We start from the raw sequence: 922,746 nt of genomic DNA on the forward strand, positions 1-922,746 counted from the left end.
CGGGTACTTTAGGCAAGGCTCTATTAACCCAGCTACATTTAGCAGGGGCAAAAGTTACCGCTTTTACTTCATCTAATACTGACATTACCTTAAATGTTTCAGGGGAAGATCTGGCTATCAAAACCGTAGCTTGGCAAATTGGCAAAGAAGCAGAATTACTAACCTTCTTAGAGCAAATCGATATTTTAATTATTAATCATGGGGTGAATGTTCACGCTCAAAGAGACGAAGCTGCGATCGCTAAATCCTATGAAGTTAACACTTTCTCGACTCTACGGCTGATGGAGCTATTTTTTCAAACCGTTAAAAGCGATCGCGACATGATCACAAAAGAAGTGTGGGTAAACTCCTCAGAAGCAGAAGTAAACCCAGCCTTTAGTCCCTTATATGAGCTAAGTAAAAGAGCGACAGGAGATCTTGTAACCATGCGTCGCTTAGATGCTCCCTGTGTCGTGCGTAAGCTCATTTTAGGGCCGTTTAAAAGTCAGCTAAACCCTGTAGGTATCATGTCTGCTAATTGGGTAGCCAAACAAATTGTTAATTTGGCACGCAGAGATTTCCGTAATATAATCGTGACCATTAATCCTCTTACTTTTATCCTTTTTCCCATCAAAGAACTTTGGGTTGCTAATTACTTTCGATTCTTTACAGCCACCACAACCAAAGTTGCTCAAAAGCGGTCAGACCCCCTAAAGGGTTCAACAGTTCCTTCAACGGGACGAGGCTTATAAAGGGCGGACGCAGGTTCCGCCCACAGCCCCTTAGAAACCTCCGCAACGGACTGTCTCACCGCGTCGCCGTTAGAGGGCAGACCCCCTAAAGGGTTCAGCAGTTCCTTCAAGTCGGGGAACCCGCCCAACGGACTGCTTCACCGCGTCGCCGTTAGGCGCAAGGGAATGCTGACCAAGAAGCTAAAAGCTAAAAGGGTCTAAGTCCCCTCTTTCTCGAAGAGGCGAAAAGTCTTCAATTAAAAGTAGTTTAAATCTACTTTTAATTGAGCTAATAGCTAACAGCAAAGCGGTTTAAGACAGCCCTTTTAGCTGAGTTGTCACAACTTTTAATTTCAAAGTGCGATCGCTGCGTTTAACGGTAAACTGTAGGCTTTGATTGAGGTTACTGCTGTCCACAAGCGACTGTAATTGACCTGCATCAGTAATCGTTTGACCATCAATAGCCACAATTACGTCTCCTAAGCGTAAACCTGCTTTTTCTGCTGGTGTATTAGGCAAAACTCTAACGATCAAGACCCCATTTGTTTCGGGAATAGCAAAAGGAGAATTAGGATTTTGGTTATTTTTCTGTGCCAACTCAGGAGTTAGACTTCGCATCTGCACACCAATATAAGGATGGGGAACTTGTCTGCCCGCAATCAGAGTATCAGTAATAGATTTAACTTTGTCAATGGGAATAGCAAAGCCGATGCCATTAGCATCAGGACGAATAGCTGTATTGATACCAATAACTTCTCCCTGTTCATTAAGTAATGGTCCGCCAGAGTTACCAGGATTGATAGCTGCATCGGTTTGCAAAAAGTCAATTTTCTTATCGGGGATACCAACCTCAGCCGAGGAACGAGTTAAAGTACTAATGATGCCCAAGGTAACGGTATTGTCTAAGCCCACAGGGTTACCCACGGCGATCGCCCAGTCTCCTACTCGAACATTACCAGAGCTACCCAATACTGCTATGGGCAGATCTTCGCCTGGATCATCAATTTTGACAACTGCCAAATCAGTTACCTCGTCAGTGCCTTTGACTACCCCTGCAAATTCTCGTCCGTCTTTGAGAGTTACGGTAACTCGATCTGCACCACTAACTACATGAGCATTGGTTAAAATCGTGCCGTCTTTTTGGGTAATAAAGCCCGAACCTTGTCCACGCAACTGCCTTTCTCTGGGCATTTGTTCGCCAAGGCGATCGCCAAAAAATTCCCGAAAAAAAGGATCTTGAAACATGGGATCCATTCTGGTGGCAATAGTTTTCTCTGTATCAATCCTAACTACGGCTGCCCCAGTCTTGGCTACTGCTGCTGCCACGAAACTAGTAGAAGCTTTGACAACAGGTGCTTGTGCTTGAATTTGTGGTTCAGGGGTAAGGGTGATAGTATTTTGTTTAGTTTGGGAATCTATAGGTAAGGTGTCTGCCTGTGAAGACATCACTCTAATACTGCTAAAAGTCAAAATAACTCCTAAAAAAAGGGCTATAGCGTGGCTAGCCACTTTACCTAGAAATCGCTGCTTGGTCATTATTTTTAGTTAAATTTAATATTAGGGAATTAATCATACTTTTTTATCATAGCTTGACTAAATGTTTGTCTGCTGTGACCCCAGAAGGCTGAGTAATCTCTGACCGCGGAGTACCGTTCACTGGAAAATGATCGTTAGCTTCTTTAAGATTTATCTTTTACTTGCAATCTCATAACTATAAGTTCTAAGCTTTAAGCCATAAGCTGATGACAATTAATTCTTGGCAATGGTAAGTAATTCAAGTTCGACTAGTTATGCAATAGATTTTGGTACTAGCAATACGGCGATCGCTCGCTGGAATCGGGCTACGGAAAAAGCAGAACTAGTTAGCTTACCTAATTTATCTCAACAGTTTAGTTCCCTCCCACCGCTTATTCCTAGCTTGGTATACGTAGAGGATGCAGCCACAGGCAAAATTATTGCCGGACAAGCAGTGCGCGATCGCGGTTTAGATATCCAAAGCAACCCGCGTTTTTTTCGCAGTTTTAAGCGCGGAATTGGTACAGATATTCAGGGCTTTTTACCTCAGCTAGACGGCAGAAATTTATCTTTTGAGCAGGTTGGCGAATGGTTTTTACGGGAATTGATCGCCAGTCTGAGAGGGGAAACAGAATCAGATCTTCAATCATTGGTTTTAACTGTCCCCGTCGATAGTTTTGAATCCTACCGCCATTGGCTGATGGGGGTATGTCAGTCTTTAAAAGTAGAGCAAATTAGAATCCTCGATGAGCCGACTGCTGCTGCTTTAGGCTATGGTGCAGGGGCAGAAGAATTACTGTTGGTGGTAGATTTTGGTGGAGGAACAATTGATTTATCTTTAGTGCAGCTATCGTCAACCAGCCCTCAAACTCGGGGCTATCTCCTCAAGTGGGGACGAAAAATGTTGGGAGAAAATACGGCACAACAAAAAAATACGGCACGGGTAATTGCCAAAGTGGGAGACAATTTAGGGGGAGCAGATATTGATAATTGGCTGGTAGATTATTTTGCCACCACCCAAGCTTTGCCTAAATCTGCTTTAACGACTCGTTTGGCAGAAAGATTGAAGATTAAGCTGACTAAGGAAACAGAAGCACAAGAAGTTTACTTTAACGATGAAACTTTAGAAACCTATGAGCTAGCTCTAGATCGCGATCGCTTTAACAGTATTTTAGAGCAGCAGCAGTTTTTTAACCGACTTGATGAGCTTATGACTCAGGTTTTGCAACAGGCGCGACGCAATGGCGTAGAAACTACTGACATAGATTCAGTCTTACTAGTAGGTGGCTCAGTACAAATACCTGCCGTCCAAAATTGGGTCAAGCAGTATTTTGATGAAGATATGATAAAGAATCAGCAACCTTTAGAAGCGATCGCTACTGGGGCATTACAGGTATCTCGAAGCATTGAGGTAAAAGACTTTCTCTATCATAGCTACGGTATTCGCTACTGGAATCGGCAAACAAATAGTCATGGTTGGCATCCGATCATTAAAACAGGACAGCCTTATCCTACAGAAAAGCCAGTAGAGATAGTTTTGGGTGCTTCTACCCCAGGGCAAAGCAGTATTGAGTTAATTATTGGTGAACTGAGTGCAGCCACTGCCACCACAGAAGTTTATTTTGATGGCGATCGCTTAATTACTAAAGCTGTAGATACTCTGGGCGATCGGGTACAGCCGTTAAACGACCGAGATGGGGCAAGGACAATTGCTCAACTTGAGCCTGTGGGCAATCCTGGAAGCGATCGCCTTCAGCTTTTGTTTAGCGTTGACGATCAGAGGCATTTGCGTATTACCGTTGAAGACCTATTAACCCAACAAACTTTACTAAATAATTACATTGTAGTCAAGCTAAATTAACGAAGCATATTGTAATATGTACTTAAGTGGAAACTAGGGTATCAATCACCAGTAATTTTGGCAATTACCAGTGTTGTACCTAAAATTCGCTTATTTAAAAAGGTTATAAGTCTAATTACCCCAAAATTAAATTTTGCCTAAATTTTTTTTAATGATATTTAATATTTATAGAGTAAAGTGGCTACTTAATTTAGACCAATCTAACTGAATTAACCAAGCATTAATCCCAATTTAAGCGTTTTTGGGTTATCATTACTTAGTTTAATTAGGAATTACTTAGTAATAGTTACTGATTAAGCATAAAACAAAGAGTTAAGCGTAATAACACCCGCATTGGAAAAGCATACATAAAAAATAAAAAATATTAGATAAGAGATGAAATCTAAACGAGTAAATATACTAAATATTCCCATTGATGATATAGACACACATGAGCTTTTAGAAAGACTCAAAATTGGTGGAGTGGTTTTTACACCAAATGTAGATCATTTAGTTAAGCTGCAAAAAAATTCTGAATTTTATCAGGCATATCAAGAAGCCGATTATCGAGTCTGCGACAGTCAGTTAATTATGTTCGCTTCGCGTTTTTTGGGACAGCCTCTTAGGGAAAAGATTTCTGGATCTGATTTGTTCCCTGCTTTTTATCAACGTTATGGCAATGATGAAAGCGTCAAGATGTTTTTACTTGGTGGCTTAGAAGGAGTGGCACAAAAGGCTAGTAATAACATTAATACCAAAGTTGGTCGCAACATGGTGGTAGATACTTATTGCCCCCCTTTTGGTTTTGAACAAGATCCTGCCCAGTGCCAAAAAATTATTGAAATTATTAATGCTTCAGGGGCAAATGTATTAGCTATTGGAGTTGGTGCGCCGAAGCAGGAAACCTGGATTTGCCAGCATCGAGCTAAGATGACAAACATAAAAACCTTCTTGGCGATTGGAGCTACTTTAGACTTTGAGGCAGGTACCCTGAAAAGAGCGCCTGCTTGGATGAGTTCAGCGGGTTTAGAATGGCTTTACAGACTAATAAAAGAGCCTGGTAGGCTTTGGAAAAGATATTTAGTAGAAGATACCAGCTTTTTTATGTTAATATTACGCCAAAAGTTTAACTTGGATCATAAACAAAATTTTTTGGGCAAAAAAAGTATGCTCGAATCTAGTCCCGTTGGCAGAGAGTAATATCGCAGTACGTTGATTGGTTAGGACAGAAAAATGAACTGTTCGTAAGTAACAAGTAGCAAGTAACAAGTGTCCTAATATAAGTACGTATAGCTATAAATACCAAAGCGATCGCTCTAAATCTTTAAAGAGACACTATTGGTCTAAAGCCTCAACTCTTGGACTACCATCTGCTTCAATCCAAACTAATTGTTTAATACGGCAGGTTTGAGCGTATCGTCTAACTGCTGTTGGCGATCGCTCTGCCAAGTCAATTTCTATCTTGAGAGGAGCATTTTCTTTTCTCAGTTTGCGGGCATATTTGAGCGCAGCAGCCTCTGCTTCTGTGGTAGTAGGAATAACCAGACAATCACTGCTAGGAGCTTGTTGAGGCAGTTTATCTGTAGATAACAAGCTCGAATGTAAATCTTCAATCGAGAGAGAAAAGCCAATTCCAGGAGATGATTTCCCTTGAGGATCGTACAGCCCCAGCAATCGATCGTAACGTCCACCTTTGGCTAAAACATAAGACTGATGGTCTTGAAAACAAACGGCTTTAAAAACAATACCTGTATAGTAATCAAAGGTTTGCAGTAAACTAAGATCTAAGGTTAAAGGTAAAGGTTGCTCGGAACTACTATTGAGTAATTCAATCAGAGATTTGAGATTATTGACTATTTCTCTGGCGGCAGGATCTAAATTGAGAGTAGAAACTTTACTTAAAACAGCTTCTGGTTTACCCCGCAAATCAAATAAAAGTAAAGCCTGAGCTTTTAAATCTGCATCTAACTCTAAATTCTCCAAGGTAATTCGGTCAAGATTAGCAATACATTGGCGTACTGAGGGGCGGATCGACTCAGGAAATGCCGATAGGAGCGATCGGGTTAATCCAGCCTCTCCTAACAAAATAGACCAATCTGGCGTACCCAATTCATATAAACAGTCCGCTAGCAAAAGAATTATTTCGGCATCAGCTAAGACACCACCAGCAAAAAGTAGCTCAACTCCAGCCTGATAAAATTCTAGCTGCCGACCATGATGGCTTTGGGGTGGATTACGAAATACATTGGCACGATAGCAAAGACGCTGAGGATAAGTGCTGCTGGCCATGCGTGTCACTGCTGCACGAGCGATCGACGCGGTTAGTTCAGGACGTAGACCCAAAGAGCTTTCGCCGTTATTGCGTAGCTGAATTACTTTAGAAGGTTGTATTGCACCACCTGCCGTTAAAGTATCTAGCCACTCTAAAGTAGAGGTGACAATACGCTGATAACCCCATGTTTGAAACGTGTGCTGTAGACGGTCATTAATCCAACGTTTCTGTTCTACTTCTAAGGGTAATAAATCTCTTGCTCCAGCAGGGGTTTGATAAATCATTTTAGGTTAAGTACAGATTCAGCTTCGACATTGCTTGCAACATCTACTTGTGCCATCTTACTTTTTTTTCGACCCAAAAAAACCACTAAAGAAACCACTATTACCTTGCTTATCATTAGACTTTTGAGCAGACCCAGGTTGAGAAGTTTTAGATTTGCTGGCTACTTTGCCAAGTTTATCTAATGCCTTTTTGCTTTCGATGACGGTAGCATTGTGCGGATCTGCTTTGCAAGCTTTGTCAATATGTACTTTTGCCATAGTCAACTGTCTTTTGTGCAGATAGGTTTTACCCATGACGGCGTGAGCAACGCCGTGGTTAGGATCGATTCTTAGCGCATCTCGCAACTCTGTGACAGCGCGATCAAATTCTCCTCTTGATATGTATTGTTGAGCGCGATCGACAAAAGCATCAACTCTCGATTCAGGAGTAGGCTCTTCTGTCTTAGCTGTAGTCTGAGGAGATAAATCTTGTGCTTGAGTGAACGTACTTTTGCTTTGAGGAATGGTTTGCTTATCTTGAGGTGTTGTTTTGGTCTTAGCCGAAAAATCTGAACCTTGTTTAACTTGTCTTTGAGGTACAGACCCTAAGACGCGATCGCATTTTAACATCAGATAAACTAAATTTAGTTCGCTGATACTGCCTATATCTTTTGTAACTTGTTCTAAAGATTGGTAATGATCGGCGGTCAGCTTTTTTAATAGCTGGGGATAAACCAACTCAGCACCATTGCCAGCCTGCAATAGTTCCTGTGCCAGTTCGCTTTTTACGTTTATTTTTGCTTTATTCTCTACTAGGCGTTTGCCAACTTGGGTTAATACTAGTTGATGTTCGGCAAAATCGGCTTTTCGCGATAGTTGTTCATAGGCTGGATTAACTAGCTTAGATAAAATTTGACCTGCCAGCTTGGCTTTAGATTCATCCAGGCGACACTTATCTGGATGAAGTTTTTGAGCAATTTTTAGGTATTTCAAACGAATTTGTTTGGAATCGGCATCTATGGATACGCCAAGGATTGCATGGTGATCGATTATTTTGAGCTTAAAAAGTCCTTGATTAATGGCAAAAGACATAAGAAATATAAATATAAAAACAATTAACAGATGTACACATCTGTAATCATGGAAATGCTAATCACAATACCAGCTATATTTTTATAGTTCCCCAAAATCCCCCTAGAACTAACAAAATTCTTGAATGACCAGAGAAAATTAAGCTGCTAATTATTGACTATTAGTCCGTCAAAATTGTTTTGAGGAGCAATTAGGGTAGTGAGGTGGGTCGTAGTGGAGTTTATACTCCTCCATCGCCATTATTCCTCCACCTCCTCTACCTGCAATACTTCCATCAATTCAACAAATTTTTTAGTAAGCGATCGCTCTTACAATCGCGCCTTTGTAGGGTGGGCAAAAATAATACAAGCAAATTATCGTTTCAAGAAGAGCTACGTTGCTCACCAAATCAATTGTCAACCAAAATATAATCTATGGTGGTGGGTAAAAAATTATTCGTCACGTTCTCTGTATTTTGAAATGCCCACCCTACTAATGGGGTCTCAACAATAAACTAGCCGACACCATTGGCATCATGGTCGATGAGGATTGTTCCTGCGTTAGGTTTTCCCGAGTCATCGAAGCCTGTGATAGTGACTTCCGCCAATTGTCCTTTGGGTAAGTCGGTTATTTGGAAATCTATGTCTAGAGAAGCTTCAGATTGGAGTAAGTCTGACCAAATATTAGTTGCGCTATTATTGAGAACATTAATTATTTCTGGTGTTGAATTATGGTTTGGAAAATCACCGCTGAAGACTTGTTGGTCAGGTACGACGATGGGGAACGTAACTTTGCTGGAATCAAGCTGATTTATTCCTACGGTGCGCCCACTCATTACTCTGGAATCGACCTCAAGGGAATTGTTTTGAGGGATATTAATCTGAGGGGAGCTTATTTCGAGGAAATTAGTATGGTCGGAATTGATTTTACTTGTGCTGACTTGGGAGGAGTTTTCATGCACTGCTGCAATGTCTCTAACGCTATTATTCGTGATGCCAACCTCTGCGCTGCTAGCTTGGTTGGAAGTTCCTTCCATTACACTGATTTCCACGGGACTTCGATGAGCTACATGAACGCCAGCCTGGCTGAATTTAGAGAAGCTAAGATGGGGATTCCTTTTGAGGAAGCTATCCTCGCCAACACCAAATTCCAAGGGGCTGATATCAGCAGCGGTATGATTTGTCGCGGTTGGAATTTGATTTGGAATACCGTTATGCCAGATGGAACTATTGTGAAGGGTCCTCAGTGGGGAAATGGTCGTGATTCCAGTTGAGTACAATTCTTCATCTGTAATAGCCATCAAAGGACTGCTGGGATTGGATGAATTATCAATTAAATTGAGTTTTGCTTCAATATCCTCAATACTTTGATTTTCAATTGCATCTTGAATCTCGCTAGGGATATTAGAGCGATCGCGCCTTCGTAGGGCAAAAAACAACTAGAGCAAATTATCGTTTCAAGAATAGCTCGTTGCCCACCAAATCAACCCATCATCTAAACTGCTGCTATGATTTCCATGATGTTAAGGGCGGAGTTTGAAGTAGAGCTTCACTTAAACTGTCATGAATCAAACTATTAGTAGCTAAAATACGACCAGAACTAATATCTAAAGGACTACCATCGTAGGCTGTAATTTTGCCTCCCGCTTCGGCTAAAATCACAATTCCTGCTGCCATATCCCAAGGCTGAATACCTCTTTCCCAATATCCATCTAATCTACCGCAGGCAACCCCTGCCAAATCCATTGAAGCACAGCCAAGGCGACGCACTCCTTGGGTTAAATGAGTTAGATGACAAAATTCAGCATAGTTATTGTCACTGGTTTCTCGGCGATCGTAAGCAAAGCCAGTAATCAGAAGGCTTTTGCTTAATTCTTTAGTAGCAGAAACTTTGATTGGGCGACGATTACAGGTTGCTCCCAAACCTTTAGCAGCGCGAAATAGTTCATCACTAAAAGGATTATAAACTGCGCCTACACAAGGAATTCCCTCGATCATTAATCCCACAGAAGTTGCTGCCATTGGCAAACCATGAGCATAGTTAGTTGTTCCGTCTAGAGGATCGATCGCCCAAAGATATTCGCTATCGGCATTCCCTAATGATCCTGACTCTTCTGCCAATATTTGATGATTTGGCAAGTGTCGTTTCAATACTTTTAAAACTGCTGCTTCTGCTAGCTTATCGGCTTCGGTGACCAAATCTCCTGGACGACCTTTTTCTTGAATATCAGTTAATTTACCCCAACGTTCTTTTAATACCGCTCCCGCAGCTAAGACTGATTCGGTAGCAACATCTAAAAATATTTGTAGTTGTTCTGGGGAAGGTTGAGTCATTGTTTAAGATTTGAGCGAAATTGATTAGGAGTGTAGCGCATAGCCTGCTTCGGATTCCAGATTCCGTAACCCATTAAGCGAGCATATTCTTGAGCGTCTATAAGCAGCTTACTATATGAATGGTTATATCTGGTGTTTGCCAATACACTACCGTCTTTAACTAGCTCTTGACTAACTAAAGTTTTGGCTTGCCACACATGAGCATTGAGACGATTGAAGCTGTCTTGCTGTGAGGTTTCCATCTCTAATTTAATTGGCAATCCTGTTACTAGCTTAGATAATTTCTGCTGTGCCGTTTTTCCCCAAGGAGACTGACGAAAATCGGGGGCATCAATACCTACAATTCTTACCTGAGCGACTTCTGAAGTTCCTGCTAACATAACTTCAATAGTTTGACCACTAACTACCCGCATTACTTTTGCAGAGATTAAATTAGTCTGGTTAGGTTGAAAATTACAGCCAAACAATAATATTGAACAACAGCAAACAGTCATTACTTTAAACATCAAACACTTATCATCAAACATTTTTAAGTCAAATATTTCAGTATTCTTTTTTAGCGCAGATTTATGAGTCTCAGAATTTATCAATAGTACGCCTAATGTGAATTTAAAAAATGCTTATTCTCGCTTCTAAATGAAATTGGTCTGTAAAAACCATTACTGAATATTGGGGGACTAGCCCCCCAAACCCAAGGTGCTGTGGGGCGAATGCATTCGCCCCTTTATAAGCGCCGTCCCATTGGGGACGTTACGCCCTCCCCAAGCCCCTGACGTAAACATTAACCTTGATTTTCTATCATATTAACTAGAGTCTTATTATTAAAAAGGTTAATTCACATCAAACGTATAGTAGTAAAACTAATTTATGTTTGATTCTTTGTAACGTTCTACTGCTAGATTGATTAAGTTATCAACTAGTTGGGGAAAAGTAACTCCACTGTGCGCCCAAAGTCGGGGATACATACTGGTAGCAGTAAAGCCGGGGATTGTGTTGATTTCATTGATAAAAACTTCTCCCGTTTCTTCTACGTAGAAAAAATCAACTCTAGCTAATCCTGCTGCATCTACGGCTAAAAATGCCTTGATTGCCATTTCTTGTATTTGAGAAGCTACAGCATCAGGAAGATTGGCAGGAATATGTAGCTGTGCCGCACCTTCGGTGTATTTAGTTTCATAATCGTAAAAGTCACTTTCAAAGGTAATTTCTCCCACTACCGAAACTTTAGGATTATCGTTACCTAATACAGCACATTCGACTTCTCTGGCGGTTACTCCTGCTTCGACGACAATACGACGATCGTAGCTAGCAGCATTATCTAAAGCTTTTTCTAGTTCCCCACGCGATCGCACTTTGGCAATTCCCACCGATGAACCCAGATTAGCAGGTTTGACAAAACAAGGATAATCCAGCTTTGCTTCAATATCGTCGCAGAGTTTGGGGAAACGATGCGACCCCGCGTCGCCGTCAGGCGCAAGGGAACGCGCATCGGAACAGGGATTAGAATATATTTGCGCTCTGTTGACCGCCACGTATTTTACCTGGGGCAATTCTGCTTGAGTGAACGCCATTTTCATGGCAATCTTATCCATGCCCAAAGCCGAACCTAATACCCCCGAACCAACAAAGGGAACCTTCATCAGGCTTAGTAAACCCTGCACCGTACCATCTTCGCCATTAGGGCCATGAAGAATGGGAAACCAGACATCTATCTCTGAATAACTAGTATTTTGTCCTGCGGGGGTTAGAGAAGAAAACCCTGTAGAGGTTAGCTTATCTTCGCTCTTAGCAACGTTAGTTTCTGCTTCTGTTAAGAGCAAAGGCTCTCCTGACTCTAATACCTGTTGAGCGAGGTTACTAGGTTGCCATGTACCGTCTTTATCGATATATACAGGTAGGATATCGTATTTAGCTTGATTATCCCCTGCTTTTAAAGCTGAAGCGATCGCTCTGGCTGAAGCGATAGAAACTTCATGTTCTCCAGAGCAACCGCCAAACAATAAACCAATTTGTTTTACCATGTCATATCCCCAAAATCTCACCAGTAATGCTACATCATCTCTGGGTTTTTGGTTAGATACTTGAGGTATTTGTTTTTAAAAGATTATCTGCCAAGGTAACGGGATGCCATTCTCATTGCATCTCTCATATCTACATCACCGTCACCATCAGAATCTAAAAATGCGCTGGCAATTGAATTATTTCCCTGCATATTGCTTTTACTATTGCCAGTTTTTAACAAATTTAGGACTAAAGGAACTAAAATCGGCAGCATTGATTGAATTGTTCCTGCATTTAAACCAGTACGACTAGTAATTTGCTGAATCATACCCTCTAGCTGAGAACTATTAAATAAAGTTGATAAAACTTGCGAATTTGCTCTAGTACCGCCAAATTGATTGATAATTTGATTTACTTGAGAGGCACCGCCATGATTACGTTTTTCTCTCAAAGCGGACTTAGTGTGGTTACCCACGATAGACATGGCTGATTCTACTGCATCTGGACTGGCTTGATTATTGCCGCTTAGTTGCTTTACCGTATCTAGTATTGAGCCAAGCTGATTAGTGCTGGCTTCTTTTTGGGGATCGTCGATCGCGCTTAAAATTTGATTAAAAATGCTCATCTTGTTTGATTTGAATTCCTACTTACTTTTCTAAATTATTATCTAAATTAGGAGTATTAAAAACATATTCTTTACTCAAATCTCCAGGCTGCCACTCCTAAACAAGCCCAACCAACAATAAACGCCACGCCACCCAAAGGTGTAATCGCACCAAGCCATTTAACTCCGCTTAAGCTTAGGGCATACAGGCTACCAGAAAATAGCACTATTCCCGTAGTAAAAGCATATCCCGCTGCTATTAAAAAAACAGATTCTGTAGATAAACGAGTCAGCAGCAATGCCACTAAAATTAGAGCCAGAGCATGATACATCTGATATTTTGTACCAGTTTCCCAGATCTCTAAGGCGCGCTCACTCAATCTGTCTTTGAGGGCATGACTAGCAAATGCCCCTAAAATTACGGATATACCCCCCAATGCTGCTGCGATCGCCAAAAAAATTCGAGCCACAATTGTTTTCCTTTAGTTACTTACAAATTATATAATCTGACAACATTAACTTTGTTGAGAAAAATTAAAGTCTTACGGATAAAATAAGAATAATATAACCCTTCTTCACAATCTTGATTTTAGTAACGTCGATGACTTCAGGAAAGTCTTATTTGGGCTAATTTCAAATATATTATCTTTATTTAATTTAATCTAGGAAAATTTATGACAGCTACATTTTGTGAGTATAAGCCAGGTTTAGAAGGTATTCCAGCGACAAAATCTAGTATTAGCTCTGTTGATGGTCAAAAAGGAATTTTAGAATATCGCGGTATTGCGATCGAAGAATTAACTAAACAAGGTAGTTTTTTAGAAACGGCGTACTTACTTATTTGGGGCAAACTACCTAGCGAACAACAGCTTGAAGAATTCCAGACTGAAATTATATATCATCGTCGAATTAAATATCGGATTCGGGATATGATGAAATGTTTTCCTGAGACTGGACATCCGATGGATGCACTACAAACATCAGCAGCAGCCTTAGGTTTATTTTATGCTCGACGCGCCTTAGACGATCCTGAATATATTAGACGAGCGGTAGTACGTATTCTGGCTAAGATTCCGACTATGGTGGCTGCATTTCACCAGATGCGTCGGGGAAATGATGCCATTAAACCCAACGATAACCTTGATTATGCAGCCAACTTTTTATATATGCTGACGGAGAAAAAACCCCATCCCCTAGAAGCCAAAGTCTTTGATGTCTGTTTAACACTGCACGCAGAACATACAATTAATGCCTCAACTTTTTCGGCTATGGTAACGGCTTCGACTCTTACCGATCCTTACGCGGTAGTTGCTTCGGCAGTAGGAACTTTGGCTGGACCACTTCACGGAGGAGCAAATGAAGAAGTATTGTTGATGTTAGAAGATATTGGTTCAATGGATAATGTTCAGCCCTATGTAGAAAATTTGATAGCCAACAAGCATAAAATTATGGGTTTTGGGCATCGAGTTTATAAGGTAAAAGATCCTAGAGCCAAGATATTACAAGAGTTAGCCGAACAGCTATTCGACGCAACTGGACACGATCGCTATTATGATTTAGCTTTAGAACTAGAAAGGGTAATTGAGACAAAATTAGGACACAAAGGTATATACCCTAACGTGGATTTTTATTCTGGTTTAGTTTACCGCAAGCTAGGCATCCCTGACGATCTGTTTACGCCTATTTTTGCGATCGCTCGTGTGGCTGGCTGGCTAGCACACTGGAAGGAACAGCTTGCTGTAAATAGAATTTTTCGCCCTACCCAAATTTATACAGGGGAACATAATTCTCCCTATATTCCCATGGCAGAAAGATAGACTTATATTCATCCCTTTGAATGTTGGTCAAAAGGGAAAAAGTTGTTAAGATTTGTAGCATGGCACATTCAAGGCTACAGAAATTAGTCAATTACCTTCGTCCCTACTGGCGAATGGTTTTATTAGGGGGAGTCGCCCTAGTAATTGTCAATGCTTTAAAGGTTTATATTCCCCTATTAATCCGCGATAGCATCGATCAATTGCAGGGAGAGTTTAGTTTTGATCAATTATCTCGCTCTGCATTATGGCTGCTATTTTTGTCAGCGATAATGTGGGGATTTCGGATGTATTCTCGCGTGTCTATTTTTGGCATAGGTAGACAGGTAGAATTTAGTCTTAAACAGCGAATTTTCCAACATTTACTGACCATTGAACCAGGATATTTTTCGGATAATAGATCGGGCGATCTGATTAATCGCGCTACTAGTGATGTGGATAATATTCGTCGCTTGGTAGGGTTTGCTCTGTTGAGTTTTATCAACATTATTTTCGCCTATGCTTTCACCCTACCAGCGATGCTCAAGATTGACGTGAAGCTTAGTTTATTAGCGGTCGCCGTATATCCAGTCATGTTGATCACGGTACAGTTGTTTAGTGGCAAGATGCGAAGCTACCAACAAGATGTCCAGGTAGAACTTTCTAATTTGAGTGAGCTAATTCAAGAAGACATGAGTGGCATGGCTTTGATTAGGATTTATGCTCAAGAAGGTCAAGAAAGATTAGCATTTAAAGAGAAGAATCAGAACTTATTAGCGGCAAATCTGAGATTAGCTAGAACTAGAAATTTTTTGTTTCCTATCATCGAAGCTATTTCTTACGTCAGCTTATTAATTCTTTTATGGTTGGGTACAGCGGCGATCGCTAATGGACAAATTACTGTGGGTGACTTTGTTGCCTTAGTTTTGTTTGTCGAAGGATTAGTATTTCCTACTGCTTTATTAGGTTTTACGATTACGGCATATCAGCAGGGAGAAGTCAGTATCGATCGAGTAGAAGCAATTACTCAAGCCGAACCCAAAATTAAAAATAGCTCCAACTCCATTATTTTGCCCTTAGAAGACATTCAGGGAGAAATTACCGCACGCAATCTTACTTATACTTATCCAGGTACTCACAACCCTGCTCTATATGATTTAAACTTTACGATTAAGCCTGGAGAAACTGTTGCCATTGTCGGCTCAATTGGCTCTGGTAAATCTACTCTAGCTAATGCTGTTCCCCGCTTGCTAAATATAGAGCCAGGAGAGCTATTTCTTGATAATTACGACATTACCAAGCTAGATCTAAATACTTTAAGAAAAGCGATCGCCTATGTACCTCAAGATAGCTTTTTGTTTAGCACTAGTATTAAAAATAATATTCGCTACGGTGAGCCATTGAGTGAAAGTTTGGAAGTAGAGCAAGCAGCTAAACAGGCTCAAATTCACCCAGAAATTATGTCTTTTCCGCAAGAATACGAAACCTTGGTGGGTGAGCGAGGTATTACTTTATCTGGTGGTCAAAGACAGCGTACTTCTTTGGCAAGAGCCTTATTAGAAGAAGCCAAAGTATTAATTTTAGATGATGCTCTTTCTAGTGTAGATAATGAAACTGCTACCAGAATTCTTAATAGTTTGTCTCCTACAAGAGCTAAAAAAACGGTCATCTTTATCTCTCATCAACTATCAGCAGCGGCAATGTGCGATCGCATTTTAGTGATGGATGAAGGCAAGATTGTGCAAAATGGCACTCATGAAAGTTTGATTAAAGAATCAGGACTATATCAATCTCTGTGGCAACAGCACCAGTTAAAAGAAGTCTTGAATTAATTTAATTCCGATTTTCAATATTTTTTTTTTACGCTTCAATAATTTGACCAAAAATATTCCCATCTCCCTTATCTCGACTAGATTAGGGATTTTTTTTGTCCATTTTGAACATTTAAGCAAAAATCGGTTTTGTCAAGGTCACTTTACAGATTGTCACAAAACTTGTTATATTCGTTTATAGAAATTAACAAAACTAGAGTAACGGAGAAATATCTATGCCATACACTATAGATTCCGCTCGTAACATATTCTCATCAAGTACTTTAACTGCTGATGCAGTACCAGCTTTGACGGCTAGATTTAATCAACTTAGTGCCGAAGATCAACTTGCTTGGATTTGGTTTGCTTACTTAGAAATGGGTAAGACTGTTACTGTTGCTGCCCCTGGTGCAGCTAATATGCAGTTTGCCGAACCTACTCTAGATGCGATTAAAGCAATGGAGTTCCAAGAACAATCTCAGATGATGTGCGATTTGGCTAACCATGCCGATACAGAAATTTGTCGCACCTATGCTACCTGGAGTCCTAACATTAAGTTAGGCTTTTGGTTCAAGCTGGGAGAATGGATGGAGCAAGGTATTGTCGCTCCGATTCCTGAAGGGTATAAACTTTCGGCAAATGCCAATGCTGTCTTAAGTACACTTCAAGGATTAGAGTCTGGTCAACAAATCACGGCACTACGCAACACTGTAGTAGATATGGGATTTGACACTGGTAAGATGGGCAACTTCAAGAGCGTTAGCGAACCAGTTACTCCGCCTACGGAAATGTCCAAAAGAACAAAAGTCAATATAGAGGGCATTAGCAACTCCACTATCTTGAGCTACATGAACTTGTTGAATGCCAATGACTTCGACGAGTTGATTAAGCTGTTTGCTGAAGATGGTGCGCTACAGCCTCCATTTAAAAAGCCAATTGTTGGTAAAGATAAGGTTTATCAGTTTTTCAAGGAAGAATGCGCCAATCTAAAATTAGCACCTGAACGCGGTGTTGAAGAATCAGCCGAAGATGGTTACACTCAAACCAAAGTTACAGGTAAAGTACAGACCCCTTGGTTTGGTGCTGACGTAGGCATGAATATGTCATGGAGATTTTTGGTTAACTCCGAGAACCAAATTTTCTTTGTGGCGATTGATTTGTTAGCATCTCCTAAAGAACTACTTAAGCTAGCTCGTTAGTTAAAAACCGAATCTTAGCTAGTCTTGGAACTTCAAAGCCAATCACATCTATGGGCAAAGGCTTTGGAGTTTTGTAGTTATATTCAGACAAATATTGTAAATTAAATTTTAGTTATTAGTATTACAAGTGAGTAAAATTCAATGGTCTCAAACGGAAGATCAAATAGCCAAACAAGCTTTTCAGACAGCTTATAAAAGAGAAACTTCCACCTTAATTGCCAATGTACGCGATCGCGCAGGTTCAATTACAGAATTAGAAGATTTATGGTATTTACACGATCTATTAAGTACTAAAAGGTACGAAATAGACGGCAAGTATGACTATGATTCTTCTACTGCGGTGTTCGATTTTGCTAAATTGATCAAAGAAGGCTGGCTTAGTCTTGAAGATCTTAAAGGTCTAAATGCCGAAATACTGTCTAAAATATCGGCTTTAGTTCGGATGTAAAAGTGATGGGGAATGGCATTAATTTAAAAATGCTATTCCCATATCCTAAAGACGGTAAGTAAAGCAATGCTGTAAAGGCGATCGCCTTGGACAAAATATTAAAAGCCTGAGATACAGAAATAGAATTAACTCCGAGCATTTCGATGAATAGCCCAGACACGGAGATAAAATAGTACTAACAAAGTAATTGTGACAATAGTATCGAAATGCAGGATACGAAATTAGAATACGATAGCTGGCTATCTGAACAGGTCAAGTTACTGCGTACCAGGAACTTTGAGCATTTAGACATTAATAATCTGATTGAGGAATTAGAGGCATTGGGTAGAGCAGAAAAGTCGGCGGTCAAAAGCCTGACATATCAGATTATTTTGCATCTATTGCTAATCGATTATTGGTCAGACGAATCTGTTTATAACAAAGATCATTGGCGTGCAGAGGTCGATGCTTTCCAACTTCAATTAGAGGACAAGCTAACAACTAATTTAAAACAGTTGATTGAAGATAATTTGCCTAGACTGTACGAAAAGGCAAAAACAAATGCTGCACGAAAAAGTCGTCTAAGGGAAGATTGTTTTCCATCTTGCTGTCCTTATACTCTAGGAGATATTGAAGGTAGGCTAGATGACTAATTCACAAAATGAATATCAGACAATCATCATCAGTTAGTTACGAATGGGAACATTTAATCGTGAATAACTTAAAAAAATTAAGCCAGTTACACGATCGCGATTTGAATCTTTGGATTGAAGAAATGGCGATCGCTATTAAAAATAGAGACGTAACCACTATGGACTGGGAGAATTTATTAGATGAAATTGAAGATATGGGAGCGAGTCAAAAAAGAGCTTTAAGAAGTTATTATTATCGACTCGTAGAACATATTTTAAAACTTAGAGACTGGCACGCAGAAAAAAAAAGGAATGAGGCTAAATGGCGTGTAGAAATATCAAATTTTCGTAGAGCAATTAAAGATATTTTAGAGGATTCTCCTAGCTTAAGAAGCTATCTCCAGGAAAATCATCTTAACTGGTTTAACAAAACTACTGATAACATTTCAAAAAATCAACTGTTTAAACTTACAGATATAACTGCAATACCTTTAGATAAAATGATAGACGATGATTATTTTGGGTAAAGATATTCATCGCGATCGCTAAAGACAAAGTTCAATTCTTATCAAAATACTCAGCAAGCTCTAATTAATGGGTAAATATGGTTTTGCTATTGTTTATCATCCTGACTATGTTGCGCCTCTGCCTGATGCTCATCGCTTTCCCATGCCCAAATTTAAGATATTGCGAGATTTATTACTCAAGGATGAAGTTATTAAGCCAGAACAGATTTATCAGCCAGAATTACCTGATTTAGAGTTGATTGAGCTAGTTCACACTTCTGAATATGTTCAGGCATACTGCAACGGGACATTGGAACATAAGGCACAACGTCGTATTGGTTTACCCTGGAGTCAGGCGTTAGCTCATCGTACCCGTATTGCTATCGGTGGGACTATCTTAGCTGCGAAATTAGCTTTAGAGTATGGTTGCGCCTGCAACACGGCGGGGGGAACACATCACGCTTTTCCTAGCTATGGATCGGGTTTTTGTATCTTTAACGATCTGGCGATCGCCTCTCGTGTATTGCAGCATCAAGGATTAGTCAACAAGATTTTAATTGTCGATCTCGATGTACACCAAGGAGACGGTACAGCCTTCATTTTTCAAGATGACGATAGCGTATTTACCTTTTCGATGCACTGCGAGGCAAATTTTCCAGGCAGAAAACAAAAGAGTGATTTTGATGTTCCATTGCCTATTGGTTTAGATGATGATGGATATTTGCAAATCTTAGCCAGTCATTTATCAGACTTACTTACTCAGGTAAACCCAGATTTAGTATTATTTGATGCGGGGGTAGACACCCATGTGAGCGATCGCTTGGGTAAACTGTCTCTTACCGACTGGGGCATATATCGACGGGAAAGAATGGTTTTAAGTACCTGCAAAGCTGGGGGATATGCCGTTGCTAGCGTTATTGGTGGTGGCTATGGCAAGGATATGTCAGCATTGGTTTATCGTCATTCCCTGTTGCATCGTGCAGCCAAAGAAGTTTATTAATAATGTAAGGGTTTATGAACAATCTACAGTTGGCAACCTTTGGTGCAGGATGTTTTTGGAAAACGGAAAATGAATTTCTCCAGGTGTCAGGAGTAATCAAAACTTCGGTAGGATACATGGGAGGAGACTTTCCTAATCCTTCTTACTTAGATGTAGTGGCGAGAATTACTGGTCATGCAGAAGTGGCTCAGGTTGAATACGATTCAGAAATAGTTAGCTATGAGGAGTTGCTAGATATATTCTGGCAAATGCACGATCCAACTAGCTTTAATCGTCAGGGTGCAGACAGAGGAGAACAATATCGCTCGGTAATTTTTTATCATAATACCGAGCAAGAGAAAATTGCCTACGGGTCAAAGCAACAGCTACAGCAGTCGGCTAAATACGACAAAGATATTGTTACGGAGATTAAACCAGCCAAGGATTATTATCTCGCTACCGAAGAACATCAGCAATATTTAGCAAAGAAGAATAGAGCAGCTAAAAATTAACGTAGTTGTTTCAGTTTTTGGTTGGCAAAGTCGATCATAATAATGGCATCTGCATGAACAGTTGTCTGGGGCTTTACCTTTTCTAATTGGTTAATAATAGTTAGTACTTCTCTAGCGGTAAACTCTCGATTAGATTGATCTACAGATTTGGGTAAATTAGTAATCATCGACTGTGCTGATTCATAAGCTTGTTGGGATTCCTCTTCTTCTTGCTGGCGAATCCGCATATTGCCTAATTCCGTTTCATAGTTTGCCAACAGAGTTTGGGTTTCTAAATAACCAGCATCTTCCAATGGTACTTTTTCTAAGGTATTAACTGCTCTATTTAATAAATTTACGCATTCTTGCCAACGATTTGCCGAGTGAGGAGAATTGGCACAACTACCAGTAGCTTGAGTATGAAACTGTTGAGCTACGGCAATAATTTTGTTAGTCCGATCGTTGCCTGCTATCAAGCCTGATACCTGACTGAAATCTCGCAAATATGCTTCATAACTATTATTTGCTTGTTCTTTAGCTAAGGTTCGGGGAGGAAGTTGATTGAGTTTATCGATACCTGCTTGCCATGCTGCGATTGCTTTTTGTTTATTGTCAGTGTCCGAAGCTTGCTGATAGTTTTGTTTTGCCTGTTGAATATCTTGCTGGGCTTTTTCTAAAAGCGCGATCGCATTTATTTCCTGGAAAATTTTAGCATCCATCCGCCCAACTTTTGCCCTAGCGGATTCAAACTCATCTAAAGTAAATTGCCAGCCAAAGTTAAAGAAGGTGCGATACATCTGAGGTTCATAACCCAAAAACCAGACGGGCAGAGCATCAAGGTGTTGCTGCGCTTGAGTAACTTTCTCTTGTCCTAATTTTAGATCGGCAAGACTTGTAGCCTGATTAACCAATTGATCTGCCTGTTCTACTTTGGCGATCGCCTGTCGATAGTTGCTATCCATACTTAAATAGCTTGGTAGCAGTAAAATTGGTGCAGTTTTGGCTACAGGGCGACGAATCATCGGGTAGGGCAAATTTAGTAACCAAATTAATCCAGCTAAACCTCCTAAGCCGATTGCTACTTTGGGAATCAGCCATAAGCTGCTAGGTGGACGATTAGCACGAATGGCTTTACTAATAATTTTGGGATTGAAATCTGGAAATAGATCGCTAATTAGATATTCTAGTTCTGTTTCTGTGACTGGCTTTCCTTTGACAGACCTTAATTGATTTAATCGTTTTAAAGCGATCTTTTGAGAAACTTCTCCAGCTATGTTATCTTTTGCTGCTGAAATAGCTATTTCAGCAGCAATAATTTTATAAGCTTTTTGATTAAGACGTTTGGACATAGAGTCAACTAAACATTTAAGTAAATTCTTATGATTAGTGTTCCCTATGTCAGATTGTTTATAAACCAGAAGGAAAAATTAAATGTTTTTAACTTAAAAGCTTGCTAAAAGATTTAGGAGATAATTCTAGCTTTTGAACCGTTTCCTCTAATGTAGACTTAAAGTGTTCAATATCTGAACCAAAACCACAAACCATAGCTGCCATTTCTGCGCCACTAGAAGCATTAGCCCTAGCACAATTGGTTAGCTCTTGTCCTTGGAGAGGTTTTTCTCCAGAAAGTATTTTTTGTTTAGAGTCGCCCCAAAAGGCACTCAGGGTACAAATTTGTTGGTCATCTCGATTTTCAATTGACCAACGATACATAACGGCTTGAGGATTTACTCTAACCTCAACCAGTTTTGCTCCCATATAGTACTGCATCTGGCTTAAGGTTTTTTGCCTTACTTCTAAAGGATCGTTTTTATTTACGGTGCGTTCAAGATGAGCTTGAGTAGGCTTAGGCATTTGCTAAAGGCTTTTTTCTATCGTTACTTTACAGTCCTCATAATTAAAATCATACTTAACCACGTCTTTTTGGAAACTACGAGTTACGTCGATACAATCTCAGTTCTCTAGATAAACGTGATTAAAAATATAAATTTAATATTGGCTGCAAATATAATAAATCTTAAAGCAATAAATATTAGATTAGATATACGCTTAATTACTCTCCACTTCCTAAAATAGTCAATCTCAAACTAGTCAATAGCAATCAACATAAACTAATGAACAACTCAAAAATCACACCACACTTTTCAAATGAAGAAGGCGCAAATCCAAAATATTTTCAATTTGAAGCAGATTTTGTTGGTTCACTGCAATGTATTCCGATGCAGGTCAGAATGAAGCTAGACAACTGTGGTGTAAAGCTGAAGCTAGTAGATTGGAATCATTTTAGCCATTCAGAACGCGAGACATTAGTAAATATGCCCTGCGTTAGCGCATCAGAAACTGAAGCTTACAGACAATATTTGCAAAATTTGCTCATCGTTAAAACTGGACAACCAGCCAAAGAATTAGCCATAGATCCTCAACCAGCTTGGTTAGATGCTCAATCTATTCCCAATAGTGTTCAAACCAAAGCTCAAGAATGTCAGGCTGATATTTCCCTAAAGCAATGGTCAAACTTATTACCCGAACAACGCTTTGCTTTAATTAAGCTTAGTCGTCCTAGCCACGAGAATCAAAACTTTGTTCCCGCACTACAGGAGTTTGAGATTGTACCAAAATGACCTTACAATATTGGGATTATGTTTAACGGTTTGGCTGGGCAAAACTTATTTTGCTGTTTTTTCTTGAAATATTTCTCTGACTTCTTTCCAGAGTTCTTTGAGTAACCCTTTAACTTCTTTTTCCTTACGTGCCACTGCACCGCCAGTTGCACCTAATTTCTGCTCAAATTCTGCTCTTTTGCGTTTAGCAGGCTCAGTAAATACCTCTGGATCTTCCTTAGCTTTTTCGTACCAAGTTTTAGCTTCTTCTAAATGTTTGTTTACTTCTTCGTACTGTTCCCCGTAACGGTTAGCTAAGTTTGCCTGCAATACAGAAGTTTGTGCTTTCAAGCGAGCATAGTGTTTTTGTAAAAGGGCAAATTCTTCACTATTACTAATTCCAGTAATAGCTTCGGAGACCGCAACTTTAATTTTATCTGGTTCGGTTTCACTTTTGCTTTTTACTTTTGCCAAAGCTTTATCAATATCATCCTGTAGCTCTTGTTCATCGGCGACTACTTTGGCTTCTAAGGTAGTAATTTCTGATTGAGTTTGGGTGATTTTTTGTTTTCTGGCTTCACTAATACCATCTATTGCTCCTTGAATAGAAGCAGTTACTTCTTCTTTGATCTCCCCGCTTTTTTCTTTAAAAGTCTCTGTTACCGCAGCGATCGCATCTTCTACTAGGTTAGCAACTTCGCTTTTACCTTCTTTGTATTCGGCAATAGTTTGAGCGATCGCATTTTTAACAATCTCGCGAATTTTATCGGTTTTTAATTCTCCTGTCTGTTTTGCCTGTTGTAAATCGGCAATAATTCTTTCTTTTTTAGATTCATTTGATTCAGACATAACTAATTATCCCTCGTTCTCTGTTGACTTGAATTAAAATTCAAGCTATGGATAATCTCATCTTAGAATTAAGCTTTGGATCTTCGCACCTTTCTGACGGTAGAAAAAACCCAACCTTTTATGTCAAACGAAGGCAGAAGTAAGAAGGCAGAAGGCAGAAGGTTCGGAAGAGGCTTGCCCTAAACGGCTAGCAAAGCGATCCTAGGTTAGGCTATAGGTTCGGTACTGCCAAAGCTAATATCTTCTTCTTCGTAATCTGGAGGTTCAACGTGGATCAAAACTCGTACTTTACCAAAGCGTTTTTCTAAGTGTTCTTCTATTGTTTCTGTAATTTTGTGAGCAGCAATAATATCGTTAGTATCAACTATTAAGTGCATTTCAATAAATACCTGTCTACCTAATATTCCCCGCGAAGCAATCTCGTGACAGTTGAGTACTCCTGAAACTTCCATTACAGTATCATGGATGGCTTCTGGCGCGATCGCCATTTCATCAACCAGCCAGGGTAAGTTTTCTTTGATTACTTCCCAACCACTATAAAACACCAATAAAGCCACAGGAAAAGCGAGAATTACATCGAGCCATTCTAGTTGGGGGATATTGAGATTTTTTGCTTGCCAAACTCCTACTAATCCAGCAATCACAATAATTGTGACCCATATATCGCTCATGGTATGTTTGGCATCAGCAATTAAAATGGGGCTATTAACTTTTCTGCCTACATTGCGCTCGTAAAATGCCACAAAGATATTAATCCCTAAGACAAGCAACAAGAGCCATAGCTCAGTAGAAGTTACTTTGATTGCTGCACTTTCAGTATTTAAGAAGATTTTCTCTACTGCCCCGCGTAAAATTTCAAAACAGGCAATTCCTAGAAAAGCGGCAATTCCCAATGCGCCTATCGCCTCAAATTTCTGATGTCCGTAAGGATGTTCTCGATCTGGCTTAGGAGAAGAAAAACGATTGGTGATCAAACCCAAAACGTTGTTGACACTATCGGTGATACTGTGTAACGCATCTGCCTGTAAACTTAATGAACCGCTGGCTAAACCTAAAGTCAACTTCAAAGCCATTACAAACAAGTTTAACAGTAATGTTAGCCAGAGAACTTTGCGAACTTGAGAACGATTGTCTTGCATTATTGAGAAGAGAAAATCAACCAGATACTTGCTCTACAATCATAATCCGAAACATATTTATAGTCGCGATATGTTAATGCTTGTAGACATTAACTATATTTGTCCTTTAATCTTTGGGCAATAGTCTTTCTTGTCCGTATTCCCAGGCAAAGTAGGCAACGGCGATCGCAATTAACAATAGTAATGCAGCCACTCCAGCTTGAGTAGCCCAGGTAATGATTTGCTCTAAAGAAACAACTCGTCCCAAGAAAAAAGCCAGGGTAACAATGGTAGTTGACCACAACGCAGCACCACCCAGATTACAGAGCAAAAATTGTCTATAGGGCATTTTGGTAATTCCTGCCAAAGGCCCTGCAAAAATTCTCAGCAAAGTAACAAAACGTCCAAAAAAGACAGCCTGAGCAGCATTTTTACTGTAGCGATCTTTTACCAGTTCTAGCTGCTGTTCTTGGATTCTGAAAATGCTGCCAATTTTAACTATAAGCTGCCATCCGCCAATTCTGCCAACCCAATAACCAAAATTATCGCCCATAACTGCCCCTGCGATCGCACTACCCAAAACCATGCCATAATTCAATTCGCTGCTGCCAGCTAAAAATCCACCAACTATGACGATGGTTTCTCCAGGTAGGGGAATTCCCATATTCTCTAAGGCAATGCCAATAAACACTGCCCAATAACCGTAGAGGTGAGCAATTTCCTGTATAGTTTCTAACCTAAATAGCTCGATTGACATTCCACGGCTTAACAAAGTTGAACGCTATTACCCATACTGACGTAAATTAACTAGTAGTGTCAACTTTAAATAATTGAATCAACAATTGTTTAAGTCGGAACAGCTTCTCCTGGGCGTAGTTTTGACCATTTGCCAGATTCTTTGACAAAGCTCTGACAGCCGACTACATCCCACTCCATTTCAATAATTTCGCCTTGGGTACGAATGTTGACGTTAATCGTCGGTTCAATCGGTTCAAAGGTAGGATTTTCGGTTAAATGGGCTTGTTGGTGTTGAGTTTCTACTGCATTGTAGGTTTGGCAGTTATCAACATATTGGCAGTTGATACAGATACACATAATTTTTTAATTGAACTTCATGCTTTAATTGTTAATCTAGCTCAGATAACAGTACATAGTCACAATAAATTTAAATAAATTTAAATGCTTGTAGAACAACTAAAGTCATATTTAGATAGGGTAAATTTTCCCTGTGACTTGGATCGACTACCAGCAAACGCTTATTTGGTTGGGGGTTCGGTAAGGGATGCTTTGCTAGAGCGTTATAAAACCCCGATAGATTTAGATTTTGTTTTACCCGCCAAGGCAATTGAAACCGCTCAAGAAATTGCCAATTCCTATCATGGTGGCTTTGTGGTTTTGGATGCAGCTAGGGAAATAGCCAGAGTTGTTTTCCCTCAAGGAACTTTAGACTTTGCTCGTCAAGAGGGAAGCTTAGAAACAGATCTTAAAAGACGGGATTTTACGATTAATGCGATCGCTTTTAACCTGAAGTCTCAACAGTTAGTCGATCCCGTTGGAGGTTTGGCAGATCTCCAAAAGGGAATCATCAGAATGGTTGCAGCGAGTAATTTAGAAGATGACCCCTTAAGACTATTACGAGCATATCGACAGGCAGCACAGCTAGACTTTAGCATTGAGGACAATACGAGGCGAGCAATTAGCGATCGCGTTTCTCTATTAAAGACTATCGCAGCAGAAAGAGTTCAGGCTGAATTGAATTATCTTTTTGATGCACCCAAAGGAAACAAATGGCTAGCAGCAGCAGATGGTTTATTACAGTTTTGGCTACCTAGCATTAAGCCAGCGAAAATTGAGCAGCTAGATGCAGTAGAAGCTGCGCTTGAGGTTTGCCTTAATTCTGGTTTAAATCTGCCTGAATTTAACATTTTAGCCAAGCTGGCAACCTTGGTATCTACGGATGCAGCTACCGCTGAAGCTGAGTTAATCCAGCTTAAATATTCTCGCAACCAGATCAAAGCCGTCACCAAAACCGTACAGCATTTACCCCAACTGCAAATTATGACAAGCTTAATGAGCCTACGGGATCAATATTTTTGGTTTTTGGCAGTCAAAGACTTTTTTCCCTTATTGACAGTTAGAGCGATCGCTACAAGAGTATCTCCAGTAATCATAGATCCCTTAATTAAGCGTTATTTAGACCCTAATGATCCTGTTGCTCATCCCCAACCCTTAATTACAGGCAACGATCTAATTCGTGAGTTTAAGCTTAAACCTTCTCCCCTAATTGGCACAATACTGACAGAAGTTCAAATTGCCCAAATTGAATCAAAAATAGCTACGCCTCAACAGGCTTTAAACTTTGCCAACTCGTTATTAGAATCAAATAAGCAAAAAACGTAAGCAAAATTATCAGCCAGTAAATCTATTGCCTTTGCCTTTATTACAGTCGCTACAAAGTGTTTGTAAATTACTCATCGCGTTGCTGCCACCTTTAGAAAAAGGAATAATGTGATCTACCTCTAGTTCAGCTTTCTTAGCTGATACGCCACAAAATAGGCAACGATAATTGTCTCTTCTCAATACATCAACGCGAGTTGCAGCAGAAAGATAACGCGATCGCTTTTGGGTATTTTTTATTTTCTTCTTCGTTTTTTTCTGGCGTTTAGATTGAGGAGATGAAGCGATGATGGATTCTCGTATCAATCCCCTAATCAACTTTTTAAACGGATCGGACATTACCAATCACTAACAGCTTGGCTTATTCCATAAGCTGCTATACCAAGCACCACACCAGTAAGAACTATTTCAGTTGTTTTTATACCAAATGCAGTCCCTACAACTGCTACTCCAATACCTCCAACTGTCTCAGCTACAACCTTTCCTGCTAAAGCACCAGCACTAGCTGCTAATAATAATTCCATTTTGTTTTCCTGTATATAAATACACTTGAATTATATATCTTACAAAATGTTTAAACAAGCCTTCAAATAAAGCGATTAATATTTAAGACAGCTATTAAAATTAGAAACTAGTTCACATAATTAATGGTTCGGACAAAATTTAATTATTAACGAAACAATAGCTATCGAAGTCCTTTTTGAGCAAGTGTCGAAAGGGTTCCCCGGCATAAGCAAACTGTCTAACCCTTTAGGGGGTCGCTCGTCTAACTGTCCTAACTGTTGATAATGCGAATTATTAATTAGTTTCGCTACACAATTTGCCAATTTAACGATCGCGTTCGAGTCTTTCTAAATCTAACTTGACTGGATTGTATGGTTGTTGAATCGCTTTGCCGTTAGGATTTTGAGCAATTACAGACTGTACTCCTTCGATAGTAGAAATCATGCTGCGAGGATCCATAAACATTACTTTGCTGCTTTCGCTATTGCCAATTTCTTTACCCATTTCTAGATAGTTTTGTGCCAAGAGAAACTGTAAAGCTTCATGAGCATTAGGATTATCCTTGAGCTTTTCGATCACAATTCTCATGGCTTCGGCAGTGGCTTGAGCTTTGAGAATTTGCTCTTGACGCTCGGCTTCAGCTTTTAAAACAATTGACTGTTGTTCTGCCTCTGCATTTAAGATGGCTGCTTTTTTAGCTGCTTCTGCTTCTAGTAATTTAGCCTGAGCATTTCCTTGAGCCGAGTTAATAGCAGAATCTCGATGTCCTTCTGACGTTAAAATATTAGCTCGTTTTTGTCTTTCCGCTGCCATCTGCAATTCCATCGAATCTTGGACAGCTTTTGAAGGCATAATGTCTCGCAATTCTACCCTGGTTACTTTTACTCCCCAAGGATCGGTAGCAATATCTAGTTCTCTCAAGAGAATCTCGTTGATTTCAGTACGAGCGGTAAAGGTTTGATCTAGCTCCAATTGACCCATTTCTGAGCGAATTTGCGTTAGAACCAAGTTTACCATCGCATCCCGCAGGTTTTCTACTTTATAAAAAGCCTTGTACATATCCATGATGCGCCAGTAGACTACTGCATCTACGGTGATGCTCACATTGTCGCGGGTAATACAAGATTGAGGAGGTATATCTAAAACTTTTTCTTTGATGGTGTCGTGGTAGACAACTTTATCAATAAAAGGAGTAACGAAATTTAAGCCTGGTTCAAGCTTTTTTTTATAGTTACCTAAACTTTCAACTAGATATTCTTCTTTCTCTTTAACAATTTTGACCGATCCTGCTAGGGTAGTAGAACCTAATAACAATAAAGCTAAAGTTAAAAACTGTCCCATAATAAACTCCTTTTAAAATGTTTAATATTGCTTTATTTGTAACTCTTCTCTCAAAAAATAAACTTGTACGCTCGATTTAAACTTAACCATGATCTATCATCCTCGATGGTAAGACAATTAAAGTATTGCCTTGTTTGCGAACTACGTGAACAGGTTCGTTGGGGGCAATATCTCTGGTTTCATCAGCACACTTTGCTCGCCAAGAATTTCCTTCATACAAAACTCTGCCTATAGAGCCTGCGGGAATACCGCCTATAGCAGTAGCCTCCAAATCATCTCCTGTAATTGATATTCTGCGCTTGGGTGTAAACAAACGGCGTGACCAAATAGTTAATACAGTAGAAAAGATCAACCATAAACCCGTCAGTAAGGTATATTGTGGCAAAAATAGAGATGCGATCGCTACTAGAAAAGCAGCAATACCCATCATTAAGCTTACAAAAGCAGTAGGAAAAATGAACTCCATCAAACAGAGTATCGCCCCTGCAACTATCCAAAAAACAGTAGGATCAACCATAAGCAATAGTTTTTACCATAAAGAAACTTAAAATTTTAGATTGATGTTAAATATTTAGCAATTTCCTTTAATTCTAACTACTGCCAAGATCGAGATGTCCTAAAGTTATATATAAGTAATAAATAGACCCACACCATAACGTTTGCATATTAAAATTTAATAGTTGTCTAGAATATATTGATAAAATGCCTAAAGCAATTTGGAATGGTCAAGTCTTAGCCGAAAGCGATCGCACTGAAGTAGTCGAAAACAATCAGTATTTTCCCCCTGATTCAATCAATCAAGCATATTTTCGCGAGAGTTCTACCCACACTTCATGTCCCTGGAAAGGACAGGCTAGCTACTACACTATCGTTGTTGACGACCAAGAAAACAAGGACGCTGCTTGGTATTACCCAGAGACTAAAGAAAAGGCAAATAATATCAAAGGTTATGTTGCTTTTTGGAAAGGCGTAAAAGTAGAGGTATAAATAAGACTTGCAAGAATTATAAATTTTGGTTAGGTCAAAGTCAAACAAAATATCTGCTGGAAGCGTGTAAATTATAGTGTTCTTACCCTGTTGGATTTTGACATCGGGAAAAGTTACTTCTGGGAACTTGACCTGCGGAAATTCGATCTCTGGAAAAGTTGTATCTGGCAACTTAGGTTGAGGAATAGTGGGCTGAGGAATATTCACACTGTTCGCTGAATTTTCTTTAACATTGTCTTCCGTGGATAATTCTACATTCCGCTGACCGCCATCACACGCAGTTAAAGTGAATATCATCAAAAGTATTGTGACGAAGAGATAGATTTTGTTCATTAACTGAGCCAAGCCATTTTCTCTAGTTATTTTGAGGAAAGACCCCGCACCGACGCGGGGTCGCTCGCCTACCTACGAGCAAATCAGCCCCATTGTCCTAATCTAATTTTGTACGGCTATATTTATTGCCAACTGGATGAATTACACGTAACCTAAATCTGTAATTATCTTATTTTTCAAAATTGTTCAGTAAACTAGACAACTAGATATATTTTATCTAGATATATTTTTATTTTTATCGCTGCTGGTTATGGTCTACGAATCGAAATTAGATAATCAATTTAGTAAGCTGATTAATCCAGCACAGCTATGTTTAATAATATCCCTTGCTTTGCATCTGCTGGTTCTCAAGTTTGGTTTACCTAGCCTAAAATTTAACAATGACTCTGGCGAGAGAAAAGTTGCTGTGATTGAGCTTAGCCCAGAACAACAGGCTCGTTTACCCAATTTGTCTCCTGAGTTAAATACTCCCAATACTCCAAATATTAATAATCTGCCACCAATTGACAATAGCGAACCTGCTGCGCCTTTTGCCATACCTCGTTCTTTATTCCCTGGGTTAGGAGATCCTTCTAATTTACCGCCTGTTGCTATTCCCCCTCCTCCTAATTTTGATAATCTTCCGCCTCTGCCTCCCATAACTGATATTACTTTGCCTCCTGTTGGCGATTTATCAAAACTTCCTCTTCCACCAGAGATCGAGCCTGGTGATTTTAAGGTAGATCCATCTAAAGTTTCCTCTGCGACAAAACCGACCAAAAAACCTGGGCAACCTTCTAAGCCAGAAAATGCACAACAGCAAGCTCAAAAATCACCTCAAACAGCAGCTAAACCAGAGCCAAAACCTCAAGTAGAGCCAAAACCCACTCCTGAAAAAGTTGCAGCCAAAAAAGTTGATAATTCTCAAAAGCGCATTGCCAATTTGACTCAAAGCTTGACTAAAAATGAGGAGGGTACGACCGATGAAGATGCCAGAAAAAATTATATTGCTTGGCTAGCTAAGGTAAAAGAAATAAAGCCTGACGAAATTGAAGCAACAGGGACTTATCCACGAGATGCCTGCATTAGAAGACTCAAAGGGACTAGTGTATTTGGAGTTGTCGTCAATGCCAAGGGTGAAGTTGTCGATCTAGATTTAATCAAGGGTGCGAAATATCCTATTTTTAATAAACAGGGGGTAGAAGATGTTGCTCAGCTTGTTTTGGAGAACAAAACTAAAAAACCAAAACCCTATCAGGTAACGCTCAATTATGAATATGACCCCGAAATTTGTCCTTCTTTGACATTGCCGTCTATTAGAACAGAAGAGTCACAAAAAGCTGCACCTACTCCTGCGCCAGCACCAAAGCCTAAACCCGAACCGAAGCCAGCACCTACTCCTGCACCAGCACCTGCTCCTACGCCATCATTAAAAGATCAGTTAAGAAACATAAAACTTCCTAGTCGCAAACCTTCAGATTTGAAAGACACCCCCTTGCCTGAACAACCAAAGCTTGAACCATAAACCTAAAGCTCACTTAAACGGTGGAACATATATTGCGTCTTAATACCGTTCGGTTAAATATCAGACAAGAAAAAGAAGCAATCCAATTAGGATATGCTTCTTCAACTATATTACCGAGTTGATGATAATGACGAGATTAGTCTGTCATTACCAATTTAATTATTTCACAAGCATTTTGTAATCTAGCAAACTTCATAAAATCTTTGTTGCGTCTACATTTTAAATACATAACTAAATTCAACGTTAAGGCTTGAAGTCAGAAGTCACATACTCCGCCTCGTCCAACAACGTAGGCTAAACGGACGCACGTATGCGGGAGCCAAACCCTTTACACTGTGAGCGTTGGTCAATAACAATGGCATTTAAGTTATCCACGGAATCTTTTCTCTTGAGCAATTATTTTAGCAGCGATCGCACCACCAATAAAGCCAAATAAATGTCCCTGCCAAGATATTCTCATACCAGAAGGAAATACTCCCCAAATTAAACCACCGTAAGCTACGGCAACAAATATAGAAAGGGCAATAGAAGGAAAATTTCTCTGGAAGTAACCCCGCAATAGTAAAAATCCCAGGTATCCATAAATCAAAATGCTGGCACCAATATGAATTGAACCTGGTGCGCCAAACACCCATACCCCAATACCGCCAACTAATGCGCTCAGAAAAGAAACAATATAAAAGTCTTTAGTTTCCTGGATCATGGTCAACCATCCCAAGATAATAAAGGGGATGGTATTAGCTATCAGATGTCCAAAACTTCCGTGGAGAAAAGGAGCAAATAATATTCCTCGTAAGCCAATGACTGTGTGAGGCTGGATTCCATAGCGATCTAAACTGCCTTTAAACACAAAAAAATCAAGAATTTCAATTGCCCAAAATATAGTGACCGAAATTATTAAAATTTTAAATTCTTTCAAAATGGGTTTTTTGCTTGCCGACTTTCGATAATAGCTACTCATTACAATTGTAAATTATATACTCGTGATGCTGCCGACCGAGTTTTGTTGTAACTGTCAATCAATCTACTAATACTGATTAAGATCTGGTCACAACCTAAAACTAGAGACAAGAGAAATTCGATTTAAACAACCAAATATACAAACTGTTTAATTATGTCTATAGTCAACCCATTTTGTCGAGGGCAGTAGCTTTAAATGAAACTTAGTATTTTAAAAATGTAGTGAAAGAATTATGATATATATCAATAGCATCTGTTAAAAGTTCAATTTGCTAATAAGCATAAGAACCTTAATAGAGAAGAAATAGAAAACAAAAATTAATATTTATGGACAAGCAACTAAACTTACTCTGTAAATAAAACATCTTTAAATTAGGAGGAATTAGAATTGATGAAGAGATTTATCGGCATTATGACGGCATTATTATTAATTGTAGGTTCGTGGGGTTTTGCAGGTGCGGCACAAGCAAGCGAAATGGGGATATTTACAGTACATTCCTCTAATCTATTAGCTCGCGTCAATACATCTGATGCCAAACGCCAAGAGTTAATTAGAGGAAAACTTGATTTAAATAACAGTGATGTTCGAGAATTCCGTAAATTACGTGGATTCTATCCTAATCTTGCCAGCAAAATAATCCAAAATGCACCTTATGAATCGGTTGATGATGTGTTAGATATACCTGGCTTGAGTGATAGTCAAATTGAACGTTTACAGGCGAATCTAGACGAGTTTTTTGTTACAGATGTAGAAGCTTCGATGAATTCAGGTGGAGATCGCTATAATCCTGGCGTATATTAAAAGAGGAAAGACCCCCTAAAGGGTTCGACAGTTCCTTCAAGCGGGGGAACCCCGCCAACGGACTGTCTCACCGCGTCGCCGTCAGGCGCAAGGGAATGCTTTCCGATAACCATAATTACCATACCTATCAACGGTTGCAGATTTATTCTAGTCAGAAAAAATCAAGCAATCTGTTACTTTTTAACCACGTTCAATCTAAAAACGTGGTTTTTTTATCACTATATGTCATCATAAATCCCAATTAAGACGTGTCTAAATAATTAAAATTGAATCATTTTAAGTTCGATGTAGTAGTGGTAGGTTCGGGGGCTGCTGGGCTATACGGGGCTTTATGTTTACCCCAAAGCTTAAAAGTTGCTCTAGTTACCAAAGATCAGCTAAATACGGGGGCAAGCGACTGGGCTCAAGGTGGAATTGCAGCAGCCATCAGCCAGAATGATTCTCCTGTGCTGCATCTAGAGGATACTTTGAAAGCGGGAGCAGGATTATGCGATCGCAACTCCGTTCAATTTTTGGTTGAGAATGCAGCAGAAGCCATTGCATCTTTAGTAGAAATGGGGGTGGCGTTTGATCGTCATCAAAGTCAGCTAGCTATGACTTTAGAAGCTGCCCATTCTCGCCCTCGCGTACTTCATGCTGCGGACACTACAGGCAGAGCTATTGTAGCCACCCTTGCCCAACAAGTATTACAGCGAGGCAATATTGAGGTAATGTCTCAAGCTTTTGCCTTACAGCTATGGTTAAATCCGCAAACAGGTAACTGTCAGGGCATTAGCGTCCTGAAAGAAAACAAAATAACCTGGATTCATTCCCCTGCGGTGATTTTAGCAACAGGAGGAGGAGGTCAAGTATTTTCTCAGACTACTAATCCCGAAGTTAGTACTGGAGACGGTGTGGCGATCGCTTGGCGTAGTGGTGCAGTTATTAGAGACACAGAATTTGTACAGTTTCACCCCACAGCCCTAACTGTACCTGGCGCACCACGCTTTTTGATTAGTGAAGCCGTAAGAGGAGAAGGAGCGCATTTAGTAGACGAAGACGGACGACGTTTTGCCTTTGACTATCATCCAGACGGAGAATTAGCCCCTAGAGATGTAGTCAGCCGAGCCATTTTTACCCATCTCCAAAAAACGTCAGCTAGCAATGTTTATCTCGATCTTCGACCCATTCCTAAAGATCGCATTCGCTATCGTTTTCCCAATATTATTCGTGTATGTCAACATTGGGACGTGGATTTATTTATCAAGCCTATTCCTGTTACTCCCGCAGCACATTATTGGATGGGAGGAATTGCTGTAGACACGATGAATCATACTTCAATTTCTGGTTTATATGCTGTAGGGGAAACAGCAAGTACGGGAGTTCATGGTGCAAATCGTTTAGCCAGTAATTCTTTATTAGAATGTGTTGTTTATGCTTCCCAACTTGCCAAGCTACAGCCTCATAGCTTGCCTCAAATTACGCCTCCTGAAACTCTGGAAATCGACCTTAGCTGGGATAAAGAAATGGAGTTAGTTAACTCAATTAGAAATCAATTACCAGATCTAGTTTGGCAGAGTGCGGGAATCTGCCGTACAGAAGAAACTATGGAGACAGCGATCGCTATTGTGGCAGATTGGCGATCGCAGTTAGCCAATCTTTCTTTAAATAAGTATGTTCTTAATTTATCTCCCCCGAAACAAATCAAGCTAAACTCCAGTACAGCCGAGTCACAGCTAAAGTTCTATGCCGAGACGCTAAATCTAGTCGATACTGGCTATCTAATCCTCAAAAGTGCTGCTTTTCGGACTGAAAGCAGAGGAGGACACTATCGTCTTGATTATCCTCATGCTCTGCCAGAGTGGTCAGGACATACAGTTATTCAAGGACAAAAATGGAATAGATCACCATCAGAATAAACTTTACTTTAGTTTTCTTTTCTTAATACGACGATTATTTCGCCATCGCTCTAATATAGCCAAACCATAAAAATAAGTGATGACAGCCAAAATCATACCCACTACAAAGCTTCCCATCAGCAAAGCAATGGCAAAAGTTGCACCTTGTTCTTTAAAAGCAGCAAAGGATTTAAGATCTAACGGTAAAGAGACAGTATCTTCGGTTCTTAACAACAGCTTGCCGATTTTATAGTTAAAAACAAAAATTGGTACGTAAGTTAAAGGATTGCTGATCCAAGTTGCTGCTACGGCTGCGACTCTGCTGCCTTTAAACATAGTAGCCAAAAAAATACCTAGTATGCTCTGCATTCCCAGAAAAGGAAAACATCCGGCAAAAACTCCTACTGCTAATCCCTTAGCAACAAACTTAGGTCTGCCGCGCAATCTCCATAGTTTAAGGTAGGTCAACCGCAGGGGTTTTCTCAGCCACAAAAACTTTTTAGATCTACGGGACTTAATGTATTTGGGTGAAGATTCTGGCGGAGTTAAAACATGGGACGCTGGCGAATTATGGCGGTGATGCTTCTGATTCATGTCATAAGTTTTACTCTTGAGTCAAAACACCAGGGATATTAATGCAGACTTCAATATATTACTAAGTAATCAAATTGTTTTTCCTGGATAATTGCACCTTTTAAAATTTAAATCAAGACCCAGAAGGGGTTCAAGTAAACGGTGCTGCTCTTGTTTTCTCTCTTGAGTAGTATTGCTAATTTATTTTTTCTTTTATTAAATATATTGTCACTGAAGTAAGAAACTGTTTGTAAAGTAAATGTTAAGGATGGAGAGGTGAAGAAGTAATGGATGTATGGAAAATAGAGTAGATTCACTACTTCAAACACCCCAATCACTTTCATCACCCCAAATACTACCCTACCCAACAGGAGAATTTAATTTTCTTACAAACAGTCTTTAAACAAGTTTGGCAAAATAAGCTTTATTTTTTTTGATTAGCTTGCTTTTTTAGAACATTAACTCGATGAGTCAGCATTGTAATTCCATCGCCACGAACCAAAATAGCTGAAAGCCAATCACTTTCTGGTAGCAAAGATGCAGTGGCAGTTTTATATATTCCTCCCGCTGGTAATGGTTCTAATTCTAAAGCTGTAGGGTTAAAATATAGACTGCTGGCGGTTTTCTCTTCTTGAACTGCTCCTAACAACACGTTATCGTTTACAGGCTGATTGACAATCAGATCGAAGTTATATTTTTCACCAGTCATAACATTTTCGGGAGCGGTAACTTTGACCTGAGGAGGGTTGCTTCCAGAGGTTAGTCGAGACTGTTCTGCTAAAATTTCTTGCCGAACTAGTTTCTGGTTTTGAAAATACTGACGAGATTTAATCGTGGAGTTCAAACGCATTGCTCTGCCTTGAGCTTGCTGCATTCCCGCAATAGTAGTGGTAGTTTCTGCTACTAATTGATTGCCTTGTTTAGACCAGGAATTAATCTTGGTTGTGTATTCTAGCTGAGGATAACTTTGCCACATCTGCTTTAGGCCTCTGGCTAAAGAATCCGTAGTTAAACCATCTGTATTAGTAAAATTATTACTGTAATACTCGATTACGCCATCAAGGTCTTGGTCGTTGGCAGCCTTTTCAATTTCAGCGATCGCCTTAGTCAATTCTTCTGGCGCGCTAGCTGCACTTTCAGCTTTGGCTACATTGGCAACACTACTAATAATTCCTGCACTTAGTAACAAAACAGTCGCAAATCTTTTCATTTATTTAATTTAATTAAGGTTAATTTACATATCCAGAGAAACTTTAATGGCGTTTCTGGTTAGATTGAATGGCTCAATTTATAGTTCATCTTATCTTTATCATATTGGAAAGCAATCTTTACGTAATCTTCACCATTGGCAATAGTAAAAGACTCACAATAGAATGGTGAAGAAAGTAAAAAACTCGATAAGACATCAATAACTTTAATGTTTCTTAATAGCTAACCAACTAAAAGCCGATCTTAAAACTTGAATATTTGATTTAAGTATTTACGCTGATCGAGTAATACGTATCATCAAGATTCTTAGTTTAAATACTAGTTTTTTTAGCCAAGCAACTTTTTTCCTTTACCCCCATAGCTGAATGAAAGCCATTGTAGCAAACCTACTCTTTGGTAGCATTTTCGGTTGCCTTGGCTGTCCTAGTATAGTCCTTGCCAAGCCGATAGCTGCTGAGAACCGACCTCAAAAACCTACACCTGCAATTATCTCAGCAAAACTTTTGTCATACGCTCAATTGCCTGTTGTACCTCAGATTATTAACTTTGTCGATCGTATTCTAACCGTTAATAAAGAGGATAATATTAGTTTTGCTGTCGATCAAAATCTGCAAATAAGGTTGCGTAATAACCAACGCTCAAAGATCATCTCTAACTTCAGTTCTAAGATCGATCTGCAAAATAACCAAGACATATCCTTAGACAAGCTTCCCTATACTTCCTATAAAGACGATAGAGCTAATCTAGCTTTAGGTTTTCAGAATACTTTTTGGTCTGGTGGTAACAATCATAAATATTGGGGTTTAACTACAGTTGAACAATGGGGGGGAAATCCAAACCAAAAATTAAACATCGCTAAACTCAATTATTTAGATGCTGCACCAAAATTGTCTTCAGGGAGTTCAACTTTAACAGTATCTGGAGGCGGAGAGCAAAATCTTGCTAAAGAAGCTGATATTTCCCGCGAATTTGGCAAATTTCGTGGGGGAGTAACCTATCATCACGGCATAGCAAATCAGGTAACTGTGGGAGTAGGGTTTGTTTACGAAGATTTGTTAGTCGGTTTTACTCAGCTAACCTACGAAAGCGATCTTTTGCCTGTAAAAACCACCGTTTCATTATTGGCAAAAGAATCTGGTATAGATTTACATTCCCATGTTCGTCTACAGCCTAGTAAAAATTTAGTCTTAAACTATTATAACGACGACAAAAAGCATAAGTTTGATGCTAATTGGGGTATTGTTCCTGGTTTAACTTTGGTCGCCAAAAGCAATAGTAAAGATAAATCTTTTAGCACAGGTATTAAAGTAGCAGTGCATAACGATTTTCTCTCTCTTTCTGCTAATGCAGTGGTAGACAATAACAACAACTTATATTGGAATTTAAATTCGCAAATAGGTCGTTTAAAAATTGCCTATGGCAATAATCAACAAAAAAGTACAGCCGAACTTAATTTTAGGCTACTTGACTCTGATGTCTATGGTTTTCAATGTTCTACATTTTTAAAATACGAAGCTCACTTAGTCAACCAGAACCAGGAACAGTTTACTACTTTGGGAGGTAGTCTACACTCTGGCAAAATAGTTAACCAAAATAACCATCTATGGACGTTTGAGCTTGGCTATGGGCAAGGTTCTCATGGTAAAGGTATAATCGCCAGTAGTTCTGTTGCTCTTAAGCCTAATCTGTTTCTTAATTTGACTTATCACGAAATCTCACCCACATCAGACGATACGAAAGTCAAAGTGCTGTTGAGTTCTAAGTAGGTTGAGTACATGGACATAAATAACGTCTAATGTGAATTAGCGGTCAGACCCCCGCGCATGGTTCGTGCCTTTGCTTATGCCAGGGAACCTTTTCGACACTTTGCTCGCCCTCGACAACCAAGGGGTACCCCCCGCAGGTACCTCAACGGGGGGAACCCCCGCAACGGTTTTGCGAAACAGCCTTGCAGGAACGGCGGCTTTTGAGTGAGAAGCTTCCCACTCAAAACGCGCCTTGGCTTTCCCTCCGCAGAGGACTGTTGAGGGTGTCTCGCAACGGGTCATAGACGAGGCGTGTTTTGCGAGAAAGGACGCTTCGTCCGCATCTGAGTCCGTTGGCGGGGTTCCCCCGCTTAAAGGAACTGTCGAGGTTGGGTCAGAGTATTCTGTCCCAACAGGCGAGTGGAACAAGCCCCCTAAACGGGGGCGTTTCCTCGCCTCAAAAACTGCCGTCCGCAACGCAAGTGTCTCACCACCGCAACTGCTTCACCGCGTCGCCGTCAGAGCGGGTGGAAACGGATGGCGGAAGAGTGAAGTAAGAATACTCTTACTCAACAGGCGAGTGGAGCCAAGGGGTACCCCCCGCAGGGAGCTTGGGAAACCCAAGCATTTCCTCGCCTCAAAACGCGCCTTCTCTGTCCAAGAGCCTGTCTTGAGACAGTTGTTCATGGGGGAAACCCCCGCCCTCGACAGTTCCTTCAACGCGGGGAACCCGCGCAACGGACATCACAAGGGGGCGAATGCATTCGCCCCCTTGTGATGTCCGTTGACGTGACGACCCTCCCCAAACCCCTTCCGTATAAGAGTATACAGCGATTTGCATCTAAATAGGGGACAATAAAGTGTTATAAAAATAGGTAACAAATGAAGCCTTATTCTGTAGATTTACGAGAGAAGATAGTTAGTGCGATCGAGAAAGGTGATAGCTCGGTGAGAAAAGTTGCGCTACGCTTCGGTGTGAGCAAAAACTGTGTCCAAAGATTGATTACTCAGAAGCGGACAAAAGGGCATATCCTGCCAGGGAAGCAGGGCGGGTCGATGGTAAGTCCTGTTCGGAAATATAAAGCCGAGCTGATAGCCATCTTTAAAAAACAGACTGATGCGACTTTAGCAGAATACTGTGAGCTACTTTTTGATGAGACGGGACTATGGGTAAGTCAAAGTACGATGTGTCGGACATTTCAGAGATTAAAATTACCACTCAAAAAAAACACTTCGCTCCAGCCAAGCAATTCGTGAGCGCGTCCAGCTTCTAAGAGCAGAGTATTGGGCAAAAGTTAAAAATGTAGATCCCCAAAACCTCGTGTTTTTAGATGAAATGGGTGTTTTACTCGGATTGATGAGAACTCATGCTCGCGCTGCACCTGGAGAGAGAGCCTATGACTACAAACCGTTTGCTCGAGGTAGCAAGGTAAGTGTTATCGGCGCAATCAGCGAGTCTAAAATACTAGCAGTAATGACGCTTAATGATTCAATGGCTGCGGCTGCGTTTGAGGTTTATGTTTCTAGGTGTTTAGTGCCTCAGCTATGGAAAGGAGCAGTGGTGGTGATGGACAATTTGCCTGCACATAAAGTAGAAGCTATTGCACCTTTAATTGAAGCAGTGGTCGCGAAGATTTTGTACCTGTCTCCATACTCTCCCGAATTTAATCCAATTGAACATTGGTGGTCACAACTCAAGGCTTTCCTGAGACAATTTTCTCCCAGGACTTCCAAAAGGGTCGATATGCTGATTAAAATAGCGATGGATTTAATTAATCCTAAACATTTGCGTAACTGGTTCGCTCACTGCTGCTACTGTCCCTCTTAAACCTGCAAACCGCTGTAGCTACAATATTTGTTTCACTGACTAATTTATTACTCTAAATTTATACAGTGGTAGTTGTTACTCCAAGCAAATTATTGAACGTCTTTTATGACAAGGCTTTTCGCTGATTAATAGCAGTAGACTTAATTCACATCAGACGTAAATAATTACAGTAAATTCCTGCTGACTTCTGACTACGTGGGGGTAAGCTCTTTGTGACCTCTGACCTCTGACTAGCTGCGGTGGTTACACCTTGCTGACTTCTGGCCTTTGACAAAGCTAGTCTTCGACCCGATGCTGAAGTCGCTCTGCAACAAATCTCGAACTCGATCGCCCAACGATCTGCCAATGGTCTCATTGAGATCGATGGACACACTGATTCGGTTGGCAATGATGCTTACAACCTGAAACTCTCTAAACGCAGAGCAGAATCTGTGCAGCAATGGCTGATCGTTAATAAAAGTATAAAACCTGAGCAGATGACAGCCGAAGGACTGGGGGAAACTCAGCCAGTCGCGCCCAATACTAATTCCGATGGCTCCGATAATCCCCAGGGACGACAGAAAAATCGACGAGTTGAAATTGTTGTTCGTATCAGTAGTTCTTAGTCTCTTTCCATCCGTCATTAGTAAGTATTAGTTATGTCAAAAAAGCTGCCTCGCAAAGAAAGACGATTTCAGGCAATTCGTCGGCTTGAGGGTGTCGAGATTAGGGTGCAAAAGCCTTGTACTTTCTCCTGGGGGGATATGCAGGGCGATCGCCTTGTCAGGAAGTGCCCCTTCTGCTGTCTCAACGTTTATGACTTCGCCAGAATGTCTCGCGCTCAAATTCTGGCTCTGGTTAATCAGCACGAAGGCAAGCTATGCGCTCAGTTCTATGCGCGAGCCGATGGAACAATGACCGTAGAACCCTGTCACCAGAGCGGAGAGGGGGATCGTTTTATCCGAGGTGGGTTAATCATTTCACGACAAGCTGAAGTAGGATCTGCAACGTCAATGAATGCCAGCGACGGTTGAGTTTTAATACCAATTCTCTAGATGAGCGTGGAATAGCGATATTTTTACGTCTACTCTATAAACACTTACTAACAATTAATTAATTTCTAATTTGTACAGGCATTACGAGGTAGGTCATATTTAATCCTCCCAGAGGTGTAAAGATAACTGGTTGATTCCACTCGTTTAACTGCATTTTAATTTCGGCTGCGGGAAGTGCCTTTAGTCCGTCCATTAGGTATTTAATATTAAAAGCGATGTCTATATCTTCGCCTATAATTTCTGCGGGTAAAGTCTGTTTGGCATTGCCTATGTCCTGAGCATCTGCTGAAACTATTAACTCTCCCTGGTCATTATTGATGCTAAATTTGACCAAGTTATTTTTTTGTGCTAATACTGCTACCAGTTCTAAGCTGCTCAACAATCTTTTGCGATCTAAAATAATTTCACGGGTAAAACTACTAGGTATTAATTGTCCGTAGGCAGGATAGTCTCCTGGTATATTTGCACTAGTCAATAGGCGATCGCCCAATTCAAAAATGATTATCTGTTCATCAAAGCTAACCTTGACTAAATCCGTTACTTGTGAATCACCGACAATTTTTTCTAGCTCTCGTAATGCTTTGGCAGGAATAGTTAAAGAAAATTCGGGTAAGGTAATTGCTGATTCTGGATCTTCTGAATTTAGATCGGCAGCGACAACTGCTAAACGATGACTATCAGTAGCAGCAAATTCTAAAACATCTCCTAAGTTATCTGTTCCCAAACCCTGAGTTTTAAGATGTACTCCAGTAAGCACCTGTTTAGATAGTTCTGTAGAGGCAGCAAACAGGCATCCTCCTAATCCTTCATTCAGTGCCGAGATGGGCAATTCAATTGTTTTTCCAGTTTGTACAGTTGGTAATTCGGGAAATTCGTTGGCTTCAATACACGTTAGTTGAAATTGTCCTGATGCAGAACTGATAGTGGCGAGACTTGCCCCCTCAGGAACATCTAGAGTAATCTCCATTTCTGGTAAACGAGTTACGATATCATTTAAGAGTTTGGCTGGTAAGGTAATACTGCCACCTTCGATAACTTCGGCACTAAAACTAGTTTTGATGCCCAAGCTGCCATCAAAAGCAACGACGCTAACCTTCTGGGTTGTTTCTACTGCCTCAAGCAAAACATTCCCCAATACTACCGGTTCTGGGCGAGAAGGAACGGCACGACTGACTAAGGAAAGATTATTTTTTAGATCGCTTTGACTACAAACAATTTTCATCTCGAAATTAGAATTAACTAATATTTTAAAACAAGTGTACTATGAAATTTTCTTAGCATTTTGTGGAAAAGCTGTGGATAACTGCGGAAATATGCTCTTAAGCTGTGGAAAAGATCAATCTTGAGATTTTTGCCGACTGACAAAATTAATGCGATCGCTCAATAAAGAAATGGTTTGATTAAGCTGGCGATCTACTCTGATCTGTTTAGAAATCTTGTCACAACTATACATGACTGTGGTGTGATCTTTACCGCCAAACTTTTCACCGATGCGGGGTAGACTTAAATCGGTGTGTTGACGCATCAGATACATAGCAATATGTCTAGCCTTACTAATTTCGCGCCGACGAGAACTCCCTTTAAGATCTTCAGCCGAAACGTTTAAGATTTCGACTGCCACCTCAATAATCGTATCGGGAGAAGCAGTAATCTGTTCTATCTTAGGATTGAGTACCGTAGCTATATTTTCCACCGTCATCGACAAACCAGAAAGGGAAATATAGGCGGTTGCTCGAATTAGTGCGCCTTCTAATTCTCTAATGTTTGAAGTATATTGACTAGCAATATATTCGATCGCCTCTTTGGGGAGATAAACATTTTCATATTCCGCTTTTTTTTGCAAGATTGCCATGCGGGTTTCCAAGTCTGGCACTTGAACATCGGCAATTAAACCCATAGAGAAACGGGAACTCAGACGTTCTTGCAGTTTGGGAATTTGATTAGGAGGGCGATCGCTAGCTAAAACTACTTGTTTTCCTGCTTCATGTAGGGTGTTAAAGGTGTGGAAAAACTCCTCTTGAGTATATTCCTTACCCTCAATAAATTGAATGTCGTCTACCAGCAAAATATCGGCAGAACGATAGTGTTCGCGAAAGGTTTGAATACTATCGTTGCGAATTGCAGTAATTAGATCATTAGTAAATTGTTCTGTGGAGACATAAAAGACTTTAGCATCGGCATTAATTTCTAAATGATAATGCCCAATCGCCTGCATCAAGTGTGTTTTGCCCAAGCCTACCCCACCACAGAGAAAAAGAGGGTTAAAATCTCTTCCAGGAGACTCGGCTACAGCTAAAGAAGCAGCGTGTACCATGCGATTAGTCGGTCCCACCACAAAGCTATAAAAAGTATATTTAGGATTTAATTTAGCTGGCTTGAGTGAATTCCTAGTTGTCGGAAACCCATACTTTTGAGAGGCAATCTTAGTCCGATCGGTTAAAAAAGCCAGACTTTCTCCCTGTTGAGATTTTAAACGAATCTCTAAAGTTTGACCGCTGACTTCAGTGACCACATCACTAATAATATTAAGATAGTGCTTTTGCAAATGGTTCATTACAAAGGCATTGGGAGTTAAAATAGTCAGACAGTTTGGATTCAAATCTTCAATAGTAGCATTTTGAATCCAAGTCTCAAAAGTAGGACGACTAAGCCGTTGTTTGAGATGTTCTAAGACTTGTTCCCATAGCTGTTCTGAAGAAATTGCCACTCTATGTTTATATATTTTAATAGTGATTAGTGATTTGAAGATTTTATCAGTTGATTTGAATTAAAATTGCTAATATTTAACATCTGTTTTCAATGGTTAAAATTTACTAATTATACAAAGATTATTCAAGTAAGCTCAAAAAGCAGCTTAAGAAAGATAAATATGGCAGAATTACCGAAAATCGCCCAAATAGGCGCATACATTCTCCGAACCAAAGCTAAATCTGTAATTAAGATTGAAGACAAGGATATCTTATCTCTAATTGACTCTTTAATCGCCACAGCGATCGCCAGTAAAGGAGTGGGCATTGCTGCACCCCAAATTTCGCAACCCTATCGACTGTTTATTATCTCATCTCACCCCAGCGATCGCTATCCCCACGCCCCAACTATGTCGCCAACGGCAATGATTAATCCGCGGATTTTGAATCATAGCCAGGAAACAGTAAAAGATTGGGAAGGATGTTTAAGTGTACCAAATGTTCGGGGTTTAGTTCCTAGATATCGCCAAATAGAGGTTGAATATACCACTCAAGTAGGAGAAATTAAGCAGGAAGTATTTACAGACTTTATTGCTCGTATTTTTCAGCACGAACTAGATCATCTTGACGGTATCTTGTTTGTAGATCGAATTGAGAATGAGGCAGATTTATATACAGAGGCGGAATATCAGGAAATAATTACCGATGTACGGGCGAAAGTCAGAGGTCAGAGGTCAGAGGTCAGAGATTAGCTGATTACTAATTACTTTGGTGGGCATTAGTATAAGTGTCTTTTTTATGATAAATAGAATTTTATTTCATGCCCACCCTACAGTTAAATAAATGAAAGAAGCGATCGGTGTAGACTTGGGCGGTACAGCAATTAAGATGGGGCGATTTCTCCCTGATGGAACTTGTCTTGAGTCAATTTCTTTGACTACACCCCAACCTGCTAATCCTCAGCCAGTAGTAAAGGCGATCGCTCAAGGAGTCAATCAGCTTAATCGAGATCATACCTGTATTGCGATCGGTCTGGGTGTTCCTGGTCCCACAGACACAGCCAGGCGCATTGCCAAAAAATCAATTAACCTCCCAAGCTGGGACAATGTACCTGTTGCCGATTGGTTAGAGGCACAAACTGGATTACCAACTAGGTTGGAAAATGATGCTAACTGCGCTGCTATAGGCGAGGCTTGGTTAGGCGCAGGTAAACAATTTAGAGATTTTATTCTCCTCACTCTAGGAACAGGCGTAGGCGGAGGAATTTTTCTTGATGGCAAATTATTTACTGGACGCTGTGGCGCAGCAGGCGAGTTAGGCTTAATTACTCTTAATTCTGATGGTTTTCCCTGTCGTAGCGGTAATCAGGGTTCATTAGAACAATATGCCTCTATTGGTTCAGTTATTCGTAATACAGACAAAGAACCCGCAGAAATGGGGAGATTAGCAGAATCGGCAGATCAAACAGCTTTAGCCTTTTGGCACAACTATGGTAAAACTTTGGGTGCAGGTTTAGCTAGTTTGATCTATGTTTTAACTCCTGAAGCGGTAATTATTGGCGGAGGAATTAGTGCAAGCGCTCGGTTTTTTCTGCCCAGTGCTTTAAAAGAGATTGAGCGGCGGGTAGTGTCTCCTTCTCGTCCAGGTTTACAGTTGCTTACTGCCAAATTAGGAAATAAGGCAGGAATGTTAGGCGCAGCTAAATTGGTTTGTGACGAAATGAAATTTAGTGAATAAACTATTGGTGTAGCCGATTTGATTTTCTCTTATTTTGCTATTAGTTTTAATTTGTATATTAGTTAGATACCTGTAGCAAAATCAACGCTAAAAAAGCAAAGCGATCGCATCTGTCATATTACCCCAGTGCGATCGCTTTGCTTTAAACATGGTGATACCGCCTTGCTAACTGTGTTACTGATTACATATTTATTTTCCATCTATCTGCTGATGCACAAGATAAACTAGATTTATATATGGGTAACGAGAGCCAGAGCAATCGTGAACCCGTTTAACGGTAACGTTTTTTGCGACGGGCAATTGCTTTGCGTTTACGCTTCTCAATTGGTGTTTCGTGGTGACGACGACGTTTAATGTCGGCGAAGATACCTGCTTTTGATACTTGACGTTTAAACCGACGCAGTGCAGATTCTATATTTTCGTTTTGTCCAACAACCACTTGGGTCATTAAAAATCATCCTCCAAATTTGCTTACAATAATCGTGAATACTACCATGCTGTAAAGGTAGTGAGGTTACGGATTGTTCAATCCGCTTGGAGACATAATCTAAAACAAACCTCTAAATTATGTCTTTATAAAACTCACCAAATCAAAGCTGGCGTTCACTTTGTTAATATTTCGTTTATTGTCTAGTAGCTTATTGCTGTTAAGCTTTTTATTATAGCTTTGAAGCAGAAAGCCTATCTAGTGTTCAACATGAGACTCTAATTATAACTATTTTAGTATTCTCAGCATTACTAAAATAGTATAGATCAATAACCTAGTTCTATTTAGAGCAATATCAAAGAAAATCTAGATTTAATTCTTTAATATTTGTTTAGTTTCAATTGTCGAATAGTCGTTTGCGCTTACAGATTTAGTTCCTTGGCAAAATTTTGACATTTGCTAAAGTGATATGCACCCATTAATGCGCCCCAAGTTCCTTTACCTGTCTGAGGGTCAATGCCTTTATCAAAGGTTTCTAACTCGTTGGCTGTGGCTTTAAATCCTAAAAAAACTTGAAAAGTCGTACCTTGGTAAGTAACGCTACAGGGTGTATCTACCAAAGGAGTAGTTTCAAAACAGTATTGGTCGTTGACAAGCTTTTTACTAGCTACTTGAAGGGTACAGTTAGGCAAAAATTCAATTTTCTCTGGTGTTATTTGTTGAATCAAATCCTTATTTTGTCCTGCGCCCTGAGCCGTAGTAATATCTTTGAACATATAAAATTCTACTTCTATAGTTTCTTTTTGCCTGAGTCGCATAATCCTTGGTCTATAAGGCTGATCGAGCTTTAAAATATTAGCTTGTTCGGCAAATAAGGTAATGCTGTCTTCAGTAAAAATTGGCACTGGACGTATCCAAAGTCGCAAATTAACATACCAGGCTGGTTGTTCTAAAGCCTGTTGTTGATTGGCAAATTCTCCAGCTAAATAGGTAGCTAAAGTAGTTAATTGAGTCGAGAAATTCATTAAAAATAAATATTAATTCGGGCTTAAAGTTGATTTATCAGCAACCTTAATTAATAATCTCATGGAAGATAGCTCTTTTACGCCTCGACCTACAGAGGATGGTTCATATACATTTTTCTCAGAAGAGTTTCAAGAAACTTTTCATTCGTCTTTTGGCGCAAAACAAGAAGCTGAAGTAAGATATGTCGAACCATGTCTAATCAAGCAATTGGCAGCACAACAGTCTACTATCCGCCTTTTAGATATTTGTTATGGTCTCGGCTACAACAGTGCTGCTGCTTTAGAGGCAATTTGGTCGATCAACCCTAAATGTAGAGTAGAGTTAATGGCATTAGAAATATCAGCAGATGTTCCCCGTCAAGCTATAAAATACGATCTCTTATCACAGTGGCAACCTGCTATCCGTCAGCGATTAACACAATTATTCAATAAATCTTTAATTGAAGATGATTTATTAGAAGCTAGGCTACTGTGGGGCGATGCTAGAAAAACGATCGCGGCGCTCGCCGTCAAAAACTGGCAAGCTGACGCTATTTTTTTAGATCCTTTTTCTCCACCAAAATGTCCTCAACTATGGACTGTAGAGTTTATTAGTTTGGTGGTCAAATGTCTTCATCAACAAGGAAGACTGGCAACTTACTCTTGTTCTGCTGCCGTTCGGACAGCGTTTTTGTCAGCTAATCTAGATATTGCTTCGATAACTGGTGCTGGTCGTAAGTCTCCAGGCACTTTGGCTGTTCATAAGTATAAAAAATTACCAGCACTTTCTCAGCAAGAGCAAGAACACCTTAAGACTCGTGCGGCGATTCCTTATCGAGATCCAAATTTAAAAGACAACGCCGAGACAATAATTGCTAGACGACAGCAAGAACAACAAAGCAGTAATTTTGAACCTACGTCTCAGTGGAAAAAGCGTTGGTTGTAGTTAGATATTTAGCTTATGGTTAACCGTAAATCTATTTAAAGGCAATTTTTTGCTTTTGCTTGTGGGATTTCTTTTCCTTGTAAACTCCGTATTATGCTCAATCTCAAACAATAAATTACTATTCATAATAGTATTATTGGCAATTTAAACAACTTTGTATCAATTTTGTTTTCAAATTAAAAGATCCGAGCTAGGCTTAGAGCAACGGTTAGCTATGATTAATATTTTTTGTACCAAAGCTTAAAAGTTGAATGCAATGGTTTATTGAGTATCTGGAATTTTTTTTAGCATAAAGTAATGAAGAAAGTTAGCGATTTTCTCTTGGCGACAATCAATAGCAATAGTTATCAAGTGAACAAGAATCCTCGTCTTACCTCTGCCAAAATTCTTGTTGTTGATGAAAATCCTCTCAGTCGGATGACGGCAGTCGATCTTTTATCATTAGACGGATATGAAGTGATTGAAGCCTATGACATAGCTTCAATTTTTGAACACATTAATCAGCAAAAGCCAGACTTGATCTTGCTAGACTTGATGATGCGACAGATAGACAGCTTTGCTTTATGTCGTCAAATAAAAGCTGATTATCGTACTGCCAATATACCCGTTGTTTTGACAACTTTAACTGATAGCCGAGAAAATCGGATTAAGGTTATGGAAGCGGGGGGAGATGATGTCTTGGTTAAACCTCTCAATCGAATTGAACTATCTACAAGAGTTAAATCTTTAGTTGGTCAAAAACCTGCCAATCAAGAATTAGACCAAACTGAACAAATTTTATTTACCATTGCCAAGGCAGTAGATAGTCGTTCAGTTAGTCGCGGTAGTAGCGATCGCGTGGTAACTTTAATTGAGTCATTTGGTGAGTATCTTGGTTTAGATGACGAAGATATAGAAAATCTAGCTTTTGCGGCAAATATACACGATATTGGGACGATCGCTATTCCTGATGCGATAATGCTCAAAGCTGGAGAATTAACTGTAAAAGAGAAAGAGTTGATCACTCAGCACGTTTTATTCGGTGAAGAAATTTGTCAGCCATTACGTAACCGTAGCGGAGTGTTACCTATTATTCGTCATCATCATGAGCGATGGGATGGAACAGGATATCCTGATGGTTTATCGGGCGCAAAAATTCCTTATTTGGCACAAATATTTCAGGTTATTGATATTTACGATGCCCTGACAAGCGATCGCCCTCATAAAAAAGCCTGTAGTCCTGCTGAAGCTTTAGAAATTATAGTCGAAGAAACTAACGAAGGATGGCGTAATCCCGATCTGGTTGCTGAATTTACTACCTTTATTCGCTCTCAAGAACAATAGATGAATTAGTCTTAGTCTTCGTTTTTTGCTCAAGCCTGCTGAAAAATTTAGTAGGTTGTTTGTTATTGATAGTGACAATTCATTAGTAGCTAATAGCCAATAGCTTTTTGGTAAAAAGATACCCGATGACAGATAATAATATGCGGGGACTTACGATCAAAAACAAAATTACTCATCAGCTATGCCCGAAACCAAGAAAAAAACCTTTTTACTAGATTTTGAGAAGCCTCTTTGCGAGTTAGAGTCAAGAATTGAGCAAATTAAAACTCTAGCCGCAGAAAACCAGGTAGATGTTGCCACCGAAATAGCTCAATTAGAAATTAGGGCAGAACAACTGCGCCAAGAAATTTTTAGTACTCTAACTCCAGCCCAAAGGCTTCAGCTAGCTCGTCATCCTCGTCGCCCTAGTACCCTAGATTATGTGCAGGCAATTAGCGATGAGTGGCTAGAGTTGCATGGCGATCGCGGTGGCTATGACGATCCAGCTTTGGTAGGCGGAGTTGCCCGCATAGATGGTCGTCCAGTGGTGATTTTGGGACACCAAAAAGGTAGAGATACCAAAGACAATGTAGCCCGTAATTTTGGTATGGCTTTTCCTGGTGGCTATCGCAAAGCATTGCGATTGATGAACCACGCCAACAAATTTGGAATGCCTATTTTAACCTTTATTGATACCCCTGGAGCATGGTCAGGAGTGGAAGCCGAAAGGCTCGGTCAAGGTGAAGCGATCGCCTATAATCTCAGACAAATGTTTGGGCTTGATGTCCCTATCATCTGTACCGTAATTGGCGAAGGAGGTTCGGGTGGTGCATTAGGTATTGGTGTAGCCGATCGCCTATTGATGTTAGAACACTCGGTTTATACAGTTGCCAGTCCCGAAGCCTGTGCTGCAATTCTTTGGAAAGATGCCAAAAAATCAGATAAGGCAGCAGCAGCACTCAAGATTACTTCTTCAGACTTAAAAGAGTTAGGAATTATCGATCAAATTGTTCCTGAACCTAGCAGTGGTGCCCACGCCAATCCTGTAGAAGCAGCAGCTAAGTTAAAAGAGACTATTTGGTCAAATCTAGAGCAACTATGGCAGATGACACCTCAACAGCGAAAAAATTTGCGCTACGATAAATTCCGCAGCATAGGTCGGTTTGAGACTGCTGTAGTTTAATTTGGTTGGGTTAGTTAATTTAGGGCGTTGCTGATTTAAAGAGCGAGTAATAGGTGGCAAGTAATATTCAACCTTGTTATCAATACAAAGCTACCATAAGGAAATTAATTGCAACGACCATACCTTAAATTAACAACTATGAACAAATTTATCCAGGACTTACCCAAAGCAGAACTTCATTTACACATAGAAGGTACACTTGAGCCTGAAATGATGTTTGAGTTGGCTCAACGTAACAATATAGATTTACCCTACAAATCGGTGTCCGAAGTAAAAGAAGCCTATAATTTTGAAGACCTGCAATCTTTTCTGGATATTTACTATCAGGGGTCGCAAGTATTACAGCAAGAACAAGATTTCTACGATTTGACTTGGGCATATCTGCAAAAAGCCAACCGTCAAAATGTGCGTCATACAGAAATATTTTTCGATCCGCAGTCTCATACAGACAGAGGAATTGAGTTTACAACCGTCTATCAAGGAATTTATCGAGCCTTACAGGACGGTAAAACTCAACTTGGTATTTCTAGTCAGTTAATTCTTTCTTTTCTGCGTCATCTCAGTGCCGAGCAAGCATTTGCTACTTTAGAACAGGCACTAGCTTATAGAGATACTATAGTAGCAGTCGGTTTGGATTCTGCCGAACAAAACAATCCACCTTCTAAGTTTAAAGAAGTCTTTGATAAAGCTCAAGCAGAAGGCTTCTTAACTGTCGCCCATGCAGGAGAAGAAGGACCTCCAGAATACATCTGGGAAGCAATTAATTTGCTCAATGTGTCTCGTATCGATCATGGTGTTCGCAGTCTCGAAGATCCAAAATTACTTGACTATTTAGTAGATCGACAAGTTCCGTTGACGGTCTGTCCTTTATCTAATGTTGAGCTTAAAGTGTTTGATTCGATGACTGAACATAATCTCAAACAACTTTTGGACTTGGGCATTTGCGCTACGGTCAATTCTGACGACCCTGCCTATTTTGGCGGCTATATTGCCGAAAATTATCAAGCAGCACAAGCAGCGTTAGATTTAAGCAAACAAGAGCTTTATCAGTTGGCAAAAAATTCTTTTCAAGCTTCTTTTTTGCCTTCAGAGTCTAAACACCGATTAATTTCTGAATTGGATGATTATTTGGAAACAGCCAAACTTTAGTAAAACATCTTTAGCAGCATGGTTAAGTCGACCATCAAAAAGACTTAATGAGTCGGTTTAAGGCAGCCAATAACAAGTCATTTTTGACGATCGCTGTAGAAGCTTTTATACTGTCAAGATGCACCAATGCTCCTTACCCAAAAATAAAGATATTATCATCTTTATCCTTTAACGAGCCTGATGGTGATTAGTTTATTGATGATATCCTGAATCAGAAGCTGATTTTAAAGGAGTGGATTGTTTAATTTGTGGGGAGTTTATTAACAATGAATATTTTAAAACTAAATATTTGGCTAATGCTTGTAGCCAATTTAGTATTGGCAGCTATGGCTGCTGATTCGACTATGGCAGAAGTAACGAAAAAGAGCGATCGCGCCGAGGAAAAAAATACTCGATTTTTGACAGGCAACAAGACTTCAACTAAAGCGATTGACCTAATTACGTTGCCAAATCAAAAGAACTTGATTGACTCCTCCTTGAAAAGCCAAATTGCCCAACGAGATTTAGCCAAATTTTGCCAAGACTATCCATACAATTCTCAATGTGCAGGCATCAGTCCATCTAATAACAATCCACCAGGAGTAGAAACCATTCCTGTACCAGCACCACCTCCCACATCAGAAACAGAAACTAACGATCGTAATTCTAGTGGTCAAAAAACTGGTTGGGCGATCGCACCAGAAATTAGTACCCTGGGTTTTGGCGGTAATATAATCAGAAAAATAACTCCTGCATTTAATGCTAGGGTTGGAGTTAATGCTTTTGGGGTTGGCATCAATCTAAATGAATCACAGTTTGATTACGATGGAGATTTAAATCTGTTTAACGTTTCTAGCATTATCGATGTTCATCCTTTCAAAAGCTCTGGCTTTAGAATTAGTGCTGGTTTGATTTTTAGCAACAATAATATTCAAGGAACAGCAGATGTATCAGAGCAAGTCGCCGATGAAATAGGAAATGTTGGGATATTCGGGCAAACAATTGATATTAGAGACTTTATTGATATCCAAGGATTAGTCACATTAGATGCTGATGTTGATATTACCAATAGTGTTTCTCCCTATCTGGGAATTGGCGGTGGTAATCCTGTAGGGGAGGGTAAAGGTTTAGGATTTTGGTGGAACGCAGGAGTAGTATTTGGTGGTTCGCCTGATGTGACAGTAACTCCTAATATCCCTAATAGTGTTCCTGAAGAATTCAGAAGTGAGGTGCAAGAAGCTGCTAACACATTAATTGAAAGTGAAGAACAAGACATTGAGGATGACCTGGACTTTCTTAGTGTCTATCCAGTTTTGTCTTTGGGAATTTCTTATCAGTTCTGAAATAAGGGATAAGGAATGAAGAATAAATCAGTGAACTGTTACTTTATCCATCCTTTTCTCGAAAAAATCCATTACAAAACTTTGCGAGTCTGGTAATGAGTAATGGTTATTGTCTTAATCTGACAAGTAATACCTATCACTGCAATCAATAAATTTTTTCTTATATATATGACTGTTTCTCCTCACAAAAAAGCCAAGGCACTTAAGCCAGGTAGTCGTCGTCCTGCTAAAGAACTGTGTAGTGAATGTGGACTCTGCGATACATATTATGTTCATTATGTTAAAGAAGCCTGTGCTTTTCTCAATCAACAGATTGCTGAATTAGAAACAGTTGCTCATGGACGTAGCCGTGACTTAGATAATAAGGACGAATGGTATTTTGGCGTTAGTCAAGAAATGATGGCTGCGCGGAACTCAAAACCGATTGAGGGAGCGCAATGGACAGGAATCGTTAGTGCGATCGCCTGTGAAATGTTAGAACAGGGACTGGTTGAAGGGGTAGTTTGTGTACAAAACACCCCCGAAGATCGTTTTCAACCAATGCCAGTAATTGCCCGTACTCCCCAAGAGGTTTTGGCAGCCAAGGTAAACAAACCCACCCTTTCTCCTAACTTAAATGTCTTAGAACAAATCGAACAGTCGGGGATGAAACGTTTGCTGGTCATTGGCGTAGGCTGTCAGATTCAGGCACTAAGAGCCGTAGAGCAGGAATTAGGTCTAGAAAAACTCTATGTCTTGGGTACACCCTGCGTTGATAACGTCAGTCGTCAAGGGTTGCAGAAGTTTCTCGATACAACCAGTCGTTCTCCAGAAACAGTAGTGCATTATGAATTTATGCAGGACTTTCGGATTCACTTTAAACATGAAGATGGTTCGATTGAAAAAGTCCCTTTCTTCGGTTTAAAAACTAATCAGCTAAAAGATGTTTTTGCTCCTTCGTGTATGAGTTGCTTTGATTACGTCAATTCCTTGGCAGATTTGGTTGTGGGCTATATGGGTGCGCCTTTTGGTTGGCAATGGATTGTAGTTCGCAACCAGACTGGTAAAGAAATGCTGAATTTAGTTGAAGATCGCCTAGATACTCAGCCTGTGATGTCTCAAGGCGATCGCACTTCTGCTGTACAGCAAAGTATTCCTGCTTATGATAAGGGGGTCACCTTACCTATGTGGGCTGCAAAAATGATGGGAGTTGTCATCGAGCGTATTGGTCCTAAAGGATTAGAATATGCCCGTTTTTCCATTGATTCTCACTTTACTCGCAACTATATTTATCTCAAACGCAACTATCCTCAGAAATTAGAACAGCACGTGCCTGATTACGCCAAAAAAATTGTTGGGCAATATAAATTGCCTGAATAGTATTTTGGTTAGGAAAATATTAAATTAAGAGCTATTGCTCCCCAAGAAACTGGTTTTCTTACAGTGTTTAATTGACGTTCGGTAGAAAGTAAAAAAAACTAATTCGTTTTCTCTATCAAAAAATATCTCGAACTGCTGGAATTAATCCTCAGGATTTAGAAATTACTATTTTTGAAACTCCAAAAGCCAACTGGGGAATTCGAGGAATACCAGCAGATGAGCTAGATCTAAATTACAAAGTAGATGTTTAAGTAATTTTTGAGACTTAGTTTTAAAATTGATCTTTCATGCCCCGAATACGACCAAATACTTTTGCTGGTTCTTTCATTTTGGCAGTAGTTTGTAAAGTTTCTTCATCCCAACGTAAAAAAGGATTGGTTTGCTTTTCTACACCCAATAAGGATGGAACAGTAGCGATTCCTTGGCTACGAGCCTGTTGTACCTCTTGATATCTGCTGTGTAAATTTAAATTATCTCGATCTACGCTTAGAGCAAATTTTAAATTATTGAGAGTGTATTCATGAGCGCACCACACGCGAGTATTATCAGGAAGCTGGCGCAATTTACCAATAGAATCAACCATTTGAGCGGCAGTACCTTCAAACAACCTGCCACATCCACCTGCAAAAATTGTATCACCACAGAATAATTCTCCTGTTTCTGCTGGGGTTGTAGGCGGAAAGTAATAGGCGATATGACCAGAAGTATGACCAGGCACGAAAAATACTTGACCTGTTTTGCTAGCAAATTCGACCGTATCTCCCTCTTTTAGAAATATCTGCTGGTGGGGAATTCTACCTTTATCCTCAGCACCACCATAAACACAAAGATCGGGGAAATGTTTAATCAATTTATTGTTGCCACCCACATGATCCCAATGATGATGGGTATTGAAAATAGCGATTAATTGAGCATCAATGGTTGCTAAATAGTCCAATACAGGATCGGCTACTGCGGGATCTACTACCGCAGCGGTTTTTTGCAAAGGATCGTACAAAACAAAGATATAGTTATCTGCTAAAGCAGGAATACGCTTAATTTCCATGTTGAGAAGGTTTTATGAGGATTATACTCTCGACGTTTTTAGTAACTGTATTTCATCATATTAGATAAATACTCGGTTATCTTAGTACAGATAATAATTCTAAGTTACAAGGTTTTGTTATTAATAACAAATAATGTGCAAAATCTAAATAAATTATGTTTAACAACTCAACTAATAAATTTTTATTTGATCTAGCCAAAAAAAAGCCTATTTATTTTTTTACATCATTTTTTCTAAGTATAATTAGTGGTTTATTGAATATAATAGGAACTGTTTGCTTGATTCCTATACTATTTATTATCTTAGACAGCAAACAGCAAAACAATCAAATTAATCAATCAAATATATTTGACAATTTTTTTGCTTCATTTAGTAGTTTAACAGGAGAATATAAATTAGAAGTTATTCTTGTTTTGATGTTTGTAGTAATTGTTTTGAAAAATTGCGCCACTTATTTAAATTATATAGTAAATATTAAACACACTAGGTATTTAGTCTATCAAATGAAAAGTAAAGGCTATAATTTGCTTTCTAGAGTGAATTTAAATTACTATCAAAATAATAAGACAGGAGATATATTATTTAAGTTAAATCGAGAGATAGACAAAACGGCGATCGCCATCAAAAGCTGTCAAAATATATTAATTATTTCAACTATTATTATTATTCTGACTATTTTCCTTCTATTTATATCTTGGCAATTAACTTTTATCTGTATATTTCTTTTAGGGTTAATTGCTCTAATCAATCAATTTATTGTTACCATCGCTCAAAAAGCAGCAACAATACTATCTCAAAAGTCTAAAACTTATAGTCGCAAATCGATAGAATTTTTAACAGGGATTCGCTCTATTAAAACTATTGGTAATGAAACTAGAGAATATCAATCGATAACTCGACTAATTAAGGACAAAGATCGGGCGCAATTAAATACTTTAGCAGCCTCAGCAATAATCAGCCCTATAAACGAAATTCTAGGTATGATAATGATTGCAGCCCTACTAATTATATTCCCCTACTTATATAACCAATCAATCCACAACCTAGCATTAATTTTCTTAACTTATTTAGTAGTTTTATGCAGGTTGTTACCTTTTTTTTGTCAACTAAATAATGCTCGTACTCAATTTTATAATAGTATTGCTAGCGCAGAAATAGTTGCCAATTTCTTAAAGGAAACTGATAAGCCTATGCTTAAATCAGGAACGATTAAGTTTATAGAATTAAGTTCTGGTATAGAGTTTCAAAAAGTGACTTTTGCTTATCCTAATCACGCGCAAATAATTCTTGAGAAAGTTGATTTGTGGATTCCTCAAGGGCAGACGATCGCTTTAGTTGGTTCGTCTGAAATAGGTAAATTAATAATTACCGAACTATTACCAAGATTTCATGAGCCAATAGATGGTCAAATTTTAATAGATGGTAAAAATATTGCTGAATATGATATTACAAGCTTGAGAAAAGCGATCGCCATAGTTAATAGTAATACATTTCTGTTTAATAATTCTCTGGCATATAATATTACCTACGGATTAAAAAATATTAGCGAATTAGACATTATTAATGCTGTTAAAAAAGCAAATTTTTATGAATTTGTTAGTCAATTACCAGATGGCTTAAATACAGAAATTGGAGTAAACGGTGTCTTACTTACTGAAGGACAAAAACAAAGATTGGCGATCGCTAGAGCTATATTACATGATGCCAAAATTTTAATTATTGATGAATCTAGCCTGGAAATAGATATTTTTGAAGATTTCTTAGTTCAAGAAACAATCAAAGAGTTATGTCGCGATCGCACAACCTTAATTATCGCTCAAAGGTTGACTACTATTCAACAAGCCGATCAAATAATTGTCTTAAATAAAGGTCGAGTAATTGAAGTTGGTACTCATGCAGAATTACTTCGTCAGGAAGATTTTTATAATCGTTGGTATTTAATGCAGTTCAAAACCAATAATCAGTCTCGTCAACTAAAATTGGCTCAAAAAATTGCTAAAAAATTAGCTCATCAAACTCAGGGTAATCTTTCTACTGAAATTCGTCAGAATTTTGATTCACTTCTAAACTATATGCAGTTGTTCAACGAAGAAATTTCTCAAGATGATTTAGAAGAAAAAATTTTGGATGAATCATATCAATCGGCTAAAGATATGTTAGCTAGTCTCAAAGAATATGAACGTAAAATTTCTCGTGACCCCGATCATCCAAATTTATAAATAGTTAATCGCTGATTTTTGCTAGTTTGTGCAAAGCACTATCGCTAACGCGACAAGTACGCCAGTCGGGTAATACTTTTGCTCCCATACTTTCATAAAAAGCGATCGCACTTTGATTCCAGTCTAAAACATTCCACTCCAGTCGCCCTGCATCTCTTTCTACCGCCAACTTACCTAAATACGACAACATCGCCTTTGCCATTCCGCGACGACGATAGTCTGGTAACACGAACAAGTCTTCAAGGTAAATGCCTGGTTTGGTTAAAAACGTCGAATAATTAGCGAAAAACAGAGCAAAGCCGACTATTTTATGTTCGCACTCAGCTACAATAGCCTCAGCATTAACTGGACTGCCAAATAAGTCTGACCGTAATTCTTTAGCTGTCCCTGTTACTTGATGTGCTAGTTTCTCATATTCGGCTAATGCTTGAATCAAGCTAAAAATATCTGATACATCGTTAGCAACAGCCTGACGAATTTTAAAATCTGAAGTCATGTTGAATAGTTAAACAGAACAATATTGATAGTATTATTATCTTGCTCATAGACGCAAAGAAAAAACTCACAGGATAGGGTAAAAAGACACAAATTTCTCTAGTTTATCTAGGAAAGCGTCCATACTTTCAGTTTGTTAGTTTCGCTGATGACAATCTGATATAAATCTATTTTTTGTGGCTGAAATAGATTTGCTGCTTGCCAAAAAGTGGCTATTATTTTCCTTTAGCTATTTGTACTATGACAAATACTACTTTTATCTCAATCTTCCTAATAAATACTGATAAAATTGCCAGTTAAAAATCTGTCCTACGATGTGGATAGTTTTAGCGATATCGAATAATATTAATTACCTAGGCTTACATAAGCTTGGCTAAAGAATTTGTATTTAATTGTGTGGTGTGAAAAACATGAATATTAAAACTAGTATTTTGGCAGCCCTGGTTGTAGCGATAGTTCCCGCAGCAGTACAAGCACAAGAAACTAACGGCTATAAAAACTATCAGGTAGCCTGTGAATCTGGTGCTAACTGTAGCGATTTCAATGTGGATTATCAACAGCCTGAGCGCAATAGCGACATTGCTCAGTATGGAAGCAGAAGAACTCGTCGCACTCGCCGTACTCTTAATAGTCAGTTGAAAAAGACTTATGTGAGAGGAAATCTTGGAGTATTCCTTCCTGGTGGTAGTGCAAACACAGGTTTTGGTGGAGGCGGTTTGCTTGGCTATAATATTAGCGAGAAAATAGCAGCAGAATTAGAAATTTTCGACTATTTTGGTGGCACGGATGTAGATAATCTAGACTATAACTATCTAGGCATTGTTGCCAATGGTGTGTATAAATATCCTTTTGGTACCGATCCAAAAAGTCCCTATGCTTTTGGCGGTGCGGGCATAGGTATTGGTATTACCAATCTTAGTGGAGACGTTGCCGATGCGGTTGACGCTTTAGGTGGTGACACCAGCGGAACAGGCTTTTTGTTTCAAGGTAAACTTGGCGCAGGCTATCCTATTACAGATAAGATCGATGCTATTGGTCAAGTGCGGTATGTTAATACATCCACCGACTATGCAGTAGGTGGTATAAGTGCTACTGATGATGCCTTTTCTCTCGATCTAGGAGCAACATATAATTTCTAGTTTGAATCACAACTAAGTTACTAAATCTTTAAATCGATTTGGATGGAAGTTTGAAATTTTCAAGCTTCCATTTTTAATCTTTGTTTATTGGCAATTAAATTATAAATATTTCTGCACTACGTCCCAGCCTGTCCAAGAAACATAAACCAACCCAATAAACAGAATAGCATTAGTAGTAATGTGGAGCGATCGCGCCCAGCTATTACCAACATCAATTTGGTTGGCACTCCAGGCAGACAGACAAATTAGCCCGACTACAAACAATCCTGCCCATAAATGAGAAGAATGTCCAAGACTGCCATAGTAGCCTACTGTACCAACTATACCAATCGCCAGTAATAAAAAAACGAGAAAGACAATGATAATTCCGCTAACAAAATGTGCATTTCTCAGCCAAGCAGGACGACCGATTCTCGTGGTACGTCCATAAAACATCCAAGTTCCTGAAAAGAGAAGCAGAAAGTAAAAAGCGATCGCGCCTCCCATTGCCCAAGCAGCAATTTTCCACAGCCAGATAAAAGATGGTAAATCCAAACTAATTTATTACACGAAATTTTAGATCTATCTCTTAGTATAAACATAGGGGCTGCTAAATATAGCAACCCCACCAAATATGTCCTTTGATTTGAATCAATTTTCTAGCTTGCTAATACTTTTATACGCTAATGTTGAATGACGTAGAAACTTCCTGACTATTCTGAGAATTATTTTCTATTTGCTTATCTTTTTGATTCTTTTTTTCCTTTTCATCTATTGCCTGTAAAGCAAGTCTAAGGCAAGGAATAGTGTCAGAAAGTATTGAGCTTGCCATCATTCCCGAATGTATTTCTAAAATAGCCTTGATATTTGCTTCAAACACTAACCTTTGACCAGGAAATACGACTCGTTCAAAATACCAATTCGATATATTAGTAATTCTAGCGATCTGAATTTGGCTAGTTGCATTTACATAACAACATAGAATGCTGTCATTTTCATCATTTGGCAGGGGGTCTAAAGTTTGAGACATAGCTGTTGAAGAGAGTTGTTTAAAAACGTTTTTTATTGGCTTATATAAGCTAACATTCTCCGATCCCAATTAGTTGTAAAACTAGCTACCGATGGATATTTGTCTATTCTTTGGTCTGTATCTATAAAGAGTGAAGGTTTCTCTCCAGAAATTTTTTATAATTTTCAAAAAACAGATAAACTTAAGCATATTTCTGCAAAATTGGGCAACGAAAAACATTATTTTGTAGTTATATCTACAAAAAGCCTACGCCGACTTCAAGAAAAAAATAAGGCTACTTTATAAACATTTTGCAGATTTGGTTGATTGTAGTAGATAATATCGCTAAAGTTAAGTTATATGAATAAATTATTCTCACCGAAAGGTAAAAACAGATATTTGCCTCCCATAAGCTCATAAAGTTTGTAAAAATTAATATTATAATTAAGCTATGACTCAGCGGATTCTCTATGTTCGTCTTCCCTGTAACCCAATTTTTCCAATTGGTGTAGTATATTTAGCCGATCACGTTCATAAGCTGTTTCCTCAAGTTCAGCAGAAAATATTTGATTTGGGTACAGTTCCTCCCTTAGATTTTGATAATGCCTTGGACAAATGTATTGATGAATTTAAACCATCATTGTTGGTCTTTTCTTGGCGAGATATCCAGATTTATGCACCAGTAGGGGGAAGAGGCGGAAATCCCTTACAAAACGCCTTTGAATTTTACTATGCCAAAAATCCTCTAATTAAACTTAGAGGGGCGTTAGGTGGTTTAAAAGTAGCTACTGCTTATTATGGAGAACTATGGCGAAACGTAGGTTTAGTTAAACGGGGACTAAAAAGGGCAAGAAAACATACCCCACAAGCCCGTACTATTGTTGGAGGCGGTGCAGTAAGCGTATTTTACGAGCAGCTAAAACAAGATTTGCCCAAGGGAACAATTGTTTCTGTTGGAGAAGGAGAACAGTTACTAGAGAAAATTCTAGGCGATCGCGAATTTCGTGACGAACGCTGTTATGTGGTAGGAGAAAATAAGATTAGGGAAAGGCTAATTCATGAATGGCCCACCCCCATTGAAAAAAGTGCCTGTAACTACGACTACATTGCCACTATTTGGTCTGAATTTGCTTATTATCTCCAAGAAAATGATTTTTACATTGGAGTGCAAACTAAAAGAGGTTGCCCTCATAATTGCTGCTACTGTGTCTACACAGTGGTAGAAGGTAAACAGGTAAGAATCAATCCTGCTGATGAAGTAGTCAAAGAAATGCGCCAGCTTTATGAGCGAGGGATTCGCAATTTTTGGTTTACAGACGCTCAGTTTATTCCTGCCAAAAAATATATTCCTGATGCCATTGAACTACTCCAAAAAATAGTTGATTCTGGTATGGAAGACATTCATTGGGCAGCATATATCAGGGCAGACAATGTAACTCCTGAACTAGCCGATTTGATGGTTAAAACAGGAATGAATTACTTTGAGATTGGTATTACCAGCGGTTCGCAAGAACTAGTACGTAAGATGCGAATGGGCTATAATCTACGGACTGTTTTACAAAACTGTCGAGATCTCAAAGCAGCAGGCTTTAATGATTTAGTTTCGGTTAACTATTCTTTTAACGTTATCGATGAAACCCTGGAAACAATTAAGCAAACTGTTGCCTATCATCGAGAGTTAGAAGCAATTTTTGGTGCAGATAAAGTAGAGCCTGCAATTTTCTTTATTGGTTTACAACCCCATACTCATTTAGAGGAATATGCCTTTGAGAAAAATATTCTTAAGCCTGGATATAATCCTATGAGCTTGATGCCTTGGACAGCCAAAAAATTGCTTTGGAATCCTGAACCATTGGGTTCTTTCTTTGGTGAAGTATGTCTTCAAGCCTGGAAGCAAAACCCTAACGACTTTGGTAGAGAAGTGATGCAAATCTTAGAAAATAAGTTAGGTAAAGCTCCTCTAGAAGAAGCGTTGACTGCTCCTGTAAAATCAGATCGGCCAAAGATCACTGTTGCTGTTTAAAAAACATAATATATTCACCTAAAGGTGCATTGTAATTGTATTCAATCGCGCTTTAATTTAATTAACTAATTATTTACTATGCTGGAAGGTTCAATATTACAAAGATTAGACGAAGCTCATCGTCACGGTAAACGACCTTTGAACTTGGGAGTTTATTACAAAAACACTTTAGTTGCTCTATGTCATGCGCTAGAGGACTTCATTTTGGATTCAAATAACCCACCTCTGATGGTAACAGCTTTTCAGCGTGGTAAATGGTATTTAGAAGAAGCCGATCGCTACAATGATCTGGCAGACAAATCAAATCATGTAGTCATAATGGCAACTCCCGACGCTGGGTTTGATAGCCATCCTACTAGCAAGAAAGAAAATGTATCCCTAGTCGATCTCAAGCCAGAAGACCCTGTTGCCGAAGAGTGGCATTTGATGATTCTTTCCCCTACTTACACAGCTATGGTGTTGTGTCAAGAACTGTCGGATGCTGATTATGGTAATAACAAACCCCAAAAAGATTTAGAGCGAAAATTCTATGGCTTTTGGACGTTTGAACCGAAGTTAGTGCGCGAAACAGTCGAATTAGCTATCGATCATATAAGAGGCTACGATCCAAAATTGGCTGAAATAATGACAACCAAAGTAGCTAAAATGACTGCTGAGTCGGGTACAAGACAAAGAGATGACTTAGATGCAGTGGTGTCTCAAGTAGTCAAGTATCTGCAGGACTCCAAAAAAACTCTCCATCAACCACAAGGTTCTAGTTTCCAAGGTTTTAAAGATTTGGATGAAAATATTGTGTCTAACGAGATGCAGGCTTTTCTCCGCATGGCACAGTTGTTAGATACTACTGACGTTAGTAATCCCATGGCTGCATCTGAAGTGGCAACAATGGCTGAAGCAATGTCACAATTATTAGATCTTCCTGCGTGGCAGGCAAAACGGCTTTATCTATCGGCATTATTGCACCGCGTTGGGCTACCTGAGGTCACAAAAAGCCGTAACAGACAGTCTCAAGCACAAGCAGAAACTTTAGATCATAGTGAGTTTTTGCCTAAAGCTTCTGTTTTACGAGTTATGCCCCAATTAGAGGCAATATCAAAAATACTTATCCACCAAAGAGAAGCCTGGGATGGTTCGGGAATTCCTACAGGGATAGCTTATGATGCTATTCCTGTAGAATCGAGAATCTTGTGTTTGCTGGCAGACTTTCAGCAAAAAATGAAGGCATACAAGCAATATTCTTTGGATAAAAATCCGGCTGCTAAAGCTTTGGAAGATTGTCATACCTTAGCAGGTAAAAGATACGATCCTAAACTATTAGATGCTTTATCACTTTTAGTTATGGGTATGCAGCAGGGTATGACTCTTGAGACTTATCGACCTAAAATTGCTACTGGAATGTGGTTAGTAGATTCTGAAAATGCTCGTAAAAATAAGACAAGATCTTCTTGAACAATTTAAGGCTTATGTCTTAAAGCTTAAAGCCTAGAGCTTTTAAATAAAATCTATCTTTAATAAATACCGAAGCAACATTTACAATGACCGTAGAACAAATTCGCACAGGACAACAAAAGCACTTTCCTGGTATAGATTTAGAAGATGAAGAGTTAGATAATTGTCAACTAGAAAAAATTAACTTGGCTGGGGCAAATTTAGTCGGAGTCGATTTCTCTCACTCTAATCTCAAAGGAGCAAGATTGGATGGAGCAAATCTTCTAGGAGCTAATTTTAAGCTAGCAGATCTTCGAGCAAATCTTTTGGGTGCTAATTTAATGCAGGCCGATCTTAGTAATGCGGATTTACGCGGTAGTAATCTACGGGGAGCAAACTTAATGGGGGCAAAATTGTCTCAAGCTTCTCTTTCTGGAGCATTTTTGAGTGGAGCCAATTTAACTGGAGTTAATTTAAAAGGGGTGGATTTACGCGGTGCAGATTTGCGAGGAGTAAACCTCAATAGTGCTAATCTCAAAGGCGCAAACTTGTCTCAAGCTGATTTGCAGGGGGCAAACCTCAGCGATACAAACTTAGAAGAAGCTGATTTAAGAGGCGCAAACTTGGCTGGTGCAGATTTATCGGGGGCTAATCTACTTTGTGCTGAATTAGAAGGTAGTAATTTAAATGGTGCTAACCTAGAGCGAGCCTGTATGTTGGGTACTGATTTCTCAAAAAATAAAACTTGAGAGAGGATACTAGATCACTTTTAAGTACCTAATTGTTTAATTATTAGTATATTTTCTTAAAACCAACTAAGAAAGTAGAATATTTGTTCTATAGTTATGCTGTAAGAATCCAAAGTGATTAATGGCAGAAATAAACAACTTACCTCCAGCTAGTATCGAGGCGGAAGAGGCAATCCTGGGTGGCATCCTGTTCGATCCAGAAGCAATTACTAGAGTAGCAGAACTAGTAGTTAAAAATGCTTTTTATGTCAAAGCTCATCAAGAGATTTATCAGGCTGCACTAACTCTTAATAGCAAAGGAAAACCGACAGATTTTATTGCTCTCAGTACTTACTTGAGCGATCGCGATTTACTAGAACAGGTTGGCGGTACTACCAAGCTGGCACAGTTGCTTAACCGTACTGTGTCGGCGGTAAATATCGATCGCTATGCCAACCTGATCATGGAAAAGTATATCCGTCGTCAGTTAATTACTTCAGGACATGAAATTGTCGATCTTGGCTACGATAACGCCACCGAATTAGAAGTAGTCTTAGATTCTGCCGAACAAAAAATATTTCGCCTAACTCAAGAACGTCCTCAAGAGGGTTTAGTTCCTATTGCCGAAACTCTCGTCAATACCTTTAATACCATTGAGGAACTACATCAGAATACAGCTTTACCTGGTGTTCCTTCTGGTTACTATGATTTGGATGCCATGACTAGCGGTTTTAGTCGTTCTGATTTAATTATTATCGCTGGCAGACCATCAATGGGAAAGACGGCGTTTGCTTTATGTGTGGCTTCTAACATTGCTAGAAATTCCAAATTACCCATCGCTGTGTTTAGTTTAGAAATGTCGCGGGAACAGTTAACCCAAAGACTGTTATCTAGTGAGGCAAGGATTCCTAGTAACCGCTTACGTTCGGGTAGAATTGCTCAAAATGAGTTTGGACAGTTGATTGATGGGGTAGAGAAGCTGTCAGAATTGCCAATATATATCGACGATACGGCTAACTTAACTGTAATGCAAATGCGATCGCAAGTCCGTCGTCTCCAAGCACAGCAAAAAGATCCTTTAGGCTTAGTGATGATCGACTATCTTCAGCTAATGGAAGGAGGCGATAATGACAACCGCGTACAGCAGCTATCGAAGATGACGCGGAGTTTAAAAGGTTTAGCTAGGGAATTAAACGTGCCAATTGTAGCTTTATCTCAGCTAAGTCGTGGAGTAGAACAAAGAACCAATAAACGCCCGATGTTATCTGACTTGAGAGAGTCTGGTTGCTTGTCTGGAGATAGCTTGATTACGATGGTTGACACTGGGCGAAGAGTTCCAATTAAAGATTTAGTTGGGAAGTCGGGTTTTAGCGTGTGGGCATTAAATCAAGCTAGCCAAAAAATTGAACCAGCATTAGTTAGTCGGGCTTTTGCTACAGGAATTAAATCTGTTTTTAGTTTACAAACTGCTTTAGGGCGTAAAATTTGCGCTACAGCAAATCATCGGTTTTTGACGGGAGGAAATGGCTCTGTTCAAGAGCCATATTCCACTCCCGTCGTGACTATTCACGGCTGGAAAAGATTAGATGAATTAGTTGTAGGAGACTATTTAGCTGTCCCTCGAATATTGTTTAGTTCTTCTTTATTAACTATCAGTCAATTAGGAAATAATTATTGTGGTACTAGTCTTTACAAACAAAACGTCAGTAGAGAAAGGGCAAGTAAATTAGCTACCGTAGTTAAATCTCAAGAAATTGAAAACTTAGCAGACAGTGACTTATATTGGGACAAAGTCATCTCAATTGAGGCTGAAGGAAAAACTGAAGTTTTTGATTTGACTATTCCTATCCATCACAATTTTATTGCTAACGATATAGTAGTTCACAATTCCATTGAGCAAGACGCGGATTTAGTGATGATGATTTATCGTGATGAGTATTATAATCCTGATACTCCAGATCGAGGCATCACCGAAGTTAGTATAGTTAAACACCGTAATGGCCCAGTGGGAACAGTCAAATTATTATTTAACGCTGAACTTACTAAATTTGAAAGTTTAGCTAAACCAGGAGGATATTAAAGTTGTGTCCCTTTAATGATTTTCTTGAACAGCATTATATTGCTTCTCTGTGATGCGTCCAGCCTCGTATAAAGTATCGGTAATTTCCGAAATACTCAGAACTGAGTGAGCGCGATAACCATTATCTGCTAGGCGATCTTTTACTCCACCTTCGTGATCGATAAACACCACAATATCTTCAATCTTTAAACCAGCAGATTTGAGCTTTTCTGCCCCTTCCATCACGCTTTTGCCACTAATTAAGATGTCGTCAATCACGACTACCTTTTCTCCTGGATTAAAACCACCTTCAATCAAACGTCGAGTACCATGAGCTTTTACTTCTTTGCGGGGAAAAATCATCGGACGCTGAAGATTTAACGCTAGTCCTGTTGCTGTGGGCAATGCACCATAGGGAATACCTGCAATCCGATCGAATTCTAGGTTCTGCACTATATCGCCGTAGGCACTTAAAACCTGATTAAAAATTTGCGGATTAGAAATTATTTTACGCAGATCTATATAGTAAGAAAAAGTTGCTCCCGAAGCCTGGACATATTCTCCAAATAGCAAGCAGCCAATGTCAAATAGCTGAAGAATCAGAGACTGATAAGGATGCTGATTAAGCAGACATACATTTGGTGTCCAAAGCTGACAGCTTGACCCCTGCTTGATTCTTAACTCTCGATACTTGTTAACATTTTGATTAAGTTGTGCAACCTCGGCAGCAAGATTATTTGTAGCCAAAAAGTCTTGGGGAATGGGAATTAGTAATCCTTCACCATTGTCATCTAACCCTGTATTGAGCAGGGATTCAAAATTATTCTTACTCCAAAGACTACGAAGTAGAATTGTCCTTTCTGGTGCGATCGCTCTAATTCTACTTAATATTTCAGGATTAGTTGTCCCTACTTCTAGATATAGCTGTTTTGGAGTTGCCCAAGTTTGAGCTTCTTTGACTACCTGTAAGTAAAATGGATTTTCTAAACTAGGATATCTTTGCAGTTTTTCCGCTTGAGGATTAGAAGTATGACTGAGGATAAATACGGCTTTATCTGAATAAACTAAAAAAGGTGCAGCATGATCTTGTCCTGCAAAGGGAGTCAGAGTTACCGCATCTACCTGCCAGCGAGCAAAAATAGTTTCAGCAAAGACAGTACTAGTATTGAGATCGCTGTGTTTGGCATCCAAGATGATGGGAATTGCTGAGGGAATAGCCAACAAAATACGCTCTAATAACTGTAACCCTTCAATTCCTAACGCTTGATAAAAACCCAGAGTTGGTTTGTAGGCGCAAACGCGATCGTTAGTTGATTCAATTACCCACAATAACCAAGCTTCTATAGAGCTAATTAGATTATCGTCATCTTTTTTTAGATAGTCAGGAGGCATCATTTCAGGATTAGGATCGAGTCCCACAACCAAGAGACTATTATTCGTGGCGATCGCCTGATTGAGTTTGTCAGCAAAATTCATTTTCGTTTAAATTGGATAATCCCCTCATGAAATTATTCAGCAGTATCAGCGTGGGATTAAAAGAGTTAGTGGATTAAGTTTATCATTTGCCACCTTTGCTTCAGTCAAAAAATGTTGCAGCAGAAACTTGAAATCGTTCTGCTAACATTTGAATCTGTCTTACGTTTAACTTCCGTTTGTCATTGAAAATTTCTGAAACAACTCCCTGAGAACCTATTTCTGGCAAATCAGATTGTGATAAAGAATGTTCTTCCATTAGGTAAATTAAAGCGTCTATTCCCTTGCAGTCTGGCAGTGGAGAATGTTCATTATCATAAGCTTCAATTAATATCGCCAAAGTATCCAGTAAGCTATAAAGAGGATGAGATTCATCATCCCCTACTTCCTCAAGCAGAACGTTAAGTCTCTCTACCGCTTCGTCGTATTCTTGCTCATTGCTAATTGTTAAATAAGGCGCGATTGTCTTCCATTGTCGTTTTAATTCTGGTGCAATAACTGTCATAATTTCCAATTATCCTTATCGTATTCAGCGTGAGTTAATATATGGCGAATGTAGACTTTTTCGGTTAAAAAAAGATCGTGAGCCAAATACAGGGAGGTTCAGTACTGGTATACTCAACTCGATGTTTTTGATGAGCAGGAATAAATAGATAATCCCCTGTGGTTAGCTTAATATGAGAACCGTCTTCATAACCAAGTTTTCCTTCTCCTTGAAAGACAATTAACCATTCATCTCGCTCTTGGTCATACCATTCTCCTTCTGGGGTAATCTGTCCTGTAGAAACTACTTTTTCAACCAGAACGTTATCATTATCTACCAACGCCTCGAATAGTTCTTCTTGAGGTAATTTAGTTGGCAAATCAAATATATTTCTTATTCTTTCCTTATTCTTCATCCTTCACCCTTTGGGAAAACCAGCCCACCGCATCTTCTAAAGCCTGATCGATACTAGACTGGGGTAAACTCAATTTGCTCACGGCTTTTGTGGCATCGTAAAACATTTTTTGTTTTGACATTCGTACCCCATCAATAGCAATCGTCGGCTGCTTACCCAGCCTGGCAAAAATGCTTTCTTCTAGCCAAGCAACACTATAAGGTATCCAATAGGGGATAGTCGATTTTGGTGCAGGTAAACCTGTAATTTTGGCTAACTTATCTAATAATTGAGCAAAAGTTAAATTTTGATTGCCTAAAATATAGCGATCGCCTGTTATCCCTTTTTCTAGTGCCAAAATATGACCCCAAGCTACATCCTTGACATCAATTAAGTTTAATCCTGTATCCACATAAAAAGGCATTTTTCGTTGCAGAAAACGAACAATAATTTCTCCCGTGGGAGTTGGCTTAAGATCTAACGCACCTATGGGTGTACTGGGGTTAACAATCACTATATCTTGTCCCTGCTGGACTGCTTTTACTGCTTCTTGTTCGGCGTAATACTTAGACTTTTTATAATATCCTACTAGTTTATCTACGGGGCTTTGATAGGTTTCGTTGACTGCCACGCCATCATTGACTCCAATCGCTGCTACCGAGCTAGTATATACAGTTCTTTCAATACCTGCTTGACGGGCGCAGCTTAAAATATTGCGTGTACCTAAAACATTGCTACGATAGAGTAATTCGCGATCGCTTTGCCATAGAGAATATTGGGCAGCAACATGAAATAATACCTGACAGTCAGACATTTCTTGAGCTAAATGGCGATCGTTTAAATCTCCTCTAACAATTTCTACATCCAAAGATGTCAGATTATCTAAACAGCTATTTTCCCTTACTAGAGCTTTAACTACATAGCCTTGCTGTAACAATAGCCTAACTAAATTTGCGCCGATAAAACCCGTCCCACCCGTAATAAATGCCCGCATTTATTTAATCTACGATCCTAAAATATAATAAAATTCCTTGATTCTTTGTCTAAATCATTTAGGCTATCTTTAAAGAATATAAGCAAACTTTAATAAATAGCTTGATTGACAAATGAATAGTCGAGAATTAGCCCAGTATATTGAAGCTACTGACGGTATATCTAAACCCTGGCTGTTGGTACAGTTAAGATTAAAAAAATTACAAGAACGCAAAGACGAAATTCCACCCCAAGAATACATGAAAGAATTAGAAGATATTCAAGCCGATTTACTTAAGCTAGGAGAATGGTGGAAAGGCAGAGAAAAGGAAGTCTTTGGTTCGTAATCAGCAAGTAGAATGGACCAACTAAAAGTGAAGTTTAACATTTTACTTGAACAACAATCTTGCCCACCTTAGAAGATTGTTGTTCGATGCTTCAGGTTTGTCAGTAATTAATAATACTCCATAGAAGATATCTATAGTACTTATCGTCTTTACTATATTTTTTGAATTAACACAGAAGCCTATAATAATCACACAAGCAAGATTTAATGATTTTGGAGAAATTCTTATGGCGCGGATGTATTACGATGAAGATGCTAACTTAGACCTATTGAAAGACAAGACGGTAGCGATTCTTGGCTATGGTTCTCAAGGACACGCCCACGCTCTAAACCTCAAAGATAGCGGTGTAAACGTAATTGTTGGCTTATATCCTTCAAGTAAATCAAAAGCCAAGGCAGAAGCAGATGGTTTAAAAGTTCATTCTGTAGAAGATGCAGCCAAAGCAGCGGATCTAATTATGATTTTGCTACCAGATGAGGTTCAAAGGCAAGTTTATACCGAGCAAGTTGCACCACACTTAACAGACGGTAAAATGTTAGCCTTTGCTCACGGGTTCAATATCCACTTTGGTCAAATTGTTCCTCCTAGCACGGTAGACGTAATGATGGTTGCACCTAAAGGGCCTGGACATTTAGTCAGACGTACCTATACTCAAGGACAGGGTGTACCTTGTCTGTTTGCAGTTTATCAAGATGCAACTGGTCAAGCACGCGATCGCGCTATGGCTTATGCTAAAGGTGTAGGTGGTACAAGAGCAGGTATTTTAGAAACCTCCTTTAGAGAAGAAACCGAAACAGATTTATTTGGCGAACAGGCTGTTCTTTGTGGCGGATTGAGTGCCTTAATCAAAACGGGTTTTGAAACCTTAGTTGAAGCGGGTTATCAGCCTGAATTAGCTTATTTTGAATGTTTGCACGAAGTTAAGCTAATTGTCGATTTAATTGTCGAGGGTGGTTTAGCAAAGATGCGCGACAGTATTTCTAATACCGCCGAATATGGTGACTATACCCGTGGTCCTAGAATAATTAACGAAAGTACTCGCGCTGAGATGCGTAAAATTCTCCGAGAAATTCAGCAGGGAGACTTTGCCAGAGACTTTATTCTCGAAAACCAAGCTGGTAAACCTGGATTTACTGCTACTCGCCGTTTAGAATCAGAACATCCTATCGAAGAAGTAGGTAAAGATGTTCGCGCTCACTTTAGCTGGCTTAAAAATGACCAGTAATGCTCTAAATTTATAATTTTCAGTTAATAAAAGGGAATTTACTTCCCTTTTTTTTGGCGTTGCTAAATTAGAGTATGACAGCAAATGATTACTTTGATAATCTCAGCCAATAAGTCTATTCAAAGCACAGGATCTTTGTTCAAATGAACATCAATAATTTCCTTGCGGGGTAATAAACCAATCAAAAAATAATTAATATTAGTTTTTAATTGTTGACTACCACTACTATATGGTTGAGGTAAAAACAAGTCTCCAGCTAGAATAAAAGTAACTGAAACAGTCAAACAAAATTCAACAAATAATTTCCAACGCATTTTTGTTAAACCAAATTTTGAATTTAATCGTCCTTAAATAGCAGATTAAGCGATTATTTAGAAATATATAAAAGCTAGATGAATTAAGGCTTGTATTACTCTAAGTTTAATCACTTTGATATTAAATAACTTCAGTATTCATACTAAATAAATTAGCTTGTACATAAATCAAATTTAAGAGTTTTCCCCCAATAAAAAACCGCTCCTAGTTATATTTCTAGAAGCGGAGAAGTAATTTATTCAACAAATATGCGATTGGCTTAATCTATTGCTGTAAATTAATCACGGCTATTCATCGCCAGCAATAGACGCAGAATAAATACAAATAGGTTGATGTAAGTAAGATACATCGACAAAGCAGCAGGTAAATACTGTTCGTCTTTATAGGTGCGAGGTAAGATATAAAAATCTACCACAGCCACACCTGCAAACAAAGCTACACCTAAACCAGAAATAGCTACTTCTAGCCAGCTAGGAGTGTAAACACCGAATAGGGAAAGAAGTAATTGTCCTACTAAGACAACTAATAAAGCAGTAACACCGAGACGTACTGTTTGCGCGAGAGCTAAACCATCTTTATCGCTAAGGTTTGAGCCGATTTTGCGCCCGACTATAAAGGTGACACCACAGCCAAGGGCAGCAATTCCTACACCCTGAATGCCAACTCCTGAATTACTAAGAGCGAGATGAACAATACCACTAAGGGTATATCCCGATAGAAGACTATAAAGAACTAATAAAGGTAAAGCGGTACTGTTGTTTCCTTGGTTTGCCACTCCACGAGCCACAAAGAAAAGAACTAATTCTGCAATCATTGCCCCAATAAAGGTGGGCATGAATAAATCTGGACGAGAAGCAATTACGCCTAAACCGCCATAAGTTCCTAAAGCAGTTAACACCAAACCGCCACCTAAATAAGGTAAAGCGTTGGGAATTACATTAGGTCCGAGGATCGCCTGTCCCTGAACCTCCTGCATTGCTTTTTTAAAATTACTACTACTACTCATGATCTAAAATTTATATTTACACTTTTACGTTGCTGATTAATATTGATTTTAATTCAACTAGCAATTTTAAGGTGTGGGAAGATTACCGAATCTTTGAGTTTCTTCTGTTAAATTATCTAAGATTATTCTTTATATGTTGCCGAGTGTAGCTTAGTAAGCCTTACCAATCATCTTCGTCATTTTGTCTTTCTAGTAAAGATATAGCCAAAGCGATCGCTTTTTTGACCCCTTCATCTTTTTCTCGATCTAAAGCAGTCTGTAACGACTCAATAGAATCGCGATCGCCAATTTTCATCAAGGATAAAGCTGCTGATTTGCGGGTTTCTGCCTCTGCATGATTTAGCAATAATCTCAAATCAGGAATAGCTGGCTGATATTTTAGGTTACCCAGTACGGCTGCTGCTTCACTACGAACGTTGGTTGCAGGATCTTGTAAAGATGTAACTAATAAATTCAATGCCTTAGCATCATGGCGGTCTTCTTCTACTACTTTGGCGATCGCACCTACCACCGCAGCCCGAACTTCAGGAGAGTCTGAGTCATAAACTTCGTATAGCTTATCTTTTGCCTTAGCACCAATAAACGCTAAAGCCCAAGCTGCATGACCTTTATTGCTTTCAGTAGATTCCTTGGCAGCCAGCACTTCTAATAAAGGCGTTACCGATGCTTCCCCTATCCGCGCCAGTGCGCCAATGGCAGATGCTTGCACTACCGTATCTTCGTCATTTAATAGTGCCTGAATCAAATAGGGGACAGCCTTGGGATCTTCAATTAAAGTTAAAGTTTTTCCTGCTGCTCTTCTAACCACTGCATTGGAATGATCTAATAAGGCATCGATCAATAGATCTAGGGCGGGTTTGCCTACTTTTCCTAAAGCCTCTGCATAGCCTAGCCTGACCATGCCCCGCGTATCCCCTAAGCATTCCACCATTTGCCACAAAAGCTGTTGGTCACTATGGTCAAAAGTTCCTTGAACAAGCTGCTGATTTATTTTGGCTAACAGTTCATCTGTTTCTTCGAGATCGAGCAGCAGCGTATCACCATTCTTAGAAGTGTTAGGCGTATTAGTCATTTCTAATTATTCTCAGTCAAATTAGCTTGTTGTTCGCGGATTCTTGCTAGTTTGCTATCAATTTCTGCTAGCTGTGGCTCTAACTTTGCCATGGTTGCTTTTTTGGGCAGCTTGGCTTTTTTGGCTGCTTCTAAAGTTTCGTTGACCAGGCGATCGCGATATTGCTCAAATTCTACAATCAGTTCTGCTAAATCCCCTGCGGTTACTGGAGTGTTAGTCATATCTTGCTATTTCCTAAAAAAATTTACTTATATTTTCCAACCTTACTAATTTTCTCAGATTGTTAGCTAACAGTAAACGGCGTTGTTAATTTTATGTGTCAGAGCGATCGCACCGACCTAGATGTTGGTTGGTTCGGTGGGCATCTGAAAATACTCTTGTCTAAGATAAAATTTTGCTTCATGCCCACCCTACGTCTATTTCTCTGGTTTTTCATCTTGCCAAGTTTTGGTGCAGACGACAAATAACTCAACCCCAAATTCGTCGGATTGAATATCTACGGGTAAAGAACGAAATTTAGAACGAAAAAACAGTTTTTCTAGTTCTTCGGCAGAGCGATAAATAGAGTGCCATTCAAGAATATGTTCTAACAAAACGCGATCGGGATTAGCTGAGTGGAAGTTACCTAAAATCACCGTACCGTTAGGTAAAAGACGATCGTAAATCCAGTCTAAAATGCGAATCAACTCGCGATCGCGTAGGTAATTTGCCATACTGATGCTATAGATCATCTGCTGAGGTGGAATGTCTATATGGCTATAGCCTTCAGCTAATAAAAAGAGATTATCTTGAATAAAAGTTAAATTGTCCCGAAAGCCCCATTTGTGAGCCACAGCAGCAGCAGCAGCTAAATCTTGGTGATTAAAGTCTATACAGGTAACATGAGCATTCGGTGGTGAACTTTGGAAATAAAGATCTAATATTTCTGGTGCAGAACCACTGGCTAAACTAGTGATAGGCATAGGATCGTCAGCAGACCAATCTTCTGCTAACTGTTTAACGGTGTCGGTAATTATGCCCCCACGATTTCTCAGAGCTAAAAAAGTGGGTAATGAACGAATCCAACGGTCTAAATAAATTCCTAAATATCCATCTCCTTCTGGTTCATTTTGAGATAAAAGTCTAGTGATATAGCAATCGCTGACACAATCTCCAGGCTTACGAAAGGCGCGATCGAAGAAGCTACTGAGCATATAGAAAGGAAAAGTCTCGCGAAACAAGTAAGTTCCAATCGCTTTCTGCATAGCTGGCTCTTGAATAATCTGCTCTCTCAAAGAATTGAGCAGCATATTGCAAATTTTATTAATTTGTTCTTGAGCTTCCGTTTCGCTTAGTTTTTTTTCGCGAATAGACTGTTCAATATGATAAAGAGCTTCTTTAAATAATTCTGTTTCGCCAATTAATTCAGGAGGTATGCTGTCTTGACCAACCTGTCCCGTTCGCTGCATCTCATATTTAGGAGCGATGCGTACTCGTCGCATCAAATGAGCTACCAAAGAAGAGGTTTGACGCAAACGACTAGCAAGATTGTGCGCCAAAGACTGATAAAAACGTTCTGATAAACCTGGCACAGAAGTCAGCAGAGAATAGAGATTTTGCTTATCTAAAATACAAACTTCCACTTTGCTTTGAGCAATCACCGCAGCACTAGCGGGAACTTCTTCTAAAAAAGACATTTCGCCAAAAATCTCTCCTGGCTCTAAAAATGAAATTGCCACTCCCCTACCAGAAGCCGATCTTTCAACTCTAACTATGCCTTTTCTGACTAAAAAAATCTGCTGAGACAAACGACCTTCTTTGAGAATCACCTCATTTTGCTCGTAAGTGGCAACTTGAGCTTTTTCCAGTAGAACATTGTAATCTTCGGTGGTTAGATATTTTAGTTTGCTGTCCATTTACTGTGATTTCTCCATGCTCCACCCAGTCATAGTTCCCAAATTAATCATTCTGCACATCATTTTGGGTCAAAGAATTGGCAAATTGGCAATTAGATAAATTAGGTCGCTGGGCTCGATCGCGAAATAAATTTTTTAAAGCAGCTTGTCTTCTTTGAGGTGATTCTGCTGCAAGATTCCAGAGACTTTCGTAAAAGAAAAAGGATATGCCCGCAAACTTCTGGCGACGGGCGATATTAACCTGCTGGTAAATTTTGTGCCAGAATATAGGACGACCTTTTAAGCCTGATAAAATGCCAATTCCAACGGGAATATGCTCCTTGGCTAATAGTATTTCTGGCTGTTCTAATTCTCGGAGAAAACTAGCAGTGCGATCGCGATATACTTGGACAATTAGTTCTTCAATTAAGCCTTTTCTTTCCCATTTGTGCCAGTCCAGCAAGAAGGAATTGAGAGAAAATTCTTGGGGGTTGGGAGATACAGATACAATTGCCTGGGGGTTGTGGCTTTTGATCTCCTGAAATAGCTTGGCTACATAAGTCGTGATTTTGTCTGCACGCCACTGAACCCAATCTGGATCTAAAGGATCTTTTGGAGGCAATTTGCCATCATGCTCCTGTTGATAAAGCTTGACGGTGTATTCGTCATAGCCTAACTCAGACGGATAGCCAAAGTGATCGTCTAGCTGTATGCCGTCAATGTCATAGTTACTGACTATCTCAACGATTAAATCAGTCATAAATTTCTGTACGTCAGGACGTAAAGGATTTAGCCATACTCGTTGATGTACGTTCCCTTCCCACCAAATAGTGCTGCCGTCTTGTCTTTTGGTTAGCCATTGAGGGTGACGCTTGGCTAACTCCGAGTCAGCAGGAGCCATAAAGCCGAACTCAAACCAGGGAATTACGCTCATTCGGTGCTGATGTCCCTCTTTAACGATTTCTGCTAAGATATCTCGATCCTGTAGTCCTTTATTGGGGTCGAGTGCCAAACCTGTAGCTGCTTCTGAAATCTTTGAAGGATAAAGAGTATAGCCCCAATTCCAGACTGTAGGATAGATAGTATTAAAATTTGATGCTGCTAAAAGGGCGATCGCATCTTTAGTTTTTTTATCTTCAAACAAAACATCACTATCTATATTTGTCAGCCATACCCCTCTTAGTTCCCTCGATTTGTCTATTTGACATACTTGATTGCCAGTCGAATTTATTTTTCCACTGGATAAATCCTGAGAATGACCAGGAAAAGGAGTGATAGATACCAGAGTTAAAGCCAAAATAAACAGAAAAATCAACCAGTACTGGCGACCTCGATCTTGACTAAATTGAACTAGTTTATTAGCGCAGATATCAAATGATTTAGCAATGCGTTCTTTCATTGAATGCCTTAATAATCCAAGAATTATGGCGATTATAACTCCTTAGTTAATCTCAGACTATATTTTGTTTAACACAAAAATTTGATATTCAATATTCAAGCTTAAATTTAAGGATGAGCAGCTTCAGAATTAGCTTGAATAAACCTTTGTAAAGTCTGAAAATACTCTTGACCTCCTGCTTGATGCACATTATTATGTGTTGCTTGAGGAATAATCACTAGCTGTTTCGGTTCTGGTGCAGCATTAAAGAGCTTCTGCGCCATATAAGCAGGAATAGTTTGATCAGCACTACCATGAAATATTAATAAAGGAGTTTGTAGAGACTTTATTTTAGTAATCGAATCAAAGCGTTGAGTAATAATCCAATCTAAAGGAAAAAGTCGGAAAGCTCGATTAAATCCAGCAATCTCTTTCATAGAAGTAAAAGTTCCTTCGGTAATTAATCCAGCCATCTGCGGGTGTTTTATTGCTAAATTTATGGCGATCGCGCCACCTAATGAATGACCGTAGATAAAGATATTCTGAGGCTTTATTTGGCGTTTTTTAGTTAAGTATTCCCAGGCTGCATCAGCATCTTCGTATACCCTTGTTTCATTCGGAAATCTAGGACTACTTTTGCCATAGCCTCGATAGTCTATCAATAAAACCGATAATTTTAACTGATTAAACATAGCAGCAATCCCAGGTAAATCCCCATTATTACTGCCATTACCGTGAAAATACAGCAAAACTGGAGCAGTTTTTTGACGATAGGGAATCCACCATCCATGAATTTTTTCTTGGTCTATAGCAATCCAAACATCTTCATAATATAAATTATATTTTTCGGGAGTTGATTTAATTAAGTCATCTGGCTGAAATATTAATTTGGTTTGTCCGAAACGTAATATTAAACAGATAAAAATGTATAGGATTACACAAACTCCAGTAACAATAAAACCAAGTTTTTTTAACATTAATAAATCTTCAAAATCTAGCAATATATCTTTTGACTGACTGCGATCCCCAGTATCTATGATATTTATAAAAATTAAGTTGTCTATCACCGATAAAGTAAAGCAAATTTAACATTATTTTATAAACTAATGATTTTCCTGACCTATAATAAAAGAAAGCGCAACTTTACAATATCTTTAAGTTATTTATCTAGCTTGATATTAACAATGGCTTTAATTTAAAACTCTTTAAGAAAATCCAGGATTCAAGATCCCATCTGAATCTGCTTTTCACAACAACTTTTTAAATATAGAATTCTTGCTTACTGCTTTAAATCAGTCCACGAGAGTTGCCTTGATTTGAAGTTATTGAATTCAAATCATTTTTCTAACTGCTACAGCTAGATTAAACCATAATATCTTCTCAAATTTTGCCGAAAACAAGATTCAGTTTACCGTGACTATTGCTATATATTAGAGGTATCTAAAACCATGAAAACCTATGCTTTGTGTCCTTGCTGTTCTAATAAATTAATGCACCACATAAGTCGTCATCGAGACTACTGGTTTTGTCGTGGGTGCTGGCAAGAAATGCCTCTAATTAATATTGAGATAATAGAAGAAGAAACTCATAACTTTAACAATGAACGAAAAGTAAACGTTAAAGCCATAGCCAATTTAGTCAAACCTACAAAAGTGAGTTTGACCATCGGTTAATCAAGCAAACTCAACTAAAGACTTAGTACATTTAGACGTATTTTATGTCAGTGAATCTACTTAATAACGCTGTTCAATTGGATAAAGTAGAGCTTAGGTAAAATTTTTATTTCTGCACAAAGTATAATGTGTAAAAGTATAATTTATCTGTAGGACAATGCTTCTAGCTGATGAATAATTTATCTCAACTTCGAGACAAGATAAAAAATAAAAGCAAAAAAGCTGCCCTAAAAGCCACAAACTTAATTCAAAATAGCTTTGGTCTTTCAGGAGGAAACATGACTCAGCACGATCGCGTAGTATTCGATCTTAAGGGTTATATTGTTATACCCGCCGTATTAAACAAGGATGAAGTCAAGGTAATCAAAGATTTGGTACTGCGCCAAAAGAATGATCCAGAGTCGTTACCACCCCACGAGCGTTATTTACCAGGAGGAGCTTTTGCTAAACTAATTGACCATCCTGCGGTGATGAATGTGTTGCTAGATGTAATCGATCCAGATGTCAATAAGATCCGTTTGGAAAACGCTTTTTTGAGCTACCGAGAAAAAGGAGAAGGAGAGTGGAATCCTCATGCAGGTGGCCCAACTACCAACCCTAACTATGCCTATAATTTTCAGGATGGCAGAATTTATGCGGGTATGACGCGGGTAGTCTGGGAATTAAATGAGGTTTTAGAAGATAAAGGCGGGACTTGTTTTATCCCAGGAAGCCACAAAGCAAACTATAATATTCGCACTAATCCTGTTACCACTATAGATGCTAGAGATTCAGGACTGTGGGAAAGCTATAGCTGTCCTCCTGGCTCATTGATAATTTTCTCAGAAGCAGTCAGACACTCAGGTGATATTTGGCAAAATCCTCACAACCCTCGTGCAGCAATTTTCTGTGCTTATAACCACATCAATGTTCGCCATCATAAGCCAACTATTCCCCCAGAAGTTATTGCCAATTTAGATCCTAAACATCAGCGTTTTTTCAGGGAAGTCTATCATCCTTTGTTTGATTAATTGTTTTGATTTAGTTTTTTTTAGAGTCAAGAATATCTACAATTAAACTAGCCTTGGCTGTTAATCACACAATTACTTTCTCACGTTATGCGCGATCGCTACATAGTAAATAGCAAACCGACTATAATCAGGCAAATAATAACCCTGGTGTCTATCTTGGCAGCTTTCGGCACGAATATTGTAGCCAACATCAATCCACCCAAGGGTTTAACTATTGGTCAAATTTCCAACAAGTTTTTTGACGATATTTTGATTACTCCTGCCAATTATGCTTTTGCTATCTGGGGCATAATTTATTTTGGTTTAATTAGTTTTGCTGTGTACCAAGCTCTCCCTAGACAAAGAAGCAATTTGTTGTTACAGCAAATTGGCTACAAGCTAGCAATTTCTTCCTTGGCTCAAATTGCCTGGGTATTTTGCTTTCTATATCGGCAATATAGCGCTTCTTTCTTGGCAATGTTAGGCATATTGCTGCCTCTGATGGCTGCTTATTGGTGTTTACCTTTTAAATCTACTACTAATCGTCATCACCGCATAAACAAACAGGATAAATGGTTAATTCGTATTCCTATTAGTATCTATTTATCTTGGATTAGCGTGGCAACAATAGTTAATGGAGCAACTGTTTTAAAATCTTGGCAGTGGGGTGGCTGGGGCATAAGCGCAGAGATCTGGACAATTATTATGCTGCTGCTGGCTGCTTTTATTACTCATTTAATTAGTATCCCCCGACTCGATTTCCCTTATGCTGGGGTGTTTGTTTGGGCATTAATTGCGATCGCCGTTAAAAATGCCGATAAACTTATTATCTCAGGTACAGCGATCGGCTTAAGTCTGGCTTTGACTACTTTGATTTTATCTTTTAGTTTTTATGCTCCAAGCTATCGAAATATAGAGAATAGTTGATCATTAATATGTAAATGAATAATTTAAGCAAACCGATGCTCAAAAGTAAGATTATTGGTTTAGTGATTATCGTTTTAACTTTAGGAATACTATTCAAATTTTTGTTGCTAAAAGGTACGACCAAAAAGTTATTAGCAAAATGTAATTCCCAGCAAGTATGTAAAAATCAGTCTGTCGTAGTTTTGCATGGTTTGGTTCGTTCTTCTGCATCAATGAATAAGGTTAGTCAGGCTTTGAATGAGTCAGGTTACACTGTCTGCAATATTCAGTATCCTTCTAGAAAACACAGTATATCTGAATTAGCTACTGATTTTGTCTATCCAGAAATTCAACAGTGTTTAGATAATTTGGAGCAACCGATTGATTTTGTGACCCATTCTTTAGGAGGAATAATTGTTAGGCAATTAGCTCAATCAACTGACATTAAAATAAATCGTGTAGTAATGCTTAGTCCGCCTAATCACGGTAGCGAATTAGTAGATAAGCTAAAAATACTGCCGTTGTTTGGGTTAATTAATGGTCAGGCTGGTTTGTCTTTAGGTACTGAAGCTAATTCTATTCCTAATACCTTGGCAGAGGTGACTTTTGAAACAGGCATCATTGTAGGCAATAAAAGCTACAATCCAGTTTATTCCTATTTAATACCTGGGGCTGATGATGGCAAAGTGGCGGTATCTAGTGCAAAAGTTGCCAGGATGAAAGACTTTCTGGTTGTCCCCCATAGTCATAGTTTTATGATGAATAGTGATGCTGTTATTAAGCAGACGCTCGGCTTTCTAGAAAATGGTAATTTTGCTCGATGAGTAAGTGTAGATTTAGTTTCAAAATTGGCTAGTAATAAATAATTACTAGCCAATTTTGCCCTCAAACTAAAGCTTATTTCGCCATTTCTTTCCAGACAAGCTTTTTCAACACGTTCAAGTTTATCTATTTGACATTGAACACGTAAAGTAGATTCCAAATCTTTTTTAGTTATGTGACTAGTTTGCATAGCTTTGGGGCATAGTTGACCATCTTTAATCAATATTCGCGATCGCCCTTTTATTTTACTTTCCAGTCTACTAAAATGAAAGGCTACCGCCGCGAAAAACCAGTGCATTACCACTAAAATAAAGGCAGCAAAAATCGACTCAAAAAAAGCAGAAGTTCCGTTAATTGCGCGACTAAGAGTAGAACCAAAAATAATACTAAGAATTACATCAAGAGCAGCATATTTGCCAATAAAACGGCGATCGCCAACCATTCTAACCATGACCAATGCAGCTACATAAATAACTGCTGCTCTTAGTCCCATTTGCCATATATTTAGATATTCTAGCTGTTTGATATCTAATCCCAAAGCTAAGTTGATTGTCTCTCTTATTGAAGCAATCATGAAGCAACCTATTATTTGGATTTATCTAAATTGTTTATTTCTAGCTTTGGTTTGAGTATATAGCTGATGATTGTTTTATTTTTATATCGCCAGATAGACAAATATTTCCCTAAGCTTATTTTCATCTCAAGATTTTTGGTTCATCGAGATTAATCTCACTGACCTCTTTCGAGACCCCCTAAAGGGTTCAACAGTTCCTTTAAGCGGGGTTCCCCCGCCAACGGACTCAGATGCGGACGAAGCCGTCCTTTCTCACCGCGTCGCCGACAGAGCGGGTGGAAACGCTTCCGTCCAGGAAGCTTGTCTTGAGACAGTTGTTCATGGGACAAAGGCGCACTTCCGCATGTGACCCCCGCCCTCGACAGTTCCTTCAACGCGGGGAACCCGCGCAACGGACTCACCTGCGGACGAAGCGTCCTTGGTCGCAAGACCACACTGTCTCGCTGTTCCACACCCGAAGTTCAAGGGAATGCTCGAATTGACCTCTGACCTCTACTAAATCTATTATTACCTTCGAGAATTGGTATTAAATATCCGTAGCAAACATTTAAGCATTTCAAATAACTTTCTCCTCTTACTCAAAGTCTTTAAGCAATGTTTGTCAGAAATACGGACGATTTTTGTTAAATTAGACTTTAATATTAATTGTAAGAAGTCTCACTGACCTTACCTTTAATATTTTTATTTCTAACCCAATCGTCTTCTAATGACTTTTGATCGTTTTACGCCCAATCCACACTTCGATTTAAGTAGTTTCTTGTCAACTAAGAAAAAAGCTCTAGGAACAATTCTTCAAGAAGCGGATCTCGTATCTGCTTATCAAATTCAATCTGCATTGCAAGAGCAAGTCGCTCATCCCAATTTAAGAATTGGCGAAATACTGGTACAACGAGATTTGATTAAACCTGAAACTGCGGATTTCTTTGTCCAGGATTGGTCAAACGTGGTGATGCAACCAAATAAAAACGCTTTGGGTTATTATTTGCGACAGGCAGCAATTCTTAATAGTGGGCAAATTGAGGTAATCCTGGCAGTGCAAAGAGATTCAGGAATTCGTTTTGGTACAATTGCTGTGTTTCAAGGATTTTTAAAATCAACTACCTTAGACTTTTTCTTAACTAATTTATTTCCTGAAGAACTGCACGTATCTCCCTTTATTAATATGAATTCTCGCAGAAAGCCATTGTCAGATTAAATCTGAATTTACTTTGGCAAACGCCACTTCTGCTGCTTTTTTTTCAGCTTCTTGTTTGCGATGACCAACTCCTACACCAAAAACCCGATCTAAAACTAATACCTGCGCTGTAAATTGTTTAGCATGATCTGGGCCTGATTCTGCAATAATTTGATAGATTGGTTTTGCCTGATAATGAGCTAATGTCCACTGTTGAAAACGATTTTTGCTGTCGATAAACGTCTCTTGAGGTTGGATCACATTGCCTGATGTATTTAAGTCTGAGGTTGATGAATCATTGACTAGCTTTTCTACCAGCGGTTTAAAAATCTTGATAATATATAGACGGACTGGTTCAATTCCTGCATCCAGAAAATAGGCACCCAAAGTAGCCTCGAAGGTATCGTTGAGCAAAGAAGGATTGTTTCTGCCACCGCCTTTGGCTGCACCTTTGCCTAAAAGCATTAGTTCCCCAAGACCAAATTCTGCACCTAGCTGACCTAGCTGTTTTTCGTCTACCAGGCGCGATCGCAAGTGAGTTAATTGAGCTTCATTGATGCCAGGATACATCGTATAGAGCATTTGGGCAATAACAAAACCTAGAACAGCATCTCCCAAAAATTCTAGGCGTTCGTTATCTTCTTGTAATGAATGTTCATTTGTATAAGAGCGATGGGTTAATGCTAAATTAAACAGTGCAGGATTTTTAAATTGCGGTAGTTTTTCCTTCATTTTTTAGCCAGTTTTACTTTTATAGCAGTTTCAGGTAAGTTTAAAATAAAGGTTAAGACCATAAGCAATTATCTCGTACAGAGAGGTCAGACCCCGCGTCGGCGTAAGACGCAAAGAAAGGCGCATAGTTCGCCGCATCTAATGCTGACCTAGCAAAGAGATTAAGAAATGCCTAATCTAGGAATTCGATTACTACAACTATGATTAAATTACGATTCTAACAATTTAAAGCGATCGCATCTGCTTTGGCTTTAGTTTTAGCAGCAACAATTAAATCAGTCAGCCATTATTAGTTAATCTTATGTTACTCGTAGTTATTCTCGGCGTACTTTTGATCGCCAACTGGTTTATAACTGAGATTTTAGTGCTTTTTCCTATTAATCTGATATTCCGCTTTGCTTCTTTTGGCTGGTGGGGACTAGCTTTATTAACTGTATTATTCTTTGTTTGGTGTATCGGTGAAGATTAGCTTAGGCTTGTCTAATTAACGGGGTAATTAATTGAATTTATAATAGACCAAACCATAGCGATCGCCGATATCGGTAATCACAAAGCAAGAATCATAATTTATAATCAACTTCTTCAATAAGATGTAGATAATAATAAAAGCAAACTTCAATTTTATTACTAAAAAATCATCATGTCTGAATCTATTACTCCCTCTATTAGCGATCGCATTTGCAAACACATGAATAAAGATCACTCTGACGCAATCGCTTTATATGCAAAAGCCTTTGGCAATAAGCCCCAGACAGAAATTGCCACTCTAGAGTCCATCGATCCTCAAGGGATGAATATCTCGGCTCAAATTGCAGGGGAAACCGTTCCCGTAAGAGTTGAATTTGACCATACTCTCAAGAATGCTGAGGATGCTCATCATACATTGGTAGCCATGATTAAACAGGCGCGGACGACAGCTTCAAATTAGGCGTTGTTATTAGGAAACAGCCCTATTTTAGCCCATGCCATAAAGTAATGAAATTAATAGTTCAAACTTTTACCGTTCACAAAAAATTTGCCTTGCAGATTAGTCGGGGGACAACGGCGCAGAGTACAAATATTTGGTTGCGTATTCAACAAGACAATATTGAAGGATGGGGAGAAGCGTCACCGTTTTCTATTGATAATCGACCTCAAAATACTTCTGCCCTTATGTCGCAATTAGAGCAGCTTATTCCATTATTAGAAACTTTTCATCCTCTACAAAGACAAGAAATCAGAGAAAAACTAGATAAATTAAAGGTTCTTTCTGGGATTCAAGCAGCCGTAGATATGGCTCTTTATGACTGGTTGGGCAAAAAAGCTGGTTTACCTCTGTGGCAAATTTGGGGTTTAAATTGCGATCGCATTGTACCTATATCTGTAACTATTGGCATCAGCACCCCAGAAGCAGCAGTTACCAGGCTCAAAGACTGGCAAAGTACTTTGGAAGTTAAAATGATCAAGCTTAAGCTAGGAAATCCCCAAGGAATAGAGGCAGATAAAGCTATGTTAACCGCAATTCGCCAAGTAGCACCCAAAACTAGACTGATGGTTGATGCTAATGGTGGCTGGAGTTTTGATGATGCGGTTAAAATGTCTCACTGGTTGGCACAGCAGAGAGTGGAATATATTGAACAGCCTTTGCCTGTAGCAGATGATCATCAGCTAGCAGCGTTGTCAGATAGCTCTCCCTTACCGATATTTGTCGATGAAAGTTGTTTTACCAGTGCAGACATTCTACGACTGGCAAACTCGGTGGCAGGAATTAATCTTAAAATTATGAAGACTGGAGGATTAACCGAAGCGATGCAGGCAATTCAAATTGCCAAAGCCTGTAATTTAAAAGTTATGTTTGGCTGCTATTCAGATAGTAGCTTGGCTAATACAGCTATGGCGCATCTTGCTCCTTGGGCAGATTATTTAGACTTAGATAGTCATCTAAACTTAATAGATGACCCCTTCGAGGGAGCAACTATAAAATCAGGATGTTTGTTACCCAACGCTCAACCAGGATTAGGAGTAAGGTACAGTGCTGACAGCTAAAAACCGCGTAGCAATTTTGTTAGAAGGGGGAATTAAAGGCGATCATGGTAAAACTGGATTAGCTTTTCTGCGCTATAGCAATACACAAATGGTTGCAGCAATCGATCGCGCCTGTGCGGGACAATCCTTAGCTGAGTTAACAAAAATTGAACATGATATTCCTATCGTCGCTGATGTCCAAGCAGCGTTGGCTTATAAACCCGATGCTCTACTAATTGGCATTGCTCCTTCAGGTGGTCAACTACCTGGGGAGCTTCAGCAAGAGGTAGAAATTGCTATCAAAGAGGGTTTATCAATTATCAATGGTTTGCATACTCTACTTGCGCCTCAGTTTCCTGATTTGATTCCAGGACAATGGATTTGGGATATTCGCCAAGAGCCTTTAGGGTTAACTATTGGTCAAGGTAAAGCAAAATCCCTTGCTGCTCAAAGAATCCTAACCGTTGGTACAGATATGGCAATCGGTAAGATGTCGACGAGTTTGGAAATATATCGCGCAGCCTTGAGGCAGGGAATTAAAGCCCAGTTTGTTGCCACAGGACAAGCAGGAATTGCGATCGCCGGTCAGGGAATTGCTCTAGATGCGGTGCGGGTAGACTTTGCTGCGGGGGCGGTTGAAAAAACCGTGATCGAATTAGGCAAAGACCAAGACCTAGTAATTATTGAAGGTCAGGGTTCGCTTTTACATCCAGGCTCGACAGCAACCTTACCCCTAATTCGTGGTAGCCAGCCTACGGGCTTAATTTTAGTCCATCGTGCGGGAGCAAAACATATCCGCGATTTACCTGATATTATGATTCCTCCTTTGCCAGAGGTAATTAAACTCTACGAAACCGTAGCCAGTGCAGGAGGAACGTTTGGTGATGTGAAAGTAAAAGCGATCGCGCTTAACACTTTTGACATGGATACTATCACAGCCCAAGAAGCAATCAAATTTACTTCAAAATTAACAGGATTACCCTGTAGTGATGCTGTTCGTTTTGGAGGAGAAACTTTGTTATCAGTAATCAGTTAGGGAATTAATCTGCCCGTACATTAGCAATCAAATTGTTTTTTCTGAACTGTTTGTGTTATTGTTACTAAAGCGACGCGGGATAGAGCAGTCTGGTAGCTCGTCGGGCTCATAACCCGAAGGTCGGTGGTTCAAATCCGCCTCCCGCCATTCCACGCTAAAGCGTGTTGTCTATACTTTTCACTTTAGACCTTTGGGTTTTGATCCTCGTTATTGGCTCAAAGGAAACAATTAAAAAGCACCGATTTTTTTCAAATCAGTAATTAATTGAATACTGGCATTATTAAGCAGCACATTCTTTTCTAGATGGTTCGATTCTGGCTACAAAAGCTACAGGATCGGGTAAGCTGTCTCAACTCAAACTCAAGCTATTTTATCTGCATCAGTAAATTATTGACTAAATGGATAAATAAAACAAAGCTAATTCACATCAAGTATGAGGTATCCTAGCATAGAGAATAAGCCAACCAAACTATGAACAAAAGCGGTGCTAGATCTCAAACTAATTAGAGCCAACCCTCAACACATTCAAGAATTAATTAATCGTCGTAATGGTAATTATGACATCCAGCCAATTATAGAATTAGATAGTGCTTCTAGAGAGCTAGAAACTAACCGCAGCCAACTTAGCGCGAGAGGTAACGAAATTGGCAAACTGATTGGCAAGAAGATTGGTAGCGGTAGCGATCCTCAAGGAGATGAGATAAATCAGCTTAAGGCTGAGGGTAACGACATAAAAACCCAGTTAAGTGAATTAGAACCCCAAGAAAGAGAATTAAAAGCCAAGATTGAAGCTCTTTTATTAGAATTACCTAATTTACCTGATGAATCTGTCCCCGTTGGTAAAAGCGAGGACGATAACGTAGAGATAAAACGCTGGGGCAATGAATATATAACTGATAGCGAGAATGTATTGCCTCATTGGGAAATAGGCGAAAAATTAGGTATCTTAGATTTTAAACGGGCAGTGAAAGTAGCCCAGAGTCGCTTTGTTAATTTAGTTGGCGCAGGGGCAGCATTAGAAAGGGCTTTGATTAACTTTATGCTAGATAAGCAAATTGAGGCTGGTTATATTGAAGTGATGCCTCCTATATTAGTAAATAGCGATTCTTTACAGGGTACAGGTCAGTTACCAAAGTTTGCTGAAGATAGCTTTAAATGCAGCAACGATGATTTATGGTTGACTCCTACTGCTGAAGTACCTGTTACCAACTTCTATCGAGATGAGGTTTTAGAAGATACAGAGTTACCGATTCGTCATTGTGCTTATACTCCCTGTTTTAGAAGAGAAGCAGGCAGCGCGGGTAGAGATAGCAGAGGTTTGATTAGGCTACACCAGTTTAATAAAGTAGAGCTGGTTAAAGTAGTTGCCCCTGAAACTTCTGATGCCGAACATCAAACTTTGGTAGCTAATGCTGAAGCAATTTTACAAGCTTTAAAACTACCTTACCGTATCTTAGAACTCTGCACAGGAGATATTGGTTTTGGGGCTGCAAAATGCTTTGACCTAGAGGTGTGGTTGCCCTCGGCAAAAATGTATCGTGAAATCTCTAGCTGTTCTAACTGTAAAGATTTTCAAGCCCGTCGCGCTAATATTCGTTTTAAACAAGCAGGTAAAAAAGGAACACAGTATGTTCATACCCTCAATGGTTCGGGTTTAGCAATTGGACGCACTATGGCAGCAGTATTAGAAAACTATCAGCAGCCTGATGGCACAGTTAAAATACCTGATGTGCTGCAAGCATATTTAAAGCGAGAAATTTTATAGCTATAGACATGATTTCGCCTTCCAACCCCCAAGCCTGGGGGCGAAAGATAACTCTAATATTATTCCTGAACACGATCGGACCAAGCTGCCATTGATACTGGCACAATTGGTTCAATTAACTCAGCGATCGCACTGGCATAAGCTCCAATTTCGCTTTGCGCCCCTTTTCCCAAACGTAAGCCAATAAAGTTCAAAAGAGCCTGTAAACTGACTGTCCAGACCCAGGAAGTGTAGACAGAAGGAACTAGAACCCCTCTAGCCTGCTCTCTACCAACGCCTAACTCTAAAAGCTGGGAATATGCCTGATAGCTATTTTCGCATTGTTTTTGGTATACGGCGATCGCCTTTTGGTTGGCTTCGGGTTCTAAACTACCAAGAGTAGCCTGCTTATTGTTTTTCGATTGCTGTCTAAAAGTGGGAGGAATATAAAATTCGTTGCTGTCATCAATTGATACATAGCGAAAACTTTTTTCATTCCAGCCAAGTTGCTCCTCATTATGATTGCTGGCAATCACGTGTTTCCACCACTGGCGACATATATAGAGAGGTGCTTTTACTTTAAACTTAAAGATGACTCCCCTAAAGGGTGATGTGTGCTGATGCTTAATCAAATAATTAATTAGTTTAATATCTTTTTCACTCAGTACATCAGAACTTTTTTCAAAAGATGCTCTGGCATCATTAACTATACTTAAATCGCTGCCCATGGAATTGATAAGCTCAATTCTACTTTTGCTATCATTTAATGGATCTCTGTGCATTAGATAATTAATTTAATTTTTGCCTTCAAGTGTTTTATCTTTTATGTCTTGTTAGACTTTGGGTAGGGTAACACCAGAACCTTGATTTTGATATTTACCGCCACGATCTGCGTAGGTTGTTTCACAAGCTTCTCCCTCGAAAAATAATAGCTGCACCACGCCCTCATTAGCGTAAATTTTTACGTCAGCACTAGAAGCATTGCTAAATTCTAAAGTAATACTTTTTCCCTGCCAGGAAGCTTCTAGAGGCGTAGTATTGGCGATAACTCCTACTCTGGCATAAGTTGATTTACCCAAGCAAATAGCGGTGACATTGGCAGGCATTTTAATACTTTCTAAGGACGCTCCTAAGCCATAACTATTAGCAGGGATAATAAAGTAGGATGAGCCATCGTCATCACTGTGTAACTCTGCCTGTTCCAAGTTTTTGGGATTAAACTTTTTGGGATCTATAATAGTTCCTGGAATATGGCGAAATATCCTAAAATCGTGAGGAGACAGACGAATATCGTAGCCATAAGAACTTAAACCCCAACTGATAGTAGATACTGCTTGTTCTGCACCCAAAACTGCTTTTCTAATTGATTTTTCCTCAAAAGGAGAAATCATACCTTGACAGGCTTGCTTGATAATCCACTTATCATTTTTAATCATCTTTGAGATACTGTTGCCAACCCTGACTATTTGTAAGCAGAGAGTATCTTAACAAGCAAAACGTTAATATTAATTTTTATTTTTTCTGAGAAATAAGGCGATCGCATCTAAATTTAGCAGTTAGCTTGTAAATACTTCGTCCAACTCAACAATCAACTCAGGCATTAAATCCTCACCAGACAGGCTGGGAGGTGAAATAATTACCTCTACATCTTTGCCTAAACGGTAAATTTCTACTCTTTTCTCATCAGGGTAAATCAGCCAACCTAGTTTGACACCAGATTCTTGATATTCTTTCATCTTCGCGCGTTCCCTTGCGCCAGGCTCTGGAGAGCCTCGACGTTCTGACCGAACGGCGGCGAACTCCAGTTCGCGCGACGCGGGGTCGCTCATCATCTTGCTTTGCACATCTAGCAGGCGATCATTGGGAGAAAGCAATTCTAATACAAAGTCTGGTGCTATGGGGGCAAATTTTCTTTTTTGTTCCATAGTTAATTTATCCCAACGACATTTTTTAATCCAGCTAACATCAGGAGAACGTTTGGCACTATTAGGTAAAGTAAAACCAGTAGACGAATCAAATACTACACCCAGCTTTGTTTGGCGATTCCAAATACTAATTTGAGTCAATAAATCGGCATTTTGTCTTCCACTTTCACTACCTGTTGGCGACATTACAATTAATTTTCCTTGGCTAGTCATCTCAAATTTTGTATCCCGATTCTGAGCGCATAGTTGCTCAAATTGTGATTCGGTAATGGGATTAGCTAAGGCCCTGATGTCAATGGTTTCAATCATTTGCCATTTTCCTCAATAAAGAATTTAATATCAGAGGATTTAATAATATTCTACGTAATCGCTCTTCAAAAATACTGTCGTCAGCATCAATTATTCTCATGTCTGTTTTCCAAAGCTAATCATAGTCAACTTTTTTTCTTGATGCCTTTAATTGACTTCGTTTGGTTTTGCGATCTAATCGTCTTCTTTTAGCTCCTTTAGTTGGTTTAGTGGCTATTCTCTTATTCTTACGAATTAATGCGGTTTTGATGACTTGTTTGAGTCGTTTAAGAGCATCTTCTTTGTTTTGCTGCTGGGTACGAAATTGTTGTGCTTTAATTACAATTACCCCGTCTTTCGAGATTCTCGACTCGCTGAGTTTTAAAAGCTTTTCCTTAAAAAGATAAGGAAGTGAAGATGCCTTAATGTCGAAACGCAGATGTATAGCAGTTGAAACTTTGTTAACATTTTGACCACCCGCACCTTGAGAGCGAACCGCCTTGATCTCTATTTCGTTGTCGGGAATAGCAATTTGCTCTGAAATTTTTAACACGGATGTTTACTCAGGGTTTGAATGCTAATTAGTACTGGCGATCGCAAAAAATTAAATAAAAAATTAAATATTTCAATCACAATCAATTTTCATTCAAATATAAATGGAAAAAATTTATTAATTCAGACAAACTAGTTTCTTCATCAGTCGGCACTATCATTTCAATTTTCTCAATATTTTCTGCATTAAGATGAGTGAAAACTGTCTGGGTTAAAATTTGGCGAGCTTGAGGCGTAAATCCAGCAATTTCTAACTCTAGTCTAGCAAATCTTTCCTTGGCTAGATTCACCATAAATCTAGTCATGGTGATTAATCTTTTCTTAATCAAATCGCCGTCTAGATCGAGGCAATTAAGTTCAAGATGAATTGTCGGATTATTTAGACCAGGGGCTTTTAGCTCAGTTTTATCATTGCCTTTAGGACGATCGCTTGGCAAAGAAGCTGTAACCTCACCATTTAAAATCAGATCTTTGAGATCGAGGTTATCTTCTATAAAAATTAAAATTCCGTCCTGGATATATGGCTTAATTCCATCCATAGCCAAGGCTCCAAGATCTGCTATGGCAATTATGCTACTAATAATAGAGATTTTTGGCTGAGGATCGTAAAGATAGGGCTGATATATTGAATGAGGAGAAAAACTATAGTCAGCTTGACCAGCTAGAGGATCGCGATCGCAAATTGTGGCGAGAATTGCATCTCGAACAATATCTATATCTGTATCCTTAAAAAGAAATGAGGCATCAAGTTCATAGCTGCTTAATTGGCGATTTAAATTTTGGATATATTCAATCAGCTTGTCAGCAGCAGCAGTTTCACTAACGCCTACTGGATGTCTGCGAGGCTGATGCTTTTCTTGGTTAGTCACAAAAACTTGTACCAGATCATGAGCGATCGCGCTTAGACCCACTAAGCTTTTTAATCTTGCCAATTCATCAGCAGTTTTACTCTGCTTTAGAGTCGGCTCAATTGCCTCAAAAATACGGCTAGCTCGACGTTTAACAGCTAAGGCATGGCGGAGAGTATGATAAAAAAGCTGCTTGTTTTCGGTCTCTTTTACAATTTCTTCTTTGACATAATTTTCCACTAACTGAACTGTTTCAGCAAATGAACCCGGTCTTTTATAGCAGTTGCTTTTCATGAGCAATAGTTTAGAAAGCTAGAAGAATAGATGCTGATACATATACTAAATTGATATGTTATTTTTTTCAAATATACTTTAGTTTTAAAGGATGAGGAATGAAAGATGAGGATTAATGAATTAGAGCGAGTTTGGAAGTATTTTAGTTCAACTTTATTACATTAGAGTTGATTAACTGCTGCAAAAGCTAAGTTTTTAATCTTCAAAGATATCTAGCTGTTCCATTGTCTTGCCATCATCATTTTTTTTAGGTTGTATCTGCTCAATGCCTTTACGTAAACCTAAAGCAATTTTGCTATGCTTCTCGATTTGACCCATAACTTGTCTAGCTCTGCTAATTACCGAAGCGGGTAAACCTGCTAATCTACCTGCTTCAATACCGTAAGATTTACTAGCACCACCTGCACACACCTGATGGAGAAAGATAATCTTATCAGCCATTTCTTTGACCGTTACTTGATAGTTAGCCACGTTAGTCAAAATAGAAGCCAATTCGTTTAACTCATGATAGTGAGTTGCAAATATCGTTCTTCCCTGGATATCTGTTGCCAAGTATTCCGCTACCGCCCAAGCAATAGAAAGTCCGTCAAAGGTAGCTGTACCTCTGCCGATTTCATCGAGCAAAATTAAAGATTTAGGGGTTGCGTGATTAAGAATATTAGCAGTTTCGTTCATCTCTACCATAAAGGTAGATTGTCCTGTGGCGAGATCGTCTACTGCACCAACACGAGTAAAAATGCGATCGCATATTGCTAATTTAGCCTCCGTAGCGGGAACATAACTACCGATTTGGGCAATTAGCTGAATTAGACCGATTTGTCTTATATAGCAGCTTTTACCACTGGCATTTGGTCCCGTCAAAATAATTAAATCTGGATATGTACCCCCCTTAATAAGGGGGGGTTGGGGGGGATTTAGATCCTTTTCTGAGGTGGGCTGAAGAGGATTTCCCATTTGAACCGAATTAGGGACAAAAAAGCCTTCTCCAAGAGATTGCTCGACAACGGGATGTCTACCTTCTAAAATATTAATCTCTCGTCCTGTCACCATTTGGGGACAGCAATAGTTTTGATAGACAGCAACTTCAGCCAAACCTGCCAAAACATCAACCGCAGCTACCGCTTTGGAGATACTGCGGATTTCTTGAGCTTTTTCCGCTACAGTGGCTCTTAACTCAGTAAAGATGTCGTATTCGAGATTATTTAAGTCGTCTTTTGCCGTTAATATTCTGGTTTCCCGCTCTTTTAACTCCGAAGTAATATATCTTTCTTCGTTGGTTAAAGTTTGTTTGCGCTGATAGTTATCTGGGGCTTGGCTAGCTTTAGAACGGGGCATACTAATATAGTAGCCAAAGGTTTTGTTGTAGCCGACCTTAATATTAGCTACACCAACCCGTTCTCTTTCTGTTACCTCCAGGTTCGTTAGCCATTGTTTATCGTCTTCTAGTCTTTGACGAATTTCATCTAGTCGAGAATCAATACCGTCTTTGATAATTCCTCCCTCCTTAAGATGTTGAGGTGGAGATTCAACTAAACGCTCGACTACATATACTCCTAGCTGTTCCAACTCTGGAGGAATTTTATGTAGAGCTTTGAGGTAAGGAGAAGAACCAAAAGAGGCGATCGCCGATAAATCGCTTAATTTAATCAGTGATTCAGATAAAGCCAGCAAATCCCGTGCATTAGCCGTACCAGAAGCAACTCTACCCGATAATCTTTCAATATCGTATATTTTACGCAACATTGAGCGTAAATCCTGGCGCATGGAAGTATTTTCTACCAGTTCTTTAATTGTGTCTTGTCTTGCACCAATGCCTTTAATATCAATCAAGGGTTGCAGTATCCAACGGCGTAAAGCTCTACCGCCCATTGCCGTACTGGTGCGATCTAATGCCCAAAGTAAAGAACCGTGAAACGTTCCGTCTCTAATTGTTTGGGTAATCTCTAAATTACGGCGGGTTTGATGATCTAAAATTAAATAGTCTGCCAAGCTATAGGTGCGAAGAGGTTGCAAGGTCACTTGATAAGCTTTTTGCGTATCTTCGACATACTCTAATAAGCCACCCGCAGCCCGAACCCCCAACGGTATATTGGCACAACCCATTCCTTCTAAAGAGCTTACCCCAAATGTATCTTTAAGTCTTTGGCTAGCTTCAATTAAAGTAAATGGCTGTTGCGATCGCAAGGAATAACAAAAGCTATCGGGCAAATAATCAGCTAAATACTCAGATTTCTCACCTGGGCGTAGTAAACCACTAACATCTGGGGCATTAGCGGGTAATAATACTTCTGATGGCTGTAAACGCAGCAACTCTAAAGTTAAGGAACTCAATTCGCTGGACTGACTAGTAAAAAACTCTCCCGTAGATATGTCTGCATAAGCCAAACCCCAATGTTCTCCTGCAATGACGATGGCAGCCAGGAAATTATTTTGACGGGCTTGCAACATTCCATCATCAGTAAGAGTACCAGGGGTAAGTAACTTTTGAATCTCCCTTTTGACTAAGTTCCGTTTTTCCGCAGCAGCAGTAGCAGCATCTTCTACCTGATCGCAAATTGCCACCGCATAACCCTTTTCCACCAGCATCGTACTATAACGTTCTAAAGCATGATGGGGTACTCCTGTCATTGCCACTCTGCCTAATTCTTTTCCCCCTTCCTTGCTGGTTTGAACTAGCTCTAATTCTCTGGCGATCGTTACAGCATCCTGAAAAAAGCATTCAAAAAAATCTCCAACCCGATACAACAATAAAGCATTAGGATACTTTTCTTTCACTTCAACATAATGTTGGTACATCGGTGAAAGCTTTGATTTATCAATATTACGGCAGTCGGTAATGATGTTTTTATCTGTTGTATTATGCTTGTCAGAGGGCATGAATCAGTGCTAATACTATCTTTATTACTATGACTTTATCCTACTCGAACAAATACCTCGGTTGTAATCTCAATCTGTTTTAAAACCACTTTGCGGTCAGCTATTAGCTCTTAGCCGTTAGCTTTTAGCTAAACTGGCATAGTGGGAGAATTAAACCCGAATTGAACTATGACAGAATTGGAAGGTTAGTTATAAAGATCTCAAATAGATTATATAAATACTGATAAAATTGGCTTCGTCTTTGTTTAATAATTAAGCATGAGCCTAATATATCAATATTCCCCTCTTCTTCCAGGCAAACTAATCAAACGCTACAAAAGATTCCTTGCCGATATTAAATTAGCCACAGGGGAAATAATTACGGCTCATTGTCCCAATACCGGTCCGATGACGGGTAACTGTACCCCAGGAAGTTTAGTCCAGGTCTCTAAAAATAATAACCCTAAACGCAAGCTAGCATACACCTGGGAAATGATTGCGGTAAACTCTGCCTGGGTAGGAGTCAACACAGCAATGCCCAATCGAGTGATTAAGCTTGCTTTAGAGCAAAAACTGTTTCCCGAATTAGCATCTAGATATAGTAACGTGCGTTCAGAAGTTCCCTATGGCAAGGATAAAAAAAGTCGAGTTGATTTTTTGCTGACGGGAGAAGATACCCAACTACCAATATATCTTGAAGTCAAAAGCGTTACCCTGAGTACCGATAATGTAGCTTTATTTCCCGATACAGTTACTCTTCGCGGACAAAAGCACCTAAAAGAATTGACTGCTTTAGTAAACGAAGCAAAACCAGTAATGCTATATTTTATAAATCGTAGTGACTGTAATGTTTTCGCTCCCAGCGATCGCTGCGACCCTCTATATGGTGAATTACTTCGTGAAGCTGTAATCCAAGGAGTTGAGGTTTTGCCCTGTCGCTTTGAAATTACCCCGCCAGGAATTAGATATTTAGGACTGGCAGATTTTTTACTTCATGAACCTGATTAACACTATTTTTATCAATAAAAACAGCAATAAACTAGTTGATTATTAGGCTAAAAGCTAAGAGCGCACACAGCAAAGCTGTGAAGTCGTCTTACGACGATCTGCGCGTTCGCGCTGCAGCTAAAAGCTTGATACAGTTAATATGAACAAAGATAATTGGCACAAGATGTAATCATGTCTGTAGGTAACGAACCACCAGAAATTCTAGAGCAAAAACTTTTTTATAAAGGTCGTAAATTTGACTACGAAGTAATCAAACTGCGTTTACCTAACGGCGTTGAGGGAGAATGGGAATGTATCCGCCATCCTGGGGGAGCTTTAGCCGTGCCTGTAACTTCGGATGGTAAGTTTGTTTTAGTCAAACAATATCGCTTTACCGTTAATGGCAGACTATTAGAATTTCCTGCGGGGACAGTAGAAGCTAATGAGTCTCCATTTGAGACAATCAAACGAGAAATAGAAGAAGAAACGGGATATCGAGCAAATGCCTGGCAAGATATGGGTAAATTTATTCTTGCTCCTGGATATTCTGATGAATACATTTATGCTTTTCTCGCACAGGATTTAGAAAAGCTAGAAACACCACCCCAGCAAGACGAAGATGAAGATATAGAGGTAGTGTTAATGACGGAAGAAGAATTAGAACAAGCTATCTTAGCAGGAGAACCTATAGATGGAAAAAGCATTGCCTGTTTTTACATGGCGCGAGCTTATTTAAAACGATAAGGGATATTTTTCTAATTCTGAGTGATCTATTCCTTTTTACAAATAGGCGTTGCTGATATGTAATGTTGTACTTTAACTATTTATCCTCAAAATGTTGCTTAAAAAACTCAGTGAATAGTCGGATCTTAGTATTCAAATGTCGATTCAAAGGATATATAAGGCACAGAGAAACTGCCGGTGGTTGATAGTCAGGTAAGACGATCGCCAGAGTTTCTGCTTCTAGTTCTTGTTTAATAATAAAGGTAGGCAACAGAGCAATACCCAAACCTTTAACGGCTGCATCTTTTAATACCTCACCATTATTAGAACAAAATACGCCCTTAACTGTCACCTGATACTCTTGGTTATTGTTGATTAACTGCCATTGGTTTCCTGTCACTATCTGCCCATAATGCAGACAGGAATGCTCCCTTAACTCTAAAGGATGGTTAGGCAGTCCATGGCGTTTAAGATAGCCATCAGAAGCACACAGAACTCTGGATATAGGAGCGATCGCCTGACATACCAGGCTGGGAGATGTCTCAGGTTGGGCAATTCTAATGGTTAGATCGTATCCTTCGGCAATTGGATCGATAAAGCGATCGTCTAGGGTTAGCTGTACCTGCAAATCTGGGTATTGAGCCATAAATTCGGCGATCGCCTTACCTAAATGTAAAGTACCAAAGGACATAGGCGCATTAATTTTTAGCGTTCCTTTTGGTTCTGTTTGTAGCTGAGACACGGCAATTTCTGCTGCTTCCACCTCCGCTAATATATCGACACATCGTTCATAAAAAGCTAGTCCTGTGGGTGTGGGATTAACCTGACGGGTGCTGCGCTGTAGTAGCTGTACTTTTAATTCATTTTCTAAGTTGATTACTAACTTATTTACAGTTGAACGGGATACACCCATCTTTCTGGCAGCAGCAGCAAAGCCACCTGAGCGTACTACTTGAGCAAAGGCTTCCATACTGGCAAACTTATCCATAGATTGTAGAAAAAATAGATACAATATGTCTATTAAATATAATATTGTCTTTTATTTTAATCTAATTCATAATATTTATATAAGCTCAAAGAGGTAAAACCAGATGATTACAATTCGTCCTCAAGCAGAAAGGGGTACAGCCAACTTTAGCTGGCTAGATAGCAAACATAGCTTTTCTTTTGGCAACTATTACGATCCACAACAGATGGGTTTTGCCAGCTTACGAGTAATCAATGAAGATAAAATAATACCAGGTAAAGGTTTTGGTACTCACGGACATCAAGATATGGAAATCATTTCTTATGTCCTCTCAGGAGAATTGGCACATAAAGATAGTATGGGCAATGGTTCAACAATTCGCCCAGGAAACGTGCAGCGAATGTCGGCGGGGACAGGGGTTAGACACAGCGAATTCAATGCTTCAGATACCGAGCCTGTTCATTTACTACAAATCTGGATTATGCCAGAGCAAAGAGGCTTAAAACCTAGCTATGAAGAAAAAAAATTTGCCCCTGAAGCCAAACAAGGCAAATTAAGATTGGTAGGCTCAAAAGATGGGCGAGATAACTCTGTAACTATCCATCAAAATGTAGATCTTTATCTAGCTAGCTTAACTTCTGGCGATCGCTTAACTCACGAAGTCAAAAATGACCGTGTAGCTTGGCTACAGGTAGCAAAAGGAGCAGTGTTGCTAAACGAAAAACTACTCCAGGCTGGGGATGGTGCGGCAGTTACTGATGAAGCTCAAATTGCGATCGCTGGAAATAGCAAAGACAGTGAAATATTATTGTTTGACATGGCAAAGTAAAGGGCTGCGCCCTAGCTATTAGCTGTTAGCTGTTAGCTGTTAGCTATTTACTTAAGTAATCTTTAGAAGCTAAAAGCTAAAGGCTTTTTTTTGTAAACGCGGTTTATTTCATCTCAGATCTAAGGTATAGGGGGAAGTTCTGATTTCCCTTCTGCTGGTGAATCCTTAAAATTAGAGACCATCTCCTGTATTTGCGGATTATTCAAAAACTTACGGGTATCTTCAATTAACTTTTCTCCCCAAAGGTTGTCTTGTAAAAATTGAATATCTGCATAGCGATTATCAATTGCTAAAGCTGCTTTACCCAATTCAATCCCCTTTTGAACATCTCCCTCGGTAAACAGAGCTACAGCCAAAGCTAGTTGAGGCTCTGCCTGTTTGCCGTCTACTTTAAGCACAGACTGCCATTTCTCAATTGCTTTATCGCGATCGCCTTGCTCATATTCTACCAAGCCCACATTATTCAGTGCGGGCCAAAAACTTGCTTCTTGAGCAAAAGCTGTTTCATAGGATTCAATTGCTTGGTCAAACTCAGATAATTTGAGATAGGTATTACCCAAATCAAATAATGCTTCTGGGGAATTTTGCTTTATATCTAAGCCTGCTTCTAGCTTATCTCTGGCTGCTTCATAATCACCTTTGCGAAAATAAGCATTACCTAAACTAAATAAGATACTTTCTTCTTCTTTTGGGGCAAGAGCCTCCGCTTTTTCTAAAGCTTTTATACCTTTGTTAATCTTTTTTTCTTGAATATACAGACCTCCAAGAACAAACCAGGTTTCGTAGTTACCAGAAGCTAACTGAGTTGCTAATTCGGCTCTAGGTAATGCTAAATCATACTGTTGAAAGCGAATTAGCTGTACTGCGTCTTGAAGCAGTTGCAGCCCCTGTGCCTCTAGTTTTCCTGAATCTAGCTTAGGTATGTATGGTAGTACGGCTTGTCCCCTAACTGGCAAAGATATACTAGTAATGCCAGCGCAAGCTATCAGAGAAATCAACCAGTTAAGTTTAGACACAGTAATATTTCAATTTATAAGTTCTTAATATTCACAAGTTACTTCATTGTCTAGTAGAACGGCAAATTTTCTCCAGACTTTTATAGTTAATTAAATAATCAAAGCTCGTGCCAATCATAATTTATAAATATTCTAATAGACCTCTGACTTATAATATACGCCTTTTAAATCTAAGTTATGGAAATATCTTACGTCTAATATTACTCACAAAAATAATGGAGAAGACGGAACAAATACTCTGAAAAATATAGAGTGGGGCATATTTAACGGAGAACAAGTAGACATAGGAAACCTAGCATCTCTAATACAACGAAGTGAAGACGCATCAGGAAGCTGAACAATTGCCGCAGTCGCAGCAGATTCAGACTCAGCTACACCTCCACCCCTCATCATTCCCATACCTTTAGAAGACACAGAATCAAAACCAGCAATAGACAACACAGCCAATCCCAACCCCAATGATCTACCTACCCACACCACCCCATGTATCACTAACTGCGCCAGTAGCCATGCTAGATCAAGACGTAGACAGCCTAATAATCCATTGTTGTTCCAACTATGAATTGAGCAAGTCTTCCTTGTTTGTCTGAGCGCTGATTGTGCCTATCCCAAATACTCAGCAATTTGTTTAACTTTTAATCCCTTCGCCTTCTGGCGTAATGCTATTGCCCTTTGTTTGGTGCGTCGAAGTATTGTTTGTGCTACTTTTAACTCTTGTAATGTTTGATTTTCCTCTTTCGTTAAAATTACTTTGAATGCTGTTGGCATTCTTTAATATGATGCGGTTTTTGCGACCTTTTTATTTTATGCTTTTCTAGGTGGAGCTACTTATTTAAATACACAGCATGATGCTGCATATGATCCTTTATAAACGTACTAATCGTAAAATAGCTGTGATCGTATCCCGTTTGCCAGCGTAAATTTAAATCTTGTCCTACTTGCTGACAGGCTTGTTGAAAATTTTCTGGTAATAACTGTTTTTGCTCATAAAATTGATCGGCAGTACCCTGATCGATTAGGATTGTAGAATTTAATTGGGTTTGCTTAATCAATTCAGTGGCATCGTATTCTGCCCACTTTTGGCGAGCGCTACCTAAATATGCCGTAAAACTTTTGTTCCCCCAGGGACAATTCATCGGTGCTGCTATGGGTGCAAAGGCGGATACTGATTGGTATTGTTGGGGATTTTTTAAAGCACAAATTAAGGCACCATGTCCTCCCATAGAATGTCCCAAAATACTTTGTTTTTCTGGTTTAACTGAAAAGTTATCTTTAATCAACTGTGGCAACTCTTGGGTAATATAGCTATACATCTGGTAATGTTCACTCCAGGGCTTCTCCGTCGCATTTATGTAGAATCCTGCACCACTACCCAAATCCCACGTCTCGTCTTCTCCAGGTATGCCTGTATTGCGGGGGCTAGTATCAGGCGCAACCAACATAATTCCTAACTCAGCAGCGTAACGTTGTGCGCCAGCTTTGGTAATAAAATTTTCTTCGTTGCAGGTTAAGCCTGAAAGGTAATAAAGAACTGGGACTGGTTGAGATTGTGCCAGAGGAGGAAGATAAACTGCAAAATTCAGATCGCAGTTACAGGAGTCTGAATGATGAGTATAGTAAGCAACAGTACCATCAAAACAGCGATATTCGGATTTTAGACTTAAAGAATTAAACATGGTGCAGCAATCTAATAACAACCTAACATTGAATATACCTATACAATAGTTTGCCTATTACTGTCTATTGCCAATCAAAATACATATAGCAATACGTACTTATATTAGGACATCTGCTACTTGTTACTTGTTACTTACGAGCAGTTCATTTTTCTGTCCTAACTAATCAACGTACTGCGATATTCGTTGCCTGAATCTATTTGTGGCGGGTAAAGACTAGATTCTGGCGATCGGATAATTCATCATTATAACCATAGCCAGCTTCGCTGAAATTTTTTAGGTCTTGGGTATTTTGCAATTTATTTTTAATAATGTATGCAGCCATCATACCGCGAGCCTTCTTGGCATAAAAACTAATTATTTTGTATTTTCCCTGCTTCCAATCTTTAAATACAGGGGTAATAATATCTCCTTTCAGTAATTTTGGCTTAACTGCTTTGAAATACTCGTCTGAAGCTAAATTAATTACGGTTTTGAGATTTAATTGCTCCAATTGCTGATTAATGGCTAAAGTTAGCTTATCCTGCCAAAATTCATAAAGAGTATTGACTGATAAATCTTTTAGCTTAGAGTGAGTTAATTTTGTACCCATTTCTAAGCGATAAGGTTGAATCAAATCTAATGGTTTAAGTAGACCATACAACCCAGACAAAATTCTTAAATGTTCTTGAGCAAAGTCAAAATCTTGCTGGTTAAAATTATCAACAGCCATTCCCTGATAAACATCTCCTTGAAAAGCCAGTAAAGCCTGTTTAGCAGTCGTATGATCGAATGAAGGTTGCCAAGTCTGATAGCGGGATGCGTTTAACTCTCCTAACTTATCGCTAATTTTCATCAGCGATGAAATCTCTGGTGCTGATAGCTGACGTAGTTGCTCAACTAAAACCTCTGTATCAGCTAAAAAATATGGTTGAGAAAAATACTCGACACTTGCAGGAGTTTCAAAATCTAGGGTTTTGGCAGGGGAAATTAAGATCAGCACAGGTTGTTAGCGAAGCTTAGAATATGCTCAGGTAATCAGATATTATTTTAATCTTATTAAACATATATATATACAAATTTAGGTAATCAAGCAAGTCAGCAGTTTACTATTTTTTCAGTGCCAAAACCTTTTGATGGTCATATTGGAGTTATTCAACGTAATGCGATCGCTAGCTAGACTTTATTAACTCCAAAACCCGAAATTATTCTTTCTACTGAGCAAGTTGGGCTAAAATACTCGATTCTGGAAAAGTCATTTTTGGACTTTCTTCAAGCAAATAGTCTAAAAATGTTTCGGCAATCACCGAAAGTTTTTTGCCTGTTAAGTGAGATACAAACCAACGCCTTTTGATAGGAAAATTTTGGAAATCTAAAACAGTCAACTCGCCTAATATCCTCTCAGAAATGAGACAGTGTTCTGAAAGGATTGATATGCCTAATCCTCCTGCGATCGCTTGTTTGATTGCTTCATTACTGCCTAACTCTAGCTTGACCTTTACAGCAATATCATGCTGACTAAATAGCTCAAAAATTGCTTCTCTAGTTCCTGAACCCTTCTCCCTCATAACAAAAAAGAGATCGTTTAATTCAGTCAAACTAATATTTTTTTGCCCTGCTAAGGGGTGATCTTTCCTGGCGACAACAACTAAAGGATTGTTCAAAAATGGCTTACTGATTAGGTCAATATCTCGGTGAGGATTACTAACTACATACAAATCATCTTTATTTTCTAGCATTCGCTGCTGAATTTCCTGGTGGTTAGTTACTTTGAGTGCCACATCAACACCAGGATAATGCTGACAAAAAGAGCCAAGCAGCCTGGGAACAAAATACTTGGCGGTTGTAATTACCCCCAGATTCAACTGTCCCTCTTTCGTGCCTTTGAGATCTGCCACCTTCATCTGAAAATTACTCAGCTTCTCAAAAATATCTTGGCAGGTAATTAGCAACTCTTTACCAGCATCAGTCAAGTAGAGGCTTTTACCTATTTGCTCAAATAAAGGCAAGCCAATAGCCTTGGTCAACTGCTTTACTTGGCTAGAAACAGTGGGTTGAGTAATCAATAATTCCTCGGCTGCACGGGTAAAACTGCCATTGCGCGCCACCGTCTCAAATACCTTTAACTGATGCAGAGTTGCTGGAATCAAGAACCGATCCTCCTCAATGGTAATTAACTGATTATCTGCTTTAATCATATATAAAAATCAATGTTTTGTAAAAAAATCATAATCAATTCTATATAAACATTTTAAATTAGTAAGTTTCTGTTTACTTATTTCTTAGTCCACAAGACTCAGCAAAGCGCATTCCCAAACAAGTCGAGGCTGCACATAACTCAAGAGATATCGACGAGTTTTTTCCCACTGGTGCATCAGATTACTTCGTTGGTTTTGCTGCCAATAGTAGTATTGCAGATAGTCTATTAACCAAAGTTGAGTTGACGGATCTAGCTCGTCAGTAATTGTTTGGGCTAATTGCATAGCCTGTAGAGGTGTTTTAATTGACTGTTTGAGTTGATACAGTAGTTGATTTGGAATTGTCTGTAGCTGATTCCAGGCAGCGATCGCTTTTCCTGGACTTCCTTGGGCGATCGCCATTAGCTCAGAGTATTCTAAAATTGCCTGATATCCTTGATTTACGAGTATTGTTTTTAAATTAGCTTCAGATAGAGAATAAAACTGAATACGCTGACAGCGCGATACTAATGTACTTAATAATAAATCCGCATCAGGAGCAATTAAAATTAGGGTGGCTTTGCCTGGCTCTTCTAAGGTTTTTAATAAGGCATTAGCTGGTGCTTCTGCCATAGTTTGAGAATCTTCAATAACTACAACCTTTCTCTTGGCTTCAAGTATAGGGCGATGAAGAAATTGAGTCAGATTACGAATTTGTTCAATCCGAATTTTGGGAGGTGTTTTGTATTGCAAACCTTGCTCAGTAGCTTGTTTAGCGGTATACAATTCACCTTTACTCAGATATGTAGGCTCTACCCAAAGTAAGTCTGGATGATTCCCTGTGGCTAGTTTTCTAGCAACTTTAGGTAGCTTTTCTGGAGTTAAACCCATACTAAGCAATAGCCGAGCAAAACTTTTTGCAGCCATACTACGACCAATACCCGAAGAGCCACAAAACAAATATGCTGGAGCAATGCGGTCTAGCTTTACCGCCTGTTGTAATAATTCAACCGCTTTATCTTGACCTAGTATATCTTGGAAAGCATCCATTTTTCTAATGTAGGGGCGATCGGCCCTTCGCCCCTAACTAATTGCTAAATTTGTGTTACTCTCCTTCCTCATCTACATCCATCATGGCAGGATCAATTAAGGTAATGTCATAGGGATCGTCAGGAGGAATAGTCGGAAAAATATCATATTCACGATACTGATATACTGCTTCTACTTGAGGACCAAAAATAACTTTATCGCCATGTTTTAGATCGTGAAACCTAACTTTTTTACCTTTAATCAATAATCCATTGACGCTGGTATTGCCTTCGGAGTCACCATCAATAAGCCGATAACAATTACGCTCTTCTTCTTGTCGTCTGACTAAAGTAGCGTGATGACGAGATACAAATTGAGATTGCAGTACAATACTACATTGCATACCTCGACCCAAAGAATAAACTTCATCTTTAAGCTTTATTTCTCGGTGTCCTTTGCCATCGGTAACAATTAAAATATGCTCTTCTCGATGTATTACAGGTTTTGCAGTCATGAGCCAAGTCTATATTCACCAACTTATTGTACCCAGGTTTGTTGCTTAAAATAGATAGTTATTAGTTTTTGGTAGCAAAATTGAAATTCAATAAAAGAGAGTTGGTCACTACAATTAAAGAACTAGATGCCATAGCTAATGCTGCTAAACCAGGAGACAACAGTAAATCATATTGAGGTAATAAAATTCCTGCGGCAATAGGAATAGCGAACACATTATATGCCAATGCCCAGACCAGATTTTGCTTGATTTTGTTGACTGTAGCACGACTAAGCTCAATTGATTCAATCACATCTGCCAGCTTGTTTTGCATTAAAACAATATCAGCCGTAGCGATCGCCACATCTGTACTGCCTTGGAGAGATATACCTACATCTGCCTGAGCTAATGCGGGAGCATCATTGATGCCATCGCCAATCATAGCAACTATTTGACCCTGTTGTTGTAATGATCCGATTACTTTTGCTTTGTCCTCTGGCTTTACTTCGGCAAAAAACTGGGTAATATTTAACTGTTGAGCAATCCCTTGAGCCACTTCCGAGCGATCGCCACTCAGCAGCACCGTATTTAATCCCCAGGCTTGTAATTGCTTAATAGTTTCTGACGCATCAGGGCGTAAACTATCTTCAATCGCGATTAAACCTTTTAAAACACCATTTATAGCCAGATAAATAACTGTTTTACCCGATTGGGCAATAAACTGAGCTTTTAAATCATGATCCTCACTAATTGTAATCTCATGGGTGGCTAGCCACTGCTGATTTCCTAGCAACACCTTTTTATCGGTAACAATGGCTGATATTCCCTGTCCAATAGCAGTATTAAAATCTTTTGTAGCTAAAAACAATAAATCCTTTTCTCTTGCTGCGGTCATAATCGCCTGTGCTAGAGGATGATTACTACCATTTTCTACTGATGCTGCTAGCTGCAACAATTCTTCAGGAGTTAAATCTGCTAAAGGAATACAGTCGGTAACTTGAGGTTGACCCTGAGTCAAAGTGCCTGTTTTATCAAAAACTACCGTATCTAGCTTATGAACACGTTCGAGAATATCTCCACCTTTAATTAAAATTCCTTTTTCTGCACCAATACTAGTACCTACTAAAATAGCTGTGGGAGTAGCTAAACCCAAAGCACAGGGACAGGCAATTACCAGTACAGCGATCGCCAGTTTTAAACTGAGTAATAAAGGCGAGGTTGCTACTGTCATTCCCATTGCCATAGACATGGAGTGAGATGCGCCTAGTAAGACAGAATCCCAAATTTGCGTACCAACAAAATACCAGAAGCAAAATGTCAGAGTTGCGATCGCCATAACGCCATAGGCAAAATAACCAGCAATAGTATCAGCTAGCTGCTGTACTGGTGCTTTTCGGGTTTGGGCATCTTCTACCAAATTGATGATTTTTGCCAGGGTGGTATCTTGTCCAATACCTGTGACTTCGATGGTGATAACTCCTGACTGATTAATCGTGCCTGCACGGACTAAATCCGATTTAGCTTTAGCTACTGCCACTGACTCCCCTGTTAGCATCGATTCATCTACGGTGCTTTCTCCTACCACGATCGCTCCATCCACAGGAATTTTTTCTCCTGGTAAGACTCGCAGCCATTCAGATGGCTTAACTTGTTCTACGGGGATTTCAATCGTCTCAGAGTTATCTTGTTTGCCAATTAAACGGGCAATAGGCGGTTGCAAAGAAACTAGCTTCTCTAAAGCAGCAGAAGCGCGGTTACGAGCTTTCCCTTCTAAAGTACGCCCTAATAAAATAAAGCCTAAGAGCATTACAGGCTCATCAAAAAAACATTCCCAACCCAGTTGAGGCAGAAATAAGGCAAAACAGCTAGCTAAATAAGCACTGGTTGTACCTAAGCCAACCAAGGTATTCATGTTAGGCATTCCGTGACTTAGGCTACGCCAACCATCAATTAAAAGCGATCGCCCTGGAATTAGTAAAGCCAGAGTTGCCAAAGCAAAATGAACCCAGATGTTACTTAGTACAGGTATGTAGGGCAAACCCAGGTGATGTAAATGTCCTATACCCGAAAAAAGCAGCAATACAGCAGCAGTAATCAATTGCTGAACTTGTTTTTTTGACTGCTGTTGTCGTTTTGCCTGATTTGACTGGGCGATTTGATAAATACTGCGATCGCTCGCTCGCAATTGACTAGGAAAACCAGTTTTAGTTAACTTCTCGGCTAAAGCTTCTGGGGCGACGCTTTGGGTCTCATATTCTACTACCGCAACTTCTGTAATCAGGTTGACACAGGCAGATACTACCCCAGAATTCTGCTCTAGCTGTCTTTCTACCGCCTTGACACAGCCAGCACATTTCATCCCCCCAACATCCAAGGCGATTGTCTTTAGTTCTGATTTGGCTAAGTTAAAATTTACTCGTTCTTGATCTGATGGTGGTAAGGGAGACTTGACCATGAATTAAGTAGCTTAAAAAGTTTTGTATCTATAGAAATTTTAATTCAAATGATAGGCAAAATGACTTATTCGTAAGTTCTAGTAGACGGCAGTGCAAATAAACTACTAGTAGATCTGATGTAAATTAACTTTCTTTATCTATATTATTAGAGAAAACCTATATTTTTCAGTAAATAAAAAGATTCATAAAAAAATTCAACTTAGGCAGATTTAACTGCATTATGTGGATTAAAAGTATAGTCAATTCAATTATTTCAATTATTGGAAAAACCGATGTTGATGTTTACGGAAGGGGTCTGACCTCTGACGGCGACGCAGGGTCTGACCCCTAATTCACATTAGACGTACTAGTAGATCTGTTTATGAAGTTAATATTTTTAGTTTTTCCTGCTCATCTTGGGTCAAGTCAGTTGATTGACCAAGGATTTCTTTATACATCTTGGTGTATTCTATAGCCGATTTTACCCAGCTAAAGTTTTGACTCATGGCTCGTTGCTGTAATTCTTGCCATCTATCTTTATAAACAAATCCTTCGGAAGCTCGAACCATACAGGTAAATAAATCTAGGGGTTCGTAACGATCGAAACAATAGCCAGTACCTGCTTTGTTCATCGGCTCGTGATAACTTACCGTATCTACCAAGCCACCAGTGCGCCTCACAATCGGAATGCAACCATAGCGCATTGCTAACATCTGACTAATACCGCAGGGTTCAAACTTAGAAGGCATCAGGAATACATCACAACCACCATAGATCCTACGTCCTAATGAGTCATTATAAAGTAGCTGTACTGACACTCTGCCAGGAAAACGAGTGGCTACCTCCCATAGTTGAGTTTCAATTTGGCGATCGCCCGTCCCTAAAACTACTAGCTGAGAATTGCTATATGCCATAAAGCGATCAATTATCTGCAACAGCAAGCCGATTCCTTTCTGGTCAACAAGTCTTGAGACAATTCCCATGAAGAAAGCGTTCGGATCGACGCTCAAACCTAATTCTTTTTGTAAAGCGGATTTATTGATCGATCTCTTGGCTACAGTGTCTTGAGTGAAATTTTGCTCTAGAGCTTTATCTTTGGCAGGATCGTAACTATCCGTATCAATGCCATTTAAAATTCCTTTAGTCTTACCACTAATAAAGGAAAGTAAGCCCTCAAGCTTTTCGCCATATTCAACGGTTTTAATTTGTTGATTGTAAGTAGGAGAGACAGTATTAACGCGATCGGCAAACTGCACCGCAGCAGCCATTACATTATGTCCCTGCATATACCAAGGACACCAAGTAATCTGCTCTAAATACCATCGCCAAGGACCTTGGTAAGCTAAATTATGAATTGTAAAAACGCTAGAAATATCAGGTGACTGATTCAACCACACAGGAAGCATTCCTGTATGCCAATCATGACAATGAACTATTTCTGGCTTCCAGTAATTCCAGCAAAACTCGGCTGCGCCATTACTAAAGAAAGTAAACCGCCATGCCTCATCTTCTCCTGCATAAATTCTGGAAGGATCGAAAGCAGGATGACCAAATAAATAAACTGGGACATCACTATCTGGTAAAACAGTTTCATAAACAGCAAAGCTATTAAACATGGCATTTCCCCGCCAGACAGGATTAGGGGGAATATCTATTTTGCCGTTTAAAAAGCCATAGTAAGGCATAAAAATACGGACATCATGACCTAGCTTTTTTAGTACTTTAGGTAATGCACCTACCACATCCCCCAGTCCCCCTACTTTGGCAATAGGAGCGACTTCTGCTGCTACAAATAAAATCCGCATTTAAGTTACTATGGTGCTTATTCCTGCTAACGTTTTCTGTGTGATTATAGTCGGGTGATGGGTACGGGCGATAGGGGATCGAGAAAAAGATTTAGTATTACTAGATTTTGTGAGTTCGTTTGCAACATTTTGCCAGCACAATAATTATGATTAAAAACAAAGATTTTGTAGGGTGGGCAAAAGCTGAAAAATATAAAACTGTTTCGGGAGAAACCCTTTGCCCACCAAATTAAAAATTATAAAATTAATAATTTGCGCTTGATTGTGATTTTGGTGGGCATCAAATAAATATTTTTATTCTAAGAGAGGTTTTTCTCTGCCCACCTACGATTTATATCTTTGGTAAATACAAAAAAGGAGTAAGGCGATCGCCTGAATAATATAGAATCAGTACAGTTTGTTTTTCTGCATGAACTCGCGAATCATAGCGACATATCTGACCCCTGACCTCTGACTTCATTTTTAGCCAGTGTTTTCTAAGGGCGTACCCTCGACAGTTCCTATAACGCGGGAAACCCCCGCACCCTCAGCAATAGCGCAGGGCGGGGTACCGCCCAAGTCGCGTCTAGCGACGCTTGGAAGCTTTGCTTCCTGCATGGGGGTTTCCCCCATTGTAGCTATTGCCTCGCAACGGACTGTCTCGCAATCCGTGGGTCAGTTGCGGAAGTGCGCCTTACTCGCTGATGTTGACCGCCCGCATTGATTCATGCAAGAAGTCTAGTTATCGACGAGCTACGTTATTTGTTTTGAGGGCAGACAAATAAAAAGTTAACTGTCAAAATCAATTGGTGATGGTATTACTTACAATTGAATTAATTTAGATCAAAATTTTTGGCGTTTTTTTCGTGAGATTACTTAATGACTACCAAACCTCCTGCTAAGGGCAATAATTCTCAATCACCCATTAGTAAAGCTGTCACCCAAGCGGTACAAAAGATTAAAGTTAACTTTAGCCGTGGCAATTTTCAATCGGGCAAAGCGACTCCAGAGTTGAGAATCAAAGAAGCTAATGGTAAAGAAGAAACTTATCCCTTAGTTGGCGATCGCTATACTTTAGGACGTAGTTCAAGCTGTGATATCAGTATTCGCAATGCGGTAGTCAGTCAAACTCATTTAATCTTAAAAAGAAATCGCAAAAAACCTCGTTCGTTTATCGTTCAAGACGAGCAATCTACTAATGGTACTTACCGAGGTAAGCGTCGCTTTAAAAATTTCTCTTTATTTCATGGAGAAAGCTTTACCTTGGGCCCTCCAGAATTGGCTGCTGCCGTAACGGTTAGATATATTAATCCGCCTCCACTGTGGCTCTATATTATCCGTTATTCTCTCTATGGCATGGGAGGGCTGGTAGGTTTGATGTTATTGATTTTGGGCATTGAATGGCTCAAAGTCCCTGTATATCCCATACCAAGAGAATCAACTCTACCTGTAGTGGTTTATGCACAGGATGGAGTAACGCCAATCAATCCTACGGCACAAAATAACACCCACCGCGAATTAAAAAACCTAAGAGATTTTTCGACCTATCTACCCAAGGCAGCGATCGCTTCTGAAGACAGTCGTTACTACTGGCATTTTGGCGTTGACCCCATCGGCATTAGCAGGGCGATAATGATTAATCTTACTTCTGCTGAATTACGCCAGGGTGCAAGTACCTTGACTCAGCAGTTGGCACGGAGTCTTTTTCCTGAAGTCGGCAGACAAAATACCGCAGGGCGTAAAATTCGGGAAATGATCGTGGCTTTGAAACTAGAAACTTTTTATAGCAAAGATTTTATTCTGAAAACCTATCTCAACCGCGTCTATCTTGGCATTGGTAGCTACGGTTTTGAAGATGCTGCCCAATTTTACTTTGAGAAGTCGGCAGCCGATCTCGACCTTTCTGAAGCTGCGACTTTAGTGGCTATTTTGCCCGCACCAAATTTATATAATCCTGTCAAAGATTATAATACCGCCGTTGGCTTGCGTAACCGTATTATCGACCGTATGCTGGCATTGGGCATGGTAAATGCAGAAGAGGCAGATCGGGCAAGGCGATCGCGCATTGAAGTTAGCCCTAAAGCCGAAGAAACTCTTAATAGTGCGGTTGCTCCTTATTTTTATAGCTATGTTTTAGATGAGCTTAAAACCCTATTGGGTGCAGACGTGGCGCAGGAAGGCAACTTTATTGTCGAAACTGGGTTAGATCCCCAACTACAACAAGAAGCGGAAGAATCTCTGGAGTATTCTGTTGCTAACAACGGCGATCGCTTTGGCTATTCTCAAGGGGCAGTAGTTACTCTCGATAGTAGAAACGGCAATGTACTGGCTATGGTTGGTGGTGTTGACCACGATCAAAGTCAATTTAATCGGGTAGTTCAGGCAAAAAGACAGCCAGGTTCAACCTTTAAAGTTTTCACTTATGCAGCAGCTATTGAAGAGGGAATCGACACCGATACAAAATATTCCTGTGCGCCTTTCACTTGGAAAGGACAACAATATCGTGGCTGTGAGCGTAGCAGTGGCGATATTGATATGTATCAAGGATTAGCGCAGTCTGAAAACGTGATTGCTTTTAGAGTTGCTGAAGAGGTGGGCTTGAAAAAAGTTATGGAGGTAGCTCAACGTCTTGGTGTTTCCTCTCCCCTTACCGAAGCCCCTGGTTTAGTTATCGGACAAAGTGAAACTAACGTACTGGAAATGACTGGTGCTTATGCCACCATTGCCAATGACGGCATTTGGAATAAACCCCACGCTATCAATCGTATTTTAGACGGTAATGACTGCAAAAAATCGGACAAACCTGATACCTGTCGCGAAATTTATGTTTTTGACGACGATAAAGCAACCTATCGCGATGTCATCTCTCAAGATGTTACCGACAAACTTACCGATATGCTCAAAGAAGCTGTGGAAAACGGTACGGGCAAAGCTGCATATATAGATAAAGGAGAAGCTGGAAAAACTGGTACTACTGATAATAATGTCGATCTCTGGTTTATTGGCTATGTACCCAAGGATGACTACGACTACGTGACGGGGGTTTGGTTGGGCAATGATAACAATTCACCCACCAGCGGTAGTAGCTCGCAAGCAGCTAGCCTTTGGGGTAGATATATGAAACAGGCAGTTAGTAATTAAGTGGAAATAATTTTTGGATCATGACTACCAAAATACCAAGTCTTAACCAATTGTATGACCGCGATTATCATTTGTGGCTAGAAGAAACCGCACAACTATTAAAAACTAAAAACTTTAGCTAACTAGATATTAAAAATTTAATTATACTGTTTGGATTAGGTAAAAGCGATCGCTCTTTCTTTCGGTATTACGATCAACAGAAACGATTAAACTTAAATATATTAGCTACGGTTTAATAATAAAATGAATACTCGACTTGTTGAATTTGTATATCAAGTTATTCAATCTCTTTCTGATGAAGAAAAATTGCTTTTAGAGGAAAAGTTATATACAGACTTGCCCTATCCATCTCAAAAAGAAATTGTAGGTTTAGCCGAAACAAGCAACGTATTCAATTTTCTGAATGATGAACCAGATATTTATAGTTTGGATGATGGAGAAGCTGTCTAGATGGCTTTAAACAAAGGTGACATTGTTTTAGTTCAGTTTCCTTTTAGCGATCTTAGTCAAACTAAATTGCGCCCAGCTTTGGTTTTGGTAGTCAGCGCAAGTATTGATGAAATTACGCTGTGTTTTATTTCTTCTCAAAAAGTTAAAAGTTTAAGTGCTAGTGAATTTGCGATCGCCAAATCTGATCGAGAGTTTGCAGAAACAGGATTAAAAGCTGATTCTAAAGTTAGAGTAACTAGAATTATTACTTTAGAACGTAAGTTGATACTCAGAAAAATTGGTGAATTAAGCAAAAATCAAATACTTAAACTTAATCAAATTTTGACAACTGCATTTAAGTTGAAATAAGCTGCTGTTTTTCTATTTTAATTGTACTGTTTGGATTAGGTAAAAGCGATCGCTTTTACTTAAAGTGAGGCGATCGCATTAAGAGAAAACAATTAAAATTAGAGAAAATTCACGCTACTATTACTTTTTATCTTTATGAGCTATCGCATTTTATTCTTTAGTTCGATAAGCTTGTTCTGGATGATTTAATCTGTCAGGATATCGTAATTCTATAAGTTCTTCCTCTACCATCTTTTTTTAAAATCTAGTTCTAAGTGTTGAATTAGTGCGATTAAGAATTACTTCCAATTGTTGCAAGGTTAAAAATCCTTCTCTGCACACTTCTAAAATCACTTCCCGCATTACATCTGCTGGAACTTTACCTTTATCTCTGACAGGTTTTGCGATCGCCTTAAGATTTTCTAAATGATCGGAGCTTTCTATCAAACGATCGGAGTTGACAACTAAATGATCGGAGCTTTCTATCAAATGATCGGAGTTGACAACTAAATGATCGGAGCTTGACTGAGAAGTTGAAGTATTTTGCAGTAAAGAAAGAAAGTTTTTGCTTTCTGAAGTTGCTAAACTATATTGTGTTCCACGACCGTGACCATATTTTTGCAACCAACAATTACTTACTAAATTTTTGAGACAGTCTCCAATGTCTCTGGAATGTTTTTGAGTAAAGCCTTGAATATCATTGTTACTAATTTCTCCAAAGTGATGTGCTAATACCAAAATAAGTCGATCTAATTCCTTGAGATAGCAATATTTATCTCCAACAAGTTCTCGCAATTCCTGTTCTATGTCTTCAGGAATAAAGCTAAGCATTGGCAGCGCAACATTTGTTATATTTAGGTCGAGTTTTTCAGATATTAACGGTGTAAACCATTGTTGTTCTCGCCAAGCTCGAAGAATTTTGGGAAATCCAGAACCTGCTTTATCGCTTAAACCAAGCATTTGGAACATTTTTTGCAGACTGGGATTGCGCGGATCACTTTCCCCTCCATCGTAAAGCGTTTCAATGGGAATCCTGAGACGACCTGGATTTGAAAATGAAAATCTGTCTTTGAATTTTAAAACTGTTATAGATCGGGTTGATAAGTGATCAGCATGAATCAATGTATTAACTAAAGCTTCTCTAAGTGCTTGATGAACGTGAGTTTCTTCTTTGCGAATAGCATCTCGGTCTAGTTTAAAAGGAACATCTAGATCCTTAACTAATCTTCCGTAAATACGATAGTAAAAATTAAATATATTTCCTTCCCATTTACCATCAAGAGTAACTCTATGTGTCCAACGCTCTTCTGGGTCATTAGATAGTCTTTCCTGGTAGTCTAAATGATGGTGAGAGAAAGCGTCTAAAATACTTCGTTCATAACCAAACATTAGTAACCCAGCTACAGTTAGCCCTGCTTTTCCTGTATTGCGATCGCGTTTCCATCCTCCTAGCTTAAGTAGCAAATCTTGGTCGTCTAGTGCTAACCAAGGATGATCTGGTTCTCTAGAGCTAAATCTCTGGCGATATGCTCTCATTGTTTCAGGATCGATATCGCTAAGATCGAATTTTTCTAAAATTTGAGAATCTTGTGGTTCACTACTAGCATCTCGCAACATTTGACGAACTTCGTCTTCTGTACAAGAATAATCTCCCTCATAATTGCGCTTATAAGTCCCTGTCATGGGATTGTTATTAATGTACACGGGGCGCTGGGTACGAGTTGCTTTGGGAACTTTAATAATGATGAGAGATTTATCGTCAATTTTTTCGACGGTTACATCAGATTCATTGCAAATAGGAAAGCTGAGTTTTTGAGCATTATTATGGTTGTCCCAAAAATCTTTAAGTTGTTTTTTGGAATTGTTGACACCAGTAATTTGAAACTGACCTTTTTTCTCTGCCACCCCAAGAACAATATACCCTCCTTCCGTATTGGCAAAAGAAGAAATAGTTTTCCAAGCGTCTTTTGGTACATTATTTTCAGCAGTTTTGCACTCAAAATCTTGGCTTTCACCTATATCGAGTTTTTCTAGGAGGATTTCTAAATCCATGTCGTGTATAACGGCGATCGTAATTAAACAATTATCAACAAGCAATTACTATTTATAGCTCTTTATAGCATTTTAAATATTGTTTAGGCGATCGCTCTATCCACCAGTCAATAACCAATTAGCAAGAGTGACGGCAATGAGTATACAATAAATAATTGCTGAAAGTACCAACTCCTCTGCTATTTACATGACAGTACTGAAACCAATTTCTCTATTCAGTTATACTTTGTGCTTGTTCTAATAGCATTTCCCAACTATCAGGAGGATAACCATTTTCCAGCATCCTTTTAAACACTCTATAAGCATCAGTTTTACTTTCATACGCGCGCTTAGACTTTTCATCATTAACCCAAGCATAGACAATAATTTTTTGTTGCAGATGATAACGAAAAAACAACTTATACTGCTGAAAAAACTTAGCTCGAAACCAGTGTTTGTATTCGCTACCCAGAGTATTACCCTGACGATATTCTTTGCGAGTTGGATCTTGAGGAATGATTTCAAAAGCCAGTTTGTTAATTGCTGCTAATCGTTTGGTAGCATTTTTCTTTTGATAGCCTTGCGGGTATTTTTGGCGCAAGCCTTCTACTTTGTTTAATAATGCTTCTAGCTGACTCAGAAACAATGGATGAGCAAAGATACGCCATCCATTAATGATTAAAGGTTTACTTTCTGACAAGCTTATTCATCCTTATCAGATAACGGTGCATTCAAATCTATGTTCATGTCACCGACTAAAGATTGAACTCGGACTAAAGTTTCTGAAGTAATGGGTTGTATCTGTTGCGGATTTTGTTCTATGTCTTGCGCCAAAAAATCCAGAAACTTGTCTAATATTGGATCGTCTTCAGAGGTTTCATAGCGAGTAATAGTAACTGTTCCATCAGAGTTAATAATGTAGGCTATTTTATCTCGCTTATTCAAACCTAATGTTTTACGCACTATATCGGGAACCTGATTGACTGACAAAACTTTCAAGAAATATTGTAGGAATAAGTTAAAACTTTGAACTCCAACTGATCTGCTCGTTTTTGATATTGCGATCGTGATGCCATTGCAGGTGAGGGATCTTGATTACTAGAGAAAGTCACGCAATGAAGTAAATTCCAACCATTAATGAGTGCAGCTTTGACCCAATCCCAACCAATCCTAAAATAGCTATTACCACGAAACCAATGAGTATCAACCCATCTTCGTTTGCCAATACGAACTACCTCAACACCTTGGGCACTAACGTAGAGAGTAGCCACAGATAAGATAAACCACAAACGGGACAAAGCGCATACATCTCGAATCATCGAGCGTTGAACATTCCAACCACCAGATTGGTCATCTAAAAAATTCGCTTCGATATCAAAACGTAATCCATATTCAGCAAAGGTTTGTAGAGTAGTTTTTTCATTACTGACAATTGCCCATAGTTCGCCGTTAACGTTGTTGCGACCAAGAATCACATGAACTTTGCCAGAAAATTCACCTTTGTGAATCTGTACGTTGTGTAAGCAAATTGCCTCTGCTAAATGAAAGTGAAAGTTTTTAGGTTGACCAGGGCTTCGCCCTACACGATGCGAAGCATCGAAGTCGTCCGAAGGACGGACGATCTGGGCGATAGCCCTGTGGCGCGAAGTGTGAGGTGAACGCTCTCTGCGTTCCGACGTCTCCTTGGGAACGGCGACGGACAGAGAGTCCGTGTATGAAGTAAAACAGCTGCATGAAGTATGAAGTATGAGGTATGAAGTATGAAGTAAAACAGCTACTTCTTCCTTCGTATGAGGTACAAAAAATCTTTCTTCCTTCTTCCTTCAAACTTCTTCCTTCAAACTTCGTAAACAGCTACTTCCTCCTACATGCGGACAAGTCCTTTGTTCCACTATAGTTGCAAGCCCCGTCGTTCACGATCGCTCTTAGTTTGGTAGAGGTACCAGGGCTTCGCCCTACACGATGCGAAGCATCGAAGTCGTCCGAAGGACGGACGATCTGGGCGATAGCCCTGTGTATGAGGTATGAAGGACAAAAAATCCTTCCCGAATTCCGAATTCCTTCTTCCTTCAAACTTCAAACTTCTTCCTTCGTATGAGGTACAAGCCCTCGAACAAACTTGAAACTTCGCGCCTTCATACTTCTGTCTTCAAACTTCTGTTGACACCAACTTCCACGCCAAATCCAGGTATTACTCTTAATTCGGAGACGATAATGCCATCCTAGTTGAGTTGTCAGCATGGTCATCAATTCGGTATGTATAAATCCTCGCTCCGCGAGTAAAATTACCTTAACTGATTCTCGTAGCCTAACTTGTGCCTGCTTAATCATCTCTCGATAATCGGTAACTGAAATACTAGCACTTTCATGGTTCATCACTCTCCACACCAACGGTAAAGCTCTCCCTCGATGAATAACCCAAAGCCGCACAAGGCAATACTCATCCCAGAACAGTGAAGTGTCTAATGCCAAAAATATTTTTGATTCTGACCAATCATCAAGTGCTGCTTTGACCAAGGACTTTCTGATTCGATGGACATTGATTCGAGGATTGTTTAGCCAACGCTGAATACGTCTCTGTCTACCCCCAGCCAACTTCCCTCGACCAGGGATGTACATCGACCATTTTGTCAGGTTGACATTGCCCGTGTGTATTAAAGCAATTATCATCCAAATACAAGTTTGAAGATGACATAAATGTAACCAGTCAGTAGCTTGACCAGGGCTTCGCCCTACACGATGCGAAGCATCGAAGTCGTCCGAAGGACGGACGATCTGGGCGATAGCCCTGTGGCGCGAAGTGTGAGGTGAACGCTCTCTGCGTTCCGACGTCTCCTTGGGAACGGCGACGGACAGAGAGTCCGTGTATGAAGTAAAACAGCTGCATGAAGTATGAAGTATGAGGTATGAAGTATGAAGTAAAACAGCTACTTCTTCCTTCGTATGAGGTACAAAAAATCTTTCTTCCTTCTTCCTTCAAACTTCTTCCTTCAAACTTCGTAAACAGCTACTTCCTCCTACATGCGGACAAGTCCTTTGTTCCACTATAGTTGCAAGCCCCGTCGTTCACGATGAAAGAGGTTTGGTAGAGGTACCAGGGCTTCGCCCTACACGATGCGAAGCATCGAAGTCGTCCGAAGGACGGACGATCTGGGCGATAGCCCTGTGTATGAGGTATGAAGGCGCGAAGTATGAGGTGTGAGGTATGAGCTACAAAAAATCCTTCCCGAATTCCGAATTCCTTCAAACTTCGCGCCTTCAAACTTCTTCCTTCGTATGAGGTACAAGCCCTCGAACAAACTTGAAACTTCGCGCCTTCATACTTCTGTCTTCAAACTTCTATTGACTCATCCATTGATTCAAGGCATTGTAGAGACGGGAGTTTTGATTCACAGTATTCTGAAATTATGAGTGGTATCTAATCTCAGAGTGCTGACTCCCCTTGCTTTGTGTCAATCCCTCAACTCTTTACTGAATCTCTATTCTCAGGTTTTTCTCTTCATCTTTTGTCAGTCAACCAGATCGGGAACAGTAGTTTGATATCTATCTGTAAGAGTAGATTCTGCTTGCAATATTTCTGTCATAGTAGTTTTTTTCAGAACTAATTTAATTCTAGCTTATTGAGTAATGCAGTTGCATTGTCTGCAAGAAAACAGCTAATTAGCAAGAGTGACGGCAATGAATATACAATAAAGAATTGCTGAAAGTATCAACTCCTCTGCTAGTCACATGACCGCAACCGAAACGAATCTCTCTACTCAATACGATCCCAAGCAAACCGAAGCCAAATGGCAGCAATACTGGGCGCAAAAAGAAGTATTCAAAGCCGATCCTAATGCTAAAGGTGAACCCTACTGTATTGTTATTCCCCCGCCTAACGTTACGGGGAGTTTGCACATGGGACACGCTTTTGAGAGTGCGCTGATCGATACATTGATTCGCTACCATCGCATGATTGGGCGCAATACCTTGTGGTTGCCAGGGACAGATCATGCGAGTATTGCCGTGAGTACGATTGTGGATAGGCAAATTAAAGCCGAAGGTAAAAGCCGCGAGGATTTGGGACGGGAAGAGTATTTAAAGCGGGCTTGGGCTTGGAAAGAAGAATCTGGTACGACGATTATTAATCAGTTGAAGAGTCTGGGGGTTTCGGCTGACTGGACAAGAGAAAGGTTTACGATGGATGAAGGTTTGTCCCAGGCGGTGAAGACGGCTTTTGTCAAACTTTATGAAGAAGGATTGATTTATCGGGGTAACTATTTGGTTAACTGGTGTCCTGCGTCCCTTTCGGCGGTATCGGATTTAGAAGCGGAAAAGCAGGAGGTTGATGGGCATCTGTGGCACTTCCGCTATCCTCTAACTGATGGAAGTGGTTATTTAGAGGTGGCAACTACTCGCCCTGAGACGATGTTAGGAGATACGGGGGTTGCGGTTAATCCTAAGGATACTCGGTATAAGGATTATATTGGTAAAACAATTATTCTGCCTATAGTAGGGCGGGAAATTCCCATTATTGGTGATGAATTTGTCGAGATGGATTTCGGGACAGGGTGTGTTAAGGTGACTCCTGCCCACGATCCTAATGACTTTGAGATGGGTAAACGCCATAATCTACCCATGATTAACATCATGAATAAGGATGGTAGTCTTAATGAAAATGCAGGGGAGTTTCAGGGAGAAGATCGCTTTGTTGCCCGTAAGAATGTAGTTAAGAAACTGGATGAATTGGGTAATTTAGTTAAGATTGAAGACTATCGCCATAGCGTTCCTTATAGCGATCGCGGTAAAGTACCAATTGAATCTTTATTATCAACTCAGTGGTTTGTCAAAATCGAACCGTTGTCGAGTAAGGCTTTAGCTTCTCTAGACAATGATAATTCTCCTAACTATGTACCTGAAAGATGGAAGAAGGTATATCGGGACTGGTTGGTTAAATTAAAAGACTGGTGTATCTCTCGTCAGCTATGGTGGGGTCATCAAATTCCTGCTTGGTATGTGGTTTCGGAAACAGGCGGAAAAATTGCCGATAATACTCCGTATATTGTAGCTTACGATGAAACAGAAGCGGAAAATAAAGCGAAAGAGAAATACGGCAATAATATTCAACTACAACAAGATCCTGATGTCTTAGATACTTGGTTTTCTTCTGGATTATGGCCCTTTTCGACTATGGGATGGCCCGAAAATACTGCGGACTTAGCCAAGTATTATCCCACCTATACCTTAGTTACGGGTTTTGATATCATCTTTTTCTGGGTGGCACGCATGACCATGATGGCGGGACACTTTACCGACAAGATGCCTTTTAAGGACGTTTATATTCACGGCTTGGTTTTGGATGAAAACGGGCAAAAGATGTCCAAGTCAAAAAATAACGGTATCGATCCTCTATTAATGATCGATAAATATGGTGCGGATGCGCTGCGTTACACCCTAATTACTAAGGTTGTAGGTGCGGGACAGAATATCAGCTTTGATTATGACCGCAAAAAACAAGAATCAGCTTCAGTTGAAGCTTCTCGTAACTTTGCTAACAAGCTGTGGAATGCGTCACGGTTTGTAATGATTAATCTTAAAGGAAAAACGCCTCAAGAGTTAGGACAGCCAGAAACCGCATCTTTAGAGTTAGTAGATAAATGGTTACTGTCTCGTTTCTATCAAACCGTCAAACAAACTAAAGCTAATATTGAAGCCTATAGTTTAGGAGAAGCAGCTAAAGGTTTATATGAGTTTATCTGGAATGATTTTTGCGACTGGTATATTGAATTAGTTAAAACCCGCCTTTGGCAAGACGATACTTCTACCTCTCGCCTGATGGCACAACAAACCTTGGGCTATGTACTAGAAGGAATACTTAAACTTCTTCATCCCTTTATGCCGCACATTACCGAAGAAATCTGGCAAACTCTTACTCAAGCTGATGGTCAAACTTTAGCACTACAAACTTATCCTCAAGTTGTCGGAGATTTGATTGATGCTGAATTAGAACAAAACTTTAATTTACTTTTTGATACCATTGGCATTATTCGCAATTTACGTGCGGAGTCGGTAATCAAGCCTGGAGATAAAATTAAGGTTATTCTACAAACCCAAAACCAGAAAGAATCTGATATTCTAAGATCGACCCAAAGCTATATCCAAGATATTGCTAAAGTAGGTGAGCTTATAATTACTTCAACTCTGACTGAAGATCCAGGACAGGTAATTGCGGGAGTAACAGGTACAGTGCAGGTTTTGATTCCTCTAACTGGCTTGGTAGATGTAGCTGCACTAGAGGCTAAATTGCAGAAGAAATTAGATAAGGTGGAAAAAGATATTAAAGCTCTTACTGGACGCTTAAATAATCCTGGTTTTGTTAATAAAGCACCCGAAGAGGTTATCAAAGGTGCAAAAGCAGATTTAGCAGAGGCACAAAAACAAGCAGAAATATTACGGGAGCGTTTAGATCGTTTAAAGTAAAAGTATCATTGAATGAGCTATCTAACTACATCCATGTTCAAGACTCTTAAAAGCCATGTTATACCTAGCTCAAGTTGAAATTAACTCTGATTTGGGAGAAATACAGCTACAGGTACTTGCTCGCCAAGAATCGGAATATGTCTGGGAAGTTGATAATTCTGAAACTTTACTTTTAACTAAAGAAAGTTCCTTGTGTGCAGGGGTCTTGGTATTGGTAGAAATAGGTCAAGATCAACAGATAATTAGCATCCAAGAGGCTAAAGACTGGATTTTGAGCATTTTACAGCAGCATTTGACTAAAAATGCGATTAATCCTCAGTTTATCAAAACAGAACAAAGTAAAGTTGAATCATGGCGACAGGAAATCACCGCCCAAAATCTTGAGCTAAATCGCCGTGCGCTGGAAATAGAAACCCGTCGCGAACAATTACAAGAATTGGAACAAGAGTTGAAGCGCGATCGCGAAGAGTTGGATAGGTTAAAAGAGCAATTAAGTAAGTAGCCAAGGGGTACCCCCCGCAGGGAGTAATTAAATTATCCAAGCAATCGCTAAAGCATAGATATAACTATGAATAACGAAGAAATAAAAAAAATTATCTCAACTATATTTCAAGGTCAAAAAAAACTACAAATTGCTCAAGTTAATCTGGCACAGAGAATCAATGAAACTAATGAAACAGTAAATAATTTAGCAACTACTATTAATTCGTTGGCTCAAGTAACCCAAAATCATCAAGTAAGTATTCAAAGAATTACTGGTGAAGGATTAATTAGAAATGCTGATTTAAGCCTTAATAATCAACGTTTTATTCGCATTGAACAACGATTAGAAAGGATAGAAAATTTATTGAGAGGTAGAGACAATAATTGATCTCGATCGCTATAGTAAAGAAAATTAAGCAAGGAAAAACTCACAAAGCAAGGTAATTATTTACCTAATTTATTACTTAAACAAACTAATGCTCAACTTTACTAAACCCTTTTATCCCTTACTACTTTCTACTGTTAAAAGCGATCCTGAAACGGCTCATCGCCAGATGCTAAAGACGTTAAATAACCTGGAGATTAATCGTCATTCTATCTGGGGTAGTTTGGCAATCAAACAGTTAGAAAAGTCTTTTTGTGTCCAAGATACTCGTTTGCAACAAACACTTTGGGGACTAGATTTTAACAATCCTTTTGGTTTAGCAGCAGGGTTTGATAAAGATGGCACAGCAGCAGGAATGTGGAGTAGTTTGGGTTTTGGTTTTACAGAATTAGGTGCAGTTACCTTACATTCTCAGTCAGGAAATCCTCGTCCGCGGATGTTTCGTCTCCCTGAAGATAAAGCAGCACTTAATCGCATGGGTGCAAATAATTTGGGTGCAGCAGTAATGGCAGATACCCTAGCTCAAACTTGGAAACGACAAGCTTGTAAGATTCCAATTGGTATCAATTTGTGTAAATCGAAAATTGCTTCTTTAGAAAATGCAGCAAAAGACTACATAGGCAGCTTTAAATATCTAGAGGATGTGGCAGATTACTTTGTAATTAATGTAAGTTCACCTAATACCCCAGGATTGCGATCGCTCCAAGCAGGGGAACAACTAGAACCAATATTAGATGGCTTACAGACAGCAAACACCCAACATAAACCTCTTCTAATTAAAATAGCTCCCGATCTTGAATGGCAAGATATCAAAGATATTCTTTATTTAGCGACTAGCTACAATCTTTCTGGTGTGATCGCCACTAACACTACTATTCGCCGTGATGGTTTGAATACAGATGTTTTAAAAGAGACAGGCAAGAATATTAAAGACGAAGCAGGAGGAATTAGCGGTTTACCTGTGAAAAAACGCTCTACAGAAGTAATTAGATTTATTTATCAGGAAACAGACGGTAATTTACCGATTGTTGGCGTTGGGGGGATTTTTGATGCCGATGATGCTTGGGAGAAAATTATTGCTGGGGCGAGTATACTGCAAGTGTATACTGGCTGGGTTTATGAAGGACCTTGGATGGTCAAGAATGTGTTATCTGGCTTGTTAGCTAAATTAGATGAGAAAGGGTTAGATAACATTAAAGATGCGGTGGGTTTAGAGCATTTATAAGTACGCTATGGAAGAAATATTAGAGTTAAAAGACTGTTTACTAAATCGCAAATACGATCGCGCCTTTGCCATAGTAGAAGACGTAGAAACGATGGGAAGACAGGATAAAATTAATAATTTAGAGTCGTTTCTAGTAATTTTATTAATCCATTTAATTAAGATTCAAGTGGAAAAAAGAGTAACGAGAAGCTGGAAAAATTCTCTTAGTAATAGTCTTTTAGCAATCGAGAAACGGAATCGCTGGCTGCCTGACACAAGTAGCTAAAAGAGTCGAAATGCGGTCAGAAAAAAGAAAAGGTAGAGCAATTATGGGAAGCTGAAAATGAATAGTTTTAGCCTTATATTCCATGTCAAGATCTACCCCTCTTTATCATCAACTGCTGAGTCTACTGAGTCAAGATTCCACATACAGAGATTTCAGGCAGATCAAAGCGTTAGCTTGGATGATCAACGCGCTGATATGTAGCAGCAAAATTAACCTTAGTGAGTGGGAATCTTACGTGATAAGTAGGGCGAACCAAGCACAGAGTATTGAGCGAAGATGGCAAAGATTCGTTCATAACAGTCGAATTAAAGTCAAATCTCTGTATGTACCTCTAGTAATGGCGGCAATTAGTAACTGGAGTGGACAACGCCTCTATCTGGCACTGGATACAACAGTTTTATGGAATCGATACTGCATGATTCATCTTTCTGTGATTTGTGGTGGTAGGGCAATTCCTTTCTTATGGAAAGTAATGGAACATAAAAGTTCAACAGTAGCATTCAAAGAATACAAAACCATGCTGAAATTTTCACGTAGATTACTCCGCAAGTATCCTGATGAGATGCTTCTAGCTGACCGAGGTTTTGTTAACCATCAGTTGATGAATTGGCTCACCACTAGTCAATGGCACTATTGTCTACGCTTACCCTGTGACGTAACTATTCAGGGGGCAAGGAGACATCCTATTGAACTGAAATATCTTTATCCGCCAAAGTCAGAGGCGATTTTGTATCACAATGTTGGACTATGGCTCGATGGAGAATGCCGAAGCAACTTTGTCTTAGCCAATGTCAAGGGGACAAAAGAACCTTGGGCTGTTATTACTGATGAAGACCCGACTCTACAAGCTTTATGGCAGTAGGCTCTAAGATTTCGTATTGAAGAATTATTTTTAGATTCTAAATCTGGAGCTTTTCAATTGGAAGAATCTAAAATTGCCAGACAGCCCGTTGCGCGGGTTTCCCGCGTTGAAGGGACTGTCGAGGTCGCGATCGCAAGGCATTGGAACGTTTATATTTGGTGGTAGCCTTAGCACTTTTATTTGCGACTACTCATGGCATGACAGTTCAATTGAAGGGACTTAGAAGTCAAGTAGATCCGCATTGGGAGAGAGGTTTAAGTTATCTCAAAATTGGGATCAGATGGCTCAAAGAAGTTTTACATAAAGGTCGTAGTTTGTTTGACCCTACACCTTTATTTTCTCAAAATACTTTGCCCTGTTTTGCATCTTCAAAGGCTAGAAGAAAATACTATGATGCCATTTCGTTTATCAGAATTTCGGAATTAAAGTGCTTAAGAGTTTAACTGTCCTCAAATAAATGTGTCAGGCAGCCAGACGGAATCGATTAGGAAAAAAGTCGCATTATATTAAGCAAGATGATTGGAATGAATATATTTCAAATTGTCAGTTTGAAGCGATATTAGGTGCTGCTAAAGAAGCTTTGGAAGGGATGGATTATCAGGATTTAGAAAAGTTAGTCGATTTTGAGCAATTATTTATAGTTAGTAATGAATTGTTGACTTTAACTTATAGTAATAATCCTAGAGAAATAATTGAAGTGATTGATTCTAAGTTTCTGGTTAAATATCATTAAAATAGCGATCGCCAAAAACTTAATTTAGTAAAATATTTAAGATTAGGCTGGAATATACCGTTTTTACTTTAATTTATGAATTGTATGATATATCGCGATCGCTATCGAAGACATAATTTTTATTCTCATGCAGAAAAGATTAAAACTAGACTGATCTACAGCTTATTTAAGAAAATGTTATTGTAAACTAGATTTTGCTCATGATTGAGAGGGTAACAATGGAGATAGAATATCCAGAAGATTTAAAATACCTAGATAGCCACGAATATGTCCGTTTTGATGGTGAAGTCGCCACAATTGGAGTTAGTGCTTTTGCACTCGATCAGTTGGGAGACGTGGTTTTTCTAGAGCTTCCAGAAGTGGGTGATGCTGTAGAGGTAGGAGAAACTCTAGGATCGATTGAGTCTGTCAAAGCAGTAGAAGACCTATATCCACCAGTTTCGGGAACGGTAATCGAGCGCAACGAGACTGCTATTGATGCACCAGAAACGCTGGCGGTAGATCCTTATGGAGAAGGTTGGTTGATTAAGGTAAAAGTCGATAACCCTGATGATGAGTTAGAAGATGCTCTTACTGCTGCGGAATATCGCGCTCAGGTAGAAGGAATGGAGCAAGATTAAAGAAAGCTGGTTTGGTTGGTTTTAGAAAAGTTAGTCTTTTTTACTTACAAAGCAAAATAATTGGGTAAATTCTTGGTGGACTAGTTTCTTTTAATAGGTAATACTTGTTAATATTTATTACAAATCGCTAATAAAAGTGGTTACGTTAATCAACTGGTGTTTCGCCACTATTTTTTTACCCAAAAACAGTATTTTTCATTAATATGGTTAATTTGAACTTTGCTTTAGAATCCCAAACTTCAGAATTTCCGCAAGACAGTATTGATAAACCTTCTAGTCAGAAAACCAGTTCTTTTAATACTAGACATATTGGAGTAAATCAGCAGCAAATTCAACAGATGTTGCAGGTGCTAGGGATTGAAAGCTTAGAGCAATTAATCGATCAGACTGTCCCCGCAGCAATTCGTCTTAATAAGCCATTACAGCTACCCGCAGCCAAAAGCGAGTCGGCTGCTTTGGCTAGATTAAAAGCGATCGCCTCAAATAACCAGGTATATCGCTCTTTTCTAGGCATGGGTTATTACAATTGCCTGACTCCTCCAGTAATTTTGCGTAATGTCTTAGAAAATCCTGGCTGGTACACTTCCTACACTCCCTATCAGGCAGAAATTGCCCAGGGAAGATTAGAAGCGTTGCTCAATTTCCAAACCATGATTATCGATCTAACGGGTTTAGAAATTGCCAATTCTTCTCTTTTGGATGAAGGTACGGCAGCAGCAGAAGCGATGGGTATGAGCTATGGACTGTGTAAAACTAAAGCCAACGCCTTTTTTGTAGATGCAGCTTGTCATCCCCAAACCATAGAAGTAATCAAAACTCGTGCTTTACCCTTAGGTATTGAGGTAATTATTGACGACTACGCCAAATTTGATTTTTCTACCCCAATTTTTGGTGCGTTGTTACAGTATCCTGCTACTGACGGCACGATTAAAGATTATCGCTCTTTTATTGAACAGGTACACGAAGCCAAAGCGTTAGCTACCGTAGCAGCAGATATTCTTAGCTTGACTCTATTAACTCCTCCTGGAGAATTTGGGGCAGATATCGCCGTGGGAAGTACCCAAAGATTTGGTGTTCCCTTGGGTTATGGGGGACCTCATGCAGCTTATTTTGCCACTAAAGAAAAATATCAAAGACAAGTACCAGGACGTATTGTCGGAGTTTCTAAAGATGTCCACGGTAAACCTGCTTTGCGTTTAGCACTACAAACTAGAGAGCAGCATATCCGCCGTGAAAAAGCTACCAGCAATATTTGCACTGCACAGGTTTTGTTGGCGGTGATTGCGTCAATGTACGGAGTGTATCATGGCGCAGCAGGGGTTAAAGCGATCGCCGTAAGAGTTCATCAGCTTACAGTTGCTTTAGCAGCAGGATTACAGCAGCTTGGATATGAGATTAAAACTGAAAGTTTCTTTGATACTATTGGCGTCAGTACAGGAGATAAAAACGCTGCGGATATTATTAAAATTGCTGCGGATAAGCAGATAAATCTTCGCTGGCTGGATGACAAGGCAGTAGGCATATCTCTTGATGAAACTACTACCGAACAAGATTTAATCGACCTGTGGCAAATATTTGCAGGCAAAGCAGAGTTACCTTTTAGCTATGCAGAATTACTTAACAACAAATCAAGCATCAAAGAGCAGCAGTTACGTACTACTCCTTACTTAACAGAGTCAGTATTTAACCGCTATCACTCGGAAACCGAACTGCTACGCTATCTTCATCAACTAGAAACCAAGGACTTATCTTTAACTACTTCGATGATTCCTTTGGGATCTTGTACCATGAAGCTGAACGCCACAGCAGAAATGATTCCTGTTACCTGGGCAGAATTTGGTAATGTTCATCCTTTCGCACCTTTAGAACAGACTCAGGGCTATCAGCAGCTATTCGCTGAATTAGAACAGTGGCTAGCTGAGATTACGGGGTTTGCGGCTATCTCCCTACAGCCTAATGCTGGCTCACAAGGTGAATATGCAGGACTACAGGTAATCCGTAAATATCATCAAGATCGAGGCGAAGGACATCGCCGTATCTGTCTGATTCCTGAGTCGGCACACGGTACAAACCCCGCAAGTGCGGTAATGTGTGGCATGAAGGTGGTAGCAGTGAAGTGCGATCGCAATGGCAATATAGACCTACAAGACCTGCAAACAAAAGCAGAAAAGCACAAGGATAACTTAGCAGCTTTGATGGTGACTTATCCTTCAACTCACGGAGTGTTTGAAGCAGAGATAAAAAGTATTTGTGCGGTAGTTCATCAACATGGTGGACAGGTTTACATGGATGGGGCAAACATGAATGCTCAAGTAGGCTTATGTCGTCCTGGTGATTTTGGGGCGGATGTCTGTCATCTCAACTTACATAAAACCTTCTGTATTCCTCATGGTGGTGGTGGTCCTGGAGTCGGTCCTATTGGCGTAATGTCTCATTTAGTACCTTTCTTGCCTGCTACTCCCAAAACTGCTAAAGAAGCTAAGCCTATTGGCGCAATTTCGGCTGCCCCTTGGGGAAGTGCTAGTATTTTGACTATTTCCTGGATGTATATTGCCATGATGGGAGAAGCTGGCTTAACTCAGGCAACTAAAGTGGCAATTCTCAACGCTAACTACATGGCAAAGCGTCTTGAACCATATTATTCAGTGTTGTTTAAAGGCGAAGCTGGATTGGTAGCTCACGAATGTATTATTGATTTGCGTCCGCTTAAAAAACGCGCTCACGTTGAAGTAGATGATGTAGCCAAAAGACTAATGGACTTTGGTTTTCATGCGCCAACCGTATCTTGGCCAGTGATTGGCACAGTAATGATCGAACCGACTGAAAGCGAATCAAAAGAGCAGCTAGACCGTTATTGTGATGCCATGATTGCCATCTATCAAGAGGCAGAAGCGATCGCTAATGGGTCAATAGATCCAGAAGATAACCCCTTGAAAAATGCTCCTCATACTGCCCAATCTTTAATTTGCGGTGAGTGGTCACATCCCTATAGTCGAGAAGAGGCAGCCTACCCTGCACCCTGGACAAAGGAACATAAATATTGGACTCTTGTTGGCAGAATCAACAATGCCTATGGCGATCGCAATTTAGTTTGTTCCTGTGAAGGGATGGAGGCGTATAAGGAATAAATATCTATTCCAAAAATTTACTTAGTTTTTAGTAATAGCTTCCTGAATACAGTATAAGTCCGTACTTTTGTTCTCCAGGAAGCATTATTAAACTAGTAAAGATAAAACAAGCAAAAACCAAAATATGAGCCTGGATTTCGCTTTCTTAAGGTTCTTCTTTCCTTTGCCTCCAGTTTTAGTCGCAAAGTCAGAAAATTTAATTAGCAGTTTTAATCATTTGGCAGAAAATTTGCTGCTAGAAATCGCAATACTCTTTAAAATAGTTATTGAATCTATTGCCCTACTTATACTCGCTTTGGCAATTGTCAGAGCAGTAAAAAGATTGCTTTGGCACAGTCATAAAATTGAGCGAGAAGAAAAACTCAGCCAAGTCAGACTAGATTTAGGTAAAGCACTAGCACTGTCTCTAGAATTTTTATTAGCAGCCGACATTGTAGCTACGGCAGTATCTCCAAGCTGGAGTGCGGTGGGTAAATTAGCAGCAATTTCGGCTATAAGAACTTTTCTCAACTTTTTCTTGGAAAGAGAAGTTAGATTATTGGCAAAAGAAAAAACGAGCAAGTCACCAAAGATAAAAAAGCTTGATTATTAATCCACAAACACTAAAAAGAGACGCTCTCAATTAAAGAACGCCTCTAACCAATTTTAGGCGTTGCACAGTTGCGGGATAATTTAACCAAACCAAAGATTAATTACTTCCCCAGTCTTTTAGTCCCCAATTCGCCCAGTCAGCCTAAACAATTCTATTATGATGCAACGCCCAATTTTAATTGCCTGCTTAGTAAAGTTCTTCTTCTTGGTGAGTAGTAATAGTACAATCAGAGCTTGGATATGCAACACAAGTAAGAACATATCCTGCTTCAATTTGATCGTCGTCCAGAAAAGACTGATCGGACTGATCTACAGTACCAGACTCCAATTTACCAGCGCAGGTAGAGCAAGCACCAGCACGGCAAGAATAAGGTAAATCTAAACCTTGTTCTTCAGCAACGTCAAGAATGTACTCATCATCTGGTACTTCAATAGTTTGCTCGCCGTCGGGCATTTTGAGAGTAATGTTATAGCTAGCCATGTATTTCTTTCCTCTTTTGCAAGGTGATATATTAATTTGTGCTTAGTTAGGAAGTTCCACTTATTTCGTTAATAATTTAATTAAAATAAGTTTTTTCCTCGTTCAAAAAGCCTCATGTTTGATACTAAGGGAAAAATACTAATTATTGTGCGTGCATTAGCAATGAGATTTGTTATTTATTGTAAAATAAGTTTTTCTTATCTATAAACCTGTGGTTGGAACACTTTGAGTTGAAAATTTCCAATGACCCCAAAACTACCAAATAGCAATCATTCTTTCGGCATAAAATATTAAAAAAAGAATCTTAATTCCCCCTAAAAATAACTATTAATTATATTTATACCTGTGATTGATGATTTGTACTTAGAGTAAAAGTTAAAGAAGCTCATATTGTTTTTATGTACACAGAAGCATTTCTCCCCCTGAAAGTTGGCATAGTTGGTACTGGATACGCTGCCAAAAAAAGAGCCGAGGCTTTAATAGCTGACAAACGTACCGAGTTAGTAGCTGTGACAGGAAATACCCCCGAAAGGCTGAAAGAATTTTGCCAATCTTTTGCTGTAAAAGCAATAGATTCTTGGACAAGATTGATTAATATGCCTGAACTAGATCTGATTATCGTTTGTACTATTAATAGGGATTGTAGTGCGATCGCTAAAGGAGCTATATTAGCAGGAAAACATATAGTCGTAGAATATCCTTTGACTTTAGATGCCAAAGAAGCTCAACAGATCATAGAACTTGCTGAAGCTCATCAAAAGTTACTTCATGTTGAGCATATAGAAATTATTGGCGGACTGCATCAAGCTGTTAAACAATGTTTGCCACAAATAGGCAAAGTTTTTTACGCTCGTTACTCGACAATTCGCGCTGAACATCCTGTTAGCCGTAGCTGGAAATATCATCGAACCATGTTTGGTTTTCCTTTAGCAGCAGCATTATCGAGGATTCATCGCCTAACAGACTTGTTTGGCACGGTAGAAGCGGTAGCTTGTCAAAATCGTTATTGGGATATACCAGCTTCAGACTACTTTACTGCTTGTCTGTGTAATGCTCAGTTGAATTTTCACAGCGGTATTGTGGCAGAAATTATTTACGGTAAAGGGGATGTTTTTTGGCAAAGCGATCGCCTTTTAGAAATTTATGGCGAAAAAGGTTCTATCGTCTTTACAGGGGAAAAAGGAACTTTAAACGTGGAGGGAAATAAGACAGCAATTCCTGTTACTCCTCGCCGTGGTTTATTTGCCCAAGATACAGATATGGTTTTAAATTGCCTATTAAATCAGCAACCTTTATATATAGAACCTCAAGCTAGTCTTTATGCTTTGCAAGTGGCGAATGCTGCTTTAGAATCTTCCCGTCTACACCAAACAGTTCATCTCGATTAAGCCCTAATAGAGCAAAAACAAAGATTAACGATTTAAATAATTAACCACAGCCTGCAACCCTAAACGATAGCTATCTGCACCAAACCCGCTGATTTGACCAACTACAACTGCTGCAAGGTAAGAATGGTGTCTAAACTCTTCTCTGGTGTAAATATTGCTTAAATGCGCTTCTACAGTTGGTATCTGCACTGCTGCGATCGCATCTCGGATAGCCACGCTGGTGTGAGTATAAGCTCCTGCATTAATAACAATTCCCTGGTGCGTTTGTCTGGCATTATGTATCGCATCTACCAGTATACCTTCATGATTAGACTGCAAGCAGTCAAGGCCAACTTGCAGTTTTTTGGCATCAGAATATAGAGCCTGATTAATTTGCTCTATTGTGGTTGAACCATATATTTCAGGCTCACGAAGCCCTAATAAATTTAAGTTAGGGCCGTGCAGAACTAGTACGCTTATTTCAGGCACAGCTTATTATACAGTTAAGCTTCAACAGTTAATTAACGATAACGACGGCGTTGACGATCATCAACTGGAATAGGAATCGGTTCCTTTTCTTGCTCAACTTCTGGTCCTAACAACATTTCGATCAGCTTTTGAGCTATGTCTCTTAATTTGTCAAGTAATTGTTCTATATAGTCCATCGGATAAACAGCTCCTTCAGGAAAACCTTAAATACTACTTATTTTATCATCTTTGCCTAGAGGCGAAGAAGCCTAACCGCTTTGCATATCACAAGCAAACTATAGGCTTTAACTCTTACATTCTTACAAGTTCCTTTACAATGCTTTTTAGACGTAGGAAATGAAGTTTCAAAGCTATTATGTTAAGTTTAACACAAGCTGTGGTTATGAGTATATATTCTAACCTCGATCTTTAATAAAATCAGCAAACTAAAAACAATAATTTTTGTTAAAAATGCCAGGGTAGATTTCTCGTAAAGTGTTTAGTATCTATTAATCTATTCATAACTTAGCTGCCGATAACAGGAATTAGAGTTCTAAAAGTTACTTGCGATCGCGCCCAGGACGCTATTTGCCCCAAAAACAATCTTTCTCAACCTCTTTGTTAGTCTAATCTACAGTTACGACGCTTTGCTTGTAACGTCGGCAACTTCTACCTCTGAAGATGCTGCTGGTTTGTTGACAAATAATTTTGGTAACAGCAAGCCAGAACGTTCTTTGTAGGCTGCAAACTCTGGGTAACGAGCCAGAGATTTGTCTTTCTTGAACATATTTGGTACAAAAATCAAAGCTGCAAATATACCCAAAATCAGGAAAGGTAGCCAATGTTGCGCCAGCATGGCAAAGCTAAGATAAATCAAAATTTCTCCCAGGTAATTGGGGTTACGGCTACGGCTAAAAAAACCTTCGGTAATCAGCCCTTTTCTATGTTTTAAAGTAAAGTACTTTTGAGCATCGCTACCATAGTGCAGAAATACTCCCATAATATTAATGGCGATCGCAGCACTCGTTAAAGGCAGACTAGGTTGTACACCACTGCTAATTAATATAAACGGTGCAACCCAATACAAACTAACCAGCATAAAAGTTAGAATTCCCATCACTACGGGGACTTCTTGTTCCCATTGTCGATCTGGGTAAAGACTATCTTTAATTAGCCACATAATGCCATAAGTTCCATGCAAAGCTAGATATACCCAGACAGCTAAGGTAAAGTTATTATAAAAAGCCATCAGGCTTAATACAACCACAAAAGTTAGGGATTTATGTAGATTAATTGGGTATTTTACTTTCATATTTAAAATTTTTTGGGTGCGTAATCATCTGACTGCTAGAACACTTTATTATTTTAAAGGGAACTCTTGCTTTTGTTTCTGGCTGACATGACAAATTTAGTTCGTTGGAGGCTTACGTTGATAAAATTGAGCGCAAATTAACTATATCTAAATAGCTAGCTTGAAAATCACCTTGGATAACCTGGCACGGTGAATTTGGTTCACCTAAATCACTGACTACCAATGCTGCTTGGCTAAAATCTTGATGTTTTGTGTAGTTGTTAACAGTAACTATGGTCTTTAATCCTGCTTTAGTTGCTGCTTCTAAGCCGTTATCAGAATCTTCAAAAACTAGCAGGTTTTGAGCAGGAAGCGAAATTTGCTCCATAACGTAATTATAAACATCGGGAGCAGGTTTTTTGGCAGCGACCATATCTCCTGCGCCAATAGTTTCAAACCAATCTAAGTCTAAATATTTCTCTAGCAAAGCAATTACGTTGGGTAAAGAAGATGTAGTTGCGATCGCCAGACTAATACCATTTTGTCTAGCTGATTCAATAATTCTTTTTGTTCCTGATCGAAGTTTTATTGCTCCCTGGCGAAGTAATGCTTGATAATATTTATTTTTAAGCTGGTGAAGATGTACCACAAAATCAGTCATATCTTGAGTAGGTTTAAAGTCTGGTAAATACTGACTTAGATAAAACTCAATTCTTTCTTTTCCCCCTGAAACTGTCAGCAATTGACCATAAAATTCTACTGACCAATTCCAATCTAAACCCGCCTCTGCAAACGCCTGATTAAAAGCTACTCGATGCCCATCTTTTTCTGTATTGGCTAAAGTACCGTCCACATCAAAGATTAAACCCTGCAATTGATTTGTCATCTTTATTTTAAATTTTTAAGAGTTTTTTTTGTAAACAGTGAGCAATTCTTTTGGCTGCACCCGCTTTTCCCATACGGCGTTTACCGTTGAGAGCCATATTTATTAGCTGTTGTGGATCATTCATGACCTGAGAGATCGCCTTGCCTACTTGCTGAGGATTGTCTACCATCAAAATTGAGCAACCAAGCAAACGCGATTGAGCTTCGGCAAAAGCATAGGTAAATTGAGGTCCAGATCCTGGCATGATAACCGCAGGCTTTCCTAAACCTACAAATTGTTCGGTTGCTGTACCTGCCATGGCGATCGCCATATCTGACTGTTGTAAAAACTGCTGATAGTTTTCTTGGCTCAAAATTAAATCACAACTGCTTTTAGTCAAAGTTACCATTTGAGATTTCTCTTCAGCTATTTCCCACCCGTAGGTAACCGCAGCTTCTATAAATACTCTAAGATTTAGTGCTGGTGCGATCGCGCCTAAAAACTCTAATTTTTCGGCTGGAAACTCATCAATTACTGTCAACAAGGCGGTCAAAATTTGTTGCCAATTGCGTAATGACTCTGGCATTCTTGAACCCGCTAATAATAATACCCTGAATTTTTCGGATTCTGACGGTTTTATTTCTGGAGTAATTTTATCCATCATCGGATTTCCCAAATCGTCAGCAGGAATAGACCATTTTTGTAAAATCTTGGTGGTCAAACTATCTCTAGGAAACACCGCTTTACAAGTATTACGACTCATCAACCAACGTTCCCAGGGTAAATAAACCGAACCGAATTTTTTCTCTAAGCTGGAAGTTTTAGCCAGCCAATCAGTTTCGTTACGCAGATAATATTCGGATTTAGCCGTACCTACAAAAGCAAAATTAGCTTTGCTCAACCAAGCATATAGCAAGGGAACAATATCTCCCACTGCTAAAATTGCCGTATCCTTTTTACCCCATTTACGCACTAACTTTAGCTGTTCAATTGTTAGCTTAATTAACCCACCTCGCACATCTGACCAAAGAGGATTGCCTCCCATATAAATAAATCCACCAGAAGGCATTTGCTGCACTCTACCAGCAATAGGAATATTTAATTTGCTGTAAGCGTAGCCTTGTCCGACAATAGGTAAAGCTGCTATTTCCAGATTATTGGTAACAATTTGTAATTGTTCTATAATACGAACAGCAATTACATCTTCTCCATGACCATTACTCAGAACCAGCAGTTTCATTCGGGTTTAACTGATTAAATTAATCTGGCTCTATTTTAAGCATTAATGATATTTCTAATTGTTGCGGTTAATTTATCAATTACACTGCTTAATATTTATATAGCCATTAAAATTTGGCAATTAAGATCGCTTTTGGCTAAAATCACTGCCATTATGGTAAATTACGAAATTTATTTTAGTGTTGTGCTAAAAATTACTCCCCAAGTAGTTTATCAAGGACAACATAATATATACTCAGTTCGCCAACGATATCAACTCATACAGTTACAAATAGCAAAAGTTAGGCAACTCATTTGGCTACTGAATTGGAGTTACCGAGTTTGGCTTAGAAGTTGAAAACAGTTGTCAATTATCAATTTAGGCAGACACCAAGCGAGACTCGGCAGTATCCTTAATTAAGCCAACTTTGGAATGAAGGTAGTTGACCAAGGTAAGGCGTTCTTGATCGGCTAAAGGTTTTTGAGCATCAAGACGATTTAATAATCGTTGTACCAATTCTGTTTCGCCTATTTCTAAAAGTTCTGAAGCGTTAGTCGTTTCAATTAAATTCCAGGTTTGGCGCAATAGTGTAATGTTCAATTTAAATTCACTCAATAGCTCGTTATGTTGTCGTAAGTCAGTAGTTTATTCTGACCACAATATAAATTGTAGTTCACTTCAGAGAAATATAAAGAAAATATTTAGATTTAAATACAAGATTCATACAAAGCTTAATAATATGATTTTATTGTTTACTTTATATTTAGTAACATAACTAATTTATTTGAGTTCTGGATGTTCCGTAGCATCACAAACCACCTCATATTGATTGATTTCAGCGATTAGCTGATGTAAACGACCTAGGCTTTTTTGGTTAAAGTAAAAACACAAGCGTGGTAAATTAATTGTTTCTGAGTCTTTTTGTTCTTCTGGAAGGGCAGCAGTCTTAGTGATTTTTCCTTGACTAAGTATATCGGCAAAATCTTGATTGAGCTTCTCAACTTTTTCATCAGGTAATTCTAACGTCAGACGCATCACAAAGAGGTTATCTACATAGCGGCTGGAATGATATACGCGGTAAAAGTCTTTGATAGTTTGACAAGCTACGTCTAATTCATCGGTAATCGTATACAGGCTGGTATCTTCTGGACTAATTAACCCTTTAGCCTTTAGCTGTTTACAAATATAATCATCCCAGGAGTGCCAGTAATCTCCTCCTGGTTTATCGACCAAAACTAAAGGTACAGGACCATATTTACCAGTTTGGCAAAGGGTCAGAGTTTCAAAAGCTTCATCTTGAGTACCAAAACCGCCAGGAAAAAGAGCGATCGCATCACTTTCTCTTAAGAAAAATAATTTGCGAGTAAAAAAGTATTTAAAGTCGATTAACTTATCATCCCCTTGAATAGCAGAGTTGGCACCCTGTTCAAAAGGCAATCTGATATTAAGACCAAAAGAATTATCTCTACCAGCCCCCTCGTTTCCTGCCTGCATAATTCCGCCCCCAGCCCCAGTTATCACCATAAATCCAGACTGGGTCATACAGCGGGCAAACTCCATTGCCATTTTATATTCTGCTTGCTCTTTCAAAGTTCGAGCCGAACCAAAAATAGCAATTTTTCTAGTGTGTCTATAGGGGTAAAACTTTTTAAATCCCTGCTCTAAATCTTCAATAGAAGCAGTTAAAATCTTCCAGTTGGGTCTTTCTGTGTCCTCCTCAGCAATTCTGGTTAGCACACCCAAAGCCCGCTGGATTAATTGACGATGAGGATGGTTAGAGAGAATTGGCAGCAAATCCTTGAGCTGCTGATTTAATGATTCTGAGTCGTTAGGTGAAGATAAAGTCATAAGTTTATTCTAATAGACTTTTTTCCCCAGTTATTGTAGCGATAAAAATAGCTCGAAAGTTACAGATTACTCCGCCGCGTCCCGCATGAAGACGAGCCACCCCCGCGCATGGTTCGACACGAGGGCATCCTACGTCCCGCATAAACCTTAAAGCTTTTCGGGGACGGAACAGCACGGGGACTTCTAAACGCACAGAGTAATCTGTGACCGTTGGTCAAGTCAGTAAAAATATGAACAAACACAAAATTAGCCTCAGCTTAACCTTCGGATAAGATCTGCTGAAGCTATCTATGTACGTAATGCTTAATAGAAAAATTATAGATATTTTTCTAGCGTGTTTGCCAAAGTAGTTTTAGGGACTGCTCCAACTACCATATCTACTCGTTGACCATCCTTGAAGATCATCAAGGTAGGAATACTGCGAATACCATATTGACTAGCAACTTGGGGGTTTTCGTCTGTATTTAATTTAACTACTTTAATTTGATCGTCATATTGTTCGGCAATTTCGTCTACTACTGGCGCAACCATACGGCAGGGACCACACCAAGGAGCCCAAAAATCTACTAGTACGGGAACGGAACTTTCTAAAACTTCTTCTGCAAAACTTGCATCTGTTACTGGCGCAGCTGATGATGACATTATTAATTAACCTAATTTACCACAAAGACCTTTTCAATAATACAAAATTCTACCATAGCCAACGGTTAATGATTCTAAAACAATAAGACTTTATATCAAAAGTAGTAGAAGATTAGAAGCCGAATAATAGTTTTTAAATGCAATAAATTGGCATTTACTGAACTAAACTAGGGCATAGCTCAACTTTAAAATAGAAAACCGCCCGATAATTATCGGGCGGATAGTGGTGTGAGGAGTGAACGGAAACTTTTGTCTCCGCCCTCTCTATTCTAAAATAGAACTTTGAAAATGCCAGAATTTTATTGATTAAGTAAATCAAAAGTTAAAATTGTTTTGATTTGTGAAGAAGATTGACTACAAAATAAAGGGTTGCTGACTTAAAGATAGTAAACAATGTCATCAAAATTGAGCATCGATTCTGAAAAAAAGGCTATTATTTACTGGGCGATGCCTATGGCTAGCTTCGCGATCGCTTTTTTTATTGTTACCCTGACTTTAACTCTACATCGTCATTTCTCATTTTATTCTTCTTACGATCAGGGAATTTTCAATCAGGTTTTTTGGAACGGTACTCAAGGTAATTTTTTTCAAAGTACGCTTTCTTCTCAACTCTCTACTAACGTGATTCATAGTGGAGAAGTTCCCTATGTGGGCTATCACCGCTTAGGGCAGCATTTTACCCCTGCTTTATTGCTCTGGTTGCCAATTTACTATCTGTTTCCTTATCCAGCTACCCTAACTGTTTTACAGGTAATTTTTGTCACCGCAGCAGGATTGGTTTTATATCCTCTGGCAAGAATATACTTGAAACCTGCGATCGCAACTCTGATTACCGTTAGTTTTTATGGTGCTAATGCCGTAGTGGGTCCAACTCTGGGAAATTTTCACGATCTTTCTCAAATTCCTTTGTTTATGTTTAGTTTGCTCTTGGCAATGGAGAAACGCTGCTGGTGGCTGTTTACAATTTTTGCCATCTGTACTTTGGCAGTGCGAGAAGATAGCGGGATTACCTTATTTGGTGTTGGAGTTTATTTAATTCTTAGTCGTCGATATCCGCGAATTGGCTTGGCGGTATGTCTAGGTAGTTTTTTGTATGTGCTAGGTGTAACTAATTTAGTCATGCCTTTATTTAGTAGCGATATTTCCCAAAGATTTATGCTCGAAAACTTTGGACAGTACGCTGAAGGAAATCAGGCTTCAACCCTAGAGATTATTCTCAACATGGTTACTAATCCTGGAAAGTTGCTGGTGGAGTTGTTTACACCTTTTTTGGGTACTCTAAAGTATTTGCTGGGGCAATGGTTGCCCTTAGCGTTTATACCCGTTGTTGCTCCTGCTGCTTGGGCGATCGCCATTTTTCCTCTTTTACAATTATTCCTCAGTCAGGGAGATTTAGTTTTAAGCATTTCTATTCGCTACGCCATCAGCGTTACTCCTGGTTTATTTTACGGTTCAATTTTGTGGTGGGCTGGACAGGGTTTTGGTAATGTTAACAGAGCAATTACTCAATGCAAACCTCGCCAGCTTCGTCCTCAGTTTCGTCGTTTCTGGATCTTTTGTATTTGTTTATCTTTATTTTTTACAGTCACTTCTAACCCCAGTCAGACTCTATATTTTTTAATACCCGATTCAATTAAACCCTTAGTTTATATTTCTGCACCTGAACAATGGCAGCGCAGCCAGAATATCTACAATCTTTTAGCCAAAATTCCTGCTAATGCCAGTGTTTCAGCAACTAGTTTTATTATTCCCCATGTTTCTAGTAGAAGGGAAGTAATCCGTTTACCTGGATTAGAAATTAGAGGAGATAACCAAAAAATTCATCAGGTAGACTATCTTATTGCCGATTTGGGAATAATGGAACGCTATCAGGTAGTTTTTAATAACTATGGCACCGACCTTAAAGTTATCACTCAGGTAATTGAACAAGTTCTCCAAAACCGAGAATATGGTGTCATTGGCTTTAATCAAGGAGTAGTTTTATTACAGAAGAGCGTAAATTCTAACTCTGAAGCCATAAATGCTTGGCAAGCTTATTTAACCAAAATTAAGCCTATTATCGATTCTTAAAATATTTAAAAACGTAATGCCATAAAATCGAACACTTTTTACTCCCTGCGAGAAAGGTGTACTCACCGCATCTAGTACCCCTTGGCTACTTATTACTTCCGTAGGGGCGAACGGCCGTTCGCCCCTACCTTACTTTCTAAGATGCGATCGCCACTGGTTTGCCAAGAAAATAACCTTGAGCGTAGTCAATACTAATTTTTTTCAAGTGTTCTAGTATTTGGTCGTTGTCTACAAACTCGGCAATGGTTTCAATGCCCATTAGGTGAGCAACTTCGTTGATTAAATTAACAATGGCGAGATTGTATTCTTCATTGAGAATATTTTTGACCAAACTGCCATCAATTTTTAAATAGTCTACGGGTAAATTTTTGAGATAAGAAAAGGAAGAAACACCACTGCCAAAATCATCTAAAGCAAATTTGACTCCCAAATCTTTCATCGAGGACATAAATTTTTGAGCATGGATAATTTGTTCAATAGCTGCGGTTTCAGTGATTTCAAAACAAAGACAATCCCCAGGCACTTGAGATTGCTTGATTAGATCGAGCGCATAATTAGTAAATCTTTCGTCGTTAATACTAGCACCAGATAAATTGATCGAAACTAACGTTTATGTGTCGCCAAAGCATTTTGCATAGGAGTTTAAAGTTGCTTCTAAAACCCAGCGATCGACAATGGTAATTACTCCATAGCGTTCGGCTACAGGAATAAACTGATCTGGGCGAATAGACTTGCCAGAAGCGTCTTTGAGCCGTAACAAAATTTCATAATGTTGACGTTGCTGAGCATCATCGACTAAAGGTTTAATTATTTGTAATAGCTGCGCTAGTTATGATGACAGGCGATCGCCGACTAGATGTTCAGCAGTATCATTGACAATTTTGAAGCGGTCTAAATCCAGATAGCACAAAACCGATTCAGTATGGTATTTATGTGCTTTTTGCACAGAATATTTTAGTTTTTCATTAAATTCACGGCAATTTAATAGACCAGTCAAATCATCATAGGTTGCTTGATAAGCAATTTTTTAAGATAAATTTCTTTCGGCGGTGATTTTTTACTTTACACCGCGATATTTTAAGAATCGATAATCTCGATCAAATAAAGGATTACCATTAATTTTAAAGATCCTTACCTTATTCTCCTCATCTTTGTTTGAGATAATTCGGGATGATAGGAATGAATTACCAAAATATTATCTTTGGCATTAGCTTTTATGATGCCGAAATTAAACCAAAGCAAGCTACATAACACTATTTTGCTAGTCTTTTTAGACCAATAGCTAAATATGGTTACTGCATTTGTCAGCAAATGAAGACTATATGTAAATTAAGTAGGAAAAATAAAGTTACCTTTAGTCAGAAGTCAGAAAGCTTTTAGTGATTTATTCCGTTTTTATATAATCCAGCTTAATTTAGTCTGTCCGCTAACGTACATCTATAAAACTGCAAAACAAAGTAAAGTAAGCTGTTTTACCAATAGCTTACTTTACTTTATAAACGTTTAAAAGTAGTAGATTTAAGTTTCTCCTTTAATTAAACCATCAATATTCCGCGCCTACTAAAAGTTAGTGTGTTCGGAAATTGTTTGAGTCAGCTTACTAATAACTTCGGCTAGAGCGATCGCGCCTAATTCTCCAGAAGCACGAGTACGAATACTCAAGGTATTATCTTCTACTTCTTTATCGCCGACCACTGACATGATAGGTATTTTTTGCTTCTCGGCATTACGAATCATTTTGCCCAAACGTTCGCCACTAGTATCGGCTTCGGCACGGATTCCTGCCTCTCGCATTTTGGCAGCGACTTCTTTTACATAGTCAAAATGGGCATCTCGCACGGGTAACAGACGCACCTGCACGGGAGCAAGCCACAGGGGAAAGTCGCCCGCATATTCTTCAATCAAGATGCCAATTAGCCTTTCTAATGAACCAAAGGGCGCACGGTGAATCATAATCGGACGCTGACGGGAGCCATCTTCGGCAACATACTCTAGTTCAAAGCGTTCGGGTAAATTATAGTCTACCTGTACTGTACCTAGCTGCCATTCTCTACCCAAGGCATCTTCAAAGATAAAGTCTAGTTTGGGACCATAAAAAGCAGCTTCGCCAATACCTTCAAAATGTTCCATGCCCATTTTTTCTACTGCCCGACGAATTGCATTTTGAGCTTTATCCCAGGCTTCATCTGAACCGATGTATTTGTCTGAGTCTGGGTCGCGAAAGCTGAGGCGAGCTTTAAAATTAGTCAACTGCAAATTCTTAAAGACAGTCTGAATCAATTCAACTACCTTCAAAAATTCCTCGTCTAATTGTTCTGGTGTAACGAACAAATGAGCATCGTCTTGAGTAAAACCTCTAACTCGTGTAAGTCCACCCAATTCTCCTGACTGTTCGTAACGATAGACTGTACCAAATTCCGCCAGTCGTATCGGTAACTCTTTGTAAGAGCGTAATTCACTTTGATAGATTTGAATATGAAATGGACAGTTCATGGGCTTAAGAACAAAACCCTGTTCTGCTGCTGCTGCTGCCTCGTCTTCCGCCATCATCGGAAACGAGTCTTCCCTATAGTTTTGCCAGTGACCTGAGATTTTGAATAAATCGACTTTACCCAGGTGAGGCGTAACTACAGGCAGATAACCCCGCTTTATTTGTTCTTGTTTGAGATAATCTTCTAATTGCGATCGCAAGACAGTCCCTTTAGGAGTCCACAAGGGTAAACCTGCCCCGACTAAATCAGAGAAGATAAATAAGCCCAATTCTTTGCCTAGCTTGCGATGATCGCGTTTTAGAGCCTCTTCTTGGCGACGCTGATATTCTGCTAGCTGTTCGGGTGTTTCCCAAGCAGTACCATAAATACGCTGTAGCTGTGCCTTAGTTTCATCTCCGCGCCAGTATGCCCCTGCCACGCTTTCTAGAGCGAACGCCTTAGGATCGATATCAGCAGTGTGGGCTACATGAGGACCTGCACACAAGTCCCACCATTGTTCTCCTAAATGATAAATGGTAATTGGCTCGTGAATACTGTCTAAAATTTCCAACTTGTAGGGTTCGCCTTGAGCTTCAATGCGTTGTTTAGCTTCTTCTCGGCTAACTTCTTCTCGCATCACAGGCAGGTTACGATTAATAATTTTGCTCATTTCCTTACGGATTTTTTTCAAATCCTTTTCGGTAAAGGGATCGGGACTATCAAAATCGTAATAAAAGCCATTTTCTGTGCAGGGGCCTATAGTAACCTGTGCTTTAGGAAAAAGCTTTTGCACCGCCATTGCCATGATGTGAGATGCGGTGTGGCGAATTTTTTTAAGAGATTCGGATTCACTAGTACGGAGTAATTTTATTGGTTGTTGTGCTTGTTCTGCTTCAGGCATCGGCTGTTGTAAAGGACGCAAATAATCTCGTTATATTTTAAGTCTAATCTGAATTTAATTACTCTTACACTTTCTAACTGCTTTAACTCTTGCAAATAAATATATGATAAAAAAATGAAATTATATTAAATTTTATGAAAACCGCTAAGATAAATATTAAGATAACAAGCTAATTTAAATTTAATGTCTAGACAACAGCCTAATGAGAAAGAGTTACTCAAGACGGTTTTAGAGCCACTTTTAGAAGATTTTCAATATTGGTTTGAGCGATCGCGCACTTTATTAGAATCAGAGCCAATGCCTTTTTTTTCTGCTCAAGAGCAAGCTCAATTATTAGAGAGAATTGTTGAGAGTCAAAAAGAAGTTCAAACGGTACAAATGCTATTTCAGGCTACAAATGGTGCAGCAGGTATAGACTCAAGAATGCTGCTTCCCTGGCATCAGTTAGTGGCTGAGTGCTGGAATGTAGCCCAAAAACGACGAAAATTTAAAAATCAAGCTTAAACATCTAATATATCTGACAAATCTCAAACAACAGTAAAAAAACTCATTGATGTAACTTTGAAGATCATCTAGAAGAGTTTATTAGCAAAAAAAAGACTTATGTTGCATTTAGTTTACATTCTGGTATTTACTGTCATTGCCCTTTTGGCAGTTAGTAATCTCATACGTAGTTTAATTACTTTGAGTGCAGATACTCAAAAGTTCTATGCTCCCAATCACAATCGCTCAAGCAACAATCATTTTCGCCAGCAAAAAGGAGTTCATCCAGAACTATTAGATGAGCAAGGTAAAGTGATTCAAGAACCATTACTCGTAATGCGATCTGTATCTGTAGATGATGCACGCTCAAAGCTAGATGCTTTATACGATGCCTCACCTAGTAAAACCGTTGAGCCTGAAGATTAGTTCAGCAGTTAAGACAGTTAGACAAGCGATTCCCGCGCAAGGTTCAACGTCGCAAAGCATTCCCTTGCGTCGCCGTCAGGTGCAAAGGAATGCTGACTTAGCAAGAAAATGCTCACCCAGCAAGACAAAGGCGCACTTCCGCATGTACGCGCGAGGGAGGCGGTTAGCAAAAAAAGAGTTCATTTTATTTACGTAGCGGTTACGCAGCAAGTCGCTAGGCTTAGCCATGACTTTTTATCGCTATTTTCTAGCGTCAGTGCTAAGAAAATACTTTGGTTATTAAATATTAGGGCAAATAGCGTTTCCCTTAAGCTTTATGGGAACTATAAATATTGCAGTTTTTAACTAGTTCCTATGCCGAGAAAGCCTGACGAATACGCAGTTAACCTTTTAATTTCTGGTGGTCATAAAGAAGAAGTTCGCTTTACTTCTGTTCAAGATTTCCAAAAATGGTATAGCACGGAATTAATGTCAAAATCAGATTCGGAAGATTTCGTTAATGTACCAATTAAGAACATTCAGGGAGAATATATGGTTATTCGACCAAAGAGCGTACTAGCTATCCGAGTTGAACCAGTTTTCCTTAGTAGTGTAGAGCGATTTTAAATTCTCTTAGGTAAGGGCTGATGATCATTTGCCCTTACTTAAACTTAAGCTATAGCTGATTTAAATAGCTAAGTAAATCTGCCATTTCTTGCCGACTAGGTTGAAACTTGGGCATGGGAGGAGTTTGCCCGCTAGTGACTTGCCCGATCAAGTCTCGCTGAGATCTGCGCTTAGAAATATTTTCTAATCTTGGTCCTACATTTCTTTCTGCCTGTAAACTATGGCAACCTGCACAATTAATTTGAAACATTGCTAAGCCTTTAGAAGCATCACCTTCTAAAGACAACACCTCATGGGCATAGGGATCTGAAACGTTTTGCCAATGGATTCCTAGAATGCTGATGCCGATCATCAGCATTACTGCCACTATGATTAAAAATAGGCGGTTTAGCCAAGCCTGAGTTTGGACTAACTGATTATCCACTATGTATATTTATGTGTATTAAAGAATTTATGAATGTTTACTTATATTAACTATGATTCAACAAATATTTTAAAATCTTATAGATAAGCTACGCAAGTTACTCATTTAATTTCTTAAAAGCTGAATATGGTATAGATAGCAAACTGAAAACAAACATAAGTTAAAATTATGTTTGCTACCTAGTCTCTGTGACAGCTATGGCTGAATTAGCGTAGGATATATTTTAGTTAGTTAATTTACTTTTAAGGAGATACGCTGTGCTCGAACCTTTACTTCTAGGAATTGTTCTAGGTTTAGTTTTTATTACTTTGGCAGGACTATTCTTTGCTGCTTATATGCAGTTCAAGCGTGGTAATAAATTAGGCATTGATTAAAGATACGTTCAATGTGGATGAGTTTCCTTCTAATTAACTAGTCTTTTAGCTTTCAAGATTTTTAATTCACATCAGATGTTAAGGATAAATTTTCTTTGATATCAAAGCAATTATTTGGATTATAAATATATCGCCAATGAGTTAGTAGATTAGGATCACTGCTCATTTTTTTTGGGCGATAGACATAATTTTATGTTTGACTTCGCTTCTGGCCTCGAACTAGCTTGATTTCTTCGTAACTATAGTCGTCTGTAAGGCTATCTTTTATAGCTTTTAGACTGGCATCTCCAATTTGCTCGATCGCTTTGATAATTGTTTGTTGCTTATCTGCTGTAACTAAGTTATTTAGAGCTACTGGCTGATTCATTTCTAATAGCTCACTTAAATGATTGCAAATTGTTGAGATTGCAAAACCGCGTTTTTGGGCGATTTCAGCTACGCTCAAACCCTGCTGATGTAGCTCTAGAGTAGTCATTTGGCTTTTTGAAGGAATGCTGACGGGTAGTTTATGTAACTCATTAAACTCTAAAATTGCCGAAATAAAACTATCGCCATACTGTTGGGCTTTATATTCGTTAACTCCCGATAAATTAGCAAAATCAGTTAAAGTTTTAGGACGCACTTGTGCCATCAGCTTGAGACTAGAATCGGCAAAAATCATATAGGGTGCAAGAGAACTGCGATCGCCAATTTGTTTACGTAGTTTTCTGAGTTTTTCAAACAGTAATTCTGCTTCTTCTTTACGAGGATTGTAAGTAGCTGTAGTTGTAGTTTGGTGTTTGTCAATGGCAATCTTTACCGCTAGTTGACCACGAAAAACTTCCCAACTACGTTTATTAAGTTTAAGTACGGAATAACCGTCAGTTGTTTGCCCTACCAAACCTTGATGAACCAGACTTCGCCCCAGCATTCGCCATTCATCGGCGGTTCTACCCTTGCCGATACCATAGGTAGATAATAGATGATGTCCATACTGATGGATTTTCTGTTTGCGTGAGCCTATTAAGACATCGACGATGTGATTTACACCGAATTTTTCCTGACAACGAGCAACACAAGAGAGAAACTTTTGAGCTTCTACAGTCCAGTCTTCGATGGGTTTAGGATTAAGACAGTTATCGCACTTACCGCAATTTCCAGGATATCTTTCACCAAAATAGCGCAGGATAATGGTACGACGGCAATCATTACCCTCGGCATAGTTAATTACCTGACGTAACTGTTGCAGAGCAATCTTTTGTTCATTTTGATCGGCTTTTTGTTCGATCAAAAACTCAATCTTTTTGCGATCGCCCAAACTAAAAAACAAAATAGACTTAGATAGTTCGCCGTCTCTGCCTGCCCTGCCTGATTCTTGGTAAAAGCTTTCTAAACTGCGGGGTAAATCGTAATGAAAAACAAACCGCACATCAGGCTTATCAATACCCATACCAAAAGCAATGGTGGCAACAATTACCTGGATATTATCCCGCAAAAAGCTAGTTTGATTACTACTTCTTTCTTTATCTGATAATCCTGCATGATAGGGTAAGGCATCTATACCATCATGCTTAAGCTTAGTCGCTACTTCTTCGACGCGACGACGACTTAGACAATAAACTATCCCCGCACCCGATTCTGAGCGAATAGTCCGCAGCAGCTTATGGTAGATATTGCGGTCTTTAGGCTGTATTTCATAATGAAGATTGGGGCGATCAAAGCTAGCAACATGAATATCAGGCGATCGCAAGTTTAGCTGTTGAATTATATCCTGCTGAACTCTTTTGGTGGCGGTGGCGGTAAGTGCCTGAAGAGGAATCTGGGGATAGCGTTGACGTAATAGTTTTAGCTTGCTATATTCAGGGCGAAAATCGTGTCCCCACTCAGAGACGCAGTGTGCCTCATCAATGGCGATGGTGGATATACCTACCTGCTGGGATACTTGTTCGAGAAAAAGACTAAATCTTTCATTTAACAGCCTTTCTGGAGCAACATAGAGTAGCTTAACCTGATTTTTGAGAATAGCTATTTGACGCGATCGCCTTTCTTCATACTTGATAGTACTGTTAAGATAGGTAGCATTGATTCCATTATCCTGTAAAGAATCTACCTGATCCTGCATTAAGGCAATTAGGGGCGAAACCACAATAGTTATGCCATCTTTAAGCAAAGCTGGCAATTGAAAACAAAGAGATTTACCTCCTCCTGTAGGCATAATTGTCAATAAATCTTGGTTACGTAAAGCTGCTTCAATAATTTTCTTTTGTCCAGGACGAAAGCTATCGTGACCAAAAAAATGTTTTAAAGCTAACTCTAACGAGGCAAAAGTTGACATAACCAAAAAGAAGGATATCTATCTCTAAAAGATATTTTAAGAGCTAACGGTCATTTCATTGCTCATCGAATCAATATCGATCACAAAAGCACAAAAATCTTTATCAATACCCTTTAACTTAAGATTGCATCCTTGCCCCCAGTCGATCTTAGACCCCAGAGAATTGGCGACAGCTTTGGAAATAAGAATAGTATTGGGTTGGGCAACGCTTTGTAAGCGAGAGGCTATATTAACTACTTTCCCGACTGCCGTGTAGTCTTTTCTTTGTCCCCCGCCAAACATTCCCACTACTGCTGCACCCTGATGAATGCCACAGCGCATTGCCAGAGAAGGAATTTTGCTATTTGTTTTCCATACTTTAGCTTGCCATCGCTCATTTAATTTTTGTAAATAATAATACATAGTTGTGGCAGTTAAAATAGCTCTTTTGGCTTGTTCTGGACAGGATAAATCTTCTGGTGCGCCAAACATCGCCATTACTCCATCTCCCATAAACTTATCTACTGTTCCGCCATAATCAAATACTGCTTTACTCATGGCTTCGAGATACTCATTCAAGATTTCCGCCAAAAGTAGTACTTCTAGCTGATTAGATAAATTAGTAAAGCCAACCAGGTCGCAGAATAAAACAGTAATACGACGAGTTTCAGGTGTTAGATCGAGGGAAAGTTTTCCTGTGGCAGCTTTGTTAACTATGGCTGCGGGTAAAAATCGTTTTAAAACTGATTCAGTCAGATAGAGATTTAAATCTCTGACTTTTTGCTCTTTAATTCGCAGCAATTCTGCTTGTTTTTTAGTAGTTTGGTATAGTTTTGCCTGTTGAACAGCGATCGCCGCGGTCGAAGCCACGGCTTCGGCTAAGTCGATTTCTGCTTGACTCCATTGACGAGATATATCTGATTGTCTGAGGGTAATACTACCAATAATCTTTTCATCAACAATTAAAGGCACAATTAATAAGGCTCTGGCCTTGGCGTGCCAAGGAAGCTCATAACGGGCTAGATTCTTTTGTTTTTCTAGATCGCTTGAGCTTACGGTTTTTCTGGTATACAAAAGAGCCTGAAGAAGGGGATTTTGAGCAATTGGTACCGAAGAAGACACATCAGAATAATCTTGGATAATTTTTTGTGGTTCATGGGGATTGTATAAACCAACACATTTAACAAAGCGATCGCTTTTTGTCCACAGAGAGAGAGTACAGCCATCTACTTTTAAAGCTTCTCCTAATTCTTTGGCAATGGTGGCAAACATTACTGGTGCTTCTAAGCTTGAGCGAATTGCTCTGGTAATGTGGTTGATGGTAGTTTCTCTTTGAGCTAGTTCTTTTACCTGTTGGTGAATCAACACTTGAGAAATAGCGATCGCTGCGGTCGAAGCCACGGCTTCGGTTAAGTCGATTTCCGATCGACTCCATTGGCGAGAAGCACCAGACTGTCTCAGGGTAATACTGCCAATAATCTCTGATTCAACAATTAGAGGCACAATTAATAAAGCCCTGGCTTTGGCGTGCCAAGGAAGTTCATAGCGAGCTATATTTTTTTGCTTTTCTAAATCGGCTGAACTTACGGTTTTTTTGGTATACAAAAGAGCCTGGAGTATGGGGTTTTGGGCAATCGGTACCGAAGAAGACACACCAGAATAATCCTGAATAATTTTTTGTGGTTCGTGAGGATTATATAAACCAACACATTTAACAAAGCGATCGCTTTTTGTCCACAGAGATAAAGTACAGCCATCTACCTTTAAAGCTTCTCCTAATTCTTTAGCGATCGAAGCAAACATTACTGGTGGTTCTAAACTAGAGCGAATAGTGGCAGTAATACGGTTAATAGTAGTTTCTCTTTGGGCTAATTCCTTTAACTTCTCTCCAGCTAGCATCTGGGAAATGATCAAAGTCGCCTGTTGAGCCACCATTTTTACAGCTTTTATTTCTTCTTCGTACCAATCCTCAGACTCTTGGCAACGATGAACCGTTAGCGAAGCGGTTAGATTTGGGTGAGAAAATATCCGAATATAGATGCTAGAGCTTATTTTCGCTTGTAAACAAGCCTGATAACTAGAAGATTTGGAAGTAGATGCCTCTTTGTATTTTTGAATAATTAAATTATTGTTAATAGATAGTTCTGAATCAGATGCTACTGTTAACTTAAGTAAATCTTGACTAAGATTAGAATTATTTAAACTAAGGTGACGATGAAAGAAATGTTGTTCACTATCAGGCTGTAATTTCTTAAAATGTAAGATAATAATTCCTACATTGAGTAATTTACCAGCCGTATCAACAATATTTTGACCCGTTTTTTCCCAGGACAAATTGTTTAATAGTTGATTATATTCATATTGGCTCATGAATTCGACTATGGTAAGCGTTTAAATACAGTTGGCATACAACACCAGCAATAAATGAACTCAAAAAAATCACAATAATCTTTTTTAGCTATTTAATAAAGTTTGGTGTAATTATTTAACAGCCAAAAGCATAATAGTATTGTTCCCAAACAGGCTAAGAAAAATTCATTAGTCTTGCTCCACAGCTATAGCTAAAAAAAAACTTCAGTTTATTTGTAACTTAATGGTTTTAAAATCCCTTGATAATCATGGTGTTGATGACAACTTGCAGCTAACAATCAGTTCGGCTGCAATAGAGGATACCAAGGAGGTTAGCCGAGTCTTAACCAAGAGTTTTTATAGTTTGCCTGAATTCGCTAGCTGGGTTTATCCATTTTTACAGTTTACTATTAGCGAAGATTTACGCTATCGTCTACGTTCTCGTTCACCACACTACCGTTGCTTAGTTGCCAAAATAGCGACCCCAAACAATGTTTTTGGACAAAACGACACGACTCAAGACGGTTTAAGCTTAATAGTTGTCGGTACGATAGAAATAGCTTTACGTTCTCCTTCCCTGTGGTCAACTTGTCCCCAGCATCCCTACATATCTAACCTAGCAGTTCACCAAAACTATCGTCGTTTGGGTATTGGTAGCCAGCTTTTGGCTGAATGTGAACAAGTGGCTCTTGAATGGGGCTACCATGAGACTCACCTTCATGTTTTAGACAGTAATGATTCAGCCAAACAACTATATTGTCATAATGGCTATCAAATCTCGCAAATAGAAGCTAACTGGGGAAGTTTATGGTTTGACTATTCACCGCGTTTATTTTTAAAAAAGCAAATTTCAGTCAACAGTTAGAGCAGTTCGTGTTAGTTTTAAAATAATATGATGCTAAGTTTATAATTATCTAATAATAAATCGCGATCGCGTGAAAATGCTGCTTGCACCATCGACAGTAGATGCGGACAAGTTCTTTGTTTGTTTCAACGCGGGGTCTTCTCTCATTTGCGCCCACTAAAGTCTTCCCTTTGGGCAATAATACTCAAAAAGTGAAAGAACAAAATATCGATAATACATTTTTAATTAAACAACTTTTATCTAGACTAAAAGCGCAAGAATTACTAATAGTCAATCCTCGTCGCAAAAATGGTTTAATAGTCTATAAAAAATATCATGCTGAATTTGTCGGTCCTGGAGCAATTGTAGGTGGTCAATTCGATCTTAATGTAGTTAATATTATCGCTGTCGGTAAGTTATCTTTGGTCTCTCCTAAAAACTCTCAAGAGAAAAAACAAGCATACAAAATGCGTAGACAGTGGGTTAGACTTACCAAGCAAATTATTAATAATCCTGAACCAACAGAAAGAGCGCAGGTTATTTTAAATCAGTTTGAACATTGGTTTGACCAAGAAACAGTAGCTAGTTTACCAGATGAAGCTTTTGCCTTATTAGTTGGGGTGTTACCTCAAACAATACGGAAAGTAAGAAATACTGAACTACTTTAAAATATAATTATAAGCCAACGGCGATCGCTCATTAAGCCTAAAGTGAAATAGCTCCAAAAATAAAGCCTTCAGCGATCGCCAACAAGACAACTTCACTCAAAACACTTTAACCTAATTATCTTTTATAGCTTTCTCTTTTTAACCAAGAGCAATTGCCAAAGAATTTATAATTATTCTCGGTAAGTTTTTTTATAATTAAACAAGTAACTATCGTGATTCTGTCACTTTCTGGGAATAGATCCTCACCTTGAGAGGATTACAGCCATTTTCTAATTTGAGTTTTTATTATTCTAAAAAGATTGAGTCATCCTTTTCTCTATAAAGATTCTAGATTTTAGAAATGATAAAAGTTTTCCGAGTCTGAAAGAGGGATAGTTGCTTGCGAAAATATTAACGACGTTGAATACAGCATGACAATTAATGACACCAAGTTAAATTCTCTGCCTAAACCTCCTGGAAGAAACGGGTTGCCTCTAATTGGAGAGACGATCTCCTTTTTAAACGATCCAGACTTTAATCAAAAGCGAATTAAAAAATATGGCAAAATATATAAAACCAATATTTTTGCTCGTCCTACGGCGATCATGATCGGTTCAGAAGCTAACACCTTTTTGTTTCGCAACGAGAACAAATATGTAGTTTCGATTTGGCCAAAAAGTACCAGGGTTTTATTAGGAAAAGAATCATTATCCATTAGTAGCGGTAAAGTTCATACCTCTCGCCGAAAGTTGCTGTATGAAGCATTTCAGCCTAGAGCCTTGGCTAGCTACATTCCCACTATGGAACAGATTATCGAAAAGTATCTTCAAAGATGGGAAAAGATGGGTACGCTTACTTGGTATCCAGAGTTGCGAGACTTCACTTTTGATATTGCTAGCAATTTATTTTTAAGTATTGATGGTGGTGCCGAAAGTAAAGTAGGAGAATTGTTTGAGCAATTTAGCAATGGCTTGTTTAGTATTCCCGTCTCTCTTCCTTGGACAAGATTTGGCAAAGCTTTGCACGCCCGTAAAAAATTGCTAGAGCATTTAGAAAAAATTGTAATCCAACGCCAACAAGCAGATAATCCTGGTCAGGATGCTTTAGGGTTGTTGATTCAAGCTAAAGATGATCAAGGAAATAGTTTGAGTCTAGAAGAATTAAAAGATCAGGTGTTGCTGTTATTGTTTGCAGGACATGAAACTTTAACCAGCGCGATCGCATCTTTTTGTCTTTTGACAGCACAGCATCCAGATGTGATGAAGCGTTTGAGGGACGAACAGGCTCGCTTAAATATAGCAGATACTCCTACTTTGGAAGATATCAAGCAAATGACCTATCTAGAACAGGTACTTAAAGAGGTCATGCGAATTATTCCCCCTGTGGGTGGTGGTTTTAGAGAAGCGGTCGAAACTTTTGAATTTAGCGGTTATCGTATTCCCAAGGGCTGGAATCTTCAATATCAAATTGCTCAAACCCACCAAGATGAGGAGATTTATCCCGAAAGCGATCGCTTTGATCCAGAGCGGTTTGCGCCTGAAAATTCAGCGGATAAGCAAGCCAGCTTTGGCTATATTCCCTTTGGCGGTGGCTTAAGAGAATGTATCGGTAAAGAATTTGCTCGCTTGGAAATGCGTCTTTTCGCCTCAAAGCTTTTGCAAAATTATGATTGGGAACTTTTACCCGAGCAAAATTTAGAAATAGTAGCTGTACCTACTCCTCATCCCCGCGATGGTTTAAAGATTAACTTTAATTGTCGTTAAATAACGTGAGCGCAAAAAAGCCTATCAGTTGAAGTGCTGCGAAAAGCTGATAAATTCATAGTCACTGTGGAGGTTATGCCTTAGCTATCTATTACTTCCACGCAGCAGTAATAGATGACTGCCCAATTTATTTTTTGTGTGCTGGGTTATCCCACATATTAGTAGATCTAGAGCGAACTTTTCGAGCATTTGCCGCTGCATCATCTTCTGCCTGTAGCTCTGCTAACAAAGGTTTAACTAACTTAACTATATTTTTCCAAGATAAGTCTTTTTCAGGTAGGTATTCAGCTAGCTCTCTTAAAGCATCTTGAGCTTCTTTAATGACTCGATCTAGATCTTGCTCTTTTTCTGCTGTTAAAGGAATAGAGCTACGCAAAGGGTCTTTTTGAACCGCAGCCAATCCTTTGCGAACTTCTTGAGTGATTTGGACTCTATATTCTGAGCGTCCCTTCAATTTTTGTTTGTTATATCCTTGCTGGGAAGAAGCGTATAATGCAGGCAGTCTATTTAGAGCATAGGTAGCTACTTCTATGGGATTGACAAACTTTTGAATATTATTGGGCAGGCGAACTATCTGCCTTTCGATTTCTTCTGAAACCAATACCTCCATAACATTGCGATTAATGTAATCGTTTTCTGAGCGGTTAATTGCCATCGCTGTAAATTTTACTAACAAATAATATTAGAGCAAATAAGAGTTTAAAATCAAATCTTGCTCTCTCTATCTATACACAAATAACCTTGATTGCCTAGGAACAAGTACTGTGAAATAGCGGATATTTGCCTAAACTTTATTTTTTATAGCTATTAAACTGCATTTCTTTACGGAGAAATTAAATTAGACTTGATTAAATTATTAATCCTCTCTCGGTAATTAAGCTATTTCATTTGCTCTTTAATTAATTTAATTACTGGGTCAACTTTTTCAGGAAAAATAACTACCAAATCATTGGCTTGAGCTAAATTTAAAGCTTTGTTAATAGCTTCTGTTTCATCTAGCATAATTTCATAATTGATAGCAGGATCTGATTGACAAATACCTTTGACAATCAGATCGGCAACTTCTTTTGGTTCTCTGCCTCTAAAGTCTTTGTCTTCTTTAATCAGAATATGATTAAAATTATTGGCTGCAATATTACCCAACAAAACTAAATCTTCATCACGGCGATCGCCAGGACCGCCGACTACGCCAATTTTTTTGCCCTGCCAGTTACAGACAAAATCGCCCACAGCCTTGTATCCATGAGCATTATGAGCATAGTCTACTAGCACGTGGAAGTCACCCACATCGAATAGATTCATCCTGCCTGGAGTTTGTTCGGCAGAAATTTGAAACGTACGTATTCCTCGGCGAATAACTTCTATATCTACCCCTTGGGCAAAAGCTGCCAAACAGCCAGCTAAAGCATTAGCAATCATAAAGGGAGCCATGCCTTTCATCGTCATGGGAATATTAATTGCTTTTTCAATCCTGAGAGTCCATTTTCCTTCTAAAATTGAAAGATAGCCATTTTCATAAATTGCTGCAAACCCGTTGCGACGGCAATGCTCCATAATGATTTGATTATCAGGATTCATCGAAAAATAGGCAACTTTGCAGTTTACCCGCTCTGCCATTGCTGCCACTAAAGGATCGTCCGCGTTCAAAATTGCATAACCATCAGCTTTAACCGTTTCGGCAACTATGCTTTTAACTCTTGCCATTTGTTCGATGGTATCAATACCACCCAAACCAAGATGATCGGCAGCGACATTTAAGACTACTCCGATATCACAGCTATCAAAAGCCAGTCCTGAACGCAACATACCACCCCGCGCAGTTTCTAGGATGGCTACTTCTACTGTAGGATCTCTGAGGATTGCCCCTGCACTATAAGGACCTGTATTGTCTCCTTGCTCAACTAAATATTCTTGAATATAAATACCATCGGTAGCCGTAAAACCCACTACTTTGTCCGTTTGTCGATAAATATGAGCAATTAGACGAGTAGTAGTAGTTTTACCATTTGTTCCCGTAATTGCCACGATGGGAATACGGCTAGGAGCTTTATTAGGAAATAACATTTCCAATACTGAGGCGCCAATGTTACGAGGAAGCCCTTGACTGGGGGAAGCGTGCATCCTAAAACCAGGAGCAGCGTTAACTTCGACGATAACCCCTTTTGTTTCTTTTAAAGGGCGACTAATATCCGAGGTGACAATATCAATGCCTGCAATATCAAGACCAATTATTTTGGCAACTCTTTGAGCTATCCAGATATTTTCGGGATGAATCTCATCGGTGCGGTCAATAGCAATACCGCCTGTACTTAAGTTAGCTGTTGCTCTTAAATAAGCTATTTCCTGTTCGGGTAAAATTGAATCTAAACTATAGCCTTGTTTGGTTAATACAGCCTGAGATGTCGGATCGACAATAATCTTAGTCAAAACATTGTCGTGTCCGTTACCTCTTTTGGGGTCTTGATTAGTAAGATCAATTAGCTCTTTGATGGTAGATTTACCATCGCCGACCACATGAGCAGGAACTCTTTCGGCTACAGCTACAACTTTATTGTTAATTACTAAAACTCGATGATCGTTTCCCTGATAGTACTGCTCAACAATTACCGATCGCGTTTTGGAGCCCTTGCTTGCAATATCATAAGCTTTTTCTGCTTCTGACCAGTCATTAATGTTAATCGTAATGCCTCGACCATGATTGCCGTCTAGGGGTTTGATGACAATGGGAAATCCGCCAACATCAGCGATCGCGTCTCTTAATTCGTCTACATATTCAATTACCGTTCCTTTTGGTACTCGAATTCCTGCATTACCCAGCATCGTCTTGGTGCCTTCTTTATCACTGGCAAGCTCTACTGCCAAAATGCCTGTATTATTGCTCAAGGTAGCCTGAATCCGTTTTTGTCTGGCTCCGTAGCCCAACTGCAACATCGCCCGCGCACCCAGCCACGCCCAAGGAATCTTGCGTGCTTCTGCTTCTTTGATAATAGTTTCTGTAGAAGGTCCTAAAGCAGTATTAGCGTACAGTTCACGCAAATCCGCTAAATCTTGTTCTAATTCAACCTGGGGATAAGTCCCAGTTTCCACAATTGAGCTACATAGTCTGACTGCTGCTCTGCCTGCATAGCGACCAGCTTGTTCTTCTACGTATTCAAACACGACGTTGAACACCCCTGGAGTGGAAGTTTCTCTTGTACGTCCAAAGCCCACAGGCATACCTGCTAGTTCTTGCAGTTCTAGGGCTACGTGTTCGACAATGTGACCCATTAGTGTGCCTTCACTGAGCCTTTCGAGAAAACCACCACGATAGCCACGAGAACAATAGTGTTCGATCAGGCTAGGTAATATTTCTACTAAACCATCATAAAATCCAGAAATCTCGTTAGAGGGCTTTTCGATTAGTCCCTCTAAATCTAGTACCATAGCAACCAACTTATTGCGTCGGATGCTCCAGTAGTTTGGTCCACGTAACGTTTGAGTTTTCAGAATTCTCATTATGCTTTATGCTTCGCTGCTTTAAGCTGATTAACAGCGCCAGGATAACTAAACTATAATCTCGCTTTTTCGAGCTAGTAAACTGTTCTTAATGAACAATTTAATTGCCAATTCAATATTAATTTTCGCCTTTTGCTTATTTTATCTAAAAGTTTTTAGTCTTTAGTCCCTGCGGGGGTACCCCTTGGTCGCAGGTACCTCACCCTCGACAGTTCCTTCAACGCGAGAAAGGACTTGTCCGCATCTGACCCGCGCAACGGACTCACCTGCGGACGAAGCGTCCTTGGTCGCAACGGGGTGAAACCCCCTTCGGGTTCGTGCCTTTGCTCAACGGAGGAAACCTCCGCAACGCAACTGCCTCACCGCAACGGTTTTGGCTCGCAATCGGGTAGAGTTCAAAAGCCTCGTCACGATTGACTAATAACCAATTACTAACAACTAATAACTTATTTTATCGAGTTAAAGGGGTATGCTGATATAAATCGTAGCGATCGCCATGTTCTAAGATATGCAGCCTCAGATTATGCAGGCTCAAAGGCTCGTTTCCCTGTACTTTTTCTAAATTAGTGTGAGTCATTTCTCGTGCATCAACAATGGTGACTGTACCTTTGCCAATTACCTGCATTGTGTCGTCATTTTCAAACATGGCGCAGGTGTCTTCATCAATACCAATTCCTAAAAGACTAGGATGGAGAGCAATTGCACTCAAAAGCCTTGCCAAACGATTACGATTATAAAAGTGTTGATCTACCAAGACTTCTGGAATAATACTTAAGCCTGTGGACATATCCACTAAAGCACGGTTGGGAGATTCGGCACTACTTCCGCCTGAGATCATATGATGACCCATCACCGCTGCCCCTGCACTAGTTCCCGCTAAACTAATTTTTCTCTGCTGGGCTTTGGCAATAATTTGATTCATCAAGGAAGTACCAGCAAGCAAACTACAAAGGCGAAGCTGATCTCCACCAGTCAGAAAAATTCCCGTGCAGTTCTCGACAAAATTAAGATAAACTAAATCATCTGCTCCATCGCGATCGCGCACATCTAAAACTTTAATCTCTTTTGCTCCCATCTCGCCAAAAAGTCGATGGTAGCGTTCGCCAATTAAATTTGGTTCTCTAGATGCACAAGGAACAACGCCTATAATGGCATCTGTTCCTCCTGAACGATTAAAAAAAGTTTGTAGTATTTGTTTGCCGTGTACTTTATCTTCAGCACCGCCAATGACTAAAATAGCGTTTTTGGTCGATTGTGAAGAGTCGATAATGTAATTTTTTACTTCAGTATTGATCATAATTGAATTTGCGGACAGGAGATAAACCCTTGACTAATGCTGATCGTAACGACACTGACGATTTACTGCTGTGTCAAAAACTACTTAACTCCTGTAAGTTATAAAGCTTAAACTCAGACCCTATTAGTTAGTATTTTCTCTTAATTCTATTAATTATCGTGCGTTTTGATATTATCACTCTTTTTCCCGACTTTTTCGCTTCTCCTCTCAATACCAGTTTACTAGGTAAAGCGATCGCCAAAGAAATTGCTACGGTTAATTTGATAAATCCTCGTGACTTTACTACAGACAAGCATCACAAGGTAGATGACATTACCTATGGCGGGGGTGTAGGAATGTTGCTTAAGCCTGAACCAATGTTCGCGGCAGTAGAATCTCTACCAGTTTTGCCTCAGCGAGAAATTATTCTCATGACCCCTCAAGGACAGCCTATGAGTCAACCTCTACTCAAAGATTTAGCTAGCAATTATCAGCAGCTAGTAATTATCTGTGGACACTATGAAGGAGTAGATGAAAGAATAAGGCAGCACTTAGTAACAAAAGAAGTATCTTTGGGCGATTTTGTCCTAACCTGTGGCGAAATTCCTGCTCTTACTTTAATTAATGGCGTAGTTCGTTTGTTACCTGGAACAGTAGGTAAAGTAGAGTCTCTTAAAGCAGAAAGTTTTGAAACCGATTTATTAGACTATCCTCAATATACTAGACCCGCCGAGTATCGAGGCTGGCAAGTCCCAGAAGTACTGCGGTCTGGTAATCATAAATTAATCGACGAGTGGCGTAAAGATCGGCAGATTGAGCGTACTCGCGATCGCCGTCCCGATCTCTGGCAAAAATGGCGCAATAGCAAACAATAAAAACAATAATAAGTATTTAAGCTCAATGTTGTTCGTTTTAGTAGAACCAAAATTTAAGAGGAAGTAGCAAACTATTCCAGGTTTTGACCCTAGCCTCAAAACATTATTTTACTTGGGGCGTGTCATCATTTTCAACAACCTTACAGCTCAGATCTGCATTTTTTTGTTAGGCAATTGAGCCTTTAAATCTTACGAAGAACGACATCATTATACATTCGTCCTTGAAGTGCGAAATATATAAGTTCAAAATCATGCTCTAGACAAAATTCATTGACAGCCTCAATTACTCCATATTTTGCCAATCCTAAAGCCCCAAAAAAAATGTAATCGTTCATCGCTATCAAACCATCAGGCTTTAGCTTTAATTGTGTAGCATTCAAATCTCTCTTTACTCCTTCATAGGAATGATCTCCATCAATATAAACCCAGTCAAAATAATTATCTGGCATTGACATAATAGTTTCAGATGAGTTGCCAAGATGCACAGCAACTGTTCCGTTTGATATATCCTGAGCAAATTTGCGCTCGGCAATTTTTATGGCAGCGTCATCAATATCAATTAAATGCAATTTTTTTGGTTGCACTATTTTAAGAATTTTGTCTGAAAAGTCACACTTCCAAATACCTATCTCTGCACAAGTTGCATTCTTTGGCATATATTCGAGCATTTTGTCTCGATTTTCCACTAGCCTACAGTTGAGAATGTGTTTTGCTTGGAGAGGTTTAGCTGGTGGTAGCATTGCTCTTCGTTGTTCCACTGTGGAATTTACCAAGAAGTTAATCCTGGTTATCTTTTTTGCCAATTTACGAAACTGGTTTGTGATCATGAAAAATTTTTATTATATTTAATGCAGCTACAATTACTACTCAAAGAGTAAGCGATTTTAAGATAGCTGTAAGGAGCATTGTTGGGAATAGCTAAGGCGATCGCCTAAATTATTTCGAGCCAACTTTCCCTTATTCTCAGCCTGAGATGATTACAACCTAGAGAAGAAGAGATTAGATAATGTACTGGCGATCGCTATATTATCATTACGCCCCTGCAATATAATCTTACCGATGCGGTTATAGTTAAGCATCTTTACGCTCAAAAGTTTTTTAGGTAATCAGCACGACAGAACAGGTGCTGGAGGTAATCATGCCTTCATAATATTAAGAATTAAGCTATGGATTTCAAAACCAAGTTAAAAGCCATGACTATGAAGTTTACCAGGAAATCACTTGGTAAATATGCTTTTGCTGTTCTTGCTAGAACAGACAGTGGAATATTTGCTGTCGATCCAGAAGATCTAGCCGTTGGGCGCAGTTTGCTAAGGCATGGGAATTGGTGCAATGAAGAGTATGCTCAAATTAGTCAATATGTCAGTAACCATAGCAGCGTTTTATTCGTTGGTGCGCACATTGGCTCATTAGTTGTTCCAATTGCTAAAAATTGTGGCAAAGTCGTAGCAATTGAGGCAAACCCAAATACTTTTGAATTACTAAAAATAAACATCACCCTCAATCAACTAAATAACTGCGAGTTACTTAATGTTGCTGCTAATGATAAAGTCGAAAGTTTACCATTTTTGCTTAATAAGCTGAACTCAGGAGGAAGTAAACGAGAACCAAAGGTAAAGAAAGAAATGTACTATTATGACAACCCTGATTACGTCAAGGTTGAGGCAGTTCCTCTAGATGATCGATTAAACGCAAGTTGCTATGACCTGATTGTTATGGATATTGAAGGATCTGAATATTTTGCATTGAAAGGAATGCAAAGAATATTAAGCTGTTCAAAAATATTACAGATCGAATTTGTTCCGCACCATTTAAAGTATGTGAGCGGGGTAGGAGTAGATGATTACTTAGGCTTAATTAGTCCTTATTTCGATCGGTTGTATATACCTTCTAAAAAAATTACGATTGGCAAATCTGAATTTGAAGCTACTTTGACAACTATGTTCAATAAGAATGAAGAAGATGATGGGATTATCTTTCAAAAGACTAGATGACAGTTAAACATTGAGCATTTTTTCATTGATAAATGCGCGTTTGCTAAATGTTTAATGACCTTGAAAAATGGCTATAAATTTTAAACTACAGTGCAAAAAATCAAGGTAATGCTAAACAGTTAATGAAGAATTCTTATTCGCCAATAATTATAAAAACCAGTTAGCTTTCCCCAACCCTGGTGAGGTTTAATTACAACCAATCTTAAGGTGTTAAGCAAAATTCTGATATTAGTTATAATAAAAGTTGAATAGTTGCCATGCTTTTCGATGTGAATAAGATAGCTATGGGTAATATGCTTGTACTTTTGAAATATATTGCGATTAGTGATAGAAGTCGCATCGTGTACAATTTCTATTAAAGGAGTTACGGCTATTTGATGTCCTTGCAGACCATAGCGCAGACAAAAATCTAAATCTTCGTAATATAAAAAATAGCGATCGCAAAATTGAGGACATTGGGAAAAGTTTTTACAGTTAATCAACAAACTACAGCCGCTTACCCAATCAGTTTTGATATAGTCTTGGCTTAAATCGTTTGGCAATGTATTGATAATCTTTATAGCAGCACTACCAGAGGTGAATGTTCCTCCAGCAGAAGTTATTTCTCCTGCCGAATCAATTACTGTAGTTCCCAAAATTGAGATTTCAGAGTGCTTTTCAAAAAAAGGTAAAATGGTTTTAACAACTTCTTGTTCAAAGTAGGCATCAGGATTAATTAACCAAACAATAGCTTGATCATTTTGATTATTAATCCAATTCAAACCTACATTACAGGCTTTTCCAAAACCCAGATTACAATTAGCTTCTATTATTTTTAAATGCTGGTCATCTAGTTTTAACAACTCTCGATCTTCAGGAGAATTATTAACAACAACTACCTGATATTTATCATTATCTTGTTCGGGCAAAGATTCGAGTAAGCGAGCAAGCAAACTACTGGAATTGTAATTAACTGTTAAAAAATAAAGATTAACCATAATTTAATTTTTAAAAATGAATATAATTTTGATAGTTGCCTAATTGTCATCCATGAGTTCTAGGCGTAAGAGAAGATTACAATATGAGAGATAAATCCCTGGGCGTGGAATATGCTGCTTGCACCCTCGACAGTCGCTTTATGTCGGTGAAACCGTCCACCGCGCTGTCTCGCAAAGCAGCATTTCCGCCCACTAAAAAAGTTTTGATAATTGGAGGCTGTGGCAGAATTGGTAATAGTGTTGCCCAGGATATTGCCAACCATACTGACGCAGAAGTTACTATAACCTCTCGTAATCCTCAACAGGTTAATTCTCCTTTTCAATTTCTAGCTTTAGATTTGGCAGATCGAGAACAGCTAGAAAAAGCGATCGCCTCAAAAGATTTGGTAGTTCACTGTGCAGGCCCTTTTCACCATCGAGACGGTAGAGTGTTAAAGACTTGTATTGAAGCAGGGATAGATTATATTGACGTGAGCGATCATCGCTCTTTTTATGAACGGGTAATCAAATATAATGATAGAGCGATCGCATCTGGAGTCACAGCCATACTTAATACGGGCATTTTTCCTGGTATTTCTAACAGTATGGTCAAGCAGGGTATTGAACAATTTGATCGACCTCAGAAGATCCATTTAAGCTATGTAGTAGAAGGATCGGGGGGTGCAGGATTAACCGTGATGCGAACTACCTTCTTAGGCTTAAAAAACAAATTCTCTGCCTGGATCAATGGTAAATGGCAGAATACCCTACCCTACACCGAAAGAGAAATGATTGAGTTTCCTCAGCCCTATGGCAAGACAGGGGTCTATTGGTTTGATATGCCAGAAACCTATACTTTTGCCGATTCTTTTGCTGTAGATACCGTAATTACCAAATTTGGCTCAATTCCTGACTGGTATAACCATTTAACCTGGATTACGGCTCATATATTTCCTGAAGCTTGGGTAAGCAGTCCCCAGGGAATCGAATTTTTCGCTCGCGTTAGCTATCTGATGACCAAGGTTACAGATAAGTTTAGCGGTATTGGCGTGGCAATTCGGGCAGAAATTACGGGAGAAAAAGAGGGCAAACCCCAGACATACTGCGCCACTATGGTACATGATAATACGGCGATCGCGGCGGGGGCTGGCACAGGTGCGATCGCCGAGCTAATCTTAGAGGGTAAGCTAAAGCAGCCAGGTATTTATCCTGTAGAACAAGCTTTATCTACTCAATTATTTACAGAAATTATTAACAGCCGTCAAATAAAGATAACTGTCAGTTATTAGGTAGATGCGGTTTATATTTAGTTTTTAAAGTTTAAAGTATTCATGCCTAAATCCCTACTAGAATAAATAGGGCAATTTTCTCTTCATCTTCAGCATGGCATCTACTCCCAATTCCCGTCAGTTGGCTTTTTTTGCCCTCAAAAATGTTTATCAAAAGAAAGCCTATACTGATGTCGCCCTCAACCGCGTGATTAAATCTATGGGTAAATCGACTGAGATTAGCCAGACAGACAGAGGCTTTGCCTGTGAATTGGTTTATGGTATTGTGCGTCGTCAGCGAACTTTGGACGCTCTAATTGATTTACTAGGTAAGAAAAAAGCAGCGCAACAACCTCCAGATTTACGGATTATTCTCCACCTGGGTTTGTATCAGTTACGGTATCTAAATCGCATTCCTACTTCAGCAGCAGTTAATACTAGCGTGGAATTGGCTAAAGCTAACGGTATTCCTAGGCTTAGTGGCGTAGTTAACGGGTTATTGCGGGGTTATGTACGTAAAGCTGAATCTAGAGATCCTCTGCAACTACCAGATAATCCAATAACCAGATTGGGCATACAACATAGCTTTCCTGACTGGATAGTAGAGACTTGGTTAGAGCAATTACCCATTGAAGAAGTAAATCGATTACTTGCTTGGTTTAATCAGTCTCCCAAAATTGATCTGAGGGTAAATATTCTCCAAACTACCATTGAAGAAGTAGAAAGCGCATTTAAAGCTGCGGATATTTCTATAAATCGCATCCCAGGATTACCTCAAGGGTTGAGACTAGAAAGCGCGGGTGCGGTTACAGATTTACCAGGCTACAAACAAGGATGGTGGGTAATTCAAGACAGTAGCGCGCAGTTGGTGACGCATTTACTTGACCCTCAGCCTGGAGAGACGATAATTGACGCTTGTGCTGCACCTGGAGGCAAAACTACCCATATAGCCGAATTAATGGGGGATAATGGTCATATTATAGCTGGCGATCGCGCTGCTAAACGCCTAAATAAAGTTAGAGAAAACGCTGCACGCCTACATTTACAGTCTATTCAAATCGAAGTGGGAGATAGTTGCGACAAGAGTGAATTTGCGAATATAGCCGACAGGGTACTTTTAGATGCCCCTTGTTCGGGTTTAGGCACGCTACACAAACGCCCTGATATTCGCTGGCGACAAACCTCCCAAGCTATTGAAGAACTTTTTGAGTTACAAAGGAAACTATTAGAACAGGCTGCTACTTGGGTAAAGCCAAAAGGTATTTTAGTGTATGCCACCTGTACTCTTAATATTTTAGAAAATGAAAAAGTAATACAATCATTTTTGGAACAACACTCAAACTGGAGTATTCAATCTCCTACTGATGAGATTACCAAAAGCTGGGCAACATCAGAAGGATGGATTAAAGTTTATCCCCATCGTCATGATATGGATGGTTTTTTTATGGTGAGATTAGAACGAGGTTTGTGAGATGGGTGACAATAAAACTAAGAAAATGAAACAAGTTCTGAAAATTCTGATTGCTGCTGCTTGGATAGACGGAGTTATTCAACCAGAAGAGCGAGTTTATTTACGTCGTATGGCTAAAGATTTTCAACTAGCTGATGATCCAGAGATCAAGCCTTTACTATCTGAATTAAGACCAATTCAACCTGTTGAATGTTATCAATGGCTAGATGAATATTTTGGCGAAAATCATTCCCCAGAAGATTATCTGGAATTATTAGAAAAAATTAGTGGCTTAATCTATAGCGATGGTTATGTAGACGTGAGAGAGGCTAAGTTAATTGAAGCTATTCAAAACTGCAATAACAATCTAGATTGTCGCAATTCTATCTTTGATAAAATGCTGCGAAAGATTCAGAAGTTATACCGTGCAGCAATTGAACAAAAAGTTTAGTCATTACCGAATTACTAATTTAGCTTTCCCTGTAATTGTTTAAATTAAGCGATTATTAGATATGTATGGCGATCGCAATACAGGTTTCGAGATCCGCATCGGTTTTGATTCCTTGAGGATTAATATGGGTTGCTGCTGCTTGATAACCTTGGTCTTGTAAAGCTTTGATTAAGTGCGATCGCTTTGGTATATCTATTTTTCCGCGACGACCAATTTCTCCTAATTTGTAAAAGTAAGGCGGTAGATCGATCTCATCTTTCATTAAACTGAGCAATTCAACAATTTTCTGCCAGCCTAACTGTTGAGCCAAAATTATAAACCGTTCTATCTGTTGTGGGTTGTGTAATTCACCTAGCCACATTGCACCACTAACGGTTATAGCAGAATTAGAACAGGTGCAGGTAATTTTATTTAATTTACGCCAGAGAATAGTTTGATAGTTACCACAGCTATGGCAATAGGCGAGAAAACCATAATTGTTGTTAGTTAGATTAGGTTTAGACACTAACCGCATCATCAGACGATAAGTTTTCCCTGTAAACAAAGAAAAGACTGGTTCAACTCCTAAACCTTTAGTAGCAGCCTGTTGTTGAGTGCTGCCAATCAATAGTCTTAAAGCCTGTTCATGGGCTGCGGGATGAGAACGTGCGATCGCGCCATAAGCCTGAATACTATTTTCTGGTAAATGTCCTGTTAACGTGCGTCCGTCAGTGCTAGTTAGATACATCAAGCCACCAATCTTAGTCGCCCACAGCATAGTACTAAGATAAGGCACAGCACTACCAAAACAATCCACATCAACTAAATCATAATAATCCCGATGTTCATAGCATTTAAAAAATACTCGATGAGCATCTTGATGAGTAATCTGACAGTGACCAGATGCGATCGCCTGAGATAAATTTTGCTGTAATATAAAACTATTATCGGCATTTCCTTCATTTACCCAAACATAGTCAGCATTACTTTCTTGCCAATAACGTAAGCTGCGAATACCACAACCAGCTAAAGCATCCAAAGCCCTCAGACTTCCGCGATCCTGCTTATAAACCTTGGCAGCCAAAACTCCCAAATCTCGCACCAGCTTACTTTGAGGATTATAAAAAGCCTTTCCCGTTTGAAATTTTGCTGACTCTTCTTGATACCAATTGGTTTCATTCACTTAGGATAAAAAATTTTATTTACCGTCCAAAATAAAATTTACTTCTGACCTCTGACCTCTTATCGTTTACCTTTAACAATCAACTGCCGATCGACCGTCAACAGCAACTCATCAATAATTCTGTTATGAAAATAATGGGGAGGATTCCATTTAACCCATTCAGAAGCATTATGTTCTGTCATCACAATTTCTAGTTCTTCGCTTACCCAGGCGAAAAAAATAACTAAAGACTTTTCAACTTTGTCTCCGCCAAAACGTCTGTATCGAGGGTAATAAATAGTTTTAAACCGAAAATCCAACTCTAAGCAAACCTGTTTTTTAGTGATTCCTGTTTCCTCAAACAATTCTCTTAAAGCGCACTGAAGTTCAGTTTCCCCAGGTTCAATGTGACCTTTGGGCAAATCATAACGATATGATCTCTTCATCAAGAGAAATGATGGCTGTTTCGTTTGAGTAAAGCAGATTACACCGCAAGATTTGACTTTTTCCATGAAGGATGATCGCATTTCTAAGGCGATCGTGATCGAGATAAATATTGTTTATCCCATAATCTAAACTTTAAGTTCATCTGGCAAAGTAAAGTTACCATCAATATTACAGGGAAAAGCGATCGCGTTACTAACCGCTTTAGTTGGCAATACACTATAAAGGTGAGGATATAGTTCTACACCCCCCTCTAAATTTTCCTCAACCAGACTGTTGTTTATTTTAGAGGATTCAATAACTAATATTACAAGACCACTTTGTCCTTTGAAAAATCGATGCGCTACTGTCAATATTTGATGACAATAAGAACAGTGAATAAATCCTTCTGTGTCAAAACCTTGTGCTTTGTATTCTTCTTGAGATTGAGCAGCATTCCACTCAGCAAAAGAGGTTATATGATAAACAAACTTATTTTTATTCAAAACGATAATTGATTAGTAATCACTAATTACTAAGTTTAATGTTCATCTCCGCTAACATGAACAATTACTTCTCTTTGATTGCCTCGTTGACGGTGTTCCCACAGATAAATACCCTGCCAAGTTCCTAAAACTAATCGCTCTCCAGAAATAGGAATATGTTCTGAAGTATGGGTTAAGGCAGAGCGAATATGAGCAGGCATATCATCCATTCCTTCGGCACTATGAATATATCGTGTAGCGTCTTCAGGGACTAATTGAGCAAAGAAATTTTCTAAATCAACTAGAACATCAGGATCGGCATTTTCTTGAATCAACAAAGATGCAGAAGTATGGCGCACAAATATAGTACACAAGCCTGTAGCAACGCCAGATTTTTCTACTGCTTGTTCGACTTGACGAGTAATTTTATGGAGTGATTTTCCTGTAGTTTTGATTTTTAAGGCTGTTTGATGTTGTTTCATTTCTACCACTGCTAATTGTTAAAGAGATTTAGGAGCTTTATTAATATTAGGTTGATTGTTAGAAGTATTGCTAGAGTCATTCTCAGGAGACTTTTTAGGGTTATCTCTTTCTGCTTCTGCCTTTAACTCTTCAACGCTAGGATTGAAGTTGCAGCTAGCAAATAATTGCTTGATTACATTTTGTTCTTCATCTGGTAGAGCAAACCACCAAGGCAGTTGACCTTGAGGTGCTTTTGAAGGATCAAAATTAAGCTCATCGTATAGTAAATAGCCACTACCGCTGATTACATTACCTTTTTTCCAGCCCACTTTTGTAGCAAACTTGCGCCAGGTTTCAGTGGAATAATCGCCTTTTTGATTGACGCTTTGCCAAATCTTCTGCTGGGAACTAAAGCCAAATTTATGGTCGCTGTATTTTTCCCAGAGGTTGTCTATGGTTCTAATATCGGGACAAGAAAACTGAGCAATGGTTTTTAATTCAATAAAAACGTGTTTATTTTCCTGTTTAGCGGTTTTAATAATTTGCTCTACAAGTTGATAGGTATGTATATCTGCTTCTGACCATTTTTTTTCCTTTAGTAAATCTCGCAGCTTAGTATAGTCAATGCCAGTCTTGGGAGAGACTAAAGAAAGTGAGGTAGTAGGCGTATTTGTAGCTTCTGATGCTGCTGGAGCAGGTTGATAATTTGTGGCTTGCGTTGATTCATTCTCTGCTTTTGATAATTGTGGCTCAGGTTTGGCCGATTCTTCTGGTTGTTTTGGCTGTTTCTCTACTTCTGGAGTTTTAGCTGGAGACTCGTTAGTAGCTTCTGGTTGTTCTGGAGTTTTAGGGGTAGGGGTGTTGGCTCGATCTGGGGTAAAAGTAGGAACAGAAGAAATTTCTCCAGAATTAGCTTGAGTTTCTGACTGGTTATTAGCTAGCTCAGGGGTTTTAGACTCTGACTGGCTGGCTGTATTATTGACGGGAGGAGTTGATGGCGTTGGATTATTTAATTTGGCGATCGCAGTTTTATAGCTATTAATCGGAATGCCATAGTTAGAAGTGCCTCCAGATATGGCATTTATATTTGCCTCTCCATGAACTCCAATCATATACCCTTCTTGATTATAAACAGGACCTCCACTCATCCCAGGAAAGGCTTCACCACTATAAATTAAAGAATAGCCATTATCAGTCGATTTTGGTAATATGCCCACCAAACTAGCTGTAAAGAAACGATAGTAACGATTGTCTTCTGTGCGTAATTCTCCAGGATAGCCAGCAAAATAAATACTTTGTCCTTCGTTTAGGTTTGATGAATCACCAGTTTCAGCTATCTGATAGTTTTCATCGCTCTTAAACTTTAATATGGCTAAATCTAACCCTGGTAATTGCTTAATCGAGGCTGGATCTACCTGATGTTCCCTACCGTCTATAGTTTTAACAACATAATCTCCAGAGTTTTTCATCACGTGCCAGTTGGTCAGCACGGTGTAAACTTTGTTTGAATAGTCAACGATTGCACCAGAGCCAGTATTAGCTCCGTCTATACGTACAGTAACTTGTTTAGCACGCAGGTTAACTTCTTCTGGAGAAAGAACTTGAGCTATTTGAGTAATAGCAGCCTGGGTAATTTGTGGCTGTAGCTCAACCAAAAAGGGAGCTATAGCCACACTAAAGCCCAGTATTCCCAACAATAGTTGGGTCATCTTTCCAGAGAATTTCATTTACTTATCTCCAATAGGTTTAAATAATAATATTTATGGATATTGACGTTGAAATCTAAAAATGTTCCTCTCCTAACTGTCCAAACTAACCAAGCACAATCGCCTTAAAATTGGTGGGCAAAAAATTATTTGATTGAATACTACTATCCAATTTCAGGAATTTGCCCAGCCTACAAAACTGTTACTATTGTAAACTTCAACCTTCACAAGACGGGAGCAAAAACAGTTAAACTTTGGGGCAAACATTCAATTTCTAGAGGCGTATTGCCAATAATTTCGCCATCTAAAACAACTTTCTGAATTGGGTTGGCAGAGATTTTTACTTTACGCGATCGCAAATGAACTATATTATCTAATTCTGCACTAGTTCTAATCAAAGCTGCACCAAGCATACTTAACATAGTGGTCACAGCCTGGATTTTATTGTCCACCGTGGCAATAGTAATATCTAATAAGCCATCATCCATCACCACTTCGCCAATTCCTTGAGCCAATACTGAGGTGGGAGGCGCAGCGTTAGCAATGGTAATTGCTCCGGCTTGAAAAGTTCTCATTTCCCCTTCAATTTCAATTTCGGCATCAAATAGCTGCTGTTCGTTTAGCTGCTGCCAACCTGCCATAATATATGCTAACGAACCCCAACGATTTTTTGCTTCGCGATCGGCTTTTTCAATGGTTTCGGCTTCGTAGCCAATGCCTGCTAATAAAATCAAGGGTAAGTTATTACACCTTGCTGCATCAATTACTCTAGTTTTTCCTGCCAAGATTATTTCGCAGGCTCGTCGTAGCTGATTAATTTGTTGAGTGATGCCTAACGCCATACCAAAAGCATTTGCCGTGCCTCTGGGGATAACACCTAAAGGAACATCTGTGCCAATCATCGCTCCCGCTACCGCAGAAACCGTACCGTCACCACCAGAGGCAATAATTAAATCTGCATCTTGAGAGATCGCCTGAATTGCTAATTCTTGCGGACTGATATCGAGGCTGGTTAAATGAACCTCCAGGTGTAAATGAGGATCTAACATTTGTTTAATAAAGTTAAGATCCTGCTCGCCGTTGCCTCCACCAGATACAGGATTAAAAATTAAATGAGCGACCAAACTCTGAGCAAAGCTGGTGGCGATCGCTTCTGCCGTACCTAAATTAGTCGCTAGAGGAACTAAGTGAACGTTACAAATTCGCAGTAGTGTCTGAATATCTGGCTCATGGGGTTGAGCATTTAAGGGGTCAATCAAAAAAATAACCGCGATTATTTCCCCTGCAACAACCTTGGCGGCAATTTGAGCATCTCCCCCCACCGATCCTGATGCCATCCGTTCTATTATTAGATTGGTAGCGTCTTCAATACGTTTACCCGTAGTTTCTGTGGCGATAAGATGATAGCGAGCTAACAAGGGTTGATGACGAATGGCAAATTTTACTATATCGTCTTTTTTATGATCATGGGCAATTAAAGCGATCGTTCTAGCCATAAGTGATTGTCAACAGCAAAGAAAAAATGAAAATGGTTCGGTTGTGTTCGGTTTTAGGGATTAAAACTAGCTTAATCCTGGCTTAATAGATGCGTTAAAATCATTTTACTAACCTTGGCATAGAAGCATAAATAAAGTTTATTAGTTGTTTTTTCACCAATTTGCCCTGGGAGATAACAATATTAAGAAGTAAATTAACTTAAAAAATACTATGGATTCACCAATTCAGGCAGTACAAGCACCCTACAGAGGAGGCGGTGGTAGTATGTATCGCACTCCACCCCCAGATTTACCTTCTCTACTACTAAAAGAACGTATCGTTTATTTGGGACTTCCTTTAGTATCTCCTGACGAATATAAAGATCAGATTGGCATTGACGTTACAGAGTTGATTGTGGCTCAGTTGCTCTATCTGCAATTTGATGATCCTGAAAAGCCAATCACCATGTATATTAATTCTACTGGTACATCTTGGTACGGTGGAGATTCAATTGGCTTTGAAACCGAAGCTTTTGCGATTTGCGACACTATTTCCTACATCAAGCCTCCAGTACATACTATTTGTATTGGTCAAGCAATGGGGACAGCAGCCATGATCCTCTCTTCAGGAGCAAAAGGCTATCGCGCTAGTTTGCCAAATGGTACGATTATCCTCCATCAAGCTCGTCAAGGTGCTCAGGGTCAAGCCTCAGACATTCAAATCCGTGCTAAGGAAGTATTAGAAAATAAACGTGCTGTACTAGAAATTTTTAGTCAAAATACTGGTCAGCCAGTCGAAAAACTAGAGAAAGATACAGACAGGATGCTGTATATGACTCCTCAAGATGCGAAAGAGTATGGGTTAATTGACAAAGTTCTAGAAAGTGCAAGCGATCTACCTACTCCTGTTTCTACTCTGACTTAAAACAAACGTAATAAATAACTAAGGTAAAGAATCTTATGCCTATTGGTGTTCCTAAAGTTCCCTATCAAATGCCTGGTCAGCAATATAGCGACTGGATTGGCATTTACGATCGCCTCTATCGCGAGCGTATTATCTTCCTCGGCAGAGGCGTTAACGATGCTTTGGCAAATCAAATAATTGCCATTATGCTTTACCTCGATTCTGATGATCCTGGTAAGCCAATTTACTTATATATCAATTCTCCTGGTGGTTCGGTAACTGCTGGACTGGCGATTTATGACACCATGCGTCATATTAAATCGGAAGTTGTAACTATCTGCGTTGGCTTGGCTGCTTCTATGGGTGCATTTTTGCTCTGTGGCGGTACAAAAGGTAAGCGTTTGGCATTGCCCCATGCGCGGATTATGATTCACCAACCTTTAGGGGGTGTTCAAGGACGCAGACAGGCAACAGATATTGACATTGAAGCAAGAGAAATCCTGCGTATTCGCGATCAGCTAAACCAAATGATGGCTGACAATACAGGGCAGTCTATCGAGAAGATTAAGAAAGATACCGATCGCGACTACTTTATGTCTGCTTACGAAGCGTTGGAGTATGGTCTGATCGATCGGGTAATTGAAGAAAAAGAATAGTTTAAATTGTTGGCAAACATTAGCCACTACGTTAATCATAAAACTGGCAAATTATAATAACCTGCCAGTTTTTTTGTGATTTTCCTAAGATGTGCTAGACGAAAAGATCCGCCTCGTTCAAGATATAGTTAGCTACGTCTAAACCTGTAGCAACGCCATCTACGTTAGATATCTCTACGTGAACCCCCCCAAATTCTCGGCTATCAGCGTTTTCTCTGGCAGCTACTTCAAAGCTACTCATACTACCCAAGCTGGTAAACTCGCGAGAAACACCAGGTAATTCCTGAGTAGGAATTTCAAAACTCACGTCTTCGCCAAAAAAGTCTTCCAAAACACCTGCTGCTGCACCGCCAAAAGCGGAGTGTCCAGATATATAGTCAGGAAAGTTGGGAGTACGAATCAAAGGTTCCCAATCTGGATCGGCGGTAGTATTTGGATTGTTGTCATCGTCTGCATTGCGGATTGCTGTGACTGGACGCAACTGCTCGTAGGCGTATTTACCATCCCAAGTTACTATTCCAGCATCAGCCATCGCTACGTTTAATTCAGCAAACAAAAGGGCATTATCTTCTAAAGAGTTACCTTGGTCTAGAGCTACCTCTTGAGCAATTTCATTCCACTGTCCAGGTGGTCTAAAAGTTTCTGGGCGATCGTATGACCAAAATTGGGCAATTTCTGTTTGTTCGTCAGTACGTATAACATCGGTTGCTTCGGTATCTACTAATCCACCCAAGCCTTGAACTCGTTCGATATCTCTGGCATAATTGGGACTACTAAATGCTGGGGGACCTCCAGGCAGAAAGTCGGCTGTACTATTGATTGCAAAGGGTTCAACTCGACCCCAGTTTGGTAATAAAGCGGTAGTCTCAACCAGTCCATTTTCATCTAAGTTTCCTGGAAGAGACTGGGTAGGATCGGGTTCTCTTATTTCTTTATAGTCACCTGCTGCTGTTCCTGGTGTATAAGGAACTTGAGCGAAAGATGCACCATCATTACTACGTTCGGCAAGGATAGCTTTGGCAACTTCTTCACCAAAATCAAAACCAGCGTCTTTAGCAGCAGGATCGTCGCTAATTTCTGAAAGAGAAAGATCGTACTGTGCATCAAAGACAGCCTTTTGTTCGGGAAATAGCGCTGTCAATGTGCCATATGCTGCACCAACAGCAGCAGCCTCTTGGGATGCTCCTTCTGGTACGGAAGGAAGATTTGAAAAAGAACCATTAGGACTGTCACTAAGAGCATTGACTGCTTGATAAATAGCAGTATGCAGAATTGCTCCATCTCTTGCAACTACTGGCGGTGCAACTCCTGGTATAGTTGCGGTGGTTGAGTTATCGTTTAATCCTTCGTCTTGTTCTGCTTTGCCTTCAGCCTGTACGGCATTTAAAAACGTAGAGTTCCAATCGAGAACCACGTCAGTACCATCAGAAGAGATAAACTGAGTAGCTTGATCGCTACTTTCGTCTGATTTAACTTCGGCAATTAAATTATACGCTCCTGGCGATACTACGCTGGCGGTACGAAAATCATCAGAAGCAAAGTCAATAGTAAAGGTGTTTTCTTCACCAGAAGCTAAGTTGACCCCGCTAATAGTGCCAAGTAATTCGTCTGTTCCCCGTAAGGCATCGATCGCTCCGTCGGGGATATTTGGTCTGGGATCGTTTTCTCCTGGTCTGCTTATCGTATCTTCGTTAGTATTAAGTGCGCGCCTTCGATCTTCTGGATCGGCTTCATTAAAGGCTGCCTGAGTCGAAAAAACTAGATTATCGAGACTGCTGTCAGTTGAAGCGTACAGCTTCAGGGTTGCATCTGTTGCATCTTCATCACCTTGATTAGTGACTGTAATTTCTAATTTACCTTGTTCGTCGGGGAAAACAGTAGGGGTTTCTAGAATATTTCCGAACTTGACTGTCAAATCTTGTGGCATATCGTTCTTGCTCCTGTTTATAAAACGTATTCAATCTTGCCAAGAGTTAGACAAAAAGAGAATCTTCGATTAATGTTGGGTCTGTATTGGTAAGAGATTCTTCTGATACCGCCTGCTCGATGCTAGCTAAGTTGTCTGCTCCTATTGTTGCTCGTGCAGTATTAGTGCTGGCAGATGACGAGAATATGTTGTCTAATTGTAAAATCGCAGTTAATTCGCGATCGCCTTCAGCTGCTTCATAATAGATAGCCAAACCATCAGGTAAATTGCCTGAAGTGAAACCAATAGAATAGTTATCCCTCAAACCAGCTATATCTAAATTATCTTGCCCAAATTCAAAGTCGGTAATTAAAGCGTAGTCTCTTGTTCCCTCATTGCCTGGAATACCATTGTCGTAGAAAACGGCATCTTGACTTGCCAGAACAAAAGTATCGCTACCGCTTCCGCCTATTAGAGTGTCGATGGTGCTACGACCAAAATCTACATCCGAAGACGCTGTTCCAACACCAATTAAGCGATCGTCGCCAGAACCGCCATCAAGAGCATCGCTTCCAACTCCACCAAACAAAGTATCATTACCTCGATCTCCGAACAAACTATCTGCTGCTGGACCCCCTACGATTCGATCAAAGCGATCGCCGTAGAGTTCGTCGTTGCCCGAACCTCCATACAAAGTATCATTACCTTCTTCACCATAAGCTCGGTCATTTCCCGAACTGCCTTCGAGTACATCGTTTTCCTCCCCGCCATAGAGATTATCTTTTCCTCCACTTCCTTGGAGGACATCGTTGCCATTTCCTCCATAAAGGTTGTCATTTTGTTGACCACCATCGAGAGAATCATCTCCTATGCCACCATTTAGAAAATCTTTGCCATTACCTCCAACAAGGGTGTCATTACCAAATGCTCCATCATCGGGATTGACATTAGGATCTGCATCTCCGAAAAGATTGTCATCGCCAGAACCGCCAATAAGACTATCATTTCCGCCTTTACCAACGATATTATCATCACCAGAACCACCATCAATAGTATCGTTGCCAATACTATTAAGACCTGGATCGCCGACAACATAATCGTCGCCTCCTAGAGCAAAGATCAGATCGCCTTGCTCAGTACCGATAATTCCGTCGTTTTCCTCAGTACCAGTAATTTGGTTATCGACTTCATCGCCGACTATCAAATTCTCTATTTCTAACTGTATAATGGTTTCTTCAACATCAGCAGAGGTTTCGAGGTTTTCTTGTCCTGTAAGAAACTCTCCCTCTAATGTATTAATCCCATTAAGTGAATCATTAGATTCTACAATTGTTTCTATTGCAGCATCAGGTTGCAAATTTAATTCGATTTTTTCTGCCATGATAAATATCTCTTAGTAAATTAAGGTTAAATTACAAAAATGTTTTATTTAATTTGAGCAACTATCAAATTTGCCGTTGGTTTCTCTGGAAAACCAATAGCACATCAGATGGCAGCTAAGTCCTCACCGTGACTAAATTTGCTCTAATTATTTGGTGTAATAAGTCCATTTAAATAGTAAGATTTCAGCTTCTATAGACTCAATGCTTTTCTGTATGACATACAGTTTTGGATTTTTGCCTCTGTTTTTATTTTCCTGTTTCTAACTGTCGCAACAGACTTAATAGCGTAATTTCATCTAACTCTTTCAGGTTCATAGTTATGACTCTAATTACATCTACATAACCCAAATATATTTCATATTTTTGCCGTTTATCGGCAGGAATTTTGTCAAAAAAAACCCCTTTTCCCCAACGATGAATGGTATTGGGTTTAATTTTCAAAAGTTTGGCAATTAAGTTAATACATTTTTCTCGATAACCATGTTCGGACTCCATTGCTATAATTTGTTCTTCCGTGAAACGTGGTCTACCGTTTTCATTTATGGCTGACAAACCAAACCAACGACGACAAAATGTTCTAGGATGTATGCTTTGCTTGTAGCTAACGCTAGTTTTTAAAATTTTAGAAGTAAGAACAATCAACTGAGTATTTCTATCTTGAGTATGAGACGATCGCTCTTGAAAACCAAATTGATTTTTATTATCAGCAATATTTTTGTGGCGAGCAAAGCCATTTAAGTCAGTTGCTAGAATATCTTTTTTGTGCGTCATTTACTTGAATCTCCAAATAGTAATTGTTGATTTTACGTATGGACAGTAATTGGATCAAACAACACTGCTAAATACTCTGATACGTCTGCTTATTCTCAACTAGACGTATAGAATCGAGGATAGAAATTCTCGACTGATTACCGAACAAGGGTTTCAAATATTTGCAATAAATCCATTCACTGCTTAAAGCCAAGTAATATGTGTTATTTTACTATGCAAAAGACCGCTTAATTATGCAAGTTATTATGAATGTCTTAAATTTTTAGTTGAAATGTCTTGATTTATGAATAAAAGAAAGTGTAATAAGCGGAAAATTTAGGCTATTCGTGTCAATAAACACTTAGTACAATGAAGTGCAAAACTAGAAAATAGTCACTTAAGAGATTTTTAGCCTAGAGCGCGTTTATTTTCACTCGAAATGCGATCGCTCGTTTATGAGGTGTTCAAGGACGCAGACAGGCAACAGATATTGACATTGAAGCAAGAGAAATCCTGCGTATTTGCGCTCAGCCAAACCAAATGATGGCTGACAACACAGGGCAGTCTATCGAGAAGATTAAGAAAGATAGCGATCGCGACTACTTTATGTTTGCTTACGAAGCGATGGAGTATGGTCTAATCGATCGGGTAATTGAAGAAAAAGAGTAGTTGAGATTACTCATAAATATAAGTGCTTACGTCAACTATTTTACTGGTGAGTTATTGTAACCTGCCAGTTTTTTATTGAGCAACTATAAATTGATTAATAACTTTTTCAGGTTTGCCCAAAGTTATATTTAGTAATTTTTTATTATGACATAAGGATTTATAGTTACTTCATCTTCTGATTTTAGTCATTAACTGTAATTAAAGTCTGAATTTTAATCAGCAACAGAAAATTATATTTTGTAATTCAACTAAGTAAACTTTACGTTAACTTTACGTAGTGAACAAAACTTGTCCGTAACTTTACTATTATTATTTATGTTGTTATCAAATTGGTAAGTAACAAGTATAAATACGCAAACACTTTAGGTAAATAATAGTCTATGAATATCTACATTCTCAGAAGCAAAGCCCAAAAAACGCGGGACAGGTTTTTAGGTAAGATCAAGAATAATCAACAAAACTTGAATTACCTCAAAGATCTAGAGTCCTGGGGAACTGTGGAGATTGTTAATTCAAACGAGACTCACATTGAGTACAGCCTGATTCAAGGCTAAAAATTAAACACATTTTGCGAAAAGCTACCTTTTTAGATTGAGGTGGTTTTTTTCTTACCCCCTTCCCACTGTAAAATGAGGTCAGCTTTGTTAAACCAGTATCCAGTTAAGAGAGCGATCGCCACATTACTTAAGTAGTTGGACAGAATTAAATTCAGCGTTAATGCTCAAAGTCAGAGGTCAATTCGAGCATTCCCTTGCGCCTGACGGCGACGCGGGGTCTGACCTCTGACGGCGACGCGGTGAGACAGTTGCGGTGGACGGGTTCCCCGGCATAAGGAGGGCGCGTCGCCTGTGGTTTCCCAGGCGTTTATGTCGCCCGTCAAACTGTCGAATCCTTTAGGGGGTCTCGAAAGAGGTCAGAGGTCAAAGGTCAAAGGTCAACTATTTTTCTTTCCGCCTTGTTCAAAGACAACTAGAAATTCATTAATATATCGCATCACTTCGCGATCGCTATTTAAAGTTAATAGATTATCTAAATCTAGATCGTCTTTAGTCAGTTTTAGCCAGTTGACGCAAAATCAATCTTGAGGTTTTTAAGAAAATTTTCATAATAACAGTAGACTTGTATTGATTACTAATAGGAATGGAATCAAGCAAATGCTAAAAATAAATAAAAACTATGTATTAGATACTAATCAAAACAAAATTGCAGTTCAAATACCTATCGCTGAGTTTGAAAGGATCGAAGAAATTTTAGAAGACTATGGATTAGCTCAACTCATGGATGAAGCCCAAGGTGATGAAACTCTCAACAAAGAAGAAGCATTAAAATATTTAGCATCAATAAAAGCTGAAAATGTGGAAAGTTGAATACACCAAAAAGTTTTTAAAAGAATTAGCATCTTTGCCTACAAATATTCAATCTCGTATTGAATTAATTGTTTTTAGGGAATTAGAAGCAGAAAACCCCTTTGAATTAAGATATTTGAAGAAAATGAAAGGCTATAAAAACAAATCAAATATAAAATTAGAGTTGGCGATTATAGGATTGGTTTAACTATAAACAAAAAAGACCAAACTATCATTTGCCAGCGAGTTGCCCATCGTCGCGAAATTTACCAGACTTTTCCTTAACATTAGCGCGATCTCTAATGTTAAAAAATAAAGCTAAAATTGCCTTTAATTATATGATGAGGTGAGGAACTAGTAAAATTTTATTTTCTTCGTTAACAACTGAAATACCTGTGTTAATTCTTGTGTATGTCATATAAGCTAAAACGCTGTTAGAAAACACAATATCAAAGCTTCGCTCCATTCTACTACTGCACCATAAGTATCTCCTGTATGTCCGCCGAGTTGCTTATTAAACCAATATCCAGTCAAAAGAGCGATCGCGCTATTCCCCAACACAATTACTCCCACTTGCCACCAAGATAAATAAACTACGGTAAACCATAAACCGCTACAGGCTAGTAAGACAAATAAACCCAGCAGTATATCTTGAGGTAAGCGTAAGTTTTCCTTATGAAATGAACCTTTTCCCATTGCTCGCAGATAAGGATAAAAAGCGATCGCGCCTACTTGTCCCCATCTTGCCCAACCTGTTGCCGAAAGTAAGACTAACCAGATAGGTAGAGAAACTTCAGATAAAGCTACAGTTTTTAATAATAAGATAATTATCGCTGCGATCGCGCCAAATGCTCCTGTGGTACTATCTTTCATTACTTCTAAGCGACGCTCTTTGTCCGTTACAGACAAACCATCAGCGGTATCCATTGCCCCATCAAGATGTAAACCACCTGTAATACCCACCCAGGCTGCCACAACAACAGCTTTACTAGTCAAGTTTGGTAATCCAGCAAAAACTAGCAGTATACTCAACAAAGCCAGTAATAAACCGATTAGCAAGCCAATTACAGGACACCAACGAGCAATACGCGACCAATTGTTAGTCCACTGAGAAGGCAAAGAAATTATGGTATAAAATATTACACTATTAGCAAGAGAAGTAATTGAGTCATTAATCCATGACAAAAAAGATTTGATAGGTATTTTTAACATGGATAAATCCTTGATTAAAATTAGATTAAATACAGGGGAAATATTGGGCTACTATTATTTGGTAAGCCACTTTATTTTTACGATATATTTCTAAGCAGAAAATATTAAAGTCAGGTAATTTGAAGACTCAAATATAATTCCTATGAATAAACATGACGGCATGAAATCGCTTCCCGCGCCTTGTATTATAAATGAGGGGATTTTAGTCAATCAAGATGATATTAAACGTTTGTTAGCTGATTTATATAGTGTGTACTATGTCCATACTATAGACGAGCGAGTAAGTGATGAAGGTCAAGGATTAATCCAAGAAATATTTAGCGATCAACATCAATCTACTTTAATTGCTAATCAAAACATATACATAAATATTCAAAGTTTTGACTATTTACAGCTAAGTAGATCTACTAATAACCAAGCTTGTTACGATCTTGTTCAAGATAATCGTCAGCTACGTCTTATTCCTACCGTTAGCCCCAGTCAAACTCAGGTTATCTCTAGAAATATTGATGCAAAGACAATTGAAGCTATGGTTGCAGAAGTTTTATCTGCTCGTTTAGATGTGCAGCTTGATGACGAAGACTTTCAATGAACAATTATCAACGAACAATGAATAGTAATCAGCAATCATATTAGTGGGATTTTCATTTGAATGTCAGGCAACCTGTAAGCATACTCATGCTAGGGCAGGAATTTTTCATACACCTCACGGCATCGTCGAAACTCCTCGATTTATGCCCGTCGGTACTTTAGCAACTGTAAAAGGCATTATTCCTCAACAGCTAGAGGCAGCTAATGCCCAAATGATTCTAGCCAATACCTATCATCTTCATTTGCAGCCAGGGGAAGAAATCGTCAGAGAGGCAGGGGGTTTGCACAGCTTTATGGCTTGGAGTCAGCCAATCTTGACTGATTCAGGAGGATTTCAAGTTTTTAGCCTGAGTAAAATGCGTCAGATTAGCGAAACAGGAGTTATCTTCAAATCTCCTCGTGACGGTAGCATGATTAATATTACCCCAGAGAAATCTATTCAAATTCAAAATTCTCTTGGTGCTGACGTGATTATGGCGTTTGATGAATGCCCTCCCGCTGATGCCACAAAGGAGCAGGTACAAGCTGCTACAGATAGAAGCTATCGTTGGTTAAAGCGATGTGTTGAGGCTCATGAAAATACTGACAAACAAGCTTTATTTGGTATTGTTCAGGGAGGAATACATCTTGATTTGCGGACTCAGGCAGTAGAACAACTGGCAGCTTTAGACTTACTTGGCTACGCTATTGGGGGAGTCAGCGTGGGCGAAGATCCTCAGCTAATCAATGCCACAGTCAAACATACTGCGCCCTTGTTGCCTAGAGATAAACCCCGTTATTTGATGGGTGTAGGGACTTATCGAGAAATGGCGATCGCGATCGCCTCTGGGATAGACTTATTTGATTGTGTAATTCCCACTCGTCTTGGTCGTCATGGCAGTGCCTTAGTTCAGGGCAAACGCATTAATATTAGGAATGCTCAGTATAAGCGAGATTATCAGCCTTTAGATGAAAGCTGTAGTTGTTATGCCTGTCAAAACTTTAGTCGTGCTTATCTAAATCATATGGTGCGATCGCAAGAAATATTAGGCTACATTATGCTATCTCTTCATAACGTTACGGAATTAATTCGCTTTACTCAGCAAATCCGTAGTTCAATTTTTCAAGGTACTTTTACTACGGACTTTGCCCACTGGTTGAGAGACATTGAAAATTGATTTAATAAATAAGATTAAGCCAATAGAAAAAATGAAAACGAAATTAAATCAATTACACGATCGCGACTTTAATCTTTGGATTGAGGAAGTGAAAACTGCGATTCAAAATAAAGACGCTGAAGCTATGGACTGGGATAACCTGTTAGATGAAATAGATGACATGGGCAAGTCCGAAAAGCGATCGCTTGAAAGTTATTTAGAGCTTTTAGTTGCTCATATTCTTAAGCTAAAGTATTGGCAGACAGAAAGAGAGCGTAACTATAAACACTGGCAGGTTGAAGTGGTTAATTTTCGCAAACGCATTCAGAGGCTACTAAAGCGAAGCCCTAGTCTCAAAACATATATGGAAGAAGTATATCCAGAAATTTATCAAGATGTTGTTGACGCGTGGCAAATTGAGTTTGATATACCTAAAAAAACGTCTATCGCCCTAGAGAAAATTTTGGCTAAAGATTATTTTGGCTAGTAAATTCAAGAATGTTCAATGTTCAATGTTTAATTGATGACTCCGATTATTACAACTATAGATTTACTCAAACTAGCCTCTGGTGATGTTTTATTTTTACAGGTATACAAGTTTGTTGGTGAGCAACTAGGTAAAAAAGCCTACATCCAGTCAAATCTCCACGGTGCAGAAATTGTCGGCAATGCGGTTATTCAGCAGTTAATTGAGTTTTTGACGCAGTTAGATTCATCTCAGCTACGGGGAGAAATTTGGCTAGTACCAGTGTGTAATCCTCTGGGAGTTAATCAGCGATCGCATTTTTTCTCGACGGGTAGATTCAACAGCTACGATGGCAAAAATTGGAATCGTATTTTTTGGGACTATGAAAAGCAAACTGAAGATTTAGCCGAGTTTGCCCAGTCGCAGCTAGAGAATGAGCCTGAAGTAATTAGAAACAATTATTTAGCTAAAATTAAGCAGGCATGGTCAGAAGAATTAGAGCGCATTGAAGCACCAAGTAGCGTACCTATTAGCCAGCAATATCGCTACAAGCTCCAGTCTTTATGTTTAGATGCCGATTATGTAATTGATATTCATAGCTCTAGTAATCAGGCAATTAACTATACTTTTGGTTTTAAAGAGAGAATTGCCAGTGCCAAATATTTATTATTAGAATATGGCATCCTGATGGATGAATATGACGGCGATGCCTTTGATGAGGCATTTCTAAAACCCTGGTTAGCATTAGAAAGAGAGTTGGCTAATTTGGGTAAAGAAATTAAATTTGATTTGGAGTCTTGGACTTTGGAATTAGGATCGGGCATGGTAATGAATCCCGCTTCCGTTGCCCAAGGAGTAGCTGGAATCAAAAATTATCTGGCTTATAAGCAAATTTTGACTTCACCTACTCCAGTCACAGCAGCAGAAATTACTTTAGCTGAGAAGCACAAAATCAACAGCTATTACGCTCCTACGGGTGGTATGATTCAATCAAGACTGTCTTTGCAAACAAGGGTCAATTCAGGAGACAGGATCTATCAACTATTGAGTTTTAATAAGCAAGGAAAAGCTCCAGAAGTCATTGATGTTTGTGCAGAAACCACGGGAATAGTGTTTGATATTTCTACTAATCAATGTGTTAATCAGGGTGAATATGTGATGGATATTTTAGATTGTTAATTAGTCAGAGCATCATTACCACACCTTATTTAAAATGATAACTGTTAGAAAATATGAATTCTCAATCACTAAATTTAGATAATCTGCAAACTACTATTCCCATCGCCCCAGAAGGATTCAAGTCTGGTTTTGTTGCCATTATTGGCAGACCAAACGTGGGCAAGTCTACATTAATGAATCATTTAATTGGGCAAAAAGTTGCTATTACTTCTCCCGTGGCGCAAACTACCCGCAATCGTTTACAGGGAATTTTGACTACACCAGAGGCGCAAATTATTTTTGTTGATACTCCTGGTATACATAAGCCTCATCATGAACTAGGCAAAGTTTTGGTACAAAATGCCAAGACGGCTATTAAGTCCGTAGATTTAGTTTTATTTGTAGTAGATAGTTCTACTGATGCTGGTACAGGCGATCGCTTTATTTTAGATATTTTAACCAGACTAAATACTCCAGTAATCTTAGGTTTAAATAAAGTTGATTTACAGCCAACTAACTATCAATTTATTGACGATACATACTCTAATTTAATTGCTGATACTAATTGGTCAACGGTCAAGTTTTCCGCGACTACAGGAACAGGAACAGAACAACTCCAAAAAGCTTTGATCGATAAATTAGAATCTGGCCCTTATTATTATCCTCCAGATTTGGTCACAGATCAGCCTGAACGCTTTATCATGGCAGAGCTAATTAGAGAACAAATACTATTACATACTCGTCAGGAAATTCCCCACTCGGTAGCTATTACCATCGAAAAGATTGAAGAAACTCCCAAAATAACTAAAGTCAATGCAGCCATTAATATTGAGCGTAGTTCCCAAAAAGGAATTTTGATTGGCAAAAAAGGTAGTATGCTCAAAACTATCGGTACAGCAGCCAGAAAACAAATTCAAAAGCTAATTTCGGGAAACGTTCATTTAGAGCTATTTGTTAAAGTTGAACCAAAATGGCGACAGTCTCGTTTGCGTTTGGCTGAATTTGGTTATCAGGTTGAAGAGTAGTAAGTTAGGGGCGAATGGCCGTTCGCCCGTACAGAAATGCCTAAAGCTAAGATCGAGGTTAAAGTTAAACTGTTTGCTGTCTATCAAGAGGTTTTTGATGCGTCTGAAATAGACTTGATGCTTCCTGCTTCGGCTCAGGTAAGTGATGTTTTAGCTTCATTGATTGAGCAGAAGCCACAACTGGCAAAGTGGCAAAAAGTAACTCGTTTTGGAGTTAATTTGAAATTTGTGCAAGCCGACACCTTTTTGCAAGAAGGAGATGAGGTTGTTTTAATTCCTCCTGTAAGCGGTGGCTGAAGATAAATTGGTAGTCCTGTAGAAGTAATGATTTAGAATAAGAACTGATATTTTAAAACTTTACTATAATGCTTCATTACCTCTTTAACACTACCCTTGTTTCTTCTTGGGTGTGGAAAAGTAGAGGACAACTGCCAGCAAAATTAGGGCAATGATCGAAGCATAGCCCCTTGGCAGTGATAAACCACCTTTTGCCACTGGTTTAGTTAGAAAGTCGCCAAAAGTAGCTCCAAACGGGCGGGTAAAAATGAATGCGAACCAGAATAGTAAAGCATCGTTCAGCTTGGTTACGTAGTGAAGGGCGATGACAATACCAATGACGGTAGCCGTTACCAATGCACCCTGGATATAGCTTAGTCCCATGTTGTCTGTCAGAAAGTCACCAAAAGCTGTTCCCAAACTATTAGAAAATACCACCGCTAGCCAATAGGTAGTCTCGGCATCTTTCTTGATAATAGGGTAAACACTCAAATCGCGATCGCGATAGTACCAGACGGCGAGAGTGGTCAAAAGACAGGCTACTAAAATAAGCGATCCTACTGCGTAGCCCAGACCAAGAGAGCGATCCATGAGGTCTGAAACTTCTGTTCCTGCTGTGGTTGTGGCGATGATGGCTGCCCAAAAAAGGACGGGACGATATCTGTCGGCTTGAATTTGAAAAAAGAGGATAATTGCCAGGATCGCAACGGTTATGGCGAAGCCTACATAATACCCAAGCCCCAGAGACATGGAGATAAAGTCACCTGCGGTTTCCCCCAGGGTTGTAGCAATAATCTTCATGATCCAGAAGAAAATCGTGACTTGGGCAACCTTGTTGGCAACTCTATTCGTTTCAACTTTGTTCATTGATTTTCCCTTAAAAATTTAAATTTTTACACCCAAACTTTAGAAAATAAGTGTCAGAAACTTTGCAAGATTTTGAATAACTTCTTGTACAAATCATTACGCCGTGTGCCAATACTTATCGTTTAGGGAGATAGGGATGTAGGGATATGGGGAGATAAATCTAACTTTTGAACTAAACCCCATCTACTTTGAAAGCTGAGAAAATTTGCTATTTTGTTGATTGTTTATTCAAGCTAAACTATGATTGATAAATAGTTAGTTATTAGGAATAATAAACGTGTCTAACGATTTTGGTATATTAATTCGCCAAGCGCGAAAAGAAAAAAAGTATTCTCAAAGAGAATTGGCTAAACTATTGAAAATAGATTTTACTTATTTATCTAAACTAGAAAATAATCGTGCAGATTATGCCCCCAAGGAAGAAGTGATTCGCGGTTTGGCAAGACATTTAGATTTAGATCAAGAAGAACTAATTTTTCTGGCTGGAAGAATACCTCAACAGGAAGAAGATTTACTCAAGCAACATTATAAAGATATGCCTGCTTTATTTCGTCGAATGCGAGAAAATCCTGAATTTGCTCAAAGAGTATTTCGCGAAGCTTCCACTACAAGGGCATCTCACTCAGGTCAGGACACTTGAATCGACGTGTCTTTAGATAGCTAGGAGTTAAATGTTTGTGAGTGTTTTTCGTCCCTTTAGATTTATTTCTAAAATTGATATTGAGGCTGCTGCTTTGGATGTTTGGCTACAAATGGAGAAGGCGAAAAACAAGCCCCAATTGCCAGTGGATGCTAGCATTATTGCCGAGTTTCTAGACTTAGATTTAGTCTGGGATCAAATTGCTGATGACGAACAGGGGACAATAGCAGCCAGAATTTTACCTTTAGAAAAGCTAATTGAAATCAATGAAGATCTGCCACAGCTAAAGGGGGGTTTTGGCGAATCAACCATTGCCCATGAGATTGGACATTGGGTATTGCATATTGATACTGAAAAGATAGACAGCTACAGTCGGCTTAAACAAAAGGGTGTTGATGTAAAAGTGAAGCCTTTTATCTGTCGTAATGGCGATAGTTTGGCAAGGATTGAATGGCAAGCGCAATACTTTGCGGGATGCTTGCTGATGCCACAACACATATTAACAGAATTGAAACAGAGTAAAGATTTAACTAAATGGCAGCATCTTTATCGAATGGCGGAACAGTTGGGCGTAACTATCTCTAATTTAACAACTCGTCTACAAGATTTAGGCTGGATTTCTCTTGATGCAGATACCCGCAAAATTCAGTTGACCAGATAATTTGTCAATTTATCTAATGTCTAAATGATCTTTTATTTCTTGGGCTAGCCAAGCTGCTTCTTCTTCTTTTAATGCGCCACCAAGATTATAAATGCGATCGCTTCCTCGCAATGCAACCTGAAAAATAGAGCCTGTGCGCTGCACAAAAACGTTATTTATTTTTTCACTAGCTAAAGTACTTTTATCATATTTCAAACCAAAAGCTTTACTGTAAATTACGGTCATATTGTTATTGATAAATATGTCTGTTTTTGATATAAATAGCAAGAAAAGCTTGATTAATACCATTAAAGGAAATATTAACAACATGGCGCGGAAAAACGTAATAAAAAACAAGGAAAAGCAAAACCAGGTGAATAAAGCTGCTACTCCACTACAGCCACTATTAAAAAGCTCATTTGCTCTATCAAAACCGCCTGCGGGTATCTTGATTTCCAATAGACCTTTTTCTTTTTTTAGTTTAACTAGCGTAAGTAGAGCAATACTGTTAACTTTGTATTTATTTGTTGCTCGTCTGGTAAAAACTTTAGACTGATTAGCAGAATTATAAGTAAACATCTTAGAAAGCAAAGTTTCCTTAGCCTCAACGGCATTTTGAAAGCGTTTTTCTACCGTTAATTCTGTTATTTTCTCTAACCAGTCAATCAAGTCTGGTTTAATGTTAACGCGATCGCGAAATTGAATTCGAGAATCTTTATGAGGCAAATCCGCCGGGGATTTCCCCGTTAATAAATGAATTAAAGTTCCCCCCAAAGCATATAAATCGGAAGCCTCAACTGCCCTACCCCAAAACTGTTCTAAAGGCGCATAACCAACTGTGCCGACAACTGTAAAAGTAACTCCCGTAACGGCTGCTTGAGCCTGTACTGCGCCAAAATCGATTAAATAAATGCGATCATCTTCTCCCAAAATTATATTACTAGGCTTGATATCTCGATGCAGCACCGAGGGATTTAATTGATGTAGATAAATTAGAATATCCAAAGTTTCTTGGGCGATACCACGAATCTTGTCCTCAGTAAAACGCCGACTTTGTTCTAATGATTCTTGTAAAGACAAACCAGGAATATATTGCTGTACTAGAGCAAACCAAGGAACACCTTCGCCAACTTCCTTGTCTAAATCAAAGTAATCATAATATTTAGGAATGCAGGGATGATCGAGTGTTTTTAGCGTCTGGGCTTCTCTTTCAAACAGCTTTAATTCTTCCCAGCGCATTTGCGGATTGAACGCCAACAACTTGATCGCGACAAATTCGGTACTTACCCGATCGCTCGCCAGCCAAGTTTGATGCCCTGCTGCGGTACGCCCTAAACGTCTTTGCAGTTGATATCGAGAATTTAAGACTTGATGTTCTTTAAATACCATGCGATCGCCTTGATAAAATCAGTAAGATACATAATTACTATTGAAAATTAATCAAAACCAAGATTCTTGAAAATATTTAAATTGAATGGAAAACCGTATATTCATTTAGTCTGAACGTTTTTGCCCTGGATTGACAACTATTTAGCAAAATTTTAAATATTTCTTATGCGATCGCTTCAGTTCTCTCAGAACAGACAAGTTATTGAGCAAAGGCAGCAAGGTGTACCCACCGCAGCTAGGCAGAAGGCAGAAGCCAAGAGGTTTACCTTTGAATTGTTCTTTGCAAATGACCCAAGGCTATCTTTAAATAACTCAGCTTAGAAAGGTAGTTAACAATAATTTATGCAAGAAGTCTAATATACTTAAAGGATATTTTAAACGCTATTTTTTTGTTTATGAATCAACCATCTAAAATTAATAATCCTAATTTAGCTTCTATACAAGAACCAATAATTAGTGCTGCGCCAGAGGTAAAACAAATTATTGAGGAAGTCTTAAAACTAGAAAAAGATAAGCTGTATTTAAAAACTCCTCGCAATATTAATGAAGATATTTTAAATATAATCAAAAAAATTGTGTCATGAAGTTAATTAATCTGCAACTATGCAACTTTAGACAATTTTATGGCAAAACGATCCAAATTAAATTTGCTAGTGGAGAAAAAAATACGACGGTTATTTATGGTAATAATGGTGCAGGAAAAACATCGATTCTTAATGCTTTTACCTGGGTGCTATACGAAAAATTTACTGCTGCTTTTGCCTTTCCCGAATCATTAGTTAATCAACGTGCTGTTACAGAGGCGCAAGTAGATGGGGCGGTAGAATGTTGGGTAGAGTTGCAGTTTGAGCGCGATCGCAAGTCCTATCAGATCAAGCGTAAGTGTTACGCAAGCAAGAATGCAGCCAATCAGATTCAATACAGCAAAACTAAGCTGTTTATGCTGGTTGCGGGGGATGATGGACGTTGGTATCCACCCCTTGAGTCTTCAGAAGATGTTATTGATAGGATTTTACCCGCAAGCTTACATCAATATTTTTTCTTTGATGGAGAAAGGATTGATAGTTTTTTTCGCCATAATCAGAATCATAATATTGCTGAAGACACTAAAGAATTATTAGGGGTAAAGGTTTTAGATCGGGCGATCGAACATTTAAAAAAAGCCAAGCGAACTTTACAAGAAGAATTACAAGAGTTAGGAGATAGTAAAACCAAGCAGTTAGTACAACAGCAAATTAAATTAGAGCAAGCTCGCGATAATTTGGCACAGCGCAAAAAAGAAATAATTGCCAAAGTTACACAGCTTGAGCAACGTAAATCTAATTTATCTAATCAGCTTTTGGAAGTTAGCGGTGCAGATAAAATACAAGAATTAAAAAATAAATTAGTTAAACAGGAAGCAGCCGTTAAAAAAGATATTATTCAAAGTAAAGATAAGCTCAAAAAAAGCATTTCTCAAGATAGCTATCTAGTCTTTTTACCCAATCTAAATAATAAGTTTGTAAAATTGCTTGAGCAGTTACGCGATCGCGGTCAATTATCAAGCGGTATCAAACAAGAGTTTATTCAACAATTGTTGCAGCAGCAAAGCTGTATCTGTGGTGCAGAATTAAAACCAGATACAGATGCCTATCAAAAGGTAAAATCTTGGCTAAAAAAAGTAGAAATAAAAAATGTGGAAGAGTCGGCTATTCGTTTAGAAACCCAAATAAGCAAAATTGAATCTCGCTCAGATATATTTTGGCAACAATTAGACCAACAGCAAGCAGCAATAAAGCATCAATATTTAGAAATAAATCGCCTAGAAGCAGAAATAGCCAAAGCCAATAAACAACTACAAAGCTATCCTAATCGAGATATTCAACAGCTACAAAAGAAAATAGAGCAGATCGAATCACAGCTTAAAAAGCTTATTTTAGAACAAGGAATAAATCAACAGCAGCAGAGCGATCGCGCCTCGCAATTAAGCAAGCTAACTCAAACAATATCCCAACATCAGCTAACCGAAAATAAGCAGAAATTGGCACAAAAGCGCATCGTTCTAACCCAAGAATCAATTGTTAGATTAAACGAAGTAAGAACTCGTTTAGAACAGCAATTTAGATTAACTTTAGAGCAAAAGGTTCAAGAAATATTTAGCTTTATTTCTTTTACTCCCTATATACCCAAACTAAGCCCTAATTACGAACTAACTTTAGTCGAAAACACATCGGGAGTAGAAGTGCCTGTAGCAGCTTCTACTGGAGAAAATCAAATCCTTAGCCTCTCGTTTATTGGCGGTATCATCGATCGCGTTAGACAATGGAGTCAGCGAAATACCTTAGTCGGTTATGACAGCAGCACCTTTCCCATCGTCATGGACTCTCCTTTTGGCAGTTTAGATCAGGTTTATCGACGACAGGTAGCCAAAGCTATTCCCGAACTCGCTAATCAATTAGTAATTTTGGTAACTAAAACCCAGTGGCTAGGGGAAGTAGCAACACAAACACGCTCACGAATTGCCCAAGAATATGTCTTAACCTACTATTCACCCAAGACAAACTGTGAACCAGACTATATTAATCTTCAGCAGCAAGATTACCCTTTAGTTCAACCTAGTGGTAATAATTTTGAGTATACCAAAATTATGGCAATTAAAGATTAATATAGATAAATTTTTCAACAATTAAGTTATAACAGTATCGGTTGCTATATCAATCAGCTACGGGAGAAGAATAGGAGAAAAACGAGAATGCTTTTCTTAGATTATACACAAGTCAAATACTGCAGGTTAAAAAATAACGATCGAGCCATAAAAGGACTTATCTATAATGGTAATGTCTTTACAAGAGCCAAAGCTTTTCCCAAAGAAGAATTAGAAGCAGCTATTAAAGAATGTCGAGAAGAATACTTAGATCACGAAGAACGTTCGAAAATTGCTACTTTGCTAGTCAAAGATAAAAATTCTGTAGGAATTTGGATGCAAAGCGATCGCTTTAAAGCATCTGATGCTATAGCCTCTAGTGAGGAAAAGCAATCACCTAATGCAAAATTGCCTTCAGCTAGCTCTGACCAGCCAAAAACAGACCTGAGCAAAGTCAGTATTCGGCAAATAGCACTGGAAATGCGTTCAGAAACAGGCGTAGAAATTAAAACCCGTCGTTACAAGCTGAAGCTATATCAGCGTTGTTTTTTAGGCAATGAGGCTGTAGACTGGATTGCTAAACGAGTGAACATTTCTCGTACTGATGCGGTTAGATTAGGTCAAAAAATGCTGGACAAAAACATTTTTGACCATGTGACAAATGAACATCAATTCAAAGATGAAGAGTTGTTTTACCGTTTTCGGGATGATGAAGGTAAAAGTTTGTGGAATAGCAAAATTTAATTGCATCTCCCTAACTTAAAAAATCGATCTTATTACTAGGCTTAAAGTTTGGGAAAACTTGACTCAAGCGATTATCAGCAACAGACAAATGATTTTGTAAAACGTGAGCAATTATTTCTCTATAATCTGTAGTTACAGCTAAATCTCGATCCTGATCGAGCTCAGGGTCATCTAAGCCTTTCCATTCTCCATACACTTTTCCCCCACGAACTCTTCCTCCTAAAAGCATCATTACATTACCATATCCATGATCTGTTCCTTTAGTACCGTTCTCTTTAAGAGTACGACCAAATTCTGATAAAACAACAATTACCGTATCGGCATAGATTGGCTCTAATCCTTTGACCAGAGTTGCTAGACCTTCGCCAAAAGAAGGCAATAATCGATCGAGGATTGCACTTTCATTAACATGAGAATCCCAGCCACCTATGTCCATAAATGCCAATTGAGTTTTAGTGCTGCCCACCATTAATTTGGCTACTTCGTCTGCATCATCGACAAAAGCGTTGACGTTCTTGGCTTGGCGAGAAGAGGACTTCATTTCTTGATTTAATGCTGCTAAAACTTTCTCTCTGACCTTACGTCCCTCTTGATAAGCTTTACTCAAGTCATCAGTTCCACCATACAATTCATCAAAAGCTTTGCTAATGACTGGATGATCGGTAGGAATAGCTCCTGTTGAGTTTTTGCCAGGTCTTAAGCTGGCAATATTCATTTTTCCCTTAAGTATGTAAGGGGTAGTAACACCAACGTTGAGAGCTTGAGTTGCTTCTTCTTGAGGTAGTTGTGCCAAAAGCCGATTCATCCAACCATCAGGAGTGTTTTTAAAGCCTGGAGTTCCATTTTCAATATAGTCTTGGGCTTGAAAATGAGAACGCTCAACTATTGGTAAACCGCTAGCATGAACAAAAGCCAAACTTTTCTGTTGCCAAAGAGGCATCAAATCTTTTAGGTGAGGATGTAAACCAAAAAAGCTGTCAAGATCCAGTACACCGTTTTTTTCCTGGGGATAAGGGATGGCAATAGTTGGTCTTGCTGAATAATAATTGGTTTCCTGATGAGGAACAACCAGATTCAAACCATCAACTCCCCCCCGTAATAACACTACTACCAAACGTTGAGGGTTAGCTGACTGGCTAAGTCCCTGAGCAGCCCAGCTATTTAAACCGATGGGAACTAAAATTCCTGTAGTTGCCAAACTGGCTGCGGTCAAAAATTTTCTTCTTTTCATGACTATTTTTAGCTGAACTACAAATTAAATTATATTGAGTAAAACTTATCTATACATTGCTTCAGGGCTGCCTAAAATGAGGGCTGGACGAAGCTTCCCAGGGCTTTTGGCAATTACCTTTTTGGTGTGTGCAGAAAGCTTTCCTAAGTTTGTTTCTATTTTTTGATATTCAACAGGATCTTGCTTATTTAAAGAGGCATTAGCGATCGCTGATGCAAAGCCTATCCTTTGTAACATTGCCTGGGAATTCAACCAAACATCTTGAGTATTTTTGTAGCCAGTGGGAGGAATGCAGCTATATATAGGCATTGACAAGCTGCTTATCATACCTCTAATGCGATCGTAGTCTGGCTGCTCGATCTCGCTAATTCTTACTAAGGAAACTATATACTGGTAAGGGGTTTTGAACTTTTGTTGATAGTACTTGGGGTCATTAAATTCTGAAGCGTGAATCAAGGTATCCATAACAACTTTAATATTGCCATCACTTTTCATAAATTTTTGAGCTAGTTTATCTACCAAGCTAGATGGTGGTCGATCCGCAACAAAGTACTGTGCCAATTTATAGCTGATAAATTGTGCGGTGGCAGGATGAGTTGCCAAGATGTCTAAAGCTTGCTGCCCTTCTGTAATGCCATTCGGCTCAATTTTATGACCTAAAAATACTTTTTCACCGCGATCGTGACGTTTTTCGTCAAAGAAAAAGCCCTTTTTATTTCCTCTTTCGCCAAGATAATCTACTCTCCAGCCTGTAAATATTTTGGCTAAAGTTATTACATCTTCTTGAGTGTAACCACCATCAATACCCAATGTCTGTAGCTCCATCAATTCACGGGCATAATTTTCATTTAAAGTCTCGCTATTGCGCTTTTTATTAGAGTTACTAAACGCAAAGTTTTTAAAGTTATCTAAATAAATCAACATAGCTGGATGAGTGGCAGTTACTTCTAATAAGTCACGAAAACTGCCTAGAGCATTAGCCCGAATTTCATTCTCATAGTCGTTGACCCATAAGCTGATTGTTCCCTTTCCTGCCATAACATTGAAGTGATTAAACCAAAAATCTACCATCACTTCTTGCAGTTGCCTAGGAGAATTTATTGCCCGCGCTAAATGAGCATCCATAGCCTCTAACCGAGCCTGTTTTTTTAAATCATAGTTTTTCTTTTGTAGCTTTATTTTTTGTTCGGTAGATATTGCAATATCCTCTAGTTTTTGTTTGTTAATATACTGCTCTGTTTGCAATTTAATTGGCTGTTGATTAATAAGCTTTAGTCCAGCTAAATAATTATTTAAGCTAGAAGATTCTGAAATTGATTCAGGATTAAGCTGAGACTGAATATAAGCTTCAATACCTCTTTTTTTTATATCTTTAAGTTGGGCTGTATTTATCCCAAAGCTCAATCTTTCTAAAACTTGGCTTTGGTTAGGGAGAGATAATTCACTTTTTCCTACGGTAACGTTAATCAAGCCAAGACATAGAAGCGAGCTACAAATTATAGTTAAGATGCCATACCATAGTTTATGTCTCATAGTCTGTTGCAAAACGAGCAGCAATTTACAATTATTGTTTGTTCTTGAAGATTTTCACTTTAACCTCAGAATTATTGATTGACAAATATACCGATACTCTTTTAACAGAGTTACAGTTCTCGCTGGCTGACGACATATTTCTGTGAAACTATAGTCATTCCAAATAGAAACCATACGAAAAAAGAAAACTGTGATAAGTGTCTCAAACTCTCCTGACCTCAAACTCTCCTGACCTCTGACCTCTGACCTCAAACTCTCCTGACCTCAAACTCTCCTGACCTCTGACCTCTGACCTCTGAAACCTCTGACCTCTGACCTCTGACCTCTGACCTCTGACCTCTGACCTCTGACCTCTGACCTCTGACCTCAAACTCTCCTGACCTCAAACTCTCCTGACCTCTGACCTCTGACCTCTGACCTCAAACTCTCCTGACCTCTGACTTAAAACCAGTCAATCACGAGAAAATTAATTGGAATGACTATAATACCAAAATAGCTGTGAGGGCGACCCAACACGCTGCATCGCTTTTTTAAAAGCAAAGCAGGGTTTTAGTTAATAGACCTCTTGCATGAATAAAAGATTAATTATTCTTGCTCCGTCCCTATGCTTGAGGAGACCTCAAGCGGTGCGGTGCGCTTTTTCCCTTTAACCCTTACCCTTTTACCTCTCAATCAAGTAGTTCATAATGATTCGTGCAAGAAGTCTAATGATTAGTGATTATTGTTTAAAAGCTAAGGTTAAGCCATCAGCGATCGCCAGCATACTAAGGTCTACTCTTTTGTCTTGATGTAGTTTTTGATTGAACTCCCGCAGAGCGACCGTCCTGTTATCTGTATCTTCAGGGTCCGCAACCCTTCCAGACCACAATACATTGTCGATCGCAATTATTCCCCCAGGACGCAAAAGCGTTAAAGCTCGTTCATAATAGTTCAGATAATTGCTTTTATCAGCATCTATGAAGGCAAAGTCAAAGCTCTGAGTTTCCCCTTCAGCTATTAACTGGTCGAGAGTATCTAAAGCTGGTGCTAGACGAAAATCAATTTTGTGTTCGACTCCTGCTGCTTGCCAATAGCGACGAGCGATCGCCGTAGCTTCAGGATCGCGATCGCAAGCCACTACTTTTCCGTCTTCTGGCAATGCCAACGCCACTACCAAAGAGCTGTAGCCAGTAAAAACGCCAATATCAAGGGTTTTCTTAGCTTTTAATAATTTAACGAGCAATGCCATAAACTGTCCCTGGTCGGCAGAAATTTGCATCACGCTGGCAGGGTGGCGATCTGTTTCTTCTCTTAGCTTGCTTAAAATTTCAGGCTCTCGTAACGATACTGAAAGCAAGTATTTGTATACGCGATCGTCCAATTCCAAACTTTGCTTACTCATAATCCTCTAAATACTTCACGGTTTAACTTATTCAGGCTGCTCGTTTCTAACTTTTTGCAAAAGCATCTGTTTTTCCGCACGGGCGATCGCTTTATAGGTTCGCTTTACCGCCTCTGGTTCAACGGAAATGGCATCGATTCCCCAGTCTATGAGTTTGGCAACTAAATTAGGGTATTCTACTGGTGCTTGACCACATATACAGCATTCTATGTTGTTAGCTTTGGCGGTAGCAATTAACTCAGAAATTGCCCTGTGCATAGCTGGATGATTGGCGTTTAAACCGCGATCGCTAAATTCAGTCTGCTCGCGATCTACTCCTAATAGTAATTGAGTTAGATCGTTAGTACCAACTGCAATTCCTTGGACACCTGCCCGAACGTATTCAGGTAACAATAAAATTACTGAAGGCACTTCTGCCATGATCCAAACTTTAAATGACTTTCTGCTGATTAAACCAATATTTTTTAGGCGACGGTAACAAAACTCAAACTCTTCTACGCTGCGAACAAAAGGTAAGATTAAATTGAGATTGCTATAGCCTTCGGCTGTGATAGTTGCTAATGCCTCTAGCTCTAGATCGAATAAGGCTGGATCGCAAATATAACTGTATGTACCTCGATTACCCAAAATCGGATTAGAATCTTGGGCATACCAATCAATAGAGCGATAAAATACAGGACGAGGCGCAAAAGCACTGACAAACTGACGTAAAGAACTAGTTAAAGTGTTCAAAAAATTGAGGCGATACAATTCTGTTTGTCGTCGCTCAAAAAACTGGGGAGTCAATAACTCTGACAGCATTAATTCAGAGCGCAATAACCCAACTCCATCTATAGGTAAATTGCGAACTTGGTTAATACTTTCTGGTTGAGAAAGATTAACCATTAATTTAGTGGCAATGGGATGGCTAGAGTCAAGTAAATAGTTATTAGGCAAATGAGGGTAGGATAAATGCCTAGCTGCTGCGGGATAAACTTTGCCATCATTTCCGTTTAATAAAACCTCAATTCCATTCTGAAGGATTTTAGTGGCATCAACAGCGTTGACTATAGCAGGAATATTCAATTCTCTAGCTACAATTGCTCCATGACTAGTTGTTCGTCCAGTTTCGGTAATAATTCCGCCAACTTGTTTAATCAGGGCTATATGGTGAGGTTCAATAGCGTTAGTTACCAAGATGCAGCCTGGAAAAATCGGCATAGAATGGCTATCAGAGTGAGTCTCAAAATCTTCAATGATTACAGTCTTGGCTATAACAGTACCTGGAGAAGCAGCAACACCATTTAACAGAGATGATACAGATGATGAGGGTAATAATTGAGCTAACTGATTTGCTAACAAAGTAGAAACAGCAGTTTGGCGATCGCTCAATTGAGTAAAGTAAAACTGTGGTAGAGACTGATATTCTTCTGGTGCAGTCCAAACTAAATATTTAATTTGCGGTTGTTTATCTAGAATAACCTGAGTTAACTGGAGAAGTTTGGCGATCGCTGTCTGAAAACGAAGGAGAATTTGGCAAATGACCAACCAATAATTCTCCATGCTCTAAATCAGCTAAAAATTGCTTTGATAAACTGTGACCTAAAACAAATCCAGGTAAAATTGGACATTCGTGTTGAAGTAATTGGCTGAGAATAAATAAATTATTCCCAACCAAATGTTGTTCTGAATGTTGAATTTGTGAAAGCCAATAAATATAGCTCACTGTTTTAACTAACCAAGTGAGTAGCTATAAGCTTAGATTAGAGGTTTTAATTTGCAGCTACTAGCTCTTGCTCTTTAACTAAAGCTTTTGCCAAAAATTCCTCGGTTAGTTTGACAAACGCTTTTGAACCTCCAGAGTTTGGCATAGCTACCGAGACTGGGGTAAATAAATCTACTGCCTTGGCAACATTAACATCCATCGGAATTGACTGTTCAAATAGCTGCTCTGGATAAAAGTCATCGCGGACTCTTTTCATCACCTGTTTATAATATCTGCCCATCAATCCACCAGCAGAGAGAATAAAGACGATTCCTAAAAGATTGACATCTAGTGGTTGAGTATGTTTATGACTTTCTTTTAGCTTGGCAATTCTTCTTTCCAAAAGCTGGATTCCCACTAAAGACAAAGGTTCAGGACGAGCAGGCAATAGATAAAAATCACTTGCAGCAATACCGCTACGAGTTAGCAAGTTATATCCAGGAGCGCAGTCGAGGATAATAAAGTCATAATTATTGGCTATTGGCTCAATAATCTCTTGAATTAAAATTCTCTCAAAATTATCCCAAACTTTTTGGAACTCTTCTTCTTTACACTCAACTGCTTGTTGATGCAGCATTTCTGAGACTTGATACTCATCATAAAGCTCAATATCTCCTGGAAGTAATTCCAAACCATCTATGCCACAAATATTGGTGACGATAATATCTTGAATGTCTAATTTACTCCAAGGATTAGGATTAATTACATTATCAAGCAGATAGCTAAGAGTATGTTTTTTCTTACGTAACTTCGCAAAATCGTGGGGTGAAAGTAAACTTAAGGTAGCACTAATTTGAGAATCTAAGTCTAAAACCAATACACGCTTGTTGTGTTTCTGAGCCAAACAGGTTGCAAGATTAACGGTTAAAGTAGTTTTGCCTACTCCTCCCTTCATGTTGACGGTGCTTATAATAGTTCCCATGTTTGAAATTCCTAACAGTCCTTGTTAACGTTAGTGTGCCAGAATATATTGTGGCAACAATAAATCATAATATTTCCTAAAGTTTTTTTGGTCGATGCTGATTTATTTATGGGTTCGTAAGTAAGATTGTTCGTAGCTGTTAGCCTTTACGAAATTGTATTTCATGCTTTAATTTGGGAACACTAGCTTATATGTAGCTTAATTAAGCTAGTCGATCTGAGGTATTAAGCATGGCTTACTATAAATTTAATCTTAGGAATCATATCTGTTCACTGGTTTGGACGGTGTTTCTCTTGATTACCGTTACCAAAGAAACTAAGTTTATCAACGGTATTACCTGTGCAGCTTTATTTGGCTTGCCTACCATGGTGGCAGGAATTAATCTACAGGAAAAAGCCGAACGCAACAAGCGCATCCAAATTATTAAAATGATTACAGAAAAGCAAATGCTCACTGCTAGTCAAACGGCAAACATCTTAGATATTCCTGCTAGTGAGGCTCAGACATTACTCAGTCAACTCTATCGAGAATCAAGAATCAACGTCAGTAATCGCAGTGAAGACATGGCTGTTGTTTATATTCCCATGAATTAATTATGGTAGATTGCGCGATCGCTTTGGGCAGTAATCAAGGTAATTCTCTAGATATCTTGGAAAGTTCACTTAACGTTCTTAATCAGATTCCTGGCATTACCCTCAAAACAACTTCTAGCTGGTATCAAACCAAACCTGTTGGTACACCAGAACCTCAAGCAGACTATCTTAATGGCTGTGCGTTGTTATCAGCAGCACAAACCCCTGAAGAGTTGTTGGCTATCATGCAGGCTACTGAGATGCAGTTTGGCAGAGTAGGGAAGGGTACACTACAACCCAGAACCTTAGATCTAGACTTACTGCTATACGGAGATATGGTTTTAAACACTCCTAATTTAACTATTCCCCATCCCCGCATGAGTGAACGTGCTTTTGTCTTAGTTCCTTTAGCCGAAATTGCCCCTGACTGGATTGAGCCAGTATCAGGAAAGAAAATAGCTAAGTTACTCCGCAAGGTAAATACTTCGGGAGTTAAACCTTTTGTTACAGCCTAGTAATTCCATCTCTAGTACGACAAATTTGATTAGAACATAAATCACAATGTAATTGAGTTCACAATATTTTGCTTAAATCATTATGTCTGATAATAAAAATGCCACTGGTAAAAGCGGTACTGCTAAACCAAATACCAATGCTAATGGTCAAATGGATTTAGCCTCTAATCCAGCAATCGATCCTGAATCTATTACTGGAGAAGCACCCGCAGCAAAAAGAGCAGAGTCTGCACCAGAAAACGAAGCTGCTACCAAAAGAGAAGCATAACCAAAGTCGAGTTTTAAGATAACTATCAAAAAGGACATAAAACTATGTCCTTTTTGCGGACTTGGGAATGCTAGCAAAGCAGATGATTGTTTTGAGAAATGCTTGAAGCCATATTATGATAATATTTTTATTATATTTTAAGAAAATTTCTGGAAGGTATATAGATATATGGAAGCTGCAATAATCTTGGCAGATCTACCTGAAGCTTATGCTATGTTTAAGCCCTTGGTAGACGTTTTGCCTCTCATTCCCGTGTTCTTTCTTCTTTTAGCTTTTGTTTGGCAAGCAGCAGTAGGATTTAAGTAAACTAACTCTACTAGCATTAATTATCAAGCATCCACAATTAGCTGGGTGCTTTTTTGTATTTTGTTTAGTGTAATTTCTACTTCTTAAAATACTGAACAAACGATAGTATTTAATTGTCTTAAAAAAAGTTTCAGCATCACAGATGCTATTAGGGGTAAAAATGCAAGCAGAATCTAATTTCGATAAACAAAAATTGCTTTCTGCCATGGCTCATGGCTCAGTATTTATTAGTGCCTTAGTAGTCTCTATAGGTATACCAATTGCAATTTTAGTAGTGTCTGAGGATGTTTTAGTTAAGGAAAACGCCAAAGAAGCAATTAACTTTCATCTAAATGTGTGGCTTGTTGGAGGCATTATTGCTATCCTTTCCTTTTTCACCCTTGGTTTATTAGGTTTTATTTTAGGACCTATATGGCTCTTAGTTCATTGGGGTTTTTCAATTTGGGCAGTCGTTCAATGTTTACAAACCCCAGAAAAAGCTTTTCGCTATCCATTTATCTTTCGATTAGTTTAAATTACCCAGTAAACATAAGCTATAGCGTTACTGTCTTTAGGTTATGTTCTTAAGTCTGTGTAAGTACAATTCATATTGTCCGACGAGCAAATATAAAATATAAGCAAAAAAAAAGCCCTCCATCGCTGGAGGGCTTTTCCTTTAATCAATTACAATGCTTGTAATTCAAGTTTACTTAACCGTTGATAGCAGGAGCAGTTAATGCTACAGGAGCAATATCGCCACTAGCAAGATCAAGCGGGAAGTTGTGAGCGTTACGTTCGTGCATTACTTCAAAACCTAGGTTGGCTCGGTTTAAGATGTCTGCCCAAGTGTTGACTACACGCCCTTGTGAATCCATTACCGACTGGTTGAAGTTGAATCCATTTAGGTTGAACGCCATGGTGGATATTCCCATTGCTGTTAACCAGATTCCAATCACTGGCCATGCTCCTAAGAAGAAGTGCAAAGCTCTGGAGTTGTTAAAGGACGCATATTGGAAGATTAGACGACCGAAGTAGCCGTGGGCTGCGACGATGTTGTATGTTTCTTCTTCTTGTCCGAATTTGTATCCGTAGTTTTGTGATTCGGTTTCGGTTGTTTCACGTACTAAGGACGATGTTACTAGTGAACCGTGCATGGCAGAGAATAATGCTCCACCGAATACTCCTGCTACTCCTAACATATGGAAGGGGTGCATCAGAATATTGTGTTCTGCTTGGAATACCAACATGAAGTTGAATGTTCCAGAGATACCCAGAGGCATTCCATCACTGAAGCTTCCTTGTCCTAGTGGATAGATTAGAAATACTGCTGTGGCTGCTGATACTGGTGCTGAGTAGGCTACACATATCCAAGGACGCATTCCTAAACGGAATGATAGTTCCCACTGACGACCGAGGTATGAGAATACGCCGATTAGGAAGTGAAAGACAATCAGTTGGTATGGTCCACCGTTATACAGCCACTCGTCAAGTGAGGCTGCTTCCCAAATTGGGTAGAAGTGAAGTCCAATGGCGTTAGAACTAGGTACTACTGCACCAGAAATTATGTTGTTTCCGTAAAGCAAGGAACCTGCTACAGGCTCTCTGATACCATCGATGTCTACTGGTGGTGCTGCGACGAAGGCGATTAGGAAACAGGTTGTTGCTGCAAGTAGTGTAGGAATCATCAAGACGCCGAACCAACCGACATAGATACGGTTGTTGGTGCTGGTGATCCACTGACAGAACCTTTCCCAGCTATTCTGGGTTTGGGTTTGTTGTAGAGTGGTTGTCATGTGTTTTATGATTGCTTTATTTGCTTGTCGAGGTTCCGTTAAGAACAAGACTTTAGAAACGAGATAATATAATGTGTTTCTTTTGTCTATGTAAATAGATTAGCAAAATGTTTAAGAAATATCAAGGAATATTACATTGTTATTAATGATTACATATATAAGCTTTGTTTATCAATAATTTCTAGATAGCGATTAGATAATAGCAATCTTTATTGCCTGTTCATCATGTTTCAAAAAACTATTCTATTGATAAGCTTAAATTAAATAAAATAGGGAAGAGTAGATAGAGCTATGTCTAGACCAAAATCAACAGGAGTATTTATTGGTGGAATAATTGTTGGTAGCGCAGTGGGGACGGCATTAGGATTGTTAATTGCTCCTCGTACAGGAAAAGATACTCGAAAAGTAATCAAAAAGTCTGCTGATGCATTACCAGAGCTAACCGAAGATTTAGCCACTAGTCTTCAAATGCAGGCAGATCGCTTGTCTGCAAGTACTTTAGAGAATTGGGAAGGTACATTAAGTAGATTGCGTAGAGCGATCGCTGCTGGTATTGAAACTAGTCGAGAAACTAATCGTGCTGCTCAATCGAATCCTCAAAAAGATTTAAATTCTTCTATTACCGATCGCTTCTAAAATTATAAGGTGCGAAAAAAACGCTTATTTTTTTATGATAGACCCGTTATTTTGGCTAGGACTATCTCTATTTTTAGTCTCTTTTAGTTTGTTTGCTGTCTTGCTTGTGACCATTCCGACTCTGCAAGAAGTAGCAAAAGCTGCTCGCACTGCCGAAAAATTGTTTGATACTCTCAATCGTGAATTTCCGCCAACTCTTGAAGCTATTCGCTTGACAGGAAGAGAAGTAGGAGAATTAACTGACGAAATAAATCAAGGAGTCAACAGTGCCACAGGAGTGGTCAAACAAGTAGACCAAAGTTTAGTTAACGCCAAGCAACAGGTTCAGCAGGTTCAGAAAAATAGTCGCGGTTTAGTAGCAGGGGTCAAAACTGCCTGGAAAGTATGGCAAAATCCCAGTAATAATAATACTCCGTCAAATTCTGTTAAAAACTCTAAACGATGGCGAGAACCTAAATCTTAAATGCCAGAATAATATTTGCTGTTTTTCTAGAAGAGAAAGTTTTCAGTGCTAGTAATTACTGATAATCTTAAGTTAAAGTAAAGAAATGTAACAAAAACAAGTACGATTTTAATAAATCAAGGTTATATACATAAAAATTTTTAAATAAAAAGACTATGGTAAATAAATTTATACAGCGTTTCCTAATTACCGTTGGGGCTTGCTTATTGATTTTAACTATTTGCTTTACTCCTTCTGCCTTGGCGGTCAACAATCCAGAACTACTACCCGATATAGAAACCCCTGTAGTTGATTTAGCCAACTTCTTACCTAAGCTGCAAGAAGAATCTTTGATTAAAAACCTAGAGGATTTTGAAGCAGAGACAGGCTGGAAGATGAGAGTATTGACTCAATACGATCGCTCTCCTGGTCGTGCGGTTAAGAAATTCTGGGGTCTAGATGATAAAAGCATTTTACTGGTAGCAGACGGCAGAGGTGGAAATCTGCTGGCCTTTAGTATTGGTGATGATGTTTATGAATTATTGCCCCGTAATTTCTGGATCGAACTGCAAACTCGCTTTGGCAATATGTACTATACTCGCGAACACGGCGAAAACAATGCCATAGTCGAAGCCCTAGAATCTGTAAAAGGTTGTTTAATTAAGCAAGGCTGCAATAGTGTACCTGGACTATCTCAAGAACTATGGATCTTGACCTTAATTAGCTCGATTGTTGGAGGAGTAATTCTGGGAGTTGCTGTCATACCTCGCACAGAAAAACAGGTTATTGCTTGGCAGTGGGGTCTTATAATGTCGCCTCTGTGGGGAATTCTCTTTATCGCCTTTGGCATGGGTCCTATTATTACTCGTACACCTGAATTTCTACCTTTGTTCCGCAACATAATTGGTTTTGCCTTGGGGGCAGTTGTCGCATTTCTCTCGCCTTCATTTATTCAGCCTCCTACTTCAGATTCGGAAACTTAAATCAATGAGCAATGAACAATTAAAGCATTGTGAGGATGATGACAGAAATAGACAAAAGCAAAGTTCAGAAGCTCGTAGAACAGTCTTACGCTCGTAATGATCCAACAGGATGGTTTGAAGAACTATACAATACTGCTCAAGGAGATGAATCAGCTATTCCTTGGGCAGATTTGACGGTTAACCCTAATTTAGCCAACTGGCTTAAACAACAGAACCTCCAAGGACAAGGAAAAACTGCTTTGGTGGTTGGCTGTGGTTTAGGAGATGATGCAGAAGCTTTAGCAAATATAGGTTTTAAAGTTTTAGGATTTGATATTTCACCAACTGCGATCGCCTGGTGTCAAAAGCGTTTTGCCGATTCGCAAGTTAACTACGCGATCGATGATCTATTAAATCCTACCGTAATCAACAGTCGCCACTTTGATTTCATTTTAGAATCTTATACCCTTCAGGCTTTACCTGCTAATGTAAGACATCAGGGAATTGAATCGATTAGCAAACTTCTTGCTCCTCAAGGGAGGTTGTTAATCATCTGTCGTGGAAGAGATGTAAATGAGCCAGCCACTAGTTTACCTTTTCCGCTTACGAAAGAAGAATTGGCTTATTTTGAGCAATTAGGCTTGGAACAAATTAGATTTGAAGATTATCTAGATCAGGGATCTAAACCAGTCAGACGCTTTCGCATCGAATACAAATTGTTCAAATAAACCAAGCTTTAGGGGTATTAACCATCGTTGCCTCAGAGGGACTCGATCCTGGCAATAGAGACTAAATTAGAAAATTACTAGCAGTGTAGATCATTCAAATTGGTATTACAAAAATAAAAAGTATTATACTTACAATGTCTCAATTTAACTCAAATTGAGTCTGTAATTACTGAAGAAATAGCATCAACCGATACAAACCTCTGTAAAGACCCCATAATCTCTGACCAACGGTCAATTTGTGAGAATTGCGGGAGTGATGTTCATAGACTCTAGTAATAACAAAAATGAAATCTAATAAAAATAACTAGTAATTCAACAAAAACGCAGATTGCTATGTCTACTTGTCAGGAAAAAATTCAAAAATCAGATGTTTTTCAAGATCGGTCGGTAATTGTTTCGGTCATTATCCCATCCTACAATACAGCTAAATACATATATAAGGCAATCAAATCTGCTCTCGATCAAACCTTACAAGAAATTGAGGTTATTGTCGTTGACGATGTTTCTCAGGACAATAGTGTAGAAATTATTCGGCAAATTAACGACGCTCGTTTGAAATTGTTTATCAATCAAAAAAATCTCGGTGTTGGGGGGACGCGCAACCGAGCTTTAAGTGAAGCTCAAGGTAAGTGGATAGCTGTTCTAGATGCCGATGATTGGTATGACCCCAATAGACTAGAGAGATTAGTTAAAGTAGCCACCGAGAAAAATGCTGATTTAATTGCTGATGATCTGTATTTGATTGATGATGGGACAACTGTTCCCTGGGGGACTTTGATAGGTAAACATCAAGAATCAATAAATTCAATTCAGAAAATAGACGCAGCAGATTTTGTTAACTCTGACATCCCAGGCAAAAAAGGTTTATATCTTGGATTTACTAAACCTCTATTTAACAGGGATTTTCTGGTAAATCATCACATTCAATATGATGAAACCCTCAAAGTTACTCAAGATTTTTGGTTGGATATGGAATGTTTTGCCCATGGAGCTAACTATTATCTAGTTCCTGAGCCTTACTATTATTATCTCTCTCGGCAAAATTCTGGTATTTATACTAATAAAATACGACGTTTAGAAGATGAATGTCGAGCGATCGCTAACTTCTTTCTTTATCAAGATTATCTGCAAAATAATCCAGATGTTTTAGCTGCCATTCAGGAAAAAGACCGACAAACGCGCCGATGGTTAAAATATTATCGTTTTGTTGAACCCCTTAAAAAAGGTGACTTGAGAAACTGTTTAACAGCAATTGATTTTGACTGGGAATTTTGGACATTTATGATCTCGAAAATTTCTGAGAGTATTCCACGTCGCTTGGCATCTATCTTTTCTGAGCAAGAACAAAATCACCTAAAATTTCTGTTTAAAAATTGAGGGCATTGGTGAATATAGGAATTCACGTTAAATACTTTCTAAGTATAGGTTGGCGATCGCATCTTTAAAAAATCTTACCTCAATTTACTATGCTCAAAATAATTTTGAGTATAGTAAATGCTGCCATTTAAATGGGGACTGGGAATTCATTAATGACGACAACAATCATAAATTATTAATTATTTAACGAAAAAAGCCAATTTTACGCCTACAATAGCGCACATAGATACTGTTCGCTTTTTTTCTAATGCTGAACTTTCAAATCCAATCCGATAGTGATACACCAGCTTCCAAACAATTATTTGCTCAAATCCAATTTGCGATCGCTTCTGGACAATATCCTCCAGGACATCGCTTACCTAGCACTAGACAACTAGCTATGATTACGGGACTGCACCGCAACACAATCAGCAAAGTCTACCAACAGCTAGAAGAAAATGGATTAGTAGCATCAATAGCTGGTTCGGGAATCTATGTCAAAATTCATGAACGAGAAAATATTAATCATTCAGATTCTCCTATAGTTAATTCGGTTAATGCCATCAAAGATAGTCTGGATCGGATTTTAGAATTGGGCTGTAGCGTTGAGCAAATTAAAGAATTATTCCTAGAAGAAATAGACTGGCGCATTAGCTGTTGCGATCGCGTAATTGTTACCGTTCCTAAAAGAGACATCAGCGCTGGGGAAATTATGCAGCAAGAATTATGTAATTCTTTCTCGATGGAGATTGAATTGATTGAGTTAGAAAAATTATCCCAAATCTTAGAAAAAATTAATTTTGGGACACTGGTGACAAATCGATATTTTATTCAAGAGGTTTTAGCCATTGTTCCTCCTAACTCTTTTCGCGTAATTCCTGTTGATATTTATGATTACAAAAAAGAACTAGAAATGATTAAGGCTCTTCCTTCTCAAGCTTGTTTGGGCATTGTTAGCCTTAGTGAAGGTACCCTCAATATTGCCTCAAGTATCGTCAATAGTCAGCGAGGAGATGATTTACTAGTATTGACTGCTTCGGTTGGCGATCGCGATCGCTTAAAGGCGGTTATTCGTGCTGCTCATACGGTGATAGCTGGCTACACTAGCTATGATGCAGTCAAAGCAGAAATTATCGCCATGCGAGAGGATCTAATTCGGATGCCCGAAGTTATTCGTACTGATAGCTACATTAGCGAGAAGTCAATTAATTTATTAAAGCGAGAATTGGGACTAGGTAATAGACAATTTATCTAACTGTTCCTGCACGACAATCTCTTAACCAAAGTTGAACTCCTTGACCAATAATGCCATTGGTAGTTTCTTTAGGAGGTGCTGGAGGAGTGTTTTCTTGAGAATTGCCAAAACGAGAAAACATCATCACCATACGCCAACCATCATTAGCTTTAATCAAAAATAGCCAATGATAAGTTTGAATAGTAGTAATTTTATTATTGTTATATTGCTTTTCGGCAACTGTAAAAAAGACTTGTTTAGGTTCGTTATCTTTAAGAGGATTATATTGAATACGAGGTAATTTTAGAGGTTCAAACTCAACTCGACCCGCGGTAATAATATAGTTTCTAATTCCTGCTTCTCTATCTAGGCGTTGAGTTAGTTGGATTACTCGATTGCTGTAGCTTGGTAAATCTTTGAGTAATAAAGACGTTAACTGATTAAGATCATCAGGACAGCTAAAATTATCCTCTGAAGAACCAGCATTTTGGCTATGAGCTAACCTAATCGGCACAATCAATATAATTATCGCCAAGATACTTAACTGCCAAAATCTCAAAAAATTCACCTTCACGCTTGATTGTTGCTTAGGAAACTAAGCGAATAAACTTTTTTTTGCCTACTTGTAACACTTTTCCTGCCAAATCATCAGCGGTTTCAAAGGTAAGATTGATATCAGAAAGGCGATCGCCTTCTAAACGAACAGCACCACCCTGTATCTGTCTTCTTCCTTCTCCACTACTTTTGCATAAGCCACTAGCACCTAAAACATAAAACAATTTGGCAGGAAACTCTACTTTAGACAAAGAATATTCAGGAATATCCCCACCTGCGGTATTTCCCTGAAGTACAATCTGTTCTGCGGTTTGCTTGGCTTGTAGGGCAGCGTCTTGTCCATGAAATTGCGCGGTAACGGCGATCGCCAATTGCTTTTGAGCCTCCCTGGGGTTATCAGGTAATTCTGCCAAATCAATATCGGTTAAGAGTTCAAAATAATCTTTGAGCAGATCATCAGGAGTTTTTTCTAGCTTAGAATACATTGACAGGGCATCTTCTTGCAGTCCTACATAGTTACCCAGAGATTTTGACATTTTTTGTACCCCGTCTGTGCCTAAGAGTATAGGCAGCAGCAAACCAAACTGAGTTTTTTTACCAAAATGTCTTTGTAAATCCCGTCCCACCGCAATATTAAACTTTTGGTCTGTTCCACCTAACTCCACATCAGCTTCTACGGCTACAGAATCATAACCCTGCATCAAGGGATATAAAAACTCATGGAGAAAAATAGGTTTTTCTTGACTGTAGCGTTCTGCAAAACCTTCTTTGGCTAGCATTTGTCCCACGGTCATAGTTGCCAATAAATCTTGAATCTGAGCCAAATCTAGTTTACTAAGCCATTCGGAATTGTAGCGAATTTCTAATCGTCCTGGGGTATCAAAATCTAAAATAGGACGTAGCTGATCTAAATAACTTTGAGCGTTGGCTTTTACCTGTTCTGGAGTTAGCTGACGGCGTACATCAGACTTGCCCGTAGGATCGCCAATCTGGGCGGTAAAGTCGCCAATAATAACCACTGCCGTATGTCCTGCATCTTGAAAAGCCCGCAGCTTACGGTAAGGAATACTATGACCTAAATGAATATCCGTGCCTGTAGGATCGATACCTAGCTTAACCCTTAATGGCTGAGAACTCTGGGCAAGGCATTGGCTTAAATTTTCAGATTGATCGTCCGAGTCTTGACGATCTGGAAAGATTTCGCTTGTACCTCTAAATAGCCAATCTAAGTTTTTGCTTGAATCCGAAGAAGACATGACCGATTACCCGTCTGACAGTGTTTAGTTTGAGTTTGCAGTAAGATTAGATTACTAACCTTATCAAACTATCTGTCCTAAAATCTAGAAACCAGCCCTTTCAAGATGTCTGTTTTTAACTCTTATTTTGGGATAGAATTTTAGCAGTAAAAAGAAAGGTGAGGCTTCTTTTTAATGTCAAACTCACTTTAATAACTGCTTCATGAAGACTCTGCCTACTAAACATATTTCACGGGTCAATAAACTGCGTCGTCTTAGCAAGGTGATGGATAATGCGCTCGCCATACCTGGAACAAAAATTCGTTTTGGTTTAGATCCGATTCTGGGCTTGCTACCTGGGGGCGGAGACACCATAACTGGAGGGCTATCAGCCTATATTGTGGTAGAGGCGGCGAGGATGGGTTTACCTCCAGAAGTTTTATATAAGATGGTGGGTAATATTCTCCTGGATTCTTTTGCAGGAACTATTCCCGTCTTAGGAGATATATTCGATGTTGGCTGGAAATCCAATGTAAAGAATATTGAGCTTTTAGAAAAACATTTAGAAATTGCTGAAGATAGTAAAAGCAATACTTTATTTATTATCGGTTTAATTATTTTACTGACAGTAATCATTCTGGGATTTGCAGCTATTACCGTCTTTACAGTCGGTTGGCTGTGGAATTTGATTAACAATTAATCTTAAATATTGAACGATAATTAAAGATCGATACTTACTTGCTAATTATCTAAATCATGGATATTACTGCTGCATTACCTACTTTTATTGTCACTCTGCGAGAAGGGTTTGAGGCTGCGCTGGTTGTCGGTATTGTGATGGCTTGTCTAAAAAAGGCAGAGCAAACGCAACTTTATCGCTGGGTTTATTTGGGTATTCTGGGCGGGATTATTGCTAGTGTTGCCCTTGGCTTTTTGTTAGTAGGATTGATATCTGGTGTTGAGACAGTAGATGGCATATACGCACCCGTTGTCAAGGAACTATTAGAGGCAATATTTGGAGTAGTGGCGATCGCTATGCTCAGTTGGATGCTAATCTGGATGACTAAACAGGCAAAATCTCTCAAGGGGGAAGTAGAAGGAGCAATTAGTAATGCTCTAAGCAACAATGGTGCAAAAAAAGCCGTATTTCTCTTGATTTTTATTGCTGTAGTGCGCGAAGGCTTTGAAACAGTTTTGTTTATCCTGGCAAAATTTCAGCAAGATTGGACTCTTCCTGCCCTTGGTGCGATCGCAGGTTTGACTTTAGCTACTATTATGGGTATAGGACTATTTTCTCTGGGCGTGCGGATAAATATTCGCCTTTTCTTTCAAGTAATGGGAATATTTCTACTGCTAATTGTGGGTGGTTTAGTTATGGGTGTGCTTAAGCATTTTGATGCTGCACTGGCTCTATTTTCGCAACTGTCTGCTGATAACTGGTGTATATGGGGTAATGACTCTTGTATCTTAGGCAATCAGGTATGGGATGGTTCAAGCTTATTACCAGACAAAGAGTTTCCAGGAATTGTTTTTAAGGCTCTATTTGGCTATCGACAAACGCTGTATCTTGGACAGCTTATTGCTTACGTTTCTTTCCTGGCAATTATTGGTACAGCCTATTTTCAAAGTCTAGGTATTAAATTACCTCTAAAAAAACAACTAACTACTGACAACTAAACTGCTAAATGTTTACTATCCCTTGGAAAAGCATAAGTTATCTGGGACTAATTGCTATCTTAACTGGCTGTAACTCTCTGCCTGTCTCTGTTGCCGATTCTGCTACCGAACAAACACAGCCAAAAACAATCTCCACTGAATCTTTTACTCCAACTCCAATTAAAATTACGCTAGCTGATTTACCTCAGCCTTACGCCACCAATTCAGCTAGTAATTCTCCTAACGTCATTCCTGTACCAGATAATCCTGTGCTGCAAGTTCCTCCAGGATTTGCTGTTAATGTGTTTGCCGACAACTTAAAAGACGTGCGCTGGATGACTTTAACTCCTGAAGGAGATGTATTAGCGGTGCAGTCTCGACAGAATAAAATTACTCTATTGCAGGATAAAAATAAAGATGGCGTAGCCGAAGTTAATCAAGTATTTGCCGATCAAGGTAACGGTTTAGATCAACCTTTGGGAATGAGTTTTGCCAAAGATTCCTTTTATGTTGCTAATACAGGAGAAGTCTTACGCTTTGACTATCAACCCAGACAGCTAAAATTAGACGGTACAGGCACAGAAATTACTAAATTGACCCCAGGTGGCTACAATCAACACTGGACTCGCAATATAGTTACATCTCCTGATGGCAATAAGCTCTATATTTCAGTGGGTTCGGCAACTAATGTTGAGCCTGAAGAGTTACCCCGTGCTTCAGTGCAGGTAATGAATTTGGATGGTTCAGAACGTTCTACCTACGCTTATGGTTTACGTAATCCCGTTGGCTTAGATTTTCATCCAGTTACAGGCAAGCTTTATGCAGCCGTCAACGAGCGAGATTTATTGGGGGATGACTTGGTTCCAGACTATTTTACTCAAGTTAAACAAGGTGGCTTTTATGGCTGGCCTTATGCCTATCTAAGTCCCGACTTACTCGATCCTCGCCGTATGCAGGGAAATAAAAGTGAAAAACCAGATTTAGCAGCCAAAACTATTACCCCCGATGTTTTATTTCAGGCGCATTCTGCTGCTTTAGGAGTGCAGTTTTATGACCAACAAAAATTTCCCTCTAAATATCATAATGGAGCTTTTGTAGCCTTTCGTGGCTCATGGAATCGCGATCGCGGTACAGGATATAAAATTGTTTTTGTCCCCTTTGACAAAGACAATCAACCACTTGGTTACTATGAAGACTTTTTAACTGGTTTTTTAGTTGATGCCGATGCTCCTGATACCTTTGCTCGTCCCGTTGGTTTATTGGTTATGCCTGATGGCAGCTTACTTTTAGCAGAAGACGGCAATGGTCGTATTTATCGGATTAGCTATGTTGGTAAGTAATCAATTATCAACCTCGATAGTTCTTAAGAAAGTGAGGTCATACAAAGGCTTTAGCCACACGCGCTGCAACGTAACTGTTTCGCAGTTATTAAGTTAGATCAAACAATGGTAAAGTTGTTGCCGAAGCAACCACTAGAGATGCAACTTCTGCCGACAATCAGACTGAGGTTGAACAGACTGTTACAGCTCTAGTAGTAACTCAAAATCAAGTTCTCGTTCTCGTACCAATTAGCAGAAAATAAAATATTTAGTTTTAAAAAGTTAAATGCTGCTAGGAAAACGAGTCAGGTTAGAAGCAGAAGCAGGCAGCACTGTTATATCTGTATCCGTTTCAGACGAATTAACGCTATTGTCAATTAATTCAGGATTAAAACGATAGCCCACATTTCTTACAGTCTGAATAATATGCGGTTGCCGAGGATTAAACTCGATTTTTTTGCGTAGAGAAAGCACATGAGTGTCCACTGTGCGAGGGTTATCAATTGCTTCTGGCCAAGCACGCTGTAGTAATTCCGAACGGCTCAAAGGATTTCCTTCTGCTTGAGCTAAGACATAGAGCAAACTAAATTCTTGAGGTGTCAGTTCAATAAAATTACCTCGAAGCTCTACCCGTCGTTGTGCCAAATCTATTTTTAGATCTTTACACTCCATCGACAAAGGAACAGCATTAGTTGTGCGCATTCTTCTTACCAAAGCTTCTACCCTTGCCAAGAATTCCTGCATTCCAAAAGGCTTGGTCAGATAGTCGTCAGCACCAGTTTTTAATCCCCTAACAATATCTTGTTCAGTATTACGAGCCGATAGCAAAAGAATCAGAGATTTCTGCTGTTCATATAGCCAGTGTGATAGTTCTAGTCCATCTCCATCGGGCAAATCAGAATCCACAATGACCAATGCTGGCTGATGTTTATAAAAAGCATCTCGACCCTGTTGCAGACTAGCCGACTGGCTGACAGTGTATCCTGACTGCTGTAAATGCCAACCTAATAGCGATCGCAAGTGAGGATTGCTTTCAACTATCGATATATGTGCTGAAATCACTTTTGCCTCATTAAATTTAGGGAAAGTTGCTATACGCATAAGGCTAGCAGAGGCATTGAGAAGATTTTGTAGCGATGGTTACGAGGAAACCTGACTATCACCGCCTCGACAGTCCCGTCAAGCTCCCATTCGAGGATAAACCGGATGCCTACGGCATAGCTTATAAAACACAACCAATAATAATCGAAAATAATCGAGAAAGCGATATGCTATCCGTCAAGAATTAAGCGATCGCACATCTTGAATTAAGAAAGTCAGTGAATGGTAAAGATGGTCTAGTAAGAATTTTGTTTGAACTTATGAGGATGCTTTTTTATGAATTAACCAATGAGATTTGCAACAATAGATATTAAAGAGAAACTTTAAGAGCCAGGATGTATGAAACGGATTGTCTTGATTACGGGATTTGAATCTTTTAACGCTAACCTTTATCGTCAGGCTGCGAATATAGCTACAGCCAGGTGTGAAGAGTTAGAAGTTATAGTTTCTAGCGATCGCGAAATTACTACAGATCCTAATAAAGCATAAACTGCCTTTATCGGTCTAGCTAAAATATTCTTGAGCGATAAACATTTGCTGACTAAAATCTTAATCGTGCTAAAAAGTAATTAGTCATTTTAGATCCACAGGGAGAATCCACCAAAGACCAGGAAGTCCTCCTTTTTTTGCATCCTGAAAATAGTTAGGATCGCTGCATTTCTCTAGCAACTGACTATTTTGTTGGATAGTAGTTTGCTCGCTACCGCCTGAGTCTTGATATATTTGTACCTGAACACTAAAACCAAAACGATTATCGCTCTACAGTAAGCCATAAACGATCTATTACCTGTAATTGGCTACAGTCAATGTGTTTTATTTCATCGGGACGTAAATTTTCTATTTTTGTTTGACCAGCAATCAAAAAGAAGGATAACTAAGCTTTTCTGATAAGTAGCTAACTCCATGCTTTCTAAACATAATGTAGCTATTGTTATACTTGAGACTCTATTTTGAGATGTTGGAATTGCTAAGAGCAAGAATTGACAAGTCGCAACAAGTATATGGAAGACGGGAGCGGAATAAATTGATTAAGTTATATTTAATCTAAATTCATCATTTATGAAGATAAATCCTAGTTTATTCCAAATTTGGGCTGGCAGAAATCTGTAATATGGCTCTGACAATGGTATTTAAAACAATATGAGTCCAAAGAAAGCTATAGGTCAACATCATAATTCCAGCCAAAAATGGTTGGCAATGCTAGGTATGTGTTTGGGAACTTTAATGTTTGTTCTCGACACTAGCGCGGTTAATATTGCTGTGCCAACTTTAATCAAGGCTTTTAATACTAGTTTTGCGATCGCCCAATTAGTCGTTGTCAGTTATCTATTAGCTATCACTTCCTTACTTTTAGGTGCAGCACGTTTGGGAGATATTTGGGGCAGAAAACAACTGTACCTAGTTGGATTGGCTATTTTTACTATTGGTTCGCTGCTATGCGGTCTTGCGCCATCTATTTACTTTTTAATCGGCTTCCGAGTATTGCAGGGACTGGGGGCAGTATTTATTTCAGCTTTAGGTCCTGCTATGGTTACCGAAATTTTTCCCAGTTCAGAAAGAGGTAAAGCATTAGGCATTTTTAGTACTGTTGTTTCCGTTGGCATAGCATCAGGACCAACAATTGGTGGTTTTTTGATCGATATATCAAGCTGGCGCGCTATTTTCTTTGTCAATGTGCCAGTCGGTCTTTTAGCAGGATACGTTGTCACCCGTTTTGTGGCTAAATCAGCAACTACTAACAAAGGTCAGAAAAGTTTCGACGTGGCCGGAGCAGTCATTTTTATGCTAACTTTAGTTGCTTTTACTGTGGGTATGAATCAAGGGCAAGATCGAGGTTGGGATAGTCAGATTGTGTTTATTTGTGGCGCGATCGCAGTTTTAGGCGCGATCGGTTTTATCGTTATTGAAAGTCGTATCGCTCAACCAATATTTGACTTAGGGTTACTTCGCAATTCTCAGCTAGCGTTGGGACTGTCGACCAAGTTGCTCGTATTTATTGTACTTTCGGGCGCAGTATTTGTTTTGCCTTTCTTCATTGAAAAAGCGATGGGCTATTCTATCCAAAAAACAGGCTTGTTGATGGCAGCGTCCCCCCTTTTAGGAGCAGTTTTTTCTCCCATATCTGGAATTCTAGCGGATCGTTTTGGTTCGAGGATCATTAGTCTGTGTGGATTATGTCTCATAGCAATTGGTTGTTATTGTCTGAGTACCTTCGATGCCCAATTAACAGATTGGGGATACATTGCCCGCGTTGCTCCCTTCGGCATTGGGATAGGACTATTTCAATCTCCTAATAACAGCACCATTTTGGGAGAAGCACCCCAAGACAAAATAGGAGTTGTTTCAGGACTGCTGGCACTGTCTCGTACTGTTGGGCAAACGATAGGAGTTCCAATTATGGCTAGTCTTTTAGTTGCTTTTACGGCTGGTATAGCTTCTGGTCAGGCTACGGCAATAATGTCAGCATCTAAGTTAGCATTGATAGGCGGCATCAAGGCAACTTTTTTAGTGGCTACCGTAATCATGAGCTTGGGCGTAGTTTTAGCAGTAGTTGAGCTTCAACAGTATTCTTTTAAGAAGAAGTAGGGAGTACATATAAGTTTAGATTTTAAAGTCAGATTATTCAAGAAACTGATACGGCGATCGCGGCTAGAATTAAGGTAGAGCGATTGCATTTTTCTTGTTCCTGAAAGATGATTCCAGTGCTGGTTTTAGGGTTATCGGCTGTAGCTTACCAACCTCAGCCTAGCGAACCGCTACCAGAACCTTGGAACATTAGCCAAGAGAGAAAGAAATTAGATATAAAAATTGAAATCAAGGCTATAACCACTGCCGACGTTGTAGATTCTCCTACCCCTTTTGCTCCCCCTGTAGTAGTAAGACCCCAGTTACAGCCTACTACGGCAATAATTGCGCCAAAAATTACTGATTTAATTAGCGCAGCAGTCAAGTCCCAAATTTGCATGAAATTCTGTACTGAATCGAGGAAAATTGAATGAGGAATTTCGTACAAACTTTCGGCGATAATCAATCCACTAATTATGCCGAATACAAAAGAAACCACCGTTAACATCGGCAACATTAAACAGCAGGCAATGACACGAGGTACAACTAAATAATCAATCGGATCGGTTTTTAAAATATATAGAGCATCAATTTGTTCTGTAACTTTCATGGTTCCAAGTTCGGCTGCAAAAGCCGAACCGATTCTTCCTGCCACAACTACTGCTGTTAGTACGGGAGTCAGTTCTCTACTAAGTGCTATGGCTAAAACCCCGCCAATTATTTGAGTTGTGCCAAAATTTTGAAATTCCCTCGTTACCTGAATGGTAAATACCATGCCAATCGCAATAGAGGTAATTAGAGCAATGGGCAACGAGGCAGGTCCTACAGATACCATCTGCTCTAATGTGTTGCGAAAGTTGATCCTCTGGTGGATAAGATGAATCACTACTTGTCCCATCAAAAAGACTGCGCTAATTGGACGCTCTAACCAAGATGTGATTCTGCTGCCCAAGTTTACTATTAGACTCATCGTTTAAGGTAATTTATTAAAAAGTTTTTAGTTTTTAGTTTTTAGTTCGTAATGTGAGTACCAAAAACGAGTTTGGGTATAAGACGAGGGGCTGTGGGCGTAATCGCATTGCGCCCACAGCCCCGCCCCACAGTCCTACTGTGTCCCCATTCACGCAAGCGTTTGAGACTATATTTGAACGACTAGCAAGCGTGGTATCCCCCGCAGGGACTAACGACTAACAATTACGGCTACGCCGTTTATTAATCAAAAAATTTTCCCAGTCTTCCAGCCATGAAGATATAACGCCTAATTTTTTATTTAGCATGACTTTTCTCAGCCCACAATTGAATCATGTGTGCCACTACTCCCGTCCAGCCAGTTTGATGGGATGCACCCAAACCCGCACCATTATTTCCATGAAAATATTCGTGAAAATAAATATAATCACGCCAGTGAGGGTCGTTTTGAAATTTTTCTATGCTGCCAAACACGGGTCGTTTACCTGAGTCATCTCGCAAAAAGATACTGGTCATTCGTACAGCCAGTTCGACGATAATTTGGCTAAGATTTTTTAACTCGCCTGAACCTGTGGGAAACTCGACTTCAAAGTCATCTCCCAAATACTCGTAAAAGTTTTGCAGAGCTTCTAATAGTAAGTAATTAATCGGAAACCAAATCGGTCCTCGCCAGTTGGAGTTACCGCCAAACATACCCGAAGTTGATTCGGCTGGTTCATAGTCTACCTGATACTTAGTACCGTTGACGTTCATCACAAAAGGATGATCTTTGTGGTATTTAGAAACCGAACGAATCCCATAAGGACTCAAAAACTCAGCTTCATCAAACATATACGAGAGCAATCTTTGCAACTTATTAGATTGGCCATCATCTCTGGGAGTAGCGTAACATAAAGCTAATAATCTTTTCGCACCTACGCCTTCTGTTTCCATACAGGCAACGTTCTTTTTAAGATCGAGACGATTATGAATAAACCACTCTAGACGTTTTTTAAATCCTGATAAATTTTTAATTGTTTCTGGTTTTGCTACGCTTACTCCTAACAAGGGAATTAGACCAACAAGCGATCGCACTTTTAACAGCTTTCTTCCTCCATCGGGAAAGTTAATTGCATCGTAATAAAAACCATCCTCTTCATCCCACAGTGCCACTCCATCACCAACCTGATTCATGGCATCGGCAATATAGAGAAAATGCTCAAAGAACTTGCTAGCAATATCTTCATAAGGTGGTCGATCCTGCGCCAACTCTAAAGCAATTTGGAGCATCTTAAGACTGTAGGTTGCCATCCAGCTTGTAGCATCTGCCTGCTCTAAATTACCGCCTGTTGGTAACTCTTGAGAGCGATCGAATATACCAATATTATCCAAACCTAAAAAGCCACCTTCAAAGACATTTTTACCTGCGGCATCTTCACGGTTGACCCACCAAGTAAAGTTAAGCAGTAGCTTTTGGAAGATACGCTCTAAAAAGTCTTTATCTTTGCTTCCCCAATACTTTTCTTCCAAGGTATAAACTTGCCATGCTGCCCAAGCCTGGACAGGAGGATTAACGTCGCTAAATGCCCATTCATAGGCTGGTATCTGTCCACTAGGGTGCATATACCATTCACGAGTCAACCTAGATAGCTGTAGTTTGGCATATTCGGGATCGAGTATAGCTAAAGGTATTAGGTGAAAAGCTAAATCCCAGGATGCATACCAAGGGTATTCCCACTTATCGGGCATGGAAATAATATCGTCGTTAAATAAAGTCTTCCACTGTGAGTTTCTGCCATTTTTACGCGATTGAGGGGGCGGGGCTGTATTTGGATCGCCCTGTAACCAGTCTTCGACTACGTAATAGTAAAACTGTTTGTTCCATAACATACCTGCAAACGCCTGTCGCTGAACGTTGCGCTGGTCTTCGGGTATATCTTGAGGGGTCAGACTATGGTAAAACTCATCGGCTTCCTGTTTTTGTCGCTCGAAGACATTATCTATATCTGTAAAGGGATTTTCTAAAGAGTTAGAGTCGCACAGTCTCAACTCAATAGTACGACTTTCTCCTGCTGGAATAGATAGTTGATAATGAGATGCAAATTTTGTGCCAATATTATCTGGATTAATAGCATTGCGATCGCCATTTACTACATAGTTATTGATGCCGTCTTTGACATAGGGTGAAGCGTTATCTGTATTAAACAATAATTGATTGTTGGTTTCGTTTTCCGTAAACAGTAAGGGCGAACGACCGTTCGCCCTTACATTAGAGCAGTACAGCCATCTTTCTCCCAAACTAGGATGTGATGCTTCAATTACACTGTACCCATCTTTTTGAGCATAGACTTTCAATTTAGGTTTTTTTGCATCTTTGTACCAAGACCAAGTGTTGCGAAACCAAAGAGTCGGTAGTATATGCAATGGTTTCTCGACCTCACCGCGATTGTGCGCCGTGACTTTGATTAAAATATCTTCATCGCTAGCTTTGGCATATTCAATAAAAATATCAAAATATTTATCCTCATCGAATACACCCGTATCTAACAGTTCGTATTCAGAAGCATCTTTCCCACGCCTTTGATTTTCCTCTACCAGATCGGCATAAGGATATTCAGACTGGGGATACTTATATAAATACTTCATATAAGAATGCGTCGGCGTATTATCGAGATAAAAATAATACTCTTTAACATCTTCTCCATGATTGCCTTGATTACCAGTCAAGCCAAACATCTTCTCTTTAACAATAGGGTCTTGTTCATTCCAAAAAGCTAGAGCAAAACAAAGACGCTGATGATTATCACAGATACCTGCAATACCGTCTTCTCCCCAACGATATGCCCTAGATAAAGACTGGCTATGAGGAAAATATTCCCAAGCAGTACCATTTTCGCTGTAGTCTTCTCTGACTGTTCCCCACTGCCTTTCGCTAACATAAGGACCCCAACGAGTCCAATAGGCTTTACGTTCTTTGTTTTCTAGTAGTCTTTGCTTTTCGGCGTTCATTATTCTTGCTCTATTGTTTTTCTCTAGATACTACTACTCCCTTCTCGCGCCTTCCCTTGCTAGGTCAGCATTCCCTTGCGCCTTCGGACGACGCGGGGTCTGACCTCTGACGGCGACGCGGTGAGACAGTTGCGTTGCGGTGAAGCAGTTCGTTGGCGGGGTTCCCCCGCTTAAAGAAACTGCTGAACCCGAAGGGGGGTTTCCCCCGTTGAGCAAACTGTTGAACCCTTTAGGGGGTCGCTCGCCTATTCCCTAATTACTCAACTCCTGCTGCTTCAGAGACTTCAAGAGCGATCGCAGCCCAATCCATATCGCCCCTTCCCTTCGCCATTGCTGCTAGAAATTGGTCGTGAACTAAACTGGCTAAAGGCATTGGCATATTACAGGCTTGGGCAGTTTGCAAAGCTAAAGTAATGTCTTTTAGCCCCAGGGAGAGTTTGAAGCCTGGTTTATAGTCATGTTCGACGATCTGCTTGCCATATCCTTTATATACTGTACAAGAGAATAAGGTTTCGCCAAATAGTTCGGCTACTTTGGCAGGTTCGACACCATTTTTTTCAGCTAGGGTAAAAGCTTCCGCCATCGCTTCAATTGCTGCTACGATACTAAAATTAACCGACAATTTAACTACGTTGGCACTACCGATAGTATCACCAAAATCATATACTTTTTGCCCCATGACTTTTAACAGTGGCTGCACCCGCTCTTTAGCTGTAGAATTTCCCGATAGACAAATATTGAGTCTCGCTGCTTCGGCAGCATCGGGACGACCTAAAACGGGGGATGCTAAATAGTAAGAACCTACTTCTTGATGTGCCTGGGCTAATTTCTCTGCTGTACTAGGGGCAATAGTACTCATGGATAGATGAATACCGTCTTTACCTAACTGCTTGAGAATGCCATCATCCTCTAAAACTACGCTTTCAACAGCATCGTCATTAGATAACATAGTAATAACAATGCCCCCTGGGGTAACTGCATCGGCGGGCGCGTCTGCTAATTCTGCACCTTTTTCAATTAGCGGTTGAGCTTTTTCGGCAGTACGATTATAAACTTTGAGCTTGTAGCCTGCATCGATTAAATTGTTTGCCATTTGCAGACCCATGTTACCTAGACCAATAAATCCAATTGGTTGTTTCACTGTTTATCTTCTGTTTAAGTTTAATAAATTAATATGTGCAAGGGCATGGCTGAGTCTTCGACTTGCTTCGCAACCGCTACGCGCGACATCTAAGATAGATAAGGATAATAGGGAAGCGGTATCCGTTCAGGGACTCCCTACTTTCTACAAAGAGCGAAGCGACACTAGCCCACACTACTGGTTTGATCGTTCTCAAAAGAGGTGCTGAGAGTAACTTCTGACCATTCTTTAAGTTCTTTCTCCAAGGATTCTATTTTCTGACGAACAATTTCTAACGCATCCTCTCCTAATACTAAACGCAGAGGAGGGTTATCCGACTCAACTACTTTAATCATTGCTTGTGCAGCTTTGTCAGGATCTCCTGGTAGATTACTGCTGTCCGACATCATTTTAATAAGTTTATGGACAGTTTCTTCATAGTCATCAATTTGACAATCGGGAGTTGTCATAGAACTTGGACCATTGGTTCTAAACCCTCCTGGCTCGACCAAAGTTAGCTTAATACCTAAAGGTGCAATCTCTTGTGCCAATGCTTCAGAATAACCTTCGATCGCAAACTTGCTAGCAGAATAAATGCCCATACCAGGAAAAGCCGTCAAACCAGCAGCCGAGGAGACATTAAGTATATGACCGCTTTTTCTTTGGCGAAAATAGGATAGCATTGCTTTGATTACATTTAAAGTGCCAAAGCAGTTAACCTCAAACTGATAACGTATCTGTTCGTCTGCGATTTCTTCTACTGCACCCATAGTAGCAAACCCTGCATTATTGACTAACACATCTATCTGACCAAAAGTAGAAAGTGCTGTGTCAATAGCTTGGCTGATTTCATCTATTTTTGTAATATCCAAATTTACCGCTTTTACAGTGTCGGGATATTGTTTGACCAAATCTTCGATCGCTTCGGGATGTCTAGTTGTTGCCACAACTTTATCTCCTTTGGCTAATACGGCTTCGGTCAAACAGCGACCAAAACCGCTATTGCTACCCGTAATAAACCAGACTTTATTATCAGTATTCATGGTGTTTACCTATTTAATTTAATTTTGTTTTTGCCTCACCTTCAAGCTAAATCATAGCTGCATATATTAGCTTCCACAATCTTGCCCATACTTGTCGATTATTGCCTCTTATAGTTGTGCCAATTCTTTTTTGAGTACCAATGTTTAAAACCTTAACAAACTTAATTGTTTTAACCTGAACTTAACGTTATTTATGACATCTCCAACATTCTCTGAATAGGTTTTAAGGCTCTGGTGCGAATATCTTCAGGTAAAGTAATTTCTGGGGTTTTATTTTTCATCGCCAAGTAAAGCTTCTCTAATGTATTCAGGCGCATATAAGGACATTCATTACAGGCACAGTTATTCATGGCTGGGGCAGGGATAAAATGCTTATTAGGCGCAAATTTTTCCATTTGGTGAATTATTCCAGGTTCTGTAGCGACGATAAATTTATCACTACTACTTGTTTGACAATATTTTAATAAGGCCGTAGTTGAACCAATAAAGTCGGCATGACGTAAGACGGGAGGTTCACATTCAGGGTGAGCAATCATTTCGGCGCTGGGATGCTCAACCTTTAATTCAATAATTCTCTTTTCTGAGAAGGTTTCGTGAACAATACAGCTACCTTCCCATAAAACTAAGTCTCTACCTGTTTGCTCACTAACGTAACGACCTAAATTTTTATCTGGCGCAAAAATAATTGGCTGCTCTTCTGGAATTTGCTTAACTATTTTTACCGCATTGGAACTAGTACAAATAATGTCACTTAGAGCTTTGATTTCGGCAGTACAGTTAATGTAAGAGATAACTATATGATCGGGGTGAGCATCTTTGAAAGCCTTAAATTCTTTTGGTGGGCAACTATCAGCCAAAGAGCAGCCAGCTTCAAGATCGGGTAATAAAACCAACTTGTTAGGATTGAGTATTTTCGCGGTTTCTGCCATAAAATGCACTCCCGCGAAAACAATTACTTCTGCATCAGTATTAGCAGCCTGTTGCGATAAACCCAAGGAATCGCCCAGATAATCGGCAATATCTTGAATATCTGCTTCCTGGTAATAGTGAGCTAGAATTACGGCGTTTAACTCTTGCTTTAGCTCGTTAATTGCGCCAAATAAGTCATTAGGAATCTGGTAAGGATTTGCTTTAGGTTTAGCTGCTGTAAACATATTATTTGGTGTTAGTTAGTCTAAAATTTAGTTTAGTTGGCATTTATAGTAAAAATTACTATAAGTATAGTATAGTTTATTTAACCAATATTTGCAGAGTAAACACATAGCAGTTGAGCGTTGCTAAATACGTAATAATTTTAAGCCAGTCGCTTGCGAAAAATTTAGCTCTTGACTTTGATAAAAGATGGTATAATCTATGTCTGATAAGGGGTTAGACCCACCGATAAGAGCGGCAGTTTGTCTGGTTAATGATTTGATTCAACGATTACCATTATTTGCCAAAAAACATGAGTACTGCTGCAAAAAACGTTGCCATTATTGGTGCTGGACTTAAAGGGTTGGCTTGTGCGATCGCTTTAGAGAAACAAGGTATTAGACCACGAGAGGGCATAGACTACGCCTTCATAGTTTGGTGGCGGTTACGGGACCCACAAGCTATAAGGAGCGAAGCATAGGAACGCAGGTAGTCAACTAAAAGGCTTAGAGCTTTTTGATAATAGAGTAGAACAGGATTAATCTAGGGGTTTTGATTGCTATATAAGTAGCCGCAAGTTAAGAGTATAGCCAGCTATCAATTATTCTCAACATAGTTTTATCACCCAATCCTCTAACATTTTCTAATACTTCGGTTGATGATTTAAAAGGTCTTGCTGCGATAATTTTGGGAGCTATATCGTTGGCTTTTTTGTCCGATCGCAGAACTAATTTTAATTTACTAACCAACTCTATTAAATTAGCTTCATTGAAAGTTGTCAGTGGCTCTATTTTTTCAGGAAGTTTACTCTTTAGAGAGTCAATTTTTTGCTCTAATTCTTTGTTCTTTTGAGTGTATTCACTTTTTAATTCGTTTAGTCGATTTTCTATTCTTGATTCTATATTAGTTAAGCGAGTTTCTAGATTATCTGTATTTAGTTGACGATCTTGTGGAGGTAGAGGTTGTCGAAATATGGCAACCTGATCTTTGATTATTGTTTCGTTTTTTTCTTCAACAATATATGCTGCGATCGCTTCTCCTATTTCTAGATTTAATTCTCTTGCTCTTGCTGCTGCATAATATTCAAAATGCCCATCTATTACCTGAAAAGAATTGATACCTGTTCGACTTACTATGATGGGATTAATTATGCCTTCTGCTGCCACAATCAAATTAGCAGCCTGTTCTATTTTTTGTTGATCAAAATTAGAACGAGGGCGATTACAAGTTATTGTTCTAACTTCTACTAATGATGATGATAAAGTCATGCTACTCCTATTTTTTTCAATACTTCAGTTGCCAAGTTTTCAAATTCTTGGGAAGATTTAGAATTAGGGCTATAGTCTAATACAGATCTAGGATCGGGTATTTCTATTTCACCGACAAGCTGAACAGCATCAGAGCATTTAGCCAAATCTTCACGTTGAAATATGGTGGTGCTTAATAACGGTAAACTATATTTATTGGTTATTTTAGATAATTGCTTTGGCAATGTATGCTGAACAAATTTGGCATGAGTTGATATTTTACAGGGAAGAACACCAATTATTTCTAATGGTTTTTGATTAATTACTTTTTTGGTAGCGTTAATATCTTTAATAAAGTTTTTGACGTTTACTAATCCTTGGTTAGCAAAAGGTTTCAAGTCCGAAGGAATTAGTAAATATTCTGCTGTAATTAAAGCAATCCTGGCATATAGATTTAGAGACGGAGGAGTATCAATTAAAACAATATCATATTGGTCTTTAACTTCTTTTAGCTTTTCTAGCAGAATAAAATTTATTGAAGCTAACTGATTTAATCTATTTTCTTTCTCCATTAAACTTATATGAGCAGGAATAATATCAACTGTTGGACTACAAAAATCAGATGTTCTTTTAATATCTTTGATCGGATAGGACTCTGAAAATCCTATAATATGAGACACGTTTGCTTTTTCAATATAATCATCAAACTCATCATCAAATTTAACTAAACCTGTAGCAAAAGTTGTATTTGCCTGACTATCTAAATCTATAACTAATACTTTTTTACCTTTTTTACTCAGTGCTGCTGCTAAATTAACTACGGTGGTTGTTTTGCCTACGCCACCTTTATTATGATATACCGCTATAGTTTTCATGCTTTGCTTTGCTTGTGGTTTATTTATTGTGGAGGTATTGCTAGTAGCTACTTTACTAGTTTTTCTATTATTTTTTCTAAGACTATCTTTCCCAATTAAAGCTTTAATATTAGCAATATTATTGTCAATATCATTTCCACTACATCGGAATAACAGTTTTAATGAATTAGGAAATAAACCTCTAGATAATCCTGGCGAACTTACTCTTTGGTAAATTCTCAAGTCTTTACCATTGGTTAAAACTCCGTACTTGACTGAGATGCTATGCAAATATATATTAAACTTTCTAACATGATTGTCTAAATTTTCTTTTGGATGTTTTGTTTCTATAATTAGGCTACGAGTTAAATTTATCTTTGTTTGATTAGAAACAATTGGTTTGCTCAAGATCAAGAAGTCTAAACGAATATTGCGAATAGTTACTTCTTCATACCAACTATTAGGAGAATAGCCTAATTTTGGCAACAAATAGTGAACTACTAGCTTGCTTCTTACTTCTGCTTCATTACGACAATAGTGATGATTAAAACTCAATGGAATACACTTAAATCTATAATTCGGTCAATAGTTGTATTTTACTAATAAGTAGGTAATTGTAATTAAATGTAAGATAGTTTGGTTTGGTTCGGGATTAGGAATAAAATTTCAAGATCGAGTCTTATAAATTATTTCGCCTACTTACTTATTCTAAATGCTTGATAGCGATCGCCATTTTCTAAATCCCTACACTAGATTAGAAATTAGTCGATTGACGTTAGATTGAAGAAGAATTAGTTAGCAAGTAAACCAATAACTATATTGAATCATAATCACTCTTCACAATCCGATCATCAAAGTCGTTTTTGGCGGTTGGCGATAGTTAATATTTTGTCTAACTTAATGGTGCCGTTGGCTAGCTTGGTTGATGTAGCATTTTTAGGACATTTGACAGAAATTCGTCATTTAGCAGGAGTGGCGATCGCCACTATCCTATTTAACTATATTTACTGGACTTTTGGTTTTCTACGGATGGGAACAACGGGTTTAACTGCTCAAGCAATGGGTAGAAACGAAGCAGACCAAGTTATTTTAACTTTATTACGTAATGGTGCGATCGCTCTGACTCTGGGCATAATTATTCTTATTTTGCAGCAACCCATAAGAGAAATTGGCTTTAGGTTACTCAAAGCCGACTCAGGAGTAATTGAAGCGGGACGAACCTATTATAATGCTTTGATTTGGGGCGCGCCTGCCACGCTGCTAAACTTTGTTTTACTAGGTTGGTTTCTGGGCAAAGAACAAGGAAAAAAAGTATTTCTGTTCTCTCTAGTAAACAGTGGGGCGAATGTTTTTTTTGATTACCTATATATTGTCCAGTGGGGACAAAAGAGTGCTGGCGCAGGCACTGCCACGGCAATCAGTCAATACACAACTCTACTATTATGCTTAATTATGGTCGGGCGAGAAATTCCTTGGTCTTCCTTACGGCATAACTTTAAAAACATAATTAATATTTCGGCATTTAAAGCTACTTTTTCTCTTAACAGAGATATTTTAATTCGCACTTTGGCTTTAATATCTACCTTTGCTATATTTACTAACCTCAGCGCAACCATGGGAACTATGGTTTTGACTGCCAACACCTTACTTTTGCAGGTAGTAACTTTAGCGGCCTACTTTATTGATGGTATTGCCTTTGCTACCGAAAGTATTGCTGGGAATTTACAGGGACAAGGACAAGATAAGCAGCTAATGCCTCTACTTAAACTAGCTGGCGGTAGTAGCTTACTAGCTGGTTTGGGTTTTGCGATCGCCTTTGCTCTATTTACGCAGCCGTTATTTAGTCTTTTGACTAGTCACTCGGAAGTAGTTAAATTAGTCGGTAACTATGTATGGTGGCTATTGCCTATTCTGGGTTTTGGTTCAATGGCATATATGCTAGACGGCTATTTTTTAGGTTTGACCGCAGGCAAAATATTACGCCAGTCTACTCTTATTGCTACTTTATTCGGCTTTGCGCCTATGGCGATCGCAGCATGGTATACCCATAAATCGCATTTACTTTGGTTAGCACTGGCTTTATTTATGGCAGCTAGGAGTATAACCCTAGGTTTAGAAGTAAGAAGGCGATTCAGTCGCATTCACTAACGCCTATTTAAATTTAGGCGTTAGTGAATGCGTAATATTATAGAGCCTAATAATCAGTACACATTCGCCAAAGACGTACGGTTTAAAAATGCCATAGGATCTACTGCACTTTGACCCTTAGGGTGAATTTCAAAATGTAAATGAGGACCAGTGCTATAGCCCGTGCTTCCCATTTCCGCTATCTGTTCCCCTTGATTGACTCTCTGACCAACGTTAACCATGATTCTATTGTTGTGGGCGTAGAGAGTAACGCTACCGTCTAAATGCTGAAGCTCAATCATATTGCCATAGCCTCCACTATTCCAACCTGCCTCAATTACTTCTCCTGATGCTGCTGCTACAACTGGAGTGCCAATAGGCGCAGCAATATCAACTCCTGCGTGGAGTCTACCCCAACGCCAGCCATAACCAGAAGACAATACTCCTTTAGCAGGCCAAGCATAACCGTTAAAGACCTTTGGTAGATATTCTTCTGAGGGAGGTAACGGGGGTAGTTGTAATGCAATAGCATCTTTATCTAATAGATCTGGTTGTAAATCATGTTTAGCAGCAATAGAAGTCGCCGTATCATCCGTCTTAATAGATTGAACTTCAGAGTCATCTCCACCAACACTAGAAGCACCAGCATCATTTAAAGTATTCTGTTGTTTTGATTGAGGCTGATGGCGATAATTACGCAACTGCTCAATTTCCGCTCTAAACTTGGTAATGTAAGGATCATCCGTTGAATTTGCTGAGTCATGACTATTATTGTGCCGATTTAACCTCTCTCCATCGTCTTTTAAAACTTTAGCTGAAAGCTCGGTAGAGGCTAACTTCACATTTCTTTGATTTGTATCAGCCTTATATAAAGCACTATCAATTGCTTTGGAAGGAATTTTTAACTCTCGATCAATCCGGATAATATTGGCGTTTTTCAGACTGTTGAGCTTGACTAATTCTGCACTAGAAACCTGATATTTTCTAGCAATTTGTTCAACAGTATCGCCAGATTTTACCTTGTAAATTTTAAAATCTGAACTAGCTGCTAAAGCAGGAGTGGAAGGTAAAGCTAAAGATTTATAGTCATTAGCGACCAAACTAGATATTGCCTGATGTTTAAGATATGAGGAGTCTAGATTGTTATTTACTTGACCAACAAGAAAACTGTTTTGCTGATTAGGGGTTGCTTGAGCAAGATCTGCTAGATTTGTGGCTTTGTTTCTCAAAGGTGAAGTAATCAAACTAAAGATACGTGGTAAAAAAGCAGAGCGTTTAGTTTGGCTGGTGTTGGAATTAGATGTTGGTGAAGTCGAAAATTGATTGCTAAAACTAGCCGTTTTGCCTGATTCTGAGTTTAAATTTTTGGCGGCAGCCACTGTACCATAGATCGGCAGACAAATTACTACTGCGATCGATGTAGCTAACCCCAATTTGATAGTTAAGCTGCTGTTGCGTCTGACGTTTTTGGCTGAGATTAAAGGAGATTGATTTAAAGAACTAATATTTGATTGCTCTTTGGGAGTGGAAGCTTTGTGAGAAGGCATAATATTAGAGTCAGATGCTTAAATTCTATAGTGGTTGGTGATTTGCTCTGCCAAAAGGCTTAAATATGAGGGAAGTGTGACCGTTGGTCAAGTAACTTAAAAATGTATTCAACAGAATTTACCACCAATAGGCGTAAAAGGTTATCTGCCAAAAAATAACTAGTTATTTCTATGGAAGGTTATCTTAAAACTGAGATTAAAACAAGAAGAGTATAGAAAAAAATAAGATCTAATTGAGTGAACTGTTGTTAGTACGTCTAAATGTGAATTAAAAAATCTTAAAATCTTTTAAATACGTTCTTTCTTATGAGATTTTTCTGCCTAGCTAGCTAAGAAACTTAAATTTCTGAGTTCTCTTAGAAGCTAAAAGCTAAGAGCTAAGAGCTAAAAACCAGTAAACTAGAACGAGGCTAATTTACATTAGGCGTATTGGTAGTCTGTCTAATCGCTTCAAATAGACCGATCGCCACACTGACAGAAAGATTTAAACTACGTACATTAGGTTCGGCAATATTGATCCTTACTTTCTCGTCACAAGCATCAATAACTGCTGCGGGTAAGCCTGCGGTTTCCTTGCCAAACAATAGCCAATCTGTGTCTTGATACTGACAGGCAAGATAGTTTTTGCTGCCACGTACGGTAAAACCGATTAGCCTACCGCCTCTTTGACTATGTTCTTGCCAAAAAGCAGCTAAATTCTCGTGATAATGTAAATCTACATAGGGCCAATAGTCCAATCCTGCTCGTTTTAGATAGCGATCGCTAATCTCAAATCCTAACGGTGCAACTAAATGTAGCTCTGTTTTAGTAGCAGCACAGGTACGGGCAATATTTCCCGTATTTGGCGGAATTTCAGGATAAACTAGAACAATTCGTACCATTTAGGCAATTATCAATTATCAGGCTATCAAAGCAGGTGGACATACGGCATAATTCAAATCTCGTTCTTGTTGAGCAATAGCTTGAATATCTTGCTGAATAATCTGAGGAATAGGCATTCCTTGGCGATGTAACTTTAACCATTGCTGGGCGGTATTTCCCGTGCGCAGAATTTTCTTAAGAGGGGATAAAAAACAGCTAAAGCCTTGTTTTTTGGCAAGGGGATACACCTCATCATAAATTTCTTTAATCCAATCCCTGGCGATGATTTTTCTGCCGTCTTGCCAGTGGCGTAGTTCTGCATCTAAACTGTGGCGCGCTGCTGCCATTTCGTTGGCATCAGCCAAGGCCATTAACTCTGACTGGAGATCGTTGGCTGACAAATTACTTTGCTGTAGAGGATCGAGGTTTAAATTAGCCATCATTTGCATAATTCTTGCCTCTAACAAAGCAGTAATTGCCAAAAGAGCCAGGGGATCGACAACTAGGTCACAAATCCTTAATTCCAAACGATTAAGATTATAAGGACGGCGATCGCCATTTGGTCGAACCGCACTCCATAGATGACGCACATTACGCATTTTGCCTGCTGCTAGCTGTTCCTCTGTCCAGAGAATAAAATGACCGTGACTTTCAAACAGGGGTACATTTTGAGGTGTTTTAGGAAACATTTGCCAACGGGATGAATGACTACCCGTTACCTTGCCGTCGATAAAGGGAGAAGACGCGCTCAAAGCTAAATATAAAGGAGCTTCTACCCGCACTAAACGACAGGCTTGCATCAGCAATTCAGGATCATCAATACCCACGTTGATATGAATGCTGGCGGTAACTACATCTGTGCCGTAGGTTTGCTCAATGTAGGTATGATAAGGATTATTGGGATCGGAGCGACAAAAGCGATCGCTTCCGCCTAATGACATGGTGCTACCAGGAATTATTGTGTAATTTCCTAAAGTCTGAATGTAGGATCTCATAGCTTGCCGAGGTTTTAGCAAGGCGCACAACAGGCGATCGTAGGCACAAAAAGGGGCAGTGGTATACTCAACATTACGACTGTCTGGTTCGCGGACAAAACCATCTAAAGCCTGAACAATTTTATCTGACAAGCCCACCGTCTCACCTTCTGGAGTGCCAGTATACATTTCTACTTCAAAGCCTTTGGACAGTAAACTCATCTTTCAATTTTATTACTAGTTCAACTGTAAATATATTTGGACAAACTTAATTTTCTCTAAGAGAATATCTAAAAAATGCTCTTGGTTGGATTTTTGCTGTTTTCTGCTTTTTTGTTCTTACCCTAAGCTTAAAAAGCTTTAATCTAGCTAATTAAACTTGGGAGACAACCTTTAAAGAATATAAGAAACTTACTTAATTTAGGCTTTATATAAAAAATTCCAATGATCTTGCGGGTTTTATTGCAGTGTATACGATTAACAGTGTAAACGATCACAGTTAAGGAAAGATCAAAAGATTAAGATACACAAAATATGTTCTCTTTGGGTTAATATTTCTAATTGTTACGTTCCAACCCTATTTAACAATAATTTTTTTATGGCAACACTTTTATCTACTCATAGTGCTAAACACTACCAGACAGACCAACAGGTAAAGTATTTACATCTAGAAGCAGAAGTAGATATACTGTTGCAAAAATTAACTGCTCTTCAAAAACAACAGCTTTTAAAGAAACTTTCTACTAAATCATCTGAGTCTAGCGAATTAAATGCAGGCTAGGTTTTAAGATAATTTAATTGGCGTTTTTTAAACGCCGACGACCGAATCTAAGGAAGTAAAGAATGAAGATGCATCCTCAGCTAATCCTAGCCTTGGCTCAAAAAAATGCTCTCAAGGTAATTAGTGGCTTAAATAATTTCGACCAGGAACGAGTAGTGGCAGTAGTTAAAGCTGCCGAAGCAGGTGGTGCAACTTTTGTTGATATTGCTGCCAAAGCAAGTTTAATCGAGACAGTTCGCAGCATAACCAGCTTGCCCATCTGTGTCTCGGCAGTTGAACCAAAACTGTTTGTCAGTGCGGTTAAGGCTGGTGCTGACTTAATTGAAATAGGTAATTTTGATAGCTTCTATAGCCAAGGACGGAAGTTTGAGGCAACAGAAGTATTAGAATTGACCCAGAAAACGCGATCGCTATTGCCTCAAGTGACTCTTTCGGTTACAGTGCCACACATTTTGGCTTTAGATGAACAAGTCCAGTTGGCTCAACAGCTAGTACAGGCGGGAGCGGATATAATTCAAACCGAAGGTGGAACTAGTATTGCCCCTGTTAACCCTGGTGTGAGAGGCTTAATTGAAAAAGCTGCCCCCACATTAGCTGCTGCCTATAGCATTTCCCATGCCGTAGATATTCCGGTACTTTGTGCTTCGGGCTTATCTAGCGTGACCGTACCAATGGCGATCGCTGCTGGCGCTTCGGGAGTTGGTGTTGGTTCGGCAATTAATCAGCTAAACAGCGAAGTTGCTATGGTTGCTGCTGTACGGAGTCTAGTTGAAGCTTTAGCAAGTCGTCAATTCAGCGAACAGACAGGGGCAAACAGCCCTTCGGGTTCGGCAGTACATTAGCTGTAGGGTGGGCAGGAAAAACAAGCGTGTTTTTATCAGAACGTGCTGCTACTCATGCCCACCAAAAATAATCATTTTATTATCTTTATATTTCTGATAAGGCATCTTTGAGAGCGTAAGCTACCTGCTCTTGTTCCTCTGGAGAAATACCAGGAAACATCGGTAAAGATAACACTTCTTGGGCAGCTTGCTCCACTATGGGCAACTGCCCTTTTTGATAGCCTAAATCGTCATATACAGGCTGCAAATGCAGCGGAATTGGATAATAGATCATAGAAATTATTCCCTGATGCTTTAAGTATTCTTGAACTAAATTCCGCTTTAGCTTCTTATTTAAGCTCTCTTGAGTCACACAAACTGTATATTGATTCCAGACGCTATCTCCTCCCGCTATAGCTTGGGGTAACTTGATTGACGTAACCGAGTGTAAAAGTTCTTGATAGTAGTTTGCAGCCTGTTGACGCTGTTGATTCCAGTAGTCAAGATAGCGCAGCTTAATGGTCAAGATAACGGCTTGAACCGCATCTATACGGGTGTTCAAGCCAATAAAATCATGACGATAGCGTTGAGGCGAACCATGTTCTTTAAGGATTCGCATTTGTTTGGCGATCGCACTATCGTTAGTTGTGACTGCACCACCATCCCCACAGGCACCTAGATTTTTAGTCGGAAAAAAGCTAAAGCAACCCACATGACCAATGCTGCCTACTTTGCGTTCATTCCAGGCTGCACCCGTAGCCTGAGCGCAGTCTTCGATTACATATAAATTATGAGCTTTGGCGATCGCCATTAATTTCGTCATGTTTACAGGCTGTCCAAAGATATGCACAGGAATAATAGCTTTTGTCTGAGGTGTTATCTTTTGCTCTACCTGAGTTAAATCAAAGTTAAATGTATCAAGCTCAATGTCTACAAAGACTGGCTTTGCGCCCACCCTGGTTATCACCTCGGCAGTGGCAAAAAAAGTAAAGGGACTAGTAATTACCTCGTCCCCTGCACCAATATTTAGAGCTTTTAAAGCCAAAAAGAGGGCATCTGTGCCTGAATTGCAGCCAACGCATTCAGTAACGCCTATGTAATTAGCAAACTTTTCTTCAAAAGTAGCAACGGCCTCTCCGCCGATATAACGACCAGAATTAAGGATTTCGAGAACAGCAGAGTCTGTTTCTGCTTTAATTAGCTTATATTGTCTAGTTAAATCGACTGGGGGAATCTTCTTCACTCGCTTAAATTAAGAGTTTGCTTTAGTTAAAATATTTTCAATAATGAATTGAGTATAGAGTAGCGTGAAAAAAAGATATTTAGTAGTAACTGATTAAAGTACGCCCGATCAAATTCGCGGTGAGAAAAGACCAGTCCGCATCTGCCCCTAAAGGATTCCGACATCAAAAAGCATTCCCTTACGCCTAGCGTCGATCTAAATTCAAGTTGGAAGCAAAGTTAAAATTACATAGTCTAATTAGGTACAGTAAAATTGTCTTATATACTCCAGGTTTTTCCCGCAGGAGCATTTTGAGGTTATGAAATCATCAGAAAATCGAGAACAGCAGATAAAAGCAAATCAACCAACTGAGAAATTTAGTAACTCTCCGCCTTTATCAAAAGTTGAAACCCTCAAGCTGCTAAACGAGAGTATTGACAAACTTGAGCAGACAATTAAGGGAATCAGTGAAAGTTCAAACAATAATTTACCATCTTCTGCCTCGATCAATGATTTAGTGAATACTACCCAAGAATTAGCTAATACTGTCGCTTTTGCAAATACTGAGCCTAGTCCTCAACCTATAGTTAAACAAGCCCCTGCCAAAAAGACTAATCTACCAATCGCCGATAAAAAAGTAGAGTCAATACCCTCAAGTCCGAATAAAATACCAGCCGTTAAAGCCAAAAAACAGGAAAAATTAGGTTTGATTGCTATTGGCGTTTTTGCGATCGCTATGGCAACTGTAGCCATATTTTGGCTATGGCTTCCCCAACGTCAGGCTCGTCTTGCTTCTCTTACTCAACCAGAACCTCAAGAAATTATTGCTGATGGTAACACCCTATCTGTTCCCGAAACAATCAATACACCTGAAGCCGAACCTATTGATATTGTTCCAGAAAACTCAACCCCACAGCCAGAGACAGTATCCAAAGCAGAATCTCTTACTGAAATAGCAATCCCCTCAGAGTTAACCTCTCCAGGAAGAGCTAAAAACCTCAAAATGGTGACTATTGAGCCAGAGTTGACTTTCACCCCCGAACAAACTCTAGTTGCCGCTTTACAAAGCAAAATTGCTCAGGTAAGCGAGGGTGACTCTACAGATACAGATACTGTCGATTCTATTAAAGTTGATTTGCCCCAAAGTAGTCTTCTGATAAAAGTCACTGACAATTGGTACGAATTAAACGAGTCTCGACAAAACAAATTAGCCAACGAAATTTTAGAACGCTCTCGTAAGCTCCAATTTAACAAACTAGAACTTCAAGATTCTACAGGTACACTAGTTGCACGCAACCCAGTCATTGGCAATCAAATAATTATTTTAAAAAGTGATAAAAATAATGACGCTGCTGATGCTAGATATAATTTCGCCCCCAAGCCTGGGGGCTTGGGGGAAAAAGAGTTTGATAGTTCATTGTCCTTCATCCTTCACCCCTTAGAATGTACAATGTCTCTGGAGTAATTTTTTAAAAGGATATAGTAACAGGTGGTCAAAAAATTGAGTAATGCAATCTTCATTAGTATTGCCGTAGTTTTTCTGTGTGGCTCGGTACTGATATTTTCTGTTTTGACTAATAATTCTAAGCAGCAAGCGATCGCCTCGCCAATGCAACAGCCTACGACTAATTCTCCCCAACTAATCGCTCAAAGTAATACCCCCCAAGAGGAAAATTCTATGGATTTAGACAACGCTCAAACTACAAATTCAGGCTTAAAGTATGTTGTTGTCAAGGAAGGTGACGGTGCGTCTCCCAAAAAGGGCGAAAACGTGACAGTTCACTATACAGGCACTCTAGAAGACGGTACCAAGTTTGATAGCTCTCGCGATCGCAATCGTCCTTTTTCTTTTAAAATTGGCGTTGGTCAAGTAATTAAAGGTTGGGATGAAGGAGTAGCCGACATGAAAGTTGGTGAAAGACGTACTCTGATTATTCCTCCAGAATTGGGTTACGGTGCCAAAGGTGCAGGTGGGGTAATTCCACCTAATGCCACTTTAGTTTTTGATGTGGAATTATTAAAAGTTGGTTAATTGAATTAGTATTAAACAAAATCGATGACCAAGTTTGTAAGATGGGCAATTTTGTCCATCTTAATTTTTTATTAGATTACCTCGATCGTAATGACCATGCAAAACGTTAAACAGCTACCTATTCCTGATTTTTTTAGCAGTGAAAAAGTCAAAAATGTTTATCGTGTTCCTTATCAACAACGTGCAGCAGAAGCAGAACTTTGGGCAGAAAAACATGATATTCAGCCAGCAGCAACAGATCGAAAACGGGTTGGTTTATTGCTGATTGATGTCCAAAATACCTTTTGTATTCCTGACTTTGAATTATTTGTCGGGGGTGCATCGGGAATGGGTGCAGTAGAAGACAACGCCAGGCTATGTGAGTTTATTTATCGTAATTTAGGTTCAATTACAGAAATTATCCCGACGATGGATAGCCATACGGCGATGCAGATCTTTCATCCTATTTTTTGGCTCGATGAAGCTGGAGAACATCCTAAACCTGCAACTATGATTAGCTTGAGCGAGGTTGAGCAAAACGTCTGGAAAGTCAACCCTGATGTTGCTGATAGTTTGACCAATGGTAATTTAAATCAGCTAGAACAGCACGCTTTACATTATGTGCAGCAACTGAGTAATGATGGTAAGTATCCCCTGACTATTTGGCCATATCATTCGATGCTGGGGGGAATTGGTCATGCTTTAGTATCAGCAGTAGAGGAAGCGGTATTTTTCCATAGTATTGCTAGAAAAAGTCAGACAAATTTTGAGCTAAAAGGCAGTAATCCTTTAACCGAAAACTATTCTGTACTAAGTCCCGAAGTTTTGGATAGTGTTGAGGGAAAATTTATTGCCCAAAAGAACGTAAATTTAATTCAAAAGCTGTTAGATTTTGATGCACTAATCATAGCAGGACAAGCTAAAAGTCATTGTGTGGCTTGGACAATTGATAATTTATTAACAGAAATAAAAAACATCGATCTCAGTTTGGCTAACAAGATTTATTTACTGGAAGACTGTATGTCTCCTGTGGTGATACCTGGAATCATAGATTTTACTTCCCAAGCTGAGGAAGCATTTGCACGTTTTGCTGAAGCGGGGATGAATCTTACAAAGTCTGTTGATGACCTAGGGTAATTTAGTTATGGTATCGATCTAAAGATATAGTTAATTTTATGTCAATATCTGTGCGAGTTTATAGATTCATTTACTTCAACTAACTAAACTGTAATGTAGTTCTTTATTCTTATCCTGTCTTTATACCTTAATGAAAGGTAAATTAATTCAAAATAAGTACTGTATTTTACGAACTTTAGGCAAGGATCAGTTTAGCGAAACTTTTTTGGCTAAGGATCGAGGTAAATTTTCATTCCGCCACTATGTTATTAAAAAATTTCGGCCAATTTTAGGCAATCCTTATGCAGAAGAGATGAGGCTTTTGTTTAACCAAGAAGCCACTATTTTAAAACGTCTGAGTGGTGAAAATCCGCAAATTCCTCGGCTGTATGAATGTTTTATGGACGGAGAGGATTTTTATCTAGTTCGTGAATGGATTAACGGCATTACTTTAGAACAAAAAGTACAGTGCGAGGGAGTAATCTGTGAGACAGAAGCCAAACAAATCTTAGATAGTATTCTTCAAGTTCTTAAATATATTCACAGTTACGACATTGTTTATCATCAGCTAAAACCCAGCAGTATTTTACTCCGTAAACAAAATTGGCTGCACCAAGGCAAAAAGCAAGATTATCTGCCCGTGCCAATTTATTTTGGTGGTGTCAAAGAATTAGCCAAACAACCAGAAAAATTCTATCAAGAAAGTTTTGCACTTGCTAACTTAAAAGAATATATTTCTCCAGAACAAGAAAAAGGACAGTCAGTTTACGCTAGTGATCTCTATAGTTTAGGATTGACAATCATTTATTTATTAACGGGAAAAACCCCCGCAGAGTTAAACCACAGTCCTTTTAGTAATAAACTGCTATGGCAGCATGAAGCGCCCGATCCAAAAACTAATTTAGCTAGAGTTATCGATCGGGCAATTTGTCCTAGAACTCAAGATCGCTTTACCTCAGCAGAAGAAATGTTACAGGCACTTCATTCTCAACCTGTACTTATCTCTAGATCTTTTGATGAGCGACTAACTAAAAAATCTTCTTTGACTCCCGAAATCAAGCTGATCTCAATGTTCTTTTTTTTGAGCTTGGGAATTATCGGCATTATTTTTAGTTTATTAAACTTTGGTTTGCCCCAGCTATCTGCAAGAAGCAAACTAGATAATTCTTCTGCAACTACTGAGAGAACAAAAACTATGTCTCGCAGTTCTAATTCATCTCCTATCAAATCGATCGACGGTTTAGATATACCTATTTTTCCGGTAGGCACCAAACGGGAGAAAATATTTAGTTATTTAGGAAATCCCAGTATAGAAACTCAAGGCTATTGGGGAAATAGTAAAGCCTTTTCCTATTTTGATTTTGTTCCTAACCAGGTTGCTTTAGGCTATTTAGCTGATGAAAAAACACAAAAAGTACGCCAAACAGAAATGACTTTTAATGATTCTGTTGATTTAGCGACAATTCAGCAGGCGGTACAAAAGTTGTTGTTAGAAAACTATTCACCAGATGTAGAAAATAAAATCAATCAGGTATTTTTTAAGACAAGTGCGGAAAATCAATTTGAATCTAAAAACTTAGCAGGGGTAATTCAACGTGATGAGGATAACGGTATTTATGTCGGTATCTGGGACAAGGATTTTCATTAACGGCAGAACCAAGGTTTAGAGCTTAACTTAAGTTTTTACTGATTAATTAGCGATCGCAAGTTACCTTTATTTTGATTTAATAGTGCTTCTCCCGCCTCGGCATCCAAGCCCGTCCAGTGCATTAATAAAGCTAATTTAACTTTCTTCTGGCTTTTTTCGAGTAAATCTTGTGCTTCAGTACGGTTAAGCTCCGTTAAATCGCTAATAATACGTAAGGCGCGATCGTTGAGCTTATCGTTAGTTACCGCCACATCAATCATGCGATTTCCGTAAACCTTGCCATAGCGTACCATTGCCCCCGTAGAGATAATATTTAACGCCATTTTAGTAACTGTACCCGCCTTAAGTCTGGTTGAACCTGCTAATATTTCTGCACCTACCAATAAGCGAATATCAATATCAGCATCAATGGCTACTTGTTCGCTGCTGACGCAGCTTATTGCTACAGTTTTTGCTCCTTTAGCTTTGGCTGCCTGTAATGCACCATGGACAAAGGGAGTTGTGCCTCCTGCGGTGATGCCTATGACTACATCTAAATCAGTTATTTGATGCTCGGCGATCGCTCTTGCCCCATCTTCAGGGCGATCTTCTAAAGCCTCAGAACTCTTAATCAAGGCTGCTGCACCTCCTGCTAAGATTCCCTGAACCAATTCTGGAGGAGTACAAAAGGTAGGAGGACATTCGGCTGCGTCTAATACTCCTAATCTGCCGCTAGTACCTGCACCAATATAAAACAGTCTGCCCCCTTGCTCAAATGCAGCAGCGATCACATCAATAGTTTTAGCCAGAGTCATACGAGCGTTTGCGATCGCCTCTATGGTTTTTGTATCTTCTTGATTAAATAAATCGACTATTTCTAAAGTGGATAAACTATCTAAATTTTGACTGTGAGGATTGATCTGTTCGGTTAACAAATGTCCCCGTGACTGTAACTTATCCATCTTAATAATTTATTTGATTACTTACTTTCTATAAACAGCGTCGGCTAATCAATTTACTACCGCTTCTCATACTTCAAACTTCATACTTCAAAGCAGTCCTTCTAGCTGACGACGAATGCGATCTAAGTCTTCATTAGCCATAGATTCTTCTTCTAAAGGCGTAATATCTGCATTTGTTGATTCTTTTGTTTCCCAGTTAAGCTCCTCTATGTTTTTTTCGGGAGGAAGTTCCCATTGTCCTGGCTCGACTATTTTCCAGTCATAGTCAGCCTGACGGCAAAACTGCTCTACTTCTTCAGAATCGATCGCCTCTACTGTAGCTTCAGGAAAATCTTGTGCCTCTAATAATCCTGCATAGCGTATTGCATCGTCTTCTTCGTTAAACATCAAAATCGTGTTGCGATCGCCTACTTGAACAGTATGAATTCCTTCATTATCAGTTCCAGCATTAAACAGCAAAATATGTACTAGCATAATCAACTCACGCCAACTCTCTATTTATGCCAATTACAACATAAAATTAGCTCAATAAGGCATTAAAATAAACAATAAATAAAATTTTTAATTCATCAATTAGTCTCGATAGTTATTCTATGCGAACAAATCCAGCTTCTTCAACTATTTTTTGCCTTTCCTTGGATAGCAACAATTTGACGAAAGCGTTTCCTATTTTTTCTTGTCGCTCTCCATTATCTTTGACAATTACATAGGACTCACGCAGTAAGCGTAAATTTTGCTCCCTTAGCCGCCTCAAGTTAATATGGCTGTTTCATTCTCAATTGAAGAGTTGCGATCGAGAATAAGATACTTATCAACTTGATTGATGGCAGAAAGATAATAATAATGGCAAATAGCTTTGTTGCATGAATAAACAAAAGGATAAATCAAACGAGATCAATCAAACTGAAATTTATGAAGTAGCAATATAACTTTCAGGTTGACAAATTTGAATCATGGGATTGAGAGCAACACAATTTAACCCGAACAGAGGTTCTCTAAGTACTAGAATTGAATCATGATTATAAATTTTGGCAAATTGCCATGTTATTAAAACAAAATAAACGAGTCATTAAAAATATTATATTTACTAGTCTATTAGCTTTACTGACTGGCTGTGGTAATAGTAACGCTCTTGAAAGTTTCGTTGGTGCCGATCCAGGATTGCTTAAAAATAATGGAAAACAACTATCTCAGCAAACAGCTAATCAAGGGAAACCATCTACTGCCAACGATCATACTCAAAACAAACCAGCCGACAATCAAGCTAAGGTTTCGGAGTCTCAGGGAGAATCAACATCTCAGTCATCGGCATTACCGCAAAACTTCCCCAAATCATTTCCTTTATATCCTCAAGCTCAACTAAAAGAAGCGAAGAGAGAGAATGAAACATCAGGAAGATTGACTTGGGATAGCCCAGATCGGCAAAAAGCGATCGCCGATTATTATGAAGCAAAGTTAGCTGCTAATGACTGGAAAATTATTAAGCCGTTTAACCTTAATCCTCAACTGGAAACAGCTAAAGCGATCGCTGTTAAAAACGATCTTCGAGTCGATCTTGCTTTAGTGCGATCGCCAAATAAAGCCAATAACAACGGCACGGAAATATCTGTAATCTATCAGCCTATTGAGGCAGATATAGGACGTGGTAACTCTCAAGGGATTAATTCCCAGGGTGAACTAAGCCAGACTCTACTTAAATCAAAGTCACAGCAGCAGACAAATTCCAGCAATCAAGAGCAAAAGTCTAAAACTCAATCCCCTAAACTCGCAGTCGGAGATCAACCTAGTAATACATCTGATACTAAGTCTTCTAACTCGTCTGGAGTTGATTTTCAAGATTTAGATCAGGCTCCTGAACAATTACGTCAGCCTTTAGAGTCGGTAGCAGCTTTGGATATTTTGACTCCCTATACTGGCGACGGCAATGTTGAATTAAGCAAGTTTGCTCCTAACAAAATAATTACTAGAGGCGAATATGCTCGTTGGCTAATTACAGCTAATAATCGCTATTTTCAAGATAGCTTGGATAAAAAGATTTATCTTGCTACTGCAACTAATGAACCTGCCTTTCAAGATGTGAAGCCAAATAATCCAGATTTTGAAGCTATCCAGAGTTTGGCTGAAACTGGGCTGATACCTTCTCGGCTAACGGAAGATAGTAATAATGTCTTGTTCAAACCTGATGCACCTTTAACCAGAGAAGATTTGCTTGCCTGGAAAGTTCCTTTAGATATGCGCCAATCTTTACCAAAAGCATCAATTGAAGCTATAAAGGAAAGCTGGGGATTTCAAGATGCGGGGAATATTGACTCTACGGCAATTAGGGCTTTGTATGCCGATTTTCAAAATGGCGATCGCTCTAACGTACGGCGTATTTTTGGCTATACTACTCTTTTTCAGCCTAAAAAACCTGTAACTCGCGCTGAAGCTGCTGCTTCGTTATGGTATTTCGGATTTCAGGGAGATGGAGTTACAGCTAAAGAAATTTTAGAAACTAAATCTAATAGTTAAATTACTTGTTAATCTCAAAGTTGAAAATTTCTACTAAACTATGAACAAACCCGTGTACGACCTATGTTTGATTTAGAACCGATATTTGAATTTTCTCGTCACAACTGTGTAGCAATTTGCTCGTTTTTAGTTCCAGCTAACTTAATCGCCACTATTACTACCATAACCTTAGTGGTCAAAAGCCATTCGTTATCAGCAATAAATAGATCGGTGGGATTTGCTTCCATCTTTGCTATAGCCTTGTTTATGCACGTTTCAACTTGGTTTATGATCGGCGTAGTTACCCCCGTTACCTTTATTTTGTTTGGACTGGGAACAAGTTGCTTATTGATTAACGTTTTGGCAATTATTTATCGCCGACAGATTGTCCAAGTCTTAACAGCAAGTCTGTCTGGTAGTAAAAATATAAACAATTTGGAAAGCTTCTAAGTCTCTTTTATAATTAGAAATTAAGCTTTTGGTTTGAGAAAGACAAGAGCCTGTCGCCAAATAATTGTCTGCTGATTGTAATGATCTACTACACAAAGACAATCAGCGTCTTGCCAAATTATTTTGCCAACTACAAGGTCATCAGTGACTAATTTTAGTTCTACCTCCTGTTTGTCCTTAACATATTTTTGGACTTGAATTACTCCTGGCAAAGCGGTATCAAATTCAGACATATCAATTTTCGTTAAATATAGAGGAAAGTCAAAGATGGTAATCGAGTTTAGCAAATATCAGGGATTAGGCAATGATTTTATTTTGATTGATAATCGTCACGCCACCGAACCCATAGTCACTCCTGAACAAGCGGCTAAAATGTGCGATCGCCATTTTGGTATTGGTGCAGATGGGGTTATTTTCGCCTTGCCTGGCAAAGAAGATACAGAATACATCATGAGAATTTATAATTCCGACGGTTCAGAAGCAGAGATGTGTGGCAATGGTATCCGCTGTCTAGCTAAGTTTATCGCCGATCTTGAGGGAAACGCAAGAATTAATAAATCTTACAGAATTAATACTCTTGCAGGGGTAATTGTACCTACACTTGAAAGCAATGGAGAAGTTACGGTTGACATGGGAAAACCCCAGTTAGCAGCAGCGAAAATTCCTACAACCTTGAATTCTCCTGACGACAAAGTTGTGGCTCAATCTTTAATAGTTGGCGATCGCTCTTGGTCAGTTACAGCGGTTAGTATGGGCAATCCTCACTGTATTATATTTGTTGAAGATAGCGAGTCCATAGATTTAGCCAAAATTGGACCTTTATTTGAACATCACTCTGTTTTTCCGCAGCGAACTAATACAGAGTTCGTTGAAATAGTGAGATCGGACTATTTGAAGATGAGAGTTTGGGAAAGAGGTGCTGGTATTACCTTAGCCTGTGGGACTGGTGCTTGTGCAACCGTAGTTGCGGGAGTATTAAATGGGAAATGCGATCGCCACTGTACCGTAGAATTACCGGGAGGCTGCTTGCAAATAAACTGGTCTCAAGCTGATGACAAGGTGTATATGACTGGTTCGGCTACAGAAGTATTTAGGGGTAATTATTAAAAATATAGCGATATTTGATTTAAATCACTGTTACTGATTACCGATGATTGGCTTCAAGATCGTCACAGCATAGCGTTCGGGAGATAAATATCGGCTAAGGATTTGTCGTAGCCGCTCTGGCTGTTGTTGACTAATAATCTGAGGATACAGTGCTGAATCAGATGCTTTAGCGACAATATTATAAAATCCGTAGATGCTAGCTAGCTGGCTAGGAGTCTCACTAGAAAAAATATAATCATTAATTAACTGCCGTTTGGCGCGGTTAATTTCTGCTGTAGGGATAAGCTCGTGATGTAGTTTTTGCAGGCGATCTCTGATGATATTTTCTACCATCTCCAAGTGTTCTACTGCTAACCAGGCACTAATTGAAAACAAACTTGAGTCTTTTTGCAAAGATAAATTACAGTCAATATCCATCACTAACTGTCTTTCTTCTCTTAGTTCTCTAACTAAACCCGAACTGCGCCCTCCAGCAAAAATTAGAGCAATTAAATCCAAAGCGATCGCCTCTTCTAAAGACTCTGCACCAGGGCAAATCCAAGCCATTAGCAAGCGTGCCTGTTCGATTCTGGGCAAATGCAATTCTTGGCGACGAATAGCTACGGCTGGGGGTTCTGCCTTGATCGCGGTAGGCGGACATTCTGAACGTACGCTAAAATCACTAAAATTTTTATCGATCAAAGTCAAGGCTTTTTCCTGTTCAATACCACCTACAATCACCACGGTCATGTTTTCTGGCTGGTAATGGGTGCGATGAAAACAACGCATCTGATTAGGCGTATGTTTTAACAATAATTCTTTGTCTCCCAAAATTGAGCGTCGGTATGGATGATGTTGATAGATGTTTTGACACAAAGCCTGAAAGCCGACAAAATCGGGATTATCGTTGCTAGAATATATCTCTTCTAAAACTACTTCTCGCTCTCGAATAAATTCATCCTCAGCAATAGTTGCCCGTAATAAAATGTCCGCCAAACAGGGTAAGGTCTGCTCTAAATGTGGTGCTGTGGTGGTCAAATAAAAATGAGCATAATCATAGCTGGTAGCTGCATTAGCTATACCCCCCGTATTCTCAATCAGCGAGTCAAATTCTCCCACCATCACGTTGGGAGAACCCTTAAAAATCATGTGTTCTAAAAAATGTGCCATTCCCGACCATTCCCCAGGCTCGGCGATCGCTCCTGCCTTTACCCAGATATCTGCAACGACTACAGGAGTAGCAGGCAAATGCTGATGGATGATAGTCAATCCGTTACTCAGCTCAAATTTATTAGCGTTGAATTTTACTTGGTCAAGGGATGTGGATAGTTTGGACATTAAATAGCTAGATTGGCAAATAAATATTAAGCGATCATAACTCTTGAGGTCTTGTGTTTCCTGTTACATATTTAACAAAAGCTTTTTAAGAGCTTGGACTTTGGACAAAATAAAAGAGAAGAGCGATCGCAGTTTCCCTTGGCTAATTTCAATAGACTCATATACTGTTGTCGAATTCAAAAATAGACCAATCAGGCGATCGCGAATTAGAAAGATTTAGCGATCGCCAACTGATGCACAAATTTTTGTAAACCTTTTGCGAGATTGCTTACAGCAAGTGGAAGCAAAGTAAATAGGCTTAATTGATAGGTTGTTTTTAGATCTTGAATGGGCAATATAAATATAGAATATAGTCAGCAGGAATTGCTATTGTCTGCAAAAAGTTCAGGACAATTATTAATACCAAAATAATGAAGGGTGAAATTCTCCACGAAACCTACCAAATTCAATCATTGTTTTTTGCTTCTAAAGGTTGGTTCATTTCATCGGCAAACTGTTCGAGCTTTTTAAAAGTAGAAGACAAATTAATATTGTTTACATCTTCGCTGTCTTCAATAGCTTCTTCCAATAATCTGTTTAACCACATATCTCGCTTGAGTTCCAAATCTTTGTCAAAAGATTTTGCCACATCTTTTCTGCGGGCAAATTGAATAGTCATTAGAATGAAGGCTGTACTGGAGATTATAGACCACAGGAAAAAATAGAGAGATAATCCCAGGTTGAAAAAGTCTCCTGCTATTAATCTCCCAAAAAAGCTGTCCATAGAAATAGCAACAGCCGTGACTCCCGATATTATCTCATCATTATCTCCTTGGAAACTCTGATTATAAACGTCAGGTAATTTTTGCTTTAAAAATACAAGATCGTTACCCATTTTGCTTCGTATAATCAATTTGCTGTCTAAATATTCTTTAGCTTGCTTGTATGCTTCAACGTTTTCTTGCTCCAAACGAGTTAATCTATGACAGATAGGCAACTTCTCAAAATTTACTGCCGACCAGTCTCTGTCCTTATCTTTATATTCACCTAAAATCCGAACGTAAAGAGTATGTCGGCGAGGGTCATTTGCAGGCAGTTCTAACAATTGTTGTCTTCCTTTTGTGCATTCTTGCATATAATCATCATAGCCAGGATGTTCGATCTTACTGTCTTTCAAAGAATCAACCTTGGCTTTTTGCTCTTCAATCAATTGACTGGCTAACATCTGTTTGAGGTTAGATTGATTATTAAACAACTCCATCCCTACTCCAGAAACAAGAGATTGCAAAATATTTAGAGAAATTAAGCCAGCAGCAGCAGATCTCGACCAAGAACGACTATTTTTGTGACCTCTAGATACAGCAGCAGCCGTATAGTTACCAAACAGAAGTATAAAATAGTTGATTGAAGAGCTTACGACCAGACAAGGAATCAATCCAATATTGGTAAAAGCAAAAAACAGAACGGGAAAATTACTGGCAAAGTCCGTGAGATTACTAACGCTGACTGCTCCTGCTGTTTGAACAGCACTAGCCTTTATATCATCAGTTACAAACGTTCTACCGTAGTACTCTTCAGGGTTGGCGAAAAATAAATAGAACAGTTTTTCTTTTATAGGAGTTTTAATAGTTTGGAACGGCTTTCCTTTTTTAGCCAAATCTACTATTTCTCTTATTTCAGGATCGGGATGATTTTCGAGTTGCTTGAACAGATACACATATTTTTTTACTGTGTCAGGCGATAGTTGACTTTCTTCTTGGTTGTTTTCAGTAGAAGCGTCATTTTTCTTGGACATAGTTTAATATTTGGCTTGCAGTTATAGCAATACGTGGCTAGGTTAGGACAAAATTAGCTAAAATCAAAGCGCTCGCCAAAACCGAAAAATAATGCCTGCTCCCTATAGCTACGATTTAAGAAAAAAAGCCGTAGATGCCTGTTCTAGAGGTGAAAAGAAGAGAACTATTTGTCGATTGATGAAAATAAGCCGTAACACCTTAGACCTATGGCTGAAAAGAGAACAAGAAACAGGAGACTTTAAAGCGGTCGCCGAGCGTCCCACCAGAGAAGAGCGAAAAATTCAGGATTTAGAGAGATTCAAACAGTTTGTTAAACAACATAAAGATAAGACACAACAGCAAATGGCAGATTTGTGGGGAGAGAATCTTACCCAGCAAAATATTAGTGATGGAATTAAAAAGTTAGGCATAACCAGAAAAAAAGCGGTCAGACCCCGCGTCGCCGACAGGCGCAAGACAAAGGGCTTGCCCGCATGTACGCTGACCAAGACAAACTTACGGGTATCAAGAAACAGATGAAGAGAAAAGAAAAGAATTTCAAGAGCAACTAAAACATCAACAGGCAAATAACCTAGTTTATGTGGATGAAGCAGGATTCGATAACCGAGACGATTATCCCTATGGTTATAGCCCCAAAGGAGAAAGATGTTAGGCACTCAAATCTGGTAAAAGAAATGAGAGAGTAAGTTGGATTGCTGCATTCAAAGAAGGAAAAGTGTTTGCTCCGTTAACTTTTGAAGGGTCATGTAATCGAGATTTATTTGAGACATGGCTTAAAGAAAGTTTGATTCCTCAACTTCAACCTGGAAATATCATTATTATTGATAATGCTACTTTTCATAAAGGACAAAGTATTCAAGAAATAGTAGAAGAAGCAGGGTGCCAGATTTGGTATTTGCCCTCTTATTCTGCCGATCTAAACAAGATAGAGCGTTGGTGGTCGGTTCTCAAAACTTGGATGAAGCAGAGAGTTAAAGAATTTGAGACTGTTAGAGAATGTGTTGATACAGCTTTCAAAAAATGTCCTAACGTATATGCGTAATGCTATACCTACTCATAATGCCCAAAATCATTAGTTTATATTATGTGTCTAGGTCTAAATATATTTAATCAACCTGATTACGTACTGCCGAATATTTTCTTCGTATTTTCAAATACCTTGTATGAAATCACTGGCAGCTAAAGCAAAAAAGCATAAATTGATTTGTATCTGGCTGCCTGACACATTTATTTGAGGACAGTTAAACTCTTAAGCACTTTAATTCCGAAATTCTGATAAACGAAATGGCATCATAGTATTTTCTTCTAGCCTTTGAAGATGCAAAACAGGGCAAAGTATTTTGAGAAAATAAAGGTGTAGGGTCAAACAAACTACGACCTTTATGTAAAACTTCTTTGAGCCATCTGATCCCAATTTTGAGATAACTTAAACCTCTCTCCCAATGCCGATCTACTTGACTTCTAAGTCCCTTCAATTGAACTGTCATGCCATGAGTAGTCGCAAATAAAAGTGCTAAGGCTACCACCAAATATAAACGTTCCAATGCCTTGCGATCGCGACCTCGACAGTCCCTTCAACGCGGGAAACCCGCGCAACGGGCTGTCTGGCAATTTTAGATTCTTCCAATTGAAAAGCTCCAGATTTAGAATCTAAAAATAATTCTTCAATACGAAATCTTAGAGCCTACTGCCATAAAGCTTGTAGAGTCGGGTCTTCATCAGTAATAACAGCCCAAGGTTCTTTTGTCCCCTTGACATTGGCTAAGACAAAGTTGCTTCGGCATTCTCCATCGAGCCATAGTCCAACATTGTGATACAAAATCGCCTCTGACTTTGGCGGATAAAGATATTTCAGTTCAATAGGATGTCTCCTTGCCCCCTGAATAGTTACGTCACAGGGTAAGCGTAGACAATAGTGCCATTGACTAGTGGTGAGCCAATTCATCAACTGATGGTTGGCAAAACCTCGGTCAGCTAGAAGCATCTCATCAGGATACTTGCGGAGTAATCTACGTGAAAATTTCAGCATGGTTTTGTATTCTTTGAATGCTACTGTTGAACTTTTATGTTCCATTACTTTCCATAAGAAAGGAATTGCCCTACCACCACAAATCACAGAAAGATGAATCATGCAGTATCGATTCCATAAAACTGTTGTATCCAGTGCCAGATAGAGGCGTTGTCCACTCCAGTTACTAATTGCCGCCATTACTAGAGGTACATACAGAGATTTGACTTTAATTCGACTGTTATGAACGAATCTTTGCCATCTTCGCTCAATACTCTGTGCTTGGTTCGCCCTACTTATCACGTAAGATTCCCACTCACTAAGGTTAATTTTGCTGCTACATATCAGCGCGTTGATCATCCAAGCTAACGCTTTGATCTGCCTGAAATCTCTGTATGTGGAATCTTGACTCAGTAGACTCAGCAGTTGATGATAAAGAGGGGTAGATCTTGACATGGAATATAAGGCTAAAACTATTCATTTTCAGCTTCCCATAATTGCTCTACCTTTTCTTTTTTCTGACCGCATTTCGACTCTTTTAGCTACTTGTGTCAGGCAGCCAGGATTTGTATATTCTAAAAAATTATTTTATGCTGCAATATGCTGGACACTTATAAAGAAAAACATTTAATAGAAAAAGACAAATATAATAATGTAGACTCTCGTGAGAATCAAAGTCCCAAAATTTTATCTAGAGTCAACGTTGAGTCTGATTTAGCAACGAAAATACAAGTTATTAAATATTTTCATGAGTATATTCGCAGAACTGGGAATTGTAGCGTTTATTCTCCATTACTTGCTCACTTAGAAGGAAAAGAGGAATTAGAATCTTTATCAACTAACACTAAAGATTTCGATGTAGATGTTGAAACTGAAGCTAAGGTTGAAATTGAACCTGTACCTGTGAAAGAAGAAAAAATAGTTTCATCTCCTGAAAGTGCTAAGAATTTATCTAATGTCTTGGGAATAGGTAGCTCGATAGACAACGGCGATACAAAGGAAAAATTGACCCAAGATTTAGCGAAAGTATTAGAAGAGGTAAGAAAAGAGATTTCCAAAAACTGCATTATAGTCAAAGAAAATACTTCGACAATATCTCAATACTTCCTAACAGATAGAAAATCTTCAAATTTTGATGAAAAGTCTTTAAAGAGTGCTGATGATGAAGAATTAAAAGTTTCCAACGAAATATTAAAAGAACAACTTTATCAACTCAGCAAAAACATTCACTATTTGGTTGAATTAGCCCGTCAGTATACTCAGAATACCAAACTAGAATATTATCTTGACAGCAACAATGGACTGGAATTGCATTCGATGGATGAGTCCACTATGATTTTCAAGCTGTCACGCGATTTATTATATTTCCTTCGCTATATTCAAAATAAAGCTATAGCCAGCAAAATAAAGCAAGATTTATTCTATTCATTTAATCCCAATGATTATCTAGAACGTTTAAATCATTATTTGGATGTTCTGCCCGAAGCTGGCAATAACTTAGTTAATGCTCTTCAATCTCGTTTGGCTAAAGATCTAGATAAAACATCAGAAGAAGAGAGTGATCCAATTGTCCAAGCTGAAGAAAATTTAGTTGACAGTGACTAGTATTGCTGATTTGTCAAATAAATACAAGAAATTTACACAGTCAAAAATTAAGGATAAATAAATGATAATTCCAGGGTTGCATCATATCAGACTACTTTTTAAAAAGAGGCTGAACCGTACAGAATTCAAGCAAAAATACGATGCTGGTCATAGAGACTTTCGGTACACCATTTTAGAAGATGTCGATTTAAGTAACTATCTTTCAGGAATAGATGTCCGTTACTCAGATTTACGATGGATTAAAAATTTGCCTGACGTAATTGAAAATACAGACTTGACGGGAGTTAATTTGGAGGGAGTCAACTTACAGGGCATCAATCTTGGTAATTCAGTATTGACTGATGCTAATTTAACTGCTGCTCAATTTAATGGAGCTAATTTAGAAGGAGTCTCATTTAGCCGTGCTATTTTAAAAAGAGCTTGCTTGAGCTATGCACGCCTTAATCGTGCCAACTTGAGTAAAGCAATATTAAATGAAGCTAATTTTTATCATAGTTATCTTATCGGTGCGAATTTAACTGAAGCTAAGGTAAAAGGATGTAATTTTGCTCATGCTAACTTAAATGAATGCAACTTAACTCAAGCTAATTTGGAAAATACCAATTTAAGCTGGGCTAGTCTCTGTCAGGCTGATTTAGCTCAAGCAAGCTTTAAAAATGCTGACCTAACCTCAGCCGATTTGGAAGATACAGATCCTAATAGAGCAAAATTTTCCGAAACCATTTTAGAAGGTTTAAGACTTCCTTATGGTGTTAATCTCCATCAGGTTAATTCATAGTTTACGCCGTGTGCAACTATTTTTAAATTGTTGATTTTATTAAGTTTCAGAAATATAGATTCGCTCTAAACTGGCTGAAAGCACTATTATTTCGTAGAAAGTCGCACACAGCGTATAGTTTTAAACAATTTAATGGAAAAGGAAAATGTTCAATATATTCTTGTATTTGAAGCTAGCGTCCTCTTATTAATAAATGAGAGGATTATAAACATAAAAACTATAGAATAATCAAATGATACAACTTCTATTAAAAAAACCAAGATGCCTACATATTATCTAACCTTTAGACAAAATATTACCGCTATCGAACGTACTTCGTCAGATGGGAAAATCAAAAATAGTGATGATGAATCTACAGCATCATCCGTAGTTATCTAGGCTGACGGACAAGCTTACAAATTAAGTGGTGCTGTTGAAGAACATCCTTTTAACTTCAGTACTTTATCAAACAGAGAGCTAGATTGGTTGGCGCAAGAGATTAGTGAGTGGCTGAATCTACCTTTGACTCGTAAAGAACTTTAACCAGAATCAAAGGAGCAAAAAATAATCTTCCTCAAACCTTGAAATAATGGCGTTGCTAAATATGTAATGTTCAACTATGGTTTAGCCTCAAATAGAGATAGTAAAAACTAATTTAAAGCTATATGCGTAGCAGTGTCCTTTAGAAAAAGCTAAGAGCTACGAACAGTCTTATCTTGTACGTCATTACTTGAATCAGCAACGCCGAAATAATTATAGTAATTCCCGAAAGTCTATTACTTTTAATTGACGATAAAATATAAACAGGAAAAAAATTTAAGATATTGTTACTAGATATATGGCTACCGTTGTTGCAGTTGAAAAGAAGAAATTAGAACAACCTCCACTAGATATTCATTATTTGGGCGATCGCGTTTTGCGCCAGCCAGCCAAGCGCATTGCTAAAGTAGATGATAATATCCGTAAAATCATTAAACAGATGCTACAGACTATGTATAGTGCTGATGGGATCGGTCTAGCTGCCCCCCAGGTAGGGATTCATAAGCAACTTGTAGTTATTGATCTTCATTTAGATGAATCCGACGTACCGCCTCTAGTTTTAATTAACCCCAAAATTGTCAAATCTGGCAGCAACTTTTGTACAGGTGAAGAAGGCTGTCTGAGTATTCCTGGAGTATATTTGGACGTAATTCGCCCTGAGACCATTGAGATTTCTTATAAAAATGAACAGGGCAAACCCAGTACCTTAAAAGCAACTGGTTTACTTTCCCGTGCTATACAGCATGAAATGGATCACCTAAATGGTGTAATGTTTGTAGATCGAGTAGATAATAATCTTGCTCTGACTGAAGAGTTGAATAAAAAAGGCTTTGCCTTCAGTGCGGTCAAACCAGTTAGATAATAAATATATAAAAGCGGTTAACTAAAAGAGGAGCAAATAAAATGATTTCAATGACACGGAAGAGTGGTGTATGTTTACTTTTGTGTTGCATTACGGCGATCTCCGCAGTCGGTTCGGTTTTTGAACTGTCTTCTGGTAATCCTGAATTAGGCAGCATGGTTACAGGGTTAATCTTAGCTGCTAGCATTCCCTTGACAGGAATCTTGTTTTGGGTAGCGGTACAAGATACTAGAGCTAATCAAGGCGAATAGTAATAGGTAACGAAATAAATAAATAGATAAAAACAAGAAAGAGAAGCGGTAAATAGCTTTCTCTCTCTTGTTTTAGAAAAGTTAATAGCTAATAGCTAAAACCGCAATTTAAGGGTATTTACCGACAAAAGAGCTACTTCTTAGGAGATAACATCATCATCATGTTTCGTCCTTCCCGCTTTGGAAACTGCTGAACTTCAGCATACTCTTCTAAATCTTTAGCCATACGACGTAGCAAATCTTCAGCTAATCTAGAGTGTTGAATTTCCCGACCACGGAAGCTAATAGTGGCTTTGACCTTATCGCCAGATTTTAAGAAGCGTTGAGCATTTTTGACGCGCACATTATAGTCATGCTCCTCAATCTTGTAGCGCATTTTCACTTCTTTAACGTCAGCATTATGCTGTTTTTTCTTCGCTTCTTTAAGTTTTTTGTCCTGCTCGTATTTGTACTTCCCGTAGTCCATAATCTTACAGACGGGAGGTTTGGCGGTTTCGCTGACTAAGACCAAATCTAGACCCTTTTCTTGGGCTCTGGTCAGAGCTTCTCTAGGAGTAATTATTCCTAATTGCTCACCTTCAGAGTCGATTACACGAATTTCGGGGAAGCGGATTCTTTCGTTAGTTTTGGTTAGATCGCGACTATTATTACTGCGTCTTCTATCTCTCACAGGCGTATTTTTTCTTTCCTTTTGTATTAGTAATGTTTGTGAACCAAAAAATAAGATGATAAAAAGTTATATCTTCTCCCATCTTACTAAGATTGCTATTAATAGAATATTAAGTTAATTTTATCTTCTTATTTAAATTATCCTCAATCCAACAATAGATATAGTTTGGGTAACAATAGTATAGTATGTAAATATTTCTAAAGTAAGAAATTTGATTATAAACCAATCTTGGCAAGAGCGTATTGGCAATCAAAGAGACTGGGTTTGGCGAGGATGGCAAACTCGCTATAGTTATCTAAAAGCTAAAGATAATAATAATCGCCCTCCAGTAATCCTCGTCCATGGTTTTGGTGCAAGTATTGAACATTGGCGTAATAATATACCAGCGATCGCAAAATACCATACAGTATATGCAATAGATTTACTGGGTTTTGGTGCATCAAGAAAAGCAGACACAGAATATAGTGCAGGTTTATGGACAGAGCAACTACATGACTTTTGGCAGGCTTTTATCGGTGTTCCTGTAATTCTAGTCGGCAACTCCATTGGTTCGTTAGTTTGCTTGAATGCCACTACCATCTATCCAGAAATGGTTAAGGGTTTAGTGATGCTTAGTTTAGTAGACGCATCTGAGAGAGAAGATACATTATCGTCTTTCCGTTCTCTGGTAACGAGAATTGAAAGCTTGTTTGCATTTCCCTGGTTAATCAAAAAAATTCTTAAAACAGTTAGGAAACCAAACTTGATCCGTCGTGGTGCAGGATTAGCTTATCCTAACAAGCAAGCAATAACAGATGAGCTTGTAGAAATTCTTTCAAGTCCTGCTTATGATCAAGGTTCAGACCAAACTTTTCTTTGTTTATTCCGTAGCGTCAGAAAAGCTGGTTTTGCCAAACCAGTTAGGGATTTATTGCCACAGATAACCGCTCCTATGCTCTTAATTTGGGGACTGCAAGATAAAGTTATACCGCCTAAACAGGCTCGTGCGATCGCATCTCTCAATCCGCGCTTGAAGTTATTAGAATTAGAAGGTGCAGGGCATTGTCCTCATGATGAATATCCAGATAAATTCAATTCTCTTCTATTAGAGTGGCTCGAATCTATATAATCAAGTTAGAAATTAAAGAATTAACTTCAATTAATTATGGCAGGCATTAAAAAGGGAACGCTAGTTCATGTAGTCAAGGAAAAACTCGAAGGCAGCTTAGAAGCAAAAGCTAGTGATGTTCGCCTTCCTTCTTACTTGTTTGACAGTAAGGGGGAGGTTTTGGATCTTAATGATGAATATGCCTTAGTTCAGTTTTATGTTCCTACTCCTAATATCTGGTTTCGTTTAGATCAATTAGAAGAAGCAAAGTAATTTAGTCAGTTACTTGCAAATTTAATAGGCTTGTTGCGAGGAAGGTGTTGTGATCAAAACCAAATTTAATCAGCTTGTTTCAGAGTTTTTGGGCGAGGATCTAAATCACGATCTGGTTTTGGTTCTAGAGTCATGGCTTTTCCCGTAGCTTTTCGTAGATCATTGCTGCCAATTTTTAACTTAGTTTTTGAATCAACATGAATTGATTCGGCTGCACCCCAAAACGGAAGTGGAGCAATCTTATAGCCTTTTTGCCATAAAGCTACGAAAGTCTCAGAATCTAGAGCATAAGGCTCGGAAAAAACAACGTCTGGTAAACCTTGATAGTGAAGACGAGGTGTATTGATTGCTTTGCTCAGACTCATATCATAGTCAATCATATTAACAATAGTTTGTAATACGGTAGTGGGAATTGTCGAACCTCCTGGACTACCCGTAACTAAATAAACCTGCCCATCTTTGGTGACTATTGTGGGGGACATGGAACTGAGGGGGCGTTTGACTGGCTCGATTAAATTGGCTTTTCCCTGCCTTAAACCAAACTGGTTAGCCTCCCCTAATTTGGTAGTAAAATCATCCATCTCGTTGTTGAGTAGAAATCCCGTACCAGGGGCAACTACTCCTGCACCGAAATAAGAGTTGATAGTATAGGTTACGGCTACTGCATTATTATTTTTATCTACTACCGAGTAATGCGTGGTGTTTGTTCCTTCAGATTGAATGTCTGTTGAATAGACAGATTCAGGAGAAATAGCATTATCACCAATTTTGCCTCTCAAGCTAGCAGCATATTTGGGAGATAATAACTTGTCTAGGGGATTATCAACAAAATCAGGATCGCCCAGATAATGATTGCGATCGCCATACGCCAGTAACATGGACGAAAACAGATAATTTAAGCTTTGGGGAGTCTTCCAACCCGACTTTTTCAAGTTATAGCCAGATAAGATATTTAACATCTGACATAAAGTAGTAGCACCTCCTGGAGGCGGAGAAGAAATTACTCTATATCCTCTATAGTTACAGCTAACTGGTTCGTCTTCGTTAACTTCATAAGTAGCAAAATCTTTTAGAGATAGAATACCTCCATTGGCTTCGCTAGCTGCGACAATCTTTTTGGCAATTTCTCCTTGGTAAAAAGCATCTTCTTGGGAAATAAGTTGCTGTAAAACTGCTGCTAATTCTGGTTGCTGTAAAACATCTCCAGCTTTTCTCACTTCGACATTGCTGTCTAGAAATATTTTTGCTGTATTTGGGTCTTTTAATCTACTTTTACCCGCCTTGAATACATCTACATCTCCTTGCTGGAGAGTAAAACCTTTTTGAGCCAGTTTGATTGCAGGAGAAATAACGGCACGACGACTCATGGTGCCATACTTAGCAAGAGCATAATTCAATCCTTTCACTGTACCTGGAACACCTACAGCAAGATAGCCTTTAGTGCTTAAGTCTTCAACAACATTTCCTTCTGCATCAAGATACATATCAGCAGTCGATTCTAAAGGGGCAGTTTCACGAAAGTCGATAAAAGTCTCTTTGCCATCGGCTAAACGAAGAGTCATAAAACCACCACCGCCTAAATTACCACAGCAAGGATAGGTAACTGCCAAAGCATAACCCACAGCTACAGCAGCATCGACTGCATTTCCTCCATCTTTCAGTATTTGCGCCCCTACTTGTGATGCTATATGTTGAGAGCTAACAACCATACTGTTCCCTTTCTGGGCATTATCGATTTTGCTCGATAAGACTTCTTGACAGCTAGAAGTTGAAGCCCGACAATTAAGCCAACTACCTGACTTGTAAATATAAGTCAGAGGGTGATAAAAGCTACCAAAAATAGCAGCATCAATTAGAAGAAAGAAGCATAATACTCCTATAGCTTTTAATATTATTTTCAAGGTTTTTAAAATCAAGCTATTTCCCCAAAAAATCTTAGACACTTCTATCGGTAAATTTATTCAGGCTAGACAATTAAAAGTTGGAAGTGACTTTACCAATTTGCATCAGCTACTAATGGCTCAATCCCGTCATCAGGTGTCCAATGAACTACTCCATCTTGAAGGTTATAAACCTGAATTTTGTCTGTGTCTCGCCGAGTAATTGCTTGGGGTTGATTCGAGGCAATGATTGATTGAGGCTGTAATTTTAACCAGGCTGCTACAATCTTAGTGCCTACAAGAATAAGCGGTTTTTGATTTGAACTTGCTTGAATATATTGCTGAAGCTGATAAGTATCAGGCTTTGTATTGTTTAATATTAGCCAGGTATTCATTGCTGTATCTAATTTTAGAATTGATAGCTGAGTGTCAAATGACATTGTTAAAGATTTGGTGGCAATTACTGGCTCAAATTGAACTGTCTGGTTACTAAATGGCGTTGAAAGAGGTTTTGAGTTGGGGTTGGAAACAAAATTCTTGATAGACAGGCGCTCGCTAATTGCTGACCAATTAGATTTAAAGCCTGGGCTTGAAATGGCATAATTTATTTGATTAACGCCTTGGTTTGTCAAAAATGGCAACAGGCTATATTTAATATCCTTTGGTTCACCAGTATTAACTAATACTACTTTGCCTCGATCTTGAATAACTATAATTGGTTCAGGGTGTGCTGGCAAGACGGTAATCTGAGTTAAATTAAAGTGCTGATATATTACAGGAACAATAATTAAAGTTAAAACGCCGAGTAAAACTAGCCTCAAATGCTTGCGCCACCAGTTGCTCACCAGAACTAACAGAAATAACCCGTAGATCGTTAGTAATACACCTAGAGAGATTTGTCCGATCGCCCAAGAGCTTCCTGGTAAATTGGTAAAAAAGTTAATTACTGCCATCAGTAATAGGGTGGGATAAAGCAATACCCAGGCGATCGCGCTACCGACTAGAGGCATAATTAAAGCAGCGATCGCACTCACCATTCCTCCCAAGCTAATGACGGTGATTAAAGGTGTACAAATAATGTTGACGATGATGCTATAGGTAGCAACCGAATTAAATTGATAACTTAATAATGGCAGTACCCAAACGGTTGCAGCCAAAGGCACAGCAACTAAAGTAGCGAGAGTAGGCGGTAGCCAATCTAGTTTGGCTATTAAACCAGGCATGGTCACAATTAAGCCAAATGTTGCCAAAAAACTAAGCTGAAAGCCGAGATCGCTAATAAATAAGGGATTGAATAGCAAAATGATGGTTGCAGCTAATAAAAGCGAACCCAACGGCTTAACTTTAGTCTCCACAACTAAAGCTATTAGTACCGCCACCCCCATTAAACAGGCACGAAATACAGAAGCTTGGATGCCTGTTAAACCCAGATAAACTAATAGAGTACCTATGCCGATAACTAGTCGAGGTTTAGCAGCCAAACGATTAGTTATTTTTAAAATAATTCCTAGTAACAACGATACATGAAAGCCCGATGCAGCAAGCACATGAGCTAATCCAGCCTCAATAAAGCGATCGCGAATATCCACAGGTAAATCTACCGCTTTACGTCCCAAAATCATGGAACTAACCAACTGTCCCATCGGACTACCCAAACCCTTTAGCTGACTTCTGACAATTCGCCTTCTCAGCTTCCACCAACCCCAGCTAGGTTCTGTTTGCTCACTAAAAACCGCTTCAAATCCCTGTATTCCTGCAAATACTCCCTGACGGGCAAGATACTGCTTAAAATCAAAACCGCTAGGAGTTTTGGCAGCTTGGGGTAAATATAAAGAACCTTTAAGCTTTAAATTTTGCCCAGGATAAATCCCCGTTCCTTGCAATAAGGGTAAAGTTGCATAAAGCTTTCCTGATACTTGTTCTTTGTCTCCAACCCTAGAAGCTTTAAACACAAACTTGAGACGTTGACTATCGTTTAACCTAGGTTCGGTTAAAACTTTTCCTGATACGGTAACAAACTCACTATCAGAAGCAGTAACTTGGTAGCTAATATCGTTGCCTTGTGGCTGAGGGATACGCACCTGAAAATAAACTATCGCCAAAATGGCAACTATTGCCGTACCCAACCACTGCTTGTAAGCTCTTTTGAATATTTCTAGAGCATTTAACCTTGGTGGTTTACTCCCAAAGTCGTTATCAGCTAAAACAGCGATCGCGCTTAAGCTTATTAATCCTGCTACAAGCCAAATTAACTGTTGTCCAGTAAAACCAGAGCTAGAAAAAGCAAACAAATTGGTTGACAGGAGGCTGACAATATATGCCAAACAAAGAATTATCCAACTGTGGCGATTCATAGAGCAGTATATTTATGACAACGCATCCTAGTAAAACACAGCCATAAAACTTACGCCTTAAATTTACTCTGCCACAGGGGAAAAGACGATGTGATTGGTAATCATTTAACTAACGTGAGTTCGGGTTAACAAGATTGGTCTGCTTAGGTAGCTATAAGCTCTAGGCTATAGGCTTTAAGCTTTTGAAGTATTGTTTAATTGTCTTTGAGAGAAGATTTAACTAAAAAATAGCATTTTCAAAATGCTTATCTGATCAAGGTTTCAGCTTATTCCGAACTCACGTTAACTAGTCTCGACTCTTATTGGCTCAAGTGTCTCAGTGATGCTGGAGCGATCGCAATTCCTCAAAAAAAAGCTACTTTAGCTACACAGCTTTTGTATCATGGACAAACTTAACAGTTAACCCATATTATCCGTAATAGTCGAATTGCCAGACGCTTGTGGCTGCTCTTGAAATGGTTGGGCAATAAGTTTGGACGGGTAATTAAACAAGGAAACCTAATTGACTTTAGTTTAACCCATCAAGAATTAGCTGAAGCGATCAATACGACAAGAATTACAGTAATCAAAATTTAAAATCAATTTGAACGAGAAGGTTTGATTCTGCGACCAAAAACTAAGTGTATAGCAATCGAATGATAAATTAGGACAATCTTTTAACCTCTTTGCGCCTCTGCGTCTTTGCGCGAGGTAATTATTTACCGTCTTAAGCTTTACTTCGACTGCTATATCATTCTCAAGAAATGAGGGATAAACAAAAAAGGCTGTCTCGTATCTTTACAAGACAGCCTTTGATCTTTGAAGGCTTAGAGCCTAAAGCTTATAGCTCATAGCTTTCAAAATTAATAATCAAAGTCACCAGCACCACCGCCAGCACCACCGCCACCTTTATTTTTTTCTGGCTTATCTACGACGATACATTCAGTAGTCAATACCATTCCCGCAATAGAAGCAGCGTTTTGTAATGCAGAGCGGGTTACTTTTGCAGGGTCAACAATACCAGCTTCAAACATATTGACATATTCATTTGTAGCAGCATTGAAACCAATACTCAAGTCTTTTTCTTTGACTCTCTCAGCAACTACCGCGCCGTTTTGACCAGCGTTTTCGGCAATTCTTCTCAAGGGAGCAGTTAAAGCGCGAGCCACAATGGTTGCACCAGTTAAACCTTCATCTTTGAGGTTAGCTTTTGCCCATTCTTCCAAGCCAGGAGCTAGGTGAGCTAAGGTAGTACCGCCACCAGGTACAATACCTTCTTCTACCGCAGCTTTGGTTGCGTTGATGGCATCTTCTAAACGCAATTTGCGGTCTTTCATTTCTGTTTCGGTAGCAGCACCAACTTTGATTACCGCAACACCACCAGAAAGTTTGGCTAGACGCTCCTGTAGCTTTTCTTGATCGTAAGAGGAGTCACTAGCTTCTATTTGACGACGAATTTGTTCACAGCGACTTTTAACTGCTGCTTCGTTACCTTCAGCAACAATAGTAGTGCTGTCTTTAGTAATGTTGATGCGACGAGCAGTACCTAAAGATTCAACTTTAGTAGTTTCTAGTTTTAGACCTGCATCTTCTGAGATTACTTGACCACCAGTTAACACAGCAATGTCTTCTAACATCTGTTTACGGCGATCGCCAAAACCAGGAGCTTTAATCGCAGCCACGTTTAGTACACCCCGTAGACGGTTAACTACCAAAGTAGCCAAAGCTTCTTTTTCGATGTCTTCGGCGATAATTACTAAAGGTTTTCCTTGACGAGCTACTTGTTCTAAGACAGGTACTAAATCTTGTACCAAGTTGATCTTGCGATCGGTAATCAGAATTAAAGGCTCTTCTAGAGCAGCTTCCATGCGCTCGGTATCAGTGACAAAGTAAGGAGAGATATAGCCTTTGTCAAAGCGCATCCCTTCAGTAATCTCTAATTCGGTAGTCATGGACTTGCCTTCTTCTAGAGAAATTACCCCTTCCTTGCCGACTTTATCCATGGCTTGGGCGATCATGTTGCCAACTTCTTCGTCATTACCCGCAGAAATTGTACCTACCTGAGCGATCGCTTTAGAATCACCTACAGGTTGAGCTTGCTCTTTTATCTTACCGACTAAATATTCAATTGCCTTATCAATACCACGCTTGATGGCAATGGGGTTTGCCCCTGCTGCAACGTTACGTAAGCCTTCTTTAACAATGGCATGAGCTAAAACTGTTGCTGTAGTAGTTCCGTCACCTGCCACATCATTAGTTTTGGATGCAGCTTGACGAATCAAGGACACGCCTGTATTCTCGATGTGATCTTCTAATTCGATTTCTTTGGCGATCGTTACCCCATCATTAACAATTTGGGGGGCGCCAAATTTTTTTTCCAGGACTACGTTACGTCCTTTTGGACCGAGGGTAACAGCTACCGCTTCAGCCAATAAATCGATGCCCTTTTCCAGAGCGCGACGAGCTTCGTCGTTATAAATTATAGATTTAGCCATAAAATTGGTTTACCTTTAATGAAGTGATGAACGATGAATAAATTAAATTGATGCTGTAAAGATAACTATTGACAATAGTCAAGAGTTATTGCTTATTGCTAAGCGACCAGTAAATCATTTAACTGGCTGATGGTCTAAGCAACTGCTGCTAAAATATCCTTTTCAGATAGCAACACATAATCTTCACCGCCTAGCTTGATATCAGTACCAGCATATTTAGAGTAAAGAACTTTATCGCCAACTTTTACTTCTATAGCTATGTGACCACCATCATCTTTTGGTTTGCCAGGACCTACACCAACTACCTCGCCAACTTGAGGTTTTTCTTTGGCTGCATCAGGTAAAATAATACCGCCAGCAGTTTGTTCTTCGGCTGCACTGATTTTGACAAATACGCGATCGCCTAAAGGCTTTACAGTTGTAACGTTAATACTAATAGCTGCCATGCAAAATTCTCCAGATAACTAAATGCTTAGTTGTGAGCAATATTTTTTGGGTTTTGAGATTACCTATTTATTAGATTAGCACTCTCACCTTCCGACTGCTAATTTAGCTAAAGTAGGTTACCTATGGCAACGGTTTGTTTAGTGTGGGTTACCGTACAAATTTTAAAGGATAAGGAAAAAAAAGCGATCGCTCTTTGATCAAAGAGCGATCGCCTAAAATATACAAATTTGCTTGGAAAAGAAAGCCAACAGCCATCAGCCGAACTAAATTAAACAGAAACTTCACTAAGTTGACTGTTCATATATTCAAAAGGCTCGTCGATAAAGCTAGTATTCTCAATTCCTGCTTCAGATGCCATTTCTTTGAGCATATCGCTCATAATCTTAATTCCGACTACAGTAGGTCCAATAGGCACACCCAAAGAATTATAGGTCTCCCGTAAACCCTGCAATACTCTTTCATCTAGGACATCCATACTGCCAGCTACTAAAGCATAGCTAGCGTAGCGCAGGTAATAGTCCATGTCTCGCAAGCAAGCCGAATAGCGACGAGTGGTGTAGGCATTGCCTCCTGGACTAAGCAATTCAGGAACTTCTTCAAACAGTTTAAGTCCTGCATCTCGTACAATTGTGGCAGCATTACCACTAATCATTGTCGCTATGGCTACCCTGGCTTTTCCAGAAGTAAAGTAGTCTTGCAGACTATCTATAGCATTACGGTCTAAATAACGACCTGAAATGTCGTAATTTTTTATTAGCTTGGTAACTGCGTCACGCATTTCTTTTAATTTCTCCCGACAGCAATTTTTAAATTTTGGTTAGTAATATTAGCTTCTTTTATAAGCTATGTCATAAGCTACATCTATTAATAATCTCACAAGTAGCGACGACTACAGTTACTAGCTTCAAATTTTGACATCTTTATTGATTATTAGCGACTTAGATAAATCTAAAAGAAAGCCAAAGTGTTTTCAGCAAAGAAATATTAATTATTTTGTTCATTATATATCCCTGATAAATTTATAAATAAGGTATCAAACTCAAAAGTCTGCTATTTAAGAAGCGATCGCCTATAAACCCAAACATAAAAGTTTTTAATAATTTAAAGAGCTAACGCAAATTCTGTAGCCAATTTTACAATTTGTTAGATCTTTCTCAGGATACGATCAGTTGAACTAAAACACATACACATATCTTTAGAAAATAAAACTATTATGGGATACGAATCTCGCACGCAAGCAATCTATCAAATTACCGAACGCGAACCAATTTTTGCTGAACCCCCTAGCCGTTTAGAAGATATTTGGGCAGTAGACGTTTTTAGCTTAAGCAAAATGAAACAGTGCTTACCCAAGGGCGTGTTTAAATCTCTAAAAAAAACGATTCAAGCAGGAGAACAACTAGACGTTTCCATTTCTGACATGGTGGCATCGGCAATGAAGGATTGGGCTATTTCTAGAGGTGCTTCTTACTATGCCCACGTTTTTTATCCAATGACTAATGCCACTGCTGAAAAGCACGATGGTTTTGTCTCTATTCAAAGCGATGGTAGCGCGATTTCCGAATTTGCAGGCAAGCTTTTGGTACAGGGTGAACCTGATGGCTCATCTTTTCCCAATGGTGGTATTCGCTCTACTTTTGAAGCTAGAGGCTATACAGCCTGGGACGTAACTAGTCCTGCTTATTTGATGGAAACAGATAACGGTGTTACTCTTTGCATCCCCACTGTATTTATCTCTTGGACAGGAGAGGCTTTAGATAAGAAAACTCCTTTATTGCGTTCTATTAACGCAATGAATAAAGCAGCAACAAAAGTACTCAAATTACTAGGACATAGTGATGTAGCTCCTGTTAATTCTAGCTGTGGAGCAGAGCAAGAATATTTCTTAGTAGATGCTCATTTTGCCAATAGTCGTCCAGACTTATTATTAGCTGGAAGAACCTTATTTGGTAAGCCACCTGCTAAGGGTCAGCAGTTTGACGATCACTATTTTGGCGCAATACCTGAGCGAGTTCAGGTATTTATGCAGGATGTAGAAAAGAAAATGTATCGTTTAGGCATCCCTGCTAAAACCAGACATAATGAAGTAGCTCCAGGACAGTTTGAAATCGCACCCTTTTTTGAAGCAGCTAACGTAGCTTCTGACCATCAACAATTAACCATGACCTTGTTGCGTCAGACTGCTAAAAAACATGGTTTTGTTTGTTTGCTCCACGAAAAGCCTTTTGCAGGTATTAATGGTTCTGGCAAGCACGTTAACTGGTCTGTAGGTAATGAAACTCAAGGCAACTTATTAGATCCTGGTGACTCTCCTCATGAGAATGCACAGTTCTTAGTTTTCTGCGCTGCGGTAATTAGAGGAGTACATAAATTTGGTCCTTTGATGCGGGCTGTAATTGCTAATGCTAGTAATGACCATCGTTTGGGCGCAAATGAAGCACCTCCTGCAATCATGTCGGTTTACTTAGGTTCTCAATTAGAGACTTTATTTAACCAAATTGCTAAAGGAGATATGAGCGATAACTATAGCCACAAAGGAGAAATGCAAATTGGAGTAGACACTCTACCACCTCTATCTAAAGATGCAGGCGATCGCAATAGAACTTCTCCCTTTGCCTTTACTGGCAACCGTTTTGAGTTTCGTGCAGTTGGTTCTGGTCAGTCTGTTTCAGGGCCATTAATTGCTCTCAATACTATGCTGGCAGATTCGCTTAACTTTATAGGAGATCTTCTAGAAACTGAACTAGAAAAAGGAACAGAGCAAAACGCTGCGATCCTGAGTGTGCTTAAAGAAATAATGCAAAAACACGGTGCAGTTATCTTTGGTGGCGACGGCTACTCTGCCGAATGGCACAAAATGGCGGTAGAAGAAAGAGGTTTGGCTAATTTACCTACTACTGCTGAGGCTCTCCCTTGCTTAAAAGAAAAATATATTGAGGAGCTATTTGAAAGCACAGGAGTTTTATCCCCTGTGGAATTGGAAAGTCGCTATGAAGTATATTCTGAGCAGTATGTTCTCTCTATCGAAGTTGAAGCCAAGCTAGTGATAGACATAGCAAAAACCAGTATTTATCCTGCTGCCATGAGACATCTAGCTGACATTGCTGGTACTGTGGCAGGTTTAGAAGAGATGGGCATCAGTCTCGCTCCAGACAACATTAAAACAGTTGCCGAGTTGACTAACTCCATGATGTCTAAAGTGGCTAAGTTAAGTTCGGCTATAGAAAAAGAAGACTTTGGCAACACTGAAGAACACATGAAATATTGTGCTAAGACCCTTCGTCCGATGATGGATAGCGTCAGGGAGGACGTTGATGCCTTAGAAAGCGAGGTTGCTGATGACTTATGGCCTCTACCTACTTACCAAGAAATGCTATTTATTAAGTAGGCTTTTTGTACAAACCATTGTTAGTTATTTAACTAAAAGGTAAAAGTAAAAGATCTAGTAATTAAATATTAACTTTTTGTAACTTAGGTCTAAATTACTTAAAAAACCGTTCTCTGGAGAACGGTTTTTTATATCTTCATAAAGACTTGATTTTGATCCATGGTCACAGCAGCTGGCTAACCTCACACCAACAGCAAGAATTTGCTTAAAGTAAATATTTTAATTCAGTTATAAAATTTAATATCAAGCAAAAGTCTAAGATTATATATTTAAAAAGAAAAATAAAACTGTATTAACGAATACGGCAATCGAGAGAAAAAAAACACAAACTAGACAAATTGTAGTTTGCAAATTTAGACAAACTAAATATATTTTCTAAATTAATTGAAGTGTAGATGAATTCTAAATTCTTAGAAACAAGTAGATCTCTTGGACATGAAAATGACAAGAGTGGAGGAACACAGGTTAGAAACTTAGTTCCAAGACCTTTGAGAACAATATTTAAATCTTTTTCCCCTGCGTGGTTTATCTGTATTCCCCTCGCAGCGATTATTGTTATCGTTTGGAATACAGCAGCAACGGCTCAGGGATTAGAACCCCCTACAGATCTGGCGCAACTAACAATTGTCGTAGACACGGTCTTTCTTCTAGCAAGTTCTATTCTAGTAATCTTTATGAATGCTGGATTTGGGATGCTGGAGGCAGGATTCTGTCGTCAGAAAAATGCGGTCAATATTCTGGCGAAAAACTTAATCGTTTTTGCGATCGCTACTTTAGCATATTGGGCAGTAGGTTATGCTCTTATGTACGGTGAAGGTAATCCTTTTATTGGTTTACAAGGATTTTTCTTTAATGGCGATTCTATTCCTTATGGTAACGAGCCTTATCCCGCAGCGGTTCCCGAAACAGTTTCTTTCTTGTTTCAGGTAGCTTTTGCAGCCACAGCAGCAACCATTGTTTCTGGTGCAGTAGCAGAGAGAATCAAGTTTGGTGCTTTTCTAATCTTTAGTACTCTATTAGTAGCTATTTCTTATGCTGTTACTGGACACTGGGTTTGGGATGGTGGCTGGTTAAATAGTGGCGCAGATGGCGCACTTGCATTTCATGACTTTGCAGGTTCTACTATAGTTCACTCCGTTGGTGGATGGGCAGCTTTAGTCGGTGCAGCAATCTTAGGTCCAAGACTGGGCAAATACCAAAATGGTAGAATAGGCGCGATCCCTGGTCACAACATGGGTTTTGCTACTCTGGGTTGTTTGATCCTCTGGATTGGCTGGTTTGGTTTTAACCCAGGTTCAGAATTGGCAGCAGATGCTAATGTTCCCTATATCGCTGTGACTACTAACCTAGCAGCAGCAGCAGGGGGTACTACCGCAACCTTCACTTCTTGGCTCAAAGACGGTAAACCAGATTTATCGATGATCATCAACGGTATTTTAGCTGGTTTGGTCAGTATTACTGCTGGTTGTGATGATGTCAGCCTTTTATCGGCTGTAATCATTGGTGCGATCGCTGGTATTATCGTCGTTTTCTCTGTTGCTTTTTTTGACAGTATCAAGATTGATGATCCTGTGGGTGCAACTTCTGTTCACCTAGTCTGTGGTATCTGGGGAACTCTAGCAGTAGGTATTTTTGGTACAGCGAACATTATTACGCAAATTATCGGTATTGCATCCATTGGTGCCTTTACTGTAGTCTTTAGTGCCATTGTCTGGACTCTACTCAAGGTAACTATTGGTATTCGAGTCCACGAAGACGAAGAAAGACGTGGTTTAGATATCAGTGAACATGGAATGGAAGCATATAGTGGCTTTGTAAAAGAAGCGGATATTTTATCTGGTGGTGGTTCAGGGATGCCTGTAGATATCAACCCAGCTAAAAGATCAGAATTTTAAGCTTTATTGTTAAAACTTTAAGATAGTTAAAATATACTCTTGCCATTGCGATCGCACTTATTGTGTTGTTTGGCAATGGTATTTTTTTTCTATATATCTCAGTACTTTTTAGTTTATATCAAAGATATCTATAATTTGTTTACCCACCCTACGGGCGATCGTATTATTGGGAATGACCATAAATCTCAAATTAGACTGTCTTTCAATCTTGACAGCGATAAAGCTTATATTTATATTGACCGACCATACCCTTATATTCAGAATCGGCAAAACAATTTTGCGATTCTAGCTCAACATCACCATCAAAGTTTACTAACCACAAATCTAAAGGTCGCTCTATTTGAGACAATTTCTGAGATAAGATTGTGGCAGAATCCTCTGAAGCATTTTCAAGTTCTTCCCTAGCCAAGAAAAATTGCGGAGATTTGATGTTGGACAAATTCTTTAATCCCCATGCAAGTCCAATCATTCTTCCAGTTTGTCCATGATGTCTATAGGTAGTTGCTATAGCTATACGTGCTTTGCTACCTTCAGCAATTTTGGCGATCGCCAAATCGGGGCGATGGTTTTGCAGATAGCCAAGATTTAAGTTGGCAATTACTCCACCTAAAAACCCCACGGTGAGAAAAACAACAACTATTGTTTTGCCGTAATAGTTCTGGGGACTGAACCAGAAATGCTGGGCGGATTGCTTTTTTAAAGCAGTATTTTTAGCATCCCAAATGTGACCTAAACTAGCAGCGATTAAGACAATAACTACAGGAAAATAAACAAATTGAAACCGCCCTGCTAAAGTTAAATCCATCCCCAATATATAGGTAAAAAAGAAAAATAGCGCGATCGCAGCCATAAAATAACCGCTCAAAGCAGCGATCGCCTCTCGGCTTGCAGCATTTTGTCTCTGTAATTTCAGTCCGCGAATTAGCGGTGGTAAATGCCACAGCCAGAAAATTAACGTAATTATTCCAGATATAATAATTACGCTGAGAGGAAAATCATATAGTGATGAAGGCAGCAGGATGACTGTACTCATAAGCCACAAAAGAAACCGTCCGATAGGTTCAAGCCATCTTGAGTCAGCATTACTGTTATAAATCCACTCAGTTGGAGAACTATGGCGAACTGCCATCATGCTGGGTAGCCATACCAAACAGCCAATTAGAGAACCCAAGCCCGCAACATAGATACGCTGCCATGAAGATGTGCCAAGCATGGTCTTGTCTTGGCGAAACTGTTGCCAAATAAGGGGAACAAAGGCGATCGCCATTGATGCCAAAGTTAAAACAAAAAAGTAATGAGTTGCCTCTCCCAGACAGTTAATGACAATCCACGCTAAAACGAGCCAAAGAGGAATAATTACCCCCCGATTTACTGAGCGGAAAGCGCAGATAAAACAGGACAGTGAAGCAATTATTAGCAAAATTATCAGGGTGTAGTGGCGGGCTTGTAAGGCTAAAAAAACTCCGAAGGGAGAAATCGCCATCATCGCTGCTGCAATCTGAGCCACGATTAGGGAATTGAAAGCCAGCTTGGCAAAAAAGAAAATTGCAGGAATAGCCATAACTCCTAATAAAGCAGACAGGGATCTGGCTGCCCAAATTGAAACTAGCCCATCTACGGGCGGAAAAAGCTTCAACCACAGATGGGTTAAGACAAAATATAGGGGCGGGTGAGTGCTTTGGGTAAGCAAAAGATTGGTAACATCCTTAATTCCCGCACTCCCATTGAGTTGAAGAGGTTCAAGCAGAGTTGATAGATCGATAAATTGATTTAAAGGAACATTATAAAAACTATTGCCCAGACTAAATACAAGGGTGGCACTTTCATCCGTCCAAGGAGGCAAGATTCCCAGATTTATAAAACGGAAACCAGCACCAATGACTATCCACAATACAAGTAACCAAAAATGTTGAGCAAGCATTAATTTGTGAATGCAAATACGGTACGTTTAGGTGTTCTTACTTTTCAGACTTGATCATCCTAAACTGGTTATCAGGATTAGTCCGATATATTTGCAACCAAGTTAAATTAGGGTCAATTTGTGTCAAAGCAGAATCAGAAATCTTCACAGACCAAATATCAAAATTATTTTGATACCGATAATTTAACTGCGGATTTGAAAAAGCGATCTATCCGTGGTGGGGCAATTGTTTTTGTTACCCAGTTTAGTAAATTTTGTATTCAGATGGGGTCAACAGTAATTTTAGCGAGGCTACTTACCCCCGATGATTATGGCTTGATTGGCATGGCGACAGTCATAGTTCGCTTTGTGCAGCTATTTAAAGATCTGGGTTTGTCTGATGCTACTATTCAGCAGTCAAAGGTCAATCATCAACAAATTAGTACGCTTTTTTGGATCAACATTGCCTTTAGCTGTTTAATTGCTTTGATCGTAGCTGCGATCGCGCCACTGGTAGCTAATTTTTATCATCAGCCAAAGCTAGAAGGAATTGTTTTAGCATTAGCTAGCATTTTTATTTTTAGTGGTTTGAGTGTTCAGCACCAAGCATTACTTAAGCGTAAAATGCAGTTTGCTATTTTAGCCAAAATCGAAATTATTTCTCTGATTTCAGGGGTGAGTGCTGCTATTGTCTCCGCCGTTATGGGTAGTGGCTACTGGGCATTAGTCATCTTGCAGTTAGTAACGGTTATAGCTAATAGTCTTTGTGCCTGGATTTACTGTCGCTGGCGACCTAGTTTGCCTAGTCCCAAGGCTGATATTGGTTCAATGTTGGCGTTTGGTGGCAATTTATCAGGCTTTAATGCGGTTAATTATTTTGCTCGTAATTTAGATAATATTTTAATTGGTCGAATTTGGGGAGTACAGCCTTTGGGTATCTATGAAAGAGCCTATCAGCTAATTTTGCTGCCAATTCAGCAGATCAATAATCCTATAGGCAATGTCGCAGTTACTACCCTTAGTCGCTTACAAAATCAACCAGATCAATATCGCCGTTATTATTTCAAAGCTATTTTACTTATTACCACCATCGGTATGCCGATGGTGGCTTTTATGTTTGCCTGTACTAAACTATTAATTTTGGCAGTTTTGGGGGAACAATGGCTAGAGGCAGTATTAGTCTTTCGCTGTTTAGCTCCTGCTGCCTTTATTGGTACAATTAACGTAGCCGAAGGCTGGGTCTATCAATCATTGGCGTTTACTGACCGTATGTTTCGTTGGGGAATAGTTTTTGCTATCTGTAACGTACTGGTGTTTGTGTTCAGCGTGCGCGGAGGAATAGTTAGCGTCGCGATCGCCTACAGTATTTTTCTAATTTTGGTCAAAATTCCCTCTATTGTCTATTGCTATCACAAAACGCCTTTAAAGCTTGCTGATTTGGTTCGTACAATCTATCGACCTGCCATAGCGGCGATCGGTGCAGCAGGAATAATTATGCTCCTGGAACATTGGTCGGTGGTTGATATTCAAACTGTAGTTAATTTATTAATTTATGCAGTTCTCTATAGTTTTTGTTATATTGCTTTCTGGCTAATTTTGCCTAATGGTCGCTCTACTTTATTAAACATGATCCATATAGCTAAAAACTTAAAAACAGACAAGCAAACAACCTGAAAAATTATTTGTTTTTTTGTATTATTAACTTTAATCATCAATTTAAATACTTTCAGCTTAACCACAACAAACTGATATGACTAGCTCTACTGAAGTTAAAGAATTTTATGATAATTTTACTAATACCAGAATGCTGCAATACAAGCTGTATGGTAATTTGCGTCTTGAAAAAGCAATTGAGTTAATTACCAATTATTTAACTCCTAATAGTAACGTTCTCGATCTTGGCTGTGGCATTGGTATTGTCCCCGAACAAGTAGCTAGTAAGTTAGATAACGGTAAAGTTTTGGCTTGTGATTTGGGAGAAAATAATATTAAATATGCTCAACAGACTGTTAAGTCAGATAATGTTGAGTTTTTGAACGTTAATATTATTGAAAACTTTACAGAAATTTGTCATAAATTGTCTTTTCCAATCGACCTAGTAACTATGGTCGATGTAATTGAACATTTACCGCCTGAGAGCTATGGTCAACTATTTAGTAATCTAAGTCAAGTAACAAGCGATCGCGCTAAACTAATTTTGACTTATCCCAGTCCTGAATACCAGCTTTATTTACAACAGCACGATCCTCAAGAATTGCAAATTCTTGATGAGGTTATTGAAATTAAAACTTTGATGCAGTTTGCTTTGCAATCTGGATTTAATTTAGAATACTTTTCTTATATTGATGTTTGGAAACAAAATCAATACATTCACTGTGTATTTAGCAAAGAGAGAGCCTGTAAGCCCGTTGCCGAAGCCAGTTTGTTAGGCAAAATTAAAATTAAAATTAGAGCCTATAAATCGAAATTATTGTTACCTTTCTTAAAACTAAAATATATTGCTCGAGCTAATAAATAATTTAATGATTATAGCAACTTTCAAGCTTACAAGGTATATCAATTTTTTCTTTGTTCCTTTTTCTTTACCCAGACAAAACCGAAGTATATCTCACTAACAAGAAAAACCCTTGTTCCTTTAAGTACTTAAAACTATTAATCTTTTGTTTGTAATTTGTAGTATTCAATTTAATTCCCTAAAAATAAAAAATGAGAATTGCGTTTATATTAGATCAATTTCCCAGCTTATCCGAGACTTTTATCTTAGGGCAAATTACGGGTTTAATCGATCGCGGTCATGAAGTAAATATATATTGCGATCGCCCTGGAAATATTAGCCAAATACACGCCGAAATAGAGGAATATAAGCTTTTAGAACGCACTTACCAGACAACTATTCCCATAAACTTATTTGTACGCCTTTTTAAGGCAATTCTCTTATTTTGTTTAAATTTCTTTAAAGCTCCTAGAATTTTGCTGCGAGCGATTAATTTTATTAAATATAATCGTTCTGATTATGGAGATCCAGCAGGTTTTTTAAAGCCTTTTTATCTGGCTCTTCCTTGGCTGAATAAATCACCCTACGATGTTATTCTTTGTCATTATGGACGTAATGGTTTAAAAGCTTGTTTATTTAAGGATTTAGGCATAACTCAGGCAAAAATTGTAGTAGCTTTTCATGGCTTCGACATTTCTTGCTATCTAAATCTACATGGAAAAGATATTTACCAACGTCTTTTTGAACAGGTAGATTTACTTCAGCCAATTAGTCAACACTGGCAAAAAAAGCTAATCGATCTTGGATGTAATCCAGCAAAAGTAAAGATACATCATATGGGAGTTGACTGTCATAAATTTCAGTATATTGAAAATCAAAATGATTCTGCGATTTGTTTAGTTAGTATTGCTCGCCTAGTAGAAAAAAAAGGTTTGCAATACAGTATTCAAGCAGTGGCTCAATTAATTCCTCGCTATCCTAATTTGCAATATAAAATTGTAGGTGATGGAGTTTTAAAAGCAGAATTACAGCATTTAATTGAGAGTTTGCAGGTTGCTGACAACATCAAACTACTTGGCTGGAAAAAACAACAGGAGGTTGCAGCTATTATTAATCATGCTAATTTAGTTTTAGCTCCAAGTGTTACTAGCCGTGATGGTGATTGCGAAGGTATTCCTGTATCTTTGATGGAATCTATGGCAAAGGGTCTACCCGCAATTAGCACCTATCATAGCGGCATTCCTGAATTGGTTGAAGACAGTGTGTCAGGATATTTGCTACCAGAACGAGATATTAACCTATTAGCTAGTAAGATAGAGCATCTAATTACTAATCCTACCCTCAGAGTTAATATGGGTCAAAAAGGTCGTCAAAAAGTTCTCCAGGACTACAATATTGACTTACTTAACGATCGCCTGATAGAAATTTTACAGCAGCTTATTTCAGCAAAGACTGAATTATGGTTGGGGCTATCGTCTGCGTAGCGAAAATAATTACAACAATTAACTGACTTAGTTATCCAATTTTAAATTGGGGACGCGACCAAACTCTTTCACATCATTAGTAACTAATGATGCGCACTCTTGAGCAAACTAAGTTCACGCATAGCCTGTTCTAAAGCTTTAACTCTTACTTTAGCTTTTTGCAACACTACCTTTAAAAGTGGGAAGTAATAATAAACGCCTAAGTAAGCGGGTCAACACGATCGTAAAGGCAAGGAAGGGATTAGCCGCAGCCAGATCTCTAACTGAGAGCGTTTCCGCTCGTCAAATTAATTAGAAGTTAGTTTGGTAGTGAATTGAAGAGATGATTCAAGTTCAATCAACAATATTTGTTATTCTTGATACTTTCTGCCTTTTTCTACTTAAATCAGCAACAGCAAAAAAATAATTTTATAACTTGTGATAGAGTTTTGCCAAAAATCAGTTTGTTAAGTTTTGTATAGGTACTTGAAACAGAATTCAAACAGGACAACAAAATATGCAAACTCAAACACCAGAACCAAAATTAGGATTTACCAGATTTGCCGAACTGTGGAATGGTCGCTTGGCGATGATTGGTTTCTTGTCTGCTGTGGTCGCTGAAATTATTACAGGTCAAGGCATTCTAGGACAGCTTGGTATTATGTAATTCGTTACTAATTTGGGATTATTATTTCCTTGCTTTGCTAGAGCCAAAAAATCATTAGAGAAAGTATTTTTTTTAGTTGTTAATTAAATTGAGATCTCTTTTTTGATTCATTGCTCGGCTTTTAAAGTAGCAAAAATTAAATTTACAGTAATTTTTAGCTCTATAAAACACATAAGCACAATTGAGCTAAAATCACTCTCTTACTCTTCATCTACGAACTTAAATCATGAATTTTTCTAGACGCAATTTTGCGCTGCGACGAACAGCAACAATTTTATCAATTGCAATTTTAATCTTGGCTATTATTGCAGCCTTATCAGGTATTTTAATTAGTTTTTACTACGAGCCTGCTGCGGGAGATGCTTATCAATCTCTTGCCAAGATTAGTGAAACTATTCCTTATGGTTGGGCAATCTATAGTCTACACAACTTGGCTGGTAACGGAATTATAGCAGCAGCACTAATTCAAATTATTGTTATGTTTTTTGGCAGACAATATCAACGTAGCTGGTTTACAGCTTGGATTAGCGGTATTCTGCTGACCTTATCAGCTATCGGACTAGGTTGGACAGCGATGATTCTCGGCTGGAATCAACTAGGCTATTGGCGTTTAAAAGTAGAGCTAGGAACTATTGCAGCCATTCCTTTATTTGGAGAAACTATCAAGAATATCCTAACAGGAACAGGGGGCATTAACACTACAGCAATTGTTCATTTTTACACCATCCATAGTTATGTTTTATCGGTAACAGCGATCGCTTTATCGGTAATACATTTAATAGCTTTAGTTATTCAAGAACAGGAGCAAAAAGCTCTATTACTACAACAATTGGAAAAGTTAGCAGCATCTCCAGAACAACAAGAAGCTAACTCAAAAAATATTAACACACAAATATAAATGTAATTAAAATACTAAATTTTAAAGTAGTTCATGCACAATTTTTTAGGATCAAAAACAACTTATCTTGAGTCTAATTCTCAAACAGGTATTATTGTTGGGCTTATTATAATATTTCTTTGGTTTGTTAGTTTAATTGAATTTTTAAGAATAGATACCACTACAATTTTTCCACTATGGATTATTGTTGGCGTTCTTTTAAGATCTTTTTTACATACTGGATTATTTATTACTATCCACGAAGCAATACACGGAATTGTTTCTCAAAATCGCAAGGTCAATAATGGGATTGGCTACATAACTTCTTTTTTGTACGCATTATTACCATATAAGCTTCTTGCTAAAAATCATCAACTACATCATCTCTACCCCGCTACAGAAAAAGACCCAGATTTTCATTTTGCAGATTCTAACAACTTTTTGTTTTGGTATTTCAGCTTTATGAAAGAATATCAAAAAGGAAAACAAGCCTGGGTATTACTAATTGGAATGACAGTTGTTTATTGGACTTTTGTCGGTTTGCATATTTCTCCAAGCAATATTTTTTTATTCTGGGTAATTCCTATTTTGATTAGCTCTTTGCAACTTTTTACCTTTGGAATATTTTTACCCCATCGACAACAAGATCAAGGCAATCTTCACCGAGCAAGAAGCAATAATTACTCAGCATTTTGGTCTTTTATTGCTTGTTATCATTTTGGATATCATTGGGAGCATCATCAGTATCCTAATTTACCTTGGTACAAACTACCAATGGCTCGTCAGGAAAGTATTAATTTTAGACAGGAGCAAGATGTAGTAGCTTCGATAAAAAAATAGGTTAGCTATGACAACTCAAGGTAAATTATCACGCTTAGTTCTAACAGCTACAGGTGCGATCCTAATCTCCTGAACTAATTCGTTAGCTTCGAGTGATGCGATCGCTCTAACTAGTCTAATTCCTGCACTCAGTTTCTAGGAAGAATCTGGAGAATTACTGACCATAGAAACTAAAACAATATGTCATCTCAATCACAAAAAACAGCTTTAGTCAGTGGTAATAAAGGCATTGGTTTTGCTATCTGCCAAGGATTACTAGATGCGGGATTTGATATTTTTCTCGCAGCCAGAGATCCAGATAAAGGTAAAGCTGCCATTGAAAAACTATCTACAGATAATAACTCGGTACAGCTTGTAGAACTTGACGTTGCTAATGACGAAAGTATTAAAAATGCTGTAACCAGCGTTAGCAATAGAACAAACTCTTTAGATATCTTGGTTAATAATGCGGGTATTTATCCTGACTTAAGAGGATCGTAACAAGGAGTAAATATTCTTACCGTTTCGCGAGATTTACTTACCAAAGCAATGAACACTAATGCTTTTAGTCCAATTGTTGTTACTCAAGCCTTTCTTCCTTTATTAGAAAAATCAGCTAATTCTAAAGTAATCAATGTATCTAGCGGTAATGGACAGCTTGACGGTATCTCAGCCAATGTACCCAGTTATTCTTTATCAAAACTCGCTCTTAATGGTGCAACTATTTTACTGGCTAATGCCTTGAAGTCGAAAGGCATAGCCGTTTATGCCATGTGTCCAGGTTGGGTAAAAACTGATATGGGTGGCGATTCCGCGCCTCGTACTCCCGAACAGGGTGCGGATACTGCCATTTGGTTAGCAACAGAAACATCAATCGAAGAGAGTGGAAAATTTTTTAGAAATCGTTCAGAACAAGCTTATTAAAAATAGCCTTCAGGTTCGGATAAACAACTAGTGAATAACAACAGCGATACAAAAGACAAATTCTTTCGCCAGTGGTCAGAAATTCAGCCTAATATTCAAAATATTGAAAGACTGAAATAAATAACTTTTAGATAAATTTTTATTTCTAAAATTGAGTGGTAGTTGCTGACCATCAAGGCTAAAATTGTGCAGCATAAATATTCAGGAAAATATTAGTGAGTGGCTTTAATGAAAGTTTAGTCAGGGAAACTGCTGAAGAGTTGGTTATTAGTGATGACGAAAAATCTCTAATTGAGTCATTTGTTATAATTTGTCAGTTTTTAGCAGAACATCCATCTGCAATTTCCTGGAGAACAAGCAAAGCAAATCCTCACAAACCTACAGTTGTTAATCAAAATGACTTATTTCAATTAGCAAAAAAATACTTTGAAGGCTATAGAAGAAGTGACTTTCCCGTAGAACCTTCAACGATTCCAGATCCAATGGTTTCTATAATCATGAGAGAAGCTTATGGATATTCAAATCAAGAGTGTCAGCGCATCAAAATTGAACATCAATACGCAATGTGTGCTGAAAATTGTGTTGGTAATTTATTGGAAAGATATATTGATTCAGTTTTAAGGGGGAATGGTTGGAATTGGTGTTGTGGTGAATTTATAAAGGCTATAGATTTTCTGGGTAAGAATAACGATGGAGAATGGATTGCCCTACAAATTAAAAACAGAGACAATTCTGAAAACTCGTCGAGTAGTGCTATCAGAGACGGTACGAAAATTCAAAAGTGGTTTCGTTCTTTTTCTAAAGATACAAAAAAAGGAAGAAGTTCTTTTACAAACTGGAAAAATTTACCACCACTTATGCAAGGTTACAATCTAAATGAAGAGGGTTTTAAAGAATTTGTGATCCAATATATTAATATTCATAAACCTAAAAATAGTTAAATTAATATCCGCTAAACAAATAATTTAATTTGTCTGTGATTCAATGATTGCAAATCTCTGCGGGACTTAAATTCTCTTTCCCAATCAGTATGACTAGTATTTTTATATCTTGAGTATTTGAAGTTTGGATAATTTTCGATTTCTAATCCTTGCAACATAGAGTTAATTAGTTTGCCAACTGCATAACCCAAACTAATAGGTACTGCATTACCGATTTGTTTATACTGTTGAATCAAGGAACCTGCGAGTATCCAATCATCAGGAAATTCTTGGATTCTTTTATATTCTTGAATAGATAACGGTCGATCTTCTTCTGGATGGGCGAGATCTGTAGCTGGCATTGCAGGATGAGTTACAAGGGTTGGAGAAGGTTTATCCCAAGCTAAACGTCTAAAGAAACCAGTTTTTCCTCCGCCAGAATAATAAGATTTTCCCATAGCTTCTTTTTGCAAATTTGCAGGCAAATCACGCCAATTTTGACCAGGTTTTAGCAAGCGATAGTATTTGAGACGCTTTTCAGGAAAGTTTAGATAAGTATGTTTTTTGATATTTTCTAATGCAAAATTTACTGTCTTCCATTCTGGTAGATTGAATTCACCATTTTCAGAATGTGTAGGTTGTAAAAATGGTATTTTATAATTATTTTTTGAACATATAACGATTACTCTTTCTCTAATTTGTGGAGTACCAAAATTTGCAGAGTTATAAAGATTAAATGAGTATGAATAGCCAGACAAATTAAGCTTACTCAAGACAAAATTTAATGCACCTCCTTTTAATTCATCTTCTGATAAATCAGCAAAATCTGAAGTCGAGGGGTGCTTCCGTTTAGGAAGCATACCCAATCGACTTGTTGAACCTCTTTGGTCATGTGGTTGGTGATTTATTGGACAAGATAGCAAACCACGTACATTTTCAATAACTATAAACTTCGGTTGTAATTCTAAAGCCAAATCAATATATTTTAAAAAAGTGTTTCCTCTTTCGTCGTTAAAACCTTTGCGTCTTCCTGCTGTACTAAATGCTTGACAAGGAGGACCACCCATAATTAAATCAATAGAATCATCTTTTTTTAGTTTTGCAGCAGCTAATATATCAGCGGTAGAGTAATTGTTTATATCATTCAATAACGCTGTACTGGGTCTGTTTGCTGCTATTGTTTGCTTACAATGTTGATCTATTTCACAAGTTAAACGAATATCAAAGCCTGATTTTTCTATACCTAAATCTAATCCCATTGCACCTGAGAAAAAACTTAATGCAATCGGTTTTTTATTATTGTTGATCAAATAAGAATTATCCTCAATCTAATTTACTTAATTATATATTTTTCCAATTTTATTACCTATTTAGTTACCTACTACCTACTGCCTAACCCAAAAGTTAAGTAACCTACTTGAATAGGATTTAGTATAACTCGTAGTCATAAAGATTTATCTTCCCAGTTTGGGTCAGGCTGTGAAATTCTTAAGCTGTCAGCGATTCTTTTAATTGCCCCTGCTAAAGGTACGGCTAAAATCAGACCCAAAACTCCACCTAGTTTAGCCCCCAACAGCAAAGAAATGATAATCCAAACAGGGTTGAGTCCAACCAAACCACCAAAAATACGGGGTGCAAGAACATTGTCGATCGCCTGGTCGATTGTAGTTGCCACTATTAAGACTTCTACTCCCAAACCAACACTTTTAAGACCTGTTAGTAAACTAACGCTGACGATACCCAAAATATCGCCTAGGGGAATTAAGACTAAAACTCCAATTGCCAGACCGAATAATAAGCCAAAAGGTACTTTCAGCAATAAGAATGCTGTAGTGATAGCTAGGCTCATTAATAAGGCGATCGCAGCTTGACCGATAAAGTAACTTTGAAAACTCTGTTTGAGAGAAAACTGAATACGATCTCCCCAATTGTCGGGCAACCACTGCCAAATTCCCGACCAAAAATTCTCACCATGAAGCAGCAGATAGAAAGTTAAGACTACTGTGACTAATAATTCTAAACTGCTATCAAATGCTCCAATTAAAAAATTAATCACCTGAGTGGGTAAAGATTCTACTTCTCTAGCAAAACGCTCTTCTAATTGAGCTATTAAAGCACTAACATCAAAGGAAAGATTTTTGTCCATCGCCCAGGTTTCAAAATTTTGCAACTGCACTGACCCAGAATCGATCCAGCTTGGTAGCCGACTGGTAAATTCATTTAGCTGTTGAAGTAGAAGAGGCAGTAATGTAAGAGTGATTGCACTCAAAATAACCAATGTCAACAAAAACACGACGGCAACAGCATAACCGCGTTTAAATTTCCACGATATGAGCAGCTTCACCGGATAATTTAAGAGAAAAGCAAACAGGGCTGCTGTCACTATTAAAATTAGGGTGGGTCGTAAATATTGGAAGACAGGAAATAAAAAATAACCATTGAAGACAACAAAAGAGATTGTCAAGCCCCAAAATAACCACCGTGGAAATTTATTCTCGAACATAATTTCGCTTTGATAAGGTAAAACCATTTATACTATCAAAGCTCATGTTTAGAGCGAACTGCATCTCTAGAGTGTTCTAGGGAAAAGTTACCTGATTATTTTTCGATACGCTCTAATTATAAGAAGAAGAACTAGGCAAGATTTTAGGGTAGGGTCGCCATGCCGTTAGACCAACGGTCACAGATTACTCCGCCCGTTTAGGGCGGAGTAATCTGTGACTGATGGCGATTAATTTTTATTCTGATAACCACTTGCGTTACATTTGCTTCACTACCTTAAGAGAGCTATAAATAGTAACCTAAATAGTACTGAATTAAATAAATATTAATGCTCAGGCAAAGAACAAAAATTGGACTATGGGTAGCTGCCTTGTTGACAGGTGCAGTGGGAATAGTAAACTTGCTCTCGGCAGTAACTCCAAGCTTGCCTGAACGAGTAGACTGGTTAAAACAAATCTTTCCTTTTGAAGTTAGGGCAGGAGCGCATCTATTCGCAGTTATTAGCGGTTTTTTTCTCTTGATCCTGGCAGCTAATTTGTTACGCCGTAAACGTCTGGCTTGGCTGCTGACAATTGGTTTACTGGTCGTCTCGATTCTCAGTAACTTAATCAAAGGTTGGGATTATGAAGAAAGCTTGCTCTCAGCTTTATTATTAGGGCAGCTTTTATGGATGAGACAAGTTTTTACTGCCCGTTCGGATCGTCCTTCAGTTATTCAAGGAATTCGCGTACTAGTCTTTGCCCTATTATTTACCACAGTTTACGGTACTTTGGGCTTCTTCTGGTTAGCTCGTCATTACGCGACTACTTTTCGCTTAGGAGGCGCTGTAAGGCAAACTCTAGCAATATTTTTTACCAATGATAACTTAGGTCTGCAAGCCACTTCACGCTTTGGACGTTTTTTTGTTAATTCAATTTACATTATCGGTGCAGTAACGGTGCTTTATGCCCTTTGGATGCTGCTGCGTCCAGTACTACTCCATAACGAAGCAACATTACAGGAAAAACAAGAAGCTCAAAAAATTGTCGCCAGATATGGTTGTTCATCTCTGGCGCGATTTACTCTACTGAATGATAAATCTTATTACTTTAGTCCTTCAGGTCAAAGCGTTGTGGCATATGTGCCAAAAGGCAGAGGCGCGATCGCTTTAGGAGATCCTATCGGTGCAATAGAAGACCGCAGTGAGGCGATCGCCAGTTTTAAGCAATTCTGCGATCGCAATGACTGGCAACCCGCTTTCTATCAGACTTTACCCGACGATCTGGAACTGTATCAGTCTCTGGGGTTTAAAACTCTCAAAATTGGGGAAGAGGCGATAGTAGATCTTCAGACTTTTACTCTCCAAGGAAAGGCAGGAAAAAGCTTACGTCCAGCAATTAACAAGTTTAAGAAGCTCGGTTATTCAATTCAATTTTATGCTCCACCAATTGCTGATGATTTGTTACAAGAGTTAAGAGTCATTAGTAATGAGTGGCTGGCACACATGGCGGGTTCAGAGAAAAAGTTCTCTGTTGGCTGGTTTGACGATAATTATCTCCAGGACTGCGAAATTGCTGTAGTTAATAATTCCCAGGGAAATGCGATCGCCTTCGTTAATATCGTCCCTGAGTATCAGCGTAACGAAATTACCATTGACCTAATGCGCCACTTGCCAGAGATAGAAAACGGAACGATGGATTTTTTGTTTATTTCGCTGTTTGAACACTTCAAGCAACAAGGTTACGACAGCTTTAATTTAGGTTTAGCTGCTCTTTCGGGAGTAGGAGAAACAGCCCAGTCTTCTCGTATGGAAAGGGGAATGCGCTATCTTTATGAACATCTAAATCAATTTTATAATTTTCAGGGATTAAGGGCATACAAAGATAAATTTCATCCTCAGTGGAAATCGCGCTATTTAGTTTATCCTCAGTTTGCCGCCCTGCCAGAAATAGTAGTGGCATTGGTCAGAGTGGATTCAGGCGATCGCCTACAGGACTATTTAGGAACGCAGTTTTTAAGTCCCTCTGTTACTAGTGTTTCTAAAAGATTAAGTCGCATTGCACCTATATTTTTTAGCGTTTTGCTTTTTGGTCTTTCTCTTTGGGCGATCGCAACCGAGTTACGCAAGTATAGTTTAAAAGATGTATTTAATAGTCTCAATGCTATTCCCAATCAGTATCTGCTGCTGGCGATCGCTTTAACCACGATTAATTACCTCTTGCTGACGGGATACGATACCCTGGCAGTAAAATATATAAATCAATCTCTGGCATATAAACGAACTGCTTTGGTGGCAGTTATTAGCTATGGAATTAGCAATAGCGTTGGTTTTGCCCTTCTCAGCGGTAGTGCTATCCGCTATAAATTTTACTCTGCGTGGGGATATTCTGCTATTAAGATTGCTCAGATAATTACCTTTTGTAACCTCAGTTTTTGGCTGGGGTTATTTGCTGTCGGCGGTGCTGTGTTTGCTCTTACGCCTTTAGAAATACCTAAACAGCTTAATCTACCGTTTCTGTCGGTGCGTCCTCTTGGGTTTGTTTTCCTGGCAATTATTATTGCCTACTTACTTTGGAGTGGATTGAGCAAAAAGCCTTTGAAAATTAAAAATTGGACATTGCCTCATCTTCCCTTTAAGCTTTCTTTAGCACAGATAGCTTTAACTTCGCTAGATTGGATGTTTGCTGCTGCGGTGCTTTATGTTTTACTGCCAGTACCTAAACATTTTTCGTTCTTGGGGTTTTTTGGCATTTATCTTTTGGGTCAAATTGCAGGAATTATTAGTAATGTTCCTGGAGGACTGGGGGTATTTGAAACTATTCTGATTTTGTTACTCTCTCCGCCAATTCCTTCTAGTCAATTGTTAGGCTCTCTGCTGGCATATCGAGGTATTTACTATTTTCTGCCTTTGGGTGCTTCGATTTTACTGTTGGGATGGTATGAATTGAAGCAGCGATGGAATCGTCAAACGACTAAAATCTAGAAATTGTCATAAGTGCGTCACGATAACGACACAGCAAATCACTAACCTAAAGATATTAAAGCTTTTATTTGGACTTAGATAGATAAGATCATGAAAACCCTAATACATCCAAAAGCATTATTCTCCAACATCGTTAAAGCAGAAGTTCACAGTAGTGATGATTTCTCTTTTACTAATAATCATTCTGGCATAGCTCATGAGGTAGGAGTGTTCGCCCATCATCGAGATGCCAAAGTAGCAATTGAAGAACTACAAGAAGCAGGATTTTCTCTGGATGAAATTACTTTAGTTGCTCGTAATGCTTGGCATCATCATTGGCTGGGAGATTTAACTATTTATAGCTATTTTAATGAAAAGTTGTTTGACTCAAATCAAATTGCTCGACGTTTTTGCCAGAAGTTGTTTCAACGAGGTAAATATCTCTTGTTGGTTACAGAGAAGAAAAATGATCTCAATGCTGGCACAATTATGGGTCGTCGTCGGGGTCATTCAGAAGTTTGGTATTTTTAACATCAGCACACTCACCAAATTAGCGTAGCTTGTTGAACCGCTAACGAATTTTGAATTCTAAAAAATGTTTAAAACAGAGTGTCTGGAGATAGCTTTTTCTCTGGCGCGTAGTGTTTGGTGGCGAAAAGTTGTGCAACCATCTCTGCACGAGAAGAAACTTTAAGTTTACGGAACATTCGCTTTAAAGCCTGCTTGACAGAATTCTTCGTAATCCAAAGTTCATGACCAATTTCTGCATTTGTTTTCCCCAATGCAACCAATTCGGCAATTTCTAATTCACGAGACGTTAAAAGATCGGTTTTATCAGGTTGATGCTGGGATTTTACTGTTGCAGCCCAAACAGACAAATGCAAGCAGACGGCACTCAAATCGGCTAAATTTTGTGTATTAAAGGCAGGCATCGACTTTTCACGGGTACAGCCCACTACACCCACTAGTTCACCTCGATTGACAATTGGTCCTGCCATCACGTGCCAATGGTCAGGACGGGGACAAATTGTTGCCCAAGCCTTTGGTGATGTCACCAGTCCTTCATGGACAGGCGTGTGGCGTTCGGCTATATAACGCGCCACAGGATTATGTTTAGTGGATAGAGCAACGTTTAGAACTTTTTGAAGATTAGGATTAGTTATAAGTCGATCAAAGAAAAAGAACCCCGATCGCTTGGCTGCAAAATACTCACCAATTTTTGGTGCCAAATGCGATCGCAAGTCCTTTTCATTCTTTGCCTGATAAATTTCTGCAAATAAAAGCTGCAAGTCAGTCATCGTTTTGTTTTAAAAAGTACCCGCTCGGGGACTGGGCGGGGTGGGTTGTTCCCCCTAGTATAAAGGATAGGTTTTATCCCCAGCACATTAGGAGAATTGATTCATGACTGACTCACAAAAGCATATCATTGGCTTAGTAATATATCCTGGCATGACGGCACTTGATATTGTCGGTCCGCAGCAAGTTTTTAGCGCACTTCCCAATGTCGAGATTCATCGAATCTGGAAAACCCTAGATGCAGTCAAAACCGATGACGGAATGATGATTTTACCCGATACAACTTTTGCCAATTGCCCGCCTTTGGACGTGATTTGTGTCGGCGGTGGCTTAGGGCAGATGGCAGTCGTAGACGATTTAGAAGTGCTTGAATTTTTTCGTCGGCAGAGTCAAGTAAAATTTATTACATCTGTGTGTGGCGGATCGGTGTTTTTAGCTAAGGCAGGACTGCTTCAAGGATATCGGGCTGCGACTCACTGGATGATGCGAGAACAGCTAGCAGAGTTGGGAGTTGAAGTTGGAACGGAGCGAGTCGTTATTGACCGAAATCGCTACACTGGTGGTGGAGTAACCGCAGGAATTGATTTTGCTTTAACGGTTGCTGCTGCCCTTTGTGGCGAGGAAATTGCCAAAATTACTCAACTTATAATAGAATACGACCCAGCCCCACCATTCGATGTGGGTTCACCAGAAAAAGCGGGACCAGATTTAACGAATAAAGTAATAACACTATTCAAAAGTAAAGAAGGCAGTTTAACATGACTATAAATTTAGAAGGCGATCGCGATCGCACTCCCTGAAACTGGATCCAAATCGGCTTGTTCGCGACTTCAGTTATTTTCAACCTCTGCTTGATTGCCCAATTGTTAACGGTTGGAGTTGCCTACTTAAACGATCCTGCTTGGTGGAATATCCATGTTTGGCTGGTGCGAGAATACAGTGGGCTATCGTTAATCATACTGGGAGGAACGGCGATCGCAACCTTCTCAGATAGAATTCGTTCTCTTGCTGCCAGTTTACCAGTGCTGCTGGGACTACAATTTTGCAGTATTCATCTTAAGACTCCTCTGCATCTAGAGGTACTTCATCCGTTAATTGGATTTACGTTACTCTATGTTTCTTCAAGCCTTGTACATCGCCTATCCCGCGAATTGTTTAACAAGTTAGATACAGCATCCAAGTTACAATCCTAGAGCAGCACCTCTTGGCAACAAGTACTAAAGCTTTTTGAGCTTAATCTGTAACTACTCAAGTAGGTAATTGATGGAAGTATTGCAGGTAGAGGAGGTAGAAAAGTAGTGACGATGGAGAGGTAGAGAGGATGGAGGAGTATTATCTATTACCCTAAACATCCCACCACCCCAATTACTCCTCCGAACAATTTTGATGAACTACTAGTCCCTAGTCGCCAATATTGAAGCTAATAGCTATTAGCTGGGGCTTTGCCCCTTTATGGCACAGTCTGGTAAAGGTTTAAGTTCTCGCTCTCGACAAGTTTCCCCTTTACATTTACTAAGACTAATCATACGTTTAGCATATTCCTTGATTACTTGAGGTTGAATTACCTTAGCCAAATTCTGTAGTTGATAAGGGTCTTGTGTAATGTCATATAGTTCTTCCTCGCCAGTAATATATTTAACATAAGTACAGTGGTCAGTTCGTAAACCTCTAAAACTAGGAATTAAAGGGGTTGTTTTCCGATTTAATCGATGCTGGAGAAAAAAGACCTGTCGCCAAGACGAAGGTACAGAAGAGTTACGACGAAATAGACTAACAAAAGAGCGACCATCAATAAAATTTGGGGTATTCGCCCCTGCTAGTTCGGCAAAGGTAGGTGCTAAATCGAGGTTACCAACAATCTGATCCATAGTTTTGCCCGCAGGCACATCTGGTCCTCTGACATAAAGAGGTAAGTGAATATCTTCTTCATAAGCCGTCTCTTTTTCGGGAGTTAGGCGATGTTGACCAAGATGAAACCCGTTATCTGAGGTGAAAATGAAATAGGTATTGTCTAACTGACCATTGGCTCTAAGGGTGTTAACTAAGGTTGCTAAACCTTCATCGACTGACTGAAGCGATCGCAATCTTTTTCGATAGAGCTTGTCAATCTCATCTTTATCCTGCTGGCTCAATAAAGGTAAATTACGGATATATTCAGGTTTATCACTTACGTCTGCTTCATTAAAAGAAGGGATACGGGGTTGAACAGCATCGGGAAATAGCTTGCTGTGGCGGGGTGCGGGAATTGCTGGTTGATGGGGTGGAAAATAAGAAATATAGAGAAAAAAGGGTTGTTTGTCTTTAGCTGCCTGATTAATAAACTTTTGCGCTTTAGCTGTGTAGACATCACTAGTATAGTCTTCAGGGCGATCGCCGTATTCGACAAATTTACCATTTTCATTAAGAGTATAGTTAAATCCCACATAACCACTATCGTAGATTGGACTAGCCCATTCATCCCAACCAGGAGGCACATAGTTTTTCGGTGCGTGTCGCGGATAGGCGTTGAAGTATTTGCCCAAGTAAGCATTGCGATAGCCTTTTCGCTTTAACCAAGTGGCAATAGTCGATTTTTCTAAACCATGTCGATAAAGGTAAATAAAGCTACCATCTTGCTTTTTATTGGTATAAACTCCTGTATTGTGAGCGTATTGACCACGTAGCATAGTTGCCCTAGAGGGACAGCAAAGAGAAATATTAACAAAATAGTTGCTAAAGCTAACTCCCCCATCAGCCATAAACGACTTTACCTGAGGCATATAGTCAACCTCAACATTATCTAAATCATCGGTCAAAACAAATACAATATTGGGCGGATTAGTTACTGGGCTGGCTTGTGTTGTCAAGAGTATAACAGCAGTAGATATAAAAAAAATCAAGCTGAGACCAAAACAAAGTAAATATTTAAATTTCAATAACTTGCTCAAATCTTTTGTACTCACTCCACAATTGCAAAATGCTTTTTAGAACAACTTAAAAAAGACCGCTCATAAAAAACTGAGCTTTTGATTATAGCTAATTAAGGGTTTAGTTTAGGCAAGCTATTGTTTTATCAGAATTAATCTAGTGAAAATAGTGCAGTCTCGTTGACCAAGTTTTCTAAGTCTGCACCAGTAAAACGGGAGTGTTTTAATCGCGATCGCTCCAAAATCAATATTTGAGTCTAACTGAACTTTTGGAGAACGAGTAAAGCGACCTATAAAGAGATTTAAAAAAAAGAGTAAAAGCAGCAAAAAAATACTGCTACCAACACTTCGTGAAGGAGGAGTTCGGCAATTGTCACTATTTGTCTATACAGGCATATTATTAAAATTCCGTCTGAAGCTTTAATGAACTCAAAATTCTTATTAGCAAGATCTCAGACAAACTACTGGAAAATCTACATAAAGCTGACACTCATGCGTCATAGACCTGTCACTTGAAATCATTATATTAAAACCAGCGAATAAAAAAAGACAAAGAAATGACTAATAATATTCTGAATAAATGGTGGCAAGGATATCGTGAAGCTGATCGCTCTAGCAAACTACATCATGAACTGATGACTCTGGTTCATGGTCAGTCTGAGACTGCACAGCGACTAGTGGATTTAGAAAAAATCAAACATCCAGGTCAATCTGAAAGTTGGTATTTAGATAAAGTAGTTTATGACCTCAGACGTGAAGCTTAGAAGAGCGTTGCTGAAAGTAATATTTCCTATATTTCATACCCTGGTTCAGCAACGCTCAATAAAAAAGCTTTCTCATTTTTATTAACCAGTAAATTCAAATTTTTAGTTTTATCCTCACACACCTATAAATGTCCTGTTTAAACTAGTTTTATAGGACATTTTTTTTCTATATTACAAAATGTATGTTGTTTTTGGCCGGCTTAACCAAAATCTTTAATAGTTAAATTTAAACATATAAAATTCATTCTGCTATATTAAAAATTTATGCGCCAGAAAAAGAACAACCAAAAATATGATCTTACAGCAGCCAGTATCATAAGCTTAGTCAGCTTATTAGTTTTGATGTGGTTGCTAGAGTTATTTAATTGGTCGCTTCCGCAGTTACAGCTTGACAATTACGGAATTCGCCCCAGAGATATTGGTTGGTTGCCAGGAATCATCATTGCCCCTTTGCTTCACGGTTCTTGGGCGCACTTGATTGCCAATACGCCACCATTTATAATTTTTGGTGGCTTAGTTTCGCTCCAAGGCATAAAAATATTCTGGCTAGTTACAATTATATCCACGTTATTTAGTGGCTTGGGGGTTTGGTTGTTTAGTCCAGAAAATGTAGTTACTGTGGGAGCTTCTGGCGTTATTTTTGGTTATTTGGGTTTTTTATTATTGCGTGGTTTATTCGCTCGCAGTATAGGTGCAATCTTGATTTCTTTAATAGTGGGCTTTCTTTATGGTGGAACGCTTTGGGGCATATTACCATCTAGCCCTAATATATCTTGGCAGGCACATTTCTTTGGGCTTATTGGTGGTGTGTTCGCTGCCAGTTTGGGTCGTAAACGCAGTATGGGTAACTAAAAACTGATTCTCTATTTTTCAATTAGCTTATTTAATTGACTGGCATTCAAAGAGCGGAGTAAATTGATAGCTAATGGTGGCTTGCTCAAGCGTTTAATATAAGATTCTGTCAGATAAAATCTAAATTCATTTTGTTGTGCTAGGTGAGTTTCAAAAAAGGCTACGCTAAGAACTTTTAAATACGAACGAGCTAAGCCAGGATTAAAACCCATTATATTGATAGGCAATTCAAATTCATCTGAATCTCCTTCAGCAATAAAGGAAAAATGAGTACTGTTTTTGACCAAAACCAAATATTTATTGTTTTTTGGCAGCCAGGTAAAAGGAACTAGCTGTTCATCTAAAGCAGGAGCAAATATATCTTTATCTCCAGCGATGATCAATAAGGGAGAATCAAACTGGCTCATTCCTGACTGACTAAAAACTGGATTAGTTACAGGATTAATAGCGATCGCCGCAACTATTCTTCGATCTCGCAAATCGGTATTAGGAGAAGAATTAGTTGCACTTTGGCATTGCCAAAATAGCGCGGGGTTTAGGTCGATTTGTTCTGGGTTTCCTATTTTTTGACATTCTTTTTGCAGATGTTGCCAGTCCACCTTCGCTCCAGCGATCGCCATTGCCGTATAGCCACCTAAAGATTGACCGATAATCCCGACTCTTTGTAAATCGAGCTTACCCCGCCATGATTCCTCATTTTGGGACTTACGCTCCATCTCATCTAACAACCGAGTAACGATCTTAGGTTGCTCTATCCATTGATTATCCTTTGGAGGCGTATCTAAACCATTCAAGACTGCGTTTACCCGTCGGGCATTAGTACCAGGAAAATTAACCGCAGCTACCCCAAAGCCATAGTCAGCCAGATGCTCGGCTATATAGGTAAAGTTTTGCCAATTGGTATTTAATCCAGGAGCAACAACAACTACAGGGGCAGGTTTGTCGGTAGATATTGGCAAATAAACTACTCCCTCAATCTGGCGATCGCTATCTGACCTAACAGTTATATTTTCTTTACGCCACTTCTTTTGTCCTGAGTTGCTCAGATCTGCAAAAGTATTTAGATCGAGAGAATTACCAGTTGCTACTCGTTTTGCCTCTTGCCCTAATGTTTGGAAAACTTGTTCTGTGTCTGTCAAAAGTTTTGTCGCTTCATCGACTGCTTCAAAAATGCGCTTGGTATTTAATTTCAGCGTTTTGGTAGTGTAGTGACGAAGAACACTGAGAATTGTTAGCCCTTCGGGTTCAGCAGCAGCTAAAATCAAAGAGGCTCGCAAAGCAGGCTGGCTTACATTCTCAGGAGAATCTATGATTAAGCCGATTTCTTTGAGCAATTGTTTGCCAATCGGTAAATTGACAAAAGTGCTTGTTGTGACAACGCTGATTTTAAAGCTGCGATTAAGTAAATTTCTTAATTGCGCTAAATCTTTTGGACTAAAGCGATCGGCATAATAGGCAAAACCAGGAGTAATTTTACCTTCTTTGGCAAATGCTTCTAGATCGGCAATGGAAATATAAAACTCGCCCAAAATTCCATAGTCAAAGGCGATGCGTTCGGCACTTACAGCCGGTAAAATCCAGGCGGAAGTTAAAAAACTACAGCTAAACAAAGCTATAAAAGAAGCTTGCCAAATTTTTCTTGGCTTTAATCTTATCGAACACAGAGCAGATAGTTGACTGGCTGCTGACTTAATTTCTTTTTTTTTTGCTTTGCCCACTAAAAAACTTTGACTTACTTTACTTTATTTTTGTCTTTTTGTAAGACCAGTCTTTAAACATAAAAAACTCTGAGCTTCAATCCTAAACTGATGCAGGGTAATTGTCAAAGCACACTACTTAAGAATGTTTATTAATGCCCCGTCAGCAGCACCAGAAATGGCATTTTTGCCAGTATGACCGTTGCCTATAATTGCACCTGTCACCGTGTTTGTTGCTGCACCTACAGCACTATCCTGTAGCAAATTTTTGTGAGTTGCATGAACTACAGCACCAGTCGCTGCACCGCTGGCAGCGTTCCCAAGAGCAGAACCATTGTGCAAGATTTTACCAGAGATGACGTTGCTACCAGTACCCACTCCCAGATCTTTTAAAACATTGGCACTTGCAGGTTTGGTAGCGCATAAAGTGCTAATAGCAAGAATAACGGGTAAGGCTAAGACTTTTATTGTTCTGTTCATGATTTTTTAAAATAATTTAATACTTTACTTTCTATTTTTAGTTTAAGAATTGCCAATGACAAGCAAGTGTCACTTATATGTCAATCCTCTAACTTAAAATTCAAGCAATGGCGATCGCTGTGCTAAATTCAGATTATTAAAGCTGCCAAACTAATTTAAAAAAGAACTGCTGCCAAAAATGTTTATATAAATCGTTAAAATCTAAATAAATTCAAACTGACTATTCAAATGCATATCGATCCAAACACAACATCTCCTCAAGACAGCTACAAGCTTTTAACCAATCTTGTCCTTCCTCGCCCGATCGCCTGGGTAACTTCTCAAAATGCTCACGGTGTAATCAATCTTGCTCCTTACAGTTTCTTTAATGCCGTAGGTAGCGATCCCCTATACATCATCATAAGTGTTGGGAATAAAGATGATGGCAGCAAAAAGGATACGGCAGCAAATATTATTTCTAGTGGTGAATTTGTTGTTAATCTAGTGACAGAAGATTTATTAGATGCGATGAATATTTCTGCCGCTAACTTTCCCGCCGCAGAAAGCGAACTTGCAGCGGCTGGTTTGAACTCTGCTGAATCAAAGCGAGTTAAAGTCCCGCGAGTGGCAGAAGCTCAAGCAAGTTTAGAATGTATACTCCACAGCCAACAGCCATTGGGAATTTATACACTTATCATCGGTCAGGTTGTCATGTTTCATGTTGATGATAGTCTTCTGGGAGATCGCCTTCATATTAATGGGTTTGCTCCAATCGGTAGGCTTGGTTCTCCATCTTTATATTGTCGAACCAGCGATCGCTTCGATCTTCCACGGATTCCATATCAGCAGAGACCTGATTCACTTTAGTTGATTTTATTAATCAAAGATAAATTATGCGCTCAAAGTTATTTGTAAGGCGATCGCCAGATGTGGAGGCGACAAGTAAGTTAGCAATAAGACTAAAAAATTTTGAGCGATCGCCCTTTCTGGCTTTTATGCCACACTGAGAGCAAAAAGTTTTAGAGACGGTAGTTTTTGCTCTATTCCCCAGATTTAGAGACATATCACCCATTTGCACAGACATAAATTCAGCGTCTTGCTTTTTCTTTATCTATATTTTGGTGTTTTTGAGATTCTGGTTGTATAGGTGGTTTTGATTGAACTTGTTCTTTAGATTTATCGAATAAAGTGCCGTGGACTAATTTAGTAGTATAGGCGATCGCCATCAAGGCCGTAACCAAGCCAATAACTGAAGCCACAATTTGTTTTGGATCGTCGTTGTTACCTGAAAGTAAATTAATGCCGACAGAAGCCAAATAGACGTATAGGGCTATCACTGGCAGCATACCTAGCCAAGATACAAACAAATATAGCCAAAAATTGATTTTAGTTAAGCTAAAGCCATAGTTGAGAACGTTAGACGGAACAATTGGGGAAAGACGAGTTAGAAATACTATTTTCCAACCTTTCTCGGCAACTGCGCGGTCAAATTTTCCCCAATGTGGACGCTTATTTAGCCATTTACTGACTTTTTTACGAGCGACAGTCCTGCCTAGCAGATAACAGGTAGCAACGCTAAGGGTATCGGCAAACGACACCATAACGAATCCAGGCATAAAGCCAAATAAACTACCGGCAGCTAAAAAAAGGAAGATTGCTGGCAAACCGATTAAGGTTGCCAATAGATATATACCAATAAATGCAGGATAAGCTAAGTAACCAAGAGAACTAAGCCAGTTATTTATTTGAAAAAGCCATTCTTGCCAAAAAACCATAAGATATTACGTAAATAGCTGCTCTGAATAAGCTCTGAAACAGATATGACATTTAAAACTGTCTGATTATAAATAAAAAAATTATTGAATAGAAACTAAAAGTTAATAAGTTGTTAACATTTGGAGTTTAACTTAAGAATAATAATTTCTCAACAGCGTGGTTGGATAAGAGTTGCGAAACACCAGCATCCCCCACACTCGAAACATTGCTTTATTTTAATTTTATTTCCCGAATACAATCAATATGAACGTAAATCGCCGTCATTTTCTGCTTTTTTTTAGTGCTGCTGCTGGGTCGCTTGCTACAGGTTCATGGTCTGGGAAAAAGATTATGCCTAATAGTTCCTCAGTTATGGCTGAAACTACTACTAAATTTGGAACAACGACAACGAGTTTTAACTTTCAACCCGTCAAAGTTCCTCTTCCTTTAAACACAGATATATTTCCTATTGCTCAACAGCTAGAGACTTATCAAAGCTATGAAGTTGCAGATGATTTGGTTTTACCTGAAGGCTTTACTTATGATTTGATTGCTGCTTGGGGCGATCGCGTGGGAGATTCTCGTTTTGGCTACAACAATGATTATCTGTCTTTAATTGAGACTGCACCCAATGAGGGCTATTTGGCAGTTAATTTTGAATATATTAGCGGGGGAACATGGATGCAAACCTATCCTATGGTAATTGGCAAACAGCTTCCTTTTGCTGAATTAATCGCCGTGGCTCAAGCTAATGAAGGAGAAATAGACGCTTTTAGTCTTGAAGATAATGATTTAAAAGCAAAAATACAGGAGGTTTCTAGAGAAGGTTTAATCGATCAGGGATTGGGAGTTATTTCTGTCAAACGTAATGCTGAGGGTAAGTGGGAGAGAACTTATTCTCAGGCAGATCGGCGCGTCACGGGTATTTCTGGCTTAGATAATCCCAACCAGGCTTTAAAAGCTACGGGGGCTGCGGTGGCGATATTTACTAAAGAAAATAAACTCGGTTATGAAGATAACTTAGGCGATCGCATTATTGGCACGTTTCAAAATTGTGCAGGGGGAACAACTCCCTGGGGTACAGTCTTAAGCGCGGAAGAAAACTTTCAAGATCAAGTACCAGAGCCAGTTATGGCAGATGGTTCATCTTTAAACCCAAGTGAAAAGCCATTTTTAATTACTGATGAAGATTTAGACGGTAGAGCTAATGTATTTGGTTTGGCGGGGAATAAATACGGCTGGATGGTAGAAATAGATCCTGCTAATCCTAATGATTACGGCACAAAACACACTTGGCTAGGACGTTATCATCATGAAGCTTTTGGGATACGCGCTGTGGCAGACAAAAACTTAGCGGTGTATTCAGGATGCGATCGCCGTGGGGGACATTTGTATAAATTTATTAGCCAGGAGAAAATCCAAGATCCCCAGGACAAAGCAAACTCTCGCCTTTTTGAAGCAGGAATGCTCTATGGGGCAAAATTCTCTCCCAATGGAGTAGGCGAATGGATTCCCCTCAATTCTGATACTAAAATTAGTCCTGTATCCCCTAATCAGGTTGTCGGCGGATTGGTTATCTTGCCCAATAGCGATCGCACTGCGGGGGGAGTGATGGAGGTATCCTCAGAAGAACAATTGCAGCCCTTATCTAGATTTAAAACTTTGGGAGACTTGTATCAGGGTAATAGTCCTGAAGAAACTCAGGGAGCAATTTTGATTGATGCTCACTTTGCAGCCTCAGCAGCGGGAATTACCTGCACTGCTCGCCCTGAAGACACCGAAATTGACGATAACGGCACTTTATTTATTGCTTTTACTTCTGGTGCTGCTGGTGATGATGGAGGTCCCGATCGGGCAATTTTTGTTGGCCCAGATGGAGAAACTGATTACGAGTATGGCTGGATCATGAAGCTGCAAGAAAACGATAGCGATCCTGCTGCTCTGGGCTTTACCTGGAGTATGCTGGCAACTGGAGGAGAAGTTGCCAACGGAGGTGCTGGCTTTGCTAATCCTGATAACTTGACCTTAGATAAAAAAGGCAACCTTTGGGTTGTGACTGATATGTCTACCAGTGTTCAGAATGAAGCAATTCCCACGCGAGTAAAAGAGGGAGCAAAATTGACGGGTAAAGACCTCACGGGAGCATTTGGTAATAACTCCATGTGGTATATTCCTTTGTCAGGAGAAAATGCAGGAAAGTCTTATCCTTTTGCGATCGGTCCTATGGAGTGCGAATGTACTGGTATAACTTTTAATAACAATAACAGCAGTTTATTTCTTTCGATCCAGCATCCCGGGGAAAATAACGGTATGCGTCAAGACATGGCAGCAGAAGCCAGAGATTTTGAACTATTGGCAACAGACGGAACAGCTTTTAAACAACAACGCCAAGTACCCCTTGGTTCAAATTGGCCCAGCGGCAAAGCCAATCAACCACCATTACCTGGAGTTGTAGCAATTCGTCGGCTAAATGGCAGTGAGATAGTTTAGGACTTACGCCGTGCAGTAGATTTTGTCCTCTGTCTCCCATAACCATAACTTTAGAAAGAAGTAGGATAGGCCCTTCGGGTTCGGCAGTTTGCTTATGTCGGTGAAACCGCCCACCGCAACTGCCTCTCCGTTCGCCCGTAAGAGAGTAGAAAGCAGGAAGTAGGGAGTAGGGGAAGCATTACTAGATTCCTAGTTAATAATGCAAAGGAATTGTTAACAAAGGTAAAAATAGTAAACATAGCCAACTCCAGTACTGCCACTGAACTGAATCAACTGGCTCAGTTTCCTCTAGCAAAGAATTTATTCTTTCATTAAGGCGATCGCCTACTATATCGTCATTGAAATTGGCACACAAAATAGGAGAAGATTCTAAAGGTGTTTTAGCTACGATTAACAGAGATTCTGCCAACAGCAAAAAGTCAACTTCTTGAGCAGCTTGACGATCTGCTCTTAGTTCTCTAAGCAACATTAGTTCTTGCCATAAAGTTTCTGTATTAGGTAGCCAGCAGCTAAAAGATCGCAACCAGCCAAGCCAAAAAAACCAAAAGGTATCGCGGTAATATACATGAGCCTGCTCGTGGGCTAAAACCGCCTTTAAATGCTCTTGGTCTAAAGTAGCCAGCAAACCACGACTAACCACTAATTCAGACCGCCAAAAGCCAATCTGCGCGCTATAGGGTAAATCAAGCTCAATAATTCTGGCGGTATTCCCTTCTATTGATTGCTGCTCATAGTTAGTTAGTTGATCTATAGCTTGATTACCTTGATAAGCTAATTTGCCCAAGCACCCTAAAGCAAAGATGAGTAAAGAAGCTGATACAGCACATCCCCATGAGCCAACCTGTATGCCAAGCATTGCTCCATGACAACCCATATATAATACTGCGATCGCTGTACTTAATAGCAATAGTGCAGGAAATACCAAGACAAACAAAGCTTGATGCCAGCGTTTAGCCCATGTTCCTGTTCCAATTGAACTACAGCGCACAATCCAGGCTAGGGAAATAATAATTAATAGGGCGAACAGGTGCATTATGTTTGTTCCTCTCTTTGACTGCGAATGGTTTGAAGGCGCTCTGCGATCGCTTCTAGCTGCTCTAAGCTGGCAGTATCTAAACTGTCAGCAAAAGAAGCCACTACGTCGGGGTTACTTATAGCGAGAAAATGATTTAGCTTTTCATAAGATTGGATTGCCTGTGCCTGTTCATAAGAAACTAAAGCTTGCCAGGAAAAAGCACGTCCTTTTTTACTGCATTTGAGCCAACCTTTTTGAGTCAAGCGTCTAAGTACTGTAGTCACCGAAGTGTAAGCCAGTTCGCGATCGGGATCTTGCAAAATGAAGTCATGTACGTTTTTGACCGTAACTATCTTTAATTTCCAGACTATCCCTAGGATTTCGGCTTCAAGGGGTCCAAGAGATAGCTTTTTTGGTCTGTGATGCGGTAAAAAAGCCATTAATCAAATTGATTCAGAAATATTATACAAATTTAACTCGTTAACTAACTTTATATTCAGATATATAAGTTTAAATTAACAAAAATTCTTAAAACCTAGATTAATTCATGGGTTGGCAGTATTTGAGATTTTTAGCCATTATCTAAAAAGTATAGAATAGAAATCTCCTTGATTAACAGTAGCAAAATAAACTACCAATTAACGGCATCAACAAACTGTTATTTGAATCTTAAAAAAAGCTGAAGCAAGAAAAGATTTGGTCATTGTCTAACTCTTTACTCTTTAAGCTTAAACTTAGAAAAATAGACAAACAACTTGATGTTTTATCGAATACGGGCATTAAGTTTACCAATTTTTTACAAATTCATTTTATTAACCCAAATATATTTTTAAATCTTTTAAAAAGTCCTATTCCGCCATGATTAATTGGTACAAACAAATATATCTATTCGTAATATTAATTGGTTCTTTTTTCTGGGGACATAGTTCGCTTTTGGCAACATCTAAAACCAGAGTTGTTTCTAATTCTTCCAATATTTATTTTACTAAAAACAATCAGGAGATAAATATTCCTGTAGCGCAAAAGGCTGAAGCTTGCGCGTCAATAGATTCTAAATACAGAGAGGTATACAGTTTTGAAACCGAAGATTATTACATTAACATTTGTCAATTAGAAGGCAGCTTTTATTATCACCGTCAATCAAAGTCAAACCAAGACGAAACTATTTTAGCTCCTGCCCAAGCTGTTTTTAGTGGAGATATTTTTCAAGCCAACTATGGCAAAATGGTTTACTTTGTCGGCAAAGACGGCGATCGCTATTATTCTACCGTGATGCAAAATAACAGTGAAATAGTTTTTGAGCCAGAAGTTGAGCCACCTGTATCAGTAAGTATTGTTAAACCTACTGTGTCTAATGTTGGCATTATCAACAATTTAGAACAAGATAGAAAGGCAAATTTGGAATTAAATAATCAAGGTATTACAGAGAAATCATTAATCTGTACCAGAAGTTTTGATTTTAATCGCGATCTTGATGGCTGGCAAAAGCTAATTGGTCAGAGATTACTCCATCCGTTGAGGGCAAAACCAGCTTTGAGCGTTGGTCAATCAGCCGATACTGCCAATCAATATACTATTAACAATGGTTATAACTTTGTTTATAATGGCGATGTTTCCAAACAAGCTTTAATTGAAACCAAAGAAGGGACGGTTGTTAATCTTAACATTGCTACTATGAGCCAAACCATTAAAAGAGCTTGTGTGCAACCAGTTGTAGAAAGACGGTAAACTCTAATATCGAGTCGAGTTAGTTTTTAAAGAATAGCCAGTAGCAGACTTAGGAATATTGATTGCAGGTTTATTGACCGCCACTGCTAACATAACTGCTGAAGAATTAACCGCAGCAGGAGCATCTAATTTTGCCATTTTAAAAGCTGGGCTGATTCCTGGAATTATGCCTGAAATAATAGCAAATAAAGAAGCTGCGATCGCTCCCCCACCCCAAACTAATTTGCGTCTACGACGACGATGATCTACCAGTCGAAAAACTCCTTTGGTAATTTCATCTACAGACTTTTCGCAGGGTGGAGCAATAGATTGCTGCATCTGACTCTGCAAAGTCAGTAACTGAGTATAAACCTGCTTGACTTGAGGATCTCGGTCGAGCAAAGCCTGTACCTGATTCTTTTGGGGAGTAGATAGCTCTCCATCAACATAAGCACTAAGCAATTCAAAATAATCTAGGGCTGAGTCTTCTGTTTTGGAGTCTATTTGCTTAATGTCTGACTCAAAACCTTCAAAATTAGATGTCATTTTAGCATTACCAATACAATATTTTTAGGAATTAAAGTGATGAACAATCTAGGTGCTAAAGAGCCAGCCAAATCAATCTCTCCTAAATATTAATTATTAAAGCTGGTCTACATATCAATTTACTCTTCATCTAGATAGTTTTGCAACACTGACTGAAGTTTAAGTCTGGCTCTGGCGATCCTAGATTTCACCGTGCCTAGAGACACTCCTGTAATTTCAGCAATTTCTTCATAAGCTAGTCCTTCTATTTCTCGCAGGACAATAGTAGTGCGAAAAGTTTCAGGAAGGGCAGCGATCGCTGTTTGCAAATGCTCATAGAACTCTCTAGTAGCCAAATCATCACTAGGACTGGGAGCATCATCAGGCAATTCCCAACTCATTTCGCCGTCTTCGACATAATGGGGAGCATCCAAGGAAAGAGGCTGGCTAACGCGCTTGCGCTTGCGTAGTTCGTCATAAAAAAGGTTAGTAGCAATACGACTAAGCCAACCACGAAACTTGGCTGGATCTTGAAGCCGATGAACATTGCGATAGACTCTAATCCACACCTCTTGAGCCATATCTGCTCGTTCCTGCCAATCTGGAGCTAAGTGATAGAAAAGACGGTTTAAATGAGATTGATATCTGTGCAACAATTCAGCAAATGCAGCTTTGTCGGGCTGTGCATTTGCTTGACAGTAAACAATCAGGTCGTAATTAGAGAGTTTTTCAGGAGACACTAAGCATTTCGTTTTACTCACCTCAGTTTCAGACCAAGATACAGGAAGAGATAAACTCATGAACTTAATTAACCTCAGTATAGAGTTTTAGTATATCTTTCTCAAAGACTGAAAATAAATCACAAAAGTTCCAAGACAATTTTTGACTGAGCTTTTTCTTTGTTTCTTTCCCACAACAATAATTTCAGACGAAGCTTATTCTAATGTTTTTTCACCTAATTAACCAATTTAAAAAAAATTACTGTCTTTTTCGTAGCCAGGGGCATAATCTTTTAATAAACTGCTGAGTTGATTTGCCATATTAGAATTGTTTTTAGGATTAATAGCCTGCCTTTCTGGAAAAAATTCTGGTCGGTCTAAATAGCGATTAATCGCTTCTTTTACCTGCTCTTGAATTAATGTTTGCAATTCTTGTCTTGCTCGTTGACGTTGGTAATTTGCTCCTTCTTCAGTGGTTGCATATAGAGGTGGTAAACGGTTTAGAGCATAGGCAGCAATATCTCCTACATCTAAAGAAGTATCGCTAGTTTGTTCAATCTCAGCAACGCAAGTAATCGCATCGCTCAAGACCAATTCCTCCATTACGTTGATAAACTGTTTGCGAGGGACTGCTACCACTTCTCCCGTCAGCAGCGCGCCCATAAGCTGATCTAAAGCTAAATACTCTTCTACAGATAGTTCCGCTGCCGTGCCACAAATTCTACCTACTTCAGCTTCCATACTGGGAGTAAGATAGCCGTCTTGCATTGCTTGTTCGACAATTGAATTGATTCCCATAATTAAGTAAATGATGATAAATAAAGGTAAATTAAGCCAATCTCCCGCACTATTTTAGTATTTATAGCTAGAAATCGAAAAGGTATTTAGCTTAAAATACGCGGTTTTGCCAAATGTATAGTTCATTCAATGACACCAAACCGCCAAGGTACAGGGTCTACTGCCACCCCGTCAACATATAAACCCCAATGCAGATGAGGTCCAGTAGAAGCTCCAGTTGAGCCAATCGTGCCAATTTGCTGACCAGCTTTGACCATTTCTCCTTCTGCCACATTAATGTCTTGTAAGTGCATAAAGACGCTTAGCACTCCTTGTCCGTGATCGATGCCGACAATATTGCCATGAACGTGAAAACCGTCCTTTTCTCTGCCTACTAGTCTGATTTTTCCTGCTGCGGGGGCAACCACAGGAGAGCCATAGCCACCAGCGTAGTCTACTCCTTTATGATAGTAATCATTAGCAAATACGCCATTATAATAACGACGGACACCAAATCCACTGGAAATCCTCCCAGCGTTGGGACGTTTAAACGATCCCTGCCAATATTTCTGCGGAGTAACTAATTTTTTAAACGCCGTTACCCTGTCTAGTTCTAGTTGAGTTGCTGGACGACCCGCTTCACCACTAAGGGTAATACGCTGTAAGGGAAAAACGCGGCTTTTTAGCCAGACTCCAAGATTGCTGATTTGATTATTTTCTTTGACCTGAAGAGTCATTTTGCCTGGAGAATTTAAAGGAGAAGTAGGGATCAAAGCACGATATTTGCCTTGAACAGGAAATACAGGATAATCTTGTCGATCTACGCTAATACTTGGAGGAGTACCAGGAACATCAGGAGTTACCAGAACTGAAATAGTGTCTCCCTGCTGGGGTGTTTTAGGAGATACCTGGACTTCTAAAGCTTTTGCAGGTAGAGGAATTACCAAGCATAAAACTGTGGTGATGAGTGATAGATTTGGTCGAAAGCGATAAGCCTGACGGCATGACTTTGTTACGCGCATATTACTGGAGATACTGTTTACCTGTAAATAGTATCTCACAGTGTATTCTAGCTTTTAATCAACCACCACTCTAAAGTGTCTAGCAATACAAAACTGAGAATCCTAACTGCCCGAGCTTTAAAATCAGTGGGCAAATTCCCGAAATTGGATAGTAATATTCAATCAGATAATTTTTGCCCACCCTACAGAACTTAATTATTGCAAATTATGATGATGGACTGCCGAAAGGTTACTAGGGTTTTGTAGGATATTAATATTGAACAAATTATTTAACCAATTTTAATAGTTCAAAAGATCTACTTCAATGGGTATTTAAATATTGAGTTTAGAAAATAGATACTTCAACCAACGGCGTTAGTTGAATTCTGCTTTGAAGACAAGCCGAGATAACCAAATATCTGGGCTGGGATAATTCTTTTAAAAAAACTTTATAGATGAGCATTTCTAATTCTGTTGTACGACAGTTGCTGGAAACCTGCACGAGTTGGCGACCACAAATGTATTTTAAGGCTTCTTTGACGGCGTTATCTCACGCTATGGAAGATCTGGTCTTAAATGATTCGGATACGCCTTTAGTGATTGCAAGTTTTCAACGAGAGCGTTTTTATCGTCAAGAATCTCATCGTTATAAACGTATTGCTGATAAAAGCGATCAGGTATATGTTTTAGCAGCCCCAGAAACAGAGTTTGGCGATCGCTCAGAAGACTATGAAACTATTGCCTTTGAACCAACTGATGCCCTAGCTCAAGAATGGCATTTAGTAATTATTGGTCAGCACTATGCTAGCTGTCTAGTTTGTCGCGAAAAAAGCTTTTCAGCTAACGATAAAGAGCGTAATTATGGCGCACCAATCGATGCCAATCGTCGTTTTGAGGGAATATGGACTTTTAATCGCACCGTAACCATAGAAGCAGCAAAAATCATGCTCGATCGCATTGGTATTTATCGCCCAGAATTAGCTGCTAAAATTGCCCTGGCTAATCAAGTATATTTATCGCCCAAAAAAGTAAGGCAGAAAAAGAGCAACATAAATTCACCTTTAACCAATCCAGATCCTTTTGTCCAGAGACTGGTTACCTATCTTCAGGCTAGTCAATATAAGTTATTAAAAGCCAATAAATCTTTAGCAGCCAAACAGCAAAAGGAAATATTATTAAATTCCGTCAGCGATGCTGTAAGGCGATCGCTTCATACTAAGCAAATTTTACAGGTTGCAGTGCAAAAGCTAGGGGAAGGCATTGGCGTATGTCGCTGTATCGTTTACCGTTGTCGCGAAGAGGATGCCACAGCAACGGTAGATCGAGAATTTACTAGTCCAAGAATAAAGTCGGTTAGAGGACAAAAATGGCAGCTAGCCAATAATCCCCTGTTTGAAGAAGCGATCGCCACCAAAGAAACTATTAGCGTTGACAATACTCTAGAAGACGAGCGTTTACATAAAATAGCCGCGGATAAGGGGACGGGAGAATTTTTTCAAAATCTAATTCAAAATTACTCTATTTTCTCTTGGCTATTAGTGCCAATTTTTTATCAGGATAAACTGCTGGGAGTAATGGAGTTACATCACTGTGAAACAGAGCCTATTGCCTGGAAAGCCGATGATATTGCCCTAGTAGATGCGATCGCAACTCAGATAGGAGTAGCTTTAATTCAAGCAGAAGCTTATGCCGATTTAGAAGATCTCAACGAACAATTGGAGGCTTTAGACCGCACTCGTTCTAACCTGGTGGCAATTGTGGGTCACGAGCTACGTACCCCTCTTTCAACCATTCAAGTGTGTCTCGAAAGTTTGGCTAGTGAACCTGATATGCCTCCCGAATTGAGTCAGATTATGCTCGATACCGCCCTTAGTGATGCCGAAAGAATGCGTAATTTAGTCCAAGATTTTCTTACCCTTTCCCGTTTAGAAGGCGGTGGGATAGAGTGGAATTTAGAAACTCTTTCTATTAACGAGTGTATTGATTTAGCAGTAAGTAATGTCAAGGCGCGTAATCACGAATTAGAACTACCTCAAATTAAAAATCTAACTACCCCTAAAGATTTGCCCCTAATACAGATAGATGGGGAATGGCTAGTAGAAGTACTAGTGAAGCTATTAGATAATGCCTGCAAATTTACCCAGGCGGACGGCAAAATTGCGATCGCTGTAAAAACAAACGGCGGTAACACCCTGGAGATTATGATTTCTGACACGGGTAGAGGCATAGAGACTAGCAGCCTAGAAACCGTATTTGACCGTTTTTATCAAGAAGAAGAGTCCCTAAGACGTAGCGCAGGAGGCACGGGTCTGGGTTTGGCTATCTGCCGACAAATTGTCAAAAATTGGGGCGGTAAAATTTGGGCAGAATCACCAGGAAAAGACAAAGGCAGCAAATTTTATTTTACTATTCCCATCAAGGCCACCCGCAACAACTCAGAAAAGTCAACGCAAAAAACAGCTAAATCTAAAGCTAGCAGCCAAAAAAGCAACAAAAAGCCCAAGAAATAACTCGGTGATTCAAAAATGGATGAGAAGGAGGCGAGCTAGCGTTGCTAAAAACTGTAACAGTTTTTGACATACTCACAGTATTGTCCTAAACAGAATGATAGGATGCCGTAAATACCTTTAAATTGAGGATTTTTTTTAACATGGCAGAAGATATGAAGCTTTCAGGTAAAACCCCTAAGTTTGGTGGCAGCACAGGTGGTTTACTAACCAAAGCAGAAGTAGAAGAAAAGTACGCTATTACTTGGACGAGTAGCAAAGAACAAGTATTTGAAATGCCTACTGGTGGCGCAGCAATAATGAACGAAGGTGAAAATCTACTTTATTTAGCGCGTAAAGAACAGTGTTTAGCATTGGGCGCACAGCTACGGACTAAATTTAAGCCCAGAATTCAAGACTATAAAGTCTATCGCATTTTCCCTAGTGGCGAAATTCAATATCTGCACCCCGCAGATGGCGTGTTCCCCGAAAAAGTAAATGAAGGTCGAGAATATAACGGCACGAAAGAACGTAGAATCGGTCAAAATCCTCAACCAGCTACCATTAAATTCTCTGGGAAAACAACCTACGAAGTTTAAAAAAAAGCAGATAAAATCAGGAAGGGCAAAGTATAGATCTATATTTCTAAACTTGTCCTCCTTTTTTTTGACTTAGTTAATTCTTGGTTATTAAGCTTTAAATGTTTATATTCATAGCTATTAATTGGATTTAATCTTACTTGCTACTTGCTACTTGCTACCTCGCGCGTTCCTTAGCTGACGAAACGTCAGCAGGGTCGCTCGTCTACCTGCTACTTTTTCTAATATGATCTTTCCCAACTTCGCTCAATTTACCGAACTAGCACAGCAAGGTAATTTTATACCTGTATATCAAGAATTAGTTGCTGACTTAGAGACTCCCGTGTCCGCTTGGTACAAAGTATGTGCAGGTCAACCCTATAATTTTCTTTTAGAATCTGTAGAAAAAGAAGAAAAACTTGGTCGCTATAGCTTTTTAGGCTGCGATCCGATGTGGGTATTAGAAGCTAGAGGCAACAAAACTATCCAGACTCACCGAGATAATTCGGTTGAAGAGTTTACGGGCAATCCTTTTGAAATTTGCGATCGCTGTTTAACCTCGATTAAACCAGTTAAGCTGCCACAGCTTCCTCCTGGTATTGGCGGTTTATTTGGCGTGTGGGGCTATGAATTGATTAATTGGATTGAACCAAGAGTTCCCGTCAATTCTCCGAGTGAGGATGATTTACCTGATGGAGTTTGGATGCAGGTAGATAATCTAATTATTTTTGACCAGGTTAAACGCAAGATTTGGACAATCTCCTATGCGGACTTACGAGATGCCGATGTTAGCCTAGAACAAGCATATCAGGATGCGAGCGATCGCGTTACTAAATTAATGCTCAAGCTACAGTTACCTCTGCCTATAGAAGCAAAATCTCTTGAATGGAAATCTTTAGATAGTCGCAGTAGTTCTGATTCAAGTTTAGTATACCGTAGCAATATCGATAAGCAAGCCTTCTGTGATAACGTTAGCAGGGCAAAAGATTACATTCGAGCAGGAGATATTTTTCAAGTTGTCTTGTCTCAAAAGCTTTCCACCGTCTATAAAGGTCATCCTTTTAATCTGTATCGCTCTCTACGCCTAATTAACCCTTCTCCCTACATGGGTTACTATCAGTTTGGTGATTGGCAGCTAATTGGTTCATCTCCAGAAGTAATGGTTAAGGCAGATGTGAGAAGCGATGGCAAGATTGAAGCTACCCTTAGACCCATTGCCGGAACTCGCCCCCGTGGCAAAACCAAAGCCCAAGACGAAGCTTATGCTAAAGATCTTTTAGAAGATCCCAAAGAAGTCGCTGAACACATCATGCTAGTAGATTTAGGCAGAAACGATTTAGGTCGTGTCTGTGTTAAAGGCAGCGTTAGCGTTAATGAACTAATGGTAATCGAACGTTATTCTCATGTAATGCACATTGTCAGCAATGTTATTGGTGAGCTTGAACCAGATAAAACAGCCTGGGACTTATTAAAAGCCTGTTTTCCTGCGGGTACAGTCAGTGGCGCGCCCAAGATTCGCGCGATGGAAATTATCAATGAACTTGAATCCGAAAGGCGGGGACCCTATTCTGGAGTTTATGGTTACTATGATTTTGAAGGACAGCTAAATACTGCTATTACTATTCGCACCATGATTGTTCGTCCCTATAAAGAAAATCAGTGTATGGTTTCGGTACAATCAGGGGCAGGAATGGTAGCTGACTCTGTGCCTGAAACTGAATATCAAGAAACTTTAAATAAAGCCAGGGGGTTATTAGAGGCGATTAAAAGCGTTAATTAAAAGATGAGGCTGATTAACTAATAAAACTTTTGAAACACACAATATTTCGTAATTTCTTTGCGTCTCTGCGCCTCTGCGCGAGATAATTAGTTTATAGTCTCAACCTTTACTTAGACTGCTATATGAGCGAAATTTTATACGATGAAGTGCCTTCTATAAATCTAAACGACTTTACTGCTAATAATCCTGAACGCAAGCAAAAGTTTGTCCAAACCTTGGGTGAAGCTTACCAAAATATTGGTTTTGTGGCGGTAAAAAACCATGGCTTATCTAAAGAGTTAACAGCCAGCTTATACAGTGCAGTCGAACAGTTTTTTGCCTTACCAGAAGCTACTAAATTAAACTATGAAATAAAAGGATTAGGAGGGCAAAGAGGATATACTGCTAAAGGCAGAGAACACGCCAAAGGTAGAAATGTTGGAGACTTGAAAGAGTTTTACCACATAGGGCAAGAAATTGCCGCAGCAGATACTAGCTTAGGTTATCCTGCTAATATATTTCCCCAAGAAGTACCTGAATTTGCCACAACGACAGTAGAAGCCTATCGAACTTTAGAAACAGCAGGGTTGAAGATTCTTAGAGCGATCGCAATTTATCTAGAACTAAATGAGTTTTATTTTGATGATAAAGTAAGGTTGGGCAATAGCATTCTCCGTGCTATTCATTACTTTGCCATAGCCAATCCCCAAGAAGTTCCAGATGGCGCAGTTCGTGCAGCAGCCCACGGTGATATTAATCTAATTACTCTGTTGATGGGTGCAAGTACAGAAGGTTTGCAAATATTACGCAAAGATGGCAAATGGATTTGGGTAACCGCCTTACCCGATCAAATAGTAGTCAACGTTGGCGATATGTTAGAACGACTTACCAACAACAAATTAAAATCAACTGTTCATCGAGTAGTCAATCCGCCAAAAGAACTACTGCATACTCCCCGTTACTCCATTCCTTTTTTTATGCACCCAATTTCCCAGATGGATCTTACCTGTCTGACTAACTGCATTGATGAACACAATCCCAAACAATTTGCAGACATTACCGCTGGCGAATTTTTAACTGAGCGTTTGCGAGAAATAGGATTAATAAAATGATTTTTTACTGGACGCGGTTTATATTATGGCAATCGAATCATTGATTAGGACATCCCTTAATTTTTTTGCGCCTCTGCTAGGTCAGCATTCCCTTGCGCCTGACGGCGACGCGGGGTCTGACCTCTTTGCGCGAAATATTATTATAGTCTTAACCTTTACTTCGATTGCTATACCCTAACCAAAACTGACGTTAAGTAGAATAAAGATCGGCATAGCCATCTTCAGAGACAATAAGAGCTAAACAATTAACGTCACGAGCCTTTTCCCCATCAATGTAGCGAATAGCAGAATTATATCTTGCTCCTCTGGCAGAATTCCCATTTTTAGTAGCTTTTCCGTCAAGTATTACTCCAAACGAATGCACAACACCACCAGGGGACATCAAAATTGCGCCATCAATGCTAGATATGTGGGAAATCATTTCTTCGGTAACGGTTACTGCGTCAATTGCAGTGCTTTGAGCAGCTAATCTTTTGGTTTCTTGCTCGGCTTCTGGGGTTATAACTAATATTGTGCCATGGCGTTGTTCTACCGCTGCCTCAACAGCTTTTACTAATCTAGCTACTGTTGTTTTGTTAACTTCAAAAAGCCGATACACATAATTATAAAATTGCTCTTTGTTAAAACGTTCTCTCGGCAATCTTGGTTCTCGATACTTAACCCGCAGCATAATATTTTCAGCATGAGCTAACTCCCAAGTATAGTGTTCGGTAAATCTGATTTCAAATAAATTTTCTAAGCTGGGTTGATACGTATTTAACGGCACTCCAAACCCCCAGACAGTCTCAACATCACACAACAAAGCCATCTGAGCGCTAGAAACTTCGAGCAGTTTTCTGATGCCTCTATAGTCATCAATCATAATTGGCACTTTTAATTTAATCTTAGTTAGAATATCTGGATGATTAGTTGGACAAATTATCAATCTGCCCTTACTAAATGCGCCTTCATAACGTTCAGCAGCTACAGCATTGGCAAAAGATAATAAATCTACGCTATTCCACTGGTTGACGTGAACTTCTACCGATCTGAGCAAACTGGATGCAGCATCTTCGATAACTCGTTTGGGATTAGCTAATAAAAAAGTTTCTTCTGCCGATGGTTTTTGAAGTTCTAATTCGCTTTCTGCCAAAATTCGATAAATTACTGATTCTAGAAAACAACGATCTATTCTGTACTCGCGCATAGAATGTAATTCATGTTCTTTTTTGGTTAATTGATAGTGATGATCGAAGTCTTGCCTCTCAAGTTGAATAACTGTCACGATCCAATGTTCATTTTTTTGAAGGGGAAAACTACAGAAAGAAATTTGTTTTTTTTCTGGATCGTGTTTTTCTAAAATAGATTGAACAGCTTTGCGTAGTGCTTTGGGATAAAGAGAATCTTTATGTACTTGATTTAAATGTGGAGTATCTATAAAAAAGAATTGTTCGGGATCGTTGTTAAATGTATCTTTTGCTAGGTCGAAGACTTGCTTAAATTCATTGGGAGTAAACCCAAAATCTTCTTGCTGAAAGAAAATTTGCTCAACATTTTCAGTGGTAATAGGAACACCGATAATAAAGATATTAAATGTTATTGGCAGCTCTAAAATTTGGAATATACACCCTACAGAGTTTTTAACTGCATTTTGAAAAGCGTCTTGCCATTGACCCATGAATATTAGGATTCGCGTTTGGTTATTTTCCTCAATCAAAAAATTGCCTTTTTTTTAAATCATAGGTGATTGATAAGCTTAATTTTAATAATTCTTGGCAACGTAGCCAAATTTTGTCTGTACCTCATTTTATATTCAGACTAACTATTAGTTATGAGGATTCGATATAGTAGATATCTGAGACGATTGTCCGATCTATTAGGAGATTTAAGTTTTGACCCTTGCCTTTGATAACCTTGTTGATGCCGATATAGCCAAGCCAGCTAGATATTTGGGTAACGAACTTGGTGCAGTACATAAACCCTGGACAGAAGCCGAGGTGCGTTGGGTGCTGACTTATCCTGAAGTCTATGAGGTGGGGGCATCAAATTTAGGTCATATTATTCTTTACAATATAATTAATGCTCAACCGCAACAGTTGTGCGATCGCACTTATCTTCCCGCACCCGATCTTTCAGCAAAGCTGCGCTCGACTAATACTCCCTTATTTGCTCTAGAATCAAAGCGATCGCTTTTAGATTTTGATATTTTAGGCTTTAGTCTCAGCTATGAGTTAGGGGCAACAAACATCTTAGAAATGCTGAGTTTGGCAAATATTCCCTTAACCTGGCAAGAAAGGGATGCAGGAGACTATCCGTTAATTTTTGCAGGGGGACAAACCGCTACATCTAACCCCGAACCTTATGCAGATTTCTTTGACTTTATTGCTTTGGGTGATGGAGAAGAGCTTTTACCCGAAATTGGTCTGGTCATTAAAGAGGCTAAGGCAGCAGGATTGAGTAAAGCAAAGTTATTACTAGATTTGGCGCAAGTTCCTGGGGTATACGTTCCTAGATTCTATAAAATGGCGCAAGATGGCTCAGTTCATCCTACTAACCCTGAAGTACCTAAGCGTATATTACGTCGGGTTGCTACGCCTATTCCTGCCTATTCTATTGGCTTAGTTCCCTTTATTGAAACCGTACACGATCGCCTTACCGTAGAAATAAGAAGAGGCTGTACTCGTGGTTGCCGTTTTTGTCAGCCAGGAATGCTAACTCGCCCTGCCACAGATGTTGAACCAGATAAAGTCGTAGACGCAATTACCAAGGGAATGCGCGCCACTGGCTACAATGAGTTTTCTTTATTATCTCTTAGTTGCTCTGATTATTTAGCTCTTCCAGCAGTAGGAATGGAGATTAAAAATCGCTTGCAAGAGGAGAATATATCCCTGTCTCTTCCAAGCCAAAGAGTTGATCGTTTTGATGACAACATTGCCGATATAATTGGTGGCTTGAGAAAGTCTGGGTTAACCTTTGCCCCCGAAGCTGGCACGCAACGAATGCGAGATGTGGTGAATAAAGGATTAACTAATGAAGAATTACTCAGAGGTATTCAAACCGCTGTTGCCCGTGGCTGGAGTAAGGTCAAACTGTACTTTATGATCGGTTTACCTGGAGAAACTGATGTAGATGTAGCTGGTATTGCTGAAACGGTGCGCTGGTTGCGCCGAGAATGTAGTCAGCTTAGTAGTAAACGCCTTAACTTTAATATTACTATTTCTAACTTTACTCCTAAACCCCATACGCCTTTTCAGTGGCATTCTGTCTCTACCAGTGAGTTTAGACGCAAACAAAATCTATTGCGAGAAGAATTTCGCCGTATCAAAGGTGTAAAAATTAACTACACTGATGTCCGCATCTCGGCAATGGAAGACTTTGTAGGCAGAGGCGATCGCCGTTTAGCCCCTGTAGTTAAACGGGCTTGGGAATTGGGTGCAGGCATGGATTCTTGGTGGGAAAATTTAGATAAAGCTTATGGTGCTTGGTCACAGGCGATCGCTGAAGCGGATTTAACCTGGAAATATCGTCAGGTAGAAGATGGAGAATGGAATATCTTTTTAGATGCCGATACAGCCACCTCTATTGAAGATGCCACTGATGCACCCTTACCCTGGGATCATATCAATACAGGAATAGATAAACAATGGCTAAAAGAAGACTTGCAGAGAGCTTTAGACGCTGCTACTGTGCCTGACTGTGCTTTTGATGGTTGTTCTCACTGTGGCGTTTGCGGAACAGATTTTGGACACAATATTGTCGTTAAGCCCCCAGCTATTCCAAAATTTGCAGGACATTACAAACCAAACCAGCATAAAGAGCAAAAGATCAGAATGTGGTTTGGGAAAGTTGCCGAGATGGGATTAATCAGCCATCTCGATCTAGTGCGTCTATTCGACCGGGCAATTCGTCGCGCTGCTTTACCTATTTCCTTTACAGGCGGATATCATCCAGGACCAAAAATCTCTATTGCCAATGCTTTGTCTTTGGGTATTACCAGCAATGGTGAAATTGTTGATTTTGAACTGACCGAAGACATGGATGTAGAAGAGTTTCGCACTAGGTTAGAGGCACAACTCCCAGATAATCTTCCTATCTACAAAGTAGAAGATATCGATCTCAAGTCTTCAAACGCTAGTCGTTTAATGGATAAAGCAGAATATCTGATTACCGTACAGTCAGAAGAAGATATAGATGCAGCCTGGAGTCAGTGGATTGATGCTATTAAAAACAGTCAAGAAATATTGTGGGAGAAATTCACTAAGTCAGGGAATAAAAAAGTCGTTAATTTATGCGATCGCCTGTTCTCCCTCTCCTTAGAATCTGAAACGGATAATCAAGCAGTAATTCGCTTTACTGGTAGCTGTCGCAACGATGGAACAAACCTCTCGCCAGATAACTTTGTTTATATGTTGGAACAAATAGCAAAGATTGAGTTTCAATTACTTAATGTGCATCGTCAGCAATTGATTTTAAACTAATTAATTTTGGTGGGCATAGAATTAAAGACTTAAATATCTGCGTACTTTGTCCACTCTACGCAAAAGCGATCGCTCTAAGTTTCCCCACATACAGTTAATAGTAAAACCATCTATAGTTCCCGCCATATTTTTGAACAATATCCTCTATCCAAGTTGGCGTGGATTTTCCTTTATGTTCATATAACTCAGCATAAGCAAGCATCATATTTGTCAGGCTGGGAAATAATACATTCATTTCGCAAGGATCTTCTTCATTTACGTAATCACTATAAGTCACAAGTACGGGAGAAGTTTCCTGTTGTTTCTTGCTTCCAACTATTGATAGCACAACATCTTCTCTGTAAGAAGTACAGAAAGGTAACAAACGTGGATTATCATTAATTAACATATCGCAATAACAACTCATTGCTTTCTGTAATGTCGCAAATCGAGCAGGATAATCGGGAAAATAAAAGTAATTATAAACAGAATTCCAGTCAGTATCATCAGATATCCCAATAGGTAAACAACCATTGCCCATCAAATATAAATCGTAAAATTCTTGAGGCAGTTGAAAACGATACGGTTCGACTATTTCTTTAATTTGTTTTATGCTCAAACGAGGCTGATAGCTGCCTAAATCTTTATTGACAAGCTCTAATTGTTTTGGTTCTAAATTTTTAGGAGTGGCATTTTTAAGTGATTTATAGGGGGGATGATAAGCAATCAAAGTTGCTGGTAAATTGTCATGATTGCTTTGCTTTTTGCTGTGTGCAATTCTCTTAATTGCCTCAACTATTTGGGACATTCTTTGTTTCTTTATTATTACTTTGTTCAATTTAGCTTAAGAAATGGGCGATCGCATTTATGTGAGAAAGAAACGTAATGCAATTTTCGAGTAAAATCCAAATTTGCATTTTTACTCTCAAAATGAGAGAATAGACAAAAGCACCAGTTTATTTAAATTTGCCAAAAATTATGGAAAGACTTAATGCACTTAATTTCAATTCGCAATCTTCGTTTTGATGCTGCAAAACATCCAGATGCGATCGCGCCTATTAATAATTGGTATGCAACAGCAAAAAAGTCACAGTGGACAAATCTAGAAGATGTCCGCAGAATTTATCGAGATGCCGAAGCAGTAGGAAATTTTACAGTATTTAACATTAAAGGTAATAAATATCGTTTGATTGTTGGTATTGATTACGAAAACCAAACTGTTTATCATAAATATTTTTTAACTCATTCAGAATACGATCAGGATAAATGGAAAAATGACTCTTACTTTTAATAAAACTGCCTACTCCAATCTTTTGAGTCAATATATACCTCAAGTAATTGAAACAGAAGAAGAATACGATCGCGCCTTAACAATAGCAGAAAAATTAACTTTTGCTAAAAATCGTACTTTAGAAGAAAAAGCCTTACACAAGTTAGTAGTAGCTTTGATTGAGGCTTACGAGACAGAAAACTATCCAATGAAAGAATCTACACCTCATGAAATTCTGCAACATTTAATGGAGTCTAGTAGTACCAAACAAGCTGACTTGGTAAGCGTAATTGGTTCTAGCGGAGTAGTGTCTGAGGTAGTGAATGGTAAACGGTCTATTAGCAAAGCACAAGCTAAAGCATTAGGAGATTATTTTAAAGTTTCATCAAATTTGTTTATTTGAGCAGCATTTTTCAGTGTATCTTCTACGGTTTTTTCTCTAACTAGAATAAAGCGATCGCTTTTATACAAGATCGGCTAAAGAAAAAATTTACTAAAGTCTGGTAATAAAAAGTTTATTAGCTTGCGCGTAGCGAAGCCATGTCGTAAACTTATCGCTTTTTCTCTTTAAACATAGAATCTATCTCAGGTAAGATATTTAATACCGCTATTCTATGCTTTACTGCTAGCTGTCGTAATGATGGTACAAATCTATCAACAGATAATCTAGTTTATATGTTGGAACAGGTAGCTAGGATTGAAGTGCAGTTGCTTAGTGTACATCGCCAACAGTTAATCTTAGCTAAATTGTAAGGTATTATAATTTAAGTTGTTAGATAATGTAATTACAGTTAAATTCAAAAGTCTCAATTATATTACTGTTCTTAGATAATATTCTTTAAGTATTTATTCTGGTCTAACGTAAGTTATTCTAAAACTAGTTTTTTGTCTCTACAAATAATAATCGTGTCAAAATGTAACCTATATTGCATTTTTACTTATCTTCTTGCTTAACTTCCTTAAATTCACTGGTTTAAATCCGCTTAAAGTAGGATGCTTTAGATAGCTCAAAGCAACAGCGCGCTTTTGTAAGTTTGCTGAAGCATTCTTAGGTTATGTCAATCGAATCATAGGTAAGGTTGTATTATCTTAACCTTTACTTCGACTGCTATAAATAAATTTATGTAATGCTAAATCAAATGCTAATGAAACCAAGCAACATACATATCATTTATCATATTTCAGAGTTAATTGATTCGACAATATGTTGTGCTTGAATGTAGTTTTTTATGCTCTTGCTTTTATTTACATACAAAGAATTTAAACTTTAAATCCTAAATAAAATATCTCGCTTATGTCTTTTTCAATGATCGGAACTCAGCGTTCGGGTTCTAATTTGCTGCGCCTAATGCTCAATCAGGTAGATAATGTCGCTGCTCCTCATCCTCCCGATATACTGCAACGAATGATGCCTCTAGTCCCTCGCTATGGAGATTTGAGCAATAAAGACTCTTTTTATATGCTGGTTGATGATGTGTGCCGTCTTGTAGAGTTAAATCCTGTAACCTGGGAGTGGGTAGTATTGGATAGAGCAAACGTGGCATCTCGTTGTCGAGAACATTCTTTGGTCGCAGTCTTCTTTGCAGTCTACGATATTTTGGCAGAAACCTGGGGGGCAAAACACTGGTGCTGTAAAAGTCTGGCTAATGTTTTTTACCTGCCAGAAATTTATGCCTATAGTCAAAATGCCAAGTTTATTTACCTGTATCGAGATGGTAGAGATGTTGCCCTATCTTTTCAAAAAGCGGTAGTTGGAGAAAAGCATATCTATCATATTGCTCAGGAATGGGCAAACGCTCAACGTCGAGCTTTACAGATGCGCAGCATTTTAGGTGAAGAGCATTTTTACAGTATTAGCTATGAGCAACTAGTTGCCAATCCTGAATCTAGTCTGGAAGGTTTGTGTGGATTTATGGGCGAAAAATACACCCCTGAAATGCTAAATTTCCATCAATCCAATGAAGCAACAAATGTTGCTGCTTCTAGCTCTTTATGGAAAAATGTTACCAAGCCCATCATGAAGGAAAATATTCAAAAATTTCTCCAACAGTCTACAGATGAGGAGATTATGATCTTTGAACTAGTAGCTGGGGATGTTTTAGATGCTCTTGGTTATGAGCGAGTTAAAATCGCTTCAGGTAACAAAGCAGCGTTTAGCGATATTGCCATCAAGCAGTTTGATGAAATAAATCAGCACCTCAAGCAGGAAAAAAGAAGGGAAATGAATCCAGAGGATCTCCAAAGACGCGATCGCCAAGCTAGTTTTTTAAAGGAAATTCAAGGTCGTAAATTAGTATCTGTCTAATTTATGTATGCAGTGGGCAGTAAAATATAAGCTCTATAAATATTCTTATATCTCACGGCCTGCGCTTATTGCCAAATATTTATAAGCTAATTTTAAAGCTGCTTGTAAGTTTAATCTCTAAAATGCCTAATCTTATCCAAAAGCATGATTGAAAAAGTAGATTTTGAATTCTCTAAATCTCCCCTAGATTTTTCTGCGGTATCCTTACCTTATTTATGTGAGAATTTTCTCAAAATTGGTAGTACAGCCTTTGGCGGCTTTATGGCTTTGGTTTGCGTCATCGAAAACATTATGGTGGACAAACAGCAACTTTTAACCCATGAAGATATGCTTGATGGAATATCTCTAGCCAGCGTTTTGCCAAGACCAGTAGCTCGCTAACGTGGTAGCTTATGTCGGCTATCGTCTGCGAGGCGGTATTGGTGCATTGATTGCAGCTACAGCCGTATTATTACCTTCTTTTATTTTAGTAGTAGCCTCAACTATATTCTATTTACAAGCAGGAGAAATACCTGCTGTTAATAAGGTGTTTGCTGGATTTATTCCTGCGGTAGTAGCAATTATTATCGGTGCTGCGACTCGCATGAGTAAAAAAGCAATTAAAGGCTGGCGTGAAGTAAGCATTGCTGCCGTTGCTGCTATTTTGCTGAAAACAATTGGTGGATTTTATATTACCCTAATTGTTATTTTGGGGGCGGGATTAGTTGGTTGGCTTTGCTATCAGGGCAAGGTAAGGAAAACTTTAGCTGCTAATCCTTTACCTCAACAATCTGAGCCTTTAAATATTAAAAGTATAGTTATTCCCCTGGGTATCTTGGCAGTAATTTTGCTATTTTCATTGCTAGCTTTACCTTTAGGGTCAGATAGCCTCGCCAAAATATTTGCTACTTTTGCGGGGATGAGCTTAATGCTCTTTGGAGGCGGTTATGTCTTTATTCCCATGATCCAAGAGGTAGTAGTTAACAACTATCACTGGGTCACTCAAAGTCAGTTCAGTAATGCGATCGTCATGGGGCAAATTACTCCTGGACCAATCTTAATTAGTGCAGCATTTATTGGCTATGTAGTCAAAGGAATTGTCGGCGCAGCCATAGCAACCGTAGCTATCTTTGCACCTCCTGCCTTGCTGATGGTAACTATGTCTCATCTATTAGATGTCAATCGATGTGGAAGTTTTAGCAAATCTTGCAAAAAGTATCTACACATGGATAGATAATCGAATCTACTTTGCAACTGGAAACGCTGGTTCATCACCTTTTCTGTTGCTATTTCACGACACCTTTAGTAGCAGTTCTACTGAATACGTGAAAGTCAAAGGAGATAAAAGCCCCTTCGACGGTGATTTAATCAATTAATTATATAAGTACGTAACATCAGTTATCAATCACTGCAATACATTCAATTTCAACCAATACATCTTTAGGTAAACGAGAAACTTCGACACAGGCACGGGCTGGGGCTGTATCTTCGGCAAAATATTGGGCATAAACTTGATTCATTAGGGCAAAATTGGCTAAATCAGTCAAGAAAACGCTAGTTTTAATCACATTATCCCAATTAGCGTCAGCCTCTGTAAGTATTGCCTCAATATTGCTCATTACCTGCTTGGTTTGGGCGGTAATGTCTCCTTCACCCACAATATTTCCTGACTGGGGATCTAAAGGTATTTGTCCAGCAACAAAGAGCATTTGCCCAGAAGCAGCGATCGCCTGATTATAAGGACCAACTGGGGCAGGAGCTTTGTTTGTGTTAATAACTTTCTTAGACATAAATAGTTAGATATAGGCTTCAAATTTATGGGCTGAGAACTAATCCGAGAATTAGTAGTAGTGAACTAGAAAGATAGAGATTTATGGCAATAAACTTACTATTGCTTACTTTCTGGGGGAAGCCATGATTTTGATTGACGTGACTTACTAGCTGATAGGCAAAAGGAAGACTGCCAAAGACGATCAGGCTTAAAAAAGGAAGTATGCCAGCGATTACTAAGATTGCTGTCAAAATGTAAATGCTAGCGGTAAGAGAAGCCAACACCTTTGCACCTTTAGCTGTTCCTAAACGGACAATAGGCGATCGCTTGCCAGCAGCCAAATCGTCTTCTACCTGATGAAAATGGGAACAAAATAAAATAATTGTGGTGCTAACCCCAACTATGGTCGATATTGCTAAGTTACTGGCTGAAAATATTTGAGTTTGGGCATAATATGCTGCCGATACTGCACCTGGACCAAAGGTTAAGAAACAAATTATTTCTCCTAAGCCGAGATAGCCCAGACGAAAAGGAGGGCCTTGATAGGTGTAGCCTAAAAAACAACAAAGCAGTACTAGCCCTAACACAGTCGAGTCCTGCTGCTGCCAAGAAATAGATAAAATACCTAATATGCCGAGAATCAGACAGAAATTCGCCACCCAGAAGATCAGAGATTTACTGCCTGTCAAATTGACTACCGAGTGGTCTTTATGGATATCAATACCAGTTTCTGAGTCAAAGACATCGTTACTTAGATTTAGCCAAGCAATAATCAAAATTGCCGAGCCTAGAAAAGTAAAAAATATCTGGGAATTAAACAGATGAGTTTGGGCAAAAGCTACTGCTGTACCGAGCGCAATCGGCACGATCGCCACACTGTACATTGGTGGTTTAATAGCAGCTAGCCATAACTTGGATTTTTGTTGAGTTATTTGCTTAGTAGTCATAAAAATGATGAAGCGGGCAAAAAATGCGATCGCTTCGCTCTGAAGACGACCTCTAATACACTATCAGGTATAGCTATAAGGTATTTATCGAGTTTCACGAAAGTTTATCTAAAACCTCATTTTTTTCGTTTTTGGTTGATCAAGCTTAAGCTACTCAAAGCTATATATTGCATTGATTTACTATGATTATTGCAGCTAGTAGCCTATAATAAATATCATAAATTTGCTTTTTTTTGTTAGTTATTTACTAATAGATAGCCAGCTTAATATTATTTGGTAATTTTGCTGCCGAAACTTTTTTGAGAATGACACAATTTAAAAACTCTATGCCTTTTTTAACTCAGTCTAATAATTTAGTTTTAGAAGATAATCATGCGGAATTTGAAAACTTTTGGTGCAATAACAAGTTAGATTTTGTAGTAAATAAAGATACAAAAATTCTCAGCTTTGCTTGTCAAATTCCTAACGTCGATCCTCTTGCTTGCTTACAAAGCTTTAGTCATACCAATACTCTACATTTTTATTGGGAGAATCGCAGTAAGCAAGAAGCAGTAGCAGCTTGGGGCATTGCTCGTCAAAATTATACGGGGTCTGAATCGCGATTTGACCTAGCACAGAGTTTTGTAAAAGAGTGTTTTGGGCAGGTGATTAGAGAAGGTGAAAATACTTTAAGTCTAGGCAAGCCAAGTGTATTTTGTAGCTTTACTTTTTTTGCTGATCCTAAAGAATCTGAACCATTTAAATCAGGTACATTATTTTTGCCTCGTTTTCAAATAGTTAAAAAGAATAAAAACTGCTGTTTGATTGTAAATTTTCCTCTCGCTAAAAAACAAGACAAAAGTAATTTTGTCAACCTTATTCAACAAAAGTTAAATAATATTAATTGGTCTGATGTCGGGCGATTAAATGTTGAGAAGGAAAACAATTTTTCATCTACTGAGCGAGATCAGTGTCAAGATCCTAACTATTTTAAGTCTGTAGTGGCATCTGCGTTAGATGCGATCGCCGTTGATGAGCTAAGTAAGATTGTCATTGCCCACACTACAGATATACGCTCACCTGTGCCTTTTCAGGTAATTAAATCTCTTAGCAATCTGCGTCAGCTTCATCCAGACTGCTATATATTTTCCACCAGCAATGGTTCGGGACAAAACTTTATTGGTGCTAGCCCAGAACGCTTGATTAGCGTCCAAAATAGACAGCTTGTCACCGATGCCCTAGCGGGTTCTGCTCCTAGAGGCGCAAACAGTACAGAAGACTTACATTTGGGTAATTTACTGCTCAAAAATAGAAAAGAAAAACGAGAGCATAAAGCCGTTAGCGATTTTATAATTGAGCGTTTACGGAGTATTGGCTTAAAACCTCAGCAATTACCGCTGCAACTGCTCAAATTATCTAATATTCAGCACCTCTGGACACCAATTTATGCTCATTTACCGCCAGATATTGAACCTTTAGAAATTGTGGCTCTGCTTCATCCAACTCCTGCTGTTGCTGGGGTATCTACAAAAGTTGCCTGTGAAAAAATTCGTCATTATGAAAAATTTGCTCGCTCCTTATATGCTGCTCCTTTAGGCTGGGTAGACTCAGAAGGAAATTGTGAATTTATTGTCGGTATTCGTTCGGCATTAATTGATGGCGATCGCGCTCGACTCTATGCGGGTGCTGGTATAGTTTCTGGCTCTAACCCCAGTAAAGAATTTGACGAGGTACAGTTAAAATTACAGTCGCTTTTGAAGGCTTTGGTTTAATTTTTAATTGCCCCACCGAGGGAAACAAAGGCGTATGGTTCGCCATATGTAGCCAGATTCGTACCGCATAGCGTGTTGAAATCTGGTAGTTCACTGGTCATTAATAATTGATAATTGATCATTGATAATTGATCATTGATAAATGATTGACTTTCGCAATGTAAACACACTATGGGCATCAATACTAGTAGAAACACTGTACCATTGTGGCTTGACCATGGCGGTAGTCTGTCCTGGTTCGCGCTCTACTCCTTTGACCATGGCATTTGCCAATCATCCAGGGATTGAAGCCATTCCCATTTTAGATGAGCGTTCAGCAGCTTTTTTTGCTTTGGCGAGAGCTAAGAAAACTGGTTTGCCGACGGCACTAGTCTGTACTTCTGGCACAGCAGGAGCAAATTTTTATCCTGCGGTAATTGAGGCAAAAGAAAGTTATGTACCTCTGATTGTTTTAACGGCAGATCGCCCACCTGAATCACGCCATTGTCATGCAGGGCAAACAATCGAGCAGACAAAGCTGTATGGTAATCTACCCCACTGGCAGTGTGAGCTTGCTCTGCCTGAAGCTAATTTAGCCATGTTGTGCTATTTGCGACAGAATATAGTCCAGGCTTGGGAAAAATCTCTTTTTCCTGCCCCTGGAATAGTACATCTTAATCTTCCTTTTCGCGAGCCTTTAGCCCCGATAGAACAACCAGAATTAGCTGAGTTTAAAAGTAAGTTTCCACTTCAAGACTTTTTTGAGGCAGTTGCTTGTCCTTTACCTATTAATGCTCAGATTTCTACTTTACCCTGGAATAATTGGCAAACTAAATCAGGAATTATAATTGCTGGTTTGGCTCAACCAAAAGATCCTCAAGCTTATTGTCAGGCGATCGCAACTTTAGCGCAACTATTGTCTTTTCCTGTCTTAGGCGAAGCATTATCTCCTATTAGAAACTACAGTTCTCTCAATCCTTATTTAATTTCTACCTATGATTCAATTTTGCGTCAGAATCAGGCAAGCAAAGAACTTATTCCTGAAGTAATTATTCAAATTGGCGAACTTCCCACCAGCAAACAGCTAAGAAACTGGCTAAATGATATTACTGTCGAACGCTGGATTATCGATACTCGGATTGAAAACTTCGATCCTCTCCACGGAAAAACAATTCATGTTCACAGTTCAATTGAGCAAATTGCCCATAATCTCAATTCTCAGCTAGAAAACCGCCCCTGCTCAAAATACTGCCATCAATGGTGTGAATTAGAAACCGCAACGAGAACTAATTTAGATAATCTTCTAAAATCTCTAGAGACAATGTATGAAGGTAAAGCTGCCTGGTTGCTTTCTCGTAGTTTACCCGCCACTACACCGATTTTCTTTGCTAACAGTATGTCAATACGTTATGCGGAATATTTTTGGCAACCAAATGATAATCACCTTGTTCCTTATTTTAGTCGTGGGGCAAATGGAATTGATGGCACCCTTTCTACTGCTTTAGGAATTGCCTATCAAGATACAGGGGTATTGTTAACAGGAGATTTAGCTTTACTACATGATACTAATGGCTTTTTGCTGCATGAAAAATTTCAAGGGCATTTAACTATTGTGCTGATCAATAATAACGGTGGCGGAATTTTTGAAACGTTACCGATCGCCAATTTCGCCTTATTTGAAGAATATTTTGCTACGCCTCAGTCAGTTGACTTTGCTCAACTGTGCGCTGCCTATGATGTCGAACATAAATATGTAAATGATTGGCAACATTTACAAGAGTTACTTGAAAATTTGCCGACAACAGGAATTAGAGTTTTAGAAGTTATTTGCGATCGCGTCCAGGACGCTGCTTGGCTCAAGAACAATCTGTCTTAACCTCTTGATTAGTCTAAACTTCAGTAATTAATAAATTCTTGTATTGTTTGCCAAACTTGCTCAACTAAATTAGAACTACCACTATCAAACCAATGGATGTTTTTGTTTTTTCTAAACCAAGTGCGCTGGCGTTTGGCAAATTGACGGGTGTGAGTAACAGTTAGAGCGATCGCCTGTTCTAAATTAATTTCAGCAGCTAAATATTGTTTGATTTCGCTATAGCCCAAGGTATTTAACAAAGGTAGATTCTTACCGTATTTATGGCAGAGATAGTCTACCTCTTGGACTAATCCCATCTCGATCATTTGCTTAGTGCGGATGGCGATTCTCTTGTCTAAAGCTGCCACATCGCCGTCTAAGCCAATCTGTAAAATAGGATAATTAGGTGGATTTTCGCCTTGTTGGGCGGTAATAGGAACACCCGTAACATAAAAGACTTCTAAGGCTCTTAAGGTTCTAAATTGGTCGTTAAGATGAATTTTTCTGGCTGCTTCAGGGTCAACTTGAGCTAACCAGCCGTGAATTTGTGCTTGTCCCAGAGAAGACAATTGCGATCGCAATTCTGGCTGTGGTGATACTCTGGGAATCTTTAAGCCTTTAGTAATTGCATCTAAATATAATCCCGTACCACCCACCAATAAAGGCAAAGAATGATTGCTAGTCTTAATCAATTCTTGAGTTTGCTGCTGATATTCTGCTAGAGTCAATGTCTCGGTTGGCTCACAAATATCAATTTGGTAATGGGGAACTGATTTTTGTTCGGCTAACGATGGTTTGGCTGTGCCAATATCAAACTCGCGGTATATCTGCCGAGAATCTGCGCTAATGATCGCTGTGTTTAAACGTTGAGCAATTTCTAAAGCTAAACCAGATTTACCGCTGGCAGTCACACCACAAATAACAATTAGCATATATGCCATTACGTTTTTAGATTATGACAGCCCTTTTGAATTGTGATTCGCCTCTAGGATTCATAACGTATCACATCAATAAATATTGTAGGTCATGAATGTTAACCAAAATGTTTCATTGCTAAAGGCTGTAGTTTGTATTTAAGAGAATCAATTTCTTTAAGTTCTAAACCTCTTTGAAACACTTGATCGATGGGTAGCATTTGCCCCTCAATGGTCATGAACTTGTGATCTTTGGTAGCACGTATACTTAAGCCATTATCCAAAGTATATTCAAAAACTTCTTGTATACCGCGATCGTGCCACTGCGCTACAGGCTGAGTATAAACTAAACCATTCTTATCTACGGTATAAACGCTACATTCGATTTTTGACTCAACTATTTTGCCAATGGGTAACGCCCCATATTCGACGGTATGTATTTCTGTGTCGTAGCTGAGGCAATACTCGGCAAATAATACCATCTGATCGAATAGTTCGTTTGCTACCTCTTTCCTAACACCATTTTTGGCCGAACCATCAATAAACTTCTCTCGATGCTTCTCCATTTCTGCTAGCTTTTTTTTACCCATGCAGCGACGAAGTAAATCAGCTTCACCTAAAGAATAACCTGCCAATTCCTGAGCAATTTTCATAATTTGCTCTTGATAGACAATTACTCCATAGGTTTCTTTGAGGATGGATTCCAATAGAGGATGCTGATAACTAACCTGTTCTTTGCCATGTTTGCGATTAATAAAAATCGGAATTAATCCTGCGTCTAGAGGTCCTGGACGATAGAGAGCAGAGATAGAAGAAAGATCTTCAATTCCCGAGGGTTTTAAGTCTTTGGTAATCTGTTTCATGCCGTCAGATTCGAGTTGAAAAATGCCCTCTAAATTGCCAGCGCGGAAGAGTTTATGAGTCTTTTGAATATCGTCAGGCAGCTTTTTATGCGTACCCTTAGCGATGATTTCTAATGCCTTGCGTTCATCTAGAGGTATTTGATCTAAATCTAAAGTAACACCCTGGGTTTTCTGAACTAGACTGGCTGCTCGCTGAATGGTAGTTAGATTCTTCAAGCCTAAAAAATCCATTTTCAACAGACCCATAGCCTCAACATCTTCCATGTAATATTGAGTAATTACTGAGCCATCATTATTTTTTTGTAGAGGTACGATTTCATCTAAAGGTTGGGAAGAAATAACTACTCCCGCAGCATGAACCCCAAAAGTTTTATTTGTACCTTCAATCCGAATTGCCATATCAACCCAGTTACGAACTGCAACCGAACCGATTTCCTCTTTATTATCGTCATAAATGGGTACGTTTTCGTTTTCATAAGCCTGTTTAAAAGCGGGTTCGGGAGTGCCTGCTGAGATCATTACCTTAAGCTTAGTCGGCTTCCCTCGCACTACAGGAATCATCTTAGCAATACGGTTTTGTTCGCCAAAGTCGATTCCTAATACCCTGCCAACATCTTTTAATACCGCCTTGGAAGTCATGCGGTTAAAGGTGATAATTTGGGCAACATTTGCCTCACCATACTTCTCGGTAACGTATTTAATCATATCGCTACGGCGATCGGGACAGAAATCTGTATCTACATCAGGCATAGACTTCCGTTCGGGATTGAGAAAACGCTCAAACAGTAAACCGTGATGAATTGGGTCGATATTAGTAATTTTGAGGCAATATGCCACTAATGACCCCGCAGCACTACCCCTTCCTGGTCCAACGGGAATATCATTATCTCTAGCGTATTTAATATAGTCCCAAACTACCAGAAAGTAAGTAGAAAAGCCTTTTGACTGCATGACCTTAAGTTCTACCTCAAGCCTTTGCATATATTCAGCAGGAACTTCATGATGGTTGCGACACTTGAGCCTTTCCAATAAACCCTGACGAGTAACTTCTTCTAAATAGCTATCAGCTGTATGTCCTGCGGGAACGGGATAATCGGGAATACGGGGTTCGCCTAAAATGTTGTAAGGTTGGACTTTATCGGCTACCTCTACGGTAGTTGCGATCGCTTCTTCAATCACATCATCTTCTAAATGATCGCGAAACAGCAGCCTCATTTCCTCGGCAGACTTAAGATACTCCGTACCGCTATAGCGCAGTCGTTTGTCATCGGTAATGCGCTTTTGGGTCAGAATACACAATAGGGCATCGTGTGCCTCTACGTCATAGCAGGAAATAAAATGAGAATCATTCGTAGCAATGATTTGAATGCCCAATTTACGAGCAATATTGACAATTGCCACATTCACCATCCGATCTTCTGGTGAACCATGATCCTGTATCTCTAGGTAATAATCATCGCCAAATAAATCCTGATACCATTTAGCTACCTTTTCTGCATGGACAAGATCGCCTTTTAAAATTGCCTGGGGAACTTCTCCCCCTAAGCAAGCACTAGTAACAATTAAGCCTTCGTGATATTTCTCTAATAGTTCTTTATTAATACAGGGACGGGCAAAAATACCGCTCCCCTGAGAGCCTTTGAGATGGGAAATAGTGGTTAGCTTAACTAAGTTTTTATATCCCTGGGTGTTTTTTGCCAACACCACCTGATGATATTTGCGATGGCGTTTTTTCTTTTCGGTAATGTTGACTTCTATATCACCATTGATTACATACATCTCATTGCCAATTATTGGCTTGATGCCTTTGTGGCGACAGACTTTGATCAGTTCTATCGCCCCATACATTACCCCATGATCCGTTAGGGCGATCGCTGGCATATCTAATTCTAAAGCGCGATCGATTAGCTGAGGAATCTGAGATGCACCATCTAGCAAGCTATAGTCGCTATGAATATGTAAGCCAACAAAAGACATAAGTAATAAATTATCAATAATCAATTACCAATTATCAATGATTTTATTGGTGTCGTGGGGAAATTGGGTATAAATATTTATGATTTGAGCGTAGGGCGAGCGCTTCTAAATAATAAATACTTGCCATTTTTAATTTTTAGATGTGGCAAGCAAAAATAGCTAATATTTTTGCGGATATACTTATAGGAAAACCACTTTTTACTTACTTTAGCAGAAGGTGCTTTTCTATAAAATGACTGAACTATTAAAACAAGCGATCGCCAAGCTCGAAAACCTGTCTGATAACGAACAGGATAATATTGCTGCAATTATTCTCGAAGAACTTGAAGACGAGCAAAAACGAAAAAATACTTACTCGTCAGACAATCTTGCCGACTTGATTCAAGAAAGGTTTGCTCAACTTGGCGGAATAGACAATTTACTTATTGCTTCTCGCGAGGCAATGCGCGAACCTCCCGAATTTGAGTGATGATTATTCTCGATACCAACGTTTTATCAGAATTAATGAAATCACAGCCCGATCTCTCTGTTGTTAGCTGGATCAAAAAACATAAACCAACAAACTTATTTATTACTACTTTAACTCAAGCAGAAATTCTCTATGGTTTAGAAATTCTCCCAATAGGTAAACGCCGTAACGATTTAAAAGCAGCAGCTATATCTATGTTCGAGCTAGATTTTTCTGGGCGAATTTTGCCTTTTGATCCTGATGCAGCGGAATTATTTGCAACTATTGCTGCCAAAAGAAGAAAAATTGGACTTCCTATTTCTCAAATTGATGCTCAAATTGCCGCGATTGCACTTTCTCATCGTGCAACTCTGGCAACGCGGAATGTTAGAGATTTTGAGGAATGCAATCTCAATATAGTTAATCCTTGGGAATGAAAATATCAGTCTTTTAGGATATCGCTGGCATATCTAATTCTAAAGCGCGATCGATTAGCTGAGGAATTTGAGATGCACCATCTAGCAAACTATAGTCGCTATGAATATGTAAGCCAACAAAAGACATAAGTAATTAATTATCAATAATCAATTACCAATTATCAATGATTTTATTGGTGTCGTGGGGAAATTGGGCATAAATATTTATGATTTAAGGAATAGGGCGATCTCCTCTAATATAAAATGTGTTTGCTTATCAAACTTCATATGAGAATAATCAATGGTAGATAGTATAAAGAAAGAATTGTCGATCCAAACTATATTTACTTTATTTTTGATGGAAAATACTTTAAAATTGGTCATTCAAAAAATCCCAAACGAAGAGTGTATAATTTGCAGGTTGGCTGTTCGGAAAAAAATCTTTTTTTAGGTGCATTAATACGTCTTCCCAATAAGCATTACGCATTTATTTTAGAAAAAGAATTACATAATATCTTAAAAAACCATGAAAATGTTCATGTAAAGGGAGAATGGTATGACCTTCTTAATAATGAAGGCAATCAAGAATACGATCTATTATCATCTTGTTTTAAATATTGTACTTTTCGAGTTACAGATGGCCTATATTTATGTATTGATGAAGTATTTTTAAAATATTATGATGATGAAAAAAGATTACTCGATCTTATAGACGTATGCCTTGAATGAGTTTTTGTTAAAGCTAATTGAGATAATTAAAGCAAAACAAGTCATAATGCAAAGCATAATCGCTTGGGTAAATATGCTGTGAAGTTGCACTAAACATAATTCTCTATCTTTCAGATGCAGCAAACAATAATATCCAAAATCTTTACAAATATACTAATAGAAAAACTATTCGTTATCTTGCCAAAGGAGAGTCTATAAAATGACTAAACTATTAGAACAGGCGATCGCTTTAATTTAAGAAGATACCGCAAATTTTCTTACTTCTGGTAACGTTTCTCCTTCTTTTAAAGCGGATTCGATTAATAACTCCAATACCTCTTCCGCATATTTGAGTGCTTCTGCATAGATTTCGCCGTGAGTATGACAAAATTCGCCCTATTCTGGAAGACTAGCTATAAAATAGTTATTTTCGTTACTCCATTGAATAATAACGGTATAGTTTGAATTTTTCATAAGCTATTATTTTGTGTCTTTTAATTTTTAACATTACAGAGAAGTAAAGGCGATCGCTTTATACACAATTCATTGCTTTTCTAGTATCGCGATCGCTCTTAAAATTAAGCTAACAGAATTGTAAACTTTAAGTCTCTAGAGGTTATTATCCCGAACCAAACTATCTTTGCGTTTGGAACTAATATTAGCTGTTTAAACATCATTGTTGATAAACGACCGCCACAGAAGTTTGGGAGAAAAAAAGGCTCTTGGCGATTTAAGTGAATGCGCTATTTCCATAAAAGAAACATATACTTCGGGATCGTAAGTTGCTCGTTCTTGTAATCTTTGTATATATGGCTGAAGTAAGCCATCAACAAAGGTTGGCTCGATTCTTCCTTTTGTCTTTAAAAAACGAGAATCTTGTGCGGTAGCTAGATTCCAATGTAAGGAATTACTTTTGGCTAATTTTTTCTGAAAAGAAGTAGAAGATAACTTTCTTGGTAAAAAGGATTTCTGTGCTTTACTCAACCATTTTTGCAAGACTAACGCAGCCAAGGCACTTACCGTCATTCCCTGACCGTAAACTGGACAAAGAGAACAAACGGCATCACCAAGCACGATAAATCCTGAAGGAAGGTCGAGCTTTTCATAATGTCGTAATCTATTAGTAGTTGCTCGGTAGGCATGAATAGACGATATAGGTTCGGCTTGAGCGATCGCTTGGTAGAAGCTCGGATCGCGCAGACTACGAGCAAAATCCAAAAACCCTCTATCGTCAATGGGAGGAAAGTCTGTTTCATAACCGCCCAATGTAGCAATCCATTCTCCCCCTTCTATCCTGGCTAAATATCCCAATCTAGTTTGTTCTGGAGGAGAATGATTAATCAACATAACCTTCCAAGGAGCTTGAAAGCCGTTTGGCTCTCGGTAGCGACGAGTTGCATATCCAAGATGGGGATTGACTACAGTTTCTGGTGGCGCAGTTATGCCCATATCTTCTAGCCATTGGGGTGCTTTAGAGCTACGACCGCTGCAATCTACGACAAGCTGGGCAGTTAAGTTTTTCTCATCTTGACTGCTTGATGAGCTAGTTATTATTCCTTTAACCTGATGCTTCTGTCGGTTGTAAATCAGCCCAGTAACGCGATGTTCTTCCCAGAACTTTATTCGAGCCTGTTTTTTTAGTTGGTGAGCGATCGCCCATTCCAGTAAAGGACGACTGCAAGTTATGGAGATTAGGTCGGAAGGTTCATCCGTGTGAGCCATCCATCCTGCTTCGCCATAGCTATAAAATTCCCGTCCCCAATCAATAGTCAAAGCACCTCTTTGAAGTAATTCGGCACGGAAACTCTCGCCCAACAATTCTAATAAGATTCTGTAACCTTTGGTAAGTAAAATATGTGGCTGCGCCGATTGTGGTACTCCTTTGCGTGAGTTGGGTTCTGTCGGCAAGCGATCTCTTTCGACAACGATTACTTCGGCGAAATAATCGGCAAGTACTCTAGCAGTAAGCAATCCAGCAATACTACCACCAATGACGATCGCTCTATCCCCGATATTATGAGTCCGATTTATCATATAAGGTTTGCTATTTGAAACTACTGTTTTGCTTATAGCAGTTTTGGGAATTTAAGATTGAGTAAAAGTTTTCAATTGGTCAGTTAAATTTGAGTTGCAGCAAGTTTCTCAACTATTTCAGGCATCTAGATTGTCTTCGATATAGATTTTATACAGTCTAAGATACCGCTCAATTACAGCATATATACAATAAAAACTTAGTTACTAGTTACCAGCTATCATACTAAACTTGTTGGAGAAAATGATCGATAATCGAACTGAAGTTCGGATTATTTTTTGAGCTAACTTATGTCGGCAAACAAAATTGAGCAATTATTTTTTCTTCAGCCTGAATTATCTCATAAATATTCTCGTTTCTGGTTAGCAATCGCCATTTTCTTCTCTCTTATTTATAGCTTGATGGCATTGCAACAGGCTTTTAGCAGTCCCTACGTTGTGCAGGATGATGCCAGACAGCACGTATTTTGGATGCGTCGCTTTCTAGATCCAGAGTTATTTCCTAATGATTTGATTGCTGATTATTTTCAATCTGTTGCACCTTTAGGCTATAAACTAATCTATGCCATACCAGCAGCTTTTGAGATCGATCCTTTAGTTACCAGCAAAATACTACCCAGCATCTTAGGCGTAATAACTACATATTATTGTTTTGCGCTAACTATGGAATTGTTACCAATTCCTTTTACAGGATTTGTAGCTGCTCTTTTGCTCAATCAAAATTTATGGATGCAGGATGGTTTAATTTCTGGTACGCCTAAAGCTTTTGCTATTCCTTTATTATTGGCTTTTTTATATTATTATTTACGGCAATCTTTATCAGGAACAAGTCTTACAATTTTACTTTTAGGATTGTTTTATCCTTCTTTTGTATTTATCTGTTCGGGATTATTAATTATCAAATTATGGCAGCTTAAGGCTAATATTCTACGCTATAAACCACGGCTATCAAAAGGTTTTTTATTTTGTTTTATAGGTTTATTAGTAGCTTTTCTGGTGCTACTTCCCTATGTTATTTCTACTTCCGAATTTGCGCCCACAATTACCGTATCACAGGCTCGTAGTCTGACTGATTTTGCTCCTAATGGACGTTCGGCTTTTTTCAACGATCGCCATCCTTTTGACTTTTGGATTGGTGGCAGTCGTAGCGGTTTAAGGCTTTCTTCTGCCTTAATTCCTCCCTTGACTTATTTCGCGGTTTTATTACCATTTATTTTAAAATTTAAGCAAACTTTTCCTTTGGGGCAAAAAGTCACTGCCAAGCTCAGAATCTTAACTGATTTGATCTTAGTTTCTTTAGTAATGTTTGGCATTGCCCACTTACTATTATTTAAACTACATTTACCCAGTCGCTATACTCAAAATTCCTTGAGAATAGTTATTGCGATCGCAGCAAGTATTAGCCTGACAATTATTACTCATTTTTTATTTAAAGTAGTTTTTAAGCGTCTAGTTAAAACTTCTTTTTATCAAAGATTATTAGCTAATCTAATCCTTTTCTTTTTAGGTATGTTGTTAGTCATTTATCCTCACCTAACTAACAACTTTGTTTGGACGCAATATGTGCAGGGGAATGCAGTTGAGCTATACGAATTTTTGCAGCAGCAACCAAAGGATATCATGGTTGCTTCTCTCGCCTCTGAAGCGGACAATTTACCTACCTTTGCTCAACGTTCAATTTTGGTTAGTCAAGAATACGCTATCCCCTATCATGCAGGCTACTATTTTCCCTTTCGGCAAAAGGTTATCGATTTAATTAATGCTAGCTACAGTAACGATATTGCAGTAGTTAAACAGTTTATCCGCCAATACAAAATTGATTTTTGGCTACTCGAAGCAAATAGTTTTACGCCAGAGTATATTACTAGCAATTCTTGGCTGGAACAACACCAACCCGCTGCTCAAAATGCGATCGCCTTTTTAAAACAAGGCAACATACCCGCATTGCAAGTTTATCAAGATAGCTGTTCGGTTCTCAAAACCCAGCAATTTAAGTTGATTTCTACTCGATGTATTTTGTCTGCAATTTGATTAAATAATATCATCATCTCAATATTTGTTTTGCTTGGAATAAAGGCAATGCTAATGAGGTAAAAATTGTCGATTATCATTAACCAGTAAACACTTATCAACAGTATATTCAGATTTTAGCAACTTACAAATATAGAACTACCGATACAAAATAGAAGGTATTTCATCATGAGCAATGAATTGTTACACAATCCAAAAGTTGGTGAAATTCTCAAAGAAGAATTTTTAGAAGAAATTAAAATAAGTCAAAATGCTTTAGCAAAAGCGATAAACGTACCATCTAATCGGATTCATGCAATTATAAATGGAACACGCGGAGTTACAGCAGATACAGATTTAAGATTATGTCGCTTTTTTGGATTATCAGAAGGATATTTTTTACGGCTACAAAATGCTTATGAGCTTATGGAAGCGAAACGTAAACTAGGAGAAGTTTTGACAGAGATTAAACCTTTCGTTTCCTAGATTCTCTGGTTTTCTGGCGATCGCAATTTAATCTAAGAATATTAAGAGAAGATATTAAGTACGAAATCACAGTCACTGAAATATGTATCTACTATGCTTTGATTAATCGACAATAGCTAGCATAGGATATGAATGACATTGCTCAATATTATGCGGTTCTAAGTATAGATTCTGCTGCATCTCCAGAAACAGTCAAAAAGGCTTATCGTAACTTAGCAAAAATTTGGCATCCAGATCGATATGTTCACGATTCCAGACTAAAAGCTCAGGCTGAAATAGAAATCAAAAAAATCAATCAAGCTTATACGGCAATTAAATCTTATTGGGAACTTGAACATAATACTTTAGAGCAAATTCCTGGTAATTCTCAATCACAAGTATCCATCAAGAAAAATACTCCTGATTTTTATTATTGTCAGGGAGTCGATTATGCTGCACAACAAAATTATAACGATGCTTTAATTAGCTTTGCTCAGGCGATTAGATTAGATGCAAACTATATAGAAGCCTATCAGTATCGTGGCTTTATTTTATCTAAACTAGGTTATGAATATCGAGCAGCAGCAGAATTTGAGATGGCTAATCAGATTAAGGCAAAGAATAAAACTAGACCATCTTCTCCCAATACTTCTAAACCTCAAGCAAATGCTTCTCACCAAAAGATTGTTAAGACTCAGGTTATGAAATGCTACAAGTCGATTTTAGTAGCGAATCAACCTATTACATCTGTAGCTATCAGTTCAGATAATAAGACTTTTGCCAGTATCGATAACGATCGAGAAATTAAACTGTGGGAAATAAATACAGGTCAGAAAATTGCTACTCTTCGGGGTCATACTGATCTTATCAAGTCTTTATTTATTGATAGCAGAGGTACAACTTTAATTAGCGGTAGTAAAGATAAAACAATTAGATTTTGGGATTTGAAGACGAAAAAAATAATTAAAACTTTTGGGGGATATTTTGATGGTCATTCTGAGGCTGTACTAGCTTTAGCTTTAAGTCCAGATAATAAAACTTTATTAAGCTATGGCGCAGATAATACCATTAAAACTTGGGATATAAATCGCGCCAAGGTAAATCAAAGCATTTCTCTTTCTGCTAATTTAACCTGTTTGCAGATTAGCCCAAACTGTCAATTATTTTGCGCTGGTAGTTCAGAACTACAGTTAAGAATTAGACAGATCGAAAATGGACAGGTAATTCGTTCGATCAACAACAATTCTGGTGTTCTTTGTATGGCTTTTAGTCCTGATAGTAATATTTTGGCTACAGGAGGAATTGATCGACTGATTAGGCTTTGGGACATTAATACAGGCAAAATAGTTCATACTCTTGCTGGACATTCAGATCGAATATCTAGCCTAGCTTTTAGCTTTAACGGGAAAACTTTAGTGAGTGGTGGCTGGAATCAAACAATCAAAGTTTGGCAGCTAAAAACAGGCGAAGAAATTAGTAGCATCAAAGCTCACTCTAGCAAAATTCAAACTCTGGCGATCGCATCTAACCATCAAACTTTAGTGAGTGGTGGAGATGATGGCAAAATTGAGATTTGGCGATGTTTTTTTAACAGTTAAATTAATAACTGTTCACTAACTTAATGGAGCCGAGCAGAGTCGAACTGCTGTCCAGACCAACTATTTACTTGCTCATTCATTCACAGGTTTAGCTCTTCTGACCCTTAGAGCGGGGATCATCAATTGTCCCTGATGGTAGGATTCTTTGATAAAGTCTTTTCCTATGGGTCTACCAAAGAAAACCGATAGGAGCATCCGTTGGGGTTTTGTCTCTAATCCTTAACGGAGTCAAACTAGAGACGAGCAAATCTAAAAGAGATTTTTAGATTTAGGCAGCTACTGCCTGACGCTCAAATTTTACGATGTTGTTTGCATCTATATTTATTTTGAGTCTGTATTTACGAGAGGATACTCACTCTCGACCTGAATCACGAGTCAGCTTTTGCTAACCTGTCGAAACCTTTACGGCCCCGTGTATGAATACCAACTGATAATAATCTAGTTAGCTTCTTCTAGTATTGTAGCTAACTTTTTGTTATTTGGGCTACAAAAAGTTAGGCTCAAACGTTACAAAACATTGATTAGTGCTAGTAACAATATTATTGAGATCGAGATTCGTTTTACACTAGTTAAAGTACTGACTGACATAATAAAAATATAAGTTAGTAAAGTTTTGCTGTTTTAAATTGCCAACTTAGTATAAAAACTCCTATGTTTCCCATCAATCGCCCTCGTCGTCTGCGATCGTCAACTCAACTGCGTCGTATGGTGCAAGAAACTCTAGTTACCGCCAACGATTTAATTTATCCTTTATTTGCTGTACCTGGAACATCTGTAGCAAATGAGGTTGTTTCTATGCCTGGGGTATATCAGCTTTCCGTTGATAAAATCGTTGAAGAGGCAAAAGAAGTTTACGATTTAGGTATACCTGCGGTAATTTTGTTTGGTATCCCCGAAGATAAAGATATCGATGCCACTGGTGCATGGCACGACTGCGGTATTGTCCAAAAAGCTGCTACTGCAATCAAAGAAGCTGTTCCCGATCTTTTGGTTATTGCTGATACTTGTCTTTGTGAATATACGTCCCATGGACACTGTGGATATTTGAAGACAGGAGATTTGACAGGTAGAGTACTCAACGATCCGACTCTAGAATTACTGAAGAAAACAGCAGTTTCCCAGGCAAATGCTGGGGCAGATATTATTGCTCCTTCTGGCATGATGGATGGTTTTGTCAAGGCAATTAGAGAAGGTTTAGACGAAGCTGGTTTTCAGAATACGCCGATACTTTCTTATGCAGCTAAATACGCTTCTGCTTATTATGGCCCATTTCGTGATGCTGCTGATTCTGCGCCCAGTTTTGGCGATCGCCGTACTTATCAAATGGATCCTGCCAACGGCACAGAAGCCCTCAAAGAGATTGAATTAGATATCGCTGAAGGTGCAGATATGCTAATGGTTAAGCCCGCCTTGTCATACATGGATATTATTTGGCGCGTTAAAGAAGCAACTAACTTACCTGTAGCTGCCTATAATGTTTCTGGGGAATACTCAATGATCAAAGCAGCAGCTTTAAATGGCTGGATTGATGAGAAAAAAGTTGCCTTGGAAACTCTGACTAGCTTTAAACGTGCTGGTGCAGATCTAATTCTGACTTATCACGCTAAAGATGCGGTGCGCTGGTTGAATGAATAAACCTCTTTGTTTCCCAACTTTTTGGTTTACTAAGGCTTCCGCCTTGGAAGGCAGAAGTGGTAGGGCAGAGGGCAGAAGGTTTAGACTGTCCTTCACCCTTAAGTATAAATAATTACCTCAATGCCCCCTAAATCCGATTTCCCCCAAGTTTGGGGGGCGAGGGGGGCAAAATCAAGAAATCAAATGTAAAAAAATAACTTTTCAGGTGTCCTCTAACAATTCTATTTGTAGAGCAGAAATAATAATAAGTATTTGCGTGTTTATAGTGTTAACTTTGTCGCTTTTTTGGGAACTATAGTTTTAACAATAATTAATTTAATCGATATTATTAATTGTTTTTTGCTTGTCAAAGTAGAAAAAAACAACAATGTCCTCAAAAAAGTATGAATCAGGTCAGCTAAGTTCTATTCTTGACTCTTTATTTAAACAAAAAACTAGTGGGTTTTTAAGCTTAGAAACTCAAGTTGACTCTTGGCAAAATCAAAGATCCTGCATCTTGATATTGCGGCAAGGAGCATTGGTTTATGGAGACATAAATATTTCGCAGATTCCTAACAATAAACAACTGTGCAAAATGTTGGGTGAGGAATTAAATCCTGGTTTGATCAATGCTGCCTTGTCTGTAGCCAGTGAAAAAACTGGCAATTTTACGTCTATTAAAGAGTCAGTAAAACTATTGTGTAGAATGAGAGTCTTTACTTGGCAAGAGGTAGAAACTTTTATTGCTAATAAAGTCATTTTAATTTTGGAAAGATCTTTACCTTACCCTGGGATAGCTCAGTGGCAACAAAGCAGAGATTTCGACCTTGATTACGATGAAGATAACCATGGCTTAAATTGGTCTGAGATTAAAGAACAATTAGTTCAGCGTCAGCAGAAATGGGAAAGTTATGTTGCCCATATTCCTGACATGAATGCTATTCCTGTGGTTACTGCCCAACAGAAACAGATTGACAATTCTCAAATCATAGAACATTTAAAAAATTCAGTTGATGGCAAATCAACTTTGATTGATATTGCCGACAAGATGACCAAAGATCCGTTAATTGTAGCTAAAAATTACTTTAATTGGGCTAACAATGGCTGGGTGAAATTTGTTCAAACTCCGATGGCAATTGCAGCCAATCAAACGGCAAGCAAATCACAACCATCTACTTCCGCTGTTGACGATCGATCTCAGGATAGAGAAAATTTACCAATAGTTTTGTCTGTTGACGACAGCCCAATTATTCAGACCACAATCAAACGAGCTTTACAAGGTCAATACAATGTTTTACTTGCAGATAAAGCAATTGACGCTTTGGTAATTCTAAATCAACAGCCAGTCAAGCTGATGTTATTAGATTTAACCATGCCTGATATTGACGGACTACAGTTTTGCAAGACTGTTCGACAAATTCCTGAGTTCAAAGATCTACCAATCATTATGGTGACAGCGCGAGATGGTTTATTAAACAAGGCAAAGGGACATATCGCTGGCACAAATAAGTATCTGACTAAGCCGTTTGAGCCAGATGAGCTTAGAGAAGTTGTTCGTCAATACATTAATAACTGAAGGTGAAGAAAAAAAGATGGCAACCAAGCCCTATTTAATTTTTAGTTTACATAATATTAGATATGCGATCGCCGCTAAAGAAGTTACGGAAATATTCTTATTACCAGAACTAACCCCTGTCGCCGAAGCACCACCAGATGTTGTTGGCTTGCTCAATCTACATTCTGTATTTGTGCCGGTGATGCACCTAGATCTCCGTTTTGGTCATAAGTTTGACCAGTGCAATCTTACTGATAGCGTTATTGTCTTGGAGTCTCAAGGATTGCAGGTGGGAGTAGTAGTTCACCAGGTTGAAACAATTAATGAAATTGACGATCGATATATTCAAGTCGATTTAGATTATGGACGAGAAAGAAAGATTAACCAAGCTTTTATTGAAGGGGTAATTAATCTTGATGATGAAATCATTATGCTCCTTAATGTAGATAATCTTGTTCGACATCCCGATGCTTTGGAAGCATTAATTGATGCCCAAGAGTCGCAATTAGAAGCAAAATCCTCAGCAAGAGGCTTTTACGATCGATATTTTCCCGCAGCCTCCCTCAATACTAAAGAAATTTTGTCCCGACGTGCTGCCAACCTGAGAGAAGCTATCGATAACGATGAACCAACTGAGTTAATTTCTCTTGCCGTCGTCAGCATCAATGGCGATTGTTTTGGCTTAGATCTCAGCATGGTCAGAGAATTTACCAAAATTGAGCGAGTTACGACTATTCCCTGCTGCCCAAATTACATAATTGGCAATATGAATTTGAGAGGAGAGATTCTGACCTTGGTAGATATTCGTCAGCCTTTGAATTTAGAGGCAATAGACAATAATCAGCCTCTTAAAGCTGTAGTAATTGAAGTTGGCGATATGGTAGCGGGAATTGCCGTAGAAGAGGTCTTTAATATAGTCGATTTGCGTCCAGAAGAACTAAAATCTGTGCCTGCTGCTATCAATTCTCAGACAGCTTGCTATCTCCAAGGTACTGCTAATTATCAAGATCGACCTTTGAACGTGATTGACTTAGCAAAAATACTCGCTCAAGGAGCGTTGACGGTAGAACTAGCAGCTTAAGCAGATATTTTATTAACTAAATTAAATTATAGATAGAAAATTCATGAATATTGGAACTCAATCAACCCTAGGTACAAAAGATAAAAATCAAATTACGTCTGGTAATTTTCGTCATTTGAGAATCCTTTTGCTACCTATTATTCTGACTGCGGGCTTGTGTGGAGGCATGGCTTTGTTTATTTTAGATGCCTATCAAGGCTTCAAAAAGATTGGGACTGAGGATATTGCAATTATCGATTTAAGTAATCAAATTATTTATTTAGATGAAGTTCTCACCTCTAGCGCGCGTCTAGCGGCTTCAACTGGTAATGAAAGCTGGGAAAAACGTTATAACGACTCTATCCCTAAATTAGACGAAGTATTAGCAGAAACTGCAAAGCTTTTGCCATTGATAGACAGTAGCGGTATTACTAATACAGATGAAGCTAATGACAAACTTGTTGCCATGGAAACCCAAGCATTTAAGTTAACCAATCAAGGAAAATTGTCAGAAGCCACTGCTTTGCTGTCAAGCCTTGAATATGAGAAACAAAAAAGCGTTTATGCCCAGGGAATAACTGAAACTACAGCAGCATTGCAACAATATGTTGAAAATAACATCAAGAAAAAATCTCAGTTAACCTACTCAATGCTGGTGGTGATTGGGATTGCATCTGCGGTGTTGTTAATTGCCTGGACGTTTGTACTGCAAAGAATGCGAGGCTATATCCAAGCTATTAACAATATAGAAACAGTTATCTCTAATACATCCTTAAAAATTGCTTCGGCTGTAGAACGTCAAGAGAAAATTGCTAACGAACAGGCAAGTTCTGTCAGCCAAACGACCTCTACGGTAGATTTGTTAGGTGAAACCTCAAGACGCTCGGCAGTTCAAGCAGAAGAATCGGCAAAAAGTGCCAATATGGCTCTCTCTCTAGCAGAAACTGGAGCGCAAACAGTGGATCAAACTAGAGCAGGGATGGAAAGTCTCAAGGAAAGGGTAAGAGAAATTGCCGAACAAATTATCAACCTGAGTGAGCAAACTGAACAAATTGCAGGGGTATCTGAACTGGTGGGGGATCTGGCAAACCAAACGAATATGCTGGCTCTTAACGCAGCGGTTGAGGCAGCACGGGCAGGGGAATACGGCAAAGGTTTTGGGGTAGTTGCTGGGGAGATTCGGAAACTAGCAGATCAAAGTCGTAAGTCTGCGGACAAGATCAACAACCTGGTTACAGACGTACAGGCAGCAATGAACAGTGCGGTAATGGTAACTGATGAAGGCAAGAAAACCGCAGAGTCCAGTATTGAATTGGCATTAGGTACAGCCGAATCATTTATTGGGGTAAAGGAGGCTGTTAACAGTGTATTTGCCAACACCTCAGAAATTTCTAGTACCGCAAAAGAACAGGCTGTAGGTATTCAAGAAATCTTAGCAGCAGTTAATGCTCTTAACTTGGGAGCAATGGATACGGCAGCAGATATGGAAAATGTAAAAGCTTCCACAATCCAACTGAAAAAATTCACCGAAGAATTAAAAGCGATTGTTTAGTTATAGCTTTAAGCTCTAGGCTTTTTGGACTTTGGTTTTTAGAGCTTTTTATCATCTGAGCAAAACTATGTATATAGAAGACGAAGAACTAAGAGAGCTTTATAAAACCTCTAGTAGCGAACACCTGCAAAAGCTAGAGGCCGACTTAATGATCTTGGAGAAAAATCCCCAGGATAGTTCAGCAATAGAAGAATTTTTGCGGGAAGCACATACCCTTAAAGGGGATTCACGGATGCTGGGGTTAAACGATATCGAGATGCTGGTGCATCAGCTAGAAGACTGTATTGAAGGCATTAAAGCAGGAAAAAGCGAAATAACTGCCCAATTATGCGATCGCCTGTACCAAGGGATTGATGCTGTCAACCAACTTTCTCATCAGGCAATTACAGGGGATACGGTAAAAGTTAATACGTTTGAAGTGTTGGCATTATTGATGGGTGCAGCCGATACTTCTGAGTCTCAGGGTAATCAGGAAGTAGATTTATTTGCCGATGAGGCTGATTTATTCGCTGATGACTCTAGTTCCCCAGCGAATTTGTTTAGCGGTAATTCTAGTTCTGAAACAGATTTATTCGCTGATTATTCTAGCTCAGAAGCAGATTTATTTGCATACGATTTCTCAGTAGCCGAACCAGAACCACTTGAAGATACAAATATAGTAGTTGCAGCTAATCTTAACCAGCCTCTAACAGCGAGTACAACCCCCAGAGACTTTCAAATTGATACCATTAGGGTTGAGCCACAAAAGCTAGATATCCTAATGACTCAAGCCAGTGAATTAGCAGTTACTAAACTGCGTATTTTCCAGCAGATGACGGAAATCGAGCAGATGTTAGCTCTTTGGGAAGGCTGGAGCAAGAATAATTCTGATGATAGCAAGATCTTTGCCCAGCTTGAACCAAACCTGAGTCCAGAGCAGTTTCTACCCTTGCGCTCTTTCTTGAACAGTACCCAACAGCGTTTAAACTCTTTGGGAAGCTTGGTTAATAATCTTAAACTTCGAGCCGATGAAGATGTCTCTAGTTTAGATATTATAGCCGCTCGCCTGGAATCAGGTATTCAAGATTTAAGACAGTTACCCCTGTCTACAGTATTTAATATTTATCCTCGTATGGTGCGCGATTTAGCTCGACAACAGGGCAAAGAAATTGAGCTAGTGATTGCAGGGGGAGATACCAAAGCCGATAAAAAAATATTAGAAGAAATCAAAGATCCCCTACTGCATCTTATTCGTAATGCGATCGATCATGGTATTGAAACTCCAGCAGAACGTATTGCTCAAAGTAAACCCCAAAAAGCCACCCTAATTTTAAGAGGCTATCAAACAGGTAGCAGCATCGGCATTGAAATTAGCGATGATGGACGCGGTTTAGATCTAGAAAGTATTCGCACCACGGCTATTAGACGGGGAGTGCATACTGAGGCAGAATTAGCTGCCATGAGTGAATCGGAAATTCAATCTCTGATCTTTGCTTCGGGCTTTTCTACTCGTACTCAAATTACCGAGCTTTCTGGCAGAGGTGTCGGTTTAGATGTGGTTCGAGCCAATGTAGAAAGACTAAAAGGTTCAATCCAGGTAACTTCTACGCCTGGCAATGGTTGCAAATTCCAGATACGTCTAAGCACTAGTTTAGCTACTACCAAAGTCCTGATTGTCAATCTCAAGCAGACTAGCTATGCTCTGCCTTTAGAGTTCATTCAAACCATGATTGCTCTTTCCCGCCAGGATATATATGAAATTGAAGGTAATTCTACTATTACCTTTGAGGATCAACATATCTCTATAGCTTGGCTGGCAAATTTACTTCAGTTGCCTACTCCCAAAGACTATGCCCAAGAAAAGAATAATCTATTCTGTATTATTCTCCAAACTGGTAGCGATCGCTTTGGCGTAATTGTCGATGAATTGGTAGATCAACAAGACATAGTTCTTAAACCCCAAAGTAAATTACTCAAACGTATTCCTAATATTACAGGAGCAACTATTTTGGGAAGTGGTGAAGTCTGTATGATTCTCAACCCTTGGGATCTGCTTCATTCATTGAGAAATGGTAGCTGGCAAGCTGTTTCTCTCCCAGTGGAAACAAAGATAGCCAAAAATAAACTACTGCTGGTAGAAGATTCCGTTATTATTCGGACTCAAATGCAGCGTTTGCTAAAGGGTGCTGGCTACGATGTAGTGGTTGCCGAGGACGGTTTGGCAGGTTTACAGCAGATTCAAGCCCAAGAGTTTGACATTGTGCTGTCTGATGTGGAAATGCCTAAGATGAATGGTTTAGAAATGACTGCCAGCATTCGCCAAAACAGCAAATATAAACAATTACCGATTGTGCTGCTCACCACCTTGGCATCTGATGAAGATAAACGTCGTGGTCAGGAAGCAGGAGCAAATGCTTACTTGACCAAAGGTAATTTTAACCAACAAGTTCTGTTTGATACTCTTAATCAATTAATTCAATCAACTTTAATAACTAGTTAATAATATGTCTAAAATCAAAGTTTTATTGGTCGAAGATTCCCCCGTGGCAATTAATATCTACGAAAAAATGTTAAGTTCTTCTTCTTATATCGAGGTAATTGGTAAAGCTGGCAACGGGAAAGAAGGACTAAATTTAGTTTCTCAACTTAATCCTGACGTAATCTGTACTGATTTACAAATGCCTCAGATGGATGGTTTGGAATTTACTAGACAGATAATGGCACATTATCCCACCCCAATTTTGGTTTTGAGTAACAGTGTGCAAAAGTTTGATATTGACAATATCTATGAAGTGATGAAAGCTGGGGCGCTTGATGTAATAGCAAAATCCCAAACTGCGTCTGGAGATAATTCTGAATCAATGCAAAACGAACTAATTGTCAAAATTAGAGTCTTAGCAACGAAAAAAGTTAGCGCAATTCCTTTAGCTTAGAGCTTAAAGCTTGAAGCTTTTTTTACAGATTAAATCGAATAATAAGTACATTAAATTAGAGTAAACATCATGGCAAAAATCGAAGTTTTATTAGTCGAAGATTCCGCTGTGGCAATTAACATCTACGAAAAAATGTTAATTTCTTCTCCCCATATCGAAGTAATTGGTAAGGCTGAAAATGGCAAACAGGGATTAGAATTAGTTTCTCATCTCAAACCTGATGTAATCTGTACCGATTTACAAATGCCTCAGATGGACGGCTTGGAATTTACTAGACAGATAATGGCACATTGTCCTACCCCAATTTTGGTTTTAAGTAACAGCGTCCAAAAGTATGATATTGACAATATCTATGAAGTGATGAAGGCTGGGGCAGTAGATGTGATGGCAAAACCTCAAACAGCTTTGGAAGGAAGTACCGAGTCAATGCAGAATGAGCTAGTGATAAAAGTTAGAGTTCTAGCAACAAAAAAAGTCAAAGCAATACCATTAAATTAAAAGGGATGAGAGCGAAGTAAGTAGAGAAGGTAGAGAAAATAACAGCTAAGTTAATTTACTCCCTGCGGGGGGTACCCCTTGGCTACTTCTTACTTAATTTCTCATCCCTCATCCTTTACCTACTCTGCCTCTGCTCTAGCTTGGGCTGCTTCGTCGGGGTGAATACCGAGTCTAGTTAAATTAAGGCGATTTTTCTGGTCAAAGCCACGGATTTTAACCACAATTTCGTCGCCTACGGCTACTTCATCATCTACTTTACCTACTCTGCCTTCGGCTAACTGGGAAATATGGATCATGCCTTCTTTTCCTGGCAAAATTTCGACAAAAGCACCAATATCGATGATTCTGGTAACTTTGCCAACGTAAACATCTCCTTCATTCAGTTTACGGGTAATATTGAAAACCATCTTCCGCGCCATCTCAGCTTTTTCGCCTTCAACCGCAGCGATAATGACTTTGCCATCGTCTTCAATGTCAATTTTCGCTCCTGTCTGCTCGGTAATAGCCTTAATAGTCTTACCTGAAGGTCCAATTACCATGCCAATTAGGTCAGGATCGATCTTCATAGTTAAGAGTCTTGGTGCATAAGGAGATAGTTCCTTACGGGGTTCGGCGATCGCCTTAAGCATTTCTTCGAGGATATGTATGCGTGCTGGTTGAGCTTTTCTAATGGCATCTGCTATTACCTCCAAAGGTAGACCAGTAATTTTCATGTCCATCTGCAAGGCAGTGATACCTACATCCGTCCCCGCAACCTTGAAGTCCATATCGCCTAAGAAGTCTTCAATTCCCTGAATATCTGTTAATATTCTGACCTCATCTCCTTCTTTGATTAGCCCCATCGCTGCACCACTGACAGGCTTGGCTAAAGGAACTCCCGCATCCATTAAACAAAGCGTTGAACCACAGACTGAACCCATAGAGGTTGAACCATTAGAAGAAAGTACTTCTGAGACTACCCGCAGCACGTAAGGAAATTCTTCTACAGTAGGCAGTACAGGAATCAAAGCTCTTTCGGCTAGCGCACCGTGTCCGACTTCTCTGCGTCCAGGCGTTCGCATGGGACGGGTTTCCCCCACAGAATAGGCAGGAAAATTGTAATGATGGAGATAACGCTTCTCGTCTTGCGGATTTAGATCGTCTCTAGTATCCTGAGCGTCTCCTGAAGTACCTAGAGTAGCAATAGAAAGTACCTGAGTTAAACCTCTTCTAAACAAGCCACTACCATGAACCCGATTGGGTAGTACTCCAGCCCTAGAGGTAATCGGTCTAACCTGATCTAGCTTACGTCCATCAACCCTAATGCCTTCTTCGAGTATCTGACCCCGCATCAGCTTTTTGGTTAGCTTTTTGAATGCCTTATCGATCGCTTTAGAATCTTCACTAGCTGCAATAGCAATCGGCTCTTTTTCTGGTAGTTCGGCGATCGCATCCGCAATCTTAGTTTGTTTGATTTCGTCTAAAGCCTGATCACGAGCTTTTTTATCAAAGTCATACTGAGAGAGAATTTGTTTAATATCTTTAGTAGCGCGATCGCTAATAAAGTTAATTAGGTTTTGATCTTCTTCAGGAGGCTGGGCGGTAGCAATTTCAATACCCAATTCTTTAATTAGATCTCGTTGTGCCTGAATCAATTCTTGAATTGCTTCATAGGCAAAATCAATTGCCTCAATCACATCTTGTTCTGGTAGTTGATTTGCTCCTGCTTCTACCATTACAATCCCGTCAGGGCTTCCTGCCACGACAATATCTAAATCGCCTTTTTTGATCTCTTTATAAGTAGGGTTAAGAATAAAATCATCTCCCACTAAACCTACTCTCACTGCTGCCATCGGGCCATAAAAAGGAATTTCTGCCAACAAAACAGCTACAGAAGCCCCCGTTACTGCCAAAATATCTGGGGGAACATCTTCGTCCATTGATAAAGTAGTGGCAACAATTTGAATATCATCTCTCAGCCAACCAGGAAATAAAGGACGCATCGGGCGATCGATTAACCTGCTGGTTAAAACAGCCCTCTCTCCTGGTCTACCCTCTCTTCTAAAAAAACCTCCAGGAATACGACCTGCTGCATACTGTCGCTCTTCGTAATCTACCATCAAAGGTAAAAAATCAATTCCCTCTCTACCTTTTGCTCTGGTAGCAGCAACCAAAACTGTTGTATCTCCTGACTGCACTAACACTGATCCGCCAGCTTGTGGTGCGAGCAAGCCTACTTTGAGTCGGATATCACGACCATCAAAGGATATCGACTTGTCAAATTCCTGCATCAACTATATATTCCTTATTTTTTCGCTTCTTTTTCTCGTGGGTAGATCCTAACACTATCTGAATTATTCAAACCTATATATCTCAGGAGAGTAAGCAGTTTATAGTTTTATGTCTATAATTTAAGTTATTTTAAGGTGACTATAGTTATTGCAGCTATATAGCTGTATAAATATGCACAACTATAAAGCTTGAATATCTGTAATGGCTTGATTGTGGGCTAAATAAAGAAATTGTTTTGCGCCGTGAGTATCGACAAAGCGATCGTTAAAGTAGCAGCACGCCAAACTAAAACAAAGTGGAGTTTCAGTATTGAAAACATCTTTACCAATACCTGTTTGTCTTGATCCCATAACTATTCTGTTTGCAGTTGGCTGTAAATAAATATACTATTGAGTATAGAAATAAATGTGCGATAGGTTACCATATTTCATATAGCTAGGATTCAGTTATAGTAGATTTTTTGTGAGGTTTGGTTTTCAACTATACATTAAGAATTTACTAGCTAAAATTTATTTATAACTTGGCAGAATTTTAGTCATTAGTATTTAATGAAAGCGAACCCAGAAGTAAAACAATATCACTTACAGGTCAAAACTGAGTTAGAAGCATTAAAAGACGTATTACAGTGGTTTGAAAATTTAGTTTTTCCCTTAGTACCGCAAAAAATGGGATGGCAATGTGAAGTTGCACTAGTAGAAGCTTTTACTAATGCAGTGCGTCATGCTCATCAGAATTTGCCCAAAGCAACTCCCATTGATTTAGAAGTTAAATTACTTCCTAATGCTTTAGAAATGCGAATTTGGGATCGAGGACAGCCGTTCGATCTCCAAGCAAAGCTGCGTAAAGGTGAGCGAGAAGCTAGCTCTATGGAAAAAGAAGGCGGTAGAGGTCTACAGTTTATCAAGAAGTTGACCGACGAACTGCAATACCTCAACCTGCCAAACCATCGCAACTGCCTAGTAATGCGTAAAAAGTATCTTTAGTCTAGTTGCTAGATCTCGTCAAATGCTCGCTCAATTAATCGTCGAGCAAGGGTTTGTGTACCTGTATGTTCGTAGTAATTGGTAGATACATCAATAAAAGCTGCTACGTAGTCTAGCTTGTTGTCAGAAAATTCTAGAAATCCCTGGAGATTATCCATTACTTTTTGGGGATTTAAATTTTTGCTGCTAACAAAGTTAGCCATCCAGCCTTTTACTGAATCAAAGCTTTCACCAATAAAGTCAAGCTTGCCTCTAGTATTTCCCCCAGGGATTGACTCTTCTACACCTTTAAAAGTAGAGTTTGATTCCAAATCTTGAGGACCAATTCCTGATAAAGTTGAGCTTGCCTTGAGGAGAAAATCTGGACCTAAAGGCACTAAACCATCAACACATACCAAAGTTGCCATCCGCATCAAAGATTCACCGCTATAGTCTCCTAATGCCCCTACAAAGTCGCCGATGCTATCTCCAGGAATACCATTGATTTGACAGAAAGCCACTAATTCAACGACTAGTTTAATCGACAAATCTAAAGCCTGAGCTTTATTAGGATTAGGAGTAATTTTGCTGATTAAGCCTCCTACTAAAGGAATTTTGTTGCCAACTTTATTAGCTAATGCTGCCGAACCCAATGCCTTATCTGAACGATCTACCGTTTGATAAAGCCACATAGCGCGACGATAACCCTGAGATTTGTCGTTATATAAATGTACAGCGCGATCGCCTATTTGTTGAATCAGATCTTCGTCGCTTTCGCCTGTCACTTTACGAATTGTATTGACAAAGCCAACGGTGTTTTCCCATTCACCAGGGACAATTGAATCTAAAGAACTCAGCATCATTGTGGTGACGTTCTTTTCTGGCAAATTATCTACCAGTTGAAAAATAGATTCACTCACTTCTTGCTCCTTTATATAAAGTTAGTGGTTTTTGAGTCGATCAAATAGTGAAATTCAATTTACAAAATAGAGAATTGAAATATTACTTCAGCTTAGACAACCCTCTAAGATCGAATTTACTTAGCCATTTTTGGCGATCGCCTTGGGTAAAGCTAGAATCTTTAGAGCGAATTTTAATCTGATAGCGATCGCCTACTAAGATAGCTGTTCCCGTACTCCCTTGACTGACGGAGGGAAAACCGTTTACCTGGCTATCAGTGTCTTTGAATTTATCGATTGTACTGAGATTGTTCAACGTATCAGAAATAGACAAAATAGCAATTTCTTTGCCATCTTTTTTCAATTTGGCTTGAGCAAAACCTTTCTTTTCTTGACTATATACTCGTTCGTATCCTGAGCCACTATCAGGAAAATAGCGGTTGAAGCTACTTCCAGACTGAGAGTCATTTACTACTGCTGTTGCACCTTTTTGGGTACTTTCGGTTTGCGCCTCATCAAAACGAGAAGGAGCTTGCTGGGTGCAGGATGATAATAATAAACAGCCTGTTAACAATAAGGTAACTAGAAATTTTCGTAAACTAATCATTTTCAGCTTGTTTACATAAGTGATCTAGCTTTATTTTCTGACTTTTACCCATCATTTTGGTTGAATTTATTAAATCTTCAACTAAATAGCTGTCCATTGAACTAAGCCTGGAAAAGCTTGGGTAATTAAACTACAATAAGAGACTATCAAAAAAAACAATATTATCTAAAGTCAGTAACTTGTTTTCATGCGCGATTACGAAGTTAGCCAAAGGCATCGCGTCATATCTTGGCTAAAAAAAAATGTATCTGAAGATCGTTTGCAACATATTTTAGGGGTAGAACAAACCTGCATTTCTCTGGCGCGCTGCCACCAAGTAGATGAGCAGCAGGCAGCGCAGGCTGGTTTAATGCACGATTTAGCGAAGTTTTTTTCGCCCCGCAAACTTCTTAAACTGGCGACAGAAGCCAAGATTCCAGTTGATGAAATATGTTTTAGTAATCCTCATTTACTGCACGCAGAGGTAGGTGCGGTAATTGCTCAACGAGAATTTGAAGTTAAAGATTTACAAGTTTTGAATGCTATTGGTAACCATACTTTAGGTACGCCACAGATGAGCAGATTAAGCTGCGTTGTCTATATTGCTGATGCTTTAGAACCAGGTAGGGGAGATAACCCAGAATTAGCAGCAATGCGTAACGTGGCTAAGGAAAATCTTTACAAATGTGTACAGCAAACTAGTGATTATTCCCTAAAATATTTAGTAAGCAAGCAAAAAGTCATTCATCCCCGCACTGTCTTAACTAGAAATTGGGCTTGGGCTAAAGCTAGAGAAAGTCCCCCCTCTCCCTAAGCTGTAAACCAAATTAATCCAGAATCCAATTAATACTTAACTTAGAAACCATAAAAATATATTTTGAATGAGTAAATTATCATCAGAACAAGCAATTAGCACTCAAGAAAATTTTTCCATTTCCTCAGATGTTGACAGCAAAGAGTTGGCTTGGCAAATAGCCGTGGCTGCTGAGGACAAGAAAGCTCAAGATATCGTCCTCTTAAAAGTTGACGAAGTTTCATATTTAGCTGATTATTTTGTGATCGTTACAGGATTTTCCCAAACCCAGCTAAAAGCGATCGCCGAATCTATCGAAGATCGCTTAGAAGAGCAGTTTAGTCGGCAACCTATAAGAGTCTCAGGCAAGAGAGAAGGCAACTGGATAGTACAAGACTATGGAGATGTAATTGCCCACGTCTTTCTTCCCGAAGACAGAGAATACTATAATTTAGAAGCCTTCTGGGGACACGCCGAACGTATAGAATTTTCTCAGCCTAGTTAAATATTTTTGTAGCATGAATAAATCCACAGTTAACTTCTGCCCAGTTCCAATTGAACAACAGCCAATTCATGAATACGAGCAGTTAAAAGCGTCCTGGTTGTTTGACTGGGGAGTTTTAGCAATAGGTCTGTATAGTAAAAAAATAGCTTGGGTGAGTTTTTGGAGTGGTATTTTCGCTACAACTTTAGCTATGTCCATCTTCTCTCCTCAAGAAGACCTACTTCAGTTTATTTTGTCTAGCACAGTTGGAATTTGTTTATTGACTGGGTTATTTTTGTCGAGAATTTACTTAGGTTGGCATTACGTTAAAAATCGTCTCCAGAGCGATCGCATTTTTTATGAAGAATCAGGGTGGTATGATGGGCAAACCTGGCTCAAACCTAGCAGTATGTTAGATCGCGATCGCTTAATTGTTAGTTATCAAATCGAGCCTATTTTAGGTCGCCTACATAATACTTACGGTTTGCTAGCAGCAATTACTATCCTAAGTGCCTTAGTTTGGCTAACTTGTGTCTAAGTTGGTCGTGTCCATATTTTTTATTAATTCAATACCGAATGAATAGGGGAAAAAGAACTCATACACCGTCTTTAGAAGTCCATTTACTACGCGAAGGCATTTTAGAATCATCCCATCATGTAGAAGCGACTGTTTGCGACAGTAAAGGACGTGTTTTATTGCTGGCGGGAGACTCCCAAACATCAACTTTCATTCGCTCTGCTTTAAAGCCTTTTCAAGCTTTAGCAGTTACCAGCACGGGAACTTTGCAAAAATATGGTTTGAGCGATCGCGATTTGGCGATTATGTGTAGCTCTCATCAAGGAAAAATTGAACAAGCAAGACAAGCATTTAATATTCTTTGGCAAGCAGATGTCGATCCTTCGGCGTTAAAATGCCCTATTCCTCCTGGAGGAAATAATCGTTTAGAGTACAATTGTTCTGGAAAGCACGCAGGAGTTTTAGCCGTCTGCCAAAATCTTAATCTACCTCTCCATAGTTATCTAAAGCGATCGCATCCAGTACAAAAAATTATCCTTGATAAAATCTCAGAATTGCTAGAAATGCCTGGAGATGAATTTATCAGCGCGCAGGATGATTGTGGAATGATGACTTACTCGATGCAATTGCAGCAAATAGCTCATTTATATGCGCTTTTAGCAAATGGTAGCAGTATCGATTTAGAGCGTATTGCCCGCGCTATGACTTATTATCCCCGCATGATTGCTGGAGAGGGGGCATTTGATACTGAGTTAATGTGCTTGAGCGAAGGGGAATTAGTTAGCAAGTCGGGTGCAGAAGGTATTCAGTGCGTTGGTCGAGTTGGTCAAGGAATGGGGCTGGCTATTAAAGTAAAAGATGGCGCAAAACGAGCTAAATATGCGATCGCGATTCATCTGTTAAGGCAAATGGGTTGGATTAGTCCCGCTATTGCTGAAAATTTGTCTGATACTTTTATGCAGCTAACTCCTTCTAAACGCTTAGAAGCGGTTGGTGAGATGGCGATTTTATAGACCTCGTGCATAAATCAGTTTTGTAGGGTGGGTAAATTCCAGAAATTAGATAGTAGTATTCAATTAAATAATTGTTACCCACCAATTTCAAGGCGATCTGTTATAACCGTTTCAACTATTTTAAAATCAAACAATTAATAAAATGGCAGCGAAACTGATGCGAACAATTGCTAATTTTTGTCGGGCTGCTGTTGTAGTTTTATTTCTGTTTTTGGCAGGGTGTTCTAGTCGAGCTTCTCAAAATATCCACTTAAAGTATGGCAATCCTAGTCAAGCCAACGGCAGTTTTAATAATTATTTGCTGGAAAAACCTGGATATGCTCTTGCCTATAGTTGCCAAGCAGGGATAGCGAATTGGGTTAGCTGGCAACTTGACCAAAGTTGGTTAGGTACAGTTGATCGTTCAGATAATTTTCGTCCCGATGTAGATTTACCATCTGATTGCTACGTAGTAAGACCAAATGATTATCGGGGTAGTGGTTACGATCGCGGACATCTTATTCCCAGTGGCGATCGCACTGGGAATCTAAAAGACAACAGTGATACGTTTTTGATGACTAATATGATTCCCCAATCCCCTGCCAACAATCGAGAAGTGTGGCGAGAATTAGAAAAATACTGTCGAGATTTGGTTTTTCAGGGCAATGAGCTTTATATTGTCGCGGGAGGCAATGGTATTGCCAAAAAGATTGCCCAGAGTAAAGTGAACGTTCCTGAGTTTACCTGGAAGGTTGTTTTAGTTTTAGAACAGCCTAACGCTGAAATTACAGCGAACAATTCCTACACTATTGCTGTGTGGATGCCCAATTCAGAACAGGTAAGAAATACCAACTGGAGAGATTATGTATCCTCTGTAGATGAAATAGAAAAGAAAACAGGTTATAACTTTTTTGCCGAGATATCCAAGCCAGTACAGAAAAGGATTGAAAAATCAATCTATAGTTTATAGTTATACAGGTCAAATGTAAGCTGGAAAACTTTTTCAAGTTAAAAGCGATGAAGTGTGGTCTTTGCTGCACGGAAATGCCCTGAGTTAAAGGGCTGTCTTGGTGAGCATTCCCTTGCGACCTGACGGCGACGCGGGGTCTCACCGCTATTCCACTCTCGCGGTGGGGGTCACATGCGGCTCACGCCTTTGTCCCATGAACAACTTCATTTCTGAGCGATTGCCATACTCAAGAAGCGATCGCTCTAATTAGCAACATAAATAACTGATTATTCTGTTTCTCCGCCTTGGATTTTGAGAATGAGAAAACCCAAACTAAGTCCAACTAAAATCAGAATAGTACATAAAATTGCTCCGTTAAACAACATACTTTCCGCGCTCATACTCGTTTCTCCTTTTTTCAGTCACAATTAATAATAGGTATTTTAAATCATTCAGTCCCATCACCCGTAACTTAATTATTGTCAAATAGTTTTTAGTGATTAGTTTTTAGTTTAACCTTCAAATGACTATAATTCCTTCTTTAGCTATAACCATGGGAGATCCTGCGGGGATTGGTCCTGAAATTATTCTTAAGGCTTTGGCAGACAAATCTTTGTCTGCAAGATGTCAGACTATGGTTGTTGGCAATCGTCAATTATTGCAGTTTACCTATGAACATTTATTAGAGCAAAGCCAGTTAACCGAGCAAGATTTAGCTAATCCTCAGTCTATTTCCGTGTTAGATATTCCTTTAGACAGTGCTATTACCTTAGGACAAGGTGATGCGGTCAGCGGTGGATTTAGCTTTGCCTGTTTAGAAAAAGCGATCGCCTTAACCCTAGAAAATAAATTTCAGGGCATCGTCACCGCCCCCATTGCCAAATCTCTTTGGAAAGCAGCGGGACATGATTATCCTGGTCAGACAGAAGTTTTGGCGCAAAAAGCAGGAGTAGATCGCTTTGGTATGCTGTTTGTGGGACGCTCTCCCCATACTGGTTGGATTTTACGCAGCTTGTTGGCAACTACCCACATTCCCTTAGCTGATGTACCCACAGCCTTAACACCGCAGCTTATGTCTCGTAAGCTAGATTTGCTAATTGAATGCTTATCCGAGGATTTTGATATTGAGCAACCGCAAATTGCGATCGCGGGTTTAAATCCTCATAGTGGTGAAGCAGGACAGTTGGGTACAGAAGAACAAGACTGGCTCTTAGACTGGCTGCAAAAAGCCCAAGCGACACACCCTCAAGCAAAATTAGTTGGGCTAATTCCCCCCGATACTATGTGGGTAAAACCAGGACAGGCTTGGTACGGCAATCATGAGCAGCAACCTAATACTGCCGACGCTTATCTAGCCTTGTATCATGACCAGGGTTTAATCCCTGTTAAGCTGATGGCATTCGATCAGGCAATTAATACCACTATTGGGCTGCCTTTTATTCGTACATCCCCCGATCACGGCACTGCCTTTGACATCGCAGGACAGGGTGTCGCTACTGCTAACAGCATGAAAGCAGCAATTGAACTGGCAATTCAAATTACCAAGCAACGAACATTTAAAAAGTAGGAACGAATCGCACCACCGCCATAAACTGTCGGTGATTTAAGTCCCTGCGGGGATTACCCCTTGGCTAGTTGTTAGTCCCTGCGGGGATTACCCCTTGGCTAGTAGTCAATTGGAACTAAAAACTAACAACTAAATACTCAACAGGCGAGTGGAATATGGCTCTTAAACAGAGCCATTTCCTCGCCTCAATCGTGCTTTAGCACGAGGCTTTAAACCCATTTATTAGACGGCAATTTGAGTATCACCCCTACTTATTGGATATCTTAGGAGCAGGTTTAGCGGGGCTTTTTCTTCTTTGAGTTTTGCCCTGGGATCTACCGCGACCATCACCGCCAAAATCATCAGATTCAGGTGGTTCATCACTATAGATATCTAAAAAGACTGATTCACCATGGGCTAAGGCTGAAGTTTGAATCGTGGTTCTTATAGCTTGAATAGTGCGACCACCACGACCAAAAACCTTACCGCGATCGCTTTTATCAAATGCAATTCGTAACCAAATCTTGCCATTACTCTTGTTTACTTCAGAGTGTATGCACAGGGTTTGGGGGTTGGCTAAAAACGGTTCGACCAGAAAGCGCGCTAGTTTTTCATAATCGTTACTAGTGACTGTCTGAGGATCAGACAATTCGGTCTTATTTGGCATGAACTTGATCGAATACTTGGGCTTTGTTCAGAATACTTCTTACAGTTTGGCTAGGCTGCGCACCCTGTTCCAACCTTTTGACGATGGCAGGAACATCAAGTCTAGTTTCGTCTGTACGGGGGTTATAAAAACCAAGTTCTTCGATGGGGCGACCATCTCTGCGAGTTTTGCTCTCTATAGCTACTATACGATAGCTAACTTCTCTTTTTTTACCGAAGCGTTTCAAACGTAATTTAATCATCAGTTATTCAAATTTGTCCTTTACGATTGTAATCTATCTATCTAGGTTTTCTCTAAAGTAAACTCAGACAATCTCTGATTTTACAATGAGCCAAAGCCTTTTTTCTTCTTCTTTTTCTTTTTCCTTCTACCTTGATCTGGATAACCGCCTTCCATACCAGGCATTCCCATGCCACCCATGCCAGGCATTCCCATGCTGCCCATACCAGGCATTCCCATGCCAGGCATTCCGCGACCCATATTCTGCATCATCGAACGCATTTTGCTAAAGTCTTTGACCAATTTTGTCACGTCTTTTTCTTCAAAGCCAGAGCCTTTAGCTACTCGACGGCGACGGCTAGGAGATTGGGATAATAAATCAGGATCGGCTTTTTCGTCTTTGGTCATGGAGTTGATCATCGACTCAGTAATCTTTAGCTGAGTTTCTCCTTTAGCTAGGTCAGCACCGCTAATTTTTCCCATGCCAGGAATTAGCTTGAGGACTCCACCTAATGAACCCATGTTTTTGAGCAGACGCATTTGTTTAACAAAGTCGTTAAAGTCAAACTTTGCCTCCATGATTTTAGACTGCATCTTTTCGACATCAGCTAAATCAATTTCTTCTTGAGCTTTTTCTACCAGAGTTAAGATATCTCCCATATTCAAAATACGGGAAGCTAAACGATCTGGATAAAAAGGTTCTAAAGCCTCTACTTTTTCGCCCACGCCGACAAACTTAATTGGCTGTCCTGATACCTGTCTGACAGATAGGGCTGCACCACCACGACTATCACCGTCTAGCTTGGTTAAGATTGCGCCTGTAATGCCAATTTGATCGTGAAATGTATGGGTTAGGTTAGCTGCTTCCTGCCCTGTCATAGCATCTACCACCAAGAGCGTATCATCAGGCTTGATGGCATCTTTGATGCGGGATAGTTCCCCCATCATGTCTTGGTCTATTTGTAGTCGCCCTGCGGTATCGACAATTACTGTGTCCACTCCAAGCTCTTTGGCTTTGACTATCCCTTGACGAGCAATTTCTACGGGGTCTGCATCTGTCCCCATTTCAAACACAGGAACATCAATTTGATTACCTAAAGTAAGTAACTGATCGATCGCCGCAGGACGATATATGTCTGTTCCTACCATTAGGCAAGAACGCTCTTGTTTACGCAAATATAGAGCTAATTTGGCAGTAGCGGTAGTTTTACCTGTCCCCTGTAAACCAGCCATTAAAATTACCGTGGGGGGTCGATCTGCTTGGGCAAGGGGAACGTTGCTTTCCCCCATCACCTTGACTAGTTCATCGTAAACAATCTTGATAAACTGTTGTCCAGGGTTGACCCCAGAAATTACCCCTTCTCCTAATGCTTTTTCTTCTACATCAGCAATAAAAGCTTTAACGACTTGGAGGTTAACATCGGCAGCCAAAAGAGCGCGACGTACTTCCTTTAAGGTGTCTTGAATATTGGCTTTAGATATCTTATTCTGACCACGCAGCTTTTTCCAGGCATCGTCCAACTTATCCGCTAGAGCATCAAACATAGATTAATTTTATGATTTTAATTTTTTACTTATTTTAATAATTTTCAGGTATTGAGTGAGTCTTGAGCAATTTAATTCTCTGTGTCTACTATTGTTTATGGTTAATCAATTCAGGCGATCGCTATACTATAAAATTATTTCCCAACAGCCAATTTAAACTAGTAAATATTTTAAGCATATCTAAATCTTCCAACTCAGCTATTTTTTTCCTATTGCTAGTAATGGCAAAAGCGATCGCACTTTGGCTATTTTGATTAAAAGAATCAATACAGGTCTATTATGTAACTGCGATCGCTTCTACACTCTTAGCTTCGTTACAGCGGTTTGCAGGTTTAAGAGGGACAGTAGCAGCAGTGAGCGAACCAGTTACGCAAATGTTTAGGATTAATTAAATCCATCGCTATTTTAATCAGCATATCGACCCTTTTGGAAGTCCTGGGAGAAAATTGTCTCAGGAAAGCCTTGAGTTGTGACCACCAATGTTCAATTGGATTAAATTCGGGAGAGTATGGAGACAGGTACAAAATCTTCGCGACCACTGCTTCAATTAAAGGTGCAATAGCTTCTACTTTATGTGCAGGCAAATTGTCCATCACCACCACTGCTCCTTTCCATAGCTGAGGCACTAAACACCTAGAAACATAAACCTCAAACGCAGCCGCAGCCATTGAATCATTAAGCGTCATTACTGCTAGTATTTTAGACTCGCTGATTGCGCCGATAACACTTACCTTGCTACCTCGAGCAAACGGTTTGTAGTCATAGGCTCTCTCTCCAGGTGCAGCGCGAGCATGAGTTCTCATCAATCCGAGTAAAACACCCATTTCATCTAAAAACACGAGGTTTTGGGGATCTACATTTTTAACTTTTGCCCAATACTCTGCTCTTAGAAGCTGGACGCGCTCACGAATTGCTTGGCTGGAGCGAAGTGTTTTTTTTGAGTGGTAATTTTAATCTCTGAAATGTCCGACACATCGTACTTTGACTTACCCATAGTCCCGTCTCATCAAAAAGTAGCTCACAGTATTCTGCTAAAGTCGCATCAGTCTGTTTTTTAAAGATGGCTATCAGCTCGGCTTTATATTTCCGAACAGGACTTACCATCGACCCGCCCTGCTTCCCTGGCAGGATATGCCCTTTTGTCCGCTTCTGAGTAATCAATCTTTGGACACAGTTTTTGCTCACACCGAAGCGTAGCGCAACTTTTCTCACCGAGCTATCACCTTTCTCGATCGCACTAACTATCTTCTCTCGTAAATCTACAGAATAAGGCTTCATTTGTTACCTATTTTTATAACACTTTATTGTCCCCTATTTAGATGCAAATCGCTGTAATGGTAAGTTAATAGCTAAGGTGCAGCAAAGTTTAGACAATTGTTTGCCCAACGATTGTCATTATGAGTAAACAAATAGATATTGACCAAGATTACGTAGCTTGGCTAGAAGAACAGGTCAAAAAGCTTGAAACCCATAATTTTGAGCAGTTAGATCTAGATAATTTGGTTGAGGAATTAGAAGCTTTGGTACGGAATGAAAAAAGCGCAGTTAGAAGTTTTACCTACCAAATTATTATTCATTTACTGCTAATTCAATATTGGTCAGAAGAATCACAGTGGAATAGAAACCATTGGCAAGCAAAAATAGACAATTTTCAGTTTCAACTTAGTGACAAAATGACAGCTAATTTTAAAAACTTGCTCAGTGATGAGCTTCCTAGGATATACGTCAAGGCTAGAAAAGCAGCAATTGATAAAACAGGCTTAAAAAGCGATGAAGTGTGGTCTTTGCGAGAAGTAAGGCTTTAGCCGCAACTGATGCCCTGAGTTAAAGGGCTGTCTTGGTGAGCATTCCCTTGCGCCTGACGGCGACGCGGGGTCTCACCGCTATTCCACTCTCGCGGTGGGGGTCACATGCGGCTCACGCCTTTGTCCCATGAACAACTTCATTTCTGAGCGATCGCTTTCCTGAAACTTGTCCTTATAGCCTAGATAAAATTATTGGTTTTGATTGAAAATGTCGCTATGCTAGCTTCACACACCAACTTAGGAGACAAGTAACCTAAGTCATATTGCGGATTTTTTGCTCGTATTTATATCAGTTAGTTAAGTCAAATGACCGATGTTTTGCTCAAGCACAGCACTTAATATAATTATAGATACTTCTCGAACATTTCCAGAGCTTACATGGTGAGAATAGATTGTAGGCTCTGGTTTTACTTTTTACCCATTGATATCTAAACTGGGCATAATAGCTATTATTGTTTGACTATTGGCGAAACAGCGATTAGATAAATTATTAGTCAGTCTTGAACTTTGTGATTCTCGCGCTTTGGCACAAAGTTTAATTAGAGCAGGAAAAGTAAAAGTTAATCAAGAAATTATTGATAAGCCAGGCACTGAAGTAAAGCTTGATGCCCAGATTGAGGTAAAAGAGAAGCCACCCTATGTATCTCGTGGCGGAAAAAAACTAATCAAAGCTCTGCAAACCTTTAATATTGATGTGCAAGACCGAATTTGTTTGGACGGGGGAATTTCTACAGGGGGATTTACCGACTGCTTATTACAGTCTGGGGCAAAGCTAGTCTACGGAATTGATGTCGGTTATGGACAGGTTGCCTGGAGTATTCGTACGTGCGATCGCGTTATCCTTAAAGAAAGAACTAACATACGCCATCTAACTCCTAATCAGCTATACGACGATGGGACAATGGCAGATTTAGGAGTCATGGATCTATCGTTTATCTCTTTAACCAAGGTGCTAGAGCCTTTATGGAATCTATTAACGACTTCAAAAGAGGTAGTGCTTTTAGTCAAACCTCAGTTTGAAGTAGGACGAGCCAGAGTGGGCAAAAAAGGTGTGGTGCGTAACCTCGATGACCGAGCCTCAGCTATTCTACAGGTTTGGCAAGCGGCTCAAAAGCTAGGTTGGCAATACCAAGGACTGACCAGATCTCCCATTACTGGTCCCGCGGGTAATGTCGAGTATTTATTATGGTTAAAAGCTGATACTGCTTCAGAACTTATTGCTCTAGATTTAGCACAAATCAAGCAGATAATCGCCGAGTAAAAACTAATAGGTTTACTTGACTACAAGGCTCTTTAACCAGAACTTGCTACCTCAAATTAATATCTAAACACTAAACATTAGACTTCTTGCATAAATATTTTTTTTAGATATTTTCGATGTTAGTTTTTAATTCCTGACCTCTTTCGAGACCCCGCTAGCAAGGGAATGCTCGAATTGACCTCTGACCTCTGACTTAACCAAGATTTATGATTCGTGCAAGAGGTCTATTAACTGCTAACTAATCAGAGTATCTTTAGCACTTTTTGGTTGTCGTCTTCTTGATTGTTCGCTGTTAGAACTCGATCGATCCTGACCAGATGATGTTTCTATTTTGATTAAAATATTTGGTCCCGAACTCGCCAGACGAAAAATCATGCCGTCTAGTGCCTTAGTTTGTTCAACCCGTTTTCCATCTATATAAGTGCCGTTGGAACCAAGATTTACAACTTCCCATTCATCTTCTCCTGATTTTCTAACCTCAACATGATGGCGAGATACGACAGCACTATAGAGAACCACCTCATTATTAGTGGCACGACCAATTTTGATACTGGGTTCGTCATAAAAACTCCAGCTTTGAACTGCTACTGATTGAAGAGGATGTAATAATGTTAATGTGATCACAGATACGTCCTTTGAAGAATAGCTTATGGTCTAAAAGCCAGAAGAAAAAATTCTGGTGATAAATATATTTAGGACACTTTATATTTCGTCGTATTTTCTAATTCAGAGCATAAAAATAAGCAAATTTGCAATTTCAATACTAGCCGATATGGACAGTTGTGTCCTATATTTTGCTGCATAATGGGTAAAATATATCAAAAACTACAACAAACTGGCGCTGATTGTTGCTAACGCCAACTCTTATTCTCTAAATCTCTTATTTGACGTTCGAGGCGATCAATACGCCCTCGTAGCTCATCCATTTCTGCCTGACGTGGTACTCCTAAATCTTGAAGCATATTTTTCATCTGTCTTTCAACCTGCTTTGTCACTCCTCCTGACTCCGTATTTAGCTGAGACATCAGATCGTCTACAAAAGATTTTGCCTGATCGGAATTAAGTTTGCCGTCTCTAACCCACTCATCACTAACTTCTTTAATTTTTTCTGCCACTAAAGAAGTTGTGCCAATACCAACCATCAATAACTGCTTTAGCCAATCATTATTATCCATTCGTATGTATCCTCATCTTTATTTACTATGTTATTAGATCGTAGAATAGCTCAACGTAAATATAACTAATTTCTTTGTAAAATTATATGGTTATTGAATGGCTCAAGTTTAGAGTGGATCGAGAATCACGAGAAAAGTTTATTCAACAAGATGAAGCAATCTGGACTACTACACTTTCTACCTATCCTGGCTATATAGGCAAAGAAGTTTGGATTGAACCGACTGCACCTGGCAAAGTGATTATGATTATTCGTTGGCAAACTCGCGAACAGTGGAAATCAATTCCGATGAAGGATTTGGCAGCTATTGAAAAAAAATTTTCTAAAGTGATGCGAGAAATGAACATCAGCTACAAAATGATTGAAAGCAAGGAGTTTCAAATCCGCAAATTCCCCTCAAAACAATGAACAATAAACAATTATCCTTCATCCCTTTAAAATGTTTACTTGTCCAAGATGCAAACAGCCTGTAAATTCTCAGGCAGCCACTTGTCCTCACTGCAATAATCAGTTAAAAGCTTTTGGTCATCCAGGTATGCCTCTGTATCAATCAACAAATGAAGAAGCATTGTGCGATCGCTGTACCTATCACCTTGATGATACCTGTAATTTCCCCCAACGCCCTGATGCTAAAAGCTGCACCCTCTTTCATGATTATTCCATACCCTTAGTTCCAGAAGCGATTCCTGCTAGCCAAAAAGGTTGGGCTGAAATCAAAAACTGGTTATATCGCCATCGGGGGTTAGTTGCGATCGCACTTTTAATTTTTGTGAGTGTGATACTTGTTTGGGCTAGATAAAATAATTTAAGGTTTTGATTTTTTCTGATCTAAGCGTGCTGCTGCTTCTAGTGCAGATTTGTTCCTAGCCTTCTGGGCGTAATACTTTAGCTGCTGAATTTCCATCCCGCTTAAAATACTTAAGTCTTCTAAGTCTATTCCTCGCATTAGCATTTCTATACACCAGGTTTGTCTGGCTTGTTCAATCGCAGGAGGTTCTCCTTGAGGCGTTAACAAGTCTGTGGTTAGCTTTTGCCAAGTGTTTTCTAGTTCAACTCTGGTCATCGCCTCACCTGCATCATCGATAAATATTTCTGCTCGATTGTCTTTACGGCTTTTAAGCCATTGAGTCAAAGGATTGATAGAACTTGAGCCATAGCGATAGCCCATGATCCAATGATTTATCGGTACTTGGCGCACTTTGCCATAATTTATTTGTAAGATATTTTGCTGGGGTTCAACCACCGAATGCGATCGCTCTAGACGCAAGGCTTCTTCTGGAGACAAACCCGCCCCAAACAAAACATACACCAGAGCAAATTCCTGTCTGCCAGTTTTTCTTGCCTGACGAAACAGCGATCGCACCAAGCTAGCTGGCAAATCAACTGCTTCTGGAGGTTCGACTTTGACAATACTAGTTTCGCTAACCTCTAATGCGGAAGCAGATGTAGTAAAACCGTGTAAAAATAGAGTCACCAGACTGGCTAAAAAATCATCTTCCTCATCCCAAAGGTTATAGCCTTCGCAGCTAGACTGGACAACAAAATAACCCATCAAGACAAAGTTTAAAAGGTTAACAATTTGCTCAGGAGTCAAACTGCTATCTAAACCTTCTTTGGCGATCGCTTCTTCTAAATACTCGGCAACATAACGATTAGCTTCACTCAACCCTTTTCCCAAAGCTAAACGATTTTCTATAGGATAGTTTCCCGATTCTCCCACAATAGAACGAACTAAATCTGGTGCTTTCTCTAGAGTAAGCAAACTTTTTTGAGCATATTCCTGTAAAAATTCTGCCACGCTATCTTTAGCGTTTGCCTGTTCTACTAAAGCATGAACCAATTTGGCAAATACTGCCGAATCTTCAATTACGGCTAAAAGCAAGCGATATTTGTTGCCAAAATTGCGAAATAGGGTTACTTCATTTACCTGAGCGCGTTCGGCAACAGCTTTAGTAGTAGTTTCAGTAACACCGCGCTCGGCAAATAAGTCTAAGGCAGCTTCAATTAATCGGGCTTTAGTGGACTTTCGGGGGGTTGACATAAAGATAAAATCGATATCTAAGACAAACTCGCTCAAGCTGAACAGCATTTATTTCAGCTATTTGCCTCTATTTTAAACACACAAATAATTTTCATGCCTATCAGTTTAAATTAAAGAATGTAAGTACTACTTGCACTGAAAAAAAATACCTGCTAGACTGCAATTATGTAAGCGACACTTGCAGAACTTATTTAAAGTAAAAACTATAAGCACAGCGAGAGTCTCATAGTATACGCAACCAGCGTAATCTCTAAAGCTCACAACTTAGAATATTTTTAGGATTAGTTTATTAATGACACAGCAATTAATTGCTCCCAAAAGCCAGCCATCAACTCAGCCAGAGGCTCAACCAGAAGAAAAACTAGAATTATCTTGGGTCAACATTTTCGTTTTTGCCTCGTTTCATCTCATTGCCTTAACCGCACCTTGGTTTTTCTCTTGGTCTGCTTTGGGCGTAGCCATCTTTTTCCATTGGTTGTGCGGTAGCATTGGTATTTGTTTAGCATACCACCGCATCCTAACTCATCGTAGTTTGGAAGTACCCAAGTGGTTAGAACGTATTTTAGTAACCTGTGGCGCATTGGCACTTCAGGGTGGTCCGATTTTCTGGGTAGCAGGACACAGTTTGCACCATGCTCATACAGAAGATAACGACAGAGATCCTCACTCGGCAAAAAAAGGCTTTTGGTGGAGTCATATGGGCTGGTTAATGTACAAGCAAGATAAATATTTTGACTATGACCAATACAAAAAATATGCACCTCGTGCCGATAGAGATCCCTATTATCGCTGGTTAAACAAGAACTTTATTTTGGTACAGATTGCTCTTGGTTTAGCCTTATTAGCTATAGGCGGATGGTCTTTTGTGATCTACGGTATTTTTGTTAGAGTGGTGACTTTGTGGCACTGTACTTGGTTTGTTAATAGTGCAACTCACTTCTGGGGCTACAAAAACTTTGAATGTGAAGATGGTTCTCTAAACAATTGGTGGGTAGGTATTTTGGCTTACGGCGAAGGCTGGCACAACAACCACCACTTTAATCCTCGTGTTGCCAAAGCTGGTCAACGCTGGTGGGAAATTGATGTTACTTGGTGGGCAATTCAAGTCCTAAAAAGTTTAGGATTAGCCAAGAAAATAGTGTCGTAAAACTAATTAAAAAAATTATAGCGATCGCTTTTACTTAGAGTCTAAGTTAACTTTAAGTAAAAGCTTTTTTTTTAGCAAAATTTAAGTGCCATTTGATTCTAAAATACTGCTATGGGCTGTTAAGCATTTAATAAATTTGATGGTATTGCGTAAAAAAACAAGAATAGTAGCCGTTTGAAACCTCGTAAACAGTTTGGTCAGCATTGGTTAAAAGATGAAAGTGTCTTAGAGCAAATTATCATTGCTGCGGAGTTAAAGAAAAGCGATCGTGTCTTGGAAATTGGACCAGGTACAGGATCTTTAACCACTAAAATCCTCTCAATAGTCAACGCTTTGGTATCTGTAGAAATTGATCGCGATTTATGCAAAAAATTAGCCAGAAAATATGGCGAATATAATAACTTTCTCCTGGCTCAGGGTGACTTTTTACAGCTAGATTTGGAAGCATTGTTAACAGACTTTCCCAAGTTTCAGAATCCCAATAAAGTAGTTGCTAACATCCCTTACAACATTACAGGCCCGATTATTGAAAAGCTGTTAGGCAAAATCGCTACTCCCGCGCCACAGCAATATGAATCCATAGTATTGCTAGTTCAAAAAGAAGTAGGAGAAAGGTTAGTAGCCACACCAGGGACCAAAGCTTTTGGTGCATTATCAATTCGCGTTCAATATTTAGCAAGCTGTGAATTAATTTGTGATGTTGACCACAGAGCTTTTTATCCGCCACCAAAAGTAGATTCAGTTGTAATTAGATTACGTCCTAGAAGATTAGCTAATCCTGCTAAGAATCCCCGTCAACTAGAAACATTAATTAAGCTAGGTTTTGCTAGTCGCCGTAAAATGCTGCGTAATAACTTAAAAAGTTTGATTGATATTAATGATTTGAGTCAACTATTAGAAAAACTAGAGTTTAGTCCTCAATGTAGAGCCGAGGATTTGACTATGGAAAACTGGATTTTACTTAGTAATAACTTTAATCCTTCTAAGTGAGCAATTTATTACCTCAATGTCTCAATACGAACTTATCTATAGCACTGTCCGCAAAATTCCTTTCGGAAAAGTTGCCACCTACGGACAAATTGCCGATATTTCAGGACTATATGGTAAGGCTCGTTTAGTCGGGTATGCTCTGTTTCGAGTAGATCTAAAAGATGATATTCCTTGGCATCGCGTGGTTAATTCCCAAGGAGAAATTTCTTATTCTTTTCAGCGTCAGGGTGGAGATTATCTGCAAAAAGTTTTGTTAGAAGAAGAAGGAATTGAATTTAAACATAACGGCAAGATAGATCTAAGTAAATATCGTTGGCAACCTACTCAGTAGCCTTAAGTTTGAAAAGAAAAATATTTGCTTTACTTTGGTTGCCAAAAATCCTCAGACATAGGACGGCTATCGTATTGTTCAATTTAGTTTAAATTCTTGAAGAAGAAATTCTTTCAATTTTAGCCTCCTTTCTTTTATAATTAGGTCATTATTTTTTGACTTTTATATTCTTGATTAATAACTCAATTTATCTAATGCGATCGCCTAACTCAGAACGATCAAGATGAGTGGCGTAGATTGTCAAAGGGGTTGATGGGCGTAGTAAAATCTCAAAGAGCGAAGGTGTTTAATTGTCGAGCCATCGTAACCCAACAACCCGTAATTTACAATGTTTATCTGCTGGCATAAATATTGTAAATGTCTAAATGTCTGAATACAGGGTCTTGCTCTTGCTTAATTTTTGAAAAACCCCTTTCTCTTAGCAATTCATATATAAACAGCACTCTATCATTAATATTGTGAACCTCAACAATAACTTGCTTAATTTTTATCCAATCTTCAGAATTGATGCCTTGTAGCACATCTAATTCAGCCTTCTCAACATCAATTTTTAACAAATCTATCTGGTTTATTAATTGTTCTTCTATAATCTGTGAAATTGTCTTTATTTGACATTCGATCTTTTGTTCAAAATAGGCAAAATCAGTTAATTTATCCGTAATAAGACAAAACATTGAATGAGGTAAAAATTTAATTAAGCTGAATGGAAAAGGCAACTTTTCTGTATTGTCCCTAATAGTTGCAGCAAACTGCTGTTTTTCTTCTCCTGAAGAGTCTGGATACATAGTTGAAATAGCTGTAGCATTTGGATAATGTAGTAAATTCTACAGTTCTGGGCTGCTTTCCTAAACCAATTTGAAATACGTTAATTTTGTCTGAATTATATTTATTGGCATTTTGATCTAGAGCAGCAAAAATGCTAGGCATAGGTTCAAACGCAAAAATGTCAGCTTTACCGTCGCACAAATTATTTATCATTAAAGCAAACAAGCCAATATTTGCCCCAACGTCAAAAATTATATCTCCTTCTTTTATAACGATCCCATACTTTAAATAACCCTGTACCTGCTGGTATAATATTTTTGCTTCATCAGCTTTGAGACAAAAAACCTCCTGGTTATTTGGCAGATAAATTTTTGCTAATTGCTTTTTCATCAGATGAGGTTTTGTTTCTAAAATTGGTGATTAGTTATCTTATTTCGACAATCGCATCTACTCAAAGTAGATTACCAAATCTTAGCTAAATCCAGCACAAAACCCGATAAAACTGGATCTCCGCTAATCGTTTGAGGATTATCCAAACTTTTTACTTCACTATCGGGTGAATAGATATAAACTTGACGAGTAGTGCGATCAATTAACCAGCCAAGAGATGCACCGTTATCAATGTATTCCTGCATTTTATCCTGAAGCATTTTAAGATTGTCACTAGGAGATCTTAATTCGACTACAAAGTCTGGACAAATGGGAGCAAACTTAGTTTTTTGTTCGGCAGACAAAGCATTCCATCTGGTCAATTTAATCCAGCTAGCATCAGGCGATCTAGTTGCGCCATTAGGTAAGATAAACCCCGCAGAAGAATCAAAACCAATTCCACTGCCATCTCGATCTGACCAGTTAGCTAGTTGTTGAATTAATTTAAAATTGCGATTTCCTGTTTCAGAACCTGCTGGGGACATAATTACTAGTTTTCCTGTAGCGGTACGTTCAATACGAAGATGAGAATTAAGTTGACAAAAATCAAAAAAACTATCTGCGCTTATTTCCCATGCAGGAGACATCTGCAATACAAGATAATTATTGCTGTCCGATACCTTGGATAAAGTCATAGCAAAATAATGAAATACATATTGTCAATTATGCTGAATTATCTTTAGTCATAACAAGTAGTGTTTTTAAGTAGCGATCGCATTGAAGCAAATAAGTCTTAGGACGATGATTGGCTTTGTTGCCCCATTAAAACAGCAATCAGGATGATCGCAATTCCAACCAGTTGAACGAGTGTAAATGTTTCCTGTAAAAAAACGTATCCAATAAGCGTGGCGACAACAGGACTCAATAGCCCTAAATATGAAACAGCAGTAGCACTTAGCTGACCGATTCCTCGAAACCAAAGCCCCTAGGCAAGTCCAGTGCCAATCAGACCTAAATAAATAAAGCCCCAGAGATTAGTTCGTGACACTTCTGTAAATGGTCCCTCACTTATCAAGGCAATTGGCAGCAAAACCCCTCCACCCACGGTTAACTGCCACGCCGTAAAAACAATTAAAGAAACTGGTGGCTTCCATCGTTTTACCAACACAGTACCCAGTCCCATCGCACCAGCACCAGCGATCGCAGCAGCAATACCTATAGGATCGAGGCGGGCAGCAGGACTTAGAACTAATAGTCCAACGCCGATGAAGCCCGCGAGCGCAGCTATGTATGATAGACAGCTTGTCTGGCTTTTTACTCAATATCTGCCAAGCAAACAAGGCAACCAATAAAGGTTGGATTGCTCCTGCCGTTGCTGCTACCCCTCCTGGAAGACGCCGATATTTAGACCGCCTAAAACTAAAATACGCCACCACCAATTGCCTTTAGGTAATTTTCTCAGCCCTATAGTTAGCAGGATACCAATGGGGAGCGAGCGCATTGAAGCTACTAATAACGGATGGTTGGGCGGTAATAATTCTGTCGCCACAGCATAGGTTGTTCCCCAGGAAATCGGTGCTAAAGCTGTTAACAAGGTGTTGGACAAACGACTAGGAGCATTCATAGTTTATCTTGATGTTAAGATACTCGATATTATAAGGTTTATCTTGACATAAAGATACTTGATATCAAAACAATTCTCCATATTTAGAGATTAGGCAGTCTTTATCTTGGTGTTAAGATTATTAAAATCGAGACTCTATACAATAAGTCCCAATGGCTGACGATCTAGTTGATAAAATTTTGGCGCAGTGGCAAAAAGAACGTCCTCAATTAGATGCTTCGCCAATGGGTATATTAGGTAGAACACCACGGCTAGCTAAACATTTAACCAGAGAAATTAGCCAAACATTAGCTAAATTTGCTTTAAATCCTGGAGAATTTGATGTTTTAGCTACACTCCGTCGCTCAGGTAAGCCATATCAACTTTCGCCAACAGAGTTGTATAACTCGATGATGGTCACATCTGGAACAATGACCCATCGCCTTGACGGCTTGGAAAAAGCAGAACTTGTAGAACGCATTCGCGACCCAAGCGATCGCCGAGGCACACTAATTCATCTGACTGATAAAGGTTTTAATTTAATCGAGAAGGCAGTAGAAGCTCATGTCGAGAATGGACATCATATTCTTAGTGTTTTAGAAGACTCAGAGCTGGAAACATTGAATATGCTGCTGCGTAAGCTTTTGATTTCCCTTGAAGAGAGGAAACTTTGATCGCTGGTAACTGGTAACTTCATACATAATTTGTAGTGTAATTACCACCAAAGCAAAAAATCAATAGTCGAGTGAACCTTGGTATCATCTATACAACTGATAACAACTAAGTTCATCTTCTCTAATGTTTAATTGGTTTCGCCGTAACGAAAAAGCAAAGCAAGAACCTGAAGCAACTCCCCAACCAACTCAGCCAGAAGAAACTACATTGGCTGCTGAATCTGAAGCGGAAGTAGCTGAACCAGATTATCTTGCTTTTGCTAAGGCTGCTTATCAAAATATTCAGCAGCGCAAAGAAGAAAGCCAAGCCACATTAGTAGAAGAGACAGAGAAATCTGAACCTGAAGCAGTAGATATAGAATCTGAAGCAGTAGATATAGAATCTACTACTCAAGCAGAGATAGAAGAAGCGGATACTGAAGAACAATTAGTAGCATCAACTTTTGAAGACAATCAAGAACAAGCAATACAAGAAGAGAAAACAGAAGAAGTTACCGCGCCAGCAGCAAATGTTCCTGCTTGGATGAAGAAATCTCAGGGTTTAGAAAAGTTAAAGGAAACCGCAATAGAAACTACTGTAGAAGAAGAACAAGTAACACAAGAAGTAGAACTCGACGAAGATTTTATCTGGTCATCTAAAGTATTAGCGGGTAGCGGTAGAACAGCAGAAGATGTATCCGAAGAAGAAATTAGTTGGCTAACTAAGCTACGTCAAGGATTAGGTAAAACTCGTATTGGTCTGGTTAATCAGTTAAAGTCCATCGTCGGCAAAGGACCTTTAAATGACGATGCAGTAATGGAAATCGAGAGTCTATTACTACAGGCAGATGTAGGCATTGAAGCTACTGACTACATTATTGAAACCCTACAGTCAAAATTAAAACAAGAAGCTTTACCGCCCGATCGGGCGATCGCCTATTTAAAAACTATCCTCCAAGATATTTTAGATAAACCCTTGGCAGGACAAGAAGACAAAGCTTTTGTGCCTGAAAAAGATCAGTTTAATATTTGGCTATTGACAGGTGTTAATGGCGCAGGAAAGACTACTACCATTGGTAAGCTAGCAAATTTAGGTCAAAAATCTGGTTATACCTGCTTGATTGCTGCTGCTGATACATTCCGCGCTGCTGCGGTAGAGCAAGTAAAAGTATGGGGAGCCAGGAGTAACACATCTGTGATTGCCAATCCAGGTCAAAATACCGATCCTGCTGCGGTTGTCTTTGATGCGATCGCTGCTGCTCAAGCTAAAAATACCGAATTACTATTAATTGATACCGCAGGAAGATTGCAGAATAAGCAAAATTTGATGGTGGAATTAGCTAAAATCCGTCGAATTATAGATAAAAAAGCTCCTGACGCTAGGGTAGAATCCTTACTAGTTTTAGATGCAACTTTAGGACAGAATGGCTTGCGCCAAGCGCAAGTATTTTCTGAGGCTGCCAACTTAAGCGGTGTGGTTTTAACTAAACTAGATGGCAGTGCCAAAGGTGGTGTGGCTTTAGCGGTTACTCAACAGCTAAATTTACCAATTCGCTTTATAGGTGCGGGGGAAGGGATTGAAGATTTACGACCTTTTTCTAGTTATGAATTTGTTGAGGCTTTATTGAACGGATAAAGGGAATATATAATTCCAACTGCCAGCTTAAATTTAAAGTTTTTGTGTTTTTATATTGCTTTCTTGGCGGATTAACTAATTCAGGTTATCATAAATCAACCTAATATCTCGGCAAATAAAATATAACTGCTGTTTTGATTAGTTTGCCGTTAGGTAGAGATCGATTAAATTAAGTTTCAAAAAACATTTTGTTACTATCTAATTGAATATCTTAAGTCCTACTTTGCTTTAAATATATTCTTGACTAATGAATTGAAAAATTAATGTCTAAATTTGTAGAGGTAATGACTGTCGCATCTTCCCATAGCCATCCCTCTCCAGGAAATGATAGTGTTATAGATTCCTCAGCAGAGGATTCTAATCCTATTGTGGCACTAAAAGAATTAGTGGCTAATCTCCAAAGGGAGCAAAACAAAATTCAAGATTTACTTAGCTCATTAGGGTTCGCTCTACGTAGTTTTAGTAACCTGAATCAGTTTTTAGAATTAACTCCTTTAATGGCAGCCAGGGTTACAGATTCTATTGGTGGAGCATTAATTTTATACAAAGGTAATAAAGTACACTTAGAACACATTCATTGCCAAGACAGCAATATTGGTTTAGAAATACGCCATGTCTTTGAACAAGTAAACTTGCAAATTAATCAGACTAATTTGCTTTACAATCAAACAGTTAATTCCCCTTCACGACTGTCAGAAATTGTTGATGAAAAACTAAGTCAAGAATTAAAACCAAAAATTCAATTTTTTGGCACGCCAATTTTAGTTAGAAACGTCGATCAGGGTCGCCTTTATGTTTTTAGTACCGATCGTGACTATGTTTGGACTCCCACCAGAAGAAAGTTAACTCAACTAGTAGCCGATCAAACCGCAGTGGCGATCGCCAATCACGATCTGACGGTCGAATTACGCTCCAAAGAAAGACAAGATCGCGAATTAGAAATCGCCTCGGAAATACAGTTACGGCTTTTACCTAGTAAATGTCCTGAAATTAAAGGATTAGCGATCGCAGCTAAATGTGAAACCGCAAGTCGCGTTGGTGGAGACTACTATGATTTTATTCGCACCGATTACGATCTTATAGAAAGCAGCCAATTAGAGGCTACATCTGATGTTCCCTGGAGCATTGTCATCGGCGACGTGATGGGTAAAGGTGTCCCCGCAGGCTTGATTATGACCATGACTAGAGGAATGTTAAGAGCCGAAGTTCTTAATCGTCATTCTCCTGCTCAAATTATGCGTCATCTTAATCGGGTAATGTACGCCGATTTAGAAAATTCTCACCGCTTTGTGAGTATGTTTTATTCAGAATACGATCCACAAAAGCAAACCCTTTGCTTTACTAATGCTGCTCATAATCCTCCTTTGATGTGGCGTAAAGCAACTAATGCCCTAGAAAAATTAGACAGTTGGGGAATGCTGATCGGTCTGGATATGGAGTCAGAATATGAAGATGCTACGGTGCAGCTTGCTCCAGGCGATACAATTATTTATTACACAGACGGCTTTACTGACGCTGCTAACGCAGATGGCGATCGCTTTGATGAAGAAAATCTCTGTCTCTGCTTCAAATGGGCTTGTCAGCACCTAGAAACCCCTGATGAAATCTTAAATCACATTTTTGACCAGGTTAAGCGGTTTAGTGGCGTAAATAGCAGAGGTGGAGACGACATGACCTCGATTGTGATGCAGATTCAAGCGATCGAATAATTCAAGCATTGTTATTGAATTTGTCTAGCTTGTAAATAGGCTGCGATCGCCATGACCTAATTAAAATTGATTCATTTTTCTGGCAAGTCTGAAAGCCCAGTAATTCGAGCCAAAATTGCGTCTAGCTTTCCGTTGGCTTGATTTAAATCGTATTTCAATTTATTGAGTTTTCTATCATGCTCGTCAAGATAATTTTCAATAGTATCAAAGGCATTACCAATCCTGCCACTAGGTTCTAAGTCTAAATCAATTTTTTCAACCGTCAATTTTAATTTGGCTACTTTGTGATTAAGCTCGTTAATTTTCTGGTTTTGTTCTTGTTCTTGTTCTATCATTGTTATAATTATTTGAATTGTGACAAGACATTCTCTGTTGATTGGTAGTCATGGTTAATACAATAGCATCACGAGCATCTAAAGTTTCCTCGAACGATCTGTCCCATTTGATTATATTTGCATTTGTCAGCCTTCTTTTATAGGCAAACAGGTTCTCAATCATGCCTTGAAAAACGTGGTTGGCGATCGCTTTTTTGACCAAATCTGTGGTTCTACTCTACAACAAAAAATCAATAATTTTAGTGGCGGTTTGGGTTATCTAAGACTAAATTGGATTCAGTTTTATTCGATATATAAGTTGTTAATCCAATGGAAATTTTATTTAATGGGCAACTCGTGCCGACAATTATTGAGATTCATCACAACTATTTATTACCCGTATTTAGCCTTTTAGCCCAACGCATTGAAGATCCGGATATTTTGGGTCAAATCCAAGATGCTTGGTTTGACTTTATTGATTCAGGGCAAGTTTGGGCATTACTAACTGGTATGTTTTTTGGCTATGTTTTTAAAGGTTTTACTGGCTAAATTACCAATTCTTTTCTACCAGTAATAGGCTTAATTAGAAAAATTTCAACTAAGCCTATTGTTTTCTTTTTCCCAATTAAAAATCTGCACTTAAAGGAGTTCTAGGAAAAGGAATAACGTCTCGAATATTGGTCATTCCTGTCATGAACTGCACCAGTCTTTCAAAACCCAAACCAAAACCAGCATGGGGTACAGTGCCATAACGGCGCAGGTCTAAATACCACCAAATATCATCAGCCTCGATGTTCATCTCTTGGATGCGTCTTTCTAAGACATCTAGCCTTTCTTCTCGTTGCGAACCACCAATGATTTCGCCGATTCCTGGGGCTAATACATCCATTGCCGAGACGGTTTTCTCTCCCTCATCCAAGCGCATATAAAAGGCTTTAATATCTTTGGGATAATTGGTAACAATTACGGGTTTTTTAAATAAATCTTCAGCTAAATAGCGTTCGTGTTCTGACTGTAAATCGATACCCCACTCTACCCGAAACTCAAATTTCTTTTTCGCTTTTTCTAGAAGAGTTACAGCTTCGGTATAGGTTACTCGCTCAAACTCATTGTTAATAATATTATCTGCGTTAGCCAAAATGGATTTATCAACCCACTTGTTGAAAAATTCTATATCGTCAGGGCAGTGCTTCAATACATACTTAAAAATATACTTGAGAAATTCTTCTGCTAGGTTTTGATCTCCTTCTAAATCGCAAAAAGCCATTTCAGGTTCAACCATCCAAAACTCCGATAAATGGCGGGAAGTATTAGAATTTTCGGCACGGAAAGTAGGACCAAAAGTATAAACATTCTGAAACGCCATTGCCATAGCTTCGGCCTGTAGCTGTCCGCTAACGGTTAAATAAGCAGGTTTGCCAAAAAAGTCCTGACTATAATCTACTTCGCCTTGGTCGTTTTTGGGCAGATTGTTTAAATCTAGATTCGTGACGGTAAATAATTCTCCCGCACCCTCGCAGTCGCTAGCGGTAATAATGGGGCTGTGTATCCACAAAAAGCCTTTCTCTTGGAAAAACTGATGAATTGCCGTGGCACAAGCATTGCGTACCCGAAAAACTGCACCTAAAGTATTCGTGCGCGATCGCAAATGACTAATCGTGCGTAAAAATTCAAAAGAGTGGCGTTTTTTTTGTAAAGGATAAGTTTCAGGATCGGCAGTACCATATACGGTTACGGAGTCAGCTTTTATCTCAATTTTTTGCCCTTTGCCTGGAGACTCTACCAAACTACCTGTAATTTCTACCGAAGCACCAGTAGCAATCTGTTTGAGAATATTTTCATAATCTGGTAGATCGGCATCTAAAACTGCCTGTAAACCTGCCAAAGACGAACCATCATTAACTTCTACAAAAGCAAACCCTTTTAATTCTCTTTTAGTACGTACCCAGCCTTGAATGGTTACAGATTCATCTGGCTTACCATTTTTAAGAATGTCTGCAACTCTTCTATTAACCATATCGCCTCTAATTCATCCTTGATAACTGAACCATTTTATCGAAAAAAAGAAGTGAAGTTTCCTAGTGAAAGTCCCTACTCCTTATTTTCTCTAAAAATAGCTAAAAGCTGAGAGCTTTTTTGATTATTTCTGGAGTTACGCGATCGCTAATAGTTGCTTTACCAATCGCTGTAGGTAAGATAAAACGTGCTTTTCCTGCTTTTACTTTTTTGTCGCTTTTGATGGTTTCTAAAATAGCCTCTGTGGTTAACTCTAGAGGAATGTCAGTGGGTAAACCAGCTTTCGCAATTAAATTATCTTGGCGTTGGGCTTCTTCTTTTGTCCACATACCCATCTCTAGGGCAATTTTTCCTGCTGCAACCATGCCAATAGCTACCGCTTCTCCATGAACAAACTGTTTATAGTTAGTCAAGCTTTCTACCCCATGACCAATGGTATGTCCATAATTAAGAATTGCTCTTAACCCTGCTTCTTTTTCATCTTGGCTAACCACATCTGCCTTTGCCTGACAAGAGCGAGTAATCATAGTTTCTAGTAGTTCGTCGCTAATATATTCCAGGCTGTCTAGACGTTCGGTATGTTCCAATTTGGTAAATAGATCCTCGTCCCAAATAACGCCGTATTTAATTACCTCTGCTATTCCTGCCCGAAATTCTCTAGGTGGAAGAGTTGTTAACAGAGTCGGATCTATGGCTACTAATTTTGGCTGATAAAAAGCACCAATTAGGTTTTTCCCCTGGGGATGGTTAACTCCTGTTTTACCACCAACCGAAGCATCGACAATTGCCAAAAGAGAAGTAGGCACTTGCACAAAATTTACTCCCCGTAACCAAGTTGCAGCAGCAAACCCTGTCATGTCTCCGACAACGCCTCCTCCTAAAGCGACAAAGGTAGATGAGCGTTCTATCTGGTTAGCCAGGGCAGTATCGTATACTTGCTGTATGGACTGAAGATGTTTGTGTTCTTCCCCTGGGGGTATTAAATGAGTACAGGTTTCAAAACCAGCATTCTCTAAGGATTTAAGACAGGTATCTCCGTAGTAACCAAATATCTCTGGATTAGAAACCACCAAGACTTTTTTGCCGATCTTTAATTGCTTCATTTTGCTGCCCAATTGTCCTAGACTGTTAGGAGCGATCGCTATTTCGTAAGAGTCTTGAGGCAAATCTACAATTAACATTTAACAATTAACAGTGAACGGTAAATCTAATTTTACAACCTTAACCTTTGGTAAAACAATTAAGCGTTTTGTCTTGAGTGGTTGGACAATTCTGGTAATGGCGATCGCTTTAATTATCGCTACGCCGATATTTTTTATTTTTAGCAGTATATTCACAAAATCGAGTGCAATTTGGCAACATTTAGCCAATACTGTTCTAAAAGACTATATAGTTAACTCTTTATTGCTGATGCTCGTAGTTGGCATTGGCGTTTGTCTAATCGGCGTTGGTACTGCTTGGTTAGTAACAATGTGTCGTTTTTGGGGCAGTACCTGGTTTGAATGGCTGCTATTGCTACCTTTGGCTGCTCCTGCTTATCTATTAGCTTATGCCTACACTAGTATGCTGGATTACTTTGGTCCAGTGCAGTCGGGGCTACGCAGTTTATTTGGCTGGGCAAGTGTTCAAGACTATTGGTTTCCTGAGATTCGTTCTCTGTGGGGGGCAGCAGTAATGCTGTTGTTGGTGCTATATCCTTATGTCTATCTTTTGGCACGAGTCGCATTCCTCGAACAGTCGGTATGTACCATTGAAGCCAGTCGCTCTTTGGGATCTAATCCCTGGCAAAGTTTTTTTTCTGTGGCTTTACCCTTAGCCAGACCAGCAATTATGGCAGGCTTGGCTTTGGCTTTGATGGAAACTCTCAATGATTTGGGGACAGTAGAGTATTTTGGGGTCAATACCTTTACTACAGGAATTTATCGCACCTGGTTAGGGATGGGAAATAGAGCTGCTGCTGCACAGTTGGCAGCTTTTTTGATGATCTTTGTCTTAGTCTTAATTGTCTTAGAAAGGCGATCGCGTAGCGCAGCGCAATATTATGAAAGTTCCAATTCGCTAAAACGCATAACTCCCTATCGACTGGGCTTTGGGCGGAGCGCGTTAGCAATAATCGCCTGTTTATTACCAGTAACTTTGGGCTTTATCATTCCTGCTGTTTATTTGTTACAGCTAACTTTAAATAATTTAGAATCAGCATTTGACGATGGTTTTTGGGATTTAGCACAGCATAGTTTTACCTTAGCAATGATAACGGCGATCGCAGCTATGATTATCTCTTTATTTATGGCTTATGGCAAAAGGCTAGAACCCAACTGGTCAATGAAAACAGCCGTGCGAATTGCAGCTATGGGTTATGCTATTCCTGGTTCAGTTATTGCCGTCGGGGTTTTAATTCCTGTGGCAGGCTTAGACAATATTATTGATAGCTGGATGCGTGCCACATTCAACGTTTCCACTGGCTTACTGCTTTCTGGCACAATTGCTTCTTTGGTTTTTGCCTATCTAGTCCGCTTTTTGGCAGTAAGTTTTGGTTCAGTAGAATCTAGCCTCAACAAAATTTCTCCTAGCTTAGATGATGCTTCTCGCAGTTTGGGATCTGGCTCAACAAGTACCCTCTGGAAAATTCATACTCCTCTAATGTCTGGAGGATTATTGACCGCAGCAATGTTGGTTTTTGTTGATGTGATGAAAGAACTGCCTGCAACTTTGGTAATTCGTCCGTTTAACTTCGATACATTGGGCATTAGAGTCTATCAATATGCCTCGGATGAAAGACTAGCTGAAGCTGCTGCACCAGCTTTAGCGATCATTTTAGTGGGTATAATTCCCGTAATCTTCTTAAGCTGGCGTATTACTCACTCGCGCTAACTTTTAAGCCGATAAATTAAACTAAATGGCGATCGCTTGTTAGAGGGTGTCATCAATTAAGCCAGATAAATTGAACCCAAAAAATTGACGGCTGTTCGATTCTAGCGGGTTGCGATCGCCTCTAAGATTATTATCTTTTCTATTTATGATTGCTCTACCTTAGCAACAATCTCCTTTTTACTCAATTTGATTAATTGTTGTACTGTTTGTTTAAATATAGTTACTTGTTCGTCATTGGGTTGGGTTTGTTGCCAGACTTCTCTTTGCATCAGGCGATCGCACCAGCACTCAATTTTTTCCACCTGACTTAGATCAAAGCCTAGTTTACCAGTTAAGAGAATGGCATCTCCCGCAACGATATCTCCTAAAGAAAAGCTATCTCCGCCAAAATAATTATCTTCTGCTAATAACTCGCTTAAAAAATCAAGTATTCTTTTGATTTTACGTTTTGTTCCTGCTAGCTTGAGTGAATCTGCTGTTTCGCTAATCAAAGAAATTACTAAAGATGATAACTCATTATTAGCTACCATTTGCGCCATTCGTACTTTAGCTAACTGAGATGAATTATTAGGAAGCAAAGGATTATTAGAATACTTGCTTTCTAAATAGTCTAAAATTGCCAAAGATTCTAAAACTCGCAAACCATCATCAATAATTACAGGTACATGATGAAATGGATTAAGGGCAAGAAAGTCTTGCTTAAACTGTTCTCCTTCTTTAAGATTGACAATTTTTGGCGTGAAAGGAATCTCTTTTTCTAACAAAGCGATCCAGACACGACGGGCTAAAGGAGATAGGGGATTGTAATAAAATTTGAGCATGAATATTAATTATTTGATTACCGATCATTCGCTTTTTGGTGGGCAATATAAGCTTATTGTCTATGGCGCGTAAAATTATCTACTTTGCCCACCCTACAACTTTGTTTCATTTTCAGCTAGATAAATGTGTTTGAGCTTTTCAAAAATAGGCATTGGACGCATGGTTTTGAGATTGATAAAGAATCCTACCTGAGTGGCAGAAGTAACTACTTCATTATTGAGATATATCTCAGCCTGTAAATTACAGCGCGATCGCCCTAATTGAGCTAGCCACATCTTGCCAATAGGTCGAGCGAACATCCGCAAAGCTTTTTTGTATTTGATTTCCGTAGAGGCAATAATTGGGCAATATCCCCGCGTCATTAATTCCTCTAAAGGTAAATAAGATTCCAGCATTTTGAGTCTTAAATCTTCCAGCCAGCGAATATAGTCAATATTGCTGACAATTCCTGCAAAATCTAGGTCATAGGTTTTGATTGGCAAGTCTAGGGTTATTTCTAGAGGTTTTGGCTTCATTTAAAATTGATAGTTTTGTTTGCAGACCAATCGGTCTTTTTTAGACTAAAAAAATTTAGCTTGCTTTTACGCCAGATTATTCTCAATATAATTTTGTAAATGGGCTACAACTCTTTCTAGATGCACAGGATTACGTTCTAATTTACTCATCATAATTGCTCCTTCTAAAGTAGAAAAAATAATTGTGGCGACAGTATCGGGTTCGACAGTCGATCGCACTTCTCCTTTTTTGATACCTTTTTGGAGAATCCGAACTATCAAGCTACGGCTAGAATTCATTGCTTCTAAAGCGCGATCGCGTAAGGGCGAATCTGTATCATCGGTTTCAATCGCCGTATTCAAGATCGGACAACCGCCGACAATGGGCGGATCGTTAATATAAATCAAGTAACTAGATACTAGTGCCTGTAATCGTTCAATTGCATTACGCTTAGTTTTTACCACACTCCAAATCCTTCGGCTAAGTAGGCTAGAAGCATAATCAAACGCCTCTAAAGCCAGTTCATCTTTGCTTTGAAAATGGTTATAGATTCCTCCTTTTTTTAACCCCGTAGCCTGCATAATATCGGCGATCGAAGAACCTGCATAACCTTTGAGATTAAACAATTCTGCTGCTTGCTGAATTATACGAGCTTTAGTTTGTTGTGCTTTGGACATTAATATTTAAGACCAATCGGTCTGTATTAAGATTAGTATAAAAAATCATCTTTGACAAATGTATTTAGTCTTTAATTCTGCCCATTTAAAGTAACAAGATTAAGTTTTGCGGTTTATATCTTCTTAAGGACGATCTGATGAATTAGCCTTTATCATGCGAGATAGACTTTTAGTGCATCGTACTTGGGAATGAGCAACAACCAGTTTTCTTACCTGTGGCAACAATTATGCAGAATTTATAAATATATAATTTTATTTTCTCTATGTTTTGCTTTAACTGTTGGCTGCAATAATAATAAATCCTCCCAGAACAATGCCGTCGATAGCGATCGCATTTCTGTTGGCACAACCCTAAAACCCCGTACCTTAGATCCAGCCGATAATTATGAGTTAGCGGGATTAAACATTATTTATAACGTTGGCGAAAGCCTCTATACCTACAAACTGGGAACAACCGAAATCGAGCCATTGTTGGCAACGGCTATGCCACAAATCAGTGGAGATAGTTTAATCTATACTATTACTTTGCGTCAGGGCGTGATCTTTCATGATGGTGCTAAATTTAACGCCGAAGCGATGGTATTTTCTCTGCAACGCTTTATTGAGAATGGCGGAAAACCAGCCTTTTTACTGGGGGATGTCATCAGTAAAGTAGAAGCCACGGGAGAATATGAACTAAAGATTAGTTTAAAACAGCCCTTTGCAGCCTTTCCTGCGTTATTAGCTTTTCCTGGTGCTTGTGCAGTATCTCCTCAAGCATACAAAATTGGCGCAGGTGAGTTTAATCCCAATATCATGATTGGTACGGGAAAATATAAGTTAGGTCAATTTAAGAGCGATTCAATTAGCTTAAATGCTAACGATAATTATTGGGGAGACAAACCAGCTAATAAGGGCATTAATCTCCAGGTTTATGGAGGAAACTCAGCTAATTTATATAATAGTTTCAAAACTGGAGCAATAGACGTAGCTTACCAGTCTCTAGATCCACAACAAATTGATAAGTTGATTGATAGCGCGGAAAACGATTGGCAGGTAATCGAAGGTTCAGGCACAGTAGTTAATTATTTAGTTCTTAATCTCCAGCAAAAACCTCTGAATCAGCCAGAAGTACGTCAGGCGATCGCTTCAACTATTAAACGTGCTTTAATTAACGACAGGGTATTAAAAGGACAGGCAGAACCAATTTATAGCTTAATTCCCACAGCTTTTGATAGCTATAAACCTACCTTTGAAAAGCCCTACGGCGATGGTAATACGGCTAAAGCTAAAGAGCTACTGACCAAAGCGGGTTACTCTACTGAAAATCCTGCAATTATCGAAATTTGGCATCCTTCTGGTTCAATTACTCGCGGTATTGTCGCTGATACAATTAAAGCTTACGCAGAACAAGAGTTAGGGGGAATTATTCAATTTATACCTAATAGCGTTGAATCTGCCTCCTTTTTTAGCAACCTTAGTCAAGGAATATATCCTACTGCTTTAGTTGATTGGTATCCTGATTTCCTCGATCCAGACAACTACATCCAGCCATTTCTTAGCTGTAGTAAAGGTTCACCCAATGTTGGTTGCCAAGAAGGTGCAGCACAGAGTAGAGGTTCTTTTTACTATAGCGATCGCGCTAATCAGTTAATCGAGCAATCTCGACAGGAACAAGATCCGACTAAACGAGAAGCTATTTTTGGCGAACTACAGGAATTGCTGGCGCAGGATGTTCCTTATATTCCTCTTTGGCAAACCAAGGACTATGTTTTTGCCCAAAATGGGATCGACGGCGTAGCAATTAACCCTAGCCAAAATTTTCCTTTCTGGACAATTAAGCGCAACAATCAACCATCTTCTGCTAGCTAAATGAAACTGATTATTCAAATTCCTTGTTATAACGAGGAAGCAACTTTGGGGTTAGCTTTGTCGGAACTTCCCCGCCAGCTACCAGGTATAGATCGAGTCGAATGGTTAATTATCAATGATGGTAGTCGCGATCGCACCCTTGAAGTTGCTCAAGCCTGTGGTGTAGATCATATTGTTGATTTTAAGTCTAATCAAGGTCTAGCAAAGGGCTTTATGGCAGGAATTGAAGCTTGTTTGAAGGCAGGAGCAGATATTATTGTTAACACCGATGCTGATAATCAATATTGTGCTGAGGATATTCCTAAGCTCATTGCACCTATCCTCGAAGGTAGGGCAGAAATAGTCATTGGTGCTAGACCTATTCAAGAGATCGAGCATTTTTCGCCGCTCAAAAAATTCTTACAAAAGTTAGGTAGTTTGGCTGTACGCATCGCTAGCAAAACCAATATTCCTGATGCTCCTAGTGGGTTTCGGGCAATTAGCCGCGAGGCAGCTTTAAGACTAAATGTCTTTAACGAATATACCTACACCCTAGAGACAATCATCCAAGCTGGTCAAAGAGGTTTGGCGATTACCTCTGTGCCGATCCGTACTAACGGTTATTTGCGTCCTTCTCGGCTGGTCAAAAGTATCTCTACATATATAAAGCATTCGATCCTAACTATTGTAAGGATCTTTATGACCTATCGCCCTCTCCAATTTTTTATGGTTTTGGGAAGCTTACCTTTAAGCTTTGGGTTTTTATTATGCTGCCGTTGGTTATTGCTGTTTTGGGGCATTATCGGCGATAATCCTGCCAAACCTCGTGTTCCTAGCTTAATTTTGGCAGCAATCTTAATTTTAATTGGGGTACAGCTATTAATTTTTGGTTTAGTTGCCGACTTGATGGGAGTAAACCGCCAGCTACTAGAAGATATTCAACTACGGTTGAGACGCAATGAATTTAAACCACAAGACAGCGATCGAGTTAGTCAACAAGATACTATCTTGAAGTAGGTAGTAAATTTCAGCGTTGCTGATTTTAAATATAAAAGCAAGAATCCCTCCATTTTACTTACTCTAAAAAAGTAGGAAAGACGAAGGGATAAAGTAAAGACTTTAGTTACTTTGATTAAACTAATGCAGCAGCAGCAGCCTTAACTCCAGCTTTAGCATCAAAATCGTGACCAAGCTCAATTAAAGTTGCTTCAAGACAAGAAATCGCTGTTAAAATATCGCGATCGCTTACAAAGCCAAGATGACCAATACGGAAGATTTTACCCTTAAGATGATCTTGTCCTCCTGCTAGGGCGATATCGTATTTTTGGCGCATAGTAGATCTGATTGCTTCAGCATCATCAGTCATAATCGCCGTTACCGCCGTACTAGCTGCATTATCTGGTGCAAGTAGCTTTAACCCCATTGCTTGAGCAGCAGCGCGGGAAGCATTGGTTAAGCGAAGATGGCGGGCAAAGATGTTTTCTAACCCTTCTCTTTGCATCATTTGTAGGGCAATCTGCAAACCATACATTAAGTTGATGGGAGGAGTAAAAGGACTACTGTCTTTAGCGTTAGCTTTTTTGTACTTACCCAAGTCCATATAGAAACGAGGAAACTTGCTAGTTTCGTAAGCTTTCCATGCTTTATCGCTGACAGAAATAAAGCCCATCCCTGGGGGAATCATATAGCCTTTTTGTGAACCCGATGCCACTACGTCTAATCCCCAGTCGTCAATAGGAATGTTGTATGCACCCAAGCTGGTTACTGCATCCACAATAATTAAAGCCTCGTCGTGTGCTTTAACGTGCTTGTTAATAGTTTCCAAATCATTAAGTACACCCGCAGAAGTTTCTGAGTGGGTAATTACAACCGCTTTAATTTCCTTGTTGCTATCAGCTTCTAATTTAGTGCGAATTTCTTCTGTATCTAAAGGTGTCCCCCAATCAGCAGTAATACGCTCAGTTTGTAAACCAAAAGCTTCGCAAATCTGCGCCCAGCGATCGCCAAACTTACCATTAACTCCGACCAAAACGCGATCGCCAGGACTGAGGAAGTTAATCATTCCCGCCTCCATTGCTCCCGTACCTGATACGTTAAGGGAGAGTACTTCGTTTTTAGTTTGGTGTAACCATTTTAAATTCTGATTGATCTCAGCGATGATCTTACTAAAGTCACCACTGCGGTGTCCGATGGGGTGTTTGCCTAAAGCCATTAACACTTTCTCTGGAACTGGTGTAGGTCCAGGAATCATCAACATATGCTTGTCTTCCATGAAATCGTCCTTTATATTCAGCTAATCGAATCGTCCATTTTATCTTATGGCAAGGCGTGATTACATTTCTGAAAAAAATTAGTAAAAAAGCGAGATAGATAGGTGGTTGGACAAAATTAAATTCAACGTTGATGCTCAAAGTCAGAGGTCAGAGGTCAGAGGTCAGAGGTCAGAGGTCAGAGGTCAGAGGTCAGAGGTCAGAGGTCAGAGGTCAGAGGTCAGAGGTCAGAGGTCAGAGGTCAGAGGTCAGAGGTCAGAGGTCAGAGGTCAGAAAAGATTAACTGTAAATATTTCTGTCCATGTACTTAACAGATTGCAGTGACATTACCTAAAACATTAACTTTAGAAATTTGAGCAAAGTTGCACTGAGTAAAACCACAGTGGGCGCAGTAATTTCTCTAAGCTATCTTTGGATAAAAGTTTATACCTAGATAGTATTAAAACGATTAATTATGCGAAAACTAACGCTAACCTTAGCTATAATAACTTCTATTCTTACTTATAGTCAAAAATGCCTTGCCAATGATTTTCAAGAGCTAATTTCAGGTAAACAAGCACCTTTGACCAGACAATTAAAAGATTTAAATGATTCTTGGCGACAAGTAGCGATTAGCGGTCAGTATGAAATGGCAGACTTGATGAAGTCTTGGACTAGTATTTTTGGTGCTGATATCTATAACAATATTTACTACACTCAAGGTAAAACAGTTAAGGTTAACGATGAAACCTATGTAATTGCTTATCGCCTGGCATCTTCTGGCAAATCTTTGACTATTACTTCCCTTTTAAAAAATGTCATGGGTTCTGTGGCTGGTTTGACAGGTACTGATTGTGATTCAATCGGCTCTCCAGAAAAAATCACACCCGAAACTACCATCGCCCTATCTTTATTGAATTTAAAGACAATCGGTAGTTTAAATAATGTTCGTCCTTTTGATCTAGAAAAAGATTTAGCAATGCTAGAACAAGCCGAACAGGAGTCAAAAGCAGCTTGCGAGCAAGCAAAATCAGAGGCGGTCAACTTAGTCGAATCTAATCTCCAAGAATTAGGCAGTGCTTTGCAAAGTTATACTGACCAAAATGGAGGTAAATTGCCAGATATGAGTAGTCTTGAGACAGTCAAGCTGGCATTACAAGATTTTGTCTATGATGAATCTGTTTTCTACCATCCAGTAACTTTAGAACCTTATCAAGTCAATGCTTTTTTATCGGCTCAAAACTTAGACGATTTAGACAATGCGATGGAGATTGTCGCTTTTTATGAAGCTAACCCAGCAGCAGATGGAACTGTGGGAGTAGTCTATGCGGATGGTTTTTATCAAAGAATTCAACCAGAAGATTGGGAAGCAGTCAAACAAGCTTCTAAATTACCTTAAAAGGCAAACTAGAATTAAGAGATAAGATCTGTTATCAAGAAGAATTAAGACCAGGGTTATAGATCAATCATTTCATGAGAAGATAAGATACTGCTTTTGCAAAACGAATCGAGGTTTATAATAATGGCTCATCTTAGATTAGGCGATACAGCGCCTGATTTTACTCAAGCTTCTAGCATGGGAGAAATTTCCTTTTATGAGTGGGCTGGAGATAGCTGGGTAGTTCTTTTCTCACACCCTGCCGACTATACCCCCGTCTGCACAACTGAGTTAGGCGAAGTAGCCAAACTCAGATCAGAATTTGACAAGCGTAACGTCAAAACTATTGCCTTAAGCATTGACGATGCAGAGTCACACAAAGGTTGGGTATGTGATATTGACGAAACTCAAGGGACAAAACTTGACTATCCTATTTTGGCGGATGCTGACAAAAAGGTTTCTGACCTTTATGACATGATTCATCCTAATGCGGATGCTAAAGTTACTGTCCGTTCAGTATTTATTATTGACCCTAATAAAAAATTACGTTTAACTCTGACTTATCCCCCAAGTACAGGTCGTAATTTTCCCGAAATCCTGAGAGTAATTGATTCATTACAGCTAACAGACAATTATCAAGTTGCAACTCCTGTTAACTGGAAAGATGGCGAAGATGTGGTAGTTTCTCCAGCAATTTCTACTGAAGATGCTAAAAAGAAATTTCCTAAAGGTGTTGAGGAAATCAAACCTTACTTGCGGATGACTCCCCAGCCTAATAAATAGAATCAAATGATTAATTGAAGGTTGGTTATTACAATAATTAACAAGGGTAGGTGAAACCTGCCCTTTTTTCATCTTTACTATAAGTAAAAAATCTCTTAGAAAACGTCTTAGTAAGATAAGTAAAAGAACTGATTCTCAAGAAACAAGGGCTTTAATTCTTGAATTGTGCAAAATACAAGAAAGATCTTCAAGCGAATTAAAGTCTTTATTAAAACGCAAACGTAAATATTTATTAGATCAATATCTTAAACCTTTGATTAACGAAGGTTTCTTAGAATATACAAATCCAAACAATCCTTATGATCTTACTCAAGCTTATCGTTATAAAAAAACTGAAATGTAAATAACAAAGTACTTCTATCAACGTCGTAGGAACTGCCAACTAGCAGTATATTGAATCGATTACGCTACAAAAACTATTTTCGGTTTAATTTTCAATACGTCGTTGCGTTCAATTAAAATGCTAATTCCCAAAAAAGTACCTGTTGCTGAGTAGATAATTATGTAACTATCTATATCTAATAATGATATTTCTTTGCTACTTGCTGTAGCTTGACCTAAATCTATTAATTGCCCTTGACAAAAGAATTTTGAGTCCTCATCTGTCAGGGTTACAGAATCTAAATGAGTAAGTAGCAAACTAGGTTCAATCAAACTAAAAGTTTTTTGTTGCAGTTGGCTTTCTATCTCTTCAAAAGTAATACTGTTATCTAGCTGCATCCCACAGCTTTCAGTACGGATAAGGTTTGCTAAAGTACCACCTACGCCTAAATGTTTGCCCAAATCTCGCGCGATCGCTCTAATATATGTACCAGGACTACAGTTAATATCTACCTCTAGTTCGTAAAAGCGATCGTGATAGATATTTAGTAGTTCAATTTTGCTAATTGTTACCGTCCTAGATTCGATTTCAATCTCTTCTCCTTTCCTTGCTAATTCATAAAGCTTTTTGCCGTTTTTTTTGATCGCGCTATAAATTGGTGGCACTTGTTCAATTGTGCCAATAAAATTATTTAAGCTAGAAACGATCTGCGATCGATCTAGATTTACTTGCTCGACGCTTTGAATTACTTCTCCTTCTAGATCATCGGTAGTTGTCGTTATCCCTAGACGAATCTTAGCGCGATAAGCTTTTGGTGCAGGTAAAAACTGTAGTAGCCTAGTAGCCTTGCCTACTGCTATGGGCAATACCCCTGTTGCAGCAGGATCTAAAGTTCCACCATGACCGATTTTTTTAGTGTTTAGTAATTTTCTTAGTTTGGCAACGCAATCATGGGAAGTAAAGCCAGCAGGCTTATGCAAATTTATAAAACCAAACATTTAAACTAAAGCTCTTATTGATTAAAAGTTTATTTTCTTAGGTCGATGCCCATTCCCTCTCGGCGTACTCTTAAATCGTAATAAATTACGGCTTTAACTGATTGCCATAGAGGAAGTATAAAAGCACTAGCCCCTAAAACAAAAACAATGTATAATAAATACCCAATTCCTGCTAAAGCAGAATTATTTTCTAATGCAGTACCAATGATTAGCTGTAAAACTACACTCAGTATATTAATCGCAATGCCGATTGGCAGACTAATTAGAAAAACCAAAAACACAATAATCTGAATTCGCCCTACAGCGCCTTTAGTTAATTGCCAACTTCTTTTTATTGTATTAGTAGCATTAGCATTTTCTTCTATTGCCAAAGGTAGCTCAACTAAAAATAGTTTGGAAAAAAGCCAAATGATGCCAAAAATAAATAACAAAATAGCAGCTACTGACACTAAACTAATAACAACTGTTCCTAAGACTCCAAAAGAACTTCGGTTAGACAAAGCTCCTGCAATTCCCAAGGCAATAACCATAATCAAACTATAAGGAATGATTGCCCCAAACAAAATGAGACCGACTAAAATTCCCGCAATCAAAAAACTCCACATCCTAGGATTAACATAGCGTTGAGCATCTCTAACTGTTTCTGGTTGTTCGGCAACTTCTTTAAATGCTAGACGAGAAATAATTCCCGTCATGGCTGAAAATTTTGCCAAACCATAAATAGGCACCAAGATCCATAAGTAGCCAAAAAATGCTAACGTAAAATACTTTTTAAAATTATCTCGATAGATACGCAAACCTGTACTAACTACATTACCAACGCTTAAAGGCTTCATAATTTATAATTCACTCCTAGAGATTGTTAAGCAGTGTTGCTACACCCTCAATTTATTTAGTAAGCAAACACTACTAATTTCTATTTTTCCCTGAAAGGCAGAATTAATCACTGTGATTGTTATGCTTCAAATTGGTATTACATCAAACCAACTAAAAATTTAAAACTTTTAAAAATGGAATAAAAATCTTAAAGCAACGATTCTCAACGATTTTGTTGGCCGAAGATGCTTATGATATTTTAAGACAGTCTTGATTACTGCGGTTATCTACAAAGAAAAATAAAGCAATATGGCACGTAGCTCCTTACAGTTAAATAGTGAATGGGTACCAAAAGTAGAAGAATCTTTAGCCACCAAGCAATTAACGCAACGAATAATTGCCGATCGCCTGAATATATCCCGTTCATCAGTCTCCAAATTTATTAATTGTAAGCCGATCGCCTTAAATACTTTTATTCGTCTCTGCCAAGAATTAAATCTTGATTGGAATGGTGCGTCTCAACCAGAAAGAGAATGGAACGATCGGCTCGCCAGTTTTAAATTCAAAAATGAGGATTTTAAAGTAAATCCAGGGGGACAAATATCTCCAGAAGAAATAGTCGGTAGAGAAGAACTAATCGCCAGTCTTTGGGACAGATTAAGTCAACAGAGCCTTATTTTCAGTGGTGAGAGGCGGATCGGCAAAAGTAGCATTCTCAAAAAAATGACCGCCGAAGCACCCCCAAATATGCTGCCTATCTATCGCGATTTAGAAGGAATTAGAACGCCGATTGAATTTGTCGAGGCGGTTTGGCAAGATACGGAAACTTACCTTAGAGAAGCTGGCAAAGCTAGACGAGTTAGAGAGTTTGTTAGTGAATTAGTTGGTGCTTACTTTAGCGGTTATCAGTTTCCTGATGTAGCAGCAGCACATTGGAAAACTTTGTTGACTAAAACAATTGAAGATTTAGTATCTTTGCAAAATAAACAGGTAATCTTGATTTGGGATGAGATGCCTCATTTGTTGGGCAATTTTAGCGATGATGCAGCTATGGAAACTTTGGATATTCTGCGATCGCTGCGCCAGACTTATCCTGATATCCGCATGATTTTTTCTGGCTCGATTGGTCTACATCACATCATTAAAAACTTGCAGAAAGCAGGCTATAGCAACGATCCTACTAATGATATGTATCCCATCGATGGTCAACCACTATCTTTGGAGGCTGCAACTCAACTAGCTATCAATCTACTTGCAGGGGAAGATATAGCCATCGACTACCCTCAAGAAATAGCTGAGGAAATTGCTCTAGCGGTGGACTGCATTCCCTTTTATATCCATCACCTGGTCAATCAGCTTAAAGATATTGAAGGAGAAATTACCTTAGAAGATATTAAGAATACCGTAGTTGAATGCTTGCGTAATCCTCTCAACCTTTGGAAACTCGATCATTACCGCGAGCGAATTGATAATTACTACAGCGATGATCAAAAACTCTATGCTTTAGAAATTTTAGATATTTTATCAATTAACCCACCTACACCCTTTTCAAAACTATGGCAGTATCTTAAAACAGAACCAGATACTAAGGATAAAGAAACCGCTAGAAATGTCTTAAGGCTGTTAATGAAAGATTACTATGTAGTTCAGGAAGATAATTTATCTGGTAGTACCTATACCTTTCGTTATCAACTGGTGCAAAGATACTGGCAGCTTTCTAGGGGTTTGTAATAGTTTTACCCCGAAATCCTGCTTGTATTCATAAAGTTTGTATGTCAAAACTGCGTAGATGGATTCTACAGCAGACTGACAAAACTACTTAAAACCGCGTAAATTCTCGGACAAAATAGGTTTTAAAGTTCCGTATGTCCTCGGTTATTTATATTATCTTTAAAAACATAAGATTAATAAACATTCTGAAATTATTTTATTAATCAGTATATGTCTTATTCTTATAGTACGTTAGTGTCCGATTCTCTACAGATTTCTCAAGATTTGCTTAGTGATTTTGCTAAAAGTAACGATTTCACCTCAAGTATTTCCTCTGTTTTTGGCGATAGCTTAAATCCGACTAAGGTAGAAGAATTAAAAACCCGATGGAGTGCGGCAGATTTTAACGATTTACCCGCAATAGAAGTGCGCTCTGCTAATGAGATGAACGGTGCTTTGGGTGCCTATGCCGCTAAAACCGACACGATTTATCTGTCAGAAGCATTTCTGCAACAGGCAGATAAAGCTGCCATATCAGCCGTGCTGTTGGAAGAAATTGGACATGGAGTAGATGCGCGGCTAAATGCCATAGATACTCCTGGGGATGAAGGTCATATTTTCTCTGCGGTTGTGCGGGGAGAAACTGCGAGTGCAGAGCAGATGCAGGCACTTCGGACTGAGGATGACACGGCGACGCTAATGTTGGATGGGCAAGCTGTGGATGTAGAAATGGCGAGCAAACAATATTCACTAAGTAATAGTGGCACTTGGGAACAAGCTCAAGCCCAAGCACAGAACTTGGGAGCTAATCTCGTCACAGTCAACAATGGCGCAGAACAACAGTTTTTAGTTAATACTTTCGGTGGTACTGAAAAATTTTGGATTGGCTTAACCGATAAAGTCCAAGAAGGAGCTTTTAAGTGGGCAAATGGCGAACCCGTAGGCTATACGAATTGGAATAGTGGCGAGCCTAATAATGCGAACAATGAAGACTATGTAGCAATGAACGAGGGCTCTGCTGGAAAGTGGAATGATTTTACTGGAAGCCAATCCTTACGAGGCATCATAGAAAAAGAGGTAGAGGTAAGCTCTGGATATTTACTGAGTAAGAGTAACACTTGGGTAAATGCTCAAGCCGAAGCACAGAGCTTGGGAGGTAATCTCGTTGCGATCGCCGATGACAAAGAACAGCAATTTTTAGTTAAGACTTTCGGTGGTACTGAAGAATTTTGGATTGGCTTAACCGATAAAGACAAAGAAGGAACTTTTAAGTGGGTAAACCCCGAACCCTTAGACTATACGAACTGGTATTCAGGCGAGCCTAATGATGCTGGGGGTAATGAAGACTATGTAGGAATGAACTTTGGCAAGCCTGGGCAGTGGAATGATGGTAGTGGAAGCGGATCCTTCAGAGGGATTATCGAAATTATTGATAATGTTAGTTTCCTACCATCTACCAATGCAGGAGAGCCGTCTACAAATGGTGAATTCAAGCTTTCCTTGAAGAACGCTTTACCAGGCGATTTTTTCGTTCCCTACACCGTTAGCGGTACGGCAACTGCGGGAACTGACTATCAGCCTCTTTCTGACAGGGTTGTCATACCTGCTGGTGCTACTACTGTATCCATTCCCGTTAACGTCATCGACGATTTCGTTGACGAAGATACGAAAACTATTACTCTACAGTTAAATGGAGGTAAGCAACAAACCATCGAGCTAACAGATAACGACACGGCAGGTATTACAGTTATACCCACATCGGGTACGACCACGGAAAAGGGAGGTCAGGCGAGCTTTGGGTTCAAACTCAACAGCCAACCTTTGTCTAACGTTACGATTGACTTTAGTAAGAATTCAAATGAAGGAGTTCTATCTAATTCCTCTCTTACCTTCACCCCTGATAATTGGAATAGCCAACAAACTCTTACGGTTACGGGTCAAGACGATAACGTTATCGATGGCGACCAGACCTACACCATCAACGCTTCAGTAGTTTCTGTTGGCGACTCCAAATATAGCAACGTTAGTGTCTCCGCTCTTTCTGTTACCAATATTGATGATGAAAACTCTCCTCCCACTGTCGCCAAGCCAATTAATAACCAAACTGCCAAAGTCGAAACGGCTTTCAACTTCCAATTTGCCCAGGATACCTTTAACGATATAAATGGAGACAAGCTTAACTACACCGCTACTTTAGCCAATGGCTCAGATTTACCAAGCTGGCTAAGTTTCGATTCCGACACTCGTACCTTTAGCAGCACCAGCAACCCTACTGCTAGCGATGTCAAGCTTCTCAAAATTAAAGTTACTGCCAATGATGGTAGAGACTTGGTTAGCAACAACTTTAATCTGCTTGTCGCCGATACCGTAATTAATGAGGAGAATCAAGGACGAGGAACTCCTAATAATGACGCTATTGCTGGCGGTACTGGTAAAGATATCATTCGTGGTGCTGATGGCGATGATATTATCACTGGTAATGATGAAGACGACAGGCTGCACGGCGATGGTGGCAGTGATGTCCTCGATGGCGGTAGCGACAACGACTTCCTTGAAGGCGGTACGGATAATGATGACATTAGTGGCGGTACGGGTAATGACCTTCTTTTAGGGGAAACAGGTCAAGATACCCTCACTGGAGGCGACGGAAATGATGCCCTGATGGGTGGCGACGGAAATGATATTCTCGATGGCGGTGCAGGTGGCGATCGCCTGGGCGGTTTTGCGGGTAACGATGTCTTCGTCCTCACTAAAGGAGATATAGAAAATATCATCTACGACTTTGAAGATAATAGCGACAGCATTGGCTTGGAACTGTCTAGTTTCACTAATAAGTCCGTGGCAGATATCTTGAGTAACGACGAACTAACCATGACTCAAAACGGTGCTAATGTCGCGCTCAACTCTGAAGGCGCTTCACTTGCCACCGTCTACAACGCCAACATGAGCGATTTTACCGCAGCAGACTTTATCAGCATTTAAATTTCTCTGGCGGTGCAGATCGATCGCTTTACTGGACACTTTTCTTGAATACCTTGCTCTACTACCAATTACTAACAACCATGAAAAACATCCAACTTCTAACTCTAATCGGTACAACTTTGGCAGGAATCTTACATAGCACTGCTGCCCAAGCTTTTACTTTTTCTCTGAATAGTTCTAACTCTGGCAGTGGCATTTTTTCTTATGATGTTACTCTAGCTGCTAATGAAACTCTCAATCCTGGCGATCCTTTGGCTCTGACAGGTTTGGCAGGAGTAACAAATGTGACTGCTAACAGTAATCCTTATTCTCCAGCATCTTTAGACAGTTTTGATGATACTTCCGCTAATTTTATAGCTTCTGGTACGTTTACTGGTTCTCAAGTTTTTGCCAATGCCATCTCTTTAAATTCGTTCAGTCCTACGGGTAATATTAATTATTCGGCTTTCTCTAGCGGTACTGCTGGAGGTAGTTTTGCTGGCATTACCCAAGGTCCTGTGGATGCGACTGCGGTTCCTTTTGAGCTTTCACCCGATCTTGGTATCTTTACCATTTTTGGCATTGTTGGGCTAAATTACTATCGCAAGAAGTTTAAATCTCAAAAGTAGACTGGATCGTAAATATGAATGATTAAGATTGTGTAGGGAGTAAATTTTGCTCCCTAGATTTTTTTCTCGTTCTTCTTTTTGGCTTGTACAACTCTAGACTCAATCTAGCGAGCGCCTGATTCATGCAAGAGGTCTAATGAACGATTGGTGTGAATCAAAAGGGAATACCTTTTTAAGAGTTAAGCGTTTGTCATTATTGTCATAAAATTGTCATAAAACTGTAATGACGTTGAAATAATTATCTGTTAAATTGGTAACAATTAAAACCTGATTATTTTAGAAAACTATAATTATGAATAATGACGTTAGCATCTCTCCTTTGGCTTTAGAAAATGACATTATCTGTTTGTCAACCTTAACCTCGGCATTAGACCGTTTGCGTCTTCAATCAGATTCTCTAAAAGAGTCTTATCTCCAAGGAAAGCCTTATCCTCATTTAGTTATTGATAATCTTTTTGAGCCTGAGACACTCAATCGCATAGTGGCAGATTTTCCCAAATCAAAAGATAGAAACTGGATAGTTTGGGACACTGCCCATGAGTTAAAAACTACTTCTAGGGGTATTGATAATCTATCAATGTTCACGCAGTTGTTCTGTCTCTGGCTGAATTCCAAGGATTTTATTCGTGCCATTGAAGAAATTGTCGGTGTAGACAACTTGGTTGGCGATCCATTGTTTTTTGGAGCAGGTTTACACGAAATGTACCAAGGTGGTTGGTTAGAAATGCACGCTGACTATACCAAGCATTTTTCTTTACCATTGATGCGTCGCTTCAATCTATTGATTTATCTCAATGAAGATTGGGACAGTAGTTGGGGAGGAGAATTAGCACTACAAAACCCTCATGATCCTCAAAATCGGGTTAGTTACCCCCCCTATTTTAACCGCACCATTATTTTTCCCACTACTGCTAAAACTTTCCACGGCGTACCCACTGCTTTGACTTGCCCTCTAGATCGTAGCCGTAAACTACTTTCAATTTACTATTGGTCACCCATACCCATGCCTTTGTGGTCAAAAGCTGGCACTCCTTTACTTTGGGCATCACAACAAAAGAAAGCTCTTAAAAAAATGTTGGGCAAATAAGCTTAAAGACTAGATGGTTACACAAAAATTGACGTTGGCAAAAGGATATTTTGAACAAAATATCCTTTCTTTCAGTTGGTTAATCCCAGAATTTTCACCTTTTTTAAGGCACGCAGGTTCTTAATAACTTAGCTGGCGCACTTACGATATCAATTGTTATTTGAGGGTGTCAAACTGCCAGTCAGTTGCTTTAAATACTGGAGAATAACCATGCCAAGCATTACAGAGGCAGCACACCCAAACCAAAAGTAATTAATAAATTGCGGATGATCTAACGCCCAACCTCCCAAAGGGGGTCCGATAAAGTAGCCGATCGCCCAACACTGTGAATTAATAGAAAAATAGACCCCCCGCAAAGACTCAGGGGCTAATTCTGCCACCAAGCCCGAAGCAATAGGGGTGTAAGTTACCATGCCTAGTGACATAATTCCCAGAGTTAAAATTGCCCAATTCAAGGTATTGTTGGACATACTACCCGTTACCCAAACCAAAATAAAGGCAATTCCCCACAGGGCTAGAGAAAAAGTCAGCCCTGTAATGCGACTAAAGCGATTGAGTATCCAGGCTGCGGGTAGTTGACAAATTGCAGCAAAGACAATGTGCCAGGTAAATAAACCACTAATAACCTTATCCGAAAAACCTGTCCCCGTATCTCCTAGCTGCACAAAGTTTTTGAGGTATAAAGGCATAGTGCTTTGTACCTGAGAAAGATAGATAGTAAATAAAATATTTACCGCCACATATACCATTAAAGCGCGATCGCGCAATGCCAAAGACCAGCCATTCTGTTTTTTTACTTCTGATTGGGACTGAAATTGAAAAGTTTCGGCGATCGCGAAATAAATAACGGCAAAAAAGACTACAAAAGAAATTCCATCAATGACAAATAAAGATCGATAGTTACCAGAATTGGCAATCAATGCCCCGCCCAACACCACTCCCAAACTCAAGCCCAAACTGTCAGCTAACCGCGTTACGGCAAATGCCTCGTTGCGCTGTTCTGGGGTAGTCAGATCGATAACGGCTGCTTCGGTGGCGGGCCAATATATGCCAATGCCAAAGCCCATTAGCAGATTACCCAAAATCAAGGTAGAAAAATTAGTGGTTAAAGCTAAAACCACGTCTGCTAGTACAGATACGGCAGAAGCAGTTAAAAGGGTTTTTCTTCGTCCCCAGCGAGGAGAATCTGCCCACTGTCCCCCCAGAAATCTACCTGCAACCCCTGAAACCGAACCACTACCCAAAGCCACGCCTACCAGAGTCGAAGAAAGCCCTACCTGATTAACAAAAAAAATCGGCGCGTAAAATAACGTAAAGCCAGTGCCAATTTGTGATAGCAGCCTACCTGCTGCTAAAATCCAAACCTTAAAACTAAAATTTAGTATTCGAGACATTCAATTCATCTGATAATTTTTTGCTTTTAAGGCATATTTATTCTAATTTTAGGTTTATTTGCCCCAGCAAGTTGTAAAAATCATGAGTTATGGATTATAAATGATGGATTATGACTATAACTCCTGCACAAGAAGCGATCGCCAATTTAATTAATCTCGCCGAACGAGGTGAAATCGACCCTTGGGATGTCCCCGTAATTAGTATTATCGACCGTTTCTTAACTGAACTTGGGCTGATGGGCGAAACTGACCTCCCACAGCAAGAAGCGGATCTTCCTCGTTCTGGTCAAGCATTTCTTTGGGCATCAATGCTAGTCCTGTTCAAAGCCGACAGTTTGCACTTACTAGAAGAAGAACTGGTAGAAATCGAAGAAGAATTTTTGGAAGAGGAATTTTTAGAAGAAGTAGAAAGAAGAACTCTGCCCGCGAATTTAGAACAGCATCTGCGCCGACGTACCTCCATCCAACCAGTGGGAAAACGCCGTGTCACCTTGCAAGAATTAATTGAACAGCTAGAACATATTGCAGCGGAAATAGAGGCAGCAGCCACCGATGGTTCTCCCCGTCGTTCCCAACGCTCTCGTAGTGCAGCCATTAAAGCGATCGCTCAACTGGCACATAATGAAAATTTGACCGAATTGGCTGCTCAGTTAGAAAGTTTTTTACATATTCATTTAACTCAACTGTCCTCAAACAATGATTATGTAGATTGGGAACAGCTATTGCAAAGATGGCATCTTGCCGAATCTACCAAAGACAAAGACAAGAATAATCACCAGGACTTAGATAGGGCGGGGGTATTTTGGGCTTTGTTATTGCTCTCTGCCCAATCTAAAGTAGAATTGTTTCAAGAAGAATTTTATCAAGACCTCAGTATTCGTCCGTTAAACTCCTGTATACAAACATGAGTTGAGAGTTGCCATTGTTAGATACACTGGAATAGTTTAAATAGTTACTGTTAAGTCTGGTTGAGGAGAAGCTTTAATGAAAGCCATGATTTTGGCGGCTGGTAAAGGCACTCGCGTTCGTCCCATAACATACACAATACCCAAACCCCTAATTCCGATTTTGCAAAAGCCAGTCATGGAGTTTTTACTCGAACTTCTGAGACGGCATGGTTTCGATCAAATTATGGTCAACGTTAGTCATTTAGCTTACGAGATCGAAGGGTATTTCCGTGATGGTCAGCGTTTTGGCGTAGATATTGGCTACTCTTTTGAAGGCAGTATCGTTGATGGTCAACTAGTCGGAGAAGCAGTTGGCTCCGCTGGTGGTTTGCGAAAAATTCAGGACTTTAATGCTTTTTTTGATGATACCTTTGTAGTTTTGTGTGGCGATGCTTTAATCGACCTAGACCTAACCGCAGCAGTAGAGCAACATCGAGCCAAAGGTGCGATCGCCACTATAGTAACTAAAAAAGTTTCTAAAGAAGAAGTTTCCAGCTACGGTGTAGTAGTTACTGATGAGCAAGGACGAATTCAATCTTTTCAGGAAAAACCTGCCGTCGAAGAGGCTTTGAGTCGAGATATCAACACGGGCATCTATATCTTTGAGCCAGAAATATTTGATTATATTCCCCCTAATCAGGCATACGATATTGGCGGAGAACTATTTCCCAAGCTTGTAGCTAAAGAAGCCCCTTTTTTTGCTGTCTCTATGGACTTTGAGTGGGTTGATATTGGCAAAGTTCCCGACTATTGGCAAGCTATTCGCGGCGTGCTAACCAGACAAATTAAAAACGTCAACATTCCTGGTACAGAAGTTGCCCCAGGAATCTACACAGGACTAAATGTAGCGGTTAACTGGGACAAAGTTCATATTACTGGCCCTGTCTATATTGGCGGTATGACCAAAATTGAAGACGGTGCCAAAATTATCGGTCCAGCTATGATTGGTCCTAATTGCTATATCTGTAGCGGTGCAACGGTAGATAACAGCGTTATTTTTGAATACTCTCGCTTAGGTGAGGGCATTCGCTTAGTAGATAAGCTGGTATTCGGTCGTTACTGCGTTGACAAAACAGGTGCAGCGATCGATCTACAGGCAGCAGCTTTAGACTGGCTAATTACCGATACTCGCAATAATCCTTCAGAACGGGAACTAGATGAACATAAAGTGATCAAAGATTTTCTGAAAGAAGATAATTAGTGCGATTACGGAGTTAGCCGTAGGCATTGCGCTTTGATTTAATTTACGAACTTGTAAGTGTTTTTGCTCTTAGCTATAAGCTTTAAAATACAAAAATACAAGATAATACAGCCATGTATTACAATTTTTCGCTAACTTCGTCGTTTAATATTAAGGCGTTCCCTGAACATAGGGAGCGTCTTTGTTTTAATAAAGATATGGTATTACCAAGAATTGTTATAATAATTTTTCCTAAACTCAAAATATTGTGGGGAAGCACGCCATTTATACGCCTCCTTTAGCTCGCTTAATTGAGCAGTTACAACTTTTACCAGGAGTAGGACCAAAAACCGCACAAAGACTGGCACTACACCTGCTCAAACGCCCTGAGACAGAAGTTCAAGCTTTAGCTCAAGCTTTAGTTACAGCCAAACAAAAAGTTGGTTTTTGTCGCGTCTGTTTTCATCTTTCTGCCGAGCCTGTATGTGCAATTTGTAATAATAAAAATCGCGATCGCTCTACGGTATGCGTCGTTGCCGATTCTCGCGACATTATTGCCCTAGAAAAAACTAGAGAATATAGCGGTTTATATCATGTTTTAGGTGGTGTAATCTCGCCTATGGATGGCATTGGACCAGAACAGCTAAATATTGAGGCTTTAGTTCGCAGAGTTACCAAAGAGCAAATCAAAGAAACTATTTTAGCGATTAATCCTAGTGTGGAAGGAGAAACTACTACTCTATACATTAATGAGTTGCTGAAGCATTTTCCTTTTGCCAAGGTAACTAGAATTGCCTTTGGTTTGCCGATGGGTGGAGATTTGGAATACGCCGACGAAGTGACTTTAGCCAGAGCTTTAGAAGGTAGACAAGAATTGAATTAAGGCTCTAGCACTACAAAAGGCGATCTTTAATTATTTTTTAATTCATTGTTTTAAAGATTAAAAACTCATTTCTTAAGCTTGAATTAAAGACTAGTGAAGATGGATTCTGGTTGTTGGGTCAGGTTAATTTGGAGATACAAAATTTAGAGATACACTAGAAATTAATGGACAAACTTCTTGGGGCTTTGATTCAAGATTGGGGTTATTTGCCCAAGCAGCGCGATATTCTTCTAATTCCGCTTTAAATAAGGTCATTCGCCTAATTTGAATTTGAATTTGCTCAATCTTACTATCTAATAAACTTTGCACCAAACTACAAGGTTTTTCTCCGCGATCGCGTACATTGAGAATTTGTTTGATTTCTTCAAGGGTAAATCCTAAAGCTTGAGCTTTTTTGATGAATTCTACTTGTTGACTAGCATCCTGACTATAGTAACGATAGCCATTATCACCTCTATGTACTGGTTGCAAAAGTCCTAAATCGCTATAGTAACGTAAAGTTCCCACGGCTAAACCTGTTTGTTTTGCCAGTTCGCCAATTTTGAGATTAGTTAATTTACTCATGATGCCTTATCTCATAATCATCTTTTTTAACTGTAACTCTTTAGTTTACTAGAGAGTCAAAATTGTACAATTAGTATCTAAAAGAACGCTACTTTCGGATTAAGACAATTAAACTGCTTGCGTAAACATAACAATTATCTTAGAAGTTTAATTAAAACAATCTTCCAATTCACTATGATTGTGATAGCTATGATTGAATTGATGATTCTAGAAAAGCGATCGCTTTAATATTAAGCGAAATTTGAGAATTGTAGAGAAGTATCTTAAGTCCATCCATGAGAATTTTACTCGTAGACGACGATGAACAATTAATGGAAGTTTTGGCTAATAAATTAGTCGAACAGCGTTATGCTGTCGATATTGCCAGCAATGGTGAAATGGGCTGGGAGTTTGTGCTGCTGTTTGACTTCGATCTAGTGGTTCTCGACTGGATGTTACCCGATCTTGATGGAATAGAGCTTTGCCAGCAAATTAGAGCCGAAGGCTATAAGATGCCGATTCTGCTCTTGACTGCTCGCGATCGCCATAATGATAAAGTAATGGGGTTGGATTCGGGTGCGGATGATTATGTAGTCAAACCCTTCAATTTTGACGAACTTACCGCGAGAATCCGTGCTTTGTTACGGCGGGAAATCACCGTATCTTCACCAATATTGGAATGGGGAAATTTGAGTTTAAATCCTAAAACTCATGAAGTACATTGTCAAGAACAATTATTACCTCTGACTCCCAAAGAATATGGCATGATCGAACTGTTTATGCGCCATCCCCAACAGGTATTTAGTCCAGGGGCAATTATCAATAACATCTGGGCGGGGGAAGATCCTCCAGGGGAAGAGGCGGTCAGAACCCATATAAAAGGTCTGCGTCAAAAGTTCAAGACTGCTGGTTTGGATAAAGATACAATTAAGACTGTATATGGTATTGGTTATCGTCTCAAGTCTGAAGAAGATCAACAGCAAAGCAATCTGGTTCAAACTGCTAGCGATAAGCAAAAGAGATCGACAGTAATTACTCAAACTTGGTTAAAGTTTAAAGATGCAGCATTTGAGCGGTTAGCTGACTTAGAAAACTTTGCTAAAGCATTAGTAGAAGAGCCGGTAAACCCAGAAATACACACTCAAGCCAAAAGTTCTGCTCATAAGCTTGGGGGTTCATTGGGTTGTTTTGGTTTTCCTGAAGGCTCAAAAATTGCCAAGCAGCTTGAGCAATTATTAGATAATGATTCTATTGAAACTGCTGATCCAAAACAAGTTACCGAATTAATTTCTGCCCTTTATACCGAATTACAACATCAGCCTTTTGAAGAGACTGTTAGAGATGCTTTGGGTAAAAATATTTCATTACTGATAATTGATCGCGATTTCGATGCTGAGTATAGCCAGAAATTATTTGCCAAAGCTCAACAAAAAGGAATGAAAGCCTTTATAGCATCTAATCTTGAGCAAGCAGGAGCAATAATAGAGCGAGAATCTATTGATGTGGTGCTGCATAAAATAACATTTCCTGATGGCGAAGATCTTACATTTCTCGAACAGCTACATCAGCATTTATCCGAGTTGCCAATTGTGGCGATCGCTGAATCGCCACAACTACTAGATCGCTTAGATATTGTTCGCAAAGGCGTTAACTTGACGTTGCAGTATCCAGTAGAACCAGTTACTGCTATTAACTGTGTTACAGAATTGCTTCAAGCTTCGGGATCTGCTGCTAAAGTCTTGATTCTCGATGACGATCCACAGGTATTACTCTCATTAAAAATATCCCTTCAGCCTTGGGGTTTTGAACTAACTACCCTCAACGATTCACAGTATTTTTGGGATGTCTTAGAAGATGTTGAACCAGATCTACTAGTATTAGATATAGAAATGCCAGAAATTAATGGTATTGAACTATGTCAAGTTCTTAGAAGCGATCGCCGTTATCAGCAGTTACCAATTTTATTTTTAAGCGCGCATCAGGACGAAAAAACTCAACATCAGGCTTTTGCTACTGGTGCAGATGACTATCTATGTAAACCTGTAACTGGATCAATATTAGCTAACCGTATTCTCAATCGATTACGACGCAGTAAACCTCTGACTGGTACGGGCGAACAGCCGTTGGCCCCTAACTGACCTCTGACCTCTGACCTCTGACCTCTAACCTCTGACCTCTGACCTCTAACCTCTAACCTCTAACTACATTTAAGCCATGTTCTGTGGACAGTAGCCCAATCTATCTACAATCTGATCGCGAAAAATTTCAATTTCTTCAGTTTTGGGTTTTCCATAATCAACAATTACCACCTGATAGCGATTCATAACCTCAGTAGGAGATTCTCCTTTTGCTAGGCTTGCCAAAGCATCAATTACCTTAGATGGAGGTTGAATAATAATACCCATTTCATCAAGAAAAGACTGAAGATTTTTTTCCGATTGATAAGGCATTAAATTTTTCAGGTAGATTTGAACCAACCAGCGATCGACTAAATTGATAACTGTCACTGAATCTAGATATGTTGGATATTTATTGCGCAAATGCTTAATAACTCTAAGGGTATAGCTAGCATTGCTAAAGGAGTAGATATATTGTTTATTTTGTTCCATAGCTCTTAATTAAGATACTTCTAATCAACCAAGGACTCGATCTAACTGTTTTTTATCAAGCAACCCGTATTGCCAAAGAATTATGGGCAATATGGGTTCTATAACTTAATTTCTCTGTGCCAACGAAATTGCCCCAGTGGAAATCTTCAATTCCGATTGCAGAAAGTTTATTAGTAGCTCTAGCATTTTAGGTACTTTCAATTTATGTGGCATTGGAAAGCTGTATTAGTTTAATAAATTTAGAAAAAAAATTTGAGGATCTTGTGAGGAAATGTTTGTTAAAAGTTATAAAGAACTATGCTTTTTATGTAGCTAGGAGTTGGATTAAGTTATGTAAAAGTCAAATAGTTAAATGACAAAAATATTACAATTAAGTAGATAAAAACTGTGTTTTTTCTCTTCATTGACCGAATCAAGTTTTAATACCTGGGTAATTTTAAATAGTGTATATTGATAAGTGCATTGAGCCTAATCCTGTAACCGTCGCGCCAAACACTTCATTAAAAAACGCGATCGCTTTGTTTACCCAAAAAGAAATTGACTATATTTTGGTAGTCGAAACAAAATTAGTCGGAATTTTGACTAAAGGTGATGTACTAAGAGCAATATCAACAGAAATTGAGATGGAGGCTGCTACTGTGGCTAAGGTAATGACTCAGCCTGTAATCGCGAGGTTGCGATCGCAATGCCAGAATATTCAATCAGTTTGGTCATTGCTTCAACAACATTCGATTAAACATCTCCCAATTTTGAATAACGAAGCAGAATTGATTGGAGTTGTCGATTATCAGAAGTTAATTCAGTCTTTTCAGCAAACAGAAAAATTGCCAGCCGATATTTTCAGCAATAGTAGTTCTCAACTATCTAACAAGCTTCCCTATGCAACCGTGCAGGCAGTTGATGAACGGCAGGCTGCACAGCGCGAAGGCAAACAAGCAGAAATTCTCCAGCAAGAACGAGATTTTTCTAAAGCTGTTATTGATACTGTCGGTGCCTTGGTAGCCATATTAGATCGACAGGGAGTAATAGTTGGTTTTAATCGTACCTGCGAGCAAGTTACTGGATATAGCTTTGCAGAAGTCAAAGGTAAATCAGTCTGGGATTTTCTAATCCCCTTTGAGGAAAAAACAACAGCTAAAGCCGTTTTTGAGCGACTGCTTAGGGGACAAGTTCCCAATCAATATGAGAACTCCTGGATTGCCAAAGATGGTAGTAAAAATCTTATTGCTTGGTCGAACACTGCTTTGTTTGATGCTCAGGGTAATATAGAATTTATTATTGCTACGGGCATTGATGTTACCGAACAGCGAAGAGTTTGGAATAAGTTAGAGCTTCAATATCGACAAACTAAGCTCCTCACAGAAATAACTCGCAAAATTCGGATGTCCATTGAGCTAGATAAAGTCCTGCAAACTGCTGTTACAGAAGTACAGAATCTTCTGGCTTGCGATCGCGTTTTAATTGTCGAACTAAAACCAAACAATACATCTGTACCAATTAGTGAGGCGATCCTGCCCGATTTATCTTCTATGTTGGGTTATGAGCTTGCCGATCCTTTACTGATGGGTGAATACATAGTGAGATACCGTCAGGGAAAGGTATTGCAGATTGATAATTTGGATAAGGCACCTATTTCTCTAGATATTAAACAGCTATTGAAACAGTTTCAAATACAGGCTAAACTAGTCGTTCCCATTCTTTCTCATGGCGAACTTAAAGGTCTTTTGATTGCCCATCAATGTCATAATCCTCGACAGTGGCAAGACAATGAAATTCTAATGCTCAATCAGTTAGCCGATCAAATTGGCGTGGCTTTAACTCAGGCTCAATTATTTAATTATTCTGAGGAGTTAGTATCAGAAAGGACAAGAGAGTTAACCTGCATCAACGAATTATTAAAGGCTGAAATTAACGAACGCAGGCAAAGCGAGCAAGATTTAAGAGAAAATCAGCAAAAGCTAGCTGGCATTTTGGACAATGCAGATGAGGCAATTATTTCAATTAATGAGAGACAGCAGATTCAACTGTTTAATCAGGGTGCAGAAAGAACTTTTGGCTATCATGCTTCTGAAATTATGGGGCGATCTTTAGATCTTCTTCTACCTGAAGCATTTCGCCACGTCCATAGCCAGCATATTAACCAGTTTGGTAAATCTAGCAAACCGTCTCGTAAAATGGCAGAGCGTAGCAGTAATGTATACGGTCGTCGTAAAAATGGGGAAGAATTTCCCGCCGAGGCATCTGTGGCGAAACTTCAAACCAAATTAGGAATGCTGTTTACAGTGGTAGTCAAAGATATTACCGAAAGCCAGCAGGCTAGAGCCAAGCTACAGTCATCGAAAGCTCTCCTTGCCAGAGCCGAACAAATTGCCAAAATTGGTAGTTGGGAATATGACCATGAAACGAAAAAACGAAGTTGGTCGGAAGAATTATTTAATATTTTTGGCTTTGGTTTTGATAAAGACTGTCCCATACCGTCTTGTCAAAAAATTTTAGACCGCGTTCATCCAAAGGATGTTTTACTAGTTAAAAATACCCTTCGTGCAGGACATGGACAGGGAAGATCTTGGGAAATCATTTATCGACTACTAACTCCCAACAATAAGGTCAAATATTTAGAAAGTAGAGGCGAACCAACAGTAGATTCTAAGGGTAAGGTTCTTAGAGTATTGGAAACAATTATGGATGTTAGCGATCGCATTGAAGCCCAAAAATCTTTGCAACGCAGTGAACAACAGTTGAGACTAATTACCGATGCTTTGCCCGTATTAATCGCCTACATTGATAATCAACAACGTTACCGCTACAACAATCGTACCTACGAAACTTGGTATGGAAAATACCGTTATAGTTTACAGGGACGACCGATTAAAGAAATAGTCGGGGAAGATAACTATCAAAAAATGCTGCCCTACGTTGAGATGGCACTGGCAGGAAAAGCAGCTACTTTCGAGAACCAACTTATTTCCGAAAAAGGCAACTCTTACTGGATGAGTGCTACCTATATTCCCGATTTCGATTCAGATGGTGAGGTAAAAGGATTTTTCTCAATGGTGGAGGATATTACCGAACGCAAGGCGATAGAACAGATGAAAAGCGAATTTATCTCCATTGCCAGTCACGAAATGCGAACTCCCTTAACTTCGATTCATGGTGTAATTAAATTACTCTGCGCTGGTCGTTTAGGGGAACTGTCCGAATCGGGGTCGAAGATGGCAAATATGGCTTTGAGAAATAGCGATCGCTTAAAACGCTTGGTTAACGATATTCTTGACTTGGAACGAATGGATGCAGGGAAAGATATTATTGAAAAACAAAAGTGTGATAGTGCTGAATTGATCCAGCAGGCAATAGATACCACTCGCTCGATGGCAGTCGAACAGGGAGTTAGTCTCGAAAGCGATTCTCAATCTGGGGAATTTTTAGGCGATCGCGATCGCTTAGTACAGACCTTAACTAACCTTGTTGGCAATGCCATTAAGTTCTCTACTGCTGATGGTAAAGTTTCGATCTCTTCTCGATTGGAAAATAACAACGTTCTCTTTGCCGTTAAAGATCGAGGCAGAGGCATTCCCACAGACAAGCTACAAACTATCTTTGAACGCTTTCAACAGGTAGACGCTTCCGATTCTCGAAAAAAAGGAGGCACAGGTTTGGGTTTGGCTATTTGTCGTCATATTGTTGAGCAGCATCGGGGAAAAATTTGGGTAGAGAGCGTTTATGGTGAGGGCAGCACCTTTTTCTTTTCTTTACCAAAACAATGAAGTCGCTCAAATCAAACTCTTAACTTCAAACTTCTTTCTTCTGACTTCATGATTGCTGTAATATAGGGTGTGGAAAAGATCTCAGGAAACATTCATATTTAACAGATAAAATTTCTACGATATCTTGAGTTTTAGTGACATGAACGCAAAACGTATTTTGTTTATCGATGATGAGGATGATATTAAAGCCCTAGCTGGTTTTTGTCTAAAGTCTGAAGCAGGTTGGGAAATGATGAGTGCTTCGAGTGGAATAGAAGGTCTGGAAATCGCCGAAACAGAACAGCCAGATGCCATTTTATTAGATGCCATGATGCCTGAAATAGATGGAATACAAACACTAGAGAAGTTACTCCATAATCCTAAAACCAAGCACATCCCCACAATATTTATTACCGCTAAAGCTCAAGCAAGCGATCGCCGTCGTTTCTATAGTGCAGGGGCGAAAGGAGTAATTAATAAACCCTTTGATTCTTTGACCCTAGCTAGCCAGATCTCTGGATTCCTCGGCTGGTAGCTAACCAATACCGATCGTAAACCACCACAATCCGATCAACACAATTTTGCTTCCGCCACGTTTTTAAGATTAAGACTATCTCCTGAATAACTGTTGTGATTTCTGCAATCGAACCAAGTATTTTAAAAGAAGCTTCGCAGTTTTGTCCTGATGCCTTAAGCGCGATCGCCTATTCTTGGCCCAACATTTAAGAAGATGAAAGTCTGCTAGTTCACAAGCTCTCAAATTGTGATTTTGCTAGTTAGCTTTCAAAAGCCAGAGGCATTTGCTAAAGTTAGTTCATTCACAAGCAATAACTAACCTATGACAGCTATAGATTTTTTCATGGGACTGGCAGTCGGTCTGGGAATTTATGCTGGGCAACAATATCGGTTTAAAAAAAAGTTAAAGAAAACTCTTAGTTCTTATGGTGTCAATGCTGACGGTGATGTTTCTTTACCAGTGCATTCTCTAATTCGTCGCGAATTGCTTGATTTAGATCGTCAACGTCAGAAGCTAGAAGAAAATAAGCAAACTTGGCAAGAATTAATCGAACAAGCACCGATTGGTTATTTGCAGGTAAACGCTGAAAATCAGCTTTTAGGCTGTAACCAAACTGCTAAAGAATTATTGAAAATCGATTCTTGGCGATCGCAACGGGTTCGTTTATTATTGGAATTGGTACGTTCCTACGATTTGGATAATTTGATCGAAGTAACCCGTCGCTCTCAGCATCCACAACAAAAGGAATGGGTTTTTTTCTATACTCGCTATGCTCCTCCTGAAGATAGTCCCGCCGAAACAGACACCTCCTCACCGCCGAGGAGAATAGTAGAGTCCCGCGCCATTAAGGGTTATGGTTTTCCTTTGTCTGAGGGACAGGTCGCCGTATTTCTCGAAAATCAACAGCCTTTGTTCGATCTATCTCAATCTCGCGATCGCACTTTTGCCGATCTGACCCACGAACTGCGTACTCCTCTCACTGCTATTTCTCTAGTGGCAGAAAACTTACAGTCGCGATTGCAAAACCCCGAGCGTCGTTGGGTAGAACAAATGCTCAAAGAAACTAATCGTCTGATTGAATTGGTTCAAGAATGGCTGGATCTGACTCAGCTACAGGCTGCACCGAATAAAACTTTGAAATATGAAAAAATCCAGCTACACAATCTGATCCAATCTGTTTGGCATACCTTAGAACCAATTGCCGCCAGAAAAGAAGTAACCTTAGTTTATGCTGGCGATCGCGACCTTACCATTGATGGCGATCGCTCTCGCCTGATTCAAGTTTTTCTTAATCTTTTAGATAATGCGATTAAACATAATCCGCCAAACAAGGAAATTTTAGTCCAGGTATCATCTATTACAGAAGACTCGGCGACTGTAAAAGTCAAGATCGATATTATTGATTCGGGAACGGGTTTTGAAGCGAGGGATTTACCCTATATATTTGAACGGCTTTATCGAGGAGACAAATCTCGTACTAGACAACAGGCAGACAATTCTGCTTTTGTTGACGGCAGTGGTTTAGGTTTAGCGATTGTCGAGCAAATAATTCAGGCACATAGAGGCGCGATCGCTGCTAAAAACGATCCTACCTTTGGTGGAGCATGGCTAGAAATTCTTTTACCTCTCAATAATCTTGATAAACAATAATTTAGCTGAATTATATACACTTTGTAATCAAAATTTAAACTTCTTTTGTTATTTTTATACGTAATTGTATGTAATTATTTAGGTTATATAGTCTGTAGCTTAATAAAAAAATAAATATTTAATTAATTATTTATCAAATCAGTGACTTCATCTTCCAAAGCCAGTCCCTCAGAATCAAATCAGCTAGAAAAATCAATCACAAAGGTTCAGCAGGAAGTTTTGCGCATGGGAACTCTGGTTGAACAATCCTTTCGTCTGAGTCATCAATCATTGTTTGAGCGTGATTTTGAAGCAACCCGCAAGATAATAAATATAGAAAAACATATTGATATATACTATCGTCAGATTGAATCAGATTGCTCTACTCTCATGACTCTACAAGCACCCGTTGCTCGAGATTTGCGTCTACTCAGTGCCATAATGCAGTTAGTCAGAGATTTAGAACGTATTGGTGACTATGCTCAAGATCTGACGGAAATGGCAGTCAAGCTAATGAAATATCCTCCCCATCAGGTTCTACCTGAGATTGCTTTTATGTCTGAACACGCTCAATTAATGTTAGCGACTAGTTTAGTTGCTTTGGCTGATTTAGATGTCAGCGCAGGCAGCAGAGTTAAAGAACTAGACGATGTGGTTGATGACGCTTACGATCGCCTTTACAAGATCATCGCTTTTCAAAAAGATGTTCCAGGGGTAGTTGAACCTATCTTGCTTTTGGGCTTAACTATTCGTCATCTAGAAAGAATGGCGGATCATGCTACTAATATTGGTCAGCGAGTCTCTTATATTGTTACTGGCGAGAGAAAATAAGCTGTAATGTGCATTTTTGTCAGCTTGAGTCATGTAGATATTAATTTGAGCTTTACATAATCTTAACTACGTGATTAGCTTGTTACTATACAATCAATATGACTTAAAAAACTAGAGTGATTTTATTAGAAATATTTTTCTCTAGTGTGCGGAAAATAAAATGTCACCATGTTCTAGTCAATCCAGTTAAAGGTTAATTATACTGTGGGGATATTAGCTACCATTAAATAAAAACATTTGTTGTAACTAATACTACGCTTTTGTAGTTAATTCATGTTTTAGGTGTGTGAGGATACATAATAAATGATTAAATTATTTTGGCAAACATTGAAAGTCGCTCCCATCTTATTTGCAGCCTCTTTATTTGCTGCCAGCGGTGCAAGCGCGCAGAGTGTTACTGGTGAAGATCAAGGAGTTGACAAAACTCTAGAACAAATAAATAACTATCAAAATCTAGGTCAAGATCAGCCTTTATCTCAGGTAACAAACGTCAACCAATTAAGAGACGTATCGCCTACAGACTGGGCTTATGAAGCTTTACGTAGTCTTGTAGATCGTTATGGCTGTATTGCTGGTTATCCTAATCAAACATACCGTGGCGATCAGCCACTAACTCGTTATGAGTTTGCTGCTGGTTTAAACTCCTGCTTAAACCAAATTGAACGCTTGATTGCTTCTCAAGGATCGGTTAGTCAAGAAGACCTTGATACTATCAATCGTCTTCAACAAGAGTTTGAGGCAGAATTAGCTACCCTCGGTGGCAGAGTAGATGAGCTTGAAAGCCGTACTGCTACTTTAGAAGATAATCAATTTTCGACTACAACTAAACTTAATGCTGAAGCAGTCTTCGCTGTTACTGATACCTTTAATGGTGGTTTTAGTGCCGAAAATTTAGCCCAAACTGCTCTCAATAACGATAACTTAAGCGATGCAGATATACAGAATTTTGTCGGTGATGTCAATGCTGATGGCGTAGTTGATAATAATGATGTCGATGATTTCAATGATAATAATGACATAAATGATGAAACTGCTTTTAGCGATCGCGTTCGTTTAAACTTTGACTCTAGCTTCTATGGTAAGGATCGTTTGAGAGCTAGATTAGAAGCAGGCAACGTACCTAATTATGGTGACGTAACTGGCACAGATTCAGCACGTCTCAATTTTGAAGCCAACAATGGTAACAATATTGAGTTAAGCAAGTTATACTACATCTTCCCTCTTCCTTTTCTTAACAATAGAATTACTGGTTATGTGGGAACAACTGGCATGGGAGTGGATGATGTTTTCGATCCTGGCAACCCTACCTTAGAAAACAGTGGTGATGGTGCGCTGGCTCGTTTCAACCGCTATAATCCCTTGATTTACCGTGCTACTGCTGGTGCTGGCGCTGGTGTTACACTTGACCTTATTCCCGATAAAATAGCGGTTACAGGACTGTATGTGACTGATAATGCTTCAGATCCTACTAACGGACAAGGTTTATTTAACGGTTCCTATAGTACAGGTGGACAAATAGACTTTACGCCTTTTGAAGGTTTACAGCTTGGCGCAAGTTATCTTCGTGGTTTCCAAACTGCCGATAGCGTCAATCTAACTGGTAGTACTGGTAGTCCTTTGGCAGCCAATCCTTTTAACGCACTCAACGGGGGTATTGGGCTTAGCACCACTTCTAATACTTATGGTTTAAACGCTAGCTACAACCTGGGTGAAAAAATTGTCTTGGGTGGTTTTGGTGGTTATTCCACTGTCTCAGGGTTAGCACCTGGAAATGATAATAATCCATCGGGAGAACTCTGGACTTGGCAAGGTAGTGTTTCTTTCCTTGACCTAGTTAAAGAAGGTTCTCAGCTAGCTTTTGCTGGCGGTCAGGTACCTAGATTTTCTCCTACTGACGGTGATGCAGCAGCAGCCGGTGTCGTAGGAGACATTGACAGATCCTATTTGGTTGAGGCACAGTACAAGTTCCCTCTTAACGATAATATTTCGATCACCCCTGGTGCTTACGCAATATTCAACGCTAACGGTAACAATGATAACGATACTATCTATGCAGGTGTTCTACGTGGTTACTTCAAGTTCTAAATTGTTAATTTAATCAATACTTGTATAAAGCAAGGTTGGATAGAATCCAACCTTGCTTTTTTATTACTTGAAATAATTTCTCGTTAATTTTTCGTTAACCTCTTCTTTATCTATGAGTAATAAAAACAAGATAAATTAATGTAACTACGGGAACCAAAGCTCATTTATCGCTTATTTTCCTTTAGTAATAGCAAATCAGATTGTTAACTCATCTAAAACTACACAGAATAAATTAGCAAGACAATATATATATGATTTCTACAGTTTCTCTTAAGCGAAAAGTTTGGTTAGTTCCCGTACTAGCTCTAACCTTGGGTCTGACCGCTTGTGGTGGTAACAAAGCTCCAACTGCGACTGATTCGACCACCCCTGATGCTAATAGCAGCAGTTCTGGAGGGCAGTCCGTATCCTTAACAGGAGCGGGGGCGAGTTTTCCTGCACCTTTATATCAACGTTGGTTTTCTGAATACAATAAGCAGCATCCTAATGTTCAGGTATCTTATCAGTCTGTTGGCAGTGGTGCTGGGGTTGAGCAGTTTACTCAAGGAACAGTGGATTTTGGTGCGAGTGACGTGGCGATGACAGACGAGGAGATTGGTGCGGTGAAGCGAGGAGTGGCGTTGTTGCCTATGACCGCTGGCAGTATCGTGCTGGCATATAACTTGCCTGATGTAACTCAATTAAAACTTTCTCGTCAAGATTATGTAGATATTTTACTGGGTAAGATTACTCAATGGAACGATCCGGCGATCGCCTCTCTTAACCCTGATGCCAAGCTTCCCGACAGCAAAATTACCGTGGTTCATCGTTCAGACGGTAGTGGTACTACTGGAGTATTTACCAAACATCTAAGCGCAATTAATCCTGAATGGAAAGACAAAGTTGGTGACGGTAAAACCGTACAATGGCCTACAGGTATAGGTGCAAAAGGCAATGAAGGGGTGACGGCTCAAATTCTGCAAACCGAAGGCGCGCTTGGCTACGTTGAGTATGGTTATGCCAAGCAACAGGAGATTCCTTTTGCCACTTTAGAAAACAAATCTGGAAAGTATGTTGCAGCCTCTGATGAATCTGCTGCTGGAGCTTTAAGTGCTACAACTTTACCAGAAAATCTACGGGCATTTATTACCGACCCAGAAGGAGAAGATTCTTATCCCATTGTTACCTATACCTGGATTTTGGCATATGAAAATTATGACGATCCCAATAAATTACAAGGCTTGAAAGATGTAGTTAACTGGTCATTAACTGATGGACAGGCTTATGCCAAAGAATTAGGCTATGTTCCTTTACCTAATAACGTAGTCCAGAAAGTTCAGGCAAAGCTAGAGACAATGAAAGCGCAGTAAAACAACGAAGGTCGATTATTAATAATTAGCAACCGCTTACTACTTATTCCCTGTCAATAATGATGGGGAATTATGCTATGTGGCTTCTAATTTTACTTATAAGTCTTATTATGTATATAGTCATGCACTGTATATGGCTATATACATAATTTAGAAACCTATGTCAGAAAAACAACAATTGCTACTTGTAGACGATGAGCCTGGTATCAGAGAATCAGTGCAAGCATACTTAGAAGATAACGAAGCCTGGAAGGTAACTGTAGCCAGTAATGCCGAGGAAGCTTGGCAAACAATTGAAGCCAAGATTCCTGACTTGATTATTTCCGATATTATGATGCCTGAGGTTAATGGCTATGAATTTTTGGCAAAGATCAGAGAAGATCCCCGCTATCGTTCTATACCTGTTGTTTTTCTAACTGCCAGAGGCATGACAAGCGATCGCATTCAGGGCTATGAATCTGGCTGTGATGCTTATCTTTCTAAGCCTTTTGATCCAGAAGAACTAGAAGCAATAGTTAAAAATCTCTTATCAAAAACCAAAGTAAATGCTGGCGGTGGTGACAGTAGCGTTGAGCTAGAAAAAATTGCTAAAGAATTAGTGGAAATTAAAGCCAAGCTAGACGATAAGATAGGCGGAAGCGGTGGAATTGCCGTAACTCCACCACCGATTAAAATCGATTTAACTCCAAGAGAGCAAAGTGTTTTGGATCTCGTAGCTAAAGGTTTAATGAATAAGGAAATTGCCAGAGAATTGCAGACTAGCGTCAGAAATGTTGAAAAATACGTTAGTCGTCTTTTTGGCAAAACAGGTACAAATAGCCGTACTGAACTAGTGAGATTTGCCCTGCAACATGGCTTGACTCAATAATTGACAATTTAAAATGGACAATTGACAATTATTAAATCAGATTATAAAAATCAAGTTTTAAAATATTTTGGTTCAAAATGATAGCTAATATTGTTTTTTCAGGTAAATTAATGACAAATTATCTCGGTGCATTTTTACCGCCAATTGCTTTAGATAGTTTATTTTCTACCCAAGGCATTATGGTCATGCTTCTGGTTGCTTATGCAGGAGCGATGTGGATGTTTCTCAGCAGTGCGCCCAAAGTATATACGGTAATGGTTTCGGATCTACAAACTGCCCAAAGATTTTATGAAGGGCTACTGGAGCTTTCTGCTGCTGATGTACCACTTCATTATTATTATAATTATGAACAGGCAATGGGAGCTAGCGGACTCGATCCTCTGTATATGTCGGCGACTCCTACCAGTACAGGACTAAACGGCTCAGAAGGATTATGGTATCAACTGAGAAAAAATACCCAACTTCACGTTATTGCGGGTGCTAGCGGTGGCTACAAAGAGCGTCAGCGTCATGTATGTTTTGATCGCGATTGTTTAGAAGCTTTATTGATGCGCGTTCAGGCAAGACGTTTGAAGTATAAGATTCGTCGCGATCGCCCTTTGAATTTTTTAGTTAAAGATCAAGAAAACCGCACGATCGAAATGGCAGAAGTTTCTAATTGAGCTTATAGTAATTTAGCGATCGCCTGTTTTTTAGGCGATCTCTAATAATTTTAGGCTCGAATAGCCTTTTTGGGCGGTAGTTTTACCTTCCTTGCTAATCTAAAAAAGGCTAGAGTTTGGATCATAATCCAGGTTAGATCGATTTCCGAACGCTTTAAACCATGTCGTGCCGAATACTGAAAAGCATGATGATTATTATGCCAGCCTTCACCAAAGGTTAGTAAAGCTACCCACCAACAGTTTAAAGAGGTATCTCCAGAGTCATAGGTTTTATAGCCAAATTTATGGGTGGCACTATTAACAAACCAAGTGCAGTGAAAGACCACAACTAGGCGGACGAATATCCCCCAAACTACAAAAGAAGAACCTCCTAAATAATATAGAAACCCAGCTAAGACAAGTTGAATCGGGATCATGCCATAGTGACAAAATCGATAAAAGCGATCGCCTGAAATATCGTTGGTGTAGCGAGCAATCTTTTCATTAGCGGGATTTTTACACAACATCCAGCCCAGATGACTCCAATAAAAACCTTTGAGTGAGTTGTGAGGGTCGAAATCCATGTCGGAATATTGATGATGGATACGATGTAAGCCAATCCAATCTATAGGGCTGCCTTGACCTGCTAAAGTGCCACAAAAAACTAAAATATACTCTAGTAATTTGGGAACTTCAAAGCTGCGATGGGCAACAAGGCGATGAAATCCTAAAGTTATGCCTACTCCTGCGGTAATACAGTAAAGCAAAAATGCTATTCCCAATGCCCCCCAGCTAAAGTTGCTGGGAATAAGGGCAAATAATGCCATAAAGTGAATTATGCCCATGTAGATGATTGTTCCCCAGGCAGGTGGGATTTTTTCTGATGTAGCAACTGTCATTTAATAATTTAATTTTTAACTATATGAAGACTGAAAATCTGCTTATAGAAGCAGAAAAAGCACTAATACCGATTTTTTCTGGTATTGACGCTCAGGTCAAGGAAAATCTCAAAAAAGTTTTGTCAGCTTTCCGCGATCATCGAGTTGGAGTGCAGCATTTTGCTAGCGTTAGCGGTTACGGACACGATGATTTAGGGCGAGATACTCTAGACAAGGTTTTTGCACAAATTATGGATGCAGAAGCTGCTGCGGTACGAGTTCAGTTTGTTTCTGGCACTCAGGCGATCGCCTGCGGACTATATGGTGTGCTACGTCCAGGTGATGAAATGCTAGCGGTGGCTGGCGCACCCTACGATACCTTAGAAGAAGTAATCGGTTTGCGAGGTAACAACCAGGGTTCTTTAAAAGACTTTCAGATTGACTATCGCCAACTAGACTTAACCGAAGTGGGAAGGATAGATTGGCAAGGTTTAAGCACTGCCGTCACCAAGAAAACTCGCCTGGTTTTGATTCAGAGGTCTTGCGGATATTCTTGGCGAGAAAGCCTATCGATAGAAGACATTAAGAGAATAGTTGAATCAGTCAAACAGCAAAACTCAAATACCGTCTGCCTAGTGGATAACTGCTATGGAGAATTTGTGGCAGATATTGAACCAACGGCGGTGGGTGCAGATCTAGTAGCAGGGTCATTAATTAAAAATCCTGGAGGAACTATTGTGACTGCGGGGGGATACATAGCAGGAAAAGCAGAACTAGTCGAAGCAGCGACTTGTCGTTTGACCGCACCAGGAATTGGTAGCAGTGGTGGGGCAACCTTAGATCAAAACCGACTAATGTTTCAAGGATTGTTTCTTGCACCCCAAATGGTAGGAGAAGCGATTAAAGGCAGCCATTTAATTGCCTACGTGTTCGATCGACTGGGATATCAGGTCAATCCTCTACCTTTTGTGACTCGTCGAGATATTATTCAAGCCGTTCAATTAGGTTCTCCCCAAAAGCTGATTGCCTTTTGTAAAGCAATTCAACAGCACTCGCCTATAGATTCTTATCTAGAACCTGTTCCTGCCCAAATGCCTGGGTATGAGAGTAAATTAGTAATGGCTGGAGGAACATTTATTGATGGCAGTACTTCTGAGTTCTCAGCCGATGGTCCATTGCGCGAGCCTTATATTGCCTTTTGTCAAGGAGGAACACACTGGACACATATTGCGATCGCCATTGAAGCAGCAGTTAAGGCTATATAGAAGCTCTGTATACCAACAAACTATCGTCCTAAATCTATTTTGAAAAAATTTTGAATATTAATATCATGAGCATTTTCCCTAAAAGTAGGGATCTAATTGCGCTAAGTTTCATTAGCTCCTAATGTTTTCAAAACATTGAAATTGGCTTTTGTTAGACCTTTAGCTCCTGTAATGCTCATAGATTCGTAGGGTTTCTTTACTTTTAAAGTTTTAATACACCTACCAGTTTTTAAGTCCCACAGATTAATTGTTTCATCTTCGCTACTGCTAACTAAAGTATGATTGTCAGGACTAAAAGCGATCGAATTGATTAGCGCTTTATGACCATGCAAAATTTGGATACATTTTTTAGATTTTATATTCCATAGCTTAATATTGTAGTCCTGATTGTAGCTGGCTATTGTTTGACCATCATTGCTAAAGGCAACCAATTGTGAATAGCCCTTATCTTCTCGTAATACAACCTGGCATTCTCCAGTAGTCGGGTTCCAAAGTCTAATTGTTTGATCTGGACTGGTAGTAGCTAGTTTATTATCTACACTAAAAGCAACCGACCATACCCAACTTGTATGCTCGTCTAAAGTCTTCAAGCATTTTCCAGTGCTAGTATTCCACAATTTGGCAGTTCCATCTAGAGAACCACTAGCCAACTGCCGATCGTCAGGACTGAAGGCTATTGACCATATTTCTGCTTGATGTCCTTGTAAAGTTTTAATACACTCACCAGTTTGAATATTCCACAGTTTAATTGTTTTATCTGCACTGCTGCTTGCCAAAATTTGCCCATCAAAACTGAAAGCGACAGACCGAACTACTGCTTGATGTCCAAATAAAGTTTTAGTTACTTTGCCAGTGGCAACATCCCAAATTTTGATTGTTTTATCTCCACTACCACTGGCTATAAGATTATTTTTGGCATTAAAAGCAACAGAGAAAACCCAATTGGTGTGTTCATGTAAGATTTTGATTATCTTTCCAGTTTTGACATCCCATAGTCTGATCTTGTGATCGTGACCACCGCTGACTAGAGTTTGACCATCTGAACTAAAAATGACAGAAAGTGCCTGATTATTATGTCCTTGAAAAGTTTTTACACATTGATAAGTATTGATATTCCATAGCTTTATTGACTGATCGTAACTGCCACTAGCTAAAATATTACTCTCTGGATTAAAGGTAACAGAGTTAATCAGATTAGAATGTCCTTGAAAAACTTTAAGGCATTCTCCAGTATCAACATTCCATAGCCTTAAGGTTTGATCGACACTGCTACTAACTAGAAGATTGTCTCGTGGGCAAAAAGCGACTGCTAAAACCATGCTAGAATGTCCGCGAAAAATATTGAGACATTTACCTGTTTTTATATCCCACAACCTAACTGTTTGATCTTTGCTACCACTGGCAAGCATTCCATCAGGACTGACGCTAATAGATCTTACTCCCTCATCATGTCCTTGAAAAACCAGGAGACAATCACCAGTTTTGATGTCCCACTGCTTAATTGTGTTGTCGTGACTGCCGCTAAAGAGTTTCTGACCATCCAGGCTAAAGGCGACTGAAAGTACATAATCTGTATGTCCTGAAAAAACTTGAATACACTCACCTGTGCTGACGCTCCAAAGTCTTGCATGGCAGTCATCGCAGCCAGTAGCTAGAGTTTCACCATCATTACTAAATGCAACTGACCAAACTTCGTGTTCATGCTTGTCTAGAGAATGCAGACATTGACCAGTATTAAGATCCCAAAGCTTGGCGGTACAGTCACAACTGCTGCTAGCGAGAGTCTTACCATCGGGGCTAAAAGCGAGGGAAACTACCCAGGCATTATGACCTGTAAAACTACGTATTGGCTGACCATCTGCTACTCTTCGTAACAGAATATTTCCTTTAGTATCTCCCGCAGCCAAGTATTTTCCATCAGGACTAAAGGCTACCGACCAAATCCCGCCAAAGTTTTCGGCAAAGACCGATTTGAATAAGTCTGCATTTTGGAAACTGACTTTGTGCAAGTACGCTTGACGTAAATCTGCTTGCCAAACACATAAATTGGAGAAATCATAACCAGTTAGGTCAGTTTCTAATTGGCAAAACAAATTGATAATATTTCCTGCCACATAGGATTTTTCTAGAGGTAATTCCTGCATTGTTGCCAAAATTTGTCTTAAACAGGCTTCTAGATCTTTCTGGCTTCTCAAGGCAGCTAAAAGCCCGTTGATAACCGGCTGAAGAATAAGGCGAGTTTGATTTTCTCTGATGTAGTCTTTGGCTGTGGCTTTTATCAGGGCGTGATCGCGAAAAATCTTTAGTTTCTGCGTTAAAATTTCTTCACAGACAACCTCAATTAATTGGCTGGTTGCATATTCCATGACTACAGGCTGCTGGGTAAAGCAAGAAGCATTCTTTTCAATTAAAGAACGTCGGGAAAGAGATTCTAGGGCTTCTAATAATTTGATAGGAGTTACTGGCAAGACAAAATCTGCCTGCAATTCTGTCAAAGAGATCGGTTCACGAGCGATCGCCAGCCAGCGCATGATCTCTTGTTCTAAATTTGATAATCGCTCAAGCTGCTGCTCTAAAACATCCCGAATATCACCAAAAACAGCCATATCTTGGCGTAAAAATTCAGTGATATTGCCAGCAAACAAATCTTGAATAGTGGTAGCTACTACCTTTAACGCTAGGGGATTGCCTCCATAGCGATCGCCTAGCGCCTTTAGTTCTAACTCAGAGCCAGCAAGTCCCTTGAGTTTTAAAATTTCTTGCCCTTGCTTCAATCCTGCTAACTGTAAGGAACGAACTAAAAGACCTGCTCCTTCTAAGGCAGCAACTTCTTTCGGCTTTTCTCTGGTTGTGATCGCTAAACAGCTAAGATGCTCTGTCGAGCCTACTCTACGCAAAAGCTCGCCATAACCTTCATATCCTGGGCGATATTTTCCTGCTCTGTTACCACTATCTAAAAGTGATTCGGCATTATCTAGGAAAATAAGACAGCGAAAAGAACGTAAATACTCAATCAGTAGGGTAATTTTATCGCCTAATCTCAAAGGCAAGTTAGCTTTTTCTTGTCCTTCAAACAAAAATTCAATCAGACTATCAATAATTTCGGCAACAGGTGGAGCATCTCGTAAAGATTTCCAAATAATACAGTCAAACTTATCCTCATTTTGCTGGACAAACTTAACCGATAAAGTTGTTTTGCCTATTCCGCCCATTCCCACCAGTGCTATTAATCGACAGCGGTCTTTTAAGAGCCAATTAGCTAAAGTCTCAAGTTCATTCGAGCGTCCAAAAAAGCTATCCACCGAAATTGCCTCGCCCCAATCCTGGCGTTTATTAGGGCGAGGTTTAGTATAGATGTCTGCCGTTGGCTTTAAATTGAAAGCAATTAAAAACTTTTCCAGCGATCGCTTATCAACACCTTCTTTGGCTTCTAGTACTTTTTTAATCGTGTTGATATCTAAATTAGTTATTTCGCTGATATTCTCGTAAGTATATCTTTCACCGTAATTTTCCAGACGTTCCGATTCATATCTGGCTGCTTCAAGTTTTTTTAGACCTGTAGGCGTTAGAACAATGCCACGATTACGTTTTTGCTTGACTTTGCTCATTACTAATTAGGCGTTGCTGAATCCAGACATAGATTTTCTTAATTAAGTTGATTGATGCTTCCTAAATCTCAATTCAAACATTCCTTATCCGTGATATTATTATCAATCTTGCCTATGCAGTGCGTCTGTCCTCCTCCAGACAAAGCGGTTAAAATAAGTCATTTTACAAATCAGCAACGCCACTAATTACTCCAACTCTTGTTTTTCTGGTAGGCAATATAGCAATCATATAAATTCAAACCGACGCACATAACGTATATAGTTCGGCTCTGAAGCTTAAAAACAGAATATAAAGCGAACAATTATCTTGATACCGCCTGACGCTACACCTTGCTGTCGAAGGATGGGGCTGTTCTTTCAAAATTAATTTAAAGCAAAAAGTAATGAGCAATATGAATATCATACCGCTCATCTATTTCATTACTGCCAATAGGTAGCTTTTATCAGAAATATCTTCTTAATTTTTATTTTTCTCTTCAGCTTACTCTGCTAACTGCAAAATTTTGTCAGCAACAGCCATGCTTTCTTCATAAAGCATTTCTCTACCCCATCGCTGCAATTGTTGACCAAGCAGATTCTCAGTATTTTGATCGAATAAGGGAGTTACCTGCTCAATATAGCAAGATTGCGCTCCCCCACCAGCCTCCATTCTCATACAGCCTGTGGTACTCGAACACAACACCGTGCAGCAATCAGCTTCTTCGTTAGTTGAAGTTAAGCGTAAGCTTACCAAATCTCCAGGAATATCTCCCCAATCTGCGGTGGGAATGCCTGCTAACTCTACTTCAATGGCGCGCTGTTTGTCGTCAGTAAGTTTTACTTTACGAATGTCATAGTCTCCGCCTTCAAATTGATATGCCACGGGAGTCCATTTAAGACGACTGGCTAACCAACCTAAAAACATTAATGCTTGAGAATGATTGCCTCGCTCATAATCAATTGTGACCTGATCGACTTCGTAAATTGCCTTTCGTCTTTCTGGGGGATCAAAAGCAGCAGCACTTAATTCTTGCCAGGGAGCTAGTCTGCGCCAGTTGATGTCTGCTAAGGCAGTATCTTGCTTGACTAATTTCGCTAAAGATTTTAGGTCAGCTTCGGGGTGAACAAAGCTACTAGAATCAAAAATTACTGTGTCACTAGCAGATACCAAACGTTGAAATAAAGGATGTTCAGGAGTTGGCGTGGCTTTCCACCAAACAAACTTGGGTAAGTCGGCGATCGCCAGTGCTGCAATAATACCGCCAATTCTTTCTAGAGCCTCTGCTGTACCACTCAGGGTAATGTATTCACAGCAAACTAGGGTGTTTTTACTTTGCTTACTGATCGGACAGTATGCCGATACTTGAACTTTAACTCCCGTATCTTCTCCCAAGATGGGGCAAAGGGTAACAATGCGACAGGGATTAGAAGCGGCGATCGCATCTGCCGTTGCTCCCTGAGAATCTGGGCTATAGCTAACTGCTGCGGTTTTATTTTCTAGAGTTAGCTTATCTTCTGCTTTGACTTGAGCAAACTCAGTTTGTAATTTATTGATCAGTGCCTCGTCAGATTTACCTGTAACTTCCATGCTATAGGCTTTTTGGGCTGCTTTGATTGCAGCTTCGGTTCTCGGTCCTGCAATACCGTCAATTGGGCCAGTGTAAAATCCTAAAGAGGCAAGTAGTTGCTGTGTACCATCTGGCTCATAAACTATCAGGCTAAAAGTTGCTGCTCTAGTGACGGCTGCTGCATCCTCGTCTCCTCCCTGGCTTTGCCAAAGCGATCGCAATTCCGCTTCAATTTCATCGATGGATACGTCTTTTGGTGCTTGTAACGATACTATTGGTGAAACCATAATCAATTAACATTTATCAATTAACATTTATCATTTAACATCTAATAGTTCATTATTCACTGTTCACTGATTACTGTTCAATGTTCACTGTTTAATGTTCAATGTTAAAGTCTTCTCCAGCTACGGCGATCGCGATTAAGCATCATTTCCGCTTCTGTGGGCTGCCAAGTTCCTGCTTCGTACTTAGGCATTAAACTCGGATCGCTAGGAGATTCCCAAGCATTGATTAAGGGCATGACAATATTCCAGGCAGCCTCAACTTCATCAGCGCGGGTGAACAAAGTTTGATCGCCTAACATACAGTCAAGCAAGAGACGATGATAAGCATCAGCCGTAGCCATACCAAAGGATGAACCATAGCTAAAGTCCATATTTACGGTTCTAGTCCGCAAATCGGGTCCTGGAGTTTTAGCTTCAAACTTGAGGGATATACCCTCATTTGGTTGAATCCTCATTGTCAGCACGTTTGGACTAGTTTGCTGGGCAGCCGATTGAAAGATTAGTAGAGGTACTTCCCGAAAATGAATGGAAATCTCACTAACTTTTTTAGGCATTCGTTTTCCTGTACGCAGATAAAACGGCACTCCTTTCCATCGCCAGTTATCTATCTCTAGTTTTAACGCCACAAAGGTTGGTGTAATAGATTCTGGATTTACTCCATCTTCTTGGCGATAACCTTTGACAGGCTGACCTTTCATCCAACCTTCCGAATATTGCGCTCTCACTGCCGACTGGTCTAAATTGGCAGCATCAGAAATATGAGTAGCCTGAAGCACTTTAGTTTTTTCATTACGAATACTATCGGCATCTAGAGAGTTAGGAGCTTCCATAGCCGTAATCGCAAATAGCTGCATCAGGTGATTTTGCAACATATCTCGTAATGCACCAGAGGTTTCGTAATAGCCTGCCCGTTCTTCTACGCCGACGGTTTCAGCAACGGTAATCTGAACATGATCGACAAATTGCCGATTCCATAAAGGTTCAAAAATAGCGTTACCAAAACGAAACACTAAAATGTTTTGGACAGTTTCTTTACCTAAATAGTGATCGATGCGGTACACCTGCTCTTCTTTGCAAACTCGCTGTACGGCACGGTTGAGAGATTGAGCAGAACTTAGATCTTTACCAAAGGGCTTTTCAATCACAATGCGGCTTTTGGCTGAATCATCAAGCATTCCCGCAGCACCCAACTGTTTTAAGGCTGGTTTAAAAAATTTGGGAGACACGGCTAGATAAAAAACGCGATTACCTCTAGTGCCTCTTTTTCCATCTAATTCTGCCAAAAAGTTCTTTAATTTTTCATAGCTTTCAGGTTCGTCCATATTGCCTGAGCAATAGAAGATACCCTGAACAAATTCATTCCATAGTTCTTCGTTACCCACCCCATTACCAAATTCTTCTATTCCATCTTTGAGGTGCTGACGAAAAAATTCGTGAGTCCAATCTCGTCTGGCAACTCCCACAATAGTCATCTCAGGAGGGAGACGACGTTCTCTTCTAATTTGATAAATTGCGGGAATTAGCTTGCGTTGAGTTAAATCACCTGATGCTCCAAAAATTACAATAATTGCAGGATCGGCAGTGCGCTCCTGCTGTAATCCTACTCTTAACGGATTTTCTTGTATTGCAACCATATTTAAAATTACTGGTTTTTATTTAAAAGTTTTAAGCTTTACTTTGGGTAAGTCAACGCGGGTGTGGAATAAGCTCCTTAGACGGGAGCATTTCCACCCGCAAAAGTCAAAAGTTTCAAATAGTAGTTCTTTTAGCCTTTCACAATTAGTATTTGACTTACTTTAATGTTCGATGCCAGATATGTTGATGGAAGCAAAAGGGAAAAGGGAGCAGAAATATGGCTTTTACTCCCTCATCCCTCATCCTTTATCCCTTCATTTATACCGCTGCTAACTGCTTAACCTTAGTTTCTAAAGATGACATCAATGATTCAAAGGGTTTGATAAATTTATCAATGCCTTCTTCAAGTAGTTCATCCATCACTTCATCCAGTTCAATATCAACGGCATCATCTTTCAAGCCATCAATTACTTTGTGTGCAGCATCTAAATCAGTTTCGATGCGATCGCCAGGATCGCAGTGATCGAGACAAGCATCAATAGTATTAGGGGGTAAAGTATTAACGGTATCTTTGCCTACAAGCTCGTCTACATACATGACATCATTGTATTCAGGGTTTTTGGTGCTGGTACTTGCCCAAAGTAGACGCTGTACTTTTGCTCCTTTAGCTGCTAATGCTTCCCATCGTTCACCACTAAAGATTTCTTTGTATTTTTGGTAGGCTATTTTGGCATTAGCGATCGCAACTTTACCTTTGATTGCTTCTAGCTTGGCTTTAGCATCACCACTGGCTGACTCTAATTTGCTATCAAGGCGATCGTCAATATTACTATCAATGCGACTGAGGAAAAAACTGGCAACGGAGGAAATCTTGCTAATATCTTCCCCTGCTGCTGCTCTTTTTTCTAGCCCTTTGAGATAGGCCTCGGCAGTATCAATATAGCTTGGCACTGAAAATAGCAAAGTTACGTTGATGCTCATGCCTTCGGAGATAGCCTGTTCGACTGCGGGCAATCCTTCTGGTGTGCCAGGAATCTTAATCATTAAGTTAGGGCGATCGACAACTTGATAGTAGCGACGAGCTTCTTCAATAGTGCTGTCATCGGTACTCTTAGCCAAACTTGGAGGAACTTCAATACTGACGTAGCCATCTAAGCCGTCACTTTCTTCATATACAGGCATAAAGATATCACAGGCGTTGCGAATATCAGTAAAGATTAAATCTTCGTAGATTTCCTGAACTGATTTGTTAGCTTTGATTCCAGCTTCAATTGCACTGTCATAGATTTTGTTACCAGCGATCGCTTTTTCAAAGATAGCGGGGTTAGAAGTAATGCCTCTAATTCCTTTATCGCTAATAGACTTTTTTAATTCTCCAGACTCAATAATGTCACGGCTAAGGTTATCCATCCAGATACTTTGACCGTATTGATTTTCAATTTCTAAAATCGGGTTTTGGGTAGGCATAAGTTAATTATTCTCCTATTAATTCACAACTGAAATTTGTAACCGTGGAAGGTAGTCAGACAAGGAATGTCTGGCTAAACTAGGGCTTGTTCTTCTGATTCGCGACGCGCCCAATCTTGGATAAAAGACTCTACTAGCTCTACATCTTCGGTGCTGCCAATCACTAGAGGCGTGCGTTGATGTAGCTTATTTGGCACCACGCTAAGAATGCGTTCCATGCCAGTGCTGGCTCTTGCCCCTGCTTGTTCAGCCAAAAAAGCTAACGGTGCAGATTCATATAATAATCTTAGCTTTCCTTGAGGATCTTTCTCCGTGCCTGGATAGAGAAATACGCCTCCTTGGAGTAAGATACGATGGAAATCTCCTACCAATGCGCCACTGTAGCGAGAAGTATAGCCTTCATGACGATGAACATAGCGAATATATTCGCGGATGGATTCATCCCACTGCCAGTAGTTTCCCTCATTGACGCTATAAACAGCACCATGCTTGGGAATGGTAATATTTTCTTCTGCTAAAATAAATTCCCCTAAACTGGGATCGAGAATAAATGAATGTACTCCTTTACCTATGGTGTAAACAAGTACGGTAGAAGGACCATATAAAACATAGCCTGCTCCTATTTGGCGATCGCCGTTTTGCAATAAATCTTGGGCTTTGCCATCTAGATCTTCTCCTTCTTGTTGACGCAGAGAAAAAATTGAACCCACATTTAAATTAATGTCTACGTTGGAAGAACCATCAATGGGATCGTACAAAAGCGTATATCTGCCTATGGGGCAATTTTCGGGTATGTAATAAGGTTTTTCCATCTCTTCTGATGCCAAGCGACAAACTAAACCACTTTGCTTAAACACAGATATAAAGACATCATTAGCATAAATGTCCATTTTTTTTACTGATTCGCCCTGGACATTGGTTTCTCCCGTAAATCCTAATGCTCCAGCCATTAAGCCAGCCCGACTCAAACGACGAGTCACTAATTTGGCTGCTAAAGCAATGCGATTCATGATCGCGCTAACGTCCTGTGCTTGAGTACTAAAATTAGAGAACTGCTGTAATACGTGCCTAGATAGCGTTTGGCAATCTCTATCTAGACTATATTCTGGAATGATTGCGTTATTTTCCATTTTTATTAACCTTTCTAAGCCTATGTCTCTACTTTCTTTAAAATTATGACCAAATAAATAAAAGATTGGTAAATTGACTGCTATTAAGTAGGTGGTTGTAATTGAATATAAGATGAATCGGTTCGGGACTGGGGACTAAGAATAAAATTTCGTCATCAAGTCTTATAAATTATTTGCCTACCTACTTAATTATATTAGAAAGACATTTTAAACCTGGGTCATAAGCTTAAGACTAGCTTCAGGTTATTAACTATTTTGCTATTTACGATACTAAATTTGAGGTTTACAATCCGAAATTGATGACAATATCGCCATAATGTTATTTGAATTTATTGCCTTGAGACTAGGCTTTTTATGCCTGGTAAGATCTCAGGCATTGATGACCGCAATTTTGTTCTATTTACCCATCCCTAGCTGTTGAGCTTTCTGGTAAACTTTTCCTTCTGTCAACAGCGAAGGAGCAATCACCACATCAACTTGCTGCATTTCTTTGAGGTTTTTTGCGCCTAAAGTACCCATACTGGTTTTAATTGCTCCTAGTAGGTTGTGAGTACCATCGTCAAGCCTAGCCGGACCGACCAAGATCTCTTTTATAGTTCCTGTTGTTCCTACTTTGATACGAGTACCACGAGGTAATACTGGACTAGGAGTAGCCATTCCCCAATGAAATTCTCCTCCAGGGGCTTCGGCAGCACGGGCAATAGGCGAGCCAATCATTACCGCATCCGCACCACAAGCAAGACACTTACAGATATCTCCGCCAGTAACAATACCTCCATCTGAAATTACTGGTACATATCTTCCTGTTTCGGCGTGATAGTCATCCCGCGCAGCAGCGCAATCGGCTGTGGCAGTTGCTTGAGGGACACCTACACCTAAAACTCCACGGGAAGTACAGGCAGCACCGGGCCCAATTCCTACTAAGACAGCAGCAGCCCCAGCTTTCATTAGCTTCAATGCTACTTCGTAGGTCACGCAGTTGCCTAAAATCACGGGCATCGGCATCTGGTTACAGAAACTGGCCAAATCTAATGGCGCGATCGCTTCTGGAGAAAGATGATCTGTCGAGACTACGGTAGCCTGAACAAAGACTAAATCTGCTCCTGCTTCAGCTACGATTTTTCCATACTTACTCGCTCCTGCGGGAGTTAGGCTGACCGCTGCGATCGCATCCTGGCTTTTGATTTCTTTAATTCTGGTGGTGATTAATTCTGGCTTAATTGGTTCTGCATATAGTTCCTGCATCAAACCAACAAATCCGTCTTTTCCTACCGACTCAATTTTACTTAAAATTGGTTTTGGGTCGTCGTATCTAGTTTGTATCCCTTCTAAATTTAATACTCCAATTGAACCTAATTGCGAGAGTAAAACCGCCATTTTGACATCGACCACACCATCCATGGCACTAGCCAAGATAGGTACTTCGCGGGTAATTCCGCCAAGTTTCCAGGTAGTATTTGCCAAACTGGGGTCTAGTGTACGCACTCCAGGAGAAAGTGCGATTTCATCAAATCCATAGGCTCTACGAGCCTGTTTTCCGCGACCAATTGATATTTCCACGCTCTTTTACCGTTCCCAAAGCTTATTAGGATAGGCTATCAAATTTTATCGTCCTTTGAACATTGATTAATCGTAAAAATTTTTTAGCTGTTGACTATTAGCTTTTTCATAGACAGAATATTATCGAGTTACGTTGATTTTAGAAAAGAGCGATCGCGCCTTATAGAAGAAGTAAGCACTTAGGATAAGGTAAATAGTAATACAAACAAATTGTGCATCAGATCTATGTAATAAAAGAAATTGGATTATTTTAGTGAGCCAATGACAACTCAGAATACAACCCTAACAAAGAAAGACGCTATTCTAAAGTCTCGCGAAATCTTAGCGAACCCTCAAAAGTACGTTTTAATTGATGTTGAGACAACTGGCTTAACGGCTCAGGATGAAATTCTTCAGCTGGCTATTCTTAACCTTAGCGGGGATACAATATTTAACGCTTATTTTCTACCCAACACGAATATTTCCTCTTATGCTTACGCTAGCAATAATCTAACTATAGATACTTTACTAGCTCGTGGGGCTAAACCTTACAGCGATCGCGCCGATGAAATCGCAGAAATATTAGAAGGTAAAATAGTTTTATACTATGCAACTAGCCATTTAGATAAAATATTACTCAACAATACAGCAGTTAAGTACGGCTATCCAGAAGTAGTTGGTGAGTCTGTCGATATTTTAAGAATGCGCCAGGTAGTCGAAGGAACTAAACAATGTCCAAATGGCGGTAATCATAATGCTGTTAAGGATGCTCGTGTTTCTTTGGCTCATTTAAAAAACATTGCTAAGACTCCAGTTCCTGAATTGATGGATGTTGAGACTTTAGTAGCTTTACGAAGTAGTTTGGATGAAAAGAAGTCGGATTTAACGAGACAATTGAAGGATATTGATAACGCTCTCAAAGAACATATGCTTGCCTCTGGGGAACAAGAAATTACTACCATGAACGGTTTTAACATTACTCGCAAACTGAGTATCACTAAGACAAGACTAAAAGAAAACGTACAGTTATGTAATATTGACACTAAATATATACAACCCGCGACATTGAAAGCAACCGCCATTAAAAAAGCGATTAGCGATGGTGTCGATGTTTCCTGGTTTGCTGATTATATAGAAGATTTTACTATCGGGATAAAATCAACCAAATAAAGATTGGTTTGGCATAGTTCTGCATAACCAATGACTAAATCAGTTGATGTATATAGAGCCGATTGCTCTTTCGTAATCAGCAAATATTTGGGTTCGTTACTTATTAATTTGAGAGCAATCGCCTGTAGGGTGGACAAAAAACAACTAAAGCTGACTAAAGTTTCAAGAATAGCTTGTTGCCCACCAAACAATAATTCAAATCATCTCGATCATGCAGGATAGATTCTCAAACGGCGGTTTGGTTCGTCTCCAAAACTATCGGACTGTAAGCGGTAGTGTTCTATCAGTTCATGCTGCATTTTGCGCACTTTTGCCGATCGCGGTAATAATTCTACAGGTTGCCCTTGAGGAATTACAATTTGTTCTACAGCTAGCCTTGCCTCTTCTAACGCCTCAATTTCGTCATCACTGCCTGCTTTGCTAAACAATCTTAGATCGGTAGGTTCAGGAATATTAGGGTCATCTAGATTAAGAATCTGACGGAAGATGCGGCTAACTTGAGGAATGGTATTAGATTTGACTGTATAAATTGGAAGATGGCGATCTTGGGCAATATTACGCAGCTTAGAATGATGTTTAATTTGCGATCGCAATGCCACCACTGCATCAGCTTCGTCTAAATCTTTGGTCAGGATAATCGGCAAATCCAGCACTTCAATTACCTGCTCTATTTGCGAGCGACCAATACCATAGGCATAGATATAAACGGGCCAGTCTTCGCCATTGGGACCAGGAGTACGAATTTTTTGACTGTTAGCTTCTTTGGTTTGCCAAGACCGTTCGATCATGCCCTCAAAATCAACATTGTCCCGTTTGGCTTTGCCACTACCAAAAGCAAGAGGAGTCATTTTGCCCGACGCTCTTAATCCTTGAGGATGTAGGGCTGTAACTAGATTATTGTTTCTAGAAGGCAAAGGCTGAAAAGATGTCTTAGGTTCTTCGTGAATGATCGTCACTTCACCGCTGTCATCTACGGTTCTGACCTGGGCTGGTGGTTCGTGTCCTCGTAACAGAGTATCAATAGTAGCTGAAACATCGTCATGGACCACCCAACGTTGCCTTTCAAGCATTTCTATGGCGATCGCAAAGGTAGGCGGTGCTTTGCGTTCTAAAACCGTCTTCTGCGTCCTTCTACGGCGTGCCTCATCATCTCCAAGGGTAACGCTTTGGATTCCTCCCACTAAATCAGAAAGAGTCGGGTTTTTGATCAGGTTTTCAACGGTATTACCGTGGGCAGTTCCTACTAGCTGTACACCTCTTTCGGCAATAGTTCTGGCTGCCAACGCCTCCAATTCTGTACCAATTTCGTCGATGACGATTACTTCAGGGGTATGGTTTTCTACCGCCTCGATCATTACCTGATGCTGTAGTTCAGGACGAGCCACCTGCATCCGACGAGCGCGACCAATAGCAGGGTGAGGAACATCTCCATCCCCGGCAATTTCATTGGAAGTATCGATAATCACGACTCTTTTGCCTAGGTCATCAGCTAACACCCTGGCGATTTCCCGCAGGGCGGTAGTTTTGCCCACTCCAGGACGACCTAACAGTAAAATTGACTGTCCTGTTTCTACTAGGTCGCGAATCATGACAATTGTGCCAAAAATTGCCCGCCCAATACGACAGGTCAAACCAATGATATCTCCTGTACGGTTACGAATGGCACTAATACGGTGTAAAGTTCGTTCTATACCTGCACGATTATCAGTACTAAACATTCCTACCCGTTCAATACAGTGTTGAATTTCCTCTGGGGTTACGGGTTGATCACGAAGGTAGATTGCGCGATCGCGAAAACGCGCTTCAGGTAGTCTACCTAAATCTAAAACTACCTCAATTAAACTATCGCTATCCTGTTGAATATGCTCATCTAATTTAGAGCGAATTGAATCGGGGAAAATAGTAAGTAATTTGTCTAAGTTATCGGTAACCTGCATTCGATGAGAAGCTATTTCTGACTGCATCTTTAAAATATATTTGGTTAAATTATTAAAATTTAAGAGTTGAAATCCCAGAGGCTATTTCTTAATCTGATCAACTAGCTCACTAGCAGTTGTTACAGCCTGTTCGAGTAAATCTATATTTTGTTCGAGCTTTAAATTAAGCTGGTTCATTGGCTTATTGGTTAAATTAGATTGAATATTTTGTAGTTCGGTAGTTTCTAGTTGGTTTAAAACTGGAGCGAGAATTGCGCGAGCATAGCTTCCATAAGCCACTCCAGCCACTGATTTAAATAAAGAAGAATTTTGTTGCCTCAGCATCTTGCTTTGCTTTAGCTTATCTACCGTGTAGCTATTAGTACCTCCTGCAAGTTGAACATAGCCAGGCAGCTTTGCCTGTAAAACTTTTTGAGCAAAAGCGATCGCAGCATGGGTAGTTCCCTTGCCAATATCACCACTCATAGAACGTCCATCAGTCTGCCAAATCAAAGGACAGGGCAAAGGAGTAATTAGTTCATAGAGCGATCGCCAATAATTCAAAACATCAGGGGCATCGGTGCAGCTAATTGCTAACAGTTTAAGTTGCCCCACTATAGGCGCAAGATCTGTCCAGACCCTCTTAAAATCCTCATAATGCCCTACCTGGGTATGAATTTCAATTGCGTCTATTTTCAGCGATTGAACCCAAGATACAACAGATTTAACGTTTGAGACATGAGAACGAGTTGTAATTAATTCCTGGGGACAAATCGGCAGACAACGACCACAGCCATAACAAAGGCTGTCTAAAATCCCTCCTTTGTTTAAATCTATTGCCTCGGCGGGACATAATTGTACACAAGGTTGAGGACAATCCTGGGGACAGAGAGTTGCATCAAACTCAGCTTTACGGAAGTGAGGATCTTCTTCATCATTAATACTCACCATTAGCCAAGGGGAAGCAACCAGTGTCTTAGCACTATGATCCTTTGAAATAAGGGGTTGGGGGTTGGGAGTTGGGGTTAGGGAAAATGCTTGACTATCATAATTATTTTGCTCAACTAATAACTGAGTCTTTTGTTGTAATTTTTGGGCTACTTCAATTCCTTCGATAGCAGCAGCAATTACGGCAGGATCGGCAGCAACATCTATACAGTCAGCACCAGCCAAACTATATGCCACAGCTAGACTACGAACCGCGGGCAGATGCTGATAGCTAGCTCCACAAATTAGCTTAAACCAGCTACCTAGCATTAATGAATGTAAGGGATAAGATTGAACCACTCTTACATCCTAATATTTTGTCTCTCATTAATGCTAGGTTTTGCAAATAAAGCTTTAGGCTTCAGAAGTGATCGATGATCATCGATCATTATAATCACCCTGTAATTGCATTAAGCAATATCTCTGCTAAACTAATCCCCTGCATATCATCCATGGTAATGGTATTGACGATATCAAATTTGGCTCCCGCAGATTCTAATTGATCGTCTAAAGCCTTCAGAAATTGAGTCGCCTTGCGATCGTTCCCTACCTGAATCAAAGAAATACCTATTTCTTCATCTCGATCAATTTGACGGGAAGTTTCAATAATCACGCGCATGACTGCTTTATAATCATTAGGTTCACCATCAGTAATAACTATAAAAGTTTCTCCGTTAGCTTTAGCTTCTCCTGCTGCTTTACGGTCAAAATAATTATTGACCGCATCTAATAACACACTAGCTAAATCAGTACGACCCATAGGATCATTTTCTGCGTAGATTTTATTCACTTTATCAGCCGTAATATTGTCATAACGACGAAAGCGACTAGAGAATAAATAAACAGTAATGCCATCGGGGTCAATTTTTTCACACTCTTTAGCCAAAGCCAGAGTGGATTCTTGGGCAGATTCCCAACGAGTTTTACCCCCTGGACGATCATTAGTCGACATACTGCCACTTTTATCAATGATTAGTGTGTAGTCGCGGTCTTCGACAATAGAGTTATCTGCCATAATGTCACAATCTTTTTTGCTGCTGGGTTTCTCCATTTAGCCTATTACAAGGTTGAACTGAACTGTGAAAAATAAAAATTTTTCACAGATTTGGTTAATGTCATTCACGATTTTAACTAGGCATTCATACTTAGTTGACTAGGAATAATTGTAAACAGATATTGCAACCACTGGAAAAATGTTTGAATATTCTATCAATCAGTGAAGCCTCCGCGATAATCTAAGTAATCTAGACATTCACAGAATAATTATTCAGGAGAATTTTAATGGATAACGAGCTACACAAATATAAGATGATTTGTACTTTGAAATTTGGTGATATTTACGGTCAAATAATCATTTGGTTAATTGTAATCTTTATTAGCTTGGCTACTACCCTGGCGTTATGGAGTAGTACCAGACAAATTTATGCTTTGGCAACGGTGGGAATTGTTTTAGTGCTGTCTTTGCCTTTTCTGCTGTTTGCTTTTGTAACTACCTTGCTAAATAGAATTGAGTTTGTACCTATGGAAGAAGAACTATTTAGCAAAACTGTTAGAGGCTCAAGTTCAAAAATATCTAGCGCAGAATCTAGAGCATAAGCTAGCTAAAGAATAAATTATGAAGGATGAGGGCGCAGGAAACAATTTACCACTTGCATTGTTCCTCATTCCTTATTCTTAACCAAATAAACTGTATCTTGTGCAAGGTATAAGCGAAAAATATCTTTGCTACTTACGTAGATCCTCACTCTTCATTTCTCATCCCTTAATCAAGCTCCCATACCTGAGTATTGCTTTAAACCTTTGCGCCAAAGCCAACGATTAGCCACAACAAATAAAGTTGTCCAAGCAATTATAATTAAAATACTTTTAACAACATCTACAGGTAAACCCATTAGCAATGCTGCGGGAAAGTGCATTACGTAGGGAAATGGAGTCCATGCCACCACTCGTCTAACGTTATCTGGAAAAACTTCCAAAGGAGCAATTGTTCCTGAAAGAAATATATAAAATAAAAACCAAAACTGTTGAATCGCACTAGCCCTTTCTGTCCAAAAGGCTAACATGGCAAAAGTGTACTGGATCGCAAATTGTAAAATAAATGCTAAGGCGATCGCAATTATTCCCAATAATATATTTTTACTCTCTGGAATCCAGGCTGCATCAGGATAAAGCACAAAAAACAAACCACAGAAAACAACCATTAAAGGTACACGGGTCATTTTTTCCGCTAGGTGTCTGGCGACATGATGCCATACAGGGTCAATTGGCTGTAATAGTCTCAGTGACAGTCTTCCTTCTAAAATTTCTCGTTCAAACTCCCAGATGACCCAGACAGTAGTTAGCTGACGCACGATAAAAACACTAAAAAAGTATCTGGCAAAATCTATTGGACCAAGGCTAAAGTTATTATTTTGAGCAGCCTCTATCCATACCCCCATCAAAATAATTGGCAAGGAATTAGACAATGCCCAGAGAAATATTTCGGCTCTATATTCCAGCATATGAGCATAGTGAGCTAAAAAAAGCGTTCTAGCCTTTCTTGTATTTAACATTAGTTTTGAGTAGCTGAATTTTACATTGAAATTAAATCGTAAACTTTACCGTAATAACGAGTTTCTATGATTGTTTTGTATTTTTTCGTCCATTCTTCGCCAAAGTTTTGTTCAAATTCTGACATGAATTCTTCTGACATAAAATTGGTAAGTTGTTTGGTAAAAATTAAATAAGCAAGCTGGACAAAGAAATAATCGTCTTGACTAGCTATTTCAATTAATATTTCCGCTCCATCGATTTGATATAGCATCAAAATAGTGTTGGCAGTAATATCTTGATAGCTGCTTTCGTCATCATGCCATTTAGTTTAATCGCCGATACAGGACACTCGATCGCCTCAACGATATCAAACAATAGAAAGTAATTTGTTCTAAATCAGGATGTGAATATCAAATTCAATGAGTTTTTGAAGCTGTATTCAAAAGTGCTAGCTAAAGGCTGAGAGCTAAAAGCTGATTTTAAAGAAGATGCTTGTAATGAGGTGAGTCTTTTAAAGACTTCACTATTTCCTTGATATCTTGAGTATGGTCTTTATCGACCACCAAAGTTACATTGCCATCGCGAACGATCACTACATCTTTTACACCAATAGTCACAATCACCTCATCACGATTGCTGGCATAAATAATAGTATTTTGAGTATCTTTGCTAATATGATTACCTAACTCTACATTGTTTTTGTCTCCTTTAAGGATTCGTTCAACACCATTCCAGTCTCCTAAATCGTCCCAGCCAAAATTGGCAGGCAAGACACAGGCTAACTGCGTTTTTTCCATCAGAGCATAGTCTATGCTCTGTTTGTCTAGTTCAGCATAGGCATCTTTGCCTTTTTTTGACAACAAATCCAGTAGATTAGGAGAATATTTCTTTAACTCATCTAAAAGAACCCCTATTTTAAAGATAAATATGCCACTGTTCCAGCTATATTTACCAGTATCAATAAAGGATTGAGCAGTAGTTTTGTCAGGTTTTTCTGTAAAACGACTCACTTTATAGACAGGTAAACTATTAAATTTACCTTTTTCTATACCCTGTTCAATGTATCCATAGCCTGTAGCTGCCTGATTGGGGGCGATGCCCAAGGTGACAATAGATGGCTCAGACGCAGCTTGCTGGGCTGCTGCGTCCAGAGTTTCCTCAAAGGCTGCAAGATCGTTAATCCAATGATCCGCAGGAAAAAAACCGACAATAGCATCTTCACCATGTTTTTTTGCTACTTCTAAAGTTGCCCAAGCAACTGCCGGAGCAGTATCTTTACCCTGGGGTTCAATTAAAATATTTGACTCTGGCAGATCGGGTAGCTGTTTTCTAACTCCATTGGCAATAATTTCTGAAGTAATAACCCACAGGTTATCCCAACCACCTGCCAAATTTAAAAGGCGATCTGCCGTGGCCTGCATTAAACTTCGATTACCACCATCAAGGCACAAAAATTGTTTTGGTCTCTTGAGACGACTTACTGGCCAAAAACGTTCTCCTTTTCCGCCAGCCAAAATAATTGGGATTAATTTAGTTTTCATTGATTTTTCCTTTACAGTGTGGCTTATGAAAATGGTTGGCAGTCTTGATAATTTGATTTTGTACGCGGCTATATTGATTAATCAACTGGTTCTGATTAGGGTAGTACTATAAAAAATTGAAATATTACCGACTTTTAAATCGTTTCCCTGTAGTTTAGGGGCAGATGCGGGGGGTACCCCTTTCTCACCGCTATTCCACGCCCAGTGGTTTGTCACACAAAAAAAGCGTAAATACCAAATCGCAATGGGCAGAGAGATAATTACTTGTTTGATACAGCTAAAATTAATCGGCTTTTTGCTTATCAACTTTAATTTAAGAATAGTTTTAATTCAAGAAATATTTTTTTATCAATAGATATATTAGTCAGAGATTACTCCGCCGCGTCCGACATGAACGCCTGGGGAAACCCCAGGCGACGCGGACTTCTAAACGGACGAAGCCTGCTCTGACCGTTGGTCAACATCAGTGGATAATTTGTGCTTTACAAAATAAAATAGTGTATGAATAGTGAATCGTCTCGTAAAAAAGATAGAACTTTACCTCATTTTGGAGGCGGGAGAATAGTTGAATCTAGTGATAATGAAATTAAGTTTGCCAAATTGACAAGAGAATCAAATACTGCTTATCGGTCAATGAATACAAAACCGATTACCTTATTACATCAACCTTTATGGTTTTGGCAAAAGCATTCCCAGTGGTCTTACTTTAAGCAGGGGCTTTTTTGGGGAGGAATTATAAGTTTTACCGCAGCATTTTCTGCTGGATGTGGGGTTGCCCTAACTAGAATTAATGTAGTGGAAAAAGCGATTCAGCGCGGTCTTTGCGAGAGGAAATGCTGCTTCGCAAGCAGCATATTCCACTCTCGCGGTGGGGGTTTCCCCCATGAGCGACACAGCACTCCTTCGGAGTGCAAAGTCCCGAAGGGACGTTGGCGCGAATGCGCCGTTCAAGAAGCGATCGCCCAAGGAATTAAAGCCAATTCTAATCTAACGGGATCTTTAAATCAAGCTGTTCTTAGTCGCCCTATCGACCTACTATTGATTGAGGTTGAACCCGATACAAGCAGCATGGTTAAGTTTTCTAGTACCTCCATCGGTAAAACTAAAGCAATTTTGGTGCTGCAATTCGATCCTGATCATGGGGTGGCAAAGATAATAAATATTCCCACCGACAGTCGAGTAAAAATTCCTGGATTTGGTTGGGGAACAATTGCTGATGCTCACCGATATGGGGGTGTACCTTTGGTATCTCAAGTACTAACTCAGTTAATAGAGGAAGTTAATATTAATCGCTACGTGCGTGCCACTCCTGAAGTTTTTCAGCAGCTTGCTGCTAGCAGTGAACTTATTTTAGACAATTGTGATTCTAGAATTGCCGACTGTTCCAATAAAGTAGGGCAAATTATCAGACAAGAAGATACTTTAAAAGCTATTCACCAACATCTTAATATTCCTGCTTACTTAGCTAATTTTCAGGCAGCAGTTACCGATATTAAGCCTAAATTAGATACCGATCTATCTTTACCAGAACTAATGTCCATAGCTAATTTTGTCAAGGATTTAGACCCAGAAAATATTACTGCAAGTCTTCTGCCAGAATATGTCCCATGAGAGGCTGTTACAGCCGATAATCGACCCAATTCCTCTAAATCCATCAAGGCGCAGTCTATTTTTACTACGACTACCAACACTACAGAAAGCTTACCAAGTCCTATTTTAAATTTTACTATTGCCGTCCAAAATACTACCGATAGCCCTGAATTAGGGACGGAAGTCGTTAATTATCTGCGTCAACAAAATTTTAAAAATGTTTATTTAGTTGAGCATATACCGCTAAAATTAAAGCAAACTCAAATTGTTGTCAATCATAGTCACCTGAAAACAGCAAACTATGTAAAAAACGTTTTAAATTTTGGTAGATTAAAGCCTAATTTTAAATCTGAGCAACAAGAACTGACGCTCAAAATTGGCGAAGATGCACATAATCTTTCTGTAAATAATTGAGCGTATTAACCAACACTAACTTTTAAAATATACTATTCTTAAATTCATGATTTTATCCCAATTAAAACAACATTTACTTAACATCTTGGTGATTATAGCGATCGCCATAATCTGGGTATTATTAAACGCTACTCCAGCTATGGCTCAAGACAGTGCGGTAAATTATACATACAGTGAAATACGCAGACAGGATTTCTCTCACAAAGACCTTGTAGGCGCTGTATTTGCTGCTGCGGATGCTAGAGGTTCTAATTTTGAAGGTTCAGACGTGAGTAACTCAATCCTAACTAAAGGAATTTTTATTAATACCAACCTCAAGGATTCTAACTTCACTAGCTCTTTGATGGATCGTGTATCTTTTGAAAACTCTGATTTAACCAACGCTATTTTTAAAGACGCGGTTGCTACTAGTACCAATTTTGAAGGAGCAAATATTACTGGTGCTGACTTTACCGACGCTATTTTAGATCGCTATCAGATATCTCAGATGTGTAAAAGAGCAGAAGGGGTCAACCCAACTACAGGAGTAGAAACTAGATATAGCTTAGGGTGTAGAGATTAATTATTATAATTTAAACATTAATTGAGGCTGTTCAATTACATCCTGATAAAGCTTGATGTCATCCTGATACAGCTTTGATACGGCTTCGATTAGTTCATCATTGTAAAGAGATTTTGGCGAGGGACAACAGCCTTCTTGCTTCAGATTAAAAATCTTAGCAGGCTTAACCTGAGAATAATCATTATCTACAAACTTCAATTTGTCTAAACCATGATTAGTTAGATTACGAGCATCTATTATTTCCAAATCTATTTTTGCTTTGAGCGTAGTCATAACTTCAGCAAAATTTTCTAGACAAAAATAATCATCGTATTGCTTATAAACCATAAAATCTACTTGCGATCGCCAGTGTTGATCGCCGCTTTTGACGGTATTATTGTTTAATTCCTGAACAAATCTGGCAAAAGATATATGTTCCAACTCAATTTTTCTATCTATCAGATCATAAAATTTCCAGGCTACTCTGTCTCTAGAAACTATTTTATCCAGATACACACTTGCTAACCTGGCAAAGGGACAGCGCAAGATGGTAAATGTATAGTTAGCAACAATCAAGTCCGATAATTCAGCATTAAAAGTCTGATTATTTTTGTGTATCCAGTTAAAGTCCTCAGTATTATCAATACAGCCGTTGGCATAAGCAATAGAAGTTCTCATGGTGCTACAGGCATTTTTAGGAATAAAGCTGTAGATGGCGTTAGAACCATAAATTTGCATAGTATGCTGCTTGGCAAAATTATGCTTGGCATTTTCTTCTAAAGGTTTGTAATTGCTAGCAGAATATTTTAGGAATCTAATCATGAATATTTAATCTCACGACCTACAGTTGTTGAACTATTAGACAAAAAAATTAGGAGCATTTACAAACACCCCTAATTGATCATTAATCATTGAAATCTACATTCCAGGAAGATTCAAACCGCTGGTTAATTCTTCCATGCGCCCGCGCATCATCTCTGTAGACTGTTCATAGGCAGATTTCATAGCGGCGGTTACAGATGCAGAAAGAGCTTCTGCGCCCTGAGACATAGCATCAGGGGAAATTTCTACACGACGGGGTTCTTGATTACCACTCATAACTACTTTAACTAGTCCGTCTTCGCTAGTTCCTTCAATCTCTAGCTGTTCCAATTCATTTTGGAGTTGTTGCGCTCCCGCTTGGACTTCCTGCGCCTTTTTAAAAGCATCAGCAAGTTCTTTCATTTTTCCTAGTGGACCAAATCCTTTTCCTGCCATATCTATATCTAGTTGTTAGCTTTTATATTAGTGACTACGAAATTAACGAGAACAATAAGTTTAGCCTAGAAAGGAGAGATCTAAAATTCTCCAATTAGCTTAACCTCTGGCTCTAAAGATATTGAACAATGATATTCTACTTTTTCTTGAGCATAGCGAATTAATTCAAATATATCTTTGGCGGTTGCCGTACCGCAGTTAAGAAAAAAGTTGGCATGGCGATGAGCTATTTGAGCATCGCCAATTTTATAACCTTTCAAGCCAAGCTGTTCAATCAATTTTGCTGCTGCATGAGGTTGAGGATTACGGAAAACGCTACCACAGCTAGGCAAATGATAGGGCTGAGTTGTCTTGCGCTGTGTCCAATTTTGGTTAGAAAGCTCGATCATTTCGGCTTTACTATAGCCTGGCTCAAGCTGCATTGTCGCTTTAACTACCAGACGATCGCCCCCCTGAAGATTCGATGTACGATAGCTATATGCCAATTCTGCTGGTGTGACTTCGGCAATTGTACCGTCAGGAGATAAGACGGTAGCACTGACTAAAATATCTGCCATACAGGATGTGTGCGCCCCTGCATTCATCACCACACCCCCGCCTACCGTGCCTGGAATACCTACTGCCCACTCCAAGCCCTTTAAGCCTCTTTTCGCTGCTTTCCAAGCTAATTTAGCGAGCGCCTCCCCTGCATCAGCAGTTAATAAACCTGTTTGGGAGTCAAATTCATAACTACGGAAATAGCGAGTCGAAAGCACAAAACCAGGAATACCGCGATCGCTAATTAGTAAGTTTGAACCAGCCCCTAGCAAAGTCAGGGGGATATCCTGAGCCTGATACCATTCAAAGCTAGCTTTAAGCTCATCCCAATTTCTCGGTGCAGCATACCATTGGGCATTTCCACCAACTTTGTATGAAGTCTGATTTGCCAAAGATATTCCAGACTGGATTAGATTGTTCATGTCATAGTTATTAATTGCTGAAAAAGCTTATTTTGGGCGTGGTGGGCAAATATTTGTTTTTTAAATACTTGATAAAGCATTTTTTTTTAGTTTGCCCAGCCTACTGGTACTCATTGATGATTGCGAGATAGTTACGTTGCGGGTCTATGACCCGTTGCGAGACAAAACCGTTGCGGGGGTTCCCCCCGTTGAGGTTATTGTCGAGGGCGAGTAAACTGTCGAGGTTGATAATTGTTCATTGATACAGGGCAATAGTCTTAGGGATTGATTGATTTAGATTACCCGCACCCAGAAACATTGCTAAATCTCCTGGCTGCAATATTTCTCGGTATAAAAAGTCGGCGATCGAGTTAACGTCAGCATGGTAGTGAACATTGCTGTGATTGGGCGCGATGCCTTCTAGCGGGCGTGGAACAAGCCGAACTGAATTCGGCGTTTCCGCCCGCTCTAGCTTCGCAATCGCTTTAACTAAGTCCTCTGCACTAATTCCGAAGGTGTTTTTTTCTCCTGCGCTATAAATATCAGCGATCACAACCACGTCTGCGTTTTTCAAAACTGCTGCAAACTCAGTTAAAAAAGTCTTGGTGCGACTATAGCGATGAGGTTGAAAAATCGCCACCACTCTTTTTAGATCGTCATTCCCTGATACCCTCAGCTTACCAGCAGCTATAGTAACGTCAATTTCACTAGGATGATGGGCATAGTCATCAATAAAAGTAATACCGTTAACTTCTCCCCGATGTTCAAACCGCCTTTTTGTACCTGCAAATGTCGAGATAGACTGAGCAATAGTGGCAAATTCTAAACCTACCTGTCTGCCCACGGCGATCGCAGCTAGAGCATTACTAAGGTTATGTTTCCCTAACATTGGTAACTGTAATTTTCCCAGATATACTCCCCTCTCCCAAATTTCAGCATTACTTCCTTGACCATGATAGATAATATCTTTGGCTGTGTAATGTGCGCCTGTAGAGGGGTCAAGACTATAGCTAATAGTTAACGCCAATTCGTCCCGAATAATTGGATCATCAATACAGCCAATTAGAGTATTACACTGTCCCGCAAAAGTCTGAAAGATGTCAATTACTTCGCGAATGTCTTGATAGCGATCGGGATGATCTAGTTCAATATTGGTAATTACGCCGATATTAGGGTGATGCTTAACCAAAGAGCCATCAGATTCGTCTGCTTCAGCTACTAAATATTCTCCCTGTCCGCAGCGCGCATTACCGTCCCAAGCATCAACTTCACCGCCAACAATGATAGTTGGATCGACACCGCTTGCTAGCAGCATATAGCCGATTAAGCTACTGGTAGTAGTTTTTCCGTGTGTTCCTGAAACCGCTATTCCTTTATACTGTTCAATTAAAGCTGCTAAAAGATCGGAGCGATGAAAAATCGGGCAGCCTAGCTCCACCGCTGCTTGATATTCGGGATTAGTAAGGGCGATCGCTGTCGAACAAATAACCTGGGGTAAAGAATTGGCACAATTATTTACCATCTCAACTGCTGGGATAATTTCCGCTTGTCCTCCCGCAGTTACTGGTAACGGTTGAGGCTCTCTACCAGGAAAAGTAAAAGAATTGATATTACTTGCCTCATGACCATAAAAAATTTTAACTCCTAGAGTTTCCAGGCGATCGGTAATATGGCTAGAACGCAAATCAGAACCAGACACTGGCAGTTGACGTTGAGCAACGATGTATGCCAGAGCCGACATTCCGATTCCACCCACACCGATAAAGTGAAATGGTCTACCATTTAAATCTATCTTTGTCACCCTTTTGTTTCCTCTCATAACACAAAAACTCTGCTCAAGAATCACAGATTACTCTATTGTTCTAATGTTGAGTAGTCTAAGACTTGACATCGCTTTAAACAATACGGGCTATGATAACAATATTTTTTTGAACTTAGGTATAAACAATAGCTCGTAGATAATTAAATTTATTTTTCAAATAGATATATTTGAAGAAATTACCGATAAATCAAGAGTTTTTTTACTTTAAAGACAACATTTTCGGATTTTTTAATCTATGTTAATGTTGAGCGAACTATTTGACCTCTTTTTTCGCCTTTATAGACCTCCAAACTTATTTATAAATAGGGTCTTGAATTATGCTTACTTTACGATATGATGAGTCTTATTAAGAATGTTTTAATCTATTAACCTAATAAAATTAGAGGGCAAAAAATAGTGGTCAGAGTAGCGATTAACGGTTTTGGACGTATTGGACGTAACTTCGTCAGATGTCTATTAAGTAGAGGCAACGACACCAATTTGGAGTTGGTAGGTATCAACGATACTTCCGATCCTAAAACTAACTCTCACTTGTTGAAGTATGACACTATGCTGGGTGTTTTAGATGCGGATATTAGTCATGACAGTAACTCTCTGCTCGTCAACGGCAAAACAATTAAGTGCGTATCCGATCGCAATCCCTTGAACTTGCCTTGGAAAGAATGGGACATCGATCTGGTTATCGAGTCTACTGGTGTTTTTCGTGATGCCCCTGGTGCTGGTAAACACTTGCAGGCAGGAGCAAAGAAAGTAGTTATTACTGCCCCTGGTAGTGGTCCTGATATTGGTACCTATGTAATGGGCGTTAACGATGATCAGTACAAGCATGGTGAGTTTGACATTCTTAGTAATGCAAGTTGCACTACAAATTGTCTTGCTCCCATCGTTAAAGTGATCGATGAGCAGTTTGGCATTATTAAAGGGGCGATTACTACTACCCACAGTTATACGGGTGACCAACGTATTCTTGACGCTAGCCACCGCGATCTTAGAAGAGCTAGAGCAGCAGCCGAAAATATTGTACCTACCTCTACTGGTGCAGCTAAAGCCGTAGCTCTTGTATATCCGCAGGTAAAAGGAAAGCTCAACGGTATCGCCATGCGCGTACCTACTCCCAACGTTTCTGTAGTTGATTTGGTTGCTCAGGTTGAAAAGAAAACCATTGTCGAAGAAGTTAATGGAGCTTTGAAAAAAGCAGCAGAAGGAGAACTTAAAGGCATTTTAGCTTACACCGATCTACCTTTAGTCTCTTCTGACTTTAAAGGTACTAACGTTTCTTCGACCATTGATGGACAGCTAACTATGGTCTTGGATGGTGACATGGTTAAAGTCATTGCTTGGTATGATAACGAATGGGGTTATTCTCAGCGTGTTGTTGACCTAGCTGAACTAGTTGCCAAAGAAATGTAAGATTGAAGGCTAAAGCTTTATAACTGATTTTGTTAGACACCTCTCTAATTTGCTTAGGCGGGGTGTTTTTTGACTAAATTTTTCAAATTGCCTGTTATTATAAGTACAGATATATGTACTTATTTTATGCTATCTAAACAAACAAACTACACTAACTTACGACGAAACTTAGCTTCGATATTAGATGAAGCGATCGCGCGATCGCGACGTTATCATTGTCACCCGACAGGGCAAAGAAGACGTGGCAATTTTGGCAAAGTCATGAACTTTCAAATATCTTAGAAACCTTACATTTATTTAGATCTCCTGCTAATGCTCAAAAACTAACAGCAGCTATGGAAAGGGCTGATACGATCGACAATGAACCAGCTTCAAAATCAGAAAGCCTAGCAGAGCTTTGTCAGGAGTTGAGTATTGAGCGGTAAAGCCGTTATTTTTGAGCGGCAATTTCGGGATGATTTACGTTGGTGGGCAAAAAAAGATCGCAAAGTTTGCGATCGCATTTTAGATTTAGTCGAAGCAGTAATTGCAGATCCAGTTAAAGGCATTGGTAAACCTGAAAAGTTAAAATATTTACCCCCGATCTCGTTGGTCGAGAAGAATTACCCAAGAACATAGACTTGTGTATCAAGTAAGCGATGAAAAACTAATTTTATTGCAATGCCGTTATCATTATTAGACTCTTTATTTCATTTCAACCGCACTTTGGGTGTAAAACTTAAAAAGTTAGGATCTACATCTAATGTGAATTAAAAATCTCTAAAAAGCTTCAATTGAGCAGTATTTTTAAATTTATTTTGATGTTTGCGTAGCTTATTGAGCCGAACTTTATGCAAGGATCGTAGTAGCAAATCCCATCAACAAGAAATTTTTCAGGAAATTGAAACCTTAATGAAAGCCTATTTGAAAAACGATATTGGTGATGAAGTAATTAATAATAATTCAATTCAACCTTGGGAAAAACTAGCACAGTTATATCAACTTAATTCCCGTCAAGGCTTAATCTTAAAATATGCAGCCAGTTACCCAGAAATAACCATTCAAAACTGCGAGGCAATGTTCCCCATTGTTTAAAGTATAGTCATTTCAAATAGAAAGCAAGTGAATAATTTCTTTAACCCAGGCGCGATCGCCTTAAGCGATTGGTTGGTCGCAGGACTTCACAACAAATACTATATTAATGCGGAGTTTTTCTACCAGGGGACTTTGCCCTCCTGCTCAAAGAAGCCACCAGTTGGCCCATCATCTTCAAGCAGTGCCAGACGCACTGGCTCAGTGGCTCCCTCTTCAACGGGTTTTCCCATATTTCCAGTCGCGTCAGTTGCCGTAAACCCAGGCGCGGCTGAGTTTACTTTGATAGAGGTGCCTTGCAACTCAGATGCCAACTGCACCGTGAGCATATTCAGCGCCGCCTTAGACGCCCCGTAGCCTAACATTCTGTATTGCACAGACTTATACGTCGGGTCGCCATTGAGCGTCAGCGATCCCAGACCGCTCGATATATTCACAATACGACCGCTAGCTGACTGTTTGACTAAAGGCAGCATGGCTTGTACGACTCGCAGCGTACCGATAAAGTTGGTGGCGAAGATGCGTTCGACGGCGGCTATATCTGTCTTTATCGGCAGTCCGTCAGCAGAATCGGCGATACCAGCATTGTTGACCAAAATGTCGAGCCTGCCAAACTTATTTTTAATCGTTTCGACGGCACGTTCTATTGTGTCGGAACGCTCATAGTCAATTTCAATTGGCTGCACGTCTCCAACATCCTTGAGCTTTTCCGCCGCAGCCGCGCCGCGTTCCATATTGCGAGTGCCGAGTAGTATAGTGCAGCCCTTTTGAGCGAGCTGGCGCGAAATCTCAAAGCCGAGTCCCTTATTTGCTCCTGTTACCAGAGCTATTTTAACATTAGCCTTCATTTACTGTTCTCTCCAACTGTGTTGTAAGTTTATTTTGTAAGATACCTGCGAAAAGAGTAACGCTGTTATTTATGTAACGCCTTCTAGGGTGATGACCACTTTCATCGCAGACACGCCCTTCTTCTAAGCTTCTAAACCAGCTTGAATAGACTCAAGACCCTTGCCAATGACCCAAGGCTCAGGAGCGGCAACATAGCTACCCTCAGCGAGAGCTTTTGCCAGGAAATCTACATAAACAGCTTGACTGACTTCGTTGTCTTTAAGGGTAGAGCCAAAGATTTGCTTGGCGTTAACAGTGCTGGGCTTGTTTTCTGGTATAGGCAAAGTCGTTGAAACAAATTTGTTACCGATGCACTTGTCGACAACCTCGTAGCAGGCTTCAGGATCTCCAATAAGGACGCGATCGCCAGGTTTGAAGCGCGATACCCCACTGCCGACCTCCACGACTTCACCCGCGACGTCATCGCCAAGAATGAGAGGGTATTGCAGCCAGTCGAATAGGGCTTCATCTTGCAATTTCCAATCGATTGGGTTAACGGCCACCGCGGCATTCTTGATGACAATTTCATTCTCGCTGGGTGAAGTGTAAGGGGCTGGCTTGACCTCGAGCGGAGATCCTGGTTTCGGCTGCCACGCCGCTGTGTTGGAAGATATTTTCATTTTAATTACCTCTTGTCTCCTAATTATGTAACTATAGTCATTTTCTATTCATACAAAACCTTGTTTATGTGGATGAAGCAGGATTCGATAACCGAGACGATTATCCCTATGGTTATAGCCCCAAAGGAGAAAGATGTTAGGCACTCAAATCTGGTAAAAGAAATGAGAGAGTAAGTTGGATTGCTGCATTCAAAGAAGGAAAAGTGTTTGCTCCGTTAACTTTTGAAGGGTCATGTAATCGAGATTTATTTGAGACATGGCTTAAAGAAAGTTTGATTCCTCAACTTCAACCTGGAAATATCATTATTATTGATAATGCTACTTTTCATAAAGGACAAAGTATTCAAGAAATAGTAGAAGAAGCAGGGTGCCAGATTTGGTATTTGCCCTCTTATTCTGCCGATCTAAACAAGATAGAGCGTTGGTGGTCGGTTCTCAAAACTTGGATGAAGCAGAGAGTTAAAGAATTTGAGACTGTTAGAGAATGTGTTGATACAGCTTTCAAAAAATGTCCTAACGTATATGCGTAATGCTATATTAAACATAAAAAGATCAAAAATACCTGAAAAATGTCGAAGAGCGGTTTGAGAGCGATCGTCATTATCTGTGATTAGTTGTTGTAAGACTCTATCCTGATTTAAGATTCGCGCCAACGGTATCTCACCGGCACCCAACTATAACCTCGATCTTCGCCTCGAATATGTCCCACGCCTGGGAAGGGCAAATGGGCACCTGCAACTAGGCAGCGTGATTTTTCAAAATTAGCTAATTGCTTCGCACGTTGTGCAGCAGCGGCATTGGAATCGACATCAAAAACGATCGTAGTCTCAGGATTCGGCAATTGAACCGAAGCGAAGTGAAGTAGATCGCCCAAGAATACAATGCTCTCACCGCCACTTTCAACGCGATAGCAACAATGTCCAGGGGTGTGTCCAGGGGTGGGATGTGTCGTAATTCCTGGTAAAATTTCCGTCTCGTTGGCAAATGGTTTGAGCTTGCCTGCATCGAGGTAAGGTTTGACCGCCTTAACGGCTTGGTCAAAAGATCTTTTACGATCGGACGGTACTCCTTCTGCATTTGCTCGGTCGAGCCAAAAATCGACATCGGGCTGACCTACGTAAACGGTAGCGACTGGAAAAATTTGCTGTTCACCTTTGACCAAACCGCCACTATGGTCTGCGTGAATATGAGTTAAGAGAATTACATCAATGTCTTCAGGTGCATAACCCGCAGCCTTCAGCGAGGTCTGTAACCTTCCGCCAATTTGCGGTCCAAACATTTCTCCCGATCCCGTATCGACCAGCATGATTTTGTCTCCAGTATCGATCACAAACACATTAATAGAGGTTTCGACTGGATTCGTTAGAAAGCTTTGATGAAGTAGGCTATCGATCTTTCCTGGGGTCGTATTGGTTAGAAGGTCGTAAAGATCCAACGGTATTGTGCCATCGCTTAATACTGTAATGTTAAACTTACCTAGCTCGAATCGATATAGACTTGGTGGTTGAGTTTTCATGAATGAATTTGTTGTTTATTGAGACGATTACGTGTATTACAAAACTATGAGAGGTAACCCAGCAATCAACTAGATATGCTGTCCGCCAGACACCTCGATTCTTTGGGCGTTGACCCATCTGTTGTCTTCAGAAAGTCAAGAAGCGATCGCAGCGCCAATATCATCGGGTACGCCTACTCGACCTAGTGCGGTTTGCGAGGCAATAACCTCGTTGATTTTTTGATTGTCGCGCACCATACCGCCACCAAAGTCTGTTTCAATAGCACCAGGAGCGATGGTATTGACGGCAATGTGTCTTTCACCCAGTTCTTGCGCTAGGTAGCGAGAAAACACTTCTATGCCTCCTTTCATACTTGCATATGCCGCATAACCAGGTTGAACGAATCGGGTAACTCCCGATGAAATATTGACGATTCGTCCACCGTCTTTAATTAGGGGAAGAAGTTTTTGCGTTAAGAAGAAAACGCCTTTTAACTGAATATTCATCAAGCGATCAAAGTCTGACTCGGTTGTCTCGGCAAAGGGTTTGTTGATGCCGATTCCAGCATTGTTAACTAGAAAATCGAACTAATCTCTCTGCCATTTCTCCTGAAGCAATTGTTTAACTTGCGCGGTGAAGCCATCAAAGGTTGCTGTATCAGAAGTGTCCAGTTGCAGCGCGGCTGCTTCTTGATGCAGTCGCTTCAAGTCGGGAAACCCGCCCAACGCGCTGCATCGCTTTAACGCCTCTTTCTTCCATTTCAATCGCCGAAACAATGCTATTAGCTTCCGCTTCGCTGCTGTTATAGGTCAAGATTACATTGACTCCTTTCTTGACCAACGCCAAAGCAGTATTTTTGCCCAGTCCTTTGCTAGATCCAGTTACCAAAGCGATTTTTGTATTGTTATTATTGTTATCGGTCATTGTCATTTCTTTAATTCTTATATATTTTCTCCATAATTATAGACTCATCAATTACATATTTTTAGGTTGGCATCATAGATTCGGGATAGCGAGTTCCTTTGGCTACATCATGAGGTGCAATTTCATCAATGCGACTGAGATCTTCTGGAGTCAGTTCGATTTCTGCTGCACGAGCATTTTCTTCAACTCGATGGCTTTTGGTCGTACCTGGAATGGGAATAATGTCTTCTCCCTGTGCCAACAGCCAAGCTAAAGCCAACTGTGCTGGGGTGCAGCCTTTTTCTTGAGCAATTTCTTTGACCTTATCGACCAGTTCCAAATTATGCTGAAAATTTTCCCCGTTTTCAAGGAGAAAATTTCGCCGAGAATCATCTGGGGCGAAGTCATCAGGACTTTTAATTGCACCTGTCAAGAAGCCTCTTCCTAAAGGAGAATATGCTACCAAACTAATTCCTAATTCCCGACATACGGGTAATACATCTGTTTCAGGAGTTCTCGTCCAGAGACTGTATTCGGTTTGCAGCATTGTCAGGGGATGAACGGCATGAGCGCGACGCAGGGTATCTCCCCCCGCTTCGGATAAGCCAATATGACGAACTTTACCTTCTTCTACTAATTCGCCTAAAGTCCCTACCGTATCTTCGATGGGAACATCAGGGTCGATTCTGGTGGGATAATATAAATCTAGATAATCGACACCTAATCTTTGCAAGCTATATGCCAAGAAGTTACGCACCGCCACGGGACGGTTATCAATCTTTAAAGAACTACCGTCGTAGTTACGAAGTTCCCCAAATTTGACCGAGATAAATACTTTGTCGCGAGGAATATCTTTAATAGCCCGACCGATCAACATTTCATTATGTCCCGAACCGTAGAAATCTCCTGTATCAAGAAAGTTGATGCCGAGTTCGACTGCATGATGGATAGTGGCAATACTTTCGGTTTCATTTGTTTGCCTACCGCCATAAGCAGCAGACATTCCCATGCAGCCTAAACCTAAAGCTGATACTTTTGTCTCAGTACTTCCAAGCTGATGATATTTCATTTCTATTCTTTTACCTTACGTATCAATAGCGTTGTTTTTGGAATCAACGCTCGATAATCACAACATATAAAATATTGCCGAGCAATTCTTCTTTTTTGTTGCTTAGACTTGTCTAATCTTGCTTTTTCTGACTTCAAATTGATAAAAAAATAGACCTAAAGCGTAATTTAATCGGGGATATACAGCTTATGATTTAACCAAACATAAAACGATAAAAAAATTCAAAGATCGGTTTGAGAGCGATCGCCACCGAGAATACAAGTCGCCATCTTACTCAAAAGACTTAGTTATCATGAATTTGTTTATTTGGTATTAATATATCCCTGTACTTTGACGATCACAAAATTTAAATTTGTACTCGACTGTGAAGGGAAAAATTTTAGGCTTTCGTTATAAAGTTATTGAGTATATTGCTAAGGGAGGATTTGGCAAAACATATTTAGCAGAAGACACTCAGCTACCAGGAAAAAATAAGTGTGTTGTTAAACAACTGTATCCTAGTGGTGAAGACTCAAAGCTTTTAGCAGTAGCTCGTCGTTTATTCTACACTGAAGCGTCTACTCTGCACATATTAGGACATCACGAACAGATTCCTAAGCTTCTAGCCTATTTTGAAGAAGAAGAAAAGTTTTATTTAGTTCAGCAATATATTCAAGGTCAAACTCTTGTTCAAAAGTTAACTACTGCCCAAGCTTGGACAGAAACACAAGTTATTGAATTATTAAAAGATGGTTTGAATGTTTTACAATTTATTCACTCTCAAGGGGTAATTCACCGTGATGTTAAACCAGATAATTTAATTCGCCGTGATTCTGACAACAAATTAGTCTTAGTAGATTTTGGTACAGTTAAAGCGGTACTACATGGACAAGCAAACGCTAATCAATTAACAGTGGCAGTAGGAACACAGGGTTATATGCCTATAGAACAAGCTAGAGGAAAGCCTCTAGCCGCAAGTGATTTATATGCGTTGGGCGTAATTGGCATTCAGGCACTTACAGGAATTGTGCCTATAGATTTAGAAGATGATGAAGAAGGAGAATTAATTTGGGAATCTTTAGCTAATGTTAGTCCTCAATTGGCTAAAGTTTTGACTCAAATGACAAGGTATCAACCTAATGAGCGTTATCAGTCGGCAACCGAAGTTTTACAAGCTCTAGATACTCTATATAATGTTGGAGGGAAAAATCAGTCCATTGCCGTTAATGAAAATATAAATTTGCAAACTTCAGAAGCAGTTCAGACTCCAAATATTATCGCTTCACCCGTAGTCGAAAAATTTCAACCATTTTCCAATGCTACTAATCTAAATATGAATGAGAGTATGGGGCAAAATACAGGTTATAACGCCACTGCTTTAAATAATAAATTAGCACCAGTAAAGGTCAATCCTATATTTACACAAAGTCAGTTAAAATCTCAGCTAAATGCCAAAAAGCCAAAGTATAAAAATATTTCTAGTTTAGAAATCGTCAGTTTGACGATCGCTCTGATTACCTTCATGATTGGTGGTATATATATATTATTGCAGCAGCCTAGTGCCGAGCAGAAGGGAAGTCCCGCAAATAGTAATGGACCTAGCCTTAGCACTCCAATAAATCAAGGGGAAAAATTTAGAAAAGGTTTTTAATATCGCAGCAAGCCGCTCGATTAAAACACAAAGGTTACTGATGCAAAAGTAGCGAGTAGTAAGTAAATTGATGAACGCAAATACTAATACAAATATAAATTATCAAGCGATCGCCAAAGAGTTGGCAGGGATGGAAACGATTAGCGATCGCGATCGTTTAACTAAACTATCTTTAGATTATTATCACTTCAGTCCGATTCTGACCGAGCAATTGCAAGATAAACGAGGAGAATTAGCAATTTTCCCCACCACAGAAGAGGAAATAGTACGAGTTGCCCACACTTGCGTCAAGCACAAAATTCCCTTAACCGTCAGAGGTGCTGGAACAGGCAACTATGGTCAGTGCATACCATTACAGGGTGGCATTATTTTAGATACTGCCAAAATGAATCAAATCAAATGGTTGAAACCTGGAATAGCCTGTGTACAGCCAGGAGTCAAGATGGCAGCTTTTGATAAAAAGGCGAGAGAAATAGGTTGGGAACTGCGTATGGCTCCTTCTACCTATCGTACAGCTAGCATTGGTGGCTTTATTAGCGGTGGTAGTGCGGGCATGGGTTCGGTTAACTATGGACAAATCAGCGATCGCGGTAATCTAAGACGAGTACGCATCGTAACTTTAGAAGCACAGCCTCAAGTTATGGAACTGTCTGGAGATGAGGTACAAAAGGTGCTTCATGCTTACGGTACAACAGGAATTATTACCGAACTGGAGATTGCCCTAGCCCCTGCTTATCCTTGGCAAGAAGTAATTGTGGTATTTGCTGACTTTATGACTGCTGCTAAGTTTGGACAGGCATTAAGCGACAGTAACGGTATTGTCAAAAAACTAGTTAGTATTCATGCTGCACCGATTACTCGCTATTTTGCTGCCCTACAAAACTATTTACCTGAAGGAAAACATTGCGCTTTGCTGATGGTGTCGGAGTATGACTTTGCTCCTCTCCAAGATTTAGTCAGAGAATATCAAGGAGAAATAACCTATAGCAAAAGTGCCTCTGAAGCAATTAAGGGTACTAGCTTATTAGAGTTTACCTGGAATCACACTACTCTCCATGCTCGCAATGTCGATAGCAACTTGACTTATTTACAAACTTTTTATTTCACCCTCGATAGACTAGAGCAACTGTACCAACAAGCTGGGGATGAAATTATGATTCACCTGGAATTTTTGCGGGCGGGAAATAAGGCTGTCCCTGCTGGGTTGCAGCTAATTCGCTACACTACCGAGGCAAGGTTAAATGAGATTATACGTAATCACGAATCTCAAGGGGCATTTATTGCCAATCCTCACGTTTACACCATCGAAGACGGTGGCAACAAACAGATCGATCCGCAAAAAGTAGCTTTCAAACAGAAAGTAGATCCTTACGGCTTATTAAATCCTGGTAAAATGCGCGGTTTTAGCAAATAATTTCTATTTAAAGTATATGACCAATCAATTATCATTTCCTCAAGCGATCGCTACCACTCAAGCCCTCATGGATAAAATGAATGCTGCCCAACTAAGTGAAGCTGAAATTGAACAAGAATTAACATCCATGATCGAGACTAAAAACGGAGGAAGGGGGTTTTTTGTGGCTTACTTAACCAGTGAGCTTAACCTAGCAGATAATCCTTCTCCAGGAGTTATCAATGCTTTAAAATCTTCTCCACAAACAGCAAACGAACTATTGGTTAAGAATCTGGCTATGTCTTCAGCGATGGTTGTTGCTCACGATCGCCAGCATGATTTAGAAAACGCCAAAGGTTCGCAAAAAGTTCAAGAGCGTACTTGCAAGTTAATTCAACTTCTTAAATCAAAGTCGATTGAAAATGAATTGCAGAAGTTGCAAATGACAATTGAAGCAGGACAGGGGGATTATCAAGAATTTTTACAACGCTGGGGTTATGACAGTGAGCAACAACAAGCAATCAAAAAAGCAATTATTAACACTTTTAGCTAAAGATTTTAAACACCTATAGTCATTTCAAATAGGAAACGTATTAGACAAGATGACTTTGATGAAAGCCTTAAACTCTTCTGAACACTGACCTCTGACCTTTCAGCAGTTAAATACTAGAAAATTAATTGAAATAACTATAATTTCTGCAACGCCTTTAAACGACACTTGGAGTTGCATCTACCTCAAACTTATAGCCAACACCACGTACAGTTTGAATAAAAGAAGGTTCGGCAGCATCTACTTCGATTTTCTTACGAATTTGACCTATATGAACATCTACAACTCTTTGATCGCCAACATAATCATAATCCCAAACATTTTGAATTAGCTCATCTCTGCGCCAGACTCGTCCAGGTCGAGTAGCCAGAAAATGGAGTAAGTCAAATTCTAAGGCCGTAAGTAAAATTAACTTATCGTTTATTTTTACTTCTCGGCGAACTGGATCTATAACCATATTGCTGAATACTAATGGTTGCTTTTCTGAAGTTGTAACTGTTCTTTGTCTTTTTAAAATAGCTTTTACTCGATACTCTAATTCCTGAAGGTCAAAAGGCTTAGTGAGATAATCATCAGCACCCTTCAAAAATCCTTCTTTCTTGTCAGCAGCATCAGCACGGCTGGTGAGCATCAGAATAAACACATCAGTATGACGCTGCATTTGCTCACATAAGTTATACCCTAATGCGTCTGGAAGATTAACATCAAGTATTACTAAATCTGGATTAAACTGTTCAAAAACTTTTAATGCAGTTTGCCCATCTTCAGCCGACTCAAGCAAATAGTCTTTTTGACCAAGAAAACGATATATTAGATTACGAATTGCAGGGTCGTCATCTACAACTAAAATTTTAGCAGAAGCAGTTTGCATAATTTCAATAAGTAAATTAAGGATAAAAATCTCTTATAGGCTTTAAAAGAGAAAACAAAGCTTATATTCTTGATATCAGTCTTTTAGACAATTATCAACGCATAATCAAATAATGCCAACAACATAGACCACTTTTGCGGTTATGTCTATTTTTATTGATTAGGTTATGTTAATGACTTATATATGACAAAAGCTCACCTCTACTTCTTACTTATTTTTAATTTATTGACTAGATAAATATTGTCAGCCAATTTTCGGGATAGTATTTAATGTTTTATTTGTGTTTCTTAGGTTATTTTTCTCAAAGTCTTTTATAACAGATATTTCATGATTTCAAAACTTTTGTTATTTCTCTAAAAAATATTCACTATTTTTGAACGTTTTTGAATCGCTTTTTGGCAGAGGCAAAAGATTCTTTCATGACTGACTGAATTTTTTTAGGATCGGGTTTTTTACCCCCCATCAAATCTCCAAAATAGACACAAGCACCCTCTCCTAAAGACCAAGTGTAAGCTGCTGCCCATGATGCGGCGATGACGCTACCAAAACCAGGAATGAATTTAATTAGTTCTCTGCCTATAGCCTGGGCAAAAAAGCCACCAGCGATCGCACTAGCAATTCCTCCAGCTTGAGAAGGAGATAGAGTCTGTCCATACAGCTTGCCTAATAGTCCTACTAAAGATATTTGTAATGCAGTTAAAACAGGCATGGTGGCAAAAGGTAGAGGAACAGCAGCCAAGGTTGCAGCAATAGTAGAAAAGGCTACTAGATAACGTCGGGCAGTATCTCGATAAAGATTGCCTAGTTCGTCTCCACCAGTATTATCTAGTAGCTGATGGATTGTTCGTGATTCTGCCTCTGGAAGCAATTCAGCCAAAGCATCGGTTAACGCTTCCAAACCGTAGAAAGTTGGATTGTATTCGTCTTCTTCTAAAGTGAAGTCAATTGAAATAGCGCGATCGCAAAGCTGCCCAAAGTCTTTTTTAATTGCCTGAAAAGCGCGATTAACGGCTTCATAATCTGGGGGATATTCTGGATGATCTGCCACATCGCTAGGATAAACTTCATGCAGACAAGTAACTACTAATAAACAAGGAATAGTCGGATGATTTTGGCGCAACTCTTCGGCTACCTGTCGTAAAGTATCGATCGCAAAGTCACTGATTTTAACCGTCAGAATTAGAATTCTGGCACATTGACTTTCCTGTTTTAATTCTTGTTCTAGTTCCTCAATAATAGTTTGGGTATTTTGATCGATATCTCCTAATCCCACAGTGTCTGTAAAGATAAGCAAGGGTAGATCTTCAGAAGGATAAGCGTACCTTTGTGTATTTTGAGTATGGGGACGAAATCCTTGCCCAACAATATCTGCTGATACTCCCGTCAACCCACGAACTATTGAGCTTTTGCCAGCTTGAGGTTTACCAATTAATAATGCTTCTGTGGTAGGCAGTTTGGCTCTAACGGTTGTTAAAATCTCTGCTACTTTTTCATCACTAACGCTAAACCAGTCCATTGCTTTGTCCGCAAGGCGATCGACAGGAAGTAAATTTTTTAAATGTCGCGTAGCATCATCTATATTTTTTGATGCCTGATTTTTCCAATCATTTGTCCAGTTAAATTTGCTCATTGCTCAATGATTATTAAAGTTATCCACCGCAACAGCGATCTATACCTAGACTAGCTAAAATCAAGTCACTTACGGCATTAGCGACGGCAAATTCGCTATAAAAACTGCGACTAAAATCAAAAGCTCGCATTTCAGCAATGATAGCAATCACTAATGAACCCAAATCGTTTTCTCCCTCCATACGCTGACGTACAAAGATCTTTGATGCCCTTTGAGCTATTTTGCCATTAACCGTTTCGGGTAAAAACTCCTCATCTAGCCACTTGTGTAAAGACTTTTTGAGCCATTCTTCTTCTTGTTCTGGATGCTTTACATCTGGCAAAGTGATGGGAGCGATTGGTTGAGGAGAGTCTTTCATAGTTAGTTTGTTCTGTTATGTTGAATTTATAGAAGTCATTAATTACTTAATATTATGGGTAACTAATAATTTAATACAGTTATTTTTAAACTGAAACATCTCCATTAAGAAATAGATAATAGTAGTAAAGATGAAAATTGATGTTTCTTCAATTGTTGAAGGGTATAGTCAGGGTTACTTTTTAATGTCTGATGATGATGGATTGGACTGGTATTCTAGTCGCCAGCGTACCTTAATACCTTTAGACGATCGCTTTCGTTACCCTAAATCTTTACAACGTGTATTAAACCAAGAGCGGTTTTCCGTAGCGATCGATCGTGATTTTAAATCAGTTTGTGAAGGCTGTGCCGATCGCGACACAACCTGGATTTCTGAAGATTTAATGCAAATTTACTTTGCTTTACATCAGGCAGGCTGGGCGCATAGTTTTGAAACTTGGCAGGGAGATCGGCTTGCAGGAGGAATATTAGGTATTGCGATCAAAGGAGCATTTATTGGTGAATCAATGTTTTATCGCCTTACCGATGGTTCAAAAGTAGCAATGGTCAAACTAGTCGAGCATCTGCGTCACCGAAAATATGTTGTCTTTGATGCCCAACTGCAAAATCCTCATTTGGAGCGTTTTGGCTCACAGGTAATCAGTGCAGCAGAATATCAAAGATTACTTAAGCAGGCAATGATGCAAGACTGCTTTTTTGCTTAAATTCTCAATTATCACTTCTATAGGACTAATAACAGGTTAATTAAATTAAATGCCTGACAGTTTGATAGCTAAATTAATTCTATCCTGTGATTGCGATCGCACCAGTTGTCTTGTTTATTGAAAATAATATATAAAATACTTCAGTAGTGGTCAACTTGATAGAAGCAATAGGCTTTGAGACGATGAAAGAGATGCTTATAGAAGAAGCAGAAAATATTGGACAAAATGATTTTATTCCCGATCTTAAAAAGATCCATGGTGCAGGTAAACACCTGCTCACTCTAATTAACGATATTCTCGACCTCTCCAAAATTGAAGCAGGTCGTATGGAATTGTATTTAGAAACTTTTGAAATTAAAAGTCTAATCAACGAGACAGTATCTACGATTCTCCCTTTGATTGAAAAGAATAATAATACTTTAAAATTCAATTTTGCTGATGATCTAAATGTAATGCACGCCGATCTAACTAAGGTGCGTCAAAGTTTGTTTAATCTTCTCAGCAATGCCAGCAAATTTACCAAAAACGGTGCAAAAAATGGACGAGAAGCATTAATTGAGTTACAAAGTCATGAACCAAAGTTAATTCTTACAGATTTGATGATGCCAGAAATGGATGGCTGGTCAGCTACCAAAAATCTTAAAACAGACCCCGCTACTAAGTCTATTGCGATAATTGCTTTGACTGCACACGCTATGGCTGGCGATCGCGAAAAAGCTTTAGAAGTTGGCTGTGATGATTACGATACGAAACCGATCTATCTATCTGGTTTACCAACTAAAATCGAAACTTTTATTCAAGTAACTTAGCTTGTTGATTGTAATTTAACTAATTTTTTTATTGAAACTATGTCATGACCACAGATAGTCAATCCCAGTTATCCATTCTTTCTCATTTACGATACGAATTATGTACGCCGATTAATGCCATCATTGGCTACAGTGAGATGCTGATGGAAGAAATTGAGGAGCTTGAGGCAGATGTAGAATATCTGCCTGATTTAGAGTCCATTCGCGACTGTGGGACTAAATTATTAGTTTCGATTAATAGTTTTTTAAATCCTGAGTCATCAATAGACAGTGAATTAGATTTAAATAAGATTGTTACTAATCCTCAGCTTAAAATTGCCTTAGAACAACCAACTCAGTTAGTAATTGATTATTGCCAGCAATTGATTCCTCTAATAGAAACTGACTTTATTGCCGATATCAAGAAAATAGATATCGCCGCCAATAAACTCTTGCAAGAAATAAATAATTTAATTAATATTTCAATTCTCGAAACAAAGCTCAACTGTCCAACATCTGTTTCCCCAGAAACCACAGATAACTCTCTAGAAATAGACTTGATTCTCGACTCAGCCAGTTCAATCGCCGCCAATAACGATCCTTTAGATACCAGCAGCTATAAGGTTTTGATTGTTGATGATAGTCCAGTCAATCGGAATTTGCTAGCTCGTCAGGTTCAGGCACAGGGTTATCAGGCGATCGCTGCTGTTAACGGCAAACAGGCGATCAAAATGATCCAAACGGGAATCTATGACTTAATTTTGCTGGATATTATTATGCCAGAAATTAATGGCTATGAAGTCCTCAAATGGATTCGTTCAGGTTCTTGGCGACACATTCCCACGATCATGATTTCGGCTCTCGATGAAGTTGATAGCGTGATTAAATGTATCGAAATGGGTGCAGCAGATTATTTGGCAAAACCTTTTAATCCCACACTACTTAAAGCTCGGTTAGGAGCTTGCCTAGAGCAAAAAAGACTAAGAGATAGAGAATCCTCTTATCTAGCGCAACTGGCTACAGCAAACGAGCAAATTAGCCAGCTTAATAATCGTTTACTAACTGAAAATACTCGTCTGAGCGCCGAATTAGAAGTAACTCAGCGTTTGCAAATGATGCTGTTGCCCAAAGAAAAAGAACTTAGTCAAATTGAAGAGTTAGAAATTGCGGGGTTTATGGAACCTGCTGATGAAGTTGGGGGAGATTATTATGATGTGCTGCAACATCATGGACGCATTACTATTGGCATTGGCGATGTAACAGGACACGGTTTAGAAAGTGGAGTGTTGATGTTAATGGTGCAAACGGCAGTTCGCACCTTAATAGAAAATAATGAAACCGATCCTAAGCGATTTTTTGAAGTGCTAAATCGTACTATCTACAAAAATGTCCAGCGTATGAATTCAGATAAAAATCTTTCTTTATGTTTAGTAGATTATCACGATGGTGTACTAAGTCTTAGCGGTCAACATGAAGAAATGGTTGTAGTTCGCTCAGGAGGAGAAGTCGAAAGGGTAGACACAATTGATCTAGGATTTCCGATTGGCTTAGAAGAAACAATTAAAGATTTTGTTTTTCAAGCTAAAGTTTATTTAAATCCTGGGGATGTAGTGGTACTATACACCGATGGAATTACAGAGGCGGAAAACCATTTGGGAGTTCATTATGGACTAGAACAATTATGTTGGGTGGTGCAGCAAAACTGGCAGCAATCAGCTAAGGATATAAGACAAGCAGTGATTCAAGATGTGCGATCGCATATTGGAGTAGAGAAAGTATACGATGACATCACTTTAGTTGTACTGAAACAAAAATAGCGTTTGACATTAATTTAAAATTCACTATATATAAACCAATTATATGAACACTAGCAATATCGTCCTTGAAAAGATATTAGGAGACTTTATTCAAGATCTACCTCCTAGTCAAGAATACTTGATCTTCAGCTTTTCTCCAGGCTCTATTCCTCTACGTCAGAGATGGCGTAATAAATGTTTGTCGGCAGATTTCTTGGCTGATTACCTTAGCACCTTTTTTCTAGGAAATAACGATCGGCAGCCAGATTCGGATAAACATGCAGAAGTTAAAAGTGCCGTTAGCTACATTGCTAATGAATTATTAGAAAATGCGATGAAATACGGTGTGGAGATGTCTCCCTTTCCCGTAAGTATTCAAATTCATCTCAACCCAGACTTAATTACTTTTCAACTAACTAATAGTATTCGGACTAAGCAAACTCAAAAATTTCAAAATCACATTAAAACTTTACTTCAGGCAGATCCTCAAGAACTATACATTGCTCAACTAGAGAAAAATGCCTTGGACGAAAATTGTGAAGCATCTGGCTTGGGATTGTTAACAATGCTCAATGATTATGGAGCAAAATTAGGATGGAAATTTGAATCTTTATCCCAAGAGCCTACGGAAATAGCTGTAACTACAATGGTACAGCTAGTAATTTAACTTGGATTTTTTCCATACAAATATTTTTTTAAAGGCTAAAATGGCTGATTAGTGATTGACAAGTAAGTTACAAAAATAAATTACCAATTATTGATTATATATTTTGGTTTTATTCCTAATGATCGTAGATAGTTATCACATATCTTATTTGGTCTTGATTTGAGTAATTTAAAATCTTAAACAATTGAGTTATATAAATCCAATTATTGTTTTTTTTGAGATGACTATGGAGATTAAAACTGAAGATTACAATATTATTTATGACGAAAGATCTCACAACGTTGTCTTTGACGGTTCGCTACGCCTCAATGGTGGAGAGGAATATGCCTCTATTTGCGAGTTGTTAGACAGTATTGCTCAACAAGAACCAGAAAAGATTGTTTTAGATTTAACAAATTTGAGTTTTCTTAACAGTTCGGGAATTAGTATTCTGTCCAAGTTTGTGATCAAAGTTCGTAAGTCTAAGAACATTCAGATGTTAGTGATTGGAGCGAAAAAAAACCCCTGGCAAGGAAAATCTCTTAAAAATTTGCAACGACTGATGCCTTCATTAAAGTTGGAATTGGAATAAAGGCAATAAGAGCGCATATATAAATAGGTGGGTAAAATTAATTAGAAAATGGTTTGGGCAGGTAATAATACCAAATCCTGTTCGTATAGATAATACCAATTTTCAAAAGTAATCAGAGAAATAGAGCATTAATAAAATAATCCCAACCATACCAAACAGAAAAGCGATCGCACGTGCGATCGCTTTCTTGGGAAATTTTAGAACTTAAGGGTGAGGTTGTTCATAAACTTTTCTTTTTCTTAGTTTATCTTTTAAGGGAGTAATCTCTTCTGGAGTAACGATTTTTACTTTGCCGTTTTCAGAAATCGCAATAGACTCACCTTTGATTCGGTGTTGTTCAATCGCTTCATCTACGGCTTGTTGAAATAATTTTTCAATGTTGTCAGGAGAAAAATTTATCTTATCCATAGTTAATTGTTAATTGTTAATAATTTGATTCCAAACATCTAGTTTAATAATAGTAATTTCTCGATCTAAGGCAGAACGATAAGCGACTAAGCTATTGTCATTTCCCGAGTTATCATAGGCTTGAAAGCGATCTGTAATCCGTAGATAAAGCTCAACAAAGTTTCTTTGTCCTCTTTTTCTTCTTCTACGTATTATATCCTCTGGGATATTGTGTCCTCCAGATGCTACTCTTCTCGCTACTCGATTGATTGCTAATTCTGGACTTTCCAACCAGACATATAGCAATACGTGGCTAGGTTAGGACAAAATTAGCTAAAATAAAAGCGCTCGCCAAAACCGAAAAATAATGCCTGCTCCCTATAGCTACGATTTAAGAAAAAAAGCCGTAGATGCCTGTTCTAGAGGTGAAAAGAAGAGAACTATTTGTCGATTGATGAAAATAAGCCGTAACACCTTAGACCTATGGCTGAAAAGAGAACAAGAAACAGGAGACTTTAAAGCGGTCGCCGAGCGTCCCACCAGAGAAGAGCGAAAAATTCAGGATTTAGAGAGATTCAAACAGTTTGTTAAACAACATAAAGATAAGACACAACAGCAAATGGCAGATTTGTGGGGAGAGAATCTTACCCAGCAAAATATTAGTGATGGAATTAAAAAGTTAGGCATAACCAGAAAAAAAGCGGTCAGACCCCGCGTCGCCGACAGGCGCAAGACAAAGGGCTTGCCCGCATGTACGCTGACCAAGACAAACTTACGGGTATCAAGAAACAGATGAAGAGAAAAGAAAAGAATTTCAAGAGCAACTAAAACATCAACAGGCAAATAACCTAGTTTATGTGGATGAAGCAGGATTCGATAACCGAGACGATTATCCCTATGGTTATAGCCCCAAAGGAGAAAGATGTTAGGCACTCAAATCTGGTAAAAGAAATGAGAGAGTAAGTTGGATTGCTGCATTCAAAGAAGGAAAAGTGTTTGCTCCGTTAACTTTTGAAGGGTCATGTAATCGAGATTTATTTGAGACATGGCTTAAAGAAAGTTTGATTCCTCAACTTCAACCTGGAAATATCATTATTATTGATAATGCTACTTTTCATAAAGGACAAAGTATTCAAGAAATAGTAGAAGAAGCAGGGTGCCAGATTTGGTATTTGCCCTCTTATTCTGCCGATCTAAACAAGATAGAGCGTTGGTGGTCGGTTCTCAAAACTTGGATGAAGCAGAGAGTTAAAGAATTTGAGACTGTTAGAGAATGTGTTGATACAGCTTTCAAAAAATGTCCTAACGTATATGCGTAATGCTATATATCAAATTAATTCTATATCCTTGAGCTTTGCATTTTTTTAAGAACAGAGCAAATGTACGAGCTGCTAACGTCGTCTCAAAAGCAAAGTCTTTGCCCTGTCTTAGTAATGTATTTAGTCTTTCAAGCATTAGCCTACTAGCTTGAATTGCTACCGCATCAACATTATTAGGATTTATTTCAGCAGCGATTATATCAGCATTAATAAACTCCAATTGATTATTAAGTGAGGATAAGATTTTTATAGCTAAGGTAGTTTTTCCAGAACCATTACAGCCTCCAAAAACATATATTTCAGGCATGATGAGTGAAGTACCTTTTTATTTAAGCGAGAATCATCATCTACTAGAACTGTAGCTGTCTATGATACGTATAAATACTATTTATTGCCCAAGAAGCGATCGCATTATTAGTGCGATCGCCTTAACAGAAGACCAAAGTGATATCTTTAGCTAGTTGAGCGCTCGCATAACTTAAAGAGAAGAAATAGAGTTTGGCGTTACTGAATGCGTAGTGATTTTCGATATCTTACTATGGAAGTAAGGAAAAATTAATGTAATGGTGCAAGCTCGTTTGACAGGAAAAGGACAAGTTACTATTCCCAAAACAATTAGAAAATAGGTAGTCCTAAAGATGTAAGGATATAAAATAGGAAATTGTAGATCATTTGATTTCCATGCCAGTAGATTTGCCATCTTGTCCATCATGTAATTCAGAACAAATTGTTAAAAACGGTCACATTCACAATGGCAAGCAAAATTATAAATGTCGCGACTGTGGTAGACAATATGTGGAAAATCCACAGAATAAAATGATCGACCAACCAACCAAAAACTTGATTGACAAATTACTCTTAGAGAAGATTCCTTTAGCTGGAATTGCCCGAGTTACAGAAGTTTCAGAACCTTGGTTACAGAGTTATGTCAATGCTAAATACGAATCAGTTTCTCAGCAAGTTAAAGTGAGAACGAAAAAAAAGGAAAATTAACGATTCAGTGTGATGAAATGTGGTCATTTGTCGGTAATAAAGCCAATAAACAATGGATTTGGTTGGCTTTGGCTGCAAAAACTAAAGAAATAGTCGGGGTTCATATCGGCGATCGCCGTCGTCATGGAGCGAGAAAGCTATGGCAATCTTTGCCCTCAGTCTATCGACAGTGTGCCGTTTGTTATAGTGACTTCTGGGAAGCCTATGAACAGGTAATTCCTTCAAAACGCCATCAAGCGGTGGGGAAAGAGAGAAAAACCAATTACATAGAACGATTTAATTGCACAATGCGACAAAGAGTTTCTCGATTAGTCAGGAAGACTCTATCGTTCTCTAAGAAAATCGAAAATCAGATCGGGGCAATCTGGTATTTTGTCCATCATTACAACACGTCCTTACATCTTTAGGACTACCAGAAAATATTTACATTTAGATATTGGAAGCAAAATAGATTTTGTGATTGATGAAAATGGCGAGGTTAAAGTTATACCTCTAAATATTGCTGTTGAAAGTTTATCTGGTGTTCTTCATCGTCCAGGAATGAAAACAACTTCCTTAGCCGATATGAAACAAGCGATCTCCGAGGGTGCTAGTGATTGGACTTGATACTAACGTCTTAGTGCGATATTTAACTAGAGATGATGAAGCACAGTGGAAACAAGCGGTAAAAATAATTAATAATGCCGAGTCGTGTTTTATCTCTGATATTGTTTTGTGCGAGATGGTTTGGGTTTTGAGGGGAAGATCCTATAAATATCTTCAACCAAAGATTTTGAGTGTTATAGAGCTTCTGCTACAAAGTTCTAAGCTGGAATTTACCAATCGCACTGTTATTTATCAAGCATTAAGACTTAATAAGTTAGGACAAGCAGATTTTGCCGATTATCTCATCGGCGCAATTAACTATAATCACGAATGCACAATCACAGTTACTTTTGATCAAAAACTAAAAGGTGAAAAATGGTATCGAGTTTTGGATTAAATCAACAAGCGATCGCCTTTTCAGAACTGCGATCGCTTTCAAATAAGTTGAACAATATTAATTTGACATAGATTGTATTCCCTCTTTAAGACTGCGACACATTTCGTCCTGTGTCGCATCTGCTGAGATTTTAATTGAAATGTCTCCTTTTCTAGTCTTTAACTCCTCAAGAGCTTTCATATCCTGGCGATTCGCCAAAAAATAATCAGTTAACTCCTTAGTAGTCATTTCTTTAAAGTTATCAGACATCAATTTCCATCTCCATTGTCAAGTCAGGGTATAACGTTATTCTAATATTGGCTTTTCTTCCTGCTATCAGAAAGAATTGTGCATTTCTCTCGGTGTACAAAAACACTTCGATAGGTTGCATCATTTCTGATAGCAAGTGGCAAACTTGGACAGCCATTAATAGCTGCTTTATTAAAGACACTGTGAATACAAAAAAGCGATCGCATTATTAATGCGATCGCCCTCAACAGTTTTTTCCAGCTAAAATTATAAAAAAAGCTTCAGCCAAATAACATTCTAATTAGTTCAGTACGATTCAAACCCTGGTGTTCCCCAATTGATTTAAGAATAGCGTTGAGAGTTCCTATTTTTATTGGATCATGTGCGGGAACTGTTATGTTGTGTTCTCCGTTACTTTTGGTAGTTAACCTAATATGACTACCCGTCTGACGAGTAACTTGATAATCAAGACAGGAAAGAGCTTTAATTAGATCTTTTCCTGATATGTCTCGCGGTAATTTCACGAGGCAATAACCTCATCTCGAACAATATGCAATCGAATTACTTTGGGTTTTTGTTCTTCTATAAAATGACAGTCAACCGCATCACGTATCATTTCTTTAAGACTTTCCAAATCATCTGCTTGAGTAAATATGGATTCACCCAACGCCCTGGCTGTATAGCCTTCATCGGGGTCATCTTCAACTAGAAAAACAATTTCTATCATCGGTAATAATTACTTAAAATATGGTGTTACTTAATTTGAAAATGCTTCAGATTTCTACTATAAGGTATTTACTTTTTATCTTGAGAGAATGATCGAATACAAAAAAGCGATCGCATAACTTAGTTAGAAAGATCAAAGAAATATGGTTTTAATCTAAATTCCCTAGATGAGAAAAATGCAAATCTAATTTATCCAAAATAGCGATTCCTTCTTGGAGATCGCCTTGAGCTGCTAAAGCGCGAAATCTAGTCTCAGCATCAAATTCCGCCAAAGCGATAGTGCTTAATTCTTCAATCAACTTATTAAGGCTTATCCCTCTTGCTTTAGCCAAAGTTTTAAGTCTTTCATGTTTTTCATCTGGTAAGCGAATTGTTAAAACTGACATAGTAAATACCTGATAAATTAATAATTCAAAACTTCTTCTGGTTTAAAAATCTTTAATTGGGGAAACTTTAGTTGCGATCGCTTGAAATCTTTTATATTTCTGGTAGCAATTATCTGAGCATTACCAGCCACAGCCAATTCAATTAAATGGTTGTCAGCTTCATCTGGTAGGTTGACGAGCGACCCCGCGTCGGCGTAAGACGCAAGGGAACGCGCTCGTCGTGGTCGCCAAAGATAGTAAACTCGAATCCACTGGCACACACTCATAAAAGCTGCTAATAAATTCGTTTTTTCAACATTAGTCAAAGGACAGAGATTTGTAATGTTGTCGCGATTAACAACATCAAGATATTCAGCCAACAAAGCATTGCCCATTAAAGGCTGATATTTTCCCTGTAGGCATTGTCGAAACAGTTCCCTACTAGCTGATTCACTTTGTCCAATTAGTACACTGATAAAAACATTAGTATCAATTACTATTTTTGTAACCATTAATATATGATAGCGTATATGCTATCGCATTATCACCATACCAAACAGAAAAGCGATCGCATTACTATTGCGATCGCTTTCAATTAAAAATATTTTTCCTCACAAATATATGATGTGCCTTATGAAGAAGATTTAATTGGCACAAAGTTAATTTCTATCTTGTATCCAACTGCCTGAGAATATTCTTCAATAGTAGAAAGTTTGGGAGAAGAAGATGAATACACGTTCTCTAAACGAGAAATATTGCTTTTTTTTGTAGAGAGAATTTCTGCTAACTCTTCTTGAGTTAAACCTGCCGACTTTCTCATTGCTATAAGTTTCTTTCTAAGATCGTAAGCTACGGAGAGAGCTTCATATTCTTTTTTTACTTCATTGTTTGCTAGAGCTTTTTCTCTAAAATTTGCTAGTGTGGGGCGTGTCATTTTCTAATCTCCTTCATACGTTTTTTTGCCAAATCCAATTCTTTCTTTGGTGTTTTTTGAGACTTTTTAATAAATGAATGGAGAATGATAATCTCTTTTTCTTTAACCATACAGAAAAGAGAACGACCGATACCTTCTTTACCTTTTGACCTAATTTTAAAAAGTCCTCCGCTTATAGGGGCTGTATATGGTTTACCAAGAGCGGGACCAAACTCTTCAATCATCTCAGCAATATGCAAAAAATTAGCTAGGATACTTGGTGGAAAGTTTAAGGTTTTTTGTTCTACTTTTTCGTTATAGAAGGTAATATGCCACTTCATATACCCAGGTTATCATATTTGATAACTTTTTGTTGATGCTGCTAGACTGTTCTTAACTGGCAATGAATAGCTAAAAATTTGATCTTGTCTTATGATCGCCTTAACATTAAATCAAATATTAAATAAGAAAAGCGATCGCATAACTCAATCTAAACAAGAAAGCGATCGCTCTAATTACTATTTAGCTAATGCAATAGAATTAATTGGTAAGGCTTCTGCTTCTAGACGAGTTAAATCGACAACTTTGCTAGCATGGTCTATGTCAATACCAACTAAATTTCCCTCATTATCAAAGTCAAGTAAAATACCAGAGGAGACTTCCTGAGAGTCGGTGCTAGGTTTTTCGATCAGGCTAATATAAAGTGAATCTGTTTCGGGATAGTAATTAAATTTCATAGTTACTGGTTCTTAAAATTTCGATCTAAAAAAGCATTATGAATTGTTTCCCCATCTTCTAGGGTAACAACTCTAAGATATTTACTCAGTTCGGCAATGTATATCCAGTGACGAATCCGTCCATCAGTTTGCACTTTCTTTTTGACAGGTTCTTGAATTGCTCTTTGACACCATTCTCGCTCGATATAAGGTCTTTTTACTAATACTTGCTCCTCGAAATAACGAGTTGTTTTTAAGATAACTTTTCCTTGTCTCTTTAAACTACCTATTTTATCTTCTTTTTATGTAAACCTTGGGCTAGTTCTTCATAAAAAAGCGATCGCCTTAACATAAGACCAAAGTGATATCTTTAGCTAATTGAGCGATCGCCTTAACACAAGATAAAATTTTAAATAAGAAAAGAGATCGCACTTCTGAAAAGGCGATCTCTTTGAAGAATTATTTAAAGTTGAACTAGTTAATCTTAGTCAGAATAAGTATCTGTAATACCGTCTACTGTAACGGTTACATTACCTTGACCAGTATTACCTTCAGGATCCCTCACTGTATAAGTAAACGTTTCTAGAGGAGTAGCCTGCTGTCCTCTGTTAAGAAGATTTAAAGAAGCACTAGGTCTTGGATCGTATTCCAAAGCATATTTTCCTTTGCTGCTATGTTTTGAAGAATCATTTATCTGTACAAGTTTTACGGTAGCACCAGAATCAAGAGTAACTACCTCACCAACGCTAACAGTAGTATTTTTGATTTTAGTGATGGTCAAATTTTCTCTAGCAGTGTTAGGATCACTGTCATTTTGAAGAACAGGAATCGATTCAACTGTATCTTCGTCTGTAGTAGCCGTATCATCTACAGCAACAGGATCATCTGCAACACCATTTATGTTGACTGTAGCAGTAGCACTACTAGTACCCTTAGTATCGCTAATAGTATAAGTAAAGCTATCAGGATTCTGTGCAGTTTGACCTGGATTTAATGATTCAAATCTACCGTTAGGATTGTAAGTAACATCACCATTACTCTTAACTGTCAGTAATGCACCAGAGGGCATAGTGACTTGTCGGTTGGTAGTTTGAGCATCTAAAGTATATTCAGTCCCTCCAACATTGAACTTAGTTACTGTTAAAGCATCTCCCTCTGGATCGGTATCTTTACCATTGTCGTTTGTAGGGTTTCCTCTAATTAAATTGTAATCTACAGAATTATCTTCATCTGTAGTAATTGTATCTGGTTGTGCAGAAGGAGATTCATTTGCCAAAGTGTCAGTTACCATGATCAAAGCAGCACTTTGAAGTACTAAATCAGCGTCTGTAGATACAGTTCCTGTGACTGAGGTTTGTCCAGGAGTTACATAACTAGAAATATTAAAAGTATCTAAATCTACACCATAAGTGGTTGATAAATTGAGAGTATTAATTGAGGAATTGAACTGGTTATTAATTGGGTTCAGTAAATCGGTTAAAGTATGACTATTAAACCCAAGTTTTTCATTAGTTCCACCTAGAGATTCATCGCCTTCCCAAAGTAGCATTGTGAATTTAGCAACTGGGTTATTGGCAACTTGAATACCACCAAGAGTATAGTTAACACTCTCATATCTTGATGCTTTAAAGCCTTCGTATAACCTAATAGTGTTTAGTTTATCACGAGGAATTGAAGGATCTTCATAAATTACAATCAAAGACCATGCGGATAAAACAGCACTAGATCCACAATAAGTTGAGGAAGTACTTACAGATAAATCTTTAAACTGATAATTACCATTTCTCTTGCTGACAACCTTGCTTGTCACATCTTTTACACCTTGGAAAAAACTATATGTTGAGTAAGTATCTGTGTAAGTCTGATCTGCTGTTAATGATGTTCCATCTAAGGTCACTGAACTATCTACGGTAGAACCTGAACCACCCCAATAAAGATATGCTTTTTTAACAGTTGCATTGCTAGGGATTCCAGATAGTTGTGCTGTAGAAGTGGAATTTAAACTACAGGGATTTATTGAATCTGGATTGCTTCTTAGTGTACCACCTGTACCTGTGTAGTTTACTTTACCTGAAAAAGTTTCTTTAGCACTAAGTGCTGTCCCTGCTGATGCGCTAGAAGCAATAAAAGCTTGGCTTGCTGCTAAAAAGCTGATGCCAGAAATTTTTAAAAATAAATTTAGATTTGATTTAAGATATTTACTTAAAAAGCTTGAGTGGATGTTATTCATAATAATACGATGTAATTTAAATAATTTGCTTGTTTAAAGCATTTATGTTTGTTCTCTAACAATATAAGTTGCTATTACTAACGACAGCCACAGTAATAATCGGGATTTTTTACATAAAGAATCATTGAACTTTAGTCTGCCGAATTAAAGTTTGTATAAACAACAACTACATATACTGATACTTTTAAAAAATCTAGGTTTTAATTGATTTGACAAAAAACAAAAAGCCTAAAGTCAGCTATTTAATTATGACTTCAGGCTTACTTTAGATTTTAATAAGCTAATATTTTTTTTATTTTAAAATGCTGCTGGATAACATATGTTTTGAATGGTTTCATTACTATCGAGTGTCCCAGCCATTGTTCTTAAAACCTGTTTTTCGTCCATAGATAATCTATTAGATGTCGCTCCAACCATTTTATTAATTTCAGCAATTGCATTACCCGATTTAGCATTTGTATTTGAACAGAAAACTTCACTAGGAGTTAAATCATTAGACGCTTCAGCTTTAGTGACGCTAGGAAATATTAAGAATAAAACAGCAGTAGATAAATAAATTACTTTTTTCATGAGATTTTTTAATAAATAAGCTTTTTTGCACTACTCATATCTTATTCGACTACAAATACACTCTGCTTCGATATTTGTACTAAAGTTTGATATAAACTTTAGATAAATATTTATCGGTAATTACTGATAAATATATCAACTTTTGATTTAGATGAAATTACTCTAGATAATATATAGATTATTTTTCTAATAGCTAAAACTAAGTCACCAAAGCATTTCAACTTTTAAGCTGAACTATGAAATTACTTTTATGCAATGCGATCGCCTTTATCCTAAAAGCCCAAACCACATACCATAAAATGAACAATTACGATGTATAAACTGTAGGGCTAGCTTTCTGGATAAATATACGTAAAATAGTGAAAGTCTAATTCTTATAACAACGACAGGAGACTGTAAAATTGAAAAAAATAGAAGCTATTATCAGACCTTTTAAACTAGATGAAATCAAGATTGCTCTAGTTAACGCTGGAGTCGTGGGAATGACGGTTTCTGAGGTGCGCGGTTTTGGTCGCCAGAAAGGACAGACTGAGCGTTATCGTGGTTCAGAATATACTGTAGAGTTTTTGCAAAAGCTGAAGCTGGAAATCGTAATCGAAAACGATCAGGTAGATATGGTAGTAGATAAGATTATCGCTGCTGCCCGCACTGGCGAAATTGGCGACGGCAAGATCTTTGTTTATCCTGTAGATCAGGTTGTCCGTATTCGTACTGGAGAGAAAAACCTAGAAGCAGTTTAAAGGATTGTTGAAGTTCTATTAATTGTTTGTGTATCGCCCCCTAAGTCCTCCAGAATTGGGGGACTTTTAATTAAATTGCTTTGTCCTAAAAATAGTTACCGTTTAATAGATGGGTTTAAAGCCCCGTGCTTTAGTACGATTGAGCTAATAGTTAATAGCTATGAATAGTAACACGATCGGCTTCATAGCTACAATCAGTAACGCCAGCTTTTATATTTATTGCACCTATGCAGCATTGCGATAGTCTCTAGGACTTATGCCAACATTTTTGTTAAACTGTCGATTGAAATGACTGTGACTGGCAAAACCACAGTCGAAGGCAATCTCAACGATTTGCAGGGATAGTTCTTGTTTGAGCAACCGTTTTGATTTTTCAATTCGCTTTTGGATGATGTATTGATGGGGTGATATAGCTAAATATCTGGCAAATAAGCGACACAGATAATATTTACTTAGGTTTACCTGCTTGGCAATCGAGTCTAAAGTAAGTTTTTCATCTAGATTTTGCTCGATATGCTCTAGTACAACCTGCAATTTTTTTTCAACTGCATTTTTGTAGCTACTATCATTAGCTGTAGATGGTTTAGAATATTTTTTCAATAGATGAACGGCGATCGCCTTACCTAAAGTTTGAGCATAGTCAGAACAAGCACGATCGCTTTCTAGCTGATTTTTTAGGGTTATAGCAATACCAGCGATCAGAGGATCGTTTACAGCAAACTGAGGCAAAATATCCACAGTGTTGCCGTCAAGTTTATTTTTTCCTAGATCTTTAAATAAATTTGGTTTAAGTGTTAGCAAGATAAACTCAATCTCGTCTGGTAAACTGGCATAATAATTAGTGTCAGCGGGGATTATAGTCACATCACCAGGTGAAATATGCTCAATTCGTTCCTGGTCATCTAAACTCCCCTTCACATCACCTTCAGAGAGAAAAATCTGTAGTAAATGTTGTGAGCTATTTTGGGATAAAATGGATGGATGACGTTGATAATAATCAAACTGAATGCCTTGCCAGTCTAAACCCTGACTAGATAAAAGAGGCTGATAATCCCATCGTGGTGTAAGTACCCGAATATTTGAGTTAGAAAAGTATTGTAGTTTGGAGGATAACATTGTTTATATTTGATAAATTTATGTTTATCAAGCTAAAAGCTATAATTTCGATGATTAAATTTGGTGGGGACGACTATTTGCCGCAGCAACTCGACTACCCCATTTCAAAAGTTCTTTGGTACAGTCATCTCGGTCGATAACGCATTCAATTAGAGCTAGTCCTTGATGAGCCTGCGCCTGAGCGATCGCCGAACTTAGCTCGCCGACTGTTGACCCTCGATAGCTCCTGCCATTACCCTCCTCGGCGTTGAAGACCTGCACCAGACCCGCGTAGTCCCAATTTTTAATGTTGTTATAGGGGCCATCGTGGATTTCAACTTCGATGGTGTAGCCACGGTTGTTAATCAGAAAAATAATCGGATTTAGCCCATAACGAATCATGGTGGACACTGCTTGGACAGTTAATTGAAAAGAGCCGTCTCCGATTAAAGCGATCGCTCGTTTCTGCTGACCCAAAGCGATCGCATAGCCTAGTAATGCTCCTGTCGCCCAGCCAATAGAGCCGTACTGCATCTGAAACTCATAGGGACAGCCAGCAGGCAAGGTGATTTTTTGACCGTTAAACCAAGAATCCCCTGTTTCTACCAGCAACGCCGAGTCATCTGTCAAAATGCTTTGAACCTGTTCGCGGATCGCTCGATTGGTCAGGGGAGCTTCTTTTGGCAGGTCTTGAGTTGACAAAGATTCTTCCTGTATCCGTTTAAAAGCCTTGAGAGAACTATCGTTAGGCTTAATTTTATCCGCCAGGGCAATGATAAATTCTTGCATATAGACCTGAGAGTATTCTTGTCCTGCTAGGATTACCCGATCTGGCTGAACTTCAATCAGCTTTTCAGGCTTGACTAAGCAAGACCAGCCTACGGTAGTATAGTCATTGAAGATCGGGCCCGCAAACAAATAGGCATCGCAAGATTCAATAATTTCGGCACAGCCAGAACTACTAACTTGACCCCAGTAACAGCCAATATACTGAGTATGGTTTTCGGGAAACATCCCCTTAGCGTTAGGCATAATTGCCACGGCATATTGAGAACTGTCGGCAAGCTTTCTAAAAGCAGCGATCGCATCGAAGGAGCGTAATTTTACCCCAGCAACCAAGGCTGGTTTGACTGAGCGTTCTAGCCGAGAGGCAACCGCTTCTACAGCAGCTTTGAGAGCTTCGGGACTACTTTTTGTCTGAGGTTGAAGCTGCAAAGGTACAGAGTGGGGGATAGGGACATTAGCCAGATTGCAGGCAATTTCAATATAGACTGGCTTACGCTTGGCGATCGCTGCTGCCAAAGCCTGATGCAGTAGACGGTGGGCATCTTCAATGTGGCGAATCACCACCGCTTCTGTGGTAATTTCTTTAAAGATACGGTATGACTGATTAAAATCATACTCACCAGTTGAATGATGAATCAGATGATGCTGGGCGCGATCGTTAGAATTAGGTCCTCCTGAGATGACAATGACTGGTAAATCTTCAGCATAGGCCCCTGCGATCGCATTTACTAGGCTCAAACCGCCGACGGTGAATGTGACTACCACTGCCGACACGCCTTTAACTCTGGCATAGCCATCGGCTGCATAACCTGCATTGAGTTCGTTACAGCAGTTAACCATCTTGAGATTGGGGTTTTTTAACATCTGGTCGAGTAGAACCAAGTTGTAATCACCAGGAACAGTAAAATAATGCTCTACCCCAATCTTTTCGAGCAGTTGTGCCAGGTAAGTGCCAATATTTGGCTCGATGCTGGAGTTGTTTGTATTCATACTCGTTTAAGTAGGTAGTTTTTAAAAGTAGGGAGTAGGATAGGGGCGATTAGCCAATCTTACGAGAATAGAAAATTTATATTTGTTAGACAGTGATATAGGAAGCGTCATCAACGATCAAAAAGGTGACGGCTGCGGCGATTTCTTTTGGTTGAGCTAAACAAGGGGTTGCGCTTGACCCATAGAGATCGCCACCAAGTCAATATTTGTAAATATTTCTTAATTAGCCATAGTGGCATAATTGCGATCGCGTAAATAAGATTCAAGGTCGCTCAGTTTATCAAAATCGCGCTTCAATTCCGTAAAGTCTGCTTCATAGCCAACGTTCTCAAACCAGCGGTACATAGCAGTTATTTCTTCTCCAGCCTGCGGTTCAAATGCCTCAAAGGAAATTTGCTGATATTTGACGGGTTTTCCTAAAACGCGGCTAAACGAGTCGGCAACTTCGGTCATAGTCATCTCTACACTGGCGACTTCCTCGGCGCGGTTCAAGAAGTCTGCAGGTCGTTCAAACACCTCGGCAACCATTTTCCCGTAATCTTCCTCAGAAAGCTGCTGCAACTTTGTATCGGGGTTAAGGGGCTGAGGAAGAGTTCCTTTTTCAATTATTGGGAGCATTGCCTGATAGTTAAAGAAAAAGAAAACTGGACGCATAATTGTGTAGGGTAGTCCACTTGCTCGGACATATTCTTCAACTTGAAACTTACTGTCAAAATGAGGAACACCAGTATTGCGTTCTGCACTACCCACTGAGCTATAAACAAAGTGCTGAACCTTTGTTGCTTTGGCTGCATCGACGATCGCCTTACCCTGACTGATTTCGGCTTCTACTCCGCCTCTAAAGTCCTGCATCGAAAAAATACCATAAATGTTTTGTAGAGCGCGATCGATTGAATCGCGATCATTGAAGTCGCCTTCTACAAGTTCTGCGCCAGCTTGTTTAAGTGCTTGGGCAGCAGGCTTGTTCTGGTCACGTACCAAAGCGCGTACTGAAAATTTTCCACGTTGTAAAAGATGACGAGCCACAGAGCCACCTTGGTTGCCAGTTGCGCCAGTGACTAGAATTGTTTGATTTGAATTTTCCATTTTATTTTCCTTGTAAGTCGTTTATTTAGGTTAGTTAGTTTCTCTGTAAAGTTTGCATTCAAAACAATGTAATAGTTTTCGCGACTTGCAGACCACGCTTTCTTAGATTTAGTAGACTTTATTTAGGGAAAGTCAAAATCTTTCCTTAAATATCTTTAGCTAAAAGCTAAGGTGAAGCCCTTTAAAACATTCCGCCGTCAGCTGCGAGGGTGCTGCCAGTGATATAGGAAGCGTCATCGGAGACTAAAAAGGCGACGACTGCGGCGATTTCTTTTGGTTGAGCCATACGTTGCAGTGATGCCATGGTCTTAATTACAGTATCAGGCGGTAAGTTTTTGAGCGCTGGGTGGGTGTAAAGCTCGGCATTCTTTTCCGCCATGTCTGTCGCCGTACCGCCTGGTGCGATCGCATTGATGGCAATTCCCCGTTCTCCCAATTCAGGAGCTAGATTAAGCACCATTGCCGAAACGGCAGCTTTGCTGGCAGCATAGAGAGTATGATAAAAAACAGGAATTTTGGCGCTGACAGAAGAAGTCAACAGGATACGTCCACCTCTAGGGAGATGTCGAGCAGCAGCCTGGGCAACAAACAGTTGACCAGCGACATTCACGGAGAACACGCGCTCAAAATCTTGCGGAGTAATATCTTCTAGTTTTCCAAAATGCTCGACACCTGAATTGCTGACCATAATATCGAGTTGACCAAAATGCTCGACTGCTTTGCTCACTAGCTGCTCAATTTGGTCAATCTGACTTACATCAGCCTGTATTGCTGTAGCTTCGCCACCCTGCTGCTCAATCTGCTTGACGACTTCTTCGGCTTTTTTGGAGCTACTTCTGTAATTGACCACCACTTTCGCTCCTTCTTGTGCCAATTTCAGCGCAATCTCTCTGCCAATTCCGCGGCTCGATCCAGTAACAATAGCGACTTTTTCTTTTAGCTTATTCATTTGTATTCTCCAGTATTTTTTTGTCGATATATCAGCTTACTTTTCAAGCAGGTGAAGCCTATCGGCGAGGCAATTCACCTTTACATTGAACGTTTTGGAACTCGCTCAAATTTAAAGTGTGAGCTATGCTTTTTCGCCAAAAATACCTGTCAGCATTTACTTAACGACTCAGGTCGCGATATAACCGCCATCTATCACCAAAGATTGACCCGTTACGTATGAAGCCGCATCTGAACATAAGAAAAGCACAGATGAAGCAATTTCTTCTGGCTTGCCCATTCGTCCCATCGGAACCATATCTGCGAACTGTTGATTGGCAGTTTCAACATCGCCCGTTTCTTCTCCAAATCGCGTCATCATCTCTGTATTAGAGTCTTACTCTCAATACCCGCCCGCATTGTTAAATGCAAAATCCAGGCAACCATAGGTTTTTACCGTCTTATTAACCAGTGCTTCTATTTCAGAGGCTTGGGAGACATCTGTTTTGACAAAGACAGGCTTGATTCAGCTTGCTGAATCAAGCCAACTGTTTCTTCGCCTTCTACCTCACGTCGGGCTGCAACGACGACTTTTGCCCCTGCTTTGCCAAAGGCGATCGCGGTTGCCCGACCAATCCCAGAACTCCCGCCTGTCACCATTGCAACTTTGCCATCAAATTGATTAATCATTTTTTCTCCGTAATAGCGTAAACTATAGTTTATGTATGCGTTAACTCATGGGTTCGTAATTGCTGAGTCACAAATTCCCAATTGACCAAATGTTCTAAAAATGCTTGAATAAAATTAAAACGACGATTTTGATAGTCAAGACAGTAAGCGTGTTCCCAAACATCGCACCCCAGCAAAGGAATTTGCTTATTGATCGTGGGATTCATAGCATTTCCAGTTCTGACAACTTTGAGTCGATCGCGATCGAGTACCAACCAAGCATAGCCATTGCTAAACTGTGTTGTTCCTACATTTCTAAACTCGGCAGCGAAGCGGTCTAGACTGTCAAAGTTAGCAATCAGTTTCTCAGCCAGCCATTGATTCGGTTGACCGCCTCCGTTTGGTTTCATACAGTTCCAGAAGAAGTTATGATTCCATACTTGAGCAGCGTTGTTAAAGATATCTGCCTTAGACCTGTCGCCGTAAGTTTTGAGGATAATATCTTCTAAAGATTTATCAGCAAATTCAGTTTCTTTAACCAGGACATTAAGAATAGACACACAGGTTGCGTGATACTCGTCATGATGGAACTCTAATGTTTTTTGGGACATATAGGGTTCTAGGGCATCATAAGCATACGGTAAGAGTGAAAGTTCAAAAGCCATGATAAATTTGTTTCAATATTGCTGAAAATATAGAAAGAACTGTGCGAAATTTATCGTCTCGTCAGCTCTGTCTACTGCTTGATTTCATCATATTGAAAATACTTCTGGCTCGCCCTAGGCAAAAAGTAAGTTGTCACCTTGACGATGACAGTGGTGTCAACCTTGACTTTCGACTAGTCTTTGACTGAGGTAAATAGATCTCTAACTTTAGTTATATGCAAATAATTTATTAATGTATTACAATCAAACGAAACTCTTATGGTTCAATTTTATTTCTAGATTAAGATTACCTCTTGCAAAATTAAAGCAGGAAGCTAATCTCTATTGTATTAGGTTATCTTAGGAGAACTCGCCAAATATGCTACCACAGCGTGATAAGCTAGTTGAGCGATCGCAACCAGAGCGCATTGCCCAACTAGAAGCAGAAAACAAAGCTTTTCGGGCTGAGATTGTCAGCATACAACAACAAAAATTAGAAATCCTCAATCGAGAAAAGACTATTCAACAATACGCTGCGGACATGGCAGCCCTTAACGAAGCATTACAAACCGAAGTTTGGCGCTGCCAACAAACTGAAGCTGCTCTAGATGAAAGTGAACGGCTCTTCTATTATACCTTTGAGCAAGCTGCTGTCGGCATGGCGATAGACGACTTAGACGGTCGCTGGCTGCGAGTCAATCAACGGTTTTGTGACATGGTAGGCTATAGCGAAACAGAACTCATGGCACTTACGTTTGCCGACATTACCCATCCCGATGACCTCGCTACCGATCTCGCCTTGATTCCTCGCTTAATTCGTGGAGAATTGCCTTTCTACCAAAATGAAAAACGCTACATTTGCCAGGATGGTTCTTTGCTTTGGGCAAGCATAACCGTATCTGCCGTCTGCGATGCTACTAGAAAGCCTGTCTGCTTCATCACTACTATGCAAGACATTAGCCAGCGTAAAGAAGCTAAACTGATCGCCCAAGGGCAACAGATGGCACTCCAAAGCAGCCTTGCTTATCTTGCTACCGAGCCAGAACTCAATAATTTTTTGGGGCAAGTCCTTGCCACAGTCGTCGAGCAGTTCAATGCCCCAATTGCCGACATTTGGATACACGATGTCGAGCAAACAGTGATCAAACTTCATTTAACACATTGGAACACTAAGCTTCTTCGCAATCAGCCCGATGCTTTGAACCAAAGTCCGATTCCTTTGTCTGCCTTTGAGCAGGGTTCAGCTTGGGAATCCCTTGTCAGGCAGCAGCCGTTTGTATATTCAGATTTACCAAACCATCCTGATCTAAAGCTTCTTCGCTCTTTGTCAGCCGTGCGCGACGGCGTTCAAACAATGGCGCTGATTCCCCTCGTTTGTGGTGACGGATTTTTGGGTACCTTGACGATTAGCTATCTAGAAGGTTATTTTTGTTCGTCGGAATATTTACACCTTCTCGCTGCTCTAGGGCAGCAGGTCGTTTTAGCCATTCAACTGACTCGCTTAGCCGAAGATGCAAAACAAGTGGCGGTGGTTGAAGAACACAACCGTATGGCGCGAGAAATTCACGATACCCTCGCCCAGACTTTAAATAGTATTTCGCTGCAACTCAATAACGCTCAATACTACTCCACTCATGACCCCGCGATCGCCTGGGACATTATTGAACAGGCCAAAAATATAGCTCATTCTGGACTAATCGAAGCCCGCCGTTCGGTGTGGTCACTACATCCCGATGCCGAGCAGTACCGAGATTTAGCTGGGTCGCTAGAGCGAGCGCTGACTCTACTTACCCTTAACGCCGAGCTACAGGTCAGCTTCAAGCTGGTGGGAAGGGTGCAGCCTGTGCCACCCGACATCGGCATGAATCTATTACGAATTGGACAAGAAGCCATCACTAACTCCCTGCGTTACGCTCAAGCACAAAACCTGGAGGTAGAACTCAGCTTGGCGACAGATATGATTACCCTTCGTATTGAAGATAACGGCAAAGGATTTAATCCGCAACTGGCTAACGATCACGGTGGCTTTGGCTTAGTATCAATGCAGCAACGTTGCCAGCGCTTAAAGGGACAATTTACTCTCCGCAGTCAACCCGAACAAGGAACCTGCATCATCGTTCAGATTTCACTCACGTCTCCATCATCATGACTTCATCCCCCAAAATCAAAGTTTTAGTAGTTGATGATCATCCGATGGTGCGAAGCGGGTTAATAACGATGCTCGATTCAGAGCCGGGTTTAGAACCTATCGGTGAAGCTAAAACAGGAGTCGAGGCGATCGCGCAGTTCAATACGCTGCATCCCGATGTGACGCTGATGGATTTAAGCTTGCCAGAACTAACTGGAGTCGAGGCGACCGCAGCGATTCTTCAAGACTTTCCCAACGCACACATCATCATTCTCACTTCCTATGATGGCGATGAAAACATCTATCGGGGGCTACAAGCTGGAGCTAAAGGTTATCTACTTAAAACTGCCGAGCGGGCTGAACTATTAAAGGCAATTCGGACGGTATTTGCTGGACAAAATTATGTTTCGACATCTGTGGGTGCTAAATTAGCCAGCCGTATGAATAGTCCACAACTAAGCGAGCGCGAAATCGAAGTATTAAAGCTGTTAGCCAAAGGTAACAATACCAAATCCATTAGTGCTGCGTTATACGTCAGCGAAGGAACGGTCAAATTTCACATCACTAATATTTTGCACAAATTGGACGTGAGCGATCGCACTCAAGCGGTTGTTGCTGCCTACCAACGGGGAATTGTCAATCCCCAATCTTAAGTTAGTAGATAAATGAGGTTATTCAGTTATAAATATGCTAAATAGTTAGTTGCTTTTACGGGTGGTATAGCTTCTGGTCAGGCTACGGCAATAATGTCGGCATCTAGGTCAGCTTTGCTAGGTGGCGGTATTAAAAAACGTTTTTAGTATAGTCATTCCCAATAATTTCCGTATGATTCGTATGATTTAACCAGATCATCTAAAATCGATTTACCAACTGTAATTCGTTACCAAGGTCATGGTCAAACTGAGAAAACTTATACCTATCACTATCTTAATCAAGTCCCTCTTGGCGATGGTGAAGATGCTTTGTTAGTGAATTGGCGTTGAGCTGAAATACGTGCAAAACCGTGCCACATCGTTCTATAACCCTGATCATTGTTGGGTTGTCTCTTTAGAACTTTATAAACAAAGATTTGAAGCTGTTAAAGAACTTGTCTATCAAAGTTTTAGAGAATTACAGCTAGAACCACTGACAATGCTTCAAATCGAACGCTTAATTTGTACGGCGATCGCTCTTCTACGAAGCTAACTGTAGCGACCCGAAATGTGCGATTCGTTTCTAGGTGAATACTGTTGCTAATCCTATCTTTTTGCCTCGACGATGCAACTCTAAATACAAATTTTGAGCATCGATTTCTTGCTGAAATTCTTTGAGGAGATTGAGAACAATTTTTTGACTACGAGATTGTTTAACTGGCATAAAAACAAATGGTTATAAAACTAGATTGCTCAAAAATAAGAGAAATAGAGCGATTTTAGAAAACTTTATTAGAGAAAAATTATTGTAGGGATAAATAAACGGCTGCGCCGTAGTTGTTAGTCCCTGCGGGGGGTACCCCTTGGCTAGTCTCAATCAAATAGAGCGGGCAGAATTGGGATTTTAAATCCAAATCCCCTGCGGACAAGCCCTTACTGCGTAGTTAATTTGAACTAAAAAGCGCACCGCCCCGTCGGGGAAAACCTCCGACATGGGTACGGAGCAAGCAACTAACGATTAATAACTAATAACTTTTTGATAAATATATCTGTAGTCATGCTTTCTGCTATTTTTTAAGTTGTTTTTGGGTTGTTTGCGGTTGATTCCCAGAATGGGTAGTGTGCCACACTGCTGTTAAACCACCAACTAATGCCACCGCCGCGATCGCACCAGCGGCAATGCTTGCCAAACCAGCCAGACGGTTGTTTGGCTTTGGTTGACCTGATTTTGTGGGCTGATGATAATGATGATGATGAAAAATCTCATCACTCAGCCATTCTGTCGTGGCATTAAAGTTATGTATGGGAGTAGGCAGCATTTCTAAATAGGTAAGACTACGAATCGAGTCTCCTGCTCGACCTTTAACCTTCACTTTATCAAAAATATTAGCGACTCCATTACGGATACCTAACTTCATTAAAGTGCCTCGCATACTGGCATTGACGGGATGCAGTTCTTTATTTTGCGACAGTGCCATTAAATTCTTGGCAATAGTCTTTCCCTCTTGATAGGCGATTTGAGCGCCGGGAGGATAGGAGCGATCTAGAACTACAGCACAGTCTCCTGCTGCAAATACTTCAGGAAAATCTAATAGCTGTAAAGTATCTGTCACCATAGGTAAGCCGTGTTTATCGCGATTTTCATCGCCAATAGATAAGGTCTTGAGCAGAGGATTATTTGCCGTACCTGCCGTCCAAACTACTGTTTGTGTTGAGATAGTTTTAGTTGATTCTTCGTTTTCCAGCTGATATTCTAGGCGATCGCGCCCTACTTTAGTGACTTTTGCTCCTAATACTAGTTCAACAGGTATAGCTTTGTCTTTAAGTGCCTTGAGGGCAGTATCTCGCAAATGAGAATTAACATCTCCCTTGAGGATTTCTTGACCGTGATTAACCAACACAATCCGTAAGAGTTAGACCAATAGGTCGTTTGGCTGGCGGTAGCTCGGTTACAATTATGACCGTGGCGATCGCCGTAAGCCCACCTGCCGTAAACCCTTGAATACCCTTCACCATAATCATTAGAGAAAAGGTTGTTACCAGACTAGAGGCAATAGAAGCAACCAGAAATAAACAGATGCAAACCAAGAAATAGCGTCGAACCGAAAAAACTTTTGAGAAAAAGCCAGCTACAGGTATAGATATTATCAGAGCTACCAGATAACCATAAAGAACCCATGCACCAAATTGTAAAGGAACGCCCAAATCTCCTGACATATTATTGATGGCAGGAATAGTACTTTGCAAGGCAAAAATCGCCATAAAAGCTGCTAGGGAAGCAGCAATAACTCCAATCCAGTCTCGAAAAGATGCTTGCTTAGTGGTCGGCGGTTGAGATGAAGTTGGAGAATGGCGATTATCGTTTTGGGAGTTGTTAACGCTTCGGCTAGTCATGCTGTTTTTTTCCAGGCATTAAAAATCATTGCTAAAACTCAACTTCAACTTCGTTTTTAGGAGGCTGATCGGGAACATTACCTCGACCATAATTAGGTGCTTTAACGTCTCTAATTCTTGGTTTCTTGGGTTTGTGTTCCTCTAACGATCCTGTTCTATCTAGTTTTTCATCAACGTTTTGCTCTTGGCGGTTTATTTCTTCACGGTTTGGCTCATTGTTATCTAAATTTAGTTCTTCTCGCTCTATTTGATCGTTATTTAGCTGTTCACGATTTAGTTCTTCACTGTTTATTTCTTCATTGTTGCTCTGTTGTTGGCGCTCTATTTCATTGTCATCAGGTCGATCATTTCCAGATTCCAAATTTTGACCAACGGTCACGATAGGCTTCGTATCACAACGCATTCCCTTGCTAGGGCAGCGTACATACGGCAAAGTGCCTTTGCCTGACGGCGACGCAGGGTCTGCCCTCTTACCGCCGACGCGGGGTCGTTGCTCCGTTTTATCCCGCTCCATTTCTTTGTTTCCTTGCCTAAATAACTCATTGCTTACTCCCTCATTTGTTTGAGCCAATGTTGTCTCTGACTTTAAGACATAAAACTGAATTGTCAAAGCAAATACAGTACAGGTTGCTAAAAAATTAATTGTTTTCTTCATTGCTTTTTACTTACTACTCACTACTTATTACCTCTCATCTCTCCATCGCCTAGTCTCTTTGTCCCGACCGTAGGCGTTACCGTTACCTCAACGGACATTAAGGCTTGTCCTGGCTTTACTGCTTGCCCAATTCGCACGCTTTTATTACCAACCTGCCCATTTACATCAGCGTAAATATTGGTATGATCTAGCTGAAGTTGGGCATTTTCTACTAGTGCTTGAGCCTGGTCTACTTTAGCTAAAGCAGCCTGGTACTGACGGCGATTTACTTCAATCTGTTCTTCAGTCGAATCGACTGCTTGCAAATCGCCTCGTCTAGTTTCTAGCTGACCTCTGGCAGTTGCAACGCGATCGCGGGATTCTTGGTATTGTTTTTGTGCTTGTGTGATTTTCTCAACTGCTACTTTTCGACTGGCTAAGTCCTGTTCGTAGGCAGTTCGAGCCGAATCCAACTGTTGCGCGCTGACAACTCCCCTGTTGTAAAGAAACTGATAGCGAGCGTAATCTGCTTTAGTCTTTTGAATGCTAGCTTCAACGCTTGCCAGTTGAGCTTCGGCTTCGGGAATATTGGCTTTGGCGACTGCAACTGCTGTTTCGGAATTGGCAAGACTGGCAAGAGCCGAATCTATTCCTCCATATGCCTGAGTATTTCGGGCGCGAGCATCTTTGGCAGCTAAGGCAATATTAGCCTTGGCTACTGCGGCTTGTTTTTTGGCTGCTTCGGTCGGTTCGAGAAAATCTATTGGTTCGGCATTGTCTATTTGCCGATCTTCTTTGTTTCTTGGCTTATTTTCAGTTGAGGAATCAGTCATGAAAACCCAGGTGAAGTTAAATTAATAGTATGATGGTAGTTTTTCAGTATACTTCTGACATTAAACCTCGATCAAGAACAAAAGCTTAAAAATACATTGGCAGATTTTAAAGAATAGAAATATGCTGCATTCGCATTCATAACATTTGAAGTAAACATAAATTGTGTCTTACATCGCTTCTTTAACTCCTTTTCAAATCCATATTTTAAAATCAGTAATGCTGTTAGTTAATATGTGTTCAGCATAAGTAAAATACCAAAGCGTTTCTTCTATTTTCTTGCTCAAATTTGCTAAAAGTTGTGATTGTTTAAATCTTTACTAGACATCTTGAGTTTAATCATGAAAAAATGAGGCGCGATCGGCTTCCCTGGTAGAATCGCGCAAACTTTAGCGAAAAAATATGATAGAAACGAAGAGCGATCGCTCTTCGGAAAAATTTATTTTCTGAATAAGGAACGGGAATATCCCAAAATTTTAGATAATGAATCAGTAATCTAATCGAATGTCTTATCATGGTCTTTGATTTGAAGTAACAGAGGGTTTGGCGATTAAACTCGATGAGCTAATAGCTTGTCATTTCTACTCATTACTTTTTTATTTCAGGACAAGATTAGGCAATTTTTAGCAAGATTTGAGAAGACAAACCCTATCTAGTTCCATATAGTGTAATTATTATTCGATAAATTTAAGTAAGCAGGTTCTTTCTATGTCCCAAACAGATACTCAACCTTCTGCAAACACTGAAGTTGAACAACTCAAGGAAAGAATAAATAGTCTAGAAGAAAAACTGCTGCGGGTTAGCAATATTTATCGTTATGAAACTCTCCAAAATCTTTTAAAAGAAGGCAAATGGTTAGAGGCAGACAAAGAGACAGTGCAGCTAATTCTATCAATTGCTGGTCAAACAGAAATAGAAAATTTACGTCCTGATGAAATAAAACTCATAGACTGTAGCGAATTGCAGGTAATAGATCGTTTGTGGCTTACCTATAGCGATAATCGTTTTGGTTTTAGTGTTCAGGTACAAATATATCAAGACTCAGGCGGTAGCGAGCAAACTACTATCGAACAAAATAGTCAGTTGCTAGAGAAATGGGGCGATCGCTTGGGATGGCGCAAGGACGGAAATTGGATTAAATGTAGCGATCTCAACTATTCTCAGGATGCAAAAAAAGGAGGACTTCCTGGTCTTTGGTGGAATTCTCCCTATGGATCTAAAATGACTAATTACTTTCTAGCACGATTGATAAATTGTCAAATTTGAGTCTGAGTCGCGAAATCATTGACCGCCAGCAGCGATCGCCGAACGCGGATAAATTTTTTGTTGATATTGATACAGTAATGCTTTTGTATACTTTCTATAATCAAAAATTGTATAGCAATAACCAAACCGCCAGCAGCGATCGCCAACGCTGCCAGTATATTCAACTGAAACTGCTGCAATCCTATAATAAACAGACCGTTAGCCAAAATTATTGATTTTGAATCAAAACCATAAATTTTAATTTTAATTTTATTTCTAGCTCGGACGTTGCTAAATAGGAACATGAACTAATAACTAAAATAAATGATTTATCTAAAAAAGCCTCGATTTATATCTGCTTCTTTAATACGTGCAACTAGCTATGCCGTAGCTATTACTTTACTATCTATTGGTGTTGGGGGTTGTGGTGGCGGCAAACAAAAAGAAGCTAACGCTAACAAGCCCCAGGCGATTCCTGTTAAATTAAAAACCATAGAATCAGCAACAGTAATTGACAGTAGCAAGTATGTCGGTTCTTTAGAGGCTAGAGAGCGAGTCACCTTGGCACCTCGTGTCGAAGGGAGAATCATCAATATCTATGCTACTCAGGGAGATCGCGTTAGCAAAGGAAATCCTATTGTCGAGCTTAAACCAACTCAAGAGCAAGATAACGTCAACGCTGCTACTCAAACCGTTAATGTTCAAAAAGCAAAATTAGGTCAAGTTCAAGCTGCATTGAGTACAGCAGAAGCCAATCGCGCTGGTGCTGCTGCCGACGTAGAGACTGCTAAAGCCAACCTTCAGGATTCACAGGCACAAGTACAACTGGCGAAAATTAATATTAAGCGAACCAGATTTTTAGTAAAAAACGGCGCACAGGCTCAACAAAATTTAGATAACCAAAATAGCACTCTCAAAACCAGTATTGCCCAGCGCAATTCTCAGCAAGCAACTCTCAATGCCAAAATAGAGTCGCTTAAGGCATCAGAAAAACAAATAGACCAAGCCAGAGCCAATGTGGATGGACAATATGCATCTATTAAGCAGGCAGAAGCTCAATTAAGCTCTACAAGTCAAAATTTAGCCTACAATCAAATCGAGGCACCCATAGATGGCGTTGTGGGCAATTTTGATAACAAGAAAGTTGGTGATTATGTTAGTGCTGGTCAACAGTTGACCACCATCACCAACAATCAAAGCTTCGATCTCAATATTAATATACCTGTTGAATATCGCGATCGCCTTAAGCTAGGACTATCAGTAGAGACCATTAATAATGATGGTAACCAAGGAGTCGAAGGAAAAATTACTTATATAGCCCCGTTAGTTAACCAAAATACTCAATCTGTTCTGACTAAAGTTACTTTTGTCAATAAAGCAAGTCTTAAAGATAAAGAATATGTGCAGGTTAGAGTAATTTGGAATAAAAAACCAGGGGTATTAGTTCCAACTACCGCTATATCTACTATGGGAGGGCAAGATTTTGTTTATGTTGCCAAAAAAGGCAATCCTCAAGAAAAAAAGGATACCAAGTCTTCAGCCAAAAAGGTCAATCCTCAAGGAAAAAATGATGCTAAGTCTTCTGGCACATCCTTAATGGCACAGCAACAACCAATTAAGTTAGGCAACATTCAGGGACAAGACTATCAAGTTATCTCTGGTCTTAGAGCAGGAGACAGAATTGCCGTTTCTAATCTCCTTAATCTTAAAGATGGCACAGCTATTATGCCTGCTAAGTCTGCCCAGAAACAACAGGCTGTTTCTGAAGCGAGTAGCAAATAGTACTAATTTACTGATAACTAATTTTTTACTTAAATAAAAAATGTCCATCTCATCCCCATTTATTAAGCGTCCCGTCCTAACTACCGTCTGTACAATTGTGATTGTGCTGTTGGGGGCTATTTGTGTAGCATTACTGCCTTTAGATAAACTACCTCAAATTGCTCCTAAGCAAATTACGGTGAGTGCTAATTATGTAGGTGCAAACTCTAAAAATACCGTAGATAATGTAACTACCGTATTAGAGCGAGAAATTAACGGTACGCAAGACGTAAAGTGGATCGACTCCAACAGCGACAGTAACGGCAACGCAACCATTAATGTATCTTTTCCGACTGAAAAAGATATTAATACCGCTCAGGTATTAGTGCAGAATCGAGTTGCTCAGGCACAGCCAAATTTACCCCAAACCGTAACTGCTACTGGAGTAACTACCGAAAAACAATCTCCAAGTATTACCTTGGTTTATAGTTTCTATTCGGAAAAAAATGAAGCAGGGGAATATTATTACGACCCTGTATTTCTCTATAACTATGTTGATCGCCAGATCTGGAACGAACTCAAGCGAATTGAAGGGGTAGGAAGTCTCAGGGCAATTGGCTCGGCGACTTATTCAATGAGGATTTGGCTCGATCCCAATAAGCTAGCTGCCAGGGGATTAACTTCTAGCGATGTGGTTGATGCGATTTCTAATCAAAACTTTGAAGTCGGTACAGGAGGTGTGGGCAGACAACCAGAACCAAGTTCACAACAATACGAACTACCTTTAGAAGTTGATGGACGATTTACTACTGCCGAAGAAGCAGAAGATATAGTTGTCCAGGTAGGAAGCGACGGGACACTCATCACAGTTGGAGATGTGGGACGAGCCGAACTAGGAGTAGAAAATTACTTTACCAAAGCTATATTTAATGGTCAAGACCCCGCTATCGCCTTGGTTATTAATCAGCTTCCTGGGACAAATGCTTTAGATACTGCCTCAGCGATAAAAGCGAAAATGGCAGAATTGAAAGCAAATTTTCCTAGAGGTTTAAAAACAGCAGTTGTTACAGATAATACCCTATTTATTAATGCTTCTCTCAAAGACATATTAGTATCTTTAGTACAGGCGATCGCCCTAGTAATCTTAATTATCTTTATCTTTCTTCAGGACTGGCGCATTACTTTGATTCCCGCCGTCGCTATTCCTGTATCTCTAATTGGGGCAATGATTGGCTTAAAGGCTTTGGGATTTACCCTCAATCAGTTGACCTTATTTGCTTGTGTACTAGCAACGGGTTTGGTGGTAGATGATGGAATTGTGGTTATTGAGGCGGTAGTGGGCAAATTATCTCAGGGAATGCGTCCCGTACAGGCAGCTTCAGATGCCATGGAAGAATTGGCGGGAGCGGTATTTTCTACCTCTATAGTTTTATTAGTTGTATTTATCCCCGTGACTTTCTTTCCTGGTACGACGGGAATTGTTTATAAACAATTTGGCATAACGATCGCTTTTGCGATCGCTTTTTCTTTCTTTAATGCTGTAACCTTTTCTCCTGCCATGTCAGGGGTATTTCTCCGTCCCGCCCAACCCGTAAAAGGACCAGTAGGATGGCTATTTCGCCGTTTCGATCGTGGTTTTAACTGGGTAACAGGACGTTACAGAGGTTTAATTGAATTTCTGATTGGCATCAAGCTAGTGGTCATCGCCGTATTTATTGGCAGTTTGGTGCTGACGGGTTGGGTTTATCTCAGCTTGCCTCAAGGATTCGTTCCCGATGAAGACCAGGGTTATTTCATATCTATCATTGAGGCACCCCCTGGAGTTTCTTTGGACTACACCCACAACATTACCCAGCAAGTAGCGAAGATAGTTATGGGATATCAGGAGGTGCAGAGTTCTGTGGGACTATCGGGATTTTCTTTTGAAGGTCAAAACAGCAATAAAGCAATCGTGTTCGCCAAGCTTCGTCCTTGGGATGAGCGATCTGGGAGTTCTGGCTCGGTGTTTGGACTACTGCAAAAAGTAAATCAGCAATTCCAACAAGAAATTGGCGATGCTAGAGTAATTGCCGTTAATGCTCCTCCTGTCGATGGTTTGAGTAACTTTGGTGGTTCGGAAATTTATATCGAAGACCGTCAGGATAAGGGAATGGATGCCCTCATTAGTAATACTCAACAGGTGCTGGCAGCAGCCAACAAAAGACCAGAAATTGCTCAAGCAATAACTACCTTTACCTTTGATAGCCCGCTGCTCAAAGCAGACATCGATCGCAGTAAAGCCAACGCGCAAAATGTGGATGTCAGCGAAATTATCGGTACTCTACAAACCTATCTCGGTTCTAACTATGTTAATCAGTTTGTCCTGGGTGACAGGCTATATCGGGTATACGCCCAGGCAGAAGCAGCAGATCGCGCCAGCCCCAGTGATATTGACAGTCTTTACGTGCGATCGCGCGATGGAAATTTAATTCAAATGAGCGATCTATTGAAGCCTCAGCGAACTTCCTATCCCCCGATTGTGACCCACTACAACGTCTATCCAGCGATTAAGCTCAACGTTGCCCCTGCCCCTGGCTACAGTTCTGGACAGTTGATTAAAGCCATGGAGAAGGTGACAGCAGCTACTCTGCAACCTGGTTTTGGTTACGAATGGACAAACACCGCTGCCGAACAAAAAAGCTCTGGCAATGCTGCACCTTTGGTGTTTGGCTTGAGTTTTGTGATGGTTTTCTTGGTACTGGCAGCACAATATGAAAGCTATATTGACCCGCTAATTATTATGCTCACCGTGCCTCTAGCTATCTTGGGTGCATTGGGTGCAGTCTGGCTGAGGGCAACTTTTTTGCAGGCTGGAGGCGTTTATCCCGTTCTCAATAACAATATTTATGTTCAGGTAGGACTGGTGATGCTGATCGGCATTGCCAGTAAAAATGCGATTTTAATTGTAGAATTTGCCAATCAAAACCGCGATTTGGGCATGAATATCACCAAAGCTTCTATTTTCGCTTCCGAACAGCGTTTTCGACCAATTGTGATGACGGCGATCGCTGCTATATTAGGCTTTACGCCTCTAATGATTGCTAGCGGTGCAGGTGCCGTAAGTCGCTGGTCTTTGGGAACTGCGGTATTTGGTGGACTGGTAGTGGCAACTGTCTTGAGTTTAATCTTTGTACCTATTCTCTATATTGTTATTAAGGACTTTGAAGAGTCTTTTTTAGGAGGGGGAAGAAAAAGCAAGACTAGAAAACGGGAAAACGAGGATCGAGAATCAAATGATAATAATCACAATGGCAGCAATACTAGAGAAATGCAGGAGAATCAACTTGAGTAGGGAGTAAAAAGTAGAGGAGGGGCGGTTCCGGAACCGCCCGTACAGAAGTAGCGAGGCTGATAGCCAATAGCTAAAAAGCGCGTGGGGGACTCGGAAATTTCCTCCGATTGTCCAACCACGTAAGACACCAGTTAATCAACAACGTAGTCTATTTAATTAAAAACTGCTGTAAATATGTTTAAAGAATGGAATTTAAATGACTGGATGAATAACGGCTTGTTTTTTATCACAATTTTGATCTTGATTTGTTCGTTTGTATTTTTATAATTTTCTTTGATTTATGAATATTAGAATGCTTATTTTTTCAGGAATCATGACCGCTTTAGTAGGTTCTTTCTTAGGCTTAGTCGTTGCTCATATCGCTGAAAGAGAGTCGAGAAGACCTGCTGCGGTTATTGTGGGGACTGGTCTAGGTTTTGCGATCGGTGTTGGTTATGAGGCGATGCAGCAGAATCGAGAACGAGAAACGGATTGAGTAGGAAGTAAGCTGTCACGCATTTAATTAACTTGTTTTAGCTGACTGGGGGACGGGGAGAAAATTAAAATATTTTTTGCCTAATTAGACAATATGCAGTTTAAACAATCAACAGCTTAGAAAGTATTGAATATTAAACGGGTAAGAGGTAATGAGTAACAAATATTTTGAGCGAGTAGCAGGCGAAATAGGTAAACCAGTCTTTTCTAGTAAATATTTAATTGTTTTAGTAATAGCCATTACTGCTATAGGCATCAATTACTATTATTCTATGAGCATGGCATTTTTAACTACATTTGCTTTGGCTTATTTAACCAAAGGTTCACGCTCTAAATAGCTGCTAAAACTTATTACTCCCTGTACGGGCGGTTCCGAAACCTCCCCTATCCTACTTCCTACTCAAAAAATATGCTTTCTCAAATTGTCCGTCCAATGGTTAATACTCAAATACATCTATTGGCTAAAAGTAAAGCAACAAAGATAACTTTAATCAGAACGATCGCTAAATGGCTTGGTTTTCTAGGAGTAGAGGCTCAAGTTAACCAACTTAACACTACAGGAGACAAAATTCAGGTATCAATTACTGTTGGTCAACCAGAAAATAGCGATCGCGCCGACTGGCAAAAAATCTTAGATAATCTTAGTCAAGACACTTCAAAAACAACAGAATTAACTGTCAACCACTCTAATTCAATTCCTGTCGAGCAAGAAGCAAAATATTATCGTATTCTGGCTTATGCTATTCAAATGGGCGATCGCGCTCAAGCTACTGATTGGTCGAAAATACATCCTCAGTTACAAGGACTTGGACTCAAAGAATCAACAATATTGGGTGTTAAATCAGCTTTAAAAGTACCACAATCTATAGATCGCCTAGTCAAAGATTTAGATGCAGATGTGGCAGCAATAGCACTTTCTCAAGCAGCCAGTATTGCTTTACTCGATCGCCAAGTAAACCCCGAAGAATACCAAGTAATGCAAACATTATTAAAGGCGATGACGGATAACTGTCGTTAAGTAATGATTGTTTAATTACTCCCTACTCATTTATGCCTATCTATAATTATTTCATCAGTCGCTCGATAAGCCTACGGCATGGCTTCGCTTCGTGTTTTAATACAGATCCGCAATTTACAGCACCGAACCGATTATGGCCTCTGACTCATCAAAAAAAACGATTTTTGCAGCAATCGCTGCTAACTCAGCGATTGCCATTACTAAATTTATTGCTGCTGGAATTAGCGATAGTTCGGCTATGCTCTCTGAAGGTATTAGATCTATTGATAGCTGCGATCGCTAAACTCAATCCGCAATTGTACAAACCAGCAATTAAATTGAAATGCAATCCAAATTGGCGACGACGGTTACGATACGGTTGAGCTTATATCCGAAAAATTTTTAGAGAACGAATAAATAATATGTTCTATATAAATCCGATGTTTTGCCAGCTCTCGATTGTATTCTTTTTCCATCGAATTTAATAGCCTGTTTTTCGTTTTTTTAATCGGAGTGTAACTTGAGTTGTGGATTTTCTTTATTCCCTGATACCCTTTATCTGCAAGCATTTTAATTCTACTTAACGGTTTTACTTTGCTTGGCTTGAACAATTGGAAATCTTGTTCCTTTCCTGTTCCATGTGCCGTACAAATAACTTTTAGACTTTCTGTTTCAATGACCACCTGAGACTTTAAAGTATGTCTTTTTTTCTTTTTACTGTAATAATCGCGCTGTTTGTCTCACCGCGCCGACGCAAGGCGCAAGGGAACGCTGCCCTAGCAAGGGACTCCTAAACCCGAAGCCACGCGGACTTAGGAACGCGCAAGTTTACGGATTTTATTCGACTGGCAGTTAGGACATTTCATACCTCACTATTATCAGATCATCCCGCCCGGATGCAACGCCCGATTAAATTCACAATGAGCAAGAATTGACAAGTAAACGCAAGTATATGGAAGTCAGGAGCCGAATAAATTTATTAAGCTACTTTTAATCTGATTTTGAAATAGACCTCCTGCATGAATAACATATTACGCGCCTTATTATCTATTGCCTAGAATCAAATCTTACTTCAAAAAATATCTGAGTGTTATGAATAAGAACCTTATTTGGCAGCTAGCAATTTTTATTATAGTGCTGCTGGCTCTGAACTTTTTTTTCCAACAAGTCGATTAGAGATGGCGAGGCAAACATGCGGACAAGTACATGCGGCTCAAGCCTTTGTTTGTCCCCCTCTCTCGACTTCAAACTCACATCTCAGTTATCGGCAGTTTGCTGCTTACTGTTGTTTTGTCGTTAATATTCAATTTTATCCAAACTCGTCGTCGTTGAGAGAAAATAGAATCATACCTCGATTCAGCAACGCTTCTTTTCTAAATAGCTCAGCTATCGCACAAGATAATAGAATACACATATAGCTTTTACTAGGTGTGCAGACAGCAATACAAAAACAATGAATGCTCTAGAATTACATAATACTCTAAACCTCAATGACTCCAACTTACCTTATCCAGACCCCATGCATCCGATTGTGGTTCACTTTGTAATCGCGATGGTGTTTATGGCTTTTTTTTGCGATGTTGTCGGCTATTTTTTTAATCAACGACATTTGCATGAAGTAAGTTTCTGGAATCTATTTGTCGCTACTGGGGCGATTTTTGTGGCAATTTTATTTGGTCAGTTTGAGGCTGGATTGGCGACTCCCTATCCAGCAGCACAGCCTGTATTAAATGTGCATACCATAATTGGTTGGTCGTTAGGAGGAATTTTGGCTTTAATTACTGGTTGGCGATTCGTTATTCGCTACCGTAATCCTTTAAAAGTTCCTCCTTCTTATCTTGGTGCTGCAACTTTCTTAATCAGTATAGTAAGTCTCCAAGTATTTTTGGGAACGCAGCTAGTTTGGGAATACGGACTTCACGTTAAGCCTGTAGTCGAAGCCATGAATAAAGGCATAATCAAATGAACTCAGAACTAATTAACCAGCTACAGCAGTTAGGCATTAATTTAGGGGCTAACGGGCTACCCTACAAACTGCCCATCCACCCGATTTTGGTTCATTTTACTCTGGGTCTATTTATTATCGGCATTATTTTCGATCTGGCGGGAACTTTTTTCGCTTTAGAAAAGCCAATTCTCAAATTTTTAGATTTGCCTACCTTGCGTTCTAACTTTTATACCGTAGGCTATTACAATGTTTTGGCTTCAGCGGGAATCACTTTCTTCACCGTTACCGCAGCTTTTTTAGAAATTATGCTGGCGCAACCCCCTATAGATGAGAAAAGTGCTTGGGGATTGGGAGCGGGTACAACCATGATTCTACATGGTCTGGGCGGAGTTCTACTATTATTTGCGATCGCAGCGATGACGGTTTGGAGAGGACTACAGCGTTATCGCTGGCGTAAGGGAAAGTCAAGAGAAGTTGTCTGGTCTTATTTGCTAATTGGTGTGGGAATTTTAGGCTTTATGTACGTTCACGGCACGTTAGGAGCGCATTTGGGTGGTGATTTTGGGTTTCACAACACTGCTGGTAATTTACTCAAAGAAGGGTTAAATCCTAATATTTTACTGAAGGAAAACCTTTAAACAGATATTTTAAACTACTATCAAGCATTATATTAAGCAATCAGAATCAGAAAATCATGACCAAAATTTTTGAATACATTTTGATGGCTGTGGGAATGGTAGTAATTATTGTAGTTAGCTACTGGCTGGGGCAAACATCCTACTCCTGGATGCCCATTGAAGCATCTACAGATGCCAAATACATTGATGATTTGTTTAGCTTCCTTGTAACCATGGCATCGGTTATTTTTTTGGGAGTTATGGGAATGCTGATCTATTCGCTGATTTTCTATCGTGCTGAGTCTGGAGACTATACCGAGGGACACGCCTATAGACATAATTGGAAATTAGAAGTTGTTTGGCTGGTTGTTCCCACAGCACTCGTGTTATGGATTGGCGTTTACAGCTTTAATATCTATACCCGTATGGAAATCTCTGGTCCTAAAAAGCTATTAGCATCGACAGCCGAACCAGCTTACATGGAGGTAGTGGATCGAGACAATACTAATGGGTCAACCGCAACAATCGGCGTAGTGGCAAAGCAATGGGCTTGGGATTTCCACTATCCTAATCAAAAAACAACTCATGAGCTGCACCTACCAGTCAACCAAAGGGTTCGCCTGATGCTACAGTCAGAAGATGTGCTGCATGGTTTTTACGTACCTGAATTTCGGATTAAGCAGGACATTATCCCCACCCGCGATATTGCCTTTCAATTTGTTCCTACCCGCGTCGGTAAATATAAGCTGCACGATTCTCAGTTAAGCGGCACTTATTTCGCCATAAATGAAGCAGATGTCTATGTCGATACAGCGGAAGATTATCAAAAATGGCTAGCCGAAGTAACTGCCGATATCTCTGATTTTAACTTAGCAGCCACAGAATACACTAACTCGCAAAAAAGAGCTTTTAACAGTCATTATCCTACGGTTATTCCTGCTCAAAGTAGCCAGATTGCTCTAGAGAACAATTCTGCTGAAATAGCCAATTAACTAACAACTAATAACTAAAAGCAAGTTCAATATCAACGAAGCTAATTCACATCAAACCTTATGACTAACAATCCTTCTCATGGCGTTATTGCTCCCGAATATAAAGCTTCTCTCAGCGAATCGGAAAAAAACTGGGGACGCTACTTTAGCTTTAGCATCGATCATAAGGTCATTGGCGTTCAATATGTAACAACTGCTTTTACTTTCTTTCTGATTTCTGGCTTGTTGGCAATGATCGTGCGCGCCGAATTAATTACCCCCGCATCGGATCTAGTCGATCGCCCTTTCTATAATGCTTTGTTTACCATCCACGGTACGGTGATGATTTTCTTGTGGATCATACCTTCGATAGTAGGCTTATCTAATTACGCCGTGCCGCTGATGATTGGTGCCAAGGATATGGCGTTTCCCAAATTAAATGCGATCGGCTTTTGGATTATTCCCCCTGCGGGGATACTCTTAATTTCCAGTTTTTTCTTGCCTAGCGGTTCAGCACAGGCAGGCTGGTGGAGTTATCCGCCTTTGAGTATTCAAAATCCCTCGGGAAACTTGCTTAATGGCGAACTCTTTTGGGTTCTGAGTATTTTTCTATTGGGTGTCTCCTCAATTATGGCAGCAGTCAACTTTGTGGCAACAATTGTTTGGTTGCGTGCGCCTGGAATGTCCTATTTTCGCCTGCCGATCTTTGTTTGGACGGTTTTAACGGCTCAGTTGATGCAGTTGATTTATCTACCTGCTTTGACGGGGGTAGCGATTATGTTGCTCTGCGATATTACTATCGGCACTAACTTTTTTGAACCATCGGCAGATGGCGATCCCGTTCTCTACCAGCACCTATTTTGGTTTTACTCCCACCCCACTGTCTATGTCTGGGCATTGCCAGCATTTGGCATATTTTCGGAAATAATTCCCGCTTTTAGCCGTAACCCTCTATTTGGCTATCGTTCGGTGGCGATCGCCACAATTAGTTTTGTACCTACAACTGGTATTGTCTGGGTACATCATATGTTTGCCAGCGGGACACCAGAATGGCTCAGGATAATATTCATGTTTACCACAGAGCTTGTGGCGATACCGACGGGAATCAAAGTTTTTGCCTGGACGGCTACCATCTGGAAGGGCAAGCTGCATCTAGAAACCCCGATGCTGTTTGCTTTCGGTGGTGTGGTTATGTTTTTGTTTGCAGGTATAACTGGGGTGATGCTAGGGGCGATGCCTTTTGACCTCCACGCAAACAATACCTATTTTGTCGTGGGACACTTCCACTACATTGTCTATAACACCATTACTATGGCACTGTTTGCTGCTATTTACTATTGGTTTCCTAAAGTTTCGGGACGGATGTATTCCGAGGGTTGGGGTAAAGTGCATTTCTGGCTGACCTTTATTGGTGCTAATCTCTGTTTCTTTCCCATGCTTCCTTTGGGTTTACAGGGAATGCTGCGTCGTATATCTTCTTACGATCCACAATATGCAGGTTGGAATATCGTTGCTAGTTTAGGCTCTTTTCTTCTGGGAGTTTCGATCCTGCCCTTTATAGCTAATATTGTCAGCTCTTGGCTACAGGGAGCCAAAGCTACTAAAAATCCTTGGTTAGCTACAGGACTAGAGTGGACAACTTCTTCTCCGCCAATTGAAGAAAACTTTGAAGAGATTCCGATTGTGGACTCGCCACCCTATGATTATGGCAAAGCTAAATATTCTGACCCACGGCTAGCTAATGAGTAAGAAGTAGGGAGGGATTTCTAACTTGATTTTAACTATGGAGAACGGTACACGCTGTATTTAAAGCAACTAGCCCAACTCGATCTAATACTTAATACCCAAGACCCAATATTTAGCATCATCATTGTTCCTTCAGCAACGCTCATAATTTTAATCAACGATGTCAAGTTCTACCCCCAATCCTCAAAAAGTCCAAGATGAAAGTCCATTTCCTGAGAGTCTGCGAAAATATATACCCTCGTGGCTACGGAAGTTTTTGCCAGCAGGCGGGGGAGATCATCATCGAGAAGAGGAAAAAACTCTTTTTGGCTTTCTTTCTTTTTTAATTTCCGAGAGCTTTATTTTTTTGGGTTTTATCCTTAGTACGATCGCTTTGCGCTTGACCTCTGCTGATTGGCTACCGCCTGGAGTCAAAGGTCCAGAGATCTCTACCATGACGATTATTTCTTCGGTAGTGCTGCTTTCTAGCAGTATTGTGATTTATTTTGCCGAACGCGCTCTCAAAGAAGATAAGCTCTGGCAATTTCGCCTACTGTGGCTGCTGACAATATTGATGGGTTCTTTCTTTCTTTACGCAGAGATCTCTGAATGGCTCGGTAATGATTTTGGACCTTCGACGGGAATGGTCGGCTCGACCTATTATTTATTGACTGGCTTTCACGGACTGCACGTTACTGCTGGCATTATTTTACTGACCATCATGCTGCTCCGCTCTTTTATTCCCCGTATTTATCGAGATGGTCATTATGGGTTAACGGCAATTTCTTTGTTCTGGCACTTTGTTGATGTACTTTGGATCTTCCTGTTTTCTCTGATTTATCTTTGGTAATAAATACAGGGAGTAGGGAATAGGAAGTAGGGAGTAATCAACGTAGTGCGATAAATGAATACGTAATATTAGTAACTAAGAACAAAATATGGTTAAATTTTTTCAAGACAACCCCGCTTTCGGCGCACCAGGAATTGAACCCCGCTGGACGCATTCTAATAAAACTGGAGTCGGTACGGCTTATTCAACCTCAAGTAAGGTGTGGTTTACTCTTTGGAAAGGAATTATCACTGAAGTTTACTATCCTACTATTGACCAGCCTCAAGTTAGAGACTTACAGTATTTGATTAGTGATGGTCAAAGCTTTTTTCATGAGGAGAAGCGCGACCTAAAGACAAAAATTGAAAGATGGGAATTAGAGCTAGGTTATCGTATTACCAATACTGCACCTGACAATAGCTACACCATAGTTAAGGAAGTAATTACCGATCCTCACGCTGACTGTCTACTGCAACATACCAAACTGACAGGAGAGGCGACCTATCTAGATAAACTAAAGCTATACGCTCTTTGTGCGCCTCATTTAGATATTGGCGGTTGGGGTAATAATGGCTATGTAATTGAAGTTTGCGATCGCTCTTTCCTTGTGGCAAACAAAGCAGACAAATGGTTAGTTTTAGGTGCAACAGTTCCTTTTAAAAAGTGTTCGGTTGGTTATGCTGGCAAAAGTGATGGTTGGCAGGACTTGGAAAATAATTATCAACTGGATTGGCAGTTTGATCGCGCTGAAGATGGCAACATCGGCTTAACGGGAGAACTGGATTTAACCAATACTAAAGAATTTACTTTAGCACTTGCTTTTGGTGATAGTTTGGAAAACGCTCTATCTATTTTGCTGCAATCAATTAGTATTCCTTTTGCCCAACAAAAACAAAAGTTCAAAGAACAGTGGGAGCGTACCTGGGACAAGCGTTCAGCTTTGACAGATCACTCTACTGATGACGGTAGCTTGTTTCATAGCAGCGTTAGTTTGTTACTGGCACATGAAGATAAAACCTATAGCGGGGCGACTATTGCTTCGATGAGTTTTCCTTGGGGAGAAGAAAAAGGAGATGGCGATCGCGGTGGCTATCATTTAGTCTGGACAAGGGATATGGTCAATAGCGTTACGGGTTTGATCGCTGCTGGTCATACTCAAACCGCAGTGCGATCGCTGATGTATCTTGTAACCTGTCAGCATCCCGACGGCAGCTTCGCGCAAAATTTCTGGTTGAATGGTGAGCCGTATTGGAAAGGAATGCAGCTAGATGAAGTAGCATTTCCCATTTTACTGGCTAAACAATTGGCTCAAATTGATGCTTTGCCAGATTTTGACGTATATCCGATGATTATTCGGGCTGCGGGCTATTTGATTCGCCAAGGCCCTGCAACCCAGCAAGAGCGTTGGGAAGAAGATGGTGGTTATTCTCCTTCTACCCTCGCCTGTAATATTGCAGCCTTGATTTGTGCTGCGGGTTTTGCCCGTCAACGAGGGGATAAAATTGCTGCTGAGTATATTGAAGAATATGCTGACTTTCTCAAAGACCACATCGAAGCCTGGACTGCAACTACTCAAGGAACTCTCGTCCCAGAAATCAAGCGTCATTTTGTCCGCATTACCCCAGCCGAAATAGACGTGCCTCATCCCAATGAAGATCCTAACAATAGTACGATAACTCTTTCGGCTCGTCCTCCTGGTACTGAATCAGAGTTTTCCGAAAACAAATCTGGGGAGTTTCTGACCAAAGAAATAGTAGACGCGGGATTTCTTTTATTTGTCCGCTATGGCATTATCGCCCCTGACGATCCTTTGATTATTGATTCACTTAAAGTTATCGATGCTGTTTTGAAAGTCGATACTCCTTTTGGTGCTTGTTGGCGACGATTTAATAACGACTGGTATGGACAAAAAGAAGACGGCAGTGCCTATAAAGGTGTAGGTGTGGGACGAGCTTGGCCCTTGTTGACTGGCGAACGCGCTCACTACGAACTGGCAGCAGGAGGTGATGTTACGCCCTTTATCAAAGCAATGGAAGAATTTGCCACCGATACAGGATTATTAACCGAACAAGTTTGGGACAGTAAAGATATTCCCGACGCACATATGTACTTGGGCAAGCCAACTGGTGCAGCCATGCCTCTAATGTGGGCGCACGCTGAATATGTTAAGCTGTTGCGATCGGTTAAAGATGGACAGGTTTTCGATCTGATTCCCGAAGTTGCCGAGCGCTATCTTGATGCGCGTTCCCTTGCGAGGCAGCGCGGTCTTGTTGGTTTCCGACAAAGAGCGACTGCCGAGGGCGCGCCTGACGGCGACGCGGGGTCGCATCGCTATCTAAATAATTACGTTTCTAAAGCAATAGAAGTATGGAAGTTTCACCGTCAGGTGACAACAGTAGGCAAAGGCGAAATACTCAGAATACAGGCAGATACACCCTTTAAACTACGTTGGTCAAACGACAATTGGCAAACCAAACAAGATCTAGATTCAATTAATGTTGTTGCCTTGAATTTAGAATATGTCGATCTTCAAAGCGATAGACTGTCACCGATTGAGTTTACCTTCTTTTGGACTGATAGTAACAATTGGGAGCAAAATAACTATACTGTTAAAGTTGTCTAGATTCAGCAACTCTACTAAGTTTAAGTAATTAAAGCAATAGTCAACTTTACCGATCATTTTAAAAACAAAAATCTGGTTTAATTTCAATCAGTAGTCTTATGTTGAACTCAAAATGATTAAACAATTTGTACTTTCTTTAATTGGTGGCTGCATAATTGGAATTGGTTTTTCTTTTTTTAAATTACCATTACCCGCTCCACCCTTAGCAGGTTTGATTGGCTTGGGAGGAATGCTACTAGGTAGTTGGGTTTATCAACAAATACAAAATTTGGCTGGCTAGCCTAAGTTTTTGTCAAGCATAGGATTACTTAACTATCTCAAATTTAAAACTATCTTTGCCCCTGTTTGAAGTATTTTTGTCTAATTTTTTTTTCTAAGAGCAAGATTTGACAAATTAAGTCAAGAATAGAGTAGAGAAGTTTTGTTTGTCTGTTTTAGACTTATAGTTAATGGTTCACGATTATTTTAGCAGTAAGTAAGAACTAATTGTCTACGTTTCTTTTATGCCAAATATGTTTGCTAATTTAGGCAGTGATAGGGAGTTTTTATACTACATTAGCTAAAACTAAACAGTGTACATTTTGTTCATGGGTCAAATATTTATTTGGAAGAAATTAACAAGATGCTAGCTCTTCAGTTTAAACAAACTGGTAGTCTCGAACAACTCAAGCTTGAAGATTTACCATCTCCTGATGTTAAATCGGGAAATGTATTAATAAAGGTAAAAGCAGCAGCGATTAATCCCAGCGATGTCAAAAATGTGTTGGGTAAAATGTCCCATACCACCGTACCGCGTATTCCAGGTCGAGATTTTGCAGGAGTAGTAATTGAAGGTAGTAGTAATTTAGTTGGTTTGGAGGTTTGGGGAACAGGAGGTGAATTAGGCTTTACCCGCGATGGCACTCATGCCGAGTTTATTTCTTTACCCGAAGCAGCAGTTAAACCCAAACCGAAGAATTTATCTTTAGAAGAGTCGGCAGCTATAGGTGTAGTTTACGTTACTGCCTTTACAGGAATAGAGCGCGCAGCTTTGAGCGAAGGCGAGACATTATTGGTTATTGGTGCGACTGGAGGTGTTGGCGGTGCAGCTATGCGAATAGCCAAGTGGCGAGGGGCAAAAACTATAGGTACAATTCGCAGAGACTCTGATGCAGAGACAGCAGTTGCTAATGGTGCAGATCTAACGATCAATCTCCAAGAACAGGATTTAACTGAAGCCGTAATGTCAGCTACTAATGGCAAAGGTGCAGACGTAGTTTTTGATACTGTTGGTGGATCTTTGTTTGAGCAATGTTTGCCTACACTAGGATCTGGCGGACGCATCATTGAAATTAGCGCATCTGCGGGCAAAAGTAAGGTTAGCTTTGACCTATTAGACTTTTATCGACGAGATTTGAAACTAATCGGCGTAAATACCTTACATTTAGATGCTATGGCCTGTGCAGAGGTTTTGCAAAAGTTGACTTCTAATTTAGAAGGCGATAAGCCTTCTATTGACATTGGCGCAACTTACTCTTTAGAAGAAGCAGTCACCGCTTATCAACAGGTAAACGACAGAAAAGTTAAAGGAACAGTTTTAATTACTTCCAAATAGCCGTAAAGACCCAGGTAAGTCTCGGTATTCATCGGCATCAGGATGTGACGACTATACAGAGTGGCGAGCTTCGCCAAGTCCAGAATGTGCTAGCTTTTTAATTTGCTCGATCAAAGAAATTAACATCTCCTACCAATAGCCAGTTATCTCCCGCAGTTTGCTTGGCAGCATAGGATAGGTTGCGTAATAGCCGAGTTTTTGAGTTTGCTGTGCTGACTCAAATCTAGTTTACAGAAATTTATCTTTTGTCCGATTATTTGGCTAAAATATGCAGACTATAAGGTTTTTGAGCGATCGCTTTAATATATTCTGCGCTCAAATAAGGGCTATATTTTCGATCTTGGGCAATATAATTCTGAAAGAAAACCAACGAGAGAATGTTTTGATAAGTTTTTGCCACATTAAAAGCCTTTGCTTGCGAATGTTGCTGCTCGTTTGCTAAGGTGACATTAGAATGGGGTAGTCTTTCGGAAATTACCAAATGGCGGCTGCTATTCTCTAAAGATTTAAATAAAGGCACCTGTTCATTTAGCAGCGAAGTTAGAAAATCTCGATCCACAACCTGCCACATCATTGGGATTGATATTTCTTTAAGCTTCTGTTTATTAAAAAGACTATTGCCAAACGGAACAAACATATATGCAGCCTTGATACGATCATCTTTTAGAGACTGCTTTTTTCTCGGCATATCTAAAGCACGACACTGGTATAAAACAGAAATATTGAGTAAATCAAGCTGTTGAGCGCAATCATGTTCTAATTGGGGAAAATCAATCTCAGCCCCTGCCAAAGAAAGAGCCGTCGTCCCGCCGATAGAATAGCCAAAAATACCAACTTGCTCTAGATTAAGACTATTATTTAACTGTTTTGGATTAATTTTTGCTAATTGATCCAAAATATAGCTAATATCCAAGGGACGATCTATATATTCTGTGGCATCAAAATTCTCTTTGTATAAACCTCTAACAAAGTCTAATTGTCGTTGACGATCGCTCCCAGGATGATCGGGAATAACCACCGCAAAGCCATAGGAAGCCAAATGACCTGCCAAATCTTGAAAGCGAGCGCGTTTTGCACCCAAGCCGTTAGAAACTACTATTACAGGGGTAGATTTGCTATTGACTGCTGGTAAATAAAGATCGGTAACTAAATTGCGATCGCGTTTAGGGTCATAAAAGTCTAATGTTTGTTTGGTTACTTGAAATTGACCTGGCTTAGAAAAGTCTGGAATATTTTTAATATTATTCTCGCCTGAAGTTTTCCCCTGGTCTAAGCTGGCAATAAACTCTTGAGTATCATCTTCGGCATTGGATACTTGCTTAACCAGCTTGAGTAATTCAGCCAGATCTAGCTTGATATCTGTAGGGAAACGTTTTAAAAAATCAACTAAGTTAACCCCTTTAGCAGATCCCGCACTTTGTACCACCGCAGCCCGCAACCCATAAAAACCATTGATGTCTCCAGGTAGTTTAATTATCTCACCGATGCGCTGTAATATTTTAACGCCAGAGTCAGTACGGGAGTAGCGATAGACCAATACTTGATTGACATTATAAGTTTGGCGCAAAAGCTTTTGTAATCTCTCAGTTTGCTTCGGTGAGATACGCTTAAGATAAAAATTGAGACTACTGCTGATTTTTCCATGTTTGGCAAAGGCTTCTAAGTCCTCGACCTGGATCTTAAAACCGAGCAAACTATAGTTAAAATCTATTCTTTCTGCTGAGATGGCGGGAGATTTAATTGCTAGTGTAGTGGTAATTGCGATCGCGAAGCTAGTCGCAGACATCGCTAATAACAGAGTATATTTAGCTAGTCTAAATTTTTGAAACATAAATCTGCTTTTAATTGAACTAATAACTAATAACTAACCACTAATAACTAATAACTCCGCAATTTTAATTATTCCCTGATTTCTGCCCAAAACTGATTGTGGAGTTACTGAGTAAATACAACCAACGGCGTATTTTGCCTCTGGCGATCGCCGATAACATTTTAAGATAGGTGATCGGATTAGTATATCTTTGGAATAACCCTGTTACATCACTCTTTTTGATATTACTTAAATACCACTGTGACCAAACCTCCAAACTACCGTCAAGAAACATGGCTTTGCAGGCATTGCGTTGAACTTTGCCACTAGAAGTTTTGGGTATCCGTCCTGGCTTAAGCATTACAATACCGTAAATGTCGATAAAATGTTCTTGAAATATCTGCCAACGGATAGCTGCTACCACTTCATCCATAACTAAAAATTGGCGATAAGTGCGCTCTATTTCTTGAGCAACCACTAATCTTGCTTTTCCCTCTACCTCAATCGAGAAAGCAGCACCACAATTAGGTTTTAATCCAGGATGACATTGTTCTACTGTTTGTTCAATATGTTGAGGGTAATGATTCAAGCCCCAAAAAACAAGCACATCATGAAGACGACCAGTAATATATAATTCTCCATGATCGATGAAGCCTAGATCTCCAGTACGCAGATATTTACCTTGACCATTTAAACTTGCTTGAAAAGTCTCTTGGGTTTTGGCTGGTAGCTGCCAGTATCCTTGTCCCACACTTGAACTGGAAAACCAAATTTCCCCTATTTCGTTGACTGCACATTCGGTTAAAAAATCAGGAGCAACAATCGCAATTTTGCCATCTAACCAAGGATAACCCGCGCTAACTATCGTAGTTGTGACTGGCTGTAATTTATCGGCAATAACTACCTTATTTTCTTCTAAAGCAATCTTGTCTAAATACTTCACCGTAGGCGACTTGACTTTATCTCCGCCTGTAATTATTAGAGTAGCTTCCGCCATGCCATAGCAGGGATAAAATGCCGTTGACTTGAAGCCACAGCTAGCAAATTTACGGCTAAATAGCTCCATAGTTGCTGTTTGCACTGGTTCTGCGCCACAAAACGCCACTGACCAACTACTCAGGTCTAATTGCGCTGCTTGTTCTTTCGTGACGCGATCGCATAATAAATCATAGGCAAAATTTGGCGCACCGCTGGTAGTTGCTTTATATTTACTTATCGCCTGTAGCCAACGAATTGGCTTTTGCACAAAGCTAATGGGAGAGATCATCACACAAAACGCACCTATGTATATAGGCTGGATCACGTTACCAATTAAGCCCATGTCGTGAAACAAAGGTAGCCAACCCACACCTACTAAATCTTTGGTATGATCAAAAGCCTGTTTCAACATCTCTTGGTTTTGCATTAGACACCCGTGAGTAATTATTACTCCCTTTGGTTCGCCTGTAGAGCCAGAGGTATATTGTAAGAAAGCCAAAGTATCGGCATTTATTTTTGGTAGAGTCCAATCATCAACTTGAGTTTGATTGATTTTGTCTGTATTTAAACAATGTAGCCAAGCGTATCCCCACTTAGATAGCTGAGTTTTTAGCTTGCTAAACAAACTAGATTCAGTTAATACTACTTCTGCACCCGCAGAGACAATGCGGGTCTGTACTTCTACGGTAGTTAAGCGGTTTTTAGGCGGATGACAGGGTACAGCCACAACCCCCGCGTACAAACAGCCAAAAAATGCCGTAATAAACTCTAAGCCACCGCTGTAAGGATATACCAGTAAAGCTCTAGAGCCAGGATCGACGACTTGCTGTAGTGAAAGCGCGATCGCTTTTGCCTTAGCCTCTAACTCCTGATAGGTCAGTATAATTTCTTTATTCTCACCATCCTCAAGAAAAATATACGCTGTATCCTCGCCTTGAGATATGACTCGCTGCTGTAATATTTTAACGATGTTAGAGTTTGGCTGACTAGACATTATGGCTATCTTTCACTCGATGCAAATTAAACCATAATATAACCTGGGTTCGATGCAATCTTAAAATTTGAATGTTGCGATCGCTCTACTTATCAAAATTTTAAAGATGCAAAAGTAACAATCTGTACAAAAATTTATTATTTCTAGATATAGTAAAAAATATTTAGTTGGGTAAATTGATCTTGCAGGTTATAACGAGATAATATTCTTTTATAGTTTGTGTATTTGAAAGCTGTAAATGAAAAAGCTGCATTTAGCAATTTCCACTAACGACATTAAAGCAACTATTAAAGACTATAGTAAACGATTATCAGCAAAACCCTGCTTAGTCATTTCAGGCGAATATGCTCTGTGGCGAACAGAAACGCTCAATGTTTCTATTAGACAAGATTCATCTTGCCAACCAGGAGAATTAAGACATTTGGGATGGGAAGATTCTACTGCTTTAAGTATGTCTGTTGAAACCGACGTTAACGGTATTGTTTGGGAAAATTTTACCGCTAGTCAACAGGCAGAAGAAATTAACGAAATATGGTCAAAAGCTAATTATCAACCAGAATCTTGAATTAATGCTTGTTAAACTAAAAACTAACGACTAGCCAAGGTGTACCCACCGCAGGGACTAAAAACTTTTTGCTCAACCTTCTGACAAACAATCAGGAGAATTAAGAGCAGCTTCAATTTCTAAGACAACCTGATCTTTATTTTCATAGAGCATAATTAAGTGATCTTTTGCTCTTGTTATCGCTGTATATAACCCCGCTTTAGCTTCAAAACTAATTTCTTTTTCTTCTAATTTATATGCAGATAAACTATCTATTCCAGCAATAATTACTGCATCAAATTCTACACCTTTTAAAGCATTCCAAGAATCAACAATTACAAAGGGACGATTAACAACATTGCGATCGCGATCGCCTGAACTTTCAGGAGCATGATGTTCTAGATTTAACTTGGTTAATTCTTTGCTTATTTCTTGTTTTAAATCTTTAGCTTGAGGATGCACCAAAATACCAATTGAAGATTCACCATGAACCTCTAAAGCCTCCTGAACTTGAGCAGCAATTTTATCTGGCATATCTTCATAATAAACTTCGAGTAATAAAGGCTTAATACCTGAACTACGAGAATGTTTTTTCTTAGGTTCAATTACACTACTAATACTAGGAGTATGAATCACTTTTCCAGTTTCATCTCGTTCTTTTTTTTCTACTCTTATTTCGGCTGTGGCTAAGGCTGGGGCAATAAACTTCCAGGCAAGTTCCAAAATTTCTGGAGAATTACGATAGTTAAGCTCAAAAACTTGCGATCGCCCTCCAGGAATATTGATGCCTAAACTTTTCCAACTCCAATCTGATTTGCGTCGATGAGATTGTCCATAAACCGATTGAGTATTGTCATAAACAATAAATAAAGCGTTAGTTCGCCGATCTAAAACTTCTAATAAAGCTTGAAACCATTCATCAGGAAAATCTTGTGCCTCATCGATTAAAATTGCCTGATATCTTTTAGGACATTTACGAGCTAATTCTACCAGTTTGCTAACGTCATCATCGTAACTATATTTTAAATTTCTATATGCCCACTGATGAAAAGTTAAGCATTCAAAACTCTCAACTTTGTTGGCTTCTAAATTAGATTTTAACCAGCTATTCATAAAGCGATTGTAGGTCAAAATCAAAATTTTATTATAATCTTCAGCTAACTTTTTAACTCTATTTCTCAATACTAAAGACTTACCAGATCCAGCAGCACCCCTGACAATTGCTGCACCTTTAGAACGCAAATTTTTAGACCTATCTTGTTCTTGATTTAACTGTTCAAGTTCTAATCTTTGCCCTAAGCTTTGTTCAAAATTAATCCACATTTTAAAATTATCAAAATCTTTATTTAGATCCTATGCGGATTTTTTGGCAGCGTCTCTACTGAGAACTACTTAGGGCGTAACTTTATTTAAAGTAATTATCCGCACTCGATATAGCTGAATTAGCGATCGCTATGTAATTAATCTTGCCTAGCTACTAACTAATTACCAATACAGGACAATTAGCCAAATTAATGACGCGGTTGGTTGCACTATCCATTGCAGCTTCTTCATCAATCAACCCCAAACCCCGACAACCCATAATAATTAAATCTGCATTAATCTCATCGGCAACATCGCAGATAGTAAAAGCGGGAATTCCTGATTTTTCTACAGTTTCAGCAACAATTCCCTGTTGGGCGAAAAACAATTTAGCTTCTTGGAGCAACTTAGCTACCTGTTCTTCTGAACTCATCGCTCCTCGATCATCGGTTTCGACTACTGATAATATAGTTAACTTGCTATTATGAAACTTGACCATATTTGCCGTAAGCTCGATCGCTTTGCGAGCCTCTCTTGTTAATTCTATGGGAAACAAAACAGTCTTAAACATCTTCCTCTAGAAAATAAAGCTAAATTAATCTTAATACTGTTTTCTTGACTTATTGTTGCAGAAAAACTGCGATCGATAGCCAAAATTAAACAAATTTAATCAATTATAAGTAATCACGTTGGTCATTTATAGGCTCAGAGTCGATCGTTATTTCTCTTTTTAGCAAATTAAGTCACAAAAAAAAGAAGCCTCAAAACTTATAACTGCTTGCTGCTTCAATTGTTGATTATTCGTCACTACTTGTATATTAGTTCAACCATCCCTTGAGACGGCGAGCTACTTGAGGGCGACGTAGCTTCCGCATAGCTTTACTTTGAATCTGACGTACTCTTTCACGAGATAGACTAAACATTCCCCCTACTTCTTCTAGGGTGTAAGCTTGGCTGGTAGATAAACCGTAACGCAAACAAATCACGTCTTTTTCCCGCTGTGTTAATACATCATCTAAAACATCAGTGATTTCCTGACGCATCATGGTTTCATTCATCCGCTCTTCAGGAAGCTGTAGATCGCTATCTTCTAATAGATCGACTAACTCTGTGTCTTCTGCTTTACCAACGCGATGATTGAGGGATAAAGATTGGCGACGCAACTCTAGAAGTTGACGCAACTGCGAAGTAGATGTTTTTAGCTCCTTAGCTAATTCAATTTCGCTAGGATTGCGCTGTAACTTTTGTTTAAGGTTACGCTGGGCTTTTTTAAGCTTGTTGAGCTTTTCAACTATATGAATGGGTAAACGAATTGTGCGAGCATCATTGGCAATAGTGCGGGTAATTGCCTGACGAATCCACCAATAGGCATAGGTAGAGAACTTATAGCCTTTATTGGGATCGAACTTTTCAGTAGCTCTATTTAAACCGATCGCACCTTCTTGAATCAAATCTAGAAAAGGCACACCGCGATTAAGATAGCGTTTGGCAATGGAGACTACCAGACGTAAATTGGAGCGAATCATTTTACGCTTGGCTACTTTTCCTCGGTAGAGCAGCAAATCTAGCTGTCGTTCTGATTGTAATCCCATTGCTTGGCTTAATTCAGCCTTGGTAGGTTCTTTTTGCTCTTGCGCTAATTTTTGTCGAGTATTTTCCACCTGAAGCAATAGCTTGACATCATTAGCTAAGATAATTTCTTCCTCAGCAGTTAATAAAGGATAGCGAGCCATTTCTTTGAAAAAAGCCCCAATATTATCCTCTAAAGGAAGCTTGCGCCGACTCCCAACTTCAGCACCATATTGATTTTCTAAAGAAAATTCTGCTTCAACCAGCTTTAAATCTTCTTTGATAAATTCCGAATCTTCATTGCTTAAGATGTCTACGCTGTAATTATTGTTTTCTACTAATTTCACTGTAGTCATTGCTTTGCTTCCTATTTTATTAAAAGAGGTCTTATTTTGAGGAAATACTGATAATTAACCTTTACTGATGTTATAAATATATATTTGCTTTACTTATGTTTTTAGGTTGAATTTGTGATTAGACTTCAAAACTTTGAAAGTCAAAAGAAGAGTAATTAAGTTGGGGAACTTTGCTTTTTTAACTTATTTTTTTGCCAGTTTAATTTATATTTTAGTGACTAAAATCTCATGTTTATGAATTACCGTTACAAAAACAAACCTTTTCTTAATATTTTTTTAGCCTGAATTGGAGTGAAACTTTATGATCTAGCAAATCCCTTGCAAAAATAAGAGTAACAGCTTTTGTTTACTTATATTTAGTTATTTGAATAAATTCTGGCTTAGTTACAAATTTTCTGGGTAATAATATTGTATTTTTTCATAGGATCTAGATCAAAAATGTAGTCGTTCTTACTTAAAATGAATGTTTGTAAGGAAGCTATGACTTATGTTTGAACATTTTTAGGCACTTGCTACTAATTAAAGATCAATCACACTTAAATATTTTTGTTTGTCAAATTTTATCTACTTGAAAACCCTAAATAAATAATATGAGTAGCATTTATTTAAATTAAAAATTGTAACTAGAGAAACACTAGTTATCTTTTTTTCTAAAACAACTATAATTTCCTATGTAAACGAAATTTAAAATTCTTCAGTAAAATTACTTAAGTTCAAGTAAATTGCTCTAGATAAAAGCACAAGAATGTAGGATAGTATTTTTGTACGAGCAAATAAAAGTTTTGTTTTAATGTCAACTGCTATTTATAACAATTTGTCTGAGCTAAATTACGAAGACTTATCTCGCTCAAAATCAGTTACTCCTTTAGCTGTAGCCGAACCTCAAGAGAGCTATAGAGTCAACAATCAGCAGTGGGTTGAAGTTTTAGTTGATTGTCCTGGAATACAAGGACTATATACCTACAGCATTCCTGATGATTTGCTAGTGTATTCAGGAGATATTGTCAGCGTACCTTTTGGAATGCAGATAACTGGAGGGATTGCGATTCGTTTGTTGACCTCACCTCCTCAAAACTTTGACGTTAATAAGATTCGTCCCCTTGATGACGTGGTTATATCGGGTTTTTTTGCCAATACGTATTGGCAGTTGTTGAGTCGAATTGCCGACTATTACTGTGCCGATTTGATGAGCGCAATTCGCGTCGCACTTCCCCCTGGTTTGTTAGGGCGATCGCAAAGAAGAATTAGATTAAATACTGAGACTATTCCTCCTGGTGCAGAAGCATTTTGTAGCCTAATTGCAGGCAATATTTTACGACTGCTGCAAAATCAAAAAGAAGGCAACTATAGCGTTAACTATCTGAGAAATCAGATCAAAGGAGCAAGTCGGGGAATCCGCGAACTAAGCAAACGAGGCTGGATTGAAAACTATCTCGAACCACCAAAACGAGCCAAGCCAAAATTAAAAACTGCCGTTACCTTAGCAGCAGCAAGCTTTTTAAATGATTTGACGGCTAGACAGAAAGAAATATTACAGGTACTCAAAAATCGAGGTGGTGAACTGTGGCTAAAAGAATTGATTCAGCTATGTCACACTACATCGGCGACGATTAAAAAACTGGAAACAAAAGGCTACGTGATTCTCTCTGAGAGGGAAATTCTGCGTAAAGAGCAAGGAGTTGTTCAGGTAGAAGATCGACCCAAAGAACTCAATAAAGCTCAAGCAGATGCTCTAGCCGTAATTAATGCTCAGGTTAATTATGCCAAGATTCTTTTACACGGGATAACAGGTTCGGGCAAAACTGAAGTATATCTTCAGGCGATCGCACCAATTTTGGCACAGAGAAAATCCGCTTTAGTTTTAGTCCCTGAAATTGGCTTAACTCCCCAACTAACAGATCGCTTCCGCGCTCGTTTTGGGGAACAAGTATGTGTATATCATAGTAAGCTTTCTGAGGGTGAACGTTACGACACCTGGCGACAAACAATCCAGGGAGAACCCCAAGTAGTTATTGGCACGAGATCGGCTATCTTTGCACCCTTGCCCAATCTGGGCTTAATTGTTTTAGATGAAGAACATGACTCTAGTTTTAAGCAAGATCGCCCTATACCTACCTATCACGCCCGTACAGTGGCACAGTGGCGAGCAGAATTAGAAAATTGTCCTCTAGTTTTAGGTTCAGCTACCCCGTCTTTAGAAAGTTTGGTAGCAGTAAAAAATGATGTAGGGGCTGTTCGCGAACAGCCCTTACAGGAAATTGCGGGAAAACCAGATCTCAAATCAACAAACAAAACATTTTATCTATCCTTACCTGAAAGAATTGGTTCCCGCCCTTTACCCCAGGTAGAAATAGTCGATCTACGAGAGGAATTGAGTCGAGGCAACCGCTCAATCTTTAGCTTGTCTCTGCAAAATGCGATCGCCGATATGCAGTCACAAAAACAACAGGGTATTTTATTTATCCCTAGACGGGGACACAGTACCTTTGTCTCCTGTCGCAGTTGTGGCTACGTGATGGAATGTCCTGACTGTGATGTGTCTCTTTCCTATCACTATAGCCATGAAGGCGCAGCAAAACTATTACGCTGTCACTATTGTAATCACACTCGTTTGCAGCCTGATATCTGTCCTGAATGTAGTTCTCCCTATCTCAAGTTTTTCGGCAGTGGTACACAGAAAGTCACTCAGGAGTTAGCAAAACTGTTTCCTGAACTTAGATGTATTCGCTTTGATAGCGACACCACCAGAAATAAAGGGGCGCATCGCCAGTTAATCGATCGCTTTATCCACAAAGAGGCTGATATTTTAATCGGTACTCAAATGCTGACTAAGGGATTAGATATTGCAGGAGTGACGGTAGTGGGTATTGTTGCAGCCGATGGTTTACTGCATCGTAGTGATTATCGGGCAGCAGAAAGAGCATTTCAGACCTTAACCCAGGTAGCAGGAAGGGCAGGCAGAGGAGATATTCCAGGCAAAGTAATTGTGCAGACCTACTCCCCAGAACACCCTGTAATTCAAGCAGTCAAAACCCATGACTATAATAACTTTAGCCAAATAGAATTAAGCCAGAGAGAAGAATTAAACTATCCTCCCTACGGTAATCTAATTTTAATTAAGCTCAGTAGCATCGATCCTAGAGAAGTAGAACAGGCTGCTGGAACTCTTTGCGATCGCCTGATCGACATTCTCAACTCAGAATATGATATCTTAGGCCCTGCACCCGCTAGTGTTATGCGAGTTGCCCGCCGTTATCGTTGGCAAATTTTACTCAAGTTTCCCCCAGCCGAGAAAGCTAATTTACCAGATTTAAATAACTTGCGATCGCATATTCCCCAATCTGTCAGCATGACCATTGATGTCGATCCGATCAATATGGACTAGTAGGGGCGATTCGCCCTTCGGGTTCGGCAGTTGCTTCAACAGCGCGATTATTCAAGCGGAACTAAATTCCGCGAATCTCGCGCTCAAGTCGGTGAAACCGATGGCGGCTTTTGGGACAGAATCTTCTGACCCAAAAGCCGCCTTCCCAACGCACTGCCTCACGAATCGCCCGTACAGTAATTATTCCTCTCCTGCATGATATGAACTCCGCACTAAAGGCGCAGAGCGAACATGAGAAAAGCCTAACTCTTGGGCAATTTCTCCGAGGCGAGTAAACTCATCAGGAGTCCAATATTTTTCCACGGGCAAATGAGCCAGGGAAGGGCGCATATACTGACCGATAGTCAGGCGATCGCATTTTATTGCCCGTAAATCTTTGAGGGTTTGAACTATTTCAGCTTCTGTTTCGCCCAAACCCAACATCAAGCCAGATTTAGTAGGAATAGTAGAATCTAGTTCTTTAACGTAACGCAAAACATTCAACGAGCGATCGTATCTTGCCCCTCTTCTGACTGGTGCTTGCAAACGAGCCACAGTCTCTAAATTGTGATTGTAACAGGCTGGTTTTGCTGCCACTACAGTAGCAACTCTATTCTTTTGGCTACTTTCGGCTGATTTACCACTCCAAAAATCAGGCGTCAAAACTTCTATCTGCGTCTGGGGATTAACCAAACGAATTGCCGTCATCACCTTGACAAACCACTCTGCACCCCCATCGTCTAAGTCATCCCTAGCTACAGAAGTAAGCACAACATAGCGTAAACTCAATAAACTAACCGCATCAGCCACTTTTTGAGGTTCATCAGGGTCTAGTGTCATCGGCGCATGACCTTTTTCTACTTGGCAAAAAGCACAGGCGCGGGTACAGGTTTGTCCCATCAGCAAAAAAGTCGCTGTCTGATTAGCGTAACATTCACCCCGATTGGGACATCGAGCCTCCTCACAAATAGTGTGAATATTTCTTTGTTTGATAATTCGTTGTACTGTAGAAAGCTCACTCGCCTTGCCAATTGGTCTTTTTAGCCAACTAGGTAAACTAGTTGATTCAGTATGCCAATTATTTTTAGTTGAATTTATTTGTTGAGATTTGTTTATCATGCTTAACGATCGGCAACATTACTTACAATAGAATACAAAAATTAGATGTTTCTTCCTGTTATTTTAGTAATTTAAAAGGGAACTCTAAGCTTGTAAACCAAAACTAACTGCCAAAACCAGTCTAGTAAATATCAGGCATGAAGAAGTTAGTAGCTCAGGAGTAAATTGTGTCAACCCACAAAATTCTAGTTATTGATGACAGTAAAGTCATCAGGATGCGAGTTAAAGATATGTTGCCAGAAGGCAACTTTGATATCATCGAAGCCAAAGATGGTTTAGAAGGATTCAATCTAATTAGAACAGAAAATCCCAATTTGATTATGCTGGATTTTTTACTGCCAAAAATGAGCGGCTGGGAAGTGTATCAACAGATCCAGAAAGAACAAAAGTTTCGCTCGATCCCTCTAGTGTTGATGTCTGGTCGCAAGGAAGAGGTTACAGACAAGATTACTGAGCCTTTTGAGTACTTTTCTTTTGTGGAAAAGCCTTTTGATCGCGAGCAACTAGTAGATGCGATTCGAGATGCTATGCTCAAAGCCAAGAGACAACCTCAAGGCACTGCGGAAATATCTCAACCACCCAGCAGCTTTACTACTGCGGATACATCTGCTTTAACCTCCGAGATTGAACTCTTAAAACTTAAAATTGCCAAACTGGAAAAAGAATCTGAACAAATGAAGAAACAATTCAATCAGTTGGTTGGGTTTATTAAGCAAAAGCTGAGATAGAAAGTAGAATTACCTGCTTTTGGATAAATAAGATACGTTTCCTAAGATAGCTGAATGTTGACGGTTAACATCAAACAAATACTTATAGAACCCATTTGAGATCTAATTAAGCGTAAGTCTTTTGAGTAAAAGTCGAATAAAACGAAGATTGATTTTAACTCTAGCATTTAAAATGCGTTCAAAATTCTTGACTAGACTTTTACACTCCAAGAGTTAGACCTTTCGATGACGGGAGCGAACCTTAACTCGAACAAATCCTGATTTTTCCGCTTGTTTCTGAGATTTAGAATGGTTTAGCAGACAACTTAAACCTAATCTTAGTCATGATTGGTGGATAAAGTTGCGATCGCTTGGCAAAACGACAAAGCAAAAGGCACCTAGATTTATAAGCACTTTAAGGGAAGATGCTAAAAACTAACAATCCTTAAGAGCCAGGATTGAAACCTTGGTAAATGATTATCGCCAAGGGACTCGATTATTAATTTATACTAACATCTGTCGCGGTAGTTCTGTTTCTAAACTAAAGCGTGTGATCAATTAGAAAAAAAGTTGATGAACAAATTTATGCTCGAAGCATTAAACGAAGCATACAAAGGGCTTGAAGAAGGCGGAATACCTATTGGCTCGGTTGTGGTCAAAAACGGGGAAATAGTTGGGCGCGGTCACAATCAAAGAATGCAAAAAAACAGTGCTATTCTTCATGCGGAAATGGATGCTCTAGAAAATACTGGTCGTAAAAGTGCATCTTTTTATTCAGATGTAGTTTTGTACACTACTTTGTCTCCATGCAGTATGTGTAGTGGTGCGATTCTTTTGTATAAAATTCCTCACGTTGTTATTGGTGAAAACCAAAATTTTCTGGGGTCAGAAGATTTATTAAGAGATAAAAAGGTAATTGTTGAAGTTCTTAACGAGCAAAATTGTATCGAACTAATGAGCAACTTTATACTATCTAAGCCCTTATTATGGAATGAAGATATTGGAACATGAACTAATAACAACTAAGTTTGTACCTTTGAGTAGTTTTTCAGCACAGAACTCAGAAGCCAGTAAATCAATGACGGGGATAACCTCTTGTAATGCCCAGATAAAGATGAGTATGGTTTTCTAGCAAGAGAATATACAAGTCTTGCTTTTGTGATGCACCATGATTGCCCCAGGCTAAGATGACGCGATTGTTTTTCATAAATACTGTCTAGAATATAGCGCTCATTATCTTCATAGCTCCACTACGTCTTGTTAATTATCTTTCCTCGATGGGGTAGGGTGACAAATTCTGTTAGATAATCAAGACAGCTTGTAGATGAAGTTTTAGGGAAAGGAATGAAACGAGTATTAGTTACAGGAGCGACGGGAAAGACGGGTTCGCTGGTTTTACAAAAACTACGCGACGAACCAGATGAATTTGAGGCAATTGGTTTGGCGCGATCGCCAATCAAAGCTGAAGAACTATTTGACTCGAAAGGTTTTGTTATAGGTGACATCAAAGACAAATCTAGCTTAAATTCGGCAATATCTGGCTGCGAGGCTCTAGTGATTCTTACCAGTGCAGTTCCCAAAATGATTGCACCACCCGCCCAAGGACAAAGACCAGAGTTTGAATTTGTACCAGGGGGACTTCCTGAAGAGGTAGACTGGCTCGGACAAAAAAATCAGATCGATGCAGCCAAACAAGCGGGGGTTAAACATATAGTACTGGTAGGTTCTATGGGTGGTACCAATCCCGACCATCCTCTCAACCGCATTGGTAACGGCAATATTTTAATCTGGAAGCGCAAAGCCGAACAGTATTTAATTGATTCGGGTATCGACTACACTATTATTCGCGCTGGTGGTTTGTTAGATAAACAGGGCGGAGTCAGACAACTGCTGGTAGGTAAAGATGACGCACTGTTAAATAATCCACCCGACGGAATTCCTACTTCAATTCCCAGAGCCGATGTAGCCTCCGTAGCAGTTAGAGCTTTAACAGAACCCAATGCTCGCAACAAAGCCTTCGATATCATCTCAAAACCAGAAAACGCTCCTGATGCTGTAGCAACAAGCGATTTTGCTAGCTTGTTTGAACAAACTACGGCGGGAATTAAGGATGAAGTAAATAGTTGAGAGAAAAATCGGAATATTTACTTACTATTTGACTCTCTGCATTGCTTCAAGAAGCAATTGGCTTGAGGTAGATTACTCAATTTTCTAGTAATTGTCCGATTAAAAATGGCGAGCGACCCCTGTAGTTACTTTTGAGTAAGTTTTGAATAAAAAGATGCTAGTAGGTTGGCTTGTTTGAGACTAGAAGCCTTAAAGGGCTAACGCTAGTAAGGTACGGAGAGGGAGGGATTCGAACCCTCGAACAAGTCACCCCGTTACAGCATTTCCAGTGCTGCGCCTTCGACCACTCGGCCACCTCTCCAGGGGGCGCACAATTTACCATTATACATGGTTCATCATTCCTGTCAAAGTTTTGGGTCATTCTCTTTTGCGGTAGACTACACACTAGTACTGCTTGGCTCTTTGTAGGCGAGCCAACACTCGCGCGTTCCTTTGCTGCTTGCAAAGCAGCAGGGTCGCTCGCCTTTTTGTCTCCTGTCTTGGTGCGCGTTCCCCCAAGTTCGCGTGGCTTCCCGTCTAGGAGTCCCCGTGCTGTTCCTAGACGGAACAGCTTCATGCGGGACGTAGGATGCCCTCGTGTCGGACGCTTGCTAGGGCGCAAGGGAATGCTAACGGGTGTTGAACCATGCGCGGGGGTCGCATCGCTAATCTAATTTTGTACGACTATAAATAAATGGTTACTCTATTTACGCCCACGCCTACTAGGTTATTTAAACAGCACTATAGTTAATTAAATGAGCAAAACCCATATAGTAAAAGTTCGCGATCGCGCTACGGGAAAACACTACATTGTCGAAGTTCCAGAAGATCAATACATCCTGCAAACTGCCGAACAACAAGATGCCAAATTACCTTTTTTATGTCGTAATGGTGCCTGTACTAGCTGTGCGGCAAAAGTTATCTCAGGGGAACTAGAACAGCCAGAAGCAATGGGATTATCTCCCAAGCTTAAAGAACAAGGTTATGCTTTGCTGTGCGTTAGTTATCCTCGTTCAGATTTAGAAGTAGAGACACAAGATGAAGACGAAGTATATGAAATGCAGTTTGGTCGCTATTTCGCCAGGGGCAAAGTCAGATTTGGTTTGCCGTTGGATGAAGACTAAAACATTAGACCCTGGCTGCCTGATATAAGTAGCTCAAAAGCTTTTGGTGTATAAGTATTTTTTATACTCCCAAGCTGCTTTTTGATCGAGCGATCGCCATCAAAATCTGAGAATTAACGTAACCAGGGTATTATTTTATGGACTTGTCAATAAAATTTCTTCTAATTTAGATTAGAGGAAAGTTTGTGACATTTTGTAACCAAATATTGAGGAGATTATGGAACGCACTTTTATCATGATTAAACCCGATGGCGTACAGCGTCATCTAACAGGTGAAATTATCGATCGCTTTGAGTCTAAAGGCTTTACTTTAGTAGGGCTAAAAATGATGCAGGTTTCTCGTGAACTAGCTGAAAAACATTATGGTGTTCATAAAGAAAGACCTTTTTTCAGTAGCCTAATTGAATTTATTACTTCTGCGCCTGTAATTGCGATGGTGTGGGAAGGCGATAGTGTAGTTAGTGCTGCCAGAAACCTAATTGGCGCAACTAATCCTGTAACCGCTGCGCCTGGTTCAATACGTGGCGATTTTGGAGTTAGTATTGGACGTAACTTGATTCATGGTTCGGATGCGATTGAAACCGCTCAAACAGAAGTTGCCTTGTGGTTTAAAGAAGAAGAATTAATTAACTGGGAACCTGTTAGAAAACCCTGGCTCTACGAATAAATAAAACTAGGAGAATTAGAGACAGCAAAGCTTATTTAATTCTCCTATTCCTCTTCATAATCTTGATTTGCTAAAGCAAATAAGCCACAAATAGCACAGGTCATAATACCTAAAGCGATCGCCCAACTGCTGCCACCAAAGCTAATATCTATCAGCCAATTGGTTAATACTCCGACAACTAAAAAAGGCACAATGCCTAGTATCGAAGCATAAAAAGCATTTTGCGACTCTCTGGTAGGACGAGTTGCATCAAACTCTTCAACAGAAGTATAAAGCCACTTTTCAGCAAAGTTTAACCATCTCTCCAATTGTTTACTAATCCAGCTTTTTGTTGAATCTAAACCAATATACAAAGCCAAAGACCAGATACAACTCCCTGCAATGCTTACTGTATCTAAGTCAAAAACAAAGGGAACAAAATTAAGTTTCATACTTGTTGGCAAATATTTATTTCTAATGTGTTTCAATTAGCTTGAAGGTGGGGCATAAGTTCATCAAAATTTTATCGAGATGGCTTTTAACTCAAAGATATGATGTGTACCTATAAGTACTTTAGTTTAGTATTGCTGGTCAAAAAATTAAAGAGTATCCTTAGAAAGGTTTTTCAGCTTTCGTAAAAAAGTTATTGATTTTTCTGCCATTTATTACTTAAAAATTATCTATTATCTGCTAAAAATGCTTTAGCTAACTTTTTATGTTTAATTTCTAAATAAAAGGCTAAAAAACTTATTTCTAAACCACTAAGCACTAACTATTATATTGATGAGCCAAAATTAATGAGCTACAAATCAAAAGTTCGATGGAGTCGTTTACTCGGCACAGCAACAGCGACTTTCCTGATGTCATTTGGATTTCAAAACTGGAAGATACTCCAGACCGAAGCTTCGGATATACCTAAAGGTAATTTAATTGCTCAAGATGTCTCTGCTATTTGGGAAAAAGGCTCTTTTCCTGTTGAAAACTTTGAATCTTATACCTCTCCATTTGGTTATCGGATTAATCCTGTAACCAGAGTACGACAATTTCATAATGGCTTAGATTTAGCTGCCCCTCTTGGAAGCTATATTCGTAGCTGGTGGGGTGGCAAAGTAACTGAACTATCAGACGATGGTGCTTGCGGTACATCCGTAACTATTCAGTCAGGAGCATGGGAACACATTTACTGTCACATGGAAGGATCTGTAGAAACATCGTCTCAAGGTACCTATCTTATAGATCGTCCTGGCGGTATTCAACTTGCTGAAGGACAAGATGTACCCGCAGGAGGAAGAATTGGTCGGGTTGGCATGAGCGGAAGAACTACTGGTCCTCATTTGCATTGGACGCTCAAATATAATGGAAATTACGTAGATCCTGCTTTAGTTCTCAAAGAAATGTTTAAGCGTCAGACTATTTCCTCCAAATCATAAATTACACATAATGTATGTGAATTATTTTTGTTCTGAATTTATCGGTTTTTATCTATTAGCAGTTTGGGAAATTATATAATCTGCAAATGCCTTGGGATAAAGAATTAAAAAGTATACCCACCAAACGGTAATTAAAATAGATACACCAGCGGTAATCCAGATAGTGTGTAGTACTAACCAGCTAGCCGAAATTATCGTCAGTCCCGCCAAAATAATTGACCAGGGTTGACACCAGCTAGGCTTATGGTCCCAGACGCTGGTAGATTCAGAATTAGATTGAGTTTCGATCATTTTTGTTGTAACGCTGCCTGTTGAGCTTCGAGTAATTCTTCTATTCCTGTTTCTGCTAAGTCTAGCATTTGATTTAATTGCGATCGCGTCATACTATTAGATTCTGCCGTCCCTTGAATTTCAATTATTTCCAGCTTGCTATTCATAACTACGTTTAAATCTACGTCTGCTGCCACATCTTCAGGGTAGTCTAAATCTAGAAACCCTTCGCCATTGATTAAGCCGACTGAAACCGCAGCCACAGGCTCCAACAGAGGCGATTTTTTAAGTTCTCCTGCTGCTATCAGCTTATCAATTCCGTGGGCTAATGCCACATAGCTGCCTGTAATTGATGCAGTGCGTGTTCCTGCATCTGCTTGTAATACATCCGCGTCGATGGTAATTGTTCTTTCCCCAAAACCCTTAAGATTAATAGCTGCTCTCAAACTCCGTCCGATCAACCTTTGTATTTCTTGAGTGCGTCCTGAAAGCTTCATCAACTCTCTTGAATGACGGGTATTTGTTGCTCCTGGTAACATCCTATATTCTGCCGTCAGCCAACCTTGACCACTATTAAGCAAAAACCTGGGAACTCTATTCTCAATACTAACGGTACAAAGAACTTTCGTTTTGCCACACTCAATAATCACCGACGACAAAGGATTATCAATAAAATCTAGCTGAAATTTGTGAGGGCGGAGTTGGTTAGGTTGACGATTATCAGAACGTTGCCAAGACACCATGTTGCGTTGCTTTTAAATTGATTAACAATGTAAGTCTGGCAAATTATGACAGGAGTTAAATTAACAATTGCTCAAGTCGATATAGTTCTTAACTAATTGACTAATAAAGTTTAAGTTTGCTTACGCTTTTAGTTAAAATTGTTACTTTTCTACTAGTTTTTTCTATGTATATTATCTTAAAGACTTAAGAATAAATAATGTTTAACCAAATTTCAAGTATTTATTTAAGATTTCTAAAATTATCTTCCAAAGTCAGTTTTTGCCTATATCGTAGTAAATGAATGAATGAGGTAAGTTTTAATTACTTCTTATTAAAAAAACGTTTATACAAAAAAATTGTTTTAGAAGTTGTGTCAAATTTATTTCTTTCATTGTTTCTTGCTGCTGCCATGAGCTTTGCTGCTCCAGTAATACTTATTGGCTGCACCTTGGGATTGTTAAACATAGTCGGCTATGTTCCTGGTTTTTTAAACCTTAGTGAGATCGCAAAATTTCATATTCTCAATTTCTTGGCTGTGTTTGGTAGTGGGAAACCTCTACAAGGTGCTATCACCCTTGGTATTACCATTTGTATCGTTGGCATTTTATTAGATATATTGAATTTCTATCGCTACCAAAGTATGAGAGACAAGGATTTCAGTTAAATTACCTTTTAAAAAAGCGAAAATATCCATTTAATGCTAAAAAATGCTACAAACAGTGTTTGTGTATAGTTAAACAAATAATTATCTATGTCTGGTAGCGAATTAAAGGCAGATTTGTGGATCAATGAATATATAAGCCCATGGGATATTTATACTCATGGAGTTACCAAGATTTTGGCATATCAAAAAACTCCCTTTCAGGAAATGTATATCGTCGAGACAGGAGCTTTTGGCAAAGGATTGGTTTTAGACGGCAAATGGCAATCCTGCACCGTTGATGAATTTATCTATCACGAAGCATTGGTGCATCCTGGATTAATTGCTCACGCTAATCCTCGCAGCGTTTTAGTTCTTGGTGGTGGAGAAGGGGCAACAATTCGCGAAATATTGCGTTGGCAAACCGTCGAGAAAGTAACGATGATTGATATTGATGGAGATGTCGTAGAAGCTTGCCAAAAACATCTTCCAGAAATGCACCAAAATGCTTTTGAAGATCCTCGCGTCGAGTTAATTATCGCCGATGCGCTCAAGATTTTAGATACCACTACCCAAACCTGGGATATTATTATCTCCGATCTAAGCGATCCGATTGAATCAGGCCCATCTTTTGCCCTGTTTACTAAAGAGTATTTTGCCAAACTCAAGCAAGTATTAAACCCTGGAGGATATGTAATGGTACAGGCAGGTCCCATATCCCCGCCAGAAGTCCAGGATCATGCGCGTTTGATTAACACTCTAAAAGCGGTGTTTGGTCAGGTAAATTCTCTATCTGCTCCTACCCCTTCCTATGGTCGCTCTTGGGGATTTGCTTTATGTTCAGATGCAGAAATCGACCTTAGACCACAGCCAGAATCAATAGATAAGCTATTGTCTGATAAAACCTCTGGAGGCTGTCGTTTTATTGATGGTACGACTCTTCTAGGCATCTTACAAACTCCGCTGTATATTCGCCAGGCTATAGCCGCAGAAACTGTTGTTTATACTTTAGAAGAACCACCTAAGTTTTTTGGTACGGGAGCAATGGCTTGACATTATAAAAATACAGGGCTATTTTATTCTCTCCCTGTCACCGCGTCACCGTGTCACCCCGTCAGCCAAAACTGGCAAACTTGATGTTGATGAGCTTAGAGCTAACGGTATTAGTCTCTAAATGGGAAATTGGCAGCTATTTCAGGGTCAGGAAAGAACACAAACAATACTAAAGATGTTAAAGAAAAGGTCACCTGTTTGCTGTGGGATGCAAAGGCAAATTCTTTAGAAGTAAAAGATGTTGTCGATTGTTGCTGAGGATGTTTTTCTGCTATCACATTAATGGCTAATAAAAAGCCGAGCATAAAAGAAAGCAGTAGGCTACAAATTAAAATCATCATTAGTCTCCTTGACAGACACAATGCTTAGTTAGCTTTACTCAACACAAGCTAACTAATAAAACAAGACTCCGCAACATTTATTAACAATTAAAGTTGATTGTAATAAAGCGCAATATTTATTTAATAATCAATTAACACTACAGACTTGATTGAGAAAAGCCTAAAGTTCCATCAGCATCAGCAAAATGGCAGCTAAATTATTCTTAATCAAACCAACAGCCAATTAATTTAAATCTCAGTTTTCAGCCCAAGATGATGACTGTTTTAATTTTGGGTAGAATTAAAAGCTCGTAACTAAGTTTTGCTGATTTTTGATTAAGGTGACGAAATTAGAAAGAATTTGCAGCCCATTGTCTGATGATTTTTCAGGATGAAACTGTACTGCCATCAGGTTATTACGAGCGATCGCAGCAGTTATCGTTTGTGAGCCATGAGTTACCATTGCTGCATTAAAGCTTTTATTTACAGGCTCGGCATAATAAGAATGTACAAAGTAAAGATAAGGATCTGTAGGTAGATTCTGCCACAGGGAAAGTTCAGGCTGAATTAATTCGAGTTGATTCCAACCCATTTGAGGAATAGCAATACCTGGTTCACTTTTAAAGCGTCGAACTATTCCTGGAATAACGCCTAAGCCTAATTCTTGTCCTTCTTCTGAACGCTCAAAAAGGATTTGCATACCGACACAGATCCCCAAAAAAGGTTTGCCAGAGGCGATCGCTTTTTTAATCGGCATTTCTAATTTACGCTCTCTGATATGCTGCATTGCTGGATCGAAAGCACCAACTCCAGGTAAGACAAACGCATCTGCCTTCAATATATCTGTAAGAGAACTAGTAATTTTGGGAGTTGCCCCTGCTTTTTCTAAGCCTTTACAAGCAGAATGCAGGTTTCCTATTTCATAGTCAATAACTGCTACGTTAACCATAATTAGCCTCCTTTAGGTTTGATTGCTTCTTTGTGTATCGTGACATACTCCGTTATTAAGTTGTAAATTTACAACTTAATTTTTGGATCGCGACTGCATGATTCTAAAATTAAGTATGGGCGCAAAAGCAAAATGATATGAAACCGACTTTTAAGAATACGCTGGCTTGGGAACAAGCTCAATTAGTAATGCAGCCAGCAATGCTGCGGGTAGTGGATAATATCCGTAAAGAATTAGAAGTCTCAGACTGGAAAGGCAAATATAAAGAAGTAACCGCACCCATTCCTGGTTATCATCTTTGCTTGACTCGCTCTAATTATCAAGTTGAGATTGATGTCTGGGAACTTTGCTATAAGGTTTGTTTTCTAGAATATGAGCCTGTCGAACATCTTTTTAGCCAGGAGAATGAGGCTGCTTATCCTGTTGAGGTAGACACAAGATTAATCGACGACTTGGGCGAGGTAGACTGGCAGTTGTTAGAGTCCAAGGCGCAGCAGTCAGTTAGAAAAGCCTTTAGCACCTTACCTGAACAATAAGCCATTAAACATTGTAGGGTGGGCAACAAAAGCTTATTAGTAGGTAAAATACAAAATTCTTTTTTGCTTTTTTGCCCACCAATTAATTTAATAATCAGTAATCAGTATGAATTTAAGACAAGTTCAAGAGACAGCAGGAGCGATTTTTAATGAGACAGGCGTTGCTCAAAGTTTTAATAATGAGAAGCAAGCTTTAGAAGCGCTCGATCATGGGGTGGCAATATGCGATCGCTCTAACTGGGGATTATTAAAAATTACTGGTGATGATCGTCTGCGTTATCTTCACAACCAAAGTACCAATGATTTTGAAAAATTAAAGCCTGGAGAGGCTTGCAATACTGTATTTGTTACTTCTACCGCCCGCACCTTGGATTTAGCCAGTGCCTACGTCACTGAAGATGCAGTTTTAGTTCTAGTATCTCCTAATCGCCGAGAGCAATTGTTAAGCTGGCTCGATCGCTTTATTTTTCCTTTTGATAAAGTTGAATTGACAGATATTTCCGCAGCATCAACGGTATTTAATTTAGCTGGCGCAAAAAGTAAAGATATTCTAGCTCAACTTGCTACAGGGGAAATCCCTGATGATAGCTTAGGAAACCATAGCACGGTAACTATTGACGATATTGACCTAAGAGTTGCTGGGGGAAGCGGTTTAACGACTCCTGGCTATACTTTGATTTTAGATAACGATGACGCGGGTATAGTGTGGTCAAAATTAACCGAGGCGGGGGTAGTTCCTTTTGGCGATCGCCTATGGGAAAGTCTCAGGATTCAACAGGGTAGACCAACTCCAGACCGAGAATTGACCGAAGACTATAACCCTCTTGAAGCAGGACTTTGGCAGACTATTTCCTTTGAAAAAGGCTGTTATATAGGGCAAGAGACAATTGCTCGCTTAAATACCTACAAAGGAGTTAAACAAAAACTCTGGGGAATTAAGTTAGACAAGGCTGTGGAACTTCAAACTCCAATCACCTTAGACGACAGCAAAGTAGGAATTTTAACCAGCTATACCGAAACTCCTACAGGTGCTTATGGTTTAGGCTATGTGCGTACCAAAGCGGGAGGAGAAGGACTACAGGTAAAATTGGAGATGCGATCGGCACGCTAGAAAGCGTCCCCTTTATTCACCATGAAGATTAGTAAATAGCAGATTAGAGAAATGTTTGCCGATTTTGGCATTAATTTTGCGATCGCCATAAAACAATAGGTTTCAAAAAATAAGCTGGTTTCTCCTAAAGTTTGTCCCGTATTAAATTGTTTATCCAATTAATAAAGCAACGAAAAAGTTCTGTAAAATTTCGCCAACCGCTAGATTTCCGCCGACGATTGTTTGATGGTCGATTACATTGTGCCAATTTTTATCTGCCAACTTTAGGCTTGTATCTGACCATACTTCTTTACCAAGAGGAAGTTGTCCTGGTTTGATAATTCCAGTTAAAAAACGAGGCGCGATCGCAACTATAGTTTTGTCTCCATAATTTCTAGCAAAAGCAACTAGATGGTTTTGGTATTTTCCAGTAACTTCTATTGGTTGATAGTCGCCGTTTAAGAATATTTCTGAATATTCTTTTCTGGCTTTTAGTAATTGATGGGTTAGAAAAAGTTTGATTTTGCCATTCTCTTTGGTAGCAATTAGTTCTTTAATTAATTGCAGAATATCTTGCTCAATTTTTGCTTTGATGTCTTCTAAAAACTCTATTCGCTGTTGATAATTTACAGGACGACGATTATCAGGATCGACTAAGCTTAATTCCCATAATTCTGCACCTTGATATAAATCTGGTACGCCAGGCGCGGTATTTTTAATTAATACTTGAGACAGAGAATTGTAAATCCCATATTCAGCTATTTGTTTTTGAAAAGGTCGAAATTGTTGCCAAAAATCAGATTCTTTTGTTTCTAAAATGCGATCGATAAAGCTAAAAAATGCTTGTTCGTATTCTTCATCGGGACGTAACCAAGCAGTATGAACCTTAGCTTCTCGCACTGCTTTTAAAATATAATCTTTAATTCTCGTAGGTAAATCAGCTAAATCACCTTCTGCAAAAGGAAAAACACCCAACAGAGTCTGATAAAAGAAATATTCATCATTTGCATCGGGACTACTATCTTGTTTATAAGCTTGATTAATTTCACGCCATCGATTGACTTGTTGTGACCACTCTTGAGGAATTTCCGAAAGCACATTTAATCTAGCGCGTATATCTTCACCTCGTTTAGTATCGTGAGTAGCAGTTGTATTCATTCCCTGCTGCCAATTTTTAACTTTATTTTGATTGAATTGATGAAATAAACTTAACTCGATACCAAAATGACTGGGGTTGCCTCCCACTTCATTTAATGATAGTAATCGGTTATAAACATATAAAAGTGTATCTTCAACTCCTTTCGCCATTAATGGCCCTGTTAACTGTTGCGATCGCATTACAAAATGTAGCCATTCTTCTCGTTGAGTTTTACTGCGAAAATCTTCGTATTCTAAAAGCAATACTTTTTGGATAAAGTTAAATTCGTTAATTAGTAAAGGAGCTTTCTTCTTGGCGGCTTTTATCGTTTCTCGGACATATTTTTGATCTACTTCAGTAACTCCACTTGCATCAATATAGGTTCGGTAAACAGGAAAAAGCACTAACACCTGGAATAAAGCTTGTCTTAAACCATAGATAGTAAAGTCACTTCCTGCTCTTGTATGCGAGGAAATTCTTTTAAGAACTTGAGTTAAGTTCTCTAGATCTCCACCTAGGTTCTTTGATAAAATTAAGCCTTTTTTTTCGTAAACCAAGTCTTCATAAGTAGTTTGTAAACCAGTAAAGCTAGCGTAAATACTGCTAAATTCTCGTTCATTTTCTGGTTTACAAAATATGCCATTCACATAGTTCAAAAATTCGTAACCACTTGTTCCTTGAATTTGCCAATTTGAAGGTAAATCCTCAGTTAATTCGAGAATTTTTTCAACAGTAATGTAAGCATCTCCTAGTTTTTCTCTCAGCCTAGTTAAATATTCAGCAGGATTGTATAAACCATCTATATGATCGATACGCACCCCCGTAAATTTATTTTCGCTAACTAACCGATTAATTAATTCATGAGTTTTGTTAAATACTTTTAAGTCTTCTACCTTGACGGAAATCAACTCATTAACTGTAAAAAATCGACGATAATTAATTTCTTCCGCACCTACTTTCCAAGATGACAAACGGTAGAATTGTTCGGAAAGCAAATTATCTAATAAATTAAAGCTTTCAGGGTTATCGACTTCACCGTTAAATTCCTGGAGATTGTTTTGAATAAATTTCTCTACTAAAGAATTTTGATTATAGGTTTCCCAGATTAGACTTTTAACAAAATTTATTTGGTCGTAACGCTCTTTTCCTTTGGTTTCTTCAGTAATATTTTTTAGTAAATACAAAATACCCAGAAATTTAATAAAATCTGGATGTTGACGACCGATTTCTCTGGCTAGTTTGCCTAAATTATAAGTAATAAAAGTTATATAAGACTCAATCCTGACTGGTAACTCTAAGTCAAAATAATTAACCGACAAACCTTTTTTATCGTAGTCAAGCTTAATTTCTCCTCTTTCTAAAGAATTACCATAGAAATCACCTAATAAAGGAGCGAGTACTCGTTCGTTCATTTCTTCATAAGGTTGATTCCAATTAATATCAAAAAAGTTAAAAAATTCTGAATCTTTACCATTTTCTAAGATACCCATTAACCACAAATTTTGACTATCATAAGCCATGTGATTAGGAACAATATCTTGTAACCATCCCATTTGATGCTGGTGAATTTCTTCAATTAATTTGTTAAAATCTGCTTCAGTTCCTAGTTCGGGATTGAGTATAGTTGGATCTACCACATCATAACCATGAGTACTTCCTTTACTAGCTTGGAAAATAGGCGAAGCATAAAGAGCGGAAATACCCAAATCGGCTAAATAACTAACAATTTCTTGAGCTTGCACAAAATTAAATTGAGAATAAAACTGGATTCTATAAGTAGCTATGGGAATACGCATAATTAGAAGATACAAACTAAAATTGACAGTGCGATCGCGAAAATTGACAGAGTTATAAAACCTTATTGTTGATAAACTACAAAACTATGAGACTTTATTGATAATTGTTGTTCTTCTGTATCAATTTTTTCTGGTAAATCTGAACCATTTCCCATCCATTTAGGTTCGGCTGAGTCTAATATTTTTTGCCATTTGCCTACTGGAAAAATATTTTCTAACTTAATATCTCGATCATCAAAGTTAAGAATACTAAAAATTTGACTATCATCTTGCCAACGATGTAATGTAATAATGCGATCGCTTTCTTTTACCGTAACTTCTAAATTCTGCTTATCGAGTTTTTTTAAAGCAGGAATAGTTCGTCGCATAGCAATTAATTTCTGATAAAGTTGCCATAAAATTAGATGCTTACCTTCATTTTTTTGCTGCCAATGTAGTTTTGATGTCTCAAAAGCTTCGATACTTTGGGGATCGATATAATCTCCCTCAACATGAAAATCGGTAAATTCTTTTTTTCTCCCTTCTCTAACTGCTGCAACTAAATCTGGATCTTCATGACTGACAAAATAAAGAAAAGGAGATTCTTCTCCGTATTCCTGTCCCATAAATAATAACGGAATGTAAGGGGACAACAACAAAGCACCCGCAGCTAATTTTGTCGCCTCAAAATCAATTAGATCGGAAATCCGTTCGCCTAACATTCGATTGCCAATTTGATCGTGATTTTGAATGCAAACTACAAATTGATGTCCCTGGCGATCGCCTGTAACATTACCATGATATCGTTTACGAAACGGGGAATACTGCCAATCATAAACAAAAGTATTCTGATAAGCTTTGGCTAGCTGTTGGCAACTACCAAAATCAGCATAATAGCCACCTGACTCTTTAGTTAAGACAGTACGCAGGGAATGGTGAAAATCATCACTCCATTGAGCATCAATTCCGTAACCGCCTAATTCTTGCGGACAAATAACGCGAACATCATTAAGATCGCTTTCGGCGATCAAACAAAACTTTCTACCTACCTGCTGGGAAAACTCTTCTACCTTTTCCGCCATCTCTTGCAGAATGTGTTTTGCGCTTGAATCATAAATAGCCTGAATTGCATCTAAGCGTAGTCCATCGATGTGATAATTTTCTAACCAATACAGAGCATTTTCAACAAAATAGTTTCGCGCACCATAACTATAAGCATCATCGAAATTAATTGCGTCTCCCCAAGGAGTCTGATAAGTATCGGTAAAGTAAGGAGCGTGAGTGGCAATATAGTTGCCTTCTGGACCAAAATGATTGTAAACTACATCTAAAATTATCGCTATTCCCTGCTGATGTGCTGCATCGACTAATTGCTTTAAATCCTCTGGTCTACCATAAGAATTTTGCACCGCATAAGGATATACCCCATCATAACCCCAATTGCGATCGCCAGAAAATTGAGCCACTGGCATAATTTCAATCGCATTTACTCCCAACTCCGCCAAGTCTGACAACCGAGGCATAATTGCCTTAAAAGTTCCTTCAGGAGTAAAAGTTCCGACGTGCATCTCGTAAATAATCATTTCTTCTAGGGGAATACCAGCCCACTGAGAATCCTGCCAATTGGTGTTATTATGAGCGATAATTTCTGATGCTTGGTGAACTCCTTGGGGTTGAAAATGTGAAGCGGGGTCTGGTCTATCTGCTCCATCTTCAAGTTGATAGTAGTACAGTGTACCAGGCTCAATTTCGGCTTTAAGATACCAGTAACCCTGTTCCTGCTTATTCATTGGTAGCAACTTCTCTTCAGGAGAAACAAGATGTACGGCTACTTTTTCTTTTAAAGGCGACCAAAGAGTAAACTCGCAAACACCATTACCCAGATATTGAGAACCAACTTTCATATTTATCTAGTTGCTATTGTTTATATCCCCGCTTGATTTCTACCATTATCTAATTCGCGATCGCTTCTATCTAAAGAAAGGTTTGTATTGAGTGAAGTTATTTTTTGAATGAGTATAGCTTATTCTTGCCTAGTCCAAAATACACAACAATTACGGCTGAGATTGTGAATTAAGCTAAACTAATCAACTAAACTATTTTTCAATAATAATTTTGTGTTGCAAGTAAATCAACCAAACCAACAGCCTGGACTATTTGGATTAAAATACTCAAATCGAGACTTTACACAGAAACAAACTTGGGGGAAAAATTGCTTTAACTCATCATTTCCAGCTTCTCTCTGCTCTTACGTTTACAGCCGTAATTTCGACAATATATATCTCAAACTAGACTCAAATTTAAAAGTTATACATTCGACCATCAGTACAGTAGAGCTTTATGGAATTAATCCATTATCAGATAATTTGTTTTATGCTTTTGAAACTCAATTTACACCTTATCAGCAATACTTAATTGGCACTCTTCCAGGTGTCGATCTAGTTGCTCAAGCAAAAGACACAGGAATTTGTTTACAAGCTCTCGAAATCAAATTAACTGCTTTACCCGACCAGACAACTTGTGAATTACCCGAAGATTTATATGGTTGCGAAATTGTTATTCGACCAGACACAATCGTTTATCTTGCTTGCAGTATATTAGATACATTTAAAAATAATTTAAATCTGCTTAGAGAGCTAATAAACGAAGATTTTGATAATATTACGGATTGGTCTGATCCACAAATCATAATATTATATGTATCCAACATAATAAATATTCTAGATTCAATTGCGCTTTCAATTGTAGATGTTCAAAAGCCTTTATTGATGCAACCTATTTGGAAGACTGAAGGAAAATCACCTAAACTTTCAGAATATTGTTTAGATGTTTTTGTATGGAGTAATCTGGCTTTTACTAGGTTATTTATAGATTTGGCTAAAGCAGAAATAGATTTATATGGTACAGTAAAATCCATTAAAAGGCATACTAGAACAATTATCTGGATTTTTAAAATGATTTATGATTTTAGTATCAACAACTCTTTTAATCATAAACAAATAATAGATAATCTTTCATACAATACTAAAAATGACAAAGCGTTTGCCGTTAGTGGTCGGGTTACACACATATATATGAAATCTGAAATATTAAAACAGCCAAGAATTAAAAAAACCGAAATTAAAGAAATTATTATAGGTGGAGGACAAAACTTATTAAGTCCAGAAAGGCGTTTTGATGCTATTGTGTATAACTCGCCTGATTTATTTGATTAATAGATTAATATTTTATTCGGTATGAAAACGGTAGATGTATTTGCTGGCTGTGGAGGTTTATCTCTTGGATTTCAAAATGCAGGTTTTGAGATAGTAGCTGCTTTTGACAATTGGATACCAGCAATTGAAGTTTATCAGGACAATTTTAAACATTCAATTCTTAACAAAGATTTATCTAAAAAAGAGTTTTATGAAATTATTGCCAGTTTTAATCCAGAGATGATTATAGGAGGACCTCCATGTCAAGACTTTTCAAGTGCAGGTAAAAGAAATGAAAATTTAGGCAGAGCAAATTTAACGCGCTCATTTGCCAATATTATTTCTTTTGTTCGACCTAAGTGGTTTGTTATGGAAAATGTTAGTAGGATTAAAATAAGTACAACTCTACCAAAAATTATAGATTCATTTAAAAAAAGTAAATATGGCTTAACATCAATAGTAATAAATGCAAGTTATTGTGGAGTACCACAGGCAAGAAAACGTTACTTTCTAATTGGTGAACTTAATGGAAAAGACAACTCTTTAAAAGATTTTTTAAATAAAAATCTTGCTAAAAAACCTATGAGCATTTTTGATTATTTAGGAAATGATTTAGGTGTTGAATGCTATTATAGACATCCCAGAAGTTACAACAGAAGAGCTATTTTTAGTATACATGAACCTAGTCCAACAATAAGAGGAGTAAATCGTCCCGTACCAAAAACTTATAAGAAACATAAAGGAGATGCTGCCGATGTTAATGATAATTTACGTTCTCTAACCACGATTGAACGAAGCTACATTCAAACATTTCCCAAATCATTTAAGTTTAGGGGTAGTAAATCTAATTTAGAGCAAATGATTGGTAATGCCGTTCCTGTTAAACTTGCTGAATATGTTGCCTCTTGTCTTGCTGAATATATGTCTGATTCTCATTTTTGTTTTCACAAGCAATCACCTGCAATTCAATTAAAGCTTTTTGAGCATATTTAAACACAGAAATAGCAAAAATTTTTACCCAACCGTTACAAATCCAAAATCTTTAACAACTCCAAAATTACGCCATTTGTCCAACCAAAGCCAATCTCATTAGAACTATAGCCAAAAAAGATTTCATTGGAAACATTAGCCGAACAAGCGCAAACATCATATTTTTCTACTAGCGTCCCAGTTTTATTAAATTCTTGAACTGCCATGGTCAAAAATTTGCCAGCAATACGTTTAGCATCTTCTTCGTAACCGTAGCGCAGCAAGCCCTCGACAGCAATTAAATTTAAAGGCGCCCAACCAAAAGGGGCATCCCATTGATTTCCACTAACGTGAGTACTGGTAAGAATTCCTCCTGCTACTTCAAACTTAGCTAAATTTTGGCAAACTCGTTGAGCCTGTTCATCAGAAGCAATACCCGTCCACAAAGGATAAAAAGTTGTAGCGTATTCGTATTGCCGACGTTTGCCAGTACGGAAATTGTAGTCAAAATAAAGTCCTGCTTCCTCATCCCATAAAAACTGGTTAATTCTCTGCTGGCGTAAAGAAGCGCGATCGCGCCATTGGACTGCTACTGCATCATAACCGAGAATTTCATTTATTTTGGCGGTATCTGATTCCATTTGAAATAGTAAAGCATTAAGACATACAGGAGCGTAATGAATAATATCAATACTAAAAGGACCAAAACGGTTAGTGATATCAAATCCCGATTCTCGCATCGAGCGATCGCCTTGATAAAATAACTCGCTTAATTCATCCGTCTGGCGGTCGTAATATAGGTCAACATCGTAATCGTCGAACTGAAACTCGCGGTAATATTCCTTGACGCGATCGTAATGAGTTCTTCCCCGTTCATCTATTTCTGACATTACCACTTCAGGAGCAGCACCAGATCCCAAAGCTGCATAATGAGAAAGTCCCGTACTAGGATTAAGATGAGGTGGTACATTCCAGTAATAGTAGTAACTTTCGATAGTCGATAGCAAAGAGCGCAACCATTGCTTATCTTGAGTCTGTTCATAGACTTTTAGAATTGCAGGAGTAAATATGGGAGGCTGCGATCGCGTCAAAAAATAGGTACGATTAGCATTGAGGATCATTCCATAATGCTCAATTTCATAAGCAAATTGATCGACCATATTTCTAGCAAGCTCGATTTCCCCATCCAGCAATAGCCCTAAAATAATAAAATAGCTATCCCAGCCATACATTTCGTTAAAACGTCCGCCAGGAACTACGTAGGGATGGGGTAGATAGAGCAAACCATGTTCTTCTATTGATTCTACTTCAGCAGGTAAAACTCGCAATTCAAGCTGTTGCCACTCTTCAGGAGTCAGAATTTGCTGTAGAGATGTTTTGATGCGATCGAGATCTTCTTGTGGTGAAACATAAACTAACCAAGATTGCTCTGATTTATGCTCGATTTTAGGATCTTTTGCTGCTACTAAAAGGTCTTTTTGGGAACGAGTTAAAGTTTTCCAAGTATGTTTGATGTAAGTTTTGACTTTTTCGATGTCTGTAACCTTAGGCAGTTGTTGGAGTGGGAATTGATTGGTCATCTCTGCTTAATTTTAGCTGTAAATATTTAGCTTAAACTGTTCTTGACTGCTGATATTGCCAATTGTGACCCAATATTCGGTTATAAGTTAGTATATGAGTTATAAATCCAAGGCTAAAGCTATAGGATTCGATTCTTCTAATCCGCTTCAAGCTTCCATAAAAAAAACTGGCTTTCGTTTAAATTTGTAAAATGTCTCAAGCACCAGACCAATATTTAGCTCCAGAAGAGTCCGCTGATGTAGAGGCAGCACTGCTTTCTTCTGCGGAAAAGTTTCTTACACGGTTGACTATTTCTTCTCAAAGATTGCTGCAAAAAATTGCCCAAGATTATCAAGTTTCCGTTGAAGAACTAAATCATCAGCAGATTATTCAATGGTTTGAGAACGATAGTAAAATCAAGCGCGAACAGGGAAACGATGCTGGATCTTTAAAGTGGTAAACACAAGATTATTTGATGAAGTTAAACGCCTCAATGGATTTTTGGCTTCTTAGATATCCTCGTAAGCTTTACAATAGAACATAAATTTAAATCTAAAATTCTTGCTTAGAGCAATAGTTAGTTACTATGCAAACCCTGGATAATCTTAATCTTACTAATACACCCGCCTTTGACACTACTATCCACAGACGAAAAACTCGTGGCGTAAAAGTCGGCGATATTACTATTGGCGGTAACAATCCCGTAGTAGTACAGTCGATGATTAATGAAGATACATTAGACATTGATGGCTCAGTAGCAGCAATTCGTCGTCTACATGAAATTGGCTGCGAGATAATGAGAGTCACAGTTCCTAGTATGGCTCATGCTAAAGCTCTAGCACAAATTAAACAGAAGTTAGCTCAGACATATCAAACAGTGCCTCTGGTGGCAGATGTACATCATAACGGCATGAAAATTGCTTTAGAAGTTGCCAAGCACGTTGATAAGGTGCGAATCAATCCAGGGCTATATGTCTTTGAAAAACCAAAAAGCGATCGCACTGAATATACTCCCACAGAATTTGCTGAAATTGGTAATAAAATTCGTGAAACTCTAGAACCCCTGGTAATCTCTTTGCGAGAACAGGGTAAGGCAATGCGAATTGGCGTTAATCACGGTTCTTTATCTGAGAGAATGCTGTTTACCTATGGTGATACTCCAGAAGGCATGGTGGAATCAGCCCTAGAGTTTATCAAAATTTGTGAGTCTCTCGATTTTTATAATATTGTCCTTTCTCTCAAAGCTTCTCGTGTTCCCGTAATGCTGGCAGCATATCGCTTGATGGTGCAGAGAATGAATGAATTGGGTATGGAATACCCTTTACACCTGGGGGTTACCGAAGCGGGGGATGGGGAATATGGCAGAATTAAATCTACTGCGGGGATCGGCACACTTTTGGCGCAGGGCATTGGTGATACTATTCGCGTTTCTTTAACAGAATCTCCTGAAAAAGAAATACCCGTTTGCTACAGTATTTTGCAGGCTTTGGGATTGCGAAAAACCATGGTGGAATACGTAGCCTGTCCTTCTTGTGGTCGTACTTTATTTAATCTTGAAGAAGTTTTACACAAGGTGCGGGAGGCAACCAAACACCTTACAGGGTTGGATATCGCCGTCATGGGCTGTATTGTCAATGGTCCAGGGGAAATGGCTGATGCGGACTATGGATATGTGGGCAAACAACCAGGCTATATTTCTCTCTATCGTGGTCGAGAAGAAATTAAAAAAGTACCTGAAGATCGAGGTGTTGCGGAATTGATTAATTTGATCAAGGCTGATGATCGTTGGGTAGAACCAGATTGAGAGGATTAGAAGTAAAAAGTAAGAAGTAAGAAGTAAAAAGTAAGAAAAATTTTATTTCCAGAACTTTTGAGATCACAGCCATCTTATAGCTGAGAATTGCATACTAAAGCTAGACAATTGGGGCAGGATAAATTTATTTATCTGTTAACTATCTATGATGACTTTAGCTTTAGTATGTGTCTTGGCTTTTAGTGGAGGAGGGTTTTTGGGGAAAAAGCTGGCTGCTGCTGGCATTACTTCAGACAATGCTTTAGAAAATTATCAAAAGCCTTTAGTATGGTTGTTAATTGCGATCGCACCCTTACTCGGTTTATTGATCGTTCTTGATAAATTTAATCTTGCTCCCTTCTTACCCAAGATTTTTCCGCCCCTGCTTTTAATCTATTTGGCGGGTTATTTTAATGAGGTTCTTGTTGGCTTAGGCTGTTTCTTTTTAGGTTTATTGTTGCTCTTAGAAGTTTCTGGCAAACGTTCGAGGCAACAGATAGCTCAATTATTAGTTGCTTTAGGTGCGATCTCTTTTGCCCTGAGTATTCTGCTCTTTTTTCTTCAGCCTGTTCAGGCTTTGGTTGCTCAACCCAAAATTATTGACAATGTTGTCTTGCAAACAACTCCCTATACTTGCGCTCCTTCTACTATTGCTACCCTAGCTCGCTACACCAAAAGACACCCTAACATAACAGAACAAGAGGTAACCAAGATTACGAAAACTAATCGTTTTGGCACTACAACCTTATCGGAGATCAAAGCAATGGAAAAGTTGGGTTTAAATCCTCAGTATCGTCATAACTTGACTATTGATGACCTAATTGCTACAAATAAACCTGCTTTGATGCACGTCAAAGAAAAAAGCAAAACAGGCAAAGGCGTTCGATTTTCTCATGCCGTTGCGCTGTTATCTATCAACCCTGAGCGAAAGTTAATTTTAATTGGAAATCCCCTAGAAGGGATGCAAATCAAACCCTTTGAGGATTTGGATGAATATTGGTTTGGTGAAGCTATATTAGTCCAATAGTTTTAATAGAGATTTTCGATTAAAGTATCCAAATGCGATCGCTCGTGAGTCGCCATTAAAGACAGGCGGATACGGCTAGTAGGTACGGTGGGAGGACGAATAGCAGGAGCAAAGATGCCTGCATCCATAAGCTGTTGGGCTTTATTTAAGGCTGCTGCTGGGGTATCAAGAGCCATACAGAGAATAGGCGACTCTGAAGGTAGAAGCTTCAAGCCTGATAGCTGGTGCTTAAGATAGCTAATATTTTGCCATAGTTGTTTACGTCGATCTGGTTCTTGCTGGACTATTTCAATGGCTGCGATCGCTGCTGCGGTATCGGCAGGAGATAAAGCGGTGGTGTAAATCCAGCTTGCTGCACGATTACGTAAAAAGTCAATTAAAACCGCACTTCCTGCCACGTATCCTCCAAGGCTGCCTAAAGCTTTACTAAGAGTACCAATTTGAATTAATTCTTTGCCCGTATTGAAGTGTTCTACGCAGCCAGCACCACTATTGCCCAAAACTCCTGTGCCGTGAGCTTCATCAACTAAAAGCATACACTCAAATTCATCCGCGATCGCCATCAATTCAGGCAAAGGACATAAATCCCCGTCCATGCTAAATACACCGTCGGTAGTAATTAGACAGCGACGATATAAGCTGCGGTTGATTTCTAACTTTTGGCGCAAGTCGGCAACATCGTTGTGATTGTAATCAATTGCCGTTGCCCCACTTAAGATTGCTCCTTTTTTAAGGCTAGAGTGATTATACTGATCCCCTAAAATTAGATCTCTTTGCCTCACTAAGGCTGCTACTGTACCCAAATTGGCTAAATAGCCAGAACTAAACACCAAAGCGTCTTCGGTTTGCTTAAGGGAAGCGATCGCTATTTCTAATTCTCGATGTAGTTCTTTATGCCCACTGAGTAACCTAGAACCCGTACTGCCAGTTCCATAGGCTTGAGTAGCATCTACCGCAGCTTGAATCAGTCTAGAGTCCCCTGCCAAACCTAAATAATCGTTACTGGCAAAATTAACCACAGACTTACCTGATAATTCTACTACTGCCCCAGGAAGACTGGCGATCGCCTTTACCGAACGATACCAATTTGCCTGATGAATAGTAGTTAAGGATTTATTTAGCCAAGTATAGGGATTTGTCAAAATATTCTCGATATCAAGAAGCGATGCAGCGCGATTTTATTGATTTTCCCAAGGGTACAGACATTATTTAAATTCTCTGTCTGTCTTAAGAGATAAATCACTGCTTATATCCAACGTAAATTTGTTTCTTAGGAGTTAAGTGACTAATCTTCTAGTCATCAGACTAAATATGATGATAAATTTTTGTTACCCATTCAATTTCACCTAATTTCATAACATTTAAGTATAGTTCAATACATATTATCTTGTCGCCTAAGTATTTTCACCAAAAATATATTTGCTTATTTTATAATTTATAGTAATAATACGTAGTGAAAACACAAGACGCTTAATTTGATTTTTATGCAAATCGTTTTTAACTGAACAATTGACGTATAGAGACTAGTTTTTATTCAAATTATTTTGAGCTAACCTACCTACTTACTACAAGTAAGAAAGAATGAAAAAAAACAGACTTTTGATTCTCGGTACTCGCGGCATCCCGGGAAAGCACGGAGGATTTGAGACTTTTGCCGAACGTTTAGCTCTTTACTTAGTTGATAGGGGATGGAATGTAACGGTTTACTGTCAAGCCGACAGCAAAAAGTTTCCAGGAGCAGAGGTTTATTACAGTGTTTGGCAGGGAATCAATCTGGTTCATATTCCAGTTCCCAAAAACAACTCTTTATGGTCAATTTTATTCGATCTAAAAGCGGTTCTTCACGCAATAAATCGAGAAGGAATTGTTCTTACATTAGGTTACAACACCGCCATCTTTTCGCTGTTATATCGTCTGAGAAAACGAGTAAATATAACTAACATGGACGGTATGGAATGGTGGAGAAAGAAATGGAATTTTCTGGAAAAAGCCTGGCTATATACTAATGAACGTTGTGCTATTTGGTTTAGCGATTGTTTGATCGCCGATCATCCACATATTAAGCATTATTTGCGTCAAGAAATCAAAACTTCCAAGCCAATTGTGGTAATTCCATATAGCGCGCAAATCGTAACTCAGGCTGATAAAAAACTACTAAATAAGTATAATCTCGTTTCGAGAAAATACTTATTAGTAATTGCTAGGCCAGAACCAGAAAATTCAATCTTAGAAATCGTCAAGGCTTTTTCCAAACGACAGAGAAACTTGCCTCTAGTAATCTTAGGGAATTATTCACCAGAAAATTCTTATCATCGAGAAGTTTTACAATTTGCAAGTGAAGAAGTAATGTTTCTTGGGGCTATTTATAATCAAGAGATAGTCGAATCTTTGAGATATTATGCCCGCCTATACGTACACGGACATCAGGTGGGTGGCACTAATCCATCTTTAATAGAAGCATTATCCGCAGGTAGCCCAGTCTTGGCACACGGTAATTCTTTCAATTCTTGGGTAGCAGGAGAAGGGGCTGCTTATTTCAAGGATGAGGTAGATTGCGATCAGCAGCTAACTCAAATATTAAATAATGAAGTAAATTTAGCCACAATGAAACAAAGCAGTTTGGCTCGATATTACGAAGAATTTGCTGATGATCGAGATTTAAAAGCTCATGAAGATTTATTTTTAAAGCAACTTGGCAAAAAGTTAGATAATAAGGCCAATCAGGCAGAACCGATCAAACTTGTAGAAACAAAGAGCAAAAGCATTAATTAAAATGACGATAGTCAGCCTTTATTTTTAACTTGTTGATCGTCAAACATTTGCCTGTTTTTGGCAAAATTTTTGAATGTTCTGGTATCATTTTAAATGATTATCTAAATATAGGAGATTTGATTGGCTAAGTTAAATCAGGCAAGATGCGTCAGCGCGATCAAACAGAGGTTATAAGATTATTTGATATTTGTACCTTTATTAATTGCTATTTAACTCATTTAAATTAATTACAATTAACTAAATATATATCAAGTATTCAAATATGATTAATATTCTTATTGTAGACGATCAAAAAATAATTCGCGAAAAGCTGCGCTATATATTGGAAGGAGCTTCTGATATGCAGGCAGTTGGTATTGCCACTGATGGAAATATGGCTTTGGAACAAATAGTGTTTCTAAAGCCAGATGTTGTATTGATGGATATTGAGATGCCTAATATGGACGGCATCAATGCTACTAAGATAATTAGTCACCAATTTCCTAATACCAAAGTTTTAGTTATAAGCAATTTTGATAATGAAGAATATGTTACCAAATCTTTAGATGCGGGAGCAAAAGGTTACTTGTTGAAATATTCTCTAGAAGCAGAATTACAAAACTCAATTAGACTTATTAGTCAAGGCTATTCGCAAATTATTGGGTCAGGGTTGACGCGTCAATTGGCTGCGGTAACCTCAGATGAAGTTAATTCATTTACATCCAACTCGGCTAGAAAAAATAGCTCACAATCAAACAGCTTTAAAACTGTAGATTTGAATTCTATGAACGGGCTGGATTCAAATTTAGATGATAGCGCGCTCATTTATCGAAAGGAACCATTACCAGAAATTGAGTCTAAAAAATTCAATTGGAAACTTTGGCTGTCTGGTTGGGCTGTTGTCAATGTTTGCATCTGGACTATAATGCTTTTCTATTTGAAAAGTAAACCTCCTATATACACCAGCCAATGGTCAGTAATTTTACCCGGAGTAACGAAAGTAGACTTAAATCTACCAGATGTTGGTCAAGCTCAATTCAGTGTTGCTGATTCGGTTAAAGATATAGATCCTCGAAATAATATCTTATATATAGCCAGTAGTTCACCGGTATTATCGAGAGCGGCTAAGTTAGTGGGTATTCCATTAGAAGATTTTGGCGAACCAGAAATTGAAACAGTTGATGATTCTTCAATTATTACCTTTAGTATTGTAGGTAATACTCCAAAACAAGCCCAATCTAAAGCGTTTGCTCTACATAAGTCAATGCTTGAACAAATAGATTTTCTGAAAAACGATCAGGCAAAACAGCAAGCAGAAGAAGCTAGAAACAAAATACGGTCTGAACAAGATAAATTAAAACAGTTACAACAAAGATTAAACAAAGGCAAAATAGATTCAGATTTAATCGATCCTGAAAAACTCAATAATCTTGCTGGAAGAGTTGAAGATTTACGTCAGCAAAGAAATCAAGCTGAACAAGACTTACAGGAAGCTAATAGCTCTGTTAAGTTATTATCTGATAGCTTAAATCTTTCTCCTCAGCAAGCAAATGATGCTTTAGCTCTTAACGGCGATCGCCTATTTCAACAATATTTGCAGCAATACGCCAACATTAGTGGGAATTTGGTAACTCTGCAACCCCAATTTACCAATAATGCTCCTGTAGTCCGCAATGAGCAAGAAAATTTACAAGAAGTTGAAACTGCTCTTTCAAATAGAGGTAATTTTCTTTTAGGGAAGCCAGTCGAACGTTCGACTTTAGAACGCTTAAATCTCAAAAGTTCTAGTGAAAGTCGCGATCGCGAAAGTATGGCGCAACAATTAGTGACAGCAAGTAACCAGCAACAAATTCTAACTGTCAGAAAACAGGCTTTAGATAAACAAATTCAGGAACTAAATAACCGTCTTAATTCCCTTGCTAAAGAACAATTACCGTTAGGAAATCTTCAACGAGAAGCTGAATTTACTGAGGCAGTTTTGTCTTCAAAAATAGCTCAGTCTGATGTAAAAGATAATTCTTCTACTTTTCCCGTCGTGCAATTAGTGTCAGCACCCGAATTACCTGATGAACCTGATGATCCTGGTACAAAAATGGTTTTAGCTAGTCTTATAGCTTTCTCTGTTCTTACTCTTACTGGTTTAATTCTTTTATCTAATGAGAAAAAAAGTTTTTGGAATGAATAAAATTTTGTTTCAATTCGCTGGAGTATTAATTAGGGTCATTTACAATCTGCTGTATTGTAAATTTTAGATATAAATTATTTAAATTTAATTGTTAATAGCTGGATCTTAAAAAATAAATTTCGGAAATTAGATTACTATAATGAAAAATACTCCATTAGTTTCCATAATTATTCCTGTTTATAATGATATAGAACGTTTGAAACAGTGTTTGGCTGCACTAGAAAAACAAACCTATCCTCAAGATTTATACGAAATAATTGTAGTAGATAATGCCTCGGATGAAAGTATTGCAGAAGTTGTTAATGAATATCACCAAGCATCTACTATTTGTGAAGCACAACCTGGTTCTTATGCTGCTCGCAATAAAGGGATATCTATTGCTAAAGGAGAAATATTTGCCTTTACCGATTCGGACTGTATTCCTGCTTCTGATTGGATTGAAAATGGAGTTACAGCGTTAAAAAATAATCCTGACTGCATCATTGGCGGTAAAATTAAACTTTTCTTTCGCGATCCTAGTCGTTTAACGGCTGTTGAACTATATGAAGACTTAACTGCTTTTCCACAACAAATACACATAGAAAGAGATAATTTTACTACCACAGCTAATTTATTTACCTATAAAGCAGTTTTTGACAAAGTAGGTAAATTTAATCATAAATTAAAATCAGGTGGCGATCGAGAGTGGTGTCAACTTGCTTATCAACAAAGCTATGACATTAAATATGCTGAAAAAGCAATTATTTTTCATCCCGCTAGACATTCATTTCAAAAAATTTATCATCGAAATCTTCGTGTGGCAGGAGGAAAAGTTGATCTTTATCGAGAAAAGCATAAAAACAAAAACCATGTCTTTAAATTAAAAGTTATTAATGAGGTTGCTCGAAACCTCTTGGTAATTCCTAGGGATGTTTTGCTGGTGGCAATTAAAGATAATTACTCAGCATTTCAAAAAATTAAAATACTTTCTATTTTATTTGCCTTAAGATGGGGGCTTAACTCAGAAAAAATGCGAGTAATGATGGGAGGAAAATCTCACAATTATCAATAAATTCAGGTTATTAAGCCAACGGAGCAGTGGTGAACTTGGTAACTGTATCATATTTAATATAAAGTCTTTGAATAAATTTTTTTTCAACCTTATTTTTTGGTTCTAAATAATATTTAACGTTTAAAAGAACCAGTTTCATTACATTTATCAATGCAAAAACCATACCTAGTAATCTATTACTATCTTTGATTATGAAAAAGCTAAAGGATAGTCTTCTTAAAAGCTTCGTTGGTGTAATGGGTATAAGAATTGTAGCTTCAGGCTTGGGTTTTGTACTTAATGTTTTATTAGCTCGACTTCTCGGGGTAAAAGGTCTTGGTATTTATACATACGCTTTGGCATGGCATCAGTTACTATATATTCCAGCACTTTTGGGACTAGATAATTTATTAATACGGGAAGTTGCCATATACACAAGCCAATCTTCTTGGGGTTTGCTTCGAGGAATCTTACGTTGGTCTAACCAGATGGTATTAATAAGTTCCGTTAGTATTGCTTTAATTGCGATTGCAATTGCCTGGAACTTTGGCTTTGAAGATAAAGAGATGCTGCTGACATTCTCTTTAGCTATGTTGCTATTACCAATAGCGGCGTTGAGAAACGTCAGACTTGCAACAATGAAGGGTTTGCGTTTAGTAATCATGGGACTAATGCCAGAAATGCTTATTGTCCCCATAGTAATAATAGTTTTAACGGGATGTTTGTATTTATTTGTTGACAAAAACATAACAGCATCTTGGGTTTTAGGAACAAGAATAGTTGCTACACTGATTACTTTTGCGATCGGCATTTACTTATTAAATAAAGCTTTACCAGAACCAGTAAAGCAAGCAACTTGCGAATATCAAATCAGAACTTGGTCGACTAAGCTTTTGCCTTTTATGCTTTTAGGAGGAATGTACATCATTACTTCAAGATGCGACATGTTGATGTTAGGAGCAATCAAAGGAACTGAAGCAGTAGGTCTTTATGGTCCTGTTACTCGGGGAGTGGAATTACTTGCATATATTTTGACGGCTGCTAATAACATTTTGAGTCCAAATATAGCTAGTCTGTACTCAGAAAACAAGCTCGAGCAGCTGCAGCAGTTAGTTACCCGGAGTTCGCGGCTGATGTTGTTGATGTCTTTACCAATAGCTGCCATTCTAATCTTTGGTGGAAACTGGTATTTATCTCTATTTGGTTCTGAATTTGTTCAAGCTAGATCTGCTTTAACTATTTTATGTATTGGGCAATTGTTTAATGTCGCTACTGGTTCAGTTGGTGTTTTGTTAACTATGACGGGAAACGAAAACTATAATCTAATAGGAAGTGTAATTAATGTGCTGCTTAATATTGTTTTGAATCTCTGGTGGATTCCTAACTGGGGAATTTATGGTGCGGCGGCGGCTACTGCAAGCAGCACTATTGTAGTAAACATTGTTTTGGTAATCTTAGTGTACAAAAGAATCGGCATAAACCCTATCGCTTTAGGTCAATTTAAATAGTGTCTAATATATTTAATGTTTTAAATTTTTAAATTTAATTTTGCACGCTAAACAATTATTTGCTTAATGCATGGTGTAACTATACAATCATCATATTATCAAAAACTTTAATCTTAAATTAGCAAAAGTTAAAGAAAAGATAATTCAAAAAAATAGACTTTTTAATCTTACGTTCTTTAAGTAACTTCGATGACATATAAACCTTTAGTTAGCATTATCATTACTAATTTTAATTATGCCAGTTTTTTAGGTGAGGCGATTGATAGTGCTATTAATCAAACTTACCCTAATATAGAAGTAATCGTAGTAGACGATGGTTCTACAGATAATTCTCAACAAATTATTTCTAGCTATGGCGATCGCCTTGTTTCTATATTCAAAGAAAATGGCGGACATGCATCAGCGTTCAATGCTGGTTTTGCAGCTAGTACAGGAGAGATTATCTGTTTACTTGATTCTGATGATCAATTTGTTACAGAAAAAGTGGCAGAAATTATCAAAATATTTAGCGAAAATTCGACAATTGAATGGTGTTTTCATTCTTTGAGCCTGGTAGAAAAATCTAGTGGCTCAGTATTAGCTAGCAGTTACAATGGTCAGTCGCGAGAATGTGATTTTAGACAGCAAATGAAAGATGGTAAGCTATCCTTTTTAGCTCCTGCTACGTCTGGTCTTTGTTTCAAGCGATCGCTATTAAAACAAATTTTACCTGTGTCTGAAGTGCTCAAATTAGATGTAGAACGCTATATAGTTCTTGTGGCACCTGCATTAGCTAAAGGCTTTTATTTAGACAAAAAGCTAAGCATTCAGGGAGTACATCAAAATAATGATAATACTTTTAAAGAAGGAGAAATATATGACAGGAAAAGAGCTTATAGAGCATCAAACATAGCATATTTTATGAAGAAGAAACTACCAGAGTTTTACAAGATTGCAGATAGAACATTTGCTAGAGGACTAGGAGGTTTCTGGAAAATAAAACCTAGATATCCAGAAGAAAAAGAATTAATTGATAACTATTTTTCTAATGCAACTTCACTGTCAAAAACTAAAATATATTTAATAGCTTTATATCATAATAGACCTTGGAAACAGAGAAAATTGCGTAAAATACATGACAAGAACAAACAATAAAAATAATCTATCTAAAGAAAATAATCTGGTAGATTCGGCAATGTATCCTTTACTACTTTTTCTAGTGGTTCTTACACCATTTGAAGATTTTATTCTTAAGTTTTTACCAGTTTCAGATCGGCTTTATTTTTATGCTCGCTTTTTAAGTGAAGGTCTTATATATGCTGTATTTGCTATTGTTTTTATTAGAAAATTAATTAAAGGAGTATCTTTTTCTAGAACTCCCCTAGATTTTCCAATAATAATTTTTTCAGAGATAGTATTGATGTCAATAATCGTAAATAATGCAGGTGTATTTGAAAGTATTGTAAGCGTTAGACCTTTTATCAGATATATATTTTTATTTTATTTGATAGTTAATATAAATATTACTTTAATTCAAGCAGGTACAATTGTACGCTACTTTTTTTACACAGGAGTAGCTCAACTTATTACTGGCATTGTTCAGTTTATAAGTAGGGGAGCAATTGATAGTTTTTTACAGCCAAGAGCTAGCGATATTGATATTGGAGGAGTTACAAAAGATTTTGCAGTCTTATCAGGAAGAGAAATAGGTAGTATTTATGGCGCTGCTGGAGACACAATATTATTTGCTTCCTTTATAACTTTATTTTTAATAATAACTGTCAGTAAAATGTATATAGCTAATCCTAAAATTATTAAACACAATGGATCTCATTTAGAGAAAATTAATAGTAAGAAAGAAAATATAATTTTGGGTATTATAATAGTTGCTACAGTCATTGCAATTGGTTTAACCTATGTGCGAGCCTGTTTGTTTATCGCTCTAATAGTTTTGACAGCATACTCGTTACTAAAATTTTATAATAGAAAAAGAATAGGAATTATAGTAATGATAATTAGCTTATTGCTCCTTATTGCATCAATAAGCATTAACTTTTTTGGTGATTTTCATAGTCCAAAATATATTGGCAATGCCCGTCAAACCCAACAAAGTGTAATTGATAATATGACAGGCATCTTTAGCGAAGATTATATTAAGGTTGCCAGACAACAAAGACTTGGTGCTTTGACAGATATTCCCTCAACTGTAATTTACAATAAGCCATTCCTGGGATATGGACCAAATGAGCTATTAACAATAGAAAATCTTAATAATAGTCCAACTTCTTTTTTAACAAAGGAATGGACACAAGAAGGATTTAAAGATGTTTACTGGGTATCAATTATGGCATTCTATGGTATTGCTGGTTTATTTACCGTAGCATGGATGTTTTATAGATTGTATAAGTGGTCTAAAATTATATATTTTCGAACCCAAAAAACAGTAATTAAAGAAATATCTTTGTGTGTATTAACTATAACTTTAACCACTACTTTTTTACTGTTTTTCAATCGAACCATCGAATTCCGTATTTATGGTTTATATTTTTGGTTATTTCCAGGTTTGATGTTTAATTTGTATAGCAAAGAGAAATTAACCACATCAAAAGAAATATTATAAAAGCAGTTTCTTACTTTTCTAAAAAAAGTATAGAAGCATATTTTATTATTAAGTCAATATACAGTAGAATAACAATTTCAGATGTCTAAAATATTCAAAACAGATAAACCATTAGTATTTATAGTTGGCAATAGCCGTAGTGGAACTACTATGATGGGGCGTATAGTGGGAAAACATTCGGAAGTTTTCACTTTTCATGAGCTACATTTTTTTGAACAACTGCGGACTGTACAAGAACAAAATGACTTTACTTCTGAAAGTGAAGCAGAGCAACTAGCCGCAAGATTATTTTGTATTCAACGAGATGGTTATCTTAACCAAAAAAATCCCAATCGCTTTTTATCAGAAGCCAAAGAGCTAGTTGCTAAAGCCGATGCACAAAATTCAACTTCAGCTAGTATATTTAAAGAGTTTTTATTTTATGAATCAGCTGTGAATAATAAAGTAATTCCTTGTGAACAAACTCCTCGAAATGTTTTTTATATTAATGAAATTCTCAAACTTTATCCAGAAGCAAAAATCATTAATATGATTCGTGACCCGCGCGATGTTCTTCTATCTCAGAAGCGGAAATGGAAACGACGTTTTTTGGGAGCTCATAAAATTCCTTTACGAGAAGCTATTCGCTCTAAAATCAACTATCATCCTATTATTATTAGCAAACTATGGAATTCTTCTATCTATGCGGCAGATAAATTTGCCGATCACGATCAAGTTTATTCGTTATATTTTGAAGAGTTATTAAAAGAACCAGAAGTTAAAGTTAAAGAGATTTGTGATTTTATTGGTATATCTTTTAATCAAGATTTATTGCAAGTTCCTCAGGTTGGTTCTTCTATGGGATTAGACCGACCAGAACAAAAAGGCGTTGACCCAACAAAAACAAAACACTGGCAGAAAGGTGGGTTGAGCAAAACAGAAGTATTTTTATGTCAGCAAATAACTAAAAGTCTTAGAGAAAAACACGGCTATTATTCTACTCCCACTCAATCTAATCCTTTGAAGTTAATTTATAGCCTAATCTCTCTGCCTATACAATTAACTTTGATATTACTTGTGAATTTTAATAGAATGCGAGGATTAAAAGAAGCAATTAAAAAACGTCTAATATAGTTATCTAGCTAATTTATCTATACTAGATGCGCCATTATAAATCCCGCTAAATTTCATAGTTTGATTCCCATAGCAGAGATTAAACATTTATTACAATATTGGTAAAAAATTTTAATGAAAGATAAGCTACTCGCAAGCATAATTATCAACAATTTCAATTATCAATCTTTTTTAGAACAAGCTATTAATAGCGTTCTAAACCAGACTTATCTCCATACGGAGGTGATTGTAGTAGACGATGGTTCTACTGATAACTCACAACAAATTATTGCTAGCTATGGCGATCGCATTACTCTCTTTAAAGAAAATGGTGGGCAAGCCGTCGCTTTTGATAAGGTTTTTTTCTAGATATAAAATTAGCAGTTCGGGAATCATGAAGATAATGGCAATACTTTAAAGAGTGGAAAGATATTTGCACAAAGAAGAGCATATAAAAATATCGTTGTTACTTATTTCAGACAATTAAAATTGCCAAAATTTATTAGATATATTAATAGAATTTTTGCTAAAAGCATCAGTATTTAGTTAAGAAACGGAGTCATCAATAATCTAGGAATTAACTATATAAAGTGCTATTTGTCTAAAGCGTTATGGCTAGACAAAGTTCAAATATCGATTATGACTTTTTATTATCTTTTCAGATTTTTTAACATGATTTCACTAATAAAAAAAAAGCAGATAAGCAAGAAAGAGTGGAAACTTTACAATAAAACAATATAATCGAATTGAATCATCTTAATTTAGTTTCTAATTCTTTTTTTACCATGTCCTATTTGCAAGAACATCAATATCTAATTATTGGCGGTACTACTAAAGCTGCAACAACATCTTTATTTAATTACCTAGCTGTTCATCCGAAAATCTGTGCTGCTACTAGAAAAGAAACTCGTTTTTTTATCGATAACAATTGCTTATTTCCATCACCTGAGATTGACTGGTCACAAGGTTTGGAGAAATACAATACATTTTTTAAGAGTCAATTAGATTCAGAACATATAAGACTAGAGGCTTCACCTGATTATCTCTATTCGTTGGGTACTCCTCAAAGAATTAAGACATCATTACCCAATACCAAAGTTATTTTTATTCTCCGTGAACCAATCTCTCGACTAATTTCTTGGTATAGATATGCTAAACAAAGAGCATTCATTCCCAAAGAAATGACATTTGAGGAATATGTAGAAAAACAGTTTGAACAAGAAAATTCTAATTTAGAAGAACAATCTAGTATAGAGCCAACAGAATTTATTCCACAAACTCACCTTTTCAGTAAGCTCAAACAAGGGTGTTATTCAAATTACTTACAGCCATATCTTGAAATATTTGGTCATGATAATGTCCATATTGGTTTTTATGAAGAATTATGCCTATCTCCTCGTTCTGTGAGCAAAAAAATTTGTGATTTTGCTGGCATTGATTCTGCTTTTTACGATGAATACAAATTTGAAATATTTAATCAGACTAAAACTATGAAAAATCCGAAACTACACGGTGCTTATGAACGCTTTCGTACCAACATTCGAGGATACACGTATAACCTACCCATTCATGTGTTCTTGCGCCAAATAAGACGCCAGTTTGACACACTTTATTATGGACTCAATACAGTTTCTACAGATGAAACAGTTAAAATTCCAGCAGCAATTCAAAAGAAACTCGAGAAATATTATTACCAAGAAAAGATAATTTTAGCAGATCTATTGGCTCGTCCTATTCCCTGGTAACTACAAATAAGTAATTACAAACATAGTAATTATAAATATAAATTAGCCTATTTAACTATTTGATATCTAACCTATAACTAATAAAATATCAGTGAGTCTTACAATCATTAATGCTGGTCAAAATTACCATATTAGAGGTGGAGCGGAGCGATATCAATTTGCTCTTGCTCAGTTGTTACATCACCATGGTCACCAAGTAATTCCTTTTGCTGCAGAACACGCTAAAAACGAAATTACTCCTTGGTCTAAATATTTTCCTAAAAGGGTAGATTTTGAGCAACCAACTCCAAAAGATTTACTTGAATTCGTATATTCAAGATCTGCCGCGCTATCTATGGAAAGTTTATTATACGACCGTCAAATCGATCTAGCACATCTACATATTTACTATGGTCAACTTACTGCTTCGATTTTGTCGCCACTCAAAAAAGCTGATGTTCCTATAGTGCAAACCTTGCATGAGTACAAGATAGTTTGTCCTGTTTATACACTTCTCTCTGATGGTAACGTATGCCAAGCTTGTAATGGCCACGCTTTCTGGCAAGCAACCTTAAAAAGATGTAATAAAGGTTCTTTATCAAGATCGATTTTAAGTACCGTAGAGTCTTATGTTTCTAAAATGTTGGGCTCAGTCAACAAAATAGATCATTTTATAGCAGTTAGTTATTTTCAAAGAGAAAAATTAATTGAATTAGGTCTTCGGGCCGATAAAGTAACTACAGTACATAATTTTATTGATGCATCAGATTACCAACCAAGTACAGCACTAGGAGAATACTTTCTTTACTTTGGAAGATTAGAGCAATCTAAAGGAATTTTTACGCTAATTGAAGCTGCATCGTCAATTAAAGATACTCCTTTATTGATTGTAGGCGATGGCACCGTTCGTCCAAAGCTAGAGAAACTCATTCAAGAAAGAGAGCTGAATCATATAATTTTGTTAGGATTTAAGCACATGCAAGAGTTACAGAAACTTATTCGCCATAGTATTTGTACGATAACCCCATCGCAATGGTACGAAACTTTTGGTTTAACTTTGATTGAATCTTTTGCCCATGGAAGACCAGTAATTGCCAGCGAAATCGGTGGAATGACTGAGATAGTAACTGACGGCATTGATGGTCATCTCGTACATCCAGGGAATGCCGAACAATTACGAGAACGAATGCTGTGGATGGCTGAACATTTGACTCAGGCGAGGGAAATGGGTTTAGCTGGTAGACGCAAGGTAGAAACACATTTTAATCCAGAAAGTCATTATCAAAAATTGATAAGTGTTTACCAGAAGGTTTTATAATAAAAACTGATTAAACGTTTTGCTTATAGTTTTAGAAACTTTGATAATTTGGCAACTGTTAATCAAATATAAGTTTTTTGATTAACTAGTATAAAATCGTTTTATTATTGACTAAATTAATTGCAAACAAATTATTGTCTTATACTCATATACTATTTGTTAAAGATTGTTAAAATAACAAATTTAAAAGTTATCAAGGTTTTTTTGGTTATTCATGTAGATAGTTATACAATCAAACCATTAAGTTAGTTTAGATTTGGAGCTTTTTTGTCTTGGTTTGAAATAGAAATAGACAATGCCCAAATGGATTTACAGCAAATAAAATTAGGAGCAGCTATTAAATATGAAAATAGATAGCAACATTAGGCATTTATCTCAATTCATTAATCTGCTTGTTTTAACACTTATCTTTTTACTAGGAACAACTTCTTGTATAGATAATAATATAAATAATAAAAAATATAATTCGTCCCCGGTTCAAACGAAACAAATTTTTACTCAATCTAATAATTCTCAGCTACTCTCTATAGCTACTCTCTCACCTTCTGTTCGATCGCTTTCACCTAATTATGTATGTTCTAATGTAAATTCTCTGCGAAACAAATCTTGGCACGACCAAAAATTTTGGAATTCAGTTAATAAATTGAATCCGAGAATGATACGTATACCAGGAGGATCTGTATCCAATTACTGGAATTGGCAGAAAGGGGGACTAATAGAAGACATTAGTAGCTTACCTGACGGTTTACCTCGTTTTATGACAAATAAAGACCGTCAATATACTGCAAGTAAACTTAAAGATTTTTATGCTGGATTTGAAACAAATGCTTTAACCCCATTATTTGTTTTGAATATGCTTACTTCCGATCTCAAATCTCAACTAAAAATGCTACAAACAGCAAGAGATTTAGGGATGCCAGTTAAATACGTAGAGCTTGGTAATGAATTTTACTTTGGCACAAAAAATTATCGTAAAATGTTTCCTCGCCCTCAGGATTATGCCAAAACAGCCAATCAATGGGTTTCTGCAATAAAACAGGAGTTTCCTGAAGCAGAAATTGCCGTAATTGGAGTAGGTAGTAGAGGAAAAAATAGCTTAGGCCGACGTTACAAATGGAATGAAGAAATTATCGCCACAACCTTGCCTTTAGCAGATGCCATAACTATTCATAAATATCCTAGCAATGGTTTGGCAAACCGAAAAATCTCAACTGAAAAATATCCTTATTTCCTTAAAGAAGATATTCCGTTTATTTTAGGAGAGCCTTTTGAAAGTTGGTACAAGACTAGTAATACTATTAGGGATTTTCCTGAGAATAAGAAAATTTGGGTTACAGAATACAATCTAATAGAAAAGACTGACACAACTCAAGAAGAAAAAAGACAGAGAATTGCAGGAAGTTGGATTCATGGAATGTATACCTTATCAATGAGTTTGCTTTTCTTAGAAGATCCTCGTATCGAGATAGCCTGTAATCATATGCTGATTGGTAGCTCTCAATTTTCAACTATTCTCACCAACGAAAAAAGCTTTAAAAATCCTAGTGATAAAAATACCGTATCTCAACCTCTTGCCCTCTCAGCTACAGGTTCTAGCTTAAAATTGTTAGGGGATGCTACTGAAGGAATGACTAATGCTCAGAAGATTGATTTTGCCCAGAATTTAACCTTAACTGGTAACGATGAATTTTCTTATCCTGCATTATATGGTTGGATGTTTACTAATGAAACCGAAAAAAGTTCGCTAATTTTAAATTTATCTAATCGTCAAATTGAACTGGAAGTTAGTTCTTTATTTAAAAGCCAAATAAATTATGAAACTATTTCAGGTTCTCCCAGAGACTTGGTAACTAGACCAGGAATATTACAGCAAAAAATAGGTAATACAAAAACAAAAATCATCCTTCCCCCATATTCTGTTACTAAAATGTCTAATAACAAAAAGTAATAATTTTTTAAAAAAGATGATAATATACGAAAAATTTAATAGTTTTTATAAATATGGTTGCTCAACTTGATAGTCTATATATAAAAACAAAACCTACTAAAGCTTTATCTCGTCTGATTGGCTATGGTCTTTTTGAAGGTAGACCTTTAACTACAAAGGGACAATGGATCAACCCCTTAATCTTTAAATTATTTGCGATCGCCCAAGGTTTACCACAGCTTAAAAAAGTCAAAAAACCGATTTTTATTATTGGTACAGGACGAAGCGGAACTACTATTTTGGGAATAGTTTTATCTATGCACAAAGAAGTAGGTTTTCTTAATGAACCAAAAGCACTTTGGCATACAATTTATCCAGAAGAAGACCTGATCGGTAGCTACAGTCAAGGAAAAGCTGACTATCGTTTAGAAGCAGAAAATGCCACAGACTCAATTAAACGTACAGCCCATCGACTGTTTGGTGCTTATTTAACAGCAGTTGCTTCCTCTAGATTGGTAGATAAATATCCAGAACTAATTTTTCGAGTTCCTTTTGTAAGACAAATTTTTCCCGATGCCAAATTTATCTTTTTAGCTCGTAACGGTTGGGATACCTGTCAATCGATTGATGGATGGTCAAAACGCCTTGGTACTAATGTCCAAAACGACACCCATGATTGGTGGGGTTTAAATAATCGCAAATGGCATTTGTTGATAGAACAAATAGCTGCAACAAATTCTGTTTTTAAGCATAACCTAAAAATCATTGAAGGTTATTCTAATCATACTCACATGGCAGCAGTCGAATGGATTTTGACCATGCAAGAAGGTTTAAAGTTAGTTGAACAGTTTCCAGAGGTTGTTTATCTACTTAAATATGAAGAATTAGTTGCTCAACCTGAAAATAGCCTCAGACAATTACTAGATTTTTGTGAGCTGCCATTTGATGAAAAAATGGTTTATTATGCTAAAAAAACTCTCAATAGCCGTCAAAATAATCGGATTTTTTCCTTATCACCTGAATTAGCTCCTCTATTTGAACAAACTATGACTGCACTAGGTTATTCTTGAGAGCTAATTTAACCATTAAGCCTGGAACTCGCATAGTTTGTAATTGAAAGGCTCGCAAAGCGCAAAATAAATTAGTTCTGATGGCTGATTCTGTTCGTACTTGAAATTGTTCGATCCTGAATCAAATTAATTAGGAAAATTTAGGAGCATAATCCCGTGCAAACTCTTCAAATGAATGTGGTGGTTTACCTGTAGCATCTTTAATATCTGCTGTAATGATTGAAGCCTCCCCGCGATGATAGTGTGCATAGTCTTCAATTAAGCCATCGGCTTGCCAGTTCGGAAATCCAACACTAATTAGTGCTTCTCGCATTGACTCAGGCGAAATATCCACAAACTGTATTTTGTGGTTAAGAGCCGCAGAGAGTTTTTCAGCCATCTCCTGATGCGACAGTGCTTCGGGTCCAGTAATATTATAAATTTTTCCAGCGTGTCCGTCTTCAGTCAATGCTGCTGCTGCGACTGCTGCAATGTCCCGTACATCTACAATACTGATCTTGGCATCACCGACGGCAGCAAAGAACTTATTTTGATCGACAATCGTTGACCGAAAAGCGAGTAAACCTTGCATAAATAAATTTGGACGCAGAAAAGTATAGGCAATTCCAGATTCTTTGATTTTATTTTCAACCACCGCGTGATAGCGCAGAAATCGCACGGGTGAATTAGTGTCAGCCGCCCATTGCGATAGCTTGACGATTTGTTTAACTCCAGCGCGACTCGCTTCCTCGACAAATGTTGACTGCTGAGTTTCCGCTTGTTCAGAAGAATTGGTCAAAAGGAATGCCCGCTCAATACCCTTCAAGGCATCAGCAACGGTGGTTGCATCATTGAAATCACCGACAACTAGTTCTACGCCTTCCATCTCAGAAAATGCCTCCAATTTCTTGGTCGAGCGAACCATGGCGCGAAAAGGAACTTTTTGGGCGAGTAGTTGTTTGGTCAACTCTCGCCCGATGTTGCCAGTTGTGCCAGTGATTAAAATTGTTGGTGTTGTAGATTTTGTCATAATTTTCTCGAAATGATTCTGGCGTAAGTCTTAAAGTATTTATTACTTATTAGTTTAAACCAAGCTGTTTAGAGTCTTTAAAAGCTCTTTCACTTGTTAACTGCAATCTGCTGGTTTCTTTGATGCTCCAAAAAATCTAAGAGCCAATCTTTGAGATGGCGAGTTGCCCGACAATCATCTTCGTTATAGCTTAAGATTAATTCTAGCCAGGTTCGATCTTGAGTACTTAACCACCGATCGTACCAGCAGACTGATTGATCCCCACTACCTTGAGTTTCTCGCCAATAAAAACCAATCCAGTTAGCTAGGGCTTTTAAGGAGTAACTTTCTACGGGTAAAACTACCGTTTTTGTAACCCATAAATGAAGATCGACTAAGCGAGATAATAATTCTTTGGTCTTAGCTTTCGGTGTATCATAAAGTCGAGCTAAACGCTTGATTGTATCCGCTTCGTATTCAGAGTAATGAAAAATAGGTGCATCAGGATACAAAGATATAAAGTTTAAAAACTGTTGCCATATTTTTTCTTCATCGGCTGCATCTTCGGCTACAAAAGCATGAAACTTCTCGGTGTTGGTGGTTCTATCTACTAGCAGAACTCCTAATAAATAGTCGATTTGACGCTCAGGTTCAGCTTCAATATCAAAATATAGCTCGATCGCACCACTAGGAATAGGTTGAGTATTAAGCAAATCGAAACTAGATTTTACCAAAGCGCGATCGCTCTGTAGAGCAGTAATCTGCTGTTTTATTTGCCTTGCTACACTAGCAGTAAGAGCTTCCCCTAAGCTTTTTTCTGAAACATTTATCAAAGACTCAACGCTATCAACTCCCATTGACTGCATATACTCATAGCGTTTCGGGGTTACTCCAGGTACTAAAGACAAATGATTGCTTGACTTTGCCACCCCATGGCAATAGCCATACCAGCTACAGAGGCTACACCTTTGACGGGAAATAAACACTTCGGGCTTCTGTTTTTGAGCAAGCATAACCAAGCAGTCAGTTACCTCATGCTGCATCTTAATCAGCCAATGATCGAGGTTGATATAATAATCGTTGTGTTCTTTGAGAATTAGCTGTGAATAAGCAGGAATTGCTGATTGAGTAATGCCTAAGATTTGAGCGTGAAAGGCACTAATTAGCTTGTACTCTGGTTTGGCTCGACGACCAAGCTTAATATTAACTGGTAAATATTCCCAGTCGCCAAATTTAGATTTTCCTGGCTGTCTAATTAATAAACTTGGTGCAGCAACAAAGGTGATTTCTGTTAAAAAGTCTTGGACATCTTGTATTTCACTTGAGAAAGTATAATTGCTCAAAGCAGTTTGCCACTGAGCAAAAGTCAAGCTCAAACTTCCTTGAGCAATACATTCTACTCCCTGTGCCATTAAAGCGAGAGTTTGTTGACTATTTAACTGCCAATCTCTTCGAGAAATATCTGGCTTATAGTAGTCAAGGGATCTCTCTTTGATAACGTTGGCAATGTGAGTTTGATTTTCTCGTTTTAACTTCTGCAAAAAATCTTTCTCTGGATCTTTTTGTTGCGGATTGCCGTATATTTCTAGATAGGTACGACGATTGCAGCGTTTGTAGTTTAGTAAAAGATGATCGGTGATTAACATTATTTAGGAAGAAAGCAAGATAAAGAGGGAACGAGAAAAAATATCCTGCTTTCTATCGGCAAAATAGCCTTACTTCCCCCAAAAATAAAAATGTGTCCTTGAAACTTAACTGATAAATATCGATATACTAACAATGGTTCGCTAGATTGCAAAATTCATTTATGTCTACTATTTTATCCCCAACCGAGCTTAAAGAACATCGCCGACAGTTCCCTGGATTAATTAATAAGACCTATTTTAACTTTGGTGGTCAGGGGACAATGCCCCAGGCTGCATTTGAAGCAATCATTGACACCCATCAATATATTCAGCAAGTAGGACCATTTTCGGGACAAATTAATGGCTGGCTGACCAAAAAAGTCAATTCCTTACGAGAAATAATTGCCGACGAATTAGGCGCACCTACCCAGACAATTAGCATCACAGAGAACGTAACGGTAGGATGTAATATTGCCCTGTGGGGTATTGATTGGCAAAAAGATAATCAGTCTGATAGCAAGGCTACGCCACGCATTCTTATGACAGACTGCGAACATCCAGGCATTATTGCCACAGTAGAAGAGATTTCTCGACGCTTTGGGGTAGAGGTGGCTATTTGTCCGATTATGGATACTTTGAACGACGGCGATCCCGTTGAGGTAATTCGCGCTAACCTAACCGCTAATACACGTCTTGTAGTTTTAAGTCATCTGCTTTGGAACACAGGACAGGTATTACCCCTTAAAGAAATAGCGCAAGTATGTCATGATTTTTCTGCACAACAGAGAATTAGGGTGATGGTCGATGCGGCACAATCTGTAGGTTCGTTGGCGTTGGATCTACCCGATCTGGGAGTCGATTTCTATGCTTTTACAGGACATAAATGGTGGTGTGGTCCAGCCGGAGTTGGTGGGCTGTATATTAGTGAAGCAGCATTTGCTGAATTAAATCCTACCTTTATTGGTTGGCGAGGATTGGAGATGGATGCACAAGGAAAGCCTGTCGCCTGGAAACAAGACGGGTCAAAATTTGAAGTGGCTACCTCCGCTTATGCTGAATATGAAGGCTTAAAAAGTGCGATCGCAACTCATCAAGAATGGGGTACAGCCAAACAACGCTATCAGAAAATTTGTGAACTTAGTAAATATCTTTGGGAGCAATTACAGCAAATAGAACAAATTACCTGTCTTAAGCATACTCCTCCCGAAGCAGGATTGGTTTCTTTTCAAGTAAAAGGTATTAAACACAAAAACTTGGTAGATACTCTAGAAAAGCAAGGATTCTTACTTAGAACCATTGCCGACCCTGACTGTATCCGAGCCTGTGTTCACTATTTGACCTTATCTGAAGAAGTAGATAGCTTAATTAGTATGCTGAAAAGTCATCTGCAATCTTCAGTTAGATAAATTTTAATTGCAGGTATTTAAATCTTCTTTTTTAAAGATAAAGTGTTAAGATTCATATTGAGATAAAGATCGGCAATCCAGTTTGTATTCAGTATTGATAGGTTCTTCCATAAAGTATTGATTTGGTTTTTTTCCGAAATTTTAGCTCTCTACATCTAATGTGCATTCAGGAGACAATTGGTTCATGTCAATTTACGTCGGTAATCTCAACTATGAGGTTAGCCAAGAAGATTTAAGCGAAATATTCGCAGAGTACGGCAAGGTTAAAAGAGTTCATCTTCCTACTGACCGTGAAACTGGTCGCAAACGCGGTTTCGGCTTTGTAGAAATGGAAACAGAAGCAGAAGAAGATAAAGCTATTGAGACTCTAGACGGAGCAGAATGGATGGGTCGTGAGATTAAGGTCAACAAGGCAAGACCTCGCGAAAATTGAAGTTCTTTTAGTGGTGGTGGTAATCGCGATCGCTTTTAAACTCTAAAGCTAAATTGAATTACGCTTCTAGAGAGCAGCTAGATATTATACTAGAGACTCCCAGAAGCGTTTTATTGTGTAATGAGGAATCCTACTATAAATGGCTAAACGTCGTAACGCGAAAAAAGAAAAAGCTGCTCGAAATAAAATTAACGCTCGTAAATTCCGTAAGCAAACTACCCGTTATGGAAATCGTGGTCGAAAAAACTACAACAGCAACGATAAAAAACAAGATACAGAAGAAAATCAATCTTCTGAGTCTACTTCTAATAGTAATAATTAACAGACAAAAACAATTTGTTTGCTAGCTCTTTGGATGAAGTAAGATAACTTCTTGAAAGAGCTTTTTTTGTGGAATGAAGGATATATAAGCGTGGTAATAGCAAAAAAGATATAGAATTACGTATAAACGTGATGGACATTTTGTAAATTACTACTCCCTTCTTACGAAGTTTGCTCGCCCTCGACAGTTCCTTCAACGCGGGGAAGCCGCGCAACGGACTGTCTCGCAACGGGGGCAACCCCCTTCGGGTTCGTGCCTTTGCTTATGCCAGGGAACCTTTTCGACACTTTGCTCGCCCTCGACAACCAAGGGGTACCCCCCGCAGGTACCTCAACGGGGGGAACCCCCGCAACGGTTTTGCGAAACAGCCTTGCAGGAGGGTTTCCCTCCGCAGAGGACTGTTGAGGGTGTCTCGCAACGGGTCATAGACGAGGCGTGTTTTGCGAGAAAGGACGCTTCGTCCGCATCTGAGTCCGTTGGCGGGGTTCCCCCGCTTAAAGGAACTGTCGAGGTTGGGTCAGAGTATTCTGTCCCAACAGGCGAGTGGAACAAGCCCCCTAAACGGGGGCGTTTCCTCGCCTCAAAAACTGCCGTCCGCAACGCAAGTGTCTCACCACCGCAACTGCTTCACCGCAACGCAACTTCGCGCTACTTCCTATTAGTTGTCTTAACCCGAACTGAGGTTGATATAGGTTTCAAACTCAAGCAGCCAGCGACTATAGCCATAAGAATTAGTTGCTGATAATTTGGGACCACAGTATGTTTGACAAGCTCTTTCGACAACTTCTTTAAAGCAAGCATCTTGTTGTCGATCGTCATTATTCTGAGTCAGTTCAAAAGCAATACTCCACCAGGGTTCATTGTTAATTTTTAGACAAGTCAACTCACTGGCTACACCTTGTTCTATTTTTTGCCTGCGCTCTTTGTCAATGCCGATCCATTCTGTCTCAGATAATAAATCATAGGCAGTAAAAGTAGGGTCTTTTAATTCTTGTTCACCGAATTTACACCACTGTTCGACTTTGCCTTCACAGATAAATGATTGAGCTGCATCCAGGCTTGGCGATCGCTTTTGATGCCCAAACCCATAAGTCCCGAATTCTTGTTGTCTCAGTTTTAATTCAGGATTACCCTGGCGCAATTTAAAGTTAACTTCGTCACGATTCAAGGCACGTGATGAAAACCTGCCAATTTTATCTACAAAAGTTTTTTGTTGACAGGCATACCAGTCTTTTCTAGTGTCTAACTTTTCTAATAATTTTCCTGGGCATTCAAGTCTAAACCAACGCTGCACAACTGCTGGTGGCACTCCTCTAACAAACCAGCGCACTTCTAAAGTAGTTTCCATATTTTTTACCCTGGTCTTAATAAGATAAATTAAATTATCGTCTATCTGCTTCTTCGACTACACCACCTTGACGATCGATGATTTCTCTAGCAAGGCTAACTTCTTCTGTAGTTCCTTTGACCACCACCAAATATTTTTTTCCTTCGCTGCGATCGCCGATATCTAAATTAAATTGAGGAACGCTAGCACCACTTAGCCCAGAAATTAGACTTATTCCTACAGCACCAACTATTGCACCCATTATAGGAGCTAGATAATGGATAGTTTGGAAATTCTCAAACGCTGCTAGCCCAACACCAGAGAAATTAGTCAGAATTAAGCTGATAGACAAACCAATCAAGGCTCCTAATACCGCCCCTGTAATCGCACCAGTTTTAAGATTAGCGATCGCCCCTGTATCTTCTATTCTTGTTGGTGGCTGAAAATCTTCCTCTTCTAAAGTAATGTTTTCAGGCTCGATCCCAGCTTCTTCCAACTCAGTTTTTGTGGCGATCGCTGCTTGCTCGATCAAAAACTTTCCCCAGGTAGATTTTAATTGTTCAGATGCTGATGGCGATTGTTGAGACATATATTTAATTTATTGTAAGAAATAAAACTTCTGATTTTTGATTTACTCTTATTGCAGAAGAATTATGTTTATCCTTCATCCTTCTAAAGATAGGTAATTTGGTTTAGGAAATGAAATAAATATTAAGTTAAATAAATTAACAGCAAAATAGTTTTCTAGATAGATTCATCAATTAGATTTTTAAAGTAATTTGTGCATTTACACTCAACATAATTGCTATGTCTAGAACGGCGTATTTTTTATTCAGTCGAATACTATTAAAATTTGAAGCTAATTCCAGTGATATCATAAGCGATATTTCTGCTGCTGCATTTACTCCTGATGGTAAGTTATGGATTGGCTCAGATGAAATGAGATGACCAAGAAATTTTCGTTGATGTTTTTCGGCTTTAGTTTTTTAGGCGTTGGTGATTCGTGGCTATCAGCTTTTAGTTTAAGAACTATTATTGGAAGACTCTACGGCATTTTTCTTTTTTGAAGCGTATAGACTTAATAGAGATGCTGCGATCGCACCTACAGCATCCATAATTAGATCGACTATCGTATCGTCAACTGAGTTAATAGTGGCAGTGAGCCATTCAAACACTTCCCAAAGCGCGCCAATTGCGATCGCTTAAGCTTGACGGCACACTTTGCTGCCTTGGCATTCCCGCAGATATGGACTTTAGCCCTGTTATGCTGACGATGGGACGAAGACGGCTGGCAAGTTCGGGTGTAGGTGGTACGCTCGAAACGCAGGAGATGCTTGACTTTTGTAGCCAACATAATATCTCAGCAGATGTTGAAATTATCTCGGCTGCGGATATTGAGTCTGGTTTTGCCAGACTCGACCGAGGAGAGGTGCGCTATCGCTTGGTGATTGATATGTCTACCCTTAATGCGCCAGCCGATTGAAGATCGTTCGTTTTACTTATTTGACTGACGATCGACCCGCAAACTTTAATACTTGTAGAATTAATAAACATCATCCGCCCAACCGAGAGTGTATTCTAATCATTAGAAGAATGTGCTTGAGCTTGACGCTCATCCTAGTACAGAGACGATTCCACTACTATACTATCGTCGAGTTTATAACTTATCTTTTTCTTAGTGATAAAAAATTAAATTTTCAATACACTTTAAGTAGGTTGAATTAATAGCTTAAGTTGGCATTTAATAACCTCGACTAAAAGGAGAAAAAAATATGTTTACACTTGAAAATAAAGTGGCTTTAGTCACGGGCGGAACATCGGGAATTGGCAGAGCAACCGCGATCGCCCTTGGTACTGCTGGTGCAAAAGTTGTTTTCTCAGGCAGACGCAAGGAAGAAGGAGAGGAAACGGCTGCACTAATTCGCGATGCTGGCGCAGAATGTTTATTCGTGCGCTCAGATGTATCGAATGAATCAGATGTTAAAGCTTTGGTGCAAAAGACAATTGAAGCTTATGGGAAACTTGACTGTGCCTTTAACAATGCAGGCATCGATCCACCCTCAAAATCCCTGCACGAACAGTCAATCAAGGACTTTGACAAACTGATGTCAATTAATGTGCGGGGACTCTTTTTGAGCATGAAATATGAACTTCAGCAAATGGTGTCTCAAGGATCGGGGGTCATCGTCAACAATTCCTCGATAGGAGGCTTAATTGGTTTTCCTGGGCTATCTCCCTACATCGCTAGCAAACACGCAGTTATGGGACTAACGCGCTCGGCTTCTCTTGACTATGCTAAACAGGGCATTCGGATCAATGCGGTTAACCCTGGCATAATTGCAACTGATATGATTGATCGCCTCGTCGATGAAACAGGCGGCACGAGTGACGATTTGATATCCTCGATTCCCATGGGGCGCATAGGGCAAGCCGAAGAAATCGCTCAAGCCGTGGTGTTTCTTTGTTCTGATGCTGCTAGCTACATTACTGGACAGCCTTTGGTCATCGATGGCGGATTGACGGTGAACTAATTAAGGCGATCGCTGGGTAAATGCCCAGAGAATTGAAGTTTCTGGCGGTACGTTTCTTTAGAATCCTCAATTAGCGATCGCCTCGGCGCTATTAACTAGTAAAATAGAGCCTTATCATGACACATTCACCAACTAGTCGCTGATGGATTGTCGCTCGCGCTGCAAGCAGTAAGTTAAGTTCTCAATTACAAAAAAAGCTTAGTCAGAAAAAATCAGGGCAAGATTTGACTAATCAGGGCAAGAAAAGAGAAGAAGAAACTATTCAAAAGTAATACTTTTGAATAGTAGGCAGTGATGAACCACAGCCTTCTTAAACAAACCAATTTGACGGTTTCAGTAAGACCGTTGAATTTATCCAATCAACTATTTAATTATTTAATCATGAATTTACATAACAAAAGCTCAATTTTTACTGGGGCTATTTTTCTATTTTTAATTAGCTCTATAAGCCCAGCGATCGCCTTAACTAAAGAACCAGTCCAGTATGTCGCCCAAAGCTGAACTATTGAAGCTACAAGCGCACAACAAAAAACTCTTTATCTCAACAATAATCGCGTCTATTACTATAATTTAATTGCCACTCAAAAAGGAACAATCGGTAATGTTACCGTTCCTGTAGGTGCAACTATTGAAGGAAAATATGTTCCAGCAGATGGTGGTTTACGATATGTAGCCACAGCTATAACTTACGGCAAGTATAGTTATCCTATCAATGCTAAATCTCAAACTTTAACAGGTGTCAAAGATCCTCGCGACACATCAGCGGGTTCGGTAGCTGAGGATGCAGGAATTGGAGCTGCTGGAGGATTGGTACTAGGTGAAATATTTGGTAAGGGAAATGTAGGAGAAGCCATTGGGGGTGCTGCTGCGGGTGCTGCGGTAGGCAACCTTACTGCTGATCGCGTTATTGTCGTCAAGCCAGATGACTCAATAGCTTTGTATGATTATAATTAATTTCTGATGAACAATACCGACGACTCTTTGGATACATTAGCTATAAATATTGGCGGTAGTGGCATCAAAGCAATGGTGTTAAACGAGGTAGGGAATTCAATTAGCCGCCTCCCTAGAAGCAGCCTTTCATTACGATCGCCTTTATATCGGTGGTGGTAGAGCTAAAAAGATTAACTTCGATTTACCAGACAACGTTAAAACTGTACCTAATATAGCAGGAATTTTAGGCGGAATTGCTCTATGGTCAGATGATAATTCTGATTCTCTAGGTAAACATAATAATTGCTTAGAACTTAAAAATAAAAATACTCATAAACTTCCTATCAAAGAAATGGCATCAAACAACCAGATAATCATTGAACCGTCGATTTTATCGGCTAACTTTGCCTACTTGGGTAAAGGAGTGACAGAGGCACAAGAGGCAGGGGTAAAGGGAATCCAGATTGATATTATGGACGGACAGTTTGTGCCTAACATTTCTTTTGGCTGGGATACGGTAGCTGCAATACGTCCTCTGACCGATATGTTTCTCGACGTTCATTTGATGATTGTCCAGCCAGAGCGTTATATAGAAGCTTTTGCTAAAGCGGGTGCAGATCGCCTTATCGTCCATCAAGAAACCTGCATCCATCTACATCGAGTCTTGTCTTCAATTAAAGAGTTGGACATAGAAGCGGGAGTAACCATCAATCCTGGTACTTCAATTGATACGATCTTACCTATATTAGATCTAGTAGATCTAGTGCAAATCATGACCGTAAATCCTGGCTTTGGCGGTCAATCTTTTATCCATTCACAGTTAGATAGAATTGCCAGCCTCAAGCAGATTATACAGGAACGCAATCTCGATGTGGCGATCGCCGTAGATGGCGGTATTCATTCCGATACTGCACCTTTAGCAGTAGCAGCAGGAGCAACTGTTTTAGTAGCTGGTTCGAGCGTTTATAATTCTAAAGCCTCGGTTAAAGACAACTTAGCCACTCTTTATGCAGCTATCGAGAAAGAAACAAAATCGTCAAGATATAGCATTACGCGAAGACATTAGGACATTGCGCGAAAGCAGAATCAACACACTCTCGGATAGTTTCAAAATCGTAAATTCTTTGTTTCATCCAAGTTTTGAGAACCGACCACCAACGCTCTATTTTGTTTAAATCAGGGGAATACGGGGGCAAATACCAAATTTCACATCCTGCATGATGAACGATTTCAAGAATGCTTTGTCCTTTGTGAAAGGTTGCATTGTCAATCACGATAATGTCGCCAGACTTCAATTGAGGAAGCAAACTTTTTTCTAACCAAGTCTCAAATACTTGACGATTACAACATCCCTCATATGTCAACGGTGCAAAAACTTTTCCTGATTTTAACGCTGCAATCCAACTAACCCTGTCTACTCTTCGACCCGATTTTAATCCATAACATCTTGTTCCTTTCGGGCTATATCCGTATGGATAATCGTCTCGATTGTCGAATCCTGCTTCATCTACATAGACGATTTTGCTTCGATCTATTTGACCGATACGTTCAAGAAATTGTTGCCTTTTTTCTTCATTTCTCTCTCGATACCCATAAGTTTGTCTTGGTCAGCGTACATGCGGGCAAGCCCTTTGTCTTGCGCCTGTCGGCGACGCGGGGTCTGACCGCTTTTTTTCTAGTTATGCCCAGCTTTCTTATCGCATCGCTGACATTTTGCTGAGTTAGATTCTTCCCCCATAATTGAGCTATTCGTTGCTGTGTTTTGTTGTTGTGTTGCAACACAAATTCTTGAAAACGCAGGAGGTTTTTAATCTTGGGCTTTTTTCCTTTTTGATGAAGAGCGATCGCTTTGAAGTCACCCTGAACTTGTTCTCTTTTGAGCCACAAGTTCAGTGTGTTACGACTGATAGCGAACATTCGGCATACATTGACTTTCTTCTCGCCACTTTTTACTGCTTTAATTGCCTTCGCTCGCAAATCGTAACTGTAAGGGGATGCCATTAATCCTATTCTCTTTCGTTTCTTGATTTATTCAGTATAGCGTCCTAACCTTATAACGTATTGCTATAATTGCAATTTTAGACAATTTTGGGCAAGAAAAGCGAAGAAATCTTATAGTGTTTCACTACGAGAAAGGCGAGTTTGCACTTAGAAAACCCTTACCTCAAAAGTTGAAAACTGCTGTAAGTAACGTGAGTTCGGGTTAACAAGATTAATTTGGGGTAGCTATTAGCTTTTGAAAGATTGTTCAATCCTCTAAATTGAAGTCGAGAGAGGGTGACGGCTAGTCGCCATCTCTAATCGACTTGTTGAAAATTTTATTGAGGAAAACTGTATCTAGGCGCAAGAGTAAGGACTTGTCCGCAACTACGCGCCCGAACTCGAAGGGCTAATAGCTAAAAATAGTATTACTAACTGTTTCATACCTCAAATTACCAACGCCAGTTATTTGTCACTTGTTTATGATACTAAAAACAAAATACTCTTGACCGCCTTCAACCTTATTATGCCATTTATGCCATAATATTACAATTAGCCTACAAATACCTTTGCTTCAAATTCGCCTATATCAATCGTTAATTTTCCTTCTTTTGCTTCGACATCATAGTTGTTTGTCCATTCATGCCAAGTACCTGATTGGGGAAAATGGTCGATAGTATAATCTTCTAAAAAATCATCCGAAAAATTGATAATAATTACCACGCGAGAGCCTTGATCATTCCAGCGAGTGTATGCCAAGACTTTACTCTCAGGATCTTCATAGAAAAAGTTAATATTATCAGTACGCAAAGCATGATTTTCTTTCCTCAAAGCAATTAAGCCTTGATAATAGTCAAGCAAATTTTTATTGAGGTCATTTTTTAGTAAAGTCCAATCAATTTTGATTTCTTGTTCTGGGTTGTATTCCCCAAACTCATTACCCATCCAAACCAGAGGTACGCCTACAGCAGTCATTAATAAGACTGCGCCTAACTTGGCTCTTTTAAAAGCTGCTTTGTCGGAGATTTTGCGATCGCCTAACTCTGCTAGAGTATACTGATGATCGTGACAGGCTATATAGTTAATTACGGTAGTCGTTCCCCCATAACCCTGTTGTCGGCAGTCAATCACTTGTTTGAAACCTTCTAGGTCAAGCTCATCACCGCAGATATGTTTTAAAGCCTGTTGATAAAAGCTTTCATGCCAACACGCATCCATGGGCTTGCCGTATCCTACTAAGTCGGGATTTTCAGGGATGTATTCGGCAGTGTTAAAAAATGGCTTTTGACCGACTGCCTGTCTGGCTTGTTCGGCTATCCAGGACAAAAAATCAAAGTTGCCAATCTGCTTAGAAGCATCAAAACGAATACCGTCGATATGATATTCCTCAATCCAAAATCTGACTATATCACCCACAAATTGCCATGCAGGTTTGAGATCTAAATTTTTGTCGTACTTGTCGTAGTCAAATTCTGGACCCCAGCTATTATCAGGATCGGACGGTTCACGACTGTACCAGTAATCGAAGTTTATTTTGGTTAAGGGTGCTTCGGTATCAGAATGGTTAAAAATACAGTCCATTAAGATGCGCATACCTCGGTTGTGACATTCATCAATCAGACGCTTTAAATCTGCGGTTGAACCGTAACTAGACTCAACAGCAAAATAGTGACGAGGATTATAGCCCCAGCTATTGTCTCCTGGAAATTCTTGTGTGGGCATCAGTTCAACTGCATTGATGCCTAGTTCGCTCAGATAGTCTAGTTTATCAATAACGTCTTTAAATGTACCGCGCTTTTTTCCTTCTCCTTCGCCACCTGAAAAGCCCCCGACATACAGTTCGTAGATAACCAACTCTTCGTTACTGGGTAAAGGCTTGTCGTCGTGTTGCCAAGCGTAGCTATCAACAATCTTTTTGCCGTCTTTAATTTGAATGACGCTGTTTTGACTCTCATCGTCAATATTTGTAGCGTAAGGATCGTTAACGTCAACCCATTCATCAGCTTCTAAAAAATGAGATTGAGACTGGACGCGAAATTTATACTGGTAAACTCCATCTTCTAACTCAACTTTTGCCCGAAAATAACCTTGTTTATTTTTCTGCATGGATATCTCAGACCAGTCAGAAAAACAACCTTTTAAGGCTGCACTATTGTTATAAGGAGCAAATAACTTGAATTCAATCGAGTTAGCCATTTTGGTTCTTCAATATTTGAAATTGTTTCTGCCATATTACAGAGGTCAATTCAATTATTTGTCTGTCTAGAGAGATAAATTACTGCTTATATTTAATTTTTTATTTTAAATAAACAATCTAACTAGATGGGGTTTATATCAAGAATTAATCCATTTCCAAAGAGGGTGTTTTTTACCACTTGCCAAAATTTTCTCTACTCGTTTTTCCAGTTGGCGTTTTTCGCTCTTTGGCAAACCCCAAATAAGATTGCGACTTTGCCAGACTAAGACAGATATAGTAACTGCGACGCAAAAAGCCAGACAGACAGTAGGCAAGAAATTAAAATGAAGCCCATAATATACTGCTGCCCAAGTAAAGTAATCAAGCCATAGGGCAATTTCTGCTTTTAAGTTCCAAAGAGCATAAAGTCCAAAAGTAAGCCAGCTAAACAAGACAAATAGCCAGCGACCATAGACGGTTAACTGATGTAGTCTTAATACCTTCTGCTGAAAATCAGATTGAAATTTGCTCACTTTGCTTTACTCAGATGCAGAATGTTTTGCTCACCATGACTATTTTTATTCTGATATAGGCAAATCAGATCCCGCCACCGTATTTTTTCTTTTGTTTCTCCACCAAGCAAGGAGAGTACTGGCAATAAAAATACTAGAGTATGCACCCAAAATAAAGCCGATAATTAAGGCTAAAGCAAAGAATTTTAAAGTTTGTCCCCCAAAAAAGAAGATGCCTAATAGAGGTAATAAAGTCGTCAGAGTGGTATTGATAGAACGTCCCAAAGTCTGGCTAACGGCATTGTCAACAATTTCATTAATCGATAGTTCTGGAGTGTCTGCTAGGTTTTCGCGAATGCGATCGTAAATGACGACCGTATCATTAACCGAAAAACCAATGATGGTTAAAAGGGATACCAGGAATAGGCTATCTACTTCTAAGCCCATTACTAAGCCTAAGAATGAGAAAAAACCTGATGTAATTAAAACATCATGGAATAAAGCAGCGATCGCAAATAAGGCATAGTCTAACTGAAAGCGAATGCTCAAATAGACAATGATGCCAAAAAATGCCACCAACAAAGCTAGTATTCCTGAAACAAAGAGTTCTTCACCAATAGTTGGTCCGACTGAATCTATTTGTACGGTATTACTATCGAACTTGCCAATAGCCTTACTCAAAGCATCCAGTAGCTTAGTCCGCTGTTCGCCATCAATATTTTCTGTCCGTACCGAGAGTATCTGCTGCTCATCTCCCAATAGCTGAATACTGCTGTTGCCCAATTGCTGACTATCCAAAACTTCTCGCACCTGAGCCGTATCTATAGGCTGATTGCAGTTGCCTGCTACCGAGCAATCTTTAGCGATTTGGATGCGAGTACCGCCGATAAAATCAAGACCTGGACGTAGAGGGGCATTTAAAATGGTAAAGGAGATAATCATCATGACAATACTGGCAACCATAGCTGTTCCAGAGATTGCCCACCATAAGCCTCGCCTTTTAGTAACGCTAAATTTCATTTTTCAATTCATTGATAATTGATAATTGCGAGACAGTCCGTTGCGCGGGTTCCCCGCGTTGAAGGAACTGTCGAGGTTGTTCATTGATTACTGGTTGCTGATTTTAAATTGGGGCAGAATAATTCTGGCTTTTTTCTGACTTTGGGTAAACTTAAAACTACCAACAGCATCAAGGTACGACTACAGGTAACGGCAGTAAACATACTTACCACTACGCCAACAAGCAGGGTAACGGCAAAACCTTTAACCAAACCAGAACCAAGCCAGAGTAAAGCCAAACAGGCGATCGCTGTTGTGACGTTACTATCTAAAATACTTGAAAATGCCCGAAAAAATCCCGACTCTACGGAGCGATAAAGAGTTTTACCCGCCCGCAATTCTTCTCTGGTGCGCTCAAAAATCAGCACATTAGCATCTACCGCCATGCCGATACTGAGAATAAATCCAGCTATTCCTGGTAAAGTCAGGGTCACTCCCACCAAAGCATAACAAGCCATAGTCAACAAGGCGTAAACAATCAAGGCAACATCAGCAATTACCCCAGGTAGACGATAATAAACCACCATAAAGACCAATACTAAAACCAAACCCACACAGCCAGCAATAATACTACGGCGCACGCTGTCTTGTCCTAAAGTTGCCCCAACGGTTCGGTTTTCGACGATGGCAATGGGGAAGGGTAGAGAACCACCTTTTATTTGAATTGCTAGGTCTTTGGCACTGTCTATATTAAAGTTGCCAGTAATAACCGCTCGACCTCCAGCAATACCTGTATCAGCAAACTCTGGTCCCACAACGGGAGAACTAAGTAACTGATCGTCAAGGAAAATACCAATACTACGACCAGTACCTGCAAGGTTTTTGGTTAACTCAGCAAACTTTTTCCCCCCAGCGTCATTAAAACTAATTGCTACTTCCCAACGTTTTCCTGTTGAATCTGGTTGAGGACGGGCATCGGTCAGGTCTGTTCCTGTCAGACTAACGGATGCAAATAAACCATCGATCGCCTGATTAGATTTCTGGAGTGATTCTTGAATTTTTGCCAGCTTTTCTCGATCGCCTGTTTGCAAATCACCTTGGCTTAAGATAGTCTGCTGTGCCAAAAGCTGTTGTCTTACCTGAGATTCGGCAGCTAACTGACCTTCTGTTCCTTGCTTTTGCTCTTTAAACTCTAGTTTAGCCGTTCCTTTCAAACGTCTTTCTGCTTCTTCGGGTTGACTTTCCCCTGGTAGCTGAATCAATATTTTGTTTTCGCCAATTGTTTGCACCGTGGTTTCGGAGACTCCAAACTCATTAATCCTATTTTGAAGCACGCTTTTAACTGCTTCAATATCACTTGAGGTAGGCTTGACATCAGGCTTTTCTTTAGTTGGATTTACCTGAATGGTTAACTGCGCTCCACCTCTTAGGTCAAGTCCTAACTGGGGGGGAATGGTAGTTAAAATTGCGATCGCTGCTGCGACCAATGCCAAAATTAAAATAATATAGGCTCTTTGTTTCTGCATTTACGATCACCTGCGGTAGTCTCGAAGAGACAAAAAAGTTTATTTCTCTCTTCAAATAGTATATGCTCTTACAGAACTCGGCTTTCTCGACAAATAAGTTCTGGCGACCGTTTTTGTAATTTTGCTCAAGTCACAGATTACTCCGCCCTAAACGGACGAACTGCTGTGACCGTTGGTCATTTTTTACACAGAAAGCTAGATTAAAGTTAATTATGAGCAGATTATCAAAGATTTAATGCTTTATTAAAGAACTCTAAAAATATTTATAGACGGATCGACTTTATTTCCTTTAATTCAACATTTGCGGATAATTACTGTTGACTTTTTTTAGCAATATCTAATTTAATTTTAGCTAGCATATAACACTTTACAGATATGCTAATCTACACTCCAAGTTAATTAGTTTTATACTGAAGCACCCTCAACTATGCAATTAGAACCCATTGCAATTATTGGTATTGGCTGCCGTTTTCCTGGCGCAAAAAATCCTCAAGCCTTTTGGCAAATGATGCGGGATGGAGTAGATGGGGTATCTGAAGTTCCTGAATCTAGATGGGATGTAGAGTCTTACTACGACCCAGATAAAAGTAAAGCAGGTAAAACGAATACTCGTTGGGGTGGTTTTCTTGAAGATGTTGACCAATTTGAGCCACAATTTTTTGGTATTGCCCCTAAAGAAGCAGTAACAATGGATCCGCAACAACGTCTATTGTTAGAAGTCGCTTGGGAAACTTTTGAAGATGCTGGTCAAATTCCCGAAGATCTTAAGGGCAGTAAAACGGGAGTGTTTATCGGCATCGGCACTCACGACTATTCGATTATGATGTGGCAACAGCCTGTGAGTGAACCTTACGCTACTACAGGCACAGGTAACTGTATTGCTGCCAATCGTATTTCCTATATTTTTGATTTAAAAGGACCTAGCTTGGCGGTAGACACTGCTTGCTCTTCTTCTTTGGTTTCTGTCCATTTAGCCTGTCAGAGTATTTGGACAGGTGAATCTGAACTAGCTTTAGCTGGTGGGGTTAATATGCTGCTGCTACCAACGATTATGGTGGGCTTTAGCAAAGGAGGCTTTATGTCCAGTGATGGACGCTGTAAGAGTTTTGATGCTAGTGCCGATGGTTATGTTAGGGGAGAAGGGGCAGGTTTGGTCTTGTTAAAACCTTTGTCTCAAGCTCAAGCAGATGGTGACGATATCTATGGGGTAATTCTTAGTAGCGCGGTAAACCAGGATGGCTTAAGTAACGGCATGGCTGCACCAAATCCTGTGGCGCAAGAGGCAGTTTTACGAGAGGCTTATCAGCGTGTAGGCATCGACCCTAGTTTAGTAGATTACATTGAAGCTCATGGTACAGGGACAAAAGTAGGAGATCCCATTGAAGCTAATGCTTTGGGGGCAGTTTTTGGCGAACATCGTCAACCAGGAAATAACTGTCTGATAGGTTCAGTCAAAACCAATATCGGACATACTGAAACCGCAGCAGGTATTGCAGGAATTATCAAAGTTGCGCTGGCACTTAAGCATAAACAGATCCCACCCAGCTTACATTTTAATACTCCAAATAGTGCGATCGCTTTTGAAAATTTGAAATTACAGGTAGTTACTCAGCTAACCCCCTGGGAAAAAAATAAGCCATTAATTGCAGGAGTGAATTCTTTTGGCTTTGGTGGCACAAATGCTCATATTGTTATGGGGGACTATGAGACAAGGGGACTGGGAAAGGCGATTGGGGGACAAGGCGACTGGGGGACAAGACGACAAGGAGACGAGGAAATAGAGTTATCTTCTTTGAATTTGCTGACTATTTCGGCTAAGAGTAAATCTGCATTACGGCAGTTGGCACAAAGTTATCAAGATTTTATTCAAGAGACAGAGGTATCTTTAGAGAATATTTGTACAGCAACTCAAACCCAAAGAAGCCATTTTAATCATCGTCTTACCTGCATTGCTAAATCAACTCAACAGTTAATCAAACAATTAACAGCTTTTACCTCTAATCGAGAAACAGCAGGATTGAAAGAAAGTACCGTTAGTAAGGAAGAACAAACATTCGCCCCTACTAAGAAAATCTGTTGGCTATTTACAGGACAAGGATCGCAATATGTAGGCATGGGTCAACAACTTTATGACACTCAGTCTATTTTTCGCGAGGCACTAAATAACTGTGCAGAAATCCTTAAACTTTATTTAGACAAACCTTTATTAGAGATCATTTACGAATCACAAACCTGTAAGGGCGTTTTGCCAAACGTCCCTACAAAAATTAACCGAACAATTTATACTCAACCCGCTATCTTTTCTGTAGAATATGCCTTGGCGCAATTATGGCTTTCTTGGGGTATCAAGCCTGATTATGTCGCAGGGCATAGTATCGGAGAATATGTTGCAGCCTGTGTCGCAGGGGTTTTTAGTTTGGAAGATGGTCTAAAGCTGGTTGCCACTAGAAGTAGATTGATGGAGGAATTACCTTCATCAGGAGGAATGCTAGCTGTCTTTAGTAATCAAGAAACAATAGCTGAATTGATAGCTACTTATGACGAGGTAAATATTGCTGCGATTAACAATAATCAAAATACCGTTATTGCTGGGAAAAACAAAACTCTAACTTTAATTGCAGATAAATTAGCTCAAATAAATATCAGCAGCACTCTTTTAAATGTCTCCCATGCCTTTCATTCTCCTTTAATGAAGCCGATGCTGGCTGACTTTAAGCTGGTAGCAGCAGAAATAACCTACTCTGCGCCAAAAATTCCCTTGGTTTCTAACGCAACTGCACAGTTGGCGGAGATAGAGATTACTAGCCCTGATTATTGGGTTAATCATATTATCCAACCAGTTAATTTTGCTGATAGTTTTCAGTTTCTACTACAGCAAGACGTTGATATCTTTTTAGAAATTGGGGCAAAACCAATTCTGGCTAGCCTCGGTAAAACAATCTCAACCACAGAAATAGATTCCGATCCTATCTTGCTTCCTAGTCTTTCTGACAAACAAGACGATTGGCAGGTGATTCTAAATAGTGTGGCACAGCTATATCACCAAGGAATAAAAATTGATTGGCGGGTATTTAATCAAAGCCATTATAATCGAGGAGTCAAACTGCCTACTTATCCTTTTCAACGTCAAAGATACTGGTGGAAGAAAGCAAAGTTTTGGATAGAAGAAAATTCAAATAATCAGCAGCAACCACATCCTTTATTAGGTAATTGCCTAACTTTGGCTGGCACTTCAGAGAGATACTTTAAGGGACAGATAAATGCTCATAACCCTAAATATTTACAAGATCACTGTTTAGAAAATAAAACAGTATTTCCTGCTACGGCTTATATGGAAATGGCATTAGCAGCAGGCAAGTATATATATTCAGATAGAAGCTTTCAGCTAGAGAAGTTTACTATTAAAAAGCCTTTGTTATTGACTAATAAACCAACGGAGTTACAAACAGTTGTTAGTAGCTCAGAAAATTGCTGTAATCTTAAGATATTTAGCAAGAATATTCAAGAAAAAGATTTTATTTTGCATAGTGAATCTATTATTAAACCTGCGCTCAAAAATACTTTATCTCGGATAAATATAGAAGAAGTTAAATCGCGATCGCAACCTATCTTAGACATATCAAACTACTATCAACAATTAAGCAATAAAGGTTTGAACTATGGCGTTAACTTTCAAGGTATAAAACAGTTGTGGAAAGGAAATGATCGGGCTTTTGCCTATATTGAAATACCAGATAATATAATCGATGATAACTATCAGCTTCATCCTGCTTTATTAGATTCCTGTCTACAAATTATTGGAGCAGCTACAGAGTCTCAGGGAATTTATTTACCAGTGAGTCTTGAATTATTCAAGGTATACCAAAGCTGTAGTAACAAAGTTTGGGTGCAGGTTAATATTAAGCCGACTGATAATAGTCAAATACTAAAAGCGGATTTATTTTTAGCAGATAATACTGGTGATTTAGTTGCCCAGATAACGGACTTGTCATTACAATATCTTAGTTTGCGATCGCTACAAAAACTAATAGATATACCTGTAGAAGAGCAAGTCAATATTGATGACTGGCTATATAAAATTGACTGGGAAGCTAAAGATTTAAATACCGAATATATTAGTAAAATAGATAATGGCGATCGCTGGTTGATTTTTGCCGATAAAACTGATTTATCTCTGGAATTAACCGATAAATTATCAGGTATTTTGTTAGCAAAAGATGCTCATTTTAAACGGATAAAAAATAATCAATATACAATTAATCCTAATCAGCCAGAAGATTTTAAGAAACTCTGGCAAGTTATTAAACGTAAAAAAATTACTAATTTAAAAATCGCCTACTTTAGTAAGGGCAGTTCGCAAATCCATACATATGACCGAGATTGCCAAGGCATTTTTCATTTGATGCAGTCCTTAGTAAAAGAAAAATTAAACCCCTCTCAACTAGCAATAATTACTGAAAAAACCCAGTTTCAATCAGGTGATAAATCACGCCCGCGTGAATATGCTGCTTACACCCTCGACAGTTCCTTCAACGCGACGGGGCTTATAAACTGCCGACGCAGGTTCGGCAGACAGCCCCTTGGAAACCCGCGCAACGGACTGTCTCGCAAAGCAGCATCGAGAAGCGTTCCCTTGCGCCTGTCGGCGACGCGGGGTCTTCTCTCATTTCCGCCCACCAATAGCTTATCAGGTTCGGTTTGGGGATTAGGTAGAACAATTAAACAGGAATATCCCAGCCTTAACTGTAATTTAATTGATTTTGATAATCTAAATCTAGAACAATTATTACCAGAATTATTATTATCAGATAGCGAGACTCAGGTTGCCTATTACAACCAGCAAAGATACGTTGCCAGACTTGCGCCTCAAGACAATACTTTAAATAATCCTTTTCGTCTGCAACTATCTGACTATGGTACTTTAGATAACCTTGCTCTTGCACCCTTGCAGCGTCGCCCTCCCCAACCAGGTGAAATTGAGATTCAAGTAACCGCTAGCGGGGTAAACTTTCGTGATGTCTTAAATGCCTTGGGGATGTTAAAAGAATACCTGCAAGCAATGGGATTTGCTAACTCTACCCAAGTACCTTTTGGTGGCGAATGTGCAGGGATTGTAACCGCTATCGGCGAAGGAGTTACAAATTTTCAGCTAGGAGATGAGGTAATTGCTGCCCAAGCGGTAGGCAGTTTGAGTAGTCATGTAACGGTTGATGCTAGATTTGCGATCGCCAAACCAGATCATTTAGACTATGCTGAGGCTGCTACTATACCCACAAACTTTTTAACCGCATATTACGGCTTGCATTATCTGGCAAAAATTAAGCCTGGAGACAAGATCCTGATTCATGCTGCTGCGGGTGGAGTAGGGCAAGCTGCGGTACAAATAGCGCAACAAATAGGTGCAGAAGTATACGCTACTGCTTCAGTGGCTAAATGGGATTTTCTTAAGGCATCAGGAGTTAAATATGTTATGAACTCCCGCACTCTCGATTTTGCTGAGGAAGTAATGCAGCTTACGGATGGCAAGGGAGTAGATTTAATACTCAATAGTCTTAATGGTGATTTTATTTCTAAGAATCTGGATATTCTCACATCAAAAGGTAGATTTGTAGAAATTGGCAAGGTGGGAATATGGGATAAAGCACAGGTAACAGAAAAACGTGCCGATATTAGTTATTTTCCTTTCGATCTACTAGAAGTTTCTGATCGAGATCCTGAATTAATTGCTACCTTGTTTGCAGAATTGAAACAGCAATTTGTTGAGCGAATATTACAGCCTTTACCCCACAAAATTTTTCCCATACAACAAGCCGATGATGCCTTTCGTTACATGGCGCAAGCTAAACATATCGGCAAGGTTGTCATATCCATGCCTGCTAGTAATCAAATAGTAAAACCAGACGGTAGCTATTTAATCACGGGGGGTTTTGGTGCATTGGGCTTACAGGTAGCAAACTGGTTAGCGCAAGAAGGGGCAAAGAATTTAATTCTTGTCGGCAGAAGCCAGCCTACAAAACAGGCTCAACAAGAAATAGATAAGCTAGAACAACAAGGCGTTACCGTAAATGTCATCCAAGCTGATATTACTGATTATGATGCAGTTGCAGATATTTTTAGTAACGAAAAACCAGAGATTAAAGGGATCATTCATGCAGCAGGAAGTCTCGACGACGGGCTATTAAAAACATTATCCTGGGAGCGTTTTCAAGCAGTTTTACAGCCAAAAATTACAGGTGCGTGGAATCTACATCTTGCTACCAAAGAACAGTCGCTAGATTGGTTTGTGTGCTTCTCTTCTATTGTTTCGGTGTTTGGTGCAGCAGGGCAAAGTAACTATGCAGCAGCCAACGCCTTTATGGACAATCTGATGAGCTATCGCCGTAACCTAGGCTTGCCAGGATTAAGCATCAACTGGAGTATTTGGGATGAAGTTGGCATGGCAACCGGCTTAACATCTAGACAACAAGAGAAGTTGAGCCAACAAGGATTAAATGCGATCGCACCACAGCAAGGACTAAAAGTATTAAAACAATTATTACAGCAACAGGCAACTCAAACAATTGTTTTCCCCGTAGATTGGGATACTTTTTTACGTCAACAGCCAAACAATCCTTTTTTTGAGAGATTACAACCGCAAACAGAAACTAAACCAGTCTTAACTTCTTCCTTCTTGCAGCAATTAGCCAGCGTACCAAAAGATAAACAACATCATATGTTACGGTTACACATCCAAGAGCAAATAGCTAAAGTATTGGGCTTTAGCGATCCTGAAGATATTGATACTCAAGAAAAATTTGCCGATCTTGGTATGGATTCGTTGATGGCGGTAGAGTTTAAAAATAGTTTACAAGCCAGTCTTGGTGATGCCGTATCTTTAACCGCAGCCTTCGATTATCCCAACGTCGAACTATTAACGAACTATATCGCCCAAAAATTGTCTGTTGGTAATATTTTGCAAAATGTAAATGTAGAGGCGAACGACCGTTCGCCCCTACGGGAAATACCAAACAAAACAGCGATATCACCAGTAAAACGAATCCAGATTGATATTAAGCCTGAATACAGTCAATTTAAATCAACTCCAGAATACATTAATCTCAAAAAAGATTTAGAACGAGTAGAAAAACTGGGTAATCCTTTCTTTAATCTTCATCAAGGTATTGCCCAAGACACGATCAAAACAGATGGACGTGAGTTAATTAATTACTCTAGCTACAACTATATCGGTATGTCTGGAGATCCTGTGGTGATTGAAGCTACTCAAAAAGCGATCGCCGAATACGGAACTTCTGTATCTGCCAGTCGGGTATTATCAGGTGAGCGTCCCTTACATTTAGAATTAGAGCGAGAAATAGCTGATTTTATTGGCACAGAAAATGCGATCGTTTATGTTGGTGGTCATGCAACCAACGTGAGTACCATTGGTCATTTGTTTAATGAGAAGGATCTAATTATCTGTGATGCCCTAAGTCACAATAGCATTAGGGAAGGCTGCAACCTATCAGGGGCGACAATTATTGATTTTCCTCACAACGATTGTCAGGCTTTAGAGGCAATTTTAGAACGAGAAAGAACTAAATATCAAAAAGTCTTAATTGCTGTTGAGGGTATTTATAGTACCGATGGCGATTTAGCACCCGTAGCCGAAATAGTAGAACTTAAGCACCACTATCAAACTTTTTTATTAGTAGATGAAGCTCATTCCATTGGCGTATTGGGCTTATCTGGCGGAGGAATCAGAGAACACTTTAACTTGCAACCTACTGACGTAGACTTATGGATGGGTACTCTGAGTAAATCCTTGGCTAGCTGCGGAGGCTATATTGCTGGTTGTCATGAATTAATTCAATATCTCAAATATACTGCTCCTGGCTTTGTTTTTAGCGTCGGGATGTCCCCCGCCAATACCGCAGCAGCTTTAGCAGCTATAAGATTACTTAAATCTGAACCAGAAAGAGCAATGAAGTTACAGAGTCGAGCTAAATTTTGTCTCGATCTGGCTAAAAGTAAAGGTTTTAATACTGGCTATAGTGCCGATTCGCCTATAATTCCTGTCATTGTCGGCGAACCTCATAAGGCAGTAAGTTTATCTCAGCTTTTAGGACAAAAAGGAATTAATGTTCAGCCGATGGTATATCCTTCTGTACCCTATAATGCTGCCCGATTACGCTTCTTTATTACCAGTCTGCATTCTGAAACACAAATTCTGGCGACGATGAATACTCTAGAAAAAGTAATGTATGCTAAATAATTTCTAAAGCAGCTACGAAGTGAACTATAAAGGCATTGCATATTTTTAATTAACGTGAATTCGACGAAACCAACCAAGATCTAGTTTAGGTTTAGTTCAAGGGGTGAAGGTTAGATTAATTAACTACCAGTCTATCGATCCTGCCTTTGACCTTATATTTCAAACTTAGAATTTTTGACGTTGATGAATCAAGGCATGATTTTGACTATAAAGCAATTCTATTTGTGTGGTGTTAACCTAGATTAGCGGACAATGCCTATGTCCTCAAAGGGGAATAATTGACAGTTATCAAATCTAATGGATATTCAGCAAGCAAGGCAATTAGCCCAGGATGAAACTACTACACCAGAGTTACTAATAGAACTAGCTAGAAGCGAAGATTATCAAACTCGCAAATATGTTGCTATCAATTCTAATACTCCTATAATAACATTAGAGAAATTAGGAGCAGAATTTCCAGAAGAAATTACAGACAATCCTATTTTAAATTTGCTTTTATTAGAAAAACCAGATAGTAAATTTGTCAGATTATCTTTGGCTCGTAGTTCCAAAACAGAACTCAAAACTTTAGAAAATTTGGCTGCATTAGAGGAAGAAGATATTTTGTGTGCAATAGCTTGCAATATCAGTACTCCAATTCATGTTTTGGAAAAGCTAGCTGATTGGAAACAAGCTTATACTGAAGATGGAGAAAGGTTTATAACTAAAGTTCCTGCTTATGTCGCTACAAATCCTAATATTCCTCCAGTAATATTAGACAAGTTAGCCAACCATAATGAAAGCTATGTAAGGCAAGTAGTTGCTGAAAATAAAAATACATTATCAACAACACTAGAAAAACTTGCCCAAAAAAATCCAAAACATGTCTTGTTAAAAGTTGGTCAAAATATTAACACACCCGTATCTGCTCTAGAAAGATTAGCAGGAGAAAAAGATCGAGAAATTAGAGATGTTGTCATTGCACATTCTCATGTTTCTGACATGGCAATTAAGATAATTGAATTTATGGAGGAAAAGTCAGGAACTTCTGAAGATATTTTAGAAAAACTGTCCACTGATTCTCGTCTTCATGTTCAACAAATGGTAGCAGAACATCCTTTATGCCCGCCTCAAGTTTTAAAACAGCTATCAGATCATAATGATTATATGATTATCTATAGCGTTTCTTCTCATCCTAATACTCAAAGTGACATATTAGAAAAACTGACTTTGAAATTAGTAAAATCTGATAAACAAAATAAAAGAATACTAAAAGCAGAACGAGGAAATGTTAATTATCGAATAATCTATCTAAATCTATTTAATCATCCTCACAATACTATTTTCGCCAAGCTACAAATAATTACTTTAGAACTTTATGAATCTATTGAAGAAATTGCTAAATCTAAAAGTACTCCCGATCAAGTTTTAAACGAGTTGGCTAAACAAGTTTTAAATAAAATAGATAAATATCTTAATTCCGATAGAGTAAATAAAAAATATGAAGATATAAGTAATCAGAAAGTTTTAACTTCAATACTTAATAATTGTAATACTTCTGCGGAAACTATTAGCAGTGTTTTTTACAAGATTGATTCCAATATTAAATACAACATTTTTGACTATTTCAAATTGATAGCAGAACATCCAAATACACCAAGTTGGGTTTTAGACAAAATGAGTGCAGACGAACGTTATAAACGTTCTCATTATCAAATAGCAAGACATCCAAACACAACCCTAATAGTACTGCGTGAATTGTGTAACCACAACAATCAAAGTATAAATACTTATCATGGATACTCATTAGTTAGAAATCCAAATACTCCCAGTGATATTCTACTCGATATCATTTCTAAATATGATTGGGGAGTACGAATAGATCTCGCAAAATTTAATAATAAAATACCCGATGATATTCTTAAAATTCTGATTGATGACAAACGATTGTATGTTCAATCAGCTTTAGCTACAAATAGCTGTTTGCCAATTTCCGTTATTGAACGTTTTGCTGAAAGTGAAATTGATATTATTCGAGAAGGAATATCAAAAAATACTAAAACCCCAGACTATATTTTGGATATCTTGGCAAATGAGCCAAATATAAATATTCGTCTTAATGTTGCCAAACATCAAAACACTTCAGAAAAAACTTTATTTAAATTAGCAAAATCTACAGACGAATCTACTAAAGCTGAATTGAGTAAAAGAGAACCTATAAATCTAAATATTATTAAAATACTTATTAAGGATATTGAAACTAATATTATTGCAGATCGAGATCATAGATTTACTATTATGAATCAAATTGCTAAATGCTCTGAAGTTCCAGATTATTTATTAGAAAAAGTTGCTTCATGTATTCTACTCGACTGTATATTTACTAGTAGTGGTCTTTTATTTCTAGTAGAAAAATCTCTCGTTTTTAATCAGAATACACCTCTTAGTGTTTTGTACGATATCTCCCAAAATAAACGTGATTATAGTGGATATGGAACTATACAAAGACTAGCATTAAGGAATATCAAAGCAAAGTAGCGTTGGTAAATGAGGATATTGTATTGATGTTGATGTGAGTAGATTTGCGACGCGAAGCCATATCCGAAAATTTATCCTTATGCGAAGCAGGACGCGAATTAGAGCCTAAAGCTTTGTTTACTCTTCCTCCTGCTGTTTTTAAACTTCGTCTAACTGATGTTTAATTACTAAAATATCTTGTAATATCAAGTGCGGATAATTACTTTAAATAAAGTGTTCCCTAAATCCCTAAATCCCTAAATTAAAACATTTAACTGTTCAACCGAACCTGATATAAGTAGTCTTGCAACTGCCTCTTGGTCACAAATAAATGACCTCTGCCAAAATCCTCTTTTCAATCCGAGGCTTTAAACCGTTTTTATGCACCAAATCTACCTTAACCCCCAAATTGTCGCTGAGATAGTTCTCTAAATTGACAAACTTTAATAAGCTAGGTATCTCAGAAAACTCTACCAACAGATCAATATCACTGGTTTCGGTTTGCTCTTGGCGAATGTAAGAGCCAAAAATTCCTAGCTCCCGAATCTTGTAATCTTCCTGCAATAAGGGCTTATGTTCCACAAGCCATTGCTTAATTTACTCCAGTGTTTTCATAAGTGAAATATTATCGAATGTATTACATCTATACAATATATGTTCCAGTATCGGGAGGTACATCTTGCCAACGACCATCTCCCACTGCCCGTACTGCTTCTTTGAGGCTGACATCTCCCGTATAAATAGCTTTGCCAACGATCGCACCTGTAACCCCTATAGATTCTAAACCTGATAGACTTAATAAGTCAGTTAAAGAGCTTACTCCACCAGAGGCAATTACAGGAATAGCAATTGATTCGGCTAATTCTCGCAAAGCGTCCATATTAGGGCCAGATAACGTCCCGTCGCGATGGATATCGGTGTAAATAATTGCTGCTACGCCCTGCCGTGCCATGCGATGAGCTAAATCTATGGCAGCTACTTCAGAAGTTTCCAGCCAACCTCTAGTGGCTACTTTACCGTTGCGGGCATCGATACCGACGACAATTTGCTCAGGAAATTCTTGACATAATTCTGTGACTAGCTCTGGTTTTTCTACGGCTATCGTCCCTAAAATTGCGCGCTGTACCCCTGTATCTAGCAATCTAGAAACTCCTGCGCGATCGCGTAAACCACCCCCAACCTGTACAGGAATAGATATGGCTTTGGCGATCGCTTCAATTACTTTTAAGTTAACTGACTTTCCTGCTTTTGCCCCGTCCAAGTCTACTACATGAAGTCTGGTTGCACCTTCTTTTTCCCACTGGCGCGCTACTTCTACAGGGTTATCGTTAAAGATTGAGGCTTGATTATAATCTCCTTGATAAAGTCTTACGCACTTACCGTCGAGCAGATCGATCGCAGGGATAACTTCCATAGTGATTTAGTTTGTTAGTTTGATTAAATACAATACTAAAGATTTTAAACGCGGGTATAAATTTTTTCTGCCCAAAGCTGTACGGACTCAGAAAATAAGGAATGATAGTTTTGCAATTCAATATTGTTCATGCCTAAACGACGTGCTTTGTCGAATAAAGTGATCAGCGATCGCGTTGCTTGTTTAGCTGCTTTAGAGGTTTGGGGGGTAACTTTTAACAAAGCTTCTAATTCTTTTTTTACGGGGATAATTGACTCATTGTTGACAGAGGTTGAAAAAGAACCAACAGTATCCTCTTCTTCTAATAGCTGACCTTCAGGGGGAATGTAGGTATGGGTGCGGGCATCATAAGCGAGGACATTACCAGTTTCGATGTTATAAATCCAAGCATAAATTTTGAGTCTGCCTTGATGTAGCCTAGATCTGACTATAGGATAGGTTTTGAGATTGTCAATTTGGATCAGAACGTTTTCTGCAACCAGCATTTCCAGCAATTCATCTCCCTCATAGTGAGGATAGGTTTCCAGCACCATCCGCCGAGTTGACTCTGCGTGTCTGAGCCAGTCATACACCAAGGGCATATCTTTTTGGAGTTTATTAAGCTTTAGCAGCCCCTTCATTGCCCCACAGTGGGAGTGTCCACAGATAACTACCTGTTCGATACCCAAAGCATGGATGGCATATTCGATTGTTCCTCCTTCTCCGCCATTGGCTGCACCATAAGGAGGAATAATATTGCCTGCATTACGAATAACAAATAATTCCCCAATATCAGTATCAGTGATTAAGTTGGGATCTACTCTAGAATCAGAACAAGCAATAAACAAAACTCTGGGTTTTTGACCATGAGAAAGCTGTTCTAAAAGCTCCTGATGACTACTGACATAGGTTTGTCTGAACTTATCTAGACCGCGAATTAACTTTTTCACTCTCTTCTAAACTTTAAAATACGACACAATAGTCTCTATTATCTGACAAATCTGGACTCTTTAAAAAACTTATAATTATTATCAACAATGCTGTTAGTGCTAATTCTGCAAAATTAAGTTATCAATGAATAGCTTTTTTATAATGATAATTTATGTTTTGCACTGCCGAACAAATTTATAAAATGCTTATTGACAATAAAATTACTGAAAGTGTTGGTAATATTGAATTTAATTTTTTGAATGTTTCAGTAAATATTCAAGAAAAAAGTGCGATTGGCGATCTTTTTCAAGAATGGTTTGCTAAATGGATGGAAATTCAAGGTATTAGATTTAGAACAACTAGCCATACCCAACAATTTCCTAATTTTTTATTGGACTCTGCATCAAACAATAAAAATTTATTGGAAGTTAAGACTTTTGATTACAATCGTTCTGCAAATTTTGATGTTGCAAATTTTGAAGCATATTGTCGTTCTATTAGAACTAAAGCATATTTTTTGGATGCCGATTACCTGATTTTTGCTTATCTTTTGGTAAACGGTCAGTTTAAAATAGAAAGACTTTGGCTAAAAAAAATTTGGCAAATTACTGGTAATTCAAACAAATATCCTGTCAAATGCCAGATCAAACAAGAAGTTATTTACAATATCAGACCTATTTCTTGGTATTCCAAAAAAGTCAAATTTCAACCATTTAATAATAGGCTAGAGTTTGTAGAAGCTTTACATCGAACTTTGATGCAATATTCTAAAACACAGATAGCAAGTAACGATTGGTTGGATGCGGTATGCCACAATTATTTATCTCATACAGGACAAAGATTGTAACTTTGATTTGGTGTTGTGATTAACTTTTGTATGATTATTCTTTCAATTATTTCTTCTATTACTGGTACAACAACAGTATTACCTAATAGATCGAAAGCTTTGGTTACAGGTAAATTAATTTGATAATCTTCTGGAAATCCAAATAATCTCAAACCTTCTCTAATAGTTAGCTTTCTAATTCCATTGCCATCTACAACAGCTAACTTATTCATATCTGTCGCTACTAGAGTTGGTGCAATTCTATTAGGATCGAGTATTTTACTAATTTCAAAGCTTAATTTACCAACAATAATATTATATCCTTTAGGCAAATCTTTACGATATTGACGCTTTCTTATAACTTTACCATTGCTACTAATTGTTTCTACTAAATCTTTAGGGTATTCAAACTTCAAATATCCTTTGTCAACTAAGTCATCTAACATTAATTTCGGGTCGTTTGATTGAAAGAGATTATTAGGATTATAAAAAGTTAATATTTCTTCTAAAGTTAAAGGCATCCCATCCATCCATTTAATACCTTTTTTTTCTGCCCAAATTTTTCTTCTTCTTTCTTTTAGCAATTGATTTAACAATTCTTTCTGAGGTTTACTAACTTGACCTTTTAACTCAAGATCCCAGCTATGTATATTGTCATTTCCTCCACGTTTATCCTTGATGGCTTTTCCATAAAGCTTTTCAATTGAGTAATGAGCTAAAAGTCGTTGAGTTAAATCGGTTTTTAAGATAGGCTTTTCTGTTTCAAAAATTGTTTTTAATAAAACTTGTTTTTGGCTGGTAAACTCTAAAGATATAGGATGATTTTTATTTCCTACTATGTAAATTCGTTTTCTATCTTGAGGAATACCAAAGTTTTTAGCATTTAAAACTTTCCAAGTTACATGATAGTCTAATTGCTTCAATTTACTTAAAATTGTTGCTAAAGTTTTACCTCGGTCGTGTTGAACTAAACCTTCTACATTTTCTAATAAAAAACCAAAGGGTTGCTTGGCTTCTAGTATCCTTTCTATTTCAAAAAACAAAGTTCCTCTTGTGTCTAAAAAACCTTGTCTTGTTCCTGCTGTGCTAAATGGTTGACAAGGAAATCCAGCTAATAAAATGTCAAATTCTGGGATTTCTGAAGTCGCTACTTGAGATATGTCACCATGAATCTTATTTTCTAAAAAATTCTCCTGATATGTCGCGATCGCATATTCTTTAATTTCCGAAGTAAATACACACTTTGCAGAAATTCTCATTTTTTGACAAGCATCTTCTAAACCTTGTCTCATTCCTCCAAGACCAGCAAATAGGTCAATAAAACGAACGCAATCAGTCATTATTTCTTAGAATTAATCAGGAATATTATGACGGGAAGAAATGCTCTCGGTTGGAGAACATATTCCACTCCCGTGTTGACAATGTTAATAGAAGTATTGTTAAAATATCAACTTATTTTCTTAATCTATTTTAGGTTTCAAGTTTAAAAAGGATCGCTTGCTCTTAATCTTACTCTGAAAGCGATCGCAATTATTTCCTGAATGTCTTATCTTAACTTTACATCAAGCCTTTAAAGAGTTAAAACGACTACTGTAACTAATAGCTATAAGCTTTAATTCACAAGCTCTAAGCTCATATCTAAATCAAATAAACTTAGCTTTAAATACAATGCCTGATGCCAAATAATTTCTTGCTTAATAATCTTACTCAGAAAATAGATAAGATCGTCGTTGGTCAATCGGATCTAGTCAGGCAATTATTAGTTGCGTTACTCAGTGGTGGTCACGTCATTATTGAAGGCGTACCAGGCACAGGCAAAACTTTACTAGTCAAGGTATTATCTAGACTTATTGCAGCAGATTTTCGACGTATCCAGCTAACTCCCGATATTCTCCCTTCTGATATCTTGGGGACAAACATTTTTGATCTTAACAGTCGCGATTTTATTCTTAAAAAAGGACCAGTTTTTACGGAAATACTTTTAGCTGACGAAGTTAACCGCACTCCTCCCAAAACCCAGGCTGCACTACTTGAAGCTATGGAAGAACAACAAATTACCCTAGATGGCGAAACCATGCTCTTACCTCCTTTATTTTGGGTAATAGCGACCCAAAACTCTCTAGAATTTGAGGGGACATATCCTTTACCAGAGGCGCAGTTAGATCGCTTTCTCTTTAAGCTTCAAGTAAACTATCCCGCCAAAGATGCAGAAAAACAGATGTTGCTTAATGCTCAAAAGGGATTTAAAGCCAAGAAATTAGATTTAGATCAAATTCAGGCGATCGCAACTGTAGCAGATATTCTTGAGCTTAGACAACAGGTACAAAATATTCAGGTAGAAGATAATATTTTTGACTACTTACTTAATTTAGTTGAACGTACCCGTCAGCATCCCGACTTGGCTATAGGTGCATCCCCGCGCTCAACCGTGGCTTGGTTAAATGCTTCCAAAGCCAATGCCTGTTTGTCTGGTAAAGATTATGTCACTCCTGATGATGTCAAAGAAGTTGCTGCACCTTTGTTGCGCCATCGCCTATTGCTCAAACCCGAAGCACAGTTAGATAGTGTGCAGATTGATGAGGTTATTGAATCTATCCTTAAGCAAATATCCGTACCCAGGTAATTATTACAGTGAAGGCACTTAAAACAGTTAATATCAATTTTCAAAAATAAAACTATTAAAATTAGAATAAAACAGGATAAATCTTAGCCATTACTACATTAAATATTGCAACAGGACATTCTTCAATATATGCAGCGTTTCTAGCTATATAATCTAGTGATCTAAATTGTTCGCTTAATATAACCCCTGTGACTTTCAGGTTAGAAGGGATTTCAACATAGAAAGGATTTGTACGTGTGGTATTACTTATCGGACAAATCACCGCAAATCCTGTTTTTTGGTTGTAAAGAGATTGACTAATAACTAAAGCAGGACGACGACCTCTTTGTTCGTGTCCTGCTTGTGGATCTAAATCTATCCAAATAAAATGTTTTTGTTTAGGAGTATAAATCCTTTCTACCACGCTTCAAGTCCTACAGCATGACCCCAATCAACTTCTTTTTCTTGTGTTTCAGGATAGTCATTTAATAGCTCCTCCAAAGTGAAACTAGGCTTTTTGTCCACTATTTCTAAAACTATTTTTCCTTTTTGGATAGTGAAGTTAACAGTATCATTTGCCTTAACGTCTAGCTCTTCTGCTATATCTTTGGGTAACCTTACAGCTAAAGAATTACCCCACTTACCAACTTGTCCAGTCACAATTTTAAATAGCTCCTGCTAGGATATCCTGAGTATATCCCATGAAATCATAAATAAGCAATTTATTTATTGAAGTACGGTTGCTACTCTTATCCCTAATTTATTCCAAAATCGTCGCAATTTCTTTCAGGTAAACCTGCTCTAATAATTCTCCTGATTCTAATTCATACTGTTCTAACAAACCTCGATGCTTGATACTTATTTGTCGGTCTTGTTTAATAATTACCGTCGAGTCAGGAAAAACATCTCGTGCCAGCATGGTTTCTACTTCGTCAGGATCGTCCAAAACTACCATATTACTACCGTAATAAAACATCCCTTCTCTATCCAACACTTTTCCATCGTATTCGGCAATTAACAAATCTAGTCGAGGATTGCGTAACAAATTGCGCACGTTGGTATTGTAGTTAGAGTTAAGCTGCTTTTCTGAACGATTAACAATGATTCCTTCGCGACACACTGCACCAATTGTCCAATCAGGATGAAAAGTCAAAATGCGATCGCTCAATTTCTGTAGCTGTCGTAGGGTAATGCGGTTAAAACTAATAATCGGAATCCGAGCATCTTTACCCGAATCAAAAAAGGTGGCTAGGATGCGGGAGGTAACGTCTACTGGTTCACCAACGGCAGGGTTGAGGTGCATATAAACCCCTGGTGCAGCATTAATTTCAATGATGCCAAAACTGCTTTGTTTCCACGATTGAGCAAGATCGGCTGTAATGATATCAATTCCCATACAGGTAAGGCGGAAATGTTGGGCAATATCCTGAGCCAAGATAATATTATCGGGATGTACTCTATTAGTGGCATCGATACTAAAGCCACCAGAAGAAAGATTTGCAACCTTGCGTAAATAGACGGTGCGATCGCTTTCTATCACGCTATCTAAATCTAGTCCCTGTTCTGCTAAATACAGGTGCATCGACTCATCCGTTTGAATTTTACCCATAGGGGAAGTAGGAGTGTCGCTGCGTTGAGGAGAACGGTTTTCTCGTTCAATTAGTTCTCTTACCGAAGATCGACCATTGCCAACTACTGAGGCTGGTTGACGTTCGATCGCTGCCACAAAACGACCATTAACACACAGTAAACGATAATCATGACCTGCAATGCTATTTTCGACGATAATTGCTGCTTTTTCCCCTTCAGGTACGGCATCTACCGCTCTTTGGTAGGCGGATTCTAGTTCGGTTTCTTCTTGGATATCGGCAGTTACACCAATGCCTTTATGTCCCGATACAGGCTTGACAGCTACGGGATAACCCAATTCTGCTGCTGCATCACAGGCTGCTGATAAAGAATAAACTATATCTCCTTTGGGTACAGGAAAACCCAACTCAGCCAAAAATCTTTTGCAGTCGTCTTTTTGGGTGGAAAAGTCCGAATCTAAATGACTATCGGTATCAAAAGTTGTAGCGACTCCTCTAATCTGTTTTTTGCCATAACCATACTGCATCAATCTTTCATCCCAGAGATAAAAACTGGGAATTTCCTTGGCATTTGCCGATCGCAGTAAAGCATATACGGTTGGTCCACCATATACCGAATTACGAAAAACTTGCTGTAAATAATCTATTTGGGAGGCAATGGCAAAATCTTCGCCTCTAGCGATCGCCTCAAACCAATCCCAGACCGTATAAATTACTTCTCTAGTAGTCCGCAGATGTAGTGATTCTATAGCAATTTTGGCTGATTCAGATTGCTGCTGCACACTCCAACCCTGAAGATGCAAATCCATGTCCAGCTTATTTACCATCGAAGCGGTGTTGGCAAATAACTCTGCATGGGAAGCATATTCTATTTCTGTTAATCGAGGATAGCGATCGCCCAATACAGCTAGATAGTCTGAAATAGGTAAAGGGCGATCGTATCCCGTTAAAGCCAATTCAAATACTAACGAGGCTCTATTTAAATAAGGATTTGGTCCTAAATATTCTTGAACGTTGAATAAATCAAAAACATCGCTATCTCTAGCATTAACGCGAACTGGTTGTTCTATTTGGTCAATTAACATCAAACTTCTTTCACAGCAACACCAAACACGATAGTAAAAAATTGGTTTTTTAGCGTCTATCTAGAGATTTATCTTGTTGATTACCTATAGCCGACTATTGTGTTATTTTTTACTTTTTAATGTAGACTAATTAACTTGCGATTTGTACTAAAAAGCCTAGGGATCGAGTCTTATTCGCTAATTGCTGCTGGTTATTTATACTGTAGGATATAAAATATATCTTTGGAAGTAGTATAAGTATCAAGTAAATATGTTTTATTAAAGATAATTGATAGTAGATAAGTACTTAATACAGCTATGGTGGCAATAGAATCGAAAAGCAGCAATAAAAAGAATATGAACGCTGTAAAGACTCAAACTGGACAGCTAATAATCATTGGTGGCGGGGAAGACAAAGAAGGCGAATGTAAAATCTTAAGAGAATTTATCCGTCGTGCAGGAGGCAGAGACTCTCGGATTGCGGTGATGACTGTAGCAACATCTTTACCTGGGGAAGTAGGTAGAGACTACCGAGATTTATTTGAAAAGTTGGGTGCAGACGTAGTAGATGTTGTTGATACCGAACGCAGAGAAGATGCTAGCTATTCGCGAAATTTAGAAATTATTGAAAGTGCTACTGGAGTGTTCTTTACAGGCGGAGATCAGGCTCGGATCACAGAAATACTCAAAGACAGCGAGATTGACAAATTGCTTCATCAAAAGTTTGATCGCGGTTTGATTATTGCAGGTACAAGTGCAGGCGCAGCGATGATGCCTGATATTATGATCGTCGAAGGCGAAGGCGAAACTAATCCCCGTCTCGATAGTGTTATTTTAGAGCCAGGTATGGGCTTTTTACCCCAAGTAGCGATCGATCAGCATTTTTCCCAAAGAGGCAGACTGGGTAGATTGGTTTCTGCTTTAATTCAACAGCCAGCAGTGTTGGGTTTTGGTATTGACGAAGACACGGCGATCGCCGTCAATGGAGATGAAATCGAAGTTATAGGCGAAGGCGCAGTAACTATAGTTGATGTTGCTAACGTTAGTCACACCAACCTCAAAGAATCTCTAAATGATGAAGCTTTAGCAATTTGTGGTGCCAAGCTGCATATTTTGCCTAATGGTTATCGCTTTAGTCTTAAGCAAAGAGATTGTCTTTGTTAATAGGCAATAGTTAGAGTAGTCTAGGGCAGTTAGACGAGAGACCCCGCGCCGACGCGGGGTCTCGACCCAACGGACTGGCCCCAGAATGCACGAGGGAGACAGTAAAAATGTTCAAAAACTTAAGGCTGGGTTAGATTGGTCTGAGGGCATTTCCAAGCGCGATCATGGTGCAGTTTCAGATACAATTTATCGAGCGATAAGCCTACGGCATGGCTTCGCTACGCATTTTGCTAACTGGTTGCTCTTTATCTTTTGTTCTTCATCCCTCATCCCTTAAATCATGATTCCATCAAGACGATGTTATGTACTGCTATCAATAGGTGGTGCAAGTGCTGCGCTACTAGATGTCTTAATCAATCGTCAAGTGAGTTTAAACTTTCTGGGGATTTATGATTTTGCTTTACTAGTGGCAACCATTGCCGATGCGTCTGGGATTAAGTCTAATGCAGTTGAGGTAGTACGGCAGAAAATAGATCGCCTCTCAGTCGGCAGAGATAACCCGATCGAGTTACAGATCCAAGCTAGTAAAAATAAAGCTACTGTTCTGATTCGTGATGCTTTTCCTCAAAAGTTTACGGTTGATAAAGATACTCTAAAAATCAACATACCTGCTAATAGCATTAGTGAGCAAACTTATATTATTCATCCTGATAGTCGCGGAGAATATGAGTGGGGAGATATTCATATTCGTCAGTTAGGAAAGCTTAGTTTAGCTTGGCGAGATTGGAAAGTACCAGCTAAACAAAAAGTAACTATCTATCCTGACCTGATCGGTTTAAAGCAGCTTTCAATTCGCTTGACTATCGAAAATAGTGGCACAATGCGTCAGGCGAGAAGACTGGGAAACGGTACAGAATTTGCAGAGTTGAGGGAATATAGTTCAGGGGAAGATATTCGCCTGATTGATTGGAAAGCTACTGCCCGTCGCGATCGCCCCGTAGTTAGAGTTTTAGAACCAGAACAAGAACAAACTATATTTATACTCCTAGATCGGGGGCGTTTGATGACTGCCAGGGTAGAGGGTTTAAAACGATTTGACTGGGGTTTAAATGCTACTTTGTCTATGGCTTTGGCAGGGTTAAGCCGTGGAGATAAAGTTGGCGTGGCAGCATTCGATCGCGATATCGCCACCTGGATCCCCCCAGAAAGGGGAAATCATCATCTCTCTAAACTAGTTGATCGCCTGACACCAATTCAACCTGTATTGTTAGAACCAGATTACCTTGGTGCAGTAACTAAAGTCATTACCCAACAAACTCGTCGTGCTTTGGTGGTTGTGATCACAGATATAGTTGATGAGACAGCATCGAGTGAGTTACTCAGTGCCATGATGCGTTTAACTCCCCGCTATCTGCCTTTCTGTGTAACTCTCCGAGATCCTGTCATCGATCGGCTTGCTCACTCCCACACAGATAATACTAAGGATACTTATGCCCGTGCAGTGGCTTTAGATTTATTAGCACAGCGTCAACTAGCCTTTACCAAATTAAGACAGCGAGGCGTATTAGTTTTAGATGCACCATGCGATCGCATTAGCGAAGAATTAGTTGATCGCTATTTGCAGTTAAAAGCTCGCAATTTATTATGATTTGGATAAAATTGAATCACTCATAACAATCTAAACTTTAAATATTATTCAATTTATGACTATAACTCTAAATCCTACAGTAGAAGAAATTAGAAAAATAATCTTTCAATTACCAATACAAGATCAAATATTTCTTAAGGAACAACTGGAAGAAAAATTAGAAACCTTACAAATGATGCAGTTAGCAGAAACTGGTTTTACTGAGTGGAATGATCCAGAGGAAGATATTTATAATGAATAACCCTTAACCTGATGAAATCTAGTTAGTTAAATTTCCCTTCAGCGATTTTACTTCGGTAAAAGTAAGACTTGCATTGATTTTGGCAGTTCATCGAGAAGAAGTTATAATTTTAGGTGTTTTTTCTAAAATTCCTGCTGACGGTTTACGGGATAGTTGGGTATTAGTTGAAGATAGTAATCCGAACTTCTCACAAATAGGATTAAAGAAAACATCTCTAATTCGAGCCGATAAAATAGCAACTGTAAGTAAATCAGTATTCAAACAAAAGCTAGGTTCTTTGTCTGATGAATTACTAGCTCAGGTCAGGAAAGCAGTTCAAGTTTCCCTAAGATTGAATAATTAAAATTTGAAAAATGCGATCGCATTGAAAAAATCAAACAAATATGGTTGCTAGTTCCTCTTTACTGTTGAGCAATATATTTTGCGATCGCTAGTAGAAGAAAGATAAAATTTCTCCTATGAAATAAATACCAAACAAGACTAAAAGTGAAGGCCTAAAGCTAAAAGCATCAATACTTTCAACTCTAAATCTTCACTTTAAACTACAGTGTTAGTAACTGCGTCAGGTTTTCCTTCCATGTCTGCTAATAACAGTTACTTAAAAGCTAATGGCTGATAGCTAAGAGCTAATAGCTGCGAACAGTAATATTTTGAGCAAGGAAGCCCCTAAAGGGTTCAACAGTTTGCTCGCCCTCGACAACCAAGGGGTACCCCCCGCAGGTACCTCAACGGGGGGAACCCCCGCAACGGTTTTGTCTCGCAACGGGGGAAACCCCCGCAACGCAACTGTTTCACCGCGTCGCCGTCAGAGGTCAGACCCCCTAAAGGGTTCGACAGTTTGCTTATGCCGGGGAACCCGTCCACCGCAACTGTCTCACCGCGTCGTCCGAAGGCGCAAGGGAATGCTGACCTAGCAAGGGCAACAGATGCGGCTAAAGCCTTTCTTGCTATTGTAGCCATTACTTAAAATCAGCAACGCCTGAATTACTTAGCTGCTTGACGTTCTTTTGCCTCGGTAATAACTTCTTCAGCAACATTCTTAGGACATGGTGAGTAATAATTGAATTCCATGGAGAATTGTCCACGTCCAGAAGTCATGGTACGCAAATCACCAATGTAGCCAAACATTTCACTCAAAGGTACGTCCGCTTTAATGCGAACACCCATAGGAGTAGAATTTTGCGACTTAATTATGCCTCGACGACGGTTAAGATCGCCAATCACGTCTCCCATGTGGTCATCAGGAGTAAATACGTCCACGTTCATAATAGGCTCAAGAATTTGCGGTCCCGCTTTGGGTAAAGTTTGACGATAACCAGATTTGGCTGCAATTTCAAAAGCGATCGCGCTAGAGTCTACAGGGTGGAATGAACCATCGTTTAGGGTGATTTTTAAATCTACACAGGGAAATCCAGCCAAAACACCTTTTTCTATACTGCTAGCAAAGCCTTTTTCTACTGCTGGCCAAAATTCTCTGGGGACGTTACCACCAGTAACTTTAGATTCAAACTCAAAGCCCGAACCAGTTTCACCAGGCTCGATAGTATAGTCAATCTTACCAAACTGACCAGAACCACCAGACTGTTTCTTGTGAGTATAGCTATCTTGAACGATTTTAGTGATAGATTCTCGGTAAGCAACTTGAGGCTTACCAACTTCAACCTCTACACCGTGAGTACGCTTAAGAATATCTACCTTAATGTCTAGGTGAAGTTCACCCATCCCTTTAATAATCACCTCACCACTTTCCTGGTCAGTTTCCACATAGAAAGAAGGGTCTTCTTGAACCATTTTACCCAATGCCATTCCTAGCTTTTCAGAAGCACCTTTGTTTTTGGGAGTTACGGCGATGGAGATTACGGGGTCAGGGAAGACCATCGGTTCTAAAGTTGCAGGATCTTTGGGATCGCAAAGGGTGTGTCCAGTTTGAATGTTTTTCAAGCCGACAATGGCAATAATGTCCCCTGCTTGAGCAGTATCAATTTCTTCGCGAGAGTTCGCGTGCATCTCTACCATCCGTCCTACACGCTCAGTTTTACCTGTGGCTGTATTTAAAACAGATTCACCTTTATTTAATGTCCCAGAATAAATTCGAGTAAAGGTTAGCGCGCCATAACGATCATCCATAATTTTGAATGCCAAAGCTCGCAAAGGCTCTTGGGAATCGACAATAGCGTATTCACCTGTTTCATTACCTTCTAGGTCAACCTCTGGTTGAGGTTTAACTTCCATGGGGTTTGGTAGATAGTCCACCACCGCATCTAGGATTAACTGTACTCCTTTGTTTTTAAAGGAAGAACCACAGTAAGTAGGGAAGAAAGCTAGATCGCGAGTTCCCTTACGGATACAGGCTTTGAGTTCGTCAATAGAAACTTCTTCCCCTTCTAAATATTTCTCCATCAATTCGTCGTCTTGCTCAATGGCAATTTCGACTAGCTGTTCGCGATAGGTTTCCACATCGTCAACCATATCCGCAGGAACATCTTGGATTTCATAATTATCTGGATCTCCAGATTCATCCCAGACCCAAGCTTTGCGAGTTAGTAAATCCACCACTCCTTTAAAGTCACTTTCGATGCCGATAGGTAACACCATTACCAAAGGAGTAGCAGCCAGGACTTCTTTTACCTGCTTAACTACACTATAAAAGTCACCACCAGTACGATCTAATTTATTGACGTAAATGATTCTGGCTACTTTTGAATCGTTAGCATAACGCCAGTTAGTTTCAGACTGAGGTTCGACCCCACCCGAAGCACAGAACACACCAATCCCGCCATCTAAAACTTTGAGAGAACGATAAACCTCGATGGTGAAGTCAACGTGACCAGGAGTGTCAATTATGTTTAGCTGATGCTCTTTCCAAAAACAGCTTGTGGCGGCAGACTGAATAGTAATGCCACGTTCTTTTTCCTGATCCATGAAGTCAGTTGTTGCTTCTCCTTCATGCACCTCGCCGATTTTATGGGTTTTACCAGTAAGCTTAAGGATTCTTTCGGTAGTCGTTGTTTTGCCAGCATCTACATGAGCGAAGATGCCTATGTTCCGATATCGAGTAAGGTCTTTCATTTTTGTCTATATACTTGTTTATTACGAACCTCACATTTGCGGAGTCTACCCAAGGGGTAATCATCGTTTGGATGCTTTTGAATGAGGTAATTGTTTGTTGTAGATCTAACTACTTAAGGTTTTAATTTCAACCGTCTGAGATAAGGTTACGCAGCCAATCTAATTGCTGATGGCAACGATGCTTATTATAATGCCAATTGTTAACTAATGATAAGATATATCTCTACTGCGGTAGTGCCAGAAATTACTATAGCTGGCAGGTAATGACCGAACTTTACAGCAAGCATCTTAACTATTTTTTGTTTTAATAATTGGCATGAAGATAAAGTTTGCTTAGTTCATCAGCCATTGTCGAGATTACCCGATCGCGATCGCGCAAATCAGTGTAGTCAAATAGATTTTGCTTTGATATTTCAAAAATATTACCTATACCTAATCTGCTGTCTTTGAAGTGACTATTAGGTTTTGCAGGTTATTTAATGCTCAATGGCTGGATTTAGATATTCATTGTCCTTTGCTTCTGAGGAGAGAGGCTGTTTTTCAATACTTGATTATTATAACCTGTAGTTTTAGAATTTTGTCATAGGGCGATCGCTTTATCTGAAAATTAAAAGTGCGATCGCCACAAGTATTTCAGTTTTGTAAAACCCGATCGCATCTTCTCCTCGTTTATTTGATTCTTGGTATATTTATTCATTGCTGTTCAAACTCTGTTAATATTTGTTTAATTTCTTTGGTAGATATATCTTCTCGCTCTGATTTTGAATAGATAGTAATCAAAATTATATTGGTAGTTGTCTTAATATAGTAAATAACTCTATAGCCACCACTTTTACCTTATCTTGGTGCGCGTTCCTTTGCGCCTAGATGCGGACAAGTCCTTTCTGGCGACGCAGGGTCGCACCGCTTTCTGAATATCGCTATTTTTAACTCTTAATTTTAGTATTGTGTAATCGATTTGTGCTAGACGATCGCCTAGTAATTCTCCTGCTTCTAATTGTGTAATAATTGGCTGAATATCTTTACGAATACTACGATACTTTTTTGCTAATGTACGCAAATTACGTTTAAATTTGTCAGTAAATTCAACCTGAATAATTGGTGATTCATTCTGCATCAATTCCATCCCAAAGCTGAGATACAGGTAAGCTATTCCCTGTCATTACGTCATGCCAACCCTGGCGAAAACTCTCTTGCGGGGATTCTAATAATTCTTCGTCAATGTCTGCATCTGAAAGTAATACAATAACGCGGACGCGAGTAAATTTATCTACAGTTAAAGGTTCATCTAAAGAAAGTTGACCTTTATTATTAACTGTTCCCGTTACTTCAATCGCTTTCATAACTTTTAATATATAAATTGGTATTTATTATTGTAGATTATGTCCAATTTAAAGGCGATCGCTTGACCTGAAAATCGAAAGTGCGATCGCCTTGTTGTTAAAACTTACTAACGAGCTTTTTGCAAGAAATCTTCTGGAGTGATGTTTGCTTGTTTTAAAATAGCTCGCAACGTTCCTTCAGGCATATCTCCTGTATGTTTGGGAATTGTTGTGTACTTATCTGTCTCAGCGTTGAACCAAATTTCATGACTACCCGCAGCCTGACGGTGAAACTCAAATCCAAATTCTGGCAATACCTTAATAATTTTACGATACTTAAATCCCGACAACCTTCCCATTAATATTTATTGACCAACCACCAAAGGATAATCAAAGCTTTCCGCAACAGGACTCAAGGTTATATTTGCCTGAGATTCAATCAGCTTCTGAGCAACATCACGAGCGATTTCTAGAGTTTCGGAAATTGTTTTACCTTGGACAACAAGTCCTTGAAGATCATCTGTTGTTGCTAAATAGTAACCTTCTGGCAGTTTCTCGATGTGCAAGTTAATGATTTTTTCCATTCCCAATATTAATCTATTTAATCTGACTCTCCATACTATTTTAAGTCTGAAAGGTTTGATGTAGATAATTGCGATCGCTTGACTAGAAAAATCAAAAGTGCGATGTCTATGGCTAGCTACGCGATCGCCTTACAGCATTTAGAGTATATGTTACTAAAAACTCTAGAAAGTAAAGTTTTAATAATAACTAAGATTTTCTTTAGCTGCCTCATTTCCAAGTCTAGCAGCCTGTCTAAAATCGCTAATTGCTCTTCGCCTATCTCCTAATTTTACATAAGCTAATCCTCGGTTGTTATAAGCGTCATCATAATTGAGGTTGATATGAATAGCTTGAGTATAATCGTCAATTGCTTCTTGATATTCTTCTAAATAGTAGTAAGCTTTGCCTCTATTATGGTATACAGATTCATTACTACGCTTAAGAAGAATAACTTGACTATAATCATTGATTGCTTGTCTATATTCTTTTAAGTAATAGTAAATATCTGCTCTTTTAAAGTAAGATGTAAAGTCGTCAGGATTAAGATAAATAGCTTGAGTATAATCATCAATCGCTTCTTGATATTCATTTAAATTGTGGTGAGCTAGACCTCTATCGATATAATCTTTGGCTTGAGTTTCAGCTTTAGTCTGTAAAAAAGATGTTCTTTCTTGGTGAATGTTTATTGCCAATGGTATAGCTGCTATTACAATAAACAAAATAATATTTTGTAATTTTCTTTTATGTATTTTGGGCTTATGCGGATTGTCATTTATTGATAAAGATTTTTTTGTATTTTGAGTATTATGAACTTTCGCAATAGTCTCTTTACGATATTTAGATGGTACTTTAGGTGGAGAAGTTTGTTTGATTTGAGAAGGAATTGTAGCTGTATTAGCAACACCAGGAAAAATATCAATATTTAAATTAACAGCGCGATCGCACCAGTAGCATTTACCATAGTGCCGACTATAATGATGGCTATCTACTCGGCTACAAGAGATCAATTGATTAACTGCAACCTCTAAACCATTATGCCAATCTAAAGCAGTAGGGCGTAAATGAGGTTTTGTATGTCCTTCGTTGAAGCATTTGAGAAATAGCTGCTTTAATTCTGGATGAACGACATCAAGAGGAATGGTAGTTTCGCTGGCGCGAATGGGACTATTGTGACCACCATACCAATAGCCTTGTTTGATTAATTCGGTTTGTTCGGGAGATTCTCCTACTCCTGTCCATTGTCCCGAAAAAGGATGATAGCCAAATAGTAGATAGTGAATTAATACACCCAGGCGAAAGCGATCGCATATTTCGGTTTGATTGGTGGTGTCAAAGTCTTTGCCTAAAAGTTCTGGTGGGGTAAAGCCTTCTGAACCAACGGTACAGCGATACACTTGATTAGATTGAGGATCTCGCACCTGAAAAGAATCGGTATCAATTACCGCAGTCATGGCGCGATCGTTTACGAGAATGTTCTCTAGCTTGATATCTCCCAAGACATAACCTTTGGCGTGAATCTCTTGAATAATCCAAGCAGTATTTAATGCCGTGACGTGGAGATAATACCAGTTAAAGCCTGGGGCGACTTTTTTACGCAGTCGGGGATTATAAACACTAGAAAGCTGTTTACTATCTGCGATCGCTGGCATTAAAAAGCCGAGATATTTGCCATTACTATCTTTAAGTAAATCCGATACCCAAGCGATCGAGACATGGTTGTGACTCAACATCGGCTCGGCGGGTGGGTTAGCCAGCATTACTTTAAGCTTGGCAATTCTGGCTGGTGTAGGATCGTGATAAATTTTTGCTAAATAGCCTTCAAGATTAGTTGACCAAACTTGTCCTTCACCACTATCAGCAATCTGCTTGGTTAAAGATACAGGCTGATTATTACTGTGGCGGGTGAGAAGTACTATCATATAAACACAAAAATAAAGTCTTATCGTCGTCGGTACGGGCGTTTAGCCTCTCAGAATTAAGGAAACTCAACAAGTATTCGTCTGACTCTTCCAAGTTGTCAGTTTCCCGCAGGTATTGTTCTAATGGTTGAAAGAAAGGAGTAAAGGGTGTCCAGTCGCTCATCCGAATTGCTAGCCTTTCTAGTCCATCGGTGGAAGCACAAATAAATTCTGGCTGTCCAGGCTGCATCACTACCTTCATGTCTTTTAAGGCATTAGTAGAAGTAACAAAAGTAGTCTCGTTGACGTATTCCCCTTTGTCTGGAGAAAAAAGTAACTGTGGTTCTTGTTCAGGATAACGGACAGTAATAAAACCATCCCCAATCTGCATTGCAGCTATTCCGTCAGGAGTTGCAATAACAATCAGCAAAGTACAGGCTAAATCGTCGATAAAGTAATCATCGCTTTGCGCTTGGGTCGATAAAGCAGATACTACTTGCTTGACAATTTTGCTAAAAAACCGATTGACTTTTTGTTCAGAGTCAGATTGCACAACAGCTATAGCAACCTCATTATCTTTATTATTATTAGTTAATAGGCTCAAAGGCTTCCAAAAAGGTTTGAATTTCTCTGCTTCGTTGACGCGATCGCCATTATATAACCCTGTAATGTTATAAATATCTTGCTCTGTAATTGTTTTTAGAACCGTATTTACAGCCAATTGTGCGCCAATATCGCTATATTTAGCACTACCAGCCCCATCTGCTACGACACCGATAATTGCGTCATTAATAATTTTATAATCGCCATGATCCTGACAAGGTAGCTGTTGTTTTTCATGACTCGTTCCAGTTGCCGAACGAGCGATCGCTTTCCAGTTCATCTTTTACTCCTATGTAGTAATTTGACCCCAACAAACCGCAGGTAAAGCCACCATCGAACCACCTACCTTACTACCTGAAACTCGTTTCATAGAAGTAGATAACCATTGGAACATCGAGGTAAAATCCAAACCATTAAGCAGTACGGGAGGACGATCTGGCAAAGCAATTTGACGCAACTTATTCATATCTGCCCCTGCTACACCGACAGCAAAAAACAACATTCGGCGTTGTGCTTCCATCTCTCTGATTCTTTGTGCCGCATTTTGCCAACTATCGGTAGGTGCGCCATCAGTGATTAAGAATACCCAAGGGCGATAATATTGAACCCCATTGTTTTTATAGGTTTCTTTACGCCGTTCCATCAAATCTAAAGCATATTCGATCGCCTCTCCTATAGGAGTAACACCGTCTGCGGTTAGTCTGGGTGGTGTAAACTCATCTATAGTGACAAAATCTTGAGTCAAATTGACAGGGCCAAAAGTAACTAAAGCTACTTCTACTCGTAAAGATGCTATTTCGTCTTTATATACATCTTTTTGAAAAGCTGCTAAACCTGTATTTAAGGCATTTATTGGTTCACCCGACATCGAGCCAGATGTATCGCATAACAAGATTACTGGGCAACGTGGTTCGGGATTTTCTACAAACTCTGGTAATCCAATCGGCATTGTTCAATTCTCCGTAGTCTAAAATCAAGAATTTTATTAAGGCTGAGATGTTTTGCATTTCTCATCACCTATAGTTAGGATGCCCAAACAATTGAGGAAATTTTCAGGTTTTGCAGCTAAAAAATCGTAATTAATCAAGCTTTAAGCACTTTTAATCTAGAAAGCCCTTGAGAAAACATCTTTTTGTTTATGTAGAATAATCGAAAAGCATAGAGTCTGAAGCTTAAAACACCAATACTTAAAAACTTATAAATCAAATTAATAATTAAATGACTATTGAAGATATTTCTAAATCTAATACTATTCGTCCCAAGCGTCCGATAGGAATGCTAACCATCTTTCGTCTGGGTTTGTTTAATCTGGGATTAGGATTGATGGCGGTATTAACCTTAGCCGTCTTAAATCGGGTGATGATTAGTGAGCTTGGTATTCCAGCAACTATCACAGGCGGAATTTTAGCTACGTCTTTATTTGTTGCTCCTGCACGAGTATGGTTTGGACAACTCTCAGATAACAAGCCGTTACTAGGCAAACACCGAACTAATTATGTTCTTTTAGGAACTGTAATTTTTGGTTTGGCAGTATGGATAGCTGTGCAGATAATGTGGCAATTGGGGACTGTGGTAGAAAAGAGTGGCGGTTGGCTTTGGAATACGCAAACTATTGGCTGGAGTGCTTTATTAGCTTTAATTATGGCTATTTATGGTTTTGGGATTAGCTGTAGCTCAACACCTTTTACTGCATTACTTGTAGACATCACCGAAGAAGAAAACCGTTCTAAATTAATCGCGGTGGTTTGGTCAATGTTGATGGTAGGTATAGTCATTGGTGGAATTACAGGCAGCATCGTCTTTAAAAAGATTGAAACAGAAGGAATCGCAGCAGGTAATATTCCTCTAGAAATACTACAGCCACCGATCAATTCTGTCTTTAGTTTCGTTCCCTTTTTGGTTGTGGCGTTAGCTTTGATTGCCACTTGGAGAGTAGAAAAGAAATATTCACGCTTTACTGGCAATACTGCTACCAACAAAGAAGACAGCATCACTATTGGTAGAGCAATTAAAGTTTTAACTACCAGCCGTCAAACGGGCATTTTCTTCGCTTTTTTGTCTATTCTGACAATTGGTTTATTTATGCAGGAAGCAATACTTGAACCCTATGGCGGGGAAGTATTTGGTATGAGTATCGGCGAAACAACTAAATTAAATTCTTTTTGGGGTATAGGAATTTTGCTTGGCTATGGAGTTACAGGGTTTTTTATTGTTCCGAAACTGGGCAAAAAGCTAACTACTAAAATTGGCTGTATTGGAGTTGCTATCTGTTTTGCTTTGATTATTATGGCAGGCTTTACCCAAGAACCTAAAATATTGCAATTGGGGATGGTATTGTTTGGTATTGCTGCGGGAATATCTACCGTAGGTGGTATTAGCTTAATGTTGGATTTAACCGCTGCCAAAACTGCTGGTACTTTTATTGGTGCTTGGGGATTGGCTCAAGCAATGTCTAGAGGTTTGGCTACTTTTGTTGGTGGGGTTGTTTTAGATCTTGGTAAAAGCCTTTTTGCTACGCCTCTTTTAGCTTACAGTTTGGTATTTATGATCCAAGCAGTATTTATGATTTTAGCAATAGTTATTTTGGCAAACGTTAATGTCAACGAATTTAAAGAAACCACAACCAAAGCTTTATCAACCGCTATGGAAGGTGAGTTAGACGGTTGAATCATATTAGAGATAGATGGAATGAAATAGACAGTATCGCTTTTTAAAGCTGCCAGATATCGCAGTACGTTAATCGGTTAGGACAAAAATTTAATTGCTCGTAAGTAAAAAGTAAAAAGTAAAAATTAGCCAAGGTGTACCCACCGCAGGGAGTGTCCTAACACAGCCTCGTATTGCTATATTTACAAAAATAGCGTCTAATCAATAGAAAGTGAAGAACCTACTTGAGATTCCTGCCATATGCTGTACAGCAGATATTCGTCACCAAGACCAAGTTTGCAGACAAAGATACCTTCTTCACTATCTTCACTTTGGCTTACCCAAGTGCCAGGCACAATAACTTCTAGGTATTCTTCATCACAGGGAAATACTTCTATTAGCTGTTTTGCTTCTAGTTTAGCTATGTCTACCAAATAACGGCTATCTATGGGAATTACTAGGCAAGCAGTACTAGATTCTACAAAAATGTTTATTCCTGCACGTAAACTAACTAGTATTCTATTGGCTTTCCAGGCTTCAATAGATTCTTCTAAATATTCGAGGTAAATTCCTTCTTCTAAATAAGTGATCTTTAACATGAGATACTCTGCTCCCTCGGTATATATTTTTTATTTAATAATTGATTTAAGTTTTTTTGATATTCATTTGGTTTAAGTCCATACTTAAATGTTGACTATTTTTGTGGTATTGACATTGACACAAATCACCATTGAATTGTTCATTTTGTTAAAAGCAAATTTGAGCAATAAAAATTCCGCCAGCATAAATCTGTTAGCGACCAATGTAAATTTTTGTAAATTTACAGCCTCTTCTAATAGAGCTATTAAGTGCGAATTTACCCCGCTATCTAGTTTTAGTTTTAATTGCCAATAATTTTTTTTCAGCGACGATACTTGACATTTTGTCGGCTACAAGCTCTTATATGTTTGGGATTTAAAGAATATGCAAAGTTCTCTTTTGGCAGCTTAAAAGAGATAATATTAGCGATCGCAACCTAATCTACACAAAGATACGATATATTGACTATATTAAAGATCCGCTCAAAAAGAGATAAATAACCTTAAATTTCTCGAAAAAGCTTTGCAAACTGGGTTTTTAATACTACACTTATAGTACCGTGTATATCTAGTATCTAGAGGAAAAAAAATGCGAACCCTAACTCGCACATCTACAACTGAAATGGAAGTTACCAGTATTCGCTTGGAGCGTAGTCTCAAAGACAAGCTGAAAGAATTATCTGGTAATCAAGGTTATCAAGCTTTAATAAGAGACATTCTTTGGAACTATGTTCATCAAAAATCTGGTGATTATCGTCCTCAGTTTGCTCGTTCCGATATTCGCGCTACTGTTGAAGCAACTGCCCGCAAAGATGAAAGTTGCGCCCTTACAGGTAAACTAATTCAGGAGAATGAACCGATGCTGCTTGGATTTACTATTTATGGCGATTTAGTACCACTAAGCGTTAATAGCGTCGCCGAATAGAAGTTCTAGGGTGGAAGACTAGATTGAGGTTATTTAAACACAGCGTTTAAATCTGCTCGATCTTTAGTTCTCCACCCAGTTAATGACTTAAAGATTCTAGATATACTTGCATTATATTACCGAGTTATCATTACATTAGAGTTGTAAACAGTAAAAGAAACTAAAATAAAAAATATACGAATCTCATAGTAATTTTCGGCAACTGGATAAAATTACTTATTTTACTGATTTACATAAGCACATAAGGAGTTATCAACACAGATGACAGAAGCTACTAAAACGATTGAAAGAGGCATTCAATTAACCCCAATTGCCTTTAAGCATATTAAAATGCTGCAAGAGCAACAGGGACGAGAATTGTGTCTTCGAGTAGGAGTGCGCCAAGGTGGTTGCTCAGGAATGTCTTACATGATGGACTTTGAAGAACCAGATAAGATCCAAGCTGGCGATGAAGTCTTTGATTATGACGGATTTAGAATCGTCTGTGATCCAAAGAGCCTTTTGTATTTATACGGTTTGGTTTTAGATTACAGCAACGCCATGATTGGTGGCGGTTTTGAGTTTACTAATCCTAATGCTGCTCAAACCTGCGGTTGTGGCAAATCTTTCGGTGTCTAGAAATAGACAAGCGAATTAAATAATTTTCTTAAGCAGACTGGATATATCTAGTCTGCTTTTAGTTGGCAAATTTTTTGATTAGGTCAGTAAATTAAATTAATGCTTTTAATTTATCGCAGCAATTAATCGTTCAAGAGTACGATTGTTTTCAGCCGAACTACCAATAGTAATGCGTAAACCTCCCCCTGTATGACGAATTAAAGTCCCTTCTGCTTTTAGTTTGCTGGTGATTTGCGCTAAAGCATTTTCATGCTTGTCAGAAATATTTTGAAGACGGAGATACAAAAAGTTAGCGTTGCTTTGCCAGACTTGCAGTTTGCTTTCATCTTCAAGAATTGACCAGACTCGTTCTCTTTCTTTGATGGTTTCTGTCACTAAAGGTAATAGTAATTGCCTGTGCTGCAAGGCTACCTTGGCTGCTGTTTGAGAGAAGCTAGGCAGATTATAGGGCAAGCGCACCTTCTCTAATACTTGAATTAAATCAGGATTGGCGATCGCATATCCTACACGATGGGCAGCTAACCTAAAGGCTTTGGAAAAGGTGCGTAACACAATCCAGTTATGACGCTTAGTCAATTCAGAAACTACAGATGTCTGACTAAATTCAAAATAGGCTTCATCTATAACTACTAAGATATTCTCTGGTAGACTTCTCAACCAATCTAGTTCTCTGGCAACCAAGGCGTTACCAGTAGGAGAATTAGGATGCACCATAAAAACTACCCGTATTGGTGGGCGAGCGCTGTCGGCGATCGCCTGCTGCGCCATTTCTAGATCTAAAGCAAAATCTGATTCTTGTCTAGAAATGCTGACAACCCGAACACCCAAAGTTTTAGCCATGATTCCATACATAGAAAAGGTAGGAGTTGCTACCAAAATCGCTCCTTCGCCGCCTAAACAAGTAGCGATTAACAATGAGCGAATAAGTTCATCAGAACCATTGCCTATAGAAATATTAGCGGTAGTCAGATCTTGAGTAAGGTTAGCCGACTCGGTTGCATATTCGGCGATCGCTTTTTTTAATTCTTCATGGCTGCCCTCTGGGTAGCGATTAGCCTCTATCTCCTGTTGATATGCCCAAGCCAACTTAGACTTGATTTGGTCTGGTAAATCTAAAGGACTTTCATTAGTATCCAGGCGATCTATAGATGCAGGAGTTTCGCCTCCTGGATGGGGTGTGTAGGCAGCTAACCTTAGTAGGTCAGATCGGATAAAAGAATGGCGATCGCTCATGATGTTTTAGAGACTTTGGGGCGATGTAGATTATAAAATATCTAGCCTTAGTTTATTTAAAGCACAACAAATATTTAACCTACAAACAAGACGCTTTTGCCTATTTATTGTTTTTACAGAAGAAAGCTTTTGACCAGGGCTTCGCCCTGCTTGAGCCCCGTCTTTAATTGGTTGCTTTCAAATTAATTGGCTAACAATCTTTTTATTTTGTATACGGAATAGTTCTTGGTAGTAGTTCTCTTTAAACAGTGTGTGCTTATGAAATTTAATTAATAGTTCTTTTGTTTCTTCATAAGATAGATTTTGGATCTTGTTCGCAAAAACTTCGTGGGTAAATTCTTGTTCTAAAGACAACTGATTTGACTCAAGGTTCATCGTATAAGCTCCTGGTGATGAGAGATAGAAAAGTAAAAACAAATATAAAACTAAGAATAATAAGTACTTTACAAAGCGAGGAGAAGATTTATTGTCTGTTTAAAGCATTAGCAAATCAATACCGCCAAAAATCATGCTGTTTATCTTAAGACCTTCTTAAAGAGATATTAAACCATGATTTTCGGCTATATAGAAATTTTTAACTTATGTTTGCATTTAGTAACAGTCTCCTAAAAATTCGCTGTTTGAGAAGAGATAAGCAAGATACAATACTGAGTCTGGGGTAATATTTAAATCAATTTATGAAGACAGCAGATAAACAAAACGATAAAGCCATTGTCAAAGATTATTTCAATCAGACGGGATTTGATCGCTGGCGTAGAATCTACGGCAAAACAGAAGATGTTAACAAGGTTCAAAAAAAGATCCGCCAAGGACATCAGCAAACTATTGATACTGTCCTTGGCTGGCTAGAAGATGATAATAATTTAGCTAATATTTCAATTTGTGATGCGGGGTGTGGTGTCGGTAGCCTGAGTATTCCCTTGGCAAAAGCTGGTGCAACTGTTTCTGCTAGCGATATCTCTGAAAAAATGGTAGGAGAAGCCCAAGAAAAGGCAAAGTTGGAGTTGAGCGATTCTAGTAAGGTTGATTTTACAGTCTCAGATCTAGAAACTTTGACTGGTAATTATCATACTGTTATCTGTTTAGATGTTTTAATTCACTATCCTACGGTCGATGCTGCCAAAATGATTGCTCATTTGGCATCTTTGGCAGAGTCTCGTTTAATTCTTAGCTTTGCCCCTAAAACTTGTTTCTTGTATGTGTTAAAGAAAATTGGGGAGTTCTTTCCAGGACCTTCCAAAACTACTAGAGCTTATCAACATAAAGAATCAGAAATTATTGCTATTTTACAAGACAACGGTTTTGTAGTTAAGCGCGCGGGAATGACTAGCGTTAGCTTTTACTACTCTCGCATCTTAGAAGCAGTTAAAGTAAGAGATAAAGGATGAGGAATAAGGGATAAGGAAAGTAGCAATTTAGTTGGATTAAGTGCTACTTTTCTCAAATATTTGATTTAAATACTAGATTTTTAGTTTAAACCGCGACTATATAGAAAACAGTAGGTTTTTACCAACAACTTATCTTCCTAGTCCCTAATCCCTAATCCCTAATCCCTAATCCCTAATCCCTAATCCCTCGAACAGTTGACCTAAGAACTATGGCTTTCAAACTGGATGCGGTTTATTTTGCTAATCCAGTCAGGAAAGTAGATACATCCATCATTTTGATTTTAAAAATTTCAAGTGGATTAAAATGGCTTTTGAGTTCTAAATTACTATATTTGCCTGTTAGATCTATAAAAGAAAATGATTCAACTTCGTTTTTTTCAATTAAAAACTGTGAATAAGGTAAAGCATATATTTTAGCCCCTACAGCTTCGGCAAAATATACGGCAAAAGGAAAAATTAGAGTCGGTTCATAATTGGGAGTGTGCTGCCAAATTGATTGGCTAAAGTCATCTCCTCCTATCCAGCCTCCAACGCGAACTTTTTCAAATAAACGAATTAAATCAATCGTAATTCCTTTGAGGGTATGATCGCCATCGATATAGGCAAAGTCAAGGGTATTATTGGGAATTTTCTCAATTACCTCTGTTGTTTTGCCACGTAAGATTTCTGTTTTATTAGCTGCAAAATTAGTTTTTTCCTTTGTTTCTAAAAGAAATTTTTCAAAAGTATTGTTATTTTTGTTTGCTGGTTTACTCCAGTCCTCTAGGTGTCGCCAAGGATCGATCATAAAATATTTTTCGATTGAATCGCACTTTTTGAGCAGTTGATAAGCGAAATCACCTTTATAGACTCCCACTTCTGCCATACTTTTGACCTCGTAAGAGTCTACCAGACGAATCCATAGATCGAATCTAGAGTCGGATTTTTCTACACATTGTTTAACAATCTGTTTTGGGGTATTCATTAATTCTTCTAATGCAGCTTTCGTTTACTATATGACAATAGAAGTTAATATTTTGTTAAAGCGTGGTCTATTTCAAATATTTTTATATTTCTAAATTTTATTGAAGATTGATTTTAGCAATATATTTTTAAATGAATAATCTAAATAAGTTTATTCAAACAGAAACATTAGGAAATAAAGGAGAGGCGGGAGAGAAGTTAGTTTGGGATAGTCTTAAAAGAGCTTTTGAATTGCGAAGCTGTATTGCTTATTGGCGTTACCCTATTTTTTGTCAGGCTAGCAAGTTTCGGAAAGAGCCTGATATTTTAATTGCTGATTATAAGCTGGGTTTAATTGTTGTTGAAGTTAAAGCGATTAGGATTGAGCAGTTAGTTAATATTCAAGGTCATCGTTGGGAGTATCTAAATTTTTATACTAAATTTGGAAATCCGTATCAACAGGCAGAAAACCAATTATTTGCTTTATTAGAGTATAGCGATCGCGAACCTTTATTGAGACAAAAAATTACCGCAAGAGCAATTGTCGCCTTACCTTATATTAATAAAAGGCAATGGCGAGAAAAAGGTTTTGATAAACTGCCTAATTCTCCCCCAATTTTGTTTTCAGAACATCTTGCCTCATCACAATCAATTATAGAATTAATTAGCAATATAAATCCCCTTGTTGCAGGCGATAGTTTAACCTCTACTCAATGGGAATTGTTGTTAGCAGTTTTGGGTGGCACACCGATTTACACCCCAGCCTGTGAACGTTTGCCTTGTTCTCCTCAAAGCCGTCGGCAAATTTTACAACAGGTGCGATCGCGTCTGAATCAGTTAGATTTGCAACAGGAAAAGATTGCCAAACAAATTCCGACAGGAATGCAAAGAATTAGAGGAATTGCTGGTTCGGGAAAGACTGTTTTACTCTGTCAAAAATCAGCTTTGATGACCGTTAAACATCCAGAGTGGCAGATTGCCTTAGTCTTTTTTTCGCGAAGTTTGTATGAGTCTATTACTGGACAGGTTAATAAATGGATACGGCATTTTACTCAAGAGCAATTAAGTTACGATCCAGAAAAATCTAATTTAAAAATACTTCATGCCTGGGGAAGCAAACAACAGCCTGGTTTTTATAGCACTGTCTGCAAAGCTACAGGTACTTTACCCCTCGCAGTGCCTTTCACTAGTAGTAAAAAACCTAATGAAGCATTGGCAGAAGCTTGTATACAGTTATTAGAAAACAAAACTATTCCCCAGCTATTTGATGCGGTTTTAATTGATGAAGGACAGGATTTAATTGTTAATAATTGGAAATATCAAAATAAACAACCTTTTTATTGGCTGGCATATCAGTCTTTGCGTCCCGTTAATCCAATTTATCCTCAGCAACGACGACTGATTTGGGCTTATGATGAACTACAAAGCTTGGATAGTCTGAATATTCCTGAACCTGTAGAATTGTTTGGTGAACAATTAGGGCATTTAGTGACGGGACAATATAATCAGCAAATAAATAAAACGGAAATAATCTCCCGCTGTTATCGTACACCCCAACAGATCATAATTATCGCTCATGCGATCGCTATGGGATTATTAAGAAAAAAAGGTATACTAACAGGCTCTAGTTGTGCAGAGGAATGGCAAGCATTAGGATATCGGGTAACTGGTGATTGGCAACTAGGAAACACCATTACTCTGCAAAGGGAACATAATTCACCTAATATTATTAATGAGCTATGGCAAGGAGAAATGATCGGTTTTGATAGCTTTTCTTCTCGTCAACAAGAATTAACTACCTTAGCTGATAAAATTAAACATAATATAACTCAGGATAATTTACAGCCAGATCGAGAAATTTTAATTATAGTTTTGGGTAATTCTTATGCTGTTTCTTCATTGGTAAAGCAAACCGCAATCTTTTTAATTAACCAGGGAATAAATATCTATCTACCTACTCAAAGCACAGTTAACCGTTTAGATACTCCCGCCGAACAACGTAATGCAAATCAATTTTGGCATTCAGGGGCGGTTACTATTTCTACCATTCATCGTGCCAAAGGACAAGAAGCGGATTTTGTCTATTTAATTGGTTTAGATCGGATTGCTCAAGATGAAGCTAATATATTTCTGCGTAACCAATTATTTGTGGCTTTGACTCGTACTAAAGCCTGGGTAAATATCAGCGGTATCGGCAATTATTCCCTTTATCAAGAATTACGGCAATTAATTAAGCGTAAAAACAAAATAACCTTCACTGTAAAAAGTTTACCTCAAAGAGAATTAAGAATAAGCGATCGCGCTAATTTAATACAGGGATACGCATTAGGTAGAACTAATTTTCGCTATGCCAATTTACACAAGGCAGATTTATCTCACCTCAGTTTAGTTAACGTCAATCTAATCGAAGCAGACTTAAGTTACGCCAACTTAGCAGGTACGAACCTGACTAATGCCAAATTAATTGCAGCGGATTTAAGCAACGCTAATTTAACCAATGCTAACTTAACCAATGCTAAACTAATCGGTGCCAATTTACTTAATACCAATCTCAACAATACCCAGTTAGATAACGTCAATCTAACCAACACAATATTAGAAACTGAAGGATAAACAGTAAATTCTTAATGATAAATGGGAACAATAACTTGAGACTGTAGTTTTTAAGTTTTTAGATAAACCATCATGAGGAATTTGCAAAATATCAGCTTAGTTGCCGTTTCAATTTTAGGTTTAACCACCATAGAACTTCCTAATGCTGATGCCTTAACTTCTAATAATATGCTTAAGCTTTTACCTTCGGTACAAAGCGCCAAAAATACTGTAGAGTTAGCACAAAAACCAGCAACTTCAACTGATGAAAGTTCTCCTCAAACAGAAGATGAGATGGTTGATGCTTTACAAAAGAGACAGGAAAAACTGGAAAACTTTAATAAACTTCAGGACTTACAGGAAAAAGATAATTCTGAGAATTTATCTAGTAATGAATCTTTAGAATTATCACAGCCTTTAGCATTCAAGTTACTAACGATTGGTTTACCAGCAGCTCTTTTAGTCATACTAGTAAGCATTCCTATAGTCAAAGGAATTACTGGAGTATTTAAAAGTAATATAGGAGAAAAGTTTGGTAAGCCTAAAGTTCCTGAAGGTTCAGTTATATTGCACAATCGCGCTTTCAAAGAAATTACTGTTACTGGTAATAATGCCGAAAAAATTAATGATGAAAAATTTGGTAATGAAGAGTTTAAACAATTGATTATGTTTAATATCAATGTTGCCAAAAAAACTGAAGGTTATCCAGAACTATACAACAGCGTTGAATTATTAAAAGCTGCAATTATTGCTCAAAAAAGCTTTCTTAAATTAGAGTCAACAGAATTACGTTATCGTAGCCGTAAACAGCAAGAATTTTATAAGTACGTTGCTGACAATTTAGCAGAAAATGTTGATAAAGAAGCTTTTGCTCAACAGGTCAAAAACAAACAGGCAGAAGTTCTTCCTTTGATTAATACCGAGGAAGGAAGAGAGGCAATAGATGCTTACGCTAAAGAAATTGATGTTCTGAGTCGGTATAGTTTAGGTTTGAAACTTTTATCATTATTCAAAAAGTATGAATTACAAGATTTTTCAACACTTAAGAGAGTTTCTGATGTAGTTGAAAGCCTTCAAGCAAGAGAACTATTATCACCTCAAGATCTAATTTCCTCAGTTTTAGAAAACTATGAATCTTTTGATAAACTCGCACCAATTTTAGGCATTACTGAAGCTAAGAATACTGCCAAGGCATACGCCATAATTTTGCAAATACTTGGACTGATGAATCGACACGGAAAATCTTATATTCAGTTTGAGCAATTAGTTGAACTGCTGAAAAAGTGGGAGAAACCCTACAAACATATTGCTATGGTACGCCAAGAATATACATCAAACCAATATCAAATACCTCAAGAATTTAAAGAAGATATACCTGGAATAAATGTTTATCAAAAATATGCTAAATATCTACCCGATCTTTAAATTTTTAAGACTTTGTTAAGATACCTTTACTGATTGCAAACAATGAGCGATCGCTTTACCACTTTATAATGCAAACCTGTGGAGGCGACAAGCAAGCCGAAATGCAGGCGAAGTAACGTTGACTTTCATTCTATCGTCAAAAATAAGAATTATATAGCAAGTAAAATATTTTCATCTCATTTTTTTGACTGATAGTCGCGACAGTTTTTTGCCTCGTCAGTTAATACTTTGTCGGGATACAAAGCGCATTTGAGATAATTATTATTGTTATAGTAATAGCATTTAGGGCAGGCTATTTTAGAGTTGTCTTCGATGAATTTTAATTGATTATTGCTGGCTTTTTGAAACCCTATTTTAAATAAAAATCTTGTAGTTAAAAGCAAAAAGGCAATTAAGAATAAAATAGGTATATTGTCTACTTTAGTATTACTAAATTGCTTTTTCAATGGTTGGTTGATGCTAGGAGATAACTGTACAAAATTTTCATCAGCATCAATCTGCTGAAAATAAAGGTCGCTATTTTTATTGGAAGTAATATTTTTGCTGTTTAAATACATCGCTAAAATCTCTAATTGTTACTTACAGCGAAGCAATACTTTTTCGCTCAGCAGCCCGTTGGAGTAAGTTTCGCACCTCTGCATTAGTCGTTTGTAAAAAATTTTCATACCAAAGTCCGACAGAATTAAATGGTCTGGGAGCTTGCGTACACATAATCTTATTTACTTCAAGTTGAAACTCATGGCAGATTTTGGGAGCGGCTACTGGTACGGCAACAGCCAGCATTGTCGCACCAGTGGCAATGCCGTCATCGACTAAAATTACGGTGCGATCGCGCAACAGCTTATTGATAATTTAATCGTAGTAAAATAGATATTTGTCTGACTCCAACTAAGGTTAGAGAAATGTTTCAATAGCTACGAACTACGAACAGTATTGCCAATAATCATATTTGCCTTGAACATTTTCTTGCCAAATCAATGGCTGAACTATTTCCTGATAACTGGATTTATATTCATAGTCCTGAATTTAAAATAGGCAGAATTCAAAACTTCAAAAACTGGAGTAAAGCAACGGTTAGCGATTTAATTGCTTTGATGAACCGTTTGCATTGATAATTAATTGCAGGTAACAATACTTAGTTCAAATAACAGCGATGAGTTTGATGGCTTTTGTTGACCAGGCGCGATCGCTTTTAAAAGGAGAATAGGTTAAATAATGTTGGATACACAATCGGTTTTAGAAGTATTACGTCCCGTACAAGACCCTGAGCTACAAAAAAGTCTTGTGGAGCTTAATATGATTCGTAATGTGTCGGTAGACGGCGGAAAAGTCAGCTTTACTTTGGTGCTGACCACTCCCTCTTGTCCTCTACGAGAATTTATTGTCGAAGATTGTCAAACTGCGGTCAAAACTCTTCCAGATGTAGAAACCGTAGACGTTGAAGTTACCGCAGAAACCCCCCAGCAAAAATCGCTTCCCGATCGCACTTCTGTCCCAGGTATTAAGAATATTATTGCTATTTCTAGTGGTAAAGGTGGTGTAGGTAAAAGCTCGGTGGCAGCTAATGTAGCGGTTGCCCTGGCTGCCCAAGGCTCTAAAGTTGGTTTGTTAGATGCAGACATCTATGGCCCTAATGCCCCCAATATGTTTGGCTTATCTGATGCCAAAATCGCCGTCAAACAGGGCATCAATGGCGAAATACTCGAACCAGCATTTAATCATGGGGTTAAGTTAGTTTCTATGGCGTTTCTAATTGACCCAGATCAGCCCGTAATTTGGCGGGGTCCTATGCTTAACGGAATCATTCGTCAGTTTCTTTATCAGGTAGAGTGGGGCGAACTTGACTACTTAATTGTGGATATGCCCCCTGGTACAGGAGATGCTCAATTAACTATGGCTCAAGCCGTACCTATGGCGGGGGCAGTAATTGTTACTACTCCTCAAACTGTATCGTTAATTGATGCCCGTCGTGGTTTAAAAATGTTCCAGCAGCTAGGAGTAAACCTACTGGGAATTGTAGAGAACATGAGCTACTTTATTCCCCCAGATATGCCTGATAAGAGTTACGATCTGTTTGGTTCAGGAGGTGGCGAAAGAACGGCGAAAGAACTCGATATTCCTTTGCTTGGCTGTGTTCCTTTAGAAATTGCCTTGAGAGAAGGAGGCGATAACGGAACGCCTATTGTAGTTGCCGATCCAGATTGCGCTTCTGCAAAAGCTCTAGTTGCGATCGCTGAACAAATTGCTGCCAAAGTGTCTATTGCCGCTTTTGCCTAAGTTGTCAACTAAGCTTTTAATTGACAAGTAAGGAAAGTTAATAACTGATGTTACTTGTCTTTTCTGTTGGTAAATAGATTCAGGTTGGCTTTACCGTCGTCGTGGGTTTAAAGCCTTCTCACGTCAGAGGACTTTTTTAGTTTTTAGTTTTTAGTTTCAACTAGATACCTGCTTGGGCTTGGCAATCTAACTTTTTTTGCGCTATACTCAAAGATCAACTAATAACTTTAAATTACCTACCATTCTACGACGGTGAGCAGTAAATCAAACTTGCAATGGTAGTGTGTATTAAGAATAATTTATTTAATATATTAATTTATGTCTCAGCTAGAACGGCTCATTATGATGGCAGAAGACGAGCTAACAGAATATAGTAGTGATGCTCGAAAAATAGAAAAGCTACGGCGCAAAATCGGCTTATCTGTACCGCCAGCAGAACAAAAAGAGGTCAAAGCAGCATTATTAGAAAAAATGCCTAAAGGCTTTTTTGGTAAGTTGATTGAAGAACAGCGTCAAACAGTAGCTTTACCTTTTTGGGGAATTGCTGGATTGGGATTACTATTTGGAATTTCTTTGCGTCAGCCAGTGGATTTTCTCGCTCCTGCTATTGGTATTCCTCTTGCTTTCAATATTCAAAAACGGGGTTGGCAATTACAGGCAAAACGCATTTTGCTTAAAACCTTAGAAGAGATTGAAGAACGAAGCAAACAACCAATCAAAGATTAAATAATACTGCTGTAAGTTAAATCATCAACGGCTAAGACTGACATATATCTTCCCTAATTTGAAGTTGATTAATTTCTGGTTGTTTCTCAACACAAAAATCTTTAATTTCTTCGCTTAATTCTTCTAGCTCTTTACTGACTTCTACTATTTCCTTATTTACCTCTTTAGCTTTACTGATATCTATTTCTTCTGTTATGTCGTTTAATCTCTCTTTAGAGATATCAATGCACTTACTATCAAGGCGAACATAGGTTTCATAAGGGCAGCCGTTTTCGGCTGTAACATATTGTTTAACAAACAAAGGTAGACACAAGGCTATTAAAGGTAAGGTAATTTTAAGATTATGAACCCGTTCTTTTTTAGCCATACCATCAACCCTAGCTGAATATTATATTTGTCTTCCTTTACAACTGTGGTTGATTTTGAGCCATTTTTGCTTGATTTGGATCACAATAAAATGTGATAGTTGTTATTTATTGCTTGATGCTTAACTCAATTGATTAATATTGTAGTATAGTATGCTATTTATGTAAAAATGGGCTGAGTTTTCGGGGAATTAAAGAGCTTTCTCTGCCCAAAAATGCCCCAAACAAAAGGCGATCGCGCCAGCAAAATAGACTTCCAAGCAAGAGAATCACTATTACCCAAACGGTGTTGAGGTAATATAAAGGCGATATAAAGAGTAAAAGCTATTCAGCAAAAGTTTTTACTCCATCCTCAGGATCTAATAGTAGACGAATTACTGATTTTTGAGATTTAGTAATAGGAGAAATAAATGATTCTCCTTTCACAGGAATATTAGTTTGACTTAAGTATAATTCTGAAGCTTTGCCCAAAGGAACTACTCGTTTGATTGAGCCATTAGGGTTAAGATATAAACGATATTCAAGACTTTGTTTTAGATCTTTGGGAGGTTGCCATTTATCTTGAAAATAGACTTTAATTTCTTGTAATTGAGCAGATTGAGATGAGTTTTGATCGACTAAACCTAAATCTTCAGGCGATTCTGAGGGTAAATTGTTAACTTTTGCGGACTTAGATTCATTGGATTCAACTGAATTAATTTCGGTTTTCGGCTGGGGATTAAGTCTGGCTATTTTCTGCTCTTTAGTTTCGGCAGGAGTTACAGTATTTAAGCGCGATCGCTCGCCTACTCGATCTAGTGGATAGTCAGCAGGATCGGGGATATTCGGTTTGGGTTTGGGGGTATCTACTGCTGGGGGAGGTGGTAGTTTTTTGGTCGATGTAAGTGGTTCATTCGATTTTAGTTTGGCAGTTGCTTTTCTATCTATCTTTGGTATTTTAGGAGGTACAATTTCATTGAATCGAGGAGTCTTTTCGATATTTTGAGAATCTGATTTGGAGTCGGTGGCAACATTTTGAGAATCTGGAGATTTTAAGAAGATACCAGTAATCCCCACCGCAGCTATAGTTGCAGCAGCTATAGTACCCCAGAGAGGAATTGTTTTGTTAAGTTGAGTTTGTTTTAGTTCGGGTAAGGCTACAAATTGGGTTGTGTATGCTTCTAAAGCAGTGACTAAATCAAATAACTGCACTGTGCTTAGTTGAATATTGTCCGCAGCAGCGTCATGAGTTAGATTAGCCAAAAATAATTGATGAGCAACTAATCCTTTGGATTTTAAACAAGGATAATTATTATTTAATTTATGGTCTATTTTTAAATCTACGTTTGATTTAGTTGCAGGATTTAGACTAGCGTGTAAAAATTCTTGAACATATCTATCAACTGCTATTTTCAACTGTTCTAAGTCTGATTGACCGCCTTTAATTTTGACCTGCTTGCTAGTAGGTAATCGTGGATCATCAAAGCTCAATTGAAATTGAAGTTTTTTAAGCATTTCTTGATTTGCCCAGCGAGATAAAGGAGGTTTATTGCCTTTTATTTCTAAAGTGCAGGTAGGAGGTGTAAAACGATGAAATGTAATAGACATGATAGATTATTGATTTTTATCAGGCACTAAAGTTGCATCAAAAATTGCAACCCAAAGTAAACAATGACCATTATTACTACTATAAAATAACAAGCTTATTAATAGCTTCCAGGCTAATTCTGACAAAGATTCTATCGACAATGTATCAGAATCATTAATTCTTTCGTGATAGTAATTAATAAATTTATCCAAGTATTTTTCTAGCAAAGCAGTCTGACGAGGTGTTTTATTTTGTTCTGCTGTTTGTTCTAACAAGCTAACGGCACGACGAAGCAATTCTTGATGTTGATTTGCTAAATAACAAATAATTAATACCAAAGAGCGTGCTTCTTCTACATCTAGTTTTTTTCTTTTCCCAGTACTTTTACGCAGAGGATTTGATGCTCTTAATCGCCATAAAGTTAAACGCTCGCCGACAATAGATTCTAAGTTTAAATCTTTAGCAGCCTCGATAATAGCTTCAGAGCTAATATTGGCGATCGCTTCTAAAGCTAATATTGCTAAATCTAAATAAGATTTTATATTTTCTAGTCGATCATCACCAATCAATTTTGGCGTAGCTAAGTCTTGCCATCTTGATGAATCAGCAGTGTTTTTAGTAGTGGATGGCATAAGCCGTCAAGCATTCAATTTATTTGTTAAGGTTGATGGGAAGATAGGAAAATGGGGAGCTAATTTAACCATTTGCTTTCTAACTAAATAATAGGCAATTTCAATGCAGATTAGCTTAATCACTAAAAGTAGGCAGAAAAATTGAAAACTCAAATCAAATTGATTTAGAAATAAAAATTCATAAATATTAGCTACGATGTAGTTTATAAAAACTTTATTAGTATTTAACGATTATTACTGTTTTCTCAAACAGATTGTAACCTGCATAATTAACTTTATATAAGAATAAATTTTTTAATTAAAAATGACTCTGTACTTATCTGGTGCTGTTGCATACTGTATTTTCCTAATCTATAAGATGTTTAGCGAGCGAGAATGTTCCAAAACAGAAGGAATATCTTGGATTGTGATTACAATCGCTTCTTTATTATGGGTAATTGTCATTCCGATATCAATTATCGAAATCCAGAGCAAAACTAAAGTAAAAGCTCAATCAAGCATACAGACAAAACAAATAAACTCTGGTTTAGAGATACATTAGTTGACAAGTTGAGATACTAAGGTGTTTGTCATCGGTTTAAAGCTCTTAGCTTTTGGCTCTTAGCTTTCAAGAGGTCTATTAAACACAATCCATTCCCCCAAGACTTGGGCGATCGCTCCTCCCGGTAAACTAGAGGTACAGCTTTTATTAGGTGCGGATATTAGCTGCACTACTGCTTCTATTTGGGCAAAATTTGGCTGTTTGGAGATTATATAGCCGCACCAAGTTAAATTAGCGGTGCGACCCCCTAAAGGGTGAAACAGTTTGCTCAACGGGTCACAGACCTGCAACGCAACTGTTTCACCGCGTCGCCGACAGAGCGGGTGGAAACGGCTCCGTCCAGGAGCCTGTCTTGAGACAGTTGTTCATGGGGGAAACCCCCAAGACCACACTGTCTCGCTGTTCCACACCCGAAGTTCAAGGGAACGCTCGAATCAGAGTAACGAGTAACGAGTTTTAAGAAATGTCTATCACGTTTACACGTAATGCTATAAGTTCAGAATAGGACGCGTCAAAATAATCTCTGGTGTCAAAGGACGTTGCCAGCTTAATGCACCCAAGCCATCTGCTCCAGCACCACGAATTAGGTTGTATAAAAATGTTTCGGCGCGATCGCTTTAAGTATGTCCTGTAACAACATACTTAAATCCTTTTTCTTCGGCAATTTCTACTAAAGTCTGATAACGCCACTTTTTGTAACCTGCATAATTAATTTTATACAAGAATAAATTTTTTGATTAAAAATGACTCTATACTTATCTGGTGCTGTTGCATACTGTATTTTCATAATCTATAAGATGTTTAGCGAGCGAGAATGTTCCAAAATAGAAGGAATATCTTGGATTGTGATTACAATCGCTTTCTTATTCTGGGTAATTGTCATTCCAATCTCAATTATCGAAATCCAGAGCAAAACTAAAGTAAAAGCTCAATCAAACATATAAACGAAAGTGATAAGTTAAGACACTACGCTGTTTGTCATCGGTTTAAAGCTTTTAGCTCTTAGCTTTCAAGAGGTCTATTAAACACAATCCATTCCCCCAAGACTTGGGCGATCGCTCCTCCTGGTAAGCTAGAGGTACGGCTTTTATTAGGTGCGGATATTAGCTGTACTACTGCTTCTATTTGGGCAAAATTTGGCTGTTTGGAGATTATAGAAGGCAAAAATTGACGAATTGCTCGACGTTGAATTGCAATGGGTGCAGAGCGCAAACCTAGGCGATTTAATTGATTATCTTTTTTTACTTCCTGTAATAGTTTCTGGGCTTCAGCTTCTAAGTATTCTACATCTGCTCGTAATAATTCTGCGGTTTGTGCCAAAGAGTTTTCCACCTGGGGATTAAAATTGGCTTGCAGGTAAGGAATTAACTCGCCACGAATGCGATTACGGGCATATTTATTATTTTCGTTAACCACATCAAACCAGATAGGTAAGTCAAATTGCTGACAAAATTCTAGAGTTTGGCGACGATATAAGTTCAAAATGGGACGCACCAAGATTATCTCTGGTGTCAAAGGACGTTGCCAGCTTAATGCACCTAAGCCATCTGCCCCTGCACCACGAATCAGGTTATATAAAAATGTTTCGGCGCGATCGCTTTTTGTATGTCCTGTAACAACATACTTAAATCCTTTTTCTTCGGCAATTTCTACTAAAGCCTGATAACGCCACTTTCTAGCAGCAGCTTCGGTTTCTTGAAGAAGATTAGCAATTTTTAGATAAAAGGGTAACTGCCAAATATGAGCTACCTCCCTTACTCTTTGGGCAATTCCTGCGTCTGTTGACCATTGATGATCGCAGTGAGCGATCGCTAATTGCCAATCCCATTTTGAGCATAGATCTAGCAACAGCTTACCTAAACATAATGAATCTTGACCTCCTGATACAGCAATTAGAATTTTGGCTTTTTTGGGCAAAAGAGATCGTTTTCGCAGAGTTTTATGTACTTTTGTCTGAATTTGAGTCCAATTTGCTTGAGGCATATTGTAATAACATATAGAAATTGGCGATGGAATTAATTATTATCAATTTAGTTTCAAACTTTAAAAAACTAATTGTGATTAAATTCTCAACTTATCATCTCGAAATTGATTAAGCTTCTTTTCAAGCAGTAGAATCAATAAGTTAAATAAGGTTATTAGGCAAAAATAACCTTATTTGAGCGATTTCTGGTACTTTTACCTATTTATCTTTTAATTAACTTAGGTCATGTTCATTAAATTTGTAATCTATAAATAACTAATTGCTGTGCGAAAGGCAGCCTAATAAAGGAATAAAGATTAAGTAAAGTAATTTGCATTTGAAAAAATCATAGGTAATTATTATATATAAGTAATAACTAGTACCAATAAATACTGATAAAAACTTGGTTCAGAGTAAAGTTCTTTTGTAAGTTCAAAATATTTGATTATGATTCGTATATTACTGGTTGATGACCAAAAAACGGTTATAGAAGCCCTAAAAATCTCTTTAGAACCTGAGCAGGATTTACAAATTGTGGGAACTGCTGATAATGGTATTTCTGCTATTGAACAAGTTGAAGCACTGCAACCCGATATTGTGGTCATGAATATGGAGATGCCTATCTTAGATGGGGCTAGTGCTACCAAAAGAATCACAAGTCAATTTGTGAACACTAAAGTTTTGATACTTACTTCCTATGACAGTGATGAATATATTACTAAATCATTGGCGATGGGAGCTAGAGGTTACCTATTAAAAAATACAGACTCACAAGACATTGCTGGAGCTATTCGCAATGTTCACAAAGGCTATACACAGATATCTCCTGGACTGCTAGAAAAGCTATTAGTGTATACAGATTCAGGAATAATACTGAGTAAGCTAAAAAATCCTGTAACCGCCCCTCAACAGGGAGGCATTTCCACTCGACAAGTTATGGGTAAATCACAAAAAACTGCTTCTACTTTGCAGCTTGCTTATCGTCAGCAACAAAAAGAAATTGTTAAATTGCGGCAAAGTCTGAACGAAAATCAACAGGAATTACCAAAAATCAGGCGAAACCTTGCTAACAATAGTAAATCAGTCTGGATGATTGCGATATTGGGACTACTTTCAATAGCAGCAATTAGTTTATTTTTGCTTAAGCTTTACAATAAGACAAACACTATTCAAGCCAAAGCTGAAAGTATTCAAATTAATATTATTCCTATGGAAAGAGTTGGTTTATATGGAGAATTTAGTCTTAGTGGTCTTGCTGAAAGAGTAGCAAAATCCTATAAGAATGATTCATCACTGGCTGATATTTCTACTGTTTATGTAGCACAAGAGGATGACGCTATCGTTTTAAAAGGGAAAATTCCTAATGCTGCGCTGCTTAGCAAAATGGAAAATCTTGCCAAGCAAGTTCCTGGAGTAAATAAAGTTTATACTAGTCAAGTTTCAATCCAACAAGTCTCAGGCGAAAATGTTCTGGGTTCCCAGGCAATGGATTTTTTGCTTGAATCAACAATCTCAATTAAAAATGAATAATGATTGAGGAATTAAAATCTCAAAATCGCGATCGCGTGAGGGCGCGCAAGCCGTTGCAGACTCAGGCATCCCTTAAGAACTTATCGATTAATTAAGAAATAGCATCTATAAATTATTATTATTGTGGGCAATAAGTCTTAGGTAAAACGACAAAAAAACGTATTTATTTTGCCCACCCTAAGAGAAAGCGATCGCACTGAACAAGACAAACTTTAATTGTTAATTGTTAATTGATAACTGATAATTGTTTAAGCGATACTACCTCGCTTACGAGCTTCTTTATAAGATGTTCCCACGTTGCGTAAACCTGCTTTAATTAACTGTTGCTCTAAGAGTCCAAAAAAGCGAGCGCGATCGCCTCCCCGAACTACCGCTTGATTATGTGCCTCTGCAAGGGCAACGGGATAACCATAGCCTTTATGTACCTGAGCCAGTACAATACTCAAAGAGCGATCGAATAAATCCTTGTCTTCTACTACCCAAGCAGGGACTTCAATCCGAGCTATTTCTGTTCCTACGTTGACATAGCAAAAATAAACCCGTTGAGCATCTTCATAAAGATCGAGAATACGTAAGTTACTGCGGTATAAAGGACTTCTTTGCCCTGGTAGTAGCTGACTACTCCAAAAAGTTGAATCACGCAAAGAGTCAATTTTCTGACAGGGATAGTTATTGACTAAATCACCACAGTTAACTACACAGTTGGGGTGTTCATGCTCACAGGTTTGTAAACGCAAAAAGTTTAGTCCTTCTGTACTGCGGGAGGCACTTACATAACCCACCATCGGAATTTTGGTGGCTCTTAGTCGTTCACAAGCAGCCAAAATTGGCGGTAATATTTTATCCCGCGCTTCAACAGGCAAACCATCTAAAAACCAGTAAATTAACGATCCATCTACCAAAGCCAGATTAGGAGTATCATAATGTTCTCCTGGGGGAAGCACCCAGTTACAGGCTATATCCGCCAAAATTTCTGCCTCGGAAACTGTACGCCGATAACCCATCCATTCTTCTAGACGAATACCCCATTGTCTAGAAACATATAAATCTTCAGTCTTATAAAATACTTCTGGTACGCTATCTAATACAGGATGTAGACTCTGCCCATAGTGGATCATAATCTGACCAATATTAATTAAGTAGCAATAGGCAATTTCGTGGTGGGAAGGGGAAATTTGAGAACCATCTGTCGCAAAAACGCTATGGCTATAGGGAGCTATAGGAATATCAAAACACCGATCTAAAGGTTCGATGGGTGTGGCAGCAGCAAATAAAAGGCGATCGCGAAAATCAGCTTGAGTTGCAATTAATTTTGCTTGGGTACTAGCTGCTTGCTGCTGTAGCTTTTTAGCCAGTTCTAAACGTTCGCCAGAGGCGATCGCCTCTTTGTGCATATGTTGACTAATACCTGGAATTTGTCCCGCTATTTTCGATAGATCTAGCATTTTATGATGATGAGTTGTTAGTTAATGTACTACATTCAACCAGTTTTCTACCTCTTGCCAACCTAAACCCTGACGTATTACTTCTGGTTCATCGGTGGCAAAATTAAGGATAGTTGAGACATTAAAACCTGGGTCAATACCATTATCAATAATTATATCTACCTGATTTTCTAGAGCATCAAAAAGATAAGCTTTTTCCACATTCACAGTAGGGTATTCGCCATCTTCATTTCTAATATGTGCCGATGTCGAAATCAGGGGATTACCTAAGCTTTCCAGTAATGCTTGACATAGGACATTATCTGGGACTCTGATCCCAGTTGTCTTGCGTTTAGGACTCATTACTAGCTTTGGCACTTGTTTACTAGCAGGAAGTAAAAACGTATATGGTCCAGGAATTAGATGTTTCATAATCCGATAGGCGCGATCGCTTACCGTAGCGTATTGAGATATATTAGATAAAGAAGAACATAAAAAAGTCAGAGGTTTATCGTTAGACATCTGCTTAATTCTTCTCACTTTTTCGACTGCCGATTTGACGCTGAGATCGCAGCCAATAGCATAAACTGTATCGGTAGGATATAACATTACCGCCCCTTTTTTTAGTTCAGCGACAATCTGCTCGATAGTTCTTGGTTGGGGATTATGGGGATGTAACTCGTGTAAAATAGCCATGGAAATTAGCAAATAGTAGTGAATATTTTTGTCTGACCAATCTATACAAAGGCTAAAATCATTTCAAGATTGAGCAAGTATATTGATGGTGTTTTATGGGCAAGATTGGTTATTTAGAATGTCCTACAGGAATTGCTGGGGATATGTGTTTGGGAGCATTAGTAGATTGTGGTCTACCCTGGCAATATTTGGTTAGTGGTCTCAAAAGTTTGGGTATAGAACAAGAGTATCAACTAAGAACTGAAAAAGTTATTCGCAATGGACAATCAGCAACTAAAGTTTATGTTGATTTGCAACCAGAACATAGGTCTACTGACAAAGAGCATCACCATCATCATTATGCTGCCAGACATTTACCAGAGATAAAAAAATTAATTAGCTCTGCCACTTTACCAGATAGAGTCAAGCAATGGAGTCTAGATGTTTTTCAGCATTTAGCGATCGCCGAAGGTGCAGTTCACGGTATTTCCCCCGAAAAAGTCCATTTTCATGAGGTAGGTGCAACGGATGCCATCGTCGATATTGTCGGCACCTGCATTGGTTTAGACTGGCTAGATATCGAGCGGCTATATTGTTCGCCCATGCCCACTGGAGGCGGTACAATTAGGGCTGCTCACGGGATATTGTCTGTTCCCGTACCTGCGGTAGTCAAGCTGTGGTCAACAAGGGAAGTGCCAATCTATAGTAATGGTATCAAAAAAGAGCTAGTTACACCAACTGGTGCAGCGATCGCCATTACTCTGGCTGCCGATTTTGGTGAACCCCCTGCCATGAAACTAGCTAAAATTGGTCTGGGTGCAGGTTCGCGAGATCTAGAGATTCCTAATATTCTCCGTTTGTGGATCGGCGAAAGCCTCGAATCAGCAGCACAGCCACAGATAAGCTTAAAGCAAGAAACTATTACGGTACTCGAAACCCAAATCGACGATCTCAATCCTCAAGTGGTGGCATATACCCTTGAACGGTTGATAGCTGCTGGTGCATTAGATGTATTTACCCAAAGCATCATCATGAAAAAATCGCGATCGGGTATTTTGTTGACGGTTATCTGTCGTCCTGAATTAGTGAATACTTGCAAAGCGATAATCTTCGCTGAAACAACTACTTTAGGTATTAGGGAACGCTCTCAACAAAGGAGTATTCTTAATCGAGAAATAAAGTCCGTAGAAACTGAATACGGTGCGGTAAGAGTCAAAATTGCTAGCTGGACTCAAGGGGATCGAGAGCAAATTATTAATGTGCAGCCAGAGTATGAAGACTGTGCAATTTTAGCCCGCAAACATAATGTTCCTTGGCGGAAAGTATCACAAAAAGTTATTGAAGTTTGGGACAAGAGTTGAGTAACAGGCTTTTGCCACAAATCATTAATAAATACGTCAATGTTTAGGATTTGAAGGTCCAGGCGATCGCTTGTTTGAATTACAGTTTTAAGATTGTGAGCGAATCAGAAAGACCAAGACCTTAATTTTCATTGGCATTATTTATTGCTAGTTTTTTAAGAATACGTAAAATTCATTATGGGGTCTTGTTACATCACGCGATGAATGTAATTGTAATGGTATATATTGTGCGCACCGTAGTTCATTCATAACATTAGCAAAAGATTCATAGGTGAAAACATTACAATGTACATCAACATAAACATTTTCGTTCAACCTTTTTTGAGCTTCATCCATAGCATCTTTAGCGTTACGAAAGCGATTTTTTTCTAATAAATGCTGATAATTATTATTCCAGACATCATCAGCTTTAATTGGTCTATGATAATAAAGCTGATCGCAGATTTGATGAATATTGGGAGCTTTCAAATTATGCAGATTATTAAGAATCAACTCTTCTGAAGATGTTAATGATCGCAGCTTATCAAAAGTATATTCCTTATGAGGTATTGTTAAAAACAAAAATCCATCTTTTTTCAAAATTAAAGATATATCTTGTAACCACTTAATAATGTTGGGAATATGTTCAATAACGTGATTGGCTATTACTAAATCAAACTTTTTATCAATGCAGTCGCTATAACGTTCACCTTTGATAACATAGTCTACATCTACAGCATTTTTGGCTCGTTGAGGCTTAATATTAGAATGATTTTTAGCTAATTCCTCTTTGGAAAAATAATCACAATAATATATATTTGCATCACTTTTAGTAAATGTAGGCTTATCAAACGCTCCTATCTCAAGTACTTCTGTTTCTAATAAATTATTGATGACTTTTTTAATGTATTGACGTCTTTGTTGAATTTTCTCTAGTTTTGTAGATGTAAGTGAAGTCTTATTAGCGGTTATGGCCTTCATAGTCAAAACTTCTTTGGCAATTTTAATTTTTTTCTTTAATGAAGCTTTGTCGGGACGACCATGACCTTCAACACCGTCATAACTATCGAAAACAGACTGATTTCCCTGATTTTTTCCAGAAAATAATTCTTGATATAGCCGATAAAAATCGAAATTTCTATTATGCAAATTATCATTAATATTGGCTAATAAATATATATTTGGTACGCTATTTATATTTTTTTTAAATCTATGTCGACAGCAAACGCGATCGCCAAATTTGTTAAGCAGCGTTTGGCGATCATCTGTTCCAAGCAAAGTTTTCATAACCTTGGTTAGACCATACGTATGTATCTGACTATTTATTGATAAAACTTGAACTTTCTGATTAAAATAAGTGCTAGTTAATAAAGCACCCATAGCACCAGCAGATGAACCAAACAATAGTGTATTCTGCAAACTTACGTGTACATTGCTACAAATACTTTCAATAACTATACTAATTAATTCAGTATAGTTTAATTCTTGAGTTCCTACATAGAAACTAGACATTAATCCAGGAAGGAAATGACCTGGATCGCTAATACATATTGTGGAGATATTATCTGTAAAAGCAGACATAATACCCTCGAAAATCACCTTTTCTTTATCTAAACTATAATCTTTTTGAGACAAAGATATATCCATTTTTGCAGCGCTTTGAAAGTAAACATTCAATTCGCGACAATCATCTTGTAAGTAACAAAACAAGTAAAAAAAAGGGATATTGTCTATTGTCAATTCTGAAGGAAAGTAGATTTTATATACTACTGGCTCACCAATAAATATTTCAGATGAATTTATCCCTTTTTCTGATTTATTAATGGTAATTTCTCTAAACAAATTGGGTATGTAGCCAAATACTTGCTTATTAACTTTACTTGAGTTTTCCTTCAGGGAAGAAGTTAACAACTGAGCTATTTTTGAATATTCTAGTTTACTTTGATATGTTTTTAATTTTTCAACTAGGCTTTCTTGAATCATAGTTTAACCTTAGTATGCTCTATAGGGATATTCTGCTGCTTTTCTATCAATAGAATATTAAAACTACCGATTATAATAATTGACGGCTATAAAATTTTATGATTTAGCAATATTGATAATATTTTTGTCTTTTAAAACTGAGTTTAAGCTATTTGAATTTTTATTTGCTTAAGAATCATGTGCTGTTTATCAAAAAAAGCAAAAAATTATTTCCTAAAAGTTTTGAGTTAACTGCTTAAGCTTTGAAGACAATTTCAAGCTCTAAGTAAAAATAACACGGTATTTTAACAAATAGGCTCAGTGGTATTACGGAATTCTGTCTGTAACTCATTAACGTTAACTAAAAGTCTTATTTATCTAGCCATTTAAACTACATAGATAAATTTTTCCATACTAAACTTAGTGTTTTTACTTAAGTTTATTTGTTTAAGTATATTTTTTTTATCGGTGTTTTTACTCATATCAAAATTGCTTAAGCAATGCTATCTTGATGTACAACTATCTTCTAAAAATAGAATAGAGGTATGCAAGGCTTTTAAACATTTTTATTATCTAAATGTAAATTTATAGATAGTTAATAAAAGATTAAAGCGAAATACCCAGCTTCTAGTTTTATATGTAAGTATTGACCAAAGATAACGTTTTTTCAATGATTGTTTAAAATAAAATCTAACAAAAGCGATCGCTAAGTTTAAAATGTTGACAACAATCTTTTGTACAGCTACTAGCAATAAATGTGCTTTATTAAAAAAAGAAAAAAACTTATAATAAAATATTTTATGTTCAGTATGAACATAAATAAAAGCATTTTCTTGAGCAAATGATCGATGTTTAAAATCGCCATCCAATTCTTTAAAATTATCATCATCAAGATATGAATAGCCAAACCAAAACTGAATCAAATTTATCTGAGCAGATTGACTATTTACATACTCAAGCAGCAAAAAAACATAAGCAAGGTGAATTAGCTTCAGCAGTAGATTTCTATTTACAGTCAATTAAAGTAGATCGAAAGCAGCCATCATGGATTTATGGGAATGCAATTACTTTACTCAATCAGTTGGGAAAAGTAAATGAAGCATTAGAAATTGGTAAAATAGCCTTAAAAGTTGATGCTAATAGTGACGAAATATTGCGTGCTTTAGGTAGCGTCTATAAAAGTAATGGAAATTCCCTGAACAGTATAAAGTTTTATCAGCAGGCAATTGAAATAAATCATAGCCAACCAATCTGGGTGTATGAACATTTAATCGAGAGCCTGATTCAACAAAACGATTTGTCACAGGCACTTAAATATGGAACGCTGGGTACTAAAATCAATCCTGAATCCTGTTGGTTAAAATATCATCTAGGGAATATTTTTTTCGAGCAAGAAAGATGGTCAAAAGCCTGTGAACTATATATCCAAATATTAGAGGTTGAGCCAGATTTTCTTAATGTAGCCGATAAACTAAATGAAGCTACAAGTTATCAAGCAAACCAAGTATCAAACGTAGATGCTCAAGTACCAAATATCACGCCAGAGAAAAATCCTCAATCTAATTTAGAAGAATTAGAAACCACTGTTGTCAACTCAGGTAGTAGTTTTGTAGCTGAAATTACTCAGGTGAGCTTAGGTGGATTTATTCAAGGTTGGGCAATAGATAACTTTAATCCTGAAGAAACTTTAGAAATTAGAGTGGTTGTGGATAGGCAACCGATTGGCAAAGTAAAAGCCGAGCAAAAAGTTGTGGTAACTACCAAGCAAAATCTTAGAGGAATACCCAAAGAATTTAAACTATTAATTCCTGCCACTTTATTAGACGATCGAGAGCATCAATTTGAATTAATTTACCTTAAAGATAAGCAATCAACAACTACTCAGATTAAAGTGCCTCGCCGCGGTGTAGGACATATTACTAAATGGCAAAATAACTGTATATCGGGATGGGCTTTAGCTGATGGTCATACAAAGTCTTCAGCAAACTTAGATGTATATATAGACAATATTTTTTATACAGAAATCCAGGCAAATAAATCTCAAAAGGACTTACTCAAAAATGGCTTGGGTAATGGCAAAAATGGATTTGAAATTCTTTTACCGCTTCTGCAAGAAAAAAAGTCTTATCAAATAGGTGTATTTTTCCAAGGAACTAAAACCCATTTACAAAAAAGTCCTATTTATCTAGAATACAAAAACTCTAGCACTCCTGCTCAATCTCTATTTTTAGCAGGTATTGATAGTATAAGTACAGGGGGGATACTAAACGCTTGGGCAATTGATAGCGTTAATCCTGATAGCCAACTCAAAATTAAAATTTATGCTGATGGTAATCCCATCGGCGTAGTTAAAGCTACTGAAGACTATCCATTGGTTGGGGGACTTTGCACTGCAACACCTAAAAAGCTGCAAATACAGCTACCGTATACGTTACTAGATGATCGAGAGCATCAGTTTGAATTATTTCTTCTAGACAAAAAGCAAAATGAAGCGCAGTCAATCAAATCAAGAATTATAGTTCCCCGTCAAAACATTGGTCGCATTGATGGCTGGAATGAGAATTGCGTAACTGGTTGGGCAATTCCAGAAGGTCATGTTGGTGCTGCGATGTTAGATGTTTATATTGATGGAACTTTCTATCAAGAAATCAAGGCAAATACATCAAGAAAAGATTTACTTAAATATAATCTGGGTAATGGCAATAATGGATTTGAATTTGCTTTACCATTGCCGCCAGAAAACAAAGAAACTTATAAGATAGATATATTTTTTAAGGGAACGCCACAAAAGCTGCAAAGAAGCCCGATAAGTATTAGCTTTGCACCTGAATCTGAATCTTTGTACAAACAGCAGAAAGGTCGATTTTCCCTTCTTTATCGAGGTAAAAACAATCTTCATCGTGACTTAACAATTGTTATTCCCGTATTCAATGCCTATGAAGAATTGTGTTTATGCCTTAAGTCGGTATTTAAATACACTTCTTTAAAAGCCAAGCTGGTAATTATAAATGACTGTAGTACAGATCAAAGGATCCCTGAACTTTTAGTTTGGGCAGGCAGCCATCCTAATGTTACCGTCATGTCTAACGAAGAAAACATGGGCTACACCAGAACTATTAATCGGGGCATAAATTTTGCCGAAAATGATGATATTGTTCTGCTGAATAGCGATACTGTGGTTGGTCCGCACTGGCTACAAAATTTAAGTTCGGCGGTTTATCATCAACCAGATATTGCCACTGCCACCGCTATTTCTGATAACTCTGGAGCATTTTCTGTTCCTGATGTAGGTCGTGCCAACGACTTTCCTCTTTGGTTAGCCAAAGAAGAGATGGTTCGCGCTATTAGTCAAAATAGTAAGATTGTTTATCCTGAAACACCGACTGGAAGCGGATTTTGTATTTATATTCGACGGGAGGTTTTTCGTGAAATTGGCATCTTTGATGAAATTAATTTTCCCAGAGGCTATGGGGAAGAAAATGACTTCTGTATGCGTGCAGTGCGCGCTGGCTGGAGAAATATAGTCGACGATCGCACCTTAGTATATCATGTGCGATCGGCAAGCTTTCGCGATGAAAAAACTAATCTATACGATACGGGGCGTAACGTAGTGGACGAACGTTATCCTGACTATCGAGGACGAGTGGGCGTATTTGTTCATTCTCCTCAGATGAACACCATGCGTTATGGAGTGAGAAAGCTAATTGAGGGAAAATGGTCAACTCCCGTGCATCAGCCTCGTCAAAGAGTTCTATATGTTATTTCTACTCAGACTGGGGGAACACCTCAAACCAATCAAGATTTAATGGATGGCTTGAGCGATCGCTATCATCCTTTAGTTTTGCGCTGTAGTGCTACAGAAATCTTTCTTTACGATACCAGGAATGAAGAAGATGTTGCCTGTGAAACTGTGCAACTACAGTCGCCCATCACCCTAACGGCACATCAATCTATTGAATACGAAGACATTGTGGGTGATTGGTTAATCAAGTACAGCATCGAAATTCTGCACGTAAGACATATAGCCTGGCATAGTCTTTCTCTGTGTCGTGTAGCTAAACGGCTAGGAATTACGGTAATCTTTTCTTTTCATGATTTTTATGCTGTATGTCCCACAGTTAACCTGCTGGATGAGAATCAGGTTTTTTGTGGTGGTAACTGCACTAAAACTGAAGCAGACTGTCAAGTACCGCTTTGGAAAAAGCACAATCATACACGCAGGTTAAAACACTCATTTATCAATGCCTGGCGAGAAATGATTGCCGATATGTTGCCCTATGCAGATGCCTTTGTTACCACCTCAGCTTCTACTAAAAAATTACTTGAGGATATTTATCCAGAATTAAAGCAGCGAGATTTTGCAGTTATTCCCCACGGTCGAGACTTTCGCCAACTAACAAGTAAAGGCAATACCTTTTCGGTTAGTTATCCCCTAGACAGCGAACCTTTACGTATTCTCTTTCCAGGTAATATTCAGTCTGCCAAAGGAGCGGATTTAATCGCCCAAATCAAAGCCCTAGATATTGAAAATAGATTAGAGCTTCATTTTTTAGGAACTAAAGCTGATGTTTTAAATGCTCAAGTTGGTACTTACCACGGTCGCTATCAGCGAGAAAATTTTGCTCAATTAGTTAGTCAAATCAAGCCTCATTATATTGGCATCTTTTCTATCTGGCCAGAAACCTATTGCCATACCTTAACCGAATCTTGGGCAAGTGGTGTACCCGTAATTGCGATCGCTTTAGGGGCAGTGGAAGAACGAATTAAACAACATGGCGGTGGCTGGCTAATTGAGCCTAGTTTAAAAGCTGAATTAGTATATGCCAAACTGCTTCAGATAGCTGCTGACAGCGAAGCATACATGAGTAAGATAGGAGAAGTCAATCGTTGGCAGCTATTTTATGGACGGCAAAACACCATTGCCACCATGGCGCAAAAATATCATCATCTCTATCAGCGCGTTTTAAGCTCTTCCTTACCCTTTGTTGATCATTTAGTAAGTACGCAGTATATTAAAGTCGGCGTTTTTGTCCATCGAAATGCCAACAATCAGTCAAATCCTTCTACTCATATTCGAGTTTTAGAGTGGTTAAAATGTCATGCTGTAGCTCAAAAAATACACTTTCAGTTTATTGATATTGATTCTTTCCTATATGACAGATTGAACACCTTGGAAATAGATCTGATGTTGGTACAGCGCAACACAATTAAGTCTTACCTTGCAGAGCGATTTATTCAGCAATGCCGAGAGCGCAATCTACCTATTGTCTTAGAAATTGATGATGATTTGTTTAACGTTCCCTTAGCCAAAGATCCTACGGGGGTTTACGCTCAAACTGCGGTAGGCATAAAAGCGATCGCTCAAGCAGCAAGCACCGTAATAGTTAGTACTCAACCTTTAAAGGCGAAAATAAGCCAGTACAATAGCAATATTGTGGTGATTCCTAACGTTATTCCTGAGTATGCTTGGTTTAGACCTATAGAAGCAAAGGCTTTAAACCAGGCTGAAGGTGAAGAAAATGTTGCCGCCCAAATCAAAATTCTTTATATGGGCAACCCTACCCACGGAGAAGATTTGGCTCTTATCAAACCAGTGTTTGAAAAGCTCGCCAAAGAAGGGTATCCTCTTAGGCTATACGTCATCGGCGGTGAAACCCCAACAAAAAACCATGAATCAACCTGGTATAAGAGAATCGATATTCCTTCCCAATGTCGTCACTATCCTCAATTTGTAGACTGGTTTCGCAGTATTGCTAATAACTTTAGTTTGGCGATCGCACCTCTGGTAGAAACAGAGTTTAATCAGTGCAAAAGCCCGCTGAAGTTCCTCCAGTATTCTGCTATTGCTTTACCTAGTATTTGTAGTAACTGTACTCCTTACAAAGAAGTAGTTGAATCTGGTGTCAATGGATTTTTGGTAGACAATAGTGAGGCTGCATGGCATCAGGCGCTCATTAAATCTATTAATAATCCTCAGGAGTTAGATCGAGTTGCAGCTAATGCTCAAAAACTAATTCTGGATAAATATCTAATGTCTCATTACGCTGAGACTTATATTAGTATTTTCCAAAAATCTTTAGCTGGCAGCTAATTATTAGAAATCAGGTAATTCATATTACCTGATTTTTGATCGGAATTATCAATAATTATTTGATAATTATATTTAGATTAAATTATTTATAGAAAGCCAAATTAGGGTTTTAAACTAATGACGTATACATTAAAATTGAGTAGTCTTTAAAGTGAAATTCTGTAGGTTAATATTCTCTATATAGGTTAAGCTAAGATGTTTATATTTTGCTGGGTAACTAAAAACTTATGACTGAAAAACAAAATTATTTATTTATTTCTGGATGCCCTCGCTCTGGAACAACTGCCCTAGTTAATTTGCTTAATCATCATCCCTTAATTGCGATCGGCATGGAAAGATACAAGCATTACGCTACTAAAGAAAATATTCATAAAATTAATCCTGATGCTTTTAGTTCAGAATATTTCTTCGATCTAAAAAAAGAACAAACCAATATAATGTGGGAGACATTTTATAAAAATTTGGTTTCCAAATATCAGCTACGTACTAATGTACTTTTAGGAGATAAATATCCCCATTATTATCAGTTTTACGATCAAATAAATGAACAGTTTAATAATGTTAAATGGATTTTTATTATTAGAGATGTTGTAGATGTAGCCTTATCTTATAATGTTAGAGCTGCTAATCCTCAAGATCACTGGCCAGAAAATGCCGATTATAGAAAAGCAGTAATTCATTGGAATGACTCTTTATCTAAAACCTGGAAATACATTAAGAATAGTCAGCAAGACAATCTGTTTGTCTGTGAATATGAAAGGCTTTTTGCTTATGATCGCGATCACTTTGACGCATTGATCGATTTTCTAGAAATAGATAGTAATTTTGAGTTTGAGTCGCTCTATAGCCAATCGACTAAAAACTGGGAGCAAAGGCAAAGTCGTAAAGCCCAAATTGATAATCAGCAGCTAGAGTATATCAATGCTCACGCCAATATAAAGCTAAAAGATAACTTATTGCATAAGTTTGATTTAAGCAAAAGATAATTTAAATTGTTCAAGAAAATAGTTGATTAACAAACACTTGTATTTGTTTTGTGTATAGCAATGAATAATTTACTAACAGAAAAAGCTCAAGCTTGTTTTGAAGCAGGAAATAGATTACAAGAGCAAGGCAATTTTGCCGAATCTATTCAAAGCTACCAGCAGGCAATTCATATTCAACCTGACTATACTCAACCACTATTTAAGTTAGCCGAGATTTATGAGTCTCAAAAAAACTGGTCAGAAGCGATAAAACACTATCAGCGTTTGATAATTTCTGAGCCAGACAATTATGCTCCATACTTGAAATTTGCTAGAACTTTACAAAGGCAAAATCATCTTTTACGTAAAAGCGGGAAGTCAAAGTCAAGGGATGACAAAATAAAGATCAATAATCATAAGTCAATTGTGGCATATCAAAAAGCGTTCGCCATTAACCCAGAACAGCCAGTTTGGGTTTACATTGCTTTGGGAGATGCTTTAAATCAAAGCGATCAATTAGATGCAGCTATCTGTGCTTATCAAAAAGGGGTTGAAATTAACCCAGACAACAGTCAAGTATGTATCAAGCTGGCAAAGGCATTGATGGATCAAAAGCAAGTTCCCAAAGCGATCGCACTGTACCGAAAAGCGATCGCTAGCCAGCCAAAACAGCCTGCACAGGTATATATCGATCTGAGCCTAGCCTTTAGTAAAGATAGGCAATTTAATCAGGCATTGGCTGCCTGCTACACGGCAATTGAATTAGACCCAGAATCTAATTCTGTTTTCAATCCTTGGGCAAACATCTATAAAAAGCTATATTTTCAACAAAATCAGACGGCGATATCACTTAATAAAAAATTAGCACAAAAGTTCAAACCGATTGTCAAAGTCTATCATCAAGCAATAAAACTCCATCCCGATCAGGCTCAAGGCTACTTTGGCATCGCACATATTTTACTAGCATGGCAAAACTGGGATAAAGCCATAGAATTTTTAATAGAGGCTTTAAAAAGAAACCCAAATTGGAATCAAATCTACACGAGTCTTGCCTACGCCTTAAAAATGCAAGGAGATGAAGACTCAGACAATATTAAACTTTGCTATGAAAAATCTCTTGTTCCTCAAACGATTCTCAACAAAATTTATCAGTTGCAAAATCAAGATATAGCAACAGCCAACGAACTAAAGTGTCTAGAAGTAGAAACAGTAGAACCTTCTTTAGAAGCTAAAATAGAAAAGACTTTCGTTGTAACTCTGACCAACGGCAGAGCCTGGAGAAACTTAGTCAATAATAGCCTGCCCAATAATGCGGTGATTACCTCTAGTAAAAAGCTCGTACAAGAAGTCTCAACTGCACATAACGCCCCCCTAATATTTTGTGCAAATAACTATACTCAGCCTCTTAAGCTAGACGAGACTGTAGCTTATTTACAGGGCATTGGTAGCAGCAATTATTATCATTGGATGCTTCAGGTAATTCCTCAGTTGTGTCTGCTACGTCAGGTTGGTATTGATTTAGAATCCATTGAAAAATTTGCTTTTTTGCGATTACCAATTCGTCAGGCTTTTGAAAAGGAAACCCTAAGCTTGTTGGGTATTGATAATTCAAAAATTCTTGAAACTGCTGGACATCCATTGATCCAGGCAAAAAAATTAATAGTCACCTCTCCTATCAAAGTTTCTCCGCCTAGAAAACTAGCTTGTGACTTAGTTAGAGATGAATTTTTGCCTCACAAATTATCAGAAAGCGAAGCTAGATCGGGTTTTTTGTATCTCTCTTGTCAAAATGCAACCAAACGCAAAATTGTTAATGAAAGTAAGTTGATTGAACTTTTAGCTAGTTATGGGTTTACAAGTCTTTGCCTAGAATCTATACCATTCTTAGAACAGGTAGACCTATTTTCAAAAGCCAAAGTTATAATAGCCCCTCATGGTGTGTCACTGACTAATCTAATTTTCTGTAATCCTGGTGTAAAAGTAATAGAAATTTTTGCTCCTAGCTATTCTATTATGTGCTATAAAGCTATTTGCGATTATTATCATCTTCAACATTATTCTTTAATTGCTGAAGGTGTTGAAAACTTAGAAGGCAGGAATCGCGACAAAAATATCAATGTTCAGCTTGATTCTTTGATAGACTTGATGAAGCTTGCTGATATTATGTAGAGATCAAATGTCACCATAATGATAGCCTCATGACAAGACTAAGTAATTTTCATAATAATTTTGCGATCGCCACAGGAAACCTATAACTTTTTATTACGGCTATAAGTTCTAAGCTTGGTATATTAAATACTGCTATAGTCGAATATATAAGGATACAAAATTAGATTAGGATATAAATTTTAATATTCACGCTGTTATATTCGCATTCTTCTATCTACCCAGCGTTTAGCGTTTCTGATGGCTAACTTAGTGGTCATGGCATAGGGTACAGCCACCGCACTACCAAGACTGTAATCAGCCCAAGCAGTAAAAAAATCTTCTCCTTGCCACCGATCGCGAGCAATCTTAATTTCAAAATCTCGATAAACAAAAGCTAGAACTATATTAGGGTAATCTGGATCGATCATAAATAATCAAGCAAGCTAATAGCAGCAGATTGAACTATTTGGTAATTTTAACCTTAATAGCAAAATTATCTATCAAGATATTGTTCTAAGACTTCTTTGGTAGCCATGCCTGTTTTTGCCCAGGTAAACTTTTGCGCTTGTTGAATGCTTTTTTTGCTCAATTGCGATCGCATCTCCTGATTTTTTCCCATCTCAATCATCGCCGAGGTTATGGAATTGGTATTGTAAGGATCGATTAAAATTGCAGCATCTCCCGTAATCTCAGGTAGAGAAGCCAAATTAGAGGTAATTACAGGAGTTCCACAAGCCATTGCTTCTAGGGCAGGAAGTCCAAACCCCTCCCAAAGCGTCGGAAAAACAAGCGCGATCGCACCACTGATAATCACGGGTAACTCCTGATAGTCTAGGTAATCTAGCCAAATAACACGCTCTTCAATCTTTAATTCCTTTACCTGTTGCTTAAGCCTGGGGGTAAAACGGAGGTCGGTTGAACCAGCGATCGCTAAATGATAGTCTGAATTGGGTATGTCTGCAAAAGCAGTAATTAAACCCTGCAAATTCTTGTAAGTATCCTGACGACCAAGATATAAAAAATAAGGCTGCTTGGGAGAGGTTGATACTCTGGGATAAAAATTGGCGCGATCATAGCCTAATAAAATTGGCGTAATCTTATTAGCAGCAATGCCATAAAAATCAACGATATCTTTTGCTGTAGATTCAGAATTACAAATAATATGTTCGGCTTGTCTTAATACTAGCGGGACAACATAGCGAAAGTAGTTGGTTAGAGGAGAGGTGGCGCGGGGAAAACGCAAAGGAATTAAGTCATGACACATAACCACGGAGCGACACTGGCTATACAGAGGTGCTTCGGGTATAGTCGAATAGATTAAATTTGCTTTTAATTTTTTATAGATCTCAGGTAGCCCAAACTGAGTCCAAAATAAACGCTTGAGATGCCCTTTGCTTCCTTGGGCGGGTGTCATATTCTCAGGAATAGGATAACACTCAAAACCAGCAAAATCTTGAGAAGACAAAAGAGTAGGATTTAGGCTGTCAAGACTATGAATAACATTTTTGGCATAGGTAGCAATCCCCGTAGGTTGATCGAATAGAACAGATAAGTTGATTAATAATGAATTGGACAAATTCTAATTGTGGATTCTAGAAGTAGTGTTTTTAATCTAGGAAACTCATTTAGCCTATTATAAATCAGTATCAAAGGACACCAAAAATAAATTTGCTCAGAAATTGGCAAAAAAACTTCGTTATTGGGAACTATATTAATTAAGTTGTTTGGACATGAGGAGGTATAGAGTGTCATTAGGTTGGATCAAATCCCTAGCTTCAATATCGCTAGGTTTATTAATTTGGGAAGCTTCAGGATTATCAGCTAAAGCAGCTTCACCTCCCACTATAGATCGCACGGTCGAATGTGAATTATTAGTAGTTGGCGGAGGATTATCAGGAGTAGCAGCTAGTTATGAAGCTCTATTGGCAGGCAGAACAGTTTGTATGACAGAGATTACCGACTGGGTAGGAGGACAAATTTCCGCTCAGGGTACTTCGGCACTAGATGAAAGGACAACTCAACGTTCACGTCTTTTCTATCCTCGTGGTTATTTAGAATTGAGGCAACGGATTGAAAAGTTTTACGGCAAATTAAATCCTGGTGAGTGTTGGGTAAGTGAATCCTGCTTTTTACCTAAAGATGCTAACAAAATAATGTGGGAACAGTTAAAAGATGCCGAAGCAAAAGGAAAAGGCACTTTAAAATGGTTTCCTGCCACTGTCGTCAAAGATTTGGAAATTGAAGCTGTTAAAGGAAAGGGAACAGGTAAGCAAATCACCAGCGCAGTAGCAATTCAGCATAGCCCTAAGAATAAGTATCTTGGTCTTAATACTTTGCCTTTATCCCGCACGATTGAAGATGCCTATACTTATGAAGATTCCAGTTTATTTAATAAAGAAACTATTCGTTTTGTCCCCGCCTCATCTTCGGCTAAAGCTGCTGATTGGTATGTTATAGAAGCTACCGAAACAGGAGAAATTGTGGCTTTGGCAGATGTTCCCTATCGTTTGGGCATCGATCCTAGTTCTTCTTTTGAGCCTTCATCTTCTAGTTCAAAAGGAGATCCGTACTGTACTCAAGGTTTTACCTACACCTTTGCTATGGAAGCGACAAAAGATCCTGAAGAACACAAAAAGCCCCCTTTTTATGGCGAACATCAAAATTACTACAGCTATGAACTAGAGAGATTAGCAGACTTCGATTTGGTCTTTACTTATCGTCGCATTTGGAGTCCTGAAACTGGAAAACCAGAAAAATTTGGCGGTATTGAGTTTAGCGCTCCTACTCCTGGAGATATTTCCATGCAGAATTGGACTTGGGGTAATGATTATCGTCCTGGTACGGCAAAAGATAATTTGGTTTACACTCGTCAGCAGTTAAAGACTCTAGGTCAACTTACACCTGGAGGCTGGTTAGGAGGATTGCGTGCTGCAACCTTAAATAAAGGAGAAGATCATGCTCTTGGTTATTTCTATTGGTTGGTAGAAGGAACAACGGATTCTCAGTTAGGGGATGGTGTCAAAAAGCCTTATCCCAATAATCAATTACTAACTGGAATGGACTCACCTATGGGTACAGAACATGGTTTATCTAAATACCCTTATATTCGTGAGGGCAGAAGAATTGTCGGTCGAGTATATCCTGGCTACTCCCAAGGCTTTACCGTCACAGAAATTGATATTTCACGGGCTGACTACAAAGATGAATATTATAAGCAGAAGCTTGATTCACAAACCTACCGTCAACTGTGGACAAAAATAGACGGAGTAGAAGCGGTAAGTAACAAAAATCTGAACATTGAGAAAATGAAACAGCGCGCTCGTGCCAGTATCTATCCTGATTCTGTAGGAATTGGTCATTATGCGATCGATTTTCATCCCTGCATGAATCAAAGTCCTCCAGAAAAAGCAGGCAACACCGAAAGAGAGGGAGAGAGAAAAGGCGGAGGTCAGGCTTATCCCTTCCAAATTCCTCTAAGAGCCATGATTCCTCAAAGAATTGACAACTTAATTGTCACAGGTAAAAGTATTGCAACTAGTCATATTGCTGCTGCTGCTTATCGCGTCCACTCTTTTGAATGGTCTTCTGGTGCTGCTGCGGGGATAACAGCCGATTTTGGCTTAGATGAAGAAATTATGCCTTACCAACTGGTAGACAAAGACTTTGTTAAAGATAAAAAGTTACAAGTTTTGAAGAAAAAGCTAGATCAAAGTGGCAACCCGACGGCATTTCCCGATACTTCTATCTTTAATCAGGATTGGTCAGATTGGCAGTAATTTTTGAGGGATGAAGGATGAGGAAGCTTGTCGCTATTTATTCCTTCTCCCACCTTGATAGCGGAATATTTCTATTAGTCAATCTTACTTTCAACTCTCATTTCAAAAGAGGAGGGAGGAGCAATAGTTAAACCACGACGCACTGGTAACATAGGGCGATGCCTACGGCTAGCTTCGCGATCGCTTGTTAGTTTTAATTTAAACCTTGATAAAATTGTCGCCGTTACTAATTTCATTTCTAGTAATGCTAAAGCAGAACCAATGCAACGGCGATTTCCTCCACCAAAAGGAATATATTCATAATTGGAGTAGGCTCTATTTAAAAATCTTTGCGGGTCAAATTGCTTAGAATTAGGATATAAATCTTCTCGGTGATGTAGAGAATAAATAGAAACTATCAACCAAGTATTAGGTTCAAAATCATATTCCATGATAGACATTGGTTTGGTAAGCAGGCGAGCAAAAGTTCCTATAGCAATCGGATAAATTCGCAGAGTTTCTGAAACTACTGCGTTTAAATAAGCCAAATTGTTTATTTCTTGATAATTTAAGTTGTTCCCCAAAGAATTTAATTCAAAACGCAACTTTTCTTGTACTTCTGGAAAATAATGAACCCAATAGAAAAGCCAAGCCAAAGCCGAAGCAGTTGTTTCATGTCCAGCAAACAATAAAGTTATTAATTCATCGTGTAATTCTTCATCTGTCATTCCTTCTCCATTTTCATCTTTTGCCAATAGCAACAGACTAAAAATATCTTTAGTTTCTATATTTTGTGAAGCTAATAATTCTCGTCTTTCTTTTATTTCTGCATAGATTAAAGTTCTAATTTCTTGTTGTAAAAGCAAAAAACGACCCCAAGGACTAAATTTACCCCAATCTTTTTGTAACCAAGGAAAAAATATCAAACTTGAATTTAAAGGAGTATTAAACGTCTCTAAAAGTGTGGTTAACAACTCTCGTAGTCGGTCATATCTCTCTCCAGAATCAATTCCAAATACCACGCTTAAAATTACTCGCATCGTAATTTCTTGCGTCAGCGATCGCACTTTAAAAGGCTTGTCTGTTTCTAAGCGATCGCAAGCTTTATTAGTTATATTAACTATCTGCTCACTACATTTCTGTAGAGATTCTCCATGAAAAGGAGGCATCAACAAACGTCGGCGATTTCTATGTTCTTTACCATCTAATAACAGTAACGAATTATCCCCAACTAGAAAGCTCAACATTTTATTACCCCTACCAACTTCAAACGTACCAGTCGAAGCGGTAAAAATCTCTTCAATAGCTTTAGGGTTACTAGTCATGATTGTTGGCGGAGAATTTTTAAACGTTACCTGATAAAAATCCCCGTACTTCTGGGTGCGTTTCTCGATAAACTCTAGAGGTCGTAAAATAGCATTTATCTGGCGGATGCTTCTCAGCCAACCAGAAGTACTTTTAATTGTTGGTATTTGCTTCATTAGTGCGATCGCTTTTTTAAACTGCTTTTAGATCGATTCTAACGAAAATGGAAAAAGTGATTAGTTACAAGTTTGGATGTTGAAAATTACTAGCTATTTTGTCGAGCTTTTTGGCGATCGCCAGTAACTCCAAATCCTGCCATCTTTTTCCGACTATCTGGACTCCTATAGGTAATCCTGACTTACTTTTGCCAATAGGAATAACAACTACAGGGCTACCTGTAAAATTTAACGGCATAGTGTAACCGCCACAGGCTAGCAGGTAGGGAAACTTTGTTCCATCAACTTCAATCGATTGACCAAAATCGCAGTGGGGAAAGGCTGGAGTAATAGATACAGGACAAATCCAAGCATCCCATCGATTCATAAATCGATCCATTTGGGTCATGGTGCGATCGCGTTGTGCCAATATAGCTTTATATTTTGCCAAACTAGGAGGAAAAGCAAGTTTAGTTTTTTTAGTAAAAGGTGTACCCGATTTAAAAGCAGTTTGGGTTCGGGCTAAAAATTCAGACTTAAGACTAAACTGAAATCCGCCAATCAGATCTTTGCTCGAAGAGGTTGAAGCGAACAATTCAAAAAAAGACAAGATACCGTAATTAGTTAATGTATCTGACCAATCTAGATCGGTAGGATTCGATTCTGTCAAATGACAACCAGCATTAGTTAAACGGTTAATTAAATTTTGGATACAGACTTGTGTATCTTTAGTTATGGGCAGAAAATCATAGCCATATGTCCAAGCAATTTTTAATTCAGATAATGGCTTACCTGTCGGCTTATCTAAGGGAACTGGAGGAATTTCTGGCTGATTAATATCTGCACCTGCAATTATCGCCAAAGATAGCTGCAAATCTTCTACAGAACGCACTAAAGTTCCAACTCTTAGCATTTGGCGAATATATTTAGATTGTCCTGGTAAGGGTGGCATATGTCCCGTAGTAGAAACTCGACCATCCGTAGGCATAAATCCATACACGCCACAATAATGGGCTGGAAGACGAATCGAACCTGCAATATCACTACCTAAATCCAAAGGCGAAAAACCAGCAGCCACAGCCCCTGCTGAACCGCCACTACTTCCACCAACTGTATGATTTAAGTCCCAAGGATTATTAGTACGTCCAAATACAGGATTTTTTGTTTGATAGTCTCCGCCAAATTGCGGAATATTAGTTTTACCAAGGATAATTGCCCCTGCTGCTTTCAATCTTGCTACCGTAGTAGCATCTTCATCAGGAACATAATCTTTTAAAGGTAAATATCCAGCCGTAGTAGTCAATCCAGCCGTTTTAAATAAATCTTTAATTGTTACGGGAACACCATGCAATACGCCCCAGTTTTCGCCTTTGGCTAGTGCTTCATCTGCTTCCTTTGCTTTTTTAAGGGCTTGTTCTCGATTTAAAGTTGCGATCGCATTTATCTTTTGATTATGCTTGTCAATCTGTTCTAAATAAGCATTCACAACTTCCGTAGCCGAAACTTCTCGATCTCGAATCATCTGCGCTAGTTGACTGGCTGTAGCAAATACAATATTCATATTTCTAATAATTAATCAAAGATTTTGTTTACAAAGATGGAGTTTGAAAATTTCCCACTACTTCATCAAGCTTTTTGGCGATCGCCAGTAACGACCTTTCTCGCCATCTTTTGCCGATAATTTGCATCCCTATCGGTAATCCAGTCTCACTTTGTCCGATAGGAATTACAACTACAGGATGTCCTGTAAGATTAAATAGCATCGTATAGCCACCATTTGCTAGAAAATAAGGAACTTTACGTTTTTCTATTTCGATGACCGCACCTTGAGGACGATGAGTAAAGGCAGTTGTCATGGCAACGGGACATAGCCAAACATTCCAAGGTTCTAATGCTTTGTCTAACTGAGCAATAAGGCGATCGCGTTGAGTCAAAAGTTCAAAATATTGTTTGAGAGAAGGATTTAGTAATGAGGGTAAAAACTGACTCAGGTTGCTTAAATCTCGTAGTTCTTTGTCTCCCTGAGTGGCTTCTCGAAACATAACGGGTAAAGTTTTTTTAGCATCATCAAAACTTATTGGCTGTGAATAAACAAAGTTTAGTGCTGTTAAGCGATCGCAAACTTTAAATGCTTCTTGTAAATCAAATGGTGGAGATTTCCAGCGTGAAGTATCTGCACATACTGGCTTAAGTTTATTTATTGCCGAATTTATTGCCGTTTTAATCTCCGCAGCGACGGGCATTTTCTGCCAACTATCTGACCACACTATGCGTATATCTTGTAAAGATTTTTCGTCAACTGTATCTAAAGGAACAGGAGGAACATCTGGCTGTCGTGGATCTGCACCTACAGTTAAAGATAAACATAGTCGTAAATCTTCAATGGAACGAGCAAAAGAACCAACGGTCATCAACTGACGAATACATTTAGGCATTCCTGGAGCTTCGGGAATATGTCCTGCTGTTGATATACGGCGATCTGTTGGTTTTAGGGCATATACACCACAAAAATGTGCTGGCTGACGAGTTGAACCAGAAGCATCATTACCCAAATCTAAAGCTGAAAAACCCGCAGCGATCGCTGCTGCGCTACCGCCAGAACTACCTCCAGGAGTGTAATCTAAATTCCAAGGATTATTAACCCGTCCAAAAATATCGTTGGTACTTTGATAATCACTTGCCATTTCCGCAAGGTTAGTTTTACCGATTATAGTTGCTCCCGCTTGACGAAGACGCGAGACAACCGTTGCATCTTGTTTAGGAAGATGATTTTTAAGAGGTTTATAGCCTGCGGTAGTAAGTAATCCCTTGGTTTCAAAGGTATCTTTAAGGGTAATTGGTACACCGTGTAACGCTCCCCAGTTTTCGCCTTTGGCTATAGCTTCATCTGCTTCAATTGCTTTTTGTTTAGCTTTTTCTGTGTTTAAAGTTGCGATCGCATTTATTTTGCCATTATGTTTTTTAATTTGTTCTAAATAGGCATTTAAAACTTCTACTGCTGAAACTTCTTTATCCCGAATCATCTGCGCCAGTTGACTGGCAGTAGCAAATACTATATTCATTGCTAATAACCTAATAAAATAGATTTAATTAAGTTAATTATATTCACATTTAGTTAACTCTATTAACTAAAATATCGAAAAGCATAGAATATATTGCCAAAATCTCGCAATGACAAATGATAAATGTTTAACGTTCAATGAAAAATGGGTCGTCCAACCAAAGAAAATTCCTTAACTAAACAAGATGTAATTAATGCTGCGATCGCCTGTATCGAACAAGAAGGAGCATCGGCTTTAGGTGTCAATCGCGTAGCTAGGGAATTGGGTATTAAACCCCCTGCTATTTATAAACATCTTCAAGGAAATGCAGAATTAAAAAAAGCAGTAGCATTAGCGATTTATGAACTTTATTTCGCCCAATTGAGTCAGAAAACTGCAAATATAAAAGAACCTCGTGCTTGTTTGAAGGCTGGAGGATTAGCTAGCCGAGATTTTGCGCGATCGCATCCTGGACTATTTCAAGTAATGATGCAGTTTCAGTTGCAGTCAGACGATCCTGAGTCAGCTTTAGTAATTCAACAGTCGCAGGGTTTGTTCAAAACTCTTTTAGATTCTCAAGGCTTAAGTAAAACCAAATTGATCGACATCATGCGAATGGTAAATTCGACAATTTTTGGCTTTATTACCTTAGAACAGTCTGGATTATTAACTTTACCTCGATCTACTGACGATAGTTTTGAAGTAATACTTGATGCCTTGCTCGAAGCAATAGAATATATCAAAGCAAATTAGTTAAAAAATGACTATTGTATTTAATAATCCTACCGCTGATAAATTCGTAGTTTTAAGCTGTAGGCTACAAGCTATAAGCCTTTTAAGATTAAATAGAAAGGATAATAAATCTAATTCATACCTCGATTCAGCAACGCCCAAAATCAGAGCGAGAAGATATATCTACCAAAGAAATTAAACAAATATTAACAGGGTTTGAACAGCAATAAACGAGCAGAAGATGCGATCGCTCTTTTCGTTTTTAGACAAGGCGATCGCTCGATAATTATTTTTCAACTTGAGATTTAGCTTAATTCGATCACAAGTCTTGAAATCCCGTCATAATCATAAATAGACGATTTTTCGACAAATTTATGAAAACACTACGGCTAAAATCGGCAAAAGAAATACCCATACTTGGTCAGGGTACTTGGCGCATGGGGGAAAAAGCCAGCCAAAAACAAGCAGAAATAGATGCGCTGCGTCTAGGAATTGATTTGGGAATGACTTTGATTGATACTGCCGAGATGTATGGAGAAGGTGGTGCAGAAAAGATAGTTGCAGAGGCGATCGCGCCTTATCGAGATGAGGTATATTTGGTTAGTAAGTTTTATCCTTATAATGCTAGTTATCAGGGATTGATAGCTGCTTGCGATCGCTCTTTGTCCCGACTCAAAACTGATTTTTTAGATCTATATTTACTTCACTGGCGCGGATCTGTACCCTTATCGGAAACCCTATCAGGATTGCAGCATCTCAAGCAAGCTGGAAAGATTTTGGACTACGGCGTTAGTAACTTCGACACGGATGATATGGAAGAAGGATTATCTTTGCCTGGAGGGGAAGAAATAGTTGCTAATCAAGTACTTTATAACTTAATGCGTCGCGGTATTGAATGGGATTTGCTTCCCTGGTGCAAAGATCGCAATCTAGCGATCATGGCTTATTCTCCTGTAGAGCAACGAGCTTTTGTTGATGATTCTAAGCTGAAAGATATTGCAGCCAAACACAACGCCACATCTACCCAAATTGCCTTGAGTTGGTTACTACATCAGGATAATGTCATTTCTATCCCGAAAGCTACCAATCTCGAACACGTCAAAGAAAATCGTGCTGCTTTGGATATCAAGTTAACCAAAGAAGATTTGCAAAAATTAGATTTTGCTTTTAAACCTCCTGGTCACAAGATGTCTTTAGCAATGCGATAATTTATTGGGCGTTGGTGATTTAAGTAAAAAAAATGCGGCATCTTTTTACAACTTTATGCAGAGATGCCACCCTAAAATCTTATTGCTTTATATTTATCGAGCAAACAAGCTTAGAAAGTATTAACTCGATAACCTGCAAAGCTCTTTTTGCTGTCACGCGGTTTGGCTTTGTCAACTTTGATATCGCGTCCCATCCATTCTGCACCGTTGAGAATTTTGATGGCTTTATTTTCGTTGGCTTCGGACTTCATTTCTACAAAAGCAAATCCTCTAGCTCGACCTGTTTCGCGGTCTGTGGGAATATCAACTCGTTGAACAGAGCCATATTCGTTAAAGACTTCACTTAAGTCTTCTTGATTAATTTCATAGGCTAAGTTACCTACATAAATAGACATATTGTTATTGTCTCCTCAATTGATGTTGTGTTTAGAGTGACAAGATTATTAGAAAGAAATAGCTCAATACTTGATGGGAAAAACCTTCGTTACTGAATGCACACTTAATCGTTAATCTTTTGTTCTTATTTTGTATTATAACATTAATTTGAATAACCTGCACATTAACTATGTTTGGGCTACTCACTTCAGGGATTAATTCTAAAATATGAGGGTGCTTAAATTATTCTCTAACGGTTAATTAATATGCCTGAAGGCCCTGAGATCAAGATTGCTGCTGATAAAATAGCTAAAGCGATCGCTCTTAAACCGATCAAAGAAATATTTTTTGCCTTCGAGCATCTCAAACCATACCAAGATATATTGGCAAAGCAGCTAATTATTAAGGTAGATACTAAGGGTAAAGGTATGTTGATTCATTTTGATAATGGCTTGAGTATATTTAGTCATAATCAGCTTTACGGCAAGTGGATGATTCGCAATTCTTATAGTTATCCCGATACAAAGCGTCAATTGAGATTAGCTATTCATAACCAGAAGAAATCGGCGTTACTTTACAGTGCATCGAATATAGAAGTTTTAGACGAAAAGGCGATCGCCATTCATCCTTTTCTTAGTCGTTTGGGTTTAGATGTTTTAGACAGCAAGACAACTTCTAGAAAAGTTAAAGCCAGATTGCAAAACAAGTCTTTTCAGCGTCGCCGTTTTACTAGCTTACTGCTCGATCAGGGTTTTTTAGCAGGGTTAGGCAATTATCTGCGTAGCGAAATACTATTTGTAGCGCGAGTACATCCTACATTACGTCCTGTTGACTGTAGCGAACAACAAATATCTGCATTGGCTAAAGCTGCCATCAAAGTCCCCCAACAGTCTTATCAAACCCAAGGAATTACCAACGATTTAAAATTAGTCCAACGGTTAAAGAAACAGGGATACCAGCGTCAAGATTACCGTCACTGGGTATTTGGCAGAGAAGAAAGACCTTGTTATGTCTGCAATACGTCTATTATCAAAGAAATTTCTGGAGGTCGCAGATATTATTTTTGTCCTAACTGCCAAAAAGTATGATGAAAAACAATAATTTGTTAATCACCTCTAACTAAAGTTTGGTTTTAAATACTTAATTGATTTTTTTTTCTACAACTAATTATAGGTGTTGAGATCGAGATTATTGTTCATGATAAACATAGAGGCAGGCAAAAAAATTATCAACTAACTAATAATTTGCGCCTAAATCATGTACAAATTTTAGAAATATTTTATGAGCGTAGCAGAAAACAAAATTTCCCAACTTCATTCTTTAAAAGATGACGACCAATTAGCTGTTTTGTGGTATCTATATAAAGATATTGCTAAAGACAAAATTACAGCAGAGCCAGAAAGAGAAGGCGAGAATTTAGAACAAGCAAATAGTCTAATTGATAGTATCAAGAAAATGTCAAAAGACGATCAGCTACAGGTACAAAAAGATATTTTATCTGGTAGCGATCGCGAAGAATTTAATACCTATAAATCATATTCTTCAAACCAAAAACTATTTTTCTGGTATCAGTTAGCAGCCGAAATGGAACAGGGTTCTGTTGTGGAGTTTCCTAGCGACTATCAGTTAGCTTCTGAAGGCAAAGAATTACTTGACTCTTTAAAAGCAATAGGTTTTGACCAGCAACTAACTTTTATGCGTGATGCTGTAGGCTATAGTTCTGATAGTAGTTTAAATTAAATTAAATTACAAAGCTAATTTCGCTTTGTAATTAATTAGTTTTTCCTTTAGGGGTTTAGCATTTAACATTTGTTAAACCTCTATTGCTATACTATCTTTTTTGGCTCGAAAGCAAAAGTACTTACTCTTGCAGCTTTTATTGGCTTATTTTTAATGCCAAAGAGTGTTCCTTTGCCAACTATTGCTAGTAAAAAATAAAGCGTCACTAAATAAAATTAATATTTAAAAGCTGAAAGCTATAAATGATGATTAAGATTGGAGTTCTTGTTGTCTTTTTTTAACTAAACGATCTAGCTCGATTAACTTGTGTTCTTTAATACCTGCTTTTAACAAACTTTGTACTGTAGAACTTAAATATTCTGCCGATGAACCCAGCGCACCTGTAGCGGTAGCTAAAGATTCGACAACTTTTTGGGTAGATAAATTTTTTACATAAGCTGAATGCTCGGTATTAACCGTAAAAGCTAATACTTCTATTTGGCGATCGCGTAAATACTTAAAGAGCGATCGCCATTTGTGGCGGTGATCCAAGTCGGTACATAAGAACCAATAACCATTTCCCTACGCCACAGCAAAAGTAATTCCGATTCTAAATTATCGTCAACAGCTAGACGGTAGGCAATTCCCTGACAGCGATCGCCAGGTTCTAAACCCAATACCAAACCAGGATTGGCGATTGTACCTCTCCCAACAGGTGCTACAAGACAAAATTGTCTTTGCCAGCCTTCAATTGTGACTACACGCCTTTCTAAATAATCAAATAAAGGATTCCAAATCAACGAACCATAGGCAAAAATCCACAATTCGTCAGTAGACTTTTGTTGTAAGGTTGCTTTAATAGATGCTAATAATTCCTCATCGCTCCAAATTACCAGATTCAGTTCGGGATGTGCCAACAGTTGTTGTAAGAGTTTTGATTCTAGAGCTTGGCGATTTAAAACCATTTTGTCGGTAATAAACTATAGCTATTCAGTTTAACAGTGCTTGTTTAGATAGATTAAGTATGAGTCATTTTTAGCTATTGTCGCAGTAATCTTAGCTACACAATCGAATTTTTATATTTTTATCGTTACACTTTCTATTGACTCGATATTAAAGCGGTTTTTTAGGAGGTTTTTCTACGGGATGATATCCAGAAAAATTCTTGATATTACACTTATTTGGCATGATATCAAGAATAAGCCAGGATATCACCGTCGAACACACGGAAAGTTTCCCCATAATAAATAGTTAGGCTGAATAAGGACTAACTAAGCTAAGTTTCTTCGGCTCCAGCTATTTTATCCGCTCCTGAAATAAAGAAGTGGTGTGCGCTGCTTGTATTTAAATAATTACGAAGCTTCTCTCTTTCTTTTGCCAATGTTATAAAGTAGCTGTGGAAAGGTTCAGAAACTTCATCGGCTCTTTCTCTGCTTGGAGGGAAGGGAACTTCAATCTCTAAATATCGTTTTCCAACATCTTCTCGATTGGTTTGCATAAACACTACTCTGTTCCATTGGTCACGAACTATCTTTAGTGTCATTGCCCACAATAAATAGAACTGATCGAAGATTGCTTTATTGCCAGGTCGTAGAATAATAACTTCTTTAGTCAAAAGAATTTGCTCTTGTCCTGGCATTAAAACGCAGAAGTCCCCAATATTTTTGCTTGCACGTTCAGGGCATAGCAAGTCATAGGCTAATAAACCAGAGGTAGAACCTCGCCAATATCTTTCAGCAGTTTGAAACGGAACCTGATTAGTAGGATTGATATTTACCAAGCCAGCACGTAAATCGGATACTTTGATGTATGGAACTTCTCCAACTCGAAGATCTTTAGGGGCTGAACCATGACCATTTTTAATGGTGAGGTATTCATCCTGAAGCATTTCTCCAAGCGTCATGGTTTCAAAGTCAGCAAATTGTTCTTGGCACATTGCCTCAGTAAAAACTTGATGATATCGGCGGTCATAATAAACAGGCACAGCTAATCTTAAATCTAGCTTTGAACGTTTAATAAAATGCAATGTATCACTATCAAGACCATCCCTTAATGCTTCCATATCTTGCAGCAGACAGTCATTCACTGCTTCCATCAATTCACCAGTTTCTGGATCAATTTCTTGAACTTTATGCCCTGTGACTGAATTAAATTTAGGCAGCAACCCACCAGACTTAGAGATTCCACAGGTCTGAGCAGTTGAAACCATAATATGATTGTGGCTGAACCAATGCGGTTTAGGTAAGCTCATTTGACCTCCTGGGAGTCTTTAATTTTCTCATGTTCTTAGCTCAAGTCAAGCGTTCTCCGCCTTGCAAACAAGGAGCGACCCCGCGTCGCGCGAACTGGAGTTCGCCGCCGTTCTGAAAGAACGTCGCAGCCCTCCAGGGCTGGGCGCAAGGGAATGCGCAAGAAATGCAGGGCTTGCGCTTGACCGCCTTCCGTGGTCAGAGATTACTCCGCCGTAAGACGACCGACGCATGCGGCACTTCGTTGCCTTTGCGCTCTGACCGTTAGTCAGTTCTAGAATCATTCTTGCCTAGTCCGATTTTTTCAAAAATGTAAAAGTTAGTTTTTGCTCGGCAGAATTCTTGAAAAGCCTCCATAGGAATATTAAGCATTCCTCGAAGTTCTAGACGGTCTTCCAACCATCCAGACAACCATCTGTAGCTATGGCTAAAGAAATATGTTTCTGGCAAAACAATTCCGACACGACCACCAATACGCAGCAATCTCCATGCACGCTCAAGAAATATTAATCCAATCTCTAAATCAGCATGGCTATCTGTTTGACTCATAGATGCGGCTTTAGAAATCGTAAAACCTGCTGCTCTTGAATCAGATGCTTTAATTTTTAATTGTGCGCCAAATGGAGGATTGGTAATAACAACGGTGTATTGTTCATCAATTAAGGGAGCAAGTAAATGTGGATAATGCTGTTGCCATCGGTGAGAGGAAATAGAATCACCAATAAGAGTGTGCGTAGAGCCATCTCCTACAGCTAGCATCAGCATCCGAGTAAGCTTGACACCAATATCATCTATATCAACTCCATAGACACGCTCGTTTGCCCATTTCGTTAAAAGTTGTCCAACGCGGTCAGGTCGACTAGGATGAATTTTATGGAAACGCTCACCCATTTGACGAACAGCTTCCATTAGAAATCCACCTGTTCCACATGCTGGATCGATAATTTTGTCACCTGATTGGATATCCATTGCCATGATACATGGTCGGATTACTCTTTGCGGTGTAAGAAACTGACCTTCGCCAGATTTTAACGCTTTAGTACGAAAGATTTGAAAGGCTTTGGCGACAACCTCTGAGTTAATAAATAGCAGCCTAAATCGAGAAAGATCGACAACTGCCTGATAAATTGTTGCATCATCTAGTTGAATTTCGTCTCGATCATCACGCGAGAAAATTGTGTCTCGTCGGCGTGCATACAGATCCTTGAAACTTCGACGAATCTGCTCCGCAGTTCGAAATATACGAGTATGCTCATCCCCCTGTACGGTAAAGCTAACTGGATTGCTAGGATCCATAGAAGCATCAGCATCACTATCAAGTTTTATCAACAAAACGTGAACCATTTCTCGAAGCTGCACTTCTCTCCTTTGCGCTCTAGTGTCACTTGCCACAACCACATTTAATAATCTTTTGAATGCACCTGTGAGTTCCGCTTCAGATGGCTCATCCATCGTCTCCCAAGTCAAGGGTTCTGAAGGCGGTTGTGTTAGGTCATCCCCTGGGCGTGGTAACTGAGCATTTTCAATTTCTATCCATTTACCATTTACAGTTTTATAAACAGCTAAACCACGTGAACCATTAGACCAATAGCCCATCTTTGCCATTGGCTCGTTGCTCAAATAACGAAATAGCTGTGATCTTCCAGCGTCGATATCTGGAGCTTTTAACTCAATAACTACTTTAAGCGCGTGCCATTCACGAGAATCATCATCAAACAGCACTATGTCACAAGAGCCGCAGGTTGCAAACTTCTGCCCTCGCTCCCTTTTAGTTAAATCATGAGGGGTATCTGGAACACTCCATTCAGGCTTCCACTTAATTTGTTCTTCACGCCAACCACGCTGGCGGAGGTTGCGTAGAACTTCCTGACGTACATCCTCTTCATTTTTATGTACAGATGTCTTACCAGAAAGACTACCAGAATTAACCTGTTTTTTTTCTGTCTTCTTCGACTCTCTTGCCATAAAACGAACGGCTCGTTTTTAAAATAAAATAGATGCTGACGAGCATAGCATAAATTCCAGCGTAAGTCATTTAAGATCCGGCTAGCGAGCTTGATAGGCTTATCAATTCATCTGGCTTTAATCAGAAATTGCCGAAATGCTAGCCAGATAAACTTTCTAGGCAAGAGTCTTATTAGGAATCCCTATAAAAAAATATTTTCTGCCTTACATATATGATCTCAGGAGAAGCCAAAAATACTTAAAAGAACAAAGAATAATGCACCCAAGTTAGGTGCAACTGCATAAGCATCTGACCTGATTGACTGACAAAACTTTCAAGAAATATTGTAGGAATAAGTTAAAACTTTGAACTCCAACTGATCTGCTCGTTTTTGATATTGCGATCGTGATGCCATTGCAGGTGAGGGATCTTGATTACTAGAGAAAGTCACGCAATGAAGTAAATTCCAACCATTAATGAGTGCAGCTTTGACCCAATCCCAACCAATCCTAAAATAGCTATTACCACGAAACCAATGAGTATCAACCCATCTTCGTTTGCCAATACGAACTACCTCAACACCTTGGGCACTAACGTAGAGAGTAGCCACAGATAAGATAAACCACAAACGGGACAAAGCGCATACATCTCGAATCATCGAGCGTTGAACATTCCAACCACCAGATTGGTCATCTAAAAAATTCGCTTCGATATCAAAACGTAATCCATATTCAGCAAAGGTTTGTAGAGTAGTTTTTTCATTACTGACAATTGCCCATAGTTCGCCGTTAACGTTGTTGCGACCAAGAATCACATGAACTTTGCCAGAAAATTCACCTTTGTGAATCTGTACGTTGTGTAAGCAAATTGCCTCTGCTAAATGAAAGTGAAAGTTTTTAGGTTGACCAGGGCTTCGCCCTACACGATGCGAAGCATCGAAGTCGTCCGAAGGACGGACGATCTGGGCGATAGCCCTGTGGCGCGAAGTGTGAGGTGAACGCTCTCTGCGTTCCGACGTCTCCTCGGGAACGGCGACGGACAGAGAGTCCGTGTATGAAGTAAAACAGCTGCATGAAGTATGAAGTATGAGGTATGAAGTATGAAGTAAAACAGCTACTTCTTCCTTCGTATGAGGTACAAAAAATCTTTCTTCCTTCTTCCTTCAAACTTCTTCCTTCAAACTTCGTAAACAGCTACTTCCTCCTACATGCGGACAAGTCCTTTGTTCCACTATAGTTGCAAGCCCCGTCGTTCACGACGGAAGAGGTTTGGTAGAGGTACCAGGGCTTCGCCCTACACGATGCGAAGCATCGAAGTCGTCCGAAGGACGGACGATCTGGGCGATAGCCCTGTGTATGAGGTATGAAGGCGCGAAGTATGAGGTGTGAGGTATGAGCTACAAAAAATCCTTCCCGAATTCCGAATTCCTTCTTCCTTCAAACTTCAAACTTCAAACTTCGTATGAGGTACAAGCCCTCGAACAAACTTGAAACTTCGCGCCTTCATACTTCTGTCTTCAAACTTCTATTGACTCATCCATTGATTCAAGGCATTGTAGAGACGGGAGTTTTGATTCACAGTATTCTGAAATTATGAGTGGTATCTAATCTCAGAGTGCTGACTCCCCTTGCTTTGTGTCAATCCCTCAACTCTTTACTGAATCTCTATTCTCAGGTTTTTCTCTTCATCTTTTGTCAGTCAACCAGATCGGGAACAGCAAAAAACTCTTAATGTTATTTCTGCAAATTCTTAAGAAATAGTTTTTGGCTATCAGGGAGATCTTCGTCAGAATTTGCTTTATCTGCCAAATCATTCAGATTTTTATTTGCTTTAGCTTGAGCATCATCTAAAAGCTGATCGCCATTTTCTGATTCGCCAAACTGTTTTTTAGCACCTGTATCTTTAGTAACTTCCTGCGCAGCTTTTTTAACAGAGGCATCGTTATTATCTGCTAAAGCTAAGTTCAGGGGAGTAAAGGCGATCGCCATAAACATACAGACGAGCATTATGAGGGAAATAAGTTTTGATTTCATATAATTAATTAGCAGCAAAAGAAGTATTGTTTTGTTGATTTCTAGCTATTTTTTGTAGTTGACGTACACGCTCTTCTGTAGGCGGATGAGTGCGAAACAGAGACTGTAAACCACCACCAGAAAAAGGATTCATAATGAGAACTGGTTCAAAAGCAGGATTACCATTCATCGGCACTCGCTTACCAACGGACTCTAATTTTTCTAAGGCACTTGCTAATGCTAAGGGATTACCTGTAATTTCGGCTGAACCGCGATCGGCGGAAAACTCACGGGTACGAGAGATTGCCATCTGAATTAAAGATGCAGAAATAGGTGCGAGGATAACCAAAATCAATATGCCAAAAGGATTCCCACCCTGACGATTATCTCGATTAACAGAGCCATACATTGTCCCAAAAGTAAGCATTCTGCCCAAAAACGTCACCGCACCACCTAATGTCCCGGCTACAGCCTGAGTCAAAGTATCACGGTTTTTGATATGAGTTAATTCATGAGCAATTACTCCTGCAAGCTCATCTTTGTCTAGTATTTGCATAATCCCTTCGGTTACTGCCACCGCAGCGTGTTCGGGATTTCTACCAGTAGCAAAAGCATTAGGAGTTTGGGTAGGCACAACGCAGAGTTTGGGCATAGGTAAACCTGCTTTTTGAGTCAAGTTTTTCACCAGATCATAAAGCTCTGGTGCTTGTTCGCGAGAAATAGGCTGGGCTTTATATGCAGCCAAGGCAGCTTTATCTGAATAAAACCAAGAGCCAAAACTACTAATAGCAGCAAAAATCAAACCAATTAATGCTCCCTGTTCAGTACCCGTTGCCCAATAACCACCCAAGACTAAGATTCCGCTTAACAGCCCTAATAAAGCTGCGGTTTTGATTTGATTACCTCTAAACATAGGATTTATTAGAATTCAATCATCTAAAATTTTATAATTTATCAAATATATTTATATTAAATATAAGTTGGCAAAGCGGCACATCTAGCTAAAGCCAGATTTTTTAGCTCATAAATAATATTGCCTTATTTCTCTGTCGGCTGTTCTGGAGTAGATAGAATTAGCTGGTAAAACTCCAAGTCTAACCATCGATTAAATTTGAACCCTACCTGTTGAATAGTGCCACAGTGAACAAAGCCCAGAGACTTATGCAGCCTAATACTCACGCTATTTTGTCCGTCGATTCCCCCAATCAGCGTATGATAATTTTGCTGGTGGGCAATTTGAATTAACTCTACCAACAGCTTTTTGCCCACACCTTTTCCTCTATGGGCAGAATCCACATAAACTGAATGCTCAACTGAATATTGATAAGCATCCCAAGCGCGAAATGCATTATAGGTGGCAAATCCCATTAAAGAGTCATGACTATCTTCAATGCCGATAACGGGATAAGATTTCTCTGCTTTTGCTTCTAGCCACTTTTGAATTGTGTTTAAACTTCTGGGCTGATAGTCATAAAGAGCGGTAGAATTGGCGATCGCATCATTAAATATCTGCTGAATAGTTTTTCCGTGGCGGGGAAATTGACAATCAATTATCTTCATATATTTCTACTAAAATAAGATTAATACAGCCAAGCAAATTAAGGAAGGATGATAATGATCTGACAATTGTGCTAATTTATGAGATAACTTGTTAGGCACAATAATTTTATAGTTTTATTTGTAGCAGTTAAAGATAGTGAATCCTTTATTCGCAAAATTTTTGAGAACGGTGTATCGTCGAGAACCCGTCTCTGGCTTTATTATGATTCTAGGAACGACTGATGCTCTAGTAGGAGGATTGGGCGGACGGGGGAGTTTGTTGTCTGTTGGTTTATTGATTGCTTTATTAGGTATTATTATGCGCTGGCGACAAATAGAAAAAAAACCCAGGGCGATCGCCAATGAGCCAGCTAGATATCTTTTACCTCCTAGTTCATCTCCTCAACCTTTGCCTCCTTTGATGAAGAATAAACGTAAAAAGTAAGTGATTTTTAACCTTGACAATGGCTAACGGTAATTTAGATCAAAACCATCCTCAGAATAAAAAAGATCGCCTCACCGTAGACCATTTACTAAAAACGCAGTCAGATCCTAATGAGCGTGAATTGGTAGAATTAGCACGATTAATTATTCGCTATCGCAACTTTCCTGGGGCGCGAGATATCCAAAGAGATTTAAAAGTAGCTTTAGACAGCTGGAAGCTAACTGAAGAAGAACTGTATACCAAAACCCGTGTTATTCACGGGGCAGGAATGGTATATAGACGCACAGCAACAGGGGAAGAACAGGATTGGACTTAATTAGAACTTTTTGAGTAAATTAAAAGTATAAGTCTTATTTAAGACAGCGATCGATCAATTCCTTAACACCACTTACGGGAAAAATTGCTACTTTCAACTGGCGAGCAACATCTGCAACTGTCATATCGTCCAAGAACTTTGTATCGTCGTGCTTCAGCATCAAAGAAGGTAACAAAATTCCCTCCCCCATATCTTTTCCCTTTAAACCTGCTAGTAAATCCTGTCCTGTCAACAAGCCTGTAACGGTAATCTCTTGTCCCCAATACTGACTATTTAGAGCAACTAAATTAACTTCCAACCCCTTAACTGCATTAAGCCGATCCACTATAGGTTTAAATGCTTGTTCGACTGCATTACCAACTACCCAGGTAAAACGACGAGGCTGATTAATTGCTTTGGGTAACATTTTTCTAGCCGTGGCTTGAAATTGCTTAAGAAATAAACGAATTGAACCAACGCCATTGTCAATTTGGGGATAATCTTCATAGTGAGATTCTGAGGGAACATCCTGGCGGGCAATTAAAAACCATTCATCGGCTAACCAAACAAAGTTGCTGCCAAACTGCTGTATAAACTTTTGCTGTAGCTGCTGTACCTGTTCGATCACTTCCATGGCTTTAGCTTGACCTATAGGTATTAACTCATCTTCTGAAGGACGAAACTTAGTTAAGCCGACGGGAACTACTGCCACCGAAGCTACTGCGGGAATATCTCCCTGATGGAACGAGGCTAAATCTGAAAGAGTTCTTGCCAAATGTATTCCGTCATTGATGCCAGGACATACTACCACCTGGGCATGAATCTGTAAGCGTCTTGCTTGAAACCACTCGAACTGGGACATGATTAAGCCAGCACGATTGTTTTTGAGCAAACGAGTTCTAACTTCTGGTTCGGTGGCGTGTACAGAAACATACAAAGGCGAAAGGCGCATCTGTTCGATCCGTCGCCATTCTTTATCTGTCAGATTTGTCAGCGTCAAATAGCTGCCATAAAGAAAGCTGAGACGATAATCGTCATCTTTTAAGTAAAGGCTTTGGCGTTTACCAGTCGGCTGCTGATCGATAAAGCAAAATGGACAATGATTATTACACTGAATTAGACCATCAAATAAAGCCGTTTCAAATTCTAGCCCCAGATCATCATCATAATCTTTCTCAATTTCAATCTGATGAGTGTTTCCCGCAGTATCAACTACTTCTAACTCTAAATACTCATCGCTACACAAAAAACGATAGTCAATTAGATCTCGTGGTTGGGTTTGATTAATCGAAACGATCGCATCACCAATTTCAAACCCAATCTCTTCGGCAATCGAATCTGGCAATACACCGCTAATTTTGGCTGGTTGAATAGTAGCTTGACTCATAATAGCTTGATGATATCAAGAATTAACTGTTGAAGGAAGTTGTAATTTGGTCAAAGCGATCGCAACTTCCTAATTCATCGGCAGTACAGTTACTTATAACAAAAAGCTAAGTGCATCTGAACTATTAGCTTGTTCAGCGTCTTTTACTATCTGCATCCACTCTTGTTTCAGTTTAATATCTTCAGTATTGGAATCAAACTCGTCTGGCAAAATTTCAGCTATATAATAACTCAAAAACTTACGCCAATCATCTCTAACTTGAGGATTTTGAAAAGCTTTGTCTCTAAATTGTCTTATCATACTGGCAAATTCTTGAGGTGGATTGAGTGATAGTTTTCTAATTTCTTCTCTAGAACCATCGATCACTTTTTGACATTTCTTTGTAAGAACGCTAATAATGTAATTTTCTGGGTTGTTTCTTCTCTTATTAGTTATTCCAGGCTCTAGATCCCAAAAGTCAGGAGTGTATTTTAAATACTTTTCAGATTGTACAGTAATTATTTTAGTTATGATAGCTTCATAGGTAACGTTATATTCTTTTACGAATATGATTGCTGCTTTGAGGTGTTGAATATCTAATTCTTGAGGTATTTTTTGTTCAAAATCTTCAAAAAATCGTGAATTTCCAGGGTTAATTATTTTTAAATTACCAGACTTTACTAATACATCCGCTATTCTAATTTGTGATACTTCAAGTGATTCGGCTAATAATGAATTTATGTTATTAAATGGGTTAGTAATATCACTTTTAATAATATTTAAAAGTGAAGTAATCGCTGCTGAAGGATGTTGATCTTTTCCAAATTCCATAATTTTTTCATTTATTTTTTTAGAATTAGGTAGAAAACTTTTATTATTCCATTCCTCTATTTTATGATTGATAATATTTCTGAAATTATCATCATTATTATTGTTTACAGCTTGCTTAGCTTTTGCAGTCATCTCATTAACTAAATCATTTAACTGATTTCCAAGACTATCAAAAAAGATATTAAACCAATCAGTATATTTTGTAGTTAGATTGCCAAAATTACTTGTTGTAGATTCTTGGTTATAAACTGAAGCTTTATTTAGCTCTATTTCAATATTACTTTGAACTGATTTTAATTCTTCTTGACAATTTTTGGCATATTGTCTATCTAAATTTTCAAGATTAGTGGCTAAATGTTGAAGAATGGGGTTTAAAATGTTGCTTGTCACCTCTTTTTCGTCAGCACAGTTAGCCATAACAACATTTGCCACAATATTCTTACCCATATATGTTTGACAAAAGCTTTCACACGCTGATTTATTATCTTTATCCGAAGAAGGATAATAATTAGCAACATAAAAAGACCACTCTTTAAGAGACAGATTTGGAATAGCATTTTTATCAATTAAACTATATAGTTGATCGTTAATTTCATGGTTTATCCTGCCATTAAAATCTGGCATAACCATCAACAATACAAAATCAATTTCCTCTCCAATTTCTCGCAAAGAATTTTCTAAATTATGGCTTTTTCCATCTCCAAAACCTGGCATATCGACAAAAGAAAGTTTTTGTATTCCCATTTCTTCTGATTTAGGAAAGGAACACTCAATATTGATTTCTTTGACTCCTAAGTACTTAAGATTATCCTCACTATCTTGAGTAACATAATTTCTAAGTTCTGATTCATTAATATATTTAGTACTTCCGTCTAATAAAACATCAGTATTATTTTTCTTGAAATCATCTTTTAGTTTTGTATGAAAATTTTCGAGATGGCTATATTTAGTTTTCTTCACCTGTTCATTTTTATCTAGTAATTGAGGTAATGGCTTCTCTACAAAATCACTTATATTTTTAGGTATAGGTTCTAGTTTTAGTACTTTGTAGTAAGGAATAATGACTTCTTCTAAAAAAGAATCTTCATAATGAAACTTGACTATGATATTAGTTTTTTTATCTTTATTTGAACCTGAAAGATGAGAAATTCTACTTAATACAGCCGTACAGTCTCCACTTTTACCACTAGGGATTATGTTTTCATTTAGTCCTGTTAAAGTCTGTAATAATCTGCTTTTGCCTTGTCCAGCCATTCCAAATACTGCAATATTAAGAGTATCTCTGCTAAATCTAGATTGAAGTTTTGCAAGCTGACTTTGTTCTTTTCTGAGTTTTTTAATTAGGTTTTGGAAATTGACGTTTTTTAATTTTAATCGAGTGGGCTTATCTTTAAGCCCGTTCATAATATTAAATTGTTCGATATTGAGATTTTCTAAACATTTTAGTAATTTATCTATGTTGCTTTTTGTGACTTTAACTTTTTCTGCAAATTTGCGACGTTTATTGAGGATATTATCTATTTGGATAGAAAAATTAGTTTGGGTTATATCAATATACTGGTTAATTGATTGAGTCATATAAAGTAATTAATTGTTTAGATTAACTTGAGTTCTAATCTAAATATTCCCAAATTACTTAATTGACCTAACATTACCGAGAGCGTAACTGCTTGAATGCAAAAAACTCAGTGTGTATACAATTTATTCATTACCTGTGCGCTCTCATCCTTTATCCCTTATACATTCTCAATCCATCCCAAAGCCAAGGCAGCCAAAATAAAGACTCCAAATCCTAATCTATACCAAACAAATACCCAGGTACTTCTTCTTTGTAAGAATTTAAGCAACCAGGCGATCGCCAAATAAGAAAATACCGCCGAAGATATTAATCCAGCTACTAGAGGAACTAGCCCAGAACTGGCTGCACCACTACTAACCATATCCTTTAATTCTACAAACCCAGACAGAGCGATCGCAGGTATACCTAGTAAAAAAGAAAATTTAGCTGCCGTTGCTCGTTCTAAATTATTAAACAAACCAGCCGTCAGGGTTGAACCTGAGCGAGATACCCCAGGTATAATTGCTAGTGCTTGAGCGCAACCCAATAAAATGCCGTCTTTGAGCTTTAAATCTTGGAAATTACGTTTTTGATTACCTACACTTTCTGCTAAAGCCAGGAATAAAGCCATGACAATCGAGACAATGGCAATTGACGGCATACTTCTGAGAATATTTTCATAAAATGGCGGTTCAAAAACTTTTAAGATTAAACCTAAAAGTACAATTGGCACAGTTCCGACTGCAATTCCTACCGCCAACCAAAAAGCTTGAGAATCATAATTTCTAGTACGAACTGCCCTAATCATTCCCGTGGTAATTTGACTAATATCCGACCAAAAATAAGATAAAACCGCAGCTAAACTACCAAGCTGAATTACAGCAGAAAATGCAACCCCAGGATCGTCCCAGCCCAAAAAAACGGGAACTGCTTTTAAGTGTGCCGTACTACTTATAGGAATAAATTCTGTAGCCCCTTGAACGAAACCTAAAACGATCGCCTGAAACAAATTTACTTGAGTGACTCCCCCTACCGCTTTACTTCCTTGAGCCACTACATCTGGAGATAAAGCTGCCGCCAAATTACGATCAAACCCCAAGGCAATAAGGCTTAATATAAGTCCAGCCCCTAGAAAAGAAACATATTTTAAATATTTTTTAGTTGACGCGGGCATAGTATATTAATTCCCAATCCCAAATATTTATTAAGTCTCAAGCATATCGTAAATCTCTTTTAAGCCAAGCATTTTAAATGAATAATTAAATTTAGATATGATAAAAAGTGGGTACACTTAAAAAATTGCTAAAAATTAAAATATTAATTTGGTAAAAGTATGAGTTATGCAACTACTTCCGCTAGGGCAGAAATCAACGAATTGCGTCGTCTTAAAACCTTGCTTCCTCCTGAATTACAAAGCTGGGTAATTGTCGAAGGCTCAACAGAAGTCAATCCTCCTCTCATCCGTAGTGAAGAAATTGGTAAAGATGAAATTGAAATTCAGATCGATCTAGCTAAATGGGACAATCTAGCCATCGATCAGCGTAATTTGCTATTTTGGCATGAAGTAGCTAGAGTACAAAATGATAGCATCCCTAAAGAAGGATGGGAAATGGCTGCTTTGGCTATTGGCTTGGGTGGTGCTGTCGGGGAATTATGGGTACAGGATGGCTTATTATTGCTTTTGGCTATGTCTTTGTGTGGTATTTCAGGATATCGCCTGTGGCAGAAAAACAGTAGCGAAAAGACCCTTACCGAGGCCATCGAAGCTGATGAAAAAGCGATCGCTTTAGCTACTCGGTTTGGTTATTCTTTACCCAATGCCTATAAAAGTTTGGGCAGTGCTTTGAAAACACTCGTTGAAATGACCCCTAGTCGTCGCAAAAGAAAAAAATACGAAGAGCGTTTACAGGCTCTTCGTCGCAGTGCAACTAGAGAAAAAGCTAGAACACAAGAGGGAAGAGAGCCGATCAGCAGAAGGGAAAATAGACTCTAAATTTTGATTAAAGCAAAATTAAGCTCAAACTCATATATTTGCCAATGGGTTTTACTTTTGAGCAAGATAAGTAAATCAAGTGTAAAATTAAGCCAAGAATGTATGAATGATTACTGGCATTATTCATACTATTTAAGTTGAGCCTACAAATGGATTAGAAAGTATAGTCGTTAATAACGGTTAAATTAGATAGGATAACCGTATGGTCAGAAGTTTATTTAACTTGCTTTAATGCTTTTATCTCCATCTAATAAATAAATTACTTTTGCTAATAACCAAAATTGAGAATTAATGATTGATGAGACACCGGATATTCGGTTCCCCCAGTCCCTTCTTCAGGACAGTGCGATCGTACAACTACCTGAACGTCTGACAGTTTTAGAGGCCGTAGCCTTCAAGCAAACTGTCAGCAATTTATTGCAGCAAAAAACTGCTCATCAGCAAATAACTCTCGACTTTAGCAAAACCAGATTTATTGATAGCAGTGGCATTGGCGCACTTATTGCTAGTTTGAAGTCTGCTCAAGGAAAAGACATTGAATTAGCTTTAGAATCAGTTCAGCCTCCAGTGATGGCTACTCTGGCGATGACGGGTTTGGTTGACGTACTGAACATAAAATCTTCAGCAGCATGGTCAAACAAAGAACACCGAGAAACTACTCATCCTTCAGTTAGATCTATAGTCAAAAGAATTATAGATATTGGGGGAGCATTAGTGGGATTAATGATTATGGTCATCATTTTTTTGCCCATTGCGATCGTCATTAAACTTGGCAGCCCTGGTCCTATACTATTTAAACAGACTCGCTGCGGCTGGATGGGCAAAAAATTTCAAATTTGGAAATTTCGCTCTATGTATGCCAATGCCGAAGCAATGAAAAAGCAGGTTGAAAATCAAGCTAGTGGAGCTTTTTTTAAGAACGATAATGACCCGCGCATTACTAAAATCGGTCACTTCTTGCGCCGTACTAGCCTCGATGAGTTTCCGCAGTTTTGGAATGTTCTTAAAGGAGATATGAGTTTAGTCGGTACTCGCCCTCCAACTCCAGAAGAAGTAGAAACATATCAAATACCAGAGTGGCAGAGATTAGACGTAAAGCCTGGAATGACGGGAGAGTGGCAGGTAAATGGTCGTTCTCAGGTACGCAATTTTGAAGATGTGATTAAGCTAGATCTAAAATATCAGCACAACTGGAATTTGCGATATGATCTCAAGCTAATCTTTAAAACAATTTTGGTAGTTTTTAATAGAAATAATGGCGCAGTCTAGTAGGGCTTTGCTTAAGTAAAAAGTAATAAGTAAAAAGTAATAAGTAATAATTAAACAGTTTTATATCTTGTTTGAATGGCGCAGGTAAAAGAAAGAATAACCATAGCCGTAGTGGGAGATGTCCACGATTTATGGGATGAGCAAGATGAGCTAGCACTAGAACATCTTGGTGTTGATTTGGTTTTGTTTGTCGGCGATTTTGGTAACGAAGCAGTAGAAGTAGTCCGCAAAATTGCAGCAGTTAAGCTGCCTAAAGCCGTAATTATGGGCAACCATGATGCTTGGTATAGTGCCTCAGCTTGGGGTAGACAAAAAGCTCCTTACGATCGCTCTCTAGAAGATCGGGTACAGCAGCAGCTAGACTTGTTAGGCAAAGCTCATGTTGGTTTTTCTGGGCTAGATTTTCCTCAGTTTGATTTATCGGTGGTGGGTAGTCGTCCCTTTAGCTGGGGAGGCTCTACCTGGAGAAATAGTCAGTTTTATAGCGATCGCTATCAGATCGAAAACTTTGAAGAGTCAACCCGACAAATTGTCGCTTCTGCTCAAAATTCTCAACACAACACTTTGATTTTTATGGGTCACAATGGTCCCTATGGTCTGGGAGACAAGCCAGAGTCTATTTGTGGTCGAGACTGGAAGTCAGAGGGAGGGGACTATGGCGATCCCGATCTTACTAAAGCGATCGCCGAAGTTCAAAGCCTAGGCAAATCTATTCCCCTAGTGACTTTTGGACATATGCACCACCATCTTAAATATCCCCCCGCTCAACAACGAATTATAACCGAGGTTAGAGATAATACTGTATACTTGAATTCTGCCTGTGTTCCCCGTATAGTAAAAAGCCCTGAAGGTGTCAAGCGCAATTTTTCTCTAGTTTCACTTGACCACCGAAGAGTTCAAAAAATATCTTTGGTTTGGTTAGATCGCGATTTTGTCATCCAATCAGATGAAATTCTTTATGAAGCTAAAGCTTAGATCTTCCTCAACCTTCTCGTTGAGCGAGGAAGCACGCTGAATTCATTTCAGCAAGTGCAAGTCTGGCTTGTCTTAATTCTAAAAGGTAATTGTAGACAGAAAAAAAATTGCTACAGCTACCCAGTCTTCTTAATAGTTATTGGTAGAAACTATGAAGATATATTAAGATACACGCATACAGTACAATTAGAAATTTGCTTGACAATTTTCTAAATTATTCACAATGAATATCTCTGTGATAATATCTGGGTGATTATGTAGCAATTGAAATATCAGTTTTACTAATCAACTCATTGGTGGAGGAGTTTATCTAAATACAGTGCAATATAATTTATCTGGGCGATCGCTAAATAGCGGTTTTAAAAATCAGCCACAGCCTTTTAAAATAGGTGTTATTGGCGTAGGCAATATGGGACAACACCATGTCCGAATCCTGAGCTTGTTAAAGGATACTGAACTGGTAGGAGTATCTGACTGTAATTTAGCAAGAGGCATTGAAATTGCTAGTCGGTATCAAACTCATTTTTATGAAAATTACGCAGAAATGCTGCCTGACGTGGATGCAGTTTGTATAGCTGTTCCCACCAAAGCTCATCACGAAGTAGGAAGTAACTGTCTCAAGGCTGGAGTTCATGTTTTGATCGAAAAGCCCATTGCTGCCTCAATTAGTGAAGCTGAATCCTTGGTGAATTTAGCTGCTGAGACTGGCTGTATTTTGCAAGTTGGTCACATCGAAAGGTTTAACCCTGCCTTTTGTGAGTTAAGTAAAGTAATCCAAACTGAGAGTATTTTAGCTCTTGAGGCTCGTCGTATGAGTCCCTATTCTAATCGGGCAAACGATGTGTCAGTAGTGTTGGATTTAATGATTCACGATATAGACTTGCTTTTGGAACTATCCGCTTCTCCAGTAATTAGGCTAAGTGCTAGTGGAAATACTTCTAATAGTTCGGGAAACTTAGACTACGTAACGGCTAATCTTGGTTTTGCCAATGGTGTAATAGCAACTTTGACGGCTTCTAAGGTTACTCACCGTAAAATTCGCTGTTTATCAGCACACTGTCAGCATTCTTTAATTGAAACTGATTTTCTCAAAAACGAAATCCTGATTCATCGCCATCAACAGCCTAATCTGCAACCCGAACAACAAAAACTCTATAAGCAAGACGGTATTACTGAAAAAGTTTATACCAGCAATACTGAACCTATTTATGCTGAAATCGAACATTTTGTCAACTGTATTCGCGGAGGCGATCGCCCTTCCGTTGGTGGGGAGCAAGCTTTAAAAGCTTTACGCCTAGCAAGCTTGATTGAACAAATGGCGTTAGATGGTAAGATTTGGCATCCTAGCGATGAGCAAAAAATTGTATCTCCCACTATGTCTATTGTTTAAACTGATTTTTAAATTGTAATTTTCCTAAAAGCTAATGAATCTTCGGGTTTAGCACTTTCGTTGCGGGGATTCCCCCCGCATTAATCTAAATTATTTTCTCATTAATAGAAATTAATTCATAACCATGAATACGCCAACTGTAGTCTTTTTGATGTTGGACAATAAAAACTCCTTGAGTCACCTCCCCATTCTGAGCCATAATTATCGATACCAACGCTGGGTAGTTGTTGACTAAAGTAAACCCACGAAACATAATCGATCTTGGTTTAACAATGGCATGATATTTGTTTTTTACCATGGTCATAAAATCATCTTGCTCAAATTTCTTTTGAATAGTTGGACTAGTTAAAGAAAAAGCTATTTCATCATGACCTTGTTGAAATGCCTGTAGCTGTTTTTCTACTAGCTGACGAATTATTGCCTTATCGCTTTCTGAGATATACATTGGGGGCTAATTCATAAATAAAAGTTATTTTTTGGCAGGCATAAACAATGCTCAAATTGCTATTTCTACTGCTTAACCTTTTACTGCACCTGCTGTTAGTCCTTGTACAATTTGACGCTGAAAAATTAAGACAAGAATAACTAATGGTAGAGTACCCAAAACTGTGGCTGCGGCGATCGGTCCATAAGGAATATCAAATAAAGTTGCGCCTCCAAGCTGCGCTGTAGCTACAGGAATCGTTTTCTTCGCTTCTTCGGTAATAAAGGTTAGAGCAAAAATATATTCATTCCAAGCGAAGATAAAAGTCAAAATACCAGTGGTTGCCAATGCTGGTAAAGTCATAGGTAATACTATATTCGTCAACATCCCCAAGGTTTTAAAGCCGTCCATCTTAGCAGCGTCTTCTAGCTCTTTAGGTAGCTGTTGAAAAAAGCTTCTCATTACCAGAATAGTCAGAGGTAGATTGATAGCAGTGTAAGGAATAATTAAAGCTAAGTAATTATTTCCCAAACCAACAATTTTGACTATTTCTAATAGTCCTAAAAATAATAATACATAAGGAAATAAAGTAATAATTAAAACTCCAGTCAAAATTAGCTTTTCTCCTCTTAAATTCATTCTTGCCAAAACGTAAGCTGCTGGAGAACCAAAGACAAGACACAAAATAGTTGAAACGCTTGCTACTAAGGCACTATTAAAAATATAGGTCAAAAAGGGACGACGCTTAAACAGTTCGGTGTAGTGTTCCCAGGTAATCTTACTAGGTAAATAGACATTGGGAATTGCCGAAATATCCTCATTTAGTTTTACTGAAGTCAACATCTGCCAGATGATAGGTGCAGAAAAAAAGATCAAAATCAAGACAACACTAAATCCTAACCAGACTTGGGAAAAAGAGAAGCTTGATTTTTGCTTGTTAGTTTTAACTGATGACATGACCGTCTATATACTCTCTATGCCCTACTAAAACCATGTTACATTCTTTAGGCACTGAAATTATCTTTCGTTAGTTAGTCAATTAATTTAGCTCTATTAGATAGAATGAAAGAATATTTAGATCTTTAAATAAAAGAGATATGTCTGTAAATAATCTCCATATCTCTATTTGAAAGTTGAGGCACAACAGTATAATTATGGCTACTTTACAAGAAAAAAGAATTGAAAATGTTGACGGTAATTTTTATGTAGATTCTAGCTGTATTGATTGTGATACTTGTCGCTGGATGGCAGCAGATGTATTTAATCGTCAATCATCGTCTTCTGCCGTATATCATCAACCAGAAACTAGAGCAGATAAACTACTGGCAATGCAGGCTTTACTATCTTGTCCTACCGCTTCTATTGGTACAGTAAATAAACCAACAGATATAAAACAAGTTCAACAGACATTTCCTTTGCTCGTAGAAGATAATGTTTATCACTGTGGATATCATTCTGAAGCTTCTTATGGTGCTGCTAGCTATTTCATTCAAAGACCAGAAGGCAATATCTTAATTGATTCACCTCGATTTGCACCGCCTTTAGTGAAACGCTTAGAAAATTTAGGCGGTATTAAATATTTATATCTTACCCATCAAGATGATGTGGCAGATCATCAAAAATTCCAACAGCATTTTAATTGCCAGAGAATTTTACATTCAGACGATATAAAACCATCTACTCAAGAAGTTGAAATTCAGCTATCTGGCACTGATACAGTTGAGCTTACTCCAGACATATTGATTATTCCTGTTCCAGGTCATAGTAAAGGACACACTGTTTTACTCTATAAAAACAAGTTTCTATTTACAGGAGATCATTTAGCCTGGTCACCATACCTTGAAAATCTTTATGCTTTTCGTCGCTTCTGTTGGTATTCTTGGTCAGAACAAATTAAATCCATGGAAAAATTAGCGAATTACTCTTTTGAATGGGTTTTACCTGGTCATGGTCGTCGTTATCATGGTGATGTTGATACCACCAAAAAACAATTACAGCAGTGTATCAATTGGATGAAACAACAATAATTGGGATGGGCTGTAGAGTAATTGAAGTCGGGGGATGCCTTGTAAGATGAAGCATCCCCCGACTTGTTGAAACTTTGTTTACATCTTGCATTCAATTAAGTTGACTTAATTAAAAAGGACTAGACAAAAGTTGAGTTTTTAGCTCTCATTTATTGTTGATTGTTAACGCTTAATTATTTTCTTCTCGGTTGATTAAATCTAATTTAGCAATTTCTTGTGCCGCATTTTGTAACTGAAAAATATTGGTAGCTTGCTTTAGTAGATAGATTGGAGTCCAAATTATTAGAGCTATTTGGACTCCAGTAAAGTTCCAATCATTGATCGTCAAACGACCACCAATAAGATAGAAATTAAGATAAAGCAAAATATAAAATAATTCATTTCCTAAGATCAACACATCCATGAAAGGCTTGTTGCCATAGTAAAGCTTCATTAGTCCATTGGTTGCCCATTCGGTCGAGTCTTTATGACTAGCTTTGCCTAGCATTCCTGTAGCGTAGATCAAATAATAATGGCTGCTAACGTCAAGAGCGATCGCACCAATAAAAACTAATAAATAATTAGGATATAATTGCGCCAAAATCAAACACAAACCCGCCGTAGCCGTGCGATCTGCCACCATATCAAGGGCTGCACCAAAATTACTGCTTTGATTATATGCCCTGGCAGCACGACCATCAAATTCATCTAAAATAAAGGCGATCGCATAAAAGCTAATACACAGTTGCCAGTTATCGAGTGTATGACAAATAAAGCTAATCAAGTAAAATATAAATCTACTATAGCCAATAATGTTCGGTACAAATAAAAATACTTTGTTAACTGACATAAATTTATAAGTAAGGAGTTTCTTTAGCCATCGAAGCACTGGCTTTAATCAATCAAGAGATAACTGCTACTCTAACTATTATAGGTCTTGGGCGCGATCGCCAGCCCAACTACACAAACTTGCACGCAAGTTAAAAATGGAGGTAAGTTTGTATTACTACTCAAACTTTTGGCAACAGAACTAAATTACGTTTATTACCTTGAGGTATAGTGTAACTGCTCTGGTATTGTGGGCGATCGCCATGTAGCCAAAAGAGAGCGATCGTCATATAAATTCATTCTATATATTATTTTTAATAAGCCAGATTAATTATGCCAAAAACAATCAGCAGGATATCTTATGTATCTTCTAAACTAATTCTGGTTGGTAGGCTTTGAATTACAAATGATGCTTTTCTATAATCAGCATCTTCATTTATGATGATGAAAAGAAAAAACCCAGCTTACTTAATAACCAAAACAAAGCTATTGACATTTAGTTTATCTTAACTGTAGCTTAAATGTAGTGCTATTAACTAAAATCGTTGGCGGTCAGAAAAAACAGTAAAAATAAATGGCAAGGGCGGAAAATTACGGGGAAGATTATTATTTAACTTTGGGAGTATCCCAGAGTGCAACATTAAAAGAAATCAAAATAGCTTTTCGTCATTTGGCGCGCCAATATCACCCCGATCTTAATCCAGGCGATCCTGCTGCTGTTGAGAAATTTAAACAGATTTCTCAGGCATATGATGTATTGTCGGATAATGCTCAACGTCGTCGCTATGATCGTCGTGTTCCTTTTAAAAATGAGCCACAGACAACTACAAGCCAGGGTAATAATAAGTATAGCCAAACAAGTAATCCTAAAACAGCTAAAGATTTTTATAATCGAGGCTTTCATTACACTCAAATTAAAGAATATAGCAAAGCCATTGATGATTATTCTCAGGCAATCAAACTCAATCCCAAATTTATTGATGCCTATCTCAAAAGATGCGAAATGCGATACAAAATGGGTGATAATAAGGGGGTTTTAGATGATTGTCAACAAATACTTGCTATCAATCGCCAAGTTGCTAAAGCTCACTACTATCAAGGAAGAGCGCGCTATGGTCTAGGTTATGCCGAACCTGCCATTGAATCTTACACTGTAGCGATCGCTCAAGACAACAATTATCCTCAAGCATACTACTATCGAGGCATTGCTTATAAAGAGCTATTCAAATTTTCTTTTGCCATACAGGACTTAAATAAAGCCGCCGCTCTTTTTCGCTTGCAAAAAAATTACGAAGCTCATCGTCGTACTAAAAATATAGTCAGTGACTTAAAAAAAAGCAATTATGGCACTGGTCGGTCAAATAGCCCAATTCAAAATTTTTTGATGACACTCAGCCTGTCTTTTTTAAATCCTGGAGGCGGTCTGTTACCTGCATTTTCTCGTTTAGAAAGGAGACATTTAAGACAAGTTGGCATTATCTATGGTGTATTTTCTAGCTTATGTTTTGTCTGTAGTTATTTTATGATTGGATTGCCGTTAGAAATACCAATATGGGAACTATTTTTAATTGGTATGATTCCCTTTATAAGCTTTATAGTTACGGGAGTTCTAGTACGTTTTTTTCTGAGCCATAAAGGTAGTTTGACAACGGATATATTCATAGCTGGAACGGCGATCGCTCCTCTAGCTTTCTTTTTTGTCTTAATGGCATTTATTCCCATCTCTGTTTTAGCTTTAACAATACCGTTAGCCCTTGTCGGAGTTTCTTACACTACGCTAACTTTGCAAGCTAGCTATTCTCAATTACTAAACGTTAGCGAATCTGAGACTGCTTTTACCGTGGCTTTGATGCTAATGCTAAATAGTTCTATTTGTTATGTATTGATATCATACTTTATCGCCTAAGTAGTCATTTCATTTATCATTTATCAACACGGGAGTGAAACAAGATCGCCTTGCCGAGAGTATTTCTTCCCACAAAAAGATACTGAATATGTAATATCGTTTTACTTTTTAGTTGATACAAATGAGTTGATAAGGAGACGGGGAGGGCGTGTGCAATAGCGGTGATATTATTTGTCTTAGATATTTTCTAAATTTATATAAATTACAAATTGCTGAGAAATATAGTTTTGCTCGAATGTATGGGCAACATAGATAGGAAACATCACTAACCGTATCAAAACAAAATAGCTATTGTGACTCAAATAAACTCAGTAATCAGCGATGTTGCTGGTAAAGACATATATGAAAAAATTTATCACAACATTCAACGGGTAATGCAAGGGCAGTCAACTGCTATTAGAAACCTCTTGGCTGGTTTTGCCAGTGGGGGTCATGTTCTTTTAGAAGACTATCCTGGTACAGGAAAAACTACCTTGGCAAAAGCTTTAGCTTATTCTATTGATGCTAAGTTTAAGCGTATTCAATTTACCCCCGATCTCTTGCCGTCAGATATTACAGGCATTTCTATTTTTGACCAGCAAGAAAGTTCTTTTAATTTTCACCCAGGACCAATCTTTGCCAATATTGTTTTGGTAGACGAAATCAACCGTGCCTCCCCTCGCACTCAGTCTGCCTTATTAGAGGCAATGGCGGAGTCTCAGGTAAGCGTAGATGGTCAAATTAAAAAACTAGAGGACTTATTTTTTGTCATTGCTACCCAAAACCCAGTGGGTTCACATGGCACATATCCTTTACCCGAAGCTCAAATGGATCGTTTTGCCCTTCAGTTCAGTTTAGGATATGTTTCTCCTGCCGATGAAGTGCAAATTTTAGCTTCTCAGATGCAAAGTCATCCTCTCGATCATATTAAGCCCTGTATTTCTCTATCTGAAGCGATCGCCCTCAAACAACAGGTAGAACAAGTTAGAGTCAGCGACACCATGAAACAATATTTAGTTGATTTGGTTAACGCTACTCGTACTTTTGAAGGAGTGCAGCTAGGAGGAAGTCCGAGAGGCTCTTTAGCACTGATGAAGGTAGCACAGGCTTTGGCGTTATTTGATGGTTATGAATTTGTCACCCCCGAACATATTCAGGAATTAGCGGTATCCGTAATTGCTCATCGCTTGGTTATGCAGCCTCAAGCTCGTTTTTCAGGTCAAACTGCCGCGGGAGTAGTGCAAGAAATTTTGAGGAACATTCGTGTACCTGCTTAGATTTTGGGCTTTTCTGGCAAAATTTTCGGAAAATGTGCAAAAAAAACGCTTTGGGAGTCAGCTTTTGGGTACAATACCCCATTAGTTATCAAAAGGGGCAAAATTAATTATGGGACGCGCAAACAAAGTTGTCTTAGCTTATTCGGGTGGAGTAGACACCACCGTATGCATTCCTTATCTCAAGGAAGAATGGGGAGTCAAAGAAGTAATTACCCTAGCTGCTGACTTAGGACAGGGAGACGAACTAGGGCCAATTCAGCAAAAGGCATTAAAGTGTGGTGCATCTGAATCTTTAGTAGAAGATGCCACCGAAAGCTTTGTACGCGATTACGCTTTTCCTGCAATTCAAGCCAATACTCTCTATGAAAATCGCTATCCCTTGTCTACGGCTTTGGCACGTCCTTTAATTGCTAAATTGCTAGTAGAAGCAGCAGAAAAATATGGGGCAGATGCGGTAGCTCACGGCTGTACAGGCAAAGGTAACGACCAGGTGCGATTTGACGTGGGCATTATGGCACTAAACCCCAGTCTCAAGGTGTTAGCTCCTGCTAGAGAGTGGGGCATGAGTCGGGAAGAAGCTATTTCTTATGGTGAGAAGTTCGGTTTTGAATTTCCCGTGAAAAAGTCTTCTCCTTTTAGTATCGATCGCAATTTACTTGGTCGCAGTATTGAGGCAGGCCCTCTAGAAGATCCGATGGTAGAGCCTCCTGAAGAGATTTTTGTGATGACCAAGGCGATCGCCGATACTCCCGATCAGCCAGAATACGTTACTATCGGTTTTGAACAGGGTCTACCTATTAGCATCAACGGTGAAAAGCTTGCTCCCGTTGCCCTCATAACTAAGCTAAACGAGCTTGCAGGTAAACACGGTGTCGGACGCATCGATATGTTAGAAAATCGTGTCGTGGGTATTAAATCGCGCGAAATCTACGAAGCACCAGCTTTATTAGTTTTGATTCATGCTCACCGTGACTTAGAAAGTCTTACCCTAACAGGAGATGTTACTCAATACAAACGTGGTATTGAACAATCCTACGGCGAATTAGTTTATCGTGGCTTATGGTATAGTCCTCTCAAAGCTGCTTTAGATGGCTTTATTCAAAATACTCAAGAAAGAGTTTCAGGAGAAGTCAGAGTTAAGTTGCATAAAGGCAACGCCATCATTGTTGGTCGTCAGTCGGACAATTCTATCTACACTCCCGATCTTGCTACCTATGGCGCAGAGGATGAGTTTGACCACAAAGCAGCAGAAGGCTTTATCTATATTTGGGGTCTACCTACTAGAGTTTGGTCACAAAAAACGAGAGGTCTTTAATTAGGTCATTATATTTAACGTAAGGGCGATTCGCCCTTACGTTAAATCATGTGGTTTTTGTTGGGATATAACTATACACCCATTCACACTAACTGCAATAAGCGAGAGATTGCCAGCTATAGCAATTTGTGCGCTCAGTGCAGCCCCTTAAAGTATGTGATTAAATAATGAATAACAAGTTTCGCACACCCAGTTATCGCCCCATCCGAAAGCTAAAGGTTATCTTATCGGGTCTTCAGATTGCAGTAGTAACTGATTTTAGTGTTGCTTATAAAGTTGTTTTATCGATTCCAGTCTTAATTGCTTCCTTTTTTTTTCGACAATGGGTAGATGTCAGTTTGATATTACTGGCAATGGGGATAATGCTGATTTCTGAATTGTTTAATAGTGCGATCGAAGTTTTGTGCGATTTTGTAGAGCCTCAGCAAAATGAGCAGATCCGAATCACTAAAGATATTGCCGCAGCAGCTACTGGTCTTAGTATCTTGATGTGGGCAGCAATTTTACTTATCGAAAGCATCCGTCTTTTTCAGCTACGGTAAGAGAATAGTGTTCAGTTGTCAGCCAGCTAACACATCACGACAGCGATCTTAAAATTAATTTTCCCAATTATTTTTTGGTTTTCTAAGCTAATTTATCTAAGTGCGATAGTCAATTATTGCTGATCTCTGACCTCTGACTTTGAGCATCAACGTTGAATTTAATTTTGTTCAACTATCTTATTGATTAGCTTTACCATGAACTGCAATATACTCAAGTGCTGCATCAGCTAGTAATTTAGAGCGTGTTTTGTTGGAATTTTTGGCGAAAGCATCAACTTTTCCTAGTATTCTTTCTGGCATTGATATATTTATACGCTGCGTTTTTCCACCTAGCTTGGATAAATCCACATCAACTAATGCCCATGTTCCTCCTTGATAATCTGGTTGATTGACATATTTTTCTATTGTTTTCCCTAAAGGTAAATTTTCCTCGTCTAACAATATTCCTTCTAGATGACACTCTATTGCCTCTACTGCATTACTTAAGGCTTTTGCCATCGTATCTCCCGCCGAAAAGCATCCAGGTAAATCTGGTACTGTTACACCGTAATCAGATTCTGGATCTTTGTGGATCACAATTGGATAAATCATGCTTGAGTTACTTTCTATCTTGTTTTCCAGTCCCACTCTGCTTGCTTAAATATAATTTTTAGTGTACCTATAGGTAAGTCTTTCTTCGGATGTGGAACTGTTATTTTGTTTTGCTTGTTTGGATGTTTGTATTGGTGATGGCTACCACGAATATTTACTAGCTCCCAGCCTTCCTGCTTAAGTCTAGATATTACTTCACGGCTATTCTTTTAACTATTATACACACCATACACAAAATTAAAATTTGAAATGCCAGAAATCACTTTAGTATTAAACGCAGTTTGGCTGGTCTACAAACCAGTTTTCCTTCAGATGCCAAACATATTGCTGGCTAACTATACAAAAAATGCAAAGCAGAAAAACCGCAGATGGATTTTCTAATCTAACTTGACCTTGATTTAAAAATGAGGATTAATCTTTAAGGCGATCGCTCTTATAGTTTGATTCAAGTCACTGCAAGAACAGATAAAAGACAACAATATTAAACAAATATTTAATATTGCTGCGATGAAAGATTTTAAGATTGAACTACAGAAGCTTGCTCAAATAAAGAAGTACTATAGATTAGAAGCTCATCCTTTAAAAGATAAAAATAAAACAGCACTGATAGGCATAATTAAGGGAAAAGCTGTGAGTATTTCAGTCGATTATGTTGCAAAAACTATATCGTATAAGTCAATAGGACACAGCGAGATTACACACTATTGTCGCTAAATCATAAATTTAAAACTTATGGTTTAACTGAAAATACGTTTAAAGTTTCATAATAAAAAATGCAAAGCAGAAAAAACCGCTTTGCACTGTTAATAAAATATATGAGTTAAACGACCAACCTTATTTGTTCAATGTTTATCTACCCATGCCAATGTAGCGCATACCAGCAGCTTGAATAGCTTCGCGATCTAAGAAATTTCGTCCATCAATTATTAGAGGATTGTTCATTAACTTGACTATTTTAGTAAAGTCTAGCTTGAGAAATTCTTTCCAGTCGGTAACTAAGACCAAAGCATCACAACAGTCTGCCAGCATTTCGGCATTGCCTTCAATTCTTACATTTGAAAGACCATGACTCAAGCCTGATTGAGAGACAATAGGATCGTAGGCTTTGACTCTTGCACCAAGACGATTGAGTTGCTCAATTAAGTCTAGTGCAGGGGCATCTCTCATGTCGTCGGTGTCTGGCTTGAAGGTCAAACCTAATAAACCAATGGTTTTACCCTTGAGAATTTTTAGCTCATTTTGTAGCTTCTCTAAAGCTAGCAAGCGTTGACGCTGGTTAACGTTGATAGCTGCTTTCAGCAGTTCGGATTCATAACCATAGTCATCAGCAGTGTGAACCAAAGCGGACACATCTTTGGGGAAACAAGAGCCACCCCAACCAATACCCGCACTCAAAAATTTACCGCCGATGCGTGAGTCTAAACCAATTCCCGCAGCAACTTGAGTTACGTCGGCACCAACGCGATCGCATATATTGGCTACTTCGTTGATAAAGCTAATTTTAGTTGCCAAAAAAGAGTTGGCAGCATACTTAATCATTTCGGCTGAACTCAAGTCCGTGACTACGACTGGTACAGGAGAGGCGGACTTATCTATAGCATACTCTCTAGTAACTAAGGGACTATAAAGTTCCTGCATCATCGAAATTGCCTTATCACTATTACCACCTAAGACAATGCGATCGGGGTTGAAAGTATCATATACTGCTGAACCTTCACGTAAAAATTCAGGATTGCTAACCACATCAAAAACTGGTTCTACATTGCTACCAGCTTCTTTATTGCCATCTAATACCAGCATTCTTACCCAGTCACCAGAGCCAATTGGCACGGTTGACTTGTTGACAATTACTTTATATTCACCTTGCAAATGAGTCCCAATACCCCGCGCTACGGCCTCTACATAGCGAGTGTCACTTTCTCCTGTAGGTAGGGGTGGTGTACCGACAGCTATGTAAAGGATCTCTCCGTGGCTTACACCTTTTGCCAAATCAGAAGTAAAAATTAACTTTCCAGATTCAGACGAAGACTTCATTAGTTCAGACAAACCTGGCTCATAAATAGGTGATTGTCCAGCCTGCATCAACTTAACTTTTTCTTCGTTGTTATCGACACAGATTACATCGTGTCCGATATGAGACAAACATACACCCGTAACCAAACCGACATATCCCGTACCAATAACGCAAACACGCATAGAACTTATTAACCTCTTGTATTATTTACTGAAATTTTTTTGATGTGCATTAATAGAAATTAAAATCAAAAACTCGAAAGTAAGGATATATATTACTTCTCTTTTACCAATTTTGTCTAAGCTTCTCCACTGGCGATTCGAGAACGAAAGTCTTCAATAGTCATTTTCAGTCCCTCTTCTAGGTCAATAGTAGGTTTCCAACCTAAAAGATTTTTAGCCTTGGTGATATCAGGTTGTCTTTGCAAAGGATCATCTTGAGGAAGTGGCTCAAAAGTTAATTCCGCATCAGGATTAACCATTTTTTGAATAGTTTCAGCTAGTTGCAGGATCGTATATTCTCCAGGGTTACCAATGTTAATTGGTCCAATGTGTTCACCGTTCATCAACCGCATCATACCTTCAATGAGATCGGCAACATAGCAAAAGCTGCGGGTTTGTGAACCATCGCCATAAACAGTTAAAGGTATGCCTTTGAGAGCTTGAACAATAAAGTTACTGACTACACGACCATCGTTTTCAAACATCCTCGGCCCATAAGTATTAAAAATACGCATTACCCGCACGTCTACGTTATTTTGACGATGATAATCAAATGCTAAAGTCTCAGCTACCCGCTTGCCTTCATCATAACAACTGCGAATACCAATAGGATTTACGTTACCGCGATATTCTTCGGGTTGAGGATGCACATCAGGATCGCCATACACTTCTGAAGTAGAAGCTAGTAAAAACCTAGCATTAACCCGCTTGGCTAAACCGAGCATATTTAATGTTCCCAACACATTGGTTTTGATGGTTTTGACGGGATTGTATTGATAGTGAACTGGGGAAGCAGGACAGGCAAGATGATAGATTTGATCTACCTCTAAAGAAATTGGCTCGGTAATATCATGACGAATCAACTCAAAATAAGGATTGTCTAGCCAATGCCTAATGTTACGTTTATGACCAGTAAAAAAATTATCTAGACAGATTACATCATGACCTTGCTTCATCAAGCGATCGATTAGATGGGAACCAAGGAAACCAGCACCACCAGTTACTAATACTCTCATGTAACTATTTTTTACTTTTTACTATTGTCAGATAACAATACTAAACTAACCTTGGCATATTTGGGATACTTGAGTTTGTTTGTAAAATTGAAACAAGATATACTTCATAAATATTTATAGACAGTATTTCTTTCTTGGTAGCGACGATTTAGAGTTGCGATCGCCTGTTGTAAATTCTCTACTGACATATAGGTGCCTCCTTGCGCCCCTGCCATGGTGGTAATATGTTCTTCCATTAAGGTTCCACCAATATCGTTACAGCCACACTCCAGGGCTTTTTGCGCTCCTTTTAGACCAATTTTTACCCAGCTTGGTTGGTGATTGGGTATCCAGTTACCTAAGAAGATGCGGGCAACGGCAGTTAAATGCAATACTTCTGCTACATCTGGCTGATCTCTACCGACGCGACTACGAATAGGGGCAGGGGCTTCTTGCCCGACAAAAGGTAGAATAATAAACTCGGTGATTTTGGCTGGATAATTATTAGCAACGGCAGTTTGCTGGAGCGATCGCAATTTTGCCAGATGTTCTATTTGCTGTTGTTTGGTTTCAATATGACCCGATAGCATCGTACTAGTAGTAGGTATGCCCAAACGATGAGCTAAACCAATTATCTCCAGCCAAGTCGCACTATTAATCTTTTCAGGACAAATAACATTTCTTACTTTATCGTCGAGTATTTCGGCTGCTGTGCCAGGCATTGAACCTAAACCAGCTTCTTTTAAAGCTAACAGCACTTTTTCATAGCTAATGCCGTCTTCTCTAGCAATAAACTGGATTTCTTGGGGAGAAAAGGCATGAAGATGTAACTGGGGAAATTTATTTTTAATTTCCTTAACAAGATTGAGATAGTAAGCTAAAGACTCGCCGTTTATTTTTGCCTGAAGATTTAAACCCCCCTGCATACAGATTTCTGTTGCGCCAATTTCGACTGCTTCTGTTGCTTTAGAAATGATTTGAGAACTATCAAGCCAAAATGATCCCGCTTCATCAGCATCCCGACGAAAAGCGCAAAAACTACAGTGCTGTTCACAGATATTGGTAAAGTTAATATTGCGATTAACTACATAGGTTATGGTATCTCCTACCTGCTTTTGTCTGAGATTGTTGGCAGTTGTGGCGATCGCACTTTTAACTTCCGAATCTTGTTGAAGCAGATAAATTCCCTCTTCTACCGAAATATCTTCCCCTTTTTCTGCCCGTTCTAAAATACCTGTAACTGTGCTTATATCCTGAACTTGATAAACCACTTATATTAATTAAGATCTCAAAATATTACTTTCTCCTATGGTCATTATATTGGAAAGACTATTATTGTATGTATAAATTTGCTCCTGCTGCTGACGAAGAATCGATAGTATTTGGTGCTGCAAGACCTAAATACACGCAAGAGTCTATTGAGCAGTGGATTGAGTTTATGCGAAAAAAGGAGATTAAAAAAGTTTGTTGTTTGCTGGAGCAAAATCGCCTCAATCGTTACCCAATAGACTTATTAAAAACCTATAGTCAGAATTTTACTCAAGAATGTGTATTATGGCAGCCAGTTAAAGATTTTCAGATTCCTTCATCAAAAATATTAATCGAGCGCATTATTCCCTTTCTGATTTCAGCAGACAAACAAAATCAAAAAATAGTAGTTCATTGTTCTGGAGGGGTTGGCAGGACTGGAATAGTCTTGGCTTGTTGGTTAATCAGTCAGCGCGAGTTTTCTAATCAAGAAGCCATATCTAGCGTCAAGCAAAATAAAAGAAATCCTCATGAAGCACTAATTGCTGCCTTATTCAGATGTCAAAATCCCGCTCAAGTTAAACAACAGCTAGATTATCTTTTTAATGATTGTCGCCACGCCTTTGAACAATATTAATTTATTTGCTGCCAATTTTGTTCTGCCCTTTGAAGTACAAAAGCACTGACATCTGCTATTTGTTCGGGAGTTAACTTATCTCCATAAGCTGACATAATACCCTTACCATTAGTTACTATCGATGCGATCGCCTCTTGACTATCCATTTTGTATTTATGGAGAGCTTTTGACTTTAGATTTTTGCCCCGTCGTACAATATTTCCTCCCTTGGCATGACACCCAGCACAGTTGGCTTTGAATACCTTTGCGCCACTATCAAGATTAGTAGTAACATCAGCCAAAACAGGAGAGCTAACGGAAGTAAATAAAGTAATTATAGCAACGGCAATAATAGCGATTAATTTTTGCAAAATAGATAGTCTCTTTTTAAATTAGTTAAAGAAGAATAGAGTAAAGGGCTTCGCCCTAGCTATTAGTTTTAATCAGACAAGATATTAAACCTTGCCTGATTGCAGACATCTTATAGACAATGATGTTATAAACCCGTTTAGCTTAGAGCTTAGAGCTTATAGCTTTTCGATAAAATTCCCAGCATCTTAAAGCGTCAAAGACTGAGCATCAGTCTCAATCAAAGTTGCTAAATCTTTTAAGAAAGCTGCTGCTTGTGCGCCATAAATAATACGGTGGTCAGAAGTGATATTAACCTTCATCTGACGTTTGACACCCATCATGCCTGAATCATCAGCAACTAGCTGAGGTTTTGAACCACCAACGGCTAAAATTGAACCTTGTCCTGGAGGTAAAATGGCATCAAAATTATCTACTCCAAACATTCCTAAGTTAGAGAGAGTAAATGTACCAGTACTATATTCTTCGGGCTTAAGCTGCTTAGATCTAGAGCGGTTTACTAAGTCTTTCCAGGTGCGAGATAGAGAATAAATATCCATTTGATCCGCATTACGCAATACAGGAGTAATTAAACCACCATCGGGCATTGCTACCGCTACTGCCACGTTAATTTGGGAATTATAGCTAATCGCATCTTGAGTGTAGCTAGCATTAACTTCTGGATGCTTTTGCAGGGTAACGGCGATCGCTTTTGCCAACAATGCCGTCATAGTCACACCTTTGGGCTTAATTTGCTTATAAAGCCGATCTAAAGCATCAGTGGTGATGGTATATGCCACATGAAAAATAGGCACCTGTAAACTTGCCATCATGTTTTGTACCACTGCTTTTTGCAAAGTATTAAGAGGTACAGTTTCGCCAGAGCCAGCATTTACAGCAGGAGCAGGAGCAGGAGCAGGAGCAGTAACTGGTTGGACAGCAGCAGCCACTACCGCAGGAGCAGCGTTAGCAGTAGCCATAGGAGCAACACCAATGGGAGTTGCAGCAGGAGCAGTAACAGGTTTTCCTGATGCTTGTTCTACATCACCTGCGGTAATTCTGCCATAGGGACCACTTCCCTGAAGGGTTTCTAAGTCCACTCCTAGTTGTTTTGCTAATTTTTTAGCTCTGGGTGAAGCAACAGTCCTACCAGAGCCATTGCTACTACCGTTGCTTGGTGCGGTAGTGGTAGCAGTAGCCGTTTCTACGCTTGGAGGTGCGGTGACTGCTGTAGGTGCCGCTTGGGAGGGTGCGCTTGCGCCTCCTTGATGAGATGCAGCTTGCTTTTTAGCTTCTTCAATTTCTGCCTCAGTTTCGGCTATCAAAGCGATCGCACTACCTACAGGTGCTTCTTGTCCTGCTTCGACCATAATAACTGCCAGATAACCTTCATTAAAAGACTCTACGTCCATATCGGCTTTGTCCGACTCTACAACTAATACCGTTTCCCCTTTTTCTACCTTATCTCCAGCAGTTTTTGTCCACTCGACGATTTTACCTTCGGTCATGGTGGAACTAAGGGCGGGCATAAATATATCGTGAATCATGGTGTGGGATCTTTACTCTTATAGTTAATATATTGATAATTGAATTTAAAGACAACAGAATAGTTCTTCTTTACTTTGTAGCTATATTCTGCATTGATTACAACTTAAAGATGATAACATTTATCGCAATTTCATTCCTTGTAAGGTCTAGATTACTAGAGCCAAGACATACTCAAGCTGCTCTTCTTTGCCCACTCTCATTTACTATAAGTTAAAAAAAACAAAAGTCGTGTTTAGTTGACAATCATTTTGGAAACTGGTTTTGATTGTCAGTTTTTCAAAAGCGATCGCTAATTAAAGGATGATGAATCAAATCTTTTCATAATCATTTTCTTTTCTCGCCTTTATGGTACATTTAAAAAAAATGAGAAGATTATGAGATGGCTTAGGGATGATCCAAAAAGAACGAACTGTTTCTTTACCAGAAGTACACCGCACGATTAAGGTGCCAGAACGAGGTGGTTTCTGGCGTAAGATGCTTGCTTATGGAGGGCCTGGATACCTCGTTGCCGTAGGTTACATGGATCCTGGTAACTGGGCAACTGACTTAGCTGGTGGCGCCCAATTTGGCTATATGCTGCTGAGTGTTATCTTACTCTCTAACTTGATGGCGATCGTGTTGCAGGCGCTTTGTGTCAAGCTGGGGGTGGCAACGGGACGAGATTTGGCACAAGCCTGTCGGGACAATTACAGTGCGCCTGTCAGCTTTTTCCTGTGGATTTTATGTGAGATTGCGATCGCCGCTTGTGACTTAGCAGAGTTAGTCGGAAGTGCGATCGCCTTGGAACTCTTGTTTGGCATTCCCTTAGCTATAGGTGTTTGCATCACAGCTTTGGATGTCATAATGGTGCTGTTTTTGCAAGGTAAAGGCTTTCGCTACGTCGAAGCTTTAGTGATTACTATTATGACTGTGATTGGTGTTTGCTTCATCGTTGAATTAATCGTTTCTCGTCCTGATGTAGCCGATGTTCTCCAAGGCTTTATCCCTCAGTCAGAAGTGGTGCGAAACCCAACGGCACTTTACATCGCGATAGGAATTTTGGGGGCGACTGTCATGCCCCACAACCTTTATCTACATTCTTCGATTGTGCAAACGCGCGCTTGGCAAGAAACTCCTGAAAAAAAGCGTGAAGCCATCAAATTTGCCACTATTGATTCAACCGTTGCCTTAACACTTGCTTTGTTTATTAACGCTGCTATTTTAATTTTATCGGCGGCAACTTTCCACTTTTCCAATCATCAAGATGTAGCAGAAATTCAAGATGCGTACAAGTTGCTGTCACCTGTGCTGGGATTTGCGCCTGCAAGTATCCTCTTTGCGATCGCCTTGCTGGCATCAGGACAAAACTCGACCTTGACTGGAACTTTAGCTGGACAGATTGTAATGGAAGGGTTTTTGCAAATTCGACTTAGACCTTGGCTACGACGCTTGCTGACTCGTATGGTAGCGATTGTTCCAGCCCTTTTAACCATTTTATTTTTGGGAGAAGGTAGCACTACTAATTTGTTGGTTCTAAGTCAGGTAATTCTCAGTTTACAGCTTTCTTTTGCCGTGATTCCACTGGTAATGTTCACTAGCGATCGCCGTTTGATGGGAGAGTTTGTCAATCCTCGTTGGCTCAAAATTTTGGCTGGAGCAGTTGCTACAATTATCGTCGGTTTGAATCTTTGGCTGCTATGGCAAACATTTCTGGAGTGGCTCAATTAACAATGAACAACAGCATTTTATAATCAGAGATTGGCTGGAAAGCATTCCAAATTCTAGGAAGATTAATCGAACTTTGTAAATTGTCTTGATTACTATAACTTCTAAAGCAGGACACATAAAAGCGCAGCGTTCAGCGACAACTAGAATTTCTAACAGTGAACCAAGATTCCAATTCCGTCCGTTGCAACGCAATTGTTAGCCGAGAAATTTCAAGAGTGATGTTAACTTAGATTTTTCAACCACGTACACTTTGCGTAGCTTTTCAGAAGGTAGCGATACCTTAGCATCAGAAAATGCCAAAATCGGAGTCACAAAATTGAAGCCTTTTTGTTTTTTTACCTGTAAAGCTTGTCTCATGGTTTGAGCAATAAAGTCCTTTTCAAACGGATATTTTGTTCTTCCCATACAGCGATATAATTGCTTCCCATCCGTTGTCACCTTACCTTTATGGGATTTGACATCGATTACATACGCTTTGTTTTGAGGAGAGATACATACAATATCAGCATCTCCCAGTTTGTTACCTAAGTACATACCATACTCAACTTGCCAACCTTCATGCTCTAGCTGAGATATTTCTTTGCCAATAGATTCTTCTCCTTCAGCACCTTGATCGGCATTATTAGCTTGCTTCCATAAAAAAACAGCATTTGTTGCTAATCCTAAAGCAATGACAATAAACGGCACATATAATATAGGCGACCAATTTAACGAAGACTGTGGTTGAGAAGAATTATTAGGGGAGAGTTGCCTCAGAAGTTTATCAAAAGTTTTGACCAGAAAAATTGGCAGAAAAAAGACGAATCCTGCCGAGGCGAACGAAGTGACTGCCTTCATTCGCCTTTTTAAAGCTAGTTTACGTATATTCTGCCCTGCTTGACGACCTAGTTTAGGCATAAGAACTGATGTTGTTGAAAGCAAAATTCTCTCAGGAAAACCCAAGGCGGTTTTGTAAGCTAGCTATTTATTAGACACAAACTCTTCTTAGATATTAACTCTACAATTTTCATTTTATATACTCTCTAGTATCACAAAGCGATCGCCTGAAAGCCCATAGCCAATTCAAGTAAAGCAATTGATCGGATTACTCTTCTTTGAGAATTAAATTAATTTGTTTTTTTAGGATCGGTATTTCTTGCTCAATTATTTGCCAGATGATTTTCAAATCTACTCGAAAATATTCGTGAACTAATAAGTTGCGGAAGTCAATAATATCTCGCCAAATGATTTTTGGATATTGTTTATGGGTGGCAGCAGCCATAGATCTTGCAGCTTCACCAATTATTTGTAGTTGCAGGAGTATCCAACTTTGTATTAGTTCGTTAGCGAAAAATTCTGCCTTTCCCTGAATTGCATACTTTTCAATGTTATTAATTGCTTCTTGAATGTCCCGTATTCTTTCTAGATCGCTCCTCATAGGGTTAAAGACTCTAGAAGAACTTCATCGCGGATTCTTGCTTTTAGCCCTTCGGTGGTTACTACATCTACTTTGATGCCTAGTAAGTTTTCGAGATCTCGTATAAGGCGCACAGGAAACCATGGGCTAATTTTATCTAGGTCGTAATCTACTAGCAGATCTAAATCGCTGTTGTGGTCAGCTTTTCCTTTGGCAACAGAACCAAATACCCGCACATTGAAAGCTCCATGTTGTGCAGCAATTTCTTTGATTTTTTCTTTTATGGCTGGGGTTAAATCATCGAGAGTCATGGCTACACTTCAAAGGAACTAAATTAATTTTAACGACTCACATAAATATTTTTTGTAACAAACTTTTTGTCTTTTAGTATCGTTTTCTATTTGCTCGATAGCTGGATCGCTGTAGCAAACGGTAAAGTCAAATATTAGAATCAATAAAAATTTTAGCTATTGTTTTGAATTTATCGACATAATGAAGCAGAAATATCAGGAGTTTATAATCAGAGATTGGCAAAAAGGCGATCGCATGGCAGCAGCAGAGGTAATTAGAACGGTATTAGAAGAATATGGTTTGCCTTGGCAACCAGAATTGGCAGATCGCGATGTGATTGAGATTGAGTCGGCATATCTAGAGACTGGAGGGGAATTTTGGGTAGTTGAGAAAAATTCGACTATAGTAGGCACGGCAGCATATCAACCGATAAGTAGAGGACAAAACGCCGTTGAAATTCGCAAAATGTATTTATTGCCAGAAATTAGAGGCAAGGGATTGGGTAAATATTTATTGCAGGAGTTAGAAAAAGCGATCGCCGTTAAAGATTATCAAGAAATTTGGCTAGAAACTGCATCTATATTAAAAGAGGCAGTAGTATTATACGAACGCAGTGGCTATCAACCTGTTAATGATGTGGAAACAGAAAGATGTGATTTGGCTTATCTTAAAAAAATACATCCTTAGATATTTATAGATAGAAACAAAATAAGATATGTTTTTACTAGCTGGAGATATTGGCGGAACTAAGACGATTTTACGTTTAGTAGAAGTCACTGAAGTCACGCTGACAGAAAAGACTTTTAAAACGGTTAAGGATGCACAGTATATTAGTGCTAGTTTTCCTGATTTGGTGCCGATGGTGCGGGAGTTTTTAGCACAGGATAAATACATTAAACCCCAAATAGCCTGTTTTGCGATCGCTGGTCCCGTTGTTAATAATACCTGTAGCCTCACTAACCTCAACTGGGTTCTGGATACACAACGGCTAGAAATGGAATTAGACATCCCTCAAATTAGCCTGATTAATGATTTTGCTGCCAATAGCTTTGGCATTTTGGGCTTAAAAGATTTTGATGTCCATACCCTACAGGCAGGAGAAGCCAGAGAAGATGCGCCCATCGCCGTAATTGGTGCAGGAACGGGATTGGGGCAAGCTTTTCTAATTCCTCAAGGGAAAAAATATCAAATTTTTGCCAGCGAAGGAGGACACGCAGATTTTGCCCCTCGCAATGATTTGGAAATCAAGTTACTAAAATATTTGCGGACTAAATTAAACGTCGAACATATTTCCGTAGAAAGAGTAGTTTCTGGACAGGGAATTGCCTCTATTTATCAGTTTTTGCGAGATACTAATTTTGCGACCGAATCGCCTGAAATTGGCGATCGCATCAAAGCTTGGGAAAAAGAACCGAAAAAAATTATCGATCCTGCTGCAATTATTGCTCAAGCGGCATTTAAACAAAGCGATCGCCTGTGTGAAAAAACAATGACCATGTTTATAGAAGCTTATGGCGCAGAGACTGGTAATCTGGCTTTAAAACTGCTTTCCTATGGTGGAATTTACATTGCAGGAGGAATTGCAGCCAAGGTTTTACCTTTAATGCAGGAAGGTAGATTTCTAGATACTTTCAAGGAAAAGGGCAGAGTTAGTACTCTGATCCAAGAAATTCCTGTCCACATTGTTTTAAATCCCCAGGTAGGTCTAGTTGGTTCGGTACTTTATGGGTTGCAGCACCAAGACATAGATCATTGAACCTCAAGCAGGTTGATTAAACTCAAGTCTATTCCTAAAATCTACTAATATAATTTGAACAAAAATGACTCGTCTTTAAGACATTTGTAAACGTGATTTTTAGCGATATAGGTCACACTTTCTGCTAGCCATTTATGTTCTTGAGGATTGTTTACATAATTAGAGAAAACATCTATTACGCCTAATGTGAATTGACTTTTTGACTATCAGCTTATAAAAAGTCCAATATTTTAAGAGAAATAAAGATTTTTTTGATAACCTAACTCAAGCAGATTCAATTTTTCATCTAGATAATTAGAAATTAGCTGATGAGTGAAATCATGATTAATGTTTACGGAAGACGGCACTTAAAGGGGCGAATACATTCGCCCCAAGGGTCGTCACGTCAACGGACATCACAAGGGGGCGAATGCATTCGCCCCTCGTGTCCTCCCCAACAGGCGAGCGACCCCCTAAAGGGTTCAACAGTTTGCTTATGCCGGGAAACCCGTCCACCGCAACTGTCTCACCGCGTCGCCGTCAGGCGCAAGGGAACGCGCGAGATTGGGGTCTGGGGGAAAGTTCCCCCAGTATTATATTTTGGTTTTTACAGACAAATTTTGAATAAAAATAGAAGAATCAGCTTTTTTTTATTCACATTAGACATCTATTACATTTTTCTTACCTAGCTGCTTGCTTTATTGGCTCAAGTAGATTTAAAGGTAAATTAAACTGATTTAGCTGCCAGCGTTCGTTTTCGGGATGTTCTAAATCATAGCCGTGATAATCTGTACCGCCTGTCATCAGGAGATCGTATTGCTGACATAGTTCTTTGAGACGATTTACTTTATTAGCAGCATGGTGAGGATGATAAACTTCAATGCCCATTAATCCCGCCTCAACTAATTCTGGTAAAACTTCCTCTACTTTGCCACCGCGAAATAAGTAGGGATGCGCCCAAACTGGTACTCCACCACAGTCACGAATTAAGCCAATTCCTGCTTGGATCGAAAACTTTTCATAATGAACATAGGCTGGCTGATCTTCACCGAGAAAACAGGCAAAAGCTTCTTGAACAGAATTAACATAACCTGCTTTTACCATAGCACTAGCGATATGAGGACGACCCAAAGCCATGTTGCCTTCCAGATTGGTTATTTCTAAGGGATAACCCATCGCTGCTAGGTTAGCTACCATTTCCTTCGCTCGACGCTTTCTACCTGCTAAACGCTCTGCCAAAGGTGCTTCTAGTAATTCTCTTTGAGGATAATAGCCTAATATATGCAGCGATCGCTCGTTGTGAACAGTACTTAATTCTACTCCTGGGACGATTTCCATATTGTGGGGAGTGGCTGCTGCGATCGCCTCATCCCAACCCTGTAGGGTATCGTGATCCGTAATTGCCAAAGCTTTAACCCCTGCCTTTGCTGCCCTTTCTACTAGCTGCTGCGGAGTTAATATGCCATCAGAATAGGTGGTGTGGGTATGTAGTTCAATCATGCTCTTTGTAAGGGAATAAGTAAAGAAATAGCTATTAGCTCTGGTTAAAAACTAACGCTTAGAAACCAACCTCAACGAAATTGGCGTTGCACCTTCATGGGATGGTAGAGGCTTAGGGGACTGGGGGACTGGGGGACTAGGGGAATCATTAATTTTCTTTGTTCATAATCATATATGCGGCAAACCAGGCACCTTTGTGCAGCTATGCAACGCTCGAAATTTATAGTTAGCTGCTTGAACTATAGAAGTCAGAAAATCAAAAACTACTTTTATCAATCGGATTTAGCCTGATTTGATTTTCGACAAATTAGTTAAACTCAAGTTTATTCCTAACTTATCAACTTTTTTGTCATAAATGTTGAAACAAAGTAAAAATCGCTCTAACAACAGTAGCAATTGGCTTCATCTACTGTTATTACTAGGCTGGTTAGCAATTGGTATGGTTCTAAGATTCACCAATTTAGATGCTAAACCTGCATCCTCGATTGAAATTGCGACTATGGGTTTTAGTTTAGGTCATGGTTTTACCCAGATTCCCCTAGATCGGGTTATTTCCGAATCAACTTTACTATCTCCCTTAAGATTTGATGCAGCAGTAAATTATGCCGATGTAGTCAACCGCTTGATGACGGAAAGTACCCATCCACCACTCTATTTTTGGTTAACCTTTTGGTGGACAAAGCTATTTTCCAGTAATGGAGAAGTAGATGCTTCTTTAGAGATTGGGCGATCGCTAAGTGCTATTTTCGGTGGTTTAGCAATTCCCGCTATCTTTAGTTTGAGCTGGGTAGCTTTTCGTTCTCGGTTAGTAGCTCACCTAGCAGCAGTATTGATGGCTGTTTCTCCCTATGGTATTTACCTTGCTCAAGAAGCTCGTCACTATACCTTGAGTATCTTATGGATTATTGCTTCACTCACCTGTCTAATGGTGGCTACTCAGTGTATCGCTCGGCGGACTAAGCTACCAATCTGGGTAGGCTGCATCTGGATATTAGTTAACGGTCTTGGTATGGCAACTCATTATTTCTTCTGTTTGGCTTTGGGGGCAGAAACATTGGTAATAATGGGACTGTGGTATTGGGACTTTAACAGAAAGGGGCAGGCTCAATTTAGCTTTAGTTATTGGTGGTCTATTGGTGCTGTAGGTTTGGGAACATTGGTCGGCTGTCTGGTATGGCTACCTGTAGCTAGCGGTATTTCTAGTAACGAATTAACTGATTGGGTTCAAACCAGTTATGACTTAGATGATATTTGGCAGCCCATTCCTCGATTGCTAGCTTGGTTGATTACGATGGTGATGCTATTGCCCATTGAAGGTGTACCTACAGAGGTAATAGTCATCTCAGCTTTAGTAGTTGTGTTGTTTTTAATCTGGCTGATACCAGCTTTAATTCGAGGCATTAAATCATCACTCAATAGCGAACTGATGCCCTTAAGAGTTTTAATCGGTTATTGGCTAGGAGCAATTCTAATTTATTTAGTGGTTATCTATGGATTAGGTAAAGACATTTCTTTAGCTGCTCGTTATCACTTTGTTTATTTTCCAGTAGTTATAGTTTTGATGGCTGTGGCTTTGGCTAATTGCCAAGCTTCTCAAGTTAAAGTATTGAGCAAAACTAAACGCCATTGGTTTTATGCCGAGGGAAAAAGAGTAGCAATAATTGTTCTGTTGATGGGATTTATTGGCTCTCTAACCGTGATTAACAATTATGGATTTCAAAAATCTCGACACTCAGATAGTTTAGCAAATCATATTTTAGCTACCTCAACAGTTCCCAGCATAGTTACCATGACCTACGAAACTTCTTCCCAACTGCGAGAATTAATCGCCCTGGCACTCTCTTTTGAGCGTGTAAGCTCTCAGACTAAATCTTTATCCCAGTCAAAATTACCTCAATTTTTATTAGTTCAACAGAAAGATACAAATAACCAAGATATAGGCTTTTCTAGCTTAACTAAAATTCTGGCATCGCAGCCTAAACCATTAGATTTATGGGGTATAAATTTAAAAGTAGATTCAGAGAATTTGAATCAGCTTAACTGTATTGAAGATAGCCAATCTCAATTATCAAATAGTGGTTATAAAAATCATTTGTATCATTGTCGCTAAAGTATCCTGAGCCTAATGAACCTCAAGCTTTAACTATTTTATAATTAATTTTCATGAAACAAGAGCGATATCTTTACCTAACTCTGGCGATCGCCTTAATCTTATTACTGATTAACCTCAATAGTTGGGGTGTTCTCGAAGCTAGTGAAGCTCGTTATGCGGAAATTAGCCGTGAAATGTTTCGCTCTGGGAATCTGCTTCAGCCAACGCTGCTTAATATCTTTCACTTTCATAAGCCACCTGTAACCTTTTGGCTGACAGATTTAGGGTTTGAGTTATTTGGTATAAATGCTTTTGGAGCGAGATTTTTTTTGCAGTTTTCCCTAATTTTGCAGGGTATACTAATCTATCTTATTAGCCAGCGATTGTTTGCAGTGCGGGTTAGATCGATTTTAGCTGTTATTATCTATCTTTCTTTTCCCCTCAGCATAATGTCGGCTCGTAATCTAACCACCGACAATTTTCTAACTACGTTAGTGCTAGCGGTTATCTATGCTATGACTGTTTACTATTGTCAGAGGCAGGTATGGGGTATTTATGCTGCTGCTTTGTTTGTTGGCATCGGCTTTTTGACTAAAGGACCAGCTATTTTTGTCGTGCCTTTTTTCTATTGGTTTTATTTGCTAATTGCGCGTCGGGTGAACTACCGAGTGCCAATTAAGCATTTAGTAATTTCCTTGATTTTGTGTCTGACTTTGGGGCTTTCCTGGTATGTGGTGGTTGCTCAACAGCTACCATCCCTCACCGATTATTTTCTAGGACGGCAACTGGCAGACAGGGTACTAGACGCAGAGACTTTTGATCGAACCGAACCAGGATGGTATTACCTGCTTATTTTTAGTACCACTACTTTACCTTGGTTTTTCATTTATATTGCTAGCTTATTTCGTCCAGGCTACAGGCTAGTAAAAAATGTTGATGCTCGTCAGCTTTCTTTTTACTGGCTGCTGCTGCCATTTATCATTTTTAGTTTAACTAGCTCAAAGCTAATGATGTATCTATTGCCAATCTATCCAGGGTTGGCAATGATTTTAGCTGGTTTAATTACCGAGATGAATAACTCTGACCTTAAATGGTTTACGAAGATGTTTATCGGGTTTTACTGGCTGCTGGGGGCGATCGCTTTGTTTGCTCCATTTTTTATCAGCGTCTCAGGAGCAGATTTGACAATAACTTGGCAAATGATAATTTCAGCACTGTTTATATTTGCCTTACCAATATTGATCTATCGGTTAGTGAAACATGATTCTAGATTGCGACTGAGTGCGATCGCCTTGTTTTCCATGCTGACTTTCATTGTCTACGGTGGTTATTTAATTGGCGCAAATGAGCTATCGTTCGGCGGTACTCGTCCGATTGCCAAATTCATTCAGGCTCAAGAGTTAGAGGATGAACCTGTTCTAGTTTACAACAAGCTTTTGCCATCTTTGGCTTTCAACCTCGACCGCGACATTATTACTCTCAACGACGGTGGCGTAGAGCGCGAAACTCAATTTCAAACTAACGATCAATGGAAAAGATTTTGGATAGACATCCGTGAGCCAACTTCAGTAGAACCCTTGAGAAATCTTGTCCAATCGCCTTCGGTTCTAGTTACGAAAAACAAGCTGCCTGACCAGTGGAGTTGGATAACACAAAGCTACAATAAGTCCAAATCCCTGGGCAAATGGACTATCTACTATCAATCTTAAATTTCTAAGTTACCTTTATCTGGTATTACTTAGTTGCTGCTTCGGTAATACCTTTTAAGGCTCCAGAAACTTTTTCTAAGACTTGATCACAGCCATTAATGTTATGACGTTGCTGAAGATATTCAGAAGAATTATAAATAACCTGAGTTTGATTATTATCATCCTGCAAAACCAGAATCTTCTGAGGCAAATCGATCGCCGTTGTCGCCGAACATTTCATCAGGGGTGTTCCCACTTGAGGATTGCCAAAAATTAGTAATTGGGTTGGTTTTAATTCCTCTCCCACCTTTTTAGCATTAGCACTATGATCGATCCGACTAAAAAGTGTCAAACCTTTTTCTTTGATAATTTTTTCTAGGCGATCAGTGGTTTCTGCCACACTATAAGGACTTGAAACAGTAATTAAACCATTATCTTCGACACTTGTATCAGCAACATTTACTGCTTTTGCAGTTTCAGAATTATCTTGGGCTATTTCCTGCTGACTACAGGCGGTACAGATAACAAATATCGACAAAAATAAAAGTTTTAACGAGCGATTCATACTGTATGGGCAAACGGCTGTTCACCCTTAATTGATTATTGATTGTCTTTTGGCTTCATATAATAATAAAGCAGTAGCAACTGCTACATTTAAGGATTCTACCCCGTTTGCCAAAGGAATTTTAACCTGCTCATCGGCGATCGCCATTAAATCTGATGATAATCCTGCACTCTCGTTACCTAATAAAAGCAGGGTAGGACGAGTAAAATCTACTTGCCAGTAGCTTTTGTTAGCCTGAGAAGTAGTAGCAACTATCTGTGCGCCTGCTTGCTGATGCTGGCGAACTACCTCAGAAAAATTTTGAGCAGTAGCAATGGGGACGCGAAACCATTCTCCTACGCTCGCTCTAAGCACTTTGGGACTATGGATATCCACGCTATCGTCACTTAGCCAGATACTATCAACGCTGGTGGCTGCTGCGGTGCGAATAATTGTGCCTAAGTTGCCAGGATCTTGTAGCCTTTGCAAAGCAATTCCCAGCTTGGTTTTAGAGATTGCTGGTTCATAAGCTAGACGAGGTGCGATCGCTACTACCCCATCTGGATTAACCGTTGTCGCGATCGCATTCAAGACTTCTAAACTAACAAGCTGAGTTTTTATCTCTTTTTCGGCAATTTTTCGGCATAATGGCTGATGATTTTCCTGCCAACGTTCTGTGTAAAAAACAGTATCTAACTTATAATCTACTTGGCAAGCTGCCTCAACTAAATTTGTGCCTTCTAAAAGCATCAGGTTTTGCTTAGTTCTTTCCTTAGAGCGATGCAGCTTACGAACCTGTTTTATTAAGGGATTTTGAATGCTAGTTAAAATTGTCTTGTTCACTAACTATTGACGAACAGCATTATTCAAAGTAATACTTTGGTTGCTAATTGCTAATTAAGATGCGGAACTCGGGACTTGAACCCGAATGTTTTAAGCAAACACTAGAATCTGAATCTAGCGCGTCTACCAATTCCGCCAGTTCCGCAGAAAATTTGCCCATGACTCTCATTATTATTGACTTCTATTACTAATGTCAAACTTCAAATGATTTTAGTTGAATTATTAAAAACCAATTTTTCAACTGAATTAAATAGAGTCTGCCTTAGCTCAAATTAATATTTTTATCATCAAGAGGACAAAGCCATTAACTCTATCTCTAACTTAACCAAAACCAGTGTAGAAAAGCCTCAAGCTGTATTAGAAATCTGGGGACGCACTTCTTTAAAAGGAAAAGTACAAATTAGTGGTGCCAAAAATTCGGCTCTTGTATTGATGGCAGGAACAATAATGTGTCCTGGCAAATGTATCTTGCGTAATGTTCCTAATTTAGTGGATATTAAACGCATGGGGCAAATTCTTACATCTTTGGGAGTCAAGCTAAAGCAAGATGGTGATGTTCTAGAAATCGATGCCCAGGAAATCATCCCAGCAGAAGCTCCTTACGACGTAGTTTCTCAACTAAGAGCCAGCTTTTTTGTGATTGGACCTTTACTTACCAGACTGGGAACAGCCCGTGTTCCACTGCCTGGAGGCTGCGCTATTGGCGCGCGCCCTGTAGATCTTCATGTGCGCGGTTTGCAGTCGATGGGGGCAAACGTATCTATTGAAGACGGTGTTGTTCATGCTAATCTCGTCGGTAGCAAACGCCGTTTGCAAGGGGCAAGTATATATCTAGACTATCCCAGCGTCGGCGCAACAGAAACTATCCTCATGGCAGCAACGTTAGCCGAAGGAATAACCAAAATTGAAAATGCTGCTCAAGAACCAGAAATTGTTGATTTAGCTAATTTCTGCAATCAAATGGGAGCAAAAATAAGTGGTGCAGGCACAAATACTATTACTATTCAAGGCGTTACCGAACTTTATCCTCTAGATTACAACGTAATTCCCGATCGCATTGAAGCAGGAACATTTTTAGTTGCAGGGGCAATTACCCACTCAGAAATTACCCTCACCTCGATAATTCCCGAACATCTAGCCCCTGTCATTGCCAAACTCAAAGAAATTGGCTGTCAGGTATTAGTAGAAGATGAGATCGGTAAGACATTTGGCGGTAATATCAAATCCAAGTGTTTACGACTTATCCCAGGAGAACTTCACGGCACAGATATCGAAACCCTTCCTTATCCTGGTTTTCCCACGGATATGCAGGCACAGTTTACTGCTCTTTTGAGCATCAGCAAAGGCAATAGCGTTATTAGTGAAACCGTATTTGAAAATCGCCTCCGCCATGTAGCCGAACTACAGCGCATGGGAACAAACATTCGGGTTAAGGGTCATCATGCGATCGTCCAGGGTGTATCCTTTATCTCTGGTGCGCCTGTCATGGCAACTGATTTAAGAGCCTCCGCTGCTCTAGTAATAGCTGGTTTGGCAGCCGAAGGTAAAACCACCGTTCATGGTTTACACCACTTAGATCGCGGTTATGAAAACCTAGAAGACAAACTGCGGAGTTTAGGAGCAAAACTAGAGCGTGTAATACCTGCTAGTTAGTTTATCGCTCACAAATTATTAAAGCGATCGCCTGAGAGATTTTTCTTGAAGGGCGATCGTTAGAGGGTTATAAAGGGGTTGATTATCACTTTAGATTTGACTTAAGCTCTAAAATAAGTAATTTTCTCAATTGACAATAGCAGCAGAAAATTATCTAGAAAAAATCGTCTTAATTACCTCAGCTAAAATTATATATGAGTTTAATCAATTTACTCAAAAATTCGGTCTCTAAAAAGCTTAATAATAATCAAAGTAGATTGATTCGTAATTTTGTAGAGCCTCCTTCTTTATATTCAAAACTATCAAAACAGTCAACTCTTATTCTAGGATGTCAACGAAGTGGGACTACTTTAACTTTTCTAATACTAAATTCTCATCCTCAAGTAAAAGGGATTGACGAAACCGAAACTGGCTATTCTTTTCCTCATCAGAGTATTCTATACCGCAATTCAATTAATAATTACCTAACTTGTTTGAAGCTGCCTAATCAAACTTTCAATTTTAAATATATAACGCAACATTATCCGCAAACAAAAATCATTTTTCCGATTCGCAATCCTTATTCGGTTGTTTCTTCTATGCGCTCATTTGCTATTCAAGCTAAAACTAAACAGGGAAATTGGCTAAATTGTTTTGCCAAGGAAGAGCTTTTGAGTTTAGATTCTTCTTTTTTGCCTGATATTTTATCTCTCGATCTAGATAGTTTAGACGAAATATCTTTGGGAGCTTATATGTGGAAGTATAAAAATATGGCACTTGATAAGTATAAGAAAGCAGGATTTGATGTTTTTGTTTTTAAATATGAAGATTTATTAGATAATCCGCCAAAAGTTATTACCAAAATTATAGATTTTCTAAATTTAGATTGGGATGATATTGTTCTCAACCATCACAAATATTATGAGCAGGATGAAAGAGGATATCCAGGCGGAACTCGTGGAGATTGATCGATAAACAAATCAAACCAGAAACGCAAGCATAATTTATCTAAACACGAAGTTGAATTAATTACTTCAATATGTCACGAGCAATTAATTGGTTATGATTATAAAAATCTGTTTGATAGTAAATAAACCGATAGATGTTTCCAGACGGATTATGTTTAGTCTATTGGTTTGTCCACGAGCTGCCTAAACTATATTAAGTAGGTGGGCGTAAATAACTGCAAAACCAGAAAAACTAAAAAACACCTTGAGATGATCGAAAACTACCGATTTTGACTCGATAGAACCTGGAAGGCAATGAAGCAGGTAGTTGGCGTTGCTGATTTAAAGTATGAAACCGAGAAGTAATCTGTTCGTAGCTCTTAGCTCTTAGCTATCAGCTTTTAGCTTTTAATTGATTTACTTAGTGGTGAAAATTGTAGAATCATACCTCGATTCAGCAACGCCTTAATTCCAACGGAATCAAAAAATTTCCTTAAAAAAGCAAAATCGCCTTATAAAAGAAAATCTTCCAGGCGATCGCTTAAAATTATTTTAGTTTGGCGTTTTAATTAACTTTGTATGCTGAAACTTGCTGCAAAACCCACATTACTTGCTGTTAGCAGTAGCAGGATAACAAACACCTACACCGCCTAAGCCACAGTAGCCGTTAGGCACTTTTTTGAGATACTGTTGATGATATTCTTCGGCGTAATAAAATTCTGGTGCGTCAATTATCTCAGTAGTAATTGTTCCGTGATCTGCTTTCCCTAACTCCTGCTGATATGCAGCTTTGGAAGCTTCTGCTAGCTGCTTTTGTTCTGGAGTAAAAGCATAAATACCAGAACGATATTGAGTACCTCTGTCGTTACCCTGACGCATTCCTTGAGTTGGGTTATGGCTTTCCCAAAATACTTTAAGTAAATCTTCGTAGCTAATTTTCTCAGGATCGTAAACAACTAGAACAACTTCGTTATGTCCAGTCATACCACTACAGACTTCTTGATAGGTAGGATTAGGAGTAGAACCTGCTGCATAACCAACAGCAGTACTATAGACTCCATCTTGTTCCCAAAATTTTCTCTCTGCACCCCAAAAGCAACCTAGCCCGAATATTGCTTTTTCCATGTTTTCAGGAAAGGGTTCTGTAAGCGAGTTACCATTTACGTAATGCTTTGCAGGTACAGCCATAGACTGACTGCGTCCTGGTAATGCTTCTTCTGAGGCAGGAATTGTGGCTTTTTTGCCTAAACCGAATAGTCCCATAAAAATGTTGAGCGAGCTTGATTAATTTTTTTTTACGCTGTCTCCATCATAGGCATAATAAATAAAATTTGAAATTCGGCTAACCCTACTTATGGTTAGCGATCGCTGAACAATAATTATTTGCTGGTGCTTGATTGTTGTTCCTTATTTTCTTACGATACTATAGCCATAGCCAAGGTACAAGTATCTTAACTAATTTAAGGTATTACTAAAAAAAGAGATTATAAGTAGACAAAATCTTAAATTTATCTGCTTTACAAAAGCCTACAAAAGCCTACAAACGTGGTAATACCATAATTAGTTTCACGCCCAAAACTAGTAATGTCATTTAAATTTAGTTAGAAATAATTTATGAAAATTTTAGTAGTAGAAGATGACGAGCGTATTAGTGATGCTATAGTCGAATATCTTTCAGACTTGCATTACGCTGTCGAAGCAGTCGCCGATGGTCAAAGTGCCTGGGATTTATTAGATGTGTTTACCTATGATATGATTTTGCTAGATGTAATGATGCCTGAGATGGATGGTATAACTCTTTGCCAGAAACTACGCAAGAAGGGTTTAGACATTCCTATTCTGATGCTGACGGCTAAAGATACCTTAGAAAATAAGATTGAAGGTTTAGACGCTGGGGCTGATGACTACCTAGTAAAACCTTTTGAATTAGATGAGTTATCGGCTCGGGTTCGTGCCTTGTTGCGTCGGGGAACAGGCAGTTTACCTCCTATTTTGACGTGGGAAAAACTCAGGCTCGATCCCAGTAGCTGTGAAGTTTTCTATGAAGATGCTCTTCTGCCTTTAAGTCCTAAAGAATATAAGCTGCTAGAATTTTTCCTGCGCAACGGTCGTCGCGTATTTAGTCGCGCCCAAATTTTAGAACATTTGTGGTCTTTTGAGCAAGTGCCAGAAGAAGCAACGGTTAAAGCTCATATTCGAGGCTTAAGGCAAAAACTAGAGGCATCAGGCGCACCTCATGACTTAATTGAGACTGTTTATGGTTTAGGATATCGTCTCAAAGAAGAACCTCAACAGGTATAAGTATAAAAATTATGCACCAAGGTTTGCGATCGCGACTGCTATTATACTATTTGATAGTTATGGCAACTATTTCAGGTCTTTTTGGCACAGGAGTTTATGTCGTTTTTAAGCGTGCTTTATACAAGCAAATCGACAAAAGGCTGTTGACTTTGGCACAGTCTGCTACTCCTTCTTTTGCGGCGGTACGCGATCAGGGCAGTAAATATCTAAATCAAGTAGAGGAAGTTCCTTGGCGTGATATTTTTAACCGAGATCAGCAAAGCCTAGAATGGTTTGATGAAAACGGAAAATTACTCGGTAGAAAAGGATTAATTGAGCTTGATGTTCCTCCTGAAGTAGGACCAGAAATTATTGAACAACCAGAGACAGGAGAAGTTTTTCGCACTCACACCCTATCAGTTTTTATTCGTAATAATGGTCAAGTAGGACCACCTTCTTTAGTTGGCTTTATTCGTGCTACCCAATCTAGTGCAGAAATAAAAGCAGCAGAAGATGAGCTATCAGGAATCTTAATTGGAGGAGGAATGATAACCTTAGTTTTAACTGGGCTTGGAGGCTTCTGGCTGACACAAAAAGCAATTGAACCTATTGAAGCCAGTTTTTTGCAGCTTAAACAGTTTACTGCTGATGCTTCCCATGAGTTACGTAGTCCTTTGACGGCAATTAAAGCTTCTATAGACGTGATGCGTAATCACCCAGAGAGAGTTCATCCTAAAGATGTCAAAAAGCTAGAGGCAATTTCTGGTGCAACTTTACAAATGAACCAAACTCTACAGGATCTACTGTTTCTTGCTCGTACCGATATAGACCCCAGTATGCCTGTTGAGGCTCGTCAACTTGCTCCCGTATCCCTCAATCAAATTCTGCAAAATTGTTTTGTATTGCTAGAGCCGTTGGCAAATGAGAAAAAAATGGTTTTTCAGTCCAAATTTAGAGAGGAAATCGATATTTTAGGCGACACTTCTCAATTGTCTCGTTTGTTTTCTAACCTGCTGGAAAATGCGCTGCAATATACCCCAGAAGAGGGAAGAGTTAGCTTAGATCTGTATAAGCAAAATCGCGTTGCTGTAGTTAGTGTTCGCGATACGGGTATTGGTCTAGCGACCGAAGAAGTATCCAAGGTATTTGACCGTTTTTGGCGAGCGAATAAAGCCCGCTCCCGTCGGCAAGGTGGTACTGGTTTAGGTTTGGCAATTTCTCAAGCGATCGCCAAACGACATGGTGGTAAGATTAGCGTTACTAGCGAGCTTAACATTGGTACTTGCTTTATAGTCCGCATTCCTATTTTAGATAGCAAAAGATCATCAATCACGAAAGCTCAAACAACAGCAATTACTGATTGCTAAGATACGGGCGAAGACTTATTTGCCTCTAAATAATTACTAACTACTGCAACTACTTTTTCCAGGGAAACTTTGTTCCCATTTCCGTTGTAGCCGAGAAAAATAAATAGGCAATTAATAAACCAACTCCAATCAAAAACGCAATCAAATCATTATCCATTTACCTATTACCTAACTTACCAGCCTAAACCATTTTCTAATTAATCTTACCTACCTACTTATGGCGATCGCAACTATCAATCCTGCAACGGGAGAAACCATAAAAACTTTCACTCCCTTAACTGATGCTGAAATAGAAACTAAGCTGGCTTTGGCACAGTCTACATATCAACAATATCGCCAAACAACCTTTGCTCAACGCAGTCAGTGGTTAAACCAGGCAGCAGATATTTTAGATCGAGATAAGCAAAAATTTGCCGAGACTATGACGACGGAAATGGGAAAAACTCTGCAAAGCGCGATCGCCGAAGTGGAAAAATGCGCCAAAGTATGTCGTTTCTACAGCGAAAAAGCCCCAGAATTTCTGGCTAATGTAATCATTGATAGTGATGCTAGCCATAGCTACGTTGCTTATCAGCCCCTGGGGGTAATCTTGGCAGTTATGCCCTGGAATTTTCCCTTTTGGCAGGTATTTCGCTTTGTTGCCCCTGCTTTGATGGCGGGTAATGTGGGTCTACTAAAACACGCTTCTAATGTGCCTCAGTGTGCTTTGGCGATCGCCGAAATTATTGCCCAAGCAGGTTTCCCCGAAGGAGCATTTCAAACTTTATTAATCGGTGCAGATCGAATAAAGTCAATCATGGAAGATGAGCGAGTCAAGGCAGCTACTCTTACAGGCAGCGAGCCAGCAGGGGCAGCTTTAGCTTCTGTAGCAGGGCAACAACTTAAAAAAGTTGTTTTAGAGCTTGGAGGTAGCGATCCTTTTATTGTCTTAGAAAGTGCCGATCTCGACGAGGCAGTGACAACAGCGGTTAAAGCCAGAATGCTTAATAACGGTCAATCTTGTATTGCAGCCAAACGTTTCATTGTTGCCGAGAGTATTGCCGATCGCTTTCAAGCTCAATTAGTTGAACAGTTTAAAGCTTTAACGATTGGCGATCCAATGTCAGAAGATACAGATATTGGTCCCTTGGCTACTGCCACAATTCGCTCCGAATTAGATCAGCAGGTGAAAGCAGCCGTAAAGCAAGGAGGAAAAATCTTGCTGGGAGGCGAATCAATTAGCGATCGCTCTGGTAATTATTATCCACCAACTATTTTGGCTGACATCCCTGTAGATAGTGACATTGCCCAAGAGGAGTTTTTTGGTCCAGTGGCTTTATTGTTTCGCGTTAAAGATATCGAAGAAGCGATCGCTCTAGCTAATAATATTCCCTTTGGTTTAGGTGCAAGTGCTTGGACAAATGACTCTACAGAGAAAGAGCGTCTAATCGCCGAAATTGAAGCAGGATCGGTATTTATCAACGGTCTGGTTAAATCAGATCCTCGTTTGCCTTTTGGTGGCATCAAGCGATCGGGTTATGGTAGAGAGTTAAGTAGCCAAGGAATACACGAATTTGTCAACATTAAAACTGTTTGGATTAAATAAGGAATGAAGGATAAATGCATCAGAAACTGCAATAAATTAGTTTTACTTAAGATAAATTTACATAACTAAGTTTTAATTAGTCTCCAATCGGCTTTCTAAATTAATTTTTGTAAAGTATAATTGCAGTCGCTTTATTTTTCTGGCTTGATAAGGGTAGTTAATAATTCATCTAAAGTTTTGTTTATAGGAGTCAATTTTAAGCCATGCAAATGCTCAAAAAAATATTCAAAGGCGATCGCAAATATTATCTAGAACTAGATGAACTAGCAGAATCTCAGCCAGTACAGAAAGTATTAGAAACTGCTGAAAAAATAGGAGATTTTGCTCAAGAAAAGGCTGCTGAACTAGCAAAATCTCAACCTGTGCAAGAAGCAGTAAAAACTGCTGAAAAAGTAGCAGACAAAGTAGTTGATGCTGCTCCAGAAAAACTACAGTCTACTCTAACTACAGAAACCAAGCCAGCTAAATCTAATAAATCTAAAGCTGCTAAAAATAGCAAAGCCTCGAAAAAAGGTAAAGTTTTGAAAACTGATAAAGCTGCTAAGAATGGTAAAGATGCAGCGAAAAAAACTGCCGAACAAGGACAAAATAAGCCTGCTGCTGCGCCTCAAAATTCAGGAGCATCTTCTGATGAGCCTCCATTCTGGGTTGCTGCTATGTACAACAACAGTAGCAGCAATAACGATAGTGCTAATGGCAGTTCCGATTCAGGACAAACTTTTGCCACTGACAATTTAATGCCGATAATCACTAAATCTCGTCGTCGCCCTGGTGCTAGTTTAAATCAATTTAAGGACATGGCTAGAAAAGCTAAAACTTCTAGAAATTAACTTTCAAACTTTATTTGACTTTTGCCCAACAAACCGTTTTCAAGCCAAATTGTGGCACAGAATATAAAAAACAGCTTTTGTAAAATAGTAAGTAGACGGAATAATTAGCTTCACCTTGGCATCCTTCCGTCTTTATTTTTAGATTTATAATTTTCTAAGCATTAACTAAAAATCTTGAATTTGGCAAAGTCAAGCAAATACACATTTGCTCTCTAACTTTGTCCCTCTTTCAGATAAGATTAGAATTGCTGCTTTAAATTGAACGAGTGAGCCAGCAGAAGTTTCGTCTGTAATGGCAACAGATGTTGGGAGTACCCCTTTCTTGTTTGAAGCCAACATTTGCTTAGGAAATAGACTTGCAAAGTTTGCCTAATATAATGTTTTGTTTATTTTTGTTAAAACGGGTTAATGAGTGAGAAAAAATTGATGAATCAAGAAATTTTTGAAAAGGTAAAAAATATAGTAGTCGAGCAATTAGAAGTTGAAGCAGATAGAGTTACGCCTGAAGCTAGCTTCGCCAATGATTTGGGCGCAGATTCTTTAGATACCGTAGAATTAGTTATGGCTTTAGAAGAAGAATTTGATATTGAAATTCCTGATGAAGCAGCAGAACAGATAGATACAGTGGGAAAAGCAGTAGATCATATAAGTTCTGAAACTGGAGCAGCTGCTTAGTTTAATCCATTCCGTTGGTCAAAATGCCAAAAGCAGCCTCAAACAAATACTGACTAATGAAAAGTGTTTTAGAGAGCAGATTATGACAAATAGGCAAAAAAAACGAGTTGTAATTACAGGCTTGGGAGCTATTACCCCGATTGGTAATAGCTTGACAGAATACTGGGCTGGTCTATTGCAGGGTCGTAATGGAGTAGGTGCAGTAACTTTGTTTGATGCCTCGCAACACGCCTGTCGATTTGGTGCTGAGGTTAAAGATTTTGATCCCTGTCAATATCTGGATAAAAAAGAAGCCAAACGGATGGATCGCTTTGCTCAATTTGGAGTTTGTGCTAGCAAACAAGCGATCGCTGATGCTAATTTTGAAATTAATGATTTAAACGCCGATCAAGTAGGGGTTTTAATAGGCACAGGGGTAGGCGGTTTGCAGGTGATGGAAGATCAGAAAGAAAACTTACTGACCAAAGGACCAAGAAAAGTTAGCCCCTTCACTATCCCCATGATGATCTCCAATATGGCTGCGGGGTTAACGGCAATTCACACAGGAGCAAAGGGTCCAAATTCCTGTACTGTAACCGCCTGTGCTGCTGGCTCTCATGCTATTGGCGATGCTTTTCGGCTCATCCAAGGAGGCTATACAGTAGCCATGATTTGTGGTGGTGCAGAAGCAGCAATAACTCCTCTTTCTTATGCTGGATTTTGTTCTGCTAAAGCTCTCTCTACACGCAATGATGACCCTACCCACGCTAGCCGACCTTTTGATCGCGATCGCGATGGGTTTGTGATGGGTGAAGGTTCTGGCATTCTCTTTCTAGAAGAATTAGAACACGCCCTGGCTCGTAACGCAAAAATATACGCTGAGATTGTCGGCTATGGGATGACCTGTGATGCTTACCATATGACCTCTCCTGTACCAGGAGGACAAGGAGCAGCCAAAGCAATTGAATTGGCTTTGGCTGATGGAGAATTAACTCCAGAGGATATAGACTATATCAACGCTCACGGTACCAGCACTCCGGCTAATGATTCTAATGAAACTAGTGCGATCAAAAAAGCACTAGGGGCAAGAGCCAAACAAATCCCAGTAAGCTCAACCAAATCAATGACTGGTCACTTATTAGGAGGATCGGGAGGAATTGAAGCGGTAGCGGTGGCAATGGCGATCGCTAATGACAAAGTGCCACCGACAATCAATCTGGTTAATCCAGACTCTGATTGCGATTTAGATTATGTTCCTAACACCAGTCGCGATCGCCAAGTAAATGTGGCATTATCAAATTCTTTTGGTTTTGGCGGGCATAATGTTACTCTAGCTTTTAAAAAATACAGCTAGTTTCTTGAATTTGGTGTTTGATACAGATAAGAGAATTATTTTACCTAAATTGATAATTTTATAGCTGCTTATATTTTGCCAGCAAGACACAATCCAATAGTTAATTACAGCAGAATTGTTTATCTAATTAATAACTCTTTAACTTGCGACCTGTTCCTTTAGGATGGGAAGATAAGAAAAAGGCTTGAGACAAACCTTTAGGATCGAGTTTGAAAAACCAAAGCTCCTCTTTAGGTGCGTTGAGAAAAGCTCAAATTTTGTTTTATCGTCGTTTATTTATATAACAAATATGGTAGTTGCCACCCAATCAACATCAACTAAGTCAGTTGAAGAACTTTGTATTAATTCAATTCGGTTTTTAGCAGTAGATGCCGTAGAAAAAGCTCAGTCTGGACATCCAGGATTGCCGATGGGTGCTGCTCCTATGGCATTTGTGCTGTGGGATAAGTTTATGCGCTTTAACCCCAAAAATCCCAAGTGGTTTAATCGCGATCGCTTTGTTCTCTCTGCTGGTCACGGTTCAATGTTGCTGTACGCTCTATTGTATCTGGCAGGTTTTGATAGCGTCAGCATTGAAGACATTAAACAATTTCGTCAGTGGGGTTCTAGTACTCCAGGACACCCCGAAAACTTTGTCACTGAAGGAATTGAAGTAACTACAGGTCCTTTAGGTCAGGGTATTGCTAACGGTGTTGGTTTGGCTGTAGCCGAAGCGCATCTAGCAGCTAAGTTCAACAAAAGCGATGCTAAACTCGTTGACCATTACACTTACGTAATTCTCGGCGACGGCTGTAACATGGAGGGAATTTCTGGTGAAGCCTGTTCCTTTGCTGGACACCAAGGACTAGGTAAATTAATCGCCCTTTATGACGATAATCATATTTCCATTGACGGTTCAACTGAGGTGGCATTTACCGAAGACGTTTCTAAACGCTTTGAGGCTTACGGCTGGCACGTACTCCATGTAGAAAATGGTAACACTGACCTAGACGCGATCGCCAAAGCCATTGAGGAGGCTAAGTCAGTCACTGACCAACCCACCATGATTAAAGTAACAACCACCATCGGTTATGGTGCGCCAAATAAGCAAAACACTGGCGGTATTCATGGTTCTGCTTTAGGAGACGACGAAATCAAGCTTACCCGCAAAAACCTAGGCTGGAATCACGAACCTTTTGAAATTCCTGAAGATGCCTTAAGCCATATGCGTAAGGCAGTCGAGCGCGGTGCTAGCCAAGAAGAAGAATGGAATCAGGTATTGGCTGACTACAAATCCAAATATGCAGAAGAAGCAGCAGAATTTGAGCGTTTCTTGAGCGGTAAACTACCTGATGGTTGGGCTGACGTATTACCTACCTATACTCCTGAAGACAAAGCATTAGCAACTCGTAAACATTCTGAGACTTGTCTAAATAAGTTAGCTCCCGTGCTTACCGAACTAATTGGCGGTTCTGCGGATTTAACTCATTCTAACCTGACTGAATTGAAAGACTCTGGCGACTTTCAAAAAGGTGCGTATCAAAACCGTAACATCCACTTTGGTGTCCGCGAACACGGCATGGGCGCAATTTGCAACGGTATATCCCTACATAATTCTGGATTAATTCCTTACGGTGCAACTTTCCTCATCTTCACCGACTATATGCGTGCTGCAATTCGCTTATCTGCTCTATCACAAGCAGGAGTAATTTGGGTAATGACTCACGACTCCATTGGGCAGGGGGAAGACGGACCTACTCACCAACCGATTGAAACTTTAGCCTCTTTGAGAGCCATTCCTAACTTAACTGTAATTCGTCCTGCGGATGGAAACGAAGTTTCTGGTGCGTATAAGGTTGCTATTGAAAATGCCAAGCAACATAAACCAACTTTGATGGCATTTTCTCGTCAAAGTTTGCCCAATCTTGAAGGCACTTCCATGGAAGATACTACTAAAGGTGCTTATGTCTATGCTTGTGGTTTTGCCCCTGAAGAACTCGATCTGATCTTGATTGGTACTGGTAGCGAACTACAGCTTTGTGCTGGTGCTGCCGATAAGCTCAAGGCTGAAGGTAAAAAAGTGCGCGTCGTTTCTATGCCTTCTTGGGATCTATTTGAAGCTCAAGATGAAGCTTACAAAGACTCTGTACTACCTAAAGTTGCTGGCAAACGTTTGTCCGTTGAAGCTGGAACTAGCTTTGGCTGGCAGAAATACACCGGTTTTGAGGGTGGCTCAGTAAGTATCGATCGCTTTGGGTCTTCTGCTCCTGGCGCGGTATGTTTAGAAAAATTCGGCTTCAGCGTTGATAACGTAGTCGCTAAAGCAAAAGAAGTAATTGGCTAACAAGTGTGGATTAAAGATAATCTTACAGCTTTGAATAATTGGCTCTGTTTCATACAGAGCCTTTTTAATTGGAGTTTTTGTATTACAAAAGAAGGAAAAAACTAACGCTGCTTTGCATCGCGTTCTATTCTGAACATATATTGGCTATACGCTTATACTGTGCTTTGGACGATATATATCATACTAAATCCGATTGATAAAGGTAACAATCAATTTACTGACCTCTGACTTCGATTACCAAACCAGCAAAGAATTTGATTACTTTAGTCTCGACTGCGTAAACAGCACCGACCACACCAGACAACTCGTTGAGCAAATGACTGGGGATAATTCCCTGATTGTGACCACCATCCAAAAACTCAATACCGCCATCAAGAAGCGATGTAGCGCGTTGCGGAGGTTTCCTCCGTTGAGCGACTACATCAAGAAGCCCAGCCATGAAACCGCGATGGGGAGCTTGAGAGATAAGCGGATTGTCTTTATCTTTGATGAATGTCACCGTTCCCAATTTGGCGAAACTCATAAAAAGATCGTTCAATTCTTTTCCTAGGCTTAAATGTTTGGCTTTACGGGGACTCCCATCTTAGCCGAGAACGCTGTCAATAACGAGCATGGTAAACGCACTACCAGAGATCTATTTAAAAAACCTCTACATAAATATTTAATTACTAATGCGATCGCCGTAGCCATCGCTAATTAAATTTACTGTTTACAATCATAATTAAAATTGTAATTGTGATTTAATACTTTAGTCTTATACCTGGCGAACTATACCTATAAGAAAATTCACAGTAATACTTACGAAAATTTAAAGATATTTACTGCCTGAATATACTTATTCAGGCTAATGCTATTTAATCAATAGTGAATTGTATATCTTATTAAGAATTAATTGTTATCAACTATTAAAGAATATCTATTACTTTTGGTTTGATTTTATTAAATTATTATTGTCTGACTAACGATACATGATTTAAAAATACAAAAACTGTAATATTTTTTGTATAAACATTAATAGCAGCCTAATTAAAAATTGAACCTTGCTAACTATGAAAAAATACATTGTGGAACTAATCGGCACGTTTTGGTTAGTGCTGGGAGGCTGCGGTAGTGCAGTTGTTGCAGCTGCATTTACTTCTGATGCCAATACTATTGGTTCAGGAGTACAATTTCCCTTGGGAGGAGGTTTGTTAGGAGTTTCACTAGCATTCGGTTTAACCATAATTACGATCGCCTACTCTATTGGTCAGATTTCAGGATGTCATCTTAATCCCGCTGTTTCTTTTGGTTTGTGGGCTGCAAACAAATTTCCAGGTAAAGATTTGCTACCCTATATAATTGCCCAAGTGTTAGGAGCGATTATAGCTGGCGGGTTAGTCTACTTAATTGCCATCGGCAATCCTGAATATAGTTTGTCGGGTTCTAATCCTTTAGGTACGAATGGTTACGGCACGCATTCTCCAGGAGATTACCCTTTATTTACGTGTTTGATTTCCGAGATTATTTTCACCTTTATGTTTCTGATGATTATTTTGGGCGCAACTAATTCTAGAGAAACATCTAACTTAGCCCCAGTAGCAATTGGTTTGGCACTAGTCTTGATTCATTTAGTCACGATTCCTATCACCAATACTTCCGTAAATCCCGCTCGCAGTACGGGAGTTGCTTTATGGGCTGGAAGCGAATTAATATCTCAACTATGGCTATTTTGGGTCGCACCAATTGTAGGAGGATTGCTTGCAGGATGGACTTATCGGGGTTTGTTTGCCAATGAACAAACAACTAGCGGTTATAAAAGAGAAGTACTTGAGGATACTAGAGTCTGATCGTGTTGGTATATAAGATTTTTGGCCTGATTGGTTTTGATTTAATCGTAAAATGTACCAGTAGATTGCTACAGTCATCGCCAATCATTTAGTTGCTGCTTGATTTTTTATGTATTTCCGAGAAGAATGGCTGCTCTTATTTCAGTTTTAGTTGCTGTAACTTTATCTCTAGTAAAGCAATTAAGAATAAGGTAGGAAACTTAGCCTTGCCCCATGCCATCCCAAATGAGGCTTCAAAGTTTGTCGAAGTGGGTTAATCTGATTCATAGGGTTCGATTTGAGTGTAGTTACTTTTTATCAAGCCCTCTTCCTAACTACTCTTGTAAGTTCTTACTCTCTTTTTTATCCTGTACAGAGGTTAGCAGCTATATAAGTTACTACTTACTACCTACTATCCAAATTTAAAGTCCCGTTTCCCGCATTGCTTCCAAATAGTCGATCGCCGCTTTCAATTTATCCTCATAGGAATAGGAAAACTCTTCAAACCATTTCCCTTCTTCTGAACGCGGATTAAGCTTTACAAGCCACTCTTTGGCTGCTTCTCGCAGTGCTTCTTTACGCTTGCGCGATCGCAATTCTTCTTTCTTTTGTAGCTCTAACAGGTCTTGCTCATGGCGTTTTTGCTCGGCGAGCTTTGCTTCTTCCTGACGTTTAATCTCGGCGATCTTCGCTTCTTGTTGACGCTTAATCTCGGCAAATTTTTCTTCACGCTTGTGTGCTTGTCGGCGATAGTCTGTATCTATTAAGGCGTTCAGGCGATCGCGTGACATTAATTCCAACTGAACGCGGGACTTAGCTGAATTAGTCTTAGTGCTAGATTGATTTGGTTGGGTAGAAGTTGCTGGTTTTTCTGGCATACTATTTGGTCTTCCTCTTCCTGATTCTAGTTCTGCCCTCAACTCTGCTAACATCTTATCCATTGAGGCGTTTGATTTCGAGCTTTGGGGTGGCTGTTTTGCTTGGCGAGATTGTGACTGCTCAACATTAGATCTTCTAGATTGTTGTTTAGGCTCAAACTCCTCTTCCAACTGAGCCAGTAAATCATCCATATTTTTATCCGACATCAATACCATCCCCTTACTCAATGCTCATCTTAATTTTAAATTATGCAGCAGCTAGAGTGTCAGCCAAAGGTTTCCAGTTAACATAGCGATCGCCACCCATTTCTAAAACAACCTTAATTTTTGGCTCTTCTTTAGTCAAATTAACTAAATACTGAATTTCTTGACGGGACAATATATGTCCTTCCATAATCCACAGTGCTAATCCTTTAGCGTTAGCAGGTAAAGAACTCAACTCATAAGTAGCAATTGGCGGTATGTAGTAAATATCACCAACCGCAGCATCTTGACCAATAGTTTTCTTACCCAGGTGAGGAGGACGAACTCCATGTACTCTAGTTAAATAAGCGTCTAAGTCCCCTAAACCTCTGGCGGTAATGTTAATAGTCTGATAGCCATACGCTCGCAAACGTCTTTGATAGCGTCCTTCATATCCCCCTTCTAGAGGCATATACAAGCCCAACGCACCATTTTTTTCTAAAGCGCGAATGAATTTTTTTCCAGTGGTAATTAGTGGCATAGCCTCTATATGTTTGTCTTTATGTTGGTTTGTCTAAAATTATATTTCATCAGCTATATTTAAAACTAGGTTAGTTTGGTTAAAAGTTTTGTATTCTAAGATTTTGTCCTCATCACAGTTAGTACTGCTATCTATAGTCATTTCAATTAATCTCATAGTTAACTGTTCATGAGGTCAGAGGTCAGAGGTCAGAGGTCAGAAGAGTTTAAGGCTTTTATCTAAGTCATCTTATCTAATACGTTTCTATTTAAAATGACTATAAGATTGGGTTCAAAAGATAAATTTCAACTGTAAACTCCATAATTGAGATTCGCTGCGTAAAATTTCAATCTGTTTAATAAATTCACGAAAATAAAAACGTCTTTCGGCTTCTGATAAATCTAACCAAAACTGAGGCAAAGAAACAGCTTGGGCGATCGCCTGAAGATTGCCTGGAGGTAACTGGGCTATTTTGCTTTCTAGTTGAGCTATTTCGGCGCGTAATTTATAGTTGCGCAGTTCGACGGTTTCTTGATCTAAAACTTCTTGTTGTAATAAATTGGGTAATTGGGCAATTACTGATTGCTTCTGTTTAATTTGCTGTCTTAAAATATCTTCAATAACTCTAGTATCTGGTAGGTTTAATTGCTCTACAGCTAGAGGAAGTTCAACACAAATTTTATTGATAGTTTGATTTAAAACTTGAGCATAAGCGATCGCTTTACACTTTGGTTTTTGAGGACATTTATGACAGCGTAGATAGAGATATTCAGCTTTTTTTTGATGCTGGGTAACACGAGCAATATTCATCGTTAGCTGACACTGTTGGCAAATAACTAATCCTGCTAATGAACGAGGCGCGCTAGCTGTACGGGGAGATAAGCTACTATTGCGTCGCAACAAACGATCTATTTGTGCTGCCTCTTCACGGCTGATGATTGAGGCATGAGTATTGGAAATCAGTTCTGCTTTTTTATACTTCAAATCCCCTCGATATACGGGGTTTGTCAGCCAGTTACGACCAGTAGAAGGAGAGATTTTTTTGCCATAACGCTTTTCTAAATATTTAACCGCACCGCGCAATGAACCAAATAATAAAAATCGCTCGAAAAAATCTTTAACCACTGGCGCGGTGCTTTTATCAATAATATATTTATCCTGTCCGCGACGATATCCGTAGGGAGCTTTTCCTGGAGGAGGCAGAATTTTTAAGCGATTACGAGCATGACCTTGTTTTAGCCGCATACGCTGCTTATTTACCTGTATTTGATGCAGGATTTTGGCTATGTTAGATTTCAGGTCATAGCTGCCGTTTTGCGACCACATCCGAGAACTGTAATCTTGTTCTGTAGCAATAACCTGGATGCCAATTGATTCTAATTGCTTTAGGCGATCGCTAATAATATTGATATTGTCTCCCAATTCTTCTAAGCGACGAAGTAATAAGATGTCTGGATGTTCGTCATTACAGTCTGCAAGTAGTTGATTTAACTGCTGGTAGTTGCCTATATCTTGGTAAACTCGATCTATTTCTAATCCCCATATTTCTTTATTCGGTGCAGGTTCTAAAAGAGGATCGCTATAAATATAGGCAATGATTTTCATCACTTTAATATTAGTCTTGGTTACCCAAATTCTCGAATATTTAGTTGAAATTTAAGAGCGCGATCGCGCCATCTAACTTTAGCTGGATCGCGATCGCGAGGTAGCCGATCTATAATATGTAAGATTTAGGCAAAATGTTTGATGATTGCTTGAGCAAATTCAGAGCATTTTAAAGGAGGGTCAACAGGAGGCTCGATCAGTCTAGCTAAATCATAGGTAACTTCACTATTAGCGATCGCTTCAGCCAATCCCTTTTGAATCAAATCCGCCGCTTCTTGCCAACCCATAAACTCTAGCATCATGACTCCAGAGAGAATAACCGAGCCTGGATTAATCCGATCTAGTCCAGCGTGCTTTGGTGCTGTGCCGTGGGTAGCTTCAAAGATAGCGCAATCGTCACCAATGTTTGCCCCAGGACTCATACCCAAACCGCCAACAATAGCTGCTGCTGCATCAGAAATGTAATCGCCGTTTAGGTTCATCGTTGCCAAGATAGAATAATCATCAGGGCGGGTTTGAATTTGCTGAAAAATACTGTCAGCAATGCGATCGTTTACCATTACTTTGTTCTTCCATTTGCCTTCCCCGTGAGTATCCCAAATATTGTCTAAGACTTCTTGAACTTCTTGACCAATTTTTTGCTGTTTTTCTGGAGTTAGAGCATTATATCCAGGCTCTATTTTACGAGCGTTATCTTCAATTGAAAGATTACTATTTGCTTCTTTATTGCTTAGAATCCAAGATTCTCTTTCGGTAACACATTCACCCCGAAATTCTGTAGTCGCCAATTCATAACCCCAGTCACGAAAAGCACCTTCGGTATATTTCATAATATTACCCTTATGTACTAAAGTAACCTGTTGCTTGTTTGCAGTCAGTTTTAAAGCCTGCTGAATTGCTTTTCTAATTAAGCGTTGTGAACCAGTTTTGCTAATCGGCTTGATGCCAATCCCTGAATCTAAAGGAATTTGCTTCTTGCCATGTTCAGGAGTGTTGGGAATCAAATCTGTGTTTAGTAAATTAATCAACCTAGTGCCAATTTCGTCCCCTTGTTTCCATTCAATACCCAGATAAATATCTTCGGTATTTTCACGATAAACAATTACGTCCAGCTTTTCAGGATATTTATGAGGAGATGGCGTACCTTGATAGTAACGGCAGGGACGCACACAGGCATATAGCTGAAATATTTGGCGCAGAGCTACATTCAAGGAACGAATCCCTCCTCCTACAGGAGTAGTCAAAGGACCTTTTATTGCCACTCCATATTCTTTAATCGCATCTAGAGTATCCTGAGGCAGATATTGGTAAGTACCATATTTTTCACAGGCTTCGTCTCCCGCATACACCTTAAACCAATTGATTTTACGCTTGTCACCGTAGGCAGTTTTGACCGCTGCATCAATTACAGCTTCGGTAGCTGGCCAAATATCTACTCCAGTACCATCACCACGAATAAAGGGAATGATTGGATCATCAGGGACAATAGGCTTGCCATCTTGAAAAGTTATTTTAGAGCCAGCGTTTGGTGGTGTCAGTTTCTCGTACATACGGTTGTGATTAAGGAAAAATGAATATAGCTACAGTACAATTAAATCGCTCTGATTTGACAGTAGCAAAATTTTTTAGCTGAAGTTTTTAAATAAAAATAATTATGTTGAAGACCTGCATTAAACAATTATTAAATTTTAAAGAGTGAGAAAATATATATTTATAAGGTGCAAAAATAGAGAATTTAATTTAAATACGTTTTTTAATAATACAAAAGCATGAAAAAGATACTAATAGTAGATGATGATTTGATTTTGCCCCAGGTGCTGCAAAATTCTCTAGAACAAAAAGGATATCAAGTTATTTCTGTTGGTTCTGCCAAAGAAGCTTTAACTAAATTTAATCAGGACATCCTAGATATTATTGTTTCCGATGTTTCCATGCCAGAAATGGATGGATTTGAGTTTTGTCGCCAATTGCGATCGCAAACATTTGGTAAATTAATCCCATTTATTTTCCTCTCGGCAAAAGATGAATTAGAAGACCGTATTCAAGGACACACGATTGATGCTGACAGTTATCTTACTAAACCTTTTGAAATGAAAGAGTTACTGGCTAACATTGAGGCTTTAATCGTTTTGCCTACAAGGATACGAAAAAGCATAGTTTTAGACAAATTACTCTATAAGCGATCGCTGCTCCACGGCTAAATCTAAAAAAGTTAGTAAATCCTAATTTGACCATAATTTTAAGCAGTGACTACAGCCAAACCGTGATAGGATTTTCATCATAGACCACTAAGTACAAACACTCATCTTTCTTTAGAGCAAAAAAGCGATTTTGTCTAGAGCTTACTCTGCACCTTCAAAGTTTTAAATAGTGGCAGATTAACCGTCTGAGGAAAAATTCATATGGACGATATTAAAGATTTAAATCACCCAATATATTCAGAATCAGAGAAGAATCAATTAAAGCTAGTTTCTCAATTATTAGAAGCAGGAGAAACTGGTTTAGATGTCTTATCAGATTGGATGATTTCTCTTAAGGGTGAACTTGACAATTTAGCTTTAGGCAAAGCATATCAAGCTTTATATCAAGATAGTAATCCTGTCGTTCAAGATTTTTTAGCTAGCAATTTTCCTCAAGGTGTTGTTCCCCTCCTCTCGGAGCAAAACATTGACTATCAACCCTTACAACAATTATTGGCTCAACAAGATTTTCAAGGTGCTGATGTAGTGACCTTACAAAAGCTGTGTGAGTTAGCAGGTGCAGCAGCGGTTGAGAGAAAGTGGGTTTACTTTACGGAGATAGAAAACATTTCAACCACAGATTTTCACACTTTGGATCGATTATGGTTGATGCACTCTCAAGGAAAGTTTGGTTTCTCTGTACAAAGACGAATTTGGCTATCTGTTGGCAAGAATTTTTCTAAATTGTGGACTAAGATAGGCTGGAAATCTGAAAATACATGGACACGTTACCCCAAAGAATTTACCTGGAATTTAACTGCTCCTGATGGTCATTTACCTTTATCTAATCAATTGCGTGGTGTAAGAGTTTTAGATGCTATATTTGCTCATTCAGCTTGGACTAAATAGTTTATTACCAGCATTAGAAAATATCTGGGGTAAATAATATCACCGCGTCCCCACGTCCTGGCTTCAACCTATCTGTATCAACCAAAAAGTAAAGCGATATTACTCCCTAAACACTATTATTTCCAAGATTTATGCCAGAAATGTTCGTTCTAGCAGATTTTCGGGAACTTTAAAAGGAGCAAGCTAATCAAAGCATAAGTTCTTTTTCATTTACTAGAAAAGAATTTAGTGATCTAAAATTAGCCATCTAGTCTAATATGTTCATTTTTATAAAGTTGCCAAAATATGCTCAAATTTTTTGATTTATCAAGCTTTTAAAGCATAATTTAGCAATATTAGTTTACACCAGAGTTATGACTAAATATCTGGTATAGCACTGCATTAACTACGCTGTGTTGGGCAAAATTCTAGTTCAATTTCTTGACCAAAATTTTGTAGCAGAATATTTTTGGAGTCCATATACAATAACTTTTATTAAAAATTAAGTAATACCCGTGGAAGCAGTAGATTTAGGGTCAGCAGTCACCAATATGACTAAGCCACAAAACCAACTTTTTTGCCGTTTAGATGGTCTTACCTCTTCAACGAGAGAGCAGCTAAGATTAACCACCTTAAGTCAACTAGGCTTATTGGTTTCTGAGTCAGTTCCTGTTTTTGAAGAAGTGACCCAAAAAGCTGCAACTTTTGTCAATGCACCAATATCTATTTTGAGTTTGGCTATTGAAGGTGAACTATGGTTTAAATCAGCAGTTGGTCTATCAACAACTGGTTTAATGAATCAGTTAGCGTCTCAACGAAAAATATCTCTTGATGAGTCTTTTAGTAGTTATGTTATTGATAGTCAGCAGCCATTAGTTATCGATAATACTTTAAGTAATGCTGTTTTTGCCCATAGTGTTTTGACTCAGCATTATGGGATTCGAGCTTATTTAGGAGTTCCTCTGATTAGTTCTGATGATTTATGTATTGGAACTCTAGAAGTGATGGACTGGAAAACTAGAGAGTTTAATGAGCGCGACATTGATTATTTAGCTTTACTAGCTCGCTGGTGTTTAGGAGAATTTGAACGTCATCAGAGTATCAAAACTAAAAAAGCAAATTCTTCGGGTTTTACTCAACCAGAGTGGCAAAAAGCTAATAGCCTGATCTTGCCTACCATGGTCGGTTTGGGTAGTGACGGTGCAACTTCCAGGAAAAATATAGCCCAGGTAAATCAATTTAGTGAAGATAGTCAAGCCTCATCAAAAGCTGCCACTAATCCAATTAAAATTAAGCTCTTATCTCAACTAACCCAAGAGTTAAAAACTCCTCTAACTGCGGTAATTGGTATGGCGAGCGTGCTACATCGCGAGGTGTATGGACCTTTGACCGTTAAGCAAAGGGAGTATTTAGAAATTATTCACAATAGTGGTCAAAATTTGATTAATTTAGTCGATGAAATTGTCAGTCTAGGAATTTTAAACGCGCAAAATTCTGAGATCAACACCACAGCAGTAGATATTGAAATGCTTTGTCAGCAGGTAATTAATAGCCTGGAGGACAGTGCCAAACAGCATCAGCAAGCATTATGTCTTTCTATCGAGCCTGGCAATAGAATTTGGTCTTTAGATAAAGAAAAAGTACGACAAGCTCTTTACTATTTAATTACCAGTATTTTGGAAATGTCTGAAGCTGGTGGCGAAATAAAAATTCATGTTTCTCGCAGAAATAAAGCCTTGAATATTGCCGTAGGTATTTCTCATCCTTGGTTAGGAGAAAATTTTGGCGAATCAAATCTTCATTCTCAGGCGATTACTAAAGCTTTGAGTCTAAATCAAGATAATATTCAAAACTTTGATGGTTTTAACGCGGGAATGAGCGATATTGCTCTGAGTAATCATCAAATATTAACCTCGGCTGCGTTAATGATGGTTATTAATGAGGAAGATTCTTTGGATAAAGTGGTTAATAAAATTCCTCGTGATGTTTTGGGACTATTATTTTGCTGTCATTTAACCGAAATACATGAAGGATCTGTAGTTGTTCAAGGTTCTCTTAATTCTAGTTATCGTTATGTGCTGCAATTTCCGAAAACTTATTCGGCAGAAGAGTAAAATCTGAATATAAGCAATACGTGGTTTAGGATAAGGATGTTCAATTTTACTTAATCCTATCCATGAAATCGGCTTGGTCAACCATCACGTTCTCAAAGCCACAGTTGCATCAGTGGCGCAAAGGTAGCTATCTTCATCGAGCAGTTGGAGCTTTATCTAACTGGCGACAAGGAAGTTGGCTGTTGCAATGGTCTGAGGCAATTGGAGCTTGTTTAATTAGCCTGGTTTTTGTATTTGCACCTTTTGTTTCTACTGCTTTAATTGGTGTTTTGTTGCTTGCTGTTGCAGCCTACTGGATTGTAACTACTATTTCTGCATCTAAAAAAGAAAAACTCAGCATTACGCCGATTCATATTTTAGTTTTTTTGTACTGGTGCATAGCGGCGATCGCCACAGCTTTTTCTCCCGTTAAATCTGCTGCCTTAAATGGTCTAGTAACCTTGACTATTTACTTAATCTTGTTTGCTTTAGCAGCCCGAATATTGCGATCGCCTAAACTATATAACTGGATTATCACCAGCTATTTATTAACTGCTTTGATAGTTAGTTCTTATGGTGTGCGCCAGGAGTTTTTTGGCGTACAGCAGTTAGCCACCTGGAATGATCCCACCTCACCCTTGGCGAACGCGACTAGAGTTTATAGCTACCTAGGTAATCCTAATTTGTTAGGAGGATATTTGTTACCAGCGATCGCTTTAAGCATAGCTGCGGTTTTTATTTGGCATGGTTGGATTAAAAAAACCCTAGCGGTGACTATGGTAATTATTAATTCTAGCTGTCTATATTTTACTGGTAGTCGTGGGGCATGGTTGGCGATGACAGTATTAATTGGTGTCATGCTGCTGCTGTTTTACTATTGGTGGCGTGAATATTTACCTCGCTTCTGGCAAATTTGGTTATTACCTCTGGTATTTGGCAGTTTGGCAGGATTGTTTATCTTGGCATTTATTTCTTTAGAGCCTCTACGCATCAGAGTCATGAGTATTTTTGCAGGTAGAGGAGACAGCAGCAATAATTTTCGGATTAACGTTTGGCAAGCCTGTTTCAAAATTATTGAAGACTACCCAATAATTGGCATTGGACCAGGACATGATGCTTTTAATAAAATTTATCCCCGCTACATGGATTCACGCTATCCTGCTCTAAGCGCCTATTCGATCTATTTAGAACATCTAGTAGAAATGGGCTATATTGGCTTGGGGTGCTTTATCTGGCTTTTGGTAGTCACTTTTAATCATGGCATAGGTCAATTAATTCGTTTACGCCAGAGCAAGAATAAAAGAGGAATCTATCTGATTGCTGCGGTTGCTGCGATCGCTAGTCTGGCTTTTCATGGCTTTGTGGACACAGTTTGGTATCGTCCTCAAATTAATACGCTCTGGTGGTTGACCTTAGCTATTATTGCTAGTTTTTACGACGATGTTAGTAGTTACACCGAATATAAAGAGTAATTCAGCAAACTGTTAAATTGCTCATTGTTAATTGTTAATTGTTAATTGTTAATTGTTCATTGACTCAATCTCGCTTCATGGCTCTTGCCATAGATCTTTCATCGTCGCGTTTTTTCGATGTTTCTCGCTTGTCGTGTAGTTTTTTACCTTTGCCCAAACCGACTACAATTTTAACTCTTCCTTTTTTGAAGTACATTTTCAAAGGAACAAGTGTCAGACCTTTTTGTTCGGTTTGCCCAATGAGTTTGTTGATTTCTTTACGGTGGAGCAGTAATTTACGAACACGGCGAGCCTCATGGTTAAAATGAGACCCTCCTGCTTGATAGGGAGAAATATGAACATTACTTAACCAAGCTTCACCGTTTTTGATGAAAGCATAGCCATCTCTAAGGTTGACTTTTCCTGCTCGGATTGACTTTACTTCTGTACCAACTAATTCAATTCCTGCTTCGTAGGTTTCTAGAATTTCGTAAAGATAACGAGCCTGACGATTATCACTAACAATTTTGACTCCTGGGTTATTTTCAGCCATGCTTGTACATCTAAATTCTGGACTTGTTGAGGACTTATTAGTATATCATTCAGCTTTTAGTAGGGCTTGTCATTACTACTAAGGACAGTTTTCAGGATCGCAAGAAACTTCTATAGCTGCGATCGCTGCATCATCACGATATTTATCAGTCACATAAGAAACACCTGGATAGTCGGCATAAATACCAGAAAGTTCCGTTCCATCGGCAGTTAATTCAAAGTTGGAGGCTCTAAAACGAATATTTTCTGGCTTTTGATCTTCAAACGTTACGTATTCACTTGATTCGCCTTCGGTGTTGTATGCCAACACGGCATTTCCATAAGTTTTTTCTGCCTCTTTGATTGGCATACCTGCTTTGATTCCTGCTTTAGTTTGATAGCGATCGTTGTCCGTCAATAACATAGTAATAGGGTCGTCATCATTAGGAGTTGCCTTATTAGAGTCAGAAGTCGTTTCTACTGGGTAAAGAATATAATATTGAACTATATCTTTTTTAGTTACGGCGATCGCATTGGTATCAACCGTAAAAGACGATATCATTTCAAATTTGGTATCTGGATCTGATATTTGCTTTAATTGACCCAAAGTCATGCCAAGCTTGGCTTTTCCTATGCCACTAGAAGATATAAGAACTTTTTCTTTTATCGTTGCTGTATTAACTTGGCTAATCTTCACACCAGATTCAGTAGAGCTAGCATCCTCAGATTGAGTATTAATAGTTTTGGCTTGACAAGCTGACAAAAGCAGCAAGACTAACAAAATAATTCTTTTCATTGAAATATCGTAACTTTTTAAGTTGATAAATATCTGAATTTTTGAGATTTAAAAAAGAGATGTTTTTATAATATTTAATATTTTATATTCTCAGCATCAAAATATCACCATTTAATTGCTATAGTTTTTTAATTTACTTAATATCTTATTTATTAATCTTAGCTATATAAAAATTAAGCTCAAAACAAAAAAACAAACTCGATCATAAATTTGATTAGATCTTGTCTAAAGCATAAATTAGGCAAATACGTAATTAACCGAGCTGCGAACATAAAGAAGATATATAGTAAATCAAAGTACAGCAGCAATTATGCTCGATTAATCAATGTATCGAAGTTTAATCTATACTTTCGGCATATTCTATTGAGTTAGAGTAATAATAGATGTTGTTCATTTAAAGTATAAAACAGATAATATGGTAAATACTTAGTCACTTTTTTGTATTTTATCTAATCAGTTTTTTGTATGCTCGATAAATACTGTTTAAACATCTAAGATATAATTAGCGAAAAAACATTCTTTGGCAGATGCAGGCTATCATATTTTTGCCTAGATTATTTTGTTTTGGGGCTTCAGACAGAACTCTTTTGAACTACATTTTGAAATTTTGGCGATCGCCAATCAAGGATTTTTGCTCAGAACATATCAATTTACCCAATTATCTTGATTGATAACTCCATTGATGTTCTACTTATTTAAATTAACTTAATTGCTAAAAAAATGAATCACGAAAAATTCATGAATGAAGCACTAATCGAAGCAAAAAAAGGTGATTTGCCTTATGGTGCAATAATTGTTAAAGATAATGAAATTATTGTTCGTGGTTACAACACAACCCAGACAGACAATGATGTTTCGGCACATGGAGAAATTAATGCTCTACGTACCTTTACCAAAAAAAAGGGCTATTCATTAGATGTTCTTTCTGGCTATGTCTTATATACCACCTGTGAACCTTGCCCTATGTGTTCAGCAGCTTGTATTTGGGCAGGAGTATCTAAAGTTGTTTTTGGGGCATCAACACAACAGTTAATTGATTTAGGTATAAAACAAATAAATATATCATGCGAAACTGTCGCCGAAAAAGGATTTCAAAAGATGGAGGTTGTCGGCGGTGTTTTAGCTGATGAATGTTTGGAATTATTTAGACAGCTTGAGTAAACTACTCAATTTGGCGTTGCTGATTTAAGTAATGATCTAACCTTCCATGTCTGGTTTTGTATATAACTTTGCAACCCTACATCATTGTTTAAAGATTAGGATGACTATTGGGTATCAGTAATTCTAAATTTCTAGTTTGGGTGTTCTATATTAGTAGAGTAATCTAAGCGATCGCATTTCAATCATGGCAGTTTCACCCAACTTTGCTTTTTTAGGGGTTCATGATGCCCAGTTAGTCAACATAGCAACTCTAGCAGAGAAATACTTTAGAGATGACCCTGTTACCTGTTTGATTAAGCTAAGGCAATTTGGAGAATTATTAGCACAGTTAGTAGCTGCCAATGTCGCTTTGTATACTAATCCTGATGAATCACAGTCAGACCTACTTAATAGATTACAGTCGCAAAACTTACTACCTGGGGATGTTAGAAATCTCTTTCATCAATTGCGAAAGTCTGGTAATGATGCGGTTCATAATAACCAAGGGAATCATGGTTTAGCTCTACATCACATAAGATATGCAAGAGAACTTAGCATCTGGTTTCATCGTACTTTTAGTAATGATAGCTTTAGACCAGGGGCTTTTATTCCCCTACATGCGGGCTAGCCCTTTGTAATCCAGAAAAGGAAACAGAAACCCTAAAAGAAGAATTAGCACGTCTGAGACAAGAAGCAGAAGCAAGTAGAAGTCAAGTTGAGTTAGCAGAAGCTAAGGCTTTAGAAGAGACGGAATTAAGACAGTTAGCCGAAGAATTACTAGAAGAAGCAGAAGCAGAATTAAAACAACGATTAACTACAATTCAATCCTCAACTGCTAACAAGTCATCGAAACTAATTCAGCAAACTATTAGTGCTGCTAACGATGCCGAACAACAAATAGATTTAGATGAGAATGAAACTCGTCGGTTATTAATTGATACCAAGTTAAGAGAAGCTGGTTGGGAGGTAAATTCAGATAATCTTACTTATACTAAAGGTACAAGACCCCAGAAAGGAAAAAATATAGCGATCGCCGAATATCCAGTTAAGCAGGGAAGGGCTGATTATGCTTTATTCGTGGGACTACAGGTAGTAGGTGTAGTAGAAGCCAAACGTCACAGTAAAGATGTCTCAGGAGATATTGCCCAAGCTAAAAGATATAGCCAAAATTATCTAATCAAAGGAGATGAAACCTTATGTGATGATCGACCTTGGGGAGAATATAAAGTACCGTTCGTCTTTGCTACTAATGGTAGAGAGTATCTAGAACAGTTAAAAACTAAAAGTGGTATTTGGTTTTGTGATGTTCGCAATCCTTATAATCTTAGCCGTCCGTTACAGGGTTGGTATAGTCCACAGAGTCTAGTTAAGTTACAACAAAATACTTGCTTCTAGAAACTGGAAACCACCACTGCGTAAATGGTTAGAAAGAATTGGTAAGCAGTTAAAGCAGGAAACTGTAGTTGATAGAGAAGCCTTTGACAAAGGGCAGTTTGAAGCTCAAGGTGGATTTAAACGGATTAATCAAACTTTTGCTGGTGAGTTAGAAACAGTATTAAGTGAGATTAATCAAGAATTGTGGCAAGAGAAGGCGTAATGATTCAAATCACATATTTTATATTTGAAATTGTATATGTTGGTATTTAAGTTACAAAAACACAAATTAAAACTTTTAAAACTTGAAACAGCATATAGTTATGGAAACTCAAACACTTAATAATTCTATTACATTTAAAGGCTTTGTTATCGCTTGCATTATTTTAATACCCCATTGTGTATATTCGTTTTATAAAATAGTGTTCCGTAAAAAGTATTTTAATATTCCGCCAACAAAAAATATGTTTTGGTCTCTTATGCAATTTATATTTTCAATACTAGAGTTTGTAATGGACCTCTTGCATAAATAGAAGATTAATATATTTTCCCTTTAACCTTTCCCCTTTTCCCTCTTGGCAAGCTAGTTCATTATGATTCGTGCAAGAAGTCTAATGGTTATACAATTAGCCATATTAATATTGCCAATATATGCTTTGTTCGATATCTATATGCTAATTGTATCTTATTCTCAAGAATCATTTATTGAAGCTACTGAAGGGGCTTTTGTGGAATTTATCGATGCAATTTTAAAATTATTTAACTTACACAACACGGAAGATTAAAGCGGTCACTGAAAGAAACAAAGAAAAGCCTATGATTATGTAATTATAAAAAAACTAAAATAATTGTTGGCAATTTTAAGCTTTGGTAATTAAAATGTTACTTTATCTGAGTGTCTTTTTTACCGAGATTGAATGAACGTTACTACTGATATTGTTGCTAAACTCTGGAGTCTATGTAATGTACTGCGGGATGATGGGATTACCTATCTACAGTATGTTACTGAGTTAACCTATCTTCTGTTTCTCAAGATGATGCAGGAGACAGGGAAAGAAGATGTATTACCAGAAGGCTATCGGTAGGATGATTTAGTTAGTAAAGAAGGTATCGAACAGCTTACTTTTTATCGAGCATTGCTATTAAAGCTTGGTTCGGAATCAGCTAGCGATCGCATACAGGCTTATTTTTGCTAATGCTCAAACTGCTCTCAAGAAACCAACGAATCTAGCAACAATAGTAACTAGCCTTGATTCTCTTGATTGGTATTCAGCTAAAGAATAAGGCTTGGGGGATTTATACGAAGGGTTGCTAGAAAAGAATGCTAGTGAAAAGAAATCGGGTGCGGGTCAATATTTTACGCCACGTCCTTTAATTGACAGCATGGTAGCTTTAATCAAACCTCAAGCAGGAGAATTAATACAAGACCCCGCAGCAGGTACGGGAGGGTTTTTGATTACTGCCGATAAATATATTAAGCAGCAGACAGATAATTTATTTGACCTATCAGTAGACGAACAAAACTTTCAAAGGGATAAGGCATTTTACGGCATCGAATTAGTGCAGGACGCTCATCGCTTGTTACTGATGAATATGATGCTACATGGCATTGAAGGAGAGGTAGGTTTAGGAGATAGCCTATCAGCAGACGGGCAGAGATTACGCAAAGCAAATGTAATTCTAACTAATCCTCCCTTTGGCACAAAGAAAGGAGGGGGTAAACCTACCAGAGATGATTTTACTTACCAAACCTCTAACAAACAGCTAGCATTTTTAGAACATATTTATCGAGGGTTATTACCAGAGGGAAGGGCAGCAGTTGTATTACCTGATAATGTTTTGTTTGAAGATGGACAGGGGCGGAACATTAGGGCTGACTTGATGGATAAGTGCAACCTTCATACTATCCTGCGTTTACCGACGGGTATCTTTTACGCTCAAGGAGTTAAAACTAATGTTCTATTTTTCCAACGAGGTACAACAGAGAAAGGAAATACCAAGGAAGTTTGGTTTTATGACTTAAGAACTAATATGCCTTCCTTTGGTAAGCGTACTCCTTTTACTAAAAAGCACTTTGAATACTTTGAGATATGTTATGGCAATGACCCTAATGGCAAGAGTCCTCGTCAGGATTTAGGAGAGTCAGGGCGGTTTAGATGCTTTAGTCGGGATGATATTACTAAACGAGGAGAGAACCTAGATATATCTTGGTTACGGGATGAAAGTTTACAAAGTGCTGAAGACCTACCCGAACCTGATGAAATAGCAGCAGAGATTATGATGAGGTTACAAACAGCAATGGAAGATATGGAAGCTTTAACCGAGTTGTTAGATAATCCTGGTGTTGAAGAAGAAGCGCACCGCCCTGTCTGAGGTTTCCTCAGACGTAAGGACGGAGCAAGAAGTTTGATAATAGATGAAGAAGTAGATAGTTTAATTATGAATACAGAAGAGAAAGTTATCAAAAAACTGAAGAGGTTTTCGTTAGAAACACAACAAGAGGTATTGCAGTTCATGGAATTTTTAGAATTTCGCAATCAATCTCTTAAGAAAAAAACTGATATATCTGCTTTAGAAGCTGCGGGAACTTTAGTAGGGTGCTTGGAAGCAGCAGAGGATTTATCTACCAACAAAGATTATCTTAAGGGATTTGGTCAGTAGTGTACCGTCAAGTTTTATTGGATACGGGTTCATTAGTTGCTTTACTCAATCGTCAATATCAGTCAGTAAATGAAGCTATTAATGCTGGATTGAAATTATTAATGGAACAAGAGCTTATTTATCAGGGGCGTTTTGCCGAACTCAGACAAGAAATTATGGTAGGGATTGAGGCATCCCAAAGAGGTGAGGTTGTAGATAGCGAAACTGTTTTTAATTCCATTCAAGAGAAATTAGAACAGCGTCGCCATCAAGCAGAATCATGAGCAATATTTGTCGTTTTACTGTTCCTGCTAGTAGAGACATTGAAAGTATTATCGCCATGAAATTAATTTCATGGCTTAAACCCAAAGTCGGTTTAAACCGACTTAAAATGTTAGGCAGAGAATTTATTCTTTGACTTCGTTAAATGTAGCAAAAAGCGATCGCATTTAAAATTAATATGGCTCTGTGGCGTTTATATTATCATTTGGTTTGGGCAACAAAAGAAAGACAACCATTGATTGACAGTAAACGTGAAGCTCGGCTTTATCCTTATATTGTGAGTAAAGCAGATTCTCTAAACTGTATTATTCATGGCATCAATGGAACAGATAATCATATTCATGTAATTGCTTCAATTCCGCCCAAAATGGCGATCGCAGAATTTGCTAAACGTATCAAGGGTAGTAGTTCGCATTACCTAAATCAAAATTTTCCCAATCCGACTAAATTTGCTTGGCAAGAGGGTTACGCCGTATTTTCTTTAGGTGCTAAACAATTAGAAACTGCGATCGCATATGTTGAAAATCAAAAAATACATCATCAACAAAAAACCATAATTTCTATATTAGAACGAATTGAACACGACGACCATCCTCCTAAATCTCATAGATCGTCAAAACAAGCGTCACAAGATGATTAAATAGCTTACCCACAAATCACCATGAAATCAATTTCGTGGCTCATGCACCAAGTCCGTTTAAACCGACTTAAGATATCAGACGGGGAATTTATTCCCTGGCTGTCTAATGTATTGGGTAACTGATCTTAAATTGGTTTCTCTTTTTGACTGATATTTATCATTTAAGATTGAATGGTTTGCCTACAAATCACCATGAAATTAATTTCATGGCTCATACACCAAGTCCGTTTAAACGGACTTAAGATATCAGACGGGGAATTTATTCCCTGGCGGGTTGATTGCACTGGGTCATAAATTTCGGATAGGTTCGGGTTTCGAGCGATAGATGTTTGTTGTTTGAGATTTAAAAGAGATTAAATAGCTTACCCACAAATCACCATGAAATCAATTTCGTGGCTCATACCCCAAGTCCGTTTAAACGGACTTAAGATATCAGACGGGGAATTTATTCCCTGGCTTTTTAGTTGATTGATGTTTATTGTTACAGGGTGAGGAGAGATTAAGTTGAGTTTAAATATTCCTGAGAGTTGGACATTAGCAGAACTAAAACAATTGGGAAAAATTGTAACAGGTTTTACTCCTTCCAAGAAAAATTCTCAATTTTATGGAGATATTATTCCTTTTTACAAACCAACGGATTTAGATGCTGGTTATGAAGTTATAGAGGCTAGAGAATATTTATCAGAATTAGGTGCAAGTAAAAGCAGACTGTTACCACCTTTTTCTATTTTGGTGACTTGTATTGGTGCTACTATCGGGAAAACTGGATTATCACAAGCAATTTGCACAACCAATCAGCAAATTAATTCAGTAATACTAGAAAAATACATATTTTCCCAATGGCTGTTTTGGTTTATTAGCAGTCCTCAAGGACAAAAATTAATTATTAATAACGCTTCTGCTACCACTTTGCCCATTCTAAATAAAACACGCTTTAGTGAATTAAAGTTTCCCCTACCACCTCTCAACGAACAAAAACGCATCGTAACTAAAATAGAAGCCCTACAAACAAGAAGCACCACAGTAAAAAAAGAACTAGAAGCAATTAAACCTCTACTAAATCAATTCCGTCAATCTGTTCTGGCTGCTGCTTTTCGTGGTGATTTAACTAAAGACTGGCGATCGCAAAACCCCGATGTTGAACCTGCTTTAAAACTTATACAATCTAATTCTGATATAGTATCAAACTATCTACCTATTAGTTGGTGTCAAGCTTTAGTAGGAGATGTTGTTGAAAACTTGAAATATGGAACATCAAAAAAGTGCCGTTATGAAATAGATGGTATTCCAGTGTTACGTATTCCTAATATTGTTGATGGAACTATAAACCATTCAGATTTAAAATATGCACAATTACCAGATAAAGAATTTGACAAGCTAAGATTAATTTCAGGAGACATTCTGATGATTAGGTCAAATGGAAGTGCGTCTTTAGTTGGTAGAACAGCCATTATTAGAGAAGCTGAAAAAGATTTTGCTTATGCTGGATATTTGATTAGATTAAGACCAAACAAAGGATTAGTTTATCCTGAATATTTGAATTTGTGGTTTTCTAGCTATGAAATTAGATTACAGATAGAAATTCCTTTACGTTCAACAAGTGGAGTCAATAATATCAACAGTGACGAAACTAAGAAACTCAATATTCCAATTCCACCACTTCAAGAACAAAAAGAAATAGTCCGCCGTATAGAATCACTATTCAAACTAGCAGACAACATCGAACAACAATACCAACAAGCAGAAATAGATTTAGAAACCCTCAACCAATCCATCTTAGCTAAAGCCTTCCGAGGCGAACTTGTTCCCCAAGACCCCAACGATGAACCAGCATCAGTATTATTAAAAAGGATTAGGGAAGAAAGAGAAAAAGCAACAGCTAAGAAATCTAAGACGAAGAAAACAAGTAGTAAGAAGCAAGACAAACAATTAGGCATACCAGGAATATAACTAAGCAAATTTAGAAATTAATTACCAGTATTTCGAGTTTTTTTAGGTAGAGCTACTTAAATGGTCGAGGAAAAAAAACAAAATCTATCTTATTTTGCCGAATTGAATCCTATTTATCGATTCAAACAAGTACCAAAAGTCATAATTCATAATACTTATTCGAGTTCATCAAGTTTAAATCGAGATTCAATCAAAGTTTTGAGTTGGAATATCGCTAAAAACAATTACGACCCAAGCTGGAGCAAAGATTTTTTGGCAATTGTCGATCGCTATCAACCAGATAAAATCTTTTTGCAAGAAGTTCGTCTGCGTGCTGATGTCCAAGAAATTGCCGAATTAACCCAAATGGGTTGGGCTTTTGTCCCTAACTTCATTGATGTCTCAAACAATACCTATTCAGGAATTCTAATTGCTAGTCAAGGCGATCGCATCTCTAAGCAAGCTGTAATTACCAAGCATTACGAACCAGTTACTAATACCCCGAAAGTTTCTTTATTTACCGAGCATTCTTTAAGCGACTGCCCCCAAAGCTTGTTAGCCGTTAACACTCATTTGATTAATTTCGTTAATCTAAGTAAATTCAAAGCTCAACTACAAGAAATTGAGTCAATACTCAACGAGCATCAAGGGGCAATAATTTTGGCAGGAGACTTTAATATCTGGAATAAATCTCGATGGCAGATATTATCTCAAATGGCAGCTAGGCTAAATTTAACCCCTGTATCTTTTACCACCGAAGATACTAAAAAAATTAAAAACTTTCTATTATCTCCACCGCTAGATTATATCTTTTATCGCGGATTTGCTCCAAAGCTACACACTGCCAAGGTGATAGATAATATCTCTTCTTCAGATCACAATCCTCTTTTTGTAGAGCTTTGCTTAAATAGAGACTAGACGATTACTTCCCTTGTTTAGTTGTCTCTTCATCCCCCGAACCTAGCAATGAAGCAACTAGCTGAGTTTGCGGGAATGGTTCTAAGACGAGCTTTTTTACCATTACCGTCAGAGGCAAAGCCATAAAAGCTCCAATAGGACCCAAGATCCACGTCCAGATAATAACTGCCAAGAAAGTTACCAGCACAGATAAGTCTAACCCTTTAGCAAGAAAGCGAGGGGCAACTACAACATCGAAGAAGTTGTTAATTAAAGCGTAAACAACGCCCAAGATTACTGCTTGCCATAACCCCTGATTGAGAAGGGTTAATAATACTGGTGGTATGAGGGCAACGTAAAAACCGATATTTGGTACAAAGTTAAATAAGAATGAAAGGACTCCCCACAGTACGGCAAACTGCACCCCCATAATCCACATCAGAATAATTTGACAGATAGCTGTTAAAGCACCCACCCAACTCTTAATCGCTAGATAACTGGTTGTACTTTGAGCAAAATCCTGAAATTGCCCTAGCAGGGGTAAATTGTTTCCCAGTCCTCGGCGCAGTTGCGCTGCAAAAGTTGGTGCGCTTGCCAGCATATAGATAAATATTAAGAATGTCAGCCCAATATTGGAGAAAATACCTAGTAGTGATGAGACAAAAGACAGTACCAACTGAATTATTCTTTCTGGTTGAAACCATTGCAGGGAGCGAATATCTTCTGATTCTACGCCTCGCTCATTAAGCCACTGCCACAAGTTGTTAAGCTGTGCCTCGGTTTGGTTAACATAATTAGGTATCACATCTGAAAGCTGTTCAAAAGAGATGGTAAAAAAGAAAACAAAGAATGCACCCAAGACCAGGACAATAAGTAGCACGGTCACATATGCCAACCAGTGAGGAAAACCGCGCCTTTTTAGCCATGTCATAATCGGATATGTCACCAGCACAATGAACAAAGAAAGCAATATAGGACTCAACAAGCCTGACATCGCCTTAAGCCCCGCAACAATTAGCACCAAGCTAGCAACATCTATTAGTAGAGAAGTAATATTGCGCTTTTGGGTTTTCATAAATACTTTCTCTTTAGGGCTATTTTGGTCAATGTATATTGTTAGAGGGAATATATATTATTGTTTGTCCTGATTGCACCTATCTATCTATAGAGCTTCAATTTGACGACAGATTATATACTGAATGCTAGTAGCTCGGATCGAAAATGTCTACTCTGGTTGCTAATTATACCGCTGAGAGAACTAAATGAAGATGTTTAAGCAATTGCGTAGCTAACAGAAGGCATTGCTAATAACTTTTTTTCAATCTTGCTTAGGAAAATTAGTCTATAGTTAATCTCAGATATTTTTAAAACGGCATCAGCCTATATGAGATTATTTCCGTTAGTTTTAATTGGTAACTGTTTATTTCCAAGTTTATTAGTTTCTCCTGTTACCGCTCAAGAGAGAAATTCTGAAGAAGACAGCAAGATCGATATTCCTTTAAAAGATATTGAGCAAAGTCCCGTACTGCAAGAATGGTTAGATAAAGTACCAAATGTATTAGAAGAAATAAAACAAGATCCTGCTTTTGTGACTCGTTTGCGACTAGGTTTTGCAGTCTTTCCCTCTACCGATGATGCGGGTGGACTTAATGTGGGAATTGAAGATATTTTTATTGAGCGCACTGGTTTAACTATTAGTGCCGATTATCAGACGGCATTTAATGGCGATCGCAATGCTGTTGGTGCGGACTTACACTACTTTCTCTTACCCCTTGGTGGCTATATTAATTTTGCGCCGATGGTTGGCTATCGCTACGTACAAAGCAACGACTTTTCTACCGACGGAGTTCATCTAGGAGTTAGATTAATGTTAACCTTTTCGCGGACGGGAGGCGGTGATATTTCTGTATCCCAAAGCTTTATAAGTCCAGGGGGCAGTGAGGAAGTAGGAATTACCTCTTTTTCTGCTGGTTATGCTCTGACTTCTCATTTACGTTTGTCAGGGGAGATCGAAAGGCAAAATTCAGTTGAGGATGAAGATAGTCGCGCTGGGCTGAATTTAGAGTGGTTATTCTACTAGAAATCGAGCAGATAAATGGAATTATTAGTAAGTATCATGTCGGCAATACTGGCGATCGCAACTTCGGTTAATGCGGTGGGAGATGAGGTTTTGAAAAATAAGCTTGAATCCCAGATAAAGTCAGTAGATACTATTGCAGTGCGGATCGATAATGCTCCCAATCATGACATTTTAGGGGGAAAAGTAAAGCGTGTTAGAGTTGCCACCCGCAATTTGCAAATTAGTCAAGCGATCGCTTTCAAAGTTCTAGAATTAGACGTAGACGGGATTGACATCAAGCTCAAGGAATGGTTACAGCAAGATATACTAACAGAAATTGATGGTGTTCCTACCCTGAGACTGCGAGAACTATTTGAACAACCAGTTAACATCGCATCGAGGGCGGTTTTGACTCAGGAACAACTCGATAATATGCTGCAATCTCCGTTTATCAATAGAACTATTAGACGGCGATTACAGCAAACTCTCAATCGAATAGCCGAAAAGAACTATAGACAAGAAGATTTTGAAATTTCTAGTTTTGCCTTAGATTTAATTGACGAAAATCGCATTGCTTTAAGAATGAAACTTTCTGGTTTCGACCCTGAAGATGGTAGCAAGGATGCAGAATTAAATGTAGATTTTGAGTTTGCCTTAGAAGTTATTGATGGCATTAGTTTTAGATTAACCGAGCAGCAGGTATTTATTGACGGAGAAGAAGTTGAACCCGAACAGGGGGTGCTTGTTGTCGCACCCGTTACTCTTAAAGCCTTAGAAGAGGTAGGAATTAAAGTTAGAGTGCTTGAGTGGGAATCTAACCAAGATGAACTTGAGTTAGCTCTGTTTATTAGCGCAAATAGATTTGCAGCTACCGCACTACTAGATGCACGTGACCTAATTAAAGCTGCTGAACTGTTTCTCGATGAGTAAATTAAGCTTCTAGATAATAAATTATGAAAAAATGTATCTGGGGCGGTGCTGTAGTCAGCGTAATAACTCTAATTAGTCTGTTTTCTAAAACTATTAAGGCTGAAGTTAAATTTCAACCTCAAGACCTGAAACTCAACCAAGTGCAATCTCTTGGTACTCATAACTCTTATCATATAAGACCTGCGCCTAGTTTATCTAAGGCTTTATCAGATGCTAACTGGTTAGCAAGAGTATTATTAGGAACTTTTGAATATACTCATTCATCGTTATCCGAACAATTCGATATGGGTGTTCGGCAAATAGAGCTAGATATGATGTTAGATCCTGAAGGGGGTTTATATGCCAAACCTCTTGGAGATTCCTTGGTCGAGAAGAGTGGTCTACCTGCTGACCCCGACTTCGATCCCGATGGAGAGATGAAGCAGCCAGGATTAAAAATAATTCATATGCAGGATTTTGACTACCGAAGTACCTGTTTGACCTTTACCAAATGCTTGCAAGAAATGAAAACCTGGTCGGATAAACACCCTCAGCATTTACCGATTGTGGTGTTAATTGAAGCCTCGAATAAAACTTATCCCAGGATGGTAATACCAGACAAAATGACCTTAGATCTTACCAAGCCAGTTAAGTTTGACGCTCAAAATATTAGCCAGATCGATAAAGAAATAAATGCTGTCTTCGATCGCCAAGAATTGATCGTTCCTGACGATTTGCGCGGTAATTATTCAACTCTTAGACAAGCTATTAAAAATGAAGGCTGGCCCACCCTAGCGTCAGCTAGAGGAAAAATGATTTTCTTGATGGACAATCGCAGCGAACTCTATTTAGAAAGATATCCAGAAATGAAAGGAGCAACTCTATTTACCACCGCCAGAGAACCAGGAGAAAATGAGGCGGTATTCATCAATACTAACCAACCGAGGATAGATATCCCCAGCATGGTTAGGGATGGATACATAGTTCGTACTCGTGCCGATGCAGACACTTTAGAAGCAAGAGTTGACAGTACCGAAAAACGTGAAGCAGCAATTAGAAGTGGCGCACAATACGTTAGTACTGATTTCCCCGACCCTAGCGAATACTTCTCAAAATTTAAGCGATTGTTTCCTGGAGATGCTTTAGTTCGTTGTAATCCCTGGAACACCGATAAAAGCTGTCATATTGAGGATAAGTAATTCAGATAGCCTACAGTTAATTTCAGGGATTTTTTGATCCCTCATAAGTTTTTTTGTAACCTTCTAACATTCTTCTGTCACTCTCCGAAATCAAGAACTAACAAATGAGGTTGCCAAATAAAATAAAAGAAGAATCTAATTAGGGTATAAAGCGATCGCTAATATTGAAACAACACCAGCTTTTTTGATTAACATTAACATACAGTATTTTTTCTTTGTTGAAATAGATTTATGATTTCTTGAGAAATATCAGAAGGCATTTTTTTGATTCTAGAGTTAACGTTAATTATGTAATGAGGAGGCTTTTCTATTTCTAGAAATTCTAGAACCTGATTTGTTTGTGAGAGAGCATCTTCGATAATATCTTCGTAGCTCAATATTAAAGGTTCTATTTTGTTATCTGCTAATATTTTTTTTAAACGAGCCTCTTGATGATTAATGAAATCAATTTTTTGTTCGATATTGTTAAGTAGAGCATCATTAATAGTAATATCTTTTAATTTTGATTGATATTTGATATTATTAGAAACGTCGCGAATATGCCAAATCTCGGTTTGTTGAGCTAAAACCAATGATACTGCTTGTGCCAGTTTATTTCTTCTAGTCAAAAAAATAAATTTATTTAAAGAATTAAATATCTGCTTAAAATCAAATTTAGTTTGTTTAAAATCAAATAAAAAATGCGATATTAATTTAGTACCAAAAACTCCATTATCTGTAGTACGGTATTGTAATAAGTTATCAAGCAATCTTAAATAATCAAAATCACAGTATCGCGCTAGCTGTTGAGCAGCAAGCCTCAAATGTTCTGCTGGATAGCCAGCAATTCCTGTAGATTCTAGTAGCTCACAAAAATAGGTTGAACCAGAGCGAGGGGTTGTTACAATTGCGTAAGTTACTTTAGGCTTAATAATCTGTTCAGATGAAGGTTGTAATAGCTGTCTTTTGCAAATGAGGTTGATAAAGACATCTGCAAAAAGTCGTAATGGAGTTACCTTTATTTTGAGTTCAATAGCTTTTTGCTTTACTCGCTCAAACAAAGCAGCTTCATCTTTAAAAGATGCCACAATAATTGCTTGATATTTATCTACTTCAGTTTTTTGAGCAAATATGTCATCTAAGTTCCCAATAGATAGATCATAGTAATAGTTGTTATCAACCTGCTGATGTTTTTGAAAAAACTCTTGAAGATATTGTAAGATCTCAGTCTCGCCTACAAAAAACAATCGATTTTGAGATGATAATTGTTTTAAAAACTGTGTTTCTTCTATAGCTTGAAATGTTTGAGCTAATTTCATATCAATTTCATTATGGTAACCAACCAACGTTCAGGTTAAATCTGACCAACACTCTTAAGTTAGCCTAAACCTCTTGCACGAACCAAAAATCAACCCTTTGAGACAAGCATTTAACCATGATTTGTGCAAGAAGCTTTTTGTGTCTCATCAAGTTAACTTATTTTGAGTTGATTTGCTAGCAGCATCAAATTTTCAAGATAATCAACAATGGTACAGGTCAGACGTTCCCTGCTTGCATCGGAGCGCCTTGCGCGGTTACAATCTGCTGCAAGAATGCAGTTAGCAGCGTTTAAAACTTCTATGGTTGGTTATCTAGTTTTTTTAACAATCTACGTAGGGTTGTATGCCTTATTCGCCTTAGGCTTAAATTTGCAGTGGGGATACGCAGGGCTAATTAATTTTGGTCACGTAGCCTTTATGACTGTGGGAGCTTATGCAACAGTTTTACTCAGTTCTCAAGGTGTACCGTTAATTATAGCCGTCATTATCGGCATGGCGATCGCCGCCTTATTAGGATTATTAATTGGGATGTCTACCCTCAGACTGCGGGAAGATTATCTGGCAATTGTGACGATTGGCGTTTCCGAGATGCTGCGCTTAATTGCCCTCAATGAAGAGTGGCTGACTAAAGGTTCTTTTGGTGTCCGCGGTTTTCCTTTGCCTGTAGATCGCTTTGACCCTAATCTATTTCAGAAATATATTTTAATTGGTATTTTGACCTGCTTAGGAGTTTTTGCTGCTTGGCAACTATGGAGTGGTTTGCGATCGCAATGGCGCGAAGGAAAGGAAATTCAAGGCAAAAGCTATCAGCCAACTAAATTAATTGGCTTAATTGCCTGGGGTATAATCGGTATCGGTTTGATTTTGACCGTGTATATCAATGGTTGCGCTGCGCTATTAGACTATAACTACAAAGCAGGTTTAATGTTGCTGGTTTTAATTGCTGTGGCGGTGGTTTATTGGGGTTTAGAACTATTGGTTAAATCCCCTTGGGGTCGAGTGCTAAAAGCGATTAGAGAAGATGAAGAAATAGCAACAGCTTTGGGTAAAAACGTTTTTTGGTATAAGTTACAGGCGTTTATGCTTGGTGGTGCGATCGCTGGATTGGCAGGAGCATTTTATGCTTGGCAGCTTACAACTATCTACCCTAGTAATTTTGAAACTTTAGTGACCTTTAATGTCTGGACGATGGTAGTTTTAGGTGGTGCAGGTAAAAATCCTGGGGCAATTTTAGGAGCGATTATCTTCTGGGCTTATGATGCTCTGACTAGGTTTTACTTACCTAAACTGGGCTGGTTTAATAGCTCAGAAGAAGGGGCATTTCGCGTCATGGTAATTGGCTTAATTCTCATGATCCTAATGATTTGGCGACCTCAGGGGATTTTAGGCAAGAAAGAAGAGTTGACCTTGGGAAGATAAATTTCTAAGGAGCAGTTGATTGCTTTGTTGCCTTGCGATCCTTAGAAATTGTTTTTTCAACCAATCGTAGCAGCACTAGGATTGTTATTTATTACTTACTATTAGACGCGAGATTACGAACTAAATTTCTACAGCCAGCACAGTCACAACCGTATAGTTGAATTGCCTTATCTCCTTCGCGATCGAGTTTGGCTGCGGTTTCAGGATCATAGTTATCACAGCTACAGTCTGCAAAAGGATAGTCAGTTTTTCTTTCGGGAATATTGGCAACCTCGCTATCTGTTTCAGGGGCAGAAAAAACATACTCTTTAGCACTGGCAGAGTTAGCCGAAAGCAAAGTTAAAGCTACAGAGCCAGAACAACCAAGAGCAGTAAGTAATCTCTTATTCATTTTAGTTTCTCCTAATTAATCAAAAACCAATTATATCTGGTAAAAAATCAATTTTCAGCAATGATGTCGGGTTAGATTTAACTTTAACCCGACACTCAAAAATATTGTGTTTGAAGTAAAATTATGTCCGTGAATAAAAAGCGATCGCGCTTCTTAATTACTCTCTGACTACAGATTACTCCTTGCCTAATTTCAAAACTGCCATAAAAGCTTCTTGAGGTACATCTACCGTACCAATAGCTTTCATGCGCTTTTTACCCTTAGCTTGTTTTTGCAGCAGTTTTTTCTTACGAGAAATATCCCCGCCATAACATTTAGCTAAAACATCTTTACGCAAAGCAGGAATATGTTCACTGGCAATTACCTTTGCGCCAATAGATGCTTGAATAGGCACTTTGAACTGATGACGAGGAATTAACTCTTTAAGTTTTTCGGTTAATGCTCGACCAACATAGTAAGCTTTATCTCGATGAACAATAGTAGACAAAGCGTCTACAGGATCTTTATTTACCAAAATATCCAGCTTAACCAAATGATCGGCGCGATAGCCCAACATTTGATATTCCATGCTGGCATAACCCTTTGTTCTTGACTTCATTTGATCGAAAAAGTCTGTTACCACCTCAGCCAAAGGTAGTTCATAGACTACACAAGTGCGATTTTGGGCAAAATATTTCATATCCTTGAATATCCCCCGTCTAGTTTGACATAAATCCATCAAAGTACCAACATAGTTTTCAGGAGTAATAATTTCTACCTTGATATAAGGTTCTTCAATTTTTTCTCGCTGTTGAGGATCTGGTAAAAGGCTGGGGTTGTCTATCTCTATTACTTCTCCTTCTATCGTCGTAACGCGATAAATGACCGATGGAGCAGTGGTAATTAGTTCTAAGTCATATTCTCGCTCTAGTCTTTCCTGGACAATTTCCATGTGCAGTAAGCCCAAAAAACCGCAGCGAAAACCAAAACCCATAGCACTAGAAGTTTCTGGTTCATAGGAAAGAGCAGCATCATTGAGCTTAAGCTTCTCTAAAGCTTCTCTCAAATCTGGATACTGATCGGAGTCTGTGGGAAACAAGCCACAGAAAACCATTGGTTTGGCTTCGGTGTAGCCAGGCAAAGGTTTGGCTGCCATCTCTTCAACTAGCGTAATAGTATCACCAACACGGGCATCTCCTACCGCTTTAATAGCAGCAGCAAAATAACCTACTTCCCCTGCATGAAGCTCGTCTACTTCTACCTGAGTAGGAGAAAGAACACCAAGTTCATCAATTACATATTCTTTTTCTGATGCCATAAGACGAACTAAGTCACCTTTTTTGACTTTGCCGTCCATGACGCGGAAATAAACTATTACCCCACGATAAGCATCATAGTAGCTATCAAAAATTAAAGCGCGCAGAGGTTGGTCTATTGTATCTTGTGGTGGTGGGACTTTTTGAACGATTGATTCTAAAATGGCATCGACTCCTAAACCTATTTTGGCAGAAGCTTGGATGATATCGGTGCAGTCTAAACCCACTACCTCTTCAATTTCTTCGGCAACTCTTTCTGGTTCTGCACCTGGCAAGTCAATTTTGTTGAGTACAGGAATAATTTCTAGGTCGTTTTCTAAGGCTAAATAGACGTTGGCTAAAGTTTGTGCTTCGACTCCTTGAGAAGCGTCTACAACTAATAATGCCCCTTCACAAGCTGCTAGAGAACGAGATACCTCATAGGTAAAATCTACGTGACCAGGAGTATCAATCAGATTTAAAACATATTTTTGCCCATCTTTAGCAGTGTAATTCATCCTGGCTGCCTGTAGCTTGATGGTTATTCCTCGCTCTCGTTCTAAATCCATGTTGTCGAGAAATTGTTCTTTCATCTGTCTTTTTGCCACAGTACCAGTATCCTGCAACATTCGATCTGCAAGGGTAGACTTTCCGTGATCGATATGAGCAATAATTGAAAAGTTACGAATACGAGAGACGGGAACGTCAGTCATAAAAATTTATTAGATTAATAATCTTTAAAAGTTAGTATTGTTATTGATAGATGCGCGTTTTTGCCTACTAAAACAGCAGCAGAATCACAACTCTATTGTAATGTTCATTTTTACCTATTTTCTAATCGGATTACGGATTTACCTAAAGTTTAGTCTGTTTTGTGCTGAAGTTTTGATTCAACAGGTAAAATGACAATAAACCAATGTATAAAATTCATGAATGATGATTTGCCCACATCAGAGCAATCTGGTATTTCCCCACGAGAGGCTAATTCTGCTCGCGAGACAATAACTTCAGACAGGATCCGAGTATCTATCGATCTAGATCCAGAAGTTTTAGAGCAGATTAAGCATCTTACCAATAATCCGAATAGAGTAATTGAAACAGCTATTAAGCAATGGCTTAATGGAGAAAGAGATGGTGAAACGGACTTAACTCGTACTTTTCAGCGCAATCCCCCTGTCCCACCTCAAGGGGAATGGAATGATTGAAGAGATGAAAGATGAGAAATAAAATTGTACCAACTATAAATAGTTAGAGCAAGCGAAGAGACGCTTATAGCTTGCTCAAGCCGATCACTACCTCAGATATCTATAGGTTATAGTTTCAGGATGAAGCCCAATTTTTCCGTTGAAGCTTTATTCAAGTTGAAATTTCTTGCCCATGTTCCCAAGATTTGACCCAGAATTCTCGAACAGTAAGTTTACTATGTCAGCCAATGAGATAAAATGGCAGCAGTTGGGAGCAGAATTGGTTTTTACTCAAGATGTTGCTGGTAATTATCTTTCTTTTTGGTGGGCAAAAGCGGAAAAACATGGATTAAGTAATCAGCTTCTACAAGATTTTAGCAATCATCCTAGTTTAGAAAATCAAATTTTCAGTCCTGTCGATCCCCAAGCTTACCTGGAGAAAATTCAACGAGTAATTAAACGTCGTCTACCAGAACAATGCTGTTGTCTGTTTCAGTGTGCAGAAAGCTCATATTCTTTTGAACTGGTGATTAGTCCCATACTTCCTGCCGTGGGGAAATCAAAAGCCGTTTTGGTGATGGGACATTTGCTCTTAGAAGCAGAAATGTTTTCTTTTGCCCCTGATGAAATCCCAGCAGCTATTTATAGCTATCAAAAACTGTTAAATCAGGTTGTTACCCAAATCCGTCGCAGTTTAAATTTAGAAACTATTTATCAACAAACAGTTAATAACATAGGCTCAACTTTTGCTGCTAGTCGCTGCCTAATCTTGACTAATCAAAATGATATTACTCAATTATCTGTGGCTGCTGAATATTATCAGGCAGAATATAAATCCATTACAGAATATCAAATTGATTGGCATAAGGAAATTTATCTCCAGCAGGCATTAGAGTCTAACTATCCCCTGACCGTAGATTTTAGGCAACAAGATGTGTTGCAGCGCAAATCTTGTTTAGTAATGTCTAGTAATCCTAATGATGAGGATCGAGTTTTAATCTGTCTGCAACAATGCGATCGCTATCGTCATTGGACAACCGCAGAAATGGAAATGTTAAAAGAGATTACTGAACAGGTAGAAGCAGCAGTATCTTTGGCTAAACTTTACCGTGAAGTAGAGCAGGCAAGCATCCAAGCTGAAGAAGCCAACCGTCTTAAAAGCGATTTTTTGGCTAATACTTCCCATGAGTTACGTACCCCCCTCAACGGCATTATAGGTTTTCTCAAATTGCTATTAGAGGGAATGGCGGATAATCCTGAAGAGCAACGGGAGTTTATTGAAGAAGCCTATAGGTCTTCGATTCATCTGCTCAATTTAATTAATGACATTCTTGATATTGCCAAAATTGAAGCGGGCAAAATGGATCTAGAATTGTCTGAAATTGAATTAAAAGAACTTTTGCAGAATGTAGAAAATTTAATTCATACTCAAGCAGAGCAAAAAAATCTTTATTTGCAAATAAAATCTCCTGCTACCCTTACCCCTGTAGTTCTTTGTGGTAACTACCAGCGGTTGCTTCAGGTCATGCTAAATCTAGTAGGTAATGCGATTAAATTTACTAGAGAAGGTGGTGTTGTGATCAGTGCTGAAGTAAATAATAAAAAAGTTGTCTTGCATGGTCAAGAATTTCCGGGTATGGCCAAAATTAGCGTTGCTGATACAGGTATAGGAGTTTCTCTAGAAAAGCAAAATAAGCTGTTTGAAAACTTCTATCAGGTAGATGGTTCTCGTACTAAATCCTATGGTGGAACTGGCTTAGGTTTGGCTATTTCTCAAAAACTAGTAGAAGCAATGGGGGGCAATATTTCTTTTTACAGTATGGGAGAAGGCTTAGGATCTACGGTAACTTTTGCGGTACCTCTTAGTCATCTACCCGTAATCAAAACTGCTCAATCTGAAGGATAATTTGGCGTTGGTTATTTTATGTATAACGTACAATAGATGCGGAAGTGTTATAGAAAATGAGATAGTAATTGATGGATTAGTCTGAAAAATGCTGTTATAGCGATCGCCCCAGCAGCAGACATGGCAGCAATAATAAGTACCGATTGAATGCCCAACGCGCCTTGAAAACCTGAAAAGAAATAAATTAAGGCGACTGTAATGCTGGCGAAAATCAGCAGGTCAATTTTTTCAATAATGCGACGGTTAAGGGCAAAAACCAAGCCTCCCATAATCATGCCAAAAATACCCAAACTAACGCCTGAAATCGATAAAGCACTAGTCAAACCTATATAAAATAAAGCTCCTTCAAAGCCTGTAAAAGCTGCACTACCCAAAACCTCTACCAGAGAAAAGCTGCGTTTAGTTCTTTGGATTGGTGGAGAAGAGGGAACAGCAGGTGTTGGAGAGATCGATTTAGCAGTAGAAATAGGGGTACTAGAAGGGCTGGGAGAGATAGAGATCGTCGATATAATTGGCGAGTTGGGCGGAACATTTTTGCTTGAATTTTTTGCAGATAACGTAGGGGCGTTTCCCCTACGCGAATTAGAAGCTGGGGAAGGTGGATTAACCGCTAGGGCAGCCAAAGCTGCTGATGCTGATTGAAAACGTTGAGCGGGAGTTGGCAATAGCATTTTGTTGAGAGTATCAGCTAAGCGATCGCTAATTTTAGGAGCATAACTTTGCCAATGCCAACTGCGGTTAAATGAATCATAAAGTTCTTCTGCGGGCTTTCCTGTCAAAAGAGTAATACAGGTAACTGCCAACGCATAGATATCCGTAGAGGGATATACTTGCGAGCCAGATGTTTGTTCTGGAGGAGCAAAACCCTCTGAATAAATGCCTGTAGATTTTTGCGGCTTACCTCCTCCCGCTGCTATTTGTTTGACGGCACCAAAATCAAGAAGATATAGTCTTCCTTCCTGGTTACGCATAATATTAGAAGGCTTGATATCTCGATGGATAGTGTTGTGATCGTGAATGAACTGTAAGACCTTCAAGATTTCTGCCAATACTACCGTAACTTCTGCCTCGCTAAATTTTCCTTTTCTCTTTAGTTCAGTTTCTAGATCATCCCCATCAATAAATTCTTGAGCTAGATAAAAATACTGTTCTGACCCAGTGCCGCGAGAATTATTGACTATAGGTGTAAAAAAAGCATATAAATCGGGGATTTGGCTATGTTTTCGCCCCAACTCCTCTAAAACTACTGCTTCTCTCTCAAATAACTTTTGAGCGATCGCCAATTTGTGAGCATCAAGATTCCTCGAAGGTTGAAATAGCTTGACCACACACTGAGGCATTTTTGGCTTATAGCGATCGCGTGCTAGAAATGCTGCTCCAAAACCGCCTTGACCAAGTAGTTTAGAGGGAATATAGCGATCGGCTAAAAGTAAAGGCATACCGCAGGTAGAACAATACCTTTGCTGCACGGTTCTAATTTTGGCTTCGTTGTCTAGATCTCCAAATAAATTAAGTGGGTTAGGACAACCAGGACGAGTACATATAATTTCCATACAATCTCGGCAGCAGTTATGAACTTATTGTACTTTTGTCATTTCTAAATCGCTAAAATGTTTAAAGAGAGTTAAACACAATCGCGTAGCGGTTGCCAAGCAAGTCGTAAGACTCAGCCATGCCGTAGGCTTATCGCCTGAATCATCAATTTATTTTAGACTAACAGTGTGCTGATATAAAGTATCTAAAGTTTTAAATTCTTCCCTAGTAGCAAACATCGGTAATATTTCTTTACTAAATGCTTCTGCTGCCTTAGAACAATAACGATTAGGATTAACAATTACTGCTAAAGTACGTCCGATATCCACCTCTTTGATTTTGGCTTGGTGTAAAATTCCCATTTCTAGCTCTTTCTCGATCGCCGTAGTTGAAACAAAAGCTGAACCTAAGCCCGACTGGACGGCATTTTTTATGGCTTCGATAGAATTTAACTCCATCTCGATTTTGAGTCGTTTGGGGTCAATTCCATAGCGGGTAAGTACCTGATCGATCACCTTGCGAATCGTAGATTGAGAATCTAGACTAATAAAGTTAAGCTTATACAGGTCTTCTTTGTAAATCGCTGCTTCTTGAGCCAAAATGTGAGAGGGAGGCAAAATCAAAGCAAATTCGTCATCTGCATAAGGAATAACGTTTAATACTTCTCTTAATTCTGTGGGGACTTCCCCACCAATAATTGCCAAGTCTACCTGACCATTAGCTACCGCCCAGGAAGTGCGACGGGTAGAATGTACCTGAAGCTGTACCGAAACATCAGAATATTTTTGGCGGAATAAGCCAATCATGCGCGGGATTAAATATGTACCTGTAGTCTGAGATGCGCCGACAATTAAAGTACCACCCTGAAGGTTTTGTAAATCTTCAATTGCTCGACAGGTTTCTTGACACAAAGATATTACTCGTTCTCCGTAGCTAAGTAACAAATGTCCTGCCTCGGTCAACTGCGCTCTGCGTCCACCACGATCAAATAAAGGTACATTTAACTGTTTCTCTAAGTTTTGTACTTGAAGACTGACAGCAGGTTGAGAAACATAAAGACTGTCAGCAGCCCGTTTAAAGCTTCCCTCAGTAGAGATTGCCTTGAGTATACGGAGTTGATCTAGGGTAAAAGGAATATCTGACATAAAATTCCAGTAACGGTTTTATTAAAATTTTTTGACAATGAGTGTCTTATTTAAACGTATTATTAATAGTGCTGAACCTTTAATAATTTTCGTGTTCTTATATCTGCACAGTAGCATGAGTGGGGTATTTAATTAGCTTTTAATTATTGCTACTATCGCTATTGATAAATAATACCTATATAATTATCTCTATGTCTAATATTAGCTGGCTGACAAAAAGTCACTTGATTATGGTAGCTTTGCTATTGGGTTTTGCGATCGCCCATAGTGGTTTGGCTGCTTTACGTCCTTGGGCTGAGAGTAAGATTGGTGCTAGGCTCTATCGAGTATTTTTTGCTTTGGTAAGTATTCCTTTTGCCACCATTTTAATTATTTATTTCTTTAATCATCGCTATGACGGGCTGCAATTATGGCACGTGCAGGGAATACCAGGAGTTCGGTCTACGGTGTGGATACTGTCTTTTATTTCTTTTTTGTTCCTTTATCCTGCTACTTTTAACCTCCTCGAAATTGCTGCCGTCCAAAAGCCTCAAGTGTATCTATTTGAAACAGGAATCATTCGCATCACTCGCCATCCGCAGATGGTAGGACAGGTAATTTGGTGTGTGGCACATACACTATGGCTAGGAACAACTTTTACTATCGTCACATCCATCGGCTTAATTGCTCACCATCTATTTGCTGTCTGGCATGGCGATCGCCGTTTGGCAAAGAAATATGGGGAAGCTTTTGAGGTGGTAAAAGCCAGAACTTCGGTGATTCCTTTTTTGGCGGTAATTGATGGTCGTCAAACCCTGAAGTGGCAAGAATATCTTCGCCCTGCTTATATAGGAGTTACGGCTTTTGTACTGCTGGTTTGGTGGGGGCATCCCTGGTTAATGCAGATAATTTCTAGGGCTTATTGGTAAGAATACAAATTTGTTTGGTGGCTGATTTTACCCACTCATTAATCTGTTTAGATTGAACTAGTAGCCGAAAAATCTACCAACCAAAGCACTGTCTGCGGAAAAATAATTACAATGAGTAACACAATAAATTGTAAAACCATAAAAGGAATTGCGCTGCGGTGAATGTCTAAGGTGTTAACCTCTTCGGGGGCGACACTTTGTAAATAGAACAGCGAAAATCCTACAGGAGGAGAAATAAAAGCAGTTTGTAGATTAACTGCCATCACCACACCAAACCAAACTAGATCAATTCCTAAAGCTTGTGCTGCTGGAACAAATAAAGGGATTGCAATAAAACAAATTTCAATAAATTCTAGAAATACGCCTAAAATAAAAATTCCTATATTGCTAACAATTAAAAATCCTAAATAGCCTCCAGGCAAATTAGTTAAAATTCCTGTAATCCAAATTTTGCCCCCAAGAGCATCAAATACCAAACTAAATAAAGAAGAACAGATTAAAATCATCATTACCAAAGCCGTAATTACAGCCGTAGAATGAGCCGAATCACGAATTAATTTAGCTGTAAAACGCTTATTTAAAGCTGCCAATAAACAAGCTCCTACTGCTCCTACTGCTCCTGCTTCGGTGGGAGTAGCCAAACCAAAAAAAATACTGCCTAAAACAGCAAAAATCAATAATAGTGGGGGAATGACAGCTTTAATTACTTTTTTTCCCAAATCTTTGCCTTGAAGATTTGAATCAAGTGGTAAAGCGGGGACTTTTTGCGGTTGAAAAATTGCCAAGACCAAAATATACACCATATAAGAGCCAGACAGCATTAAACCAGGAATTAACGCCCCTAAAAACAAATCTCCGACCGAAACCCCAATTTGATCGCTGAGAATGACTAATACCAAACTTGGAGGAATTAACTGGGCCAAGGTTCCAGAAGCGATAATTACTCCCGCAGCCACTTGTTTATCATAACCATAGCGCAGCATTACGGGTAGAGAGAGCATTCCCATGACAATTACCGTAGCAGCGACAACTCCTGTAGCTGCCGCCAAAATAGTTCCTACCAAAATTACTGCCAAAGCAAGTCCACCTCTTAATTTGCCTAAAATCAGTCCAATAGTTTCTAGTAATTCTTCTGCTAAACCAGATTTTTCTAATACTGCACCGAGAAAGACGAAATAAGGAATTGCCAGCAGGGTAAAATTAGACATGATGCCGAACCAGACATTTGGTAATAACAAAAGTCGGTAGATGTCAAAAGCACCAACACCAATGCCAATTAAGCCAAAAACAATAGCAGTACCAGCAAAGGAAAAGGCAACGGGATAGCCACTGATTAAAATTAAGAAAAAGCCGACAAACATCAAAATCGCCAACCATTCAAAGCCCATTGTTTTCTCCTATTCAATATTAATATGTTCGGAAGTTTCTAAGCCAATCTGTGCCAATACTTGCTCATAACCAGACAAAATAGCCAGATATTTAATTGCTTGAGAAATACTTTGCAACAACAATAAGCCTAAACCTAGGATGAGCATCGTTTTAATTGGCGCGCGGGGCAAGCCATTAGCATCGGCGGAAATTTCCCAAGTTCCCCAACTGCCATCGGGTAAACGTCCCCAAGATTGCAGCACTGGATTGAATGTTACCCAAATACCGATCGCGCAAAAAGGAATTAGAAACAATACTGTACCTAAAAAATCGATAACCGCTCGCTGTTTTTGATTGAAATTCGTATAGAGAAAATCAACTCGCACATTATCGCCGTGCTTGAGGATATAAGCAAAGCCAACTAAAAACAAAATTGAAAATAAATACCACTGTAATTCGATTAAAGCATTAGACGATAATTTGATACCCACAATTTTCCCTAAATAACGAGCCATGACGTTATAAAAACCAATACTGACAGTTAACACCACTAACCAATCAATCACAAATCCTAGTTTTTCGGTAAATCGGTCAATAATTCCAGATATTTTTAACAGCGATCGCATCTGCTTTAAACTGATTTTCATTAAAAACAAGATTTATTAAATAACTTATTCTACCGAACAATCCACAACTCTCCGTTTTTAATCTTGATCGGCTCATATTGACACAAATCTATTCATACTGAAAAGATTTAAGACCCTATAATGTCATGATGTTATAAATATGTTGTCTTCTTAAAGAGCGGGAATTTTTTATGCAGCGTCGATCTCTAGTCAAATTTCTCTCTCGTGGAACAATGGCTACAACTGGATTTGCTTTAGTTGTTGGCTGTCAAGCTCAAAATAACCAATCTGCTGGAACTAAAATTGATACTGCTAACTTACCAACCGTTCAATGGCAAATGGCAACTAGTTGGCCTCCTTCTCTCGATACCATCTTTGGTGGGGCGCAAATATTATCCGAGCGGGTAGCTGCACTAACTGGCGGGAAGTTTACCATCACACCTCGCGCTGCGGGAGAAATTGCTCCACCTTTAGAAGTTTTAGACGTAGTTTCTCAAGGGGCTGTGCAATGCGGACATACCGCAGCTTACTACTACATTGGCAAAAGTCCTGTTTTAGCTTTTGGTACAACAGTTCCCTTTGGTTTTACCGCTCAACAGCAAAATGCCTGGTTATATCAAGGGGGTGGATTAAAACAATTACAGGCAATTTATGCCCAAAAATTTAATTTAATTCAATTTCCAGCTGGTAATGCAGGTACGCAAATGGGAGGCTGGTTTCGTCAAGAAATTTCTTCCCTCAAAGATCTAAAAGGACTAAAGATGCGAATTCCTGGTTTGGGAGGCCAGATAATGTCTAAATTAGGCGTAACCGTGCAAAATTTGGGCGGTGGCGAAATTTTTCAGGCACTTCAGACAGGTGCGATCGATGCTACTGAATGGGTAGGTCCCTATGATGATGAAAAACTAGGTTTGAATAAAATTGCTAAGTTCTACTATTATCCTGGTTGGTGGGAACCAGGTGCAACCCTGGAAGTTCAAATCAATTTGAATGAGTGGAATAAATTACCTCCTCCATACCAAGAGGCGATTAAAGCTGCCGCTTATGAAGCTAATGCTATCATGCTAGCCCGTTATGAGGCTCGTAATAATGAAGCTTTGCAACGTCTTGTGAGTAGCGGTACTCAACTTCGTCCTTATGCTCAAGAGATTCTTCAAACCGCAGAAAAAGCTGCTTTTGCTCTATACGATGATTTTGCAGCTAAAGATGCTGACTTTAAAGCTGTATATGAACCATGGAAACAGTTTCGCGATCGCATTTATGCTTGGGACAAACTCAATGAAGGTAGTTTTACCAATTTTGTCTACGCTCAAACCCAGTCATAAAATACTCTTAGCTATTATTTATCAATGAATTCAGATTGGTAAGTAAGTAATTGCCAAAATTGTTCATAATTGCCTTTTTAGACGATCCCAATTAGATGTAGCATAGCTCCAAGTAGATCGAGTCAAGTTTTAAAACCCGTTATAAACTTATGCCATCCGTAGTTAATGAAACCAATTTTCAACAGGAGGTTTTAGAGGCTTCACATCCTGTTTTGGTACATTTTTGGACTCCTTGGTGCGGTTTGTGTAAACTAATTAAGCCAATGCTAGAAAGAATTCAGGGAGACAGTGATCGAGTAGTTAAATTAGTTGCTATTAATGCTGACGAAAATTTCAAATTAGCCAATTTCTATCGCCTGAAAAGCTTGCCGACTATCATGCTATTTGACAATGGCGAATTAGTAGAGAAGTTAGATGGCTTTAATAGTCGCGATCGCCTTCGCATTGCTTTAGAAAGATTGATGAACAACACTTTATCTCTTTCTTAGATCGCCATACTATATTACAGTGAACAGTCCTATCCAACAGATATCGAAATGATTGCTTGAATGGTAACTAGCAACTAGCTCCCTCGCGCATTCCCTTGCGCCTGTCGGCGACGCGGGGTCGCTCGTCTAACCGTTAATTAAACAACTCAAACACCTGACGGCAGAATAGCTTAAGCTGTTGTTCAGCATCTTCTGCTGGCTGGCATTGACCAACACATTCCCAACTATCCACCGTGGAAAATTTCCAGGCTTCACCAAGATAACTAAAGCCACTGGTTTCGATGCCAATAAACTTTTCTTTCTCTTCAGTGGGATCTTTGTAAAAGCGAATCTGGACTAAAATGCTGTTGCTTTGATAACGTCTACTCCAGCCAGGAAAATGAAACCCGATATCAATAGAGTCAGGATCGACAAGCTCAAGAGTGTCAGGATCATTTGTCCAAGGTTTGAGATCGGCTTTGGCATCAGGAAACTGTGTCTTAAACAAAGTAACTACAGAGGCAATTTTTGTCGTAATGTTCAAACCTTTAGCTCTTTCCGATGCGTTCATGCTTAACCTTTTCTGATTGATCTTTATTTAATATTTAAACATTGTTTATCTATTAAGATCAGACCTTTCGAGATTTTGTAGATGTCGCCAAATTATAGAGTTTACTAATTAAGCTTTTAACTCTCATATTTTATTCATCATTAAGTACAGGCGATCGCCAAAGATAGTAGATATCACTCTGGCAAAGTATGCTTGAAATGTATTGCCTAAGTTAGAAATGTATCAAAAGCTAACAATCGCTGATTTCTGTAAAATAGTAAATCAAGACTATTTAATTACTTAACTGCATTAGCAAAATTATTGTAGTAATTAATTCGGGAATATTAATTGGCTTAGAAAGATGCTTTTGGAAACCAGCATCCATAGAGCGTTGTCGATCGCCGTCTCCCGCATAAGCCGTAAGTGCGATCGCTGGTAGATTTTTCCCTTGAGGTAAAGCGCGTAATTGAGTTATCAGAGTGTAGCCATCAGTTGTAGGCATTCCGATATCGCTAATAATCAGATCGGGAGTCGATTCACTAAAAGCTTCTAAGGTTGATTCTGCCGAACTTGCCGATCTTACTTCTGCACCTTCTTGTTCTAAAACTAAGGTTAATATATCGAGGGAGTCTGCATCATCATCTACCACCATAATTTTGATACCGTTAAAATGATTTGCTTGAACCGCGCGATCGATAGTTTCGTTATCTATTTCCGTTTGCTCTACTGATGGTGCATTAATTAATGGTAATCTGACGCTAAAGGTTGCTCCTCGACCCAAACCAGGACTTGATACGGCTACTGTACCGCCATGTAGTTCGCTTAGTTGGCGCACAATTGCCAAACCCAAACCCAATCCACCAAATTCACGGGTACTGCTACTTTCTGCTTGACGAAAACGCTCGAAGACATGAGTTATAAACTCAGGTTCAATTCCCTTACCCGTATCTGTAACCTGAATTAATGCGTATTGGTTATCACTCTCTAAGGTAACAGTTACCCGTCCGCCCTCTGAAGTAAACTTAATCGCATTAGAAACAAGATTCCAGACTATCTGTTGCAGACGGTTTGCATCTCCTAAAACCTGTCCGATATTGGGTTCAAATCTAGTCTCAACCTGAATTGATTTAGCCTCTGCTGCTAATTGAACCGTTGTTAATGCCGATCTGATTACTAATTCTAAATTAAGAGGGTTTTTATTAAGGTCAAGCTTACCTCGTAGAATACGCGAAACATCCAATAAATCATTAATTAGTTGCGACTGTAACTTAGCATTCTTTTCAATTATTGCTATTCCCTGTGCCGTTTTATCTGCATCAAGTTTGCCACTTAAAAGCAGTTGTGACCAGCCTAAGATGGGATTGAGAGGGGTACGCAGTTCATGAGAGACAATTGCCAAAAACTCATCTTTAAGTCGATTGGCATTAATTAAATCTTCGGTTTGCTTGACGAGTTTTTCTTCTAATTGTTTGATTTTAGTAATGCTAGTATTCGTACCATACCATTTAACAATTTCTCCCTGTTCGTTATGTAATGGTATAGCTCTAACTATAAACCAGCGATATATGCCGTCTGCACCGCGCAAGCGAGCCTTTACACTGTATTTTTTGGCTGAACTTACCGATTCAGCCCATGTTTGCTTAACTATAGATATATCTTCAGGATGTACGACGCTTAACCAACCGCTGTCAAGCGTGCCTTCTAAAGCAATTCCCGTATATTCTAGCCAGCGTTGATTGAAATAGTCTACTTCGCCATTGGGTAATACCGTCCAAATATGCTGGGGAATGACTTCGGTAATCAGCTTGAGTTCATCTTTACTCTGCTGTAGTGCTTTTTCTGTTTGTTTGCGATCGCTAATATCTCTAGCAATACCCAATATTTGCTGTAGCGAATTATCTGCTGTACGGCTATGTACCCGATCTTGACTGCAAAACCAACGCCACTCGCCGTTTTGATGGCGCATTCGATATTCAAGCTTTAACACCTCTCCCTCTTTTGAACGATGAAGTCTAGCTATATGGGCGGGAAATTTAGCTAAATCTTCAGGGTGCATTACCTGAGTTACAAAGTCTGCACCCATCTCCAATATCTGTTTAGGAGAATAGCCAAGAGATTCATAAGCTTGGGAATTGATATATACATTCTCCTGTTTGATGACATCAAAGACGTATACGACCTCTGGAAGAGAATCTGTTGGTAGCCTACTAGTTACAGTCTGTGACGATCTTGCTTTTGGTAGAGTTCTGGGGGGAATTTTCGCACTAATATCTTGAGTAACATCCGTCAAAGTTACCTCTACTCCATAAGGCTCGGTATTGTTAGCTTTAAATAGAGGCAGGGTATCGATTGATAACCAAATTAAGTCTCCGCTAGGCTGATAAAAGCCCATAATTACATCAGAATAAGCTTGACCCGTCCTTAACGAAGCGATCGCAGGATAGGTTTCAGGAAAAAAAACAGAACCGTCTTGATGAATTGTCTGCCATGATATCTCTAAGAAGTCCGCCCCAATCAATTGCTCGACACCGTAGCCTAGAATTTTACTGGCTTCAGCATTACAAGTTTGAATAGTACCATCGGCAAGCTGAAACATTATTCCGACTGCTGCGCTGGAATTAGAAGTAATGTTTAAATTCTTCACTTTTCGATACCCTGGCAACTTAATTGAGTATTTCTACTAAATTATACAGCGAACGGCAAAAATTTATTAGACATAGCATATACTTATTCATTATCTCATTAGTCTATAGCTATTGTCTGTCCGTTATAGGACATTAGATAAATTCAGTCTCAAATCATCTTTATATATAGATTTTCTAGTTTTTTATAGAGTGATAAATGTGTCTTAAGGACTATCATTAATAAATAATATATATAACAATAAATTTATAGTATTTATACAGCTAATTAAATGTGTTTTTATAAAGGTCGAGACATACTTGTAGTTGACGATTACGAAGACAATTTACTTTTAATCCAGTTTATCTTTGAGGCATTAGGATGTAAAGTAAGGACTGCCTGCAATGGCAAACATGGACTCATAAAAATCGAGCAAGCCTGCCCCGATTTGATTATTTTAGATTTGATGATGCCAGATATATCGGGGATTGAATTTATGAAATGTCTGAAAGATAGTGGCTGGTCGGATATTCCTGTTTTACTCTTGACTGCAAACGTTAGTGTCGATCGCCAAGCTGCCAAAGATGCCAATAGTATTTGCTATAAACCTATTGATATCAATGATTTAACTAAAGAAGCTGGAACATTATTGGCTTATCAGAATTTGCCCAGATAAATCTTATTAGTCGTTTTTACCCTGCTGTAACAGAGTTTCCGCTTCTTCTGGGGTAAATATATTAGCTATGCTGCTTCTTTTTGGCACAACAGATTCTTATTTTCGTAAACTGGGGGCAGGAATTAAACTAGCTTGAGCAATTCCCTGACTTGAATTTAGAGGATCGCTTTAGATAATAGCGATCGCCATTAGGGTGAGAAAAGCTGTAGATAGCAATTTATAGTTATGCTGATTCATAGTTAACTGTAAATTGAGATTTTATTGATTGAAAAAAATCAAAAGCTATATCTGCCAAAGTTTTTGGCTGCATCATGCACCACTCATGGTAGGCATCAGGAATAATTTGCAATTTGGCATTGGGAATTGCTTCTGCTAGGGCGTAGCCAATTTTTATGGGCGTAAAATAATCTCGATCGCTCCATAAAATTAAGCAAGGAAGTCTTAATTGGTTCAACCAGGGTCTAAGATCTTCATTAAAAGCAATTTGCGCCCCTTCGATACAATGTTGACTGTGGAAGATTGCATTATGTCCCAAAGCTTGCATGACTATTGAAAAGTTTATCCAGCCTGAGAGATCTAATTGTTGCGGTAGTTCGGCGAATCTTCCTTTAATAGTCTCAAATAAAGAAATCATCGGTATACCCGTACTGTTAATCGCGATTAAACTACTAACTCGATCGGGAATAGCAGCAGCCAACGCCAGTGCCACTCCGCCTCCAAAGGAATGTCCCATAAGCTGAAATTTATTAAGGTTCAAGCAATCGATTAGTTGTAGAAGGCAGTTAGCATAAGTTTGATAGCTCGATAAAGAGCGATCGCAAGTAGAACGCCCAAATCCAGGTAAATCTGGAGCAATGACCCAGTATTTTTCAGCCAAAGCCTCTAAACAATCTTGGTACGGTTCAGTAGATATACCCCAACCATGGATGAATAAGATCGTTTCACCAGCCGTTTGCCCCCCTTCTTGATAAGAGATAGCAAAGTTATTAAACTGTATTTGTTTTCTCGTCCAGCGATCGCTCATTATATTTATTGCTAAGTAACTTCTTATTCTTGTAGCTGCTGAATTATCTGTTTAAGCTGCTGTTGATAGCGACCATATTCTGCCCAATTGCCCTCACGCTGTGCTGTTTCTGCCTTTCCAAGAGCCTCTGCTGCCTGTTGAACCAGATTTGAATCGGCATTTATGGGGGTTGATGGTTGAGATGGTTGAGCTATTTGGGGAATATCTTCATTGCCAAATAGTGCGGTTAAAGCCTCTTCTAAATTAGGACGCATGACTACTTCCTTATCGTAAGCAACAATAACTCTTCTCAACTCTGGTAGTTCCCCTTGTTCGGCGCGTAAATAAACAGGTTCAACATAGAGTAAAGAATCATCGATGGGAATTACTAATAGATCGCCGCGAATTACCCGCGAACCTTTTTGACTCCAAAGGGTTAACTGCTGGGATATATCGGGGTTTTGATCGATTCTCGCCTCGATCTGAAAAGGTCCATAAATTAGTTTCTGTTTAGGAAACTCATACAGCAGCATACTGCCATAGTTTTCACCATCAGAACGGGCAGCCATCCAGGCAATCATGTTGTCTTTGCTGACGGGAGTGAAGGGCAAAATTAGCGCAAACTCTTCTTTTGATTCCCCTGGCAAATTCATGATTTGATAGTAAGGCTCGACCGCCTGTTGATTTCCTTCGTAGTTTTCGGTGGCAAAACGCCAGAGATCCTCGCGGTTATAGAATACCTGGGGATCGTTCATGTGATATGCCAGATACATCTTCGCCTGCATTTTAAATAGATCCAAAGGATAGCGAAAATGCTCTCTTACCTGGGGAGGAATACTTGCTTGACTTTGAAAAAGTTTGGGAAATATTTTACGGTAGGTAGCCAAGACGGGTTCGTTTTCATCAACAGCCAAAAACTGCATGGTGCCGTCTTTAGCATCCACTAAAACTTTAACGGAATTACGAATGTAGTTGATTCCTGGCTCAACTGGTTCGGCATAGGGAAAGCGATCGCTCTTGGTATAGGCATCGATTATCCACTGCAACCTACCGTCAATTAGCGCAATATAAGGATCGCTATCTAACTGTAAGAAAGGGGCGACATGGCTTACACGCTCTTTTATTTGGCGATAGTAGTGAATGCGGGAATCATTGGTGAAATAGTTAGAAATTAGAATCTTTAAGCTACCCAAATCGTAGGCATAAGCTAGCTTACGAATAAAACCAGCCATCGGGACACCACCTACACCATCGTATTGAGTAAAGGCATTTGCATTTCCTTGGGGAAAGTCAAACTCTGGAGTAGTAGTGCCTGTAAAGATATAGTCATCCGTTAATTCACCATAATAGATGGCAGGGGCTTTAACCTGTAGATCTACTTCGGATACGGGAGGAATATTTTGAATAAATAATTTTGGTAAACCATCCTCTGTCACTTTATTGACGGGACTCATTACCAGTCCGTAACCGTGAGTATATTTAAGCCGTTGGTTGACCCAGGTTTTTGCTCGTTGGGGAACTCGTTCGTAGTCTAATTCTCTGGGAGATAACATTACCTGACGGTAGTTACCATCTAGAGTATAGCGATCGATATCAACATCGTTGAACGAGTAGTAGGGGCGAATTTCTTGCAGTTGACGATAGGTACTGAGAAGCGGGCGATAGTCCCAGAGGCGAATATTTTGGATTGTTCCCTGTTGCTGCTGTAACACTTCGTTAGTCAGGTTATTGGCGACGGGATAGTTTTGAGTATCAATCGCTTCTAAGCTGTATGCCTCTCGCGTAAACGCCAAGCTATTTTTGATATAGGGCAATTCCTTATCTAGTTCGTTTGGTTCAACACTAAACTTTTGCTGCAACTCTGGATAAATCCCGTTGACTAAAAAGAGAATCAATATATATGCAACAACGCCATAAAGAGGCAGCTTTGGACGACGTAACCATACGGCTAAAATTAAAAATCCCCCCAGAACTAACGCACCAATTCCCATTACCCAATAGGAAAACAGTCTAGCGTGGGTATCGGTATAGCCAGCCCCCCAAACTACACCATCGGCAGAATAGAGCAAGTCGTAACGCTTGAGCCAGAAGTCGATCGCAGTGACCATGGCGATCGCAGCTAACAGTAAAATAATATGAGCTTTCTGTCTATTTTGAAAATTACTTTGCCACTGACGTTCAAACTTTAGTTTTTGTCCTGTGAGCTTTTTACCTCCAAGGTTTGGCAGGGTAAAGCTGATGCCGATTACGCCTTTAGATAAATAAACGGCGATCGCAATTAACAGCCCCGATACTAATAAGGTAAACAACCATGTCTGCAAACCTTGATAGAAAGGCAGTTTAAACAGATAAAATCCGACATCTTTGCTATAGATCGGATCGGCGCGGTTATAGTCAGTGGCGTTAACAAACTTAAGGCTGGTTGACCAAAATTTGGCACTGGCACTAGCAGCACTTATTGCCACTATAAAAGCAACAACTAAAGCCGATAAGTTAGCGATAGTCTTGGTATATGGCTCGAATTCTGTACCTGCTAAAAAGCTAAAAGAGCTACCGCGAGTAAACCGATTAGCTAACCAATAATTGAACCAGATAAATAAACCATAAATAGCGAAGGTAGCAACCCAAAGCGCAATTTGCCAGGTAATTCTCGTCCAGAATACATCGGCAAAACCCACGGCATCAAACCACCATGATTCGGTTAATAAATGAACCAGGGTAGAGGTGAGAGTTAAACCGACTACTGCGATTAAAACAATAGTTGCGATCGCCTTTTGTCGAAGTTGCATATTAGATTTACATAATTGTCTGTATTTGTTTATTATCTAACCCTTTTTAGGAATGATCCAAACGCAGTTTTCCTTGAGGTAATTCTCGCAACTCTTCAGGGGTTTGCTTACCGACACCGCCTTTAGCTACAGTTACGCCACCATCAGCTAGCCATAATGCTCCTGTAACATAGCTTACCTCATCCCAGGTGATAAAAGCGCAGACTGCCATTTCTTCTGGTGTACCTCTTCTTGCCATGGGCGTAGCATTAATTAACATTTCTTCCATTTCGGCAGTCATTGAACCCGTTTACTTGTGTGTCCAAGCTGTACCGATATCATCCCTAACTTATTAGTGTCAGAGATAAGAGATGCGATCGCCCTAGCAAAAGTTCCTCGTATTTATGTCTGCAATATTATGACCCAGCCTGGGGAGACTGATGGATATAGTGTCTCAGAACATATTAAAGCGATCGACAAAGCCTGTGATCAAAAACTATTTGGTGAAGTAATTGTGTTAATAGTCAACCTCTCTACTCAGCAGCCTTAGCTAAATATGCTCAAGAAGGTTCTTATCCAGTAATTGTTGATCGAGAAGAAATTGCTTTGTTAGGTCGTCAGGTAATATTTGCCGATGTTTTAGATGAAGATAAACAAACTAACTGTATTCGTCACAGTTCTCCAAAGTTAGCGCAAACAATTCAGAAAATACTTCCAAACAAAAAACGCTAAATAATCAAAATCTTATCTTATAAACGGGCAAGATATAAACCAACTTTTGGTTAGATAAAAGTTTGCTAATCTACCCTGAAAGCTACAGGTTCTTAAATTTAATACTCCATTTTTCTTCGTAACTAAATAATTTATCATCCAACTTTCCTTCTTCCCAGAGTCTGTTAACAAATCTATGTTTTAGCATTGTTGTCTTAAACTCTTCGGCAAGTTCTTCTAATGGAATGTTAGATCCAATGCCAACAATACTATCTACACGCACTACTTGGCGACCATTTTTCAAAGACACATTTTCTAAATTCGTTTCTTTGAGGTAAAGGCCGCATTTTGCTGTGATGATTTTTTCTCTTTCTTCTAAAGCTTTACGTTGTGCCGATATTTCTTCTAGTTCAAGGCAAATAGCAATCAATTCATCAGGCGATCGCAGCATCCGCTAGTTGCTGAAGTTGATTCCTCACCGTCGATCTGAGGTCGGTGATTCGTTGGTTAAAGGTTAAAGGTCAGAAATAAAACTGCCCTAACTGCCCTAACTGTTATCTACCATGGATTACCAATAAGAGTAAATCCTGCCCAGTAATAGGGGTGATCGAAATTTTGCGATTCAGCTTCGGTGATGTTATCAGGCAAATCTATCTCCACTTTTGAACCTCTGACTTCAGTTCCTTCGACAAAAACTTTCTTCTGCAACATATTTATTTGAGCCTGTCTTAAAGCTTCCGCTTTGACTGGGCTTGATTTTAGCTGTTGATAAAACTCACTCATCAAAACAACTGTTCCAGCATCGTTGATATTCCACAAACTTGCTAAAGCCGATTTGACTCCCGCCTGCATAGCTAATCCTGCAAAACCAAATTCAGCATCTTTATCCCCTAAAGCAGTTTCACAAGCACTAAGAACTAATAAATCTACTGGTGGCAATTTTAATTTTAAATCAGCAAGCTCTTCTAAACTTAATTTGCGATCGCTAAACTGTATATATGAATACTCTGGTGAACCTGAACTAAACCTGGAGTGGGAGGCAATATGAATAATATCAAAACCTCCTTGCTGATGAGCTTTTTTGAGATTTTGAATAGTAAATTTTTTGTCAACTATCTTTAGTCCAGACCATAACTTAGGCACAATAGTATTTAGCTCTACCTCTACCCCTGGCAAAGATGGTAAGTCTTTAAACTCTGATGCTCCCATTGCCAGAACCTTTTTATCTGTTCCAGGTTTATAGCTAGTATCAGTCAGATTAAATGCTGGAATAAGAGCCAGATTGTACTTCTCAATCACAAACTTTTCTCCGTCGTGGAGTGCAGCAAAAGGAAGAGATCGTAAGCTAGAACCCGTACAAAGTAGTAAAGTATCAATTTTTTCTGCTTCTAAATATGGCTCTAAAGGTTTAAACAGCCATTGGTAAAGTATCCTCGCTGGAGGTAAATAGTCCAAGGATAGAGTATCGGTAATTTCTGACTCTAATTCTTCAATTCTTAAAGTTAACCTGTCAAGTTTGGCAGCCCTAATTTCTTTATTTATAAACTGGCGATCGGGAGTAATCAACATTAAATGCAAGAAATCATCTTGAGGCATCATCCAAATAACTGCTGGTTTGATCCCCGTTGACTCGCTGATTTCATTTAAATGTCCAGCAATTTGCCAGGCAGAGCGAGAACTACTAGCAAAGTTGCGTTGAAAATAGCCTTCGTAATCGTTTTCCCATCTGTTCTCTGCATTGGCAATCATGTCAGAAAACGCCCCTAAATCTACCAGGTCTTTTGCTGGTGGCTTTTCCTCAGCAACAGTTTGAGATTTTAGTGGCTGGGCATTGGTAAGAATAATTGCGATCGCAATTATGCCAAAAATTAAGAAATAGAACCATCTATGGCTTATTTTTATAAATATTTTTCGCAGCATGATACCCCTGGTTTAGCTTTAGACTTTAGGCTACATGATTAACTACCAAATTTCTGAATAGATTTAGTAAGGATCGGCAAACTCAAGTCTGATTAAGTAATAATAAACTTACAATAAATGATGAGCATTTCCCTAGTCCGACAATATTAGAAAAGCGATCGCTATGACATCTGTTAATACTCAAGTTCAAGCACCTTCTGACATGGATATGTCTAAAGGAGGTTTGCCCGTTACTATTATTACTGGTTTTCTTGGTAGCGGTAAAACAACACTACTCAACCATATTCTGACCAACCAAGCAGGAATTAAAACCGCAGTCTTAGTCAATGAATTTGGTGAAATTGGCATTGATAATGAGCTAATTGTTACTACCGATGAAAACATGGTCGAGTTAAATAACGGCTGTATCTGCTGCACCATTAACGAAGACCTAGTTAACGCCGTTTACAAAATACTTGAACGAGAAGAAAAAATTGATTACCTAGTAGTAGAGACAACCGGATTAGCCGATCCGCTACCTGTGGCGTTGACCTTTTTGGGAACAGAATTGCGGGACATGACTCGCCTTGATTCAATTGTAACTATGGTAGACTGCGCTAACTTTAGCCTCGATCTATTTAATAGCGAAGCTGCACAAAGTCAGATTCAATATGGTGATGTGATTGTTCTTAATAAAACTGACTTGGTAGATGAAGCAGATGTAGATGCTTTAGAAGTCAGACTTAAAGATATGAAAAAAGATGCGCGTATTCTGCGTACTCAAAACTCTCAGGTATCTCTTCCCCTGATTTTAAGCGTTGGTTTGTTTGAGTCTGACAAATATTATGAACAGACTGAATCAGCCGAACACGAACACGATCATGAACACCACGATCATGATCATCACGATCACCATCATGACCATCACGATCATGACCATCACTTAGAAAATGACGGTTTTTCCTCCATGTCATTTCAGTTTGATAAACCCTTAGCCATTCGCAAATTCCAGTACTTTCTAGACAATCAGTTACCAGAAAATATTTTTCGCGCTAAAGGTATTTTGTGGTTTGATGAAAGTCCTAAACGCCATATTTTTCACCTTAGTGGTAAGCGATTTACTCTAGAGGACGAAGAATGGCAAGGCGAAAAGAAAAATCTGCTAGTTCTGATTGGTCAAAATCTAGATGAAGAAACCCTCCGCCAACAAATTAATAATTGCGTATGTCTGCCAAAAAGCGATCGCGCTAAAGGCTTTGGGAAATAATTAAATCCGAATTGTTACCCTTGAAAGTTAATTTCACTTCTGCCTTCTACAGAAGTGAAATTTTTTTTGTCAAATATTGGTTTATTAAGCAATGTAAAAATGATGTAAGTGTTTACTCACAAATTCTGCTAAGGTTTGTTACGTAATGTTTAATTATTGTTATCGAATTGTGTCAGATAAAGTGTTTGACAGATTTCGAGTATCTTTTTTTGATAAGAATATTTTACATAAGACATTTGTATGGGATTAAGTAAAGAGCGAACTTTGCCCCAAGAACCCGTTCAAACCGCCATTATTTAAGGAGAGTCAAGCTATATGTTCACCCAGGTCAAGTCAACCGTTCGTCACGTTAAGCCAGATGCCGTTAACGGACGCGATCTGCTCAGGGTGGTCTATGTCGTGCTAGAGCCTCAGTATCAAAGCACCCTGACTGAAGCCGCGAGATCGATCAATAGCAATAATCCCCACCTAGCCATTGAACTTAGTGGCTATTTAATCGAAGAATTAAGAGACGAAGAAAACTTTAGCAACTTCAAAAAAGATGTTGCCCAAGCAAATATATTTATTGCCTCTTTGATATTTGTCGAAGATTTAGCACAAAAAGTAGTCGAAGCGGTAACTCCCCATCGCGATAACTTAGACGCTGCGGTAGTCTTTCCTTCCATGCCAGAAGTAATGCGCCTTAATAAAATGGGCAGCTTTTCAATGGCACAGTTGGGACAGTCTAAAAGTGCGATCGCTCAATTTATGCGTAAGCGCAAAGGAAAGTCTGGTAGTTCGTTCCAGGATGCAATGCTCAAGCTATTGCGGACTCTACCCAAAGTGCTGAAATACTTACCTGTGGAAAAGGCACAGGATGCGCGCAACTTTATGCTGAGTTTTCAGTATTGGTTGGGTGGTAATGCCGACAATTTAGAGAACTTCTTATTGATGCTGTCGGACAAATATGTTTATCCAGACAGACAAGGTAGCAATAAGCAATACGCTGAACCAATTACCTACCCTGATATGGGTATCTGGCATCCTCTCGCACCCAAGATGTTTGAGGATATTCAGGAGTATTTAACTTGGTTTAACAATCGTACAGATATTGCTAACGATCTCAAAGATCCTTTAGCACCCTGCGTCGGTTTGGTATTGCAACGCACCCACTTAGCAACACAAGACCATGCTCACTATGTGGCAATGGTACAGGAACTAGAGTGTATGGGAGCGCGAGTTATCCCCGTTTTTGCTGGGGGACTAGACTTTTCTAAACCTGTAGATGCTTACTTCTGGCAAGAAGGTCAACAGCAGTCAATAGTTGATGTGGTAGTCTCCTTGACAGGCTTTGCTTTAGTTGGTGGACCAGCCAGACAAGATCATCCCAAAGCGATCGAGTCACTAAAACGCCTTAACCGTCCCTACATGGTGGCGTTACCTCTGGTATTCCAAACTACAGAGGAATGGGAAGAGAGCGAATTAGGTTTACATCCTATCCAGGTAGCACTGCAAATTGCTATTCCAGAATTAGACGGAGCGATCGAGCCAATCATTGCCTCTGGTAGAGATGGGGCAACAGGCAAATCCATTGCTTTACAAGATCGGGTAGAGGCGATCGCTCGTCGGGCGATGAAATGGGGCAGCTTACGTAAGAAACCTAAGCTAGACAAGAAAGTAGCGATTACCGTTTTTAGTTTCCCTCCCGATAAAGGTAACGTGGGTACAGCAGCTTACCTAAACGTATTTGGCTCAATTTATGAGGCAATGAAGGGCTTAAGAGATAACGGCTATGACATTCAAGACTTGCCAGATTCTCCTGAAGAATTAATGCAGGCAGTAATTCATGATGCTCAAGCACAGTATGCTTCTCCTGAGTTGAACGTTGCTCATCGGATGTCAGTAGAACAGTATGAACGTCTTACTCCCTACTCCGTCAAGCTAGAAGAAAACTGGGGTTCACCTCCAGGACACCTCAACACTGACGGCAAAAACCTACTGATCTACGGGAAAGAATTTGGCAAGGTTTTTATCGGCGTACAGCCTACCTTTGGTTACGAAGGCGATCCCATGCGCCTGTTGTTTTCTCGCTCTGCTTCTCCTCATCATGGTTTTGCAGCTTACTATACATACCTAGAGCATATCTGGAAAGCCGATGCGGTGCTGCACTTTGGTACTCATGGCTCACTAGAATTTATGCCAGGGAAACAAATGGGTATGTCAGGCGACTGTTATCCTGATAGCTTAATTGGTAGTATTCCCAACATCTACTATTACGCAGCCAATAATCCTTCTGAGGCAACTATTGCCAAACGTCGTAGCTACGCTTCTACCATTTCTTACCTCACTCCTCCCGCCGAAAACGCTGGACTGTATAAAGGCTTGAAAGAACTGGGTGATTTAATTGGTTCGTATCAAAGCCTCAAAGATGGTGGTCGTGGTATGCAAATCGTTGATACGGTCATGGATCAGGCGCGGATTTGTAATCTAGACAAAGATATTGCTTTCCCTGACCACTCTGCCAAAGAGATGACTCAAGAGGAAAGAGATACGATAATTGGTTTGGTTTACAAACAGCTAATGGAAATCGAGTCTCGTTTACTTCCCTGTGGCTTACACATTATAGGTAAACCGCCGACTGCTGAAGAAGCGATCGCCACGTTAGTCAGTATCTCCAACTTAGACCGTGAAGAAGAAGGGATTATTTCTTTTCCTCGCCTTATTGCCAACAGCATCGGTAGAAACATTGATGAAATCTACACCAACAACGATCGCGGTATCTTAGCAGACGTGCAGCTATTCCAAGATATTACCCAGGCAACTCGTGCTGCGGTAGGTGCTTTGGTTCAGGCGCAAATCGATGCTGATGGCAGAGTATCAATGGTGTCTAAGCTCAACTTCTTTAACATTGGTAAGAAAGCACCTTGGTTAGAAGCGTTAAATAAACACGGCTACAACAACGTTGATACAGAAGCACTTAAACCTTTAGTTGAATATTTAGAATTCTGTCTAGAACAAATATGTGCCGATAACGAATTAGGTGGCTTACTTCAAGCTTTAGAAGGAGAATATGTACTACCTGGGCCGGGTGGCGATCCCATTCGTAACCCTAACGTTCTACCTACTGGAAAAAACATCCATGCCTTAGATCCTCAGTCTATTCCGACATTAGCAGCAGTTCAATCAGCCAAGGTTGTTGTAGACCGATTGATTGAGCGTCAAAGACTTGATAACGGTGGTAACTACCCCGAAAGCATTGCCTGTGTCCTCTGGGGAACAGACAACATCAAAACCTATGGTGAATCTTTGGCACAAATCATGTGGATGGTGGGTGTACGTCCTGTACCTGATGCACTCGGTCGAGTTAACAAGCTAGAGTTAATTTCTTTAGAAGAACTAGGTCGTCCCCGTATTGATGTGGTAGTTAACTGTTCTGGTGTGTTTCGTGACTTGTTTATCAACCAAATGAATTTACTCGATCGCGGTGTCAAGATGGCAGCCGAAGCCGACGAACCTGTTGCTATGAACTTTGTGCGTAAACACGCCTTAGAACAAGCCGAGGAAATGGGAATCAACGTGCGCCAAGCAGCAACCCGTATATTTTCTAATGCTTCTGGTTCATACTCTTCCAACATCAACTTGGCAGTCGAAAACAGCAGTTGGGAAGAAGAAAAAGAATTACAGGATATGTATCTAAACCGTAAATCCTTTGCCTTTAATTCTGATAACCCAGGGGTAATGGATGAAAGTCGTGGTTTGTTTGAATCTTCCCTAAAAAGAGCAGATGTAACTTTCCAAAATTTAGACTCATCAGAGATTAGCTTAACTGACGTATCTCATTACTTCGATTCCGATCCGACTAAGATCGTTTCTAGTCTACGAGATGATGGCAAAAAACCCACTGCCTATATTGCAGATACTACTACTGCCAATGCTCAAGTTCGTACCTTATCAGAGACTGTGCGTTTGGATGCTCGTACCAAAATGCTTAACCCCAAATGGTACGAAGGAATGCTTAGTAACGGTTACGAAGGTGTGCGGGAACTATCTAAGCGTTTAGTTAACACAATGGGTTGGTCTGCTACAGCCGATGCGGTCGATAATTGGGTATATGAAGATGTTAATACTACTTTTATTGACGACCCTGAGATGTGCAAACGTCTAATGGATATGAACCCCAATTCCTTCCGTAAGATTGTGGGTACTTTGTTAGAGGTAAATGGTCGTGGTTACTGGGAAACCAATGAAGAAAACCTCGATCGCTTACGTGAACTGTATCAAGAAGTGGAAGACAGAATTGAAGGCATTGATTAATAGTTCTGCCCAGTTACGAATAATCGTGACTGGGTTTTTTATTTTAATAGATAAACAAGAACCAAAAAGTCATTTTTTGTCAATTACCCCTTGTTGTTGCCAAACAGAGATTTGTTCTAAACCTTCTTCGTAGCTGACATAGTTAAAACTCCAATTAAGCTGCTGATTGATGCGATCGCTTTTTATCGTCGTTGATAAATCTAGTATTTCCATTTGGGGTTCTTTGATAATCACTTTGGCTATAGGGGCAGTAAATAGCTGAAGTAAACTTATTTTGCCTTATCAATTACTATTTCGGTCTGTATCTTTCTTTGGAGCTATAAAGCTTATAGAAAACAAACGAGGTATAAACAAAAATTATCGAATTTTAACTACTAATCTAATAAGTAGGTTTTTAATACTTTTGAGCAGGAAAGGGAACAGAATTCATCACCACAGAAACCGCAGGAACGGGCTTATACAAGACTAAAAAGTCCTGTACCCCAGGTATATAATCTACTATCTGGAAAAACGAACCAAAGACTTTGATCACTTCAGAGCGAGTTTGAAAAACATCCCAAGCAGAACCACCAACGCGAGTTGAATATGTCGCTTGGGAGTCATCTGAAGTAAGAGTTAAGTTACCTTTAGTTTGTAGCTTCTGCATCTCTTCGCTATCTAACAGCGCATTGGCGTGAAACTGACCTAATACTGAGCAAATAAATATACCACCAGGGCGTAAAACTCTTTGCATTTCAGCTAGCCATAACTCCTGGGTTTCGAGAGGAATATGAGTGAAAACTGAAGAGGCTAACATCAAATCAAATGAATTATCTTCGGCAAAAGCCAGAGGAGGTGTAAGTTCGTTATGATAAAACTCGATCTCAGGTAAGTTTGCTTGACACCATTCAATCATTTGGGGATTAACGTCTGATCCAACCAATCTAACACCATCAATGTAGCGAAAATGTCTCAACAGTCTTGCTGTACCACAGCCTAATTCATAAATTGAACCAATAGTTCTAGGGTTAATATTAAAGTGATCTAAGATTTTGAATAGGCGCAAAACTTCAAAGTAACCAGTTTCAAAATAAACATCACTATTACTTTGTCTTTCTAATTCTTGTTCATTTAGTGCAGCAGTCTGGGCAATTAGCTCTTTTGGCGGAACTGCACCTGGATTGACTGAACGATAGTTGGACTCAAGCTTTTCTCGAACATATCGCTTAAAACCATTTTCTTCAATCTGACGTTTAATGCTATAAACAGTCGATTTTGGTAAGATTATTTTGGCTGTTTTACGAAAAATATTCAACATAAGTTTTACTTTGTGTTTATTAAAGTGGGTGAAAAAATTAATCTACCTTATTCGCTGTTAAGCAAAATTGCTTTCAAAATACTATCAATTTAAATTTGACCTAAAAAAATTAAGAAATTATTAATGTAACCTGAGTTTGGGATAAGCAAAATCCTTGTTGTTTCGTTGGCTGAAAATAGTGTTTTTCTGTAAAATTACTCTCAAAATTGCCTTAACTCGAACTGACGCATTGTAAATATAGAAAAAGTCTATTTTAGGGGATTAATAGGATAGGTAAGCTGTATTTTGTAAGCTCTGCCAACTCTACTATCATAACTCCAAGCACTTACTGCAACTGCGTCCTTGGGAATTAAATCTCGAGAAAAAGTCTTGCTCCATCCTGAAATTTTGTATTTTGGCTCCCCTACTTCAGCCGCTACATCTAACCTTTCAATCTGAGGTTGTACTAAAGCAAAAGGATGATCGAGATTATCTGGGGTTTGATATGCCAAAATGACAGCATGAGCAGCAGTACGATATTGAGGAAGAATAGACCATCCAGATGCAATATAGGTATTATTTTCACCTTTAGTTACGCCATCAAACTGACCGTATTTAATCGCCTCAAAAATGCTGGGACTTGTCATTCCTTGCATAGTGTTGCCAAGAATTAAAGGCGGTTGTATTATGCCCAAGCGATCGAGTTCAACTATCCTGTCAGCCAAAAATATAGGATCGGGAAAAAGAAATTGTTTTAAACATTCCTCATCTTTGACCACATACATCATACTTAAGCAGGCTTTGGCATAAAGCTTGTTTTTATGATTGACGACCATTGCATTGACACCTGAAGTAAAATTGGCAGGATAAAGCAGCAAAAAACCGACCATTGATACAGTAATAATTCTTTTCAGCGTTTTTAAATATCTACTGCCTTGAATATTTAAATGAGGCTTTAAATCTTCAGCCAAAATAGCTAATAAATAAATTAGACCAACAATGGCATAGGTAGAAAAGGTAACGTACCTAGAAGAAAGCGAAAATTGCATTCCCAGTCCTAATCTGCCCATAGTGGTCAAAATTGCACTCCCCAAGGTGTAACTAACAATGCACAACCAGGGAAATACTTGAAATAAAAGTTTTTCGCTACGATTTATTTTAATTAGGTAGAAACATACCAAAGCAAGTAGAAATAGGATGCAAAGTCCAATAATTTGGCTAGAAACTAAGTCATTAACTCCCAAAGGAGAACCAAGAAATGCTAAGAAATAGAGTATGACATTAATAGGTTGAGTCAAGGCATCGAAAAAGCCAGGACTATTAGCTGGGCGATGATAGTCGTGAAAATAAACTGCAAAAGCTAAAGCAGACGAAAATAACCAGCCAGCAGTCATTAAGGTTAAAGCACTTTTGCTTTTCCTAGTAACCAAAATTAAGGCTGGAAAAATAACAATCCAGCTAATCATGCCATTGGCAAAAGAAAATGTGGCAAATATCGCTAATAATAAGCTACTGAAAAATTTAATAAACAGAGAATTTTGCGAAAAAATAATCGCCAAGGCAGATGTAATTATGGCAATAGGTATAAATGTAATCCACTGTAATCCCCAAAGCCAATTCTCCCATTGCATAGGGCTAAAAATCAATAAATTAGCCAGAGCCAAAAGAATTAGTCTTTTTGCCCAGCTACTGTTTAAGGTTATTGTGCTTAAATGATAAATATTAAAAGAAGTAAGACTGGCTAGTAAAATGCTAGCTGTCATTCCGTAGAAAGGATTCCAGCTAGTAAAGCGAGAGAAATAAGCAGATAATAAGCGAGGAAAAAAATTACGGCTTTCATTGTGCTGGGCAAACATATTATCCCAGGTAAGAGTGCCTAAATTGTGTGCAACTGAGTCTGCACCAAATATATCCCATTCGTCCCAAAATAGAATATTCAACCCATATTTCCAAACTAACAATCCTAAGATTAAAGCTGGAATAATTGCCAATAATTTAAAGGGAAAGTTCTTCATGTATTCTTTGCTCCGATTTACTAAAACCCTGAGTCTCTTTGATTAAGTAATAAGGTCTTTGCTTTACCTCGTCATAAATACGACCAATATATTCGCCGATAATTCCTAGAAAGATTAGCTGGATTCCACCCATAAAAAAAGTGGTAGTCAATCCATAAGTCCAGGACAAAAAGGTCTTACCCAAAATAAGTTTAAAATATAAGCCTGTTAGCCCCAGTACAAAAGCCACAATGGCGCAGACAAAACCAAATATAGTGGCGATTCTTAGAGGAATAATTGAAAAAGAAAAGATACCGTCAAATGCTAATTTAAATAGCTTAGTGACAGTGACTTTAGGTTCACCTTTATACCGAGATCCTCTTTCTACCATGATTCCTGTTTGTTTGAAACCTGTATAAGCTCTTAAGCCACTAAGATAGCGATTGCGTTCAGGCATTTGACATAAAGCTTCTACTACCTGACGATCCATCAAGGAAAAAATACCTGCGTCTAGAGGCAGTTTTTGTCCTGAGAAGAAGTTTAACAGACGATAAAAAGATACAAAAGCTAATCTTTTTAGCCAAGATTCTTTGCGTTTTTCCCGTACAGCATAAATAACATCGTAACCTTCATGCCACTTATCGATAAATCTCAAAATTGTCTGAGGTGAATCTTGAAGATCTCCATCCATCAAAATCACAGCATTACCTGATGCGTTTTTAATTCCCGCAGTTAAAGCAGGTTGATGCCCAAAATTCCTAGAGAGGCGAAGAATTTTAATTTCGCTATGTTTACGGTGTAATTCTGATAGTATCTGATAGGAATTATCGCTACTACCATCATCTACAAAAACGACATCGCATAGACCATCAAGCTGATCGATGACTATGCTTAACTGTCGCCATAATTCAGGTAAGATTGCTTCTTCGTTGAAAATGGGAATGACGATGGAGTATTTAACTTGTCTATTTTGAAAAGTTGCTGAAGACATAATAGATATGCTGTTGATTTGACATAAAAATTGTGTGAGTTTGATTGGTGAAAAATAGCAATATTATTTTTGAGCTAAATTCTGCAAGGATTATAGCAAGTAAAAAATTAAAAACTGCATAAATAAATTAAAGTTATACAGAACTATAAAAGGTAAAACTAACCATAAAAAGTCATGACGTTTTCTCGTCTATGACGAGAAAACTACTTATACACTAGTAATGTAAATTGAAAACAGCTACCATTTTCGGGGGAACTTTCGACCCAAATTTGACCGTGGTGAACACAGACAATTTGCTGACACATTGCCAAACCAATGCCGTAGCCTTCTCGATCGCGATCGCGCTGCAAGCGAAAATTATCTTCAAATATTTGCTCCCTTGTTTCTGGAGGAATACCTGGTCCAGTATCGCTTATACTCACATGAACTTTTTGATTCGTGCGATGCAAAACAGATAAAGATATTTGACCTCTTTCTGGAGTGTATTTAATAGCGTTGTCTAACAGATTACTAATTAGCTGTCTAATTAATTCTTCATCAGCATAGACGCAAGGAATATCTTGAGGAATATCTTTTTTAAAAATCATTGACTTTTCTAAAAGTCTAGAATCGAACTGGGCAACGACTTCCTGGCACAGTCGCTTAAGATCTAAAGAGCTAGGATTTATCTGTAGCTTGGCATTTACATTTTGCGAACTTTGTAGTAATTCGCTAATCATACTATCCATAATGCCAAACTGATTTTTAGCGTGTTTAAACAGCCTTTGCTTTAGATATTTGCGCTTTTCTGCTTCTAGCTGTTCATTCTGCTCAGATAATTCCAAGGTTTCTACTGCCATTGATGCTGCTGTTAGTGGTGTACGCAGATCATGAGCTAATATAGCTAAAATTTGGTCTTTAAATCGTAGTTGAGCCACCAATCCTTCCCTTTCCTGCTTTAAAGCAAAAATTTCATCCTTTAGCTGAATTTTTTCTGCATAGTTGACTTCTTGGTTTATGCCATGAGTAGAGGTACTTTCTAGCAAGTTATGACTACTTTTAACTTTCAATTCTTCTTGAGTAGCTTGCCATTTTGGCCACCATTTCTCTAATTGCTCGATTAAATTACCACCAGCTAAGGTTTGCCTTGGTGTAGGAGATATTTTTACTAGAGCAGGAGTAGCAACTAGCTTTAAATATTCGACTAGATGTGGCTGTTTTTCAATTTCAATTACATCTAGCTTAAAAAAGTACTCAGAGCTTAATTTTTCTAAGTAGGTTCTAATTTTCCGCACCTGCTTTTGTGAAGATGAGCGTTTGTCTACGAACAATAATAGTTGAAGGGATAGTTCCTCAACGCTATTCTCCTGATGGTCAAAATATTGCTGATTAGATTGCAACACTAAATTACGAAAACCCAATACATATTATGAAAGCCTCTACCTTTATAGGTTAAAAAGACAACAGACATGACAGTTGTTTTTTAACATTAACAAAATAGTAGTTATCTTAAGATTTTTGGTCTGCTAAAAAGCAATAATTACTTAGGAAACGTCCACTATTAAAAAGCAATTTATCTACAAGCTAAACTTTTTCTAAAGACACTATGTAAGATATCATAAAATTTACCCAGATTGCCTTAGTTCCCTAATTTAGGTCTTCGACAGCTTTAAGCTCTAGGCTGAAAATCAATAGTGAATTACCGTTCATCATTAATAAAAAATCGTTAATCTTCTAGCTAATGATGTAACCTAAGTCTTGAAGTCTAACGCGATGAGTTTACAGCCTCTAAATAAAAAATTTTTAGAAACATTACATTATCATGGCTCTTGGTTACCTTGCTCTTGTCTTACACGCTCACTTACCTTTCGTCCGACATCCAGAAAGCGATTTTGTCTTGGAAGAAGAATGGTTGTTTGAAGCCATAACCGAAACCTATGTTCCCTTGCTTCAGGTATTTGAAAATTTGAAGCGAGATGGGGTCGATTTTAAAATGACTATGAGTATGACACCTCCTCTGGTGTCGATGTTACGGGACGAATTATTGCAAGACCGTTATGACGCTCATCTCGCTCAACTCCAAGAATTAATTGACAAAGAAATTGAGCGTCATCAGCATAATGGTCATATGCTCTATTTGGCTGAATATTATGCTAATTCTTTTAACCAAATACGCAAAACCTGGTTAAGTTACGATCGCAATTTAGTAGGAGCATTTAAACAGTTTCTAGATAGTGGCAACCTTGATATTATTACCTGTGGTGCTACTCACGGTTATCTTCCTTTGATGAAGATGTATCCTCAAGCCGTCTGGTCGCAAATCAAAGTGGCTTGCGAACATTATGAGGATAATTTTGGTCGTCCCCCAAAAGGAATTTGGCTACCAGAATGTGCTTATTATGAAGGTCTCGAAAGAATGCTTGCCGATGCTGGCTTGCGCTATTTTTTAACTGATGGACATGGTATTCTCTATGCTCGTCCTCGTCCTCGTAATGGCTCTTACGCCCCCATTTATACGGAAACGGGAGTAGCTGCCTTTGGTCGCGATCATGAATCCTCTCAACAGGTGTGGTCTTCTAAAGTAGGTTATCCAGGTGCAGTAGAATATCGCGAATTTTATAAAGATTTGGGCTGGGAGGCTGAATATGAATATATTAAGCCTTATATTATGCCTAACGGTCAAAGGAAGAATACAGGTATCAAATATCATAAAATTACCAGTCGCGATGGAGGCTTATCCGAGAAAGGTCTTTACGATCCTTATTGGGCAAGGGAAAAGGCGGCCGAACACGCAAGCAATTTTATGTACAATCGAGAGCGGCAAATTGGCAACCTGCACTCAATGCTGCAACAACCACCAATTGTAGTTTCTCCTTATGATGCTGAGTTATTTGGTCACTGGTGGTATGAAGGACCTCAGTTTATTGATTTTCTGTTTCGTAAGAGTTGGTACGATCAAAATACCTACGAAATGACTCATCTGTCGGATTATCTTCAGCAACAGCCGACGCAACAGGTTTGTCGCCCTTCTCAGTCTAGCTGGGGCTATAAAGGATTCCATGAGTATTGGTTAAATGAGACGAACGCCTGGGTTTATCCCCATCTTCACAAAGCAGCGGAAAGAATGATTCAACTAGCCAATCGCGAACCTGCTGATGAATTGGAATGGCGAGCCTTAAACCAAGCTGCTAGAGAAGTGCTGTTGGCACAATCTTCTGATTGGGCATTTATTATGCGTACAGGGACAATGGTACCTTATGCTATCCGTAGAACGCGATCGCATTTACTTCGCTTTAATAAAATTTACGATGATATTTTGATTGGCAAAGTTGATTCTGGTTGGTTAGAAAAAGTCGAGAAAATTGATAATATTTTCCCCAATATAAATTATCGAACCTACAGAACAAGGTAAAGAGCTTTGCCCTAGCTATTAGCTATTAGCCGCCGATGAGTTTGCGCTGCACACAGCAAAGCTGTGAAGCCCGCCCTAAGCGGGCGGACTGCTCGTCAGCGCTGCGCTCTAAAGTTTACCCAGGTAAATAGTTAATAGCTTTTTTGAGCGACTTTTTGTTTATTCAGCTTGAAACTAGTAGCAATATTTACTTGCTAACTTCTTCTTGAGCGAGGCGGTACTGTCCAGGGATTATTTTCGATCTACCTTTTTTTGAGGTTTAGAAAGTGGAGTGAAACTGGCAATTAGCAATAGTAATACTCCAAGATTAATTGCTACATCAGCGACATTAAATACGGGAAAGTTGATCAAACGAAAATCTATAAAATCGACTACATAACCAAATAAAAAGCGGTCAATACCATTGCCTACCGCCCCAGATAAAATAAATCCATAGCCCAGTTGCTCGATCAAAGTTAGTTTTGGAGTATACCAAACAAAAATAACTAATAATAAACTGACAATTAGCGAAATCCAGCGCAATATATCTACCTGTCCTGTAAAAAAGCTAAAAGCTGCCCCTGTATTGATTACATAAGTTAGATGAAATACGCCTTGCCATAAGGGAATACTGTCGCCGACGTTGGTAAAGTTCTGGACTACTAAATATTTAGTTATTTGGTCAAAAATTATACCCAAAATAGCGACTAGCCAAAAGCTGCGTTTTCGTCTAATAAATTTACTGCTCATAACATCTAAATATAAATAAAAACGGAACTGAGTTATAATTATTAAGAAACTTTGAGCTAACGATACAAAAGTCTATAGACTACCTTTATGTCTCTTCCCATTCGTAACATTGCAATCATTGCCCACGTCGATCATGGTAAAACAACTCTCGTAGACGCATTACTTAAACAATCGGGAATTTTCCGCGAAGGGGAAGAAGTACCAGATTGTGTCATGGACTCCAATGATCTCGAAAGAGAGCGAGGAATCACGATTTTGTCCAAGAATACTGCCGTTAACTATCAAGATACCTTAATTAATATCGTTGACACTCCTGGACACGCTGACTTTGGTGGAGAAGTAGAACGAGTTTTGGGTATGGTTGATGGTTGTGTGCTAATCGTTGATGCCAACGAAGGACCAATGCCCCAAACTCGCTTTGTACTTAAAAAAGCCTTAGAAAAAGGCTTACGTCCTATTGTTGTAGTTAACAAAATTGATCGTCCCCGCGCTCACCCTGATGGTGCGGTAGATAAAGTATTCGATCTATTTGTGGAGTTGGGTGCAGACGATGACCAGTGCGACTTTACCACTCTTTATGCTTCGGGATTAGAGGGTTATGTCAAAGAAACCCTAGAAGAAGAAGGGGTAAATATGGAGCCTTTATTTGAGGCGATTCTCAATCATGTTCCACCACCAGCAGGAGACGTTGAAAAGCCTTTACAGCTACAGGTTACTACTCTTGATTACTCTGACTATTTAGGTCGGATTGTTATTGGAAGAATCCATAACGGTGTCTTAAAAGCTGGACAACAAGCTGCGCTGATTAAAGAAGACGGCAAGATCGTCAAGTCGAAAATTTCTAAGCTCATGGGCTTTAAAGGATTAGCCAGAGTGGAATTAGATGAAGCTAGTGCTGGTAATATTGTCGCGGTGGCGGGTTTTGCTGATGCCAATATCGGCGAGACGATTACGTGTCCTAGTGAGCCTCAGGCACTGCCTTTGATCAAGGTAGATGAACCAACTCTACAAATGACTTTCTCGGTCAACAATTCACCTTTTGCAGGACAAGAAGGAAATTTTGTAACTTCTAGACAAATTCGCGATCGCCTTATGCGAGAATTAGAAACCAATGTAGCTCTGCGTGTAGAAGATGGAGAATCAGCCGAGCAATTTCTCGTATCAGGTAGAGGTGAACTACATTTAGGTATCTTAATTGAAACTATGCGCCGTGAAGGATATGAGTTTCAGGTATCTCAACCCCAGGTAATCTATCGTGAAGTTAACGGCAAGCCTTGTGAGCCTTTTGAATATCTGGTATTAGATGTTCCTGAAGCTGCTGTTGGTAGCTGTATTGAGCGTCTTGGTCAGCGTAAAGGCGAGATGAAAGATATGCAGAATAGCAGTGGACGTACTCAGCTAGAGTTTGTTATTCCAGCCAGGGGTTTAATTGGTTTCCGTGGAGATTTCGTGCGGATGACTCGTGGCGAAGGAATTATGAACCATAGTTTCTTAGAGTATCGCAACTTTTCTGGAGAATTAGAAACTCGCTTCAATGGCGTGATTATTGCTTTTGAAGAAGGCGTGGCAACATTTTACGCGCTTAAAAACGCTGAAGATCGAGGAGTATTCTTTATCACTCCTGGTACTAAAGTGTACAAGGGCATGATTGTTGGTGAACATAATCGTTCTCAAGATTTAGACCTCAATGTCTGTAAAGCCAAGCAGCTAACTAACCACCGTGCAGCTGGCGGAGACGAACTGGTTCAACTTCAATCACCTACAGAAATGAGTCTAGAACGGGCATTAGAATATATTGGTTCTGATGAGCTTGTAGAAGTAACTCCTGAATCTATTCGTCTGCGTAAGCTGAGAACTAAGAAGCTAGCAAATAGGTAAAATTGTCAATAGTTGCTAGCTAATTGAAATTTAGCTAGTAAACCTGAAAACAGTTTTCAACAAATCAAGTCTAAATATTTAATTGAGAAGGTAGCAAAATAAGCTGCCTTTTTTTGTGGAAACCGAGTATAAAATTTCCATCACTAATATAAAACTACAGTTTTCTATCTGGACAGGGTTTAATTCAAATCTAGCTGATAAATTTCTCGTCGCGATAGAGAGGTTAGCTTTGCCAGATGACGACTAGCTTGCGATCGCGTCATTCCCTGATCTAATAGCTGCTGCAATTCCAATTTTAGTTCAGCTTCTGAGATGATTAAATTAGTTTCGGCTGTACCTTTTAAGACTAAAGTATATTCTCCTTTTGGTTGACGTTCTTTTGTGTATAAAGCGATCGCTTCGCCAATACTTCCTCGCCAAAACTCCTCGTGTATTTTGGTTAATTCCCGTGCTAAGACAATTTCTCTATCTACTCCTACTGTCCTGGCTAAGTCGGTTAAAGTTTTAAGAATACGGTGAGGTGCTTCGTAAAAAACTATAGTGCGTGTTTCGCAGCGTAATAATTCTAATCGAGAAATACGCTCTGTTTCTTTTTGCGGTAAAAAGCCCTCAAAAACAAATTTATCTGTGGGTAAACCCGATGCAGCCAAAGCACTGACAACTGCTGTGCCTCCAGGAATGGGAATTACTCTAATTTTTTGTGCGATCGCAACTTGCACTAATTGAACTCCAGGATCGGAAATACTCGGCATTCCTGCATCTGTAACTAAAGCAATACTTTCTCCTTCCTGAAGCCGAGCGATTAATTCTTGGATGCGAGAGTTATGATTATGTTCGTTGTAGCTCAGTTGAGGTGTCTTGATCTGTAGGTGTTGTAATAATTTGCCAGTGCGGCGTGTATCTTCTGCTGCAATTAAATCAACTTCTGTCAGTGTGCGAATTGCTCGCAGGGTAATATCTTCTAAGTTGCCAATGGGAGTTCCCACCAAATAGAGCTTGCCCAATTCTAAATTATTTACCATCTTAAATTTATGGGTATTTACTGATGATACTAGGATTGGCTATATTCCCTTTGCGTAGAGTAGTCATCAAATATGTTAAAAATAATCGGTAATGAATAAGCAATCCCAGATTTTGCATGATCCTAAAAACGGCAATTAAAGTAATTAAATAATATTTTTCCAAAAGCCAGCCAATTAATGACTCAATTAAACATATTTAATGAACCCATATCTACACCAGAATCTAAGCAAAGGATAAATGTTATCTCTTTATTTTCAGGTTGTGGTGGTATGGATTTGGGGTTTCATCAAGCTGGATTCAAGATTCTCTGGGCAAACGACATCGATAAAAAAGCTTGTGAGACATACGAGAAAAACATAGGTAAACACATTGTTCATGGAGATATACAAAAACTTGATTATTTTACAATACCTGATGCAGATTTAATTTTAGGAGGTTTTCCCTGCCAAGATTTTTCAATGATTTGGAAACGTGGTGGAATCACAACCCAACGAGGTAATCTATATCGAAACTTTGTAGATATTGTTGCTTTGAAAGAACCACTGATGTTTATAGCAGAAAATGTTAAAGGTTTGATGACTGCTAATAAGGGTAAAGCTATTAAACAAATTATTGAAGACTTTTCTTCTACAGGTAAGTATGGCTACACAACTACACCCACAAGCGTGAACTTTGCTGATTATGGAACACCTCAGCTTAGAAAGCGAGTTTTAATTATTGGTGTTAGGAAAGACATAAAACACACTCTTGAAATTCCCCAACAAACTCATACCCTTGATAACTATGTTTCGTCCTCAGAAGCACTTTATGGCGTTGAAAAAGTCGAGCATAATAATAAGCATCAAAACATTCAGCCTAGCACTGTTGAGAAGCTAAAGCTTATCCCAGCAGGCGGTAACTTTACAGATATTCCCAAAGATTCACCTCACTATGTAAAGGGCATGATATCTCATGTTTATCGACGCTTACATCCAGATAAACCTTCTACAACTATCATTGCTGCTGGTGGAGGAGGTACTTGGGGCTACCACTATTCTGAGCCTAGACCATTGACTAATCGTGAGAGGGCAAGGCTTTTTGGCTATCCCGATGATTTTATTTTTGAGGGGACAATTACTGAGGTAAGAAGACAAATTGGCAATTCAGTTCCCCTGTTGGCATATTACCTTTTGCACAAGCTATCAAGCCTTATTTAGAGAAGGTTAAGGCAGAATTATGTTTACTAATTTAGCGGCATCTGGTGGTAATTTTTATAATGTACTCGATATAGAATTTAGAGAAGCTACAAACGTTACTATAGCTTCTGGCTATACATCGCTCGATATCATTAATACTTACACTTCAGATTTTATCAGAATTGCCAATTCTGAGCTTGTTTTTTATAAAATAGAAAACGGCAAATATTACCTAGAGTTTTAGCTGATTTAAGGATATTTGCGACTGCTTGAGATACCCGTGCCACAGATAAACCCGACACAATTTCCACAGTAGTTACAATCCATAGATAAATCACTAGAGCTTGTTTGAGGGAGCGTCGAAAACCTGAGATAATAATCAGCGAGTATTAAGATATAAGAACCAAAGTTCTAGTAAAATCTTGCCAACTTAGATAAATATGTTATTTGCTTTTCAGTTTCAATCTCCTGGTCCGATTATTTTTGAAGTTGGACCAATTGTGATTCGTTGGTATGGCTTATTAATTGCTTCAGCGGTTTTAATTGGCGTTAGTTTGTCACAATATTTAGCCAAACGTCGTGGGGTAAATCCAGATGCCCTAGCCGATTTGGCTATCTGGCTGGTTATTGGAGCTATCCCCTGCGCCAGAATTTATTATGTTTTATTTGAATGGCAAGAATATGCTCAACGCCCTGAAGATATTATCGCCATTTGGAAAGGCGGTATTGCGATTCATGGAGCTATAATCGGTGGTACAATAGCTACAATTCTTTTTGCTCGATTAAATCGTATTTCTTTTTGGCAACTAGCAGACTTGATTGCACCATCTTTGATCTTAGGTCAGGCGATCGGACGGTGGGGTAATTTTTTCAATTCCGAAGCCTTTGGTAAACCTACAAATTTACCTTGGAAGCTTTATATTGCACCTCCCTATCGTCCTGTGGAGTTTTTTGATTCTGCATACTTTCATCCCACTTTTTTGTACGAATCTCTGTGGGATATTGGCGTTTTTATTCTTCTGCTGTCATTATTTTTCTGGGGACTTAAAAACTATAATCGTCTCAAAACTGGTACTTTAGCAGCAGTATATTTGATTAGCTATAGCCTAGGACGAGTTTGGATCGAATGGTTGCGTACTGACAGCTTAATGCTGGGTCCGTTCAAAATTGCTCAGTTAGTTAGCCTAAGCGCGATCGCTTTAGGATTATTGATTCTTGCCTGGCTCTATTGGTTTAAACGTCCTTTACCTGATGTGGTATCTCCTAGAAGGCAGCACAAAAAAGCGATTAATGATCGCTAATTAGTAGTTGGTAATCAATCTTTACATATTAAATTGAATGACATTAACTAAATCTCTCCTCAAGCCTGCGGTTTATATTATTGGTGCAGGGCCTGGAGATCCAGAATTATTAACTTTAAAAGCTTATAGAATTCTGGCTCAAGCAGACGTAATTCTCTATGCTGATTCCCTTGTGCCTAAGCAAATATTGCAGGATGTTCGTGCTGATGCAGAATTAATACCTACAGGAAATAAAATCCTAGAACAAATAATCCCCCTAGCCATTGAACGAGTTAGGCAAGGTAAAGCAGTTGTTCGTCTACATTCTGGAGATCTTACCTTATATAGTGCGATCGGCGAACAAATGCAGGCTTTCACCGAAGCAGAGATTCCTTTTGAACTTATTCCTGGCATTAGTGCTTTTCAGGCTGCGGCTGCCAAACTTAGTACTGAATTAACTATTCCTGAACTAGTTCAAACAATTATCTTGACCAGAATTAGCGGCGAGGCTTCGTCTGTGCCTGAAGCAGAGGAACTAAGTTCTTTAGCTGCACATAAGGCTAGTTTATGTCTTTATCTAGCTGCCCGTCATATAGAAAAGGCGCAAGCCAAGCTATTGAAACATTATCCTCAAGATACTCCTGTGGCAGTTTGTTACCGAGTTGGTTGGCAAGATGAACAGATTTGGGTGGTTCCTTTAACAGAGATGGCTGCGGTTACTCGTAAAAACAATCTTATTAGGACTACTCTGTATTTAATAAGTCCTGCTTTGCAACCAGTCGTAACTACTCGTTCTCGCCTATATCATCCTGAACATTCTCATCTATTTCGTCCAGCAGGTAAATTTTGTTTGTAGAATTAAGCTAATTGCGTATTATGTCAAATATAAAGGTGTCATACTAGGAAACTTTGGTGATATTTAAGAGCTTTATTATCGTTTCACCTGTAAACTAACTTGGCAGTATGACACTTTGAAAACATTAGTAAAGTTAGGAAATTATCTCAGATGGCAAACACGGAACATTTGGCATTAATCAAAGAAGATGTATCAGTATGGAATAACTGGTATAAGAAAAATAAAAAGGTAGTTCCAGACTTATCTAATGCCAATCTTAGTAATATTAACTTGAGCGGTATTAACCTGCACAAGGCAGATTTAAGATCTGCCAATCTTGGTAATACAGATCTGAGTAAGGCTCAACTAGAAAATGCCAACTTGGAAGGAGCAAATCTTTTAAAAGCAAATTTACAAGATGCTAATTTAAAAGGAGCAAGTCTTGACTTTGTAATTTTTTCTCAAGCCAGAATAAATTCTAAAACTATAATTGCCGATAAAAACCGTTGTGTTTACAATATCGTCAACAATACAGCAGAGAATAAAAACTTTACAGGTGCTGATTTAAGCAATTCTAATTTATTTCGTGCTGATTTAAATAACGCCGATCTTAGCAATGCTAAATTAGTTAACGCTAATTTGAATAGTGCCAATCTTAGTAATGCTTATCTTTATCGAGCAGATTTGACTAAAGCCAATTTGCAAAATGCCGATTTAAAAAATGCTTATTTAAGTCAAGCTAACTTAACTAATGCTAATCTAGCTAAAGCATCATGTGATGGTACATATTTAAAAGATGCAGAACTAAAGTTTGCTAATTTAAAGACAACCAAACTTAGTCAAAAAACTATGGTTGATTCCAAATGGTATTCAGTTTGGGAAATAGTTAATCGGGGTGCAGTTGGCAGGAATTTGAGCGGTATGGATCTTAGTCAGGCAAATCTGCAAGGAGCTAACTTCGAGAAAGCTAATTTAAGCAATGCCAACTTAAGTGAGGCGATTTTAAATAACAGCAACTTAACTGATGCTAATTTGACTAATACTAATCTTACAGGGGCAGATATTCATGGTGTTGACCTAGATAAAGTTAATCTGCAAAAAACAAAATTAAAGTCAGCAGTTGGTAGTCACGATAATCATTTACCTGTTACTAAAAGTTTCGACCAGTCTAATGTAATGGTTAAGGAAAAACCTATAGCTGAAACTAAAACTCTAAATCAGCCTATAGCAAAATCTAATACGACTGAGCAGGTTTCTACTACAAACAGTCAGAAACAAAGTAAAAATAAAAGCATCATCAGCATCTTGTCATTAGCAGTTATTGCCACTTTTGGAATTGGCAGCTACTTCTTTTTACAGCAAAACCATAGTTTTTCTGGGCAAACTTGGCAACAAAAGCTAGAACAATTAATTCCTGCAAAATGAAAATATCTTTTTTTTTCTAGATTTGATATTGCCACAAATTTTTCACTGACACGTCCTGAATATAAATATTACCTAAGACAATAAGTTACTTTTCCCTAACAAATTGTTTTAACAAAGGTTAGAAATTATCGAGGAAACTCTAAGCCAACATAGCCCATAATACTATCTCTGCCAGGATTGGCTCCAAATAAGTCTGCATGGGAAATATGATGCCAACGCAACCCTAACATCAGCCTTCTTTCATGCTTGAGTTTAAAACTTACTCCGCCTCCAGCTTGGGGGGTAAAGTTAAAGCTCGCTCCTTTACTGGGAACATCGCTAGTTGTACCCAAAACTCCCGCACCCCCATCAACATAAAGCGACCAATTGGGTTGACGAATAAAATGCCATCGCATCAAAAGGGCTAGATTAAGTCCGAGAGCATTGTTATCTGGTTGATTAAAATAGATAGTGTTTAATTCTAGATTGATGCTGTGACCATTAAATAAAAATTTAGATATTCCTGCACCCACCAAGGCAAAGCGACGAGGATCGGATTCTTCATTATCCAAGGTAGTTGCTGCTGCACCCTGAATATACCAGTGTTTTTGTCCTTTAGTGCCAAAAGTAGCAGGAGAATCGGCTTGAAGCTGTTTAATTGAAGTTGAATGTGCCTGGAGCGATTGCGCTGACGCGCAGCCTGCGGATCGCGAAATTAACAAAAACGCCGATAATAGAAGCACTATGCCATGATAGGTGTTGTTTTTATTTTCTAGAACTGCGGTTTTATGCTTCAAAATTAATGATGACATTATATAACTTTTTAAATAACAGTTTATATTAACTTTTTTTGATGATAAATGTCTTTTGAAAAGTATCAGAAAATCTTTTATCTATCTTCAGTAATTTTATTAGTAATTACATTATTACTAGGAGTTTTTTTTCGTTTTGCCAATCTAGAAAGCAAAGTATTTTGGGTAGATGAGGTTTCTACCGCAGTTAGGGCTTCTGGCTACACTATTCCAGAGGTTACTAATGATTTAATACAGCAGGGGATTGTCGATCGCAAGACTTTGTTTTCTTATCAGAGACCAAGTCCTGATAAAACTTTTAGAGATAGTTTTAATGCTTTAACTAAAAGCCCAGAACACGCTCCGCTTTATTTTTTATTAATCAGAGTATGGATGCAGTTATGGGGAGATTCGATATCTATTATACGGAGTTTTTCCGCTTGCATAAGCTTATTAGTTTTTCCCAGTTTGTACTGGCTCTGTCAGGAATTATTTGACAGACGATTAGTTAGCTGGTTAGCTATTATGTTGATGAGCGTTTCACCTTTTCATGTGGCTTATGCTCAAGAAGCCCGCCCCTATAGCTTATGGACGGTAGCTATATTATTAATGAGTGCGAGTTTTTTGAGGGCAATTAAACTCAATAATAAGCAGTCTTGGATACTATACAGCTTTAGTTTGATAATAGGTTTTTATACTTCCCTATTTTCTCTGTATGTAGCCTTTTTTCAAGGTATTTATTTTTTGCTTATCTTATCTAAAAAGCGGTTACAGGTCAGCAAAAACTATGTATTATTTTCTCTTATTTCTCTCGTAGCTTTTATTCCTTGGATATTAGTAATTATTAATAATATAGACTTGCTACATAAGAATACTAGCTGGATGCGAGGCAATTTCAACATACCTGATATTATTGCTGTTTTTATTGGTACAGATTTATTAATCTTTGGCGATTTACCTATATCCCAAAATTCCAATCCGATTCACACAGCGATCGCTTTAATTACGATTACTATTTCTACTTTAGTTGTAATAAAAGTATCTTCAAGCTGGAAAAAAAAGCCAGCTAAATTTGCCTTGTGGTTAGCCATAATTAGCAGCATATTTTTACTGTCCAGCTATATGTATTTAGATTGGATAACTATAATTGGCGCATTAGTTGCTTTGTGTATCTTGAGCTTATCTGTTTATTCTGTATATTACCTGATAGTAAATACCAAGCGCGATCGCTGGCTTTTTATTATTACTTTAATGCTTTCTCTACCAGTATCATTACTGCTGACTGATATTATTAATCAAGGGCAAAGTTCAACTGCACCCAGATATTTAATTCCGTTACAGTTGGGAATTCTAATAGCAGTTGCATATACATTAACTAGCAAAATTACAGCTATTCAAAGACAAAATTTTTGGCGGTTTGTGGTTGTGGCTTTTCTAACGTTGGGTATTTTTTCCTGCGCGCGCAACCTAAATTTGTCACCGTTTTATCAAAAGGGAAGAAATATTAATAATCCTGCGATCGCGCAAATAATAAATCAAAACGATTCAGCTTTAGTAATTGCAGAATATAGTAGTACTATGGATGCTTTTTCTTTAGCCTATTCCTTATCTCCACAGGTTAAATATAAGGTTATTAATCAAGGAGGGAACTTAGATGAATACATTAAAAACTTTGAAAATATATATGTCTTAAAGCCATCTTTACAGTTAAAACAAAAATTAAAGAATAATAGACAAATTAATTTTAAACAAGTATATAAATCTCATATATTTAGTGCTGATGAATTTCCTTTAGATTTATGGTCTGTTAAACAGGTAAAAATATAATGAAAATAGCAGTTATATGTTCTAGCTTTTTTCCTGTAATAGATGGTGTAACTATTGCAGTATTCAATAGATTAAAGCAGCTTAGTATTTTAGGACATCAGGTAATAGTATTTTGTCCAGACTATCAACCTATTAAGCATATTTATCCCGACTATCAAGAATATATTGGTGAGATATTTCCTAATGTCAAAGTAATTAATCTTGCTAGTACAAAATCTCTCGCTTTAGACTTTGAAAGAGATGTCACAATAAAGTCCTATCAAAGAGTAATTAAGGAATTAAAAGAGTTTCAGCCAGATATTATTCATGTTGATGAAGCAGAAAGATTAGGTTTTTGCTTTCTAAAACTACCTGGGGTGAAATATGCAAGGCAAAATAATGTTCCCTGTATAGCCTGGTTTCATACTAACTATAGTGATTATTTTGATGATTATTTTAAATTACCACTAGGTATTAACAGGTTAATTAAAAAGGTATTAGCCTTGATTTTTACCAAAATATATAATGCTTATGATTTAACTTTAGTGTCTAGTTCTGTAACTACGCAAAAGCTTACTAAGCTGGGTATTAAAAATATTTATTGTGCTGATTTACTTGGGTACGATTCAAAATATTTCGCTAATAGTAAGAGCTTTAAATTTTTTAGCGAACAATACAACATACAGAATCTAGAAAATAAAATAAAGCTAATATTTTTGGGACGTTTAACTGCCGACAAAGGCTGGAATTTTACTTTAAAATCTCTGGCTGATTTATCGCCTGATATCTTAAACAAGATTGCTATTATTGTTGCTGGGGATGGCGCACTTAAAGATGAAATAAAAGCATCTTTAAAACAACTAACACCTAATGTCTATTTATTAGGTAGAAGCGCACCCGAAACTGTACCCATGCTGCTAACTAATAGCGATATATTTATCACTAATTCCGAAAAAGAAACTAGAGGTTTAACTGTTATTGAGGCTGCTGCTGCGGGAATACCTGCGATCGCACCACGAGCAGGAGGAGTTATAGATACTATTAAAGATGGGGAAACTGGCTTTCTATATCAACCTCAGAATCAAGCGGATTTCTTGGATAAACTAAATTTGTTAATCTTTAATATTAATTTACGTCAATCAATGGGGATAAAAGCAAAAGAACTTTCTCAACAATGGACTTGGGAACAAACTATTAATAATTTAGTTGAAATTTGGTCAGAAGAAATTAATAAATTAAGTGGAATCAACTAGAACAATTAAGCCACGAAACTCTATCAACAATTACTAACACTAATGAAGAATTTAACCAGTAATTCTCAAGATTAACTTTGCGCCACGTTTATGGCATTAATTTTCGGATTGCGATCGAATAATACTTTTGGTCGTAATAAAATTTTACACAGCAGCCATAAAGAATGTAATTCTCCTGGGGTGTTTTTCCTTTTCCATTGTCCAGGGCGACAAAATAAAAGCGCAATCAGCTTTCTTTCATGCTCTAAGGCTGGAAGATTAAAATTTACATGAACCATATAAAAATCCTCACAGATATCTATTGCGGTGATGTTTCCCGATAAAGCAATATCCTCTTCAAGAATTGATATATTTACAGGAATGGTTTCTCCTTTGATAGGCTTGCCTATTCCTGCTTGAGTCAAAGAAATATCCGCTCCTACTTCCGAGATACGAGTCGTTACACCATAATAAGTTTTCTGGTTTGCTTCTTTTAGCTCCAATTTAATCGATCGCCGTAGGTTAAACCATTCATTAACGTCAGGTTTTGGTACATCCAATAAAATCAATAGTGCTGCGCCAATAGAAACTAAATTATAGGTACTCCAAATCCAGCCTAAATTTAAGCCCTGCATCTTTAGAGCCATTCTAGGAGAGTCGTGCATTGTAGCTAAAGCACAGGAATAGAGGTTTGACCAAAAACTGATGGCGGTAAATATAAACAGAATCAGCAAAGGAAAAGCCAACTTCCAGTTAAAAGAAAAGCGATCGCTTTTTGTACCTTTAGGAGTAACTTTAAAACTTGTAGAGAAGGGGTTAAGCATTGCCTGAATTACCGTTACCGCCAAGGGAAACGCCAAGACTAAACCATAGATACCAGATAAAATAGCCGAGCGCGATCGATAGTTAAGCCAAGAAAAAACCGTTATTTGGGTTATGTAATAGGGTAAGAAGAAAAAGAGAAACTCATCGGTAGTTGCCCTAATGGGAATAAGATGCAAAAAGGCATAAGCTAAGGGCATAAGCAGGAAAAACACGCTGGAGATACTGGTAAACCAATGAAGTAAACCTTCTAAGTGCGCCAGTCTTTGCAAGGGATTTAAACCAGGAATAGTTAAGGGATTAGATTTGATAAAAAATGCCTGTAAAGTTCCTCTTGCCCAACGCAGCCTTTGGGTAGCATGGGCAGCAATATTTTCCGCAGCCAAACCTGCACTTAGCTTCTCATCAATATATGCCAAACGATAACCCTGCGCCGATAGACGAATACCTGTAAAATAATCTTCACTCAGAGAATCCGTCACAAAACCGCCAATAGATTTTAAAGCTTGGCGACGCACCACAAAAGAAGTCCCAGAGCAAACTACGCTTCCCGCACCATCTTTGACAGGCTGTAGCTGACGATAAAATACTTCTTCTTCTGGAGTTAATACATCTTCTAAACCTAAATTACGGGCAATAGGATCGATGTTATAAAAACTTTGAGGAGTTTGCACCAAAGCTAATTTATCATCCTGAAAAAAGCCCAACGTCCGCTGTAAAAAATTCTTGGTAGGGATAAAGTCGGCATCAAAAATAGCAATAAATTCTCCATCAGTTAGAGGGATAGCATGATTGATGTTTCCTGCTTTTGCATGATAATTATTAGAACGGGTTAGATATTTACAGCCCAACTCTGCTGCTAGCTGGGCAACGTTTGAGCGTCTGTTATCGTCTAATAGGTAAATAGTTTTGGGTTCATATTCAATCGCCTGGCAGCCAATAATTGTCCGCCGTAAAATAAATTCTGGCTCATCAAAAGTCGGTACAAAAATATCAACTGTAGGGCGGAAATTGCCCGCAACTACTGGTGCAGACAGATGATCTACTTCTCGTCGTCTGTCTTTAACCTTTAACATCAAAAATAGCTGGAGACTATTGTTGAATAGAGCAAACATCTCTAAGACAAATAAGCCAATGCTAAATGTTCCTTCCAAAGGATCACTCAAATTCAAAGTAGAAAGCGATCTCCACTGCACATAACGAAAAGTTAAAATCAATAGAATAGCAACGACGACAAATCTTGACCATCCTCTAGGTTCAGGAGAAACTTTGGTAATTACAAATACTAACAGAAACACTGCGATCGCAGGTAAAAGCAAAAACCGACTCATAACCATCGGTGCTTCTACCCAGATGGGAGGCTCTTCCTGCAACAAATTTAAGTAGGCAAAAACATTTGTAACAACTCCTATGCCAATTGCCCAAAGAATAGCAACCGCCGCCGCAATCAAGACGATTCCTACCAAGAATAAAGTAGCCAATTGTGGTCGAATAGTTTTGGCGGTATTTTTGGTAATAGTCATAGCGTTATTGATTGAAAGTATGAAATAAATAGTGTTACTGTTTATAGTTCTTGGCTTGTCTACAAGCCAAGAACTTATTCATAAAAAAGATTTAATATTATTGCCTTTAATTAATTTTAGTCGGACACAATTCAATTCTGGATAATGAGTCAAGCCTTAAATTGAACTTAATGCTAATTCAGGAATCATCAGGTAGTAAACGGACTAATTTTGGCGATCGCTACTCAACTTCCAGAAGACTTAATCACAATACCCACAAAAGCAAATATCCCTGTGACAAATATTGATATGGCAACAACAAAAGCCAGAGAAGAACGAGATTTATATCTATAGTTTTCGTGTTGAATATGTCGTAATTCTTGGCGATGTTCAAAGGCTGCTAGGAAAATTGCACAAGTGCCGATGCCGATAAAAGAAAGACCCAAAATTCGGGTTATATAAAGCGAGTCGTCCATATAATCTTTTTGCAATGTCGTTACAATACGGTCTACCCCAAATCCAAAGCTAATTAGTGACAAACAGGTACGAATCCACGCCATGAGAGTGCGTTCTGCTGCTGCGCGGTTACGCTCTTTAGCTAATTCGGTATTCGTACTTGGCGTATTATTTGACATGACGTTTTAAGTAATAAGTAATGATTTATTAACTATCAATATTTAACGTCTAAAATCAACCAGGGTATTGACAATAACTTAATTTAAATAAAATCTTTATATGAAAATTTTTATCAGTACAGGAGAGGTTTCTGGAGATTTACAGGGTTCAATGTTGATTGAGTCCTTGTATAAACTAGCTGCACAAAAGAATATCGATCTCGAAATTGCTGGATTAGGTGGCGATCGCATGGAGGCAACAGGAGCAAATATTATTGCCAATACCGCAGCTATTGGCTCAATGGGATTTATTGAAGGATTACCGTTTGTCTTACCAACGATCAAGATTCAAAGCCTGACTAAAAAATATATTCAGACCAATACCCCTGATATTTTAGTTTTGATTGATTATCCTACTCCTAATTTAGCTCTGGCTAGCTATGTAAAAAAGCATTTTCCTCAAATACCAGTGGTATATTACATTGCCCCCCAAGATTGGGCAGTACCAATGTTAAATAATACCTCCAAAATTGCCCAGGTTGTAGATAAGTTACTGGCAATTTTTCCTGCCGAAGCTAAGTATTTTAGCGATCAAGATATTGACGTTACCTGGGTGGGGCATCCTTTGCTCGATCGCCTGGCAACTGCACCAGATAGAAATCAAGCCCGACTAAATCTAGGTATTGAGCCAGAAGAACAGATTATTACTCTTTTACCTGCTTCTCGCCAGCAGGAAATTAAATATCTGCTACCCGTTATCTGTCAGGCTGCACAGCAAATTCAGCAGCAGCAACCTAACATTAAATTTTTAATTCCAGTATCTCTGCCTAGCTACAGAGACGCAATCACCTCAGCAGTCCAACAACATAATCTACCGGCGAAAATCCTCACGGGTGACGAGACTATAGACGCGATCGCTGCTGCGGATCTGGCTATTACCAAATCAGGTACGGTTAACCTAGAAATTGCCTTGCTCAATATTCCCCAGGTGGTTATCTATCGCCTTAATCCTTTGACTGCCTGGATAGCCCGTAAGATACTGCGCTTTTCTATTCCCTTGATGTCACCACCTAACTTGCTCCTAAATCAAAAAATAGTTCCCGAATTACAACAAGAAGATGTAACTGCCGATAATATTGCCACTGAAGCGATGCAACTTTTAACAAATGTTCAAACTAGACAAGAAATAATTGCAGGATATCAACAGATGCGATCGCTTTTAGGTACCGTTGGAGTTTGCGATCGCACTGCTGTTGAAATTCTGAACTTAGCTAACAAAATTCCCATCAAAACTTAGCTGGAACAAAGTTTTGAGTATCTATTGGTGGGCGTTCATAGTCTATTGCTTTTTGGCGGTCTGGCAATTCAATCTTTCTGGCTGGCAAATCTTCGTAGGGAACATTCTTAAGCAGATGACTAATACAGTTTAATCTTGCCTTTTTCTTAACGTCAGCCTCTACTACATTCCAAGGAGATTCAGGAACGTCTGTAGCAGCAAACATATCATCTTTGGCTCGTGAATAATCTATCCATTTTTCCCTGGCTTCTAAATCCATGGGGCTAATTTTCCAGCGTTTTGTCGGATCTTCGATTCGAGCTTGAAAACGTTTTTCCTGTTCATGGTCGCTAACCGAAAACCAATATTTAATTAAGATAATACCCGATCGCTGAATCATCATTTCAAATTGAGGACACGAGCGCATAAATTCGTTGTATTCATCATAGGTACAAAAGTCCATTACCTTTTCTACCCCAGCGCGATTATACCAACTGCGATCAAATAATACTATTTCTCCTGCTGCGGGGAGATGAGCCACGTATCTTTGAAAATACCATTGATTCTTTTCGTGATCGCTGGGTGTCCCCAAAGCTACCACTCTACAAATACGGGGATTTAAACGTTTAGTAATGCGTTTTATTGTTCCTCCTTTACCCGCTGCATCTCTACCCTCAAAAAGCACTACAACTTTTAAACCTTTTTCTTTCACCCATCGTTGCAATTTAACTAGCTCTAGCTGTAGCTTTTTCAGTTCTTTTTTATATTTTTTTTTGCTTAGTTTTTTTGATTTGTCTTTACTTTTTTTGCCGTTTTTTTCGGTTTCAGCGATACCATTTGCCTGTTTATTACTCATATTTCCCATTTCTCTGTAGTTAATTGATTACTCAATAGCTATATAGCTACAAATCTAAAAGCTGTAAAAAAAATTACAGCTTTTAGATTTGGTTTATCTTAAAGTTTTACTTTGCTTTACATTTATCCCCGCAGTCTTTACACCCCCACTCAAGACATCAGACTCTTTAACAAAGCCACTGTATGCCTCCATACCGTGTTCACTAATGTCTAAACCTTGGATTTCGGCTGGTTCGTGAACTCGAATACCGATAGTTACCTTCAGCAAAGTCCAAACAATGGCACTAAAGACCACAGTAAACGCTCCTACCGCCAGAACTCCAATGATTTGAGTCAAAAGATTACCGCTACCAAAGATACCTACCGCGAGAGTTCCCCAAATACCACAGACCAAGTGAACTGAAGTTGCACCAACAGGGTCATCAATTTTGATATTGTCGAAAAAACCAACTGAGAAGACGACAATTATACCAGCGATCGCGCCAATTATCACGGCGGAGACATAACTAACATCGTTGCAACCAGCGGTAATGCCAACTAATCCAGCTAAAATACCGTTGATAATCATTGATATATCGGGTTTGCCGTCTTTGACCCAAGAAGTAAGGGTAGCAGTTGTACCACCTGCTGCTGCTGCTAAATTAGTTGTCAGAGCAATATAAGGAACGTTGGCATCTGCTGCCAGTTCTGAACCAGGATTAAACCCAAACCAGCCAATCCACAGGATTAGACAACCTAGAGTTGCAAAGCCCATATTATGTCCTGGTATTGCGCTAGATCTTCCTTCTTGGTATTTACCCAATCTAGGGCCTAAGATAAAAGCACCGACTAAAGCTGCCCAGCCACCTACGGTGTGAACCACCGTAGAGCCAGCAAAGTCTTTAAAGCCCATTTCGCTTAACCAACCTCCATCCCACACCCAATGTCCTGTAATAGGATAAGAGATAGCAACTAGCAAGGTACTAAAGATCAGAAAAGCAGAAAACTCAATTCGTTCTGCTACAGCACCAGAGACGATGGTTGCAGCCGTAGCAGCAAAGGCTACCTGGAACAAAAAAGAAACTGCTGGAGGAACTGCTAGGGGGTAGGGATCATCACCGTAAGCAGCAGCATCGCCATTAAAAAAGAAGCCGTGAGTACCGATTAAAGAATTACCTTCTCCATACATTAAGCCATAACCAATTGCCCAGTAAGCAAGAGTTGCGATCGCAAATACGATCAGGTTTTTTGCTAGAACATTGACTGCATTTTTTTGGCGACAAAATCCCGCTTCTAGCATTCCAAATCCAGCATTCATAAAGATTACTAGAATCGAACTAGACAAGATAAAAACCGTGTCCAGCATCACTCTAAGCTCATCGAAGTTTTTAGGAGCTTCAAAATCTTGAGCGGAGACTGCTGCATTCTGGCCTATTACTATTAATGCTGCTAAAGGAATACAAGCAAGCCAGTAGGGCGGAAAATATCTAAATATTACCTTTATAGGTTGAGGAATTGAAGCATTAGACTGTGAACTTGGCAGAATACCTTTATTCTTTGGTAGCGATATATTCTTGTTTCTTGATAATTTGAAATTCATTAATTCTGAGACTTACTTGGAACGATTTTGCGCTCGATAAGGGATAAAACTTATACCAAATTAAATGGTATTTACTACTAGATATAGCAATACCAACTGTGCTATAGGACAATATGAATTTTAGGGGCGAATAGCCCCTACATAAACCTGATGTCACTACCTACAAACCTAAAGCTATACTACAAATAATGATGTTATTTAATAAACAACATTTCTTGATACTTAGGTAAAGGCCAAAGTTCATCAGCCAATTCTCCTTCTAGAGCATCTGCACATTCTCTAATTTCATCCATTAGAGGACGAATAGTTTTAGCAAAATACTGCATATGTGCTTCTGTTGAGTCAAAATCTTCTTTGCCCAAAGCTGTTTCTAATTTACTCGTCTGTTCCACTATTTCGTTAGTTAGCTCGCCAGCTTTTTTGGCAATTTTGAGATTAAACTCAAGTCCTAATTCTTTAAATCCAGCGATCGCCGTTGATAATTCAGTTACGTATTTAACCGCTGCGGGATAAAATAAGGTTTTCGCCATGTCAACTATCAGCTTGGCTTCGACCTCAATTGAGAGTATGTATTGTTCTGCATAAACTTCAAAACGACTTTCTAATTCTTTAGGTGAAAGAACGCCAGTTTTCTCGAATAACTCTACAATCGACTTATCTTTGAGATATGGTAGAGCATCAGCGGTAGTAGGTAGATTAAGCAAACCACGTTCTTCTACTGCCGTTTTGTGCCATGCTTCTGAGTACCCATCTCCTCCAAAAACAACCGCACCGTGAGTGTCCATAATTTCTTTAATTATGCTGAAGATAGCTGGTTCAAGCTCAGTTCCCGCTGATAATTCCCCTTCAAGTTTGTTAGAAATCCAGTCTAAAGAATCCGCCAAAATTGTATTCATGGCAATTAAGGGACCAGCAACTGACTGGCTAGAACCTACAGCGCGAAATTCAAAACGATTACCTGTAAAAGCAAAAGGAGAGGTTCGATTTCTGTCCCCAGAGTCCTTGGCAAATGTAGGCAAAGTTGGCACACCAAAATCCATAGTGCCACTTTGCATACATCCTGTTAGCTCTCCTTTCTGAATTTGATCGTATACATCTTCTAATTGAGTCCCTAAGTAAACAGAAAGAATTGCTGGAGGAGCTTCGTTTGCACCTAGCCGATGATCGTTGCTGGCAGTAGCTACTACAGCACGCAGCAAAGGACCAAACTTATGTACTCCCCGAATAACCGCAGCGCAGAAGGTCAAAAATTGAATGTTTTCGTGTGGATCGTCTCCAGGATCGAGCAGATTGCCCTGGGTTGAGTTTCCAACCGACCAGTTGACGTGCTTACCAGAGCCATTAATGCCTGCAAATGGTTTTTCGTGAAGTAAGCAAACAAAACCGTGCTTTTTAGCAGTATTGCGTAAAATGGTCATGGTTAGCTGCTGATGATCCGCAGCAGCATCAGCAGATTCAAAATAAGGTGCAAGCTCAAACTGACCTGGTGCTACTTCATTGTGTTTAGTTTTGGCAGGAATGCCCAGACAGTACATTCTTCTTTCTACTTCCTGCATAAAAACCTGAACTCGCTCAGGAATTGCGCCAAAGTAATGATCGTCAAATTGCTGACCTTTAGCTGGAGGTTTACCGAACAAAGTCCTTCCTGTCATCAGTAAATCGGGACGACTATTAGCAAAGGCAGCATCAACCAAAAAGTATTCTTGTTCTGCGCCACAGCTAGAGTTAACAGGAGCAACATCGCTACAGCCCAACTGTTTGAGAACTTTTCTGGCAGATTTATCCATCGCTTCAATCGAGCGTAACAAAGGAATTTTCTTGTCGAGAGCTTCCCCCGTCCAAGAAACAAATACCGTGGGTATACATAAGGTTACGCCATTGTCGGTTTCCATGACGTATGCAGGGGAAGTAACGTCCCAAGCTGTATAGCCTCTGGCTTCAAAAGTTGAGCGAATACCACCGCTAGGAAAAGAAGAGCCATCGGGTTCGCCTTTAATTAAGGTTTTACCAGAAAACTCAGAAATTACCGTGCCATCACTTTGTACCGAGATAAAACCATCGTGCTTTTCGGCTGTGGCGTTGGTTAAGGGATAGAATACGTGGGCATAGTTAAGTGCGCCTTTAGATATTGCCCAATCTTTCATGGCTGTTGCTACAATATCGGCTACCGAAGGATCGAGTTTGGCATCAGATTGAATAGTTTTCTTGAGTGATTTAAAAACTGCCTTGGGAAGACCAGCCTGCATCTTGTTTAAACTAAAGACATCTTTTGCCCACACACTTTCGAGGGTATCAGGGGGCTTAACTGCGATCGCTCCTCTTTCGGTAACTTGATAGACAGCCTGTGTTCTTGGTTCGTATCCCATAACGCTTATCCTTTGCTAGACATTACACATGGTCATACCTTAAAAGATTGCTGCGCTCACAAAAAGTATAAAATACAACTTTTAGCAAATGATTCTAGTTGAATTTACTTAAGAAATATTAATCTTTTATTAAAAAATTAATCACCCTATTCAGTCCAACGCATATTCAGGTCATTAAAACTACATCTGACAATGGTTTGAGCTTTATGAGCAGTTGCCAAAAGATGTAAAGTTCTAAGGAATTAGCTTATTTGTTAAAGCTACGGCACTGCTAATAATCTTTGCTAAAGCTGAGGGGGCTTCTAGAGGGAGATTATGACCACCAGAAACCACAACTTTGGTAGCATTGGGCATAGCCTCGTGCTGTTGGTTTAAGTCTTCTAGGCGATTAAAGCTACTTTTGTCACCGTAAACTAACGTAATAGGTACTTTAATTTTTTTCAATAGTTTTAAATAGCGCGATCGCCCGATACTATTTAAGCTGATACCAGCCCTAGTCCGCAATAAGGGTTCCCAACGCCATCTTACTCCGCCTTCACAGGGTTCGGTAATTCTTTCAGCTAAGATCATCGCTAAAGAATGAGTAATAGCTGGAGTGGCTTTTCTTAAACGTTCGGCTGCTGCTTCGACATTAGGAAACACTAAATGTTCTGGAGGTGCAGCCATAGAGTCTAGCTGGTTGGTTAAGCTAGCTGTAGGGTCATCATCTTCGTTGGCTGTAGGTAAAATTGTTTCTACTAACACAATATTTCTGATACTTTGAGGTCGAATAGTGGCAAATATAGCCCCCAAGACTGAACCTAGAGAATGTCCCACTAAAATAAAGGCTCTACCTGCTAAATTCTCGACAATAGCGTCAATATCTCCTAAAAAGTCAATGAGGTTATAGGATACGCCCTTGCCAAGGCGATCGCTTCTGCCATGTCCCCGTAAGTCTGGGGCAATTACTCGATAGCCTTTTTGCGCCAAGCGAATTGCTACTTCTGACCAAGCTGCACCCTGTTCTAAAATACCGTGTAAGCAAAGAACTAAAGGTCCTTCTTCTGGTCCCCAGGTGCAGAGACAGATTTTCAAACCTCTAATAGTGATCAGAGTTTCCTCCATCAATAAATCTACTACGTCAGCGTTAGCTTCTTGAAGTAGTTCATACCTTAGCTGACTGGCAAGTTGTTGAGTATATGTACTTAATAAAGAAGGTAGTTTTATTTCTTGCCAAGTTTCAGCTAATTTTGCATCAATCTTTTGATGATTCAAGAAATTAGGATCGCCCAAAGACATTGCGGTATCGTTAACACCATCGGTTAGGCGATCGCCCTGGTAAGGAGTTAATACAGCCTCATGATAAGGAACTTCTAAGAAATTACAAATTTGGGTCATTACTGCTTGAGGCTTGCTTACCAAGTCTTCGTAATAGACTAAATGGTATCGTTCAGGGTCAATATCCTGGGCAAAGTCGAATATGTTTTGATTACTGTCGCGCCAGATTAATTCCGCAAGCTGATAGGCATCCCCATCAACCGATCCCACCAGCTTATCCATCCGCATTCGTGCGAAGGATTCTATAACTGCGTAAGGATGACGGACTAAATGGATATATTTGGCATTGTTAAAGATAGTTTCTGCTTTGGTCAAAGTCTCTCGGTTGCTGGCGTAGGTAGGAGATTTATCGATCAAAAGGCGATCGCCTGCTAGCTGCTGAAGCATCTGATAAGCCTCTGCTACAGAAAGATTTTCTTGGGTTAATTCTGCGACTAATGCTTGGCTTTCGACTGCACTAATACCTTTTAGTGCCATAAAAGCGCGTTTTAGTCCTTCCCCTAGTTGAGAAACTCCCAATTGCGCTTCTCTCTCTGTCATGTTGTCAAAAGGAAGTAAATGCAATTCTGGAGGGGAAAATAACCCAGAATGTCCTGCTAACATGACTCGCAACAAAGTTGAACCAGAACGAGGACTGGAGAGGATAAAGGCAGCAGGGGGCAGTTTATCTTTTAGGAGATTAAATTTTGGTTGCGAACGAACTTTACTAGTTAACTTAACTGCTTGTTCATGGGTTTTAGTAAATTCCTTTGCCAAATATTCGGCTAAATTGACAATTCGGGGACGTTCATAAAATTCTCTAGGATAGAGAATTAGCTGTAAGTCAGTTTTTAACTGGTTGATAGCTTCCATCACCATCAATGAATCCATACCAATATCTAGCAGACTTGAGTTAACAGAAAGATCATCTGCCTCGATTTGAAGTATTTCGGCGATCGCCTTTTGTAAATATTGAGTTAAATATTCTGGTCGTCGAGCGACTTCAGTTGCCAACAATTCTGGGAAAATCAGATTTTCTGCCGACTGATTACTATCCTCCAACTGACTAACTAATTGTGAAAAATAATTGGACTCTTTTAAATAAGCAAACTTTTGACTTAACTGTTGCCAATCTGCACTAATAACCCCTACCTGAGTTAATTCACTAGTTAATAACTGTTCTAAAGCTGCTAATCCCGCCTGGAGATTAATCAAATCCAAGCCTGGAATCTTAACTCCTTGCTTAACCGCCATGCCGCTTTCTCCCCAAGCACCCCAATTGATGCTCAAAGCGGGTAAATTTTGACTTTGACGATAACGAGCGATCGCATCTAAGCCAGCATTTGCCACACTGTAATTGCTTTGTCCTGGTGAACCAATCAAGGAAGCTACAGAAGAGAATAAGACAAAGAAATCTAGCTCAATATCTTGTGTGCAGAGATGTAAGTTCCAAGCACCAGTAACTTTTGGCGCAATTACTTGCTCAAATCTTGCCCAAGTTTGTCCTTGTAACAAGCCATCATCTAATATTCCCGCAGCATGGATGATGCCCTTTATGGGCAGTGGGGACGTAGAGACTTGGGGACTTGGGGAGACATTGCTGATTTCTCCCTGACTTTTAAAAATGTCTTTTAATGCGTCATAGTCGGTGATGTCAACCTGAGCAATATTAACTGTAACGCCCTGTCGTTCTAGTTTATTTATTTCCTGTTGAGCAGATTCTGATGGTTTGCTTCTACCCAAAAGTAATAGATTTTTTGCACCTTTACTTGCTAGCCACTGAGCAACCTGTAACCCTAATGAACCTAAGCCACCCGTAATTAAATAAGCAGCGTCATCTTTAATTTCTACAGTTCGTGTCGGTTTAATATTTGCTGTTTTACTTAGACGAGGTACATAAATATTTTCTTGCCGTAAAGCCAAACGATCTTCTTTATTCTTATTAGTAATAACCGCAAGCAAGCTATTAACTTCATCAGCTTCAGGTTCGATAGCCAAGTCAACAATTCCACCCCAACATTTAGGATGTTCTATGGCGATCGCCTGAGCTAAACCCCAGAGACAGCTTGATGCAACGGTGTTACTCTGAAGATTATGCTCAATATTTTGATTTCCTCTAGTGGTCAACCAAACAGGCGCATTAATCGAGTTTTGAGCTAAAGCCTGAAGTAGATTTAAAACATTAGTACACTGCTGCTGCTGATAATTATTAATTTCGGCAATAGTTTGTGACTCAGGGTTATCTAAGCCTGTCAAATAAATAATTCCTGCTAGTTCTTGATGCTGCTTAAATAACTGAGCAAGGTTGGCAGAATCAATATGGCGATCGCTAATTAAAATACTATTTTGTTTTAACTTAGCTGCTATTTCTTCACCTAAACCATTTGTATCAGCGAAAATCAACCAAGATTGATTGTTTTCTTGAGCAACAGTTTTCTTATTCAAACTACCTTCATAAGCTTGCCAATTTATCTGATAAAAATCAGGCTGTCTAAACTTAGACTTATCTCTAGATGGTAAAAACACCTCGACTTTACTGTTAGCATTTGTTTTTTTGGCTAACCAATAACTTTCTCTCTGAAAAGGATAGGTAGGTAAGCTAACTTTTTGCCTATTGTAACCCCGCTCAAAACTGTGCCAGTCTATTTCTACTCCTGTAGCATATAAAGAACCTAAACTTTGTAATATTTGCTGCCAATCTTTTTTGCGAGGACGCAGACTAGGCAACCAATAATTAGTAACTTTACTATTAGTTAATACTGAACGTCCCATTCCTAGCAAAATAGGTTTTGAGCCAATTTCTAGAAAAATATTACATTCTTGCTGCAAAGCTTGCATTCCATCGGCAAACCTTACTGGTGCAACAATATGATCTATCCAGTATTGTGCCGTAGCAATTTCTGCTGTTGCTGTTTTGCCTGTAATATTAGAAATTAGTTTAATGTGAGGCAGATTATATTCAATCGATTCAGCAACCTTAGCAAAATCTTCTAAAATAGGATTCATTAACGGCGAATGAAAAGCATGAGAAACCGTTAATTGCTTGCTCTTGATTTTTTGCGGATTAAATTTACTAATTATTGAGTTTACTGCGGTTTCCTCACCAGAAATGACAACGCTTTGATGGCTATTAATAGCTGCGATCGCCACTTGCTCTCGAAATGACTCAATTACTGATTTAACTGTAGTCTCGTCGGCAAAAACTGCGTACATTTCCCCTTTGTGGGATGAACTCTGCATTAATTTACCCCTTGTAGCCAACAGCTTTAGTCCATCAGCCAAACTAAACACCCCAGCAACGGTAGCAGCCACATATTCACCAACGCTATGTCCGATCAAGGCTGATGGTTTAATTCCCCAGTCCATCCACATCTGCGCCAAAGCATACTCTACGGCAAAAATAGCTGGCTGAGTATATACAGTTTCATCTAAAAGGGATGAAGGATGAGGAGAAGAATTGCCAGGATATAAGACTTCAAGTAAAGGTTTTTCTAGATATGAATCAAGAATGTCGGCACATTGATCGAGAGCTTTTTTAAATACTGGTTGAGTTTGATATAGCTGATAACCCATGTTCACATATTGCGAACCTTGTCCTGTAAACAGAAAAGCTACCTGATTTTGATTGCTGTTGCTAGCTTCACCGTGAGCAATTCCTTTAAGTTGTCCGACGCTAAAGTTGGCTAATTTGTTCTGAAGCTGAGTTTTGGACTTAACGGCGATCGCTAAACGATGATTAAAATGAGTTCGTCCTGTGTTAGCAGTGTGGCAAATATCCCCCAAAGCTATATCAGGATTGTCCTGAAGATAGTCTTTGTAACTCAATACCAAATCTTTTAACGCAGGTTTGCTTTTTGCCGAGAGAGTTAACAGATGCAAAGGACGTTCGGGTAATTTATCATTTTCCCCATTACCCAAATCCCCTAATTCCCTACTTTCCCCAACAGTATTTGACAACTCACCCAAGATCACGTGAGCATTTGTGCCACCAAAACCAAAAGAGCTTATTCCAGCATATTTTGTGTCACCCAAAGTTGACCACGGCTGTAGTTGCTGAGGAATAGTAATGCCTGTATCAGCTAAATCTATTAAAGGATTTAACTGTTTAAAGTGTAAATTAGGCGGGATAGCCTGATGTTGCAGACAAAGTACGGTCTTAATCAAGCTAGCAATTCCTGCTGCTGATTCTAAATGTCCAATATTGGTTTTGAGTGAACCAAGATAACAAGATTGCTCCCTTTCTTGACCTAAAACAGCCTTGAGAGAATTAACCTCAATCGGATCGCCCAAAGATGTCCCCGTGCCGTGAGACTCTATGTAGCTAATCTCGGCAGGGGAAAGATTAGCATTAGCCAAAGCTTGGCGAATTACTGCCTGTTGAGACAGTCCATTAGGAGCAGTCAAACCATTGCTACGTCCATCCTGATTAATAGCCGAACCTTTAATAACTCCTAAAATGCGATCGCCATCTCTTTGAGCATCTGCTAACCGCTTAAGAATAACTACGCCACAGCCTTCACCACGCACATAGCCATCCGCGTCTGCATCAAAGGTTTTACAGCGTCCATCTTCTGCCATCATGCCAGCTTGAGTAAAGGTTTGAGTCAGTTCAGGAGAGAGCATTAAATTGACCCCACCTGCGATCGCTAGGTTACATTCCCCTGTTTTTAAACTTTGACTAGCAAGATGTATCGCTACCAGAGACGAAGAACAAGCCGTATCTACCGCCATCGAAGGACCTTTTAGGTCAAAGAGATAGGAAAGACGGTTGGCAGCAATGCTATGGGCATTTCCTGTGCCTACATAGGCATCAACATCTAAGCCGTAATGAAAACGTAACTGAGAATAATCACTGCTGCTAATGCCAATAAATACGCCCGTATTGCTACCTGCTAGATTCTTATTCCCTACTGCTGCATCTTCTAAAGCCGACCAGCTAACTTCTAGTAAAAGTCTTTGTTGTGGATCGATACTTTGAGCTTCACGAGGAGTAATGCCAAAAAACTGTGGATCGAAGCGATCTACATCTTCAATAAAGCCACCCCAGCTTGAACCTGACCAGCGATCGCTTTTGGCGATCGCGTCTTTGCCATCTCGCAACAGTTGCCAGAATTGAGCGGGATCATTTGCTCCAGGAAAACGGCAGCCAACACCAATAATAGCTATGTCTGATTGAATATTAGGTAACTCGTAGGGGCGAACGGCTGTTCGCCCAGATTGAACATCGCGATCATTTGCCAAGTAGACAGCTAGTTCGGCGATATTTGGATAGTCATAAACGATGGTGGGGGACAGCTTTATATCCAGCCAGTCTTCTAAATCTGCCGAGAGGCTAACTGCTGCAAGGGAATTTAAACCAGAGCTAGCAAAGGGTTCATAGATGTCTATCTCTGATGCGGATATGCCTATACGCTGCGCCAGATTTTCAATTAACCAATTTTGAATTTGATTCTGTTTTTGATTAAATCCCGTAGGGGCGTTTCGCCCTTCGGGTTCGACACTTTTCTCAAGTCGGGAAACCCGCCCAACGAAAGTGTCTCTCGAAACGCCCCTATCTGGCGAAACGGAGGGGCTGAGGCTTGAACCTGCGTCAAGCCCTTGTAAGCCCCGTCCACTACCATTATTTTGTTGGGGCAAACGACCATTTTCTTCCAGCGATTTATATTCCCCAACGGTATTCAAACTGCCATCTAAATATCCTGCCTCACAGGCATGACGCTGAATTTTACCGCTAGAGGTTTTAGGAATACTGCCTGTCTTTAACAAAACTATGGCATGGATTTGCAGTTCATGATTTTGAGCTACTGCTTGCCGAATTGCCTTTGTTACCTCATTTACATCAAGCTTACGCAGATAAGTCCGTTTTATTTCTGCGGTGACAACTAGTTTTTCTTCTCCCGCAACTTCCACAGCAAAAGCGGCTACATTACCGGCTCGAATTGCTTCATGGGCAAGATCTAAAGTTAGTTCAATGTCTTGGGGATAGTAATTGCGTCCGCGAATGATAATTAAATCTTTCAAACGCCCTGTAACAAATAGCTCTCCTGCTTGTAAAAAGCCTAAATCTCCTGTACGTAACCATCCTGCTTCTTGAGTGTCAGCCAATACTGCATTAAAGCTAGCGGTAGTTAGTTGGTCAAGACCCCAATAGCCTTGGGCTATACTGTCGCTTTTCGCCCAAATTTCCCCAATTTCACCGTCTGAACATTTAGTTAGAGTTTGAGGATTAACAATAACCAGTCTTTGTCCTGGAAGATTGCGTCCACTACTAACTAAAGTAGTTTTATTTTCTGCACTGCTAGTCGAAACAGCAAGGTTTTCTTCAAGTTTTTGGTTTTCAAAGCTAGCGGTAACTGGCTCTTGATGCTTATCTCCTCCTATAATCATGAGAGTAGATTCTGCCATGCCATAGCAAGGATAAAAAGCTGCCGTGCGAAAACCACAGTCGCGAAAGTATTCACTAAAACGCTCGATAGTTTTGGCTCTGACTGGCTCGGCACCTGAAAAAGCTAGTTCCCAGCAACTTAAATCTAGGTTAGCTTTTTGTTCGGGAGTAATGCGATCGACACAGAGATCGTAAGCAAAATTAGGACCTCCGTTAGTTACCCCTCTATAACGAGAAATTGCCTGTAACCAACGGTAAGGACGCTGTAAAAAGGTTACAGGTGCTAGCAAATACATCGACGAGCCTACATAGGCTGGCTGGATAATCGAGCCGATCAAGCCCATATCATGATAAGGAGGAAGCCAAGATACAAGATTATGCTCGCGCTTGTTTTGAAAATATTGTTCAATAGCAGCCGAATTAGCCATCAAATTGCCATGACTAACCATTACTCCTTTAGGTTTACCCGTTGAACCACTGGTGTATTGTAAAAAAGCTAAGTTTCTTGTGGTAATTTCTGGATGATGCCAAGCTGAGGATAGATTAAGTTCAAAAGTATCAGTGGCGATAAATCTGACTTTTGAACTAGCATTATGATTGGCAAACTTGCTAACAATTTGATCTTGAATCAATTTAGTCGTTAAAGCAAAACTTGCCTCCGCATCGGTAATGATCGCTCTTAAACGTTCAAGCGAGCGATTGGCACGAGGTGGATAAACGGGAACAGCTACCACTCCAGCATATAAACAACCCAAAAAAGCCGTAATAAAGTCTAGTCCTGGCTGGTATAGCAACAACGCCCTTTGCCCCTGAGCATTATAACTTTGCAACACAGAAGCGATCGCCTTAGCTTTTTCATTCAATTGTTGATATGTGAGACTATCTATTTCAGTTTCACCATCGGCTAAGAAAGTAAACGCCCTTTTATCGGGTTGTATACTCGCTTGTTCTTGTAATCGTTCTACCAGGGTTATTTGTTTGCTCAATCGATTCCTCTCTTTGCCACCCACGAAGCTAGATTTATTTATCTAGCTTATCCAAAAGCGAGAGATGTTTGTTAATCTCGCTGATGAAATAAATATTCCCAGACAAAGAATAACCGATAAAGGTATAAAAACCTAGTAAGACTTTAAAGGGATGAGATTATGAAGAATGAGGGATAAAACATGGAACTTTTGCTCGAAAGATTGCTGAAAATTACTATGTCAATTGTAAACAGAGATCGCATTTTTGATGTGTAGGGCTGAAAAGGCGATCGCCTTTTTAAGTCAAGAAAGTTATTTGAGATAAGTTTCACGCCAAGACGCAAAGGCGCAAAGTGTTTTTTCAAGAACATGAAAGTAATTTAGATTTATAGCAATCAGAAATCAAATATGAGAAAGTAAAAATAAAAGGCTGAAAACTAAAAGTTGAAGAATTAAATACTTTTATAGAGTCTAATGCAGAGCCAAGAGAATTAAAAAGAGCGCTCGCCGTTAAAATGACGCTCCAAGGTTACAGGCATCAAGAAATTATCGATGGTCGTGGCGTTGACCGTATAATTAAAGTCGTAGGACTTGCGACTATAAACCGATCGCTGCGCGCAGTCGCCAACGGTGGTTAAATCGTCCTGGTCGGGTTCTTGGGCAAAGAGAACCCAGGAATGGATTACTTTCAACTGATGCAAAGTGGAGCGTTTATCCGCTCGGTTTCCGTTGGCGATCTCGCCAACCTCGAAGATCTGTTAAAGCTATGAAAACGAACAGTTTAGAGCCAGTCATCGACCGAACCTTTAAGTTTCAAGATGCAAAAGAGGCATTTTCTTATCTTGAAAACGGCAGTCATTTTGGAAAAATCGTCATTCAGGTACATTGCTAAACTTCTTTCAAATTCTCAGTAATTGTCTATTGTCAATTTTTAATCGCCACGTGAGCAAATTGAATTAAAAAAAGCAAGATTAGACAAATTAAAGCAATAAAAGAGAAGAACTGCTCGGCAATATTTTGTATGTTGTAATTATTGAGCAATCTTGATCGCTGCGATCGCTATACACCTAATTTTCATTTAGTTAAAGCTTTGGCAGCAGTTTTCAATTGGATAATATATGCAGAAGTTAAAAGCTAATAGCTGACCATCAACAGCAGTTTTCAAAGGAAAAGTTAACTATGATTAGTACAGCACCAAGATGTCAAACTGAAATTGAGCAGCCTGAGCCTGCTTCTCCTTGTGCGATCGCCATTTTTGGCGCAGCAGGAGATTTAACCAAACGTCTGTTGATGCCAGCGTTATACAATTTGGCTAAATCTGGTTTATTGCCCAAAGAGTTCGCTATTATCGGCGTAGCACATACGGATTTAAGTAGCGATGAGTTTCGCACTCAAATGAGTCGGGATATCAAGGAGTTTGCTACCCAAGAAGTAGATAGCGATATCTGGAACTGGATTAACGAACGCTTGGATTATCTCCAGGGTGATTTTAAAGATCCTAATACCTATTTAGAGCTACAAAAACGTTTATCTGGGGTAGATAAGGAGAAAGGAACAAGCGGTAATTACTTGTTTTACTTAGCAACATCCCCCAGCTTCTTTAAACCCATTGTTGAAGGTCTGGGCAAAGCCAAATTAACCAAAGAATCTGACGAACAATGGCGTAGAGTAATTATTGAAAAGCCTTTCGGACAAGATTTAGATTCTGCTCGTAGTCTCAATCAAGATATTTTTAAAGTCTTAGACGAAAACCAAGTTTACCGTATCGACCATTATTTGGGCAAAGAAACCGTGCAAAATCTAATGGTTTTTCGTTTTGCCAATGGAGTGTTTGAACCGATCTGGAATCGCAACCATATCGACCACGTTCAGATTACGGTATCCGAAACCGTGGGGGTAGAAAAGCGGGGTAACTATTACGACCAAGCAGGTGCGCTGAGGGACATGATTCCCAATCATTTGTTTCAACTACTGGCATTAACCGCAATGGAAGCACCTACCTGTTTTGCAGCCGATGCAGTACGAGACGAAAAAACCAAGCTGTTTCATGCAGTACAGGCGATCGCGCCTGAAGAGGTTGATAACTATGCAGTACGAGGACAATACGACCAAGGACAGGTAGGGGACAAAGAGGCAAAAGCTTACCGCGATGAACCCAGAGTCGATCCTGACTCTAATACCGAATCCTATGTAGCACTCAAGCTATTAATCGATAATTGGCGTTGGGCGGGAGTACCTTTCTATTTAAGAACGGGTAAATATATGCCCCAGCGCACTACAGAGATTGCGATTCAGTTTAAGCAAGCACCTTTTACTATGTTTAAAGATACGCCAGTTGAATGTCTGACTCCTAATTTTCTTCTGATCCAAATTCAACCCAAAGAAAGAATTTCTTTGCAAATTGGGGCAAAAGTTCCAGGACCAAAAGTAAATATCGACGGCGTAGAAATGGACTTTTCCTACAAAGATCGTTTTGGTGCTGCTCCCCAAACTGGCTACGAAACCCTGATCTATGACTGCTTAATTGGCGATGCCACTCTGTTTCAAAGAGCGGACAACACCGAAGCAGCCTGGAAGATTGTCGATCCCATACTTGAAGCTTGGAAGCAAAATAAAGCCGATTTTCCTAACTATACTGCTGGAACTTGGGGTCCAAAATCGGCAGATGAGTTGCTAGAACGAGATGGTCGTCAGTGGCGAGTCATGTCTGTTGAGTAGGAAGTAACGAGTAACAAGTAGAGAGTTATAGGAAACTTTTCTCTGAATTTTACAGTAAGTCTAATCAAAAATTGCACTAATTAATTTAACAATTAAAAAAGGAGAATACTATGTCAGATCTAACCATTCAAGCTAAAGATAATGGTCCTTTTATTGTCAAAGGAGATGTCTCTATTACCGACGGTAGTGGACAAGCTTTTGAAACCAAAGACCATATAGCTCTTTGTCGCTGTGGAGTTTCCTCAAACCGACCTTTCTGCGATGGTACTCATGCCAAAATCGGTTTTGAAGCAGCAGAAAAAGCCTCTGAATAAAAGTAGCTTAGAAAATATGGCGATCGCGCGACCCGTAGCCGAGCGATCGCCTTTCTGAAAACATTACACAATTTAAAACAATGAACAAAGCTGCCGACAAATCAACTAAAGTTTCCTTAGTAGTCGCTGACGTAGATGGAACGTTAGTCACCCCTGATAAAGTATTAACCGAACGCGCCTGTGCTGCGGTCAAGAAACTACACGATGCCGACATTCTGTTCGCCATCACTAGCGGACGACCACCTTTGGGTATGAAAATGCTGGTTGAACCGCTAAATCTAAAAGCACCTATTGGTGCATTCAATGGCGGAATATTTCTCAACCCCGACTTTTCAGTTATCGAACAAAATAGTTTGCCCCAAGATGTTACCGAACAGGCAATTTCTCTTATTAGAGAGCATAACTTAGATGTTTGGATTTATCTAGAAAAAGACTGGTACGTTCAGGACAAAAATGGTTCTCATGTAGACCGCGAAAGCAATACCGTGAAGTTTAAGCCTACTGTCGTTGATAACTACAATGACTTACTGAGTGATGTAGTCAAGATTGTGGGCGTTAGTGATGACCTAGATGCAGTAGCAAAATGCGAAGCTGCTACTCAAAAGGCATTGGGCGATCGCGCCTCTGCTTCTCGTTCTCAGCCTTATTATCTTGATATTACCCATCCTCAAGCCAATAAGGGAACTGTAGTTAAACGTCTTTCAGAAATACTTGATATTCCTCTAGCAGAAATTGCCACTCTCGGCGATATGCCCAATGACGTACCGATGTTCGAGCTTAGTGGCATGAGTATTGCAATGGGCAATTCCAGTGAAGATGTGCAAAACCAGGCAACATATACGACTGATTCTTATACAGAAGAAGGTTTTGCCAAGGCGATCGAGAAGTTTATTTTGAACTAAAGAAAACCCCAATTGAATAAGGGTCAAAAAATTTGGGCAAGATTTGACTAGCTTTGAGCAACAAAAGAGAAGCAACTGCCAAGCAGAAATCGTAACCTTGAGTTATAAATACTTATCAGCTAGAACCTACAAAAAAATTAAATCAAAGGTTTTGGCAAGCTTGTTAAATTAATTCATCAACTTTTTAATCATGATTTCACGCAATAAAAACTTATTATTAGGTGGGGCGGTTTCTTTATTTCTTTTAGGCTCAACTGTCCCCGCGATTGCCTTGAGTAGAGAACCAAGCCAATATATCGCCCAAAGCAGAACTATTGAAGCCAGAAGCGCGCAAGAAAAAACTCTTTATCTCAACAACAATCGTGTCTATTACTATGATTTGATTGCTACTCAAAGTGGCACAATTGGTAATGTTACCGTTCCTGTGGGTGCAACCATTGAAGGAAAATACGTTCCTACCGAAGGTGGGCTACGATATGTTGCTCAGAATGTAACCTATGGCAAATATACCTATCCCGTCAATGCAGAATCTCAAACTTTAGCAGATGTCAAAGATCCCCGTGATACATCGGCAGGTTCGGTAGCTGAAGATGCAGGAATTGGTGCTGCTGGTGGTGCAGTTTTAGGTGAATTATTTGGCGGGAAAATAAAAGTAGGAGAAGCCCTTGGTGGTGCTGCTGCGGGCGCTGCGGTGGGCAACATTACTGCCGATCGCGTTGTGGTAGTCAAGCCAGATGATTCGATAACTTTGTATAACGAATAATTGCCGATGAGAAAAAAATCAACTTTGAACTGCCAGCTAACGTCAAAACTATACATAATATAGCAGGAATCCTGGGAGGAATTGGGCGATTTAGATAATCCACATCCCAGCCATAAAAATACTACTAACTTTATTTCAGCAGTAAAAACAATGGCACATAATAATCAAATTAAGATCGAACCGTCAATTTTATCTGGCAACTTTGCCTATTTAGGTAAAGCAGTAGAAGAAGCTCAAGCCGCAGGAGCAAAAGGAATTCAAATTGATATTATGGATGGGCAGTTTGTGCCAAACATTTCTTTTGGCTGGGATACGGTAGCGGCGATCCGTCCTCTAACTGATATGTTTCTCGACGTTCATCTAATGATTGTTGATCCTGGGCGATTTATAGAAGACTTTGTTAAAGCTGGTGCCCATCGCTTAATCGTGCATCAAGAAAGCTGTACCCATCTGCATCGAGTCTTATCCTCAATTAAAGAGTTAGGTATAGAAGCAGGAGTAACTATTAATCCTGGTACTTCCATAGATGCAGTTATTCCCGTTCTCGATCTAGTAGATTTAGTCCAGATTATGACCGTAAATCCTGGCTTTGGCGGTCAATCTTTTATTCACTCTCAGTTGGATAAAATTCGCTATCTCAAACAGATCTTCAAAGAGCAAAATCTTGATGTAGCAATCGCCGTTGATGGAGGGATTCATCTTGAAACTGCACCCTTAGTAGTAGAAGCAGGGGCGACTGTTTTGGTAGCGGGTTCGAGCGTTTATAATTCTAATGCTTCTGTCAAAGATAACTTAGCTAATTTATACGCAGCTATAGAGAAAAAATCAAAATCATGAAAGATAATCATAGTCATCAAAGAAAATATGTGTCATAAATATAGCGATTTGCAGGTTTGAGAGGGATAGCAGCAGTGGGCGAACCAGTTACGCAAATGCTTTGGATTCATTAAAAAAACAAATATGCTTTGTTAAAAATCTCGCTAGGATAAAAGCAGATATTAAGCTCTAAGGCAGAGGAAAAGCAATGAAATCCATTAAACCTTGGCAGGTAGTAATTTTAATCTTGCCGATCGCAACTATCGTAATTTTTCTATTAGTTGCAGCAGGTTCACAAATTCATAATTGGCGTATTAATTGGATTTGGGGTGTCGTGGTCTTAGTATTTGTTCTCTGGCGATGGTTACTGGTGAAGTGGACAAAGCCTTTAGCTGAGATTCAGGAGGCGATAGACGAAATTAATCAGGAGTTATCACAAGAGCCAGAGTTAGAAGCAGCAGGAAGTAGGGAAAAGCAATTACAAGCTTCTTTAGAACAAATTATTGCTAAAACCAGAGCAGATGAACCAGTTTGGGAAGATTGGCAGACTTTTTGGCAACGGTGTCAAGAGTTGTTAGCTGCGATCGCCCATGTATATAATCCCAATGTTAAACGTCCTCTGCTTAATATTTATATTCCCCAAGCTTACGGCTTGATCCGTGGGACGGTAGACGACACGGATCGCATGATGCAAAAGCTTTCCCCTGTTTTAAACCGAGTTTCCATCGGACAGGCTTATGAAGCTTATGAAGTGTACCGTAGACTAGAGCCATCGGCGCGAAAATTAGGTCAGGTATTTAATTGGTCACAATGGTGGCTCAATCCCGCAGCAGCAGTAGCCAATCAAGCCACCAAAAAATTTAGTAATCAGGCAAATCAGGAATTATTGCTTAATTTGGGTCAATTAATGCGAGAAACGGCATTAAAGAATTTGGCACAACAGGCGATCGCGCTTTATGGTGACGAAACTATTACTATTCCTGAAGTCGCACCTAGTTATGCCTTGCCCAAAACCGAAACCCAAACTCTCAAACAAATATTAGAATCAGCCCAATCACCCCAAGAAGTAGATCGAAAGCCTGTCAATATTATTTTAGTTGGGCGTACTGGGGCGGGGAAAAGCAGCTTAATTAATACTCTTTTTCAAGCCGACAAAGCGGAAGTAGATGTTTTGCCCAGTACCGATAAAATTCAAAACTATCGTTGGCAAACTCCTAGCAAAGAAGTTTTAAATTTGTTAGATACTCCTGGTTATGAACAGGTAAATCATCCTGAATTGCGGGAACAAGTTTTAGACTATGCAGCTACAGCAGATTTACTTTTACTGGTAACTCCCGCTCTCGATCCTGCTTTACAAATGGATCTTGATTTTCTAGAAACCTTGAAAAAAGAGCTTCCTGATTTAAGTGCCGTGGGAATAGTTACCCAAGTCGATCGCCTGCGCCCAATTCGTGAGTGGAATCCACCTTATAACTGGCAGGAAGGGACGAAACCCAAAGAAAAATCTATTCGAGAAGCAACTGTTTATCGTGCTGAATTACTGGGAAATATCTGCGATTTAATTTTACCAATAGTCACAGAAGATCGGACAAACAATCGTTTTGCTTGGGGTGTAGAAGCTTTGTCTTTGGAGTTGATTCAGGCGATCGCACCAGCTAAACAGCTTCGTTTAGCAAGATTTTTGCGAAATTTGGAAGCTCGCAGCCAAGCAGCAGCAAAAATCATCGATCGCTATACTCGTCAAATGGCAACCAGTCAGGGTTTAACTGCCTTTCTAAAAAGTCCCGTACTGCAATTTATTTCGACTATGACTACAGGAAATCCTGCTCTGGCCTATGTTTTAGCAGAGCAAATTCCTGTAGAAGAGTTACCCATAGTCATTGGTAAATTACAAATGGCTTATGACCTATATATGTTGCTCAACGATGAACCTAATCTGGGCAACTTCGATTTACGTTCTTTATGGTCTTTGTTATTAGACGACAATAAAGCAAAAAATCTCAACACCTGGGCTTTTGGTCACGCTTTAGTAGAATATTGGACTAAAAATCTTAATTCTGCACAACTGCGCGATCGCTATCAATTTTATCTGCAACAAAAACCATCTTAAATAACGTGAGTTTAAACATCACGCATTTACCAACGCCAGAACATAAAAGGAGATCTCTCTACAGGGAGATCTCCTTTTAAAATAGAAGAATTTAGACTTTTTCTTCAGTACTTTGTGCTGCACCAAGACCAACTACATCCTTGATAAAGACTAGCTTATTAGTAAAATCTAATTCTTTAACAGAGTCTAATAGTTGCTGTGCATCGGGGGATAACTGATAGTCATCGGGTACTTGAACTGCATTACCTCTTTCCATTTCTGATGCCAGACAGTACCAGAAAAAGAGTTTTTGATTGGAAGAATACTCTTTGTAAGTTTGAAATTCTGCCCTGTCTTTACCAATGATCAGATCGCGCTGCACCTGTAGTTGGTCTTCAGGAGACATTTGCTTGACTTGCTCGATTAAACCTGACGACTTTTCTAGATTTTCATCGGGACGTTCTGCTTCGGGAGTTATATTCTCTTTAACAAAATCTCGGTAGACATACCAAAGAACTGCCAACTGTTCGTCTATATCTAGAGAATGAAGATGATAAACTTTTTGTTCGGCTGCTGATTGAGAACTCATAAAATACTTCTTACTTGTTGTTGGGAAAATGGTTGAAATTTGTCTTTAAGCTGATTGAGACTTGACTTTTTGGCTGGAAAATAAAGCGATCGCAGTATTGATAAATGCTGGTAGATCATCGGGGTTGCGACTGCTAACTAAATTACCGTTTATTACCACTTCTTGGTCCACCCAGCTTGCACCTGCGTTTTTTAGATCGGTTTTAAGTGAAGGCCAAGATGTAATTATACGTCCTTTGACCACATCGGCCTCAATCAGCGTCCAAGAACCATGACAGATAGCTGCAACTGGTTTGTCTGCCTCAAAAAAAGCTTTAATAAACTTGACGGCTGTTTCATTTGTCCTTAACTGATCTGGATTTGCTACACCGCCAGGAAGCAATAGTGCATCATAATCTTCAGGATTAGCTTTGTCTAAAAGCAAATCAACTGCAAATTCATCTGCTTTATCAAAGTGATTCCAACCGCGCACCTGTTCCTCCATAGGAGAAATAATATAGGTGCTTGCACCTTGATCATTAAAGGCTTGACGAGGCTGAGTCATTTCTACTTGTTCAAAACCGTCAGCGACTAAAATAGCGATGTTTATTCCTTCTAATTCTTGTGACATAGTTATTTTTCTCCTTGTATTTCGATAATTTGATTACAACTACTGAAGTAATGAAGCGACTTGGATTGCAGACCTAGCATCGGCATCTAAGGCTACAATCTAGCCGAACGGCTTGAAGCACCAAGAGTAAACTGCTTTAACTGTTGTTACTGTCTTAACTGTTATGATTAGTTAGCTGAAAAATTGGCAGCATCATCAAACATTTGTTTGGTTCTTTCTAAAAGCTTGTTGTCAGGATCGCTGCGATCAATAGCTGTTTGTTTAACCGCAGGAATTTGACTAGGATCTTTTAATGCTCTTTGTCTCTGAGGACTAACGAATTCATCGACACTGTTCAAAGACTTGACTTCATCTGAGTCTGAATAGAGTAATCCCTCTACTTGATTATCATTGGTGGGATAGCTAGTTTCGCTCTTATTTGCTGTTGCCAAGAGCGATTCGGCTGGTAAGTTTGTTTGATCCTGAACTTTATTTAATTTAGAATCATTAACAGGAGATTTATATTGGCTCATACCATCTCCACCTGCTTTGTGAGGATTGTTTTGTCCGCCGAGTTGAACAGGGGGAACGTTCGGACGCGCACCTTGTTTATCGCCACTATTACAAGCTGTGGTGAAAAATATAAAAGTTACTAGAACGAAAGCACTAGCAATTTTCTTAATTTGTAGTTTTTTGACAATATTCATAAATTTGGTTCTTAGTTAATTTCTGTTGTGAGATGATTTTTTGAAGTGCAATTTTTACGTAAACACGACATTAAACGTCTCAATAATTAAAATTTATCTAGATTTTTTATAGATGGCTTCTAACTAAAGTTGCATATCAAAGATTATTAATTACTGATTACATCACGACAAATAGCTGAACACCTGATTTCTTGCTATAGAGCGATCGCAAGCTGGCTGATGGTCGGATTGAACGAGAGGGGTGCTGGGGTCATACTAAATCCCAATCGGATTTAGTATTAGATGTGGAAGTGCGCCTTTGTCCAATCGAGTTATTGAGTCTAAATGTTTATTTGCTGCTTTTAACTGCGATCGCCTCTGCTGACATTACTTCTTTAGCTGCGGTCGCAATTGCCCAATCTTCTTGAGTATGAATTACTAGTATTTGTACCTGAGAATTTTTGGTAGAAATATTAGTATCGACAGGATCGGCATCATTTTTAGCTAAATCTAGCTGCAAGCCTAAATAAGATAGACCTCCACAGGTTTGTTCCCGCAGCAAACTCTGATTTTCTCCTGCCCCCGCGGTAAATACCAAGGCATTTAAGCCGTCAAGACTGGCAACCATTGCACCGATAGCTTTTTTGAGGCGATGAAGATAAATGTCATAAGCTAACTGTGCTTGAGTATTACCGTTACTCATTGCTTTGGCGATCGCTCTTAAGTCGTTGGATACGCCACTTACTCCCTTTAAACCAGACTCTTTATTGAGTACTTGGTTAATTTCTTCTACATCCATTCCATATTCCTGCATCATATAGATAATAATCTGCGGATCGATTGAACCGCAGCGTGTACCCATCATCAATCCTTCTAAGGGAGAAAATCCCATCGTGGTATCGATACAGATGCCGTCTTTAATAGCAGCTAAAGAACAGCCATTGCCTAAGTGACAAGTAACTATTTTGAGAGAATCTAAGGGCTGTTGTAAGATTTGGGCAGTACGCTGGGCGCAATACTGATGGGAAATACCGTGAAAGCCATAGCGTTGTATTCCCTGTTCATAATATTTATAGGGTATCGGGTAAACTTTAGCAGGTTCGGGAATTGTAGTATGAAAAGCCGTATCAAAAACTGCTATTTGGGGTATTTTGGGTAATATTTTCTCAATGGTATTAATTCCTTCGAGATTAGCAGGATTATGACTGGGGGCAAGAGGAATCAGATCGGCGATCGCACTTTTTACATCAGCATCGATCTTCACAGGCTGGCTATATTTTGCCCCACCATGAACCACTCGATGACCAACTACATCGATCTCATCAAGACTGTCTATAACCTTGGTTTCTCCTTCAATTAAAGTATTCAAGAGGATTTCTAAAGCCGTCTCACGATTTTCTAGCTTGATTTCTTGTTCGATATTATTGCTCTCAACGGTAAGAATGCCTCCTTCTTCCGATCCTGTCCAATCGATATCCGCCTCCCACAACGGTTCTAGGGGATTCTCTAGGATAGATTTCCCAACACCGCGATTAGAGATGGTGAGGAGACCTCGCCCTCTCTCGCGGTCAAAATCGTAAAGACAACTTTTTTGGCTGCTAGAACCCGCATTGAAAACTAAAACAAGCATGATTGGATGATGACTAATTACGATTATTAATGGTGGGCATTAAGAACATTGCAAATTTAAAAACATAATTTATTTTTTTGCCCACCCTACTATCTAATTACTAATTTAAATGAGAGCGATCGCATAACTTCTTAAGCAATGGACCGTGGGCGGTAAGCTCCACCAGGCTAATTGCCGCTACGGGCATATCAAGGCGATCGCGGTAATGTCCGACATCAATTCCTAATAAAGAACATAACATAATCCGAATTGTGGCTTTATGGGACACGATCAATATATTTCCACTCTGATAAGTCTGCTCTATTTCTTCAATTACCTTTGAACTACGGCGAGCAATATCAACTGCTCTTTCTCCCCCTGGAGGTGCATTCCATCCAGGTTCGGACTGCCAGCGTAGATAATCATCATGAAATTGACGATTAACATCTGCCTGAGATTTACCTTCCCATTCGCCAAAATCTATTTCTTTCAATTCCCTTCTTAGCAGCATTTCCATTCTTAGCAAATCGCATAAAGGTTTGGCGGTAGCAATGGTGCGACGCATCGGACTACAGAAAATGGTTTTCCAAGGTATAGACTGATAAGCCACAGCAAAGTCTTTTGCCATAACTATTCCTTCTGAAGTTAACTCAACATCAGAAGATCCACAAAATTCGTCTGTCTTGCTAGCGACGGTTTCGCCATGTCGAAGAAAATAAAGGTTTAAAGTCATTAATTGTTAAGCAATAATTAGCTTCTTTATAATTTATAGGTTCGTCTATCACGGATACCGCTTCGCGACACGGAGGGCGAAAAAGCATTGCGGGGGTTTCCCCCGTTGAGCTTATTGAGTAAGAAGTTAGTCCTTTAGGACATATAGGTATTCACTTTTCTATCAGGGATGCCTCTATGCGTATATAGCTTTCAGCTTAATATCTCTTGAAGTATAACTATGTTCAAATCCCTTAATAAACACTAATATCTATATCGTTTATGTCATTCGATTTTTGTAGATTTACTTTGTGAAGTAAATCTGTTTACAATTTTGCCAAATGCTATTTTTTACTCTAGGGCAATTACTATCCTATTGATGTGTGTCAATATACAGTGTAAATAATGTTGCACTTGAAGAATAAGCGATCGCACTTCATTTTCTCTCTATTCATCCTTTAGCTACCATTTTTTCAGCTAATAACTTTGATAAGACAACCAAATATATTTTCGGCATTGCACAGTTTCGGAATGATTCTGAATAAAGAAGATTAATGATTCCCCTCGTCTTTTAGTCTCCCAGTCCCCTAGTTAAACCTAACCATCTCACAATGATGCAACGCCATATTTTCAATCTGTTGACCAAGTAAAAAGCAAAAGTCTTGTTTGTCTCCAGTTAATAAATGAGTACATCTTCAAGCGATACCAACGGCAATACTTTCTAGTAAAGATTCTCATCCTTGATTTGTTGAGATAATAAACGAGAACGAATTAAACTCATATCAGATTGAGTCAAATTGATACGCTGCTTTACAGATTCGGCTAACTCTTCTCTCTGATTTAAATATTCTTCTACTGAATCTTTATTTTTAAGATAGTAAGCGATCGCTCCATAAGTATCAGATAAAGTCAAAGTTGAGTAGCTATCGACAATAGATTCGGCAGAGGCATCATCTTGAAAAGCTCGAATCACTATTTCTAACAAAACTCTCGAATTACCTACTCTAATTGCGCCAGTATTATCTTCTTCACGTGGTGGCTTATCACTTTTTAAAATAAGGTTCATAAACTATCTGCATCATTCACGCTTTCAGCATAATTATAAATTTTAACTTAATGTTTTGAAACAGGTGAGATTGCTATTAGACAAATTACAATCGTAATCTTAATTTATTTTTTTGGCAAAAAGTAAGAACAATCAGGGTATATATAAAACCTTTCTGTTTCATTCTTCTGGCTCACTATATACCGTGTAGAGTAGTAACTCATCAATGGCTTGTTTTATAGAAAGACGATCATTAACTACAAACAATCCTCTCATCACCTCTTCTTTTGCCACACGTTCATAAGCAAAGTCGGGCATGGTTGCGCGATCATAAGTGATAACAATGCGTTTGTTGTCAGCAGCCCAGGATAAAATTGTTGAATCATCGAGTTCTTGCAAACCTACATCTTGAAACCGAAGTAAGTCGAGATCGGGTTGGCGCAAAAATAGTCCTCGAATTATGTTGCCGTCGAAATTTTCATCGCTTAACAAGCTCAACATATCTAACAAAAATATTTTCCGTAGTCCAGATGTTTTTACAACAGCTTTTGACTTACACAACCCGATTATAGTTGCCGAGAATAAATTTGTCACCTTATAATGTTTACATCAATTGGTGTAAAAAATGGATTTCGACGATATTAGAGATTGGCAAGGTACGGCGGAAAATCTTTTGGAAAAATTATAGCATAAAATCAAACAGCTAAATTTATCAGTTGAACCCCCTGCTGTCAGGACAATTCGTTCATGGAGAGGTAAAAAGCTTTTATCTCAACCGAAAGGGAAAAAATTTGGCTTTCGTCAAGTATTAGAAGGATTAGTAACTTTGCAGTTGTTGAAAAAAGGTTGGACTTTAGTTGCGATCGCCGAAGTATTGTCTTCTCTCAACGACAAAGAATTGGAACAACAAATTTTAGCGATAAAAGACGGCGAAAAATCTGAGAACGATCAACAATTATCTTTGTTTCCCCTTCAGCAAAACAAAAACAATCTTACTTTAGCTGAAGATGCTGTAATTCTTTTAGCTCAAGGGATTTTGGGACAATACGATCGCGTTCTTATGGGTAGAAAAATTGTTAGACAGGATGACAAATTACCTTCAGAATTATATTCAGCAATGTGTAAAATTGGTCGTTTGTATCTAGAAGAAGGAAAATGCGATCGCGCTGCTTGTGTTCATGATGTATTGGAGCGTTCTCGATTTAGTTTGAATACTTATAAAAAATGGGATTTGAATATCTTTCGCGATTCAGAATTTCGCTTTGGTAATGTCCAATTGATTTATTCAGACTTACGAGTACCAACAGTAGATTGTGCTGATATTGCTAATCTTTCAGGAGGCTTTGGTGAGGATCAAGTTATCGAATATAAACTGTACCAATCAATTAAAATTGCAACTGAAAGTTTGGGAAGAAAGAAGCAACACAAAGCATACACTGCAATCAGAGAATTATTAGGGAGGCGATGGCTGATTAGAGAAAGAGAGCTTTTGGATTATTTAGAAGAAAAAGATTTGACACCGCGACAAGAAACAGTCCTTGAATTTTTTAATTCCGTTCCCGAAATTTGGTTGATCAATAATTGTGCGAATCGTTGCTATCACTGCGGGACTTTAATGCGACCTCATCACAATCGAGATCGCTATCCTCAAGGCTATTGTCCGATTCATCAATGTAACAGTAAATATCCGCCACAGGTGGGAGAGAAATTAAATCCAGAAGACGGTCGATTGTTAGTGGCAAAACCACAAATACTAGCTTATTGGACTGCGCCTGCGATCGATGAATTAGCGATTTTTGATGAGGCAACAAATAATGATTTGGATGCAGAATTATATCCCGAATCAGATCTATGTGATGTGGCAATTGGCGATCGCAACCTCGACAGTTCCTTCAAGTCGGGAGACCCGCCCAACGGACTGTCTCGCAATATTGGTATAGATGCCAAATCTTATCGCAGTCCCGTACTACTAGCACTAAAGCTCAATCGCAGTATCGGTGGACTAATTCATTACAAAAAGCGAATCGTCGCCATTACCGACGAATTAATTGAAGACTGTCCTGGCTATTTTTCTACTTTGCGTTCTTTGCTGGATGAAAAAAAGGAGACTAAAGGCTTGCAGATCATGTCCGTATCTTCAGTTATTGAAAACATAGAGGAGGGTTACTATGCGAGTTAAATATGATTTTTGGAAGGGATATGATCGCATTGGTTGGCTTTGCGTGCTGATGGAAGAATTTATCGGTGTAAATTCTTTAAAAAATTCTTCTGTGATTATGTCTGGAATGGCAAGTGTTTATAATGCGCCGAATTTAGAACGCGCACGACAGGCAATTTTTAATTTGCGTTAGATGTCTCTAAGCTATGTCACCAAAAACTCTCTGGAATATGCGATAGCTCTTTATATCGACGATCATTACCGAAAAGGGACTCAAGGGGTTTATCAGATAGATGGTGAAACACTAAAGTTTGAAAGAACTGATTTTTTAGAAGATTCTAATATTGCCAAGGCAAAAGAAATCCTTGCTGCACCGATGGAGTATAAGACTCATAATCAAATTGTGGCTAATCCTCAAGAAGAAATGGCGGTTGATATTGGTGATTTACAGCGTAAAATTGCTTCAGGAGATTCTGCTACATCAACTCGTTTACCAATAAACCCTATTACTATACCATTGGCTAGTCGCAAGACTCACGATCTCAATCGAAAACCAAGAGGTGATATTTCAATTCCGCTTCAGGAATTACATCAGACAGCAGAAGAAATGGATCGCCAGGATCGAGAGCATCCCGAACGAAGATCTGGCAATTGGACTAAACGTCTGAAACAGTTTGTAGTGAAAGTACCAGAAGCAGATCGCGGTTTACGAGTCGAAAACGAAACGATAAATTTATCGGGAATAAAACACTTGATTGGTTTACCTGGTGCTGGTAAGACCACAATTTTGATGGTGAGTGCTGTCTGGCTGGGAAAAAAGAGTTACAAAGTGATGCTGATTTTTCCTTCTATTGAAGTCGCTAGACGTTACATGGGTGACTTAGAATTTTATGGAGTGAAAGTTGGAATGCTGGTAGGTCAAAACCCTACCACTAGACGTAATCATGCAGACCGTATCGCTGAAACTATAGCTGCATCGGGAGAACAAGGCGGATTTGCCTATACTCTTGACGGTGCTGACTCCTTTGCTTTTAATTGTTTGCTTCCTGCTTATTCTCCCACAGAAACCTCTCTCTGGGGTTTTGGCAATGCACCCTGCAACAGTATTTTGCAAAATTTATCTTCATCCTCTGGAAAAATAAAGCGATGCCTGTGTCCTGTCTGGACAATGTGCGGACGCAATAAAGCACCACGAGATTTGATTGATGCCGACGTTTGGGTCGGTCATATCAGATCGATGGACACCTCCGTACCCTATCACGCAATTGATGAGCAGATTCGTTACTTTGAATTGATGGCTCGAACCTTCGATCTAGTTATCTTTGATGAAGCAGATATGGTTCAGTCTAATTTAGATAGTTATGGACTGTCACAGTTAAACCTTTCTGGTACGGATGACTCCATTCATCGGACTATTCTCAAACAAGTTAACGAACCCTTATCCAGAGATAAAACCTATCTGTTAGCAGATCGCACCATAGAACTATATAGTCGCAACATGGCTGAGTTTGGCAACCACAACACCTTCCTTGTTAGCCTATTGCAGCATATTCCTAAAAGATTAAAAGATCGCTTTGAAAAGCAATTATTGACCGTATCCCAAATAATCACCGAAATCGTAGATGAATTTAAACCCATATCTAAAAGGGACAAACTAAGTAAAGAAGAACAGCAGAAAAGATCGAAAAAAATACGCGCTTTAACTGATGTTTGGACAAGTGCTGCTTATGCAGCATTTTACGATCGCACTGGCACTGATACAACAAAGAAAAGTTTTAATCAGAGCTTTTGTTCAAAAAATTTAGATATAGATACAGATAAACTTGAATCTAACTGGAATGAACTCATTAGTCACTTTCGCCGTTATTTAGCTGAAAATTTAGTCAAAAAACGAGATGAGATTATTGATCGCATTGCTAGTTCGTTTCTAAAAATCTGTTTTCCTGATGGCGATTTTCCTCATCTGACTCGCGAGTCTATTACTCTTTTGGTGGGTATTACCTTCGTTATTTTGGGTTATCAAAGAACCGTCCCCGAAACTAGAACAATGGTTGCGGAGGGATTGATTAAAGAACCGATTTTAAATCCGTCTGTCTCCGATAGCTTGCACCGTTTCACTCCTGAGAATTTAATTGGATTTCTTTCTGGAGTTAAATATCGTTTTTCAGATGCTCGAACTAATCGACATAACTCTAGTAACGTAACTCTTTCCCACGTTACTTTTATGGGTGCGCCTCGGATGTTGATGCACCGCTTCAATCGTTTGTTAGAAGCCGATAGTAGAAAAGATGCACCTGCGGTGTTGATGACTTCTGCTACTTCTTATTTAGAAGCTAGTCCCGCTTATCACATTGATGTAGCTCCAGATTATTTACTCAAACCCAAACCAGATGAAGAGAAAGAAAGTCAAAAAGATAGAGATAAAAGTAAATACGTTTTTCTCCGTTTCCAAGATAAAGACATCAAACACGAATTTAGACCATTGCGCTATAGCGGTGCAGGGGAGGCGAGAAATGAGAACCTTCTCAAGATGGTCGATAAATTAGTGGAAAACGGCGACAATTCTGAAGTTTGGAAAGCGATTAGGAATTTTGATGTTAGAAAAGGTATTCATCGCAAAGCTGCTTTTGTAGTTAATGGCTACAAGCACGTCAGAGCAATTAAACAACATATAGATCGACATTATCCAGAAGTCAGTAAAAGAACTAAGGCGGTTGTGCGCTACCTTGAAGAAGGAGAAAAATCATCAGATTATGTGACTACTTCTCAATGTGAAGCCTTGGGAGATGATGAAAGCTGCAATTTAATAATCTTTCCCATGATGGCTATTGGTCGTGGCGTTAACATTGTTTTTACCAAAGGAGAGAGAGAAAGAGATGCTGCTGTTGGTTCGATCTATTTCTTAACTCGTCCTCACCCTAAAATTGATGACACTCAGCTTTTATCTAGTTTAGCGGGACGAGCTACCCAAGAATTCGATCGCCGTGAGTTTTCTGCAAACGAAGGATTAACAGATATTTTTAATGCTTGGAAAACCGCAAGAAGGCAAACATACAAAAATGTTGGGCGGCTGCTGCGCGAACCATTAATGGCTAGTCGTTTGGGAATAGAACTGTTTGAACCGTTTACCGCTAATCAGATGGTGGCAATTCTACAAACAATTGGGCGTGGTATGCGAAATTCTTGTCCTGTCTCGGTCTACTTTGTCGATGCAGCTTGGGCTATTCAAACGGCTATGGGGAAAACAGATTCTCCTCGCGACAGTATGTTGGTACAAATGCGGGTCATCTTAGAAAAATGTGTCAAATACGATGACCCTGTAATTAAAGAGATATACAAAGAACTCTACCTGGCTTTTCTCGAACCATTAAGGGACATGAAAATTAATTATCCCCCAAATTTATTTCAATCAGAAGATTCAGAGTATGAAGACGACGACTTTGAGGATTTTGACGCTTTCAACGATATGTAGGCAAAGTTCTCTACCTTACTTACCAACAAAATTATTTTCTAATTTGTACTATGACTAAACAAAATTTGCAGGCTAACCAGATAAACGAAAATCAATCGAATCAAAAATTTTATGTGAAATTAGGAACTGAATCTAAAAATAAAGATAAAAAAAGGGTTACTTTAGCTTTCACTATTCCCGACGATCTACAGCCTGTCATAATTGAAGGATTTGCTCTTACCTGGACTAAAGAGGCTTTAGCTAACTTAGCTCAAATTCATAGTGATGTGAGTAAGATTAAAAATTTGCCTTATGCTTCCTTGAGAGGTTTTTTAGAATTTAGATTATCTAATGTATCTCGTATTGAGCCTAGTATGGGGTTAAGTGGTTATACTGTTAGCCAACAAAAACAACAGTCTTTTGCTTTTATTAATGGTGGTAGTAAAAATCAGATTACAAAAGATTTAAAACCAGTTCTCAATGATTGGTTAGAAAATCATCTCGTTCCCTACGGACAAAAAGAAGATGTCTCAGAAGATGCTATTGAAAGATTGAGAGAGTTACAAGCTAAGAATAAATTGCTAGTAATTAAAACATTCAAATCTCAAATATTTCCTTGGGACTGGGATAAAAATAGCGGTACAACTCAGCGCAAAGATATTTTTTCTTTTCCGCAATTTGCCGACCATGTAGCAAGAACAGTTTTAGAAAATAAAAAAACTGAAATGTTCTCAGATTTAGGACAAGTAAAACGAACTATCACCAGCAATGGTGGAATGAGTTCGGGAAAAGTAGAATTGTTAACAAAGCCTATTTGTATAGAAAACAAAGGCTTATTTAGCCTGAAAATTGAATTTGAACTTGTTACTTTTCCTTCTTTGCATCAGCCACTACTAACAATGGATGTTAAGAAAAGACGTTGGCTTAATAGTCTTAAAGAAAATGTTTATAGTACTGGTGGTATCAATGGTTATATATTCTCAAAAAACCATAGCGATCGCGTTTTTAACTTCAAACTAAATCGTCGTAAAAATAATGAAACTAATAAATGGGAATGGCAAGCAGATAGTTCCTTTTCTGTTTTACAAAGAGAATTAAATCTACCGTTAAATGTCTCAAACGCCAGTCAAATAGTTAGAGGAGAAGCAGATACAGATGATTGTCAAGTTCTTTTGACCTACCGCAACGGTATTCAAGACGAAAAAAAACACGGTATTGATGCTGGTGTCCCTCCTAAAGATAAACTGGAAGCTTTTGGAAATATAGCTAAAATTTTAGAACCTCAAGGAATTAGACCCTTTGATGGTTATTCAAAAGTGGAAATCAGTCATCCTGAAGATAAAAATGCTGCTCGAAGCCTTATCAATACTCCTACTGCTTTTCATGAGATTATAGAGAATTTACAAGCAGAAAATGAAGATATTCCTGATGAAGATAAAAAATCTCTTGATGAAATGAGCGATCGCGATATTATCGAATGTTTAAAAGATACTTTTGATTTTGAATTAAGTGAAAAAGGTATTAAAGACCTACGTTTCAAAGAAACCAGCAAAAATAGAAAGAATCAGATTGAAGATTTGGAAACATTATTTAAAGCTAACAAAGAAGCTATTAAGCGACTATATCCAAATGAAACATCATTGCTAATTATTTTCTATGAAAATGAGCGCAGAAGAACTGCTGATTTTTTACAAGTAGTCATCAATATGCTCTGGGGAGAAACAATAGAAATAAAGCTACAGCGACTTCCAGAAAATACTCATGGTGCAAAAGAAACCTTGCCAGGAAGCGAACTAAATAATCAACAAAGAGCAGAATTACGAGTAGCAACCTGGACACCTATAGCTGAACAAATTGCTAAAATAAAACGCCCAAAATTTTGTTTGGTGATGGCAAGAGAATATTATCCTCGTTCAGAAGATGATAAAAATGCTCCCCATGACGACACAGTTAATAAACCTTCAACTTGTAAAGCACTAGCTTCAATTGGTCGTATTTGTGTACAGTTTATTCGTCCACCCGAAATAGCAAAATCAGGAAATACTAAGATACAAGACTTTATCATTCGCGCACAGGCAGCTACTAAAGATTTGATTTGGGCGCATTCAGGTCGAATTGATGATGTACAAGGAAAAGTTACTCGTTACTTTAGTGATATTGAGCTTGAAAATAGACCTCAAGAAATTATTGCTATTACTATTGTTCGTAGAAATGCAGGTAGAACTAGAGGAAGATGGGAAAGTACTTTTATTGCCGTGGCAATTAAAATTAGCGTAGAAACTGGTTTGACTCAAATGTGCTGTTGTTACAAAGATTCTCAAACAAAACAACCTGTCATTACTGATTGGAAACCATTTATTGAAACACTTTTTGATATTTCTAAAATCTCTCCTATATCTCTTGGGGAAAATCGATATTCACAAAGTTTGGGTTTTCAAACATTTGTCAATAAAATTATTTCTGATTCTGTCAATAAAGGTAACAAGCCTATAGTTATGATTGATTCGTCTAATTGCTCCCAACTCTGGGGATGGCTAAGAGACACTGATATTAATTTATCTGATATAGTCCTCGATAAAAAGGGAGGTACAAATATGCAGGAAAATTGGCAGGGAGCAAGAATTGTTCGTATCAGGCAAGAGCTAGCACCTGGAATTGTTGAAGATAAAGTTAAACGTTTAGCAGAAAGTTTTTTAGAGGATACTCGAACTGAAAAAGAGTTGGAAGCAGCTAAAGATAAGCAAATCAAATTATCTGTTCCATCTGGTCAAATTACTGGTTTATATAAACTAGATGTAGAAAATAATACTGGCTGTGTTCCTTATCTCTCAATTGGTAAAAGAAGCACAAATCAACAAAAAAGAGGTGCTAGCTGCTACCAAGAATTTGAGCAAGAAAAAGATTATGAGACTGAAGTTCAAAAAGATAATGATCGGAAAAGCAAACAAAAAGTAACAAACAAAGCTAATTTTCAGTTACAAATTATAGAAACAAAGCTACCACATATTAAGCAATGGTCAACGCCAAATCCTTTAGAGATAGTTGTTGCCTTGCGTCAAGAACAAGACGAGGCAGATAATATAGCTGGCTTAATTGAAGAACTCCGTTATGGATACGGTCATTTCAAAGACTGGACAAAATTGCCAGCACCACTATTCTTTGAGAGAGTTGTAAGAGATTATATCAGCGAATTTACACTGGAAGAAGAGGAAGAAACAGAAGATTAATTGGGAAATGCGATCGCTTTAACCGAATACCCTATTTTCTTATCGCGAAGCTACCCGAAGACATCGCGATCTTCCGAAATACAAAAAGCCACAAACTAGATTTGGATACAGGCAAATTTATTAATTAGCTTGCACATCCCAAATATCTTCGCAGTATTCGCGAATAGAGCGATCGCTAGAAAATTTACCCATCCGCGCTACATTGAGAATAGACATCTTCGTCCAATCTTCTTGATTTTTATATGCTTGGTCTACCCGATCTTGGCATTCGATATACGATTGATAGTCAGCCAACAACAGAAAAGAATCTTGATGCAGCAGTTTATCTATAAGAGGCTGAAACAGATCTTTATTTCCATTAGAGAAAACTCCCGCACTTAGAGAATCTATCGCTGCTTTTAATTCTTTATTATTTTCATAATATTGGTAGGGTTGATAACCTTGGGCTTTTACTTCTTCTACTTCGCCACTTTTTAAGCCAAACAAAAAGAAATTTTCTGACCCTACTTCAGTGCGTATTTCGACATTTGCCCCATCGAGAGTACCGATAATTAGCCCACCGTTGAGGGCGAATTTCATGTTACCCGTACCCGATGCTTCTTTCCCCGCTAGGGAAATTTGTTCGGATAAATCGGCAGCAGGATATACTCGCTGTGCAAGTTTAACGTTGTAGTCTGGGAGAAAAACTACCTTTAGGCGATCGCCAATATCTAAATCGTTATTGACTACCTCGGCTACAGAGTTGATTAGTTTAATAATTAACTTCGCCATGTAGTAACCTGGTGCAGCCTTTCCCCCAAAGAAGAAAGTGCGCGTCACAATATCTAGATCCCGATTATGCTTGAGGCGATTGTACAGGGTAACAATATACAGCACATTAAGATGCTGACGTTTATATTCATGGATGCGCTTTACCTGGATGTCAAATAAAGACTCAGGATTAACTGTAACGCCTAGGTTTTGGGCAGTATAGTCGGTTAAATCTTGTTTGACTGCTTGCTGTGTATCCCGCCATTGCTGTCTAAACTGGGCATCCTCAGCCAAAGGTTCGAGTTGTTTGAGTTGGCTTAAATCTTTAATCCAGCGATCGCCAATTTTTTCTGTAATTAAACTACTTAATCTAGGATTACTCAACACCATCCAGCGACGGGGAGTAATACCATTGGTTTTGCTATTAAACTTTTCGGGAAACAGTTCGTAGAAATCTTCAAGAACACTTTGTTTTAGCAGCTTGGTATGTAGTTCGGCTACCCCATTAATAGAATGAGAACCAACGCAGGCTAAATGCGCCATGCGGACGTATTTTTCACCGCTTTCATCGATTAAAGATAAACTGGCTAGTTTCTCGCTGTTGTTAGGATATTCCCGCTTGACGCGATCAAGAAATCGCCGATTAATTTCATAGATAATCTCTAAGTGTCTGGGAAGCAAAGAACCAAATAAACTTAAAGACCATTTCTCTAGTGCTTCGGGCAACAGAGTATGGTTAGTATAGCCCAGAGTATTTTGAGTAATCTGCCAAGCTTTATCACAAGCTAAATCGTGTTCGTCGATTAATAAACGCATCAATTCGGCAACGGCGATCGCAGGATGAGTATCATTAAGCTGTGCCGCAAATTTTTTGTGAAAGTTATCTAGGCTCTCAGATTCGGCTAAATGGATGCGAATCATATCTTGTAATGAACAAGAAACAAAGAAATACTGCTGCTGGAGACGCAATTTCTTTCCTTTATTCAGTTCATCGTTGGGATAAAGAACTTTGGTCAGGTTTTCTGATACTACTTTGCTGTCTACCGCGCCGTAATAATCTCCCTGATTAAACTTGCCAAAGTCAAAAGATTTACAGGCTTCTGCTTTCCACAGCCTCATCGTATTAACGGTATTTACCTGATAACCTGAGATGGGCGTATCACAGGGAATGCCTTGCAGAACATAGCCAGGTATCCAGCGCACTTGATAATTACCTGCAATTATCAGTATATGCTTCTGTATGCCCTTCAAACTTCACCTCTACCGTAGCTTCAGGACGGATAATCTCCCAAGGATTGCCATTTTGCAACCATTTATCGCTAATTTCTACCTGCCAGCCGTCTTTAATTTCCTGCTTAAAAATACCGTATTCATAGCGGATGCCATAACCAATGGCGGGGACTTCTAAACTAGCCAGAGAGTCCATATAGCAAGCAGCTAAACGACCCAAACCACCGTTACCCAATCCTGGTTCTTCTTCCTGTGCGACTAATTCACTAAAATTTAGCTGCGACTCTTCTACTGCCTGCGCTACCTGATTGTAGATATTCAGATTAATTAGATTATTACTTAAATGAGGTTCTACTAAATACTCAGCAGAAAAATAGCAAACCACCTTAGTTTCTGGATCTAAATAAGTTTGCGCCGTAGCTAACCAGCCTGGCATTAGGCGATCGCCCACTGTATAAGCCAAAGCTAAATAATAATCATTTAGGCTTGCCGTTTTTACTGATTTACCCTGAAGATAATACAAATTATCGGCGATCGCTTTTTTAAGCGTAGCCGTATCTAAACCAGTGCGATCATTCTCAATTACACTCTGTTGCTGAGATCTGTCCTGAGATAATGTCATTTCATTTATCATTTAGCATTTATCAGTCAATTTTTAGTCGTGACAAGTTAAGAAAAAATAATTTTAGTCAACACACATCCTCAACCTGTCACCAGTGGTCAATGCTCAATGATTTCCCCATGTCCAATCGGAAATTTCTGGCTTATCCATGCCGTGTTCTTTGGCATAAGCGAGGTTGTCGATAATTTCGTCCTTCATTCTTTCGCGGACGTGTGCAGCACGAGAACCCAAACTAGGAACGCGATCTATCACATCAATAACTAAGTCAAAGCGATCGATTCGGTTAATAATTGCTAGCTGTAGCGGAGTATTAATATTGCCCTGCTCTATATAGCCTCGAACATGAATGCGAGCTTGATTAGTGCGACGATAAGCCAGCTTATGAATCAACCAAGGATAGCCGTGGAAGTTAAAGATTACTGGCTTTTCAGTAGTAAATAAAGTATCAAACTCTTTATGAGATAAACCGTGAGGATGTTCTTCTGATGACTGAAGCTTGTACAGATCGACCACATTAATAAATCTGACCTTGAGATCTGGAAATTCTTCGCGCAAAATGGCAGTTGCTGCTAATGATTCCATCGTCGGAATATCGCCACAGCAAGCCATAATTACATCAGGCTCATCTGCCTGTATGCCACAGTCATCATTACTTGCCCAGTCCCAGATCCCAATACCTTTGGTGCAGTGTTTAACCGCTCGATCCATAGTTAAATATTGCAGGTGCATCTGCTTGTCAGCAATGATAACGTTGACGTAATCCTTACTTTTTAAACAATGATCGGCAACGGACAACAAACAGTTAGCGTCGGGTGGAAAATAGATGCGGGTAACTTCAGCACTCTTGTTTGTCACCACATCGATAAAGCCTGGATCTTGGTGGGAAAAACCATTATGATCCTGTCGCCAAACTACCGAAGAGAGTAAGATATTAAGCGAGGAAACGGGAGCGCGCCAGGAAACTTTATTTTTACAGATTTCTAACCATTTTGCGTGCTGGTTAAACATCGAGCTAATTATATGAATAAAAGCTTCATAGGAATTGAGCAAGCCATGCCTGCCTGTAAGCAAATATCCTTCTAACCAACCTTCTAAGGTATGTTCGCTTAACATCTCCATCACTCTGCCGTCAGGAGATAACATACTTCCGTCTTCATCTTCGGGTAGATAATCCGCCAGCCAGGTTTTTTTAGTAACATCATAAATGTCTGCCAAACGATTAGAAGCAGTTTCATCCGGACCAAAGACGCGGAAGTTGGTCATGTTGTTACGCATAACTTCCCGCAAAAACTTACCTAGTACCCTGGTGTTTTCTGCCATAACACCTCCAGGTTGGTCTATATCTACGCCAAACTCGCGAAAATCGGGCATTAATAAATTCTTACGTACTAAACCGCCGTTAGCTATCGGATTGGCACTCATACGGCGATCGCCTTTTGGTGCTAGCTCTTGTAGTTCAGGAATCAAAGTTCCTTGCTCATCAAATAACTCCTCTGGTCTATAGCTTTTCATCCACTGTTCGAGGAGTTGTAAATGTTCTGGGTTAGAGTGCATTCCCTCTAACGGTACTTGGTGAGCGCGCCAAAAACCCTCGACCTTTTTACCATCTACCCTATCTGGTGCTGTCCAGCCTTTGGGAGTACGGAGAATTATCATCGGCCAACGGGGACGAAAAGCCTTATTTTGGCTACGAGCTTCTTGCTGAATCTCGCGGATTTTAGTGATACACTCCTCCATCGTCTCTGCCATTTTTTGGTGCATTACTTCGGGGTCAGAACCTTCCACCACGTAAGGAGTATAACCGTAGCCTCGGAAAAGGCATTCTAATTCTTCGGAACTAATGCGAGCTAAGATAGTTGGATTGGCAATTTTGTAGCCGTTTAAGTTTAAAATCGGCAGTACCGCCCCATCACGGATAGGATTGAGAAACTTGTTGGAATGCCATGCCGTTGCTAAAGGCCCCGTTTCCGCTTCTCCATCACCCACAACGCAAGCAGCAATTAGATCGCGATTGTCATAAACCGCACCGTAGGCATGGGAAAGACTGTAGCCCAATTCACCGCCTTCATGAATTGATCCAGGAGTTTCGGGGGTGCAATGACTGCCAATATAGCCAGGAAAAGAAAACTGTCTGAAAAACTTCTGCATCCCTTGTATATCTTGACTTTTGTCGGGATATACTTCTGAATATCTTCCCTCTAAATATACAGGCCCTAATACTCCAGGCGCACCATGTCCTGGCCCTGCAATAAATATCGAGTTGAGGTCGTATTTTTTTATCAGTCGATTGAGATGAATATAGCTGAAACTAAGAGCAGGAGATGCACCCCAATGTCCTAACAGACGTTGCTTGATGTGTTCTGCTTTTAAAGGTTCTTTGAGTAGAGGATTATCTCGCAGATAGATCATGCCAATTGCCAGATAGTTACAGGCACGCCAGTAGGCGTCTATTTTTCTTAATTCTTCAGATGTTAAAATTGGCGATGTTTCTTGAGAACTAGCTGGGGTTGAAACCATAATACTTTTTTTGATAAAGGTTCTTATTTATTTAATTTAAACGACGATCTGTTGATAAAAAACTCTAAAAAATTAAGACTTGATTAACAATTAGTTTCGTTTACTGTTGAATAAAACTAATTTTTTTCTAAGTGTTTTACTATATAAATTACCTCTGTCAAAAGTAATAAATTGAGCTATATTTGCGGACTTTGAGCAAATTTAATTCAGATGAAAAGCAAGATGTCGCTATTGCGGTTGAGCGATCGCAACTATCTAAAATAATGTATAGAGATCGCGACAAAATTGGTTCTTGATACTAACTTTAAAGGCTTAAGGTTAATTGACAGTTAAGTATAAGTTTATTTAAATACCCATGTATTTAAAATTCGGTAATTTTGGTAACTTTCTTGGTTGTATATTAATAAATTACAATGTATTATTTTTACTACAAAGAGTGAATAGTTATTTGCTATCGATCAATAATTTAACCAAAATGTCCGCTGGCATACTTCTGAGTTGATTCTTCTTGAGGATTATCAAAAATTTTTTCTGTTTTGTCGTATTCTACTAAGTAACCAAAGCGATTTCCTGATTCTCCTGCTTCAGCATTAAAAAATGCAGTCATATCTGCAACCCTGGTTGCCTGCTGCATATTATGAGTCACAATGATCATCGTATATTCTTGTTTTAAATCGTGAATCAAGTCTTCTACTTTACTAGTAAATACAGGATCGAGAGAAGAACAGGGTTCATCCATCAGTACTACATCGGGTTTTAGGGCAACTGCACGAGCAATACACATACGCTGCTGTTGACCACCAGATAAAGATAAACCGCTTTGCTTGAGCTTATCTTTGACTTCATCCCAAATGGCTGCCTGTCTCAAAGACTTTTCCACCAAATCGTCCATATCTCCCTCATGACCGTTAATCCGCGCACCGTAAGCAATATTTTCATAGATTGATTTGGGAAACGGGTTGGGCTTTTGAAATACCATGCCAATCCGTCGTCTTACTTCTACAGGATCGATATTGTCGGCATAGAGATTTTTATTGCGGTAAATAATTTTACCCTTTACTTTGCAACCATCGATTAAATCATTAAGACGATTAAAACAGCGTATTAGAATACTTTTACCACAGCCTGAAGGTCCAATCAATGCCGTAACCTGATTTTTGGGAACTTCCATATAAACTCCTCGCAAGGCGGCAAAGTCATCAACGGAGATTGTCTGGCAAGGAAGCTAGAGAATCGCGGGCGATCGCTGTAATTAAGGGCAAGATCATAATGGATAAAATTATTCCCGCAGGAAACATCCCAGGGCCAACATAGTTGGTTGAAAATAAGGGAATCCAGCCTAAATTATCATGTAACCAAGAGCCAATTGGCTTGAGAAAGGGGATCAATACATATATTCCCCATAATCCATAGACTACGCTGGGAATCGCTGCTAGTAGCTCAACTAAAAATACTAAAATCAGACGCGCAGACTTAGGAATAAAGTTTTCACTCAAAACGATCGCATAGGCTACTCCAACAGGAAAAGCAATCAGTAAAGCAATAAGAGAACTAACTACCGTGCCGTAAATCATCGGCAAAATCGCATATTGTTTTTCGGGAGGATTCCAAGAACTGCCAGTTATAAATGGCCAACCAAATTCTTGGATTGCTGGCACAGCCTCAATACCCACCTGAATTGCGATCCAAACCAAAACTCCTGCGATCGCAAATGCTAAGGCAGCCGTTAGCCAAATAAAACCGCGATCAATACTTTTTTCTGTAGAAAAACGTTTTTTATTGTCTGTTTTTGAATCAACAGTAGAAGAAGTCATAATTTTGTAAAAAGGTTTCTAATTTGCATTTTTAATAGCTTTTATTAGGCAATTATTAATTATTATCGAAATTAAAAACCTATAGTCAGACAATAATAATAATTTTTAAATCTGAGAATTATTATCTTTCTTTGCGTTCAAATATAATTTAGAATATTAAAAATATTTTCTATCTGAAGATAGATATGTTTTATAAAAAGTAATATCAAAAAAATTATTGTTTTCTTAATTTGCTGTTAATTAAAATGTGCAGCCGAACTATATTGTCATTGTTTAATGACTAGCTTTTCTCGTATTAAGTCAAATATTCCTTGAATATCGAACTGTTAGATTGTTTTATAGTGTAATACTAAAATAATTATTCTTAGTGTCGTATAGCATTACGTGTAAACGTGATAGACATTTCTTAAAACTCGTTACTCGTTACTCATTACTTGTTACTTGCGAGCAAATAACTTTAAATATGTCCTGTCTTGGTGCGCGTTCCCTAGCGCCGTAAAACGACGCGGTGAGACAGTTGCGGTGGTGAGACACTTGCGTTGCGGGTCTGTGACCCGTTGGGAGACAAAACCGTTGCGGTGAGGCAGTTGCGTTGGTGAAGCATTGCGGTCTTGGGGGTTTCCCCCATGAGCAAATGCTGAAAGGCTTCCCCGACTTGAGCAAAGGCACGAACCCGAAGGGGGGTTCCCCCCGTTGAGGTACCTGCGGGGGGTACCCCTTGGTTGTCGAGGGCGAGCAAAGTGTCGAAAGGTTTCCCGGCATAAGCAAACTGTTGAACCATGCGCGGGGGTCGCACCGCTAATTTAACTTGGTACGGCTATATATTGTCTGGATGTTAATCATTGCGAGATACATTTGTGATAGAATTTTGGCATTATTTTTTAGATTGAGGTTTTTCAATTAGCTTGACGAGCGACCCCCTAAAGGGAAGGACTAGATGCGGGAGACTAGATGCTGGGAGTACCTCTTTCTTGCCTATAAAGCCTCAACGGTAACGAAGGGATTAACGGCATATAATGCTCACCTAGCAAGACGAAGGGTATGCGCGTAGTCATGACCCCTTTTTTTTGCCATTTCTCTCCTACATCCAACTCTTTATATCGCTTTTTGGTTTTTTGTCACCCCGTAAGCAAATTTGTAAAATTAGCCGAACCTTATCAAGAAATTTTCAAAGCTTAGATTAGATTGTATATACTATGGGCAATATTTAAATTGTTTCAGTAAGATAGTCGCAATTAAAACTTACAACAAGAGAAAAATATGAAAGTTAAATATCTGGGAACTCTAGTTGCTGCATCCGTATTAAGTTTAGGTTTAGTGACTTCTTGTGCTACTCCTGACTCTGGTGGAACTAATACTGGTGATGATGCAACTCAAACCGCCCCTGCTGATGGAACTGTTAATCCCTGTGCAGGGACAGCTAAACCCGACGCTGATAAATAAGTTAGTTAGCAATAACTAGACAGAATCAATCTCAAAGAGGGATCTGAAGTAATGTATCTAGGAATTCAATCCTGCCTTCAGATTTCTCTTTTTTTATTCAAGAAAAATTTAGTTATTTTTAGAAGGAGACATTTGATTCGATCTTGGATTAAATTTAGTTCTTACAACAAATAGTAAAGACAATGCTAGTAAAAATAAAAGTTTGATTTGTAATGGAATCCGACCATCTTTTTTGACGAGAGAAGACTATAGCAATTTATCAACAGATCTAGATTAAGTGAATTTTTTAATTAAAGTATTTATCTATATCTAAAAACCAAATTTTTGTTGAAGCGAAGTAATTTTAGGTTTCTTGACAAATAGCTACTAAAAAATAGAGGCGAAAATATCGCCTCTCGATTCAGATTATTAATATTTGTAAATGATGCTCAGCGTTTAATTTCTAGTCAACCATTTTTGCGCGTTAAGACGTTGCACGGTATACATGACCAACAGTTCTAAATTAACTCTTCTCTCATCAATCATAAAAGATTCAATGGTGCTGGGCTTGTTCCCATAGGTAGAATAAGAGAAAGCTTTTTGACCTGTAATATCCTCATCAGGAAAATAAAGATTGAAGGCGCGATCGCCATCTTGCCATTTCCCTACTACTTGCCAACAGGGTTCATTTGAGTTAGCACTTTTAATTGGCACACCTTGTTCTACAAAGGTCAAGTCTAGGTCTTCAATTCCTTCGCTAGCCATTGCTTCTTTTAATGCTGGAAGATAGTGTTCTTGAATAAATTCACTAAACGGTTTGTCTTCTAATTTAGGTGGCTTTTCTTTCTTGGTTGCTGCTTTGGCAGCAGGTTTAGCAGTATCTTTTTTTGCTGCTGAAGATTTTGCCGGATCCTGATCTTTTTTGTTTGTTTCCTCTGCCATGTTGCACCAATTTTACAGCTTGAGCTAGGGTTTTGCTTGACGAGCGACCCTGCGCGCGGTTAACGCGCGAGTCGTGAGTGTTATTCTATCACGGCTGTTTTTAGGCAGGTGAACAAAAATAGTCAGCAGTTAAAGATATAAGGCGATCGCTTCTCTAAAAAAGAAATAGGCATCCCAAATTATATAGCTGTAGATTGCCATTACCCCAACCGTGATTGCTAGCTTTTTGTCGGTAGCTACTTCCTGACTCACATAAGCTAGCCAGTAGATTATAAAAGGAGTGGTTAAATAACAAAAGAACCCATAGCCTAGACATTTGAAAATTATTTCAATCAATTTGTATTCAATGCTGTTTGATACTTTTAAAACAATTAGTATAGACAATATCCCCGCAATAAACTGGACGATACTATTTTTTAGCAATAAGAATAAAATACCCTTGTTATCCTGAGAATTTTTCATTATTTTGTAAATCAATCTCTTTGGTTAGATTCACAAAGAAGATTTGTATTATTAAAGAATTATAATTCTGTAATTATATCTAGGTAATTATCCGTATTTGTTAAAGAGTCTAAGAAGTTTTACCGAGAAATATGTAGACAATATGTACTTCTCGTTTAAGCTTTGTTATCGATTGCAGCAGTTGGACGAGCGACCCCCGCGCATGGTTCGACAGTTCCTTCAACAGCGCGATTATTCAAGCGGAACTAAATTCCGCGAATCTCGCGCTCAAGTCGGGGAAACCGCCCACCCTCGGCAATAGCTTCAACGCGACGGGGCTTATAAAGGGCGCGATGCAATCACGCCCACAGCCCCTTGGAAACCCGCGCAACGCTTTGCCTCGCAACGGACTGTTTCACCGCGTCGCGCGAACTGGAGTTCGCCGCCGTTCCGAAGGAACGTCGAGGCTCTCCAGAGCCTGGCGCAAGACGAAGGCTTTAGCCGCAACTGTGCGCGAGGGAGGCAGTTAAGATAGTAAGGGCTAATATTTATAAAATGTGGTTCTATGATGCACGGCTTTATTCCTCCTCAACGCTATTTCTCCTATTTATCCTGGACAGAAATAGAGCAGATGCCTAATAAAGAAAACGTAGTCATCATTCAGCCTATTGGTGCAATTGAGCAACATGGTCCCCATTTACCGATCGCCGTAGATTCTGCTATCAGTTTAGGAGTACTTGGCAAAGCTTTAGAGCAATTAAAATCAGATATTCCTGCTTATGCCCTTCCCTGTCTATATTATGGAAAGTCCAATGAACACGATGGCTTTCCTGGCACAATTAGCCTCACAGCCACTACTCTACTGTTGGTAATTAAAGAAATGGCAGCCAGTATTTATCGCTCAGGATTTCGTAAGCTGGTGCTAATGAATTCTCACGGAGGTCAACCGCAAATTATGGAAATAGCTGCTAGGGATTTGCATCAGCAACATCTTGATTTTGCTGTATTTCCTCTATTTACCTGGTGCGTGCCTCATTCAGTAGGCGATCTGCTTACAGAACAAGAGCAAGAATATGGAATTCATGCAGGAGACGCAGAAACTAGTATTATGCTCTCGCTGTTGCCAAAACAGGTCAAAATGTCTCAGGCAGTCAAGGAATATCCCCAAGGTTTGCCCCAAGATAGTCTTTTAGATATGGAGGGAAAGTTACCTTTTGCCTGGCTAACTAAAGAATTAAGCAAAAGTGGGGTTATGGGAGATGCTACGGCTGCGACAAAAGAGAAAGGCGATCGCATTTTACAATCTGTTGCCGATGGTTGGGTACAGGTAATTCAAGATATTTATAAATTTCAACAGCCTAAAATTGGTTAGCTATTAGTTTATCGCTGTCTGCATCGCAGTGCTGCTGAATCACTGCATAACATTCTTCTACAGAAGCTCTTTGTTCCATTGCTTCAATTAAAGCTTGGTATGATTCTTGATGTCTAGTCAAAAGGTTGGTTGCCTGTAGTTGGGCCCAACGTTCTTTTTGGGAATAACCTACTTCTGGTAACCCCGCCATCATCAAAGCTTGTTTTAACTGTTGTCGATCTTCTGCACCACCTTGAGCATTACCATAGGCGATTTTTTCCGCTGCTATTCCTGCCATCCAGACTGTACATAAACGTTCTAAGGTTAAACGCATTTTTTCAAATTCAAATGGTTTGGCGGTTAAGCTTTTTGTATCAAAGCTCACCCCGCCTCTACCTAACTGCCCCTGTTTTAAGACTTCCCAAGCGGTTAGCGTATAGCCAGTGATGGGTATGCCTAAAAAGTAAGCAGTTAGGAAATGTCCTGCCTCATGGCAAATAATACGCTGACGTTGTTCAGCCGATGCAAACAAGTCTAATAGCAAGGAAACTCCTCTACTATTCCAGCTTAAAGTATCTACTGTAGCTAAACTCAAAATACCAAAGGTAACCGCAGCAGGAACAACGGGGGGAATATGAAAAATTGGTCCCAATAACGATGTCATAGTCATCAAAAAAATGGCGATCGCAATCAAATTTAAGGCAGTTTGAGACATTTATTAATATATGTATACCAATGTTTAAATATTATAAGTATCTCAATTCTATAGCAACTCTCATAATTGGAGTTGTTGAATTAATAGAAGTATTGCAGGTAGAGAAGATGGAGAGGGTAGAAGAGATGGAGAGGTGGTGGAGTATTATCTATTACCCCACTACGACCCTACCCTAAACACCCCCACTACCCCAATTACTTATCTTGATTAGATGGAGGCACTGGAGTAGGACTTGGGGTTGATTCTGGTTTGGGAACAGGTTTAGTTTTTGTAGTTTGGTTAACAGGAGTTGGTTTAGGCGTGTTAATCTCAGGAGGTGGTATAACAAAGAATGCCCCTGCTGCCACTGCCAAGCTGGTAAAGCCAAGTACTACAGGAGTTAATCTTTGTGCCAAGGGTTGTTCTGGTTGACGATAACGCTTACTTACAGACTGTAGTTCTAGACTCATATTTGGCAAGGTAGTTCGATCTGCATAAAATTGATCGATCGCATCTACCAAATCAAATAATTCTACCGTAGTTAAATTAACCTCTGTCCTAGTTTCTTCTCCTGGTTCTAGCTCATAGGTTAAACGATGGCAATGTTGCTCGGCAACTTGTTCAATCGATATTCGGGGATATTGGCTAGTTTTTTTATGGGGCTGAGACAGTCCACTCAAAAATCCTTGAGCATAGTTACTGACAGCCTTAGACAGGTTAGCTAAGAAAACGCTACCACCACTCAACTGTTGATTGGAATTAAAAAAGTTGCATTCAGCATTAATCAAAATAGACATAGGAGACTTTCCATCCAAGATATCAACGCTCTGGGGATCGACATTTTCCATGCCTTCTAAAACTAAATTGCAGTTGGGTAGGCTGTACTGTCGCTTAGTGTTCATGTTACTTCTCCATCAAATAAACTCACCCAAACTCGCTCTAGCCCTCTTGTTCCCGTACAAAACAGCAGCTTGTTTAATAGGGACAAAGCTAGTTCATTTAATTGTTCTTCCGAGGCAATGTATGCAGACACTTTGGCACGGCGGGAGTTCATGCGACTGCGAAAATGGGCGCGGAATCTTTCTAAATACTCTGAAAGACGAAAATGATTATCAACTGGCAGATTTTTTACTCGCATTTGCTGTTCGGCTACCAGTAGTTGTCTAATAATTACCATTAGATCTTTGGCTCGATAACCTGCAATAATTACCAGCGCCTTTGCCTGTTCCAAGCTTAAATAATCTCTAGTATAAGAACGTCTCCAGGGGTTGCTACAGCGCAACCGCCAGAGATTAACGCGATTTTTAACAATTTTATCTATGCCCAACTGTCTTGCCATCGCCAGCATCTGTTCTGATGCACCCAATTCTAAAGCCTCTAGAGCGAGCAACAGCAAATCAATTTGCTGCTGGGTATAAGGAGAACAACCCTTAGAAGGAAGATATATGTCTGGTAAAGTATTTAAGACTGAAGCCGATTGATCCACTGGTACGGGGAAATCGGATTCTAAACTTGCAGATTGGCTCATTATAAAATCAAATCCATATTCTGGTTATATATTATTCTTTGTCGAGGATAACAAATTAATCTCTGGTGCTATGATGCCACAGCTATTGAAAACACAGACTAATTTAATTTACTTTATTGACGTTTATTTATGGAACTACAGTCTCTAATCCGCGACATTCCCGATTTCCCCCAGCCAGGAATTCTTTTTCGGGACATTACTACTTTATTGAATAATCCTCAAGGCTTAAGATACACCATCGATCTGTTAACGCAAAAGTGTCGAGACGCAAATTTAGTACCAGACTACATTGTCGGCATAGAATCGCGAGGCTTTATTTTTGCCACTCCCTTAGCTTATCAATTAAATGCTGGCTTTGTTCCTGTACGCAAACCTGGAAAACTGCCAGCCTCAGTGCATTCAGTTACTTACGAACTCGAATACGGCACTGATAGTCTGGAAATTCATCAAGATGCGATCGCCCCTGGAGCAAAAGTTTTAATTGTCGATGATTTATTGGCTACGGGAGGAACAGCCAAAGCTACTTGCGAATTATTGACTCAAATAAAGGCAAAAACTATCGGCTGTGCGTTTGTCATTGAGCTAACAGCTTTAGGAGGCAGACAAAAGCTACCTAATATGCCAATTATCAATTTAGTTGAGTATTAACGCTGATTGCCTAGGTGAGCGGTGGTTTACAATATTTCTCAGCTAAAGATACCGTAGCTTTTTGGCTTTGTCATAGACTGCTCTGATTGGTCAATAAGCTCATTTTAATGTCTATTTAAACCCACTTTGGGGTATAGTAATCATGAATTTTAATAGTTTCACGATCGTCAAATCCTAGAGTGACTGTACTGCTTAAGAGTTGACAAAAATGTTCTCAGAGCCACAATAGCGGTTATAGAATTATCTATATTTTTGATTCAGGAATTATTGCAAATAAGGAGTGAGGAGTGGGTAAGATCAATCAATTTATTAAAATTATAGGTATAGGCTCAGTAATATTGGTTACTAACGCAGCTATAGCTAGTGCGCAAAATATAGCCAGTCATGATTCTAGCAATTCAGTTGGCAAAAATTTAACTGCCAACCAGAAAAAAAATATAGTATCTAATAGTAAGTTGCCTTCATCAGTCTTACCAGAAAAAAATAGCCAGCTATCTAATTCAGATGCTGTTTTCCAAGAGTTAACATCGGGAAGAGTGGCTCAATCTTCAGGTTCAACTTCAGATGCTACGGCAGATATTATTAAACCTGCACAAAAACCAATTCTTAATCTAGACCAACTCAACCCTAGTCCCAATCCGCTTTCATTTCCTACTAAACCAATTGAGGTAAAAGTTGATACTCAAAAACCGATTACTTTAGAACAGGCGATTGAATTATCCCTTAAAAACAATAAACAGATAGAAGAAGAAAGAATTCAAGTAGAGCGATCGCAAGCAGTAGTTAGACAAGCAAAGGCGGCACTATTCCCCACTGCTACTTTTAGTACTGGATTTAGTTATGGTAACTCTGTCTTCCTTGATAGTATCAATAACCAAGTAATCAATCAACGGGTAAATGATGCCCCACCAGGTACAACTAGACAACAGGTAGAGAACCAACTATCTCAAAATAGTATCTCTGGTAATAATTTTAGCAATCAAACAGCTAGCTATAATACAGATGTAAGCCTCAACTATAATATTTACGATGGCGGTAATAGAGGAGCTTCTATTCGTGCAGCCGAAAAACAACTACGTAGTACGAGGTTAAATTTAGAAGTAGTTGTCGAACAGGCTCGTTTTGAAACGGCTAGAGACTATTATAATCTGCAAAATGGCGATGCTCAGGTAAAAATTGAACAGGCGGCCGTGGCAGATGCCAGACAAACCCTAAAGGATGCCAGATTGCTAGAAAAAGCGGGTTTAGGCACAAGATTTGACGTATTGCGGGCAGAAGTAGAATTGGCACAGGCACAACAAAGACTAATTACGGCTCAAGCCAATCAAAATATTGCTCGCAGACAGCTAGCAGAAACCCTCAGTGTTTCCCATAGTACTGGTCTAGCCACGGCAGATCCCATCGCCGAAGCTGGAGCTTGGAAACTTTCTTTACCACAATCAATCGTTCAAGCATTTAAAAACCGTGCTGAATTAGAGCAATTCTTGTTACAAAGAGAAATTAGTGCCGAACAACGTCAGATTGCTTTATCTCAAATCAGACCAACAGTCGGAGCGACTGCCCAATATCAAATAAGCGATGACTTCGAGGATAGTTTCAATCCTAGCGATAACTATGCCGTGGGTTTAAATATTAGCTGGCGATTCTTTGACGGAGGTGCTGCTCGTGCTAGCGCGCTACAATCAGAAAAAGATATTGAAATCGCCCAAACTCAGTTCGCCGACCAGCGCAATTTGATTCGTTTTGCCGTAGAACAAGCTTATTTTGGTCTAAAGTCTAACCAGAAAAATATAGGTACAGCTACCAAACAGGTACAATTGTCAGAAGAAAGTTTGCGCCTGGCTAGATTACGTTTCCAAGCTGGTGTAGGTACTCAAACAGACGTAATTGATGCTCAAACCCAGTTAACTACCTCTCGTGGCGATTTGCTTTCTTCAATTATTGATTACAATCAGTCCTACGCTCAATTACAAAGAGGAGTTTCTAATACTCCTGACAATGGTTTACAAGATTTGCCATAACAACTTTCTTTAATTATTTAAATTGCATGAAAGTTAGCAAAAGCAACGGCTTGTTTAATGACTATTCTCAACAAAGCTCAGATTGGACATGGTTATGTTTTAGTCTTAGTATTTTTGTTTTACCGCTTTTTCCTACCCTAGGAACAGTGGGACTATTAATCATAATCATCAAGTCTGGACAGGATAATTTACGTAAGATCATAGCCAATCGCCATAACCAAGCCCTGGCTATATTGTCTATTTTATTCATTGTCAGTTCGGCTTTGGCAGAACAACCCAAGGACGCTTGGCTAGGGCTAGCTAATTTTCTGCCATTTTTTTTACTGTTTGCAGCTTTGAAACCTTTAATCAGGCATCCTGTTCAACTGAAGCAGCTGTCTTGGTTGTTAATCCTTCCTTCCTTGCCAATTGTGGTTTTAGGCTTTGGTCAGCTATTTGCTGGCTGGTATACTCTTCCTTTAGTAAAGTCTATTTTAGGTTGGAAGCTAGTGGCACAAGGAGTGCCGACGGGAAGGATGTCAGCAGTATTTAACTATACTAATTTTCTGGCTATTTATCTGGCGATCGCCTTTAGTTTAGCTTTAGGATTATGGTTAGATACTTGGCAAGCTTGGCGAAAAAACCCAGCCAGTAAAAAGTCTCAGATATTATCATTGCTTACCATAATTTTGCTAGCAGATATTAGCGGATTAATTCTTACTAGTTCTCGCAACGCTTGGGGGCTAGCTGCGATTAGCTTTATGGCTTATGTCGCATATATGGGTTGGCGTTGGCTAATATATGGCGTAAGTAGTGCTGCTACGGCAATTCTTTGGGCATCTTTTGCCCCCAATTTAGGCGGCACTCAATTAAGAAAGGTTGTTCCTAGCTTTTTTTGGGCAAGACTGTCAGATCGAGATTATCAACGCCCTGTAGAAACTCTACGCATTACCCTATGGGAATTCTGCTGGGATCTAATTAAACAACGCCCTTTATTTGGTTGGGGTTTGAGAAACTTTACCCCTCTCTACGAAGCCAAAACAAATTTTTGGTTTGGACATCCTCACAATTTATTTTTAATGCTCGGTGCAGAGACAGGAATTATTGCTGTTTTATTGATTATCTGTATTGTTGGCTCAATTATGGCTCAGGGGGTAAAATTGCTTCTCGATTGGTCTACAGATGATTCTAGGCTGATCTTTTTTAGCTATCTAGTCACCTTTACGTGCTGCATTCTTTTTAATCTTTTTGATGTGACTATTTTCGATTTACGAGTAAATGTTATTGGCTGGGTACTTCTTTCTGCTATTAGTGGTGTAATTACGGCAAAACAATCAGCAAAAGCATAGTTTAATAAATTATGCACATCCAAACTATACTGTTTTAGTTATCAGCTTTTTTTGGGATTATAGTAAATAAATAGTGAAGCAATTGATTGATTCATTGCTCATTGAAAATGGAAATACTTATTGTTGAAGACGAACAAGAAATTGCTCAATTAATAGAACAAACTTTGACTAGGGAAAGTTTTGCTTGTCGTGTTGCTCATGATGGATTGACCGCACTAGAGATATTTAAGCAGCAGCAGCCAGATTTAGTAATTCTCGATTTAATGCTTCCTGGTTTAGATGGATTGGAAGTATGTACCCGCATTCGTCAGCAGCCATATAACAAAGATCCCTATATCCTAATGCTCACAGCTAGAGGAGAAGAAATAGATCGAGTAATTGGGCTTTCTACTGGGGCTGATGATTATTTAGTTAAGCCATTTAGCCCTAGAGAATTGGTTGCTAGAGTTCGAGCCTTATTAAGGCGTAGTTTGCGGCACGACGTACAAGAAACATCTCAGATTTATCGCACTAAACATTTTTCCGTCGATCTAGATCAACATTTAGCAACAAGACAGTTAAATACCCAAACTTCTGACGAACTAGACTTAACGACTTTAGAGTTTAATTTATTAGCAACCTTTTTAAGCTATCCTGGTCGAGTTTGGAGTCGTACCCAACTAATCGACAAACTTTGGGGCAATGACTTTTTTGGTGATGAAAGAGTTGTTGATACCCATATTAGAAGACTGCGTAAAAAAATTGAGCCAGATTCAGCCAATCCAACATTTGTCAAAACAGTGGTAGGAGTTGGCTATAAGTTTGAAGATGACAATGTTTAATTAACCACAAGTGAATAGTTAGGAGTCGGATTTAAAAGAAAATTTTCTTGGATCTGCATTAGACTCTATAAAAGTATTTAATTCTTCCACTTTTAGTTTTCAGCCTTTTATTTTTACTTTTTCATATTTGATTCCTGATTGCTATAGTTAGTTTCCTATATTTTTTGACATAATGAAAATTACTATGTCAATTGTAAACAAAAATCGCATTTTTGATGTGTGAAAATAGAAAAGCGATCGCATTTTTGAGTTAATAAGTTATTTGGTTTTTATCTCGCGCACCAGATGCAAAGACGCAGAGGAGTTATAGGTTTAGGAGAATAGCGATCGCTTTAATTACTAATCAATTACAACTTATTTTCAGAGATACCAGAAACTTTGAGAAAATGTTTTAATAAGCCAGTTTTTAATGTTTAATTACCGTGTATCGGAACAGAAATTCTCTGAGGATTACCAGATTTGCCGAAAATATGATGACTACCACTTACTCTTAAAAGCACCCATCCATTTTGCTCTAATAATTTAGCAAATTTTTTCCCGTTAACAGACTTCATACTGCAATTTCTAAAATTTGAGCATTACTATCTAATTCAAGATCGGCTTCATTTACAGATAAACATCCTTCGACTGCTTCATAAATATTTTGCAGCAACTCTTCAAAACTCTCACCTTGCGTAGCACAACCAGGAATAGCAGGTACTTCTGCCCAAAATCCGCCTTCTTCGGCTGTATGAATAATAACTTTTAATTTCATAGTGAGTTTTTCAGATGTTTTGATATATCAGAAAATGATACGTCAATTGTAAACAAAGATCGCATTTTTGATGTGTAGAGGTGGAAAAAGCGATCGCATTTTTAAGTTAATAAGTTATTTGGTTTTTATCTCGCGCACCAGATGCAAAGACGCAAAGAAAGAAAGCAGAGATTTTATAAATTATTAACGATGCGAGTAATACCATTTTTAATGAGATCGGTATTAAAGTTGATGAGTAAACCTAAATGCTTGTTAGTAAGACGAAGATAAGTTAAAAGTTGTTTCTTATGAACTGGAGCGATATGTTCTACAGACTTCAACTCAATAATTACTAAATTCTCTACAATAAAGTCTGCCCTAAAACCTTCTCCTAAGTGCATCCCCTCATAAACCACAGGAATGGGCTTCTGTCTCTCAAACCTTAAACCTCGCTTCTGCAACTCATAAGCCATCACTACCTCGTAAACTGACTCCAACAAGCCCGCACCCAGTTTCGTATGAATCTGATACGCAGCATCCACAATCTCCTTACTAATCCCATTCTCCCTCACAGATCAATCCCTTTGCTTCCTTCTCTTACAATTCCCAAGACCAAATAAAAAATCTCTCTGCGTAAAATTTACTTAGACTATTTCTACTGTATTTTTTCACATACTATATCTACAGATTTCTTTTACTATAATAGATTCTAATCGTGAGTAATCGATCCACAAATACAAGAAATCCAATTAGTTCCTGTAAAATCATCTGGTATTTCTATATCGAACTCTTTTTCTATTGCCTGTATAATTTCTACTGTATCTAAACTATCTGCACCTAAATCTTTGCTTAGAATAGAATCTATTGTTATTATTCGTTCCTCAATGCTATCTATAAATCTTAACTCCTTCAATATAACCCTCGTCACTGTAATTGGAACTAGAACTATCCCAACTAAAATGATAAATTTCACCTATGCCTAGATCGTCGTTTAGTATAGTATTTAAAGTTATTTGCTCCTCTTCTACTTCTAAATTCTCTATAATTAGGTTTTTTATTCTTATGAAGGTATTAAGTTCTTTATAATCATTTATCTGAATATTAGGATTAGCTTCTTTAAATTCATGTATTTTTTTTAGCTCTTCCTCTTCTCGTGCTTTTTCAATTCTTCTCTCTTCAGCTTCTTTTTCTTTCCTAATTCTTTGCTCTTCAGCTTCTCTTATTCGCTTTTGAATTTCTAATTCTGCTTTAATTCTCTCTTCTTCTGCAATTTTGTTTCGTAATGGCTCGATCCTTAAATTCAGGATATCTTTAATGAACGAAAAATCTATTTGATGTCCACTTTTAGTATGTATATCTGTCGCTACTCTCCAGACAACTTCATTACTTTGATCAAGAATTACACTCAAAGCATCTTTACTACTATTAGGCAAAAGCTGATTAATAGATTGATTAACAGCGTACTCTAAAATCTCAAGTTTATAATTTTCGTTTTGAATAGCCATAAAAAAATAAAAAGAAAATCACTCATACAAATATAATTCCCTTTTTTTATAAAACCGCAACAAACATAGATAAATTCCTTTGCTTCCTTATCCTACAATTCTCAACACCAAACAGAAAAACCCTTCGCGCCTCTGCGTCTTTGCGCGAGACAAAAAAAATCCCCCTAAAACTAGGAGGATTCAAAAATAACTTAAGCTGTTTTAAGCAGCAACCAATTCTTTCTCAGTCTTAGACAACTCATTCAACAACGCGCTAACATTAGCTTTCGCATCGCCGAATAACATTTGATTGTTATCCATATAGAACAAAGGATTATCTACTCCTGCATAACCAATACCCAGACTACGCTTCATAACTACAACGTTTTGAGCTTTCCAAACTTCCATTACGGGCATACCTGCAATGGGGCTGGTAGGATCGTCCAAGGCGCTGGGGTTAACGGTGTCGTTAGCTCCAATTACCAAGACAACATCTGTATTAGATAAATCGTCGTTAATTTCGTCCATCTCTAACACGATGTCGTAGGGAACATTAGCTTCTGCTAACAGTACGTTCATGTGTCCAGGCATTCTTCCCGCTACGGGATGGATACCAAAGCGGACTTCTTTGCCTTGTTTGCGGAGGATTTTAGTAATGTCGGAAACAGAATGTTGTGCTTGGGCAACTGCCATACCATAACCAGGTACGATAACCACACTTTTAGCATCGTTGAGCATTTCTGCCACTTCTTCGACGTTAGTGGCAGTAGCTTCGCCCATAGGTTTAGCTTCGCCTGTAGGTGCAGCAGCAGAACCTTCCCCAAAACCGCCTAAAATTACGCTGATAAAGGAACGGTTCATGGCTTCGCACATAATGTAGCTGAGGATCGCACCACTGCTTCCGACTAACGCACCAGTTACAATTAGTACGTCATTGGAAAGCATAAAGCCAGCAGCAGCAGCAGCCCAACCTGAATAGCTGTTGAGCATGGAGATAACTACGGGCATATCTGCCCCACCGATACCCATAACGAGCAGGAAACCAAGAATACAGGCTAATGCAGTCATGATTAACAGTGGCTGTAAGCCGTCGGCTGTTTGCATAAACTGCACGCCCAAAACTACAGAACCAACTAACAAAGCGATATTAATTAAATGACGGGCAGGTAGCATTAGCGGCTTGCTGCCAAAAGAACCGTTTAGCTTACCAAAGGCGACTACAGAACCAGCAAAGGTAATAGCACCAATAAAGATACCGATATAGATTTCGAGTTCGTGAATGGTAGCTTCAACCCCAGTCAAGCCATTTTCAGGCTGAAGATAAGTTGCCAAACCAACTAACACAGCAGCTAAACCTACAAAACTATGGAGAATAGCTACAAGTTCGGGCATAGAAGTCATAGCTACTCTAGCAGCGAGAACTGAGCCGATAATAGCCCCAGGAACGATCGCACCAACTAGAACTCCGTAACCGTTTACCTGGGCGCTGAGGGCAGTAGCGACAAATGCGATCGCCATACCAATAATTCCGAACAGGTTACCCCGACGGGCTGTTTCCTGGTTGGATAATCCTCCCAGGCTGAGGATAAATAAGGCACTGGCTGCAATATAAGCAACCGCCACAAGATTATTTGTCATATTGATAAGAATGAAAAGGTCAATTATGAAAATGTATCGGTAGGGGCGATTCGCGAATCGCCCTTACGAGATTGTAGATAGATAAATTATTTCTGGAACATTTTGAGCATCCGTTGGGTAACAAGGAAGCCACCAGAGATGTTGATTGTGCCGACTAAAATTGCGATCGCGCCTAGAATTACCGAGGGTGAAGTTATTTCTCCTGAGATCTGCAACATACCGCCCAGGATAATGATGCCACTAATAGCGTTAGTCACACTCATCAAAGGTGTATGTAAGGCAGGAGAAACGTTCCAAATTACTTGGTAGCCGATAAAGCAGGCTAAGACAAAAACGGTAAAGTGAGACAAGAAAGAGCTTGGCGCACCGATACCAATTCCCAAGAGTGCTAAACCAGCTACAACTACCCAAAGAACACCGCTAGATTTTTTCTTTTCTGGAGTGATGGGGGTAATTACAGACTTTGCCTGGGCAGGAGGCGTAGGCGAAGGGTTGTCAATTTTTGGCGGAGGCCAAGTTACTTTGCCTTCGTGAACAATCAGCGCACCTCGCACAACCTGATCTTCGTAGTCAACTTTATAGTCTTCTGCCCCACCCATGTCTTTGAGTAAGTGCCAAAGGTTTGTCCCATATAGTTGACTAGACTGGGCAGCCATCCGACTGGGTAAGTCCGTTAAACCAACAATAGTTACGCCGTCGTATTTATAAATTTCGTTGGGTTTAGTTACCTCGCAGTTTCCACCCTGTTCGGCTGCCAAATCTACGACTACAGAACCTTCCTTCATCATTTCTACCATGTCGGTCAGAATGAGTTTTGGTGCTGGTCTGCCTGGAATTAGGGCAGTAGTAATAATAATATCGATTTCTTTAGCTTGCTCTCTAAAGAGTGCCATCTCGGCATCGATAAACTCTTTGCTCATAGTTTTGGCATAGCCACCAGCACCAGAACCGTCTTCTTCAAACTCAAGCTCAAGAAATTCTGCACCAAGGCTTTCCACCTGTTCTTTTACCGCAGGACGAGTATCAAAAGCACGCACTATTGCACCAAGACTTCTGGCTGCGCCAATGGCTGCTAAACCTGCTACTCCAGCACCAATTACCATTACTTTAGCAGGAGGAACTTTACCCGCAGCGGTGATTTGCCCTGTAAAGAAGCGACCAAAGTTGTTAGCAGCCTCGATAACTGCCCGATAGCCCGCAATATTAGCCATCGAAGATAAGGCATCCATTTTTTGGGCGCGACTGATTCTCGGCACTGCATCCATCGCTAAAACTGTTGCTTGGCGATCTGCTAGCTTGTTTAATAATTCTTCATTTTGTGCGGGCCAGATAAAGCTAATAATAGTTTTACCTTCGGGCATCACCTCAATTTCCGCATCTTCGGGAGCGCGAACCTTAAGGATAATATCCGCTTCTGACCAAAGAGAGGCTGCATCACTGACAATGGTACAGTCTGCTTCTTGATAGGCTTGATCTGTAAAATTAGCTGCTGCCCCTGCATTGCTTTCTACTAAAATTTCAAAGCCGAGTTTTTGTAGCTTTTTAACCGTATTAGGTGTGGCTGCGACACGGCATTCATTGTTATATATTTCTTTTGGTATGCCAATTTTACGAGGAGCTTGCTTACCTTGTGGCTGATTGCTATCCTGTGTTTGCCTATCGACGGTTGCAGTCATAAATTCTCCTAAGAATGTGAATGTACGAAATAATATAAGGACTAAAAAATCTTCTTATTAAAATTAAGCAATGCTAAAGCTATAAATTCCCCCAAGTAATTGATTCTAAAACGATCCCCCAGTTTTGTAGCCTATTCTTTAACTTGTCTTAGTAATTATTAAATATATCTCCAGCTTTTTCTCAAGATATAAGAATCTACCAAATACTTGTAGGATATATGTTCTGATAATTGAATTGATGGTTAATAACGTCTTGGTAACAAAAACTTTTGTTAAGTATTTATTTCTATCAAAAATTAGGTTTGTCTATGGTGCGATCGCATAACCGATTGAACAGATCGCTTTCGAGACTTGAAACGATAATTAGCTTGTGCTGTTTTCTGTCTTACAGGCGATCGCTCTGGCGGTGCTAGCAAAACGTAGGGTGAGCATTGGAAAGATATGTAGAGGGAAAAGATTAATATTATAATGCCCACCATCGCAACCAAGTATAGATGATGGGTAAATTTGGTGGGCAGCAAGCTATTCTTGAAACGATAATTAGCTTGTGCTATTTTTTGCCCACCCTACAGGCGATCGCTCTCGCGGTTCTAGCAAAACGTAGGGTGGGCATTGGAAAGATATGTAGAGGGAAAAGATTAATATTGTAATGCCCACCAACGCAACTAAGATAAATAATGGGTAAATTTGGTGTGCAATAAGCTGTTCTTGAAACGCTAATTTGCTAGTATCATCCTTTGCCCACCCTACAGGCGATCGCTCTTTGATAGCAGCTCCAAATGATAATTTACATCTAGGCATCAATGAATTTGAAAGCAGCTTCAAAATTCCCGTCGGGCATAGTAGTCTGACCGACATAGGCATTGGGACAGCGAATGCTTCTGGGTTGACCTTCTGGCAAGATGATTTTGGCAAGATTAACTTGGAAGATAAGGCTGTCTTGAAACAAAGTCCTCGTCAAATTAGCATTAAAGAGGTCTGTTTTGACCAGAGTAGCCCCAGTCAAGTCAGCATCAGTCAAATCAGCTTTCCACAAGCTGGCACGAACAAAATTGGCTCCAGTCAGATCGGCATCCCTTAGATTAGCCAAGTTCATTCGAGAACGAAACAAGTAGGTTCCAACCATTTTAGCTCCGCTCAAATTAACTCTATCCATAATGAAGGATTCCAGGTTAACTCCACTCAAGATAATATCACTCAGATTGGCTTCTTGAAAAGCTCCGACACTAGAATTAGCAGGAAACTGAACGCCAGCGAAGTTTCTTTCTCCAGTGGCATAGCGTTGGAGCAAATCGTCAGGGGTAATGTAGGTCATTTTAACGATATTGAAATAATTAATGTCCTCAATAATAGCGCAACCAATATCTGGTCAAATTTAATCCAATCCGAAACAGAATTAGACATCGATTTTCAAATAATCGACTTACCCAAAGGACAACTAGCCGAAGCTACCATCACTGACTTTGATGACTCGGCAAAACCCAACGCAGGAACAATTCTCATCGACCGTGATGCCAACGGGAGCGGCTGGTTTATCGATGAAACACCCTTAGATAACTCAGAATTCACCGCCCAAAACACAGCGGTTCTAGCAAAACGTAGGGTGGGCATTGAAAGATATGTAAAGGGAAAAGATTAATATTGTAATGCCCACCAACGCAACCAAGATAGATGATGTGTAAATTTGGTGTGCAATAAGCTGTTCTTGAAACGCTAATTTGCTAGTATCATCCTTTGCCCACCCTACAGGCTACAGGCTATAAATTTTCTTCAAAAGCTAATTCTAGCTGCTATCCTAAAACGATCCCCAGTTTTGTATCCTATTCTTTTGAGCAATAAAATTGATAATGAAAATTGGTATTGTGGGCTTGGGTTTAATCGGTGGTTCTTTGGGCATCGATTTGCGATCGCAAGGACACCAGATCACAGGCATTTCCCGTCAAGAAACTACCTGTAAGACTGCCATTGCTAAAGGCATTGTGGATCGAGCTAGTACCAAATTTGATTTGCTGCAAGATTTAGAGCTAATGATTGTCTGTACTCCTATTTCGGCGATCGCATCTACCATTAAACAAATAATTCCCCATCTTAATACCGATACTATCATTACTGACGTAGGTTCTGTCAAATCGCCAATTGTTAAAGAATGCAGTCAGCTATGGTCAAACTTTATTGGTGGACACCCCATGGCAGGAACAGCCGAAAGCGGTATTGAAGCAGCACAGGCAAATTTGTTCACAGGTGCAGCCTATGTATTTACGCCTACGGAACAGACTAAGCCTGAAAATATAGCCAAATTAAAAGCGATCGCCTTAGATTTAAATGCTGTTCCCTATATTTGCGATGCTCAAATACACGATCGCGCCGTTAGCTATATTTCCCATTTGCCCGTGATGATCAGTGCAAGTTTGATACAGGCTTGTCTACAAGAACCACCAGACACATTACAATTAGCTCAAATACTTGCCAGTTCAGGCTTTAGGGATACCAGTCGTGTTGGTGGTGGTAATCCAGAATTAGGGGTAATGATGGCAAAATATAATCGAACTGAGTTATTGCGATCGCTTTACAGTTACCGAGATAATCTAGATGAAATTATTGATTTGATTGAAGCGGAAAGTTGGGATAGTTTGGCAGGAGTATTAAAGGTAAATGGAGAGGAAAGATCGAAGTTTTTGAATTAATTTTGATTACTACTGAATATTTTTGAATCGATATAGATAATTAATTTGCTTGAAAAATGGAAAAATCATTATCTTCTGTATGTATAGACGAATCGTTACAGCCTTTAGTATGGTTTGGCTACTATCTTCTTGTGAAGTGGGCTTCTGAGGGAATAAAAAGTATTATGAATAATAAAAAGAAAAATTATTTTCCTTTATACTTTAGCTTGACTACAGTTGCTATCTTGACGTTTTTTGCCAAATACACTTATATAAGTTCAATTATTATGGGAATATCCATATTCGCACATGAAGTTTTATGGAAAGAAAATAAATATGCTGCGTCGATAGTTTTTTTATTTCTAGGTATAGCTTTTACTTTTAGCTTAATTGAAACAACAATTTTGCATTCTATAATAGGATTAACATTTGTGTTGTTGAGCTTTATACTTATCAAAAATGAAAAAAGAATAAATTTTTTTATTAGAGTATTAAGATCCAAAAAAATAAGTTTTAAATCATTAGATATAGTACTTTTTTTATAGTTAAAGTTAAAAGAAATCGCACCGTTAGCTGGATTTATCATTTACATATAGTCCATATTTTCTTAAAAAGTATAGTGTTACCAGAAGATCTAGTAGTAACAGAAGAGTCCAAAATCAAATCACTATCATTACGTCGCAAAATAGCTTTTTATTTAGAAGATACTGAAACTAGTTTAGGTTTGTGGTTAGATTTAGTTATTTTAGGATTAATATTATTATCTTCAGGAATATTCGTTGCCCAAACATATCCTATTAGTCAACAATTACAAACGATATTAAGCAATATAGATTTAATAATTTTGATTATTTTTACTATTGAATATCTAGTGCGTTGTTGGTCAGCAGATAATCCTCAAAAATACTTTTTTAGCTTCTTCGGGTTTATAGATTTAATTTCCGTTTTGCCATTGCTTTTAGGATGGATTAATGTTGGTTACTTGCGGATATTTCGTTGGTTTCGGATTTTGCGAATTATTAGATTTTGGAAAATAGAAAAACTTTTACCAGGTATTCAAGCCAAAGACAGCATTGTTTTAATACGCATCTTTCTAACTCTATTTACCATAATTTTTGTTTATGCAGGATTAATTTATCAAGTAGAATATCAAATAAATAGCGATCGCCTAAAAAACTTTTTTGATGCTCTTTATTTCGTGGTGGTAACCATGACAACTGTTGGCTATGGCGACGTTACACCCTTATCTCAGCCAGGAAGAGTTATGACATTATTAATGATTTTTACAGGAGTTTTATTGATTCCTTGGCAACTGAGTGAATTAATTAGACAAATAGTAAAAAGCTCTATAGTCAAAACCTCTAGCTTTATAGAGCATAAATGTAGTAACTGTAATTTATCTCGCCACGATTCTGATGCTCAGTTTTGTAAACAATGTGGAGCTAAATTAGGAATAAAAATTTAAATATAGTTCACAACTTGGAAGGTTTATAAATTTTAGAAAAGTTCAAAGTTATAATCATCAAATTAAATACTCAATAGCTCAACTATTGCTTTGAGTTTGACCCCCTAAATAGATTACAGTTAGTTACTAGGTTTTATTAGCCTCAAGAAATTCCCAAGCGATCGCCATGCCTGCTGTAACTACTGCCCCTAAAAATTTTAACTTTCCCTTAACTGCCGTTGTTGGACAAGAATCTATCAAGCTGGCTTTATTGTTGTCGGCTATCGATCCAGAACTGGGAGGAGTAGCGATCGCTGGTCGTCGAGGAACGGCTAAATCGGTTATGGCACGGGCGATTTACAATCTTTTGCCCCCGATAGAAATTATCAAGGGTTCTCTTTACAACTGCGATCCGTCTAAGCCTCAAGATTGGGATGATGATACCGTTGCTCAGTATGGCAATATAGCCTTAGAAGATATTCCAACTCAGATAGTGCCTGCGCCTTTTGTGCAGATACCATTGGGAGTCACAGAAGACAGGTTAGTTGGCTCAGTGGATTTAGAAGAGTCGGTTAAGCAGGGCGAACCCATATTTCAACCAGGGTTACTGGCTCAGGCGCATCGCGGGGTTTTGTATATTGATGAAATTAATCTTTTAGACGAGCAAATTGCCAATCAACTACTGACAGTTTTAACCGATGGACGTAACGTAATTGAACGCGAAGGCATTAGCTTTCAGCATCCCTGTAAGCCAATTCTCATTGCTACATATAATCCTGAAGAAGGAGTACTGCGGGAGCATCTTTTAGATCGAATTGCGATCGCTCTTTCTGCTGATCGTGCGTTATCCCTCGAACAAAGAGTAGAAGCAGTAAATCAGGTGATCGACTTTACCAGTTCTCCCCAAGAATTTGTCAATGCCTATGAAGAAGACACCGATAGTCTCCAAACTGATATTATTTTGGCGCGGGAATGGCTCAAGGAAGTCAAAATAACGCACGAGCAAATACTCTATTTAGTTCAAGAGGCCGTCAGGGGAACAGTAGAGGGGCATCGAGCCGAACTGTTTGCCGTTCGGGTAGCCAAAGCCTGTGCAGCCTTAGACGGTAGAGATAACGTTACTGCTGATGATTTACGCAAAGCGGTAGAATTAGTAATTGTTCCCCGTGCCACTACTATCGAAGCACCCCCTGACGACGCACCGCCTCCACCACCGCCACCACCCGAACAGCAGCAGCCTGATGAGGAACCAAATCAGGATCAAGATGAGGATGAATCAGAAGAAGAGGAGCAAGAAGAACCCGAACAAGAACCTCCTGCTATTCCTGATGAGTTTGTCTTTGATATTGAAGGGGTAGTATTAGATCCAGAAGTGCTTACCTTTGCCCAAACTATGCAGCGTCAGGGTAAATCTGGGGCGCGGAATTTAATCTTCTCAGAGGATCGCGGACGCTATATTAAGCCGATGATTCCCAAGGGCAAAGTTAAAAGGATTGCCATAGATGCCACGCTGCGTAATGCTGCTCCTTACCAGAAAGCTAGGCGAGAACGTAATCCTGGGCGCAACGTCATTGTTGAGCAAAGCGATTTACGCTCTAAGCGTATGGCACGCAAGGCTGGTTCGTTAATTATCTTTGTAGTTGATGCCTCTGGTTCGATGGCACTGAATAGAATGCAGTCAGCTAAAGGTGCGGTGATGCGCCTTTTGACAGAAGCTTATGAAAACCGCGACCAAATATCTTTAATTCCGTTCCGTGGTGAACGGGCTGATGTTTTGTTGCCTCCTACCCGCTCAATAACTATGGCAAAAGGCAGATTGGAAAGCCTTCCCTGTGGTGGAGGCTCTCCTTTATCTCATGGTTTAACCCAAGCGGTAAACGTGGGTATTAACGCCCAAATGTCGGGAGATATCGGACAGGTAGTTATTGTAGCCATTACCGATGGTCGAGGTAATATTTCTCTGTCTCGTTCTTTGGGTGAAACTCCAGAAGCAGGAGCAGAAAAACCAAATATCAAAGAGGAATTACTTAATATAGCGGGAAAAATACGCGCTATAAACATGAAACTGCTGGTAATTGATACAGAAAGCCGTTTTGTCTCGACTGGATTTGCCAAGGAACTAGCTAAACAGGCTGGTGGAACATACTATCATTTGCCTAAAGCGACGGATAAGGCGATCGCCGATATGGCTAGAGGCGCAATTTCTAATCTCTAGAGTGCAGTAATCAGTAACTACTCGGCTAAAACTTACGCACCTGCCCCCTAGCCCCTAAAGTTGGGGGCTAGGGGGAGGGAATTTACTAGACTGCGTAAGTCCTATCGGCTTTAAAATCTAAAAATGGTTCGTATAGTGCCAACATAAATAGTATCGTTATCAGAGTTGCCATCAGGATTAAACAGAACGTAGCCACCAGGGGTAAGCATAATAAAATCGTTGAGGTTATATTGATATTCTACGTCAAGCAAATAAGGGTTATCTGCGTCATCTGGCAGGGCATCGCCACCAGAACCAGTTAAAGTTGGCGTTTGACCAAAACTAACGATAAAACTCGAGCCTTCTTTTAGTAGATCGCTATAGGTGAGGTAAGCATTCCAATTGAAAATATCCGCATTGGCATTGTCATCAATCGTTGATGCGGTAGTATAGCCAACATATCCGCCTACTGTAAGGGGTTTTAAAACCTGGAAACTAGCAGCAAGACCATAATTATTGGAGGAATTGGCGCGATTTTCAAAAGGATCTGATGCTGCCGGTGTCCCCACAAAGCCAGCCAAATTGTAGTCAGTTTCAGCACCCTGATAAGCTCTTAGGTAAGCTAATGCTAGATTTAAGCGATCGTCTAAAAGGGCTATATTTAGATTTGCACCAGTAACATAGTTACCATTAAATAAACCATTGCCTGGAGTAGAGTCAGAGGGGCTAGTTGCCCAGTAGCCTACTGCTAAATTTACCGCATCTGAGAAATCATAATCCAAGCCAACCGCAGCACTACCACCATTAGCGTTGTCATAAATCAAATTATTGTAGGCACTAAACAGAGAGAGAGAGTCATAAGCTACTCCCATTGTAGGAACTACATCAAAAAAATCATCGACATCAACCCCATTTGTGCCGACAAAACCTGTGAGTTTTTCACCAATGGGAAAAGTGTAGTACAAAGCATTTATTTCAAAACTGTTACCATTATCACCTTCATAATTCAAAGCTAGAGCATTACTACCGCCAGAGGTAGAAGGACTGGTAATGTTCCTCGCCTGTAGGCGGACTCTCAAAAAATCTTCTCCTGTAAAGCTGCTATCAAAGTTGAGACGAACTTGACTGCTCAAGGTAATCTGATTGTCAACATCAGTACCGTCTGGCTTTTGACCGCCAAAAGTTCCCAGCACATAGCTGACAATCTCGGTATTTAGTTTGGTAGTAGTAGAAAAAGCATTGTCTTCTACAGCAGCAGTTCGGCTTTCAAGTTCATCGACTCTACCGCCTAGGGTAGCTAATTCTGCCTTATATTCTTGGCTTAATCGCTGTATAGTAGCAAGATCTTCGTCTGAAACTGAGCCAGAACTGGCAATCAAACGTTCAATTTGATTTAGGCAGCTATTTAATCCTGCTGCAAACTCATAGCGAGTCAAAGGCTGACTACCGCGAAATGTTTGATTAGGATAGCCAGCAATACAGCCATAGCGATCTACCAAACTTCTAAGTGCTTCATACGCCCAGTCTGTAGGAGCAACATCCCTTAGTTGCTGGACGTTGGTAACTTGACCGAGATCATCTTGATAGTTATTTTTTGGTACGGCGATCGCGCGATCGCCCGTTACCAAAACAACACCCAAAGCTATTGCACCCATAGGGAGCAAATTAATTACATGATTCAACATAACTTCTCACACCTAAAAATTGTTGATTTTTACTTTTGATACTGATTAACTTGCTAATTGTTCTGAACTAGAAGCAAGTCGAGCATCTTTTTTATTGGCACGACGCACAGGATTTAGGCGTTTTTCTAGCCAGCTAAAGACTCTAGAGGCGATAAAGGTTAAAATCAAGTAGATCAACGCTACTGCTGCATAAATTTGAAAAGCACGATAAGTTGTTGCCACCATTAGCTGTCCTTGACGGAATAGTTCCTCAAAACCAATAATCGCTACTAAGCTAGTGTCTTTGAGCAGAGTAATAAACTCATTGCCCAAAGGAGGTAACATCCGACGAAAAGCCTGGGGAAAAATTATATGACGCATGGTTTGCACCCATCCCATCCCCATCGACTGGGAGGCTTCCCATTGTCCTCGATCGATTGATTGAATACCACCGCGAATAATCTCGGCTAAATAGGCAGCAGAATTAAGACTCAAAGCCGTAACCGCAGCAGCAAAGCGATTAAAGGTAAAGTCTAAGCCTGCCGCCTGCAAGAGAGAAGGTAAGCCAAAGTAAATCATGAAGATCTGTACCAGCAGAGGCGTACCGCGAAAGAAATCTATATAGATACGACTGAACCAACCCAAAGGTTTAAAGTCTGAGATGGAGGCTGTTGCCAGTAAAGTTCCGATGATAGTGCCAAAAAATGTCGCAAAGGCCGTCAGCATTATTGTCACTAAAGCTCCTCGCAAAAGTGTAGGCAGCATTTTGCCCCAGCTAAATGTAGCACCTTCACCTTCTAAAGCAGGAGCAACTAGAGGTAACTTGGGTGGCTCTCCTGCAAACCATTTTTGATACAGTTCGCGATATTTATCACCTTTGAGCAATTCATCTATGGCAGCATTGACTTTTTTTAAATTGGGAGAACCCTTGGGTAAAGCAATTCCATAATATTCCTCGGTTAGTAATTCCCCAACCACCTCAACATTACCAAGATTGCCAACTTTGATGGCATAAAGAGTTACGGGGGCATCGTTAACTACCGCATCTACATTACCATTGCTTAATTCTTGAAGAGCTAAGGCAGAATTATCAAAGGTAGAAACCGCTACTCCTGGTATTTTTTGGGCTTCTTGCGCTCCTGTCGTTCCAATGGCAACGGCAACCTTTTTGTTTTCTAAGTCATCAAAGCTTTTGATTTTCCCTTTATCATCTTTTCTAACGGCGATCGCCAAACCAGATTGAAAATAAGGGCGAGTAAAATCAATGGTTTGGGCGCGCTCTGGGGTAATAGTCATGCCGCTAATTGCTGCATCGATATTCTTTGCCTGCAACGCGGGAATTAGTCCATCAAAGGGCATACTTTGAAACTGAATATCCAAACCACTTTCTTCACCAATTGCTTTGAATAAGTCTATATCAAACCCAGTAAAACCTTTGCCATTCGGTGCCTGCATTTCAAAAGGCGGAAAGGCAGGTTCAGTTCCTACTTTTAAAACTCCTTGAGCATGAAGAGGGGCAAGTAAATAATTGTTCAAGCTAGTCACTAATAGTAGTCCGACTAAACCTAAACCTAATCTTCGTAAGCAAAAAATAAATTTATTTTGATTCATAATTATCCATAATTATTTTCGATTGCAATCTATTTCTAAATAAGAGCAAACAAAGCGATTTTGCTATTAAAAGCTATTAGCAGCCGCTTAAATATATTGATGAGTTCATAACAATTAATATTTTGGATTAAGCCTTGCTTACTATTTTGTTTAATTACAATACGCTATCCAGGTGCATTTTTTGCTTATCTGGAACAAACTATATTTAAAAATATATATTTGTTGATATTTTTAATAAAATGCAGCAGATCGAGTTTATATGTTGGATAAATTATGAACACAAACCGATTATAATAAATGTGATTAATTTAACAGTTAATTAAAAATAAATAAGCTATTTTCCATTTAGAATTACTTTGTAAAGCAAAATATTATGTCTACTGCCGCTCCTGTTGTTTCCTTTGATAATCTTAGAAAAAGCTATGGTTCATTAGAGGTGTTGCGCGGAATTACGGCAACTCTTTATAAGGGTGATGTTGTCTCAATAATTGGCACTTCTGGCTGTGGAAAAAGCACTTTATTACGCTGTTGTAATCGCTTAGAAGCTATTAATGGCGGAAAGCTAAATGTAATGGGGATCGATCTTTCCCAACCCAAAATTAGCTCACAAAAGCTAAAGCAGCTAAGGACTAAAGTAGGCATGGTTTTTCAGCAGTTTAATTTATTTCCGCACCTGAGCGTGTTGCAAAACTTAATGCTAGCTCCTGGTGAAGTGTTGAAAGAGTCAAAAGCAGAATGTCGCGATCGCGCCTTACACTATCTAGACAAAGTAGGTTTGAGTAATAAAGCTAACTCCTATCCCGAACAGCTATCTGGGGGACAAAAGCAGCGTGTAGCGATCGCCCGTAGCCTCTGTATGAAGCCTGAAATTCTTTTATTTGATGAGCCTACTAGCGCCCTCGATCCAGAGCTAGTCGGGGAAGTATTAACCGTAATGAAGCAGCTAGCTGAAGAAGGGATGACAATGGTAGTAGTTACCCACGAAATGCAGTTTGCTCGTGAGGTTGCCAACCAAGTTCTTTTTCTTAATCAAGGAGTTGTAGAAGAACAGGGAAACGCTAAAGACGTACTAACTAATCCTCAGTGCGATCGTCTCAAGGCTTTTCTCAGTCGGATGAATAACTAAGTGATGTTACGCACTCATCGATCTGTAAGGCTTGAGGACGGTTCAACTAGACTACGCTTCTCGTCACCTCGTCACCCCAGTTAGATTAAATGCGTAACGTCAGTAACTAAGCTTTGTAGAACTCTACTTCATTACCCCTATCTGGTTTCTAAACGATCGACTTGTGGTGTAAAATACTGAATTTTGTGAATGCCATAGAAGCGTTTCCAGAATTTATCCCTTACCCAGGTGGGTAAAACTTTGTTCATCATGAAAACTAGGGTATTAACGCCTGTAGCTAGAATATAGCGTGGTTTTGGGCGTGATTTGGCGGTTACTCTGGCTGTTTTTTCTGCCAGGCTGCGCGAAAAAAGTCAGTCACCACAGGACTAGGTTCAACGACGCTAACCTGGATGTTAAAAGCCTTCAATTCCATGCGTAACAAATCACTAAGGGCTTCTAAGGCAAATTTGGAACAGCTATACATACCCGCTGCGGGAAAAGGAATACGCCCACCAAGGGAACTAACGTTAATAATTTTACCGCCCCCATGCGATCGCATTACAAGAATTAAAGCCTGAATTAATACCAGAGGTGCATGAAAATTAAAGCGATCGCAGAAAATACTCACAAAAAAAGGATGTTCAAAAAAACATCCTACAATAATTGAATTTAAATTAGTTGATTACTTAACGGTAACTTTTGCACCAGCTTCTTCCAATTTCTTCTTGGTTTCTTCTGCATCCTCTTTAGGAACACCTTCTTTAAGAGCTTTAGGTGTAGATTCAACCATATCCTTAGCTTCTTTTAGACCCAAGCCAGTGATGGTACGAACCACTTTGAGAATGGCAATTTTCTTGTCTTTAGGTACTTCTTCTAAGACTACGTCAAATTCAGTTTTCTCTTCTTCAGCCTCAGCAGCAGCAGCAGGAGCAGCCATAGCTACACCAGCAGAAGCAGCAGCACTTACGCCGAAAGTTTCTTCAATTTGAGAAACCAGTTCAGAAGCCTCTAAAAGACTTAAAGTTTTCAACTTTTCGAGAATTTCATCAGTTGCAGTAGACATAATTTTACTCCGTGTTCTAGATAGTGATTAATTGCGTAAATAATTGGCGAAAAACGTTTATTCTTCTTTTTCGGAAACAGCTTTGATAGCTCTTGCCAGTCCATTAGGAACTTCTTTAACACCCACAGCAAGTTTGGTTGCCAAAGCGTTAATTGAGCCAGCAATTTGAGCATATAGCTCGTCTTTGGTAGGCAAGTCGCCTAATGCTTCAACCTGCTCTTTACTTAAAGCTCGACCTTCCATTACGCCACCGCGCAATTCAGTCTTTTTGGTATCCTTCTGGAATCCTTTATAAGCTTTAACAGCTGCGCCTATCTCTTCTCCAGTAAAAAGAAAAGCAGTGGCATCGTTAAGCAATTCAGCCATTGGCTGCCAATTTTCATCACCATCAATGGCAATGTTCATCAGGGTGTTTTTGGTAATCTTACAGCTAGCACCGCTAGGGCGTAGACGATTACGCAAATCGGTAATTTCTGCTACCGATAACCCTTCATAATTGATTACAAAACCTAGCTCTGCCTCTCTCAAGGCTTCCTTGAGATCGGTTACTATTTCTTTTTTGTTAGCCAGGGTTCTCCCCATCCTGTACCACCTCCTTTGTAATGGTTATTTTTATGGGTCAACGCTATACAGTCATAAAACGACAAAACCTCTAGCTTCTTGCCAGAGGTTGCCTAGTCATTTATCTCAATTTCTAACTAAAGAAATTGCTCGATAAGACTGATGGACATTGACCTCGGCAGGAAATTAAGCGTACGCGCCTGCTGTCTTTGGTATTAGTCGTCTAAGAAATGAATATTTATTTGTACTGTTCGTCAAAAATTTCCTTTAGGCTGCCTCAATCAAACTTAAATCTCGCAAAGCACTCGCATCAACCTGAATTGATGGACCCATGGAAGCGGAAATGTAGACAGTACGCCAGTAACGACCCTTTGCTCCCGAAGGACGATTGCGGTCAACGGTTTCCTGTAAAGCTTTTAAATTAGCTAGCAAATCTTCCGCTGAAAAAGACGCCTTACCAAACATAACATGAACGATGCCACTTTTGTCAGCCCGAAACTCTAATTTACCAGCTTTGAATGCCTGAACGGCTGGTTCTAGATCGGCAGTGACCGTTCCTGCTTTAGGAGATGGCATTAAACCTTTTGGTCCTAAAACACGACCTAGTTTAGCTACTTTGGGCATCATATCAGGAGTAGCAATTAGAATATCAAAATCCATCATGCCTTTGGAGATGTCTTCGATTAGTTCTTCAGAACCATAGATTTCTGCACCAGCTTCTTCTGCCTCTTTGACCTTTTCGCCACGAGCTATTACTGCAACTCTAACGGTTTGTCCTGTGCCTTTGGGTAAACTGACGGTAGTTCTAAGCTGTTGGTCAGTGTACTTAGGATCGATGCCTAGCTTGAGGTGAGCTTCTGCTGTCTCATCAAATTTAGCTGTAGCAGTCTCCTTGAGCAAGTTTAAGGCTTCAATCGGCTCGTATGCTTTGTCTTCGTCAACTTTTTTGATTAACTCTCGCATTCGGCGAGACATTTTGTTGGTCATGGTTAAATCTCTCCTTGGGTAACTAGCGAAGTGGTTTGCTTCTCCCCATTAAATTTGTAAGTAATAAGTTTTTGATTGCTGGAAATATGCTTAATCGGCGATCGCCACACCCATATTTTTTGCTGTTCCCGCCACAATTTTCATTGCTGCTTCGATATCATTGGCATTAAGATCGGGCAATTTGGTTTGAGCAATTTCTTTTAGCTGATCTTTGCTGATCGTTGCCACTTTTTGCTTGTTAGGCTCACTTGCTCCCTTTTCTATGCCTGCTGCCTTTTTAATTAAAACAGATGCAGGAGGAGTTTTGAGGATAAAAGTAAAGCTTCGATCTTCAAATACAGAGATTTCTACAGGAATTACCAGTCCTACTTTCTCTGCTGTTTTGGCATTGTATTCTTTACAAAATGCCATGATATTGACACCGTGTTGACCCAAAGCAGGACCAACTGGAGGTGCAGGGTTAGCTTTACCCGCAGGCAAAGCTAATTTAATTAACGCTACAACTTTTCTAGGCATTTTTTAGTTTTGTTTCTCAACTTGATTAAACTCCAATTCTACTGGAGTATCTCGCCCAAAAATAGACAGTAAGGCTTTTAGCTTACTTCTTTCTGGGCTAACTTCAATTACTTCCCCTTCAAACTCTTTAAATGGACCAGAAAGGACGGCAATCTTATCGCCAATTTCCATGTCAATTTTCATGACAGGCTCTTGTTCTTCAGCTTGCTTGAAGATGCGCTCTACTTCAGCGCGAGACAGTGGCAACGGCTTGACATGACCTCTGCCTCTACCATAACGACGCTTTTGTTCGGCACCTACAAAGTTAATCACATTAGGGGTGTTTTTGACTATCTGCCAGGCATCATCATCCATCAGCATTTTCACTAGAACATATCCAGGGAAAACTTTTTCGTCGCTGGTATAGCGTGAACCGTCTTTACGAATTTTGACGCTAGGAGTTTGGGGAATCTGTACCTGCATGACGCGATCGCCTATGTCTAGGGTTTGAATCCGCATTTCCATATCGGTTTTAACACGCTTTTCACATCCTGAAGCTACCTGTATAGCGTACCAGCGAGGACTACCTTTAGTTTTTAGATTAGCCTGTACCTCTTCTGTCTGCTGATTATCTTCTTCTGGTATGTCTGCGGCATTAGTCATAATTAAAATACTTTTCCTGCTCCCCAAGTAAAGAATTTATCGATTAGATAAATTATTGTAGACACTAAAATAACCATCAGAATTACGGCTGCCGACTCACTGATCAACTGTTGACGAGAGGGCCAAACAACTTTTCCTAATTCTTCTTTTGTCTGAATGGCAAATTCGGTAGCACCGTTGCCACCTGCTGATTCTTTAGCTGCTGGCGTGTCTTTTTTTACTATATCTTTTTTATTCAAAACTGTTACCTCGCGAAGGTATTCGCTGAAAATAATTTATATGCTACTGTCTTTAAAATATTAGCTTCAAAGCGAAATAATCAAATTGCGACTATCTAATCACTGCTTGATAACTTCATTTTTTACTCACCAAAAATCTGCTGATAGCTGTTATTAAGCTTAACCAATTATTGAGGAAATAGCTGATGGGGATTAGCGAGTTGGTTGGACTTTCCTAATCCTTAATTCTTCAGGCTTGTTCTTAGCAACCAACTTGGGAAATACGCGCCTTGAAGGACTTGAACCCTCGACATCCGGTTTTGGAGACCGACGTTCTACCAACTGAACTAAAGACGCATCTATTTAACTGACTTTAACCAATGGTCAGTCGTTCCCAATTATATCCCATTTGTGCATTTTTCAATTAAAAAAATAGCTTCTAAGTTTTTGCGGGAAAACTTAAATAGGGCGATCAAAACGCTGTTTGATTCTAGTAGCCTTACCTACGCGATCGCGTAAATAATAAAGCTTGGCACGACGAACCTTGCCGCGACGCTCTATTTTAATCTTAGAAATCATAGGCGAGTGTAAGAGAAATATTCTTTCTACCCCTACTCCTTGAAACACTTTACGCACGGTGATAGTTTCATTAATACCACCATTTTGTATGGCGATTACAGTACCTTTGTAAGGCTGTACTCGCTCTTTGTTTCCTTCTGTAATTCTGACACCTACTTCTACAGTGTCACCAACATAAATATTAGGCAAATCTGATTTAAGATGTTCGGCTTCTATTGAACGTATTATGGCTTCGGCATTCATGGCTAGTATAAAAACTCACGATTTACCATGATAGCTTTTTTTCAGCCAATGGGAAAGAGGAGATCACAGCAACTCACATTAAAGTATTAAAAAGTATTCTATTTCCACAGAATTTAGTATCATTCTTGGCTCTCGACATCATTCCCGATTGGCAGAGAAACGGTGAACTTGGTTTTACCAGGAAGTGTAGCTTTGTCTGATAAAACATTTACTGTAATACTACCTTCATGATGTTCAATTATTTGTTTGGCAATTGTCAATCCTAACCCTGTGTTGTCACCAGAAAATTTGGTAGTGAAAAAAGGATCGCACATTTTTTGCACTACTTCTGGCTCTATTCCTTCTCCTGTATCAATAATATCTACTATAAGATTGTTTTGCTGCTGGTAGAGATTTATAGTTAATATTCCCAGTGAACCTATAGCCTCTAGGGCATTTTGAATTAGATGAAACCAAAGCTTTTGTAATTCTTCTGGGTAGCAATAAATAGCTGGAAGATTGCCGTAATTCCTCATGATTTGAATACCTTTAGGCATCTGTTTGGCAAGCGAGCTTAAAGCAATTTCGATAGTGTTTTTAAGATGAGCCTGGCGTTTTTGAATATTAGTTTTTTGACTATCGGCATAGTTATCAAGAGCTTCGATAATCTTGGTGAATTTATCAGTCGAATCAGCAATGTGTTCTACACTTTTGTGCAAATTATTAATTAGGTAAGCATTTTCTAAAATTGCTAAATAGTCTTTGTCTGTCAATAGGGGTAGAAACTCTTCTATTTCTTCATCAGAACCCAAGTTTAAGAGAATATCGGCGGTTTTCTCGGTTGCTGCAATTTTAAATCTTTCCAGTTTGGCAATAATTTTAGCTTTTAGTTCTTGTTTTTCTGCCGTTGACAACAGCAAGTTAACGTTTCTACTTCTAGCTTGTTTTAATAATGCTATGAAATATTTTTGTTGCTCAGGTGAGAGTTGCTGCAAGAAAATAGGCAGATCTTTCAAGCTAGACTCACTAAATTGATTTAACTCTGCTAAAGAACTTTTGATTTCTAATAGGGGATTATTAACTTGCTGACTAATACCTGCGGTTATTTTTTCTAAGGCTAAATATTTATTTACTTTAATTATTTGCTTTTGATTTTTCTTAAGCTGATTTACTGTTTCATTTAGTTGCTCATTTCTAGCTTGTAACTGATCTTTTAAATTGACTAAAGCAAGCTGATTTTTGACTCTAATTAAAACTTCGTGCATCTGAAATGGTTTTTGAATATAGTCAGCACCACCAATAGCAAAAGCCTTAACTTTATCTACCGATTCATTAATAGCACTAATAAAGATTACGGGAATATGTTTAGTTTTAGGATTGGTTTTCAACTGTTTACATACCTGATAACCATCTATATCTGGCATCATAATATCTAATAAAATTAAGTCTGGAGGATTTATTTCGGCTGCGGAAAGCGCAAGTTTGCCGTTAGGAACAGGTCTTACTTTATATTCATATTTAGTCAAAATATCTACTAGTAAATGTAAATTTTGAGGAGTATCATCTACAACTAAAATATTGTTTAACTCCTGTGCTACCATTAAACTTCTCATTATTTTCTCCTCGTATAAATACTAATTTTGTATTAATAAATTTAAAATATGTTCGTATTCAAAATTGTCAATATATTGATTTATTGTCTGTGCCAGCAACTGATTTTCATCAGCAATTTTCTCGATAGTTTGATTTATTTGCTCTAAATCTATTGCCATAATTGATTGCTGAAGCTCTAAGATTAATTCAGCCGATAAAGTATCAAAAGAATCGGCATTAAGTGGCGATAATCCTAGCGACATGGCTTCTTGACGCAATTCTTTGGTTATTATACTATCTGTCTCCGCATAGGTATAACACACACCTAAATGCTTCGTCATCATCGCCAATAGTTCTTCCGCTTGAAATGGCTTGCGCATAAAGTCATCACAGCCCGTATCTATAATAACTGCTTTTTCTGACTGCATGGCACTAGCAGTAAGGGCAATAATTTTGGTTTTAGATAACTTGTCTGTCTTGATCCTGCGTACAGCTTCGTAGCCATTCATGTTAGGCATTTTAATATCCATAAAGATTAAGTCTGGCTGCCATTCTTGCCATAAAGCGATCGCTTGTTCTCCATCTGCTGCTTCTTGAACAGCAAACCCCAAAGGCTTAATTAACTCTACTAGCAACTCACGATTATCAGATTTATCATCCACAACTAAGATGCGGTATTGAGGTTGATTTGCCTCTAAACCAATAACTTTTCTTTGAGGTTGTTTAGCGGGTATTTGTTCTGGGGTGCTTATCTGCACTAGCACTTCAAATTTAAAGACGCTGCATACATTTTCTATTGAGCGAACCTGAATATCTCCTCCTAAAAGCTGAACAAATTTACGGCTAATAGCTAAACCTAATCCCGTTCCTTCCTTAGCTTCTCTTCCAGCCTCAGTTTGGGCAAACGGTTCAAATAATGAATCTATTTCTGCTGCTGCAATACCCTTACCTGTATCTTCTACGGTAAAGACAAGCTTGATATCTGTATAGGGTTCAATCTCATCAGCATTATCCTTAACAGGCATAACTCTCAGTACCACGCTGCCTTGATTGGTGAACTTGAGCGCATTATTAAGTAAATTAATTAGAATCTGGCGTAATTTACCTTGATCTGTTTTGATATATTGCGGTGTCTGTTCTGCAACTTCAAAATTAAGCTGTAACCCTTTATTGCGAGCTTTGAGAGCAAACATTTGCTTTAAATCGTTCAAAAACTCGTAGAGATCGAAGTTTATTTGTTCGAGGGTGAAACGTTCTGCCTCTATTTTAGATAAATCTAAAATGTTGTTAATCAACCCTAACAAATGTTCTCCACTACGGCTAATAATTTTTAAATGCTTTTGTTCTTCTTTGGGTAAAGCCTGATTGCGAGTTATCAGTTGCGCAAAGCCTAAAATAGCATTTAGAGGTGTTCTGAGTTCATGACTCATGTTGGCTATAAAAGTACTTTTAGCTTGATTAGCCACCTCCGCTTTTTCTTTAGCGGTAGATAATTCAGCAGTGCGCTGTTCTACCTTTTGTTCTAAATCAGCATTAAACTGTTTTAACTTTAAGGTTGAGGTTTCTAAACTATCAATTACCTGATTATAGTGATTTGCCACGTGACCAATTTCGGTGAAGGGTTCTACAGGAACTCGTAAACTCAAATCTTGATTAGCTGCTTGCAGATTCATTACCTGCAACATTTGGTAAACAGTGTTTTTAGCATAGTGTTCTGAAATATTTAGTCCTCTCTCCTCGTCTATGGCTGAGACTCTTAAGGGTGTAAAGCGATTGATAATCTTGAGTACAATCCAAGTTATGCTAAATGCCCAAATACCACATATTGCTACACCCAGCATTTGAATCAAAAGCTGATTTAAGCGATCGCCCGCAGGTAAAAGTTCTAAGTTGCCAAATAAAGCAACGGCGAGAGTTCCCCAAATACCCCCACCCAAATGAACGGGAATTTTATCAATAGCATCATCTATTTGCCAGTGCTGTAGAAGGTAACTGCACCAAATACAGATAATTCCGCCAATAAAGCCAATAATAATGGCAATTTGGGGGTTAACTAGATTACAAGCAGCAGAAATTGACACTAATCCCGCCAGAGATCCATTTATCAAGAATTCAACTCTAATGGTTTTTAATCTTTGCCAACTAACAAATCCTGCACCAAACATTCCTGATGCACTAGCTAGCATCGTATTGAGGATGATTAAAGCAACTTTGCTAGTTAAAGCCAAAACGCTGCCACCATTGAAACCTAGCCATCCCAGCCAAATCAACATCGCCCCCAAAACAGAAAAAGGTAGATTTGAACCATGAATTTGAACTGCTTTGCCTGATGGCGTAAAACGTCCTGTTCTCGCACCGATGATTATAACCACTGCCAGAGAAACCCAACCACCTACGCTATGAACTACCGTTGAACCTGCAAAGTCAACAAACCCTTGACGCGCCAAAAAACCAGTCACATTGTCTGTATGCAGACCATTCCAGGCCCAATGGCAAAAAACAGGATAGATTAACCCAGAAACAAGAACGGTAATAATTACATAGGCTCTAAATCTTAAACGTTCTGCGGTAGCACCAGAAACAATAGTGGCGCAAGTGCTACAAAACATCATCTGGAAAATAAAATAGACAATTTCTCTAGCGGAAAAGGATTCTGGGTTGAAAAAGAAATTATTTGTACCAATCAACCCCGTGGCTGAAATGCCAAATGCTAAAGCATAACCAAATGCCCAGAAAAGCATAATGGAGATGCCTAGATCTATCAGATTTTTGATGGCGACATTAATACTATTTTTGCTTCTGGTAAGCCCAGACTCTAAGCACATATAGCCTGGCTGCATTAGTAAAACCAGAAACGTGCAAAATAGCAACCATAAGTAATTAGAATTCATGGATATTCAAGTCGAGTGGGAGTGATAAGATTAATCCTCGGTTCAATTATTCCCTCTTTTTTGGGAATTGGCACCAATGTCGCTATGCTCAAGTAGGGAATAACTTGTTGGTTTAAATGGCTTTAATTTTTTTGGTTGGTTTGTCTTTGGTTATTTGGCTATTTTTGTTGTTGTTTTGGGGTGGGTTTTGGCTATCTAATCAATGCCTAAAGGATAGTGATTACAAATTAAAAAAATATCCTACCGTTTGGGCGATTGTTCCTGCTAGAGATGAGGCGGAAGTATTGCCTGTAAGTTTGCCTTCTTTGTTAAATCAAAACTATGAGGGTAAATTTTATGTTGTTTTGGTTGATGATAATAGTTGCGATCGCACCTCTGAAATAGCCCAGCAAACTGCCGAAAAACTGAATAAAGCAGATAAATTAAAAGTTATTAACGGTAAAACTCTTGCTAATGGCTGGAAAGGCAAGCTTTGGGCAATGGAGCAGGGAACTAGCTATGCTCAACAGTTAGATCCTGATTACTTACTATTTACTGATGCAGACATTAAACACGATCTTAATAATTTGAGCCAGCTAATTTTTAAAGCGGAAACAGAAAACTTAGATTTGGTTTCTCTAATGGTATTGTTGCGCTGCGAAAGTTTTTGGGAAAAGTTATTGATTCCTGCTTTTGTCTTCTTTTTTCAGAAGCTTTATCCTTTTGCCTGGGTTAATAATCCTCATAAATCCATAGCTGCTGCTGCGGGAGGCTGTATTTTGATTAGCAATCAAGCTTTGTTAGACATTGGCGGTATTGCAGCTATCAAAGATGCTCTAATCGATGATTGTGCTTTGGCAACCGCCGTCAAATCTCAAGGCAAAAATATTTGGCTAGGGTTAAGCAAAACAACTATTAGCCTGCGCCAGTACGATAATTTAAAAGTAATTTGGGATACTATTGCCCGTACCGCTTTCGATCAGTTGCACTATTCTTTTTTGTTACTGGTTGGCACAGTTATTGGCATGAGTATTATTTATTTAGCTGCACCTATATGTTTGGTTATAGGAATAATAACTACTAACTGGCTATTAACAGGAATGGCATTACTTACTTGGTTGCTGATGGCTTGTGCTTACATACCAACCCTGAGACTATATAATTTATCAGTTCTTTGGGCATTTAGCATTAGTGCGATCGCCTTTCTATACACTTTGATGACTATTGATTCGGCAATTAAATACTATCAGGGCAAGGGAGGTAGTTGGAAGGGAAGAACTTATCAATAGTACTAAAGTCACTTGTTCAGAAAAAACATAATGCTTATTAACTTTTTTCTGGTTTTGATTTTTTTAAGATTATGAGTGAAAAACTAGGCTTATACCGAGTTGCATTCAAACCTGTAATTTTATTCTCTGCCTCTTTCTTTGCGTCTTTGCGTCTTTGCGCGAGATAATCTTGTCTCTTTGAAAGCGACTTGGTATTAATATAGGCTGGCTAAAAATCTTGATAATTACGCCAATCCCAATAGTTATAGTCAACCACTTGATAGTCAAAATAGCAGAATATATCTTGTCTACTTTTTGCTGTAAAGTATCTATCTTTTCGATCTTAGGTTCAATTATACTGAAGTTCAATTCAATTACTGAAGGCTTTTCGGCGTTTTTGACAAGCTGGTTAAATATCGCCCCTTCATATTGGACTTTGGTTTCTGGGTTGGTCATTGCTATTGTTAAATTAAATTGTGAAAAGGCATTCTTTAATGATTAGTAATTGTAGAGAATGCCTTGATTATATTTGTTAATTTACCTTTTACAGTTTTTTAAGTCAAAGATGCTAAAAATGCAATTTAAAATTAATTCAGTAAAACTATGTTAGCAATGCCAAAAAAAGCAAATATAGATAATTCGACTCATAAGGTAAGTATGCACAATTAAGTTAAAAACAAGGTGAAGTACAGGGGCAATTAAGGCAGGGAGAAAATAAAAAGTTTTTATTTTATGTTCAAATTTACCTAGCTACTTACTAAAATCTTAATCCTAAAACTAACCAAGATTAAGTTACCCTCAGATAGATTACGTTTTTTTATATACGATAATTTATCAAAAATGCGCGCTTTGCTAATCTATCCTCTCTTTCCTAAAACCTTTTGGTCATACGACAAAATTTTAGAACTAGTTGACCGCAAGGTATTACTACCACCTTTGGGAATGCTTACCGTAGCTGCTATTTTGCCCCAGGAGTGGGAATTTAAATTAGTTGACCGCAATATTGGAAAAGTCACTGAAGCTGAATGGGACTGGGCAGAAATAGTAATTTGTTCTGCTATGATTGTCCAAAAGCAAGATTTATTAGAACAAATTCGAGAGGCGAAGAGACGACGTAAATTAGTGGCTGTAGGTGGTCCCTATTCTACTTCTTTACCCGATGAACCAAAGGCAGCAGGCGCAGACTTTCTCATTTTAGATGAGGGAGAATTAACCTTACCAATGTTTGTCGAAGCTATAGCCAGAGGCGAAACCAGCGGTGTCTTCCGCGCTACGGAAAAGCCCGATGTGACTACTACTCCTGTCCCCCGCTACGATTTACTACAGCTTGATGCCTATGACTCTATGTCGGTACAGTTTTCCCGTGGTTGCCCGTTCCAGTGCGAGTTCTGCGATATTATTGTTCTCTATGGTCGCAAACCCCGTACCAAAGAACCAGCACAGCTATTAAGAGAATTAGATTACCTTTATGAATTAGGCTGGCGACGTTCGGTCTTTATGGTAGACGATAACTTTATTGGCAACAAGCGCAACGTCAAGCTGTTTCTTAAAGAATTAAAAGTCTGGCAAGAGAAACATCAATATCCTTTTGATTTTAATACAGAGGCTTCGGTAGATTTAGCTGCCGACTCTGAATTGATGGAATTGATGGTGCAGTGTAATTTTAACGCTGTCTTTTTAGGAATTGAAACTCCTGATGAATCAAGTTTACAGTTAACAAAAAAATTCCAAAATACTCGTAGTTCTTTAGCAGAAACTGTCGATACTATGATTAGGGCCGGGTTGCGTCCGATGGCGGGATTTATTATCGGTTTTGATGGCGAGAAAACAGGTGCTGGTCAACGAATTATTGATTTTGTAGAGTCAGCAGCAATTCCCACTGCTATGTTTGGGATGTTGCAGGCTTTACCTTTAACTGCTTTGTGGGCGCGTTTAGAAAAAGAAAATCGTTTGCGAGACAGTAACCAGCAAGACATCAACCAAACTACCTTGATGAACTTTGTGCCTACTCGACCCATTGAAGAAATTGCCCATGAATACATTGAGGCATTTTGGACGCTGTACGAGCCAAAAACCTATTTAGATAGAGTTTATCGCTGTTTTCTAAAGTTGGGAGCAGCAAAACACGAAGCACCCTTTACCATGCCTAATTGGGTAGACATTCGCGCCTTAGGGATTGTTATTTGGCGACAGGGCGTTAAACGAGATACTCGCTGGAAGTTTTGGCATCATCTATTTGGTATTTTCCGTCATAATCCTGGGGTTTGGGAACATTACCTAACCATGTGCGCTCATAACGAGCATTTCCTCGAATACCGGCAAATTGTCAAAGATGAAATTGAAGCGCAGCTAGCAGAATTTCAGACACAAGAAAGGCAGTTACAGCCAGCAGATTTTGAAAAGGTGAATGCGATCCTTGAGCTACGTAAAGCTTAATCGCAGACTATTTTTGCTCGAACATAATATAAAACAGATTACAGATCTGTAAAGATGCTCACAGAATTTGATATTTTGCACCTTAATCAAATAAAGAATATCAAGATCAGTTAAAATTCAAACTGAGGTAGTTAATCAATAATTAATTACCTCTTTTAACTTCAAACAGTAAATATCTTTTAATGATCTGGCCGTTTAATAAAACTAAAAAACAAATTGCGCGCATTGAAATCACTGGTGCGATCGCTTCAGAGACTCGTAAACACGTTCTTAAAGCTTTTAAAACCATTGAAGAAAAGAAATTTCCTGCCCTATTGTTACGCATCGATTCTCCTGGGGGGACAGTGGCAGATTCTCAAGAAATCTTTGCCGCCCTTCAGCGATTGCAGTCTGAAAAAGATGTTAAAGTTGTCGCTAGCTTTGGCAATATCTCTGCTTCAGGAGGAGTTTATATTGGCGTAGGCGCAAAGCACATTGTTTCTAACCCAGGTACTATCACAGGCAGCATTGGCGTAATTTTGCGTGGTAATAATTTAGAAAGATTGTTAGATAAAGTAGGAGTTTCTTTTAAGGTTATCAAATCTGGACCCTATAAAGATATACTGGCGTTTGATCGCCAATTGACCGAGGAAGAAGAAGTTATTCTCCAACAGTTAATTGATGTTAGCTATGGTCAGTTTGTCGCCACCGTAGCTAAAGGTCGTGGCTTAGACGAAGAGACAGTCAGAACCTTTGCTGATGGTCGGGTATTTACTGGTGAACAGGCTTTAGAACTAGGTCTAGTAGATCGCTTGGGTACAGAAGAAGATGCCCGACGATGGGCAGCAGAATTAGTCGGGCTAGATCCTGAAAAAACCGAATGCTTTAATATTGAAGAACCAAAACCGTTTATTAATCGCTTTATTCCTGGTAGAAGCCAAGTTAGGTCTGGCATTGGCATGGCAATAGATTCACTACAGTTCGATCTTGCTACTAGTGGTTTACCTCTGTGGCTATATAGACCTTAAGTAAGCCAGTAAGTATTATTTATGCTTTTCAATGCTTGCTTGTCCCTAAACCTGAGCTTCAATAAGCTTAAGATAATACCTTTTGAACAAATATATTAAATTGACAGTTGTTCATTGTTCATTGTTCATTGATAATAGTGTGGTGTTAAATATAAGAATTTAAAAATCAACTTTAGGGGAAAAAAACAGTGGAGTGGAAAGTAAGAGGCATTCGGGGGGCAACAACTGTAGCTAAAAATGCACCAAGAGCGATCGCCGAGGCAGTTAATGAACTATTAGATGAAATTGAGGCGCACAATCAATTTCGAGCAGAAGATATAGTTTGCGTCTTTTTTACTACCACTGCCGATCTTGACACTATGTTTCCTGCTGCTGCTGCCAGGAAACGTCCTGGTTGGGATCATGTTCCTCTAATAGATCTAGATCAAATGAAAGTGAAAGGCAGCTTAGAATATTGCATCAGGATTTTAATTCAAGTCAATACTCCTCATGCTCAATCGGCAATGGTACATTGTTATTTGCGACAGGCGCAAAATTTACGTCCAGACTTAGATCTTCAAATCTATAGCTGATAATTTATTTATTTAAAGTAGATTAAATTAGTCTCATTCCCATATTAGAAGGTATAAATCCAGGATCGAAAAAAGTTTCAGAATTGTAGGATGCACCTTTAAAATTAGCACCTTGAAGTTTGGCATTACGTAGATCCGCCCCTTGAAAGCAGACGTTAACAAAATAACCGTGTCTTAGATCGGCTTCTCTTAGATTTGCTTGCTGAAAATTAGACCCTTCTAAATGAGCATCGGTCAAATTAACATGATTCAAACAAGCTCCTTCAAAATCTACTTCCTTTAGAATTGCTTTTTCCAAATTAGCGCCAGTTAAATTAACTAGTTTTAAAGACGAATTACTTAAATTAGCCTGCTTTAATTCTGCACCTGTCAAATTGGAATGATTAAGATTGACTCCTTTAAGGGTTACATTATTTAACTTTATTTTTTTTAATTGCGATCTTTGAAAATCAGTTTCTCCTCTAATATAATTTTTTAGTAACTCGTAAGGAGTAGCAAAAGATTTACGGGGTGACCTATCGTTTCGACCAAGAATCAGTATATTTTTAACCAAGAAATCGACGGTTTGTTGCTTAACAAAACCCATTTTAACTGCTAAGTGATGAAAACGAACTTTTTCTTCTTGATTAGTTTGCTCTTCTAAAATATAGTTAATTTGTTTTTCGCTTAAGAGTGCAGCTTTTCTAAAATAGTAAACGAGAGGATATTTTTCTTGGGCTATTAGTTTATACCATTCCTCAACAAAAAAGTCTGCGGTTTCTTGTTTGATCCAACCTCTTAAAGCCATAATTTCGCCAATTTTAAGATTGGGACTTTTAAATTGATCCTGTAAAGCAATTTCAATTTGTTGAGCCGAAATTAAACCAGCTTCATTTAAAAGCTGACCTAGAGGTTGCTTATGACTTTGATTCGAGACTGAAGAATCAGAGGATAAAGGTTGATTCATAATTGTCTAAGAATATAGTCCAATTATTAAACACTTTTTTGAGTACACAATTATAACTGTGTTTTTTATATTGTTAATTTTAGTCTCCTAAAAAAAGAATCGGCAACAGTAAAAACACTTCTCTCGATCTGTTTTTCTTTATATAGTCAATGACCTTGGCGATCGCAAAGTTGCTTGAATTCGGTTTAATTGTCATAACTTACACTAGCAAAGCTAATCGCAATATAGATAAACTGAAATATATTTAGTTTAGATAAAGGATTGATTTAAACAGGATGCAAATCAAAGCAACCAATACAGCATTACTAGACTGGACTGGCGACTTGCTAGCAGTTGGTATCTTAGAAGGTGAAACGGAGCTTCTAGGAGACTTAGCTAAGTTAGATGAGAAATTAGCAGCGACAATTTCTGAATTAATTGCTGACGAAGAATTTGAGGGAAAAGCTGGTACTACTGCCGTAAGTCGTGTTGGAGGCAAAAATCCCGTGCGTAAAATTGCTTTAGTTGGCTTAGGTAAAGCCCAGGATTTAAAATTAGATAGCTGGCGTAGTGCAGCAGCAGCGATCGCTCGCCTAGCGACCAAAGAGAAGACTTTAGGAATCAGCTTACCTAACGGATCAGAATCAGCAGAAGATATCGCTCAGAGTATGACTGAGGCAATTATTCTCGCTCTTCATCAAGATAATCGCTTTAAATCTAAACCTGAAGATAAAGAACCTAAATTAGAAACAATCGATCTAATTGGCTTAGCTGGACAAGATCGAGCGATCGCTAATGCTCAAATCATTGCCGATGGTGTAATTTTTGCCAGAGAATTAGTTAATGCCCCTGCTAACGAGGTTACTCCCGTAACTATGGCCCAAAAGGCACAACAGTTAGCAAAAGAGTATGGCTTGGAAATAAAAATCTTGGAACAAGCAGACTGTGAAAAATTTGAGCAGGGCATGGGTGCGTACTTAGGAGTTGGACAAGCTTCAGATATACCACCCAAGTTTATTCATCTGACTTATAAGCCCCAAGGTACAGCTAAACGTAAAGTAGCCATTGTCGGTAAAAGTGTAACCTTTGATTCTGGTGGTTTGAACCTTAAACCTAGCGGTAGTGGCATTGAAACCATGAAAATGGATATGGGCGGTGGTGCAGCTACTCTGGGGACAGCAAAAGCGATCGCCAGGCTTAAGCCTGATGTGGAAGTTCACTTTATCTGTGCTGCTACAGAGAATATGATTAGCGGTAAGGCAATGCGCCCAGGAGACATTCTTAAAGCCGCAAATGGTAAAACTATTGAAGTTAACAATACGGACGCAGAGGGTAGACTTACTCTGGCAGATGCTTTAGTCTATGCAGAAAAATTAGAGGTAGATGCGATCGTCGATCTGGCGACTCTCACTGGGGCTTGTATTGTAGCTTTGGGCAACAATATTGCTGGACTGTGGAGTACTGACGATACTTTGGCAACAGAAATGAAAAAGGCTGCGGAGTCAGCAGGGGAAAAGTTTTGGCAGCTACCAATGGAAGAAAAATATTTTGAAGGCTTGAAGTCAGAGATTGCTGACATGAAAAATACTGGACCACGTCCTGGTGGTTCAATTACTGCTGCTTTGTTCCTCAAACAATTTATCAAAGATACACCTTGGATGCATTTAGATGTAGCAGGACCAGTTTGGGCAGATTCTCCTAATGGTGTTAATAATAAAGGGGCAACAGGTTTTCCCGTGAGGACTTTAGTTAACTGGGTAAATAGCTAGATTTATCAAATAAATCTTCGATCTGCTCAAGCCATAGCTGGAAGCAAAAGCTTGACAATTACAAATATTGATAAAATTTTAACAAAAGCGTATCCCAGGATACACAATGACTAAAATATAGTTGTTAATTTTGTTAGTGAATTCTAATACCAAAACTGAAAATATTGGTTTGGTATTGAGGCGATCGCCAAAAAGCGATTATTTTTTTAAGGTGTGAGGAAAATGTTGAAAATATTACGTAATTTGTTGTTGGCATCTCCAGCAATAGTAGCTTTGGTATTAGGCTGTGAGTTATCAGCCTCTGCTGAGTCAGCTTCAGAAGTAAAAGACAATACTCAACTGCTAGATCAAATCAATAACTATAGTCAAGAAGGGAAGACCAATCCTCGTAATCAGGTAACTAACGTCAATCAGTTAAGAGATGTTTCTCCTACAGATTGGGCTTATGAAGCTTTACGTAGTCTCGTTGACCGCTATGGCTGTATTGCTGGTTATCCAAATCAAACCTACCGTGGCGATCAGCCCCTAACTCGTTATGAGTTTGCTGCTGGTTTAAACTCTTGCTTAAACCAAATTGAACGCTTGATTGCTTCTCAAGGATCGGTTAGTCAAGAAGACCTTGATACTATCAATCGTCTTCAACAAGAGTTTGAAGCAGAATTAGCTACCTTGGGTGGTCGGGTTGACGAACTTGAAACTCGCACCGCTACTTTAGAAGATAACCAATTTTCTACTACTACCAAATTAGAAGGAGAAGCCGTTTTTGGGATCACCAATGATTTTAATAACACTGATCTTAATAAGACAGTATTTCAAGATAGGATACGTTTAGCTTTTGTATCTAGTTTCTTTGGAAAAGATGCTCTATACACTCGTCTTGATGCTGCAAACGCTGGATTTGGTTTTCAAACCAAAGACGGAAATGGAGATCCTGTCGATCTTCAGACTGGTGCTTTAACCTATCAGACTGGTGACACTGGTAACGATATCGTTATCGGCTGGTTGGCTTACTATTTCCCCCTTGGTGAAAAAATCGATGTTTACCTGCCTGCTGCTTTCCCTCTATGGGTTGACTTTGTTCCTTCTCTTAGCCCTTATTTAGATTCATTTACTGGTGCTACTGGCTCTCTTTCCAGCTTTGCTGAGTCTAGTCCTATCTATAAGATTGGTTTACCTTCGGGTGGTGGTATTGGTTTTAACTTCAAACCTGTAGATTTTGTTACCGTCAGTGCTGGCTACTTTGGTGGAGATTCGGCTAACCCAATCGGAGCTGAAGATGGTGGTTTATTCAACGAAGAATATTCTGCTTTGGGTCAGGTTACTCTTAGCCTTTTAGATGAAAAACTACAGATAGCTGGTACATATGTACTAGGTCAGTTTGGTGCGACTGATAACACTATTTATGACTTAGGGGTGGGTACTGCTTTGGCAAGACAGCCCTTTGGCGAAGGTGTTAGAGTTGCTGCTAACTCCTACGGTGTAGAAGCTGCATATCAACTGGGAGACAAGCTTGCCCTAAATGCTTTTGGTATGTATAGCAATACTAAAGAAGCTGCTGGTAACGGTAATGCAGATATATGGTCTTATGGTGCTGGGCTTTCATTCCCCGATTTCGGCAAAGAAGGTAACCTGGCTGCTCTATTTGCTGGTGTAGAACCCTATGCAGGAGATGAAAGCAATCCTATTCACCTTGAAGGCTTGTACAAATATCAATTCAGTGACAATATCTCAGTTACTCCAGGTGTGGTTTATATAATCAACCCCAACGGCAACGATACAGATGATGATGGCATAATCGGTGTGCTTAGAACAACCTTTACTTTCTAGGAAAGTAGCTTTTGAGTATTTTATTATTTATCAATCATTTTATTAACCACAGTTAATTATTAAACTGTGGTTTTTTTGATGATTAACCTGAGTTCGTATTGAAGCTAAAAGCTTATCTTTGGATACACTACAAGTTTTAATTTTATATTCGTTGGACGCTAACCTTAATCTAGTTTAGATTGGCTTAACTAATTTAGATTGGCTTAGAATGAACAAAAAAACAGAAATACCTTTAGCAAACTTTAATGAAGCTGAATATCTTCGATTGAATCGGGATATATCAGATGCAGTGCAGCGAGGTGATTTTGCATTTGGCTGGGAACACTATTTGAGGTTTGGAATCAATGAAGAAAGACCTGGATTAAGCCAGACCAGCGCAATTGTCGAGCAGCTAACAAAAAATATTGTTTCCATACCCGTTCCACCTCCTGTCTTAAGGACTAGAGTACATGGTGCAGAAGCAATGTCGGAGTTTCATAAAATAGGTAAAGTAGTTGCCTTAGATCTTGAATCTACTATTTATTCTAATCGTATTCAGCTTGGCGATCGCAGTAAGATCCTCGACTTTGGCTGTGGTTGTGGTCGAATTATTACCTGGTTTCAAAATCTCTATCCCCAGAGCAAGTTTTACGGGAGTGATATAGACGGCGAAGCTATAGCTTGGTGTCAGTCAAATCTGGCAAATCGAGGCGAATTTTTGGTAAATAAAAATCTACCGCCATTACCCTTTGCCGATGATTTCTTCGATCTGGTATACTCTATTTCTATATTTACTCATCTACCCGAAGAGATGCAGTTTGTCTGGCTCAAAGAACTAAATAGAGTTTGCAGAAAAGGGGCGTATTTATTATTGACGGTTCATGGAAGTCACTGTTTTCCTGTGAAGACAGAAGAAGCAAAAGCTGAATTTGCTCATAACGGTTTTTATTACTTAGTAGGTGATGGCACCAGCGGACTACCAGAATTTTATCAAAACTGCTATCACACTGAAGCCTATATTCGCGATCGCTGGAGTGATTTTTTTGAAATTCGACAAATTGTCACCAAAGGAGTTGCCAACTTTCAAGATTTAGTTATCTGTTCTAATAAGTGATAGGACTACCTTTTACCCTTTCATTTTAATACTCCGAGAGTGACATAAAAGAAATAAACAAGCCTCTGCAAAATTGCAGAGGCTTGTTTATTAAATAGACTATAGTTCAAGTACCCAATTTACTAATTCAGTAATTGATTAGTCTAAGTCAGGCATAAATAATGTAGGTTCGGTTTCCCGTTCGATACCTTTTTCAAAACCACCAGCAGTGGCTCTTGATCTACCCGCGTGCCACCAGTGACCCACTAGGAAGAAGAAAGCCATAACGAACTGGAATGAAGCCAGCCACTGACGAATATTTACGAAGTTAAAAGAGTTAGACTCAGTGATAATACCACCAACAGAGTTGATCGAAGCATTAGGAGCATGAGTCATATACTCAGCAGCACGACGTAATTGCCAAGGCTGAATGTCATTTCTAATTTTGTCGAGGTCAATACCGTTAGGACCACGCATAGGCTCTAACCAAGGACCGCGGAAATCCCAAAAACGCATTGTTTCTCCACCAAGAATGATTTCACCAGTAGGAGAGCGCATTAGGTATTTACCTAAGCCTGTAGGACCTTGAGATGAACCAATGTTCGCACCCATTTGTTGGTCACGAGCTAAGAAAGTAAAGGCTTGTGCTTGAGAAGCTTCGGCATTTGTAGGACCGTAAAACTCACTGGGATAAGCAGTGTTATTAAACCAGATATAGCAAGCAGCGATGAAGGACATCATGGATACAGCAGCAAGACTATAGGAAAGATAAGCCTCGCCATTCCAAATCAAAGCACGACGCGCCCAACCAAAAGGCTTAGTCAAAATATGGAACACACCGCCAGCAATACAGATCAAGCCAACCCATATATGACCACCGATGATGTCTTCCATGTTGTTAACACCAACAATCCAGCCCTCGCCACCAAAAGGAGAAGACGTTAGATAGCCAAAGATTGTGGCAGGGTTGAGAGTGGGGTTAGTAATGAGACGAACATCTCCACCACCAGGAGCCCAGGAGTCATATACACCACCAAAGAACATAGCCTTAAAGACTAATAGAAATGCACCAAGTCCCAGCAGAATTAGGTGATAACCAATGATATTAGTCATTTGGTTTTTGTCTTTCCAGTCTTGACTGAAAAAGTTTGAATATTCTTCTAGTTTCTCTGGACCACGCAGTGCATGGTAAATACCACCCAAACCAAGAACAGCGGAAGAGATTAGGTGTAAAACACCAACTACGAAATAGGGGTAAGTATTAATTACTTCACCACCAGGACCTACGCCCCAGCCTAATGTGGCTAGGTGGGGAATAAGGATCATGCCCTGTTCATACATGGGCTTGTCAGGAACATAGTGTGCAACTTCATAGATAGTCATCGCACCAGTCCAGAAGACAATTAAGCCAGCGTGAGCGACGTGCGCGCCCAGAAGCTTACCGGAAAGATTGATTAAACGAGCATTGCCCGCCCACCAGGCAAAGCCGGTGGAATTAATGTCGCGACCTGCGCCACTGACAGCAGGATTAGAGAGCGTTACCACGTGGTAGAACCTCCTCTGGGAATTCAAAGTTTTGATGTGGTTGGTCTTGTGATGCCATCCATGCTCTTAGACCTTCGTTGAGCAAGATGTTTTTAGTGTAGAACGTTTCAAACTCAGGATCTTCGGCTGCTCTCAACTCTTGAGAGACGAAGTCATAAGCTCTTAAGTTCAAAGCAATACCGATGATGCCGATACTTGCCATCCATAGTCCGGTTACGGGTACGAATAACATAAAGAAGTGCAACCAACGTTTGTTGGAAAAAGCAATCCCGAATATCTGTGACCAGAATCGGTTGGCTGTAACCATACTGTAGGTTTCTTCTGCTTGGGTAGGTTCAAAGGCTCTAAAGGTGTCAGCTTCGCCACCGTCATCAAACAGGGTGTTTTCGACTGTTGCTCCGTGAATTGCACAGAGTAATGCTCCACCAAGTACACCTGCTACTCCCATCATGTGGAAGGGATTAAGGGTGAAGTTGTGGAATCCTTGAACAAACAGGATGAAACGGAAGATTCCCGCTACGCCTAAACTGGGTGCAAAGAACCAGCTTGACTGTCCTAAAGGATAGAGCAAGAATACTGAAACGAATACGGCGATGGGGCCAGAGAAAGCGATCGCATTGTAAGGACGAATCCCTACTAGACGCGATATCTCAAACTGACGCAGCATAAAGCCGATTAGGGCAAATGCACCATGGAGGGCGACAAATGCCCACAAACCACCGATTTGACACCAGCGGGTAAAGCTCCAGCCTGCTTCTGGCCCCCAAAGGAACAACAGGGAGTGACCCATGCTGTCTGCTGGGGTTGATGCGGCTACGGTTAGGAAGTTGCATCCTTCTAGGTATGAAGAAGCTAAACCGTGGGTGTACCAGCTTGTCACGAAAGTGGTGCAGGTTAGCCAACCACCAATTGCCATGTAGGCACAGGGGAATAGAAGAATACCCGACCAGCCTACGAATACAAAGCGATCGCGTTTTAGCCAGTCATCAACTGCATCAAAGATGCCCTGTTGTGACGGCGCGCGTCCTACTGCTATTGTCATAATTTTTTAATCCTCTTGCTTAAATGAGTAAACTGCAAGATTTATCAAACTTGCGCGTTCCCTTGCGCCTAGATGCGGCTAAAGCCTTTCTGGCGACGCGGGGTCGCTCGTCGAAATGTACTTTTGTATCATGCCTTTGACACTAGCTTAACAAAATGTTGAGAAGTGCCAAGTTTTATAAAATTTTAGCAGATTATCAGCTAGCATCTCCTGTTTCGAGATGAGATAATCTTTAAGATGTTATTACAAAAATGTCCTTAGAATTACATTAGGGTAACGTAATTAAAATAGCACAAAATCACTGTTTACAGGTAGTTGAAGACAATTGTTCAATTTTAAAACTCAATGGTCTTAAACTATTAGTAGCCTTTAAATAATTATTAGCAAAAAATTTACAAAATGACACATAAATCAAATCCCTGAGCAAAAGCAAAGTTTAATTTTGATTTTGTTCTTTCCTTTCGAGTGCGTTGATAGTTGCTGGATGATTGAGCATTATTGACGCTCAATCATTTCTCAATTCTCTACGTCAATTTAAACCATCTCATAAAGATGCAACACCCTTTAAAGGTCATGGCTCAGATTTTATTTATTCAGCTTTAACATACTAATTAAACTATAACGATTAATAATGACCACTAATAAAACCAAACAACAAACACTTAGACAAAATATTTTAGGCTCTCGCAGGTTTAGCAACTTCTTATGGGCAAGTATAGTATCTATGGGTGGAGTCGGATTTCTGTTAGCAGGATTATCTAGTTATCTCAAAACTAATTTGCTGATCGTCTCTGATACTAGTGAATTACAGTTTATTCCTCAAGGAGTTGCTCTTACTTTTTATGGCGTTGCTGGTTTGCTTTTGGCTAGCTATTTGTGGCTACTCCTTGTGTGGAATGTAGGTGGAGGCTACAACGAATTTAGTAAAGAAACGGGCAAAATAACAATTTCTCGCCAGGGATATCCAGGCAAAAATCGCCAAGTTGAGGTACAAATACCTATTGATGAAGTTCAATCCATTAGAGCCGAAATCAGAGAAGGTTTAACCCCCAAACGCTCTTTGTATTTGCGTTCTAAAAAAAGAAGAGATGTTCCTCTGACTCGTGTTGGTGAACCCATCGCTTTATCTACTTTGGAAAATCAAGGCGCAGAGTTGGCAAGATTTCTCGAAGTTCCTTTAGAAGGATTGTAAAAGTTTAAATTGAGTAAGGCGATCGCTTATTGAATGAAGTCATTTCAAACTAGCAACATCGCCTAAAGTAATTCATCGCTTTTCATAGAGACAAAACAGTATTTTCCAATACTTTTACCTGTAACTCTGATTAGCGATTTTTTGTTGATGTTTAAAACTAAACTGTATGTACTGAAATCAATAAATATTAAAATCTCTTTTCATATTTAATTGCGTAATTCTAAATTGGATTATATTTTCTTTTATTAAATTTCTATTTTTAGCTTGATAGCTTTCAAAGTCTAAAGATAAAATTAATACTATTTTTATAATTTTATACCTTCACAGACGCGATTAAATTTTTTAAATGTTGTTACTCTATGTTATTTCAGACCATTCTGAGGGAACAATAACTTTTAATGAATCAAATTTAAGAGTTGGAAAAAATTGCTTATGTTACCAGGATGGACTGTATCTAGGGTTATTCCTTATGAAACCTTTGCAGGTTTAATTACAGGTCAATATAAGTTATATGGTGGGGTAATTAGATGGGCATTAGGTACACCCCATGCAGGACAAATAGTTAGACATTTAGTTCCTAACGTACTTGGAACGATACCAGGACTTAACTTTATTCCAGGTATTGCTAATAGTTTTGAACTAAATCAAATCAGGCAAATGACCAAGTTTAATACTCATCAGTTGATGCAAATATCGGGACAAATTTCTTCCCTGTCTCAAACAACAGAACGAGTTTTGCAAATTGCTACAGGTACTGCATTATTGTCAGGTTTAGGTTTAACGGTAAGCTGTATTGGCTTTGCTGCTATCGATAAAAAGCTAAATACAATCGATAAAATGCTTAAAACTATTCAAAAAGACGTTTTGGCAATCAAATTCTTTTTAGAAAGTAGTGAAAGAGCAAAATTACGTGCTGCTTTAAATGCTCTCCTTAAAATTGATGGAAAAACAGCAACAGAACACCGTCACACCATATTACATAATTCTAGAAATACTCTTGCTGAAATTAATATGCGCTATCGAGAGCTATTATCTGAAGCGAATAGTATTGAAATAGCAATGACTTATGAGGAATATTTTTCCTTGACTGCTTTGGCTCAAGTTCGATGTACCTCAGAATTAGGTATGTTTGATATTGCTTGTAAAGAAATGGAAGAAATTAATTTGTTTTGGCAAGTTCAGACTCGTCGAATTAGCTGAAGTTTTAATTGGAATATATCCAGAAAGATTTCTCGCAACAGATTTTGCTAATGAGGTTTCGATTACTGAACTAGTTGAATGGTTAGATTTTGTTTATCAGGAAAAAGGTTTACTTTGGATCGACGAACTAAGACTTAGTATGAATGAAGTTTGGTATAGAAATTTGTTCAAGAATGACTATACAGGATTGAATAAAAAAATCGGCGTAGGTCTTGAAAAAGAACAACAAATGGTAATTCCTGCATTAAGAAAAATAATGGCTAGAAGCGCAATTTTTGAAAGTTACACATCACAATACAAACTTTTAGAAGCGCAACAAATAAAGCCATCTGATTTTGAACAAAAATTGGCAAGTTTACCAGAATCATCATTAATTGAGGGTTACGCAATTTTAGAACCAATTCAAAACGAAGCAGAGAAAGTCACGATATAAAAAGCTACATCAGTTATTCTCCTCTTAGTAACATAAAAAAAAGGGAGAATAATACTCTCCCTGCCGATAAATTGTTATTTATCCTTTAACACAAACAATCTGCTTGAGAGTAGCAACAACTTCAACTAAATCAGACTGATTTGCCATAACTTGCTCTATCGGCTTGTATGCCCCAGGAATTTCATCGATGATTTTGCTATCTTTACGACATTCAACTCCTTGGGTTTGTGCGATTACATCTTCAAGCGTAAACTCTTTTTTAGCTTTGGTACGAGACATTAATCTTCCTGCGCCATGGGAACAAGAGCAATAGCTATCATGATTGCCTCTGCCTTTGATAATATAAGATTTAGTTCCCATTGAACCAGGAATAATTCCATAATCTTCTTTTTCTGCCCGCACTGCACCTTTACGAGTCACATAGACATCCTCGCCAAAGTGAATTTCTTTTTCGGCGTAATTATGGTGACAGTTTACAGATAACAAAGGCTTAGTTGTTTTACCTCCCGTGACAAAATCCTCTACTAGCTTTTTAAAACGCCCCATCATCACGTCTCGATTGAAACGAGCATAATTTTGCGCCCACTGTAAATCGCGCCAATATGCCTCAAATTCAGGCGTACCAGCCACAAAATAAGCTAAGTCAGGATCGGGCAAACTAAGATCGGCTAATTCTGCTAGTTTTTTTCCCGTAGAAATATGACACTGCGCCAGTTTGTTGCCGATGTGTCTAGAACCAGAATGCAGCATCAACCAGACATAGTTGTCTGTATCCAAACAGAGTTCGATAAAGTGATTTCCTCCACCGAGAGAACCCATTTGTTGCAGTGCCTTGTCGTCTAAATCCTGCACCCCTGGATGCAATTCTTTAAAATCTCGCCATCCTTGCCAATTGGTAACGTTGCTTTCAATTCTTTTATTTCCCCATCTGCCAACGGGAATCGATCGCTCTATTTGATGACGAATTTTTTTTAGTTTACCTTCGACGCGATCGCCTGTAAAGGGCAGCTTAACCGCAGCCATCCCGCAACCTATATCTACACCCACAGCAGCAGGAATCACCGCATCTTTTGTGGCAATTACTGAGCCTACTAACGCACCTTTTCCCAAATGAACATCAGGCATAAGTGCCACGTGCTTAAATACAAATGGGAGAGAGGCTACGTTTTTTGCCATTTGGGCTTCATTATTACCAAGATTATGGTTTGCCCAAGATAAAACTGGTTTGTCACTTGCTAAATCTAATTGTTCGTGTGGCATTTTACTAAAATTTTTACCTACATATATAATACGATATTGAAAATAATTTAGTTACAGAAACTATAAAGATATACTGAAAAATGAGATTGTATTAAATGACCCCAGTTGAGAAAAAATTAGGCTACAACGTTCAATGTTATGAGCGGTAAAGTCAAAATTTAAAATATGGCTAAAAACAATAAAGAATGGTTGATTAAGATGTTTTCTTTGCTGCTGATTAGCAGCATGATTTTGGGAGGCTGCGCTACATCAGCTACAAATATTTCCCAATCAAGTTCATCATCTGATAATCTGACAAATAACCAAGCACAAACGGCGATCGCCAAAGATAAAAATAGTAATAAAGAAATGAGTAATAATTTGCCCCAACTAGAGGGGATGGCGAAAGTCGAATTTCAGGTTAATGGTTCACCAATAATCATGGAAATAAACGGTAAAGAAGCTCCAACAACGGCAGGAAATTTTGTTGATTTAGTTTCTCAAGGTGTTTACGACGGATTAGTATTTCACCGCGTTATTCCTGGCTTTGTAGCTCAGGGTGGCGATCCTCAAGGTAAAGATCCAAACTTCCGTGGACAATTGGGAACAGGAGGATTTACAGATCCTGCCACTGGTTCTGAAAGACGTATTCCTTTAGAAATCAAACTAGAAGGAGAGGATAAGCCTACTTATAGCAAAGCTAAACTTTCTGGTTCTGATGTCGTTCTCAAGCACGATCGCGGTGCAATTGCCATGGCGCGTTCACAAATGCCTGATTCAGCTTCTTCACAGTTTTATATTGCTTTAGAAGATTTACCTTCCCTCGATGGCGACTATGCCGTATTTGGCAAGGTTGTTGAAGGAATGGATGTGGTTGATAAAATTAAGCAAGGCGATCGCATTACTTCAGCCAAAGTCATCGAAGGCATGGAAAACCTCAAGAAATAGACTTGTTCAAAGTCGGTTCAGAATCTTTAAATTTATCTAAATCTCTTGTGTAATTATTATTCGCAAGAGATTTATTTTGTTATAAGGATTTATTGCTACTGGAAAAATTAGAGGCTATTATTAAAATGCTAAAAAAACAAAATATATTGTATTTTAATGTCTTTACAAATTGAATTACTAGAAGAAAGTTTTGAAAAAATTAAGCCTCAAGCAAACAACTTTGTAGATAGTTTTTACAAAAATTTATTTATAGCTAGTCCAGAAGTAAAACCTTTATTTGCTCATACTAATATGGAAGAACAGAAACAAAAACTTTTGGCTTCTCTTATCTTGATAGTAGAAAACCTCAAAATTCCTAGCGTAATTAACAGCAGCCTAAAAGGTTTGGGAGCAAGACATATTAAGTATGGCGCACTTCCAGAACATTACCCTTTTATTGGTTCGGCTCTTTTGACAACATTTGAACAATACTTAAAAAGCGAATGGACTCCTGAAGTAAAGCAGGCTTGGGTGGATGCTTATGGTACTGTTGCAGAAATTATGTTAGATGGAGCAGATTACTCTAAAGAAGATATAACACTACAAACAGCAACTGATATTAAAAAAGCATCACATTCTAAAAATAATCTTTTGCTTTTTTGGGGTGCTGGAGTAGTAGCTGTAATTCTTCTGCTTTCTATCATATTGGGCGTTACTCAATTAAGACATGAATCGAAAATTAAAAACACTGTCCCAGAACCTAAGCTAGTTAACTAGCAAATGAATTAAATCCTTGTATGCTGACATTTTTTCTTAATTATTTAACACTTCTATAGGTAAAATCAATTGAGCTTCTAAGCCAATATTACTTTCTTTATTATGATTTTTCTGAAAATTGAAAAACTAGAACAAAAAAACATCCATCTCAAAGGAAAAACAAAAATCGTTTTTCAAAATAAGTCGTATGAGATAAAAACTGTAATATCCAAGAAGTTTCAAAATCAGATAACTGAAATTGCTGAAAAATATCAACTTGATGGATTAGACATTATGATTGTAGAATATAAATCATATTTTGCTATTTGGAGAGAAATAAATCCTTTGCAAGATACTAAAGAAGATCTTAATAACTTTATTAATCAAAAGCTAAAGGATCTCGGAATTTAAGACATATCAATAAATAACATAATCAGATTAAGTAGTTACACTTTATTAAACATAAAGCAGTTTGGTGGAGGTCACAGGTCAGAGAAAATATATTTTAAGTAGCTATATTTGTTTTGCGTTTTTTAGGTGGAGCTACTTAGACTTCTTGCATAAATCAAGGCTCTGAAGTTCACGACTAAAAGCTTTTTGATAAAATCATAAATGTGAGAGCCAAATAAATCAAGCCTCGAATTTATGGAGTGGAATATGCAGAGTAATATATGCAGAATATTAGACATGACGTTGTTGTCACTGGGATAGGATTAATCTCGTGTCTCGGTTCACTCCAAACAACCTGGTCAAGTATTGTGCAGGGTAAATCAGGGATCAAACTCCAGCAGCCTTTCGCTGAACTCCCAGTTTATCCTTTGGGCTTAATTAACTCTCAACCGAGCAGAATAGATAATTTAACCCAGAAAATTCTGCTTGCTACCCTCATAGACGCTAAGTTACAAATTCCTTTGCTTGAATGTGGCGTGGTTATAGGTTCGAGTCGTGGTTGCCAAGCAACCTGGGAAGAATTAATAGTTCAAAAAGATGGTCATATTCTTAACTGGTTAGAAACTCTACCTCATCAAAGCGCGATCGCAACTGCTCAATATTTACAAACCAATGCACCTGTTTCAGCTCCAACGGCTGCTTGCGCTACGGGAATCTGGGCATTAGCCAGAGGCTATGAGTTAATTAAAACTGGTCGATGTGAAAGAGTATTTGCTGGTGCAGTTGAAGCTCCAATTACGCCTTTGACTCTGGCTGCTTTTGAGCGCATGGGAGCATTAGCATCTACAGGCTGTTATCCTTTTGATGTTAAGCGAGAAGGACTGGTTTTGGGAGAAGGAGGAGCAATGTTTGTTTTAGAAACAGGAGAGTCAGCAACTCGCCGTCAAGCAAAAATTTACGGCAAAATATCAGGCTTTGGATTAACCTGCGATGCCCACCACATTAGCGCACCCAAGGCGACAAATGGTAGTGCAGCCAGAGCGATCAAACAAGCTTTAGAGCGAAGTAATTTAGAAGTTCAGGCGATCGACTATATTCATGCTCACGGTACTAGTACGTCTTTAAACGATCGCCATGAGGCACAGTTAATTAAACATATATTTCCTCAAGGAGTTGCCGTAAGCTCTACCAAAGGAGCCACAGGACATACTTTAGGCGCATCAGGGGCAATTAATGTGGCATTGACTCTCATAGAAATGAAGCATAGCTATTTACTCCCCTGTGTAGGTTTAATTAATTCTGAATTTAACTTAGATTTAGTTACTCAGCCAAGAAAAAAACAGGTGCATCATGCCATGTGCTTCAGCTTTGGCTTTGGAGGACAGAATGCCGTAATAACCTTGAGTAAATAAGCTGTTAGCCTCCGTAATTATATTGTTTGGTAATTATGTTAATCGATCTAAGTCGTACAATACAATAGGTATATATCTATAAGAAAAGTTTGATAGTCGCAAACAATGACTACCACCACAACTTCATTAAGCCTCGAAGAATATCTTGCCTATGACGACGGTACAGATAGTCGTTACGAACTGGTAGATGGAAAATTAGTAGCTATGCCACCAAAAAGCGATGCAGCACGTTGGGCGGGTTCGCCGACTTGAAGTGACATAGAGGCTAACGCCTCAAAGTCCCTTCGGGACGCTGGCGCGAATGCGCCGTTCAAGAAGCGCTCGCAACAATTTAATTGCCCTTTATTTGCTTTCAAAATTTATTAAGCTAGTTCCTATTCAACTAATTCGTCATAAAAATACAGAGATTGTCGTCACGGGTAATCGTACTAGAGTCAGAATTCCTGATTTAATGATTCTGACAGAGGATTTGTTAGCAGCAATAGGCGGTAGACGAGCTACTATCACTGCTGATATGCCACCTCCTGCTTTGGTTGTAGAAATTGTATCTCCTGGTAAAGCAAATGAAGACAGAGATTATCGGTATAAGCGATGCAGCGCGGTCTTGGGGGTTTCCCCCAAGACCGCGCTGCATCAAGAAGCGTTCTGAATATGCTGCAAGAGGCATTTTAGAATATTGGATTGTCGATCCTCAAAGTGACAAAATTACAATCTTGTCGTTAGTAGATGGTTTTTACGAAGAAACTGTTTTTGAAGGAGATCAAGCGATCGCTTCACAGGTTTTGAAAGAGTTATCAATAGCAGCAGCAGAAATTCTAAACTTTCAATAAAGAAATTGATAACTGATTAATATTCGTTAACAAACCACCACAGAGTAACGTAACTGTTAGAGAATATTGATCTATAAGCACCTAAATGATGGCAACTGTTAGAGTCAGATTGTCTAAATAGAAAAAGAAGTTAAGTATTTAAAATAATGGTAGACAGTCTTAAAAAACCACAGTTTGAGGAAGTGCGCCCTGGAGTAAAATCTCCTGCGGAGGAAACTATTCTCACTCCTCGCTTTTATACAACCGATTTTGACGAGATGGCTAAGATGGACATCTCGGTTAATGAAGATGAATTAAAAGCAATCTTAGAAGAGTTCCGCATTGACTATAACCGCCATCATTTTGTCAGAGATGAGCAGTTTCAAAAGTCTTGGGATAGCATTAGCGGAGAAACTCGCAAGGTATTTATTGAATTTCTCGAACGTTCCTGTACGGCTGAATTTTCTGGCTTTCTACTCTATAAAGAATTAGGTAGACGTTTAAAAGGAAAAAGTCCAGTATTGGCAGAAATCTTTACTCTCATGTCGCGAGATGAAGCTCGTCATGCAGGTTTCTTGAATAAAGCCCTATCTGACTTTAATCTTTCACTTGACCTAGGGTTTTTAACTAAGAGTCGCAAATATACTTTCTTTAAGCCTAAGTTTATTTTCTATGCAACCTATCTTTCTGAGAAGATTGGTTACTGGCGTTATATTACAATTTTCCGCCATCTACAGCAGCATCCTGAAAACGAAATTTATCCTATCTTCAGCTTCTTTGAAAATTGGTGTCAGGATGAAAACCGCCACGGTGACTTCTTCGATGCAATTATGAAGTCCCAGCCTCAGTTTCTTAATGATTGGAAAGCAAGACTATGGAGTCGTTTTTTCTTGCTGTCAGTGTTTGCGACTATGTATCTTAATGATGTTCAACGCTCTGGTTTTTATGAATCTTTGGGCTTGGATGCTAGAGAATATGACAAGCACGTCATTGAAAAGACTAACGAAACCGCAGGTAGAGTATTTCCTGTAGTATTAGATGTTGAACATCCTGATTTCTATAGCCGTTTAGAAAAGTGTATAGTCAATAACGAGAAATTGACTAAAATTGCTAGTTCAAATTCTCCCACACCTATTAAGCTTCTACGTAAGCTTCCTCACTATATTTCTAATGGTACGCAGCTTATCAAAATGTACTTTATCAAGCCAATCCGCGTAGATCAATTAGCTGATACTGTTCGTTAAAATAATTGATTTTGATTATCTGTCAAACTTTTGAGTCCTGTTTTTTAGCAGGGCTTTTTTAATATCTTATTAAAACGATCGCTTTCGTCGGGTGTGTTTTTTTGTACACCAAAAGTTTTTGGCAAATAACTTAAATTGAGAACGCACCAATTTAATAATTTGTTGTTTTTATTTAATTGAGTGCGTTACATTTCATTAATGCACCCTACTGTTTAGTTATAGTCGTACAAAATTAGATTAGGACAGTGAGGCTGATTGGCTCGTAGTACTAAATCCGATCAGGAGAAGTATCTTAAAATTTTTAACTTATTAAACAGTTACCTACTACCCACTACCCACTACCTACTACCTAACCCAACAGTTACGTAACCTACTTGAACAAGATTTAGTATTACTCCTCATCCCTTTATCCTTTCATTCCTTAAAAAAATGTTGCTTTTAAATTTTATCTGGGCATTATAGGGTTGTAATTTTCGCAATTGTAGCCAATTAGATGTCCGATCGGGAAATAGTAGAAATTGTACAGCAGCAGAATTCTCTTTTAAACCGAATTGAAGCAGTCTTGGCTGAAAATCAACGATTGAGAACAGAATTACAGGAGTTGAAAGAGAGGGAGGAACGTTTTCGACAAATTGCGGAAAATGTCCGCGAGGTCTTTTTTGTCATCTCTGCTAAGACTGACGAAATACTATATATAAGCCCTACTTACGAAACAGTATGGGGTCGTAGCTGTCAGAGTTTGTATGAAGATCCTCAATCTTGGTTATTGGCAATTCATCCAGAAGATTCTTATAAAGCGATCGCCACAATTGAAACTCAATTTAGAACAGGAGACGATTTTGAAGAAGAATATCGAATTATTCGTCCTGACAAATCTATATGCTGGGTAAGAGTTAGAGCCTTTCCTGTTCGCGATGTAATGGGCAAAGTTAACCGCTTTGTAGGTATTGCTGAAGATATTACTAAACGCAGAGAAGCAGAAGAAGCTTTAAAAAAGAGTGAAGAACAGTTTCGTCTTACCTTTGAAATGGCTCCTATTGGCATGGCTATTAGTAGCCTAAAGGGCAGGTTTAAGAGGGTCAACCAGGCTTTATGTGATGCTTTGGGATATACCCAAAAGGAATTGTTAGAATTATCGTTTGCACAAATTAGCCATCCTGAAGACTTGCAAATACACCGCAGCTTAGAACAGCAATTAATTAAGGGTAAAGAGTCAGACTTTCAAATAGAAAAACGTTTTATTGCCAAAAATGGTCGGATAGTTGATACTTTGCTCAAAGTACTAGTTGTTCTTGATGCCGACGATCGACCCCTACATTTTAATAATCAGATCGTCGATATTACCGAACGCAAATATATGGAGCAACAATTACTTCACGATGCTCTCCATGATGCGCTGACAGGATTACCTAATCGAGCTTTGTTTATGGATCGCTTAGAACAACAGCTTAAAAAAAGCCAAAATCAAAAAGACTATCTATTTGCTGTACTGTTTCTCGATCTCGATCGCTTTAAAGTAGTCAACGATAGCGTTGGTCATTTAGTTGGGGACAAATTATTAATTGAAATTGGTCGTCGTTTGGAAGGCTCGATCGCACCCACAGATACAGTAGCTCGTTTGGGAGGAGACGAATTTACTATTCTGCTGGAAAATATTGCTAGTAAATCTGAGGCTACTTTGGTGGCTGAAAGTATTTATCAAACTTTAACTTTCCCGTTCAACATTGAAGGTTATGAGCTATTTACTACCGCTAGTATTGGAATTGCCCTTTCTTCTCAGGGATATAAAAAACCAGAGGATATTTTACGAGATGCGGATCTGACGATGTATAGTGCTAAGGAACAGGGCAAAGCACGTTATGAAATCTTTGATAATTCCCTGCGCGATCGCGCCGTAAAAAGATTAGAGCTGGAAACAGACCTCAGACGGGCGTTAGAGCGAGGAGAATTTGAAGTTTACTATCAGCCAATCACTTCTTTAAGACTAGGAATATTATCTGGCTTTGAGGCACTTGCTCGCTGGAATCATCCGACAAAAGGTCGGATTAAACCAGACAATTTTATTCCTATCTGCGAGGAAACTGGTTTAATTGTGCCTCTAGGTAACTGGTTGCTTCAGCAAGCTTGCCAGGCTGCGAAAGATTGGCAGTTGAAATATCCCGAACATCCTACAATTAGGATGAGCGTTAATCTTTCTGGTCAGCAGTTTCGTGAACCACAGTTAATTGAAGAAATCGATCGCATTCTCGAAGAAACTGGTTTAGAAGGAAAGTTTCTTAAGTTAGAAATTACCGAAAGTATTTTAATTGATAATTTAGAAACAGTCACAGATATTATTTTAACCCTGAGAAAAAGACAAATTCAGTTTAGTATCGATGATTTTGGCACAGGATATTCATCTCTTAGCTATTTAAACCGTTTTCCTGTAGATACAATCAAAATAGACCGTTCTTTTGTCAGTCAGATGCAGGCTAACGGCGAAAACTCAGCCATTGTCAAAGCGATTGTTATTCTGGCTCATATGTTAAAGATGGACGTTATCGCCGAAGGAATTGAAACCACTTCTCAGTTGGCACAGCTAAGATTATTAGAATGCGAGTATGGACAGGGTTTCTTCTTCTCTAGACCATTGAACCATCAACAAGCAGAAGCTTTAATTGCTAGTTTGCCCCAGTGGTGAAAGTAAAAAGTAAAAAGTAAAAAGTAAAAAGTAAAGAACAGTATCAACTGCTTTCCAATGATAAAATTAAGTTAAGATGCTCAATTTTAATCATGAATAATAATAGCCCTTCTATTCAAGAAAGAACTGAGAATTTTGCTATTAGATGTATAAACGCCTATGCAGAAATTAACAAAAAAAATAATTTTAGCCATGCAGCAGTAGTTCTATCAAAACAATTTTTGCGTTCTTCTACTTCCATTGGAGCAAACTGTTCAGAAGCTACTTTTGCTCAATCTAGAAAAGATTTTATTTCAAAATACTCAATAGCTTTAAAAGAAGCAAATGAAAGTCGGTACTGGTGCGATTCGTTCTCCTGAAACCTATTTATATAGGGGGATAGGAGGCATTTATAGAGTAACCCATAACGGGTAGAGTTCGCACTTTAATCCTCTATAAAAGACAACTTACATATCATCATAGTGAGATGAGTAACCTAGAAAATCAAGTCTATGCGCCCTGATGCGGGGCTGAAAGCATACAGCGTCCCCCTTGGTGACGAGGGTGTGAAGTTTCCCTTATATGTGGGTTGATAACCCAGATGTAATCTGCGGGAGTAAACGTAAGTAAGGGTGATAATTGCTGAAAACACCCGCTGCTAGCAAGAGTTTTATATCCGACCCTGGACTGAGATTACATCGAGGAAAAGGACATCGTGGGGTAGAAAAACGAATCATCGCCAACAACCGTCTTAAACTTTCAGCAAGGAATATAAGCTAGTGGGTTAAGCCACACCTTGTCCCCCGAAACAACGGGAAGGACGACGGATTACTAGACTCAGTATTTCTAGTAACGCATCTCTAGTCTACATAGGCGGACAGATGAACCCTAAAGAACTCAAACCAATGATATGTAGGAACGAAGTAACCCAACTACATCTCCAGTGAACTCTGGTAGGTATCAACCAAATGAGGTAGTTGGATAGGAAGGGTTAAGAAGCAAATGCCTAATCTGATTTAACAGGTAATGCCACAAAAAGGATGGGGTAACTCCCAGGATAAGCAGACGTAACCCGCAAACGTAATAAAGCTAAAGGTGTAAGTATCAGTGAATAAGCCTAATACAGATTCATTAACGGAGACTGTGGGATGGGATGATATCAATTGGAATAAAGCCGAAAGATATGTCTTCAAGCTGCAAAAACGCATTTATGCTGCTTCTCGTCGTGGAGAAATAAAAACAGTCCGAAAACTCCAGAAAACACTGATGAGTTCTTGGTCAAATAAAGTGTTAGCGGTTCGTCGGGTAACACAAGACAATCGCGGTAAAAAGACGGCAGGAGTGGACGGGATTAAAAACCTATCCCCAGAAGCCCGATTGAAACTCGCAGGACAACTTACCTTAACAGGTAAAAGTAAACCTACTCGCAGAGTATGGATTCCCAAACCTGGAAAAGAGGAGAAACGTCCACTAGGCATACCCACAATGCACGACCGCGCACTTCAAGGAGTATTAAAATCTGCCTTAGAACCCGAATGGGAGGCTTATTTTGAACCAAACTCCTACGGATTTCGACCAGGAAGGTCGTGTCACGATGCAGTGTACAAGATAAAACTAGCAATACAATCTAAAACCAAGTATGTCTTAGATGCCGATATTGCAAAATGTTTTGATCGTATAAATCATACTGCATTACTCCAAAAACTCAATCACCGAGGTAAAGTCAGGCAACAAATTAAAGCATGGCTAAAATCGGGAGTAATAGACCAAGGAGCATTTGCACCTACGAGTGATGGAACGCCTCAAGGCGGGGTTATTTCACCGTTACTCGCTAACATTGCATTACATGGTCTGGAGAATATGTTAACTGACTACGCAAAAACCATCAAGCTGAGATATCCAGGTGGAAAAGCAGCTAGTTGGCAGGCGAAAGTCAGATCACTTACATTCATTCGATATGCGGATGATTTCGTAGTGATTCATCAAGACCTTGATGTAATTCTTAAGTGTAAAGAACTAATCTCCATCTGGCTAAGTGATATCGGCTTAGAACTAAAACCATCCAAAACCAGAATAGCTCACACACTAAACGGTGAACAAAGCGAAGATGGAATATCTGGATTTAATTTTTTAGGGTACAATATTCGACAATTTCCAATAGGAAAACATAAGTCGCCAAAACACCCACATGGATTTTATTTAGGTTTTAGAACTCTCATCATCCCCAGCAAAGAATCTTGCAAAAGACATCAAGAAAATATCAAAAAGGTTGTCAAGGAACATAAAAAATCCCCACAACCAGTGCTTATTAGTAAGCTTAACCCAATTATTAGAGGTTGGTGCAATTACTATAAATTTTCCGATGCAAACACTATGAAATTGTTTTCAAAACAAGACTTCTTAGTAATGCAAAAATTAAGAGCCTGGGGAGTAAATCGGTGTGGAAACTTCAGCAAAGCTTGCAGAAAGTATCTACATAGGATAGGAAATCGAATCTACTTTGCAACTGGAAATGAAGGAACATCACCTCTACGGTTGCTATTTCACAATACTTTCAGCAGTAGTTCAACTGAATACGTGAAGGTTAAAGGAGATAAAAGTCCTTATGACGGAGATTTGATTTATTGGAGTACCAGAATGGGGAGAAGTGCTGAAATGCCCCAAAACAAAGCATTTTTACTTAAGAAACAAAAAGGGAAATGTAACTGGTGCGGATTAAATTTCCGCAACGGAGATGTTCTTGAGAATGACCATATTTTAGCAAAAGCTTTAGGAGGTATTAACGATAACTCTAATAAACAGCTACTACATGGTCATTGCCACGATGAAAAAACAGCACTTGATTTGATACAAATTAGGGAAAAAAGAGCTACAAAATTCTTTAAGGAATTAGCTCTTATATGGTCAAAAACCAAATATACATGGATTGACGATACCCCAGTTGTATTAAAAAACTGAGAAGTCCGTTTATGACAATTGGTACAACGTTTGAGTAGCCGTGTGTTGGGAAAACTAACAAGCACGGTTCGGAAGAGAGGGGAGAGATGGAAACATCCTCCTCGACTCTAACGATTAATCTCTTGATAAAATCTAATAGCGTACCTGAATACAAATTTAATCCACTACTGAGTGAATTAATCGAAATTATTAATATTTTAATTACTACTTTAAAAAAACTAAAACAAGATTAACTTTTTACTTTTTACTTTTTACTTTTTACTCATGGTCACCAGACTAAACAGTAATCATTAATCATTGATTACTAAGCTTGTGTCCTTCAATTTTTACCTCATGTTCCCTGAGACAGCGCATCCAGCCATGAAGGCGACGAATGGCATCTGTGTTTTCTAGCAAGCCTGATTTTTGTTCTTTTTTGGTTAGTCGGACGAATTTGTTGTAGCTAGGATAGTCTGGCGCAACTAAGGTATCTTTTTGATGCAGAATTAGCGGGTTAGTCTCATCAGAAATATCGTGATAGGTGACAGATAGATTATGTAAATCTACTTCCATTGTTGCCTGTAAAGCAGGATGAGCTTTAGTGTCAAATTCTGGATAGACTAGATAGGTTATTTTTGGCTTGTTGTAGTAGAGTTTGACAATGTTGGCATTTTCTAAGCGGTAGAAATTGCGACTAGCACAGCCTTCATATAGTCGTAGTAAGGGAGGCAGTTTTTCGAGTGCGCTAACGTGAACTGCGATCGCATCATTTAGCTGTTTACCAATGTTGCTGGTTTTACAGAGGTTAGCAATTTTCTTCATGTCTCCCACTTGAATTAGTAAGAGATCGGCGATGGTACAGGCTTGTTTGTAGTTACCAAATAAAGCCTTGACATCGGCTTTGACTTCAGGTGCTAGCTTTCTGATGGTAGGGCGACCGCTAAATTTGCCCAATGCTAAATAGACTAAAAGATCTTGGCGACGTTTTTCAGCGATCGCCTCCCATTCTTTTCTATCTGTAGCCTGGAAGATTACCTTAAATGCTCGCTGATAGCTACGAAATTCGGCTTTAATCTCAGCTTCTGCGCTTAATTCGCCTTTGACTGGCAATCTACCCCTCTTAGTATAAAAATCCATCAGAGGGGTTAATAGCTGGCGATAGTCCTCAAAATTTCTAACTTGAGCTTGAACCCTAGGAGTACTAAGGTGGGAATAAACGCGGAAGGCACGGAAAGACTCGGCTTGAGCTTCGTTACGAAATACAAGATAAATACCTAAACCCGCAGGAATTGCTTCAACTCCTAAGACTTGCTCTATATACAGCTTTAGTTCTTCCTGTTCGTAATATTTCTGGAAGGTATTACGGTTGGTAACTATGCCATCGCCGTAGGCAATTAGACCACGACGGCGATCGTCAACTAGAACTTGAGCCGAGACAATCAGCACCTGCTGTGCCAATTCCCAAGCGTTGATTAGAACTTCTCGTCGTTCGGCAATATCCTCTATAACGTTAATGATATAGCCTAAATTCACAACGTCAGCCGAGTTGATTTTGGTATTAGGGCGATAATAAGGATCCCAGCCAGAACTATCATAGCCCAGTTCACTAATACGTTTTATGTCTTCTCCACAACCACAGCCATAATCAAAAAAGGTAGTACCAACCGTAAATAAATCTGCTTCTAAGGCAACCCTCACAGGACGGGATAATTCTGAACGTTTTAAAGCTGCTTTATGCCTTTCAATTAAGACAGTTTGCTGTTTGGCAAGGGGAGAGTCTATGGGACAAGCCAGATGATGATTCACTATACATATTCCCTGTTGTAGTAATAAACGTGTCCACTCCTGCAAAGTACCAATGTGACGGGAGTTGTCTAATAAGCCTAAAGCCACTTCTGCTTCAGTCAATTCAGCGAAGGTTTGATAATTAGGATACTCGGCGGTAACAAAGGTTTCTTTGCGATGGAGAATTGGCGGATTATGAGAATTATGATACTGTCGAACCGTTACCTGTTCGGTGATTAAATCTACCACAACACTTTGGTGTAGTTGAGGATGAGGATCGAGGTCAAAGCCTGGATAATATAAATAAGATATTTTAGGACGATCGATACCAAATTTAATGATGGTAGCTTTATCGGTATTTTCTATTAAGCCTCTTGCCTGATGCTCATAATCTTTTAAAAAAGGATCGAGTTTAGATAAAGCAGCAGTATGAACATACAGCGCATTAGGCAAATGTTTCCCTATGGGACTATTTTTACAGCTAGAGACAATTGAGGAATATTTTTCGAGAGTTACCATCGTTTAGTATCAGTCAATAGTAATTAGTAATCAACAATCAGTGTTAATCTGACATAAATTTGCTAATTATTAATAGTTTTGAGTTTATAGTCTAGATTTTAAAATGAAACTTTATCATATTGGCTTTAGCCAGTCAGATCTTGGTCTTGACGCGCCCCAGACTGTACTATTGTCTGGAGAACCAGAGCGATCGCAATACATCGCTCATACTTATTTACAAAATGTTAAACTTCTTTCAGAATATCGAGGACTTCATAGTTATTTAGGTAATCTGCCTAATGGTAGACCCATCTTAATCGCTACTAGCGGAATGGGGGCATCTTCTTTAAGTATTGTAGTAAATGAACTAGTTAAAGTCGGCATCAAACAATTTATTCGAGTTGGTACTTGTGGTTCGATTCAGCCCAGCGTAAAGGTAGGTAGCCTTGTTGTATCTCAAGCAGCTTTATGTCGTCAAGGTGCAGCTTTAGATATTGCCCCTGTGGAATACCCTGCCGTTGGCGATCCTTATTTAACAGTGGCTCTAGTAGAAACGGCTCGACGTTTAGAAATTGACTGTCACTTGGGTATTACCGCTTCAGTAGATACCTTTTATGAAGGACAGGAAAGAACCGAGTCTTCGGCTAATCCCCATCTCCAACCTTGGCTCAAAGAAATTACTGCTACCTATCGTCATCTCAATATTTTGAATTATGAAATGGAAGCAGGAACTCTATTTAAGATGGCTGGGGTCTATGGTTTTGCTGCTGCTTGTGTCTGTGGGGTAGTGGCACAACGTACCGAGACTGAGAATATAATAATTGCCGATAAAGATCAAACCGTTGAGCGAGCTATTAAAGTAGCGGTTGAAACACTGGTTAATCTTGTTTAAATTTTTTATTGCCATTTATTCTCCAGATTACTAATTTTGTTTTGATAGCTAAAAGCTAAAGGCTATTCTTAAGATCGTGATTGTTGTTCAATCTCAGTACGGGTAGACAGTTTTTTGATTAGGGAATTTTCTCCTAAAGAGCGTTTGGCAGCTACTTCTATTTCTACTTTTAATCCTGGCTGGAGATATTCAGGCGGAATAGGTAACTTGCCTAACTGCAAGGTAAATAAATTGCCGTTTTTGGCGATCGCTTGAGTTGGAACTGTTCCCTCATATTTAGTTTTATATTCGGTGCTACTACCACCAAAAAAGTTTTTCTCTTCGGACTTTTCGCCCACACTGTATCTAATCGTAAAGTCAGTGCCGATCAAATTAGACTGTTCGGCTTTGTCAAAGACATCTAGCTCTAAACCTGCTCCTTGTCCAAATAGACCATCTATAGTTAGATCGTCAACATCTTTAGTGCGAACGGCATTAAAAATATGCAGTTCGGTTACCTTATTTTGTTTTTCTGTTTTGGTTTCTAACCACAAGTCTTTAGGTAAAAAGATATCAGCGTCATTTTCTCCCTTAATAGCTAAAGTCATATTCTGATCGTCAAAATTTTCGGCTGGCTGGGGTGCATCCCAAACTACCAGTACTGTATGTTCATGACGAGCTACTAATTCTTTGTATTTATTAGCAATAACTGAACCAGGGGCAAGTAAAGAAGCAGCATTATTTTTGTTCTGCCAAATATTTTTTGATAAAGTATAGCCCCTTCCTTTTAACTCACTAATTGGCGCAGTAACTTCTGGTAAATCTGGATCGAGGGACTTATCCAAATTAATTAAAGTCAGATTGCCAATTTCACCGTCTCTACCTTTGACACCAGTGCGTCCTTTTCTGCCTGATTCACCGTCGGTACATTGAAATTCTTCGGTAGTGCAGCTATAGTTAGAGCTTCCAGGATCGCCAAAGCAGGTTTCTTCATTCCAATAAGGGCGATCGCATTGACAGCCTTCTCCTCCTACTCCCGCTTTTCCTGATGCGCCTCCTTCTCCCCCCGCAGCAATTACATAGACCTGCTTTAAGCTTTCTTTATTAGTGGTGTAGATAGTCAAAGAGCCACCATTGCCGCCGACTCCGCCGTCGCCTCCATCGCCTCCGTCACCGCCATTTGCTCCCCGTAGGTTTTTGCCTATTTTGTCGCCTTGCTGCTCGCACAAAGCATCATATCCTTGGATTCCTTGTTGTCCTGCGGCACCGCCACCACCTGTTAAATCTAAATTCATAGGTGTGCCATCGGCAAACACAGTTAAATTATCGCCATTACGACCATTATTACCCTTTGCTCCCTCTTCTCCATGATCTCCACTTTCGCCCAAATCTTGGATATCTGCTGCCAGTACAGCCGAACAGAGTAGGGATTGAGAAGTGGAAGTGGTGGGAATAAATTGTGGTAAGACGAAGATTGCCATAAACAATGACACCTTGCTTAAAAAACGTACTTCCATAACCAATAAAAACTATTCTGATCGCATTTTGTTATATTTGTCTTTTGTGTATCGCACACTTTTTCTGATTTGTCATTATTTTTGGGAATTTTGTTGACTTAACTTAACTGTGAGCGACATTTTATTACTAAAAGCGATCGCTTTAATTTGCAACAAGCAAAAAAATATTTTATTTTCTAGATGATTTTAAAGTGTAGGATATTCTGGCAATTAAAAACTCGCTCCAGGTTGTGTCAAAAACTCTTGCTCTGCTAAAGTTGATTCTCTAGCCAATATTGAGTTGCGGTGAGGAAAACGACCAAAGCGATTAATAATCTCTTGATGTTGAATGGCAAATTGAAGATTATCTTCTTTGCCTAATTCGCTAAAAAGCCTGACACACTTAGCCTGATCTACTTTGTTTTCACTGTGCATCAGAGGCATATAAAGAAATACCTGCCGATCTTTTGATAAACTTTGCTGATAATTATTATTAACGGCAAATCTTGTTAATTCAACTGCCTTCTTGTCTGTGGCAAATGCTTGAGGTGTATCCCGAAAGATATTGCGGGAAAATTGGTCTAATACAATAATTAAAGCCAGCGCATCATCAGGATTACTTTTCCAATCATTTAATGTACCCGTTTTTGCCATTAAATAAGTATTAATAAAACGTGCTTCGATTTCTCGATCGAATTCTGCGCTTTTCTTAAACCATAGCGGTTTAACCTTTTCAGAAAACCAAAACTCTAATACCTCAGATGATTTGCAAGATTTATCCATTCGTTCAATAAAAGTTCTATAGGCGATACGGGGGGTGCGATTAGTGGGCAAAAATAACCAAAGTGACCTATTTTACCGCTATGGGTTCAATTCCTGCCAAACTTAGTATTTCGGGAATTAAGTCTTCTCGCTTCACTGCCATCATGTGAACTCCTTGGCACATGGTTTTAGCTAGCTCAACTTGTTCGGCTGCAATTTTGACCCCTTCTTGAAGTGGATTCTCGGCATTACCCAAGCGTTCAATTGTAGATTCGGGTATATCTACCCCTGGCACATATTTATTGATAAATTGAGCATTTTTAGCTGATTTCAAAAGAAATATGCCAGCTAAGATGGGTTTATTGCTGACACAGGCAATCTGACTCATAAATTTATCTAATTTGTCAAAGTCGGTAATCATTTGACTTTGAAAAAATTCTGCCCCAGCCTCTAATTTCTTTTCAAATCTTTTTTGTAAACCAGATACGCTTTTCAACTGCGGATCGACAGCAGCACCAGGAAACAGATCTAGAGATTCATCTGGCATTGTTTTGTCGTTAAAGTCAAATCCACTGTTTAACTTACTAATTAATTTCAGCAGCCTAACCGATTCCAGTTCAAAAACTCCCCTAGATTTCGTGTGATCGCCAGCCTTGATCGGATCTCCAGTAAGTGCCAAGACATTGCGGACACCCAAAGCATAGGCACCCATTAGATCTGCCTGCAAGCCAAGACAGTTGCGATCGCGACAGGCTACCTGACATACTGGTTCAATATTATGCTGTTGCAAAATAACCGAAGCAGCCACAGAAGACATTCTTAGTACGGCACGACTACCATCAGTAACGTTGACTGCATGAACCCTACCTTTTAGTTTTTCTGCCACTTCTAACATTCTGGCAGGGTTTCCCCCTTTTGGAGGAGCAACTTCGGCAGTGACTAAAAAATCTTTATTAAGTACGGCTTGTTGAAGATTACTCGTCATTGGAATTGGTAATTTTTGGTTTTGGTATTCTAAACGGTTTAATTATTTACGTCTACATAGGAGGTAAAAAACCCATAGCATCTTTGACTCTAACTAAAGTTTGATTGGCTACACTACTGGCTTTGGCTGCACCATCTCGCAAAACAGAATTAAGATAATCTTGATTATCCATTAATTCATTATATTTGACTTGAATTGGTTTTAATGCTTCAACGGCAGTTTCTGTTAGCAGAGGCTTAAATTGACCCCAGCCCATATCTTGACATTCTGCTGCTACTTCTTGTTTAGTTTTATTGCCCAAAAGTTGATATAGAGTAAGCAGGTTATGACATTCAGGACGCTCAGGATCATCAAATGCCAATCCCTTCACGGGATCTGTTTTGCACTTTTTAATTTTCCTGGTAATAGCATCAGGCGGATCGAGTAAATCGATGCGACTTAATTCTGAAGGATCGGACTTAGACATTTTTTTTGTCCCATCCGCTAAGCTCATTACCCTTGCGCCTTCTTTGCGAATCATGGGTTCGGGTACTTTTAAAACGGGCTGCTTCTTTTTACCGAATTGATCGTTAACCCTACCTGCAATATCTCTAGTTAGTTCTAAATGCTGTTTTTGATCTTCGCCTACAGGCACTTTGTCCGCATCGTAAAGTAATATATCTGCTGCCATTAGCACAGGATAATCCAATAAACCAACACCTACATTTTCACCTTGTTTAACAGCTTTTTCCTTAAACTGGATCATTCTTTCCAACCAGTTAAGCGGAGTAACACAGTTGAGCAGCCAGGCAAGTTCACTATGAGCAGATACATGAGACTGCACAAAAATAGTTGAGCAGTTTAAATCAATGCCACAAGCTAGATATATTGCTGCTAAATTGAAGGTGTTGGCTGCTAAAACTTTGGCATCATGGGGTACGGTAATAGCGTGAAGATCGGCAAAAAAGAAGAAGTTGTCATAGTCCTGTTGTATTTCGACCCAGTTACGAATTGCGCCTAAATAATTGCCTAGATGTAGGTTACCAGTAGTTTGAATTCCAGATAAGACTCGCTGTTTACTCATGTTCAGTAGAAAATTGCCATAAAACATCCCTCTCTTAAATACTTAGAACTTAGAAAAGGGTGTTTAGTTATGGAGATCAGTATTACACGATTTTAAATGATTAACTTATTAAAGGATGAAGAATGAGGAATAAGGAATAAAAAATTTATTACTTTTATAGACTTATTCTCTGACAACTTTTTATTGCCTCAGATAAAGCGTCTTGATTTAAACTCCACCATTCTTTAAGCAACATTAAAGCTGGGTATAATCGGATATCTCCTATTTCTGCTGCTGCTTCTACTGCAAGTACGCTAACTTGATCGCTTTCAAGTTCTTTTCGTAAAATAGGAATTATTCTTTGATCTTTTCTTCTAGCTAATCCAACTAGAGCTTCGCCGTAGATTTCATAATTCTCATTGGTATCGATATCTTCTTCGATTAAACGTTGCCACAAGGCTTCTCTAATTCTAGTTGTGTCCGTATCAATTAAAGTTCCTAGCCCAAAAGTTGCCCAGTTTCTGACATCTGCATCATTATCGGCTGTTAATTCTACTAAAGCATCAATCGCTAAAGGAGTTTCGTGTCCTGAAATGCCTGATACGACTCCATAGCGAACATCTTCGTGAGGATGATTTTTAAATTTAACTAGTAGTTTAACTGTTCTTGGATCTTTTAAATGCCCTAAAGCAATTCCAATTGAAGATAATATTTGACTGTTAGTTTCAGTGTTTAATAGCTGCAATAATATGTACAAGCATTCTTCAGGAAATGTTCTTTGTGGGATACCTAATTGACCTAATATGTTTACGCCAAGCTCTTTTTCTGAAAGTATATGACTTTGACAAAGTTTCTGTGCTGCAATCAATACTTCTTGACTGCCTCTATATTGTAAAACAATAATATAATCCCCTGGTTGACTGACAAAAGATGAAGAGAAAAACCTGAGAATAGAGATTCAGTAAAGAGTTGAGGGATTGACACAAAGCAAGGGGAGTCAGCACTCTGAGATTAGATACCACTCATAATTTCAGAATACTGTGAATCAAAACTCCCGTCTCTACAATGCCTTGAATCAATGGATGAGTCAATAGAAGTTTGAAGACAGAAGTATGAAGGCGCGAAGTTTCAAGTTTGTTCGAGGGCTTGTACCTCATACGAAGGAAGAAGTTTGAAGTTTGAAGTTTGAAGTTTGAAGGAATTCGGAATTCGGGAAGGATTTTTTGTAGCTCATACCTCACACCTCATACTTCGCGCCTTCATACCTCATACACAGGGCTATCGCCCAGATCGTCCGTCCTTCGGACGACTTCGATGCTTCGCATCGTGTAGGGCGAAGCCCTGGTACCTCTACCAAACTAAGAGCGATCGTGAACGACGGGGCTTGCAACTATAGTGGAACAAAGGACTTGTCCGCATGTAGGAGGAAGTAGCTGTTTACGAAGTTTGAAGGAAGAAGTTTGAAGGAAGAAGGAAGAAAGATTTTTTGTACCTCATACGAAGGAAGAAGTAGCTGTTTTACTTCATACTTCATACCTCATACTTCATACTTCATGCAGCTGTTTTACTTCATACACGGACTCTCTGTCCGTCGCCGTTCCCGAGGAGACGTCGGAACGCAGAGAGCGTTCACCTCACACTTCGCGCCACAGGGCTATCGCCCAGATCGTCCGTCCTTCGGACGACTTCGATGCTTCGCATCGTGTAGGGCGAAGCCCTGGTCAACCTAAAAACTTTCACTTTCATTTAGCAGAGGCAATTTGCTTACACAACGTACAGATTCACAAAGGTGAATTTTCTGGCAAAGTTCATGTGATTCTTGGTCGCAACAACGTTAACGGCGAACTATGGGCAATTGTCAGTAATGAAAAAACTACTCTACAAACCTTTGCTGAATATGGATTACGTTTTGATATCGAAGCGAATTTTTTAGATGACCAATCTGGTGGTTGGAATGTTCAACGCTCGATGATTCGAGATGTATGCGCTTTGTCCCGTTTGTGGTTTATCTTATCTGTGGCTACTCTCTACGTTAGTGCCCAAGGTGTTGAGGTAGTTCGTATTGGCAAACGAAGATGGGTTGATACTCATTGGTTTCGTGGTAATAGCTATTTTAGGATTGGTTGGGATTGGGTCAAAGCTGCACTCATTAATGGTTGGAATTTACTTCATTGCGTGACTTTCTCTAGTAATCAAGATCCCTCACCTGCAATGGCATCACGATCGCAATATCAAAAACGAGCAGATCAGTTGGAGTTCAAAGTTTTAACTTATTCCTACAATATTTCTTGAAAGTTTTGTCAGTCAATCAGTATAATCCCATTGTTCAGTTTGGGTTAAAGCAAGTTCAATTAACTTATCTGTCGCCAGTTTCTTTAATTCTTCCTTCATGGCTATGCTTTAATATTTATATTTAAATAAGAAAAGAACTAGTGGTTTTTTTTGAACGCTAAATTAATTACATATTTCTCAATATTATTTATATATTTATGAAACAGCGATCGCTCGAAATAGACAAAACCTCTTTGCCATTTTCTCTGGTAAATATTTCGCGAATCAACGTATTAATTTTACTGGTTTTATTAATTGGAGCAATAGTTGTTTTATTTCCTTTGTTAGTTGTCATAAAAACCTCTTTTACCTCACCTAAAGATAGCTTTACTTTTGCTAATTATCAAGCAGCTTGGCATCGGGGTAATTTTTTATTGGCTTTTGCTAATTCTACTTTAGTGGCTTTGGGGGTAACTGCCTTGCAAATAGTTACTTCTGCGCTAGCGGGATATGCTTTAGCTAGACTAAAGTTTAAAGGACAACAGGCAGTATTATTACTGATTTTAACCACTTTAGTCATTCCTTTTCAGCTATTAGTAATACCTGTATTTGTAATTTTAAAATGGGCGCATTTAATCAACAGTTATTGGTCATTGATTTTACCAACAGCAGCCAATGGATTTGGTATTTTCTTAATGCGTCAATATTTTGCCAGCATTCCTATCGAATTAGAAGAAGCTGCTGCATTAGATGGAGCTAATCGTTTACAGATTTTAATGCGCATCATGTTGCCATTATCTCGTCCTGCTTTAGTAACTTTATTTCTCTTTACTTTTATTGGGGAATGGAACGATTTATTTAAACCCTTGGTGTTTACTACTCGTCCAGAATTAAGAACAGTTCAGTTAGCTTTATCGGAGTTTCAGGAACAGTTTACTAGTGATTGGTCACTTTTAATGGCAGCTGTAGTTATTGCGACTATTCCCGTATTAATACTATTTTTGATTGGTCAAAAACAATTGATTCAGGGCATTGGTTCAACGGGAATTAAGAATTAAATAGGTAGGAAAAATTAATTAGAAGATAGTCTTGATAACGAGTAACAAGTAATGAGTAACGAAAATAGATTATAGTATCTTGTTTACTTGATTTTACCCCTCGCGCGTTCCCTTGCGCCTTACGGCGACGCGGGGTCGCTCGTTTTAATTCCATCCACATACTTGGCTGAAACAAAAATATTACTTAAAATAAGTTAGAAATATGCTTGTTTGTAGAGTTTATAGTTTTCCATGAAGTATATTTTATTTAATAAACCCTACGGAGTTTTATGCCAGTTTACAGATAATAGCAGTAAGCAAAAACGCCCCCTTCTTAAAGACTATATTCCGATCCCTAATGTTTATCCTGTAGGCAGATTAGATTTAGATAGCGAAGGATTATTATTATTAACTGATAATGGACAACTGCAAAATCGTCTTGCTAATCCTAAATTTGCTCATCCCCGCACTTACTATGTTCAGGTAGAACGTATTCCCGATGAATCGGCTTTGAATAGACTACGGCACGGAATCACAATCAAAAACTATCTTACCCGTAAAGCTAAAGTACGTATACTATCAGAAGAACCTGATTTTCCTCCTCGCATTCCGCCAATTCGCGATCGCCAAAACATACCTACTTGCTGGTTAAAAATCACCCTCACAGAAGGACGTAATCGTCAAGTGCGACGCATGACAGCAGCGGTAGGCTTTCCAACTCTTAGATTAGTTAGAGTTTCTCTGGGTAGCAATTCTCAGCAAGTTAATTTAACAGGCTTACAGCCTGGACAATGGCGTAATTTAACTTCACAAGAAATCAATATGTTACTTACCTTTAAATAAATAAATATTTTTTCAGAGAAATTAATCAACTAAAATTATTCAAGCAATATAAATAAATTAAGCAGAAAAAGAAAGTATTTGGGAATTATAAAAGTATATTCAAACTTCATCTAATTAAAAGTAGAAAATACAGGAGATAATTATGGAACCAGTAGGATTTTGGGAATGGTTTGGACTGTTGTTGCTTCTTTCAATTCCTATACTTAATATAATTGTTTTGATCGTCAGTGCTTGTGGAGTAGGCAAGCCTGGTTTTACTAGTTTTTGCCGTGCATTTTTACTTTGGATGCTTATAGGGGTTGGAATAGTCTTTTTATATGGATGGCTATCGGGCGGAGATTTTCCTGGGATAATTAATCCAAATAAGAATTCTTGAAAGATATAAAGCTTTTGACTCTTTACCTACATAAATCACAGGAATTAACAGGCGCGATCGCGCCTGCTCAACAAAAACAAGCTAGACAGCTTACAGTTATTAGATTGCTGGTCAGCGGTACACCGCCTTGAAAAGGAGGAGCGACCCCCTGAAGGGTGAGACAGTTTGCTCAACGGGTCACAGACCCGCAACGCAACTGTCTCACCGCGTCGCCGCTACTGCGCAAGGGAACGCGCAAGAAATGCGGTGCCTGCGCTGACCGCCTTCCGCGGTAAATTATTAAACCCTTACCTGATCCAAAATACTGTGAGCTAGTTCCTTTAAGTATTTCTCTCTGGCTACCATAGCTGAACTAGGTTCAAGACCTAATACCTTAAGCATATCTCGCCAGCGATATGCCCAATCATGCTTAAGTAAAGAATTGGCAACGTTGTTACGACTAATCCGTTCTAGTCTTTCGGGTTGAGCATCTAGTTCAGCAATTGTCTCAACCACGTCTGTGCCTGAAAAATCTACTTTGATAATGGCATCTTCCCAATCAAAATAATAAGGGAAAGCATCTCCTGCTGGGGGCATACCTACCATTACCGTTCCCGCTGCTGCACCTTCAAAAAAGCGGTAGCCGATTTCCTGAGTTCCTCCAGTTTCTGCTGCCTCATTAAACTTAGCGTAGTTGGTAATGTTGTAACGGCTTCTTTGAAATAGATCGGCTAACAAAAGGCGGTGTTCTCTAGGATTGCTAATTTCTAGCTTGCCTCTAACAGTATCGTAATAGTAAAAGAAATTATCTTTTTCTGCTTTTTCTATCAAAGCGTCGTGGATAATAGGCGATCGCCTGCCTACATAAGATACGTCAATTGAACGCTGGGGAGGATTGGGATAAGGAGAAAATCTTAGGGTATCAACTGCTGGCGGAATATAAGTTACAGGAGGTTCAATTAATTTGCTCAAACCTTCAACACACCGAGTTACTCCTAAAAACACATGATCGAAACTTGACCAAGGCTCTTTAAATAGTCGCCAGTTTTGTAAATCAGGTTCCCACATTTCAGCAATAAAACAGGCTTTATGACGGCATTTATCCTGCCACCCTTTGATAGATTCTAATAGGTGCATTTGCCAAGGATTATCGAGTATGGCAAATAGTAAATCGTATTCACGATCTAGAGTTAAATCCTTGGGAAAACGAGCTACTTTGGCAGCGCAACTATCAGAAAAACCAGCATATTTTGCTGAACGGTAGATTTTTCTGGCAAAGTCAACCTCTTTTTTAGGTTCATACAGTTGAGCAGACTCTAAATCTCTTAGTAAATCTTCAAACTCATAGATACAGCAATTTGCTGCTTGAAATCGGTATCCACGAACAGAAACAACTAGAATACGAGGCGATTCTAATTTATCTGCATCCAAAGGAGAACTAATAAACATAAGTAAATTTCAATAGTAAATAATTAAAATTAAGGGATATAACTTAATTACGTTGCACATTGTTAATTAATGCACTAGGCAATTTTAAGCTTTATTGCTAGTCAAAAATAAATAATTGACAATAACCAAATCTATTTTAACCGAACTTTTTTTAGTAGCATCCCCACAATCTATTAATACAAAATTACTATTTTAACTGTGTCAAACTGGCATTTTGATAATAGTGAGCAAGAATCCGACGATAATCAACTCCTTGTTTGGCTAAAAAATAAGCACCCCATTGACTTAAGCCTAATCCATGACCAAAACCGCGACCTCTAACTAGAAGATTATTTCCTTCGGTCGAGATTCTAAACAAAGTGCTGCGAAGATCTAAGGCTGCACGTAAATCCTTGCCACTTACGTCTTGAGTACCGAGATCGCCTGTAACTTTCATGGTAATTATCCGACCATGGGGAGTCATTTTTTCGGGCTGTAAACCCTGAATGTTGCCCACACTAGCAACTAAAGTTTGAATTTTGCTTACAGGAACTGTTTCTTGCCATTGAAATACAGGAGACTGCTGATCGTAATCTACTACTCCTCTAAGATAGGGCAAAGGGGAACTCCAAACATCCTCCACGTTTTCTGTGTATCCGCCAGAAGAAGAATGAAAGGCAGCTAAAATAACCTTATTCTGGTAAGTCATAATCTGACCATGAGTATCGTCAACTGCCTCATGGGTTGTAGTATATTCGGTATCTAAACCCTTATATACTTGAGTGCCAACGGTTGTGTCTAGATCGTAGATACTATTAGCCCCTGTATTGCGTTTATACAAAGCATAGGAACGAGCAGCAACCGCCTGAGCTTTTAGAGCTTCAATCGGCCAACTAGAAATCGCTTCTGCCCCTACTACACTATATAGATACTGTTCTAAATCAACGTAATTGACTGCTGTTAAGCTATCTCCCTGACGAATTATATGAGTTCGTCCACGATACCAGCGATCGCCAATCCAAACATAACCATTGTCTTGAGGTTCAATAATTAGTTCCTCTCCATCGACACGGTTATCAATCGTAATCCCGTTATCCTTTGGTTGAGCAGCCAAAGAAGACATTGGATTTAGCTGACCAATCTGTTTGCCTGCGCCATCTTTAACAATAGCCGTTGTAGAACTGCCGACTTTTAGGCTGTCAACTTCTTTTTGAACTGCCACTCTCAACTCTACTGCCTGAGCAGGTAAGACGAATAAGAGCCAAACAAGCCCAGAAAATAGCCAGGATTGTTGACGATGGAAAAATACAGATTTAACAATAAGATTTATGGATTTTAAATTTTGCAATATCATCCTCTCGATAGTTACTTTTTGATAAAAAGATTGCTTTCAATATATTGCTGTATTTTATAGACTATGACTATAAAGATTTAGACAAGAATGTTTGTATAGTGTTCTACGTAGCTAATTTCCCACCTATTGTTCAGATCTAAATAAATTTTCCAATTTCTCTTGACTCTACAGTTAACTGGAGAGTTTAAGCTGACTTTATAACCAAATAAATAAAGTAAAGCTATGAATGACGCTAATTTTTGGCAGCTTTACAGCGATGCGGTACTTACTTCCTTAAGCTTCTTTTGGAAGGCTTTATGGGCATTTGTTGTCGGCTATATTATCAGTAGTGCAATCCAGGTATTTGTTACTCGCGAACGAATGCAGAAAACTATGGGAAAAGCGGGCAAAAAAAGTATTGCGATCGGTACTTTCTTTGGTTTTCTCTCTAGTTCCTGTAGCTTTGCAGCTTTATCTACCACCAAATCTTTATTCAAAAAAGGTGCGGGATTTGTTCCTTCTCTGGCTTTTTTATTAGCTTCAACCAATCTCGTAATCGAACTTGGCTTTATTATCGCTATCTTCTTAGGCTGGCAATTTGTCGTCGGTGAATACCTTGGTGGAATTTTACTAATTCTTTTTACCTGGCTAATCGTTAACTATACTCGTCCTAAAGAGTTAATCAGAAAAGCCAGAAGACGCTTAAACGACCAAGAAGGGGAAGACAAACAAGATAAAAATGCCCCTGACTGGAAAGACAAAATTACCAGCAAACAAGGATGGCAACAGGTAGCCAAAAAATACTTCATGGAATGGGGTATGGTCTGGAAAGACGTAACCTTTGGCTTTACTATAGCGGGAATTATTGCGGCATTTGTACCCCGTTCTTTTTTCCAAACTCTATTTATAGGTGCGGGTACGCAAAATCCTAGCTTTTTTGCCGTTTTAGAAAATGCAGTCGTTGGGCCAATAGCAGCCTTTTTTACCTTTATCGGTTCGATGGGTAATATTCCCCTTGCAGCTATCCTATTTAATAATGGCGTTAGCTTTGCGGGGGTAATGGCTTTTATTTTTAGCGATTTAGTCGTGTTCCCCGTGATTCGCGTCAATGCTAAATATTATGGTTGGAAAGTTGCTTTATATATTGTAGGTGTATTTTTTGCAGCCTTGGTAGCAACGGCAATTTTGATGCACTATGGCTTTTCTTTGTTTGGTGTTTTACCCAAAAGTGCAGCAGCTAGTAATTCTCAGTCAACCGAACGTTTTGCGATCAACTATACTTTTTGGCTCAATTTGATATTTTTAGCAGCTACAGGAGTTTTAGCATGGTTGCGTTTTGGAAGTGGTAAAAAGCAGAAAAAACAGCACCAGCAAAATCAGCATCAAGAACAAGATAACCACGACCATAAAAAACACGAAGGTCATAGTGGACACGATCATGGTGGAGGCAAACAAGGATTTATCGATAAGCTACTATTTTGGCTAGCTATCTTATCTTATATCTGGTTAGCTGGTGGAATTATTGCTACTTTTTTCGTTAGCAGTGGCGGACAGTAAAAATAGTAATTTTGTATGTCAATCAGAAGAATGAAAGAAGCTATAGTTCGTCAACAATATAACCAAAAAGCAGATATATACGATCGCCGTTGGAATGGCTACCTAAACAAAACCCTTTCTTTCCTGCAATCTTGGGCGCAGATTTCTCCCGCTGAAAATGTGCTTGATGTTGCTTGCGGTACGGGAGAATTAGAAAGACTCTTGTTACAAGATAATCCTCAGCAAAGAATAACGGGGATAGATATTTCTGAACAGATGCTAAAAATAGCAAAGCAGAAATTATTGGCATATCCTCAAGTATTTTGGAAAAAGGCTAGTGCTTCAGAGTTACCTTTTGGCGATCGCAGCTACGACGTAGTTGTCTGTGCTAGTTCCTTTCATTACTTTGACGATCCTATTGCTTCTCTTAAAGAAATAAAGCGTGTTCTCAAACCAGGTGGCAGAGTAATAATTCTTGACTGGTGTAAAGATTATTGGGGTACTCAAATATTAGATTTAGGATTGAAAGTTTTCGATTCAGCCTATCAACAGTGCTACACCCAGAAAGAATTTCATGACTTATTAACTACGTCAGGTTTTGAAGTTAGCCGTAAGACTAAATTTCGTTTTGGAATAATTTGGGGCTTTATGATAGCCGAAGCTATGTTACCAGCAAAAAAAGATCGCAAGTGATTTATTGCGTTACTAATTTCCCACCTATTGTTCAAATCTAAATAAATTTTCCAACTTCTCTTGACTCTACAGCCGACTAGAGAGTTTAAACTAATTATAGAAGCAAATAAATAAGGTAATTAAACAATATGATCCAACTCAAAGTTCCGAATATGGCTTGTGGTGCTTGTGCTAAAACTATTACCCAAGCAGTTATTGACATAGATCCCAAAGCGAGTGTCAGAGCCGATCCTAAAACCAAACAGGTAACAGTAGAAAGCAACGCGGATGAATCATCTGTACGTGAAGCGATCGCAGCTGCTGGCTATCCCCCTGCTTAAAACATTGAACATTGAGCATTGAACATTTATCAATAAGATGAACACCGCAACGAATACAGAAAAGATAAATCTCAAACTCAGGGGGATGAGTTGCGCTTCCTGCGCTAGCAGTATCGAATCAGCAATTAGTAATGTACCTGGGGTAGAGTCATGTAACGTCAACTTTGGTGCAGAACAAGCTGCGATTAAATACAATCCCCGCCGAACTAGCATTGAAGATATTCAAGAGGCAGTAGAAGAGGCAGGATACTCGGCTTATTCTCTTCAAGAACAAGAACTGGTTACGGGAGAAGATGACCGAGAAAAAGCTGCCCGTAAAGCCGAATCTCGCGACTTAATTCGTAAAATGATTGTTGGTGGCGTAATTAGCGTCATTTTAATTATCGGTTCTCTACCAATGATGCTGGGGTTGAATTTACCTTTTATTCCTGCATGGTTGCACAACCCCTGGCTGCAATTAATCTTGACTGCGCCAGTACAGTTTTGGTGTGGTTACAGGTTTTATATCGGTGCGTGGAAAGCTTTCAAACGTCATGCTGCGACGATGGATACGTTAATAGCTTTAGGTACGAGTGCAGCTTATTTCTATTCGTTATTCGCTACCATATTTCCTAATTTCTTTCTCAGTCAAGGCTTGATGCCTGAAGTTTACTACGAAACCGCAGCCGTTGTTGTTACCTTAATCTTACTTGGACAATGGTTTGAAAATCGAGCCAAGGGGCAAACCTCAGATGCGATTCGTAAAATGATGGGTTTACAGGCTAAAGATGCCAGAGTCATTCGTGACGGACAAGAAATAGATGTTCCTGTTAATGAAGTTCAAATCGGCGACACCATCTTAGTACGCCCTGGAGAAAAGATTCCCGTTGATGGAGAAATAATTAGCGGGAATTCCACTATTGATGAAGCGATGGTGACGGGGGAAAGTATACCCGTCAAAAAGCAGCCAGGGGATGAAGTAATTGGTGCGACTATTAATAAGACAGGTAGTTTTAAATTTAGGGCTACTAGAGTCGGCACAGATACAGTTTTAGCGCAGATTGTTCAACTGGTACAAGATGCCCAAGGTTCAAAAGCACCAATTCAAAGACTAGCGGACAAGGTTACAGGCTGGTTTGTGCCTGTAGTAATTGCGATCGCCCTTGCTACTTTTGTCCTCTGGTTTACCATCATGGGGAATGTTTCCTTAGCTTTAATCACTACTGTCGGCGTATTAATTATTGCCTGTCCCTGTGCTTTGGGTTTGGCAACTCCTACATCTGTCATGGTAGGTACGGGGAAAGGTGCAGAAAATGGAATTTTAATTAAAGGTGCAGAGAGTTTGGAACTCGCTCATAAACTGCAAACTATTGTCCTTGATAAAACTGGTACGATTACCGAAGGAAAACCCACTGTTACTGATTACAATACCGTTAGAGGAACTGGGAATAATGCAGAATTAAAATTATTACGCTTAGTCGCAGCAGTCGAACGTAATTCCGAACATCCTTTAGCCGAGGCGGTAGTAAAATACGCCCAGTCACAACAGATAGATCTACCAGAAAGTGATGAGTTTGAAGCAGTAGCAGGTAGCGGAGTACAAGGAACTGTTTCAGATTGCGAAGCTAGCCGTAGGCATCGCCTAGTACAGATTGGCACTCAACGCTGGATGTCTGAATTGGGCATCAAAACCGATACTTTACAACAACAAAAAGATATTTGGGAGGCAGAAGCCAAAACCGTAGTGCTAATTGCCATAGATGGCGAACTAGAAGGAATTATGGGTATTGCCGATGCGGTAAAACCATCTTCCACCGCAGCAGTTAGGGCATTACGCAATCTAGATTTAGAAGTAGTGATGCTGACAGGAGATAACCAAAAAACCGCCGAAGCGATCGCCCGTCAGGTGGGTATAGTAAGAGTAGAGGCGGAGGTACGTCCCGAGCAAAAAGCTGCCAAGGTAAGGGAATTACAGCAGGAAGGTAAAACTGTGGCTATGGTAGGGGATGGTATCAATGATGCCCCCGCACTAGCTCAAGCCGACGTGGGTATTGCCATTGGTACGGGAACGGATGTGGCGATCGCAGCTAGTGATATTACGCTCATTTCGGGAGAATTACAGGGTATTGTGACTGCCATACAGTTAAGTAAAGCGACGATTAATAATATCCGTCAGAATCTTTTCTTTGCCTTTGTTTATAACGTTATCGGTATTCCCATTGCAGCAGGAATTTTGTTTCCTTTCTTTGGCTGGTTGCTCAATCCAATTATTGCTGGCGGTGCGATGGCGTTTAGTTCGGTTTCGGTAGTAACTAATGCTTTACGTTTGAGGAATTTTAGTCCGTCAAAAGTCCGTTCATAAGCAAGGAGAAAAAAATATCATGTTAAATAAAAGCAAAATTGTTGGAAGTCTTGCAGGATTAGGATTCTTGTTGGCTTTAACTCCTAACATTGTACTGGCACAGAAAGAAGTAAAAATGCCTGCTTCGGCGGGTGAACAAACTAGCCAGTTTCAGAAGATAGAACAGCCTCTAAGTCTAAAGCTTGCTGTAGCATTGGGTGGCTTGGGTTTGATTGGTGCAGAACTTTGGTGGTTTATGTATAGTAAAACTAAATCCCAAAAAGCCAAGGCTAAACAAGGGATTCAAGAGGTTGATATTCTGGTAGACGGTGGCTATACACCAGATAGAATCGAAGTAATTGCTGGCGAACCTGTTAGATTAAACTTTTATCGTCAAGATCCTAGTAGCTGTTTAGAACAGGTATTATTACCCGACTTTAATAAGGCATTGGATTTGAGTCTCAATCAAACTACTTCCGTGGAAATTGTGCCAGAAAAACCAGGGGAATACACCTTTACCTGCGGGATGAATATGTATCGAGGTGTAATCAAAGCAGAAACTCCCTAATCCTAAATTATTTCTATTTCAGAACATTGTCCTTAAATAAACAAGATTGAGTTGTAAATAGATAGCCTCCTGATTCTTTAGGCTTGGCTACACTAATTTTTTTGTAACCAGCTAGTAATCCCCAATCACCTTGTTCTAAATTGCTGCATTCACTTATTTTATTATCTGGTCGATAATCTACATATACAATTATGTCCTCTGCAATTTGAATCCAAGAATACTTGTTTACTGCAAATGGAGTGTACAAAAAAGATAAATATAAAATAATAGATAAAATAGACGCTGATAAAGCAGAACCAAGTCCTCTTCCGCCGTTAAACAAAAAGGAACGGTAAAAGTGCTTTCTATGCTTCGTTCGCTATCCACTTCAATCGTACCCCTATGAGCTTTAACGATCGCCCGTGAAATTGCCAAACCCAGACCGTCTCTCTAGAGCGATCGCAATTAAGTGAAAATGCCTGCTTCGCCTGGGAACAACAGCAATCAACTATTAACTAAACATCGCTTTGATATATTCTCGACGCATAGAAGAAATAGCATCCAAAGAAATACCTTTGGGACAGACAGCAGTACATTCTCCATGATTAGAACAGTCGCCAAACCCTTCATTTGCCATTTGTGCTGTCATATCCAACACCCGCTGTTTGCGTTCGGGGTGTCCTTGAGGAAGCAATGCTAGATGAGAAACTTTAGCTGCGGTAAATAGGGAAGCAGAAGCATTAGGACAAGCAGCAACACAAGCACCACAGCCGATACAGGCTGCATAATCAAAAGCGCGATCGCTATTTTCTTTGGCTACAGGTAGAGAATTAGCATCAGGTGCAGCACCAGTATTAACGGAGATATAGCCCCCCGCAGCAACTATACGATCAAAGGCAGAGCGATCAACTACCAAGTCTTTAATTACAGGAAAAGCTTTGGCACGCCAGGGTTCTACTACGATTGTGTCTTCATCCTTAAAACTTCTAAGGTGCAGTTGACACACGGCAGTTTGTTTTTGTTCTCCATGCGCCACCCCGTTAATCATCATGCCACAAGAGCCACAAATCCCCTCACCACAGTCGCTATCAAAGGCTACAGGTTCTTGATCATTTTTGATTAGCTGCTCGTTTAATACGTCTAATAGTTCAATAAATGACATACTAGGATGAGCATTAGATACAGTGTACTCTTCTAATTTTCCTTTAGCTTCGGCATTAGGTTGTCGCCAAACTTTTAAATTAATTTTCATAAGATAAATTTAAATATAAATTAGTTTTGCTGAGATTGATTTATAAAGCTATCAGTTATCAGGTTTTTTACCGAACACTCCTTAATTTAACAAAATTAGCTAATTGAAGGTGAGAGAGGGCGAGGAAACCTCTCTCACCTTGTTGAAGAATAAATAAGAAGTAGAAAGTATGCTCGATCTAAAATTGCAAATAGTGCATTAGCTGCGATATTAACTCACTATCCAAATTTAGACGACGTTGGAGATCGACAATATTGCGATATTTACCGTTTTCCTGACGATTTTCCAGAAATATAGAGGCTAAATTTGTATCTAAGCCAGGAATTACAGCGATCTCTTCTAGTTCAGCAGTATTGAGATTGACTTTCTTCGGACTTAAAGGACTGAGACAATCGTAGTAGGCAAAAGTTAGAATCGACTCATAGGGTTGAAGACGCTGCACAGAAACGTTGATTGCAGCAGCAACATCTTCAAGACAAACTAGCTGCACTCCCATTTTGACTAAATCTACTAGCGATCGCGCCTGATGAATGGAAAACCCTGGCAGCCTTAGCCAATCGTCTATTGTTGCCTGATTCACGTCAATTCTGATTCCCATCTCAATGGCGATCGCAATTTCTCGTAACGACTGAAAACGATAATAAGGATCTTTGGCTATTTTATTTCTAATGCCAATTTCAGATAACTTAAACATTACTCTACGGGCGATCGCAACTTCGCCCCTAACTGATTACTATTCATTGTTAATTACTTATGCAATATGTTCTAATAACTGACGGCGTTTTTGTTCAAATTCATATTCTGTAACCAAACCGTCTTCTCGTAGTCGATCTAGTTCTCGCATGGCTTCGGCGATCGCTTTTACTTGAGGTGAGGTATTAAGATTGTATTGGCTATAGCCGTTAAACTGACGTTCAAACTGTTCTTGATCTTGAACAATATACCAGACTGCATCAATAGCAGCAGCAATTCTAGAGATAGGTGTTGACCATAAGAGAATATAAATAATTCCCCAGATGGGCTGTCCTAAATATAGTTTATGAAGTCCTGCGATCGGTGTAATTGTTCCTAACAAAGCTAGTGCTATGGCAACGCGCCTATTTTTGTGGTGTTTAAATAGTTTGTCTAACACTGGTGGATAAATATTGATTGAGGGTAAATAATTGAATTTACTTTAGCTTATTTTTTTCATTCTTACGTTCCTCTTTTGATTGTTGCCAAGTTTTCCAACAATCTTAGGTGAGTTATTGAAATTAATTGCTGTAAAAATTGTGTGTACTGAAAACTAAAAAAATCAAAAATAAAGGAGCTTATCTTATTAAGCTCCCTCACATAATCTTTGAATTGTTAATTGAAAATCAATTGTTAAACTGCACTATTAGACAATAGAGCGTCTTTTAATTGCTCTGCTTTATCAGTTTTCTCCCAAGGCAAATCTAGATCACTTCTGCCAAAGTGTCCATACGCAGCTACATCTTGATAGAAGCGACCACCTCTTTCTTGAGGAAGATTGCGTAGATTGAGAGTTTGAATAATTCCCGCAGGACGCAACTCAAAATGTTCTTGAGCTATTTTTAACAGCGCATCTTCATCAACTTTTGCAGTACCAAAGGTTTCAATAAACACACTAACAGGTCTAGCAACGCCAATGGCATAACTTACCTGGACTTCGCATTTATCTGCTAAACCCGCTGCCACAATATTATTTGCTACATAACGACAAGCATAAGAAGCACTGCGGTCTACTTTCGTGGGGTCTTTACCAGAAAAAGCACCACCACCATGACGAGAATAGCCACCGTAAGTGTCTACAATAATTTTACGACCAGTTAAGCCAGAATCTCCTTGAGGACCACCAACGACAAACTTACCTGTAGGATTAACTAAAAAACGGGTTTTGTCAGTTGGTTTTAAATCTAAATCAGCGAATACAGGCTGAATCACCCCAGACCAAAGATCTTCTTTGATTTTTTTCTGCACAGCACTATTTTCTGAAAGATTGTCAATAGTTTCTGTGTGCTGAGTCGAAACTAAAATAGTATCAATGCCGACTGGTTTTCCATCTTCGTATTGAATTGAAACCTGAGTTTTGCCATCAGGACGTAGATAAGATAATTCACCGTGTTTACGTACTTCTGCCAAACGACGAGACACCCGATGAGCCAAACTGATAGGCAATGGCATCAATTCTGGAGTTTCGTTACAGGCAAAGCCAAACATCAACCCCTGATCTCCTGCCCCAATTTTATCTAGCTCACTATCACTAAGATTTTCTCTTTGTTCTTGAGCCGAAGTTACACCTTGAGAAATATCTGGAGACTGTTCATCTAAGGCAACTAGCACAGAACAGCTATCGGCTGAAAACCCATTTTCAGCATGGACATAGCCAATTTCGGCTATTTTTTTTCTGACTAAATCTACATAATTGACCTGAGCTTTAGTCGTTATTTCTCCTGTAACTAAAACCAAGCCTGTATTAACTACTACTTCTGCCGCAACACGGCTTAAAGGGTCTTGAGTTAGGATAGCGTCTAAAATGGTATCTGAAATCTGATCACAAATCTTATCGGGATGTCCCTCTGTGACAGATTCGGAGGTGAATAAGTAGTTACGAGACAATTTGGTATAATCCTCCAATGAATGCTATTGCGGTGGCGCGAGATTATGAAATAAGCAGCCAAACATAAGACTATATGATACAGCTTTGTTTTTAAGATGACAAAGTTTGTAGCTCCAAGAGGTTGGAAATCTGAATATCTGCCTGGGATAATTTCACATTTTTGTGACGACAAATGCCAATAGCTGCTGCTGCATTAGCGTTTTTTGCCATAGTTATATCAAACGCAGAATCTCCTACCATTAGTGTTTGTTGGGGTGTAACTCCCAAAGTTTGGCAAGCTTGAATAAAGAGTCTGGGATCTGGTTTAATAATTTCGCCATCAACTCCCATACTTAGTTGAATATATTTCTTAAGTTCATGAGCGTCAACGAAGTTTTCAACTTCTGAAGTAGAATCGCTAGATAAAATGCCAATTTTTAGACCTGTATTAGACAAATGCTCAAGAGTTTCCTTTACATCAGCGAACAAGGGTACTGTTTGAGGATTTTTGATTATATATTTTGACTCAGATAGTTCTGTAAAAGCCTGTTGAGCAATTTCTCTTGCTTCGTGCCAGCTTCTTCCTGTTTCAGCAATATAAGCAGCAGCAGCAATCTCGTTTTCAAGGCGACTGCCAACAGCCATTAAACCTGTAGGGTCTAAACTATTATCTAAAATACCAAACGCCATTAACAAAGGCTCTCCTACCCCTGGTATTTGAGCATCAATCAAACGCGCTCTTTCAGTACCTACCCCGCGCCAGAATTCTAAGGAGTTTTCTAAAGTGCCATCTTTATCAAAAATAATGGCATCAATATTATTAAATTTTACATCTTGACAAGCGATCGCAACTGACAAACTTTTTCTCCTAAAGTAAATGTAATCAAGCAATTAGCAAAAAAAAGAGAGGAAACTTATCCTCTCTCGATTTCTAATAATTTTACCTTTGTAATCGGCTTTTATTCATCTACTGCTGCACCAACCATTTCCCCTTCTGAATCTTCAGGGGTATCTTCTGTTGCTTCGCTTGTAGGTTCAACAGTTTCCTCTGCCGCTGTTTCTGCAACTGGTTCTTCTACTGCTTCTTCACCTTCTGCCACCGTTTCTTCTACAGCAGTCTCATCGTTTACTACAGATTCTTCTACCATTGCAGCAGCTTCTTCTAAAGTAACTCCTTCGGCTTCAGCCAATAGTTTTTGGCGATATTTTTCAGCCATTTCTTCGGCTTTCTCAAATACTATATCTCTATTTTTGAGCATATCACCTGGTTCTGGCTCAAGCTGCTTAGTAGATAGAGATATACGACCTCTTTCTGCATCCAGGTCGATAATCATTACCTTTAATTCGTCATTAACACCAAATACGCTGTGAGGAGTATCAATGTGGTCATGAGAGATTTCCGAGATGTGAAGCAATCCACTTACGCCACCAATATCGATAAATGCACCGTAAGGTTTGATTCCACGTACAGAGCCTCTAACTACTTGACCTACCTCTAAACCGTTCATCTTACGCTCTACTAGCGCTCGACGATGACTTAGAACCAGTCGGTTGCGCTCTTCATCTACCTCTAAAAATTTGAGTGGTAAATCTTCCCCAACTAAATCTTCTTTTGCTTCCCTAGCACTAATATGAGAACCAGGAATAAAGCCTCTCAAACCTTCAATTCTGACTAATGCGCCACCACGGTTAGTCGCAAAAACATTGGAACGAACTGTAGCATCCTCCTGCTGTAGCTGTCTTACTCGCTCCCAAGCACGCATATACTCAATGCGTCTGATAGACAAAGTTAGCTGTCCGTCTTCGTTCTCGTCAGTTAAAATAAAGAACTCTCTGGTTTCATCTGCCTGAAGCACTTCAGTAGGATTGTCAACTCTATTGATCGACATCTCTTGAATAGGAATATACGCAGCAGTTTTAGCACCAATGTCAATCAAAGCTCCCCTTGGTTCCATACTAAAAACTGTTCCCGCTACTATGTCGCCAGGACTGAAGTGATAATCGTATTTGTCGAGTAGAGCAGCGAAATCTTCGTGAGTGAAACCAATATCTGTAGTACTTTTTGTTTGCTGATTGACCATATGGGTTAGATGTCCTTGTTGTATTTCCTTATTTTTTTGATTGATGAGCCTCCTGCTTGATGTACACTCATCCAATTGTTGTGCAGCCTACACCTACATCACCAAGCATTTCAGCCAACAGTTGAGTCATTTGTTAAATTTAAACAATTCTATAAAATTTAACTGCTACTGAAATATACCTGTCTGTTGGTAAAATGGCATTATTCTATTCTAACTTTTTATTGAGCTTACCGTAATTTTTTTTACTCTTTTTTACTAAATAAAGGCAATAATTATAATCATGTTGGAAACGCTGGGCTAAATAAGGATTATTGCCATTTTTTCTTAACAAAAAAAACGCAGTATTGATAAAGTTCTGACACACCTTAGTCATAAACTCTATCTACATTAGTTTAGTTACCGATGACTTCGTGGAAGGTTGCCACCGCAGTTTCTAAATGGTTAAAAAATCGATTCGCACCGATTAAATCCGTCAGCCCATCGCGATCAAACTGTTTAAAATCTACAGCGCTAACGATCAATCTAAGTCCAATATAAAATTTCCCCTTGAGGAAAATTAGTAATGATTTGTGTTTGAATAAATTCTTTAAGTTCTGTCATAGTGTCGCGAGCATAAACATACTTTACACCACCAAACTTGTTGCGCTTTTGAGCGCGATCGCCTTCTTCTAAATCTAGTTTGCTATTAGGATACCATGTCTGCAAAACCTCTTTTGATTTAGGGGTAAAGCGATGAGTGATTAATTCAAAAGTAAGATCGCCTTCAAAATCTAATGCCTGACGAATTTTAGCAAACAAGTTTTCGTAATGCTGCTGCCAATTTGCGATCGCCATAATTGGCGCAACGACAACGCCCACAGGATAACCCTTCAAAGCTAGCTTACGTAATCCCTGTAGCCTCTCTTCTACGGTAGCCGTACCTCCTTCCATAAAATGACTAACAGGATCGGCATTGACGCTGACGCGACAGCGAGTATGCCCGTTATGAGGTAAATCCAATAGCTGATCGACATGATCGAACTTGGTTACCCAACGTAGATAAGCAGATTTCCTGGTACCAAAATAGCGAATACATTCAGCTAAACTACCAGTCAAGTGTTCTATGCCCAAAGGATCTGTATAACAGCTAACTTCATAGGTTGTATCTTGATCTTCCTGTTCGTAATTGCTCAAATTTGCCAGAATTTGCGGTAAATTTCCATAAGCTTTAACTACGGGTACTCCTGATAGACTTCCTGCCAAATAACAATACTGACAGTGTGCAGGACAACCTTGTGCCAAATGAAATTGCCAATCAGCCGATGGCGGAATAGGTGTAAGTTTAAGTTGACTGGGTGGTGCGTTAACTATAGCTAAAGTATTTTTGGCGATCGCATAAGTCTCTTTTTCAGTTTTGCCACGCAAACCAGTTATTCTATTTTGCGATAGCTTTTGAACTGAAATACCTAAGTCTTTTACCCTGGCAACAATTTGTTGTCCCCAGGGTTGAGAATCAGCAGCAGGAGTAATTAATACTTGCTTTGGCAGCCAAAGTTTAGTTTTAGAAGCAACAGTCCCGTTGGATTGCGTAGAGTTGATCGGCGTTGAAATAGCAGATTTGCTCATGAAATTATCTTAATTAAGCAGTTGTCTTTAAAACAGCTACAGGCGATCGCTATGAGTGAAGCAATTAATAATCCAAGCGGCTAAATTAAAAGCTACTAGCATCTTTAAACATTTGCCTAATTCTTTCTAGAAGTTTTGCATCAGGGTCAGCGCGATCGATACTTGGCTGTTTCTGAGCGGGAATTTGAGCAGGATTTAAGAGCGCTCGCTGTGTTTCAGGACTAACAAAATCATCAACGCTTTTCAATGATTTTACTTTTTTCGAGTCGGAATAAAGCAAACCTACTTTTTGTATACCATTAGACAAGTCTGATCGATCGGATTTGTCAGAAACTTTGCTTACGTCTTTGCTTGTACAGGCGGTGGTTGCCATTAAAAATATTCCTAATAAAAATGCCGTGACAATTCTACTAGTCTTGAGCTTTCTTAGCATATTCATGAGTGCTACCTAGGAATTATAAGATCGTTATGCAATACCAAACCATGAAGTTGAAAACTTCTGGTAATTAATAATTTATCTATCTTCTGGCGAAATAGCTTCTGACTTAAGTTGTATTAAAATATTTGGCGTTGCTGAACGCATAAGACTCAAATTTAATTTGACTTATTTATTCATACAATACAGACTGCTTAAAAGCTAATATCAGCTACGAATAGTATTGTCATGTATATCATTACTCAAATTAGCAACGCCAAAAATAAGATATCTCAATAGTTTTACAACTTAACCAGCCCTAGGCTTTTTAGCCCAAACTATCTTTAATATGATCGCTTACTCTTAAAGCATTTGCCACGATGGTTAAGGTAGGATTTACCGCACCCATACTAGGAAAAAAGCTAGCATCCACAACATAAAGATTCTCGACATCATGAGTACGACAGTTAAGATCGAGAACGTTGGTTTTAGGGTCTGAACCAAATTTACAAGTACCTACCTGATGCCATACAGCACTAAGAGGAACTTCTTTGATCATAAACATAAAGAACCCAACTTTGCGCAAATACCCTTGCCACATATCAATAAACTGATTGTGAGCTTTAGTGTTGTTGCGAGTAAAGTTTACTTTAATTTTTCCTGCTTCTGTGAGGGTGACACGATTATCAGGATCGGGTAAATCTTCGCTAGTTAGCCACCAGTCTACCGCGTGGTCTGCCATATACTCTAAAGTTGCTTGAGGTACGGAGTCGGGAGAAAAAGTTGCTAATCGATTCCATTTTGATTTACCCGTCATTTGGATTTGTCCTAAAGGATAGTCGTGTTCGGGACTACCAAAATAAAAGTCATTAAAGCCAAGAGTTTTTTGAAATTTAACTGGATTAGGCTTGTCGGCGATCGCCACTACGGCAGAATGATTATGTAACATCAAGTTGCGTCCTACCATACCCGAAGAGTTGCCCAAACCATTAGGATGCTGCTCATTAGCAGATTTTAGGAGTAAGGTAGCGGAGTTAATTGCCCCAGCAGAAAGCACAAAAGTATCGGCAGAATATTGTTCTTTGTTGCCGTCAATTTCTACTTCTACAGCTTTTATCTGTTTGCCACTATCATCGGTAATCAATTTGGTAACTAGAGCATTTATTTTTAACTCTATATTTTCATATTCTGTAGCAGGATCGACACAGGCTATTTGAGCATCAAGTTTGGCATCAATTTTGCAGGGATAAGGATCGCAAGTAGCACAGCGAATACACTTACTATTTTCGGGGTCTTCAACATTGCGATCTACTGCTAGGGTTAAATGATGAGGATGTAAACCCAGGTTCTGCAAATCATTTGCTACCTCCTGCATACGGGGTTCGTGAGGTAGAGGCGGGAAAGGATATTCGGCGGACATAGGCGGTTCGGTAGGATCTTCCCCTTTTTGTCCGTGTATTTTAAATATACTCTCGGCACGGGTATAGTAAGTCTCTAGGTCTTGATAGCTTAATTCCCAAGCAGGAGATATACCGTCTTGATGCTTTACTTCTCCAAAGTCAGCCTCACGCATTCTTTGCAAAGCTGCGCCATAAACTTTGGTATTACCGCCAACATTATAAAAAGCCTGGGGTGAAAAACTGTTGTTGTCTTTGTCAAACCATTTTTCTGTTACCTGATATTTTCTACCCTGAAAAATTGCCTCAGGATTCCAATTGTCATCTTCTTTTGGTAAATATCCTCCTCTTTCAATAATTAAAATGCGTTTTCCTGTAGGCGCAAGAGAATAAGCTACTGTTCCGCCACCGGCACCCGCACCGATAATAATAATGTCGTAATGGTTCATGTTTTTAGTTGATTAATTTTTAACTGTATTGATGTTTTTTTGATGCACATCAAATATAATTTT

The 922,746-nt window shown here is 39.0% G+C and carries 845 protein-coding genes, 4 tRNA genes, 1 other RNA gene, 35 pseudogenes and 1 other annotated feature (1 of these 886 only partly in view); of the genes and pseudogenes, 451 read left to right on the top strand and 434 right to left on the bottom strand.

What is annotated here, in order from left to right; translation table 11 throughout:
* Positions 1–731, top strand: the 3' portion of a protein-coding gene (locus SLP02_RS07830; protein WP_319420099.1) for a bifunctional sterol desaturase/short chain dehydrogenase. It extends 559 nt beyond the left edge of the window; 731 of the gene's 1,290 nt are visible here — the last part of the coding sequence; its start codon lies beyond the left edge, outside the window; the stop codon is at positions 729–731.
* A 291-nt stretch (positions 732–1,022) separates the two neighbouring features.
* Here SLP02_RS07830 and SLP02_RS07835 read toward each other — a convergent pair whose 3' ends face one another.
* Positions 1,023–2,246: an HhoA/HhoB/HtrA family serine endopeptidase gene (locus SLP02_RS07835; protein WP_319420100.1), complete on the bottom strand. Its 1,224-nt coding sequence runs from the start codon at positions 2,244–2,246 to the stop codon at positions 1,023–1,025.
* Positions 2,247–2,472: 226 nt separating this feature from the next.
* Here SLP02_RS07835 and SLP02_RS07840 point away from each other — a divergent pair, with 226 nt between their 5' ends.
* Complete coding sequence (locus tag SLP02_RS07840; RefSeq protein ID WP_319420101.1) at positions 2,473–4,086, top strand: Hsp70 family protein; 1,614 nt, start codon at positions 2,473–2,475, stop codon at positions 4,084–4,086.
* Between the two features lie 375 nt (positions 4,087–4,461).
* Positions 4,462–5,265 (top strand): WecB/TagA/CpsF family glycosyltransferase, encoded by an 804-nt coding sequence (locus SLP02_RS07845; protein WP_319420102.1) that lies wholly within the window; start codon positions 4,462–4,464, stop codon positions 5,263–5,265.
* 135 nt (positions 5,266–5,400) lie between these two features.
* On the opposite strand, the gene SLP02_RS07850 is transcribed toward SLP02_RS07845, so the two are convergent.
* On the bottom strand, positions 5,401–6,621 hold the full coding sequence (locus tag SLP02_RS07850) for an ATP phosphoribosyltransferase regulatory subunit (protein WP_319420103.1): 1,221 nt from the start codon (positions 6,619–6,621) through the stop codon (positions 5,401–5,403).
* Positions 6,622–6,678: 57 nt separating this feature from the next.
* Complete coding sequence (locus SLP02_RS07855) at positions 6,679–7,692, bottom strand: J domain-containing protein (RefSeq protein WP_319420104.1); 1,014 nt, start codon at positions 7,690–7,692, stop codon at positions 6,679–6,681.
* Positions 7,693–7,905: 213 nt separating this feature from the next.
* Here SLP02_RS07855 and SLP02_RS07860 point away from each other — a divergent pair, with 213 nt between their 5' ends.
* The 3 genes and pseudogenes from SLP02_RS07860 (at position 7,906) to SLP02_RS07870 (ending at position 8,944) form a co-directional block, all read left to right on the top strand.
* Entirely contained in the window at positions 7,906–8,184 is a 279-nt protein-coding gene (locus tag SLP02_RS07860) for a hypothetical protein (protein WP_319420105.1), read from the top strand.
* A 217-nt stretch (positions 8,185–8,401) separates the two neighbouring features.
* Positions 8,402–8,689 (top strand): annotated as a pseudogene (locus tag SLP02_RS26560) (pentapeptide repeat-containing protein); the annotation flags it as partial.
* A gap of 42 nt (positions 8,690–8,731) precedes the next feature.
* Positions 8,732–8,944: a hypothetical protein gene (locus tag SLP02_RS07870; RefSeq protein WP_319420107.1), complete on the top strand. Its 213-nt coding sequence runs from the start codon at positions 8,732–8,734 to the stop codon at positions 8,942–8,944.
* A 232-nt stretch (positions 8,945–9,176) separates the two neighbouring features.
* On the opposite strand, the gene SLP02_RS07875 is transcribed toward SLP02_RS07870, so the two are convergent.
* The 5 genes from SLP02_RS07875 to SLP02_RS07895 all read right to left on the bottom strand — a co-directional run bounded on the left by SLP02_RS07875 (position 9,177) and on the right by SLP02_RS07895 (position 13,079).
* The gene (locus tag SLP02_RS07875; RefSeq protein ID WP_319420108.1) at positions 9,177–10,004 is read right to left on the bottom strand and encodes an inositol monophosphatase family protein; all 828 of its coding nucleotides are present in this window, start codon (positions 10,002–10,004) and stop codon (positions 9,177–9,179) included.
* Positions 10,001–10,531, bottom strand: a complete 531-nt coding sequence (locus SLP02_RS07880) for a thermonuclease family protein (protein ID WP_319420109.1) — start codon at positions 10,529–10,531, stop codon at positions 10,001–10,003. Before SLP02_RS07880 ends, SLP02_RS07875 begins: the two co-directional genes overlap by 4 nt.
* Positions 10,532–10,864: 333 nt before the next feature.
* The gene (locus SLP02_RS07885) at positions 10,865–12,025 is read right to left on the bottom strand and encodes a D-alanine--D-alanine ligase family protein (RefSeq protein WP_319420110.1); all 1,161 of its coding nucleotides are present in this window, start codon (positions 12,023–12,025) and stop codon (positions 10,865–10,867) included.
* Positions 12,026–12,108: 83 nt separating this feature from the next.
* Entirely contained in the window at positions 12,109–12,630 is a 522-nt protein-coding gene (locus SLP02_RS07890; RefSeq protein ID WP_319420111.1) for a DUF937 domain-containing protein, read from the bottom strand.
* Positions 12,631–12,701: 71 nt separating this feature from the next.
* Positions 12,702–13,079 carry a DUF423 domain-containing protein gene (locus tag SLP02_RS07895; RefSeq protein ID WP_319420112.1) on the bottom strand — a complete coding sequence of 126 codons (378 nt, stop codon included), beginning with the start codon at positions 13,077–13,079 and terminating at the stop codon, positions 12,702–12,704.
* A gap of 204 nt (positions 13,080–13,283) precedes the next feature.
* Between SLP02_RS07895 and SLP02_RS07900 the strand changes: the two genes are divergently transcribed.
* The 8 genes from SLP02_RS07900 (at position 13,284) to msrA (SLP02_RS07935) (ending at position 20,468) form a co-directional block, all read left to right on the top strand.
* Positions 13,284–14,426: a citrate synthase gene (locus SLP02_RS07900; protein ID WP_319420113.1), complete on the top strand. Its 1,143-nt coding sequence runs from the start codon at positions 13,284–13,286 to the stop codon at positions 14,424–14,426.
* 59 nt (positions 14,427–14,485) lie between these two features.
* Positions 14,486–16,234 (top strand): ABC transporter ATP-binding protein, encoded by a 1,749-nt coding sequence (locus tag SLP02_RS07905; RefSeq protein ID WP_319420114.1) that lies wholly within the window; start codon positions 14,486–14,488, stop codon positions 16,232–16,234.
* Positions 16,235–16,449: 215 nt separating this feature from the next.
* Positions 16,450–17,412, top strand: a complete 963-nt coding sequence (locus SLP02_RS07910) for an orange carotenoid protein N-terminal domain-containing protein (protein ID WP_319420115.1) — start codon at positions 16,450–16,452, stop codon at positions 17,410–17,412.
* Positions 17,413–17,539: 127 nt separating this feature from the next.
* The gene (locus SLP02_RS07915; protein WP_319420116.1) at positions 17,540–17,860 is read left to right on the top strand and encodes a hypothetical protein; all 321 of its coding nucleotides are present in this window, start codon (positions 17,540–17,542) and stop codon (positions 17,858–17,860) included.
* 206 nt (positions 17,861–18,066) lie between these two features.
* Complete coding sequence (locus SLP02_RS07920) at positions 18,067–18,492, top strand: DUF29 domain-containing protein (protein ID WP_319420117.1); 426 nt, start codon at positions 18,067–18,069, stop codon at positions 18,490–18,492.
* Positions 18,493–18,500: 8 nt separating this feature from the next.
* A complete protein-coding gene (locus tag SLP02_RS07925) occupies positions 18,501–18,998 on the top strand; it encodes a DUF29 domain-containing protein (protein ID WP_319420118.1) in 498 nt (165 codons plus the stop codon).
* Between the two features lie 67 nt (positions 18,999–19,065).
* On the top strand, positions 19,066–19,977 hold the full coding sequence (locus SLP02_RS07930; protein ID WP_319420119.1) for a histone deacetylase family protein: 912 nt from the start codon (positions 19,066–19,068) through the stop codon (positions 19,975–19,977).
* A 14-nt stretch (positions 19,978–19,991) separates the two neighbouring features.
* On the top strand, positions 19,992–20,468 hold the full coding sequence (gene msrA / locus SLP02_RS07935; protein ID WP_319420120.1) for a peptide-methionine (S)-S-oxide reductase MsrA: 477 nt from the start codon (positions 19,992–19,994) through the stop codon (positions 20,466–20,468).
* On the opposite strand, the gene SLP02_RS07940 is transcribed toward msrA (SLP02_RS07935), so the two are convergent.
* Positions 20,465–21,796 carry a hypothetical protein gene (locus SLP02_RS07940; RefSeq protein WP_319420121.1) on the bottom strand — a complete coding sequence of 444 codons (1,332 nt, stop codon included), beginning with the start codon at positions 21,794–21,796 and terminating at the stop codon, positions 20,465–20,467. The genes msrA (SLP02_RS07935) and SLP02_RS07940 overlap by 4 nt on opposite strands.
* 88 nt (positions 21,797–21,884) lie before the next feature.
* Positions 21,885–22,301 carry a hypothetical protein gene (locus tag SLP02_RS07945; protein ID WP_319420122.1) on the bottom strand — a complete coding sequence of 139 codons (417 nt, stop codon included), beginning with the start codon at positions 22,299–22,301 and terminating at the stop codon, positions 21,885–21,887.
* Between the two features lie 260 nt (positions 22,302–22,561).
* On the opposite strand from SLP02_RS07945, the gene SLP02_RS07950 reads away from it, so the two are divergent.
* A complete protein-coding gene (locus tag SLP02_RS07950) occupies positions 22,562–23,068 on the top strand; it encodes a nitrate reductase associated protein (RefSeq protein WP_319420123.1) in 507 nt (168 codons plus the stop codon).
* 45 nt (positions 23,069–23,113) lie between these two features.
* Here SLP02_RS07950 and SLP02_RS07955 read toward each other — a convergent pair whose 3' ends face one another.
* The 4 genes from SLP02_RS07955 to SLP02_RS07970 all read right to left on the bottom strand — a co-directional run bounded on the left by SLP02_RS07955 (position 23,114) and on the right by SLP02_RS07970 (position 26,109).
* Positions 23,114–23,896, bottom strand: a complete 783-nt coding sequence (locus SLP02_RS07955) for a histidine kinase (RefSeq protein ID WP_319420124.1) — start codon at positions 23,894–23,896, stop codon at positions 23,114–23,116.
* A 206-nt stretch (positions 23,897–24,102) separates the two neighbouring features.
* Positions 24,103–25,038 (bottom strand): cation diffusion facilitator family transporter, encoded by a 936-nt coding sequence (locus tag SLP02_RS07960; RefSeq protein WP_413467342.1) that lies wholly within the window; start codon positions 25,036–25,038, stop codon positions 24,103–24,105.
* A 103-nt stretch (positions 25,039–25,141) separates the two neighbouring features.
* The gene (locus tag SLP02_RS07965; RefSeq protein WP_319420126.1) at positions 25,142–25,771 is read right to left on the bottom strand and encodes a DedA family protein; all 630 of its coding nucleotides are present in this window, start codon (positions 25,769–25,771) and stop codon (positions 25,142–25,144) included.
* Positions 25,772–25,860: 89 nt separating this feature from the next.
* The gene (locus SLP02_RS07970; protein WP_319420127.1) at positions 25,861–26,109 is read right to left on the bottom strand and encodes a Ycf34 family protein; all 249 of its coding nucleotides are present in this window, start codon (positions 26,107–26,109) and stop codon (positions 25,861–25,863) included.
* Positions 26,110–26,193: 84 nt separating this feature from the next.
* On the opposite strand from SLP02_RS07970, the gene SLP02_RS07975 reads away from it, so the two are divergent.
* Positions 26,194–27,414 (top strand): CCA tRNA nucleotidyltransferase, encoded by a 1,221-nt coding sequence (locus SLP02_RS07975; protein WP_319420128.1) that lies wholly within the window; start codon positions 26,194–26,196, stop codon positions 27,412–27,414.
* Between the two features lie 9 nt (positions 27,415–27,423).
* Here SLP02_RS07975 and SLP02_RS07980 read toward each other — a convergent pair whose 3' ends face one another.
* The 4 genes from SLP02_RS07980 to SLP02_RS07995 all read right to left on the bottom strand — a co-directional run bounded on the left by SLP02_RS07980 (position 27,424) and on the right by SLP02_RS07995 (position 29,773).
* Positions 27,424–27,750: an HNH endonuclease gene (locus tag SLP02_RS07980; protein ID WP_319420129.1), complete on the bottom strand. Its 327-nt coding sequence runs from the start codon at positions 27,748–27,750 to the stop codon at positions 27,424–27,426.
* The gene (locus SLP02_RS07985; protein WP_319420130.1) at positions 27,750–27,935 is read right to left on the bottom strand and encodes a hypothetical protein; all 186 of its coding nucleotides are present in this window, start codon (positions 27,933–27,935) and stop codon (positions 27,750–27,752) included. Before SLP02_RS07985 ends, SLP02_RS07980 begins: the two co-directional genes overlap by 1 nt.
* A gap of 304 nt (positions 27,936–28,239) precedes the next feature.
* A complete protein-coding gene (locus tag SLP02_RS07990; RefSeq protein WP_319420131.1) occupies positions 28,240–29,256 on the bottom strand; it encodes an SPFH domain-containing protein in 1,017 nt (338 codons plus the stop codon).
* Positions 29,257–29,338: 82 nt separating this feature from the next.
* Complete coding sequence (locus SLP02_RS07995) at positions 29,339–29,773, bottom strand: NfeD family protein (protein WP_319420132.1); 435 nt, start codon at positions 29,771–29,773, stop codon at positions 29,339–29,341.
* A gap of 185 nt (positions 29,774–29,958) precedes the next feature.
* On the opposite strand from SLP02_RS07995, the gene SLP02_RS08000 reads away from it, so the two are divergent.
* Both SLP02_RS08000 and SLP02_RS08005 read left to right on the top strand, forming a co-directional pair.
* Positions 29,959–30,243: a DUF427 domain-containing protein gene (locus SLP02_RS08000; protein WP_319420133.1), complete on the top strand. Its 285-nt coding sequence runs from the start codon at positions 29,959–29,961 to the stop codon at positions 30,241–30,243.
* A gap of 583 nt (positions 30,244–30,826) precedes the next feature.
* The gene (locus tag SLP02_RS08005) at positions 30,827–32,080 is read left to right on the top strand and encodes an energy transducer TonB (protein WP_319420134.1); all 1,254 of its coding nucleotides are present in this window, start codon (positions 30,827–30,829) and stop codon (positions 32,078–32,080) included.
* A gap of 367 nt (positions 32,081–32,447) precedes the next feature.
* On the opposite strand, the gene SLP02_RS08010 is transcribed toward SLP02_RS08005, so the two are convergent.
* Positions 32,448–33,041 (bottom strand): rhomboid family intramembrane serine protease, encoded by a 594-nt coding sequence (locus SLP02_RS08010; RefSeq protein ID WP_319420135.1) that lies wholly within the window; start codon positions 33,039–33,041, stop codon positions 32,448–32,450.
* A 390-nt stretch (positions 33,042–33,431) separates the two neighbouring features.
* Here SLP02_RS08010 and psbU point away from each other — a divergent pair, with 390 nt between their 5' ends.
* Together psbU and nadB are read left to right on the top strand one after the other, a co-directional pair.
* Positions 33,432–33,842, top strand: coding sequence for a photosystem II complex extrinsic protein PsbU (gene psbU / locus SLP02_RS08015; protein WP_319420136.1), 411 nt, complete (start codon positions 33,432–33,434; stop codon positions 33,840–33,842).
* A 266-nt stretch (positions 33,843–34,108) separates the two neighbouring features.
* Positions 34,109–35,740 (top strand): L-aspartate oxidase, encoded by a 1,632-nt coding sequence (nadB, locus tag SLP02_RS08020; protein WP_319420137.1) that lies wholly within the window; start codon positions 34,109–34,111, stop codon positions 35,738–35,740.
* Positions 35,741–35,743: 3 nt separating this feature from the next.
* Here the strand turns inward: nadB and SLP02_RS08025 are convergent, their stop codons facing one another.
* Together SLP02_RS08025 and SLP02_RS08030 are read right to left on the bottom strand one after the other, a co-directional pair.
* Entirely contained in the window at positions 35,744–36,313 is a 570-nt protein-coding gene (locus tag SLP02_RS08025) for a DUF2062 domain-containing protein (protein ID WP_319420138.1), read from the bottom strand.
* A 403-nt stretch (positions 36,314–36,716) separates the two neighbouring features.
* Complete coding sequence (locus SLP02_RS08030; protein WP_319420139.1) at positions 36,717–37,502, bottom strand: nuclear transport factor 2 family protein; 786 nt, start codon at positions 37,500–37,502, stop codon at positions 36,717–36,719.
* Positions 37,503–37,866: 364 nt separating this feature from the next.
* On the opposite strand from SLP02_RS08030, the gene SLP02_RS08035 reads away from it, so the two are divergent.
* The 5 genes from SLP02_RS08035 (at position 37,867) to SLP02_RS08055 (ending at position 42,087) form a co-directional block, all read left to right on the top strand.
* Entirely contained in the window at positions 37,867–39,267 is a 1,401-nt protein-coding gene (locus tag SLP02_RS08035; protein ID WP_319420140.1) for a hypothetical protein, read from the top strand.
* 861 nt (positions 39,268–40,128) lie between these two features.
* On the top strand, positions 40,129–40,503 hold the full coding sequence (locus SLP02_RS08040; RefSeq protein ID WP_319419761.1) for a helix-turn-helix domain-containing protein: 375 nt from the start codon (positions 40,129–40,131) through the stop codon (positions 40,501–40,503).
* A 79-nt stretch (positions 40,504–40,582) separates the two neighbouring features.
* Positions 40,583–41,074 carry a transposase gene (locus SLP02_RS08045; protein WP_413467140.1) on the top strand — a complete coding sequence of 164 codons (492 nt, stop codon included), beginning with the start codon at positions 40,583–40,585 and terminating at the stop codon, positions 41,072–41,074.
* 260 nt (positions 41,075–41,334) lie between these two features.
* Positions 41,335–41,679 (top strand): OmpA family protein, encoded by a 345-nt coding sequence (locus tag SLP02_RS08050; protein ID WP_319423662.1) that lies wholly within the window; start codon positions 41,335–41,337, stop codon positions 41,677–41,679.
* A gap of 33 nt (positions 41,680–41,712) precedes the next feature.
* Positions 41,713–42,087, top strand: a complete 375-nt coding sequence (locus SLP02_RS08055) for a hypothetical protein (RefSeq protein WP_319420142.1) — start codon at positions 41,713–41,715, stop codon at positions 42,085–42,087.
* Between the two features lie 79 nt (positions 42,088–42,166).
* Here the strand turns inward: SLP02_RS08055 and dnaN are convergent, their stop codons facing one another.
* Both dnaN and dnaA read right to left on the bottom strand, forming a co-directional pair.
* On the bottom strand, positions 42,167–43,330 hold the full coding sequence (gene dnaN, locus SLP02_RS08060) for a DNA polymerase III subunit beta (RefSeq protein WP_319420143.1): 1,164 nt from the start codon (positions 43,328–43,330) through the stop codon (positions 42,167–42,169).
* 114 nt (positions 43,331–43,444) lie between these two features.
* Positions 43,445–44,815, bottom strand: coding sequence for a chromosomal replication initiator protein DnaA (dnaA, locus tag SLP02_RS08065; protein WP_319420144.1), 1,371 nt, complete (start codon positions 44,813–44,815; stop codon positions 43,445–43,447).
* 162 nt (positions 44,816–44,977) lie between these two features.
* Here dnaA and def (SLP02_RS08070) point away from each other — a divergent pair, with 162 nt between their 5' ends.
* Positions 44,978–45,547 (top strand): peptide deformylase, encoded by a 570-nt coding sequence (gene def, locus SLP02_RS08070; RefSeq protein ID WP_319420145.1) that lies wholly within the window; start codon positions 44,978–44,980, stop codon positions 45,545–45,547.
* Positions 45,548–45,638: 91 nt separating this feature from the next.
* Complete coding sequence (locus SLP02_RS08075) at positions 45,639–46,532, top strand: ROK family protein (protein WP_319420146.1); 894 nt, start codon at positions 45,639–45,641, stop codon at positions 46,530–46,532.
* A gap of 271 nt (positions 46,533–46,803) precedes the next feature.
* Here SLP02_RS08075 and rpsU read toward each other — a convergent pair whose 3' ends face one another.
* Both rpsU and SLP02_RS08085 read right to left on the bottom strand, forming a co-directional pair.
* The gene (rpsU, locus tag SLP02_RS08080) at positions 46,804–46,980 is read right to left on the bottom strand and encodes a 30S ribosomal protein S21 (RefSeq protein WP_106242834.1); all 177 of its coding nucleotides are present in this window, start codon (positions 46,978–46,980) and stop codon (positions 46,804–46,806) included.
* Positions 46,981–47,381: 401 nt separating this feature from the next.
* The gene (locus SLP02_RS08085; RefSeq protein ID WP_319420147.1) at positions 47,382–47,984 is read right to left on the bottom strand and encodes a chromophore lyase CpcT/CpeT; all 603 of its coding nucleotides are present in this window, start codon (positions 47,982–47,984) and stop codon (positions 47,382–47,384) included.
* A 61-nt stretch (positions 47,985–48,045) separates the two neighbouring features.
* Here SLP02_RS08085 and SLP02_RS08090 point away from each other — a divergent pair, with 61 nt between their 5' ends.
* From SLP02_RS08090 to SLP02_RS26565, 7 genes and pseudogenes are all read left to right on the top strand, one after another.
* Entirely contained in the window at positions 48,046–48,909 is an 864-nt protein-coding gene (locus tag SLP02_RS08090) for a tRNA (5-methylaminomethyl-2-thiouridine)(34)-methyltransferase MnmD (protein ID WP_319420148.1), read from the top strand.
* Positions 48,910–49,206: 297 nt separating this feature from the next.
* On the top strand, positions 49,207–50,232 hold the full coding sequence (locus SLP02_RS08095) for an HD-GYP domain-containing protein (protein ID WP_319420149.1): 1,026 nt from the start codon (positions 49,207–49,209) through the stop codon (positions 50,230–50,232).
* Between the two features lie 181 nt (positions 50,233–50,413).
* Positions 50,414–51,394: an acetyl-CoA carboxylase carboxyl transferase subunit alpha gene (accA, locus tag SLP02_RS08100; RefSeq protein ID WP_319420150.1), complete on the top strand. Its 981-nt coding sequence runs from the start codon at positions 50,414–50,416 to the stop codon at positions 51,392–51,394.
* Positions 51,395–51,532: 138 nt separating this feature from the next.
* Positions 51,533–52,543, top strand: coding sequence for an adenosine deaminase (locus tag SLP02_RS08105; protein ID WP_319420151.1), 1,011 nt, complete (start codon positions 51,533–51,535; stop codon positions 52,541–52,543).
* A gap of 266 nt (positions 52,544–52,809) precedes the next feature.
* Positions 52,810–53,865, top strand: coding sequence for a hypothetical protein (locus SLP02_RS08110; protein ID WP_319420152.1), 1,056 nt, complete (start codon positions 52,810–52,812; stop codon positions 53,863–53,865).
* A gap of 168 nt (positions 53,866–54,033) precedes the next feature.
* Positions 54,034–55,224, top strand: a complete 1,191-nt coding sequence (locus SLP02_RS08115) for a Coenzyme F420 hydrogenase/dehydrogenase, beta subunit C-terminal domain (RefSeq protein WP_319420153.1) — start codon at positions 54,034–54,036, stop codon at positions 55,222–55,224.
* A gap of 137 nt (positions 55,225–55,361) precedes the next feature.
* Positions 55,362–55,475 (top strand): annotated as a pseudogene (locus SLP02_RS26565) (tautomerase family protein); the annotation flags it as partial.
* A 20-nt stretch (positions 55,476–55,495) separates the two neighbouring features.
* On the opposite strand, the gene gloB reads toward SLP02_RS26565, so the two are convergent.
* Positions 55,496–56,269: a hydroxyacylglutathione hydrolase gene (gene gloB / locus SLP02_RS08120; RefSeq protein ID WP_319420154.1), complete on the bottom strand. Its 774-nt coding sequence runs from the start codon at positions 56,267–56,269 to the stop codon at positions 55,496–55,498.
* A gap of 155 nt (positions 56,270–56,424) precedes the next feature.
* Between gloB and SLP02_RS08125 the strand changes: the two genes are divergently transcribed.
* Positions 56,425–58,488, top strand: a complete 2,064-nt coding sequence (locus SLP02_RS08125) for an ABC transporter ATP-binding protein (protein WP_319420155.1) — start codon at positions 56,425–56,427, stop codon at positions 58,486–58,488.
* Between the two features lie 4 nt (positions 58,489–58,492).
* Here the strand turns inward: SLP02_RS08125 and SLP02_RS08130 are convergent, their stop codons facing one another.
* Positions 58,493–58,984 carry a GNAT family N-acetyltransferase gene (locus SLP02_RS08130; RefSeq protein WP_319420156.1) on the bottom strand — a complete coding sequence of 164 codons (492 nt, stop codon included), beginning with the start codon at positions 58,982–58,984 and terminating at the stop codon, positions 58,493–58,495.
* A 409-nt stretch (positions 58,985–59,393) separates the two neighbouring features.
* On the opposite strand from SLP02_RS08130, the gene SLP02_RS08135 reads away from it, so the two are divergent.
* A complete protein-coding gene (locus SLP02_RS08135; protein WP_319420157.1) occupies positions 59,394–60,122 on the top strand; it encodes an outer membrane beta-barrel protein in 729 nt (242 codons plus the stop codon).
* A gap of 99 nt (positions 60,123–60,221) precedes the next feature.
* On the opposite strand, the gene SLP02_RS08140 is transcribed toward SLP02_RS08135, so the two are convergent.
* Both SLP02_RS08140 and SLP02_RS08145 read right to left on the bottom strand, forming a co-directional pair.
* Entirely contained in the window at positions 60,222–60,656 is a 435-nt protein-coding gene (locus tag SLP02_RS08140; protein WP_319420158.1) for a DUF4079 domain-containing protein, read from the bottom strand.
* Between the two features lie 121 nt (positions 60,657–60,777).
* A complete protein-coding gene (locus tag SLP02_RS08145; RefSeq protein WP_319420159.1) occupies positions 60,778–61,131 on the bottom strand; it encodes a DUF1830 domain-containing protein in 354 nt (117 codons plus the stop codon).
* A 430-nt stretch (positions 61,132–61,561) separates the two neighbouring features.
* Between SLP02_RS08145 and SLP02_RS08150 the strand changes: the two genes are divergently transcribed.
* The 4 genes from SLP02_RS08150 (at position 61,562) to dnaB (ending at position 67,369) form a co-directional block, all read left to right on the top strand.
* A complete protein-coding gene (locus SLP02_RS08150) occupies positions 61,562–63,133 on the top strand; it encodes a photosystem II high light acclimation radical SAM protein (RefSeq protein WP_319420160.1) in 1,572 nt (523 codons plus the stop codon).
* A gap of 78 nt (positions 63,134–63,211) precedes the next feature.
* A complete protein-coding gene (locus SLP02_RS08155) occupies positions 63,212–64,582 on the top strand; it encodes a DICT sensory domain-containing protein (protein ID WP_319420161.1) in 1,371 nt (456 codons plus the stop codon).
* An 86-nt stretch (positions 64,583–64,668) separates the two neighbouring features.
* On the top strand, positions 64,669–65,310 hold the full coding sequence (locus tag SLP02_RS08160) for a pentapeptide repeat-containing protein (protein ID WP_319420162.1): 642 nt from the start codon (positions 64,669–64,671) through the stop codon (positions 65,308–65,310).
* 121 nt (positions 65,311–65,431) lie between these two features.
* Positions 65,432–67,369, top strand: a complete 1,938-nt coding sequence (dnaB, locus tag SLP02_RS08165) for a replicative DNA helicase (protein WP_319420163.1) — start codon at positions 65,432–65,434, stop codon at positions 67,367–67,369.
* A 12-nt stretch (positions 67,370–67,381) separates the two neighbouring features.
* Here the strand turns inward: dnaB and SLP02_RS08170 are convergent, their stop codons facing one another.
* The 4 genes from SLP02_RS08170 to hpnA all read right to left on the bottom strand — a co-directional run bounded on the left by SLP02_RS08170 (position 67,382) and on the right by hpnA (position 70,693).
* Positions 67,382–68,824 (bottom strand): bifunctional orotidine-5'-phosphate decarboxylase/orotate phosphoribosyltransferase, encoded by a 1,443-nt coding sequence (locus SLP02_RS08170; RefSeq protein ID WP_319420164.1) that lies wholly within the window; start codon positions 68,822–68,824, stop codon positions 67,382–67,384.
* A 100-nt stretch (positions 68,825–68,924) separates the two neighbouring features.
* Positions 68,925–69,326, bottom strand: a complete 402-nt coding sequence (locus SLP02_RS08175) for a helix-turn-helix domain-containing protein (RefSeq protein WP_319420165.1) — start codon at positions 69,324–69,326, stop codon at positions 68,925–68,927.
* Between the two features lie 64 nt (positions 69,327–69,390).
* Positions 69,391–69,720: a cupin domain-containing protein gene (locus SLP02_RS08180; RefSeq protein ID WP_413467142.1), complete on the bottom strand. Its 330-nt coding sequence runs from the start codon at positions 69,718–69,720 to the stop codon at positions 69,391–69,393.
* Positions 69,710–70,693 carry a hopanoid-associated sugar epimerase gene (gene hpnA / locus SLP02_RS08185; RefSeq protein ID WP_319420167.1) on the bottom strand — a complete coding sequence of 328 codons (984 nt, stop codon included), beginning with the start codon at positions 70,691–70,693 and terminating at the stop codon, positions 69,710–69,712. The genes SLP02_RS08180 and hpnA overlap by 11 nt, the downstream gene beginning before the upstream one ends.
* A gap of 112 nt (positions 70,694–70,805) precedes the next feature.
* Between hpnA and SLP02_RS08190 the strand changes: the two genes are divergently transcribed.
* Positions 70,806–71,018, top strand: a complete 213-nt coding sequence (locus SLP02_RS08190; protein ID WP_319420168.1) for a hypothetical protein — start codon at positions 70,806–70,808, stop codon at positions 71,016–71,018.
* A 226-nt stretch (positions 71,019–71,244) separates the two neighbouring features.
* Positions 71,245–72,243, top strand: a complete 999-nt coding sequence (gene ilvC / locus SLP02_RS08195; RefSeq protein WP_319420169.1) for a ketol-acid reductoisomerase — start codon at positions 71,245–71,247, stop codon at positions 72,241–72,243.
* A 119-nt stretch (positions 72,244–72,362) separates the two neighbouring features.
* Here ilvC and SLP02_RS08200 read toward each other — a convergent pair whose 3' ends face one another.
* The 7 genes from SLP02_RS08200 to SLP02_RS08230 form a co-directional block, all read right to left on the bottom strand.
* A complete protein-coding gene (locus tag SLP02_RS08200; protein ID WP_319420170.1) occupies positions 72,363–72,557 on the bottom strand; it encodes a hypothetical protein in 195 nt (64 codons plus the stop codon).
* 278 nt (positions 72,558–72,835) lie between these two features.
* Positions 72,836–73,564, bottom strand: a complete 729-nt coding sequence (locus SLP02_RS08205) for a Bax inhibitor-1/YccA family protein (RefSeq protein WP_319420171.1) — start codon at positions 73,562–73,564, stop codon at positions 72,836–72,838.
* Between the two features lie 160 nt (positions 73,565–73,724).
* A complete protein-coding gene (locus SLP02_RS08210; protein WP_319420172.1) occupies positions 73,725–74,636 on the bottom strand; it encodes a HEAT repeat domain-containing protein in 912 nt (303 codons plus the stop codon).
* Positions 74,637–74,638: 2 nt separating this feature from the next.
* Entirely contained in the window at positions 74,639–74,857 is a 219-nt protein-coding gene (locus SLP02_RS08215) for a hypothetical protein (RefSeq protein ID WP_319420173.1), read from the bottom strand.
* 195 nt (positions 74,858–75,052) lie between these two features.
* Complete coding sequence (locus tag SLP02_RS08220; RefSeq protein ID WP_319420174.1) at positions 75,053–76,531, bottom strand: Crp/Fnr family transcriptional regulator; 1,479 nt, start codon at positions 76,529–76,531, stop codon at positions 75,053–75,055.
* Between the two features lie 43 nt (positions 76,532–76,574).
* Positions 76,575–77,909, bottom strand: a complete 1,335-nt coding sequence (locus SLP02_RS08225; protein ID WP_319420175.1) for a glycoside hydrolase family 10 protein — start codon at positions 77,907–77,909, stop codon at positions 76,575–76,577.
* Positions 77,910–78,016: 107 nt separating this feature from the next.
* Positions 78,017–78,865 carry an alpha/beta hydrolase gene (locus SLP02_RS08230; RefSeq protein WP_319420176.1) on the bottom strand — a complete coding sequence of 283 codons (849 nt, stop codon included), beginning with the start codon at positions 78,863–78,865 and terminating at the stop codon, positions 78,017–78,019.
* Between the two features lie 471 nt (positions 78,866–79,336).
* Here SLP02_RS08230 and SLP02_RS08235 point away from each other — a divergent pair, with 471 nt between their 5' ends.
* The 4 genes from SLP02_RS08235 (at position 79,337) to SLP02_RS08250 (ending at position 82,280) form a co-directional block, all read left to right on the top strand.
* A complete protein-coding gene (locus SLP02_RS08235) occupies positions 79,337–79,561 on the top strand; it encodes a hypothetical protein (RefSeq protein WP_319420177.1) in 225 nt (74 codons plus the stop codon).
* Between the two features lie 170 nt (positions 79,562–79,731).
* Positions 79,732–80,571: a phytanoyl-CoA dioxygenase family protein gene (locus tag SLP02_RS08240; protein WP_319420178.1), complete on the top strand. Its 840-nt coding sequence runs from the start codon at positions 79,732–79,734 to the stop codon at positions 80,569–80,571.
* A 147-nt stretch (positions 80,572–80,718) separates the two neighbouring features.
* A complete protein-coding gene (locus tag SLP02_RS08245) occupies positions 80,719–81,477 on the top strand; it encodes a tryptophan-rich sensory protein (protein ID WP_319420179.1) in 759 nt (252 codons plus the stop codon).
* 14 nt (positions 81,478–81,491) lie between these two features.
* Positions 81,492–82,280, top strand: a complete 789-nt coding sequence (locus SLP02_RS08250; RefSeq protein ID WP_319420180.1) for an alpha/beta fold hydrolase — start codon at positions 81,492–81,494, stop codon at positions 82,278–82,280.
* Here the strand turns inward: SLP02_RS08250 and SLP02_RS08255 are convergent.
* Positions 82,202–82,852, bottom strand: coding sequence for a DUF421 domain-containing protein (locus tag SLP02_RS08255; RefSeq protein ID WP_319420181.1), 651 nt, complete (start codon positions 82,850–82,852; stop codon positions 82,202–82,204). The genes SLP02_RS08250 and SLP02_RS08255 overlap by 79 nt on opposite strands.
* A gap of 706 nt (positions 82,853–83,558) precedes the next feature.
* Between SLP02_RS08255 and SLP02_RS08260 the strand changes: the two genes are divergently transcribed.
* The gene (locus SLP02_RS08260) at positions 83,559–84,047 is read left to right on the top strand and encodes a hypothetical protein (RefSeq protein WP_319420182.1); all 489 of its coding nucleotides are present in this window, start codon (positions 83,559–83,561) and stop codon (positions 84,045–84,047) included.
* On the opposite strand, the gene SLP02_RS08265 is transcribed toward SLP02_RS08260, so the two are convergent.
* Positions 84,039–84,758, bottom strand: coding sequence for a ribonuclease III family protein (locus tag SLP02_RS08265; protein ID WP_319420183.1), 720 nt, complete (start codon positions 84,756–84,758; stop codon positions 84,039–84,041). The genes SLP02_RS08260 and SLP02_RS08265 overlap by 9 nt on opposite strands.
* Positions 84,759–85,059: 301 nt before the next feature.
* On the opposite strand from SLP02_RS08265, the gene SLP02_RS08270 reads away from it, so the two are divergent.
* The 6 genes from SLP02_RS08270 to serS all read left to right on the top strand — a co-directional run bounded on the left by SLP02_RS08270 (position 85,060) and on the right by serS (position 89,563).
* Positions 85,060–85,227: a hypothetical protein gene (locus tag SLP02_RS08270; protein WP_319420184.1), complete on the top strand. Its 168-nt coding sequence runs from the start codon at positions 85,060–85,062 to the stop codon at positions 85,225–85,227.
* A 171-nt stretch (positions 85,228–85,398) separates the two neighbouring features.
* Entirely contained in the window at positions 85,399–85,686 is a 288-nt protein-coding gene (locus tag SLP02_RS08275) for a DUF2470 domain-containing protein (RefSeq protein ID WP_319420185.1), read from the top strand.
* Between the two features lie 47 nt (positions 85,687–85,733).
* On the top strand, positions 85,734–86,783 hold the full coding sequence (locus tag SLP02_RS08280; RefSeq protein WP_319420186.1) for a dipeptide epimerase: 1,050 nt from the start codon (positions 85,734–85,736) through the stop codon (positions 86,781–86,783).
* Positions 86,770–87,798, top strand: a complete 1,029-nt coding sequence (locus SLP02_RS08285; RefSeq protein ID WP_319420187.1) for a DUF1611 domain-containing protein — start codon at positions 86,770–86,772, stop codon at positions 87,796–87,798. The genes SLP02_RS08280 and SLP02_RS08285 overlap by 14 nt, the downstream gene beginning before the upstream one ends.
* Positions 87,799–87,871: 73 nt before the next feature.
* Positions 87,872–87,945, top strand: a tRNA-Met gene (locus SLP02_RS08290).
* A 337-nt stretch (positions 87,946–88,282) separates the two neighbouring features.
* The gene (gene serS, locus SLP02_RS08295; protein WP_319420188.1) at positions 88,283–89,563 is read left to right on the top strand and encodes a serine--tRNA ligase; all 1,281 of its coding nucleotides are present in this window, start codon (positions 88,283–88,285) and stop codon (positions 89,561–89,563) included.
* Positions 89,564–89,622: 59 nt separating this feature from the next.
* Here serS and thyX read toward each other — a convergent pair whose 3' ends face one another.
* The 6 genes from thyX to mutS form a co-directional block, all read right to left on the bottom strand.
* Entirely contained in the window at positions 89,623–90,324 is a 702-nt protein-coding gene (gene thyX / locus SLP02_RS08300) for an FAD-dependent thymidylate synthase (protein WP_319420189.1), read from the bottom strand.
* Between the two features lie 51 nt (positions 90,325–90,375).
* Positions 90,376–90,978 (bottom strand): dCTP deaminase, encoded by a 603-nt coding sequence (gene dcd, locus SLP02_RS08305; RefSeq protein ID WP_319420190.1) that lies wholly within the window; start codon positions 90,976–90,978, stop codon positions 90,376–90,378.
* A gap of 120 nt (positions 90,979–91,098) precedes the next feature.
* A complete protein-coding gene (locus tag SLP02_RS08310) occupies positions 91,099–91,776 on the bottom strand; it encodes a Uma2 family endonuclease (protein WP_319420191.1) in 678 nt (225 codons plus the stop codon).
* A 115-nt stretch (positions 91,777–91,891) separates the two neighbouring features.
* Positions 91,892–92,308, bottom strand: a complete 417-nt coding sequence (arfB, locus tag SLP02_RS08315) for an alternative ribosome rescue aminoacyl-tRNA hydrolase ArfB (protein WP_319420192.1) — start codon at positions 92,306–92,308, stop codon at positions 91,892–91,894.
* A gap of 82 nt (positions 92,309–92,390) precedes the next feature.
* The gene (locus SLP02_RS08320) at positions 92,391–93,449 is read right to left on the bottom strand and encodes a hypothetical protein (RefSeq protein ID WP_319420193.1); all 1,059 of its coding nucleotides are present in this window, start codon (positions 93,447–93,449) and stop codon (positions 92,391–92,393) included.
* Positions 93,450–93,644: 195 nt separating this feature from the next.
* Entirely contained in the window at positions 93,645–96,326 is a 2,682-nt protein-coding gene (gene mutS / locus SLP02_RS08325; protein WP_319420194.1) for a DNA mismatch repair protein MutS, read from the bottom strand.
* 258 nt (positions 96,327–96,584) lie between these two features.
* Here mutS and sfsA point away from each other — a divergent pair, with 258 nt between their 5' ends.
* Together sfsA and SLP02_RS08335 are read left to right on the top strand one after the other, a co-directional pair.
* A complete protein-coding gene (sfsA, locus tag SLP02_RS08330; RefSeq protein ID WP_319420195.1) occupies positions 96,585–97,313 on the top strand; it encodes a DNA/RNA nuclease SfsA in 729 nt (242 codons plus the stop codon).
* 171 nt (positions 97,314–97,484) lie between these two features.
* Positions 97,485–98,036, top strand: coding sequence for an NUDIX hydrolase (locus SLP02_RS08335; protein ID WP_319423663.1), 552 nt, complete (start codon positions 97,485–97,487; stop codon positions 98,034–98,036).
* A gap of 76 nt (positions 98,037–98,112) precedes the next feature.
* Here the strand turns inward: SLP02_RS08335 and SLP02_RS08340 are convergent, their stop codons facing one another.
* On the bottom strand, positions 98,113–99,003 hold the full coding sequence (locus SLP02_RS08340; RefSeq protein WP_319420196.1) for a LysR family transcriptional regulator: 891 nt from the start codon (positions 99,001–99,003) through the stop codon (positions 98,113–98,115).
* 103 nt (positions 99,004–99,106) lie between these two features.
* On the opposite strand from SLP02_RS08340, the gene SLP02_RS08345 reads away from it, so the two are divergent.
* Positions 99,107–99,811 carry a pirin family protein gene (locus SLP02_RS08345; protein WP_319420197.1) on the top strand — a complete coding sequence of 235 codons (705 nt, stop codon included), beginning with the start codon at positions 99,107–99,109 and terminating at the stop codon, positions 99,809–99,811.
* Between the two features lie 119 nt (positions 99,812–99,930).
* Here the strand turns inward: SLP02_RS08345 and SLP02_RS08350 are convergent, their stop codons facing one another.
* The 12 genes from SLP02_RS08350 to SLP02_RS08405 all read right to left on the bottom strand — a co-directional run bounded on the left by SLP02_RS08350 (position 99,931) and on the right by SLP02_RS08405 (position 111,033).
* The gene (locus tag SLP02_RS08350; RefSeq protein WP_319420198.1) at positions 99,931–100,827 is read right to left on the bottom strand and encodes a tetratricopeptide repeat protein; all 897 of its coding nucleotides are present in this window, start codon (positions 100,825–100,827) and stop codon (positions 99,931–99,933) included.
* 204 nt (positions 100,828–101,031) lie between these two features.
* The gene (locus SLP02_RS08355; protein ID WP_319420199.1) at positions 101,032–101,268 is read right to left on the bottom strand and encodes a hypothetical protein; all 237 of its coding nucleotides are present in this window, start codon (positions 101,266–101,268) and stop codon (positions 101,032–101,034) included.
* Between the two features lie 162 nt (positions 101,269–101,430).
* Positions 101,431–101,595 (bottom strand): hypothetical protein, encoded by a 165-nt coding sequence (locus SLP02_RS08360; RefSeq protein WP_319420200.1) that lies wholly within the window; start codon positions 101,593–101,595, stop codon positions 101,431–101,433.
* A gap of 56 nt (positions 101,596–101,651) precedes the next feature.
* Positions 101,652–102,503 carry an S-formylglutathione hydrolase gene (gene fghA / locus SLP02_RS08365; RefSeq protein ID WP_319420201.1) on the bottom strand — a complete coding sequence of 284 codons (852 nt, stop codon included), beginning with the start codon at positions 102,501–102,503 and terminating at the stop codon, positions 101,652–101,654.
* Between the two features lie 196 nt (positions 102,504–102,699).
* Positions 102,700–103,485, bottom strand: a complete 786-nt coding sequence (gene yaaA / locus SLP02_RS08370; protein ID WP_319420202.1) for a peroxide stress protein YaaA — start codon at positions 103,483–103,485, stop codon at positions 102,700–102,702.
* Between the two features lie 211 nt (positions 103,486–103,696).
* Positions 103,697–104,632 (bottom strand): LysR family transcriptional regulator, encoded by a 936-nt coding sequence (locus tag SLP02_RS08375; protein WP_413467343.1) that lies wholly within the window; start codon positions 104,630–104,632, stop codon positions 103,697–103,699.
* 132 nt (positions 104,633–104,764) lie between these two features.
* Positions 104,765–105,709, bottom strand: a complete 945-nt coding sequence (locus SLP02_RS08380; protein WP_319420204.1) for a DNA polymerase III subunit delta' — start codon at positions 105,707–105,709, stop codon at positions 104,765–104,767.
* 55 nt (positions 105,710–105,764) lie between these two features.
* Positions 105,765–106,202 carry an FHA domain-containing protein gene (locus SLP02_RS08385; RefSeq protein WP_319420205.1) on the bottom strand — a complete coding sequence of 146 codons (438 nt, stop codon included), beginning with the start codon at positions 106,200–106,202 and terminating at the stop codon, positions 105,765–105,767.
* Positions 106,203–106,263: 61 nt separating this feature from the next.
* Positions 106,264–108,636 carry a heavy metal translocating P-type ATPase gene (locus SLP02_RS08390; protein ID WP_319420206.1) on the bottom strand — a complete coding sequence of 791 codons (2,373 nt, stop codon included), beginning with the start codon at positions 108,634–108,636 and terminating at the stop codon, positions 106,264–106,266.
* 360 nt (positions 108,637–108,996) lie between these two features.
* Entirely contained in the window at positions 108,997–110,421 is a 1,425-nt protein-coding gene (gene glgA / locus SLP02_RS08395) for a glycogen synthase GlgA (RefSeq protein ID WP_319420207.1), read from the bottom strand.
* A gap of 331 nt (positions 110,422–110,752) precedes the next feature.
* Positions 110,753–110,881, bottom strand: a complete 129-nt coding sequence (locus SLP02_RS08400; protein WP_319420208.1) for a hypothetical protein — start codon at positions 110,879–110,881, stop codon at positions 110,753–110,755.
* Positions 110,882–110,883: 2 nt separating this feature from the next.
* Positions 110,884–111,033, bottom strand: coding sequence for a hypothetical protein (locus tag SLP02_RS08405; RefSeq protein ID WP_319420209.1), 150 nt, complete (start codon positions 111,031–111,033; stop codon positions 110,884–110,886).
* A 246-nt stretch (positions 111,034–111,279) separates the two neighbouring features.
* Between SLP02_RS08405 and SLP02_RS08410 the strand changes: the two genes are divergently transcribed.
* The 4 genes from SLP02_RS08410 to SLP02_RS08425 all read left to right on the top strand — a co-directional run bounded on the left by SLP02_RS08410 (position 111,280) and on the right by SLP02_RS08425 (position 114,339).
* On the top strand, positions 111,280–113,541 hold the full coding sequence (locus SLP02_RS08410; RefSeq protein WP_319420210.1) for a PBP1A family penicillin-binding protein: 2,262 nt from the start codon (positions 111,280–111,282) through the stop codon (positions 113,539–113,541).
* Positions 113,542–113,561: 20 nt separating this feature from the next.
* Complete coding sequence (locus tag SLP02_RS08415; RefSeq protein ID WP_319420211.1) at positions 113,562–113,663, top strand: DUF29 family protein; 102 nt, start codon at positions 113,562–113,564, stop codon at positions 113,661–113,663.
* Between the two features lie 121 nt (positions 113,664–113,784).
* Positions 113,785–113,991, top strand: coding sequence for a hypothetical protein (locus SLP02_RS08420; RefSeq protein ID WP_319420212.1), 207 nt, complete (start codon positions 113,785–113,787; stop codon positions 113,989–113,991).
* Entirely contained in the window at positions 113,992–114,339 is a 348-nt protein-coding gene (locus tag SLP02_RS08425; protein ID WP_319420213.1) for a type II toxin-antitoxin system PemK/MazF family toxin, read from the top strand.
* A 237-nt stretch (positions 114,340–114,576) separates the two neighbouring features.
* On the opposite strand, the gene SLP02_RS08430 is transcribed toward SLP02_RS08425, so the two are convergent.
* From SLP02_RS08430 to SLP02_RS08450, 5 genes are all read right to left on the bottom strand, one after another.
* Positions 114,577–116,415, bottom strand: a complete 1,839-nt coding sequence (locus tag SLP02_RS08430; RefSeq protein WP_319420214.1) for an RNA-binding domain-containing protein — start codon at positions 116,413–116,415, stop codon at positions 114,577–114,579.
* 166 nt (positions 116,416–116,581) lie between these two features.
* On the bottom strand, positions 116,582–117,049 hold the full coding sequence (locus tag SLP02_RS08435) for a type II toxin-antitoxin system YhaV family toxin (protein ID WP_319420215.1): 468 nt from the start codon (positions 117,047–117,049) through the stop codon (positions 116,582–116,584).
* Between the two features lie 2 nt (positions 117,050–117,051).
* On the bottom strand, positions 117,052–117,339 hold the full coding sequence (locus SLP02_RS08440; protein ID WP_319420216.1) for a type II toxin-antitoxin system PrlF family antitoxin: 288 nt from the start codon (positions 117,337–117,339) through the stop codon (positions 117,052–117,054).
* Between the two features lie 5 nt (positions 117,340–117,344).
* Positions 117,345–117,824 (bottom strand): hypothetical protein, encoded by a 480-nt coding sequence (locus SLP02_RS08445; RefSeq protein ID WP_319418707.1) that lies wholly within the window; start codon positions 117,822–117,824, stop codon positions 117,345–117,347.
* A 601-nt stretch (positions 117,825–118,425) separates the two neighbouring features.
* On the bottom strand, positions 118,426–119,019 hold the full coding sequence (locus tag SLP02_RS08450; protein WP_319418706.1) for a hypothetical protein: 594 nt from the start codon (positions 119,017–119,019) through the stop codon (positions 118,426–118,428).
* 1,059 nt (positions 119,020–120,078) lie between these two features.
* On the opposite strand from SLP02_RS08450, the gene SLP02_RS08455 reads away from it, so the two are divergent.
* From SLP02_RS08455 to SLP02_RS08505, 11 genes and pseudogenes are all read left to right on the top strand, one after another.
* On the top strand, positions 120,079–122,808 hold the full coding sequence (locus SLP02_RS08455; RefSeq protein WP_319420217.1) for a valine--tRNA ligase: 2,730 nt from the start codon (positions 120,079–120,081) through the stop codon (positions 122,806–122,808).
* A 55-nt stretch (positions 122,809–122,863) separates the two neighbouring features.
* Entirely contained in the window at positions 122,864–123,310 is a 447-nt protein-coding gene (locus SLP02_RS08460; protein ID WP_319420218.1) for a hypothetical protein, read from the top strand.
* Between the two features lie 66 nt (positions 123,311–123,376).
* Entirely contained in the window at positions 123,377–123,679 is a 303-nt protein-coding gene (locus SLP02_RS08465) for a hypothetical protein (RefSeq protein ID WP_319420219.1), read from the top strand.
* A gap of 88 nt (positions 123,680–123,767) precedes the next feature.
* A complete protein-coding gene (locus SLP02_RS08470; protein ID WP_319420220.1) occupies positions 123,768–124,901 on the top strand; it encodes a quinone-dependent dihydroorotate dehydrogenase in 1,134 nt (377 codons plus the stop codon).
* 7 nt (positions 124,902–124,908) lie between these two features.
* A pseudogene (locus tag SLP02_RS08475) lies at positions 124,909–125,142 on the top strand (DUF29 family protein); the annotation flags it as partial.
* Positions 125,143–125,248: 106 nt separating this feature from the next.
* Positions 125,249–126,028 carry a hypothetical protein gene (locus tag SLP02_RS08480; protein WP_319420221.1) on the top strand — a complete coding sequence of 260 codons (780 nt, stop codon included), beginning with the start codon at positions 125,249–125,251 and terminating at the stop codon, positions 126,026–126,028.
* A 158-nt stretch (positions 126,029–126,186) separates the two neighbouring features.
* Positions 126,187–126,471: a hypothetical protein gene (locus SLP02_RS08485; protein WP_319420222.1), complete on the top strand. Its 285-nt coding sequence runs from the start codon at positions 126,187–126,189 to the stop codon at positions 126,469–126,471.
* Positions 126,472–126,485: 14 nt separating this feature from the next.
* Complete coding sequence (locus SLP02_RS08490) at positions 126,486–126,761, top strand: hypothetical protein (RefSeq protein ID WP_319420223.1); 276 nt, start codon at positions 126,486–126,488, stop codon at positions 126,759–126,761.
* A 218-nt stretch (positions 126,762–126,979) separates the two neighbouring features.
* On the top strand, positions 126,980–127,381 hold the full coding sequence (gene gcvH / locus SLP02_RS08495; protein WP_319420224.1) for a glycine cleavage system protein GcvH: 402 nt from the start codon (positions 126,980–126,982) through the stop codon (positions 127,379–127,381).
* A 203-nt stretch (positions 127,382–127,584) separates the two neighbouring features.
* Positions 127,585–130,509 carry an aminomethyl-transferring glycine dehydrogenase gene (gcvP, locus tag SLP02_RS08500; protein WP_319420225.1) on the top strand — a complete coding sequence of 975 codons (2,925 nt, stop codon included), beginning with the start codon at positions 127,585–127,587 and terminating at the stop codon, positions 130,507–130,509.
* Positions 130,510–130,633: 124 nt separating this feature from the next.
* A complete protein-coding gene (locus SLP02_RS08505; protein WP_319420226.1) occupies positions 130,634–131,101 on the top strand; it encodes a DUF1622 domain-containing protein in 468 nt (155 codons plus the stop codon).
* 186 nt (positions 131,102–131,287) lie between these two features.
* Here SLP02_RS08505 and SLP02_RS08510 read toward each other — a convergent pair whose 3' ends face one another.
* Complete coding sequence (locus SLP02_RS08510; protein ID WP_319420227.1) at positions 131,288–131,581, bottom strand: ferredoxin; 294 nt, start codon at positions 131,579–131,581, stop codon at positions 131,288–131,290.
* A 398-nt stretch (positions 131,582–131,979) separates the two neighbouring features.
* On the opposite strand from SLP02_RS08510, the gene SLP02_RS08515 reads away from it, so the two are divergent.
* Positions 131,980–132,969: a Gfo/Idh/MocA family protein gene (locus SLP02_RS08515; protein ID WP_319420228.1), complete on the top strand. Its 990-nt coding sequence runs from the start codon at positions 131,980–131,982 to the stop codon at positions 132,967–132,969.
* Between the two features lie 24 nt (positions 132,970–132,993).
* Here the strand turns inward: SLP02_RS08515 and aroQ are convergent, their stop codons facing one another.
* The 9 genes from aroQ to trxA all read right to left on the bottom strand — a co-directional run bounded on the left by aroQ (position 132,994) and on the right by trxA (position 139,281).
* Complete coding sequence (aroQ, locus tag SLP02_RS08520; protein WP_319420229.1) at positions 132,994–133,437, bottom strand: type II 3-dehydroquinate dehydratase; 444 nt, start codon at positions 133,435–133,437, stop codon at positions 132,994–132,996.
* Positions 133,438–133,469: 32 nt separating this feature from the next.
* Positions 133,470–133,613 carry a hypothetical protein gene (locus SLP02_RS08525; RefSeq protein ID WP_319420230.1) on the bottom strand — a complete coding sequence of 48 codons (144 nt, stop codon included), beginning with the start codon at positions 133,611–133,613 and terminating at the stop codon, positions 133,470–133,472.
* A gap of 440 nt (positions 133,614–134,053) precedes the next feature.
* The gene (locus SLP02_RS08530) at positions 134,054–134,728 is read right to left on the bottom strand and encodes a methyltransferase family protein (RefSeq protein ID WP_319420231.1); all 675 of its coding nucleotides are present in this window, start codon (positions 134,726–134,728) and stop codon (positions 134,054–134,056) included.
* 112 nt (positions 134,729–134,840) lie between these two features.
* On the bottom strand, positions 134,841–135,593 hold the full coding sequence (locus SLP02_RS08535; RefSeq protein WP_319420232.1) for an HAD-IA family hydrolase: 753 nt from the start codon (positions 135,591–135,593) through the stop codon (positions 134,841–134,843).
* 7 nt (positions 135,594–135,600) lie between these two features.
* On the bottom strand, positions 135,601–136,812 hold the full coding sequence (locus tag SLP02_RS08540; protein WP_319420233.1) for a lipid-A-disaccharide synthase-related protein: 1,212 nt from the start codon (positions 136,810–136,812) through the stop codon (positions 135,601–135,603).
* A 357-nt stretch (positions 136,813–137,169) separates the two neighbouring features.
* Positions 137,170–137,391 (bottom strand): hypothetical protein, encoded by a 222-nt coding sequence (locus tag SLP02_RS08545; protein WP_319420234.1) that lies wholly within the window; start codon positions 137,389–137,391, stop codon positions 137,170–137,172.
* A gap of 180 nt (positions 137,392–137,571) precedes the next feature.
* Positions 137,572–138,639: an LOG family protein gene (locus SLP02_RS08550; RefSeq protein WP_319420235.1), complete on the bottom strand. Its 1,068-nt coding sequence runs from the start codon at positions 138,637–138,639 to the stop codon at positions 137,572–137,574.
* A gap of 4 nt (positions 138,640–138,643) precedes the next feature.
* Positions 138,644–138,832 carry a hypothetical protein gene (locus SLP02_RS08555; protein ID WP_319420236.1) on the bottom strand — a complete coding sequence of 63 codons (189 nt, stop codon included), beginning with the start codon at positions 138,830–138,832 and terminating at the stop codon, positions 138,644–138,646.
* Between the two features lie 122 nt (positions 138,833–138,954).
* On the bottom strand, positions 138,955–139,281 hold the full coding sequence (trxA, locus tag SLP02_RS08560; RefSeq protein WP_319420237.1) for a thioredoxin: 327 nt from the start codon (positions 139,279–139,281) through the stop codon (positions 138,955–138,957).
* A gap of 447 nt (positions 139,282–139,728) precedes the next feature.
* Here trxA and SLP02_RS08565 point away from each other — a divergent pair, with 447 nt between their 5' ends.
* Entirely contained in the window at positions 139,729–141,351 is a 1,623-nt protein-coding gene (locus SLP02_RS08565) for a DUF2079 domain-containing protein (RefSeq protein ID WP_413467344.1), read from the top strand.
* 136 nt (positions 141,352–141,487) lie between these two features.
* On the opposite strand, the pseudogene SLP02_RS08570 reads toward SLP02_RS08565, so the two are convergent.
* The 3 genes and pseudogenes from SLP02_RS08570 to thrS all read right to left on the bottom strand — a co-directional run bounded on the left by SLP02_RS08570 (position 141,488) and on the right by thrS (position 144,723).
* Positions 141,488–142,162: pseudogene (locus SLP02_RS08570) on the bottom strand (EAL domain-containing protein).
* Between the two features lie 18 nt (positions 142,163–142,180).
* Positions 142,181–142,375, bottom strand: a complete 195-nt coding sequence (locus SLP02_RS08575) for a diguanylate cyclase (protein ID WP_319423664.1) — start codon at positions 142,373–142,375, stop codon at positions 142,181–142,183.
* Between the two features lie 536 nt (positions 142,376–142,911).
* On the bottom strand, positions 142,912–144,723 hold the full coding sequence (gene thrS, locus SLP02_RS08580) for a threonine--tRNA ligase (protein WP_319423665.1): 1,812 nt from the start codon (positions 144,721–144,723) through the stop codon (positions 142,912–142,914).
* A gap of 183 nt (positions 144,724–144,906) precedes the next feature.
* Here thrS and SLP02_RS08585 point away from each other — a divergent pair, with 183 nt between their 5' ends.
* From SLP02_RS08585 to SLP02_RS08595, 3 genes are all read left to right on the top strand, one after another.
* Positions 144,907–145,227 (top strand): DUF2605 domain-containing protein, encoded by a 321-nt coding sequence (locus SLP02_RS08585; RefSeq protein ID WP_319420239.1) that lies wholly within the window; start codon positions 144,907–144,909, stop codon positions 145,225–145,227.
* A 99-nt stretch (positions 145,228–145,326) separates the two neighbouring features.
* Positions 145,327–145,632 carry a DUF2973 domain-containing protein gene (locus SLP02_RS08590; RefSeq protein ID WP_319420240.1) on the top strand — a complete coding sequence of 102 codons (306 nt, stop codon included), beginning with the start codon at positions 145,327–145,329 and terminating at the stop codon, positions 145,630–145,632.
* 354 nt (positions 145,633–145,986) lie between these two features.
* Positions 145,987–146,238, top strand: coding sequence for a hypothetical protein (locus tag SLP02_RS08595; RefSeq protein WP_319420241.1), 252 nt, complete (start codon positions 145,987–145,989; stop codon positions 146,236–146,238).
* A 49-nt stretch (positions 146,239–146,287) separates the two neighbouring features.
* On the opposite strand, the gene SLP02_RS08600 is transcribed toward SLP02_RS08595, so the two are convergent.
* On the bottom strand, positions 146,288–146,662 hold the full coding sequence (locus SLP02_RS08600) for a cytochrome c (protein ID WP_319420242.1): 375 nt from the start codon (positions 146,660–146,662) through the stop codon (positions 146,288–146,290).
* A gap of 257 nt (positions 146,663–146,919) precedes the next feature.
* Between SLP02_RS08600 and petG the strand changes: the two genes are divergently transcribed.
* A complete protein-coding gene (gene petG / locus SLP02_RS08605) occupies positions 146,920–147,036 on the top strand; it encodes a cytochrome b6-f complex subunit V (RefSeq protein WP_319420243.1) in 117 nt (38 codons plus the stop codon).
* 190 nt (positions 147,037–147,226) lie between these two features.
* Here petG and recQ read toward each other — a convergent pair whose 3' ends face one another.
* The gene (gene recQ / locus SLP02_RS08610) at positions 147,227–149,350 is read right to left on the bottom strand and encodes a DNA helicase RecQ (RefSeq protein WP_319420244.1); all 2,124 of its coding nucleotides are present in this window, start codon (positions 149,348–149,350) and stop codon (positions 147,227–147,229) included.
* A 36-nt stretch (positions 149,351–149,386) separates the two neighbouring features.
* Entirely contained in the window at positions 149,387–151,699 is a 2,313-nt protein-coding gene (locus SLP02_RS08615; protein WP_319420245.1) for a GAF domain-containing protein, read from the bottom strand.
* A 223-nt stretch (positions 151,700–151,922) separates the two neighbouring features.
* On the opposite strand from SLP02_RS08615, the gene SLP02_RS08620 reads away from it, so the two are divergent.
* From SLP02_RS08620 to SLP02_RS08630, 3 genes are all read left to right on the top strand, one after another.
* The gene (locus tag SLP02_RS08620; protein ID WP_319420246.1) at positions 151,923–152,543 is read left to right on the top strand and encodes a GNAT family N-acetyltransferase; all 621 of its coding nucleotides are present in this window, start codon (positions 151,923–151,925) and stop codon (positions 152,541–152,543) included.
* 191 nt (positions 152,544–152,734) lie between these two features.
* Positions 152,735–153,190, top strand: a complete 456-nt coding sequence (locus SLP02_RS08625; RefSeq protein ID WP_319420247.1) for a hypothetical protein — start codon at positions 152,735–152,737, stop codon at positions 153,188–153,190.
* Between the two features lie 410 nt (positions 153,191–153,600).
* Entirely contained in the window at positions 153,601–154,932 is a 1,332-nt protein-coding gene (locus tag SLP02_RS08630) for a cytochrome P450 (RefSeq protein ID WP_319420248.1), read from the top strand.
* A gap of 127 nt (positions 154,933–155,059) precedes the next feature.
* Here SLP02_RS08630 and SLP02_RS08635 read toward each other — a convergent pair whose 3' ends face one another.
* From SLP02_RS08635 to SLP02_RS08645, 3 genes are all read right to left on the bottom strand, one after another.
* Entirely contained in the window at positions 155,060–155,587 is a 528-nt protein-coding gene (locus SLP02_RS08635; RefSeq protein ID WP_319420249.1) for a late competence development ComFB family protein, read from the bottom strand.
* Positions 155,588–155,811: 224 nt separating this feature from the next.
* Positions 155,812–158,427, bottom strand: a complete 2,616-nt coding sequence (cphA, locus tag SLP02_RS08640; RefSeq protein ID WP_319420250.1) for a cyanophycin synthetase — start codon at positions 158,425–158,427, stop codon at positions 155,812–155,814.
* Between the two features lie 451 nt (positions 158,428–158,878).
* Positions 158,879–159,724 (bottom strand): cyanophycinase, encoded by an 846-nt coding sequence (locus SLP02_RS08645; protein WP_319420251.1) that lies wholly within the window; start codon positions 159,722–159,724, stop codon positions 158,879–158,881.
* 158 nt (positions 159,725–159,882) lie between these two features.
* Here SLP02_RS08645 and trmD point away from each other — a divergent pair, with 158 nt between their 5' ends.
* On the top strand, positions 159,883–160,578 hold the full coding sequence (trmD, locus tag SLP02_RS08650) for a tRNA (guanosine(37)-N1)-methyltransferase TrmD (protein ID WP_319420252.1): 696 nt from the start codon (positions 159,883–159,885) through the stop codon (positions 160,576–160,578).
* 182 nt (positions 160,579–160,760) lie between these two features.
* Here the strand turns inward: trmD and SLP02_RS08655 are convergent, their stop codons facing one another.
* Positions 160,761–161,351: a class I SAM-dependent methyltransferase gene (locus SLP02_RS08655; protein WP_319420253.1), complete on the bottom strand. Its 591-nt coding sequence runs from the start codon at positions 161,349–161,351 to the stop codon at positions 160,761–160,763.
* Positions 161,352–161,744: 393 nt separating this feature from the next.
* Between SLP02_RS08655 and SLP02_RS08660 the strand changes: the two genes are divergently transcribed.
* On the top strand, positions 161,745–162,572 hold the full coding sequence (locus SLP02_RS08660; protein WP_319420254.1) for an FkbM family methyltransferase: 828 nt from the start codon (positions 161,745–161,747) through the stop codon (positions 162,570–162,572).
* A gap of 119 nt (positions 162,573–162,691) precedes the next feature.
* Here the strand turns inward: SLP02_RS08660 and SLP02_RS08665 are convergent, their stop codons facing one another.
* Complete coding sequence (locus SLP02_RS08665; RefSeq protein ID WP_319420255.1) at positions 162,692–163,549, bottom strand: glycosyltransferase; 858 nt, start codon at positions 163,547–163,549, stop codon at positions 162,692–162,694.
* A 140-nt stretch (positions 163,550–163,689) separates the two neighbouring features.
* On the opposite strand from SLP02_RS08665, the gene SLP02_RS08670 reads away from it, so the two are divergent.
* The 3 genes from SLP02_RS08670 (at position 163,690) to SLP02_RS08680 (ending at position 166,697) form a co-directional block, all read left to right on the top strand.
* Complete coding sequence (locus tag SLP02_RS08670; RefSeq protein WP_413467345.1) at positions 163,690–164,817, top strand: saccharopine dehydrogenase family protein; 1,128 nt, start codon at positions 163,690–163,692, stop codon at positions 164,815–164,817.
* 94 nt (positions 164,818–164,911) lie between these two features.
* Positions 164,912–166,267 carry a 16S rRNA (cytosine(967)-C(5))-methyltransferase gene (locus tag SLP02_RS08675; RefSeq protein ID WP_319420257.1) on the top strand — a complete coding sequence of 452 codons (1,356 nt, stop codon included), beginning with the start codon at positions 164,912–164,914 and terminating at the stop codon, positions 166,265–166,267.
* Between the two features lie 25 nt (positions 166,268–166,292).
* The gene (locus SLP02_RS08680) at positions 166,293–166,697 is read left to right on the top strand and encodes a tellurite resistance TerB family protein (RefSeq protein ID WP_319420258.1); all 405 of its coding nucleotides are present in this window, start codon (positions 166,293–166,295) and stop codon (positions 166,695–166,697) included.
* 55 nt (positions 166,698–166,752) lie between these two features.
* Here SLP02_RS08680 and SLP02_RS08685 read toward each other — a convergent pair whose 3' ends face one another.
* The 6 genes from SLP02_RS08685 to mgsA form a co-directional block, all read right to left on the bottom strand.
* Positions 166,753–167,859 (bottom strand): class I SAM-dependent methyltransferase, encoded by a 1,107-nt coding sequence (locus tag SLP02_RS08685; RefSeq protein ID WP_319420259.1) that lies wholly within the window; start codon positions 167,857–167,859, stop codon positions 166,753–166,755.
* A gap of 59 nt (positions 167,860–167,918) precedes the next feature.
* Positions 167,919–168,365 carry a bis(5'-nucleosyl)-tetraphosphatase gene (locus SLP02_RS08690; protein ID WP_319420260.1) on the bottom strand — a complete coding sequence of 149 codons (447 nt, stop codon included), beginning with the start codon at positions 168,363–168,365 and terminating at the stop codon, positions 167,919–167,921.
* A gap of 45 nt (positions 168,366–168,410) precedes the next feature.
* Positions 168,411–168,767: a DUF952 domain-containing protein gene (locus SLP02_RS08695; protein WP_319420261.1), complete on the bottom strand. Its 357-nt coding sequence runs from the start codon at positions 168,765–168,767 to the stop codon at positions 168,411–168,413.
* 35 nt (positions 168,768–168,802) lie between these two features.
* Complete coding sequence (locus tag SLP02_RS08700) at positions 168,803–169,228, bottom strand: secondary thiamine-phosphate synthase enzyme YjbQ (protein WP_319420262.1); 426 nt, start codon at positions 169,226–169,228, stop codon at positions 168,803–168,805.
* Between the two features lie 18 nt (positions 169,229–169,246).
* Positions 169,247–170,935: a GUN4 domain-containing protein gene (locus SLP02_RS08705; protein WP_319420263.1), complete on the bottom strand. Its 1,689-nt coding sequence runs from the start codon at positions 170,933–170,935 to the stop codon at positions 169,247–169,249.
* Between the two features lie 203 nt (positions 170,936–171,138).
* A complete protein-coding gene (mgsA, locus tag SLP02_RS08710) occupies positions 171,139–172,410 on the bottom strand; it encodes a methylglyoxal synthase (RefSeq protein ID WP_319420264.1) in 1,272 nt (423 codons plus the stop codon).
* A 211-nt stretch (positions 172,411–172,621) separates the two neighbouring features.
* Here mgsA and SLP02_RS08715 point away from each other — a divergent pair, with 211 nt between their 5' ends.
* Positions 172,622–173,314 carry an ATP-dependent Clp protease proteolytic subunit gene (locus SLP02_RS08715; RefSeq protein ID WP_319420265.1) on the top strand — a complete coding sequence of 231 codons (693 nt, stop codon included), beginning with the start codon at positions 172,622–172,624 and terminating at the stop codon, positions 173,312–173,314.
* 35 nt (positions 173,315–173,349) lie between these two features.
* Entirely contained in the window at positions 173,350–173,949 is a 600-nt protein-coding gene (locus SLP02_RS08720; RefSeq protein ID WP_319420266.1) for an ATP-dependent Clp protease proteolytic subunit, read from the top strand.
* A 94-nt stretch (positions 173,950–174,043) separates the two neighbouring features.
* On the opposite strand, the gene SLP02_RS08725 is transcribed toward SLP02_RS08720, so the two are convergent.
* The 3 genes from SLP02_RS08725 to SLP02_RS08735 all read right to left on the bottom strand — a co-directional run bounded on the left by SLP02_RS08725 (position 174,044) and on the right by SLP02_RS08735 (position 178,008).
* Entirely contained in the window at positions 174,044–175,876 is a 1,833-nt protein-coding gene (locus tag SLP02_RS08725) for a vanadium-dependent haloperoxidase (RefSeq protein WP_319420267.1), read from the bottom strand.
* Positions 175,877–175,922: 46 nt separating this feature from the next.
* Positions 175,923–177,236 carry a calcium-binding protein gene (locus SLP02_RS08730; protein WP_319420268.1) on the bottom strand — a complete coding sequence of 438 codons (1,314 nt, stop codon included), beginning with the start codon at positions 177,234–177,236 and terminating at the stop codon, positions 175,923–175,925.
* 247 nt (positions 177,237–177,483) lie between these two features.
* Complete coding sequence (locus SLP02_RS08735) at positions 177,484–178,008, bottom strand: hypothetical protein (RefSeq protein WP_319420269.1); 525 nt, start codon at positions 178,006–178,008, stop codon at positions 177,484–177,486.
* A 438-nt stretch (positions 178,009–178,446) separates the two neighbouring features.
* On the opposite strand from SLP02_RS08735, the pseudogene SLP02_RS08740 reads away from it, so the two are divergent.
* The 3 genes and pseudogenes from SLP02_RS08740 to SLP02_RS08750 form a co-directional block, all read left to right on the top strand.
* Positions 178,447–178,656: pseudogene (locus tag SLP02_RS08740) on the top strand (ATP-dependent Clp protease proteolytic subunit); the annotation flags it as partial.
* Positions 178,657–179,810: 1,154 nt separating this feature from the next.
* The gene (locus SLP02_RS08745) at positions 179,811–180,023 is read left to right on the top strand and encodes a hypothetical protein (RefSeq protein ID WP_319420270.1); all 213 of its coding nucleotides are present in this window, start codon (positions 179,811–179,813) and stop codon (positions 180,021–180,023) included.
* Positions 180,010–180,287 (top strand): annotated as a pseudogene (locus SLP02_RS08750) (type II toxin-antitoxin system RelE family toxin). Before SLP02_RS08745 ends, SLP02_RS08750 begins: the two are co-directional and overlap by 14 nt.
* Positions 180,288–180,425: 138 nt before the next feature.
* Here SLP02_RS08750 and cobS read toward each other — a convergent pair.
* Positions 180,426–181,214, bottom strand: a complete 789-nt coding sequence (gene cobS / locus SLP02_RS08755; RefSeq protein WP_319420272.1) for an adenosylcobinamide-GDP ribazoletransferase — start codon at positions 181,212–181,214, stop codon at positions 180,426–180,428.
* A 142-nt stretch (positions 181,215–181,356) separates the two neighbouring features.
* Between cobS and SLP02_RS08760 the strand changes: the two genes are divergently transcribed.
* Genes SLP02_RS08760 through SLP02_RS08785 form a run of 6 tightly spaced genes read left to right on the top strand, consistent with a single transcriptional unit; the run spans position 181,357 to position 185,887 of the window.
* Positions 181,357–181,806, top strand: coding sequence for a hypothetical protein (locus SLP02_RS08760; protein ID WP_319420273.1), 450 nt, complete (start codon positions 181,357–181,359; stop codon positions 181,804–181,806).
* A 43-nt stretch (positions 181,807–181,849) separates the two neighbouring features.
* Positions 181,850–182,962, top strand: coding sequence for a tRNA guanosine(34) transglycosylase Tgt (gene tgt, locus SLP02_RS08765; RefSeq protein WP_319420274.1), 1,113 nt, complete (start codon positions 181,850–181,852; stop codon positions 182,960–182,962).
* Between the two features lie 31 nt (positions 182,963–182,993).
* Positions 182,994–183,428, top strand: coding sequence for a DUF29 domain-containing protein (locus SLP02_RS08770; RefSeq protein ID WP_319420275.1), 435 nt, complete (start codon positions 182,994–182,996; stop codon positions 183,426–183,428).
* A 36-nt stretch (positions 183,429–183,464) separates the two neighbouring features.
* Positions 183,465–184,586 carry a M14 family zinc carboxypeptidase gene (locus SLP02_RS08775; RefSeq protein WP_319420276.1) on the top strand — a complete coding sequence of 374 codons (1,122 nt, stop codon included), beginning with the start codon at positions 183,465–183,467 and terminating at the stop codon, positions 184,584–184,586.
* 53 nt (positions 184,587–184,639) lie between these two features.
* A complete protein-coding gene (gene era / locus SLP02_RS08780; RefSeq protein ID WP_319420277.1) occupies positions 184,640–185,590 on the top strand; it encodes a GTPase Era in 951 nt (316 codons plus the stop codon).
* A 36-nt stretch (positions 185,591–185,626) separates the two neighbouring features.
* Positions 185,627–185,887, top strand: a complete 261-nt coding sequence (locus tag SLP02_RS08785; RefSeq protein ID WP_319420278.1) for a MoaD/ThiS family protein — start codon at positions 185,627–185,629, stop codon at positions 185,885–185,887.
* A gap of 90 nt (positions 185,888–185,977) precedes the next feature.
* Here the strand turns inward: SLP02_RS08785 and SLP02_RS08790 are convergent, their stop codons facing one another.
* Entirely contained in the window at positions 185,978–186,733 is a 756-nt protein-coding gene (locus tag SLP02_RS08790; protein ID WP_319420279.1) for a COG4705 family protein, read from the bottom strand.
* Between the two features lie 277 nt (positions 186,734–187,010).
* Here SLP02_RS08790 and SLP02_RS08795 point away from each other — a divergent pair, with 277 nt between their 5' ends.
* Both SLP02_RS08795 and SLP02_RS08800 read left to right on the top strand, forming a co-directional pair.
* Positions 187,011–187,373, top strand: coding sequence for a helix-turn-helix domain-containing protein (locus SLP02_RS08795; protein WP_319420280.1), 363 nt, complete (start codon positions 187,011–187,013; stop codon positions 187,371–187,373).
* A gap of 37 nt (positions 187,374–187,410) precedes the next feature.
* Positions 187,411–188,034, top strand: a complete 624-nt coding sequence (locus tag SLP02_RS08800; protein ID WP_413467146.1) for an ImmA/IrrE family metallo-endopeptidase — start codon at positions 187,411–187,413, stop codon at positions 188,032–188,034.
* 9 nt (positions 188,035–188,043) lie between these two features.
* On the opposite strand, the gene SLP02_RS08805 is transcribed toward SLP02_RS08800, so the two are convergent.
* Positions 188,044–189,402 carry a serine/threonine protein kinase gene (locus tag SLP02_RS08805; RefSeq protein ID WP_319420282.1) on the bottom strand — a complete coding sequence of 453 codons (1,359 nt, stop codon included), beginning with the start codon at positions 189,400–189,402 and terminating at the stop codon, positions 188,044–188,046.
* Between the two features lie 395 nt (positions 189,403–189,797).
* On the opposite strand from SLP02_RS08805, the gene SLP02_RS08810 reads away from it, so the two are divergent.
* From SLP02_RS08810 to SLP02_RS08820, 3 genes are all read left to right on the top strand, one after another.
* Positions 189,798–189,986: a hypothetical protein gene (locus SLP02_RS08810; RefSeq protein ID WP_319420283.1), complete on the top strand. Its 189-nt coding sequence runs from the start codon at positions 189,798–189,800 to the stop codon at positions 189,984–189,986.
* Positions 189,983–192,046: an AAA family ATPase gene (locus SLP02_RS08815; protein WP_319420284.1), complete on the top strand. Its 2,064-nt coding sequence runs from the start codon at positions 189,983–189,985 to the stop codon at positions 192,044–192,046. Before SLP02_RS08810 ends, SLP02_RS08815 begins: the two co-directional genes overlap by 4 nt.
* 87 nt (positions 192,047–192,133) lie before the next feature.
* The gene (locus SLP02_RS08820; protein WP_319420285.1) at positions 192,134–192,769 is read left to right on the top strand and encodes a DEP domain-containing protein; all 636 of its coding nucleotides are present in this window, start codon (positions 192,134–192,136) and stop codon (positions 192,767–192,769) included.
* Between the two features lie 10 nt (positions 192,770–192,779).
* Here the strand turns inward: SLP02_RS08820 and SLP02_RS08825 are convergent, their stop codons facing one another.
* The 6 genes from SLP02_RS08825 to SLP02_RS08850 form a co-directional block, all read right to left on the bottom strand.
* Positions 192,780–194,000 carry a DUF1501 domain-containing protein gene (locus SLP02_RS08825; RefSeq protein ID WP_319420286.1) on the bottom strand — a complete coding sequence of 407 codons (1,221 nt, stop codon included), beginning with the start codon at positions 193,998–194,000 and terminating at the stop codon, positions 192,780–192,782.
* Positions 194,001–194,045: 45 nt separating this feature from the next.
* On the bottom strand, positions 194,046–195,533 hold the full coding sequence (locus SLP02_RS08830) for a DUF1800 domain-containing protein (RefSeq protein WP_319420287.1): 1,488 nt from the start codon (positions 195,531–195,533) through the stop codon (positions 194,046–194,048).
* 718 nt (positions 195,534–196,251) lie between these two features.
* Positions 196,252–196,914, bottom strand: a complete 663-nt coding sequence (locus SLP02_RS08835; protein WP_319420288.1) for a class I SAM-dependent methyltransferase — start codon at positions 196,912–196,914, stop codon at positions 196,252–196,254.
* Positions 196,915–196,941: 27 nt separating this feature from the next.
* Positions 196,942–198,456 (bottom strand): putative PEP-binding protein, encoded by a 1,515-nt coding sequence (locus tag SLP02_RS08840; RefSeq protein ID WP_319420289.1) that lies wholly within the window; start codon positions 198,454–198,456, stop codon positions 196,942–196,944.
* Entirely contained in the window at positions 198,362–198,619 is a 258-nt protein-coding gene (locus SLP02_RS08845; RefSeq protein ID WP_319420290.1) for a hypothetical protein, read from the bottom strand. The genes SLP02_RS08840 and SLP02_RS08845 overlap by 95 nt, the downstream gene beginning before the upstream one ends.
* Before the next feature lie 46 nt (positions 198,620–198,665).
* Entirely contained in the window at positions 198,666–199,580 is a 915-nt protein-coding gene (locus tag SLP02_RS08850; protein ID WP_319420291.1) for a ParA family protein, read from the bottom strand.
* 230 nt (positions 199,581–199,810) lie between these two features.
* Between SLP02_RS08850 and SLP02_RS08855 the strand changes: the two genes are divergently transcribed.
* From SLP02_RS08855 to SLP02_RS08875, 5 genes are all read left to right on the top strand, one after another.
* The gene (locus SLP02_RS08855) at positions 199,811–200,173 is read left to right on the top strand and encodes a hypothetical protein (RefSeq protein WP_319420292.1); all 363 of its coding nucleotides are present in this window, start codon (positions 199,811–199,813) and stop codon (positions 200,171–200,173) included.
* A 2-nt stretch (positions 200,174–200,175) separates the two neighbouring features.
* Complete coding sequence (folK, locus tag SLP02_RS08860; protein WP_319420293.1) at positions 200,176–200,667, top strand: 2-amino-4-hydroxy-6-hydroxymethyldihydropteridine diphosphokinase; 492 nt, start codon at positions 200,176–200,178, stop codon at positions 200,665–200,667.
* A gap of 82 nt (positions 200,668–200,749) precedes the next feature.
* Positions 200,750–200,935: a hypothetical protein gene (locus tag SLP02_RS08865; protein ID WP_319420294.1), complete on the top strand. Its 186-nt coding sequence runs from the start codon at positions 200,750–200,752 to the stop codon at positions 200,933–200,935.
* A 168-nt stretch (positions 200,936–201,103) separates the two neighbouring features.
* Positions 201,104–201,241 carry a photosystem II reaction center protein K gene (locus SLP02_RS08870; RefSeq protein ID WP_319420295.1) on the top strand — a complete coding sequence of 46 codons (138 nt, stop codon included), beginning with the start codon at positions 201,104–201,106 and terminating at the stop codon, positions 201,239–201,241.
* Between the two features lie 160 nt (positions 201,242–201,401).
* Positions 201,402–201,755: a DUF4870 domain-containing protein gene (locus SLP02_RS08875; RefSeq protein WP_319420296.1), complete on the top strand. Its 354-nt coding sequence runs from the start codon at positions 201,402–201,404 to the stop codon at positions 201,753–201,755.
* A gap of 175 nt (positions 201,756–201,930) precedes the next feature.
* On the opposite strand, the gene psbA is transcribed toward SLP02_RS08875, so the two are convergent.
* A complete protein-coding gene (gene psbA, locus SLP02_RS08880; RefSeq protein ID WP_319420297.1) occupies positions 201,931–203,013 on the bottom strand; it encodes a photosystem II q(b) protein in 1,083 nt (360 codons plus the stop codon).
* Between the two features lie 291 nt (positions 203,014–203,304).
* Between psbA and SLP02_RS08885 the strand changes: the two genes are divergently transcribed.
* The 6 genes from SLP02_RS08885 to SLP02_RS08910 all read left to right on the top strand — a co-directional run bounded on the left by SLP02_RS08885 (position 203,305) and on the right by SLP02_RS08910 (position 208,392).
* The gene (locus SLP02_RS08885; RefSeq protein ID WP_319420298.1) at positions 203,305–203,649 is read left to right on the top strand and encodes a YtxH domain-containing protein; all 345 of its coding nucleotides are present in this window, start codon (positions 203,305–203,307) and stop codon (positions 203,647–203,649) included.
* 34 nt (positions 203,650–203,683) lie between these two features.
* Entirely contained in the window at positions 203,684–204,112 is a 429-nt protein-coding gene (locus SLP02_RS08890; protein ID WP_319420299.1) for a hypothetical protein, read from the top strand.
* A 155-nt stretch (positions 204,113–204,267) separates the two neighbouring features.
* Positions 204,268–205,074: a TPM domain-containing protein gene (locus tag SLP02_RS08895; protein ID WP_319420300.1), complete on the top strand. Its 807-nt coding sequence runs from the start codon at positions 204,268–204,270 to the stop codon at positions 205,072–205,074.
* 35 nt (positions 205,075–205,109) lie between these two features.
* Complete coding sequence (locus SLP02_RS08900) at positions 205,110–205,781, top strand: class I SAM-dependent methyltransferase (RefSeq protein WP_319420301.1); 672 nt, start codon at positions 205,110–205,112, stop codon at positions 205,779–205,781.
* Positions 205,782–206,114: 333 nt separating this feature from the next.
* Positions 206,115–207,158, top strand: coding sequence for a glycosyltransferase family 2 protein (locus tag SLP02_RS08905; RefSeq protein WP_319420302.1), 1,044 nt, complete (start codon positions 206,115–206,117; stop codon positions 207,156–207,158).
* 247 nt (positions 207,159–207,405) lie between these two features.
* Positions 207,406–208,392: a GntR family transcriptional regulator gene (locus tag SLP02_RS08910; RefSeq protein WP_319420303.1), complete on the top strand. Its 987-nt coding sequence runs from the start codon at positions 207,406–207,408 to the stop codon at positions 208,390–208,392.
* Here SLP02_RS08910 and SLP02_RS08915 read toward each other — a convergent pair.
* Together SLP02_RS08915 and tyrS are read right to left on the bottom strand one after the other, a co-directional pair.
* Positions 208,385–208,885 (bottom strand): hypothetical protein, encoded by a 501-nt coding sequence (locus SLP02_RS08915; RefSeq protein WP_319420304.1) that lies wholly within the window; start codon positions 208,883–208,885, stop codon positions 208,385–208,387. The two genes, SLP02_RS08910 and SLP02_RS08915, sit on opposite strands and share 8 nt — an antisense overlap.
* Before the next feature lie 73 nt (positions 208,886–208,958).
* Positions 208,959–210,182 (bottom strand): tyrosine--tRNA ligase, encoded by a 1,224-nt coding sequence (gene tyrS / locus SLP02_RS08920; RefSeq protein WP_319420305.1) that lies wholly within the window; start codon positions 210,180–210,182, stop codon positions 208,959–208,961.
* Between the two features lie 202 nt (positions 210,183–210,384).
* Here tyrS and SLP02_RS08925 point away from each other — a divergent pair, with 202 nt between their 5' ends.
* From SLP02_RS08925 to SLP02_RS08935, 3 genes are read left to right on the top strand one after another with little or no spacing between them, the layout of a single operon-like run.
* A complete protein-coding gene (locus SLP02_RS08925; protein ID WP_319420306.1) occupies positions 210,385–210,861 on the top strand; it encodes a DUF4112 domain-containing protein in 477 nt (158 codons plus the stop codon).
* 56 nt (positions 210,862–210,917) lie between these two features.
* Positions 210,918–211,838, top strand: a complete 921-nt coding sequence (locus tag SLP02_RS08930; RefSeq protein WP_319420307.1) for an FTR1 family iron permease — start codon at positions 210,918–210,920, stop codon at positions 211,836–211,838.
* 8 nt (positions 211,839–211,846) lie between these two features.
* Positions 211,847–213,157, top strand: coding sequence for a PQQ-dependent sugar dehydrogenase (locus SLP02_RS08935; RefSeq protein WP_319420308.1), 1,311 nt, complete (start codon positions 211,847–211,849; stop codon positions 213,155–213,157).
* A gap of 261 nt (positions 213,158–213,418) precedes the next feature.
* Here SLP02_RS08935 and SLP02_RS08940 read toward each other — a convergent pair whose 3' ends face one another.
* Positions 213,419–214,198, bottom strand: a complete 780-nt coding sequence (locus SLP02_RS08940; RefSeq protein ID WP_413467346.1) for a response regulator transcription factor — start codon at positions 214,196–214,198, stop codon at positions 213,419–213,421.
* 378 nt (positions 214,199–214,576) lie between these two features.
* On the opposite strand from SLP02_RS08940, the gene SLP02_RS08945 reads away from it, so the two are divergent.
* A complete protein-coding gene (locus SLP02_RS08945) occupies positions 214,577–214,726 on the top strand; it encodes a DUF3479 domain-containing protein (RefSeq protein WP_319420310.1) in 150 nt (49 codons plus the stop codon).
* A 651-nt stretch (positions 214,727–215,377) separates the two neighbouring features.
* Positions 215,378–216,823 (top strand): MFS transporter, encoded by a 1,446-nt coding sequence (locus SLP02_RS08950; protein WP_319420311.1) that lies wholly within the window; start codon positions 215,378–215,380, stop codon positions 216,821–216,823.
* A 154-nt stretch (positions 216,824–216,977) separates the two neighbouring features.
* Here the strand turns inward: SLP02_RS08950 and SLP02_RS08955 are convergent, their stop codons facing one another.
* The 5 genes from SLP02_RS08955 to nadA all read right to left on the bottom strand — a co-directional run bounded on the left by SLP02_RS08955 (position 216,978) and on the right by nadA (position 224,076).
* The gene (locus SLP02_RS08955; RefSeq protein WP_319420312.1) at positions 216,978–217,772 is read right to left on the bottom strand and encodes an MlaE family lipid ABC transporter permease subunit; all 795 of its coding nucleotides are present in this window, start codon (positions 217,770–217,772) and stop codon (positions 216,978–216,980) included.
* Positions 217,773–218,068: 296 nt separating this feature from the next.
* Positions 218,069–220,759, bottom strand: a complete 2,691-nt coding sequence (locus tag SLP02_RS08960; protein ID WP_319420313.1) for an MGH1-like glycoside hydrolase domain-containing protein — start codon at positions 220,757–220,759, stop codon at positions 218,069–218,071.
* Between the two features lie 256 nt (positions 220,760–221,015).
* Positions 221,016–221,900, bottom strand: a complete 885-nt coding sequence (locus SLP02_RS08965; RefSeq protein WP_319420314.1) for an NAD(P)-dependent oxidoreductase — start codon at positions 221,898–221,900, stop codon at positions 221,016–221,018.
* A 164-nt stretch (positions 221,901–222,064) separates the two neighbouring features.
* Positions 222,065–222,922, bottom strand: a complete 858-nt coding sequence (locus SLP02_RS08970; protein WP_319420315.1) for an oxidoreductase — start codon at positions 222,920–222,922, stop codon at positions 222,065–222,067.
* 191 nt (positions 222,923–223,113) lie between these two features.
* Positions 223,114–224,076, bottom strand: a complete 963-nt coding sequence (gene nadA / locus SLP02_RS08975) for a quinolinate synthase NadA (RefSeq protein WP_319420316.1) — start codon at positions 224,074–224,076, stop codon at positions 223,114–223,116.
* Positions 224,077–224,366: 290 nt separating this feature from the next.
* On the opposite strand from nadA, the gene SLP02_RS08980 reads away from it, so the two are divergent.
* Positions 224,367–224,534, top strand: coding sequence for a hypothetical protein (locus SLP02_RS08980; RefSeq protein WP_319420317.1), 168 nt, complete (start codon positions 224,367–224,369; stop codon positions 224,532–224,534).
* A 97-nt stretch (positions 224,535–224,631) separates the two neighbouring features.
* On the opposite strand, the gene SLP02_RS08985 is transcribed toward SLP02_RS08980, so the two are convergent.
* Entirely contained in the window at positions 224,632–225,321 is a 690-nt protein-coding gene (locus SLP02_RS08985; RefSeq protein WP_319420318.1) for a ParB N-terminal domain-containing protein, read from the bottom strand.
* Positions 225,318–226,709, bottom strand: coding sequence for an AAA family ATPase (locus tag SLP02_RS08990; protein WP_319420319.1), 1,392 nt, complete (start codon positions 226,707–226,709; stop codon positions 225,318–225,320). The genes SLP02_RS08985 and SLP02_RS08990 overlap by 4 nt, the downstream gene beginning before the upstream one ends.
* A 264-nt stretch (positions 226,710–226,973) precedes the next feature.
* Here SLP02_RS08990 and gntT point away from each other — a divergent pair, with 264 nt between their 5' ends.
* Positions 226,974–228,302, top strand: coding sequence for a guanitoxin biosynthesis MATE family efflux transporter GntT (gntT, locus tag SLP02_RS08995; RefSeq protein ID WP_319420320.1), 1,329 nt, complete (start codon positions 226,974–226,976; stop codon positions 228,300–228,302).
* A gap of 53 nt (positions 228,303–228,355) precedes the next feature.
* On the opposite strand, the pseudogene SLP02_RS26570 reads toward gntT, so the two are convergent.
* From SLP02_RS26570 to gshA, 3 genes and pseudogenes are all read right to left on the bottom strand, one after another.
* Positions 228,356–228,811 (bottom strand): annotated as a pseudogene (locus SLP02_RS26570) (M23 family metallopeptidase); the annotation flags it as partial.
* 1,427 nt (positions 228,812–230,238) lie between these two features.
* The gene (gene trmL, locus SLP02_RS09005; RefSeq protein WP_319420322.1) at positions 230,239–230,709 is read right to left on the bottom strand and encodes a tRNA (uridine(34)/cytosine(34)/5-carboxymethylaminomethyluridine(34)-2'-O)-methyltransferase TrmL; all 471 of its coding nucleotides are present in this window, start codon (positions 230,707–230,709) and stop codon (positions 230,239–230,241) included.
* A gap of 18 nt (positions 230,710–230,727) precedes the next feature.
* Positions 230,728–231,885: a glutamate--cysteine ligase gene (gene gshA / locus SLP02_RS09010; RefSeq protein ID WP_319420323.1), complete on the bottom strand. Its 1,158-nt coding sequence runs from the start codon at positions 231,883–231,885 to the stop codon at positions 230,728–230,730.
* 376 nt (positions 231,886–232,261) lie between these two features.
* On the opposite strand from gshA, the gene SLP02_RS09015 reads away from it, so the two are divergent.
* A complete protein-coding gene (locus SLP02_RS09015) occupies positions 232,262–232,444 on the top strand; it encodes a hypothetical protein (RefSeq protein ID WP_319420324.1) in 183 nt (60 codons plus the stop codon).
* Positions 232,445–232,506: 62 nt separating this feature from the next.
* Entirely contained in the window at positions 232,507–233,286 is a 780-nt protein-coding gene (locus SLP02_RS09020) for a DUF561 domain-containing protein (RefSeq protein ID WP_319420325.1), read from the top strand.
* Positions 233,287–233,371: 85 nt separating this feature from the next.
* On the opposite strand, the gene SLP02_RS09025 is transcribed toward SLP02_RS09020, so the two are convergent.
* The gene (locus SLP02_RS09025) at positions 233,372–234,508 is read right to left on the bottom strand and encodes a DegT/DnrJ/EryC1/StrS family aminotransferase (RefSeq protein ID WP_319420326.1); all 1,137 of its coding nucleotides are present in this window, start codon (positions 234,506–234,508) and stop codon (positions 233,372–233,374) included.
* Between the two features lie 298 nt (positions 234,509–234,806).
* Here SLP02_RS09025 and SLP02_RS09030 point away from each other — a divergent pair, with 298 nt between their 5' ends.
* From SLP02_RS09030 to SLP02_RS09045, 4 genes are all read left to right on the top strand, one after another.
* Positions 234,807–235,952, top strand: coding sequence for a hypothetical protein (locus tag SLP02_RS09030; RefSeq protein WP_319420327.1), 1,146 nt, complete (start codon positions 234,807–234,809; stop codon positions 235,950–235,952).
* 36 nt (positions 235,953–235,988) lie between these two features.
* Positions 235,989–236,519 carry an FKBP-type peptidyl-prolyl cis-trans isomerase gene (locus tag SLP02_RS09035; protein ID WP_319420328.1) on the top strand — a complete coding sequence of 177 codons (531 nt, stop codon included), beginning with the start codon at positions 235,989–235,991 and terminating at the stop codon, positions 236,517–236,519.
* 90 nt (positions 236,520–236,609) lie between these two features.
* Positions 236,610–237,635 (top strand): isochorismatase, encoded by a 1,026-nt coding sequence (locus tag SLP02_RS09040; RefSeq protein ID WP_319420329.1) that lies wholly within the window; start codon positions 236,610–236,612, stop codon positions 237,633–237,635.
* Between the two features lie 130 nt (positions 237,636–237,765).
* The gene (locus SLP02_RS09045; protein ID WP_319420330.1) at positions 237,766–239,262 is read left to right on the top strand and encodes a serine/threonine-protein kinase; all 1,497 of its coding nucleotides are present in this window, start codon (positions 237,766–237,768) and stop codon (positions 239,260–239,262) included.
* A 35-nt stretch (positions 239,263–239,297) separates the two neighbouring features.
* Here SLP02_RS09045 and murQ read toward each other — a convergent pair whose 3' ends face one another.
* Together murQ and SLP02_RS09055 are read right to left on the bottom strand one after the other, a co-directional pair.
* The gene (gene murQ / locus SLP02_RS09050) at positions 239,298–240,203 is read right to left on the bottom strand and encodes an N-acetylmuramic acid 6-phosphate etherase (RefSeq protein ID WP_319420331.1); all 906 of its coding nucleotides are present in this window, start codon (positions 240,201–240,203) and stop codon (positions 239,298–239,300) included.
* An 87-nt stretch (positions 240,204–240,290) separates the two neighbouring features.
* On the bottom strand, positions 240,291–240,677 hold the full coding sequence (locus tag SLP02_RS09055; RefSeq protein ID WP_319420332.1) for a DUF3110 domain-containing protein: 387 nt from the start codon (positions 240,675–240,677) through the stop codon (positions 240,291–240,293).
* Positions 240,678–241,244: 567 nt separating this feature from the next.
* Between SLP02_RS09055 and SLP02_RS09060 the strand changes: the two genes are divergently transcribed.
* Entirely contained in the window at positions 241,245–242,714 is a 1,470-nt protein-coding gene (locus SLP02_RS09060; RefSeq protein ID WP_319420333.1) for an S-layer homology domain-containing protein, read from the top strand.
* Between the two features lie 63 nt (positions 242,715–242,777).
* Complete coding sequence (locus SLP02_RS09065) at positions 242,778–243,143, top strand: hypothetical protein (protein ID WP_319420334.1); 366 nt, start codon at positions 242,778–242,780, stop codon at positions 243,141–243,143.
* 20 nt (positions 243,144–243,163) lie between these two features.
* On the opposite strand, the gene SLP02_RS09070 is transcribed toward SLP02_RS09065, so the two are convergent.
* Complete coding sequence (locus tag SLP02_RS09070; protein ID WP_319420335.1) at positions 243,164–243,376, bottom strand: Hfq-related RNA-binding protein; 213 nt, start codon at positions 243,374–243,376, stop codon at positions 243,164–243,166.
* 34 nt (positions 243,377–243,410) lie between these two features.
* Here SLP02_RS09070 and dapF point away from each other — a divergent pair, with 34 nt between their 5' ends.
* Entirely contained in the window at positions 243,411–244,250 is an 840-nt protein-coding gene (gene dapF, locus SLP02_RS09075) for a diaminopimelate epimerase (RefSeq protein ID WP_319420336.1), read from the top strand.
* A 30-nt stretch (positions 244,251–244,280) separates the two neighbouring features.
* On the opposite strand, the gene SLP02_RS09080 is transcribed toward dapF, so the two are convergent.
* Together SLP02_RS09080 and SLP02_RS09085 are read right to left on the bottom strand one after the other, a co-directional pair.
* Positions 244,281–245,567, bottom strand: a complete 1,287-nt coding sequence (locus SLP02_RS09080; protein WP_319420337.1) for a M16 family metallopeptidase — start codon at positions 245,565–245,567, stop codon at positions 244,281–244,283.
* A gap of 445 nt (positions 245,568–246,012) precedes the next feature.
* Complete coding sequence (locus tag SLP02_RS09085) at positions 246,013–247,341, bottom strand: hypothetical protein (RefSeq protein ID WP_319420338.1); 1,329 nt, start codon at positions 247,339–247,341, stop codon at positions 246,013–246,015.
* A gap of 91 nt (positions 247,342–247,432) precedes the next feature.
* On the opposite strand from SLP02_RS09085, the pseudogene SLP02_RS09090 reads away from it, so the two are divergent.
* Positions 247,433–248,384 (top strand): annotated as a pseudogene (locus tag SLP02_RS09090) (IS630 family transposase).
* 199 nt (positions 248,385–248,583) lie between these two features.
* On the opposite strand, the gene SLP02_RS09095 reads toward SLP02_RS09090, so the two are convergent.
* Both SLP02_RS09095 and SLP02_RS09100 read right to left on the bottom strand, forming a co-directional pair.
* Positions 248,584–248,868, bottom strand: a complete 285-nt coding sequence (locus SLP02_RS09095; protein ID WP_319420339.1) for a hypothetical protein — start codon at positions 248,866–248,868, stop codon at positions 248,584–248,586.
* Positions 248,869–249,026: 158 nt separating this feature from the next.
* Positions 249,027–249,806 carry a hypothetical protein gene (locus SLP02_RS09100; RefSeq protein ID WP_319420078.1) on the bottom strand — a complete coding sequence of 260 codons (780 nt, stop codon included), beginning with the start codon at positions 249,804–249,806 and terminating at the stop codon, positions 249,027–249,029.
* A 144-nt stretch (positions 249,807–249,950) separates the two neighbouring features.
* On the opposite strand from SLP02_RS09100, the gene SLP02_RS09105 reads away from it, so the two are divergent.
* The 4 genes from SLP02_RS09105 to SLP02_RS09120 all read left to right on the top strand — a co-directional run bounded on the left by SLP02_RS09105 (position 249,951) and on the right by SLP02_RS09120 (position 253,365).
* Positions 249,951–250,955: a hypothetical protein gene (locus SLP02_RS09105; protein ID WP_319420340.1), complete on the top strand. Its 1,005-nt coding sequence runs from the start codon at positions 249,951–249,953 to the stop codon at positions 250,953–250,955.
* Between the two features lie 61 nt (positions 250,956–251,016).
* Positions 251,017–251,733: a pentapeptide repeat-containing protein gene (locus SLP02_RS09110; RefSeq protein WP_319420341.1), complete on the top strand. Its 717-nt coding sequence runs from the start codon at positions 251,017–251,019 to the stop codon at positions 251,731–251,733.
* Positions 251,734–252,550: 817 nt separating this feature from the next.
* Positions 252,551–253,114, top strand: coding sequence for a peptide deformylase (gene def, locus SLP02_RS09115; RefSeq protein ID WP_319420342.1), 564 nt, complete (start codon positions 252,551–252,553; stop codon positions 253,112–253,114).
* 50 nt (positions 253,115–253,164) lie between these two features.
* Positions 253,165–253,365, top strand: coding sequence for a hypothetical protein (locus tag SLP02_RS09120; RefSeq protein ID WP_413467347.1), 201 nt, complete (start codon positions 253,165–253,167; stop codon positions 253,363–253,365).
* A 133-nt stretch (positions 253,366–253,498) separates the two neighbouring features.
* On the opposite strand, the gene infC is transcribed toward SLP02_RS09120, so the two are convergent.
* Positions 253,499–254,035: a translation initiation factor IF-3 gene (infC, locus tag SLP02_RS09125; protein WP_319420344.1), complete on the bottom strand. Its 537-nt coding sequence runs from the start codon at positions 254,033–254,035 to the stop codon at positions 253,499–253,501.
* Between the two features lie 211 nt (positions 254,036–254,246).
* Here infC and SLP02_RS09130 point away from each other — a divergent pair, with 211 nt between their 5' ends.
* Positions 254,247–255,143 carry an alpha/beta fold hydrolase gene (locus SLP02_RS09130; protein WP_319420345.1) on the top strand — a complete coding sequence of 299 codons (897 nt, stop codon included), beginning with the start codon at positions 254,247–254,249 and terminating at the stop codon, positions 255,141–255,143.
* Between the two features lie 33 nt (positions 255,144–255,176).
* On the top strand, positions 255,177–255,395 hold the full coding sequence (locus tag SLP02_RS09135; protein ID WP_413467348.1) for an NAD(P)H-quinone oxidoreductase subunit O: 219 nt from the start codon (positions 255,177–255,179) through the stop codon (positions 255,393–255,395).
* A 65-nt stretch (positions 255,396–255,460) separates the two neighbouring features.
* On the opposite strand, the gene ggt is transcribed toward SLP02_RS09135, so the two are convergent.
* Positions 255,461–257,338, bottom strand: a complete 1,878-nt coding sequence (gene ggt, locus SLP02_RS09140) for a gamma-glutamyltransferase (protein WP_319420347.1) — start codon at positions 257,336–257,338, stop codon at positions 255,461–255,463.
* A gap of 50 nt (positions 257,339–257,388) precedes the next feature.
* Complete coding sequence (locus tag SLP02_RS09145; protein ID WP_319420348.1) at positions 257,389–259,629, bottom strand: ComEC/Rec2 family competence protein; 2,241 nt, start codon at positions 259,627–259,629, stop codon at positions 257,389–257,391.
* Between the two features lie 426 nt (positions 259,630–260,055).
* Here SLP02_RS09145 and SLP02_RS26575 point away from each other — a divergent pair, with 426 nt between their 5' ends.
* A complete protein-coding gene (locus tag SLP02_RS26575; protein ID WP_413467349.1) occupies positions 260,056–260,205 on the top strand; it encodes a helix-turn-helix domain-containing protein in 150 nt (49 codons plus the stop codon).
* 266 nt (positions 260,206–260,471) lie between these two features.
* Here SLP02_RS26575 and groL read toward each other — a convergent pair whose 3' ends face one another.
* From groL to apcB, 4 genes are all read right to left on the bottom strand, one after another.
* Positions 260,472–262,103, bottom strand: coding sequence for a chaperonin GroEL (groL, locus tag SLP02_RS09150; protein WP_319420349.1), 1,632 nt, complete (start codon positions 262,101–262,103; stop codon positions 260,472–260,474).
* A gap of 134 nt (positions 262,104–262,237) precedes the next feature.
* On the bottom strand, positions 262,238–262,549 hold the full coding sequence (groES, locus tag SLP02_RS09155) for a co-chaperone GroES (RefSeq protein ID WP_319420350.1): 312 nt from the start codon (positions 262,547–262,549) through the stop codon (positions 262,238–262,240).
* Between the two features lie 148 nt (positions 262,550–262,697).
* Positions 262,698–262,835 carry a hypothetical protein gene (locus SLP02_RS09160; RefSeq protein WP_319420351.1) on the bottom strand — a complete coding sequence of 46 codons (138 nt, stop codon included), beginning with the start codon at positions 262,833–262,835 and terminating at the stop codon, positions 262,698–262,700.
* Complete coding sequence (apcB, locus tag SLP02_RS09165) at positions 262,819–263,328, bottom strand: allophycocyanin subunit beta (RefSeq protein ID WP_319420352.1); 510 nt, start codon at positions 263,326–263,328, stop codon at positions 262,819–262,821. Before apcB ends, SLP02_RS09160 begins: the two co-directional genes overlap by 17 nt.
* Positions 263,329–263,763: 435 nt before the next feature.
* On the opposite strand from apcB, the gene SLP02_RS09170 reads away from it, so the two are divergent.
* Together SLP02_RS09170 and SLP02_RS09175 are read left to right on the top strand one after the other, a co-directional pair.
* The gene (locus SLP02_RS09170; protein WP_319420353.1) at positions 263,764–265,938 is read left to right on the top strand and encodes a glutamine synthetase III family protein; all 2,175 of its coding nucleotides are present in this window, start codon (positions 263,764–263,766) and stop codon (positions 265,936–265,938) included.
* A gap of 395 nt (positions 265,939–266,333) precedes the next feature.
* A complete protein-coding gene (locus tag SLP02_RS09175; protein WP_319420354.1) occupies positions 266,334–267,833 on the top strand; it encodes an ammonium transporter in 1,500 nt (499 codons plus the stop codon).
* A gap of 202 nt (positions 267,834–268,035) precedes the next feature.
* Here SLP02_RS09175 and SLP02_RS09180 read toward each other — a convergent pair whose 3' ends face one another.
* Positions 268,036–269,754, bottom strand: a complete 1,719-nt coding sequence (locus SLP02_RS09180; RefSeq protein WP_319420355.1) for a glycosyltransferase family 39 protein — start codon at positions 269,752–269,754, stop codon at positions 268,036–268,038.
* A 120-nt stretch (positions 269,755–269,874) separates the two neighbouring features.
* Between SLP02_RS09180 and SLP02_RS09185 the strand changes: the two genes are divergently transcribed.
* The 8 genes and pseudogenes from SLP02_RS09185 (at position 269,875) to SLP02_RS09220 (ending at position 277,918) form a co-directional block, all read left to right on the top strand.
* Positions 269,875–271,407, top strand: coding sequence for a lipopolysaccharide biosynthesis protein (locus SLP02_RS09185; RefSeq protein WP_319420356.1), 1,533 nt, complete (start codon positions 269,875–269,877; stop codon positions 271,405–271,407).
* A 76-nt stretch (positions 271,408–271,483) separates the two neighbouring features.
* Positions 271,484–272,251 (top strand): class I SAM-dependent methyltransferase, encoded by a 768-nt coding sequence (locus tag SLP02_RS09190; protein WP_319420357.1) that lies wholly within the window; start codon positions 271,484–271,486, stop codon positions 272,249–272,251.
* 188 nt (positions 272,252–272,439) lie between these two features.
* Positions 272,440–273,711: a glycosyltransferase gene (locus tag SLP02_RS09195; protein ID WP_319420358.1), complete on the top strand. Its 1,272-nt coding sequence runs from the start codon at positions 272,440–272,442 to the stop codon at positions 273,709–273,711.
* 496 nt (positions 273,712–274,207) lie between these two features.
* A complete protein-coding gene (locus tag SLP02_RS09200) occupies positions 274,208–274,357 on the top strand; it encodes a chlorophyll a/b-binding protein (protein WP_319420359.1) in 150 nt (49 codons plus the stop codon).
* Between the two features lie 226 nt (positions 274,358–274,583).
* The gene (locus SLP02_RS09205; protein WP_319420360.1) at positions 274,584–275,255 is read left to right on the top strand and encodes a cytochrome b N-terminal domain-containing protein; all 672 of its coding nucleotides are present in this window, start codon (positions 274,584–274,586) and stop codon (positions 275,253–275,255) included.
* Between the two features lie 33 nt (positions 275,256–275,288).
* The gene (locus SLP02_RS09210) at positions 275,289–276,074 is read left to right on the top strand and encodes a fatty acid desaturase (RefSeq protein WP_319420361.1); all 786 of its coding nucleotides are present in this window, start codon (positions 275,289–275,291) and stop codon (positions 276,072–276,074) included.
* Positions 276,075–276,254: 180 nt separating this feature from the next.
* Positions 276,255–276,977, top strand: a pseudogene (locus tag SLP02_RS09215) (SDR family NAD(P)-dependent oxidoreductase).
* Positions 276,978–277,192: 215 nt separating this feature from the next.
* On the top strand, positions 277,193–277,918 hold the full coding sequence (locus SLP02_RS09220; protein WP_319420362.1) for a SinI family restriction endonuclease: 726 nt from the start codon (positions 277,193–277,195) through the stop codon (positions 277,916–277,918).
* Between the two features lie 11 nt (positions 277,919–277,929).
* On the opposite strand, the gene SLP02_RS09225 is transcribed toward SLP02_RS09220, so the two are convergent.
* Positions 277,930–279,225: a DNA cytosine methyltransferase gene (locus tag SLP02_RS09225; protein ID WP_413467350.1), complete on the bottom strand. Its 1,296-nt coding sequence runs from the start codon at positions 279,223–279,225 to the stop codon at positions 277,930–277,932.
* 116 nt (positions 279,226–279,341) lie between these two features.
* Positions 279,342–280,400, bottom strand: a complete 1,059-nt coding sequence (locus SLP02_RS09230) for an AI-2E family transporter (RefSeq protein WP_319420364.1) — start codon at positions 280,398–280,400, stop codon at positions 279,342–279,344.
* Positions 280,401–280,727: 327 nt separating this feature from the next.
* Here SLP02_RS09230 and SLP02_RS26580 point away from each other — a divergent pair.
* The 3 genes and pseudogenes from SLP02_RS26580 to SLP02_RS09240 all read left to right on the top strand — a co-directional run.
* A pseudogene (locus SLP02_RS26580) lies at positions 280,728–282,290 on the top strand (phosphatidylglycerol lysyltransferase domain-containing protein); the annotation flags it as partial.
* A gap of 144 nt (positions 282,291–282,434) precedes the next feature.
* Entirely contained in the window at positions 282,435–283,361 is a 927-nt protein-coding gene (locus tag SLP02_RS26585; protein WP_413467351.1) for a lysylphosphatidylglycerol synthase domain-containing protein, read from the top strand.
* A 90-nt stretch (positions 283,362–283,451) separates the two neighbouring features.
* A complete protein-coding gene (locus SLP02_RS09240; protein WP_319420366.1) occupies positions 283,452–283,871 on the top strand; it encodes a hypothetical protein in 420 nt (139 codons plus the stop codon).
* 68 nt (positions 283,872–283,939) lie between these two features.
* Here SLP02_RS09240 and SLP02_RS09245 read toward each other — a convergent pair whose 3' ends face one another.
* Positions 283,940–284,638, bottom strand: a complete 699-nt coding sequence (locus SLP02_RS09245; RefSeq protein ID WP_319420367.1) for a LuxR C-terminal-related transcriptional regulator — start codon at positions 284,636–284,638, stop codon at positions 283,940–283,942.
* A 103-nt stretch (positions 284,639–284,741) separates the two neighbouring features.
* On the opposite strand from SLP02_RS09245, the gene SLP02_RS09250 reads away from it, so the two are divergent.
* Both SLP02_RS09250 and SLP02_RS09255 read left to right on the top strand, forming a co-directional pair.
* A complete protein-coding gene (locus SLP02_RS09250) occupies positions 284,742–285,398 on the top strand; it encodes a DJ-1/PfpI family protein (RefSeq protein WP_319420368.1) in 657 nt (218 codons plus the stop codon).
* Between the two features lie 44 nt (positions 285,399–285,442).
* Complete coding sequence (locus SLP02_RS09255) at positions 285,443–285,829, top strand: DUF6220 domain-containing protein (protein WP_413467352.1); 387 nt, start codon at positions 285,443–285,445, stop codon at positions 285,827–285,829.
* 237 nt (positions 285,830–286,066) lie between these two features.
* Here the strand turns inward: SLP02_RS09255 and SLP02_RS09260 are convergent, their stop codons facing one another.
* Positions 286,067–287,482 carry a sulfatase family protein gene (locus tag SLP02_RS09260; protein WP_319420370.1) on the bottom strand — a complete coding sequence of 472 codons (1,416 nt, stop codon included), beginning with the start codon at positions 287,480–287,482 and terminating at the stop codon, positions 286,067–286,069.
* Positions 287,483–288,099: 617 nt separating this feature from the next.
* Here SLP02_RS09260 and SLP02_RS09265 point away from each other — a divergent pair.
* Both SLP02_RS09265 and SLP02_RS09270 read left to right on the top strand, forming a co-directional pair.
* A complete protein-coding gene (locus SLP02_RS09265; RefSeq protein ID WP_319420371.1) occupies positions 288,100–288,306 on the top strand; it encodes a hypothetical protein in 207 nt (68 codons plus the stop codon).
* A gap of 264 nt (positions 288,307–288,570) precedes the next feature.
* Positions 288,571–289,158: a rhomboid family intramembrane serine protease gene (locus tag SLP02_RS09270; RefSeq protein ID WP_319420372.1), complete on the top strand. Its 588-nt coding sequence runs from the start codon at positions 288,571–288,573 to the stop codon at positions 289,156–289,158.
* An 11-nt stretch (positions 289,159–289,169) separates the two neighbouring features.
* On the opposite strand, the gene SLP02_RS09275 is transcribed toward SLP02_RS09270, so the two are convergent.
* Together SLP02_RS09275 and SLP02_RS09280 are read right to left on the bottom strand one after the other, a co-directional pair.
* Positions 289,170–290,876, bottom strand: coding sequence for an alpha/beta hydrolase (locus tag SLP02_RS09275; protein WP_319420373.1), 1,707 nt, complete (start codon positions 290,874–290,876; stop codon positions 289,170–289,172).
* Between the two features lie 114 nt (positions 290,877–290,990).
* Positions 290,991–291,335 (bottom strand): hypothetical protein, encoded by a 345-nt coding sequence (locus SLP02_RS09280; protein WP_319420374.1) that lies wholly within the window; start codon positions 291,333–291,335, stop codon positions 290,991–290,993.
* Positions 291,336–291,563: 228 nt separating this feature from the next.
* On the opposite strand from SLP02_RS09280, the gene SLP02_RS09285 reads away from it, so the two are divergent.
* Complete coding sequence (locus tag SLP02_RS09285) at positions 291,564–292,181, top strand: flavin reductase family protein (protein ID WP_319420375.1); 618 nt, start codon at positions 291,564–291,566, stop codon at positions 292,179–292,181.
* A 13-nt stretch (positions 292,182–292,194) separates the two neighbouring features.
* Here the strand turns inward: SLP02_RS09285 and SLP02_RS09290 are convergent, their stop codons facing one another.
* Complete coding sequence (locus SLP02_RS09290; RefSeq protein ID WP_319420376.1) at positions 292,195–292,398, bottom strand: hypothetical protein; 204 nt, start codon at positions 292,396–292,398, stop codon at positions 292,195–292,197.
* Between the two features lie 4 nt (positions 292,399–292,402).
* The gene (locus SLP02_RS09295; protein ID WP_319420377.1) at positions 292,403–293,089 is read right to left on the bottom strand and encodes a TVP38/TMEM64 family protein; all 687 of its coding nucleotides are present in this window, start codon (positions 293,087–293,089) and stop codon (positions 292,403–292,405) included.
* 244 nt (positions 293,090–293,333) lie between these two features.
* Here SLP02_RS09295 and SLP02_RS09300 point away from each other — a divergent pair, with 244 nt between their 5' ends.
* Complete coding sequence (locus SLP02_RS09300; RefSeq protein ID WP_319420378.1) at positions 293,334–295,559, top strand: PhoX family protein; 2,226 nt, start codon at positions 293,334–293,336, stop codon at positions 295,557–295,559.
* A gap of 193 nt (positions 295,560–295,752) precedes the next feature.
* Here the strand turns inward: SLP02_RS09300 and SLP02_RS09305 are convergent, their stop codons facing one another.
* Together SLP02_RS09305 and SLP02_RS09310 are read right to left on the bottom strand one after the other, a co-directional pair.
* Entirely contained in the window at positions 295,753–296,592 is an 840-nt protein-coding gene (locus tag SLP02_RS09305; RefSeq protein ID WP_319420379.1) for a M56 family metallopeptidase, read from the bottom strand.
* Positions 296,592–297,014: a BlaI/MecI/CopY family transcriptional regulator gene (locus tag SLP02_RS09310; protein WP_319420380.1), complete on the bottom strand. Its 423-nt coding sequence runs from the start codon at positions 297,012–297,014 to the stop codon at positions 296,592–296,594. Before SLP02_RS09310 ends, SLP02_RS09305 begins: the two co-directional genes overlap by 1 nt.
* A gap of 418 nt (positions 297,015–297,432) precedes the next feature.
* On the opposite strand from SLP02_RS09310, the gene SLP02_RS09315 reads away from it, so the two are divergent.
* The gene (locus tag SLP02_RS09315) at positions 297,433–298,302 is read left to right on the top strand and encodes a hypothetical protein (protein WP_319420381.1); all 870 of its coding nucleotides are present in this window, start codon (positions 297,433–297,435) and stop codon (positions 298,300–298,302) included.
* A gap of 3 nt (positions 298,303–298,305) precedes the next feature.
* On the opposite strand, the gene SLP02_RS09320 is transcribed toward SLP02_RS09315, so the two are convergent.
* The 4 genes from SLP02_RS09320 to SLP02_RS09335 all read right to left on the bottom strand — a co-directional run bounded on the left by SLP02_RS09320 (position 298,306) and on the right by SLP02_RS09335 (position 301,324).
* Positions 298,306–298,827, bottom strand: a complete 522-nt coding sequence (locus tag SLP02_RS09320; RefSeq protein ID WP_319420382.1) for an anti-sigma factor family protein — start codon at positions 298,825–298,827, stop codon at positions 298,306–298,308.
* A 119-nt stretch (positions 298,828–298,946) separates the two neighbouring features.
* A complete protein-coding gene (locus SLP02_RS09325) occupies positions 298,947–299,606 on the bottom strand; it encodes a sigma-70 family RNA polymerase sigma factor (protein ID WP_319420383.1) in 660 nt (219 codons plus the stop codon).
* A 168-nt stretch (positions 299,607–299,774) separates the two neighbouring features.
* Positions 299,775–300,323 (bottom strand): late competence development ComFB family protein, encoded by a 549-nt coding sequence (locus tag SLP02_RS09330; RefSeq protein ID WP_319420384.1) that lies wholly within the window; start codon positions 300,321–300,323, stop codon positions 299,775–299,777.
* Positions 300,324–300,445: 122 nt separating this feature from the next.
* Positions 300,446–301,324 (bottom strand): M23 family metallopeptidase, encoded by an 879-nt coding sequence (locus SLP02_RS09335; protein WP_413467353.1) that lies wholly within the window; start codon positions 301,322–301,324, stop codon positions 300,446–300,448.
* A 434-nt stretch (positions 301,325–301,758) separates the two neighbouring features.
* On the opposite strand from SLP02_RS09335, the gene SLP02_RS09340 reads away from it, so the two are divergent.
* The 4 genes from SLP02_RS09340 to SLP02_RS09355 all read left to right on the top strand — a co-directional run bounded on the left by SLP02_RS09340 (position 301,759) and on the right by SLP02_RS09355 (position 307,238).
* A complete protein-coding gene (locus SLP02_RS09340; RefSeq protein ID WP_319420386.1) occupies positions 301,759–303,813 on the top strand; it encodes a DICT sensory domain-containing protein in 2,055 nt (684 codons plus the stop codon).
* Between the two features lie 140 nt (positions 303,814–303,953).
* On the top strand, positions 303,954–304,388 hold the full coding sequence (locus SLP02_RS09345) for a photosystem I reaction center subunit II PsaD (protein WP_319420387.1): 435 nt from the start codon (positions 303,954–303,956) through the stop codon (positions 304,386–304,388).
* 226 nt (positions 304,389–304,614) lie between these two features.
* Complete coding sequence (trpE, locus tag SLP02_RS09350) at positions 304,615–306,147, top strand: anthranilate synthase component I (protein WP_319420388.1); 1,533 nt, start codon at positions 304,615–304,617, stop codon at positions 306,145–306,147.
* 122 nt (positions 306,148–306,269) lie between these two features.
* Positions 306,270–307,238 carry an isopenicillin N synthase family dioxygenase gene (locus tag SLP02_RS09355; RefSeq protein ID WP_319420389.1) on the top strand — a complete coding sequence of 323 codons (969 nt, stop codon included), beginning with the start codon at positions 306,270–306,272 and terminating at the stop codon, positions 307,236–307,238.
* A gap of 190 nt (positions 307,239–307,428) precedes the next feature.
* On the opposite strand, the gene SLP02_RS09360 is transcribed toward SLP02_RS09355, so the two are convergent.
* Positions 307,429–308,895: a DNA integrity scanning protein DisA nucleotide-binding domain protein gene (locus SLP02_RS09360; protein WP_319420390.1), complete on the bottom strand. Its 1,467-nt coding sequence runs from the start codon at positions 308,893–308,895 to the stop codon at positions 307,429–307,431.
* A gap of 214 nt (positions 308,896–309,109) precedes the next feature.
* Here SLP02_RS09360 and SLP02_RS09365 point away from each other — a divergent pair, with 214 nt between their 5' ends.
* Positions 309,110–311,695: a TIGR03960 family B12-binding radical SAM protein gene (locus SLP02_RS09365; RefSeq protein WP_319420391.1), complete on the top strand. Its 2,586-nt coding sequence runs from the start codon at positions 309,110–309,112 to the stop codon at positions 311,693–311,695.
* 94 nt (positions 311,696–311,789) lie between these two features.
* Here the strand turns inward: SLP02_RS09365 and SLP02_RS09370 are convergent, their stop codons facing one another.
* Positions 311,790–312,512, bottom strand: coding sequence for a hypothetical protein (locus SLP02_RS09370; protein ID WP_319420392.1), 723 nt, complete (start codon positions 312,510–312,512; stop codon positions 311,790–311,792).
* Between the two features lie 153 nt (positions 312,513–312,665).
* Between SLP02_RS09370 and SLP02_RS09375 the strand changes: the two genes are divergently transcribed.
* The 5 genes from SLP02_RS09375 (at position 312,666) to SLP02_RS09395 (ending at position 316,465) form a co-directional block, all read left to right on the top strand.
* A complete protein-coding gene (locus SLP02_RS09375; protein WP_319420393.1) occupies positions 312,666–312,965 on the top strand; it encodes a type II toxin-antitoxin system HigB family toxin in 300 nt (99 codons plus the stop codon).
* On the top strand, positions 312,949–313,347 hold the full coding sequence (locus SLP02_RS09380; protein WP_319420394.1) for a helix-turn-helix domain-containing protein: 399 nt from the start codon (positions 312,949–312,951) through the stop codon (positions 313,345–313,347). Before SLP02_RS09375 ends, SLP02_RS09380 begins: the two co-directional genes overlap by 17 nt.
* Before the next feature lie 891 nt (positions 313,348–314,238).
* A complete protein-coding gene (locus tag SLP02_RS09385) occupies positions 314,239–315,249 on the top strand; it encodes a sulfotransferase family protein (protein WP_319420395.1) in 1,011 nt (336 codons plus the stop codon).
* A 144-nt stretch (positions 315,250–315,393) separates the two neighbouring features.
* Positions 315,394–315,630, top strand: a complete 237-nt coding sequence (locus SLP02_RS09390) for a chromate transporter (protein WP_319420396.1) — start codon at positions 315,394–315,396, stop codon at positions 315,628–315,630.
* A 1-nt stretch (position 315,631) separates the two neighbouring features.
* Positions 315,632–316,465 (top strand): chromate transporter, encoded by an 834-nt coding sequence (locus SLP02_RS09395; RefSeq protein ID WP_319420397.1) that lies wholly within the window; start codon positions 315,632–315,634, stop codon positions 316,463–316,465.
* A 157-nt stretch (positions 316,466–316,622) separates the two neighbouring features.
* On the opposite strand, the gene SLP02_RS09400 is transcribed toward SLP02_RS09395, so the two are convergent.
* Together SLP02_RS09400 and menA are read right to left on the bottom strand one after the other, a co-directional pair.
* On the bottom strand, positions 316,623–317,018 hold the full coding sequence (locus SLP02_RS09400) for a RidA family protein (protein WP_319420398.1): 396 nt from the start codon (positions 317,016–317,018) through the stop codon (positions 316,623–316,625).
* 25 nt (positions 317,019–317,043) lie between these two features.
* The gene (gene menA / locus SLP02_RS09405; RefSeq protein WP_319420399.1) at positions 317,044–317,946 is read right to left on the bottom strand and encodes a 2-carboxy-1,4-naphthoquinone phytyltransferase; all 903 of its coding nucleotides are present in this window, start codon (positions 317,944–317,946) and stop codon (positions 317,044–317,046) included.
* A 305-nt stretch (positions 317,947–318,251) separates the two neighbouring features.
* On the opposite strand from menA, the gene SLP02_RS09410 reads away from it, so the two are divergent.
* Positions 318,252–319,697: an isochorismate synthase gene (locus SLP02_RS09410; RefSeq protein WP_319420400.1), complete on the top strand. Its 1,446-nt coding sequence runs from the start codon at positions 318,252–318,254 to the stop codon at positions 319,695–319,697.
* A 142-nt stretch (positions 319,698–319,839) separates the two neighbouring features.
* Entirely contained in the window at positions 319,840–321,552 is a 1,713-nt protein-coding gene (gene menD, locus SLP02_RS09415; protein WP_319420401.1) for a 2-succinyl-5-enolpyruvyl-6-hydroxy-3-cyclohexene-1-carboxylic-acid synthase, read from the top strand.
* Positions 321,553–321,572: 20 nt separating this feature from the next.
* On the opposite strand, the gene miaA is transcribed toward menD, so the two are convergent.
* Complete coding sequence (gene miaA, locus SLP02_RS09420) at positions 321,573–322,463, bottom strand: tRNA (adenosine(37)-N6)-dimethylallyltransferase MiaA (RefSeq protein ID WP_413467354.1); 891 nt, start codon at positions 322,461–322,463, stop codon at positions 321,573–321,575.
* 101 nt (positions 322,464–322,564) lie between these two features.
* Entirely contained in the window at positions 322,565–325,285 is a 2,721-nt protein-coding gene (locus tag SLP02_RS09425; RefSeq protein ID WP_319420403.1) for a DNA polymerase III subunit alpha, read from the bottom strand.
* A gap of 232 nt (positions 325,286–325,517) precedes the next feature.
* Between SLP02_RS09425 and SLP02_RS09430 the strand changes: the two genes are divergently transcribed.
* A complete protein-coding gene (locus tag SLP02_RS09430; protein ID WP_319420404.1) occupies positions 325,518–325,754 on the top strand; it encodes a hypothetical protein in 237 nt (78 codons plus the stop codon).
* The gene (locus SLP02_RS09435) at positions 325,754–326,170 is read left to right on the top strand and encodes a type II toxin-antitoxin system VapC family toxin (protein ID WP_319420405.1); all 417 of its coding nucleotides are present in this window, start codon (positions 325,754–325,756) and stop codon (positions 326,168–326,170) included. Before SLP02_RS09430 ends, SLP02_RS09435 begins: the two co-directional genes overlap by 1 nt.
* A gap of 16 nt (positions 326,171–326,186) precedes the next feature.
* Here SLP02_RS09435 and SLP02_RS09440 read toward each other — a convergent pair.
* A pseudogene (locus tag SLP02_RS09440) lies at positions 326,187–326,297 on the bottom strand (PHP domain-containing protein); the annotation flags it as partial.
* A 203-nt stretch (positions 326,298–326,500) separates the two neighbouring features.
* On the opposite strand from SLP02_RS09440, the gene SLP02_RS09445 reads away from it, so the two are divergent.
* Positions 326,501–326,878 (top strand): GIY-YIG nuclease family protein, encoded by a 378-nt coding sequence (locus SLP02_RS09445; RefSeq protein WP_319423666.1) that lies wholly within the window; start codon positions 326,501–326,503, stop codon positions 326,876–326,878.
* Between the two features lie 234 nt (positions 326,879–327,112).
* On the opposite strand, the pseudogene SLP02_RS26590 reads toward SLP02_RS09445, so the two are convergent.
* Positions 327,113–327,331: pseudogene (locus SLP02_RS26590) on the bottom strand (type II toxin-antitoxin system HicB family antitoxin).
* Between the two features lie 192 nt (positions 327,332–327,523).
* On the bottom strand, positions 327,524–328,891 hold the full coding sequence (locus tag SLP02_RS09450; RefSeq protein ID WP_319420407.1) for an NAD(P)/FAD-dependent oxidoreductase: 1,368 nt from the start codon (positions 328,889–328,891) through the stop codon (positions 327,524–327,526).
* A 288-nt stretch (positions 328,892–329,179) separates the two neighbouring features.
* Between SLP02_RS09450 and SLP02_RS09455 the strand changes: the two genes are divergently transcribed.
* From SLP02_RS09455 to SLP02_RS09465, 3 genes are all read left to right on the top strand, one after another.
* A complete protein-coding gene (locus SLP02_RS09455; protein ID WP_319420408.1) occupies positions 329,180–330,919 on the top strand; it encodes a hypothetical protein in 1,740 nt (579 codons plus the stop codon).
* Between the two features lie 168 nt (positions 330,920–331,087).
* Positions 331,088–331,384, top strand: coding sequence for a HigA family addiction module antitoxin (locus SLP02_RS09460; RefSeq protein ID WP_319420409.1), 297 nt, complete (start codon positions 331,088–331,090; stop codon positions 331,382–331,384).
* Between the two features lie 128 nt (positions 331,385–331,512).
* Positions 331,513–332,961: a WD40 domain-containing protein gene (locus SLP02_RS09465; protein WP_319420410.1), complete on the top strand. Its 1,449-nt coding sequence runs from the start codon at positions 331,513–331,515 to the stop codon at positions 332,959–332,961.
* A 21-nt stretch (positions 332,962–332,982) separates the two neighbouring features.
* Here the strand turns inward: SLP02_RS09465 and ssrA are convergent.
* Positions 332,983–333,373, bottom strand: a transfer-messenger RNA (tmRNA) gene (ssrA, locus tag SLP02_RS09470).
* Between the two features lie 239 nt (positions 333,374–333,612).
* Between ssrA and hemB the strand changes: the two genes are divergently transcribed.
* The 7 genes from hemB to SLP02_RS09505 all read left to right on the top strand — a co-directional run bounded on the left by hemB (position 333,613) and on the right by SLP02_RS09505 (position 342,152).
* Positions 333,613–334,596: a porphobilinogen synthase gene (hemB, locus tag SLP02_RS09475; protein ID WP_319420411.1), complete on the top strand. Its 984-nt coding sequence runs from the start codon at positions 333,613–333,615 to the stop codon at positions 334,594–334,596.
* Between the two features lie 367 nt (positions 334,597–334,963).
* Positions 334,964–336,151, top strand: coding sequence for a response regulator (locus SLP02_RS09480; protein WP_319420412.1), 1,188 nt, complete (start codon positions 334,964–334,966; stop codon positions 336,149–336,151).
* A gap of 16 nt (positions 336,152–336,167) precedes the next feature.
* Positions 336,168–337,211 (top strand): chemotaxis protein CheW, encoded by a 1,044-nt coding sequence (locus SLP02_RS09485; RefSeq protein WP_319420413.1) that lies wholly within the window; start codon positions 336,168–336,170, stop codon positions 337,209–337,211.
* 43 nt (positions 337,212–337,254) lie between these two features.
* Entirely contained in the window at positions 337,255–338,742 is a 1,488-nt protein-coding gene (locus tag SLP02_RS09490; protein WP_319420414.1) for a methyl-accepting chemotaxis protein, read from the top strand.
* A 67-nt stretch (positions 338,743–338,809) separates the two neighbouring features.
* On the top strand, positions 338,810–341,221 hold the full coding sequence (locus SLP02_RS09495) for a hybrid sensor histidine kinase/response regulator (protein ID WP_319420415.1): 2,412 nt from the start codon (positions 338,810–338,812) through the stop codon (positions 341,219–341,221).
* A gap of 4 nt (positions 341,222–341,225) precedes the next feature.
* Positions 341,226–341,654, top strand: a complete 429-nt coding sequence (locus SLP02_RS09500) for a response regulator (protein ID WP_319420416.1) — start codon at positions 341,226–341,228, stop codon at positions 341,652–341,654.
* Between the two features lie 69 nt (positions 341,655–341,723).
* Entirely contained in the window at positions 341,724–342,152 is a 429-nt protein-coding gene (locus SLP02_RS09505; RefSeq protein WP_319420417.1) for a response regulator, read from the top strand.
* A gap of 119 nt (positions 342,153–342,271) precedes the next feature.
* Here SLP02_RS09505 and SLP02_RS09510 read toward each other — a convergent pair whose 3' ends face one another.
* Positions 342,272–344,422: a polyribonucleotide nucleotidyltransferase gene (locus SLP02_RS09510; RefSeq protein ID WP_319420418.1), complete on the bottom strand. Its 2,151-nt coding sequence runs from the start codon at positions 344,420–344,422 to the stop codon at positions 342,272–342,274.
* Between the two features lie 180 nt (positions 344,423–344,602).
* A complete protein-coding gene (locus SLP02_RS09515; RefSeq protein WP_319420419.1) occupies positions 344,603–344,773 on the bottom strand; it encodes a hypothetical protein in 171 nt (56 codons plus the stop codon).
* A gap of 198 nt (positions 344,774–344,971) precedes the next feature.
* Here SLP02_RS09515 and SLP02_RS09520 point away from each other — a divergent pair, with 198 nt between their 5' ends.
* Positions 344,972–345,406 carry an ATP-binding protein gene (locus SLP02_RS09520; protein ID WP_319420420.1) on the top strand — a complete coding sequence of 145 codons (435 nt, stop codon included), beginning with the start codon at positions 344,972–344,974 and terminating at the stop codon, positions 345,404–345,406.
* Positions 345,407–345,414: 8 nt separating this feature from the next.
* Here the strand turns inward: SLP02_RS09520 and SLP02_RS09525 are convergent, their stop codons facing one another.
* Together SLP02_RS09525 and SLP02_RS09530 are read right to left on the bottom strand one after the other, a co-directional pair.
* On the bottom strand, positions 345,415–346,305 hold the full coding sequence (locus SLP02_RS09525; RefSeq protein WP_319420421.1) for a hypothetical protein: 891 nt from the start codon (positions 346,303–346,305) through the stop codon (positions 345,415–345,417).
* A gap of 82 nt (positions 346,306–346,387) precedes the next feature.
* A complete protein-coding gene (locus SLP02_RS09530; RefSeq protein ID WP_319420422.1) occupies positions 346,388–346,891 on the bottom strand; it encodes a hypothetical protein in 504 nt (167 codons plus the stop codon).
* 187 nt (positions 346,892–347,078) lie between these two features.
* On the opposite strand from SLP02_RS09530, the gene yqeK reads away from it, so the two are divergent.
* The 5 genes from yqeK (at position 347,079) to SLP02_RS09555 (ending at position 350,626) form a co-directional block, all read left to right on the top strand.
* Positions 347,079–347,684, top strand: coding sequence for a bis(5'-nucleosyl)-tetraphosphatase (symmetrical) YqeK (gene yqeK / locus SLP02_RS09535; RefSeq protein WP_319420423.1), 606 nt, complete (start codon positions 347,079–347,081; stop codon positions 347,682–347,684).
* A 67-nt stretch (positions 347,685–347,751) separates the two neighbouring features.
* Positions 347,752–348,168 (top strand): ribosome silencing factor, encoded by a 417-nt coding sequence (rsfS, locus tag SLP02_RS09540; protein WP_319420424.1) that lies wholly within the window; start codon positions 347,752–347,754, stop codon positions 348,166–348,168.
* 13 nt (positions 348,169–348,181) lie between these two features.
* Positions 348,182–348,685 carry a CGLD27 family protein gene (locus SLP02_RS09545; protein ID WP_319420425.1) on the top strand — a complete coding sequence of 168 codons (504 nt, stop codon included), beginning with the start codon at positions 348,182–348,184 and terminating at the stop codon, positions 348,683–348,685.
* A 38-nt stretch (positions 348,686–348,723) separates the two neighbouring features.
* A complete protein-coding gene (locus tag SLP02_RS09550; protein ID WP_319420426.1) occupies positions 348,724–349,677 on the top strand; it encodes an asparaginase in 954 nt (317 codons plus the stop codon).
* A gap of 142 nt (positions 349,678–349,819) precedes the next feature.
* Entirely contained in the window at positions 349,820–350,626 is an 807-nt protein-coding gene (locus tag SLP02_RS09555; RefSeq protein ID WP_319420427.1) for a DNA/RNA non-specific endonuclease, read from the top strand.
* 266 nt (positions 350,627–350,892) lie between these two features.
* On the opposite strand, the gene SLP02_RS09560 is transcribed toward SLP02_RS09555, so the two are convergent.
* Positions 350,893–351,006, bottom strand: a complete 114-nt coding sequence (locus tag SLP02_RS09560; protein WP_319420428.1) for a cytochrome b6-f complex subunit PetM — start codon at positions 351,004–351,006, stop codon at positions 350,893–350,895.
* Between the two features lie 122 nt (positions 351,007–351,128).
* On the opposite strand from SLP02_RS09560, the gene pdxA reads away from it, so the two are divergent.
* Positions 351,129–352,172: a 4-hydroxythreonine-4-phosphate dehydrogenase PdxA gene (gene pdxA, locus SLP02_RS09565; protein WP_319420429.1), complete on the top strand. Its 1,044-nt coding sequence runs from the start codon at positions 351,129–351,131 to the stop codon at positions 352,170–352,172.
* 247 nt (positions 352,173–352,419) lie between these two features.
* Here the strand turns inward: pdxA and SLP02_RS09570 are convergent, their stop codons facing one another.
* The 3 genes from SLP02_RS09570 to ffh all read right to left on the bottom strand — a co-directional run bounded on the left by SLP02_RS09570 (position 352,420) and on the right by ffh (position 354,582).
* The gene (locus SLP02_RS09570; RefSeq protein WP_319420430.1) at positions 352,420–352,818 is read right to left on the bottom strand and encodes a KH domain-containing protein; all 399 of its coding nucleotides are present in this window, start codon (positions 352,816–352,818) and stop codon (positions 352,420–352,422) included.
* A complete protein-coding gene (gene rpsP / locus SLP02_RS09575) occupies positions 352,808–353,059 on the bottom strand; it encodes a 30S ribosomal protein S16 (RefSeq protein WP_319420431.1) in 252 nt (83 codons plus the stop codon). Before rpsP ends, SLP02_RS09570 begins: the two co-directional genes overlap by 11 nt.
* Before the next feature lie 80 nt (positions 353,060–353,139).
* Positions 353,140–354,582 carry a signal recognition particle protein gene (gene ffh / locus SLP02_RS09580; RefSeq protein ID WP_319420432.1) on the bottom strand — a complete coding sequence of 481 codons (1,443 nt, stop codon included), beginning with the start codon at positions 354,580–354,582 and terminating at the stop codon, positions 353,140–353,142.
* Positions 354,583–354,644: 62 nt separating this feature from the next.
* Here ffh and SLP02_RS09585 point away from each other — a divergent pair, with 62 nt between their 5' ends.
* Positions 354,645–354,836, top strand: coding sequence for a hypothetical protein (locus tag SLP02_RS09585; RefSeq protein ID WP_319420433.1), 192 nt, complete (start codon positions 354,645–354,647; stop codon positions 354,834–354,836).
* 78 nt (positions 354,837–354,914) lie between these two features.
* On the opposite strand, the gene SLP02_RS09590 is transcribed toward SLP02_RS09585, so the two are convergent.
* On the bottom strand, positions 354,915–355,406 hold the full coding sequence (locus tag SLP02_RS09590) for a transposase (RefSeq protein WP_413467140.1): 492 nt from the start codon (positions 355,404–355,406) through the stop codon (positions 354,915–354,917).
* Positions 355,407–355,485: 79 nt separating this feature from the next.
* Complete coding sequence (locus tag SLP02_RS09595) at positions 355,486–355,860, bottom strand: helix-turn-helix domain-containing protein (protein ID WP_319419761.1); 375 nt, start codon at positions 355,858–355,860, stop codon at positions 355,486–355,488.
* A 119-nt stretch (positions 355,861–355,979) separates the two neighbouring features.
* Between SLP02_RS09595 and SLP02_RS09600 the strand changes: the two genes are divergently transcribed.
* Positions 355,980–356,387, top strand: coding sequence for a DUF29 domain-containing protein (locus tag SLP02_RS09600; RefSeq protein ID WP_319420434.1), 408 nt, complete (start codon positions 355,980–355,982; stop codon positions 356,385–356,387).
* A gap of 463 nt (positions 356,388–356,850) precedes the next feature.
* Positions 356,851–357,648: a TlyA family RNA methyltransferase gene (locus tag SLP02_RS09605; RefSeq protein WP_319420435.1), complete on the top strand. Its 798-nt coding sequence runs from the start codon at positions 356,851–356,853 to the stop codon at positions 357,646–357,648.
* A gap of 234 nt (positions 357,649–357,882) precedes the next feature.
* Here the strand turns inward: SLP02_RS09605 and SLP02_RS09610 are convergent, their stop codons facing one another.
* Positions 357,883–358,272, bottom strand: a complete 390-nt coding sequence (locus SLP02_RS09610) for an FHA domain-containing protein (RefSeq protein ID WP_319420436.1) — start codon at positions 358,270–358,272, stop codon at positions 357,883–357,885.
* Positions 358,273–358,499: 227 nt separating this feature from the next.
* The gene (locus tag SLP02_RS09615; RefSeq protein ID WP_319420437.1) at positions 358,500–358,823 is read right to left on the bottom strand and encodes a phasin family protein; all 324 of its coding nucleotides are present in this window, start codon (positions 358,821–358,823) and stop codon (positions 358,500–358,502) included.
* 86 nt (positions 358,824–358,909) lie between these two features.
* Here SLP02_RS09615 and SLP02_RS09620 point away from each other — a divergent pair, with 86 nt between their 5' ends.
* Together SLP02_RS09620 and SLP02_RS09625 are read left to right on the top strand one after the other, a co-directional pair.
* A complete protein-coding gene (locus SLP02_RS09620) occupies positions 358,910–359,230 on the top strand; it encodes a TIGR03792 family protein (RefSeq protein ID WP_319420438.1) in 321 nt (106 codons plus the stop codon).
* A gap of 31 nt (positions 359,231–359,261) precedes the next feature.
* Complete coding sequence (locus tag SLP02_RS09625) at positions 359,262–359,621, top strand: zinc ribbon domain-containing protein (RefSeq protein ID WP_319420439.1); 360 nt, start codon at positions 359,262–359,264, stop codon at positions 359,619–359,621.
* Positions 359,622–359,627: 6 nt separating this feature from the next.
* Here SLP02_RS09625 and SLP02_RS09630 read toward each other — a convergent pair whose 3' ends face one another.
* Positions 359,628–360,863, bottom strand: a complete 1,236-nt coding sequence (locus tag SLP02_RS09630; protein WP_319420440.1) for a TetR/AcrR family transcriptional regulator — start codon at positions 360,861–360,863, stop codon at positions 359,628–359,630.
* Between the two features lie 292 nt (positions 360,864–361,155).
* Here SLP02_RS09630 and SLP02_RS09635 point away from each other — a divergent pair, with 292 nt between their 5' ends.
* The 3 genes from SLP02_RS09635 (at position 361,156) to SLP02_RS09645 (ending at position 363,331) form a co-directional block, all read left to right on the top strand.
* Positions 361,156–362,010 (top strand): acyl-CoA desaturase, encoded by an 855-nt coding sequence (locus SLP02_RS09635; RefSeq protein ID WP_319420441.1) that lies wholly within the window; start codon positions 361,156–361,158, stop codon positions 362,008–362,010.
* A gap of 174 nt (positions 362,011–362,184) precedes the next feature.
* Complete coding sequence (rsmA, locus tag SLP02_RS09640; RefSeq protein ID WP_319420442.1) at positions 362,185–363,000, top strand: 16S rRNA (adenine(1518)-N(6)/adenine(1519)-N(6))-dimethyltransferase RsmA; 816 nt, start codon at positions 362,185–362,187, stop codon at positions 362,998–363,000.
* A 16-nt stretch (positions 363,001–363,016) separates the two neighbouring features.
* Entirely contained in the window at positions 363,017–363,331 is a 315-nt protein-coding gene (locus SLP02_RS09645) for an MGMT family protein (RefSeq protein ID WP_319420443.1), read from the top strand.
* Positions 363,332–363,663: 332 nt separating this feature from the next.
* On the opposite strand, the gene SLP02_RS09650 is transcribed toward SLP02_RS09645, so the two are convergent.
* The 5 genes and pseudogenes from SLP02_RS09650 to SLP02_RS09670 form a co-directional block, all read right to left on the bottom strand.
* A complete protein-coding gene (locus SLP02_RS09650; RefSeq protein ID WP_319420444.1) occupies positions 363,664–364,116 on the bottom strand; it encodes an FkbM family methyltransferase in 453 nt (150 codons plus the stop codon).
* A complete protein-coding gene (locus SLP02_RS09655; RefSeq protein WP_319420445.1) occupies positions 364,064–364,486 on the bottom strand; it encodes an FkbM family methyltransferase in 423 nt (140 codons plus the stop codon). Before SLP02_RS09655 ends, SLP02_RS09650 begins: the two co-directional genes overlap by 53 nt.
* A gap of 71 nt (positions 364,487–364,557) precedes the next feature.
* Complete coding sequence (locus SLP02_RS09660) at positions 364,558–365,160, bottom strand: Uma2 family endonuclease (RefSeq protein WP_319420446.1); 603 nt, start codon at positions 365,158–365,160, stop codon at positions 364,558–364,560.
* Positions 365,161–365,258: 98 nt separating this feature from the next.
* Positions 365,259–365,753: pseudogene (locus tag SLP02_RS09665) on the bottom strand (EamA family transporter).
* Positions 365,754–365,843: 90 nt separating this feature from the next.
* A complete protein-coding gene (locus tag SLP02_RS09670; RefSeq protein ID WP_319420447.1) occupies positions 365,844–366,089 on the bottom strand; it encodes a hypothetical protein in 246 nt (81 codons plus the stop codon).
* Between the two features lie 152 nt (positions 366,090–366,241).
* Here SLP02_RS09670 and SLP02_RS09675 point away from each other — a divergent pair, with 152 nt between their 5' ends.
* The 3 genes from SLP02_RS09675 (at position 366,242) to SLP02_RS09685 (ending at position 370,066) form a co-directional block, all read left to right on the top strand.
* A complete protein-coding gene (locus SLP02_RS09675; RefSeq protein ID WP_319420448.1) occupies positions 366,242–366,742 on the top strand; it encodes a MarR family winged helix-turn-helix transcriptional regulator in 501 nt (166 codons plus the stop codon).
* 124 nt (positions 366,743–366,866) lie between these two features.
* Positions 366,867–368,357 carry a signal recognition particle-docking protein FtsY gene (gene ftsY, locus SLP02_RS09680; RefSeq protein WP_319420449.1) on the top strand — a complete coding sequence of 497 codons (1,491 nt, stop codon included), beginning with the start codon at positions 366,867–366,869 and terminating at the stop codon, positions 368,355–368,357.
* A gap of 263 nt (positions 368,358–368,620) precedes the next feature.
* Positions 368,621–370,066 carry a GAF domain-containing SpoIIE family protein phosphatase gene (locus SLP02_RS09685; RefSeq protein WP_319420450.1) on the top strand — a complete coding sequence of 482 codons (1,446 nt, stop codon included), beginning with the start codon at positions 368,621–368,623 and terminating at the stop codon, positions 370,064–370,066.
* A gap of 71 nt (positions 370,067–370,137) precedes the next feature.
* Here SLP02_RS09685 and SLP02_RS09690 read toward each other — a convergent pair whose 3' ends face one another.
* The gene (locus SLP02_RS09690; RefSeq protein ID WP_319420451.1) at positions 370,138–370,401 is read right to left on the bottom strand and encodes a hypothetical protein; all 264 of its coding nucleotides are present in this window, start codon (positions 370,399–370,401) and stop codon (positions 370,138–370,140) included.
* A 309-nt stretch (positions 370,402–370,710) separates the two neighbouring features.
* On the opposite strand from SLP02_RS09690, the gene SLP02_RS09695 reads away from it, so the two are divergent.
* On the top strand, positions 370,711–370,929 hold the full coding sequence (locus tag SLP02_RS09695) for a hypothetical protein (RefSeq protein ID WP_319420452.1): 219 nt from the start codon (positions 370,711–370,713) through the stop codon (positions 370,927–370,929).
* A gap of 76 nt (positions 370,930–371,005) precedes the next feature.
* On the opposite strand, the gene asnS is transcribed toward SLP02_RS09695, so the two are convergent.
* Together asnS and aroB are read right to left on the bottom strand one after the other, a co-directional pair.
* Positions 371,006–372,397, bottom strand: coding sequence for an asparagine--tRNA ligase (gene asnS, locus SLP02_RS09700; RefSeq protein WP_319420453.1), 1,392 nt, complete (start codon positions 372,395–372,397; stop codon positions 371,006–371,008).
* A gap of 100 nt (positions 372,398–372,497) precedes the next feature.
* Positions 372,498–373,577: a 3-dehydroquinate synthase gene (aroB, locus tag SLP02_RS09705; protein ID WP_319420454.1), complete on the bottom strand. Its 1,080-nt coding sequence runs from the start codon at positions 373,575–373,577 to the stop codon at positions 372,498–372,500.
* A gap of 97 nt (positions 373,578–373,674) precedes the next feature.
* On the opposite strand from aroB, the gene SLP02_RS09710 reads away from it, so the two are divergent.
* Complete coding sequence (locus SLP02_RS09710) at positions 373,675–375,267, top strand: ABC transporter permease (protein WP_413467355.1); 1,593 nt, start codon at positions 373,675–373,677, stop codon at positions 375,265–375,267.
* 143 nt (positions 375,268–375,410) lie between these two features.
* Here SLP02_RS09710 and SLP02_RS09715 read toward each other — a convergent pair whose 3' ends face one another.
* From SLP02_RS09715 to SLP02_RS09725, 3 genes are all read right to left on the bottom strand, one after another.
* A complete protein-coding gene (locus tag SLP02_RS09715) occupies positions 375,411–376,088 on the bottom strand; it encodes a glutathione S-transferase family protein (protein WP_319420456.1) in 678 nt (225 codons plus the stop codon).
* A gap of 93 nt (positions 376,089–376,181) precedes the next feature.
* Positions 376,182–376,604, bottom strand: a complete 423-nt coding sequence (locus SLP02_RS09720; protein ID WP_319420457.1) for an acyl-CoA thioesterase — start codon at positions 376,602–376,604, stop codon at positions 376,182–376,184.
* A 66-nt stretch (positions 376,605–376,670) separates the two neighbouring features.
* Positions 376,671–377,261: a TetR/AcrR family transcriptional regulator gene (locus SLP02_RS09725; RefSeq protein ID WP_319420458.1), complete on the bottom strand. Its 591-nt coding sequence runs from the start codon at positions 377,259–377,261 to the stop codon at positions 376,671–376,673.
* 189 nt (positions 377,262–377,450) lie between these two features.
* On the opposite strand from SLP02_RS09725, the gene SLP02_RS09730 reads away from it, so the two are divergent.
* The gene (locus tag SLP02_RS09730; protein ID WP_319420459.1) at positions 377,451–379,112 is read left to right on the top strand and encodes an ABC transporter substrate-binding protein; all 1,662 of its coding nucleotides are present in this window, start codon (positions 377,451–377,453) and stop codon (positions 379,110–379,112) included.
* Positions 379,113–380,108: a glycosyltransferase family 2 protein gene (locus tag SLP02_RS09735; RefSeq protein ID WP_319420460.1), complete on the top strand. Its 996-nt coding sequence runs from the start codon at positions 379,113–379,115 to the stop codon at positions 380,106–380,108.
* Between the two features lie 115 nt (positions 380,109–380,223).
* Here SLP02_RS09735 and SLP02_RS09740 read toward each other — a convergent pair whose 3' ends face one another.
* On the bottom strand, positions 380,224–381,363 hold the full coding sequence (locus SLP02_RS09740; RefSeq protein ID WP_319420461.1) for a pyridoxal-phosphate-dependent aminotransferase family protein: 1,140 nt from the start codon (positions 381,361–381,363) through the stop codon (positions 380,224–380,226).
* Positions 381,364–381,815: 452 nt separating this feature from the next.
* Between SLP02_RS09740 and SLP02_RS09745 the strand changes: the two genes are divergently transcribed.
* The 3 genes from SLP02_RS09745 to SLP02_RS26595 all read left to right on the top strand — a co-directional run bounded on the left by SLP02_RS09745 (position 381,816) and on the right by SLP02_RS26595 (position 383,844).
* Positions 381,816–382,739 (top strand): hypothetical protein, encoded by a 924-nt coding sequence (locus SLP02_RS09745; RefSeq protein ID WP_319420462.1) that lies wholly within the window; start codon positions 381,816–381,818, stop codon positions 382,737–382,739.
* Between the two features lie 123 nt (positions 382,740–382,862).
* The gene (locus SLP02_RS09750; protein ID WP_319420463.1) at positions 382,863–383,501 is read left to right on the top strand and encodes a peroxiredoxin; all 639 of its coding nucleotides are present in this window, start codon (positions 382,863–382,865) and stop codon (positions 383,499–383,501) included.
* A 163-nt stretch (positions 383,502–383,664) separates the two neighbouring features.
* Complete coding sequence (locus SLP02_RS26595) at positions 383,665–383,844, top strand: Fic family protein (RefSeq protein WP_413467153.1); 180 nt, start codon at positions 383,665–383,667, stop codon at positions 383,842–383,844.
* Between the two features lie 59 nt (positions 383,845–383,903).
* Here the strand turns inward: SLP02_RS26595 and truB are convergent, their stop codons facing one another.
* Both truB and SLP02_RS09760 read right to left on the bottom strand, forming a co-directional pair.
* A complete protein-coding gene (gene truB / locus SLP02_RS09755) occupies positions 383,904–384,821 on the bottom strand; it encodes a tRNA pseudouridine(55) synthase TruB (RefSeq protein WP_319420464.1) in 918 nt (305 codons plus the stop codon).
* Between the two features lie 29 nt (positions 384,822–384,850).
* Positions 384,851–385,657, bottom strand: coding sequence for a DUF975 domain-containing protein (locus tag SLP02_RS09760; protein WP_319420465.1), 807 nt, complete (start codon positions 385,655–385,657; stop codon positions 384,851–384,853).
* Positions 385,658–385,946: 289 nt separating this feature from the next.
* Here SLP02_RS09760 and SLP02_RS09765 point away from each other — a divergent pair, with 289 nt between their 5' ends.
* The 4 genes from SLP02_RS09765 to SLP02_RS09780 all read left to right on the top strand — a co-directional run bounded on the left by SLP02_RS09765 (position 385,947) and on the right by SLP02_RS09780 (position 392,024).
* Positions 385,947–387,368, top strand: a complete 1,422-nt coding sequence (locus SLP02_RS09765; protein ID WP_319420466.1) for an AAA family ATPase — start codon at positions 385,947–385,949, stop codon at positions 387,366–387,368.
* Between the two features lie 210 nt (positions 387,369–387,578).
* Positions 387,579–390,329 (top strand): lectin-like protein, encoded by a 2,751-nt coding sequence (locus SLP02_RS09770; RefSeq protein WP_319420467.1) that lies wholly within the window; start codon positions 387,579–387,581, stop codon positions 390,327–390,329.
* Between the two features lie 80 nt (positions 390,330–390,409).
* A complete protein-coding gene (locus SLP02_RS09775; protein ID WP_319420468.1) occupies positions 390,410–390,937 on the top strand; it encodes a PFE-CTERM domain-containing protein in 528 nt (175 codons plus the stop codon).
* A 292-nt stretch (positions 390,938–391,229) separates the two neighbouring features.
* On the top strand, positions 391,230–392,024 hold the full coding sequence (locus SLP02_RS09780) for a 2OG-Fe(II) oxygenase (RefSeq protein ID WP_319420469.1): 795 nt from the start codon (positions 391,230–391,232) through the stop codon (positions 392,022–392,024).
* 149 nt (positions 392,025–392,173) lie between these two features.
* Here SLP02_RS09780 and SLP02_RS09785 read toward each other — a convergent pair whose 3' ends face one another.
* On the bottom strand, positions 392,174–393,418 hold the full coding sequence (locus tag SLP02_RS09785) for an MFS transporter (RefSeq protein ID WP_319420470.1): 1,245 nt from the start codon (positions 393,416–393,418) through the stop codon (positions 392,174–392,176).
* 110 nt (positions 393,419–393,528) lie between these two features.
* Here SLP02_RS09785 and SLP02_RS09790 point away from each other — a divergent pair, with 110 nt between their 5' ends.
* The 3 genes from SLP02_RS09790 to recR all read left to right on the top strand — a co-directional run bounded on the left by SLP02_RS09790 (position 393,529) and on the right by recR (position 396,428).
* Positions 393,529–394,326 (top strand): segregation/condensation protein A, encoded by a 798-nt coding sequence (locus SLP02_RS09790; RefSeq protein ID WP_319420471.1) that lies wholly within the window; start codon positions 393,529–393,531, stop codon positions 394,324–394,326.
* A 76-nt stretch (positions 394,327–394,402) separates the two neighbouring features.
* On the top strand, positions 394,403–395,566 hold the full coding sequence (locus tag SLP02_RS09795) for an NDP-sugar synthase (protein WP_319420472.1): 1,164 nt from the start codon (positions 394,403–394,405) through the stop codon (positions 395,564–395,566).
* Positions 395,567–395,813: 247 nt separating this feature from the next.
* Entirely contained in the window at positions 395,814–396,428 is a 615-nt protein-coding gene (recR, locus tag SLP02_RS09800) for a recombination mediator RecR (RefSeq protein ID WP_413467155.1), read from the top strand.
* A 123-nt stretch (positions 396,429–396,551) separates the two neighbouring features.
* Here recR and SLP02_RS09805 read toward each other — a convergent pair whose 3' ends face one another.
* Positions 396,552–396,992, bottom strand: a complete 441-nt coding sequence (locus SLP02_RS09805) for a heavy metal-responsive transcriptional regulator (RefSeq protein ID WP_319420473.1) — start codon at positions 396,990–396,992, stop codon at positions 396,552–396,554.
* 275 nt (positions 396,993–397,267) lie between these two features.
* Here SLP02_RS09805 and SLP02_RS09810 point away from each other — a divergent pair, with 275 nt between their 5' ends.
* The gene (locus SLP02_RS09810; protein WP_319420474.1) at positions 397,268–399,109 is read left to right on the top strand and encodes a response regulator; all 1,842 of its coding nucleotides are present in this window, start codon (positions 397,268–397,270) and stop codon (positions 399,107–399,109) included.
* 69 nt (positions 399,110–399,178) lie between these two features.
* Here SLP02_RS09810 and SLP02_RS09815 read toward each other — a convergent pair whose 3' ends face one another.
* Positions 399,179–399,580, bottom strand: coding sequence for a hypothetical protein (locus SLP02_RS09815; protein ID WP_319420475.1), 402 nt, complete (start codon positions 399,578–399,580; stop codon positions 399,179–399,181).
* A 24-nt stretch (positions 399,581–399,604) separates the two neighbouring features.
* Positions 399,605–399,670 (bottom strand): DUF2949 domain-containing protein, encoded by a 66-nt coding sequence (locus tag SLP02_RS26600; RefSeq protein ID WP_413467356.1) that lies wholly within the window; start codon positions 399,668–399,670, stop codon positions 399,605–399,607.
* Positions 399,671–400,023: 353 nt separating this feature from the next.
* Between SLP02_RS26600 and SLP02_RS09820 the strand changes: the two genes are divergently transcribed.
* From SLP02_RS09820 to SLP02_RS09855, 8 genes are all read left to right on the top strand, one after another.
* Positions 400,024–403,344 carry a PAS domain S-box protein gene (locus SLP02_RS09820; protein ID WP_319420476.1) on the top strand — a complete coding sequence of 1,107 codons (3,321 nt, stop codon included), beginning with the start codon at positions 400,024–400,026 and terminating at the stop codon, positions 403,342–403,344.
* Between the two features lie 139 nt (positions 403,345–403,483).
* Entirely contained in the window at positions 403,484–403,858 is a 375-nt protein-coding gene (locus tag SLP02_RS09825) for a response regulator (protein ID WP_319420477.1), read from the top strand.
* A gap of 303 nt (positions 403,859–404,161) precedes the next feature.
* Positions 404,162–405,490, top strand: a complete 1,329-nt coding sequence (locus SLP02_RS09830) for a sensor histidine kinase (RefSeq protein ID WP_319420478.1) — start codon at positions 404,162–404,164, stop codon at positions 405,488–405,490.
* Positions 405,491–405,631: 141 nt separating this feature from the next.
* On the top strand, positions 405,632–406,300 hold the full coding sequence (gene phoU, locus SLP02_RS09835; RefSeq protein WP_319420479.1) for a phosphate signaling complex protein PhoU: 669 nt from the start codon (positions 405,632–405,634) through the stop codon (positions 406,298–406,300).
* Positions 406,301–406,603: 303 nt separating this feature from the next.
* A complete protein-coding gene (locus SLP02_RS09840; protein WP_319420480.1) occupies positions 406,604–408,385 on the top strand; it encodes an iron uptake porin in 1,782 nt (593 codons plus the stop codon).
* Positions 408,386–408,636: 251 nt separating this feature from the next.
* Positions 408,637–409,734 carry a phosphate ABC transporter substrate-binding protein PstS gene (gene pstS, locus SLP02_RS09845; protein WP_319420481.1) on the top strand — a complete coding sequence of 366 codons (1,098 nt, stop codon included), beginning with the start codon at positions 408,637–408,639 and terminating at the stop codon, positions 409,732–409,734.
* Positions 409,735–409,894: 160 nt separating this feature from the next.
* The gene (locus SLP02_RS09850; RefSeq protein ID WP_319420482.1) at positions 409,895–410,602 is read left to right on the top strand and encodes a response regulator transcription factor; all 708 of its coding nucleotides are present in this window, start codon (positions 409,895–409,897) and stop codon (positions 410,600–410,602) included.
* Positions 410,603–410,679: 77 nt separating this feature from the next.
* A complete protein-coding gene (locus SLP02_RS09855; RefSeq protein WP_413467156.1) occupies positions 410,680–411,264 on the top strand; it encodes a glyoxalase-like domain protein in 585 nt (194 codons plus the stop codon).
* 50 nt (positions 411,265–411,314) lie between these two features.
* Here SLP02_RS09855 and SLP02_RS09860 read toward each other — a convergent pair whose 3' ends face one another.
* Entirely contained in the window at positions 411,315–412,142 is an 828-nt protein-coding gene (locus tag SLP02_RS09860; protein WP_319420484.1) for an acyl-CoA desaturase, read from the bottom strand.
* A gap of 23 nt (positions 412,143–412,165) precedes the next feature.
* Here SLP02_RS09860 and SLP02_RS09865 point away from each other — a divergent pair, with 23 nt between their 5' ends.
* Positions 412,166–413,386, top strand: a complete 1,221-nt coding sequence (locus SLP02_RS09865; RefSeq protein ID WP_319420485.1) for a methionine gamma-lyase family protein — start codon at positions 412,166–412,168, stop codon at positions 413,384–413,386.
* Between the two features lie 101 nt (positions 413,387–413,487).
* Here SLP02_RS09865 and SLP02_RS09870 read toward each other — a convergent pair whose 3' ends face one another.
* The 6 genes from SLP02_RS09870 to SLP02_RS09895 all read right to left on the bottom strand — a co-directional run bounded on the left by SLP02_RS09870 (position 413,488) and on the right by SLP02_RS09895 (position 424,560).
* Positions 413,488–416,994 (bottom strand): WD40 domain-containing protein, encoded by a 3,507-nt coding sequence (locus SLP02_RS09870; protein WP_319420486.1) that lies wholly within the window; start codon positions 416,992–416,994, stop codon positions 413,488–413,490.
* Between the two features lie 481 nt (positions 416,995–417,475).
* Positions 417,476–418,828, bottom strand: a complete 1,353-nt coding sequence (gene opcA / locus SLP02_RS09875; protein ID WP_319420487.1) for a glucose-6-phosphate dehydrogenase assembly protein OpcA — start codon at positions 418,826–418,828, stop codon at positions 417,476–417,478.
* A 104-nt stretch (positions 418,829–418,932) separates the two neighbouring features.
* Positions 418,933–420,462, bottom strand: a complete 1,530-nt coding sequence (gene zwf / locus SLP02_RS09880) for a glucose-6-phosphate dehydrogenase (RefSeq protein ID WP_319420488.1) — start codon at positions 420,460–420,462, stop codon at positions 418,933–418,935.
* Between the two features lie 259 nt (positions 420,463–420,721).
* Positions 420,722–421,870 carry a transaldolase gene (gene tal, locus SLP02_RS09885; RefSeq protein WP_319420489.1) on the bottom strand — a complete coding sequence of 383 codons (1,149 nt, stop codon included), beginning with the start codon at positions 421,868–421,870 and terminating at the stop codon, positions 420,722–420,724.
* A gap of 74 nt (positions 421,871–421,944) precedes the next feature.
* Entirely contained in the window at positions 421,945–423,000 is a 1,056-nt protein-coding gene (gene fbp / locus SLP02_RS09890; RefSeq protein ID WP_319420490.1) for a class 1 fructose-bisphosphatase, read from the bottom strand.
* Positions 423,001–423,396: 396 nt separating this feature from the next.
* Positions 423,397–424,560 (bottom strand): GuaB3 family IMP dehydrogenase-related protein, encoded by a 1,164-nt coding sequence (locus tag SLP02_RS09895; protein ID WP_319420491.1) that lies wholly within the window; start codon positions 424,558–424,560, stop codon positions 423,397–423,399.
* 261 nt (positions 424,561–424,821) lie between these two features.
* Here SLP02_RS09895 and SLP02_RS09900 point away from each other — a divergent pair, with 261 nt between their 5' ends.
* Positions 424,822–425,709 (top strand): 3'-5' exonuclease, encoded by an 888-nt coding sequence (locus SLP02_RS09900; RefSeq protein WP_319420492.1) that lies wholly within the window; start codon positions 424,822–424,824, stop codon positions 425,707–425,709.
* Between the two features lie 209 nt (positions 425,710–425,918).
* On the opposite strand, the gene SLP02_RS09905 is transcribed toward SLP02_RS09900, so the two are convergent.
* From SLP02_RS09905 to SLP02_RS09915, 3 genes are all read right to left on the bottom strand, one after another.
* Entirely contained in the window at positions 425,919–427,673 is a 1,755-nt protein-coding gene (locus SLP02_RS09905; RefSeq protein WP_319420493.1) for a R3H domain-containing nucleic acid-binding protein, read from the bottom strand.
* 54 nt (positions 427,674–427,727) lie between these two features.
* Positions 427,728–428,882: a Light dependent period protein LdpA domain-containing protein gene (locus SLP02_RS09910; protein WP_413467357.1), complete on the bottom strand. Its 1,155-nt coding sequence runs from the start codon at positions 428,880–428,882 to the stop codon at positions 427,728–427,730.
* 124 nt (positions 428,883–429,006) lie between these two features.
* Positions 429,007–429,627: a vWA domain-containing protein gene (locus SLP02_RS09915; protein WP_319420495.1), complete on the bottom strand. Its 621-nt coding sequence runs from the start codon at positions 429,625–429,627 to the stop codon at positions 429,007–429,009.
* 266 nt (positions 429,628–429,893) lie between these two features.
* Here SLP02_RS09915 and SLP02_RS09920 point away from each other — a divergent pair, with 266 nt between their 5' ends.
* A complete protein-coding gene (locus tag SLP02_RS09920) occupies positions 429,894–430,208 on the top strand; it encodes a hypothetical protein (protein ID WP_319420496.1) in 315 nt (104 codons plus the stop codon).
* Between the two features lie 170 nt (positions 430,209–430,378).
* Here SLP02_RS09920 and SLP02_RS09925 read toward each other — a convergent pair whose 3' ends face one another.
* The 3 genes from SLP02_RS09925 to SLP02_RS09935 form a co-directional block, all read right to left on the bottom strand.
* Positions 430,379–431,164: an ABC transporter permease gene (locus tag SLP02_RS09925; RefSeq protein WP_319420497.1), complete on the bottom strand. Its 786-nt coding sequence runs from the start codon at positions 431,162–431,164 to the stop codon at positions 430,379–430,381.
* A gap of 20 nt (positions 431,165–431,184) precedes the next feature.
* Entirely contained in the window at positions 431,185–431,415 is a 231-nt protein-coding gene (locus SLP02_RS09930) for a hypothetical protein (RefSeq protein WP_319420498.1), read from the bottom strand.
* Between the two features lie 208 nt (positions 431,416–431,623).
* Positions 431,624–432,685, bottom strand: a complete 1,062-nt coding sequence (locus SLP02_RS09935; protein ID WP_319420499.1) for a mannose-1-phosphate guanylyltransferase — start codon at positions 432,683–432,685, stop codon at positions 431,624–431,626.
* A gap of 501 nt (positions 432,686–433,186) precedes the next feature.
* Here SLP02_RS09935 and SLP02_RS09940 point away from each other — a divergent pair.
* The 3 genes from SLP02_RS09940 (at position 433,187) to SLP02_RS09945 (ending at position 435,251) form a co-directional block, all read left to right on the top strand.
* Positions 433,187–434,296 carry an LCP family protein gene (locus tag SLP02_RS09940; protein WP_319420500.1) on the top strand — a complete coding sequence of 370 codons (1,110 nt, stop codon included), beginning with the start codon at positions 433,187–433,189 and terminating at the stop codon, positions 434,294–434,296.
* Positions 434,297–434,413: 117 nt separating this feature from the next.
* Positions 434,414–434,689 carry a LytR C-terminal domain-containing protein gene (locus SLP02_RS26605; RefSeq protein ID WP_413467358.1) on the top strand — a complete coding sequence of 92 codons (276 nt, stop codon included), beginning with the start codon at positions 434,414–434,416 and terminating at the stop codon, positions 434,687–434,689.
* 46 nt (positions 434,690–434,735) lie between these two features.
* On the top strand, positions 434,736–435,251 hold the full coding sequence (locus SLP02_RS09945; protein WP_319420501.1) for a pentapeptide repeat-containing protein: 516 nt from the start codon (positions 434,736–434,738) through the stop codon (positions 435,249–435,251).
* Between the two features lie 3 nt (positions 435,252–435,254).
* Here the strand turns inward: SLP02_RS09945 and SLP02_RS09950 are convergent, their stop codons facing one another.
* From SLP02_RS09950 to murC, 4 genes are all read right to left on the bottom strand, one after another.
* The gene (locus SLP02_RS09950; protein ID WP_319420502.1) at positions 435,255–436,052 is read right to left on the bottom strand and encodes a sulfotransferase family 2 domain-containing protein; all 798 of its coding nucleotides are present in this window, start codon (positions 436,050–436,052) and stop codon (positions 435,255–435,257) included.
* Positions 436,053–436,148: 96 nt separating this feature from the next.
* Entirely contained in the window at positions 436,149–436,487 is a 339-nt protein-coding gene (locus tag SLP02_RS09955; RefSeq protein WP_319420503.1) for a YbaB/EbfC family nucleoid-associated protein, read from the bottom strand.
* Between the two features lie 80 nt (positions 436,488–436,567).
* Complete coding sequence (gene murB / locus SLP02_RS09960; protein WP_319420504.1) at positions 436,568–437,446, bottom strand: UDP-N-acetylmuramate dehydrogenase; 879 nt, start codon at positions 437,444–437,446, stop codon at positions 436,568–436,570.
* A 235-nt stretch (positions 437,447–437,681) separates the two neighbouring features.
* Positions 437,682–439,226, bottom strand: coding sequence for a UDP-N-acetylmuramate--L-alanine ligase (gene murC / locus SLP02_RS09965; protein WP_319420505.1), 1,545 nt, complete (start codon positions 439,224–439,226; stop codon positions 437,682–437,684).
* 417 nt (positions 439,227–439,643) lie between these two features.
* Between murC and SLP02_RS09970 the strand changes: the two genes are divergently transcribed.
* The 4 genes and pseudogenes from SLP02_RS09970 to SLP02_RS09990 all read left to right on the top strand — a co-directional run bounded on the left by SLP02_RS09970 (position 439,644) and on the right by SLP02_RS09990 (position 441,731).
* Positions 439,644–440,657, top strand: a complete 1,014-nt coding sequence (locus SLP02_RS09970; RefSeq protein ID WP_319420506.1) for a type I glyceraldehyde-3-phosphate dehydrogenase — start codon at positions 439,644–439,646, stop codon at positions 440,655–440,657.
* A gap of 126 nt (positions 440,658–440,783) precedes the next feature.
* On the top strand, positions 440,784–440,939 hold the full coding sequence (locus tag SLP02_RS09975; protein WP_319420507.1) for a hypothetical protein: 156 nt from the start codon (positions 440,784–440,786) through the stop codon (positions 440,937–440,939).
* A gap of 132 nt (positions 440,940–441,071) precedes the next feature.
* Positions 441,072–441,336 (top strand): annotated as a pseudogene (locus SLP02_RS09980) (Txe/YoeB family addiction module toxin).
* 212 nt (positions 441,337–441,548) lie between these two features.
* Entirely contained in the window at positions 441,549–441,731 is a 183-nt protein-coding gene (locus SLP02_RS09990; protein ID WP_319420509.1) for a hypothetical protein, read from the top strand.
* Between the two features lie 119 nt (positions 441,732–441,850).
* Here the strand turns inward: SLP02_RS09990 and SLP02_RS09995 are convergent, their stop codons facing one another.
* Together SLP02_RS09995 and SLP02_RS10000 are read right to left on the bottom strand one after the other, a co-directional pair.
* On the bottom strand, positions 441,851–442,576 hold the full coding sequence (locus SLP02_RS09995; RefSeq protein ID WP_319420510.1) for an SDR family oxidoreductase: 726 nt from the start codon (positions 442,574–442,576) through the stop codon (positions 441,851–441,853).
* Positions 442,577–442,699: 123 nt separating this feature from the next.
* On the bottom strand, positions 442,700–443,236 hold the full coding sequence (locus tag SLP02_RS10000) for an alcohol dehydrogenase catalytic domain-containing protein (RefSeq protein ID WP_319420511.1): 537 nt from the start codon (positions 443,234–443,236) through the stop codon (positions 442,700–442,702).
* 59 nt (positions 443,237–443,295) lie between these two features.
* Between SLP02_RS10000 and SLP02_RS10005 the strand changes: the two are divergent.
* Positions 443,296–443,766, top strand: a pseudogene (locus tag SLP02_RS10005) (IS630 family transposase); the annotation flags it as partial.
* A gap of 107 nt (positions 443,767–443,873) precedes the next feature.
* On the opposite strand, the gene SLP02_RS10010 reads toward SLP02_RS10005, so the two are convergent.
* The 3 genes and pseudogenes from SLP02_RS10010 to SLP02_RS10025 all read right to left on the bottom strand — a co-directional run bounded on the left by SLP02_RS10010 (position 443,874) and on the right by SLP02_RS10025 (position 446,704).
* On the bottom strand, positions 443,874–444,752 hold the full coding sequence (locus SLP02_RS10010; RefSeq protein ID WP_319420512.1) for an MBL fold metallo-hydrolase: 879 nt from the start codon (positions 444,750–444,752) through the stop codon (positions 443,874–443,876).
* Between the two features lie 69 nt (positions 444,753–444,821).
* Positions 444,822–445,662 (bottom strand): annotated as a pseudogene (locus SLP02_RS26610) (SDR family NAD(P)-dependent oxidoreductase).
* Positions 445,663–445,717: 55 nt separating this feature from the next.
* Positions 445,718–446,704 (bottom strand): aldo/keto reductase, encoded by a 987-nt coding sequence (locus SLP02_RS10025; protein WP_319420514.1) that lies wholly within the window; start codon positions 446,702–446,704, stop codon positions 445,718–445,720.
* Positions 446,705–447,068: 364 nt separating this feature from the next.
* Here SLP02_RS10025 and SLP02_RS10030 point away from each other — a divergent pair, with 364 nt between their 5' ends.
* The 3 genes from SLP02_RS10030 to SLP02_RS10040 all read left to right on the top strand — a co-directional run bounded on the left by SLP02_RS10030 (position 447,069) and on the right by SLP02_RS10040 (position 450,280).
* Positions 447,069–448,334, top strand: a complete 1,266-nt coding sequence (locus SLP02_RS10030) for a serine/threonine-protein kinase (RefSeq protein WP_319420515.1) — start codon at positions 447,069–447,071, stop codon at positions 448,332–448,334.
* A gap of 70 nt (positions 448,335–448,404) precedes the next feature.
* A complete protein-coding gene (locus tag SLP02_RS10035; protein WP_319420516.1) occupies positions 448,405–449,748 on the top strand; it encodes an FAD-binding oxidoreductase in 1,344 nt (447 codons plus the stop codon).
* A 16-nt stretch (positions 449,749–449,764) separates the two neighbouring features.
* Complete coding sequence (locus SLP02_RS10040; protein WP_319420517.1) at positions 449,765–450,280, top strand: hypothetical protein; 516 nt, start codon at positions 449,765–449,767, stop codon at positions 450,278–450,280.
* A gap of 154 nt (positions 450,281–450,434) precedes the next feature.
* Here the strand turns inward: SLP02_RS10040 and SLP02_RS10045 are convergent, their stop codons facing one another.
* From SLP02_RS10045 to SLP02_RS10055, 3 genes are all read right to left on the bottom strand, one after another.
* Complete coding sequence (locus SLP02_RS10045) at positions 450,435–451,148, bottom strand: response regulator transcription factor (protein ID WP_319420518.1); 714 nt, start codon at positions 451,146–451,148, stop codon at positions 450,435–450,437.
* Positions 451,149–451,515: 367 nt separating this feature from the next.
* Positions 451,516–452,778 carry a YcjF family protein gene (locus SLP02_RS10050; protein WP_319420519.1) on the bottom strand — a complete coding sequence of 421 codons (1,263 nt, stop codon included), beginning with the start codon at positions 452,776–452,778 and terminating at the stop codon, positions 451,516–451,518.
* A 19-nt stretch (positions 452,779–452,797) separates the two neighbouring features.
* Positions 452,798–453,136 (bottom strand): hypothetical protein, encoded by a 339-nt coding sequence (locus tag SLP02_RS10055; protein ID WP_319420520.1) that lies wholly within the window; start codon positions 453,134–453,136, stop codon positions 452,798–452,800.
* Positions 453,137–453,266: 130 nt separating this feature from the next.
* On the opposite strand from SLP02_RS10055, the gene aat reads away from it, so the two are divergent.
* The 5 genes and pseudogenes from aat to SLP02_RS10080 all read left to right on the top strand — a co-directional run bounded on the left by aat (position 453,267) and on the right by SLP02_RS10080 (position 457,661).
* A complete protein-coding gene (gene aat / locus SLP02_RS10060) occupies positions 453,267–453,839 on the top strand; it encodes a leucyl/phenylalanyl-tRNA--protein transferase (RefSeq protein WP_319420521.1) in 573 nt (190 codons plus the stop codon).
* Positions 453,840–454,027: 188 nt separating this feature from the next.
* Positions 454,028–454,648 (top strand): annotated as a pseudogene (locus tag SLP02_RS10065) (hybrid sensor histidine kinase/response regulator); the annotation flags it as partial.
* 44 nt (positions 454,649–454,692) lie between these two features.
* A complete protein-coding gene (locus SLP02_RS10070) occupies positions 454,693–456,444 on the top strand; it encodes a SpoIIE family protein phosphatase (RefSeq protein ID WP_319420523.1) in 1,752 nt (583 codons plus the stop codon).
* A gap of 43 nt (positions 456,445–456,487) precedes the next feature.
* The gene (locus tag SLP02_RS10075) at positions 456,488–457,090 is read left to right on the top strand and encodes a DUF6272 family protein (RefSeq protein WP_319420524.1); all 603 of its coding nucleotides are present in this window, start codon (positions 456,488–456,490) and stop codon (positions 457,088–457,090) included.
* A gap of 226 nt (positions 457,091–457,316) precedes the next feature.
* Positions 457,317–457,661 carry a slr1659 superfamily regulator gene (locus SLP02_RS10080; protein ID WP_319420525.1) on the top strand — a complete coding sequence of 115 codons (345 nt, stop codon included), beginning with the start codon at positions 457,317–457,319 and terminating at the stop codon, positions 457,659–457,661.
* A gap of 204 nt (positions 457,662–457,865) precedes the next feature.
* On the opposite strand, the gene SLP02_RS10085 is transcribed toward SLP02_RS10080, so the two are convergent.
* Positions 457,866–458,069: a hypothetical protein gene (locus SLP02_RS10085; protein ID WP_319420526.1), complete on the bottom strand. Its 204-nt coding sequence runs from the start codon at positions 458,067–458,069 to the stop codon at positions 457,866–457,868.
* 9 nt (positions 458,070–458,078) lie between these two features.
* Positions 458,079–458,339 (bottom strand): hypothetical protein, encoded by a 261-nt coding sequence (locus tag SLP02_RS10090; RefSeq protein ID WP_319420527.1) that lies wholly within the window; start codon positions 458,337–458,339, stop codon positions 458,079–458,081.
* Positions 458,340–458,415: 76 nt separating this feature from the next.
* Between SLP02_RS10090 and SLP02_RS10095 the strand changes: the two are divergent.
* A pseudogene (locus tag SLP02_RS10095) lies at positions 458,416–459,367 on the top strand (IS630 family transposase).
* Between the two features lie 4 nt (positions 459,368–459,371).
* Here the strand turns inward: SLP02_RS10095 and SLP02_RS10100 are convergent.
* Positions 459,372–459,674 (bottom strand): annotated as a pseudogene (locus tag SLP02_RS10100) (zeta toxin family protein); the annotation flags it as partial.
* A gap of 374 nt (positions 459,675–460,048) precedes the next feature.
* Here SLP02_RS10100 and SLP02_RS10105 point away from each other — a divergent pair.
* The 3 genes from SLP02_RS10105 to SLP02_RS10115 all read left to right on the top strand — a co-directional run bounded on the left by SLP02_RS10105 (position 460,049) and on the right by SLP02_RS10115 (position 461,342).
* Positions 460,049–460,767 (top strand): IS1 family transposase gene (locus tag SLP02_RS10105; protein WP_413467157.1). Its coding sequence is split into 2 segments (ribosomal slippage): positions 460,049–460,346 and positions 460,346–460,767, totalling 720 coding nucleotides; the frame shifts between segments, so codons are not numbered across the junction.
* The gene (locus tag SLP02_RS26615; protein WP_413467359.1) at positions 460,730–460,966 is read left to right on the top strand and encodes an AbrB family transcriptional regulator; all 237 of its coding nucleotides are present in this window, start codon (positions 460,730–460,732) and stop codon (positions 460,964–460,966) included. The genes SLP02_RS10105 and SLP02_RS26615 overlap by 38 nt, the downstream gene beginning before the upstream one ends.
* Positions 460,953–461,342, top strand: a complete 390-nt coding sequence (locus SLP02_RS10115) for a PIN domain-containing protein (RefSeq protein ID WP_319420531.1) — start codon at positions 460,953–460,955, stop codon at positions 461,340–461,342. Before SLP02_RS26615 ends, SLP02_RS10115 begins: the two co-directional genes overlap by 14 nt.
* 57 nt (positions 461,343–461,399) lie before the next feature.
* Here the strand turns inward: SLP02_RS10115 and SLP02_RS10120 are convergent, their stop codons facing one another.
* The 12 genes from SLP02_RS10120 to SLP02_RS10170 all read right to left on the bottom strand — a co-directional run bounded on the left by SLP02_RS10120 (position 461,400) and on the right by SLP02_RS10170 (position 467,090).
* Positions 461,400–461,591 carry a DUF6887 family protein gene (locus tag SLP02_RS10120; RefSeq protein WP_319420532.1) on the bottom strand — a complete coding sequence of 64 codons (192 nt, stop codon included), beginning with the start codon at positions 461,589–461,591 and terminating at the stop codon, positions 461,400–461,402.
* Positions 461,584–461,748, bottom strand: coding sequence for a DUF6888 family protein (locus SLP02_RS26620; RefSeq protein WP_413467158.1), 165 nt, complete (start codon positions 461,746–461,748; stop codon positions 461,584–461,586). The genes SLP02_RS10120 and SLP02_RS26620 overlap by 8 nt, the downstream gene beginning before the upstream one ends.
* Before the next feature lie 103 nt (positions 461,749–461,851).
* On the bottom strand, positions 461,852–462,094 hold the full coding sequence (locus SLP02_RS10125) for a type II toxin-antitoxin system HicA family toxin (protein WP_319420533.1): 243 nt from the start codon (positions 462,092–462,094) through the stop codon (positions 461,852–461,854).
* Positions 462,091–462,297, bottom strand: coding sequence for a 2-oxoisovalerate dehydrogenase E1 subunit beta (locus SLP02_RS10130; protein WP_319420534.1), 207 nt, complete (start codon positions 462,295–462,297; stop codon positions 462,091–462,093). Before SLP02_RS10130 ends, SLP02_RS10125 begins: the two co-directional genes overlap by 4 nt.
* 148 nt (positions 462,298–462,445) lie before the next feature.
* On the bottom strand, positions 462,446–462,682 hold the full coding sequence (locus SLP02_RS10135; RefSeq protein ID WP_319420535.1) for a toxin-antitoxin system HicB family antitoxin: 237 nt from the start codon (positions 462,680–462,682) through the stop codon (positions 462,446–462,448).
* A 17-nt stretch (positions 462,683–462,699) separates the two neighbouring features.
* On the bottom strand, positions 462,700–463,173 hold the full coding sequence (locus SLP02_RS10140; RefSeq protein ID WP_319420536.1) for a putative toxin-antitoxin system toxin component, PIN family: 474 nt from the start codon (positions 463,171–463,173) through the stop codon (positions 462,700–462,702).
* Positions 463,174–463,292: 119 nt separating this feature from the next.
* On the bottom strand, positions 463,293–463,595 hold the full coding sequence (locus tag SLP02_RS10145; protein WP_319420537.1) for a helix-turn-helix domain-containing protein: 303 nt from the start codon (positions 463,593–463,595) through the stop codon (positions 463,293–463,295).
* Positions 463,592–463,915, bottom strand: a complete 324-nt coding sequence (locus tag SLP02_RS10150; RefSeq protein ID WP_319420538.1) for a type II toxin-antitoxin system RelE/ParE family toxin — start codon at positions 463,913–463,915, stop codon at positions 463,592–463,594. The genes SLP02_RS10145 and SLP02_RS10150 overlap by 4 nt, the downstream gene beginning before the upstream one ends.
* Positions 463,916–464,092: 177 nt before the next feature.
* A complete protein-coding gene (locus SLP02_RS10155; RefSeq protein WP_319420539.1) occupies positions 464,093–464,311 on the bottom strand; it encodes a DUF2283 domain-containing protein in 219 nt (72 codons plus the stop codon).
* A 2-nt stretch (positions 464,312–464,313) separates the two neighbouring features.
* Positions 464,314–464,550 carry a hypothetical protein gene (locus SLP02_RS26625; protein ID WP_413467360.1) on the bottom strand — a complete coding sequence of 79 codons (237 nt, stop codon included), beginning with the start codon at positions 464,548–464,550 and terminating at the stop codon, positions 464,314–464,316.
* 224 nt (positions 464,551–464,774) lie between these two features.
* On the bottom strand, positions 464,775–466,520 hold the full coding sequence (locus SLP02_RS10165; protein WP_319420541.1) for an Ig-like domain-containing protein: 1,746 nt from the start codon (positions 466,518–466,520) through the stop codon (positions 464,775–464,777).
* Positions 466,521–466,817: 297 nt separating this feature from the next.
* Positions 466,818–467,090: a hypothetical protein gene (locus tag SLP02_RS10170; protein ID WP_319420542.1), complete on the bottom strand. Its 273-nt coding sequence runs from the start codon at positions 467,088–467,090 to the stop codon at positions 466,818–466,820.
* 401 nt (positions 467,091–467,491) lie between these two features.
* Between SLP02_RS10170 and SLP02_RS10175 the strand changes: the two genes are divergently transcribed.
* The gene (locus SLP02_RS10175) at positions 467,492–467,830 is read left to right on the top strand and encodes a P-II family nitrogen regulator (protein WP_319420543.1); all 339 of its coding nucleotides are present in this window, start codon (positions 467,492–467,494) and stop codon (positions 467,828–467,830) included.
* Between the two features lie 225 nt (positions 467,831–468,055).
* Here SLP02_RS10175 and SLP02_RS10180 read toward each other — a convergent pair whose 3' ends face one another.
* The 7 genes from SLP02_RS10180 to SLP02_RS10215 form a co-directional block, all read right to left on the bottom strand.
* Positions 468,056–468,946: a helix-turn-helix domain-containing protein gene (locus tag SLP02_RS10180; protein ID WP_319420544.1), complete on the bottom strand. Its 891-nt coding sequence runs from the start codon at positions 468,944–468,946 to the stop codon at positions 468,056–468,058.
* A gap of 54 nt (positions 468,947–469,000) precedes the next feature.
* On the bottom strand, positions 469,001–470,701 hold the full coding sequence (locus tag SLP02_RS10185) for a thiamine pyrophosphate-binding protein (RefSeq protein WP_319420545.1): 1,701 nt from the start codon (positions 470,699–470,701) through the stop codon (positions 469,001–469,003).
* 219 nt (positions 470,702–470,920) lie between these two features.
* Positions 470,921–471,787: an NmrA/HSCARG family protein gene (locus tag SLP02_RS10190; protein WP_319420546.1), complete on the bottom strand. Its 867-nt coding sequence runs from the start codon at positions 471,785–471,787 to the stop codon at positions 470,921–470,923.
* A gap of 181 nt (positions 471,788–471,968) precedes the next feature.
* On the bottom strand, positions 471,969–472,736 hold the full coding sequence (locus tag SLP02_RS10195; protein ID WP_319420547.1) for an SDR family NAD(P)-dependent oxidoreductase: 768 nt from the start codon (positions 472,734–472,736) through the stop codon (positions 471,969–471,971).
* Positions 472,737–472,904: 168 nt separating this feature from the next.
* Complete coding sequence (locus tag SLP02_RS10200; RefSeq protein ID WP_319420548.1) at positions 472,905–473,096, bottom strand: SDR family oxidoreductase; 192 nt, start codon at positions 473,094–473,096, stop codon at positions 472,905–472,907.
* A 95-nt stretch (positions 473,097–473,191) separates the two neighbouring features.
* The gene (locus tag SLP02_RS10210; RefSeq protein WP_319420549.1) at positions 473,192–473,404 is read right to left on the bottom strand and encodes an SDR family NAD(P)-dependent oxidoreductase; all 213 of its coding nucleotides are present in this window, start codon (positions 473,402–473,404) and stop codon (positions 473,192–473,194) included.
* 29 nt (positions 473,405–473,433) lie between these two features.
* Positions 473,434–474,048, bottom strand: a complete 615-nt coding sequence (locus tag SLP02_RS10215) for a superoxide dismutase (RefSeq protein WP_319420550.1) — start codon at positions 474,046–474,048, stop codon at positions 473,434–473,436.
* A 358-nt stretch (positions 474,049–474,406) separates the two neighbouring features.
* Between SLP02_RS10215 and SLP02_RS10220 the strand changes: the two genes are divergently transcribed.
* The 3 genes from SLP02_RS10220 to SLP02_RS10230 all read left to right on the top strand — a co-directional run bounded on the left by SLP02_RS10220 (position 474,407) and on the right by SLP02_RS10230 (position 477,340).
* Complete coding sequence (locus tag SLP02_RS10220; protein ID WP_319420551.1) at positions 474,407–476,176, top strand: GAF domain-containing sensor histidine kinase; 1,770 nt, start codon at positions 474,407–474,409, stop codon at positions 476,174–476,176.
* Positions 476,173–476,808 (top strand): response regulator transcription factor, encoded by a 636-nt coding sequence (locus tag SLP02_RS10225; RefSeq protein ID WP_319420552.1) that lies wholly within the window; start codon positions 476,173–476,175, stop codon positions 476,806–476,808. Before SLP02_RS10220 ends, SLP02_RS10225 begins: the two co-directional genes overlap by 4 nt.
* Positions 476,809–477,148: 340 nt before the next feature.
* Entirely contained in the window at positions 477,149–477,340 is a 192-nt protein-coding gene (locus SLP02_RS10230; RefSeq protein WP_319420553.1) for a hypothetical protein, read from the top strand.
* Between the two features lie 30 nt (positions 477,341–477,370).
* Here SLP02_RS10230 and SLP02_RS10235 read toward each other — a convergent pair whose 3' ends face one another.
* The 6 genes and pseudogenes from SLP02_RS10235 to SLP02_RS10260 form a co-directional block, all read right to left on the bottom strand.
* Positions 477,371–477,511, bottom strand: a complete 141-nt coding sequence (locus SLP02_RS10235; RefSeq protein ID WP_319420554.1) for a hypothetical protein — start codon at positions 477,509–477,511, stop codon at positions 477,371–477,373.
* A 343-nt stretch (positions 477,512–477,854) separates the two neighbouring features.
* Positions 477,855–478,688, bottom strand: coding sequence for an NAD(P)/FAD-dependent oxidoreductase (locus SLP02_RS10240; RefSeq protein WP_319420555.1), 834 nt, complete (start codon positions 478,686–478,688; stop codon positions 477,855–477,857).
* Entirely contained in the window at positions 478,678–479,181 is a 504-nt protein-coding gene (locus SLP02_RS10245; protein WP_319420556.1) for an MFS transporter, read from the bottom strand. Before SLP02_RS10245 ends, SLP02_RS10240 begins: the two co-directional genes overlap by 11 nt.
* Before the next feature lie 31 nt (positions 479,182–479,212).
* Positions 479,213–479,836: a hypothetical protein gene (locus SLP02_RS10250; RefSeq protein WP_319420557.1), complete on the bottom strand. Its 624-nt coding sequence runs from the start codon at positions 479,834–479,836 to the stop codon at positions 479,213–479,215.
* 20 nt (positions 479,837–479,856) lie between these two features.
* Entirely contained in the window at positions 479,857–480,648 is a 792-nt protein-coding gene (locus tag SLP02_RS10255; RefSeq protein ID WP_319420558.1) for an HlyD family secretion protein, read from the bottom strand.
* Between the two features lie 442 nt (positions 480,649–481,090).
* Positions 481,091–481,195: pseudogene (locus tag SLP02_RS10260) on the bottom strand (IS1 family transposase); the annotation flags it as partial.
* Between the two features lie 159 nt (positions 481,196–481,354).
* Here SLP02_RS10260 and SLP02_RS10265 point away from each other — a divergent pair.
* Positions 481,355–481,912 (top strand): GUN4 domain-containing protein, encoded by a 558-nt coding sequence (locus tag SLP02_RS10265; protein WP_319420559.1) that lies wholly within the window; start codon positions 481,355–481,357, stop codon positions 481,910–481,912.
* Here SLP02_RS10265 and SLP02_RS10270 read toward each other — a convergent pair.
* The gene (locus SLP02_RS10270) at positions 481,903–482,196 is read right to left on the bottom strand and encodes a hypothetical protein (protein WP_319420560.1); all 294 of its coding nucleotides are present in this window, start codon (positions 482,194–482,196) and stop codon (positions 481,903–481,905) included. The genes SLP02_RS10265 and SLP02_RS10270 overlap by 10 nt on opposite strands.
* Before the next feature lie 19 nt (positions 482,197–482,215).
* Between SLP02_RS10270 and SLP02_RS10275 the strand changes: the two genes are divergently transcribed.
* From SLP02_RS10275 to SLP02_RS10300, 6 genes are all read left to right on the top strand, one after another.
* Complete coding sequence (locus SLP02_RS10275) at positions 482,216–483,673, top strand: efflux RND transporter periplasmic adaptor subunit (RefSeq protein WP_319420561.1); 1,458 nt, start codon at positions 482,216–482,218, stop codon at positions 483,671–483,673.
* 40 nt (positions 483,674–483,713) lie between these two features.
* On the top strand, positions 483,714–486,983 hold the full coding sequence (locus SLP02_RS10280; protein ID WP_319420562.1) for an efflux RND transporter permease subunit: 3,270 nt from the start codon (positions 483,714–483,716) through the stop codon (positions 486,981–486,983).
* Between the two features lie 280 nt (positions 486,984–487,263).
* A complete protein-coding gene (locus SLP02_RS10285) occupies positions 487,264–487,458 on the top strand; it encodes a hypothetical protein (protein ID WP_319420563.1) in 195 nt (64 codons plus the stop codon).
* 151 nt (positions 487,459–487,609) lie between these two features.
* Complete coding sequence (locus SLP02_RS10290) at positions 487,610–487,795, top strand: hypothetical protein (RefSeq protein WP_319420564.1); 186 nt, start codon at positions 487,610–487,612, stop codon at positions 487,793–487,795.
* Positions 487,796–487,866: 71 nt separating this feature from the next.
* Positions 487,867–488,475: a hypothetical protein gene (locus tag SLP02_RS10295; protein WP_319420565.1), complete on the top strand. Its 609-nt coding sequence runs from the start codon at positions 487,867–487,869 to the stop codon at positions 488,473–488,475.
* A 133-nt stretch (positions 488,476–488,608) separates the two neighbouring features.
* Positions 488,609–488,758: a hypothetical protein gene (locus SLP02_RS10300; protein WP_319420566.1), complete on the top strand. Its 150-nt coding sequence runs from the start codon at positions 488,609–488,611 to the stop codon at positions 488,756–488,758.
* A gap of 64 nt (positions 488,759–488,822) precedes the next feature.
* On the opposite strand, the pseudogene SLP02_RS10305 reads toward SLP02_RS10300, so the two are convergent.
* Positions 488,823–489,179, bottom strand: a pseudogene (locus SLP02_RS10305) (transposase family protein); the annotation flags it as partial.
* 728 nt (positions 489,180–489,907) lie between these two features.
* Between SLP02_RS10305 and SLP02_RS10310 the strand changes: the two are divergent.
* The 8 genes from SLP02_RS10310 (at position 489,908) to SLP02_RS10345 (ending at position 498,761) form a co-directional block, all read left to right on the top strand.
* Entirely contained in the window at positions 489,908–490,420 is a 513-nt protein-coding gene (locus SLP02_RS10310; protein WP_319420567.1) for a DUF2231 domain-containing protein, read from the top strand.
* On the top strand, positions 490,417–491,040 hold the full coding sequence (locus SLP02_RS10315) for a DUF2231 domain-containing protein (RefSeq protein WP_319420568.1): 624 nt from the start codon (positions 490,417–490,419) through the stop codon (positions 491,038–491,040). The genes SLP02_RS10310 and SLP02_RS10315 overlap by 4 nt, the downstream gene beginning before the upstream one ends.
* A gap of 56 nt (positions 491,041–491,096) precedes the next feature.
* On the top strand, positions 491,097–492,011 hold the full coding sequence (locus SLP02_RS10320) for a cytochrome c oxidase subunit II (protein WP_319420569.1): 915 nt from the start codon (positions 491,097–491,099) through the stop codon (positions 492,009–492,011).
* 60 nt (positions 492,012–492,071) lie between these two features.
* Positions 492,072–493,739 (top strand): cytochrome c oxidase subunit I, encoded by a 1,668-nt coding sequence (locus SLP02_RS10325; RefSeq protein WP_319420570.1) that lies wholly within the window; start codon positions 492,072–492,074, stop codon positions 493,737–493,739.
* A 157-nt stretch (positions 493,740–493,896) separates the two neighbouring features.
* The gene (locus SLP02_RS10330; RefSeq protein WP_319420571.1) at positions 493,897–494,565 is read left to right on the top strand and encodes a cytochrome c oxidase subunit 3; all 669 of its coding nucleotides are present in this window, start codon (positions 493,897–493,899) and stop codon (positions 494,563–494,565) included.
* An 88-nt stretch (positions 494,566–494,653) separates the two neighbouring features.
* Positions 494,654–497,167, top strand: a complete 2,514-nt coding sequence (locus tag SLP02_RS10335) for a glycoside hydrolase family 15 protein (protein ID WP_319420572.1) — start codon at positions 494,654–494,656, stop codon at positions 497,165–497,167.
* Positions 497,168–497,279: 112 nt separating this feature from the next.
* On the top strand, positions 497,280–497,447 hold the full coding sequence (locus SLP02_RS10340) for a DUF1427 family protein (RefSeq protein ID WP_319420573.1): 168 nt from the start codon (positions 497,280–497,282) through the stop codon (positions 497,445–497,447).
* A 342-nt stretch (positions 497,448–497,789) separates the two neighbouring features.
* A complete protein-coding gene (locus SLP02_RS10345) occupies positions 497,790–498,761 on the top strand; it encodes a quinone oxidoreductase family protein (protein WP_319420574.1) in 972 nt (323 codons plus the stop codon).
* Positions 498,762–499,014: 253 nt separating this feature from the next.
* Here the strand turns inward: SLP02_RS10345 and SLP02_RS10350 are convergent, their stop codons facing one another.
* Complete coding sequence (locus tag SLP02_RS10350) at positions 499,015–500,592, bottom strand: alpha/beta hydrolase (protein WP_319420575.1); 1,578 nt, start codon at positions 500,590–500,592, stop codon at positions 499,015–499,017.
* 64 nt (positions 500,593–500,656) lie between these two features.
* Positions 500,657–502,543, bottom strand: coding sequence for a fatty acyl-AMP ligase (locus tag SLP02_RS10355; protein ID WP_319420576.1), 1,887 nt, complete (start codon positions 502,541–502,543; stop codon positions 500,657–500,659).
* Between the two features lie 238 nt (positions 502,544–502,781).
* Between SLP02_RS10355 and SLP02_RS10360 the strand changes: the two genes are divergently transcribed.
* A complete protein-coding gene (locus tag SLP02_RS10360; RefSeq protein WP_319420577.1) occupies positions 502,782–503,108 on the top strand; it encodes a VOC family protein in 327 nt (108 codons plus the stop codon).
* 72 nt (positions 503,109–503,180) lie between these two features.
* Here the strand turns inward: SLP02_RS10360 and SLP02_RS10365 are convergent, their stop codons facing one another.
* The 3 genes from SLP02_RS10365 to SLP02_RS10375 form a co-directional block, all read right to left on the bottom strand.
* Entirely contained in the window at positions 503,181–504,410 is a 1,230-nt protein-coding gene (locus tag SLP02_RS10365; RefSeq protein WP_319420578.1) for a UvrD-helicase domain-containing protein, read from the bottom strand.
* 154 nt (positions 504,411–504,564) lie between these two features.
* Positions 504,565–504,960: a universal stress protein gene (locus SLP02_RS10370; protein WP_319420579.1), complete on the bottom strand. Its 396-nt coding sequence runs from the start codon at positions 504,958–504,960 to the stop codon at positions 504,565–504,567.
* Positions 504,961–505,207: 247 nt separating this feature from the next.
* Complete coding sequence (locus tag SLP02_RS10375; RefSeq protein ID WP_319420580.1) at positions 505,208–506,314, bottom strand: RNA polymerase sigma factor, RpoD/SigA family; 1,107 nt, start codon at positions 506,312–506,314, stop codon at positions 505,208–505,210.
* Between the two features lie 790 nt (positions 506,315–507,104).
* Here SLP02_RS10375 and priA point away from each other — a divergent pair.
* Complete coding sequence (gene priA, locus SLP02_RS10380) at positions 507,105–509,699, top strand: primosomal protein N' (RefSeq protein ID WP_319420581.1); 2,595 nt, start codon at positions 507,105–507,107, stop codon at positions 509,697–509,699.
* 180 nt (positions 509,700–509,879) lie between these two features.
* On the opposite strand, the gene lipA is transcribed toward priA, so the two are convergent.
* On the bottom strand, positions 509,880–510,797 hold the full coding sequence (lipA, locus tag SLP02_RS10385; RefSeq protein WP_319420582.1) for a lipoyl synthase: 918 nt from the start codon (positions 510,795–510,797) through the stop codon (positions 509,880–509,882).
* Positions 510,798–510,964: 167 nt separating this feature from the next.
* Between lipA and SLP02_RS10390 the strand changes: the two genes are divergently transcribed.
* Positions 510,965–511,525 (top strand): response regulator, encoded by a 561-nt coding sequence (locus SLP02_RS10390; protein WP_319420583.1) that lies wholly within the window; start codon positions 510,965–510,967, stop codon positions 511,523–511,525.
* Positions 511,526–512,077: 552 nt separating this feature from the next.
* Positions 512,078–512,515: a nucleoside deaminase gene (locus tag SLP02_RS10395; RefSeq protein WP_319420584.1), complete on the top strand. Its 438-nt coding sequence runs from the start codon at positions 512,078–512,080 to the stop codon at positions 512,513–512,515.
* 64 nt (positions 512,516–512,579) lie between these two features.
* On the opposite strand, the gene SLP02_RS10400 is transcribed toward SLP02_RS10395, so the two are convergent.
* On the bottom strand, positions 512,580–512,711 hold the full coding sequence (locus SLP02_RS10400; RefSeq protein ID WP_319420585.1) for a hypothetical protein: 132 nt from the start codon (positions 512,709–512,711) through the stop codon (positions 512,580–512,582).
* Positions 512,712–512,848: 137 nt separating this feature from the next.
* Between SLP02_RS10400 and SLP02_RS10405 the strand changes: the two genes are divergently transcribed.
* Positions 512,849–513,631, top strand: a complete 783-nt coding sequence (locus SLP02_RS10405; protein ID WP_319420586.1) for an SDR family oxidoreductase — start codon at positions 512,849–512,851, stop codon at positions 513,629–513,631.
* A 214-nt stretch (positions 513,632–513,845) separates the two neighbouring features.
* On the opposite strand, the gene SLP02_RS10410 is transcribed toward SLP02_RS10405, so the two are convergent.
* Positions 513,846–513,932: transfer RNA gene (locus SLP02_RS10410), tRNA-Ser, on the bottom strand.
* 433 nt (positions 513,933–514,365) lie between these two features.
* Between SLP02_RS10410 and SLP02_RS10415 the strand changes: the two genes are divergently transcribed.
* Entirely contained in the window at positions 514,366–514,734 is a 369-nt protein-coding gene (locus SLP02_RS10415; protein ID WP_319420587.1) for a 2Fe-2S iron-sulfur cluster-binding protein, read from the top strand.
* A gap of 217 nt (positions 514,735–514,951) precedes the next feature.
* The gene (ndk, locus tag SLP02_RS10420; RefSeq protein WP_319420588.1) at positions 514,952–515,401 is read left to right on the top strand and encodes a nucleoside-diphosphate kinase; all 450 of its coding nucleotides are present in this window, start codon (positions 514,952–514,954) and stop codon (positions 515,399–515,401) included.
* A 44-nt stretch (positions 515,402–515,445) separates the two neighbouring features.
* Here ndk and SLP02_RS10425 read toward each other — a convergent pair whose 3' ends face one another.
* A complete protein-coding gene (locus SLP02_RS10425) occupies positions 515,446–515,832 on the bottom strand; it encodes a hypothetical protein (RefSeq protein WP_319420589.1) in 387 nt (128 codons plus the stop codon).
* Between the two features lie 345 nt (positions 515,833–516,177).
* Between SLP02_RS10425 and SLP02_RS10430 the strand changes: the two genes are divergently transcribed.
* A complete protein-coding gene (locus SLP02_RS10430; protein WP_319420590.1) occupies positions 516,178–516,810 on the top strand; it encodes a M23 family metallopeptidase in 633 nt (210 codons plus the stop codon).
* Positions 516,811–516,858: 48 nt separating this feature from the next.
* Here SLP02_RS10430 and SLP02_RS10435 read toward each other — a convergent pair whose 3' ends face one another.
* A complete protein-coding gene (locus SLP02_RS10435; protein ID WP_319420591.1) occupies positions 516,859–517,101 on the bottom strand; it encodes a DUF6737 family protein in 243 nt (80 codons plus the stop codon).
* Positions 517,098–517,820, bottom strand: coding sequence for a ribonuclease PH (rph, locus tag SLP02_RS10440; RefSeq protein WP_413467361.1), 723 nt, complete (start codon positions 517,818–517,820; stop codon positions 517,098–517,100). Before rph ends, SLP02_RS10435 begins: the two co-directional genes overlap by 4 nt.
* 353 nt (positions 517,821–518,173) lie before the next feature.
* Here rph and SLP02_RS10445 point away from each other — a divergent pair, with 353 nt between their 5' ends.
* Both SLP02_RS10445 and SLP02_RS10450 read left to right on the top strand, forming a co-directional pair.
* Positions 518,174–518,467: a hypothetical protein gene (locus tag SLP02_RS10445; protein WP_319420593.1), complete on the top strand. Its 294-nt coding sequence runs from the start codon at positions 518,174–518,176 to the stop codon at positions 518,465–518,467.
* A gap of 87 nt (positions 518,468–518,554) precedes the next feature.
* Positions 518,555–519,496 carry a spermine/spermidine synthase domain-containing protein gene (locus SLP02_RS10450; RefSeq protein WP_319420594.1) on the top strand — a complete coding sequence of 314 codons (942 nt, stop codon included), beginning with the start codon at positions 518,555–518,557 and terminating at the stop codon, positions 519,494–519,496.
* 110 nt (positions 519,497–519,606) lie between these two features.
* Here the strand turns inward: SLP02_RS10450 and SLP02_RS10455 are convergent, their stop codons facing one another.
* Together SLP02_RS10455 and hisH are read right to left on the bottom strand one after the other, a co-directional pair.
* Positions 519,607–519,837 carry a hypothetical protein gene (locus SLP02_RS10455; RefSeq protein ID WP_319420595.1) on the bottom strand — a complete coding sequence of 77 codons (231 nt, stop codon included), beginning with the start codon at positions 519,835–519,837 and terminating at the stop codon, positions 519,607–519,609.
* Between the two features lie 280 nt (positions 519,838–520,117).
* Positions 520,118–520,765, bottom strand: coding sequence for an imidazole glycerol phosphate synthase subunit HisH (gene hisH / locus SLP02_RS10460; protein WP_319420596.1), 648 nt, complete (start codon positions 520,763–520,765; stop codon positions 520,118–520,120).
* A gap of 137 nt (positions 520,766–520,902) precedes the next feature.
* On the opposite strand from hisH, the gene SLP02_RS10465 reads away from it, so the two are divergent.
* Both SLP02_RS10465 and SLP02_RS10470 read left to right on the top strand, forming a co-directional pair.
* On the top strand, positions 520,903–521,301 hold the full coding sequence (locus SLP02_RS10465) for a hypothetical protein (protein WP_319420597.1): 399 nt from the start codon (positions 520,903–520,905) through the stop codon (positions 521,299–521,301).
* 100 nt (positions 521,302–521,401) lie between these two features.
* Positions 521,402–522,444, top strand: a pseudogene (locus SLP02_RS10470) (YgfZ/GcvT domain-containing protein).
* 118 nt (positions 522,445–522,562) lie between these two features.
* On the opposite strand, the gene treY reads toward SLP02_RS10470, so the two are convergent.
* A complete protein-coding gene (gene treY / locus SLP02_RS10475; RefSeq protein ID WP_319420599.1) occupies positions 522,563–525,325 on the bottom strand; it encodes a malto-oligosyltrehalose synthase in 2,763 nt (920 codons plus the stop codon).
* Positions 525,326–525,387: 62 nt separating this feature from the next.
* Positions 525,388–527,208: a malto-oligosyltrehalose trehalohydrolase gene (gene treZ / locus SLP02_RS10480; RefSeq protein WP_319420600.1), complete on the bottom strand. Its 1,821-nt coding sequence runs from the start codon at positions 527,206–527,208 to the stop codon at positions 525,388–525,390.
* Between the two features lie 216 nt (positions 527,209–527,424).
* Between treZ and SLP02_RS10485 the strand changes: the two genes are divergently transcribed.
* Both SLP02_RS10485 and SLP02_RS10490 read left to right on the top strand, forming a co-directional pair.
* The gene (locus SLP02_RS10485; RefSeq protein WP_413467362.1) at positions 527,425–528,519 is read left to right on the top strand and encodes a HindVP family restriction endonuclease; all 1,095 of its coding nucleotides are present in this window, start codon (positions 527,425–527,427) and stop codon (positions 528,517–528,519) included.
* A gap of 21 nt (positions 528,520–528,540) precedes the next feature.
* Positions 528,541–529,491 carry a DNA cytosine methyltransferase gene (locus SLP02_RS10490; protein WP_319420602.1) on the top strand — a complete coding sequence of 317 codons (951 nt, stop codon included), beginning with the start codon at positions 528,541–528,543 and terminating at the stop codon, positions 529,489–529,491.
* Between the two features lie 32 nt (positions 529,492–529,523).
* Here SLP02_RS10490 and SLP02_RS10495 read toward each other — a convergent pair whose 3' ends face one another.
* Entirely contained in the window at positions 529,524–531,047 is a 1,524-nt protein-coding gene (locus SLP02_RS10495) for a trehalase family glycosidase (protein ID WP_319420603.1), read from the bottom strand.
* 191 nt (positions 531,048–531,238) lie between these two features.
* Here SLP02_RS10495 and SLP02_RS10500 point away from each other — a divergent pair, with 191 nt between their 5' ends.
* The 3 genes from SLP02_RS10500 (at position 531,239) to SLP02_RS10510 (ending at position 533,846) form a co-directional block, all read left to right on the top strand.
* Positions 531,239–531,487: a hypothetical protein gene (locus tag SLP02_RS10500; protein ID WP_319420604.1), complete on the top strand. Its 249-nt coding sequence runs from the start codon at positions 531,239–531,241 to the stop codon at positions 531,485–531,487.
* A gap of 126 nt (positions 531,488–531,613) precedes the next feature.
* Positions 531,614–532,831, top strand: a complete 1,218-nt coding sequence (ispG, locus tag SLP02_RS10505) for a (E)-4-hydroxy-3-methylbut-2-enyl-diphosphate synthase (RefSeq protein WP_319420605.1) — start codon at positions 531,614–531,616, stop codon at positions 532,829–532,831.
* Between the two features lie 154 nt (positions 532,832–532,985).
* Positions 532,986–533,846, top strand: coding sequence for a cysteine peptidase family C39 domain-containing protein (locus SLP02_RS10510; RefSeq protein WP_319420606.1), 861 nt, complete (start codon positions 532,986–532,988; stop codon positions 533,844–533,846).
* A gap of 2 nt (positions 533,847–533,848) precedes the next feature.
* On the opposite strand, the gene bioF is transcribed toward SLP02_RS10510, so the two are convergent.
* The gene (bioF, locus tag SLP02_RS10515; protein WP_413467363.1) at positions 533,849–534,991 is read right to left on the bottom strand and encodes an 8-amino-7-oxononanoate synthase; all 1,143 of its coding nucleotides are present in this window, start codon (positions 534,989–534,991) and stop codon (positions 533,849–533,851) included.
* 436 nt (positions 534,992–535,427) lie between these two features.
* Here bioF and SLP02_RS10520 point away from each other — a divergent pair, with 436 nt between their 5' ends.
* From SLP02_RS10520 to SLP02_RS10575, 12 genes are all read left to right on the top strand, one after another.
* Positions 535,428–536,618, top strand: a complete 1,191-nt coding sequence (locus SLP02_RS10520; RefSeq protein ID WP_319420608.1) for a glycosyltransferase — start codon at positions 535,428–535,430, stop codon at positions 536,616–536,618.
* A 262-nt stretch (positions 536,619–536,880) separates the two neighbouring features.
* On the top strand, positions 536,881–538,782 hold the full coding sequence (locus SLP02_RS10525) for a response regulator (protein ID WP_319420609.1): 1,902 nt from the start codon (positions 536,881–536,883) through the stop codon (positions 538,780–538,782).
* Between the two features lie 139 nt (positions 538,783–538,921).
* On the top strand, positions 538,922–539,833 hold the full coding sequence (locus tag SLP02_RS10530; protein WP_319420610.1) for a glycosyltransferase: 912 nt from the start codon (positions 538,922–538,924) through the stop codon (positions 539,831–539,833).
* 191 nt (positions 539,834–540,024) lie between these two features.
* Positions 540,025–541,320 (top strand): flippase, encoded by a 1,296-nt coding sequence (locus SLP02_RS10535; protein ID WP_319420611.1) that lies wholly within the window; start codon positions 540,025–540,027, stop codon positions 541,318–541,320.
* 189 nt (positions 541,321–541,509) lie between these two features.
* Positions 541,510–542,454 carry a glycosyltransferase family 2 protein gene (locus tag SLP02_RS10540; protein WP_319420612.1) on the top strand — a complete coding sequence of 315 codons (945 nt, stop codon included), beginning with the start codon at positions 541,510–541,512 and terminating at the stop codon, positions 542,452–542,454.
* Entirely contained in the window at positions 542,435–543,919 is a 1,485-nt protein-coding gene (locus tag SLP02_RS10545; RefSeq protein ID WP_319420613.1) for a hypothetical protein, read from the top strand. Before SLP02_RS10540 ends, SLP02_RS10545 begins: the two co-directional genes overlap by 20 nt.
* Before the next feature lie 81 nt (positions 543,920–544,000).
* A complete protein-coding gene (locus SLP02_RS10550) occupies positions 544,001–545,032 on the top strand; it encodes a sulfotransferase family protein (RefSeq protein WP_319420614.1) in 1,032 nt (343 codons plus the stop codon).
* A gap of 114 nt (positions 545,033–545,146) precedes the next feature.
* Positions 545,147–545,380 carry a glycosyltransferase family 2 protein gene (locus SLP02_RS10555; protein ID WP_319420615.1) on the top strand — a complete coding sequence of 78 codons (234 nt, stop codon included), beginning with the start codon at positions 545,147–545,149 and terminating at the stop codon, positions 545,378–545,380.
* A gap of 416 nt (positions 545,381–545,796) precedes the next feature.
* Positions 545,797–546,756: a sulfotransferase domain-containing protein gene (locus SLP02_RS10560; RefSeq protein WP_319420616.1), complete on the top strand. Its 960-nt coding sequence runs from the start codon at positions 545,797–545,799 to the stop codon at positions 546,754–546,756.
* Positions 546,757–546,847: 91 nt separating this feature from the next.
* Positions 546,848–548,053, top strand: coding sequence for a glycosyltransferase family 4 protein (locus SLP02_RS10565; protein ID WP_319420617.1), 1,206 nt, complete (start codon positions 546,848–546,850; stop codon positions 548,051–548,053).
* Positions 548,054–548,708: 655 nt separating this feature from the next.
* Positions 548,709–550,001: a hypothetical protein gene (locus SLP02_RS10570; RefSeq protein WP_319420618.1), complete on the top strand. Its 1,293-nt coding sequence runs from the start codon at positions 548,709–548,711 to the stop codon at positions 549,999–550,001.
* A 53-nt stretch (positions 550,002–550,054) separates the two neighbouring features.
* On the top strand, positions 550,055–551,050 hold the full coding sequence (locus tag SLP02_RS10575; protein ID WP_319420619.1) for a sulfotransferase family protein: 996 nt from the start codon (positions 550,055–550,057) through the stop codon (positions 551,048–551,050).
* 130 nt (positions 551,051–551,180) lie between these two features.
* Here SLP02_RS10575 and SLP02_RS10580 read toward each other — a convergent pair whose 3' ends face one another.
* Together SLP02_RS10580 and SLP02_RS10585 are read right to left on the bottom strand one after the other, a co-directional pair.
* Entirely contained in the window at positions 551,181–552,059 is an 879-nt protein-coding gene (locus SLP02_RS10580; protein ID WP_319420620.1) for an SDR family oxidoreductase, read from the bottom strand.
* Between the two features lie 89 nt (positions 552,060–552,148).
* Positions 552,149–553,684, bottom strand: a complete 1,536-nt coding sequence (locus SLP02_RS10585; protein WP_319420621.1) for a TM0106 family RecB-like putative nuclease — start codon at positions 553,682–553,684, stop codon at positions 552,149–552,151.
* A gap of 161 nt (positions 553,685–553,845) precedes the next feature.
* Here SLP02_RS10585 and SLP02_RS10590 point away from each other — a divergent pair, with 161 nt between their 5' ends.
* The 3 genes from SLP02_RS10590 (at position 553,846) to SLP02_RS10600 (ending at position 555,824) form a co-directional block, all read left to right on the top strand.
* Positions 553,846–555,069: an aminotransferase class V-fold PLP-dependent enzyme gene (locus SLP02_RS10590; RefSeq protein WP_319420622.1), complete on the top strand. Its 1,224-nt coding sequence runs from the start codon at positions 553,846–553,848 to the stop codon at positions 555,067–555,069.
* A gap of 184 nt (positions 555,070–555,253) precedes the next feature.
* Positions 555,254–555,502 carry an RNA recognition motif domain-containing protein gene (locus SLP02_RS10595; protein ID WP_319420623.1) on the top strand — a complete coding sequence of 83 codons (249 nt, stop codon included), beginning with the start codon at positions 555,254–555,256 and terminating at the stop codon, positions 555,500–555,502.
* A gap of 139 nt (positions 555,503–555,641) precedes the next feature.
* The gene (locus tag SLP02_RS10600; RefSeq protein ID WP_319420624.1) at positions 555,642–555,824 is read left to right on the top strand and encodes a hypothetical protein; all 183 of its coding nucleotides are present in this window, start codon (positions 555,642–555,644) and stop codon (positions 555,822–555,824) included.
* Positions 555,825–556,491: 667 nt separating this feature from the next.
* Here the strand turns inward: SLP02_RS10600 and SLP02_RS10605 are convergent.
* Positions 556,492–557,172 carry a hypothetical protein gene (locus tag SLP02_RS10605; protein WP_319420625.1) on the bottom strand — a complete coding sequence of 227 codons (681 nt, stop codon included), beginning with the start codon at positions 557,170–557,172 and terminating at the stop codon, positions 556,492–556,494.
* Between the two features lie 34 nt (positions 557,173–557,206).
* Complete coding sequence (locus tag SLP02_RS10610) at positions 557,207–557,740, bottom strand: hypothetical protein (protein WP_319420626.1); 534 nt, start codon at positions 557,738–557,740, stop codon at positions 557,207–557,209.
* Between the two features lie 218 nt (positions 557,741–557,958).
* Between SLP02_RS10610 and SLP02_RS10615 the strand changes: the two genes are divergently transcribed.
* Positions 557,959–558,099 carry a hypothetical protein gene (locus SLP02_RS10615; protein WP_319420627.1) on the top strand — a complete coding sequence of 47 codons (141 nt, stop codon included), beginning with the start codon at positions 557,959–557,961 and terminating at the stop codon, positions 558,097–558,099.
* A 74-nt stretch (positions 558,100–558,173) separates the two neighbouring features.
* Here SLP02_RS10615 and SLP02_RS10620 read toward each other — a convergent pair whose 3' ends face one another.
* Positions 558,174–558,326 (bottom strand): hypothetical protein, encoded by a 153-nt coding sequence (locus tag SLP02_RS10620; RefSeq protein WP_319420628.1) that lies wholly within the window; start codon positions 558,324–558,326, stop codon positions 558,174–558,176.
* Between the two features lie 17 nt (positions 558,327–558,343).
* Between SLP02_RS10620 and SLP02_RS10625 the strand changes: the two genes are divergently transcribed.
* The 5 genes from SLP02_RS10625 (at position 558,344) to rpe (SLP02_RS10645) (ending at position 561,681) form a co-directional block, all read left to right on the top strand.
* A complete protein-coding gene (locus SLP02_RS10625) occupies positions 558,344–558,634 on the top strand; it encodes an MDR/zinc-dependent alcohol dehydrogenase-like family protein (RefSeq protein WP_319420629.1) in 291 nt (96 codons plus the stop codon).
* Between the two features lie 289 nt (positions 558,635–558,923).
* Positions 558,924–559,682: an SDR family oxidoreductase gene (locus SLP02_RS10630; protein ID WP_319420630.1), complete on the top strand. Its 759-nt coding sequence runs from the start codon at positions 558,924–558,926 to the stop codon at positions 559,680–559,682.
* An 807-nt stretch (positions 559,683–560,489) separates the two neighbouring features.
* Entirely contained in the window at positions 560,490–560,636 is a 147-nt protein-coding gene (locus SLP02_RS10635) for a hypothetical protein (RefSeq protein WP_319420631.1), read from the top strand.
* Positions 560,637–560,642: 6 nt separating this feature from the next.
* Positions 560,643–560,795 (top strand): hypothetical protein, encoded by a 153-nt coding sequence (locus tag SLP02_RS10640; protein ID WP_319420632.1) that lies wholly within the window; start codon positions 560,643–560,645, stop codon positions 560,793–560,795.
* A gap of 172 nt (positions 560,796–560,967) precedes the next feature.
* On the top strand, positions 560,968–561,681 hold the full coding sequence (gene rpe / locus SLP02_RS10645; RefSeq protein ID WP_319420633.1) for a ribulose-phosphate 3-epimerase: 714 nt from the start codon (positions 560,968–560,970) through the stop codon (positions 561,679–561,681).
* Here rpe (SLP02_RS10645) and SLP02_RS10650 read toward each other — a convergent pair.
* From SLP02_RS10650 to secD, 5 genes and pseudogenes are all read right to left on the bottom strand, one after another.
* Positions 561,665–562,616: pseudogene (locus SLP02_RS10650) on the bottom strand (IS630 family transposase). The gene rpe (SLP02_RS10645) and the pseudogene SLP02_RS10650 sit on opposite strands and share 17 nt — an antisense overlap.
* 531 nt (positions 562,617–563,147) lie before the next feature.
* Complete coding sequence (locus SLP02_RS10655; RefSeq protein ID WP_319420634.1) at positions 563,148–564,791, bottom strand: alpha-amylase family glycosyl hydrolase; 1,644 nt, start codon at positions 564,789–564,791, stop codon at positions 563,148–563,150.
* Positions 564,792–564,929: 138 nt separating this feature from the next.
* Positions 564,930–565,304 carry a hypothetical protein gene (locus SLP02_RS10660; RefSeq protein ID WP_319420635.1) on the bottom strand — a complete coding sequence of 125 codons (375 nt, stop codon included), beginning with the start codon at positions 565,302–565,304 and terminating at the stop codon, positions 564,930–564,932.
* A gap of 45 nt (positions 565,305–565,349) precedes the next feature.
* Complete coding sequence (gene secF, locus SLP02_RS10665; protein WP_319420636.1) at positions 565,350–566,303, bottom strand: protein translocase subunit SecF; 954 nt, start codon at positions 566,301–566,303, stop codon at positions 565,350–565,352.
* Between the two features lie 80 nt (positions 566,304–566,383).
* Positions 566,384–567,808, bottom strand: a complete 1,425-nt coding sequence (gene secD, locus SLP02_RS10670; RefSeq protein ID WP_319420637.1) for a protein translocase subunit SecD — start codon at positions 567,806–567,808, stop codon at positions 566,384–566,386.
* Positions 567,809–568,235: 427 nt separating this feature from the next.
* Between secD and SLP02_RS10675 the strand changes: the two genes are divergently transcribed.
* Together SLP02_RS10675 and SLP02_RS10680 are read left to right on the top strand one after the other, a co-directional pair.
* Positions 568,236–576,059: an aminotransferase class I/II-fold pyridoxal phosphate-dependent enzyme gene (locus SLP02_RS10675; RefSeq protein ID WP_319420638.1), complete on the top strand. Its 7,824-nt coding sequence runs from the start codon at positions 568,236–568,238 to the stop codon at positions 576,057–576,059.
* Between the two features lie 297 nt (positions 576,060–576,356).
* Positions 576,357–578,576, top strand: a complete 2,220-nt coding sequence (locus SLP02_RS10680; RefSeq protein ID WP_319420639.1) for a hypothetical protein — start codon at positions 576,357–576,359, stop codon at positions 578,574–578,576.
* Positions 578,577–578,876: 300 nt separating this feature from the next.
* On the opposite strand, the gene SLP02_RS10685 is transcribed toward SLP02_RS10680, so the two are convergent.
* From SLP02_RS10685 to SLP02_RS10695, 3 genes are read right to left on the bottom strand one after another with little or no spacing between them, the layout of a single operon-like run.
* Complete coding sequence (locus SLP02_RS10685) at positions 578,877–579,152, bottom strand: nucleotidyltransferase family protein (RefSeq protein ID WP_413467364.1); 276 nt, start codon at positions 579,150–579,152, stop codon at positions 578,877–578,879.
* A 46-nt stretch (positions 579,153–579,198) separates the two neighbouring features.
* On the bottom strand, positions 579,199–579,969 hold the full coding sequence (gene hisA / locus SLP02_RS10690) for a 1-(5-phosphoribosyl)-5-[(5-phosphoribosylamino)methylideneamino]imidazole-4-carboxamide isomerase (RefSeq protein WP_319420641.1): 771 nt from the start codon (positions 579,967–579,969) through the stop codon (positions 579,199–579,201).
* A gap of 44 nt (positions 579,970–580,013) precedes the next feature.
* A complete protein-coding gene (locus tag SLP02_RS10695; protein WP_319420642.1) occupies positions 580,014–580,898 on the bottom strand; it encodes a carbonic anhydrase in 885 nt (294 codons plus the stop codon).
* Positions 580,899–581,080: 182 nt separating this feature from the next.
* On the opposite strand from SLP02_RS10695, the gene SLP02_RS10700 reads away from it, so the two are divergent.
* On the top strand, positions 581,081–581,725 hold the full coding sequence (locus SLP02_RS10700; protein ID WP_319420643.1) for an NgoBV family restriction endonuclease: 645 nt from the start codon (positions 581,081–581,083) through the stop codon (positions 581,723–581,725).
* Here the strand turns inward: SLP02_RS10700 and dcm are convergent.
* Positions 581,704–583,044 carry a DNA (cytosine-5-)-methyltransferase gene (gene dcm / locus SLP02_RS10705; RefSeq protein ID WP_319420644.1) on the bottom strand — a complete coding sequence of 447 codons (1,341 nt, stop codon included), beginning with the start codon at positions 583,042–583,044 and terminating at the stop codon, positions 581,704–581,706. The two genes, SLP02_RS10700 and dcm, sit on opposite strands and share 22 nt — an antisense overlap.
* Positions 583,045–583,379: 335 nt before the next feature.
* On the opposite strand from dcm, the gene SLP02_RS10710 reads away from it, so the two are divergent.
* Positions 583,380–584,327, top strand: coding sequence for an AAA family ATPase (locus SLP02_RS10710; protein WP_319420645.1), 948 nt, complete (start codon positions 583,380–583,382; stop codon positions 584,325–584,327).
* Between the two features lie 61 nt (positions 584,328–584,388).
* Here SLP02_RS10710 and SLP02_RS10715 read toward each other — a convergent pair whose 3' ends face one another.
* The 3 genes from SLP02_RS10715 to SLP02_RS10725 form a co-directional block, all read right to left on the bottom strand.
* Positions 584,389–584,730, bottom strand: coding sequence for a type II toxin-antitoxin system PemK/MazF family toxin (locus SLP02_RS10715; RefSeq protein ID WP_319420646.1), 342 nt, complete (start codon positions 584,728–584,730; stop codon positions 584,389–584,391).
* Positions 584,724–584,966 (bottom strand): AbrB/MazE/SpoVT family DNA-binding domain-containing protein, encoded by a 243-nt coding sequence (locus SLP02_RS10720; protein WP_319420647.1) that lies wholly within the window; start codon positions 584,964–584,966, stop codon positions 584,724–584,726. Before SLP02_RS10720 ends, SLP02_RS10715 begins: the two co-directional genes overlap by 7 nt.
* 100 nt (positions 584,967–585,066) lie before the next feature.
* Entirely contained in the window at positions 585,067–586,980 is a 1,914-nt protein-coding gene (locus SLP02_RS10725) for an acetate--CoA ligase family protein (protein ID WP_319420648.1), read from the bottom strand.
* A gap of 336 nt (positions 586,981–587,316) precedes the next feature.
* Between SLP02_RS10725 and SLP02_RS10730 the strand changes: the two genes are divergently transcribed.
* The 4 genes and pseudogenes from SLP02_RS10730 to SLP02_RS10745 all read left to right on the top strand — a co-directional run.
* Positions 587,317–588,123 (top strand): cyanophycinase, encoded by an 807-nt coding sequence (locus tag SLP02_RS10730; protein WP_319420649.1) that lies wholly within the window; start codon positions 587,317–587,319, stop codon positions 588,121–588,123.
* Between the two features lie 280 nt (positions 588,124–588,403).
* Positions 588,404–589,711, top strand: a complete 1,308-nt coding sequence (locus SLP02_RS10735; RefSeq protein ID WP_319420650.1) for a DUF58 domain-containing protein — start codon at positions 588,404–588,406, stop codon at positions 589,709–589,711.
* A gap of 55 nt (positions 589,712–589,766) precedes the next feature.
* Complete coding sequence (locus SLP02_RS10740; protein ID WP_319420651.1) at positions 589,767–589,952, top strand: hypothetical protein; 186 nt, start codon at positions 589,767–589,769, stop codon at positions 589,950–589,952.
* A gap of 70 nt (positions 589,953–590,022) precedes the next feature.
* A pseudogene (locus tag SLP02_RS10745) lies at positions 590,023–590,295 on the top strand (type II toxin-antitoxin system PemK/MazF family toxin); the annotation flags it as partial.
* A 641-nt stretch (positions 590,296–590,936) separates the two neighbouring features.
* Here the strand turns inward: SLP02_RS10745 and fusA are convergent.
* The 8 genes and pseudogenes from fusA to SLP02_RS10790 form a co-directional block, all read right to left on the bottom strand.
* A complete protein-coding gene (gene fusA / locus SLP02_RS10750) occupies positions 590,937–593,021 on the bottom strand; it encodes an elongation factor G (protein WP_319420652.1) in 2,085 nt (694 codons plus the stop codon).
* Between the two features lie 693 nt (positions 593,022–593,714).
* Positions 593,715–594,138, bottom strand: a pseudogene (locus SLP02_RS10760) (type II toxin-antitoxin system RelE/ParE family toxin).
* On the bottom strand, positions 594,128–594,364 hold the full coding sequence (locus SLP02_RS10765) for a type II toxin-antitoxin system RelN family antitoxin (RefSeq protein ID WP_319420654.1): 237 nt from the start codon (positions 594,362–594,364) through the stop codon (positions 594,128–594,130). Before SLP02_RS10765 ends, SLP02_RS10760 begins: the two are co-directional and overlap by 11 nt.
* Positions 594,365–594,471: 107 nt before the next feature.
* Positions 594,472–594,702 carry a type II toxin-antitoxin system HicA family toxin gene (locus SLP02_RS10770; protein ID WP_319420655.1) on the bottom strand — a complete coding sequence of 77 codons (231 nt, stop codon included), beginning with the start codon at positions 594,700–594,702 and terminating at the stop codon, positions 594,472–594,474.
* A 6-nt stretch (positions 594,703–594,708) separates the two neighbouring features.
* Positions 594,709–594,927, bottom strand: a complete 219-nt coding sequence (locus tag SLP02_RS10775; RefSeq protein ID WP_319420656.1) for a type II toxin-antitoxin system HicB family antitoxin — start codon at positions 594,925–594,927, stop codon at positions 594,709–594,711.
* Between the two features lie 177 nt (positions 594,928–595,104).
* Positions 595,105–596,826 (bottom strand): tetratricopeptide repeat protein, encoded by a 1,722-nt coding sequence (locus tag SLP02_RS10780; RefSeq protein ID WP_319420657.1) that lies wholly within the window; start codon positions 596,824–596,826, stop codon positions 595,105–595,107.
* On the bottom strand, positions 596,798–597,688 hold the full coding sequence (locus SLP02_RS10785) for a PP2C family serine/threonine-protein phosphatase (protein WP_319420658.1): 891 nt from the start codon (positions 597,686–597,688) through the stop codon (positions 596,798–596,800). Before SLP02_RS10785 ends, SLP02_RS10780 begins: the two co-directional genes overlap by 29 nt.
* A gap of 9 nt (positions 597,689–597,697) precedes the next feature.
* Positions 597,698–598,357: a vWA domain-containing protein gene (locus tag SLP02_RS10790; RefSeq protein WP_319420659.1), complete on the bottom strand. Its 660-nt coding sequence runs from the start codon at positions 598,355–598,357 to the stop codon at positions 597,698–597,700.
* 269 nt (positions 598,358–598,626) lie between these two features.
* Here SLP02_RS10790 and SLP02_RS10795 point away from each other — a divergent pair, with 269 nt between their 5' ends.
* Entirely contained in the window at positions 598,627–600,075 is a 1,449-nt protein-coding gene (locus tag SLP02_RS10795; RefSeq protein ID WP_319420660.1) for a BCD family MFS transporter, read from the top strand.
* Positions 600,076–600,272: 197 nt separating this feature from the next.
* Here the strand turns inward: SLP02_RS10795 and SLP02_RS10800 are convergent, their stop codons facing one another.
* On the bottom strand, positions 600,273–600,653 hold the full coding sequence (locus tag SLP02_RS10800; RefSeq protein WP_319420661.1) for an alr0857 family protein: 381 nt from the start codon (positions 600,651–600,653) through the stop codon (positions 600,273–600,275).
* Positions 600,654–601,221: 568 nt separating this feature from the next.
* On the opposite strand from SLP02_RS10800, the gene SLP02_RS10805 reads away from it, so the two are divergent.
* Complete coding sequence (locus SLP02_RS10805) at positions 601,222–601,557, top strand: hypothetical protein (RefSeq protein WP_319420662.1); 336 nt, start codon at positions 601,222–601,224, stop codon at positions 601,555–601,557.
* Positions 601,558–601,818: 261 nt separating this feature from the next.
* Positions 601,819–602,175, top strand: a complete 357-nt coding sequence (locus SLP02_RS10810; RefSeq protein ID WP_319420663.1) for an iron-sulfur cluster assembly accessory protein — start codon at positions 601,819–601,821, stop codon at positions 602,173–602,175.
* A gap of 105 nt (positions 602,176–602,280) precedes the next feature.
* Here the strand turns inward: SLP02_RS10810 and SLP02_RS10815 are convergent, their stop codons facing one another.
* A complete protein-coding gene (locus SLP02_RS10815) occupies positions 602,281–603,408 on the bottom strand; it encodes a histidinol-phosphate transaminase (protein WP_319420664.1) in 1,128 nt (375 codons plus the stop codon).
* Positions 603,409–603,585: 177 nt separating this feature from the next.
* Complete coding sequence (locus SLP02_RS10820; protein ID WP_319420665.1) at positions 603,586–603,783, bottom strand: phycobilisome degradation protein nblA; 198 nt, start codon at positions 603,781–603,783, stop codon at positions 603,586–603,588.
* A 302-nt stretch (positions 603,784–604,085) separates the two neighbouring features.
* Here SLP02_RS10820 and bchM point away from each other — a divergent pair, with 302 nt between their 5' ends.
* Entirely contained in the window at positions 604,086–604,796 is a 711-nt protein-coding gene (bchM, locus tag SLP02_RS10825) for a magnesium protoporphyrin IX methyltransferase (protein ID WP_319420666.1), read from the top strand.
* Between the two features lie 232 nt (positions 604,797–605,028).
* Here bchM and SLP02_RS10830 read toward each other — a convergent pair whose 3' ends face one another.
* Entirely contained in the window at positions 605,029–605,760 is a 732-nt protein-coding gene (locus SLP02_RS10830) for a class I SAM-dependent methyltransferase (protein ID WP_319420667.1), read from the bottom strand.
* A 131-nt stretch (positions 605,761–605,891) separates the two neighbouring features.
* Between SLP02_RS10830 and SLP02_RS10835 the strand changes: the two genes are divergently transcribed.
* Complete coding sequence (locus SLP02_RS10835) at positions 605,892–608,351, top strand: pentapeptide repeat-containing protein (protein WP_319420668.1); 2,460 nt, start codon at positions 605,892–605,894, stop codon at positions 608,349–608,351.
* A 72-nt stretch (positions 608,352–608,423) separates the two neighbouring features.
* On the top strand, positions 608,424–609,755 hold the full coding sequence (locus tag SLP02_RS10840; protein WP_319420669.1) for a hypothetical protein: 1,332 nt from the start codon (positions 608,424–608,426) through the stop codon (positions 609,753–609,755).
* Between the two features lie 176 nt (positions 609,756–609,931).
* Here the strand turns inward: SLP02_RS10840 and SLP02_RS10845 are convergent, their stop codons facing one another.
* Complete coding sequence (locus tag SLP02_RS10845) at positions 609,932–610,312, bottom strand: hypothetical protein (RefSeq protein ID WP_319420670.1); 381 nt, start codon at positions 610,310–610,312, stop codon at positions 609,932–609,934.
* Between the two features lie 22 nt (positions 610,313–610,334).
* Positions 610,335–610,592, bottom strand: coding sequence for a hypothetical protein (locus SLP02_RS10850; RefSeq protein WP_319420671.1), 258 nt, complete (start codon positions 610,590–610,592; stop codon positions 610,335–610,337).
* Positions 610,593–610,732: 140 nt separating this feature from the next.
* On the opposite strand from SLP02_RS10850, the gene SLP02_RS10855 reads away from it, so the two are divergent.
* The 3 genes from SLP02_RS10855 to SLP02_RS10865 all read left to right on the top strand — a co-directional run bounded on the left by SLP02_RS10855 (position 610,733) and on the right by SLP02_RS10865 (position 612,758).
* Positions 610,733–610,867 carry a hypothetical protein gene (locus SLP02_RS10855; protein ID WP_319420672.1) on the top strand — a complete coding sequence of 45 codons (135 nt, stop codon included), beginning with the start codon at positions 610,733–610,735 and terminating at the stop codon, positions 610,865–610,867.
* A 103-nt stretch (positions 610,868–610,970) separates the two neighbouring features.
* A complete protein-coding gene (locus SLP02_RS10860; RefSeq protein ID WP_319420673.1) occupies positions 610,971–612,032 on the top strand; it encodes an Mrp/NBP35 family ATP-binding protein in 1,062 nt (353 codons plus the stop codon).
* A gap of 318 nt (positions 612,033–612,350) precedes the next feature.
* Positions 612,351–612,758, top strand: a complete 408-nt coding sequence (locus tag SLP02_RS10865) for a hypothetical protein (protein WP_319420674.1) — start codon at positions 612,351–612,353, stop codon at positions 612,756–612,758.
* Positions 612,759–612,789: 31 nt separating this feature from the next.
* Here SLP02_RS10865 and SLP02_RS10870 read toward each other — a convergent pair whose 3' ends face one another.
* The 3 genes from SLP02_RS10870 to SLP02_RS10880 all read right to left on the bottom strand — a co-directional run bounded on the left by SLP02_RS10870 (position 612,790) and on the right by SLP02_RS10880 (position 615,322).
* The gene (locus SLP02_RS10870) at positions 612,790–613,125 is read right to left on the bottom strand and encodes a hypothetical protein (RefSeq protein WP_319420675.1); all 336 of its coding nucleotides are present in this window, start codon (positions 613,123–613,125) and stop codon (positions 612,790–612,792) included.
* A gap of 322 nt (positions 613,126–613,447) precedes the next feature.
* Entirely contained in the window at positions 613,448–614,710 is a 1,263-nt protein-coding gene (locus SLP02_RS10875) for a DUF4335 domain-containing protein (RefSeq protein WP_319420676.1), read from the bottom strand.
* A 6-nt stretch (positions 614,711–614,716) separates the two neighbouring features.
* Positions 614,717–615,322, bottom strand: coding sequence for a DUF3038 domain-containing protein (locus SLP02_RS10880; protein ID WP_319420677.1), 606 nt, complete (start codon positions 615,320–615,322; stop codon positions 614,717–614,719).
* Positions 615,323–615,626: 304 nt separating this feature from the next.
* Between SLP02_RS10880 and SLP02_RS10885 the strand changes: the two genes are divergently transcribed.
* Positions 615,627–615,863 (top strand): hypothetical protein, encoded by a 237-nt coding sequence (locus SLP02_RS10885; RefSeq protein WP_319420678.1) that lies wholly within the window; start codon positions 615,627–615,629, stop codon positions 615,861–615,863.
* A 59-nt stretch (positions 615,864–615,922) separates the two neighbouring features.
* On the opposite strand, the gene SLP02_RS10890 is transcribed toward SLP02_RS10885, so the two are convergent.
* The 3 genes and pseudogenes from SLP02_RS10890 to tilS all read right to left on the bottom strand — a co-directional run bounded on the left by SLP02_RS10890 (position 615,923) and on the right by tilS (position 617,846).
* Complete coding sequence (locus SLP02_RS10890; protein ID WP_319420679.1) at positions 615,923–616,135, bottom strand: hypothetical protein; 213 nt, start codon at positions 616,133–616,135, stop codon at positions 615,923–615,925.
* Positions 616,136–616,354: 219 nt separating this feature from the next.
* A pseudogene (locus tag SLP02_RS26630) lies at positions 616,355–616,567 on the bottom strand (ATP-binding protein); the annotation flags it as partial.
* Positions 616,568–616,865: 298 nt separating this feature from the next.
* The gene (gene tilS, locus SLP02_RS10895; protein WP_319420680.1) at positions 616,866–617,846 is read right to left on the bottom strand and encodes a tRNA lysidine(34) synthetase TilS; all 981 of its coding nucleotides are present in this window, start codon (positions 617,844–617,846) and stop codon (positions 616,866–616,868) included.
* Positions 617,847–618,273: 427 nt separating this feature from the next.
* On the opposite strand from tilS, the gene SLP02_RS10900 reads away from it, so the two are divergent.
* The gene (locus SLP02_RS10900; protein ID WP_319420681.1) at positions 618,274–619,356 is read left to right on the top strand and encodes a response regulator; all 1,083 of its coding nucleotides are present in this window, start codon (positions 618,274–618,276) and stop codon (positions 619,354–619,356) included.
* A 248-nt stretch (positions 619,357–619,604) separates the two neighbouring features.
* Here the strand turns inward: SLP02_RS10900 and SLP02_RS10905 are convergent, their stop codons facing one another.
* Entirely contained in the window at positions 619,605–620,801 is a 1,197-nt protein-coding gene (locus SLP02_RS10905) for a DNA double-strand break repair nuclease NurA (RefSeq protein ID WP_319420682.1), read from the bottom strand.
* 21 nt (positions 620,802–620,822) lie between these two features.
* Positions 620,823–621,476, bottom strand: coding sequence for an L-threonylcarbamoyladenylate synthase (locus tag SLP02_RS10910; RefSeq protein ID WP_319420683.1), 654 nt, complete (start codon positions 621,474–621,476; stop codon positions 620,823–620,825).
* A 95-nt stretch (positions 621,477–621,571) separates the two neighbouring features.
* Here SLP02_RS10910 and larC point away from each other — a divergent pair, with 95 nt between their 5' ends.
* Positions 621,572–622,816 (top strand): nickel pincer cofactor biosynthesis protein LarC, encoded by a 1,245-nt coding sequence (gene larC, locus SLP02_RS10915; RefSeq protein ID WP_319420684.1) that lies wholly within the window; start codon positions 621,572–621,574, stop codon positions 622,814–622,816.
* Between the two features lie 147 nt (positions 622,817–622,963).
* Here the strand turns inward: larC and SLP02_RS10920 are convergent, their stop codons facing one another.
* Positions 622,964–624,778 carry a class I SAM-dependent methyltransferase gene (locus tag SLP02_RS10920; protein WP_319420685.1) on the bottom strand — a complete coding sequence of 605 codons (1,815 nt, stop codon included), beginning with the start codon at positions 624,776–624,778 and terminating at the stop codon, positions 622,964–622,966.
* Positions 624,779–625,652: 874 nt separating this feature from the next.
* Here SLP02_RS10920 and SLP02_RS10925 point away from each other — a divergent pair.
* The 3 genes from SLP02_RS10925 to SLP02_RS10935 all read left to right on the top strand — a co-directional run bounded on the left by SLP02_RS10925 (position 625,653) and on the right by SLP02_RS10935 (position 633,982).
* The gene (locus SLP02_RS10925; RefSeq protein ID WP_319420686.1) at positions 625,653–630,848 is read left to right on the top strand and encodes a glycosyltransferase; all 5,196 of its coding nucleotides are present in this window, start codon (positions 625,653–625,655) and stop codon (positions 630,846–630,848) included.
* Between the two features lie 227 nt (positions 630,849–631,075).
* Positions 631,076–631,834, top strand: a complete 759-nt coding sequence (locus SLP02_RS10930; RefSeq protein ID WP_319420687.1) for a sulfotransferase family protein — start codon at positions 631,076–631,078, stop codon at positions 631,832–631,834.
* Between the two features lie 60 nt (positions 631,835–631,894).
* Entirely contained in the window at positions 631,895–633,982 is a 2,088-nt protein-coding gene (locus SLP02_RS10935) for a tetratricopeptide repeat protein (RefSeq protein WP_319420688.1), read from the top strand.
* 194 nt (positions 633,983–634,176) lie between these two features.
* Here the strand turns inward: SLP02_RS10935 and SLP02_RS10940 are convergent, their stop codons facing one another.
* Both SLP02_RS10940 and SLP02_RS10945 read right to left on the bottom strand, forming a co-directional pair.
* Entirely contained in the window at positions 634,177–634,389 is a 213-nt protein-coding gene (locus SLP02_RS10940) for a hypothetical protein (RefSeq protein ID WP_319420689.1), read from the bottom strand.
* A gap of 65 nt (positions 634,390–634,454) precedes the next feature.
* Complete coding sequence (locus SLP02_RS10945) at positions 634,455–635,537, bottom strand: glycosyltransferase family 4 protein (protein WP_319420690.1); 1,083 nt, start codon at positions 635,535–635,537, stop codon at positions 634,455–634,457.
* A gap of 154 nt (positions 635,538–635,691) precedes the next feature.
* Here SLP02_RS10945 and SLP02_RS10950 point away from each other — a divergent pair, with 154 nt between their 5' ends.
* Complete coding sequence (locus tag SLP02_RS10950; protein ID WP_413467164.1) at positions 635,692–637,737, top strand: FAD-dependent oxidoreductase; 2,046 nt, start codon at positions 635,692–635,694, stop codon at positions 637,735–637,737.
* A 74-nt stretch (positions 637,738–637,811) separates the two neighbouring features.
* Here SLP02_RS10950 and SLP02_RS10955 read toward each other — a convergent pair whose 3' ends face one another.
* From SLP02_RS10955 to SLP02_RS10965, 3 genes are all read right to left on the bottom strand, one after another.
* Complete coding sequence (locus SLP02_RS10955; protein ID WP_319420692.1) at positions 637,812–639,197, bottom strand: cytochrome P450; 1,386 nt, start codon at positions 639,195–639,197, stop codon at positions 637,812–637,814.
* 64 nt (positions 639,198–639,261) lie between these two features.
* On the bottom strand, positions 639,262–640,737 hold the full coding sequence (locus SLP02_RS10960; protein WP_319420693.1) for an amidase: 1,476 nt from the start codon (positions 640,735–640,737) through the stop codon (positions 639,262–639,264).
* Between the two features lie 28 nt (positions 640,738–640,765).
* Positions 640,766–642,238: an amidase gene (locus tag SLP02_RS10965; protein WP_319420694.1), complete on the bottom strand. Its 1,473-nt coding sequence runs from the start codon at positions 642,236–642,238 to the stop codon at positions 640,766–640,768.
* A 144-nt stretch (positions 642,239–642,382) separates the two neighbouring features.
* On the opposite strand from SLP02_RS10965, the gene SLP02_RS10970 reads away from it, so the two are divergent.
* Together SLP02_RS10970 and SLP02_RS10975 are read left to right on the top strand one after the other, a co-directional pair.
* Positions 642,383–642,970, top strand: a complete 588-nt coding sequence (locus SLP02_RS10970; protein WP_319420695.1) for a TetR/AcrR family transcriptional regulator — start codon at positions 642,383–642,385, stop codon at positions 642,968–642,970.
* 353 nt (positions 642,971–643,323) lie between these two features.
* Complete coding sequence (locus tag SLP02_RS10975) at positions 643,324–644,157, top strand: aldo/keto reductase (protein WP_319420696.1); 834 nt, start codon at positions 643,324–643,326, stop codon at positions 644,155–644,157.
* A gap of 110 nt (positions 644,158–644,267) precedes the next feature.
* Here the strand turns inward: SLP02_RS10975 and SLP02_RS10980 are convergent, their stop codons facing one another.
* Complete coding sequence (locus SLP02_RS10980) at positions 644,268–644,552, bottom strand: RNA recognition motif domain-containing protein (RefSeq protein ID WP_319420697.1); 285 nt, start codon at positions 644,550–644,552, stop codon at positions 644,268–644,270.
* Positions 644,553–644,798: 246 nt separating this feature from the next.
* On the opposite strand from SLP02_RS10980, the gene nei reads away from it, so the two are divergent.
* Both nei and SLP02_RS10990 read left to right on the top strand, forming a co-directional pair.
* A complete protein-coding gene (gene nei, locus SLP02_RS10985) occupies positions 644,799–645,620 on the top strand; it encodes an endonuclease VIII (protein WP_319420698.1) in 822 nt (273 codons plus the stop codon).
* A gap of 193 nt (positions 645,621–645,813) precedes the next feature.
* Positions 645,814–646,272, top strand: a complete 459-nt coding sequence (locus SLP02_RS10990) for an orange carotenoid protein N-terminal domain-containing protein (RefSeq protein WP_319420699.1) — start codon at positions 645,814–645,816, stop codon at positions 646,270–646,272.
* A gap of 249 nt (positions 646,273–646,521) precedes the next feature.
* Here SLP02_RS10990 and SLP02_RS10995 read toward each other — a convergent pair whose 3' ends face one another.
* The 8 genes from SLP02_RS10995 to SLP02_RS11030 all read right to left on the bottom strand — a co-directional run bounded on the left by SLP02_RS10995 (position 646,522) and on the right by SLP02_RS11030 (position 654,017).
* A complete protein-coding gene (locus tag SLP02_RS10995) occupies positions 646,522–646,803 on the bottom strand; it encodes a gamma-glutamylcyclotransferase (RefSeq protein WP_319420700.1) in 282 nt (93 codons plus the stop codon).
* Complete coding sequence (locus SLP02_RS11000; protein ID WP_319420701.1) at positions 646,746–647,216, bottom strand: gamma-glutamylcyclotransferase; 471 nt, start codon at positions 647,214–647,216, stop codon at positions 646,746–646,748. The genes SLP02_RS10995 and SLP02_RS11000 overlap by 58 nt, the downstream gene beginning before the upstream one ends.
* A gap of 311 nt (positions 647,217–647,527) precedes the next feature.
* Positions 647,528–648,502 carry a hypothetical protein gene (locus tag SLP02_RS11005; RefSeq protein WP_319420702.1) on the bottom strand — a complete coding sequence of 325 codons (975 nt, stop codon included), beginning with the start codon at positions 648,500–648,502 and terminating at the stop codon, positions 647,528–647,530.
* Between the two features lie 262 nt (positions 648,503–648,764).
* On the bottom strand, positions 648,765–650,465 hold the full coding sequence (locus tag SLP02_RS11010) for an HsdM family class I SAM-dependent methyltransferase (RefSeq protein WP_319420703.1): 1,701 nt from the start codon (positions 650,463–650,465) through the stop codon (positions 648,765–648,767).
* A 314-nt stretch (positions 650,466–650,779) separates the two neighbouring features.
* Entirely contained in the window at positions 650,780–651,259 is a 480-nt protein-coding gene (locus SLP02_RS11015; RefSeq protein ID WP_319418707.1) for a hypothetical protein, read from the bottom strand.
* A gap of 919 nt (positions 651,260–652,178) precedes the next feature.
* Positions 652,179–652,478, bottom strand: coding sequence for a hypothetical protein (locus SLP02_RS11020; protein ID WP_319420704.1), 300 nt, complete (start codon positions 652,476–652,478; stop codon positions 652,179–652,181).
* 4 nt (positions 652,479–652,482) lie between these two features.
* Complete coding sequence (locus tag SLP02_RS11025; RefSeq protein ID WP_319420705.1) at positions 652,483–653,370, bottom strand: zinc metalloprotease HtpX; 888 nt, start codon at positions 653,368–653,370, stop codon at positions 652,483–652,485.
* A gap of 125 nt (positions 653,371–653,495) precedes the next feature.
* Entirely contained in the window at positions 653,496–654,017 is a 522-nt protein-coding gene (locus SLP02_RS11030) for a GNAT family N-acetyltransferase (protein WP_319420706.1), read from the bottom strand.
* A gap of 136 nt (positions 654,018–654,153) precedes the next feature.
* On the opposite strand from SLP02_RS11030, the gene SLP02_RS11035 reads away from it, so the two are divergent.
* Positions 654,154–654,441 (top strand): hypothetical protein, encoded by a 288-nt coding sequence (locus SLP02_RS11035; protein WP_319420707.1) that lies wholly within the window; start codon positions 654,154–654,156, stop codon positions 654,439–654,441.
* A gap of 19 nt (positions 654,442–654,460) precedes the next feature.
* Positions 654,461–654,757 carry a DUF3288 family protein gene (locus tag SLP02_RS11040; RefSeq protein ID WP_319420708.1) on the top strand — a complete coding sequence of 99 codons (297 nt, stop codon included), beginning with the start codon at positions 654,461–654,463 and terminating at the stop codon, positions 654,755–654,757.
* Between the two features lie 34 nt (positions 654,758–654,791).
* Here the strand turns inward: SLP02_RS11040 and SLP02_RS11045 are convergent, their stop codons facing one another.
* The 3 genes from SLP02_RS11045 to SLP02_RS11055 all read right to left on the bottom strand — a co-directional run bounded on the left by SLP02_RS11045 (position 654,792) and on the right by SLP02_RS11055 (position 659,665).
* Positions 654,792–656,123, bottom strand: a complete 1,332-nt coding sequence (locus tag SLP02_RS11045; RefSeq protein WP_319420709.1) for a TIGR03279 family radical SAM protein — start codon at positions 656,121–656,123, stop codon at positions 654,792–654,794.
* Positions 656,124–656,216: 93 nt separating this feature from the next.
* Positions 656,217–658,511, bottom strand: coding sequence for a dynamin family protein (locus tag SLP02_RS11050; RefSeq protein ID WP_319420710.1), 2,295 nt, complete (start codon positions 658,509–658,511; stop codon positions 656,217–656,219).
* Between the two features lie 158 nt (positions 658,512–658,669).
* A complete protein-coding gene (locus SLP02_RS11055; protein ID WP_319420711.1) occupies positions 658,670–659,665 on the bottom strand; it encodes an undecaprenyl-diphosphate phosphatase in 996 nt (331 codons plus the stop codon).
* A gap of 159 nt (positions 659,666–659,824) precedes the next feature.
* Here SLP02_RS11055 and SLP02_RS11060 point away from each other — a divergent pair, with 159 nt between their 5' ends.
* The 4 genes from SLP02_RS11060 to SLP02_RS11075 all read left to right on the top strand — a co-directional run bounded on the left by SLP02_RS11060 (position 659,825) and on the right by SLP02_RS11075 (position 664,118).
* On the top strand, positions 659,825–660,484 hold the full coding sequence (locus SLP02_RS11060; protein WP_413467166.1) for a DUF3318 domain-containing protein: 660 nt from the start codon (positions 659,825–659,827) through the stop codon (positions 660,482–660,484).
* Positions 660,485–660,775: 291 nt separating this feature from the next.
* On the top strand, positions 660,776–661,753 hold the full coding sequence (locus SLP02_RS11065; protein ID WP_319420712.1) for an anti-sigma factor antagonist: 978 nt from the start codon (positions 660,776–660,778) through the stop codon (positions 661,751–661,753).
* Positions 661,754–661,828: 75 nt separating this feature from the next.
* Positions 661,829–662,728, top strand: a complete 900-nt coding sequence (locus SLP02_RS11070) for a TIGR04168 family protein (protein WP_319420713.1) — start codon at positions 661,829–661,831, stop codon at positions 662,726–662,728.
* A 319-nt stretch (positions 662,729–663,047) separates the two neighbouring features.
* The gene (locus tag SLP02_RS11075) at positions 663,048–664,118 is read left to right on the top strand and encodes a Gfo/Idh/MocA family oxidoreductase (RefSeq protein WP_319420714.1); all 1,071 of its coding nucleotides are present in this window, start codon (positions 663,048–663,050) and stop codon (positions 664,116–664,118) included.
* An 85-nt stretch (positions 664,119–664,203) separates the two neighbouring features.
* Here SLP02_RS11075 and SLP02_RS11080 read toward each other — a convergent pair whose 3' ends face one another.
* Entirely contained in the window at positions 664,204–664,563 is a 360-nt protein-coding gene (locus SLP02_RS11080; RefSeq protein ID WP_319420715.1) for a DUF4864 domain-containing protein, read from the bottom strand.
* 72 nt (positions 664,564–664,635) lie between these two features.
* Positions 664,636–665,499, bottom strand: coding sequence for a carbohydrate ABC transporter permease (locus SLP02_RS11085; RefSeq protein WP_319420716.1), 864 nt, complete (start codon positions 665,497–665,499; stop codon positions 664,636–664,638).
* A 197-nt stretch (positions 665,500–665,696) separates the two neighbouring features.
* Between SLP02_RS11085 and SLP02_RS11090 the strand changes: the two genes are divergently transcribed.
* A complete protein-coding gene (locus tag SLP02_RS11090) occupies positions 665,697–666,569 on the top strand; it encodes an MBL fold metallo-hydrolase (protein WP_319420717.1) in 873 nt (290 codons plus the stop codon).
* A gap of 169 nt (positions 666,570–666,738) precedes the next feature.
* On the opposite strand, the gene SLP02_RS11095 is transcribed toward SLP02_RS11090, so the two are convergent.
* On the bottom strand, positions 666,739–667,398 hold the full coding sequence (locus SLP02_RS11095) for a CDP-alcohol phosphatidyltransferase family protein (protein ID WP_319420718.1): 660 nt from the start codon (positions 667,396–667,398) through the stop codon (positions 666,739–666,741).
* A gap of 552 nt (positions 667,399–667,950) precedes the next feature.
* On the opposite strand from SLP02_RS11095, the gene SLP02_RS11100 reads away from it, so the two are divergent.
* The 4 genes from SLP02_RS11100 (at position 667,951) to SLP02_RS11115 (ending at position 672,395) form a co-directional block, all read left to right on the top strand.
* Positions 667,951–669,282 carry a J domain-containing protein gene (locus SLP02_RS11100; RefSeq protein WP_319420719.1) on the top strand — a complete coding sequence of 444 codons (1,332 nt, stop codon included), beginning with the start codon at positions 667,951–667,953 and terminating at the stop codon, positions 669,280–669,282.
* A gap of 293 nt (positions 669,283–669,575) precedes the next feature.
* Entirely contained in the window at positions 669,576–670,538 is a 963-nt protein-coding gene (locus tag SLP02_RS11105; protein WP_319420720.1) for an AAA family ATPase, read from the top strand.
* A 109-nt stretch (positions 670,539–670,647) separates the two neighbouring features.
* Positions 670,648–671,853, top strand: a complete 1,206-nt coding sequence (locus SLP02_RS11110) for an argininosuccinate synthase (RefSeq protein WP_319420721.1) — start codon at positions 670,648–670,650, stop codon at positions 671,851–671,853.
* Between the two features lie 167 nt (positions 671,854–672,020).
* Complete coding sequence (locus tag SLP02_RS11115) at positions 672,021–672,395, top strand: diacylglycerol kinase (RefSeq protein WP_319420722.1); 375 nt, start codon at positions 672,021–672,023, stop codon at positions 672,393–672,395.
* Between the two features lie 177 nt (positions 672,396–672,572).
* Here the strand turns inward: SLP02_RS11115 and SLP02_RS11120 are convergent, their stop codons facing one another.
* The 5 genes from SLP02_RS11120 to cofH form a co-directional block, all read right to left on the bottom strand.
* On the bottom strand, positions 672,573–672,986 hold the full coding sequence (locus SLP02_RS11120; RefSeq protein ID WP_319420723.1) for a type II toxin-antitoxin system HicB family antitoxin: 414 nt from the start codon (positions 672,984–672,986) through the stop codon (positions 672,573–672,575).
* 14 nt (positions 672,987–673,000) lie between these two features.
* The gene (locus SLP02_RS11125; RefSeq protein WP_319423672.1) at positions 673,001–673,177 is read right to left on the bottom strand and encodes a type II toxin-antitoxin system HicA family toxin; all 177 of its coding nucleotides are present in this window, start codon (positions 673,175–673,177) and stop codon (positions 673,001–673,003) included.
* Positions 673,178–673,835: 658 nt separating this feature from the next.
* On the bottom strand, positions 673,836–675,182 hold the full coding sequence (locus SLP02_RS11130) for a UDP-glucose dehydrogenase family protein (RefSeq protein WP_319420724.1): 1,347 nt from the start codon (positions 675,180–675,182) through the stop codon (positions 673,836–673,838).
* A gap of 116 nt (positions 675,183–675,298) precedes the next feature.
* On the bottom strand, positions 675,299–676,237 hold the full coding sequence (locus SLP02_RS11135; protein WP_319420725.1) for a UDP-glucuronic acid decarboxylase family protein: 939 nt from the start codon (positions 676,235–676,237) through the stop codon (positions 675,299–675,301).
* A gap of 104 nt (positions 676,238–676,341) precedes the next feature.
* Positions 676,342–677,487, bottom strand: a complete 1,146-nt coding sequence (cofH, locus tag SLP02_RS11140; RefSeq protein ID WP_319420726.1) for a 7,8-didemethyl-8-hydroxy-5-deazariboflavin synthase subunit CofH — start codon at positions 677,485–677,487, stop codon at positions 676,342–676,344.
* A gap of 68 nt (positions 677,488–677,555) precedes the next feature.
* On the opposite strand from cofH, the gene SLP02_RS11145 reads away from it, so the two are divergent.
* On the top strand, positions 677,556–678,101 hold the full coding sequence (locus SLP02_RS11145; protein ID WP_319420727.1) for a protein-tyrosine phosphatase family protein: 546 nt from the start codon (positions 677,556–677,558) through the stop codon (positions 678,099–678,101).
* On the opposite strand, the gene SLP02_RS11150 is transcribed toward SLP02_RS11145, so the two are convergent.
* Both SLP02_RS11150 and SLP02_RS11155 read right to left on the bottom strand, forming a co-directional pair.
* Entirely contained in the window at positions 678,098–678,451 is a 354-nt protein-coding gene (locus SLP02_RS11150; protein WP_319420728.1) for a c-type cytochrome, read from the bottom strand. The genes SLP02_RS11145 and SLP02_RS11150 overlap by 4 nt on opposite strands.
* 186 nt (positions 678,452–678,637) lie before the next feature.
* Positions 678,638–679,975, bottom strand: coding sequence for a dihydrolipoamide acetyltransferase family protein (locus SLP02_RS11155; protein ID WP_319420729.1), 1,338 nt, complete (start codon positions 679,973–679,975; stop codon positions 678,638–678,640).
* A gap of 391 nt (positions 679,976–680,366) precedes the next feature.
* Between SLP02_RS11155 and SLP02_RS11160 the strand changes: the two genes are divergently transcribed.
* Complete coding sequence (locus SLP02_RS11160) at positions 680,367–681,683, top strand: Nramp family divalent metal transporter (RefSeq protein ID WP_319420730.1); 1,317 nt, start codon at positions 680,367–680,369, stop codon at positions 681,681–681,683.
* Between the two features lie 195 nt (positions 681,684–681,878).
* Here SLP02_RS11160 and SLP02_RS11165 read toward each other — a convergent pair whose 3' ends face one another.
* From SLP02_RS11165 to SLP02_RS11175, 3 genes are all read right to left on the bottom strand, one after another.
* Positions 681,879–682,580: a nuclease-related domain-containing protein gene (locus tag SLP02_RS11165; RefSeq protein WP_319420731.1), complete on the bottom strand. Its 702-nt coding sequence runs from the start codon at positions 682,578–682,580 to the stop codon at positions 681,879–681,881.
* A gap of 187 nt (positions 682,581–682,767) precedes the next feature.
* Positions 682,768–683,100, bottom strand: coding sequence for a HepT-like ribonuclease domain-containing protein (locus tag SLP02_RS11170; RefSeq protein WP_319420732.1), 333 nt, complete (start codon positions 683,098–683,100; stop codon positions 682,768–682,770).
* A complete protein-coding gene (locus tag SLP02_RS11175; protein ID WP_319420733.1) occupies positions 683,097–683,390 on the bottom strand; it encodes a nucleotidyltransferase family protein in 294 nt (97 codons plus the stop codon). The genes SLP02_RS11170 and SLP02_RS11175 overlap by 4 nt, the downstream gene beginning before the upstream one ends.
* 181 nt (positions 683,391–683,571) lie before the next feature.
* Between SLP02_RS11175 and SLP02_RS11180 the strand changes: the two genes are divergently transcribed.
* Positions 683,572–684,057 carry a GNAT family N-acetyltransferase gene (locus SLP02_RS11180; RefSeq protein ID WP_319420734.1) on the top strand — a complete coding sequence of 162 codons (486 nt, stop codon included), beginning with the start codon at positions 683,572–683,574 and terminating at the stop codon, positions 684,055–684,057.
* A gap of 28 nt (positions 684,058–684,085) precedes the next feature.
* Positions 684,086–685,126 carry a glucokinase gene (locus SLP02_RS11185; RefSeq protein ID WP_319420735.1) on the top strand — a complete coding sequence of 347 codons (1,041 nt, stop codon included), beginning with the start codon at positions 684,086–684,088 and terminating at the stop codon, positions 685,124–685,126.
* Positions 685,127–685,786: 660 nt separating this feature from the next.
* Here SLP02_RS11185 and SLP02_RS11190 read toward each other — a convergent pair.
* Entirely contained in the window at positions 685,787–686,605 is an 819-nt protein-coding gene (locus SLP02_RS11190) for a PHP domain-containing protein (RefSeq protein WP_319420736.1), read from the bottom strand.
* A 355-nt stretch (positions 686,606–686,960) separates the two neighbouring features.
* Between SLP02_RS11190 and SLP02_RS11195 the strand changes: the two genes are divergently transcribed.
* Positions 686,961–688,715, top strand: a complete 1,755-nt coding sequence (locus tag SLP02_RS11195; RefSeq protein WP_319420737.1) for a glycosyltransferase family 39 protein — start codon at positions 686,961–686,963, stop codon at positions 688,713–688,715.
* 53 nt (positions 688,716–688,768) lie between these two features.
* Positions 688,769–690,406, top strand: coding sequence for an ArnT family glycosyltransferase (locus tag SLP02_RS11200; protein WP_319420738.1), 1,638 nt, complete (start codon positions 688,769–688,771; stop codon positions 690,404–690,406).
* Positions 690,407–690,431: 25 nt separating this feature from the next.
* Here the strand turns inward: SLP02_RS11200 and SLP02_RS11205 are convergent, their stop codons facing one another.
* The 3 genes from SLP02_RS11205 to SLP02_RS11215 form a co-directional block, all read right to left on the bottom strand.
* Entirely contained in the window at positions 690,432–690,923 is a 492-nt protein-coding gene (locus tag SLP02_RS11205; RefSeq protein WP_319420739.1) for a DUF302 domain-containing protein, read from the bottom strand.
* A gap of 54 nt (positions 690,924–690,977) precedes the next feature.
* On the bottom strand, positions 690,978–691,772 hold the full coding sequence (locus tag SLP02_RS11210; protein WP_319420740.1) for a TrmH family RNA methyltransferase: 795 nt from the start codon (positions 691,770–691,772) through the stop codon (positions 690,978–690,980).
* Positions 691,773–691,832: 60 nt separating this feature from the next.
* Positions 691,833–691,917, bottom strand: a tRNA-Leu gene (locus SLP02_RS11215).
* 158 nt (positions 691,918–692,075) lie between these two features.
* Here SLP02_RS11215 and murA point away from each other — a divergent pair.
* Both murA and SLP02_RS11225 read left to right on the top strand, forming a co-directional pair.
* Positions 692,076–693,425, top strand: a complete 1,350-nt coding sequence (gene murA, locus SLP02_RS11220; RefSeq protein ID WP_413467365.1) for a UDP-N-acetylglucosamine 1-carboxyvinyltransferase — start codon at positions 692,076–692,078, stop codon at positions 693,423–693,425.
* 194 nt (positions 693,426–693,619) lie between these two features.
* The gene (locus SLP02_RS11225) at positions 693,620–694,372 is read left to right on the top strand and encodes a sulfotransferase family protein (RefSeq protein ID WP_319420741.1); all 753 of its coding nucleotides are present in this window, start codon (positions 693,620–693,622) and stop codon (positions 694,370–694,372) included.
* A gap of 585 nt (positions 694,373–694,957) precedes the next feature.
* Here SLP02_RS11225 and msrA (SLP02_RS11230) read toward each other — a convergent pair.
* Positions 694,958–695,614, bottom strand: a complete 657-nt coding sequence (gene msrA, locus SLP02_RS11230; protein ID WP_319420742.1) for a peptide-methionine (S)-S-oxide reductase MsrA — start codon at positions 695,612–695,614, stop codon at positions 694,958–694,960.
* A gap of 351 nt (positions 695,615–695,965) precedes the next feature.
* On the opposite strand from msrA (SLP02_RS11230), the gene SLP02_RS11235 reads away from it, so the two are divergent.
* The 9 genes and pseudogenes from SLP02_RS11235 to aqpZ all read left to right on the top strand — a co-directional run bounded on the left by SLP02_RS11235 (position 695,966) and on the right by aqpZ (position 706,570).
* A complete protein-coding gene (locus SLP02_RS11235) occupies positions 695,966–696,652 on the top strand; it encodes a response regulator transcription factor (protein ID WP_319420743.1) in 687 nt (228 codons plus the stop codon).
* 59 nt (positions 696,653–696,711) lie between these two features.
* A complete protein-coding gene (locus tag SLP02_RS11240) occupies positions 696,712–697,998 on the top strand; it encodes a sensor histidine kinase (RefSeq protein ID WP_319420744.1) in 1,287 nt (428 codons plus the stop codon).
* 217 nt (positions 697,999–698,215) lie between these two features.
* Positions 698,216–699,583 carry an NAD-dependent succinate-semialdehyde dehydrogenase gene (locus SLP02_RS11245; protein ID WP_319420745.1) on the top strand — a complete coding sequence of 456 codons (1,368 nt, stop codon included), beginning with the start codon at positions 698,216–698,218 and terminating at the stop codon, positions 699,581–699,583.
* Between the two features lie 203 nt (positions 699,584–699,786).
* Entirely contained in the window at positions 699,787–700,413 is a 627-nt protein-coding gene (locus SLP02_RS11250) for a hypothetical protein (RefSeq protein ID WP_319420746.1), read from the top strand.
* Positions 700,414–700,839: 426 nt separating this feature from the next.
* Positions 700,840–701,088, top strand: a complete 249-nt coding sequence (acpP, locus tag SLP02_RS11255) for an acyl carrier protein (protein ID WP_319423674.1) — start codon at positions 700,840–700,842, stop codon at positions 701,086–701,088.
* A gap of 82 nt (positions 701,089–701,170) precedes the next feature.
* Positions 701,171–702,421 (top strand): beta-ketoacyl-ACP synthase II, encoded by a 1,251-nt coding sequence (gene fabF / locus SLP02_RS11260; protein WP_319420747.1) that lies wholly within the window; start codon positions 701,171–701,173, stop codon positions 702,419–702,421.
* Positions 702,422–702,710: 289 nt separating this feature from the next.
* Positions 702,711–704,744: a transketolase gene (gene tkt / locus SLP02_RS11265; protein ID WP_319420748.1), complete on the top strand. Its 2,034-nt coding sequence runs from the start codon at positions 702,711–702,713 to the stop codon at positions 704,742–704,744.
* Positions 704,745–704,937: 193 nt separating this feature from the next.
* Positions 704,938–705,444 (top strand): annotated as a pseudogene (locus tag SLP02_RS26635) (DEAD/DEAH box helicase family protein).
* A 349-nt stretch (positions 705,445–705,793) separates the two neighbouring features.
* Entirely contained in the window at positions 705,794–706,570 is a 777-nt protein-coding gene (gene aqpZ, locus SLP02_RS11280) for an aquaporin Z (RefSeq protein ID WP_319420751.1), read from the top strand.
* Between the two features lie 148 nt (positions 706,571–706,718).
* Here the strand turns inward: aqpZ and SLP02_RS26640 are convergent.
* The 5 genes and pseudogenes from SLP02_RS26640 to SLP02_RS11300 form a co-directional block, all read right to left on the bottom strand.
* A pseudogene (locus SLP02_RS26640) lies at positions 706,719–706,837 on the bottom strand (IS4 family transposase); the annotation flags it as partial.
* A gap of 134 nt (positions 706,838–706,971) precedes the next feature.
* Positions 706,972–707,634 carry a salt stress protein, Slr1339 family gene (locus SLP02_RS11285; protein WP_319420752.1) on the bottom strand — a complete coding sequence of 221 codons (663 nt, stop codon included), beginning with the start codon at positions 707,632–707,634 and terminating at the stop codon, positions 706,972–706,974.
* A 40-nt stretch (positions 707,635–707,674) separates the two neighbouring features.
* Positions 707,675–708,151: an NAD(P)H-quinone oxidoreductase subunit N gene (locus SLP02_RS11290; protein WP_319420753.1), complete on the bottom strand. Its 477-nt coding sequence runs from the start codon at positions 708,149–708,151 to the stop codon at positions 707,675–707,677.
* 270 nt (positions 708,152–708,421) lie between these two features.
* Positions 708,422–709,735, bottom strand: a complete 1,314-nt coding sequence (locus tag SLP02_RS11295; protein ID WP_319420754.1) for a recombinase family protein — start codon at positions 709,733–709,735, stop codon at positions 708,422–708,424.
* Positions 709,736–709,860: 125 nt separating this feature from the next.
* Positions 709,861–711,285: an NADP-dependent isocitrate dehydrogenase gene (locus SLP02_RS11300; protein WP_319420755.1), complete on the bottom strand. Its 1,425-nt coding sequence runs from the start codon at positions 711,283–711,285 to the stop codon at positions 709,861–709,863.
* Positions 711,286–711,504: 219 nt separating this feature from the next.
* On the opposite strand from SLP02_RS11300, the gene SLP02_RS11305 reads away from it, so the two are divergent.
* The 4 genes from SLP02_RS11305 to SLP02_RS11320 all read left to right on the top strand — a co-directional run bounded on the left by SLP02_RS11305 (position 711,505) and on the right by SLP02_RS11320 (position 716,368).
* On the top strand, positions 711,505–711,936 hold the full coding sequence (locus SLP02_RS11305; RefSeq protein ID WP_319420756.1) for a response regulator transcription factor: 432 nt from the start codon (positions 711,505–711,507) through the stop codon (positions 711,934–711,936).
* 201 nt (positions 711,937–712,137) lie between these two features.
* A complete protein-coding gene (locus SLP02_RS11310) occupies positions 712,138–712,824 on the top strand; it encodes a GUN4 N-terminal ARM-like repeat domain-containing protein (protein WP_319420757.1) in 687 nt (228 codons plus the stop codon).
* A gap of 494 nt (positions 712,825–713,318) precedes the next feature.
* Positions 713,319–714,917 (top strand): GAF domain-containing sensor histidine kinase, encoded by a 1,599-nt coding sequence (locus SLP02_RS11315; protein WP_319420758.1) that lies wholly within the window; start codon positions 713,319–713,321, stop codon positions 714,915–714,917.
* Between the two features lie 62 nt (positions 714,918–714,979).
* Positions 714,980–716,368, top strand: coding sequence for an IctB family putative bicarbonate transporter (locus SLP02_RS11320; RefSeq protein ID WP_319420759.1), 1,389 nt, complete (start codon positions 714,980–714,982; stop codon positions 716,366–716,368).
* Between the two features lie 64 nt (positions 716,369–716,432).
* On the opposite strand, the gene smpB is transcribed toward SLP02_RS11320, so the two are convergent.
* A complete protein-coding gene (gene smpB, locus SLP02_RS11325; RefSeq protein ID WP_319420760.1) occupies positions 716,433–716,900 on the bottom strand; it encodes an SsrA-binding protein SmpB in 468 nt (155 codons plus the stop codon).
* A gap of 78 nt (positions 716,901–716,978) precedes the next feature.
* Positions 716,979–717,674, bottom strand: a complete 696-nt coding sequence (locus tag SLP02_RS11330; protein WP_319420761.1) for a hypothetical protein — start codon at positions 717,672–717,674, stop codon at positions 716,979–716,981.
* Positions 717,675–718,394: 720 nt separating this feature from the next.
* On the opposite strand from SLP02_RS11330, the gene SLP02_RS11335 reads away from it, so the two are divergent.
* The 12 genes and pseudogenes from SLP02_RS11335 (at position 718,395) to SLP02_RS11390 (ending at position 726,597) form a co-directional block, all read left to right on the top strand.
* Positions 718,395–718,835: a nucleoside deaminase gene (locus SLP02_RS11335; RefSeq protein WP_319420762.1), complete on the top strand. Its 441-nt coding sequence runs from the start codon at positions 718,395–718,397 to the stop codon at positions 718,833–718,835.
* Between the two features lie 184 nt (positions 718,836–719,019).
* Positions 719,020–719,442 carry a DUF4145 domain-containing protein gene (locus SLP02_RS11340; RefSeq protein ID WP_319420763.1) on the top strand — a complete coding sequence of 141 codons (423 nt, stop codon included), beginning with the start codon at positions 719,020–719,022 and terminating at the stop codon, positions 719,440–719,442.
* Positions 719,443–719,747: 305 nt separating this feature from the next.
* Complete coding sequence (locus SLP02_RS11345; protein WP_413467366.1) at positions 719,748–720,209, top strand: type I restriction endonuclease; 462 nt, start codon at positions 719,748–719,750, stop codon at positions 720,207–720,209.
* A 37-nt stretch (positions 720,210–720,246) separates the two neighbouring features.
* Entirely contained in the window at positions 720,247–720,411 is a 165-nt protein-coding gene (locus SLP02_RS26645) for a type I restriction-modification enzyme R subunit C-terminal domain-containing protein (RefSeq protein ID WP_413467367.1), read from the top strand.
* A gap of 418 nt (positions 720,412–720,829) precedes the next feature.
* Positions 720,830–720,973: a hypothetical protein gene (locus SLP02_RS11350; protein WP_319420764.1), complete on the top strand. Its 144-nt coding sequence runs from the start codon at positions 720,830–720,832 to the stop codon at positions 720,971–720,973.
* Between the two features lie 132 nt (positions 720,974–721,105).
* Positions 721,106–722,561: pseudogene (locus tag SLP02_RS11360) on the top strand (N-6 DNA methylase).
* A gap of 33 nt (positions 722,562–722,594) precedes the next feature.
* Positions 722,595–722,849 carry a DUF2281 domain-containing protein gene (locus tag SLP02_RS11365; protein WP_319420767.1) on the top strand — a complete coding sequence of 85 codons (255 nt, stop codon included), beginning with the start codon at positions 722,595–722,597 and terminating at the stop codon, positions 722,847–722,849.
* Positions 722,849–723,112 (top strand): hypothetical protein, encoded by a 264-nt coding sequence (locus SLP02_RS11370; RefSeq protein WP_319420768.1) that lies wholly within the window; start codon positions 722,849–722,851, stop codon positions 723,110–723,112. The genes SLP02_RS11365 and SLP02_RS11370 overlap by 1 nt, the downstream gene beginning before the upstream one ends.
* Entirely contained in the window at positions 723,109–723,246 is a 138-nt protein-coding gene (locus tag SLP02_RS11375) for a hypothetical protein (RefSeq protein WP_319420769.1), read from the top strand. The genes SLP02_RS11370 and SLP02_RS11375 overlap by 4 nt, the downstream gene beginning before the upstream one ends.
* Before the next feature lie 42 nt (positions 723,247–723,288).
* Entirely contained in the window at positions 723,289–723,750 is a 462-nt protein-coding gene (gene tnpA / locus SLP02_RS11380; protein WP_319420770.1) for an IS200/IS605 family transposase, read from the top strand.
* 504 nt (positions 723,751–724,254) lie between these two features.
* Positions 724,255–725,700, top strand: a complete 1,446-nt coding sequence (locus SLP02_RS11385) for a restriction endonuclease subunit S (protein WP_319420771.1) — start codon at positions 724,255–724,257, stop codon at positions 725,698–725,700.
* Between the two features lie 60 nt (positions 725,701–725,760).
* Positions 725,761–726,597, top strand: a complete 837-nt coding sequence (locus tag SLP02_RS11390; RefSeq protein ID WP_319420772.1) for an endonuclease/exonuclease/phosphatase family protein — start codon at positions 725,761–725,763, stop codon at positions 726,595–726,597.
* A gap of 4 nt (positions 726,598–726,601) precedes the next feature.
* Here SLP02_RS11390 and SLP02_RS11395 read toward each other — a convergent pair whose 3' ends face one another.
* Complete coding sequence (locus SLP02_RS11395; protein ID WP_319420773.1) at positions 726,602–727,651, bottom strand: AI-2E family transporter; 1,050 nt, start codon at positions 727,649–727,651, stop codon at positions 726,602–726,604.
* A 309-nt stretch (positions 727,652–727,960) separates the two neighbouring features.
* Here SLP02_RS11395 and SLP02_RS11400 point away from each other — a divergent pair, with 309 nt between their 5' ends.
* From SLP02_RS11400 to SLP02_RS11410, 3 genes are read left to right on the top strand one after another with little or no spacing between them, the layout of a single operon-like run.
* The gene (locus SLP02_RS11400) at positions 727,961–728,656 is read left to right on the top strand and encodes a hypothetical protein (protein WP_319420774.1); all 696 of its coding nucleotides are present in this window, start codon (positions 727,961–727,963) and stop codon (positions 728,654–728,656) included.
* A gap of 15 nt (positions 728,657–728,671) precedes the next feature.
* Positions 728,672–729,565 (top strand): LmeA family phospholipid-binding protein, encoded by an 894-nt coding sequence (locus SLP02_RS11405; RefSeq protein ID WP_319420775.1) that lies wholly within the window; start codon positions 728,672–728,674, stop codon positions 729,563–729,565.
* 23 nt (positions 729,566–729,588) lie between these two features.
* Complete coding sequence (locus SLP02_RS11410) at positions 729,589–730,743, top strand: Ca2+-dependent phosphoinositide-specific phospholipase C (RefSeq protein ID WP_319420776.1); 1,155 nt, start codon at positions 729,589–729,591, stop codon at positions 730,741–730,743.
* Positions 730,744–730,937: 194 nt separating this feature from the next.
* Here the strand turns inward: SLP02_RS11410 and SLP02_RS11415 are convergent, their stop codons facing one another.
* On the bottom strand, positions 730,938–732,041 hold the full coding sequence (locus SLP02_RS11415; protein ID WP_319420777.1) for a Stf0 family sulfotransferase: 1,104 nt from the start codon (positions 732,039–732,041) through the stop codon (positions 730,938–730,940).
* 300 nt (positions 732,042–732,341) lie between these two features.
* On the opposite strand from SLP02_RS11415, the gene SLP02_RS11420 reads away from it, so the two are divergent.
* Positions 732,342–733,460 (top strand): branched-chain amino acid ABC transporter permease, encoded by a 1,119-nt coding sequence (locus SLP02_RS11420; RefSeq protein WP_319423676.1) that lies wholly within the window; start codon positions 732,342–732,344, stop codon positions 733,458–733,460.
* 91 nt (positions 733,461–733,551) lie between these two features.
* Here SLP02_RS11420 and SLP02_RS11425 read toward each other — a convergent pair whose 3' ends face one another.
* Together SLP02_RS11425 and lepA are read right to left on the bottom strand one after the other, a co-directional pair.
* Positions 733,552–733,851, bottom strand: coding sequence for a hypothetical protein (locus tag SLP02_RS11425; protein ID WP_319420778.1), 300 nt, complete (start codon positions 733,849–733,851; stop codon positions 733,552–733,554).
* A gap of 175 nt (positions 733,852–734,026) precedes the next feature.
* The gene (lepA, locus tag SLP02_RS11430; RefSeq protein ID WP_319420779.1) at positions 734,027–735,838 is read right to left on the bottom strand and encodes a translation elongation factor 4; all 1,812 of its coding nucleotides are present in this window, start codon (positions 735,836–735,838) and stop codon (positions 734,027–734,029) included.
* A 216-nt stretch (positions 735,839–736,054) separates the two neighbouring features.
* Here lepA and SLP02_RS11435 point away from each other — a divergent pair, with 216 nt between their 5' ends.
* Positions 736,055–736,330 (top strand): hypothetical protein, encoded by a 276-nt coding sequence (locus SLP02_RS11435; protein WP_319420780.1) that lies wholly within the window; start codon positions 736,055–736,057, stop codon positions 736,328–736,330.
* Between the two features lie 217 nt (positions 736,331–736,547).
* Complete coding sequence (locus SLP02_RS11440) at positions 736,548–738,215, top strand: sensor histidine kinase (RefSeq protein WP_319420781.1); 1,668 nt, start codon at positions 736,548–736,550, stop codon at positions 738,213–738,215.
* Positions 738,216–738,262: 47 nt separating this feature from the next.
* Here SLP02_RS11440 and SLP02_RS11445 read toward each other — a convergent pair whose 3' ends face one another.
* Together SLP02_RS11445 and SLP02_RS11450 are read right to left on the bottom strand one after the other, a co-directional pair.
* Entirely contained in the window at positions 738,263–739,768 is a 1,506-nt protein-coding gene (locus SLP02_RS11445; RefSeq protein ID WP_319420782.1) for a serine/threonine-protein kinase, read from the bottom strand.
* A gap of 150 nt (positions 739,769–739,918) precedes the next feature.
* The gene (locus SLP02_RS11450) at positions 739,919–740,893 is read right to left on the bottom strand and encodes a LysR family transcriptional regulator (RefSeq protein ID WP_319420783.1); all 975 of its coding nucleotides are present in this window, start codon (positions 740,891–740,893) and stop codon (positions 739,919–739,921) included.
* Between the two features lie 191 nt (positions 740,894–741,084).
* Here SLP02_RS11450 and SLP02_RS11455 point away from each other — a divergent pair, with 191 nt between their 5' ends.
* Complete coding sequence (locus SLP02_RS11455; protein ID WP_319420784.1) at positions 741,085–741,801, top strand: NnrU family protein; 717 nt, start codon at positions 741,085–741,087, stop codon at positions 741,799–741,801.
* Positions 741,802–741,848: 47 nt separating this feature from the next.
* Here SLP02_RS11455 and SLP02_RS11460 read toward each other — a convergent pair whose 3' ends face one another.
* On the bottom strand, positions 741,849–743,189 hold the full coding sequence (locus tag SLP02_RS11460) for a TRAP transporter large permease (protein ID WP_319420785.1): 1,341 nt from the start codon (positions 743,187–743,189) through the stop codon (positions 741,849–741,851).
* 9 nt (positions 743,190–743,198) lie between these two features.
* Positions 743,199–743,795 (bottom strand): TRAP transporter small permease subunit, encoded by a 597-nt coding sequence (locus SLP02_RS11465; protein WP_413467368.1) that lies wholly within the window; start codon positions 743,793–743,795, stop codon positions 743,199–743,201.
* A gap of 191 nt (positions 743,796–743,986) precedes the next feature.
* Between SLP02_RS11465 and SLP02_RS11470 the strand changes: the two genes are divergently transcribed.
* Both SLP02_RS11470 and SLP02_RS11475 read left to right on the top strand, forming a co-directional pair.
* Positions 743,987–745,120, top strand: a complete 1,134-nt coding sequence (locus SLP02_RS11470; protein ID WP_319420787.1) for a TRAP transporter substrate-binding protein — start codon at positions 743,987–743,989, stop codon at positions 745,118–745,120.
* 149 nt (positions 745,121–745,269) lie between these two features.
* Entirely contained in the window at positions 745,270–745,608 is a 339-nt protein-coding gene (locus SLP02_RS11475) for a thioredoxin family protein (protein WP_319420788.1), read from the top strand.
* Positions 745,609–745,741: 133 nt separating this feature from the next.
* Here the strand turns inward: SLP02_RS11475 and SLP02_RS11480 are convergent, their stop codons facing one another.
* Both SLP02_RS11480 and SLP02_RS11485 read right to left on the bottom strand, forming a co-directional pair.
* Positions 745,742–746,158 carry a hypothetical protein gene (locus tag SLP02_RS11480; RefSeq protein ID WP_319420789.1) on the bottom strand — a complete coding sequence of 139 codons (417 nt, stop codon included), beginning with the start codon at positions 746,156–746,158 and terminating at the stop codon, positions 745,742–745,744.
* A gap of 271 nt (positions 746,159–746,429) precedes the next feature.
* A complete protein-coding gene (locus SLP02_RS11485; protein WP_319420790.1) occupies positions 746,430–748,781 on the bottom strand; it encodes a PAS domain-containing hybrid sensor histidine kinase/response regulator in 2,352 nt (783 codons plus the stop codon).
* A gap of 270 nt (positions 748,782–749,051) precedes the next feature.
* Here SLP02_RS11485 and SLP02_RS11490 point away from each other — a divergent pair, with 270 nt between their 5' ends.
* Positions 749,052–749,435 (top strand): response regulator, encoded by a 384-nt coding sequence (locus SLP02_RS11490; RefSeq protein WP_319420791.1) that lies wholly within the window; start codon positions 749,052–749,054, stop codon positions 749,433–749,435.
* Between the two features lie 223 nt (positions 749,436–749,658).
* On the opposite strand, the gene SLP02_RS11495 is transcribed toward SLP02_RS11490, so the two are convergent.
* From SLP02_RS11495 to SLP02_RS11505, 3 genes are read right to left on the bottom strand one after another with little or no spacing between them, the layout of a single operon-like run.
* Positions 749,659–750,459 carry an alpha/beta fold hydrolase gene (locus SLP02_RS11495; protein ID WP_319420792.1) on the bottom strand — a complete coding sequence of 267 codons (801 nt, stop codon included), beginning with the start codon at positions 750,457–750,459 and terminating at the stop codon, positions 749,659–749,661.
* A gap of 23 nt (positions 750,460–750,482) precedes the next feature.
* Positions 750,483–753,227 carry a UPF0182 family membrane protein gene (locus SLP02_RS11500; protein WP_319420793.1) on the bottom strand — a complete coding sequence of 915 codons (2,745 nt, stop codon included), beginning with the start codon at positions 753,225–753,227 and terminating at the stop codon, positions 750,483–750,485.
* Between the two features lie 46 nt (positions 753,228–753,273).
* Positions 753,274–753,507, bottom strand: a complete 234-nt coding sequence (locus tag SLP02_RS11505; RefSeq protein WP_319420794.1) for an SDR family oxidoreductase — start codon at positions 753,505–753,507, stop codon at positions 753,274–753,276.
* Between the two features lie 54 nt (positions 753,508–753,561).
* Here SLP02_RS11505 and SLP02_RS11510 point away from each other — a divergent pair, with 54 nt between their 5' ends.
* On the top strand, positions 753,562–753,756 hold the full coding sequence (locus SLP02_RS11510) for a 2-phospho-L-lactate transferase CofD family protein (RefSeq protein ID WP_319420795.1): 195 nt from the start codon (positions 753,562–753,564) through the stop codon (positions 753,754–753,756).
* Positions 753,757–754,020: 264 nt separating this feature from the next.
* Here SLP02_RS11510 and SLP02_RS11515 read toward each other — a convergent pair whose 3' ends face one another.
* Positions 754,021–754,368 (bottom strand): hypothetical protein, encoded by a 348-nt coding sequence (locus SLP02_RS11515; protein WP_319420796.1) that lies wholly within the window; start codon positions 754,366–754,368, stop codon positions 754,021–754,023.
* Positions 754,369–754,475: 107 nt separating this feature from the next.
* Positions 754,476–755,837, bottom strand: coding sequence for a CHAT domain-containing protein (locus tag SLP02_RS11520; RefSeq protein ID WP_319420797.1), 1,362 nt, complete (start codon positions 755,835–755,837; stop codon positions 754,476–754,478).
* A gap of 163 nt (positions 755,838–756,000) precedes the next feature.
* On the opposite strand from SLP02_RS11520, the gene SLP02_RS11525 reads away from it, so the two are divergent.
* Together SLP02_RS11525 and SLP02_RS11530 are read left to right on the top strand one after the other, a co-directional pair.
* Entirely contained in the window at positions 756,001–757,083 is a 1,083-nt protein-coding gene (locus SLP02_RS11525; RefSeq protein WP_319420798.1) for a CobW family GTP-binding protein, read from the top strand.
* Between the two features lie 315 nt (positions 757,084–757,398).
* Positions 757,399–761,376 (top strand): magnesium chelatase subunit H, encoded by a 3,978-nt coding sequence (locus SLP02_RS11530; protein WP_319420799.1) that lies wholly within the window; start codon positions 757,399–757,401, stop codon positions 761,374–761,376.
* A 69-nt stretch (positions 761,377–761,445) separates the two neighbouring features.
* Here SLP02_RS11530 and SLP02_RS11535 read toward each other — a convergent pair whose 3' ends face one another.
* The 5 genes from SLP02_RS11535 to SLP02_RS11555 form a co-directional block, all read right to left on the bottom strand.
* A complete protein-coding gene (locus tag SLP02_RS11535) occupies positions 761,446–761,610 on the bottom strand; it encodes a hypothetical protein (RefSeq protein WP_319420800.1) in 165 nt (54 codons plus the stop codon).
* Positions 761,611–761,770: 160 nt separating this feature from the next.
* Positions 761,771–762,673: a class I SAM-dependent methyltransferase gene (locus SLP02_RS11540; RefSeq protein WP_319420801.1), complete on the bottom strand. Its 903-nt coding sequence runs from the start codon at positions 762,671–762,673 to the stop codon at positions 761,771–761,773.
* A 248-nt stretch (positions 762,674–762,921) separates the two neighbouring features.
* Positions 762,922–764,667, bottom strand: a complete 1,746-nt coding sequence (locus SLP02_RS11545; RefSeq protein WP_319420802.1) for a hypothetical protein — start codon at positions 764,665–764,667, stop codon at positions 762,922–762,924.
* Positions 764,648–765,637, bottom strand: a complete 990-nt coding sequence (locus SLP02_RS11550; RefSeq protein WP_319420803.1) for a glycosyltransferase family 2 protein — start codon at positions 765,635–765,637, stop codon at positions 764,648–764,650. The genes SLP02_RS11545 and SLP02_RS11550 overlap by 20 nt, the downstream gene beginning before the upstream one ends.
* A 203-nt stretch (positions 765,638–765,840) precedes the next feature.
* The gene (locus SLP02_RS11555; protein ID WP_319420804.1) at positions 765,841–767,019 is read right to left on the bottom strand and encodes a histidine kinase; all 1,179 of its coding nucleotides are present in this window, start codon (positions 767,017–767,019) and stop codon (positions 765,841–765,843) included.
* 419 nt (positions 767,020–767,438) lie between these two features.
* Between SLP02_RS11555 and SLP02_RS11560 the strand changes: the two genes are divergently transcribed.
* Entirely contained in the window at positions 767,439–769,028 is a 1,590-nt protein-coding gene (locus SLP02_RS11560; RefSeq protein WP_319420805.1) for a glycoside hydrolase family 57 protein, read from the top strand.
* A 231-nt stretch (positions 769,029–769,259) separates the two neighbouring features.
* On the opposite strand, the gene lspA is transcribed toward SLP02_RS11560, so the two are convergent.
* The gene (gene lspA, locus SLP02_RS11565; protein ID WP_319420806.1) at positions 769,260–769,757 is read right to left on the bottom strand and encodes a signal peptidase II; all 498 of its coding nucleotides are present in this window, start codon (positions 769,755–769,757) and stop codon (positions 769,260–769,262) included.
* A gap of 87 nt (positions 769,758–769,844) precedes the next feature.
* Between lspA and typA the strand changes: the two genes are divergently transcribed.
* Complete coding sequence (gene typA, locus SLP02_RS11570) at positions 769,845–771,635, top strand: translational GTPase TypA (protein ID WP_319420807.1); 1,791 nt, start codon at positions 769,845–769,847, stop codon at positions 771,633–771,635.
* A gap of 179 nt (positions 771,636–771,814) precedes the next feature.
* On the opposite strand, the gene rsmI is transcribed toward typA, so the two are convergent.
* Entirely contained in the window at positions 771,815–772,657 is an 843-nt protein-coding gene (gene rsmI, locus SLP02_RS11575) for a 16S rRNA (cytidine(1402)-2'-O)-methyltransferase (RefSeq protein ID WP_319420808.1), read from the bottom strand.
* A gap of 177 nt (positions 772,658–772,834) precedes the next feature.
* On the opposite strand from rsmI, the gene SLP02_RS11580 reads away from it, so the two are divergent.
* From SLP02_RS11580 to SLP02_RS11600, 5 genes are all read left to right on the top strand, one after another.
* Positions 772,835–773,854, top strand: coding sequence for a DNA cytosine methyltransferase (locus tag SLP02_RS11580; protein WP_319420809.1), 1,020 nt, complete (start codon positions 772,835–772,837; stop codon positions 773,852–773,854).
* A 19-nt stretch (positions 773,855–773,873) separates the two neighbouring features.
* The gene (locus tag SLP02_RS11585; protein ID WP_319420810.1) at positions 773,874–774,077 is read left to right on the top strand and encodes a hypothetical protein; all 204 of its coding nucleotides are present in this window, start codon (positions 773,874–773,876) and stop codon (positions 774,075–774,077) included.
* Positions 774,078–774,273: 196 nt separating this feature from the next.
* Complete coding sequence (gene lgt / locus SLP02_RS11590) at positions 774,274–775,134, top strand: prolipoprotein diacylglyceryl transferase (protein WP_319420811.1); 861 nt, start codon at positions 774,274–774,276, stop codon at positions 775,132–775,134.
* Positions 775,135–775,171: 37 nt separating this feature from the next.
* Entirely contained in the window at positions 775,172–775,969 is a 798-nt protein-coding gene (cobM, locus tag SLP02_RS11595; RefSeq protein WP_319420812.1) for a precorrin-4 C(11)-methyltransferase, read from the top strand.
* A 150-nt stretch (positions 775,970–776,119) separates the two neighbouring features.
* Complete coding sequence (locus SLP02_RS11600) at positions 776,120–777,373, top strand: pentapeptide repeat-containing protein (protein ID WP_319420813.1); 1,254 nt, start codon at positions 776,120–776,122, stop codon at positions 777,371–777,373.
* A gap of 125 nt (positions 777,374–777,498) precedes the next feature.
* On the opposite strand, the gene SLP02_RS11605 is transcribed toward SLP02_RS11600, so the two are convergent.
* Positions 777,499–778,164, bottom strand: coding sequence for an acyloxyacyl hydrolase (locus SLP02_RS11605; protein WP_319420814.1), 666 nt, complete (start codon positions 778,162–778,164; stop codon positions 777,499–777,501).
* Between the two features lie 48 nt (positions 778,165–778,212).
* On the opposite strand from SLP02_RS11605, the gene SLP02_RS11610 reads away from it, so the two are divergent.
* Both SLP02_RS11610 and SLP02_RS11615 read left to right on the top strand, forming a co-directional pair.
* Positions 778,213–779,970, top strand: a complete 1,758-nt coding sequence (locus SLP02_RS11610) for a glycosyltransferase family 39 protein (protein WP_319420815.1) — start codon at positions 778,213–778,215, stop codon at positions 779,968–779,970.
* Positions 779,970–781,202 (top strand): glycosyltransferase, encoded by a 1,233-nt coding sequence (locus tag SLP02_RS11615; RefSeq protein ID WP_319420816.1) that lies wholly within the window; start codon positions 779,970–779,972, stop codon positions 781,200–781,202. Before SLP02_RS11610 ends, SLP02_RS11615 begins: the two co-directional genes overlap by 1 nt.
* Positions 781,203–781,273: 71 nt before the next feature.
* Here the strand turns inward: SLP02_RS11615 and SLP02_RS11620 are convergent, their stop codons facing one another.
* Complete coding sequence (locus SLP02_RS11620; protein ID WP_319420817.1) at positions 781,274–783,526, bottom strand: glycosyltransferase family 2 protein; 2,253 nt, start codon at positions 783,524–783,526, stop codon at positions 781,274–781,276.
* 224 nt (positions 783,527–783,750) lie between these two features.
* The gene (locus SLP02_RS11625; protein WP_319420818.1) at positions 783,751–784,140 is read right to left on the bottom strand and encodes a YidH family protein; all 390 of its coding nucleotides are present in this window, start codon (positions 784,138–784,140) and stop codon (positions 783,751–783,753) included.
* Between the two features lie 100 nt (positions 784,141–784,240).
* Between SLP02_RS11625 and lpxB the strand changes: the two genes are divergently transcribed.
* On the top strand, positions 784,241–785,416 hold the full coding sequence (gene lpxB / locus SLP02_RS11630; RefSeq protein ID WP_319420819.1) for a lipid-A-disaccharide synthase: 1,176 nt from the start codon (positions 784,241–784,243) through the stop codon (positions 785,414–785,416).
* Here lpxB and ppk2 read toward each other — a convergent pair.
* The 4 genes from ppk2 to SLP02_RS11650 all read right to left on the bottom strand — a co-directional run bounded on the left by ppk2 (position 785,406) and on the right by SLP02_RS11650 (position 798,862).
* Positions 785,406–786,251 carry a polyphosphate kinase 2 gene (ppk2, locus tag SLP02_RS11635; RefSeq protein ID WP_319420820.1) on the bottom strand — a complete coding sequence of 282 codons (846 nt, stop codon included), beginning with the start codon at positions 786,249–786,251 and terminating at the stop codon, positions 785,406–785,408. The two genes, lpxB and ppk2, sit on opposite strands and share 11 nt — an antisense overlap.
* A gap of 93 nt (positions 786,252–786,344) precedes the next feature.
* A complete protein-coding gene (locus tag SLP02_RS11640; protein ID WP_319420821.1) occupies positions 786,345–787,829 on the bottom strand; it encodes an ammonium transporter in 1,485 nt (494 codons plus the stop codon).
* Between the two features lie 194 nt (positions 787,830–788,023).
* Positions 788,024–790,195 (bottom strand): glutamine synthetase III family protein, encoded by a 2,172-nt coding sequence (locus SLP02_RS11645; protein ID WP_319420822.1) that lies wholly within the window; start codon positions 790,193–790,195, stop codon positions 788,024–788,026.
* Positions 790,196–790,429: 234 nt separating this feature from the next.
* Positions 790,430–798,862, bottom strand: a complete 8,433-nt coding sequence (locus SLP02_RS11650) for a hybrid fatty acyl-AMP ligase/type I polyketide synthase (RefSeq protein ID WP_319420823.1) — start codon at positions 798,860–798,862, stop codon at positions 790,430–790,432.
* Between the two features lie 443 nt (positions 798,863–799,305).
* Between SLP02_RS11650 and SLP02_RS26650 the strand changes: the two are divergent.
* The 8 genes and pseudogenes from SLP02_RS26650 to SLP02_RS11685 form a co-directional block, all read left to right on the top strand.
* Positions 799,306–799,389 (top strand): annotated as a pseudogene (locus tag SLP02_RS26650) (transposase); the annotation flags it as partial.
* Between the two features lie 218 nt (positions 799,390–799,607).
* Positions 799,608–799,733 (top strand): zinc-binding dehydrogenase, encoded by a 126-nt coding sequence (locus SLP02_RS11655; protein ID WP_319420824.1) that lies wholly within the window; start codon positions 799,608–799,610, stop codon positions 799,731–799,733.
* Positions 799,734–800,020: 287 nt separating this feature from the next.
* A complete protein-coding gene (gene zwf / locus SLP02_RS11660; RefSeq protein WP_319420825.1) occupies positions 800,021–801,559 on the top strand; it encodes a glucose-6-phosphate dehydrogenase in 1,539 nt (512 codons plus the stop codon).
* Positions 801,560–801,669: 110 nt separating this feature from the next.
* Positions 801,670–801,873 carry a CDGSH iron-sulfur domain-containing protein gene (locus tag SLP02_RS11665; RefSeq protein WP_319420826.1) on the top strand — a complete coding sequence of 68 codons (204 nt, stop codon included), beginning with the start codon at positions 801,670–801,672 and terminating at the stop codon, positions 801,871–801,873.
* An 80-nt stretch (positions 801,874–801,953) separates the two neighbouring features.
* Positions 801,954–802,775, top strand: coding sequence for an HAD family hydrolase (locus tag SLP02_RS11670; protein ID WP_319420827.1), 822 nt, complete (start codon positions 801,954–801,956; stop codon positions 802,773–802,775).
* 190 nt (positions 802,776–802,965) lie between these two features.
* Complete coding sequence (locus SLP02_RS11675; protein WP_319420828.1) at positions 802,966–803,538, top strand: hypothetical protein; 573 nt, start codon at positions 802,966–802,968, stop codon at positions 803,536–803,538.
* A 150-nt stretch (positions 803,539–803,688) separates the two neighbouring features.
* On the top strand, positions 803,689–804,375 hold the full coding sequence (rpe, locus tag SLP02_RS11680) for a ribulose-phosphate 3-epimerase (protein ID WP_319420829.1): 687 nt from the start codon (positions 803,689–803,691) through the stop codon (positions 804,373–804,375).
* A 187-nt stretch (positions 804,376–804,562) separates the two neighbouring features.
* Entirely contained in the window at positions 804,563–806,464 is a 1,902-nt protein-coding gene (locus SLP02_RS11685) for a GTPase family protein (RefSeq protein ID WP_319420830.1), read from the top strand.
* A gap of 91 nt (positions 806,465–806,555) precedes the next feature.
* Here the strand turns inward: SLP02_RS11685 and SLP02_RS11690 are convergent, their stop codons facing one another.
* The 7 genes from SLP02_RS11690 to SLP02_RS11720 all read right to left on the bottom strand — a co-directional run bounded on the left by SLP02_RS11690 (position 806,556) and on the right by SLP02_RS11720 (position 812,172).
* Positions 806,556–807,032, bottom strand: coding sequence for an orange carotenoid protein N-terminal domain-containing protein (locus SLP02_RS11690; RefSeq protein ID WP_319420831.1), 477 nt, complete (start codon positions 807,030–807,032; stop codon positions 806,556–806,558).
* A gap of 45 nt (positions 807,033–807,077) precedes the next feature.
* Positions 807,078–807,641 (bottom strand): type 1 glutamine amidotransferase domain-containing protein, encoded by a 564-nt coding sequence (locus SLP02_RS11695; protein WP_319420832.1) that lies wholly within the window; start codon positions 807,639–807,641, stop codon positions 807,078–807,080.
* 167 nt (positions 807,642–807,808) lie between these two features.
* Entirely contained in the window at positions 807,809–808,327 is a 519-nt protein-coding gene (locus SLP02_RS11700) for a DUF6658 family protein (RefSeq protein ID WP_319420833.1), read from the bottom strand.
* A gap of 328 nt (positions 808,328–808,655) precedes the next feature.
* The gene (locus SLP02_RS11705) at positions 808,656–809,936 is read right to left on the bottom strand and encodes an acetate/propionate family kinase (RefSeq protein WP_319420834.1); all 1,281 of its coding nucleotides are present in this window, start codon (positions 809,934–809,936) and stop codon (positions 808,656–808,658) included.
* Between the two features lie 100 nt (positions 809,937–810,036).
* Positions 810,037–810,648 (bottom strand): histidine phosphatase family protein, encoded by a 612-nt coding sequence (locus tag SLP02_RS11710; RefSeq protein WP_319420835.1) that lies wholly within the window; start codon positions 810,646–810,648, stop codon positions 810,037–810,039.
* A gap of 699 nt (positions 810,649–811,347) precedes the next feature.
* A complete protein-coding gene (locus SLP02_RS11715; RefSeq protein WP_319420836.1) occupies positions 811,348–811,692 on the bottom strand; it encodes a DUF433 domain-containing protein in 345 nt (114 codons plus the stop codon).
* Positions 811,693–811,851: 159 nt separating this feature from the next.
* Complete coding sequence (locus tag SLP02_RS11720) at positions 811,852–812,172, bottom strand: DUF5615 family PIN-like protein (RefSeq protein ID WP_319420837.1); 321 nt, start codon at positions 812,170–812,172, stop codon at positions 811,852–811,854.
* Between the two features lie 325 nt (positions 812,173–812,497).
* On the opposite strand from SLP02_RS11720, the gene SLP02_RS11725 reads away from it, so the two are divergent.
* The 3 genes and pseudogenes from SLP02_RS11725 to SLP02_RS11735 all read left to right on the top strand — a co-directional run bounded on the left by SLP02_RS11725 (position 812,498) and on the right by SLP02_RS11735 (position 820,507).
* Complete coding sequence (locus tag SLP02_RS11725) at positions 812,498–813,850, top strand: restriction endonuclease-related protein (RefSeq protein WP_319420838.1); 1,353 nt, start codon at positions 812,498–812,500, stop codon at positions 813,848–813,850.
* Positions 813,840–817,301: pseudogene (locus SLP02_RS11730) on the top strand (hypothetical protein). The gene SLP02_RS11725 and the pseudogene SLP02_RS11730 overlap by 11 nt, the downstream one beginning before the upstream one ends.
* 50 nt (positions 817,302–817,351) lie before the next feature.
* Positions 817,352–820,507: an RNaseH domain-containing protein gene (locus tag SLP02_RS11735; RefSeq protein WP_319420839.1), complete on the top strand. Its 3,156-nt coding sequence runs from the start codon at positions 817,352–817,354 to the stop codon at positions 820,505–820,507.
* Positions 820,508–820,627: 120 nt separating this feature from the next.
* On the opposite strand, the pseudogene SLP02_RS11740 reads toward SLP02_RS11735, so the two are convergent.
* The 4 genes and pseudogenes from SLP02_RS11740 to SLP02_RS11760 all read right to left on the bottom strand — a co-directional run bounded on the left by SLP02_RS11740 (position 820,628) and on the right by SLP02_RS11760 (position 827,440).
* A pseudogene (locus tag SLP02_RS11740) lies at positions 820,628–823,109 on the bottom strand (glycogen/starch/alpha-glucan phosphorylase).
* A 105-nt stretch (positions 823,110–823,214) separates the two neighbouring features.
* Positions 823,215–825,626: a phosphoketolase family protein gene (locus SLP02_RS11750; protein ID WP_319420842.1), complete on the bottom strand. Its 2,412-nt coding sequence runs from the start codon at positions 825,624–825,626 to the stop codon at positions 823,215–823,217.
* Between the two features lie 466 nt (positions 825,627–826,092).
* Positions 826,093–826,824: pseudogene (gene pstB, locus SLP02_RS11755) on the bottom strand (phosphate ABC transporter ATP-binding protein PstB); the annotation flags it as partial.
* Between the two features lies 1 nt (position 826,825).
* A complete protein-coding gene (locus SLP02_RS11760) occupies positions 826,826–827,440 on the bottom strand; it encodes a PstC family ABC transporter permease (RefSeq protein WP_319420843.1) in 615 nt (204 codons plus the stop codon).
* Between the two features lie 1,260 nt (positions 827,441–828,700).
* On the opposite strand from SLP02_RS11760, the gene SLP02_RS11765 reads away from it, so the two are divergent.
* Complete coding sequence (locus SLP02_RS11765) at positions 828,701–828,883, top strand: hypothetical protein (protein ID WP_319420844.1); 183 nt, start codon at positions 828,701–828,703, stop codon at positions 828,881–828,883.
* 435 nt (positions 828,884–829,318) lie between these two features.
* Here SLP02_RS11765 and SLP02_RS11770 read toward each other — a convergent pair whose 3' ends face one another.
* Both SLP02_RS11770 and SLP02_RS11775 read right to left on the bottom strand, forming a co-directional pair.
* The gene (locus SLP02_RS11770) at positions 829,319–829,804 is read right to left on the bottom strand and encodes a DUF2996 domain-containing protein (protein WP_319420845.1); all 486 of its coding nucleotides are present in this window, start codon (positions 829,802–829,804) and stop codon (positions 829,319–829,321) included.
* A 129-nt stretch (positions 829,805–829,933) separates the two neighbouring features.
* Complete coding sequence (locus SLP02_RS11775; protein WP_319420846.1) at positions 829,934–830,266, bottom strand: hypothetical protein; 333 nt, start codon at positions 830,264–830,266, stop codon at positions 829,934–829,936.
* Between the two features lie 544 nt (positions 830,267–830,810).
* Between SLP02_RS11775 and SLP02_RS11780 the strand changes: the two genes are divergently transcribed.
* Positions 830,811–831,617, top strand: a complete 807-nt coding sequence (locus SLP02_RS11780) for a creatininase family protein (protein ID WP_319420847.1) — start codon at positions 830,811–830,813, stop codon at positions 831,615–831,617.
* Here SLP02_RS11780 and SLP02_RS11785 read toward each other — a convergent pair.
* Complete coding sequence (locus tag SLP02_RS11785) at positions 831,604–832,311, bottom strand: ATP-dependent Zn protease (protein ID WP_319420848.1); 708 nt, start codon at positions 832,309–832,311, stop codon at positions 831,604–831,606. The genes SLP02_RS11780 and SLP02_RS11785 overlap by 14 nt on opposite strands.
* 20 nt (positions 832,312–832,331) lie before the next feature.
* Here SLP02_RS11785 and SLP02_RS11790 point away from each other — a divergent pair, with 20 nt between their 5' ends.
* Complete coding sequence (locus tag SLP02_RS11790; RefSeq protein ID WP_319420849.1) at positions 832,332–832,487, top strand: hypothetical protein; 156 nt, start codon at positions 832,332–832,334, stop codon at positions 832,485–832,487.
* Between the two features lie 18 nt (positions 832,488–832,505).
* Here the strand turns inward: SLP02_RS11790 and SLP02_RS11795 are convergent, their stop codons facing one another.
* Both SLP02_RS11795 and SLP02_RS11800 read right to left on the bottom strand, forming a co-directional pair.
* The gene (locus tag SLP02_RS11795) at positions 832,506–833,192 is read right to left on the bottom strand and encodes a DUF4335 domain-containing protein (protein WP_319420850.1); all 687 of its coding nucleotides are present in this window, start codon (positions 833,190–833,192) and stop codon (positions 832,506–832,508) included.
* Positions 833,189–833,818, bottom strand: coding sequence for a DUF3038 domain-containing protein (locus tag SLP02_RS11800; protein ID WP_319420851.1), 630 nt, complete (start codon positions 833,816–833,818; stop codon positions 833,189–833,191). Before SLP02_RS11800 ends, SLP02_RS11795 begins: the two co-directional genes overlap by 4 nt.
* 129 nt (positions 833,819–833,947) lie before the next feature.
* On the opposite strand from SLP02_RS11800, the gene SLP02_RS11805 reads away from it, so the two are divergent.
* The 4 genes from SLP02_RS11805 (at position 833,948) to SLP02_RS11820 (ending at position 838,636) form a co-directional block, all read left to right on the top strand.
* Complete coding sequence (locus SLP02_RS11805; protein ID WP_319420852.1) at positions 833,948–834,466, top strand: adenine phosphoribosyltransferase; 519 nt, start codon at positions 833,948–833,950, stop codon at positions 834,464–834,466.
* A 287-nt stretch (positions 834,467–834,753) separates the two neighbouring features.
* Positions 834,754–836,487, top strand: a complete 1,734-nt coding sequence (locus SLP02_RS11810; RefSeq protein WP_319420853.1) for a TolC family protein — start codon at positions 834,754–834,756, stop codon at positions 836,485–836,487.
* Positions 836,488–836,513: 26 nt separating this feature from the next.
* The gene (locus SLP02_RS11815; RefSeq protein WP_319420854.1) at positions 836,514–837,815 is read left to right on the top strand and encodes an O-antigen ligase family protein; all 1,302 of its coding nucleotides are present in this window, start codon (positions 836,514–836,516) and stop codon (positions 837,813–837,815) included.
* A 107-nt stretch (positions 837,816–837,922) separates the two neighbouring features.
* Complete coding sequence (locus tag SLP02_RS11820) at positions 837,923–838,636, top strand: response regulator transcription factor (RefSeq protein WP_319420855.1); 714 nt, start codon at positions 837,923–837,925, stop codon at positions 838,634–838,636.
* A 413-nt stretch (positions 838,637–839,049) separates the two neighbouring features.
* On the opposite strand, the gene SLP02_RS11825 is transcribed toward SLP02_RS11820, so the two are convergent.
* From SLP02_RS11825 to SLP02_RS11865, 9 genes are all read right to left on the bottom strand, one after another.
* Entirely contained in the window at positions 839,050–839,190 is a 141-nt protein-coding gene (locus SLP02_RS11825) for a type II toxin-antitoxin system HicA family toxin (protein WP_319420856.1), read from the bottom strand.
* On the bottom strand, positions 839,187–839,390 hold the full coding sequence (locus SLP02_RS11830) for a type II toxin-antitoxin system HicB family antitoxin (RefSeq protein WP_319420857.1): 204 nt from the start codon (positions 839,388–839,390) through the stop codon (positions 839,187–839,189). Before SLP02_RS11830 ends, SLP02_RS11825 begins: the two co-directional genes overlap by 4 nt.
* Before the next feature lie 173 nt (positions 839,391–839,563).
* On the bottom strand, positions 839,564–839,941 hold the full coding sequence (locus tag SLP02_RS11835) for a GxxExxY protein (RefSeq protein WP_319420858.1): 378 nt from the start codon (positions 839,939–839,941) through the stop codon (positions 839,564–839,566).
* A gap of 137 nt (positions 839,942–840,078) precedes the next feature.
* Complete coding sequence (locus SLP02_RS11840) at positions 840,079–840,342, bottom strand: phosphopantetheine-binding protein (protein ID WP_319420859.1); 264 nt, start codon at positions 840,340–840,342, stop codon at positions 840,079–840,081.
* Complete coding sequence (locus SLP02_RS11845) at positions 840,257–840,874, bottom strand: hypothetical protein (protein WP_319420860.1); 618 nt, start codon at positions 840,872–840,874, stop codon at positions 840,257–840,259. The genes SLP02_RS11840 and SLP02_RS11845 overlap by 86 nt, the downstream gene beginning before the upstream one ends.
* A 201-nt stretch (positions 840,875–841,075) precedes the next feature.
* The gene (gene pntB, locus SLP02_RS11850; protein WP_319420861.1) at positions 841,076–842,491 is read right to left on the bottom strand and encodes a Re/Si-specific NAD(P)(+) transhydrogenase subunit beta; all 1,416 of its coding nucleotides are present in this window, start codon (positions 842,489–842,491) and stop codon (positions 841,076–841,078) included.
* A gap of 86 nt (positions 842,492–842,577) precedes the next feature.
* Entirely contained in the window at positions 842,578–844,167 is a 1,590-nt protein-coding gene (pntA, locus tag SLP02_RS11855) for a Re/Si-specific NAD(P)(+) transhydrogenase subunit alpha (protein WP_319420862.1), read from the bottom strand.
* Between the two features lie 540 nt (positions 844,168–844,707).
* Positions 844,708–844,968 carry a hypothetical protein gene (locus SLP02_RS11860; RefSeq protein WP_319420863.1) on the bottom strand — a complete coding sequence of 87 codons (261 nt, stop codon included), beginning with the start codon at positions 844,966–844,968 and terminating at the stop codon, positions 844,708–844,710.
* Positions 844,961–845,482: a pentapeptide repeat-containing protein gene (locus SLP02_RS11865; RefSeq protein ID WP_319420864.1), complete on the bottom strand. Its 522-nt coding sequence runs from the start codon at positions 845,480–845,482 to the stop codon at positions 844,961–844,963. Before SLP02_RS11865 ends, SLP02_RS11860 begins: the two co-directional genes overlap by 8 nt.
* Between SLP02_RS11865 and SLP02_RS11870 the strand changes: the two genes are divergently transcribed.
* From SLP02_RS11870 to bchD, 5 genes are all read left to right on the top strand, one after another.
* Complete coding sequence (locus tag SLP02_RS11870) at positions 845,450–845,806, top strand: hypothetical protein (RefSeq protein WP_319420865.1); 357 nt, start codon at positions 845,450–845,452, stop codon at positions 845,804–845,806. The two genes, SLP02_RS11865 and SLP02_RS11870, sit on opposite strands and share 33 nt — an antisense overlap.
* Positions 845,807–846,014: 208 nt before the next feature.
* Positions 846,015–846,851 carry a prephenate/arogenate dehydrogenase gene (locus SLP02_RS11875; protein ID WP_319420866.1) on the top strand — a complete coding sequence of 279 codons (837 nt, stop codon included), beginning with the start codon at positions 846,015–846,017 and terminating at the stop codon, positions 846,849–846,851.
* A gap of 56 nt (positions 846,852–846,907) precedes the next feature.
* A complete protein-coding gene (locus SLP02_RS11880; RefSeq protein WP_319420867.1) occupies positions 846,908–847,375 on the top strand; it encodes a hypothetical protein in 468 nt (155 codons plus the stop codon).
* Between the two features lie 74 nt (positions 847,376–847,449).
* Positions 847,450–848,295 carry an ion transporter gene (locus SLP02_RS11885; RefSeq protein WP_319420868.1) on the top strand — a complete coding sequence of 282 codons (846 nt, stop codon included), beginning with the start codon at positions 847,450–847,452 and terminating at the stop codon, positions 848,293–848,295.
* A 166-nt stretch (positions 848,296–848,461) separates the two neighbouring features.
* Positions 848,462–850,489, top strand: a complete 2,028-nt coding sequence (gene bchD, locus SLP02_RS11890) for a magnesium chelatase ATPase subunit D (protein WP_319420869.1) — start codon at positions 848,462–848,464, stop codon at positions 850,487–850,489.
* Between the two features lie 110 nt (positions 850,490–850,599).
* On the opposite strand, the gene SLP02_RS11895 is transcribed toward bchD, so the two are convergent.
* Positions 850,600–852,153 (bottom strand): iron uptake porin, encoded by a 1,554-nt coding sequence (locus SLP02_RS11895; RefSeq protein ID WP_319420870.1) that lies wholly within the window; start codon positions 852,151–852,153, stop codon positions 850,600–850,602.
* A gap of 45 nt (positions 852,154–852,198) precedes the next feature.
* On the bottom strand, positions 852,199–853,743 hold the full coding sequence (locus SLP02_RS11900) for an ABC transporter permease subunit (RefSeq protein WP_319420871.1): 1,545 nt from the start codon (positions 853,741–853,743) through the stop codon (positions 852,199–852,201).
* 373 nt (positions 853,744–854,116) lie between these two features.
* Between SLP02_RS11900 and SLP02_RS11905 the strand changes: the two genes are divergently transcribed.
* Positions 854,117–854,869: an amino acid ABC transporter ATP-binding protein gene (locus SLP02_RS11905; protein WP_319420872.1), complete on the top strand. Its 753-nt coding sequence runs from the start codon at positions 854,117–854,119 to the stop codon at positions 854,867–854,869.
* A gap of 137 nt (positions 854,870–855,006) precedes the next feature.
* Here SLP02_RS11905 and SLP02_RS26655 read toward each other — a convergent pair.
* From SLP02_RS26655 to amt, 11 genes and pseudogenes are all read right to left on the bottom strand, one after another.
* A pseudogene (locus tag SLP02_RS26655) lies at positions 855,007–855,455 on the bottom strand (SDR family NAD(P)-dependent oxidoreductase); the annotation flags it as partial.
* A gap of 78 nt (positions 855,456–855,533) precedes the next feature.
* Positions 855,534–855,914, bottom strand: coding sequence for a 50S ribosomal protein L7/L12 (rplL, locus tag SLP02_RS11915; protein WP_319420874.1), 381 nt, complete (start codon positions 855,912–855,914; stop codon positions 855,534–855,536).
* A 57-nt stretch (positions 855,915–855,971) separates the two neighbouring features.
* Positions 855,972–856,496, bottom strand: a complete 525-nt coding sequence (rplJ, locus tag SLP02_RS11920) for a 50S ribosomal protein L10 (RefSeq protein WP_319420875.1) — start codon at positions 856,494–856,496, stop codon at positions 855,972–855,974.
* 51 nt (positions 856,497–856,547) lie between these two features.
* Positions 856,548–856,706: a sequence feature (ribosomal protein L10 leader region), on the bottom strand.
* Positions 856,707–856,742: 36 nt separating this feature from the next.
* Positions 856,743–857,462: a 50S ribosomal protein L1 gene (rplA, locus tag SLP02_RS11925; protein WP_319420876.1), complete on the bottom strand. Its 720-nt coding sequence runs from the start codon at positions 857,460–857,462 to the stop codon at positions 856,743–856,745.
* A gap of 90 nt (positions 857,463–857,552) precedes the next feature.
* On the bottom strand, positions 857,553–857,978 hold the full coding sequence (gene rplK, locus SLP02_RS11930; RefSeq protein WP_319420877.1) for a 50S ribosomal protein L11: 426 nt from the start codon (positions 857,976–857,978) through the stop codon (positions 857,553–857,555).
* 3 nt (positions 857,979–857,981) lie between these two features.
* On the bottom strand, positions 857,982–858,620 hold the full coding sequence (nusG, locus tag SLP02_RS11935; RefSeq protein ID WP_319420878.1) for a transcription termination/antitermination protein NusG: 639 nt from the start codon (positions 858,618–858,620) through the stop codon (positions 857,982–857,984).
* Positions 858,621–858,622: 2 nt separating this feature from the next.
* Entirely contained in the window at positions 858,623–858,859 is a 237-nt protein-coding gene (gene secE, locus SLP02_RS11940) for a preprotein translocase subunit SecE (protein ID WP_319420879.1), read from the bottom strand.
* Positions 858,860–859,122: 263 nt separating this feature from the next.
* Positions 859,123–859,195, bottom strand: a tRNA-Trp gene (locus tag SLP02_RS11945).
* A 102-nt stretch (positions 859,196–859,297) separates the two neighbouring features.
* Positions 859,298–859,660, bottom strand: a complete 363-nt coding sequence (gene rplS / locus SLP02_RS11950) for a 50S ribosomal protein L19 (protein ID WP_319420880.1) — start codon at positions 859,658–859,660, stop codon at positions 859,298–859,300.
* A 119-nt stretch (positions 859,661–859,779) separates the two neighbouring features.
* The gene (locus SLP02_RS11955; protein ID WP_319420881.1) at positions 859,780–861,252 is read right to left on the bottom strand and encodes a hybrid sensor histidine kinase/response regulator; all 1,473 of its coding nucleotides are present in this window, start codon (positions 861,250–861,252) and stop codon (positions 859,780–859,782) included.
* Between the two features lie 21 nt (positions 861,253–861,273).
* On the bottom strand, positions 861,274–864,123 hold the full coding sequence (gene amt / locus SLP02_RS11960) for an ammonium transporter (RefSeq protein WP_319420882.1): 2,850 nt from the start codon (positions 864,121–864,123) through the stop codon (positions 861,274–861,276).
* A gap of 116 nt (positions 864,124–864,239) precedes the next feature.
* On the opposite strand from amt, the gene SLP02_RS11965 reads away from it, so the two are divergent.
* Positions 864,240–865,391: a glycosyltransferase gene (locus SLP02_RS11965; RefSeq protein WP_319420883.1), complete on the top strand. Its 1,152-nt coding sequence runs from the start codon at positions 864,240–864,242 to the stop codon at positions 865,389–865,391.
* A gap of 105 nt (positions 865,392–865,496) precedes the next feature.
* On the opposite strand, the gene SLP02_RS11970 is transcribed toward SLP02_RS11965, so the two are convergent.
* Positions 865,497–865,826 carry a hypothetical protein gene (locus tag SLP02_RS11970; RefSeq protein WP_319420884.1) on the bottom strand — a complete coding sequence of 110 codons (330 nt, stop codon included), beginning with the start codon at positions 865,824–865,826 and terminating at the stop codon, positions 865,497–865,499.
* A 384-nt stretch (positions 865,827–866,210) separates the two neighbouring features.
* On the opposite strand from SLP02_RS11970, the gene SLP02_RS11975 reads away from it, so the two are divergent.
* From SLP02_RS11975 to aroH, 3 genes are all read left to right on the top strand, one after another.
* Complete coding sequence (locus SLP02_RS11975; protein WP_319420885.1) at positions 866,211–867,806, top strand: B12-binding domain-containing radical SAM protein; 1,596 nt, start codon at positions 866,211–866,213, stop codon at positions 867,804–867,806.
* A 182-nt stretch (positions 867,807–867,988) separates the two neighbouring features.
* Positions 867,989–868,813, top strand: a complete 825-nt coding sequence (gene sppA / locus SLP02_RS11980) for a signal peptide peptidase SppA (RefSeq protein WP_319420886.1) — start codon at positions 867,989–867,991, stop codon at positions 868,811–868,813.
* Between the two features lie 188 nt (positions 868,814–869,001).
* On the top strand, positions 869,002–869,385 hold the full coding sequence (aroH, locus tag SLP02_RS11985) for a chorismate mutase (protein WP_319420887.1): 384 nt from the start codon (positions 869,002–869,004) through the stop codon (positions 869,383–869,385).
* A 22-nt stretch (positions 869,386–869,407) separates the two neighbouring features.
* Here aroH and SLP02_RS11990 read toward each other — a convergent pair whose 3' ends face one another.
* On the bottom strand, positions 869,408–870,331 hold the full coding sequence (locus SLP02_RS11990; RefSeq protein WP_319420888.1) for a pentapeptide repeat-containing protein: 924 nt from the start codon (positions 870,329–870,331) through the stop codon (positions 869,408–869,410).
* 275 nt (positions 870,332–870,606) lie between these two features.
* On the opposite strand from SLP02_RS11990, the gene SLP02_RS11995 reads away from it, so the two are divergent.
* From SLP02_RS11995 to SLP02_RS12005, 3 genes are all read left to right on the top strand, one after another.
* A complete protein-coding gene (locus SLP02_RS11995) occupies positions 870,607–872,079 on the top strand; it encodes a leucyl aminopeptidase (RefSeq protein WP_319420889.1) in 1,473 nt (490 codons plus the stop codon).
* 222 nt (positions 872,080–872,301) lie between these two features.
* Positions 872,302–873,906, top strand: a complete 1,605-nt coding sequence (locus tag SLP02_RS12000) for an iron uptake porin (RefSeq protein ID WP_319420890.1) — start codon at positions 872,302–872,304, stop codon at positions 873,904–873,906.
* Positions 873,907–874,114: 208 nt separating this feature from the next.
* Positions 874,115–874,999 carry a class I SAM-dependent methyltransferase gene (locus tag SLP02_RS12005; protein ID WP_319420891.1) on the top strand — a complete coding sequence of 295 codons (885 nt, stop codon included), beginning with the start codon at positions 874,115–874,117 and terminating at the stop codon, positions 874,997–874,999.
* A 138-nt stretch (positions 875,000–875,137) separates the two neighbouring features.
* Here SLP02_RS12005 and psbC read toward each other — a convergent pair whose 3' ends face one another.
* Positions 875,138–876,523 carry a photosystem II reaction center protein CP43 gene (psbC, locus tag SLP02_RS12010; protein WP_319420892.1) on the bottom strand — a complete coding sequence of 462 codons (1,386 nt, stop codon included), beginning with the start codon at positions 876,521–876,523 and terminating at the stop codon, positions 875,138–875,140.
* A complete protein-coding gene (gene psbD, locus SLP02_RS12015) occupies positions 876,507–877,565 on the bottom strand; it encodes a photosystem II D2 protein (photosystem q(a) protein) (RefSeq protein WP_319420893.1) in 1,059 nt (352 codons plus the stop codon). The genes psbC and psbD overlap by 17 nt, the downstream gene beginning before the upstream one ends.
* 631 nt (positions 877,566–878,196) lie before the next feature.
* On the opposite strand from psbD, the gene SLP02_RS12020 reads away from it, so the two are divergent.
* From SLP02_RS12020 to SLP02_RS12030, 3 genes are all read left to right on the top strand, one after another.
* Complete coding sequence (locus SLP02_RS12020; RefSeq protein WP_319420894.1) at positions 878,197–878,757, top strand: photosystem I assembly protein Ycf4; 561 nt, start codon at positions 878,197–878,199, stop codon at positions 878,755–878,757.
* Positions 878,758–879,189: 432 nt separating this feature from the next.
* Entirely contained in the window at positions 879,190–879,957 is a 768-nt protein-coding gene (locus SLP02_RS12025; protein ID WP_319420895.1) for a hypothetical protein, read from the top strand.
* Positions 879,893–880,390 (top strand): hypothetical protein, encoded by a 498-nt coding sequence (locus SLP02_RS12030; protein WP_319420896.1) that lies wholly within the window; start codon positions 879,893–879,895, stop codon positions 880,388–880,390. Before SLP02_RS12025 ends, SLP02_RS12030 begins: the two co-directional genes overlap by 65 nt.
* 78 nt (positions 880,391–880,468) lie before the next feature.
* Here the strand turns inward: SLP02_RS12030 and SLP02_RS12035 are convergent, their stop codons facing one another.
* On the bottom strand, positions 880,469–881,650 hold the full coding sequence (locus tag SLP02_RS12035) for an RtcB family protein (RefSeq protein WP_319420897.1): 1,182 nt from the start codon (positions 881,648–881,650) through the stop codon (positions 880,469–880,471).
* 165 nt (positions 881,651–881,815) lie between these two features.
* Here SLP02_RS12035 and SLP02_RS12040 point away from each other — a divergent pair, with 165 nt between their 5' ends.
* From SLP02_RS12040 to ltrA, 9 genes and pseudogenes are all read left to right on the top strand, one after another.
* Entirely contained in the window at positions 881,816–882,577 is a 762-nt protein-coding gene (locus SLP02_RS12040) for a peptidylprolyl isomerase (RefSeq protein WP_319420898.1), read from the top strand.
* Positions 882,578–882,733: 156 nt separating this feature from the next.
* A complete protein-coding gene (locus tag SLP02_RS12045) occupies positions 882,734–883,333 on the top strand; it encodes a globin family protein (protein WP_319420899.1) in 600 nt (199 codons plus the stop codon).
* Between the two features lie 102 nt (positions 883,334–883,435).
* Positions 883,436–883,723 (top strand): hypothetical protein, encoded by a 288-nt coding sequence (locus SLP02_RS12050; RefSeq protein ID WP_319420900.1) that lies wholly within the window; start codon positions 883,436–883,438, stop codon positions 883,721–883,723.
* Positions 883,724–883,983: 260 nt separating this feature from the next.
* Positions 883,984–885,114 (top strand): beta-ketoacyl-ACP synthase, encoded by a 1,131-nt coding sequence (locus SLP02_RS12055; RefSeq protein ID WP_319420901.1) that lies wholly within the window; start codon positions 883,984–883,986, stop codon positions 885,112–885,114.
* A 105-nt stretch (positions 885,115–885,219) separates the two neighbouring features.
* Positions 885,220–885,944: pseudogene (locus SLP02_RS26660) on the top strand (Uma2 family endonuclease).
* Positions 885,945–886,090: 146 nt separating this feature from the next.
* Positions 886,091–887,167 (top strand): magnesium-protoporphyrin IX monomethyl ester (oxidative) cyclase, encoded by a 1,077-nt coding sequence (gene acsF, locus SLP02_RS12075; protein ID WP_319420905.1) that lies wholly within the window; start codon positions 886,091–886,093, stop codon positions 887,165–887,167.
* A gap of 493 nt (positions 887,168–887,660) precedes the next feature.
* Positions 887,661–889,847, top strand: a complete 2,187-nt coding sequence (locus tag SLP02_RS12080; protein ID WP_319420906.1) for an EAL domain-containing protein — start codon at positions 887,661–887,663, stop codon at positions 889,845–889,847.
* Positions 889,848–889,939: 92 nt separating this feature from the next.
* Positions 889,940–890,206 carry a four helix bundle protein gene (locus SLP02_RS12085; protein WP_319420907.1) on the top strand — a complete coding sequence of 89 codons (267 nt, stop codon included), beginning with the start codon at positions 889,940–889,942 and terminating at the stop codon, positions 890,204–890,206.
* Positions 890,207–890,933: 727 nt separating this feature from the next.
* Positions 890,934–892,784, top strand: a complete 1,851-nt coding sequence (gene ltrA / locus SLP02_RS12090; RefSeq protein ID WP_319420908.1) for a group II intron reverse transcriptase/maturase — start codon at positions 890,934–890,936, stop codon at positions 892,782–892,784.
* Positions 892,785–893,078: 294 nt separating this feature from the next.
* Here ltrA and SLP02_RS12095 read toward each other — a convergent pair whose 3' ends face one another.
* Positions 893,079–895,067, bottom strand: coding sequence for a DNA phosphorothioation-associated putative methyltransferase (locus SLP02_RS12095; RefSeq protein ID WP_319420909.1), 1,989 nt, complete (start codon positions 895,065–895,067; stop codon positions 893,079–893,081).
* A gap of 103 nt (positions 895,068–895,170) precedes the next feature.
* Here SLP02_RS12095 and SLP02_RS12100 point away from each other — a divergent pair, with 103 nt between their 5' ends.
* A complete protein-coding gene (locus SLP02_RS12100; protein ID WP_319420910.1) occupies positions 895,171–895,938 on the top strand; it encodes a nucleoside phosphorylase in 768 nt (255 codons plus the stop codon).
* A gap of 68 nt (positions 895,939–896,006) precedes the next feature.
* On the opposite strand, the gene SLP02_RS12105 is transcribed toward SLP02_RS12100, so the two are convergent.
* The 5 genes from SLP02_RS12105 to SLP02_RS12125 form a co-directional block, all read right to left on the bottom strand.
* A complete protein-coding gene (locus SLP02_RS12105) occupies positions 896,007–897,434 on the bottom strand; it encodes a collagen-like protein (RefSeq protein WP_319420911.1) in 1,428 nt (475 codons plus the stop codon).
* 210 nt (positions 897,435–897,644) lie between these two features.
* Complete coding sequence (locus SLP02_RS12110) at positions 897,645–898,196, bottom strand: DUF924 family protein (protein ID WP_319420912.1); 552 nt, start codon at positions 898,194–898,196, stop codon at positions 897,645–897,647.
* Positions 898,197–898,263: 67 nt separating this feature from the next.
* Positions 898,264–899,160 (bottom strand): methylenetetrahydrofolate reductase, encoded by an 897-nt coding sequence (locus tag SLP02_RS12115; protein ID WP_319420913.1) that lies wholly within the window; start codon positions 899,158–899,160, stop codon positions 898,264–898,266.
* 52 nt (positions 899,161–899,212) lie between these two features.
* Positions 899,213–900,223 (bottom strand): tryptophan--tRNA ligase, encoded by a 1,011-nt coding sequence (gene trpS / locus SLP02_RS12120; RefSeq protein ID WP_319420914.1) that lies wholly within the window; start codon positions 900,221–900,223, stop codon positions 899,213–899,215.
* Positions 900,224–900,377: 154 nt separating this feature from the next.
* Positions 900,378–901,070 carry a HEAT repeat domain-containing protein gene (locus tag SLP02_RS12125; protein WP_319420915.1) on the bottom strand — a complete coding sequence of 231 codons (693 nt, stop codon included), beginning with the start codon at positions 901,068–901,070 and terminating at the stop codon, positions 900,378–900,380.
* Between the two features lie 944 nt (positions 901,071–902,014).
* Between SLP02_RS12125 and SLP02_RS12130 the strand changes: the two genes are divergently transcribed.
* The 5 genes from SLP02_RS12130 to SLP02_RS12150 all read left to right on the top strand — a co-directional run bounded on the left by SLP02_RS12130 (position 902,015) and on the right by SLP02_RS12150 (position 904,860).
* Positions 902,015–902,494, top strand: a complete 480-nt coding sequence (locus tag SLP02_RS12130) for a hypothetical protein (protein ID WP_319418707.1) — start codon at positions 902,015–902,017, stop codon at positions 902,492–902,494.
* A gap of 197 nt (positions 902,495–902,691) precedes the next feature.
* Positions 902,692–903,531, top strand: a complete 840-nt coding sequence (locus SLP02_RS12135) for a carbohydrate ABC transporter permease (protein WP_319420916.1) — start codon at positions 902,692–902,694, stop codon at positions 903,529–903,531.
* Between the two features lie 231 nt (positions 903,532–903,762).
* The gene (locus tag SLP02_RS12140) at positions 903,763–904,353 is read left to right on the top strand and encodes a pseudouridine synthase (protein WP_319420917.1); all 591 of its coding nucleotides are present in this window, start codon (positions 903,763–903,765) and stop codon (positions 904,351–904,353) included.
* Positions 904,354–904,495: 142 nt separating this feature from the next.
* The gene (locus SLP02_RS12145; RefSeq protein ID WP_319420918.1) at positions 904,496–904,729 is read left to right on the top strand and encodes a hypothetical protein; all 234 of its coding nucleotides are present in this window, start codon (positions 904,496–904,498) and stop codon (positions 904,727–904,729) included.
* Positions 904,726–904,860 (top strand): hypothetical protein, encoded by a 135-nt coding sequence (locus SLP02_RS12150; protein WP_319420919.1) that lies wholly within the window; start codon positions 904,726–904,728, stop codon positions 904,858–904,860. Before SLP02_RS12145 ends, SLP02_RS12150 begins: the two co-directional genes overlap by 4 nt.
* Positions 904,861–905,008: 148 nt before the next feature.
* Here SLP02_RS12150 and SLP02_RS12155 read toward each other — a convergent pair whose 3' ends face one another.
* Together SLP02_RS12155 and SLP02_RS12160 are read right to left on the bottom strand one after the other, a co-directional pair.
* Entirely contained in the window at positions 905,009–906,157 is a 1,149-nt protein-coding gene (locus tag SLP02_RS12155) for a glycosyltransferase (RefSeq protein WP_319420920.1), read from the bottom strand.
* Between the two features lie 187 nt (positions 906,158–906,344).
* Entirely contained in the window at positions 906,345–907,490 is a 1,146-nt protein-coding gene (locus tag SLP02_RS12160) for a SpoIID/LytB domain-containing protein (RefSeq protein WP_319420921.1), read from the bottom strand.
* A 222-nt stretch (positions 907,491–907,712) separates the two neighbouring features.
* Between SLP02_RS12160 and SLP02_RS12165 the strand changes: the two genes are divergently transcribed.
* The 5 genes from SLP02_RS12165 to SLP02_RS12185 all read left to right on the top strand — a co-directional run bounded on the left by SLP02_RS12165 (position 907,713) and on the right by SLP02_RS12185 (position 912,906).
* Positions 907,713–909,026 carry a permease gene (locus SLP02_RS12165; RefSeq protein ID WP_319420922.1) on the top strand — a complete coding sequence of 438 codons (1,314 nt, stop codon included), beginning with the start codon at positions 907,713–907,715 and terminating at the stop codon, positions 909,024–909,026.
* A 30-nt stretch (positions 909,027–909,056) separates the two neighbouring features.
* Positions 909,057–909,698 (top strand): class I SAM-dependent methyltransferase, encoded by a 642-nt coding sequence (locus tag SLP02_RS12170; RefSeq protein ID WP_413467369.1) that lies wholly within the window; start codon positions 909,057–909,059, stop codon positions 909,696–909,698.
* Positions 909,699–909,826: 128 nt separating this feature from the next.
* A complete protein-coding gene (locus SLP02_RS12175) occupies positions 909,827–910,018 on the top strand; it encodes a heavy-metal-associated domain-containing protein (RefSeq protein WP_319420924.1) in 192 nt (63 codons plus the stop codon).
* 37 nt (positions 910,019–910,055) lie between these two features.
* A complete protein-coding gene (locus SLP02_RS12180) occupies positions 910,056–912,359 on the top strand; it encodes a heavy metal translocating P-type ATPase (protein WP_319420925.1) in 2,304 nt (767 codons plus the stop codon).
* A 19-nt stretch (positions 912,360–912,378) separates the two neighbouring features.
* Complete coding sequence (locus SLP02_RS12185) at positions 912,379–912,906, top strand: cupredoxin domain-containing protein (protein ID WP_319420926.1); 528 nt, start codon at positions 912,379–912,381, stop codon at positions 912,904–912,906.
* Between the two features lie 13 nt (positions 912,907–912,919).
* Here SLP02_RS12185 and SLP02_RS12190 read toward each other — a convergent pair whose 3' ends face one another.
* The 10 genes from SLP02_RS12190 to SLP02_RS12235 form a co-directional block, all read right to left on the bottom strand.
* Positions 912,920–913,153 carry a hypothetical protein gene (locus SLP02_RS12190; protein ID WP_319420927.1) on the bottom strand — a complete coding sequence of 78 codons (234 nt, stop codon included), beginning with the start codon at positions 913,151–913,153 and terminating at the stop codon, positions 912,920–912,922.
* A gap of 243 nt (positions 913,154–913,396) precedes the next feature.
* The gene (locus SLP02_RS12195; protein ID WP_319420928.1) at positions 913,397–914,137 is read right to left on the bottom strand and encodes a succinate dehydrogenase/fumarate reductase iron-sulfur subunit; all 741 of its coding nucleotides are present in this window, start codon (positions 914,135–914,137) and stop codon (positions 913,397–913,399) included.
* Positions 914,138–914,315: 178 nt separating this feature from the next.
* Positions 914,316–914,831, bottom strand: coding sequence for a ComEA family DNA-binding protein (locus tag SLP02_RS12200; RefSeq protein WP_319420929.1), 516 nt, complete (start codon positions 914,829–914,831; stop codon positions 914,316–914,318).
* Positions 914,832–914,888: 57 nt separating this feature from the next.
* Entirely contained in the window at positions 914,889–915,269 is a 381-nt protein-coding gene (locus SLP02_RS12205) for an NINE protein (RefSeq protein WP_319420930.1), read from the bottom strand.
* Positions 915,270–915,502: 233 nt separating this feature from the next.
* Entirely contained in the window at positions 915,503–916,756 is a 1,254-nt protein-coding gene (gene metK, locus SLP02_RS12210; protein ID WP_319420931.1) for a methionine adenosyltransferase, read from the bottom strand.
* A 91-nt stretch (positions 916,757–916,847) separates the two neighbouring features.
* Positions 916,848–917,594 (bottom strand): HAD family hydrolase, encoded by a 747-nt coding sequence (locus SLP02_RS12215; RefSeq protein WP_319420932.1) that lies wholly within the window; start codon positions 917,592–917,594, stop codon positions 916,848–916,850.
* A 101-nt stretch (positions 917,595–917,695) separates the two neighbouring features.
* The gene (locus tag SLP02_RS12220; RefSeq protein WP_319420933.1) at positions 917,696–918,817 is read right to left on the bottom strand and encodes a 30S ribosomal protein S1; all 1,122 of its coding nucleotides are present in this window, start codon (positions 918,815–918,817) and stop codon (positions 917,696–917,698) included.
* Between the two features lie 522 nt (positions 918,818–919,339).
* Positions 919,340–920,422: a spore photoproduct lyase family protein gene (locus SLP02_RS12225; protein ID WP_319420934.1), complete on the bottom strand. Its 1,083-nt coding sequence runs from the start codon at positions 920,420–920,422 to the stop codon at positions 919,340–919,342.
* Positions 920,423–920,507: 85 nt separating this feature from the next.
* Entirely contained in the window at positions 920,508–920,861 is a 354-nt protein-coding gene (locus SLP02_RS12230) for a hypothetical protein (protein WP_319420935.1), read from the bottom strand.
* 304 nt (positions 920,862–921,165) lie between these two features.
* On the bottom strand, positions 921,166–922,683 hold the full coding sequence (locus SLP02_RS12235) for a GMC family oxidoreductase (RefSeq protein ID WP_319420936.1): 1,518 nt from the start codon (positions 922,681–922,683) through the stop codon (positions 921,166–921,168).
* Positions 922,684–922,746: the final 63 nt, after the last annotated feature.

The organism is Pleurocapsa sp. FMAR1, assembly GCF_963665995.1.
Lineage (GTDB): Bacteria > Cyanobacteriota > Cyanobacteriia > Cyanobacteriales > Xenococcaceae > Waterburya.

Bases quoted from the DNA above. Each gene is read 5' to 3' on its own strand.
- SLP02_RS10980 (WP_319420697.1), bottom strand. From the start codon at position 644,552: ATGTCTATTTATGTAGGTAACTTAGCCTATGAAATTAATCAAGAAGAC.
- SLP02_RS08130 (WP_319420156.1), bottom strand. From the start codon at position 58,984: ATGACTTCAGATTTTAAAATTCGTCAGGCTGTTGCTAACGATGTATCA.
- SLP02_RS10365 (WP_319420578.1), bottom strand. From the start codon at position 504,410: ATGTGGATTAATTTTGAACAAAGCTTAGGGCAAAGATTAGAACTTGAA.
- SLP02_RS08030 (WP_319420139.1), bottom strand. From the start codon at position 37,502: ATGAAAAGATTTGCGACTGTTTTGTTACTAAGTGCAGGAATTATTAGT.
- SLP02_RS11700 (WP_319420833.1), bottom strand. From the start codon at position 808,327: ATGAATATTGTCAAAAAACTACAAATTAAGAAAATTGCTAGTGCTTTC.
- SLP02_RS08935 (WP_319420308.1), top strand. From the start codon at position 211,847: ATGTTTACTATCCCTTGGAAAAGCATAAGTTATCTGGGACTAATTGCT.
- rplK (WP_319420877.1), bottom strand. From the start codon at position 857,978: ATGCCTAGAAAAGTTGTAGCGTTAATTAAATTAGCTTTGCCTGCGGGT.
- rsfS (WP_319420424.1), top strand. From the start codon at position 347,752: ATGAGTAAATTATCATCAGAACAAGCAATTAGCACTCAAGAAAATTTT.
- SLP02_RS10710 (WP_319420645.1), top strand. From the start codon at position 583,380: ATGCCAAATAATTTCTTGCTTAATAATCTTACTCAGAAAATAGATAAG.
- SLP02_RS09910 (WP_413467357.1), bottom strand. From the start codon at position 428,882: ATGCTAGGTAGCTGGTTTAAGCTAATTTGTGGAGCTAGCTATCAGCAT.
- SLP02_RS08530 (WP_319420231.1), bottom strand. From the start codon at position 134,728: ATGAAAGTAAAATACCCAATTAATCTACATAAATCCCTAACTTTTGTG.
- pstS (WP_319420481.1), top strand. From the start codon at position 408,637: ATGATTTCTACAGTTTCTCTTAAGCGAAAAGTTTGGTTAGTTCCCGTA.
- SLP02_RS11545 (WP_319420802.1), bottom strand. From the start codon at position 764,667: ATGAAGAACTTTCCCTTTAAATTATTGGCAATTATTCCAGCTTTAATC.
- thrS (WP_319423665.1), bottom strand. From the start codon at position 144,723: ATGCCTGAAGCAGAACAAGCACAACAACCAATAAAATTACTCCGTACT.
- SLP02_RS10055 (WP_319420520.1), bottom strand. From the start codon at position 453,136: ATGAAAGACTCTCCTCAACCAATCGCTCCCATCACTTTGCCAGATGTA.
- SLP02_RS09450 (WP_319420407.1), bottom strand. From the start codon at position 328,891: ATGATAAATCGGACTCATAATATCGGGGATAGAGCGATCGTCATTGGT.
- SLP02_RS10135 (WP_319420535.1), bottom strand. From the start codon at position 462,682: ATGTCAGTTTTAACAATTCGCTTACCAGATGAAAAACATGAAAGACTT.
- SLP02_RS11390 (WP_319420772.1), top strand. From the start codon at position 725,761: ATGGTCGAGGAAAAAAAACAAAATCTATCTTATTTTGCCGAATTGAAT.
- SLP02_RS09020 (WP_319420325.1), top strand. From the start codon at position 232,507: ATGAAGATGCATCCTCAGCTAATCCTAGCCTTGGCTCAAAAAAATGCT.
- SLP02_RS10340 (WP_319420573.1), top strand. From the start codon at position 497,280: ATGATTAAACAATTTGTACTTTCTTTAATTGGTGGCTGCATAATTGGA.
- lepA (WP_319420779.1), bottom strand. From the start codon at position 735,838: ATGACTGACGTTCCCGTCTCTCGTATTCGTAACTTTTCAATTATTGCT.
- SLP02_RS10195 (WP_319420547.1), bottom strand. From the start codon at position 472,736: ATGAATAAGCTAAAAGAAAAAGTCGCTATTGTTACTGGATCGAGCCGC.
- SLP02_RS07835 (WP_319420100.1), bottom strand. From the start codon at position 2,246: ATGACCAAGCAGCGATTTCTAGGTAAAGTGGCTAGCCACGCTATAGCC.
- rplJ (WP_319420875.1), bottom strand. From the start codon at position 856,496: ATGGGGAGAACCCTGGCTAACAAAAAAGAAATAGTAACCGATCTCAAG.
- SLP02_RS08155 (WP_319420161.1), top strand. From the start codon at position 63,212: ATGCTGGAAGGTTCAATATTACAAAGATTAGACGAAGCTCATCGTCAC.
- SLP02_RS10170 (WP_319420542.1), bottom strand. From the start codon at position 467,090: ATGAAAAAAGTAATTTATTTATCTACTGCTGTTTTATTCTTAATATTT.
- SLP02_RS11285 (WP_319420752.1), bottom strand. From the start codon at position 707,634: ATGTCGGATAAAAATATGGATGATTTACTGGCTCAGTTGGAAGAGGAG.
- SLP02_RS09765 (WP_319420466.1), top strand. From the start codon at position 385,947: ATGGCACGTAGCTCCTTACAGTTAAATAGTGAATGGGTACCAAAAGTA.
- SLP02_RS11560 (WP_319420805.1), top strand. From the start codon at position 767,439: ATGGCTCTTGGTTACCTTGCTCTTGTCTTACACGCTCACTTACCTTTC.
- SLP02_RS11655 (WP_319420824.1), top strand. From the start codon at position 799,608: ATGAAAACGAACAGTTTAGAGCCAGTCATCGACCGAACCTTTAAGTTT.
- SLP02_RS10605 (WP_319420625.1), bottom strand. From the start codon at position 557,172: ATGGAAACTACTTTAGAAGTGCGCTGGTTTGTTAGAGGAGTGCCACCA.
- SLP02_RS08220 (WP_319420174.1), bottom strand. From the start codon at position 76,531: ATGGACAGCAAACTAAAATATCTAACCACCGAAGATTACAATGTTCTA.
- SLP02_RS10035 (WP_319420516.1), top strand. From the start codon at position 448,405: ATGAACGCAAATACTAATACAAATATAAATTATCAAGCGATCGCCAAA.
- SLP02_RS08805 (WP_319420282.1), bottom strand. From the start codon at position 189,402: ATGGTATTTAAAGAACATCAAGTCTTAAATTCTCGATATCAACTGCAA.
- SLP02_RS10570 (WP_319420618.1), top strand. From the start codon at position 548,709: ATGATACGTATACCAGGAGGATCTGTATCCAATTACTGGAATTGGCAG.
- SLP02_RS09815 (WP_319420475.1), bottom strand. From the start codon at position 399,580: ATGGAACAAAATAAACAATATATCTACTCCTTTAGCAATGCTAGCTAT.
- SLP02_RS11340 (WP_319420763.1), top strand. From the start codon at position 719,020: ATGGCAGTTTCACCCAACTTTGCTTTTTTAGGGGTTCATGATGCCCAG.
- SLP02_RS09620 (WP_319420438.1), top strand. From the start codon at position 358,910: ATGGTTATTGAATGGCTCAAGTTTAGAGTGGATCGAGAATCACGAGAA.
- rplA (WP_319420876.1), bottom strand. From the start codon at position 857,462: ATGACCAACAAAATGTCTCGCCGAATGCGAGAGTTAATCAAAAAAGTT.
- SLP02_RS09695 (WP_319420452.1), top strand. From the start codon at position 370,711: ATGGAAATTTTATTTAATGGGCAACTCGTGCCGACAATTATTGAGATT.
- SLP02_RS09390 (WP_319420396.1), top strand. From the start codon at position 315,394: ATGATTGAAAAAGTAGATTTTGAATTCTCTAAATCTCCCCTAGATTTT.
- zwf (WP_319420825.1), top strand. From the start codon at position 800,021: ATGATTAGTACAGCACCAAGATGTCAAACTGAAATTGAGCAGCCTGAG.
- SLP02_RS08400 (WP_319420208.1), bottom strand. From the start codon at position 110,881: ATGAAGTCAGAGGTCAGGGGTCAGATATGTCGCTATGATTCGCGAGTT.
- SLP02_RS09650 (WP_319420444.1), bottom strand. From the start codon at position 364,116: ATGTATCCAGACTCTTCAGGAGAAGAAAAACAGCAGTTTGCTGCAACT.
- SLP02_RS11525 (WP_319420798.1), top strand. From the start codon at position 756,001: ATGACATCTGTTAATACTCAAGTTCAAGCACCTTCTGACATGGATATG.
- SLP02_RS07995 (WP_319420132.1), bottom strand. From the start codon at position 29,773: ATGGTTGATCCTACTGTTTTTTGGATAGTTGCAGGGGCGATACTCTGT.
- ispG (WP_319420605.1), top strand. From the start codon at position 531,614: ATGCAAACCCTGGATAATCTTAATCTTACTAATACACCCGCCTTTGAC.
- SLP02_RS10140 (WP_319420536.1), bottom strand. From the start codon at position 463,173: ATGGTTACAAAAATAGTAATTGATACTAATGTTTTTATCAGTGTACTA.
- SLP02_RS11490 (WP_319420791.1), top strand. From the start codon at position 749,052: ATGTGTTTTTATAAAGGTCGAGACATACTTGTAGTTGACGATTACGAA.
- SLP02_RS10525 (WP_319420609.1), top strand. From the start codon at position 536,881: ATGATTAATATTCTTATTGTAGACGATCAAAAAATAATTCGCGAAAAG.
- SLP02_RS11465 (WP_413467368.1), bottom strand. From the start codon at position 743,795: ATGCGATCGCTGTTAAAAATATCTGGAATTATTGACCGATTTACCGAA.
- SLP02_RS08230 (WP_319420176.1), bottom strand. From the start codon at position 78,865: ATGTTAAAAAAACTTGGTTTTATTGTTACTGGAGTTTGTGTAATCCTA.
- groES (WP_319420350.1), bottom strand. From the start codon at position 262,549: ATGGCAGCTATTAGTATTAACGTTACAACTGTAAAGCCTTTAGGCGAT.
- SLP02_RS11060 (WP_413467166.1), top strand. From the start codon at position 659,825: ATGAGTTATGCAACTACTTCCGCTAGGGCAGAAATCAACGAATTGCGT.
- SLP02_RS11415 (WP_319420777.1), bottom strand. From the start codon at position 732,041: ATGAAATTAGCTCAAACATTTCAAGCTATAGAAGAAACACAGTTTTTA.
- SLP02_RS08905 (WP_319420302.1), top strand. From the start codon at position 206,115: ATGTCTACTTGTCAGGAAAAAATTCAAAAATCAGATGTTTTTCAAGAT.
- SLP02_RS09870 (WP_319420486.1), bottom strand. From the start codon at position 416,994: ATGAGCAAAGTCAAGCAAAAACGTAATCGTGGCATTGTTCTAACGCCT.
- SLP02_RS09335 (WP_413467353.1), bottom strand. From the start codon at position 301,324: ATGCGCGTAACAAAGTCATGCCGTCAGGCTTATCGCTTTCGACCAAAT.
- SLP02_RS09400 (WP_319420398.1), bottom strand. From the start codon at position 317,018: ATGTCTAAGAAAGTTATTAACACAAACAAAGCTCCTGCCCCAGTTGGT.
- SLP02_RS08735 (WP_319420269.1), bottom strand. From the start codon at position 178,008: ATGACGCACAAAAAAGATATTCTAGCAACTGACTTAAATGGCTTTGCT.
- SLP02_RS09625 (WP_319420439.1), top strand. From the start codon at position 359,262: ATGTTTACTTGTCCAAGATGCAAACAGCCTGTAAATTCTCAGGCAGCC.
- SLP02_RS07990 (WP_319420131.1), bottom strand. From the start codon at position 29,256: ATGGGACAGTTTTTAACTTTAGCTTTATTGTTATTAGGTTCTACTACC.
- SLP02_RS08085 (WP_319420147.1), bottom strand. From the start codon at position 47,984: ATGAATTTCTCGACTCAATTAACTACTTTAGCTACCTATTTAGCTGGA.
- SLP02_RS11395 (WP_319420773.1), bottom strand. From the start codon at position 727,651: ATGAAAACCCAAAAGCGCAATATTACTTCTCTACTAATAGATGTTGCT.
- SLP02_RS10865 (WP_319420674.1), top strand. From the start codon at position 612,351: ATGTCTCAGCTAGAACGGCTCATTATGATGGCAGAAGACGAGCTAACA.
- SLP02_RS09250 (WP_319420368.1), top strand. From the start codon at position 284,742: ATGACTGACTCACAAAAGCATATCATTGGCTTAGTAATATATCCTGGC.
- fbp (WP_319420490.1), bottom strand. From the start codon at position 423,000: ATGGAAAATAACGCAATCATTCCAGAATATAGTCTAGATAGAGATTGC.
- SLP02_RS09465 (WP_319420410.1), top strand. From the start codon at position 331,513: ATGAATGACATTGCTCAATATTATGCGGTTCTAAGTATAGATTCTGCT.
- ppk2 (WP_319420820.1), bottom strand. From the start codon at position 786,251: ATGAGTAATAAACAGGCAAATGGTATCGCTGAAACCGAAAAAAACGGC.
- SLP02_RS11200 (WP_319420738.1), top strand. From the start codon at position 688,769: ATGAAACAAGAGCGATATCTTTACCTAACTCTGGCGATCGCCTTAATC.
- SLP02_RS09570 (WP_319420430.1), bottom strand. From the start codon at position 352,818: ATGCCAAATAAGACCGAATTGTCTGATCCTCAGACAGTCACTAGTAAC.
- miaA (WP_413467354.1), bottom strand. From the start codon at position 322,463: ATGCTAATTGTTATTTGTGGTGTGACTGCCAGCGGTAAATCTGGTTTA.
- SLP02_RS08535 (WP_319420232.1), bottom strand. From the start codon at position 135,593: ATGACAAATCAATTGCAGGGTTTAATCTTTGATGTGGACGGTACTTTA.
- SLP02_RS11970 (WP_319420884.1), bottom strand. From the start codon at position 865,826: ATGACCAACCCAGAAACCAAAGTCCAATATGAAGGGGCGATATTTAAC.
- psbD (WP_319420893.1), bottom strand. From the start codon at position 877,565: ATGACAATAGCAGTAGGACGCGCGCCGTCACAACAGGGCATCTTTGAT.
- SLP02_RS10130 (WP_319420534.1), bottom strand. From the start codon at position 462,297: ATGATAGAAATTGTTTTTCTAGTTGAAGATGACCCCGATGAAGGCTAT.
- SLP02_RS12050 (WP_319420900.1), top strand. From the start codon at position 883,436: ATGATTTTTCTGAAAATTGAAAAACTAGAACAAAAAAACATCCATCTC.
- SLP02_RS11420 (WP_319423676.1), top strand. From the start codon at position 732,342: ATGGTTGGTTATCTAGTTTTTTTAACAATCTACGTAGGGTTGTATGCC.
- SLP02_RS11825 (WP_319420856.1), bottom strand. From the start codon at position 839,190: ATGAAGTCTGTTAACGGGAAAAAATTTGCTAAATTATTAGAGCAAAAT.
- SLP02_RS08885 (WP_319420298.1), top strand. From the start codon at position 203,305: ATGTCTAGACCAAAATCAACAGGAGTATTTATTGGTGGAATAATTGTT.
- SLP02_RS10935 (WP_319420688.1), top strand. From the start codon at position 631,895: ATGAATAATTTACTAACAGAAAAAGCTCAAGCTTGTTTTGAAGCAGGA.
- SLP02_RS11475 (WP_319420788.1), top strand. From the start codon at position 745,270: ATGCCATCCGTAGTTAATGAAACCAATTTTCAACAGGAGGTTTTAGAG.
- apcB (WP_319420352.1), bottom strand. From the start codon at position 263,328: ATGCGTGACGCAGTTACCAAGCTAATAAAAAATTACGACATTTCAGGT.
- SLP02_RS10775 (WP_319420656.1), bottom strand. From the start codon at position 594,927: ATGGAAAAAATCATTAACTTGCACATCGAGAAACTGCCAGAAGGTTAC.
- SLP02_RS10270 (WP_319420560.1), bottom strand. From the start codon at position 482,196: ATGTTCCTATTTAGCAACGTCCGAGCTAGAAATAAAATTAAAATTAAA.
- SLP02_RS08955 (WP_319420312.1), bottom strand. From the start codon at position 217,772: ATGAGTCTAATAGTAAACTTGGGCAGCAGAATCACATCTTGGTTAGAG.
- SLP02_RS11470 (WP_319420787.1), top strand. From the start codon at position 743,987: ATGCAGCGTCGATCTCTAGTCAAATTTCTCTCTCGTGGAACAATGGCT.
- SLP02_RS08235 (WP_319420177.1), top strand. From the start codon at position 79,337: ATGAAAACCTATGCTTTGTGTCCTTGCTGTTCTAATAAATTAATGCAC.
- SLP02_RS11515 (WP_319420796.1), bottom strand. From the start codon at position 754,368: ATGCTGCGATCGCCTGATGAATTGATTGCTATTTGCCTTGAACTAGAA.
- SLP02_RS10255 (WP_319420558.1), bottom strand. From the start codon at position 480,648: ATGACTGATTCCTCAACTGAAAATAAGCCAAGAAACAAAGAAGATCGG.
- lpxB (WP_319420819.1), top strand. From the start codon at position 784,241: ATGAAAATTTTTATCAGTACAGGAGAGGTTTCTGGAGATTTACAGGGT.
- truB (WP_319420464.1), bottom strand. From the start codon at position 384,821: ATGTTTGGTTTTATAAATTTGCATAAGCCTGCTGGCTTTACTTCCCAT.
- SLP02_RS12200 (WP_319420929.1), bottom strand. From the start codon at position 914,831: ATGTTTAAGTTATCTGAAATTGGCATTAGAAATAAAATAGCCAAAGAT.
- SLP02_RS09065 (WP_319420334.1), top strand. From the start codon at position 242,778: ATGTTTGATTTAGAACCGATATTTGAATTTTCTCGTCACAACTGTGTA.
- SLP02_RS12105 (WP_319420911.1), bottom strand. From the start codon at position 897,434: ATGGAAGTACGTTTTTTAAGCAAGGTGTCATTGTTTATGGCAATCTTC.
- SLP02_RS10010 (WP_319420512.1), bottom strand. From the start codon at position 444,752: ATGAAAACTCAACCACCAAGTCTATATCGATTCGAGCTAGGTAAGTTT.
- SLP02_RS09955 (WP_319420503.1), bottom strand. From the start codon at position 436,487: ATGGCAGGAAAAGGATTTGGTCCACTAGGAAAAATGAAAGAACTTGCT.
- def (WP_319420145.1), top strand. From the start codon at position 44,978: ATGGCAGAATTACCGAAAATCGCCCAAATAGGCGCATACATTCTCCGA.
- SLP02_RS07980 (WP_319420129.1), bottom strand. From the start codon at position 27,750: ATGTCCGATCCGTTTAAAAAGTTGATTAGGGGATTGATACGAGAATCC.
- SLP02_RS10900 (WP_319420681.1), top strand. From the start codon at position 618,274: ATGATTCGTATATTACTGGTTGATGACCAAAAAACGGTTATAGAAGCC.
- SLP02_RS11245 (WP_319420745.1), top strand. From the start codon at position 698,216: ATGGCGATCGCAACTATCAATCCTGCAACGGGAGAAACCATAAAAACT.
- SLP02_RS07890 (WP_319420111.1), bottom strand. From the start codon at position 12,630: ATGAGCATTTTTAATCAAATTTTAAGCGCGATCGACGATCCCCAAAAA.
- SLP02_RS11665 (WP_319420826.1), top strand. From the start codon at position 801,670: ATGTCAGATCTAACCATTCAAGCTAAAGATAATGGTCCTTTTATTGTC.
- SLP02_RS07850 (WP_319420103.1), bottom strand. From the start codon at position 6,621: ATGATTTATCAAACCCCTGCTGGAGCAAGAGATTTATTACCCTTAGAA.
- SLP02_RS08025 (WP_319420138.1), bottom strand. From the start codon at position 36,313: ATGAATCAGAAGCATCACCGCCATAATTCGCCAGCGTCCCATGTTTTA.
- trpE (WP_319420388.1), top strand. From the start codon at position 304,615: ATGATCTTTCCCAACTTCGCTCAATTTACCGAACTAGCACAGCAAGGT.
- SLP02_RS08150 (WP_319420160.1), top strand. From the start codon at position 61,562: ATGACTCAGCGGATTCTCTATGTTCGTCTTCCCTGTAACCCAATTTTT.
- gcvH (WP_319420224.1), top strand. From the start codon at position 126,980: ATGGAGATAGAATATCCAGAAGATTTAAAATACCTAGATAGCCACGAA.
- SLP02_RS08930 (WP_319420307.1), top strand. From the start codon at position 210,918: ATGGATATTACTGCTGCATTACCTACTTTTATTGTCACTCTGCGAGAA.
- SLP02_RS11675 (WP_319420828.1), top strand. From the start codon at position 802,966: ATGATTTCACGCAATAAAAACTTATTATTAGGTGGGGCGGTTTCTTTA.
- SLP02_RS08420 (WP_319420212.1), top strand. From the start codon at position 113,785: ATGAATACTCGACTTGTTGAATTTGTATATCAAGTTATTCAATCTCTT.
- SLP02_RS11070 (WP_319420713.1), top strand. From the start codon at position 661,829: ATGGCGCAGGTAAAAGAAAGAATAACCATAGCCGTAGTGGGAGATGTC.
- SLP02_RS09735 (WP_319420460.1), top strand. From the start codon at position 379,113: ATGAAACTGATTATTCAAATTCCTTGTTATAACGAGGAAGCAACTTTG.
- SLP02_RS08745 (WP_319420270.1), top strand. From the start codon at position 179,811: ATGCTAAAAATAAATAAAAACTATGTATTAGATACTAATCAAAACAAA.
- larC (WP_319420684.1), top strand. From the start codon at position 621,572: ATGGGCAAGATTGGTTATTTAGAATGTCCTACAGGAATTGCTGGGGAT.
- SLP02_RS09360 (WP_319420390.1), bottom strand. From the start codon at position 308,895: ATGGGTCAATGGCAAGACGCTTTTCAAAATGCAGTTAAAAACTCTGTA.
- SLP02_RS09195 (WP_319420358.1), top strand. From the start codon at position 272,440: ATGAGAATTGCGTTTATATTAGATCAATTTCCCAGCTTATCCGAGACT.
- SLP02_RS09170 (WP_319420353.1), top strand. From the start codon at position 263,764: ATGGGATACGAATCTCGCACGCAAGCAATCTATCAAATTACCGAACGC.
- SLP02_RS11815 (WP_319420854.1), top strand. From the start codon at position 836,514: ATGAAAGTTAGCAAAAGCAACGGCTTGTTTAATGACTATTCTCAACAA.
- SLP02_RS11495 (WP_319420792.1), bottom strand. From the start codon at position 750,459: ATGAGCGATCGCTGGACGAGAAAACAAATACAGTTTAATAACTTTGCT.
- SLP02_RS11845 (WP_319420860.1), bottom strand. From the start codon at position 840,874: ATGGCTATTCAAAACGAAAATTATAAACTTGAGATTTTAGAGTACGCT.
- SLP02_RS10405 (WP_319420586.1), top strand. From the start codon at position 512,849: ATGAAACGAGTATTAGTTACAGGAGCGACGGGAAAGACGGGTTCGCTG.
- SLP02_RS11145 (WP_319420727.1), top strand. From the start codon at position 677,556: ATGTATAAATTTGCTCCTGCTGCTGACGAAGAATCGATAGTATTTGGT.
- SLP02_RS12100 (WP_319420910.1), top strand. From the start codon at position 895,171: ATGAAACTTTATCATATTGGCTTTAGCCAGTCAGATCTTGGTCTTGAC.
- SLP02_RS11250 (WP_319420746.1), top strand. From the start codon at position 699,787: ATGCAAATGCTCAAAAAAATATTCAAAGGCGATCGCAAATATTATCTA.
- SLP02_RS08730 (WP_319420268.1), bottom strand. From the start codon at position 177,236: ATGGCAGAAAAAATCGAATTAAATTTGCAACCTGATGCTGCAATAGAA.
- SLP02_RS09210 (WP_319420361.1), top strand. From the start codon at position 275,289: ATGCACAATTTTTTAGGATCAAAAACAACTTATCTTGAGTCTAATTCT.
- SLP02_RS11080 (WP_319420715.1), bottom strand. From the start codon at position 664,563: ATGTATATCTCAGAAAGCGATAAGGCAATAATTCGTCAGCTAGTAGAA.
- SLP02_RS09935 (WP_319420499.1), bottom strand. From the start codon at position 432,685: ATGAAAACTAAATTAATCCCAATTATTTTGGCTGGCGGAAAAGGAGAA.
- SLP02_RS10960 (WP_319420693.1), bottom strand. From the start codon at position 640,737: ATGAATATTGTATTTGCTACAGCCAGTCAACTAGCGCAGATGATTCGA.
- SLP02_RS11585 (WP_319420810.1), top strand. From the start codon at position 773,874: ATGTTTACTAATTTAGCGGCATCTGGTGGTAATTTTTATAATGTACTC.
- SLP02_RS11645 (WP_319420822.1), bottom strand. From the start codon at position 790,195: ATGGGATACGAACCAAGAACACAGGCTGTCTATCAAGTTACCGAAAGA.
- SLP02_RS08675 (WP_319420257.1), top strand. From the start codon at position 164,912: ATGGCATCTACTCCCAATTCCCGTCAGTTGGCTTTTTTTGCCCTCAAA.
- SLP02_RS10655 (WP_319420634.1), bottom strand. From the start codon at position 564,791: ATGGCTAACTCGATTGAATTCAAGTTATTTGCTCCTTATAACAATAGT.
- SLP02_RS12195 (WP_319420928.1), bottom strand. From the start codon at position 914,137: ATGAAAATTAATTTAAAAGTTTGGCGACAACCTAATGCCGAAGCTAAA.
- murQ (WP_319420331.1), bottom strand. From the start codon at position 240,203: ATGGATAAGTTACAGTCACGGGGACATTTGTTAACCGAACAGATCAAT.
- SLP02_RS08775 (WP_319420276.1), top strand. From the start codon at position 183,465: ATGACTCCGATTATTACAACTATAGATTTACTCAAACTAGCCTCTGGT.
- rpsP (WP_319420431.1), bottom strand. From the start codon at position 353,059: ATGATTAAATTACGTTTGAAACGCTTCGGTAAAAAAAGAGAAGTTAGC.
- SLP02_RS08335 (WP_319423663.1), top strand. From the start codon at position 97,485: ATGTCTGTAGGTAACGAACCACCAGAAATTCTAGAGCAAAAACTTTTT.
- asnS (WP_319420453.1), bottom strand. From the start codon at position 372,397: ATGGTTAATAGAAGAGTTGCAGACATTCTTAAAAATGGTAAGCCAGAT.
- cphA (WP_319420250.1), bottom strand. From the start codon at position 158,427: ATGAGAATTCTGAAAACTCAAACGTTACGTGGACCAAACTACTGGAGC.
- SLP02_RS11605 (WP_319420814.1), bottom strand. From the start codon at position 778,164: ATGTCATCATTAATTTTGAAGCATAAAACCGCAGTTCTAGAAAATAAA.
- SLP02_RS07975 (WP_319420128.1), top strand. From the start codon at position 26,194: ATGCTTGTAGAACAACTAAAGTCATATTTAGATAGGGTAAATTTTCCC.
- SLP02_RS10640 (WP_319420632.1), top strand. From the start codon at position 560,643: ATGAACAATACCGACGACTCTTTGGATACATTAGCTATAAATATTGGC.
- SLP02_RS11785 (WP_319420848.1), bottom strand. From the start codon at position 832,311: ATGTCTCAAACTGCCTTAAATTTGATTGCGATCGCCATTTTTTTGATG.
- SLP02_RS08945 (WP_319420310.1), top strand. From the start codon at position 214,577: ATGAAACGGATTGTCTTGATTACGGGATTTGAATCTTTTAACGCTAAC.
- SLP02_RS09495 (WP_319420415.1), top strand. From the start codon at position 338,810: ATGTATATAGAAGACGAAGAACTAAGAGAGCTTTATAAAACCTCTAGT.
- SLP02_RS11620 (WP_319420817.1), bottom strand. From the start codon at position 783,526: ATGACTATTACCAAAAATACCGCCAAAACTATTCGACCACAATTGGCT.
- SLP02_RS08410 (WP_319420210.1), top strand. From the start codon at position 111,280: ATGACTACCAAACCTCCTGCTAAGGGCAATAATTCTCAATCACCCATT.
- SLP02_RS09590 (WP_413467140.1), bottom strand. From the start codon at position 355,406: ATGGGTGTTTTACTCGGATTGATGAGAACTCATGCTCGCGCTGCACCT.
- SLP02_RS09385 (WP_319420395.1), top strand. From the start codon at position 314,239: ATGTCTTTTTCAATGATCGGAACTCAGCGTTCGGGTTCTAATTTGCTG.
- SLP02_RS10415 (WP_319420587.1), top strand. From the start codon at position 514,366: ATGAGCAAAACCCATATAGTAAAAGTTCGCGATCGCGCTACGGGAAAA.
- SLP02_RS08870 (WP_319420295.1), top strand. From the start codon at position 201,104: ATGGAAGCTGCAATAATCTTGGCAGATCTACCTGAAGCTTATGCTATG.
- SLP02_RS07900 (WP_319420113.1), top strand. From the start codon at position 13,284: ATGACAGCTACATTTTGTGAGTATAAGCCAGGTTTAGAAGGTATTCCA.
- SLP02_RS09435 (WP_319420405.1), top strand. From the start codon at position 325,754: ATGATTATTCTCGATACCAACGTTTTATCAGAATTAATGAAATCACAG.
- SLP02_RS11330 (WP_319420761.1), bottom strand. From the start codon at position 717,674: ATGAAAAGAATTATTTTGTTAGTCTTGCTGCTTTTGTCAGCTTGTCAA.
- SLP02_RS11040 (WP_319420708.1), top strand. From the start codon at position 654,461: ATGGCTAACGGTAATTTAGATCAAAACCATCCTCAGAATAAAAAAGAT.
- SLP02_RS07940 (WP_319420121.1), bottom strand. From the start codon at position 21,796: ATGTCCAAACGTCTTAATCAAAAAGCTTATAAAATTATTGCTGCTGAA.
- SLP02_RS08525 (WP_319420230.1), bottom strand. From the start codon at position 133,613: ATGGACTATATAGAACAATTACTTGACAAATTAAGAGACATAGCTCAA.
- SLP02_RS10700 (WP_319420643.1), top strand. From the start codon at position 581,081: ATGCTTATTGACAATAAAATTACTGAAAGTGTTGGTAATATTGAATTT.
- SLP02_RS09945 (WP_319420501.1), top strand. From the start codon at position 434,736: ATGATTTTATCCCAATTAAAACAACATTTACTTAACATCTTGGTGATT.
- SLP02_RS10455 (WP_319420595.1), bottom strand. From the start codon at position 519,837: ATGATGATTTTAATTTGTAGCCTACTGCTTTCTTTTATGCTCGGCTTT.
- SLP02_RS12225 (WP_319420934.1), bottom strand. From the start codon at position 920,422: ATGAGCAAATCTGCTATTTCAACGCCGATCAACTCTACGCAATCCAAC.
- priA (WP_319420581.1), top strand. From the start codon at position 507,105: ATGTCAACTGCTATTTATAACAATTTGTCTGAGCTAAATTACGAAGAC.
- SLP02_RS09410 (WP_319420400.1), top strand. From the start codon at position 318,252: ATGACACAATTTAAAAACTCTATGCCTTTTTTAACTCAGTCTAATAAT.
- SLP02_RS08760 (WP_319420273.1), top strand. From the start codon at position 181,357: ATGAATAAACATGACGGCATGAAATCGCTTCCCGCGCCTTGTATTATA.
- SLP02_RS09325 (WP_319420383.1), bottom strand. From the start codon at position 299,606: ATGAGTTTATCTCTTCCTGTATCTTGGTCTGAAACTGAGGTGAGTAAA.
- SLP02_RS11305 (WP_319420756.1), top strand. From the start codon at position 711,505: ATGAAAAAGATACTAATAGTAGATGATGATTTGATTTTGCCCCAGGTG.
- SLP02_RS10465 (WP_319420597.1), top strand. From the start codon at position 520,903: ATGAAACCGACTTTTAAGAATACGCTGGCTTGGGAACAAGCTCAATTA.
- SLP02_RS10870 (WP_319420675.1), bottom strand. From the start codon at position 613,125: ATGGCTAAAAAAGAACGGGTTCATAATCTTAAAATTACCTTACCTTTA.
- groL (WP_319420349.1), bottom strand. From the start codon at position 262,103: ATGGCTAAATCTATAATTTATAACGACGAAGCTCGTCGCGCTCTGGAA.
- SLP02_RS08850 (WP_319420291.1), bottom strand. From the start codon at position 199,580: ATGGGAACTATTATAAGCACCGTCAACATGAAGGGAGGAGTAGGCAAA.
- nei (WP_319420698.1), top strand. From the start codon at position 644,799: ATGCCTGAAGGCCCTGAGATCAAGATTGCTGCTGATAAAATAGCTAAA.
- SLP02_RS08895 (WP_319420300.1), top strand. From the start codon at position 204,268: ATGGTAAATAAATTTATACAGCGTTTCCTAATTACCGTTGGGGCTTGC.
- SLP02_RS10860 (WP_319420673.1), top strand. From the start codon at position 610,971: ATGTTGGATACACAATCGGTTTTAGAAGTATTACGTCCCGTACAAGAC.
- SLP02_RS10835 (WP_319420668.1), top strand. From the start codon at position 605,892: ATGAATAATCTAAATAAGTTTATTCAAACAGAAACATTAGGAAATAAA.
- SLP02_RS08595 (WP_319420241.1), top strand. From the start codon at position 145,987: ATGCCGAGAAAGCCTGACGAATACGCAGTTAACCTTTTAATTTCTGGT.
- SLP02_RS11005 (WP_319420702.1), bottom strand. From the start codon at position 648,502: ATGAGCTTACCTAAACCGCATTGGTTCAGCCACAATCATATTATGGTT.
- fusA (WP_319420652.1), bottom strand. From the start codon at position 593,021: ATGAAAGACCTTACTCGATATCGGAACATAGGCATCTTCGCTCATGTA.
- SLP02_RS11030 (WP_319420706.1), bottom strand. From the start codon at position 654,017: ATGAAGATAATTGATTGTCAATTTCCCCGCCACGGAAAAACTATTCAG.
- SLP02_RS09930 (WP_319420498.1), bottom strand. From the start codon at position 431,415: ATGCTATATCAAATCGATGGAGCGGAAATATTAATTGAAATAGCTAGT.
- SLP02_RS07970 (WP_319420127.1), bottom strand. From the start codon at position 26,109: ATGTGTATCTGTATCAACTGCCAATATGTTGATAACTGCCAAACCTAC.
- SLP02_RS12095 (WP_319420909.1), bottom strand. From the start codon at position 895,067: ATGGTAACTCTCGAAAAATATTCCTCAATTGTCTCTAGCTGTAAAAAT.
- SLP02_RS11820 (WP_319420855.1), top strand. From the start codon at position 837,923: ATGGAAATACTTATTGTTGAAGACGAACAAGAAATTGCTCAATTAATA.
- murB (WP_319420504.1), bottom strand. From the start codon at position 437,446: ATGAACAATCTAATCCAGTCTGGAATATCTTTGGCAAATCAGACTTCA.
- SLP02_RS10360 (WP_319420577.1), top strand. From the start codon at position 502,782: ATGAAAAAGCTGCATTTAGCAATTTCCACTAACGACATTAAAGCAACT.
- rsmI (WP_319420808.1), bottom strand. From the start codon at position 772,657: ATGGTAAATAATTTAGAATTGGGCAAGCTCTATTTGGTGGGAACTCCC.
- SLP02_RS08540 (WP_319420233.1), bottom strand. From the start codon at position 136,812: ATGAAACTGCTGGTTCTGAGTAATGGTCATGGAGAAGATGTAATTGCT.
- SLP02_RS09080 (WP_319420337.1), bottom strand. From the start codon at position 245,567: ATGTCCAAACTATCCACATCCCTTGACCAAGTAAAATTCAACGCTAAT.
- SLP02_RS09810 (WP_319420474.1), top strand. From the start codon at position 397,268: ATGAGAATTTTACTCGTAGACGACGATGAACAATTAATGGAAGTTTTG.
- SLP02_RS10355 (WP_319420576.1), bottom strand. From the start codon at position 502,543: ATGTCTAGTCAGCCAAACTCTAACATCGTTAAAATATTACAGCAGCGA.
- fghA (WP_319420201.1), bottom strand. From the start codon at position 102,503: ATGTTTAATTCTTTAAGTCTAAAATCCGAATATCGCTGTTTTGATGGT.
- SLP02_RS10805 (WP_319420662.1), top strand. From the start codon at position 601,222: ATGCGAACCCTAACTCGCACATCTACAACTGAAATGGAAGTTACCAGT.
- SLP02_RS09355 (WP_319420389.1), top strand. From the start codon at position 306,270: ATGAGCGAAATTTTATACGATGAAGTGCCTTCTATAAATCTAAACGAC.
- SLP02_RS09725 (WP_319420458.1), bottom strand. From the start codon at position 377,261: ATGTCCAAAGCACAACAAACTAAAGCTCGTATAATTCAGCAAGCAGCA.
- cobS (WP_319420272.1), bottom strand. From the start codon at position 181,214: ATGTTAAAAATACCTATCAAATCTTTTTTGTCATGGATTAATGACTCA.
- SLP02_RS09740 (WP_319420461.1), bottom strand. From the start codon at position 381,363: ATGGAAGACAAGCATATGTTGATGATTCCTGGACCTACACCAGTTCCA.
- SLP02_RS08985 (WP_319420318.1), bottom strand. From the start codon at position 225,321: ATGACTTTATCATCATCATTAGTAGAAGTTAGAACAATAACTTGTAAT.
- SLP02_RS11295 (WP_319420754.1), bottom strand. From the start codon at position 709,735: ATGAAAATCATTGCCTATATTTATAGCGATCCTCTTTTAGAACCTGCA.
- SLP02_RS11540 (WP_319420801.1), bottom strand. From the start codon at position 762,673: ATGTTGAATATTTTTCGTAAAACAGCCAAAATAATCTTACCAAAATCG.
- SLP02_RS11225 (WP_319420741.1), top strand. From the start codon at position 693,620: ATGAGTTTAATCAATTTACTCAAAAATTCGGTCTCTAAAAAGCTTAAT.
- SLP02_RS10730 (WP_319420649.1), top strand. From the start codon at position 587,317: ATGAACGCTGTAAAGACTCAAACTGGACAGCTAATAATCATTGGTGGC.
- SLP02_RS08565 (WP_413467344.1), top strand. From the start codon at position 139,729: ATGCCTATGGCTAGCTTCGCGATCGCTTTTTTTATTGTTACCCTGACT.
- SLP02_RS08280 (WP_319420186.1), top strand. From the start codon at position 85,734: ATGAAATTAATAGTTCAAACTTTTACCGTTCACAAAAAATTTGCCTTG.
- SLP02_RS10265 (WP_319420559.1), top strand. From the start codon at position 481,355: ATGTCCCAAACAGATACTCAACCTTCTGCAAACACTGAAGTTGAACAA.
- SLP02_RS08390 (WP_319420206.1), bottom strand. From the start codon at position 108,636: ATGGTCAAGTCTCCCTTACCACCATCAGATCAAGAACGAGTAAATTTT.
- SLP02_RS11640 (WP_319420821.1), bottom strand. From the start codon at position 787,829: ATGAATTTCAAATTATCAAGAAACAAGAATATATCGCTACCAAAGAAT.
- SLP02_RS09805 (WP_319420473.1), bottom strand. From the start codon at position 396,992: ATGAGTAAATTAACTAATCTCAAAATTGGCGAACTGGCAAAACAAACA.
- SLP02_RS09690 (WP_319420451.1), bottom strand. From the start codon at position 370,401: ATGATAGAACAAGAACAAGAACAAAACCAGAAAATTAACGAGCTTAAT.
- SLP02_RS10155 (WP_319420539.1), bottom strand. From the start codon at position 464,311: ATGAAATTTAATTACTATCCCGAAACAGATTCACTTTATATTAGCCTG.
- SLP02_RS11955 (WP_319420881.1), bottom strand. From the start codon at position 861,252: ATGAGAAGTTTAATGGTAGCACAGGAGTTAAACAATATTTTAGTTGTA.
- SLP02_RS10070 (WP_319420523.1), top strand. From the start codon at position 454,693: ATGACCACAGATAGTCAATCCCAGTTATCCATTCTTTCTCATTTACGA.
- SLP02_RS08725 (WP_319420267.1), bottom strand. From the start codon at position 175,876: ATGCCACAAGATTTGACAGTCAAGTTCGGAAATATTCTAGAAACCCCT.
- SLP02_RS08425 (WP_319420213.1), top strand. From the start codon at position 113,992: ATGGCTTTAAACAAAGGTGACATTGTTTTAGTTCAGTTTCCTTTTAGC.
- SLP02_RS09040 (WP_319420329.1), top strand. From the start codon at position 236,610: ATGACCATGCAAAACGTTAAACAGCTACCTATTCCTGATTTTTTTAGC.
- SLP02_RS09120 (WP_413467347.1), top strand. From the start codon at position 253,165: ATGACACGGAAGAGTGGTGTATGTTTACTTTTGTGTTGCATTACGGCG.
- SLP02_RS11115 (WP_319420722.1), top strand. From the start codon at position 672,021: ATGAATAACAAGTTTCGCACACCCAGTTATCGCCCCATCCGAAAGCTA.
- mgsA (WP_319420264.1), bottom strand. From the start codon at position 172,410: ATGGCTAGAACGATCGCTTTAATTGCCCATGATCATAAAAAAGACGAT.
- SLP02_RS10800 (WP_319420661.1), bottom strand. From the start codon at position 600,653: ATGTTAAAGATCACTTATTTAGAAGAAGGAATTTACCTCGAATATTTA.
- SLP02_RS09330 (WP_319420384.1), bottom strand. From the start codon at position 300,323: ATGGGAATCAATTCAATTGTCGAACAAGCAATGCAAGACGGCTATCTT.
- SLP02_RS08265 (WP_319420183.1), bottom strand. From the start codon at position 84,758: ATGAAGGAAAAACTACCGCAATTTAAAAATCCTGCACTGTTTAATTTA.
- SLP02_RS08900 (WP_319420301.1), top strand. From the start codon at position 205,110: ATGATGACAGAAATAGACAAAAGCAAAGTTCAGAAGCTCGTAGAACAG.
- SLP02_RS09975 (WP_319420507.1), top strand. From the start codon at position 440,784: ATGCTATCTAAACAAACAAACTACACTAACTTACGACGAAACTTAGCT.
- SLP02_RS11770 (WP_319420845.1), bottom strand. From the start codon at position 829,804: ATGGCAGAGGAAACAAACAAAAAAGATCAGGATCCGGCAAAATCTTCA.
- SLP02_RS09315 (WP_319420381.1), top strand. From the start codon at position 297,433: ATGATTAATTGGTACAAACAAATATATCTATTCGTAATATTAATTGGT.
- SLP02_RS08585 (WP_319420239.1), top strand. From the start codon at position 144,907: ATGTCTAGACAACAGCCTAATGAGAAAGAGTTACTCAAGACGGTTTTA.
- rplS (WP_319420880.1), bottom strand. From the start codon at position 859,660: ATGAATGCCGAAGCCATAATACGTTCAATAGAAGCCGAACATCTTAAA.
- SLP02_RS10085 (WP_319420526.1), bottom strand. From the start codon at position 458,069: ATGGATAAGATAAATTTTTCTCCTGACAACATTGAAAAATTATTTCAA.
- SLP02_RS09490 (WP_319420414.1), top strand. From the start codon at position 337,255: ATGAATATTGGAACTCAATCAACCCTAGGTACAAAAGATAAAAATCAA.
- SLP02_RS09900 (WP_319420492.1), top strand. From the start codon at position 424,822: ATGACAACTCAGAATACAACCCTAACAAAGAAAGACGCTATTCTAAAG.
- SLP02_RS11625 (WP_319420818.1), bottom strand. From the start codon at position 784,140: ATGTCAAATAATACGCCAAGTACGAATACCGAATTAGCTAAAGAGCGT.
- SLP02_RS10330 (WP_319420571.1), top strand. From the start codon at position 493,897: ATGTCAAGTTCTACCCCCAATCCTCAAAAAGTCCAAGATGAAAGTCCA.
- SLP02_RS11175 (WP_319420733.1), bottom strand. From the start codon at position 683,390: ATGACTCTCGATGATTTAACCCCAGCCATAAAAGAAAAAATCAAAGAA.
- SLP02_RS10585 (WP_319420621.1), bottom strand. From the start codon at position 553,684: ATGTTAATCACCGATCATCTTTTACTAAACTACAAACGCTGCAATCGT.
- SLP02_RS11685 (WP_319420830.1), top strand. From the start codon at position 804,563: ATGAAATCCATTAAACCTTGGCAGGTAGTAATTTTAATCTTGCCGATC.
- pdxA (WP_319420429.1), top strand. From the start codon at position 351,129: ATGACTATAATTCCTTCTTTAGCTATAACCATGGGAGATCCTGCGGGG.
- SLP02_RS10290 (WP_319420564.1), top strand. From the start codon at position 487,610: ATGAGTAACAAATATTTTGAGCGAGTAGCAGGCGAAATAGGTAAACCA.
- SLP02_RS11300 (WP_319420755.1), bottom strand. From the start codon at position 711,285: ATGTACGAGAAACTGACACCACCAAACGCTGGCTCTAAAATAACTTTT.
- SLP02_RS09290 (WP_319420376.1), bottom strand. From the start codon at position 292,398: ATGTCTGTGCAAATGGGTGATATGTCTCTAAATCTGGGGAATAGAGCA.
- SLP02_RS08490 (WP_319420223.1), top strand. From the start codon at position 126,486: ATGTGTCAGGCAGCCAGACGGAATCGATTAGGAAAAAAGTCGCATTAT.
- SLP02_RS10435 (WP_319420591.1), bottom strand. From the start codon at position 517,101: ATGATCGAAACTCAATCTAATTCTGAATCTACCAGCGTCTGGGACCAT.
- SLP02_RS10560 (WP_319420616.1), top strand. From the start codon at position 545,797: ATGTCCTATTTGCAAGAACATCAATATCTAATTATTGGCGGTACTACT.
- SLP02_RS07955 (WP_319420124.1), bottom strand. From the start codon at position 23,896: ATGTCTGAATCAAATGAATCTAAAAAAGAAAGAATTATTGCCGATTTA.
- SLP02_RS09045 (WP_319420330.1), top strand. From the start codon at position 237,766: ATGAAAGGTAAATTAATTCAAAATAAGTACTGTATTTTACGAACTTTA.
- SLP02_RS07945 (WP_319420122.1), bottom strand. From the start codon at position 22,301: ATGCCTAAGCCTACTCAAGCTCATCTTGAACGCACCGTAAATAAAAAC.
- SLP02_RS10225 (WP_319420552.1), top strand. From the start codon at position 476,173: ATGACTTCATCCCCCAAAATCAAAGTTTTAGTAGTTGATGATCATCCG.
- SLP02_RS11320 (WP_319420759.1), top strand. From the start codon at position 714,980: ATGAAATCGGCTTGGTCAACCATCACGTTCTCAAAGCCACAGTTGCAT.
- pntA (WP_319420862.1), bottom strand. From the start codon at position 844,167: ATGACTGCAACCGTCGATAGGCAAACACAGGATAGCAATCAGCCACAA.
- SLP02_RS10885 (WP_319420678.1), top strand. From the start codon at position 615,627: ATGACTCTGTACTTATCTGGTGCTGTTGCATACTGTATTTTCCTAATC.
- SLP02_RS10920 (WP_319420685.1), bottom strand. From the start codon at position 624,778: ATGATTCAAGAAAGCCTAGTTGAAAAATTAAAAACATATCAAAGTAAA.
- ftsY (WP_319420449.1), top strand. From the start codon at position 366,867: ATGTTTAATTGGTTTCGCCGTAACGAAAAAGCAAAGCAAGAACCTGAA.
- SLP02_RS08270 (WP_319420184.1), top strand. From the start codon at position 85,060: ATGTTACTCGTAGTTATTCTCGGCGTACTTTTGATCGCCAACTGGTTT.
- SLP02_RS09100 (WP_319420078.1), bottom strand. From the start codon at position 249,806: ATGTCAAGATCTACCCCTCTTTATCATCAACTGCTGAGTCTACTGAGT.
- SLP02_RS11405 (WP_319420775.1), top strand. From the start codon at position 728,672: ATGGAATTATTAGTAAGTATCATGTCGGCAATACTGGCGATCGCAACT.
- SLP02_RS11055 (WP_319420711.1), bottom strand. From the start codon at position 659,665: ATGCCCGCGTCAACTAAAAAATATTTAAAATATGTTTCTTTTCTAGGG.
- SLP02_RS12110 (WP_319420912.1), bottom strand. From the start codon at position 898,196: ATGGATAAATCTTGCAAATCATCTGAGGTATTAGAGTTTTGGTTTTCT.
- SLP02_RS10875 (WP_319420676.1), bottom strand. From the start codon at position 614,710: ATGTCTATTACATTTCATCGTTTTACACCTCCTACCTGCACTTTAGAA.
- SLP02_RS08345 (WP_319420197.1), top strand. From the start codon at position 99,107: ATGATTACAATTCGTCCTCAAGCAGAAAGGGGTACAGCCAACTTTAGC.
- SLP02_RS10430 (WP_319420590.1), top strand. From the start codon at position 516,178: ATGAGCTACAAATCAAAAGTTCGATGGAGTCGTTTACTCGGCACAGCA.
- SLP02_RS10450 (WP_319420594.1), top strand. From the start codon at position 518,555: ATGTCTGGTAGCGAATTAAAGGCAGATTTGTGGATCAATGAATATATA.
- SLP02_RS09645 (WP_319420443.1), top strand. From the start codon at position 363,017: ATGTCTCAATACGAACTTATCTATAGCACTGTCCGCAAAATTCCTTTC.
- SLP02_RS11500 (WP_319420793.1), bottom strand. From the start codon at position 753,227: ATGCAACTTCGACAAAAGGCGATCGCAACTATTGTTTTAATCGCAGTA.
- SLP02_RS11335 (WP_319420762.1), top strand. From the start codon at position 718,395: ATGAATCACGAAAAATTCATGAATGAAGCACTAATCGAAGCAAAAAAA.
- accA (WP_319420150.1), top strand. From the start codon at position 50,414: ATGCCCGAAACCAAGAAAAAAACCTTTTTACTAGATTTTGAGAAGCCT.
- SLP02_RS09670 (WP_319420447.1), bottom strand. From the start codon at position 366,089: ATGAATGCTCCTAGTCGTTTGTCCAACACCTTGTTAACAGCTTTAGCA.
- SLP02_RS09995 (WP_319420510.1), bottom strand. From the start codon at position 442,576: ATGAAGGCTAATGTTAAAATAGCTCTGGTAACAGGAGCAAATAAGGGA.
- SLP02_RS10425 (WP_319420589.1), bottom strand. From the start codon at position 515,832: ATGAAACTTAATTTTGTTCCCTTTGTTTTTGACTTAGATACAGTAAGC.
- SLP02_RS11065 (WP_319420712.1), top strand. From the start codon at position 660,776: ATGATTGATGAGACACCGGATATTCGGTTCCCCCAGTCCCTTCTTCAG.
- SLP02_RS11100 (WP_319420719.1), top strand. From the start codon at position 667,951: ATGGCAAGGGCGGAAAATTACGGGGAAGATTATTATTTAACTTTGGGA.
- SLP02_RS09480 (WP_319420412.1), top strand. From the start codon at position 334,964: ATGTCCTCAAAAAAGTATGAATCAGGTCAGCTAAGTTCTATTCTTGAC.
- SLP02_RS11760 (WP_319420843.1), bottom strand. From the start codon at position 827,440: ATGACTTCTTCTACTGTTGATTCAAAAACAGACAATAAAAAACGTTTT.
- SLP02_RS08385 (WP_319420205.1), bottom strand. From the start codon at position 106,202: ATGACTGCAAAACCTGTAATACATCGAGAAGAGCATATTTTAATTGTT.
- SLP02_RS11895 (WP_319420870.1), bottom strand. From the start codon at position 852,153: ATGTTGAATCATGTAATTAATTTGCTCCCTATGGGTGCAATAGCTTTG.
- folK (WP_319420293.1), top strand. From the start codon at position 200,176: ATGGTAGATTGCGCGATCGCTTTGGGCAGTAATCAAGGTAATTCTCTA.
- SLP02_RS10235 (WP_319420554.1), bottom strand. From the start codon at position 477,511: ATGCCAGTTAAACAATCTCGTAGTCAAAAAATTGTTCTCAATCTCCTC.
- SLP02_RS10955 (WP_319420692.1), bottom strand. From the start codon at position 639,197: ATGAAGCAAATACCAACAATTAAAAGTACTTCTGGTTGGCTGAGAAGC.
- SLP02_RS12000 (WP_319420890.1), top strand. From the start codon at position 872,302: ATGTTGAAAATATTACGTAATTTGTTGTTGGCATCTCCAGCAATAGTA.
- SLP02_RS09860 (WP_319420484.1), bottom strand. From the start codon at position 412,142: ATGACAGTTGCTACATCAGAAAAAATCCCACCTGCCTGGGGAACAATC.
- SLP02_RS11860 (WP_319420863.1), bottom strand. From the start codon at position 844,968: ATGCCTAGATGTAAATTATCATTTGGAGCTGCTATCAAAGAGCGATCG.
- SLP02_RS10580 (WP_319420620.1), bottom strand. From the start codon at position 552,059: ATGACAAAATCTACAACACCAACAATTTTAATCACTGGCACAACTGGC.
- SLP02_RS12005 (WP_319420891.1), top strand. From the start codon at position 874,115: ATGAACAAAAAAACAGAAATACCTTTAGCAAACTTTAATGAAGCTGAA.
- aroB (WP_319420454.1), bottom strand. From the start codon at position 373,577: ATGTTAATTGTAGATTTGCCTCAAGACTCTTACGAAATAGCGATCGCT.
- SLP02_RS10550 (WP_319420614.1), top strand. From the start codon at position 544,001: ATGTCTAAAATATTCAAAACAGATAAACCATTAGTATTTATAGTTGGC.
- SLP02_RS09015 (WP_319420324.1), top strand. From the start codon at position 232,262: ATGGCAACACTTTTATCTACTCATAGTGCTAAACACTACCAGACAGAC.
- SLP02_RS08715 (WP_319420265.1), top strand. From the start codon at position 172,622: ATGGATTCACCAATTCAGGCAGTACAAGCACCCTACAGAGGAGGCGGT.
- SLP02_RS07880 (WP_319420109.1), bottom strand. From the start codon at position 10,531: ATGTTTGATGATAAGTGTTTGATGTTTAAAGTAATGACTGTTTGCTGT.
- SLP02_RS11155 (WP_319420729.1), bottom strand. From the start codon at position 679,975: ATGATTCACGATATATTTATGCCCGCCCTTAGTTCCACCATGACCGAA.
- secF (WP_319420636.1), bottom strand. From the start codon at position 566,303: ATGAAATTTAGCGTTACTAAAAGGCGAGGCTTATGGTGGGCAATCTCT.
- SLP02_RS08465 (WP_319420219.1), top strand. From the start codon at position 123,377: ATGAATAACGAAGAAATAAAAAAAATTATCTCAACTATATTTCAAGGT.
- SLP02_RS09560 (WP_319420428.1), bottom strand. From the start codon at position 351,006: ATGAGCGCGGAAAGTATGTTGTTTAACGGAGCAATTTTATGTACTATT.
- SLP02_RS10930 (WP_319420687.1), top strand. From the start codon at position 631,076: ATGACTGAAAAACAAAATTATTTATTTATTTCTGGATGCCCTCGCTCT.
- SLP02_RS09030 (WP_319420327.1), top strand. From the start codon at position 234,807: ATGAAATCATCAGAAAATCGAGAACAGCAGATAAAAGCAAATCAACCA.
- SLP02_RS10925 (WP_319420686.1), top strand. From the start codon at position 625,653: ATGAATAGCCAAACCAAAACTGAATCAAATTTATCTGAGCAGATTGAC.
- SLP02_RS11600 (WP_319420813.1), top strand. From the start codon at position 776,120: ATGGCAAACACGGAACATTTGGCATTAATCAAAGAAGATGTATCAGTA.
- SLP02_RS08175 (WP_319420165.1), bottom strand. From the start codon at position 69,326: ATGACAGTTATTGCACCAGAATTAAAACGACAATGGAAGACAATCGCG.
- SLP02_RS09600 (WP_319420434.1), top strand. From the start codon at position 355,980: ATGAGTAAACAAATAGATATTGACCAAGATTACGTAGCTTGGCTAGAA.
- SLP02_RS09655 (WP_319420445.1), bottom strand. From the start codon at position 364,486: ATGAAAAAGCAATTAGCAAAAATTTATCTGCCAAATAACCAGGAGGTT.
- SLP02_RS08250 (WP_319420180.1), top strand. From the start codon at position 81,492: ATGAATAATTTAAGCAAACCGATGCTCAAAAGTAAGATTATTGGTTTA.
- SLP02_RS09085 (WP_319420338.1), bottom strand. From the start codon at position 247,341: ATGTCCAAGAAAAATGACGCTTCTACTGAAAACAACCAAGAAGAAAGT.
- SLP02_RS07950 (WP_319420123.1), top strand. From the start codon at position 22,562: ATGAACAACTCAAAAATCACACCACACTTTTCAAATGAAGAAGGCGCA.
- SLP02_RS10545 (WP_319420613.1), top strand. From the start codon at position 542,435: ATGACAAGAACAAACAATAAAAATAATCTATCTAAAGAAAATAATCTG.
- tal (WP_319420489.1), bottom strand. From the start codon at position 421,870: ATGCCTACCCAAAACCCGATTTTAGAAATTGAAAATCAATACGGTCAA.
- SLP02_RS10180 (WP_319420544.1), bottom strand. From the start codon at position 468,946: ATGTTATCCTCCAAACTACAATACTTTTCTAACTCAAATATTCGGGTA.
- SLP02_RS10575 (WP_319420619.1), top strand. From the start codon at position 550,055: ATGGTTGCTCAACTTGATAGTCTATATATAAAAACAAAACCTACTAAA.
- SLP02_RS11435 (WP_319420780.1), top strand. From the start codon at position 736,055: ATGAATGATGATTTGCCCACATCAGAGCAATCTGGTATTTCCCCACGA.
- SLP02_RS08590 (WP_319420240.1), top strand. From the start codon at position 145,327: ATGTTGCATTTAGTTTACATTCTGGTATTTACTGTCATTGCCCTTTTG.
- SLP02_RS09990 (WP_319420509.1), top strand. From the start codon at position 441,549: ATGAAAGCCTATTTGAAAAACGATATTGGTGATGAAGTAATTAATAAT.
- SLP02_RS08135 (WP_319420157.1), top strand. From the start codon at position 59,394: ATGAATATTAAAACTAGTATTTTGGCAGCCCTGGTTGTAGCGATAGTT.
- SLP02_RS09345 (WP_319420387.1), top strand. From the start codon at position 303,954: ATGGCAGAAGATATGAAGCTTTCAGGTAAAACCCCTAAGTTTGGTGGC.
- SLP02_RS10830 (WP_319420667.1), bottom strand. From the start codon at position 605,760: ATGAATACCCCAAAACAGATTGTTAAACAATGTGTAGAAAAATCCGAC.
- SLP02_RS10080 (WP_319420525.1), top strand. From the start codon at position 457,317: ATGGAGATTAAAACTGAAGATTACAATATTATTTATGACGAAAGATCT.
- SLP02_RS09715 (WP_319420456.1), bottom strand. From the start codon at position 376,088: ATGCTCAAATTTTATTACAATCCCCTATCTCCTTTAGCCCGTCGTGTC.
- SLP02_RS09770 (WP_319420467.1), top strand. From the start codon at position 387,579: ATGTCTTATTCTTATAGTACGTTAGTGTCCGATTCTCTACAGATTTCT.
- SLP02_RS08200 (WP_319420170.1), bottom strand. From the start codon at position 72,557: ATGCGTTGGAAATTATTTGTTGAATTTTGTTTGACTGTTTCAGTTACT.
- aqpZ (WP_319420751.1), top strand. From the start codon at position 705,794: ATGAAAAAATACATTGTGGAACTAATCGGCACGTTTTGGTTAGTGCTG.
- SLP02_RS09430 (WP_319420404.1), top strand. From the start codon at position 325,518: ATGACTGAACTATTAAAACAAGCGATCGCCAAGCTCGAAAACCTGTCT.
- SLP02_RS08665 (WP_319420255.1), bottom strand. From the start codon at position 163,549: ATGGTTAATCTTTATTTTTTAACAGTTAATTACAATTCCAGTAGTTTG.
- SLP02_RS11875 (WP_319420866.1), top strand. From the start codon at position 846,015: ATGAAAATTGGTATTGTGGGCTTGGGTTTAATCGGTGGTTCTTTGGGC.
- SLP02_RS07925 (WP_319420118.1), top strand. From the start codon at position 18,501: ATGAATATCAGACAATCATCATCAGTTAGTTACGAATGGGAACATTTA.
- SLP02_RS10200 (WP_319420548.1), bottom strand. From the start codon at position 473,096: ATGATGACGCGATTTGGAGAAGAAACGGGCGATGTTGAAACTGCCAAT.
- SLP02_RS10630 (WP_319420630.1), top strand. From the start codon at position 558,924: ATGTTTACACTTGAAAATAAAGTGGCTTTAGTCACGGGCGGAACATCG.
- sfsA (WP_319420195.1), top strand. From the start codon at position 96,585: ATGAGCCTAATATATCAATATTCCCCTCTTCTTCCAGGCAAACTAATC.
- SLP02_RS09230 (WP_319420364.1), bottom strand. From the start codon at position 280,400: ATGTTCGAGAATAAATTTCCACGGTGGTTATTTTGGGGCTTGACAATC.
- SLP02_RS11020 (WP_319420704.1), bottom strand. From the start codon at position 652,478: ATGAAATCAAAACTTATTTCCCTCATAATGCTCGTCTGTATGTTTATG.
- SLP02_RS10510 (WP_319420606.1), top strand. From the start codon at position 532,986: ATGATGACTTTAGCTTTAGTATGTGTCTTGGCTTTTAGTGGAGGAGGG.
- SLP02_RS09375 (WP_319420393.1), top strand. From the start codon at position 312,666: ATGCACTTAATTTCAATTCGCAATCTTCGTTTTGATGCTGCAAAACAT.
- SLP02_RS07905 (WP_319420114.1), top strand. From the start codon at position 14,486: ATGGCACATTCAAGGCTACAGAAATTAGTCAATTACCTTCGTCCCTAC.
- SLP02_RS07930 (WP_319420119.1), top strand. From the start codon at position 19,066: ATGGGTAAATATGGTTTTGCTATTGTTTATCATCCTGACTATGTTGCG.
- SLP02_RS10680 (WP_319420639.1), top strand. From the start codon at position 576,357: ATGGATATTCAGCAAGCAAGGCAATTAGCCCAGGATGAAACTACTACA.
- SLP02_RS08210 (WP_319420172.1), bottom strand. From the start codon at position 74,636: ATGACTAATACGCCTAACACTTCTAAGAATGGTGATACGCTGCTGCTC.
- msrA (WP_319420120.1), top strand. From the start codon at position 19,992: ATGAACAATCTACAGTTGGCAACCTTTGGTGCAGGATGTTTTTGGAAA.
- SLP02_RS10855 (WP_319420672.1), top strand. From the start codon at position 610,733: ATGGCTGAACTATTTCCTGATAACTGGATTTATATTCATAGTCCTGAA.
- SLP02_RS12220 (WP_319420933.1), bottom strand. From the start codon at position 918,817: ATGGTCAATCAGCAAACAAAAAGTACTACAGATATTGGTTTCACTCAC.
- SLP02_RS08310 (WP_319420191.1), bottom strand. From the start codon at position 91,776: ATGATTGAAACCATTGACATCAGGGCCTTAGCTAATCCCATTACCGAA.
- SLP02_RS10025 (WP_319420514.1), bottom strand. From the start codon at position 446,704: ATGAAATATCATCAGCTTGGAAGTACTGAGACAAAAGTATCAGCTTTA.
- SLP02_RS08055 (WP_319420142.1), top strand. From the start codon at position 41,713: ATGTCAAAAAAGCTGCCTCGCAAAGAAAGACGATTTCAGGCAATTCGT.
- SLP02_RS09280 (WP_319420374.1), bottom strand. From the start codon at position 291,335: ATGAACAGAACAATAAAAGTCTTAGCCTTACCCGTTATTCTTGCTATT.
- SLP02_RS09550 (WP_319420426.1), top strand. From the start codon at position 348,724: ATGAATAGGGGAAAAAGAACTCATACACCGTCTTTAGAAGTCCATTTA.
- SLP02_RS11775 (WP_319420846.1), bottom strand. From the start codon at position 830,266: ATGAAAAATTCTCAGGATAACAAGGGTATTTTATTCTTATTGCTAAAA.
- sppA (WP_319420886.1), top strand. From the start codon at position 867,989: ATGATCTGGCCGTTTAATAAAACTAAAAAACAAATTGCGCGCATTGAA.
- ndk (WP_319420588.1), top strand. From the start codon at position 514,952: ATGGAACGCACTTTTATCATGATTAAACCCGATGGCGTACAGCGTCAT.
- SLP02_RS10795 (WP_319420660.1), top strand. From the start codon at position 598,627: ATGACTATTGAAGATATTTCTAAATCTAATACTATTCGTCCCAAGCGT.
- SLP02_RS11520 (WP_319420797.1), bottom strand. From the start codon at position 755,837: ATGCTGCGAAAAATATTTATAAAAATAAGCCATAGATGGTTCTATTTC.
- SLP02_RS11710 (WP_319420835.1), bottom strand. From the start codon at position 810,648: ATGACTTTAAACCTTTATTTTCTTCGACATGGCGAAACCGTCGCTAGC.
- treY (WP_319420599.1), bottom strand. From the start codon at position 525,325: ATGCGTATTCCCATAGCTACTTATAGAATCCAGTTTTATTCTCAATTT.
- gcvP (WP_319420225.1), top strand. From the start codon at position 127,585: ATGGTTAATTTGAACTTTGCTTTAGAATCCCAAACTTCAGAATTTCCG.
- SLP02_RS11050 (WP_319420710.1), bottom strand. From the start codon at position 658,511: ATGACTCAATCAATTAACCAGTATATTGATATAACCCAAACTAATTTT.
- SLP02_RS11190 (WP_319420736.1), bottom strand. From the start codon at position 686,605: ATGATTGAACTACATACCCACACCACCTATTCTGATGGCATATTAACT.
- SLP02_RS10325 (WP_319420570.1), top strand. From the start codon at position 492,072: ATGACTAACAATCCTTCTCATGGCGTTATTGCTCCCGAATATAAAGCT.
- SLP02_RS11180 (WP_319420734.1), top strand. From the start codon at position 683,572: ATGAAGCAGAAATATCAGGAGTTTATAATCAGAGATTGGCAAAAAGGC.
- SLP02_RS09545 (WP_319420425.1), top strand. From the start codon at position 348,182: ATGAATAAATCCACAGTTAACTTCTGCCCAGTTCCAATTGAACAACAG.
- SLP02_RS08470 (WP_319420220.1), top strand. From the start codon at position 123,768: ATGCTCAACTTTACTAAACCCTTTTATCCCTTACTACTTTCTACTGTT.
- yqeK (WP_319420423.1), top strand. From the start codon at position 347,079: ATGCGCGATTACGAAGTTAGCCAAAGGCATCGCGTCATATCTTGGCTA.
- SLP02_RS11965 (WP_319420883.1), top strand. From the start codon at position 864,240: ATGGCTTTAATTTTTTTGGTTGGTTTGTCTTTGGTTATTTGGCTATTT.
- SLP02_RS11045 (WP_319420709.1), bottom strand. From the start codon at position 656,123: ATGAGTCAAGCTACTATTCAACCAGCCAAAATTAGCGGTGTATTGCCA.
- cobM (WP_319420812.1), top strand. From the start codon at position 775,172: ATGACATTAACTAAATCTCTCCTCAAGCCTGCGGTTTATATTATTGGT.
- SLP02_RS10530 (WP_319420610.1), top strand. From the start codon at position 538,922: ATGAAAAATACTCCATTAGTTTCCATAATTATTCCTGTTTATAATGAT.
- SLP02_RS12115 (WP_319420913.1), bottom strand. From the start codon at position 899,160: ATGACGAGTAATCTTCAACAAGCCGTACTTAATAAAGATTTTTTAGTC.
- SLP02_RS11170 (WP_319420732.1), bottom strand. From the start codon at position 683,100: ATGAGGAGCGATCTAGAAAGAATACGGGACATTCAAGAAGCAATTAAT.
- SLP02_RS10320 (WP_319420569.1), top strand. From the start codon at position 491,097: ATGACCAAAATTTTTGAATACATTTTGATGGCTGTGGGAATGGTAGTA.
- SLP02_RS10275 (WP_319420561.1), top strand. From the start codon at position 482,216: ATGATTTATCTAAAAAAGCCTCGATTTATATCTGCTTCTTTAATACGT.
- SLP02_RS09145 (WP_319420348.1), bottom strand. From the start codon at position 259,629: ATGAATCGCCACAGTTGGATAATTCTTTGTTTGGCATATATTGTCAGC.
- SLP02_RS10335 (WP_319420572.1), top strand. From the start codon at position 494,654: ATGGTTAAATTTTTTCAAGACAACCCCGCTTTCGGCGCACCAGGAATT.
- SLP02_RS11460 (WP_319420785.1), bottom strand. From the start codon at position 743,189: ATGGGCTTTGAATGGTTGGCGATTTTGATGTTTGTCGGCTTTTTCTTA.
- acpP (WP_319423674.1), top strand. From the start codon at position 700,840: ATGAATCAAGAAATTTTTGAAAAGGTAAAAAATATAGTAGTCGAGCAA.
- SLP02_RS09175 (WP_319420354.1), top strand. From the start codon at position 266,334: ATGAATTCTAAATTCTTAGAAACAAGTAGATCTCTTGGACATGAAAAT.
- SLP02_RS10880 (WP_319420677.1), bottom strand. From the start codon at position 615,322: ATGCCATCCACTACTAAAAACACTGCTGATTCATCAAGATGGCAAGAC.
- SLP02_RS09200 (WP_319420359.1), top strand. From the start codon at position 274,208: ATGCAAACTCAAACACCAGAACCAAAATTAGGATTTACCAGATTTGCC.
- trmL (WP_319420322.1), bottom strand. From the start codon at position 230,709: ATGGTACGAATTGTTCTAGTTTATCCTGAAATTCCGCCAAATACGGGA.
- SLP02_RS08680 (WP_319420258.1), top strand. From the start codon at position 166,293: ATGAAACAAGTTCTGAAAATTCTGATTGCTGCTGCTTGGATAGACGGA.
- SLP02_RS10815 (WP_319420664.1), bottom strand. From the start codon at position 603,408: ATGAGCGATCGCCATTCTTTTATCCGATCTGACCTACTAAGGTTAGCT.
- SLP02_RS09730 (WP_319420459.1), top strand. From the start codon at position 377,451: ATGAGCAACAACCAGTTTTCTTACCTGTGGCAACAATTATGCAGAATT.
- SLP02_RS11750 (WP_319420842.1), bottom strand. From the start codon at position 825,626: ATGGTTTCAACCCCAGCTAGTTCTCAAGAAACATCGCCAATTTTAACA.
- SLP02_RS08405 (WP_319420209.1), bottom strand. From the start codon at position 111,033: ATGGGGGAAACCCCCATGCAGGAAGCAAAGCTTCCAAGCGTCGCTAGA.
- SLP02_RS10965 (WP_319420694.1), bottom strand. From the start codon at position 642,238: ATGAATATAGTATTTGCTACTGCCAGTCAACTGGCGCAGATGATTCGG.
- SLP02_RS10950 (WP_413467164.1), top strand. From the start codon at position 635,692: ATGAGGAGGTATAGAGTGTCATTAGGTTGGATCAAATCCCTAGCTTCA.
- SLP02_RS09500 (WP_319420416.1), top strand. From the start codon at position 341,226: ATGTCTAAAATCAAAGTTTTATTGGTCGAAGATTCCCCCGTGGCAATT.
- SLP02_RS08620 (WP_319420246.1), top strand. From the start codon at position 151,923: ATGGTTTTAAAATCCCTTGATAATCATGGTGTTGATGACAACTTGCAG.
- SLP02_RS11455 (WP_319420784.1), top strand. From the start codon at position 741,085: ATGTCTAATATTAGCTGGCTGACAAAAAGTCACTTGATTATGGTAGCT.
- acsF (WP_319420905.1), top strand. From the start codon at position 886,091: ATGGTAGACAGTCTTAAAAAACCACAGTTTGAGGAAGTGCGCCCTGGA.
- SLP02_RS12140 (WP_319420917.1), top strand. From the start codon at position 903,763: ATGAAGTATATTTTATTTAATAAACCCTACGGAGTTTTATGCCAGTTT.
- SLP02_RS09685 (WP_319420450.1), top strand. From the start codon at position 368,621: ATGTCTAAATTTGTAGAGGTAATGACTGTCGCATCTTCCCATAGCCAT.
- SLP02_RS10050 (WP_319420519.1), bottom strand. From the start codon at position 452,778: ATGAGCAAATTTAACTGGACAAATGATTGGAAAAATCAGGCATCAAAA.
- hisH (WP_319420596.1), bottom strand. From the start codon at position 520,765: ATGGTTAACGTAGCAGTTATTGACTATGAAATAGGAAACCTGCATTCT.
- zwf (WP_319420488.1), bottom strand. From the start codon at position 420,462: ATGGTTGCAATACAAGAAAATCCGTTAAGAGTAGGATTACAGCAGGAG.
- SLP02_RS10770 (WP_319420655.1), bottom strand. From the start codon at position 594,702: ATGGGAAGGTTGTCGGGATTTAAGTATCGTAAAATTATTAAGGTATTG.
- SLP02_RS08810 (WP_319420283.1), top strand. From the start codon at position 189,798: ATGAATCAACCATCTAAAATTAATAATCCTAATTTAGCTTCTATACAA.
- SLP02_RS11615 (WP_319420816.1), top strand. From the start codon at position 779,970: ATGAAAATAGCAGTTATATGTTCTAGCTTTTTTCCTGTAATAGATGGT.
- SLP02_RS10810 (WP_319420663.1), top strand. From the start codon at position 601,819: ATGACAGAAGCTACTAAAACGATTGAAAGAGGCATTCAATTAACCCCA.
- tkt (WP_319420748.1), top strand. From the start codon at position 702,711: ATGGTAGTTGCCACCCAATCAACATCAACTAAGTCAGTTGAAGAACTT.
- pntB (WP_319420861.1), bottom strand. From the start codon at position 842,491: ATGACAAATAATCTTGTGGCGGTTGCTTATATTGCAGCCAGTGCCTTA.
- SLP02_RS11790 (WP_319420849.1), top strand. From the start codon at position 832,332: ATGTTTAAATATTATAAGTATCTCAATTCTATAGCAACTCTCATAATT.
- glgA (WP_319420207.1), bottom strand. From the start codon at position 110,421: ATGCGGATTTTATTTGTAGCAGCAGAAGTCGCTCCTATTGCCAAAGTA.
- SLP02_RS08240 (WP_319420178.1), top strand. From the start codon at position 79,732: ATGAATAATTTATCTCAACTTCGAGACAAGATAAAAAATAAAAGCAAA.
- lipA (WP_319420582.1), bottom strand. From the start codon at position 510,797: ATGATAAACAAATCTCAACAAATAAATTCAACTAAAAATAATTGGCAT.
- SLP02_RS09855 (WP_413467156.1), top strand. From the start codon at position 410,680: ATGATAGCTAATATTGTTTTTTCAGGTAAATTAATGACAAATTATCTC.
- SLP02_RS10970 (WP_319420695.1), top strand. From the start codon at position 642,383: ATGGGTCGTCCAACCAAAGAAAATTCCTTAACTAAACAAGATGTAATT.
- tyrS (WP_319420305.1), bottom strand. From the start codon at position 210,182: ATGTCTTCTTCGGATTCAAGCAAAAACTTAGATTGGCTATTTAGAGGT.
- SLP02_RS11090 (WP_319420717.1), top strand. From the start codon at position 665,697: ATGGCTACTTTACAAGAAAAAAGAATTGAAAATGTTGACGGTAATTTT.
- SLP02_RS11410 (WP_319420776.1), top strand. From the start codon at position 729,589: ATGAAAAAATGTATCTGGGGCGGTGCTGTAGTCAGCGTAATAACTCTA.
- SLP02_RS08825 (WP_319420286.1), bottom strand. From the start codon at position 194,000: ATGAAAAGAAGAAAATTTTTGACCGCAGCCAGTTTGGCAACTACAGGA.
- SLP02_RS08380 (WP_319420204.1), bottom strand. From the start codon at position 105,709: ATGGATGCTTTCCAAGATATACTAGGTCAAGATAAAGCGGTTGAATTA.
- SLP02_RS08205 (WP_319420171.1), bottom strand. From the start codon at position 73,564: ATGAGTAGTAGTAGTAATTTTAAAAAAGCAATGCAGGAGGTTCAGGGA.
- SLP02_RS10215 (WP_319420550.1), bottom strand. From the start codon at position 474,048: ATGGCTTTTGAACTTTCACTCTTACCGTATGCTTATGATGCCCTAGAA.
- SLP02_RS09555 (WP_319420427.1), top strand. From the start codon at position 349,820: ATGGCAGCGAAACTGATGCGAACAATTGCTAATTTTTGTCGGGCTGCT.
- SLP02_RS09710 (WP_413467355.1), top strand. From the start codon at position 373,675: ATGGCGATCGCTTTAATTATCGCTACGCCGATATTTTTTATTTTTAGC.
- SLP02_RS08360 (WP_319420200.1), bottom strand. From the start codon at position 101,595: ATGCCAACAGCATTCAAAGTAATTTTAACGAAAGAGGAAAATCAAACA.
- SLP02_RS10370 (WP_319420579.1), bottom strand. From the start codon at position 504,960: ATGTTTAAGACTGTTTTGTTTCCCATAGAATTAACAAGAGAGGCTCGC.
- SLP02_RS11480 (WP_319420789.1), bottom strand. From the start codon at position 746,158: ATGAACGCATCGGAAAGAGCTAAAGGTTTGAACATTACGACAAAAATT.
- SLP02_RS11445 (WP_319420782.1), bottom strand. From the start codon at position 739,768: ATGGAAATTATATGTACTCGTCCTGGTTGTCCTAACCCACTTAATTTA.
- SLP02_RS08125 (WP_319420155.1), top strand. From the start codon at position 56,425: ATGTTTAACAACTCAACTAATAAATTTTTATTTGATCTAGCCAAAAAA.
- hpnA (WP_319420167.1), bottom strand. From the start codon at position 70,693: ATGCGGGCATTTATTACGGGTGGGACGGGTTTTATCGGCGCAAATTTA.
- SLP02_RS09745 (WP_319420462.1), top strand. From the start codon at position 381,816: ATGCGAAAACTAACGCTAACCTTAGCTATAATAACTTCTATTCTTACT.
- SLP02_RS07870 (WP_319420107.1), top strand. From the start codon at position 8,732: ATGAGCTACATGAACGCCAGCCTGGCTGAATTTAGAGAAGCTAAGATG.
- SLP02_RS10785 (WP_319420658.1), bottom strand. From the start codon at position 597,688: ATGAACTGGAAAGCGATCGCTCGTTCGGCAACTGGAACGAGTCATGAA.
- SLP02_RS08865 (WP_319420294.1), top strand. From the start codon at position 200,750: ATGTCTGATAATAAAAATGCCACTGGTAAAAGCGGTACTGCTAAACCA.
- SLP02_RS12235 (WP_319420936.1), bottom strand. From the start codon at position 922,683: ATGAACCATTACGACATTATTATTATCGGTGCGGGTGCCGGTGGCGGA.
- SLP02_RS11290 (WP_319420753.1), bottom strand. From the start codon at position 708,151: ATGCCACTAATTACCACTGGAAAAAAATTCATTCGCGCTTTAGAAAAA.
- SLP02_RS10400 (WP_319420585.1), bottom strand. From the start codon at position 512,711: ATGAAAAACAATCGCGTCATCTTAGCCTGGGGCAATCATGGTGCATCA.
- SLP02_RS10280 (WP_319420562.1), top strand. From the start codon at position 483,714: ATGTCCATCTCATCCCCATTTATTAAGCGTCCCGTCCTAACTACCGTC.
- trxA (WP_319420237.1), bottom strand. From the start codon at position 139,281: ATGTCATCATCAGCTGCGCCAGTAACAGATGCAAGTTTTGCAGAAGAA.
- SLP02_RS11235 (WP_319420743.1), top strand. From the start codon at position 695,966: ATGAAAATTTTAGTAGTAGAAGATGACGAGCGTATTAGTGATGCTATA.
- nusG (WP_319420878.1), bottom strand. From the start codon at position 858,620: ATGACTAATGCCGCAGACATACCAGAAGAAGATAATCAGCAGACAGAA.
- SLP02_RS09825 (WP_319420477.1), top strand. From the start codon at position 403,484: ATGAACGCAAAACGTATTTTGTTTATCGATGATGAGGATGATATTAAA.
- SLP02_RS08005 (WP_319420134.1), top strand. From the start codon at position 30,827: ATGGTCTACGAATCGAAATTAGATAATCAATTTAGTAAGCTGATTAAT.
- menD (WP_319420401.1), top strand. From the start codon at position 319,840: ATGATTGACTTTCGCAATGTAAACACACTATGGGCATCAATACTAGTA.
- SLP02_RS10145 (WP_319420537.1), bottom strand. From the start codon at position 463,595: ATGACACGCCCCACACTAGCAAATTTTAGAGAAAAAGCTCTAGCAAAC.
- SLP02_RS10520 (WP_319420608.1), top strand. From the start codon at position 535,428: ATGAAAAAAAACAGACTTTTGATTCTCGGTACTCGCGGCATCCCGGGA.
- SLP02_RS11240 (WP_319420744.1), top strand. From the start codon at position 696,712: ATGGCAACTATTTCAGGTCTTTTTGGCACAGGAGTTTATGTCGTTTTT.
- SLP02_RS09950 (WP_319420502.1), bottom strand. From the start codon at position 436,052: ATGATTAGATTCCTAAAATATTCTGCTAGCAATTACAAACCTTTAGAA.
- SLP02_RS11800 (WP_319420851.1), bottom strand. From the start codon at position 833,818: ATGAGCCAATCTGCAAGTTTAGAATCCGATTTCCCCGTACCAGTGGAT.
- SLP02_RS09320 (WP_319420382.1), bottom strand. From the start codon at position 298,827: ATGACATCTAATTTTGAAGGTTTTGAGTCAGACATTAAGCAAATAGAC.
- SLP02_RS11720 (WP_319420837.1), bottom strand. From the start codon at position 812,172: ATGTTGAGCTTGTTAAGCGATGAAAATTTCGACGGCAACATAATTCGA.
- SLP02_RS10120 (WP_319420532.1), bottom strand. From the start codon at position 461,591: ATGTCTGATAACTTTAAAGAAATGACTACTAAGGAGTTAACTGATTAT.
- ffh (WP_319420432.1), bottom strand. From the start codon at position 354,582: ATGTTTGATGCTCTAGCGGATAAGTTGGACGATGCCTGGAAAAAGCTG.
- SLP02_RS10350 (WP_319420575.1), bottom strand. From the start codon at position 500,592: ATGTTTCAAAAATTTAGACTAGCTAAATATACTCTGTTATTAGCGATG.
- dcm (WP_319420644.1), bottom strand. From the start codon at position 583,044: ATGACTGATTGCGTTCGTTTTATTGACCTATTTGCTGGTCTTGGAGGA.
- SLP02_RS09520 (WP_319420420.1), top strand. From the start codon at position 344,972: ATGAAAGCGAACCCAGAAGTAAAACAATATCACTTACAGGTCAAAACT.
- SLP02_RS08980 (WP_319420317.1), top strand. From the start codon at position 224,367: ATGAGTACTGCTGCAAAAAACGTTGCCATTATTGGTGCTGGACTTAAA.
- SLP02_RS08705 (WP_319420263.1), bottom strand. From the start codon at position 170,935: ATGAAATTCTCTGGAAAGATGACCCAACTATTGTTGGGAATACTGGGC.
- SLP02_RS12180 (WP_319420925.1), top strand. From the start codon at position 910,056: ATGAACACCGCAACGAATACAGAAAAGATAAATCTCAAACTCAGGGGG.
- SLP02_RS10675 (WP_319420638.1), top strand. From the start codon at position 568,236: ATGCAATTAGAACCCATTGCAATTATTGGTATTGGCTGCCGTTTTCCT.
- SLP02_RS08790 (WP_319420279.1), bottom strand. From the start codon at position 186,733: ATGAACAAAGTTGAAACGAATAGAGTTGCCAACAAGGTTGCCCAAGTC.
- SLP02_RS08615 (WP_319420245.1), bottom strand. From the start codon at position 151,699: ATGAGCCAATATGAATATAATCAACTATTAAACAATTTGTCCTGGGAA.
- SLP02_RS11805 (WP_319420852.1), top strand. From the start codon at position 833,948: ATGGAACTACAGTCTCTAATCCGCGACATTCCCGATTTCCCCCAGCCA.
- rplL (WP_319420874.1), bottom strand. From the start codon at position 855,914: ATGTCTACTGCAACTGATGAAATTCTCGAAAAGTTGAAAACTTTAAGT.
- SLP02_RS09380 (WP_319420394.1), top strand. From the start codon at position 312,949: ATGACTCTTACTTTTAATAAAACTGCCTACTCCAATCTTTTGAGTCAA.
- SLP02_RS09460 (WP_319420409.1), top strand. From the start codon at position 331,088: ATGAGCAATGAATTGTTACACAATCCAAAAGTTGGTGAAATTCTCAAA.
- SLP02_RS12135 (WP_319420916.1), top strand. From the start codon at position 902,692: ATGAAACAGCGATCGCTCGAAATAGACAAAACCTCTTTGCCATTTTCT.
- SLP02_RS12080 (WP_319420906.1), top strand. From the start codon at position 887,661: ATGTCCGATCGGGAAATAGTAGAAATTGTACAGCAGCAGAATTCTCTT.
- rpe (WP_319420829.1), top strand. From the start codon at position 803,689: ATGGCACATAATAATCAAATTAAGATCGAACCGTCAATTTTATCTGGC.
- SLP02_RS08770 (WP_319420275.1), top strand. From the start codon at position 182,994: ATGAAAACGAAATTAAATCAATTACACGATCGCGACTTTAATCTTTGG.
- aat (WP_319420521.1), top strand. From the start codon at position 453,267: ATGAAAATTGATGTTTCTTCAATTGTTGAAGGGTATAGTCAGGGTTAC.
- SLP02_RS09110 (WP_319420341.1), top strand. From the start codon at position 251,017: ATGATAATTCCAGGGTTGCATCATATCAGACTACTTTTTAAAAAGAGG.
- SLP02_RS09205 (WP_319420360.1), top strand. From the start codon at position 274,584: ATGAATTTTTCTAGACGCAATTTTGCGCTGCGACGAACAGCAACAATT.
- SLP02_RS10910 (WP_319420683.1), bottom strand. From the start codon at position 621,476: ATGGCTATTTTACACGAGTTACATCCCCATAATCCCCAACCAAGAACT.
- SLP02_RS10000 (WP_319420511.1), bottom strand. From the start codon at position 443,236: ATGAAAATATCTTCCAACACAGCGGCGTGGCAGCCGAAACCAGGATCT.
- SLP02_RS07875 (WP_319420108.1), bottom strand. From the start codon at position 10,004: ATGACTCAACCTTCCCCAGAACAACTACAAATATTTTTAGATGTTGCT.
- SLP02_RS12230 (WP_319420935.1), bottom strand. From the start codon at position 920,861: ATGAATATGCTAAGAAAGCTCAAGACTAGTAGAATTGTCACGGCATTT.
- SLP02_RS08835 (WP_319420288.1), bottom strand. From the start codon at position 196,914: ATGAGTAAGCAAAGTTTGGAATTGGACGATCGCGTATACAAATACTTG.
- SLP02_RS09265 (WP_319420371.1), top strand. From the start codon at position 288,100: ATGACTAATAATATTCTGAATAAATGGTGGCAAGGATATCGTGAAGCT.
- SLP02_RS08075 (WP_319420146.1), top strand. From the start codon at position 45,639: ATGAAAGAAGCGATCGGTGTAGACTTGGGCGGTACAGCAATTAAGATG.
- SLP02_RS07965 (WP_319420126.1), bottom strand. From the start codon at position 25,771: ATGTCAATCGAGCTATTTAGGTTAGAAACTATACAGGAAATTGCTCAC.
- SLP02_RS10535 (WP_319420611.1), top strand. From the start codon at position 540,025: ATGAAAAAGCTAAAGGATAGTCTTCTTAAAAGCTTCGTTGGTGTAATG.
- SLP02_RS11580 (WP_319420809.1), top strand. From the start codon at position 772,835: ATGACTCAATTAAACATATTTAATGAACCCATATCTACACCAGAATCT.
- SLP02_RS11185 (WP_319420735.1), top strand. From the start codon at position 684,086: ATGTTTTTACTAGCTGGAGATATTGGCGGAACTAAGACGATTTTACGT.
- SLP02_RS10190 (WP_319420546.1), bottom strand. From the start codon at position 471,787: ATGGAAAATTCAAATCAAACAATTCTAGTCACTGGCGCAACTGGCAAC.
- nadA (WP_319420316.1), bottom strand. From the start codon at position 224,076: ATGTTTACAGCAGCTAAACCTAAAGCAAATCCTTACCAGATTCCTAAT.
- SLP02_RS26620 (WP_413467158.1), bottom strand. From the start codon at position 461,748: ATGGCTGTCCAAGTTTGCCACTTGCTATCAGAAATGATGCAACCTATC.
- SLP02_RS12020 (WP_319420894.1), top strand. From the start codon at position 878,197: ATGACCACTAATAAAACCAAACAACAAACACTTAGACAAAATATTTTA.
- SLP02_RS09240 (WP_319420366.1), top strand. From the start codon at position 283,452: ATGAAAACCCTAATACATCCAAAAGCATTATTCTCCAACATCGTTAAA.
- hisA (WP_319420641.1), bottom strand. From the start codon at position 579,969: ATGGAAGTTATCCCTGCGATCGATCTGCTCGACGGTAAGTGCGTAAGA.
- SLP02_RS08840 (WP_319420289.1), bottom strand. From the start codon at position 198,456: ATGGAGAATTATTGGTTGGTCATTTGCCAAATTCTCCTTCGTTTTCAG.
- SLP02_RS11425 (WP_319420778.1), bottom strand. From the start codon at position 733,851: ATGAATAAGAGATTACTTACTGCTCTTGGTTGTTCTGGCTCTGTAGCT.
- SLP02_RS09300 (WP_319420378.1), top strand. From the start codon at position 293,334: ATGAACGTAAATCGCCGTCATTTTCTGCTTTTTTTTAGTGCTGCTGCT.
- SLP02_RS08510 (WP_319420227.1), bottom strand. From the start codon at position 131,581: ATGGCTAGCTATAACATTACTCTCAAAATGCCCGACGGCGAGCAAACT.
- SLP02_RS11440 (WP_319420781.1), top strand. From the start codon at position 736,548: ATGTCAGCCAATGAGATAAAATGGCAGCAGTTGGGAGCAGAATTGGTT.
- SLP02_RS07885 (WP_319420110.1), bottom strand. From the start codon at position 12,025: ATGGTAAAACAAATTGGTTTATTGTTTGGCGGTTGCTCTGGAGAACAT.
- SLP02_RS10295 (WP_319420565.1), top strand. From the start codon at position 487,867: ATGCTTTCTCAAATTGTCCGTCCAATGGTTAATACTCAAATACATCTA.
- SLP02_RS12055 (WP_319420901.1), top strand. From the start codon at position 883,984: ATGCAGAATATTAGACATGACGTTGTTGTCACTGGGATAGGATTAATC.
- SLP02_RS08215 (WP_319420173.1), bottom strand. From the start codon at position 74,857: ATGACTAACACTCCAGTAACCGCAGGGGATTTAGCAGAACTGATTGTA.
- SLP02_RS12085 (WP_319420907.1), top strand. From the start codon at position 889,940: ATGAATAATAATAGCCCTTCTATTCAAGAAAGAACTGAGAATTTTGCT.
- SLP02_RS11120 (WP_319420723.1), bottom strand. From the start codon at position 672,986: ATGATTTATCCAATTGTGATCCACAAAGATCCAGAATCTGATTACGGT.
- SLP02_RS08505 (WP_319420226.1), top strand. From the start codon at position 130,634: ATGAGCCTGGATTTCGCTTTCTTAAGGTTCTTCTTTCCTTTGCCTCCA.
- ilvC (WP_319420169.1), top strand. From the start codon at position 71,245: ATGGCGCGGATGTATTACGATGAAGATGCTAACTTAGACCTATTGAAA.
- SLP02_RS12045 (WP_319420899.1), top strand. From the start codon at position 882,734: ATGTCTTTACAAATTGAATTACTAGAAGAAAGTTTTGAAAAAATTAAG.
- SLP02_RS09675 (WP_319420448.1), top strand. From the start codon at position 366,242: ATGGCTGACGATCTAGTTGATAAAATTTTGGCGCAGTGGCAAAAAGAA.
- SLP02_RS08260 (WP_319420182.1), top strand. From the start codon at position 83,559: ATGACTTTTGATCGTTTTACGCCCAATCCACACTTCGATTTAAGTAGT.
- trpS (WP_319420914.1), bottom strand. From the start codon at position 900,223: ATGAGTAAACAGCGAGTCTTATCTGGAATTCAAACTACTGGTAACCTA.
- msrA (WP_319420742.1), bottom strand. From the start codon at position 695,614: ATGGGACTATTCGGTTTAGGCAAAAAAGCCACAATTCCTGCCTCAGAA.
- SLP02_RS08000 (WP_319420133.1), top strand. From the start codon at position 29,959: ATGCCTAAAGCAATTTGGAATGGTCAAGTCTTAGCCGAAAGCGATCGC.
- SLP02_RS08960 (WP_319420313.1), bottom strand. From the start codon at position 220,759: ATGAACGCCGAAAAGCAAAGACTACTAGAAAACAAAGAACGTAAAGCC.
- SLP02_RS10905 (WP_319420682.1), bottom strand. From the start codon at position 620,801: ATGCTAGATCTATCGAAAATAGCGGGACAAATTCCAGGTATTAGTCAA.
- SLP02_RS11505 (WP_319420794.1), bottom strand. From the start codon at position 753,507: ATGACTGCCGAAATGGAAGAAATGTTAATTAATGCTACGCCCATGGCA.
- SLP02_RS10495 (WP_319420603.1), bottom strand. From the start codon at position 531,047: ATGACCAATCAATTCCCACTCCAACAACTGCCTAAGGTTACAGACATC.
- def (WP_319420342.1), top strand. From the start codon at position 252,551: ATGGCTACCGTTGTTGCAGTTGAAAAGAAGAAATTAGAACAACCTCCA.
- SLP02_RS09795 (WP_319420472.1), top strand. From the start codon at position 394,403: ATGAAAGCCATGATTTTGGCGGCTGGTAAAGGCACTCGCGTTCGTCCC.
- SLP02_RS08170 (WP_319420164.1), bottom strand. From the start codon at position 68,824: ATGAATTTTGCTGACAAACTCAATCAGGCGATCGCCACGAATAATAGT.
- SLP02_RS09270 (WP_319420372.1), top strand. From the start codon at position 288,571: ATGCGCCAGAAAAAGAACAACCAAAAATATGATCTTACAGCAGCCAGT.
- SLP02_RS08340 (WP_319420196.1), bottom strand. From the start codon at position 99,003: ATGGATAAGTTTGCCAGTATGGAAGCCTTTGCTCAAGTAGTACGCTCA.
- SLP02_RS07985 (WP_319420130.1), bottom strand. From the start codon at position 27,935: ATGGAATTATTATTAGCAGCTAGTGCTGGTGCTTTAGCAGGAAAGGTT.
- recQ (WP_319420244.1), bottom strand. From the start codon at position 149,350: ATGTCAACTTTTGCCTCGTTAGAGTTAGCTTTAAAACATTTTTTTGGT.
- thyX (WP_319420189.1), bottom strand. From the start codon at position 90,324: ATGCACAGAGATCCATTAAATGATAGCAAAAGTAGAATTGAGCTTATC.
- SLP02_RS11550 (WP_319420803.1), bottom strand. From the start codon at position 765,637: ATGTCTTCAGCAACTTTTCAAAATAGACAAGTTAAATACTCCATCGTC.
- SLP02_RS10075 (WP_319420524.1), top strand. From the start codon at position 456,488: ATGAACACTAGCAATATCGTCCTTGAAAAGATATTAGGAGACTTTATT.
- SLP02_RS08550 (WP_319420235.1), bottom strand. From the start codon at position 138,639: ATGACTTTATCTTCACCTAACGACTCAGAATCATTAAATCAGCAGCTC.
- amt (WP_319420882.1), bottom strand. From the start codon at position 864,123: ATGAATTCTAATTACTTATGGTTGCTATTTTGCACGTTTCTGGTTTTA.
- SLP02_RS10210 (WP_319420549.1), bottom strand. From the start codon at position 473,404: ATGATTAATCAATTTGATGGCAAAGTTGCAATGGTGACAGGCGGGAGT.
- SLP02_RS10315 (WP_319420568.1), top strand. From the start codon at position 490,417: ATGAACTCAGAACTAATTAACCAGCTACAGCAGTTAGGCATTAATTTA.
- SLP02_RS09635 (WP_319420441.1), top strand. From the start codon at position 361,156: ATGACACAGCAATTAATTGCTCCCAAAAGCCAGCCATCAACTCAGCCA.
- SLP02_RS11310 (WP_319420757.1), top strand. From the start codon at position 712,138: ATGGACGATATTAAAGATTTAAATCACCCAATATATTCAGAATCAGAG.
- SLP02_RS10220 (WP_319420551.1), top strand. From the start codon at position 474,407: ATGCTACCACAGCGTGATAAGCTAGTTGAGCGATCGCAACCAGAGCGC.
- SLP02_RS12185 (WP_319420926.1), top strand. From the start codon at position 912,379: ATGTTAAATAAAAGCAAAATTGTTGGAAGTCTTGCAGGATTAGGATTC.
- SLP02_RS11905 (WP_319420872.1), top strand. From the start codon at position 854,117: ATGTCTACTGCCGCTCCTGTTGTTTCCTTTGATAATCTTAGAAAAAGC.
- SLP02_RS09940 (WP_319420500.1), top strand. From the start codon at position 433,187: ATGAATAGTGAATCGTCTCGTAAAAAAGATAGAACTTTACCTCATTTT.
- SLP02_RS08415 (WP_319420211.1), top strand. From the start codon at position 113,562: ATGACTACCAAAATACCAAGTCTTAACCAATTGTATGACCGCGATTAT.
- SLP02_RS10740 (WP_319420651.1), top strand. From the start codon at position 589,767: ATGACTATAACTCTAAATCCTACAGTAGAAGAAATTAGAAAAATAATC.
- SLP02_RS10765 (WP_319420654.1), bottom strand. From the start codon at position 594,364: ATGAAAGCGATTGAAGTAACGGGAACAGTTAATAATAAAGGTCAACTT.
- SLP02_RS09775 (WP_319420468.1), top strand. From the start codon at position 390,410: ATGAAAAACATCCAACTTCTAACTCTAATCGGTACAACTTTGGCAGGA.
- SLP02_RS11900 (WP_319420871.1), bottom strand. From the start codon at position 853,743: ATGAATCAAAATAAATTTATTTTTTGCTTACGAAGATTAGGTTTAGGT.
- fabF (WP_319420747.1), top strand. From the start codon at position 701,171: ATGACAAATAGGCAAAAAAAACGAGTTGTAATTACAGGCTTGGGAGCT.
- SLP02_RS09190 (WP_319420357.1), top strand. From the start codon at position 271,484: ATGACTAGCTCTACTGAAGTTAAAGAATTTTATGATAATTTTACTAAT.
- SLP02_RS11195 (WP_319420737.1), top strand. From the start codon at position 686,961: ATGTTGAAACAAAGTAAAAATCGCTCTAACAACAGTAGCAATTGGCTT.
- SLP02_RS08950 (WP_319420311.1), top strand. From the start codon at position 215,378: ATGAGTCCAAAGAAAGCTATAGGTCAACATCATAATTCCAGCCAAAAA.
- SLP02_RS11000 (WP_319420701.1), bottom strand. From the start codon at position 647,216: ATGGTTTTAAATCGCCAAGCTCTAGAATCAAAACTCTTACAACAACTG.
- SLP02_RS10990 (WP_319420699.1), top strand. From the start codon at position 645,814: ATGAGCGTAGCAGAAAACAAAATTTCCCAACTTCATTCTTTAAAAGAT.
- SLP02_RS11975 (WP_319420885.1), top strand. From the start codon at position 866,211: ATGCGCGCTTTGCTAATCTATCCTCTCTTTCCTAAAACCTTTTGGTCA.
- SLP02_RS11135 (WP_319420725.1), bottom strand. From the start codon at position 676,237: ATGAGAGTATTAGTAACTGGTGGTGCTGGTTTCCTTGGTTCCCATCTA.
- SLP02_RS11995 (WP_319420889.1), top strand. From the start codon at position 870,607: ATGCAAATCAAAGCAACCAATACAGCATTACTAGACTGGACTGGCGAC.
- dapF (WP_319420336.1), top strand. From the start codon at position 243,411: ATGGTAATCGAGTTTAGCAAATATCAGGGATTAGGCAATGATTTTATT.
- SLP02_RS08225 (WP_319420175.1), bottom strand. From the start codon at position 77,909: ATGAAAGAACGCATTGCTAAATCATTTGATATCTGCGCTAATAAACTA.
- SLP02_RS10725 (WP_319420648.1), bottom strand. From the start codon at position 586,980: ATGTTAATTGACCAAATAGAACAACCAGTTCGCGTTAATGCTAGAGAT.
- SLP02_RS08320 (WP_319420193.1), bottom strand. From the start codon at position 93,449: ATGAAAAGCAACTGCTATAAAAGACCGGGTTCATTTGCTGAAACAGTT.
- SLP02_RS09790 (WP_319420471.1), top strand. From the start codon at position 393,529: ATGACTATAACTCCTGCACAAGAAGCGATCGCCAATTTAATTAATCTC.
- tnpA (WP_319420770.1), top strand. From the start codon at position 723,289: ATGGCTCTGTGGCGTTTATATTATCATTTGGTTTGGGCAACAAAAGAA.
- SLP02_RS07910 (WP_319420115.1), top strand. From the start codon at position 16,450: ATGCCATACACTATAGATTCCGCTCGTAACATATTCTCATCAAGTACT.
- lspA (WP_319420806.1), bottom strand. From the start codon at position 769,757: ATGAGCAGTAAATTTATTAGACGAAAACGCAGCTTTTGGCTAGTCGCT.
- SLP02_RS11690 (WP_319420831.1), bottom strand. From the start codon at position 807,032: ATGAGTTCTCAATCAGCAGCCGAACAAAAAGTTTATCATCTTCATTCT.
- SLP02_RS10345 (WP_319420574.1), top strand. From the start codon at position 497,790: ATGCTAGCTCTTCAGTTTAAACAAACTGGTAGTCTCGAACAACTCAAG.
- SLP02_RS10790 (WP_319420659.1), bottom strand. From the start codon at position 598,357: ATGCCGATTGGATTACCAGAGTTTGTAGAAAATCCCGAACCACGTTGC.
- SLP02_RS11025 (WP_319420705.1), bottom strand. From the start codon at position 653,370: ATGTTTAGAGGTAATCAAATCAAAACCGCAGCTTTATTAGGGCTGTTA.
- SLP02_RS11765 (WP_319420844.1), top strand. From the start codon at position 828,701: ATGAAAGTTAAATATCTGGGAACTCTAGTTGCTGCATCCGTATTAAGT.
- SLP02_RS12175 (WP_319420924.1), top strand. From the start codon at position 909,827: ATGATCCAACTCAAAGTTCCGAATATGGCTTGTGGTGCTTGTGCTAAA.
- SLP02_RS11830 (WP_319420857.1), bottom strand. From the start codon at position 839,390: ATGAAATTAAAAGTTATTATTCATACAGCCGAAGAAGGCGGATTTTGG.
- dnaN (WP_319420143.1), bottom strand. From the start codon at position 43,330: ATGAAAATTGTTTGTAGTCAAAGCGATCTAAAAAATAATCTTTCCTTA.
- SLP02_RS08040 (WP_319419761.1), top strand. From the start codon at position 40,129: ATGAAGCCTTATTCTGTAGATTTACGAGAGAAGATAGTTAGTGCGATC.
- SLP02_RS09905 (WP_319420493.1), bottom strand. From the start codon at position 427,673: ATGCAGTCAGAAATAGCTTCTCATCGAATGCAGGTTACCGATAACTTA.
- tilS (WP_319420680.1), bottom strand. From the start codon at position 617,846: ATGCCTCAAGCAAATTGGACTCAAATTCAGACAAAAGTACATAAAACT.
- SLP02_RS09310 (WP_319420380.1), bottom strand. From the start codon at position 297,014: ATGGCTTTTTTACCGCATCACAGACCAAAAAAGCTATCTCTTGGACCC.
- gshA (WP_319420323.1), bottom strand. From the start codon at position 231,885: ATGAGTTTACTGTCCAAAGGCTTTGAAGTAGAAATGTATACTGGCACT.
- SLP02_RS08690 (WP_319420260.1), bottom strand. From the start codon at position 168,365: ATGCGATCATCCTTCATGGAAAAAGTCAAATCTTGCGGTGTAATCTGC.
- SLP02_RS10165 (WP_319420541.1), bottom strand. From the start codon at position 466,520: ATGAATAACATCCACTCAAGCTTTTTAAGTAAATATCTTAAATCAAAT.
- SLP02_RS12170 (WP_413467369.1), top strand. From the start codon at position 909,057: ATGAAAGAAGCTATAGTTCGTCAACAATATAACCAAAAAGCAGATATA.
- SLP02_RS09285 (WP_319420375.1), top strand. From the start codon at position 291,564: ATGCATATCGATCCAAACACAACATCTCCTCAAGACAGCTACAAGCTT.
- SLP02_RS08875 (WP_319420296.1), top strand. From the start codon at position 201,402: ATGCAAGCAGAATCTAATTTCGATAAACAAAAATTGCTTTCTGCCATG.
- SLP02_RS09105 (WP_319420340.1), top strand. From the start codon at position 249,951: ATGCTGGACACTTATAAAGAAAAACATTTAATAGAAAAAGACAAATAT.
- SLP02_RS10285 (WP_319420563.1), top strand. From the start codon at position 487,264: ATGAATATTAGAATGCTTATTTTTTCAGGAATCATGACCGCTTTAGTA.
- SLP02_RS08635 (WP_319420249.1), bottom strand. From the start codon at position 155,587: ATGGCAATTAACCGCTCAGAAAACGATTACATTAATCGCAATGTTATG.
- SLP02_RS10490 (WP_319420602.1), top strand. From the start codon at position 528,541: ATGAAAACGGTAGATGTATTTGCTGGCTGTGGAGGTTTATCTCTTGGA.
- SLP02_RS08970 (WP_319420315.1), bottom strand. From the start codon at position 222,922: ATGAATACTGATAATAAAGTCTGGTTTATTACGGGTAGCAATAGCGGT.
- typA (WP_319420807.1), top strand. From the start codon at position 769,845: ATGTCTCTTCCCATTCGTAACATTGCAATCATTGCCCACGTCGATCAT.
- SLP02_RS09630 (WP_319420440.1), bottom strand. From the start codon at position 360,863: ATGTCAACCCCCCGAAAGTCCACTAAAGCCCGATTAATTGAAGCTGCC.
- smpB (WP_319420760.1), bottom strand. From the start codon at position 716,900: ATGGCTGAAAATAACCCAGGAGTCAAAATTGTTAGTGATAATCGTCAG.
- SLP02_RS10310 (WP_319420567.1), top strand. From the start codon at position 489,908: ATGAATGCTCTAGAATTACATAATACTCTAAACCTCAATGACTCCAAC.
- SLP02_RS09070 (WP_319420335.1), bottom strand. From the start codon at position 243,376: ATGTCTGAATTTGATACCGCTTTGCCAGGAGTAATTCAAGTCCAAAAA.
- SLP02_RS09850 (WP_319420482.1), top strand. From the start codon at position 409,895: ATGTCAGAAAAACAACAATTGCTACTTGTAGACGATGAGCCTGGTATC.
- SLP02_RS08785 (WP_319420278.1), top strand. From the start codon at position 185,627: ATGCCTAAAGCTAAGATCGAGGTTAAAGTTAAACTGTTTGCTGTCTAT.
- SLP02_RS11085 (WP_319420716.1), bottom strand. From the start codon at position 665,499: ATGTCATCAGTTAAAACTAACAAGCAAAAATCAAGCTTCTCTTTTTCC.
- SLP02_RS07920 (WP_319420117.1), top strand. From the start codon at position 18,067: ATGCAGGATACGAAATTAGAATACGATAGCTGGCTATCTGAACAGGTC.
- SLP02_RS10040 (WP_319420517.1), top strand. From the start codon at position 449,765: ATGACCAATCAATTATCATTTCCTCAAGCGATCGCTACCACTCAAGCC.
- SLP02_RS08160 (WP_319420162.1), top strand. From the start codon at position 64,669: ATGACCGTAGAACAAATTCGCACAGGACAACAAAAGCACTTTCCTGGT.
- SLP02_RS09865 (WP_319420485.1), top strand. From the start codon at position 412,166: ATGAAGACTGAAAATCTGCTTATAGAAGCAGAAAAAGCACTAATACCG.
- SLP02_RS09785 (WP_319420470.1), bottom strand. From the start codon at position 393,418: ATGTCTCGAATACTAAATTTTAGTTTTAAGGTTTGGATTTTAGCAGCA.
- SLP02_RS09305 (WP_319420379.1), bottom strand. From the start codon at position 296,592: ATGCACCTGTTCGCCCTATTAATTATTATTTCCCTAGCCTGGATTGTG.
- SLP02_RS09830 (WP_319420478.1), top strand. From the start codon at position 404,162: ATGACAGCTATAGATTTTTTCATGGGACTGGCAGTCGGTCTGGGAATT.
- opcA (WP_319420487.1), bottom strand. From the start codon at position 418,828: ATGGTTTCACCAATAGTATCGTTACAAGCACCAAAAGACGTATCCATC.
- SLP02_RS11865 (WP_319420864.1), bottom strand. From the start codon at position 845,482: ATGACCTACATTACCCCTGACGATTTGCTCCAACGCTATGCCACTGGA.
- SLP02_RS10245 (WP_319420556.1), bottom strand. From the start codon at position 479,181: ATGACTAGCCGAAGCGTTAACAACTCCCAAAACGATAATCGCCATTCT.
- SLP02_RS08830 (WP_319420287.1), bottom strand. From the start codon at position 195,533: ATGAGACATAAACTATGGTATGGCATCTTAACTATAATTTGTAGCTCG.
- SLP02_RS09425 (WP_319420403.1), bottom strand. From the start codon at position 325,285: ATGTCTTTTGTTGGCTTACATATTCATAGCGACTATAGCTTGCTAGAT.
- psbA (WP_319420297.1), bottom strand. From the start codon at position 203,013: ATGACAACCACTCTACAACAAACCCAAACCCAGAATAGCTGGGAAAGG.
- SLP02_RS11780 (WP_319420847.1), top strand. From the start codon at position 830,811: ATGATGCACGGCTTTATTCCTCCTCAACGCTATTTCTCCTATTTATCC.
- SLP02_RS08890 (WP_319420299.1), top strand. From the start codon at position 203,684: ATGATAGACCCGTTATTTTGGCTAGGACTATCTCTATTTTTAGTCTCT.
- SLP02_RS08145 (WP_319420159.1), bottom strand. From the start codon at position 61,131: ATGTCTCAAACTTTAGACCCCCTGCCAAATGATGAAAATGACAGCATT.
- SLP02_RS09780 (WP_319420469.1), top strand. From the start codon at position 391,230: ATGAATAATGACGTTAGCATCTCTCCTTTGGCTTTAGAAAATGACATT.
- SLP02_RS12145 (WP_319420918.1), top strand. From the start codon at position 904,496: ATGGAACCAGTAGGATTTTGGGAATGGTTTGGACTGTTGTTGCTTCTT.
- SLP02_RS08720 (WP_319420266.1), top strand. From the start codon at position 173,350: ATGCCTATTGGTGTTCCTAAAGTTCCCTATCAAATGCCTGGTCAGCAA.
- SLP02_RS08455 (WP_319420217.1), top strand. From the start codon at position 120,079: ATGACCGCAACCGAAACGAATCTCTCTACTCAATACGATCCCAAGCAA.
- SLP02_RS08255 (WP_319420181.1), bottom strand. From the start codon at position 82,852: ATGATTGCTTCAATAAGAGAGACAATCAACTTAGCTTTGGGATTAGAT.
- SLP02_RS10555 (WP_319420615.1), top strand. From the start codon at position 545,147: ATGAAAGATAAGCTACTCGCAAGCATAATTATCAACAATTTCAATTAT.
- gloB (WP_319420154.1), bottom strand. From the start codon at position 56,269: ATGGAAATTAAGCGTATTCCTGCTTTAGCAGATAACTATATCTTTGTT.
- SLP02_RS10300 (WP_319420566.1), top strand. From the start codon at position 488,609: ATGGCCTCTGACTCATCAAAAAAAACGATTTTTGCAGCAATCGCTGCT.
- SLP02_RS08515 (WP_319420228.1), top strand. From the start codon at position 131,980: ATGTACACAGAAGCATTTCTCCCCCTGAAAGTTGGCATAGTTGGTACT.
- SLP02_RS10595 (WP_319420623.1), top strand. From the start codon at position 555,254: ATGTCAATTTACGTCGGTAATCTCAACTATGAGGTTAGCCAAGAAGAT.
- SLP02_RS08480 (WP_319420221.1), top strand. From the start codon at position 125,249: ATGTCAAGATCTACCCCTCTTTATCATCAACTGCTGAGTCTACTGAGT.
- SLP02_RS09515 (WP_319420419.1), bottom strand. From the start codon at position 344,773: ATGGGATCAAGACAAACAGGTATTGGTAAAGATGTTTTCAATACTGAA.
- SLP02_RS09915 (WP_319420495.1), bottom strand. From the start codon at position 429,627: ATGGCAGATAACTCTATTGTCGAAGACCGCGACTACACACTAATCATT.
- SLP02_RS08820 (WP_319420285.1), top strand. From the start codon at position 192,134: ATGCTTTTCTTAGATTATACACAAGTCAAATACTGCAGGTTAAAAAAT.
- SLP02_RS10150 (WP_319420538.1), bottom strand. From the start codon at position 463,915: ATGAAGTGGCATATTACCTTCTATAACGAAAAAGTAGAACAAAAAACC.
- SLP02_RS11670 (WP_319420827.1), top strand. From the start codon at position 801,954: ATGAACAAAGCTGCCGACAAATCAACTAAAGTTTCCTTAGTAGTCGCT.
- SLP02_RS12040 (WP_319420898.1), top strand. From the start codon at position 881,816: ATGGCTAAAAACAATAAAGAATGGTTGATTAAGATGTTTTCTTTGCTG.
- SLP02_RS09750 (WP_319420463.1), top strand. From the start codon at position 382,863: ATGGCTCATCTTAGATTAGGCGATACAGCGCCTGATTTTACTCAAGCT.
- SLP02_RS08090 (WP_319420148.1), top strand. From the start codon at position 48,046: ATGGAAGATAGCTCTTTTACGCCTCGACCTACAGAGGATGGTTCATAT.
- SLP02_RS07845 (WP_319420102.1), top strand. From the start codon at position 4,462: ATGAAATCTAAACGAGTAAATATACTAAATATTCCCATTGATGATATA.
- SLP02_RS09245 (WP_319420367.1), bottom strand. From the start codon at position 284,638: ATGACTGACTTGCAGCTTTTATTTGCAGAAATTTATCAGGCAAAGAAT.
- SLP02_RS08630 (WP_319420248.1), top strand. From the start codon at position 153,601: ATGACAATTAATGACACCAAGTTAAATTCTCTGCCTAAACCTCCTGGA.
- SLP02_RS10735 (WP_319420650.1), top strand. From the start codon at position 588,404: ATGATTCCATCAAGACGATGTTATGTACTGCTATCAATAGGTGGTGCA.
- psbU (WP_319420136.1), top strand. From the start codon at position 33,432: ATGAAGAGATTTATCGGCATTATGACGGCATTATTATTAATTGTAGGT.
- dcd (WP_319420190.1), bottom strand. From the start codon at position 90,978: ATGATTAAAAATGATAAGTGGATTATCAAGCAAGCCTGTCAAGGTATG.
- SLP02_RS08670 (WP_413467345.1), top strand. From the start codon at position 163,690: ATGTCGGTGAAACCGTCCACCGCGCTGTCTCGCAAAGCAGCATTTCCG.
- SLP02_RS09840 (WP_319420480.1), top strand. From the start codon at position 406,604: ATGATTAAATTATTTTGGCAAACATTGAAAGTCGCTCCCATCTTATTT.
- SLP02_RS11110 (WP_319420721.1), top strand. From the start codon at position 670,648: ATGGGACGCGCAAACAAAGTTGTCTTAGCTTATTCGGGTGGAGTAGAC.
- rpsU (WP_106242834.1), bottom strand. From the start codon at position 46,980: ATGACCCAAGTGGTTGTTGGACAAAACGAAAATATAGAATCTGCACTG.
- SLP02_RS09615 (WP_319420437.1), bottom strand. From the start codon at position 358,823: ATGGATAATAATGATTGGCTAAAGCAGTTATTGATGGTTGGTATTGGC.
- SLP02_RS08105 (WP_319420151.1), top strand. From the start codon at position 51,533: ATGAACAAATTTATCCAGGACTTACCCAAAGCAGAACTTCATTTACAC.
- SLP02_RS08045 (WP_413467140.1), top strand. From the start codon at position 40,583: ATGGGTGTTTTACTCGGATTGATGAGAACTCATGCTCGCGCTGCACCT.
- SLP02_RS08855 (WP_319420292.1), top strand. From the start codon at position 199,811: ATGGCTTACTATAAATTTAATCTTAGGAATCATATCTGTTCACTGGTT.
- SLP02_RS10610 (WP_319420626.1), bottom strand. From the start codon at position 557,740: ATGTCTCAACAATCGCCATCAGCATCTGAACAATTAAAATCTACCTGG.
- SLP02_RS11160 (WP_319420730.1), top strand. From the start codon at position 680,367: ATGATCCAAAAAGAACGAACTGTTTCTTTACCAGAAGTACACCGCACG.
- SLP02_RS11530 (WP_319420799.1), top strand. From the start codon at position 757,399: ATGTTCACCCAGGTCAAGTCAACCGTTCGTCACGTTAAGCCAGATGCC.
- SLP02_RS12165 (WP_319420922.1), top strand. From the start codon at position 907,713: ATGAATGACGCTAATTTTTGGCAGCTTTACAGCGATGCGGTACTTACT.
- SLP02_RS11130 (WP_319420724.1), bottom strand. From the start codon at position 675,182: ATGCGTGTTTGCGTTATTGGTACGGGATATGTCGGTTTGGTTACGGGT.
- SLP02_RS10840 (WP_319420669.1), top strand. From the start codon at position 608,424: ATGAGGAATTTGCAAAATATCAGCTTAGTTGCCGTTTCAATTTTAGGT.
- SLP02_RS11735 (WP_319420839.1), top strand. From the start codon at position 817,352: ATGACTAAACAAAATTTGCAGGCTAACCAGATAAACGAAAATCAATCG.
- SLP02_RS09660 (WP_319420446.1), bottom strand. From the start codon at position 365,160: ATGACTTTATCCAAGGTATCGGACAGCAATAATTATCTTGTATTGCAG.
- hemB (WP_319420411.1), top strand. From the start codon at position 333,613: ATGTTTCCCATCAATCGCCCTCGTCGTCTGCGATCGTCAACTCAACTG.
- mutS (WP_319420194.1), bottom strand. From the start codon at position 96,326: ATGCCCTCTGACAAGCATAATACAACAGATAAAAACATCATTACCGAC.
- SLP02_RS09485 (WP_319420413.1), top strand. From the start codon at position 336,168: ATGGCAACCAAGCCCTATTTAATTTTTAGTTTACATAATATTAGATAT.
- SLP02_RS11715 (WP_319420836.1), bottom strand. From the start codon at position 811,692: ATGAACCTTATTTTAAAAAGTGATAAGCCACCACGTGAAGAAGATAAT.
- SLP02_RS12035 (WP_319420897.1), bottom strand. From the start codon at position 881,650: ATGCCACACGAACAATTAGATTTAGCAAGTGACAAACCAGTTTTATCT.
- SLP02_RS08660 (WP_319420254.1), top strand. From the start codon at position 161,745: ATGGATTTCAAAACCAAGTTAAAAGCCATGACTATGAAGTTTACCAGG.
- SLP02_RS08115 (WP_319420153.1), top strand. From the start codon at position 54,034: ATGACTGTTTCTCCTCACAAAAAAGCCAAGGCACTTAAGCCAGGTAGT.
- menA (WP_319420399.1), bottom strand. From the start codon at position 317,946: ATGACTACTAAGCAAATAACTCAACAAAAATCCAAGTTATGGCTAGCT.
- SLP02_RS11400 (WP_319420774.1), top strand. From the start codon at position 727,961: ATGAGATTATTTCCGTTAGTTTTAATTGGTAACTGTTTATTTCCAAGT.
- SLP02_RS08110 (WP_319420152.1), top strand. From the start codon at position 52,810: ATGAATATTTTAAAACTAAATATTTGGCTAATGCTTGTAGCCAATTTA.
- SLP02_RS10845 (WP_319420670.1), bottom strand. From the start codon at position 610,312: ATGTATTTAAACAGCAAAAATATTACTTCCAATAAAAATAGCGACCTT.
- SLP02_RS09055 (WP_319420332.1), bottom strand. From the start codon at position 240,677: ATGCTAGTACATATTTTGCTGTTTAATGCTGGAACTGATAATGAAGGA.
- SLP02_RS10590 (WP_319420622.1), top strand. From the start codon at position 553,846: ATGTCTACTATTTTATCCCCAACCGAGCTTAAAGAACATCGCCGACAG.
- SLP02_RS08460 (WP_319420218.1), top strand. From the start codon at position 122,864: ATGTTATACCTAGCTCAAGTTGAAATTAACTCTGATTTGGGAGAAATA.
- era (WP_319420277.1), top strand. From the start codon at position 184,640: ATGAATTCTCAATCACTAAATTTAGATAATCTGCAAACTACTATTCCC.
- lgt (WP_319420811.1), top strand. From the start codon at position 774,274: ATGTTATTTGCTTTTCAGTTTCAATCTCCTGGTCCGATTATTTTTGAA.
- SLP02_RS09505 (WP_319420417.1), top strand. From the start codon at position 341,724: ATGGCAAAAATCGAAGTTTTATTAGTCGAAGATTCCGCTGTGGCAATT.
- SLP02_RS08095 (WP_319420149.1), top strand. From the start codon at position 49,207: ATGAAGAAAGTTAGCGATTTTCTCTTGGCGACAATCAATAGCAATAGT.
- SLP02_RS10540 (WP_319420612.1), top strand. From the start codon at position 541,510: ATGACATATAAACCTTTAGTTAGCATTATCATTACTAATTTTAATTAT.
- SLP02_RS09925 (WP_319420497.1), bottom strand. From the start codon at position 431,164: ATGTTAAATACAAGAAAGGCTAGAACGCTTTTTTTAGCTCACTATGCT.
- SLP02_RS10375 (WP_319420580.1), bottom strand. From the start codon at position 506,314: ATGACTACAGTGAAATTAGTAGAAAACAATAATTACAGCGTAGACATC.
- SLP02_RS09180 (WP_319420355.1), bottom strand. From the start codon at position 269,754: ATGCTTGCTCAACATTTTTGGTTACTTGTATTGTGGATAGTCATTGGT.
- SLP02_RS08910 (WP_319420303.1), top strand. From the start codon at position 207,406: ATGCTGAACTTTCAAATCCAATCCGATAGTGATACACCAGCTTCCAAA.
- SLP02_RS10045 (WP_319420518.1), bottom strand. From the start codon at position 451,148: ATGCAAACTGCTTCTGCTAAAATTTTAGTTGTAGATGACGACCCTGCA.
- SLP02_RS08815 (WP_319420284.1), top strand. From the start codon at position 189,983: ATGAAGTTAATTAATCTGCAACTATGCAACTTTAGACAATTTTATGGC.
- SLP02_RS10780 (WP_319420657.1), bottom strand. From the start codon at position 596,826: ATGATAGTACTTCTCACCCGCCACAGTAATAATCAGCCTGTATCTTTA.
- SLP02_RS10600 (WP_319420624.1), top strand. From the start codon at position 555,642: ATGGCTAAACGTCGTAACGCGAAAAAAGAAAAAGCTGCTCGAAATAAA.
- SLP02_RS11705 (WP_319420834.1), bottom strand. From the start codon at position 809,936: ATGCTTGTTTTAGTTTTCAATGCGGGTTCTAGCAGCCAAAAAAGTTGT.
- SLP02_RS08190 (WP_319420168.1), top strand. From the start codon at position 70,806: ATGAATAGTCGAGAATTAGCCCAGTATATTGAAGCTACTGACGGTATA.
- bchM (WP_319420666.1), top strand. From the start codon at position 604,086: ATGAAGACAGCAGATAAACAAAACGATAAAGCCATTGTCAAAGATTAT.
- SLP02_RS10820 (WP_319420665.1), bottom strand. From the start codon at position 603,783: ATGAACCTTGAGTCAAATCAGTTGTCTTTAGAACAAGAATTTACCCAC.
- secD (WP_319420637.1), bottom strand. From the start codon at position 567,808: ATGCAGAAACAAAGAGCCTATATTATTTTAATTTTGGCATTGGTCGCA.
- SLP02_RS11880 (WP_319420867.1), top strand. From the start codon at position 846,908: ATGGAAAAATCATTATCTTCTGTATGTATAGACGAATCGTTACAGCCT.
- rpe (WP_319420633.1), top strand. From the start codon at position 560,968: ATGGCATCAAACAACCAGATAATCATTGAACCGTCGATTTTATCGGCT.
- SLP02_RS09340 (WP_319420386.1), top strand. From the start codon at position 301,759: ATGAGCATTTCTAATTCTGTTGTACGACAGTTGCTGGAAACCTGCACG.
- SLP02_RS08925 (WP_319420306.1), top strand. From the start codon at position 210,385: ATGAAGACTCTGCCTACTAAACATATTTCACGGGTCAATAAACTGCGT.
- SLP02_RS11010 (WP_319420703.1), bottom strand. From the start codon at position 650,465: ATGGCAAGAGAGTCGAAGAAGACAGAAAAAAAACAGGTTAATTCTGGT.
- SLP02_RS10250 (WP_319420557.1), bottom strand. From the start codon at position 479,836: ATGAAGAAAACAATTAATTTTTTAGCAACCTGTACTGTATTTGCTTTG.
- SLP02_RS09530 (WP_319420422.1), bottom strand. From the start codon at position 346,891: ATGATTAGTTTACGAAAATTTCTAGTTACCTTATTGTTAACAGGCTGT.
- SLP02_RS12160 (WP_319420921.1), bottom strand. From the start codon at position 907,490: ATGATATTGCAAAATTTAAAATCCATAAATCTTATTGTTAAATCTGTA.
- SLP02_RS09920 (WP_319420496.1), top strand. From the start codon at position 429,894: ATGGATAACGAGCTACACAAATATAAGATGATTTGTACTTTGAAATTT.
- dnaB (WP_319420163.1), top strand. From the start codon at position 65,432: ATGGCAGAAATAAACAACTTACCTCCAGCTAGTATCGAGGCGGAAGAG.
- SLP02_RS08010 (WP_319420135.1), bottom strand. From the start codon at position 33,041: ATGAGTAGCTATTATCGAAAGTCGGCAAGCAAAAAACCCATTTTGAAA.
- SLP02_RS11695 (WP_319420832.1), bottom strand. From the start codon at position 807,641: ATGTCACAAGAATTAGAAGGAATAAACATCGCTATTTTAGTCGCTGAC.
- treZ (WP_319420600.1), bottom strand. From the start codon at position 527,208: ATGAAAGTTGGTTCTCAATATCTGGGTAATGGTGTTTGCGAGTTTACT.
- SLP02_RS09455 (WP_319420408.1), top strand. From the start codon at position 329,180: ATGTCGGCAAACAAAATTGAGCAATTATTTTTTCTTCAGCCTGAATTA.
- SLP02_RS09720 (WP_319420457.1), bottom strand. From the start codon at position 376,604: ATGAAGCCAAAACCTCTAGAAATAACCCTAGACTTGCCAATCAAAACC.
- SLP02_RS10395 (WP_319420584.1), top strand. From the start codon at position 512,078: ATGAACAAATTTATGCTCGAAGCATTAAACGAAGCATACAAAGGGCTT.
- SLP02_RS09510 (WP_319420418.1), bottom strand. From the start codon at position 344,422: ATGCAGGAATTTGACAAGTCGATATCCTTTGATGGTCGTGATATCCGA.
- SLP02_RS10940 (WP_319420689.1), bottom strand. From the start codon at position 634,389: ATGATCGATCCAGATTACCCTAATATAGTTCTAGCTTTTGTTTATCGA.
- SLP02_RS10500 (WP_319420604.1), top strand. From the start codon at position 531,239: ATGTCTCAAGCACCAGACCAATATTTAGCTCCAGAAGAGTCCGCTGAT.
- bchD (WP_319420869.1), top strand. From the start codon at position 848,462: ATGCCTGCTGTAACTACTGCCCCTAAAAATTTTAACTTTCCCTTAACT.
- SLP02_RS10185 (WP_319420545.1), bottom strand. From the start codon at position 470,701: ATGAATACAAACAACTCCAGCATCGAGCCAAATATTGGCACTTACCTG.
- SLP02_RS07840 (WP_319420101.1), top strand. From the start codon at position 2,473: ATGGTAAGTAATTCAAGTTCGACTAGTTATGCAATAGATTTTGGTACT.
- SLP02_RS08180 (WP_413467142.1), bottom strand. From the start codon at position 69,720: ATGAAGAATAAGGAAAGAATAAGAAATATATTTGATTTGCCAACTAAA.
- SLP02_RS12155 (WP_319420920.1), bottom strand. From the start codon at position 906,157: ATGTTTATTAGTTCTCCTTTGGATGCAGATAAATTAGAATCGCCTCGT.
- SLP02_RS09295 (WP_319420377.1), bottom strand. From the start codon at position 293,089: ATGGTTTTTTGGCAAGAATGGCTTTTTCAAATAAATAACTGGCTTAGT.
- SLP02_RS10975 (WP_319420696.1), top strand. From the start codon at position 643,324: ATGAAAACACTACGGCTAAAATCGGCAAAAGAAATACCCATACTTGGT.
- SLP02_RS09595 (WP_319419761.1), bottom strand. From the start codon at position 355,860: ATGAAGCCTTATTCTGTAGATTTACGAGAGAAGATAGTTAGTGCGATC.
- SLP02_RS08275 (WP_319420185.1), top strand. From the start codon at position 85,399: ATGTCTGAATCTATTACTCCCTCTATTAGCGATCGCATTTGCAAACAC.
- SLP02_RS11095 (WP_319420718.1), bottom strand. From the start codon at position 667,398: ATGTCAGTTAACAAAGTATTTTTATTTGTACCGAACATTATTGGCTAT.
- SLP02_RS12025 (WP_319420895.1), top strand. From the start codon at position 879,190: ATGTTACCAGGATGGACTGTATCTAGGGTTATTCCTTATGAAACCTTT.
- SLP02_RS09760 (WP_319420465.1), bottom strand. From the start codon at position 385,657: ATGAAGCCTTTAAGCGTTGGTAATGTAGTTAGTACAGGTTTGCGTATC.
- SLP02_RS09060 (WP_319420333.1), top strand. From the start codon at position 241,245: ATGTTATTAAAACAAAATAAACGAGTCATTAAAAATATTATATTTACT.
- SLP02_RS10615 (WP_319420627.1), top strand. From the start codon at position 557,959: ATGTCTAGAACGGCGTATTTTTTATTCAGTCGAATACTATTAAAATTT.
- SLP02_RS11165 (WP_319420731.1), bottom strand. From the start codon at position 682,580: ATGCCTAAACTAGGTCGTCAAGCAGGGCAGAATATACGTAAACTAGCT.
- SLP02_RS08645 (WP_319420251.1), bottom strand. From the start codon at position 159,724: ATGATCAATACTGAAGTAAAAAATTACATTATCGACTCTTCACAATCG.
- SLP02_RS11990 (WP_319420888.1), bottom strand. From the start codon at position 870,331: ATGAATCAACCTTTATCCTCTGATTCTTCAGTCTCGAATCAAAGTCAT.
- SLP02_RS11450 (WP_319420783.1), bottom strand. From the start codon at position 740,893: ATGTCAGATATTCCTTTTACCCTAGATCAACTCCGTATACTCAAGGCA.
- SLP02_RS08700 (WP_319420262.1), bottom strand. From the start codon at position 169,228: ATGAAACAACATCAAACAGCCTTAAAAATCAAAACTACAGGAAAATCA.
- SLP02_RS11795 (WP_319420850.1), bottom strand. From the start codon at position 833,192: ATGAACACTAAGCGACAGTACAGCCTACCCAACTGCAATTTAGTTTTA.
- SLP02_RS07855 (WP_319420104.1), bottom strand. From the start codon at position 7,692: ATGTCTTTTGCCATTAATCAAGGACTTTTTAAGCTCAAAATAATCGAT.
- SLP02_RS11610 (WP_319420815.1), top strand. From the start codon at position 778,213: ATGTCTTTTGAAAAGTATCAGAAAATCTTTTATCTATCTTCAGTAATT.
- SLP02_RS08450 (WP_319418706.1), bottom strand. From the start codon at position 119,019: ATGATAATTGCTTTAATACACACGGGCAATGTCAACCTGACAAAATGG.
- SLP02_RS11375 (WP_319420769.1), top strand. From the start codon at position 723,109: ATGAGCAATATTTGTCGTTTTACTGTTCCTGCTAGTAGAGACATTGAA.
- SLP02_RS08035 (WP_319420140.1), top strand. From the start codon at position 37,867: ATGAAAGCCATTGTAGCAAACCTACTCTTTGGTAGCATTTTCGGTTGC.